At 61.4% G+C, this 793493-nt stretch carries 735 protein-coding genes, 7 tRNA genes, 5 pseudogenes and 2 riboswitches (1 of these 749 running past the window's edge); of the genes and pseudogenes, 318 read left to right on the top strand and 429 right to left on the bottom strand.

Annotated elements, in window-relative coordinates; all coding sequences use genetic code 11:
- Positions 1-243: hypothetical protein (locus BW978_RS05995; RefSeq protein ID WP_083697498.1), on the top strand; the 243-nt coding region annotated here is incomplete at its 5' end.
- Between the two features lie 122 nt (positions 244-365).
- Positions 366-614 carry a hypothetical protein gene (locus BW978_RS05990; protein ID WP_076393054.1) on the top strand — a complete coding sequence of 83 codons (249 nt, stop codon included), beginning with the start codon at positions 366-368 and terminating at the stop codon, positions 612-614.
- A 93-nt stretch (positions 615-707) separates the two neighbouring features.
- Here the strand turns inward: BW978_RS05990 and BW978_RS05985 are convergent, their stop codons facing one another.
- Positions 708-1139 (bottom strand): RrF2 family transcriptional regulator, encoded by a 432-nt coding sequence (locus BW978_RS05985; RefSeq protein WP_076393052.1) that lies wholly within the window; start codon positions 1137-1139, stop codon positions 708-710.
- 222 nt (positions 1140-1361) lie between these two features.
- On the opposite strand from BW978_RS05985, the gene BW978_RS05975 reads away from it, so the two are divergent.
- The 5 genes from BW978_RS05975 (at position 1362) to BW978_RS05955 (ending at position 7636) form a co-directional block, all read left to right on the top strand.
- Entirely contained in the window at positions 1362-2108 is a 747-nt protein-coding gene (locus tag BW978_RS05975; RefSeq protein ID WP_076393048.1) for a phosphoadenylyl-sulfate reductase, read from the top strand.
- A gap of 74 nt (positions 2109-2182) precedes the next feature.
- The gene (cysD, locus tag BW978_RS05970; RefSeq protein ID WP_076393266.1) at positions 2183-3139 is read left to right on the top strand and encodes a sulfate adenylyltransferase subunit CysD; all 957 of its coding nucleotides are present in this window, start codon (positions 2183-2185) and stop codon (positions 3137-3139) included.
- A 1-nt stretch (position 3140) separates the two neighbouring features.
- Complete coding sequence (gene cysN / locus BW978_RS05965) at positions 3141-4619, top strand: sulfate adenylyltransferase subunit CysN (RefSeq protein WP_076393046.1); 1479 nt, start codon at positions 3141-3143, stop codon at positions 4617-4619.
- 173 nt (positions 4620-4792) lie between these two features.
- The gene (locus BW978_RS05960) at positions 4793-5671 is read left to right on the top strand and encodes a MerR family transcriptional regulator (RefSeq protein WP_076393044.1); all 879 of its coding nucleotides are present in this window, start codon (positions 4793-4795) and stop codon (positions 5669-5671) included.
- A 273-nt stretch (positions 5672-5944) separates the two neighbouring features.
- Positions 5945-7636, top strand: a complete 1692-nt coding sequence (locus BW978_RS05955; RefSeq protein ID WP_076393042.1) for a methyl-accepting chemotaxis protein — start codon at positions 5945-5947, stop codon at positions 7634-7636.
- Between the two features lie 39 nt (positions 7637-7675).
- Here the strand turns inward: BW978_RS05955 and BW978_RS05950 are convergent, their stop codons facing one another.
- Entirely contained in the window at positions 7676-8716 is a 1041-nt protein-coding gene (locus tag BW978_RS05950) for a LacI family DNA-binding transcriptional regulator (protein ID WP_076393040.1), read from the bottom strand.
- 287 nt (positions 8717-9003) lie between these two features.
- Positions 9004-9080, bottom strand: a tRNA-Pro gene (locus tag BW978_RS05945).
- A gap of 322 nt (positions 9081-9402) precedes the next feature.
- On the opposite strand from BW978_RS05945, the gene BW978_RS05940 reads away from it, so the two are divergent.
- The 3 genes from BW978_RS05940 (at position 9403) to BW978_RS05930 (ending at position 12468) form a co-directional block, all read left to right on the top strand.
- Positions 9403-9822 carry a hypothetical protein gene (locus tag BW978_RS05940; RefSeq protein ID WP_076393038.1) on the top strand — a complete coding sequence of 140 codons (420 nt, stop codon included), beginning with the start codon at positions 9403-9405 and terminating at the stop codon, positions 9820-9822.
- A 446-nt stretch (positions 9823-10268) separates the two neighbouring features.
- Positions 10269-10529: a hypothetical protein gene (locus BW978_RS05935; RefSeq protein ID WP_040300825.1), complete on the top strand. Its 261-nt coding sequence runs from the start codon at positions 10269-10271 to the stop codon at positions 10527-10529.
- A 160-nt stretch (positions 10530-10689) separates the two neighbouring features.
- A complete protein-coding gene (locus BW978_RS05930; protein ID WP_076393036.1) occupies positions 10690-12468 on the top strand; it encodes a flagellin N-terminal helical domain-containing protein in 1779 nt (592 codons plus the stop codon).
- Between the two features lie 17 nt (positions 12469-12485).
- Here the strand turns inward: BW978_RS05930 and BW978_RS05925 are convergent, their stop codons facing one another.
- Positions 12486-13169: a helix-turn-helix transcriptional regulator gene (locus BW978_RS05925; protein WP_076393264.1), complete on the bottom strand. Its 684-nt coding sequence runs from the start codon at positions 13167-13169 to the stop codon at positions 12486-12488.
- Positions 13170-13415: 246 nt separating this feature from the next.
- Here BW978_RS05925 and BW978_RS05920 point away from each other — a divergent pair, with 246 nt between their 5' ends.
- A complete protein-coding gene (locus tag BW978_RS05920) occupies positions 13416-14588 on the top strand; it encodes a GGDEF domain-containing protein (RefSeq protein WP_076393034.1) in 1173 nt (390 codons plus the stop codon).
- A gap of 18 nt (positions 14589-14606) precedes the next feature.
- On the opposite strand, the gene BW978_RS05915 is transcribed toward BW978_RS05920, so the two are convergent.
- A complete protein-coding gene (locus BW978_RS05915) occupies positions 14607-15395 on the bottom strand; it encodes a phosphate/phosphite/phosphonate ABC transporter substrate-binding protein (RefSeq protein WP_076393032.1) in 789 nt (262 codons plus the stop codon).
- Between the two features lie 35 nt (positions 15396-15430).
- On the bottom strand, positions 15431-16354 hold the full coding sequence (locus BW978_RS05910; RefSeq protein WP_076393262.1) for a fatty acid desaturase: 924 nt from the start codon (positions 16352-16354) through the stop codon (positions 15431-15433).
- A 275-nt stretch (positions 16355-16629) separates the two neighbouring features.
- Between BW978_RS05910 and BW978_RS05905 the strand changes: the two genes are divergently transcribed.
- The 11 genes from BW978_RS05905 (at position 16630) to BW978_RS05855 (ending at position 30616) form a co-directional block, all read left to right on the top strand.
- Positions 16630-17145, top strand: coding sequence for a sigma-70 family RNA polymerase sigma factor (locus tag BW978_RS05905; protein ID WP_076393030.1), 516 nt, complete (start codon positions 16630-16632; stop codon positions 17143-17145).
- 172 nt (positions 17146-17317) lie between these two features.
- Positions 17318-18325: a FecR family protein gene (locus tag BW978_RS05900; RefSeq protein ID WP_076393028.1), complete on the top strand. Its 1008-nt coding sequence runs from the start codon at positions 17318-17320 to the stop codon at positions 18323-18325.
- A gap of 140 nt (positions 18326-18465) precedes the next feature.
- On the top strand, positions 18466-20760 hold the full coding sequence (locus tag BW978_RS05895) for a TonB-dependent receptor (RefSeq protein ID WP_076393026.1): 2295 nt from the start codon (positions 18466-18468) through the stop codon (positions 20758-20760).
- A 147-nt stretch (positions 20761-20907) separates the two neighbouring features.
- Positions 20908-22710: an IucA/IucC family protein gene (locus BW978_RS05890; protein ID WP_244551891.1), complete on the top strand. Its 1803-nt coding sequence runs from the start codon at positions 20908-20910 to the stop codon at positions 22708-22710.
- On the top strand, positions 22694-24418 hold the full coding sequence (locus BW978_RS05885; RefSeq protein WP_076393024.1) for an IucA/IucC family protein: 1725 nt from the start codon (positions 22694-22696) through the stop codon (positions 24416-24418). Before BW978_RS05890 ends, BW978_RS05885 begins: the two co-directional genes overlap by 17 nt.
- Entirely contained in the window at positions 24415-25683 is a 1269-nt protein-coding gene (locus BW978_RS05880; RefSeq protein WP_076393022.1) for an AMP-binding protein, read from the top strand. The genes BW978_RS05885 and BW978_RS05880 overlap by 4 nt, the downstream gene beginning before the upstream one ends.
- Entirely contained in the window at positions 25680-26993 is a 1314-nt protein-coding gene (locus BW978_RS05875; protein ID WP_076393020.1) for a DUF6005 family protein, read from the top strand. Before BW978_RS05880 ends, BW978_RS05875 begins: the two co-directional genes overlap by 4 nt.
- A gap of 33 nt (positions 26994-27026) precedes the next feature.
- Complete coding sequence (locus BW978_RS05870; RefSeq protein WP_076393018.1) at positions 27027-27938, top strand: siderophore ABC transporter substrate-binding protein; 912 nt, start codon at positions 27027-27029, stop codon at positions 27936-27938.
- Positions 27938-28915 carry an ABC transporter permease gene (locus tag BW978_RS05865; RefSeq protein ID WP_076393016.1) on the top strand — a complete coding sequence of 326 codons (978 nt, stop codon included), beginning with the start codon at positions 27938-27940 and terminating at the stop codon, positions 28913-28915. The genes BW978_RS05870 and BW978_RS05865 overlap by 1 nt, the downstream gene beginning before the upstream one ends.
- Entirely contained in the window at positions 28908-29852 is a 945-nt protein-coding gene (locus BW978_RS05860) for an iron chelate uptake ABC transporter family permease subunit (protein WP_076393014.1), read from the top strand. Before BW978_RS05865 ends, BW978_RS05860 begins: the two co-directional genes overlap by 8 nt.
- Positions 29849-30616: an iron ABC transporter ATP-binding protein gene (locus tag BW978_RS05855; RefSeq protein ID WP_076393012.1), complete on the top strand. Its 768-nt coding sequence runs from the start codon at positions 29849-29851 to the stop codon at positions 30614-30616. The genes BW978_RS05860 and BW978_RS05855 overlap by 4 nt, the downstream gene beginning before the upstream one ends.
- Before the next feature lie 126 nt (positions 30617-30742).
- Here BW978_RS05855 and BW978_RS05850 read toward each other — a convergent pair whose 3' ends face one another.
- Genes BW978_RS05850 through bcsA form a run of 4 tightly spaced genes read right to left on the bottom strand, consistent with a single transcriptional unit; the run spans position 30743 to position 38254 of the window.
- Complete coding sequence (locus BW978_RS05850) at positions 30743-32641, bottom strand: hypothetical protein (protein WP_139330338.1); 1899 nt, start codon at positions 32639-32641, stop codon at positions 30743-30745.
- Complete coding sequence (locus BW978_RS05845; protein WP_076393008.1) at positions 32620-33711, bottom strand: family 8 glycosyl hydrolase; 1092 nt, start codon at positions 33709-33711, stop codon at positions 32620-32622. Before BW978_RS05845 ends, BW978_RS05850 begins: the two co-directional genes overlap by 22 nt.
- Positions 33708-36026, bottom strand: a complete 2319-nt coding sequence (locus tag BW978_RS05840; protein WP_076393006.1) for a cellulose biosynthesis cyclic di-GMP-binding regulatory protein BcsB — start codon at positions 36024-36026, stop codon at positions 33708-33710. The genes BW978_RS05845 and BW978_RS05840 overlap by 4 nt, the downstream gene beginning before the upstream one ends.
- Complete coding sequence (bcsA, locus tag BW978_RS05835) at positions 36023-38254, bottom strand: UDP-forming cellulose synthase catalytic subunit (protein WP_076393004.1); 2232 nt, start codon at positions 38252-38254, stop codon at positions 36023-36025. Before bcsA ends, BW978_RS05840 begins: the two co-directional genes overlap by 4 nt.
- A 561-nt stretch (positions 38255-38815) precedes the next feature.
- On the opposite strand from bcsA, the gene BW978_RS05830 reads away from it, so the two are divergent.
- Complete coding sequence (locus BW978_RS05830) at positions 38816-39790, top strand: GlxA family transcriptional regulator (protein ID WP_210216974.1); 975 nt, start codon at positions 38816-38818, stop codon at positions 39788-39790.
- Between the two features lie 70 nt (positions 39791-39860).
- On the opposite strand, the gene BW978_RS05825 is transcribed toward BW978_RS05830, so the two are convergent.
- Positions 39861-41561: an ABC transporter ATP-binding protein gene (locus BW978_RS05825; RefSeq protein WP_076393000.1), complete on the bottom strand. Its 1701-nt coding sequence runs from the start codon at positions 41559-41561 to the stop codon at positions 39861-39863.
- 535 nt (positions 41562-42096) lie between these two features.
- On the opposite strand from BW978_RS05825, the gene BW978_RS05820 reads away from it, so the two are divergent.
- Complete coding sequence (locus BW978_RS05820) at positions 42097-43929, top strand: DUF6538 domain-containing protein (protein WP_076392998.1); 1833 nt, start codon at positions 42097-42099, stop codon at positions 43927-43929.
- On the opposite strand, the gene BW978_RS05815 is transcribed toward BW978_RS05820, so the two are convergent.
- Positions 43926-44303 carry a hypothetical protein gene (locus tag BW978_RS05815; RefSeq protein WP_076392996.1) on the bottom strand — a complete coding sequence of 126 codons (378 nt, stop codon included), beginning with the start codon at positions 44301-44303 and terminating at the stop codon, positions 43926-43928. The genes BW978_RS05820 and BW978_RS05815 overlap by 4 nt on opposite strands.
- A gap of 73 nt (positions 44304-44376) precedes the next feature.
- A complete protein-coding gene (locus BW978_RS05810) occupies positions 44377-44694 on the bottom strand; it encodes a helix-turn-helix domain-containing protein (protein WP_076392994.1) in 318 nt (105 codons plus the stop codon).
- A 187-nt stretch (positions 44695-44881) separates the two neighbouring features.
- On the opposite strand from BW978_RS05810, the gene BW978_RS05805 reads away from it, so the two are divergent.
- Positions 44882-45286, top strand: a complete 405-nt coding sequence (locus BW978_RS05805; protein WP_244551890.1) for a hypothetical protein — start codon at positions 44882-44884, stop codon at positions 45284-45286.
- A 779-nt stretch (positions 45287-46065) separates the two neighbouring features.
- Here the strand turns inward: BW978_RS05805 and BW978_RS05800 are convergent.
- Positions 46066-46839, bottom strand: a complete 774-nt coding sequence (locus BW978_RS05800) for a protein NO VEIN domain-containing protein (RefSeq protein ID WP_244551889.1) — start codon at positions 46837-46839, stop codon at positions 46066-46068.
- A 290-nt stretch (positions 46840-47129) separates the two neighbouring features.
- Here BW978_RS05800 and BW978_RS05795 point away from each other — a divergent pair, with 290 nt between their 5' ends.
- A complete protein-coding gene (locus BW978_RS05795) occupies positions 47130-52259 on the top strand; it encodes a RecQ family ATP-dependent DNA helicase (RefSeq protein ID WP_076392990.1) in 5130 nt (1709 codons plus the stop codon).
- A 261-nt stretch (positions 52260-52520) separates the two neighbouring features.
- Here the strand turns inward: BW978_RS05795 and BW978_RS05790 are convergent, their stop codons facing one another.
- The 4 genes from BW978_RS05790 to BW978_RS05775 all read right to left on the bottom strand — a co-directional run bounded on the left by BW978_RS05790 (position 52521) and on the right by BW978_RS05775 (position 56211).
- Positions 52521-53471 (bottom strand): retron St85 family RNA-directed DNA polymerase, encoded by a 951-nt coding sequence (locus BW978_RS05790; RefSeq protein ID WP_076392988.1) that lies wholly within the window; start codon positions 53469-53471, stop codon positions 52521-52523.
- Complete coding sequence (locus BW978_RS05785) at positions 53468-54385, bottom strand: retron St85 family effector protein (protein WP_139330336.1); 918 nt, start codon at positions 54383-54385, stop codon at positions 53468-53470. The genes BW978_RS05790 and BW978_RS05785 overlap by 4 nt, the downstream gene beginning before the upstream one ends.
- A gap of 336 nt (positions 54386-54721) precedes the next feature.
- Entirely contained in the window at positions 54722-55789 is a 1068-nt protein-coding gene (locus BW978_RS05780) for a serine/threonine-protein kinase (RefSeq protein WP_076392984.1), read from the bottom strand.
- On the bottom strand, positions 55789-56211 hold the full coding sequence (locus tag BW978_RS05775) for a DUF3010 family protein (RefSeq protein WP_076392982.1): 423 nt from the start codon (positions 56209-56211) through the stop codon (positions 55789-55791). The genes BW978_RS05780 and BW978_RS05775 overlap by 1 nt, the downstream gene beginning before the upstream one ends.
- 336 nt (positions 56212-56547) lie before the next feature.
- Between BW978_RS05775 and BW978_RS05770 the strand changes: the two genes are divergently transcribed.
- The 5 genes from BW978_RS05770 (at position 56548) to BW978_RS05750 (ending at position 64846) form a co-directional block, all read left to right on the top strand.
- Complete coding sequence (locus tag BW978_RS05770) at positions 56548-57366, top strand: hypothetical protein (protein ID WP_139330334.1); 819 nt, start codon at positions 56548-56550, stop codon at positions 57364-57366.
- Positions 57367-57543: 177 nt separating this feature from the next.
- The gene (locus BW978_RS05765; protein WP_076392978.1) at positions 57544-59982 is read left to right on the top strand and encodes a type I restriction-modification system subunit M; all 2439 of its coding nucleotides are present in this window, start codon (positions 57544-57546) and stop codon (positions 59980-59982) included.
- Positions 59937-61040 (top strand): restriction endonuclease subunit S, encoded by a 1104-nt coding sequence (locus BW978_RS05760; RefSeq protein WP_083697490.1) that lies wholly within the window; start codon positions 59937-59939, stop codon positions 61038-61040. Before BW978_RS05765 ends, BW978_RS05760 begins: the two co-directional genes overlap by 46 nt.
- Before the next feature lie 37 nt (positions 61041-61077).
- Positions 61078-64146 carry a type I restriction endonuclease subunit R gene (locus tag BW978_RS05755; RefSeq protein ID WP_076392974.1) on the top strand — a complete coding sequence of 1023 codons (3069 nt, stop codon included), beginning with the start codon at positions 61078-61080 and terminating at the stop codon, positions 64144-64146.
- Positions 64136-64846, top strand: coding sequence for a M48 family metallopeptidase (locus BW978_RS05750; protein ID WP_076392972.1), 711 nt, complete (start codon positions 64136-64138; stop codon positions 64844-64846). Before BW978_RS05755 ends, BW978_RS05750 begins: the two co-directional genes overlap by 11 nt.
- A 13-nt stretch (positions 64847-64859) precedes the next feature.
- Here the strand turns inward: BW978_RS05750 and BW978_RS05745 are convergent, their stop codons facing one another.
- The 4 genes from BW978_RS05745 to BW978_RS05730 form a co-directional block, all read right to left on the bottom strand.
- A complete protein-coding gene (locus BW978_RS05745; protein WP_076392970.1) occupies positions 64860-65861 on the bottom strand; it encodes a restriction endonuclease in 1002 nt (333 codons plus the stop codon).
- A gap of 393 nt (positions 65862-66254) precedes the next feature.
- The gene (locus BW978_RS05740; protein WP_076392968.1) at positions 66255-67496 is read right to left on the bottom strand and encodes a hypothetical protein; all 1242 of its coding nucleotides are present in this window, start codon (positions 67494-67496) and stop codon (positions 66255-66257) included.
- A 283-nt stretch (positions 67497-67779) separates the two neighbouring features.
- On the bottom strand, positions 67780-68625 hold the full coding sequence (locus BW978_RS05735; RefSeq protein WP_076392966.1) for a DUF3102 domain-containing protein: 846 nt from the start codon (positions 68623-68625) through the stop codon (positions 67780-67782).
- A 64-nt stretch (positions 68626-68689) separates the two neighbouring features.
- The gene (locus tag BW978_RS05730) at positions 68690-69190 is read right to left on the bottom strand and encodes a hypothetical protein (RefSeq protein ID WP_076392964.1); all 501 of its coding nucleotides are present in this window, start codon (positions 69188-69190) and stop codon (positions 68690-68692) included.
- A 273-nt stretch (positions 69191-69463) separates the two neighbouring features.
- On the opposite strand from BW978_RS05730, the gene BW978_RS23285 reads away from it, so the two are divergent.
- Positions 69464-69646: a hypothetical protein gene (locus BW978_RS23285; RefSeq protein WP_139330332.1), complete on the top strand. Its 183-nt coding sequence runs from the start codon at positions 69464-69466 to the stop codon at positions 69644-69646.
- 10 nt (positions 69647-69656) lie between these two features.
- Here BW978_RS23285 and BW978_RS23510 read toward each other — a convergent pair whose 3' ends face one another.
- From BW978_RS23510 to BW978_RS05715, 4 genes are all read right to left on the bottom strand, one after another.
- Entirely contained in the window at positions 69657-69824 is a 168-nt protein-coding gene (locus BW978_RS23510) for a hypothetical protein (protein ID WP_175616846.1), read from the bottom strand.
- Positions 69825-70053: 229 nt separating this feature from the next.
- On the bottom strand, positions 70054-70596 hold the full coding sequence (locus BW978_RS05725) for a hypothetical protein (RefSeq protein WP_076392962.1): 543 nt from the start codon (positions 70594-70596) through the stop codon (positions 70054-70056).
- Positions 70593-70895, bottom strand: a complete 303-nt coding sequence (locus BW978_RS05720; RefSeq protein ID WP_076392960.1) for a PadR family transcriptional regulator — start codon at positions 70893-70895, stop codon at positions 70593-70595. The genes BW978_RS05725 and BW978_RS05720 overlap by 4 nt, the downstream gene beginning before the upstream one ends.
- A 340-nt stretch (positions 70896-71235) precedes the next feature.
- A tRNA-Gln gene (locus BW978_RS05715) sits at positions 71236-71310 on the bottom strand.
- A gap of 171 nt (positions 71311-71481) precedes the next feature.
- Between BW978_RS05715 and BW978_RS05710 the strand changes: the two genes are divergently transcribed.
- On the top strand, positions 71482-72042 hold the full coding sequence (locus BW978_RS05710; protein ID WP_076392958.1) for a type 1 glutamine amidotransferase domain-containing protein: 561 nt from the start codon (positions 71482-71484) through the stop codon (positions 72040-72042).
- 83 nt (positions 72043-72125) lie between these two features.
- Here the strand turns inward: BW978_RS05710 and BW978_RS05705 are convergent, their stop codons facing one another.
- A complete protein-coding gene (locus BW978_RS05705) occupies positions 72126-72452 on the bottom strand; it encodes a hypothetical protein (protein ID WP_076392956.1) in 327 nt (108 codons plus the stop codon).
- A gap of 112 nt (positions 72453-72564) precedes the next feature.
- Here BW978_RS05705 and BW978_RS05700 point away from each other — a divergent pair, with 112 nt between their 5' ends.
- Positions 72565-73566 (top strand): hypothetical protein, encoded by a 1002-nt coding sequence (locus BW978_RS05700; protein WP_244551887.1) that lies wholly within the window; start codon positions 72565-72567, stop codon positions 73564-73566.
- An 86-nt stretch (positions 73567-73652) separates the two neighbouring features.
- The gene (locus BW978_RS05695; RefSeq protein WP_076392952.1) at positions 73653-74588 is read left to right on the top strand and encodes a DUF1499 domain-containing protein; all 936 of its coding nucleotides are present in this window, start codon (positions 73653-73655) and stop codon (positions 74586-74588) included.
- A 127-nt stretch (positions 74589-74715) separates the two neighbouring features.
- Here the strand turns inward: BW978_RS05695 and BW978_RS05690 are convergent, their stop codons facing one another.
- The 3 genes from BW978_RS05690 to BW978_RS05680 all read right to left on the bottom strand — a co-directional run bounded on the left by BW978_RS05690 (position 74716) and on the right by BW978_RS05680 (position 76800).
- Positions 74716-75654, bottom strand: coding sequence for an MBL fold metallo-hydrolase (locus BW978_RS05690; protein WP_076392950.1), 939 nt, complete (start codon positions 75652-75654; stop codon positions 74716-74718).
- The gene (locus BW978_RS05685; protein ID WP_054150935.1) at positions 75651-75947 is read right to left on the bottom strand and encodes a cupin domain-containing protein; all 297 of its coding nucleotides are present in this window, start codon (positions 75945-75947) and stop codon (positions 75651-75653) included. Before BW978_RS05685 ends, BW978_RS05690 begins: the two co-directional genes overlap by 4 nt.
- A gap of 109 nt (positions 75948-76056) precedes the next feature.
- Positions 76057-76800, bottom strand: a complete 744-nt coding sequence (locus BW978_RS05680) for an SDR family oxidoreductase (RefSeq protein ID WP_076392948.1) — start codon at positions 76798-76800, stop codon at positions 76057-76059.
- Positions 76801-76915: 115 nt separating this feature from the next.
- Here BW978_RS05680 and BW978_RS05675 point away from each other — a divergent pair, with 115 nt between their 5' ends.
- Positions 76916-77830: an AraC family transcriptional regulator gene (locus BW978_RS05675; RefSeq protein ID WP_076392946.1), complete on the top strand. Its 915-nt coding sequence runs from the start codon at positions 76916-76918 to the stop codon at positions 77828-77830.
- Positions 77831-77970: 140 nt separating this feature from the next.
- Here BW978_RS05675 and ppdK read toward each other — a convergent pair whose 3' ends face one another.
- Positions 77971-80637 (bottom strand): pyruvate, phosphate dikinase, encoded by a 2667-nt coding sequence (ppdK, locus tag BW978_RS05670; RefSeq protein WP_076392944.1) that lies wholly within the window; start codon positions 80635-80637, stop codon positions 77971-77973.
- A gap of 223 nt (positions 80638-80860) precedes the next feature.
- Between ppdK and BW978_RS05665 the strand changes: the two genes are divergently transcribed.
- From BW978_RS05665 to BW978_RS05655, 3 genes are all read left to right on the top strand, one after another.
- Complete coding sequence (locus BW978_RS05665) at positions 80861-81862, top strand: VOC family protein (protein WP_076392942.1); 1002 nt, start codon at positions 80861-80863, stop codon at positions 81860-81862.
- Between the two features lie 154 nt (positions 81863-82016).
- Positions 82017-83330, top strand: a complete 1314-nt coding sequence (locus tag BW978_RS05660) for an enoyl ACP reductase FabMG family protein (protein WP_076393256.1) — start codon at positions 82017-82019, stop codon at positions 83328-83330.
- A gap of 368 nt (positions 83331-83698) precedes the next feature.
- The gene (locus BW978_RS05655) at positions 83699-84865 is read left to right on the top strand and encodes an MFS transporter (protein ID WP_076392940.1); all 1167 of its coding nucleotides are present in this window, start codon (positions 83699-83701) and stop codon (positions 84863-84865) included.
- A 1-nt stretch (position 84866) separates the two neighbouring features.
- On the opposite strand, the gene BW978_RS05650 is transcribed toward BW978_RS05655, so the two are convergent.
- The 3 genes from BW978_RS05650 to BW978_RS05640 are packed head-to-tail and all read right to left on the bottom strand — an operon-like array spanning position 84867 to position 85981.
- Complete coding sequence (locus BW978_RS05650; protein ID WP_076392938.1) at positions 84867-85286, bottom strand: Ivy family c-type lysozyme inhibitor; 420 nt, start codon at positions 85284-85286, stop codon at positions 84867-84869.
- A complete protein-coding gene (locus BW978_RS05645) occupies positions 85286-85663 on the bottom strand; it encodes a helix-turn-helix domain-containing protein (RefSeq protein WP_076392936.1) in 378 nt (125 codons plus the stop codon). The genes BW978_RS05650 and BW978_RS05645 overlap by 1 nt, the downstream gene beginning before the upstream one ends.
- Before the next feature lie 9 nt (positions 85664-85672).
- Positions 85673-85981, bottom strand: coding sequence for a type II toxin-antitoxin system HigB family toxin (locus BW978_RS05640; RefSeq protein ID WP_076392934.1), 309 nt, complete (start codon positions 85979-85981; stop codon positions 85673-85675).
- A 104-nt stretch (positions 85982-86085) separates the two neighbouring features.
- Between BW978_RS05640 and BW978_RS23280 the strand changes: the two genes are divergently transcribed.
- A complete protein-coding gene (locus BW978_RS23280; protein ID WP_139330326.1) occupies positions 86086-86349 on the top strand; it encodes a hypothetical protein in 264 nt (87 codons plus the stop codon).
- Here BW978_RS23280 and BW978_RS05630 read toward each other — a convergent pair whose 3' ends face one another.
- The 4 genes from BW978_RS05630 to BW978_RS05615 form a co-directional block, all read right to left on the bottom strand.
- Complete coding sequence (locus BW978_RS05630; protein ID WP_076392930.1) at positions 86350-89814, bottom strand: chromosome segregation SMC family protein; 3465 nt, start codon at positions 89812-89814, stop codon at positions 86350-86352.
- A gap of 78 nt (positions 89815-89892) precedes the next feature.
- On the bottom strand, positions 89893-90639 hold the full coding sequence (locus tag BW978_RS05625; protein WP_076392928.1) for a DsbA family protein: 747 nt from the start codon (positions 90637-90639) through the stop codon (positions 89893-89895).
- A 185-nt stretch (positions 90640-90824) separates the two neighbouring features.
- The gene (locus BW978_RS05620) at positions 90825-91178 is read right to left on the bottom strand and encodes a DUF5368 domain-containing protein (protein WP_076392926.1); all 354 of its coding nucleotides are present in this window, start codon (positions 91176-91178) and stop codon (positions 90825-90827) included.
- 10 nt (positions 91179-91188) lie between these two features.
- Positions 91189-92490, bottom strand: a complete 1302-nt coding sequence (locus tag BW978_RS05615; RefSeq protein ID WP_076392924.1) for an NAD(P)/FAD-dependent oxidoreductase — start codon at positions 92488-92490, stop codon at positions 91189-91191.
- Positions 92491-92844: 354 nt separating this feature from the next.
- On the opposite strand from BW978_RS05615, the gene BW978_RS05610 reads away from it, so the two are divergent.
- Genes BW978_RS05610 through BW978_RS05600 form a run of 3 tightly spaced genes read left to right on the top strand, consistent with a single transcriptional unit; the run spans position 92845 to position 99006 of the window.
- The gene (locus BW978_RS05610; RefSeq protein WP_139330324.1) at positions 92845-94242 is read left to right on the top strand and encodes a tetratricopeptide repeat protein; all 1398 of its coding nucleotides are present in this window, start codon (positions 92845-92847) and stop codon (positions 94240-94242) included.
- 10 nt (positions 94243-94252) lie between these two features.
- Positions 94253-96775 carry a FecR family protein gene (locus BW978_RS05605; protein WP_076392920.1) on the top strand — a complete coding sequence of 841 codons (2523 nt, stop codon included), beginning with the start codon at positions 94253-94255 and terminating at the stop codon, positions 96773-96775.
- Positions 96772-99006, top strand: coding sequence for a CHASE2 domain-containing protein (locus BW978_RS05600; protein WP_083697488.1), 2235 nt, complete (start codon positions 96772-96774; stop codon positions 99004-99006). Before BW978_RS05605 ends, BW978_RS05600 begins: the two co-directional genes overlap by 4 nt.
- Before the next feature lie 6 nt (positions 99007-99012).
- On the opposite strand, the gene BW978_RS05595 is transcribed toward BW978_RS05600, so the two are convergent.
- Both BW978_RS05595 and BW978_RS05590 read right to left on the bottom strand, forming a co-directional pair.
- A complete protein-coding gene (locus BW978_RS05595; RefSeq protein WP_175616845.1) occupies positions 99013-101283 on the bottom strand; it encodes a SulP family inorganic anion transporter in 2271 nt (756 codons plus the stop codon).
- A gap of 203 nt (positions 101284-101486) precedes the next feature.
- Positions 101487-101975: a DUF721 domain-containing protein gene (locus tag BW978_RS05590; protein WP_076392918.1), complete on the bottom strand. Its 489-nt coding sequence runs from the start codon at positions 101973-101975 to the stop codon at positions 101487-101489.
- A gap of 82 nt (positions 101976-102057) precedes the next feature.
- On the opposite strand from BW978_RS05590, the gene mutY reads away from it, so the two are divergent.
- Together mutY and BW978_RS05580 are read left to right on the top strand one after the other, a co-directional pair.
- Positions 102058-103164, top strand: a complete 1107-nt coding sequence (gene mutY, locus BW978_RS05585) for an A/G-specific adenine glycosylase (protein WP_076392916.1) — start codon at positions 102058-102060, stop codon at positions 103162-103164.
- Between the two features lie 3 nt (positions 103165-103167).
- Positions 103168-103779, top strand: a complete 612-nt coding sequence (locus BW978_RS05580; protein WP_076392914.1) for an HAD family hydrolase — start codon at positions 103168-103170, stop codon at positions 103777-103779.
- Between the two features lie 181 nt (positions 103780-103960).
- On the opposite strand, the gene BW978_RS05575 is transcribed toward BW978_RS05580, so the two are convergent.
- Complete coding sequence (locus tag BW978_RS05575; RefSeq protein ID WP_076392913.1) at positions 103961-105091, bottom strand: site-specific DNA-methyltransferase; 1131 nt, start codon at positions 105089-105091, stop codon at positions 103961-103963.
- 247 nt (positions 105092-105338) lie between these two features.
- Here BW978_RS05575 and BW978_RS05570 point away from each other — a divergent pair, with 247 nt between their 5' ends.
- Positions 105339-105689, top strand: a complete 351-nt coding sequence (locus BW978_RS05570) for a type II toxin-antitoxin system RelE/ParE family toxin (protein ID WP_076392911.1) — start codon at positions 105339-105341, stop codon at positions 105687-105689.
- Positions 105686-105976, top strand: a complete 291-nt coding sequence (nadS, locus tag BW978_RS05565) for a NadS family protein (protein ID WP_076392909.1) — start codon at positions 105686-105688, stop codon at positions 105974-105976. Before BW978_RS05570 ends, nadS begins: the two co-directional genes overlap by 4 nt.
- A gap of 108 nt (positions 105977-106084) precedes the next feature.
- On the opposite strand, the gene BW978_RS05560 is transcribed toward nadS, so the two are convergent.
- The 7 genes and pseudogenes from BW978_RS05560 to BW978_RS05525 form a co-directional block, all read right to left on the bottom strand.
- Positions 106085-106426 carry an MmcQ/YjbR family DNA-binding protein gene (locus BW978_RS05560; RefSeq protein WP_076392907.1) on the bottom strand — a complete coding sequence of 114 codons (342 nt, stop codon included), beginning with the start codon at positions 106424-106426 and terminating at the stop codon, positions 106085-106087.
- Positions 106427-106551: 125 nt separating this feature from the next.
- Positions 106552-106974: a DUF1284 domain-containing protein gene (locus BW978_RS05555; protein ID WP_076392905.1), complete on the bottom strand. Its 423-nt coding sequence runs from the start codon at positions 106972-106974 to the stop codon at positions 106552-106554.
- Between the two features lie 26 nt (positions 106975-107000).
- Positions 107001-107591, bottom strand: coding sequence for a biotin transporter BioY (locus BW978_RS05550; RefSeq protein ID WP_076392903.1), 591 nt, complete (start codon positions 107589-107591; stop codon positions 107001-107003).
- A 519-nt stretch (positions 107592-108110) separates the two neighbouring features.
- Complete coding sequence (locus BW978_RS05545; RefSeq protein ID WP_076392901.1) at positions 108111-108791, bottom strand: GntR family transcriptional regulator; 681 nt, start codon at positions 108789-108791, stop codon at positions 108111-108113.
- A 356-nt stretch (positions 108792-109147) separates the two neighbouring features.
- On the bottom strand, positions 109148-109393 hold the full coding sequence (locus BW978_RS05535) for a type II toxin-antitoxin system ParD family antitoxin (protein WP_076392899.1): 246 nt from the start codon (positions 109391-109393) through the stop codon (positions 109148-109150).
- Between the two features lie 62 nt (positions 109394-109455).
- Positions 109456-109799 (bottom strand): annotated as a pseudogene (locus BW978_RS05530) (antibiotic biosynthesis monooxygenase).
- The gene (locus BW978_RS05525; protein WP_076392897.1) at positions 109796-110125 is read right to left on the bottom strand and encodes an NIPSNAP family protein; all 330 of its coding nucleotides are present in this window, start codon (positions 110123-110125) and stop codon (positions 109796-109798) included. Before BW978_RS05525 ends, BW978_RS05530 begins: the two are co-directional and overlap by 4 nt.
- 167 nt (positions 110126-110292) lie before the next feature.
- Here BW978_RS05525 and BW978_RS05520 point away from each other — a divergent pair, with 167 nt between their 5' ends.
- Complete coding sequence (locus BW978_RS05520) at positions 110293-110979, top strand: ArsR/SmtB family transcription factor (protein WP_076392895.1); 687 nt, start codon at positions 110293-110295, stop codon at positions 110977-110979.
- A 63-nt stretch (positions 110980-111042) separates the two neighbouring features.
- Here BW978_RS05520 and BW978_RS05515 read toward each other — a convergent pair whose 3' ends face one another.
- Positions 111043-111777, bottom strand: a complete 735-nt coding sequence (locus tag BW978_RS05515; RefSeq protein WP_076392893.1) for a carbonic anhydrase — start codon at positions 111775-111777, stop codon at positions 111043-111045.
- A gap of 219 nt (positions 111778-111996) precedes the next feature.
- Between BW978_RS05515 and BW978_RS05510 the strand changes: the two genes are divergently transcribed.
- From BW978_RS05510 to BW978_RS05500, 3 genes are all read left to right on the top strand, one after another.
- Positions 111997-112341, top strand: a complete 345-nt coding sequence (locus BW978_RS05510) for a DMT family transporter (protein ID WP_076393250.1) — start codon at positions 111997-111999, stop codon at positions 112339-112341.
- Entirely contained in the window at positions 112341-112931 is a 591-nt protein-coding gene (locus BW978_RS05505; protein ID WP_076392891.1) for a TetR/AcrR family transcriptional regulator, read from the top strand. Before BW978_RS05510 ends, BW978_RS05505 begins: the two co-directional genes overlap by 1 nt.
- A gap of 113 nt (positions 112932-113044) precedes the next feature.
- Positions 113045-113734: an HAD family hydrolase gene (locus BW978_RS05500; protein WP_076393249.1), complete on the top strand. Its 690-nt coding sequence runs from the start codon at positions 113045-113047 to the stop codon at positions 113732-113734.
- A gap of 20 nt (positions 113735-113754) precedes the next feature.
- Here BW978_RS05500 and BW978_RS05495 read toward each other — a convergent pair whose 3' ends face one another.
- Entirely contained in the window at positions 113755-114675 is a 921-nt protein-coding gene (locus tag BW978_RS05495) for a diacylglycerol/lipid kinase family protein (protein ID WP_076392889.1), read from the bottom strand.
- A 178-nt stretch (positions 114676-114853) separates the two neighbouring features.
- Entirely contained in the window at positions 114854-116218 is a 1365-nt protein-coding gene (locus BW978_RS05490) for an LLM class flavin-dependent oxidoreductase (RefSeq protein WP_076392887.1), read from the bottom strand.
- Positions 116219-116337: 119 nt separating this feature from the next.
- Here BW978_RS05490 and BW978_RS05485 point away from each other — a divergent pair, with 119 nt between their 5' ends.
- Positions 116338-116928, top strand: a complete 591-nt coding sequence (locus tag BW978_RS05485) for a helix-turn-helix domain-containing protein (protein ID WP_076392885.1) — start codon at positions 116338-116340, stop codon at positions 116926-116928.
- 36 nt (positions 116929-116964) lie between these two features.
- On the opposite strand, the gene BW978_RS05480 is transcribed toward BW978_RS05485, so the two are convergent.
- The gene (locus BW978_RS05480) at positions 116965-117525 is read right to left on the bottom strand and encodes a hypothetical protein (protein WP_076392883.1); all 561 of its coding nucleotides are present in this window, start codon (positions 117523-117525) and stop codon (positions 116965-116967) included.
- Between the two features lie 303 nt (positions 117526-117828).
- Between BW978_RS05480 and thrC the strand changes: the two genes are divergently transcribed.
- The 4 genes from thrC (at position 117829) to BW978_RS05460 (ending at position 124136) form a co-directional block, all read left to right on the top strand.
- Entirely contained in the window at positions 117829-119235 is a 1407-nt protein-coding gene (gene thrC / locus BW978_RS05475; protein WP_076392881.1) for a threonine synthase, read from the top strand.
- A 20-nt stretch (positions 119236-119255) separates the two neighbouring features.
- Entirely contained in the window at positions 119256-120554 is a 1299-nt protein-coding gene (locus BW978_RS05470; RefSeq protein ID WP_076392879.1) for a M16 family metallopeptidase, read from the top strand.
- Positions 120555-120615: 61 nt separating this feature from the next.
- Positions 120616-121227, top strand: coding sequence for a GNAT family N-acetyltransferase (locus BW978_RS05465; RefSeq protein ID WP_076392877.1), 612 nt, complete (start codon positions 120616-120618; stop codon positions 121225-121227).
- Positions 121224-124136 (top strand): EAL domain-containing protein, encoded by a 2913-nt coding sequence (locus BW978_RS05460; protein ID WP_076392875.1) that lies wholly within the window; start codon positions 121224-121226, stop codon positions 124134-124136. Before BW978_RS05465 ends, BW978_RS05460 begins: the two co-directional genes overlap by 4 nt.
- Before the next feature lie 12 nt (positions 124137-124148).
- Here BW978_RS05460 and BW978_RS05455 read toward each other — a convergent pair whose 3' ends face one another.
- Together BW978_RS05455 and BW978_RS05450 are read right to left on the bottom strand one after the other, a co-directional pair.
- Positions 124149-124784 carry a LysE family translocator gene (locus tag BW978_RS05455; RefSeq protein WP_076392873.1) on the bottom strand — a complete coding sequence of 212 codons (636 nt, stop codon included), beginning with the start codon at positions 124782-124784 and terminating at the stop codon, positions 124149-124151.
- 104 nt (positions 124785-124888) lie between these two features.
- Positions 124889-125494 carry a YqgE/AlgH family protein gene (locus BW978_RS05450; protein WP_076392871.1) on the bottom strand — a complete coding sequence of 202 codons (606 nt, stop codon included), beginning with the start codon at positions 125492-125494 and terminating at the stop codon, positions 124889-124891.
- A gap of 163 nt (positions 125495-125657) precedes the next feature.
- Between BW978_RS05450 and BW978_RS05445 the strand changes: the two genes are divergently transcribed.
- Together BW978_RS05445 and BW978_RS05440 are read left to right on the top strand one after the other, a co-directional pair.
- Positions 125658-126530 carry a protein-disulfide reductase DsbD domain-containing protein gene (locus BW978_RS05445; RefSeq protein ID WP_244551886.1) on the top strand — a complete coding sequence of 291 codons (873 nt, stop codon included), beginning with the start codon at positions 125658-125660 and terminating at the stop codon, positions 126528-126530.
- Positions 126531-126601: 71 nt separating this feature from the next.
- Positions 126602-127093 carry a peroxiredoxin gene (locus BW978_RS05440; RefSeq protein ID WP_076393247.1) on the top strand — a complete coding sequence of 164 codons (492 nt, stop codon included), beginning with the start codon at positions 126602-126604 and terminating at the stop codon, positions 127091-127093.
- A 67-nt stretch (positions 127094-127160) separates the two neighbouring features.
- On the opposite strand, the gene BW978_RS05435 is transcribed toward BW978_RS05440, so the two are convergent.
- A complete protein-coding gene (locus BW978_RS05435; protein ID WP_076392867.1) occupies positions 127161-127469 on the bottom strand; it encodes a Dabb family protein in 309 nt (102 codons plus the stop codon).
- A gap of 450 nt (positions 127470-127919) precedes the next feature.
- Between BW978_RS05435 and BW978_RS05425 the strand changes: the two genes are divergently transcribed.
- Complete coding sequence (locus tag BW978_RS05425) at positions 127920-128441, top strand: hypothetical protein (RefSeq protein ID WP_076392863.1); 522 nt, start codon at positions 127920-127922, stop codon at positions 128439-128441.
- A gap of 6 nt (positions 128442-128447) precedes the next feature.
- Here the strand turns inward: BW978_RS05425 and rnhA are convergent, their stop codons facing one another.
- Both rnhA and BW978_RS05415 read right to left on the bottom strand, forming a co-directional pair.
- Positions 128448-128918: a ribonuclease HI gene (gene rnhA / locus BW978_RS05420; RefSeq protein ID WP_076392861.1), complete on the bottom strand. Its 471-nt coding sequence runs from the start codon at positions 128916-128918 to the stop codon at positions 128448-128450.
- Positions 128915-129880, bottom strand: coding sequence for a homoserine kinase (locus BW978_RS05415; protein WP_076392859.1), 966 nt, complete (start codon positions 129878-129880; stop codon positions 128915-128917). Before BW978_RS05415 ends, rnhA begins: the two co-directional genes overlap by 4 nt.
- Before the next feature lie 243 nt (positions 129881-130123).
- Between BW978_RS05415 and BW978_RS05410 the strand changes: the two genes are divergently transcribed.
- The gene (locus BW978_RS05410; protein WP_244551885.1) at positions 130124-131830 is read left to right on the top strand and encodes a putative bifunctional diguanylate cyclase/phosphodiesterase; all 1707 of its coding nucleotides are present in this window, start codon (positions 130124-130126) and stop codon (positions 131828-131830) included.
- A 37-nt stretch (positions 131831-131867) separates the two neighbouring features.
- On the opposite strand, the gene BW978_RS05405 is transcribed toward BW978_RS05410, so the two are convergent.
- The 11 genes from BW978_RS05405 to coxB form a co-directional block, all read right to left on the bottom strand.
- Positions 131868-132557: a superoxide dismutase gene (locus BW978_RS05405; RefSeq protein WP_076392857.1), complete on the bottom strand. Its 690-nt coding sequence runs from the start codon at positions 132555-132557 to the stop codon at positions 131868-131870.
- A 124-nt stretch (positions 132558-132681) separates the two neighbouring features.
- Entirely contained in the window at positions 132682-133686 is a 1005-nt protein-coding gene (gene ispH / locus BW978_RS05400) for a 4-hydroxy-3-methylbut-2-enyl diphosphate reductase (RefSeq protein ID WP_054148952.1), read from the bottom strand.
- Positions 133687-133690: 4 nt separating this feature from the next.
- Complete coding sequence (locus tag BW978_RS05395) at positions 133691-134056, bottom strand: DUF1304 domain-containing protein (RefSeq protein ID WP_076392855.1); 366 nt, start codon at positions 134054-134056, stop codon at positions 133691-133693.
- Positions 134057-134127: 71 nt separating this feature from the next.
- A complete protein-coding gene (locus BW978_RS05390) occupies positions 134128-134871 on the bottom strand; it encodes an SURF1 family protein (protein WP_076393243.1) in 744 nt (247 codons plus the stop codon).
- 7 nt (positions 134872-134878) lie between these two features.
- Entirely contained in the window at positions 134879-135262 is a 384-nt protein-coding gene (locus BW978_RS05385) for a DUF983 domain-containing protein (protein ID WP_076392853.1), read from the bottom strand.
- A 141-nt stretch (positions 135263-135403) separates the two neighbouring features.
- The gene (locus BW978_RS05380; protein ID WP_076392851.1) at positions 135404-136279 is read right to left on the bottom strand and encodes a cytochrome c oxidase subunit 3; all 876 of its coding nucleotides are present in this window, start codon (positions 136277-136279) and stop codon (positions 135404-135406) included.
- A 55-nt stretch (positions 136280-136334) separates the two neighbouring features.
- Positions 136335-136922, bottom strand: a complete 588-nt coding sequence (locus tag BW978_RS05375; RefSeq protein WP_244551905.1) for a cytochrome c oxidase assembly protein — start codon at positions 136920-136922, stop codon at positions 136335-136337.
- Between the two features lie 35 nt (positions 136923-136957).
- Positions 136958-137092 (bottom strand): hypothetical protein, encoded by a 135-nt coding sequence (locus BW978_RS23885; protein ID WP_139330322.1) that lies wholly within the window; start codon positions 137090-137092, stop codon positions 136958-136960.
- On the bottom strand, positions 137092-138048 hold the full coding sequence (locus BW978_RS05370; RefSeq protein ID WP_076392847.1) for a heme o synthase: 957 nt from the start codon (positions 138046-138048) through the stop codon (positions 137092-137094). The genes BW978_RS23885 and BW978_RS05370 overlap by 1 nt, the downstream gene beginning before the upstream one ends.
- A gap of 90 nt (positions 138049-138138) precedes the next feature.
- Positions 138139-139797 carry a cytochrome c oxidase subunit I gene (ctaD, locus tag BW978_RS05365; protein WP_076392845.1) on the bottom strand — a complete coding sequence of 553 codons (1659 nt, stop codon included), beginning with the start codon at positions 139795-139797 and terminating at the stop codon, positions 138139-138141.
- Positions 139798-139811: 14 nt separating this feature from the next.
- Positions 139812-140696 carry a cytochrome c oxidase subunit II gene (coxB, locus tag BW978_RS05360; protein ID WP_139330320.1) on the bottom strand — a complete coding sequence of 295 codons (885 nt, stop codon included), beginning with the start codon at positions 140694-140696 and terminating at the stop codon, positions 139812-139814.
- Positions 140697-141021: 325 nt separating this feature from the next.
- Here coxB and BW978_RS05355 point away from each other — a divergent pair, with 325 nt between their 5' ends.
- From BW978_RS05355 to BW978_RS05345, 3 genes are all read left to right on the top strand, one after another.
- A complete protein-coding gene (locus BW978_RS05355) occupies positions 141022-141552 on the top strand; it encodes an invasion associated locus B family protein (protein WP_076393241.1) in 531 nt (176 codons plus the stop codon).
- A gap of 110 nt (positions 141553-141662) precedes the next feature.
- Complete coding sequence (gene tldD / locus BW978_RS05350) at positions 141663-143078, top strand: metalloprotease TldD (RefSeq protein WP_076392841.1); 1416 nt, start codon at positions 141663-141665, stop codon at positions 143076-143078.
- Between the two features lie 36 nt (positions 143079-143114).
- Positions 143115-143786 carry an HAD family hydrolase gene (locus tag BW978_RS05345; RefSeq protein WP_076392839.1) on the top strand — a complete coding sequence of 224 codons (672 nt, stop codon included), beginning with the start codon at positions 143115-143117 and terminating at the stop codon, positions 143784-143786.
- 1 nt (position 143787) lies between these two features.
- Here BW978_RS05345 and BW978_RS05340 read toward each other — a convergent pair whose 3' ends face one another.
- From BW978_RS05340 to BW978_RS05330, 3 genes are all read right to left on the bottom strand, one after another.
- Positions 143788-144207, bottom strand: coding sequence for a type II toxin-antitoxin system HicB family antitoxin (locus BW978_RS05340; protein ID WP_348529156.1), 420 nt, complete (start codon positions 144205-144207; stop codon positions 143788-143790).
- An 18-nt stretch (positions 144208-144225) separates the two neighbouring features.
- On the bottom strand, positions 144226-144435 hold the full coding sequence (locus BW978_RS05335; RefSeq protein ID WP_076392837.1) for a type II toxin-antitoxin system HicA family toxin: 210 nt from the start codon (positions 144433-144435) through the stop codon (positions 144226-144228).
- 123 nt (positions 144436-144558) lie between these two features.
- Entirely contained in the window at positions 144559-145875 is a 1317-nt protein-coding gene (locus tag BW978_RS05330) for a D-alanyl-D-alanine carboxypeptidase (protein ID WP_076392835.1), read from the bottom strand.
- A 306-nt stretch (positions 145876-146181) separates the two neighbouring features.
- Here BW978_RS05330 and BW978_RS05325 point away from each other — a divergent pair, with 306 nt between their 5' ends.
- Positions 146182-147228, top strand: a complete 1047-nt coding sequence (locus tag BW978_RS05325) for a polysaccharide deacetylase family protein (protein ID WP_076392833.1) — start codon at positions 146182-146184, stop codon at positions 147226-147228.
- 15 nt (positions 147229-147243) lie between these two features.
- On the opposite strand, the gene pdxH is transcribed toward BW978_RS05325, so the two are convergent.
- Positions 147244-147864 carry a pyridoxamine 5'-phosphate oxidase gene (gene pdxH / locus BW978_RS05320; protein ID WP_139330318.1) on the bottom strand — a complete coding sequence of 207 codons (621 nt, stop codon included), beginning with the start codon at positions 147862-147864 and terminating at the stop codon, positions 147244-147246.
- A gap of 110 nt (positions 147865-147974) precedes the next feature.
- Here pdxH and BW978_RS05315 point away from each other — a divergent pair, with 110 nt between their 5' ends.
- From BW978_RS05315 to BW978_RS05300, 4 genes are all read left to right on the top strand, one after another.
- Positions 147975-148385 carry an RT0821/Lpp0805 family surface protein gene (locus tag BW978_RS05315; RefSeq protein WP_083697484.1) on the top strand — a complete coding sequence of 137 codons (411 nt, stop codon included), beginning with the start codon at positions 147975-147977 and terminating at the stop codon, positions 148383-148385.
- 223 nt (positions 148386-148608) lie between these two features.
- Positions 148609-149880, top strand: a complete 1272-nt coding sequence (locus tag BW978_RS05310) for a DnaJ domain-containing protein (RefSeq protein ID WP_076392826.1) — start codon at positions 148609-148611, stop codon at positions 149878-149880.
- A gap of 255 nt (positions 149881-150135) precedes the next feature.
- A complete protein-coding gene (fabI, locus tag BW978_RS05305) occupies positions 150136-150954 on the top strand; it encodes an enoyl-ACP reductase FabI (protein WP_006726747.1) in 819 nt (272 codons plus the stop codon).
- Positions 150955-150970: 16 nt separating this feature from the next.
- The gene (locus tag BW978_RS05300) at positions 150971-151561 is read left to right on the top strand and encodes a histidine phosphatase family protein (RefSeq protein ID WP_076392824.1); all 591 of its coding nucleotides are present in this window, start codon (positions 150971-150973) and stop codon (positions 151559-151561) included.
- Between the two features lie 40 nt (positions 151562-151601).
- Here the strand turns inward: BW978_RS05300 and BW978_RS05295 are convergent, their stop codons facing one another.
- Positions 151602-151862, bottom strand: coding sequence for a DUF1344 domain-containing protein (locus tag BW978_RS05295; protein WP_076392822.1), 261 nt, complete (start codon positions 151860-151862; stop codon positions 151602-151604).
- 289 nt (positions 151863-152151) lie between these two features.
- Between BW978_RS05295 and BW978_RS05290 the strand changes: the two genes are divergently transcribed.
- From BW978_RS05290 to ribB, 3 genes are all read left to right on the top strand, one after another.
- Positions 152152-155205, top strand: a complete 3054-nt coding sequence (locus BW978_RS05290) for a bifunctional diguanylate cyclase/phosphodiesterase (protein ID WP_076392819.1) — start codon at positions 152152-152154, stop codon at positions 155203-155205.
- A 175-nt stretch (positions 155206-155380) separates the two neighbouring features.
- Positions 155381-156475, top strand: coding sequence for a chorismate synthase (gene aroC, locus BW978_RS05285; RefSeq protein ID WP_076392818.1), 1095 nt, complete (start codon positions 155381-155383; stop codon positions 156473-156475).
- A 9-nt stretch (positions 156476-156484) separates the two neighbouring features.
- A complete protein-coding gene (gene ribB, locus BW978_RS05280) occupies positions 156485-157585 on the top strand; it encodes a 3,4-dihydroxy-2-butanone-4-phosphate synthase (protein WP_076392817.1) in 1101 nt (366 codons plus the stop codon).
- A gap of 137 nt (positions 157586-157722) precedes the next feature.
- Here the strand turns inward: ribB and BW978_RS05275 are convergent, their stop codons facing one another.
- The 5 genes from BW978_RS05275 to BW978_RS05255 all read right to left on the bottom strand — a co-directional run bounded on the left by BW978_RS05275 (position 157723) and on the right by BW978_RS05255 (position 162795).
- On the bottom strand, positions 157723-158421 hold the full coding sequence (locus tag BW978_RS05275) for an RES family NAD+ phosphorylase (protein WP_076392816.1): 699 nt from the start codon (positions 158419-158421) through the stop codon (positions 157723-157725).
- A gap of 1 nt (position 158422) precedes the next feature.
- Complete coding sequence (locus tag BW978_RS05270) at positions 158423-158854, bottom strand: antitoxin Xre-like helix-turn-helix domain-containing protein (RefSeq protein ID WP_076392815.1); 432 nt, start codon at positions 158852-158854, stop codon at positions 158423-158425.
- A 68-nt stretch (positions 158855-158922) separates the two neighbouring features.
- The gene (locus tag BW978_RS05265) at positions 158923-161007 is read right to left on the bottom strand and encodes an autotransporter domain-containing protein (RefSeq protein ID WP_175616844.1); all 2085 of its coding nucleotides are present in this window, start codon (positions 161005-161007) and stop codon (positions 158923-158925) included.
- A 149-nt stretch (positions 161008-161156) separates the two neighbouring features.
- Positions 161157-161573: a GNAT family N-acetyltransferase gene (locus tag BW978_RS05260; RefSeq protein ID WP_083697483.1), complete on the bottom strand. Its 417-nt coding sequence runs from the start codon at positions 161571-161573 to the stop codon at positions 161157-161159.
- Positions 161574-161607: 34 nt separating this feature from the next.
- On the bottom strand, positions 161608-162795 hold the full coding sequence (locus tag BW978_RS05255) for a winged helix-turn-helix domain-containing protein (RefSeq protein WP_076392811.1): 1188 nt from the start codon (positions 162793-162795) through the stop codon (positions 161608-161610).
- 174 nt (positions 162796-162969) lie between these two features.
- On the opposite strand from BW978_RS05255, the gene BW978_RS05250 reads away from it, so the two are divergent.
- The 5 genes from BW978_RS05250 (at position 162970) to BW978_RS05230 (ending at position 168197) form a co-directional block, all read left to right on the top strand.
- The gene (locus BW978_RS05250) at positions 162970-163650 is read left to right on the top strand and encodes an energy-coupling factor ABC transporter ATP-binding protein (RefSeq protein ID WP_076392809.1); all 681 of its coding nucleotides are present in this window, start codon (positions 162970-162972) and stop codon (positions 163648-163650) included.
- The gene (locus BW978_RS05245) at positions 163644-164249 is read left to right on the top strand and encodes an energy-coupling factor transporter transmembrane component T family protein (RefSeq protein WP_083697482.1); all 606 of its coding nucleotides are present in this window, start codon (positions 163644-163646) and stop codon (positions 164247-164249) included. Before BW978_RS05250 ends, BW978_RS05245 begins: the two co-directional genes overlap by 7 nt.
- A gap of 32 nt (positions 164250-164281) precedes the next feature.
- On the top strand, positions 164282-164845 hold the full coding sequence (locus BW978_RS05240) for a biotin transporter BioY (RefSeq protein WP_076392807.1): 564 nt from the start codon (positions 164282-164284) through the stop codon (positions 164843-164845).
- 91 nt (positions 164846-164936) lie between these two features.
- Positions 164937-165953, top strand: coding sequence for a DUF4424 domain-containing protein (locus BW978_RS05235; protein WP_076392805.1), 1017 nt, complete (start codon positions 164937-164939; stop codon positions 165951-165953).
- 228 nt (positions 165954-166181) lie between these two features.
- Positions 166182-168197 (top strand): methyl-accepting chemotaxis protein, encoded by a 2016-nt coding sequence (locus tag BW978_RS05230; RefSeq protein WP_076393233.1) that lies wholly within the window; start codon positions 166182-166184, stop codon positions 168195-168197.
- Between the two features lie 92 nt (positions 168198-168289).
- Here BW978_RS05230 and BW978_RS05225 read toward each other — a convergent pair whose 3' ends face one another.
- From BW978_RS05225 to BW978_RS05215, 3 genes are all read right to left on the bottom strand, one after another.
- A complete protein-coding gene (locus BW978_RS05225) occupies positions 168290-168547 on the bottom strand; it encodes a DUF2188 domain-containing protein (RefSeq protein ID WP_076392803.1) in 258 nt (85 codons plus the stop codon).
- A gap of 8 nt (positions 168548-168555) precedes the next feature.
- A complete protein-coding gene (locus BW978_RS05220) occupies positions 168556-168963 on the bottom strand; it encodes a hypothetical protein (protein WP_076393231.1) in 408 nt (135 codons plus the stop codon).
- Between the two features lie 147 nt (positions 168964-169110).
- Positions 169111-169713, bottom strand: a complete 603-nt coding sequence (locus BW978_RS05215; RefSeq protein WP_054148921.1) for a superoxide dismutase — start codon at positions 169711-169713, stop codon at positions 169111-169113.
- Between the two features lie 195 nt (positions 169714-169908).
- Between BW978_RS05215 and BW978_RS05210 the strand changes: the two genes are divergently transcribed.
- Complete coding sequence (locus BW978_RS05210; protein ID WP_076392801.1) at positions 169909-170238, top strand: hypothetical protein; 330 nt, start codon at positions 169909-169911, stop codon at positions 170236-170238.
- Between the two features lie 3 nt (positions 170239-170241).
- Here BW978_RS05210 and BW978_RS05205 read toward each other — a convergent pair whose 3' ends face one another.
- From BW978_RS05205 to BW978_RS05160, 10 genes are all read right to left on the bottom strand, one after another.
- The gene (locus BW978_RS05205; protein ID WP_076392799.1) at positions 170242-170583 is read right to left on the bottom strand and encodes a YkgJ family cysteine cluster protein; all 342 of its coding nucleotides are present in this window, start codon (positions 170581-170583) and stop codon (positions 170242-170244) included.
- A 4-nt stretch (positions 170584-170587) separates the two neighbouring features.
- Complete coding sequence (locus BW978_RS05200; RefSeq protein ID WP_076392797.1) at positions 170588-171772, bottom strand: MFS transporter; 1185 nt, start codon at positions 171770-171772, stop codon at positions 170588-170590.
- An 88-nt stretch (positions 171773-171860) separates the two neighbouring features.
- On the bottom strand, positions 171861-172406 hold the full coding sequence (locus BW978_RS05195; protein WP_076392796.1) for a GNAT family N-acetyltransferase: 546 nt from the start codon (positions 172404-172406) through the stop codon (positions 171861-171863).
- A complete protein-coding gene (locus BW978_RS05190; RefSeq protein ID WP_076392794.1) occupies positions 172403-172711 on the bottom strand; it encodes a type II toxin-antitoxin system TacA family antitoxin in 309 nt (102 codons plus the stop codon). Before BW978_RS05190 ends, BW978_RS05195 begins: the two co-directional genes overlap by 4 nt.
- Before the next feature lie 74 nt (positions 172712-172785).
- Positions 172786-174705 carry a 1-deoxy-D-xylulose-5-phosphate synthase gene (dxs, locus tag BW978_RS05185; protein ID WP_076392792.1) on the bottom strand — a complete coding sequence of 640 codons (1920 nt, stop codon included), beginning with the start codon at positions 174703-174705 and terminating at the stop codon, positions 172786-172788.
- Between the two features lie 90 nt (positions 174706-174795).
- Positions 174796-175722 carry a pirin family protein gene (locus BW978_RS05180; protein ID WP_076392790.1) on the bottom strand — a complete coding sequence of 309 codons (927 nt, stop codon included), beginning with the start codon at positions 175720-175722 and terminating at the stop codon, positions 174796-174798.
- A gap of 89 nt (positions 175723-175811) precedes the next feature.
- The gene (locus BW978_RS05175; RefSeq protein ID WP_076392788.1) at positions 175812-176201 is read right to left on the bottom strand and encodes a DUF1850 domain-containing protein; all 390 of its coding nucleotides are present in this window, start codon (positions 176199-176201) and stop codon (positions 175812-175814) included.
- Positions 176198-178315, bottom strand: a complete 2118-nt coding sequence (locus tag BW978_RS05170) for a TRAP transporter permease (RefSeq protein ID WP_076392786.1) — start codon at positions 178313-178315, stop codon at positions 176198-176200. Before BW978_RS05170 ends, BW978_RS05175 begins: the two co-directional genes overlap by 4 nt.
- A gap of 96 nt (positions 178316-178411) precedes the next feature.
- Positions 178412-179368 carry a TAXI family TRAP transporter solute-binding subunit gene (locus BW978_RS05165; protein WP_076392784.1) on the bottom strand — a complete coding sequence of 319 codons (957 nt, stop codon included), beginning with the start codon at positions 179366-179368 and terminating at the stop codon, positions 178412-178414.
- 115 nt (positions 179369-179483) lie between these two features.
- Positions 179484-179954, bottom strand: a complete 471-nt coding sequence (locus BW978_RS05160) for an Lrp/AsnC family transcriptional regulator (protein WP_054148910.1) — start codon at positions 179952-179954, stop codon at positions 179484-179486.
- Positions 179955-180137: 183 nt separating this feature from the next.
- Between BW978_RS05160 and BW978_RS05155 the strand changes: the two genes are divergently transcribed.
- The 9 genes from BW978_RS05155 to BW978_RS05115 all read left to right on the top strand — a co-directional run bounded on the left by BW978_RS05155 (position 180138) and on the right by BW978_RS05115 (position 187300).
- Complete coding sequence (locus BW978_RS05155; RefSeq protein ID WP_076393229.1) at positions 180138-180929, top strand: ABC transporter ATP-binding protein; 792 nt, start codon at positions 180138-180140, stop codon at positions 180927-180929.
- Between the two features lie 40 nt (positions 180930-180969).
- The gene (locus BW978_RS05150; RefSeq protein WP_076392782.1) at positions 180970-181740 is read left to right on the top strand and encodes a transporter substrate-binding domain-containing protein; all 771 of its coding nucleotides are present in this window, start codon (positions 180970-180972) and stop codon (positions 181738-181740) included.
- A gap of 21 nt (positions 181741-181761) precedes the next feature.
- Positions 181762-182487 carry an ABC transporter permease gene (locus BW978_RS05145; RefSeq protein WP_076392780.1) on the top strand — a complete coding sequence of 242 codons (726 nt, stop codon included), beginning with the start codon at positions 181762-181764 and terminating at the stop codon, positions 182485-182487.
- Between the two features lie 13 nt (positions 182488-182500).
- Positions 182501-183190, top strand: a complete 690-nt coding sequence (locus tag BW978_RS05140; protein ID WP_076392779.1) for an ABC transporter permease — start codon at positions 182501-182503, stop codon at positions 183188-183190.
- Positions 183191-183212: 22 nt separating this feature from the next.
- Positions 183213-184445, top strand: coding sequence for a trans-sulfuration enzyme family protein (locus tag BW978_RS05135; RefSeq protein ID WP_076392777.1), 1233 nt, complete (start codon positions 183213-183215; stop codon positions 184443-184445).
- Between the two features lie 23 nt (positions 184446-184468).
- Positions 184469-185380, top strand: a complete 912-nt coding sequence (locus BW978_RS05130; RefSeq protein ID WP_076392775.1) for a homocysteine S-methyltransferase family protein — start codon at positions 184469-184471, stop codon at positions 185378-185380.
- Between the two features lie 43 nt (positions 185381-185423).
- A complete protein-coding gene (locus BW978_RS05125; protein WP_076392773.1) occupies positions 185424-185714 on the top strand; it encodes a toxin-antitoxin system TumE family protein in 291 nt (96 codons plus the stop codon).
- Positions 185711-186061 (top strand): HVO_A0114 family putative DNA-binding protein, encoded by a 351-nt coding sequence (locus BW978_RS05120; RefSeq protein ID WP_076392771.1) that lies wholly within the window; start codon positions 185711-185713, stop codon positions 186059-186061. The genes BW978_RS05125 and BW978_RS05120 overlap by 4 nt, the downstream gene beginning before the upstream one ends.
- A gap of 243 nt (positions 186062-186304) precedes the next feature.
- The gene (locus BW978_RS05115; protein ID WP_076392769.1) at positions 186305-187300 is read left to right on the top strand and encodes a TerC family protein; all 996 of its coding nucleotides are present in this window, start codon (positions 186305-186307) and stop codon (positions 187298-187300) included.
- Between the two features lie 104 nt (positions 187301-187404).
- Here BW978_RS05115 and BW978_RS05110 read toward each other — a convergent pair whose 3' ends face one another.
- Together BW978_RS05110 and BW978_RS05105 are read right to left on the bottom strand one after the other, a co-directional pair.
- Positions 187405-187656: an exodeoxyribonuclease VII small subunit gene (locus BW978_RS05110; protein WP_054148903.1), complete on the bottom strand. Its 252-nt coding sequence runs from the start codon at positions 187654-187656 to the stop codon at positions 187405-187407.
- A 2-nt stretch (positions 187657-187658) separates the two neighbouring features.
- Entirely contained in the window at positions 187659-188594 is a 936-nt protein-coding gene (locus tag BW978_RS05105; RefSeq protein ID WP_076392768.1) for a histone deacetylase family protein, read from the bottom strand.
- Positions 188595-188772: 178 nt separating this feature from the next.
- Here BW978_RS05105 and BW978_RS05100 point away from each other — a divergent pair, with 178 nt between their 5' ends.
- Positions 188773-189174 carry an acyl-CoA thioesterase gene (locus BW978_RS05100; RefSeq protein ID WP_076392767.1) on the top strand — a complete coding sequence of 134 codons (402 nt, stop codon included), beginning with the start codon at positions 188773-188775 and terminating at the stop codon, positions 189172-189174.
- An 87-nt stretch (positions 189175-189261) separates the two neighbouring features.
- Here BW978_RS05100 and BW978_RS05095 read toward each other — a convergent pair whose 3' ends face one another.
- Positions 189262-191166, bottom strand: a complete 1905-nt coding sequence (locus BW978_RS05095) for a methyl-accepting chemotaxis protein (protein ID WP_076392766.1) — start codon at positions 191164-191166, stop codon at positions 189262-189264.
- A 648-nt stretch (positions 191167-191814) separates the two neighbouring features.
- Between BW978_RS05095 and BW978_RS05090 the strand changes: the two genes are divergently transcribed.
- The 3 genes from BW978_RS05090 to BW978_RS05080 all read left to right on the top strand — a co-directional run bounded on the left by BW978_RS05090 (position 191815) and on the right by BW978_RS05080 (position 195588).
- Complete coding sequence (locus BW978_RS05090; RefSeq protein WP_076392765.1) at positions 191815-192630, top strand: TlyA family RNA methyltransferase; 816 nt, start codon at positions 191815-191817, stop codon at positions 192628-192630.
- On the top strand, positions 192627-193877 hold the full coding sequence (locus BW978_RS05085) for a class I SAM-dependent RNA methyltransferase (protein WP_076392763.1): 1251 nt from the start codon (positions 192627-192629) through the stop codon (positions 193875-193877). Before BW978_RS05090 ends, BW978_RS05085 begins: the two co-directional genes overlap by 4 nt.
- A gap of 103 nt (positions 193878-193980) precedes the next feature.
- Positions 193981-195588: a peroxidase family protein gene (locus BW978_RS05080; protein WP_076392761.1), complete on the top strand. Its 1608-nt coding sequence runs from the start codon at positions 193981-193983 to the stop codon at positions 195586-195588.
- Here the strand turns inward: BW978_RS05080 and BW978_RS05075 are convergent.
- The 4 genes from BW978_RS05075 to BW978_RS05060 all read right to left on the bottom strand — a co-directional run bounded on the left by BW978_RS05075 (position 195582) and on the right by BW978_RS05060 (position 201063).
- The gene (locus tag BW978_RS05075; protein WP_139330311.1) at positions 195582-195887 is read right to left on the bottom strand and encodes a hypothetical protein; all 306 of its coding nucleotides are present in this window, start codon (positions 195885-195887) and stop codon (positions 195582-195584) included. The two genes, BW978_RS05080 and BW978_RS05075, sit on opposite strands and share 7 nt — an antisense overlap.
- 204 nt (positions 195888-196091) lie before the next feature.
- A complete protein-coding gene (locus BW978_RS05070) occupies positions 196092-198179 on the bottom strand; it encodes a methyl-accepting chemotaxis protein McpU (protein ID WP_139330309.1) in 2088 nt (695 codons plus the stop codon).
- Positions 198180-198367: 188 nt separating this feature from the next.
- Positions 198368-199129, bottom strand: a complete 762-nt coding sequence (locus tag BW978_RS05065; RefSeq protein WP_076392757.1) for a crotonase/enoyl-CoA hydratase family protein — start codon at positions 199127-199129, stop codon at positions 198368-198370.
- 155 nt (positions 199130-199284) lie between these two features.
- The gene (locus tag BW978_RS05060; protein WP_076392755.1) at positions 199285-201063 is read right to left on the bottom strand and encodes an acyl-CoA dehydrogenase family protein; all 1779 of its coding nucleotides are present in this window, start codon (positions 201061-201063) and stop codon (positions 199285-199287) included.
- Between the two features lie 403 nt (positions 201064-201466).
- On the opposite strand from BW978_RS05060, the gene BW978_RS05055 reads away from it, so the two are divergent.
- Positions 201467-203377: a PhoX family protein gene (locus tag BW978_RS05055; protein WP_076392753.1), complete on the top strand. Its 1911-nt coding sequence runs from the start codon at positions 201467-201469 to the stop codon at positions 203375-203377.
- A gap of 110 nt (positions 203378-203487) precedes the next feature.
- On the opposite strand, the gene minE is transcribed toward BW978_RS05055, so the two are convergent.
- From minE to BW978_RS05020, 7 genes are all read right to left on the bottom strand, one after another.
- Positions 203488-203748, bottom strand: coding sequence for a cell division topological specificity factor MinE (gene minE / locus BW978_RS05050; protein WP_006726700.1), 261 nt, complete (start codon positions 203746-203748; stop codon positions 203488-203490).
- On the bottom strand, positions 203745-204560 hold the full coding sequence (minD, locus tag BW978_RS05045; RefSeq protein ID WP_076392751.1) for a septum site-determining protein MinD: 816 nt from the start codon (positions 204558-204560) through the stop codon (positions 203745-203747). Before minD ends, minE begins: the two co-directional genes overlap by 4 nt.
- A gap of 29 nt (positions 204561-204589) precedes the next feature.
- The gene (gene minC, locus BW978_RS05040) at positions 204590-205360 is read right to left on the bottom strand and encodes a septum site-determining protein MinC (RefSeq protein ID WP_076392749.1); all 771 of its coding nucleotides are present in this window, start codon (positions 205358-205360) and stop codon (positions 204590-204592) included.
- A gap of 188 nt (positions 205361-205548) precedes the next feature.
- Complete coding sequence (locus tag BW978_RS05035) at positions 205549-206037, bottom strand: BA14K family protein (RefSeq protein WP_076392747.1); 489 nt, start codon at positions 206035-206037, stop codon at positions 205549-205551.
- Between the two features lie 207 nt (positions 206038-206244).
- Positions 206245-206670, bottom strand: a complete 426-nt coding sequence (locus BW978_RS05030) for a BA14K family protein (protein ID WP_076392745.1) — start codon at positions 206668-206670, stop codon at positions 206245-206247.
- Positions 206671-206895: 225 nt separating this feature from the next.
- Positions 206896-207981, bottom strand: coding sequence for an FAD-binding oxidoreductase (locus BW978_RS05025; protein ID WP_076392743.1), 1086 nt, complete (start codon positions 207979-207981; stop codon positions 206896-206898).
- Positions 207982-207983: 2 nt separating this feature from the next.
- Positions 207984-209228, bottom strand: coding sequence for an aromatic ring-hydroxylating oxygenase subunit alpha (locus BW978_RS05020; protein WP_076392741.1), 1245 nt, complete (start codon positions 209226-209228; stop codon positions 207984-207986).
- Between the two features lie 102 nt (positions 209229-209330).
- A riboswitch (cobalamin riboswitch) is annotated at positions 209331-209534 on the bottom strand.
- 304 nt (positions 209535-209838) lie between these two features.
- Here BW978_RS05020 and BW978_RS05015 point away from each other — a divergent pair.
- Positions 209839-210444 carry a DUF6656 family protein gene (locus BW978_RS05015; RefSeq protein WP_076392739.1) on the top strand — a complete coding sequence of 202 codons (606 nt, stop codon included), beginning with the start codon at positions 209839-209841 and terminating at the stop codon, positions 210442-210444.
- A gap of 16 nt (positions 210445-210460) precedes the next feature.
- Here BW978_RS05015 and BW978_RS05010 read toward each other — a convergent pair whose 3' ends face one another.
- The gene (locus tag BW978_RS05010) at positions 210461-211540 is read right to left on the bottom strand and encodes a GGDEF domain-containing protein (RefSeq protein ID WP_076392737.1); all 1080 of its coding nucleotides are present in this window, start codon (positions 211538-211540) and stop codon (positions 210461-210463) included.
- Positions 211541-211758: 218 nt separating this feature from the next.
- On the opposite strand from BW978_RS05010, the gene BW978_RS05005 reads away from it, so the two are divergent.
- Genes BW978_RS05005 through BW978_RS04995 form a run of 3 tightly spaced genes read left to right on the top strand, consistent with a single transcriptional unit; the run spans position 211759 to position 214575 of the window.
- The gene (locus BW978_RS05005) at positions 211759-212751 is read left to right on the top strand and encodes an L-threonylcarbamoyladenylate synthase (protein ID WP_076392735.1); all 993 of its coding nucleotides are present in this window, start codon (positions 211759-211761) and stop codon (positions 212749-212751) included.
- 5 nt (positions 212752-212756) lie between these two features.
- Positions 212757-214184, top strand: a complete 1428-nt coding sequence (locus tag BW978_RS05000) for an FAD-binding oxidoreductase (RefSeq protein ID WP_076392733.1) — start codon at positions 212757-212759, stop codon at positions 214182-214184.
- A 4-nt stretch (positions 214185-214188) separates the two neighbouring features.
- Positions 214189-214575, top strand: coding sequence for a winged helix-turn-helix domain-containing protein (locus BW978_RS04995; RefSeq protein ID WP_076392731.1), 387 nt, complete (start codon positions 214189-214191; stop codon positions 214573-214575).
- Positions 214576-214579: 4 nt separating this feature from the next.
- Here the strand turns inward: BW978_RS04995 and modC are convergent, their stop codons facing one another.
- From modC to BW978_RS04975, 4 genes are all read right to left on the bottom strand, one after another.
- Positions 214580-215665 carry a molybdenum ABC transporter ATP-binding protein gene (gene modC, locus BW978_RS04990; RefSeq protein ID WP_076392729.1) on the bottom strand — a complete coding sequence of 362 codons (1086 nt, stop codon included), beginning with the start codon at positions 215663-215665 and terminating at the stop codon, positions 214580-214582.
- A complete protein-coding gene (gene modB / locus BW978_RS04985) occupies positions 215665-216366 on the bottom strand; it encodes a molybdate ABC transporter permease subunit (protein ID WP_076392727.1) in 702 nt (233 codons plus the stop codon). The genes modC and modB overlap by 1 nt, the downstream gene beginning before the upstream one ends.
- A 30-nt stretch (positions 216367-216396) precedes the next feature.
- Complete coding sequence (gene modA, locus BW978_RS04980) at positions 216397-217194, bottom strand: molybdate ABC transporter substrate-binding protein (protein WP_076393225.1); 798 nt, start codon at positions 217192-217194, stop codon at positions 216397-216399.
- 95 nt (positions 217195-217289) lie between these two features.
- On the bottom strand, positions 217290-219473 hold the full coding sequence (locus BW978_RS04975) for a DUF1217 domain-containing protein (protein ID WP_076392726.1): 2184 nt from the start codon (positions 219471-219473) through the stop codon (positions 217290-217292).
- 352 nt (positions 219474-219825) lie between these two features.
- Between BW978_RS04975 and BW978_RS04970 the strand changes: the two genes are divergently transcribed.
- Positions 219826-220392, top strand: a complete 567-nt coding sequence (locus BW978_RS04970; protein WP_006726684.1) for a DUF6101 family protein — start codon at positions 219826-219828, stop codon at positions 220390-220392.
- Between the two features lie 132 nt (positions 220393-220524).
- Here the strand turns inward: BW978_RS04970 and ubiA are convergent, their stop codons facing one another.
- Both ubiA and BW978_RS04960 read right to left on the bottom strand, forming a co-directional pair.
- Entirely contained in the window at positions 220525-221478 is a 954-nt protein-coding gene (ubiA, locus tag BW978_RS04965; RefSeq protein ID WP_076392725.1) for a 4-hydroxybenzoate octaprenyltransferase, read from the bottom strand.
- An 81-nt stretch (positions 221479-221559) separates the two neighbouring features.
- Positions 221560-222357 carry a MipA/OmpV family protein gene (locus BW978_RS04960; RefSeq protein ID WP_076393223.1) on the bottom strand — a complete coding sequence of 266 codons (798 nt, stop codon included), beginning with the start codon at positions 222355-222357 and terminating at the stop codon, positions 221560-221562.
- A 301-nt stretch (positions 222358-222658) separates the two neighbouring features.
- Here BW978_RS04960 and BW978_RS04955 point away from each other — a divergent pair, with 301 nt between their 5' ends.
- The 3 genes from BW978_RS04955 to BW978_RS04945 all read left to right on the top strand — a co-directional run bounded on the left by BW978_RS04955 (position 222659) and on the right by BW978_RS04945 (position 226295).
- Positions 222659-223546 carry a branched-chain amino acid aminotransferase gene (locus BW978_RS04955; protein WP_076392724.1) on the top strand — a complete coding sequence of 296 codons (888 nt, stop codon included), beginning with the start codon at positions 222659-222661 and terminating at the stop codon, positions 223544-223546.
- Positions 223547-223649: 103 nt separating this feature from the next.
- Complete coding sequence (locus BW978_RS04950; protein ID WP_076392723.1) at positions 223650-225758, top strand: S9 family peptidase; 2109 nt, start codon at positions 223650-223652, stop codon at positions 225756-225758.
- A 219-nt stretch (positions 225759-225977) separates the two neighbouring features.
- Entirely contained in the window at positions 225978-226295 is a 318-nt protein-coding gene (locus tag BW978_RS04945) for a hypothetical protein (protein WP_076392722.1), read from the top strand.
- 68 nt (positions 226296-226363) lie between these two features.
- Here BW978_RS04945 and BW978_RS04940 read toward each other — a convergent pair whose 3' ends face one another.
- Positions 226364-227095 (bottom strand): cation efflux transmembrane domain-containing protein, encoded by a 732-nt coding sequence (locus tag BW978_RS04940; protein WP_076392721.1) that lies wholly within the window; start codon positions 227093-227095, stop codon positions 226364-226366.
- A gap of 80 nt (positions 227096-227175) precedes the next feature.
- Between BW978_RS04940 and BW978_RS04935 the strand changes: the two genes are divergently transcribed.
- On the top strand, positions 227176-227589 hold the full coding sequence (locus BW978_RS04935) for a MerR family transcriptional regulator (RefSeq protein ID WP_069042011.1): 414 nt from the start codon (positions 227176-227178) through the stop codon (positions 227587-227589).
- 44 nt (positions 227590-227633) lie between these two features.
- Here the strand turns inward: BW978_RS04935 and BW978_RS04930 are convergent, their stop codons facing one another.
- Both BW978_RS04930 and BW978_RS04925 read right to left on the bottom strand, forming a co-directional pair.
- Positions 227634-227993, bottom strand: coding sequence for an HVO_A0114 family putative DNA-binding protein (locus BW978_RS04930; protein WP_076392720.1), 360 nt, complete (start codon positions 227991-227993; stop codon positions 227634-227636).
- Positions 227974-228273, bottom strand: a complete 300-nt coding sequence (locus BW978_RS04925) for a toxin-antitoxin system TumE family protein (RefSeq protein WP_076392719.1) — start codon at positions 228271-228273, stop codon at positions 227974-227976. The genes BW978_RS04930 and BW978_RS04925 overlap by 20 nt, the downstream gene beginning before the upstream one ends.
- A gap of 260 nt (positions 228274-228533) precedes the next feature.
- On the opposite strand from BW978_RS04925, the gene BW978_RS04920 reads away from it, so the two are divergent.
- Together BW978_RS04920 and BW978_RS04915 are read left to right on the top strand one after the other, a co-directional pair.
- On the top strand, positions 228534-229025 hold the full coding sequence (locus tag BW978_RS04920; RefSeq protein WP_076392717.1) for a GNAT family N-acetyltransferase: 492 nt from the start codon (positions 228534-228536) through the stop codon (positions 229023-229025).
- Positions 229026-229055: 30 nt separating this feature from the next.
- A complete protein-coding gene (locus BW978_RS04915; RefSeq protein WP_076392715.1) occupies positions 229056-229625 on the top strand; it encodes a DJ-1/PfpI family protein in 570 nt (189 codons plus the stop codon).
- 15 nt (positions 229626-229640) lie between these two features.
- Here BW978_RS04915 and BW978_RS04910 read toward each other — a convergent pair whose 3' ends face one another.
- From BW978_RS04910 to BW978_RS04885, 6 genes are all read right to left on the bottom strand, one after another.
- On the bottom strand, positions 229641-229865 hold the full coding sequence (locus tag BW978_RS04910; RefSeq protein WP_040300136.1) for a hypothetical protein: 225 nt from the start codon (positions 229863-229865) through the stop codon (positions 229641-229643).
- A gap of 76 nt (positions 229866-229941) precedes the next feature.
- On the bottom strand, positions 229942-230859 hold the full coding sequence (locus BW978_RS04905; protein WP_076392713.1) for a cytochrome c: 918 nt from the start codon (positions 230857-230859) through the stop codon (positions 229942-229944).
- 84 nt (positions 230860-230943) lie between these two features.
- Positions 230944-231387, bottom strand: coding sequence for a c-type cytochrome (locus BW978_RS04900; protein WP_076392711.1), 444 nt, complete (start codon positions 231385-231387; stop codon positions 230944-230946).
- Between the two features lie 145 nt (positions 231388-231532).
- Entirely contained in the window at positions 231533-232429 is an 897-nt protein-coding gene (locus BW978_RS04895) for a metallophosphoesterase (RefSeq protein ID WP_076393221.1), read from the bottom strand.
- A gap of 65 nt (positions 232430-232494) precedes the next feature.
- Positions 232495-233565: an AI-2E family transporter gene (locus BW978_RS04890; RefSeq protein ID WP_244551904.1), complete on the bottom strand. Its 1071-nt coding sequence runs from the start codon at positions 233563-233565 to the stop codon at positions 232495-232497.
- A gap of 142 nt (positions 233566-233707) precedes the next feature.
- On the bottom strand, positions 233708-234589 hold the full coding sequence (locus BW978_RS04885; protein WP_076392707.1) for a VOC family protein: 882 nt from the start codon (positions 234587-234589) through the stop codon (positions 233708-233710).
- A gap of 213 nt (positions 234590-234802) precedes the next feature.
- Here BW978_RS04885 and BW978_RS04880 point away from each other — a divergent pair, with 213 nt between their 5' ends.
- Both BW978_RS04880 and BW978_RS04875 read left to right on the top strand, forming a co-directional pair.
- Positions 234803-235213 (top strand): universal stress protein, encoded by a 411-nt coding sequence (locus BW978_RS04880; RefSeq protein ID WP_076392705.1) that lies wholly within the window; start codon positions 234803-234805, stop codon positions 235211-235213.
- Between the two features lie 28 nt (positions 235214-235241).
- Positions 235242-235562 (top strand): TraR/DksA family transcriptional regulator, encoded by a 321-nt coding sequence (locus BW978_RS04875; RefSeq protein ID WP_076393218.1) that lies wholly within the window; start codon positions 235242-235244, stop codon positions 235560-235562.
- Between the two features lie 62 nt (positions 235563-235624).
- Here the strand turns inward: BW978_RS04875 and BW978_RS04870 are convergent, their stop codons facing one another.
- Positions 235625-237943 carry a Tex family protein gene (locus tag BW978_RS04870; protein ID WP_076392703.1) on the bottom strand — a complete coding sequence of 773 codons (2319 nt, stop codon included), beginning with the start codon at positions 237941-237943 and terminating at the stop codon, positions 235625-235627.
- Between the two features lie 172 nt (positions 237944-238115).
- Here BW978_RS04870 and purD point away from each other — a divergent pair, with 172 nt between their 5' ends.
- From purD to BW978_RS04855, 3 genes are all read left to right on the top strand, one after another.
- On the top strand, positions 238116-239387 hold the full coding sequence (gene purD / locus BW978_RS04865; protein ID WP_076392701.1) for a phosphoribosylamine--glycine ligase: 1272 nt from the start codon (positions 238116-238118) through the stop codon (positions 239385-239387).
- A 125-nt stretch (positions 239388-239512) separates the two neighbouring features.
- Positions 239513-239962 carry a plant virulence effector HPE1-like domain-containing protein gene (locus tag BW978_RS04860; protein WP_076392699.1) on the top strand — a complete coding sequence of 150 codons (450 nt, stop codon included), beginning with the start codon at positions 239513-239515 and terminating at the stop codon, positions 239960-239962.
- Between the two features lie 273 nt (positions 239963-240235).
- A complete protein-coding gene (locus BW978_RS04855; protein WP_076392696.1) occupies positions 240236-242056 on the top strand; it encodes a methyl-accepting chemotaxis protein in 1821 nt (606 codons plus the stop codon).
- A gap of 58 nt (positions 242057-242114) precedes the next feature.
- On the opposite strand, the gene BW978_RS04850 is transcribed toward BW978_RS04855, so the two are convergent.
- The 15 genes from BW978_RS04850 to BW978_RS04780 form a co-directional block, all read right to left on the bottom strand.
- Complete coding sequence (locus BW978_RS04850) at positions 242115-242618, bottom strand: 2-thiouracil desulfurase family protein (protein ID WP_076392694.1); 504 nt, start codon at positions 242616-242618, stop codon at positions 242115-242117.
- The gene (locus BW978_RS04845; RefSeq protein WP_076392692.1) at positions 242615-242914 is read right to left on the bottom strand and encodes a type II toxin-antitoxin system RelE/ParE family toxin; all 300 of its coding nucleotides are present in this window, start codon (positions 242912-242914) and stop codon (positions 242615-242617) included. Before BW978_RS04845 ends, BW978_RS04850 begins: the two co-directional genes overlap by 4 nt.
- A complete protein-coding gene (locus tag BW978_RS04840; RefSeq protein WP_076392690.1) occupies positions 242907-243158 on the bottom strand; it encodes a type II toxin-antitoxin system ParD family antitoxin in 252 nt (83 codons plus the stop codon). Before BW978_RS04840 ends, BW978_RS04845 begins: the two co-directional genes overlap by 8 nt.
- A 104-nt stretch (positions 243159-243262) precedes the next feature.
- Positions 243263-245791, bottom strand: coding sequence for a glycine--tRNA ligase subunit beta (glyS, locus tag BW978_RS04835; RefSeq protein ID WP_076392688.1), 2529 nt, complete (start codon positions 245789-245791; stop codon positions 243263-243265).
- Between the two features lie 97 nt (positions 245792-245888).
- Positions 245889-246194, bottom strand: a complete 306-nt coding sequence (locus tag BW978_RS04830) for a HigA family addiction module antitoxin (protein WP_076392686.1) — start codon at positions 246192-246194, stop codon at positions 245889-245891.
- A 14-nt stretch (positions 246195-246208) separates the two neighbouring features.
- Positions 246209-246490 carry a type II toxin-antitoxin system RelE/ParE family toxin gene (locus BW978_RS04825; protein ID WP_076392684.1) on the bottom strand — a complete coding sequence of 94 codons (282 nt, stop codon included), beginning with the start codon at positions 246488-246490 and terminating at the stop codon, positions 246209-246211.
- Positions 246491-246542: 52 nt separating this feature from the next.
- The gene (locus BW978_RS04820) at positions 246543-248477 is read right to left on the bottom strand and encodes a DUF2207 domain-containing protein (protein ID WP_076392682.1); all 1935 of its coding nucleotides are present in this window, start codon (positions 248475-248477) and stop codon (positions 246543-246545) included.
- Positions 248474-249739 carry a 3-phosphoshikimate 1-carboxyvinyltransferase gene (locus BW978_RS04815; RefSeq protein ID WP_076392680.1) on the bottom strand — a complete coding sequence of 422 codons (1266 nt, stop codon included), beginning with the start codon at positions 249737-249739 and terminating at the stop codon, positions 248474-248476. Before BW978_RS04815 ends, BW978_RS04820 begins: the two co-directional genes overlap by 4 nt.
- A gap of 126 nt (positions 249740-249865) precedes the next feature.
- Complete coding sequence (locus BW978_RS04810) at positions 249866-250417, bottom strand: LemA family protein (RefSeq protein ID WP_076392678.1); 552 nt, start codon at positions 250415-250417, stop codon at positions 249866-249868.
- A gap of 102 nt (positions 250418-250519) precedes the next feature.
- Entirely contained in the window at positions 250520-251452 is a 933-nt protein-coding gene (locus BW978_RS04805; protein ID WP_139330360.1) for a glycine--tRNA ligase subunit alpha, read from the bottom strand.
- 124 nt (positions 251453-251576) lie between these two features.
- Positions 251577-252716, bottom strand: coding sequence for a sensor histidine kinase (locus BW978_RS04800; protein ID WP_076392675.1), 1140 nt, complete (start codon positions 252714-252716; stop codon positions 251577-251579).
- 111 nt (positions 252717-252827) lie between these two features.
- Positions 252828-253022: a hypothetical protein gene (locus BW978_RS04795; protein ID WP_076392673.1), complete on the bottom strand. Its 195-nt coding sequence runs from the start codon at positions 253020-253022 to the stop codon at positions 252828-252830.
- A 36-nt stretch (positions 253023-253058) separates the two neighbouring features.
- A complete protein-coding gene (locus BW978_RS04790) occupies positions 253059-253922 on the bottom strand; it encodes a S49 family peptidase (protein ID WP_076392671.1) in 864 nt (287 codons plus the stop codon).
- A 93-nt stretch (positions 253923-254015) separates the two neighbouring features.
- On the bottom strand, positions 254016-254822 hold the full coding sequence (locus BW978_RS04785; RefSeq protein ID WP_076392669.1) for a tRNA1(Val) (adenine(37)-N6)-methyltransferase: 807 nt from the start codon (positions 254820-254822) through the stop codon (positions 254016-254018).
- 7 nt (positions 254823-254829) lie between these two features.
- Positions 254830-255060 carry a putative signal transducing protein gene (locus tag BW978_RS04780; RefSeq protein ID WP_076392667.1) on the bottom strand — a complete coding sequence of 77 codons (231 nt, stop codon included), beginning with the start codon at positions 255058-255060 and terminating at the stop codon, positions 254830-254832.
- Between the two features lie 125 nt (positions 255061-255185).
- Between BW978_RS04780 and BW978_RS04775 the strand changes: the two genes are divergently transcribed.
- The 4 genes from BW978_RS04775 to moaB all read left to right on the top strand — a co-directional run bounded on the left by BW978_RS04775 (position 255186) and on the right by moaB (position 259584).
- Entirely contained in the window at positions 255186-256202 is a 1017-nt protein-coding gene (locus tag BW978_RS04775) for a polyprenyl synthetase family protein (RefSeq protein WP_076392665.1), read from the top strand.
- Between the two features lie 120 nt (positions 256203-256322).
- Positions 256323-258134 carry a tetratricopeptide repeat protein gene (locus tag BW978_RS04770; protein WP_076392663.1) on the top strand — a complete coding sequence of 604 codons (1812 nt, stop codon included), beginning with the start codon at positions 256323-256325 and terminating at the stop codon, positions 258132-258134.
- A 5-nt stretch (positions 258135-258139) separates the two neighbouring features.
- Positions 258140-259039: a 4-(cytidine 5'-diphospho)-2-C-methyl-D-erythritol kinase gene (locus BW978_RS04765; protein WP_076392661.1), complete on the top strand. Its 900-nt coding sequence runs from the start codon at positions 258140-258142 to the stop codon at positions 259037-259039.
- Entirely contained in the window at positions 259036-259584 is a 549-nt protein-coding gene (gene moaB, locus BW978_RS04760) for a molybdenum cofactor biosynthesis protein B (RefSeq protein WP_076392659.1), read from the top strand. Before BW978_RS04765 ends, moaB begins: the two co-directional genes overlap by 4 nt.
- Here the strand turns inward: moaB and BW978_RS04755 are convergent, their stop codons facing one another.
- Positions 259585-260106 (bottom strand): glycosyltransferase family protein, encoded by a 522-nt coding sequence (locus tag BW978_RS04755; protein WP_076392657.1) that lies wholly within the window; start codon positions 260104-260106, stop codon positions 259585-259587.
- 130 nt (positions 260107-260236) lie between these two features.
- Between BW978_RS04755 and BW978_RS04750 the strand changes: the two genes are divergently transcribed.
- Together BW978_RS04750 and BW978_RS04745 are read left to right on the top strand one after the other, a co-directional pair.
- Positions 260237-261394 carry a PA0069 family radical SAM protein gene (locus BW978_RS04750; protein ID WP_076392655.1) on the top strand — a complete coding sequence of 386 codons (1158 nt, stop codon included), beginning with the start codon at positions 260237-260239 and terminating at the stop codon, positions 261392-261394.
- 141 nt (positions 261395-261535) lie between these two features.
- The gene (locus BW978_RS04745) at positions 261536-262213 is read left to right on the top strand and encodes a ribonuclease HII (RefSeq protein ID WP_076392653.1); all 678 of its coding nucleotides are present in this window, start codon (positions 261536-261538) and stop codon (positions 262211-262213) included.
- A gap of 172 nt (positions 262214-262385) precedes the next feature.
- On the opposite strand, the gene BW978_RS04740 is transcribed toward BW978_RS04745, so the two are convergent.
- The 5 genes from BW978_RS04740 to BW978_RS04720 all read right to left on the bottom strand — a co-directional run bounded on the left by BW978_RS04740 (position 262386) and on the right by BW978_RS04720 (position 265012).
- Positions 262386-262865, bottom strand: coding sequence for a F0F1 ATP synthase subunit B (locus tag BW978_RS04740; RefSeq protein ID WP_076392651.1), 480 nt, complete (start codon positions 262863-262865; stop codon positions 262386-262388).
- Positions 262866-262870: 5 nt separating this feature from the next.
- A complete protein-coding gene (locus BW978_RS04735) occupies positions 262871-263461 on the bottom strand; it encodes a F0F1 ATP synthase subunit B (RefSeq protein WP_076392649.1) in 591 nt (196 codons plus the stop codon).
- 81 nt (positions 263462-263542) lie between these two features.
- Positions 263543-263770 (bottom strand): F0F1 ATP synthase subunit C, encoded by a 228-nt coding sequence (locus BW978_RS04730; protein WP_006726635.1) that lies wholly within the window; start codon positions 263768-263770, stop codon positions 263543-263545.
- A gap of 72 nt (positions 263771-263842) precedes the next feature.
- Positions 263843-264592, bottom strand: coding sequence for a F0F1 ATP synthase subunit A (locus tag BW978_RS04725; RefSeq protein ID WP_076393216.1), 750 nt, complete (start codon positions 264590-264592; stop codon positions 263843-263845).
- A 57-nt stretch (positions 264593-264649) separates the two neighbouring features.
- A complete protein-coding gene (locus tag BW978_RS04720) occupies positions 264650-265012 on the bottom strand; it encodes an AtpZ/AtpI family protein (protein WP_076392647.1) in 363 nt (120 codons plus the stop codon).
- 384 nt (positions 265013-265396) lie between these two features.
- On the opposite strand from BW978_RS04720, the gene BW978_RS04715 reads away from it, so the two are divergent.
- Positions 265397-265591, top strand: a complete 195-nt coding sequence (locus BW978_RS04715; RefSeq protein WP_076392645.1) for a hypothetical protein — start codon at positions 265397-265399, stop codon at positions 265589-265591.
- 7 nt (positions 265592-265598) lie between these two features.
- On the opposite strand, the gene BW978_RS04710 is transcribed toward BW978_RS04715, so the two are convergent.
- The 5 genes from BW978_RS04710 to BW978_RS04690 all read right to left on the bottom strand — a co-directional run bounded on the left by BW978_RS04710 (position 265599) and on the right by BW978_RS04690 (position 272255).
- Positions 265599-266774, bottom strand: coding sequence for a cell wall hydrolase (locus tag BW978_RS04710; protein ID WP_076392643.1), 1176 nt, complete (start codon positions 266772-266774; stop codon positions 265599-265601).
- A gap of 192 nt (positions 266775-266966) precedes the next feature.
- Positions 266967-268868: a potassium transporter Kup gene (locus BW978_RS04705; RefSeq protein WP_076392641.1), complete on the bottom strand. Its 1902-nt coding sequence runs from the start codon at positions 268866-268868 to the stop codon at positions 266967-266969.
- Between the two features lie 15 nt (positions 268869-268883).
- Entirely contained in the window at positions 268884-269861 is a 978-nt protein-coding gene (locus BW978_RS04700; protein ID WP_076392639.1) for a magnesium transporter CorA family protein, read from the bottom strand.
- 155 nt (positions 269862-270016) lie between these two features.
- The gene (gene apbC / locus BW978_RS04695) at positions 270017-271171 is read right to left on the bottom strand and encodes an iron-sulfur cluster carrier protein ApbC (protein WP_076392637.1); all 1155 of its coding nucleotides are present in this window, start codon (positions 271169-271171) and stop codon (positions 270017-270019) included.
- Positions 271172-271517: 346 nt separating this feature from the next.
- Positions 271518-272255, bottom strand: a complete 738-nt coding sequence (locus BW978_RS04690; RefSeq protein WP_076392635.1) for a helix-turn-helix transcriptional regulator — start codon at positions 272253-272255, stop codon at positions 271518-271520.
- A 396-nt stretch (positions 272256-272651) separates the two neighbouring features.
- On the opposite strand from BW978_RS04690, the gene BW978_RS04685 reads away from it, so the two are divergent.
- A complete protein-coding gene (locus BW978_RS04685) occupies positions 272652-273488 on the top strand; it encodes an SMP-30/gluconolactonase/LRE family protein (RefSeq protein ID WP_076392633.1) in 837 nt (278 codons plus the stop codon).
- A 208-nt stretch (positions 273489-273696) separates the two neighbouring features.
- The gene (locus BW978_RS04680; protein WP_076392631.1) at positions 273697-274362 is read left to right on the top strand and encodes a PRC-barrel domain-containing protein; all 666 of its coding nucleotides are present in this window, start codon (positions 273697-273699) and stop codon (positions 274360-274362) included.
- Between the two features lie 65 nt (positions 274363-274427).
- Here the strand turns inward: BW978_RS04680 and BW978_RS04675 are convergent, their stop codons facing one another.
- A complete protein-coding gene (locus BW978_RS04675; RefSeq protein WP_076392629.1) occupies positions 274428-276470 on the bottom strand; it encodes an NADH:flavin oxidoreductase in 2043 nt (680 codons plus the stop codon).
- Between the two features lie 16 nt (positions 276471-276486).
- The gene (locus BW978_RS04670) at positions 276487-278028 is read right to left on the bottom strand and encodes a trimethylamine methyltransferase family protein (protein ID WP_076392627.1); all 1542 of its coding nucleotides are present in this window, start codon (positions 278026-278028) and stop codon (positions 276487-276489) included.
- Between the two features lie 88 nt (positions 278029-278116).
- Between BW978_RS04670 and BW978_RS04665 the strand changes: the two genes are divergently transcribed.
- Positions 278117-279019: a LysR substrate-binding domain-containing protein gene (locus tag BW978_RS04665; RefSeq protein WP_076392625.1), complete on the top strand. Its 903-nt coding sequence runs from the start codon at positions 278117-278119 to the stop codon at positions 279017-279019.
- Positions 279020-279028: 9 nt separating this feature from the next.
- Here BW978_RS04665 and BW978_RS04660 read toward each other — a convergent pair whose 3' ends face one another.
- Positions 279029-280390, bottom strand: coding sequence for a putative bifunctional diguanylate cyclase/phosphodiesterase (locus BW978_RS04660; RefSeq protein ID WP_076392623.1), 1362 nt, complete (start codon positions 280388-280390; stop codon positions 279029-279031).
- Positions 280391-280506: 116 nt separating this feature from the next.
- The gene (locus BW978_RS04655; protein ID WP_076392621.1) at positions 280507-282252 is read right to left on the bottom strand and encodes a response regulator; all 1746 of its coding nucleotides are present in this window, start codon (positions 282250-282252) and stop codon (positions 280507-280509) included.
- A 279-nt stretch (positions 282253-282531) separates the two neighbouring features.
- On the opposite strand from BW978_RS04655, the gene mutL reads away from it, so the two are divergent.
- Together mutL and BW978_RS04645 are read left to right on the top strand one after the other, a co-directional pair.
- Positions 282532-284382 (top strand): DNA mismatch repair endonuclease MutL, encoded by a 1851-nt coding sequence (gene mutL / locus BW978_RS04650; protein ID WP_076393215.1) that lies wholly within the window; start codon positions 282532-282534, stop codon positions 284380-284382.
- A gap of 96 nt (positions 284383-284478) precedes the next feature.
- A complete protein-coding gene (locus BW978_RS04645; RefSeq protein ID WP_076392619.1) occupies positions 284479-284709 on the top strand; it encodes a DUF2093 domain-containing protein in 231 nt (76 codons plus the stop codon).
- A 3-nt stretch (positions 284710-284712) separates the two neighbouring features.
- Here BW978_RS04645 and lpxK read toward each other — a convergent pair whose 3' ends face one another.
- The 6 genes from lpxK to BW978_RS04615 form a co-directional block, all read right to left on the bottom strand.
- Positions 284713-285747 (bottom strand): tetraacyldisaccharide 4'-kinase, encoded by a 1035-nt coding sequence (gene lpxK, locus BW978_RS04640; RefSeq protein WP_076392617.1) that lies wholly within the window; start codon positions 285745-285747, stop codon positions 284713-284715.
- Positions 285748-285860: 113 nt separating this feature from the next.
- Complete coding sequence (locus tag BW978_RS04635) at positions 285861-286568, bottom strand: HAD family hydrolase (RefSeq protein WP_076392615.1); 708 nt, start codon at positions 286566-286568, stop codon at positions 285861-285863.
- A gap of 22 nt (positions 286569-286590) precedes the next feature.
- Positions 286591-287910 (bottom strand): lipid IV(A) 3-deoxy-D-manno-octulosonic acid transferase, encoded by a 1320-nt coding sequence (gene waaA / locus BW978_RS04630; RefSeq protein WP_076393213.1) that lies wholly within the window; start codon positions 287908-287910, stop codon positions 286591-286593.
- Positions 287911-288065: 155 nt separating this feature from the next.
- Positions 288066-288302: a DUF4170 domain-containing protein gene (locus tag BW978_RS04625; RefSeq protein ID WP_006726614.1), complete on the bottom strand. Its 237-nt coding sequence runs from the start codon at positions 288300-288302 to the stop codon at positions 288066-288068.
- A 63-nt stretch (positions 288303-288365) separates the two neighbouring features.
- Complete coding sequence (locus tag BW978_RS04620) at positions 288366-289166, bottom strand: 3'(2'),5'-bisphosphate nucleotidase CysQ (RefSeq protein WP_076392613.1); 801 nt, start codon at positions 289164-289166, stop codon at positions 288366-288368.
- A 16-nt stretch (positions 289167-289182) separates the two neighbouring features.
- Positions 289183-290529 (bottom strand): TldD/PmbA family protein, encoded by a 1347-nt coding sequence (locus BW978_RS04615; protein WP_076392611.1) that lies wholly within the window; start codon positions 290527-290529, stop codon positions 289183-289185.
- A 136-nt stretch (positions 290530-290665) separates the two neighbouring features.
- Between BW978_RS04615 and BW978_RS04610 the strand changes: the two genes are divergently transcribed.
- On the top strand, positions 290666-292474 hold the full coding sequence (locus BW978_RS04610) for a monovalent cation:proton antiporter-2 (CPA2) family protein (protein WP_076392610.1): 1809 nt from the start codon (positions 290666-290668) through the stop codon (positions 292472-292474).
- A 3-nt stretch (positions 292475-292477) separates the two neighbouring features.
- Here BW978_RS04610 and BW978_RS04605 read toward each other — a convergent pair whose 3' ends face one another.
- From BW978_RS04605 to BW978_RS04595, 3 genes are read right to left on the bottom strand one after another with little or no spacing between them, the layout of a single operon-like run.
- Complete coding sequence (locus BW978_RS04605) at positions 292478-293353, bottom strand: patatin-like phospholipase family protein (RefSeq protein WP_076392609.1); 876 nt, start codon at positions 293351-293353, stop codon at positions 292478-292480.
- Between the two features lie 27 nt (positions 293354-293380).
- A complete protein-coding gene (gene rsmD / locus BW978_RS04600; RefSeq protein WP_076392607.1) occupies positions 293381-293941 on the bottom strand; it encodes a 16S rRNA (guanine(966)-N(2))-methyltransferase RsmD in 561 nt (186 codons plus the stop codon).
- Positions 293942-293947: 6 nt separating this feature from the next.
- Complete coding sequence (locus tag BW978_RS04595) at positions 293948-295975, bottom strand: pseudouridine synthase (protein ID WP_076392605.1); 2028 nt, start codon at positions 295973-295975, stop codon at positions 293948-293950.
- A 69-nt stretch (positions 295976-296044) separates the two neighbouring features.
- Between BW978_RS04595 and BW978_RS04590 the strand changes: the two genes are divergently transcribed.
- Both BW978_RS04590 and BW978_RS04585 read left to right on the top strand, forming a co-directional pair.
- Positions 296045-296497 carry a nucleoside deaminase gene (locus BW978_RS04590; protein WP_076392603.1) on the top strand — a complete coding sequence of 151 codons (453 nt, stop codon included), beginning with the start codon at positions 296045-296047 and terminating at the stop codon, positions 296495-296497.
- The gene (locus tag BW978_RS04585; RefSeq protein WP_076392601.1) at positions 296497-296817 is read left to right on the top strand and encodes a hypothetical protein; all 321 of its coding nucleotides are present in this window, start codon (positions 296497-296499) and stop codon (positions 296815-296817) included. The genes BW978_RS04590 and BW978_RS04585 overlap by 1 nt, the downstream gene beginning before the upstream one ends.
- Before the next feature lie 7 nt (positions 296818-296824).
- Here BW978_RS04585 and BW978_RS04580 read toward each other — a convergent pair whose 3' ends face one another.
- From BW978_RS04580 to ileS, 3 genes are all read right to left on the bottom strand, one after another.
- Positions 296825-297307 (bottom strand): GNAT family N-acetyltransferase, encoded by a 483-nt coding sequence (locus BW978_RS04580; protein ID WP_076392599.1) that lies wholly within the window; start codon positions 297305-297307, stop codon positions 296825-296827.
- 68 nt (positions 297308-297375) lie between these two features.
- Positions 297376-298008: a hypothetical protein gene (locus BW978_RS04575; protein WP_076392597.1), complete on the bottom strand. Its 633-nt coding sequence runs from the start codon at positions 298006-298008 to the stop codon at positions 297376-297378.
- A 147-nt stretch (positions 298009-298155) separates the two neighbouring features.
- Positions 298156-301062, bottom strand: coding sequence for an isoleucine--tRNA ligase (gene ileS / locus BW978_RS04570; RefSeq protein WP_076392595.1), 2907 nt, complete (start codon positions 301060-301062; stop codon positions 298156-298158).
- Positions 301063-301379: 317 nt separating this feature from the next.
- Between ileS and BW978_RS04565 the strand changes: the two genes are divergently transcribed.
- From BW978_RS04565 to BW978_RS23740, 3 genes and pseudogenes are all read left to right on the top strand, one after another.
- Positions 301380-301664 carry a YheU family protein gene (locus tag BW978_RS04565; RefSeq protein WP_076392593.1) on the top strand — a complete coding sequence of 95 codons (285 nt, stop codon included), beginning with the start codon at positions 301380-301382 and terminating at the stop codon, positions 301662-301664.
- Positions 301661-301759: pseudogene (locus BW978_RS23745) on the top strand (type II toxin-antitoxin system mRNA interferase toxin, RelE/StbE family); the annotation flags it as partial. The gene BW978_RS04565 and the pseudogene BW978_RS23745, both read left to right, overlap by 4 nt.
- 25 nt (positions 301760-301784) lie before the next feature.
- A complete protein-coding gene (locus BW978_RS23740) occupies positions 301785-301949 on the top strand; it encodes a type II toxin-antitoxin system RelE/ParE family toxin (protein WP_244551883.1) in 165 nt (54 codons plus the stop codon).
- 15 nt (positions 301950-301964) lie between these two features.
- Here the strand turns inward: BW978_RS23740 and BW978_RS04555 are convergent, their stop codons facing one another.
- The 6 genes from BW978_RS04555 to chrA all read right to left on the bottom strand — a co-directional run bounded on the left by BW978_RS04555 (position 301965) and on the right by chrA (position 306593).
- Positions 301965-302204, bottom strand: a complete 240-nt coding sequence (locus tag BW978_RS04555) for a BrnA antitoxin family protein (RefSeq protein ID WP_076392591.1) — start codon at positions 302202-302204, stop codon at positions 301965-301967.
- A 103-nt stretch (positions 302205-302307) separates the two neighbouring features.
- Entirely contained in the window at positions 302308-302751 is a 444-nt protein-coding gene (locus BW978_RS04550) for a DUF6691 family protein (RefSeq protein ID WP_076392589.1), read from the bottom strand.
- On the bottom strand, positions 302751-303179 hold the full coding sequence (locus tag BW978_RS04545; protein ID WP_054148976.1) for a YeeE/YedE family protein: 429 nt from the start codon (positions 303177-303179) through the stop codon (positions 302751-302753). The genes BW978_RS04550 and BW978_RS04545 overlap by 1 nt, the downstream gene beginning before the upstream one ends.
- 106 nt (positions 303180-303285) lie before the next feature.
- Positions 303286-304266 (bottom strand): bifunctional riboflavin kinase/FAD synthetase, encoded by a 981-nt coding sequence (locus BW978_RS04540; protein WP_076392587.1) that lies wholly within the window; start codon positions 304264-304266, stop codon positions 303286-303288.
- 13 nt (positions 304267-304279) lie between these two features.
- Entirely contained in the window at positions 304280-305128 is an 849-nt protein-coding gene (locus BW978_RS04535) for a TIGR01459 family HAD-type hydrolase (RefSeq protein ID WP_076392585.1), read from the bottom strand.
- A gap of 109 nt (positions 305129-305237) precedes the next feature.
- Complete coding sequence (chrA, locus tag BW978_RS04530; protein ID WP_076392583.1) at positions 305238-306593, bottom strand: chromate efflux transporter; 1356 nt, start codon at positions 306591-306593, stop codon at positions 305238-305240.
- A 150-nt stretch (positions 306594-306743) separates the two neighbouring features.
- On the opposite strand from chrA, the gene groES reads away from it, so the two are divergent.
- The 3 genes from groES to BW978_RS04515 all read left to right on the top strand — a co-directional run bounded on the left by groES (position 306744) and on the right by BW978_RS04515 (position 309985).
- Positions 306744-307040: a co-chaperone GroES gene (gene groES, locus BW978_RS04525; RefSeq protein WP_076392581.1), complete on the top strand. Its 297-nt coding sequence runs from the start codon at positions 306744-306746 to the stop codon at positions 307038-307040.
- Positions 307041-307108: 68 nt separating this feature from the next.
- Entirely contained in the window at positions 307109-308749 is a 1641-nt protein-coding gene (groL, locus tag BW978_RS04520) for a chaperonin GroEL (RefSeq protein WP_076392579.1), read from the top strand.
- 795 nt (positions 308750-309544) lie between these two features.
- Positions 309545-309985 (top strand): hypothetical protein, encoded by a 441-nt coding sequence (locus BW978_RS04515; protein WP_083697479.1) that lies wholly within the window; start codon positions 309545-309547, stop codon positions 309983-309985.
- Between the two features lie 54 nt (positions 309986-310039).
- On the opposite strand, the gene BW978_RS04510 is transcribed toward BW978_RS04515, so the two are convergent.
- Positions 310040-310747 (bottom strand): glutathione binding-like protein, encoded by a 708-nt coding sequence (locus BW978_RS04510; protein WP_076392575.1) that lies wholly within the window; start codon positions 310745-310747, stop codon positions 310040-310042.
- A gap of 224 nt (positions 310748-310971) precedes the next feature.
- Between BW978_RS04510 and BW978_RS04505 the strand changes: the two genes are divergently transcribed.
- A complete protein-coding gene (locus BW978_RS04505; protein WP_076392573.1) occupies positions 310972-311421 on the top strand; it encodes a DoxX family protein in 450 nt (149 codons plus the stop codon).
- Positions 311422-311489: 68 nt separating this feature from the next.
- Here BW978_RS04505 and BW978_RS04500 read toward each other — a convergent pair whose 3' ends face one another.
- From BW978_RS04500 to BW978_RS04485, 4 genes are all read right to left on the bottom strand, one after another.
- A complete protein-coding gene (locus BW978_RS04500; protein WP_076392571.1) occupies positions 311490-312089 on the bottom strand; it encodes a class I SAM-dependent DNA methyltransferase in 600 nt (199 codons plus the stop codon).
- 7 nt (positions 312090-312096) lie between these two features.
- The gene (hisG, locus tag BW978_RS04495) at positions 312097-312792 is read right to left on the bottom strand and encodes an ATP phosphoribosyltransferase (RefSeq protein WP_076392569.1); all 696 of its coding nucleotides are present in this window, start codon (positions 312790-312792) and stop codon (positions 312097-312099) included.
- The gene (locus BW978_RS04490) at positions 312789-313910 is read right to left on the bottom strand and encodes an ATP phosphoribosyltransferase regulatory subunit (protein WP_076392567.1); all 1122 of its coding nucleotides are present in this window, start codon (positions 313908-313910) and stop codon (positions 312789-312791) included. The genes hisG and BW978_RS04490 overlap by 4 nt, the downstream gene beginning before the upstream one ends.
- A 205-nt stretch (positions 313911-314115) precedes the next feature.
- Complete coding sequence (locus BW978_RS04485; protein ID WP_076392565.1) at positions 314116-315777, bottom strand: histidine--tRNA ligase; 1662 nt, start codon at positions 315775-315777, stop codon at positions 314116-314118.
- Positions 315778-315927: 150 nt separating this feature from the next.
- Here BW978_RS04485 and BW978_RS04480 point away from each other — a divergent pair, with 150 nt between their 5' ends.
- The 4 genes from BW978_RS04480 (at position 315928) to BW978_RS04465 (ending at position 318384) form a co-directional block, all read left to right on the top strand.
- Positions 315928-316674, top strand: a complete 747-nt coding sequence (locus tag BW978_RS04480; protein WP_076392563.1) for a hypothetical protein — start codon at positions 315928-315930, stop codon at positions 316672-316674.
- A complete protein-coding gene (locus BW978_RS04475; RefSeq protein WP_076392561.1) occupies positions 316664-317116 on the top strand; it encodes a hypothetical protein in 453 nt (150 codons plus the stop codon). Before BW978_RS04480 ends, BW978_RS04475 begins: the two co-directional genes overlap by 11 nt.
- A gap of 65 nt (positions 317117-317181) precedes the next feature.
- Complete coding sequence (locus BW978_RS04470) at positions 317182-317580, top strand: CopM family metallochaperone (RefSeq protein ID WP_076392559.1); 399 nt, start codon at positions 317182-317184, stop codon at positions 317578-317580.
- A gap of 99 nt (positions 317581-317679) precedes the next feature.
- Positions 317680-318384 carry an HAD family hydrolase gene (locus BW978_RS04465; protein ID WP_076392557.1) on the top strand — a complete coding sequence of 235 codons (705 nt, stop codon included), beginning with the start codon at positions 317680-317682 and terminating at the stop codon, positions 318382-318384.
- On the opposite strand, the gene BW978_RS04460 is transcribed toward BW978_RS04465, so the two are convergent.
- Positions 318385-319014, bottom strand: coding sequence for a DNA-3-methyladenine glycosylase I (locus tag BW978_RS04460; RefSeq protein WP_076393211.1), 630 nt, complete (start codon positions 319012-319014; stop codon positions 318385-318387).
- Between the two features lie 210 nt (positions 319015-319224).
- Between BW978_RS04460 and BW978_RS04455 the strand changes: the two genes are divergently transcribed.
- Together BW978_RS04455 and BW978_RS04450 are read left to right on the top strand one after the other, a co-directional pair.
- Entirely contained in the window at positions 319225-320046 is an 822-nt protein-coding gene (locus BW978_RS04455; RefSeq protein ID WP_076392555.1) for a L,D-transpeptidase, read from the top strand.
- 91 nt (positions 320047-320137) lie between these two features.
- The gene (locus tag BW978_RS04450) at positions 320138-320824 is read left to right on the top strand and encodes a L,D-transpeptidase (protein WP_076392553.1); all 687 of its coding nucleotides are present in this window, start codon (positions 320138-320140) and stop codon (positions 320822-320824) included.
- Between the two features lie 70 nt (positions 320825-320894).
- Here BW978_RS04450 and BW978_RS04445 read toward each other — a convergent pair whose 3' ends face one another.
- The 5 genes from BW978_RS04445 to BW978_RS04425 all read right to left on the bottom strand — a co-directional run bounded on the left by BW978_RS04445 (position 320895) and on the right by BW978_RS04425 (position 325961).
- Positions 320895-321362, bottom strand: coding sequence for a hypothetical protein (locus BW978_RS04445; RefSeq protein WP_076392551.1), 468 nt, complete (start codon positions 321360-321362; stop codon positions 320895-320897).
- A 61-nt stretch (positions 321363-321423) separates the two neighbouring features.
- Positions 321424-322737: a glycolate oxidase subunit GlcF gene (gene glcF / locus BW978_RS04440; protein ID WP_076392549.1), complete on the bottom strand. Its 1314-nt coding sequence runs from the start codon at positions 322735-322737 to the stop codon at positions 321424-321426.
- A 49-nt stretch (positions 322738-322786) separates the two neighbouring features.
- Positions 322787-323164, bottom strand: coding sequence for a DUF4870 family protein (locus BW978_RS04435; protein ID WP_076392547.1), 378 nt, complete (start codon positions 323162-323164; stop codon positions 322787-322789).
- Between the two features lie 12 nt (positions 323165-323176).
- Entirely contained in the window at positions 323177-324370 is a 1194-nt protein-coding gene (glcE, locus tag BW978_RS04430) for a glycolate oxidase subunit GlcE (protein WP_076392545.1), read from the bottom strand.
- A gap of 157 nt (positions 324371-324527) precedes the next feature.
- Positions 324528-325961, bottom strand: coding sequence for an FAD-linked oxidase C-terminal domain-containing protein (locus BW978_RS04425; protein ID WP_076392543.1), 1434 nt, complete (start codon positions 325959-325961; stop codon positions 324528-324530).
- 137 nt (positions 325962-326098) lie between these two features.
- Between BW978_RS04425 and BW978_RS04420 the strand changes: the two genes are divergently transcribed.
- Positions 326099-326995 (top strand): LysR family transcriptional regulator, encoded by an 897-nt coding sequence (locus BW978_RS04420; protein WP_076392541.1) that lies wholly within the window; start codon positions 326099-326101, stop codon positions 326993-326995.
- 40 nt (positions 326996-327035) lie between these two features.
- Positions 327036-327587: an STM3941 family protein gene (locus BW978_RS04415; RefSeq protein ID WP_076392539.1), complete on the top strand. Its 552-nt coding sequence runs from the start codon at positions 327036-327038 to the stop codon at positions 327585-327587.
- Here the strand turns inward: BW978_RS04415 and BW978_RS04410 are convergent.
- A complete protein-coding gene (locus BW978_RS04410; RefSeq protein WP_076392537.1) occupies positions 327576-328991 on the bottom strand; it encodes a DUF6880 family protein in 1416 nt (471 codons plus the stop codon). The two genes, BW978_RS04415 and BW978_RS04410, sit on opposite strands and share 12 nt — an antisense overlap.
- A gap of 132 nt (positions 328992-329123) precedes the next feature.
- On the opposite strand from BW978_RS04410, the gene BW978_RS04405 reads away from it, so the two are divergent.
- On the top strand, positions 329124-329378 hold the full coding sequence (locus tag BW978_RS04405) for a type II toxin-antitoxin system HicA family toxin (protein ID WP_076392535.1): 255 nt from the start codon (positions 329124-329126) through the stop codon (positions 329376-329378).
- A complete protein-coding gene (locus tag BW978_RS23735; RefSeq protein WP_076392533.1) occupies positions 329375-329710 on the top strand; it encodes a type II toxin-antitoxin system HicB family antitoxin in 336 nt (111 codons plus the stop codon). Before BW978_RS04405 ends, BW978_RS23735 begins: the two co-directional genes overlap by 4 nt.
- Here the strand turns inward: BW978_RS23735 and BW978_RS04395 are convergent, their stop codons facing one another.
- Positions 329711-330982: a DUF3422 family protein gene (locus BW978_RS04395; RefSeq protein WP_076392531.1), complete on the bottom strand. Its 1272-nt coding sequence runs from the start codon at positions 330980-330982 to the stop codon at positions 329711-329713.
- Between the two features lie 163 nt (positions 330983-331145).
- On the opposite strand from BW978_RS04395, the gene BW978_RS04390 reads away from it, so the two are divergent.
- The 11 genes from BW978_RS04390 to BW978_RS04340 all read left to right on the top strand — a co-directional run bounded on the left by BW978_RS04390 (position 331146) and on the right by BW978_RS04340 (position 342768).
- Positions 331146-331976, top strand: coding sequence for a FadR/GntR family transcriptional regulator (locus tag BW978_RS04390; protein ID WP_076392529.1), 831 nt, complete (start codon positions 331146-331148; stop codon positions 331974-331976).
- Positions 331973-332746 (top strand): (Fe-S)-binding protein, encoded by a 774-nt coding sequence (locus tag BW978_RS04385; protein ID WP_076392527.1) that lies wholly within the window; start codon positions 331973-331975, stop codon positions 332744-332746. Before BW978_RS04390 ends, BW978_RS04385 begins: the two co-directional genes overlap by 4 nt.
- A 24-nt stretch (positions 332747-332770) precedes the next feature.
- Positions 332771-334195: a LutB/LldF family L-lactate oxidation iron-sulfur protein gene (locus tag BW978_RS04380; RefSeq protein ID WP_076392525.1), complete on the top strand. Its 1425-nt coding sequence runs from the start codon at positions 332771-332773 to the stop codon at positions 334193-334195.
- 3 nt (positions 334196-334198) lie between these two features.
- Positions 334199-334876: a LutC/YkgG family protein gene (locus BW978_RS04375; protein WP_076392523.1), complete on the top strand. Its 678-nt coding sequence runs from the start codon at positions 334199-334201 to the stop codon at positions 334874-334876.
- A 133-nt stretch (positions 334877-335009) separates the two neighbouring features.
- Positions 335010-336347, top strand: coding sequence for a glycosyltransferase family 4 protein (locus tag BW978_RS04370; RefSeq protein WP_076392521.1), 1338 nt, complete (start codon positions 335010-335012; stop codon positions 336345-336347).
- Positions 336329-337102 (top strand): HAD-IIB family hydrolase, encoded by a 774-nt coding sequence (locus BW978_RS04365; protein WP_076392519.1) that lies wholly within the window; start codon positions 336329-336331, stop codon positions 337100-337102. The genes BW978_RS04370 and BW978_RS04365 overlap by 19 nt, the downstream gene beginning before the upstream one ends.
- Positions 337103-337276: 174 nt before the next feature.
- The gene (locus BW978_RS04360; RefSeq protein ID WP_175616843.1) at positions 337277-337786 is read left to right on the top strand and encodes an NUDIX hydrolase; all 510 of its coding nucleotides are present in this window, start codon (positions 337277-337279) and stop codon (positions 337784-337786) included.
- Between the two features lie 177 nt (positions 337787-337963).
- Positions 337964-339469: an inorganic phosphate transporter gene (locus BW978_RS04355; protein WP_076392517.1), complete on the top strand. Its 1506-nt coding sequence runs from the start codon at positions 337964-337966 to the stop codon at positions 339467-339469.
- A gap of 19 nt (positions 339470-339488) precedes the next feature.
- A complete protein-coding gene (locus tag BW978_RS04350; protein WP_076392515.1) occupies positions 339489-340226 on the top strand; it encodes a 16S rRNA (uracil(1498)-N(3))-methyltransferase in 738 nt (245 codons plus the stop codon).
- A 142-nt stretch (positions 340227-340368) separates the two neighbouring features.
- A complete protein-coding gene (locus BW978_RS04345; protein ID WP_076392513.1) occupies positions 340369-341742 on the top strand; it encodes a glutamate--cysteine ligase in 1374 nt (457 codons plus the stop codon).
- 111 nt (positions 341743-341853) lie between these two features.
- A complete protein-coding gene (locus BW978_RS04340; RefSeq protein ID WP_076392511.1) occupies positions 341854-342768 on the top strand; it encodes a DUF937 domain-containing protein in 915 nt (304 codons plus the stop codon).
- 76 nt (positions 342769-342844) lie between these two features.
- On the opposite strand, the gene BW978_RS04335 is transcribed toward BW978_RS04340, so the two are convergent.
- Positions 342845-345346, bottom strand: coding sequence for a methyl-accepting chemotaxis protein (locus BW978_RS04335; protein ID WP_076392509.1), 2502 nt, complete (start codon positions 345344-345346; stop codon positions 342845-342847).
- A 209-nt stretch (positions 345347-345555) separates the two neighbouring features.
- Positions 345556-345867 (bottom strand): YjiS-like domain-containing protein, encoded by a 312-nt coding sequence (locus tag BW978_RS04330; protein ID WP_076392507.1) that lies wholly within the window; start codon positions 345865-345867, stop codon positions 345556-345558.
- A gap of 194 nt (positions 345868-346061) precedes the next feature.
- Between BW978_RS04330 and BW978_RS04325 the strand changes: the two genes are divergently transcribed.
- Complete coding sequence (locus BW978_RS04325; RefSeq protein WP_054148766.1) at positions 346062-347015, top strand: LysR substrate-binding domain-containing protein; 954 nt, start codon at positions 346062-346064, stop codon at positions 347013-347015.
- 6 nt (positions 347016-347021) lie between these two features.
- On the opposite strand, the gene BW978_RS04320 is transcribed toward BW978_RS04325, so the two are convergent.
- Positions 347022-347648: a TetR/AcrR family transcriptional regulator gene (locus BW978_RS04320; protein WP_244551882.1), complete on the bottom strand. Its 627-nt coding sequence runs from the start codon at positions 347646-347648 to the stop codon at positions 347022-347024.
- Between the two features lie 137 nt (positions 347649-347785).
- Positions 347786-348925 carry a patatin-like phospholipase family protein gene (locus BW978_RS04315; RefSeq protein WP_076392503.1) on the bottom strand — a complete coding sequence of 380 codons (1140 nt, stop codon included), beginning with the start codon at positions 348923-348925 and terminating at the stop codon, positions 347786-347788.
- 186 nt (positions 348926-349111) lie between these two features.
- Here BW978_RS04315 and BW978_RS04310 point away from each other — a divergent pair, with 186 nt between their 5' ends.
- Entirely contained in the window at positions 349112-349567 is a 456-nt protein-coding gene (locus tag BW978_RS04310) for a hypothetical protein (protein WP_076392501.1), read from the top strand.
- 69 nt (positions 349568-349636) lie between these two features.
- On the opposite strand, the gene adhP is transcribed toward BW978_RS04310, so the two are convergent.
- From adhP to guaB, 5 genes are all read right to left on the bottom strand, one after another.
- Positions 349637-350665 (bottom strand): alcohol dehydrogenase AdhP, encoded by a 1029-nt coding sequence (gene adhP / locus BW978_RS04305; protein WP_076392499.1) that lies wholly within the window; start codon positions 350663-350665, stop codon positions 349637-349639.
- Between the two features lie 161 nt (positions 350666-350826).
- Positions 350827-351702: a dienelactone hydrolase family protein gene (locus tag BW978_RS04300; RefSeq protein WP_076392497.1), complete on the bottom strand. Its 876-nt coding sequence runs from the start codon at positions 351700-351702 to the stop codon at positions 350827-350829.
- A gap of 84 nt (positions 351703-351786) precedes the next feature.
- Positions 351787-352200, bottom strand: coding sequence for an MAPEG family protein (locus BW978_RS04295; RefSeq protein WP_076392495.1), 414 nt, complete (start codon positions 352198-352200; stop codon positions 351787-351789).
- 36 nt (positions 352201-352236) lie between these two features.
- Positions 352237-352671: a hypothetical protein gene (locus BW978_RS04290; RefSeq protein ID WP_139330301.1), complete on the bottom strand. Its 435-nt coding sequence runs from the start codon at positions 352669-352671 to the stop codon at positions 352237-352239.
- A 131-nt stretch (positions 352672-352802) separates the two neighbouring features.
- The gene (gene guaB / locus BW978_RS04285; RefSeq protein WP_076392493.1) at positions 352803-354293 is read right to left on the bottom strand and encodes an IMP dehydrogenase; all 1491 of its coding nucleotides are present in this window, start codon (positions 354291-354293) and stop codon (positions 352803-352805) included.
- Between the two features lie 301 nt (positions 354294-354594).
- On the opposite strand from guaB, the gene BW978_RS04280 reads away from it, so the two are divergent.
- Positions 354595-354906, top strand: coding sequence for an ATPase inhibitor subunit zeta (locus BW978_RS04280; RefSeq protein ID WP_076392491.1), 312 nt, complete (start codon positions 354595-354597; stop codon positions 354904-354906).
- A 46-nt stretch (positions 354907-354952) separates the two neighbouring features.
- Here the strand turns inward: BW978_RS04280 and BW978_RS04275 are convergent, their stop codons facing one another.
- A complete protein-coding gene (locus tag BW978_RS04275) occupies positions 354953-355942 on the bottom strand; it encodes an MBL fold metallo-hydrolase (protein ID WP_076392489.1) in 990 nt (329 codons plus the stop codon).
- A gap of 229 nt (positions 355943-356171) precedes the next feature.
- On the opposite strand from BW978_RS04275, the gene BW978_RS04270 reads away from it, so the two are divergent.
- On the top strand, positions 356172-357578 hold the full coding sequence (locus tag BW978_RS04270) for a DHA2 family efflux MFS transporter permease subunit (RefSeq protein WP_076392487.1): 1407 nt from the start codon (positions 356172-356174) through the stop codon (positions 357576-357578).
- Here BW978_RS04270 and BW978_RS04265 read toward each other — a convergent pair whose 3' ends face one another.
- The 3 genes from BW978_RS04265 to BW978_RS04255 are packed head-to-tail and all read right to left on the bottom strand — an operon-like array spanning position 357579 to position 360462.
- Complete coding sequence (locus tag BW978_RS04265) at positions 357579-357962, bottom strand: VOC family protein (RefSeq protein ID WP_076392485.1); 384 nt, start codon at positions 357960-357962, stop codon at positions 357579-357581.
- Positions 357963-358018: 56 nt separating this feature from the next.
- The gene (locus BW978_RS04260; RefSeq protein WP_076392483.1) at positions 358019-358801 is read right to left on the bottom strand and encodes an RlmE family RNA methyltransferase; all 783 of its coding nucleotides are present in this window, start codon (positions 358799-358801) and stop codon (positions 358019-358021) included.
- Between the two features lie 2 nt (positions 358802-358803).
- Positions 358804-360462, bottom strand: coding sequence for a Ppx/GppA phosphatase family protein (locus BW978_RS04255; RefSeq protein WP_076392481.1), 1659 nt, complete (start codon positions 360460-360462; stop codon positions 358804-358806).
- Between the two features lie 297 nt (positions 360463-360759).
- Here BW978_RS04255 and BW978_RS04250 point away from each other — a divergent pair.
- Positions 360760-360833, top strand: a tRNA-Gln gene (locus BW978_RS04250).
- A 641-nt stretch (positions 360834-361474) separates the two neighbouring features.
- On the opposite strand, the gene BW978_RS04245 is transcribed toward BW978_RS04250, so the two are convergent.
- Together BW978_RS04245 and BW978_RS04240 are read right to left on the bottom strand one after the other, a co-directional pair.
- Positions 361475-362848 (bottom strand): sensor histidine kinase, encoded by a 1374-nt coding sequence (locus BW978_RS04245; RefSeq protein WP_076392479.1) that lies wholly within the window; start codon positions 362846-362848, stop codon positions 361475-361477.
- Positions 362845-363516: a response regulator transcription factor gene (locus tag BW978_RS04240; protein ID WP_076392477.1), complete on the bottom strand. Its 672-nt coding sequence runs from the start codon at positions 363514-363516 to the stop codon at positions 362845-362847. Before BW978_RS04240 ends, BW978_RS04245 begins: the two co-directional genes overlap by 4 nt.
- 143 nt (positions 363517-363659) lie before the next feature.
- Here BW978_RS04240 and BW978_RS04235 point away from each other — a divergent pair, with 143 nt between their 5' ends.
- The 3 genes from BW978_RS04235 to BW978_RS04225 all read left to right on the top strand — a co-directional run bounded on the left by BW978_RS04235 (position 363660) and on the right by BW978_RS04225 (position 368006).
- Positions 363660-364763 (top strand): Bug family tripartite tricarboxylate transporter substrate binding protein, encoded by a 1104-nt coding sequence (locus tag BW978_RS04235; RefSeq protein ID WP_076392475.1) that lies wholly within the window; start codon positions 363660-363662, stop codon positions 364761-364763.
- Between the two features lie 98 nt (positions 364764-364861).
- Positions 364862-366856: a tripartite tricarboxylate transporter permease gene (locus tag BW978_RS04230; RefSeq protein WP_076392473.1), complete on the top strand. Its 1995-nt coding sequence runs from the start codon at positions 364862-364864 to the stop codon at positions 366854-366856.
- Positions 366857-366932: 76 nt separating this feature from the next.
- Positions 366933-368006 (top strand): 4-oxalomesaconate tautomerase, encoded by a 1074-nt coding sequence (locus tag BW978_RS04225; protein WP_076392471.1) that lies wholly within the window; start codon positions 366933-366935, stop codon positions 368004-368006.
- A gap of 444 nt (positions 368007-368450) precedes the next feature.
- Here the strand turns inward: BW978_RS04225 and BW978_RS04220 are convergent, their stop codons facing one another.
- From BW978_RS04220 to BW978_RS04180, 9 genes are all read right to left on the bottom strand, one after another.
- The gene (locus BW978_RS04220) at positions 368451-369614 is read right to left on the bottom strand and encodes an AGE family epimerase/isomerase (protein WP_076392469.1); all 1164 of its coding nucleotides are present in this window, start codon (positions 369612-369614) and stop codon (positions 368451-368453) included.
- Between the two features lie 43 nt (positions 369615-369657).
- Positions 369658-371013: a glycoside hydrolase family 130 protein gene (locus BW978_RS04215; RefSeq protein WP_076392467.1), complete on the bottom strand. Its 1356-nt coding sequence runs from the start codon at positions 371011-371013 to the stop codon at positions 369658-369660.
- A complete protein-coding gene (locus tag BW978_RS04210; protein WP_076392465.1) occupies positions 371010-373289 on the bottom strand; it encodes a glycosyltransferase family 4 protein in 2280 nt (759 codons plus the stop codon). The genes BW978_RS04215 and BW978_RS04210 overlap by 4 nt, the downstream gene beginning before the upstream one ends.
- A gap of 97 nt (positions 373290-373386) precedes the next feature.
- Positions 373387-373590 (bottom strand): hypothetical protein, encoded by a 204-nt coding sequence (locus BW978_RS04205; protein WP_076392463.1) that lies wholly within the window; start codon positions 373588-373590, stop codon positions 373387-373389.
- 16 nt (positions 373591-373606) lie between these two features.
- Positions 373607-373885 carry a hypothetical protein gene (locus BW978_RS04200; protein ID WP_076392461.1) on the bottom strand — a complete coding sequence of 93 codons (279 nt, stop codon included), beginning with the start codon at positions 373883-373885 and terminating at the stop codon, positions 373607-373609.
- A gap of 244 nt (positions 373886-374129) precedes the next feature.
- On the bottom strand, positions 374130-374432 hold the full coding sequence (locus tag BW978_RS04195) for a hypothetical protein (RefSeq protein WP_076392459.1): 303 nt from the start codon (positions 374430-374432) through the stop codon (positions 374130-374132).
- Positions 374433-374552: 120 nt separating this feature from the next.
- Positions 374553-374840 carry a DUF1488 family protein gene (locus BW978_RS04190; protein WP_076392457.1) on the bottom strand — a complete coding sequence of 96 codons (288 nt, stop codon included), beginning with the start codon at positions 374838-374840 and terminating at the stop codon, positions 374553-374555.
- Entirely contained in the window at positions 374837-375085 is a 249-nt protein-coding gene (locus BW978_RS04185) for a hypothetical protein (protein ID WP_076392455.1), read from the bottom strand. The genes BW978_RS04190 and BW978_RS04185 overlap by 4 nt, the downstream gene beginning before the upstream one ends.
- A gap of 551 nt (positions 375086-375636) precedes the next feature.
- Positions 375637-375846, bottom strand: coding sequence for a hypothetical protein (locus BW978_RS04180; protein ID WP_076392453.1), 210 nt, complete (start codon positions 375844-375846; stop codon positions 375637-375639).
- A gap of 214 nt (positions 375847-376060) precedes the next feature.
- On the opposite strand from BW978_RS04180, the gene BW978_RS04175 reads away from it, so the two are divergent.
- Positions 376061-376642 carry a DUF1349 domain-containing protein gene (locus tag BW978_RS04175; protein ID WP_076392451.1) on the top strand — a complete coding sequence of 194 codons (582 nt, stop codon included), beginning with the start codon at positions 376061-376063 and terminating at the stop codon, positions 376640-376642.
- Positions 376643-376794: 152 nt separating this feature from the next.
- On the top strand, positions 376795-378456 hold the full coding sequence (locus BW978_RS04170; RefSeq protein WP_244551903.1) for a phosphoethanolamine transferase: 1662 nt from the start codon (positions 376795-376797) through the stop codon (positions 378454-378456).
- Between the two features lie 101 nt (positions 378457-378557).
- Here the strand turns inward: BW978_RS04170 and BW978_RS04165 are convergent, their stop codons facing one another.
- Positions 378558-379097 (bottom strand): cytochrome b/b6 domain-containing protein, encoded by a 540-nt coding sequence (locus tag BW978_RS04165; RefSeq protein ID WP_076392447.1) that lies wholly within the window; start codon positions 379095-379097, stop codon positions 378558-378560.
- A gap of 3 nt (positions 379098-379100) precedes the next feature.
- Positions 379101-379367, bottom strand: a complete 267-nt coding sequence (locus BW978_RS04160; RefSeq protein WP_076392445.1) for a PepSY domain-containing protein — start codon at positions 379365-379367, stop codon at positions 379101-379103.
- 156 nt (positions 379368-379523) lie between these two features.
- Between BW978_RS04160 and BW978_RS04155 the strand changes: the two genes are divergently transcribed.
- Complete coding sequence (locus BW978_RS04155) at positions 379524-380192, top strand: response regulator transcription factor (RefSeq protein WP_076392443.1); 669 nt, start codon at positions 379524-379526, stop codon at positions 380190-380192.
- Positions 380182-381534 carry a sensor histidine kinase gene (locus tag BW978_RS04150; protein ID WP_076392441.1) on the top strand — a complete coding sequence of 451 codons (1353 nt, stop codon included), beginning with the start codon at positions 380182-380184 and terminating at the stop codon, positions 381532-381534. Before BW978_RS04155 ends, BW978_RS04150 begins: the two co-directional genes overlap by 11 nt.
- Positions 381535-381928: 394 nt before the next feature.
- Here BW978_RS04150 and BW978_RS04145 read toward each other — a convergent pair whose 3' ends face one another.
- From BW978_RS04145 to BW978_RS04125, 5 genes are all read right to left on the bottom strand, one after another.
- Positions 381929-383563 (bottom strand): FGGY-family carbohydrate kinase, encoded by a 1635-nt coding sequence (locus BW978_RS04145; protein ID WP_076393205.1) that lies wholly within the window; start codon positions 383561-383563, stop codon positions 381929-381931.
- A gap of 55 nt (positions 383564-383618) precedes the next feature.
- Positions 383619-384347: an SDR family oxidoreductase gene (locus tag BW978_RS04140; RefSeq protein WP_076392439.1), complete on the bottom strand. Its 729-nt coding sequence runs from the start codon at positions 384345-384347 to the stop codon at positions 383619-383621.
- A gap of 21 nt (positions 384348-384368) precedes the next feature.
- The gene (locus tag BW978_RS04135) at positions 384369-385631 is read right to left on the bottom strand and encodes a sugar ABC transporter permease (RefSeq protein WP_076392437.1); all 1263 of its coding nucleotides are present in this window, start codon (positions 385629-385631) and stop codon (positions 384369-384371) included.
- Positions 385628-386449 carry an ATP-binding cassette domain-containing protein gene (locus BW978_RS04130; RefSeq protein ID WP_076392435.1) on the bottom strand — a complete coding sequence of 274 codons (822 nt, stop codon included), beginning with the start codon at positions 386447-386449 and terminating at the stop codon, positions 385628-385630. Before BW978_RS04130 ends, BW978_RS04135 begins: the two co-directional genes overlap by 4 nt.
- Before the next feature lie 75 nt (positions 386450-386524).
- Complete coding sequence (locus tag BW978_RS04125; protein WP_244551902.1) at positions 386525-387526, bottom strand: ABC transporter substrate-binding protein; 1002 nt, start codon at positions 387524-387526, stop codon at positions 386525-386527.
- A 321-nt stretch (positions 387527-387847) separates the two neighbouring features.
- Here BW978_RS04125 and BW978_RS04120 point away from each other — a divergent pair, with 321 nt between their 5' ends.
- The 3 genes from BW978_RS04120 (at position 387848) to BW978_RS04110 (ending at position 390781) form a co-directional block, all read left to right on the top strand.
- On the top strand, positions 387848-388861 hold the full coding sequence (locus tag BW978_RS04120; RefSeq protein ID WP_076392431.1) for a LacI family DNA-binding transcriptional regulator: 1014 nt from the start codon (positions 387848-387850) through the stop codon (positions 388859-388861).
- Between the two features lie 848 nt (positions 388862-389709).
- A complete protein-coding gene (locus BW978_RS04115; protein ID WP_244551881.1) occupies positions 389710-390267 on the top strand; it encodes a hypothetical protein in 558 nt (185 codons plus the stop codon).
- A gap of 28 nt (positions 390268-390295) precedes the next feature.
- Positions 390296-390781: a hypothetical protein gene (locus BW978_RS04110; protein ID WP_076392429.1), complete on the top strand. Its 486-nt coding sequence runs from the start codon at positions 390296-390298 to the stop codon at positions 390779-390781.
- Positions 390782-390925: 144 nt separating this feature from the next.
- Here the strand turns inward: BW978_RS04110 and BW978_RS04105 are convergent, their stop codons facing one another.
- Positions 390926-391816, bottom strand: coding sequence for a LysR family transcriptional regulator (locus BW978_RS04105; protein WP_076392427.1), 891 nt, complete (start codon positions 391814-391816; stop codon positions 390926-390928).
- A 159-nt stretch (positions 391817-391975) separates the two neighbouring features.
- Between BW978_RS04105 and BW978_RS04100 the strand changes: the two genes are divergently transcribed.
- The 7 genes from BW978_RS04100 to BW978_RS04070 all read left to right on the top strand — a co-directional run bounded on the left by BW978_RS04100 (position 391976) and on the right by BW978_RS04070 (position 398937).
- Positions 391976-392422, top strand: coding sequence for a (2Fe-2S)-binding protein (locus BW978_RS04100; protein WP_076392425.1), 447 nt, complete (start codon positions 391976-391978; stop codon positions 392420-392422).
- Between the two features lie 14 nt (positions 392423-392436).
- The gene (locus BW978_RS04095) at positions 392437-394680 is read left to right on the top strand and encodes a xanthine dehydrogenase family protein molybdopterin-binding subunit (protein ID WP_076392423.1); all 2244 of its coding nucleotides are present in this window, start codon (positions 392437-392439) and stop codon (positions 394678-394680) included.
- Positions 394677-395051: a c-type cytochrome gene (locus BW978_RS04090; protein WP_076392421.1), complete on the top strand. Its 375-nt coding sequence runs from the start codon at positions 394677-394679 to the stop codon at positions 395049-395051. Before BW978_RS04095 ends, BW978_RS04090 begins: the two co-directional genes overlap by 4 nt.
- Positions 395052-395241: 190 nt before the next feature.
- A complete protein-coding gene (locus tag BW978_RS04085) occupies positions 395242-396429 on the top strand; it encodes an MFS transporter (protein ID WP_076392419.1) in 1188 nt (395 codons plus the stop codon).
- Complete coding sequence (locus BW978_RS04080; RefSeq protein WP_244551880.1) at positions 396426-396875, top strand: cyclophilin-like fold protein; 450 nt, start codon at positions 396426-396428, stop codon at positions 396873-396875. The genes BW978_RS04085 and BW978_RS04080 overlap by 4 nt, the downstream gene beginning before the upstream one ends.
- A 24-nt stretch (positions 396876-396899) precedes the next feature.
- Positions 396900-397916 (top strand): zinc-dependent alcohol dehydrogenase family protein, encoded by a 1017-nt coding sequence (locus BW978_RS04075; RefSeq protein WP_076392417.1) that lies wholly within the window; start codon positions 396900-396902, stop codon positions 397914-397916.
- A gap of 112 nt (positions 397917-398028) precedes the next feature.
- The gene (locus tag BW978_RS04070) at positions 398029-398937 is read left to right on the top strand and encodes an XdhC family protein (RefSeq protein ID WP_076392415.1); all 909 of its coding nucleotides are present in this window, start codon (positions 398029-398031) and stop codon (positions 398935-398937) included.
- A 137-nt stretch (positions 398938-399074) separates the two neighbouring features.
- On the opposite strand, the gene BW978_RS04065 is transcribed toward BW978_RS04070, so the two are convergent.
- Entirely contained in the window at positions 399075-399473 is a 399-nt protein-coding gene (locus BW978_RS04065; RefSeq protein ID WP_076392413.1) for a (R)-mandelonitrile lyase, read from the bottom strand.
- A 312-nt stretch (positions 399474-399785) separates the two neighbouring features.
- Between BW978_RS04065 and BW978_RS04060 the strand changes: the two genes are divergently transcribed.
- Positions 399786-400874 (top strand): alpha/beta hydrolase, encoded by a 1089-nt coding sequence (locus BW978_RS04060; protein ID WP_076392411.1) that lies wholly within the window; start codon positions 399786-399788, stop codon positions 400872-400874.
- A gap of 1103 nt (positions 400875-401977) precedes the next feature.
- Positions 401978-402574 (top strand): CPBP family intramembrane glutamic endopeptidase, encoded by a 597-nt coding sequence (locus tag BW978_RS04050; protein WP_139330299.1) that lies wholly within the window; start codon positions 401978-401980, stop codon positions 402572-402574.
- A gap of 295 nt (positions 402575-402869) precedes the next feature.
- On the opposite strand, the gene BW978_RS04045 is transcribed toward BW978_RS04050, so the two are convergent.
- Both BW978_RS04045 and BW978_RS04040 read right to left on the bottom strand, forming a co-directional pair.
- Positions 402870-403397 carry a Clp protease/crotonase-like domain-containing protein gene (locus BW978_RS04045; protein WP_139330297.1) on the bottom strand — a complete coding sequence of 176 codons (528 nt, stop codon included), beginning with the start codon at positions 403395-403397 and terminating at the stop codon, positions 402870-402872.
- Positions 403398-403549: 152 nt separating this feature from the next.
- A complete protein-coding gene (locus BW978_RS04040; RefSeq protein ID WP_076393197.1) occupies positions 403550-404542 on the bottom strand; it encodes a L,D-transpeptidase in 993 nt (330 codons plus the stop codon).
- Positions 404543-404729: 187 nt separating this feature from the next.
- On the opposite strand from BW978_RS04040, the gene BW978_RS04035 reads away from it, so the two are divergent.
- The 5 genes from BW978_RS04035 (at position 404730) to BW978_RS04015 (ending at position 409270) form a co-directional block, all read left to right on the top strand.
- A complete protein-coding gene (locus tag BW978_RS04035; protein WP_076392405.1) occupies positions 404730-405644 on the top strand; it encodes a LysR family transcriptional regulator in 915 nt (304 codons plus the stop codon).
- Between the two features lie 118 nt (positions 405645-405762).
- Positions 405763-406461, top strand: a complete 699-nt coding sequence (locus tag BW978_RS04030) for an SH3 domain-containing protein (protein ID WP_244551879.1) — start codon at positions 405763-405765, stop codon at positions 406459-406461.
- Between the two features lie 44 nt (positions 406462-406505).
- Entirely contained in the window at positions 406506-406844 is a 339-nt protein-coding gene (locus tag BW978_RS04025; protein WP_244551878.1) for a hypothetical protein, read from the top strand.
- Positions 406845-406916: 72 nt separating this feature from the next.
- Positions 406917-408983, top strand: coding sequence for a M13 family metallopeptidase (locus tag BW978_RS04020; RefSeq protein ID WP_244551877.1), 2067 nt, complete (start codon positions 406917-406919; stop codon positions 408981-408983).
- Positions 408984-409036: 53 nt separating this feature from the next.
- Positions 409037-409270 (top strand): hypothetical protein, encoded by a 234-nt coding sequence (locus BW978_RS04015; protein ID WP_175616842.1) that lies wholly within the window; start codon positions 409037-409039, stop codon positions 409268-409270.
- Positions 409271-409519: 249 nt separating this feature from the next.
- Here BW978_RS04015 and BW978_RS04010 read toward each other — a convergent pair whose 3' ends face one another.
- Positions 409520-409918, bottom strand: a complete 399-nt coding sequence (locus BW978_RS04010; protein WP_076392401.1) for a response regulator — start codon at positions 409916-409918, stop codon at positions 409520-409522.
- A complete protein-coding gene (locus BW978_RS04005) occupies positions 409915-410706 on the bottom strand; it encodes a PRC-barrel domain-containing protein (protein ID WP_076392399.1) in 792 nt (263 codons plus the stop codon). The genes BW978_RS04010 and BW978_RS04005 overlap by 4 nt, the downstream gene beginning before the upstream one ends.
- A 184-nt stretch (positions 410707-410890) precedes the next feature.
- Between BW978_RS04005 and BW978_RS04000 the strand changes: the two genes are divergently transcribed.
- Positions 410891-411145: a hypothetical protein gene (locus BW978_RS04000; RefSeq protein ID WP_076392397.1), complete on the top strand. Its 255-nt coding sequence runs from the start codon at positions 410891-410893 to the stop codon at positions 411143-411145.
- 81 nt (positions 411146-411226) lie between these two features.
- On the opposite strand, the gene BW978_RS03995 is transcribed toward BW978_RS04000, so the two are convergent.
- The 4 genes and pseudogenes from BW978_RS03995 to BW978_RS03980 all read right to left on the bottom strand — a co-directional run.
- Positions 411227-411598: a response regulator gene (locus BW978_RS03995; protein WP_076392395.1), complete on the bottom strand. Its 372-nt coding sequence runs from the start codon at positions 411596-411598 to the stop codon at positions 411227-411229.
- Between the two features lie 150 nt (positions 411599-411748).
- Positions 411749-412786, bottom strand: a complete 1038-nt coding sequence (locus tag BW978_RS03990) for a sensor histidine kinase (protein WP_076392393.1) — start codon at positions 412784-412786, stop codon at positions 411749-411751.
- Positions 412783-414228, bottom strand: coding sequence for a DUF7125 family protein (locus BW978_RS03985; RefSeq protein WP_076392391.1), 1446 nt, complete (start codon positions 414226-414228; stop codon positions 412783-412785). The genes BW978_RS03990 and BW978_RS03985 overlap by 4 nt, the downstream gene beginning before the upstream one ends.
- A gap of 320 nt (positions 414229-414548) precedes the next feature.
- Positions 414549-414682: pseudogene (locus tag BW978_RS03980) on the bottom strand (transposase); the annotation flags it as partial.
- Between the two features lie 381 nt (positions 414683-415063).
- On the opposite strand from BW978_RS03980, the gene BW978_RS03975 reads away from it, so the two are divergent.
- The 3 genes from BW978_RS03975 (at position 415064) to BW978_RS03965 (ending at position 416530) form a co-directional block, all read left to right on the top strand.
- On the top strand, positions 415064-415273 hold the full coding sequence (locus tag BW978_RS03975; protein ID WP_069042173.1) for a cold-shock protein: 210 nt from the start codon (positions 415064-415066) through the stop codon (positions 415271-415273).
- Between the two features lie 143 nt (positions 415274-415416).
- Positions 415417-415695, top strand: a complete 279-nt coding sequence (locus BW978_RS03970) for a hypothetical protein (protein WP_076392389.1) — start codon at positions 415417-415419, stop codon at positions 415693-415695.
- Positions 415696-416059: 364 nt separating this feature from the next.
- Complete coding sequence (locus BW978_RS03965) at positions 416060-416530, top strand: BLUF domain-containing protein (RefSeq protein ID WP_210216973.1); 471 nt, start codon at positions 416060-416062, stop codon at positions 416528-416530.
- Positions 416531-416629: 99 nt separating this feature from the next.
- Here BW978_RS03965 and BW978_RS03960 read toward each other — a convergent pair whose 3' ends face one another.
- Positions 416630-417001 (bottom strand): response regulator, encoded by a 372-nt coding sequence (locus tag BW978_RS03960; protein WP_076392387.1) that lies wholly within the window; start codon positions 416999-417001, stop codon positions 416630-416632.
- Between the two features lie 330 nt (positions 417002-417331).
- Between BW978_RS03960 and BW978_RS23730 the strand changes: the two are divergent.
- Positions 417332-417542 (top strand): annotated as a pseudogene (locus BW978_RS23730) (TetR/AcrR family transcriptional regulator); the annotation flags it as partial.
- A gap of 132 nt (positions 417543-417674) precedes the next feature.
- On the opposite strand, the gene BW978_RS03950 reads toward BW978_RS23730, so the two are convergent.
- The 5 genes from BW978_RS03950 to kdpA are packed head-to-tail and all read right to left on the bottom strand — an operon-like array spanning position 417675 to position 425385.
- Entirely contained in the window at positions 417675-418364 is a 690-nt protein-coding gene (locus tag BW978_RS03950) for a response regulator (RefSeq protein WP_076392383.1), read from the bottom strand.
- Positions 418361-421048 carry a sensor histidine kinase gene (locus BW978_RS03945; protein ID WP_076392381.1) on the bottom strand — a complete coding sequence of 896 codons (2688 nt, stop codon included), beginning with the start codon at positions 421046-421048 and terminating at the stop codon, positions 418361-418363. Before BW978_RS03945 ends, BW978_RS03950 begins: the two co-directional genes overlap by 4 nt.
- Before the next feature lie 14 nt (positions 421049-421062).
- Positions 421063-421626 carry a potassium-transporting ATPase subunit KdpC gene (gene kdpC, locus BW978_RS03940; protein WP_076392379.1) on the bottom strand — a complete coding sequence of 188 codons (564 nt, stop codon included), beginning with the start codon at positions 421624-421626 and terminating at the stop codon, positions 421063-421065.
- A gap of 2 nt (positions 421627-421628) precedes the next feature.
- Complete coding sequence (kdpB, locus tag BW978_RS03935; protein WP_076392377.1) at positions 421629-423665, bottom strand: potassium-transporting ATPase subunit KdpB; 2037 nt, start codon at positions 423663-423665, stop codon at positions 421629-421631.
- A 10-nt stretch (positions 423666-423675) separates the two neighbouring features.
- Complete coding sequence (kdpA, locus tag BW978_RS03930) at positions 423676-425385, bottom strand: potassium-transporting ATPase subunit KdpA (RefSeq protein WP_076392375.1); 1710 nt, start codon at positions 425383-425385, stop codon at positions 423676-423678.
- 559 nt (positions 425386-425944) lie between these two features.
- Here kdpA and BW978_RS03920 point away from each other — a divergent pair.
- Positions 425945-427477: a sensor histidine kinase gene (locus tag BW978_RS03920; RefSeq protein ID WP_076392371.1), complete on the top strand. Its 1533-nt coding sequence runs from the start codon at positions 425945-425947 to the stop codon at positions 427475-427477.
- Positions 427478-427523: 46 nt separating this feature from the next.
- Here the strand turns inward: BW978_RS03920 and BW978_RS03915 are convergent, their stop codons facing one another.
- The 4 genes from BW978_RS03915 to BW978_RS03900 form a co-directional block, all read right to left on the bottom strand.
- Positions 427524-428039, bottom strand: coding sequence for a hypothetical protein (locus BW978_RS03915; RefSeq protein ID WP_076392369.1), 516 nt, complete (start codon positions 428037-428039; stop codon positions 427524-427526).
- A 212-nt stretch (positions 428040-428251) separates the two neighbouring features.
- Positions 428252-429361: an extracellular catalytic domain type 1 short-chain-length polyhydroxyalkanoate depolymerase gene (locus BW978_RS03910; RefSeq protein WP_076392367.1), complete on the bottom strand. Its 1110-nt coding sequence runs from the start codon at positions 429359-429361 to the stop codon at positions 428252-428254.
- Positions 429362-429462: 101 nt separating this feature from the next.
- Positions 429463-430074, bottom strand: coding sequence for a general stress protein (locus BW978_RS03905; protein ID WP_076392365.1), 612 nt, complete (start codon positions 430072-430074; stop codon positions 429463-429465).
- A 31-nt stretch (positions 430075-430105) separates the two neighbouring features.
- A complete protein-coding gene (locus BW978_RS03900) occupies positions 430106-430423 on the bottom strand; it encodes a PepSY domain-containing protein (protein ID WP_076392363.1) in 318 nt (105 codons plus the stop codon).
- 239 nt (positions 430424-430662) lie between these two features.
- Here BW978_RS03900 and BW978_RS03895 point away from each other — a divergent pair, with 239 nt between their 5' ends.
- The 3 genes from BW978_RS03895 (at position 430663) to BW978_RS03885 (ending at position 433428) form a co-directional block, all read left to right on the top strand.
- Complete coding sequence (locus BW978_RS03895) at positions 430663-431664, top strand: sensor histidine kinase (RefSeq protein ID WP_076392361.1); 1002 nt, start codon at positions 430663-430665, stop codon at positions 431662-431664.
- A gap of 251 nt (positions 431665-431915) precedes the next feature.
- A complete protein-coding gene (locus tag BW978_RS03890) occupies positions 431916-432968 on the top strand; it encodes a sensor histidine kinase (RefSeq protein WP_076393191.1) in 1053 nt (350 codons plus the stop codon).
- A 67-nt stretch (positions 432969-433035) separates the two neighbouring features.
- A complete protein-coding gene (locus BW978_RS03885) occupies positions 433036-433428 on the top strand; it encodes a response regulator (protein WP_076392359.1) in 393 nt (130 codons plus the stop codon).
- Positions 433429-433472: 44 nt separating this feature from the next.
- Here the strand turns inward: BW978_RS03885 and catE are convergent, their stop codons facing one another.
- The 3 genes from catE to BW978_RS03870 form a co-directional block, all read right to left on the bottom strand.
- Complete coding sequence (gene catE, locus BW978_RS03880; protein WP_076392357.1) at positions 433473-435617, bottom strand: catalase; 2145 nt, start codon at positions 435615-435617, stop codon at positions 433473-433475.
- 99 nt (positions 435618-435716) lie between these two features.
- Entirely contained in the window at positions 435717-436220 is a 504-nt protein-coding gene (locus tag BW978_RS03875; protein WP_076392355.1) for a YciE/YciF ferroxidase family protein, read from the bottom strand.
- Positions 436221-436451: 231 nt separating this feature from the next.
- Entirely contained in the window at positions 436452-436748 is a 297-nt protein-coding gene (locus BW978_RS03870; RefSeq protein WP_076392353.1) for a PRC-barrel domain-containing protein, read from the bottom strand.
- Positions 436749-437038: 290 nt separating this feature from the next.
- Between BW978_RS03870 and BW978_RS03865 the strand changes: the two genes are divergently transcribed.
- The 6 genes from BW978_RS03865 to BW978_RS03840 all read left to right on the top strand — a co-directional run bounded on the left by BW978_RS03865 (position 437039) and on the right by BW978_RS03840 (position 445550).
- Positions 437039-440182: a hybrid sensor histidine kinase/response regulator gene (locus BW978_RS03865; protein WP_076393189.1), complete on the top strand. Its 3144-nt coding sequence runs from the start codon at positions 437039-437041 to the stop codon at positions 440180-440182.
- A gap of 347 nt (positions 440183-440529) precedes the next feature.
- The gene (locus BW978_RS03860; RefSeq protein ID WP_076392351.1) at positions 440530-441471 is read left to right on the top strand and encodes a hypothetical protein; all 942 of its coding nucleotides are present in this window, start codon (positions 440530-440532) and stop codon (positions 441469-441471) included.
- On the top strand, positions 441468-442352 hold the full coding sequence (locus tag BW978_RS03855; RefSeq protein ID WP_076392349.1) for a HesA/MoeB/ThiF family protein: 885 nt from the start codon (positions 441468-441470) through the stop codon (positions 442350-442352). Before BW978_RS03860 ends, BW978_RS03855 begins: the two co-directional genes overlap by 4 nt.
- Before the next feature lie 89 nt (positions 442353-442441).
- Positions 442442-443488: a hypothetical protein gene (locus BW978_RS03850; RefSeq protein WP_076392347.1), complete on the top strand. Its 1047-nt coding sequence runs from the start codon at positions 442442-442444 to the stop codon at positions 443486-443488.
- Positions 443485-444576: a GNAT family N-acetyltransferase gene (locus tag BW978_RS03845; RefSeq protein ID WP_076392345.1), complete on the top strand. Its 1092-nt coding sequence runs from the start codon at positions 443485-443487 to the stop codon at positions 444574-444576. Before BW978_RS03850 ends, BW978_RS03845 begins: the two co-directional genes overlap by 4 nt.
- On the top strand, positions 444573-445550 hold the full coding sequence (locus BW978_RS03840; protein WP_076392343.1) for a hypothetical protein: 978 nt from the start codon (positions 444573-444575) through the stop codon (positions 445548-445550). Before BW978_RS03845 ends, BW978_RS03840 begins: the two co-directional genes overlap by 4 nt.
- Here BW978_RS03840 and BW978_RS03835 read toward each other — a convergent pair.
- Positions 445547-447133 (bottom strand): c-type cytochrome, encoded by a 1587-nt coding sequence (locus BW978_RS03835; protein ID WP_083697475.1) that lies wholly within the window; start codon positions 447131-447133, stop codon positions 445547-445549. The two genes, BW978_RS03840 and BW978_RS03835, sit on opposite strands and share 4 nt — an antisense overlap.
- A 266-nt stretch (positions 447134-447399) precedes the next feature.
- Here BW978_RS03835 and BW978_RS03830 point away from each other — a divergent pair, with 266 nt between their 5' ends.
- Positions 447400-447906: a phosphatidylglycerophosphatase A family protein gene (locus BW978_RS03830; RefSeq protein ID WP_076392341.1), complete on the top strand. Its 507-nt coding sequence runs from the start codon at positions 447400-447402 to the stop codon at positions 447904-447906.
- A gap of 111 nt (positions 447907-448017) precedes the next feature.
- On the opposite strand, the gene BW978_RS03825 is transcribed toward BW978_RS03830, so the two are convergent.
- Positions 448018-448485 (bottom strand): hypothetical protein, encoded by a 468-nt coding sequence (locus BW978_RS03825; protein ID WP_076392339.1) that lies wholly within the window; start codon positions 448483-448485, stop codon positions 448018-448020.
- A gap of 505 nt (positions 448486-448990) precedes the next feature.
- Between BW978_RS03825 and mbhE the strand changes: the two genes are divergently transcribed.
- The 9 genes from mbhE to BW978_RS03785 are packed head-to-tail and all read left to right on the top strand — an operon-like array spanning position 448991 to position 458299.
- Positions 448991-451309 carry a hydrogen gas-evolving membrane-bound hydrogenase subunit E gene (gene mbhE, locus BW978_RS03820; RefSeq protein WP_083697474.1) on the top strand — a complete coding sequence of 773 codons (2319 nt, stop codon included), beginning with the start codon at positions 448991-448993 and terminating at the stop codon, positions 451307-451309.
- A 6-nt stretch (positions 451310-451315) separates the two neighbouring features.
- A complete protein-coding gene (locus BW978_RS23135) occupies positions 451316-451720 on the top strand; it encodes an MnhB domain-containing protein (RefSeq protein ID WP_083697473.1) in 405 nt (134 codons plus the stop codon).
- On the top strand, positions 451717-452103 hold the full coding sequence (locus BW978_RS03815; protein ID WP_076392337.1) for an NADH-quinone oxidoreductase subunit K: 387 nt from the start codon (positions 451717-451719) through the stop codon (positions 452101-452103). The genes BW978_RS23135 and BW978_RS03815 overlap by 4 nt, the downstream gene beginning before the upstream one ends.
- Positions 452096-453601, top strand: a complete 1506-nt coding sequence (locus BW978_RS03810) for a Na+/H+ antiporter subunit D (RefSeq protein WP_076392335.1) — start codon at positions 452096-452098, stop codon at positions 453599-453601. The genes BW978_RS03815 and BW978_RS03810 overlap by 8 nt, the downstream gene beginning before the upstream one ends.
- Positions 453598-453933, top strand: coding sequence for a Na+/H+ antiporter subunit E (locus BW978_RS03805; RefSeq protein WP_076392333.1), 336 nt, complete (start codon positions 453598-453600; stop codon positions 453931-453933). Before BW978_RS03810 ends, BW978_RS03805 begins: the two co-directional genes overlap by 4 nt.
- Positions 453930-454220 carry an MrpF/PhaF family protein gene (locus BW978_RS03800; protein WP_054150741.1) on the top strand — a complete coding sequence of 97 codons (291 nt, stop codon included), beginning with the start codon at positions 453930-453932 and terminating at the stop codon, positions 454218-454220. The genes BW978_RS03805 and BW978_RS03800 overlap by 4 nt, the downstream gene beginning before the upstream one ends.
- Positions 454220-455461, top strand: a complete 1242-nt coding sequence (locus tag BW978_RS03795) for a cation:proton antiporter (protein ID WP_076392331.1) — start codon at positions 454220-454222, stop codon at positions 455459-455461. Before BW978_RS03800 ends, BW978_RS03795 begins: the two co-directional genes overlap by 1 nt.
- Before the next feature lie 58 nt (positions 455462-455519).
- Complete coding sequence (locus BW978_RS03790; RefSeq protein ID WP_076392329.1) at positions 455520-456965, top strand: sensor histidine kinase; 1446 nt, start codon at positions 455520-455522, stop codon at positions 456963-456965.
- The gene (locus BW978_RS03785) at positions 456962-458299 is read left to right on the top strand and encodes a sigma-54-dependent transcriptional regulator (RefSeq protein WP_076392327.1); all 1338 of its coding nucleotides are present in this window, start codon (positions 456962-456964) and stop codon (positions 458297-458299) included. The genes BW978_RS03790 and BW978_RS03785 overlap by 4 nt, the downstream gene beginning before the upstream one ends.
- A gap of 90 nt (positions 458300-458389) precedes the next feature.
- On the opposite strand, the gene BW978_RS03780 is transcribed toward BW978_RS03785, so the two are convergent.
- The 10 genes from BW978_RS03780 to BW978_RS03735 form a co-directional block, all read right to left on the bottom strand.
- Positions 458390-461305, bottom strand: coding sequence for a TonB-dependent receptor (locus tag BW978_RS03780; protein ID WP_076392325.1), 2916 nt, complete (start codon positions 461303-461305; stop codon positions 458390-458392).
- A 122-nt stretch (positions 461306-461427) separates the two neighbouring features.
- Complete coding sequence (locus tag BW978_RS03775; protein ID WP_076392323.1) at positions 461428-462423, bottom strand: FecR family protein; 996 nt, start codon at positions 462421-462423, stop codon at positions 461428-461430.
- A 93-nt stretch (positions 462424-462516) separates the two neighbouring features.
- Complete coding sequence (locus tag BW978_RS03770) at positions 462517-463038, bottom strand: RNA polymerase sigma factor (RefSeq protein WP_139330293.1); 522 nt, start codon at positions 463036-463038, stop codon at positions 462517-462519.
- An 82-nt stretch (positions 463039-463120) separates the two neighbouring features.
- Positions 463121-465895, bottom strand: a complete 2775-nt coding sequence (locus tag BW978_RS03765; protein WP_076392321.1) for a M16 family metallopeptidase — start codon at positions 465893-465895, stop codon at positions 463121-463123.
- 160 nt (positions 465896-466055) lie between these two features.
- Positions 466056-466421, bottom strand: a complete 366-nt coding sequence (gene mnhG, locus BW978_RS03760; RefSeq protein ID WP_076392319.1) for a monovalent cation/H(+) antiporter subunit G — start codon at positions 466419-466421, stop codon at positions 466056-466058.
- A complete protein-coding gene (locus tag BW978_RS03755; RefSeq protein ID WP_076392317.1) occupies positions 466418-466699 on the bottom strand; it encodes a K+/H+ antiporter subunit F in 282 nt (93 codons plus the stop codon). Before BW978_RS03755 ends, mnhG begins: the two co-directional genes overlap by 4 nt.
- On the bottom strand, positions 466696-467172 hold the full coding sequence (locus BW978_RS03750; RefSeq protein ID WP_054150751.1) for a Na+/H+ antiporter subunit E: 477 nt from the start codon (positions 467170-467172) through the stop codon (positions 466696-466698). Before BW978_RS03750 ends, BW978_RS03755 begins: the two co-directional genes overlap by 4 nt.
- Positions 467169-468809, bottom strand: coding sequence for a monovalent cation/H+ antiporter subunit D (locus BW978_RS03745; RefSeq protein WP_076392315.1), 1641 nt, complete (start codon positions 468807-468809; stop codon positions 467169-467171). Before BW978_RS03745 ends, BW978_RS03750 begins: the two co-directional genes overlap by 4 nt.
- Before the next feature lie 2 nt (positions 468810-468811).
- On the bottom strand, positions 468812-469144 hold the full coding sequence (locus BW978_RS03740; RefSeq protein ID WP_076392313.1) for a Na+/H+ antiporter subunit C: 333 nt from the start codon (positions 469142-469144) through the stop codon (positions 468812-468814).
- On the bottom strand, positions 469144-472065 hold the full coding sequence (locus BW978_RS03735; protein WP_348529157.1) for a monovalent cation/H+ antiporter subunit A: 2922 nt from the start codon (positions 472063-472065) through the stop codon (positions 469144-469146). The genes BW978_RS03740 and BW978_RS03735 overlap by 1 nt, the downstream gene beginning before the upstream one ends.
- Positions 472066-472178: 113 nt before the next feature.
- On the opposite strand from BW978_RS03735, the gene BW978_RS03730 reads away from it, so the two are divergent.
- The gene (locus BW978_RS03730; protein ID WP_076392311.1) at positions 472179-472439 is read left to right on the top strand and encodes a helix-turn-helix domain-containing protein; all 261 of its coding nucleotides are present in this window, start codon (positions 472179-472181) and stop codon (positions 472437-472439) included.
- Positions 472440-472477: 38 nt separating this feature from the next.
- On the opposite strand, the gene secD is transcribed toward BW978_RS03730, so the two are convergent.
- Positions 472478-474991 (bottom strand): protein translocase subunit SecD, encoded by a 2514-nt coding sequence (secD, locus tag BW978_RS03725; RefSeq protein WP_076392309.1) that lies wholly within the window; start codon positions 474989-474991, stop codon positions 472478-472480.
- A gap of 363 nt (positions 474992-475354) precedes the next feature.
- Here secD and BW978_RS23500 point away from each other — a divergent pair, with 363 nt between their 5' ends.
- From BW978_RS23500 to BW978_RS03700, 5 genes are all read left to right on the top strand, one after another.
- Positions 475355-475741, top strand: a complete 387-nt coding sequence (locus BW978_RS23500) for a hypothetical protein (protein ID WP_175616841.1) — start codon at positions 475355-475357, stop codon at positions 475739-475741.
- Between the two features lie 174 nt (positions 475742-475915).
- Positions 475916-477223 (top strand): sn-glycerol-3-phosphate ABC transporter substrate-binding protein UgpB, encoded by a 1308-nt coding sequence (gene ugpB, locus BW978_RS03715; RefSeq protein ID WP_076393181.1) that lies wholly within the window; start codon positions 475916-475918, stop codon positions 477221-477223.
- Positions 477224-477300: 77 nt separating this feature from the next.
- Positions 477301-478182, top strand: a complete 882-nt coding sequence (gene ugpA, locus BW978_RS03710; RefSeq protein WP_076392305.1) for a sn-glycerol-3-phosphate ABC transporter permease UgpA — start codon at positions 477301-477303, stop codon at positions 478180-478182.
- A 9-nt stretch (positions 478183-478191) separates the two neighbouring features.
- A complete protein-coding gene (gene ugpE / locus BW978_RS03705; RefSeq protein WP_076392303.1) occupies positions 478192-479040 on the top strand; it encodes a sn-glycerol-3-phosphate ABC transporter permease UgpE in 849 nt (282 codons plus the stop codon).
- Positions 479040-480089, top strand: a complete 1050-nt coding sequence (locus tag BW978_RS03700; protein WP_076392301.1) for a sn-glycerol-3-phosphate import ATP-binding protein UgpC — start codon at positions 479040-479042, stop codon at positions 480087-480089. Before ugpE ends, BW978_RS03700 begins: the two co-directional genes overlap by 1 nt.
- Positions 480090-480160: 71 nt before the next feature.
- On the opposite strand, the gene BW978_RS03695 is transcribed toward BW978_RS03700, so the two are convergent.
- The 7 genes from BW978_RS03695 to BW978_RS03665 form a co-directional block, all read right to left on the bottom strand.
- Positions 480161-480967, bottom strand: a complete 807-nt coding sequence (locus BW978_RS03695) for an inositol monophosphatase family protein (RefSeq protein WP_076392299.1) — start codon at positions 480965-480967, stop codon at positions 480161-480163.
- Positions 480967-481815: a glycerophosphodiester phosphodiesterase gene (locus tag BW978_RS03690; protein WP_076392297.1), complete on the bottom strand. Its 849-nt coding sequence runs from the start codon at positions 481813-481815 to the stop codon at positions 480967-480969. The genes BW978_RS03695 and BW978_RS03690 overlap by 1 nt, the downstream gene beginning before the upstream one ends.
- Positions 481805-482851 (bottom strand): ABC transporter ATP-binding protein, encoded by a 1047-nt coding sequence (locus tag BW978_RS03685; protein ID WP_076392295.1) that lies wholly within the window; start codon positions 482849-482851, stop codon positions 481805-481807. Before BW978_RS03685 ends, BW978_RS03690 begins: the two co-directional genes overlap by 11 nt.
- Positions 482852-482876: 25 nt before the next feature.
- On the bottom strand, positions 482877-483701 hold the full coding sequence (locus tag BW978_RS03680; protein ID WP_069042203.1) for an ABC transporter permease: 825 nt from the start codon (positions 483699-483701) through the stop codon (positions 482877-482879).
- Positions 483702-483706: 5 nt separating this feature from the next.
- Entirely contained in the window at positions 483707-484546 is an 840-nt protein-coding gene (locus tag BW978_RS03675) for an ABC transporter permease (protein ID WP_069042204.1), read from the bottom strand.
- A 35-nt stretch (positions 484547-484581) separates the two neighbouring features.
- Complete coding sequence (locus BW978_RS03670; RefSeq protein ID WP_076392293.1) at positions 484582-485733, bottom strand: extracellular solute-binding protein; 1152 nt, start codon at positions 485731-485733, stop codon at positions 484582-484584.
- A 264-nt stretch (positions 485734-485997) separates the two neighbouring features.
- Positions 485998-487029, bottom strand: a complete 1032-nt coding sequence (locus tag BW978_RS03665) for a LacI family DNA-binding transcriptional regulator (protein ID WP_076392291.1) — start codon at positions 487027-487029, stop codon at positions 485998-486000.
- A gap of 286 nt (positions 487030-487315) precedes the next feature.
- Here BW978_RS03665 and BW978_RS03660 point away from each other — a divergent pair, with 286 nt between their 5' ends.
- Positions 487316-488623, top strand: a complete 1308-nt coding sequence (locus BW978_RS03660; RefSeq protein WP_076392289.1) for a hypothetical protein — start codon at positions 487316-487318, stop codon at positions 488621-488623.
- 17 nt (positions 488624-488640) lie between these two features.
- Positions 488641-489417 (top strand): COG3904 family protein, encoded by a 777-nt coding sequence (locus BW978_RS03655; protein ID WP_076393179.1) that lies wholly within the window; start codon positions 488641-488643, stop codon positions 489415-489417.
- A gap of 66 nt (positions 489418-489483) precedes the next feature.
- Here the strand turns inward: BW978_RS03655 and BW978_RS03650 are convergent, their stop codons facing one another.
- Positions 489484-490803, bottom strand: coding sequence for an ABC1 kinase family protein (locus BW978_RS03650; RefSeq protein WP_076392287.1), 1320 nt, complete (start codon positions 490801-490803; stop codon positions 489484-489486).
- A 29-nt stretch (positions 490804-490832) separates the two neighbouring features.
- Positions 490833-492017 carry an FAD-binding domain-containing protein gene (locus BW978_RS03645; protein ID WP_076392285.1) on the bottom strand — a complete coding sequence of 395 codons (1185 nt, stop codon included), beginning with the start codon at positions 492015-492017 and terminating at the stop codon, positions 490833-490835.
- 256 nt (positions 492018-492273) lie between these two features.
- On the opposite strand from BW978_RS03645, the gene BW978_RS03640 reads away from it, so the two are divergent.
- Positions 492274-493176 carry a helix-turn-helix transcriptional regulator gene (locus BW978_RS03640; protein ID WP_076392283.1) on the top strand — a complete coding sequence of 301 codons (903 nt, stop codon included), beginning with the start codon at positions 492274-492276 and terminating at the stop codon, positions 493174-493176.
- A gap of 47 nt (positions 493177-493223) precedes the next feature.
- Here the strand turns inward: BW978_RS03640 and BW978_RS03635 are convergent, their stop codons facing one another.
- The gene (locus BW978_RS03635; protein WP_076392281.1) at positions 493224-495374 is read right to left on the bottom strand and encodes a TonB-dependent siderophore receptor; all 2151 of its coding nucleotides are present in this window, start codon (positions 495372-495374) and stop codon (positions 493224-493226) included.
- A 367-nt stretch (positions 495375-495741) separates the two neighbouring features.
- Between BW978_RS03635 and BW978_RS03630 the strand changes: the two genes are divergently transcribed.
- The 5 genes from BW978_RS03630 to BW978_RS03610 are packed head-to-tail and all read left to right on the top strand — an operon-like array spanning position 495742 to position 500648.
- A complete protein-coding gene (locus BW978_RS03630) occupies positions 495742-496686 on the top strand; it encodes an iron-siderophore ABC transporter substrate-binding protein (RefSeq protein ID WP_244551900.1) in 945 nt (314 codons plus the stop codon).
- A complete protein-coding gene (locus BW978_RS03625) occupies positions 496683-497726 on the top strand; it encodes a FecCD family ABC transporter permease (RefSeq protein ID WP_076392277.1) in 1044 nt (347 codons plus the stop codon). Before BW978_RS03630 ends, BW978_RS03625 begins: the two co-directional genes overlap by 4 nt.
- 32 nt (positions 497727-497758) lie before the next feature.
- Positions 497759-498772 carry a FecCD family ABC transporter permease gene (locus BW978_RS03620; RefSeq protein ID WP_076393177.1) on the top strand — a complete coding sequence of 338 codons (1014 nt, stop codon included), beginning with the start codon at positions 497759-497761 and terminating at the stop codon, positions 498770-498772.
- Positions 498769-499599, top strand: a complete 831-nt coding sequence (locus BW978_RS03615; protein ID WP_076392275.1) for an ABC transporter ATP-binding protein — start codon at positions 498769-498771, stop codon at positions 499597-499599. The genes BW978_RS03620 and BW978_RS03615 overlap by 4 nt, the downstream gene beginning before the upstream one ends.
- Positions 499596-500648: a DUF2218 domain-containing protein gene (locus tag BW978_RS03610; protein ID WP_076392273.1), complete on the top strand. Its 1053-nt coding sequence runs from the start codon at positions 499596-499598 to the stop codon at positions 500646-500648. The genes BW978_RS03615 and BW978_RS03610 overlap by 4 nt, the downstream gene beginning before the upstream one ends.
- A gap of 13 nt (positions 500649-500661) precedes the next feature.
- On the opposite strand, the gene BW978_RS03605 is transcribed toward BW978_RS03610, so the two are convergent.
- Entirely contained in the window at positions 500662-500994 is a 333-nt protein-coding gene (locus BW978_RS03605; RefSeq protein WP_175616840.1) for a helix-turn-helix domain-containing protein, read from the bottom strand.
- 272 nt (positions 500995-501266) lie between these two features.
- On the opposite strand from BW978_RS03605, the gene BW978_RS03600 reads away from it, so the two are divergent.
- Together BW978_RS03600 and BW978_RS03595 are read left to right on the top strand one after the other, a co-directional pair.
- The gene (locus tag BW978_RS03600; protein WP_076392269.1) at positions 501267-502283 is read left to right on the top strand and encodes a FecR domain-containing protein; all 1017 of its coding nucleotides are present in this window, start codon (positions 501267-501269) and stop codon (positions 502281-502283) included.
- A gap of 39 nt (positions 502284-502322) precedes the next feature.
- The gene (locus tag BW978_RS03595) at positions 502323-505157 is read left to right on the top strand and encodes an EAL domain-containing protein (protein WP_076392267.1); all 2835 of its coding nucleotides are present in this window, start codon (positions 502323-502325) and stop codon (positions 505155-505157) included.
- Here the strand turns inward: BW978_RS03595 and BW978_RS03590 are convergent.
- Entirely contained in the window at positions 505132-505494 is a 363-nt protein-coding gene (locus BW978_RS03590) for a YbaN family protein (protein WP_076393175.1), read from the bottom strand. The genes BW978_RS03595 and BW978_RS03590 overlap by 26 nt on opposite strands.
- 165 nt (positions 505495-505659) lie before the next feature.
- Between BW978_RS03590 and BW978_RS03585 the strand changes: the two genes are divergently transcribed.
- The 4 genes from BW978_RS03585 (at position 505660) to aguB (ending at position 510745) form a co-directional block, all read left to right on the top strand.
- Positions 505660-506913: an NAD(P)/FAD-dependent oxidoreductase gene (locus BW978_RS03585; RefSeq protein ID WP_076392265.1), complete on the top strand. Its 1254-nt coding sequence runs from the start codon at positions 505660-505662 to the stop codon at positions 506911-506913.
- Between the two features lie 284 nt (positions 506914-507197).
- Positions 507198-508556, top strand: coding sequence for a glutamine synthetase family protein (locus BW978_RS03580; RefSeq protein WP_076392263.1), 1359 nt, complete (start codon positions 507198-507200; stop codon positions 508554-508556).
- A 9-nt stretch (positions 508557-508565) separates the two neighbouring features.
- Complete coding sequence (locus BW978_RS03575; RefSeq protein ID WP_076392261.1) at positions 508566-509864, top strand: NAD(P)/FAD-dependent oxidoreductase; 1299 nt, start codon at positions 508566-508568, stop codon at positions 509862-509864.
- A gap of 11 nt (positions 509865-509875) precedes the next feature.
- Positions 509876-510745 (top strand): N-carbamoylputrescine amidase, encoded by an 870-nt coding sequence (gene aguB / locus BW978_RS03570; protein ID WP_076392259.1) that lies wholly within the window; start codon positions 509876-509878, stop codon positions 510743-510745.
- 3 nt (positions 510746-510748) lie between these two features.
- On the opposite strand, the gene BW978_RS03565 is transcribed toward aguB, so the two are convergent.
- The 3 genes from BW978_RS03565 to rirA form a co-directional block, all read right to left on the bottom strand.
- Positions 510749-511282, bottom strand: coding sequence for a gluconokinase (locus BW978_RS03565; RefSeq protein ID WP_076392257.1), 534 nt, complete (start codon positions 511280-511282; stop codon positions 510749-510751).
- Between the two features lie 50 nt (positions 511283-511332).
- Positions 511333-512997 (bottom strand): GMC family oxidoreductase, encoded by a 1665-nt coding sequence (locus BW978_RS03560; protein ID WP_076392255.1) that lies wholly within the window; start codon positions 512995-512997, stop codon positions 511333-511335.
- A gap of 181 nt (positions 512998-513178) precedes the next feature.
- The gene (rirA, locus tag BW978_RS03555; RefSeq protein ID WP_076392253.1) at positions 513179-513667 is read right to left on the bottom strand and encodes an iron-responsive transcriptional regulator RirA; all 489 of its coding nucleotides are present in this window, start codon (positions 513665-513667) and stop codon (positions 513179-513181) included.
- A 172-nt stretch (positions 513668-513839) separates the two neighbouring features.
- Here rirA and BW978_RS03550 point away from each other — a divergent pair, with 172 nt between their 5' ends.
- A complete protein-coding gene (locus BW978_RS03550) occupies positions 513840-514877 on the top strand; it encodes a Fe(3+) ABC transporter substrate-binding protein (RefSeq protein ID WP_076392251.1) in 1038 nt (345 codons plus the stop codon).
- Between the two features lie 97 nt (positions 514878-514974).
- Here BW978_RS03550 and BW978_RS03545 read toward each other — a convergent pair whose 3' ends face one another.
- The 5 genes from BW978_RS03545 to BW978_RS03525 form a co-directional block, all read right to left on the bottom strand.
- Positions 514975-516033 carry a M48 family metallopeptidase gene (locus BW978_RS03545; RefSeq protein WP_076392249.1) on the bottom strand — a complete coding sequence of 353 codons (1059 nt, stop codon included), beginning with the start codon at positions 516031-516033 and terminating at the stop codon, positions 514975-514977.
- Positions 516023-517093, bottom strand: a complete 1071-nt coding sequence (locus tag BW978_RS03540; RefSeq protein WP_076392247.1) for a YjgN family protein — start codon at positions 517091-517093, stop codon at positions 516023-516025. Before BW978_RS03540 ends, BW978_RS03545 begins: the two co-directional genes overlap by 11 nt.
- Before the next feature lie 124 nt (positions 517094-517217).
- Positions 517218-517610: a GFA family protein gene (locus tag BW978_RS03535; protein ID WP_076392245.1), complete on the bottom strand. Its 393-nt coding sequence runs from the start codon at positions 517608-517610 to the stop codon at positions 517218-517220.
- 109 nt (positions 517611-517719) lie between these two features.
- Entirely contained in the window at positions 517720-519216 is a 1497-nt protein-coding gene (locus BW978_RS03530) for a CoA-acylating methylmalonate-semialdehyde dehydrogenase (RefSeq protein WP_076392243.1), read from the bottom strand.
- A gap of 105 nt (positions 519217-519321) precedes the next feature.
- On the bottom strand, positions 519322-520227 hold the full coding sequence (locus BW978_RS03525) for an NAD(P)/FAD-dependent oxidoreductase (protein ID WP_076392241.1): 906 nt from the start codon (positions 520225-520227) through the stop codon (positions 519322-519324).
- Between the two features lie 139 nt (positions 520228-520366).
- On the opposite strand from BW978_RS03525, the gene BW978_RS03520 reads away from it, so the two are divergent.
- The 4 genes from BW978_RS03520 (at position 520367) to BW978_RS03505 (ending at position 523704) form a co-directional block, all read left to right on the top strand.
- Positions 520367-520828 (top strand): Rrf2 family transcriptional regulator, encoded by a 462-nt coding sequence (locus tag BW978_RS03520; RefSeq protein WP_076392239.1) that lies wholly within the window; start codon positions 520367-520369, stop codon positions 520826-520828.
- Between the two features lie 33 nt (positions 520829-520861).
- Positions 520862-521743 carry a LysR family transcriptional regulator gene (locus BW978_RS03515; protein ID WP_076392237.1) on the top strand — a complete coding sequence of 294 codons (882 nt, stop codon included), beginning with the start codon at positions 520862-520864 and terminating at the stop codon, positions 521741-521743.
- Between the two features lie 93 nt (positions 521744-521836).
- On the top strand, positions 521837-522442 hold the full coding sequence (locus tag BW978_RS03510) for a HupE/UreJ family protein (RefSeq protein WP_076392235.1): 606 nt from the start codon (positions 521837-521839) through the stop codon (positions 522440-522442).
- Between the two features lie 158 nt (positions 522443-522600).
- Complete coding sequence (locus BW978_RS03505; protein WP_076392233.1) at positions 522601-523704, top strand: branched-chain amino acid aminotransferase; 1104 nt, start codon at positions 522601-522603, stop codon at positions 523702-523704.
- Between the two features lie 96 nt (positions 523705-523800).
- Here the strand turns inward: BW978_RS03505 and BW978_RS23265 are convergent, their stop codons facing one another.
- The 3 genes from BW978_RS23265 to BW978_RS03495 all read right to left on the bottom strand — a co-directional run bounded on the left by BW978_RS23265 (position 523801) and on the right by BW978_RS03495 (position 524962).
- Positions 523801-524103 carry a PilZ domain-containing protein gene (locus BW978_RS23265; RefSeq protein ID WP_175616839.1) on the bottom strand — a complete coding sequence of 101 codons (303 nt, stop codon included), beginning with the start codon at positions 524101-524103 and terminating at the stop codon, positions 523801-523803.
- 177 nt (positions 524104-524280) lie between these two features.
- Positions 524281-524357: transfer RNA gene (locus tag BW978_RS03500), tRNA-His, on the bottom strand.
- Between the two features lie 164 nt (positions 524358-524521).
- The gene (locus BW978_RS03495; protein WP_076392231.1) at positions 524522-524962 is read right to left on the bottom strand and encodes a phasin; all 441 of its coding nucleotides are present in this window, start codon (positions 524960-524962) and stop codon (positions 524522-524524) included.
- A gap of 247 nt (positions 524963-525209) precedes the next feature.
- Between BW978_RS03495 and BW978_RS03490 the strand changes: the two genes are divergently transcribed.
- From BW978_RS03490 to BW978_RS03480, 3 genes are all read left to right on the top strand, one after another.
- Positions 525210-528986, top strand: coding sequence for a PAS domain-containing sensor histidine kinase (locus BW978_RS03490; RefSeq protein WP_076392229.1), 3777 nt, complete (start codon positions 525210-525212; stop codon positions 528984-528986).
- A gap of 35 nt (positions 528987-529021) precedes the next feature.
- Positions 529022-529663, top strand: a complete 642-nt coding sequence (locus tag BW978_RS03485; RefSeq protein WP_076392227.1) for a LysE family translocator — start codon at positions 529022-529024, stop codon at positions 529661-529663.
- A 154-nt stretch (positions 529664-529817) separates the two neighbouring features.
- On the top strand, positions 529818-531440 hold the full coding sequence (locus BW978_RS03480; protein ID WP_076392225.1) for an ABC transporter permease: 1623 nt from the start codon (positions 529818-529820) through the stop codon (positions 531438-531440).
- A 250-nt stretch (positions 531441-531690) separates the two neighbouring features.
- Here the strand turns inward: BW978_RS03480 and BW978_RS03475 are convergent, their stop codons facing one another.
- Complete coding sequence (locus tag BW978_RS03475; RefSeq protein WP_076392223.1) at positions 531691-533643, bottom strand: acetoacetate--CoA ligase; 1953 nt, start codon at positions 533641-533643, stop codon at positions 531691-531693.
- Positions 533644-533868: 225 nt separating this feature from the next.
- Between BW978_RS03475 and BW978_RS03470 the strand changes: the two genes are divergently transcribed.
- The gene (locus tag BW978_RS03470) at positions 533869-535680 is read left to right on the top strand and encodes an AsmA family protein (protein ID WP_076392221.1); all 1812 of its coding nucleotides are present in this window, start codon (positions 533869-533871) and stop codon (positions 535678-535680) included.
- Positions 535681-535764: 84 nt separating this feature from the next.
- A complete protein-coding gene (locus tag BW978_RS03465) occupies positions 535765-536007 on the top strand; it encodes a DUF6460 domain-containing protein (RefSeq protein WP_244551876.1) in 243 nt (80 codons plus the stop codon).
- A gap of 19 nt (positions 536008-536026) precedes the next feature.
- Here the strand turns inward: BW978_RS03465 and BW978_RS03460 are convergent, their stop codons facing one another.
- The 5 genes from BW978_RS03460 to BW978_RS03440 form a co-directional block, all read right to left on the bottom strand.
- Positions 536027-536848 carry an ABC transporter permease gene (locus BW978_RS03460; protein ID WP_076392217.1) on the bottom strand — a complete coding sequence of 274 codons (822 nt, stop codon included), beginning with the start codon at positions 536846-536848 and terminating at the stop codon, positions 536027-536029.
- Positions 536849-536858: 10 nt separating this feature from the next.
- Positions 536859-537764, bottom strand: a complete 906-nt coding sequence (locus BW978_RS03455) for an ABC transporter permease subunit (protein ID WP_076392216.1) — start codon at positions 537762-537764, stop codon at positions 536859-536861.
- A 10-nt stretch (positions 537765-537774) separates the two neighbouring features.
- Positions 537775-538929 carry an ABC transporter ATP-binding protein gene (locus tag BW978_RS03450; protein WP_076392214.1) on the bottom strand — a complete coding sequence of 385 codons (1155 nt, stop codon included), beginning with the start codon at positions 538927-538929 and terminating at the stop codon, positions 537775-537777.
- An 85-nt stretch (positions 538930-539014) separates the two neighbouring features.
- Positions 539015-540115, bottom strand: a complete 1101-nt coding sequence (locus BW978_RS03445) for a polyamine ABC transporter substrate-binding protein (protein ID WP_076392212.1) — start codon at positions 540113-540115, stop codon at positions 539015-539017.
- A 137-nt stretch (positions 540116-540252) separates the two neighbouring features.
- Entirely contained in the window at positions 540253-541680 is a 1428-nt protein-coding gene (locus tag BW978_RS03440) for a helix-turn-helix domain-containing protein (protein WP_076392210.1), read from the bottom strand.
- Between the two features lie 239 nt (positions 541681-541919).
- On the opposite strand from BW978_RS03440, the gene aceA reads away from it, so the two are divergent.
- Together aceA and BW978_RS03430 are read left to right on the top strand one after the other, a co-directional pair.
- Positions 541920-543209, top strand: coding sequence for an isocitrate lyase (gene aceA / locus BW978_RS03435; protein WP_076392208.1), 1290 nt, complete (start codon positions 541920-541922; stop codon positions 543207-543209).
- Positions 543210-543309: 100 nt separating this feature from the next.
- Positions 543310-543558, top strand: coding sequence for an SMc00767 family acetate metabolism repressor (locus tag BW978_RS03430; RefSeq protein ID WP_054150807.1), 249 nt, complete (start codon positions 543310-543312; stop codon positions 543556-543558).
- Between the two features lie 126 nt (positions 543559-543684).
- On the opposite strand, the gene BW978_RS03425 is transcribed toward BW978_RS03430, so the two are convergent.
- Positions 543685-544560, bottom strand: a complete 876-nt coding sequence (locus BW978_RS03425; RefSeq protein WP_076392206.1) for a LysR family transcriptional regulator — start codon at positions 544558-544560, stop codon at positions 543685-543687.
- A gap of 89 nt (positions 544561-544649) precedes the next feature.
- Here BW978_RS03425 and BW978_RS03420 point away from each other — a divergent pair, with 89 nt between their 5' ends.
- A complete protein-coding gene (locus tag BW978_RS03420; protein WP_076392204.1) occupies positions 544650-544874 on the top strand; it encodes a hypothetical protein in 225 nt (74 codons plus the stop codon).
- A 54-nt stretch (positions 544875-544928) separates the two neighbouring features.
- On the opposite strand, the gene BW978_RS03415 is transcribed toward BW978_RS03420, so the two are convergent.
- From BW978_RS03415 to BW978_RS03410, 3 genes are all read right to left on the bottom strand, one after another.
- Positions 544929-547457, bottom strand: a complete 2529-nt coding sequence (locus BW978_RS03415; RefSeq protein WP_076392202.1) for a methyl-accepting chemotaxis protein — start codon at positions 547455-547457, stop codon at positions 544929-544931.
- Positions 547458-547738: 281 nt separating this feature from the next.
- The gene (locus BW978_RS23495; RefSeq protein WP_175616838.1) at positions 547739-547888 is read right to left on the bottom strand and encodes a hypothetical protein; all 150 of its coding nucleotides are present in this window, start codon (positions 547886-547888) and stop codon (positions 547739-547741) included.
- A 175-nt stretch (positions 547889-548063) separates the two neighbouring features.
- The gene (locus BW978_RS03410) at positions 548064-549245 is read right to left on the bottom strand and encodes a BaiN/RdsA family NAD(P)/FAD-dependent oxidoreductase (protein WP_139330287.1); all 1182 of its coding nucleotides are present in this window, start codon (positions 549243-549245) and stop codon (positions 548064-548066) included.
- Positions 549246-549367: 122 nt separating this feature from the next.
- Between BW978_RS03410 and BW978_RS03405 the strand changes: the two genes are divergently transcribed.
- From BW978_RS03405 to BW978_RS03380, 6 genes are all read left to right on the top strand, one after another.
- Positions 549368-550804 (top strand): glutamine synthetase family protein, encoded by a 1437-nt coding sequence (locus tag BW978_RS03405; protein WP_076392198.1) that lies wholly within the window; start codon positions 549368-549370, stop codon positions 550802-550804.
- A gap of 13 nt (positions 550805-550817) precedes the next feature.
- Positions 550818-552104, top strand: a complete 1287-nt coding sequence (locus BW978_RS03400; protein ID WP_076392196.1) for an NAD(P)/FAD-dependent oxidoreductase — start codon at positions 550818-550820, stop codon at positions 552102-552104.
- Between the two features lie 184 nt (positions 552105-552288).
- Positions 552289-553761: a glucose-6-phosphate dehydrogenase gene (zwf, locus tag BW978_RS03395; RefSeq protein ID WP_069042242.1), complete on the top strand. Its 1473-nt coding sequence runs from the start codon at positions 552289-552291 to the stop codon at positions 553759-553761.
- Between the two features lie 11 nt (positions 553762-553772).
- Complete coding sequence (pgl, locus tag BW978_RS03390) at positions 553773-554471, top strand: 6-phosphogluconolactonase (RefSeq protein WP_076392194.1); 699 nt, start codon at positions 553773-553775, stop codon at positions 554469-554471.
- A gap of 121 nt (positions 554472-554592) precedes the next feature.
- Positions 554593-556410, top strand: a complete 1818-nt coding sequence (gene edd / locus BW978_RS03385; protein WP_076392192.1) for a phosphogluconate dehydratase — start codon at positions 554593-554595, stop codon at positions 556408-556410.
- A 275-nt stretch (positions 556411-556685) separates the two neighbouring features.
- Entirely contained in the window at positions 556686-558482 is a 1797-nt protein-coding gene (locus BW978_RS03380) for a methyl-accepting chemotaxis protein (RefSeq protein ID WP_076392190.1), read from the top strand.
- Positions 558483-558525: 43 nt separating this feature from the next.
- On the opposite strand, the gene BW978_RS03375 is transcribed toward BW978_RS03380, so the two are convergent.
- A complete protein-coding gene (locus tag BW978_RS03375) occupies positions 558526-559233 on the bottom strand; it encodes an anti-sigma factor (RefSeq protein ID WP_076392188.1) in 708 nt (235 codons plus the stop codon).
- The gene (locus BW978_RS03370) at positions 559230-560054 is read right to left on the bottom strand and encodes a sigma-70 family RNA polymerase sigma factor (protein ID WP_348529155.1); all 825 of its coding nucleotides are present in this window, start codon (positions 560052-560054) and stop codon (positions 559230-559232) included. The genes BW978_RS03375 and BW978_RS03370 overlap by 4 nt, the downstream gene beginning before the upstream one ends.
- Between BW978_RS03370 and BW978_RS03365 the strand changes: the two genes are divergently transcribed.
- Entirely contained in the window at positions 560044-560829 is a 786-nt protein-coding gene (locus BW978_RS03365) for a DUF4394 domain-containing protein (protein WP_076393173.1), read from the top strand. The genes BW978_RS03370 and BW978_RS03365 overlap by 11 nt on opposite strands.
- A gap of 87 nt (positions 560830-560916) precedes the next feature.
- Here BW978_RS03365 and BW978_RS03360 read toward each other — a convergent pair whose 3' ends face one another.
- The 8 genes from BW978_RS03360 to BW978_RS03325 all read right to left on the bottom strand — a co-directional run bounded on the left by BW978_RS03360 (position 560917) and on the right by BW978_RS03325 (position 570485).
- On the bottom strand, positions 560917-562248 hold the full coding sequence (locus tag BW978_RS03360; protein WP_076392186.1) for a tlde1 domain-containing protein: 1332 nt from the start codon (positions 562246-562248) through the stop codon (positions 560917-560919).
- Positions 562249-562433: 185 nt separating this feature from the next.
- A complete protein-coding gene (locus BW978_RS03355) occupies positions 562434-563138 on the bottom strand; it encodes an SDR family oxidoreductase (protein WP_076392184.1) in 705 nt (234 codons plus the stop codon).
- A gap of 122 nt (positions 563139-563260) precedes the next feature.
- Positions 563261-563668, bottom strand: coding sequence for a hypothetical protein (locus BW978_RS03350; protein ID WP_076392182.1), 408 nt, complete (start codon positions 563666-563668; stop codon positions 563261-563263).
- Between the two features lie 154 nt (positions 563669-563822).
- The gene (gene ugpC / locus BW978_RS03345) at positions 563823-564911 is read right to left on the bottom strand and encodes an ABC transporter ATP-binding protein (RefSeq protein WP_076392180.1); all 1089 of its coding nucleotides are present in this window, start codon (positions 564909-564911) and stop codon (positions 563823-563825) included.
- Between the two features lie 14 nt (positions 564912-564925).
- Positions 564926-566581 carry a beta-galactosidase BglA gene (locus tag BW978_RS03340; protein ID WP_076392178.1) on the bottom strand — a complete coding sequence of 552 codons (1656 nt, stop codon included), beginning with the start codon at positions 566579-566581 and terminating at the stop codon, positions 564926-564928.
- A gap of 37 nt (positions 566582-566618) precedes the next feature.
- Positions 566619-567782 (bottom strand): carbohydrate ABC transporter permease, encoded by a 1164-nt coding sequence (locus tag BW978_RS03335; protein ID WP_076392176.1) that lies wholly within the window; start codon positions 567780-567782, stop codon positions 566619-566621.
- Between the two features lie 14 nt (positions 567783-567796).
- Positions 567797-569038, bottom strand: a complete 1242-nt coding sequence (locus BW978_RS03330; RefSeq protein WP_076392174.1) for a carbohydrate ABC transporter permease — start codon at positions 569036-569038, stop codon at positions 567797-567799.
- A gap of 94 nt (positions 569039-569132) precedes the next feature.
- The gene (locus BW978_RS03325; protein ID WP_076392172.1) at positions 569133-570485 is read right to left on the bottom strand and encodes an ABC transporter substrate-binding protein; all 1353 of its coding nucleotides are present in this window, start codon (positions 570483-570485) and stop codon (positions 569133-569135) included.
- Positions 570486-570766: 281 nt separating this feature from the next.
- Between BW978_RS03325 and BW978_RS03320 the strand changes: the two genes are divergently transcribed.
- Positions 570767-571792: a LacI family DNA-binding transcriptional regulator gene (locus tag BW978_RS03320; RefSeq protein ID WP_076393171.1), complete on the top strand. Its 1026-nt coding sequence runs from the start codon at positions 570767-570769 to the stop codon at positions 571790-571792.
- Between the two features lie 24 nt (positions 571793-571816).
- Here the strand turns inward: BW978_RS03320 and folD are convergent, their stop codons facing one another.
- From folD to flgF, 38 genes are all read right to left on the bottom strand, one after another.
- Complete coding sequence (gene folD, locus BW978_RS03315; RefSeq protein WP_076392170.1) at positions 571817-572716, bottom strand: bifunctional methylenetetrahydrofolate dehydrogenase/methenyltetrahydrofolate cyclohydrolase FolD; 900 nt, start codon at positions 572714-572716, stop codon at positions 571817-571819.
- A gap of 126 nt (positions 572717-572842) precedes the next feature.
- Positions 572843-573664: a WecB/TagA/CpsF family glycosyltransferase gene (locus BW978_RS03310; protein ID WP_244551875.1), complete on the bottom strand. Its 822-nt coding sequence runs from the start codon at positions 573662-573664 to the stop codon at positions 572843-572845.
- Between the two features lie 118 nt (positions 573665-573782).
- Positions 573783-574322: a flagellar basal body-associated FliL family protein gene (locus BW978_RS03305; RefSeq protein ID WP_076392166.1), complete on the bottom strand. Its 540-nt coding sequence runs from the start codon at positions 574320-574322 to the stop codon at positions 573783-573785.
- Entirely contained in the window at positions 574322-574687 is a 366-nt protein-coding gene (locus tag BW978_RS03300) for a hypothetical protein (RefSeq protein WP_006726389.1), read from the bottom strand. Before BW978_RS03300 ends, BW978_RS03305 begins: the two co-directional genes overlap by 1 nt.
- Before the next feature lie 29 nt (positions 574688-574716).
- Entirely contained in the window at positions 574717-575277 is a 561-nt protein-coding gene (locus tag BW978_RS03295; protein WP_076392164.1) for a rod-binding protein, read from the bottom strand.
- Between the two features lie 33 nt (positions 575278-575310).
- Positions 575311-575721, bottom strand: coding sequence for a hypothetical protein (locus BW978_RS03290; RefSeq protein ID WP_006726387.1), 411 nt, complete (start codon positions 575719-575721; stop codon positions 575311-575313).
- A 10-nt stretch (positions 575722-575731) separates the two neighbouring features.
- Positions 575732-576481, bottom strand: a complete 750-nt coding sequence (locus BW978_RS03285; RefSeq protein WP_076392162.1) for a flagellar biosynthetic protein FliR — start codon at positions 576479-576481, stop codon at positions 575732-575734.
- Entirely contained in the window at positions 576478-578565 is a 2088-nt protein-coding gene (gene flhA, locus BW978_RS03280) for a flagellar biosynthesis protein FlhA (RefSeq protein ID WP_076392160.1), read from the bottom strand. Before flhA ends, BW978_RS03285 begins: the two co-directional genes overlap by 4 nt.
- 108 nt (positions 578566-578673) lie before the next feature.
- Entirely contained in the window at positions 578674-578940 is a 267-nt protein-coding gene (locus tag BW978_RS03275) for a flagellar biosynthetic protein FliQ (RefSeq protein ID WP_054150832.1), read from the bottom strand.
- A 59-nt stretch (positions 578941-578999) separates the two neighbouring features.
- The gene (flgD, locus tag BW978_RS03270; protein WP_076392158.1) at positions 579000-579449 is read right to left on the bottom strand and encodes a flagellar hook assembly protein FlgD; all 450 of its coding nucleotides are present in this window, start codon (positions 579447-579449) and stop codon (positions 579000-579002) included.
- A complete protein-coding gene (gene flbT / locus BW978_RS03265; RefSeq protein WP_006726382.1) occupies positions 579440-579889 on the bottom strand; it encodes a flagellar biosynthesis repressor FlbT in 450 nt (149 codons plus the stop codon). The genes flgD and flbT overlap by 10 nt, the downstream gene beginning before the upstream one ends.
- Positions 579886-580233 carry a flagellar biosynthesis regulator FlaF gene (gene flaF / locus BW978_RS03260; protein ID WP_076392156.1) on the bottom strand — a complete coding sequence of 116 codons (348 nt, stop codon included), beginning with the start codon at positions 580231-580233 and terminating at the stop codon, positions 579886-579888. The genes flbT and flaF overlap by 4 nt, the downstream gene beginning before the upstream one ends.
- A gap of 36 nt (positions 580234-580269) precedes the next feature.
- On the bottom strand, positions 580270-581334 hold the full coding sequence (locus BW978_RS03255) for a flagellar hook-associated family protein (RefSeq protein WP_076392154.1): 1065 nt from the start codon (positions 581332-581334) through the stop codon (positions 580270-580272).
- 5 nt (positions 581335-581339) lie between these two features.
- Positions 581340-582794 (bottom strand): flagellar hook-associated protein FlgK, encoded by a 1455-nt coding sequence (gene flgK, locus BW978_RS03250; RefSeq protein ID WP_076392152.1) that lies wholly within the window; start codon positions 582792-582794, stop codon positions 581340-581342.
- Positions 582795-582815: 21 nt separating this feature from the next.
- A complete protein-coding gene (locus tag BW978_RS03245; protein ID WP_076392150.1) occupies positions 582816-584042 on the bottom strand; it encodes a flagellar hook protein FlgE in 1227 nt (408 codons plus the stop codon).
- A gap of 140 nt (positions 584043-584182) precedes the next feature.
- The gene (locus tag BW978_RS03240; RefSeq protein ID WP_076392148.1) at positions 584183-584854 is read right to left on the bottom strand and encodes a transcriptional activator Rem; all 672 of its coding nucleotides are present in this window, start codon (positions 584852-584854) and stop codon (positions 584183-584185) included.
- A gap of 280 nt (positions 584855-585134) precedes the next feature.
- Positions 585135-585692 (bottom strand): transglycosylase SLT domain-containing protein, encoded by a 558-nt coding sequence (locus BW978_RS03235; protein WP_076392146.1) that lies wholly within the window; start codon positions 585690-585692, stop codon positions 585135-585137.
- Positions 585640-587058, bottom strand: coding sequence for a flagellar hook-length control protein FliK (locus BW978_RS03230; RefSeq protein WP_076392144.1), 1419 nt, complete (start codon positions 587056-587058; stop codon positions 585640-585642). The genes BW978_RS03235 and BW978_RS03230 overlap by 53 nt, the downstream gene beginning before the upstream one ends.
- A 1-nt stretch (position 587059) precedes the next feature.
- Entirely contained in the window at positions 587060-588382 is a 1323-nt protein-coding gene (gene motC, locus BW978_RS03225) for a chemotaxis protein MotC (RefSeq protein WP_076392142.1), read from the bottom strand.
- Positions 588383-588384: 2 nt separating this feature from the next.
- The gene (locus BW978_RS03220) at positions 588385-589707 is read right to left on the bottom strand and encodes a MotB family protein (RefSeq protein WP_076392140.1); all 1323 of its coding nucleotides are present in this window, start codon (positions 589705-589707) and stop codon (positions 588385-588387) included.
- Positions 589704-590351: a GTPase gene (locus BW978_RS03215; RefSeq protein WP_076392138.1), complete on the bottom strand. Its 648-nt coding sequence runs from the start codon at positions 590349-590351 to the stop codon at positions 589704-589706. The genes BW978_RS03220 and BW978_RS03215 overlap by 4 nt, the downstream gene beginning before the upstream one ends.
- Before the next feature lie 261 nt (positions 590352-590612).
- Positions 590613-591572, bottom strand: a complete 960-nt coding sequence (locus tag BW978_RS03210) for a flagellin N-terminal helical domain-containing protein (protein ID WP_076392136.1) — start codon at positions 591570-591572, stop codon at positions 590613-590615.
- A 305-nt stretch (positions 591573-591877) separates the two neighbouring features.
- Complete coding sequence (locus BW978_RS03205; protein ID WP_076392134.1) at positions 591878-592837, bottom strand: flagellin N-terminal helical domain-containing protein; 960 nt, start codon at positions 592835-592837, stop codon at positions 591878-591880.
- A gap of 222 nt (positions 592838-593059) precedes the next feature.
- The gene (locus BW978_RS03200) at positions 593060-594019 is read right to left on the bottom strand and encodes a flagellin N-terminal helical domain-containing protein (RefSeq protein WP_076392132.1); all 960 of its coding nucleotides are present in this window, start codon (positions 594017-594019) and stop codon (positions 593060-593062) included.
- 402 nt (positions 594020-594421) lie between these two features.
- Complete coding sequence (locus BW978_RS03195) at positions 594422-595300, bottom strand: flagellin N-terminal helical domain-containing protein (protein WP_076392130.1); 879 nt, start codon at positions 595298-595300, stop codon at positions 594422-594424.
- Between the two features lie 249 nt (positions 595301-595549).
- Positions 595550-596287, bottom strand: coding sequence for a flagellar type III secretion system pore protein FliP (fliP, locus tag BW978_RS03190; protein ID WP_076392128.1), 738 nt, complete (start codon positions 596285-596287; stop codon positions 595550-595552).
- Positions 596284-596802 (bottom strand): flagellar basal body-associated FliL family protein, encoded by a 519-nt coding sequence (locus tag BW978_RS03185; RefSeq protein ID WP_076392126.1) that lies wholly within the window; start codon positions 596800-596802, stop codon positions 596284-596286. Before BW978_RS03185 ends, fliP begins: the two co-directional genes overlap by 4 nt.
- A 19-nt stretch (positions 596803-596821) precedes the next feature.
- Positions 596822-597541 (bottom strand): flagellar basal body L-ring protein FlgH, encoded by a 720-nt coding sequence (gene flgH, locus BW978_RS03180; protein WP_076392124.1) that lies wholly within the window; start codon positions 597539-597541, stop codon positions 596822-596824.
- Positions 597538-598074 (bottom strand): MotE family protein, encoded by a 537-nt coding sequence (locus BW978_RS03175; RefSeq protein WP_076392122.1) that lies wholly within the window; start codon positions 598072-598074, stop codon positions 597538-597540. The genes flgH and BW978_RS03175 overlap by 4 nt, the downstream gene beginning before the upstream one ends.
- Complete coding sequence (locus BW978_RS03170; RefSeq protein ID WP_076392120.1) at positions 598071-599192, bottom strand: flagellar basal body P-ring protein FlgI; 1122 nt, start codon at positions 599190-599192, stop codon at positions 598071-598073. Before BW978_RS03170 ends, BW978_RS03175 begins: the two co-directional genes overlap by 4 nt.
- Positions 599189-599626: a flagellar basal body P-ring formation chaperone FlgA gene (gene flgA, locus BW978_RS03165; RefSeq protein ID WP_139330348.1), complete on the bottom strand. Its 438-nt coding sequence runs from the start codon at positions 599624-599626 to the stop codon at positions 599189-599191. Before flgA ends, BW978_RS03170 begins: the two co-directional genes overlap by 4 nt.
- A gap of 56 nt (positions 599627-599682) precedes the next feature.
- Entirely contained in the window at positions 599683-600471 is a 789-nt protein-coding gene (gene flgG, locus BW978_RS03160) for a flagellar basal-body rod protein FlgG (protein WP_076392116.1), read from the bottom strand.
- 15 nt (positions 600472-600486) lie between these two features.
- Positions 600487-600825: a flagellar hook-basal body complex protein FliE gene (locus BW978_RS03155; RefSeq protein ID WP_076392114.1), complete on the bottom strand. Its 339-nt coding sequence runs from the start codon at positions 600823-600825 to the stop codon at positions 600487-600489.
- The gene (gene flgC / locus BW978_RS03150) at positions 600822-601244 is read right to left on the bottom strand and encodes a flagellar basal body rod protein FlgC (protein WP_076392112.1); all 423 of its coding nucleotides are present in this window, start codon (positions 601242-601244) and stop codon (positions 600822-600824) included. The genes BW978_RS03155 and flgC overlap by 4 nt, the downstream gene beginning before the upstream one ends.
- Positions 601244-601639, bottom strand: a complete 396-nt coding sequence (flgB, locus tag BW978_RS03145) for a flagellar basal body rod protein FlgB (protein WP_054150856.1) — start codon at positions 601637-601639, stop codon at positions 601244-601246. The genes flgC and flgB overlap by 1 nt, the downstream gene beginning before the upstream one ends.
- A gap of 75 nt (positions 601640-601714) precedes the next feature.
- Complete coding sequence (locus tag BW978_RS03140) at positions 601715-602281, bottom strand: flagellar protein (RefSeq protein ID WP_076392110.1); 567 nt, start codon at positions 602279-602281, stop codon at positions 601715-601717.
- Positions 602282-602283: 2 nt separating this feature from the next.
- Positions 602284-603672, bottom strand: a complete 1389-nt coding sequence (fliI, locus tag BW978_RS03135; protein ID WP_076392108.1) for a flagellar protein export ATPase FliI — start codon at positions 603670-603672, stop codon at positions 602284-602286.
- A gap of 18 nt (positions 603673-603690) precedes the next feature.
- A complete protein-coding gene (gene flgF / locus BW978_RS03130) occupies positions 603691-604425 on the bottom strand; it encodes a flagellar basal-body rod protein FlgF (protein ID WP_076392106.1) in 735 nt (244 codons plus the stop codon).
- A gap of 225 nt (positions 604426-604650) precedes the next feature.
- Between flgF and motA the strand changes: the two genes are divergently transcribed.
- From motA to BW978_RS03100, 6 genes are all read left to right on the top strand, one after another.
- Positions 604651-605529, top strand: a complete 879-nt coding sequence (gene motA, locus BW978_RS03125; protein WP_076392104.1) for a flagellar motor stator protein MotA — start codon at positions 604651-604653, stop codon at positions 605527-605529.
- Positions 605530-605531: 2 nt separating this feature from the next.
- Entirely contained in the window at positions 605532-606479 is a 948-nt protein-coding gene (locus tag BW978_RS03120) for a FliM/FliN family flagellar motor switch protein (protein WP_076392102.1), read from the top strand.
- A 61-nt stretch (positions 606480-606540) separates the two neighbouring features.
- Entirely contained in the window at positions 606541-607152 is a 612-nt protein-coding gene (gene fliN, locus BW978_RS03115) for a flagellar motor switch protein FliN (RefSeq protein ID WP_076392100.1), read from the top strand.
- 28 nt (positions 607153-607180) lie between these two features.
- Positions 607181-608221 (top strand): flagellar motor switch protein FliG, encoded by a 1041-nt coding sequence (fliG, locus tag BW978_RS03110; RefSeq protein WP_076392098.1) that lies wholly within the window; start codon positions 607181-607183, stop codon positions 608219-608221.
- A gap of 182 nt (positions 608222-608403) precedes the next feature.
- Positions 608404-609486, top strand: coding sequence for a flagellar biosynthesis protein FlhB (gene flhB / locus BW978_RS03105; protein WP_076392096.1), 1083 nt, complete (start codon positions 608404-608406; stop codon positions 609484-609486).
- A gap of 5 nt (positions 609487-609491) precedes the next feature.
- The gene (locus BW978_RS03100) at positions 609492-609932 is read left to right on the top strand and encodes a hypothetical protein (protein ID WP_076392094.1); all 441 of its coding nucleotides are present in this window, start codon (positions 609492-609494) and stop codon (positions 609930-609932) included.
- Positions 609933-609939: 7 nt separating this feature from the next.
- Here BW978_RS03100 and BW978_RS03095 read toward each other — a convergent pair whose 3' ends face one another.
- From BW978_RS03095 to BW978_RS03035, 13 genes are all read right to left on the bottom strand, one after another.
- Entirely contained in the window at positions 609940-610689 is a 750-nt protein-coding gene (locus tag BW978_RS03095; RefSeq protein WP_076392092.1) for a transcriptional regulator VisR, read from the bottom strand.
- Positions 610690-610699: 10 nt separating this feature from the next.
- Entirely contained in the window at positions 610700-611449 is a 750-nt protein-coding gene (locus BW978_RS03090; RefSeq protein WP_076392090.1) for a transcriptional regulator VisN, read from the bottom strand.
- A 268-nt stretch (positions 611450-611717) separates the two neighbouring features.
- A complete protein-coding gene (gene fliF, locus BW978_RS03085) occupies positions 611718-613412 on the bottom strand; it encodes a flagellar basal-body MS-ring/collar protein FliF (protein WP_076392088.1) in 1695 nt (564 codons plus the stop codon).
- 171 nt (positions 613413-613583) lie between these two features.
- Positions 613584-613973 carry a chemotaxis protein CheT gene (locus BW978_RS03080; protein ID WP_076392086.1) on the bottom strand — a complete coding sequence of 130 codons (390 nt, stop codon included), beginning with the start codon at positions 613971-613973 and terminating at the stop codon, positions 613584-613586.
- Positions 613974-613986: 13 nt separating this feature from the next.
- Positions 613987-614541: a chemoreceptor glutamine deamidase CheD gene (gene cheD, locus BW978_RS03075; protein ID WP_054150868.1), complete on the bottom strand. Its 555-nt coding sequence runs from the start codon at positions 614539-614541 to the stop codon at positions 613987-613989.
- Positions 614538-614927, bottom strand: a complete 390-nt coding sequence (cheY2, locus tag BW978_RS03070) for a chemotaxis response regulator CheY2 (protein WP_076392084.1) — start codon at positions 614925-614927, stop codon at positions 614538-614540. Before cheY2 ends, cheD begins: the two co-directional genes overlap by 4 nt.
- A complete protein-coding gene (cheB, locus tag BW978_RS03065; RefSeq protein WP_076392081.1) occupies positions 614927-615973 on the bottom strand; it encodes a protein-glutamate O-methylesterase CheB in 1047 nt (348 codons plus the stop codon). The genes cheY2 and cheB overlap by 1 nt, the downstream gene beginning before the upstream one ends.
- Positions 615973-616875 carry a protein-glutamate O-methyltransferase CheR gene (gene cheR, locus BW978_RS03060; protein ID WP_076392079.1) on the bottom strand — a complete coding sequence of 301 codons (903 nt, stop codon included), beginning with the start codon at positions 616873-616875 and terminating at the stop codon, positions 615973-615975. The genes cheB and cheR overlap by 1 nt, the downstream gene beginning before the upstream one ends.
- Positions 616872-617342: a chemotaxis protein CheW gene (locus tag BW978_RS03055; protein WP_076392077.1), complete on the bottom strand. Its 471-nt coding sequence runs from the start codon at positions 617340-617342 to the stop codon at positions 616872-616874. Before BW978_RS03055 ends, cheR begins: the two co-directional genes overlap by 4 nt.
- A gap of 4 nt (positions 617343-617346) precedes the next feature.
- Positions 617347-619596: a chemotaxis protein CheA gene (locus tag BW978_RS03050; protein ID WP_076392075.1), complete on the bottom strand. Its 2250-nt coding sequence runs from the start codon at positions 619594-619596 to the stop codon at positions 617347-617349.
- A gap of 16 nt (positions 619597-619612) precedes the next feature.
- On the bottom strand, positions 619613-619978 hold the full coding sequence (gene cheY1, locus BW978_RS03045; protein WP_006726298.1) for a chemotaxis response regulator CheY1: 366 nt from the start codon (positions 619976-619978) through the stop codon (positions 619613-619615).
- The gene (locus BW978_RS03040; RefSeq protein WP_076393169.1) at positions 619975-620274 is read right to left on the bottom strand and encodes an STAS domain-containing protein; all 300 of its coding nucleotides are present in this window, start codon (positions 620272-620274) and stop codon (positions 619975-619977) included. The genes cheY1 and BW978_RS03040 overlap by 4 nt, the downstream gene beginning before the upstream one ends.
- Before the next feature lie 135 nt (positions 620275-620409).
- Positions 620410-622047, bottom strand: a complete 1638-nt coding sequence (locus BW978_RS03035) for a globin-coupled sensor protein (RefSeq protein ID WP_076392073.1) — start codon at positions 622045-622047, stop codon at positions 620410-620412.
- 415 nt (positions 622048-622462) lie between these two features.
- Between BW978_RS03035 and BW978_RS03030 the strand changes: the two genes are divergently transcribed.
- On the top strand, positions 622463-623308 hold the full coding sequence (locus BW978_RS03030) for a non-homologous end joining protein Ku (protein WP_076392071.1): 846 nt from the start codon (positions 622463-622465) through the stop codon (positions 623306-623308).
- 2 nt (positions 623309-623310) lie between these two features.
- Positions 623311-625893, top strand: a complete 2583-nt coding sequence (ligD, locus tag BW978_RS03025; RefSeq protein ID WP_076392069.1) for a DNA ligase D — start codon at positions 623311-623313, stop codon at positions 625891-625893.
- 6 nt (positions 625894-625899) lie between these two features.
- Here the strand turns inward: ligD and BW978_RS03020 are convergent, their stop codons facing one another.
- Positions 625900-626706 carry a non-homologous end joining protein Ku gene (locus tag BW978_RS03020; protein ID WP_076392067.1) on the bottom strand — a complete coding sequence of 269 codons (807 nt, stop codon included), beginning with the start codon at positions 626704-626706 and terminating at the stop codon, positions 625900-625902.
- A 287-nt stretch (positions 626707-626993) separates the two neighbouring features.
- Here BW978_RS03020 and BW978_RS03015 point away from each other — a divergent pair, with 287 nt between their 5' ends.
- Entirely contained in the window at positions 626994-627257 is a 264-nt protein-coding gene (locus BW978_RS03015) for a DUF2934 domain-containing protein (RefSeq protein ID WP_076392066.1), read from the top strand.
- Positions 627258-627385: 128 nt separating this feature from the next.
- Positions 627386-628837, top strand: coding sequence for a glycogen synthase GlgA (glgA, locus tag BW978_RS03010; protein ID WP_076393167.1), 1452 nt, complete (start codon positions 627386-627388; stop codon positions 628835-628837).
- A gap of 284 nt (positions 628838-629121) precedes the next feature.
- Here glgA and BW978_RS03000 read toward each other — a convergent pair whose 3' ends face one another.
- Complete coding sequence (locus tag BW978_RS03000) at positions 629122-629400, bottom strand: hypothetical protein (RefSeq protein WP_076392062.1); 279 nt, start codon at positions 629398-629400, stop codon at positions 629122-629124.
- Positions 629401-629502: 102 nt separating this feature from the next.
- Here BW978_RS03000 and BW978_RS02995 point away from each other — a divergent pair, with 102 nt between their 5' ends.
- Positions 629503-629823: a hypothetical protein gene (locus BW978_RS02995; RefSeq protein WP_076392060.1), complete on the top strand. Its 321-nt coding sequence runs from the start codon at positions 629503-629505 to the stop codon at positions 629821-629823.
- Positions 629820-630017 (top strand): hypothetical protein, encoded by a 198-nt coding sequence (locus tag BW978_RS02990; RefSeq protein ID WP_076392058.1) that lies wholly within the window; start codon positions 629820-629822, stop codon positions 630015-630017. The genes BW978_RS02995 and BW978_RS02990 overlap by 4 nt, the downstream gene beginning before the upstream one ends.
- A 5-nt stretch (positions 630018-630022) precedes the next feature.
- On the opposite strand, the gene BW978_RS02985 is transcribed toward BW978_RS02990, so the two are convergent.
- Positions 630023-630253, bottom strand: coding sequence for a hypothetical protein (locus BW978_RS02985; RefSeq protein ID WP_076393165.1), 231 nt, complete (start codon positions 630251-630253; stop codon positions 630023-630025).
- Between the two features lie 62 nt (positions 630254-630315).
- A complete protein-coding gene (locus BW978_RS02980) occupies positions 630316-632007 on the bottom strand; it encodes a sensor histidine kinase (protein WP_083697469.1) in 1692 nt (563 codons plus the stop codon).
- Positions 632008-632108: 101 nt separating this feature from the next.
- Here BW978_RS02980 and BW978_RS02975 point away from each other — a divergent pair, with 101 nt between their 5' ends.
- The gene (locus BW978_RS02975) at positions 632109-632384 is read left to right on the top strand and encodes a BON domain-containing protein (protein WP_076392056.1); all 276 of its coding nucleotides are present in this window, start codon (positions 632109-632111) and stop codon (positions 632382-632384) included.
- Positions 632385-632533: 149 nt separating this feature from the next.
- Here BW978_RS02975 and BW978_RS02970 read toward each other — a convergent pair whose 3' ends face one another.
- Both BW978_RS02970 and treZ read right to left on the bottom strand, forming a co-directional pair.
- Positions 632534-632788, bottom strand: coding sequence for a hypothetical protein (locus BW978_RS02970; RefSeq protein WP_076392054.1), 255 nt, complete (start codon positions 632786-632788; stop codon positions 632534-632536).
- Positions 632789-632871: 83 nt separating this feature from the next.
- Entirely contained in the window at positions 632872-634719 is a 1848-nt protein-coding gene (gene treZ / locus BW978_RS02965; RefSeq protein ID WP_076392052.1) for a malto-oligosyltrehalose trehalohydrolase, read from the bottom strand.
- Between the two features lie 202 nt (positions 634720-634921).
- Between treZ and BW978_RS23490 the strand changes: the two genes are divergently transcribed.
- Entirely contained in the window at positions 634922-635098 is a 177-nt protein-coding gene (locus tag BW978_RS23490) for a hypothetical protein (RefSeq protein ID WP_175616837.1), read from the top strand.
- A gap of 22 nt (positions 635099-635120) precedes the next feature.
- On the opposite strand, the gene BW978_RS02955 is transcribed toward BW978_RS23490, so the two are convergent.
- The gene (locus BW978_RS02955) at positions 635121-636215 is read right to left on the bottom strand and encodes a glycoside hydrolase family 25 protein (RefSeq protein WP_076392048.1); all 1095 of its coding nucleotides are present in this window, start codon (positions 636213-636215) and stop codon (positions 635121-635123) included.
- A gap of 265 nt (positions 636216-636480) precedes the next feature.
- On the opposite strand from BW978_RS02955, the gene BW978_RS02950 reads away from it, so the two are divergent.
- From BW978_RS02950 to BW978_RS02935, 4 genes are all read left to right on the top strand, one after another.
- Positions 636481-637020, top strand: a complete 540-nt coding sequence (locus BW978_RS02950; RefSeq protein WP_244551873.1) for a histidine phosphatase family protein — start codon at positions 636481-636483, stop codon at positions 637018-637020.
- Between the two features lie 284 nt (positions 637021-637304).
- Positions 637305-638153, top strand: coding sequence for a hypothetical protein (locus BW978_RS02945; RefSeq protein ID WP_076392044.1), 849 nt, complete (start codon positions 637305-637307; stop codon positions 638151-638153).
- Positions 638154-638250: 97 nt separating this feature from the next.
- Complete coding sequence (locus tag BW978_RS02940; RefSeq protein ID WP_076392042.1) at positions 638251-638760, top strand: acyl-CoA thioesterase; 510 nt, start codon at positions 638251-638253, stop codon at positions 638758-638760.
- A gap of 76 nt (positions 638761-638836) precedes the next feature.
- Complete coding sequence (locus tag BW978_RS02935) at positions 638837-639595, top strand: SDR family oxidoreductase (protein WP_076392040.1); 759 nt, start codon at positions 638837-638839, stop codon at positions 639593-639595.
- Between the two features lie 23 nt (positions 639596-639618).
- On the opposite strand, the gene BW978_RS02930 is transcribed toward BW978_RS02935, so the two are convergent.
- The gene (locus BW978_RS02930) at positions 639619-640269 is read right to left on the bottom strand and encodes a GntR family transcriptional regulator (RefSeq protein WP_076392038.1); all 651 of its coding nucleotides are present in this window, start codon (positions 640267-640269) and stop codon (positions 639619-639621) included.
- 319 nt (positions 640270-640588) lie between these two features.
- Between BW978_RS02930 and BW978_RS02925 the strand changes: the two genes are divergently transcribed.
- The 5 genes from BW978_RS02925 to BW978_RS02905 are packed head-to-tail and all read left to right on the top strand — an operon-like array spanning position 640589 to position 646856.
- A complete protein-coding gene (locus BW978_RS02925) occupies positions 640589-641848 on the top strand; it encodes an NRAMP family divalent metal transporter (protein ID WP_076392036.1) in 1260 nt (419 codons plus the stop codon).
- Between the two features lie 22 nt (positions 641849-641870).
- Positions 641871-642635 (top strand): LamB/YcsF family protein, encoded by a 765-nt coding sequence (locus BW978_RS02920; RefSeq protein ID WP_076392034.1) that lies wholly within the window; start codon positions 641871-641873, stop codon positions 642633-642635.
- A gap of 21 nt (positions 642636-642656) precedes the next feature.
- Positions 642657-643463, top strand: coding sequence for a putative hydro-lyase (locus tag BW978_RS02915; protein WP_076392032.1), 807 nt, complete (start codon positions 642657-642659; stop codon positions 643461-643463).
- 7 nt (positions 643464-643470) lie between these two features.
- A complete protein-coding gene (locus BW978_RS02910; protein ID WP_076392030.1) occupies positions 643471-645072 on the top strand; it encodes a 5-oxoprolinase subunit B/C family protein in 1602 nt (533 codons plus the stop codon).
- A gap of 47 nt (positions 645073-645119) precedes the next feature.
- Positions 645120-646856, top strand: a complete 1737-nt coding sequence (locus BW978_RS02905) for an acetyl/propionyl/methylcrotonyl-CoA carboxylase subunit alpha (protein WP_076393161.1) — start codon at positions 645120-645122, stop codon at positions 646854-646856.
- Positions 646857-646939: 83 nt separating this feature from the next.
- Here the strand turns inward: BW978_RS02905 and BW978_RS02900 are convergent, their stop codons facing one another.
- The 3 genes from BW978_RS02900 to BW978_RS02890 form a co-directional block, all read right to left on the bottom strand.
- Entirely contained in the window at positions 646940-647131 is a 192-nt protein-coding gene (locus BW978_RS02900) for a CsbD family protein (RefSeq protein WP_076392028.1), read from the bottom strand.
- Between the two features lie 176 nt (positions 647132-647307).
- Positions 647308-648135, bottom strand: coding sequence for a p-hydroxycinnamoyl CoA hydratase/lyase (locus BW978_RS02895; protein WP_076392026.1), 828 nt, complete (start codon positions 648133-648135; stop codon positions 647308-647310).
- A 49-nt stretch (positions 648136-648184) separates the two neighbouring features.
- Positions 648185-649741, bottom strand: coding sequence for an AMP-binding protein (locus BW978_RS02890; RefSeq protein ID WP_076392024.1), 1557 nt, complete (start codon positions 649739-649741; stop codon positions 648185-648187).
- 165 nt (positions 649742-649906) lie between these two features.
- Here BW978_RS02890 and BW978_RS02885 point away from each other — a divergent pair, with 165 nt between their 5' ends.
- Entirely contained in the window at positions 649907-650419 is a 513-nt protein-coding gene (locus BW978_RS02885; protein ID WP_076392022.1) for a MarR family winged helix-turn-helix transcriptional regulator, read from the top strand.
- A gap of 64 nt (positions 650420-650483) precedes the next feature.
- Here the strand turns inward: BW978_RS02885 and BW978_RS02880 are convergent, their stop codons facing one another.
- Both BW978_RS02880 and pobA read right to left on the bottom strand, forming a co-directional pair.
- The gene (locus BW978_RS02880; RefSeq protein ID WP_076393159.1) at positions 650484-651929 is read right to left on the bottom strand and encodes an aldehyde dehydrogenase; all 1446 of its coding nucleotides are present in this window, start codon (positions 651927-651929) and stop codon (positions 650484-650486) included.
- Positions 651930-652136: 207 nt separating this feature from the next.
- On the bottom strand, positions 652137-653309 hold the full coding sequence (gene pobA, locus BW978_RS02875) for a 4-hydroxybenzoate 3-monooxygenase (protein ID WP_076392020.1): 1173 nt from the start codon (positions 653307-653309) through the stop codon (positions 652137-652139).
- Between the two features lie 101 nt (positions 653310-653410).
- On the opposite strand from pobA, the gene BW978_RS02870 reads away from it, so the two are divergent.
- Positions 653411-654352 carry a helix-turn-helix domain-containing protein gene (locus tag BW978_RS02870; RefSeq protein ID WP_076393157.1) on the top strand — a complete coding sequence of 314 codons (942 nt, stop codon included), beginning with the start codon at positions 653411-653413 and terminating at the stop codon, positions 654350-654352.
- On the opposite strand, the gene BW978_RS02865 is transcribed toward BW978_RS02870, so the two are convergent.
- A complete protein-coding gene (locus tag BW978_RS02865) occupies positions 654339-655943 on the bottom strand; it encodes an LTA synthase family protein (RefSeq protein WP_076392018.1) in 1605 nt (534 codons plus the stop codon). The two genes, BW978_RS02870 and BW978_RS02865, sit on opposite strands and share 14 nt — an antisense overlap.
- A 131-nt stretch (positions 655944-656074) precedes the next feature.
- On the opposite strand from BW978_RS02865, the gene BW978_RS02860 reads away from it, so the two are divergent.
- Complete coding sequence (locus BW978_RS02860; RefSeq protein ID WP_076392016.1) at positions 656075-656995, top strand: lysylphosphatidylglycerol synthase transmembrane domain-containing protein; 921 nt, start codon at positions 656075-656077, stop codon at positions 656993-656995.
- A gap of 8 nt (positions 656996-657003) precedes the next feature.
- Here the strand turns inward: BW978_RS02860 and BW978_RS02855 are convergent, their stop codons facing one another.
- From BW978_RS02855 to ribA, 3 genes are read right to left on the bottom strand one after another with little or no spacing between them, the layout of a single operon-like run.
- Positions 657004-657762, bottom strand: coding sequence for an FkbM family methyltransferase (locus tag BW978_RS02855; RefSeq protein ID WP_076392014.1), 759 nt, complete (start codon positions 657760-657762; stop codon positions 657004-657006).
- Positions 657759-658571: a CDP-alcohol phosphatidyltransferase family protein gene (locus BW978_RS02850; RefSeq protein WP_076392012.1), complete on the bottom strand. Its 813-nt coding sequence runs from the start codon at positions 658569-658571 to the stop codon at positions 657759-657761. Before BW978_RS02850 ends, BW978_RS02855 begins: the two co-directional genes overlap by 4 nt.
- A 28-nt stretch (positions 658572-658599) precedes the next feature.
- Entirely contained in the window at positions 658600-659706 is a 1107-nt protein-coding gene (gene ribA / locus BW978_RS02845; RefSeq protein WP_076392010.1) for a GTP cyclohydrolase II RibA, read from the bottom strand.
- Here ribA and BW978_RS02840 point away from each other — a divergent pair.
- The 4 genes from BW978_RS02840 to BW978_RS02825 are packed head-to-tail and all read left to right on the top strand — an operon-like array spanning position 659677 to position 663113.
- The gene (locus BW978_RS02840; RefSeq protein WP_244551872.1) at positions 659677-660867 is read left to right on the top strand and encodes a zinc-dependent alcohol dehydrogenase; all 1191 of its coding nucleotides are present in this window, start codon (positions 659677-659679) and stop codon (positions 660865-660867) included. The two genes, ribA and BW978_RS02840, sit on opposite strands and share 30 nt — an antisense overlap.
- 13 nt (positions 660868-660880) lie before the next feature.
- Positions 660881-661279, top strand: a complete 399-nt coding sequence (locus tag BW978_RS02835) for a 6-pyruvoyl trahydropterin synthase family protein (protein ID WP_054150908.1) — start codon at positions 660881-660883, stop codon at positions 661277-661279.
- The gene (locus tag BW978_RS02830; protein WP_076392005.1) at positions 661276-662319 is read left to right on the top strand and encodes a glycosyltransferase family 4 protein; all 1044 of its coding nucleotides are present in this window, start codon (positions 661276-661278) and stop codon (positions 662317-662319) included. The genes BW978_RS02835 and BW978_RS02830 overlap by 4 nt, the downstream gene beginning before the upstream one ends.
- Positions 662316-663113: a class I SAM-dependent methyltransferase gene (locus BW978_RS02825; RefSeq protein ID WP_076392003.1), complete on the top strand. Its 798-nt coding sequence runs from the start codon at positions 662316-662318 to the stop codon at positions 663111-663113. Before BW978_RS02830 ends, BW978_RS02825 begins: the two co-directional genes overlap by 4 nt.
- On the opposite strand, the gene BW978_RS02820 is transcribed toward BW978_RS02825, so the two are convergent.
- The 3 genes from BW978_RS02820 to BW978_RS02810 all read right to left on the bottom strand — a co-directional run bounded on the left by BW978_RS02820 (position 663066) and on the right by BW978_RS02810 (position 665755).
- Entirely contained in the window at positions 663066-663875 is an 810-nt protein-coding gene (locus tag BW978_RS02820) for a RibD family protein (protein WP_076392002.1), read from the bottom strand. The genes BW978_RS02825 and BW978_RS02820 overlap by 48 nt on opposite strands.
- A gap of 22 nt (positions 663876-663897) precedes the next feature.
- A complete protein-coding gene (locus tag BW978_RS02815; RefSeq protein WP_244551899.1) occupies positions 663898-664416 on the bottom strand; it encodes a cytochrome b in 519 nt (172 codons plus the stop codon).
- A 160-nt stretch (positions 664417-664576) separates the two neighbouring features.
- Entirely contained in the window at positions 664577-665755 is a 1179-nt protein-coding gene (locus tag BW978_RS02810) for a type 1 periplasmic-binding domain-containing protein (protein ID WP_076392000.1), read from the bottom strand.
- 328 nt (positions 665756-666083) lie between these two features.
- Between BW978_RS02810 and BW978_RS02805 the strand changes: the two genes are divergently transcribed.
- Positions 666084-667046, top strand: a complete 963-nt coding sequence (locus BW978_RS02805) for a transglutaminase-like cysteine peptidase (RefSeq protein WP_076391998.1) — start codon at positions 666084-666086, stop codon at positions 667044-667046.
- A gap of 33 nt (positions 667047-667079) precedes the next feature.
- On the opposite strand, the gene BW978_RS02800 is transcribed toward BW978_RS02805, so the two are convergent.
- The 6 genes from BW978_RS02800 to BW978_RS02775 all read right to left on the bottom strand — a co-directional run bounded on the left by BW978_RS02800 (position 667080) and on the right by BW978_RS02775 (position 684298).
- Positions 667080-667736 carry a ribbon-helix-helix domain-containing protein gene (locus tag BW978_RS02800; protein ID WP_244551871.1) on the bottom strand — a complete coding sequence of 219 codons (657 nt, stop codon included), beginning with the start codon at positions 667734-667736 and terminating at the stop codon, positions 667080-667082.
- 3 nt (positions 667737-667739) lie between these two features.
- Positions 667740-669032: an HlyD family type I secretion periplasmic adaptor subunit gene (locus BW978_RS02795; protein WP_076391996.1), complete on the bottom strand. Its 1293-nt coding sequence runs from the start codon at positions 669030-669032 to the stop codon at positions 667740-667742.
- Complete coding sequence (locus BW978_RS02790; RefSeq protein WP_076391994.1) at positions 669029-671182, bottom strand: type I secretion system permease/ATPase; 2154 nt, start codon at positions 671180-671182, stop codon at positions 669029-669031. The genes BW978_RS02795 and BW978_RS02790 overlap by 4 nt, the downstream gene beginning before the upstream one ends.
- A 21-nt stretch (positions 671183-671203) precedes the next feature.
- Positions 671204-672637 carry a TolC family outer membrane protein gene (locus tag BW978_RS02785; RefSeq protein WP_244551870.1) on the bottom strand — a complete coding sequence of 478 codons (1434 nt, stop codon included), beginning with the start codon at positions 672635-672637 and terminating at the stop codon, positions 671204-671206.
- Between the two features lie 460 nt (positions 672638-673097).
- Positions 673098-683177 (bottom strand): T1SS-143 repeat domain-containing protein, encoded by a 10080-nt coding sequence (locus BW978_RS02780; protein ID WP_076391992.1) that lies wholly within the window; start codon positions 683175-683177, stop codon positions 673098-673100.
- A 323-nt stretch (positions 683178-683500) separates the two neighbouring features.
- On the bottom strand, positions 683501-684298 hold the full coding sequence (locus BW978_RS02775; RefSeq protein WP_076391990.1) for an NAD-dependent epimerase/dehydratase family protein: 798 nt from the start codon (positions 684296-684298) through the stop codon (positions 683501-683503).
- Between the two features lie 152 nt (positions 684299-684450).
- Between BW978_RS02775 and BW978_RS02770 the strand changes: the two genes are divergently transcribed.
- The 9 genes from BW978_RS02770 (at position 684451) to BW978_RS02730 (ending at position 693450) form a co-directional block, all read left to right on the top strand.
- Entirely contained in the window at positions 684451-685194 is a 744-nt protein-coding gene (locus BW978_RS02770; protein WP_076391988.1) for a FadR/GntR family transcriptional regulator, read from the top strand.
- 69 nt (positions 685195-685263) lie between these two features.
- Positions 685264-686169, top strand: coding sequence for a 5-dehydro-4-deoxyglucarate dehydratase (gene kdgD, locus BW978_RS02765; RefSeq protein WP_076391986.1), 906 nt, complete (start codon positions 685264-685266; stop codon positions 686167-686169).
- A 17-nt stretch (positions 686170-686186) separates the two neighbouring features.
- Positions 686187-687326, top strand: coding sequence for a mandelate racemase/muconate lactonizing enzyme family protein (locus tag BW978_RS02760; RefSeq protein ID WP_076391984.1), 1140 nt, complete (start codon positions 686187-686189; stop codon positions 687324-687326).
- Positions 687323-688201 carry an amidohydrolase family protein gene (locus BW978_RS02755; RefSeq protein ID WP_076391982.1) on the top strand — a complete coding sequence of 293 codons (879 nt, stop codon included), beginning with the start codon at positions 687323-687325 and terminating at the stop codon, positions 688199-688201. Before BW978_RS02760 ends, BW978_RS02755 begins: the two co-directional genes overlap by 4 nt.
- A gap of 62 nt (positions 688202-688263) precedes the next feature.
- Positions 688264-689238: a TRAP transporter substrate-binding protein gene (locus tag BW978_RS02750; protein ID WP_076391980.1), complete on the top strand. Its 975-nt coding sequence runs from the start codon at positions 688264-688266 to the stop codon at positions 689236-689238.
- Between the two features lie 65 nt (positions 689239-689303).
- A complete protein-coding gene (locus tag BW978_RS02745) occupies positions 689304-689831 on the top strand; it encodes a TRAP transporter small permease (protein WP_076393152.1) in 528 nt (175 codons plus the stop codon).
- Positions 689831-691111 carry a TRAP transporter large permease gene (locus BW978_RS02740; RefSeq protein WP_076391978.1) on the top strand — a complete coding sequence of 427 codons (1281 nt, stop codon included), beginning with the start codon at positions 689831-689833 and terminating at the stop codon, positions 691109-691111. The genes BW978_RS02745 and BW978_RS02740 overlap by 1 nt, the downstream gene beginning before the upstream one ends.
- Positions 691112-691305: 194 nt before the next feature.
- Positions 691306-692358: an ornithine cyclodeaminase gene (locus tag BW978_RS02735; protein ID WP_076391976.1), complete on the top strand. Its 1053-nt coding sequence runs from the start codon at positions 691306-691308 to the stop codon at positions 692356-692358.
- Between the two features lie 93 nt (positions 692359-692451).
- A complete protein-coding gene (locus BW978_RS02730; RefSeq protein WP_076391974.1) occupies positions 692452-693450 on the top strand; it encodes a sensor domain-containing diguanylate cyclase in 999 nt (332 codons plus the stop codon).
- Between the two features lie 31 nt (positions 693451-693481).
- Here BW978_RS02730 and BW978_RS02725 read toward each other — a convergent pair whose 3' ends face one another.
- Genes BW978_RS02725 through BW978_RS02715 form a run of 3 tightly spaced genes read right to left on the bottom strand, consistent with a single transcriptional unit; the run spans position 693482 to position 696063 of the window.
- Positions 693482-694039, bottom strand: coding sequence for a regulatory protein RecX (locus BW978_RS02725; RefSeq protein WP_076391972.1), 558 nt, complete (start codon positions 694037-694039; stop codon positions 693482-693484).
- Between the two features lie 60 nt (positions 694040-694099).
- Positions 694100-694822, bottom strand: coding sequence for a response regulator transcription factor (locus BW978_RS02720; RefSeq protein WP_076391970.1), 723 nt, complete (start codon positions 694820-694822; stop codon positions 694100-694102).
- Complete coding sequence (locus tag BW978_RS02715; RefSeq protein ID WP_076391968.1) at positions 694819-696063, bottom strand: GAF domain-containing sensor histidine kinase; 1245 nt, start codon at positions 696061-696063, stop codon at positions 694819-694821. The genes BW978_RS02720 and BW978_RS02715 overlap by 4 nt, the downstream gene beginning before the upstream one ends.
- 258 nt (positions 696064-696321) lie before the next feature.
- On the opposite strand from BW978_RS02715, the gene BW978_RS02710 reads away from it, so the two are divergent.
- The 5 genes from BW978_RS02710 to BW978_RS02690 all read left to right on the top strand — a co-directional run bounded on the left by BW978_RS02710 (position 696322) and on the right by BW978_RS02690 (position 701717).
- Positions 696322-697338: an ABC transporter substrate-binding protein gene (locus BW978_RS02710; RefSeq protein ID WP_076391966.1), complete on the top strand. Its 1017-nt coding sequence runs from the start codon at positions 696322-696324 to the stop codon at positions 697336-697338.
- An 86-nt stretch (positions 697339-697424) separates the two neighbouring features.
- Positions 697425-698891 carry an ATP-binding cassette domain-containing protein gene (locus tag BW978_RS02705; protein WP_139330283.1) on the top strand — a complete coding sequence of 489 codons (1467 nt, stop codon included), beginning with the start codon at positions 697425-697427 and terminating at the stop codon, positions 698889-698891.
- Positions 698888-699835, top strand: coding sequence for an ABC transporter permease (locus BW978_RS02700; protein ID WP_076391964.1), 948 nt, complete (start codon positions 698888-698890; stop codon positions 699833-699835). The genes BW978_RS02705 and BW978_RS02700 overlap by 4 nt, the downstream gene beginning before the upstream one ends.
- Entirely contained in the window at positions 699832-700785 is a 954-nt protein-coding gene (locus BW978_RS02695; protein WP_139330281.1) for an ABC transporter permease, read from the top strand. The genes BW978_RS02700 and BW978_RS02695 overlap by 4 nt, the downstream gene beginning before the upstream one ends.
- Before the next feature lie 20 nt (positions 700786-700805).
- Complete coding sequence (locus tag BW978_RS02690; protein ID WP_076391962.1) at positions 700806-701717, top strand: SMP-30/gluconolactonase/LRE family protein; 912 nt, start codon at positions 700806-700808, stop codon at positions 701715-701717.
- A 138-nt stretch (positions 701718-701855) separates the two neighbouring features.
- Here the strand turns inward: BW978_RS02690 and BW978_RS02685 are convergent, their stop codons facing one another.
- Entirely contained in the window at positions 701856-702755 is a 900-nt protein-coding gene (locus BW978_RS02685) for an SDR family oxidoreductase (protein WP_076391960.1), read from the bottom strand.
- Between the two features lie 127 nt (positions 702756-702882).
- Here BW978_RS02685 and BW978_RS02680 point away from each other — a divergent pair, with 127 nt between their 5' ends.
- On the top strand, positions 702883-703344 hold the full coding sequence (locus BW978_RS02680) for a winged helix-turn-helix transcriptional regulator (RefSeq protein ID WP_083697467.1): 462 nt from the start codon (positions 702883-702885) through the stop codon (positions 703342-703344).
- Between the two features lie 113 nt (positions 703345-703457).
- Here the strand turns inward: BW978_RS02680 and BW978_RS02675 are convergent, their stop codons facing one another.
- Entirely contained in the window at positions 703458-704543 is a 1086-nt protein-coding gene (locus BW978_RS02675) for a PAS domain-containing protein (protein WP_244551869.1), read from the bottom strand.
- A 257-nt stretch (positions 704544-704800) separates the two neighbouring features.
- Between BW978_RS02675 and BW978_RS23485 the strand changes: the two genes are divergently transcribed.
- A complete protein-coding gene (locus tag BW978_RS23485) occupies positions 704801-704974 on the top strand; it encodes a hypothetical protein (protein ID WP_175616836.1) in 174 nt (57 codons plus the stop codon).
- A 12-nt stretch (positions 704975-704986) separates the two neighbouring features.
- Here BW978_RS23485 and BW978_RS02670 read toward each other — a convergent pair whose 3' ends face one another.
- From BW978_RS02670 to BW978_RS02650, 5 genes are all read right to left on the bottom strand, one after another.
- Positions 704987-705901, bottom strand: coding sequence for a sugar kinase (locus BW978_RS02670; protein WP_348529154.1), 915 nt, complete (start codon positions 705899-705901; stop codon positions 704987-704989).
- A gap of 35 nt (positions 705902-705936) precedes the next feature.
- Positions 705937-706692 carry a 2-dehydro-3-deoxy-D-gluconate 5-dehydrogenase KduD gene (gene kduD, locus BW978_RS02665; RefSeq protein ID WP_076391954.1) on the bottom strand — a complete coding sequence of 252 codons (756 nt, stop codon included), beginning with the start codon at positions 706690-706692 and terminating at the stop codon, positions 705937-705939.
- A 42-nt stretch (positions 706693-706734) separates the two neighbouring features.
- Entirely contained in the window at positions 706735-707469 is a 735-nt protein-coding gene (locus tag BW978_RS02660) for a GntR family transcriptional regulator (RefSeq protein ID WP_076391952.1), read from the bottom strand.
- A 231-nt stretch (positions 707470-707700) separates the two neighbouring features.
- Complete coding sequence (locus BW978_RS02655; RefSeq protein ID WP_076391950.1) at positions 707701-708327, bottom strand: DUF6198 family protein; 627 nt, start codon at positions 708325-708327, stop codon at positions 707701-707703.
- A 4-nt stretch (positions 708328-708331) separates the two neighbouring features.
- The gene (locus BW978_RS02650) at positions 708332-709504 is read right to left on the bottom strand and encodes an amino acid aminotransferase (RefSeq protein WP_076391948.1); all 1173 of its coding nucleotides are present in this window, start codon (positions 709502-709504) and stop codon (positions 708332-708334) included.
- A gap of 166 nt (positions 709505-709670) precedes the next feature.
- On the opposite strand from BW978_RS02650, the gene BW978_RS02645 reads away from it, so the two are divergent.
- On the top strand, positions 709671-710141 hold the full coding sequence (locus BW978_RS02645) for an Lrp/AsnC family transcriptional regulator (RefSeq protein WP_054149026.1): 471 nt from the start codon (positions 709671-709673) through the stop codon (positions 710139-710141).
- Positions 710142-710197: 56 nt separating this feature from the next.
- Here the strand turns inward: BW978_RS02645 and BW978_RS02640 are convergent, their stop codons facing one another.
- The 18 genes from BW978_RS02640 to BW978_RS23130 all read right to left on the bottom strand — a co-directional run bounded on the left by BW978_RS02640 (position 710198) and on the right by BW978_RS23130 (position 727461).
- The gene (locus BW978_RS02640; RefSeq protein ID WP_076393144.1) at positions 710198-711040 is read right to left on the bottom strand and encodes a dipeptide ABC transporter ATP-binding protein; all 843 of its coding nucleotides are present in this window, start codon (positions 711038-711040) and stop codon (positions 710198-710200) included.
- A gap of 8 nt (positions 711041-711048) precedes the next feature.
- Positions 711049-711897: an ABC transporter ATP-binding protein gene (locus tag BW978_RS02635; protein ID WP_076391946.1), complete on the bottom strand. Its 849-nt coding sequence runs from the start codon at positions 711895-711897 to the stop codon at positions 711049-711051.
- A gap of 2 nt (positions 711898-711899) precedes the next feature.
- Positions 711900-712808: an ABC transporter permease subunit gene (locus tag BW978_RS02630; RefSeq protein WP_076391944.1), complete on the bottom strand. Its 909-nt coding sequence runs from the start codon at positions 712806-712808 to the stop codon at positions 711900-711902.
- A 14-nt stretch (positions 712809-712822) separates the two neighbouring features.
- Positions 712823-713827 carry an ABC transporter permease subunit gene (locus BW978_RS02625; RefSeq protein WP_076391942.1) on the bottom strand — a complete coding sequence of 335 codons (1005 nt, stop codon included), beginning with the start codon at positions 713825-713827 and terminating at the stop codon, positions 712823-712825.
- 162 nt (positions 713828-713989) lie between these two features.
- The gene (locus tag BW978_RS02620) at positions 713990-715588 is read right to left on the bottom strand and encodes an ABC transporter substrate-binding protein (protein ID WP_076391939.1); all 1599 of its coding nucleotides are present in this window, start codon (positions 715586-715588) and stop codon (positions 713990-713992) included.
- Positions 715589-716119: 531 nt separating this feature from the next.
- Entirely contained in the window at positions 716120-719191 is a 3072-nt protein-coding gene (locus BW978_RS02615; protein WP_076391937.1) for an efflux RND transporter permease subunit, read from the bottom strand.
- 35 nt (positions 719192-719226) lie between these two features.
- Positions 719227-720384 carry an efflux RND transporter periplasmic adaptor subunit gene (locus BW978_RS02610; RefSeq protein WP_076391935.1) on the bottom strand — a complete coding sequence of 386 codons (1158 nt, stop codon included), beginning with the start codon at positions 720382-720384 and terminating at the stop codon, positions 719227-719229.
- A gap of 24 nt (positions 720385-720408) precedes the next feature.
- A complete protein-coding gene (locus tag BW978_RS02605; RefSeq protein ID WP_083697466.1) occupies positions 720409-720972 on the bottom strand; it encodes a TetR/AcrR family transcriptional regulator in 564 nt (187 codons plus the stop codon).
- A gap of 308 nt (positions 720973-721280) precedes the next feature.
- Positions 721281-721356, bottom strand: a tRNA-Phe gene (locus tag BW978_RS02600).
- 206 nt (positions 721357-721562) lie between these two features.
- Positions 721563-721775 (bottom strand): DNA gyrase inhibitor YacG, encoded by a 213-nt coding sequence (gene yacG / locus BW978_RS02595; RefSeq protein WP_054149033.1) that lies wholly within the window; start codon positions 721773-721775, stop codon positions 721563-721565.
- Positions 721776-721777: 2 nt separating this feature from the next.
- Positions 721778-722398, bottom strand: coding sequence for a Maf-like protein (locus tag BW978_RS02590; protein ID WP_076391931.1), 621 nt, complete (start codon positions 722396-722398; stop codon positions 721778-721780).
- Positions 722399-722438: 40 nt separating this feature from the next.
- The gene (infA, locus tag BW978_RS02585; RefSeq protein ID WP_004435948.1) at positions 722439-722657 is read right to left on the bottom strand and encodes a translation initiation factor IF-1; all 219 of its coding nucleotides are present in this window, start codon (positions 722655-722657) and stop codon (positions 722439-722441) included.
- 143 nt (positions 722658-722800) lie between these two features.
- The gene (locus BW978_RS02580; RefSeq protein ID WP_076391929.1) at positions 722801-723262 is read right to left on the bottom strand and encodes an arsenate-mycothiol transferase ArsC; all 462 of its coding nucleotides are present in this window, start codon (positions 723260-723262) and stop codon (positions 722801-722803) included.
- 5 nt (positions 723263-723267) lie between these two features.
- A complete protein-coding gene (locus tag BW978_RS02575; RefSeq protein ID WP_076391927.1) occupies positions 723268-723741 on the bottom strand; it encodes a UPF0262 family protein in 474 nt (157 codons plus the stop codon).
- A 3-nt stretch (positions 723742-723744) separates the two neighbouring features.
- Positions 723745-725043, bottom strand: coding sequence for a histidinol dehydrogenase (gene hisD, locus BW978_RS02570; protein ID WP_076393142.1), 1299 nt, complete (start codon positions 725041-725043; stop codon positions 723745-723747).
- 108 nt (positions 725044-725151) lie between these two features.
- Positions 725152-725589, bottom strand: coding sequence for a DUF2948 family protein (locus BW978_RS02565; RefSeq protein ID WP_054149038.1), 438 nt, complete (start codon positions 725587-725589; stop codon positions 725152-725154).
- A 138-nt stretch (positions 725590-725727) separates the two neighbouring features.
- On the bottom strand, positions 725728-727020 hold the full coding sequence (murA, locus tag BW978_RS02560; protein ID WP_076391925.1) for a UDP-N-acetylglucosamine 1-carboxyvinyltransferase: 1293 nt from the start codon (positions 727018-727020) through the stop codon (positions 725728-725730).
- 126 nt (positions 727021-727146) lie between these two features.
- Entirely contained in the window at positions 727147-727461 is a 315-nt protein-coding gene (locus tag BW978_RS23130; RefSeq protein ID WP_139330279.1) for a hypothetical protein, read from the bottom strand.
- 153 nt (positions 727462-727614) lie between these two features.
- Here BW978_RS23130 and BW978_RS02550 point away from each other — a divergent pair.
- Positions 727615-727689 (top strand) — tRNA-Thr (locus BW978_RS02550).
- A 112-nt stretch (positions 727690-727801) separates the two neighbouring features.
- Here the strand turns inward: BW978_RS02550 and BW978_RS02545 are convergent.
- Positions 727802-729013, bottom strand: coding sequence for a serine hydrolase domain-containing protein (locus tag BW978_RS02545; RefSeq protein ID WP_076391921.1), 1212 nt, complete (start codon positions 729011-729013; stop codon positions 727802-727804).
- Between the two features lie 46 nt (positions 729014-729059).
- Between BW978_RS02545 and BW978_RS02540 the strand changes: the two genes are divergently transcribed.
- A complete protein-coding gene (locus tag BW978_RS02540) occupies positions 729060-730022 on the top strand; it encodes a helix-turn-helix domain-containing protein (protein ID WP_083697465.1) in 963 nt (320 codons plus the stop codon).
- Here the strand turns inward: BW978_RS02540 and BW978_RS02535 are convergent.
- Positions 730009-730917, bottom strand: coding sequence for a hydrogen peroxide-inducible genes activator (locus BW978_RS02535; protein WP_076391917.1), 909 nt, complete (start codon positions 730915-730917; stop codon positions 730009-730011). The genes BW978_RS02540 and BW978_RS02535 overlap by 14 nt on opposite strands.
- 261 nt (positions 730918-731178) lie before the next feature.
- Here BW978_RS02535 and katG point away from each other — a divergent pair, with 261 nt between their 5' ends.
- Complete coding sequence (katG, locus tag BW978_RS02530; RefSeq protein WP_076391915.1) at positions 731179-733356, top strand: catalase/peroxidase HPI; 2178 nt, start codon at positions 731179-731181, stop codon at positions 733354-733356.
- Positions 733357-733445: 89 nt separating this feature from the next.
- On the opposite strand, the pseudogene BW978_RS02525 reads toward katG, so the two are convergent.
- From BW978_RS02525 to mscL, 4 genes and pseudogenes are all read right to left on the bottom strand, one after another.
- Positions 733446-734142, bottom strand: a pseudogene (locus BW978_RS02525) (ABC transporter permease); the annotation flags it as partial.
- A gap of 237 nt (positions 734143-734379) precedes the next feature.
- Positions 734380-735411, bottom strand: a complete 1032-nt coding sequence (galE, locus tag BW978_RS02515; RefSeq protein ID WP_076391909.1) for a UDP-glucose 4-epimerase GalE — start codon at positions 735409-735411, stop codon at positions 734380-734382.
- A 175-nt stretch (positions 735412-735586) separates the two neighbouring features.
- Entirely contained in the window at positions 735587-736756 is a 1170-nt protein-coding gene (locus BW978_RS02510; RefSeq protein WP_076391907.1) for a pyridoxal phosphate-dependent aminotransferase, read from the bottom strand.
- Between the two features lie 131 nt (positions 736757-736887).
- Entirely contained in the window at positions 736888-737313 is a 426-nt protein-coding gene (gene mscL / locus BW978_RS02505; protein WP_076391905.1) for a large conductance mechanosensitive channel protein MscL, read from the bottom strand.
- A 200-nt stretch (positions 737314-737513) separates the two neighbouring features.
- Here mscL and BW978_RS02500 point away from each other — a divergent pair, with 200 nt between their 5' ends.
- On the top strand, positions 737514-741020 hold the full coding sequence (locus BW978_RS02500) for a hybrid sensor histidine kinase/response regulator (protein ID WP_076391903.1): 3507 nt from the start codon (positions 737514-737516) through the stop codon (positions 741018-741020).
- Positions 741021-741052: 32 nt separating this feature from the next.
- Here BW978_RS02500 and BW978_RS02495 read toward each other — a convergent pair whose 3' ends face one another.
- Positions 741053-742531: a pyruvate kinase gene (locus BW978_RS02495; protein WP_076391901.1), complete on the bottom strand. Its 1479-nt coding sequence runs from the start codon at positions 742529-742531 to the stop codon at positions 741053-741055.
- A 78-nt stretch (positions 742532-742609) separates the two neighbouring features.
- A complete protein-coding gene (locus tag BW978_RS02490) occupies positions 742610-744325 on the bottom strand; it encodes a GH32 C-terminal domain-containing protein (protein WP_076391899.1) in 1716 nt (571 codons plus the stop codon).
- A 96-nt stretch (positions 744326-744421) separates the two neighbouring features.
- Here BW978_RS02490 and BW978_RS02485 point away from each other — a divergent pair, with 96 nt between their 5' ends.
- Positions 744422-745516 (top strand): glycerophosphodiester phosphodiesterase family protein, encoded by a 1095-nt coding sequence (locus tag BW978_RS02485; protein ID WP_244551867.1) that lies wholly within the window; start codon positions 744422-744424, stop codon positions 745514-745516.
- Positions 745517-745588: 72 nt separating this feature from the next.
- Here BW978_RS02485 and BW978_RS02480 read toward each other — a convergent pair whose 3' ends face one another.
- The 3 genes from BW978_RS02480 to BW978_RS02470 all read right to left on the bottom strand — a co-directional run bounded on the left by BW978_RS02480 (position 745589) and on the right by BW978_RS02470 (position 751166).
- A complete protein-coding gene (locus BW978_RS02480) occupies positions 745589-747802 on the bottom strand; it encodes an FAD-dependent oxidoreductase (RefSeq protein ID WP_076391897.1) in 2214 nt (737 codons plus the stop codon).
- A 178-nt stretch (positions 747803-747980) separates the two neighbouring features.
- Positions 747981-749189 carry an acetyl-CoA C-acetyltransferase gene (locus BW978_RS02475; RefSeq protein WP_076391895.1) on the bottom strand — a complete coding sequence of 403 codons (1209 nt, stop codon included), beginning with the start codon at positions 749187-749189 and terminating at the stop codon, positions 747981-747983.
- Between the two features lie 183 nt (positions 749190-749372).
- The gene (locus BW978_RS02470) at positions 749373-751166 is read right to left on the bottom strand and encodes an acyl-CoA dehydrogenase C-terminal domain-containing protein (protein WP_076391893.1); all 1794 of its coding nucleotides are present in this window, start codon (positions 751164-751166) and stop codon (positions 749373-749375) included.
- 395 nt (positions 751167-751561) lie between these two features.
- Between BW978_RS02470 and BW978_RS02465 the strand changes: the two genes are divergently transcribed.
- From BW978_RS02465 to BW978_RS02455, 3 genes are all read left to right on the top strand, one after another.
- Positions 751562-755365 carry a peptidoglycan-binding protein gene (locus BW978_RS02465; RefSeq protein ID WP_076391891.1) on the top strand — a complete coding sequence of 1268 codons (3804 nt, stop codon included), beginning with the start codon at positions 751562-751564 and terminating at the stop codon, positions 755363-755365.
- A gap of 204 nt (positions 755366-755569) precedes the next feature.
- Entirely contained in the window at positions 755570-756487 is a 918-nt protein-coding gene (locus tag BW978_RS02460) for a sulfite exporter TauE/SafE family protein (protein ID WP_076391889.1), read from the top strand.
- A gap of 1 nt (position 756488) precedes the next feature.
- Complete coding sequence (locus tag BW978_RS02455) at positions 756489-757292, top strand: TIGR02186 family protein (protein ID WP_076391887.1); 804 nt, start codon at positions 756489-756491, stop codon at positions 757290-757292.
- A gap of 4 nt (positions 757293-757296) precedes the next feature.
- Here the strand turns inward: BW978_RS02455 and pdeM are convergent, their stop codons facing one another.
- From pdeM to BW978_RS02435, 4 genes are all read right to left on the bottom strand, one after another.
- Positions 757297-758013, bottom strand: coding sequence for a ligase-associated DNA damage response endonuclease PdeM (pdeM, locus tag BW978_RS02450; protein ID WP_076393138.1), 717 nt, complete (start codon positions 758011-758013; stop codon positions 757297-757299).
- A gap of 56 nt (positions 758014-758069) precedes the next feature.
- Entirely contained in the window at positions 758070-760589 is a 2520-nt protein-coding gene (locus tag BW978_RS02445) for a ligase-associated DNA damage response DEXH box helicase (RefSeq protein ID WP_076391885.1), read from the bottom strand.
- Between the two features lie 49 nt (positions 760590-760638).
- Positions 760639-761277, bottom strand: coding sequence for a YitT family protein (locus BW978_RS02440; RefSeq protein WP_076391883.1), 639 nt, complete (start codon positions 761275-761277; stop codon positions 760639-760641).
- 115 nt (positions 761278-761392) lie between these two features.
- Positions 761393-762331 (bottom strand): class I SAM-dependent methyltransferase, encoded by a 939-nt coding sequence (locus BW978_RS02435; RefSeq protein WP_076391881.1) that lies wholly within the window; start codon positions 762329-762331, stop codon positions 761393-761395.
- Between the two features lie 167 nt (positions 762332-762498).
- Between BW978_RS02435 and BW978_RS02430 the strand changes: the two genes are divergently transcribed.
- From BW978_RS02430 to BW978_RS02420, 3 genes are read left to right on the top strand one after another with little or no spacing between them, the layout of a single operon-like run.
- Entirely contained in the window at positions 762499-762765 is a 267-nt protein-coding gene (locus BW978_RS02430) for a DUF6460 domain-containing protein (protein ID WP_006727939.1), read from the top strand.
- A 6-nt stretch (positions 762766-762771) separates the two neighbouring features.
- A complete protein-coding gene (locus BW978_RS02425; protein ID WP_076391879.1) occupies positions 762772-763269 on the top strand; it encodes a CAP domain-containing protein in 498 nt (165 codons plus the stop codon).
- 39 nt (positions 763270-763308) lie between these two features.
- Positions 763309-764655, top strand: a complete 1347-nt coding sequence (locus BW978_RS02420; protein WP_076391877.1) for an MATE family efflux transporter — start codon at positions 763309-763311, stop codon at positions 764653-764655.
- Here BW978_RS02420 and BW978_RS02415 read toward each other — a convergent pair.
- Both BW978_RS02415 and BW978_RS02410 read right to left on the bottom strand, forming a co-directional pair.
- Positions 764631-765719 (bottom strand): quinone-dependent dihydroorotate dehydrogenase, encoded by a 1089-nt coding sequence (locus BW978_RS02415; protein ID WP_076391875.1) that lies wholly within the window; start codon positions 765717-765719, stop codon positions 764631-764633. The genes BW978_RS02420 and BW978_RS02415 overlap by 25 nt on opposite strands.
- Positions 765719-766075, bottom strand: coding sequence for a DUF952 domain-containing protein (locus tag BW978_RS02410; protein WP_076391873.1), 357 nt, complete (start codon positions 766073-766075; stop codon positions 765719-765721). The genes BW978_RS02415 and BW978_RS02410 overlap by 1 nt, the downstream gene beginning before the upstream one ends.
- A 99-nt stretch (positions 766076-766174) precedes the next feature.
- Here BW978_RS02410 and BW978_RS02405 point away from each other — a divergent pair, with 99 nt between their 5' ends.
- The 5 genes from BW978_RS02405 (at position 766175) to BW978_RS02385 (ending at position 769371) form a co-directional block, all read left to right on the top strand.
- The gene (locus BW978_RS02405) at positions 766175-766606 is read left to right on the top strand and encodes a hypothetical protein (protein ID WP_076391871.1); all 432 of its coding nucleotides are present in this window, start codon (positions 766175-766177) and stop codon (positions 766604-766606) included.
- A gap of 121 nt (positions 766607-766727) precedes the next feature.
- Positions 766728-767375: a response regulator gene (locus BW978_RS02400; RefSeq protein WP_054149065.1), complete on the top strand. Its 648-nt coding sequence runs from the start codon at positions 766728-766730 to the stop codon at positions 767373-767375.
- Positions 767376-767490: 115 nt separating this feature from the next.
- Positions 767491-768159 carry a S24 family peptidase gene (locus BW978_RS02395; RefSeq protein ID WP_076391869.1) on the top strand — a complete coding sequence of 223 codons (669 nt, stop codon included), beginning with the start codon at positions 767491-767493 and terminating at the stop codon, positions 768157-768159.
- Positions 768160-768171: 12 nt separating this feature from the next.
- The gene (locus BW978_RS02390; RefSeq protein ID WP_076391867.1) at positions 768172-768903 is read left to right on the top strand and encodes a thermonuclease family protein; all 732 of its coding nucleotides are present in this window, start codon (positions 768172-768174) and stop codon (positions 768901-768903) included.
- Between the two features lie 54 nt (positions 768904-768957).
- On the top strand, positions 768958-769371 hold the full coding sequence (locus BW978_RS02385) for a tellurite resistance TerB family protein (RefSeq protein ID WP_076391865.1): 414 nt from the start codon (positions 768958-768960) through the stop codon (positions 769369-769371).
- Between the two features lie 4 nt (positions 769372-769375).
- Here BW978_RS02385 and BW978_RS02380 read toward each other — a convergent pair whose 3' ends face one another.
- Entirely contained in the window at positions 769376-770248 is an 873-nt protein-coding gene (locus tag BW978_RS02380) for a transporter substrate-binding domain-containing protein (RefSeq protein ID WP_076391863.1), read from the bottom strand.
- Between the two features lie 203 nt (positions 770249-770451).
- Between BW978_RS02380 and BW978_RS02375 the strand changes: the two genes are divergently transcribed.
- Both BW978_RS02375 and BW978_RS02370 read left to right on the top strand, forming a co-directional pair.
- Positions 770452-772254 (top strand): glycosyltransferase family 2 protein, encoded by a 1803-nt coding sequence (locus tag BW978_RS02375; RefSeq protein ID WP_244551898.1) that lies wholly within the window; start codon positions 770452-770454, stop codon positions 772252-772254.
- A gap of 62 nt (positions 772255-772316) precedes the next feature.
- On the top strand, positions 772317-772868 hold the full coding sequence (locus BW978_RS02370; protein ID WP_076391861.1) for an NADPH-dependent FMN reductase: 552 nt from the start codon (positions 772317-772319) through the stop codon (positions 772866-772868).
- An 11-nt stretch (positions 772869-772879) separates the two neighbouring features.
- Here the strand turns inward: BW978_RS02370 and BW978_RS02365 are convergent.
- Positions 772880-772953 (bottom strand) — tRNA-Gly (locus BW978_RS02365).
- Positions 772954-773035: 82 nt separating this feature from the next.
- Positions 773036-774133 carry a 2'-deoxycytidine 5'-triphosphate deaminase gene (locus BW978_RS02360; RefSeq protein WP_076391859.1) on the bottom strand — a complete coding sequence of 366 codons (1098 nt, stop codon included), beginning with the start codon at positions 774131-774133 and terminating at the stop codon, positions 773036-773038.
- A gap of 74 nt (positions 774134-774207) precedes the next feature.
- Positions 774208-774286: riboswitch (SAM riboswitch) on the top strand.
- 45 nt (positions 774287-774331) lie between these two features.
- Here BW978_RS02360 and BW978_RS02355 point away from each other — a divergent pair.
- From BW978_RS02355 to BW978_RS02345, 3 genes are all read left to right on the top strand, one after another.
- The gene (locus BW978_RS02355) at positions 774332-775510 is read left to right on the top strand and encodes an O-succinylhomoserine sulfhydrylase (protein WP_076391857.1); all 1179 of its coding nucleotides are present in this window, start codon (positions 774332-774334) and stop codon (positions 775508-775510) included.
- Positions 775511-775700: 190 nt separating this feature from the next.
- The gene (gene apaG, locus BW978_RS02350; RefSeq protein WP_076393134.1) at positions 775701-776093 is read left to right on the top strand and encodes a Co2+/Mg2+ efflux protein ApaG; all 393 of its coding nucleotides are present in this window, start codon (positions 775701-775703) and stop codon (positions 776091-776093) included.
- Positions 776094-776172: 79 nt separating this feature from the next.
- Positions 776173-777117, top strand: a complete 945-nt coding sequence (locus BW978_RS02345) for an MYG1 family protein (RefSeq protein ID WP_076391855.1) — start codon at positions 776173-776175, stop codon at positions 777115-777117.
- Between the two features lie 80 nt (positions 777118-777197).
- Here BW978_RS02345 and BW978_RS02340 read toward each other — a convergent pair whose 3' ends face one another.
- The 3 genes from BW978_RS02340 to BW978_RS02330 form a co-directional block, all read right to left on the bottom strand.
- Positions 777198-778187, bottom strand: coding sequence for an Hsp33 family molecular chaperone (locus BW978_RS02340; RefSeq protein ID WP_076391853.1), 990 nt, complete (start codon positions 778185-778187; stop codon positions 777198-777200).
- Positions 778188-778306: 119 nt separating this feature from the next.
- Complete coding sequence (gene argF / locus BW978_RS02335; RefSeq protein WP_076391851.1) at positions 778307-779224, bottom strand: ornithine carbamoyltransferase; 918 nt, start codon at positions 779222-779224, stop codon at positions 778307-778309.
- A gap of 14 nt (positions 779225-779238) precedes the next feature.
- Entirely contained in the window at positions 779239-780441 is a 1203-nt protein-coding gene (locus tag BW978_RS02330) for an aspartate aminotransferase family protein (RefSeq protein WP_076391849.1), read from the bottom strand.
- A gap of 437 nt (positions 780442-780878) precedes the next feature.
- Here BW978_RS02330 and BW978_RS02325 point away from each other — a divergent pair, with 437 nt between their 5' ends.
- On the top strand, positions 780879-781424 hold the full coding sequence (locus BW978_RS02325) for a GcrA family cell cycle regulator (protein WP_076391847.1): 546 nt from the start codon (positions 780879-780881) through the stop codon (positions 781422-781424).
- Between the two features lie 122 nt (positions 781425-781546).
- Here the strand turns inward: BW978_RS02325 and phoB are convergent, their stop codons facing one another.
- The 7 genes from phoB to phoR form a co-directional block, all read right to left on the bottom strand.
- Entirely contained in the window at positions 781547-782230 is a 684-nt protein-coding gene (phoB, locus tag BW978_RS02320) for a phosphate regulon transcriptional regulator PhoB (RefSeq protein ID WP_076391845.1), read from the bottom strand.
- Between the two features lie 25 nt (positions 782231-782255).
- Positions 782256-782969: a phosphate signaling complex protein PhoU gene (phoU, locus tag BW978_RS02315; protein ID WP_076391843.1), complete on the bottom strand. Its 714-nt coding sequence runs from the start codon at positions 782967-782969 to the stop codon at positions 782256-782258.
- Between the two features lie 46 nt (positions 782970-783015).
- Positions 783016-783816 carry a phosphate ABC transporter ATP-binding protein PstB gene (gene pstB / locus BW978_RS02310; RefSeq protein ID WP_076391841.1) on the bottom strand — a complete coding sequence of 267 codons (801 nt, stop codon included), beginning with the start codon at positions 783814-783816 and terminating at the stop codon, positions 783016-783018.
- Between the two features lie 20 nt (positions 783817-783836).
- Positions 783837-785195: a phosphate ABC transporter permease PstA gene (gene pstA / locus BW978_RS02305; protein WP_076391839.1), complete on the bottom strand. Its 1359-nt coding sequence runs from the start codon at positions 785193-785195 to the stop codon at positions 783837-783839.
- On the bottom strand, positions 785192-786652 hold the full coding sequence (gene pstC / locus BW978_RS02300; RefSeq protein WP_076391837.1) for a phosphate ABC transporter permease subunit PstC: 1461 nt from the start codon (positions 786650-786652) through the stop codon (positions 785192-785194). The genes pstA and pstC overlap by 4 nt, the downstream gene beginning before the upstream one ends.
- 65 nt (positions 786653-786717) lie before the next feature.
- Positions 786718-787758, bottom strand: coding sequence for a substrate-binding domain-containing protein (locus BW978_RS02295; RefSeq protein ID WP_076391835.1), 1041 nt, complete (start codon positions 787756-787758; stop codon positions 786718-786720).
- Positions 787759-787944: 186 nt separating this feature from the next.
- Positions 787945-789201, bottom strand: a complete 1257-nt coding sequence (phoR, locus tag BW978_RS02290; RefSeq protein WP_139330275.1) for a phosphate regulon sensor histidine kinase PhoR — start codon at positions 789199-789201, stop codon at positions 787945-787947.
- A 203-nt stretch (positions 789202-789404) separates the two neighbouring features.
- Between phoR and ppk2 the strand changes: the two genes are divergently transcribed.
- Positions 789405-790286, top strand: a complete 882-nt coding sequence (gene ppk2, locus BW978_RS02285) for a polyphosphate kinase 2 (protein ID WP_076391833.1) — start codon at positions 789405-789407, stop codon at positions 790284-790286.
- Positions 790287-790345: 59 nt separating this feature from the next.
- Here the strand turns inward: ppk2 and BW978_RS02280 are convergent, their stop codons facing one another.
- Positions 790346-791527, bottom strand: coding sequence for a hypothetical protein (locus BW978_RS02280; RefSeq protein WP_076391831.1), 1182 nt, complete (start codon positions 791525-791527; stop codon positions 790346-790348).
- A 260-nt stretch (positions 791528-791787) separates the two neighbouring features.
- Here BW978_RS02280 and BW978_RS02275 point away from each other — a divergent pair, with 260 nt between their 5' ends.
- Both BW978_RS02275 and BW978_RS02270 read left to right on the top strand, forming a co-directional pair.
- The gene (locus BW978_RS02275) at positions 791788-792747 is read left to right on the top strand and encodes an NAD(P)H-dependent flavin oxidoreductase (protein ID WP_076393130.1); all 960 of its coding nucleotides are present in this window, start codon (positions 791788-791790) and stop codon (positions 792745-792747) included.
- A gap of 48 nt (positions 792748-792795) precedes the next feature.
- On the top strand, positions 792796-793493 hold the 5' portion of the coding sequence (locus BW978_RS02270; protein WP_076391829.1) for a DUF1176 domain-containing protein. The gene runs 364 nt beyond the window's last position; the window shows 698 of its 1062 coding nt (coding positions 1-698); it begins with the start codon at positions 792796-792798; its stop codon lies beyond the right edge, outside the window.

The following is a 793493-nucleotide window of genomic DNA, read 5'->3' as shown; positions in this document are numbered from 1 at the left end:
ACCATCATCTCCGCCGCCCTGATCACCCTCGCAGCCGGTTCGGCCGCTTTCGCCTCCGTCCAGCCGATCCCGGGCTCGATCACCTACGACAACGCAAACGTCATGCTGGAAAAGGCTCCGGCTGGTTCGACCTTCTTCCACACCTTTGCAAACGGTGACGGCCGCGACGTTCGCGAAGTTTACAAGGTCAATGCCGACAAGTCGGTGACCCTCGTCAACCGCACGGTTTCGAACGCTTCCTAATCCGAAGCGTCTCAATCAACGCGCCTCCCAAGACGCAACCCTTCGGCGGCTGGCCCGGTTCCCCTCTCCCCTTACCCCAACCGGGTCGCCGCCAACCCAAACGCTACACAAGGAATATCACCATGAAGACCATCATCTCTGCCGCCCTGATCACCCTCGCAGCCGGTTCGGCCGCTTTCGCCTCCGTCCAGCCGATCCCGGGCTCGATCACCTACGACAACGCCAATGTCATGCTGGAAAAGGCTCCGGCCGGTTCGACCTTCTTCCACACTTTTGCAAACGGTGACGGTCGCGACGTTCGCGAAGTTTACAAGGTCAATGCCGACAAGTCGGTGACCCTCGTCAACCGCACGGTTTCCAACGCTTCCTAATCTCAAGGGTGCGTGGTGGGCCTCGGGGCATCAGTCCCGGGGCCTTTTTTTTGCGTTTTATGGATGGTGTTAAGGACCCGAGGCGGATCCCGTTCAGTGGGGAGGTTCGCTGACTTCACCGGCTGCATCTGCAAGGCTCGTCGATAGCAGCACTGCGCGGGTCTCATCGGCGACGCGGGCGAAGACGCGGCGGATCTCGCAATCGGTTTCGCCATCGCAATCTTCGCAGCGGCGATAGGCCGTCAGCGATAGGCAGGGCAAAGGCGCGACGGGACCGTCGATCAGGCGGAGCACTTCACCATAGGTGATCTCGCTCGCGGGCCGATGCAGGAGGTAACCGCCCTGTTTGCCGCGCCGGCTTTCGACCATGCCGCCGCGTTTCAGGTCGAGCATGATCTGCTCGAGGAATTTCCTCGGGATTTTTTGTCGGTCGGCGATATCAGGGATCTGGATCGGCTCACCCGGCTCAGCACGGGCGAGAAGTGTCAGCGCCCTCAGCGCATATTTGGCTTTCTGTGTGATCATCGATCGTCATTGTCCGCCAGGGCCGGCCCGGAAATCGTGCCTCCGGCCATAGCGCAATTCGCCATGCCGTTCCACGTGTCATTTGGGCCCTGCGGCACGAATTGCCGCGATATCTTTCTGCGAGAGAGATATTTGCTCTTTGTTCGCGGCTCGGCGCACGTCGATTTCTGTCCGTCCTCCTGCTCTTGCCGGATAATGCCGGCACTGAGCAGGGATCCTATCATGACCTTCGACACCTCCGCAGACCTGGCTAGGGCACTGGACCAGCAACTGGCATCCGCAAACCTCACCGACCGGTTGCGTATCGTTTCAGCCCTCGAGGGCCGCGCCGTCTTCACCACGTCGCTCGGCATCGAGGATCAGGTGATATCCGCCGCCATCGGCCTTGCCGGGCTTCCGATCGACGTCTCGACACTGGAGACAGGTCGGCTCTTCAAGGAAACGGTCGACCTGATCGCCGAGACCGAAGAGCGTTTCGGGATCTCCATCAAGCGCTTCTACCCCAAGCCCGACGATACAGATGCCTATGCGGCGAAGTATGGGTTGAACGGCTTTTACGAGAGCCTCGAAGCCCGCCATGCCTGCTGTCATGTGCGCAAGCTGGTTCCCCTGGCGGAGGCGCTTGACGGTGCCCGCTTCTGGATCACCGGTTTGCGCCGCTCCCAGTCCGGCAACCGCGCAGCAACCCCGTTTGCCGAATACGACGCCGAGCGCGACCTGATCAAGGTGAACCCGCTGGCCGACTGGTCGCTCGACGACATCAACACTTACGTCGAGGCCGAGAGCGTGCCGGTCAATCCGCTGCATGCCCGAGGCTATCCGTCGATCGGCTGTGAGCCCTGTACGCGGGCGATCAAGCCCGGCGAGCCGGAACGCGCCGGCCGCTGGTGGTGGGAGAATGACGAGAAGCGGGAATGCGGCCTGCATGTGCCGGAGGCGGCTTCATCGGCAATCCCGACGCCGGCCTGACGCTTCCCAAGCAGATCAGGCGCACAGGAAGACAAAGATTTCGGGCGACAAGCCCAGTGAAAGAAAAGAAGACCATGCACACCCATACATCCGAATTCGATCCGCACTCCCGGGACCCGATCACCAAGCCGCCGCTCGATCCACATCTGAAGGCGCTTGAAAACGAGGCGATCTACATCTTCCGCGAAGTGGCGGCCGAGTTCGAAAAGCCGGTCATGCTCTATTCGATCGGCAAGGATTCGTCGGTGCTGCTGCACTTGGCGCGCAAGGCCTTCTTCCCCGGCCGCGTGCCCTTCCCGCTGCTGCACATCGACACCGGCTGGAAGTTTCCGGAGATGATCGCGTTTCGCAATGCGACGGCGGAGAAGTTCGATCTAGACCTGATCGTGCACACCAATCCGCGCGGCAAGACCGAGGGCATCGGCCCGTTCAGCCATGGCTCGTCCTATCATACCGATGTGATGAAGACGGAGGCGCTGCGCCAGGCGCTCGACGCCGGCAAGTATGACGCGGCCTTTGGCGGCGCTCGCCGCGACGAAGAGGCTTCCCGCGCCAAGGAACGCATCTATTCCTTCCGCACGCCTGACCACAAATGGGATCCGCGCAACCAGCGCCCGGAACTCTGGAACATCTATAACGGCATGATCCGCCGCGGCGAGAGCGTGCGGGCCTTCCCGCTGTCGAACTGGACCGAAGTCGATATCTGGCGCTACATCCAGGCCGAAAACATCGAGCTGCCGCCGCTCTACTACGCCAAGAAGCAGAAATACGTGGAGCGCGATGGCATGCTGATGTGGGCGGAAGACCCGCGCTTCGAAGCGCTTCCGGGTGAGCAGATCCAGGAAGGCATGCTTCGCTTCCGTACGCTCGGTTGCTGGCCGCTGACTGGCGGCATCCGCTCCCATGCCGCCACCCTCGACGAGGTGATCGCCGAGCTCGAAATCGCCACCGTCTCCGAACGCCAGGGCCGCGCCATTGACCGCGACCAGGCCGGATCGATGGAAAAGAAGAAGCGCGAAGGATATTTCTGAAATGACCGCCCAAGCCAATACCGCCCTCGCCTCCGAGGCTCCGCTCGCCGACACCGCCCCGGTCATCCGCGATTCGCGTCCGCTGCGTCTCATCACCTGCGGCTCCGTCGATGACGGCAAGTCGACGCTGATCGGCCGCCTGCTCTGGGACACCAAGGCGGTCAAGGAAGACCAGGCCGCCACGCTGCGCCGTGATAGCGGCCAACAGAACGATCTCGGCCTGCCCGATTTCGCGCTTCTGCTCGACGGTCTGCAGGCCGAGCGCGAACAGGGAATCACCATCGATGTCGCCTATCGCTATTTCGCCACCGACCGCCGCTCCTTCATCGTCGCCGATACGCCCGGCCACGAGCAGTATACCCGCAACATGGCAACCGGTGCCTCGACGGCGGATCTGGCCATCCTGCTCGTCGATGCACGTGCCGGCCTGCTGGAACAGACCCGCCGCCATGCCACCATTGCTTCGCTGATGGGCATCAAGCAGTTCGTGCTGGCGGTCAACAAGTTCGACCTCGTGGGTTATGACCGCGCCGTGTTCGACCAGATCAGCACCGATTTCAAAGCGCTGGCGCTGTCGCTCGGCGTCCGTCAGGTAACGGCGATCCCGATGTCGGCGCTGAAGGGCGAGAACGTCGTCTATTCCGGCCAGTCGGTGATCCCGTGGTATGAGGGCCCGACGCTGGTCGAGACGCTAGAGCTGGCAACGCTGCGCTCCGGCCAGTCGACCGGTTTCCGTCTGCCGGTCCAGCGCGTCTCGCGTCCGGGCGAAAGCTTCCGAGGCTATCAGGGCACGGTGGCCGGCGGCGCGGTGAAGCCCGGCGACAGCGTGGCCATCCTGCCATCCGGCCAAGTGGCCAACGTCAAGCAGATCGTCACCTTCGACCTGGTGCGTAATGCCGCCGTTTCCGGAGACGCGATCACGCTGGTGCTCGACCGCCAGGTGGATGTGGCGCGCGGCGACATGATCGTTTCGCTCGACGCCCAGCCGCAGACGGGCCTTGCCTTTGACGCGCAGATCGTGGCCCTGCAACCTGATGGCATCGTGCCGGGCAAGCGCTACTGGCTGAAAGCCGGCTCGCGGCGCCAGCGCGTTCAGGTGCAGCCGGTGCAAGCGCTGGATCTCAAGTCCGGCAAGTGGCAGGCAGCCGACATGCTGCAGATGAACGCGATCGGCAAGGTGCATCTTTCCTTTGACGAGACGGCGATCTTTGACCCTTACGAGCTGAACCGCGGCACGGGCGCCTTCATCCTGATCGATCCGGACACCAACAACACGGTGGCCGGCGGGATGATCACCGCCAAGCGCACAGAACTCGGCGGGCTGAACGCCCATGACGGCCGTGTGATCCTGTCGCTGCCGGCGGATCTTGCCGAGCAGCTTCTGGCGACGGAACTGCTGGCCAGCCGCCGCGACGAGGTGGAGACACGCCGTGTCACGACGAGCGCTGCACGCCAGTTGCTCGATGATATCGACGGTTGATCGGCAGACCAGGCCACACGGTCGCACCGATATCGAACGGCTCGCCTTGCGCGGGCCGTTTGCGTTTCAAGCCGCTGCTGCCAGGCCGCTTTCCTTCCTGAGATGCCACGCTAATATACCTTGCAAATCAGCTAGGGGCCGGCATGCATCGCAACAGGCAGCAGGAGAGGGAAGTGTTGGTCGGCCTAGCCGAAACGCTTGCCACGAGTGGGATTTCGAAACTTCTGCTGCATGCATGGGAACGGCGCTACGGGCTCGAGCCGACGGAGCGCAGTCCCACGGGGCGGCGCTTCTACACGCGCGAACAGGTGGAGCGGCTGCGGCTTTTGAAGTCCTGCAGCGATGGCGGCCATCGGATCAGTTCGCTCATTCCCCTATCCAACGAGGCATTGTTGCGGCTCGAATACGAGCTGTCAGCGCGGCAGGCACTGTCGGAGATCATCGACACCGTCCAGTCGATGGACAGTGATCGCCTTCAGGCGCTCTTGCAGGCACGCGCTGAAACCGAAGCGCCCGAACAATTCATTCGGGCCACCGCGTTGCCGCTGATGCGCGAAATCGGCTCGAAATGGGCCGAGGGCGCGGTGTCGATCGCAGCCGAGCATATGACCACGGCGCATATCAAGCGCATCCTCGGTGGACTTTTCGACCGATGCCCGATGCCATCACCGGATGCGCCGCGCCTTGTGGCCACCACCCCGGAAAAGGAAGATCACGATATCGGAGCGTTGATCGTGACCCTGCTCGCGCGGCTGAGGGGGTGGAATGCGCTGTTTCTCGGTGCCAGCCTGCCGGCCGGCGAAATCGCCGACGCGGCCCATCGGCGTGAGGTGTCCTGCGTCTGCCTGAGCGCCCTTACCGGCCGCAAGGCTGCTTTGCTACGCCATCTGCAAGCGCTGCGGTCGGCGCTCTCTCCCGATATCGACATCTGGATCGGCGGCGCGGCCTATGCAAACCTTGCTCCCATTGCCGGCGTCTCCTTCATGTCCAACATGGATGTTTTCCTGGACGCTCTGGCAACTGAAGCCCCGGCGTTTCCGAAGGCCGAGTGAGCGTAGCCTCACCTCTCACCCGGGTTTGCCCTCTTCTTGGCGCCTTGTCCCCGGCAGTGCAGCGACGTGGCTCGTCGCCGTTTCGTCCGACCTGTCTCTCCCTGCCCCGTCCGACCCGGGTTCAGGGAGTGTGGCACCGGGCATTACAAGATTTCGCATGAAAGATAGACAAGGCGTTCATATTTTAGCTCTTCGTTTATTTTTTGTATGCATTTTACCTCCATCTGATTTTCGCGGAACCAGCAGAGGGGCTGCTGGGCGATTGGAGGACACATGGGACTTCCGGGCTTTTCAAACGCAAAGATTGTTGCCAAGACCCTGGCGCTCGATGCGCTGCAGGCAAACGTCATGGTAGCAGACGCCAATCTCAACATCACCTATATGAATCCGGCGGTCATGGACCTGCTGAAGGAAGCCGAAACCGACCTGAAGAAGGAGTTGCCGAAGTTCAGCGTTGCGACCCTGATCGGCAGCAATATCGACGTCTTCCACAAGAACCCCTCGCATCAGCGCAACATGCTGGCCGCGCTGAAGAACCGCCACAGCGCGACGATCACCGTGGGCAACCGGGTGTTCGACCTGCTCGTAACACCTTTGAAGCAGGGCGCTAAAACCGTCGGGTTCGTCGTCGAATGGGCCGACGCCAAGGCGCGCCTGCTGAATGTCGACTATGCGGCCCAGATTGCGGCGATCTCTCGCTCCCAGGCGATCATCGAATTTTCCACCGATGGAACGATCATCGGGGCCAATGAAAATTTCCTCACCCTCATGGGTTATTCGCTTCCTGAACTGGTGGGCAAGCATCACAGCGTGTTTGTCGACCGGGAATTCGTGGCCTCTAATGACTACAAGTCTTTCTGGCAAGCCCTGCGCGAAGGCCGATATCAAAGCTCGGAATTCAAGCGGATCACAAAGTCGGGCAAGGAGGTAACCATCTCCGCCTCCTACAACCCGATCCTCGACATCCATGGCAAGGTGGTGAAAGTGGTCAAATTCGCGACCGACGTCACCGCTCGCGTCCGGACCGTGAGCTCGCTCGGCGATTCGCTGAAGCGGCTCTGTTCCGGCGACTTCGGCTTCCAGCTGACCGAGCCGTTTGCCGACGAGTTCGAATTCCTGCGCCATGACCTCAACCGATCGGTTTCGCAGCTGTGCGACACGTTCCGGGAAATCTCCTCCAGCGTCGAGCTGATCAGCCAGGGAACACGGGAAATCACTCAGGGCGTCGGCGACCTCTCGCGGCGCACAGAGAGCCAGGCGGCCAATCTTGAGGAAACGGCCGCAGCGCTCGAGGAAATTACCGCCAATGTCGGCTCGTCCGCCCAGCGTGCGCAAGAGGCCCGAACCGTCGCCGGTTCGGCCAAGGCGAGCGCCGAAAAGTCGGGCGATGTCGTGGCGCATGCCGTTGACGCGATGAGCCGCATCGAAGACTCCTCGTCCAAGATCTCCAACATCATTGGCGTGATCGACGAGATCGCCTTCCAGACCAATCTGCTTGCGCTCAATGCCGGCGTCGAGGCAGCCCGCGCCGGCGAGGCCGGTCGTGGCTTCGCCGTCGTTGCCCAGGAAGTACGGGAACTGGCGCAACGCTCTGCCAAGGCGGCCAAGGAGATCAAGGATCTTATCCAGAACTCGACAAGCGAGGTGGCGTCGGGCGTCAAGCTGGTCAGCGATACCGGCGGAGCGCTGAAATCGATCAGTCAGCTGATCGTCGAGATCAACGACCATGTCGTTGCCATTTCGACGGCAGCGCGCGAACAGTCGTCTGGCCTGGTGGAGGTCAACAGTGCGGTCAACGGCATGGACCAGATGACCCAGCAGAACGCGGCCATGGTCGAGGAAAGCAGCGCTGCCGCCGCGACGCTGTCGTCGGAAACAGAGAAGTTGCGCGGCATGATCGGGCAGTTCAATCTCGGAAACCAGCAGTCCGGTGCGGCTTCCTTCCGGATGAACCGGGCCGCCTGACGCATCCAGACACTCGCGCCCGCGACGGATGATTTCGTGTCATCCCTCGCGGGCCGTCGATCCCCGCGACACGAGCTGATAGCCGAGATCGACGACCTTTGCCGGATAGGTGCCCGATCCGGAGGCGCGGATGATCATGTCCACGGCGCGGTAGCCGATCTCATAGCGGGGCACGCGCACCGACGTGATTGCCGGGAAGGCAAAGCCGGCATATTCGAGATCGTTGAATCCGCAGATGCCGAAATCACCGGGCACGCCGAGACCGCGCCTCTGACATTCGAACAACACGCCGAGCGCAATGTCGTCATTGTGGCAGAAGGCGGCATCGGCATCCGGAAACTCGTTTCTCAGCCGATCCAGCAAATGACAGCCGAGGCCAACGCTGGTGCTGCTGTCGATCGAGAGCACAAGGGCCGGATCATAGAGCCCGGCCTCCTCCAGAACGGCATGAAACCCCTCCTGGCGGCGCCGGGCCCGAAAGTCCCAGGCGCCACCCAGCATGGCGATGCGTCTGTAGCCCTTCGCCAGCAGGTGCCGGGTTGCCGTTTCGGCGGCCAGACGGTGGTCGATCCCGACCGCCATGTCCGTCGGCTGGCGGCTGATATCCATGATCTCGACCACGGGACACGGCGCGCGACGCAGGAGATCGTCGATCGCGGGATCGCCGATCTGGCCGACATGGATGAGACCAGCGGGGTTCTGCGACATGAAGAAGCGCAGCTGGTGCAGCTGATCTTCGCTGTCGCTGTCTGCGCTGGCATATTGAATACGCAGATCGGAGGGCCGAACGCGGTCCTCGATGCCGCGGATGAGGGCGAGGAAGGCGTGGCTGGTCAGGCCGGGCGAGACCACGCCAACGAGACCGCTGTTCTTGCTGGCAAGGGCACGGGCCGCGAGATCGGGTACGTAGCCCATCTCCTCGACAACCCTCAGGATCGTGTCCCGCAGTTGCGGCGAGACCTTTTCGGGATCGCGCAAGGCCCGGGAGACGGTGATCGCGCTGACCCCGGCCCTCTGCGCTACATCGGAAAGGGTCACCTTGTCCTGGCGCTGGCGACGTCGTCTCGTCCCTGGGATCATTCTCACCCGACCAGTTCGATTGCAATCAATGGTGGCAATCTCGGCCGGACTGACACCCCCGCCCGCCTCGCCGAATACAATTCAAGATAGCCTAATCTTCGTTCCTCAGCAACGACTTGCAGAGGTAATCCCCATCTGGAAGCGAAATCGGGGATGCGTGTCCACTACCACTGTTTGCAAGATATACAACTTGATCCGACGGGAGATACCACGCAAGACAGCTGTGCAAACCCTTGTCGTGCAACATGTCTTATGGGAAAGCTTGGGTGATTTCGGGAAAATCAAACTGGTCGGAGTGGAGTGATTCGAACACTCGACCCCCACGTCCCGAACGTGGTGCGCTACCAGACTGCGCTACACTCCGTGACCAGCGGCGCTTCTATAGACCAGCGATTTTCGTTGCACAAGCAGGGAAACGCAAAAAGGCAGAAGAAAGTTGAAGTTTTCGTGACATGGAGTGCATGTAACTGAATTCATTGCCATAAGAGTCCCGGATGACTAGGCGTGGCCAACGCGTCGGGCATCGCCAATCGCAGGATTGCGTCGCGGCGTTGCGGGGAAGTCACCTTTGGAAAAATTGCACGGCAGAAGCAGCCGCGACCGTTTCGCGTGTGGCGGTTTCGCAGTAAAGCAAGTGTGGGCCGGATGCGCACGGCGGCCCTCATGGGGTTCAGGGGACAGTGACAATGAATTTGCTGAAAAGCACGACGACCGGAATGATCGCAGCGCTTTGCCTGGCTGTTGCAGGCTGCACGACGGTGGGCGGAGCACCGAAAAACGAGATCGAGGCGCGCTGGAACGGGCAGCAGGCCGGTGCCTTCTTCGCCAAGTTCGGACCGCCCGTCTCGGATGCGGCCTCCGGCGCGGCGACACTCTATACCTGGCGCGGTGGCTTCAAGACCCGGGTCGTGCCGGCGACATACGAGGATCTCGGCGACGGGAAGAGGGGCAAGCTTCTTACCCGCGCGCGCACCGAATACCTGCGCTGCGAGGTCCAGCTCACGGTCTCATCCGACTACATCATCCGTAGCGTTCGCACGGTCGTTGATCGTCCGGGCGTAAATGGCGGAAAGAGCTATTGCGCGGAGTTCCTGACGGCAGGCTGATCTTGTGTCATTCTAGGAATGGAAAAGCCTCCCGCCAGCATGGCGTGGAGGCTTTTTCTTTCCATGTCCGATGAAACCGGACGGGCTTCCGAGCGTGTCGCTGTGCACCAATCGCCGCCGGGGCCTCATGCCCTCTGAACACCCGGTCTATGGCGTGCGCGGGAGGACGCCGTGGATGACGCCCTCCCCGATACGCAATACAGAAACCGAGCGCTTCGCGACGCACTACCTTGGTGGAAGCGCCTCCTTTATAGGGAGATCAAGGTTAACAGTTACCTTACAAACGGTAGAATTTATGGTTAATTTTCAGTGACCTAGCACGGGACGGGAAAGCTGCTTCCGCGGGGCTCCGCTCCCTTGCAAAAATCCTTGAAAACCAGGGGCAGCAGCGTTTCGTGATCATCTGCGCACTTGACGATGTTCTTGTTTTGTTCATGATCACTGTCATGACCCAGACGATCGATACCCTCGGAAAAGCGCTTCGCCATAACATGCTGGTGGTTGCCACCTGCCGTGAATGTCAGAACCAGGGTCGGTTTCTGGCCAAGGATCTCGCCAGCTTCTACGGCCACGGCCGTGACCCGTTCTCGCTCAAGTTCCGCTGCAAGCAGTGCGACACGCGCAACTGCAAGATCACCCTGATGGACAACCCTTACGACCGCACGCCGGAGACCATCGTCTGGCGCCCGGTGAAGGTGAAGCTTTGAGGTTCACCCCTCTCGATCTGGGGAGACGTTAAAGCGCGACAGGTCCGTATTTCTACGGAGACGCCTTCACCAAGGCGTTAAGGATTTCGAAACCATAAAGATCGCGACGGTCATTTCTTGTGAATGACTTCTGCGCTCTCTTTTCAGGCGATCCTTTTCCATGACGAGCATCCTCACCAATTTTTCGGCCATCACAGCCTTGCAGACCCTCAGAAGTCTTGCCTCCGACCTCCAGGGAACCCAGGAGCGCGTCGGCTCCGGACTGCGCGTCGCAGCAGCGGCCGACAATGCCGCCTATTGGTCGATCTCGACCACCATGCGATCCGACAGCATGGCGATCTCTGCGGCAGCGGACGCGCTGGGGCTGGGGGCAGCGAAGGTTGATACGGCCTATGCCGGCATGACCTCTGTGATCGACGTGCTCACGGAATTTCAGGCGCGCCTGGTGGCGGCGACCGAAGAGGGCGTCGACAAGGCGAAGGTCCAGGCAGAACTGGACCAGATGAAGGATCAGGTGAAGTCGATTGCCGAGTCCGCCAGCTTTTCGGGGCAGAACTGGCTGACCACGGATATCGCCGACATGTATGACGTCGACATCAACAAGACGCAGGTCATCTCTTCCTTCGTGCGCGACGCCAGCGGCGGGGTTGCGACGAAGACCATGAGCGTCGATCTGTCGAAGATTTCGCTGTTCAACAGCACGCAGGGGGGACTGCTGCAGCGGGATGGCCGCGACGTCAATCGGATTGGCATGATGCGTTATCTGGCGAGCTTCGGCGACGGGACGGAGGTCTGGCGCCCTGAGTGGGATGGTTCCACGAATGCAAGACTTGGGGATCGTGTGTTCTCAGGCCCTCTGGACCTTAGTGGGGCTGGAGATGCCATTACCTTCAATGTCACGGTCGACAAGGATGAGCCGTCGCACGGCATCGCGGCGCCTTACGACCCTGGCAAGACAACCGTGGGCGTGACCATCGACAAAGCGTTCCTTGACACGCATTTCCCAAGTTGGAATGGCGTGATTGCCGACTATCGGGGCTTTGCACAAGCCTTGGATCAAGCTCTTTCACTCGCAAACACTGGCGCTTCCTCCGGGGTGTATTATGGTTCTTGGTACCCGAACGGCAGCCGTCCGGATGAATACTGGATCATGACTGACGAAAGCTCCGGCCTCGACGGCTCCTATATCGAGATCAGTAACCTGACCTCCCAAGTTTCGTCCGGGTCGCACGGCCTAACTAACGATTTCGCCCAGGCACCGCGTGGCTCACAGATGACCATCCCCTTCACGAGCTTTGAAGTCTTCCGTGATGGCGAGGATCCCGATGGTATCGAGGTCAGCTTCGATTTCTCGGTCAATTATCAGCCCCCCAAAAGCTATTCTTTCGACCGGACCTATGTGAACAACCTGCTCGGCAAGACGGATGGCACTGTGTCAAACGCCACCGAAATGGTGACGCTGCTCAGCTCTCTGCTTCAAGCTGATTGGCCGGATGTGATCATCAGCGAAGCCGGATCCAGCGTTTCAATGGTTCTTGATCCCCTGGCTGACCGAAAAGCCGGCGGCGGCACGCGCATCGGCTTCAGCAATATCAACGTCAGCCACGAACCGATCCCGACGCTCAACTTCCTCGAGATCGACATCGTGCAGAACCCGAACATGGTGCGGACCTATATCGACTACATGGACAAGGCGACGGCACGCGTCGTGGATGCGGCCGCAACGCTGGGTGCGCTTCAGACACGCATCGACATGCAGGCGGAGTTTGCCGCGCGGCTCGCGTCAAACATCGACAGCGGTATCGGCCGCCTTGTCGATGCCGACATGAATGAGGAATCGACCAGGCTAAAGGCGCTGCAGACCCAGCAGCAACTGGCGGTGCAGGCGCTTTCGATTTCCAACACCGCACCGGACATGCTGGCTCAGCTCTTCCGCTGAGGCAGCACCGCTCGTGATCAGCTTAGCGCCGACCGGTCGATATGCGCGGCGATCAGCATGGCCACGAGATGCACGGTGTTGCGCGCGCCAAAACGCTGCTTCATTTTATCCAGCCTGTGCTCGACCGTACGATGCGACAGGCCAAGCAGGACGGCGATTTCCTTGGCCGTGGAGCCCTCAATCAGAAGCTGGACGATCGCCTCATCGGACGTGTCCAGCGTCTCGCGGGCTTGCGGTTGGCCGAGCAGGAATTGCGCATAGGATGAGGAAATCACCCATTGCGACCCGTTGGCATTCTTCTGGGGCAGAAGGATGCGATCATAGCCAAGGCTGACCCCGAGCAGGCGCGTCTTGACCAGTTCGGTTGCAGGCTGCTGTCGCTCGACCACTTCCTTCAGACGCGGGATGACCGACCGCTCCATATAGGCGCGGTCCTTGAAGTCGCCGACACGACAGTCGCTGAAGAGGCCGTTGATGTTGATGATGCGGGACGTGAAGCCGGAATGGCGAACGGTGCGCATGTACCAGTCGAGCGGATCCGGACCCGTCACCTCGAACACGGTCAGGCGCATCTTGATGGACAGCAGATCCAGGACGCCGCGATAGACGTCCTCGGCCCGGACGGGCCGTTCCGGCGATGTCTTGATCCAGGCGTCGAGCATGCGGCCGACAACGACAGAGAAGGGTGCTACGCGGGCCATGAACTCAAAACATGAATCAAGTGACACATCCTGGTACAGCCCAAAGTCGAAACCGGCAATCTTCGAATGTGCCAGCCTCAAAAATACAACCGTCCTCACCGGGAAGTTGAGCCAGGTGGCAGATCTCGAATTGAGGGCGTGATGGCCATCACTTTTGTCGCTCATTCGCAAGCGAATTCAACCATCCTTAACCATAAGCGGGAGAAAACGGTTTTAATTGAAACTAATGGATTTTGCGGGGCAGCAGTGGGGGAAAGTTCGGTCATCATCTATGTTCCTCCAGTCCTCTTCGGTCTGGTTGCCGTCACCTTTATCGTTCTATGGCGACAGAAGATTGTGACCAACTGGCAGTGGGGCGCCGGATTTGGCCAGACTGCCCTCGGTTTCTCGCTCAGCACCTTTCCGATTGAACCGATCTTCGACGCCTTTGCCACCGGCATGATCTTCATCGGTGCCGCCTATTGCTACAGCAGCGCCGTGTTCGAGCATTTCCAGGCACCGTCATTCGACCGCGAACGCCGCTGGTTTGTCGCGGTCTATACGCTTCTTCTGGTCTACTGCATCTTCATCCTGGAAAGCCTGCGTTCCCAGATCTTCCTGACCGATATCGCCTTCGCGTGTCTTATCGGGCTGGCACTCACCATGGCGATCCCAAGAGCACGGCGCAGCGTCGACAAGATCCTCCTCGCGTCGATCGGGCTCGCCTTCATCGATACGGTGGCGCGTGCGGTCTATTTCTTCTTCTTTTATGGCGATGCCAGCGACGACTTCGCCGATTTCGTCGACTCCGCCTACAATCTTGCGGTGCACATCACGACGATCACCATCTGCATGACCTTCCCCTTCTCAGCACTGGTGGCGAGCGGCGTCTCTGCGATGGAACGCCATCGGCAAGCTGCGGAGCGGGACCCGATGACGGGTCTGCTCAACCGTCGCGGCTTTGAGACGGCGCTGAGCGAGGTCAGCGGATCCGGATTGCACGAGGGTGCCGTCCTGGTCTGCGATATCGACCACTTCAAGCAGATCAACGATACGCTTGGTCATGCCACCGGCGATGCTGTCATCTCGGCTGTTGCCGATATCTTGCGTCAGGTCACGGATGCGAACGCCGTTGCCGCGCGTTTCGGCGGGGAGGAGTATGTGGTGTTTATGCCAGGCACGTCCGTTGCGAAGGCGCGCGCATCGGGAGAGCGGATCCGGGAAACGGTGTCGGAGAAGGAATGGCGGTTCTTCGGTCTTGTCCGGCCTGTCACCGTCAGCATCGGAATCGATCGGATCCGTCCGGATGAAACCGATCCGCATGCCGCCATCGCACGGGCGGATCGGGCGCTTTACGCAGCCAAGGCTGCGGGTCGCAATCGGGTTTTAGAGGCCGGTGAGCTGACCGATTTGCGCGCATCGGGATTGGCTCCCGCCTGAGCCGCCTCATGGCTTGGGTCAACGCAGATCCGGATAGCCCGCAGCGATCGCCGCCTGTTCATGTGCGAGCAGGATGTCGTAAGCGCTATCGTCCCGAACGGTCACGTCCTTAAGGCCGAGGATTGCGCGGGCATCGGCGAGTTCGGGTGCGTCGATGGCGGCTTTCAACGCGGCCCGTAGCGATGCGATCTCATGATCCGAGGCAGACAGCCTGGTGATGAAGGGCAGATTGGGGCCGCGCGGGGTTTCAGTGAGGATGACAAGCCCTTCGATCCGTTCCGGCGCTTGGCGGCGCAGGAGATCATAGGTGATGCAGTCGATTGCGGCGAGATCGGCCTCACCACTGCGAACAGCCTCAATGCTGGCGAGATGGCCGCCGGTCTCGAGGATGTCAGTGAAGAAGGCGCGACCACCGGCATGAGGAGCGATTGCAGCGCGCAGGAGATTGTAGCCGGAATTGCTGCCGGTTTCGTTGATCGCAGCCCTCAGCCCCCGGCAAGCGGCAAGGTTTGCCGGTGCGTCCTTCTCTCTGGCGATGATGAAACTGCACATGTCAGCGCCGGAGCAGCCCGGGGCCTCGTAGACCGGGGTGGCGACGAGGCGGACCCTGCTCTTCAGATGTTTGACGAAGGGGAAGCCGCAGGTCTGAGCAAGGACGAGGCGCGGATCGAGCCAGGCCTCGTGGTGGGGCAAGATCTCATCCAGGATCTCGGGCAGGCCGACCATGCCTTTGCTTTGCAGATGGTCGCGCAGGAAGGCCCAGAACGCGCGCTGCGCCTCAACCACCACGGATGGCGCGACATACATCCGAAGGCTCGCGAGCCTGGTGTCAGGGGCCGCGGTCAGGAGTGCCTCGGATGGGTGGGGCGGTCATGCTGCCGGAAGAGGAAGCGGCGCGCGACATCGAAATAGCCGCGATAGACCAGACCACCGTTCAGCCGCACGAGAAAATCGCGGTGCCGCTCATAGATGCCGGGCAGCATGTACCAGGGCAGCGCCGGCACGCGGTGATGCAACACATGCAGGTTGTTGTAGAGGAAGAGCAGGCCGAAGAGCGGGCTTCTCTCGACGATCGCCGTGCGCTCCTCATGATTGTCGGCAAAGCGGTGTTCGGCATAGGAGCGCAGACGAGACAGCGCCGTGCCGCAATAGACGAAGCCGAAGAAGAAGAGCAGGAAAGGCATGTCGCAGACAACGAGCACCCACCAGAGCACGATGGCCACACCGACACCATGCCAGGCCCAGAGGCGTCGGCTGTCGCCCTCGCCGCGGATCACCTTGATCGCCTCATGCCAGAGGAAGGAGGCGAGGATGATGGCCGGGCCAACCGTCAGGCGGCCGATCAGGGTCAGATTGAACTCCCACAGCGTGCGACCAGCCCAACCGAAACGGTCCCAATCTGCGCGGGTGAAATAGTAGGATTCCGGATCTTCGATCGGATCGGTCAGATGCTCGTCGCGGTGATGGGCGAGATGGCTTTGCTTGTAGACATGGTAGGGCAGCCACAGCGAAATCGGCGGGACGCCGATCGCATCATTGATCAGGTCGTGGCGGGTCGGATGATGGTGGATCACCTCATGCTGCAGCGACCCGTGCCAAGCGATCAGCCAGGCCCCCAAAGGCACGAGGATCAGAAGCGGAATGTCGCGCCAGAAATATGTGAGGGCGAAAAATCCCCCGTAGATCAAAAAGGCCAATGCGACGGTCGGCCATTCGATGCGCGCAATGCGCGGTATTGCGATCTCACCCTCGGCAAGATGTGCCATGCAGTCCCCATAGACGAATCCCCTATGGACGTTCAGACTAACTGTGAGCTTGCGGGCCTGATAGAGTAAAAGCGGCAGAAAATGCCGCGAAATGATCATAAAGCGGCGGAAATCGGCAAAAAATGCAGATCCAGCCTCGGCGAGCCCCTCCGTTGATGGGGTGCAGGCAATTCAACCGCATCCCGACATCTCCCGCGATTGAAACCATCTGGTGAATGGGATAAGCGAAAGCTTCATTCCACACTCAGATTTTAATCCGGTGCATCGAACGCCCCATGGCTGCAGAAACCAAGAGCCATCTTGAGGTTTTCCTCGAGAACAGAACGGCCCTGGTGAGCTATGCCGCCCGGCTCCTGGGCTCGCGTGATCAGGCGGAAGACATCGTGCAGGATGCCTTTCTGCGCCTGAAGCCGGAGGATGGCGTCGGCTATGCGCCGCGGCAGATCCTCGCTTATCTCTACAGCATCGTGCGCAATCTCGCCTTCGACCAGCTGAAGCGGCGCAATGTCGAGACGCGCGGGCGCGATGTCGATCCGCCCTTCTGGATCCTGCCGCAGGATCCGGGCACACCGGAGGAGACGGTGCTTTTTGCCGACCAGGCCCGCGTGGCCCGTGAGGCGCTGGAGGGGCTAGCCCCCGATGCCCGCCGGGCGATCGAACTCTACCGCATCGAAGGCTGGACGCTGGAGGCGATTGCGGGCGAACTCGGGATTTCGGTTGCGACCGCCCATCGGCTGATCCGCAGCGGCATGGTCAAGATCGCCCTCTCCATGGATCGGGCGAGCCATTGATGGAGGCGACAGGGAAAAATGCCGGCGGAAATATGAAAAAAACCAGGGCGTCGATCGTATCTTCAATAGGCACGGAGACGTGTGAGATAGGCGCTGCCATGTCGTGCGGAGGCGTCGGATCGCCTGCCGTCGTGGCGAGACAGGAACGCAGCAGTCAGGGAACGGTCGGCCGGTGAGCGTCACGGATCATCCACAGCAGCAGCAGGAGCGGCTTCTCGAAGAGGCGACGGACTGGCTGATGCGCCTCAACGAGGCACCGACCGATGCGGCGGTGATCGCGGCCTGGGAAGACTGGCTGGAGGCCTCTGAGGCCCATGCCGGAGCCTGGGCCCGGATCTGTCGCACCTGGGGGGCGCTGGGCGACATTCCGACTGCCGCGCCTGAACCCGCCTTGCCGGCCATCGATGCCGCTCCAACCCGATCCGCTCACCCTCAAGGCTGGCGGTTCTCGCGCCGCAGCCTCGGTATCGTCTCTGCCAGCTTGATGTCTGCAGCACTGGTCGCCGTTCTCGTTGCTCCTACCCTCCAGATGCGCCTCGAGGCGGATTTCCGCACCGGGGCCGGCGAGACGCAGATCGTGACGCTGGCCGATGGATCGAAGGTGACGCTCGCCCCTGAAACGGCGCTGGCCGAGGACTTCGACGCAGGTGCGCGGGACGTCCGGCTCCTCTCCGGCGAGGCCTTTTTCGAGGTCGAACGCGATACCGCCCGCCCCTTCGTCGTTGCGACGCCGGATGCATCGGTCCGCGTGCTCGGCACGGCCTTCAGCGTGCGCGATACCGGTCACGGCACGCGGGTGGAACTGGCACATGGGGCGATCGCTCTGACGCCAGAGGCGGCAGAAGACCGCACCGAACTGACGCTCCAGCCCGGGGACGTCGTGACCATCGAACGTGCCGATGGCAAGGCGGAGCGCGGCCAAGTCGCCCCCGCCGACATCGCGCTCTGGCGGACGGGTCAGCTTGCCGTCACCGACCAGCCACTGGGCGACGTCATGGCACTTATCCAGCGCCAGCATTCCGGCTGGATCGTCATGCCCGAGAGCGACATTGCCGCTCTCAGAGTGACCGGCCTCTATGACCTCAGCGACCCCGACAAGGCGCTGATGGCGCTTGTCGCACCCTTCGGCCTGCAGGTCCGCAAGGCCTCTCCCTATCTGCGGATAGTCTCAAGCCGATAATTTTTGCGTTTAATATCAAATTCTTGAGCAGAGGAACGCATGCCCGACGCAAAAAATTCGGACGGCACTGAAAAACTTGTCTGAATTACTCGTATTTTCATCTAAGCAGAGCCCAGATCGGTTTCTGCATGGGAATGAGTATGCGTTCGACGAGACTGCCCGCGAAGCAGGACGCCTTGATCAGCGCGGCGTGGCGCCGCCGGCTGACGGGGACGGCTTGCGCGCTTTCGCTTCTGGCGGGGGCCTCCAGCCTGCCGGTCGCGGCGCAGACGGCGGCTGGTGGCGAGATGACAAGGGCCTATGACATTCCGGCACAGCCGCTTGCAAATGCACTGCGCGCGTTCGGGCAGCAGTCCGGTCTGCAGGTGTCGCTCGCGGCGGAACTTGCCCGCGACACACGCTCGGCCGCCGTCTCCGGCGCTCTGACGATGGAAACGGCGCTCGCGCAGCTGCTGACCGGCACCGGACTTGCCCATCGTATCGAGGATGGCGTCGTCGTCATCGGCGCCACGTCGCACGCCATGCCCGGCGATGGCTCCGCGACCGATGGTTCGACGGTGATCGACGAGATCAAGGTCACGGATCGACGTATCCAAGGCGGCGTCAGCTCAGTCACTGTGGATGCCGAAGCGCTTGCAGCGCGCAATCCGTCCGACATCGCCGATGTCTTCCGCGACACGGCGGGCGTCAGCGTCGGAAGCTCGATCGCGACGTCGCAGAAGGTCTTCGTCAACGGCCTCGAAGAGACGACGCTTGCCGTGACCATCGACGGCAGCCGGCAGAACAACCGCGTCTTCCACCACAATGCCACCAACCTGATCGACCCGGCGCTGTTGCGCAGCGTCACCATCGACGCCGGCATTGCGCCGGCCCATGCGGGGCCCGGTGCACTCACTGGTTCGATCGCCTATGAGACCCGGACTGTGAAGGATCTGCTCTCCGCGGATGGTTTCGGCGGACTGGTAGCGGAGACCTATGACAGCAACGCCGAGACCTTCACCACCGGGCTCGGCGGCTGGGCGTTGCAGGACGGGTTCGAGTTCCTCGGTTTCCTGAACTATGGCAGGGGCGAGAACTACCAGGCCGGCGATGGCGAGGAGGTCCGCGGCACTGCGACCAACCTCTTGAGCGGGCTTGGCAAGGTCGCCTACGAAGCCGAGCGCGGCGAGCGTTTCGAGATCAGCCACGAGCGGATCCGCGACGATGCGGCACGGCCATTCCGCGCCAATGCCAGCGTGGTCACCACCGGCCGCAGCTGGGAACCTCGCTACAGAAACTACAAGCTCAACCGGGACAATACCGTCTTCACCTATAACGACACCGCGCCGGAGGGCTGGTGGGACCCGTTGGTGCGTCTGGCCTATAGTCACAGCGCGGTCGAAACGCCTGTTTACTTCGATGACGGCAGCGGCAACCCGGCTTCCTATGCGGGCCGGGGCGCAAGCGGAAGCCTGAACGGACGCCTGCAGAACAGGTTCGCGCTGGAGAATGGCGATCTGGTTGCCGGTCTCGATTTCTACAGCGACCGGATCGAGCTCGACACCGCACGCAACGCGGAGGACGCGGCGGAGACTGCCCGGAACATCGGGGTCTATGCCCAGGCCCGTCTCGAACCCTTCGAGGCAACGCGGCTGTCCTTCGGCGGGCGGGCTGACCGGCAGTGGTTCGAAGGCACCACCGGCCAGGCGTGGCGCCATGCCGGCCTCAGCGGCAATGCCGCGATCGAATACGACCTCACGCGCTTTCTCACGGCAAAAGCCGGCGCCTCGCATGTCTGGGCGGGCATTCCGCTGGCGGAAGCCTTCATCATGAACCCCGGCTGGTCCTATGGCGCGGCAGGGCCGGAGGTGACGACCGCCGACAACCTGATGGCCGGTCTCGAATTCCATCACGATGGCTTCACGGCGGAAGCGAGCCTTTTCCGCAGCCGCATCCACAATGCGCGCGTTGCCAAATTTGCGGTGGCGCTCGCCAACCAGAACTACGAGGTGGAGACCGATGGCTTCGAGCTTGCGGCGGGCTACGACTGGATCGACGGTTTCATCAAGCTGAAGTATGCGCATGTCGACGCCGAGATCGACGGCCGTCCGGCGGATTCCGATACCGGCAATTACCTGACCACGCCTGTCGGCGACATCATCGTGCTCTCGGCTGGCCATAGCTTTGCCGATTGGGGTCTGACCATCGGCGGCGATGTCGAGATAGCGCCGGAATACAGCTCCGGCGATGCGACCTACCGATCCTACGAGGTCGTGAACCTCTATGGCGAATGGAAACCCGAGCAATTGCCGCACATGACGTTTCGCGCGGAGGTGCAGAACCTCTTGAACGAGACCTATGCGAGCCGAGCAACCTACGGCCAGGAATTCGGCAATGTGACGCCGCTTCACGAGAAGGGGCGAAGCTTCCTTCTCTCCGTCAAGGCGACCTTCTAACAACAAGACTGCATCGCGCCGGGAAGGCAGCGCGGTGCGGCGAGCGTATCGAGTGACGAGGACAGGCTGAATGCGTGACAAAGCTTCCAGGCGGAATGACCGTCACGGACTGCGCGGCTCATGCCCCAGACAGGGCGGGGAGCAGCCATGACCATGCGCGCCCGTGTTCCGGCCAGGCCCGATCCGCATGGGATCGCGGCTGCTGCCACATTCCAGAGCTTCGCCAATTGCTACATCCGGGAAGTCGACGCCGGATGTGCGGGCTGCATGGCACTCGATGGCTGTGAGCGGCGCTGCCTCGACTGGTATCTGTCGGCCCAGCGACTGCATCTGCGCGCCGTCGTATCAACGGACAGCCGGGTGGGACCAAAGGCTTTCGGGCCAATCTTCAGCCGTCATCCGGGCGAAAGCAGCTGGCAGCCGATCGATCCACTCTGGGCGGTGCAATGCCTGGTGCAGGATCTTACCGAAAAGACCGGGGATAGTGGTCGTCCGGGTGCCGGGCTCGAACTGATGCTCCGGACGCTGCAGAGCTGCGCCCGGATTGCAGGTCTCGCGGACCAGGCGGCGACCCGCCAGCTCGACAACCGGCCGCAAGCCTTTCTTGAAAGCGAACAATCGCTCGCCTTTGGTCACTGGATGCATCCGACGCCGAAGAGCTTGAGCGGCATGAGCGATTGGCAGTCGGCCATCTATGCGCCGGAGGGTGGCGGTCGTTTCGCGCTCACCTATTTTGCCGCCCCACGCGCCATCGTGCGCAGCCGCTCGGTCGCCAGCGACCTCGATGACATGGTGCGGCAGATGGCCGGCGATCTCATGGAGCGCATCTCTCTCGCCGACGACGACATGCTCTTGCCGATGCATCCGCTGCAGGCCGAGGCGCTGCTCCTCGAACCCCGGATCCAGGCCCTGATCGAGGCGGGCCGGCTGCGGCTTCTCGGCAGCGGTGGCGTGCACTTCACGGCCACGTCATCGGTGCGCACCGTCGCCTCTGACGACTGCGACTGGATGCTGAAATTTTCGCTGCCAGTGCAGATCACCAATTCTCTGAGACTCAACCGCGCCCATGAACTCGAAGCAGGAGTGGCCATGGCACGGCTGGTCGATCTGCTCGACCTTGAAGCACGGCTGCCGAAGCTCGGCTTCCTTCGCGATCCCGCCTATCTCACCCTTGCCCTGCCCGGTGAGACGGAAAGCGGCTTCGAGGTGATCTTCCGCGAAAACCCCTATCGCGGCGAGAAGGGCGAAGGCGTGGTCAGTCTCGCCGCGCTCACCGGACCTGCCCTGCCCGGCCGCCGCCAGCGGCTCTCGGCCTTGGTCGAACGTTGTGCGGATCAGGCCGGCATGTCGAAACCCGAGGCGGCGCGGCACTGGTTCGATCGCTATCTCGACTGCGCCGTGAGCGCGCTTGTCCGTCTTTACGACGAGACCGGCATCGCGCTCGAAGCGCATCAGCAGAACATGCTGGTCGATGTGTCCCAGGGCTGGCCGTCCAGGGTCGTCTACCGCGACAGCCAGGGCTTCTATCTCTCGGAGACGCACCGGCCGGCGCTCACCAGGACCCTGCCGGACCTCGCCCGGATTGCCGATCTCTTCTATCCCGATGCCGAGATCCGCCGCCGCTTCGGCTACTACCTCATCGTCAATCAGGTCTTTGCCGTGATCCATCGGATGGCTGCGGAAGGGCTCGCCGACGAGGCTGATCTGTTGGCCCTGCTGCGCGACCATCTCACGCGGCTCACTGACGCGCTGTGCGGCAGCGGCTTGAATTTCACGCGGCACCTGCTCGACGACAGCACGATCACCACCAAGGCCAATCTCGGCGTGCGCGTTGCCGGTATCGACGAGCTGGAGGGCGGAGCCGGCGCTTCGCTTTATCGCGAGATGCCGAACCCGCTGCATCCGGCCCATATCCAGACTTTAAGGCTTGCCGATGCCTTTGCCTCTTGATCGTCCCGGACAGCCGGAAGAACGCGTGGTCCGGCAGCTCGTCTTGGCGCTCCTCTTCGAGGGGATCGCACGGGTTGCCGATGCCGGCGCCAATGACGGCATGTCGCAGCTTGCCATCGGCACCGGCGAGGCGCGCGCACGGCTGCATCAGGGGCCGTTCGGCCGCCCACGCATGGCGCCGGGCTCGCTTCAGCTTCGCTGCCCGGAAACGCGGGCCTGGACCGAGGGCAGGCTGGACGCCGTGGTCGATCTGCTGCCGGCGCCTGCAGCCGCACGACTAACGCTGCTGAAGGAATTGCAAAGCACGATCGTGTTTCTGGAGCAGGACTGCACCCTGCCCCAACCATATGACCGCCGGTCGCTCTCCTTCGACTGGCTCGATTGTGCGCTTTCCGAGGCGCATCCCTATCATCCGTGCTTCAAGTCGCGGACCGGCTTCAACATGGAAGACAACGCGCTCTTCGGACCGGAAGCCGGTCGTCCCTTCCGGCTCCACTGGCTGGCGGTGGCGCGAGACCATGTGCGCGAGGCCCTGCCGACTGCCGTGGAAACCTTCTGGCAGAACGAACTGGGCGAGGCACATGCGGCCCGGCTGTTCTCGCGGATGAAGCGCAAGGGCGTCTCGCTCGACAGCCATGCGCTTATCCCTCTGCACCCCTGGCAGTGGCGGCATCTGAAGGACGGGTTGCTGGCCGACTGGATCGCCGACGGACGCGTGGCCTCACTTGGCGAAAACGGCAATCCCTACCGGGCGACGCAATCGATCCGGACGCTGGTCAACCATGCCGATCCCACCCGCGCGCATGTCAAACTGCCGCTCGACATCGTCAACACCTCCTCGATGCGCGTGCTGGAGCCGCATTCGATCGTGACGGCACCGCATCTCAGCCGCTGGCTGGCGGGGCTGGTGGAAGGGGATGAGGTGTTCCGCCGCCGCTATTCGCTCGACATCCTGCAGGAATATGCCGGTATCCGCGTCGATGCGGATGGCGCGCTCGACGGCAAGCTCGGGGTGATGCTGCGCGAGAGCCCGAAACTCCTGCCCGGCGAACAGGCGGTGCCCTTCAACGCGCTGATGATGCTGGAGGAGGACGGCAAGCCGTTCATCGCACCCTTCATCGCGCGGCACGGGCTCCTGCCCTGGCTGCACCGGATGCTGGAGGTGACGATCCTGCCGGTCTGGTATCTGATGGTGCATCACGGCGTAGCACTTGAGGCGCATGGGCAGAACATGATCCTCGTCCTGCGCAACGGCTGGCCGGAGCGGCTGATCCTGCGCGATTTCCACGAGAGCGTCGAATTCTGCCCGGCACTTCTGCGCCACCCGGAGGACCTGCCGGATTTCGCGGCCATCGACCCCGTTTATGACGGGGCGCCGTCGGATGCCTATTACTGGACCGACCATGCCAACGAGCTGCGCGAACTGGTGATGGACTGCCTGTTCATCTACTGCCTGACGGAGGTCTCGCTGTTGATCGAGACGGCCTATGGTCTGTCCGAACAGGCCTTCTGGGACCTCGTGAGCGAACTGCTCGACAGGTACGGCGAGCACTATCCCGACAAGACGCGGCTTGCGCTTTTCGCCCATGACCAGCCGGAAATTTCGACGGAATCGCTGCTGTCGCGCAAGCTTTTCCGCGACCGCAACCTCTATCGCCACCGGGTGCCCAATCCACTTGGGCTCAGAGAAAGGAGCGACCAGCCATGATCCTGATCGACGGGACCTTCCATAGCCAGACCGAGATCGACGCCAAGGGTGAGACCTTTCTGGCCGCAACCGGGATAGCGGACCCGCGCCTCAGCGTCGCCGTCTGCCTGCCCGAAACCATCGACTGGCTTTCGGCCTTCTTCGCCATCAAGCGGCTCGGGGCAAGCATCCTGCCGCTTCTGCCCGGCACACCGCTGGCGACTGCCCGGAAACTTGCCAAGGAGGCGGACTGCCACCGGCTTTATCATGGCGGAACCACTGCCGAATGGCTGGGCGAGCCAGACGACGAGAGCCCGCGCGGGCGGCTGTTGCAGATGAGCTCGGGCACCACGGGGGCTGCAAAATGCGTGGCGCGCGGATGGGACGATATCGAACGGGAACTGGAAGATTATGTCAGCTTCTTCCGCGAGCCCCAGGACATGACGCCCGTCGTCGCCTGCCCGACCACCCATTCCTATGGGCTGATCTGCGGGCTTCTGGTCGGCTTGAAACGGGGGCGCGTGCCGCATGTGGTGAACACCGCCAATCCTAAACATTTGATCAAACTGCTGCGCGAAACCGAGCGACCAATCCTCTATTCCTCGCCGGCCATGCTGCACACACTGGCGCGGCTCCTGCCATCAGGCGAAAAGGTGCATGCGATCATGACCTCGGGCACGCTGTTGCCGGAGAGCTGGTTTTCCACCATTCGCGCCAAGGCCGAGCGTTTCTACCAGCAATATGGCTGCTCGGAAGCCGGCTGCGTTGCGATCAACAGCGACCTCACCCATCCCGCCGATATGGGCCGCATTCTGCCGCGTTTCTCGCTGGCTGACGGCGGCAGCGCGGATGCGCCGGTCGAGATCGTGCTGGATGGGATCACCAGGATCGAGACTAGGGATCTCGGCTATGTCAAAGCCGATGGCATGCTGGTCTTCATCTCGCGGCTCGATGACACGGTGAATGTCTCAGGCCTCAACGTCTATCCCCGCGATGTCGAAGACCAGGCGATTGCCATCGACGATGTCACCGATGCGGTGGCCTTCCGCGTGCCCGACAGTTTTGCCGGCGAGCGGGTGGCGCTTGTCTATTCAGCGAACCGGATCATGCCGTCGTCAGAGCTGCGCGAGCGGCTGATTGCCGCCTTGCAACCGCATCAGGTGCCGATGCATCTCGTGCAGGTGGCCGAGGTGCCGCGCCAGGCGAACGGCAAGATCAGCCGCTGCGAGATCGCCAGGCGCTTTTTGGACGGAGAATTCAACGATCAGAAGGAGCGCGCCTCGTGACCCGAAGCGACATCATCGACGCCATCGCCCAGGTACTGGCCGGCCCCATGCAGCATCGGCATATGGAGGCGTTTTCTCCCACGGCGCGGCTCAACCAGGACCTCTATCTCGATTCCGTTCTGATCCTGCAGATCTTCCTCAATCTCGAGCTCGAACACGGGTTGATGGTCGATGATGCCGTGATCAGCCGAAAGGATGTGGTGACTATCACCGATCTCGCCGATCTCTTCCTGCCCGAGGAAGAAACGACCGCCGCCGAGCTCGAACCTGTCGCAGAACCCATGCCGGAATTCGAAGGCGGGGTGCATGGCGAGGACTATTACGACATCAAGGTGCATTGCTTTGTCAGCTGCCTGTGCGACGGCTTGAAGCGGCGCGGCATCGACCACCGGCCCTTCTATTTCGGCATCTGGGACGCGCCCTTCGGGATCAGCCCGCGCCACGAGCTGCTCTATCACGACGCGACTGTCAGCCATGAGCCCTTCCGTCTCTGGTTCGAGCGGCTCTACCGCGCGCCCGTGACGCCCTGGTACGACCATTCCCGCTCCAAGGACGAGAACATCGCGACCTTCCTCGATCTGCTCGAAAAGCGGCGGGAAACCGAGGGCGTGATGGTGATGCTCGACCTCTTCCACCTGCCGGAGCGGGAGAACAAGTTCAACCAGAACCCCTTTCCGCATTACCTGATGCCGGAAATGACCGAAGACCCGGATGTCTGGTTCATCCGCGACCCCGACTATCGCTGGGAAGGACCGATCGAACGCGCGAAGGTGCTGAACGCGATTGCCCAGCCGTCCGTCGCTGGCGGCTATCATTTCGATCGCGCCGCCTTCCAGCCGGCTGCCGATGCCGATGTCGCGGCCTATCTGAATGAATGCCTGATCCGCGACCGCAATCCGCTGATCGATGCGCTGAGGTCGATCCTCGCCGCCCATGTCGAGGGGCGCGACGGGCTGACGCTTCAAGACCTGACATCAGGGCTTCGCGAACTGCCGGTGCTCGCCATCCGCAAATATGCCTATGAACATGGCTTTGCCTTCATCTGGCGGGCGGCGAAGCTCGCCAACAGCGAGTTCGAGCACTGGTGCACTGAGATCGAGGCGCTGCATCAGGAGCTTAAGAACATCCATTTCGCCGCAATGAAGCTCGCCCAGACCGGCGACCGGCGGCTGATCGAGGACGTGACGCGTAGGCTCGACCGGGCAGACCACTTCGAAACCTCCATCAAGACCCGGCTGGGCGCTGCCTTCGACGCCTGGAGTGCCGGCTTTCAAGACACTGCGGCGCCGCGCCTCAAAGCGCTGGGCTGATCCATGACCATCTTTCGTTTGGGAGAAACGACCATGACCATCCGCCCCTTTACCCGCCGCGTGCTGATTGCCGCCGGCCTCACCCTCGCCGCCCTGCCGGCGCTGGCGCTCGATGTCGAGACCTATGCCGGCAAAGTTACCGTCGAGGGCACGCCGTCCAAGGTGGCTGTCTTCGACATTGCCGCCCTGGATACGCTGCTAGCCATCGGCGTGATGCCAGCGGGCATTCCTGAGAACCTCTATCTCGCCGAACTCTCGGACCTGAAAGGCAAGGCCGAGGTTGTCGGCGACATCTTCGAGCCCAACCTCGAAGCCTTGAGCGCGCTTGCCCCTGACCTGATCATCCTCGGCGGCCGCTCCTCCGGCAAGGAGAAGGAAACGGGCAAGGTCGCGCCCTCGCTCGACATGACCATGGACGGCGTCGACGTGATCGATCAGGCACGCGAGCGGGCCGCGACCTATGGCGCGATCCTCGGAAAGCAGGCAGAGGCCGAGAAGGCGGTTGCGGAATTCGACGCAGCGCTTGCCCGCGCCAAGGCCGCCGTTCAGGGCAAGGGCAAGGGGCTGATCCTGATGACCAACGGGCCGAAGATCACTGCCTACGGGATCGATTCCCGCTTCGGCTGGGTGCACAAGGCGCTCGACCTGCCGCCGGCAGTCGAAGATGTCGAGGCCGCCACCCATGGCGAGCCGGTCTCCTTCGAATTCATCGCAAAGGCCAATCCCGACTGGCTGCTGGTGCTCGACCGGGCCGCTGCCATCGGCGCCAATGACCAGAATGCCAAGGCAACGCTCGACAATGCGCTGGTCGCCGAGACCAAGGCCTGGAAGAGCGGCCAGGTGATCTATCTGCCGTCGGCGGACTTCTACATCGCAGCCGGCGGGTTGAAGGCCACTGAACGGGTTCTGGCGACCATCGAGGCCGCTTTCTCCGCCAGCCAGTGATGTCTGCCACGCTTGAGACACCACATCGCCGCGTGATGATCGCCGCCGGGCTCTGCCTGGCGCTTCTGGTCGTTGTGAGCCTTGCGATCGGGGTGCAGGAGCTGTCCCTCTCCGGCACGGAGGGGGCAATGCCCTTTGCCGATCTCATGGCCATCAGCCGGCTGCCGCGCACGCTCGCTGCCGTGCTTTGCGGTGCAGGGCTCGCCGTTGCCGGCCAGATCATGCAGACGCTGACGCGCAACCGCTTCGTCGAGCCTTCGACGGCGGGCACCGCCCAAAGTGCAGCACTCGGCATCCTGATCGTGACGCTGTTCCTGCCGGCAGCGGGCCTCGGCGTGAAGGCGCTGGTCGCCAGCGGCTGTGCGCTCGCAGGCACGGCGCTATTCCTCGCCACCGCCCATCGGCTGCCGCCGGAACAGCCGCATCTCGTACCGCTTTTCGGCCTTGTCTATGGCGGCGTGGTGGGCGCTGCCGTCACCTATGTCGCCTGGCAGACTGATCTCCTGCAATATTTGGACATCTGGACCAATGGCGAATTCTCCGGCGTGCTGAAGGGCCGCTACGAGCTGCTCTTCGTCGCCGTGGTCATCGTCGCGGCGGCGATCCTGATTGCCGACCGGCTGACGATCATGGCGCTTGGCGAGGATCAGGCGACCAGCCTTGGCATCGATTATCGCCGCATGACGCAGATCGGGCTGGTACTGGTCTCGGTGATGTCGGCGCTCTCGGTCGTTGTCGTCGGGCTCATTCCCTTTGTCGGCCTCGTCGTACCCAATCTCGTCTCGCGCCTCTCGGGTGACAATCTGCGCGGCACGCTGCCGCTCGTGGCGCTCGGCGGGGCGATCCTGGTTCTCGCCTCCGATATCGCCGGTCGCCTCATGCGCTTTCCTTACGAGATCCCCGTCGGCACCGTGATGGGGGTGATTGGACCTGCCGTCTTCCTCTGGTTCATCCTTCGGGAGCGTCGCGATGCGTGACCGGATCGTCATCGGCCTTCTCCTCTGTCTGGCGCTCTTAGCCGTCATCGCCTTCATGACGGTCAACCTGCGCGGCAATATCGCCTTTGCGCTGGAGCTGCGCGGCATCAGGCTTGCCGCGCTTGTAACCGTCGCGGTTGCCATCGCACTCTCGACCGTCACCTTCCAGACGATCACCGGCAACCGCATCCTCACCCCGTCAATCATGGGCCTCGATGCGCTCTACCAGTTCGGTCAGGCAGCACTCGTCTTTACGCTGGGCGGGCTGGGCTATGTCTCGCTCTCGCCGCATCTGAAATTCGGCATGGAGGCATCCGCCCTGATGCTGCTTGCCATATTGATCCTCTGGCCGGCGCTGAAAAGCCGGATGGATCTGACGCTGATGCTGCTCGCCGGCGTCGTCATCGGCGGGCTCTTCCGCAGCCTCACCAATCTTCTGGCGCGGCTGATCGATCCGCAGGAGTTCGCAGTGGCGCAGCGGGCGATGTATGCGAACTTCTCCTCGCCGAATACGGATCTGCTTGCCATCGCAGCCATCGTCACCGCGATCGCAGGCGCCTTCCTCGTCTCGCGCCGACACCAGCTCGACATCGCCGCACTCGGACGCGACACGGCGATCGGCCTGGGCATCGAGTGGAATCGCGAGATCATGATCCACCTCCTGGTGGTGTCGCTGCTTGTTGCCGTTTCCACTGCGCTCGTCGGCCCCGTCACCTTTTTCGGCCTGTTGATCGCAGCGCTTGCCGAGCGGCTGACGGCCTCGCGCCGGCATGCCTCCGTCTTCGTGGTTGCCGTGCTTCTCGGCATCATCGTGCTCGTCGGCGGACAGACGTTGTTGCAGCACGGGCTCGGCCAGGCCGGCACGCTCTCTGTTGTCGTCGACTTCGTCGGCGGCCTTGTCTTCATCCTGCTTCTGTTTGCGAGGCGCACCCGATGATCGAAATTCAATCCGTCAGCCTTGAGCGCGAGGGACAGCGCGTGCTCGAGGGCATCGACCTCACCCTGCCCCGAGGTGGTCTGACCGCCCTGGTCGGCCCGAACGGTGCCGGAAAATCGACGCTGCTCTCGCTCACGGCAAGGCTTCTGCCACTGCAACAGGGAAGCGTGACCATTGATGGTCTGCCTGTCGCGACCACGCCGGGCAAGGTGCTGGCGAAAAAGCTCGCGATCCTCCGCCAGGATTCCGGCCCGCCGCCGCGCGTCAGCGTGTGCGAAATGGTCGGCTTCGGCCGGTTTCCGCATAGCGGCGGACGGATGACGACCGAGGACAAGGCGATGGTCGCAGAGGCGCTAGCCCGCTTCGAGTTGGGCGACCTGGCCAGCCGCTCGCTCGACCGCCTCTCCGGTGGCCAGCGGCAGCGGGTGATGGTGGCGATGACCTATGCGCAAGCCACGGATTACATCCTGCTCGACGAGCCCTTGAACAATCTCGACATGTATCACGCCCGCCAGCTGATGCTGGAGCTGCGCCGGCTAACCGACGAAACTGGCCGCACCATCGTCATCGTGCTGCACGACATCAACCACGCCTCGGCCAGCGCCGACCGGATCATCGCCATGAAAAACGGCCGGATCGCAGCCGATGGCACGCCGGACGCGATCATGCGGACCGAGGTGCTGGAGGCGATCTATGGGTTTGAAGTGCCAGTCGTCGAGACAGGTGGCATACGGCTTGCGCTGCAATATGCCCGAAGGGGCTAGGCGCATCAGCAGTCCTCGGTCCGAAGCGCGCTTTTGTGCACGCCAGCAGGTCAGCCGCCGGGAAATGTCCCCCGGCGGATCATCGGTGGCACCTTAGCCGATGCCGTCCCTGGTGTGTTCATCCTGTCACTGCGTCTCGACCCGACCCTTCTTCTCGTCCTTCTTCTCTTTCTGCAGCAGCCAGGTCAGCAGGTTGGGTTTTTCCTTCGGCTTCGCCGGCGGCCGCTTCGCCACGACCCTCGGGCGATAGACCTTGACGTTGTCGAGGGCTGCGAACTTCTCGCCATACTGCTTCTTGATCGATGCGACCCGTCCCCAGTTCTTTGCGCGCGAGGCGAGAACCGCGAGGCCTACGACGCCCCCTTCCGTCGGCTCCCATTCCACCGATTGCTGGAAGAGGCGCGTTGCGTCCTTGGTTGCCTTGTTGTCGAGGCGGTGCCAGGCGAGCGCCTGGGCGCCCAGTGCCGATTTCTGCTCGAAGACATAGGCTTCGAGGGTTTTCAGCTCTCCCTCGGTGGGTACCAGAGGCGTGTCCTGGTCGGTGAGGCCGGCCGATACCAGCTCGATATAGATCTTCTTCAGTTCAGGGGTCTGGGTTGCATACTGGCGGGCCAGTTGGAGCGCTTCGTCGCGATGCTCCATGTTGCGCAGCGAAAGGATGACCCCTTCGATGCTCTTCAGGCTGGTCGCCATGCGCGTGGAGCTGACAAACCAGTGATAGGAGGCCTCCCAGCTCTGCTGGCCATAGTAGAACCAGCCGAACAGCTCGGCATCGGCGGCCGAGAACGAGCGCTGGACATAGTCGCTGAAGCGCTGCAACTCGTCGAGGGTCAGACCGGTCGCTGCATTGCCCTGGGCGATCTGGCCCATCTTGCGCCGGACAAGATCGAAGGAGACGTCGTCGAATTCGCCCGTGCCATCGGGCAGGACAGAGCCGAGGGCAACCAGCGAAAGTGTTCCGGCTTCGGGCAGAAGGAGGCTTGCCTTCTGGACGGTCGACAGCCGTTCGTTCGGATCCTCGCAGCTTGTGACGATGTATTTGTAGAGATCGAAGGCGCGGGCGAAATCGCGGGACTGGGCCAGTGCCTCCGCCGTGATCCACATGGTGTTCATCTCGGCACAAACCATCAGCTGTGGCGAGCCCTCGGCAAGGCTCACCACCTGTGCCCAGTTGCGCTGGGCGTGCGAGCGCTCCATCAGCCTGCGGGTCTCCGCCTGTGCCAGCTTGTCGACGAGTTCCTGGCTGGGCTTCCAGTTCGGGTTCTCGCTCTGCAGCCTCGCCATTTCGGTGCGAACGCGCACATAGTCACCGCTGCCGAAGATATCCCAGAGCGGCTGTTCGGAGATATTGGTCGGCGCATCGAAGAGGTCCTCCGGCGCGTCCCAGCTGGGATAGAGGGCCTTCAGGCGGCGCAGCTCTGCGCCAAGGCGTTTCAGGTCGCGTGTCTGGGCATAGTAGCGCAGTGCCGTGTCATCGACCTCGGGCCGGGTCGCAACCACGGGCTCCTCGGTCTGCTGGCTGAGGCGGGCGATCTGGAGTTCGACGCTGTCGCGAGGCGATGCCGCTGTGAGCGCCTGAGCGCTGACGGCGGCGGGAGTCGGCTGGACGGCCGGTCGTTTCGCCGCTGTCGCCTGGCTCGGCCCAAACGGGTTTTCACCCGGTGCCACGTCGCGGATGACCGGTGCGGCGGCCTGGGGCGCCATGGCCATGGGGGTTGTAGGCTCCGGCATAGGGGTGGGCAGAACGATCTGCGCGGCAGCCGGTGCGACGGGCATCACCGGCTGCGGCGCTGCCATGGTCGGCGGCACGACGGGCGGAAGGCTTGGCGCGGCGACCGGTGCGAAGCTCGGCATCGCCGGCTGGACGCCAGCTGGCACGGAGACATTGGACAGCACCACGCCGCCCGGAACGACAACGCCCATGGCCGGGAAGTTGTTGACCCCATCTCCCGTGGCCTGGCTGATCGGGATGGTGATGCAGGCGCCGAGGAGAAGGGCAGTCTTCAGGGGAAATCGGTCAAACATGTGGGATACCTTTCAGCGATCGCCATGAGGCTGAGCACATGGAGCGTGGCGGGGTAGTAGTCTTGGGAGCTGAAGTCAGAGAGAAGGGCGACATCGGGACGTCGGCCCAGGCTGCATTCGACGAGGCCGGCGACGGCCTGGTAACCAGGGCCGGGCATTGGGGCGAGACGCGTGGCGGTTGAAAGTTCGACCACCGACATTGAGGCTTGACCGAACTGCTTCCAGTGGGCGGCAAAGACCTCCAGAACGTCCGGGTAGTCGCGCGAATACCAGGCGAGATAAAGCGGGATGCGGATCGCGTCATAGCCGAACTGCGAGGGGTAGCCGCTTGCCGGACGTGGCGTCTCGTCCGAGAGAGACACCCAGTCCGCCGGCAATCTCGCCGGACCGAAGCGGGCTTCGCGCAGCAGACGTACACCGCTGTCCATGAGGGCTGCGGATGGGAAACGGTTCGACAAGCGTCCGAGATCAACGATCGCCGGAAAGATCCAGTAGGCCATGTTGACCACCGGACCGTCCGCCTGGTCCTTTTCTCCGAAACCCTGCGCTCCGGGCAGCATGACGAGGCCATGCGCCGTGTCGATCGCGGTCCGGGCGATGATGGCGTCCGAAATCCGCCGGGCCTCGCGCTGCAGGTCGGCATCCCCCCAACGCTTCCCGGCCCGCATCAGCGCCCATGCGATGAGCAGATCGCCATCGGTCGCGTTGTTGCGATCCGTAATCGGCGGCATCTGCGTCGGATCCCAGCGCCAGGCGGCGAGACCGTCCTCGCGGACGAAGAGGTTGGCCTTCGTCCATAGCCATATCCGATCGAAGCCGTCACGATCGTCAGCCGCCTCGGCCATCAGCATGCCATAGCCCTGGCTCTCGCTGTGGCTGATGCCACCGGCCCGGTTGTCGACCACCCGCCCCTCTTCGGTGAGGAAGTTGTGGCGGTAGACCAGCCAGGCGCCGGCGGCGAGATCGGCTGCAACATTTTCCTCCGGCTGCGAGCGCACCGCAGTCGCAGCACCCGTAAACAGGGAGCAACCCAACAGCAGAAGCGACAGGAGACGCGTGCGTGTCTTCACGATTTCCGTCCCTGCCTCAGAACGACGAAGGTCGACGCGCCGAGAAGGATTGCGGCGAGGATCTGCGCGATGGTGAACTCCCGAGCATTGTTGGAGAACCAGCCGGCCACGATCAGACGACCGTTCTGCAGGCTGAGCGGCATCGTCTCATAGAGACGCTCGTGGGCTGCCACCTTCCGTTCGACGAAGGCCCCGTCGCCCTTGAGGGCGTTGACAGAACCGCCGAGACGACCCCAGACATCGGTCTGAACGAGGTTTCGCAAACCTTCGGACAGCAGAGCCGGGTCCCGAACAGCCACCACCGTCCAGGCATCCCTGTCGTTGACCAGGCGCTGGGCAACCAGCATGTCGGCCTCGCCGCTGACCTGATAGACGGCGTCCGCCGAGAGGACATTCCCGTCTTCGACGAGCCCCAGCTGGGCGGCCTGGATGCGGATGCGGGTGCTGATCGCGTCGTAAAGCTTGTTGGTTCCCTCCCGCAGACGGGCAACGAGAGACGTCGGCCCCGGTTCGTCCACCGTCACCGGCGTGCCGTCTACGGAGAGTGCGGGGGCGGCCACTTCGACCGGCGCGCCGCTCGGATCCGCAGACGTCTGATCGAGCGAAAGGCTCAGATCGCTTGCGATCGGATTGAGGTTAATTCCGAGATCCGACTGCAATTGGCCGGAAAAACCGGAAAAGGTTCCGAAGGCCAGCAAAGGACCCTGGCGGTCCAGCGGCCAGCCAGAGGAGACCGAAACGGGACTGACCTCGCGCGAGACATAGGCCATCTTGGCGAGGAAAGTTCCGGCTGCACCAAGGACAGCGTTGTCCATGTTTTCGACGTAGAGCGGCATGGCCGCATCGTCGTCGAAGTCCGCCTTGCCGGCCGAGACCACCGCGAGATCCGGGGCATGGCCGATCTGGGCGAAAGCCGGGATGTTGAGCGTGCTGTCACCCTTGATGAAGAAGCGTGCCGTGGTGTTGCCGAGGGTCGAGGGGTCGCAGACCATATCGGACGCCGCATGCAGTTCCGCCTCGAACTCGATGACGTTGTAGCCGGGTCGCAGCTTGTCGAGCGGGATCGGCAGGACCTGGCCGTCGATGCGGCCGGAGCGCGCCTCGCCGAGACGGATATTGGCGACCGTGTCACCGTTTGCGCGGATGACCATCTGGGCCGTCGGCGAAAGACCGGCAGCGTATTCGGCATTCAGTTTCAGGTTCGCTGCACCATAGTCACCCGGGTAGAAATCGGCCGGAAGGCTGAAGGCGATCGCCTGCTGGAAATGGCGGCCGGCAAAGGGACGAGACACGAAGCCGAGTTCGGCCAGGGTGTTTGCGCTGCCGGATTCGAGCAGGCGTCCGCGACGATTGCCAAGCGCGCGACGCCCTTGGGGCGAGCCGTCGGTCACTTCCGTCTGGGCCCGCAGGGTGAAGTCCCGGATGGTGCTGGCGAGTTCATCGGCGGTACGGGCCGCCACCACCATGCGGCTCCGGCCGGTGGCCGGATCGATGTCGAACTCGACGCCGGCCTGCTGCGGGACAACACCGGTCAGGTCGCGCACCGTACCGAAGGTGCCGACCACCAGATCGATACCGGGACCGGAGCCGGCACTGTTGCCGACGGTGACCACCGGGCGATCGAAATGGCCGAGGATCGAGAGCGCCTGCACGACGGCGAAGGTACGGTCGATATCTTCGCCGGGGGCACCGCGGGGGATCAGGCCGTTGATGGCGGCATGACCGTTGACGTCGCGGCTATAGGCGAGAAGCGTCGAGACATCGCTCGGATCGTCCTTGGCGTTGCGGGTGAAGACGAAGCCGCTGCGGGCCGGATCGATCTGGGTCCACAATTCATAGGTCGCCTCGACGGAGCAATCGACGCGATGCGACTGGTCCATGAGAACGGTCACGGCATTGTAGCCGGGCTGAAGAAGCCCCTTCGGCAGCTCGAGTTCGACCTGATGGGCGTCACCGGACTTCAGATTGACCGACCCGATGTCCCGGTCGTTGACGAAGATGCGCATCGCCGAGCGTTCAGGCGCGACCGAAATGGCCGTCTGCAAAGTCAGGATCAGCTTGGCCGAGCCCGTCATTTCCGAGGGAAGCACGACAAAGGGATATTCGCGATTGGCGGTCTCGCCGGTGAAGAACAGGTCCTGCTTGTCTGCAATCAGACGGCGGATCTGGCCCTCGTCCTGGAAATATTCCTTGGTTTCGGTCTCAACCTTGACCTGCGGCGCCAGAACGAAGCCGGCTGATGTGGATGCAGCCGACGGCGAGGCTGCGAAGAGCAGGCCGACGGTCGCGAGCGAAGAGAGGTGTTGTCTGATCATTCTCCGGCCTCCTGGTGACGGACCGGGGCAGCGGCTAGGGCCGCACCGGCAAGAGGTTTCAGTCTTTGCGGCTCGGCCTTGTCGGCCGGCTTGCCACCGAGCGCGACGCCGAGTGCGGCGAGCGGGCACATGATCGCCCAGCGCAGGATGCGAATGCTGCCGGCGATCATGCTCTTGGGGCGCTGGCGCAGGGCACGCTGTTCACGGACCACCGACATGTCGTGCATCAGGAGTTCCGCGATGATCGGGAAGTGATAGGGTTCGACATCGAAGCGCAGGGCAATCGCGCCGTCTTCGTCAGGAGCGCCGCCGGCAATGCTGACGGGCAGCGAAGTGACGAGCATGGTGGAGGAGACGTTTAGCAGCTGGAGGCGGCCGTATTCGCCCTTGCGTAGCATGCGGGAGGCGCCCTGTGCCGGGATCAGCTTGGCACCCTTGGCGGAAGCCTCGGTGATTGCCCCGCGCAGGACGGTCTCGCCGAACTGCAGTTCGACATTGGTGCGCAGCGGCAGCTCGACGCCGGCGAGGTCCTGGCTACGTTCGGTGACGACGCCCAGCGCACAGCCGGCGATCATCAGGTTCATCCAGTTCCAGGCACCGACGATGAGGAGCAGGCTCGAGATCTCGGGCTCGGTGTTGTAGCGATAAGCCGCGACAAACAGCGTGAAGCACAGGATGCCGAAGATGATGAAGTACGGCAGCGAGAGTTCTGAAAGGCGGTCCTGCTTCAGGGAGACGCCCTTGGCGGTCACCTTGAAGGTCGGGCTCTTCGGCTTCAGGAGCACGCTGATGATCGCCTGGAACAGATAGACCGACTGGACATATTCGTAGAGCTCGGAAATCCAGGGCCAGCGAACGCTGCCATAGAGGTAGCTGCGAACCATTTCCCCGACGATCAGGTACATGACCGTATAGGCGAAGAAGTCTTCGAAGGACGCGACGAAGATCTTCATGTCGAAGAGGATGAAGAGCAGCGGGGCGACGAAGAAGACGGCGCGCACGAAGGGGAAGAACCAGAAGAGCGAGCTCGAGATATAGCTCAGGCGCTGCGGCAGGGAGAGGCCGCGCTTGAAGAGCGGGTTCTTGAGCATCAGGATCTGCACCATGCCCTGGCACCAGCGGGAACGCTGGCCGACGAAGCTGGCGAAGGTCTCCGGCTGCAGGCCCGAAATCAGCGGCTTGTCGATATAGAGGCTGTTCCAGCCACGGGCGTGGAGTTCGAGGGCGGTCTCGCAATCCTCGGTAATGGTAATGCCTGAAAAGCCACCGACCTCTTCCAGAGCCTCACGGCGCAGGACAGCGGCCGATCCGCAGAAGAAGGAGGCATTCCAACGGTCGAGACCCTTCTGGATCTTGCCGTAGAACATCTCGTTCTCGGAGGGCATGCGGCCGAAGGTACCGAGATTGCGCTCGATCGGATCCGGGTTGGAGAAGAAGTGCGGCGTTTGGACGAGGAACAGGCGCTCGTCCTCCAGGAAGTAGCCGACGGTCTCGCGCAGGAAGTTGCGTTCCGGAGCATGATCGGCATCGAAGACGACCACGAGATCGGCATGTGTGCGCCAGAGGGCGGCGTTCAGATTGCCGGCCTTGGCATGCACGTTCTCCTGACGGGTCATATAGACGGCGCCGAGGTCGCTGCAGAGATCCTTGAGGATCGCCGCGCGCTCCTTCGCCTGGGCTGCGGCGACCGGATCGTCGGCATTGCGCTTCTGATCGGTGCCGCCGTCATCCAGCAGGTAGACGGTGAACTTGTCAGAGGGATAGTCCATCGCCTTGGCTGCCGCCACGGTGAGCGCCAGGATCTCGCGATCTTCATTGTAGGTGGGGATGAAGACGTCGACGGTCGGGCTCTCGTCGTCGGCGAGCTGCGGCGCCCGCGGGCGATCAATCGGATCGGCGACGACGAAGAGGCTGATGCCGAGCATCAGGATACAATACATCTCGGCGGCATAGAGAATGATGCCCGGGATAAAGGAATAGAGATCCTCCAGCGGCGGCAAGGTGCTCGTCGTGCGCCAATAGGCATATTGCAGGATCACGACGCTCGCCAGCGCCAGGAAGATGTGGCGCCAGAAGCCGTCGAGCTTCAGCAACATGATGGCGCCGAGAAGGGCGATCACGATGATGGAAAGGTTGAAGCGCGCGGCATGGCCGACGGGCTGGGCGATCAATACGAACATCGCCACGACGATGGCCAACCAGGTTGCATAGCGAAGCAAATCTCGCACGGGCTCGGACTCCTCATGAGTTCAATCGTCGATTGACCTGGGATGGCCCGGCCCGCTTCGCCGCGCTCGAATGCGTTCTCGAATTGAGACACGTCAAGCAAGATGGGAAGCGGCAAGACCCGAAAGGTTAATCTTGACTTAACGTTAGGAGCCGATCGCGGAGAATGGGAAGTGCAGTGTGTCACTGACTTGCGCAGTTGTCGGAATCTTGTCGCAAAATGTCCGAATAGTTGCGGTGCAGCATAGAATTCACATGCCGACACCATACAATTAATAACCAAAAAAGGTCCGTACCGCCATTCAAATTGTCATATATTATTTGTTATAACCGGACTCGAAGTCCTCTATGAAATCCATTACAACAACACATCAATACAACTCGGGTTATACTAATTCCAGAATCCGCAAACAATCATACTGATTAGTTTTTAGACATTCCTCGGTCAAAATTTGTTCATAAATACTCATTTTTCATCAAGATGAGCAGATGAAGACCATTGGCACCCTAAGGACCGGACAGCGATGCGGACAGTGATGATTGTGCTGCGCAGCAATTGCGGAATGTTAGATCTGGCGTCCGTCGTCGAGGCACTCCGTTCTGCCCGCGACCCGAATGGCGAAGCATCCTATCTGCTGACGACCTGCGCCTATGGGCAGGACAGCCTTCAGGCCGAGGAGCCCTGGATCAGGGTCCAGGCCGCCCATGACATCACCAGCGCGCCCCTGGACATCGATACGCTGATCCTGCCGAACTCCTCGGTGAGCGACCTGCTGGACCAGGATCTCGAATGCAGCGCATTTCTCGCCCGGCGCAGCAAGTCGATCCGCCGGATTGTGGCACTCGGAAACGGCGTCCTTTTGGCTGCAGCTGCCGGGATGACGCGCGGACAGACCGTGGCGGCGGACAGCGCGGTCGATGAACGTCTCGCGACGCTCTGCGACCAGACGATCGTCGACCCCAATTACGATCTGCACAAGAGCGGCAAGATCTGGAGTGCACGCGGGCCGGCCGTCGGGCTGTCGCTCGCTTTGGCTATCATCGAGGAAGACCTCGGCCATGAGGCGGCCATGGATGTCAGCCAGCGGTTTACCGACCGGTTCCCGGACATGCGTCCTCGCTTCGCCAATGGCGGCGCAAATCTGGTCAATGGCGATCGACGCAGCCCGGTCGAGCGGATCCAGGAATGGGTGATCGCAAACCCCTCGGCCGACCTCAGCGTCAGCCGGCTTGCCAGCATGGTCGCAATGAGTGAACGCACCCTGTCTCGCGCCTTCAAGCAGAGGACCGGCCAGACGGTGGGTGATTTCGTGCTGTCCGTCCGGTTGGCCTATGCCCGTGAAATGCTCCGGTCAGGGGAGCGCAAGATCAAGGATGTCGCGCGCCTCGCCGGACTGGGCAGCCAGACGAACATGCGCCAGCTTTTCGTCAGCCGCTATGGCCGTCCGCCTTCGGAGTTTCGCAAGATCGAGGCGGCACCGGCGATCGACGACGAGCGAGCGGCGCCCCTGGACGTAGCATTATCAGCCCGCATTTGAACGCATGATCGACGGCAACGCGCGCCGCAGCCTATCGGAGCTGAAGCGCTTGCCCCCTGCCCTTTACCCGTCAGGCCGCAAGCTTTGCGTAGGCGCCCTGACGCTCCATCAGTTCGGCATGGTTGCCGACTTCGACGATGCGACCCTGCTGCATGACGACGATGCGATCGGCATTGCGGATGGTGCCGAGCCTGTGGGCGACGACGAGCGTCGTGCGCCCCTTGGACAGCTCCTCCAGCGCAGACTGGATTTCCCGCTCCGTCGTGCTGTCGAGCGCTGACGTCGCTTCGTCGAGCAGCAGGATCGGCGGATCCTTGAGGAAGGCGCGGGCAATTGCCACACGCTGCTTCTGGCCGCCGGAGAGCATGATGCCGCGCTCGCCGACGATGGTATCGAGGCCCTCGGGAAGGTTTTCCAGCATGGTCGAGAGCTGGGCCCGGCGGCAGGCCTCCAGCACCTCGTCGTCGCTTGCGCCGATGCGACCATAGACAATGTTTTCCCGCAGCGTTCCGCCGAACAGGAAGACATCCTGCGAGACGAGGCCGATCTGGCGACGCAGGCTCTCGACGGTCATGTCCGGCAGAGCCAGACCGTCGATGGTGATTGTGCCCGAGGTCGGCTCGTAGAAGCGCGGCAAAAGCGAGAGAAGCGTCGATTTGCCGGCACCGGACTCGCCGACGAAGGCGATCGTTTCACCCGGCTTCACATGCAGCGAAATGTCATGAAGGACGGGGCGACCGGGCATGAAGGCGAAGGAGAGGTTGGAGAAGACAATTTCGCCGCTGAGTGTCGAGACCGGGCGGGCATTCGGGCTGTCGGTGATCTCCGGTTCGGTGGCGAGCAGATCGAGATAGCGGCGGAAGCCGGCGATGCCGCGCGGATAGGTTTCTATGACGGCGCTGATCTTGTCGAGCGGGCGGAAGAAGACGCCGACCAGAAGCAGGAAACCGACAAAGCTGCCGGTCGTCATGGCGCCCGAGAGCACATAGGCCGAGCCGATCACCATGATCACCACCTGGACGAAGCGCATGCCCATGTAATGCAGCGAGGACGAGGCAGCCATGACCTTGTAGGCGTCGAGCTTGGTCTTGCGGTAGCGGGCATTGTCTTTGGCAAAGAGTTTGCGCTCATGAACCTCGTTGGCATAGGCCTGAACGACGCGAATGCCGCCGATCGTTTCTTCCAGCCGAACGTTGAAGGCGCCGATGCGGCCATAGATCTCCTGCCAGGTGCGGGTCATGCGGCTGCCATAGATCGAAACGATGGCGACCGTGCCCGGCACGATCAGAGCCGTGACCAACGCGAGCTCGACATGCATGTTGAGCATCAGGATGAAAGCGCCGACAAAGGTCATGATGGCGATGAAGAGGTCTTCCGGCCCGTGATGAGCGACCTCGCCCACCTCTTCCAGGTCACGCGTCACGCGGGCGACCAACTTGCCAGTACGGGCGGTATCATACCAGCGCCAGGAGAGCGTGGTCAGATGCTCGAAGGCCTTGGCGCGCATCGCCGTCTCGATGTTGATGCCGAGCTTGTGACCCCAATAGATGACGATTGCCATCAGGGCCGCATTGACGACATAGATCGCGAGCAGGCCGGCGGCGGCAATCAGCGTCAGCGTCCAATTGCCGGTGGGCAGCAGCCTGTCTATGAAAGCGGTGACGGCAAGCGGAAAGGCAAGCTCCAAGAGGCCAGAGAGGACGGCACAGGAGAAATCCAGCCAGAACAGACCTTTCCAGGGGCGATAATAGGCGAAGAATTGTTTCAGCATGCGATGTTCCTGCAAGGTCTGCCGGGTGATCAGATGGCGCTGGCGGGCAGCGGATGCAGGGCACGATCACGGCGCGTCTCGGTCTGCATGCGCGGGCGAAAGATCTGGAAACTCCTCCGGGGCGTTGTGGATGCAACCTCAACAAGACGCTTCGGCGGCTGGCGCTCATGACATCCGCAAATCCCGCCCTGGCGCCATGCCTCATCGCAGCCGAGAGCCGCCAACAATCACGGTCGCGGCGTCATGCAATATATAACAATTACAGTCAAGTTATGGATACTCGCAGGTCAGCCATCCGCAGCATGCAAGCTATGAGATGCCGCGGTGGTCATGCAGCGTGGCGGGCACGAGGACTTGATGAGGTCTGACTGCCCGAGACATGCAAGTACTGACTTAGACGTTGGCTGGGGCGCCAGGAACAAAATCCAACTTTTTCTAGCTGACTGTTTTTAATCAAGCTATTGCATTTTATGTTGTTTCTTCGATAGGAGTGTTCCGGCAAGGTGTTCCGGTTAACTGTTCCGAAAGCGATGAAATGGCTCGACGCTCCAATCTAGTTCGACGTGAAGGCGGCACTTATTATGCCCGTATTTATTTCCCAGCGGACTTAAGAGAGCACTTCGGCAGTGAGGACAAAAAAGTCTCTCTTCGCACGAAGGATGAGGCCGTCGCCAAGCAGCGACTTTATCCAGAGCTGCAGAAATGGGAACTGATCTTTGAGGATATTCGGTCTCGGCGCAACGTAGCCGCAATCGATAAAGCTCTAGCAGTCTGGCAGCATTACGAGGCCACGCTTGAGAGCTACGAGCGCAAGCAGCGCGCCATGCCGACACTGGAACAGGAAAACGCAGAAGTGCAGCGCCTGTATCGACGGATTGATCTCGGCGAAATCTCGTCCGATGACATCGTTGGTAGGATCAATGCCTATACCGACTTGGAACTGATGCGAAGTGCGCGGTCCGACGACGCGAACCTGCGAAGTCGTCGCCTTGCCGCATTGAAGAGGGCGCTTCCCTCTGGCGACCACAGGTTTATCGAGACGGCGGTGAAAGATTTCATCGCCAAGCACAGACTCCTGGTCGATATAGGCTCGGAGGATTATCGCGAGCTTTGCCTTTTGATGACACGCGCTGAAATTGAGGGACTGCAGCGCACTCTGGAACGTGACAGGGGTGATTTCTCTGGCTCACCTAAAGATCCCATTGTGAAACCGGCAGTAGGTCGTGCCCACGAAACCGCGGCGCCAGGTGAAACCATCATCGAGTTGTTTGAGAACTACGCTCGCGAGAACCCTAGGCAAATAACTGCCGATACGCTTGCACAGGCGCGCCGCGACGTTGGCACTTTAGTTCAACATCTTGGCAGCACATGCCCGGTTCACAAAATCGATAAAAAAGCCGTTCGCGAATGGAAGGCACTTCTTATGAAGTATCCGGTCAAGGCGACAGAAACAAAAGCCTTCGAGGGAATGAAGATTGCTCAGATAGTGCGACACAATGAGCGGGTAGGCAAACCCGTTCTGACCCCGCGGACGGTCAATCGCTACCTCTCCAGCCTTGGAGCATTCTGCAACTGGCTCGTCAACAACGGCTACCTGGAAAGCAACCCGACCTCAGGCATGTCTCTACCAAAAGACAAAAAGAAGAAAGTATTCCCTTTCAAGAATGAACACATGAATACGCTGTTCGCGTCGCCACTATTTGTAGGATGCAAATCCGACGAGGCACCGAGATTCTGGAAGAAGCCTGGAAATCACCTGATTCGTGATCATAAATACTGGGTCCCATTGACTATGCTTTACTCGGGCGCCCGTCCCGCAGAGATTGCGCAGCTTCTCGTGTCGGATGTTCGGCAAGAGCACGGTCGTTGGCTTATGGACATTACCGAAACCGATGACGACGACGAAGATGCCAGCAAGAGCGTGAAAAACGTGGGCTCCCGCCGGATTGTCCCAATTCATCGCGAATTGGTAAAGCTCGGACTTCTCAAGCATCACGCCAGTATGAAGAATGCCGGGCAAGCCCGTCTGTTCCCGACTGCGGAGCGGAATGAACGAGGCCAGATGATTGCAGATTTTAGCCGCGAGTTCAGCCGCTACCTGATCGGGCTAGGCATTAAGAAAGGGCGCGGCTTGTCACTCTACAGCTTTCGCCATGGAGCCTTCGACGCGTTGCGGCGTGCAGGATATGTTGAAGAACAATTCAGCTACATATTCGGCCATGTCACCGGAAGCAGGGTTTCCCGTGGCTACGGCATCCTTTCTTCAGGCACACTTGAACAGCGTGCGGAATTGATAAACGCGATTTCTTATCCGGATGTAGTGCTTGACCATTTGATGCCGAAGAGCGAACTGGATGATGCCGCTTAGGTCGAATTCTCCGGCGCCTGGTCCAGTTCATAGCCGCGGCGCCAGCTTGGCGCGGCATCAATCGCGGCCTGATAGCGCCAACGCTGCTTGGTGCGCGGCTTCACCCAGGTGACCGACATGCGCTTTCCCTGGTCGAGAGCTTCCTTGATGGCCTGATGCATCTCCGATGTCGGCTTGGCAGGGACAATTCTAAGTCCACTCGTCTCAATCTGCTCGAGCATGAACCTTGTGATGAGAGATGCTTCGTGGTCGCCCACGCATATCCCTCGATCGGAGTGTCCTGTCTTCAACGCCTTCTTGAGAATGCGCCAGGTGTCGAGGTCGAGCTGGCTCGGAAGGATGGGATCGGCTTGAGCCGGTCGTGCGTCACTCATGCAGGGTCGTCCTGGCCGCAAATCATTTGTCGCGCTTTTTCTTTCTCGATCTTGGTGTGGGAGTTCTCTTACCTCACCGGTCCGCGAGTTCGTCCGGTGTGTCAGGTGGACCGTTGGAAAGCGCTTTGCACATATAGTCGACGGCTTCCTCGCTGAAGAACTGCCTAAGCACGGCACGGGTAAAGTGATTTGGCTCGATCCCAAGGGCCTCTACCGCGGCTTCGATAAGGTCTGGCGGGAAATAGTGGCGCCCGGTGATTAAGTTCATCATCTTCGCTCCCTGTTTGATGCCAAGACGCGTCGCTAGCTGTTCCGTCGATAAGCCGGACGCGTGCAGGTGATCCCTCAGGCTCTGTCCGACAATAAGGGCGGCACTGGGGTCTTTTTCCATCACATTTATCCCTCCTGTCTGTCGTATTATATTCCAATATTCTCTCGTTGAGGTCAATGAATCGGCAGGCTATACATTATTCCAATAAGTAAGAACTTACTTATCACTGCATAATTGAAAATTTTCCCATCATTAAACCTATAAAGTCAGTGATATATACTCTTTGAAACTGATCAAAGAGAGCGCAATGCTGATGATTGATGATGCCAAGGCCCAGATTTCGACCCTGCTCAGGGCGCATGTTGATGAGAGTCCCTACAGTCTGAATGAAATCGCGATCCTGTGCGGTTTCCACGGACCTGAAATGCTGGAAGGTATTCTACGTGGAGAGCTCCGGGTTCCCCTCGACAAGGCAATGCCGCTGGCCAAGGCAATCGGCTGCGACGGACGGGCCTTGTTCGTGCTCGTCCTCAAGAGTTGGTTTGGGGTAGAACTGGTGAATACGATCGATGAGGTATTCACGAATGATGCCGCTTCGACGGTTGAGCGCGGCTGGATCGCTTTCCTCCGCGACTTTTATGGTGACCTTATGCCGGAGCTGACCCCGACGCTGCGTCGCCGCCTTCGGTTGCTTGTCAGCTTACCAGGGTGAGGCCCTGGCTTCTGGAAATGATTGGGTGCGGCCTGGTGGTGGCACCATAACCGGTATGGGAGGATAGACGACCGGAGACTCGCGGCCACGGAATGCATCCCCATGGCTGATGCGCGCATGCCCTAGGACTTCGATGTTTCGGGTGCAGGTCGATATCCCGCTTTGTTCGCGGACGCAGGAGGCTAGCGGGCACCAGATGGCAGCCAACAAAGCGAAGGTGCGCGCCAGCCCATCGTCCGTTGATGTCAGGATCGATGAAGATGGCTAATCCAAACGCTGCTAGTCCCGCGACTGGAGCTCAGAAGTGCGGTCAGTTAATGGCATGGACACGCATCGTGCCCATTCGACGCCGACGACTCTGGATATGTTTTCGACGCTGGCAATCATAGGATCCCTGCCCACGACATGGAGCCGGGTCTGCCGCAGAACCTCGATTTGCAAGCCGCTGTTCTGTCGAGCGTCAGTAAGCAGAGGCCGACAGTCCTTCCTGCAGCCTGATCGTGTTCTCCCACCTTTACATCGAGAGGCAAAACGCTGATTTCATGCTTTTCTGTCAAGATAGGGGAAAGGTAGCGTCAACGTTTGGGGCATATCCGCAATGATTGCGGATTTTGAGGCAAGGTCGAGCGCAACCTAAGGTATTTATTTGTCAAGGTTTGGCGGTCTCAACTTTTACCAAATCGAGGTCGGTAAACCTGTTATGTAAAGGTCGCTCGCAAACGCAGAGAGTCTGGCACGGCTGTAGGCGCAGCAACCCTCCTGGTGGGTGATCTCCGTGATCAGCTAAAGCTGGCTTGAAAGGCTGTCGCAGTCAGCGTCACATGAGCTTCAAGAGGAGGCGCTAGCTCGAACGCTTTTGGTGCTCGCGAGAAATTCCAGAGCCGCATAAGGCGCCAATGCGTGCGGCGTTCCTGGGCGACGGCGAGCTCATTGCGGCTGATATGGAAGGGGGTGCGCTCCCACCCGTTTGTCGTCTTGACCTCGATGAGCCTTTCCTTGCCGGACAGGTCGAAGCTTGCAATGTCGTAGCCCGCGCCATCGCCTTCGTCCACAGAGACCCAGCGCACATTTTCCGCTAGGTCGGTGCGACCTGCTGCCCTTAAGGTCATGCGCTCATGAGCAAGGACGAGCTCCTCGCCGGCGCGCCCAAGTGTGCGGTTGCGCTCGTCTCGACCGGCAACATCGAATTTTCGAGCGATGTGCTGCATCTGCTCAAGCTCTTGCGGGGGCGGTTGGTTGGACATGGTCGGCGCTGGTCCGATCCAGAGCGGTTCAGGCTCGCGCATCGCAGATGTCCAGGGTAGCTTCGGTTCGCGCTGAAGCCAGGCTGGGTTGGCGGAAAGCCACCGAGCAACCGCGTCATCGAGAGACTTTTGGAAATTGAATGCCGGCTTGTAACCTGGGATCCATTCCTCGCCGAACCCCTTCAGCACCGCACTGATGTTCTGATGCTTAAACTCGATCGAGGTGCGGGATCGGCCGATCAGGTGCTGGAGGTGACGGTTATGCTCGGCCTTGTTGTAGGGGCTGCCTGCAACGTCGAGCACCAGCATCTCGAAATAATCTGCAACGATCAGGTCGTTCTCTGTATCGGTCCAAGGTCCTTCAGCCATGAGCCAACGTTACAAGCAGCCGATTCAGCTGTCATTTCATTTTGAAGTCTGTCCCCCGCTCCGAGGTTAACAGAGAAGATTGAGGAAAACTTCGGCACTAAGCAACTGCTCAGAGATTGCGCGAGCTTGCACCACCTGCACCATTGTTGTTTGATGCTTACCATCTCTGATTGCTCGGAACAGAGACCTGCGTCAGGGCGGCTTGGCAATCCAGAGCGAAATCGGTTTAGATGAAGGTGTGCAACATCGACAATACTGCCCCTTCATTTGTTGACCGGTGTCTGTCGATCGACCTCGAGGTCAACCCAGAGAGCTCCAAGATCTTTGCCTTCGCGGCGGTCCGGTCTCGTGACATCGAGAAGGTAGTCTTCCGAGACAGAGATCTCGACGCTGCACTCGATCGACTGGAGAATATGGCGTCAGAGGCCGAGTTTTTGCTCGGTCATAATATTCTGCGGCATGATCTTCCACATTTGACCGCAGCGAGGCCTAGCTTTGGTCGGCTCTCGTCAAGCCCTGTTGATACGCTCTGGCTTAACCCACTGGCGTTTCCGCGAAATCCTTACCATCACCTGGTCAAGCACCATCATGATGGACGGCTGCAAGCCGGGCATGTCAACGATCCAGAATTGGACGCTCGCCTGGTTCTACAAGTCCTGGCAAATCAGATAGAGGCATTTAAGAGCCTTGCAGATCGTGCGCCGGCAGTCATCGAAGCCTACCACTATCTCTCGACCTGCATGCCTGGCAGCGGTGGTTTCGACGCTCTTTTCGCCGACTTGCGCCGGGCTACTCGCCCTACTCCTTTAGCCGCCGAGCGCGCGATCTTGCAACTCCTGGAAGGTCAGGCCTGCGCAGCTCGAGTGCGAGATGTATTGCAACGCCTTTCATCGCCCCATCTGAGCTGGCCGATGGCCTATGCGCTCTCTTGGATCTCGGTTGCTGGCGGAGACTCTGTCATGCCGCCTTGGGTGCGGGCGCAGTTCCGTGAGGCAGCGCAGATCGTCCGGCATCTTCGCGACAATTCATGCGACGACACCGGTTGCCATTGGTGCCGTGAGAGAAGCGATCCAAAGAAAGCACTGTCTCGCTGGTTCGGATTTGACGGGTTCCGTGCTGAGCCGAAGGATGATGCCGGTCGGCCCTTGCAGGAGCGCATCGTCGCCGAGGCAATGGCCGGCCGCTCGGTGCTCGGGATCCTGCCCACTGGCACTGGCAAATCTGTCTGCTACCAAATTCCAGCGCTTTCACGGTTTGATAAGACCGGCGCCTTGTCTGTCGTGATCTCGCCATTGGTGGCCCTGATGGCCGATCAGGTCCAAGGTCTTGCACGACACGGCATCTCCAGCTGCGTAACTATCAATGGTCTCCTCTCACTGCCGGAGCGGCATGCAGCATTAGATCAGATCCGGATGGGCGAGGCGGCGATCTTGCTGATTTCGCCTGAGCAGTTGCGGAATCCATCCGTGCGCTCGATTTTGTCGCAGCGAGAGGTCGGTTATTGGATCCTCGATGAGGCTCATTGCGTGTCGAAGTGGGGGCACGACTTCAGGCCGGACTACCGCTACGTATCGCGGTTCATCCGCGAATACACCGGCGATCGGGAAACGGCCCCCGTCATCTGTCTGACTGCGACGGCCAAGCCCGAAGTAGTTCGCGATATCAGAGACCACTTTCATTCTCGGCTCGGAGTGGAGCTCCTGCTGCTCGACGGAGGGGCAACGCGCGACAACCTCACCTTCGAAGTCCAGGAAACCCACCGCAGTCGCAAACTGGCAGACATCCTGGACACCATCGAGCGCGCGCTTCCGCATGAGGGAGTGTCGGGGGCGGTTGTTTACTGCGCGACGCGGGCTGCAACCGAAAAAGTTGCTGGCTTCCTGCAGCAACAGGGATTGGCCGCTGACTACTTCCATGCAGGCCTAACACCCGAACGCAAGCAGGATACCCAGGAACGCTTCCGGGTCGGTGAGCTCAGGATCATTGCCGCGACCAATGCTTTCGGCATGGGGATCGATAAGCCGGACATCCGGCTTGTAGTCCATGGCGATATACCGGGTTCGCTGGAAAATTATCTGCAAGAAGCGGGACGAGCCGGGCGAGATCGCAGTCCCGCAGTTTGTGTTCTGTTGTTCAACACGGATGATGTCGAGCGGCAGTTCTCGCTCAGCGCACGCTCACGCCTGGCGCGTCACGAGATCAGTGGGATACTGAAGGCGCTGCGTCGCCTGGATGCGAAGGGCAAGCACCGAGGTGGAGTCGTTGCGACGCCTGGCGAGATCGTTCGTGAGGACACAGCGCAGGATTTTGAGCGCGACAGTGCGACCGACGACACGAGGGTCAAGACGGCAATCGCTTGGCTTGAAGAATCCACCTTGCTCACACGCGACGAGAACCGCGTGCAGGTGTTCCCATCATCTTTGCGAATTCGCACCATGCAGGAGGTCGATGCCATCCTGACAAAGGCAGAGATCACGGGGTCGCGGCGCAAGCAGCTTATAGCTCTGGTTCAGCACTTGATGACGGCCTCTTCGGACGCCGGAGTATCCACTGATGAACTTTCGGGTGCGAGCGGCCTTACAGGAGGTGCTCTCCGCAAGGCATTATCCGATCTCGAAACCCTCGGCATCGCAACCGACGACACCGCAATCACCATGTTCGTGCATGTCGGTGTTGAAGGGGCGTCGCGGCACAGATTTCAGTTGGCTGCGTCTCTGGAGACTGCCCTGATCGCAGCTTTGCGCGAGAATGCGCCGGACGCCGATAATGGAGAAGCATATCCCCTTCACCTGGCGACGACTTGTCAGATGCTTCGTGATCAGGGGCACGCCACCGTGCGTCCGGATTTGATCGAAGCCCACCTTCGTAGCTTCGCGCAGGATGGTCGTGACGATGACGGAGGCCGTGGCAATGTGCATTTCCAGAAGCTGAACAGGAGCACATGCCTGGTGCGGCTACAACGATCCTGGGAGGCGCTGAGCAAAACAGCAGAGCTCCGGCGACGTGGATCGGAGTTGCTACTGTTGCACCTAGAGGGGCTTGTGCCCAAGGGAACACGCGGCAAGGACATCAGAGTCGAGACGACTATCGGCAAGCTGCAAGGCGCCATCATGGGAGACGTCTTCCTGAAATCATCTGTCCGCGATGAAACAAAGCTCTTGAGCCGGGCGCTGATGTGGCTTCACGAGCAGGGTGTCATCACGCTAGGGCGAGGTCTCACGATCTTCAGGCCCGCGATTACAGTCAACTTGCGCCCTGGCACGGGCCAATTCACGCAGAAAGATTTTCTACCTCTCGAAGAGCACTACGGCGAACAAACCATTCAGACCCACATCATGGCGGCTTACGCGTCTCGTGGCCTCGTCGCGATTGATGAGGCTGAGCGATTGGCGTCGGATTATTTCCAATTGGAGAAGGAGGGGTTCCTCAAGCGTTGGATGCCGGACCGCGCCGGAGAGCTTCGTAGACAGACCACGCCGGAAAGTTGGCGTCGGATCGTCGATGACTTAGGCAGTCAAACGCAGGCAAAGATCGTTGCAGACGATCGCGAGCAAACAAATGTGCTGGTGCTTGCCGGCCCAGGCTCTGGCAAGACACGGGTTTTGGTGCATCGCGTTGCTTATCTGGTTCGGATTCGACGCGAAGATCCGCGAGGCATCCTGGTGCTGACCTACAATCGCCATGCTGCTGTTGAAATTCGAAAGCGATTGAAGGACCTCGTAGGCGATGATTCAGCAGCCGTAACAGTATCGACTTGCCATGCGCTGGCCATGCGGCTCGTAGGCGCAAGCTTTGCTGGGCAGATTGATACAGATAGTGAGCGTGACTTCGACAAGGTCGTGGTGGAAGCGACGGCCTTGCTCAGGGGCGACGGCCTGCAGAAGGAAGACGCCGAGGCACTTCGACAAACATTGATCGAGGGGTATCGGTGGATCCTGGTGGATGAATACCAGGACATTGGTCCTGAGGAGTATGGGTTGATCGCCGCAGTAGCCGGCCGCTCCCTAGATGACCAGGATCAACGCCTGAGCCTCTTTGCCGTGGGCGATGATGATCAGAACATCTATGCCTTTGCGGGCGCCTCGATTGAGTTCATCAGGCGCTTCGAAACCGACTACAATGCGAAGCCGACATATCTCATCGAAAACTATCGGTCGACCGCAGCGATTATTGCTGCCGCCAACCGGGTCATTGCGCCAGCTGCGGGTCGAATGAAGGCGGAGCATGACATCCTCATAAATCGGGCTCGAGCAAAAGCTCCCGCGGGCGGCACGCTTGCTAATCTCGATCCTGTAGCTCAGGGGCGTGTCCAACTATTGCACTGCAGCGTGGACGGTCAGGCGCAGACCGCAGTGGATGAGCTGGTTCGATTGTCACAGCTGGTGCCGGAATGGTCCTGGTCAAAGACGGCAATCATCGCCCGGGAGTGGCGTCTGCTGGAACCGGTGCGAAGCTATTGCGAGGCGAGCGGCATTCCGGTGCAGCTTGCGAGCGAGACATTGCCGCCTTTTTGGCGTCTTCGCGAAGTCCGAGCTTTCCTTGCCTTCGTGAGAGCTGCACCTGCCAAGATGCTGACAGTCTCGCAGATGCAGGAGTTCATCGCCGCACAGACCGCGAACTGTTGGTGGACGATGATATCCGAAGCCATCTCGGCATTCAGCCTGGAGCTGGATGGCAAGGCGGTGCCGGTCGCGGACCTTGTCGAAATGCTGGCGGAATGGGCGCGGGATGCTCGGCAGGAGCAACGCGGCCTGATGCTCCTGACCGCGCATCGAGCTAAGGGGCTCGAATTCGATGATGTGGTGATCTTGGATGGAGGTTGGGATCGCAATTCACGAGGAGAAGATCGGGATGCACCGAGACGACTTTTCTACGTTGCGATGACCCGTGCAAGGCGCAGTCTGGCGATCACGGTAACCAGGGAACAGCACCCACTCGTCGGCCTCGACACTCACAGCATGATACAGCGACAGATAGCAGCGACAGCGAATGAGGCCGGCGATCACTCGCTCCGCTATCAGTTAGTCGAGCCGCAGATGGTCGATCTCTCCTGGTCAGGACGGCAGAGCTCCTCGCATCCGGTTCATGGTGCCCTGGCAAAACTACGAACAGATGCCCCCATAACGTTAGCCGAGAGTGACGGTCGATGGCTGATCCAAAACGCGCATGGAGTGACCATCGGGCGGATGGCGAAAAGCTACCGACCGCCAGACGGGCTGCGATTTATCCGAGGGTCGGCGCGAGCCATCATTCAATGGCGCAAGGTAGATAACGGTGAGGAGTTTCAGCAGGCTCTTCGACAAAAGGCTTGGGATGTGGTTTTGCCCGAGTTCGTGTTCGGTTGTCAGATTGGACTCTAGTCGATCGGTCGACAGGCCTCAGCGATTATAGAGGGCTTTAAGGGCCGCCTAACTCACTTCGAGTTCCTACGCACCTGCACTGGCCAGCGTCCTTTGAACTTCCGGATCGTCGCCATATGATCTTCAAGGGATATCCATGGTCACGCGTATTGTTATCCTGGAGGTATGCCAAGAGTTCTCTTGGACCTTGCCAGTCCTATACAGCGTTAAGGCCAATAGTGCGGCCGCTTCTGGTTCTGAGAAATCTATGCGACCTGAATTTCACGGGGCGCCGCTCTGGCGGTAAGCGTTTTTTATGTCTGCTATAGCCTGCGCCCCATACCTGCGAGCAAGACGAGCAACAAAAGCAGGCTCGATATCTTCAGCGAATGACAGGTGGCCAGCTAGTCGGCATGTGTCTGCCGGGGATAGCCCACCCAATGTCCATCTGTGGACGCCAGCTCTGATACTTCTCTTTCGAAGCTGACCTAAAGAAACATCGCCGTCATTTGTTAAAATTAATCCGGTGACCATCCTTTTATACTTCTTCGTTGCGAGGACAGTTTTCTCGGAGTTGATCTTGAGTCGAGGAGATTTTTGATCTTTGATTATGCGCTCCAGCGCCTTTGGAACCCCTGTCAAATAACCAGTGCGCTGCGCGGAAAAAGTCAGATCATCCGCATACCTTGTATAAATTACACTTTGAGATTCGCAATATGACTGCACGGTTTTGTCAAAATCGAACATAAGAATATTTGAAACTGCTGGCGATGAGGGGGCGCCTATAGCCAACCTAAACACGGATGAATGTCGACTCTTTCTTCTAAATATTATCTTGGAGCTCAGGTTGACGTCCTCCTCATTGATGAAAACGTTGTGCCGGCGGCAATAAGCCTCCCAGTCCTCGGCCCGTAGTGACGGAAAAAAATCTTGAAAATCAAACTTCAAGATTGGACCGTTGTGGGAGTGGGCCAGAGCATTCTGCCTCAGGCCGATGCCAGGACGATAAGCCATCGCAGCCGGGTGCACGGGCAGTTTAGCGAGAAAAATATCGTGCAGGGCTCGCTGCAGAACCTTTAGCTCGCGAGCTGGCTGCGCTATTTCTCGCCGACCGCCCCGGCGCTTGTCGATATGATAAACTTTGTATCTATCCGGTGCGTTGCTTATAATCGCGCGGAGGTCCCAGTCACTTAGACCTGTAGCCTCCGACAGTGCTCGTAAAATCTCACTCATGCGACGCTGCCGTAAAATTGGGTAATAACGCTGTAGCGGAGTGGCTCATAGTCTTTCCAATGTTCGCGTATTGCGAAGCGACGCCGGCCCTTGTTGTGAAGGGATCTACCTGCTTTGGTTGTGATGACAGCAGCATCAGGAAGTGGGGTGGCAATGAAAAACTCGTCAAGACCCTTTTTACGTCGAACGATCCATTCAACAGACTCGGCGCACAGAAGATATCTCTTCAAGTCCGAAGTAGGAACATAGACCCCCACAGTCAAAAGCAATTCGTCTATTTCATTGAAAGTGAGTGCGCCGTATTCTTGTATCAAACCAACAATCAGTTTTATGATGTGCCCGGGCCGGTCAACGTTGAAAGTTGTAGGATCTCGCGTGGTGGCCAATCTCAATTTTAAGGGCGCCTGCAGCTGGTCTTTCAGGACCCCGATTTTTATGCCCCCAGGCGCACTCACATCACCGACGTCGGCATCATCAATTACAAAGATTGAAGTATTCCCGTGCTTGCGCTCCAGAGATCGCAGCGGGCCAAGCCGAATAAAAGAGGTTTCGCCTTTTCCCCGCCAGTGTCTATCTCGAACTACGACAAGGAGCCTTGAAGCGATCTCTTGGATTACGCAAAATGCTCCGAGCTCCGCCATGCTCCCTTCGCTCTCACAGAAAAGCAGAACGAGATCGGATATTTCCGCCAAGTCGGTCTCAAATTGGAGAACATCCTCGTATGCATCAGCGAAGACATGAAGCTTTGTAATGTCTTCCGCCTGGATTATCGCCTTTCCTTTGATCGCAGGATTATCGAGTATCTTGAGAAATCCATCGCGCAACGAAAGCGCAACTGGCTCGTCGATTTTTGAGTATGGTCCCCCGCAAAGGAACACCACCGCAGAAGGAGATTGGACATGGATTTTGTCCACGTCCAACTCCTCTGCGAATAGCAACATAGCTTACCCTTAAAGCCCTGTAAGGTAGGGATTGACTATCGAGCGGAGCGTCCCGAAGGGCGATGTTCAATCGCTACCTTACAGGGCACCAAAATTCCGCAATATAATGAGGTCCAGCGAAGCGCTAGACCAAGTGCTAAACGACGCACTCAATACACGTAAGCCGAGCGACGATAGCCGGACGACGCGAAATGTCAACGTGGCTTGCATGCGATGAGCGCGCCACATCCTCAGGCGACGCGCTTACGTTCCAGTGTCCTCTTAGCTTTTTCGACAGGGCGATACCAATTTGGTGTGGTTTCACGGAGCCTAGTGAGCTTCAGCGAGTCTGTATGCTTCTTCCAATGTTTTGGGGTTCAGAGTGCGCTGACGTCGCCAACCCGTGCCGGTATCCTTCTCAATGAAGATCCCGGATTTGTTTTCGAGAATACGAATCAGTTTTCCCCTTTTCCGAAGAATGGGGTAGTCATCGAAAATCCAGTCATGAACATGACCTCGAAGATTGTGAAGCGCGGCGGACAGGTCAGCGCACGATTGGTAGCGATCGCCAGGCGCGACGCGCACACACCGCCTGATGACGGATTTTAGTGATCCCGGAACGCTTGGTGGAAGGCTTCCATAGTCCAGGATACTGCCTGAAGTAATGCGCTGCTCGATTATCTTTGTGGCAAAATCCTGCTGCTCGTATCCCGAAAGTTCATCGTATTTCGCTTGCTGACGATTCGTAAGCCAATCCCTCTCAGAATAAGGAAGTGATCCGCCCAGCATTTGATAAAGAAGGATCCCTAGCTGATATACATCGCTGGACTTGAAAAAGTTATTGCCTTGGACGGATTCGGGTGGCCTGTAGATTAGGGAATGCTTGGTTAGACACTTTGCGTAGCCCGTTTCATCACAGGGCACTACGGAGCCGAAATCTCCGACCATGTAGCGATCATTATCGCAGAAGATATTTTGGGGCTTGAGGTCACGATGCAGGAAGCCGTTTCCGTGCAAGAAGCCTGCCCCAGCAGAGACCTGCATACATACGTCCATGGCTTCCTTCAATCCACACTGTCTATTCTCCAAAAGGGTATCTAGGTCACCACCTACGCAAAACGGTGTCACGAAATAAGCGAAATCGGCGTCAACTTCCGACGCGTCGTGCACCTTAAGGATGTTGGGGTGTTCAAGTTTAGCTAGTAGCCTCGGCTCTGCGTGATCACTCCCGTCCCAAAAATAGAACTTCACGGCGACCTCACGGTCTAGAATTCTATGGCGACCGAGTAGAACATAACCGTTGGCCCCCTTCTTACTCTCAGATAAAAATTCAATATCTTGGGCCAGACGAATTATGGTGTCGTGGATCTCAGCCGGAAGATGATTAATGTCGATCATCAAATGAGCCCGGAATTTTTCAGATAAACTCCAGCTGAAAGATAAGCGTCTCTTTGATATGCAGCTAAACCATTGGGGATGCCGCCGACGTTTGTTTTCGAAAATGCAATTATTGCTTGGGGAGATATAAAGACAATGTTCTTGTGGGCCAGCTGGAAGAGCGCCTCAATTTTGAACGTCACGCCCGAGGACGCCATTGCTCCGCTGCCGGCACGTTTCTTTACCGCGATGACCTCTATTGCGTTTTGATGAACGAATGATTTTGCAGCCTGCATGAATGACTCAAGCTCGGCACCGTCTTCATGATTTCCAAGCAAGAGGCGCTTCGTCTTGCATTCCAGGAGAGCGGGCACTCCCGCCTGCTCCTCGACAATGACGAGTATTGCTTCACTGGCTTTAATCTGAAGGCCACATACTTTCAAAGCGCGCTCCAACCAATACTGAGTGTTGATAGCCTATGCAGCCCAGAGGTGAGTCGTCAATCGGAAGGCTTTGACCTCCTCCCCCAGGAGCATGGCGCTCCATTGACCCAAACTTGGTGCTGGCGAATCTGGAACGCAACCTTTGCACCTTCACTGCCATTATTGCGGAGAGGGTGAGATTCGAACCTAGATACCGTTGTGAGTATGCCGCTTTTCGAGTGCTGTGATTTCAAGCACTCAGCCACCCCTCCAGTGATATTCGTCGGCGCATGGTGGCGCGGGCTGAATCATAGCGGCAAGTCACCCCCACCTGTGCCAGGCAGCTAAAAGCCGTGAGTGTTCAAGTTGAGTGTGGCCGAGGTGCGGCTGTGCCAAACTGGCTCAACCAAGGTTGTGGATGCAAAATATACAGCTAAAAACATGGGCAAGGAGAGAATCATGGGAATTCCGAACAGTTACAGCACACAGCTACCTGATAGATGCCATGACCTTTTAATGCTCCTTCTGCCAATCGTTCAGGCAGACAAACGAACCGCTGCTCGCCATCGGGGTGCACTCACAACTACGCTCACCCTGGCACTTGCTACCCCTATGCTCACCGTTCCGATCGAGCGTATCCAGAAATACCTCGGCCAAGACGAAGGATATGCAGACGAACGCTTCATGTCGCCGGAGTTGGCGCAGAAAATCGAGGTCGCGATCCAAGGGAAGAAACTCCAGGACCATCCAATTTTCTCCGAACTAGGTTGGTGCTTCCTGCAACAAGTTCCGCCGTTCAACGTTGCGCATGGCCTCCCGAACAAGCATGCTGAAGCACTGTCATCGCAGGCTGCGAGAGAAGCTGCCTTAGATTTAACGTTTGAGACGTTTTTGAACTGCATTCGAAACGGTCTTTCCCACGGTGGGGTTGTGTATCTTGACGAGCGGGGCCGAACCTCGGTTGGAGAGGCATCAATGCTGTGCTTCGTCAGCGCTAGGCAGGATCGAACGACACCCCATTGCGACAACCGGCATGGCCGTCGATGCCCAACAGTTGTTCCAAAAATTCGAGACCTCCGTCTGCTTCGAATTTCCGAAAGTGACTTTCGTGAGTTTTTGGGGCGGTGGGTCGAGTGGCTAGTTCAATCCGAGCTGGCAAGCATAGCGGCTGAGTAGGTGATTTGCATGCCGGCGTGTCTGTGGAGCTTCGGAGTTGTAGACCTGGCACTCGGAGCGGCTAGTTGACCAGGATGACTGGGCGATCCGACGCTCCGCATCGGCTTACATGACGGTTGACTGCTCGCCCTACCAACTTATGGATGTTGCCAAAGCATTCAGTAGGGAGAAGACACGTTGGCAATTAAGAAAAGTGACATCTACAGATCGCTTTGGGACAGCTGCGACCAGCTTCGAGGCGGCATGGATGCCTCTCTCTATAAAGACTACATCCTCACGCTGTTGTTCGTAAAATACGTGTCTGACCGCGCCGGAAAGCCAGACGCTCTGATCGAGGTTCCAGCCGGCTGCTCCTTTGAAGATCTTAGAAAGTTGAGGGGCACGAAGGAAATCGGCGAAGGCATCGACAAGGCAATCGCTGGGATTGCCGAAGCGAACGACCTCAAGAACGTCATTGACCGCGCATACTTCAACGACCACGAAAAGTTCGGGCGTGGCTCGAAGATGGTCAACACGCTGACGGCGCTCATCAACATCTTCAGTAGGGAAGAGCTCAACTTCAGCCGAAACCGTGCTGACGGCGACGACATCCTGGGCGATGCCTATGAGTATCTGATGCGCAATTTTGCGACGGAATCCGGCAAGAGCAAGGGCCAGTTCTACACGCCAGCCGAGGTTTCGCGGGTCGTCGCTGCCGTCGCTGGGATCAATCGGGCCACCAGCCCCAAGCAAACCGTATACGATCCCACCTGCGGGTCAGGGTCACTGCTGCTGAAGGCGGCAGACGCTGCGAGTGTCCACCTCACCATCTACGGCCAGGAATTCGACATCACCACACGCGGCCTCGCTAAGATGAACATGATCATGCACGGGCGTGAGGACGCCGAGATCGCTCAAGGTGATGTCATTGCCGAACCGCAGTTCAAAGCCTCCGACACAGAGCTACAGACCTTTGACTTCGTGGTTGCCAACCCACCATTCTCGGCAAAAGCTTGGGGCTCGGGTCTTACCAGTGATACCCGCTTCGGACGCTTCGATCTTGGTATGCCGCCGGAGAAGAGCGGCGACTTTGCATTCCTGCTTCATATCTTGGCATCTATGAAGGCAACCGGCTCCGGCGCGGTCATTCTGCCACATGGCGTGCTCTTCCGTGGCAACAAAGAAGCCGAGCTCCGCGAGAAGATCCTGAAGCGCGGCTATATCAAGGCGATCATCGGGCTGCCCGCGAACCTATTTTACGGCACCGGCATCCCCGCCTCGATCATTGTGCTCGACAAGTCTCAGGCATGCGCCGAGCGCCCCGTCTTTATGATCGACGCCTCGCGCGGCTTCATCAAGGATGGCAACAAGAACCGTCTGCGTCAGCGGGACATCCACAAGATCACCGACGCTTACACCCGCCAGGCCGAAATCCAGGGCTACGCCCGCCTTGTTCCCTGGAGCGAGATCACTCGTAACGGCTTCAACCTCAACATCCCGCGCTACATCGACGGCTCCGACCCCGAGGACCTTCAGGACATCGAGGCACATCTCAAAGGCGGAGTGCCGAACCGTGACATCGACGGGCTGGGCGAATTCTGGGAAGTCATGCCCGGCGTCCGCGCCACGCTCTTCGGACCGAACCCACGAACGGGCTATTCCGATCCTCTGGTCGAACCCGGGGAGGTGCGCAGCACCATTCGCAACCATACGGAATTCGCCGCGTTCCATTCTCGCGTCCTCAACATCCTCGATGGATGGAGCCGCGCGAATGCACCGCTCATGGATGGTATCCAGATCGGCGACAAGCCCAATGAGTTTATCCATGCCATTGCCGAGGACATCCTAGAACGCTTTGCCGAGGCGCCGCTAATTGACCGCTACGAGGCATATCAGCGGCTTATGTCCTACTGGGCTGAAACCATGCAAGACGATGTCTTTATCATCGCCCATGATGGTTGGAAGGCGGCGAAAGAGCTGCGCGAGGCACGGAAGGAGGTCGACGAGAACGGCAAGGTCAAATGGCTGGAAGAGGCCGACCTGACCGCGAACAAGGTGCGCTTGGTGGCCGATGTCATCCCGCGCCGGCTGATCGCCGCCCGCTTCTTCCCTAAATTGCAAAAGGCCGTCGATGACGCGCAGACCCACGCTGAGGAAATGGGCCGAGAGATCGAGGAACTGGTCGAGGAACATGGGGCCGAGGATGGTCTGCTGGCTGATGCGCTTACCGAGGCCGGTAAGCTGACCGCACCTTCGGTGAAAGCGCGCTTGAGGACCGGCGAGGCCGAACCGGAAGAGGTCAAGCTACTGAAACAGGTTGCCAAGCTAATGGCGGCCGAAACTGCTGCGAAGAGGGCCGTCAAGGAGGCGGAGGAAGCGCTTACCGAGGCCACACTAAAGAAATACCCCGAACTAGTAGACGAAGAGATCCGCGCCCTAGTCGTGCATGACAAATGGTTGACCGATATCGCCGCGCTGATTGAGGCCGAGATTGAGGCGCGGACCGAGCAACTGACCGCCCGGGTGCGCGTGCTGACGGAGCGGTATGGGCACACGCTTCCAGATATGGCCGGGAACTTCGAAAAACTGGAATGGAAAGTAGCACAGCACTTGCGGAGCATGGGGTTCACGCAATGACTTCAAGCTGGACGCACAAGCCTCTCCGAGAGATTATGACGCTTCAACGTGGGTTCGACCTACCCAAGAAGGAGCGTCGCGAAGGCCAAGTTCCGATCATTTCGTCGTCAGGAGCTGAGGATTTTCACGCTGTTTCCGCCAAGCAAGGGCCGGGCGTGGTTACTGGCCGCTATGGCACGATTGGGAAAGTCTTCTATTCCGAGGAACCCTATTGGCCTTTGAACACAACACTTTTCGTGTCGAACTTCCACGGAAATAGTCCTAGATACTGCTACTATCTGCTTAGCCGTCTAAATTTTCGCGAGCACAGTGGGAAAACCGGTGTCCCGGGTGTCAACCGAAATGATCTTCACACGGTCGAAATGCTGACTACGACCGACACTCGTGAACAGGAAGCCATTGCCGAGGCACTTTGGGATATGGATACGCTGATCGAGGCGCTGGAGGGGTTGATAGCCAAGAAGCGGCTCATCAAGCAAGGTGTGATGCAGGACCTGCTGACCGGTAAACGCCGCCTTCCGGGGTTTCCGGAGGAGTGGGTCCTGAAAACGCTAGGTGATTTTGCGCACATGAAAAGCGGCGAAGCTATTACATCAGCGTGCATCACCGAAAACGGAGAATTCCCTGTTTATGGTGGCAACGGTCTTCGCGGCTACACCTCCACGTTCAACAAAGACGGGGAATGCACGCTCGTAGGTAGACAAGGCGCGTTATGCGGGGCTGTGACCCACACTTCGGGCAGAATATTTGCATCGGAGCACGCTATCGTTTGCAAGGCCATCAGCGGAAACAGCCAACGATACTTGTCTCATCTCTTCGAATTCCTGAACCTCAATCGAGTTTCAGAGGCATCGGCTCAGCCTGGCCTGTCAGTTGAGAAAATCCGGAAGATCGAAGTTCGTGCGTCACCTAGAGAAGGAGAACAGGAACGCATTGCTCAGATCCTTGATGAAATGGACGCCGAAATCCGGGCCCTCGAAAGCCGCTCGAAAAAGGCTCGGCGGGTGAAGGAGGGCATGATGCAGAACCTTTTGACCGGACGGATCAGGCTGATTTGACGACTTCTCAAAAAGGTGGATCTGGAAGGGGCATTTCGTGAGCACAATTGGCGAAGCAGAACGCAGGGCACAGAATCGGGTCATCGCCCTTCTTTGTGGAGACAAGTCCGGCACGACCGGCGGCCTCGGGTGGCGCTACCTCGGCGATTGGCAAAAGCGCGAAGGCAACGCCAATATCGAACCGGACCTATTGCGACCTTGGCTACTCCGCCGTGGCTACTCGACGGATGTCGTCACCCAGGCCATCATCCGCCTCGAACGCGAGGCACGCATTGAAGGAACCAAGCTCTACGAGGCCAATAAGGGCTTCTACGAAATACTTCGCTATGGAGTCGCCATCTCTCTCGGCCCGGGAGAGAGCCCGGTCACCGTGCGCTTCGTCGACTGGGGCAATACGAGCGCCAATGATCTCGCGCTTGCCGAAGAGGTATCGATCAAGGGAAAGAATGCGAAGGCCTGGAACAAACGCCCTGATCTGGTTCTATACGTCAACGGGATTGCGCTTGGCGTGGTGGAACTGAAAAAATCCACTGTGGGTGTTGGGGCAGGTATCCGGCAGACACTTGATAACCAGCGGCCTGATTTTATTCGACCATTCTTCACCACAGTGCAAATCACCTTCGCCGGCAATGACAGCGAAGGGCTACGCTACGCCCCGATTTTGACGCCGCAGCCCTACTGGTTGGCATGGAAAGAGGACAGCGAGATCTCGGCGCGCCTCGATCGGGACGCGACGCAGATGATTGCACCGGAGCGTTTCCTGGAGTTGATCCACGATTTCACCTTGTTCGACGCAGGCATCAAGAAGATCGCCCGCCCCAACCAGTATTTCGCAGTGAAGGCCGCTCAGGAGCGCGTGCACGCCCACGAGGGCGGCATCATCTGGCAGACGCAGGGTTCAGGAAAGAGCCTGATCATGGTGATGCTGGCTCGGTGGATAACAGAGGCCTTGCCTGAAGGACGTATCCTTGTCGTAACGGATCGAAAGGAATTGGACAGCCAGATTGAGGAAGTCTTTGGGAACACTGGCGACAAAGTGCGCCGCGCCCGTTCTGGTGACGACTTAATGGCCGCGCTCGCTGACCCCACAGACCGTGTGATCTGCTCCCTGGTGCACAAGTTTGGCAAGAAGGAGGAGAGTGAGCTAGAGGGACTTATATCCAAGATCCAGAACGCGACTATTGGTGCCCCAGTGGGGCAGTTTTTCGTGTTCATTGATGAGGCGCATCGCACTCAGTCAGGCAAGCTCGCCCAGGCGATGCGAAGGGTCTTGCCGACAGCGATGTTTATCGGCTTCACCGGCACGCCGCTGCTTAGGTCGGACAAGGGAACCTCACTCGAAACGTTCGGTCCATATATCGGCAAGCCCTATCGTTTCGACGAAGCAGTCGAAGACGGCGTTGTTCTGGATCTTCGCTATGAGGCGCGGGATATCGATCAGCGTATCAGCGCGCCGGCTAAGATTGACGCATGGTTTGATGCCAAAACCAAGAGGCTGACGCCTGTTGCCAAGGCCGCGCTCAAGCAGCGATGGGGAACCCTCCAACGCGTGTTATCCAGCCGGGATCGCTTGGAGCAGATTGCCAACGATATCATCATGGACATGGAGTTGAAGCCGCGGCTCAAATCGGGCACCGGCAACGCCATGCTCGTGGCTGGTTCTATTCCCGAAGCCTGCAAGTTCTTCGACATATTCCGTAAGTCCGGCTCGCTCCTAGCGGACAAATGCGCCATTGTGACCTCTTACAAGCGCGCTGCGGGCGAGATCACCGGCGAAGAAACTGGGATGGGGGAAACCGAGAGACAGTATGTTCATCGGGTTTACACGGATCTTTTAGGGGAGGACTCGGAGGAAGACTACGAGAAAGAGGCGCTACGGTTGTTCAAGAAGGAGCCTGGGCGCATGAAGCTGCTGATAGTTGTCAGTAGGCTTCTGACCGGCTTTGATGCGCCGACTGCAACCTACATCTTCATCGACAAACAAATGCGCGATCACGGGCTCTTCCAGGCGATATGCCGGGTTAATCGCCTCGACGGTGACGACAAGGACTTTGGTTACATCGTCGACTACAAAGATCTATTCCGTAATATCGAGAATGCCGTAGACGACTACACTTCCGAGGCTTTCGATTCCTTCGACAAGGAGGACGTTGAGGGCCTTATCAGTGACCGATTTGAGCAGGCCGATGAGGATGTCGCGGCTGCGAGGGATGCTTGGCTCGCGCTTCTCGACGCGGTTGAGCAGCCCAAAGACGACGAGGCGATTTTCAGCTACTTCTCCAGTCCACAAGGGATCGATAACGATCCGGATTCCGAGGAGAAAGCACGACGCAGACAGGCGCTCTACACGATCGCAGGTCGGTATGCGCGAGCATATGCCAACGTTGCTGCAGAGCCGGAGGGGTCAGGTTTTAATGATCTAGAGCTGGCAGAACACCGAAACGAAGTCGAACGGGCAATAAGTATCAGGGATGCGGTGCGCCTCCATAGCGGCGATGCCGTCGACACGAAGCTCTATGAGCCGGCCATGCGGCATCTGATCGACAATTACATCCGAGCAGAGGATTCCAAGGTTATCTCGCACCTGGATGACATCAGCCTCATCGACCTGGTCGAAAGCCGAGGAGCGGCTGTAGAAAACGAACTACCAGATCCCATACGTAGGAGACGGGAAAATGTCGCTGAAGCAATTGAGAACAATGTTCGGCGGCTGATCATCGACGAAACGCCTGTAAACCCGCGCTTCTACGAGAGGATGTCTGAGCTGTTGAACGACTTGGTCGAGCGGCGAAGGCAAGAGGCAATTGAGTATTCGGACTATCTCGAGAGGATTGCGGAACTGGTGAGAGCGGCCAAGGCAGGCCATGATCGAGACTACCCTTGTGCCATTTCCACTCCAGGTCTGAAAGCTTTGTTCGATAACCTGGGGAGTGATGAAGACCTGGCCCTAGCCGTTGATAAGGCTGTCCGTGAAATTGCACCTCATGGCTGGCGCGGAAACTCAATGAAAGAACGGAGGGTTCGGCGAGGTGTGGAAGGCGTTTTGTCAGATCACGCGCTGGTTGACGAGATAATGGACCTTTTGAAGAATCACGATGAGTATTGAACGGCTCGATATAGCGGGGGCGAACGTCGAGATTCGATGGAAATCCATCAAGAATCTTCACATCGGTGTTTATCCTCCGTCGGGGAACGTAAGGGTGGCAGCACCGCTATCGCTCAGCCTGGATGCCGTTAAAGTCGCAGTGTTGACACGCATGCCCTGGATCAGACGGAAACAAGCCCAGTTTGCACGGCAGGAAAGACAGACGGCTAGATCCTTCGTTTCAGGCGAAACACACTATGTGTTCGGACGGCCCATGCGCCTGGCTGTATCTACCTGGGATCGCCGAACCCATCGCATCACCGCTACTGGGAGTGACCGTCTTGAGCTTCTAGTTCCTGCTGGCAGCAAGGCGGAAGATCGCAAAACCTGGATGGAAGACTGGCATCGCGCCGAGCTAAGGAGAGTTGCAGCTCCGAGGATTGAACGATGGGCGGAGCGCATTGGCGCCGCTCCGAGCAATTGGGGGATCCGGCGGATGAAGACAAAGTGGGGCAGCTGTAATCCTGAGAAGGGAACCATCTGGCTCAATCTCGAACTAGCGCGGAAAGACATTGCTGCCGTCGACTACGTCATACTGCATGAGATTGCGCACTTCGTATCCCCGCGACATGATACGACGTTCATCGCTGTCCTCAATCACCTTATGCCTAACTGGCGACAGATCAGGGCGGACCTGAATGCTGCTCCGTTGACGGACTGACCGGCGTCTATGGCTAACTCCAAGCCGGCACAAAGATGCGTTTTAAGGGCACCAATTGCTGCGTCTCGAGGTCGAGCTTTTCGTATTGCTCCAACAGGCTCTTCACAAGGTCGTCCAGGTCCATCAGCGCCAGCGGTATATTAGCCCGCTCAGCTTCGTATCGGGCTTCACGGGTAAAACCGCCGGTGCTCACGTAGAGACCCTTGTCCTGTGGGTGACGACCACCAAGGAAGCTCCGGACATCCGGCGCACCCATGGCTCCCTTGCGGTGCTTCACCTCAACTACGATACGAGGCGACTCAAAGCCGAAGCCATCCGGCGACGCGACAATATCTTTGCCGCGATCTGGGCCAGCTTCAGAAACACGGGTCTTGTAACCCAGCGAACGTAGGAGGCCGGCGACGAGCTCTTGCATGTCGTCCCATGCCAACGCGTTCACCTTGTCCTTGATAAACTCACGGGCCCTGCTTTCCATCGATTTGAAGAGATCGTCCTCGTTCGCTTCGGTGGTTGCCGCAGCAATCTCCGTCGGCATGGGGTGACCGGATGCTAGCGTCTTTCTCAGCTCGGCAGCAACCTCAGTGGGTATCCGGAAGAGCGTTGAAATCGAACCGAGACTGTTGCGGCTTTCGACGGATAAAAGATCGCGTCCGACTTCGCCTTGCCATTTGACAGGACGATACTGCGCGTCCGCTGGATCGATTGATGTGTCGTAGCGATAAGGGCCGGCAACCTCTCCGATGAGGTAGACCCGCCGGGAAGGATTATATGTGACGATCATGTCGCCGACTTCGATCTCGTTGACGAAGCGGTGGAGCTGACCCGCAGCCATAGCTACCGACTGCGCCTTCGTCTCCGGCCAGGCGGCTGTCACCAGATCCGCCACTGCTTTCCGGGTCTTCACCGCAGAGAGATCACCGACCTCGTTCCACCCTATAGCCACTGCTGACTTTTCTTTGAACGCGTCGAATAGGCGTCCGTCGCGCTCGGCGCGCACCATCCAGGATTTACTCATGCCCCACCCATGCTAATTGAAGCTGAGCATGGCCGATGACCTCGCGCTGTGCAAGATGCACATCTATGCGCATTCTTGGCGGTTCTGCATGCTGCGCCAGTATCGCCGGCACTACCGTAAAGCACTTTGCCAATAGTCTAGCGCGAGGCTCAGAACTCGAAGGTTGGATCGACAAGTCACCCAACGGCATGAGCTGCCGAGCTATCGAACAATGATGCTCACGGAGTATTGGCAACTTTTTCTGACCAGGCTCTGCGCACAGCCCGCTCAAAATCCGATCCTAGAAGGCCGACGGCAGCTGGATCTCTGGAAATGGAGCCCTACCGTCGGCCTAGTAACTTCTATTAGGAACATCTTATCCTTCCCCCCCTCCCTCTTGCGCTACTTCTGCTCCTACCCTTCCTCCTCACACTCAAAGCCAGCAGCAATCCTCTTACCGAGGTTACGCAGGGCCGTTCTGGTGCGCTCGTTCAGTTCCTCATATGCCACGAACGAACCGGCCAGGCCGCGCCCGGTCCTGTTCCCTCCTGGCAGTCGTAGTCCGCGTCGATGAAGATCCTGCAGGGCATTTCGCTTGATCTCGGCCTGCTGCTCTGCGAGCGCCGTATCCATCGCTTTCAAGCTCAGTCCCCCACTCTTGCCGAACTTGGTGGCGCGTTGACGATCCTGCCAAAGAAGAAGTGCTGATTTCCTTCCCGGAGCCCGGGCGGCGTCTCCAGTAAAGGTCGGCAAGAGAAATCGGAAATACCGTCCTTGCAGGCGAGTGAAGTTCAGGTGCTTGAGGTCGCAGAGGGCCGTGATGCCGAGGGCTTCCACCTCCGGCTGGTCGAGAGTGACCTCGATCCTGGCACGCTTCTCTGCTTCATCCAGCACGACGCACGTTCCGGCGCGGACATTCTGCCGATCGATGATCTTGTCCATCACACGCCAGCGCACGTTCGCTTCCTTCGCACCAATCTCCAGCGTCCCATCTGTGAATGGCGCGCGGTCTCGCTCGGTCTCGATCAGGAAGCGCTGGTTCTCCTCTGCGGTAAGGTGCTTCGAGTTGTAGATGAGCCGGGCAACGCTTTTCTCGTCGCGACCCCACACCGTCCTCGGGCGATCTCGAACGTTCGTGATCACATCCTGTTCGACCAGGAGATGGTTCATCAGCACGCGGGCGATCTTGGCGCGTTCCAAGTCGCTTGGAACCCTCGGCGTGAAATCGACGCTGATCTCGATGCTACTCACGACGGGCAGCTTCTCCATCCCATACCTCGCCTCGATTGCGGCCATCGCTTTCAGGACAGATGCCATCTCCGGTTCTTGGAACCTTACCTCGAAGCTATCGGAGGAATCGTTCGGCTTGCCCTGCCGGTTCTTGACGAAAGGAGTTCGACCAAGGAGTCCGGCAATCTCTGACTGGAGCCACTGGAACTGGGTAGGCCTCTTCAAGGATATGCCAACGGCGAGCCAATCGATGACCGCCCGGGTCATGAACCTACCGAGATCAATGTCGGGGCGCAGAGCGTATCGTCCGGCCAGGCGCTTCTGTCCGTTGGGAAGTTCTACGCGTGAATATGTGAGGTGACCCACGATCGCCGGCACTTTCTTGGCGAACAGTGGAACTGTCAGCAATGACTGAGGTGCTGTCATCTGTCTTCTCTGCAAATGGTCGCGGTTGTAGAATCGAGGGCCATCTCAATGGCGCCCGCGCGTGCGGCTAAGGTTGTTGGATCACGGGTTGCGTCGCGGGCCCAGGAGGCCCACAGAGCGGCGCCGGCGGCAGGCGCTGCTTACTTGTGTATGGGCGCCTGGAGCGCGTCAGTGGCCTGCTATGTCGATTGGAGAGGCGTTGACCCGGGCCGTGCCGGTGAGTCCCAAGCTAGCCGCTGAACTCGTCAGTGGGATAGCCTGGCACCTTCAAATCCTGGTCGCCCTATGCGTCCTGCAGCGCCTTTTTCAGGGCCGCCCATTCGGTTTCCAGAATGGCGTCGCGCAGAGGCGGGAACTTGTCCCTGAAACGCTTCTTGAGGTGTTCCACGATGGCGGCGGCTCGAACCTCCGGTTTCTCCGCGACAGAGGGCGCCAGAGCATCGACGGCGTGCTGGCCTGCAGTTGCCGGTTCTTCAGCCGCCAAGGCTCGTTCCAGCGAAGCCAACACGTCACCCGGGAGGATATCGGACGGCTCCACAGGTCGCTTGTCGAGTGTCGCGTTTTCTGCCCCGACAGCGACCTGTGGAGCCGCGTTCTTGGCGGCAGCGATCTTCTTCTCGATCTGCCTGGGGTCGGGTTTCTCGCCCCGCTTGATCTCGTCAATTACCGACTGCCTGATCGCGTCCGGCGTGCTCTTTGACGCAAGCTTGTAAACCGTGGACGGAGGCAGTGCATCAATAACCTGCGGCGTCGAATCGAAAGCAATCGCCGAGTTCATGTAGTTCTGCGCGGTCCGCTCCTTCCAGCCGAAATGGAATTCCAGCCACTTGCCGAACTTCCCGTGTCCGAGCGCCTTCTTGATAGCCAGCAGTTCCTTGCCAGTCTCGAGGGTATGCACCTTAAGACGAGTCCGGATCCGCTTGGCAGCTGCTTCTGCCTCCTTGGCTACCGCAATAGGAAGACCGGCATAATCAAAGGACCGGACATCGGCAGCTTTAGGCTTTGGCGCAGGTAGAGCCACGATTTTGGTGGCAGGCGCAGACGTTTTCTCTGCCGGGGCTGCTGCGATTGATTCAGAAAGGTCGAGATCAGTCAGCTCTTCATCATTCACCTTGGAAACATAAGCCATCGAGTAACTCCTTGAATATTTGTTCGACGCAAAACCGCAATGGTTGCGTGGTTGAGATCGGCGATTAGTCTGCTGCCTTGGTCTGCGGGTGGGTTCGTCTGACGCGCTTGTTGAGGTTGTGGCGCATCTTTTTCAGGCGCTCCAACTCATCCAGCGCGTGCTTTGAGTTCGGACCAGTGAGGCCGGTCTTTTTGACCTCCTCGATCCGGGCTTCGATCTCGCTCCGCTTGAAATCAGAGATGTCGTGCGCCAGCGTCTCGACCACGTCCTCCAGCAGGCTGAGGACCAGCTCAGCTTTGCCAAGGGAATTGAAGGCCGCGGCCTGGTCCTCTTCATCGATCTCAGATCGATCCAGCGGTTCGATACCCTCGTCCTGGCTAAAGTCCCACCATTTGCTTCCGAGGATAAGGAAGTGGCTTGCGAATCCTGTGCGCATGTCCTCTCGGCAGAAATCGGAAAACGCCTTCCTAAACACCGAGGTATTCAGCGCTCGCTCCTGCGCGGATTGCCTGTCTCGTTCCCGCTTCCGTGCCTCACGCTTGTATTCGGCCCAACTTTTTCGCATGTCCGTCTCCTTTCGTTGGACGGACAATGTCCAAGCGCGTTGGACATCTCAAGTCCAATCACATGTCCAAACCGAGAGGGCATCAGGTGATGGCCGGGGCTGGCACGGAGGTGTCTTCGCGTTGATATTCCCGACGCATCGTCGGTGGATCCCTAGGAACGCTGCCGTTCCCCGGTTCGGGGCTGCTCACTACGTCGAGGAGTATGGTAGGGTGGAAACGGCGAGCAGGCAGAGCGACACTGCCTCAGACCCGTCAACTGCGAGGTCAAGACGATGAACAACAATATGGAGAAGCTCATTCGGCGGGCCAGGCCTGGCTACAAGCCGCTGGACGCCGGTGACCTCGTGGCGAGAGAATATGAGAGGCATGGGGCTCTCATGGAAGCGCTGAGGCAATCCGAGGCTGACGAGAAAGCTGTCCAAGATCCGGTGAACAATACGGACGTCGAGCAGTAGGCCGTCCCTGCTACGAGGCAGCTACTGCGCCTACGGGGCGGGTTCCTAGGGCCCGTAGCACCAGGGCGCATCTGAGGTCGATGATTGTCTTGAGGGTCTTCAGGATCGGATGGTAGGCGCTGTTGTCGGACATCCCTTCCGTGAACGAGTCGGCTTGCAGCACGATCGCGTTCGCCATGCGAATCAACTCCTCCGGCGAGCATTCGCGTCGCTGTCTTGTTCCACGACACGATAAAGCGCCAGGATTACAGGCCCACAGGGAAAGTTAGCGGGCACCTCATCTAACAAATATTCTATGAACGTATCTGTTCGTTCGCCGAACTTCCGGCCAGCTTACGAATTGTGGGCCCAATAGAAGCGGCGGCTGCCTGCCGCGCAATTCAGGACAGGGCGAGCATTCTAGCGCCCTAGTCCTTCTGCATAAAGCTTGAAACCTTTTCCAGAGGGAAGGTCGCAAGCTTCAAAAAGAGTGCAAGTCCCACCATGACATACAGGCGCATCGCGATCCATTGAGCATGGCGCTTGTGTCCGTCAGCAAGCGCCTCGGCGTATTCGTCGCGCGCGTCGATAACCATCTGCTCCACGACACGCTCATAGACTTTCTTCGGTAGCAGAAAGCGTAGCGGCCCCGTGATCGCATACCCCGGCGGCTTAAAGATCCGCGCCTCTTTTGTTGGTGTCGCAAGTTCATCCATCACATTCGAGTCCCTGGACGATCTGAAGTCGACCGACGATTCGAAAGAATGCAGCGCGAGCTTCAAGTCCCGGTCGAATTCAGCGTGCTCTTCGGCCGTCAACTCGTGAAACGGAGGTAAATTCTTCGCCTCGAGCAATACACGGCGTGCTTCGTCAAACCGGATTATGAAGTCGCTGCGCCTCAAACGAAGGCGGTTGTCACGCTCTGACCAGCGCATGAAGGTAAGCTTATGTTCGTCACTTTCGTCGGTCATGCGAGTGCTCCCGAAAAATTGGAGATTGCGTTTCTAGCTGCCATTGCTACCCGGTGGACCCTCTGGCCATCACCGGTAATGTAGTAGCGCCTCCGAGCCATCCCTGATTCACCGGGAACTTGTTCTGCTTCTGACCGGAGCCACTTGCGATCTTCCAAACGGCCAAGATGAACATAGATCGTGGCGCGCTTGAGCTTCGTGGATGCTTTGACCATTTCGAGTCCATACATCCCATTCTTGCTGACCAATAGTTCGAGAATCTCGAACTGAATGTCAGACACGTTAAAGTCGGATCTCATGTCGTTTCCTTGTCGGTGCGTTTCGTTGAGTTCTTTGGTCTTCAGTCGTTTGCGGTGCTTTTTGCTGTGGTGAGTCCACGTTCGTGCTGCGAATTGGCTAAATCGATCTATCCAACAATTTGTAAGAGTCAATCTTACACTTTGTCAGACTGAGGCGCAAGAGGGGCCGAGTTGCGGCACTGAGAGGCGCCGAAGGAGAACTTTAAGCGACAGATAGCTTGATAGATTGCGGGAGCATGAGAAGGTCGCCGGGTGATCCGGACGAATGCACCGGAAAACTGTTCCGGTTGGCTTTGACTTCAGCCGTCTAAGCGTCTGAAAAACATAGAAAAAGAGAGATTGGCTGGGGCGCCAGGATTCGAACCTGGGAATGCCGGTACCAAAAACCGGTGCCTTACCGCTTGGCGACGCCCCAACAGAGTTGCAGGCGGAAAAGATGCGCTGCAATTCGCGGCCTGATTAGCAAAGCGAACGCCGGGCGGCAACACCTTCGAAAGGGGTCTCGTACGTTTTTCCCGGAACGATGCGGCGGCGGCGTCGTTTCCTTTTCATCCCCCACGACAAAAACCAACGAAAAGGACATCCCATGCCCTCCATCACATCCGCCCGCATCCTCATCATCGCCACCCATGGCTACGAGCGCTCCGAGCTGCGCGTGCCGCTGGAACAGCTCACCGCCAAGGGCGCATCGGTCAAGATCGCCTCGCTTGAAAAGGCGCCAATCAAGAGCTGGGACGAGAAGAACTGGGGCGACACTGTCGATGTCGATCTGACCCTCGACGAGGTGAAGATCGACGATTTCGACGCCCTGGTCATTCCCGGCGGCCAGATCAATCCCGACCTCCTGCGCAAGGAGCAGAAGGCCGTCGACGTGGTGAAGGCCTTCGTCAATTCCGGCAAGGCCGTTGCCGCCATCTGCCATGGTCCCTGGCTGCTGATCGAGGCCGGTGCCGTCAAAGGTCGGAAGGCGACCTCCTTCCCGTCGATCAAGACCGACATGATCAATGCCGGCGCCGACTGGCGCGACGAGGCCGTGGTCACGGATCAGGCTATCATCACCTCCCGCAATCCCGATGATCTCGATGCCTTCGTGGCGAAGATCGTCGAGGAGATCGAGGAAGGCCGCCATCAGCGCCGCGCCGCCTGATCGCTTCTGCCGGCCAACACGAGAGACCCGGCGGGCAACCGCCGGGTTTTCTGCGTGCTCTCCCGCGTGATAGCGATCCACCTTCAGCCTGGGATCGAGGGCACCTCGCGCGTCAGATCCGGCTCGTCATGGACGAAGGTGAGCTGCAGCGTTGCCATACGCTCAATAGCGGGATCGCTGACATCACCCAGCCCCTCTGGTGGCCCAACGGAAATGCCGCCCTCTTCCAAGGCCTCGACCAACGCGCCAAATGCGCCGGCCTGCAGCGTCATCCGGATCGTGTTCATCAGGTTCGAATACATGTGCACGTCATCGATCCAGCCGCCGAGGCGGTTGACGGTATCGAAGACGTTGCTCGTCGCGGCCTTGCGCTCGACGCGCGTGAAGGCCGTCAGCATGACAATCGCCATGGCCCGGATCCTCCCTGTCACGAGAGAGTGCAGCGGCAAGCGGTGACAAATCAAGCCTCGTGTGAAATAGGCTGAGTTGCTGCGGCTTGCCGCGCATGATCGGACCTTGGGCATGAAGAAGCAGAAGCAGCCACACAGGAAATCGGGGCGGGCGACAGCGAAGAGCGCGCCTTCAGGGGCCGTCCGCAGCATGGCTCCCGACAAGGGTGGCGACGCCGTGCTCCGTGAAACGGCTGTGGGCCGGGTCACCGAGGGCACGCGCAGCGAGGGCAAGGCGAGCGCTGCTGCCGAACGCTTCCGCGCCGGCGTTCGCACGCCCGCCTTCCGGATCGCTTTCTCGGTGTTTCTCGCCGGTGTTCTCACGGTTGCAGGGTCGCTTGCCATTCCGCATGAATTCGCCTTCTTCGAGCTCGGCTATCTCTTCACGCTGTCGATCTATGATCTGGTTCTGGCCATGCTCGGCCTCTCAGTCGCCATCGGCATGGCCGAGCGGCGAAGCGAGGTCGTCTCGATTGTCGTCGCCTTTCTCGGCGTGATCACGCCGATGCTCCTCTTCTTCGACCCGATCTTCAGCGCCATCCTGCAGAGCCCGCTCGGGCACGAGCTCTTCCTGATCGCACCCATTGCCGTGATGCTGTCCGGCGTGGTCCTGTGGCTGCCGGCGCAGGTCCGCCGGATTGCAGCGCCGCTTGCGGCCGCTGTCGTCGGCTTTTCCTTCGCGCTGTTCATCGGGCTCGACGATTTCGGCATCGGCATCAAGGAATTCGCTTTCGCCGCCGTGCTCGGCGCGCTATGGATCCTCGTTGTTCCCGGTTTGATGCTGCGCCCCTTCCGCGGCGCCTGGCTCACCATCCCGGCACGGATCATCGGCTCCTGGCTGATGGTGATCGCGGTCATCGTTACCGTCTCGCTCTACGTGCCGTTTGCACCCGATGCCCCGCCGCTGCCCGAACTCCTTGATGACCCGTCGCTTGCACCGCTCGATCCGGCGGTCGAGGACGGACTGCTGGAAGCGCCGGGGAGCTTCGACAGCCCGGTCGACGACAACGCCATTCCGCCACCGGAGCTCGGCGACAACCCACTGCTCGGCGGCGGGCGCAACAGTCAGCCTTGAAGCGAAGCAGACCGCATTGCCAGTCGACGCCTTCAGCGTCAGCCGTTACAAGCGGTCAGTGTCGCCTCTGATTCCGGTAGTTCCTGATGCATATCCGCTATGACCGCCCGGTGTCCCGTTCCGCTTTTCTCGCGCGACGGCTAGCGCTGTTTTCGCTCGGCTTGCTGCTGATCATCGTGCTGGCGCATCGCTTCGGGCCGCTTTCGACGCCGGATTTCGTGCTTTTGGTGCTGGCATCTGCCGTGCCGGCGGCGCTTGCCGTGCCGCTCGCGCTGCTCGGTCTTGCTCGGCTCTGGCAGATCGGTGCACTCGGTGGCGTGGCTGCTGCCTGGGCGCTGATCTACGCGGCCGTGCCGCTCGCCCTGCCCGGCTATGGCTACTACCTCTATGTTACCAAGCCGAAGCTGACCGAGGTTTCGACCGATCTCGCCGATCGACCGGCCTTCGTCTCCGTGCCTGATGTGCCGCAGCATATTCTGCCGCGCCCTGCCCTGCCTGACAATGCCGGCGAGGCGCAGCTTGCCGCCTATCCGGGCTTGAACGGCCGCCGCTATGAAGGGGCAATCGACCGCGTCTATGAGGCGGTGCGCAAGGTGGCGGCGGAAAACCGGCTGGTGGTGACAGCGAGCCGCGGTGAGGAATACGGCCTGCCGGCGCTGGAACTGCGGCCGACCACGGAAAGCCCGGTCGAGGCGGAAGCCCAAGGCGCAGCACCCGCGGCCCAGGACGCGCTGCCGGAAAGCGGGCCGCTGCCCACCGCACGCCCCGAGCCGAGCCTGCTCGTGCCGCTGGATGACGGTGAACCGGAGGGGACGGCCCGGCTGCAGTTTGCCACCCGCACGCTGGTGCTTGGGCTGCCCTTCGATGCGGTGGTTCGGCTTCGCGAAGAAGCGGAGATGACGCTCGTCGATATCCGCGTCGCCTCACGCTATGGGCCGCATGATCTTGGGATCAGCGACCGGATCGCCGAGGATTTCCTGCATGCGCTGGACGCGGAGCTTCTGGGGATTGCCGGGAACTGAGGCTGGCCTTGTGCCGCTTGGTGCCCCCTCTGGCCTCCTGAGCTTGTCGAAGGGCGGCCATCTCCCCCACAGGTGGGGAGATGTCGGCGCAGCCGACAGAGGGGGCAAGCCGCAAAGCGCGGGGGCCTCAGCCCGGCCGATACTCTCCCGACAGCTTCGGCGGACCGTCCGTTGCGATCAGGCCCTTCTCCACCAGGTCCTCGAGATGGGCGAGCACTGAAAGGGCGGCTGCCCCATGCAGGCGGGGATCGGTGGTGGCGTAGATGACCTTGACCATGTCTGATATCCGGCGATCGCCTTGGCGAATACGCTCCAGCACTGCGCGCTCGCGCATCAGACGGTGGGTGCGCAGTGCCCGGACGAAAGCGCGGGGCTCGCTGACCGGACCGCCATGGCCGGGCAGATAGAGCCGGTCGTCGCGTGTCAGCAAGCGATCGAGCGAGGCCATGTAGCCGGCCATGGCGCCATCCGGGGGTGCGACGATCGAGGTGGCCCAGGCCATGACGTGATCGGCGGAAAACAGGATGCCGGTGTTATCAAGCGCAAAGGCTGCGTGGTTGGCGGTGTGGCCCGGCGTGTGGACAGCCGTCAGCCGCCAGCCGTTGCCCTCGACGGTCTCGCCGTCGGCAAGGGCAATGTCGGGCACGAAATCCGTATCCGAGCTTTCGGCAAAGGGGTTCACCTCGCCCTCGAAGAGCGGGCGAGACGGCCTGTGCGGGCCTTCGGCAACGATCACGGCACCGGTTCTCTCCTTCAGGCGGCGGGCGAGCGGGGAATGGTCGCGATGCGTGTGGCTGACGGCGATATGGGTGACCTCCCTGCCCTGCAATGCCGCCATCAGGGCGTCGAAATGCGCGTCACTGTCCGGACCGGGATCGATGACGCAGACGGATTTCTGACCGACGATGTAGGTGTTTGTGCCGTGGAATGTGAAAGGGCTCGGATTGGGCGCCGTCAGCCGCTGGACGCTGTCTGCCACGGGCACCGCCACGCCATGCTGCGGCACGAAGGCGGTAACGAAGTGGGGCACCACCTGATCGCCTGTCAGCTCTTCCGTCCTGCTCATTTATACTCGATCTCGATGAAGCTCATCGGCTGATCGCCACCGTTGATGACATTGTGCTCGACGCCGGCATCCCGCCGATAGGCTTCGCCGGCCTTCGACGTGACCCGGCGCTCGCCTTCGGCATCCTCGATGAGGAAATGGCAATCGGTGAGCGGCACGACGACATAGCCGAGGCCATGGGTGTGATGGCCGGTCGCAGCCCCGGGCTCGAAATCCCAGCGGGTGATGCGGGTGACGGCGTCATCGAGCACAACAGTCGGGATGGCAGGCGGACGGGCGGAATAGCCGGGCATGGGTGGGCTCCGATGAATGCGACGCAGGATGCGGCGTAACCCGATTTAACCCGGGACCAGAGCCTGCGGCAACTGCCACAGGCTCGGCCTTGCGCTTTACCCTGTCCAATCATGCCGCCGCGGCCAGCGCCACCGCGTCTGCACCCGCTGGATAGCGCGGCTGGTCTGTGCCGTCCGTTACCGCCTGCCAAACGGCTTCAGCGACTTCGCTTTCGCGGGTGACGAGCGTGGGAGAGGCGAAGGCTTCGAAGATCGGTCGGGCAAAATCGAGATAGGGGCCGGGGAGAAGATCCATAACGTCGATATCGGTATTGGCGGCAAAGCGGGTCGTCGGGGCATAACCCGGCTCGACCAGTTTGGCGCGGATGCCGAAGACACTGAGTTCATGGGCAAGCGACTCGGTGAAACCCTGGATCGCCTGCTTGCTCGCCGTGTAGGCTGCGGCGAGCGGCATCGGGGCGAGCGTGACGCTAGAGGTGACATTGACGATGACACCAGTGCCCCGTTCGCGCATGCCTGGGATAGCGGCCTGGGTCATGGCCATCGTGCCGAAGGTGTTGGTCTCGAAGACCTTGCGGATATGCTCCATCGGTGTTGCCTCGAAGGCGCCAACTACGCCGATCCCGGCATTGTTGACCAGCGCGTCGATCGGGCCCGCCGCCTCGAAGGCAGCGCGAATGCTGTCGGTCCTGGTCACGTCGAGGGGCAAGATGCGCAGGCGGTCGGACGGGGTGAACAGATCGGTCCGGGGCGTGCGCATGGTGGCGATCACGGTCCAATCGCGGTCGAGGAAATGTTGGGCGATGTGTTCGCCGTAGCCCGACGAGCAGCCGGTGATGAGGATGGTCGGCATGGGAAACTCCTGGAGGTCTTTGTATGGAAGGGGTTGCTGTTGACCTCCCGGGTTTACCCGCGCTAGTCTGGACTATCATCAATCATAAGTCTTATTTTCATTCGAGATAGTCCAGATGCGCGACCCGCTGTCCGATATCATCGCGCTGCTGAAACCGCGCGCCATCTTTTCCAAGGGCATCAGCGGGGCCGGTCGCTGGGCAGTACGTTACGCCCCTTTCGGCCAGCCGGGTTTCTGTGCGGTGACGAAGGGGCGCTGCCGTCTCGCGGTCGATGGAGAAGAGCCTGTCATTCTCGAAGAGGGAGATTTCGTTCTGCTACCCGCAACGCCGGCCTTCACCATGGGCAGCACCGACCAAGCGCCACCTGTCTCCATCGACCCGAAGGCGATGGCCACAGAGGCGGACGGCGAGACGCGCCATGGGCGGCAGGAGGGCGAACCTGATATGCGGCAGTTCGGCGGCTATTTCTCCTTCGAGGCGCCCGATGCCGCGCTGTTCGTCTCGCTCTTGCCCAGCATGATCCATGTGCGAGGCGCGACCCGACTGACACAGCTCGTGTATCTGCTTGGCGACGAAGCCGGGCGCGCGGATGTCGGACGCGCGCTAATCCTCGAACGCTATGTCGAGATCCTCTTGATCGAGGCGCTGCGCAGCGCACCGGCCGACCAGGCACCACCCGGCCTATTGCGCGGCCTGGCCGAGCCGCGCATTGCGCTTGCGCTCAAGGCCATGCATGCGGAGGTCGCCCAGTCTTGGACCGTGGAGGCGCTTGCCCACCACGCGGCAATGTCGCGCTCGGCCTTCTTCGATCGTTTTCTCCAGACGGTTGGCATGCGTCCGATGGAGTACCTGACAACATGGCGGATGACGCTGGCGAAAGACCTGCTTCAACGCCAAAACCTCAGCCTGGATGCGGTCGCAGAAAAGGTTGGCTACGGCTCGGCCAGCACCTTCAGCACGGCCTTCAGCCGACATGCCGGAGTGCCGCCGGGACGGTTTGCGAGGGCGGGACAGATCGGCACTGGCTAAAGCCCTGAGGTGCTCGTCCACCAGCATTGACTGGCAAGTGATCCAATTCGGGCGCATGGCGGTGGCGCATATGGAGGTGTTTGGGCGGCAAACAGTGCTGGGTTTGCCTGCGCCTTAGCCAACGACAATTCTCCCGTCCCTCACCCCCGCGCCTTGATCGCCGCCTGGGCCGCAGACAATCTCGCGATCGGCACGCGGAACGGCGAACACGACACATAATCCAGCCCGACATCCTCGCAGAAGTGGATCGAGGTCGGGTCACCGCCGTGTTCGCCGCAGATGCCGAGTTTCATGTCGGGGCGGGTTTTGCGGCCGCGTTCGGCGGCGATACGGATGAGCTCGCCGACGCCGTCGAAATCGAGCGAGACGAAGGGGTCCTGGATGATGATGCCCTTGCGCTGATAGGTGGGTATGAAGCGGGCGGCGTCATCGCGTGACATGCCGAAGGTTGTCTGGGTCAGATCGTTGGTGCCGAAGGAGAAGAATTCGGCGGCTTCGGCGATGATATGGGCGCGGATCGCGGCGCGCGGCAGCTCGATCATCGTGCCAACGAGATAGGAGATCTCGAGCTTGGCCTCGCCCATGACTTCGCCAGCGACGCGGTCGATGACGGCCTTGACGTAGTCGAGCTCGGAGCGCAGGCCGACCAGGGGGACCATGATTTCGGGCACGACCGGGGCACCGGTTTCCCGGGCCGCAGCAACGGCTGCCTCGAAGATGGCACGGGCCTGCATTTCGGCGATCTCGGGATAGGAGATAGCAAGGCGGCAGCCGCGATGGCCGAGCATCGGGTTGAACTCGTGCAGGGCGTCGATGCGGCGGCGCATGAAGCCGGGCTCAAGCCCCATGGCATTTGCCACTTCCTCGATCTCCTCGTCGGACTTCGGCAGGAACTCATGCAGCGGCGGATCGAGCATGCGGATCGTCACGGGAAGCCCGTGCATGATGGTGAAGAGCTCGGTGAAGTCCGAGCGCTGCATGGGGAAAAGCTTGTCGAGGGCTGCGCGACGACCGGCCTCGTCTTCGGCAAGGATCATCTCGCGCATCACATGGATGCGCTCGCCCTCGAAGAACATGTGTTCGGTGCGGCACAGCCCGATGCCTTCGGCGCCGAAGGAGCGCGCGGCGCGGGCGTCGGCAGGCGTGTCGGCATTGGTGCGCACCGTCATGCGGCGGGCGGCATCGGCCCAGACCATCAGTTGGGCAAAATCGCCCGAGAGTTCCGGCTGCAGCATGGGCACCTCACCCTTCAGCACCTGGCCGGAGGAGCCGTCTATGGTGACGATGTCGCCCTTGGTCAGGGTTACGCCCATGCCAACAAGCTTTTCGTTGCGAAGGTCGACGCGCATGGTGCCGGCACCGGAGACGCACGGGATGCCCATGCCGCGGGCAACGACCGCCGCATGGCTGGTCATGCCGCCACGCGTCGTCAGGATACCCTGGGCTGCATGCATGCCGTGGATGTCTTCGGGGCTGGTTTCGACGCGCACCAGAATGACCTTGCGGCCTTCGCTTTCCGCCTCGACCGCCTCTTCGGCGGTGAAAACGATGGCGCCGGTCGCCGCACCCGGCGAGGCGGGCAGGCCGGAGCCGATGACGTGGCGGGTGACGCGCGGGTCGATGGTCGGGTGCAGAAGCTGGTCGAGCGATGAGGGCTCGATGCGCATTACCGCCTCGTCTTCCGAGATCAGGCCTTCCGCCACCATGTCAACGGCGATCTTCATCGCGGCCTTGGTCGTACGCTTGCCCGAGCGGGCCTGCAGCATCCAGAGCTTACCGCGCTCGATGGTGAATTCGAGGTCCTGCATGTCGCGGTAATGCGATTCCAGCCGGTCACAGATCGCCTGGAACTCGGCAAAGGCCTCCGGCATCAGCTTTTCGAGCGAGGGCTTGTCGGAGCCCGAATCGATGCGGGCAGCCTCGGTGATCGATTGCGGTGTGCGGATGCCGGCGACCACATCTTCGCCCTGCGCATTGACGAGGAATTCGCCGTAGAGCTCTCGTGCCCCGGTTGAAGGATTGCGGGTGAAGGCTACACCGGTCGCTGAAGTCGAGCCGAGATTGCCGAAGACCATGGTCTGGACGGTGACGGAGGTCCCCCATTCGCCGGGGATATTGTGCAGCATTCGGTAGGTCTTGGCGCGCGGGTTCATCCAGCTGGAAAAGACGGCGCCGATCGCCCCCCAGAGCTGGACATGCGGATCCTGCGGGAAGGGATGGCCGAGATCCTCTTCCAGCAGTTCCTTGTAGAGGCTGACGATGTGCTGCAATTCCAGCGCGGAGAGATCGGTGTCGAGTTCGTGGCCGAGCCTTGCCTTTTCGTCTTCCAGGATCTCCTCGAAGACTTCGTGGTCGAGGCCCATGACGACATCGCCATACATCTGGATGAAGCGGCGATAGCTGTCCCAGGCGAAGCGGGCATCGCCAGAATGGTGGCCGAGCGCCTCGACGGTGTGGTCGTTGAGGCCGAGGTTGAGGACAGTATCCATCATGCCGGGCATGGAGGTGCGCGCGCCGGAGCGGACGGACAGGAGAAGCGGCTGGCTGGTGTCGCCGAAGGCACGACCGGTGGCGGCCTCGATGCCTGCAATGCCCTCGAGAACCTGGGCCTTCAGATCGTCACAGAGCGTCTTGTCGTTCTTGTAGTAAAGGCCGCAGGCATCTGACACGATCGTGAGCCCGGGCGGCACGGGCAGGCCTAGGCTCGCCATTTCCGCGAGATTGGCCCCCTTGCCTCCCAGCTGATCGATCTCGGCCCTACTCCCCTCGGCCGCTCCTCCGCCGAAGGTGTAAACCCACTTTCGCATTGCCTTCTCCACCCGAACAGGCTTGTTTTTCCATCGTTTACAGCAAATGTGACGGATTGGAAATGTTCAACAGCCAAGTTTATGCTGCAATGCATCATAATTGCGGCAGATCTCGCCTCGGAGGCTCACGTGGATGTGAAATTGCGTGGAGAGACGTGAAAGACGGATTTCGAAGCGACATTGTAAGCAAGACCTACAAGTACGGGGATATTAGGGGATTGCAATGACTGTTCACTGGACGCGGCGCCAGCTTTTGCGGCTGGCCGGGACGGCAACACTGACTGGGGCGCTGACCGGCGCGCTGAAGGCCGAGGGGATCGAGAGCCAGACCGCGCTTCCGGCCGCACAGACGCCGCAGCTGCCTTTCGCTCTGACGCGGCCCGTGCATGTCGGCGAGGTTTGCCTGCGGGCAAAGGATGTCGCGCGGCTCAAGGCCTATTATACCAGCATGCTGGGACTCGACGTGCTGACGGATGCGCCCGATGCCGTGACGCTCGGGGCCGGCGGGACGCCACTCCTGCATATCCTGGCCCGGCCGGATGCGACGCCCGAGACGCCGGGTCAGGCGGGCCTTTATCACACCGCCTTCCTGATGCCGGACCGTGCCGATCTCGCCCGCTGGCTGGTGCATGTAGCCCGCAGCCAAATTCCGCTGACCGGCTTTGCCGACCACTCGGTGTCGGAGGCGGTCTATCTGACGGATCCCGAGGGCAATGGCGTCGAGGTCTATAGCGACCGGCCGCAGGAAACCTGGCTTTGGGCGGGCAACACGGTCACCATGGGAAGCAAGGAACTTGATATCGACGACATCTTCCTCAAGACGAAGACGCGCACCGACCGCGACGAATATACGACCGCGCCCGCTTCGCTGCGGATCGGTCATATCCATCTGAGGGTCGGTGGGCTGGAAACGGCGCGCGCCTTTTATGCCGATGCGCTTGGCCTCGACGTGGTGGCCGGCAGCGATCAGCGTGGCGCGACCTTTCTGTCGTCCGGCCGCTATCACCACCATATCGGCGCCAATGTCTGGGAAAGCCGGGATGCCGGCCCGCGCCAGGACCAGATGACCGGGCTCGACTGGTTCTCGCTACACACGACCGACCAGTCGATCCTTGAAGGGCGCCGCGCAGATCTTCAGGCGAAGGGCTTTGCTGTCAGCGCCATCGAAGGCGGGTTCGAGGCACTGGATCCCTGGGGCACGAGGGTTCGGCTGCTGCTAGTTTGACGCGCCAGGACCCTGCTGATGTTACAGGGTCATCACGCAATGCAATAAACGGTCACGCAAAATGACCAGACAAATCAATTGAGGGTGATGCGCTCCGGGCCAGCGTTTGCTAGGTGGCATTCTAGTAAATTGTAATCCGGAATCAAAAATGACCCTGACCAGCCCGGTTTCACTGACTGAGATCCCGCAGAACAACCTTTACCAGAAGGGCGACGTCTTCGTTCTCTTCGGCGAATTGTTCGGTCGTGGCTATGTCACTGGCCTGCTCGACCAGGCCAAGAAGGCCGGCATGGAAATCATCGGGATCACCGTTGGTCGCCGTGACGAGAACAACAGACTGCGTCCGCTGACCGACGAAGAGCTTGCTCAGGCGGAAGCCAATCTCGGCGGCCGGATCATCAACATTCCCGCCATGGCCGGCTTCGATCTCGATGCGCCCGAAGGCGAGAAGACGCCGACGGACCTGCTTGCTTCGCTGACGCTGGAAAACTGGGAAACGGAAAAGCTCGACTGGGCGCATATCGAAAAGTGCCGCCAGGTTGGCGTGTCGCGTTTCCAGGATGCCGTTGCCAAGATCATGGGCGAGCTGGAAGGCATGATCGCCGACGGCAAGAACGTGCATTTCGCGCATACCATGGCCGGCGGTATTCCGAAGGCCAAGGTCTTCCTCGTTCTTGCCAACCGCATCTACAAGGGCCGTGGCGCGCGCCACATGTCCTCGCAGGTGCTGCTCGACAGCGATCTCGGCAAGCTGATCCTGCAGAACTTCGACGAAGTCTCCGCCAACACCTTCCGTCACCTGATCGAGGGCAGTGCTGCCATCCGTAACCGCATCGAAAAGAGCGGCGGCCAGGTGCGGTATTCGGCCTACGGCTATCACGGCACGGGCATCCTGATCGGCGACGAATACCGCTGGCAGACCTATACGAACTACACCCAGGGCTATGCCAAGATGAAGCTCGAGGCGATCGCCGAAGAGGCTTATGCTTGCGGCATCAAGGCCACTGTCTTCAACTGCCCCGAGATCCGCACCAACTCGTCCGACGTCTTCGCCGGTATCGAGCTGCCGCTTCTGCCGCTGCTCAAGGCCTTGAAGAAGGAGAACGGTGGCGCACGGGCGCAGAAGATCTGGGCTGATTGCGAGAACCTGCTCGTCGAGGGTGCGACGGTCGATGACGTTCTGCAGAAGATCGCCGACTTCCAGGCGAGCGACGTGATGATCCCGTTCTACGACTTCAACAAATGGCCGATGCCCAACAGCCAGGGCCAGTCGGACATCACCATCGGCACCTCGCAGGAGATTGCGCAGATGCACAAGGACGGCAAGGCGCTGATCTCGGACTATCTGAGCGTGCTCGTGGTCGAAGCAACCGGCGCGCTAATCTATGGCGAAATGGCGAACCCGTCTGCGCCGGTGCTCTGGCTGAACCACGACATGGTAGCACGGCAGATCAACAAGGCCGGCTGAGCGCGCGAAGCGAATAGCGAATAGGCAGTAGCCAATAGAGAGATGCCGGAGGCTTGCTTCCGGCATTTTTGTTTTCGAGGGATCGTCATCCTCGGGCTTGTCCCGAGGATCTGCTGTCGCTGCTATGTACTCGACATTTAGGGCCTTCCCTGAGGTCTCCCCTTCTTGATCACCCGTGGCAGATTCTCGGGACAAGCCCGAAGATGACGGCGGGTGTGGGCCCGGCAGTGCCAGCCAGTGACCATGCACGGCCCCGTCGAGACAGAGCCATTTCCGGGGGCGAACCGATCGGCTTCCGGGACGGCTGGACTTCGGCGTCCAGTGCTGGCACGCAGATGACTGGTCATCAGACAAATCGAGTCTCCCAGATGCATTTCCAGCCGCAGTACGGCGTCTATATCGCCTTTTTTCTGTTTGCCATGTGCACGGGATCGCTGTTTTCCCGACTGCCGGATCTCCAGCTGCAGCTTGGGGTCAACAAGGCCGAACTTGGGCTGACGCTGATCGGCATGGCGATCGGGTCCTTGATTTCGCTCACCCTCTCCTCCCCGCTGATCGTTAGGCTCGGTTCGCGCACGACGCTCGCGATCTCCCTGCTCGGGGTGATGGCGCTGCTGTCGCTCATCCCGCTCCTGCCGTCCGCCCCCTTTGTCTTTGCCACGCTCTTTGCCGTCGGACTTCTCGCCGGCGCCTTGGAGATCTGCCTCAATGTCGAGATCGGACGGATCGAGGCGCAGGCCGGATTCGGCATCATGAACCGCGCGCATGGCTGCTGGAGCCTCGGCTTCTTCGTCACGGCGATCACAGCCTCGCTGGTCCGGCAGGCGGGGGTGACGATGCAGGTGCATATGCATTTGCTGCTGGGGCTGATGTTCGTCATCGGTGCTGTTACAATCGCCGGCATGAAGAATGCACCTGTCCTCACCGCCGCAGGCGCTGAGGACAAGGCACCGCATTTTGCCCTGCCGACATTGGCGCTGTTGCCGCTCTGCATCATCGGCACCTCGGCCTTCCTGATCGAAGGGGCCGGCATCGACTGGTCGACGATCTATATGGAAGAGGTCTTCGACGTCTCGCCCTTCATCTCGGGTTCGGGACTGACGCTGTTTGCCTTCTTCATGGCGCTGGCCCGCCTGACCGTCGATCCCGTCGTCGATCGCTACGGGGCACGCCTCGTCGGGCGGGTGTTGCTTTCGGTCGCGGCACTGGGCATCGCCATGGCCTGGATTGCGCCGTCCCCGGCCCTTGCCCTTCTCGGCTTCGCTCTGATGGGTGCCGGCTGCAGCGCGGTCTATCCGATGGCGGTCTCGGCCGCGGCCCAGCGCACCGATCGCCCAGCCGTGATCAATGTCGCGGCAATCGCGCAGATGGCCTTTGTCGTGTTCTTCCTCGGACCGCCACTGCTCGGCTTCGTGGCCGAGGCCCTCGGTATCCGCAACGCCTATCTCGTCTGCCTGCCACTGGTGCTCGGATCTATCCTCGCCAGCGGCGCGCTGCCGGTCGGACCGGCGAGGCGCAAGAAGGTGCCGGCTTGATTCAGGAGCGCGTCAGAAAGGTCAGCTCTTCCGGTGTCGGATCGCCGAAGATCTTGATGCCGAGCTTGGCATCGGAGACGTAAAGCAGCGCCCGCTTGCCGTCCTCGGAGTAAAGCACGCGGATCCAGCTCGATTCGCAGGTCCGCGGCTCGCAGGCGCGGAACAGCTGCATGCGCTTGTCCTTGACCGCGACCTCCTCGGAGGCGAGCGCCACGTAACGCGGCTGGCGAACGAGGGCCCGCACCCAGAAGGGCAGCCCCGGCTGGCCCTTGAGCATCTCCATCAGGCTGTCGCGATGGGCCGGCGAGGTTGCAAGCACACTCGGCAGGTAGTTGCCGGCGAGCGAGGGGGATGCGGTCTGGGCGCGGAGGGGGGCGACGCTTAGACTGAGCACGGCGAATAGCCAAATAATACGGCTCATCAGGCCGCCAAATCGCCGATCAGCGCACCAGCGGAGATACCCCAGGCACGACTGATCTTCCTGATCTGATCCAGATTGATTTCCCTTCGACCGTTCAACAGATCTGCCGCACGAGACTTCGAACCCAACACTTCGACAAGATCGGCTCGCGATAAGTTTTTCGCGGCCATGATAGCCTTGATCACCTCAACAGGCTCCGCCTTCGGCAGCGGATAGTGCCGATCCTCGTATTCCTCGATCAGAAGAGCGAGAGCATCGAAATGTGCGGCCTCCGATGTACCTTCCGCAGGTTCCGCCTCGAAGTAGGGGCGGATCGCCGCAAGCGCGAGGCGATATTCCGCATCATCAGCCAAAGTCCTTACAGCGCCGATGTCCATGACAGCTCCTCAAAGCTTCGCAACGTCAATTTTATCGTAGTCTTTGTGCGTCCCGACGAACAGGATGAAGACTCGTTTTGTCCTGAACCCGACCAGAGCGACGACCCTAAACTTATTGCCGCCGACATCGAAAACGATTTTTCCGTCGATCACATAGTCGGCAGAGTTAAATGTGGCCTTCACATCCGCGAAATTGCTCCAGGACGCAGCCTCCACCGCAGTGTGCCACTCCTGCAGGGCAGCACGAGCCGCAGCGCGTCCGCCGCTTGGCAGGCTTTCACAGAAATCGATCCAAGCCGAACGAGAAATCACACGCATGGAAAGCCTTACCACGTTCCCATTTTGGGAACAAGCTAAACTCGACATTTGCAGATTGTCATGGATGTGCACACACTACACCACAACCTGACGGGAGCGTAATCATGCATAGACGATCGGGCAAGAGCGCAGGCAATACAAAGACGATCCCTCTCACTATCTCAGTTTGGTATGATGAGAAGACCGAGCATATTCATCTTGCCGCCCCTGAAACAGACTGGTTTCACAGCACCATCAACGATCGGGAAGGCAGTGCCCGACGGCATGCGAACCTCTTCAGAAAATTCGGCAAGCTTCTGCGAGAGGCAGGCGTTGCCGCCCCAGCCGAGCCGGCTGAAGCAATCCAAACACCAGAAGACGATGGCTGATCACACCAGTTCCCTCTCGCGCAGGGCCTCCGCCGTCTGCAGGTCGACGGAGACGAGCTGGCTGACCCCCTGCTCCGCCATGGTGACGCCGAAGAGGCGGTTCATGCGGGCCATGGTGATGGGGTTGTGGGTGATGATGACGAAACGGGTCTCGGTGGAGGTGGCCATTTCGTCCATCAGGTTGCAGTAGCGCTCGACATTGTGGTCGTCGAGCGGCGCGTCCACCTCGTCCAGCACGCAGATCGGCGCGGGGTTGGTGAGGAAGACGGCAAAGATCAGGGCCATGGCGGTCAGCGCCTGCTCGCCACCCGAGAGCAGCGTCATAGTCTGCGGCTTCTTGCCGGGCGGTCGCGCGAGGATTTCGAGGCCGGCTTCGAGCGGATCGTCGCTTTCGATCAGCTGCAGTTCGGCCGTGCCGCCATTGAAGAGGTGGGTGAAGAGGCGCTGGAACTGGGCATTGACGACGTCAAAGGCGGCGATCAGGCGTTCGCGGCCTTCGCGGTTCAGGCTCTGGATGGCACCACGCAGCTTGCGGATCGCGTCGATGATGTCGTCACGCTCCTTGATGAGGGCGGCGAGCTTGTCGGACAGTTCCTTCTGTTCTTCCTCGGCGCGCAGGTTGACGGCGCCGAGCCGCTCGCGCTCCATCTTCAGCCGGTCGAGATTGCGCTCGACCTCGCGCAGGTCGCCGATCTCGGAGGGATCTTTCAGGCCTGTCAGGCGGAAAGCCTCGTGCGGGCCGACATTCAGCGTGTCCTGGATGCGGGTCTCGGCTTCGATGCGCCATTCGCGGGCAGAGACCAGACGCTCCTCGGCGCGGCCGCGCTTTTCGCGTGCTTCAGCGAGTTCAGCCAGAGCGGCTGCCGCCTTCTGGTCGGCCTCGCGCTGGCGGGTCTCGGCTTCCACCAAGCGGTCGGCGGCGTCGCGGCGGTCTTTCTCGGCCTTGTCGAGGGCGGTCATCAGATTGCGGCGCTTATCCTCGAATTCGTCGGGTGCCATTTCGAGATCAGTAATCTCGTCGCGGGCCTCGGCCTCACGCTCGCGCAGCGTTGCGATGTGCTCCTCGGCGGATTTCGCGCGGTTCTGCCAATTCTGCTTTTCCTGGCGGATCGAGAGAATGCGGCGGCGGCGCATCTCGTCTTCGCGGGCGAGCCCCTCGAAACGGGCGCGGGCTTCGGCGAGCAGCCCACGGTCGCGGGCGACAATAGCCTCGGCATCGCGCAGGCGGGCATCGAGGGCGGAGAGGTCAGGCGTTTCCTCCATCTCGATGCGGGCGGTTTCCTCCTGCTCGACGATCTCCTCGATCTGGGCTTTCAAGCCGTTCACCGCCTCCTCGATCACCTCGCGGCGGCGGATGAGATCGCCCGAGGCGCGTTCGGCCTGGGCCAGCGCGTCCCGGGCTTCGGCCAGCCCACGCACCGTCAGCCGGCTGCGGTCGCGGGCATCGGTCAGGTGGGCTTCCTCGGCACGGATGGCTTCGGCGGCCTCGGCCAAGCGATCCTCGGCTTCGACCATCTGGTCGCGGGCTTCCTCGGTCTCGCGCTCGATTTCCGCCAGGCGGTTCTTCTGAGCCAGGCGGAGGGCGGCAGCACTCGGAGCATCAGCGCCGGTGACATGGCCGTCCCAGCGATAGACGGCACCATCGCGGGTGACGAGGCGCTGGCCAGGGGCGAGCTTGGGCATCAGAGCAAGCGCTTCGGCTTCCTCAACGACGCCGATCTGGCGGAGTGCTCGGGTGAGCGCTGCGGGTGCGCGGACATGGGCGATAAGGGGGTTGGCCCCGGACGGCAGGCTCGCGTCCCCTGCCCCATCGCCATTGCCGTGCCAATGGGCCGGGGCCGTGCGATCAAGTGCGCTGTCGAGATCGTCGCCGAGGGCGGCACCTAGGGCGGTTTCGTAGCCGCGATCGACGGAGAGTTCATCAGCGACCGGTGGGAAGTCGCCTGTCGTCGTTGAGGCGAGGATGCGGGCGATGGTGCGGGCTTCAGTCTCCAGCCCGTTGACGCGGGCACGCGCGGCTTCAAGCGGCTGGCGCAGATGGCTTTCGGTGCGACGGGCTTCGGTCAGCGCTGCTTCTGCCTCCATCGCTGCACTTTCGGCGTCCGCAACCGCCTGCTCGGCGATTTCCACCATTTCGCGCTTCTCCTCCGGATCAGGCAAGGCTGCGATGCGGTCGGATATATCGGAAAGTTCTCGGGAGGCGTCAGAGATCTGGCGTTCGAGGCGCGCGCGCCGCTCAGTAAGGTCGCGGATGGCGCGTTCCAGCTGGTTGCGGCTGGCGGCGGCTTCGGCGCGTTCGGCGGTGAGCCGGGTGAAATCACGTTCGCTGTCGGCAAGCGTGGCGGCGGCGGCGTCGAAGGTTTCCTTCGCCTCTTCGGCAAATCGGCCGGCATCGGCGAGGATTTCCTCGAGTTCTGCCTCTTCTTCGGCGAGCCGCTGGATGACCTCGGCGTTTTCCGACACCAGGCGCTCCTCGCGGCGGATGTCCTCGTCGAGTTGGGCGAGACGACGGGTCAGCTCATCGCGGCGGCGGAGAATCCGGTTGGCTTCTTCGTCAAGTTGCGAGCGCGCGATCTGCAGGCGCTGCAGGGCGGCGGCGGCCTTCGCCTCCTCCTCGCGCAGTTCCGGCATCTTGAGGCTGGCGATGGCCTGAAGCTTGGCCGCCTCCATCTGGTGGTTCGCCTTTTCGGCAACCGTGGACATGGCCTGGTTCAAGGCACTTTCCGCCTTGCCTTCGGCCTGCTTGGCTTGAGCCCAGCGGATATGCAGGAGCATCGCGTCATGAGCGCGGATATCGGCGGACAGCTGCTTGAAGCGGTTGGCCTGGCGAGCCTGGCGTTTCAGGCTCTCGATCTGGCTTTCGAGCTGGGCGGTGATGTCTTCCAGACGCTCCAGATTGGTTTCGGCGGCGCGCAGCCTGAGTTCCGCCTCGTGGCGGCGGGAATGCAGGCCGGAAATGCCGGCGGCTTCTTCGAGCAATTGTCGGCGTGCCTGGGGCTTGGCAGAAATCAGCTCGCCGATACGACCCTGGCCGACCATGGAGGGCGAGCGAGCCCCCGTCGAGGCATCGGCGAAGAGCAGCTGCACATCCTTGGCGCGGGCCTCCTTGCCATTGATGCGATAGACCGACCCATTGCCGCGCTCGATGCGGCGGGTGACCTGGATCTCATCGGCATCGTTGAAGGCGGCGGGTGCGGTGCGGTCGGAATTATCGAGGTGGAGGCCGACTTCGGCGGAGTTTCGGGCGGGGCGGTTGCCGGAGCCCGAGAAGATCACGTCGTCCATGCCGGACGCACGCATGTTCTTGTAGGAATTCTCGCCCATGACCCAGCGCAGAGCCTCGACGAGGTTCGACTTGCCGCAGCCATTCGGTCCGACGATGCCGGTAAGGCCCCGTTCGATGACGAATTCGGAGGGCTCGACGAAGGACTTGAAGCCGACAACACGGAGTCGGTTGAATTTCATGCGCCCCTCCCCCGAAGAAACGCACGAAAAACGGGCGCACGGGTTTCCCCGGCGCCCGTCGTCAGAACGGATCGTCGATCAGAGCATGCTGTCGATGAGGGCCGACATGGAGTCAACCGACATGTCCCCCGAATAGGCCTTGCCATTGATCAGGAAGGTCGGCGTCGACTGGATACCGAATTCCTGGGCGCCGCGGTCGCGGACTGCCGACACATCACCGGCAAGCTGGGCGTTCGTCAAGCAGGCGTCGAAGCTCTCCTGTGTAAAACCGGCAAGCTTGGACATTTGCAGCATGGCATTGCGCACGTCGCCGTCGGCCGGCGCGGCCCAGGCGGACTGCTGCTTGAGAAGCGTGGAGACGAAGGGGAAGTAGCGCTCTTCGGTCGTGCAACGCGCGAGCATGAAGGCCGCCAGCGATGCGGTGTCCTGCGGGAACGGGAATTCGCGCACGACGAAATAGACCTTGCCGGTGTCGACATAGCGCGTCTTGATTTCGTCGAATGTGCGGACGTGGAAGTTTGCACAATGCGAGCAGGTCATCGACATGTATTCGATGATCTTGACCGGCGCGTTCGGGTCACCGAGCGCCATTTCCTTCAGCGGGCCGGGCTTCAATGCCTCTTCCATGTCGACGTCGCGATCGGCGGTCGGGATCTCGGCCGAGGTCGTCGAGGCGGTCGTCTCATTGCTGACAGCGGGTTTGGGCTCGGCACTGGCGGCCTTCTCTTCGGCGTCGCTGCAGGCAGTGAGTGCCAGACCGACGGCGGCAATGGCGATACCGCCGAGGAGGCGGCGCTTGGTGATCGAGAGTTCGGATGTCGACATGGTCAGTTACCTGCGTTGCAAGGATCTTGGATGGCTTCACCGTTATAACGGCAAAAGGCGCCAAACAAGGCAGGCTCCCCCCTGAAAAATCAAAGATCCGTGACCTTTTGACCGTAGCCACGGCAAAAACGCAAAGACCGGCAAGTCATGTGCCTGCCGGTCCGGTGTGACTTTAATGTGCGTTTTCAGCGAACCGCAGGACGGCTCACCAGCGACTGGACCGTGTAGACGAGGATCGCGATGCCGATGGCCCCCATGGCGGCGACGCCGAGCAGCACGATGACATCGACGGGACCGCCGATGTCGCCGAAGCCGGAGCGGGTGATGGCCTGGACGAACCAGACGGCGCCGATCGCGCCGACCGGCATGGCAAGCTGGGCGAGCAGAAACTTCTTCCAGGAAACCTGGCGATCGCGGACCAGCACGTATAGATAGGCGAGCGTGATCACGGCTGCGACCGCGACCATGACCCAGAACAGGGTATGGCCGAAGATCTCTTCGAGAACCGCGACGATCATTCCGACAGTCATGTCCTTCATGGCATCCTCCTCAGGCGCGACCGCGCAGCATGGCGTTATAGGTGGGTTTCAAGGCGATCTCCTTCATCAGCCAGGAAATCCAGAGCTCTTCCAACGGGGCGATCAGGCCGGGGAAGGACGGGACGAGATTGTCCTTGTAGTCGAACTCGACCAGCATCGCCGAGCCGATGCGGGTGATCAGCGGGCAGGACGTATAGCCGTTATAGCTTTCCTTGCTCTCGCGCCCTTCGATCTGGGCGACGAGTTGATCGACCGCGACGGGCACCTGCCATTTGACGCTGGCCGCCGTCTTGCCCTTCGGCACGCCGGCAATGTCGCCGACCGCGAAGACATCGGGATAGCGCGCGTGGCGCAGGGTGTGCTTGTCGACCTCGACCCAGCCTTGGCCCACCCATTTGTCGGCCCAGGGGAGCGGGCTGTTCAGGATCACATCGGGCGCCCGCATCGGCGGGATGACATTGGTGAAGTCATAGCCGAGTTCCTTGTCGCCTTCCGGCGTGGTGAAGGTGGCGATCTTGCGCACGGGATCAATCTTCTTCATCACGTGTTCGTAGACGGTATCGATGCCACGCTCCTCATAGAGCATGCGCACCTTTTCGGAGACGATCGGCACCCCGAAAAGCGCCTTGTTGTGGGCAGCATAGACGATCTTGGAGTTGCTGCGGGTACCCTTGCGGGTCAGGTAATCCTCGGTGAGGAAGGTGTATTTGAGCGGCGCGCCGGCGCATTTCATCTCGGTCGCCGGCCGCGAGAAGAGGGCAAGACCGCCCTTGTCGGTGAAGCGGTCCATCTCCGCCCAGGTCTTCTCGGCGTAGTCGGGGCCTGCATAGACAGAACCGATGCCGTCCTTGCCGATCAGGTCGAGCGACATGCCTTCGATGGCTGCGTAGTCGAGCTTGAGACCGGTTGCGACGAACAGGAAATCGTATTCGATCGCCTTGCCGCTCTCCGTCACGACCTTCTTGCCGTCTGGATCGACTTCGGCCGCACCTTCCTCGATCCATTCGACGCCAGCAGGCAGCCAGTCGGCCGTGCCGGACACGGAATAGGACGCGGGCTTGAGGCCTGCGGCGATCAGCGTGAAGCCCGGCTGGTACCAATGCTGCTTGCGCGGATCGAGAATGGTGATCTTGGCGCCGTCGAGTCGGTTGGACAGCTGGTTGGCAAGCGCTGTTCCGGCCGCACCCGCACCGAGGATCAGGATGCGGACATTGGTCTTGACGGGTTGTGCCGTCGCGCTGTGCAAAGGTGCCGCGGCCAGTGCCGCTCCGCCGGCCGCCAGACCGAAAAACTGTCGTCTGCTGGTTTTCATTGTTTCCTCCCCCGGGGTGACGCAGGCGCCCCTCGCCTCTTCTGGATGACGCTTCGCCGGGACAGCATCGCCTATGACTGAAGCTCTCATCGTTGATCGTCACTCAATGTATATATACTATTTCATATCTTCAATGCAACGTAGTTATAAAGGTCCAGAACTAGACTGTCGTCGGGGATTTCCCTGCCCGCGCATTGCCGCGCGATCAACAGGCCTGTAACAATTCATCGCATATGGCCGATGAAGACGGCAAAGACCCAAACTTGGCCGGTTCAGTCGCAGTTCAGTTATTCTAACAAGACCTTAACGTACCCTAGAATTTTCAGCTCGATCACAGTCAGAGTTCCTTTTCCCATGACGTTGCCGCAGAGCCGGGAGGCTTTCTCTCTCGCTGCCCATAGTGTGAGCCTTGCCCTTGCCGCCTTTTGCGTGGCGTTGTCCGTGGGCGGAGCCTTGGCGCAGCAATCGCAAAACGTTGCGCCGCGGACAGGCAGCTCATCGATCAACGAGATCGAGGCCAAGCGTGAGGCCTTGTTCGGCCGGATGATGGAAGCACCCGACGATCTCGACACCGCCTTCGAATATGCGGCGCTGTCCTCCGAAGCCGGCGATCTGGAAGGAGCGATCTCGACGCTCGAACGGATGCTGATCTATGCACCCGGCCTGCCCCGGCTCCAGCTGGAGCTCGGCGTTCTCTACTATCGGCTCGGCGCCTACGAGACCGCGCGGCAGTATTTCGACGGAGCGAAGGCCGCGGGCGACATCCCGCCGGAGGTCTCCGCCAAGGTCGACCAGTATCTTTCGGCCATCGACCAGCGCGGCGCCCCCTCGCAATTCTCCGGCATGATCAGGACCGGCATCCGCTATCAGAGCAATGCCAATGCGGGCCCGGGCAATTCCACGGTGACCCTGAACGGCCTTTTCTACACTCTGGACGGCCTGAACGTCGCCGGCGAGGACTTCAACGGCTTCGTCAATGGCGGTCTGCGCTATCGCCATGACACCGATATCCAGGGACTGTCGCTGGAGGCAGGCCTTTCCGGCTATACCGCCGGCTACCGCGACCGCAACACTCTGAACACGGCAGCGGTCGAGGCCTATGCCGGCCCGGTGTTCGATCTCGGACGCTTCGGGCTTAACGACCGGACGCTATCCATCCTCCTGACCACCAGCGGCGTTCTGATCGAGGGCGACCGGTATATGGCATCCGCCGGGGTCTCCACGACGATCGACTGGCAAGTGACACCGGTCGACAGTCTCTCCGGCAGCCTGCAATACCGCTATGAAGATTTCTCCAACACCAAGTCCCGCCGGACCGCTGAATTGCAGACCGGCCACCGTTTCGACGGCCAGTTTTCCTGGTCGCACAATCTTACCGAAGACTTCAGCCTGACGGGGCGCATTCTTGCGAGCCGGCGCGACGCGGAGGTGGGCTACCTTTCCTCGAGCGAACTGGGCGGGGCGATCTCCGGCACCTATCGCTATGCCGCACTTCTCGGCGAAGGGCCGGCCTGGATCACCGGGGTGGAAGCGGCCGTGGCCGGACGCGGCTATGACGATCCCGACAGCATGATCAATTCGGCGACGCGTCAGCGCGACACAGACTTCAGCCTCAACCTGCGCCAGATCATGCCCTTCAGCGAGCGCGTGGCGCTGGTGGCGGAGGCTGGTTACCGCAAGGTCTGGTCGAACTACGACATCAAGAGCTTCGACAACATCTCACTGTCGATCGGCATCCAGTCCGCGTTCTAGGAGCATCACGATGAAGCCAAACACCCGTCATGCCCTGCTGGCCGCATCCGCGGCACTCTTCGTCGTCTTGGCGTCTCCCGTTAGCGCGGAGACCGATGTCGCTGGTGTCACTGCGGCGGTCAATCCCGATGCAAGCGCCATCGACCGCGCGGGCAAGGCGCGCCTGATCTCGCTCGGCGACCCCGTGATCCGCAATCACCGCATCGAGACCAGCGGTGCAGGCCTCGTGCAGATCCTGCTCGCCGACGGCACCTCGTTCACGGTCGGTCCGAACTCCTCCGTGGTGATCGACAGCTTCGTCTATGACCCGGAGAAGAATACGGCTGCGCTGGCGGCGACGATAAGCAAGGGGGCGCTGCGCTTCATCGGCGGCAAGGCATCGAAGGCGAGCGGCAATGTAACGATCAAGACGCCGATCGGCACGGCCGGCATTCGCGGCGCAGTGGTCGACATCAACCTCAGCGGCCAGACGTCCGACGGCCAGCCGCTGCCACCACACATGACGCTGGTCTATGGCAAGGAAGTCCAGCTCACCGGCAATGGCGCGCCGCAGCGGCTGTTCAAACAGGGCTTCTCCATCGTTGCCGGCGACGGACAGCCGCGCGTCCAGCGCACCCCGCCGCAATGGGTGAGCGGGCTGCAGCAGGTTCTCGCCGGCCGGCCTGGCCAGAGCGGTGGCGCGAGCAATGCGCCGACGGAGCAGACTGTGGCCAGCAGCCCGGTTGCTGAGAGCAATTCCGCCCAGTTGCCGTCTGAGAATGCCATCCCCGTGCCGACGCCACGTCCGGTCGTGACTGCGCCGGTCGAGGAGGTGGCGAGTGCGTCGCAGCGCGATGTCGGGACGAGGCCGCAGGTGCCGGTCAGCAACGATAATGGCAACGGCGGCGCCGACACCGAGATCGCCGTTTCCGTGCTTTCGCCGACAGGCGGTGACGGTGGCGGCTCCAGTGGGCTAAGGCTTACTGCATCACGCGGGACACTCACCCGCAAGGCCGACGGGACACTGAGCGGGACCGACGGTGACAGCAACCGCTTCACCCTGCCGGCGCTGAGCTCTACCAGCGTCTTCACCGAGCGCAACGTTTCGGCCGCGGTCAACGGCACAGCCGTGAGCGGTACGGCCTATACCGGAAGCGGTGGTTTCTTCACCTACATGCTGACGGCCGGCAACGACGATCCCAAGGCCTTTTATGTCATCGGCGGCACGCCTGCCGATGCACGGGAAACACTCTCGACCGGGGAAATCCTGTCGTATGTGCTGGAACCCGATCTGCTTGCTGCGCTGACGAATGGCAGTGGCACAACGATCCCGTTCACCGGTAGTTTCGACGCGGACAGTGACGCAGCCGTGGTGAGCGATCTCCTCGTGAGCGGGGTCAACGGCGGCGGCTCTGTTGTAGGACGCGCACTCCAAGCCTCGCTCGTCATCAGCGGCACTGGCGCCGGCCAGAAGAGTGCAATCAATATCTTCAGCGGCAGCGTCGAGTCCTTGTCCGGCGGGGGATATGGCCTCGTCGCTTCGACAGCGGGATCGAGCCGCACCGATGCAATCGAGCTCGCCGAGAACAGTCAGGGCCAGGCCGGGAGTATTGGCTCGACCGCCGGGAAGGATCACTTCCTGGGTGCGAACGGCGAGTATCTGGTGATCGGGTCGGGATCGATCGGCGCAAGAGAATTCGGCGATCCTACTCCCGTTTTTCAGGGTTACGAGCAAGTGCATGTTGCGAACCGTGACGACACGGCAACGGTTTCTGGTAGTCGCACATTCAGCGGGAATGTTGACGGCTTCTCCTCCGCCGTGATCCGGCAGTGGGGCAGCAACAATCCGACGCGCGGCACCTTCAGCCTCAACTTCGACAATGCTGCGGGCACATTCACCGGGGGCATCAGCACCGGCAGCGGCAGCTACTTCGCCGAATTCTACGGAGAGGCCGATCGATCCTATTTGTCCGACCAACTCATTGCCGGAACCAATTCAAAGGACGGCGCCTATATGGTGTCGTCTGCCGTGGCGCCAGCGAAGATCTTCAACAACAACACCAGCTCCGCCATCTGCAATGCCTGTGACTTCATGACCTGGGGCTGGTGGGGCCGCAATGTCTATGGCGAAGTCAACTACACCGTCCATCTCGGCAACTGGATCATCGGCAAACAGCCGGAGAACAGCGCCTTGCCGACCTCCGGCACCGCGACCTATAACGGCAATGCCGTCGGCACGGTCGTCAATGGCAGCGCCCAATATATCGCCACGGGGACAATGAGCTCGACGATGGATTTCGGCGCGCGGTCAGGGACGGTTTCCGTCTCCAACTATGACAGCAAGAGCTTCAGCGCCGGGGTGAACTTCGGGAGCGGCGCGGCGACTTTCAGCGGCAACATCACGACCGGCGTTGCCTCGGGCAGCGTCACCGGCGCCTTCGCCGCCAAGGGCACCGATCCCGTCAAGGGTATCATGGGCAACTTCACGGTAACGGACGGCAGCTGGGCATCGACCGGGATCTTTGCCGGCAGCACGACAGGCGTCGTTCCGTGACGAAGGCAGCCGGCGGCCTGCGACCCGAACAGGGACAAGGACGGCCGACATCGCGCCGCCTGTCTTCCTCGCAGCGTCGCAAGCTCGGCGTCGTGCTGATCGGCCTCGCCGCGCTCATGATGGTCATTCTCGGCCACGCCGCTTTCTCCTCCCAGGCCTTTCGGCTCACGGCGCTGGTCTTCGACACCTATCAGGTGATGAAACCGCGTGACGCGACTGATGCGCCGGTGGCGGTCATCGACATCGACGAAGTGTCGATCGGTAAGCTCGGACAATGGCCCTGGTCGCGCGGCACGGTGGCCGAGATGGTGACCAAGGCAAGCGGTCTTGGCGCGGCGGCCATCGGCTTCGACATCGTGTTTTCCGAGCCGGACCGGACGGCACCGGCGCGGCTTGTCGAGGCGATGCGGCGCCAGGGGATCGCCATCGACATCGGCGCCGACCTGCCGGACCCGGACGCACAGCTGGCCGAGGCCGTCGCCTTAAATGCCGTGGCGCTCGGGATCGCGCTCAGCAACGAAACCACCGCGCCGGCACCGGAGCCGAAGGCGGGATTTTCGTTTCTGGGACCCGATCCGCGGGCGCGCCTCTCGCCCTATTCAGGCGCCTTGTCCAACCTCTCCGCGTTGACCGAACGCGCAACCGCGATGGGCTATTTCTCCTTCCCGCCGACGCCTGACAACATCATCCGCACCTTTCCCCTCGTCTCCATGAGCGGCGACCGGCTCTACCCGGCCCTTTCGATCGAGGCGCTGAGGATCGCACAACAGGAGGGCTCCTTCATCCTGCGCTCCGCCGGCACGGAAGACGGCTCGGCCTTCACCGACTTGAGGGTCGGGGCGCTCGACGTGCCGCTCTCGGCCGACGGCGAGATCTGGATCTACTATTCCGGCCTTCCGAACATGCCGGTGATTTCCGCCGCCGATCTCTTCGATCCGGAGAAGGCCGAAACATTGGCAGGGCTGATCCAGGGGCGCATCCTGCTGGTCGGCACCAGCGCGGTCGGCCTTCGCGATATCGTGGCGACCCCGGTCGACCCCGCCATGCCGGGCGTCAAGGTGCATGCCGAGATCATCGACCAGATCGCCAGCGGCGTCTTCCTGCAGCGACCCGACTGGATGATCGGGGCAGAACGGGCGGCAGCTGTTATCGTCGGCTTGATCCTGCTGACGGTCCTTGCAACAGCCGCCCCGGCCATTTCGGTGGCGACGGGTATGCTGCTGGCCGGACTTGTCGCCGGTGGATCCTGGCTTGCCTTTTCCCGGGCGCTGACGCTTTTCGATCCGTTGCTGCCTATGGCTGCCCTCGGAGCAGTCTTGCTGACCGCGCTGCCGCTGCTCCTGATGCTCACCCATCGGGAGAAGCGCTTCGTGCGTGAAAGCTTCGGCCGCTATCTCTCGCCGACCCTGGTCGAACGCCTGTCTGAAAACCCGGAAGGTCTTACGCTGGGCGGTGAAGACCGCGAGCTTACCATCCTGTTCTCCGACATCAGGGGCTTCACCGGCCTCTCCGAAACGATGACGCCGACCGAGCTCACCGGGCTGCTCAACAACTTCCTGACGCCGATGACCGACGTGCTTTTGGAGCGCGAGGCGACGATCGACAAATATATAGGCGATGCGATCATGGCCTTCTGGAACGCGCCGCTCGACATTGCCGAGCATCCGCAGAAGGCGTGTCTGGCGGCGCTCGACATGGTCTCAGCGCTCGACCGGCTCAACCGCGAGAGCGGCATGAACCTCAAGATCGGCATCGGTCTCAACTCCGGCATGGCCTGTGTCGGCAATCTCGGCTCCGACCAACGCTTCAGCTATTCCTGCCTCGGCGACAGTGTCAATCTTGCGTCGCGCGTCGAGGGCATGACCAAGCTTTACGAGGTCTCGATCCTGGTGACGGAGGATGTCAGAGCGCGGACGAAAGGGCTGGTCTTCGCCGAAGTCGATCGGGTGCGCGTGGTCGGGCGGCAGGCGCCGGTGACGCTGCATGTGCTGATCGGTGTCCGCGATACGATGAGCTCGGATCAGGCTGCTCTGCTGCAAGCCCATGCGGCTTTCATCGGGGCCTGGCAGGCGGGCGATCTCGGAACCGCACGCAACCTGCTGAAGGACCTCCTGTCACTGCCGCAGAACACGCTCTCCGGCACGCACAGGCTCTACAGTGAGCGGCTCGCCATGCTGCCAGAAACCGCTCCCGAAGACTGGGATGGCGTGTTTACCGCCAGCCGCAAATAACGGTTCTCACTCGTGCAGCGATTGCACCACGCGGTTGGCAATCGTCAGCCGCTCGGCGAGCGTGGTGGCGCAGAGGCGGTGGACGAGAAGCGCCAGCTCCGGGTCTGCCTGTTCGAGATAACGCAGCTGGCGCCGGGCCAGGCGATAGACGGTCGAGGGCACTTCGGCCACGACATCTGCCGTGCGTGCGCCACCGCGATAGATGGCGATTTCGCCGAGCACGACGCCGGGCTTGACGGTTCTCAAACGCAGGCGCTTGCCGTTGGCGAGCACGGCCTCGACCTTGGCGCGACCGGTCCAGAGCAGGAAGAGATCCTCTCCCGGTTCCCCCGCCCGGATGAAGCGATCGCCCGGCTGCAGGCGGATTTCCTCCATCGAGGCGACGAGGTCCTTCAGCCGTGCGCTCGGACCAATGGTCTGGGCAAAGTAATCCTCGATATCCTGCCAGGTCTCTTCGCGACTGATGGCGGCGATCAGCCGTTCCTCGCAGCGCTCCAGGGCATGGTCGAGGTCACGTTCCCGGCCGACGGAAGGGTCGGAGACGAAATCGATGCCGTTTCTGGCCAGAGCTTGCTCGATCTCGGGCGAGAGGCTGCTGAAGACGAGCTCGACTTCGCTGCCGGCGAGCAGGTTGCGGATCTTGACGAAGGTGGCGGCCGCGGCCGCATCCATGCCGCTGACGCGGCGGAAATCGATGACGACGAAGCGCAGCGACAGGCGGCTGCGATCCTGCTGGCGGCGGCGGATCGCCTCGATGATCTGTTCCGCCGTGCCGAAGAACAGGAATTCCTGCAGTTCCAGCACCTGGACCTGCTCGCCTTCCAGCTCGATCAGGCTGTTTTCTGCCGGCGGTCGGTCGATGCTGCTCTTGCGTTCGCGTAGCGAAGCGTTGACGCGGATGACCGAGAGACGGGCATAGTTGTAGACGAAGCTGGCGATGGACAGCGCGAGACCCAGGGCCATGCCGCCCATGAAGCCGAAGGCGGCCATGCCGAGGGGAATGGCGAGGACGACCAGCCACTCCATGCGCGGCAGTTGCGTGCGTGTGCGCCACAGCCAGTCCTGGATCAGTTCGACGCCGAGTGCAATCATAAGACCGGCGGCAACGAAAGTTGGCATGGCGCCGGCCAGTTCGCCGGCAAAGGGCAGCATCAGCGCCAGCATCAGGGCAGTCGCGATACCGACGGAACGGGCCTTAGCCCCCATCCGGTTTGCGAGCAGCGTCATCGACAGGCCGGTGAAGCCGGGTGCACCGCCGAAACCGCCGGCGACGATATTGGCGATGCCGGTCGTGCGCAGTTCGGCATCGGCGTCGATCTCGTGGCGGGTCGCAACTTCAAGACCGCTGGTATTGAGAAGCAGCCCGACCATGCCGAGCAGCGCGACCGAGATGATCGCCGGCAGGGCCTGCAGGACAACAGACCAATTGGCAGTGGAAATAATTTCAAGCGGTTGCGGGAGGGCAAAGCCCGGCCCTGAGGGCATGGCAGGCAGCCATTGCATTGCCCTCGCCTGCTCGCTGTCGACCCCGATCACCGCCAGCATCGCGTAGAACAGGGCGCCGCCACCGATAAGCACCAGCGGCATGGTCAAAGGGCTCGTTGAGCGGCGCAGGGCAAAGACCATGACGATCGAGAAGACGACCGCGATATAGAGATTGGCGACCGCCTGCTGGCCCTCGGGGCGGACCAGAAGATCGACGAGGTTGCGGTCGCCGATGATCATCATGACGGCGCCCTGGATGAGCAGCCAGCCCGAGCCGGCGAGGAAACCGGCGACGACCGGATAGGGCATGAAGCGCACGAGCCGACCGAAACGGCAGAGACCGAAGAGCCAGAAGACCGCACCGGTGACCACGGCACTGGACCCGAGAATGGCAAAGGCGGTGGCGACTTTGACCTCCTCGGGGGCCAGTGCGAGCTGCAGGGTCGCAGTTGCAATCGCGGTCGCAAGGATGGCGATGCTCGCCTCCTGCACCTGTCCGATGCTTGAGGGATAGCGGCTGCGCAGCGCAATCCACAGAGCCATGACGATGCTGGACAAGAGGATGACGCCGACGCCCATGGAGAAGCCCGCAGCCAGCGGTCCGGCAAAGATCAGCGCGGCGAAGGCGATGCTGGTGCCGAGACCATCGATGCCGGCAATCAGTGCGAACAGCACGGGAGCGACATAGCGCCTTGCCGCGCTCGGAACAGGATAACGCCATGCACGCTGCCGTGGGACGACATCGACCGCGGTCTTGCGATCCGGGGCGGGCGCTGGATTGTGGATGTTCACGGCTTTTCCTGCTCTTGAAAAGGCATTCGCCGCCGGGGACGACATGCCGGCTCACCGACTGGTAGACGGCGCTGGCGTGACGGGCAACGCGACCATCCGGATCGGCCCAAACTTGGCCGGATCAGGTGCAGGAAAGGGTGGGATCGACGGGGAAAACCCGGCGGTTTCAACGGGTCGGGGCCGGAGGGGAGAACCGAAAGCTACTAGCGTTTCGCTTGCAAGACGGCGGTGCCCAGACGTTCGACGGCGCGGCGCAGGTTCTCGTTTTCGATGCCGTCCATCATCGCTTCGAGCCGGCGGGCCTTCTCACCTTCCAGCTTGCGGATGCGGGGTCTGGTAATCGCTACCGAAACAGGTTTCTGAACGATGCGCACCTGGCCGATCGCGGGATAGCCGAAGAAGCCGTTGATGCGGGCGATCAGCTCGCCCTGGGCATGGGAGAGAAAGAGCGCACGCGCGCCTTCGCATGCGACCGTGAGCACGCCCGGACGGTGACCGCCATCTTCAGGCAGATCGGAGCGGCGCGGCCAGGCGATCTTTTCGGGACGGGTACAATCGGCAAAACCTTCGCCGACGATGTCTTCCCAGGAGCCGAGCAGCGCCGTGTTGATGCCCGCACGCCTTGCCAGCACCGGGTCAACGATGCCGTTGGCGATCTCGGAAATCTGGTTTGCGCCCTTGAATGTGGCCATGGCCTCTGGGGATCCTTCACATCGGCCCTTGAACGGGCGACTGCTTTGGTCAGATATAGGCCATCCTCCCCTCTATTCGCAAATGACCGGCGTGACACTCCCCAGCAAAGCATCGACAAGACCGACGGCTCCCATGCTTCTTGCCTGGTACGACCGGCATCACCGCGAACTTCCCTGGCGCATCTCGCCTTCGGCGGCGAAGCGCGGGGTGAGGCCCGATCCCTATTGCATCTGGATGTCGGAGGTGATGCTGCAGCAGACGACGGTTGCGGCAGTGAAGGCCTACTTTGCCAAGTTCATTGCGCGATGGCCGACGGTGAAAGATCTTGCGGAAGCGCCGAACGAGGATGTCATGGCCGCCTGGGCGGGGCTTGGCTACTACGCACGCGCACGCAATCTGAAGAAATGTGCAGAAGCCGTCGCCTTTGAGCATGGCGGCGTGTTTCCCGATACCGAAGATGGTTTGCGCGCGCTTCCGGGCATTGGCGACTATACGTCGGCAGCGGTGGCGGCGATCGCCTTCAACCGGCCATCCGCTGTCATGGACGGCAATGTCGAGCGGGTGATCTCACGGCTGTTCGCTATCGAGGCGCCGCTTCCGGGATCAAAGCCGCAGATGAAGACCAAGGTTGCGGAACTGACGCCGACCGACCGACCCGGCGATTTTGCCCAGGCGATGATGGATCTGGGCGCGACGATCTGCACGCCGAAGCGGCCGGCCTGTGCACTCTGTCCGTTCAACGATGCCTGCCTGGCGCTCGCCACCGATGAGCCGGAGCGTTTTCCGGTGAAGGCGGCGAAGAAGGAGAAGCCGGTACGACTAGGGGCCGCCTTCATCGCGGTCGATCGCGACGGGCAACTTCTGTTGCGCAAGCGAGTGGACAGCGGGCTTCTCGGGGGGATGACGGAGGTGCCGACGACCGAGTGGACCTCGCGGCAGGACGGGGAAACGGGCATCGAGGCTGCCCCCTTCCCGGCCGACTGGCAGGCGGCGGGCGCGATCTCCCATGTCTTCACCCATTTCGAGCTTCGGCTCTCGATCTTCCGCGTCGGGCCGATCGACCGCCCCTCCGTCAATCACGGTTTCTGGGTGCCCGTCACCGAACTTGATGGGCAAGCGCTGCCAACTGTCATGAAGAAGGCAATTGCGGCCGCTATTCCAACCGCCTTTCCAACACTCAAGGGCTAAGACATGACCGAAATCCGCCATATCGTCTTCGACATCGGCAAGGTGCTCATCCATTACGATCCGAACCTGCCCTTTTCGCGGATCATCCCGGACGCGAACGAGCGGGCGGACTTCTTCGCCCGGGTCTGCACCCATGACTGGAACATCGAGCAGGATCGCGGCCGCAGCTGGGCCGATGCCGAAGCGTTGTTGATATCAGAGTTTCCCGAGAAGGAAGCGCATATCCGGGCCTTCCGCAAACACTGGGCCGAGATGGTGCCGCATGCCTATGACGACAGCGTTTCCATCATGACCGGGCTTATCGATTCGGGCCGGGACGTGACGATGCTGACCAACTTCGCGGCCGACACATTTGCCGAAGCGCGCAAGATGTATCCCTTCCTCAACCTGCCACGCGGCGTGACGGTGTCAGGCGAGGTGGGGCTGATCAAGCCTGACGTGGCGATCTACGAGCGGCACGCGGCGGATTTCGGGCTGTCACCAACGCATTCCGTTTTCATCGACGACAGTCTGGCGAATGTCGAAGGCGCGCGCGCTGCCGGCTGGCAGGCGGTGCATTTTACCGGAGCGGAGAAGCTGAAGGCGGATCTGGAGGGGCTGGGCGTAAAGGCCTGAGAATAAGGCGCTGGCGCGGGTGGAGTTGGCGGACCCCTGCCCGCGCCAGATCGATCCCTTGAGATCGAATGCAGTCCGATTAAGAGCTTCGGCTTGCTCGAAGCTGATCACAAGAATGTGAAGCTATTCTAATCTAAATGAAAATCGGCACCGGCGCGAGCCAGGCGCCGATCCGATGTCTTTACTCCAGGCCGCCCATGCGGCTGCGGATGATCGAGCGCAAATCGTCGATCGGCTTCAGGGCACCCTTTTCTTCGGTATGCCAGAAGGTCCAGCCATTGCAGGCATCAAGCCCTTGCACCTTGGCACCGACGCGGTGGATGGAGCCGGCCTCGCCGTTTGCCGTCAGCGTGCCATCGGCGCGGATGATGGCGGAGTGGCGGCGCTTGGCATCGGTCAGCACCTGGCCGGGCTTCACGAGGCCTGCTTCCAGCAGAACGTTGAAGGCAACGCGGGGCTCGGCCTTCTTGCCGGTCAGGACGGTCAGCTCGACCTTGCCCAGAGGCTCGACGGCTGCGATGCGGGCAGAGGCTGCATCGATGTAATCCTGCTCGCGCTCGATGCCGACGAAATGACGGCCGAGGCGCTTGGCAACGGCACCCGTCGTGCCGGAGCCGAAGAAGGGATCGAGCACGATATCGCCCGGCTTGGTCGAGGCCATGATGACACGGGCGAGAAGCGCTTCCGGCTTCTGGGTCGGATGGACCTTCTTGCCGTCATCGCCCTTCAGCCGCTCGCCACCCGAGCAGATCGGGAAGAGCCAGTCGGAGCGCATCTGGACATCGTCGTTCGACGCCTTCATCGCATCGTAGTTGAAGGTGTAGCCTTTGGCCTTCGGATCGGGCGAGGCCCAGATCATCGTCTCATGGGCGTTCTGGAAACGGCGACCCTTGAAATTCGGCATCGGGTTGGTCTTGCGCCAGACGATGTCGTTGAGGATCCAGAAATTAAGGTCCTGCAGCGTCGCGCCGACGCGGAAGATGTTGTGATAGCTGCCGATGACCCAGATCGTGCCTGTCGGCTTCAAAACGCGGCGGCAGGCGAGCAACCAGGCGCGGGTGAAGGCATCATAGGCTTCGAACGAGGCGAACTGGTCCCATTCGTCGTCGCAGGCATCGACAACCGACTGGTCGGGACGATGCAGGGCGCCGCCGAGCTGTAGGTTATACGGCGGATCGGCGAAGATGACGTCGACGGATTTGTCGGGAAGGGCTTCCAGCGCAGAAACGCAATCGCCCTTGATGATGCTGTCGACCCAGGCAAGCGGGTCGGACGAACGGCGGAGTTCGGCAATCGGGAATACAGAAGCCATCGGTTACTCACTCTTACGCTGACGCAGCACGGGATGTGAGGCTTATGGTTACCGAAGTTGGTTACTGAAGGGTGAAGAGGGGGTGAGAATTTGTGTGGGGGCGGGATGGGGGAACGATTGGGAGTACACCACTTGAAAGCAACCATCGCGCGAGTTAGCGTTTCAAACCCAACGGCCCCCACTCAAAGTATCCGCTATTGCCACTCTAGAGGCTCGACAGAGAGGCGGCATTGCCGTATAGGAACTCATGCAGACCGTCATCCAGACGCAGACTTTTCTGGTGCAGGCGAAGCGATGCGGCCTTTCCGACGACGAACTGCAAGACATTTTGGCCGTCATCGCAGCCGATCCAGAAGGCGGAGATCTGATGCCGGGAACGGGTGGAGCGCGAAAGCTGCGGCATGCACGCGAGGGCCATGGCAAACGCGGCGGTTTTCGGACCATCCACTATTTCGGCGGTGGAGACATTCCGGTGTTCGCCCTTGCTATCTATGGGAAGAACGACAAGGGCAACATCTCGAAGGCCGAACAGAACGAATTGGCGCGCATCCTTCCCAGGCTGGCCGATGCCTACAGACAGAGAAAGACCAGAGCATGAGCTTCGGAAAGGAGCTGATCCAGAGCGCGGAGGAGGCGCTTGCGATTGCCGAGGGACGTGCCGAGCCTGCGGCTGTCTTCGTGCCCGAAACGATCGACGTGGCAGCGATCCGCAAACGCCTCAAGCTTTCGCAGGCGGAGTTTGCGCGGCGCTACGGCCTACCAGCAGGCACCATCAAGGACTGGGAGCAGAAGCGTCGCCAGCCTGACCGGGCTGCACTGGTGCTGCTGAAGGTGATTGACCAGGCGCCCGAGATGGTTGCGCAGGCGCTGCAGACCCGGGCCTAGGCCGGGGACACCTGGACGGCGAAGGCTACTGCGGTGCATGAGACGTCTGCCGCGCGCCTCATCCGACGCTTACCCGCCACCTTCTCCCCGTTGGGGAGAAGAGGGCCGCTACTGTCCCGCATCCCAGGCCTTCACCACCGCCTTCTTGGCCTGCGCCCGCCAGACGCGGGTGAGATTTTCCCGCGCCCATTCGATATCGAGGCGGTCCGGGCGGGCGAGCACCAGTCGATGCGGGCGGTGGTGGTCGGTGGTGAAGAAGGTGTCGGGGGCCATCTCGATCAGGTGGTCGCGCTCTTCATAGGGGACCTTGAAGACCGGGCAGTCATGGGTTGGGTTCCAGAACAGCATGGCCTTGCCGTTGACCTTGAAGGACACGGCACCCCAGGAGGTCATTTCCTCCGTGGTCGGCAGGGCAAGGATGATCTGGCGGAGCGTGTCGAGCGTGATCATGGCGGGGCCTCCGGACGGGAAGTCTGCCAGAGGTTTCGGGACGTGTCATCAAGTCCAGATACGCCCCTCATCCGCCCTTCAGGCACCCTCTCCCCGCGAGCGGGGAGAAGGAGACGGTGCCAGCCTCAGGGGGCAACACGCACACTCAGATATCCGCCGTCTGCGACATGATCGCAAAGGCCCGACCATTCACAGCCGGAACAGGCAGTGCGGATCTCGCCGGTGGCGAAGGTTTTTCTGAGACGCGCAAGCAGAGCAGCGGAGGGCGTTATGCGAGCACCCGGCGGAAGCGGGCTGCCGAGGAGACGGGCGACGGCGTCTGCTGCCGCCCGGTCCCGCTCTATGACGCTCGCCCCATGGCAGTGAGCCCCGGGATCTGCGGTGAGCGGGCCGCAGATATCGTCCGGCCCCGCCACCAGCTCGATCTCCTCGCCGGCCGAAAGACGGGCGGCAATCGCCTCGTAATTCTCAACGAAGGGGGGCGAATAGCCCTTGCCGACATAGGTCAGCATGCAGAGCAGATGATGGGCGCGGAGCCGGACGGTCATGCGTGCTTCAGTCTGTTGTCAGAGGCTTACAGGTCGACCGGTTGCGTCTTGCGGCGGGCCAGCGCCATCAGCAGGGCGGCGGCGAGTGCGGATTTCAGCACGGCCCCCAGGATGAAGGGCGTGACGCCGAGAGCCAAGCCCTTTTCGGCACCGATGAGATAGCCAAGCCAGGCACCGCCAATCACCAGGCACAGGATGTTGGCGGAGAGATGGGCGAGGAAGCTCTTGAACATATGGCTACCCGTCCAGTCCTTTTCGGCGAGGAAGCCTGCGAGCGCTGCGATGATCGGGAAGGCGAGGAGATAGCCGGCCGTCGGGCCGACGAAGGGTGCGAGACCGCCAGCACCATTGGCGAGAACCGGCAGGCCCATCATTGCCTCGCCAAGCCAGGCAAGCACGGTCAGCGCGCCGAGGCGCCAGCCATAGAGCACGCCGATCATGGTGATGGCGAGGGTCTGCAGGGTGATCGGCACCGGCACCATGGGCACGGAGATTTGCGAGGCGAGTGCAAGCACGCCTGTGCCGATGAGGAGAAGCGCGGCCTGAATGGGAAGCGAGCGGTATGAAATGCCAAGCGGATCGAAACCGCGGCCAGCGGGTGCCAGAATGGTCGTCATGGGCAATCTCCATTTTATAGATAATTTGATGCGACAGAGAATCTTTTATCTATGGCATCGGACACTGCCAAGGTGGCGGATTGAGGAATCTTGGGGCAAATTGCCAAACTGGGGATTGGATTTGCTGATCGCGGCGCGATCTGGCGGCAGCCTTTCATTTTTATCTATAATTTTATATTGAGGGATAGCACCTTGCCCCTCACCCTACCCTCCCCCTGAGGGGCCTGCGCCAGCAGGCCTAGAAGGGCGAGGCCACGGAGGAGCCACCCGCCCTCGTCCTTCGAGGGGAGCATTCGCTCCCGCCTCAGGATGAGGCTGGGCAATTGGCTACGTCGCCCACACCCTCCCCTTGAGGGGGAGGGTCGGACCGAAGGTCCGGGGTGGGGTGGGGCGATCGCGACGTTTGTCGGAAACCAAGACGACACCGCAAGACTTGAAAATGTGGGAAGTGGGATAGGTCAGCGAGGTCACCCCACCCGCCGCTTTGCGGCGACCTCCCCCTCAAGGGGAGGTGGGAGTTTAACCGACGATGGCGAAGCCTTCGGTCTCGGCGCGGCCAGGCACCGGCATGGGGGCGCGGCCGATCCATTGGACGTGGCGCTCGAGGATGCGAGCGGCTTCCGCTGCATCGCCGGATTTCAGGGCCTCGAGAATGGCGCGGTGGTCGTGGTCGGTGCGGGCTTCCCAGGTGGCGCGCCAGGCGACGAAGAGGAAGCGGGCGGAGACGGCGTGCAGGTCGTCGATGACGGACATGAGCCGCGGCATGCCGCAGGTGGAGACGATCAGACGGTGGAAGCGGCGGTTCGCCTCCTCCCAGGTACGGACATCCTTGGCGTTGTCGGCATCGGTGGCGGCCTGTTCGGCAGCGGCCAGCACCTCTGGCGTCAGGCTTGGGGCGGCGTGGCGGAGTGCCAGCACCTCGAGGGCGGCCCGCATCTCGGCGACTTCGCGCACCTGTTTCAGGTCGAAACTTGCGACGCGGACGCCGCGACGGGGAATGCTGACGACGAGGCCTTGGGCTTCCAGCCGGCGGAAGGCCTCTCGGACCGGCACATGGCTTGCGCCAAACTCCTCGGCGATATGATCCTGGGCCAGACGCGAGCCGGGCACGAGTTCGCCATGGATAATGCGCTCCGCAAGCGCGCGGCTGATGCGGCTAACAATCGTATCCTCTGGAGAATCTTCCGGCTTTTTCGGCATGGGTATCTGCATAGTCAGCGGCTGCCGGCTTGTCGAGGGAGTGGCCGCGCGCGGGTCAGTCAAGCGCCCGCAAGATCGCCTGCCAATCCTGCCGACTGCCGAGAATGCGCAGGATCGTCACCTGCCCTTCGAGATCGAGATAAACGAGCAGATGGCTTCGAAAGGGATATATCCGCGCTGGCGGCGTGAACTCGAGACGCTGGCGATGCAGCGCTGGAGACTAGGCTACTCGCTCGGAGGCCAGGACGAGTTCGTCGAGATAATGATCAGCCCGGTCGGGGGGCCACGTTTCAGCGCCATAAGCTCAGATTCTTTCCAGGTCGCGCACGGCTTCAGGCGCAAGGTTGTAGCGGGCGCTAGCGGGCGCCATGGCTCTCGCGCATCCGCCGCTTGAAGGCCTCGGGATCAAAGGGCTCCGGCGGGCCGCTTTCGATCCCACTGGTGATGGCGGCCTGAAGCTGGTCGAAGGCTGTGAGACGCTCCTGGTCCTTGCGGATCAGGTCCCGGATATAGTCGCTGGCATTGCCATACCGACCGCTCTCGGCCTGACGCTCGACCCAGGCCTTCATCGGATCGGGAAGGGATACGTTCATCGTTGCCATGGTCTGCCTCCAGTCATGCGACCAAGATGGCGGTGATGGCAAAGTTTGTCAAAATCTTCCCCTCACCCATGCCGTGCGCGGCTGTCCTCCGGGGCCTCGGCACGATCCTCAAGGCCGTAGTCGCGGAGCACTTGGGCGACGCGGAGGCGATAGGCGGCGAAGACGCCGCCGCGGCCGGCGGCCTGGGCGGCGCGGTGTTCTTCCGTGTCGCGCCAGCGGCGCACGGCTTCTTCGTCGCGCCAGAAGGAGAGTGACAGGAGCTTGCCGCGGGTCGTCAGGCTTTCGAAGCGCTCGACGGACAGGAGGCCGCCATCGCTTCCAGATGGTCACGAAGCTCGCCGGCGAGATCGAGATAGCGGTGGCGCTCGCCGATGAAGGGGATCACCTCGAAGATGACGGCGATCACGGCTGCACCTTGAAAGACGGAGGATGGGAGACGTTCTTCAGGAAGAGCCGGTCTTCCTCCAGGATGAAGCGGGCGTTTTTCGCGAAGTCGTAATTGGCCTTGCCGAGCGGATCGGCGGCGAGCCTTGCACGGTAGGCCTCGTAAGCCGCGAGGTTTTCGATGTTGTAGATGCCATAGGCCGTGGTCGCTGACCCCTCATGCGGGGCGAAATAGCCGATGAGATCGGCTCCGCAGCGCGGGATCGCCTCGCCCCAATTGCGGGCATAGGTGGCGAAGTCGTCTCGGCCGAAGGGGTCGATGCGATAGCGGATGATGCAGGTAATCATGGAGGGCTCCTCGTGGTTGACGAGGTGGGTCTTGCCACGGTGCCGACGGCTGATGCTTCGATCGCGGTCGAAGTCTCGCTAGCGCTTTCCATGCTTCATAGTTCGACCGGGATCGAAGCATTGGCTACACTCGACATGCAGACTGCGGTCACCCCAAGGAGACGAACATGGCGGAAGGGCCTGACATCGCGCGGATTGCCTCGTTGATCGGTGACCCCGCGCGCTCGAACATGCTGCTGGCATTGCTCGGTGGTCAGGCGCTGACGGCAACGGAGCTTGCGGGGGCGGCGGGCGTGACATTGCAGACGGCGAGTTCGCATCTCTCCAAGCTCGAAGAGGGCGGACTGCTTGCCCAGCGCAAACAGGGCCGGCATCGCTATTTCGCGCTGGCCGATGGCCATGTCGGGGCGATGATCGAGAGCCTGATGAGCTTTTCGGCGACGCGCGGCCATCTGCGCCATCGCGCAGGTCCGAAAGAGCCGGAGCTGCGCAAGGCGCGGATCTGCTACGACCATCTGGCCGGCGATTATGGCGTGCGCATGCTGGACAGCCTGATCGCGCAAGGGGCGATACGCGCCGAGGATGAGGCGCTGACGCTGACTGGTGAAGGCGAGGCGATGCTGGAATCCCGGGGCCTTGATATCGGCAGCCTGAGGGCGAAGCGACGGCCGCTCTGCCGGGCCTGCCTGGACTGGAGCGAGCGTCGGACGCATCTTGCTGGATCGCTGGGAGCGGCGTTGCTGACGCACTTCCTTGACCGTAGACTTGCGCGACGGGTGGAGGAGAGCCGAATCATCCGGTTCTCCGGCGAGGGAGAACGGCGGTTTCTGGCGATGTTTCCGGCAGCGGACTGAACGGACACAATTCGCACCCACCGGCGTTGGAGGGGGCATTGCTGCCCCCCCTGCCCCAGTTGCTCAGAGATCTTCGATGAATTCGACTTCACCACTGGCGATGTCATAGACGGCAGCCACGACTTTCACAGCGCCCGAGGACACGAGTTCACTGACGATATGGCTTTCTTCGGCTATTCGGCGGGCGCCGGATATCGCGTTGAGGCGGACCGTCTCGGCAACAAGCCTCTCGCCCTTGTCCTTGGCGGAGAGCACGACGGGCAGGATCGGCTGAACCATCTTGCCAATCGAGCCGCCGGGTACCGCACCCTTTGTGACTTCATCGCAGGCGGCGGTAACGGCGCCGCATTTGCTGTGGCCCATAACGACGACCAGCGGCGACTTCAGATGTTCCGTTCCGTATTCGATCGTGCCGAGCGCACCGGTATCGAGCACGTTGCCGGCATTGCGGATGACGAAGAGTTCGCCGAGCGTCGAGCCGCCGAAGACCAGTTCAGGGCTGACGCGACTGTCCGAGCAGGTGAGGATCGTGGCCCAGGGTTTCTGGCCGCCGGCCAGTTCGCCGCGGATCGCTACAAGGTTGGAGGCGCAGGCTTCAGCATCCTCGACGAAACGCCTGTTTCCTTGCTTCAAGCGCGCCAGCGCTTCTTCCGGCGTCGTCACGGTTAAACTAGCAGGCGCCGTGGCGGCGGCGCGCGCGGGCGCGCTGCCGATGAGGGCGGCCGTGGTCAGACCGACGCCGGCGAGCTTGAAGAGATTGCGACGGTTGAGGCCTTGCGTTTCGCATTCCTGGCACATGCTGGATGTCCTGTTGATGACGGGGTGGCCGGACGGCCGAGGGCAAGCTCGCTCGCCGATCCCGGCGAAATTGTGATATGTCAATATTATGATCTATAATTAATCTTTCGCGCCTCAGAGGTTGCGGGAATCCGTTCCGATTGCATCCAGAAGGCGCTTTCAAAACAAACCGACCATATGGTATGTTTTTTTGGATTGTGACCCAAGGATATGTTTGTCATGAGCCCCGCCCTCACCGCCTATGGCGCGCTTGCCGCCGCGATCGTACTTGAAGTCATCGGCACAACGTTGCTGCAGAAGTCGGAGCAGTTCACCAAGCTTCTGCCGACGACTGGCATGGTGATGTTCTATGTCGCCTCCTTCTACCTCTTGTCGCAGGCACTGAAGGGCATGCCGCTCGGCATCGCCTATGCGATGTGGGGCGGGCTTGGCATCGTGCTGACCGCGCTGATCAGCGTGTTCTACCTCAAGCAGAGCCTGGATCTTCCGGCGCTTGCGGGTATCGGCTTGATCGTTGCCGGCGTCATCGTGATGAACACGCTGTCGAATACGGTCTCGCACTGATGGCGGCCTCTCCCTCGCGCGGAGACAAAACGCTTTCCGCGCATCACCGGAAGAAACAGCCGGAGCAGGTGCGCCGGGCTTTGCTGGACTGTGCGGCCCAGATCGCCGCCGAACAGGGATCGTCGGCCATCACGATCCAGGCGGTCGCCGGGCGGGCCGGCGTGACCAAGGGCGGACTGCTGCATCATTTCGACAGCAAGCAGGCGCTGTTGGCCGCCGTTTTCAAGGATCTTCTCGACAAGATGGATCAGGAAATCGACCGGACTCTGGCGGATGATCGCGCGTCGCGCGGGCGCTTCACGCGCGCCTATGTGCGTGCCTGCTTCTCCGACCGGCTGCTGGGCGACCGCAGCCTCTGGGGTGCACTCTCGGTTGCGATCGTCTCGGAGCCGGCCTTACGTGCTCTCTGGTCCGCCTGGCTCGACGGACGCATGGCACGGCATGCCGAGACGGATGGCGATCCAAGGCTCGTTGCCGTGCGGCTTGCAGCCGACGGGGTGTGGCTTGCGGACATGATGGAGAAGGACGGCGGGCTCAAGCGCTACCCTCAGGATTTCGAGGTCGTGTTGCTCGCGATGACTGAGGCTTGAAACTCGACGGCCGTGCGATCTTCAGCACGGCAGCCCTGCATGACGCATGATTGTCCTCGCCCTTCCGATCGTGTAGGGAGCCACTTTCCCTGGACCACATGACGGATGTTTCCATGAGCGGCTTCGACCTCACCCTTTTCGATTGCGACGGCGTGCTCGTCGATTCCGAGATCATCGCGGCCAAGGTCGAATCGAAGCTTCTGACGGAAGCGGGCTATCCGATTTCGGTCGAGGAGATGGGCGAGCGCTTCGCCGGAATGACCTGGAAGAACATTCTGCTGTCGATCGAGAAGGAGATCGACATTCCGCTGTCGGCCAGCATGATCGACAAGTCGGAACAGTTGCTCGACCAGAAGCTCGCCCGCGAGGTGAAGGCGATCGAAGGCGTCCAGTATGCCCTCGCTCGTCTGGCCGGCCCGCGCTGCATCTGCTCGAACTCGTCCTCGCATCGCCTCGACATGATGCTGACCAAGGTCGGCCTCAAGGAACACTTCGCGCCGCATATCTATTCGGCCAAGGATCTCGGTGCTGACAGGGTGAAGCCGAAGCCGGACATCTTCCTGCATGGCGCGGCACAGTTCAATGTCAGCCCGTCCAAGTGCATCGTCATTGAAGACTCCGTGCACGGCGTGCATGCGGCACGCGAGGCCGGCATGCGCGTCATCGGCTTTACCGGTGCGTCGCACACCTATTCCTCGCATGCCGACCGACTGACGGATGCGGGTGCTGAGACCGTGATTGCCCGCATGCAGGATCTGCCGGGCGTTATCTCCGCCATGGCGGAATGGGAAGGCGTGTTCTAACTCTCTGACGTGCGGCCGGCTCAGGTCTTGATGGTCAGGGCGCCTGGCAAAATTTCCGCGACGAATCCGCCGCCGATAGGCATTTCGCCGTCGATTTCTACTGGGAAACGCTGGGGCTCCCGCGGGCGAACTTCGACGCGTGTCGCTTTGTGGAAGCTGAGGAGCGGATGGCCGATGTGACCAGCCTTATGCAGGCGTCCCAGTAAATTCAGAAGGCCGAGCACCTTTTCCTCGCGCATCACGGCCACCTCGAACTTGCCATCGGCGACATCAGCATCAGGGGTGATGTGCATGCCACCGCCGAACCAGGCGCCATTGGCAATTGCGACCAGCGCCAGCCGTCCCTGATGCACCAGCATGCCATCGATCAACACTTCGAAATCATAGGGACGGTAGCGCAGGATCGCGAGTGCCGAATGGACGAGGAAGCGGACGGGACCGTTCAAGATGCGTCTGCGTCCGGGCGCATTCACAGCATCGACGATTTCGCCGGAAATGCCGACACTGGCGATATTGGCGAAGTGGCGGCGCTGCTCGTTTCCAGCAGCATTGCGGCTGACCAGCAGCCCGGCATCGATCTTGCGAACAGGGGCCCTGGCGACATGCTCCGCAAGGGCAACCGGATCGCTCGGTAGCTTGAAGTTTCGGATGAAATCGCAGCCCGTGCCGATCGGCAGGAAGGCGAGCGGCATCTCGGGCCGCAACGAGGTCAGGACGCCGTCGACGACGTCGCTGATCGTGCCGTCACCGCCGGCCACCACAACAACGTCGTAAGGCCCCACTGCCAGCTCGCGGGCGAGCCTCCTCGCGTCCCCGCTGGAGCGGCTTTCATGGATTTCCAGATCGGGGAACCGATGGCGGAAGGCGGCAAGCAAGGGCGCCCATTGCTTCTGGCCCGCTCGGCCGCCCGCAATGGGATTTCTCACGACAGCAATTTTCAACAAGGCCTCCCCGGGGACACCGCCTTGGTGCCCCACTCCCTCTCAATGCCAGCGCGTGCATCCCGAGGGGGCAGGCATGCTCCGCCATGTGGCTTGCACGCTAGCATCCGCCGAGCAGAGAGAGCAAGGCGAGGCACCGGACCGGGCCGATGCCTTGCACAACATGAGAAAGACGTGATCAGCCCCGCTGATGCCGGTGGGTGGAGGCAATGTGTCGATCGGTCAGACGGGCGTTGCCAAAGAGCTTTTGCCGCAGCGGCCCTTCGCGGTATTCGGTCTTGTAGAGACCTTTCTCCTGCAGGCGTGGAACGACCAGCTCGATGATGTCGTCGAAGCATTCCGGCACGACCGTGCGCGACAGGTTGAAGCCGTCGACGCCGGTGTCCTCGACCCAATCGACCAACCAGTCGACGACCTGATCGGCGGAGGCGACCAGAGGCGGCTGACGACTGCCGAGCACCATCTGCTCGATCAGCTTGCGCTTGGTCCATTGCGGGCCGGCGGCGCGATCCATCGCCTTGATGTTGGAGGTGATCGCCTGGCTCTTGCCCGTCTCGACCGGCTCGTCCATGTCGAACTTGTCGAAGTCGATGCCCATGGAGGCGGCCGCATGGGTGAGCGCGGCCTCCGAGCTGACATACTGGCGATAGTCCTCGAACTTGTCGCGAGCCTCCTTTTCTGTGCGGCCGGTGACGATGGTGGCACCAAGGAAGACCTTGATGTCGTCCCCCTGCCGCCCCAAGCCCTCGGCACGTGCCCGGATGTCGGAGACGATCTCGCGCACGCCCTCCTTCTTCTGGCCGTTGACGAAGACGCATTCAGCGTGGGTTGCGGCGAACTGTCGGCCACGCGGTGAGGAGCCAGCCTGATAGAGAACTGGCGTGCGCTGCGGCGAGGGTTCACAGAGGTGATAGGCATCGACCTTGTATTGGCGTCCATGATGATGGACGGGATGGACACGGTCCGGTTCGGCATAGACCTTTGCCGCCTTGTCGGCCACCACGGCTCCGTCCTCCCAGCTCCCTTCGAGCAGCTTGTAGATCACCTCCATGTATTCGTCGGCGAGGTCATAGCGATCATCGTGAGCCATCTGGCCGTCGAGGCCTATGGCCCGTGCGGCGCTGTCGAGATAGCCGGTCACGATGTTCCAGCCGATTCGGCCACCGGTCAGATGATCGAGCGTCGCCATGCGGCGGGCAAAGAGGAAGGGCTGTTCGTAAGTGAGATTGGCCGTGACGCCGAAGCCGAGATGGCGAGTGGCCGCGGCCATGGCTGGAACCAGCATCATCGGATCATTGACCGGCACCTGCACGGCACCGCGAAGTGCTGGCGCCGGTGTGCCGCTCAGAACGTCGTAAATGCCGACGACATCGGCGAGGAAGATACCGTCGAACAGGCCCGCCTCCAGGCGCTTGGCGTAGTCGGTCCAGTAGGCGAGGCTCGTATACTCCATGGAGCGGTCGCGCGGGTGGCTCCAGAGCCCCTGCTGGATATGCCCGATGCAATTCATGTCGAAGGCGTTGAAACGGATCTCGCGTGCCATGCTGGGTTTGTCCCTCCAAGAGTTCGACAGGCGGCGACTTGTGGATGTGCCGTCATCTATCGTATGTTCCCGTCCACTATAGAAGACGCTGCCGGATCGTTTGGCAAGAGGGCGAGATAATGAACACGGTGCATGGAAACCAAGTTCACGACGAAGACCGCCAGGCGCGGGCGATCGCCGAGCGGATCCGGCTTGAGCGGGAAACGCGCGGCTGGTCGCTTGCCGAACTCGCGGCGCGTTCGGGCGTCTCCAAGGCAATGATCAGCAAGGTGGAGCGTTGCGAGGCGAGCCCGACGGCGACCGTGCTCGGCCGCCTCTCCGGCGCCTTCGGCCTGCCGCTCTCGGTTCTTCTCGCTCTTGCCGAACGCGAGGGGGATCGACTGGCGCGCCGCGACGAGCAGCCGCTCTGGATCGATCCGGATACGGGCTATACGCGACGGACGCTTTCCCCTGGAAACGGAGGCCAGCTTGAACTGTTGGAAGTGGTTTTGCCCCCCGGTGTCCGGGTGCCCTACCCGGCCTCTGCCTTCAGCTTCCAGCACCAGCAGATCTACGTGCTCGAAGGCCGCCTCGACTTCATCGAGGGCACACGCAGCCATCAGCTTTCGAAGGGTGACTGCCTGCAACTCGGCGCGCCCAGCGATTGCGTGTTCATCAACTCCAGCGATCAAGCAATCCGCTACCTGGTGGCCCTGACGCGGCGAGGATAGGCGCCGATCTCCAGATCCGGCGCCATCCTCGGGAGCTTACTTCTTCTTCGGCTGTTCGAAGCCGATGGTGACGCGGGCCGTGCCGGAGATATTGCCGGGAACCGTTGCCGCCTTGCTGTAGATGAACTGTGTCGGCTGGTTCACGTCGGCGAGCGTCACGGCATACTGCTCGACTTCGTTGAACACTTCCTGCCCGCCATCCACGACGGTGACGCGTACCGGCAGATTGATCGTGCCAGCCTTGCCCTGCGGGCCTGCGACGAGGCGACCCTGAACCAGCGCGTTGATCGTCAACGATGTTTCGGTCCGGGCGCAGGAGCGCGTTGTGTCGGCGAGCGAGGCCTGCAAGATGACCTGTTCGGCATCGCCGTCCTTGCCGCGCGCATAGGTACGATAGGAGGCGGTGCCGTCACTCAGGGAAATCTGCGGGCAAAAGCCCTGCACGAAAGCCTGCTGGCCGCTTGCAGTGGCCGGCGTTGCGGCGGCCGGCTCTGACGAGGAAAGGCCGAGGCTACTGCCGAGACCACCGGCATTGCAGCCCGAAAGAACCATCATCAGCGAAACGGCGACAACACCGCGCGACACGTTTACAGACACGAGACTTCACCTTCCGCATGCTCGGCCCAAGGCCGAAAAACAGTCAAACTTGAGGCTTTTCAGCGCCCTCGCGGATGGTCTATACCAGCGGCCACGACAAAAATCGATTGGGTAGCCGGCAATTTGCTTCAATTTTCGATGGACCTTCGAGAGCCGGCAGGAGTCTCCACATCAGCGCGTGCATGCACGACTGCCGGGCTTGCGAAATCCTGGCCGGTGCACTGGCGCAAATGGGCAAACCTCTTTATCCGAAACGCCATAGGTTTGACGGCGGCTTCGGCTCCGAATTCTTGAACTTTAGGGATGAGCGACGTGGAATATGTTTCGACCCGCGGCGAGGCCCCGAGCCTCGGCTTTTGTGACGCGCTTCTGGCAGGCCTTGCCCGTGACGGCGGTCTCTATGTGCCCCGCGAATGGCCGCAAATGTCGAAAAAGGCGATCAGGTCCTTGCGCGGCAAGTCCTATGAAGAGGTCGCCTTCGAGGTGCTTCTGCCCTTCACGAACGGGGAAATCGAGCCCGACACATTCCGCGCGATGATCGACGAGGCCTATTCGACCTTCAAGCATCCAGCCGTGGCGCCGCTCGTCCAGACCGGAGCGAATACCTTCGTGCTCGAGCTCTTCCATGGCACGACGCTCGCCTTCAAGGATGTGGCGATGCAGCTGATCGCACGGCTGATGGACCACGTTCTCGAACAGCGCGGCGAGCGGGCAACCATCGTCGGCGCGACCTCAGGTGACACGGGCGGGGCTGCGATCGACGCCTTTGCGGGCCGCGCGCGCACCGACATCTTCATCCTCTTCCCGCATGGCAAGGTTTCGCCGGTGCAGCAGCGCCAGATGACCTCGTCGCAGGACGAAAACGTGCATGCCATCGCCGTCGAAGGCAATTTCGACGACTGCCAGAACCTGGTGAAGGCGATGTTCAACGACGTGCCGTTCCGCGATCGGGTCGGGCTTTCCGGCGTCAACTCGATCAACTGGGCGCGCATCATGGCACAGGTGGTCTACTACTTCACATCAGCAGTTGCGCTTGGCGCCCCCGACCGCAAGGTGTCATTCACGGTTCCCACCGGCAATTTCGGCGATATCTTCGCCGGTTACGTCGCCAAGAAGATGGGCCTGCCGATCGACAAGCTTGTTATCGCGACCAACGACAACGACATCCTGGCTCGCACCCTGAAGACCGGTCGCTACGAGATGAAGGGCGTTTCGGCGACCACTTCGCCGTCAATGGACATCCAGATTTCGTCGAACTTCGAACGCCTGCTGTTCGAGGCCTATGGGCGCGATGCTTCTGCGATCCGTTCCGCGATGGACGGGTTGAAGCAGTCCGGCGCCTTCGAGATCCAGCCGGAAGCACTCAAATTCATCCGCAAGGATTTCCGCGCCGGACGCGCGACGCAGAAGGAAGTGGCAAAGACGATCCGTGCCGTTCTCGACGAGACCGGCTATCTGCTGGACCCGCATACGGCCGTCGGCGTGCATGTGGCAAGCAAGTTCGAAAAGCCGCAAAGCCCCATGGTGGTGCTGGCGACGGCACATCCGGCCAAGTTCCCCGCCGCAGTAAAATCGGCCTCCGGTATTGACCCCGCGCTTCCGGCGTGGCTTGCTGATCTGATGGACAGGGAGGAGCGCTTCGAAGTCCTGCCCGCGGAACTGAAAGCCATCGAAAGCTTTGTCAGTAAACAGGCGCGAGCAGTCAGGTAGGAAGTGCAGAAAGACGGACCATGAATGTTGAGTGCACCCGGCTTCCATCGGGTTTGACTGTCGTAACCGAGAACATGCCCCATCTGGAAAGCGTGGCTCTTGGAACCTGGATCAAGTCCGGCTCGCGCAACGAGACCGAAGCCGAGCATGGCATTGCCCATCTGCTCGAGCACATGGCGTTCAAGGGTACCAATACGCGCACGGCCCGGCAGATCGCCGAGCAGATCGAGAATGTCGGCGGCGAAGTGAACGCCGCCACCTCGACGGAAACGACTTCCTATTACGCCCGCGTGCTGAAGGACAATGTTCCGCTCGCGGTCGACATTCTCGCCGACATCCTGACCGACAGCGTCTTTGACGAAGAGGAACTGGAGCGCGAGAAGCATGTCATCCTGCAGGAAATCGGCGCAGCCGACGATACGCCAGACGACGTGGTCTTCGACCGTTTCTCCGAACAGGCCTATCGCGGCCAGACGATCGGCCGCAGCATTCTCGGCACGCCAGAGACGGTGCAATCCTTCTCCAGCGACCAGATCCGCGCCTATCTGTCGCGCAATTACACGACCGACCGGATGTTCGTCGTGGCCGCCGGCAAGGTCGACCACGATGCCTTCGTCAAGCAGGTGGAGCAGCGTTTCGCCTCGCTGCCGACAAAGCCGTCTGCGACGCCGGTGATGGACGCCGCCCACTATACCGGTGGCGAGTCCCGCGAAGAGCGCGACCTGATGGATACCCAGGTGCTGCTCGGCTTCGAGGGCAAGGCCTATCACATGCGCGACTTCTATTGCTCGCAGATCCTCGCCAACATTCTCGGCGGCGGCATGTCTTCGCGGCTGTTCCAGGAAGTGCGCGAGATCCGTGGCCTGTGCTATTCGGTCTATGCCTTCCACTGGGGTTTCTCCGATACCGGCATATTCGGCATCCATGCCGCGACCGGCGGCGAGAACCTGCCGGAACTGGTGCCCGTGATCATCGACGAGTTGCGCAAGGTCTCCGACCGCATCGACCAGCAGGAAATCGAGCGCTCGCGGGCGCAGATCCGTGCCCAGCTTCTGATGGGCCAGGAGAGCCCGGCTGCCCGTGCCGGCCAGATCGCACGGCAGATGATGCTCTATGGACGCACCATTCCGAACCAGGAAATGATGGAACGGCTTGCCGGCATCACCACCGAACGCCTGACCGACCTTGCCGGTCGCCTGTTCTTCGACACGGTTCCGACGCTATCGGCCATTGGCCCGATGGATCATCTGGTTCCGCTCGACGATATCAGAGGCGCGCTGACGACACAGCCTGCCGGTATCCGTAAGGCCGTCGGCTAAGGGCCGCCGGCACAGACTGCGACCGGCGGGGACCCCGCCGGACATCGCTTGGGGATTGACGATGACGCGCTCGGTGTTTCGGTTTCTGTCCCGGCAGCCGGATATGCCGGAAATCACCAGCGAACGACATCTCCTTCGCCTGCCCCGCTTCCGCGATTTCGAACCATGGCACCAGCTGCGAAAAGAGAGCCGCGCTTTTCTGCAGCCATGGGAGCCGTCCTGGCGCACCGACGAGCTGACCGAGCGCGCGTTTCGACAGCGTGTCCTGCGTAATGAACAGGAATTTCACTCCGGCATGGCCGTGCCCTTCTTTCTCTTCGATCGGGCCGAGAATACCTTGCTGGGCGGGCTTACCATCGGTCTTATTCGCCGCGGAGCGGCACAAAGCTGCATGATCGGCTACTGGATGGGCGAACGTCATGCCGGCCGAGGCCACATGTTTGCCGCACTTGAGCTGGCTATTCCCTACATCTTCGGGCCACTCGAGTTGCACCGTATCGAAGCAGCCTGTATTCCGGACAACGTCAACAGCCTGAGGCTACTCGAAAAAGCGGGATTTGAGCGGGAAGGTCTTTTGCGCGATTATCTGAAAATCAACGGGGAATGGCGCGACCATCTGCTGTATTCCCGGATCGGCGGCCATAAGGCGCGGAACGGCAAGACGCCCTCATGACGAATACCCGAACCCTTTCGCGCGCCGTGCCTCGCCTCGCCGCCCTGTGGATTGCTGCGCTTACGACAGCCTATCTGTGCCTTGCCGCATCGGCAGCATTCGCCGTCGAGCCGGTTAAGATTGCGCGCGACGACACTGCGCTCGACCTGACGGCAACCACCGAGATCTACACGAACCAGGGCGAGGCCTTCCAGGTATCGACCGCCGCCGGAGCGGACGGCATTCGCCGACGCATCGAGGTGCGTTCGAGCGCGCCGGAGCATCAGGGCGACTGGGCAGTCTTTGCGCTTGCCAATGTCTCGGAAGAGCAGCTGGAGCGCGTGATCGTTGCGCCGCATTTCCGTCTTTCCGGTTCCAGGATGTTCTGGCCGGATCTCGGTTCGCAGCGGATCATGGCGATCACGCCGTCAGAAGGCTTTGCGCTTGACCGCGTGCCGGGCCCCGATGCCGATGTCTTCCGCATCACGCTCAATCCTGGCACTGTCATTACCTTCGTCGCCGAACTCGCGACGCCGGAATTGCCGCAGATCTATCTCTGGGAGCCGGACGCCTACAAGGACACGGTCAACGCGTTCACGCTCTATCGCGGCATCGTGCTCGGGATTGCCGGCCTGCTTGCGGTGTTCCTCACCATCCTCTTTGTGGTCAAGGGAACGTCGATGCTGCCGGCGGCGGCCGCGCTTGCCTGGGCTGTTCTCGCCTATATCTGCGTCGACTTCGGCTTCCTCGAAAAGCTGATCTCGCTCACCTCGTCCGACATTAGAATATGGCGTGCGGGGGCGGAAGTGGCGCTTGCCTCTTCGCTCGTCATCTTCCTCTTCACCTATCTCAATCTCAATCGCTGGCACGTGCATCTCGGCTACGCGACGCTTGCCTGGATGCTCGGCCTTACCGTGCTCTTCGGCGTGGCGATCTTCGACCCGTCGATTGCGGCCGGCATTGCGCGTGTTTCCTTCGCGCTGACGGGCGTGGTCGGCATCGGTCTGATCATCTATCTCGGCTTCAATCGCTATGACCGTGCCGTGCTTCTGGTGCCGACCTGGGCCCTGATCCTGGTCTGGCTCTTCGCCGGCTGGCTGACCGTGACCGGCCAGCTCGACAATGACATCATCCAGCCGGCGCTTGGCGGTGGTCTGGTTCTCATCGTTCTCTTGATCGGATTCACGGTCATGCAGCATGCCTTTGCCGGCGGCGCCTATCAGCAGGGCCTGTTCTCCGATCTCGAACGCCAGTCGCTGGCGCTGACCGGCTCTGGTGACACCGTCTGGGACTGGGACGTGGCCCGCGACCGCGTGGTGACGAGCCCTGATGTCTCGATACGTCTCGGCCTGTCGCCCGGCACCATGCATGGTCCGGCGCGCAACTGGCTGCCGCGCCTGCATCCCGACGACCGGGACCGCTTTCGTGCGACGCTCGACGTGCTGCTCGAACACCGCAAGGGCCGGCTCAGCCACGAATTCCGCATCCGTGCCGAAGATGGCCACTTCCACTGGCTGAAGATCCGGGCACGGCCAGTGCTTGGTTCGAACGGCGAGGTCATCCGCTGCGTCGGCACGATCATCGATGTCACCGAGCAGAAGAACTCGATCGATCGCCTCCTGGTCGATGCCATGCACGACAATCTGACGGGCCTGCCGAACCGCGAGGTCTTTCTTGACCGGCTGCAGGCGATCCTGTCGCTTGCCTCGACTTCAGAGAGCGTGCGGCCCACCGTACTCGCGATCGATATCGACCGTTACAAGCAGGTCAATGACGCGCTTGGCATCGCCGCCGGCGACAACATCCTGATCGCGATCACGCGCCGCCTGCGCCGGCTCCTGAAGCCGCAGGATACGCTGGCGCGCCTTTCCGGCGACGAATTCGGGCTGATCCTGGTGTCGGAAAAGGATCCGGCAAAGATCGCCGACTTTGCGGATGCCATTTCCAAGGCGATCATGGTGCCGCTGAATTTTGCCAATCGCGAAATCAGCCTGACGGCCTCGATCGGCCTTGTCTCCTGGGTCGATCAGCAGGAAAGTGCGGCCAGCCTGCTCGCCGATGCGGAGCTTGCCATGTACCGGGCGAAACGGTCAGGCGGCAACCGCGTCGAGCCTTTCCGTCCGGCCTTCCGCACCGTCAGCACCGACCGCCTGCAGCTCGAAACAGATCTCCGCCGCGCCATCGAGCGCAAGGAGCTGTCGATGGCCTATCAGCCGATCGTCAGGCTTGCGAATGGCGAGATCGCCGGCTTCGAGGCCCTGATGCGCTGGGATCATCCGAAGCGCGGCAACATCTCGCCAACGGAATTCATTCCGATCGCGGAAATGTCTGATCTGATCGAGCCGCTCGGCATGTTTGCTCTGGAACGGTCCGCCACCGACCTGATGGACTGGGAGCGACAAACCGGCGAATTGCCGATCTTCGTTTCGGTCAACCTGTCGTCCGCACAGTTGATCTCCAGCGAGATTTACAACGACATCCGCGCTCTGCTGGTGAAGACCCAGTGTGACCCGAAGCGGATCAAGCTCGAGCTCACGGAAAGCGTCGTGATGGAAAACCCGGAACAGGCGCGCCTCATGCTGGAAAAGCTGAAGGACACGGGCATCAGCCTGGCGCTCGACGACTTCGGCACGGGCTATTCGTCGCTCGCTTATCTCACCCGCTTCCCCTTCGACACGATCAAGCTCGACAAGGCGCTGGTCTGCGACCAGTCGGACAAGCGATCCGTACTTTTGCGCTCCGTCGTTTCGATGGCGCGCGGTCTCGACATGCAGGTGGTGGCCGAGGGCATCCAGACCGACCAGGACGCCGCCGACCTTGCCATGATGGGCTGCGACTTCGGCCAGAGCTATCTGTTCGGACCGCCGCTCGGGTCCGAATCGGTTCTGCGGCTGCTCAAGGAACGGTTCCCGCTGATGAAGCGGGCGTGAGGCGGAAGGGCTTCACGTGCGCTGGAGGGCGACGTGAAGGCCAAGTGCGACCAGGATTGCGCCCCCTGCCCTTTGCAGATTGCGCTGCAGCGCCGAGACCCGTGATAGACGCGCGGTGACCGTGCTCGCCGCCATCACGCAGGCGATGTCGGCAACCGTGAACATGGCATTGACGGCCGTGCCGAGGATCACGAACTGCAGCCAGACGGGGAAACTTGCCGCTGGGTCGATGAACTGCGGCAGGAAGGCCAGGAAAAAGATCGCCGTCTTCGGATTGAGGATCTCGACCAGCATGCTTTCCAGGAAAGCCCGCCCCGTCGACTTCTGCGCCAGCAGGGCGACTGGAGTTTCACCATCTGCCCGGGCCGCGCGGAACATGCGCACGCCGAGATAGATCAGGTAGGCAGCCCCAGCCAGCTTCACCGCCAGATACAGCGTCGGGACAACATGGAAGAGAACCGACAGGCCAGCGGCTGCGGCCACCACATGCACGTAACAGCCGACATGAATACCTGATGTCGCCATGAGCCCCGCGCGGCGGTCAGCTGCGAGCGTGCGGGCTGCGACATAAAGCATGGCGGGGCCAGGGATGAAGGCGAAGACGGCCGTGGTGATGAAAAAGGCGATGAGGATGTCGGTGGATGGCATGGGATGGGTCTCGATTGGGCCAGACCCGGTGGTCTGGCACCAAGAGAATGACTGCGATCAGTCAGCTTGCAAGCGGAAAGAACGCAACCAGAGGACTTGCCCCGTCAAGCGTGCCCCGCCTCCATCGACAGCATCGCGGGATTGATGCCCATCAGCCCCAGGGCACGGTCGTATTTGTTATCCAGGCTGCGGTCGAAGATCAGGCTTTCGGTGGCCGCGCAATGCAGCCAGCCGTTCTGGGCGATCTCTTCTTCCAGCTGCCCCGGGCCCCAGCCGGCATAGCCAAGCAGCATGGTGGCGTGACGGGGACCTCGGCCATCCGAAATCGCACGCACGATGTCGAGGGTGGCGGTGAGCGAGATGTCGTCGCTGACGGGGATCGAGCTGTCCGACAGATAGTCGTCGGAATGCAGCACGAAACCGCGGTTCTGCTCGACCGGGCCGCCGCACTGGATCGGGAAATGGCGGGCGTGATCGGGCAGCATGATCGCATCGTTGCGATCGATCAGTTCGAGATGCAGGAGAAGATCGGCGAAGGTCACCGATTGCGATCGGTTGATGATGAAGCCCATCGCGCCGGCATCGGAATGGGCGCAGATATAGACGACCGCACGGGCAAAATTGCCGTCGGGCATGCCCGGCATCGCGATCAGCAGCTGACCATCCAGGAAGCCGCGTTCTCTCAGATCGGTTTTCGACGACAATGCCATGCCCGCCTCCTTGGTTCGCCTTGTCGGCAATCGGCTTCATGCGTGGTTCAGATGTGGTCTCCCATCCAAGATGGGCCAGAAGCGGGTTCCGATCAACCCAAAATGATGACCATGAAGCAAGCGTGACTGGCCAAGCCGACGACGATCTTCTAGAGCCGGAGACATGACCCCTAGAATGAACTCCGCCATGTGTTTTTCCAATCCTCCAGGCTTTTCCCGCAGCAGCCGCGGATGGATCGTCGCGGCAGCCATTGGCCTGTTCTCGCTCCTCCTCGCCACGCCGGTGCTGGCGGCAAGCAGTGACTGGGCCCTGAACGAGGGCGGGCGGATGCGCCTGATCCTGCTGCCCCAGGAGGCAGACGGGACGAGACATGGCGCCCTGGTGATCGAGCCGAAGCCGGGCTGGATCACCTATTGGAAAGAGCCTGGCGATGTCGGCATTCCGCCCGCAATCACGCCGGTTCCGGGCGCCGCCTACACCGTGGAACGTGTCGGCTTTCCCGTGCCGAAGGTCCTGACAAACGGCGATATGACCGATGTCGGCTATGACCATCCCGTGACGCTGCCGATCAGCCTTAAGAATGCGCCTGATGATGCCGACGTGACGCTGAGTGCCTTTGTCGGGGTCTGCCAGAACATCTGTATTCCCTTCCAGGCCGACCTCAGCGTACCGCCGAACGAAGGCGGCGTCGCCAATGCCGTTGAAACCGCGCTTGTCCGCTCTGCCCAGGCGCAGGTGCCGCCCGGCCCCTCGCCCGAGTTTCATGTCATCGACCACCAACTCGGGGCCGACCACAGGGAACTCGTCATCAGGCTTAAGATGCCCGCTGGTGCCGACAGTCCGAAGGCCTTTGTGAGCGGACCGAGCGGCCATGTCTTCACCCATTCCGTCGCCTCCCGAGGCGCCGATGGCGAGATGGTTCTGACATTGCCGATCGGCAAGCTGCCGAAGAAATACAAGATCGCCGGCAAGCACTGGGGCATTCTCGTCGTCAGCGGCAACCAGGCCATGGAAACCACGCTTGCCTTTGATTGACCCATTCCTATATTTGCGTCGATTGCCATCCGGAGGGGTTCTGGATGGAGCAACCAAGCGAGGACGATTTCATGACCATTGCCATTGGCGACAAGCTGCCCCAGGCCACCTTCAAGGAAAAGAGCGCCGATGGTCCGGTGGAGATCACCACGGAACAGCTGTTTGCGGGCAAGAAGGTCGTCGTCTTCGCCGTTCCGGGTGCGTTTACTCCTACCTGTACGCTGAACCACCTGCCGGGTTACCTGGAAAACCGTGATGCGCTGATGGCGCGTGGCGTCGACGACATCGCCGTCGTCTCCGTCAACGACTGGCATGTTATGGGCGCCTGGGCGCAGCATTCGGGTGGCCAGGGCAAGATCCATTTCCTCGCCGACTGGGACGCCTCGTTCACCAAGGCGCTCGGTCTTGACATCGACCTGTCGGGCGGCGGGCTCGGCGTGCGCTCGAAGCGCTATTCGATGCTGGTAGAGGACGGCGTTCTGAAGAGCCTCAACATCGAGGAGAACCCGGGCCAGGCAACGGTTTCCTCGGCTGCGACGATGATTGAGCAGCTCAGCGCCTGAGCTATCAAGAGATTTTTTAGAACTGGAGAGGCTCGGGGAACCGGGCCTCTTCTCGTTTGCAGATACGTCAGTGCGCCAGATCGAAGACAAGGATGCCGGCCAAGCCACCATCGGTTGCGCCGACGATGCGTTCGCCGACTTCGACATGCTTCGGATGCTTCAGATAGTAGTCGCGGACCATCTCGTCCTCGAAGGTGACGATGAAACCGTCATTGTAGCCGCCTGCCAGCCCTTCCGGCGAGACATTCGCCCCGGCTTTAACCTCAAGCATGCCCGGCACCACGTCCTTCAGATCGGTAATGGCCGCATAAATCGCCTGCTTCTCTGCCTCCTGGACGGCGGCCTTGAAGCGCAGGAACACGCAGTGCTGGATCATGGATGTCTCCCGAATGTTGTTTTGACGGGAGCATAGGGGCATCGGGGGAAAGGGCAAGGGTGCTTGGTGCTGGGCACCGCTTGCGGTCTCGCGAGGATCACATCAAGATGCAACCTGAAGCAAAACTACGAAAAGGTTGTCATTTGACAACCGACCGTATGCGTCCTATCTTCGAGGTGGGCTTTGAGACGCAGGCATCCCAACAAGGAGATCGAGGAAGCCTTGCGCCATGCAGAGGCGAACGGCTGGCGCGTGGACGTCGGAGGCAGCCATGCCTGGGGTCGCATCTTTTGTCCGTATGACGACCAGACATGTCGATGCGGAGAATTCTGCATCACGAGCATCTGGAGCACGCCGGCCAATCCGACGAACCATGCACGGGCGATCCGCCGTGTGGTCGACCGCTGCAGCCGTCGTGCGAAAGACAGAAACGATTGAGGAGCGGCCTCAATGGCTGACTATAGCTTTTCTTTGAAGTACCGCCTGCCGCCGTACCTGGCGGGCGACGCGGCCGTAGAGGCACTCGGCGCTGCGGGCTGCACTGATGCGCTTGCTGGTATCGGTATCGCGGGACGGCTCGCGCTCGAATTCGATCGGCAGGCTGCCAGTGCGGCGAGTGCCATGGAAAGTGCAATTGACGAGGTCCGAAACGCCCTGCCCCGAGCGGAGCTGATTGAAGCCGGCCCTGATCTCGTCGGGCTGAGCGATATTGCGGAGCTGTTGGGCGTGAGCCGGCAGAACATGCGCAAGCTGATGATCGGCACAGAGGCCTCGCCGCTACCCGTCCACGACGGCACGACGACGCTCTGGCACCTCGTCGAAGTGCTGGACTGGCTTATTTCGGAGAAAGGCTATGCTCCGGATGGTACTCTGCGAGAAACTGCCATGGCCGCACGCAGCATCAATCTCGGGAAACAGATCTTCCGGCACGACCGCGCAATCGACAGCATGCCTCGGAAAACCGCCGTATGAGAGACCTCACTTCACCATCAAGGACTTCGGAAAACCGCCGGTCTTCTTGAACGGCTCCATGCCCTTACGGGCCAGATCGTCGGCGCGTTCGTTCTCCGGATGGCCGGCATGGCCCTTGACCCAGTGCCACTTGACCTTGTGGCGCTGGTTGGCGACATCAAGCGCCTGCCAGAGTTCGCCGTTCTTCACCGGCTTCTTGTCAGCCGTCTTCCAGCCGTTCTTCTTCCAGCCGAAGATCCACTTGGAGATGCCGTCCATGACGTATTTGCTGTCGGTGTAGAGATCGACTTCGCAGGCGTCTTTGAGCGCATTCAGCGCGGTGATCGTGGCCAGCAGCTCCATGCGGTTGTTGGTGGTGTCAGCCTCGCCGCCGAAAAGTTCCTTCTCGGTTTCGCCGTAGCGCAGCACAGCACCCCAGCCGCCGGGGCCGGGATTGCCCGAGCAGGCGCCGTCTGTGTAGATCTCGACATGTTTCATGCAATCAGTCCGTATTCCGAGGCATTGGTGACGGCGCGGTGGAAGCGCAGTTTCTTCAGATATTCGAGCGGGTCCTTCTTGACCACCAGGGCTCCGGCCGGCGTCGTCAGCCAGTCGTAGAGGCGGGTGAGGAAGAAGCGCAGCGCAGAACCGCGGCACAGGATCGGCAAAGCCTCGATCTCGGCGGCCGACAGCGGACGGACCGACTGGTAGCCCTCGATCATCGCCTTGCCCTTGGTGATGTTGTAGGCGCCGTCCTTTTCGAAACACCATGAGTTCAGGCAGATCGAAAGGTCGTAGACCAGGAGATCGTTGCAGGCGAAGTAGAAGTCGATCAGGCCGGAGAGCTGATCACCGAGGAAGAAGACATTGTCCGGGAAGAGGTCGGCATGGATGACACCAGCGGGCAGCTCCTTCGGCCAATGGGTGGCGAGGACATCGAGTTCGGCGCCGATCTCGGCTTCCAGCCCCTCGTCCACTTCGTCGGCCCGGGCCTCGGACTTGGCCCAGAGGATCTGCCAGCCTTCGAGGGACAGCGCGTTCGGCCTCGTCAGCTCGAAACCTTCGCCGGCGATGTGCATCCTGGCGAGCGCTGCACCCACTTCACGGCAATGCTGCGCCTCGGGCTTTCTCAGCCACATGCCCTCGAGGAAGGAGATAAGGGCAGCCGGGCGGCCTGAGAGTTCGCCGAGCAGTTCGCCATCCTGGCGCGGCAGGGGCAGCGGGCAATTGAGCCCGCGCTCGGAGAGATGATGCATCAGGCCGAGGAAAAACGGCAGGTCCGACTTCTCGACCCGCTTCTCGTAAAGCGTCAGGATCAGCGGAAACTTCGAGGTGTGCAGCAGGAAGTTGGAATTCTCCACGCCTTCGGCGATGCCCTTGTAGGACAGGAGTTCTCCCGCGTCATATTGCGCGAGAAAGGCCTTGAGGTCGTGTTCGTTGATATCGGTATAGACTGCCACAGCTGAGAGCTTCCGTGCCGCTTCGGGGATGACAGCAGTCCTATAACGGGCGCGGCGCCCATGCCAGCCCCGCTGCGACACGGGGCACAGGAAATGGGGTGGCAATAAGGTCCGAGCTGCTCATGGCCGACCGTACACGAGCAATGCGCGCAATTTACCAATCGCCCCACCCAGCCTGGAATTTTACACTTCCCTAATGCTATCCCGTTAGCCTTTCCTGAAACGATGATCGGATGTGCCATTATGGATCTGCCGAACACTGCCAAGATGGCGCATGATTTTGCCGCCGCAATGAGCCATGCGCTCATCGTCGTTGATGGCAGTGGCGCAATGCGCTTTGCCAATCCCGCCTTCTGCGAGATGTTCGGGTATCAGCAGAACGAGGTTCTCGGCCAGCCGATCACGCTCATCATTCCCGAGCGCATGCGCGGGGCCCATACCGCCGGCATGGCCAATGTCGCGGCCGGAGCAAAGCCCGGCCTTGCGGGCAAGGCAGTCGAGGTCTGCGCTATTAGGCGGGATGGCAGCGAATTTCCGATCGAGATCACGCTTGCGACCTGGAATGACGCAGGTGCGTTCTGGGCCGGTGCAACGATCCGCGACATCTCGGAGCGACGCGAGCGTGACGCCCGGCTGATGCGCCTTGCCTCGCACGATACCCTGACGGGCCTGCAGAACCGCCACGAGTTCATGACGGTTCTCGGCGACAAGCTCTCCGTGGGCAGCCCATGCACCCTGCTCCTCCTCGACCTCGACGGTTTCAAGGAGGTCAACGATACGCATGGTCATATGGTCGGCGACAGCCTGCTGCAGGCGGTGGGTGTCCGACTTCCCTATCTGTTGGGCGACAAGGCGGCCATCGGTCGTCTCGGCGGTGACGAATTTGCCATGCTGTTGAAAGACAGCGGCGATCCGATGGCTGCCCAGAAGCAGGCCGCGTGCATTCTCGATGCCTTCCGCAAACCTTTCAGCCTTGGTGGTCTAGAGTTGGAACTGGGCGCCAGCATCGGCATCGCGATCGCGCCGCTGCATGGCGGCGAAGCGGAGGAGCTTCTGGCTTCCGCTGACTTCGCGCTCTATCGGGCAAAGGCAGCCGGTGGGCGCGCCTACCGGTTCTTTGAAGCTTCAATGCGCAACGAGAGCCAGGCCAAACGCGATATGCGCGACCGCCTCCGGCGCGCGCTTCACTGCGGCGAACTCGAACTCTACTATCAGCCTCAGGTGGAGCTTGCGAGCCAGCATGTCGTCGGCTTCGAGGCCCTCATTCGCTGGAATCATCCGGAGCGAGGCCTGCTGCTGCCGGGCGTCTTCCTGCCATCGCTGGAACAGAGTGCGCTCGCGTCCGAGATTGGATGGTGGACGATCGACGAAGCCTGCCGCATGGCGGCAGAGCTCAATGGCAAACACGGGACCTATCGCATCGCCGTCAATCTCTTTGCCCAGCAGTTCCGCGCTCCTCATCTGTGCGACAGGGTGGCGGAGGCGCTGGAGCGCCATCATGTGCGCCCCGAATGCCTCGAGCTGGAAGTGACCGAGGAGGTTGCGCTCAACGACGAAGACGCAAGCCTGCAGACACTGATGGCCATTCGCGACATTGGTGTCGGCGTTGCCTTCGACGACTTCGGAACCGGCTTTGCCTCGCTGAGTTCACTGCAGCGCTATCCCCTTACCACCCTGAAAATCGATCGGGGCTTCATCCGGGACATTCGTACGTGCCCGTCGGACGCTGCCATCACGCGTGCGCTGGTTGCAATGAGCCGTGAAATGGGATTGCGCACGGTGGCCGAGGGCATCGAGACGACCGAGCAGGAGGCCGTTCTGCGGGAGATCGGCTGCCAGGAGGGTCAGGGTTACCTCTATGGGCGACCGATGCCAGCGCGCGATGCGCTGGAATTCGTTCTCGAAGCTGAGGCGCCGACACCGCGCTCGCGCGCGGCCCCGGCGAAATAGGACAAGCCTTGTCCCGGGCTTCAGGCTTTGGATTCGATCACGCTGCCACCCGGTCTGCGATCACGCGCCAGTTCACGATCTTGTCGAGAACGGCGCGGATATGCTCCTCCTTCCGGTTCTCGTAGTCGACATAATAGGCGTGTTCCCAGATATCGATACCGAGATAGCCCGGACGGCCGAGTGCGATGGGGTTGTTGCCATCCTCGTAACCGATCAGCGCGAGTGCATCCTGATCATCGCGTGTCAGCCAGACCCAGCCGGTGCCAAATACCTCGTTCGAGACGGTCACGACGCGATCGACGAAACCCTCATAGCCGCCGAATGTATCGTCTATCGCGGTGGCGAGCTCACCGTCCGGCCGTGCGGGTCCGCCGGGTGCGAACTGATCCCAGTAAGCGACGTGGTTCCAGGCCTGGGCGGCGTTATTGAAGATCTTGGCATCCTCCGCTGACGTCGCCGAAGCTGTCATGATCTCGGAGAGTTCCATGTCGGCATAACGGGTGCCGGCGGCCAGTTCGTTCAGCTTGTCGAAATAGGCCTTGTGATGTTTGCCGTAATGCAGGCCCACCGTCTTGGACGAGATGGTCGAGGCGAGAGCGTCCTCCGCGAAGGGCAGACCGGGCTGTGTGAGGGGAAGTGCGGCTCGTGCGATGTGCGGCGCTCCGACAAAGCTGAGGGCTGCGGTTGCCGCGGTCGCGGTCAGAATCGTCCGTCTCGTCACATCCATGATCTCATTCTCCAGTTGCGATTACCGGGGACGCTTCAATTGTCCCTGCATTCGCAAACCGAAGACGGCATGAACCGTTCCATCACGCGCGCGTGACGCCGGAGGTCATGTCAGATTCCGGGGCTCAGCCGTTGACCCAGGCCATGTCCTCGCGGGTCAGTTCGACATCGCGCAGCTCGCGGTTGACAAGAAAATGCTCGTTTTCTTCCGCCGTGATCGCCAGTTCGACCTTGGCATCGAAGCGCTGGCGGAAGGCGTCGATGATCTCGTCGACGATGACTTCCGGGGCGGACGCGCCGGCGGAGATGCCGAGGGTTCCGATCTCGCCAATCTCGGACCAGTCAATTTCGGAAGCGCGCTGGACCAGCATCGACCGCGTGGCCCCTGCCCTCAAGGCGACTTCGACGAGGCGCTTGGAGTTCGACGAATTGGGAGCACCGACGACGATGAAGAGATCACAGCCGGGGGCGGCTTGCTTTACGGCTTCCTGGCGGTTGGTCGTCGCGTAGCAGATGCTATCGGCGGAAGGCGCCGTCAGGTTGGGGAAGCGCTCCATGAGGCGGGCGATGACGCCTGCCGTGTCATCGACGGACAGCGTCGTCTGCGTGACATAGCCGAGATTGTCGGGATTGGCGGGCTCGTATGCATCCGCATCCTCGACCGTTTCGATCAGAGAGACGCTTCCCGGCGGCAGCTGGCCCATTGTGCCGATGACTTCCGGATGGCCTTCGTGACCGATCAGGATAACATGGCGGCCAAGCCGCTCATGGCGCATGGCCTGCTTGTGAACCTTGGAGACCAGCGGACAGGTGGCGTCGAGATAGAAGAGATTGCGGCTTGCGGCATCTTCCGGGACAGATTTCGGCACGCCATGGGCGGAGAAGACGACCGGCTGCTGACGGTGCTCGGCGGGGATCTCATCGAGTTCCTCGACGAAGATTGCCCCCTTGGCTTCCAGCCCTTCCACGACGTAGCGGTTGTGGACGATCTCGTGGCGGACATAGACCGGCGCCCCATAACGCTTGAGGGCGAGCACGACGATCTGGATGGCACGGTCGACGCCGGCGCAGAAGCCGCGCGGGCCGCACAGCCTGATCGTCAGAGGGGGGCGGTTCAGGTGCATGTTCATCGGATCAGCCGGCAATCAGGACAGCAATAATGGCGATGGCTGCGGGAAGCGCCTGGATGACGAAGATCTTCCGCGAGGCCGTTGCACCCCCATATAGGCCGGCGACCAGCACGCAGCCAAGGAAAAACAACTGAATTTGAAAACCGAAGGCAACATTCGGATGCAGCAGGCCCCAGAGCAGGCCGGCGGCGAGGAAGCCGTTATAGAGGCCCTGGTTGGCCGCCATGACCTTGGTCGTTTCGGCCTGTTCGGGCTTCATGCCGAAGGCGCGGCGCCCGGTCGGGGTGGTCCAGAGAAACATTTCCAGTATCAGAATGTAGATGTGTTCAAGCGCGACGAGCGCCACCAGCGTAGAGGCGAGATAGGACATGCAGTTTCCCCGGTACGGCGGTCTGGTCGCCGTCTTCATCTGGCCGTTCTAGCGGAAAATCTTCCGTCGCTCTATCTGGATTTCCGACGGATCAGGCCTGCGAGCACGACCGCGACGAGGGCGACGGCCAGGCCATACCATGTAATGACATATTGCATGTGATTGTTGGGCAGGTCGATCTGGGTCACGCCGCCTTTGGGCAGATCACCCGCGACCGGCGTTGCATCGGCATCGAGAAAGAAGGGCAGCACACGATCGGCCGGCAGATCCACGGAGGCGGCCATGCGGCTCAGATCCTTCCAGTAGAAGATGTTCGCCGTCTCGTCGTTGTCGGGTACGAGCGAAGAGGGCTTTTCGGTGAGTTCTGCGCGGGCAAGGCCCGTCACCGTCTGCTCACCGTCAACGAGGCTCTCCGGACGGGTTGCGGGATCCTTCCGGTCATAGGGGACGAAGCCCCTGTTGACGAAAAGGTATCGCCCGTCGGCAAGCGCGAGCGGGGTGTAGAGGTAAAAGCCTGACTGGCCCTGGAAGGTTGCAAGGAAGTGGCGTTCCTTGTCGTTCAGGTAGCGTCCGTTGGCCGTGGCACGGCGATAATCGACAGCTTCGTCTGATGTCAGCAGGCGTTCCAGTTCGACGACATTAACGGGAGCGGCGGTGCTGCGTTGCTGGATATCGGCCAGCAGCGCTTCCTTCCAGTGCAGCCGGTTGACCTGCCAGGTGCCAAGCGAAAGCAGGATGACGAGCGCCACCGGCACCAGAACCAGGGCGAGCCAGAAACGCCAGGTTCGGCGCCCCTGGTGATCTGCCTCGTTCAGCCGAGTATCAGCCACGATCGATCACCCCTTGCGAGGCGTTGTGCTTGTACTGCAGGGCGATGAGCAACGCCTTCAGGAAGCGCATGAGCCAGAGGGTGAGCGCCACGCCGAGCGGGGCAAAGACGAGGATGTGCAGCCACATCGAAGGCTGATAGGTCAATTCTACCCAGACCGCGAAGCCGACCACCAGGAGATCGGCGAGCAGGATGACGAAGATTGCCGGACCATCGCCGGAGTCGATCCAGGAGAGATCGAGGCCGCAGGAATTGCAGCGGGTCCTCGGCTTACTGAAGCCATCGAAAAGCTTGCCATTGCCGCAGCGGGGGCACGACGCCGTCAGCGCCGCCTTGACCGGATCCACCGGCGGAAATTTCGCGTTGTCTTCGGTCATCAGCGCTCTCCTTGATGCTGCTACGTGTCCCCGGCCAACCCTTAGAGCAAGCAGTGGTTCCCGACGAGTGCCGGATCGTCGCACGGGCCGAAAACACGAAGGGCGGCTTTCGCCGCCCTTCTGATACTCTCGTCACCCGGATCAATGGGCGAGCGGTGCACCCCAGTCGCCCCAGATGTAGATGGCGAAGAAGAGGAACAGCCAGACGACGTCGACGAAGTGCCAGTACCACGCGGCAGCTTCGAAGCCGAAATGCTGCTGCGGCGTGAAGTGGCCGGCAAGCGCCCGAAACAGGCAGACGATCAGGAAGATCGTACCGACCAGAACGTGGAAGCCGTGGAAGCCGGTCGCCATGAAGAAGGTCGCGCCGTAGATCGAATTCGTGAAGTCGAACGGCGAAACGGCATACTCGTAAGCCTGCACGAAGGAGAACAGCACGCCGAGCAGCACGGTCAGCAAAAGCCCGTAGACGAGGCCCTTACGGTCGTTGTGCAGCATGGCGTGGTGCGCCCAGGTCACGCAAGTGCCCGAGAGCAGCAAGATGACGGTGTTGTAGAGCGGCAGGTGCCAGGGATCGACGACTTCGATACCAACAGGAGGCCACTGGCCGCCCGTGAACTCGACGCGGCTCGCCTGGATCGCTTCGTTGGCGAAGAGGCTGGCGTCGAAGAAGGCCCAGAACCAGGCCACGAAGAACATCACTTCAGAGGCGATGAACATGATCATGCCGTAGCGCAGGTGCAGCGAGACGACGCGGGTGTGATGACCTTCGTGGGCTTCCTTGATGGTGTCTGCCCACCAGGCGAACATGGTGAAAAGCACGATCGCAAGGCCGATGTAGAAGAGCCACGGATTGGCCCAATCCACGCCGAACAGGTTCAGCGAACCGCCATTAAGGTAGCGCATATAGCCGACGCCACCGAAGGTGAGGACGAAGGCACCGATCGAGGCCAGAAGCGGCCAGGGGCTCGGATCGATGATGTGGTAGTCGTGGTTCTTCTGGTGCGCTTCGGCCATTTCAGCAATCCCCGAATGTCAATTTCATTACGAGTTCCGGCGAACCGGAGCCCTCTCACAGTTTCGGCTGTTCCTTGCCCTCACCAACCGACAGTGCGGCCACCGGCTTCTGATCATTGCGCGGATAGAAGGTGTAGGACAGGGTAATCGTTCCGATGCCCTTTGTCTCATCCGCCTCTACGATGGCGGGGTCGACGAAGAAGACGACCGGCATTTCCAGTGTCTCGCCCGGCTGCAACGTGGTCTCAGTGAAGCAGAAGCACTGGACCTTGTTGAAGTAGGCACCGGCTTCGCCGGGGGTGACGTTGAAGACCGCCTCACCGGTGACAGGATGGGGCGAATTGTTTGTTGCGGTGTAGGTGATCTGAACGGTCTCGCCGATCTTCGGCGTCACCTTCTTGTCGACAGCCTTGAAATCCCAGTTCAGGCCGGACGCTGCATTGGCGTCGAAGGTTACGTTGATCGTGCGATCCAGGACCACATTTGACGCCTGCTCCACCCGCTGGGTCGTGCCGCCATAGCCGGTCACCTGGCAGAAGAGCTGATAGAGCGGAACGGCCGCATAGGCCATGCCCACCATTCCGCCGACGAAGACGACACAGGCGGTCGCTACGCCGACATTGCGGCGGTTCGAAACCTTGATGTTCTCGTTCGATACAGTCACGGTGCGAAGCCTCTTTAACCCACGTTGCCGATCTTGATGATGGTCACGACGTAGAAGATGACCACCAGAGCTGCGAGCACCACGCCGAGCGCGATGTTGCGGCCACGGCGGGACTTCCTCTGCTTGTCGTTGAGTTCGACGGTTTCCATCAGGCGGCACCTCCAAGGCTTGCCGCAAAGAGCGCGACGTAAAAGTCGATCATCAGGGCCGAGAAGATCGCGAAGAGATAGAAGATCGAATAGGCGAACAGCTTCTTGGCCGCCACCATTTTTTCGTCGCCGTCGGCCATGCGCCAGACGGCGATGGAACAGTGCACGAAGATGGCGCCAAGAAGGGCTGCGACAATGCCGTAACCGATTGAAGACAGGCCGGTGAAGGTCGGCAGCACGCCGGTGACGGCCGTGAGTACGGCGTAGACCGCGATCTGACGCTTTGTCGAAGGAATGCCTGCGACGTTCGGCATCATCGGCACGCCGACATCGCCGTAGTCCTTCATCTTGAACAGGGCAAGCGCCCAGAAATGCGCCGGCGTCCAGAGGAAGATGATCATGAAGAGGATGAAGCTGTCGAGCGACACACCACCCGTCACGCAGGCCCAGCCGACCATGGGCGGAAAGGCGCCGGCCGCACCGCCAATGACAATATTCTGCGGGGTCGAGCGCTTCAGCCACATCGTATAGACGACGGCGTAGAAGAAGATGGTGAAGGCGAGCAGGAAGGCGGCAAACCAGTTCACGGCAAGGCCGAGCACGCCGACCGAAAACACCGAGAGGACGAGGCCGAAGGCAAGCGCCTCCTCCGGCGTGACGCGACCGGCGGGCACCGGACGGGTCGCCGTGCGGCTCATGATGGCGTCGATGTCGGCATCGTACCACATGTTCAGCGCGCCGGATGCGCCGGCGCCGACGGCGATGCAGAGGATCGCAATGAAACCGATGACCGGATTGATGGAGCCGGGGGCGAGCACGAGGCCGGCCAGTGCCGTGAAGACGACGAGCGACATGACCCGCGGCTTCAGGAGCGCGAAGAAATCGCGCGGGCCAGCTTCGGACAGGCGAACCTCGCCTTCGATGCCGAATACGTCGCGATTGTCGATGACCGTCATGCTTTCGAATTCCGTCTTTCGTTTGGCTTTGCGGGCGCCGCGATCCCGAAGATCGCGACGCCCGTTATCGTTTTGCAGGTTACGCGCTGCTTACTTGATCTTCGGCAGCTGTTCCCACTGGTGGTATGGCGGAGGAGAAGACAGCTGCCATTCCAGCGTCGTTGCACCTTCACCCCAGGGGTTGTCGCCGGCGACGCGCTTCTTGGCGAAGGCTTCAAAGACGCCGTAGAGGAAGACGAGAACCGCAAAGGCCGAGATGTAGGAGCCGATCGACGAGACATAGTTCCAGCCGGCATAGGCATCCGGATAGTCGATGTAGCGGCGCGGCATGCCGGCGAGGCCGAGGAAGTGCTGCGGGAAGAACACCAGGTTGACGCCGATGAACATGACCCAGAAGTGAACGTGTCCAACGAACTCGTTGTACATGTAGCCGGTGATCTTCGGGAACCAGTAGTACCAGCCGGCGAAGATCGCGAAGACGGCGCCGAGCGACAGAACGTAGTGGAAGTGGGCCACGACGTAATAGGTGTCATGCAGCGAACGGTCGAGGCCGGCATTGGCGAGCTGGACGCCCGTGACGCCACCGACGGTGAACAGGAAGATGAAGCCGATCGCCCAGACCATAGGGGTCTTGAAGGTTAGCGAACCGCCCCACATCGTTGCAATCCACGAGAAGATCTTGATGCCGGTCGGCACCGCGATGACCATGGTTGCGAAGAGGAAGTAGCGCTGCGCCTGGAGCGACAGACCAACCGTGTACATGTGGTGTGCCCACACAACGAAGCCGACGGCGCCGATGCCGACCATGGCGTAGGCCATGCCGAGGTAACCGAAGACAGGCTTCTTCGAGAAGGTCGAGATGATGTGGCTGACAATGCCGAAACCGGGCAGGATCAGGATATAGACTTCCGGGTGACCGAAGAACCAGAACAGGTGCTGGTAGAGAACCGGGTCACCGCCGCCTTCCGGCGAGAAGAATGTCGTGCCGAAGTTACGGTCGGTGAGCAGCATGGTGATGCCACCTGCGAGAACAGGCAAGGACAGCAGCAGCAGGAAGGCGGTGACCAGAACGGCCCAGGCAAAGAGCGGCATCTTGTGCAGCGTCATGCCCGGAGCGCGCATGTTCAGGATCGTGGTGATGAAGTTGATCGCACCGAGGATCGACGACGCACCGGAAACGTGGAGCGCAAAGATCGCAAGGTCAACCGCCGGACCGGGCTGACCCGAGGTCGCCAGCGGCGGATAGAGCGTCCAGCCGCCACCGACGCCGTAACCACCGGCAGGGCCTTCGACGAACATCGAGAGCACGAGCAAGAGGAAGGCCGGGACGATCAGCCAAAACGAGATGTTGTTGAGGCGCGGGAAGGCCATGTCCGGAGCACCGATCATGATCGGGATCATCCAGTTGGCGAAGCCACCGATCAGCGCTGGCATGACCATGAAGAAGATCATGATCAGGGCGTGCGCCGTCGTGAAGACGTTGTACATGTGCTTGCCGCCGTCGATGGCAGCATCACCTTCGAAGCCGTAGACCATCGAGGCCAGACCGTGGAAGATCTGGATGCCAGGGTCCTGGAGCTCCATTCGCATGGCAACCGAGAGGGCGGCACCGATGATACCCGCAACGATCGCGAAGATCAGGTAGAGGGTACCGATGTCCTTGTGGTTGGTCGACAGAAACCAGCGAGCGAAGAAGCCCGGCTTATGGTCGTGATGTGCGTGTTCGTCGTGGGCAACAGAGCCAGCCATTGACCTCACTCCTCTCAGTTCGTTGTGTTTTCGGCAGTCTGGACGGCGGCAGCGCCGTCTACAGCAGCCATGAGAGCGCGATTGGCGCCCGACAGATCCGAGGTCGCAGCCTCAAGCCAGGTCGCATACTGCTCGTCGGTGACGACGCGGATGGCGATCGGCATGTAGGCGTGGTCCTTGCCACACAGCTCCGAACACTGGCCGTAGTACAGACCTTCACGATCAGCGCGGAACCAGGTTTCGTTCAGGCGGCCCGGGATGGCGTCGATCTTGATGCCGAAGGCCGGCATTGCGAAAGCGTGGATAACGTCGGTCGGGGCAGCCGTGACCAGCAGACGCACGGTCTTGCCGACGGGAACGACGACTTCATTGTCGACGGCCAGAAGGCGCGGATAACGCGCAACGTCTTCCTTGCCGGCGTCGACGCGGTCGGTTTCCTTCAGCATGTAGCTGTCGAAGGACACGGCCTGCTCGCCCTCGTATTCGTAGGACCAGAGCCACTGGGTGGCGGTCGCCTTGATGGTGATGTCGGGGTTTTCCGGCATCTTCAACTGGTAGGTCAGCAGATTGAAGGACGGGATCGCAATCGCGAAGAGAATGAGGACCGGAGCAACCGTCCAGACGATCTCGATCGCCGTGTTGTGGCTCGTCTTCGACGGCACCGGATTGGCGGCGGCGCGGAACTTAACGACCACGAGGATCAGGAGGATCAGAACAAAGATGGTGATCGGAACGATGAACCACAGTGTGTACTGCTCGAACCAGCTGTTGAACTCCATGATGGAGGTGGCTGGTTCCTGCATACCCATCTGCCAGGGCTTCGGCTGATCGGCGAAGCCTACAGAAGCGAAAAGCAGACAGGCCAAGGCGGCCAAGGCTGCATAGGTTCTCTTCATCACGGTTTGGTCTCCCACAAGCGCTTGATCCACATCAAACCATAGCGCAAAAATCATGCTAGTGTCGCCGTTTCAAATCACAGATTGGCCGCAATCGCAATACGCCCGCGCGAAAGGCGGTGCGGCATTTTTGCGCTTCATCAAATAGATGAGCCTTGCATTCACAGGCTTTCTTCAGATCGCGCCGAAAAGGGCTCGTGATTGCGCTCGCATCGCAAACCGGCAGTCCCAATTATGCCGCACTCGACCTTAAAACAGGGGTCGGGGCTTCCATTTGTGGACCCTCGCGACAAGAATGTCGTCAATGATTCGTTTTCCAGAGGTTTTCATGGGTCTGCCTAGACTTGCCTGGTCGAGCCTGACCGCGAGCGCCGTGCTGGTGGCAGCGCTCGCCACCCCGGCGCTGAGCCAGCAACCGCAACAACAGCCGGGCTCGATCCGTTCCAACCATGGCGCCTGGTCTGTCATCTGCGACAAGCCGGCCGGCGCTTCGGAAGAACAATGTGCGCTGATGCAGAACGTCATTGCGGAAGACCGGCCGGAAGTCGGCCTCTCCGTTGTCGTCCTGAAGACGGCTGATCGCCAGGCCCGCATCCTGCGCATTCTCGCACCGCTCGGCGTTCTCCTGAAGGACGGCATGGAGCTCTTCGTCGACGGCAACAATATCGGCCGCGCCTATTTCACACGCTGTTTCTCGGAAGGCTGCTATGTCGAAGTCGAGATCGACGAAGAGCTGATGAAGATCCTGCGCGCTGGCAAGGCCGCCGTCTTTGCACTGCGCGAATCGGCAGACCAGGACCGCGTCGGCATTCCGATCGAGCTTGCCGGGTTCAGCGAAGGCTATGACACGCTGCCGTAAGGGCGCGGTCGCCGGATCGTGATGACATTATAGACAGGGGCAAGTCCGGCGGACTTGCCCCTCTTTCGTTGCGCGCCTACATGCTGGAGGCAGCGCCCAAGGAGACATGCATGACCCAGGACCTTCTCTCCCTCTTCGATTGCGACGAAGCCACGCTAACGCGGCGCGTTGCGGATGCTCTCAAGGGCGCAGACGACGGTGAGCTGTTCGTCGAACATGCCCAGGCGGAATCGCTCACCTTCGACAATGGTCGCCTCAAGGGCGGCTCGTTCAATACCGACCAGGGTTTCGGCCTGCGCGCCGTCGCCGACGAAGCAGTGGGTTACGCCCATTCCGGCGAACTGTCTCTGGCCGCGCTTTCTCGCGCGGCGGACGCCGTCGGTGCGGTGACCCATGGCTATTCCGGCTCCTATGCGACGGCTCCACAGCGGACCAATGCCAAGCTCTATGGTGATGGCAACCCGATCGGCTCCCCGACCTTCGAGGAGAAGGTGAAGCTGCTCTCGGAGATCGATGCCTATCTGCGCGACAAGGACCCCAAGGTGCGGCAGGTGACGGCAACCGTCGGCGCAAGCTGGCAAGTGGTCGAGATCCTGCGTGCCGACGGCCACCGGGTGCGCGACATCCGCCCGATGACCCGCATCAACATTTCCGTCGTCACCGGACAGGGCGACCGGCAGGAAAGCGGCTCCTTCGGCACCGGCGGCCGCATGAGCTTCAACGAGTTCCTGACCGAGGAGAGCTGGCGCCGTGGTGCGGATGACGCATTGCGCCAAGCGCTGGTCAATCTCGAAGCGCAGGAAGCGCCGGCCGGCACCATGGACATCGTGCTTGGCAATGGCTGGCCGGGCGTCATGCTGCACGAAGCGGTCGGACATGGGCTGGAAGGTGACTTCAACCGCAAGAAAACCTCCGCCTTTGCCGGCCTGATGGGCGAGATGGTCGCGGCTCCCGGCGTCACCGTCGTCGATGACGGGACGATTAACGACCGGCGCGGATCCATCACCGTCGACGACGAGGGCACGCCTTCAGCCTATAACGTTCTGATCGAGAACGGCAAACTCGTTGGCTATATGCAGGACCGGCAAAACGCCCGCCTGATGGGTATGAAGGCGACCGGCAACGGTCGCCGCCAGGGTTATGCCCATCAGCCCATGCCGCGCATGACCAATACCTACATGCTCTCGGGCGACAAGACGCCGGAGGAGATCATCGCCTCGGTGAAAAAGGGCATCTATGCCGTCTCGTTCGGCGGCGGCCAGGTGGACATCACCTCGGGCAAGTTCGTCTTCGGCTGCACCGAGGCCTATCTGATCGAAAACGGCAAGATCGGCGCACCAGTCAAGGGCGCGATGCTGATCGGCAACGGGCCCGATGCGATGAAGCGCATCTCGATGATCGGCAACGACACCAAGCTCGACACGGGCATCGGCAATTGCGGAAAGGCCGGCCAGTGGGTACCCGTCGGCGTCGGTCAGCCGCACTTGCGGATGGACCAGATCACGGTGGGCGGGACAAAGGCTTGAGCGGCGTCATCCCTACCCCGCTGAAAAGGTAAGCACTTGACGCTTCCCCGTCCGCCCAAGGCCGTCGTCTTCGACATGGACGGCTTGCTGCTCGATACCGAGATCCACTACCGCGCCTCGGTGATTTCGGCGGCGCGCGAATGGGGCCTGCCGATCGACGAGCGCGTCTATGAGGGCATGATGGGCCAGCCCTGGGCTGGCATCGCGGCGCTCTTCAAGCGGAACTGGGGCACGGAGTTCGACGCGGATGGCTTCCGGGTTCTCTGGCTCGAGCATTTCCACACACTTCTGGAGAAAGATCTCAGGCTGAAGAGAGGCGTGGTCGAAATGCTCGACCTGCTGGATACGCTTGGCCTGCCGCGTGCCATCGCCACCTCCTCAGCGCATCACCAGGTTGAACATCATCTTGCGGGCTTCGACCTGCATCGACGCTTCGATGCGGTGGTCGCGCAAGGCGACTATGCCCGAGGCAAGCCGGCGCCGGATCCTTATCTGGTGGCTGCCGAACGGCTGGGCGTGGCGCCGCAGGATTGCCTGGCACTCGAGGACAGCCACAACGGCATCCGTTCTGCCCATGCTGCCGGGATGATGGCGGTGATGGTGCCGAACCTGCTGGCGCCGACTGAGGAGATCGAGGCACTCTGCGCGTTTGTGGCGCAGGATCTGACCGAGTGCATGCCGTTCTTTGCGGTGGTGGAGGTGGGGTAGCTCACTCGGCCTTCAGGAGGTCACGAATTCGCTGGCGTGCGGCATCAGCCAGAAATCCGGAGCGCGACTGATTGGCATGCTCGGCGGCGCGGTCAATTGCCTCGATCAGCGTCTCATCCATGGAGATGTTGATCCGCACGGATTTCCGGGGCAATTCGTAGCGCGCCAGAAACAGCACGCCTTTGGCCAGCCCCTCTTTGGCCTCCGGATCCGAGAGCAGCTCCTTGAGGCTTCTTCTGACCGGCAGCACTTCGCCGTCTTCCAGCATACCGGCGACATGAAAGGTCAAGACCTCGTCGGCCTTACGGATAGCCTCTTCCTCGCTATCGGCGCCCGTAGTGCAGCCAGGAAAATCGGGAAAAGAAATGCCGAAGACGCCGTTTTCTTCATGCATCACAGCATGTGCGAAAGGCATCGTCATTCCCCCTCGTGCCGGGCGCTACCACTCCCATCCAGCCTGCTTGAAGATGGATCGCAAGGTGCCGGTCGGGATTTCCCGGACGCCCATGTCCAAAGTAACTTTACCTGGCTTTTCCGTGTGGGCGTATTGAACATGATCACCCGGCCCTTTTCGCTTGATGGACCAGCCATCGGTGCGGAGCATACGGTCCACCTCTCTCGGTGTCAGCGGCGCATGTTTTGAACCCATGTCGCACCTTGTGTATTTATACACAAATCGACGCAGCTATCAAGTATCGCTGCCTGCTCGGCTACGTTAGCGCAAGCCGGAGGTTACGAAAGCTCTAGCATTCTAGGGTTTCCGAGCGGACAGTCATCCCCGCGCGGGCATCAGGACGCAGTCGTAGCGCTGGCGGACCAGCTTGTCGCAGGCCGCACGGGCCGCTTCCTTGGTCTCGAATCCGGTGAAACGGGCACGGTAGAAGGTGATGCCGTTGCGGCTGACCATTTCGGTATAGGTGTCGAGACCCTGAAGCGGGCCACCGACCTTCTGGCGGGCCTGGGACAGCAAGTCCATGGCTGCCTGGGCGGATGTCGCGGCGGCAATCTGGACCTGCCACCTGCGTTCGAAAGACGTCGAGGGCGTGCTGGCGGTCTGCTGCGGGTCGACGGCAGCAAAGCGGCTTGCCGGTGTCGCAACAAGGTCTGCGGTTCCAGCCTGTGACGATGGCGCATAAGCCGAGGCGGTGCCCGGCGTCGCGGTCCCTGTGGCTCCGGCGAGCCCCTGCACGGCGGCCAGCGCCGACTGGCGGGAAGCCGGAACCGGCACCTCGTCGCCGAGGCGGGCGAGATCCATCTGCACGCCGGTCGAACGGGAGACCAGAAGCTGTTGGCCGGTCGAGGCCTTCTTGATGTTGGCGTCGATCAAACGCTCCATGATCTTGTCGCGGCTGGCAGCCGTGCGGCCGCCCAAGACGACGCCGATGACGCGGCGACCATCATGCTCAACGGCACTGACCAGATTGAAGCCCGACGCATTTGTATAGCCGGTCTTGATCCCGTCCATGCCCTTGTAGCGATACATGAGGTTGTTGTGACCGTTGATCGTCTTGCCGCGGAACTTGAAGCTCTTGGTGGCGAAGAGCTCGTATTCCTTCGGGAAGTCGCGCATCAGGGCAACACCGAGGGTCGACATGTCGCGGGCGGTGGTAAACTGCTGCGCATGCGGCAGGCCGGATGCGTTGAAGAAGGTGGTGTTCATCATGCCGAGCGAGCGGGCCTTGCGCGTCATAAGAGCTGCAAAGCCCTCTTCACTGCCGCCGATCTTCTCGCCGATCGCCGCCGAGGCGTCATTGGCGGAGCGGATGATCATGGCGAGTACGGCTTCGCGGACGGTGATGCTGTCGCCTGCCTTGACGAAAAGTTTGGTCGGCGGGCGGGAGGCGGCGTGTTTCGAAAAGGGAACGGGGCTGTCCCAGCTGAGCTTGCCGGCCTTGATCGCGTCGAAGACCATGTAGACGGACATCATCTTGGTCAGCGACGCCGGGTGATTGAGCACGTCCGCGTTTTCGGAGGCGAGGACTTCGCCGGTCCGGGCATCGAGGAGAAGCTGGGCACTTCCTGCATGGGCAGTCGTCGAGAGGGTAAGGATCGCCACGCAAAACGAGAACGCGATCAACAACTTGCTCATGAAAACTCCAATGCCGCCCGGATTTCAATGATGACTGCGACTGGTTCGATTCGATCGATCCGCCGTCTTGAGGTTGAGCCCCTATGGCAAGAATGGGGCGACAATCAGCCGATCGGAATCAAATGCAACCATCGATCCACAGAAGGTCGCCCGATCATGGTCAACAGATGGTTAATCCAAAGGGCGAAAGCTGGCACCCTGTCCTCACGAACGATGACAAAAAAGCGATAGATACCGTTGAACCTCGCTTAAGGACTCCGGGCTAGCCTTGGCGGCATTGTGACAAAGTTGTTTTCAGGCAGGACTATGGCAGGACGGATCAAGCAGCAGATCAGGCGCGCGGCAATCACGGGGGGGCTGGAGGCGTCCTTTCTGTTGTCGCGACTCGGGCTGGCGGGGGGCCTGCGGGGCCGCGGGGTGATCTTCACGCTGCATCATGTCCGGCCGGCCGATGCCAGACCATTCCAGCCGAACCGGCATCTCGACATCACGCCCGACTTCCTCGACGCAGCGATCCGGACGCTCACCGCGCGTGGCTATCGCTTCCTCCGTCTGGACGAGGTGCCGGCGGTCCTTGCCGAACCCGAAGGCGGACAGCCCTTTGCCGTCTTCACCCTCGACGACGGGTTTCGCGACAATCGCGACCATGCCCTGCCGGTCTTCGAGCGTCACGGGGTCCCTTTCACCATCTTCGTCTGCAAGGGGCTTTCGGAGCGCAGCCACACGATGTGGTGGGATACGCTCGCGGCCCTGATCGCGGCGCGGCAGAGAGTGGCGCTCTGCCTGCCGGCAGGGCGGATCGACATCGACTGCAGCTCGACGGCCGCCAAGTGTGCCGCATTCGCCGCCGCCGCGCGCCTGCTGATGGCGGGGGACGAAGCGAAGGGAGTGGCGCAACTCGATGCGGCGGCGAATGCTGCCGGTATCAACCCGCATGCGCTGGTTTCCGAAACTGTCATGGATCGGGAGGAGCTGGCCGCCCTCGCCAAGAACCCTCTCGTCTCCTACGGCGCGCATACCGTGAGCCATCGCGGTCTCGCCGATCTCAACGACGAGGCCTTGTTGCAGGAGTATAACGAGAGCGCCGAATATGTCGCAGGCATCAGCGGCACGCGGCCCGTCACCTTCGCCTATCCTTACGGCGATGCGCGGAGCGCCACTGTCCGGACGGCAGGCTATGCCGACTGGGCGGGCTTCAAGCTGTCAGTGACCACACGGCCGGGCACATTGACGCCGGCCTCGATGGCGAGCCCGCAGCTTCTGCCGCGGATCTCGCTCAACGGGCTCTATCAGAAGCCGCGCTATGTCGAGGCGCTGGCGTCGGGGCTGCCGTCGAAGCTTGTCGGCGGGTGAGCCCCTCCCCCCTGATCAGGGATACATCCGGACCTTCGACCAGCCGTCGCCTTCCGCGTCGCGGCGGAACTCGATGCGGTCGTGCAGCCGGAACTTGCGATCGTGCCAAAATTCGATCGAGCGCGGGATGATGCGGAAGCCCGACCAATGGGGCGGACGGGGCACGTTTCCGAGCGCATATTTCGCGGTGTATTCGGCAACCGCCTTCTCCAGAGCAAAGCGACCTTCAAGCGGACGGGACTGCTTCGAAGCCCAGGCACCGATCCGACTGCCAAGCGGCCTGGACTGGTAATATTCGTCGGCTTCCTCGTCGGAAACCACCTCGACTTCGCCCCTCAGGCGGATCTGGCGGCGCAGCGATTTCCAATGAAAACACATTGCCGCCTTTTTCTGGCCGAGAATTTCCTGTCCCTTCTGGCTCTCGAAATTCGTGTAGAAAACGAAACCCCTGACGTCGAAACCCTTGAGCAGCACCATACGGACATTTGGCAGACCATCCGCATCGACGGTGGCGAGCGCCACGGCATTGGGATCGTTGATCTCCGAGGCCTCGGCATCCTTCAGCCAGGTGGCGAAGAGCGCAAAGGGTTCGCTCTCTTCGGTGAAGTCACCAGTTGTTAACCCGATATCTGACATATTGTGTAAAATGCTCCCGATATGCATATTGGCCGTCGATGACGAAGCACTGGATCGCAGGCCCCTTGGCAGACATAGCAAAATCGGTCGAGCGGACAAAGGGTTGGTGCATGCGTAGAAGCTCTATCTTGCTTGTCATCTCTGCGACACTTCCGCTCAGCGGTTGCTTCGGCAGCAGCATGGACCTGTTCGGCTCCGATACGGTCGACAGTTCGATCTCCACGTCAACGGTCGTGAAGAGCGGCAATACCACCAGCCGTTCCGACGAGCTCACCGTGCAGAGCGCTGTCTCGTCAGCCGATCTCAGCAAGACCGAAGGCAAGCCCCTCCCCTGGGCGAATGCGACGACAGGCAGCGCCGGTGTCGTGACTGCCATCCAGGAAGAGAAAGGCGACGGCGTCATCTGCCGCAATTTCTCGACGACCCGACATTCCTATGAAGGCATTGCTTACTTTTCCGGCAAGACGTGCACGTCTGGTACCGGCAATTGGCAGCTGTTGAGCTTCGACCGCCAATCGTAAACGGCGGATCGATTTCGGTCGCATTCGAAAGAATTGCTTAAGCAAACCGGAAGAATGAGGTCGCGCTGCCGGCCGACAGCTAACCTTCGATTAGCATATGGCATGCAACGGTTCCGGAGACTGTAACGTCCGGATCTGCATGAATTCAGCAGGACGGCAGAAAAGTTTTGCGGACGGGCCCGATGAAGGGACCTTTTCCGCCTGAGGTGTGTTGGTGTCCTCGATGCGAGATTTTTATTCGATCCTTGGCGTGAAGCGCGATGCCGGCTCAGACGAGATCAAGGCGGCATGGCGCACGAAGGCAAAGTCCGTGCATCCGGACCAGAACCGCGACGATCCGCACGCTCACAACCGGTTTGCCGAGATTGGCCGCGCCTATGAAGTGCTCAAGGATCCGGCCAAGCGAAGCCGATATGATCAACAGCGCATGAAGGTCGAAGCCTTGGAACGCGAACAGACGATCATGCAGCAGCGCCAATCAGCGCGCGAGGCGGCGGAAAAAGCCAAGCAGGCCAAGGCGAATGCCGAGCGCGTGCTGGAAGAGCTCGCACGTGCCGAGGCGGAAAAGGCCAAGGCGGATGCGGCCCAGGCAGCACAGGCCGAAAAGGCGAGAGCCGAAAGGCAACAGGCTGCAGAGGCAAAGACCAAAGCTCAGGCCGATGCTGGTGCGAAGGACGCTACTGCCGAGACCGCATCGGCGACCGCCACCAACAAGACTGCTGCATCAGGCGCAACCGCTGGCCCGGCATCGGGTCCGAGTGCCACCGTCGGCGGAACAGCCTCAGGACCCGAGGAAACCGTTTCCCGCATCTTTGGCGACAGCCCGGAAGCGGCTGCAGCTGCTGAAAGCCTGCGCCGCGAGCAGGAGGCCGCAGAGCTTCAGGAGGGTATACCGCTGAAGCCGCCGGCATCGCCTTTGCTCGCGCCAATCGAGCTCTTCAGTTCGCTGGTGCGTCGCCTGCGCGGCGCCCCGCCGCCGCTGCCGGAAAAAGCACCCGATATCTTTGCTGATGCGGTGGTCGCGATCGCCGACCTGCTCGAGCAGAAATCCGTGTCGATCACCCTGAATGACGGACGCGAAGTGCGCGTGCCGCTCATCGGTGTGACCGAGGGCCATGTCGTGCGCCTCAAGGGTCAGGGGCTGAAGTTCCAGGGCCTGCAGCGCGGCGATGTCGCGGTGACGATCAAGGTGCTGCGCGCCGATCGCTTTGCTGTCGACCAGTTCGATATCCGCACTGTGTTGCCGATCACACTCGAAAACGCCGTGCTGGGCTGCGAGACTCAGGTCGAAGGACCTGACGGGACCATGGTGCCCGTCACGGTCCCCGCCTGGTCGAACTCCGATCAGGTCATCCGAATCGACGAGCTCGGCCTTCCCAATAGCGAAGGCGGCCGTGGCGCGCTTGTCGTCGAGCTGCGCGTGATGCTCTGGGAAAAGCCGGACGAGAAGGTCACGGACCTGATGCGGCTGATGCGCGAAGGGCTCTATATCTGAGCCCCTTGGATCCTGGTGGACAGGTATCCAGGTTTCGATCTCCTCTTGTGCACAGCATTCTCGGCGAGCCTGTCGTTTGGGCCCGGCAGCAATCGTTGAGTGTCAGCCCAGCAGATTTCCGCCTGCTAAATGAGTGATTTCTGACAGTTGTGATGGATGTCGGGGCCGTGTCCCGTTGATCTGAGCCTGCAATCTTGAACCCCGGATCGGCCTATGCCATAGGCAACTCCACCGAACGTCTTAAAGGGTCTCGATATGGTTCAGGGTTCCGGCCTTATGGCAGGCAAGCGCGGCGTCATCATGGGTGTCGCCAACAATCGCTCCATCGCTTGGGGCATCGCGAAGGCCTGTCGTGACCAGGGTGCCGAGATTGCCCTCACATGGCAGGGCGACGCGCTGAAGAAGCGTGTCGAGCCGCTCGCACAGGAGCTGGATGCCTTTCTTGCCGGCGACTGCGACGTGACCAATCTCGAAAGCATCGACGCCGTCTTCAACAACATCGAAGCCAAGTGGGGCAAGATCGACTTCGTCGTGCATGCCATCGCCTTTTCCGACAAGGACGAGCTGACTGGCCGTTACATCGAGACGACGCGCGACAACTTCGCCCGGACGATGGATATCTCCGTTTATTCCTTCACCGCCGTTGCGGCGCGTGCCGAAAAGATCATGAATGATGGCGGTTCGCTGCTGACGCTCACCTATTACGGTGCTGAGAAGGTCATGCCGCATTACAACGTCATGGGCGTTGCCAAGGCCGCACTCGAGGCGTCCGTGCGCTATCTCGCCGTCGACATGGGCGGCCGCGGCATCCGCGTCAACGCCATCTCGGCCGGCCCGATCAAGACACTCGCGGCTTCCGGCATCGGCGACTTCCGCTACATCCTCAAGTGGAACGAGTATCATTCACCGCTGAAGCGCAACGTGACAACCGACGAAGTCGGCAAGTCGGGCATGTATCTCTTGTCCGACCTCTCCACCGGCGTTTCCGGCGAAGTGCATCATGTCGACTGCGGTTATCACACGGTCGGCATGAAGTCGGTCGACGCGCCCGACATCGTTCTCGGCAAAGACTGAATTCGGAGACTGCGCCGTGCTCATTTACATGATCCGCCACGGCCAGACTGATTGGAATGCCGAGGGCCGAATGCAGGGCCAGAAGGATATCGGCCTTAACGACACCGGTCGGCAGCAGGCGACTGAAAACGGGCGCAAGCTCGGTGAAATCCTCGGAGACCGCGCCGGGGATTTCGACTTTGTGAGCTCCCCGCTCGGACGTACGCGCGACACAATGGAACGGGTGCGCACCGCCATGGGGCTGCCGCCCCAAGACTACCGGATGGACGACCGGCTGAAGGAACTCTCCTTTGGTGACTGGGAAGGCTCGACGCTGCCGGAACTGGCCGTGGTCTCGCCAGAGCGGGTGGAAGAACGCGCGCGTCACAAATGGGGCTTCATCCCGCCTGGCGACGATGCGGAAAGCTATGAGATCCTCTCATGGCGGATCGGCGCCTGGCTCACCTCCGTCGAGCGACCGACTGTCTGCGTCAGCCATGGCGGCGTCATTCGCAGCTGCTTCCGGCTGATTGGCAATGTCAGTGAGGACGAGGCCTGCGAGATGAACATCCCGCAGGACCGCATCCTGAAAATCAATCGCGACCAGAAACTGATAGGCTGGATCTGAGATCCCGACGGGCCGCACCTTAAGGGCTGCCCCACGCTTGTTACTGCAGAACTTCCAGATCGTCGACGACACGCTTGCCGTCCACTTCGGTGTAGAAGACGATGACCTTCTGGCCTGGCTCAAGACCCTCGAAGTTGAATTCCGAGGGAACGGCATAGGTCTTGCCGTCATCGAGAACGAGGCTCATGCCGTCGATGTTCACATCACGAATGGTGGATTCCACATCGGCGCTGCCGGCATAGACGCTGACCGGTGACAGAAAGCCCGCGGTGGCAAGAAGCAGGGATATAACGACACGCATGCGAACCACCCTCGACCAAATCACTGCTGAAAACGACTGCAAACTAGCCTCCTGAATGTGGCGGAATTCGCCCCTGACAATGTCATTTCGGGGGATTGTGGACCCGAAGGGCAACCGGGATCAAGCGCGTTCGCCGCTGTCCCCGACAAACTGCGGGCTCGTGCCTTGATCGATGCCTGCCGCGCGACCGATAAACCGCGACACGATGAAAAAACCTGCCCCTGACGAAATCCTAAATTAACCGCAGACCCATAGGCTTAGCGCAATCGGGATCAGGGGAAGCTTACACTTGCGCAAGTTGACGACGGACACGCGTGCCGACAGGCTGCTGAGCAACGGCATGCTTTGGCTGATCGGTGCTGCGGTGCTGAGCGTGCTCATCGTGTCCGCCGGCTTGATGATCGACCGCCAGACCGCCCTCACCGAGAAGGGGCGCATCGAGTACGGCATACTGGATCGCCTGCTGCGTGTGCAGTCCGACATCAAGACCCATCTGGATCACGACATCAATTTTGCCTTGTCCCTGGCGGACGACATCGCCGATGACGGGATGATGTCTCCGATGGAGTTCAACCGGACAATCAGCCGCCTGATCGCCGACAATCCGCAGTTTGACAGCATTCGTCTTGCAAGCCTCGACGACCCCGGCCGGATGGCCTTCACGCCGAAGGTCACCAGGAATCAACGGCGTATCAGTATCGATATCCCGGTGCCTCCTGTCTCCTGGCAGTCGAATACGGAGTGGATTTCACTGGTCGTCGACATCGACGCTGACCGCTTCTTCGAACATCACGGACTGCTGACCGAAGTCGATGTGCCACACCATGAAGGGCATGACCACACCAAGGTCGCCGTCGTAATGTCATCCGCCGATGGCACCGATGAAGTCTTCGGTGACGAGTCGATTTTCGATGACAACCCCGTCAGTGCCGCGTCTGCCGACGCGTATCTGAGCTACAATCTGTATGGCGTGCCGGCCGATGGCTGGGATGCGGCGATGAACAGGCTCTTGCCCAGCCGCCTCCTGGTGTTGGCGGGGGTCGTCGCGATGACGAGTTGCGTGCTGCTCGCTCTCTTCCTGCTGCGCGAGCGCAACCTGAACATCAAGCGTCTGCGGGGTCGCGAACAGCGGCTGCTCGAACTGTCGCAGCGTTTTCAGCTCGCGTTGGAAACCTCCAATATCGGCATCTGGGAGATCGACGCCTCGACCCATGCGCTGATCTGGGACAGCCGCAGTGCCGGCCTGCATGGCCTGCCCAACAGCCTTAAGGATGAGGAAGACCGACTGGCGGACTGGTTCGCATCGCTGCATGCCGACGATATCGGCCGCGCCGAACAACTCTATTTCGACGCCGCGGTCGCCGCGACCGCCGACCAATGGGACATCAGCTACCGCGTTCCGCTCTCCGACGACAGTTTCCGCTATCTGCGCTCGGTTGGCGCCCGCACGAGCGACGGCAGCATCACCGGCATCGTCTGCGACGTGACGACCGATACGCTGGTCACCCAGTCGCTGAGCCGCGCGAAGGAAAACAGCGACATCAAGAACGCCGAGCTGGAGCTTGCCCTTGAGGAACTCTCAAGCCGCGAGCACCAGTTGGCGGAAGCTTCGCAGCGCCTGGATCTGGCGCTTGGCTCCTACAATTGCGGCACCTGGGAAGGCGATCCCGTGACACGGAGCGCCATCTGGGACGAGCGCATGCACCAGCTCTACGGCATACCCTACAGCGACAAGCCCGTGACCGAGCATCTCTGGCTGTCCCGCCTCCATCCCGACGAACGCGGCGAGATCCAGCTTGCCAGCAAGCGGGCCGCCACGCTCGACCAAGTGCTCAACACCACACAAAAAGTGGTCCTGCAGAACGGCGAAATGCGCTATATCCGCTCCGTCGGGCAACCGCATATCGGACGAGATGGCAAGAAGAAAATGATCGGCATCGCCTTCGACGTGACGGCCGACGCCCTGCTCGCCGAGCAGCTTCGGAACGCCAAGGCGGAAACCGACATGCGCAACATCGAGCTTGAGCTCGCCAAGAACCGCATCGAGTTCAACGCTCTGCACGATCCTTTGACCTCGCTTGCCAACCGCCGCAAGCTCGACCTCGAGCTCGACACGGTGGGGCGCAGCGGCGACCGGCAGGCTTCCAAGTTCGCGATCCTGCATCTCGACCTCGATCGGTTCAAGGAAATCAACGACACGCTCGGCCATGCGGCTGGTGACGCCATGCTGGTGCATGCCTCACGCATCCTGATGAAGCACGTGCCGCGCGGCGATCTCGTCGCCCGCATCGGCGGCGATGAGTTCGTCGTTCTGGCCCGCCGCCAAACCACCGTCGAGGAACTGGCGGCACTCGCGACCAAGATCATAGAGGAGATGCGGCAGCCGCTCGATTTCGAAGGCTTCGACTGTCGCTGCGGCGTGTCAATCGGCATCGCGCAGGCACAAGGGCCGGCCCCCGATGCGCGGAAGATCCTGATCAATGCCGACATCGCCCTCTATCAGGCCAAGGAGAAGGGACGGAACTGCTACGAGTTCTTCACGCCGGACCTGCAAGCGAATATCGTCGCCAAGAAGCGCATGGCCGACGACATGCTGGCCGGCCTCGACCGTGACGAATTCATCGTCTGGTACCAGCCGCAATTCGAGGCCTCCAGCATGCAGCTCTGTGGCGCGGAAGCCCTGGTCCGCTGGCGCCATCCGGACCGCGGCATCCTCGCCTCTGGTAACTTCCTGAAGGTCGCCGAAGACCTGAACGTGATGGCACGCATCGACGAATTGGTGCTGCAGACCGCGCTCAAGGACCGGATGCGCTGGACGGCGCTCGGCATGCAGGTGCCTCGGATTTCGGTCAACGTGTCCTCCAAGCGTCTGCATGACGACAACCTGATCGATCAGTTGAAGGGGCTTGCGATCACGCCCGGTTCGATCTGTTTCGAGCTGGTGGAGTCGATCTTCCTCGACGATAGCGACACACTTGCCTCCGACAATATCGAGAAGATCAAGGCGCTGGGAATCGACATCGAAATCGACGATTTCGGCACCGGCCACACCTCGATCGTATCGCTCCTGAAGCTGAAGCCGAAGCGGCTGAAGATCGACCGCCAGCTGGTCATGCCGGTCACCGTGCAGCCGCAGGAACGGAGCCTCGTGCGCAACATCGTCGAGATCGCCCGTTCGCTCGGCATCGAGACCGTGGCGGAAGGCGTGGAAACGCAGGAGCACGCCGGCATTCTGCGCCAGCTCGGCTGCGACTACCTGCAAGGTTACGCCTTCGCCAAGCCGCTCTCCTTTGAGGATTTCACCCGCTTCGTCGACCGCCTGCCGCAGCGCAAGGCGTCTTGAGCACACGCGGCGGTGGATCATGCCGCCCGTGGTGACACTGTGTCGTCGCAAATCGGCGGCTCGCAGCGCAAAAGCGCTTCACAGAAATTGTCAATTTGCTCTATGAGTGACGCCATCCAAGGCAGGGCCCGCCGGAAGACGTTCCGGGAGGCGAGAATGGGACGGTAGCATACGCATGTCGCACAATACCTTCGGTCATCTCTTCCGCGTCACCACCTGGGGCGAAAGCCACGGGCCGGCGCTCGGCGCGGTCGTCGACGGCTGCCCTCCGGGTGTACGCTTCGCCCAGGAGGACCTGCAGGTCTTCATGGACAAGCGCAAACCTGGCCAGTCGCGCTTCGTCACCCAGCGGCGCGAAGACGATATCGTCAAGGTGCTCTCCGGCGTCATGCCGCAGGAAGACGGCACGATGATCACGACTGGCACGCCGGTCTCGCTGTTCATCGAGAATACCGACCAGCGCTCCAAGGATTATGGCGATATTGCCAAGCGTTATCGTCCCGGCCATGCCGATTACACCTATGAACTGAAATACGGGATCCGCGATTATCGTGGCGGTGGACGATCGTCCGCTCGCGAGACGGCAGCCCGTGTGGCCGCTGGTGCGCTGGCCCGCCTTGCCATGCCGGGCGTCACCATTCGCGGCGCGCTGGTGCAGATCGGCACGCACAAGATCAACCGCGACAACTGGGATTGGGCGCAGGTCGACCAGAACCCGTTCTTCTGCCCGGATGCTGCGATGGTTCCCGTCTTCGAAGAGTATCTCGATGGCATCCGCAAGGCGGGCTCCTCTGTCGGCGCAGTCATCGAAGTGATCGCCGAAGGCGTGCCCGCCGGCATCGGGGCTCCCGTCTATGGCAAGCTCGACCAGGAGATCGCAGCGGGCCTAATGTCGATCAATGCGGTCAAGGGCGTCGAGGTCGGCAACGGCTTCCAGGCGGCCGAGATCACCGGTGAGGAGAACGCCGACGAGATGCGGATCGGGGCCGACGGCAAGCCTGTTTTCCTGTCGAACCATGCCGGCGGCGTGCTCGGCGGCATTTCGACTGGCGAGCCGATCGTTGCGCGTTTCGCCATCAAGCCGACTTCGTCGATCCTGACCGAGAAGCGGTCGATCGATGCCGATGGCAACGACGTCGATGTGCGCACCAAGGGCCGTCATGACCCTTGCGTCGGTATTCGCGCCGTGCCCGTCGGCGAGGCGATGCTCGCCTGCACCATTCTCGACCATATCCTGAGAGACCGCGGCCAGAACGGCCGGACCAGATGAGGACTTCCCATGAGCTATGACCAGAAGCGCGTCGTCGAGGCGATCCGCGCCTTTGAAGCCGGCGAAATCGTCGTTGTCACCGACGATGACGGCCGCGAGAACGAAGGGGACCTGATCGTTGCCGCCGTTCACTGCACGGCCGACAAGATGGCCTTCATCGTACGTCACACCTCGGGCATCGTCTGCACGCCGATGCCGAAGGAGGAGGCCAAGCGCCTGAACCTCTCGGCCATGGTGGCGGAGAACGACAGCGCACACACCACCGCATTCACCGTTTCGGTCGACTTCAAGCATGGCACGACGACCGGCATTTCCGCCGACGACCGGACGCTCACCGTGCGCAACCTCGCCAACCCGAATGTCGGCCCTGCCGATTTCGTGCGCCCCGGGCACATCTTCCCGCTGGTCGCCCGCGAAGGCGGGGTTCTCATGCGTTCGGGTCACACGGAAGCTGCCGTCGACCTCTGCAAGCTTGCGGGCCTGCCACCGATCGGTGTCATCTGCGAACTCGTCAATGACGACGGCACCGTGACGCGTGGCCAGCAGGTTGCCGATTTCGCCGTCAAGCATGGCTTGAAGCAGGTGTCGGTCGCCGATCTCATCGCCTATCGCCAGCGCAAGGAGACGCTGATCCAACTCGTCTCCCAATTCGATCTGCAGACCCCTTACGGCGTAGCCAAGGCCTTCGCCTATTCTCTCCCCTGGGACCCGATGCAGCATCTCGCCGTCGTCTTCGGCGATATCCGGGACGGCGAGGACATTCCGGTTCGCCTGCATCTCGAGCATGTCGGCCAGGACGTGTTCGGCACCAACCGGCAGGTCGACGGCATCATGAAGCGGATCGCCGACAAGGGCCGCGGCGTCATCGTCTATCTGCGCGAGGGCTCCGTGGGTGTCGGCGTCTCCACGACCGCACGCGGCGGCAAGCACGACCGCGAAGATCACTCGGAAGCCCAGGCGCGCGAAAGCGAGTGGCTGGAAATCGGTCTCGGTGCGCAGATCCTGAAGGATCTCGGCGTCACCTCGATCCGGCTCTTCTCGTCGCGCGAGCGCCACTATGTCGGTCTTGAAGGGTTTGGGATCAAGATTTCAGCGACCGAAATCGTCTGAGGGTTGAGCGGGGCCTTCCCCCCCCCTCGACTGATGCCATGGGCGGCTTACAGCCGCCTGACGACCCCACCCCGGACCTGCGGTCCGACCCTCCCCCTCAAGGGGAGGGTGGGGTGACCCGAGTGCCGCCGAAAAACTCAAAACCCGAAGGGACCCTCTATCACCGGCTCAGGCCTGCCCTTCCAGCTCAGGCGCCAGACGTCGCCCTGGCGCACCGACTGGACCGCAGCGGGACGCAGGATGGCGAAGCAGGTTCCGCGGTCATGGCGGACTGACGGGTAGACGATGCCGTTCAGCCCTGCGCGCCTGGCTTCGAGTGCCAGGCGGTTGCCCTCCGGGTAGCCGAGTGCCTTTTCGGGCGAGAGCGACGGATGAGCGGGCAGCGTCCTCAGGTCGAGAAACTCTCCTGACGTGCTGCAGAGCATTTCCGCATAATCGGCCACCGCTTCGAAAACGCCGGTTCGTGACAGGAACTCCGTCATGTGAAAGGCGATTTCGGCGAGGCAGGTTTCGACGGCAAGCGCGGCATACCAGGCACCCCGGGTGTCACCGTTGAAGCGATTGGGTTCGCGCGGCTTGGCATAGGCGAAGCTCGCATTGATGAAATGGGCATGCGGCACGTCGTAGACGAGCTCGTTGGCAGCCAGCCCGGAAATGCCTGTTGACTGGGCCTGGATGCGGGTCGACGTGGCTGCCTCGATCTCGGCGAGGTCGGCAAGTTCATCGGCCGTATCGGCGAGCGGCGCGAGAACCGCCTGCCGCAAGCGTGCAGTAGAGACGAGACGCACGATCTTCGGAGAGGCAAGCGTGCACACCGGAACGCCGGCGACTTCCAAGTCAGAGGCCCCCGCGCACGGCGTCGAGGTAGCGGCGCACCTCGAGCATATGCGGGATGCCGCCCTCGATCATGGCAGCGACGGGCGTGCGGCGATCAAAGAGCGGCCCGGTATTTTCCAGCATCGGCCAGCGGTCGGCCATGGCATCGACGAACAGCAGATGCAGTGCCTTGTAGATGCCAGTCAGCGCCGAGATCCGAGTCATCTGGTCCTGGCTCAGGGTTTTCGTAACGCTCTCGGGTTTCAACCGCTCCCAGGTGCTGAGCGAGACACCGAGCAACGCCGCCGCCTGCTGGCTGGTCAGGTCCCAATGAATGACCAGACGGCGAAAGGCTTTCAGCGCCGTCGCAGAAAGGCGTTTCCTGTCAGCTTCGATCGAGAAGCCTTGAGGCGGAGAAGCAGCCACGGGAGAGGTCTGGGCTGGGAGCAGCATGTTTGATCACTCCTTCAAATGACAATGATAATATAAGTCATCTGAGGGCGAGCGCAATGGCGGGCGTTTCAGAATATGATGCGCGTGCTGGCGCTCAGCCAGTAGCTTCCCTCACCCTGGCTCGAGGCATTCAACATCAACTGTCCCTCCAGCGGCCCCGATTTCGTCTGGACCCCGATCGCGCCGCGCAACCATGTCTGCTCGATCGGCGCGCCAGCGAGATCGAAGCCGGAAAAGCCGAGAATTTCACCGCGCGTGTTCGGGGCCTGGTCCTCAAAACGGTGGGCGATTTCGCCGCGACCGACGAGGCTTAACGAAGAACTGAGATCACGGCGGGCATCAACACCGAAGCGCAGCGTGTTGGACGTGCCTTTCGTCTCGTCGAAACGGGCGGGGAAGCTTCCGCCAGTCTCGGCATAGCCATCGGTCTTCGTCGTCAGATGCGTGAAGCTTGCGTAGGGCGTAAATGCGACGCTCTGTACTTCGAAGGCATCGAGCCAGTCGAGCCGGGCGCGGAAGCCGAGCGTCCGGGTGTCCGCTTCGCCTTCGGAGATGTCGGTGCCGGTGCCGTTGAGGTAGGCCCGGCGCATCGACAAATCGCCAATGCTGGCAAAGCCGGTGAGCGTCGCATAGACCGATGGCGCCAAGGCCAGACTGGCTTCTGGCAGAACATAGCTCCCCTGAACCCGGCTGAAGCCACCGAGATCGAGATCCGCCTTGGAATAGGAGGTGCCGAGCGCGAGCCGGAGCGTGACATCGTCGGTCGGGGCATAGGCGAGACCGATCTCGCCGGTCGCTGTCGGGCCTGTGCCAAACTCGTTTCTGACGGCACCAATGTCCCCCGTGGCCCAGATCGAGCGCTGGCCCGCCGACAGACGATGGAAGAGAGGCGAGGAGTTGGCGCCGTTCATCGCGAGATCGGCGACTTGCTGCGGCACCAAGATATGGCGCGGCAGGCCGTTGAAGCTTCGCATGTAATCTTCGACCGCGATGATGCCGGCAGAGTGACCGGGGACCGATGGCTCGGAGGGATCGGAGGGATCGGATGGGTCTGCCGCTGCGCCGCGGGCGATGTAGGCCTTGCTGTTGCGAAGCATTCCGACAATGACCGTGCCGTCGGCCGAGACTGCATTGGCGACGCTCGTAACATCTTCGGAGAGAGCAACACCACTCTGGCGCAACCAGTCGTCCACGGTGATCATGCCATTGGCTTCCGTCCAGCGGAACCCGGAAGACGAGCCGTCCATGCGACCGGTGCGCCCGACGACGACGTTGCCGTCATCGCTGACTGCAACGGCTTCGGAATTGAAGAGGCCCAGCCGGCCGAGATCGACCAGGCCGCTCGCAGCTGTCCAGCGGAAGGCGCTGACCCCGCCGCCTGCCCGCACCGCCTCTCCGACAATGACGGAGCCATCGCTGTTTACAGCGTTGGCAGTCGATTGGTCGCCACCCGGCAGATAGCCCAGCGTGACCGGGGCATCATTCTCTATCCAGTACGCAGCTTCACCTCTGAAGCTGGAGTCCTGGAGCGCGCCCACGATGACACGTCCATCGCGGCTGATCGCGTTGGCAAACGCGTCTCGTCCATTCGAAGTGCCGAGCTCCACCATGATGCCACTCAGCGCGACGGGATCATAGGTCCAGCGGAAGGCGCGGTTGCCGTTGGTCGAGGTGCCCCAGCCTGCAACAACGTTTCCATCGCCGCTCACACCCGTGGCGCGAGAGAACGTGCCGCCTGGCAAGAAGCCGAGCAAATCTTGCGTGCCTGCGGTTATGGACGTTCGATAGGCTTGCGTCGGGCTTCCCCCGAAGAGGGCGCCGACATAGACCGACCCGTCGGAGTTGACGTCCGTAACTGACATTGAGGTCCAGCCGAAGGGGGCCGCGACAGCACTTGTCAGTCCCGAGGCGGATGTCCAGCGAAAGCCGCTGGTGACGGTGGCCATGGGATTGCCCATGGCGTCAGGCGTGGAGATTGTACCAACCACGACGCTGCCGTCCGCGCTTAATGCGGTTGCATTGGAGGTGGATCCGGGGACATCAGCGATCTGCTCCCAACCGAAATCCGCTGCAATCGCATACGGGGAAAGGGCGGAGGCGGAAAGGAGGGTAAACAGATGCGTCGCAATCGTGGCGGGGGACAAGGAGCGCATGAAATCCATCTTTCGCAAAGAATTTTCCCGCGGCACGGTGGCGGCCCTGCGCGGTGGTTATGCGAAAGAACTGTGCGAGTTGCGACCAATTCACAACTCCAAAGGTTGCATGCATATTTTGGACAATCATGCCATGCAGCGCTGGATGGTCAGATCACCCGGTGCGCCATGCCGACCGAGCGCGGTGCCGTCTCGTCGAAGCCGAACTGGCTGTAAAGACGGTTGGCGGGCACGTCGGCGATCAGGCTGACATAGGCGGACTTCGGCAGCGTGGCGATGAAGTCGGAGAGTGCCGCCATGATCCATTTGGCGAGCCCCCTGCCCTGATGATCCGGTAAGATGGCGATGTCGGTCACCTGGAAGAAGCAGCCGCCATCGCCGATGATGCGGCCCATGCCGACGGTCTGGTCTCCCAGCATCAGGCTGACGCCAAAGATCGAGTTCGGCAGGCCTTTTTCCGCAGCTTCGCGGGCAAACGGCGTGAGGCCGGATTCAAGGCGAAGACGCATGTAGTCGTCGACGGCGGGCACACGGGGTTCGATGCGGTAGGCGCTGTTGTCGGTCACGTCGGATCTTTCTGTCTATGGTGGTTGTGTTTGTTCAGCCGAGCCAGCCGGGCTGCAAGCGCACAGCCTCCATGCCGGCAAAACGGGCGACACGCTGGAATTCGGCTTCCAGCTTGTCGAGGCGGCCGGCCGTCGGCTTTACGCCCGGCTCCAGCCAAAGGCGGCGGACATCGAGAAGACCTTCCCTGCGTTCCGCCTTCATGTCGATGCGACCGATCAGGCGGTCGCCCTCGAGCAGCGGGAAGACGTAATAGCCATATTGCCGCTTCGGCTCGGGCACGAAGACTTCGATGCGGTAGAAGAAGCCAAAGAGGCGTTCGGTGCGGTTCCGGTCGCGGATCAGCGGATCGAAGGGGGAGAGCACGCGGATGCGGGCGGGCGGCTCGGGGGCGTCTAGGAGCGATGCAACCTTGGCAGCGAAGGCAAAGGAGGCGCGCGGCTTGCCGTCGACGGTTTCGAGCAGCAGTTCTTCCAGCTCATCGCGATGGGCGGCGACCCAGGCCTTGGCCTCGTCGGGAGTGACGATATCGAAAAAGGCGGCGATTTCGCCCGAGGTGGCAAAGCCGAGTCGGGTGAGTGCTGCCCGGCAGGCCCAGTCGACGAAAGTTTCGTGATCGACTTCGGCTGCGTGATGTTCAGCGGGGATGACCCGCTCGGAGAGGTCATAGACCTTCTGGAAACCTTCGCGGCGGGCAATCGACAGTTTGCCGGTATGCCACAGAAATTCCAGCGCCGTCTTTGAAGGATGCCAGTTCCACCAGCCACCGGACTTGTGGTCCTCCGCCTTCACATCGCGGGCCATGACCGGACCGTGGTCACGGATGCGGGCATAGGTCTCCTCGAAGGCCTGGTCGAAGCCCTCCCCTCGCCACTTCGCCCAGTTCTGCCGGATGCGCTCTTCACGTCGGACGAAGCGGTGCTTCCAATAGGGGAAGAAGGCCGAGGGAATGACCGAGGCGTCATGTGTCCAGTGTTCGAAAAGCGAGCGATCCTTTTCGAGAAGGTGCTGCAGATCTTTGGGCCGATAGGTCTGGTTGCGGGAGAAAAGGATCTGGTGATGCGCACGCTCGACCCACTGGATGCTGTCGACCTGAACGAAGCCCAGATCATGGATCAGGTCATAAAGCCCCTGACGCCCGAGCGCCTTTGTCGGCGAGCGGGAGAGGCCCTGCCGTTCCAGGAAGATCTTTCGCGCGAGCGTGTTGGGGACGGGAATCGCCATGGTGGAGAGGCTAGGGCATGTTCGCGGTTTGTTCAATAAAGGAAAATCAACGGTTGTGGCCAATGGTCGTGAAAGGTCGCGTCACAGTCGCCATTCCCTAAGAGGTACTGATCTCTGGCACCATGATCTCTGTCGGTCTATAGGATCACAAACCGCCCTCGGAGACCCTTCACCTTGAACATCCGTTTCGATCAGGCCGAATTGCGCTTAGGCGACCGCGTGGCGCTTCAGCCGCTGACGCTGTCGCTCGTCGAGCCGCGCATCGGCGTGATCGGGCTTAATGGTTCCGGCAAGACGAGTTTCGCTCGATTGATTGCGGGGCTCGCAAAACCGTCCTCTGGCACGGTCACCCTGGACGGCCTCGATACCGTCACCGACGAAAAGGCGGCGCGGGCGAAGACGGGGTTCATCTTCCAGAACCCGGGCCATCAGATCATTCTGCCGGTCATCCGCGAGGACATCGCACTCGGGCCGAAGGCGCGGGGGCTTGCGGCTCCCGAGGTGGATCGACTGGTGGATGAGGTCCTGGCCCGCTTCGGCATCAGCGATCTCGCGACAAGGCGGCCGCATGAGCTGTCGGGCGGGGAGCTGCAGCTTGCAGCGCTCGCGGCTGTCTGCGTCAACCGTCCTGACGTGGTGATCTTCGACGAACCGACCAACCAGTTGGACCTTAGAAACCGGACCCGGGTGAAGGCGGCGATCGAGGGGCTGGGCGAACAGGCCGTGGTCATCAGCCACGATCTCGATCTGGTGGCGGATTTTTCCCGCGTGCTGGTCTTCCACGAAGGGGCGCTCGTCTTTGACGGAGAGGCTACCGAAGCGATCACCCGCTACCGGGAGATCGCCGGATGCTGACGAGCCTGCATGTGGAGGGCCAGAGCCTTCTCCATCGCATCCCCGTCAAGCCGAAGCTTGTCGGGCTGATGGTCTTCGGGCTGGCGCTCTATCTTGTCGATCAACCCCTCGCTCTGGCTCTGGCCCTGATCGCCACCGGCACTCTCTATCTGTCGACCGGTGTCGGCCTGTCGGAAGGCTTCCGGCGGCTCAGACCCGTTCTCTTCACGATTGCCTTTCTCGCTGTGGTCAATCTCTTGCTGCTGTCGCCGCAAGAGGCCCTGGTAATCACGCTCAGGCTCGTTGCGATCCTGTTGCTCGCGGCTGCTGTTACGGCCTCCACCAGCATTGCCGACTTCATGGCCGCGGTCACCGATTTCGCCCGGCCGCTCGAGCGGCTGGGGCTCATGAAGGCGGCCGATCTGGGTCTTGCCCTTGGGCTCGTGCTCCGTTTCGTGCCGGAAATTGCCGGGCGCTACGAAGCGCTGAAGGAGGCGCATGCGGCGCGCGGCATTCCGGTGAAGCTCTCGCGCATGCTCGGGCCCCTCATCATTTCGACGTTGAAGGATGCCGATCGGATCGCCGAAGCGATTGACGCCCGGGGGATTAGGGGTCAGTAAAAACCCCTCAAAGTTTATCCGGGACCCGTTCAATGACCACCAGAGACATCGTGCTCGCCGCCCTCTTCACCGCGATCATCACCGTGCTCGGCTTCATTCCGCCGGTGCCGATCCCGATGCTGCCGGTGCCGATCACGGCACAGTCCATGGGCGTCATGCTCGCCGGCTGCATCATCGGGGCGAAGCGCGGTGCGGCCGCCTATGCCCTGCTCGTCGTGCTCGTCGCCGTCGGCTTGCCCGTGCTTTCCGGCGGTCGTGGCGGTCTCAACGTGCTGATGGGACCGACGGGCGGCTATATCTTCGGCTGGATCATTGGCACATTCGTCACCGGTTTCCTTGCCGAGAAACTGGTGCGCGAGGGACAGTCGGCCGCCAAGCAGACGGCCGGCTTCTTCCTTGCCTCCATCGTCGGCGGCATCGGCGTGGTCTATCTCTGCGGCATGCCTTGGCTCTCGGTCGCGGCCGGCACGCCCTTCGACAAGGTCGTCCTCGGCTCGCTCGCCTTCATTCCCGGCGACCTGGTCAAGGCAGCGATTGCCACGCTTGCAGCGCGCGCCGTGCTCGTCGGCTACCCGCTTCTGCCGGCCCGCGCATAATACCCAGTAAGCGTCGTACACGAATCGAAATGCCACCGTTAAGGTGGCATTTTCCGTTCTGGGGTCTGGGGGATTTCGAACCGTGACGACCATGCCGACACTGATGCTGGCCTGCGCTCTGCAGGCCCTCGCCACAACCGCAGTCCTGGCAAACGACACCATGGCGACGCTGGAGGCGGGCGGTCTCGTTTTCACGCGCAGCAATGAGATCACCATGGCGCGGGAAGATCTCTACATTTCGCCGGAAAAGGTGGAGGTGAATTACCTCTATCGCAACACCAGCAACAAGCCGGTGACGACCATCGTTGCCTTCCCAATGCCGAAGATCGGCGGGCCGATCGAGATCATGTCGGCGGTGCCGGACGAGCAGAGCGACAATTTCATGGATTTCTCCGTCGTCCAGGACGGCGAGGAGATCGAGCCGAACCTGCAACAGCGCGTGCTCGTTCGCGGCATCGACTTCACTGATGATGTCGAAGAGCAGGAAATCCCGCTGCAGCCTCTCCTCAAGGAGACGACGGAAGCCCTAAAGGCACTGGAACCCGATGTGATCCAGGATTGGCTGGCCAAGGGGCTGATCGCCGACATCAATTACGGCACGGGTGGCGAGGCTGCTCCGAAATATGTGCCCGTCTGGGAACTCGAATCCATCTACTGGTGGGAGACGACCTTCCCGGCCGGCGCAGACGTTGAAGTCGAGCATCGCTATCGCCCGAGTGTCGGCGGGAGTGCCGGTCTCGTCTTCATGTGGGATGGCAAGCCCTCGGATGCCTATGCCGAGTACCAGCAGCGCTATTGCGTTGATGACAGTTTCCTGAAGGCCGCCATCAAGCTGGAGAAGAAGCAGAACCCGGATGCCGGGATCTACTATTTCGAGCAGTGGCTCTCCTACATCCTGACGACAGGCAACAACTGGTACGGACCGATTGGCGATTTCCGCCTAACCATCGACAAGCTGAACCCGGACTCGATCGTCAGCTTCTGCGGCGAAGGCGTGAAGAAGACCGGTCCGACCACGTTCGAAATGCGCGCCAAGGACTTTTATCCCGAACGGGATCTCAACATCCTGCTCGTGGTATCGAACAAGGTTGCCATGCAAGGCCCGTAAAATGGTCGCATTTGCTACCAAATTCGGCGACTGCAATCATTCGCCCATTTCTTGGTAACCGCTTGTAAAATCGTTTCCGACAGGATCGCGACCGATCGATCGCTTCCGGTGTCCCCCTGAGCACTCCATGATGGAGGCGCAAACACCCGAACGGATCATGTCACCGCTGCATCTGGACGCCGGCATTCCGGCTGTCCCGCCGTTTTCGCGCGCTCGAAAGTCATGGTCATGTTCCTCAAAAATCTTTCGCTCAGCAAAAAGCTGATCCTCACCTTTTGCACCATCATGGCCGGATGTTTCCTGGCCTCCGTCGTCGTATTCCTCCAGGCCTATACAGCCAAGTCCGCGCTGATCGATCAGGACCGCGCCCAGCGCATCGTCAATCTCGTCGATGCCGCGAAGACCGCCATGGCCGAGCAGGCTGCAAACGAGCGCGGCTACCTGCTGTTCGGCAGCAACAGCACGCTTGCCGCGGTGACCACCGAGCGCCAGGCCCTCGATACAGCGATCACCGAAGCGAAAACGCTGGCGGCAAGCGACAATGCGCTCGTCGCCCGGCTTGATGCCATGCGGTCCGCCGCCGAGACCTATGCAAAACTGGTCGCCGATCCGCAGATTGCCGCCCGCAAGGCCGGCCAGACATCGATCGAAGAGATCGCCACGATCGGCAATTCGGATGCAGCGGGCGCCCTTGATGCCTTCCGCGCTGCGGCCGCCGACATCAAGACTTTGCTGGCAACGGAGACGACGGCCACCCGCGCCCGTCTTGACGCGGCACACTTCGCCCTCGAACTGGCGCTAATCCTCGGTGCGGCCGTCGCCGGCGTGTTTGCGGTCGGCCTTATCTGGCTGCTTGCCCGCTCCATCGTCACACCCATCACCGGCATGACCGATGCCATGGCCCGTCTCGCCGCCGGCGACCACGCCGTCGAAGTGCCCGCCGTCGACCGTGGCGATGAGGTCGGCCGCATGGCCAAAGCCGTGCTGGTGTTCAAGGATGCGGCGATCGAAAGCGCGCGCATGTCCGACGAGCGCCGCGCGATGCGCGAGCAGGCCGAGGCCGACCGCCAGAAGGCGGAAGCGGAAAAGGCCCGCGAGGCGGAAGAAGTGCGCTTCGCTATGACCGAACTCGCCAAGGGGCTCTCGGCACTCTCGGAAGGTGACGTCGTGTTCCGGCTCGATAAGCCCTTTGCAGCCCATCTCGATAGTCTGCGTGGCAACTTCAACGAGTCCCTCGAGAAGCTGCATGCGGCGCTGAGAACCGTGGGCGCCAACGCCCATGCGATCCATGCCGGTGCGGCCGAAATCCGCGCTTCTGCGGACGATCTTGCGCGGCGCACGGAACAGCAGGCAGCCTCTGTCGAGGAGACAGCCGCTGCCGTCGAGCAGGTCACCAAGACCGTGCGCGACACGGCAAAACGCGCCGAAGATGTCGGTCAGCTCGTCGACAGCACGCGCTCCGGTGCTGAACGCTCCGGTGAAGTCGTCAGGAACGCCGTTCAGGCGATGACGGAGATCGAGCAGTCCTCGCAGTCGATCTCCAGCATCATCGGCGTGATCGAAGACATCGCCTTCCAGACCAATCTCCTGGCATTGAATGCCGGCGTCGAGGCGGCCCGTGCCGGCGAGGCCGGCAAGGGTTTTGCCGTCGTCGCCCAGGAAGTGCGGGAACTCGCCCAACGCTCGGCCAATGCCGCAAAGGAGATCAAATCTCTTATCTCGCGGTCGACCGCGCAGGTCGGCAATGGCGTGGCGCTGGTCGGCGAGACCGGCACGGAGCTCGACAAGATCGTCAGCGCCGTTCAGGAGATCAGCCACCATGTCGGCGCGATCGTCACTGCGGCGCGCGAACAGTCCACGGGTCTGCAGGAAATCAACCTCGCCGTCACCGCGATGGACCAGGGCACGCAGCAGAATGCCGCCATGGTCGAAGAACAGACGGCTGCCTCCCATACGCTGGCGGCGGAAGCGGATTCGCTCAACACGCTGCTCGCCCAGTTCCGTCTGGGTCAGGGCGCATCAGCGGCCGCGCCTATGCGGACGCAGCACCGCACAACGGCGCCCGCGCATACGACGCCTGCACCCTCTGCTCGGCCGGCACCGCGCCAGCCGGCTGCCGCCTCTGCCGCCCACACCCCTGCTCTCTCGCCGGCGCGTGCGCTCGCCGGAAAGCTCGGCCGCGCCTTCGGCATGGCTTCTGCGGCGCCCTCAGAACCGGCAAAGCAGGACTGGACGGAATTCTGATCGGCGCGCGCCGACCACCTTGCAGATGAATCAAGAAAGCCCGCGGCTTGCGCCACGGGCTTTCTCTTTTGCCTGGACTCAAAACAGTCAGGCTACCGGTCGTCCTCGACATCATCGACGACGTCCGTCATGGGGCGGTCCGCACCGTCCGCATGTTCGTGGATCCACTCGCCCTCGGCGTCCTGCCAGCTGATTTCGGCGTCGCCATCGGCAAGCTGCTGGGCGCCTGCGGCCTTTCGGGCCGCAGCCACCGCTTCGTCGTGCGTCGGAAAGGGCTCCGAATAGACGTTGCCCAGACGGTAGGCATAACCCTCGTCATGCTCCACGACGTGATAGGTCACCTTGACCATGGCTGGTCTCAGTTCCAGCGCCAGCGGCTGTCGCGAGCCGGCGGAGTGGAATTGGCAAGCAGGTAGCCGACGACACCGCCGACGATGCCCAGCGTGATTAGGCCGGCGGAGGTGGCGGCAGCCGGATGACGGCGAACCACGCCAGCGACCGTATCTGCGCCTTCGCGGGCGTAGTCAGCGACGACATGGGCCGTGCGCGAGGCACCGTTGACGACGTCGGACGCGCGGTTGCGGATGTCATCGCGGTCGTAGCCGGTCACGGAAGAAGCCGCGCGACCTGCTTCGTCCAGCGCTTCGGAGGCGCGATTGCGCATGTTGCGGCCGCTGCGACCTGCTTCGCGGCTGATCATGTCCTTGAGATCATTCATCTGTTCGCGCAGTTCACGAAGTTCTGCCTGGAGGTTGGAAGACGCCATGGTGATACCCTTTCCGTTGTTCGTGTTGTTGCCGAAGAAACGTTGCGAATGCAGGATGGTTCCATTTGCCGAATGTCGGAGCGCGTCCAAAACGAAAAACGCCCGGTGCGAGGCACCGGGCGTCGAAAAGCGAAGTATGCGGGACGATTACTTCGTCGCTGCTTCGTACATTTCCAGGACGTAGTCCCAGTTGATCAGGCTGTCGACGAAGGCTTCGAGGTACTTCGGACGGGCGTTGCGGTAGTCGATGTAATAGGAGTGTTCCCAGACGTCGACGCCGAGGATCGGGGATGCGCCGTGAATCAGCGGGCTTTCACCGTTCGGGGTCTTGGAGATTTCGAGCTTGCCGTCCTTTACGGAGAGCCAGGCCCAGCCGGAGCCGAACTGGGTGGTGCCAGCTGCGACGAAGTCGGCCTTGAACTTGTCATAGCCGCCAAGGTCGCTGTCGACTGCAGCCTGCAGCTTGCCCGGAAGCTTGTTGCCGCCGCCATCCTTCTTCATCCAGTTCCAGAAGTGGATGTGGTTGTAGTGCTGGCCAGCATTGTTGAAGAGGCCGGCATTCTTGCCATAGGACTGCTTGACGACTTCCTCGAGCGACAGGCCTTCAAGGCCCGAATCCTTCAGGAGGTTGTTGCCGTTGGTCACATAGGCCTGATGGTGCTTGTCGTGGTGAAACTCCAGCGTTTCAGCCGACATGAACGGTGCCAGCGAGTCGTAAGCATACGGGAGGGCGGGCAATTCGAAGGCCATGGTGAGATCTCCTTTTGGCAAATGGATTGCGTTTTGGCAGGTGACGGGAACATAGGTGCGGAACATCGCTCAGGCAACCTTCGCTCTTCCAAAATCGGGACTTCAAGAGAAAGAAATGTCTTCCGTTTTTGGACTTGCGCGACTTGGCGTTCCGGCCGACCCTCTGCGTCACAATGCCCCCAACCGAGGTCCCCCATGTTCCGTTCCCACCAGTTTCTGACTGCTACCGCGCTCGCCTTGCTCACACTCTCCTCGTCGGCAATCGCCTCGTCGGGCGATGCCTGGGACGAATTTGTCAAGGATGTCGCAGCAAAATGCACTGTTCTGGCGGAAGGGCGGATCGAACAGCCGAAGGTCGTCGTCGATCCTTTCGGCACCGAGAGCTATGGCGTCGCAATCCTCACCGGCAAGGCTGTCGGAGCCGATGCGACGGTCAGCTCGATCTGCGTCTATGACAAGAAGAGTCAGGCGGCAGAAATCGGTGGCGAGCTGCCGGCTGACCAGGTGACGATTACCGTCCCTTAAACCTCAGGCCTCGTAGACCTCGGGCTCCGGCAGGCCGTCGATCGGAAAGCCGAACTCGGCGCGGGCGATCTTGCATTCCTCGTCGCCGGGCATGCAGGTGCGACAGACATGCGGGCGCACGAGGTAGACGGCGCAGCCGACGTGTTTGCCGACCTCGCCGGTCAGAGCCGCACAGCGGCCATTCTCGAACTTCATGCCGCTTTCGTCCTTGGCGATCATCGCTTCGGGGATGGCGGCGAGTTCTTCATCGCTTTCCATGGAAAAGCGCGGCCAATCGGCGGAATAGGCGCAGCAGGCGCCGCAGGCCTGGCAGTCGAAGATCTCTGGCGGAGAGGTTTCCAGCATGGGTTCAGCGCCTCGCGGCGCGGACGCGCATCAGGTTCGTGGCGAAGAAAGCGGTGAAGACCAGCATCAAGAGGCCAACGAAGACCGGGCCGGCATCCACCGAGATCAGATCCATGGTGAGCCCCGTGCTGCCGGAGCCGGCCGCGCTGCCGATAGCATAAGCCAGCGCAAAGACGGCGGCACCCGAGACCAGAAGACCGCCACGGAAGCGCTCGCCGAGCAGGGTCAGTGCTGCGGTGTAAAGCGAGAAGCTCGCCGCGCCGAGGATCGAGATGGTGACCAGCAGCGCTGCCTGCGAGGTCATGAAGGGCAGAGCGAGGAAAGCAACGGCGGCGATGGCTGAGCCGGAGACGGCGATGACGGGCCGGGACAGGCGATCCAGCAGCCAGCCGACAAAGGGCTGGGCGAGCGCCGTCGGCAGGGCTACCATGGTGACGACGAAGGCTGCGAAATTCTGGCTGTAGCCACGCTCGACGAAATAGAGCGGGATCATCGAGATCGCCGCGATATCCGAAAAGCCGAAGGCGACGACCATCAGCGTCAGGACCGGCGCCATTTTGACGAAGGTGAGCAATCCGCCGGCTTCCGAGGCTTCCGGCTTGGTTTTGGCATAACGGCCGAGCATGACCGAGGCGAAGGCGACGAGCGCGACATAGGCCGCCGTCAGCGCGAAGGCGAAGCCATCCTCGATGCCAAGAAGCGGAATGGCGAGCGGACCAGCGGCAAAGCCCGCACACATGCCGGCGCTATAGGCCCCGGAGACGCGCCCGCGCAGGCGGTCCGGACAGGCGGTGTTCAGCCAGGCTTCGGAGACCGTGTAGATGATGCTGGTGCAGAAGCCGAGCAGGAAGCGGGCGACGAACCAGACCCAGAGCTGGTCAAAGGCTGCGAAGGTAGCCAGGCAGACAGACACCCCTAGCAGCGAGGCGACGATCAGCCGGTCGCCGCGTATCCTTTGCGTCAGTCTGCCGATCAGCAGCGTCGACGAGGCGAGACCGAGCGCAAAGACGGACGCGTTCAAGCCCGCCATGCTGGAGGAGACACCCCGGCTTTCGAGGATCAGCGAGATCAACGGATAGGTGAGCCCCTGCCCCACCGCAAAGGCGGTGACGCCAAGGATGACGACCGCGATCGCCGCCCAATCAGGCGCGATGTCGGCTGCGATATCCGTGGTGTGTGCCGTGTGCATGGAGCCTCCGAGGCGCGCTTCAGCGCCCGTCGATTGAAGGTCCGGTCTAGCGGGGCGTTTGGGGGAAGTCCAGGGAGGACCGGAGGTGTCAGGAGGTCGCCAGCGTCTCGCTTATGGCTGCCACCGGCAAGAATAGCCGGAGTGGGTTCGATGGCAGCGCCTCAAAGCCGTAGTGCAGGTAGAGCGTCTTTCGGCGGGCTACGTGATCCGGATTGCCGTCATCCAGCACGTCCAGAATAACCATTGCAATGCCGATCCGCTCCGATGCCTGTGCGATCCGCAGTAGGGCGTCGGCAAGCAGATTGCCGCCATAACCTTGTCCGGTATATCGCTGGTCCACACCGATCATAGAAATGAAGGCGGCCGGGATAGCACCATGGGATGGGCGGGTCCGGGCATAGCGTGGGGGCAATTCGGCGAAATCGACAGAATGGGCATTGAGGGCGTAGAAGCCAATTACATCGCCGGTCTCAGATGTCATCACGTAGACGCGCGTATTGCCGGCCTTGGCAAGTTTGTTTGCGGTCTTGCGGAAGTAGTTGTCGACGGGATCGACGCCGCAGGAGAAGCGATCCCGATCATGACGCTCGGGATCGAGCAACTCGATGGTGACCGAGTGCCCCTCGTCATTCATTTGCTGATGACGCGCGACTTGTGGCTGGCAAAGGCCTTTCGCAACGCGTCGGTCGGGGAACGCGGGTTATCGAGTGCGTCGAAGAAAGCTTCGTGATCGATCGGTTGCAGAAGTGTTCGTTCATGGGCCTCTATGGTCGCGAGTGCCGAGGCATAGGCCGCATTCATCGCAAAAGCCGTTTCGTCGACGCCGCTGATCGCAGCGGCGCGCTGGATCGCCTGTTTGACATGCGGCTTGGTGCGAAAGTGCATCCGCTCCGTCGCACGGTCTTCCCTCGTCTGGCTGATGTCCTTGGCAGTGCTCATGATGGCGGCCCTCAAGTCTCGCCACAAGTGTACGCCGTTTTGGCGTACACTTCAATCTAGCCGTTGAAGGTGGCTCAACCTGCCGCAATCACGCCCGGCACATCCTGCCCAAGTGCTGCAAACACCGTCTTCAGAATGCCGGAGGCGTCCAGTCCGGCTCTGGCATACATCACTTCGGGCTTGGCCTGGTCCATCCAGACGTCGGGCAGCACCAGGGAGCGGACCTTCAGGCCGTTGTCGAGCAGGCCCTCGTTGACGAGGAAATGCATGACGTGGCTGCCGAAGCCGCCGACGGCGCCTTCTTCGACTGTTACCACCACCTGATGGTGGCGGGCGAGCTGGCGGATCAGGTCGTGGTCGAGGGGCTTGGCGAAACGGGCATCGGCAACCGTGGTCGAGAGGCCCGCGGCATCCAGGTCTTCGGCGGCGAGCAGACAGTCGGCCAGGCGCGTGCCGAAGGAGAGAAGTGCGACCTTGGAGCCCTGCTTGACGATGCGGCCGCGGCCGATCTCGAGGATCTCGCCGCGCTCCGGCATGGGAACACCCACACCTTCACCACGCGGATAGCGGAAGGAGATCGGGCCTTCGTCGTAGGCTGCGGCTGTCCGGACCATATGCTTCAGCTCTGCCTCGTCGGCTGCGGCCATGACCACGAAGCCCGGAAGTGCTGCAAGGAAACCTGTGTCGAAGGAGCCGGCATGGGTCGGGCCATCGGCGCCTACGAAGCCGGCGCGGTCGATGGGAAAACGGACCGGTAGACCCTGAATGCCGACATCATGCACGACCTGATCGTAGCCGCGCTGCAGGAACGTGGAATACAATGCGCAGAACGGCTTAAAGCCTTCGGCTGCGAGGCCGGCTGCAAAGGTCACGGCATGCTGTTCGGCGATGCCGACATCGAACGTGCGCTCAGGGAAGAGCGACTGCAGCTTGTCGAGCCCGGTGCCGTTTGGCATGGCGGCGGTGATGCCGACGATCTTCTCGTCGTGGCGGGCTTCCTCGACCAGCGCGTCGGCGAAGACTGCGGTATAGGCCGGGGCATTCGGCTTGGCCTTGGCCTGGGTGCCCGTGATGACGTCGAACTTGTTGACGCCGTGATACTTGTCGGCCGCGGCTTCGGCGGGCGCGTAGCCCTTGCCCTTCTGGGTCACGACATGGATCAGCACCGGGCCCTTGGCATTGTCGCGAACATTGCGCAACACGGGCAGCAGGTGCTCGAAGGAGTGACCGTCGATCGGGCCGATATGGTAGAAGCCGAGCTCCTCGAACATGGTGCCGCCGGTGACATAGCCACGCGCATGCTCGACGGCGCGGGTGATGGCGCGGTCGACGGTCTTGCCGAGATAGGCAGTCAGTTTCTTGCCGAGCTCGCGGAAACCCATGTAGCTGCGGCCGGAGGCGAGGCGCGCGAGATAGGCGCTCATCGCCCCGGTCGGCGGGGCAATCGACATGTCGTTGTCGTTGAGGATGACGATCAGCCGGGCATCAAGCGCGCCTGCGTTATTCAATGCCTCATAGGCCATGCCGGCGGACATCGCGCCGTCACCAATAACGGCGATCACCTTGCGGTCGGTCTTCGACAGCTCGGCAGCAACCGCCATGCCGAGGCCGGCGGAAATCGAAGTCGAGGAATGGGCCGCGCCGAAGGGATCGTATTCGCTCTCGGCGCGCTTGGTGAAGCCGGAGAGGCCGTCTTCCTGGCGAAGCGTGCGGATCCGCTCACGGCGGCCGGTCAGGATCTTGTGCGGATAGCATTGGTGGCCGACGTCGAATATCAGCCGATCGCTGGGCGTCTCAAAGACCTTGTGGATCGCGATCGTCAGCTCGACGACGCCGAGGCCTGCCCCCAGATGACCACCCGTCGTCGAGACCGCATCGATCATCTCGTCGCGCACTTCGCGCGCCAGCTGCGGCAGATCGCGATCCTCAATGGCCTTCAGATCTCTCGGGAACTCGACCTTGTCCAGCAGTGGCGTATCGGGCATGGATGTCACAGGGCTCTTGCCTCTTCAACTCGTTTGGGTGCGCGATAGCATCCCAAGACGAACTGGGCAAATATCTGACACCACGCTGTTATATAGACGTCAACGGCTCTCCGGCAAAGGCACGAACTCTTCTTCGTCCCCCGGAACGATGTCGAATCGGCCAGTTCTCCACTCTTCCTTGGCCTGTTCGATACGCTCCTTGGACGACGAAACAAAGTTCCACCAGATATGTTTCTTGGTTTGCATGGCCGCACCGCCAAAGAGCATGACGTGACACCCTGTCGCGCCACCGATCAGCGTTATTTCGTCGCCGGGACGGAAGACCAGCAACTGATCCTGCGCAAACCGGTCTCCGGCAATCTCGATTTCGCCTGACAGAATATACAGCGCTCGCTCTTCCTGGCCGGCATCGAAGGGGAAACGGGTGCCCGGCTCGAGGGTCAGATCGACATAGAGCGTCTCGGAAAAGGTCTTCACCGGCGAGCGCAAGCCGCCCATGGATCCGATCACAACCCGCCCCGAGGCGCCATGATCGACAAAGGTCGGCAGCTCCCCCTTGGCCGTATGGGCAAAGGCCGGGTCGATCTCTTCCAGCTGGTCCGGCAATGCGATCCAGGTCTGCAGGCCGGACATGGAGAGCGGATGACCGCGCAGGTTTTCCGGCGTGCGCTCGGAATGCACGATGCCTCGCCCCGCGGTCATCAGGTTGATGTCGCCGGGAGAAATCACCAATTCGGTGCCGAGGCTGTCGCGATGCTTGATCTCACCGTCGAAGAGATAGGTGACGGTCGAGAGGCCTATATGCGGATGCGGCCGCACATCCATGGCCTCATCCGCCTTCAGGATCGCCGGTCCCATACGGTCGAAGAAGATGAAGGGGCCGACGAGGCGGCGGCGGACGGAGGGCAGCGCACGACGAACAGCAAAACCGCCGATGTCGCTGGAGCGCGGGATGATCAGATGTTCGATGGCGTCGCAGGCAAAGGCGTCACCGGGGACCGGGTCATTGCCGGGAAAGAAGGACATGGGAAACCTCTTCGTTCGATGCGTACAGATTAGCAGGTCTCCACGCCGAGACTAGGATGGATCAATGGGCTGCCGGTGACGCAGTGTCTTCACCGGGATGGCTCGACGGCATCGCTGTCCTGCTTGCAGGCGGAGAGAACGGCCTCCCTGCCCGGCGCATCGCCAAGCGTCTGGCAGCCGCCGGCATGACACAGCGTCCAGCCGCCAGGTGTCGCGCCGGATGAGGCGAGCCGCAATTCGGCGACGGGTGCCAGCGATGGCTTCCAACGCCACCAACCGTCGTCGAGCACCGCCCCCTCGCCCGGCTCCATGCCGGCGCCGGATCCCTTGACGCTCGCCTGCCCTAGCTTCAGCCCCGAAGACGTCACCGCCCACTCTTCACGCCACTCGACCTTCTCGACCGAGTGCTCCCAGGAGAGCGAGAAAGTCGTGGTCGGGATGGTCAGAACGGTTGCGGCAAGCGCGATGCAAAGGCTCATGGCGCCCCTGACTTGGGTGGCGCCGTGGGAGTGGGCCCGGTGGCCTTGCCGGGGAACTTCCAGGCCATGAGGGCAAAGATAAGGACGAGTGCTCCACCGATCTCGTCGGTGATCGGCAGGGCCGCCACCAGGAAGAAGGCGGCGGCGGCGGCCACAAGGCGATGCAGGATCGGCAGCGGCCGGTTGAGATAGCCGATCACGGCGACACCCCAGAGGCCGATCGAGAGGCTGGCCTTGATGACGATGTAGAGGACGGCGAGCGGATAGCCGATGGCCTCGGCCAGCGGACCGCCATCCTGCAGCATCAGGGCCGGCGTATAGACGGCCATGAAGGGAACGACGAAGCCGGCGGCTGCCACCTTCACCGCCTCGAAGGAGATGCGAAGGCCCGATTCCCGGGCAATGGGGGCCGCCGCAAAGCAGGCGAGCGCCACCGGCGGGGTCAAATCGGCGAGGATGCCGAAATAGAAGACGAACATGTGGCTGACGATCAGCGGCACACCGAGTTCGAGCAGTGCGGGGCCGGCGATCGAGGAAGTGATGATGTAGTTCGGGATCGTCGGAATGCCCATGCCGAGCAGGATACAGGTGAGCATGGTGAGGATCAGCGACAGGAAGAGGCTATGCTGGCCGACGGCGACGACGAACTGGCCGAAGGTATTGGCCGCACCGGTCAGCGTCATGGTGCCGACGATGATGCCAACCACCGCACAGGCGATGCCCACCGGCAATGCCGTCTTTGCGCCATCCGCCAGGCTGTCGACGCTTAGCTTCAAAGCCGCACGGCCGCCCTTCACCATGAAGTTCCACGCGATCAGCACCAGGATGGCGATCAGCACGGCGCGGAAGCCATATTGGAAGAAGGAGGCTCCGGCGAGACCGATGCCGATCCAGAAGATGGTGCGGACCGCGGTGTTGGACATGCCGATGGCGATCGAACTGCCGAGAATGAGCAGCATGGTGAGGGCCAGACCTGCGGTGCCGGCAAATAGCGGCGTATAGCCGGAGAAGAGCAGCCACACGAGGGCCGCGAGCGGCAGCAGCAGATACCATTGGCTGCGGATGGCGGCCATGGGCGACGGCAGGTCCTTCGGGTCGAGCCCGCTCAGGCCGCGCTTGCCTGCTTCAAGATGCACCATCCAGAAGACCGAGGCAAAATAGAGAATGGCCGGGATCAGCGCTGCCTTGACGATCTCGGCATATTCGACGCCGAGCGTCTCGGCCATGATGAAGGCGACGGCGCCCATGACGGGCGGCATGATCTGTCCACCCATCGAGGCAGTCGCCTCGACGCCGCCGGCAAAGGCGGGTCGATAGCCGAAGCGTTTCATCAGGGGAATGGTGAACTGGCCTGTTGTCACAACGTTGGCGACGCCGGAGCCAGAGATGGTGCCCATCAGTCCGGAGGAGATGACCGAGACCTTGGCGGGGCCGCCGCGCTTGTGGCCGACGAGGCCGAGGGACACATCGGTAAAGAGCTTGATCATGCCGGCACGCTCCAGGAAGGAGCCAAACAGGATGAAGAGAAAGATGTAGGAAGACGACACATAGGTCGGGACGCCGTAGATACCCTCGGTGCCATAGGCCATGTGGTCGATGACCTGGGAAAAATCGTAACCGCGGTGATTGAGAGGCGACGGCAGGTATTCGCCGAACAGGCAGTAGGCCAGGAAAAGGCCCGAAATGATCGGCAGGGCGGGTCCCATGATCACCCAGGCGCCGATGAAGACAGTGGCGATCGCCAGGACACCGAAGTAGAGATCCATGGTGATGAGATCACCGGCGCGCAGGATCAGCGGCTCGTATTCGACATACTGGTAGACCGCCACAGCGATGCCTGCTGTGGCGAGCGCCCAGGCGCCTGCTGTGTAGAGCGCGCCCTTGCGGATGTTTGCGGCGACGAGCGGAAAACCAAGCAGAAGCAGAAAAGCGACATGGGTGGAGCGGACAAGCTGGCTCGGCAGGTCGATCAGATGGGCCGCGGTCGCGATCTGGAACAGCGAGAAGGCAACGGCGATGCCGTAGAGAAGCTTGCCCTCGGCGGTTGCCGGAAAGTGCTGCTCATGGGTGTTCGGTTCATGCGACAGGGTGTCGTCTGCGGTGGTGGCGCTCATGGGTGTCCGTCCGAAGGATAAGCCGAGGGGCAAAAGGACCGGACGGCATGGTGGCCGTCCGGTCCCCTTCATGCAGCTTCAGAAGCCTTGAAAGCCTCACAGCATGCCCTTTTCCTTGTAGTAGCGCTCAGCGCCCGGATGCAGCGGGATCGGCATGCCCTTGGTGGCATCTTCCAGTTTGATGTCCTTGGCGGCGTTATGCGCAGCCTGGATCTCCGGCAGGTTCTCAAAGAGTTGCTTGGTCATCTCGTAGGCGAGATCGTCGGAAACCTCCGAGTGGGTCACCAGGAAGTTGACGACGGCGACCGTCGGGACGTCCTCCGTCTGGCCCTCATAGGTGCCGGCCGGGATGGTCGCGGCGATGTAGGGCGCGCCGAGTGCTGTCGCGATCTCGGCCGGAACGGCGACCAGCGAGACCGGCAGCGAGGTGGACAAGTCTTTCAGCGAGGCAACGCCGAGGCCGGCGGACTGAAGCGTCGCGTCGAGCTGACGGTTCTTGATGAGTTCGACAGACTCCGCAAAGGGCAGATACTCGGTCTTGCCGAGATCTTCATAGCTCATGCTCGCGGCTTCGAGGATGGCGCGGGCATTGAGTTCCGTGCCCGACTTCGGTGCTCCGACGGACAGGCTCTTGCCCTTGAGGTCGGCAAGCGACGTCACGCCGGAATCCTTCGTCGCAACGATCTGGATGAAGTTCGGATAAATGGCGGCGATGCCGCGCAGCTTATCGAGCGGTGCCTTGAAACCGGCATCCGCATCGCCTTCCGCTGCCAGCTTGACGCTATCGCCGAGCGAGAAGCCGATTTCGCCCTTGCCTTGCTGCAAGAGATTGAGGTTTTCGACCGAGGCTTTGGTCGCCTGCACCTGGGTGCGGACCTCAGGGATCTTTTCGCCGTAGATCTTCGACAGGGCGACACCCAGCGGATAGTAGACGCCCGAGGTGCCACCGGTCAGCACATTGACGAACTGCTCGGCGCGTGCCCCGGATGTACCAAATGCGACAGATGCGGCCAACGTGGCAGCAGCCAAAGTGCTAAGTCTCGAAAAATGCATGATTGTCCTCCCAAACAATGTAAGCAATTGCGACATCATGGGGAGGCGAGAGAGGGGCGTCAACCTCGTATTTGACGAAGTTCAGCGATATCCCGGCACCTGCCGAAATCTGTGCTCATTCCCGGACCGGAATATGCAGGCCGACCTTGACGTCGCGCAGCACGACATTGGTGTGCATGCGGCGGATCTGCGGGTTCTCCGCCATCAATTGCGCGCTGATATCGTCGTAATGCTCGACGTCGCGGGCGGTGATGATGGCGACGAGATCGACCTGGCCTGTGACGTAGTAGACCTGCTGGACGTGCTCCTGCTTGTCGGCCCAGGCGCGGAAGCGGGTGAGCGCATCGTAGTTGTCGCGTTCGATTTCCATGCCGGTGATGAAGGTCATCGGGAAGCTCGTCGCCTTGCGGTTCACCACGGCGATCTCGGCAGTGATGATGCCTTCGTCGCGGAGACGGCGAAGCCTGCGCTGCACGGCCGATGGCGACAGACCCACTTTGTCGGCGATGGCTTCCGCCTTCAGCTGGCAATCCCGCTGCACCACTTCGAGAATGCTGCGGTCGAATTGATCGAGCTTGTCCGGCATGGTTCCCCCTCCTTGCGCGACCTCGTTTTCGCCCCCCTTATCCGATTTTGACTTATTGCGCCATCTTTCCGCACCATCTGATGCTCTGACGCAGGATTTTCCCACATTGTCGCTGAAATGCGCTCGAAATCCGCAGCTTCGGCCTCCTATGGTCTCGCAATTGTCAAACTACCTGGGATCAAGATGACAGGAACCGCCCCGGCCGCGCTCGACGTGCACGACATCCACAAGAGTTTCGCCGGCATTGAAGTTCTGAAGGGCATCTCGGCCACGGCCCAACGTGGTGATGTCATCTCCATCATCGGCTCGTCCGGTTCCGGCAAGAGCACGTTCCTGCGCTGTATCAACCTTTTGGAAGCGCCCGACCGCGGCCGCATCGTCGTGGGTGGCGAAGAGCTCAAGTTGCGCCCGTCCCGCAAGGGAAGCCTCGAAGCCGCCGACCGCAAGCAGCTGGAACGGCTGCGCACCGGGCTTGGCATGGTATTCCAGAGCTTCAATCTCTGGGCTCATCGCACGGTTCTGGAAAACGTCATCGAGGCGCCGGTCCATGTGCTCAAAGTGCCGCGCCGCGAGGCGGTCGAGAAGGCGGAAGCGCTGCTGGCCAAGGTCGGCCTCTATGACAAGCGCGATGCCTATCCGGCCTTTCTCTCCGGCGGCCAGCAGCAGCGGGCGGCGATTGCCCGCGCACTCTGCGTCGATCCGGCCGTGATGCTGTTCGACGAGCCGACCTCGGCGCTCGATCCAGAGCTTGTCGGCGAAGTGCTGAAGGTTATCCGGGATTTGGCCGAAGAGGGCCGCACGATGCTGCTCGTTACCCATGAGATGAGCTTTGCGCGCGAGGTCTCCAGCCATGTGATGTTCCTCGACAAGGGCCGCGTTGAGGAAGAGGGACCGCCGGACCAGGTCTTCGGCGATCCGAAAAGCGCCCGTTGCCGTGAATTCACCCGCAGCCTTGGTGGGCGCGGGACTGCTTGAACACCCTTTTCAACCTTTAATCCACTCGGGGAAAACAATGATGAAACTGATCTCCCTTCTGCTTGCCGGTGCCGCCTTTGCCGCGACCGCCGTCACCGCCCAGGCCGAAGTCCGCTTCGGCATCATGAACGAGGCCTATCCGCCCTTCTTCGCCAAGGATGCTTCGGGCACCTGGAAGGGCTGGGAAATCGATCTGATGAACGCCGTCTGCGCGGAGATGAAGGAGACTTGCTCGGTCGTCGACGTTTCCTGGGACGGACTGATCCCGGCTCTGCAGACGAAGAAATTTGATGTCATCTGGTCGTCGATGTCGATCACCGAGGAGCGGCTGAAGACCATCGACTTTACCGACAAATACTACAATACGCCGAGCAAGCTGATCGGACCGAAGGATGCAACGCCGGGTGCGACGCCCGAGGCGGTCGACGGCAAGACGATCGGTATCCAGGTCTCGACCGTGCAGTCGGCCTACTATGCGAAGCACTTTGCCGACAAGGCCGAGGAGCAGACCTATCAGACGCTGGACGAGGCCTTCCAGGATCTTTCTGCCGGCCGCATCGACTATGTCTTTGGCGACGCGATCCCGCTTGCCGACTTCTTGAAGACCGATTTCGGCAAGGATTGCTGCGCCGACATGGGCGACGTGGCGGCTGATCCGTCGGTTCTCGGCACCGGCATCGGCGGTGGTTTGCGCAAGGAAGACACGGAGCTGAAGGCCAAGCTGAACGCGGCGATCGCCGCCGTGCGCGCTTCCGGCAAGTATGACGAGATCACGAAGGCCTACTTCACCTTCGACGTCTACGGCCAGTAATCGACAGGGATTGCGGACGAGATGGCGACCGGTTCGATGACGGCATGGCAATTGCTGGCGCTTCAGCCTCCGGGCTGGGGCGGCGCGCTGTTGACCGGTGCTGCCACCACCGTCGCCATCTCGGCCTGCGCCTATTCGATCGGCCTCGTCATCGGTCTGTTGGGGGCACTCGGCAAGCTTTCGAACAACCGGACGGTCGGACTGATCCTCACGGCTTACACCTCTGTCATCCGGGCGGTGCCGGAACTGATCCTGATCGTCGGGCTCTATTATGCCGGCACCGACGGCCTCAACCGGCTGCTGATGGCCTTCGGCCTGCCGCCGGTCGAGGTCAATGGTTTCGTGGCGGCCGTCGCGGTGCTTGGCTTCGTGCAGGGCGCCTATATGACCGAGGTGCTACGCGGCGCGATCCTGGCGATCCCGACAGGACAGCTCGAGGCGGCGCGGGCCTTCGGCATGTCGCCGCTCCTGCGCTTTCGCCGGGTGACGCTGCCGGCACTGCTTCCCAACGCCCTGCCCGGCATGGCCAATCTCTGGATGTCGGTCACCAAGGACAGCGCGCTGGTCGCCGTGGTCGGATATCAGGAACTGGCACTGACCACGCGTCTGGCGGGTGCCAATACCAAGGAATATTTCCTCTTCTTCCTGGCGGCAGCCGTCCTCTATCTCGTCATCACGCTTCTCTCCAACCTCGTCTTCCATGGCATCGAGCGCCGCGTGCGCCGGGGCCAGAAGCCGGCGCATTGAGGGAGGGGCGCAGATGAATTTCGAATGGATCGCGAAATACTGGCCGCTTCTGATCGAGGGCGCCTTCCAGACGGTCGCACTGCTGGTGATTTCGGTCAGCTTCGGCTTCGTGCTGGCCGTCGGGCTCGCCTTTGCGCGGGTGAGCGGCGGGCCAATCGCCCGCAATCTGGCACTCGGTTACTCGACGGTGTTTCGCGGGACGCCGCTCCTCATCCAGCTCTGGCTCCTATACTACGGCGTCGGCTCGCTGCTGCCGATGGTGCCGGGACTTCGACAGAGCTTCCTCTGGCCGATCCTGCGCGAAGGTTTCTTCTTCGCCGCCGTCTCCTTCACGCTCAACTTTGCCGCCTATCAGTCGGAAGTGCTGCGCGGGGCGCTCTTGTCCGTGCCGAAGGGGGAGCTCGAGGCAGGACGTTCGCTCGGCATGAGCCCCTTCATGTTGATCCGGCGCATCTGGCTGCCGAGGGCCATCCGCACGGCGCTGCCGACTATTGCCGGCGAGATCGTGCTGCAGCTGAAAGCCACGCCGCTCGCCTTCACCGTCACCGTGATGGATCTCTACGCGGTCGCCTTCAAGGTCCGCCAGGACACGCTTCTCGTCTACGAGCCGCTGCTCGTGGTCACCCTCTTCTACGTCGCGCTGACTGCGCTCATCACCCGCGCCTTCGGGGTGGTCGAGGCGCAGGTGCCGATCCGCCGCTGAGGCGGCTTGAAAGCGAAATGCCATGACGAAAGTCTTCGTGACCCATCCCCTGCCCGCGTCTGCCGGTCCTGAAACCCGGGCGCTCGATGCCGGCCTGGTGATCGATCCTGCGACCGGGGCGATTGCGCCCAATGTCTCGATGTCGGTCAACAACGCGCTGATGCCGGGCGATGGCGCCTTTTCCGCCGACGGCGTCGCTGACCTCGCCGATCTGCCCTATCTCTATGCCCGCTGGACGAACCCCACCGTGCGGCAGCTGGAGCAGCGGCTGGCATCCCTCGAAGGTGCCGAGGAGGCGCTGGCGACGGCGACCGGCATGGCGGCGATTGCCGCTACGCTGTTCACCTTTCTCAAGGCCGGCGACCATCTCGTCGTCTCGGATGTCTGTTATGCGGGCGCTATCGAACTCACCCAGCGGGTGCTGCCCGATTTCGGCATCGAGGTCACGCCGGTCAACATGGCGCGGCTCGGTCTGGTCGAAGCAGCGATGCGGCCGAACACGCGGCTCGTGCATTGCGAAAGCCCGGTCAATCCGATCCTGCGCATCGTCGATCTCAAGGGGCTGGCTGCCATTGCGCATAAACATGGGGCGCTGATCTCGGTCGATTCCACCTTTGCCACGCCGGTTGCGACACGGCCGCTGTCGCTCGGCGTCGACCTCGTCATCCATTCGCTGACCAAGTTCATCAATGGCCATGGCGATGTGCTGGGCGGGGCCGTGATCGGGCGCAAGGAGCTGATCGCGCGCATTCGCGGACGCGCCGGCGTCTATCTGGGGGCGTCGCTTGCAGCCCAGTCGGCCTGGCTGATCATGCGTGGCATCGACACGCTTTATCCGCGCCTGCGCATGGCGTCAGACAGTGCCCTTGCCATCGCCACCTTCCTGGAGGGCCATCCAGAGGTCGAGCGCGTGATCTATCCGGGTCTCACCTCCCACCCGCAACACGACCTCGCCAAACGCCAGATGGATGTCTTCGGCGGCATGATTGCGTTTCGCACGCGCGAGCCGAAAGCCACCGCAGAGCGGCTGGCTGAGCGTCTGCGTGTTGCCCACTATGCCTTTTCGCTCGGTCACCAGCGCAGCCTCGTGGTTCTGCTCGACACCGAGGAGATGATGACCTCCACCTTCCGCCTCACCGGCGAAGCCCTCACCGACTACCGCGCCTATGCCGGCGACGGGCTCTTGCGCCTGTCGATCGGCCTCGAGACCACAGGCGATATCATCGCCGATCTCGATCAGGCGCTTACCCCTTGACCGTATCTGACGGAGACCTTTCCATGGCTGACACACTGATCCTCGACGGCGGCATGAGCCGCGAACTGCTTCGCCTCGGTGCGGAGCTTAAGCAGCCGGAATGGTCGGCGCTGGCGCTGATGAACAGCCCCGAGATCGTGCGCCAGGTGCATGCAGAGTTCATTGCCGCCGGCGCCGATGTCGTCACCACCAATTCCTACGCACTGGTGCCCTTCCATATCGGCGAAGAGCGGTTCCGCAAGGACGGTCCGGCCCTGATCGCGCTCTCGGGCAGCCTGGCGCGGCAGGCTGCAGATGCGGCGGACCGCAAGGTCGTGGTCGCCGGCTCGCTGCCGCCGATCTTCGGCTCCTACGAACCAGAGAATTTCGACCCATCGACCGTGCAGGACTATCTGAAGGTGCTGGTCGAGAACCTTGCCTCCCATGTGGATGTATGGCTCGGGGAAACGCTCAGCCTGATTGCCGAGGGCGAGGCCGTGCGCAAGGCTATCCAGGCGCAGCCGAAACCGTTCTGGATCTCCTTTACGCTGGGCGACGATGCCGCCCAGATCGCGGGTGGCGAGCCGAAGCTGCGCTCGGGCGAAACCGTACGGGCCGCTGCCGAATGGGCCGCGGGCTCGGGTGCCTCGGCGCTGCTCTTCAACTGCGCCAAGCCCGAAGTGATGAGACGCGCGGTCGAGACGGCGGCTGCGGTGTTTGCCGAAAAGGGTGTGAAGCTGAAGATCGGCGTCTATGCCAATGCCTTCGAAAGCGACACCGACGACAAGGCCGCCAATGAGGGGCTGCATGATACCCGTGGTGATCTGACCGGCGACGTCTATTCGCGTTTCGCCTGCGACTGGGCGGAAGCTGGTGCGAGCATGATCGGCGGCTGCTGCGGGATCGGGGCTGAGCATATCCACCGGGTAGCAGGCGCGCTTCGAGCCCGGGCCTAGGCCGCTGGTTTGACGGTTATGGCATCCAGTGTCATAATTGGCCATGAAGGCAGATCTGATCATCCGAGAACGCATCGTCTTCAATGACGGGGCTTTTCTGGAGGTTCGGATCTGGTCTGTGCCCGATCCGGTGCCGCCTTCATTGCACCGGTACAAATACGCATTGTTCTACGGATATCCGGGAGAGCGACTTGTTTGCTACGACAATGAGCGTGGCAAGGGTGACCATCGGCATCATGGTGCGATCGAGACACCTTATGCGTTCGCAGGCATTGAGCAGCTTCTCAGAGATTTCCGGGCCGACGTGGAACGGCTGCGTGGAGAAACGATATGACGAGAGAACTGGATGTTCATGTCGGCGGCGGTTTTTATGCCCTCCAGGCGCGGGTCGGTGACGCCTTGCGTCGGCACCGGGAAGGCGAGCCTGTCCATGAGGATCATCTGACCTTCGTTGACTGGGACGCATTTGCACATACCATGACTGCAAAGCGGCTGGAGTTGCTGCGCTATCTGCACCGCAATCCGCAGGAAAGCGTTGCAGCGCTTGCCCGCAACCTGCAGCGCGACTACCGGCGTGTTCACGAGGATGTCGAGCTTCTGACGGCAGCCGGGTTGATCGCACGAGACGGTCTGGCGCTGAGTACCGGTTATGACGAAATTCGCACCGTGATTGCCCTCTAAGCCGGCGCCCGAGCGAATGATGAATTATGTCATTCCTGTGTTTTTTTCTCGGCGGCGCTCTTGAACTCCCCGTGTCAGGGCCCCATCTGAGCATCTGCGGACCGGGCCCCTCTGACGACGGATTACCCTCGTGATGTCGGACCGCATCGAGCACGCTCGACGCCATGCCCGGACCGGACCTCTCTTCAGCGAGACCCTGCGCGCATTGCATCGAGCCGGATCAATGCAACAGAGGTCATACAATTGGAACTCCTGCTCATTCTGTTTCTCGGCAAGCCACTCTGGATGTGGTTGCTGTTTATTCTGCTGGTCGTGGCACTTCTCGCCTTCGACCTTGGCGTCCTCAACAAGAAGGACCATGAAATCGGCATCGCCGAAAGTTTAAAGCTTTCGGCCATGTACATCACGCTGGGCGTGCTCTTCTCTGGCTTCATCTACTGGCAGATGGATACGACCGCGACCGCGCAGTATCTGACCGCCTTCGTGGTCGAAAAGACGCTGGCGATGGACAATATCTTCGTCATCGCGCTGATCTTCAGCTTCTTCGCCATCCCGCGCGAATACCAGCACCGCGTGCTGTTCTGGGGCATTCTAGGCGTCATCGTGCTGCGCGGCATCATGATCGGGCTCGGTGCGACGATCGTCGACCAGTATCACTGGGTTCTCTACTTCTTCGCCGGCTTCCTGATCCTGACGGGCGTCAAGATGCTGTTCGTCGCCGACAAGGAGCACAAGATCGAGGACAATGCCCTGATCCGCTTCCTCAAGCGCCGGATGAACGTGACGGAAGAGATCCACGGCCACAGCTTCATCGTCAAAAAGCCGGATCCGGTTACGGGCAAGATCAGGCGTTTTGCCACGCCGCTCCTGCTCGCACTGGTCATGATCGAGATCGCGGACCTCGTGTTCGCCGTCGACTCCGTGCCGGCCGTCTTCACGATCACGACCGATCCGTACATCGTCTACACCTCGAACATCTTCGCGATCCTGGGTCTGCGCGCCCTCTATTTCGCGCTGGACGCCATCCTGCACCGCTTCGCCTATCTGAAGTATGCCCTGTCGGTGCTGCTGATGTTCATCGGCTCGAAGATCTTCATCGCCTGGGGCATGGGCTGGGAGAAGTTCCCGCCGGAGTGGTCGCTCGGCATCACCTTCCTCATCCTCGGCGTAGGCGTCGGCTATTCGCTGTGGAAGACCGGTCCGTCCAAGGCCGTGGAAGCCAAGAACCCGGCCGAGTGAGCCTGAGGTTTCCAGACACCGAACGACGAATGGCCCCGCGAGGGGCCATTCTGCTATGTGCGGCTTAGTGTTTGGTGATCGGCGACGACATCGCCGCCCTTGGATTACGCGCCGTCGAGCGGCTCGACGGCGGTCGGCTTGCCGGCGCGGTCGAGGCGGATCTTTTCGATGCGGTTTTCGGCGGCGGACAAGAGCTGCTCGCAATGCTTCTTCAGCAGCTCGCCGCGCTCGTAGATGGCGATGGATTCGTCAAGCGCCACGTCGCCGCGTTCGAGGCGCGCCACGATGCTTTCGAGCTCGGCCACGGCCTTTTCGAAGGAATAGCCGGTGAGATCGGCGGTTACGGCGTCGGACATACTCAACCCTTCATCAGTCTCAGAATGTGCAGGCCCGCCGATTCGGCGAGACCTTCCAGATCATAGCCGCCTTCAAGCAGGCTGACGACCCGGTTATGGGCGAAACGGTCGGCGACTTCCAAGAGCCTTCCCGTCGCCCAGTCGAAATCCTCGCCGACCAAATTGATCTGTGCCAAGGGATCGCGGTGGTGAGCGTCGAAGCCGGCGGAGATCAGGATGAAGTCGGGTGAAAAGTCGTTGAGCGCCGGCAGAACGCGGCTCTTGAAGGCCTCGCGGAAATGATCGGAGCCGACATTGGGCGAGAGCGGCGCATTGACGATGTTGCGGTGCTTGCCGGTCTCGTCTTTGGCGCCCGTGCCCGGATAGAGCGGCATCTGATGGGTCGAGCAAAAGAGCACCGACGGATCGTCCCAGAAGATGTCCTGCGTGCCGTTGCCGTGGTGAACGTCCCAGTCGACGATCGCGACGCGCTCGACGCCGTAGGTCTTCTGCACATGGCGGGCGGCGATGGCGACCGTGTTGAACAGGCAAAAGCCCATAGCTTTCGACTTTTCCGCATGGTGGCCGGGCGGACGGCCGGCGACGAAGGCGTTGTCGGCCTTGCCGGTCATTACGTCGTCGACCGCCGATATCGCGCCGCCGATCGCGGTCAGTGCCACCTGCAGGCTCTTTTGCGAGGCATAAGTGTCGGACTCGATCTGGTTGATTTCGCCTTCTTCCTCAGGGATCTGGCGCATCACGGCAAAGAGATGCTCCTCCGGATGGGCGAGCGTCACCGCATCCTCGTTGGCTTGGCTTGCCTCGATCCGCTCCAGATGGGCGAAGTTCGGGTGTTCGAGCGCGATGTTGAGCGAACGCAGCCGATCGGCCCTTTCGGGGTGGCCTTCCGGCGTGTTGTGTTCGAGGAAGATCGGGTTCTCGTAGAGACGGGTGGCCATGGGCATCCTTCCGGGGTTGAGCAGAAGATAATGCGACCGCCCGTCATCTTCCACCTCATATCCGGGTTTTACCCAGTCCATGCGGGGCGTCTCGCCTGTGCCTGTCGTTCTGCGCGCTTGTGAAGCCAGTCCCTATGCCGTTAGATGCCGCTAACACATGAAAACACCAGGGGACTGCATGGACGAGACGGAACGGGTTGAGGTGAGCACACTGGTTGTCGCCTATCGCGACATTGCTCCGACCGGTGAAATGCAGGCTGCCGCCTATGTCATCCATGCCGAAGAGGCGGTGCGCCACTTCTGGCGCTATCGCCCACCGCTCGAAGACGAGCCGCATTACAGCCCGACCAAGTTCGAGGCCCGCCTGCATCAGCCGCTCAGAGCGGAGGATAAGGTGCGCATGACCGTGCAGGTCGACAAGATCGGCGGCAAATCTGTCGGGTTCGAAGTCGCGATGGAGAAGGACGGACAGACCGTCGCCGAGGTCGACATCACCTGGACTGCCCGGGAGCCGGAGACCGGCGAACCAATCGCCTTGCCCGAAGACATCCGCGACTGGCTCTATCGCTACGTGCCCTAAGGGCGAACCTTAAAGCCTGAAACGACAAACGCCCCTGCTGGTTCATTCCGACAGGGGCGTCCTTGTTTCATGCGAAGCATGGTGCGATCAGAATTCGCTCCACTCTTCCTTGACGGCAAGATTGCCCTGGACCGCAGGTGCCCGGCGTACCGGTGCCTGCACGGCTGCCGGACGACGTTCCACCTGGGCCAGAGCCGTGGCCCTACCCGACAGGTTGAACTGGCTGACGAGGGAGCGCAGGCGGCTGGCTTCCTGGGCGAGTGCGGCAGACGCGGCCGTCGACTGTTCCACCATGGCAGCGTTCTGCTGTGTGGTCTGGTCCATCTGGTTCACCGCCGTGTTGACTTCAGCGAGGCCGGTCGACTGTTCGCGGGCGGAGGTGGCAATAGCATCCATCAGCTGGTTGATCTGCGAGACATAGTCGCCGATCGCCCTCAGTGCGACACCGGTGTCGCGCACAAGCTTCACGCCGTTGTCGACCTCGGTCGAGGAGTTCTGGATCAGCCCCTTGATCTCCTTGGCCGCACTGGCCGAGCGCTGGGCGAGCTCGCGCACTTCCTGGGCCACGACCGCAAAGCCCTTCCCCGCTTCACCGGCACGCGCGGCTTCGACACCGGCGTTCAAGGCGAGCAGGTTGGTCTGGAAGGCGATTTCGTCGATGACACCGATGATATTGGAGATCTGCTGCGAGCTCTCCTCGATGCGGCGCATGGCTTCGACGGCATTGGACACGACCTCAGCCGACTTTGCGGCATCCTGGTTTGCAAGGATCGCCACGGTACGGGCTTCATCCGTACGCTTGGACGAGGTCGAGACGTTGACCGTGATCTCGTCGAGGGCAGCAGCGGTCTCCTCGAGTGCCGCAGCCTGTTGCTCCGTGCGCTTGGAGAGGTCGTTGGCGCCGGAGGAAATCTCACGAGTGCCGTTGTCGATGTTCTCGACCGACTGCATGACCGATGAGAGTGTCGAGCCGAGCTGCTTGAGGGAGGCGTTGAAATCCTGGCGTAGCGCTTCGTATTCGGCCGAAAAGGCTTCGTTGAGCTGGAAGGAGACATCTCCGTCCGCCAGGCGCTTCAAGCCGGCGCCGAGCGTGCTGGTCGCAAAACGCAGCTTTTCGGCTTCCTGCTCCATGCGCTTCTGGTTGGCGAGGCGGGTGGCCTCTGTTTCCCCGCGGCTGGCTTCTGCCTGCTGCTCGAGCTGGCGTGCGGTGATCGCATTCTGGCGGAAGACTTCCACGGCCTCGGCCATCTGGCCGACCTCGTCTTGACGCCCCATACCGGGGACAGCGCTCGCGGTGTCGCCTTCGGCCAGCTTGCGCATGGCGCCTGCCATGGCGAGCAAAGGAGAGACGAGCGTCTTTTGCAGCAGGAACAGGATGGCCACGACCGCGACGATGATTGCGGCAGCGCCTTCGATCAGGGTCATCCGCGCCTGATCGGCAGCGCCAGCCGCGTAGAGCGCCCTGCTTTGCAGCAATGCTGCTTCGTCGGCAGAGATTTCGCCCGCTTTGGCACGGACCCCATCCATATAGGTCTTGCCGGCGCCCGAGATCTCCATCGCCCGCGCCTGCTCGACGGTCGCGGGGTCCTTCATCAAGGCGATTTCCTTTTCGGCGACCTCAGTCACCCAGCTCTTCACCAACGCATCCAATTCGGCGAAACGCTTCTGCTGAGTCGCGTTGTCCGAAGTCAGCTGGACTGCCTTGTCGAAGGCTTCCTGGTAGTTCGTCGAACCGGCTTTGTAGGGATCGAGGAATGCTTCGTTACCGGAGAGGAGGTAACCTCGGACACCGGTCTCGCGATCGACCATGGCTGCGACGATTGCATCGACGCGATCCAGTACTTCATAGGTATGGACCGTCCAGCCGTTTGCGGTTTGCTGGTAGGCAAGGGACGACCAGCTCATTACGTTGACAATGAAGCTGATGGCGATGACCAAGGCAAATGCCGCAATCATCTTGGTCAAGGTTCTGAGGTTATTGAGTAGTTTCATGGAAGTTTCCACATGATGTCGTGCGTCTAGCCTGCGGAAGTGCAAGCTGTCGGATCAGTTAGCGAACGGGATGCCTGGTTACGCAGAGCCTCGACAACATCGCGATCAGAAGCTTCACCGCTTATGGCCGAAATCGCTCTCCGACACGGCAAGAGTCGGAGTGCTTGCCACTTTTGGATCCCATGATCTCAATGCACCTCAGCTCGGTTCAATCACGCGAACGTGTGAACATTATAGTTCCCGCATATTAATGAATGGCTAAATCATGCGAGTTCTCACAATCTAGCTTAAAGATTTCCTCAACACTTTTGACAGTCGTCAATATTCGACCGCGATGCGGTTCCTCCCTTGAACCTGCGCCCAAAACAAATGAAGCCCCCCGGGCCCGAAACCGGGGGGCTTCTATTCCTGCCGGCCAGAAGGAGGAGGAGGGCCTGCAGTCTTGTGTCGGTGCGCGCTGCTTGGGAGGGAGGATCGCATCGCGCCGGCCTCTGAACATTAGAAGCAATTGCTTAATTCATCACTAATAAAACCTTGAATGGATCATTCATTGCAAATCGCAACTCTCTTGCGCCCGCAATGAACGGCCATGGGCCAATAGCGCGAAAAAGACTTGCGCGGCGGCGCATCTCACCGCATTGACGGGGCATGAAGAAGCTCCCAGAACCCCAGCGCCTCGACCAGCTCCTGGTCGCCCTCGGCCTTTTCGCCAGCCGCTCCCGCTCCCGTGACGCCATCCAGCGTGGCACGGTGAAGGTGGACGGCAAGGTGGTTTCCAAACCCAGCCTTGTCTTTGCCGCCACGCACCAGTTCGATATAGACGATCCCGCCCAGGATTACGTCTCGCGCGCGGCGCTCAAACTCGACGCCGCGCTTGATCATTTCAACCTGTCGCCTGAGGGCTGTCACTGCCTGGATATCGGCGCCTCCACCGGTGGGTTCACGGAAGTGCTGTTGAAGCGTGGTGCTGCTCATGTGACCGCAATCGATGTCGGACACGACCAGTTGCATCCGCGCCTCGCCAGCGATCCGCGCGTCACCAATCTCGAGGGGTTGAATGCGCGTTATCTGGAGCCTGAGGACTACAACGACCAGCCCTTCGATTTCCTCGTCTCTGACGTCTCCTTCATCTCGTTGAAGCTGGCACTTGCCCCTGCCCTCGAACAGGCAGAGCCGGGCGCGCATTGCCTGCTTCTGGTCAAGCCGCAATTCGAGGCAGGCCGCGAAGCGATCAGCAAGGCAGGGCTTTTGAAAGAACCGGAGATGGCGCCAGTGGTGGCCGCTGAACTGGAACGCTGGCTGGCGGAAGACATGGGCTGGACAAGCCTCGGCCTCATCCCCTCCCCGATCGCCGGTGGCGATGGGAACGAGGAATTCCTGCTCGCCGGTGTGAAGCCGCTCGGTGCCGATGATGGCGACGACATCGAGGACAACGACCTCGACATCGAAGGGGACGAGGCATGAGCGCGGAAACCGTCACGATTTCAAGCCTCGGCGCCAAGGGTGACGGGGTGGCGCATGGCGCTGATGGTCCGGTCTTTGTACCCTTCTCTCTGCCCGGCGAAACGGTCTCGATCGCGAAGGTGAAGAACGAGGGCACGATCATGTCCTTTGCCACCACCTCGCCCGATCGCGTTCAGCCTCCTTGCAAGCATTTCGGTCCCGATGGTGTTGGTGGTGTGTGCGGCGGCTGCTCGCTGCAGCATATGGCAAAACCCGCCTACAACGCCTTCAAGCGCCAGGTGCTGATCGACGCCCTGAAGTCGAAAGGGATCGAGGCTCCCGTGGGAGAGATCTTCGAGGCCCATCCGCATCAACGGCGGCGGTTGGTCTTCACCGCAAGGCGGCGTGAACAGGGGCTCGTCATGGGCTTCATGCAGGCAGAGACGCACCATGTCGTTCCGGTCGAGGAATGTCCCATCGCGTCGGACGGGCTCATTTCCCGGCTGGACGCGATCAAGACCATCGCCAATGCCTGTGGTGCCGAGCATTTTCGCGTCACCGTGACCGAGACGACCACCGGCCTCGACATCTCGCTCGACGGTTTGCGTGGCGGGCTCGGCGACCAGGAACGGCGCGCGGTCACCAATGCCGTCCTCAGGCTCAAGGACATCGCCCGCGTCTCGGCCAATGGCGAGATCATCATCGAACCGCACAAGCCGCTGCTCCATTTCGCCGGCGCTCGCGTCGTGCTGCCGCCGGGTGGATTCACCCAGGCGACGCATGAGGCGGAAGAGCATATGGCGGCGCTTGCGATTGCCCATATCGGCAAGGCGAAGAAAGTCGTCGACCTGTTTTCCGGCGTCGGCACCTTCGCGCTGCGGCTTGGCCGCGCATATTCCGTGCTCGCGGTGGAGTCCGACGAGAAGGCCGTAAAGTCTCTCGACTTTGCCGCCCGCAACACGCAGGGGCTGAAACCGGTGACCGTGGAGCGGCGTGACCTCTTCCGCCGGCCGCTGATGACGTCCGAGTTCAAGACCTTCGACGCCGTCGTCTTCGATCCGCCACGGGCGGGTGCCGAGGTGCAGTGTGCGGAACTGGCGAAAAGCCAAGTGAAGAAGGTGGTCGCAATCAGCTGCAATCCGCTGACGCTCGCCCGTGACCTATCGATCCTGATCGCTGGCGGCTACCGGGTCGATCAGGTGACACCGATCGATCAGTTCCTCTGGTCGCCGCATGTCGAGGCGGTTGCAACGCTGAGCAAGAAATAGATATAAATACTCCTCTTGGTTGTATTCGATTTGTTGCGCCACCCCCGATAATCATTTCTGATCACATCATCCAGAAAATGATGTGATCAGAGGGGGAATGACGATGTCTGAAGTCGCAGCACACGGACATGGCGTTCGTGGCATGAGCCGTGAATCCCTGCAGGCGCTTGCCGGCAATGCGGACCCCGGGAAGTTCGGCAAAATGTTTCCGCGTCTCGCGCCACTGCATGCAGAGGATGACGCGCTTTTCGATCTCGCAAAGGCCATGCGGGATAACAATGGCGATACGGGCGACCATCCGAAACTGCCGGCCGGATATACCTATCTTGGTCAGTTCGTCGATCACGACATTACGCTCGACACGACCCCGCTCGACAAGCAGCGCGCCGATCCGCTGGCGACACAGAACTTCCGCACGCCGGCACTGGACCTCGATTCCCTCTATGGCGATGGGCCGGGCCTGCACCCATATCTCTATGCCAAGGAGGGTGTCCGGAAACTGCCGGGCCCCAAATTCCTGATCGGCAAGGCGCAGGTTTCCGACGCACTTCGCCGACCGGAAGAGGAACCACCCCGGAAGATCCCAGAGCTCGATAACGACCTACCACGCAATGCCCATGGCCGCGCGCTGATCTTTGACGAGCGCAACGACGAGAACTTGCTGGTGGCGCAGTTCCACCTGCTGATGCTGAAGTTCCACAATGCGGTGGTCGATCATCTCAAGAAGACGACCGCTGGCCTGAAAGATCCGGAGCTATTCGTGGAAGCACGGCGGATCGTGACCTGGCACTATCAATGGATCGTGCTCTTCGATTTCGTCGAACGCCTGACGGAGCCCGGCCTGATCCGCAGGATCAAGCATGAGGGCCGGCGCTTCTATCGCTTCCGCAGCCGGCCTTATATGCCGGCAGAATTTGCGGCAGCAGCCTATCGGCTGGGGCATTCCATGGTTCGGGAGAGCTACAGCCACAACGCCGTTTTTCGTCCCGGCGGCCTCGCCAACGGCACACTCGAACTCATGTTCAACTTCACGGGCAAATCCGGTCTGATCGTGGGGGACCTCGCGCCTAAGCCCCCTCCACCCTCGCCGCTTGGACCGCATCGCACGCTGCCGTCCAACTGGGCGATCGACTGGCGCCGCTTTTTCGATCTCGAAACCCCTCTCGAAGACAACTTCACGCTCAATCGTGCGCGCCGGCTTGACCCGCTGATCGTGCCCGCCCTGCATACACTTCCCGATCATCCTGAGGACATGACCACGGTTGCTGCGCGGGAATTTGTCCTGCCGTTTCGAAACCTCCGACGCGGTTCGCAGATCGGCCTGCCATCGGGCCAGGATGTTGCTCGCGCCATGGGTTTCGAGCCGCTCAGCGACAAGCAACTTTCCCGGGGTAAAGACGGCGACGCTGCCGCAAAGCACGGTTTCCACAAGACGACACCACTCTGGTACTACATCCTGAAGGAAGCCGAGCAGCTTCATGAGGGATTGAGGCTCGGGCCAGTCGGGTCGACAATCGTCGCCGAGACCTTCCTTGGGCTGGTGCACGGAGACCAGAATTCCTTCCTCTGGCAGAGATCCGACTGGACGCCGCACCTGCCGGCAAAGACGGCAGGGCATTTCACCATGGCGGACCTGATCACCTTCGTCGATGATATCAATCCGGTCGGCGACGGCGTTGGAGTGGTGCCCGAGGAGACGCCCGCTCAGTAGGTCAAAAGCGTGCCGGAACCCCTGACATTCGCGCAACGGCAGCGACCACCGACGCGGCCGGGATTGGCCGGGCAGGACACCTGCCCGCCACCGCCGACGCTACCGGACTGGTCGACGACACAGATATAGCGCTGCGGGCGGACCGGCCGGTTCTGACGTTGGGTATTCTGGCTCTCGCTGATTGCGCCGCTGGTATCATTGACCAGGACAAAGGGGAGCGAAACATTTGCTGCCGTCTCGGCTGACGCCGGCGTGGCGATGACAAGCAGGCTGAGTGCGACACAGAACAAACGCAACATAAGAACCTCGGCAAGACAGTTGACAGCTGGAATTTTGCAGATGACGACCCTCGGACCGTCCCGGATAAGAACCGAACGGCCGAGTGCCAACATGGTTGCAGAGATTAGAGCCAAAGACTGAATACAGGCTGAACTCTTGCCACCAGAAACGAGAAACGGCGCCTGAGGGGCGCCGTTCCATTTTGTAGATTACGGGTCGCCCGATCAGGCGGCGCGACGGTGGGACGATGTGCCTGCCGAGCGTTCGTCGATGCGGAACTGGTTCAGCAGAGCCGTCAGCGCCGCCGCTTCCTGGGCAAGACCGTGGCTGGCCGCCGTCTGTTCCTCGACCATCGCGGCATTCTGCTGGGTGCCCTGGTCCATGGTGTTGACGGCCGTATTGATCTCCTGAAGGCCGGTCGACTGCTCGCGCGAGGCCGTGACGATGGCGTTGACGTGGCCATTGATCTCCTGGACCTCGCGGACGATCACGTCGAGTGCCTTGCCGGTCTCGTTGACGAGTTCGACACCCGTCTTGACCTGGTTGCCAGACGCACTGATCAGGGTCTTGATCTCCTTGGCGGCATTCGCGGAGCGCTGGGCGAGTTCACGGACTTCCTGAGCAACGACCGCGAAGCCCTTGCCGGCTTCACCGGCGCGGGCTGCCTCAACGCCTGCATTGAGCGCAAGCAGATTTGTCTGGAAGGCGATCTCGTCGATCACGCCAATGATATTGGAGATCTCGCCGGAGGACTTCTCGATGCCCTGCATGGCGCCGACAGCCTTTTCGACGATTTCGCCGGACTTTTCGGCACCGGCACGGGCACGGGTCACCAGCTGGCCGACTTCTTCGGCACGGCGGGCGCTGTCCTTGACCGTGGTGGTGATTTCCTCAAGTGCTGCTGCCGTCTCTTCGACCGAGGCGGCCTGCTGCTCGGTGCGGCGGGCGAGATTGTCGGCCGAGGATCTGATCTCGGTGGCGCCACTGTCGATGGCGCGGGCATTGCGGCCGACGGTGGCGAGCGCATCATGCAGCTTCTCGACGGAGGCGTTGAAGTCAACTCGCAGGCGATCGAGGTCACCGGCAAACGGGGTCTCGATACGCGAGACCAGGTCGCCATTGGCGAGGCGGCCGAGGCCGTCGGCCAGGGAGTGGACCGCGAAGGAAACCTGTTCGGCTTCCCGGGCCTTGGCGGCTTCGCGTTCGCGGCGCTCCTGTTCGGTCATGGTGCGGGTTTCATCCGCTTCACGCGCCAGACGACCACGCTCGATGATATTGTCGCGGAAGACCGCGACGGCTGCGGCCATCTGGCCGATCTCGTCCGTGCGCGCCGTGCCCGGAATTTCGGCCGAGACGTCGCCGCTGGCGAGCTTGCCCATGACACCGGTCATATCCACCACGGGGCGAACGACGAGGCGCGACAGAAGGGCTGCGAGGATGCCGATCATGGCGACGACGCCGACCAGAGTGGCAACCGTGGCTGCGGTGCGGAACTCGCCGATCGCCGCGAAAGCGAGATCGCGATCGATCTGCACGCCGAGATACCAGTCGTCGCGCGGCAGACCCTTGATCGGCAGGAAGGAGACGAGGACATTGGCATCGGCGAATGTGGTTTCGGAGATACCGCCGGTGATAGCAGGGGTACTGGTCGGGAAGGCGTCCTTCAGCGTCTTGGTGACGAGGTTGCCATCCCGGTGGACGAGGATCGTGCCGTCCTGCTTGACAAGGAAAGCAGAGCCCTTGCCGCCCATGTCGACCGAGTTGACCATGGCGACCAACGAGGTGAGCGAGAAGTCAGAGGCGGCAACGCCGTAGAGCTTGCCGTCCTTCTTGACGGGAATGGCGGCGCTGATGATCAGGTTGCCGGTCGATGCATCGGCGTAAGGGTCGGTCAGCACCATCTTGTCGGCCTTGACGGCATCCTGGTACCACGGGCGCTTGCGAGGGTCGTAACCTTCCGGCAGCGGCTGCACAGGAACACTGGTGAAGACGCCCTGCTCGTCGCCGACATAGGTCGACATGAATTCGCGGATCAGCACGGGGTTGTCGAAGGCGGCGCTGATGGCGGCGGCATCGGGTGCCTTGGCAGCGGCATTGCCGGCGAGTTCAGTCAGCATCACACGCGCGCCGAGCCAGTTGGCAATGCTCTGAGACGCCTGGAGGCCGGAGCTGTCAATCTCACTCTTGACCGCGGCACTCGTCGCATTGCGCTGAAGGCTGTCGATATAGAAAGAGAATCCGGTAAAGGCGGCCACAACCACGAGGGAGGCGACCACCAGGATCTTTGTCATCAGATTGGAACTGGTCTTCACGATACGGTCCTGCAAAAACTCTCCGCGCAACTTCGGCGCGAGGACGTCATGGGGCATTGTGTGATCACGACACCATCATGGTGAGGAGGCGGTAATTCTGCCGCCTCTTCATCATTAGCCCGCAGGATTTAATGGGTACTTAAGCGCAAAACGAAAAATAAGTAGGCCTCACATACGGGCCTACCGTTTTATCCGCGTGTTTTCATGAAGGCTTCGAAGGCGGCGCGCGCCTCGGCGCTTTTCAGCTGCGCGACGAAGTGGACAAGCTCTTCCTGCATGCGGGTCCGCACTTCTTCGGCGCTGCCCTTTACCAGAGCGCGAGCGATCTTCATCGCGGCCGGGGGCTTAGAGGCGAGCGAAGATGCGATCTTCAGGGTCTCAGCCTCGACCTGATCGGGGGCGACGACCTTCCAGATGAGACCTGCCTCGCGCGCCTGTTCAGCGGAGAAGCCTTCGCTGGCCGCCAGCATTGCAAAGGCGCGCTGATGGCCCATAAGGCGCGGGGCGATCAGGCTGGAGGCAGCCTCGGGCACCAATGCCAGATCGACGAAGGGCGTCTTGAACAGGCTGCGATCGGAAGCAACCGTCAAGTCGCAATGCATATGCAGCGTCGTGCCGATGCCGATCGCCAGACCATCGACGCCGGAGACCAGCGGCTTGGTGACTTCTGTGAGGGTCTTGAGAAGCCCGAAGGCTGCGGGTTCGCCAACGGCACCGGCCATGGCGAAGCCGAGGAAGTCGGCCATGTCATTGCCGGCGGAGAAGCAGCCCTCGGTGCCAAGGAAGACGATGGCGCGGATGCTGTCGTCCTGCTCGCCCTCCAGCAGGCCTGCGGTCAGCTTCTCGTACATGGCTTGCGTGATGGCGTTCTTCTTGTCCGGGCGGTTGAAGCGCAGGACGAGGACGCCGGGATGGGCTTCCGGGCGGGTGATCTGGATGTGGTCGGTCATCTCGGCTTCCTCGGGTGGTCCCCACCCTCCCCTTGAGGGGGAGGGTCGGAGCGCAGCTCCGGGGTGGGGTGATCAACGACATATGCTGGTTTTGGCAGGGTCACCCCCACCCGCCGCTTTGCGGCGACCTCCCCCCTTCAGGGGGAGGTGGAGCGTCAAGCAAACAGCGCGCGTGCCGCTTCCAGGCTCGCGGCACCATTGACGACGCGATCCTTGAGCGCAGCCGTCTCGGCAATCAGGTTCTCGGCAGCGAAGCGGCAGAGCGCCAGGCGGTTGTCGCGGCCATGGTCCTCGTCGGCAAGGGCGCCCTTGGCGAGGTAGACGCCGGTCAAGGCGAGACCGAAGAGACGCTGGTAGGGTGTCGCCCCTGCAAGCGCTGCCGACGTGTTGCCTGATGCCATCTGCGAGAGCAGCCATTCGGTGGTGTCTTCGAGATCCGACAGGCTAGCGTCGAGGCGGGCGGCGGTGTCGCCGAAGCCTTCGAGATTCGAGGCGCGCACGGCATTCACCACCTGCTTCAGCTCGGTGATGTAACCCCTGATATGGTTGCCGTTGGAGAGCGGCAGCTTGCGGGTGACGAGGTCGGCGGCCTGGATGCCGTTGGTGCCTTCGTAGATCGGGGCAATGCGGCTGTCGCGCCAGAAGCGAGCGGCACCGGTTTCCTCGATGAAGCCCATGCCGCCATGGGTCTGGATGCCGAGCGAGGCGACATCGACGCCGGCATCGGTGGCGAAGGACTTGGCGATCGGAGTGAGCAAGGCTGCGCGCTCGGCCCAGTGGCGGGCCTCATCGCCTTCTGCGTGGTGGCTCATGTCGGTGGCATGGGCGCAGACATAGCAGATGGCGCGCGAGCCTTGGGTCAGCGCCTTCATGGTCACCAGCATGCGGGCGACATCCGGATGTTCGATGATCGGCGACATGCCGGAGCCGGTCCAGCCGGGAGCCTTCCCTTGCGTGCGGTCCTTGGCGTATTGCACGGCCTTCTGGGTCGCTGCTTCGCAGATGGCGACACCCTGCATGCCGACGGCGAGCCGGGCATTGTTCATCATGGTGAACATGCAGGCGAGACCCTTGTTTTCCTCGCCAATGAGCCAGCCAATGGCGCCGGCTTCATCGCCATACTTGCCGTCACCATAGATCATGGTGCAGGTCGGCGAGCCGTGGATGCCCACCTTGTGCTCCAGCGAATGGCAGTGGAGATCGTTGCGGGCGCCGATCGAGCCATCGTCGTTCACAAGGTACTTCGGCACGAGGAAGAGCGAGATGCCGCGCGTGCCGGCCGGCGCATCGGGGAGACGGGCGAGAACGAGATGGATGATATTCTCGGTGATCTCGTGTTCGCCCCAGGTGATGTAGATCTTCTGGCCGAAGATGCGGTAGGTGCCGTCATCGCGGCGCTCGGCGCGGGACTTCATCACGCCGAGATCGGAGCCGGCATGCGGCTCAGTGAGGTTCATGGTGCCAGTCCATTCGCCGGAGACCATCTTGGGCAGGTACTTCGCCTTCAGGTCGTCGGAGCCGTGGGCGGTGACGGCATCGACGGCACCCATGGTCAGCGTCGGACCGAGTGCGAAGCCCATGGAGCCGGAATTCCACATTTCGAGGGCGGCGACATTCAGCATATGGGGAAGCCCCTGCCCGCCGAAATCTTCGGACGCGGTCAGCGAGTTCCAGCCGCCTTCGGCCCAAGCGCGGTAAAGATTGTCCCAGCCATCGGGAACCACGACCTTGCCGTCGACCATGCGGGCGCCCTGCTTGTCGCCAATTTCGGCAAGCGGGGCGACTTCGTCACTGGCAAAGCGGCCGGCTTCGGAGAGGATGGCATCAACGAGGTCGTCGCTCAGCTCACCGAGCTTGCCGTCTTCGATGGCCTTGGTGAGGCCTGCGACGTGCTTCAGGGTGAACGCGATCTCTTCTACGGGCGCCTTGTACATGACGTGCTCCTCCATCTGGCGTATGCTTCATGCCACGCCCAGACTCCCACCCAGGAGGCGCGGCTTATTCTCACTTCTGGCTAATTGATTTTTACGTAAACGTCAAATCTTTTGCATGCGACAGGAGGCCTCGTTCCCGGTGCCATGTAGGTGAAAGTCGAGGTGACGATTGCCGCCGCAATAAAGATGCGTGAGCGGTCCGATGCCTCGCTACTGGAGAGAACGGCAGTCTCAGAAGCAAAGCCAAGATGCGCCAATGACTTAAAACGGCGACCGGCTGGGCCTTCGCCGGAATGACTAAATCAGCGCCTTCACAACTATCGGACTGCCCCGATTTCGTCACATCCCTGTTATCAAGCCTGACTAGTCGAAGGGTGGACTTCAACCAAAAGGAGGCTCAGCCATGACCGACACCAACACCAATCATCTCTCCTGGGACGAGTGGGACGAGCTGCACAATCCGCCGCCGGCCGTGACCGACTTCGACCGCGTCGTTGAACGCGCCATCTCTCGCCGCGGCTTTCTCAGCGTGCTGGCCATGGGTTCGGCTGCCGTTGCCATGGGCTCCGTCGGCAACCTGATGAGCTCAACCTCGGCCCAGGCGCAGGAAGCCGCCTCGCGCTTCGCCTTCAAGCCGATCGACATTGCGACCGACAACACCATCCACGTGCCGGAAGGCTACAACTGGAAGCCGCTCGCCCGTTGGGGCGAGCCGCTGTTCTCCACGGCTTCCGACATCGACCCGATGAAGGGTGTATCGCTGGAGAATTCTGACAAGGTCTTCGGTGAGAACACCGACGGTATGGAGCTGTTCGTCATCGGCGGCGCGCAGGTGATCGCGGTCAACCACGAATACGTCAACAACGAAACCAACCTTCCGCATGCGCCGGAAGGCATGCCGCAGTCGCTCGACGACGTGAAGATCCTGCAGAACATGCAGGGCGTCACCGTCATGGAAGTGGCCGAAGGCGAAAACGGCTGGGCAATCGTCGTCGACAGCCCGTTCAACCGTCGTATCCATCACAATACGCCGATGAAGCTTTCGGGTCCGGCTGCCGGCTCCGAGCTCGTCAAGACGGCTGCCGATCCCGCTGGTGTCGACTGTCTCGGGACGTTCAACAACTGCGGCGCCGGCAAGACGCCTTGGGGCACCTACCTCACCTGCGAAGAGAACTTCAACGGCTACTTCGGTTCCACCAATGCCGAGTTCGCAATGCCCGAGGACTACAAGCGCTACGGCATCGTCTCCGAGACCCGCTATGCTTATGAGAAGTTCGACGAGCGCTTCGACGTTTCGAAGAACCCGAACGAGCCGCGCCGCGCCGGCTACATCGTCGAGATCGATCCGTCGGATGCCTCCTCGACGCCGATCAAGCGCACCGCACTTGGCCGCATCAAGCATGAGAACGCCGCCGTCGTCATCGCACGCGATGGTCGCGTGGTCGTCTACATGGGCGACGACGAGCGTGGCGAGTTCCTCTACAAGTTCGTCTCCAACGGTATCTACGTGCCGGGTGGCGACACCTCGAAGCTGCTCGACGAAGGCACGCTCTACGTCGCCAAGTTCTCCGACGAAGGTACCGGCGAGTGGCTGGCTCTCACCGAAGAGACAACCGGCATGAAGGCCGACGAGATCGCCGTGTTCACCCGCCAGGCTGCTTCCAAGGTTGGTGCCACCACTATGGACCGTCCGGAATGGGTTGCCATCAATCCGGTTGCGATCGAAGCCTATTGCTGCCTGACCAACAACTCAAACCGCGCCGTTCTCAAGGATGGCAAGATGCGCACCAATGCCGGTGGCGACGTGATGGAAATCAACGCCGTCAATCCGCGCGAAGCCAATGAATACGGCCAGATCGTGCGCTGGTACCCTGAGAATGACGACCACGCCGATGGCAAGTTCAAGTGGGACCTGTTTGCCATGGCGGGCAATCCGGCCGTGCACAAGGACGGCGTCTATGCCGGCTCGTCGAACATCAACGAAGGCAACATGTTCAACTCGCCCGATGGCATGATGTTCGATTCGACCGGTCTCGTCTGGATCCAGACCGACGGCGAAGACTCAAACGAAGGCGAGTTCGCTGGTCAGGGCAATAACCAGATGCTCGCCGGCGACCCGGTCACCGGTCGCATCGAGCGCTTCATGACCGGCCCGAAGGGTTCGGAAGTCACCGGCCTCACCTGGTCGGCCGACAAGCGCACCATGTTCGCCGGCATTCAGCATCCTGCTGCGCCCTTCCCGGATGGCGAAGGCAAGCTGCCGCGCTCGACGATCGTGGCGATCAAGCGCGACGACAACGCTCTGGTGGGCTGACGGTTCGGTCGGCAGGGCGGATGCAACCTGCCCTGCCCTCAACCCAAACGAAGAAGGCCGCCGACCGGGATCCCGGCGGCGGCCTTTCTCATTTCTAACGACCTGGTCGATCAGGCGGCGAGGCGCTGGGCGTTGCGCGGGATCTCGACGTCGATCTCGAGGATCGAGACGTCTTCGTCGCGGTCCATCTTGATCTGCACCTTGTCGCGGTCGAATTCGACATGCTTTGCGATCACGGCGAGGATTTCCTCGCGCAGGATAGCCACCAGATCGCTTTCGAGCGAGGCGCGCTCGTGGGCGAGCAGAACCTGCAGGCGTTCCCGCGCCATCGGTGCGGACCGCTGTTTGCGGAACAGAGAGAAAATGCTCATGCGGCCCTCCGCGCGAAGATCTTGTCGAGGAAGCCGCGCTTCTCGCCAGGAATGGTGATCGGAACGTTTTCGCCGGCCAGACGACGGGCGGCATCGAAATAGGCCATGGCAGGCGCGCTGCGGGCATCGGCGAGCGTTACCGGAGCGCCGATGTTGGAGGCGCGCAGGACGTCCATGCTTTCGGGGATGATGCCGAGCAGCGGGATCGACAGGATCTCGAGCACGTCATCGACCTTCAACATGTCGCCGCGCTGCGCGCGATTGGCGTCGTAGCGGGTCAGCAGAAGATGCTTCTCCATGCGCTCGCCGCGCTCAGCTTTCAGCGTCTTGGAGTCGAGCAGACCGATGATGCGGTCCGAGTCACGCACCGAGGAGACTTCCGGATTGGTCACAACGACGGCCATATCGGCATGGCGCATGGCAAGCGTTGCACCGCGTTCGATACCGGCGGGGCTGTCGCAGATGATCCAGTCGAAATACTTCTTCAGCTCGTTGATGACCTGTTCGACGCCTTCGGCGGTCAGGTTATCCTTGTCGCGGGTCTGTGAGGCGGGCAGCAGGAACAGGGTTTCCAGCCGCTTGTCGCGGATCAGCGCCTGCGGCAGCTTGGCGTCGCCCTGGATGACGTTGACGAGATCGTAGACGACGCGGCGCTCGGCACCCATCACCAGATCGAGATTGCGAAGGCCTACGTCGAAATCGACGACGACGACTTTTTCATTGCGCTGTGCCAGCGCTGCACCGAGAGCGGCCGTCGAGGTCGTCTTGCCGACCCCGCCCTTGCCGGATGTCACGACTATCACCTTGCCCATGTGGTTCTCCTGTCTATCCCCGCTCAAGTTCACGTCATTCTCTCTGTCATGATTGCATCCCCCTCCAGCCAAAGCTGAACAGGATGCCCCTTCAATTCTGGATCCATATCGTCGGTCATCGCGTAGACACCGTCGATCGCAACCAGCTCGGATTCGAACTTACGACAGAAGATCCTTGCGTCGGCATTGCCAACGCATCCGGCGAGCGCTCTGCCGCGCAGCGCACCGTAGATGTGGACGGAGCCACCGGCGATCACTTCGGCGCCCGACTGGACCGAACCGATGACCGTGACATCCCCCTGGGTGTAGATCACCGACTGACCGGAGCGGATGGTTTCGCGCACGATCATCGACGGGGCCGAGACCGGGCTCTGCTGCACCACGACCTGAGGGGCTGACTGCCCTGCATGCTCGCGTGCGGCCTCTTCCGTGCCGGTTCCCTTTTCCGATTCGCCCGCTTCGTTGCGTGGCACCTCGTAGTCGGCGGCCGGCTTGCCACCCTTGAGCTGCGGCGGCATGCCCGGCTCGACCAGGGAGGGGCGGCCACCTTCGATGCCCATGATCGAGACATTGCGCGCCGCGAGTTCGGCGATCAGTGCCTTCAATTGCGGACGGTCGATCTCGATCTCGGACACGTCGAGCACGACGGGGCGACCGAGGAAGAACCCGGCAGAGCGGGCCGCGAGATCATCGAGCCGGACAAGCCAGTCGTCGAACGGCGGATCCGGCGTCAGGACGACGGCCAGGAAGGATCTACCCTTGATGCGGATGGAGCGAGGTTCGGTTAGCACTTTGGTCATCTATGTAAACAAATCGTTGATGAAAGGAGTACCGCCGATTTGGTTAACAAATGGTTAACGCGGCGATTTTGCCGTTAGGAAACAGGCGGATCGGGGCATGAAAAAAGCCGCCCGCGGCAAAGGCCGGGGCGGCTTGAAGTTAACCCTTTCCGGCTCATTGAGGAAGCCGGATCAGAGGATCCTGTCGATCAGTAATAAGGCGACAGGCACTGCTGACGGGGGCCGTTATACGGCTGGAAGGTGTTCGAGCGGCTATCGTAGGAGCGGTAGCGGGCATTGCACCAATCATAGTGGCGCGGATTGAGGCCGGCTGCGCGCGGCGCTACCGGACGCGGCTGGGAAATCGCGCCACCGATGATCGCACCGGCTGCGAAGGCTGCCAGTGGGTACCAGTAGCCATTGTGGTAGCGATGACCTGCACGGCGCTCGCGATAGCCACGATGGCCGTTCCAGTAACGTTCGCGCTCGTAGCGGTCGATACGGCGGTCAATGCGGCGGTCCACGCGTCGGTCGAAGCGACGCTCATAGCGGTCTCGATACTGCACAGTGGTGGCGTCGGTCGTGGCCGCGATTGGCGCGACCGGGCGGATGACCTGCGCCTGAGCCGGGATCATACCGGTAATGGCCATGATGGACGCGAGTGCTGCCACGGCGGCCGTCTTCAATGCAGTCTTCATGATGCTTCTCCCTGCATGTTTATCCGGGTCGAACGAAGCGGGCGATGATGCCCGGTCCTCGACCTTGGAACTGAAATTAGCGAAGCCAGCCTGAACTCAGGATTAACGCCGTGTTCATGCTTCGCGTTCCGCGCCCAACGGTCCAGCGACCGTTCCCGCGCGCAAGTGCCCGTCAACGGAGGGAAAGGCCAATTGTTCCCGAATAGCTCAGTAATAGGGCGACAGACAGGTCTGACGCGGTCCATGATACGGCTGGAAGCTGTTGCTGCGCCAGTGATAGGAGCGGTAGCGTTCGGCGCACCAGCTATAGTGCTTCGGGTTGATGCCCGCACCATAATGCACGACGTGGCGGCGCGGGATCGGCCTGTCGACGATCACCCCCGCCCGCATCGAGCGCGGCGAGAGCCAGAGCCCATTGTGATAGACATAGCCCGGTCGATGCAGCCGTTGGCGTTGGCCATGGCCACGGTAGACGTGATGGCGCGAATAGACTGTCACGCGCTCGTAGTGACGGTAGCTGGTATGGCGCTCGTAGATGCGGACTTCGATGCCGCCTGCGCGGACTTCGGTGCCAGACGCCATAAACCCGGCGAAAGCCAGGCATGCGACGGCGAAAGCAGAAACAAGCTTCATGCGTGATCCCCCTTGACCCGGAGACACCTGTTGAACACCCGGCCTTCATGGCCGAGGCCAAGTCCGATCGCATGCCGCCATCGGAAGCCTCCATCAGAGGATGCTAAACCCCAAGGGCCTGCGCTGCAAGGGGTTGAGGGGTAGCGAGACCCATCAGAAAAGCGGGAGGCGAGCCCAATCCGGACCCGCCCTCTCTACACGGTCAACTGGTTGCTTCGGCGACGCCTAGGCTTCGATCTCGATGTCGCCCTTCGGCCTTGAACAGCAGGCGAGGATGTATCCTTCGTCGATCTCGTCATCCAGGATGCCGCCATTGTGGTCCATCTCGACATCGCCCGAGAGCTTCATGACCTTGCAGGTCCCGCAGAGGCCGGACTCGCAGGCCGCCCCGATGCGGACACCGGCAACACGGGCCGCTTGGAGAACCGTGTGGCCAGGGGCGCAGAGGCCGTCCTTGCCGGACATCGCGAAGGTGACCTTAGTGGCCTGCTCGCCATCGGCATGGTCAGCCACCACCACCAGAGGCTCCGCCTTCACCGGCTGGAAGGCCTCCTCGTGGTACTGCTTCATGTCGAAGCCTGCCCCTTCGAGCGCCTCGCGCACGGTCGCCATGAAGGGGGCCGGACCGCAACAGAAGACAGTGCGCTCGAGGAAATCAGGCGCAAGCAGCGCGATCTTTGCCTTGTCGATGCGACCCTTGAGGCCGGACCAGAGCTGGCCGCGACCAAGCTGCTCGATGATGAAGCCGAGCTGGAAGTTCGGCATGTCACGGGCCTTGGCCTCCAGCTCCCAGCGGAAGATGATGTCGTCAGGCGATCGGGCACAGTTGAGGAAGGTGATGTCGCTGTCTGGCGCGCGGTCACTGAGGTCCCGGGTCATCGACATCATCGGCGTCACGCCGGAGCCGGCAGAAACGAAAAGGTATTTCTTGCCGGGGTGCTTGGCATAGGAGAAGTCGCCGAGCGGACCGAAGGCCTTCAGCGCCATGCCGGGCTTCAGGTTGTCGAACATCCAGCGCGTGCCGATGCTGTCCTTCTGCGCCTTGACCGTCACCGCGACCGTATAGGGCCTGGAGGGGCTGGAGGAGAGCGTGTAGGTGCGCATCACCGGCTCAGGCCCGACGGGGATCTCGAGCGTGACGAACTGGCCGGGAAGATAACGGAACCAGAGGCCCGGCTTGTTCGGCTTGAAGGTGAAGGTCATCACGTCGGCAGCTTCCGGCGTGACGGCGACGCATTCCAAGAGATGCTCCCGGTCGGACCAGGGGCGCATCTCGTCGACATGGCGATATTGGGTAACGGCGATGTTCATGATCAAGCCACCACGGACAGGCGGGCCTTGTCGCCCTGCAGGCGGCCCGTCATGAAATTGGAATACCACTCGACGAACTGCATGACGCCACCTTCGTGATCGACGGAATAGGGACCGGGCTCATAAGCCGGCGAGCGGATGCCAAAAGCGTTCTCTTCGACGATCGAACGGTCCTGGTCGTTGGTCATGTTCCAGACATGGGTCAGTTCTTCGAGATCGTAATCGACGCCCTCGACGGCATCCTTGTTGACCAGCCAGGTGGTGGTGACGGCGGTCTCTTCGGCCGACAGCGGCAGGACGCGGAAGGAGATCGCGTGGTCGCCGAGGATGTGGTTCCAGGTCGTGGGATAGTGGAAGAGCAGCATGGTGCCGATATGGCTGATCGGAACGTCGGCGGAGAGCGGCTTCTTCACGGCGCGTTTGCCGGACATGGTGTAGCTCTCGGCATCCTCTATCAGCGGCATGCGGGCCGTGCGGAACTGGCCCGACGGATCCATGTTGAAGGCGGACGGGAGGCCTGCGGCTTCGCAGCGCGCCCAGTGCTCGGAAATGAACGGGTCGTCACCCGCACCCTGGACACCGGTTGCGGTCGGGGCTTCCGGATAGGTGCGGCAGAGCTCCGGGTGATTGCCGGCGCAGTGGTAGCATTCGCGGTTGTTTTCCCAGACGAGCTTCCAGTTGCCCTTCTCGATGATCGTATTCTTGTGGGCGACCTTGGCTTCCCACAGGCGATGCGGGCGCAGATAGGGTTCGATGGAGGCGCGCATGGGGGCGAAATCGGCAGGCTCATTGGCCAGACAGACAAAGATATAGCCGCCAACGCTTTCGCAGTGGACGGTCTTCAGGCCGAATTCGGCCTTGTCGAAGTTCTCGCCCATCTGGCGAGCGAAGACGAGGGATCCATCGAGGTCGTAGGTCCAGTTGTGATAGGGGCAGACGAGCTTGGCAGCGGCGCCCTTGTCCTTGGTGCAGACGCGGTGGCCGCGGTGGCGACAGGTGTTGTGGAAGGCGCGGATCACCTGATCCTTGCCGCGCACGATGACAACAGGGTAGTCGCCGATCTGGGCGGTGAAATAGTTGCCGGCGCGCGGGATCTCGCAATCATGGCCGATAAACAGCCAGTCGCGATACCAGATCATCTCCATGTCGAGCTTGAAGTAGTCCTGGTCGATGTAAAATGGCTGTTCGAGCGAGAAACCCTCGCGGCGGTTCTTCAGCTGGCGCAGCACGTTGGCCTGCAGATCCATGTCGTCCTCGTGTTTCAAAAACTCGGGGGAGATGAGAGCGCAGCCTGCCGTCGCCCTGGGAAGGCGGTGTGCATGGCTATCTCCGGTCGCCCTCCGCAACCTCAAATGTCCGTCTGCCAAGGCTGGTTTCCGGGCTCAGGAGTGGTCCATTTGCGGACCGCGTCGGCGCCTTCCCAGGGTTACCCCCAGTGGCCTTGTGCCAAAACGCATTCTCCACCACCGTTGCGGGGGCAGCGCCGGATTTTGACCGGCTTCCCGATTTCCCACCCTCCCTAGCAGGGCAGCACCTCGAGCTTGCCTGCATCTAATCACAGGCCGCGGGCCTCCGCTGCATTGCAGAACGACACGGCCCAAATCGTTTGCGACATCGCACAGACGACGGTTGAGGGCGGCGATTTCGGGAATCTCCCATTGTTTTCCGAAGGGTGTAGCGGCGGCGTCTTTCTGATCGGTGAAATTATGGCGCAAATGGACGATTTGAGGCAGCGGCCAAGGAACTGCACTGCGGCAAGCCTCGCGAAACCTCGCTGACGTAGAATACCATCAAATCATGATTAACCATGCTGCGTTAAGCTCAAGCAATCAGTCCGGGTACCGTCAGAGCGTCAAGATGCAGAAACTCAGATACTACGCGGCTCCGAAAGCGGAAACGCAAATGCCGCCCTCCTCAAAGGCGGTCCATACCGAGTTCCTCAGAACCGGTCGGATCTCGCGCAGCCGCGAGGACTGGCTGCCGGACGAGCGCCGGTATCTTTCCTATGAGGAAGTGGCAGCCCGGACCGGGCGGCGGCTGGAGCGGGCGGCCGAGACGACGCATGAGCGGATCAACGGCTTTCACCGGTCGATCAAATTCCCCAAAGTCATCTTCCACCGCACGCTGAACAACAGCCCGCATCTGGGCTACTGTCATGTGACGGCGGCGCGCACGAATTTCGCGCAGTATGCCGATGTCAAATGGGCCTTCTACATCGCCAATTTCTTTGCCGAACTCGGTGGGGAAGAGGTGTTCTTCGAGCAGATCAAGCAGAATTACGGACGCATGTATTTCGCCGTAGCAATCAAGCCGGAGGCGGAGGCAAAATCGATGACCATCGATCGTTCGTTTCGCGACAACGGTCTGCTGTTCCAGACCGTGGATCCGAAAGAGGCGCTGCGGAACGTGCTGATGCTCGGCGCGCGAGACGCCGAGCTCAGGAAGATCATCGCAAAACTTTGACAGTGGACTTCGGCGCTCAGGCGCCGAAACCGCCGACCGGCTTCTTCTTGTAGAGCAGCCAATCCTTCGAGACATAATCGCTTGCACCGTAGATCGTCACGGTGTCGCCGCCGGCTGCCTTGGAGGTGGCGAGCGCCTTTTCGGCGAAGTTGGTGAAGTCGAAGGCGTTCGGGGCCTGCTCGGAATAGCAGATGCCGAAGGACATGCCGAGTTGGCCCATGCGCGCACCCGTCGACGAGCCGACGAAATTGGTGGCCTTGAGCTTGGCGCGGACGAGTTCGACGACGCGGCTGATCTCTTCCTGGTCGGACGTGTAGAGCAGCAGACCAAAGCGGCCTGCATCGAAGCGGCAGGCGAGATCGCCACCGCCGGAGACGGCTTCCAGCACCTTGGCGACCTGCATCAGGAAACGCTCGGCTACCGCCGGGCCCATCTGCTCCTGGATGCGCGCATAGTCGTCGATCTCGCCAATGGCGACACCGCAGAGCACTGGCATTTCCGGATTCACATAGATCTTGGCCACAGCCTTGTTGAAGGCGCGGCGGGAGGCCAGACGGGTGACCGGATCAACAAACTTCGCTGCTTCGGCCTCTTCGGCCTCACGCTGCAGGTCGGCGAGCGATGCCGTCTTGTCGACCACGGCGCGCACGACATTGCTGTTCTGGTGGGCGCGCTTTTCGGTCGCGGCCTTCAGCATCTTGATCGACTGGCCGAGCGGCGTGCCTTCGAGATCGGCTTCGGTTAGAATGGTCTTGGAAGCATGGCCGATGACGCGGCCGTAATCGGTCAGCGAAATTTTCTCTTCGTTCAGCAGGCTGATGAAATTGCTCATCTCGGCGCGAACCTGGCCGTTCTGGCGGCTCAACAACCCGTCTTCATGATGATGCGGCAGATATTTGCGGCCGAGTTCGTCGAGGGCTTCCTGGGTCTTGATTTTGCCCAGCGCAATGAACTCTCGCACCAGCTCCGGATTGCTGCCGGAATAGGCTTCATAGACCAGTTCGTAATTGCGCGGCAGACCGTCGATGCCCATCTGATGCATGGCGGTCGCGACACGAAGCGCAATGCTGGCGGCCGGATTCTTGACTTGCTGCATCTGTCCACTTCCCCGAGTGAGGCTTTCCCGTCTCTTGGTCCAGACCATAGGCGAACAATTCTTTCTTTCAGTTACGTCGGTAGTTAAAATTCGAAAGATTTGGGCTCCCCTTTAAAAATTAGGGTGGAAACTGCCCCTAGCTCAGCCGAAAAAGAGGTTTGCCGCCTCGTTCCGCACGGGATAAGGACGATCGAAGGCAGACTGGAAGGCTCTCGAACATGGCGCGGATCATCCCGATCGCTACCGACAAGGACAAGGCGGAGGCCATTGCGGTGGCGACTGAGGTACTGTTGCGCCACCTTCCCGTGGCGACCCCCACCGAGACCGTCTACGGGCTTGCAGCCGACGCAACCCATCCGTCAGCCATAACGTCAATCTACGAGACCAAGGGGCGGCCGCGCTTCAATCCGCTGATCTGCCATATGGCGGATCTCGAGATGGCGGAACGCTACGCCGACTTCGATCCGATCTCGCGGCAACTGGCGGAGGCTTTCTGGCCGGGGCCGATGACGCTCGTTCTGACGCTCAAGGACAATTGCGGCATTCATCCGCTGGCGACCGCGGGGCTCGATAGCGTGGGCATACGCGTGCCTGTCGGCTTTACCGCTGAGCTCATTCGCAGTCTCGACCGGCCACTTGCAGCACCGAGCGCCAATTCCTCCGGACGGATCAGCCCGACGACGGCGCAGCATGTGGAGGCCGATCTCGGCCAGAAGATCGAGGTCATCGTCGATGGCGGCCCCTGCCCCGTTGGCCTGGAATCGACGATCGTGAAGGTGGAAGACGGCGAGATCCGGCTGCTCAGACCGGGTGGCATCGCCGTCGAGGCGATTGAGGCCATCACGGGCAAGTCGGTCATGCGTCCAAAGACGTCTGGAACGGCGGCGATCGAGGCACCGGGCATGCTCGCCTCGCATTATGCGCCGAATGCTGCCGTACGACTGAATGCGACAGAGGTCTCCGGTCGGGAAGCCTTGATCACCTTTGGTCCCGGCGACATATCCGGTGCATCGACAGCACATGCCGTTTTCAACCTGAGCCCCACGGCGGACCTCACCGAGGCGGCCAGCAATCTTTTCGATTATCTGAAGCGGGCCGATGCAAGTGGTGCTGCAAGTATTGCCGTAGCGCCCATCCCGGACGAGGGTCTGGGTGAGGCGATCAACGACCGGCTGATGCGGGCGGCTGCACCACGTGGCTCGGAGGGATGACAAAGATGAATGTGACCATGAGCCTTGCGGACCGTCTGCGCGCCTTCGTCGGTATCGTCGGCGAGGCCAATGCGCTGACCAAGCTCGAGGACATCAAACCCTATCTGACGGAGAACCGGGGGCTCTATCACGGCGCCTCGCCGCTGGTGCTGAAGCCTGGCTCGACCCAAGAGGTTTCAGCCATCCTCAAGCTCGCCTCCGAGACGGGCACATCGATCGTGCCGGTCAGCGGCCGCACCGGACTTGTCGGCGGGCAAGTGCCCCGCGAAGACGGACACGATGTGCTGCTCTCGCTCGAACGTATGAACAGGATCCGGGAAGTCGATCCGGTCGCCGACGTGATCGTCGCCGATGGCGGCGCCATTCTTGCCGATGTGCAGAAGGCGGCCGAGGCGCATGACCGCTTGTTTCCGCTGTCGCTGGGTTCTGAAGGCTCATGCCGGATCGGCGGCAATCTCGCCACCAATGCCGGCGGCACGGCCGTGCTCGCCTATGGCAATATGCGCCAGCTCTGCCTTGGGTTGGAAGTCGTTCTGCCGACCGGCGAGATCTGGGATGGCTTGAGGCGCCTGAAGAAGGACAACAGCGGCTACGACCTGCGCGATCTCTTCATCGGCGCGGAGGGCACGCTTGGAGTGATCACCGGCGCCGTGCTGAAGATGGTACCGCGTCCGCGTGGGCGGCAGGTGGCCTATGCGGGCCTCGCTTCACCGGAGGCAGCCCTTGCCCTTTTCGAGAAGGCGTCGCAGCGCTGCGGCTCGGCGCTCACCGGCTTCGAGCTGATGCCACGCATCGGCGTGGAATTCACCACCAAGCATATTGTCGGCGTGCGTGACCCGCTCGCCTCGATCCATGCCTGGTATGCGCTCATCGACATCTCGACTTCGGATTCGGCCGAGACCGCAGATACGATGATGCATGAGCTTTTGGCAGAAGCGCATGAGGCAGGTCTCGTGTCGGATGCGGCGATCGCCAGTTCGCTGGCCCAGCAGGATGCCTTCTGGCACCTGCGCGAGAGCATGTCCGAAGCGCAGCGACCGGAGGGCGGATCGATCAAGCATGACGTGTCGGTGCCCGTCTCCCGCATCCCGGCCTTCCTCAAGGAGGCGGATGCTGCCGTGCATGCCTTGATGCCGGATGCACGGATCTGCGCCTTCGGGCATCTCGGCGATGGCAATATCCATTACAACATCAGCCAGCCTGTCGGCGCCGACAAGGCAGAGTTCATTGGCCGCTGGCGCGAGGTCAATGCCGTCGTGCATGCGGTCGTGCACAAGCATACGGGCTCGATTTCGGCGGAGCATGGCGTCGGCCAGCTGAAGCGCGACGAGCTTGCAGCCAGCCGTCCGGCCATCGAAACCGACCTGATGCGCCGCATCAAGCAGGCCTTCGATCCCGCCGGCATCATGAACCCCGGCAAGGTGATCGGCTGAGCCCATGACCGGCGCGCCTCGCCTTTCGCTTCGGATTGACCTTTCCAACGGCGCGCGGCTCGGGCCGGGCAAGGCGCAGCTGCTTTCGCTGATTGAGGAGCACGGCTCGATCCGGGCCGCGGGGGCGGCCATGGGCATGTCCTATCGGCGGGCCTGGCTGCTTGCGGACGAGATCAACCGCATGTTCCAGGAGCCGTCGATCCTCACCCGGCATGGCGGCAGAAGCGGCGGTGGCGCGGGCCTCACGCCGTTCGGCGAGACTTTGCTCGTCGCATGCCGGCGCATGGATGCAGAGAGCCGAAACGCACTCAAGAGTGATCTGGCATGGCTTGAAAGCATGCAGGCGGCGGAGTTCGCCGCCGGTGGTAGCAAGGGCGACGACGAAGGCTGATGCGTCAGCGTCTGGCCTGGCGAAACAGGCCTTCCGAAGCGATCGAGACCGTCTTGAACAGCAGATCCACGCGCATTCCAGGCGCGAGTGCAAGTTGGCGACACGAGCGCCGGGTGACCTCGGCAATCAGGCTCTGGCCGTGGCAATCGACGGTCAGCGTCACACTGCCTCCGTCACGCTCGGCAAGATCGACGATGTGACCGCGCAGGCGGTTGAGCGCTGAAAGCCCCTCGCCCGCATCCGTCGCGACGACGATGTCGGAAACCGGCACGAAGACGCGCACCCGTGTCCCGGCCGGCATCGAACTGCGCCGCAGCAGGATCGGGCCGGCTGCTGACAGCGCTTCTGTGAGGCCGTCGTCCTCATGATGCCCAGTGATCTCGGCTTCGATGAAATTACCTGCCGGAAGCTCGCCGGAGGCCTGGGCCACTATAGAAAGTACTTCATCGGGCCGCCCGACGGCATTCGCCCTGCCGGCGTCGAAGGTGACGACGGCCGTTGCCAGCCGGGCCACCTCCTCGACGGAGTGGCTGACATAGAGGATCGGCACGCCGAATTCATCGCGGATGCGCTCGATATAGGGCAGGATCTGCGCCTTCAGCGCGCCATCGAGCGCCGAGAGCGGCTCGTCCATCAGGAGCAGTTTCGGGCTTGCCATCAGCGCACGGCCAAGTGCCACGCGCTGCTTTTCGCCACCGGAGAGATGGGATGGGCGTCGGGCGAGCAGATCGGTAATGCCAAGGAGCGACGTGATGCGGGTGAGATCCTCGCGACGTTCCGCGCGCGGAAGCAGGCGTTCGCCGTAGCACAGGTTCTGCAGGACCGTCAGATGCGGAAAGAGGCGCCCCTCCTGGAAGACATAGCCGATGCGGCGGCGATGTGGCTGTACGAAGGTCGAGGCGTCGCTCCAGGTCTCGCCGTTGAAGCTGATGCGCCCCTCCTGAGGTCGGACCAGGCCGGCAACGGTGTTGATCAACGTCGTCTTGCCAGAGCCCGAGGCACCGAACAGCGCCGTCAGCCCCTCGCCCACCGCAAGATCGGCCTGAAGCGTGAAATCACCCTGACGATGACGGATCGCAAGCTCCAGCATCAGGCGGCCCCCACACGAGCGGCAATGCGGCGTGACAGAAACTCGGAAGCGATGAGGGCGCTGAGCGACAGGACTATCGAGATCACGGTGAGGCGCATGGCGGCGAGGTCACCACCGGGCACCTGCGTGTAGGTATAGATCGCCGATGCCAGCGTCTGGGTTTCGCCGGGAATGTTGGAGACAAAGGTGATCGTCGCGCCGAATTCGCCCATCGATTTGGCGAAAGCGAGGATCACGCCGGCAGCGATGCCGGGCAGGATCAACGGCAGGGTCACCGTGAAGAAGACGTAAGGCGGTGGGGCGCCGAGCGTCGCGGCGGCCGCTTCCAGCCGGCGATCGACGGCATCGAGGGACAGGCGAATGGAGCGCACGAGCAGCGGAAAGCCCATGACGGCCGCGGCAAGGGCCGCACCCGTCCACCGGAAAGAGAAGACGAGGCCGAAGGTCTGCTCCAGAAAGGCGCCGACGGCGCCTCTGCGGCCAAAGGTGATCAGCAGCAGGTAACCCGTGACGACTGGCGGCAGGATCAGCGGCAGATGCACAAGGCCGTTCAGGAGCGACTTGCCCCAGAACTCCTTGCGCGACAAGAGCCAGGCCACCAGCAACCCCAGCGGAAGCGAGAAGGTGACGGCAACGGCCGCGACCTTGAGGCTCAGGAGCATCGCGGTCCATTCTTCGGCCGTCAGGGTCAAATGGGGCATCCCGGATGCTTGGTCATGGCGGTTTTGGCTTCAGTTGGTCTTGGCGAGCACTGTGAAGCCGGCGGCGGTGAAGATGGCATGGGCGTCCGCGCCCTGCAAGTAAGCGAGGAAGTCGGCGGCGCGCGGGTTCTCGCTATCCGTCGTGAGAGCTGCGGGATAGACGATGGCGGGATGGCTGTCCTCGGGAAAGCGGTCGAGGATCTTCACGCCGGGATCAACTTTCGCGTCGGTCTCGTAGACAATGCCAAGCGGTGCTTCGGCGCGCGAGACGAGCAGGAGAGCGGCACGGACATTCTCGGCTTGCGCGACCTTGTCCTTGACGCTCTCCCAGACGCCGAGGTTTTCGAGGGCGGCCTTGCCATAGGTACCGGCAGGAACCGCATCGACATTGGCCATGGCGAGGCGCTCATTGCCCAGAAGTGCGGCAAGTGGAAAGCCTGGCGCGATGGTTGTTGCTGCGGACGAGTCCTTCGGAGCAACCAGCACAATTCGGTTGCCGAGCAGGTTGACGCGGGTTTCCGTCTTGACGCTACCGGCCTTGTCGAGGTGATCCATCCATTTGAGATCGGCAGAGATGAAGACATTCGCCGGTGCGCCCTCCTCGATCTGTTTGGCAAGTGCGGAGCTTCCGGCAAAGGAGAAGGTGACATCTGTACCGCCAGCCGCCTTCCAGGCAGCAGCAACCTTCTCGGCGCTCTCCTTCAGGCTGGCAGCGGCGAAAACGGTCACCGGCTCTTCGGCATGAGCGATGCCGCCGATAGGGCTGGCAGCGGTTACAGCCATCAGTGCAACAATTGCAAATGCGGCACTTCTCAGCGCTTGGATCATCATCAGCTCCCATTCGATATATCCGCTTGGATATATCGATAGCCAAAAATAAACCCGCCGGCAAGATGGCGGCGGGTTGCTTGGTTAAACTGGGATCAGGCCTTGAGCTGCGCCAGACTGAACAGGAGATCGGCGGAAATACTGCCGCCTCCGCCCGCCAGAATGGTGGCTGCGGAAGAAGCTCCGACATTGTTTTCCGTGTCGTACATGGCCGTGTAGCGCTGCAGGAACCGCTCGAGCTTGGCCGGATCCTGAAGCTCGGCCAGGTCGAGGTTGTCGTTGATGACACGCGCCTGCTGGTCGACGTCCATGTTGGAGAATTCGTCCGAGAATCCGAAGGTCGTCCGGAACACCGCCATGAGCGCGTCGTCGGCGATGAGGCCGTAGGCATCGGTGATGTTGGGAGCGGTGCGCTCGAAGTAAAGCGCCAGGCGGACGGCCTCATTGCTTGCGCCTTCGTTTTCTTCCAGCGTCTGCCGGAGATACTTGTTCACAGTTTCGAGGGTCTCGCCACGCTGCTGGACCGTGCCGATCGTCTCGCGGGTCAGATTGCCATTGGCGTCAAAGTTGAAGGAAGCGACGAGTTCAGCCCAGCGGCCATCCGGCTGCTGATTGACGAAGCTCTTGGGGTCGGAGAGGTCCGATGCGAAAACCTGCTTGAGGAAGTCATCGGTAACATTCTCTGCATCCAGGCCGTAGGCGCCGACGACCACGTCGATAACTTCGCGATCGGCGAGCAGCTCCTTGACGGTGTCGATCGACTGAATACGCTCCTGGTACACCTCGGCCTTTTTGGTCGCGGCTTCGCGGGCGGCCGTCTTCTCGTTCTCGTCAAGGAAGCGGACTTCGTTGATGACGAACTGCTTAGCGATCATCGTTGCCGTCAGCGTGTTGTGCGGCGAAAGCGGCACTGCGGCATTGCCTTGGCTGTCGAAGTTGAAGAGCTTCGACATCTCGATCAGACGCGTGTCCTTCGACTTGTTGGCAAAGCTGTTCGGATCAGTGAAATCGCTGGTCAGGGCCTGCCTCAGTTCGCGCACCGAGAATTCGTTGGCCTCGAAACCGAACGTACGCTGCAGGACAAGGCGCATCGTCGTGTCGGTCAGAATGTCATCGACGTTTTCGGCCTCGGAGATATTGGTCTTGAAGAGCTCGGTCAAAGCCTCTTTGCGCTCTACATCCGCATCGTCGTAGAAGGTTGCAAAGCCCGAATTGGTCGATGCGAGCTGTGTGGAACCCTGCGCGGTCATACCGCTTTCGACCGAGCCATCGCTGGCGAAGTTGAATTTGCCGGCGATCGCCACCCAGGCATCGCCACCATTGGTGGCTGCGTAGTTGCCCGGGTCTGAGGTGTCGCTCGTCACGATCAGCTTGAAGGTCGAGGCACCCATCGAGCCCAGCTCGAAGGCCGTCTTGACGTAGTTGAACAGGCGCGCATCGGCGGTCAGTTCGTCGACCGAGGTGATCGTCGCGATCTTCTGCTCGTAATAGGCGCGCTCGCGCTGACGGTAGTAATCCGTAACGTAGATCTGCTCTTCGTCGACATAGAGTGAGACGGTCGCTTCCTTCTGGGCTGCGGTCTGGGCGGTCGCGCCCGACAGCGAGCCGTCGGCATTGAAGCTGAAAGCCTTGGCAAGCTCCAGGAAGTTCGACGCATTGGCCGCACCATTGGCAACCATCTGATTGACATAGCTGTCCGGATCGGACGTGTCGCTGGTCAGGACCTTGGTCAGATGATCCTTCGTATAAAAGGTGCCATCGATGCCGTAGGCGTCGAGTGCGAAGGTCATCAGGCGGCTGTTGTTGACCAGGCCGCTGACGCTGGTGATGTTGTCGATCACGGCCTCGTAGTAGAAGGCTTCCGCCTCCAGCGTATCGCTTTGGGCGGAAAGCGACGCTTCGTATCTTTCGAGCAGGATCGCCTGCTGGGAGTCCGTCTGCAGATCTGTCTTTTCCGCCGAGAATTGGAAGGAGGCGGCGAAGTTGCGGTAACGCTCGTCCGACAGCTGATTGGCAAAGCTGTCTTCGTCGGAGAGGTCGCTGTCCAGAACTTTCTTCATGAAGGCCTTGGCATAGGTCATCTCTTCCAGACCATGGGCCTTCATCGCATAGGAATAGAGCTGGTAGTCGTCGAGGAATTCCTCGACCGTCGACACCTTGCCGATGTTCTCCTTGAAGTACTCGGTCTGGCGCGCAACGACCGGATCCGAAGCGGTGCGGTTGATGCTCCCCTTGATGTCACGGTTGACGAGATTGTAGCTCAGATAGGTCGAAACCATCGGAATTCCTCAGAGAACACAGCGCGCGCGAATCACAGTATGGCGCAAAATCCTTGCCTCAAGCTTTATGAATTCATGAAGAAGCCTCAGGTCGTTTTTGAGCTCTAACGTCGATGCCCAGCCCCGTCAGGCGGTATCCGTTTCGCCATGGAACAGATCGAAGAGGACTTTCACCTTTTCGAAACCGTGAGCGGTACGACAAAACTAACCATTTGACCGCGCAAGGTTTTCTTTACCGCGTCTTTTAAGCTGTCTCCAACAGCGGCTGGCTATCTTGCCCCTACAGAGGACGAAAAGTCCCGAACAGACGAGCACATGACGCGCTCTCGGGTAAAACAAGGGTAGCATGAAGATGACGAACACGGTTTTGAAGCCAGCATGGGCCGGCGCCACTCTGCGTCTGGATCCCTCGCGGTTCCCCCAGCAGGTGACTTACGCATTGCGGGGCGCTCTGGGCGACGTCACGATCACCATCGACGAGCGCGGTGCCGTTCTGCGCAAGGTCCTTCCAGGGAGCGGCCTGCCGCTTTCCTTCGCTCTTCCGACGCGTGCCTTCAAAGGCGTTGCCGCTCGTGCCATCGACCATGGCGACGGCGAGGTCACGGTCACGCTTGAACTGCATCACGAGGACCCGGATTTGTGCATTCCGCTCCTGGTCGCGCATGATCTCTGCGACATCGCCGCCGACTGGCGCGGCTGGGCGGATGCCTTCCGCATCCCGATGCTGATGGTCGAGGCCGACGGCGTTGCCCGCCCGCTTGAAGACCATCTCGGCGATGTGCGTACCAAGGAGACGCAGCCGCGTCGCCGCCACTCCTATTTCGCCGAGCGTCGCCCCCGCTTTCTGGTGCGCCGGACGACCGGCAAGCTGGGTGTAACCATGAAGATTTCCGGAAAGGAAATCATCGCACGCAACTGATCGCGTCCCAAGACTGAACAGCCAGAGGCCCGGAAGACAACTTCCGGGCCTCTGGCTTTTGAGGGATATCGGCTGTAGGCGTCTCGAAATGGAACGAGATCGTCGCGTTGATTAGCGCCGCCTGAACAAAGCTCAGGCGAAGGGAATGGCGGCGACGAGGCCTAAGAAAATGATCAGGCCGACGCGGTTGTTCGACTTGAACAGCGCCAGGCACTGTGCTCCGTCATCAATGTCGAGCACCTTGATCTGCCAGGCGAAAAGCCCGGCAGCAATCAAGAGGCCTATGATTGCGGGGAAAGCCGCTCCTCCGGCGATGAAAGCCGACAACAGCAGGACCAGTGTTAGACCGTAAAGCCCGCTCAGCCAGATCTTGGTATCGCGATCGAAGAGACGGGCCGTCGAGCGCACGCCAACCAGCGCATCATCCTCGCGGTCCTGATGGGCGTAGATGGTGTCATAGCCAATCGTCCAGGCGACCGCGCCGACATAAACGAGGATCGCCGCCAGCGAGAGATTGCCGTGCAGGCCGGCCCAGCCCATGAGGCCGCCCCAGGAGAAAGCCAGCCCGAGGAAGAATTGCGGCCAGTCGGTGAAACGTTTGGCGAAGGGATAGATCGCAACAACGGCGAGCGACAGGATGCCGAGCATGATCGAGAAGCTGTTGAAGCAGAGCAGCACGACGAGCCCGACCAGGGACTGCACGACCATGAAGATCTTCGCATTGCGGCGCGAGATGCGCCCCGACGGCAGCGGACGAGACCGCGTGCGGGCGACCAGGTTGTCGATATCGTGGTCGACCAGATCATTATAGGTGCAGCCTGCGCCGCGCATGGCGACAGAACCGACGAAGAACAGGAAGAGGTGGAAGACGAAAAGCGCAAGGTTCAGGCGCCCCTCGGCCGCAAGCGCATTGGCGGCGAGAGCCGAGGACCAGAAGCAGGGCCACATCAGGAGCTGCCAGCCGATCGGCCGATCCCAGCGGGCGAGCTGGGCATGCGGCCAGAGCCATCGCGGCAGGATGCGATAGACGAAGTTGTCGGAGGGCGCGTCGATGACGCGATCGATGTTCGGCTCAGTGGTGCTCATGGTCAAAGTGATAGAGCATGGGCGGGTTCAAGAAAACCGCCCGCTCCCACGGACGCCGCAAAATCGACTGCGGCCTTTTCGTCAGTCGAAGCTGACGCCGAACTTGTAGCTGGCGGAGACGCCGAACATCAGCTGGTTCTTGGTGCCGCGTTCCTGCACGAGGCTCGAATCGGCAGCCGGACCGGCGAGCCGCTTGTATTCGGTAAAGGCGCTCATCGTGATCTTGTCGGTCGCGCTCCAGGTGATCGCCCCGCCCGCACCATAGGAGGTGACGCCACCTCCGGGATTGTACTGGCTGAGCCCCGACGCAGCCGATTCGGCGGCGTCCACGCCGTAATAAGCGCTGGTGTAACCGCTGGTGGCGAAGGTCACGCGCGGACCGGCCGAGACCCTGAGATCGGGCGCGATATCGGTGAAGGCATCGACCGCGACATCGGCAACGAGGCCATCATGGGCGCGGATGCCCTGACGGACTTCGGCGCGGGCGCGCATCCAGTCGGTGACATAGACATCGGCGAAACCACCGAGTTCGCCGCCCCACTTGACCTCGGAGAGGCCCCGCAGCGCATCGTCAGTACCGGCGTCACGTGCGGGCACGAACTTGCCGACAACACCGGCGCGCAGCACGTCGGTGTTGTAGATCGCGAAAGACGGGTTGTCGTTGCGCGAAGAGAAGCGCGGCGCACCGCCACGGCCGACCGAAATGATCGGCTGGAAGAAGAGCTTTCGGTTCTTGGAGCCTTCGAAGGTCGGTGCGGAGATGCCAGCGCCGCCGAGGGTGACATACCAGTTTCCGGAGAAGAGACCGTCAGCAAAGGCCGGCGAAGACGAGACCGCAACCGATGCGGAAAGCAGGGCGATGATACGCAGCCTGTTCATGAAGACCCCCAAGAAAACGCAGTACACAAGACCGAAGATCGCGATCTCAACTTCGTTCAATATTTCAGGAATCCGTTACAGGATCTTTAACCACGCCGGCAGGCACGGACCGCTTGCCTGTCACGACCATCAGGCGCACTGATCGATCCATCACCCAAGCTTCTGGATTCATGTGGAAATCCTCCTCGACAGGCGGTTTTGACCCGGATCTTTGCCAAATCGTGTCCTGAGGGCGTGTTTCACCTTGACCTTGGAGCCTGAGGCGACTTTGCTGCAGAGCAACGAGAACAGGAGACCCGCCATGGCCGTCGATACATCCGCCCGTACCCCCACCTTCACCTATGTCGACGGAGAATGGTTTACCGGCAACCCGCCGCTGATCGGGCCGGTCTCGCATGCGATGTGGCTGGGCTCGACGGTGTTTGACGGTGCGCGCTGGTTCGACGGCATCGCGCCCGATCTCGACCTGCATTGCCAGCGCGTCAATCGCTCTGCCGCCAATATGGGCATGAAGGCGACCATGGAGGCCGAGGAGATCGAGCGCCTCGCCTGGGAAGGCGTCGAGAAATTCGACGGCAAGACCGCGATCTACATCAAGCCGATGTATTGGGCCGAACACGGCCAGATGGGCTCGGTGGTCGCCGCCGATCCGGAATCGACCCGGTTTGCGCTCTGCCTGTTCGAAGCGCCCATGCACACGGCAAAGCCCTCCTCGCTGACGGTTTCCCCCTTCCGGCGCCCGACGCCAGAATGCGCCATGACGGATGCGAAAACCGGCAGCCTCTACCCGAACTCCGGCCGCATGATCATTGACGCTCGCAAACGCGGCTTCGACAATGCGCTGGTGCGCGACATGAACGGCAATGTGGTCGAGACCGCGTCGTCCAACGTCTTCATGGTGAAGGACGGCGTGGTCTTCACACCAGCCGCCAACCGCACCTTCCTTGCCGGCATCACCCGCGCCCGCATCATGGGCCTGCTGCGTCAGGCCGGCTTCGACGTGCGCGAGGTGACACTGTCGGTCGAGGACTTCATGAATGCCGACGAGATCTTCCAGACCGGCAATTATTCCAAGGTCGTGCCGGTGACGCGTCTCGACGATGCGCAGTTCCAGGAAGGCCCGGTGACGCGCAAGGCGCTGGAGCTTTACATGGACTGGGCAAAGTCGACAGCCGGCACGGACGGCTGACGTCTCGCAACGCCCCTGCCCCGCGTCCCGGCCGCTTGATCGCGGCCCCTCGCCTCTCTATCTCTCGCTGAGCTGAATGTTTCCATTTCCGGAAGGATCTCCCTTGTCCGTCTTCAAGAACCTGCCCTCCCCGCCCGTCGCCGCCAAGAAGCCTGTTTCCGATACCCGTCACGGCATCACGAGAACGGACGACTACGCCTGGCTGCGCGCCGACAACTGGCAGGCCATGTTCAAGGATACCTCCATACTCGATCCGGACATCCGCTCCACTCTCGAAGCCGAGAACGCCTATATGGAAGCGGCGATGGCGGACACCAAAGAGCTGCAAAAGACGCTGTTTGCCGAGATGAAGGGCCGCATCAAGGAGGACGATTCGTCGATCCCGATGAAGGACGGGCCGTTTGCCTATGGCTCGGCCTTCGTCACCGGCGGCGAGCAGCCGCGCTATTTCCGCATTCCACGTGACGGCAATCCGAAGGACGAGGCGATCCGCGACCTGCTGCTCGATGGCGACAAGGAAGCTGTCGGCAAGGACTATTTCCGCCTGTCCGGCATCGACCACACCACGGACCACAGCTTCGGCATCTGGGGTTATGACGACAAGGGCTCGGAATACTACACGCTGCGCATCCGCGATCTCGCCAGCAAGCAGGATCTGGAAGACGTGCTTGAAAATACTGCCGGCGGCGGGGTCTGGGCGCCTGATGGCAAGAGCTTCTTCTATACGCTGCAGGACGAAAACCATCGTCCCTCCAAGGTCTTCCACCATATCGTGGGTCAGCCGCAGTCGTCCGACCGGCTGGTTTATGAGGAGAAGGACCCCGGCTTCTTCATGGGCGTCGGCGGCTCGCTGCTCGACGACTTTATCTTCATCGACATCCATGACCACGAAACATCCGAATACCGCCTGCTCTCCACCAAGGATCTGACGGCTGAGCCTGCGCTGGTCGCCGAGCGCGAGGAAGGCGTCGAGTATTCGATGACGGAAGGCGGTGATGTCTTCTACATCCTGACCAATGCCGATGATGCCAAGGACTTCAAGATCGTCCAGGCACCGGTGTCCGCACCGGGCAAGGCGAACTGGACAGAGGTCGTGCCGCACGAGCCGGGCCGTCTGATCCTCAACCACATGGCTTTTGCAGGGCATCTCGTGTGGCTGGAGCGTCGCGAGGGCCTGCCGGTCATCATGATCCGCGACCGCAGATCAGGCGAAGAGCATTCGATCGCCTTTGCCGAGGAAGCCTATTCACTGGGGCTGCAGGGCGCTGCGGAATACGAGACTGATGTCATCCGCTTCTCCTATTCGTCGATGACGACGCCAAGCCAGCTGTTCGACTACAACATGGCGACGCGCGAGCGCACCCTTCTCAAGACCCAGGAAGTGCCCTCGGGTCACAATCCTGAAGACTACGTTACCCGCCGGGTGTTTGCCGAAGCGCATGACGGCGAGAAGGTGCCGGTCACCCTGCTCTACCGCCGTGACACCAAGCTCGACGGCTCCGCACCCTGCCTGCTCTACGGCTACGGGGCCTATGGCATCACCATTCCCGCCGGTTTCAACACCAATTGCCTGTCGCTCGTTGACCGCGGCTTCGTCTATGCGATCGCGCATATCCGCGGTGGCAAGGACAAGGGTTTCTCCTGGTACGAAGACGGCAAGATGGAAAAGAAGGTCAACACCTTCAAGGACTTCATCTCGGCTGCCGATCACCTGGTGAAGGAGCAGTTCACCTCCTATGACCGGATCATCGCCGAAGGCGGATCTGCCGGCGGCATGCTGATGGGGGCGGTTGCCAACATGGCGCCGGAGAAGTTCGCCGGCATCATCGCCGCCGTGCCCTTTGTCGATGTGCTCAACACCATGCTCGACGATACCCTGCCGCTCACCCCGCCGGAATGGCCGGAATGGGGCAATCCCATTGAGTCCGAAGAGGAATATCGCTGGATCGCGGCCTACAGCCCTTACGACAATGTCGACAAGAAGCCCTACCCGCCGATCATCGCTCTTTCAGGCCTCACTGATCCGCGCGTCACCTATTGGGAGCCGACCAAGTGGATTGCCCGGCTGCGGGACACGGCACCGAACGCCGGCCCCTTCTTGCTCAAGACCAACATGGCTGCCGGGCATGGCGGCAAATCGGGACGCTTCCAGCGATTGGAAGAGATCGCGTTCGAATATGCCTATGCGATCAAGGTGGCGGGGAAGGTCTAAAGCGGCAGCGGGGTCGAGGCTCCAAGCAATAACGGGTGCGTTTTTGGCATTGCTTCGGCAATGCCTTAAACAGCCTCACCTCAAGGTCTTGATTCGCGGCCCGTACTTTCAGTCGCGACATTGCGCAAGGGGCAATTCCTATAGCGGCATCACCGGCGCAAGCTTCGCGCAAGGTTGAAAGGTTAACAAAAGGTTAATTCTTCAACTGAGGTGTCCGCCATGAGGATCGATAGCGGCCTGAGCGGCTACTCCTACCAAAGCCGATACGTGCCCAACACGACCGGCGCGGAGGATGCTGCCCCCGAAACGTCCAACACCAGCGCGCCCCGCGCCAGCGGTGCGAGCACGTTTTCCAGCACGCTTCTGTCGAACCAGCTGGCTTCGGCCTTGTGGACCGTCGAAGGCTCGCGCAAGGCGATCGTCGACATCGGCAACGGCCCGAACCGAGACCGCCAGCCTGCAGATTCCCGCGTGCAGGCAGTGGAAGCCGCCTACCGGGAATACGAGATACCCCCTTCGCCCTATCAGGAATTCTGACGAGACGATGCGGTCAAGAAGGCCGGCCGGCATGATGCCAAGCCGGCCTTCTTGCGTCTGGACATCCGTCAGGGGTGACGATGCACGTGCTCTGCGCCGTGTTCATGCTGAGCGTCATCATGATCATGCCCCGAGCCGCAGGATGCCTTCCCCGTCCCGCAGCAGGACGATGACAGGGTGATTGCTTCGCCCGCCCTCCACTCGCGGTAACTCTGGCTGAGAATCTGGACAGAGGAGCTGAGGAAGAGGCCTGCCATGATGCCGGCCACGATCAGGTCGGGCCAGGCGGTGGCCGTTCCCCAGACACCGAGTGCTGCGATCATGACGATGACATTGCCGATCGCATCGTTGCGCGAGCAGAGCCAGACCGAACGCACATTGGCGTCCCCGTCCTTGTAGGACATCAGAAGAAGCACGCTCGCGACATTGGCGGCAAGCGCCAGGAAGCCGATGAGGCCCATGACCGGCGCCTCTGGCACGCCGCCCTCAAAGGCGCGCCAGACTGTGGAGCCGAAGACCCAGAGGCCCATGAGGAAGAGGCTCACCCCCTTGGCGGCAGCAGCCATGCTGCGGGTTTTCAGCGAGGCGCCGATCACGGCGAGCGAAATGCCATAGGTTACGGCATCGGCGAAGAAATCCAGAGCATCGGCCTGCAGTGCCTGGGAACGCGCCAGCTGGCCGGCCGTCATTTCCACGGCGAACATTCCGGCATTGATGGCAATCACCAGCCAGAGCCGGCGCTTGTAGGTGTCGGACATGCCGTCGAAAGGGGCATGGTCATGGCCGCAAGCAGCACTCATCTTTGACATCCTTCAGGTCTTGATGTGGTCATGCATCGACCTTAGGATCTCTAGCGACTAGAGGTTCAAGAGGTTTTTTCATGTTTTCGATCGGGGATCTGTCCCGGCGCGCCGGGGTCAAGGTGCCGACCATCCGCTACTATGAGCAGATGGGGCTGATCTCGGCCCCGGATCGCACGGAAGGCAATCAACGGCGCTACGAAAAGGCCGATCTCGAGCGACTGACCTTCATCCGCCATGCGCGGGATCTCGGATTTCCGATCGAGGCGATCCGGGAGCTGCTGACGCTCAGCGGCCATCCGGAAGAGCCCTGCGAGCGTGCAGACCACATCGCCCGCGAACAGCTCGATGATGTCAGGGAAAAGATCGCGCGGCTGAAGAAGCTGGAAGCGGAACTTGCGCGTATCGTCTCGCATGGGGAATGCCATACGATCGGCGACTGTTATGTGATCCGGGCACTGTCCGATCACGGGCTGTGTGAACACGAGCATTGAGGAAGCTCTTTCAGCTCCCGTCGCTCACACCGTGATCGGCTCGATTACGCAGCCGACTCGATTTCGAACTCGAAGTGGATCCGGTCATAGGGGAAAACGACGCCTTCATCTGACCTGTCGATAACACCGCTGTTCAAGAGGGTCTCAAGATCGGCATGAACGGCCTTGAAGTCGCGACCGACACGTCGGGCAACTTCGCGCTTGGTCAGCGGACCCTGCCCTGTCATGACCTTCATGATCTCAAGCCTTTTGGGTGTCAAAACCCGATGCATTGCTTCCCAAGAGGGGAAACTGAAGCTGCACTCGCTGCGTGGTGCCGACTGCCCGGTAGCAGCCTTCATGACATCGGCGAGCGCTTCCATTGTCTGCTCGAGACTTTCGATCTTAACCTTGAGCGTTGTCATCCAACCACCCTTCCACGTCTGCCAGAAAATCCGCAGTCAATTGGTCTATGCCACTAAACGCGTAAGGAGTTTCAACCGCTCCAATATGCCGGTGATCACCCTTCCCAGCCTCATTGTCATAACGCAACACGCATACACCTTCGGAAATCAGGGCGAGGCTGTATTTGAACTCATGAAGGCTACCCCGGACGACAACCGGGACATGCCAAATCAAGACCTCGACGAAGACCCCGTCGCGCACAAAGCTGCGCATCCTGCGGATTAACGTCGCCTTCGCCATCCCTCACCTCACGGTCATTGATGGACTCTACTCCATCAGCGACCATCCGAAAAGATCGCCGTTGACAATCGATTTAAACTGGCGCATCACACCGGCCATGATCGACATTCGCGCAAACATCACCTGCACGTATTTTTGGGCCTACCGGTAACCGGCGGCCTGACAAGATCACATTGTCAACAGGCCGCCGTCAGGCGGCCTTGTTGTTTTCCGGACGACTTTCCCCCTGACGGCACGAAATGAGACCAAGGGAAAGCAACATGACCGAAGATACAGATCTCACCCTGCCCCGCCCGCCGATCGTGGCCATTCGCCATGCCAAGCCTCGCGACCTGCCGCAACTCAACGCTATGATTCTGGCGCTCGCGCAGCATCACGGCGACGCGTCGGCCATGACGCCTGATGTGCTGGAGCGCGATCTGTTCGGCCCCATGCCCTGGATCCAGGCGCTGGTTGCCGACAGCGGCGAAGAGGGTCTGATCGGCTACGCGATCCTCGTGCCGCTCTACAAGGCACAGGAAGGCAAACGCGGCATGGAACTGCATCATCTCTTCGTGCGCGACGGACAGCGCGGCAATGGCATCGGCCAGCATCTCGTCGACCGGGCCCGCCAGATCGCCCGCGCTTCCGGCTGCGACTTCATTTCGGTGTCGGCTGCCACCGGCAATTTCGCCGCCCACCGCTTCTACGAAAACATGGACTTCATTCCGCGCCCGGTCACCGGCATGCGTTACCTGCAGGCCTTGAGCTGAGCCTCACCCGACAGATGCAAGGAGGAACTCATGCCCCGCATCGTGATTGCCCTGCAGAACGACTATGCCGACTGGGAGCCTGCGCTCCTGATGGCCGCCACGCGATACTGGCTCGACTGCGAAGTGGTGACGGCGAGCCCGGATGGCAAAACCGTCATCTCCATGGGTGGACTGAAGGTCACGCCCGACATCGGCTTTGACGCGATCGATGCCGAGCAGTTCGATGCGCTGATCATTCCTGGCGGCTATGCCTGGGAAAAAGGTGTGGCGTTTGACTTCACAGCGCTCGCCACGGCGTTTCGCGACAAGGGCAAGGTTCTCGGCGGGATCTGTGCGGCCGCGAGCGCGCTGGCGGCGACCGGTGTTCTTGATGACGTCGCGCATACAGGCAACTCGCTTGCTTCGCACAAGAAGTACCCCGCCTATCGTGGCGAAATGCGCTATGTCGATCAGCCGCAAGCGATGCGTGACGGCATGATCGTGACGGCTGCAGGCTCGGCGCCGGATACGTTCACAGTCGAGGTGTTGAAAGCGCTTGGCCTCTATGGACCTGAAGCAGAAGAAGAACTGGCAGCCTTTGCCGCCGAACATACCAGCTGAACAAGTCCCGTCAGGTCAGTGGCGAACGGGCGGGTTTTCCGACCACTTCTGCAGCGTCGTCTTGATCAGGATGAGAGCAGCCTGCTGCGCGTGATCGCGCTCGCGCGGATCAACGATGGCCGACAGGCGTTTTTCGAAGGCGCGAACCGTCTCGTCCACCCAGCGGTGCAAGGCGGGATCAGGATAATTGTCGAGCAGGGACCGGAGCGCATACTCCATCCGCCGGCGTTCAATGCTCATATCCCCTCCGCAGTCAGTTCGACGACGGAAAGATGACAGGCAAGGCTTGCGCGATGCTGAACAGCGCAGTGAAGGCTTACTGCACCGCCGGAATGGCCTTCAGATAGGCGGCAATGGCCTCACGGTCGGCAGCGCTCAGTTCCGCCATGTTCTTCTGCACTTCGACCATGGAGCCGCCGACACTGTCATAATCGGGCGTGAAGCCGCTCTCGAGATAGGTGACGATATCACCTTCGCTCCAGGAGCCCATGCTCTTCGACCCCGGCGTGATGTTCGGGATCGAGCCCTCGCCTTCCGGATTCGGGCCACCGGCCAGCCAGCGGCCGGTCTCGAAGCCCCCCAGCGCATTGCGAGGCGTGTGGCATTCGCCGCAATGGCCGGGACCTTCTACGAGATATTGCCCTCGCTTCACCATGTCGGAGGCGTCGGCAAGTTCGACCCGGGGCGCATCGGTGTAGTAGAGGAACTTCCAGCCGCCCAGCACGAAACGCTGGTTGAAGGGGAAACCCAGTTCTTGCGCAGGTGCTATGGCATCACTCGCCGGCAGCGTCTTCATGAAACCGTAGAGATCGTTGATATCCTTGGGCGTCATGCGCGCATAGGAGCCATAGGGGAAGGACGGGTAAAGGTGTTCGCCCGCGCGACCCACGCCACGGGTCATGGCATCGCCGAACTCGGCGAGTGTCCAGGCGCCAATGCCGGCTTCCGGGTGGCTGGAGATGTTGGGGGCGTGGAAGATGCCGAAATCACTTTTCAGCGGGGCGCCGCCTGAAAGCACCAGCCGCGCATCCCCCGTCGCACCGGCCGGTGCGTGGCAGCTCGTGCAACCGCCGGCGAAGAAGACCTCACGACCATGCGCGAGATCCGGTTCGCCGAGATTGGCCCAGACCGCAGGGTCCTGGCGCTGAGGCGCGGTGATGAAAAGGAACGTGCCGAAGCCGGCTGCACCGAGCACGGCGAGCATGCCGAGCCCCTTGATCCAAGTCGACGCCATCTGGGCCTCCAATGTCTGATAGTGCCCTGCGGGCAACTGTTCGGCGGGCGATCCGGCAATCGGAAGGCGCCCGCCGGGAGGGCCTTAGTTCTTCAGACGATAGGTCTGGTGGCAATCGCCGCAGGTGGCACCGACGGCCTGCATGGCGGCGGCAACGCCCGCCTGATCGGCCGGGAAGCTTGCAAGTTGTGCTTCGGCAGCGGCGGTGAGTTTCGCGGACTTTGCCTTGAAGTCGTCCATGTTCTGCCAGATCGCCGGTGCGGCTTCGCTCTCCATGCCGGTTTCGCTGCCGGCGGGGAAGTGATCCGGGAAGGTCTTGCTGACTTCGGCAAGCGTCGTGAGTGCTGCTCTTACGGCATCTGCGTCATAAGGCTTCTCGCCCTTGGCGATACCACCGAGCGCGCCCATGGCACCGCCGACCTTCTTCATTTCATCCTGGCGCACGGCCTGCGGTTCGCCCGCAGCAATGGCTGCGGACACGCCAAGACAGATCGCCGCCGCGGCGGACAGAACAACTTTCAACTTCATCGGCTTTTCTCCAGAGTTCGGCCGGACTTGCCGGCGATCGTTAGCGAGCACGACATGTTTGCAGCCTTGGAACAGCCGATTGAAGTCACAAAGGAGTGATGAGCATCACCCTTGGCAAGTTTCAGATATTTATGACGAATTCACGTCAGCCGGCTGTCAGTGAATTGTCAGCGAAGAGGCCTGCACGGCGCTTGCCGGGACGCAGCTGAAGGCTGCGGTCGGGCTCGCGACCATGTCCCGCGATCTCGATGCGGTCATGGAAGATGGAAAGGACGGCGAAGGCGTTCTGATGCTCCGTATCGACCATGCCACGGAAGTTGACGAAGTGAACGCCGTTCTTCGCGGCATAATTGCCGGTGTGCTGGTGGCCGCAGAGATAGGCCAGGGCGGCGGAGGACTCGGCTATGAGACCGGAGAGAGCCTCGGCATTCCACAGCGCATGATCGGATGGCGGGTAGATGGGGTAGTGTCCGAGAAGAATGACGTCTTCGCCGCCTTCCTTGGCGGCCGCCAGTTGATCGGCAATCCAGGTCATCTGACGATCGGAGACGCCGGCATTCCACCTGTTGGCGTTTGGCGCACCTTGCTCCCGCAATGCCGTCAGACGCTGCTCGGCTTCGGTCCGCCTTGGGTCGCCCTCCGGTGGCGCGAAGAGCGAGATCTCGTTGCCATCTGTAACCAGCAGACGAAGGCCCTTCATTCGCACGGCATGATAGGGCGCCGGCATCCCGAGCCTGGCGTAAACCTGCGGCAGAGACGCTGGATCGACCATGAAGTCGTGATTGCCCGGCAGCAGGATGCGCGGCGCCTGCAACGTCTCGAGAAGATCAAGAACCGGTGGGAAATTCTCCCAGCCTCGATCGATCAGATCACCGAGGACCACCACGGCATCGAGGTTCTGGGCATTGAAGTGCTGTACGGCTTCACCCAGCTTGTCGAGCGAGCGGCGGAAGTATCGGTCCCGCTCCCGATCCGGGTCGAGGTCGGCATATTGGGGATCGGCGATGATGCCGAGCCGCAAGCGGGCGAGAGTGTCAGTCATGGATGCACCGTTCCTGGTTTTCGGCGGTGCATAGGCCCTGGCCATGACGGATGAATGACAATCCTTCAGCCAGGAAGGTTGGGCTGGATCCGGGTCTGCGGCACGATCCCGCCATAAAGCGTCATGCAGATCAGCGTCAGCGGGACTGCAAGCATGGCGCCCACGGCACCCCACAACCAGGTCCAGAAGACGATGGCGACAAACAGCATGAAGGCGTTCATCTGCAGCCGCTTGCCCATCACCGCAGGGATCAGCAGGTTTTCCAGGAGACCATCGAGGAGGAAGAAGACAAAGGCAGGCAGGAGGCCGATCAACAGGCTTTCGTGCACCAGCAAGCCGGCGATCGCCATGGCGATGGTGACCATGGCTATGCCTAGAAACGGGATGAAGCTCAGCAGGAAGGCCGCCACACCCCAAAGCGCCGGTGTACCCAGACCGCCGAGCCACGCGACCACTGCGGCGACAGCACCAAAGATACCGTAAACGACGACCGCCGTCGCAAAATAGTAGCCGAGCGCCTCCTCGACCTCGTTGAACAGGCGGATGGCCTTCAGGCGACGCGCTCGGTCGGAAAATGCGCGGATCAGTTCTCGACGCAATGCCAGCCGGCAGGACAGGAAAAGCAAAAGGCCGGCAATGAAGATGAAGAGCTGGATAAGGGCTGGGGTCACGCCGGCTGCAACGGTCGAGAGAATGGTGCCGGAATTCTCCAGCATTGCTTCCATGGAATCCGGCCCGCGCGACAGGATTGCCAGGGGCCGCTCCATCCAGGGAATACTCCCCAGATACGCGATCGTGCGGTTGATCATGTTTGGACCATTTTCGACCAGCATGTTGATCGGTGTCCAGACGATGCTGACCAGAACGAGAAGCAGAACCAGGAAGAGGCCGGACAGGATGACGGCCGTCACCGTGGGCGGAACACCGAGTTTGCCGAGACGGTCGGCCGCAATTCCCAGGATGAGGCCGACGACGATCGCCATGGTCAGCGGGATGAGGACGAACGAAGCCAGATGCAGCGCGACAAGCGCAAAGATCAGAAAAAGACCGATGACCGACCAGGATACGACATAGTCGAGCCCGGTCTTCTTGAAGCGGACCTTGCGGGAGGGGCTATGGCGATGGTTGACCTGCATGTTCACCGGACTCTCCCGGACAGGCATTTCTTTCGGCGGACAGATGGCGGCATGATGTTGTTCCCTCGCGACGTCCTTCAACGTGCGGGAACAACATCCGTTCCACCGGGAATAACACGGTCAGAGTTTCGGATACGGCAGATCAGCTCCGAGGTGCGACCAGCGTCAGACCGATGCCCCAGGGATCTGCGAGACTGAAGCCGCGCGCGGTCCGCTCCACCTTGATTTCCAGGCTCTCCAGGGTGGCGAGCACATCGGTCAGGACAGAATGATCGTTGAAGGCGAGCTCATAGTCCTGCAGCCCGGTCATAGCCCCTGTGCGGGCTGGCGCCTTGCGGCTGTTCCAGATGTTGGCGGCCACGTGATGGTGGTAGCTGCCGGAGGCATAGAAGCTCGCGCCCGGATAGCTCGCCATCTTCTTCAGACCAAGCACGCCTTCGTAGAAACGGTCCGCTTCAGGCACATCGCCGACCTGGAGATGAATATGTCCGAGAGTGGCGTCCTGCGAGATGCCGGCCCACGGGGTCTTCGGAGCGCTGTCATAGAGCGCCTGCAGATCGAGACGGCGCGTATCCATCTCGACCGTCCCATCAGGATGATAGGTCCATTCGCTCGGCTGGCGATCCCGGTAGACCTCGATGCCGTTGCCTTCGGGATCCGACAGATAGATCGCTTCGCTGACCAGGTGGTCGCTGGCGCCTTCGAACTGGAGGCCCAGATGGGCGGCGTGCGCCAGCCAATGGGCGAGCTCGGCGCGATCCGGCATGAGGAAGGCATTGTGAAAGAGGCCCGCAGCATTGCGGGGCGCAGCGGCTGCATCGCCGCGCGTCGTCAGGGTCAGGAGAACGCGGTCACCGGCGCCGAGCTCGACACCACTCGGTCCATGCGCCAAGCGCTTCAGCCCGAGGGCCTTCTCGTAGAAGCCGGCCATCATGTCCAGATCACGCACGACGAGATGGGCGCGGCCGACATGCACGGGACGGCTTAGGGCAAAGGATGCGGTTTCTGCATGGGCGGATGTCATCACGTTTCTCCTGCGGCCGAAAGCGACCTCTGGATCCAGATATGGGGCAGAATTATCGTTCACAAAAGATGGCATTTCTTCGAAACATCGTTCGACAAAGATTGACGAGCCGCCACGCTTCAAAGTTGATCCTGATCAATGCGGCGCGGCCACGCGGGACGCATTCTGCTCCCATAAAGAGGAAACACCCGGTGGGTGACAAAGGAGAGCAAGATGTACAAGAAGATCATCGTTCCGGTCGATCCGGCAGCCATTGCAGTCGGCGAGACGATCCTGACCAAGGCCAAGTCCCTCCTCGACGCGGGCGGCGAGATCGTGCTTCTGACCATCATCGAGGACATCCCCGGCTACCTGGCGATCGACGTTCCGGTCGACCTCATCGAGGGCGCGATCAACGATGCCAAGGCCAAGCTCGTCACGCTCAAGGAAAAGACGGGTGTCAGCGCGCATATCGAGATCCGCTCCGGCGCCCCTGCCCGCGAGATCCTGGCGACGGCCGAGGAGCACAATGCCGACCTGATCATCGTCGGTTCGCATGTGCCCGATTTCTCGAACTACTTCATCGGCGCCACGGCAGACCGGGTGGTCCGCCACTCGAAGATCTCCGTGCTGGTCGATCGGTGATGTTATGATGGAGAACCCCGTAGAAGCCATGGACACAGCCCATTTCGAACGCATCCTGCTCGCCCGCAAGGACGAGATCGAGCGGCGGCTGAAAAAGATCGACAGCGATCTCGGCACCCTGAAGAGTGCCGACAGCACCGAACGCGCCACCGAGGCGGAGAACGACGAAGTGCTGGAGGAGTTCGGCCAGGTCGGCGAGGAGGAATTGCGGGCGATCGATGCCGCTCTGGACCGAATTGCCAAGGGGCGGTATGGTCAATGCGTGACATGCGGAGAGCCGATTTCGATCGAGCGGCTGAAAGCTGTGCCGCATACGCCATTCTGCCAGGACTGTGCAGCCGCTCATTGAGCGGTACCTTTCGAGGGGCGATGGGCAGGCCGGAGTGATGAGCTCCGGCCTGTTTCTTTATACTATTTCTTGCGCATGGCCTCGGCGAGCGCCGCACCCAGGCCACCCATCGCCGGCTGTTCCGGCTTCGGCGGGCGAGCGTTGGAATGCTTCATGGCGCTGGCATTGCCCTTGGCATCGCCGCGCATCGAGGGCTGTTGCGCCTCGCCGCCGTCTTTCCGCATGGTAAGTGCGATGCGCTTGCGCTTGACGTCGACTTCGACGACGCGGACCTTCACGACATCGCCGGCCTTCACCACCTCATGCGGATCCTTGACGAAGCGATCGGCAAGCTGCGAGACGTGGACCAGTCCATCCTGATGCACACCGATATCGACGAAGGCGCCGAAGGCGGCGACATTGGTGACGGTGCCCTCGAGCGTCATGCCGACCTTGAGGTCGGTGATCTCGTCCACCCCCTCGGCAAAAGTCGCGGTCTTGAAGCTTGGACGCGGGTCGCGGCCGGGCTTTTCGAGTTCGGCTAGGATGTCCTTGACGGTCGGCAGGCCGAACTGCTCGTCGATGAAGCGCTTCGGGTCGAGGCTCTTCAGCGTCGCGCTGTCGCCCATCAGCGAGCGCAGGTCACGACCGCAGGCGGCGACGATCTTCTTCGCCACGCCATAGGCTTCCGGGTGGACGGAGGACGCGTCGAGCGGCTCCTTACCATTGGGGATGCGCAGGAAGCCGGCGCATTGCTCAAAGGTGCGGGCGCCGAGACGTGGCACTTTCAAGAGGTCCTTGCGGCTACCGAAGGGGCCGGTCTCGTCGCGGTGGGCGACAATGGCTTCCGCCGTCGTCTTGCCGAGGCCGGAGACGCGGGCAAGCAGCGGAGCGGATGCCGTGTTCACATCGACGCCGACGGCATTCACCGCATCTTCAACGACGGCATCCAGCGAGCGGCCGAGACGGCCCTGATCGACGTCATGCTGATACTGGCCGACGCCGATCGACTTGGGCTCGATCTTGACGAGTTCGGCGAGCGGATCCTGCAGGCGGCGGGCAATCGAGACGGCACCGCGTAGGGATACGTCGAGATTGGGGAATTCCTTGGCTGCGGTTTCCGAGGCCGAATAGACCGAGGCGCCAGCTTCGGAGACGATGACCTTGGTCGGCTTCGGCGCGGTGGACGGGAACTGGGCGAGCATGTCGGCCACCAGTTTTTCCGTCTCACGGCTGCCGGTGCCGTTGCCGATCGAGATCAGCTCGACGTTGTGCTTGCGAATGAGCGAGGCGAGTTCGGTCTGGCTGCCGCGAATATCGTTTCGCGGCTGGAAAGGATAGACGGTCGTGGTTTCGACCACCTTGCCGGTGCCATCGATGACGGCGACCTTGACGCCGGTGCGGATACCGGGGTCGAGGCCCATGGTCGGGCGCGAGCCGGCGGGGGCGGCGAGCAGCAGGTCTTTCAGGTTTCGGGCGAAGACGTGGATCGCCTCTTCCTCGGAGCGTTCGCGCAGCTCGCGCATCAGGTCGAGCGATAGCGAGACCGAAAGCTTGACGCGCCAGGTCCAGCCGGCGACCTCCAACAGCCACTGGTCGGCGGGGCCCTTGCCTGCGACCTGATAGGCGGCGGCGATCATGCGCTGGCTGGTTTTAACAGGGGATGTATCATCGCGGTCGACTTCGATCGAAAGCGACAGGAACTCCTCGTTCCAACCGCGCAGCATGGCGAGCGCCCGATGGCCGGGCACGGTTGCCCAGCGTTCGAAATGGTCGAAATAATCGGAAAACTTTGCGCCTGCCTCGGCCTTGCCGTCGACGAGCTTGGAATAGAGGATCGCGCGATCCTTCATGTCGTTGCGCAACCGGCCGATCAGATCGGCATTTTCCGAGATCTGCTCGGCGATGATATCGCGGGCACCTTCGAGCGCCGCCTTCACATCGAGAACTTCTTCGGTGATGTAACCGGCTGCAAGCTGCTGCGGATCGCTGGTGCGGTCGGCAAGGATCGCGTCGGCCAGCGGCTGGAGACCCTTCTCGCGGGCGATCTCGGCGCGGGTGCGGCGCTTCGGCTTGTAGGGCAGATAGAGGTCTTCGAGTTCGGCCTTGGTGGTGACATGGGCGATCTTGCGGGCGAGCTCGTCGGTCATCTTGCCCTGGCCGTCGATGCTCTCAAAAATCGACTTCCGGCGGGCGGCAAGCTCGCGCAGATAGATCAGCCGTTCGGCCAGATTGCGCAGCTGGGTATCATCGAGGCCGCCGGTCACTTCCTTGCGGTAGCGGGCGATGAAGGGCACGGTCGCGCCTTCATCGAGCAGGCCGACAGCCGATATGACCTGCTCAGGGCGGGCGTTGATCTCGGTGGCAATGAGGGCGGCAATGGATCTGATGTCGTCGGCCATGGGTCTTCCGTCTGCTCGTGTGAAGGCGGACCATAGCGGGCGAATGCGGCAAGGCAACGGGCCTGCGGCCCACTTCACAGGAAAGCAGGACCATCCGTGGTCAATTCGGCTTGACCTTTTGCCTCCCTCCCCTTAACCGCCGGGCATTCCCTTGTGGCTCTGGAGGCTGGTGATGAAGGTTTTGTTGATCGGGTCGGGTGGACGCGAACATGCGCTGGCCTGGAAGATTGCCCAGTCGCCGCTTTTGACCAAGCTTTATGCCGCACCGGGCAATCCTGGGATCGCCGAAGAGGCGGAACTTGTTGCGCTCAATACCGAGGATCACGCTGCGGTCGTGCAGTTCTGCAAGGACAAGGCGATCGACTTCGTCGTGGTCGGACCGGAAGCGCCGCTGGTGGCTGGTATTGCCGACAGGCTGCGCGAGGCGGGTATTGCCGTCTTCGGGCCATCGGCCGCCGCAGCACAGCTCGAGGGCTCCAAGGGCTTTACCAAGGATGTCTGCGCCCGGTTCAACATTCCGACCGGCGCCTATCAGCGCTTCAACAATGCGCCCAAGGCCAAGGCCTATGTGCGCCAGCAGGGCGCGCCGATCGTCATCAAGGCCGACGGGCTTGCGGCCGGCAAGGGTGTAACGGTTGCCATGACGCTGGACGAGGCGCTGGCTGCCATCGACGACTGCTTCGAAGGCGCCTTCGGTGCTGCTGGTGCGGAAGTCGTGGTCGAAGCCTATCTCGACGGCGAGGAGGCGAGCTTCTTCTGCCTGTCCGACGGCAAGTCGCTGCTGCCACTTGCGACCGCCCAGGACCACAAGCGCGTCGGCGATGGCGATACCGGGCCGAACACCGGCGGCATGGGCGCCTATTCGCCGGCACCGGTCATGACGCCTGAGATGGTCGAGCGGACGATGAAGGAGATCATCGAACCGACCATGCGCGGGATGGCGGAGATGGGGCACCCGTTCCAGGGCGTGTTCTTCGCCGGGCTGATGATCACCGCCAAGGGCCCGGAACTCATCGAATACAATGTCCGCTTCGGCGATCCGGAATGCCAGGTGCTGATGATGCGGCTTAAAAGCGATCTTCTAGCGATCCTCCATGCTTCTGCCACCGGCACGCTGGATCAGGTCACGGCCGAGTGGAGCGATGATCCGGCCCTGACCGTCGTTCTGGCGTCGAAGGGCTATCCGGCCTCATACGATAAGAACACGGCGATCACCGCCCTGCCCGAGGCCTCCAATGGTGCCAAGGTCTTCCATGCCGGCACGGCGATGAAGGACGGACAGCTCGTTGCGACCGGTGGCCGCGTGCTCAACGCCACCGCCCGCGGCACGAGCGTTGCGGAGGCCCAGGCTGCGGCCTATGGGCTGGTTGACGCCGTAAAGTGGGAGAACGGCTTCTGCCGCCGCGACATCGGCTGGCGGGCGATCGAGCGCGAAAAGGCCTGACAGGCAAACGCTCTCGCGCGGACTGCGACACGAAATCGATCAATCGTTCAAATTTTACCAAAGCTCCTGACCGGATCGAAAGAAACGATCGCTAATGTTCATCCCAACAATCGGGGAATAACGTGATGCGTTTCATCGTTTCGACATCCATGATCCTTGCCGTCTCGGCCATTGCCATGCCGGCTCAGGCCGGATCGATCTCGACCGTGACGGGGCTTTCCGCAAGCCAGCCGAGCATTCTGACGATCGATTGCGCCCATTGCCCGCCGCCCGCTGCGCGGGTCGGACGGACAGATTACCAGGTCCCCACGGTGCCGGCTGGCAGCCAGACCGCGGAAGTGGTCGATGTCGATGGCGAAAAGAAGCTGAAGCGGGTGGAAAGCTGGCTCGGCGGCTCGCCTGTCGTGGTCTACACATCCGCGACGGGCTGGGCAACCGATGGCTCGACCATCGTCGCAGGCGGCCTGCCCGCCGCCAACGAGATCGACCATGGCGCGACGACCGCCGCCGTCGATGCACCGGCCACGGCCGACAAGGCGCCGGCACTTGCAGGCTTCGACCTGCGCCTCAACTGATCCCCCATCCGCCCGCCTAACGATCCGGGCGCGGCGGTCTCTCGTGGTCGACACGGACATAACGCCCGGCCCCAGTCCCGGGCGTTATGCCGTATGCACCCCCTAAATATCACCGGTATATTCTCACAGCGCCATATGCATGGCTGCTTAAAATCATTTCAATCTTTGAAAGCGAGACTGTCTGCAAATCTTCGGGACATGACGTGCCGATCCGTTCGACTGATCCATCTCCCCGGCGCCCGAACCGCACGACAGACGAAAGCTCCCTCGCCCATGAAAAACCTCCGCATTTCCCTCCAGCTGATCTTGCTGATCGGTGGCCTGATGGCGGCCTTTGCCGCCGCCACCTATCTGCAGGTCCGCTCCTCCACCGAGACCATCTATCAGCAGCGCTATGAACTTCTGAGGACCCAAGTGGAATCGGCGCTCTCGGTCATGACGGACTACAACGACCGTGCCGCGGCTGGCGAATTCTCCGTCGAAGAAGCCCAGAAGCTCGCCTACGGGCAAGTCGGGAAGATGCGCTTCGAGCCGGACGGCTATTTCTTCGCCTATGACTACGACGTGGCGATGATCTTCCATCCGAACGCCAAGCTGGTCGGCAATTCCGGCAAGGGCAAGGGCGACACGAACGGCTTCCTCTACCGCGACGAACTGGTCAAGCTCGGTCGCGCCGGTGGCGGCTTTGTGGAATTCATCGGCCCGAAGCCTGGCCAGGACCCGAACGATTACAGCTTCCCCAAGGCCGCTTACGGCAAGGCCTTCGAACCCTGGAACCTCGTCGTTGTCACGGGCCTCTATACCGACGACCTGAAGGCGGAAATTCGCTCCAGCATCATCAAGACGGTCGGCATGTCCGCCGGCATCTTCGTGCTCGCGCTGATCGCGGCCTATTTCGTCATCCGCAACATCACCAAGCCGCTGAAGGCCATTCACGACGCGCTGGAAGCCGTTGCGGACGAGAATGTCGCCATCGCCATTCCGCACACGGACATGGCCAACGAAATCGGCATGATGGCCAAGGCAACCAAGAGCCTGCAGGACAAGGTGCGCGAGCGCCACGCCATGACCGCCCGCCAGGAAGAGCAGCAACGCGAACTCGACGGCGAACGCAGCCAGAACGCCGAAGCACAGCTCGCAGAAGCCCGCCAGCAGGCGCATGTTGTCTCGACCATCGGCCAGTCGCTGGAAAAGCTCGCCGACGGCGACCTCACCGTACGCTGCGCCGATCTCGGCTCGAAATACGCCGGACTTCGCGACAACTTCAACGAAGCACTCGCCCGTCTCGAAGAAGCCATGGCCCGCGTCAACCTCAAGGGCAACGACATTGCCGTCTCGAAGGAAGAGATCCGCCGCGCTTCGGGTGAACTTGCCACCCGCACCGAACGTCAGGCGGCGAACCTTGAAGAGACGTCTGCCGCCCTCGACGAGCTCACCGTCGCGGTCCGCCAGACGGCGGATGGCGCACGGGAAGCCGCCAATCGCGTCGGCACGGTCAGCGACGAGGCTCGCCAGAGCGACGAGATCGTCACCAAGGCGATCAATGCGATGAGCGGCATCGAGCAGTCTTCCGCCGAGATCACCAAGATCATCGGCGTGATCGACGAAATCGCCTTCCAGACCAACCTGCTTGCACTGAATGCCGGTGTCGAGGCGGCCCGTGCCGGCGAAAGCGGCAAGGGCTTTGCGGTCGTTGCGCAGGAAGTTCGCGAGCTTGCCCAGCGCTCGGCGGCTGCGGCCAAGGAGATCAAGGACCAGATCGCCCGCTCGTCGGCCCAGGTCGAACAGGGCGTGCAACTGGTCGGCCAGACCGGCGAAGCGCTGAAGCGCATTTCCGACCAGATCGCCAGCGCCAACGACATCGTCTCGAAGATCTCGCACAGCGCCCAGGAGCAGGACACGACACTTCGGTCGATCTCGTCGGCAGTCAACCAGCTCGATACGGCAACCCAACAGAATGCGGCGATGGCCGAAGAAACCACGGCCTCGGCCGAGGTTCTCGCCAACGATACCGGCGACCTGCTGGACCTGATCCGCAGCTTCAAGACCAGCCAGGCCGGCGGTGGCCAGCAGCAGTATCGCATGGCGAGCTAAGCGAACCCCGCTTCAATGAACACGAGGCCGCCGGAAAAATTCGGCGGCCTTTCTCGTTTCAGCGGATGCGTTTCATGCGCGCTTCGAGCTTGTCGAGTTCCCGGTCGGAGAAGACGTCGATGCCGGCCTGACGCATCAGGGCCGCCGTGACGCCGAAACCCGGATGGCGCGTGCCGGAAAACGAGCCGTCATAGATGAACCCGGAACCGCAGGAGGGGCTGCCGTCGATGAGGAGCGCAATCTCGCAGCCCTGCTCCCGGGCAAAGGCGACGGCCTTGCGGCCACCCTGGATGAATTCTTCGGTCACATCGCCGCCCGTGACTTCCAGCACGCGGGCACGACCGGCAAGCACATCGTCACCGTTTTTGCCGCCTTCGATTTCAGCGGGTGGACGTGGCGTCGGCAGGCCGCCGGCCTGTTCGGGACAGTAACCGACGAGCCGGTCCTCGGCCTTCCAGCGTTCAATCAGGGGATCGTGCAACAGCTTGCCCCTGCCGTCATAACGCACGGGGCGGCCGAGGAGGCAGGCGCTGATGAGGATCTTGGGGGGCATCAAGGTCAGTCGTCCAGTTTACCCAGATGGTCGGCTCGCTCGTGAATGATGCGCACGACTTCCACCATGCCATCCTCCAGAATGACATAGAAGATCAGATGTGAGCCGCAACGCCTGCGGCGGTAACCAGGCCGCAATAAAGATACCTCGCTGCCTGAAAACGGATGGATTCCGATTTCCCCGATCATCGCAAGGATCTGCCTGAGGTATCGTTCGGCTTGAGCCTCCGACCATCGATCCCGCGTGTAGTCACCGATGTCGAGAAAATCCTGGCGTGCGGCAGGACTAAGCCGGATCTCAGCCACGGCTCTTCCATCTTTCTCGGACAGAATCCATAAGATCTTCGGGATCGAACGGCACAGACGGCCCGCTATTTTCGCCCTCGATCAGCGCATTGCGCAGCCATTCGATCCGCGCCTGCTCTTCCTTCAGAAGCTTGAGGCCGGCTTCCACCACGTCTTCGGCAGACTTGAACGCGCCACTTTCGAGCTGGGACTCGACGAAGCTGTCATAGGGCTCGGCAATGGTGACCTGAACAGGCTTGTTCATGGGGATGTCTCCAGCTGTCTTCGCGTCGAGAGTATCACAAGACACCGAGGCCGGAAAACAGTCACTGGAAACGAAAGACCCCGCCAAAGCGGGGTCCTAAACATTCAGCCTGTGATCTTGGAGAAATCCGCGACCGTGGCCGTCGCCTCGCGGATCGCCTTCAAGAGCGCCAGGCGGTTGGCACGGATGGCGGCGTCCTCGTCGTTGACCAGGACGTCCTCGAAGAACGTGTCGACCGGGCCGCGCAGCGTCGACAGCGCCTGCATGGCGGAGCGGAAGTCTTCCGATGCCACGGCCTCGGCTGCCGATTTCGAAGCGGACTGGATGGCGGCGAAGAGGGATTTCTCGGCTTCAAGCTTCAGCAGCGCTTCCGAGACGCCATCGGCGACGACGGTGCCCTTCTTCTCTTCGGCGGCCAAGAGCTGGGTGGCGCGCTTGGTGCCGGCGAGCAGGTTCAGGCCGTCTTCCGAGGTGATGAAGGCGGTCAAGGCTTCGGCCTTGCGGGCGACCATCAGGAGATCGTCGGCGTCAGGCGTCAGCACGGCATCGATGATGTCGTGGCGGGCGCCCTGGTCGCGCAAGTAGACTTTGAGGCGGTCGTGGAAGAAGGAGAGGAGGTCAGACTGTTCGATGATGCGATCCCTGATCTCATTTGCTGCCTTTACAACCAATGAACTCATCTGCGTGCGATGATATCTGTCCGCTTCCACGCTATCGTCGAGGCCAGAGAATTGACGCTCTAGCGCATTCTTGTTCGAACCCATTGCGGCAAAATACGCGTCTGATACTCGGGCTGCTGCAATACCGGCTTGGCCCTCGTCAGTGCGCCAATTCGAAGCGACAAATTTTCCATCATAGTTCAGCGCCAGGTTGAGAATAGGATCAGCAAGAAGCGATGCCATCTCATCGGACGTGGGTATCAAATCAGAATATGCGCTATCAAAGCGGTTCAAAATCTCGAAGCGACTACCAAGAGCATTTAGAAGTGCGGCGTATGCCCCAGCAAAGACTCCGATTAATGGAACTCTGATCCCCTTCTCCAGGATCATCCGCACCACGCCAAGCGCTGCACGGCGCAGCGCATAGGGGTCCTTCGAGCCGGTCGGCTTTTCGTCGATGGCCCAGAAGCCGGTGAGCGTATCCAGCTTGTCGGCGAGCGCGACGGTCAGACCCACCTTGTCTTCCGGCAGACGGTCCGAGGGGCCGTTCGGCTTCCAGTGGTCTTCGATGGCAGCAGCGACAGACGTATCCTCACCCTGCAGGAGCGCATATTTGCGGCCCATGGCGCCCTGAAGTTCGGGGAATTCGCCGACGGCTTCGGTGCGCAGGTCGGCCTTGGCGAGCACCACGGCGCGGTCAACGAGGGCGGCATCGGCGCCGACAACAGGCGCCAGCACCTTCGCCAGTTCGCGGATACGCGCGACGCGCTCACCCTGCGTGCCCAGCTTGGCATGGAAGGTCACGTTCAGCGCATCGAGCTTCGCCATACGTTGGTCGAGCGGCTTCTTGAGATCCAGGTCGAACTTGGCAGCCGACGCCTGCAGCGTGTCGAGGTCCGGCAGGTCGCCCTGGTCGCGCTTCCAGAAGTGCAGCGCATCCGACAGGCGGGCGCGCACGACCTTGCCATTGCCATGCATGATTTCCTTGCCGCCATCCGTGGCCTGGATGTTGGAGATCAGGATGAAATGATTGGAAAGCTTGTCGGTCTCACCCTGCGGGCGGACGACAAAACACTTCTGGTTGGTCTTGATGGTCAGGCGGATGATCTCGGCGGGGATCGAGAGGTAGTCCTCTTCGAAGGTGCCAAGCAGGACCTGCGGCCATTCGACGAGGCCGGAGACTTCCTCCAGAAGGCCCTCGTCCTCGACCAGATCGAGGCCATTGGCAAAGGCGATGTCGCGGGCGTCGTGCAGGATCATGTCCTTGCGGCGCTCGGCATCGAGGATGACCTTGGCGCGTTCGAGGTTGGTGACGTAGTCATCAAAGCGACGGACGGTGATGGCATCCGGCGCGTGGAAACGGTGGCCATAGGTGATGTTCGAGGCGACGATGCCGTCGATCTCGAAGGGGATGACCTGGACTTCGTCATGCTCGGGGCCGAAGGTGCAGACGATCGACTGCAGCGGGCGCACCCAGCGCAGGCTTTCCATGCCCTTGCCCTCGATGCCGCCATAGGTCGAACCCTTGGGCATGGAGGCAAAGCCGGAGCGCATCGACTTCGGCCAGGGGAATGTGCGGATGATGCCCGGCATCACATCGGCGATGATCTCTTCCGCCGCACGGCCGGGCTTTTCCATGTAGGCGACGTAGAAGTCGCCCTTCTTCGGATCGGTCTTGATGATGGCCTGGTCAATCGAGGTGAGGCCAGCACCGCGCAGGAAGCCATCGATGGCTCCTTGCGGTGCAGAGACGCTCGGGCCCTTCTTCTCTTCCTTGACGTCGGCCGAGCGGGCGGTGAGGCCGCGGATATCCAGCGTCAGGCGGCGCGGCGTCCAGTATTCGCGCGCGCCCTCATAGGTCAGACCTGCATCGACGAGCGCATCGGTGACCATCTTCTTCAGATCGCCAGCCGCCTTGCGCTGCATGCGCGCGGGGATTTCTTCGGAGCGGAGTTCGAGCAGGAGATCGGGCATCGGGTCTGACTTTATGAGCTGTTGCGGAAGGCTGCGCGGGACTTAGCAAGCCGCGCGGCAAAAGTCATCCATGGATGCGTGCAAAATGGCGGGTGGATCAGGCGGCGGACAGATCGGTTCGCACGGGAATGGCAGCCAGCTCTGCGGCTTTTGCTGTCGCTTCTGTCTTCAGGTCATAGCTCGTCTGCAGGTTCATCCAGAACTGCGGCGACATATCGAAATACCGAGCGAGGCGAAGCGCAGTATCGGGCGTCAGTGACGTATGCTCCGCAACCAGACGCTCGATCCGGGTGCGTGGTACATTCAAGAGGCGCGCAAGGGCGCCAGCGGTCAGCCCCATGGGCTCCAGAAACTCATCGCGCAGAATTTCACCGGGATGGACGGGCGGCAGGACGGTTGTCATGGCATGTCTCCTTCTCAGTGGTAGTCGACGATCTCGACCTGATCGGCACCGTTATCGGACCAGACGAAGCATATCCGCCATTGGTCGTTGATACGGATCGAATGTTGCCCAGCCCGATCTCCCTTCAGAGCTTCCAGCCGGTTGCCGGGTGGGCGCATCAGATCTGTCAGGGAGGTGGCATTGTCGATCAGCGTCAACTTGACGACCGCACGCCTGAGAAGATCTGCGGGGAAGCCCTTAGGCGCTTTTCCAGAGGCCACCGTCTCCGTCATTGCACTCGCATAGGACCGGATCATGTAATGCCTCCGAGATCACAAGTGTATCATCACACGATACATTTGTCGAGGACTACCACCCTCCCCCGCCGCCACCGCCACCGCCGCCGCCGGAGGAGCCGCCGGAGAAGCCTGAGGAGGACGAGGAGCTGGAAGGAGGGGGTGTCGGGATGGTGGAAGCGATCGTCGAGGCCATGGAGGAGGAGAAGCCGCCGATGCGGTCACCGAAGCCGCCGGGATTGCTGCCGTGATACCAGCCGGGGCTGTAGGCAGCGGCCGCGGCACCGGCGGCGGCTGTCGCGAGCCAGGTTTCGAAGGCCGTGCTCCACGGTTTCTCCACTCCCAGCGCCACCGCATAAGGCAGGAGCTTTTCGAAATGACTGGGCGACATCGTCGGGGCGCCTGCCATGTTCATGCGGTCCTTTTCGGCGAGCGTCAGATAGATGCGCAAACCCTCGATGCCATCCATCAGCTTGCGGCCAAGCGGCGTCGGCGCGCCCATCAGGAAGAAAAACAGCAGGTTGACCAGAAGAATGCCGCCGAAGGCGATGAGCACTGGGAACTGGTGGGTGGACTCGAGGTCCATCCACATGGAGATCAGCATCAGGCCCATGGTGGAGAGCGCCACGAAGCCGATCAGGGCCAGCGCCAGAATGGCGATGATCTTGCTGAAGAGAGAGCGGCCCCGCCTGAACGAGTTGACCAGCCCGATGGTGAAAGTACCGAAGAACACCGAGAAGAAGGTGGGCACAAAGATCAGCGCGTAGACGTCCTCGTCGAGGTCGCCGAAGATGAAGAGCGAGGCGACGACGGCGATCGAGAGGCCGATGCCGAGCGAAGTGTAGCCGGCATTGCCCTTGTAATACTTGTTGCGGTGTTCCTTTTCGATCGCCTGGCGAAAGCGATTGCCGACCGATTGCACCTTCTTGCCGTTGGCCTTGTCGATGACAAGCGTGTCGCCGCTTGACGGAATTTCCGCAATCAGAGCGGCCTCACCGGACTGCAGCTTGCCGGTAATGGCCTTGCCCGTGCGGCGGATGGTGATGCTGCTGTCGAGATCGTCGAGCTCGACATAGCCAGCGACTGCGAGATTGAGCGCGGCTGCGGCAAGTGCTGTCCAGCCGGCACCGGAAAAGCCCTTGTTATCGATGTAGTTTACGAGCGCGGGCGAGATGCCCTCCGGCGGATCCCAGCGCGGGACCACGACGCCCTTCGGCGGATCGCGGCCGACGGCTGCCCAGGAGCGCAGGTAGTAGAGGAAAATGACGGCCAGGCCGCCGAAGCCGATGATCGTGTTGAGGTTGTCGCGGATGAACCACCAGGTGCTGTCTTCCGACGAGGGTGCTGCGACCACGCCCTTGTCGAAGGCGAGCACGATGGTCAGGCCTTCGCCCGGGCCAAGCGGCTGCGTGGTCTGGAATTCGAGACCGTTCGATCCTGGGATTTCACGGGCGTTTTGAGCGGTGGAGCCGGATGGACCGGTGTAGAGGGTGGTTCTGGTCGGAACGGCACCATCTGGCAGCGTGACGGTCGCGCCCGCGCGATCGATCGGGAAGAGCCAGCCATTGCCGGTGACGTTCCAGTAGAGTTCGTCGTGATCGTCGAAATAGCGGATCTGACGACCGGTCCGGTATGTGATTGTGTAAACATACTCACCTGGCCGCAGGAAGACGTCGGCCGAGCCGGTATAGATGCGGATGCCGCCGGAGACGGATTCGGTGTGATTGGGCTCTGGCCGACCGTCCCGCTCGACCGAAATCAGCTCGAAATCGACCTTCTGGCGACGGCCCCGCGCGTCCCGCGCGTAAAGCGGGAAGTCGCGGAAAATACCGCGCCTGATCTCGTTGCCCTCGGCATTGACGGTGATCGTTTCCGTCACCTCGATCGTGGCGTCGGGCAGGACCGTGATATCCGCGTGGTAGCCGCGGATGACCTCTTCAGCCTGCGCGCCGCATGCCATCCAGATGAAGAGAAGGAAGGCGGAGCACAGGCGAAGCAGTGAGGTCATCTCGAATCGTTCCTGACGAGGTCAACGCCGAGCGAGGCGAGCGCATCCCAGTAGGCGGGATAGGTCTTGGCCACGCAGCCGGGGTCGAGGATGGTGATGTCGCGGATCTTAAGGCCCGCGAGCGCAAAGCTCATGGCGATGCGGTGATCGGCGAAGGTGTCGATGTCAGCCGGCAGCGACTGGCCTGCGAGCGAGGGGTCGGAGAAGACCAGGAGGTCGTCACCCTCTTCCTTGGCCAGGCCCTCGCGGATGTTGTTCAGCCCTGTCGAGACGGCGCGGATGCGGTCGCATTCCTTGACGCGCAGGTTCTCGATGCCGACGAAACGCACCGGCGTCTCGTTGAAGGCCGCGAGCACGGCGATTGTCGGGATCGCGTCCTGCATCTGGCTGCCATCGATCACGGCAGGCATGTTCGGGAACTGGGCGATCACGTCATAGGCCTTGGCGTCTGGTTGGGTGAAAGCGTCAGACGGCGTGCCGATGTCGATCTGACCCTTGGTCAGAACTTCCGCGCCCCAGAGATATGTGGCGGCAGAGGCATCGGGCTCGATGTGGAAATCGGTCGCTGTATAACCGGTCGGCTGGATTACCCAGGACGACGGCGTCGGCTGCTCGACCTTGGCACCGAAGGCGCGCATGGCCGACATCGTCAGGTCGATATAACCGCGGGCGCCGATATCGGCACCGGCAAGCTCGATGGTGAACGGCTCGGAACCGCAGGCCGCTGCCATCTGGAGGGCCGAGACATACTGGCTCGACAGGCCGGCATCGATGACGACGTGGTTCTTCTTGAAAGCGCCATTGGCGTCGATCGCGACCGGCGGGCAACCGGAGGGGGCGGCGATGGCAACGCCGAGCGATTGCAGCGCCTCGACCAGCGGCTTGATCGGCCGCTTGCGCATGTGCTCGTCGCCATCAACAACGTAGCGGCCCTTGCCCAACGCGAGGGCAGCGGTGAGGAAGCGGGTGGCCGTGCCGGCATTGCCAAGGAAAAGCGGTTCCGCCGGCGACTTCAACTCGCCCGTGCTGGTGACGACGAAGGTGGTCGCATCCGGCTCCTCGACGGTGACGCCCATCTGGCGGAGCGCTTCGGCCATATAGCGGGTGTCGTCGCTCTTCAGCGCGCCGGTCAGGCGGCTGGTGCCCTTGGCGAGGCCTGCCAAGAGAAGCGCGCGGTTGGTGATGGATTTCGAACCCGGAGGGCTCACCTGGCCGGTCAGGGCATGGGTGGGCGGAAGGATGGTCACACTGTCAGTCGTCATTGATCTCAGTCTCTATGCATGGTCCTAAGCAGGCCTGCAAAGAAGCGTGCTTTGCCTGTTTAACCGGTCGCGGGTTCTGGTTGGAAAACCTTAGAACAGTTTTCCGGAACCCGCTGGAAGTGGACGTCAGAACTTGACCGTCGGTACCGCACGGTCGGCCTCGTTGGCAATCTCGAAATAGGGTTTCTTCGAGAAGCCGAACTGACCGGCGACGAGGTTGTTCGGGAAGCTCTCGACCTTGACGTTCAGATCGCGGGCGGCACCATTGTAATAGCGGCGTGACATCTGGATCTCGCCCTCGACCGTTTCCAGCGAGCGCTGCAGCTCGAGGAAGTTTTCATTGGCCTTCAGATCCGGATAGGCTTCGGCAAGCGCGATGATCCGACCCAGCGCCGCCCCGAGCAGGCCTTCGGCCTGGGCGCGGCCGGCGACATCGCCCGCCGGCACGGCCTGCGCCTTGTTGCGCAGCTCGATGACGCTCTCAAGCGTACCCTTTTCGTGGCCGGCATAACCCTTCACCGTCTCAATCAGGTTCGGGATCAGGTCTGCCCGGCGCTTCAACTGCACATCGATGCCCGACCATGCTTCCTCGGCCATCTGCCGCGCCTTGACTAGGCCGTTGTAGATGAAGACGAGGTAGGCGCCGATGGCGGCCAGAATGGCAAGTGTCGTGAACATGAATGGCAGGCTCCCAGCTGATATGGCCGCACGTTAGCGGGTCAACACGAGAAAGTCATGACCATCTCGTTCAGGGTTCAAACCATTTCGACGCGAAGGTCGTTACGCCGCCCGCCCGAAATTCGCTCCGCCCGCATCCGTCAACAGGAAGGCCTCGCCACAGCTTTTGGCCAGCGCGCGGACGCGGCCTATATAGGCCTGGCGTTCGGTCACCGAGATCACGCCGCGGGCGTCGAGCAGGTTGAAGATGTGGGATGCCTTGATGCACTGGTCATAGGCCGGGAAGACGCATTTGTGCAGGCGCTGGTTTTCACTGTCCAAAGGTGCGCCGGCGGCGAGCAGGGCCTGGCATTCCTTCTCGGCATCGATGAAATGGCGGTGCAGCATCTCGGTATTGGCGAACTCGAAATTGTGGCGGGAATATTCCTGCTCGGCCTGTAGGAAGACGTCGCCATAGGAGATCTTCTCTTCGCCTTCGCGGCCGTTGAAGTTCAGGTCATAGACGTTGTCGACGCCCTGGACATACATGGCCAGACGCTCGAGGCCGTAGGTGAGTTCGCCCGCGACCGGCGAGCAGTCGATGCCGCAGACGGCCTGAAAGTAGGTGAACTGCGAGACTTCCATGCCGTCGCACCAGCACTCCCAGCCAAGACCCCAGGCGCCGAGCGTGGGGCTTTCCCAGTCATCCTCGACGAAGCGGATGTCATGCAGCAGCGGATCAAGCCCGATCGCCTTCAGCGAGCCGAGATAGAGTTCCTGCAGGTTGGACGGGTTCGGCTTCAGGATGACCTGGTACTGGTAATAGTGCTGCAGGCGGTTCGGGTTTTCGCCGTAACGGCCGTCGGACGGGCGGCGCGAGGGCTGCACGTAAGCGGCGCGCCAGGGCTTAGGGCCGAGCGCGCGCAGCGTCGTTGCCGGATGGAAGGTGCCAGCACCCACTTCCATGTCGTAGGGCTGCAGCACCGCGCAACCCTTGTCCGCCCAATAGGCATGCAACGTCAGGATCAGCGCCTGAAAGGAGCGCTTGGGGTCCATGTGCGGGGCAAGGGGCGTGGTCATCGGGCTATCCATCGGGTTGGCTCAGGTTGCGGCCCGTCTGGTGCCATGAGCGGGCGGAAGGGTCAAGCGTCTCGGCTCATGGCCGACGAGCATGGAAGGATCACTTGTCGAGATCGTCCGCATTGTGCAGTTTGCCGATCAGCGAAAAGGACACGCCTGCCGGCTCGAAGCGTATGGCAGCCTGCCCTTGAAAGAGATCGGATACAACACGTTCGGTCAGCCGCGAGCCGAAACCACGACGGGTCGGCTCCGTGACCGGCGGGCCGCCGCTTTCCTGCCAGTCGAAGGTGAAACCATTGCCCTCACCCTTGCTCCAGCGGACGCTGATGCGGCCTTCCGGCCGCGAAAGGGCACCGTATTTCGTGGCATTGGTGGCCAGCTCGTGGATCGCAAGCGACAGACCAAGCGCCTGCTGGGCGGAAAGATAGACCTGAGGACCGACGATCGAGATCCGGTCTTCGCCGTCGACATGCGGTGCGACGGCCGTTCGTGCGATCGCAGTGATCTCGGCGGCCGTGACACTCATGCCCGTCAGCACGTCCTGCGCCTTGGCCAGCGTCTGGATGCGTCCGCCAATCGTCGTTGCCGCTTCCGGGATCGAGGTTGCGCCGCGCAAGCTCTGGCTGACGATCGACTGGACCATGGCGAGCGTATTCTTCATCCGGTGCGCGAGTTCGCGGTTCAAAAGCTTGAGTTCGTCCTCATGCCGTTCGCGCTCGTCGAGATGTTTCTGCGCCTCGAGATAGGCCTGCTGCAGCGCCTGACGGTCCAAAACCGCGCTCGTGGTCTCGGTGACCACGTTCAAAATGCCCGCAATCGCTCCCTCGTCATCATAGAGAGGGCTATAGGAAAAGGTCCAAAAGCTGTCCTGCATCACTCCGTTGCGGAGGATGCGCAGGGGAAGGTTCTCCATCCAGGTGCCCTCGCCCGCCTGAGCACGCAGCACGAATGGCTCGACGCCCTCCCAGAGATCGGCCCAATACTCGCGAAACGGCTGACCGAGCGCGCTTTTCTCCCGGCCGGCGAGCATCGGCAGATAGGCGTCGTTGTAGAACTGGAGAAGATCGTCTCCCCACCAGAAGCACATGGGTTGACGCGTGGCGAGAACCTGCCGAAGCGTCGTCACCAAGGCGGGCGGCCAGGTTTCGGGCGGCCCGAGCGATGTGCTGCTCCAGTCGAATGCACTTATATCGTCTGCCACTCGCCCCGGTATACCGAGAAAATTCATGGTCTGGCTCATGGGACTCCGGGACTTGGCGATACGCGAAGCGGGGCTCAAAACGCCCTGAACGCCGCTATTTTTCCTTAGGTATCGTCTCGACGTGCCGAACTCAAGACAGAGGGATATCGATCAATCGTCATCCTCGCGCCGGGGCCGATACTCTCCGGTCTCGGGATCCTGAATGAGGGTCCCGATCGCCTGGTTCTCGCGCTCTTTTTCCTCGGCCCGCGATTTGGCCGCCAATTTCTCCGCATCCGCGACGAAGCGGCGATAGAGCAACCAGGCACCACCCACCAGGATCGTCAGAAATATCAGCTGCGCCATGTCCCCTCGCCGTTACGCCCTTCTTCATCACGCCGGTCAAAGACCGTAGCGATTCCATAGTGCCTTTTCTTCGAGCGTCTCGGCAAGGCCGGCGACCGCCTGGACCACAATCTCGTCAGGCGCGGCAAAAGCACCAATGCCAGGTGCCCGCCGGCCGAAGAGGCCCTTCGGGGCACCGATCAGTTCGAGGCGCGCATCCTTGCCGTAGCGGGTCTTGATCTCGTCGCGCAGGCCGCCGAGGCGATCGACAAGCCCGAGTTCCAGGCCCTTGCGGCCCGTCCAGAACAGACCGGAGAACAGTGTCGGATCTGCAGAAAGTACCGTGCCGCGACGGGCCTTGACCATGTCGATGAAGATCTGGTGGATCTCAAGCTGCAGCGTCTTCAGGTACTCGATGTCGCTTTCCTTTTCCGGCTGGAAGGGATCGAGGATCACCTTGTTCTCGCCCGCCGTGTAGACACGGCGTTCGACGCCTATCTTCTTCAGGAGTTCGGGGAAGCCGAAACCGCCAGAGACGACGCCGATCGAGCCGACAATCGAAGTCGCATCGGCGATGATCTCGTCGCCAGCGATCGCGATCATGTAGCCGCCAGACGCTGCGACATCCTCGACGAAGACGAGTACACGCTTGTTCTTTTCTTCGGCCAGCGCCCGGATACGGTCATAAATCATGCGCGACTGAACAGGAGAACCGCCCGGCGAGTTGATCGACAGCGCCACGGCGGGGCTATCCTTCATGCCGAATGCCTTTTCCAGCTGGCCGGCAACCGAGGAAAGGTTCAAGGCAGGGCGAAAGCGCGAGCCGCCGCTCATGATCGGACCGTGCAGCCTGACGACCGGAATGACGATACCCTTCTTCTGGAAGCGCTTGGGAACCAGCCGTTTCAGAAAGTCTGCCATGGTCGCGTTTCAACTCCTCAGGATCATCACTCTGACCGGAGATGTAAGACGCGCCGGCGCAAACACAATGGTTTGCTCAAAAAATGAGTGTTTTCAACGCAGCCGTCGATAACCCACGCGGCCGTTGCTCAGGTCGTCGACCAAGGGGGCGAAGGCATGGCTTTCCGCCCGATCGTGCATCAGGAGAGGCGCGCGCAGCTGGAGCCTTGCCCGTGAGCCCTTGATCGCGGTGACCAGGATACGGGTGGCATTTTCGCCCTCGCGTGGATGGATCGCCGTGATCTCCAGGCCGCCGAAACGCCGGCCGCAGGCGGCAATGATCTCGCCGATCGACTGGGGTCTTGCGATCAGCGAGAGTTGCCCGCCGGGAGTCGTTATGGCGCCGGCGGTTCGGATCCAGCTCTCGAACAAATTCTCCGTCATCGCATGGGCCTCGGCCTTCAGGGCATCCGGCGTCTTGCGGTCGCCGGGATCGTTGAAAGGCGGGTTCATGATGACGTGATGGAAGCTGTTATCGGGGAGGCCGGCTGCGAAGCGCGCCTTGCCGGTCAGCGTAACATCGGCCTCGATGACCTCGGCGCGCACGGCAAGCTCTGCGTTTTCCCGCAAGGCGAGGCTCTTGCGGGCGAAAGCGGCCATGTGCGGCGAGCGTTCGACCAGGACGACGGACGCTGTCGGCAGGCGGGTAGCGACGGCCAGACCGGCGGCTCCTGCTCCAGCGCCGAGATCGGCAAGCCGGATCGGGCGATCATCCACGACCAGAGAGGCGAGCAGCATGGCATCCATGCCTGCGCGATGGCCATGTCCAACCGGCTGCACGAGATGGAAGCGGCCGCGATGAAAGGCATCGACGGTCTCTGCCGCTATCTGTTCGACGAGGGGCTCCGAGCCTGCCGCCATATCGTCCTCAAGCCTCGGGATCGCGCAGTTCGGCACCCAGGCCGGCATCGGTGAGAATGCGGCGCGCCTGATCGATACAATCGGAATCCACCAGCAGGCGACGCTGCAGCATGCCGAGCGAGCCCTCGAGGATGCTCATGGACTGGTCTGCGATCATCGAGGCGATCCCGGCGTCGCGCATCAGGCTTTCGGCAAAGGAGAGCAGGACGACGTCGTTGCTGCGAATGATCTCATGCATCGATTTCAGAACTCACTGTTAACAGCTAAACCGGCTTTCAGGCACAGGCCGAGGCAATTCGCCCCTTGCCGTGGCCTTCCCGGCTTTTTATGGTCGGCAACCAAACTGAACAGGAGTCCGGTGCGTTGGGCGTAGTCATACCGCTTGAGGAAAGCAAAAACAAACAGGCATCCGTCAAGCCTCTGGTGGACCTGACCAAAAGCGGCATGGAGCGCGTCAACCAGCTGATCCTGTCGAAGGCAGGCTCGGACGTTCAGATGATCCCGGAGGTGGCGAACCACCTGATCTCATCAGGCGGCAAGCGACTGCGCCCGATGCTGACACTCGCGACGGCGTCAATGTTCGGTTACGAGGGTGACCATCACATCAAGCTCGCGACCTCCGTCGAGTTCATGCATACGGCGACGCTTCTGCATGACGATGTGGTCGACGAAAGCGATTTGCGGCGCGGCAAGAACACCGCCCGCACCATCTGGGGCAACCAGGCAAGCGTCCTTGTCGGCGACTTCCTGCTCGGTCAGGCGTTTCGCATGATGGTCGAAGTCGGCTCGCTCGAGGCGCTCGACGTGCTGTCGACCGCGGCCTGCGTGATCGCCGAGGGTGAAGTGCTGCAGCTTTCCGTCGCCAAGAACATGGAGACGACGGAAGACGACTATCTCGCCGTCATCCGCGCGAAGACCGCAGCGCTGTTTGCGGCTGCTGCCGAGGTCGGCCCGATCGTTGCCGGCACCGACAAGGCGACCCGCAGCGCGATGAAGTCATACGGCATGAATCTCGGCCTCGCCTTCCAACTGGTCGATGACGTGCTGGACTATGGCGGCAAGGCTGCCGAGACCGGCAAGAATGTCGGAGACGATTTCCGCGAAGGCAAGATCACCCTGCCCGTCATTCTTTCCTATCGTCGTGGCACGGCTGCGGAGCGGGAATTCTGGAAGGAATCGATCGAAGGCGGGCAGAACGATGATCTGCGGCTCGAAAAGGCACTCGGCCTGATCGGCAAGTATGGCGCGCTCACCGACACGATCCAGCGGGCACAGCATTACGGCACGATCGCACGCGACGCCTTGGCGCCCCTGCCCGAGACGCCGTGGAAAAGCGCCCTCAACGACGTGATCGACTTCTGCATCTCGCGCGTGAATTGACGCAGATCCAGCGATTGCCTTGCGGGGCTGCTTCAAAAAAGCCATTCTATCCATGAATCATCGCCAATCGCCCGCGCGCGGGCGACCTGCGGTTGCTCTCGGTTCTTGAAAGGCTCGTTCATGCGGCAAAGCTTTGCCCTTCGCACTCTCGCCGGCACCGCGCTCGCGTTGCTGCTCAGCGTCTCACAGGCGCCGCTGGCGCTTGCTGCTGCCAATGCCCAGCCCACGGAAGCCGAGAGTTTCGATATCGGTAGCGTCGATTCCTTCGCGGGCGCCTTCCTGGCCGCCCGGACAGCGGAAGCGGATCGCGATTATCCGAGTGCTGTGAAGTTCTACAAGAAGGCCCTGGAGTTTACGCCGAACGAACTTGAGCTTCAGCAGCGGCTGATGATCTCGCTCATCATGAACGGCGAGTTCGACGAGGGCGCAGATCTCGCCAAGGTTCTGGAAAACGATCCGGCGGTTGAGCGCGTCACCTCAGTGGCTCTCGGCTTTCGCGCCATCCGCGATGGCGACTTTGCGCAGGCGCTCGAGCACTTCAAGTACCAGGGACCAAACGATCTCGACCGGCTGATGAACCAGTTGCTGATCGCATGGACCAAGGTCGGCGAAGGCAAGGGCGAGGAAGCCCTGAAACTCGTGCAGGATCTCGATGGTCCGAGCTGGTACGGCATTTTCAGCAATTACAATGCCGGCGTGATGGCCGCGATGATCGGCGACGTCGACGCCGCGCGCAAGGCGCTGACGGACACGGTTACCGATCGCAATGGCGGGGCGACGGCGCCGGACACGTTTGCCCGTGCAGTCATCGCACTCGCGACCCTTGAGGCCCAGGCCGGCAACAGGCAGAAGGCACTCGATGCTCTGGCGGCCGGCGACGAACTGATCACCAACTTCGCCCCCTTCAAGGCGCTCCGCACCGAAATCGAAGCCGGCGGCCAGCCGAAGCCGGTCGTCGCATCGGCGGCGCAAGGCGCGGCCGGTGTTCTCTTCTCGATCGGTGGCGCGCTGAACCGTGAAGGTGCCGAAGACACTGTCATGCTCTATCTCCAGCTGTCGCATGCGCTGGACAAGGATGCCGCCGATACACTGATCCTGCTTGGCGGGATCGCCGAGAATGCAAAGCAGCCGGAAAAGGCGATCGCCTTTTACCGGCAGGTGCCCGAGACCTCGCCGATGCGGCGCATTTCCGAGCTCCAGCTCGGCCTGACGCTCGCCGAAACCGGAAAAGTTCAGGAAGCGCGCGAACATCTGCTCGCCCTCATCGCCTCCGATCCGCAGGATATCAGAAGCTACCTCGCCTATGGCAGCGTGCTGTCCGATGCCAAAGATTATGCGGCCATGGCGGAGAATTACGACAAGGCGATCGAGATCATCGGTCCGAACCCGGCGCGGAACCACTGGTCGGTCTTCTTCCAGCGTGGCATCGCCTATGAGCGGCTGAAGAAGTGGGACACGGCGGAGCCGAACTTCCACAAGGCGCTGGAGCTCAATCCGGATCAGCCGCAGGTGCTGAATTATCTCGGCTATTCCTGGGTCGACATGAACCGCAATCTCCAGGAAGGTCTGGAGATGATCAAGAAGGCGGTCGAGCTTCGGCCGGACGACGGCTACATCGTCGATTCGCTCGGCTGGGCCTATTATCGCCTCGGTCGCTTCGAGGAAGCGGTTGTCGAACTGGAACGGGCCGTCGAATTGCGCGCTGGTGATCCCACGATCAACGACCATCTGGGTGATGCCTATTGGCGGGTAGGACGCAAGCTCGAGGCCACCTATCAGTGGAAGCGGGCACTGGCATCCGAGCCGGAAGAGATCGAGGTTCCGAAGATCCAGGCGAAGATCGAAAAGGGCCTGCCGCCGATCGTGTCTGATGCCGCAAAGGTCGAGACCAAGCCGGTCGAAGAGCCCAAGAAAGACGACAAGAAGACCTGAGCCGCATGACAGACATTGCAGAGCGCCGGCCGGAGCGGATCGTCGAGACGGCTCCGGCCAAGATCAATCTTGCTTTGCACGTCACAGGTCGGCGGGACGACGGCTATCATCTTCTCGACAGTCTCGTGACCTTTGCCGAGGACGGCGACGAACTCACCTTCGAGACGGCAGACACAGACAGTTTCCGTGTCGTCGGGCGTTTTGGGGCCGAGCTTTCAGCCGAGGACAATCTGGTTCTGAAGGCCCGTGATCTGCTTCGGGCCACCCTCGACGAATGCGGCCAGCCACATGGCGCCGTTTCCATTCTTCTCGACAAGAGCCTGCCGATCGCGTCGGGGATCGGCGGTGGCTCGGCAGATGCGGCAGCGACGCTGCGGGGTCTGCTCAAGCTTTGGAAGGCGGAACTGCCGGCGGAGACGCTGCAGCAGATCGCAGTGCAGCTCGGCGCCGATGTGCCGATGTGCCTTGCCTCGACGCCGTTGCGCGCGCGTGGGATAGGCGAGGAAATCGAGAAGGCAGATATGCCCTCTCTGCCGCTGGTCCTCGTTAATCCGCTCAAGCCCGTTTCCACGCCGGAGATCTTTCGCAGCCTTCGGCGCCGCGACAATCCACCGATCGGCGAGGTAGGCTCGGCCTCCAACGCGGTCGACTGGATGCAGTCGCTTTCAGCCCTGCGCAACGACCTTCAGCCGCCGGCCGAAGCGCTGGTGCCGGAGATTGCCGAGGCCTGCGACCTCTTGCGGCAGAGCCTTGCCGGTTACGTGCGCATGTCCGGCTCGGGCGCCACCTGTTTCGGGCTGTACGAGACTGAGGCTGCGGCGATGAAGGCGGCTCTGGCGCTTTCGGCCTATCGGCCGAACTGGTATGTGCTCCTCACACGCACCGTTCCGGGAGAGAGCCGATGAGCCGTATCGACGAGAGTCGCCCCTTCATTCCCGTTGGCATTGCGGTGCTCACCGTTTCCGACACCCGCAGCCTTTCCGACGATAAATCGGGCGATACGCTCGTCGCGCGCATCGAAGAGGCCGGTCACCGGCTTGTTGCCCGGGCGATCGTCAAGGACGACAAGACGGCGATCCGGGATCAGGTCGAGAGCTGGACGAAGACGCCCGAGATCGATGTCGTCATCACCACCGGGGGCACGGGCTTTACCGGGCGCGACGTGACGCCTGAGGCACTGGAGCCGCTGTTCGAAAAGCGCATGGACGGCTTCTCGGAGGTCTTTCACCGCATCTCCTACGACAAGATCGGCACATCGACGATCCAGTCCCGCGCGACGGGGGGCGTCGCCAATGCCACCTTCATCTTCGTCCTGCCCGGCTCTCCTGGCGCCTGCAAGGATGCCTGGGACGGGATCATCAGGCTGCAGCTCGACTACCGCCACATGCCCTGCAATTTCGTGGAAATCATGCCCAGGCTCGACGAGCACCTGAAGCGCAGCCAGGGCTGATCAGCGGCGCGCCTCGCGGGCGACCCAGGACGGAATGATCTCGGAGGCGAGCCGACGTGGCTTATGGCCGCGCGCCAGCTGCAACAGCTCCCTGCCCTCGCCTGCAAGACCCTGTGCCTGACGCTTCGGGATGAGCAGGCCATTCTCAAGCAGTGGCGTCGAGCGGGTCAGCCGGCGATAGAAAGGCAACCGATAAAGCCGCGATTCGGAGAAACGGGCAGGCGCCTTGTTCAGCGCGACATATTCCGCGACCTCGTCCACCCAGCCCTGGCCGAGCCGCGCGCCAGGTTCGATCAGCAGCAGCCATTCACCCCGCGCAGAAGCCAGTACGTCCTTCATGTCCCATTGCTGATAAAAGCGGCAGCCGGCGGCGTCGGCAACGACGGCCGAGCCATCGGTCGAGCCGTGGTCAAGCACGATGACATCGCTGACCAGGCCTTCGACAGCACCGGCCACCAGCACGGACAAGGTCTGTGCGAGCTCGGGTTCCTGGTTGTGGCATTCCATGATCACTGTCAGCATTGCCTATATCTATCGCATTGCACAAAGTTTTGCCACAGACAGTTTCTGAAGTTTGTTCTTGCATTGTTCTCTTTTTTCGCTTAGGAATAAAGTCATTGAGCGAGGCTGGTTAGCCCGCGAGGAGCCAAACATGACCGAGCTGTCTCTTGTGAGCCAGGCTGCCTTTCAGCCCGGCAATACGGCAGATATTGCCGATGCACTGATGAATGCGTCCGGCATGCGGATCGAGATCGATCGGCGGCGCGGACGCGCGGCTGGGATCAATCCGGCCGGCCGATTCGAGAGCCAGGAGCGCGTCGCCTTCGATGACGGCTGGCATACGCTCGAGGACATGCCGCCCTTCAGGACCGAAGTCCAGGTCGAGAAGCCGCGCACGGTCATCACCCGCAACGATTCACCCGACATTCCCTTCGACCGCTCGATCAACCCCTATCGGGGCTGCGAGCATGGCTGCATCTACTGCTTTGCCCGGCCGACCCACAGCTATATGGGTCTGTCGGCAGGCCTCGACTTCGAGGCGAAGCTGTTTGCCAAGCCGGATGCGCCGCGCCTGCTGGAACGAGAACTGTCGAAGCCGGGCTACAAGGTGAAGCCGATCGCCATCGGCACCAATACCGATCCCTATCAGCCGATCGAACGGGAATGGCGGATCATGCGACAGATCCTGGAAGTCCTGGACAAGGCGAACCATCCGGTTGTGATCGTGACGAAGTCGGCGCTCATCCTGCGCGATATCGACATCCTGACGTCGATGGCCGAGCGCGGACTGGTGAAAGTCGGCATCTCGGTGACGACGCTGGATCGCAAGCTCGCACGAACCATGGAGCCTCGCGCGTCGACACCGGCCAGGCGGCTGGAGGCGATCAGGACCCTATCGGAGGCAGGCGTTCCCGTGGCCGTGATGGTGGCGCCGGTGATTCCTGCCCTGAACGACCACGAGATCGAACGGATCCTAGACAGCGGCAAGGCCGCAGGGGCGACGGAGGCAAGTTATGTGCTGCTCCGTCTGCCGCTGGAAGTGAGCCCCTTGTTTCGCGACTGGCTGCTGCAGCATTACCCGGATCGCTATCGGCACGTGATGTCGCTGGTGCGTTCGATGCGCGACGGCAAGGATTACGATGCCGAATTCGGCAAGCGGATGAAGGGTGCCGGTCCCTATGCCTGGCAGATCAGCCGTCGCTTCGAGATGGCGACCAAGCGGCTCGGCCTGATGCGCCGCAGCCTGCATCTCAGGGAAGACCTGTTTATCTCGCCCGATAGCGACGGAGTGCAGCTGTCGCTGCTCTGAGTAGAGTTTGTTTTCGTATTCCGGTGCTGTTGTCCGCCGCCTCGCACCGGATGTAGTCCCTGGTAAGCCGCCCCTGTCGCCATGATCGCGATCGGGACCGGGGACTTGCAGGAGGTCGGGTGCGCGTGCGATTTCTGCCGCATGAAACGACGCACGCCACCCGATTCTCCTGACCTCTTTCCCGACATGCCGCTTGTCCCGGATTTCTCACTTGAGAGCCGCGCCAAGCGTCAGGGCCTTTGGCCTGTGGCCGGGACCGACGAGGCCGGCCGCGGGCCTCTGGCGGGCCCGGTGGTCGCCGCAGCCGTGATCCTCGATCCAGAGCGGATCCCCGACGGGCTTAACGATTCCAAGAAGCTTTCCGCCGCCCAGCGCGAGGTGCTCTATGAGCATATCCTGGCCGAAGCGACCGTTTCGATCGCTTCCTCCTCGCCCAAACGCATCGATCTCATCGACATCCGCAAGGCGAGCCTTGATGCCATGCGCCGGGCCGTGGCCGGCCTCGATCAGGAGGCCCGGCATGTGCTCGCCGACGGACGCGACGTGCCGCTCGACCTTTTGTGCTCGGGTGAAGCGGTGGTCAAGGGCGACGCCCGATCTGTCTCGATCGCTGCCGCCTCGATCGTCGCAAAGGTCATGCGGGACCGGATGATGGTGAGAGTTGGCCTCGTCTATCCCGACTACGGCTTTGAGGTCCATGCGGGCTACGGCACGGACCGCCACCGCAGCGCGATCGTGACCCACGGCCCCTGCCCCTTGCACCGGATGAGTTTCCGACCGCTGAAGATCACCGCCACGCCAGCGGACGCAGACCTCTAGTCCTCACATCTGCGCGCACCTGGAACCGTAAGCTGGCGTGCACGCCACAGAGTACCGACGACCGTGCTTCGCGCTTTATCCATCTCGGCAGGCTACACGCGGACATGAAAACGCCCCGAGCGCAAACCGATCGGGGCGTCAGAATCAAGACGATGTCAGCGGTTCGCCCGCCTCAGTTGAGGCGCGACTTCACTTCACCGATGGAAGCCTTGAACAGCGTCTGCTGCACGGCTTCGTCGGACTTCTTCGCCAGAACCTTTTCGGCAGCGGCAATCGCCAGGTCGACAGCTGCGGCGCGAACGGCGTTCACGGCTTCAGTCTCGGCCTGCTTGATCTTCTGCTCAGAAAGCGCGTTGCGGCGAGCAACGAACTCTTCGGTCTTCTGCTTGGCTTCCGCGGTCAGGGCCGCGGCCTCGCGCTCGGCGGCGGCCACGATGGCTGCAGCCTCGGCTTCGGCTTCCTTACGCTTGCGCTGGTATTCGGCCAGCAGGTGCTGGGCCTCTTCACGCAGGCGCTTGGCTTCGGCCAGTTCGTCACGGATCTTGTCCGCGCGCTCGTCCAGTGCCTTGCCCATCATGCCCGGTACCTTCAGGTAGGCGAGCAGGACGAAGAAGAGAACGAGGGCAACGAGTGCGAAAAATGAAGCGTCCATGATGCTTACGCTCCCTGCTTGGCGACGCCGGAGACGGCGGCCTTGATGTCGGCTGCGGTCGACTTGGCGCCGATCAGTTCTTCGACGATCGTACCGACGGTGTCGATGGCGATGGTGTCGACTTCAGCAAAAGCGCGAGCCTTGATGTCGGCGATGCGGCTTTCGGCAGCGGCGATCTTGGCGGACAGTTCCGTCTCGATCGCGGCACGCTCTGCATCGGCCTTGGCCTTGGATGCATCACGAGCGGTAGAAGCGATCTGGCCGGCTTTCGCCTTGGCCGCGGTCAGCTCGCGCTCGTAGGTTTCGATGGCGGCATCGGCTTCGGACTTCAGACGAGCAGCCTCGTCGAGATCCTGAGCGATGCGGTCGTGGCGGTTCTCGAGAATGCCGCCGACGCGCGGAACGATGACCTTCTGCATGAGCATGTAGAACACGCTGAACGTGATCACCAGCCACAGAAGCTGCGACGGATAGGTCGAAAAATCGAACGGCGGGAACACGCCGCCGCCATGAGCCTCGTCGTGGGCCACGCCGGTCTCTGTGTGAAGCTGGCCTTCTGCCGGGGTTTCCTGGGCAAAGGCGGGGGTCACAAACATGCTCACCTCCAGGTGTATGCTCAAATGCGCGAGATCACGGCTGCCTTGTCGGCGCGCCGTGATCTCAAACTCCAGCCGTTATTAGACGGCGAACAGGAGAAGGAGAGCGATGAGCAGCGAGAAGATGCCCAGAGCTTCCGTAACGGCGAAGCCGAATACCAGACGGCCGAACTGGCTGTCAGCGGCAGACGGGTTGCGCAGTGCGCCGGTCAGGTAGTCACCGAAGATACGGCCGAGAGCGAGGGACGTACCAGCCATGCCGAGGCATGCGAGACCCGCGCCGATGTACTTTGCTGCTTCCGCTTCCATATGGATACTCCTTCGAATGGGTTGTTGCGGCTGTTTTTGACACCCGGGAAACCGGGGCCAGCGACATTATTCTCAGTGACCACCATGCACGGCGTCGTTCAGGTACATGCAAGTCAGTACCGCAAAGACGTAAGCCTGCAGGAAGGCAACGAGAAATTCGAGACCGGTCATGGCGACCGTCATGATGAGGGGCAGAATGGAGCCTGCGACGCCGACGGCACCGGCAGCACTCATCGACACGACGAAGCCTGCAAAGACCTTGAGCGTGATGTGACCGGCCAGCATGTTGGCGAAGAGACGAACCGAAAGGCTGATCGGGCGCGACAGGAAGGACACGACCTCAATCGTGGATACCAGCGGCAGGAGTGCCACCGGCACGCCAGACGGCGCAAAGATCGAGAGGAAGTGCAGCCCGTGCTTGTAGAAGCCGTAGATCAGAACCGTCAGGATCACGAACATCGACAGAGCGAAAGTGACAATGATCTGGCTGGTGATCGTAAAGAAGTAAGGGAACATGCCGAGCAGGTTTGCCGTCAGGACGAACATGAACAGCGAGAAAACCATCGGGAAGAAATGCATGCCCTTGGAGCCGGCGCCTTCGCGCAGCATGGAGGCAATGAACTCGTAGGCCATTTCGGCGACCGACTGCATGCGCGTCGGGATCAGCCCGCGATTGGCGGTCGAGAAGTAGAGGAAGCCCGAGGCAGCGGCGACCGTTGCCACCATGAACAGGGAAGCGTTGGTGAACGAAAAATCAATCCCGCCGATTTCGATCGGTACAATCGGCTTCACAAGGAACTGGGAAGTGGGATCGTTTGCCACGTTCTGCTCTTTCGCTTTCGCCGCCGAAGCGGTCATTCTCGTTTTGGGGCCGGCGCGTTAGCGACCGTTACCCTTGTCGTCCAAGTCCAGTCTGCGATCCGCTGGATGTGGCGATGCCACGATCCCGACGACGCGCATGACGTTCAACACGCCGGCGCAGAAACCGATGAGAAGCATGACGATCATGCCCCATGGCCCCGTGCCCACAAAGTAGTCGAAAAGATAACCCAGGATGGCACCAACAATGATGGCGGAGATGAATTCGCTCGAGATCTTCATTGCCATACCATACCCCTTGCGGGTCTGGTCGGCATTGATCTCGGCTCGCTCGTCGTCCTTGACCTTGGCGTCCCGCTCAGCGAGTTCCGTGGTCAGCCGTCTGCGGCGCTCTTCCAGATCTTCTTCCCGGTGGTCCGTCATGGCTTTCTCCGACCGTCGCCTGTCTCAAGCGCCGTTTATGCGCCCGAATTGAATGCAGAAACGGCGAGATAGAAACCCTTCTGGCCCGCTTTGAAGTCGGCCGCACCATAATTTTGAGCCCCTGCATAGTCAAGGCGTCACAGCACCAAGTTTCACCACAAATTAACCTCGAAAAATCATAGACTTAAGTCCAAGATGCAGAATCGTCGCAGATGACGGACGACAAATCCGGTCAATCCGTCGCAAGCATGGACCAGAATCTGCCACATTCACGGAGACGTGTGGCTCGCGTCATCGCTGGCCTCGTGCAGGCCGCGGCAAGCAGATTGCCGAACGCGGACAGACATGGGAGGCTCGAGGGAGAAGTCCTGCCCGGGGGATGAAATGACGCGCTTCTTTGTCCGCATCCTGATCAGCGTCATCCTCGGCTGGATGATCGGCGTGCAGGCGGCATTCGCCTTCGGCCCGGAGGGCAACCTGACGCCGATGCTTACCATCTTCGTCGCGGTGCCACTCACTTATGCTGCATCGTTCCTCATCGTACCGCTGCTGTCGAATTGGCTCGACCAGCTGCGCTGAAGGATTTTCAGCTCCAGCCGCCGCCATAGGTGCGGTAGAAGATGTGCTTGCCGATCTTGTCGACGCGCTTCATCGTCGGCCCCCAGGCCGGGCTGACATAGGTCGCGTGGTAATGGGTGGCAGAGCCGACATCCTTGAACCAGATCTTGCCGGCGGTGACGGCCATGGCGATTTCCTTAGCAATCTTCCAGTGGCGCGGCGACGCGACGATGTCGGGGATACGATCGCAGGCGAAGGAGAACTGGCAACGGTTGCGCCAGTTTTCGTTCTGATAGACCACGCCGCAAATCGTATCGGGATAATGCGGATTGCGCACGCGGTTGAGGATGACCTGGGCGACGGCGGCCTGACCCTTCACCGATTCGCCCCGGGCTTCAAAGTAGATGCCTTCCGCCAGGCACTTCTGCTCCTTGTCGGAGAAGACGGCTGCCGGCAGCGGCGTCGCGGCCCAGGCGTGATCCTTCGGGTCGATATCGGGGATGAAACGACCCTGGTCTTCCTGCTGGTCGGTCAGGATGCTGTCGAAGGGCGAGACACTCGCATAGTCCGGGGCCGGCGGCGCATAGGCGGTCGCCAGCACATCAGGCACGGAATTGGTCACAAGATCAGCAATCATCGGCGACAGGGAGGGATCGGCGGTCGGCTTTTCGCGCTTGAAATAGAAGCTTGCGAGCTCGACGGGCTTGGTCTTGTCTTCTTCGCGGGCAAAGACGGATGGCGCTCCAAGCTCCGGATCCATGAGCGAGCTCGTCCGCTGCAGGATCGATCCGGCCGAGAAGGCGCGCGGCGGCAGCATGGGCTCGACGGCCATCACCCGGCCCTTCTTCTGGTCGCGGGTGACGCGCATTTCGTCCGGCAACGAATCAGGGTCCGCCTTGCCGCCGTCGAAGGCAATGCGGCGGCCGTCGGGCAGGATCAGGCCAGCACCACCGGATAGCGCTTCGGACGCCTCCCCTTCAGAGAAGGCAAGATTGGCTTCGTGGATCGAGCCGGCCGGCGTTGATGTCATCACCATGCGCCAGTTGCTGGCGCCACGGTCGAGACCCGTCAGAAGGCCCGCCATATCGGCCTGTGCGGCAACGGAGGGAAAAATCAGCCAGGACGCGAGGCCGAAGACCAGGGGAGAGGTCCAGTTCTCCAGTCGGGAGAGGACCTTCTTCGAAGGACGAAACTTGGGACGCAAGGCCACACTCCAACACACGCTGACACGGGTCCGATGCTTCGAACCCAAACAGGATTACATTAGAGGAATATCTCTCGTTAACCTTGATGCTTGGTTAATGCGCGATCACAGCTTCGGGAGCATTGCGGCAAAAACGAGCGGACCGCCGAGCACGCCGACGGTCCTGAAGCTCACGGAGGGACGTTGGGCCGGTCAGATGATGACGTGAGATCCGAGTTCGATCACCCGATTGGCCGGCAGGCGGAAATAGTCGGACGGGTCTGCTGCGGCTTCCGCAAGCGCGATGTAGAGCCGGTCCTGCCAGTGGGGCATGCCCATGCCCTGACCGGCGACCAGCTTGCGACGGCCGAGATAGAAGGAGGTCGACATGATGTCGAACTTCAATCCGCCCCGGCGCAGGCTCGCCAGCGTCTTGGAGACGTTTTGCGTTTCCATGAAACCGAAGCGGATCTCGACGCGCGAGAAGCGTTCCGACAATTCCTCGACCGCAAACCGATGCTCCTCAGCAATGCGAGGGCGTCCCAGCGTGCGGATGGTCAGGATGATGTTGCGCTCATGAATGACGTGGTTGTGCTTCAGATTGTGCATCAAGGCGGCCGGCGCGCGAGTCGGGTCGCTGGTCAGGAAGATTGCCGTGCCGGTCACGCAAGTCGGACCGTGTTCGCCCTTCTTCTCGATCATGGCGATGAAGGCTTCGAGCGGGACATCGTCGCGGCGGGTCTTCTGGAAGAGGATCGCCGTGCCGCGACGCCAGGTCCACATGACCACCGTGAAGGCTGCGGCGAAGAGCACGGGTATGTAGCCGCCATCATGGATCTTCAAAAGGTTCGCGCCGAGGAAGACGAGCTCAAGCAGGAGCAGCGGGGTCAGGACGGCCGCGGCCAGCGCCAGGCTCCAGTTCCATTTCTTGCGGACGAATTCGAACGCCATGATGGTCGTCACCACCATGGCGCCGGTCACAGAGATTCCGTAGGCGGTGGCCAGCGCCTCCGAGCTTCCAAAGAGCAGAACCAGCGAGAGAACGCCGATGAGCAGAAGCGTGTTCACCGAGGGAAGATAGATCTGGCCGCTCTGGGTTTCTGACGTGAACAGGATCTGCATGCGCGGCAGGAAGCCGAGGTGGATCGCCTGGCGAACCAGCGAAAACGCACCCGTGATCACCGCCTGGCTGGCAATGATGGTGGCGAAGGTGGCGAGGATCACGATCGGCAACAGCGCCCAGGATGGAAACATCAGGAAGAAGGGATCCGAGGCCGTGGAGGGATCGCTGAGGACCAGCGCCCCCTGCCCCAGATAATTCAGCACCAGTGCCGGAAAGACCAGCGCGAACCAGGCGATCTGGATCGGCTTGCGGCCGAAATGGCCAAGGTCGGCATAGAGCGCTTCCGCACCCGTGACCGTCAGGAAGACGGCGCCAAGGACAACAATGCCGAGGAAGCCTTCGTGCAGCAGGAAGCTTGCCGCATACCATGGATTGAAGGCGGCAAAGATGCCGACGTCATCGAAGATATGGATGATGCCGCCAGCTGCCATGACGATGAACCAGAGCGCCGTGATCGGCCCGAAGAAGCGGGCGACGGCCCCCGTTCCGCGTGACTGGACCGCAAAGAGGCCGATCAGGATCGCAAGCGAGATCGGCACGATGTAATCGGACATATCGGGCGCGACCAGCTTCAAGCCCTCGACGGCCGACAAGACCGAGAGCGCCGGCGTGATCATGGAATCGCCGAGGAAGAGTGCGGCGCCAATCAGGCCCAGCACCATCAGGACCGGGCCGTGACCGTTTGCCGACTTCGAGAGCAGCGCCAGAAGCGACAGGGTGCCGCCTTCGCCGTCATTGTCGGCACGCAGCAGGAAGAGGACATATTTGAGCGTCACGATGATCGTCAGCGACCAGATCATCAGCGAGATAAGCCCGATGATTTCGACGCGGGTGATACCGTCGACACCGATCGGCTTCAGGGCCTCGCGGAAGGCATAAAGCGGGCTGGTGCCGATGTCGCCGTAGACGACACCAACAGAACCGAGCGCGAGAAGAAAAAGACTGCGTGCATCTTTCGGACCAGCCGTGGGCTGGTGATCGATTTGTTGCATGGGATACCAAGCTCTTTAGAGCCAGCCTTTCCAACGGAAAAACAAGAAGGGGATGATGGCGGAGAGCAGCATGGCGAAAAGCGCCATGGGGTATCCGAAGTTCCAGCCGAGTTCCGGCATGAATTGAAAGTTCATGCCGTAGATCGACGCGACAAGGGTCGGCGGCAGGAAGACCACCGAGGCGATCGAGAAGATCTTGATGATGGCATTCTGCTCAACATTGATGAGGCCGAGCGAGGCATCGAGCATGAAGGTTATGTTGTTGGCGACGAAAGCCGCGTGCTCGCCAAGGGATTGAAGGTCGCGGACAACCAGGCCGCAGAGTTCGGCGGCATCTTCCTCCCGGCGCACCGCCGGCTGCGACTGCAGGAATAAAACCAGGCGAGACAAGGAGACGAGGCTGTCACGCACCTTCCCAACAAGCTGATGATGGCTGGCGATATCGAGTAGCTTGTCTTCCAGGAAGCGCGGCGGACGACGCTTGGCGGCCTTTCGATTGACAAAGACCGTGATCGAGAGCGCATCTAGGCGTGCGGCCAGTGTTTCCAGGATCTCGGCGGTCCGGTCGACTATCGTCTCCAAGAGATGGCCGAGAAGTTTCGCGCCGGTGTCGCACTGTCCGTTCAGGCGTAGGAGGCTCGCACTGAAGAGTTCGAAGGCCTTGGGCTCGGCATAGCGGATGGTGATCAGGCGCCCGCGATGGAGAATGAAGGCGACGTCGGTGAGCAGTGGATAGGTGGAATCGGCTCTGTAGAGCAGCGAGGCGGTCATGTAGATCGCATCGTGCTCGACATAGAGCCGGCTGGACGGTTCGATGTCCTTCAGCTCATCCGGTGTCGGCAACGGGATGCCGATCCGGCTCTCGACGAAGTGTTCCTCGTCGCGGCTCGGCTTGATCAAGTCGATCCAGATGATGTCATCGGATATATTGCTGGCTTGAGGCTCGATGCCGATGATTTCGGCACTTCCGTCTCGTCGATAGGCCCTGATCAAGGACTGGTCACCTTCATGGCACGCCGCGCAGTTTGGATCCGGAACCAATCATAGTCCCGGATGGAGCGCCAAAGCAATTGTTGCAGCACAGCAATGCAGCCGACGCACGCCTCAACGGAGCGAAGCAATGGCCGGTCGAGGCCGAGGCTCAGCGATTACTCGAAAACGATCGCCGGCGCTGCGCGACCCGATCGAGCCTTGACCTGTTCCCAGGCCTTGGTCGCGATGTCACGGTAGATCTTCGCCTGCGGCCCGTCCGGTTCGCTCACCACGACCGGAGTTCCCGCATCCGAGGTCTCGCGGATCGAGATGGTGAGCGGCACTTCGCCGAGGAAGGGTACACCGATCTTCTCGGCCTCGGCCCTCGCGCCACCATGACCGAAGATATCGTAGCGGTTTCCGGTGTCGGGCGCGATGAAATAGCTCATGTTCTCGACGATGCCGAGAACAGGCACCTCGACCTTGTTGAACATGTTCAAGCCCTTGCGCGCGTCGATGAGGGCGAGGTCCTGCGGGGTGGAGACAATGACCGCTCCCGACAGCGGCACCTGCTGGGCCATGGTCAGTTGCGCATCGCCGGTGCCCGGCGGCATGTCGACGACCAGCACGTCGAGATCGCCCCAGGCGACTTCGCGCAGCATCTGCATCAGTGCCGACTGGACCATCGGGCCGCGCCAGATCATCGCGGTTCCCTCATCGACGAGGAAGCCCATCGACATGACCTTGATGCCGTAATTCTCCATCGGCACGATGATGCGGTTCTCAATCTGCTGCGGGCGCCCGGTAATGCCGAGAAGGCGCGGCATGGAAGGACCGTAGACATCGGCGTCGAGAATGCCGACACGCAGGCCGTTCGCCTTCATCGCCAGGGCCAGGTTGACGGCCGTGGTCGATTTGCCGACGCCACCCTTGCCGGAGGCGACCGCGATGATGGCGTCGATCCCGGGGACGCCGGCCTTTGTCCGCTGCGGTCCGCTCTGCGCCGGGCCATGACTGTGGCCGTGGCTGTGGGCAGGTGCTGCAGGCTGCGGGCGCGGCGGCGCCGGGGTGGAGCCCTGCTTGCGCTCGGCCGTCAGACTGACGACCGCACCGTTCACACCGGGCAGCGCCTTCACCGTCCGCTCGGCAGCCTGCCGCAGTGGCTCCAGTTCCTGGGCGCGCTCGGCCGGCACATTGATGGAGAAATAGACCTTACCGTCGGAGATGAAGACATCCGAGACCATGCCGAGATCGACGATGTTGCCATCGAGATCCGGTCCGCGGATCCCCTTCAGTGCCTCAATCACCCGATCACGCGACAGTTCGGCCATTTCAATCTTCTTTCCGCTTATGTCTCTTACGTCTCGGAAATCAGATAATGGAGCACGAGACAATCGCCAACAGCAAATACGGCTCGGGGCTGCGACCTTTGTGGCAGAAACAGACAAGCCGCCTGCGGAGAGCACCCCCCCGCGGCGGCTTGTCAGGCTGCACCCTTTGACGGGTGTCGTGCAACGTCCCCTCTGGACTGACACTAGCAATGCAGAAAGCGTGCCAAACTCGAAACGGCGGGAAATCAGGCTCCAGGGCGCACTGCGGCCGCCACCACATCAAGTTTGTGCCGGGAAACTAGGCTGACATGATGCGTGGCGCACAAAAATGCACCAGCGTTTACATTTACTTGATCAAGCCAAGCCTGAGTGCCTTGGCGACGGCCTGGGTGCGGTTGACCGCATCCAGCTTCTTCGTCGCGCGGTTCAGGTAGTGATTGATCGTGTGCTCGGAGAGCGTCAGGATTTCCGCGATCTCGACGCTGGTCTTGCCGGCCGCCGTCCAGTTGAGGCAGTCGAGCTCCCGTTCGGTCAGCATGTCGCTGTTGCGGCTGTCCATCTCGCGGATTTCCGCAAGGCGGTTGAAGACATGCGTCGCGATATAGGCGAGTTCCATCATCTCGATCGTGCTGAAGGGATCGCGGTCGCCAATGAAGGAGACGGCACCTCGCGCACCCGTAGCATCATGGACGGGAAAATAGGATCCGCGGCTCATTCGGAAGCGGGTAAACAGCGCCTTCGAGACCTCACCGGATCGGGGATCGCGCTGCAGGGCCACGTCATCGATGTCGAAACGCAAGGGGATCGACGAGCGGCGCAGATGGGCCAGCACGGGGCTGCCAGACAACAGGGAAATCTGATCGAACTCGGTCAAGAGATCGGATGGCCAATTGGTGATGATCGAACTGCTGCTAAGTTCCTGCGCCGTGGCACCCGGCATATTCAGCACCATGAAGGCACGGGCGCCGTAAAGCTCCGTCACCCGCTTCATGAAGCGGAATACATCAAACTGTGTCTTGAAACCCTTGACGTCAGTGATCAGACCTTCGACCCGCTCTGCCGCTGTCATGTCCTGGTTCGTCATCACACACCCGTCCATACCGGGTCACCGGTCGTGATTATCGAGGAGATTGTCCAAGACGTATACGTCAACTGCTACAACACCTGTCATTGGCTGCAGATCGAAGGCGTGGCGAAACCTGGCTTGAGCCGATCCGTTGACCTCGCCTGCTCCCATGTCGGAGACCTTGCGATAAGAATGCTCGAAGGACACCCAGAGGCGATATCAATACCGAATCTGTTCCTTTGGGTTGCCGGAGCATAGACTTGTAAAGCGCCGAGGGTCCAGATACCCCATAAATTTTACCGTAAACCTCTGTTTGCGACCTCCGTCGCACGGCAGAGATAGACGAAATCGACAAGGAGGAAAAGCGTGATCGCAACAGAGAGCTTTACCGGCAGAACGCTAACGGAAGAGCACATGGAACTGGGAGAGGGGCCGACCTACGACCCGACAACCGGCGCGCTTTTCTGGTTCGATATACTCGGCAAGACGCTGTGCGAACTCGATGTGGCCGGCGGCCGTCTGACCAGGCATGCCCTGCCCTTCCTCGGCAGCGTGCTGGCCATTATCGACGAGACGCGGCAGCTTATCGCTTCCGACCAGGGGCTCTTCCTGCGCGACACGATGAGCGGCACCCTATCGCCCTATGCGAAGATCGAGGACAAGCCGCAGAACCGCTCGAATGACGGCCGCGTCCATCCGAGCGGCGCCCTGTGGATCGGCACGATGAGCCGTACGGCGGAGACCGGTGCCGGCGCCATCTATCATGTGTCCGGGACAACCGTGACCAAGCTCTTTGACGCAGTCAGCATTCCGAACGGTATCTGCTTCTCGCCGGATGGGTCTGTCGGCTACTTCAACGATTCGAAGGTCAACCACATGATGCGGGTCGAACTCGATGCCGCGACCGGCCTTCCCACTGCCGCTCCAACCGTATTCATCGATCAGTCCCAGCGTCAGGGCGTCATCGACGGATCGGTCGTCGATCTCGAAGGCACGATCTGGAATGCCAACTGGGACGGCGGCGCGGTAGATCGCTATGCGCCCGACCGTCGGCATATCGCCCGCTACGCAGCGCCGATGCGTCGCCCGACCTGCCCGGCATTTTATGGCGCCAATCTCGATCGGCTCGCCGTGACCTCCTGCTGGGAAGGATTGAGCGGAGCGGAACGGTCCGAAGATCCGCTCGCGGGCGTGACCTTCGATCTCGGCGTGAGCGTCAAGGGCAAGGCAGAACCGCGGTTCAAACTCTGAGTACAACGGATTACCGACGCGGGGCCGAAAGCGGCCCCGCAAACTGCGGTCGGCGCATTTTGTTCCTGCAACCCCCTCAAAATATTAAGGACTTCGCCGGCGGAACGATCGAGGCCTCCGGACATTTTCCTCTCGAACCGACGCCGCCCAGCACTTCAGCAAGGGCAGTGTCAGTCGCAGACCATCTCAGAGGAAAGGTAGGTCCACCATGAACAAGTCTCTCAAGACCCTCGCCGCAGCCATGCTGCTCGGCTCCACCGCTATGGCCCCGTTTGCCGTCGCTCAGGACGCCACCCCGGGCGCAACGACGACGCCGCCGGCCACTATGGACGGCACGACCACGACGCCTGCTCCGGTTACCCCGGATGCGTCTATGGATGGCACGTCCGGCTCGATGGGCACCACGGCCCAGGCTCCGGCTGACGCCGCTGGCTCTGCCACGTACCTGACGGAACAGGCTGAAAACCAGATCTCGGTCAACGACTTCATGGGTCAGGCGATCTACACCGCCGACAACCAGTCGATCGGCAATATCAACGACCTGCTCGTTCAGGACGACGGTGGCATCGTAGCCGCAGTGGTCGGTGTCGGAGGCTTCCTGGGTATTGGCGAAAAGAGCGTCGCGATCCCGTTCGACAAGATCACCATCACCCGCGAAACTGCCACTGGCGATGCGGCTGATGCGGCCGCCGATGGCGAAACCCAGGCCGAAGTTGTCGCCGAGGCAGAAGTTCGCCTAACGACCACGGAGACGGCTGACAGCCTGCGCAACGCTCCGGAGTTCCGTACGCTGGATGATCAGGCCGCGGACGCTGGCACCACCGGCACAATGGCTCCGACCGACGGCACAACCACTTCGTCGACGGACAACTAATCCCGGAACGTGGGATGTGTTAAGGTCCTAAGGGGCGGCGCTTCGGCGCCGCCTTTTTCTATGCGCTAAAGCAGGCTGCAATAGCGCAGGGCATCGTAGACGGCCGCGTGGATGTTGCGGCTTTCGACCGCATCCCCGATGCGTAGAAGGTCGAAGCTGGCGGCCTTATCCTTGAGCGGCAGCGGCTCGCGTCTCGCGATCAGCGCGGCATAGTCGACTGCGCCGCGATTGCGTGAAAGCGGCTTGAGGTCCAGATAGAGATCGGCATTGGCCATGGTGCCGTGCTCCACGACCACCTGGGCGACGCGGCGCTCCACCCTCACATCTGAAAAGTCCGAGCCGAGTGTCGCGAGCAGAGCATTGCCATCGCGGCGGACGCCAACAAGCTTGGTGTTGATCGTGACGCGGACATTCCTTTCGGCAAAGGTCTTGGCATAGGGCACATGGTTCATGCCGCCCATTTCGGGCGCGAAGAAGCGCTCCGGCGAGACCACTTCGAGTTCGACGCCGGCATTGGCGATGACCTCTGCGGCACTCATGCCGGGATGCCCGCCATTGTCGTCGTAGAGCAGAACCGGCCCCTCGGGCTTCACGCTGCCGGCGAGGATATCCCAGCTCGAGGTGACGAGATCATCGCCGGCCTCGAGTTCCGGCGACTGGGCGATACCGCCGGTCGCGATGACAACCAGGTCGGGATCGAGGCCAAGCACGTCATCGACACCGGCATAGGTGTCGTAGTGGATGCTCACACCCAGACGATCGAGTTCCGCCAGACGCCAGTCGACGATGCCGACCATTTCCTTGCGGCGCGGATTGCGGGTGAGCAGGTTCACCTGACCGCCCGCCCGGCTCGATGCCTCCAGCACCTCGACATGATGCCCGCGTTCGGCAAGTACGCGCGCGGCTTCCAGGCCCGCCGGCCCTGCCCCGACCACGACGGCCTTTCGGATCTCTGGCGCTTTCGGCAGGTCATGCGGGATCAGTGCCTCGCGGCTGGTGGCGGCATTGTGGATGCAGAGCGCCTCTCCGCCTTCATAGATGCGGTCCAGACAGTATGTCGCGCCGACGCAGGGGCGGATCTGGTGCTCGCGGCCCTCGATGATCTTTCTGACGATATGCGGATCAGCGATATGGGCGCGGGTCATTCCGACCATGTCGAGCTTGCCCTCGGCAATCGCATGGCGGGCTGTCGCGACATCGGCGATGCGGGCGGCATGGAAAACCGGGAACTTGGTCACCGCCCTGATATCACCGGCGAAATCGAGATGCGGCGAGGCGGCCATGCCTTGGATCGGGATAACGTTGTTCAAGGACGCGTCGTGCTCGATATGCCCCCGGATGATGTTGAGAAAGTCGATCTTGCCGCCGGCTGCGAAGCGCTTCGCGATCTCCACACCCTCGTCGCGGGAAAGACCTTCGTCCCAATCCTCGTCGGCGACCATGCGGATGCCGACGATGAAATCGGGGCCGACGGCCTTTCTGACGGCATCGATCACCAGGTTGGAGAAGCGCATGCGGTTGCCGAGCGAGCCGCCGAATTCATCCTCGCGACGGTTGGTGGCCGGTGACCAGAAGCTGTCCATCAGGTGGCCATAGGCCTCGAACTCGATGCCATCGAGGCCGGCTTCCTGCATGCGGGCGGCGGCCGTCGCATAGTCTTCTACGATACGCTCGATATCCCAGTCCTCGATCTCCTTAGGGAAATGCCGGTGGGCCGGCTCGCGGATCGGTGATGGTGCCAGCACCGGCAGCCAGTCGCCCTTGTTCCAGTTGGTGCGTCGACCGAGATGGGTGAGCTGGATCATCACGGCGCAGCCATGCTCGTGACAGTCGTCGGTCAGGCGCTTCAGATGCGGGACGATTTCGTCCTTCCAGGCGAGCAGATTGCCGAAGGCGGGCGGGCTGTCGCGGCTGACACTGGCGGAGCCTGCGGTCATGGTCAGCGCAATGCCACCCTTCGCCTTTTCGACGTGGTAGAGCCGATAGCGCTCGGTCGGCATGCCCGCTTCCGAATAGGCCGGCTCATGTGCCGTGGACATGATGCGGTTCTTCAGGGTCAGGTGCTTCAGCCGGAAGGGCTGGAGAAGGGGATCACGGTTCCCGGTCATTCGTCATGCATTCCGTTCAATACCAGGCGTCCGGCTTGGCGCGCTTCGTTCTCTCGACATAGTCTAGAAGCGCCTCGTCGATGGCGACATCCAAAGGCGGCGCTTCGTATTCGGCAAGCGTCTTTTTCCAGCGGGCATTGGCACGCGTCGCCATATCCGTGGAGCCGGCTTCCGACCACTTTTCGAAGGGTTCGTTGTCGGACAGACCCGAATCCCAGAAGGCGGTCTGGTAGTTGCGCATGGTGTGGGCCGAACCGAGAAAGTGGCTGCCGGGGCCAACCTCTTCGAAGGCATCCATGGCGAGCGTGTTGTCATCGACCACGACGCCGGCGAGGTAGGAATGCAAGGCGCCGCAGAAATCGGTGTCCATCACGAACTTTTCGTAGGACATGGCGAGCAGTCCATCGACGAAGCCTGCCGAATGCAGGATAAAGTTCGCGCCGCAATGCACGGCGGACATCATCGACATGACGCCTTCCTGCATGGCCTGGGCATCGGGCAGCTTGGAATTGGAGAAGTTTCCAGCACAGCGCAGCGGCAATTTCAGCCGGCGAGCGAGCTGGCCGATCACCATCGAGCCGATGGCAGGTTCCGGTGTGCCGAAGGTCGGCGAACCCGAACGCAGGGACATTGACGAAAGGAAGTTGCCGAAGATGACGGGCGCGCCGCGGCGCTCCAGTTGGGTCAGAGCACATCCGGCCATGGTTTCGGCGAGCGACTGGGCAATGGCGCCGGCATTGGTGACCGGCCCCATGGCACCACCGAGAATGAAGGGCACGATCACGGCGGCCTGATTGGCCCGCGCATAGGCGCGCAGAGCCCGCGTCATGGTGCCGTCCCAGACGAGCGGCGAGTTGACGTTGACATTGCCGAGGATGACGCAGTTCCGGTCGACGAAATCGGCTCCGAAGAGGATGCGGGCCATTTCGATCGATTCCTCGGCACGGTCCTCTGCCGTTACCGAGCCCATGAACGGGCGGTCGGAATATTTCATGTGGCTGTAGACCATGTCGAGGTGGCGCTTGTTGACGGGCACGTCGACCGGTTCGCAGATTGTGCCGCCCGAATGGTGCAGCCAGGGCGAGGACTGGGCGAGCTTGATCAGGTTGCGGAAGTCCTCGATCGTGCCGTAGCGGCGCCCCTTGTCGAGGTCCATGACGAAGGGCGAGCCGTAGGCCGGCGAGAAGACGACCGCATTGCCGCCGATCTCGACATTGTTTGCAGGGTTGCGGGCATGCTGGGTGAAGATTGGCGGGGCCGAGCTAAGGATTTCGCGCAGCATGCCCTTCGGGAACCGCACGCGCAGCCCATCCATCTCGGCACCCGCCTTGCGCCAGAGCTCCAGCGCTGCCGGATCGTCGCGGAATTCGATGCCGATCTCGGCGAGGATCCGATCGGCCACAGCCTCGATCCGCTGAAGGTTTTCGTCCGACAGGATGTCATAGGTCGGAATGTTGCGACGGATATAGGGAACCACTAGAGGCGAGACCAAGGCTCCCCCTCTTCGGGCCGAACGCTGCCTGCGCGTGCCTGGGTTCTCCGCAAGTGCCTGATCCATGACGCTTCCCCTCGTTTTCTTAGAGGCTAGTTCAGAGCAAAGCGACTGTGACGCTGGAAAATTGCTGGAGATGCAATAAGCTCAACTTATGACAACATTTCGCAATCTCATCCCCTCTGCCAATGCGCTCGTGATTTTTGAAGCGGCCGGGCGACACGAGAACTTCACCCGGGCGGCGGAAGAGCTCGGCATATCGCAGGTCGCCGTCTCCTATGCCATCCGTGGGCTCGAACAGCAGCTCGGAACGCAGCTCTTTGAGCGGCAGCATCGGGCAGCGCGGCTGACAGAGGTCGGCGAGCGGTTTCATGCCGACGTATCGGCCGGGCTGTCGCGCATCGGTCGGGCGGCGGAGGAAATCCGGATGAAGGGCCGTGAGGTGAATGTGACACTCGCGGCCTCGACTGCCTTTGCCTCGATGTGGATGCTGCCGCGACTTTCCGCCCTCAGGGACGATCTGCCCGACATCGATCTCAGGATCCAGACCAGCGTGCGGGATCTCGATCTCGACGAGGAGAACATTCCGCTCGGGGTGCGCGGTGGTCATCCGCAGGACTGGCCGCATTACCATTCAGCTGAGCTTGCGCCAGAGATTGTCACCGCCGTGGCGAGCCCCGCCTTCGTAGAGGCGAACGGTTTGCCGGACAGTCCCGAAGCGATCGCCCGACACGGGCTGATCTGGCTGGAGGAACCGGTGCGGCAGGCCTGCAGCTGGCCGGAATGGTTTGCCTCGGCCGGCATCGACTATCGGCCGACGGGGCGGCGGCTGGCGATCAACGATTATGTTCTGGTGATCCAGGCGGTCCTCGCTGGCCAGGGCATCTCGCTCGGCTGGAAGCATCTCGTCGAGCGGCTGGTCGAGCAGGGTCAACTCGTCGAAGTGGGCAGACATGCTCTTAGGACCGGCCAGGCCTTCCATGTCGTCTGGCCGAGATCGCGCGAACTGAGCGCGGCTGCCACACGGGTGCGGGACTGGCTGCTGAAGCAGACCTGAGGAACAGGATCAGGCCGAGGCGCGATCGACGAGCGCGAAGTCGTGATGGTTCTCGGCCAGATAACGCAGCGTCGCGGCTGCATCGACCGGCTTGCCGAAATAATAGCCCTGCCCCATGCCACAGCCGAGTTCGCGCAGCTTCTGGGCTTCGGATTCCGTCTCGATGCCTTCCGCGACGACCTCGAGATCGAGGCCTTCACACATGCTGACGATCGCCTTGATGATGTGTTCCGAGGTGCGGTCGGTGGTGATCGCCGAGACGAAGGCGCGGTCGATCTTCACCTTGTCGAAGGTGAATTCGCGCAGACGGCCAAGGCTCGACTGGCCGGTGCCGAAATCGTCGAGCGAGATGCGGATGCCGGCGTCCTTCAACTCCTTGATGATCCGCCGTGCGGTGTCAGCCGAGGACATGACGGCCGTCTCGGTGATTTCCATCTCAAGGCGGCGCGGGTCAAAGCCAACGCTGTTCAGGATCGAGAGCGTATTAAAGGAGGTTCTGAGGTCCATCAGCTGGACCGAGGAGAGATTGAAGGACAGGAAGAGATCACGCGGCCAGGCGAGTGTTGCTTCGGCTGCCTTGCGCAGAAGCGTCTCGGAGAGCGTGTCGATGAAGCCGCGCTCTTCGGCGAGCGGCACGAAGACAGCGGGAGACACGAAGCCGAGATCCGGATCGATCCAGCGAGCCAGCGCCTCAAACCCGACGATACGGTTGTCGCGCAGCCGCACGATCGGCTGGAAATGCACATCGACCGTATCGTTGATGATGGCATTACGCAGCGCCTGCTCAAGCTGCGTCGCCTGTTTCATCTCCTGGGCGATCTCGCGGGAATAGACGGTGATCTGGCCACGGCCACGACGCTTGGAGCGATAGAGCGCCGTCTCGGCACTCTTCATCAGCTCTTCGAAATCCTCGCCGGCAAAGGGATAGACGGCAAAGCCGAGGGAAGCGGAGAGGCGCACATTGCGGTCGCCGAGATCGTAAGGCGCGGACAACACGTCCTTGATCAGCTGGCCGGCCCGCTCGGCGCCCAGGCGCTCGAAGACCAGCGGCAGAACAATGGCGAATTCATCGCCGTCGTGTCGCGTGACGGTCGCGCCATCCGGCACGCAGGCCTTCAGGCGGTGGGCGACCTGGCAGAGGATCTCGTCGCCGGCAGCCTGGCCGAAGAGGTCGTTGATCGGTTTGAAACCATCGAGATTGACGATGCCGACAGTGAATGGGGCAGGATCCGATGCGCGGTCGGCGGCAAGCTGGCGCACCTTGTCGCCCAGCCGATGGCGGTTGCCAAGGCCGGTCAAGCGATCGGTGTAGCCTGTCGTCTTTTGGTCGCTCTGGCGTTGCTGCTCAGGGCCTAGTCCGGCGGGACCCATTCATGCTTCCTGGTACGGTTCTTTCACACGTCCCAGAATGGGTCTAAAACATTAAAATTATCATATCGATGCATGTAAAGCGGCGACCAAGGACACCCCAAAAATCGGGGTCTGGGTCAGGCCGTGGACGCCAGTCTAGCGATATCGGGAACGAGGCGGCGAATGGCCTGATCGACGACATCAGGGCTCAGCGGCTTGAGGATGACATCGTTCATGCCCGATGCGAAGCAGGCTTCGCGGTCCCTGTCGAAGGCCTGTGCGAGAACGCCGATGATCGGCGTCGACAGTTGGGCGTCATCCGATGACTTGCGGATGCGGCGGGCGGCCTCGAAACCGTTCAGCCCCGGCAGCGTCACATCCATGAGGACGATCGCCGGCTTCAGCTCGGTGCAGAGGCTTACCGCCGTCTCGCCGTCGGCGCAGATGCGATAAGCATAGCCCAGGCCTTCGAGGATCTGCGAAAACACGATCTGGTTTATCTCGTTGTCTTCGGCCACGAGAACCAGAGAGGGCTGGCGTGGCGGTGTTGGTTTGACCAGGACCGCCGCGGCGGGCTCCGCCGGCCGCATGGTCACGGCCGGCTCCAGTGCTGCCGGAACGTCCTCCGTGGTGATTTCCCAGTCGTCCGCCGGAGATGGCCGCGCTTGCAATGCCGTCATGCGATCGAGGACGGTAAAGGCCAGATCCGTGGCAATTTCGTTTTCCGCCAGCGTCAGATAATCGATGTCGACGGCCTGAAGCAGCTCCAGGCACTGCATGTCCAGGTCGACATCGACGATGGCAAGGTCAATGACCACACCCACCGAGCGGGCGACGGACAGAAACGCATCGAGTTCTTCATCATTGCGCACACAGCAGCTGTCGAGGCCGAGGAGCTGCAGGATCTCAAGCGCGCGCGCCTCGAATTCGCGGTCGCCGGTGATGAGCAATGCCTTACGGCCGTTCAACCGTCCGTCGAGCGCCGCATATCCAGCGCCCTCATCATCGCGCGTTTCAGGCATTTCGGTCGGGTATGACTGCAGGTCAGCGCCACTGCCGACTTCGCCAAGGCTCGAGACAATCAGATAGCGGCCGGGCGTCCCGACCCGCTGGACATGCACGAGGATCGGCCGCGGTGGATCGCCGTTGAGACGCATGGGCAGGGTCAGCGAGGATGTGAGACCGGTTTCCAGCACCTGACGAGAAACCGTTGCGAGGCGCGCGGCGACCTCGGCCTCGAACAAGGACGCGATTGTGCCGCCGAGCGCGGTGTCGGCGCCGACCGAGATGGCCGAACAGAAGACCTTGTTGACCGCCACCAGCTGAAGATTGCGGTCCTGAACGAAGACAGGATGGGCAAGATTGTCGAGGATTTCTTCGGTCAGCTGGACACGTTCGATATCGGCGCGCCACTGCTCTTCCCGGCGCTTCTGCTCGGTGATGTCGCTCATTACGCAGAAGCCGAAACCGGAGGGCAGACGACGCTTGGAGAACCGGGTCCAGCGCTTGCTGTCGTCGCAGGACTGAATTTCGTAGCGTTCCTTCCAGTGGGCGGCGATCTGGCGGGTTAGCCATTCCTCGCGACTGAGCACTGCCTCCGACTGGCCGCTAGCCGCCTGGCGCAGGCCGAGGTCATAGGCGGCGCCGAGAATGTCTCTCAGGCGCGTGCCGGGCTCGAAGAAGGAGGCCGGCAACGGCACAAACTGACGGGCGCTGCGGCTGGCAAAGATCAGATGATCGTTGCGATCATAGACAATGAAGGCGGAGGAGAAGGCCTCGGACACCGCATCCAGCAGGGCAGCATCGAGCGCAGCTTCGGCCGACGGATTGTCGTGCCCCTGCCGTCTCTTATCCTGGCCGGGGGCCGGTGGAAACTCGCTCACACTGCTGCCTCTTGGAACCTCGTTGCTGAACGCAACGAGACTTTTGTGGGGCTGATGCCATGACGGAGACATGCCGAACCATGCTTCTGGCGGGAACCCACACGAGAGACACCGCGGCTGTGTCCTCATTCCGCTGCCAGCGGACCTGCGCTCAGAGACATTGCAAGTCATTGTTCAGATTAGAGACATTCCGTTAAGGCCCACTTAATGCTGGGCATCGTCCGCACGCAGTTACGATTTCGTCTTTCGTCGCAGCCAAGAATCCGCGAAAATGGCTTCATGATCATCAAGCAGCTCTCCGAAACGCTCATCAACCAGATCGCCGCCGGCGAGGTCATCGAAAGACCGGCCAGTGCGGCGAAGGAATTGATCGAGAATGCGATCGACGCAGGCGCCACCCGGATCGAGGTGGCAACCGCCGGCGGTGGCAAGACGCTACTGCGCGTCATCGACAATGGCTGCGGGATGGGGTCGGAGGATCTGGCGCTAGCCATTCGCCGGCATTGCACGTCGAAGCTCAACGAAACCTTGTTCGACATCCGCTCGCTCGGCTTCCGGGGCGAGGCCCTGCCCTCGATCGGCTCGGTCGCCAAGCTGACGATCACCAGCCGTCCGGCCGGCGCCGACAGCGGCGCCGAAATCGCCGTGGTCGGCGGCAAGGTGGGGGACGTGCGCCCGGCAGCAGCCAATCCCGGCACGACGGTCGAGGTGCGTGATCTGTTCTTCGCGACACCGGCGCGGCTGAAATTCATGAAGACGGAAAAGGCGGAGGCGGGCGCGATCACCGAGATCGTCAAGCGCATGGCGATTGCCTTTCCGGCGATCCGCTTCGTGCTGTCAGGGACGGATCGCTCGACGCTCGAATTTCCCGGCACCGGCGACGATCATCTGGCGCGCATCGCTCAGATACTGGGTGCCGATTTCAAGGACAATGCGATCGAGCTCGATGCCGAGCGGGAGGATGTGCGGCTCACAGGCTTTGCCGGCGTGCCGACCTTCAACCGAGGCAATTCCGCCCATCAATATGCCTTTGTCAACGGACGCCCCGTGCAGGACAAGCAGATCCTATCGGCGATCCGCGGCGCCTATGCCGAGACGATCCCGCAGGGGCGCTATCCGGTGGCGGTGCTCTCATTGACGCTCGACCCGGCACTGGTCGACGTCAACGTGCATCCGGCGAAATCGGATGTGCGTTTCCGTGACCCGGCCCTGGTGCGCGGGCTGATCGTCGGCGCCATCCGGCAATCGCTGCAGCGCGAGGGCGACCGGGCGGCAACGACCGGGGCCGGCGGCATGCTGCGCGCCTTCCGGCCAGGGTTCTCGCCGCAACCGGCACAGGCATGGTCTCCGGCCAGTTCCCCGTCGCGGCCTCTTTATGGCGGTGCGCCGAGCTTTGGCGGCGGATTTGCGGCAGCTGCCGCACCGGCTGCGCGCGGTTTTGGCGAGGCGGCGCAGGCAGCATTCGACAGCCTGTCCGTGCCGACCGCCCGCAGCGAACCGGTCGTGACCGCCCCTGCCCCCCAAAGCGCTTCTGTCGAGGCGATCTCGAGCTATCCGCTGGGGGCTGCAAGGGCGCAGGTGCATGCCAACTATATCGTGGCGCAGACGGAGGACGGCCTCGTCATCGTCGACCAGCATGCCGCTCATGAACGCCTGGTCTTCGAGCAGATGCGCAAGGCGCTTACGGGCCGACGGCTCGCCTCACAGGGTCTGCTCATCCCTGAGATCATCGACCTGCCTGAAGAAGACTGCGACCGGCTGATGCTACACGCGGAAAGCCTGGAACAGCTGGGGCTTGCGATCGAGCGCTTCGGGCCGGGGGCAATCGCGGTGCGCGAGACACCGGCGATGCTCGGCGAAATGGACGCAACGCAGCTGGTGCGCGATCTCGCCGACGAAATCGCCGAATGGGATACGGCCGACCGGCTGTCGGCCAAGCTCGAACATGTCGCGGCGACCATGGCATGCCATGGTTCGGTGCGATCAGGCCGGCGGCTTCGGGTCGAGGAAATGAACGCGCTTCTGCGCCAAATGGAGCAGACGCCGGGCTCAGGCCAATGCAATCATGGACGACCCACCTATGTGGAGCTCAAGCTCTCTGATATCGAACGGCTGTTCGGACGTAGCTGAGCCGCCGCAGACGGTGGGTTTTGCGGCGAGCCATCTTTCAATCGCCCGGAGGGCGCTGTATTGCAGTTCCGTGACACGCGGCGCAGGAGAAGAGTGATGAACCGTTTCGACGGCGGCGGAAACCGCGAGGCCAAGATCCGCTATCTCGATGCCGATTTCCAAATCCTGACACCGGGGACCTTCGTCACCTGCGCGATCACCGGTCGTCCGGTGCTGGTCGATGAACTTCGGTACTGGAGCGTCGTCCGGCAGGAGCCTTACGCGGATGCGGCGGCTTCCCTGGAAGCCGAGAAGCGCGCGGGCGCGCTGCCCAACCAGCGGCGCTGAGCCTCAGGCCTTCTTGCCGAGACGCCTGCGGCGGCAGGCCTCGATCGCCCGGTCGATGATCAGATCCGGCGCCTTCGGGTCGTTGAAGAGCATGTCGACATCGACGACCCTCGATTTTTCCCGAAGCTCTTCCGATCGGCCGTGACCACCCGACAGGCGGACGCTGTCCTTGGCCGTCGTGACGAGTTGCAGGCCCTGTCTTTCGGCGCGAGCGATAAGATCGGATATCTCATCCTCGGCGAGGTGATGGTGATCGGGGAAATCCTGACGATCGGCGATGACGGCGCCGAGCTCACCCAAAGTGCGATAGAACTTGTTGGGGTCGGCAATGCCTGCATAGGCAAGCACGGATAGACCGACGAGTTCGCGGCCGGTGCTCGGCACGACATTGGCGACCAGGACCGGCTTGCCGCTGCGGGATGCCTTGCGGACGAACTGATCGGCGGCATCGCCCTTGCCGACCTTCAGGATCGCATCGAGGTGGTGCATCTGGATACCGATCGGAGCCCGCACAGGGCCCGACGGGACGACCCAGCCATTGCCGATGCCGCGCTGGCTGTCGATGACGATCAAGGCGTAGTCGACCATGAGGCGCGCACTCTGGAAACCGTCATCCATGATGATGAGGTCGGCCCCCTCAGCTACCAGCTTCTCGGCCCCGGCAACCCGTCGACGGGAGATGACCGTCAGCGCCTCGCGGGCGAGCAGCAAGGGCTCGTCACCAACGGCGGTCGAACGATGATGATGCGGGTCGACGACCGTCGTGACATCGAGAGAGCCGCCATAACCACGGCTGAGAAAACCGGGGTTCAGTCCACGCGCCTTCGCGGCCCTGGCGATCGCGATCGCGGTCGGCGTCTTGCCGGCGCCGCCGACGGTAAAGTTTCCGATGCAGATGACGGGGACGGACAGGGCATGCCGGCGGCGGTGGCGCATGACGGCACCGGAAATGCGGCCATAGGCGAAGGAGAGCGGATAGAGGCAGATCGCCTGCCAGCCGGTCTTTGTCCACCAGAAGGGTGGTGCCTCGGATACCATTCTTGTCCCTGTCGTGACCTCAGCGCCCCGCGGACGCCTTCTCATCGGCGGAACAAGAACCATTGCAACGCCCGATGGTCAAGCGCGAGCGTGCCGAAATGGCACGGCGTGCCTCAGGCGAAAAGCGCTTCAAGCCCGGTGATGTCGCCCAAGATCATATCGGAATGCTGGGTCAGCGTTTCCCGCGAGCCGGTTCCGGAGAGGACACCGATCTTCAACCCGGCGCCGGCATTCAGCCCCATATGCAGATCGTGATTGTTGTCGCCGACGACGGCAACTTCCGACGGGGCAAGACCCGTTGCCGCGCAAAAGCCCAGCACCATGCCGGCCTCCGGCTTCTTGCCGTGGCCGCTGTCATAACCGGCGATGTAGTCCACGAATGGCATGATCCCGAACCGTTCTGCAGCAACCCGGATCGAGCGTTCGTTGTCGCTGGAGGCAATTCCAAGGCGAAGGCCCTTGCCATGCAACCGGGCGAAAAGCGGTTGAAGCTCGGTGACCGGCACGGAGAACTCGGCGGCCTTGGCGAAGCACGCGTCGATCTTCGGTACCAAAACCTCCAGAGCAATGGGCGAACCCGCCGCAATCATGCCATCGGCGATCTCGACCGTATTGCCGGCCGCAAACAGACTGTCAGGCACGATGTCACCGGACACCGGGTCCATGCCGCAAGCCAGAAGCAACGCATCGGCTAGTGCTTGATCACCATCCGCCGCCATCAGGGCCACTTCCCGGTTGACCGGTCCCCAGCTCGCGTCAAAATCGAGCAGCGTCCCGTCCTTGTCGAACAGGATGCCGGCAATCCGGGGTTTGTCGTTCATGGAAGATGTCCTGAAGTGAGTGTCAGCTCTGGCCCGCAGCGCGCGGCTCGAGTTTGGCCTTGACGGAGAGAGGGCTGATATAGGGTTCGAGACCCTTGAGGGTCGCGGTCAGCGCACCGCGCATTTCCTGCATGCTCTCGAGGCCGGCGTCGATCATCTTGGCGCGGGCGACTTCGTTGTTGAGCAGGAAATGGACCGCCTTGGCCAGCATTTCGGCATCACGAACGATGCGGGCTGAGCCCTTGCGCACGAGGCGCTGGTAGCTTTCGCGGAAATTGCTGACCTGGGGACCAGACAAGACGGCGCAGCCGAGCATGGCCGGCTCCAGCGGGTTCTGACCGCCTTCGGCCGAAAGCGAACGGCCGACGAATGCGACCTCCGTCAGGCGCAGGTAAAGCCCCATTTCGCCGATGGTATCGCCGAGGAAGACATCCGTTTCGGGCGTAATGACATCGCCGCGCGTGCGGCGCGCGACCACGAGGCCCTTTTCGACCAACATGGCCTCGATTTCGTCGCAGCGGTCGGGATGGCGTGGCACAAGCACGGTCAGCATGCCGGTATGCGCCTTGAGTGCCCGATGCACCATCGAGGCGATCTTCTCCTCGCCTTCGAAGGTCGAGATCGCCGCCCAGGTCTTGCGGTCGCCGATCTGCTGGCGGTAGCGCTCCAGCACCTGCTCATCGCAGGGCGGCGCGTCGCTGTCGACCTTGATATTGCCCGACACGCTGACCGGCCAGGCGGCCAGATCGCGGAAGCGTTCCGCATCGAGGTCGGACTGGGCAATCACCAGCGCCAGTTTGCCAAACAGCGTTTCGGCGATCGAGGGATGGCGCTTCCAGCGATCGAAGGACCGATCGGACATGCGGGCATTGACCAGGATCTGCGGGATATGCCGCCGATGCAGTTCGGCAAGCGTCGTCGGCCAGATCTCGGATTCGACGCCAATTGCAACATCCGGCTGCCAGTAGTCGAGGAAACGACGAATGCAGGGGAGAAGGTCGAGCGGCACATACTGGTGCAGGACCATGTCGCCGAGGCGGTTCTTTGCGACTTCCGCCGAGGTCACTGTGCCGGTGGTCAAGAGCACATGAATGTCACGGCGGCGCAGTTCGCGCATCAGGGCGATAACAGCCGTCGTTTCGCCGACGCTTGCGGCGTGGATCCAGACCAGCGGACCAGCGGGTCGGGCAAGGCTCGCATGACCAAAGCGTTCGCTGCGGCGGGCGCGGTCTTCCTTGCCCTTGGCGGCCCGATAGGCAAGCAAGGGGCGCGATAGCGGATAGGCGGCGAGACCCAGCCAGCCGTAGGACGTCAGAGCAAGCGATGCGAGACCGTCGCTCAGTGCCATCTATCAAACCTGCTCATCTTCATCGACAATGCCGTTCTTCCCGTTCAGGAGGCGTCGCTACGCAACAAGAGAGATGCAAGAAGACTGAGTTGAAACCGTGACCATTGGAGGTCGAATGCAGCGGCGGCGCGGTGGCCGCCGACCGGTCCTTACTTCTCGGAAGGATTGAGCAGCCTGTGCATGTGGACGATGAAGTAACGCATATGGGCGTTGTCGACCGTCTCCTGTGCCTTCGCCTTCCAGGCGACAAGCGCGCTGGCATAGTCCGGGAAAATGCCGACGATATCGAGCTTGGTCAGATCACGGAACTGTACCTGTTCAAGGTTTGACAATTCACCGCCAAAAACGAGATGGAGAAGCTGCTTGTTTTCGTTGGATTCCGTCATGTTTGCGGCCTTTTTCTCATTCCTAGTCTGTTGGGAACCATCTGCGCGATTTCGCCCCAAAGGTCAACTCCGGGGAATTCGGGAGATGTTCTTGAGCAAGGCTGGAAGTAGCTCTCGCGATGCTGCGCAGAGCACCGGATGCGTCACTTCTTGCCTGTTGTACACGAGTGCTTCGCCGTCGAGATCGGTGATCGCCCCGCCGGCACGCGCAAGGATCAGATCGGCAGCAGCCAGATCCCAGTCATGGCTGCTCTTCTTCACCAGCGTCGCATCGATGCGGCCGTCGGCCACCAATGCCAGCCGGTAGGCGAGCGAGGGTATGTGATCGACGCGCTCGATGCGGGGTCTGATCGCCGAACTGAAACTTGCGACCATGTCCTGTGCCGAGGCGAACTTGAGGCTTCCCTCGATGCCGGCCGTCGAGACCGAAATGTCCTGGCCGTTGCGGCGCGCGGGGCCATCGATCGTTGCGGTAAACTCTTCGCCCAGGGACGGCGCGACCAGAATTCCGGCGACGGGTGCTCCCTTGTGGACGACGGCCACCGAAACGCACCAGGTATCCTTGCCTGCGAGGAAAGCCCGGGTGCCGTCGATCGGGTCGACGACGAAGAGCGTGTCGCAGGAGAGCCGTGCCGGATCGTCGTCCGTCTCTTCCGACAACCAGCCGTAGTTCGGCCGCGCGTGGCGGAGGATCTCCTCGAGGATGCGGTTGGCGGCATAGTCGGCCGCGCTGACCGGCGAGCGCCCCTCGTTCTTCCACCAGACCTCGGGCGACTGGCCGAAATGGGCCATTGCCACCTTGCCAGCCTCGCGGGCAGCGTCCGTGATCAGCGCAAGGTCCGCCTGCCAGTCGAATTGCGGCATGGGCTCGGGCTTTCGATCAGGTTCCGGCAAGGGTCATGCCCTCGATGGCAAGTGTGGGAGCTGCGACACCGAACTTGCGGTCGATGTCATTGGCCACCGTGATCCGCATGAACATGTCCTTCAGATTGGACGCGATCGTGATCTCGGAGACCGGATAGGTGAGTTCGCCGTTCTCGATCCAGAAGCCGCTCGCACCACGGCTGTATTCGCCGGTGATCATATCGACGCCACTGCCGATCATATCGGTGATGTAGAGACCCGTGCCGACGCTGCGGATCAGGTCATCAGGCGAAATGTCGCCCGGCTCCAGCGCGAGATTGGTGGAGGATGGCGAGACCGATGTGCCGCCGCGTACGCCACGGCCATTGGTCTTGAGGCCAAGCTCCCGAGCGGCAGACGAGGACAGGAACCAGTGTTTCAGGACACCGTCCTCGATCATCGTCAGCGGCTTGCCCGAGATGCCTTCGCCATCAAAGGGGCGCGACGAGGAGCCACGGACCTTCAGCGGATCATCGGTGATGTTGAGGCCGGCCTTCAGGACCTGTTGGCCCATCTTGTCGCGCAGGAAGGAGGTCTTGCGGGCGACCGATGCACCATTGATGGCGCCAGCGATCGTGCCCGCGAAGCCTCTGGCGACGCGCGGGTCGAAGACGACGGTGAGGTTGGAGGCGGTCGGCACCTGGCGCGGGTTCAGTCGCCGGATCGCGCGCTCGGCGGCGCGGCGACCGATTTCTTCCGGGCTGTGGAGATCGGCGAAATAGAGGCGGCTGTCGAAATCGTGGTCGCGCTCCATCTTGGTGCCCTCGCCAGCAATGACGCCAACCGAGCGGGAGAAGCGCGAGCCGGCATAGCTGCCGGAAAAGCCATGTGAGGTGACGAGCACGAGGCCACCCATGCCGGCCGAGGCTCCCGCGCCCAGAGAATTGCTGACGCCGGTGACCGAACGGGCCGCTTCTTCCATGGCGAGTGCGCTTTCGCGCAACTGATCGCCAGAGACTTCCGTCTCATCAAAGAGTTGCAGGTCGGGAATATCACGGGCAAGATCGCTCTCGTCGGCGAGGCCGGCAAAGGGATCTTCGGGCGAGACCTTGGCCATCGCGACGGCGCGTTCGGCGAGCGCCTTGAGGTCGAAGCCCGGATTGGCCGACACGCTCGCCACCTGGCGACCGATAAAGACGCGCAGTGAAAAGTCGTCGCTCTCGGATGCTTCGGTCGACTCGACCTTGCCGAGCCGGACGCTGACCCCCTTGGAACGAGAGCGCACGACGACCGCATCTGCCTTGTCGGCCCCAGCCTTGACGGCGAGGTCGACGAGTTGCTCGGCGCGTTCGAGGAGGTTGGCGGAATCGATTTGATTGGGCATAGGTTGGCCTTTCCTTCACGCTCCATTTATTGTGCCTGTGAAGGGGCATCAAGGGTGGATCGGGCTTTTCCGTTCACGAGCCCGGCATAGTTCCATTTCAGGTCAGCCCGATCCGGCAAACGAGGAGACAGAACCCTTGGCCAGCGCAACCGAAGCCCTGTTCGCCCAACCCCTGCTTCTCCTCGGAGGAGCGGTCATCGCAGCGCCGATCTTCCGCAAGCTCGGGCTTGGAACCGTGCTCGGCTATCTCGCCGCCGGCGTGGTGATCGGCCCCGTCCTGCACCTGATCGGAGGCTCGGGAGAAATCCTGGCCGTCGCCGAACTCGGTGTCGTGCTGCTGCTCTTCATCATCGGGCTCGAACTGAAGCCCAGCCGATTGTGGCACATGCGGCGCGACATTTTCGGGCTAGGGACCAGCCAGGTCGTGCTCACGGGCCTCCTGCTGACGGCGCTGGTCTATGCGGCAGGCCTGCTTGACTGGCGCGGCGCGTTGGTTGCCGGCTTCGGCCTCGCGCTGTCGTCGACCGCCTTTGCACTGCAATTGCTCGAAGACTATGGCGACATGAACAGCCGCTACGGGCAGCGCTCCTTCTCCATCCTGCTCTTCCAGGACCTCGCCATCGTGCCGCTGCTGGCCATGGTCACTATCCTCAGTTCCCAGGGTGGCGAGGCGCAGCAATCTCCGCTGATCGAGATCGGGATCGCGGTTGGCGCGGTGATCGGCATGATCCTGGCCGGGCGCTACCTGCTCACACCGATGTTCCAGATCATCGCGCGGACGGGTGCGCGCGAGGTGATGATCGCGGCAGCGCTCTTCGTTGTTCTCGGATCGGCCTATTTGATGCAGGTGGCAGGCCTTTCGATGGCCATGGGCGCCTTCCTTGCCGGCGTGATGCTGGCCGAGTCTTCCTATCGTCACGAGCTGGAGGCCGATATCGAGCCTTTCCGCGGACTGTTGCTGGCGCTCTTCTTCATCGCTGTCGGCCTGTCGATGGAGTTAGAGGTCATCGTCGACAATCTGGTCCTGATTGCCGTTGCGGTACCGGTGCTGATGGCGGTGAAGGCGCTGGTGATCTACGCGATCTGCCGCGTCTCGGGCTCGTCGCGCAACGATGCGATCCGTATCGGCGTGTTGTTGCCGCAAGGTGGCGAGTTCGGTTTCGTGCTCTTCACCACGGCTGCGGCCGCCGGCCTCTTTTCGGGCGCGCAGTCGTCCCTGCTCATTTCCATCGTCACCCTGTCCATGGCGCTCACGCCGCTGACGGCGCTCATCGGCCAGCGCCTGCTGGCCCGCGAGACGTCGGACAAGGAGGAGATGGACGAGGATTTCGAAGGCGCCGGATCGGATGTGCTGATGGTCGGCTTCTCCCGCTTCGGTCAGATCGCCGCGCAAATCCTGCTCGCGAGCGGGCGGGACGTGACCATCCTCGACGACAGCCCCGATCGCGTGCGCCAGGCGGCAACCTTCGGCTTCCGCATCTATTTCGGCGACGGCACGCGGCTGGACATGCTGCGGGCGGCAGGGATCGAAAAGGCGAAGATTGTCGCCGTTTGTACCCACAGGAAGGATATCACTGACAAGATTGTCGATCTCATCCGCTCCGAATATCCCGATGTGCGCCTTTTTGTGCGGTCCTATGACCGCATCCACAGCCTGGAGCTACGAGCCCGAGACGTCGAATACGAGCTGCGTGAGACCTTCGAGTCCGGTCTGCTCTTCGGGCGCCGGACACTGCAAGGTCTCGGCGCTACGGAAGACGAGGCTTATGAGATCGGCGAGGACATCCGTCGCCGCGACGAGGAGCGGCTGAGGCTGCAGGCGCAAGAGGGCATTCTTGCGGGCCGGGAACTCATGCATCAACGCCCGGTCAGGCCGGAACCGCTGATCAAGCCGAAGAAGCCGATCCACGCCGTCGAAGACGAAGAACAGGCACCGGCTGCCTGATCCTCACCGGCGGACAAAATCCTCGATGCGGGCGGAAAGATCCCGCTTCAGGGGCTCCTTCATGCGGTCGCAGATTTCAAGGATCTGCCGGGCCTTGAAGAAATCGAGGACCTTGTAGCTGTTGACCTCAGGCCGGATATAGATGTCCGGCTGGCAGATCTTCATCTTCAGCGCGATATGCGACTGCATCATCAGCTGCGATGCTCCGAAGAGACTGTCGATACGGTTCGGCATCAGCGACCCATCGCCCTCGGGCGCGCCGATCACATCAATAGCGACCATGATGTCGACCTTGCCGACGAGGTGGTCATAGGGCACCGGATTGAAGATGCCGCCATCGATCATCAGGCGGCCACCGATAGTGACCGGGGCGAAAAGTGCTGGAATTGCGGCGGAGGCGGAGAGCGCCTCATAGAGATCGCCTTCGGTTCGGACCAGTTCGCACTGGCCGTAGTAATCGGTGGCGATGACGGTCAGCGGTAGCCGCAGGTCCTCAAAGGTCTCGGGGATATCAGGCGGCAGGAAGGCGCGCAGCAGCCGCGGCAGGTTGAACTGGCCAAGACGGAAACCGCCCAGCGCGCGAATGCTCGCCGGGCGCATATTCCAGAAACGGTTGAGAACAAGGCCTCGGTTGTCGGCGAGCCCCAGCGTATAGTCCCTGATGTCGCGTCCGCTCATGCCTGCTGCGTAACCGGCACCGAGGATCGCGCCCATGGAGGAGCCGGCGATCAATGCCGGCTTGATGCCGAGTTCATCGAAGACTTCGAGCACCGGAATATGGGCAAAGCCGCGCGCGCCCCCTGCCCCAAGTGCAAGACCAATGGCCGGATCGGCCTTCACGGCATTCGAGGGGATGGGCGTTTCAGCGACGAGATCCATGGGCCAGGCCTTACTCCACGTGGGGGATCAGGATGGCCTATAGGAAAAGAAGTACATTTTCGTGTCACCGAAGGTCCGCTCCTCGATGAAGGCGAAAACCGGGTCGAGAGAAACCTGAACATCGGCGCGCTCTTCGAGGATGACGAGTGCGTCCTTTGCCAGCCAGCCGCCCTGATGGGCCGAAAGCAAAGCCTTCTCGCCGAGACCCTTACCATAGGGTGGATCGGCAAAAACCAGTTCGAAGGGTTCGATGTTGTTAGCAGGGCCGAGATCGGTGGCGTCGCGTCTCAGCATGCGGGCGCGGCCATGCAGGCCGAAGGCATCGATGTTTTCCCAAAGCAGGCCGCGCCCCTCGACGCTGTTCTCGACGAAGAGCGCCGACTTGCAGCCCCGCGACAGCGCCTCGATGCCGACAGCACCGGTGCCGGCGAAGAGGTCGAGAATGCGGGTTCCATCGAGCACACCCGGATGGGCGTGCGCGAGGATGTTGAACAGGCTCTCGCGCGTCCGATCGACGGTCGGCCGGATGTCATTGGACTTCGGCGTGGCCAGGTTACGGCCACGAAACTCACCGCCAACGATGCGCATGACGGCTTACCTCTTGCCCTTGGGGGCGCCCGTGCGGGGACCGGAGGGCTTAGCCCCGGGACCACCGGAGCGCGGACCGCCGGCAGGACGTCCGCCCGGCTTGCCGCCGAAGCTCTTTCCGCCACCAGGCTTGCCGCCAAATGACTTGCCAGCAGGTTTGCCAGCCGGCTTGCCAAAGGACTTGCCAGCGGGTCGATCACCAAAGGGACGGTCGCCCGCAGGTCTGGCGCCACGCGGCTTGTCACTGAAGGGCCTGTCGCCGGCCGGACGCTCACCCCGGGGACGATCATCACGGGGGCGATCATCACGGGGCCTGTCATCACGGGCGCGATCCGGCGTGAACCGTTCCGTGCGCGGACGATCCGGTTTGTCGCCGAAAGGTTTGCGAGGACCACGATCACCGAAATCCTTGCGGGGACCACGGTCGCCGAAGTCCTTGCGCGGGCCACGATCTGTACCCTCGCGACGTGGACCGCCGGGCGCGCCTTCGCGGCGCGGGCCGCGGTCTTCGCCTTCCCGGCGGGGCGCGCGCTCGGCACGATCACCGAAATCGCGCTTGGGGCCGCGATCCGACCCTTCACGACGAGGCGCACGATCATCACCGTCGCGGCGGGGCGGACGGGCGCCGAAGCCACCGGGCTTTCCACCACGGTCACCACCGCGGCCGCCGGGCTTCTGATCCGGGCCGTCGGCGCGAATCCAATCACCCTCCTCGTCCCGGGCACGGGTAATCTGTACGGTGGACGTCGGACGATCGTCGAAACGTTCGGCGGGCTGAGCGCCGCGCGGATCGGGCTTGCGACGGGCAGCGGCAGCAGCCGCCTTTTCGCCGAGCGGACGCGCACCAGGCGCCATCCAGACATTGGCGGTGCGGCCCTTGGTGTTTCCTGCCGGGCGCTTCGGCTTATCGGCGAACTTGTCGTTGGGCTTGGCATCTTCGCGGCGGGTGTCGAGGCGTCCAAGCGCCCGCTCGCGGCGGTCACCCTTGTCGGACCAGTCCTTCGGAGCAGCGCGCTTTTTGTCCGTCGGGCGCTCGTCGCGGCCCCATTCGGCCTTCGGCTCTCGGCCGGGTTTCTTCGCAGGAGCCGCAGCGTCTTCCTCGTCGACCTCGACACCATGGGCATAGATCGGCGCGTCGAAGTTGGCCTTTGATTCCTCGATCAGGCGGGGCCCGAGCTGATCGCGCAGCATGCGGCCACGCACTTCCTGGACCTTGCCTTCCGGCAGATCGCCGAGCTGGAACGGACCGTAGGAGATGCGGATCAGGCGGTTGACCTCAAGGCCGAGCGCGCCGAGCACGTTCTTGATCTCGCGGTTCTTGCCTTCGCGCAGACCCATGGTGATCCAGACATTGTGGCCCTGCTTGCGGTCGAGCGTCGCGTCGATCGCGCCGTAGAGCACGCCGTCGACAGCGATGCCTTCCTTCAGTGCATCGAGCGCCGGCTGATCGACTTCGCCATAGGCGCGCACGCGGTAGCGGCGCAGCCAGCCAGTCGTCGGCAGTTCGAGCACGCGGGCGAGGCCACCGTCATTGGTGAGCAGCAGTAAGCCCTCGGTATTGATGTCGAGGCGGCCGATCGACATGACGCGCGGCAGTTCTTCCGGCAGGTTTTCGAAGACCGTTGAGCGGCCTTCCGGATCGGAATTGGTCGTCACCAGGCCGGCGGGCTTGTGATAGAGCCACAGACGCGTGCGTTCGATGCCGCGGATCGGCTGGCCATCGACCTCGATCGTGTCGGCGAGCGTGGCGTTGAGGACCGGGGTCTCCAGCACCTTGCCGTTCACCGACACGCGGCCTTCCATGATCATGCGCTCGATGTCGCGACGGGATGCGACGCCGGCGCGGGCGAGCAGTTTGGAAATGCGCTCGGGCTTCACGGTCTCGTCGCCGGCCGGCGCTTCGGCGCGCGGCGCACGCGCGGGCTTGTCTGCGGAGGCTGCGGACGGCTTGGCGGACGGTTTTCTGGTTTGCGGCTTGCCGCTGCGGTCGGAGGGCTTGCCCGCCGGACGCTTGGACTTGTCTTTGAATGTCATTTGTTGTTTGCCTGTGGTTTGGGCTGTCGTATCAGGTCGCGCGGCTCGGGTTAAGTGGAAAGTTCGTGCATGGGGAAGACAAACGGCTTCATGGAAGCGGCCTTCGAAGAGGCCCGTGCGGCCGGTGAGCGCGGCGAGGTTCCGATCGGCGCCGTGGTCGTGCGCGACGGCGAGATCCTCGGGCGGGCGGGCAACGAGTCGAGAGCGCTCAACGACGTCACCGCTCACGCCGAAATCCTAGCAATTCGCCGAGCGGCAGCATCCGTCTGCGACGAGCGTCTGGTTGACGCCGATCTCTATGTCACGCTCGAGCCCTGCACGATGTGTGCGGCCGCGATCTCCTTTGCTCGAATTCGCCGACTCTATTATGCTGCGCAGGATACCAAGGGCGGCGGTGTTGAGAACGGCGTGCGCTTTTACCAGCAGCCGACATGCCACCATGTTCCGGAAGTTTATTCCGGTATTCGCGAGAGCGAGGCCGCGGACCTGCTGCGGAGCTTCTTTCAGGAAAGGAGAGACTGATGGTCTATATCATGCTCGCCGTGTCGATCGCGGCCATGGCCGGCATCGCGATCTGGGCCTATCGCAACGTCGCTCCCGATGCAGACCGGCTACCGATGCAGTGGTCTGCGCGCGGCGAGATCAACTGGCGGGCGCCGCGCCTGATTGCGATCGCGGTAACCCCGCTGCTGATGCTCACACTGATCGTCGTGATCTTCATCTTCTCGCGCGATAATCATGTCGAGCGGAACATGGCACTTCTGTGGATCTCCTTCCTCGGACCTGCGCTTCAGGCCCTGCACATGGCGCTGGTGGCTCGGACGGCGGAGAACGAGGAGTGAGCCAAGCTCACTCTGCGCTGGCAAAGGCCTTCAGCTTGTCGCCGGCCAGGCGGTAGCGGATCCATTCGTTCTGCGGCTCGGCACCCACGGCGTCATAAACGCGAATGGCAGGCTCGTTCCAGTCCAGCACGCTCCACTCGAAACGGCCACAGCCCTTTTCCACCGCCAGCCGCGCCAGATGCCTGAGCAGGAGCTTGCCGGCGCCCGAGCCCCGACAATCGGGCGAGACGTAGAGGTCTTCCAGATAAAGACCGTTCTTCGCCTGCCAGGTGGAATAGCTGTAGAACCAGACGGCGAAACCCGCCGGGCGTCCGTCATGTTCGAGGATTGCCGCTTCGGTGACCGAGCCCTCGCCGAAGATCGAGGTGCGGATCGTTTCCTCCGTCGCCTCCACCTCATGGCCCGCCTTTTCATAGACGGCAAGTTCGGTGATGAAGCCCAAGATGACGGCGGCGTCGTCTGGTGTTGCGGGGCGGATGGTGAACGACATGGATCGACCTCAAGCAAAAGGGCAGGTCGTTTCCGCCCTGCCCCAAAAACATTCTCTTCCAGCGGCACTTACTGGAAAGGCATCCACCAGGAGCTGCCCTGACGCGCTGCCTTGGCTTCGGCCTTGCGGCGCCTTTCCTTCTTCTGCTCCGGCTCGCCCAGATCGCTCAGAGCCACTTCCTGTGTCTGACGATATTCGGTCGGCGGATCGGAGAGAAGGCGGCGCTGGTCGAGATAGGCGCCCTTCTGAAGCTGGCGCGCATCGCGGAATGCCTGCCATTTCTGGGTCTCGGTCATCGTGCCGGCCGTGCCGTAACCGGCGAGCAGCGGCGAACGGTAACGCGGATTGTCGGCATTGGCGTCGGCCTCGGCCACAAGACGTTCGCGCGCCTCTTCCGGCGATTCCACCCATTCAGGATTATTGTCGCGGCTGGCAACCGACTGCTGCGGCGCGACGAGCCCGGCCGTCTGCGTACCGCCCGGGGGAAGCACGAGGTCAGGACGCGGGTTGTACTTGGTGCCCTTGTTGGCAGCCTCGCGCGGGGCGATCGACACGGCCGAGCCGACGTCGTCGACCAGCTGCTCCATCGCCGTCTTGTCGGTGCCATAGGTCGGGCTGCCGACGCAGCCGGACAAACCCGCTGTGACGCCGAAGAGACCAACCAGACCGAGGCCAACTCTGAACAGATATGCCGAATTCATGAATGCCTACCAGCCTCGCCGCAGTTTCATCAGTCATGCCGAATGCTAGCGACCAGCCCTGCCGGTCGATTTCGGCCAATTTCAGGCAGTTTTACCGGATGACCCGCAAAAGCGCAAATCATCCGGTCACATTTCCTCAATCTGCCCTCATCCAGCCGCCTGAGCAAGCTCGCGCAGCGCCTGAGCATCGCGGGCCGAGACGTCAGGATAATCCAGATCGGAGCCCACATCCTTCGTGATCTTCCAGGAGCGGGCGCATTTCGTGCCCTCGGCGAGCTTCGGCTCGACGGCGACCTTGGTGCCATCGTCAAGACGGAAGGCTTCCGACGGCCCCTCACCTGCCACCACCTGGATATCCGAGGTGATGCAGATCTCGGCAAAGTCGAGACCGTCGAGCGCCTTCAGAAGCTCGGCATCTGCGACGTGAACAACCGGGGCTGCCTCCAGCGAGGAGCCGATGCGCTTTTCCTTGCGCTCGATTTCCAGCGCGCCTGTTACGGCACGACGAACGGCGCGAACGCCCTTCCACTTTTCGGCAACCGCCTCGTTCGACCAGTCAGCGGGGATCACCGGGAACTGTTCGAGGTGGACGGACTCAGCGTTCGGGTCACGCGACAGCCAGGCCTCCTCCGTCGTGAAGGGCATCATCGGCGCAAACCACAGGACCAGGCAGTCGAAGAGCTTGCGGATGACGAAGAGGGCCGAGCGGCGCTTCAGGCTCGACGGGGCGTCGCAATAGAGCGTGTCCTTGCGGATGTCGAAGTAGAAGGCCGAGAGCTCGACATTGGCGAAATCCGAGAGCGCGCGGACGATGCGCTTGAAGTCGAACTCATCGTAGCCCTTGCGGACGATCTGATCGAGCTCGGACAAGCGATGCAGCATCAGCTTTTCGAGTTCCGGCAGGTCTGCATAGGCGATCTCGTCGCCATGGTCATGGGCGAGCGTGCCGAGCATCCAACGAACCGTGTTTCGGATCTTGCGGTAGCTGTCGATATTGGTCTGGATGATCGTCTTGCCGAGGCGCTGGTCTTCCCAGTAGTCGGTGTTCATCACCCAGAGGCGCAGGATATCGGCGCCCGACTGGCTCATGACTTCCTGCGGCGTCACGGTGTTGCCGAGCGACTTCGACATCTTACGGCCGTCTTCCGCCATCGTGAACCCGTGGGTGACGACAGCGTTATAAGGCGCACGGCCACGGGTGGCGCAGCTTTCGAGCAGCGAGGAATGGAACCAGCCGCGATGCTGGTCGGAGCCTTCGAGATAGACGTCGGCCGGCCATTTCAGATCCGGGCGGTCTTCCAGCGTGAAGGTGTGGGTCGAGCCCGAGTCGAACCAGACGTCGAGGATGTCGGTGACCATCTGCCACTTGTCGCCGTCATGCTCGCCGGCGAGGAAACGCTCCTTGGCACCTTCGGCAAACCAGGCATCGGCACCCTCGACTTCGAAGGCTTCGAGGATGCGGGCGTTGACCTTCTCATCTTGCAGCACATTGCCTTCGGCATCAGCAAAGACGCAGATCGGGACGCCCCAGGCGCGCTGGCGGGACAGGACCCAATCCGGGCGCTGCTCGATCATGGCGCGCAAGCGGTTCTGGCCACCTGATGGCACGAAGCGGGTCTGGTCGATTGCCGAGAGCGCACGGGTGCGCAGCGTCGTGCCGTCGGCGAGGTCCTTGTCCATGTAGACGAACCACTGCGGCGTGTTGCGGAAGATGACCGGCTTCTTGGAGCGCCAGGAATGCGGGTATTCGTGCTTGATGCGGCCACGGGCGAAGAGGTTGTTGGCCTTGATCAAGGCATCCATGACGCGCTTGTTGGCGTCACCCTTCTTGCCGTTGTCGTCGAGCACGCGGGCGGCACCGCCTTCGGCCGAGGGGCCGAAACCGGGGGCGTCTTCCGTGTAGAAGCCGGCATCATCGACCGGGAACGGGATCTTCACGTCGATGCCACGGGCTTCGAGCTGGCGGACATTCGCCATCCAGGCTTCAAAGTCTTCGCGACCGTGCGACGGGGCGGTGTGGACGAAACCGGTACCGGCGTCGTCGGTGACATGGTCACCATCGAGCATGGGCACGGCGAAGGTGTAGCCGAGGTCGGCAAGCGGATGGGCGCAGGTGATAGCGCCGAGTTCGGCACCGGTCACGTCGCGGACGAGCTTAAACGTAACCTTGGCCTTGGTGGCTGCGTCTTCGGCCAGGCGCTTGGCGAAGATCAGCTTCTCGCCCGGCTGCGGGCCGAAGTCGTTGGTGGCTTCGGTGATCTCGTAGAGACCGTATTCGATCTTCGACGAATAGGAGATCGCGCGGTTGCCCGGGATAGTCCAGGGGGTGGTGGTCCAGATGACGACAGCAGCCGACTTCAGATCGGCGGCGCCCTCGACCACCGGGAACTTCACCCAGATCGTGTCGCTCTCGACTTCGGCATATTCCACTTCGGCTTCGGCCAGCGCCGTGCGCTCGACGACCGACCACATGATCGGCTTGGAGCCGCGATAGAGCTGGCCGGACATGGCGATCTTCAGGAGTTCGCCGGCGATGCGGGCTTCCGAGTGGAAGGCCATGGTCGTGTAGGGATTGTCGAAGTCGCCCTCGATGCCGAGACGGCGGAATTCGTCCGACTGGATGTTGATCCACCCTTGCGCAAACTCGCGGCATTCCTTGCGGAATTCGTTGACCGGGACTTCGTTTTTGTCCTTGCCCTTCTCGCGATACTTTTCCTCGATCTTCCACTCGATCGGCAGGCCATGGCAATCCCAGCCCGGCACGTAGTTGGAATCGAAGCCGCGCATCTGGAAGGAGCGGGTGATGACGTCCTTCAATACCTTGTTCAGCGCATGGCCGATATGGATGTTGCCGTTGGCATAGGGCGGGCCGTCATGCAGGACGAATTTTTCGCGGCCGGCTGCGGAGGCGCGCAGGCGCTTGTAGAGGCCCATCTCTTTCCACTTTGCCGCCATTTCCGGCTCCTTCTGGGGAAGGCCGGCGCGCATCGGGAATTCGGTCTCGGGCAGATAGAGGGTCTTGGAGTAGTCGATCTTCTCAGGGGTATCGGTCATGGATCAGCCATCGGATGGGGCGACCTCAAGCGGTCGCGGAATTATGTCATGGATTGGCGGCAAGCGGGCGCTAAGGCTTTCAGACCCAACGCCAAAAACCCGGACCTTCCCGCAGCTCTTCAAGCCGCCGGGAGGGCCGGGCCAATAATTCGAATGATCCGGGCCGCCGAAAGATACGTCATGGCCGCGTTCTTTAGGGGTTTTTCGCGCCAAAAGGAAGGGGCAAGATGGGCGAGATGGACAGGCAGATGGGACATGCCTAGACTGCGTTCATCACCCCATGTCAGCGGGCCACACAGGATCAGAGCGGAGACGGCATGACACGCAAAGCGCAGCTCCAGATCGACCTCGACGCCAAGCTCGCCGATGATTTTGCCGCGGCGGTCACATCCGCACAAACGTCAGAAAGCGAAGTCCTGCGCGAGATGGTGCAGGATTATGTCGAGCGGCAAAAGGTCGATAGCGGCTATCGTCAGTTTCTGGAGGCCAAGGTCGCGCGTGGCCGCGAGGACGTGGCTGCCGGAGAGGTCGTCGCGGCAGACGATGCCGAACAGATGTTTGCAGAGCGACGGGAGCTGGCTCTCAAAGCGAGCCGCTCATGATCGTTCGATGGACGCGCCAGGCCATTCGTGACCGCGCTTCCATCTTCGACTACCTCGTGGCGAAGAATCCGTTAGCCGCACTGTCCATCGACCACAGCTTCGAACAGGCCGCCATTCAGCTTGGCCAGTTTCCCCATTCCGGCAAAATCGGCCTGGTCCTTCGGCACCCGCGAACTTCTGCCGCATCCCAGCTACCGCCTCATCTATGAGGTGGCTAACGGCCAGCTCGCCATTCTCGCGATCGTCCATACCTCGCGGCAATGGCCACCGACCGACAGCGATTGACACAACCGCCGACTTTTACTCGCCGCCGTCTGCCTCGACGACCGTGCGCAGAGCGTCGTTGATGCGGTCCTGCCAGCCGGGGCCGTCCTTCTGGAAATGGGCGAGGACGGCGCTGTCGAGCTTGATCGAGACGAGTTCCTTGACGTCGGGTGCCGCGCGGCGTTCGACCACCGGGGCCGCCGGCTTCTTCACGGGCTTGAACAGGGCCTCGGCCGCATCCTTCGGGTTCACGGGTCTGCGTGGCGTCATGGCCATAGGATGCCTTTCGGGCTGTCTCAAGTGATTTGCTGGGCCGCACTAGGCGTCAATGCGGCCAAGGCGTCAAGCGGTGTTGGCCGGCCTTGCCACCGGGCACTGCTCAGCCTGACCGTGAAAGGTCGGCGAAGAAATCCGCCTTGGCGAGCCTTCGGGCGATCAGAACGCCGACAAGCAGGGCGGCCACAAAGATGGCTGCCGAGGCATGGCCGAGGCCGAGTGCGGGGATGGATGCTCCGGGGCAGAAGCCGGCAATGCCCCAGCCAATGCCGAAGACGGCCGAGCCGCCGATCAGCCGCGCATCGATCGCCTTTGCCTTGGGCAGGCGAAAGCTCTGGTCGAAGAGCGGCTTCTCGCGCATCCGGAAGAGGATCGCATAGCCGGGGGCGGCAACAGAGAGAGCACCGGCCATGACGAAGGCGAGGCTCGGGTCGAAGCTGCCAGCGAAGTCGAAGAAGTTCAGCACCTTGGCGGGGTTCGCCATGCCGGAAAGGGCGATGCCCGTTCCGAAGAGGGCACCGATGAGGAAGACCAGGAGCAAACGCATCAGATCGCGCCTCCAAAGACGTGACGGATGACGAAGACGGTGAGCACGGCGAATGCCATGAAGGTGGCGGTTGCTGCAATCGAGCGACGCGACAGGCGCGCCATGCCGCAAATGCCGTGGCCCGAGGTGCAGCCGGAGCCGAAGGTGACGCCGATGCCAGCAATCAGGCCGCCGATCACGAGAGCCGTGGTCGAAACCGGAACCGAATACTCGACCTCGTAACCGCCGAGCGTCAGGGCGAGCGGCGCAAGAATCGCCCCGGCGAGGAAGGCGGCCTTCCACGACCAGTCGGAACCGAGCGGCGGCAGGATGCCGCCGATGATGGCGGTCATGCCGGCAATCCGGCCCCAGGTGAGCATCAGGAGGAGCGCCGAGAGGCCGATCAGCAGGCCACCGGCAAAGGACATCAGGGGGGTGAATTCGGTCAAGACAAACTCCGGAATTGCCGTTTCAAGACGGGGCACCAATCACATAGGCGCATCCATATGTGAGGCAATGCCGGGCGGCAATTCAAATCGGCGAGACCGAGTTGCCTCAGAACGCGATGGCGGCGTCGAGGGCGCCAATTGGCTTGACGCCTGAGAGCAGTGCCCTCGCCTCGACCGCATCCTTGTGGATCTGCGCCACCAGCGGATCAAGCCCGTCAAACTTCCATTCGTCGCGCAGGAAGCCGAAGAGCGAGACCGAACAGATTTCCCCGTAGAGATCGCCGGAGAAATCGAAGACGAAGGTTTCGAGCCAGGGGTCACCATTGCTGGTGACGGTCGGGCGATAGCCGAAGCTTGCGACGCCATCACGGATGCTGCCATCGGGGCGGCGGAAGCGGACGGCATAGATGCCGGGCTTGAGCGTTGCTTCCGGCGGGAGGTGCATGTTGGCGGTCGGGAAACCCAGCGTCCGGCCAAGCTGCTGGCCCTTCATGATTTCCGCCTCGACCGTATAGCGATAGCCGAGGAGACCAGCGGCTTCCGAAACGTCGCCCTCGGCGATCAGGCCGCGGATGCGGCTCGAGGAAATGACTTCGGTTCCCTCGTCGCGGAAGGCATCCACAAGGCAGACACCAAAACCATGACGACTGCCGGCCTGCATGAGATAGGCGGGGCCGCCTTCCCTGCCCTTGCCGAAATGGAAATCGAAGCCGGTCACGACTTCCTTGGCGCCGAGCCAGTCGCCCAGGATCGACTGGACGAAATCCTCAGCCGAGCGCTGCGAGAACTCCCGGTCAAAGGGATATTCGATGACCGAATGGAAGCCCATGGCTTCCAGGATGCGGGCGCGAAGAGGTGGAGGCGTCAGACGGAAGACCGGCTTGTCGGGGTTGAAGACAGTGCGCGGATGCGGCTCGAAGGTGAGGACCAAGGCGGGAACGCCAAGCGCTTCCGCGCGCTCCAGCGCACGGCTCAAGACTGCCTGATGACCGCGATGCACGCCATCGAAATTGCCGATTGCGACCACGCCGCCGCGCAGGGGTGATGGCAGCGGTTCTTTCTTCTCATTGCGGTGAAAGACGGTCATCGCAGGTCCCGCCTCATGCCAGCCTGTGCATCCAGTATTGCGGCGCGACCTTCTCGCGGTCGAGGAAGAGCTTGAGCCTCGCCTCGTCGGTCACGTTGTTCGTCGCGTAGTCGGCGGCGTGAATGCCACCGGAGATGTAGAGGAGATCGAGGCCAGCATCGACGGCACCCTTGACGTCGGTCGGCATGCCGTCGCCGATGGCAAGCACACGGGACTTGTCGAACTCGCCGCGGGCTTCGCGGGCAGCCGCCAGCGTCGCTTCATAAATCGGGCTGTGCGGCTTGCCGGCAATGCGGGTCTCGCCGCCGAGTGCGGTGTAGAAGGCAGCGACTGCGCCAGCGCAAGGGATGATGCGGTGGCCACGCTCGACCACGAGATCCGGATTGGCGCAGATAAACGGCACCTTGCGGGCGACGAATGCGGTCAGCATGTCGCGGTAATCTTCCGGCGTCTCAACTTCATCGTCGAAGAAACCGGTACAGACGACGCAATCGGCTTCTTCCTTTGACACCACCTCGACGTCGAGACCGTCGAAGAGCGGCATGTCCCGCTCGGGGCCGAGCAGGAAAACCTTTTTCGGGCCGGCGGCAATCAGTGTTCGGGTCACGTCGCCCGAGGTGACGATGCGGTCATAGGCGGTATCCGGCACGCCGATGGCGCGCAACTGCGGGATGACGCCGATTGCCGGACGCGGCGAGTTGGTGATCAAGACCACCGTCAGGCCCTTTTCGCGCGCCGCCGTCAGCGCTTCGCCGGCGAGTGGGAAGGCATCGATGCCATTGTGCAGCACGCCCCAGACATCGCAGAGAATGACGTCATAGGAGCCGGTCACGTCGCCGAGGGTGGAAATGCTGCGGGTCATCGTCTGTCCTGACTGGTCAAAGTGTGACCGGTGACATGGCAAAGGACGGGCGGCAAGGCAAGAGGCAAGCGTGATAGAGATCGAAATTGCTCCGGCCGCCTACACCGTTTCAGAGCAGGAAACGCGCCGCGAGGCCAAGCGCCCCAGCGGCGATCAGCGTCTTGCCGATGCCAAGATGGAAGCGGAAGATCATCACGGCAGACAGGACGGCGATGACCAATGCCTGCCAATCAAGCGATGACCAGGTGGGATACGGCAGGGAGAGGGTGAGCGGGCCGAGCCTGGCGAGTACGACCGGCTCGACCTCCGTGAAGATCACGTGCAGCGCGAACCACACGGCCAGGTTCAGAATGACGCCGACCACAGCGGCGGTGATGGCGGAGAGCGCTGCGGTGAGGAGCCGGTTGCCGCGCAGCCGCTCGATATAGGGAGCGCCGGCGAAGATCCAGATGAAGCTCGGGATGAAGGTCGCCCAGGCGGCGATAACGCCACCGAGCAGCCCGCCGACAAGCGGGTCGAGCGCTCCACTCTGACGGAAGCCGGCGAGGAAGCCGACATAGGAGAGCACGAGTACCAGTGGCCCCGGTGTGGTTTCGGCCAGCGCCAGGCCATCGAGCATTTCACCGGGTTTGAGCCAGGCATAGTGATCGACGGCGACCTGAGCGACATAGGCGAGCACGGCATAGGCGCCGCCGAAGGTGACGAGCGCCATCTTCGAGAAGAAGCTCTGGATTTCGGGAAGTGCCGTTTCCGGCAGCAGCAGCCACAGAAGTGGCAGGGGTGCGAGCCAGACGGCGACCCAGAACAGCAGCGTTGCGAGTTGACTGAACAAAGGCGGACGGACGCCGACCTCCTGCGAGCTCTCTTCCGTCGAAGATGACGCGCCCCGCGCATGGAGCAGGCCGATCAGGGCAGCCGCAAGCACGACGATGGGGAACGGCACCGAGAAGAGGAAAAGGGCAAGGAATGCACCTGCGGCCAGCCGTCGGTGGAACCCGGTCTTCAGCGCCCGCTTGCCGATGCGGATGACGGCTTCCACGACGATTGCCAGCACTGCGGCCTTCAGGCCGAAGAACAGGCCGGCGACAAGGCTCGCCTCCTGATACAGCGCATAGAGCGTCGAGAGGCCGAGGATGACGGCGAGGCCTGGCAGAACGAAAAGAAGGCCGGCAACGATGCCGCCGCGCACGCCATGCAGTAGCCACCCGATGTAGGTCGCAAGCTGCTGGGCCTCTGGGCCGGGGAGCAGCATGCAGTAATTCAGGGCATGGAGATAACGGTCCTCGTCGATCCAGCGCTTTTCCTCGACGCAGACCTTGTGCATCAACGCAATCTGTGCCGCCGGGCCGCCAAAGGACATCAGGCCGATGCGCGCGAAGGCAGAGACGAGTTCTGAGAAAGAAGGAGAAAGTGGAGGATCGATGGCCGCACTGCGTGTGTGAATGTCGGTGGATTTCGCCGGCATGCACAATTCCTTTTTTCGTCGACGCGCTTGACTCGGTCGAGCGCTGTTCTTATCTCAACCTCGCTGGCACTCACCAAGGGCGAGTGCTAACAGTATCGATGCGGACCCACTCTGCGGTCCGCGAATGTCATTTGATCGAGGGATTAGACAATGGCAAGCACAACTTTCCGTCCGCTTCATGACCGCGTTGTAGTCAAGCGCGTTGAGTCCGAAGCCAAGACCAAGGGCGGCATCATCATTCCCGACACCGCCAAGGAAAAGCCGGCTGAAGGCGAAATCGTCGCCGTTGGCCCGGGCGCCCGCGACGAAAGCGGCAAGCAGATCGCTCTCGACGTCAAGGTCGGCGACCGCGTCCTGTTCGGCAAGTGGTCCGGCACCGAGGTCAAGCTCGACGGCGAAGACCTGCTGATCATGAAGGAAGCCGACATCATGGGCGTGATCGGCTGATTTAGCCGGATACACCTTCTTCCTTTTTAACCAATTCACCAATGGGCTAGATGCCCGGGAGTTTGAACATGGCTGCTAAAGAAATCAAGTTTGGCCGCACCGCGCGCGAAAAGATGCTGCATGGCGTCGACATCCTCGCTGACGCCGTGAAGGTAACGCTCGGCCCGAAGGGTCGTAACGTCATCATCGACAAGTCCTTCGGCGCACCGCGCATCACCAAGGACGGCGTATCGGTTGCCAAGGAAATCGAACTTGAAGACAAGTTCGAAAACATGGGCGCCCAGATGGTCCGCGAAGTTGCTTCGAAGACCAACGACATCGCCGGCGACGGCACCACGACCGCGACCGTTCTTGCTCAGGCCATCGTTCGCGAAGGCAACAAGGCTGTTGCTGCTGGCATGAACCCGATGGACCTGAAGCGCGGTATCGACCTCGCTGTTGCAGAAGTCGTCAAGGACCTGCAGGCCAAGGCAAAGAAGATCTCGACTTCGGAAGAAGTAGCCCAGGTCGGCACGATCTCGGCAAACGGCGATACCCAGGTTGGCCGTGATATCGCTGAAGCGATGCAGAAGGTTGGCAACGAGGGCGTCATCACCGTCGAAGAAGCCAAGACCGCTGAAACCGAACTCGAAGTCGTCGAAGGCATGCAGTTCGACCGCGGCTACCTGTCGCCTTACTTCGTGACCAACCCGGAAAAGATGGTCGCCGATCTCGACGACGCCTACATCCTGCTGCACGAAAAGAAGCTCTCGAACCTCCAGGCCATGCTGCCGGTGCTCGAAGCCGTCGTTCAGACCGGCAAGCCGCTCGTCATCATCGCTGAAGACGTCGAAGGCGAAGCTCTTGCTACGCTCGTCGTCAACAAGCTGCGTGGCGGCCTGAAGATCGCTGCCGTCAAGGCTCCGGGCTTCGGCGATCGCCGCAAGGCCATGCTGGAAGACATCGCCATCCTGTCGGGCGGCACTGTCATCTCGGAAGACCTCGGCATCAAGCTCGAGTCGGTCACGCTCGAAATGCTCGGCCGCGCCAAGAAGATCTCGATCACCAAGGAAAACACCACCATCGTTGATGGTGCTGGCCAGAAGTCCGACATCGAAGGCCGCGTTGCCCAGATCAAGGCGCAGATCGAAGAAACCACCTCTGACTACGACCGCGAAAAGCTGCAGGAACGTCTTGCCAAGCTCGCTGGCGGCGTCGCCGTGATCCGCGTTGGCGGCTCGACCGAGATCGAAGTCAAGGAACGCAAGGACCGCATCGACGACGCGCTGAACGCAACGCGCGCTGCTGTTCAGGAAGGCATCGTTCCTGGCGGTGGTACGGCTCTGCTGCGCTCCTCGACCAAGATCACGGTCAAGGGCGTCAACGACGACCAGGAAGCCGGCATCAACATCGTTCGCCGCGCCCTGCAGTCGCTGGTTCGCCAGATCGCCACCAACGCTGGTGACGAAGCTTCGATCATCGTCGGCAAGATCCTCGACAAGAACGAAGAGAACTACGGCTACAACGCCCAGACCGGCGAATTCGGCGACATGATCGCCATGGGTATCGTCGACCCGGTCAAGGTTGTCCGCACTGCCCTGCAGAACGCAGCTTCGGTTGCTTCGCTGCTGATCACCACCGAAGCCATGATCGCCGAACTTCCGAAGAAGGAATCGGCTGGCGGCATGCCTGGCGGCATGGGCGGCATGGGCGGCATGGACATGATGTAAGACCCATCGGGTCTTAGCATCGGGTCCATAAAAGCCGCCCATCCTCTAGAGTGGTTCAGCGCGTCAAGCGCGCTGAACGGGCGGCATGGACATGATGTAAGACCCATCGGGGTCTGACATCTGAGCCATCCGGTTCAGTCTTTCGGAAGGGCGGCCCTTGGGCCGCCCTTTTGCTTGAGTGCCAAGCAAGTGCCCAAAATTGGAGCCGCCACTATTGCCTCAGTGCGCTTGACACAAAACTCCCCCTTCCCTCATGTTGGGCGCAATCACTCGGAAGAAATGTCGCCTAACTGGAACGACGTTCCCTCCACAGCCTCTTATTTTATTTTATTCTAATATTTATCTATATTGCAAGGCGCAAGAGTTCTGTGCCCAAGTGAGACATGAGCCGTTTTCAGGCGAAATAAATCATGGTAACCATTCTACTAATTGTGGCGCACTCAACGTGTTCTTCTTTGACCTTCTTGTGGGAGAAGGTCGAAAACCTGGCGGGTGCAGCAAGCGTCGCCATGGTCAAAGACATTGCTGCTGTCGGATCAATATGCGGCGATTGACTTCGTCCAGGCCTGTCGGTCGCTTGGCTGCCGGATCTGGAATACGATGCTGTGCATGCTCGATCAGGGGCGAGTGCGCACGGTGATTGCGGTGGCCGTTTTCACCGCGCGATGACCTGAAGGGCGGGGATCGTTCTTTCGGGGGGTGCCGGCCGAGGCCGGATAGGGTTCGGCTGCGGGGTTCACATACTTCGGGCCGGGGAAATTGGGGCCATTGCTGGCTATCGACTTGGGGAACGCCTTGTTCAAAATAGCAAATGCCGATCTTGCGACCACCTTCAGGGTGAGCGAACAGGATGGAAACGGCCTGCTGGGGCAGCACGCCTGCCGCTTTGGGCTGTCAGAAGACTGGACCGGCGACCTGACCAACGGCCTGCTGAAACTCGGGAACCATGCACGCAGCCTGCATGGGCTCGAAAACCATGAATGTGGCCTGCTGACTGTGATGCGCTGCTATGATCAGGCGGATCGCGGACACATCCTGCGCCTGTTCGAACAGGCAGCCACGCAGCCGTCGCGCTTCTGCTATTCGACCACCATCGTGGCGGGCGCCCAGCACCGGCAACCGGTATTCTGCATCGGCGAATCCTCCGGCTTCGAAGGCAGCGGCGGCAACATGGTCGGGCTGTTCATCTTCCCGCGTTTCCAACTGCCAACGACCGCATCCGTCCTGCCGAGCTGAATACTCGCGGAGATAAGGGAGAGGGCACCGCGTCCGGTACCTTCTCTGATATGCTCAGTCGCGCGCCGGAATGTTCAGCCCTATCTGGCTCGCAGGACGGGCTTCGGCCCTCGACCACCAGTCGAGCACTTGCGGGAAGTCGGCGAGGCCAAGATCGGTTTCACCGGCGTAGAAGACCTTGAGCGCACGCACCCAGGGCCATGTGGCGATATCGGCGATGGTGTAGTCCTCGCCCGTCAGCCAAGCCCCCTTTTCGAGCTGGGCCTCCAGCACGCCCAGCAGGCGGCGGGTCTCGTCACGGTAGCGCTCCGCCGGATAAGGATTGTTCTTCACCTTGTCGGCAGCAAATTTGTAGAAGTGGCCATACTGGCCGAACATCGGGCCGACACCACCCATCTGGAACATCAACCATTGCAGAACCGTATAACGGGCCGCACCGTCCTTGGGCAGCAGCTTGCCGGTCTTGTCGGCGAGGTAGATCAGGATCGCACCGGACTCGAAGATGCCGATCGGCTTGCCGTCTGGGCCATTGGGGTCGATCAAAGCCGGTATGCGACCATTTGGATTCAGCGAGACGAATTCAGGGCTCTTCTGCGCGTTTGTGCCGAAATCCACCAGATGCGGTTCATAGGCAAGCCCAAGCTCCTCCAAAGCGATGGAGACCTTCACTCCGTTCGGCGTCGGCAGCGAATAGAGCTGGATGATGCCGGGATCGGCGGGCGGCCATTTGGCGGTGATGGGAAAGGTCGAGAGATCTGCCATGGGAAGGCTCCTTTGCACTTTTGCACAGGGGAAAGGTAGGGAGCGCAGGCAGCGGCGGAAAGGGCTCTTCAGCGAACGAGATTCGCTTTGTCGTTTCGTTTTTGTGAACAATCAGTCAAAGACTGTTAACCTATGCCCGTGGCAAAAAAACATGCATCTGAGGGGCAGTAACTGGAACCGCCAGGGCTTGGGGTTTCAGCATCAACGCTCAATGGAGTTCCCCCATGTCCGCCACCAATAACGGTCTTCTCGTTCTCGTTCGCATTCTCCTCTCCTTCATGTTCATCATGGCTGGCTACGGCAAGCTCGCCGACCCGGCTGGCACTGCCGGCATGATCTCCGGCGCTGGCCTGCCTGCCGCCGATCTGCTCGCCTATGCCGCCGGCCTCTATGAGCTGGTCGCCGGTCTCTTCATCCTCGTTGGTTTCCAGACCAAGGTCACTGCCTGGACCGTCGCGCTGTTCTGCGTGTTCACTGGTGTCGTCTTCCACACCGGCACCGTTGCCATCGAAGGCTGGCCGGAAGGTGCTCTCGGCTGGATCAACACGCTGAACCAGATCATGGTCATGAAGAACGTCACGCTGGCCGGCGGCTATATCGCTCTCGCCATCGTCGGAGCCGGCGCCTACTCGCTCGACGCCCGCCGCGGTTCGGCCCAGGCCGTCGCTGCCTGATATCCCTGCCCCACAAGGCAAAAAGAAACCCGCTGGAGCGATCCGGCGGGTTTTTTTCGTCTGTCGCCCTAGGTCTTCTGCGCCAGCCAAATCGTCGCGCCACCGCATTGGGGATCTTCGACCACATGCTGAAGTACGATGAAGCCGTTGTCGGCCAACAGGGACCGATACTCCTCAGGATCGAGGCTCGCATGATAGAGTGGCTCGCCCTCGAACTCGCCGATTGCCACAGCGGCTGCCGGTCCCGATGTGAACATCAGGGTGCCGCCGCTTGCGGCATGGGATGCGAAGCGCGGAAACATGGCCCGCTGGGCATCGGGCGTGAGATGGAAGAAGCTGTGCCAGGCGACGATTGCCTCGAATGTCCGACCGAGGGACAGATCCCGCATGTCACCGACATGAAAGTCGTGGCCCGGGAACCTCTCACGGCACAGGCGGATCAGGGGTTCGGAGACGTCGAGCCCGGTGACGACAAAGCCCCGATCAATCAAGTCCGCCGCGATGGGTTCACCGGAGCCACATCCGAGGTCGAGCACATGGGCACCGGGCTGCAATGGCGCGACTAGGAGGTCCAGCCAGGGACGCTCGAAGCCGTTCTTCCCCCGCACGCGATCAAAGGCCTCTGCATGCCGGGTATACAATCCTGGGATGGCATCCGCGTGTGACATGGGGCCCTCAGAGCACGCTGCGCACGGCCTCGATAATGCGGCCTATCATGGGATTGCCGTCATGCTCCGGCTTCCTCGCCCGCACGAGGCAGGCCTCAGAGCGCAGGATCACGCCATCCGACAGCACCTTCAGGTGGTTTGCCCTCAGCGTCGAGCCGGTCGAGGTGATGTCGACGATGATATCGGCCTGGCCGGCAGCAGGCGCGCCTTCGGTGGCGCCAAGGCTCTCGACGATGCGGTAAAGCTGGATGCCGTGTTGGCGCGAAAAGTGCTGCTGCGTCAGGCGCCAGTATTTGGTGGCGATCGCGAGGCGGCGACCATGGCGCGTGCGGAATTCGGCGGCGACATCGCCGAGATCGGCCATGGTGTCGACGTCGTACCAGACCTCGGGAACGGCAACGATGACATCGGCATGGCCGAAGCCGAGGCGGGCGGCGATCTCGACGCGGGCGTCGGCTTCCGCAAGACCTTCGCGGATCAGGTCTTCGCCGGTCACGCCGAAATCCACCGTGCCGTTGCCGATCTCGCGCGAGATCTCGGAGGCCGAGAGATAGGCAATCTCGACATCGTCGAAACCTTCGACGCGGCCGCGATAGGAGCGGTCATTGCCGACGGCGACGATCTTCATGCCGGCCTTTTCGAAGATGGCGGAGGCATCATCCTTCATGCGGCCCTTGGAAGGCAGACCGATGGTGATGGTCATGACGCGCTCCTTTCAGTTTCGATGCGATCCAGCCAGAGCGAGAAACCGACAGCCGGGATATGTGTCTCGGCGCCAAGCAGCGTCAGCAGCCGGTCGAAACGACCGCCACCGGCGAGGACTGCGGGCTTGCCCTTCACCGCCACCTCGAAGACGAGGCCAGTGTAGTAATCCAGCGGACGACCGAAGGCGGCGCGGTAGGTGATCAGGTCGAGATCGACGCCGGTGCTGGCAAGCGCTGCGACGCGCTCGTCGAAACGGGTGAGAGCTGATCCAAGCTTCAGGCCCGCCGCATCGGCAAAGCCGGCAAGGGCTGCCGAGGCATCGCCAAGCGGCAGCTCGAGCGAGAGGAATTCGCGCAGCAGCAGCAGGGCCGCACCATCGAGCCGCGTCTCCGAGAGCTCCAGCTTCTCCTTCAGGCGGCGGGCGATCTCGGCGGGCGTGCGGCTGGCATTGGTGAGATAGCCGGTTTCCTGCATGGTCGCATCGATATGGGCGATCAGGGCGTTCTGGTCGCCGCTTGCGAGCAAGGCGGAAACCTCTGGGTCCAGCCCTGGAACCGGCGTCGGGGTGGCCAGCCGGCGCAGGAGCTGGTCGATCTGATCGGGATTGCCAAAGGCCTGGATCAGGCGCTTCTGCCAGCCGGCCGGCAGGCCGAGAGCCTTGACCACGGCTTCGAACACGGACTGATCGCCGAGCGTGACCACCAGCGGCTTGGTCGGCAGCAGACGAGTGAGGATCGCGACGCTGTCTGAAATCGCGCGGGCATCCGAGGCGGCGACGGCGATGTCACCGAGGTCCTCGATGCCGGCCTGATAGAATTCCTGCGGGCCTTCGCGACGCTGGCGGAAGACTTCACCGAGATAGGCATAGCGCTTCGGCGTGCCGGTCGCGGTTTCGATGTGGCGCAGGCAGACGGGGATGGTGAATTCCGGGCGCAGGCAGAGGCTTTCGCCGCGCTCGTTTTCGGTTAGGAAGATGCGCCGACGCAGGTCTTCACCCGCCATATCGAGGAAGGGGGCGGCTGGCTGGATTACGGGCGTGTCGACGCGGGTCGTGCCGCGCGAGACGAATTCCTGCAGGATGGTGCCGGCGAAATCGGGCATGTCGGTCAGGGGCATGGGGTAGGTCCTGCGATTTCGAGAGAAGACCCCCTCTGGGCTGCCGCCCATCTCCCCCACAAGGGGGGAGAAGATTTGGGGCGGGCGCCCGTCTCAATAGCCACGCGCTGCGATGAGGCGCCCCCCGGCGCAGGCGACATGCGCCGACCGGCTCCCTCCCCCTTGTGGGGAGGGTTGGGGAGGGGAAAAGCCACCCGCTCAGACATCAAACGCCCTTCGCCCGACGACGATCTTCCGCCTGGGCAGCCAGGATTTCCTTGACCTTGGCCACCAGCTCGGCCTCGGCCACGACTTCCTGTGCCACACGAGCCTCGCGCCATTCGGCATTGTCGGTGATTTCGCCCGACAGCCGCTTGCCCTCGATCAGGTCCTTGATCTGCACGACGCCTTGAGCCCGCTCATCACCACCCTGAATGATCGCGATCGGCGCGCCACGGCGGTCGGCATATTTCAGCTGGTTGCCGAATTTCTTCCAGTTGCCCTGGTACATTTCGGCGCGGATGCCTTCCGCGCGCAAAGCCTGCGTGAAGCGCTGATAGCGGCCCATGCTTTCGACATCGCCATCCATGACGGTGACGAGGACGGGGCCAAGCACGTCGTCCTGACCGAGCTTGCCGAGATTCTTCAGCGCCGTCATCAGGCGCGAGACGCCGATCGAGAAGCCGGTGGCCGGAACCGGCTGGCCCATGAAGCGCGAGACGAGGCCATCATAACGCCCGCCGCCGCCGACCGAGCCGAAGACGACCTTTTCGCCCTTTTCGTTGGTGACGTCGAAGGTGAGTTCGGCTTCATAGACGGGGCCGGTGTAGTATTCGAGGCCGCGGACGCAGGATGGATCGATCTTGATGCGATCCTCGCCATAGCCAGCAGATCTGACGAGAGAGCTAATGTCGAAGACCTGAATAAGAGGCTGGAAATCAACTTGATTCCCGTCGATTGGGTCCGACAGCAAAATCATCAGAGGGAGCAGCCAGTCCACGGACCCAGACTGAACTTCTTCCTCGGAAAAAACAGGCTTTTCATCTCGCTTGAAGTCAGCGAAGAATTCCAAGCGTGATTTAGGCCAAGAGATCGTCTCCTGACCAATCTTAATCACCAAAGGCTGACTGTCACCGCTCACTACGGTCGGCGTTCCGAACAGCCTATACAAAGACCGTGCTTGATCCAGAGACAGACCTACGCCCTTGGTGACGTCTCCACTTTCATCTCGGCGTCCGGTCGTCAAAAGCTGAAAGACGCCGTCCCATCCGAATTTGTCGAATTTGTCTAAGCTGCGTAGGACATCAATTTTTTGGTCTTCGCGAATGCCACGTGCGTTCAAGACGGCATCGAGAAGCGCGCGGTTGTTGACCCGGATGACATAGTCGCCGCGCTTGATGCCGAGCGCTTCCAGCGTGTCGGCCATCATCATGCACATTTCGGCATCGGACTGGACGCCGGGTGCGCCGACGGTGTCGGCATCGAACTGCATGAACTGGCGGAAGCGGCCCGGGCCTGGCTTCTCGTTGCGGAACACATAGCCGGCGCGATAGGTGCGGAAGGGCAGCTGGATTTCCTGGAAGTTCTCCGCGACATGACGCGCCATGGGGGCGGTCAGGTCGTAGCGCAGCGACATCCACTGCTCGTCGTCGTCCTGCAGCGAGAAGACGCCTTCGTTCGGACGGTCGCTATCCGGCAGGAACTTGCCGAGTGCATCGGTATATTCGAAGAGCGGGGTCTCGATCGGGTCGAAGCCGTACCGCTCATAGACCTCGCGGATGGTCTCCATCATCTGGTTGGCAGCGCGGATATCGGCAGCCTCGCGATCGACGAAGCCGCGCGGCAGGCGGGCCTTCAGCTTCTGGGGCTTCTTGTTCTTATCGCTCATGATGACAACCGGAATTTCGTTTCAAAAAGGTGCCGGTGTCTTAGAGGATCAAGGATTTGGCGGCAAGGGCGAAGGCGGGTGGGGTGAAGCGGGGATGCTGGAAAATAGATGAGGGCAACATTATACCGGAGCCTCCTCGAAAGGTAAGACATGATCCTTGAAGCCCTGAACTATGCCGCGAGCTGGCCGCTGACCTCTGTCGCGCATCGTCCGTTCATCCGTTCCTCCGTCAATCTCTGGGCGCGTGCCAGTCGCTGCCATGCGGCATGGGCCGAGCATGAGCGTCGGACGAAGGCGGCCATTCTCGCGGCGGCTGAAGGATGCCGGCAGCGGCGCACGGTGGTGGTGCTCGGTTCAGGGCTGTTGCGGGATGTGCCAGTGACCGAGCTTTCACGGCTGTTCGACGCGGTGGTGCTCGTCGATCTCGTGCATCTGGCCAGCGTGCGGGGCTGGCTGGCAGTGAAGCGGCTGAAGAATGTCCGGCTGATCGAGCGGGACCTTTCCGGCCTTGATGCCTTGCTCGCCGGCCAGCCGACCGAGCCGCTCGCGTTTCTCCGTCAGGTGCCTTATCTCGACCTCGTCGTTTCAGCCAATCTGCTATCTCAGATCGGGATTGGCGCCGCGCGACGGCTTGACGGTCATGCGGACAAGGGCGCTCTCCTTCGTCAGGTGATCGGCGCGCATGCCGAGGCTCTGGCGCAGGTTTCGGCCGAGACCTGCCTCGTCACAGATGTCAGCTACACGGTCATCGACCGCGGTGGGGGGCGTCACGAAACGGTCGATCTGATGTACGGAGCAGATCTGGGGGATGTCCGGGCCGAATGGGACTGGCCGGTGATCCCCTTCGGCGAGGAAAGCCCGGACTACCAGATCCTGCATCGTGTGATTGCCCGGTAAGTTCGCCGGCCTTGCTTTCGTCCCGATCGCAGCCCATCTTCCCTCCATGACATCACTCGCCCGCCTCCTGCTGCTCGTCGCAGCGCTTGCCTATGGTGCAATGCCCATGACCGGCATGTCGGCCATGGCGATGCCCGCGGCGCAGGCGATGGATGCCACCGGCGATCTTCTCGAGCCGGTCATAGCCTCTACCGCGATGGCGGATATCGATTGTCCGCATTCGGCTGCAGGACTTTCAATTGCGGATGCTGCTGATGGAGATCTCGATCATCCTTCCAAGCCGATGAAATCGGTCTGGCATTGCGCGGCATGTCTAACGCTGCCGGCCGAGACCGTGCTTGTCGACAGCGGCGAGCCGGCGCGGGCCGCAGAAGCATCAGCGCTTCCCTCAAGGCTCGTGTCCCAGCTGCGTGCACCTGCGACACCCCCTCCCCGTGCCTGATCCGATGACACCGCGCGGCCTTTGGCTTCGCGCAATTCCATCATCGATCAGCACAGGAGATTTCAATGCTGAAGACCTTTTTCGTTGCGGCGTCGCTTGCGACCGCACTTTCCACGTCCGCTGTCCTTGCCCAGGACAACAGCATGCATCAGGGCCACGACATGTCTTCCATGGACCATAGCAGCATGGATCACGGCGCGATGGGCGACAGCCCGTCGTCCAAGGCTTTTGCCGAGGCCAATGCCAAGATGCACAAGGACATGGCCGTGCCGCTCACCGGCAATGCCGATGTCGATTTCGTGCAGGGCATGATCCCGCACCATCAGGGCGCCATCGACATGGCCAAGATCGTTCTGGAGTACGGCAAGGATCCCGAGATCCGCAAGCTCGCCGAAGAGGTGATCGCTGCCCAGGAAGGCGAGATCGCCATGATGAAGGCGTGGCTTGCCAAGAACGGCCAGTAAGCTCCGCCCAATCTCGAAACTGCAATGGCGCTCAAGGGCGCCATTGCTTTGCCCGAGAGACGGATTAGTCTGCCCCCTCCTGATCGATAAGGAGGCGTCATGTCCAACCGCCCTGTCTCCGTGATCGGCTTCGATGCCGACGACACGCTCTGGCAGAACGAGCAGTATTACAAGCTGACCGAAAGCCATTTCCGCAGCCTGCTCTCCGAGTTTGCCGAGGGCGAGCATGTATCCGAGCGCTTGCTGGAGGCCGAGAAGCGCAACCTCGCCCATTACGGCTTCGGCATCAAAGGTTTTACCCTGTCGATGATCGAGACGGCGTTGGAGATCACCGAGGGCCGCGCACCCTCCTCCGTGATATCAGAAATCCTGGCGATCGGGCGCGATCTCTTAAGCCACCCCGTCGAATGCCTGCCGCATGCGCGTGATGCGCTGGAGGAGCTTTCGGGAAAGTACTTCCTTGTGCTGATCACCAAGGGCGATCTCTTCGACCAGGAACGCAAGCTCGCGCAATCCGGGCTCGGCGACTATTTCGACGCAGTCGAGATCGTCTCGGACAAGACCGCCACCACCTATCGGCGGATCTTCGGCAAACATGGCGAAGGACCGGAGCGGGGGATGATGATCGGCAATTCGCTGAAGTCAGACATCGTGCCGGCGATCGCCGCCGGCGCCTGGGGCGTGTTCGTGCCGCATGAACTGACCTGGGTGCTGGAGCATGTCGACAAGCCCGAGGAGGCGCCGCGCTTCCGCGAGATCCCGGATCTCGGGCATGTACCTGATCTCGTCGCCAGCCTGGCCTAGTCAGGGGCGGACGAGCCGGGACCGAAGTTCCTCGGTCGGCGCGCGACGGCAGCAGCCTTCGATATGGTCATTGACCAGGCCCATGGCCTGCATGAAGGCATAGACCGTTGTCGGGCCAACAAAGGTCCAGCCACGCTTCTTCAGATCCTTCGACAGGCGGATCGAGGTGGGCGAGGTCGGATTGGCCCTGAGTGTTGCATAGTCCATGCGTTCCGGGCGTTCCGATGCGTCGGGTTCGTAACTCCAGAAGTAACGAGACAGCGAGCCGAATTCCGCCGTGAGGTCGATCGCATGGCGGGCGTTGTTGATGGTCGAGACGATTTTGCCGCGATGGCGGATGATGCCCGCGTCCGCCAGGCATCGGGCAATCTCGTCATCGCCGAAGTGGGCGACCTGATGAAAGTCGAAGCCGGCAAAGGCTGCGCGGAAATTCTCGCGCTTTCTCAGGATCGTCAGCCAGGAGAGGCCGGATTGGAAGCCTTCCAGGCAGATCTTCTCGAAGAGCCTGACATCCTCCGTGACCGGGCGGCCCCATTCCTCGTCATGATAGCGGCGATAGTCTTCGAGGCCGCCATGCCAGAAGCAACGGTCGAGACCGTCCTCTCCCCGGATCAGGCCTTCCGCGATCATGTCCATGCGATTCTCCCCATGCGGAAACGCGTTTACCATTTGTTCACGATTTTTCCAAACCGGCTGCTAACCCTTCCGAAAGGTTTACGGGCTCGATCGCATTTTCATGAACGCCTCTTTACCAATTGGCGGCCTCCGCTCTGGCACGATCGGCTGGAATTGGCGGCATGTCGTGCCGCCGCATCCGGTCCCAAGTTCGTGAGTTGTCCGATGTCGAAGAGTTCCCTTTTTCTGGCCCTGCTGACCAGCCTGTCGATTGCCTTGCCCGTCCATGCCAATGATCGCTACCAGAGCCGCCCACCCGTCATGGTGAGCCCTGATCTGCAGGCCTCCTGGGTGTTGCAGCTGGGTGGCGTGCCAGCGCAGACGCGCAGTTCCGCGATGCCGCAGCGCCAACGTCAGGTCGTTCCGGCGGGTCGCCAGCGGGTCGTCGTTCAGCCGCAACAGGTGCTGCGCCAGCAGCCGGTGCAGCAGCAGCGTCGTCTCGTGCAGCAGCGGCGCGTGCTTTTCCCCCAGCAGCAGCCGGCGCCGCAACAGGTGGCGATGCGGCCGGACAAGCCGGTGCGCACCCAGATCGAGCCGAAATTCCTGCCGCAGATGGTCCAGTACCAGACCAAGCACAAGCTGGGTACGATCGTGATCGATACGCGCGAGCGCTTCCTCTATCTCGTCATGGCCGACGGCATGGCAAAGCGCTACGGTGTCGGCGTCGGTAAGCCGGGCTTCGAATGGGCCGGCACGCACAAGGTGACTTCCAAGCGCGAATGGCCGGACTGGCGCCCGCCGCAGGAGATGATCGCCCGCGAGGCCGCCAAGGGGCACTTCCTGCCCGCACATATGCCCGGCGGCCCGGAAAATCCTTTGGGTGCCCGCGCGCTCTATCTCGGCTCAACGCTCTACCGCATTCATGGGACCAACGCGCCCTGGTCGATCGGCAACGGGGTCTCCTCCGGCTGCATCCGCATGCGCAACGAGGATGTGACGGATCTCTATGAGCGGGTGAAGGTCGGCACCAAGGTCATTGTGATCTGAGGCACAGGCAATATCACAATACATCGATTAGCGCTTGCTTTGATAGGCGAAGCGGCTAGGCTCTAAGCCCTGAAAATCAGGGGGATTGCTTATGTTCAACACGACTCTTCGCAAGGCGGCGGTGGCGGTTATCGCGCTTACCATCGCCTTGCCGGCGCCCGCCAGCGCCATCAGCCTCAATCGCATCGAGACGACGAATGACGTCACGCTTGTTTCGCAGCAGCGCAGGGAAGTGCCGGAAAAGTTCAAGAGGAAGGTCGTGCGCCTGACGACGGACGAAAAGCCAGGCACGATCATCATCGATACCAACAACAAGTTTCTCTACTATGTCGAGGGCAACAACCGCGCGACCCGCTACGGCGTCGGCGTCGGCCGCGAAGGCTTCGGCTGGTCGGGCGTGGTGAAGATCGGCCGCAAGGCGGAATGGCCGTCATGGCGCCCGCCGGCAGAAATGCGCCGCCGCGAAGCCGCCAAGGGCCATATCTTGCCGGTCGTGCAGGAAGGCGGACCGGACAATCCGCTCGGCGCGCGCGCCATGTATCTCTACAAGGGCGGCCGCGATACGATCTTCCGCATCCATGGCACGAACCAGCCCTGGACCATCGGTCTCAACATGTCCTCGGGCTGCATTCGGATGATGAACAAGGATGTCGAGCATCTCTACGAGCGCGCCGATATCGGCTCCAAGGTTATCGTCATCGGTCCGGGCAACCGCCAGGGCGACGTCTCCTTCGACGACAAGGGCGTCGACATCCTGCGCACGATCTTCGGCGGCTGAGCCGACGCGATACCTGTAAAACGAACGGCCGTGCCGACGGGGGCGCGGCCGTTTTGATATGTAGGGCTTGTCAGCGCTTCACGTCACAGAAGATGTCGCCCTCGTGGGCGATAACCGTCTCGCCGCCGCCGCCGAGCGCCAGCGTCTCCACCTTCAGATCATAACGCCCCTTGAAACGCATGGCGGTATCGGAGTTGCGATCGGTCAGCATCGACATGGTGATACGGTAGAGAGGCTTGCCCTCCGGAGCGAAGGCATGAATGCTGAAGCGCAGGTCACGATCATCGATCCAGTATTGGCGCAGCATATCGGATCGGATCTGGAAGCGGCGAAAGCCTGATGGGGCAGCCTTGTCCTTGACCCCGGCCATGCCGCGGAAATGCACCAGTTTTTCCTGATCCTTGCTACTGAAGCCGCTCTCCAGAGACATGTCGATCACGGTGTCGGACGCGGCGCAGTAGATGCGCTCGATTGCCTCCGCCGGTGTCACGAAGGGACAGAGGAATACGACCGCGACGACTAGACTCTTGCTTGCCATGAAGGCCTCCCGGGATGCTCCATCCCGGGGCAGTTTTAGCAGAAATCGCTTAACAATTCGCTCAGGCCGAGACGCGGCGATCAAGCGCTTTGGGGCGCGGACCGCCATAGGCCCAGTTCAACAGCTCGACCGTATGGACGACGGGTATACCGGTCGCCGAACCGATCTGGGTCATGCAGCCAATGTTTCCGGCGGCGATGATATCGGGCTTGGTCTTCTCGATGTTCTTCACCTTGCGGGCCTTCAGCCTGGCTGAAATCTCCGGCTGCATGATGTTATAGGTGCCGGCGGAGCCGCAGCAGAGATGGCCTTCCGGCGGATCCTTCACGGTAAAGCCGGCCAATTTCAGCAGGAGTTTCGGCGCCATCGTCACCTTCTGGCCATGCTGCAGCGAACAGGCGGAGTGATAGGCGACCGTCATGCCCTTTGTTTCTGCGATCGGCAGATCGAGGGTGGAGAGGTATTCGGTGACATCCTTCGCGAGCGCCGAGACGCACGTAGCCTTTTCGGCATAAGCGGGGTCGAGGCGCAGCATGTGGCCGTAGTCCTTGATCGTCGTGCCGCAGCCCGAGGTCGTGACGATGATCGCGTCGAGACCGCCCGCTTCGATGGCGCGGGTCCAGACATCGACATTGCGGCGGGCGCTGTCGAGCGCCTGCTCCTCGCGGCCCATATGGTGGACGAGCGCGCCGCAGCAGCCCTCGCCCTGGGGTACGATAACTTCGACACCGAGGCGGGTCAGCAGCGAGATCGCCGCTTCGTTGATGCCGGGATCAAGGACGGGCTGGGCGCAGCCGGTGAGGATTGCGACACGGCCGCGACGGGTCGCTGAGGCCGCATGAATGGCGGGCCTGGCGAAGTCCGAGGGTGGCGCGACCTTGGAAGGCGCGAGCCTCAACATGGCGGCCAAAGGCTTCAGGGACTTCACCTGATCGAAGATGCCGGCGAATGGACGCCCGAGGGCAGCGAGCTTCAAGGCCAAGCGGAAGCGGCCTGGATAAGGCAGGACCATGGCCAGCATGTTGCGGGTCAGCCGGTTCATCAGCGGGCGGCGGTAGGTCTTTTCGATATGGATGCGGGCGTGGTCGACCAGATGCATGTAGTCGACGCCGGAAGGACAGGTCGTCGTGCAGGCGAGGCAGGAGAGACAACGGTCGATATGGGTGACGATCTGGTCGTCCGCTGGGCGGCCGTTTTCCAGCATGTCCTTGATCAGGTAGATGCGACCGCGCGGGCTATCGAGCTCGTTGCCAAGCGTCACATAGGTGGGACAGGTGGCGGTGCAGAAGCCGCAATGCACGCATTTGCGCAGAATGCTTTCGGCCTCCGCGACATGCGGATCGGCAAGCTGCTCGGCGGTGAAATTGGTCTGCACGCTGATCCTCCCAAAGCGCGGCCGGCCGGGCCGCTCCCTTCATTCGTTTTCAGATCCACCAGCTGGTGGGATTTGCGATCGGTTCGCCGGCCGAGGCCTTCTGCAGGCCGATGACGCAGCGGACGACGATCCAGATGGCGACGCCGAAGATCAGGATGACGCCTATGGCAACAAGCATGAGGATGCTTGATATCAGCGCATAGAGCAGCCCGATCCAGAACGTCCTGATGGCATAGGCATAATGGGTGTCGACCCAAGGCTCGCCCTTGCCGCGGTTCATATAGGCCATGATCAGCCCGACGATGCCGGTGAGGCCGACGACGAAGCTGACGAGATAGAGACAGTAGACCACCTGCACATTCATGCGGCCAGGCGAGAACCAGCCGTCGCCGGATGAAACGGGCGGCTGGTAATTCGGATCAGCCATCACAAAACTCCTTCATGCCATCAGACCGGGATTGAAAATCCCGTGAGGATCGAGTTTTGCCCTGACCCGGCCCGAAAGCAAGGCAACCGCAGGTGTCTGCGGCTCGAAGCTGGCCACTTCGGCGCGGACCTGAGGTGCTGCCCGGAGCAGCGTCGCATGGCCGCCGCCAAGGGTGCGGATGCCATGGCGCAAGACCTCTGCCTCGGGGTCGGCCTCCATACGCATCCAGACGAGACCGCCCTGCCAGTCGTAATAGGCGTCGATACCGGCCCGGAGCCTGAGGCCCGCGACCAGCTTCCAGGCTTGCGAAGGAGCCATGGACAGGCGCCAGAGCGGACGGGCCGTGCCATCGGCATAGGGTGTGACATCTCGAATTTCGGCCCAGAGCGCTTTCGTCTCGTCAGCGTCGAGACGACTGACCGGGCCCATGCCTGATATGGCCGCCATCAGCTTTTCGGCACGGACGGCGACCGAGGCTTCGAGGCCTTCCAGGCGCATGACCGTGGCCGCACCTTCCGGCAGTTTGCCGCCGATGAATCGGCCACGCACGCTTTCCGGCAGATGGGCAGCACCGGAGACCTCGACGGAGAGCGACAGGGCCGCCGCGAGCGCCTTCATCGCCTGCTCGTCTTCCAGACCTGACAGGACGATCGTCGTCGCGGTCTTCGGAACCGGCAGGACCTTGAAGGTGACTTCGGTGAGGAAGCCGAGCGTGCCATGGGAGCCGGCGAGCAGCTTGACGAGGTCGAGGCCGGTGACATTCTTCATCACCTTGCCACCGGCCTTGACCACTTCGCCCGCCCCGTTGACGAAGCGGACACCGAGCAGGTGGTCGCGTGCGGCACCTGCCGTGAAGCGACGCGGACCGGAGCTGTTGACGGCAAAGAGGCCGCCGATGGTGGGCGTGCCCGAGGTGCCCATGGCGCCACGATGATCCATGGGTTCGAAGGCCATGGCTTGCCCGTTTTCGGCAAGGGCCGCCTCGATCTCCGCAACGGGCGTGCCGGCGCGGGCCGTGATGACCATTTCAGCGGGATTGTATTCGACGATACCAGACAAGGCGGCGGAAGACAGGGTGGAGTCTGCGGCTGCAGGATTGCCGAAGCCTGCACGGCTGCCGCCACCACGGATGTGGAGCGGGGCCTTGCGGGAGGCATGGTCGCGGATGAGGTCGGCGACTTCGATTTCGGTCGAGGGCGTCAGCATGGGGTGGCTTTCAAGGTCATAGTGCCCCTCATCCGCCTGCCGGCACCTTCTCCCCGCAGGCGGGGAGAAGGAGAAGCGCGGCGATGTCTCCGTCCCCTCGCCCCGCCTGCGGGGAGAGGCTCAGGGTGAGGGGCAAACTTGTGGTGCAAACGATCCATCATCCCCGTCCCTCCAGCGGAAAGACCTTTGACGGATTGAGGATCCAGTCGGCATCGAAGGCGGAGCGCACGGCCATCTGCTGATCAAGATCGACCTGGGTGAACTGGTGCAGCATCAGGTCGCGCTTCTCGATGCCGACGCCATGTTCGCCGGTCAGGCAACCGCCCGCATCGACGCAGAGCTTGAGGATTTCCATGCCGGCGGCTTCCGCCTTGGCTGCGTCATCAGGGTCGTTGATGTTGTAGAGGATCAGCGGGTGCATATTGCCGTCGCCGGCGTGGAAGACATTGGCGACGCGCAACCCGTAGCGGTCGATGATCTCGGAGGTCTTGCGCAAGACGTAAGCGAGCTGGCTGAGTGGCACGGTGCCGTCCATGCAGATATAGTCGGCGATGCGGCCCGTGGCGCCGAAGGCGGATTTGCGGCCTTTCCAGATGAGGGCGGCCTCGTTGGCGGACTGGCTCTCGCGCACGGTCTTCACGCCATGGCGCTTGGCGATCTCGACGATGGCGGCCAGCATCGCGTCCATCTCGGCTTCGGAGCCCTCGACTTCGACTATCAGCAGCGCTTCCACGTCGAGCGGATATCCGGCCTTGGCGAAGGCCTCGCAGATCTCGATCGCGGGCTTGTCCATGAATTCGATCGCGACCGGTATGATGCCGGCGCCGATGACATCGGCGACGCAGGAACCGGCAGCTTCCGCGCTGCCAAAGCCGAAGAGCACGGGGCGCGCACCTTCCGGCTTGGCGAGCAGGCGGACGGTCGCTTCGGTGACGATTCCAAGCTGGCCCTCCGAGCCACAGACGAGGCCGAGCAGGTCATAACCCTCGGCGTCCAGATGCTTGCCGCCGAGATCGATAATCGTGCCATCGACAAGCACCATTTTCACGCCGAGCAGGTTGTTGGTGGTGACACCGTATTTGAGACAGTGGGCGCCGCCGGAGTTCATGGCGATGTTGCCACCGATCGTGCAGGCGAGCTGCGAGCTCGGATCAGGCGCGTAGAAATAGCCGTCTGCACCGACAGCATCTGATATCGCGAGATTGGTGACACCGGCCTGGACCGTGGCGCAGCGATTGGCGTAGTCAACCTCGATGATGCGGGTCATGGCGGAGAGGCCGAGCACGACGGCATCTTCCTGCGGGATCGCGCCGCCCGAGAGCGAGGTGCCGGCGCCGCGGGGCACGACGGGGATGCCGTAGCGATGGCAGTATTTCATGACGGCCGCCACCTGGGCTGTCGTTTCGGGCAGGACGACCGCGAGCGGGCGGCGGCGATAGGCGATGAAGCCATCGGTTTCAAAGGGCACGAGTGCGTTTCGCTCCTCGACGAGGCGGCCCGGTGGCACCAACTCCTTCAGATCGGCGAGGATCTCGGCGCGGCGCGACAGGACGTCGGGCCTCGGCGGCAGAAAGGCGATGGCTTCGCTCATGAAATGTCTCCCCTCTTTGCCCAGATCCTAACTGCACAGCGCCCGCCGCTCAACTGGTCTATTTTTCTTACCACTAGGACTTTCGTGGAGCAAATGCTATGCACTTATGACCAAATCGGAAACAGTGGCGCACACTCATGACCAATCTCGGTGATCTCGAAGTCTTCGTCCGCGTTATTGCGGCCGGCAGCATGTCGACCGCGGCACGCGATCTCGGCCTTTCGCCCGCTGTTGTCTCCAAGCGCATCAAGCGGCTGGAGGACAAGCTCGGCACGCGACTCCTGCAACGCACGACGCGGCAGATCTCGCTGACGGAAGCCGGCCAGGGATTTTACGAGCGGGTCCTGACCGTGCTTGGCGGGCTGGAAGAGGCCGAAGCCTTCGCGTCGGGACGCTCATCGGAGGTCAACGGGACCTTGAAGATCTCCGCATCGACCTCCTTCGGTCGTATGCATGTGGCGCCACACTTGAAGCCCTTCATGGAGGCGCATCCGGACCTTGCCATCCATCTGGTGCTGTCGGATGACTTCACCGATATCGTAGGCGGCGGCTTCGATCTCGCGATCCGCATTGCGGAACTGAACGATTCCTCGCTCGTCGCACGCCGGTTAGCACCGGTGCGCCGCGTGCTGTGTGCGGCACCAGGCTATCTTGCTGCACACGGGACGCCTGAAACCCTCGATGACCTGAAAAAACATCGCTGCCTGCCAGCACACAATCACGATTCATGGCGGCTGGAAGGTCCGAGCGGGCCGGTGACACTCAGGCCCGAGGGCATGCTGATCACCAATTCCAGCGAGGTGCTCCGCGAAGCCGTGATCGCGGGTCTCGGGATCGCGCTGCGCTCCACCTGGGATGTCGGCGCGGAACTGAAGAGCGGCACGCTGGTGCAGGTGCTGCCGCAGTATGAAAGCTCGCGCAACGTGGCGCTGTCGGCCGTCTATCCGAGCCGCCAGTTTTTGCCCGCGAAAGTACGGCTGTTCATTGACTATCTGGCGGAGTTGTATGGGCCGGTGCCCTATTGGGAGCGTTGAGCGACCTGCGCTCTGGGCTTCCTTTCTCATGAGACATCCCATGTCCCACATCGACACCTCCGCCACCTACAGCTTCCGTCAGGCTTACGGCCAGACGGCATTAACCGTGCTCGGATGCCTTGCCTTTGTTGTGATCGGGCTTGTTACCGCCCAAAAGCTCGGCCCGTCACAGGACGGTCGCGCTGTCATGGCCTATTTGCCGGTCCTCTTCTTCGGTCTCCTGATGATCGGCATCCTCTGGCGCGTGATTTCCCTTCGCGGGACGGTGTTGCGGATGTCTCCAGAGGGCATCCACGACATCCGGCTCGCATCAGGCACAATTCCGTGGCGCGCAATCGAGGATGTCTTCACGTGGACGCATCGCGGCCAATGCGTCGTGGTTTTGCAGGTTTCACCCGAGGTGGAAAACCAGCTCGGCCTCAGCCGGATCGCCAGAGTGACGCGCGGTGCAAATGCCGCGCTGGGCGCCGACGGTCTTTGCATCACGAGCGCCGGGCTCAATCTGTCCCATGACGATCTGCTGGCATTGATCGCCGCCTATACGGCCGCCGACCACGGGAAATCGGACGTGTGGCTGATATCAAACGGCTGACAACCCGCCGGGTACCGAGCTCCAGAAGCCATATTTCTTTGAATGATTGCGCCTTAGCTCCGCGAGGAAGGCGGCATGCGTCGAGAGGCCGTGACCTTCGGACAGGTTCGGCATGAGGCGCGAGAGTTCGCCGACGTAGCGGCCGGCATGGGGATAGGCCATGCCGATGCCGCGCCGCAGGATATCTTCGACGAGGACGCGGTAGAGCACCACGGCGGCCAGCGGCTCTTTGGCAGACAGCGCCTCGGCGGCGGGGGCGAGGTCGTCGTAGTGGCGACCTTCCCAATCATGCTGATGACGCAGCACATGGGCTGCTGCCAGATCGAGGCGCGGCCAGGCCAGGAAGAAGTCGAGGCCGAGATAGATGTCCTCGTGCTCCTTCGCCAAAGCCAAGGCCCGGTCGAGTTCGTCGAATTCGGCGAAATCGTCGAGCTTCGACAGGTAGAGCTTGAGGACGGCTGGATCGAGGGTTTCGCCGAATTCGCGCCAGCGCAGTTCCTGCGCGTCTTCGCGGCGCTTCAGCTTATCCAGGATTTCGGCTTCCAGCAGGCGGCGTTCATGGGCGCCATAGTCCGGACCGACGGAGGCGAGCACGCCATTGACCGGGATGAGGCGCACGCCGCGCGGGCGCTCGCGCACCCATTCCAGCGCATCTTCGAACCGGCCGGCCTGATGCAGCATGTCGGCGACGGCCAGCGTGTCGCGGCGGTTGTCGGGCTTCTGACGTTCGAGCTTCAGGAAGTGGTCAATATCGCCCTGGTGCAAAGCGAGCGACTGGAGAAGGTCGAGCGCGCCGAGCTTCAAGGGTTCGGAGGGCAGCACGTCAGCCAGGACCTTGCGCCATGCCTTCGCGGCCGGGCCTGAGACCACGCCGGTCAGCGCGCGAAGAAAACCCGTATGCTCGCCGTAGCGATCCCGCAACCGCAAGCGTTCCAGATGCGGCACCAGCAGGACCTGCTCCTCGGCACCAACGGTCTTGATCAGCTCGAGCGTGGCCAATTCCGTATCTTCGAAGACCTTCCAGAGACGGGCATTGTCGGTGGCGAGCCGGGCGGAAACGGGGAAGCGCAGGCCGAGGAAACGAACAATACGCTCGGCTGCGGCCTGGGGATCGGCTGACCCGAGTTCCGACAGAATGTTGCGGGCCAGGGCTGCGAATTCACCGGCGAGATCGCGGGCGCGTGCCTTGTTGATGCGCGTCGTCGCCTGGTCGATCGCGTCGAGGCGCTTGTCGATCAGGCGCGCCATCTCATCCGGCCCGGTTTCCCCGGCGAGCGCCGTCTGCAGCCGTGCCTTTAGCGCCTTGTTGGCAGCGGATTCCTCCAGGAGAATATCGACCAATTTCTCGAGCCCAAGGCCTGACAGCCCCTTCTTGTCGAGTTTCGCCTTGGTCTGCTTCGCCATTCTGCCTGTTACCCATTTCCGCGTGCCTTATATCGAACGGACGGCAGGGCTCGGCAAGGAGAAAAGAGAAGCGACGACGGAGCGTGCCATAGTCAATCTTGATGCAGTACTGTATTGTGGTATCATACATGGATGAAGAAGAAGCATCTGGCAACTCTGGAGCAGATATTCGCCCGACCGGTCAGCGGCACGATCCGCTGGCAGGAGATCGAAGCGCTGTTTGTCGCGCTCGGCGCGGAGGTGAGCGAACGCGAGGGATCGCGCGTCGGTGTTTTCCTCTTCGGTCAAGTCAGGGTCTTTCACCGGCCGCATCCAACACCGGAGACGGACAAAGGCGCGGTGGCCAGCATCCGCAAATGGCTGGAAGAGAATGGAGTGACGCCATGAACAATGTGATCGAAATCGATGGCCACAAGGCAGTTGTGTCGCTCGATCCGGATCTCGGCCTGCTGCGTGGCGAGTTCCTTGGCCTCAACGGCGGCGCCGACTTCTACGGTGAGAGCATCGACGCACTTCGCAACGAAGGCGAAATCTCGCTTGCCGTGTTTTTGGACATATGCGCGGACAAAGGCGTCGAACCCTACCGGCAATTTTCCGGCAAGTTCAATCTGCGGCTCGATCCAAAGCTGCACGAGGCGGCGGTGATTGCGGCGCGCGCCGAAGACAAGAGCCTCAACGAGTGGATCGCCGACATCATCGCCGAAGCGGCCGAGCGCTGATCAGCCCTGCCGTTCGTGGCTCCTACGGATCCGTCGAACAACCCACCAGACGCCAAGCACGGAGAGCGGCACCGAAATGCCGGTGATGATGGCCGTGTCGAAAGGCAGGAGGTCGTGCGGGATGGCCTTGGCGGCATAACCCACAAGACCGACGACATAATAGGAGATGGCGGCGACCGACAGGCCTTCGACGGTCTGCTGCAGGCGCAGCTGCATTTCGGCGCGGCTGTTCATGGCGGTCAACAGGTCGGAGTTCTGGCGCTCCAGCTCGACGTCGATCCAGGACCGGACGAGGGCTGTCGCACGCGAAAGTTTCCGCGAGAGGTTGGCCTGACGTTCCTCGACGGACTGGCATGTGCGCATGGCGGGCGCCAGGCGCCGTTCGAGAAAGGAGCCCAGCGTTTCGTGGCCAGGCACCTGGGTCTCATCCAGGGTCTTGATACGCTCGCGCACGATGCCGTCATAGGCGCGGCTTGCGCCGAAGCGATAAAGGCTCAAGGCAGCATTGGCTTCAAGCTCGGCGGCCAGGCGCGTGAGTTCGGCCAGCATCTCGTCGGATTCGTCGCGGGCATGCGCCTTCATCCGCTGGGTGACAGCGGTCAGGCCGTCCTCGATCCGGCGAATCTCCGGTGACAGCGTCTGGGCAAGCGGCAGGCCCAGCATGGCCGTGGTGCGATAGGTTTCGATGTCGAGCAGGCGCTGGACCACGGCGCCGCGACCAGCCTCCGTCATGCCTCTGTCAATGACGAGGATCTGGGTGAGGCCATGACCGTCCTGGCGAAAGTCGGTGAGCACAGCCGCCTGGCCGTTCTTCAACTCGCTATAGCAAAGGCTTGCCGGATCGAAGGCGGCATGGGCATCGGCGATTTCGGGACCATCAGGGCGAAGTTCGAGGCGGATCCCCGAAATCAGCGGACCGGGGGCGATGAAGCCGTCGCCGAAGGGATGGATCGGCACTTCGCCACCGAAGCTCTCCGGCAGCGGCCCGTCCCAGAACCAGGTGGAAAACTCGGTATGCCGCTCCCAACGGAGCGTCCCCTGTCCCCAGGCGAGCGAATGATAGCGTCCATTTTTCTCCGGCGGGGCGACGCCGCGGGCGCGGGACAGTTCGGAAATGGCCGCGTGATGCACCGCCGAGCCGCCATCCATCATGAAGGCGAGCTGAAAAATGACCCGACCGGATTTGACCAGCGCATAGGGTCTGGCATGGATTTCTCCGAGCGCCAGCGCCCGCTCCGGCGCCATTGGAAATGCAAAATCACCCTTTGCCACGCCGTCCGTCTCCCTTGCCCTTACTCAAGCTAGCAGTGCGCTCGTCTCAGCGCAAAGGTGCAAACGTCACAGCCCCGCTTTCGACGAATTGCGCAGCAGTCAAGTGGACAACAAAGTTGACCACTTGTCATTCCGCTTGTTATGAAACGGCATGGAGAGGGTAATGATCGAGAGCGACCAGACACTGTTTTCCGGCGTAAGCCACAGCCGCACCGCCGACGAGGTGGTGCAGCAGATCGAGCTTTTGATCCTCGACGGCGTATTGCGTGATGGTGACCGGCTGCCGGGGGAGCGGGAATTGTCCCAGTCGCTCGAGGTGTCTCGGCCAATCCTGCGTGATGCGCTGAAAGAACTGGAGAATCGGGGGCTGCTGATCAGCCACCATGGCGGCGGCACCTTTGTGGCCGACATCATCGGCCAGGTGTTTTCCAAGCCGATCACCGATCTCATCTCCCGCCATGCCCGCGCCACACGCGATTATCTCGAATATCGTCGGGAACTCGAAGGACTGACGGCCGAGCTTGCGGCGCAACGCGCGACGGCAACCGACAAGGCGCTCTTGTCACGGATCATCGAGGACATGCGTCACGCCCACGGGACCCAGGAGCCGGAAGACGAACTTGCCGCCGACGTCGAATTCCACAACGCCGTCGGCGAGGCGGCGCACAACATCATACTCCTGCACACCATGCGGGCCTGCTACCGGCTCCTGTCGGAGGGCATCTTCTTCAACCGCAAGGCCGTCTTTTCGCTGCCCAATGCGCGCGAACAGCTTCTCGACCAGCACGTGGCGATCCATGACGCGATCTTGGCCGGCGATCCGCAAGCGGCCAAGGCCGCAGCCCAGGCGCATATCGATTTCGTCATGCGGGCCGCTGACGAGAGCGCGCGGGCCGGCGAATGGGGACGGGTCGCGAAACTGCGGCTGATCCGGCGCGATGGCGGGCGCGGAGGCCGTGCCGGAGGCAATTCCAAGACGGAGACGAAAGCGTGAGCCAAGCACAATCGCGGCCGAAGGTCGGCCTCTTCGCTACCTGTCTTGTGGACCTCTTCCGGCCGAGCGTCGGCTTTTCGGCAGCCAAGCTGATCGAGGATGCCGGCTGCGACGTGCATGTGCCGATCGCCCAGACCTGTTGCGGTCAACCGGCCTACAATTCCGGCGACACCAAGGATACGCGCGATCTGGCAAGGCAGGTGATCGAGCAGTTCGAAGGCTTCGACTATGTCGTTGCCCCCTCCGGTTCGTGCGGCGCCATGCTGAAGATGCATTATCCTGAGCTCTTCAAAGGCGATCCGCTCTGGGAGGAACGCTGTCGGCGCTTCTCGGAGAAGGTGTTCGAGCTCGTTTCCTTTCTCACCGATGTCAGAGGGATGACCGAAGTCCAGACCCGGCTCGACAGAACCGTGACCTATCACGACAGCTGTTCTGGCCTCAGGGAACTCGGCATCGCAAAGCAACCGCGCGCGCTTCTGTCGAGTGTCGAGGGCCTGGAACTGAAGGAAATGACAGGCTCGGATGTCTGCTGCGGTTTCGGTGGCACCTTTTGCGTCAAATATCCCGACATCTCAGGCAAAATCGTCTCGAAGAAGACGGCGATGATTTCAGAGACCGGCGCCGAGATGCTGCTCGCCGGCGACATGGGCTGTCTGATGAACATGGCGGGCAAGCTGAAGCGCGAGGGCTCGACCATCGAGGTTCGGCACGTCGCGGAAGTTCTGGCCGGCATGACCGACAGCCGGCCGATTGCCGGCAGCGGCAAGTAACGGACACAAAGGGAGGAGGAAGGCATGCAATTCACCGCCCCGCAGTTCAAGGACAATGCAGCCAGAGCGCTGGCCGACGGCCAGTTGCAGAAGGCGCTGACCAATGTCGAGAAGGGTTTCATCGCCAAGCGTGCGGCCGCCGTCGCTGCCCTTCCCGAATTCGACGCCCTGCGTGACAAGGGGCGCGAGATCAAGAACCACACGCTCGCCCATCTCGACCTCTATCTCGAAGCTTATGAGCGCAAGGTGACGGCATCAGGCGGCCATGTGCACTGGGCCGAGAGTGCCGAGGATGCGCGCCAACTGGTGCTCGACATCTGCCGGCGGGTCGGCGCAAAGACCGTGACCAAGGGCAAGTCGATGATCACGGAGGAGATCAATCTCAACGACTTTCTCTCCGAGCATGCGATCGAGCCGGTCGAGACCGACCTCGGCGAATACATCATCCAGCTTCGTGGCGAGCATCCGAGCCATATCATTGCGCCTGCGGTGCATCTCAACAAGGAGCAGGTTGAAGAGGATTTCCGCCGGGTGCACACGCATCTCGACCCGAAGCGCGACCTGACGGCGCCGGAAACGCTCTTGTCCGAAGCCCGCCAGGTGCTGCGCAAGCGTTACTTCCAGGCGGATGTGGGGATTACCGGCGCCAACTTCCTGATCGCTGAAACCGGCACCTCCGTGATCGTCACCAACGAGGGCAATGGCGATCTCACGCAGTCGCTGCCCAAGGTGCATATCGTCGTCGCCTCGATCGAAAAGCTGGTGCCGACGCTTGAAGACTGTTCGCAGATATTGAGGCTTCTCGCCCGCTCGGCGACCGGTCAGGACATCTCCGTCTATACGACCTTTTCCACCGGGCCGCGCCGGGCAGAGGATCCTGATGGGCCGGAGGAGTATCACGTCATCCTGCTCGACAATGGCCGTACCGCCATGCTCGGCAGCGAGTTCCAGGACATGTTGCGGTGTATCCGCTGCGGCGCCTGCATGAACCACTGTCCGGTCTATCACGCCGTCGGCGGCCATGCCTATGGCTCGGTCTATCCGGGTCCCATGGGGGCGGTGCTGACGCCGTCGCTGTTCGGTGTCGACATTTCAGGCCATCTGCCGAATGCCTCGACCTTTTGCGGGCGCTGCGAGAGCGTCTGCCCCATGCACATCCCGCTGCCGAAGATGATGCGGCACTGGCGCGAGCGCGAATTCGAGAACCATCTCAATCCTGCCACGGCACGCTATGGCCTGGGTGTCTGGGCCTTCTTTGCCAAGCGACCGAAACTCTACCGCATGGCGATCTCGATCGGCGCGCGCATGTTGAGCCTGATCGGCGGCAGTCGGGGACGCATCGCGTCCCTGCCCTTTGCCTCGGGCTGGACCGACATCCGCGATCTGCCGGCACCCGAGGGCCAGACCTTTGCCCAGCAATGGGCCGCACGCCAGAAGCACGGAGCCTGAACCATGGACAGCCGCCAGGCGATTCTTTCCCGCATCCGCAGCTCGCTGAAGGTGGGTACCGACAATACCGAGCGCGCCGAGACCGTCGCACGTCGTCTCGTTGAGCGCCCGCAAGGGATCATTCCGAGGCGGGGCCAACTACCCGCCGATGAGCGGCTCGCCCTCTTCATCGCCATGGCCGAAAAATACAATGCCACGACAGAGCGCCTTGCCTCGCGCGAGACCCTGCCACAGTCGGTCGCCGAGTATCTCAAGCAACGCAATCTGCCGGCCTCGATCCGGATCGGCGCGGACAACCGGCTTGTGAATCTGCCCTGGCAGAGCGCCGGAGCGCTTGAGATCCTGAATGGCGCCTCTGATGGAAACGACCTCGTCGCCGTCAGCCATGCCCTCGGCGGCATTGCCGAGACAGGCACACTTTGCGTTCTCTCCGGGCCCGACAATCCGGTGACGCTCAACTTCCTGCCCGACCATCACATCGTCGTCGTTGAGGCTGCCGCGATTGTCGGCGATATGGAAAGCCTCTGGGCGAACCTCCGGAAAGCTCAGGGCGAGACGATGCCGCGCACGGTGAACATGATCACCGGGCCGTCTCGCTCTGCCGACATTGAGCAGACTTTGCTCCTTGGAGCCCACGGCCCTCGGGCGCTCCATATCGTCATCGTCGGGACGACGGCATGAGCGATTGCGAAGGTGCCCGGACGTAAAGGTTCCGGGCCATCGCGAAAATTTCATCTAAAAAGTGAAACAATTTCCGACCCAGTGCGTTACTATTCCCGCTTCTTAAGAACGAAATTTTCAGAAGGTGGGGATTATGGCACTTCAAACGGATCCGCATGAGACGCCGCGCATCGCGCTCGTCTCAACGCATGGCTACGTCGCAGCCCAGCCGCCACTCGGAGCCGCCGATACAGGCGGCCAGGTGGTCTATGTTCTTGAACTTGCAAAGAAACTCGCCCAGCTCGGCCACAAGGTCGACATCTTCACCCGCCGCTTCGAAGACCAGCCTGAGATCGACGAGGTGGACGACAACGTGCGCGTCGTGCGCATTCCGTGTGGCGGACCGGATTTCATTCCCAAGGAATATCTGCACCGGCATCTGACCGAATGGAACGAGAAGGCCCTGCGCTGGATCAAGCGCGAGGGGCTGACCTATCTCTTCATCAATAGCCACTACTGGGATGCCGGCGTTGCCGGGCAGCGTCTGTCCGAAGCGCTTCGCGTGCCGCATATCCATACGCCGCATTCACTCGGGATGTGGAAGAAGCGCCAGATGGAGACCGACTATCCGGAACGCGCCGACAGATTCGAAGAAGAATTCAACTTCAAGGAACGCATTCAGCACGAGCTCATCATCTATCGCAGCTGCCAGCTGGTGATCGCCACGACCCCCATCCAGCTGGACATGCTGACCGAGGATTATGGACTGGCGCGCAATCGCGTGCACATGATCCCGCCGGGTTATGACGACAATCGCTTCTATCCGGTCTCTGAATCTTCTCGGCAGATGGTGCGCCAACGCTTCGGCTTCGAGGGGAAGACCGTGCTGGCGCTTGGCCGGCTTGCCACCAACAAGGGCTACGATCTTCTGATCGACGGCTTTGCCGTCATGGCGGAGCGCGTGCCGGAAGCGCGGTTGCGGCTGGCGCTCGGCGGGGAAAGCCTTGATGCGCAGGAAGAGACGATCCTCGCCCAGCTCAAGCAGCAGGTGGCCGATCTCGGCATTGACGACAAGGTCGAATTCTCCGGCTTCATTCCCGACGAAGAGCTGCCCGACATGTATCGCGCCGCCGATCTCTTCGTGCTCTCCAGTCGCTACGAACCTTTCGGCATGACGGCCATCGAGGCGATGGCGAGCGGCACGCCGACGATCGTCACCATTCATGGTGGCCTCTTCCGCGCCGTCAGCTACGGTCGCCATGCTCTGTTTGCCGATCCCTTCGACAAATACGATCTCGGCATCACCATGATGAAGCCCTTCAAGCATCCGAGGCTTTACGGGCGACTGTCGCGCATGGGCGCGCACAAGGCCCGCAGTCTTTTCACCTGGACCGGAATCGCTCAGCAACTCGTGGCTCTTGTGGAAGGGCGCCCAGTGGCGCAAGCTCTTGAAGAAAGCGACTGGGCAGAACCATGGAACGACGGGGATTGAAACCGATCCGGCTCTTTTCGTCGGATCTCGACGGGACGCTCGCGGGGGACCGCGATGCGTCTGTCGAATTCGCGCGGCTGTGGCAGACCTTGCCGGACGGCGAGCGACCGCTGTTGGTCTATAACAGTGGCCGCCTGATAGAGGACATCATGGAATTCACATGGGAACAAGGTTTGCCACAAGCCGATGTTCTGATCGGCGGCGTCGGCACCATGGTGCATTCGTATGACCATCCGCATCTGTCTGACCGGTATACGGCGCTAATCGCCGACGGCTTTGATGTCGACCTGATTGAGGCGGAACTCGTGATGATGGAGCGGCTGACCCGACAACCGGCACAGTATCAGCACGCCTACAAGTCGAGCTGGTATCTGCATGATGCGACGGCGGACGACATTCTGGAACTGGAGCAGATGCTCGCCAGTTCGGGCCATCGAACACGGGTCATCTATTCCAGTGCCCGCGATCTCGACGTACTGCCTGATGTCGCCGACAAGGGGAAGGCGCTCAGCTGGCTCTGCGGCGAGCTTGAGATCGGCCTGGACGAGGTTGTGGTTGCGGGCGACACCGGCAATGACAGGGCGATGTTCGAGCTCGATGGCGTGCGCGGCATCATGCCGGGCAATGCGCTTCCCGAACTCGTCAGCCTCGCGCAGGAAAGGCCGGGCATGATCGCAACTCAAGGAACCGTGGCCCGAGGCGTGATCGACGGGCTGAAGGAATTCGGCGTGTTTGCGACGCCGAAAGACAACTAGATGTCGGGAAATGCAGCTTTCGGGTACCGAATGTCGCATTGAATTGAACACATGGCGCCTACACCTGATAGGCAGCGATAACCATCGTGTGAAAAGCGTATCATCCGCACAAGATTGGCCGCGAAAGCGCGGTATTTTGGCGTATTCTGATAGACGAATCGAGGTGCAAGTTCATTGGGTATCATTGGCCGTATCACATCCGACCTCAGGCTCATGCTGCAGCGTCCGCCGCGGCAGCAGTTTGCTGCGATCTGTCACCGGACGCGCAAGAAGACAGGCGAGCTTGAGGTGCTGCTGATCACAAGCCGGGATACCGGGCGTTGGGTTATCCCGAAGGGCTGGCACATGCCGGGCAAGCAGCCCCATGCCATCGCCGAACGTGAGGCCTTTGAAGAGGCCGGCGTGAAGGGCAAGGCGGGCGTCGAGCCCGTCGGCTATTATACCTACATGAAGAAGATGCGTGGCGGGCACAAGGTGCCGACCCGCGTTCAGGTCCATGCGCTTGACGTGAAAGGCTTCGTCAAGGAGTTCCCCGAGAAGGGCGTTCGTCGTCTCGAGTGGGTCAGTTGCGCGGAAGCAGCCACTCGCGTCGAGGAACTGGAACTCAAGGCGTTGTTCCTGGAATTCCCGAAACTGACGCAAATGCCCGCGCCAATCCCAGAAAAGGCTGCAAAACGGGCCTGAAAGCGACTGTCACAAAACTGTCATATTGCAGCGCGCCCCCTTTGTCGCTAGGGGCTTCTGCGACACGATGAGATATGCCGTGACGTGCCGGTGGCCCACGGACTATGCGTCATCATCTGCCGCTAAAACAAAAGAATGAGGAATCCGGACAGGGACCCTCTTCCGGAGACACCCGCCATGGGCAAGCCAAAGCCAAAACTCGTGAAGCCGACGCTCGACAAGGATCTCGACAAGATCGCCCATGTCGAGGAAGCAGCGCATCACGTTTCCAGAGGTTTCGCGCCGCTTGGCATTGCGCTGATCTTCATGGTGCTCGCTACCGTGTTTGCGGGGGCTCTTGCCATGGACCGGCCGGGCGCGTGGATCATCGTGGCGGCGGCCGCGATCGGCGCCTATATGGCGATGAACATCGGCGCCAACGATGTGACCAACAATGTCGGACCTGCCGTCGGATCACGCGCCATGACCATGGGCGTGGCTCTGACCATCGCCGTGATCTTCGAGACGGCAGGCGCCATGATTGCCGGTGGTGACGTCGTGTCGACGATCTCACGCGGGATCGTCGATCCGGCCAAGATGCCGAGTGCCGATGTCTTCATCTGGGCGATGATGGCGTCGCTGCTCTCCTCGGCGCTTTGGGTCAACCTTGCTACCTGGATCGGCGCACCTGTATCCACGACCCATGCGGTCGTGGGCGGCGTTCTCGGCGCAGGTGTCGCGGCAGCGGGCATGTCTGCCGTCGACTGGGGCGTCATGGGCGGCATCGCGGCAAGCTGGGTCGTTTCGCCTATCCTCGGCGGCGTGATCGCGGCGCTCTTCCTCGCCTTCATCAAGGAATTCATCATCTATCGCGAAGACAAGATCTCGGCGGCACAGCGCTGGGTGCCCGTGCTGATCGGGATCATGACCGGCTCCTTCATCGCCTATCTTGCGCTCAAGGGCCTCAACAAGCTCATCTCCATCACCCTGTTGCAGGCCTGCCTGATCGGCCTTGCCTTCGGCTTCCTGTCGTGGTGGCTCAGCGTGCCGCTGATCCGCAGACAGTCGCGCGGGCTGGAGAACCGAAACCAGTCGCTGCGCAAGCTTTTCCAGCTGCCGCTGATCTTTGCAGCCGCCCTCCTGTCCTTTGCCCATGGCGCCAATGACGTGGCGAACGCCATCGGTCCTTTGTCTGCCATCGTACATGCCGCACAGGACAGCGAGATCTCGGGGGAGGTCACTGTGCCTTTCTGGGTTATGATCATCGGTGCTGCCGGCATCTCGCTCGGACTGCTGCTTTTCGGTCCGCGTCTCATCCGGCTCGTCGGCGAACAGATCACCAAACTCAACCCCATGCGGGCCTTTTGCGTCTCGCTTTCGGCAGCCATCACCGTCATCGTTGCCTCGGCGCTTGGCTTGCCCGTCAGCTCCACCCACATCGCCGTCGGTGCCGTGTTCGGCGTCGGCTTCTTCCGTGAGTGGTACACGCGCAATTCCAAGCGACGCATGGAATATATGCGCAACAAGGCCGAGCGCTTCGTCATCGAGCCGAAGCCGGAGCGCAATCCGGAAGAAATCCGCCGCCGCTATCTGGTGCGCCGCTCACACTTCATGACGATCGTGGCAGCGTGGATCATCACCGTTCCTGCATCTGCCGGCCTTGCAGCCGTGCTGTATTGGGTTATGTCTCAGATCGCTCTTTGATCCCGGAGACGAGACCATCATGCGTGCCAATTACCGGATGCAGCGGCTCTACGTGACCGCCGACCTGGCTCTTGCCCAAGCCTTCGAGGCGACGGCGGAGCAGTTCAACTACCTCGCCAATGTGCTGCGTTTCGAAGAGGGTGCCGAACTGCTCGTCTTCAACGGACGGCATGGCGAGTGGAAGGCGCATGTCCATTTTCCGACACGCAAAAAGATCATGATCACGCCGGCCGAAGAGACGCGTCCGCAGCCTGATGATTGCGACCTGCATTTCCTGTTTGCGCCGCTCAAGGTCGGGCGCATGGACTATCTGGTGCAGAAGGCGGTCGAGATGGGCGCCGGCATCCTGCAGCCGGTGATGACGCAACACGTCCAGGGCAAGATCGGCAACATCGATCGCCTGCAGGCGAATGCCGTGGAAGCGGCCGAGCAGTGCGGTGTGCTTGCCATTCCGAAGGTCACCGAGCCAGTGAAGCTTCGCGACCTTCTCGAACGCTGGCCGTCCGATCGCCGGATCATCTATTGCGATGAGGACAGCACCACGCAAAATCCCCTGCCCGCGCTTTCGCGGATCGAGGAAAAGTCGCTTGCGCTTCTGGTCGGTCCAGAGGGCGGCTTCTCCGACGAGGAGCGTCAGTTGCTGAGGTCCCTGCCCTTCGTGACGGCCATTCCGCTCGGCCCGCGCATCCTCAGAGCGGACACGGCCGCGGTCGCCGCAATGGCCGTCGTGCAGGCCGCCATCGGCGACTGGCGCTAGCCTTTATTTCCGCTTCACTTCGTTCCAGTTTTTTGAGCCGTGCATGAGAGATTTTCACTTGCACGGCACAGAAATCCGGTTCAATCAGCCTCAGTGATGGGCTCAACTGTGCCCACCGACGACGCCCAGCAAGGTAGCTTCCATGGCCCGTGACACGACCGACCAGACCCCTCTCGGCACTCTCGACGACATGGCGGCCTATATGGCCGAAGGGTCGAAGCCGAAGGAGCAGTTCCGGATCGGCACCGAGCACGAGAAGTTCGCCTTCTTCCGGGCCGATAACAGCCCGGTTCCCTATCATGGAGAGGCCAGCATCTCGGCGCTCCTCAAGGGCATGCAATCCAAGCTCGGCTGGGAGCCGATCATGGACGGCGACAACATCATCGGGCTCGGCGAGCAGCATGGCATGGGCGCAATCTCGATCGAGCCGGGCGGCCAGTTCGAGCTCTCGGGCGCACCCGTCGAGACGCTGCACCAGACCTGCAAGGAATCGAACCAGCATCTTGCCGTGCTGCGCGAAGTCGCGGAGCCCATGGGCATCCGCTTCCTCGGGATCGGCGGCAGCCCGAAATGGACGCTGGCTGAAACGCCGCGCATGCCGAAATCACGCTACGACATCATGACCCGCTATATGCCGAAGGTTGGCAGCCAGGGTCTCGACATGATGTACCGGACCTGCACGATCCAGGTGAATCTCGACTTCTCGTCCGAAGCCGACATGCGGCAGAAGATGCGGGTGTCGATGAAGCTGCAGTCGCTGGCAACCGCGCTCTTCGCCTCCTCGCCGTTTACGGAAGGCAGGCTGAACGGACTTCTCTCCTGGCGGGGCGACATCTGGCGCGACACCGACAATCGCCGCGCCGGCGTGCTGCCCTTCACCTTCTCGAAGGATTTTTCGTTCGGCGATTACGTCGCCTGGGCGATCGATGCACCGATGTATTTCATCACGCGCGACGGGCGCTACCACGACTGCACCCACATCACCTTCCGCCAGTTCATGGACGGCGCACTCAAGGGCGAAGTCGCCGAGTGGGAGCCGCAGCTGGGCGACTGGACCAACCACCTCTCCACCCTCTTCCCCGACGTGCGCCTGAAGCGCTTTCTCGAAATGCGTGGCGCTGATGGCGGCCCATGGCGACGCATCTGTGCGCTGCCGGCGCTCTGGGTCGGCCTGCTCTACGACGAAACAGCGCTGGCTGCGGCCGACGATCTGACCGCAAACTGGACCGTCGAGGATGTAATCGCCATGCGCGATGCCGTCCCGGCCCAGGGGCTCAAGGCTTCGGTCGCGGGACGCCCGCTGATGGAAGTGGCACGCGAGGTCGTCGAAATGTCCCGCGCGGGGCTCAAGGCGCGCGGCCAATTGAATTCCGAAGGCCAGGACGAGACGGTGTTCCTAAACACGCTGGACGAGGTTCTTGCCAAGCGGATGACGCTGGCTGATGACCTGCTGGCTCTCTATCACGGCCGCTGGAACGGGTCGGTCGAGCCCGTTTTCGAGGAATATCAGTACTGAGCACGACGTTGCGCCACCCATGGCATTGAGCCATCAGGCAAAAAGCGGTTTGCGTGATGGCCTTTCCGGATATAGTGCTGAATCATCTGCACGCATCCGGGGAGAAATGCCATGCTGCCACTGTTCGACATGATGCTGCAGGCCCAAAATGGCATGGCGATGGACGCCATGGCCAAACAATATGGTCTGGCGCAAGAGCAGGCCGCCAAGGCAGTTGCGGCGCTGATGCCGGCCTTTGCTTCGGGCTTCAAGCGCAACACAACCAATCCTTACGATTTCTCGGCCCTCGTCCAGGCGATGACATCGGGCAACTATGCCAAGTATTTCGAGGACATGAGCTCGGCCTTCACACCACAGGGCATTGCCGACGGCAATCAGGTTCTGCAGCAACTCTTCGGCTCCAAGGAAGTGTCGCGGGCCATCGCCGCGCAGGCCGCCCAACTGACGGGTATCGGTCAGGACATCCTGAAACAGATGATGCCCGCCATGGCCGATACGCTGATGGGTGGGCTCTTCAAGCAGACGACGGGACAGTTTCCAGGTGCCAATGCCTTTGCTGGGACGCCCATGGCGGCGATGATGCAGCAATGGCTGGAAAGCACCGGCCTGCAGCCGAAGCCGCAGCCCCAACCGGCGGCGATGGCAGCGGCCATGTTCGACAATCCATTCATGCGCGCCTTCCAGGACATGATGGGCGGGCAGAAGAAGCCGGAACCCCAGGCAGCCGCCAACCCTTTCCTCGACAACCCCTTCACCAAGGCCTTCCAGGACATGGCGGCCGCCTATACGACGCAGATGACGGGACAGCCCACGGAAGCTGCCAAACCTCAGCCAGAGCCGGCCAAGGCTACGGAGAAGGAAGCGCAGGAAAGCTTTGCGGCCATGGTCAACACCATGTTCGACAGCGGGCTTGAAGTGCAGAAGAGCTACCAGAAGAGCATGGAGCAGATCTTCGACACCTACCTTACCGCTTCGCGCAAGGATGCGCCCGAGCCTTCGGCTAAGGCTCCAGACGCCAAGGCCTGAGCGGCCGAAGCCTCGCAGGCAAACGAAAACGGCGCGGTTTCCCGCGCCGCTTTGCGTTTCAGCTGTCCGTGACGCCTCAGAATTCTTCCCACTCGCCGTCCGGCTTGCCGTCCTTCGCCTGGTTGAGCTTGGCGCCAAGGCCGATCGAGATCTTGTCCATCAGCGAGCGCGCAGGAGAGGCAACGGCACGGCTTCCGGCTTCTGCCGGTGCCACCTTGGGCTTGAGGAAAGATCGCGTTGCGGGCTTCGTAGCGCTTCCGGCAACCGGCTGCGGCGGTGACGGCGGAACAGGGCGGCCGAAGCTCGTGTCGCGCTGGTCGGCAAAGCGGTTTTGCATGGTCGAGGCATTGGCTTCGAGGGTGAACTGACCGACGAGGCCGGAAAGCATCTCGGCATCGCGGGTCAGCCCCGCCATGTCGGCATTGGTCTGCTCAGCCGCCCGTGCGTTCTGCTGGGTGACATTTTCCATGCGTGCAACCGCATCATTGATCTCGTTGAGGCTTGCCGACTGTTGCTTGGCAGCCGAGGCGATCGAGTGGATGTGATCGCCGATCTGCACCACCTGGCCCGCGATCGACGAGAGCACCGTGCCGGTTTCACGGACCATGCCAACCCCGGTTGCGACTTCATCACCCGACTTGGTGATCAGCGCCTTGATGTCCTTGGCGGCGGTCGCCGAGCGCTGCGCGAGTTCGCGGACTTCCTGGGCAACGACGGCAAAGCCTTTGCCGGCTTCGCCGGCACGGGCCGCCTCAACGCCGGCATTCAGCGCCAGCAGATTAGTCTGGAAGGCGATCTCGTCGATGACGTTGATGATCTTGGAGATCTCGCTCGAGGCGTTCTCGATGCGTTGCATGGCATCGACGGCGCCGCCGACGATTTCGCCCGAGCGGTCGGAATTGGCCCGCGCTTCGCGAGCAAGACGCGAGGCATTCTCAGCGCGTTCCGACGAGTGGCGGATCGCATCCATGATCTGCCGGATCGCGGTCGAGGTCTCGACCAGGGCGGCCGCCTGCTGTTCTGTGCGCTGGCTGAGGTCCGCCGTGGACGAGCTGACGGTGCTGCTCTTGCGGTTGATCTCGGTGACATTGCCGTGCACGGCGGCAACTGTGCCTGACAGGCGTTCGAGCGAGGCATTGAAGTCGAGACGCAGGCGGTCGAGATTGCCGGCAAGCGGCTTGCGGATCGTGCCGGTCAGATCACCATTGGCCAGTCGCTGCAGCCCTGCCCCGAGCACGTCGATCGCTTCGGTGAGCTCTGCCTGGGCGGCGGCACGTTCTGCCTCGCGCTGATGACGCTCGCTTTCGGTGGCTGTGCGCCGGCTTTCGTTTTCCGCCTCGAGTTGGCGTTTGTCGATCTCTGCCTGGCGGAAGACGGCGACCGACCGCACCATGTCGCCGATCTCGTCGGAGCGGTCGATGCCCTTGAGTTCGATGTTGGTATTGCCGTCGGCGAGTTGCCCCATGGAGGTGACAAGCTCGGAGATCGGTCGGGTGAGGCTGCGTGAAAATATGAAGCCGACCAGCGAGCCGACCAGCACGAGCACTGCACCGATGCCGACCGATTTCAGGCCCGCCGTGACCAGCTGCGCGGCGACTTCGTCCTCGCCGATCAGCGCCACGACCGACCAGCGGACGTCGCCGAAATCGAGCGGCACCACGGCGGCATAGCTCGTCATGTCGCGATAGCCGGTGATGTCGCCGCTCGCATCCTGGCCACTGATGGCGCTGGCCAGCATCGGCGATGACAGGCTCACCTTCAGACTGTCGACATCTGCCGTCCGAGCGCTGTCAGAGACCATCATGCCGGACTTGTCGACCAGCACCGTTTCCCCGGTCTGACCGAGGCCACGGGTATTGGCAAAGATGGTGTTCAGCTGATCGTTCGGAAGCTGATAGGCAAGCACGCCGAGCTTGCGCTCGTTCATGATGATGGGAACGGCGACGAAGGCGGCGGGTGCGCCAGCAGAAGGCTCGTAGGCCTCGAATTCCGAATTGGCAAAACTCTCGGGATCGTCGCTTGCGATCGCCTTCTTGAAGACCTGTGCGAGGCCTGTATCCTTGTAGGGACCATTCAGAAGGTTGGTGCCGAAGTCGCGCTCCTTCATCACGGTGTAGACGATGTTGCCGTCCGCATCGATGAGGAAGATGTCGTAGTAACCCTGCGCCTTGAGATGCTTGAGGAAGGTCGCGTGCCCCTGGCGGTGGGCGCGGTCATAGCTGTCCTTCTTTGCGCTGTCGAGATTGTACTTCTCACCCACTGGGTTCGGGTTTTCGTCGATGTAGCGCCTCTGCAGTTCGCCGGCCGGATCGTCACCCAGCTTGGTCCAGGCACCGGTGATGCCGAACAGCGACTGCTGGGTCATCATGTCGGCGGCGGTACCACGGGCGTCGAGCCTGATGGCTTCGAGGAAGCGGCGTGCCTCGTTGCGGCGACCGTCGGCTGTCGCCTCCAGTTTCTGGTAGACTTGCTCATCCAGGATCCGGCTCTGCTGGACCAGACCGATGCCCACGGAAGCACTCAGGATCACGAGTGCAAACAGCGTGGCGGCCAGGGGCAGCTTGGTCGATATACGCATGAGGGGTCTCCGAAAAAGGTAGCACGTCAGGCATTCTCATCGCTGACATACGCTCGTTAGCAACAGGTTACTGCCTGTCGCTTTTCCCCTCGTATTTCACACCATTCATCGTTATTTTAGCGTTTACAAAAAAGCCCGGTCCAGAATAATCGGACCGGGCAAGAGGCAGGGCTATTGGCTGTCACCCTGCGGGGATGGTCGAGGGGGCCTCAGTCGCTCTTGCGACCGCGAAGGGATCGCTCGGCGCGGCGGCGCGCCAAGCGAGTCAGCTGCTGCGAAGGATCGTCAGTATAGCCGTGACGACGCAGCACGTCCTGGACGTCGCCCCGGCTCAGGCCGAGGTCGTTCAGAAGGCGCTCGTCGAGTTCGGCAAGGCTGTTCGCGGCAAGTCGATTGCGCAGCGCCACCCGAAGGGATCCGATCCAGGCCTGAAGGCGGTACAGACGTGCGGCAAACGTCCTGGCCGGCCGGTCAACGGCAAGTTCGAGGTCAAAGTCGAGGATCCGATCGTTCGTGCGCATGGCTATTTCCTTTCAGCGGGCACGAGAAATTTCTCCCGTCCGCGAGAAAGCGGACAGGCGACGAGGGTTGGAGTTGGAAGCTTGGCCGGGAACCGGTCGGTGAAGATTACGATCACGAAGATGTCGAAAGGATATTGATCAGTCCAACGAATGTTTCTAATGGTAGTCATCAACCCTTCTGATGGATTACTTTCATGTCGGCTCCCCTCGATATCGATCAGTTGCAGACTTTCATTGCCATCGTCGACACCGGCAGCTTCACCAAGGCTGCTGGCCGTGTCTTCAAGACACAGTCCGCCGTTTCCATGCAGATGCGCCGCCTGGAAGAACGGGTCGGAAAGCAGCTGTTCATCAAGGATGGCCGGGGCAACCGGCTCACTGCCGATGGCGACAAGCTGCTGAATTACGCGCGGCGCATCATCCGGCTGAATTCGGAAGCGATCGCGGCCTTCGACGATAACAGGCTTGAGGGAACGCTGCGGATCGGCACGCCGGACGACTATGCCGACCGCTACATGCCCGAAATCATCGGACGCTTCGCCAAGACGCATCCGAATGTGGAACTCTACATCGTCTGTGAGCCTTCGATGGATCTTGCCGACAAGATGGGCAAGGGCGAACTCGATATCGCGCTGGTGACCCACAATCCGCTGCTCAGACAGTCCGATGTCGTACGGACCGAACCGCTCTGCTGGGTTGGATCAGCCAATCATCCGCTGAAGGATGATGCTCCCGTGCCGCTCGCGGTCGGACGACGCGACTGCCAGTGGCGGCAGCTCGCCTGCTCGGCGCTGGATGCGGATGGTCGTGACTATCAGATCCTGTTCACCAGCTGGTCGTCGACGGTCGTCGCGGCCGCGGTGCTCGCCGGCATGGCGGTGTCGATCCTGCCGGAATCGGCGCTGCGAACAGGCATGAAGGTCCTGACGGCCAATGACGGCTTCCCGCCGCTGCCGCCGGTGCAGATCGGCCTGATGAAGCGGCCAGGGCTTTCGACCTCGCTCGTCAATGCGATCACAGACCACATCACTGCCTGCCTGGACAACATTACCCCCGCACAGGTCGAGGACGACATGGACGGCGAGCCGAAGACCTATTCGCGCTACTATCCACGGCTACGCGCCGGCAACATGATCCCCGGCTGGTGAGGCCGCTCAGAAGGCGAAGATGCTGCGGCGAATGATGCGACGCCACTGATCGAGATGGGCGCGTGCGACCTCGTCCGGCTGCTGGGTCGTGAAGCGGATGACCTCGCCGGTTGCGAGGATCATCAGCTTGATGTTGACGCGAAAACGTTCGAACTCGCTTTGCGGGACGAGATGCGACAGATCGCGGTAGAAGCTCGCGATGACCTGCTCGTGAAATTCGTGCGACAGCTGGGAGAGATCCTTGTCGACGACGATCGCCTGCCACAACGACATGTAGATGCGTTGTTCGCGAAACATGGCATTCAGTTCAATCAGACTGTCCGCGGCGCGCTCCGCCGCCTCATCCAGCGTTTCGACATTTGCGAAGATCTGACGGATGAAGCCTTCGAGCTCGGCCGAGAAACGCTCATGCAACGCCTTGATGACGGCCGCCTTCTGGGGAAAGAACTGGTAGAGCGAACCGATCGAAATGCCCGCCCGCAAGGCAATTTCGCTCATGGTTGTCTCGGCGACGCCCTTTTCGAGAAAAAGCTCGATGGCGGCCTCGAGAATGGCCTCCAGTCGCTGAATACTTCGTTCCTGCTGCGGCTTCTTGCGAAGTTGCAGTCGCCCCTCCACGGCGTGGTCGTTCATCATTCTTCCCCATCCGCTGCAACCATCATGGCTGTCAGACTTGTGTCATCGACATAAGGGAGCGGTCTGGCAAAAGTGTTAATGGCAGAGGGAGCACCCATCTTTGGTTGCTTCCCCCACAAAAAAGGTCGCGATCCTCAGACTTCCAATTGCAGGTGACGCTCGCGCGCGAGGTCGAAGATCTGGATGCCGTCTTTGGGGCGACCGCGATTGCGCCACTTCGAATGCTTCAGCGTATAGGAGGCGTCGTCGTAACCTGCCTTCCAATGCTCTTCGATCGAACGGCGGGAGAATTCCGCATCCATGGCATGGGTCGCATGCGAGGCGCGGCGATGAATCAGGTGAACGATGGTAACGTCGTATTCGTGACCGATGGAGCGGAGGATCTGCGCGTCCTCGTCGTCACGGAATTCCGGCGGCAGCTTTTCGAGGAGACGCTTGGCAGCGCGGCGGACGATCTGACGCCTCGCGAAATCATCGGTGTTCATGCGTGTGCGGCTGGAGTAGCGGATTTCCTTGATCCGGCTTTCCACCTCGAACTGGTCGCGCGGCATGTCGCCCCGCGCATTGAAGAGATCCACTTGGAAGATTTCGAGGTCGCGCGAGGCATCATTGACGTTCAGGACATGCTGCAACGGCGTATTGGAGACGAGACCGCCGTCCCAATAGTGTCGGCCATCGATTTCGATTGGCGGAAATCCCGGCGGCAGGGCGCCGGAGGCTGCAATATGGCGTGCGTCGAGACGGCCCTTGCGATTGTCGAAATAGGCGAAATTGCCGGAGCGGATTTCCACTGCACCGAGGCTCAGCCGCGTCTGGCAGTCGTTGAGGAGGTCAAAGTCGATCAGACGGTCGAGCGTCTTCATCAGCGGCTCGGTGTCGTAGAAGCTGACCCGGTGATCCGGATTGGCGAACAATTGCTGCAAGGTAGGTAGACGCGGCGAAAAGAAACCCGAAATGCCGAAGGCCATGGCGGCCATGGCCGCGGCGTCGTTCTGCATCCGGCGGAGCGTATTGTCCTGAGCCGTCCAGCCGAAATCGAGGTTGGACGAAACGGTGTGCCAAAAGTCGCGGAGATTGGCGATGCGCGTTTCACGCGGGCTGCCGGCGATGATGGCGGCATTGATGGCGCCGATCGAAATGCCGGCCAGCCAGTCAGGCTCCACCTCGTTTTCATGCAAGGCCTCATAGGCGCCCGCCTGATAGGCGCCGAGTGCGCCACCGCCCTGAAAGACGAAAATCTTGTCCGTTGCGGCGTTGGTCTCTGCTTGCGTCATGTGGCGATCCCTATCTTGCTGCAGTGCAATATATAGCGACCTGTCAGGCCGGCAACCAGACTTGCCTCCTTCACTCTGCGTTCACAATTGCCGCGCTCTATTGCAGATCCCTCCAAAAGTGATGCGATGCACCGTCGCAGATCTGGATTATCAGGTGGGAGAAGCTTGTTTGGGGACCAACATCACATGATCAGATCGACTGCCATTTTCTTTTCCGCCGCGCTCGCCGCAGCCGTCCTTACAACCCAGGTCGCGCGAGCCGACGAAGCCTCGGTCGATCAACAGATCGAAACCCTTCTCGGCGACGTCGCAGACTACAAGGAGCTGTTTTACGCCTTCAAGGTGGCACTTGAGGAAGGCAAGTCCGACATTGTGGTCAGCCTCGTGAGCTATCCGATCACAGTGACCATCGACGGCGAAGAGGCGACCTATAGTTCGGAGCAGGAATTGCTGGACGGCTATGACAGCGTGTTTACCGAAACGATCGTCGAGGCCGTGTCGAACCAGGACTATGGCGATCTCTTCGTCAATTCCGAAGGCGTCATGATCGGTAATGGTGAGGTCTGGCTCTCGGGGATCTGCGAGGACACGGCCTGCACCAGCGCTCTTCCGCGCGTCGCCGTCATCCAGTCGGGCAACTGACCCGCGCGTCGGACGAAAACACACGAGGGGCGGCATACGCGATGCCGCCCCTCGACTTGTCGTTTTGAATCAGGCTGCTAGATCGAGGACGATACGGCCGTCGATCTTGCCTTCTTTCATGCGGTCGAAAATCGCGTTGATGTTCTCCAGCTTGTCCCAGCTGAAATGCGAGGCGACCTTGCCTTCGCCCGCAAACTGCAGGCTCTCCTCGAGGTCTTGGCGCGTGCCGACGATCGAGCCGCGCACGGTGATGCGCTTCAGCACCGTCTCGAAGACCGGCAGCGAGATGAAGCCTGGCGGCAGACCGACCAGCGCCATGGTCCCCTTGGAGCGCAGGAAGCCATAGGCCTGCTCCATGGCCTTGGGCGAAACCGCGGTGACGAGCGCGCCATGCACCCCGCCGGTCGCCTTCTGCACTTGTTCGATCGCATCTCCCGCCGTGCCGTTCACGACGACATCTGCACCGAGATCCTTGGCAAGCTTCAGCTTGTCCTCGAAAATGTCGGCGGCGACCACATGCATGCCCATGGCCTTGGCATATTGCACGGCCATATGGCCAAGACCTCCGATGCCCGAAATGACGACCCATTCACCGGGCTTCACCTCGGTTTCCTTCAGGCCCTTGTAGACGGTGACACCGGCGCAGAGAATGGGAGCGGCGGCGCCGAACTCCAGATTGTCCGGCAGACGGCCGACATAGTCAGGATCTGCGAGGCCATATTGGGCAAAGGTGCCGTTGACCGAATAACCGGTATTCTGCTGGCTGCCGCAGAGCGTTTCCCAGCCGGTGCGGCACGGCGAGCAGCAGCCGCAGGCGGTGTGCAGCCACGGTACGCCGATCCGATCACCTTCCTTGATGCGCGAGACGCCGGCACCGAGTTTCGCAACATAGCCGACACCTTCATGGCCGGGAATGAAGGGCGGGTTGGGCTTGACCGGCCAGTCACCATTGGCGGCATGCAAGTCAGTGTGGCAGACGCCCGTCGCCTCGTATTTCACCAGGATCTGGCCAGGGCCCGGATCCGGGATCGCCATTTCCTCGATCACCAGTGGCTTGCCGAATTCGCGGACCACCGCAGCCTTCATCATCGATGCCATGTCAGTCTCCCTCGCTTGATTGCGCGCGCCGCGTGTGCCAGCGACTTGAAGGCAAGCTAGGCGCAGGAGAGGTGAAGCGGTTTGATCGGTGTCAAAGGCAAGGAGATTTCATCGAAATGTCATGAATGGGGGGAGCGCGACGCGACGCTCCCCCCATCTGATCAGGCAAGGTTTTTCTTGAGGAACTCGACAGTGCGCGACCAGGCCAGGTCTGCTGCGGCCTTGTCGTAACGGGCAGACGAGGTGTCATTGTTGAAGGCGTGGTTGACGCCCTCATACATGTGCAGCTCGTAGGTCTTGCCGTTGGCGTCGAGGGCCGCCTTGTAGGCGTCGATGCCGGCATTGATGCGCTCGTCGAGGCTCGCATAGTGCAACATCAGCGGCGCCTTGATCGCAGGTACCTGATCGGCCGGGGCCTGCGAGCCGTAATAGGCGACACCGGCGCCAAGCTCCGGAGAGGCGACCGCCATGCGGTTGACCATGCCGCCGCCCCAGCAGAAGCCGATCGCGCCGACCTTGCCATTGGTCTTCTCATGACCTGCGAGGAAGGCGCGTGTCGCCTCGCCATTGGCCGTGGCACCGGCCATGTCGAGCGACTGGAACATGTTGCGCGCCTCGTCCTCATTGGACGGTGTGCCGCCATTGGGCGACAGGAAATCGGGGGCGAGCGCGACGAAACCTTCGAGTGCCATGCGGCGGGCGACATCGCGGATGTGCGGGTTGAGGCCACGGTTTTCGTGGATGACGATCACGGCGGGCAGGCGGTCGGCGGCATCCTTCGGGATCGCCAGATATCCCTTCATCTCGCCGGATGCGCCGGGATAGGTCACGTCCGACACGTCGAGCCGCGCGTCGGTCTCCTCGACCATGGCGGCATTTGCCTGGTTAGCGGCAAGCATGGGCATGATGGCGGCAGCGGCGGCACCGGAGCCTGCAAGCGCCGTCAGCTTCTGCATGAAGCCGCGGCGGTCGAGGGTCAGGTGGGTGTATTCGTCATAGGCGTCGATCATACCTTGCGTGATTTCGGGCTTCGACATGACACTCTCCTCGGGGGATGGATGGGATGCCACGTCAAGATAGAGCCTCGACCCACTCCGCCCAGACACGTTGCCGTGAAGGCTTCAGCTGGTGGCCATCCAGACGACAAGCCACAGCCACATCAGGAACAGCGTCACGAACCCGACCATGAAGAACAGCCGGCGCAGCGGCAGATTCCCGGCCACCTGCATTGCGGCCTGAACGTAACGCGCGGCGACGAAGATCCAGGCGAGAACGACGGCAACGATATTGTCGGCCTCGGTGATGAAGAGCAGCACCGAGAGTGCATAGAACAGCACCGGCAGCTCGAACTGGTTGGCAATCGCCCGATTAACGACACGGCTCTCTTCTGGCTCGGCGAGGTTTTCACGGAAGGCAATGCGCTCGACCTTGCCCGAACGGACGACCGAGGCGCGACGCATGACCAGCAGGGCATAGAGGCAGAAAACGAGAAAGGCGTGGGCCACGAGGGGCCAGAACATTTCAAAACCGGTCATGGAAAATCACGTCCTCAAATTGATGCGGCGGAGGAATCAGGGCTCGTTTGCAGGCTTCGGGCCAAATGTCAGCCGCAAAATGAGGATGCCCGAAATGACGAGAGCGGCAAACTTCAGACGCGTGAGCCAGGAGATGGCTTCTGCCAGAAGGCCTGCGGCGCCCGGCGCCGGCATGGCGGGCGGAAAGAGCATCAGGCTCAGGATGTTTTCGGCATAGTCGACTGCCACATAGGCCACGGGCAGAGCCGTCAGTGCCGGCAAGAGATGCTCGGCCGCGCGTCCGTAGAGGCTCGCACCCGTTGCTACATGGCGCATCAGCAGGAAGAGAAACAAGCCAAGCATCGCCGGCAGCAGGAGGTCTGGACCGAGATGCATGGCGCGCAAGAGTTCGGCCGCTTCCGGCCTCGTCTCCAGGAGAGACTTCAGCGCCAGCAGCCCCTGCGCCGTGCTCTCAATATCCAGGTCAGGCATGGCCCGTCCGCCGGTCAATCCAGCGAACGGTCGTGCGAAGCCGATATGCATCCAGGCAAGCAGCCCAGCCGAAAGGACGCCGCTTGCCCAGAGGAGCGGCGCCCGGCGCGGTCCGGGTGTTCGTTCGAGGATCACGCGGCGCCCGGGTAGTTCGGGCTTTCGCGGGTAATGGTCACGCCATGCGGATGGCTTTCACGCAGGCCGGCACCGGAAATGCGCACAAAGGTCGCCTTTTCCTGGAAGTCCTTGATGTCCTTGCCGCCGACATAACCCATGGCGGCCTTCAGGCCACCGGCGAGCTGATGCAGGACGGCCGAGACCGGGCCCTTGTAGGGAACCTGGCCTTCGATGCCTTCCGGCACGAGCTTCAGCGTGTCGCGCACTTCCGCCTGGAAGTAACGGTCGGCCGAGCCACGGGCCATGGCACCGACGGAGCCCATGCCGCGATAGGCCTTGAAGGAGCGGCCCTGGTAGAGGTAGACCTCACCCGGGCTTTCATCCGTGCCGGCGAGCAGCGAGCCGACCATGACGGCGGATGCTCCAGCAGCGATCGCCTTGGCGACATCGCCGGAAAACTTGATGCCACCGTCGGCGATGACCGGGATGTCGTGCTTGTTGCCTTCCTCGACGGCGGCCATGACGGCTGCGAGCTGCGGCACGCCGACGCCGGCGACAACGCGGGTGGTGCAGATGGAGCCCGGGCCGATGCCGACCTTGATGCAGTCAGCGCCGGCATCGATCAGCGCACGGGTGCCCTCGCTCGTCGCGACGTTGCCGGCGATGATGCGGATGGCGTTCGACATCTTCTTCACATGGGCAACGGCATCCAGGACCTTCTGGCTATGGCCGTGGGCGGTATCGACGACGATCACGTCGCAGCCGGCATCGATCAGGCGCTCGGCGCGCTCGACACCATCATCACCAGTGGAGATGGCAGCGGCGACGCGCAGGCGGCCCTGGGCATCCTTGGCGGCATGCGGATTGAGCTGCGACTTCTCGATATCCTTGACGGTGATCAGGCCAACGCAGCGGCCTTCATTGTCGATGACCAGCAGCTTCTCGATGCGGTGAGAATGCAGAAGGCGCTTGGCTTCCTGCTGGTCGACACCATCCTTGACCGTCACGAGGTTCTCGCGGGTCATCAGCTCATAGATCTTCTGGCTCGGGTCAGACGCGAAGCGCACGTCGCGGTTGGTCAGAATGCCAACGAGGCGACCGGGGCGGCTTGCTCCCTCGACAACCGGAATACCGGAAATGCCGTGTGCGGACATTAGCGCCTTGGCTTCCGCCAGTGTTGCTTCGGGGCCGATGGTCACCGGATTGACGACCATGCCGCTTTCGAACTTCTTGACCTGGCGGACTTCTTCAGCCTGCTCGGTTGGTGTCAGGTTGCGGTGGATGACGCCGATGCCACCGGCCTGGGCCATGGCGATCGCCAGCCGGCTTTCGGTGACGGTATCCATGGCAGAGGAGAGGATCGGGAGGGAGAGGTCGATATCCCGGGCAATCCGCGTCGCGATGTTGGTCTGCCCCGGCATCACTTCGGAGTGCCCCGGCTGCAGGAGGACGTCGTCAAAGGTGAGCGCTTCTGCGCCAGTTGCCGACATTACGATGCGTGCCATTGCCAATTCCTTCGTTTGAATAGGCAGAATCCGGCCGGAAAACGAGAAATCCCGTTCGGTCGCTTCTGCATGAAATGCTTGGAAGTTGGCGAGGGCTGGTAACACGTTCATGACAGGAAAGGAATAGCAAAAGCTGGCAAAGTTCCCAGGTCTCGGATCGAGGCTTCGCCAATACAGAAAAATCCGCGTTCGTTAGAATTGTATCGACCCGCTACACGGTCCTTGAAGCTCTTGCTTATATAAGGGATCTGCTCTCGGGGCTGGGGGCACAACCAAGAACAAGAAGACCAGGGGATCGACAATGACTGCATTGAAGAAGCGTGCTCAGGCACTCGAAAACCAGTTCGCCCGCCAGGCGGAAATCCAGTTCAAGGCCCGCGTGCGCGGCAGCAAGATGGTCGGCCGCTGGGCTGCCTATACGATGGGGCTCGACGATGTCGAAGCCTATGCGCGCACCGTTGCCGTCAAGCAGGTCGTTGAGCCGCATCGGCTGCTTGAGCAGTTGCGCCAGGACTTTACCTCGGCAGGTGTCGCCGTGAGCGATGCCGACATCGACAGCCGCATCCATCAGTTCATCGAGCAGGCGACCGACGAAATCTTCGCCGGTCACTGACCCTGATAATCAAGGGGCCGCACCCTGGCGCGGCCCCTGATCAGGCTCAGATATCGAACTGGTAGGCCTTCGGCACGTAGCGATAGCCCTGGTCAACCTTCTCGACGAAACCAACGGCCGGGAACGGCATGTGGTAGCCGAGGAAAGCGAGCTTGTCGGTCGCCAGCATGTCGAAGACCTTGGAACGGGTCGCGGCGGCTGCCGCCTTGTCCATGTCGAAGCGGACTTCCCAATCCGGACGCTGCAGCGAGAGGACGAAGTGGTTCGCGGTGTCGGCCGTCAGAACCAGCTGGCGCCCTTCCGATTCCAGGCGGTAGATCATATGGCCCGGGGAGTGGCCGAAAGCCGCCATACCGGTGATGCCGGAGACGACTTCGCCACCGTCGCCGATGAAGGTCATCTTTTCCGCCATCGGCGCGACATTGGCGAGCACTCCCTTGTGGCCGTTCTCGGCCGGGGTTCCGACGCGGGCCGGATCCGCCCAGAAGTCGTATTCGGCCTGGCCGGTCACATAACGCGCATTCGGGAAGGCCGGCTGGCCGCCTTCCATCAGGCCGCCGATATGGTCGCCATGCATATGGGTGAGCACCACCGTCGTCACATCTTCGCGCGTGTAGCCGGCGGCCGTCAGGCCTTCCACCAGCCGGCCGAGACCGTTTGCACGACCGCCCTCACCGAGACCGGTGTCAAAGAGAACGACGTCAGAACCGGTATTGACGAGCACCGGGGCGAAGCTGTTGACGAAGCTGTCAGCCGGCAGGAAGTTGGCTTCCAGCAGAGCGCCGACGGTTTCCACGCTCTGATTGGTGCCGAAGGTTTCCTGCGGATTGCCGGAGGGGCGCGAACCATCCTTGACCACCACGACCTCGAACTTGCCGACGTTGAACCGGTGGGTTTCCGGCGGCATGGCGCGATCAATATTCATTGAAGTATCCGCTCCCGACTGCTGTGCGATCGCAGCCCGGGTCATGATCATGGGGGCGGCCAAAGCCACCCCGGCGCTTCCGAGCAGCATACGTCTTTTCATCGTAACCATTGCAATCTCCTCAAACAAATCACCTCGCCCCTGCACGGGCTGACCTCGACATAGGGGAAAGGTCTGCGGCGGGTAGCACTCTCACACCATCGTGATGCTTTTTCACAGAAGGCGCCAGAACCGTGGCTCGCGGCAGACTGCCTACCGGAGTTGCCGCAGTTTCAACCGGAGCGCGATTGGGGTATGAGAACCGGTCTTTGCCGCAGACGCGGCTCCGCCCGGAATGCCGATGAACCGCATCACACCCCTCATCCTCGCCGTCGCGCTCTTCATGGAGCAGATGGACTCGACCGTGATCGCCACGGCCCTTCCGACGATCGCGGCCGATCTCGGCGTGGGGCCGATTACGCTCAAGCTGGCGCTAACCTCCTATATGGTGGCGCTCGCGATCTTTATTCCCGCGAGCGGCTGGATGGCGGATCGTTACGGCGCCAAGCGGGTGTTTCGGGCGGCGATCGTGGTCTTCATGCTGGGTTCGCTGTTCTGCGCCATCTCCGATTCGCTCCTCACCTTTGTTGCTGCCCGTTTCCTGCAAGGCATGGGTGGGGCGATGATGACGCCAGTCGGGCGTCTCGTCCTGTTGCGCACCACGAAGAAGAGCGAACTGGTCTCGGCCATGGCGCTACTGACCATTCCCGGCCTGCTCGGCCCGATTACCGGGCCGCCGGTGGGCGGGTTCATCACAACATTCTTCAGCTGGCACTGGATCTTCCTGATCAATCTCCCGATCGGTCTCCTCGGCCTCTGGCTTTCCAGCGTCTACCTTCCCGAGATCGAGCCGGTCGAGACGGCGCGGATCGACTGGAAGGGCTTTCTCCTCAGCGCTTCGGCGGCATCCGGTCTGGTCTTCGGTCTATCGGTCATGAGCCTTCCGGCTTTGCCTATCTGGGTCGGTGCCGCCGCGACCTTGATCGGCATCTTGTCGATGATCCTCTACGTGCTGCACGCCCGGCGACATCCCGCACCCATCCTGAACCTGACCCTCTTTGCCAACCGGAGCTTCCGCGCCTCGATCGTCGGCGGCACGCTCTTTCGCATCGCCGCCGGTGCCACGCCTTTCCTGCTGCCGCTGATGCTGCAACTCGGCTTCGGCATGACCGCCTTCGAATCCGGCATGACCACGTTCATCGCCGCCATCGGGGCGATCACCACCAAGTTCATCGCCAGACGTGCCTTTGCCGCTCTGGGTTTTCGCAACGTGCTGATCATGGCCGGCATCTTCGGCGCGCTGACCACGGCCGCCAATGCGCTGTTCACGCCGGCGACGCCGATACTCCTGATCATGGCGGTCCTGCTTTTGGGTGGCTTCTGCCGCTCGTTCTTCTTCACCGGGGTGAACACACTGGGTTATGCGGAGATCGAGGATCGCGCCGCCTCGCAGGCAACCTCGCTCACCTCCGTGCTGCAGCAGGTGAGCCTGGCGCTCGGCGTTGCAGCCGCCGCCTCGATCCTCGAAGCCAGCACGCGGATCTCAGGTGGGGACCTGTCGCTCGGTGATTTCCATCTGGCGTTTGCGATCGTCGCAGGACTGTCGCTGTTTGCGGTCGTCCCCTTCTTCGGCCTGCCGCGCGATGTCGGCTCGGCCGTCTCGGGTTACCGCCGGACGCCCGAGGATGAATCGATCTCCGTGAAGTGATTATTCAGGGCGCTCGCAAAGCGCCGACAGCTTGTTGCCATCGGGATCACGGACGTAACAGGCATAGAAATTCGGGTGAAAGTGGCGAATGCCGGGGGCGCCGTCGTCCGTGCCGCCATGGGCGATCGCTGCTGCATGGAACGCATCGACGGCCGCCCGCGAAGACGCGTCGAAGGCCGGCATGGAGCCATTGCCCACCGTTGCCGCGCGACGATCGAAAGGATGATTGATCCAGAACCCGCAGCGGCTATCGCCGGGGGTGGCATAACCCGCCTCGTTCTCGTCCGTTTCGCGGCGCTCGATGCCGAGCGTCGCCAGGACAGCATCATAGAAGCGGATGGCGCGGGGCAGATCGTTGATGCCGACGGTGATATAAGTAAACATCACGGATACTCCCTCCGCTTGGCCCAGGCTTAAGACACCGCGCTTCCGCCTTGACCTCAGTCTTGATCCAGATCCTCGGTGGCGGGAATATCTTCGCGCGGATCGCGGGCGAAACCTTCCTCGTCGAGCTCGACAACGCCTGGGCCATTGCGGCCCTTGAAGCCCTTGGCAAGCAGGAACATCTCGACCGATTCCTGGCGCGACGAGGCCGGCTTGATATGCAGGACCTGGCGGAAATTCTGCTTCAACATGTTGAGCAGATCCTTTTCCGTGCCGCCCTGGAAGGTCTTGGCGAGGAAATGTCCGCCTTCGGCCAGAACTTCGACGGCAAAGTGTGCTGCCACTTCGCACAGATGCATGGTGCGAATATGGTCGGTCTTCTGGTGGCCGGTGGTCGGGGCTGCCATGTCCGACAGGACGAGGTTCGGCGTGCCACCGACGGCCTCGATCAGCTGGCGGGGTGCATCCGGATCAAGGAAGTCGAGCTGCAGGATCTTCACGCCCGGGATCTGCGCCATTTCGAGGAAATCGATCGCGGCGACGCGGATGTCCTCGTCGGTGGAATCGGTGACCTTGGCGGCGATCTGCGACCAGCTTCCGGGGGCTGCGCCTAAGTCGATGATGCGCTTGGCCCCTTTCAGGACCTGATGCTTCTCGTCGATCTCAAGCAGCTTGAAGGCTGCACGGGCGCGGTAGCCCTCGAGCTGGGCCCGCTGGACATAGGGGTCGTTGATGTGGCGTTCGAGCCAGCGTCTCGACGACGCCTTGAGCTTGCCCTTCTTCACTTTCTGGCCGAGTTTGCGGCCGGTTCTGTTACCGCCGATGGGTGGTTTCGCCATTATCAGCGCTCCCTCAAGACTGGAGGACGTCGGTTGCGGCCGCGGCGCCAAACGCCGTCATCGGCCATCATGTCGGTGAGCAGGCCTTCGCGCAGACCGCGATCGGCAACGCGCATGCGGCTCGAGGGCCAGCGGCGGCGGATCGCTTCCAGGATCGCGCAGCCGGCCAGAACGAGGTCGGCGCGATCAGGCCCGATGCACGGATTGGCGGCGCGACCGGCATAGTCCCAGGACAGGAGCTTTGCCTGCATCGCCGTCACCTCGGCATCCGAAAGCCAGAGGCCGTCTACCTTGCGGCGATCATAGCGCGGCAGGTCGAGATGCACGCCGGCGAGCGTCGTCACCGTTCCCGAGGTGCCGATCAGGTGGAAATCATCCGTGCTGCGCGGGATATCGGGGCATTCGAACTTCGCCAGCATGCCCTCGACCTCGCGGGTCATGCCTTCGAAAATATCAGGCGTGACGTCGCGACCGCCATGCCGTTCGGAAAGCGTCACCACGCCCACGGGCAGCGATGTCCAGTGGGTGATGTGGTTGGCAAGCCGGCTCGAGCGGTTGTCGTGGATGCGGATGACCGCAATCTCCGAGGAGCCGCCGCCGATGTCGAAGAGCACCACGGAGCGCGCTTCCCGGCCGACGAGCGAAGAGCAGCCGGAGACGGCAAGCCGCGCCTCGGTCTCGCGATTGATGATCTCGAGCTGCAGCCCGGTTTCGGCGGTGACCCGCTCCAGGAAGAGCTCACCGTTTTCCGCCGCACGGCAGGCTTCGGTTGCGATCAGCCGCATGCGCCTGATGTCACGGCCGGACAGCTTGCTGGCGCAGACGCGCAGGGCATCGACCGCGCGGTCCATGGCGTCCTGCGACAGGCGGCCGGTAGTGCCAAGGCCTTCGCCGAGACGCACGATGCGGGAAAAGGCATCCACGACACGGAACTGGCCAGGCCGGGTCGGCTGGGCAATCAGCAGGCGGCAATTGTTGGTGCCAAGATCGAGTGCCGCATAGAGGTCATCCGGTCCGCCGTCCTGGGCCGGGCGGCCCCGCTCAACAGCGGGCACGATCTTTTGCGGCACATGGGCAACCGGATGCGCGGTGGGTGCAGCATGCGCCTGGGCTCGACCCGGCTTTGCCGCGGCGGCCGAGGGCGGTTCGGAACCGGCCAGCGGGCGAACATGGCCCGGCTTCTGGGCCACCGCATGGCGATTTCGATTGCGCTTGCGCTTGCGACCTGGGCGCGGGCTTGCCGGATCCGACCCGCCTTGCTCTCCGATCCGCGCCGCACGCGACTGAGGCTGCATGCCCTGCTCGCCGCGGCCGTTGTCCCGCAGGTTCGGGGACGGCGCAGCCTCTGTGCTACCCGTCGCACCGCGGTCATGGATCTTGCCGTTGGGATTGCCAATGGTCGCAGCCGCAGCGCCGGGACCGCCGCCCTTGCCGCGACGACGGCGCTTTCGTTTGCGGATGGGACCATCCGCAAACACTGATTCGGAACGTCGCTCGGCGACCGGCGTGCCCGCCGATCCTGCCGAGGCAGAAGCCTCGTGACCGTTTTTAACCGGCCCCGTCTTCTTGCCCTTGCCGCGCCGACGGGGAGACCCGCCCTTGCGCTTGCCTGTCGACGCCCCCTCGCTGTTCGGCTGTCCGCCGCGATTGGGGTCTGTCACTGAAGTTTTCCACTGCACCGCGCAAGGCGCCAAGATCGACGCATGCCGCTGGTGTCATCATTCGTTTCGTTGGGCAAAGCATACCAGCGCCTGCCCGGAGCACCAAACGGTTTTTCGAATGGGCCGCCAGGAGCATGGAGCACGGCTGCGAGCGGCCGGCCACGGCGGTCATCGAGTGGCCGCCGACCTCGCGTCACGCTCTTTTGCGAAAGCTGTCATTTTTTTGAAATTCAGTCTTTGCAATGCCGAATGTTTTGGCTATAAGCCCGCTCACCGATCGCGGCAGCGATACCCTGGTGGGGAATAGTTCAACGGTAGAACGACGGACTCTGACTCCGTTAATCTTGGTTCGAATCCAGGTTCCCCAGCCAACCATCTTTCAGACCATTGAATTCGTTCAATTGCTGACGCTAACGTCAGCGGTTGGAAGCGAGTTGCGGCAAACCGCTGCTGCAAAAACACCTATGTTGGCTGGCGGGAACCTTGGGCATATCGAATGTGGTCCTACGAGGCGGTATCTATCATTTTCGACGAACCGTCCCAGCCGAGCTTCGTGAACGCATAGGTCGGCGAGAACTGGTGCGCAGTCTTGGAAGCAGCAACGCAAAGAGTGCGCGCTGCTAGCGGATCAGCTATACCGAGAGTCCGAACGGCGCTTTGTCGTCCCGATCAATCAGAAACCGGATCCAACGGTTGCGACCGTAGGAGGCGGCAGTTGCCGCTTCCGCCTAACACGGCGGCGGCTTCCTTCGTCAGATCGATCTGGGCGGTAGCAATTTCCCGATCTCTGCTTCGCTTTTCAGTACGAGCCGCCAAGTCATCTAACTTCCTGCACCTTCGACTTCTGGGATCTGCCCGAACAGGCCGGAAGATCTCGGCTTGCCACGCATCCTGTCCGGAGTTGTACCGGGCGACCTGGCTCGTATCCCGGTGACCTGTTTGACGACGAAGGGTTCCTGTTTGACAAGGTGATGCCATAACTGACCGCGCCTATTGAACGCGCGAGCAATGACTAATGCTGATCTAAAGGCAAACGGATCTCGAAACGTGCGCCCTTTTGGGAAGAGACGCATCGGGAATTCCCTCCATGCGCTTCGGCGATATCGGCAACGATGGCAAGCCCCAGGCCGCAGCCATCGCCAAAGTCGAGATCGGCTCGAAAGAAGCGGTCAAACACCCTCTCGCGAAGCACATCATCGATCCCGGGACCGTCATCCTCCACGACGATGGCAACCTCGTCGTCGGAGAAGCACAGCATGACATCCAGCTCGCCGCCTTCGCGCAAACCGTATCGCAAAGCGTTGTCCAACAGATTGGCCATCATCTCTTCGATCATGACAGGATCGCATAAGAGAGGCTTCGGCACTCCCTCAACTGCAAAGCCAACGGCGATGTCGTTTAGAAGCTGGACCTCAGCAAAGGAGCGGATCCTGGCTGAGATGAGTGCGACGATATCGACGTGTTCGAACAGAGAGCGCAAACTTCGCCCGCGCACGCGCTCCAAGGAAAGCAATTGATTGGTGAGCCGCCCCGTCGCACGGGCTGACTGCGCGATGGATTCAACGCGGTTGCGAAGTGTTTCCTCGTCCGGCGACGATACGGCAGCTTCCGCCTGTGTCACGATTGACGCAATCGGATTGCGAAGCTGATGAGCCGCATCGGAAATGAACGCTGACCTGATCTCAAACGCTTTCGCCAGTCGCTCGAACAATGAGTTGGTTGTCTGGACAAGAGGGCGGAGCTCGATCGGGATCCATCGACGGATCGGCCTGAGATCATCAGGGGTTCTGAGGCTGATCGCATTTTGGAGATCGAGCAGAGGCTTTAAGCCCAACTTGATGCCGAACCAGAGGATCACGGCGGCAGACAAAATGATGGTCGTCAACAGCGCTATACTCTGAAACAACAGATCACGGCTCAGGGCGGCGCGCTGGGACACAGTTTGCCAGACCTCGACGGTCATCCATCCCTGCAATCTCGGCTGGTTGAGGAACTCCCGCAAAACGACGGATCGCACTTCTTGTCCCAGATAGGTGCTGTCGAAGAAGAAAGGCTTGCCGCTCTGGATATCGGGATCATCCGGCACATCTGGCGGATCGGAATAGCCGGTGACGAAGCCACCACCCGGCCCCGTGATCCTATAGTAAACCGGATCGCCCAGAGCGGTGGTCAATTCTTCCAGCAACTGTTCCGTCAGAATGTCACCCTCGGAGATCGCGACATCGCGCGAGATCGTCAAGGCGACGGCCAGAAGCGTGTTGTCGTAGAGCGTCTGGGAGAGCCGTTCGGCCTCTTCGAAGCGCGCATAGGAAGCGATGCCCGCGATGACGATCAGAGGCAGAATGAGAAGCAGGAACAGTCTGGAGCGAAGCGAAAGGCGCCTCATGCCGCCCCTGCATTCAGCATGTAACCGAGGCCGCGCGCCGTCTTGATTTCCACTTGCGTCCCATCGAGTTTCCGTCGAAGCCTCGAGACCAGGAGCTCGATCGCGTTGGCTTCCACTTCAGCTCCCGCGCCATAGAGCGACGAGAAAATCCTCTCTCGATCCATGAGCTTGCCCTTGTGGTCAAGCAGCAGCTCGAAAAGTGCGAGCTCGCGCCGGGGCAGATCGATCCTTTTGTCCTTGTGCATGATGACGCGCTGTTGACGATCGTAAACGAGGTCGCCGATCAATTCCTGTTCCGGCATAAGCTGCGGCCTTCGACGCGTGAGTGCCCTCAGGCGCGCCATCAGTTCGGCCATCTCGAACGGCTTCACAAGATAATCATCCGCACCGGCATCGAGGCCAACAACCCGATCGGAAGTCTTGCCCATGGCGGTGAGCATCAGAACCGGCGTGGTGTCACCACGGCTGCGCATGCGTCTGGTGACTTCGATCCCCGTCATACCAGGAAGATTGATGTCGATGATGGCGACATCGGCCGTCTCGGCTCGTAGGAAAGTGTCAGCAGCAAGACCGTCATCGAGATGATCCACCCCATGACCTTGATCCCGCAAGGCGTCCTCGATGCCTTTTGCCAGGCTCCTGTTGTCCTCGACCAGAATGATCCGCACCGCAGTAGAATTCCTTTACGGACAGCTTATCGACAGCAAAACTCACTATGAGAGCTAGAAGCAGATTTGGCGAGGAGAAATCAAGTCTGCGCACGCTTTGAGGAAACCGGCAGATCAGATCGCTGGATTGGGAGGATAACACCATGCTAAACAACACTTTGCGCCGCCGAACGACGTTGGGTCTGATGGCAGGACTTATGGCCGCCTGTTTCACGGGACCGGCTGCTGCGGAGGTCAATTTCGCAGGCAAGACGATCGAGTTTATCATTCCATTCTCGGCCGGCGGCGGATCCGACACCTGGGGCCGCTTCAATGCGCAACTGCTCGGCAAGTACCTGCCTGGCAACCCAGTTGTGGTGGTCGTCAATGAGCCGGGTGGCGGTTCGACCAAGGGAAGCAACCTTTTTGCCGCTCGCGCCAAGCCGGATGGCGAAATGATCCTGGGAACATCGGCCTCGACCCAGTTCCCCTATCTACTCGGGGATCCGCGCGTCCGCTACGATTACAAGGACTGGAAGATCGCGATGGCAGGCCCGACAGGCGGGGTGGTCTACACCACGCCGACACTCGGTCTGAAAAGCGTCGACGACATTGCCATGCTCAAGGGCAAGGATCTCGTATATGCAAGCCAAGGCGCAACCTCGCTCGATCTGGTTCCGCTTCTGGGCTTCAAGGCGATGGATCTGAACGTGCAACACGTCTTCGGCTTCAAGGGTCGCGGCGATGGCCGCCTCTCTTTCGAGCGCGGAGAAGTCAACATCGATTTCCAGACCTCGTCTGCCTATATCAAGAATGTTCAGCCTTTGGTCGAGGCCGGGCAGGCGGTTCCCCTCTTCAGCCTCGGCGTTCTCGATGAAGCCGGCAATGTCGTGCGGGATCCGACGTTCCCCGACCTGCCGACCTATCCGGAAGCCTATGAAAAGCTGACGGGCCAGAAGCCCAGCGGCCCGGCTTACGATGCCTACATGGCCTTTTATGTCGCCGGTTTCCCGGCGCAGAAGATGGTGTTCCTGCCAAAGGACACGCCTGACGATATCGTCGCTGCCTATCAGAAGGCCTTCGAAGACATGAAGGCGGACCCTGCCTACAAGGAAAGTGCCGACGCAGTTCTCGGCACCTATGAACAGGTCACAGGTAACCTTGCTCAGGCCCTCTTCGAGAAGGCAACCGCACTGTCGCCGGAGCTGCGCAAGCAGGTCGCGACCATGCTTGCCGATGACTACGGCGTAAAGCTCGGTCAGGAATGACCCCGACCCGGCGGGTTTTCTAGCAAAACCCGCCCCCCCTTCCCCATCACAAGTCTTTTTAATGCCGCCTTTCCGGTGGCAAACGCGGAGCCACGGCCGTGATCGATACCCTATTCACTGCGCTCGTCGAATTGCTGAGTTTTCAGCACCTTGCTTACATGTTCCTGGGCATATTCGTCGGCCTCATCATTGGCGTGCTTCCGGCACTGGGTGGCATCGCGGGCCTGTCACTTCTGATCCCTTTCATCTACGGCATGGATCAGGTTTCAGCACTCGCAATGCTCATCGGCCTCGTCGCGATCATGCCGACCGGAGACACGTTCTCGTCCATCTTGTTGGGCATCCCCGGCGGCTCATCCAGCCAGGCGACGGTGCTTGACGGCTTTCCGCTCGCGAAGAAGGGAGAGGCTGCCAGAGCCCTCTCGGCAGCCTTCTTCTCATCAATGTTCGGCGGCGTGTTCGGCGCGGTCATCCTGACAGGTTTTGTCTTTGTTGCCCGCCCGGTCATTCTTGCATTCGGCTCGGCCGAACTCTTCATGCTGGCGGTTCTCGGACTGTCGATGGTCGCCGTGCTCTCCGGCCGCAGTCTCGTCAAGGGCTTGGCATCCTGCACGCTCGGACTGGTCATCGGCACCATAGGTGCTGCTCCGGCGACCGGTGAATTCCGTCTGGTCTTCGACGTAACCTATCTTTACGACGGGCTCCCCCTGGTCGTGGTCGGGATGGGCATTTTTGCCATTCCTGAGATCATCGACTTGATGCGCGCCAATTCGGCCATTGCCGGCAATATGCCGCTCGGCAAGGGATGGACGCAAGGCATCCGCGACTGGGCGGCAAACTGGTTTCTGTCGCTGCGTTGTGCTGCGGTCGGCTGCATCGTCGGCGTCATTCCCGGCCTTGGCGGCTCCGTCGTCGATTGGATCGCATACGGCCACGCCGTGCAGACGACGAAGGACAGTTCCAACTTCGGCAAGGGCGACATCCGCGGCGTGATTGCACCCGAAAGCGCAAACAATGCGATGACCGGCGGGGCCATGCTGCCGACCGTCCTGTTCGGCATTCCCGGGTCCGGAGCCATGGCCGTCTTCCTCGGCTGCATGGTGCTGATCGGCATCGAGCCCGGGCCATCCATGGTCACCACCGATCTCCACCTGACCTATACGATGATCTGGTCGCTGGCGCTCGCCAACATCATCGGTGCCGGGGCCTGCGTGATGCTGGCTAAACCGATCGCCGGCCTCACCAAGGTGCCCTTCCAGTACATGGCCCCCTTCATGATGGTCATGATCAGCTTTGCGGCGTTCCAGTCCACCCGGTCGGTACAAGATCTCGTGGCCCTGCTGGCATTGGGCGTCGTCGGCGTCCTGATGAAGCGCTTCGGCTGGTCGCGTCCCGCACTCCTGATCGGCTTCGTTCTCGCACCGCAGGCCGAAACCTTCTTCTACCAGACCCTGCAGTTCAACGGCTGGTCGTTTCTGGCGCGGCCGGGTGTGATCATCATCGGCATTCTCACGCTTGCATCCATCTACTTCGGGCTTCGCAATCGCGTTGACGAGCATGGTGAGATCATCGACCCGTCAGAGACGGTTGCAGACGTACCGCAGTTTCGCGCCCATCTTCCGCAGATTGCCTTTGCCGTGTTGATCCTCGGCGTCATGGGCATGGCGATGACGGACTCCCTGCAACGAGACTTCCTCGGCCAGGTGTTTCCGCTTTCCGTTTCCATCATCGGCCTGCTGATGCTTGGAATACTGATCTGGCAGCTCGCTTTTGGCGAGACCGGGCACCACTCGCATTTCGACGCCGAACTCACAGGTGACCATGGCAGCAGGAGTGCGGTGCATGGGGTGTGGGCCGGCTTGGCCTGGATCGCGGCACTCGTCGGACTGGTGGCGCTGGTGGGCTTCGTTCTCGGCGTCGTGATCTTCTTCCTTGCCTTCATGCGCATGCGGGTTGGCGCGACATGGGCCAGGAGCCTGCACCTGACGGCCTGGGCCGTGGGCGGCTGCATTCTCGCTGCCTGGGCGCTTTCTCTCAACTTCCCCAGCGGTGTGCTCCAGGACTTCGCAGACCTCCCCTGGCCGCTCCGGTGACGCGACCGCCAGCCGGCTCGGGCACGCCCGAGCCGGCCTGTCTTTCCAGATTTTCATTCTATCGTTGGAGACCAGCATGGCGCAGACGGCCATTCCCTTCTTGTTTATGCGTGGCGGCACGTCGCGCGGTCCCTATTTTCGCCGTGAAGATTTGCCGAGCAACCTCAAGGACCTTGAGCAGGTCCTTGTGGCGGCGCTGGGCTCCGGCCACCCGCTTAACATCGACGGCATCGGAGGCGGCACGGCCGTAACGACCAAGGTGGCCATGCTTTCACGCTCGGAAGAACCGGGTTGTGATGTGGACTATTTCTTCGCTCAGGTGAGCGTCGCCGACAGGAAGGTCGACTTCAGGCCAACTTGCGGCAACATCCTTTCGGGCGTCGGCCCGGCAGCCATCGAACTCGGCATCATGCCTGCAACAGGCAACGCGACGCGCGTGCGCATTCATTCGGTCAATACGGGCGCGAAGGTGGAAGCCATCGTGCAGACCCCAGGCGGCATCGTCAGCTATGAAGGGGATGCCGCCATTGATGGTGTGCCCGGAACAGCCGCTCCGATCTATCTCAACTTCATGGACGTGGTCGGGTCATCGACAGGCGCCTTGCTGCCAACTGGCAATCTGGTCGACGAGATCGACGGCATAACCGTGACCTGCATGGACGTGGCCATGCCCATCGTCATCGCGCGCGCTGATGCCTTCGGACTTTCAGGCTACGAGACGGTGGAAGAGTTGGACGCAAATCGCGCATTCTATGAGCGGATGGAACCGATCCGCCGCGAGGCGGGGCAACTGATGGGCATGGGTGACGTCTCAAGCTCCGTCGTTCCGAAGTTCGCGTTGCTATCTCCCCCGCGAGACGGCGGAACGATTACCGCGCGCTACTTCATGCCCCTCAACTGCCATCCAACCATGGCGGTCACGGGCGCGCAGTGCCTCGCGTCCTGCGTTCTCACACCCGGCACAGTGGCCAAAGGACTTGCCACACTTCCTGACGGCATTCCTGCTCTGGTAAAAATTGAACATCCGAGCGGCGCCATCGACGTGACGGTCGACTACGAGGACAGTTCAGAAGGCTTCGTTCTGAAGTCCGCAGGCCTCCTGAGAACGGCAAGATTGCTGGCAAGGGGAGAGGTGCTCGTCCCAAAATGAGTTTTTCTGCAAAATGAGCTCTCGTGCCTGAGAACTGGCATCGTCGTAACAGGCCGTCGTTGGTACAGGTCCTGGCTCCCTATAAGTGCTGCGGATGTCAGAGGAACCAGATCTGCAAAAGCAAGATCAAGGCACACTGCATTCTTGCGAGCCCTACTCGGTAAGCGGAAATCATTGCCGCTCTCCCGCCATGTTGACGTCGGCCCAAAGCCAGGGCACAACGATGACATCCACGGTCGCACGCGGCAAAAAACAGAGGGAAATCAGAGGCTACTCTGTTAAGCCCTTGAAATTAGGCGGGAATTCAGGCTCCCCAACCAATCTCTATTTTTTCTTATATTTCAGACACTTAGTCGACCGGCACCAAAGACAACCGGAACAGCTTTCCGCACCACTTTTCCGGATCAGGACTACAAATAAAAGCGTTGTTTCCCGCAATCATGCTCAACAGCTTTCCGCATCTCGTATTGAGTCGGCAAGTCTGACATCCTCGACCGGCTTCGCGAGAGCCGTCCAGAGGTGATAGAGCGAGCTGGCCGGGATCGTACGGGCCGTCGGCACCTCGTTCAGGTCAAGACAGTCGTGCCAGCAACCGTGTGGCACGCCCGTCATGTAAGCAGCAAGGATTGCGGAGGCGACGTCGTCCGCCTCTGTCCGATATCCCGGACAGCCAAGTCGCTCGTGGAGCGCCATGAAAGCCTTGAGCATCTCCACTTGCGGCCACAGGCGCCGTGACGGGCTGATCGGCTTATCTGCCGAAACGGTATCGACCAGGAAAAGCGAGCCCGGCGTGCGCCCGACGGCCAGCGCGGTCGAGAGCAGGTCCAGGCATATCTTGGTGTTATCGCTGCGCGCGAGACTGTCGTGACGGGTCGCCAACCAGACCCACTCGCACATGTGGCCTGGCTCCAGCCGATCGGATCCGTATCGCTCGGCAAGTTCCCATTGGGGACCGAAAAATTCGTGAAGCGGCCCATTCGGTGCGACGAGAAAATGCGATCGCAACAGTGCAAAGGCCTTGCCTTCCGACCTCATATGCTTTGGGGTCCGGTTGTTCTCGCACAAAGCCAATGTCGCTTCGAGGTAATGCATATGCGGGTTCTGGCGGCGAGGAAGCGTGCCGTTGCTGTCTTCGGCCCAGCCGCCAAAGGGGTCTGCCAGAGTCCGGTCGATCGCCAGGATCGTCTGTTCGATCTGGTGTCGGTAGACGTCCTTGCCGGTCGCCGTCAGCAGCCAAGAGAGCGCGAGCAGCACGCAGGCATTGTCGTAGAGATCGCGAACCGGATCGGTGACGAGCTCGGTATGGCGGTTGAAGCTTCTCGTATAGCCACCGCGCTTCCCCCTGACCCAGGCAACGCGGTGCAGGTTGGCGAAGGCCCGTTCTGCCATGGCGAGAGAGGCAGAAGGGGCAACGCCGACATGGGCTGCATGGGCGTGAACATAGATCTGACGGGCCACGGTTCGGGTCCGCACCTCACCTGCTTCCTGCGGCGCTCCATCCAGCTCAAGATGTTCGACGAATTGGCCGCAGGTCTCGTCGAAGCCGGATTTGCTCCAGGTGGGAAGAATGTCCTCGAGAAATACGCGTTTCAATTGCTGGACGCTCATGACCGGTCGCCTGGTGGGGCAGCGGCCCACCTACGCTTCGCATTCACGGGGCTGTCCCGATGGGATGCATCGTTTCCAGAAGCCTGCTGATCTTGATCGTGGTGAAGTTGGAATAGGTGTCCGAGACAGCATATGGCAGCGCGATCATATCGCCATGCCGCATGGCACCGCAGGAATAGACGACGTTCGGCACATAGCCCTCGCGCTCCGTTGGTTCGGGTTGCAGCAGAGGCTCGACCGTCCGCGACAGGATGATGCTCGGGTCGTGCTTGTCGAGCAGCGTCACGCCGATCGCATAGCGCCGCATCGGTCCAACGCCATGGGTGAACAAGAGCCACCCCTCGTCGATTTCGACCGGCGAGCCGCAATTGCCAATCTGGACGAACTGCCAGGCGAATTCCGGCTTCATCAGGAGCTGCCCCTCATCCCACTGGTGCAGATCGTCGGAATAGAGCAGGAACAGGTTTTCGCTGTCCTGCCGCGCGATCATCGCATAGCGGCCGTCAATACGGCGGGGAAAGAGCGCCATGCCCTTGTTGCGGGCGGCCGGTCCCCGGAGCGGCGTTAGGGTGAAGTTCAGGAAGTCCGTCGTTTCCAGGAGCTCCGAGCGGATCGAGGAACCGCTATAGGCAGTGTAGGTCGCAAAGTAGATCGTCTTGCCTTCGTCCTCGAAGGCGACGAAACGGGCATCTTCTATGCCGTTCGATTGGGCCTCGGTCACCGGGAATATGACCCGCTCGCTGAGATCGCTTTCGCTTTTGAAACTAAGCCCGATGCATCCGGCGGGCGCCAGTCCGTCACTGGCATGGATGTGCGGCAGGCCCGCCAGTTGCGTCGGCGCATCGATGGTGACGTCCCCCTCGGGGTCGATCACACCGGAGCGGAAGGTGAGCGAAGAGATGTGTCCCTCGCCTACGGCCCGCAGACTGAGGATCAGCCGGCAGCTTCCCTCGGCAATATCGGACTGGTCGGGATGCGGCACGATGCTCGGATTGAACAGGGCGGCGGACTCGAACGAATATTCGTTCATGAAATAGGCCCCGACCAACTGCCTCTGTTGCTGGCTGAACTGTTGATGGTGGATAAAGGCATCCTCCATCGCATCCGCCCGCAGCTCGAACTGTCGCAACAGGTTGCGATGCCGGCCATCGAAATTGGCGAGGATGTCGCGCAACTGGTTGGCGGTCGAGGTCGGGTCGAGCGACAGCACGCGATCGACGATTTCGTTGGCTCTCGTCTTGTCGCGCGGATTGAGATGCCTTGGCTCGGTCGATGGCTTGAACGGGCGCACGATGACCCGTGTCGGGTCCGGCTTCAGATAGAGGGCCTGCCGATTGAGTAGGCTGGACTGGGGCAAAGTTGATCTTTCAGAGTTTTCGTCGTGGATGGCATGGCTCATGACAACTGCCTGACGCTCACCCGCGGAAGTACAGGAAGCAGCATCTGGTTGGCGCGACCGAGCTCGACGCAGGAAATCAGGTAACAGAGCACGGATTCGGCTCCCTGGTTCTCGTTGGGGCGGTCTATATGCAGGCCGTCGCGGCAACTGCCCGTCTCCGGATCGACAAGGGATACGCCGTGGTCATTGCTGCCGGTGAACCAGTCGAAAGCTCTGTTGGCCGCTGCGATCCAGCTTTTGTCGGAGGTCGCATTGTAAGCCGCAAGACAGGCGGCAACCGTTGCGGTCGCCTCGACCGGTTGCTGGTCGAAGGGCTTGGGCGGCTGCCCGATCTCGAAGAAGCCGTCGGTACCGATGGCGCGAAAATGGCCCTTTTCCCCTGTCTGCTGGGTCATCAGCCATTCCAGCGTCGCAACACCAGTCTCGACGAAGGCCGGTACCTTGGTGGCGAGACCCGTCATGATCATGGCCTGGCTGAGGCGGGCATTTTCATAGGACATCCCCTCCTCGAACCAGCGGCGCCCCCCCTTGGACACACGTCGATCCAGGTCCATCAGATTTTCCGCGTGCCGTATGCGCAGCATGCGGGCGCGGGAATCCTGCGGATTGGCCGTGCAGTAATCGTTGAGGCCGAGAAGCGTGAAGGCCCAGGCGCGCGGGGAACCGAAGTCGAGCGTGACGGACATCGCCCGGGCGAAAAGGGCACTCGCCCATTGGCGGCGCGGTGCATCGATATCAGACAGGGCGCAAGCCCCGAGAGCCCACAATGTTCGCCCGTGGCTGTCTTCGGAGCCCTGACCCTCAAGCCAACGGCGGTCATAGCTCATGAAGTTCCGGAAACGGCCGGTGTCCGGGTTCCAGGCGTGTTCGACAAAGGCTGCAAAGGAAGCCGTCATGCGATCCGCTATGCCCGTTTCCCCGACGGCTGACAGGAGCGAGGATAAAAGCAAGGCCCGCGCATTGTCGTCGACGCAGTAGCCATGCGACCTGTCCGGCACGGAGAAGACCGCATGCTGGATGATGCCAGTGTCGTCACACATCGCCTGCAAATGGCCGAGCTTCAAAGCCGTCTGCTGCGGCGGGCGCTTGATCTTCAAAGAGATGAGGTCGCTGACAAGCTTCGGGCGGTAGGCGTTGCGCGCCTTCGCCATGCTGTCGAGGTAGAGCGTGGCGACATGCGACCAGATCATTGCGCGACCGGCCTCGTAGGCCCCCTTGCGCATCGCCATCCTGGCCTCATCATTGCTGAGCAAGGCAGCGATCGCCGTGCCCGTAGCCGGTGCATCGCCGAACGGAACCAAAAGGCCACGGCCATCGCCTAAGAGATCGCAGGCGTGCCAATAGGGTGTCGAAACCACCGCGCTCCCCATGCCAAAACTGTAGGAGAGCGTTCCCGAGGTCATCTGCGCCTCGTCGAGATAGGGCGTCACGTAGACATCACACATGGCAATGAAGTCGAGAAGCGTCGGCAGATCGACGAAGCGATTGAGAAACTGGACGGCATGATCGACACCCAGCCGCTCGGTGCGCTGGCGAAGACTGTCGCGATAGGCCTCGCCCTGCTGGCGCAGGAGGGTCGGGTGCGTGGCGCCGAGGACGATGTACAGGGCCTCGGGGCTCTCTTTCAGGATCGCGGGCATGGCATCGATGACCACCTCGATACCCTTGTTGGGAGAGAGCAGACCAAATGTCAGGATGATGGGGCGATCGGCGTAACCGCGCTCGATCTTGGCCAGGTCCGGATCGTGAAAGGGGCGGTCGGGTATGCCATGGGCAATGACGTCGATCTTCTGGGGGGCCACGCCATAGATGTCTGTGAGCAGCGTGCGCGCCTTCTCGGCCATGACGACGACACGGCTGGAATGGGCGGCGACCTTCTGCAACACGCGGTGTTGAGACGGAGTCGGCTCGGCGAGGATCGTATGGAAGGTGGTGACGAGCGGAATACGCAGGTTTTCCAGAAGCATCAGAATGTGTTCGCCGTCCGGCCCCCCGAAGATACCGAATTCATGCTGCAGGGAAACCACATCGAACCGGCCTTCATTCAGAACCCGCGCGGCCGTCACATAGTCTTCGACTTCCTCCTCACGGATCTCGAAGATCACGTCGCTCGGATAGGCGTAAATCTGCCTGGCGTCCGTCACGGCGACAATGCTCGTCTGGACGGGCTCGACTGCATCGACCAACGCCTGGGAGAGATCGCCGGTAAAGGTCGCTATCCCGCATTGCCGGGGAAGAGAGTTGCCAATGAAGGCGATACGTGTCGGTCTGTTCATCTGCGTTCCCTCCAGAACATGGTGGCGAGGTCTCGCCGAATTGGCCAGGGACGCAAAACGCGGCCGCATGGTGGATGCCTGCGCATCGGTATCCGGATCAAGCCGATCCAGCGGCCTCCAGATCCCGTTCAAGGGCGACGCGCCCCTGGCGGAGTTCGGCATTCCAGAGCCGGTACTGAGGGCTGTTCTGGTAGGCCGGCATGGGGGCCTCAATGGTGTAGGTGACGGCGGCGGCGGGAGAGAGCCCCTTGGTGGTCACGAGACGAACCATTTGGCCGACGGTAAAACGGTGAGAAGGCATGGTGTTTCTCCAATCATCAGTGTGTTGTGTTTGGGCTTTCCTGGCCCGCCAGGACCCTGTCCAGTTCCAGCGCGGCATCCAGCTCAGACGGATCTATGCCAATCAGGCTCGTCTTCTTGCCGGCGACGACTTCGATCGCGGTGGCCACACGCCGATAGGCGAGCCATGAAATTCCGGTTATCTGTTCCTCGTCGTCCTGCACCTGGTAGTCGCCGGGCGGGTGAACACCCTCCAGTCCTGTCAGTGTGAAGGGCGCATCGAAGTGCACGGTTCTCGTCTTCGTTCGCGTAAACATGTGAATCTCCTTTTGGGACCGGTGTCACGGGATTGCCGTGTAGCGATCAGATCGAGATGCGACCTCTGCGGTCATCAGGCCTGCTTGGGCGGAACACCGGGCCGCGCTGTAAATGGATGGATACTGCAATCGGGTCGCTTCCCGGCCCCTGTCCTGATCTCGAAGACGTTCGGTCGGCATGTCGCAGACGCGATCCGTTTCTTGCGGATGTCGGCCAATATGATCACCTTGCCCAAAGGCTCCATCAGATGCCTCGCTTCTCGGTCGTGACGGCCTGATCACCACCGCACAGACTCCCGCCCTCGCCTTCCCAGCGCGACAGAGCCGCAGCGTGACTGAATACGACATTCTCCCAGACGGCTGCCTGCATATCGCTCATGACCATTCCCTTGCGAAGGCGATCGATGATCGCGATTTCCCTTGCATAGTTGCCACCTGACTGCGCCCGGAGATCCGCGCTCGAGTAGCTGGAGCGATGGAGCATCGCACGCAGCAGCGCCTGGTCAGCCAGCTCTCGCTCACCCTCTGGAGGATCGTTCTTCAGCATGGTCGAAGGCCAAGTGTCGGCCCAAGGCGGTCGTCATGGACGATCACTGCAGTGGATTGCTCACGATCGATCATGATCGTATTCCTCTTCCGAGTTCGCCAAGCGCTGTGTTTGGCGTCGTCAGGTCGCCGACTGAAGGGACGACCCGAATGCACTGAGATCGAGTTCGATCGTATGTCGTCGCCGAGACTGATAGGCTTGCCTCGCTGTCGTCAGAATGCGGTCCCGAAGGCGATCGAACGCCAGGAGATAGTCGCGTTCCTTCCGGCGTCCGGGGGCGCCCTCGCGATCAAACACGGCGACGGGCAAGAGAAACTGAACCTGGTTCAGGCCGTCATGGCCGATGAAACGAATGAGACCACGGGTCTCGTCATAGGCGCGGGTCGGATTGGGGAAGGAGAGAGTCACAGGCTCGTGACCTGACTGCTGATTTTCAGCCGCGCGAAGACGGCCTGGTCTGCCCAGAGGTTCACGGCGGAAATCAATTCGCCGGATCTGTGGACGCCCTTCTGGTAAAGCGTCATCGCATGGCGCGCCGCGCCGCGATCCAACTCGCAGAGTGGTTCCTCATAGCGAAACCCGGCATGCCGGAGCGCGTTTCTGATGATGCTGATGTCGAAGCTGCCGATAGGATGGTGGAGGTCGGAAGACATGTCGTCCTCCTTTATTGGGGCCAGGGTGAGTGCCGCCCAGAAAGTGACAGTGCCCGTTCAATGGCTGCCACTGATATGAATATGGGTCTGCTTATCAGAACTTGCAAGCCCCCTCGAAAAACATCCATAGGACGTGACCGGAGACACTGTCGTCATGTGGTCAGCGCCGCGCGTCGTTTCCGGCACGAACAAAGTCTCCTTAATGGCTGCCTTCAAAGAAGGGATGGCTCGCTGTGGCATGTCTTTAACCTGAGCGGCGCGGCTACAGCGATCACGAAATCTGTCGTCGTGATTCAAACTCCTTGCGCTGGTGTGGATGCAGAAACAATTGCCGCTCCAGCGCCATGTTCACGTCAGCTCAAAGCTAGGGCACAACGATAAATCCACGCTCGCTCGCGGCGCTTTGCTGACAGGGCGAGCTGACCGGCTACTCTTTAGTATCCAACCGACCACCTTCAATGGCCGAAATGGAGGCGCAAAGCGAAAATCAGTTCAGCTAGCGGGCGAATGAGGACCGACAAATTCCAGTTTGCCCAGAAAGCACCACAGCCTCAGAAGATCTTTCGCATCCAGAAGCTACCTTTGAGAGAATGACTGGAAGAATGATCAGACAAGTCGCTGGCCAGCGTAATGTCGCTGCCGAGAGCAAAACCGCCGACGTTTGCATGGAGAACGCCGCCAAGCCCTAGTTCGCCCGTCCATGGAGCGCGCGGATCGACCACCGGCACACCACCCACCAAGACGGATGTCTCGCTAATCATCTCATGCGTCAGATTGACGATGCCATAAATGCTGCGTCCGCGAGACGAGGACGATCCTGATCAACCCATCGGCGCGAACGGTTGGCATCAGCTTCCGGGTACAAGCGGGCGACCTCCACCAGGCCTTGTTTGTTGGCAATGAATGGGCTCTAGGATTAAGTACCTAGCGAAAGGTGCGGACTGGCAAATCCGCCAAATACAATAGGAGCCGCTGTTGCAGACTCTCAAAAACGGATCCTGGCTCAACGAGCCCACGAAAGCGAAAGCATCGGATAGCGAACTGTTCGTGGTGACTGACGCCAAGACCGATTTCTGGCGGGAGACCCACTATGGCTTTATCCGCGACAACGGCCACTTCTACGTATTCGAGGCCGAGGGCGATTTTACCGCCCAGGTCCGGGTCCGGGCACATTTCGAACATCTCTACGATCAGGCCGGCCTCATGGTGAGGCTCGACGAAAACCGCTGGGTCAAGACCGGGATCGAGTTCTCGGACGGATATGGCCTGCTCGGCAGTGTACTGACGGATGACGCCTCCGATTGGGCCACGGGGCGATACGACGGCGATCCATCGGATTTCTGGATAAGGGTGACCGTCCAGAGCGGCATTCTGAGGATACAGGCGTCAGGCGATGGGCGGACTTGGCCACTGGTCCGCCTCTGCCCGTTCCCAAAAGCGGATCGTTATCTGGTTGGCCCAATGTGCTGCACTCCAGAGCGTGCAGGCCTGGAGGTACGGTTTAGCGAGTGGCGACTTGGACCGGCCCTGGGCAAGGACCTTCACGACCTTTCGTAGCCGCCAGAGAGTAAGAAAGTCGCCGCGTCCGCTTCGAGCGCATAGGCGACGTTCCACTGTCATCGTTGCTCACCGTCGAGAACGCATTCCTCCCTCCATAAGCAACGTTCAGGTGTCTGTCAGCTTCGCACGGCAGTGCATCGGATCTTAGGATCCATGCACGAAAGGAAGCGGGCTTGTCGAAGACGCTTTTGAAGTTCAGACCGCGCCTCCGCAGCGAATGGCTGAGCATACTCACCGCAGTCTATCTGCTGTTTTTCATAAACGGGACTTTCTGGGGCAAGTCCTTCCTCTACCTCCAGGGGCAAGGCTTCGCGCTCGTTGCGCTGGCGGTCGGCCTTCTGGCCGCCTTCGTCGCGCTGACCGTCACGTTCTCAGCCAAATACCTGATCAAGCCAGCGCTGATCCTCATGGTGATCACCAGCCTGGCGAGTGCGTGGTTCATGGATCGCTTCGGCGTGATCATCGACACCGAGATGATCCGCAACGCGGCTGAGACCAACACAGCCGAGGCCGGCCACCTGATGACCGGTGCCTTCGTCCTGCATATAGGCCTATTCGGCATCCTGCCCTCGCTGTTCATCGCCTGGGTCGAGGTCGTGCACCGTCCGCTCCTCAAAAAACTCATAGTCAATCTGATGATCATTGTGCCGTCCCTGCTGATCTTTGCTGGTGCCGGCCTCTCGAACAGCGGCACATTCATCTTCAGCACCCGTGAGCACCGGGACTGGTTCCGAACGCTGAACCCAATCTTTCCCGTCGGAAGTGCAACCAGCTTCCTGATCGGACGATCGCGCGAGCAAGCGATCGTTCTTGAGCCCATCGGCACCGATGCCAGGGTGCCGGATGCCTTGCCGGCGAACGGCCGCCGGCCGCGCGTCACGATCATCGTCGTTGGCGAAACGGCGCGGGCGCAGAATTTCCAGCTCGGCGGTTACGAGCGCCCGACGAACCCTCAGCTCTCGCAGCGGGATATCACCTATTTCAGCGACACCTCAAGCTGCGGCACGGCGACGGCTGTCTCCGTGCCCTGCATGTTTTCCGTCTATGGTCGACGGGACTACTCGCACGCAAAAGCCTTGGCGACGGAGGACCTGATGGATGTCCTCACCCATGCCGGCATCAAGACCGAATGGTGGGACAACAACACGGGCGACAAACATGTCGCCGATCGGATCCAGAAGACCGATTTCTTCAAATCGAATGATCCGCGTTTCTGCCATGGCGGTGAGTGTCTGGACCAGATCCTGGTCGACGGCCTCGACGCCTGGCTGGACAAGGTCGATGGCGACGCCGTTCTGGTCCTCCACCAGCTCGGCAATCACGGCCCCGCCTACTATCTCCGCTATCCCGACGAGTTCCGGAAATTCGTGCCTGATTGCCGCTCGTCAGACTTTGATGCCTGCACGCCGGAGACCATCAGAAACGCCTATGACAACGCCCTGCTCTACACCGATCATATCCTCTCAGAGGTAATCGACAAGCTGAGCACCCATGCCAAGACACTCGACACGGCGATGATCTACATGTCCGACCATGGCGAGTCGCTTGGGGAAAACGGTCTCTATCTGCACGGCGCGCCCTATGTGTTCGCGCCAGCGGAACAGACCCATGTTCCGTTTGTCCTCTGGACGTCACCCGACCTTCGTCAATCGACGGGCATCGACAAACCGTGCCTCAAATCCAAGGCCGCTTCACCGCATTCGCACGACAATCTCTTCCACAGTGTGCTCGGCCTGATGCAAGTGAAGACTGCGGTCTACGACCCAACCCTCGACATTTTCGCAGCCTGCCGCAGCGGCGTCTCGTCTTGAGGGGCGCTGCGGAACTCGGTCCACCAAACACATCAAGCCTACTCACGACAGACAAGGACGCCGCGGTTTGCGGCGTCCTTTGTTTCGTTGGGGCTTCTCTTTCAGAGGATATCGCCGCCTTCCGGTGCGCGTTTGCGCCCGGTGAACATGGCAAGCGCCAGGTTCTCATGATGCCGGAGGCTGGCATGAATGACGCCCACCACGTGGACGGCGATGGCCACCAGCAGCAATTGAGCGAGCGCTTCATGCGTCTCCTCGACCCATTCAATGCCCCAATAGGCATCCGTCGTCTGCATCCAGCCGGTGAGCGCGATACCGCCGACCATCAGAAGCAACACGACCACCATGGCGGCCCCGAGCGGATTGTGGCCGAGATAGCGGGGCTCCTTGTGGCGAAGCATGTCGCCGGCATAGAGCAGCGTGCGCTTTGGCGAGCGGATAAACTGGCTGAAACGGGCATAGCGCGTCCCGGCTATGCCGAGAAAGAGCCGCAGGCCAATCAGGCCGGCGGCTGCATAGCCTGCCACCTCGTGCAGGCTCTGCAACTCGTCCGCTGTCAACCAGCACAAGGCGACACTGCCCGCGAGGCTCCAGTGAAAGAGCCTGACCGGACGATCCCAGACCTTGACTGTCAACGTCATCGATCAGTCCTCGATCTTCATATCGACCGACTGAAGGGTCTGCTGGTCGAAATAGGCTTCGACCTTCTTGCCTTCGGCGTTGATGGCATAGGCTTCATAGCAGCCGTCTTCGGTCTTGATCGAGCGGACCTTCCAGCCTTCGCCTTCAAGCTTGGTCTGCAGCGCCTCGCGCGGCTTCCAGTCGGCCATGGCGACATTGCATTTTTCGGAAGCAAGTGCGGTGCCGCCAAAGGCAGCTGCGAGGCCGAGAGCGATGATGATCTTCTGCATGGAATGTGTTCCTTTCCTGGTGTTGGACACGAGGAGAGGATCGACCCGCAAACTGACAGCCACCTGAAGGGCGAGCTCGGACCTTGCGGGCGGTTCAGCGGGCTGTCAGTTTCATGCGCGACAAGAGATCCCGATCTCTTGGACAGGAGTAATTGAATGCGGGTCTTGCTGGTCGAAGACGATGAAATGCTCGGCGATGCGGTGAAGACATACGTACACCGCCAGGGCCATGCCGTGGACTGGGCACTCTCATGCGACGAGGCAGCGGCGAGCCTTCAAGCAGCCGCCTATGATCTCGTGCTCCTCGATCTCAGGCTGCCGGATGGGAGCGGCCTCGACATCCTGAAGGCTCTGCGGGCCCGCCGCGACGAGATGCCCGTCATCATCATGACGGCCCACGACCAGGTGTCCGATCGCATCGCCGGATTGAATGCCGGGGCCGACGACTATCTTGTCAAACCTATCGATCTCGGCGAGCTGCAGGCCCGGATTCACGCCGTATCGCGACGCTACGGCACGCACAAGCTGCCCGATCTCACATTAGGAGGAATCGGAGTTTACCTTTCCGAGCGGCGGATTGTGGCTAGGGACGGTTCGGAGATCCTTCTCTCCTCCCGCGAATGGGCCGTACTCGACAGGCTGATCGCCCGCAAACGCGCCATCGTGTCGAAAGCACAGATCGAGGAAGCGCTTTACGCCTTCGGGGCGGAGGTCGAGAGCAACACGGTCGAAGTCTATGTCAGCCGACTGCGTAGGAAGCTGGGCAAGGATGCAATCGAGACCGTGCGCGGTGTCGGCTACAGGATTTCCGCCGATGCGAATTGAGACCCGAAGCCTTGCCGGACGCCTTGTGCTTTCTCTGTCGATCCTGCTCGCGGTATTCTGGGCAATCGCAGTCGGGCTCTCCATTCACGTCATGCGTGCCGAATTCGATGAGGTTTTCGACAGCGCGCTGCAGGAGACAACCGAACGCCTCGCCCCTCTCGTCATCGACGATTTCTTCCGTCGCGACACGGGCACAGGGCCGAACCAGGTGGCCGCGCTCAATCCTGGCGCGACCGACGAATACTTGACTTACCAGGTGCGTGATCTCTCCGGCCGGGTACTCCTGCATTCGCACAATGTCGGAGCTGAACCTTATGCCGCACCGCTCTCGCCCGGCTTTTGGAGCGGCGATGACAGACGGATCTTCACCATCGCAACGGTCAGCGATACGCTCTTCGTCCAGGTGGCGGACTCGCTGGCGCATCGACGCGAGGCGACGCTTGAAAGCGCCTTGACGCTGTTGCTGCCAATCCTGCTTCTGCTTCCTCTCGGCATGTTCGCAATCCGCTGGGTCGTCGTTGGGGCGACAAGGCCGGTCAATGAACTGCGGGACGCGATCAGCAGACGCGATGGGAGCAACCTAGAACCCATCGCTTTGCACGGCCTTCCGACAGAAATCGCGACGATACCGGGCTCGGTCAACACGCTACTCGGACGGCTAAAGCTCGCGCTGCAAGCCGAACGGGAGCTTGCCGCCAACAGCGCCCATGAACTTCGAACCCCACTCGCCGGTGCGCTCGCCCAGATGGAACTACTGGCCGGTCAACTCACCGAGCCGGACGACCGGTCGCGGTCACAACGCGTGCTGGAAGCGCTTCGTCGCCTATCGCTGATGCTGGAGAAGCTGCTGCAGCTATCCCGGGCGGAGGCGGGCGTCGGATTGTCCAGCACCCCCGTTGATCTGCTTGCCCTCGTAGAGCTGCTTGTCGAGACCTTCCAGCGCTCGCATCAGACCGCGGTGATCGTGCTGCGGCCAGAGCCCGGGTTATCGGCACTCGTCCGAGCAATCGACCCAGACGCCTTCGCCATTGCGTTTAACAACCTGCTGGAAAACGCTGCCCGTTATGGCGATGCCGAACAGCCCATCACGATCGGCATATCCGCAGAGGGGCGCATCACGGTAACCAATGCCGTGTCCGTCCCGCTCGATCCACACCTCGATGTCTATCGGACACGGTTCAGGCGCGGTCAAACCAACAAGCCCGGATCCGGTCTCGGTCTCGCGATCGTAGACAAGCTAATGGCGCAGATGAACGGCACGATGATCTTGAGGAATGTCTTGCTGCCTGAGGGAGTCACGGGATTCGAGTGTGAACTCTCACTCCCGCCGCCAGAACAATGACTAAATGGCGCCGGTGATAATCGGCGAGCCGGCGTAGGCGTTCGGAGCAGATCACCACTTGCGTCCCGGTTTGAGTTAGCGCCCCACTAGAAAGGCTGCTGACGTGGTGCGCGATGCGGCGGCTTTCAGAGCAATCAATTGAGATGGCCAACGACTAGAATGACGGCGCTTAGCTGCCCCGCTCAAATGCTAACCTCACCTCCGGCTCTGCACGCCCGAGCGGAAATAATTGCCGCTCTCCCGCCATGTTGACGTCAGCCCACAGCCCTGTGAGGCATTCCACCCCTCTCGACTGATCAGCAAATGCGGGCACAATACCCAATGGCGGGCCCATATAAGCCTCAGGCCGCAGTATCACGAGTTGCACCCGCAGCCCGATTGCTGCCTAGCAATGCTAGAACGACCTTATGGTCCGCGAAACTTCCTGAAGGTTGAGGAACGCCTGATAGCGTCCTTCATGAAGCGTCGCTACACGCTCGGCGCTTGGCGTGTGGATCGAAGCACTCCTTGCGAGTTCACGCATGGCATCGCGAACATCCGGGAAGGCGCCAGCAGCGACGCTACCAAGAATGGCAGAGCCGAGCAGGACAGGTTCGTCCGCTTCAGTCGCGACAACAGGCTTGCAGCAGGCGTCCGCCAGGATCTGGCGCACTAAGGGGCTTGCACCAGCGCCACCGCTGATCACCACCCGCTCGACGGAAGCACCGGATTTTGCCTGCGTCTCGATGATCTGGCGCAGTCCGTAGCCGATCCCACAGAGGCCGGCGATGTAGAGAGCGATGAGACTGTCGAAGTCACGTTCCATTCCAAGGCCAGCGATGACGGCGCGGGCATGCGGATCGGCAAAAGGAGCGCGGTTCCCGAGAAATTCCGGCACGACATGCAGGCCTGCAGCAAGGTCGACGGCCTCTGAGGCATCAGCAATCTTGAGTGCTGCCTGCTCGGCCATGAAGGCGGGCAAAGACTTCCCCTCGGCCTGTGCCCGGGCGGTCGCCTCCGTGGCAGCGGGATGGAAGGAGAGAAGCTGATCGATCGCCGCGCCCGCGGCACTCTGGCCACCCTCGTTCAGCCACATGCCGGGTACCATGGCCGAATAATACGGTCCCCAGACACCGGGCACGAAGACAGGATCAGCCGTCGACGTCATCGTGCAGGAGGAGGTCCCGAACACGTAAGCCAGGTTCTCGGCCGGCTTGCCGCCGATGCCGACCGTGCCGATGCCACCCGCATGAGCATCGATCATGCCCGCGGCGACCGCCGTACCGGGCTTGAGACCCATGGCTTCGGCGGCTTCAAGCGTCAGTCCCTGCCCCAATCGGGTGCCGGGCTCGACGATGTCAGTACCGATGCGGGTAAAGCCCTCCTTCGCCAGTTCGGCCAAGCCGATCTGATCGAAATAACTTTGATCCCAACGCGCCTCATGGGCGAGATAGGTCCATTTGCAGGTTACCGTGCAGGTCGAGCGCGAAAGATCGCCGGTCGATTTCCAGGTCAGAAAATCAGCGAGATCGAAGAACTGCCAAGCGGCTTTGAAAGTCGCCGGGCGATTTTCCTTAAGCCACAGGATCTTCGGCGTCTCCATCTCGGGCGAGATGCGGCCACCGACATAGCGCAACACATCATGCCCCATCGCATTAATGCGTTCGGCCTGGGCGACGGCGCGGTGGTCCATCCAGACGATGATGTCACGCTCTGCCTCTTCCGAGGGGCCGACTGCGAGCGGCTTACCACCCTCCCCCAGCACCACCAGTGAGCAGGTCGCGTCAAAGCCGAGCCCGATGACCTGATCCGGAGCAACACCCGCAGCATGCACGGCTTCGCGAATGATCGCACAGACGGCATTCCAGATCTCGGTGCTCGACTGCTCGACGATCGAGCCAGCCTCGCGAAAGAGCGTGATATCGCGTTTCGCGACCGACAGCATGCGGCCCTCAAGGTCGAAGAGGCCAGCACGTGCGCTGCCCGTTCCGACATCAACGCCGATGACGTAACGCGTTGCTCCCTCGGTCGAGTTCTGTGCTGAGGTCATGGTCTTCTCGTCTGTTTCGGCATTGCAAGGCAGGCTGGTGAGGATCAACCAGGCGTCAGAGATCGACACTGTTGGGCAGGATCACCAGGTCACGAATGGTCACATTGCGGGGCCGCGACAGCATGAAGAGCACGGCATCGGCCACCTCCTTCGGCTGCATCAGGCTACCATTGGCAAGCGCCTCTTCCATCTTAGCCTTCGGCCAGTCGTCGAGGAGTGCTGTAACAACGGGACCTGGCAGAACCGCACCGACGCGCACGCCATGGGGCGCCACCTGGCGGCGGGTCGAATGCACGAAGGCCTGAACCGCGAATTTCGAAGCCGTGTAGATCGGCTCCCAGACAACCGGAACGACGCCGGCGATCGAGCTGGTGAACAGGATATCACCGGATTTCTGCGCGATCATGTGCGGCAAGACTGCATGCACGGAGCGGAAGGCAGCGTTGATGTTGAGGTTCAGCATGCGGTCCCAGGCATCCGGATCGCCTTCCGCGACTGGACCGCCAATATAGGCACCGGCATTGGCGTGGAATATGTCCAGACCGCCTGCCAGCTCTATAATACGCGGCAGCATGCCCGAGACGGCAGGCCCATCGAAGAGGTCGACGACCAAGGGCTTGGCCCGCTCGCCGAGTTCCTGGCAGAGCGTCTCGAGCTTGTCCTTTGCGCGGTCGATTAGGACAACCGTCGCGCCTTCGGCGATCAGGGTGCGGGCGCATTCGAGGCCTATGCCCGAAGCTGCTCCGGTGATAGCGGCAACCTTGCCCTTCATCAGTACAGTCATAACAAGTCTCCAGTCTTTGGATCAGGCGCGGCCATGGCTGACGCGCGAGCGGCGGGCAAGCGAGTCGACGATGACGGCGATGGCGAGAACAGCACCGGTGATCATATAGCGAAGCGACGAGCTGAGGTTGAGAAGCGTCAACCCGTTCGAGATCGCCTGGATGACGATGATGCCGAGCAGGGCCGAATAGGCACTGCCGCGTCCGCCGAAGAGGCTGGTCCCGCCGATGACGGCCGCCGCGATCGCGTTGAGGTTGACGTCACCCGTGCCGGCCTGCTGGCTAGACGATGCGAGACGCGATGCAGACAAAGTGCCGCCGAGAGCGGCCAGCGTCGAGCAAAGCATGAATGCGCTCATATAAATGCGGCGGACATTGATACCCGAGCGGCGTGCAGCCTCGCGGTTGCCACCGACTGCAAACATCGAGCGGCCCCACTTGGTCTTGGTGAGCGCATAATTGAGGATCACGACCAGGGCCACGAACAGGCCAAACATCCATGGCACGCCGCGTCCAAGGTTCAGGTAGTAGACAGCAGCCTCGAGGACCACCGTCAGGACCACGGCCTTGACGATGAGGCTGCTGATCGGCTGCGAGGAGAGATTGACGGCCTGTCGACGCGCTCGGATGACCATACCGGCGACAATCAAGACGGCGCCAGGCACAAGTGCCAGCAGGTAGGACAGCCAGTCAGGCATCACGAGGATCTGGCCGAAGCGCACCAGCGGCGAGGCATATGGCAGGTTGATGCTGCCCGTGGGCCCAAGGATATAGAGCTGCAAGCCGAGCAGCGCGAGCAGACCGGCAAGCGTTGCAACGAAGCTCGGCATGCCCAGCCGATTGTACATCATCGCATAGAGCGCACCGACGCCCGCTCCCGTTACCAGTGCCGCACCAATGGCGAGCGGCAGCGGGATGCCGGAATTCACCCAGAGCACGCCGATGATCGCCGAGGCGAGACCGCTCATCGAGCCGACCGAGAGGTCGATCTCGCCGAGAATGAGCACACACACGATGCCAAGCGAGATGATGCCGACTGTCGCGCAGTCGAACAGCAGGTTCACAAGGTTGTTCGGCGCAAGGAAGATCGGATTGAGAATGCTGAAGACCGTCGAGATGACGATCAGACCGATCGCGACCGGCAACATTCCGAGGTCGCCGGAACGAATCCGGCTGACGAAGGCGCGGACCATACCGCCGATGCCATCGGCGTGGCGAACGCGCTCATCGCTGCGGTCGAGAGCAAGGGGCGCAGGCTTGTTTTCATTCGACATCTGAGTGCTCATGCGGGGCTCCCGCCGATTTCGGCCTGTTCGACGGCCTTTCGGCCGGCGCGGCGCGAGACAGAGTTTTCCGTGGCGCCGGTGATGGCGGCAACGAGTTCATGGTTGGAGGCGTCAGGCGAGAAGACGCCGTTGTTCTTGCCGAGACGCAGGACGACGACGCGGTCGGCAACGGCACGGACGTCTTCCATGTTGTGGCTGATGATGATGACCCCGAGGCCGCGCTCACGGACGCGCTCGATCAGGTTCAGGACTTCGGCGGTCTGGGCGACGCCAAGTGCTGCCGTCGGCTCGTCGAGCATGATGATCTTGGGGTCGAGAAGCAGCGAACGGGCAATCGCGACCGTCTGGCGCTGGCCACCTGACAGCGAGGCAATCGGCTCACGGACCGAGGGGATGCGGGCAGCGAGTTCGCGCAGCAGCGTCCAGGCACGCACCTCCATCGCCACCTCATCGAGGTTCCAGGGCGAGAGTTCATGTCCGAGAAAGAGATTGGCGACGACGTCGAGATTTTCGCAGAGCGCCAGATCCTGAAAGACCGTCGCGATGCCGAGTTCGAGCGCGCGGCTCGGGCTGTCGAGAGAAACTTCCTGACCCATGAACTCGATCCGGCCGGAACTGGGCTGGTGGACGCCCGCCAGGACCTTGATCAGTGTCGACTTGCCGGCGCCATTGTCACCGACGAGAGCGACGACCTCGCCCGCCTTCACTTCAAGCTCGATGTCGCTCAGCGCGGAAACCGCACCGAAATTCTTCGAGATATTGCTCAGCTTCAGGATGGTCGTACCCTTGGGTGGCAGACCGATGTCATTTCGTTGCATGACGGGGCTCTTCTTTGGGACATGGGATACGCCCGGCCGGAGCAAGCCCCGACCGAGCGCCTTGGGAGATCGATGTTACTGGATGATGCCGAGCTTCTTGCAACCCTCTGCATATTCACCGGTGCAGACATCTTCAGGCTTCTGGATGCCCTTGTCGAAGATCTCTGCCTTGATGTTTTCCGCGGTCACAACGGCCGGCACGAAGAGCTCGGACGGCGTGTTGTAGAGTGTCGTCTTGGCTTCGACCGTCTCGCCCTTCAGAAGCTTCACAGCCACATTTGCTGCTGCAGCCGCGACGATTTCCGATGGCTTGGAGATCGTATTGTACTGGTCGCCCGAGATGATCAACTGCAGGGCCGCGATCGTCGCGTCGTTGCCGGTGACTGGCGGGACAGGGTTTACGCCAGCGGCCTTGAAGGCAGCGATCGCGCCGCCGCCCGTGCCGTCGTTGGCGGCAACCACGCCCTTGATCTCGGCGCCGAAGCGGGTGATCTGGCCGGCGGCCCATTCCTGTGCCTTTGGCGGCGCCCATTCCGGCGTGTCGAATTCGGCAAGCGTCTTGTAGCCGGAGTCCTTCAAGCCACGATGGATGCCGTCACGGATGAGGCCAGCCGCTGCATCGGTTGGCGAACCGTTGATCTGCAGCACGCCCGAACCTTCCGGAACGCCACTGGCCTTCAGATGGTCAACGAGCGACTTGGCGATCGCATGGCCGATGCCTTCATTGTCGAAGGACACGTAGTAGTCTGCAGCCTTGTCCGGGATCGGACGGTCATAGGCGATGACCTTGACGTCCTGGGACTGGGCGATTTCGACGAGAGCGGCGGCGGCAGCGGAATCGACCGGATCAAGAACAACGACTTTGGCGCCCTGAGCGATCACGGAATTAAACTGCTGCTGCTGAAGCGCGACGTCCGCATTGGCATTCTGGTAGATGACGGTGCAGGTGGGGCAGAGCTTCTCCATCTCGGCCTTGAAGCCCGGATAGTCGTGCTCCTCATAGCGCGTCGATGCCTGGTCGGGCATCAGGAAGGCTACGGTTGACCCTTCCTGCGCGAGGGCAGAGCCGGAAAGCATTGCGGCGAGACCGACGGTCGCCAGCAGCATGGAACGAATTCTCATATCTCATTCTCCTCCTTGAATGGGAACAGCTCGCCTTGTGAGGCTGCTCCGGACTGTCATTCTCCCGCCCATTCCGCCTCGTCCGACATGAGGACGCAGCGCATCGTTCGTCGCCGAGCATATCGGCGCCGCAAGACATGGGTACTGGCAGAACGCCTCCCGGTCGACCCTCCACAGCCAACCTGTATCATCGATTGAGCACCACTGCTCAATCGATGAAGCAAGAATTGCCACTTCTCTCGTTTGATGTCAAGTTGGGTCTCGTAGGAGGATTTCGTGAATCAGCAGCGCCCGCAGAAAAAGACGACGATCTATGATCTGGCCGAGCTTGCCGGAACCTCGGCGAGTGCCGTCAGCGCCGTCCTGAACGGCAACTGGAAAAAGCGCCGGATTAGTAGCCAGTTGGCAGAAAAGATCACTCGGATAGCCGAGGAACAGGGCTATGCCATCAACATGCAGGCAAGCCTGCTGCGCCGGGAAAAGTCCCGGATCATTGGCATGATTGTTCCCAAATACGACAACCGCTATTTCGGCTCGATCGTCGAGACCTTCGAAATCATGGCGCGCGAGCGCGGGCTGTTCCCGATCATCACCTGTACGCTGCGTGATCCCGACTTGGAGATGGAAGCGGCACGCACCATGCTGTCGTATCAAGTGGAATGGCTGATCTCCACGGGTGCAACCGATCCGGATCGTATAACCGACATCTGCTTGGCTGCAGGCGCTCGTAGTTTGAACCTTGACCTTCCAGGCACCAAGGCGACGTCGATCATCTCCGACAACTTCGCCGGCGCGCGCGAACTAACTCGGCGCACACTGATCAACCATCACACTAAGACCGGTGTCTTGGCGCCGCTACTCTTCATCGGCGGTCGTGGCAGTGACCACAACACCGCCGAACGTATCCGCGGCTTTCGCACTGCTCATCAGGATCTCGGCGTGCCGATCGAGGAACACCATGTCCTCGCCTGCGGCTACGCGCCAGACAAGGCCGCGCAAGCGCTCAGCGCCATGGCGGCCAGAGAAGGAAGCGTGCCGCGCGGCATGTTCGTCAACTCTACCATTTCGCTCGAAGGCGTCATGCGCTGGATCAAATCCTCAGCCCACTTTCAGGGGGAGCAACCCATCATCGGTTGCTTTGACTGGGACCCCTTTGTCGCCCTGCTTGGCCACGACATCGAAATGGCACGCCAGGACGTGCCCGGCATGCTTACCGCCGCCTTCGACATTCTCGAAAAGGGAAGTAGCGACGGCCGCAAGCTGATCGAGATCCCGCCGATTTTTGCGTGAGCCAAATAGATCGCCAATCTGAAGCATTTGGTAAAATCAGAATTGGGGGTGCAAACATCAGCGGCGGCACATTTTGCGATATAGCAAACTGTCCCTGCGCGATCATTTGCGCTTCAATACAGCGCACTAGGGCAGCCGCGCACGAATGCCGCTTCACCTCCAACTCGGTGCTTACGAGCGGAAATAATTGCCGCTCTCCCGCCCTGTTGACGTCGGCCCAAGGCCAGGGCTCAAAGATGGCATCCACAGTCGCTTGCGGCAGGAAAAGCGTAGGCAAATCAGAGGCTATTTCTCTACGTCGTTGAAATCATGCGAGAATCAAGACCCTCCAGGCAGGCTATTGGGGACGGTTTTCCGCTGAGAATCAGCGATCATTTCTCACGGAAAAAACCGACGCCTTCTCAACAACTTGTGCAATCGTAGCTGCCGTCCTGCAGGACATTCATCGTGCTGAAACGGGTCCCGCAAAATTGACTGGGGACCCGCAATCCAAGCCGGATACCGACCGCAATTGGCCGTTCCATTCGAGCTCGCAATCGAATGGCAAGAGAGAAATGGTGTGGCACTTCAGACGGTGGCGCAGTTCAGTTAACCGGTGCGCCTGTGGGAAACTCGCAAACCATTTTCTGTGGCCGCCTTTAATCCAACCATGCCAGCGGGACATGGACTACGCCACTTATGTCCCAGGCCCATAAGCCTGATGAGTTCTCCGAGGCTAATCTTTAGACCGCGAGGCATCTAGGATGGCTGTCGAAATCAGAGGCTGTGGTGAACTGAGCGCCGGTCAGGCCAGATCCCACAGATCCGACTGATCGCAAGATCGATTTCTCATCTGGAGTTTGAGAACAATGCCTCGCAAAAACATGGCAGCAGCCAGTCTTGTCAGCGCAAAACGATGGTCGGCTGTTCTGGGACTTGCCGTGGCTTTCGCGTTCACCAGTGTTCCGCTCGCGCTGAACACTGCGTCGGCCCACCATGGCTGGCCAACCTTCGACACCAGCAGGCTTGTCTATATCGCCGGAACCGTCTCGTCCGAGGGCGTTTGGGGTAATCCGCACTCGGAGTTCGATGTAAAGCTGGATGCGAGCCTGCCACCCGATACGCCCGAGCTTCCCATACCGGAAGAACTGCAACATCCGGAGGACAGCGTGCGCGTCAACCGCGCACTGGCGTATGACGGCAGCCTTGGGGAGCTCGAAATCGTCATCGCACCACCGGCATGGTCCGGGCGGTGGGGGCTGGATCGGCCACTGAGGGTCGGCGAGCGTTTCCAGGCCGTCGGCTACATCAACCGCAGCGATGAAGGTCTCTTTCGTCCGGTGGTGTTCTGGTACGGGGATGACGCGACACCGGTGAACCAGGTTCTTGGCAACACGCTCCCCGAACGAGCTCCTTTGCCGGACTAAGTGCCAACACTAGAAAGAACCGAAACCCGTGTTGAACTCAGCTCTCGAACTGCTTCAGGCATCTATCGTCGGTCAGACTGTACGATCTGCAGGCTATCTGTACGCCGCGCTTGAAACCTTTCACGTCCTCGGGATAGGGCTGCTGATCGGGTCGATTTTTGCTATCGACCTGCGTCTACTGGGCGTCGGCAGACAGTCTGTGTCTGTGACATCAGCCATGCGGCACCTGCTGCCAGTGTCCTATGTCGGCTTCATCACGGCATTCATCACGGGTGTTGCGTTGCTGAGCGCCCAGGCAACGATGATCGCGGCCTCCGGGGCGGCGCCGTGGAAATTCTGGCTATTGGTTGCGGCAGGCGCAAATGCGCTGGCCTTCCATTTCGGCGCTGGTCGCGGCATGGCCCAATGGGGCGAGGCTTCGATGCCCCCGTTTTTCGCACGTGTCGCGGCCTTGCTCTCCATCTCAGCCTGGACCGGCGTGACGTTCGCAGGCCAGATGCTTCCCTACACCTGACGGAGCCGTATCATGACCGAATTCCTGAAGACCTACGCCCGCCACTTCCAGAGGCTCCTGATGATCGGCGGTCTCATCGGTTCACTCGCATACTCGGTGTTCTGTGCGCCGGTCATCGCCTTTGCGTGACACGGCAAAGGGCTGCTACTTCTGCCGCAATGCATCGACGACAACCCGGAAGGCGGGTGCGTTCTGGTGGCGGCTGGGATAATATAGATAATAGCCCGGAAAGGGTGGCGTCCAATCCTCAAGGAGCGTCACGAGCGTGCCGGCTGAAAGTTCAGCAGCAACCAGATCGTCTGGAACGTAGGCGACACCGAGACCTTTCACGGCCGCATCAACCATGGGATAGGACGAATTGAACGTGAGCTGGCCCACGACCCGAACGCGCAGTTCCTGCCCATCTTTCTCGAATTCCCAGGCATAGAGCCCTCCGCCGGTTGCCTGGCGCATGTTGATGCAGTTGTGGCCGACCAGATCCTGCGGGTGCTGAGGCATAGGCTTGTCCGCGAGGTAAGCCGGCGATGCGACGACCAGCATGCGCCAGTCCGGGCCGATCCGAACGGCAATCATGTCCTTTTCGATGCTTTCACCGAGCCGCACGCCGGCGTCGAACCCGTCTTCAACGATGTTGCGCAAGCCATTGTCACGGCTGAGTTCGACCCGGACATCCGGATAGTCCTTCAGGATCGGCTGCAATTTCGGCCAGACCACTGTTTCCAGCGCGTGGTCGGAAAGCGTGATGCGAACGGTACCGGCCGGTTTGTCACGCAGGTCCGAGAGTGCTTCCAGCTCGCCACGGATCGCCGTGATGCGCGGCAAAAGCGCATTGAACAGACGCTCACCGGCCTCCGTCAGCGAAACGCTGCGCGTCGTCCGGGTGAGAAGGCGCAGGCCCAGACGCGTCTCAAGTCGCTTGATCGTGTGGCTGAGGGTCGACTGCGTGATCCCGAGCTTGGCCGCCGCTTTCGTAAAGCTGCGATCTTCAGCCAGTGCCAGGAACCAGAGCAGGTCGTTGAAGTCTTCCCTTGCCATCCAGCATCCTCGCTTTTCGCCATTTATGGTCGTCGTCGATAAATCTAAGCGACCAAAGCCGACTAATGCATATCAAATGCACTTGATAGTGTGTGGCATGGAATAGTCCGCAGACTGTTCCAGCCCCTTCTCCCCCGAACCGATCGAAGGACCCCCGCCATGGAACTCAACATCAACGGAACACCGCAGCAGGTGGATGTCGAAGCCGATACTCCCTTGCTCTGGGTGCTGCGCGATACACTCGGGATGACCGGCACCAAATACGGTTGCGGTCTCGCGCAATGTGGCGCCTGCACGGTCCTCGTCGACGGGCAGCCGACCCGCTCTTGCGTCACAACGATAGACACGGTAGTTGGCACGCAGATCACCACCATCGAGGCCATCACCGAGGATCCCATCGGTCAGAAGGTGGTCGAGGCCTGGGTGGCAAATCAGGTGCCGCAATGCGGCTACTGCCAGTCCGGCCAGGTCATGGCCGCGACCGCGCTCCTCAAAGAGACACCCCAGCCGACCGACGACGACATTGCGGCTGCCATGGTCAATCTCTGTCGCTGTGGAACCTATAACGCGATCGCCGCCGCCGTGCGCGAAGCGGCCCAGGCTTGATTGGAGGGATTGCGATGAACCAGGTTCATATCGATACACCCGCAAATACTGCCAGCGATGACAAGCCGTTCAAGATCTCGCGTCGCGGCTTCCTCGGCACGGTTGCCGGTGCGCTTGTTCTCGGCGTTACCGTACCCGGCGCAATTCGTCCGGCACTAGCGCAGGCCGCCGCGACCGTTGCTCCCGGGACCCGCGTCCCAGCCTTTATCGAGATCCGGCCCGACAGCACGGTGTTCTTCCGCAGCGCCTTCATCGAAGGTGGTCAGGGCATCTTCACGGCGATGGCACAGATCGTCGGCGAAGAACTCGATGTCGACCCCGCCAATTTCGTGGTCGAGGCAGCACCGCCCGGCCCGGACTACGGCCTGATCGGCGGCTTCCGCTTCACCGGCGGCAGCTTCTCTGTCCGTTCGAGCTACGACATCATGCGTAAGCTTGGCGCGTCTGCGCGTGGCATGCTGCTTCAGGCCGCCGCCGAGAGACTGTCGGTTCCGGTTGCAGAGCTTTCGACCGAACCGGGTCGCGTGCTGCATGCCGCTTCGGGCCGCAGTCTCGCCTATGGCGAAATCGCTGAGGCCGCCGCAGGTCTGCCTGTTCCGGAAACGGTCACACTCCGGGAATCCAAGGACTTCCGCTGGATCGGAAAACCGGTCGGACGGCTGGACGTTCACGCGAAGGCGACGGGCAAGGCCCAGTATGCGATCGACACCAAGGTCGACGGCATGCTCTTTGCTGCCGTGCAGCACAGCCCGCGGCTCGGTCAGGAACCCGGCGCAATGACGAACGAGGCCGAGATCAAGACGCGCACTGGCGTGCATTCGGTGCACACGCTTCCCGGAGCCGTCGCTGTCGTCGCCGATAGTTGGTGGCGCGCGCGCATGGCTGTCGAAGCGCTGCAGGTTTCCTGGAATGAAGCCGCAGCCGGAACGCCCCACGCGATGCCTGCGGATTTCTCCAGCACAGGCCATATGGAAAAGCTCAAGGCGACGACCGGTGATGGCGTGACCTTCGAGGAAGAAGGAGATACCGCTGCCGCCCTTTCATCAGCCGCGAAGGTTGTTGAAGCGACCTATGACGCGCCTCACCTCGCCCATGGCCAGTTGGAGCCGCCGTCTGCCGTCGCGCGCTGGAATGAGGACGGGACGCTCGAACTCTGGATTCCCAACCAGGCGCCGGAAATGTTCCAGGGCGATGCAGCCAAGGTCGCCGGCATTGCGCCGGAGAAGGTCATCATCCACTCGCCGATGCTGGGTGGGTTCTTTGGTCGCCACTTTCTCTACCAGAGCGCCAATCCCTATCCGCAGGCCATCCTGCTTTCAAAGGCTGTCGGTCGTCCGATCAAGCTCGTCTGGAGCCGCGAGGAGGAGTTCCTGCGCGACACCCTGCGTCCGATGGCGGCAGTCCGCTTCCGCGCGGGGCTGGACCAGGATGGCAATCCGACGGCGTTCTCGGCGGTCGCCGTCGGTGAAGGTGCCACGGGACGCTGGTATGGTCGTCAACCCGACAAGGTCGACAGTTCGGCGGTCGAGGGCATCGCCGGCAAGGTCTATGCGATCCCCAAAAAGCGGATTGCCCAGATCCATGTCGACGATCCCGCGATCATCGGCTTCTGGCGCTCGGTCGGCCATTCGATGAACGACTTCTTCTCGGAGACCTTCTTCGACGAGATGGCGGATGCCGGCGCCAAGGATCCCTATGAACTGCGTCTTGCGCTCCTGAAGAACAGTCCGCGCCATCTGACGCTGCTGCAGGCAGCGGCCGAGCTATCGGGCGGCTGGAAGCGGGGTCCCTTTGCGGCAGAGGATGGAACGCGCCGCGCCCGGGGCGTGGCCATGGCCTCGCCCTTCGGCAGCGAAGTGGCGACGATCGCGGAAGTCTCGCTGTCGGATGGTCAGGTCTTGGTGCACGACGTCTGGGTCGCAATCGACCCGGGCACCGTGGTCAACCCGCGGGTGATCGAGCATCAGGTCAACTCGGCCGTCGCGCTCGGCGTTTCCTCCGCACTTCTGGAAGAAGTCGTCTATGTCGACGGCCTTCCCCAGGCTCGCAACTACGACGGCTATCAGATCCTGACGCCGGACCGCATGCCGAGAGTGCATGTCCGCATCATCGAAAGCGGCGCACCGATCGGCGGCATCGGTGAGCCCGGTCTTCCGGGCGTGCCTCCCGCCATCGCCAATGCCGTGGCCGTCCTTGCCACGGAACGACCGCGCAGCCTGCCGCTGTCGAAGACGACAATCCAGGAGAAGCAGGGATGATATTGAGTACTTTCAAGCATATCGCCGCCGCAGTCATCGCTACCGTCCTGCTGGCCCTTCAGGCTCATGCACAGGATGCAGCGGACGGACAGAGGCTGTTCCAGCAGCGTTGCGGCATCTGTCACCAGATCGATAGCACGCGCAACGGTGTCGGCCCCCATCTGCAGGGCGTGATCGGCAAGGCAGCGGGGAGCGTGGAAGGCTTCCGCTATTCGCCTGCAATGCAAAGCTCGGGCATCACCTGGGATGCGGCCCAGCTCGATACCTTCCTCACCAATCCGGCCGGGTTGGTAAGGGGAACGCGGATGACACAGCGCTTCGCCAAGGCCGACGAACGGAAGGCCATCATCGACTTCCTCGCCTCGCGCTAACTCATGCGCATCCTTCCCGGACCCAACAGATAAGACACGATCTCCCGCCCTGCCCTGCAAGGCGGGAGATCTTCATTGATGGTCTCCATCGATAAATGCATGCGAGATGGCGCCGCTAATCGGCCCAATGGAAACTGGCTACAAAGGACGCGAGAGGGCATGTCGCCGCTTTCGAAGGATGATGTAGACCATGGCCGAGCTGACCTATCGCGAAACATTGAAATCACCGGCAGCCTGGGGTGCCGTCGGCTCCATGGCGCTGACTGTTTCCGTGCTGATCGCCTCGGAATTCATGCCCGTCAGCCTGCTGACACCAATCGCCCGCGATCTGACCATGCTCGAGGGACAGGTGGGACAGGCGATCTCGGCTTCCGGGTTCTTCGCCGTCGTCACCAGCCTGTTTGTTGCCCGGCTGACGGCAGGCATCGATCGCAAGACGGTTCTCACCTGGTTTTCCGTACTGCTGGTACTTTCCGCTGTGGTGGTGACCTTTGCTCCGAACTACTGGATCCTCATGGCAGGTCGTGCGCTGCTTGGCATTGCGATTGGCGGCTTCTGGTCGATGTCGACGGCCATCGTCATGCGGCTCCTGCCGACTGATCAGGTGCCCAAAGGACTGGCCGCACTGAATGCCGGCAACGCCATCGCCGCCACGATTTCCGCGCCGCTTGGCAGCTTTCTCGGCGAATTGATCGGCTGGCGTGGCGCCTTCTTCCTCGTTGTGCCCTTGGCTCTGGTCGCTCTTGCCTGGCAGTGGATGACCACGCCCGATCTCCCGGCAGAGGACGACAAGCGGACAGCCAACGTCTTCCGCTTGCTGGCTCGCCGTCAGGTCGCACTCGGCATGACGGCCATCCTGCTGCTGTTCATGGGCCAGTTTTCACTCTTCACCTATCTCAGACCCTATCTGGAGAGCGCCTCGGGGTTCGGCGTGACCTCGCTCTCGCTTGTGATGCTGCTGATGGGACTGGCGGGCGTGGCCGGAACCTGGAGCATCAGCCGCCTGCTGCCGCACTGGCTTTATACGCTCGCGATCGGCATGCCGCTGACCATGGCTCTCCTTGCCGTCGGGCTTGTGGCGGCTTCAAGCTCGCCACTTGCCGTGACGCTCCTCCTCGGTGCCTGGGGCTTCGTCGGCACGGCCGCTCCCGTCGCCTGGGGGACTTGGCTCGCCCAGGTCTTGAGCGACGACGCCGAAGCCGGTGGCGGTCTGCAGGTTGCCGTCATCCAGTTCGCCATCACACTCGGTGCTGCACTCGGCGGCCTGCTGTTCGATCATGTCGGCTGGTGGAGTTCATTTCTCTTCGCTGCACTCCTGCTTGTCGGCTCTTCGCTTGCTGCCTTCGCCGCGCGCTCCAACTGGGAGAACGCAAAATGAGCAGGGATCACCGACTGACCCGCAGAACACTGCTCCTGGCTGGGGCACTGAGCCCCATCCTCCCTCACGTCACCCATGCGCAGGACCGCAACCTGATGAAGATACGTTTCAGCTTCAGCGACCAGGATTTCACCGCCACATTATACGACAACGTGTCGGCGCGCGATTTCGCTTCGATGCTGCCACTCGACGTCGAGGTGTCGGATTATTCGACGAACGAGAAGATTGCCTACCTTCCGCGCAAGCTTAATCCTGAAGCACGGGGTCCCTTCCCCAACCCCGCAATTGGCGACATCTGCTACTATGTGCCCTGGGGTAACCTCGTTCTCTATCACGGGGACTATTCGTCGATCCGCGATCTCGTTCGCCTCGGACGCATCGATGGCGGTGTGGAACCCATCCTTACGCGCGGCACCTATCCGATGCGCGTCACCCGTATTTCCTGACATCCCGGAGAAAGGACAAGACCCATGCTGGCCACCATACTCCATGACAAAGGCGATATCCGCTGCGAAGAGGTCGCTGAACCCACGATCCTCAAGCCGACGGATGCCATCATCAAGCTTGCGGCTTCCTGCGTCTGCGGCTCCGATCTCTGGCCCTATCGCGGCCTTCAGCCGATGAATGGCCCCGCCAACATGGGCCATGAATATTGCGGTGTCGTCGTCGAGGTCGGCGATGCCGTGAAGACGATCAAACCCGGCCAATTCGTCGTCGGCTCGTTTTGCCTCTCGGACAACACCTGCCCGCACTGCCGCTTCGGTTTCCAGTCCTCCTGCGAGCAACGAGAGTTCATGACGGGTGCGCAGGCGCCTTACGCCCGCGTTCCGCTCGCCGACGGCACACTGGTCGCAACACCGCAGCTGCCCGATGAGGACCTGATTCCAAGCCTGCTGGCCGTTTCGGACGTTCTCGGCACCGGCTGGTATGCCGCCGATGCAGCCCGCGTTTCGGAAGGCTCCACGGCTGTTGTTGTCGGCGACGGCGCCGTTGGTCTGATGGGCGTTCTCGCCGCCAAGCAGATGGGGGCCGAACGGATCATCGCCATGAGCCGCCACAAGAGCCGCCAGGATCTGGCGCTCGAATTCGGCGCCACACACATCGTTTCCGAACGCGGCGATGACGGCGTGAAGCGGATCAAGGAGATCACGAACGGGGTCGGCGCCGAATCCGTGCTTGAATGTGTCGGCACGCAGGAATCCATGTCCCAGGCGATCAGTTGCGCCCGCCCGGGCGGCCATATCGGCTTCGTCGGCGTTCCCCATGGAGTCCAGATCGCCGGTCAGGACCTGTTCTTCGCCCAGAAGAGCCTGATGGGCGGCCCTGCCCCCGTCCGCCGCTTCCTGCCCTATCTCATGGATCTGGTGCTCAAACGCGAGATCAATCCGGGCCGTGTCTTCGACCTCGAAATCCCGCTCTCCGATGTCGCCGAAGGTTACCGTGCCATGGACGAAAGGCGGGCGGTCAAGGCCCTGCTGCGACTGTAGCGGCTGCTGCCTGCGCTGTTTGCAAAGACAATCAGACTCCACTTATCAGCGTTGCCGAAAATGATTTCCGGTGGCGGGGATGTACCTTTATCAAGCGTGACTTGGCTCAAAAATGCTCATCCATCCACACAAGGCGTTCGATAGCGATGATCCGCAGGAGCTGTTGGGCTTTGCCCTGGAGGTCTCGCGGACACATGCCTGTGCGCTGGCAACCCTGGTCGATATCAAGGGCGGCGCGGCCAGATCGCTGGGATCCCACATCGTGGTCGCAGCCGACGGACGTTATGCCGGATACGTCTCGGGAGGATGTGTGGAAGCGGCGATTGCAGCGGAAGCCCTTCTCGCGATCCAAGATCGGAAAGACAAGCTCGTCAGCTTTGGCAAAGACTCGCCCTTCAAGGATATCGTCTTGCCATGCGGCGGCAGCATCACCGTTGCCATTCACGTGTTGAAGGACGTGGCGAGTTTACAATTGGCTGTCACCCGTCTTAGCGAGCGGCATCCTGCGGCTCTTTCCTATGACCCGAACGCGGAAAGCCTTACCCACTCGGACCTTTTGCAAGGGACTGGGTGGAATGACGACATCTTTACCACCGTCTACCATCCACCGATCCGAACACTTGTGTCAGGTGGATCCTTCGAAGTGGCTCGCTTCACCGCCTTGATGCGAGCCGCCGAGATGGAGGTCGTCACCGTTCCGGACAGATTTCGGAGCGCGGATGTGAAACCATTGGTCGACGGCTACACGGCGATCGTCCTGATGCATCATGATCTGGACAAGGAAATGGGACTCTTGAACGTCGCTCTGGAAAGCGACGCGTTCTACATCGGCGCACTTGGCAGCAGACGGACGCATGACAAACGCATCCTTCGTCTTCGTGAGCTTGGCTACGAACAAGCCGTGATCGACCGGATCAAGGCTCCCATCGGGATGTTTGGCCCAGCCCGTCATGCGACCTCACTGGCAATTTCCATACTGGCGGACGTGGCGGTTGCCCACGAGAAGACACTCGGCCATTAAGGCCAAACATCCGTCTCACGTGTCGCGGACACAAAAGCTGCCGGCTCCCATCTGCGAAGCGGGCACCCCTGATATCATGCCCCTAGGTGAGAGCATCTCCTTCCCATGGCGGGTCTTCAGTATCCGTGGAGTTACGTTTATGACGCTGAATAGTCCGCGTCGCTGACCTGCTCCAGCCAGTCGACCGCCTTCCCGTCGAGGCTCTCCTGGATGGCGATGTGCACCATCGCGGTCGCGGGGGCCGCACCATGCCAGTGCTTTTCTCCTGGTTCAAACCAGACGACATCTCCGGGGCGGATCTCTTCAACCGGCCCGCCCTCGTGCTGCGCGCGTCCGACGCCGGAAATCACAATGATGATCTGCCCCAGGGGATGCGTATGCCAGGCGGTTCGCGCACCTGGTTCGAATGTGACGGTGTTGCCCGCTGCCGAAGCCGGTTCCCGGACTGGGAAAAGCGGATCGATCCTGACTGCACCGGTGAACCAGTCCGACGGTCCCTTTACTGATGCCTGGCTACCAGCTCTGCGAATGTCCATGAGTGTCCCTCTTTGCGATCATGAAGTGCTGCGGTTCACGCAGGATGCCATGCGACGGCGCAAATGATTAGTCGTCATTCAGGCTGACGCCTATCGATGGAGACCATGAGCCGGGGATGCGAACGCGGCTTGGGTACCCACGTTGTTCTCCCAACAGAAATAGGCAAGGCCGATTGCCCGGCGAGTTTCATGAGCGCCCAACGATTGATCGACCAGACCGATAAGTTCAAGTGAGTTCCAGGGGCTTATGTTCGATACCAGAAGCGCTCACTTGGGGGTGGTGAAAACAACTTCAATCCGGAGACCCGCGACATGAACAGCAATGTACCCACCACGCAGAACGGACATGATCAGTTGGACCTTGCACGTCGCGACCTCTTGAAGGTTGCCTCTGTCGGGGCAATTGCGTCCGCTCTCCTCCCCTACGCCTCCACCGCATCGGCTCAGACCGAAGAAGTCTGGGACAAGGTCTTCCCGAAGAGCGACAGGGTTGACCACCGGAAGGTGCGCTTCACGAACCGCTACGGCATTGAACTGGCAGGCGATCTCTACATGCCGAAGAGCCGCGGAACCAGCATGCCAGCGATCGTGGTCGGAGGCCCCTTCGGCGCCGTCAAGGAACAGTCGTCAGGCCTTTACGCACAGGTGATGGCAGAACGCGGCTTCGTGACGGTTGCCTTCGACGGATCCTTTACCGGCGAAAGTGGAGGCCAGCCACGCAACATCGCATCGCCTGATATCAATACCGAAGACTTCAGCGCGGCAGTCGACTTCATCGGAAACCTGCCCGACGTCGACCAGGAGCGCATCGGCATGATCGGCGTCTGCGGCTGGGGTGGCATGGCTCTCAACGCGGCAGCCGTGGACAAGCGCGTGAAGGCCGTGGTTGCCAGCACCATGTATGACATGACCCGCGTCATGTCGAAGGGCTACAACGACGTCGTGACGCTTGAACAGCGGACCCAAAGCCTAGAGCAGATGAGCCGGCAACGCTCTGCCGATGCGAAGGCCGGCAGCCCGGAATACATGAAGGACTACAACGTCCTGAAAGGCGGCGAGCCGCAGTTCCTGGTCGACTACCATGACTACTACATGACGCCGCGCGGCTACCACAAACGTGCAGTCAACTCGGGCAACGGCTGGTCACTGACCACGCCCTTGTCCTTCATGAACATGCCGATCCTCTCCTATATCGCCGAGATCTCGCCGCGGCCGCTGCTGCTCGTGCATGGCGAGAATGCCCATTCGCGCTACTTCAGCGAAACGGCGTATGCGGCAGCGGCTGAACCCAAAGAACTGCTGATCATTCCCGGGGCAAGCCACGTTGATCTCTACGACAAGGTGGAGATCATCCCGTTCGACAAGTTCGAGGCGTTTTTCGAACAGCATCTGAGCGCGTAAGTGCAAGCACTGCATGCGGGGGAACTTTCACCTCCGCATGTAGTTTCAGAGTCGGCGATCTGGGTACGGACGCGTGTGTACTGTCGTAATGCAGCCCCCGAAGTCAAGACGACCGACGCTTAGATCCGCGTCACAAGCCACAGAGCATAATCCGGACAATATCGGCTCACGCTCCAGCAACGAGGCCTCAGAATTCCATATGACATACCCGAGAAGGGGATCGACGCCCCGGAAGCCTGCTGCCATCGATAGGGATGCAGACATCCGCATCTTCGAGGCAATCGATGACGTCCTGGCCCTTCGGCATGAACCGAAATGGAAGCCATCGAAGCAGGAGTTCGATTTCTTCGGTTCGATGGTAAGGGCTCAGAGAATCTTCGGTGAGAGTAAAAAGTAGAGCTCGAACCACGGGCGCTATCCGCCCTGACACTTCGCGTCTGACAAATATGAGAGTGCAAAGCGAACGCTCGCATGCGGCAGCCCTAGAGCACGAGCTTGGTGTCGGGTAGCGGAGTTTATTGCCGCGCTCCCGCCGTGTTGGCGTCAGCCCAAAGCCAAACGACGCCTTCTCAACGACTTGAGCAGTCGCGGCTGCTATTCTTAGAGCCATTCGTCGTGCGGAAAGCGGGTCTCGCAAACTGGCTGGGGATCCGGCGCGCCGTTCGGAGTTCAGGCCGAAATGACGCAGCGGGCACCATGGTATTCAACCACTTTCCACCAAGTATGACGGCATAATCCGCCACGCTGTCATTGATCGCCACGCCAAGGTCTTGTGGGTGGGGCTGTCTTAACAGCAGCCGTTCGGCAACCAGAGTGTGCCACCACGAAGCTCACTTGGACCTATCTAGCTTCGTGAGCCGATGATGAAGATAAACTTGCTGCTCAGATGAATTGAAGTAGTTTCTATTCAGGGATAGGGGGCATTCGTGGATCATTCGACGCCTGCATCGCAGCGCTTGTTGCTGGAGCCCAAGGGGCCTGATTTTCCGTTTTACTCAGACAAACCACCGAGCGTGTCGGGGAGCGCCTGGCTTTGGGTTCTCGCGGCTGCAGCGGCCGGATTTGCCGCGCTGGGTGTTCCGTTGCCCTTTGAGGACAACATCGTGACCGGCTGGCTCAGGGCCTTTGCTTTCGTGGCTTTACCGCTGGCCGCTCTCGCCATCTCAGCCCCCGGACACTGGCGGGCAATCTTCCGGCGCGTTGGCATTGGCGACGTGCTGCTGATGTTTGGCTTTGCAATTCTCAACATCATCGTGACCCTTGCCGTCGGAGTGCTGCTGCAGACCTTCGGCACAGTCAACTCCAATGCAGCGATTGCGGATGCGGCTGACCTCGAAGGCGCGCGGCTGGCGAGTTTCTTTGCCAAGGTCGGCCTCCAGTTGCTCGGGGAGGAACTGATCACAATCCTGCCCTTCCTCGCCATCCTTGCCTATCTGCACAACAAGGCGGGTATGGGTCGCAATGCTGCGGTGCTCGTTGCGTGGCTTTTGTCGGCGCTCATCTTCGGGATGCTGCACCTGCCGACCTATGACTGGAACTTTGTGCAATGCTTTGTTGTGATCGGCTGCGCCCGACTGATCCTGACCTGGGCATATGTATGGACGAAGAATATCTGGGTCAGCACCGGGGCGCATGTCATCAATGACTGGCTGCTGATCGGCTCGACAGTCTTACTGGCCCCGCTTGCCACTGTGGCCTGAAACTCTCGGCTGGCGCATACTGGCACCCCGTCATGGGAGGGTCTCTCTCGTAAGCGGCTCATTCCGGGTGGGAAAACGGGATGGGCTACCTGTCCGAGCCTCAGATGGGTCATGAAACTCGCCCGCTTAAATCTTCGGGTGTCAGGACGATGAGCCATCGCCTGAAAGCCGGGCTGTCCTGATACCGTCCGGCCTCTTCATAAACGCACGGTTGGCAGGCCCAGCCGGGCCATATCATCCAGCGAAAAGCCCCAGCCACGCTGGTCACCGCTCAAGCGATCGTCGAAGCGCGAGCCTACGCCACAAACAGCGAAGGTATCGTTTGGCAGTGGGATGCTGGCACAAAGTGCGACCTCCTCAGCCATACGCGCCTCGGCCGCAGTGACGGCTTCGTCGAGAAAGGCTTCCATGTGACCGGCTTGCCATCTGGCCCAATCACGTCGCTCGCCTGTGCGGCGACGATGGCGCGCAGGTGTTCGCGAAGTGTCACACCCTCCTCGGCGGCGGCAATGGCCAAGCTGCGGTCATTGCCGCCGCCGAGGAAGGCGTTTTCGCGGATCGTGATCGTGGCCACGGCGAGCGCGATCAAATTGGCGCAGGATGGAAAACGGCCTATATCGATTGTCAGATTTGGCTTGAGGTCGGCGATGATGAAACCGATCTGGATGGCGGCCTTGGTGTCGCCGCCGCCGGAATTCACCAGCATCTTCGTGATCTGGCCATCCGGCACCTTGGCCAGCACTGTCTTCAGCGCCTCTAGGCCATTGTCGTTGGTACCGCCGATATAGATCAAGGTGTCGCCATCGATCCGGATATCGGGCACGGGGTTGGTTGAAGGCTTGTCTGCAGCATCAGCAAGAAAGGGGGTGGCCAAACACGCTATGGCAAACATGGCCGTCAGTAGCGCATCGTATCCCCCTCCCAGTCTCGCCTTGAGCGTTTCACCATGGCCAACTCTTCGGCACAGCAGCCGATTCACGCCATGATGACGAAGTCCTTGCCCGTACGGCTATCTGGCGCGAGCGGCGCGTCGGTCAGGATCAGCACTGCGCCGGGGTGCAGGACACTCTGCATGGTCGACACAAAGGCTGGGTCGGCGGATATCCGGGCGAGAAGGTTGGCGGCCATGTTGACCACGCCTTCGTCGTCGTTCGGATTGGCAAAGGCGATCCAGCGCATGCCGCGTGTCGCTTCGTCGAGACCGTCGAGCAGAAAGACGTGGCTGCCAAGCTTGTCCCGGCCATTGACGGTGATCCGGCCTTCGGCGCGGATCTCCGAGTTTTCAACGAGCAAAGCCTTTCCGTCAAAGGTCGACATGATGACAGAAACGACCGGCTGCTTCTTGAGGTCGGTCCAGTCATTCGGGCGCTGCTTGCCGCGCAGTGCCGTCACGGCATCGCCAAATTCGCGAGCGGCATAGGCACCGAGTACCATGCCGGGATGGACGAGTTCCAGCGGATCTGCGGCAGCACCCGAGATGATGACGGGTGTGCCGAGATGGGTGATGTCGAAGAGACGTTCGGAAAAGGCCATGGGCAGGCGCACGCAGCCGTGTGAGGCCGGATATCCGGGCAGATTGCCGGCATGGAGTGCGATGCCGGACCAAGTGAGCCGGTTCATGTTGGGCATCGGCGCATCATCATAGGTGCTCGACTTGTGGTGCTTGTCCTTTTGCAGGACGACGAAGACCCCGGTCGGGGTCTCGTGGCCGGGCTTGCCGGTCGCACAGGTAGAGACGGCTATGCGAATGCCGTTGCGATAAACATGTACACGCTGTTCCGGAAGAGAGACAACGACAGCCACCGGTCCTGTGCGCTGACGCTCCGGATGCCAGGTGAATTCGCCAGGCTTCAGTGCGGCAATCTCCTTCATCACCTCTCCGGCCAGCGCAAGGCACGGCCCGGAGAGTACTGCCAGTGCCGAGAGCCCGGTTATGAAGTGACGCCTGCCCTGTTCCGTGTTCGTCATTGCCGATCTCTCGTTCACAATAGCGATGGGAACGACCATTTCAGGACCAATCATGGGTGTCTAATGAGTTTCCTGCTTGAATTTCAAAAAACTCTCATGGAACGTTGAACACGTCATCGACCGCAGCTGGATGCGGAAGCGGCACTGAGGGACATCACGATGCGCGTGCGATCGGAGGGATCTTGGAATGGACTTTCGTCACAACTTACGCGCCCTGCACACGTTCGAGACAGTTTCACGCCATCTGTCCGTGGCGGCAGCCGCCGAAGAACTGGGGGTGACGCAGAGCGCGGTCAGTCATCAGTTACGCCTCCTGGGAGAAATTGTCGGTGAAAGGCTGATCCAGAAGAAGGGGCGAGGAATAAGCCTGACGGATGCCGGTCGTGACCTCGCCCGACGGCTGCAGCCGGCCTTTGCCGAGATCGACCGATCCCTTGCCGAAGCGATCGGCGGCACACGCGATCGGGTGCGGCTCGCGATTTGCAGCAGTTTCGCCCAGGCCTGGCTGGTCCCGCGGCTGCATTCCTTCTATGCGGCACATCCGGATATCGATCTGCAGATCATCATGTATGCGCAGGATCCAGAACTCACCGATGCCACGGGTGATGCGTTCGTGACGACGCTCCCCAAGGATCGCGGCTATCACGCGCAACTGCTCTGGCCGGAAAATCTGGTTGCCGTCGTGTCGTCAACAGTTGCGGCGCGAAAGAAGAGCTTCGATTGCATTACGACCGAACTGCAGCCTGGAAAGATCGGATCGGACTGGCAGACCTATGCACGACACAGCGGCCGGGCGGATCTCCTTCCCCTCACCTGCCGCTGGCTGTTCGCATCCCACTATGTCATCGCGCTCGACATGGTTCGCCAGAACCTCGGTGCGGCGCTCATCCCAGACTTCCTCGCACAGCCCGACATAGACACTGGAAAAATGGTGCTTCTGGACGAAGCACTGCTCCCCACCCACGAGGATTATCACCTTTGCATCAAGGAGAGCCGCCGAACCGAGCCTGCTCTTGACGCCTTGCTGCGGTGGTTCAAGCAGGAGCTCGGCAGATGGGAGCACCGCGCGACGGACAACCGTTTGAAACTGGTGCAACCATGAAACCCTCTCACATTGGACGAATATAATTCACTGGTTCGCAGGCTTTAGGCATGTCAGTCTCTGGACATCGAGAGGTTGCAATTCGATCTCTTGAAGCCTTCCCAACGGGAGATGTCGGATGCGTATGTGGCGTGCGTTCGTGGGTGTAGTGGTCGCGATGGCGCTTGTCGTCATTGCAGATTTCGGGCAGCAAGCCCCACTCGCGCAGGAAAGCAATGCCCGGGTCGAATTCGGCCGGGGCCAGAGCTCAACGTTCATCCGCGGGACGGTCCGGGGCTACGAAGGCGCCAATTACCGCATCAATGTCCGTGGCGGCCAGAGGCTCGCCGTTAACATGGATAGCTCGAACAGCAGCAACTACTTCAACATTCTCGGCCCCGGCGGTGGCGAGGCCCTGTTCAACGGCTCAATCTCGGGCGATTTTGCCGACATCATCGTTCCCGGTAGCGGCGACTATGTTGTGCAAGTCTACCTGATGCGCAATGCAGCGCGCCGTAATGAGCAGGCGCGATTTACGCTTCGCATCGAGGTGACGGGGGGCAGGCCGACCGCGCCGCCCGCGCCCGATTTCGCCGACGGCCTGTCCGGCGGCCCGGATTTCTTCCAGGTGGCCGGCATTTCGCGTGGCGATGCGCTGAACATCCGCAGCCGACCGAGCGCCCAGAGCCCTGTTGTCACCCGCGTCGTCAATGGCGAGATCCTACGCAATGGCGGCTGCCGCATGACCGGACAGACGCGCTGGTGCCGCGTTTCGCGGCCTGATGGCAGCGATGCCGGGTGGGCAGCCGGTCGGTTTCTGATCGAAGCGAGCAACTAGGCCCTGCTGGGCAACGAAGAGAGACAAAAAAGAGGGGGAACAGCATGACCAGCTTCATCATGAAGACCGGAATGATCTCGCTTGCCGTGAGCTTGCTGGCCGGCTGTACGTCGGATGGCACCTCGCAGCCACAACCGACGGCGTCGGCTGCCCCTCGCCTGATGGACGAAAACGTGCCGCCTGCAGCCCGCAGCGCCTGCCTCGCTGCGGTGTCCAATGCCACGAACAACGGCGACGTCCAGATTATCGAAATGATCTTCTCGGAGGCCAATTCGCAGGTGACCGTCGGCGTCGGTCCAACGCGTGCGCCCTGGAACTGCCTTGTCTCGAACAGCGGGGTCGTCGCCAACGTCATGTCGATGACCAACGAGGGCAGCCTCTAGAGCGAAAGGGCACGCTATGGGATCGCTGCTGATGATCCCGACATTCAGGACGAACAAACGAGGGGGATTACCGTGCGCTATCTGACCTATAGTCTTCTGTTGTGTCTCGCCATAACCTCGGCCTCGCCGGCCAATGATCGGGCAGCCGTGCCAGAGATCGGGCCAGATCAGCTGGCATTTTCGCTTGAAAATATGGACAAATCCGTCGATCCGGGCACAAACTTCAACCGCTATGCGCTCGGCGGCTGGATCGATCGGGTTCAGCGTCCCGATGACCGAGCCTTGATCGATGCCTTCGACTTCATGGGACGACGTCTCACGGCGCAGATGGAGCAGACGCTGCTCGATGCTGCAGCCAAATCGGGAACGGCAGAAAAGGGAACGCCCCTCCAGCAGGTGGGGGCTTTCTACACCGCCTTCATGGATGTCGCGACACTCGACGCCAAAGGCATGACTCCGCTCGATCCGGAGATGGCCAAGATCGATGCGATTGCCGATCTCGGTGACCTCGCGACGTATATCGGCTACTATCTTCTGGTCGCCGAGGATCTGGCGTTGACCGGCTTCGTGCCGATGACGGACATGGCCGATTCCAAGCGCAATGCGCTGTATGCCGTTGGCACCTCGCTGGTGCTCCCCCAGCAGAATCTCTACGACGAGCCGGCAGGCTCTGCGCTCGACCTTGCTTTGCGCAAGAACCTCGCCGACATGCTGATTGCAGCCGGCTATGAGGCCGGTCGCGCAACGACGGTCTCAAACCTTGTGGCCGACATCGACCGGGAACTGCATGGCGGCCTGCTGACGCCGGTCGAAGCGACCAATCCGGCGAACACCTACCAACCCGTGCCCTTCGCGTCCCTGCAGGCGGAGATCCCCGAACTCGACCTGACCGCGATGCTCGCTGGCCTTGGCATGAAGGCGCCGGAGACGGTGGTGAAATCGGAGCCGCGCTATCTGCCCGTCCTTGGCAAGGTGCTGCGCGAGCGCCCGATCGAGGAGATCAAGGATTACCTGAAGGTCAAGCTGATCAACCGCTTCAAGTCCTATCTCGGTAGCCGCTTCGAGGCCGTCATTGCCGAGCAGCAGAAGATCCTGGTTGGCATCGACAAGCTGCCACCTCGCGAGGAGCGCGTGCAGAACGAACTCAAGACCTTTCTCGGCCATCCCGTCTCGCGGCTTTATGTCGAGCGCTATTTCAGCGACGAAACGCGGGCCAAATCGGCTGATATGGTCGGCCGGGTCAAATCCGCCTTCCTGGCACGGATCGAGACACGTGACTGGCTGACCGAGGCGACACGGGCGGCGGCAAAGGACAAGCTGGAGAAACTGACCTTCGAGGTCGGCTATCCTGAAACCTGGATCGACATGTCTGGTGTCGAGGTGCGGCCGGACGACCTGATCGGCAACATCCAGCGGCTGATCGCCTTCGACGTGAAGCGATCGCTCGACAAATTCGACGACCCGGTCGAGCACGAATCCTTTGCCAATGTGCAGGCGACACTGCCGATCATCATCAATGCTGCCTATGAGACCTCGATCAACGGCTTCGAAGTGCCGGCGGCCATTCTGCAGCCACCGGCCTTCGAGGTTGAACTGGATGCACCTGTTTATTTCTGCCGTCTCGGCGCCGTGCTCGGTCATGAAATGACCCATGGTTTCGACAGTCGTGGCCGGCAATATGACGCTGCGGGCAATCTGCGGGACTGGTGGCAGCCCGAGGACACGGCTGCCTTTACGCGAGAAGCCGAAAAACTCGTGGAGCAGGCAAATGCCTATGAAGTCCTGCCGGGGCTCAAGCTCAACGGCGCGCTGACCGTCACCGAGAACATGGCCGATGTCGGGGGGATTACCCTCGCCTACGCCGCACTGCAGGACTATCTTGCTGAAAATCCGAAGGAAAATGTTGATATCGACGGCTTCTCGCCGGCGCAGCGCTGCTTCCTCGCCTGGGCGCAGTTCTGGGGCATGAAGACAACCGATGGCATGATCCGCTCCGTCTTCATGAGCGATGTGCATGCGCCCAGCATGTACCGCTCGGTGGCCGCTCTCAAACATGTGGACGACTTTTACACGGCATTCGACATCACAGAGGGGGACCCGGAATGGCTGGCGCCGGAAAAGCGCGTGCGGGCCTGGTGAAACGCCTGTGTTGGCGGGCGCCGGAACTATGACGACAAGAAAGGGAGATCAGTATGGCGCATCGGCGCGTGGCAGCCGACGCCAAGGCGCCACCGATGGCCTATCGGGGTTGCGCGGAAATCGTCGCTCGCAACTTCGCTGTCGGTTTGAACCACGTGCATTTCACGCGGTCCCGTTCGCCCGCCAAGCATGAATGGCTAATCGAGGCGGCCGTCGGGCATCAATACATGACCTGCACTATGCGGGACACCGATGAGTTGATCGACTTGCGTGGCGGACAGTTTTGAGAGCGGACCGTACCGCAAGTGGGCGGCGGCACTGCGCACAACGGATCCCGGCGTGGCCGGGGTTCCGGGTGACGGATCCGGTATGCAGTTTAACTGAGTGAAAGAGCTCGAAAATGCAACGGTCGGTCGGCTGGATTGGGGGCGCTGCCATTGATCCTGGCAGTCATCCTAGTCGGGGGTACTACAGCGGTGACCATGGGAAAGCTGAAACGGGATGTCGATCTCATCGAGATGCAGACGCCGTGAATGTCAGGCTACGGCTAGTTCCCGGTCGCGCCGCCGCCGGTTCATGCCTGTGTCGGGCAGGAGTGCTTCTGCCAGATCGTAGTCCGAATAAGGCTTGGGCAAGAACCGAGCGCCAGCAGGGAGAGCGGTTGGACGGATGCGGCCGGATGTAACGATAATCGGTACACCCCGGCGCATCCGCGCAAATTCACGCGCCAGATCCATGCCCGATGAACCGTCGGCAAGATCGATGTCGGTGAACAGGAGGGTGACGCCTTTTTCAACACCCAGGACAGCCAGAGCCTCCGACACGGTGCGCGCCTCCAGAACTTCGAAGCCGAGGTCCTCCATCATCTCGCATCCGACCATGGCGATGAGCGGTTCATCTTCAACCAGCAGGACGATCTTGCGATGATCGTTCACTTTGTGGTGCCTTCCGTCGGTGTACGCTTTGTGTTGTTTTCTGCGACTTGCGGAATGAGACTTTGAAAGATCGCATCATTGGTGGCGCGCCATGTCTCGTCGGCAAGCCAGTCATATTCCTGATCCGGCATTAGCGGAACCGCCTTCACCTGGTCGTTCGATATGCGCAGGAAGAAGCTCTTGCGTTTCTGATCGATCACGAGATAGCGAAGCGGGACCACAAGACTGTTCTCGCCTGCGACGAAAAAACCGTCCGATGCAACGATCGCGTAGTCCCACCGATCCTTCGTGCCGATCACGACGTTGCGAACTTCCCCGACGATCATGTCATCTGAGGTACGCACTTCCGCTCCGATAATCTCGCTGGCCAACAGACCGGGATCAAGGTCGTTAATGCTGACCAGTGCCTCTTCTCCGGGCTCGCCTCGAGTACCCTTGATCTGGCCCAGACGGTGCCACTGCGGTTCAGCAGCAGCGAGCTGCTGATCGGCCTCGTCTTCATCATTCGTGCCAAGACGCCCCATATCCGGCGCTGCAATGAGTTCCTTGATGTTGCCGACGAGACGTTCACAATCTTCCTCCAGACCATAGTTCCAAAGCAGGAAGGCAGCGTCCCTCAAGGCGCGCAGATCATGAACGAGGTGACGGTTTTGCGGAGCGCGTAATTCCGCATTTTCGAGGACAGCCTCTTCCAGTTGAGCGTCCGATATGTTGCAGGCGGCCCAGCTCGCGGATGGGCTTATCGCCAGCAGGAATGCGCCGGCGGCGATCGATCTCAGGAGTGTCATAAATTTCCGATCAGCGGATTTATAGACTTCGTGTCGCCATGGCACTCGTCGGAAGGGAGCGAACCGCAGACGCTGATCTTCGTCACGGTAACGCATATCCAAGACTTTTGTTCCATGCGTTTCAGGTGCTCGTCGGCTGGCTATCGCGCATTTGGCACCGCCCCCTGAACGAACCGTCTTTTTAATGCATCGCTATCAACAACTGCTGCAATCGCGCGGTGGTCTCTTCCATCACTACGAAAGGGTTCATCATGACCGCTCGCACAAAAAATGGTTCAACTCCACCAAGTGGTTCGGCTTCGAGGAGACGTCTGTCGACAGCATCTCCTCAGGCTTGGTGCTGCATGGCAGCGGTGAGTGGACGCAGGTTCTGGTCAAGGAAAAGGCCAGCAACTTCGTAACAACGCTGCTGACTTCCTTCACCTGCGACAAGGTGTGACGGGAGAGCTGGGCCCTGTTGCACGCGAAGTTTGCGGTCGCCAGAGCATATCTGACCTTGACCAGAAGCGCGGCCTTCGGCTTACGAGGCGACCAGCATTTCTCTCATGGCCGATATTATGCGGGCGTGGTCGTAGGGCTTGCTGAAAAACTTTCCTTCGATGGGAAGAAGCTCGTCGGTCAGCCGGCAGTGGCCTGATGCGATGATGATCTTGACGGGAGGCCACCTGTCCCGCACGGCCTCGGCAAGCTTCAGGCCGTCCATACTGCCGGGCATGTCGATGTCCGTGAACATGAGCCTGATTTCTGGATGCGCATCGAGAAGTCCAATCGCTTCATCGGCATTCGACGCTTCGAGCACGATAAACCCCTCATCCTGAAGCGACATCGCGATGTCCATGCGGACGAGCGTTTCGTCTTCAACGACAATGACTGTGGTCCCCTTCTGCGCCATTTCATATACTTTCTGTCGGAGATGCCGCACATGTGCCAATTGCGTGCGCTACAGGGGCAACGCACTCCCACGCCAATCGATCCTTCTATTTTCGGCATATTTTCTCAATGGTTACCACCGCTCGCGCAGAGGGACTGTTCCATATAGCAATCAGGTCGCGCTAATGCGTTCGACAGGGCCTCGCACAGTGCAGCGAAAGCCATCGGGGGCAAACACGATGTCAGGGACCGTGCCGAACAGAGACCCCAGAGCGGACCGCACATAGCGCGTCCCATATCCTTGCCGCGTTGGCTCGCGCACCTCCGGCCCACCCGCCTCGGTCCAGGTGAGGTAGAACTCGTGTGGATCATCAGCCGCAAGCGCCCACATGAGCGCAACATGCCCGTCGGGTTGGGAAAGTGCTCCGTACTTGATGGCATTCGTTATGAGCTCGTGCAGACATAGTGCTATCGTTGTTCCGGCATCCCGGCTGACGACTATATCCGCACCGGTAACATCGATACGCGTGACGCCATCGCCATTGTAGGGAGAAACAGTCAGTTCGACGACGTCGGACAGCCGAACCTCTTCACCACCAGCCTCGAAGACGGCGGCGTGCACCTTGGACAGTGCCTGGAGACGGCCGGAAAAATCGCTGGCCAGATCTTCCACGGTTGCAGCGCCGCGTTTCGTCATCTGAAAAATCGACTGAACACTCGCCAGAATGTTCTTTACCCGATGATTGAGTTCCAGACGCAGCTCTTTTTCCCTTTCAAGCGAATCCCGGACCTCGCGCTGGCGCAGCCGGACCAAGAGGTTGGACTGGATGCCGTTCACGAGTTCCAGCGGCGTGATGGGACGCGTGTAAAATAGGACGCGTGCGCCCGGCCAGGACCCTTCCAACTGGCTTCTAACACGAGCAACAGGTGCCGCGCGCTCCAGTAGGACGATGATTGGCACTTCGGACCAGTCGGGCTGCTCGGCGAGATGCGCTCCAATTTGCGCGACAACGGTCGGGTTCAACGCCTCGTGCGTGATCACGATCATGCCTGGCGATTTTTCCAGATGATTGACCAGATCTCCATCGAGCTTGGCCGCCAGTACCTGGATCTGCTCTTCCTGGAGAAGGGTCGCGATATAATCGGCATCCTTGCGGAAGGGAGCAAGGACGAGCACCCAATCCAGTTCACTTTCGGTGGAGACAGTCATCCTTTGGGTTCTGGTAGTGGATTATACGCGACCACGCTGACGCCTCCACTCTCGATGATGAGTTCACGAATGTTGAGATCGTGCGGACCATGACGCTTCTTCACGACAGTGATGTTCCGGCGCAAGCGCCCTTCGTGTTCCATGATCCGTAAAAGCAGCACGGTGTCGCCGAGGAAGCTCACATCGACATCGATGCCAACATTCTGGCCGATCAGACCATGTTGGGCAACGATGAGCATTGTCAGGACGCCCGAACGGGCTAGGTATTTGAGGAGCGACTGAATGTCGCGAACCGCTTTTTCGCGGTGTGGCAGAGAATTCAGATAGCCCGTCAAACTGTCGATGACGACGACGCGTGATTTGTTCTGCGTGACGGCATCCTGGACGATCTGTCCGAATTCGCCCGGGGAAATTTCATTGGGATTGAAATCCCGCAGGATCAGCTTGCCGTCCTTGTGAAACTGCCTCAGTTGCATGCCCAAGCCTTCCGACCGACGGAAGAAGGTCTCAAGCCGCTCCTCGAACAGGAAGAGCGCAACATTCTCCCCGCGTTCGAGCGCTGCTGTTGCGTAGAGTGAGGACATTGTCGACTTGCCGGTACCCGACTGGCCGATAACCAGGGTTGTTGTTCCGGATTCCTGGCCACCGCCGAACATCTCATCCAACTCGGCGACACCAGACTTGATCAGTTGGGGCTTGGCGCCCTCCGCCGCAGCGCTCGGCATAATTCGAGGGAACACCACGACGCCCTCGCCTTCGCGGATAGCCATGTCGTGATACCCGTCTGCGATGGGTACGCCGCGCATCTTCGAAACCTCTATACGGCGACGGACTCCGCCGTATTCTTCAAGCGACTTGTCGAAGCGTATAACGCCGTGGGCAAGGCCTTCGACCTCTTCCCCGCTGCGATCGGACGCGGCTGTCTGGGTGTCCAACAGCAGCGCCACGACATTCCGTTTAGCGAGGAACGACTTGAAGCCGATCAGTTCTCTACGGAAGCGTGGGCTATCACCAGTGATCAAGCGGATCTCCAGCAGGGAGTCGTAGACGAGGCGACGAGGCTTGTGTTCCTCAATCGCGGCTTCAATCGCTTTGCGTGTCTCATCCAACCGAAGATCAGCAGTTAAAAATATGCTTTGGTCGTCAGCCTCGTTCACCGTACCAGACGTAGACAGCTCTTCGACCCGGATACCGTCAAGCGTCCAGCCGTGCGAAAGAGCGATCGCTTTCAATTCGGCGGCCGTCTGCGAAAGCGTCACGTATATACAATTCTCGCCAGCCTCGATACCGGCGCGCAAAAATTGCAGCGCGGCCGTGGTCTTGCCCGAACCTGGAGCGCCCTGCAGCATGTAGAGGTTGGACGAAGGAAGCCCTCCGCGCAGGATTTCATCAAGACCGGCGATACCGGCGCTCACCACTGCGGGCTTCTTCTGTTTGGGCATCTGTATCTTCCACTCTGATAATCGGCGCATTCTAAATCAACAGCGCACTTCGTCAGGGAAGAGCCGCTTGGCAGTTATAGGTGCCTCCCCTGAAACTGCAATGAAATTGGGACCAGCCGCCTGCGTCCCTTTAAATCCGACAATGTGTCGCCCGCCAGCAAGAATGCAGGCGCGAAACGGAAATCATGTCCCGCTGAGTGGTGTCGCTTGTGCGCTCGCAATGCCTTCCGGCCAGAGCCGGGAACGTATCCGCTTGCGGCTGACAGGCTGAGGAGTAGTGGATCATTGCTCATTGTTGCGATGGTTTCCAGTGTCATCTAGCGGGATCGTTGGACGGCCCATTCATCATTCTGTTCGAGCAGAAGCGCGCCGACGCGCCTGACGATGGCGTCGTCATTGGAAGGATGCCGACGACCTCGGTGCGCCGTTTGATCTCGCCATTGAGGCGCTGAATACAGCCTTCCTGAATGACCGCAGTCTGGGCCTTCTCGGCCATTCGGCGCGGCCCAAGGAAACTCGGGAATACTGCCTGTCCGCAGCTTGGGAATGCGCAGCTCGACGGTGCCCGCCCGTGTCTCCCGGTCCGCGCTGGTGAATTCAGCGAGAAGGATGCATTTCTCGATCTGCGGGATAAACGCAACTCTGCACGGCAAAACCAGAAGTTGACAAGCGTTTAAAATACTAATAGAGATACATAACGATATTTTCTTGCTGAGCTTTGGTTATCGCGCGTTTGGCACCGCGCCCTGAACGAACCCTCCCTTTAAAGCATCGCTATCAACAAGCGCTGCGCATCCGCGCGGTGGGCTCATCTATCGCTACGAAAGGGTTCATCATGACCACTGGCACAGTAAAATGGTTCAACTCCACCAAGGGCTTCGGCTTCATTCAGCCTGACAACGGCGGCCCGGACGCATTTGTCCACATCTCGGCCGTTGAACGGTCCGGCATGCGCGAAATCGTCGAAGGCCAGAAGTTGTCTTACGACATGGAGCGCGACAACAAGTCGGGCAAGATGTCGGCCTGCAATCTTCAAGCAGCCTGATTTGGGATCTGCTTTCCCTGACCACGGATGTACTGGCAGTGTGAGAGCGCGAGACCCATGAGACCAATGAAGGTCAGGCAAATTGCCTGGCCTTTTTTTATGCCTCAACCGCAGCCGATACAGGACTGCAGACGGGAGCTTTCATGACACAAGAAGCAGCAGCAGAACTACAGGCGATCAATACGGCCTGGCAGATCGCCATTCAGGAGATCCTGAGAGTGGTTGTGCGTGATATGTACATGAGTGGTGACGAGCCGGCCTTCAGATCGCAGGTCAAGCGCATCGAGGAGACGGCTGTCGACAGCATCTACAGAAGCTTGGCGCTCCGTGGCACCGACGAGTGGACGGAGGTTCTGGTCAAGGAAAAGGCCAGCAATTTCGTGACAACGCTTCTGACCTCGTTCACTTACGACAAGGTTTGACCCCCTCAACACAATCGGCGTGAACGCGATCATCACGCTTCAATGAATATCTTCTTTATCGGGAACATCTCGATACCAAGTGCAGTGGATTGTAGGCATTTCAAGCAGCTAGGCATATCTTAAACGCTTTACTGCGGACGGTGCCCTTCCCTCGAAAACGCTCGATTGACGCAGAGACAATCACATCCAGTACGCTTGTTCCGTGACATGCTGTCATACGGCTCGCAGCTTTCTCGACGCCAGATCATGCTGCGATCGACACTGTCAATTCGTGGTATAAGATAGACGCTACCCTGCAACACTGCTTCCACCAGCGCTCGAGGCAGATACAATCAGGGCGCCCCAAGTCCGGAGAGACATTCCTATGGATTTATTTCGCGCCATTTACTCATCCCAGCCCTTCGGCTTCGATAGTGCCATTTTAGACGGGATATTGTTGGAGGCCCGACGCGCAAATCTTCGGGACGGCATCACGGGTGCCCTTATCTGCCGCGCGGACATCTATCTGCAATGGCTTGAAGGGCCTGAACCGGAGGTCCGCAAGACCCTGGAGCGTATTGAGCGCGACGACCGCCACCTCGACGTCAAGGTTCACGTCGCAAAACAAGTCGCAGAGCGGACGTTCGCAGAATGGGCCATGCTTCACGATCCAGCGGCAACATGGATCTGGACCCAAAGCGAGATCGCGGGCGGCGCGCTCGAGCGATCGACCCCGGAAGAGATCACGGAATTTTTCTTGAGACTTCGTCATGGCGGGACAGCTAATGACGCGGTGGGTGCCTGCCCGCACACGGCGTCTGGCTCTGGCCTCGATGAAACACGAGTGCCCTCATAGGTAAGGAGTCAATATCGGCGGCCTTTAACGGGCAATTGCCGATCGTACGAAGACAGCGTTGAACGCTCGGTCCGGGAGAAGTTCGCTTTCCAAGTGTACTTACGGAGCCGCGAGCATTTCTCTCATTGCTGATATAATGCGGGCATGGTTGTAGGGCTTGCTAAAGAACTTGCCCTCTATCGGAAGCAGTTCATCGCTCAAATGACGGTGTCCTGATGCAACGATGATCTTGACGGGAGGCCACCTGTCCCGCACGGCCTTTGCAAGCTTCAGGCCGTCCATACTGCCGGGCATGTCGATGTCCGTGAACATGAGCCTGATTTCTGGATGCGTATCGAGAAGTCCTATCGCTTCATCGGCATCGGACGCTTCGAGCACGGTGAACCCCTCATCCTGGAGCGACATGGCGATATCCATGCGGACGAGCGTTTCGTCTTCAACGACAATTACTGTGATGCCCCTCTGCGCCATTGCCTGAGCTTTCCGTCGGATACGTTCAACACGTGTCAATTGACCGTGCCAGCCAGACCAACGCACTCCCGCACCAATAGATCCTGTCGTTTTCCGGTTGTTTTTTCGATGGTTAAGACTGCTCATCCATGCAGCATGCTATCGACTGGCGCTCGGAGACGGCAGCGAGGTGCTGGAAATTCAGCCGCACTCGCCCCGAGTCGATCATCCTATGTCGCGGGCAACCAGCACAAGGTCATGGCCGCGCCGCGCGAAGCGTTCGGCATAGGTAGCGCCAATGCCCGTTGAGGCTCCGGTAATCAGGACTGCGACAGCTTCGGAGACGACGCGTTCAGAGATTTCGCCCGCTCTTATCTTGCGCCTCGGCATCGAGATAATCCCGGCAATGGATGCCCGACGGCAGGGCTTGCCGCCGCCATTCGCCACCAGACGCAGGGCCGCGATCGGAAGCTGGGCAGCCATGGTCGGAGCCGTCATCCTCGCGGGAGCTGTCGACGACCCCGAATTGTCTGACGAGGTTCTGGAGCAGACACGCGACTGATCGATGCGAAGATCGGCTAGGAGGTTAGAGGACACGCAATTGGAGCGCCCCATCTTCGTCCGATCGAGTTTTATTCGACGGCAGAAGTGAGGGCGCAAAGCGGCCAGTTGGAGGCGCACCCGACCGCAGGTTTTATTCCTGCTCGGCCATCCGATAACCTACGCCTGGTTCCGTGCGCACGATCCTTGGCTGCGTAGGATCGCGTTCGATTTTCTGGCGCAACTGGCCGATGAAGACGCGGAGGTAATGCAGGTCGTCGGCGTGGGCGGGTCCCCAGACGGTCGTCAACAAGGTGCGATGGGTCACGACTCGACCGGTATGACGGGCAAGCAGAAGGAGCAGGTCATATTCCTTCGGCGTCAAATGCACGAGCTCGCCATCTCGCAAGACTAGCCGCTTGATCGGATCAATGGTCAGCCCGTCGACTTCCATCACCGTCGGAATGGCGTCGCGACGGCCACGATGGCGCAGTGCGGTGCGGATGCGCGCCGTCAACTCCCCGATGCCGAAGGGCTTCTCGACATAGTCGTCGGCACCGAGATCGAGGGCCGCGATTTTCTCGCTTTCGCGGTCGCGGGCCGAGAGAATGAGGATTGGGATGTCCGACCAGCCACGAAGGCTCGCGATCACCTCCTTGCCATCCATATCCGGCAGGCCGAGATCGAGGATGACAAGGTCGGGCGCTTGGGTGGCGACAGCCTTCAGCGCCTCGGCGCCCGTTCCGGCTTCGACGACCTCATAGCCCGCGGCCGTCAGCGAAGGTTTGAGGAAGCGCTGGATCTGCGGCTCGTCATCGACGACCAGGATGCGCGACTGGGTCATGTGATCTCGCCTCTTGCATCACTTCCCGGGAACCGCATGACAATGCGCGTGCCTCTCTTCTTCAAGGCCGGGCTCTCCGCATGGATCTTGCCGCCCATGGCCTCGACAAAACCGCGGGCAATGGAAAGACCGAGCCCAGTTCCGGGTGCCCGCCCATCCGGCTTTCCCCTGCGATAGAATTTTTCGAAGATGCGGTCCAGATCTTCAGAAGGAATGCCCTTCCCGAGATCGGTGACGGAGATCAGCACATCCTTGCCGTCGCGCCGCGCATAGACATTGATCGGCTCGTCGCCACCATACTTCACGGCATTGTCGAGAAGGTTGAACAGCACCTGGCCGATCAGCACGCTGTCGCCCCGGATCAGCGGCAGGTCGGCGGCAATGCCGGTTTCGACGATCCGCCCCGGCGCGTATTTGCGGGTGCGCTCGACGGCGGCCTGCACCACGTCGGCGACATCCACCCAATCCTGTTTCGGCTTAAGCGTGCCGGCCTCGATGCGTGTCATGTCGAGCAGATTGGCGACGAAGCGGCTCATGCGGCCGCTTTCCTCCTCGATCGACTGAAGAAGATCGTCGCGGTTCTCAGGCGTCATGCGCTCGCCGAGCTGACGCAAGCCGGTGACGGCGCCGGTGATCGTTGCGAGTGGCGTGCGAAGATCATGGGAGATCGAGGAGAGAAGCGCTTCCCGATAACGTTCGCCCTCCAGCCTTGCCGCCTGCTCGACGGTTTCATCGGCAAGGCGGGCGCGGTCGAGCGCAATCGCCGTCTGGTCGAGGATCGCCGTCAGCGCGCGTTCGGCATTGAGGTCGAGCCGGTCTCCCGAGTGCTCGATCCCGCAGACACCAACGATACCATGGGGTCCCAGCAGCGGCCGGAACTCGAAACGGCTGTTGGGCAGCGTGCCCGTGCCTTGGCCGGCAGGCTCGCGCTTGTCGTGGGTCCAGCGGGCTGCGGTCATATCCGTCACGTCGAGTTCAGTATCAGGCGGCCATGCGGCGGCAACACCGAGATCGCCCTTGCGCGGGACAAGCAGCACGACCTTGCGCTTCAGGCTCGCCTGCAGTTGCGAAACAGCAAGCCAGATCGCGTCGTCGCCCTTTCCCGTGCTCGCGAGCTTGCGGGAGAAATCATATAGCGATTGCAGCGCCGTCGCGCGGATCCGTGCCACCTCCGCCTGCTCCCGAATGCGCGAGGCAAGACCGCCCGCGATCATGGCGACGGCGAGAAAGACGAAGAGCGCGAAGACCTCGTGCGGCGCGGCAATCGTGAACGTGTGTCGCGGGTCGATGAAGAAGAAGTTGTAAGCGAGCGCTGACAGGAGTGCTGCCAGGAATGCCGCCGCATAGCCCCCGACCACCGAGGCTCCGAGGACGGCGAGGAGAAAGAGTAAGGATATGTTCGGCAGCTCGACGAAGACGTCGATGGCCTTGCCCAGCGCCGTGGTCACGCCGACGAAACCGAGTGCCCAGAGGGCCGATTGCCTGAGGACGGTGGTTCTAATTGGTCTGAAGGACGAGCGTACACGTTCCGCGGGCGTGCCGTCCGGTGTCACGATGTGAATGCCGAGGCCCGATGCCTTGGCAGCCAGAGCATCCGGCAGCGAGCGCGTGGCCAGCTTCTGCCAGCGGCTGCGCTTGCGTGTTCCGATGACGATCTGAGTGGCGTGTTCCCGGCGGGCGAGCTTCAGGATCTCGTCAACGAAGTCATTTCCGATGATACGACGGGTCTCTGCTCCCAGTTGTTCCGCCAAGCGAAACAGCGTCTCGATCCGTTGCAGTCGCTCGGGCGTTTCGACTTCCCGATCGGCCCGCTCGATGGAGACAACCAGCCAGGGCGCGTTAAGACCGGAAGCCAAACGGCTCGCGACGCGCACAACCTTTTCCGACAGAGGATCGGAGCCGACGCAGACGATGAGGCGTTCGCCGGTGGCCCAGGGACCGTCGATGGCGTTCTGCTTGAGATAGTCGACCATCTGATCGTCGACTCTGTCGGCGGTGCGGCGCAGCGCCAATTCACGCAAGGCTGTCAGGTTGCCGAGACGGAAGAAGCGGTCGACGGCGCGACTGGCGCTTTCGGGCAGATAGACCTTGCCGTCCTTGAGGCGCTCTATCAGTTCTGACGGCGCGAGATCGACGAGCAAGACCTCGTCGGCGCGTTTAAGGACGATGTCGGGCACGCGCTCGCGCACTGTGACCCCGGTGATCTGCGCGACAAGGTCCGCCAGACTTTCCAGATGCTGGATGTTGAGCGCCGTCCAGACATCGATCCCTGCTGCAACCAGTTCCTCAATGTCCTGATGGCGCTTCGGATGGCGGCTGTCTTCGGGGTTGGAATGGGCGAGCTCGTCGACGATGACGATGCGCGGGCGCCGCTCCAGCGCTGCATCGAGATCGAATTCTTCAAGCATGCGACCGCGATGGGCCACCCGCCGACGCGGTAGGATCTCGAGCCCATCGAGTAGTGCTGCGGTCTCGCCGCGCCCGTGGGTCTCGACCAGGCCAACGACAACATCCACGCCGTCCGCACTCAGGCGTTTGGCCCGCGACAGCATAGCATAGGTCTTGCCGACGCCGGGAGCAGCGCCCAGAAAAACGGTCAGCTTGCCCCGGCGGTCCTTATCCGCCAGGGCAAGCAGGGCATCGGGATCGGGACGTCGCTCGTCCCTGCGGTCGTCATCCGCCATCAAACTCTCACATATTACCGGGCATCGAGCGCCAGGTTGAGCTCTAGCACATTGACCCTTGCCTGGCCGATAACGCCGAAGGTCGGAATTTCGGTGTGCTGCGCGACGAGCGAGGCGACGGCAGATGGATCCAGCCCCCTCGCCTGCGCAACGCGCGCCACCTGAGCTTCCGCAAAGGCCGGCGAGATATGCGGGTCGAGACCAGAGCCAGAGGTGGTGACGGCATCGGCGGGGACAGGCTGCGCGATGCCGGTTTCGGTCAACCGGGCGACATCGGCGGTGACACGATCCTTCAATTTGACCGAGGTCGTGCCAAGGTTGGAGCCCGAGGAGGCCGCCGCGTTGTAGGGGTCTGGACCCGTTGCGGAGGGCCGCGGCCAGAAGTAGCGCTCCGAGGCGAAATTCTGACCGATGAGCGCGGAGCCGATGACCCTGCCGTCGCGTTCGATAAGGCTGCCATTGGCCTTTGCTGGCATGACCGCCTGGGCAATGCCGTTCATCGCGAGCGGATAGGCGAGGCCGGTGAGTGCGGTCATGGCGACAACGAGCGTAAGTGCGGGTCTGAGATGGTTGATCATGTTTACACCAGATGAAGAGCGCTGACAGCGATGTCGATGACCTTGATCCCGGCAAAGGGCAGGATCAGGCCGCCGACGCCATAAACCAGCAGGTTGCGGCGAAGCAGAGAGGCAGCACCGGACGGACGGTAAGCCACGCCTTTCAATGCCAGCGGGATCAGCGCCACGATGATCAGCGCGTTGAAGATGACAGCCGACAGGATGGCCGATTGCGGTGACGTCAGCCCCATGATGTTGAGGGCTTCAAGCGCCGGGTAGGTGGCGACGAACAGCGCCGGGATGATGGCGAAGTATTTGGCCACGTCGTTGGCGATCGAGAAGGTCGTGAGCGACCCGCGCGTCATCAGGAGCTGCTTGCCGATCTCGACGATCTCGATGAGCTTGGTCGGGCTGGAATCGAGGTCCACCATATTGGCAGCCTCGCGGGCGGCCTGAGTGCCGGTCTGCATGGCGACACCGACATCGGCCTGGGCAAGCGCCGGAGCGTCATTGGTGCCGTCGCCGCACATGGCAATCAGGCGGCCGCCCTGCTGCTCGCGGCGGATATAGGCAAGCTTGTCTTCCGGGGTCGCCTGGGCGAGGAAGTCGTCGACGCCGGCTTCGGAAGCGATGGCGGCTGCCGTCACCGGGTTGTCGCCTGTAACCATGACCGTACGAATGCCCATGGCGCGCAGGGCCGCGAAACGTTCCTTGATACCGGGTTTGACCACGTCCTTGAGGTGGATGACGCCGAGCAGGCGGTCTCCATCGGCAACGCCGAGCGGCGTACCGCCGGTGCGGGCGACCTGATCGACGGCCCGGCGGAAATCGTCCGGCGCATCCTGATCCGTGAGACCGGCGAACTTCAGCACGGCATCGACCGCGCCCTTGCGCAGACGGCGCTGGCCGATGTCGACACCGGAGAGGCGCGTTTCGGCGGTAAAGCCGATAACGGCGTCAAACTCGGCCTTCGGCATGGGCACGCCGAACTCGCCCGTCGCCAGCGCGACGACAGAGCGCCCTTCCGGCGTTTCGTCCGACAGCGAGGCGATGAGGGCGGCTTCCGCGAGTTCGGTCGGCGTCACGCCCGGAGCGGCGAGGAAGTCGCTGGCCATGCGGTTGCCGAAGGTGATCGTGCCGGTCTTGTCGAGGAGCAAAGTGTCGACGTCGCCGGCGGCCTCGACAGCGCGGCCCGAGGTGGCGATCACGTTGAAGCGCACGAGGCGATCCATGCCGGCGATGCCGATGGCCGAGAGCAGGCCGCCGATCGTGGTCGGGATCAGTGTCACCAACAGTGCTGCCAGCACCGTGACCGAAAGCACCGTGCCGGAGTAGCCGGCGAGGCCCCAGATCGCGACGCAGACGAAAAGGAAGATCAGCGTCAGGCCGGAGAGCAGGATCGACAGCGCGATCTCGTTCGGCGTTTTCTGGCGCTTAGCGCCTTCGATCAGCGCGATCATGCGATCGACGAAGGAGGAGCCGGGCTGGATGGTGATCTTGATCTTGATCTCGTCTGACAGAACCTGCGTGCCGCCCGTGACCGCCGAACGGTCACCACCGGATTCGCGGATGACGGGTGCGGATTCGCCGGTGATGGCGCTTTCATTGACCGAGGCGACACCCTCGATCACTTCGCCATCGCCGGGGATGAGTTCTCCGGCTGCGACCAGCACGATATCGCCCACCTTGAGGCCGGAGGCCGGGATGGTTTCGGTCTTGCCGTTGGCTCCAAGCCTGCGGGCAACGAGCTCGGACTTGGTCTTCTTTAGGCTATCGGCCTGAGCGCGGCCTCTGCCCTCCGCGACGGCTTCGGCGAAGGTGGCGAAGAGCACGGTGAACCAGAGCCAAGCGGCGATCTGGCCGGAGAAGCCGGCCTCGCCCGGATTTTGGGCGAGGTCGCGGATGAAGAGGATGGTCACGACGACTGCGACGATTTCGGTCACGAAGATGACCGGGTTGCGCAGGAGCTTGCGCGGATCGAGCTTGACGAACGCGTCGCGGATCGCTGGAAGCAAGATCGTCGGATCGAGAAGACTGGGTGCCTTATTGTCCTTGGACATGGGTGTTCCTTCAGAAGGTCTGGCCAGCGAGCATGGCGAAATGTTCGACGATGGGGCCGAGCACCAGTGCGGGCAGGAATTGCAGGCCGCCGAGAATGAGGATGATGCCGATCAGGAGCCCGACGAACAGCGGGCCATCAGTCGGGAAGGTGCCGGCGGAGGCCGGCGACTTCACCTTGGCGGCGAGCGATCCGGCGATTGCCATGACCGGCACGACATAAGCGAAGCGGCCGAGCAGCATCGCGATCCCGAGCGTGGTGTTGTACCAGGGCGTGTTGCCTGACAGACCGCCGAAGGCCGAGCCGTTGTTGCCGGCAGCCGAGGTATAGGCATAGAGGATTTCCGACAGTCCGTGCGGGCCTGCGTTGCCGACGCTTGCCACCGCGAAGGGCAGCATGGCCGACACAGCCGTGAAGCCCAGAATGACCAGCGGCAGGATGAGCACGGCGAGCATGGCAAACTTCATCTCGCGACCCTCGATCTTCTTGCCGAGGAATTCCGGCGTGCGCCCGACCATCAGGCCGGCAACGAAGACGGACAGGATTGCAAAGACCAGCATGCCGTAGAGGCCCGAACCGACACCACCGGGCAGCACTTCGCCGAGCTGGATCAGGAACATCGGCACCAGGCCGCCGAGCCCCGTGAACGAGCCGTGCATGCCATTGACGCCGCCATCCGAGAGGCCTGTCGTGACGGCCGCATAGAGGGCGGTCATGGCCTGGCCGAAGCGGACTTCCTTGCCTTCCATGTTGCCGAGTGCTGGATCGACACCGATCGCCGTCAGGATGGTGTTGCCCTGGGCTTCCGCCCAATAGGTGACGGCCACACCGGAGATCAAGAGAAAGGCCATGGCTGAGATCAGAGCCCAGCCCTGCCTGCGGTTGCCGACCATCTGGCCGAAGGTGTAGGCCATGGCGGCAGAGATCGACAGCATGGCGAAGATGTTGAGATAGTTCGACCAGGCGGTCGGGTTCTCGAATGGATGCGCCGCATTGACGTTGAAGAAGCCGCCGCCATTGGTGCCGAGCTGCTTGATCGCTTCCTGGGATGCGACGGGACCGAGTGAGATCACCTGGTTGGCACCTTCGAGCGTCGTCGCTGTGACGGAGCCGGAAAGCGTCTGCGGCAGGCCCATGGCGACGAAGGCGAGCGCGACGACGATAGCAAGCGGCAGCAGCACGTAAAGTGTGGCTCGCGTCATATCGACCCAGAAATTACCGAGTGTTGCGACCTTCGAACGGGCGAGTGCGCGCGTGATGGCAATCGCGAGTGCCATGCCGGTGGCTGCCGACAGGAAGTTCTGCACGGTGAGGCCGGCCATCTGGGAGAAATGGCTGAGCGTGGTTTCGCCGCCATAGTTCTGCCAGTTGGTGTTGGTGACGAAGGAGACCGCCGTATTGAAGGCGAGGTCCGAAGGCATTCCGGCAAAGCCTTGTGGGTTCAGCGGCAGAAAGGCCTGCAGCCGCAGCATGGCGTAAAGAGCGAGAAAGCCGGCAAGCGAGAAGGCCAGCATCGCAAGCGTATAGCCGAGCCAGCTCTGCTCCTTTTCGGGGTTGATGCCGCCGACACGGTAGAGATCACGCTCGAGGCGGCCGAGCACGGGGGACAACAAGGTCCGCTCGCCGGAAAACACCCGCGCCATATAAAGGCCGAGTGGTTTGATGACGAGGAGAACGGCGAGGAAGAGGAGGCTGATCTGGAGCCATCCGACTGTTGTCATGGATCTGCTCCCGATCAGAAACGCTCGGGACGCAACAGCGTCACGACGAGGTAGATGCCGATGGCAATGGCGACGATGAGGCCGAAAAGAGGTTCAAGCATTTGCGTGCCCCTCACAGCCGGTCGAGCGCGCGGGCATAAAGCGCGAGCACAAGAAGCGTGCCCGCGCCCAGCGCGATGAAGATCAAGTCGGACATGTCCGTTTCTCCTGTTGATACCGACACAGGATTAAGGCCGCTTCGGGTCAGGCTTCGATTGGGAAGAGGTGGGAGGGGCGTAAAGAAAAGATAAGGATGCACCCGCAGGGCTGTCTTGCCATTGTCGTCACCGGCCTTCCCTTTGAAAGGCTTCGATCCGGTCGCTGCGCCGTTTGACAAGAGACCTGGGTTGCATGCCGAAAATCGGCAATCTTCCGACAGACCCTTCTATCCCGAAATGGCTCGGACTAGTTCGTTATGTCGGGTTGATAGGATCTTCGGCATGCCCTATCCTTCTGCTAATACAAAAGAAATTAGCGGGCCGGCTCGAGTGTGAGCCGCACCGCAGGGCCGGGACAATTCATGGAGCGTTACGCACCGGGCAAGGCCCAGAAGTTCGTCGTTATGGCGATCGTGGCGGCGTGGGTGGGCTTTATCGCCCTTGCGTCCTCCTGGGCGTTTCAATCCTATCATGCGACAGTCAAGGCAGCAGAGGACCGCGTCGCGACCTCCAGCCTTGTGGTCGCAACCCACGCGAAATGGATCTATGAGTTCGGGGGGCAAGCCACACGCCGGCTTGCCGACCTCGTCGAATCTGGTCGGGCCCCCCTGCAGGTGAACTCGGTACAAGACATCAACGGCGCCCTCGAGGGACTGCCGGGAGCCGTCAAGGCCTATGTGGTCGCCGCCGATGGAAAAACCCTGTACTCGACGGACCCGGAACTGAAGCCAATTGACATCCGGGATCGCGAATACTTCAAAGCGCTCGCAGCCGGCCGTGAGGAATACGTCTCCTCACTTCTGATCAGTCGACTCAGTGGCGAGCAGATCTTCGTATTCAGTCGCAGGTTCGAGCTAAACGGGGCTTTTGCAGGCGTCGTCACGGTGTCGCTCTCCACAGACCTGATGCAGCCGATCTGGGAGGCCGTCAATCTTGGGGGTAACTTCGCCGTCAGCTTTATCCGAGAGGACGGACAACTGGTCGCGCGCTATCCCAAGCCCGAAGCCGGTCTCGATATGAGCGGCTACGTGCTTTTCACGGACTATCTCAAGGGCCAATCGACCGGCACCTACATTGCCGATGCATCACCGCTCGATGGTGTGCAGCGGATCGTCGGATACAGGAAAGTGGAAGGCACTCCCTTCGTTGCCGTTGCGGCAGCGGATCTGGGCGTACTCATGCGGCCCTTCTGGCACAACATCGAAGTCTTGTCCGTGGTTACAGCTCTTGCCTGCCTCGGCTCGGTCGCTGCAGGGTTTCGGATCAGAAGCCTGCTCCGCATCCAGGATGACCAGGCAGCCGCGCTTCAAAACGCATTGGACAAGAACGAGCTTCTCCTGCGAGAGATTCATCATCGGGTGAAGAACAACCTTCAGTCGGTCATGTCGCTGATCCGAATCCATCTGAAGCCGGGAGAACAGTCGCAGGCCTTGAGTGACCGGATCAAGGCGATGGTCGCCGTGCACGAACTGATTTACCAGCATGACGCCTTTGAAGCGCTTGACGCGGCACAGCTGGTCCGGCGGGTCACGGAGAATGTGATCTCTGCTTATGGTAGTGGGGTCGCCATCGATTTCGACCTTGCCCCGCTGAGCGTATCCAATGACCGAGCGACCGCACTTGCCCTGCTCGTCAACGAGGTGGTCAGCAACAGTCTCAAATATGCGTTCGAGGGTCAGGACAACGGTAGAATCCAGGTCCGCCTCCACAGCGAAGAGGCCGATGACATGTCCATGCTCGAAGTATCAGACAATGGGATCGGTTTCGATACGGCGGGCGTCGTCAAGGGCACCGGCACGAAGCTCATGGAAGGCTCCATCAGGCAACTTGACGGCAGCTACACGCTGGATGGCAGCGATGGCACGCATTTCTCAGCGCGAGTGAGGCTGATTTAGCCATCACCCGCAACGGCGAAATACGAGCGGGAGACACTCGGCAGCATCAACCGCGACGCAGATCGATACGGCTGGTAACGATCGATTGGCCGGTGTTGGGGTCCGTATCAACCGTTGTCAGACGCATCCCGGTCTCGCCGACCTTCTCGATCGTCATCTGTGCGCGCCGGTCGCCATTGACCTCTTTCGCCCAAGTGATGCCGAGATTGATTTTGTCTCCGGCGCGCTGTCCGCCCAGTCCTGCAGTTCCGGTGCCAGCCCCGACATAAGAGCCGGCGTATCGCGTTCCGCTGGCCTTGAGATCGGCGCTGATGGCGCGGGAGAATATCGCAAGGCTCGTGCATCTGCCGTCTAGCGAGAGCGATTGGGATGTCGTGGCCGATGTAAAGTTGCAGGTCACGTTTATCGGCGCGGAATTGGCCCGCACCTTGACTGTGCCCTTACCGTTCCAGCTCCCGGCGATGGACTTCAGAAAGACGGGGTCGTCGGCATGGGCAACGCTTCCCGAGGCCAATACGATCGCCGTCGCGGCGGCCATGGACCAGGCAAAAAATCTCATCATCGACTTGTCCTTCAATCGCGGTCTACCGGCGCTCTGGCAGCGGCAGATTTCGCAGGAAGTTATGATGGCCAACCTTTGGGGGGCCAGGAAGTTCCGGAAATCCGGGAATTATTGATCGTGGGCATGAACCGGGCAGCAGTGTTCACCCCTTCCGATACGAAGCGGACATTTCCCAGCCGCCTCGGCAGCAAAGCCTGACATCCGTGATCACGTCACTTCATCAGCCCTGCGGCCCGCAATGCACCCTCGATGACCTCCTGAATCCCATGATGGTTCTGTGGTTGACCATCAGGCGTCTGTGGTTGACCAGGAGGCTGCGACGGAGCGCCTGGCGCGTCCGCCGTTGCGGTCTTTTCTCTCCGCTCGAAGGACGGTGTCAGGCCCCAGGCACGCGCAATGTGCACGGTCGAGGATATACCGACATCGAGCATGTGAGCGGCAGGTCGACCGTATCCGGAGGCTGGATCGACGGGAGTTCCATGACCCATTCCGACAATCCGATAAAGCTCGATGGCATCGCGGCCGGATGCGTCTTTCCAGGTTTCCAGCGCGTGGCCGCCATCGAGAAGCTGAGCCTCGCTCGATCCCACGTCCGCCCCGTGGACACCGAGCCACTGATCGATGATTGCACGGGAGTTTGCGTCGGAAACGGTGTTGTCGGTCGTTCCGTGCCATACGGATACCGTCGGCCAAGGTCCTTCATGGGCTGAGGCGTTCCTCAGCTTGGCATCGAGCATCGTCGAAGATGGAAGACCATGCCCTCGCATCCGATCGAATGCTTCCGGTACAGTGGACGCGACGCCGAAGGGAAGGCCTGCGATGATCGCGCCACCGGTAAAGACCTCTGGATAGGAGGCAAGGAGCGCATTGGCCATGGCGCCGCCTGCCGACAGGCCCGTGACGAAGACGCGGCGCGAATCGACACCGTGATCCTCGATCATGCTCGCAACCATCTCGCGGATCGACAGGACCTCGCCGCCATCGCGGGTGACGTCATTGCTTTGGAACCAGTTGAAACAGAGATTGGCGTTGTTTTGGCGGGACTGTTCGGGGAACAAGACCGCAAAGCCATAGTCGTCGGCGAGCCGTGACCAGCCGGATCCATGATCATAGGCTGCCGCTGACTGCGTACATCCATGCAGGACGACCACGAGGGCGGGGGGAGACGCTGGATTGTCCGGGCACTGATACCAGCCCGTCAGTTGGCCAGGGTTTAGCCCATGGGAATCCAGCTTGGTGAGCTTGTTCGGCTGGTCGACGGCGCCGTGTGTTTGCGCGCGGGCACGAGCCAGCCGCTCGATCGTATCGGAAATGCTTCGCATGGTGTGGCCTTCTGGGGGTCCGGAAAGCCAACCGACATCCCTGTTGATAGATTTACAACGAATTCGAGGACCGGCGTGAGCCGATCCTCGCTTGCTATTGGTTAGAGAGTGCGAACGCGATAGCGGTCCCGCTCCTGTTCGATTTCGGCTGGGCCGTAGGGATCTGCGGAATGATCGAACTTCGTCCAACCCTGTTCCGAATAGGCCTGGCGGCGCGCCATCGCATCGACGCGATTGGACTGCTTGAGGATTGCTTCCGCTTCGATTTCCATACCGTCATCCACGCGAGCTGTGACGAGTGTGCCGCCACGGCGAACACCTTCCGCGTAGACATGGGCCTCGTCTTCGGAGACACCGGAATCGGTGAGTGCACCGATCAATCCGCCTGCTGCACCACCGGCAACTGCACCGGCAATGGCGCCTGCAGCGGTGGCCGCAAGCCAACCGGCGGCGACGACAGGGCCAACGCCTGGAATGGCCATGATGCCGAGACCGGTCAGAAGACCACCGGCACCACCAACAACAGCGCCGATACCGGCGCCGGCACCCGCACCTTCTGCAGCACCGTTGTCGTTGTCTTCATGCCTGTGGCGGTTGTCGGCATTGTTCGAAACAATGCTGATGTCGTCGGACGGGATGCCACGCGCTTCCAGTGCGCTGACGGCGGCGGATGCATCATTGTAGTTGTCAAAAAGTCCGGTAACGGTTTTCATGGGAATGACCTTTCTTTGCGTTTCCGCAAAATTATTTCGAGACGACGTTGCCCTGGTAATCCATGGCCACCGGCATGGACTTGCCGTCCTTCATCGCCGTGGCCTGCCAAACGCCCTGATCGTCGAGCATGAGGTCGGCAATGCCGGTGTAGCCTGCCTCTTCAATGCGCTGCCGCGCCTGTTCCTCGGTGAAGGAATTTGCGCCCTCCACAGGGGCAGCAGCATTCGGCTTATCCGGGGTCGCAACGGCAGGCGTGTCGCCATCGGTCGCCGGAACCGTCGTGGTCTGGGCATAGGCAGACACTGCCGAGGCGCACACGAGCGCCGCCGCGAAAATCATCTTTTTCATGGGTTTTCCTCTTTGCAGACCTGGTTGCTAGGTCTCGGAGCAAGAACACGAGCGCGTGATTAAAGTTCCGCGGCTTGCCTGCCTTTCGTTATAACCGACAACTTCTTCGTTCCGCACTTCAAAGCGCGTGGCGGAAATGTGCTGCGAAGGGAACCGACTGGTCACTGGCAGTCTTTTGCCTAAAAGGTCGTCCACGGATTGTGGATCGATGCGCTGCACCGTCGAACGGGAGAGCCTGCATGAAAGACGACGGTCCAACGCATACCGACTGGGATGTCCAAGCGCTACGCAGCGCCATCGAGTCCGCCGGGGTCGCTCTCTGGACCTGGATTGTTGAGAACGACGAATTCGTCATGGATGCCAGAGGCTTCGAACTCTGGGACATCTCTCCGGACACCGTACTGACTTTTGAACACTTGTCTGCGCAGGTTCATCCTGCGGATCGTGACCGCGTGAGGACGGCCTTTATGGCGACCCGCGTCATCGAAGGCCAGTTCGAGATCGATTTTAGAATTCTGACGAGCGCATCGGATGTGCGATGGATTTCGGCACGGGGCAAAGGAAGCAATGGAGATACCGCCACCGGAAAGACGTCGGGCATTTTTCTCGATGTTACGGGGCGCAAGCAGGCGGAGGAAGGCCACGAGTTGCTGGCCGGTGAAATGAGCCATCGGGTGAAGAACCTTCTCGCTCTCGCGTCTGGCCTGACGACAATCACGTCACGGACGACAGAGACGAAAGAGGAGATGGCGAAGCAGTTGACCCAGCGACTGACCGCGCTGGGTCGTGCCCATGACCTGGTACGGCCTCTACCCAATGGTCAGGGGAGTGCCGCCCTGCTTGGCGACCTGTTCTCGGTTCTGCTGGCGCCTTATGATGAGATCGGCGCCTTCGCAGGTCGGATCCGTGTCGCGGTTCCTCGCATGGGGATCGGCGAAAAGGCGGCGACAAGCCTTGCCCTGGTGATCCATGAGCTGGCGACCAATTCTTTGAAATACGGTGCCCTGTCGTCCGAACAAGGTTTGCTCGATATCTCCGGCTCTACCGTTGAAGAGAATGTCGAGCTCCTCTGGAGCGAACAGGGCGGGCCAGAGATACCGAGCCGCTCAGCTGAAGGATATGGAAGCAAGCTTCTCCACCGCACAGTCAGTGGTCACCTCGGGGGCTCGATTGCGCACGAATGGACCGCCGGAGGGGTCGTCGTGACCTTGACGATGCGGGTGAGCGATCTGACACATTGATCGGACCCGTGCCGACTGCAGATGGAAGGGGGCTTCAGTCGCTCCTGGAGGCAGAACGCCGCATTTGCTTGATAATCAGCAAGTTTCAAGCGCTCCAGCTTCGTTTTTGCCAATCAATCGAACAAATGATGCAGGGCACGCACATCCAGTGTGTTAACATCCTGCTGTCGGAATTGACCTCATCGTTTCTGTCGACACTCCTGCCGAGTCATGACTTGCGCCGTGAGTCTTCGGCCCTTGAGGGCCTCTATATGCCACAGACACCAGCAGTGCATTTTGAAGCGGCAAGCACACTTGCCGTTGTGACCTCGTCCAATGAACCACTGCTTTTTCTGTCCGATGATCTGAGGATCATTGCAGCGAGCGCATCCTTCTGCCGAGCATTCGAGATTGCCCCGGCCTCCGTCACCGGCAGGCGCCTCGGCGAACTCGGGCACGGGGAATGGGCAATGCCGAGGCTCGACTCCTTGTTGACGGCGACCGTCACCGGCAGTGTGAGCATCGATGCCTACGAGATCGACCTGAAGCGTCCGGACCAGAAAACGCGACAGTTGATCATTAATGCGCGAAAGCTCGACGATGGCGACCTCGAGCATATTCGCCTGCTTGTTGCCATCACCGACGTGACCGAGATGCGCGTCGAGGCTCGCCTGAAAGACGATCTGGTTCGCGACAAGGCCATCCTTCTGCAGGAAGTCCAGCACAGGGTCGCCAACAGCCTGCAAATCATTGCCAGCGTGCTCATGCAGAGTGCGCGCCGCGTTCAGTCGGAGGAGGTCCGCGGGCATCTCCATGACGCCCGTCACCGCATCATGTCGATTGCAGCCCTGCAGCGTCAGCTCTCCACCTCTGCCGGCGGCAGCGTTGAGCTGCGTGCCTATTTCACGCAGCTTTGCCAAAGTCTCGGCGCATCGATGATCGCGGACCCCGAGCGGCTGTCCATCCAGGTGACGGTCGATGACAGCACCGTCCCGGCGGATGTCTCCATCAGTCTGGGTCTGATCGTTACCGAACTCGTGATCAACGCTCTGAAGCATGCCTTCAGCGACGATCGGAACGGAACGATCGAGATCAACTATCTTTCTTCGGGCAAAGACTGGACCCTGTCCATTTCCGACGACGGAATTGGAATGCCTATCGGGAACGAAGCGCCCAAGGCTGGGTTAGGCACGGGTATCGTCGAGGCACTCGTCAAGAATCTCGAAGGCGAATTGACGGTAAGCGACGCTACCCCAGGCACAGTCGTGACGATCAGGCATACGGAAAGGTCAGGCCTTCGGACCGACTTTTCGCCGGCGGCATAGGGACAGATCGGTTCCTGAGGCGCCCAAGGCTGCAGAACTGCAGCCATTCTCATACAGCGAGTGAACAATGAAGAACGGCAGACCCGTCGTCCTGATCGTGGAAGACAATACGATAATCCGCATGAGCGCAGTCGATCTGGTCCTGTCGGCGGGCTATGAAGCGCTGGAGGCTGGCGACGCCGACGAGGCGATCCGCATTCTCGAAGGACGGGAAGACATCGATCTCGTATTCACCGATGTCCAGATGCCAGGGACGATGGACGGTATCAAACTGTCCCACTACATCCGCGATCGGTGGCCACCCTTGAAACTCATTGTCGCTTCCGGTGCAGCCATCGTCGAAGAGAGCATGCTGCCGGTCGGAAGCCGCTTCTTCCCCAAGCCCTATGACGACCTCACCATCACCGAAGCAATGGCGCGCCTGCTTGCGAGCGACGACCCGAAGGCCCGGTCGCTCTGAAGCAGAGACGATGGCTGGCCCCCATCAACTGGGGGCCAAACCGGTTACTTCGGTACGGAAGCCTTGCCCAGCTTCACGGACGGCTCTCGTCCCCAGACCCTGAGCTTACCCAGGGAGGATACGAAGCCTTCAAGACCTTCATCACCCGGCAAGGCGATGACGCCTTCATCGAGAGCCTCCGCAATGCCGGCCTTTTCGAGAAGCGGCATGGCCGATGGGTCGTAGCCGATGAACTTGCAATGCTGGAAGGCATCGGCGACGAAATCCCGTGCGGTTGCCTCCTTGACGAGGTCATCCATTGCTTCTGCCGATGTCAGCAGCGCGACGGCATCAAAGAGGACGGATGGCCCGCCATCGATCATGTGGTGCACCTCGATCCAGGTCCCATCCGACGCCTTGACGCCGCCGACCTTTGGCGCAATCAGCTCGAAGACGGCTTTTTCCTTGGTGATCGCCGCTGTCAGACCTTTGAGCAGCTTTGCATCGACGCCATCGGTGATCAGGATACCGAGCTTGCGGCCTTCGAAGCGTTGCGGCCCGCGTTCCACGATGCTGAGCGATGGTGCCGGCTCCAGATCCTGGCGCGTGGGCATCGCTGCATCCGCCGCTTTCGGCATCGACTTGAACCCGAGCTTCTGGGCCACGGTATTGGCCAGCGTCTCATCGATGTTGAGAAGATGGGAGACCATGCGCTCACGGATTACGGCGGTTTCTACCTTGCTGAGCTCGAAGGTCAGGGCCGCCGCGATGTGGCGCTGCTCCGGGGGCGTCTGGCTGATATAGAACTGCCGCGCCTGGCTGTAATGGTCGGCAAAGCTCTCGGGGCGAAGACGGGCCTTGGTGCCCTGCTCTTCAGCCGGGAAATGGCGATAGCCCCGCGTCGGCGATTCCCTCGGCCCTTCGCCAAAGGAATTGGGCTGGTAGTTCGCCCGCCCAACCGGATTGCGCATCGCCATGTGGCCATCCTGCTGGAAGGTGGCAAAGGGACATTTGGGCGCATTGATCGGCAGATGGGTGAAGTTTGGCCCGCCCAAACGCTTGAGCTGCGTATCGAGATACGAGAAATTGCGGCCCTGCAGAAGCGGATCATTGCTGAAATCGATGCCCGGCGGCACGTTCTGCGTCATGAAGGCAACCTGTTCGGTCTCCGCAAAGAAGTTGTCGGGCATGCGGTCGAGCACCAGCCGACCGATGGCGACAGGCGGAAGGATTTCTTCGGGAATGATCTTTGTCGGATCGAGCACGTCGAAGTCGAAGCTGTCGGCAAATTCCTGATCGAACAGCTGAACCTGCAATTCCCATTCCGGGAAATTGCCGGACTGGATCGATTGCCAGAGATCGCGACGATGGAAGTCGGGATCGGCGCCGTTGATCTTGACGGCCTCGTTCCAGGCCACCGACTGGAGACCCAGCTTCGGCTTCCAGTGGAATTTGACGAAGGTGGATTCGTCCTTGGCGTTGACGAAGCGGAAGGTGTGAACGCCGAAACCTTCCATGAAGCGGAAGGAGCGCGGGATCGTCCGATCCGACATGATCCACATGACCATGTTCATGCTTTCGGGCGTCAGGCTGATGAAATCCCAGAACGTGTCATGGGCGGTCTGCGCCTGCGGGAAGGCCCGATCCGGTTCCTGCTTGGCGGCATGGATCAGATCCGGGAACTTGATGGCATCCTGAATGAAGAAGACCGGGATGTTGTTGCCGACGAGATCCCAATTGCCCTCCTGGGTATAGAGCTTGACGGCGAAGCCACGGACATCGCGGGCGAGATCGGCGGATCCCTTGTTTCCGGCAACGGTCGAGAAGCGGACGAAGGCTTCAGTCTTTTCTCCAGGACGCTGGAAGAGATCGGCCTTCGTATATTTCGCCAGAGACTCGTAGGTTTCGAAATAGCCGTGCGCGCCATAGCCGCGAGCATGGACAACCCGCTCCGGGATGCGCTCGTGGTCGAAGTGAAAGATCTTCTCGCGGAAATGGAAATCATCCATCACCAGCGGACCACGTGGTCCGACGCGCAGCGAATTCTGGTCGTCGGAAACCGGGCCGCCCTGAGCTGTTGTCAGCAGGGGCGCGTCATCCTCGGCGATCTGATGCAGTTCGCCGCCTTCGCCGCGCTGCATGGTCTGGTCGTGGATCTTGGCAGTCACGGTTTTGGGCCCAGCGGACCCACGGGTTGATGTCTTGGCCATGGAGAACTCCTGGAGCATGTGCTCTGATGGTGGCGAGGAAAGCTGCTTGCAAAGCAAAAGACCGCCACAAAGGGCGGTCTCGCAGAGATCGGAGCCGGCTTAGCTGGCCTTTTTCATGCTCTTGACGTTTGCCGAAGCCTCGCCCAGAGTCGTCAGTTTCTGGTCGGTTGCAATCTCTTCCTGGAGATTGGCATCCAGCAACGGGATCGCTTCCTTCAGGTCGAGCTGCTTCGCCCAGGACTTGAGCGTGCCGTAGCGGGCAATTTCGTAATGCTCGACAGCCTGTGCCGATGAGATGAGACCCGCATCAAGGGCAGCCGTCCCCTTGTAGTCTTCCATGATCTCTTCGCCCTCGGCGAGGATGCCCTGGATGGCTTCGCAGGTTTTGCCGCGCGGCGACTTGCCGAGCAATTCGAACACTTGTTCCAGGCGCTCGATCTGGCCCTGGGTTTCCTCACGGTGCTGCAGGAAGCCAGCCTTGCCCTCTTCGGACTGGGCTGCGCGCGCCATCTTCGGCAACGCCTTCAGGATTTGCTTTTCGGCAAAATAGATGTCCTTGAGCGTATCAAGGAACAGGTCTGACAAAGTCTTTTCGGTAGCCATTGGGGGAATCCATTCAAATTTGGTGAAGTATCGGGTTTGGTGAAGTATCGGGTGCCCAACCTTTCAATGCCCCAATGGTTCCCCGTGTTTCGCCAGCCTTCCGCCTCGCGTCTTTTCCGGCATCAAGGCGAAGTCCGAGTGTCGTTTCCAATTTGAAGGAATGTCCCGAGTCTTGAGCGCACATATGGAAAAGCCCGGCGCAGTGGCCGGGCTTTCAAACAGGTCGCCTACTCAGTGGCGGTGCTCAGGCATGTCCTTGAGCTGGTCCTTGGTCCAGGTCGTCACGGCATGGACGTCGCCATCTTCGTCACGCATGAATTCAAGATCCGTCAGCGGCACGGCGACGGGCTTCGCTCCGATCCCAAGGAAGCCGCCGACGTCGATGATTGCCTGGCTGCCGGCACCAGCGCCGTGGACATGATCCACCTTACCGACCTTATGGTCGTCAGCGCCATAAACGGTCGCCCCTTCCAGGATTGCCGGGGTAAGTTCGGCCTCGGCAAGGCGGATATGATTGCTGTGATCCATGATTTCCTCCTTTGGTCATGAGAGAAGAAAACCCTTTCGATGGGGATCTGTTCCGCAGTGTGATCAGCGATCTCTTGGCGGGCGGATGTCCGGGGCTAAGCATACTGCCTGGCACCTTATCTAGAAGCTGGAGGAGAGCTTTGAATAAAGCGAAAAAACGAGCCTGACGTGGAACCAATTGGCTGCGAGAAAGTTTGCTTAAGCCGAATTGTGCGGCGAATTTCGATGGAAGCAGCATGACCCTCAATTTTTCGGATTCGCATCAGGACATTTTCATCGGCGACAGCGAGATGGCGCAACTGATGCGACGGCACGATTGGGCATCAAGTTCGCTTGGATCGCCGGATCGATGGCCGGAGGCTCTGAAGGTCGCAATCCGCCTGCTCCTGACCTCGAAATTCGAAATGTGGCTCGGCTGGGGGCCGGATATTGCCTTCTTTTACAACGACGCCTATCGGCCGACGCTGGGCAACAAGCATCCCAACGCGCTTGCCGTCCCGACGCATATTCTTTGGGCGGAGATCTGGGATGACATCAAGGACCGCTTGGCGACCGTCTATGAGACTGGCGAGTCAACCTGGGACAGGGCGCTTCTGCTTTTGCTGGAGCGCGGTGGATATCCGGAAGAGACTTATCACACCTTCTCGTACAGTCCGCTGATCGGAGACACCGGCAAGGTGGAAGGCGTCTTCTGCGCCGTCACGGAAGAAACCGAGCGGGTCATCAGTGAGCGACGCATGGCGACACTGCGCACGCTCGCATCAGGCCTTGCCGCCGCTGACATCGAAAGCGAGGTTCTAGACGCCTCTCAGAACGCATTGTGCGAAAATCTGCATGATCTGCCCTTCAGCGCTCTTTATATCTTCGACGACGAAGGGAATGCCCGCCGTCAATGGGTCTGCGGCGCCGAGGATTGTGATGAGTTGCTGCCCGCAGCGGTCTGCCAATCAGAAACGATATGGCGTTTGGCACGTGTCTGGGACAAGCAGGCGGTCGAGCTGGTGGAACTCTCGGGCGCTCACAACGTCCCGCGCGGGGTCTGGCAAACCGCGCCAAAGCAGGCAGCGGTCGTTCCACTGATCGGTCAAGGCGGTGACAAGGCACGGGGCGTTTTGATCAGCGGACTTAATCCGTATCGCACGGTCAGTGACGAGTATCTGGACTTCTTCCGGCTGATTGCCGGCCAGATCAGTTCGCGCCTTGCCAGTGCCGAAGCATTCGAGTCGGAGAAGCGACGCTCGGCGGCGCTTGCTGAGGCTGCCGATCTGCGCGAGAAGGCGGCCATCGCCCTGGAGCAGGTCAATCGTCAGCTTTCCTCGGAAGTGGAGCTTCGCACTGCCGAGCGCGACCGCATGCGGGCACTCTTCCAGCAGGCTCCGAGTTTCATGTGCATTCTCAGCGGTCCCGAGCATGTGTTCGAACTGGTGAACGACGCCTATCTCCAGCTCGTGGGGAACCGCATGCTGGTCGGCCTATCTGTCCGCCATGCGCTTCCGGAAGTGGAGGGACAGGGATTCTTCGAGTTGCTGGACAGCGTCTTCCAGTCCGGCAAACCCTATATCGGACGGAACCTGAAAGTTTACATACAGCGCGAGGGCGCCAGCAGCCCCGAAGAGCGGTTCCTCAACCTCATTTATCAGCCGATTTTTGATCAGGCCGGTCATGTCACCGGCATCTTTGTCGATGGTTTCGATGTGACCCATCAGCGGCGGGCGGAGGAGCAGCTCCATACCCTCAACCATACACTCGAGCAAAGAGTGGAGCAGCGTACTCATGAGCTGAGAACGGCTCTTCTGGAGCTGGAGAAGGAAACCGTCGAACGCGAAACCGTACAGCTCGCCTTGAGGCAGGCACAGAAAATGGAATCGCTTGGCAACCTCACAGGCGGCGTCGCCCACGACTTCAATAATCTTCTTCAGGTCGTCGGCGGCAACCTGCAGCTTCTGTCCAAGGATGTGGAAGGCAATGCGCGCGCCGAACAGCGCCTGCAGAACGCCTTGTCCGGCGTCACCCGCGGCGCGAAACTGGCTTCACAGCTATTGGCATTCGGACGCCGGCAACCGCTCGAACCGAAGGTCGTCAACGTGCGCCGGCTGATCCAGAACATGGATGACATGCTTCGCCGTGCGCTGGGCGAGGAGATCGAACTGGAGACTGTGGTTTCCGGTGGTCTGTGGAACACCCTGATCGATCCCAGCCAGCTCGAAAATGCGATCCTGAACCTGGCCATCAACGCGCGCGATGCGATGGACGGCCGCGGACGGTTGACGATCGAAGCTGCAAACTCCGTCCTCGATGACGAATATGCCCGCACACACGACGATGTGCGCCCTGGGCAATATGTGATGGTCGCGGTCTCCGATACCGGATCGGGCATACCCCTTGATATCATCGAGCATGTCCTTGAGCCCTTCTTCACGACCAAATCGGACGGCAAGGGCAGCGGTCTTGGACTGTCGATGGTCTATGGCTTCATCAAGCAATCCGGAGGCCACCTGAAGATCTACAGCGAAGCCGGGCATGGCACGACGATGAAACTCTACATGCCGCGCACCAACCAGGTCGAGGATAGCCTCACGGATCTGAGTGCCGCGCCCGCAAAGGGCGGCACCGAAACCGTTCTCGTCGTGGAAGACGACGATGGTGTGCGCGAGACATCTGTCGCGTTGTTGGCTGACCTTGGATATCGCGTCTTGAAGGCGCATGATGCACAAGCCGCATTCGCCATCGTCAACAGCGGCGTGCAGATCGATCTGCTTTTCACCGATGTGGTCATGCCGGGTCCGATGCGGAGCACCGAACTCGCGAGGAAGGCCAAGGCGCTCTTCCCTCGGATGGCCATACTCTACACCTCCGGCTATACCGAGAATTCCATCGTGCATGGCGGCAAGCTTGATGTCGGCGTCGAGCTTTTGTCCAAGCCCTATACGCGGGAAGCTCTGGCGCGCAAGGTACGCCACGTGCTCGGCAATGCACAGCAGCATCAGATTGCCGTTGAGCGGATGGCACGCGAGCATCAAGCCGCCGCTGAAAACTCGCCCGCCTCGGCGCCCGAGCCAACGAACAGAACCACGTTTGAGAAGATGCGAATACTGATTGTTGAAGACGAGCCTCTCATCCTGATGTCGACCGTCGACATGGTCGAAGAACTCGGACACGCCGTCGACGAGGCCAGATCGGCCGAAGAGGCGATCCAGATTCTGGACAAAAAGAGCATCGACGTTCTCTTGACGGATGTTGGGCTACCCGGCATGGCCGGCACCGACCTGGCAAGGATCGTTCGCGAACGATGGCCCTCCGTCAGGATCGTCTTCGCCAGCGGCGACAATGCCGCGAAGTCGGCTTCCGGCATAACGGACGCACTCCAGCTCTCAAAGCCATTCACCATCGATGAGCTCAAATCCATCATGGGGCAGGTGACCGAGGTCAACTGAGGCCTCCGCCCAGTTTTGTCTTCCCTTGCGAACATCACGTCCGGATGAGAAACCTCCGGCCGATCCCTGGCGGCTGCGCCGAACTTTCCATGCGGCAGCGCACGGACGCTTTTCGGGAAAAACCGCAGAGATCCGTCTGAACCTCGCCCCCACGAAGAGCCTCTGCTCTCCGGCAGCGGTCGCGAACTCACAAAAGGCCCCTTTCCAGAGTAAGGAGACGGGGCACGGTGCTCGGAATGTTACGGTCATATTGGCTGACCAATCAAGTTCGGTGTACCGAAACTTGCATAGTCCTGATAGAGCATGCAGTGAAACCGGATCGGATCGATTTCACGTGAGAGGAACCTTTGCTTCAGTTTCTTGGTGCGCTTGCCGGTAAAACTCTGTCGCTTTCGTTTCAGCCGTCACGCGACTACCGCGTGTTGATCGTCGAGCGCCCCGGAACAAGCTTAACTCCCCTCGAGTTGGACAGGCTCCAGCAAGACTGCGAAACGGTCCTGCGCGCCTGTCTTGGCGGGCAGATACTCGATTATGGGCTGTTCGCAGAGGATCGCGCGGCTTGGGATCATAGCGTGATCACGCTTGTCATCCGCGTTGCCGATGATCGGCCTGTCGCCTTCAACGCAATGCCGCTTCTCGATGTGATCCGCGGTGGGGTAAGCGAGACTGTGCTGCATCTGGGGCTGGTCATGGTCGATCCAGCCGAACGCAGCGGCGGATTGTCATGGATCCTCTATGGCCTCACCTGTTTCGCACTGTTCCTGCGGCAAGGCCTGCGCCCGCTCTGGGTCAGCAGCGTTACACAAGTGCCTGCTGTGGTCGGCATGGTGGCCGAAACCTTCAGCGAGGTCTTCCCGGCGCAAAGCGCCACCCCACAGTCCTTTTCCCACCGTCACCTCGCCCATCAGATCATGCACCGGCACCGCAAGGCCTTTGGAGTGGGCGATGATGCGGGATATGATGCCGACAGGCAGATCATCCTGAATGCCTATACCGGCGGATCGGACAACTTGAAGAAGACCTTTGCCGTCGCTGCAAAGCACCGGCGCGAGGAGTACAACGCCTTTTGCGAGCGAGAGCTCGACTATGGCCGCGGCGATGATGTGCTCCAGATCGGCAAGATCGATCTTGCCGCGGGTCAACGTTTCCTTGCCCGCAGCGTACCACGCAGCGCCTTGCCGCAATTGGCGGTGCAGGCGGCTATGGTGCTGGCCGGCGCAGTGCTGGTCCCACTGATTCAGTGGCTCGATCCGACCCGTCCTTACAACCGCCTCAGGCCGCTCAAATGAACAATGTCCTGCCCTCCTTCAGCTATGCCGAGATGACCACCCGCAACCGCGGTTTCGTGAACGAGGCCGAGCAGGCGCGCCTGCGCGACGCTTGCGTCTTCATTCCAGGCGTCGGCGGAATGGGGGGCGCTGCGTTCATGGCGCTGGTGCGCGCCGGCATCGGCCGCTTCGTTATCGCCGATCTCGACGTCTTTGAGGTGTCGAACCTGAACCGCCAGCTGTTTGCCCGGGCCGACACCATGGGCACGCTGAAGGCTGAGGCGGCGGCACGGCTGGCGCTCGAGATCAATCCCGAACTGCACATCGAAGTGATGGGCCGCGAGTGGACCGAACGGCTACCGGATATACTCCCCCGCGCTGATGTCGCGATCAACGGCACCGATGATGCTGCGGCGGGCGCGGAATTCTACCGCCAGTGCCGCGCTCACGGGCGCACATTGATCGATGCCTATGCATCACCTCTGCCGTCGGTGACCGTCGTGCGCCCGCACGATCCACGGCTGGAAGAGCGGCTTGGCTATCCCACGGTCGGCGTGCCGTGGCAGGCGATTACCCGCGATATGGGTGTGGAATGTCTGATGAAGGAGATCGAGTATGTGCTGGTGCATTCATCAAGCCACAAATATGTCGATCTCGACGTCGCGGGCCAGGTCGCGGCTGGCAAACGTTCGCGCTTCAGCTTTGCGACCATGGTAACGATGGCCGGCACTCTGATGGCGGAAGAGGCAATCCGGCAGATCCTCGGGAGGTCCGGCGGCACCGATTGCCGGGGCTATTTCTTCAACCCCCACGCCCAGCGGGTCGAACGGCCGCTGCTGCCGCCACTTGCTTTTGCGAAACGGGTGCTGGTGAGGCGTTTCATGGCAAAGCTCCTGGCATGACAGCGATAGGCGCCCTATTAACGGCTATTGGACTCGCCGCCGCGCTGGTGGCGCGCGTGGGGGTCGCGCCGGCTGCACGCGGTGGTGGGGTGGCAGCGCATCTTGCGCGCCTGCTGACCATGATCGTGCTCCTTCTCGCTTTGCGGTTGGCGGGGTCGGCGCTGTCTTCGCCGGTTTTGGTCGCGGCGAAGATGCTCGTGGCAGCGTGGCTGCCATTTGTCACCTTGCGCCTTGCCGAGGAAATGGTGCGCCGCCATGCGCCACGCCTGGTCAAGTTGTTGGCGCTGTCTGGGGCGGGCGCATTCTCGCTGCTGGCGATCATCTTCCAACTGGTGTGGGCCGGCCCCGCTCTGATCGCGCTTGCTTTGTTTCAGGCAGCGGTTGTCGTGGCGATTCTCACGCATCTGTGGGCGCAACGTGGTTCGATATCGCTGGCTGAGCGGCACGCGGTGGATATGCTTGCGCTCGCCTTTGCGCTGGCACTGCCTCTGCTGGCGACCGATTTCGCCTTCGCCTTTCCGGATCTGCCGTTCCGCGGCGGATCCTTTGCGGCCATTGTGTTTGTCCTTGCCTGCTCTCGCCTTGCTGGTGTGGCGAGCCGTCCGCTCGGGCTGCTGGGTGACGTGCTGCTGGTCGCGGGAGCCGGCGTGTTGGCCGCACTGGCCGCGTATTTCGCCGGCGCCCCTGCCGCGCTCTATCCCGCCCTTGCCGCCACGGGAGGAGCGGCTGCGGCGCTGGTGCTGCTCATTGAACGTTTCGCGGATACACCCGTGCGCGGCGAGGGGATACTGGCTCCCATCGCTCGAGCTGCGCCCGATGAAGCGGCAATTCTTGCAGCACACCCCCTGCTCGCAAATGCGGTAACGGTGACCGCCGAGGCGCTCTCCGATCTGCCAGCGGACCTACTGGCCGCGCTCGCCGCAAAACCCGTGGTGACGGCTGCGCGCGATCCGATGAGCGAGACCTTGACCGGCGCCGCGCGCGAGTTGCTCGCCCGCTATGGCGCCAGCCATCTGCTTCGGCTTTCTCCAGCGCCTTCTCCGCGTTTTCTCGCGATCTCGGGCGGTGCTCTGGACGAAGCGCGGCTGACGCGGGAACTCACCATCGTTGCTCGGCTGCTGGAGCGTGCCCCATGAGCCTCACCTTGCGCCAAGGCGACCGCGACGCCTTCTTCGACGCCCCGTTCAACGCCTATCCGCCACACATCGGATATGTCTCGCCGATGCGGGGGGACTTGATGCGGATGCTCGACCCGGTGAAGAACCCGCTATGGCAGGCAGGCAATGCCTTCCGCTTCTGGACGGTGCACCGCGTCGGAATGCCGGTAGGCCGGATCATCGCCCACCTGCACCGCCAATCGAACGAGCGCTGGGGCTTGCGACGGGCACAATTTGGCTTCTTCGATTGTGCCGATGACCCCGAGGCAGCCCGGATGCTGCTGAATGCCGCCGAAGGCTTCGCCCGCGACCAGGGGATGACGGAGCTGGTCGGCAACTTCAACCTGACAGCCATGCAGCAATGCGGGGTGATGACCGCGGGGTTCGAGGAGACTGCGTACACCGATATGATCGTCGGCCCGCCCTGGCTGCCGCGGCTGCTTGAGGCGAACGGCTTTGCCTCCTTCTTCCCCATGACCACCTTCGAGATCGACCTTACGCGCGCGCCCCCGCCGTCTGCAGCGCTTGATCGTGCGCGCTATACGTTTGCCCCGATCCGCAAGGGCACCTTCCCCGAGCGCATGGAGGAAGCACGGCTGCTGCTCAATGACGGTTTCGATAACAATCCGATGTTCGTACCCCTGACACCGGAGGAATTCCAGTTCCAGGCGGGCGAGCTCAGCACGATCCTCGATCCACGCCTGTCCTCGGTTCTAAAGCGGGACGGGGTGCCGGTGGGCGTTATCATCGCCATCCCGGACCTCAACGGCTTCCTCAAGACGACACGTTCACGGATCGGACTGACCACGCCGTGGCACTTCCTGCGATACCGGATGAACCGGAAGCGCGCAGTTATCATCTTCTATTCGGTCGCCCGAGCGGCACACGGCCAAGGGATCATGAGCGCAATGCTGGCCGAGACGCTCGCACGGGTGCGCGCTGCGGGTTATGAGACTGTCGGTGGAACATGGATCGCCGACGAGAACCCGGCGAGCCGCAGGCAAGTCGAAAAGATGAACGGCCGATGGCTCCACAAGCTGCACCTGTTCCGCAAGGATATCGCATGAACGCCGATGGACTACGCTCCCTCGTCGCCGCGGCAATGGCCGCACCGAGCGTCCATAATGTCCAGCCCGCGCGCTGGCGGCTCGATGGCGAAGCGCTGATCTTGCTGGAAGACACGGCACGGCGGCTATCAGTCGGTGATCCCCGAGGCAATGATGCCGCGATCAGCCTTGGGGCGGCGGCAGAGGGTGCGGCGATCGCTGCCTCGGCCGCTGGGCTTGCAACGCGGGTCGAGCGGCTCGACGGTGAGGCGGCGGGCGGCTTGAGGCCGGTGGCGCGGCTGACCTTCGTTCCGGGGGCCGAGCCCGATCCGCTGCTGGCGGTGCTGGAGGCACGGGCATCGTGGCGCGGGCCCTTCCTGCCGCCATCGCCGCAGGACCTCGCCGCAGCACAAGCACTACTTGGCGAAGATCGGGTGGTCGTTTCCGATCCCGTGGCCATCGCCGCCGCTGCCGCACTATATGATCAGGCGAGCTATGCGATCATCCGCGGCGACGGCTTCCGCGCCGAGTTGCGGCACTGGATGCGTCTTAGCCCGCGTCATCCCGATTGGGCACGCGACGGGCTGAATGCGGCGGCGATGCAGCTTTCGGGTATTGAGGCTTGGGGCGCCGGTACTGTACTGGGGCCGCTGTTTCGCCCGCTCGCAGCGCTTGGCATCGCACCTGTCTTGCTGGCCGAGGCCAAGGGCTTCACCAACGCGGCCGCCGTCGTGCTGTTTCACCGTGCTGCAAATGAGCACCCGTTCGACAGCGGACGCGCTTTTTACCGGCTGTGGCTGGAGGTCGATGCGACCGGCTTGGGGGGCAATGTCCTCGCCGCCCTTGCCGATGACCCGGCGACAGCGGGCGCCATTTGCGCCGCCCATGGGATTGGGGGCGACCGCCGGCTGGTCAGCGCTTTGCGGATCGGCAGACGCGACGGTCCACCCTTCCCCCGCGCCCGCCTGCCGCTTGCCGAAGTATTGCTCGACTAAAGCAGCTTGAGGAACGCGATCAGCGCCTGCCGCTCCTGCGGAGTGAGATCGCTGCCATAGGCATGGCCGCTATTGCCCAGCCCAGGCTGCGTTGTGTCGACCCATTGCGGTTCAGCGAAGGGCGTGTAGCCCGCCGGATAGTCGCCCTCTGGGGTCAGCCGCAGGCCCATGCTTTGCCAATCGAGCGCGTGCCCGCCGACCATGAACCGTTCCGGGCGCAGAGACGAGTCGAGCAGCGCGGCAAGGCTTGGGACCGAGCCATTGTGGAGATAGGGCGCAGAGGCCCACACCCCGGCAAGTGGTGGGGCCGCGTAGCCTTGCCCGTTCGTCACCGATATTGCCGTGCCGTAGGCCGATGTGCGGATCGCCTCGGCAAGTTCGGAGTCGACAGCCTGCGCGCGCAGCAGATCGGTCCCCACGTCGCCGATCCAGTCGGGATAGCTGGCGAGCCGAGGCACGCCAGCGTTCCAATCGAAGCTGCCGTGACACGATGCGCAGCCCCTGGCATAGAGCGCCGCACCTTGCTCAGCCGCCACCCGGTCGATCGGACCGGGATAGGCTTGCGGGCGATAGTCGGCGAGCCAGGCGAAGATCGCCTCGGCCTCGGGAATATGCCGCCGGGCCATCTCTGGCGTCACCCCCATACTCGGCACGGTGAAGAAACTGGTGATCACGGCGAGTTCGTGCGGATCAGCCTTGCCCGACGGGGTGGCATAGGCCCCATCGACAAGCAGGCGGCTGCGATGATGGCGCAAGCCGAGGTCGGGTATCGAGACGAACCCACGATCTCCCGCCCCGCCCCCCAGAAGCGGCGTTCCCATCTGGAACTTGAGCGCGGCGACGCCATTGGTCGCCCCCGGAAGACCGTTTGGGAACGCCAGCGCGCGTGTTGCATCTGCCAGTGTCGCCAGCCGGCCGCGCGCAAGCGGCAGAACGATCCAGCGGAGCGAGGCGCGCTCCTGCCAGCCCATTGGCGGAAACAGCGTGTCGACCATTGACAATAAGGCAGGGTCGCTCACATGGCGGCGGAGCGCGATGAAGATCGCCTGGGTGTAGCTTTCGAGATCTAGTGATGTGTTGGGCATTCCCAGCACGACACGGTCCGGCTGCGGCTTCCCGTCGGGCGAGTAGGCAACCCCGGCATGACACGCCGCACAGCCAAGATTGGCAACCTCGACCCTCGCGCCGCCAATGGGCGCGATAAAGCCGTGGGTCATCCCCAGTGGTTTCTCGGCAAGGGGCAGGCGCATTTCAGCCGGTGCGCCGTCGACGCTCTGCGGATAGAGGAAGCCAAAGCGCCGCATCACCCGCTGCAGCGTTGTAAGATCAGTCGGCGCCGTCGGATCGCGCAACTGTTCGTCCATGACAAGCGCTGCTGCGACAAGCTTGAACGGCACGGCATTGGTTTCCAGGGAGGTTTGCGAAATGCCGCCAAAGCCGCCGCCCGCAAATGCTGCTGCACCTTTCGCCGCAAGCGGCGCTGCGGTCCCCGTCTCCGGCATCGCGAGAGACTCGCCTTCCCTCTCGGCTGCCAACACCAGGTAACCAGCCAAGCCAAGCACGACGGCTAGGCCTGCAAGCATCAGAATTCTGGAATTTTTCTGGGCAGTGTCGGCAATTATAGATCGCATGCAACGGAGTAGGCCCTGTATTGTGATCACCATCAAGAGCAGGGCGGCAAGCGTTCACAGGCAATCCTGAGATCACCTCACGGCTGCGACTGAGCGGGCGAAGAAAAACTTCACGTGATCGTCTCGAATTTCAGCTTAAGGCTCCATAAGTGGGTGAATATGCCGCTTGCGTTCCGCATGAAACAAGCGCCCATCGAGACAAATGTTTTCAGGAGCCCATGACCGAATTTTACGTTCTCGAACCACCAGGCGTCGGTCTGGTTCCGATGTGGCAGTGGCTCATGGCCACCTGGTTCGGAACAGGATTGGTCGTTCCGCTGCGAGCGGGGCTGGCAGTCTTCGCGCTCTTGCCGCTGCTGGTCGTGTCCATCAAGATGCCGAGGCTCGTGGTTCCGATGTTTGCCTTGCTCATCTTCGCCCTCGGAGTCTACGTCTCGTCAGCGATCGATCTGGCAACCGGCGTGAAGGATGACCGCCGGATCGTCATCGATGAAGTGGCGGCCTTCCTGATCGGCGCCGCGCTGATCCGCCAAGCGGGCTGGCGGATGCTGGTGCCGTTTGCGGCTCTCTTCCTGTTCTTCGACAGATTGAAACCCTGGCCAATGGCCTATGTCGAGCAGGTGCCATCCGGTTGGGGCGTCATGCTGGATGATCTGGTCCCGGCGGTCGCGGTTGGCCTTGTCCTGGCGGTTGCCCAGCATTTCTGGAACCGTCGATCAGGGTGAAGCGGACCACCGGCTACCCGGACCGATTTGCCGGCGCGGTGTGAATAAGCCGGGGTCGGCGGTAGGCGCGTTCCCAGGCTATCAAAGCGCCTCACAAGAGGCTTCTCACCCTCACGGCGCCAGATAGATCGTCACGCGCTTTTCGGAACTCAAGCGACTGTCTCCGTCGGCAAGATCAGCGCCGATGACATCGCTCGCGGCGACACCCTCACTTCGCATGGCTGTATAGAACAATGCGCTGCTCTCTACGGCGGCCTGCAGGCGCGAGACGTCGGATTGCCTTTTTTCAAGCTCCGGCGCCACGACGTCCATGCTGTCCTGCTTCAGCGCCACGAACTGGAAACGCGTGGCGCCGAAGACCATTTTCACCTCCTCAGCCGTTTCTCTCGCACGCTGGACGGCACGCAACGCGTTGTCGGCAACGCGCTCATTGTCCGTTTCACTGACCTCAATGTCGTATCCGAAGAGTTCGGCAGGATTGTCGTTCCCAGGGTATGGTGCGGATTGTCCCAAAGCAGGAGAGGCCGCAGCCCCGCAAGTGAGCATCGCCATCATCGCGAGTGTGCGTTTTAGTGTCATCTGTCACTCCTTTGGTTTCGTCGCCTCATCATCTTGATGGGTGGAGGCGTGCGTTCGTGCCATGACATACTACCTCCGGACGCTGGCAGCGTCCGGCGTTAGAAAATCAACATCAGGAGCAGAACGACCACCGCCAATCCGATCAGAAATATGACCCCGATGGTGCCACCGATAAACTTGAGCATGCGTATTCTCCTTCGCGATGTTCGTGCATGGACGCGGTCGGGGCTTTTGCCACCGAATTCCACTTTGGGAAATCGTTTCGGCAGGCAGATGGTTCCCCTCCGTTCGACTGCGCGGCCATGCAGACTTGAGGAGAGACGTCCTCGGAGTTGTGCAGATTCAAGAGTGTTCGCGCGTTCGGAATTCCGAATTCCGACAGGTCGCCGTTCGGAAATCCGAACACACCTCGATAAGGCGGACAGCTAAAATACTGATATTTTTATAGTTTAAAACTGGCACGCCTCTTGCTGTCTCATGGTGGACAACAAGAGGAACTCGTACCGTGAACTTTGAGTGGACCATACTGATCGCACTGGCCGGGGCCGTCATCGCCAAACCGGCCTCATCGCTGCTCGGGCGATACACCGGCTGGGTGGTAAGCCTTATACCTCTGTTCATCTTTGCCTCGCTACTCATGCATGTCGCGCCGGTGGCAGACGGACAGGCACTGATCGCCCAATTGGCCTGGGTGCCCTCGCTCGGCGTCGAACTCGCATTCCGCCTGGACGGCTTTTCACTGTTGTTCGGCCTGCTGATCAGCGGTATCGGCACGCTGGTGGTGATCTATGCGGGGGCCTATTTCGCCGAAAAGCCAAGCGGTGAGATCGGTCGTTTCCTCAGCCTCATCATGCTGTTCATGACCGCCATGCTGGGAACCGTCCTGTCGGACAATCTCATTGTCATGTTCGTTTTCTGGGAACTGACAAGCCTCGCCTCCTTCCTGCTGATCGGCTTCGACGGTCACAAGGAAGCAGCACGCAAGTCGGCCCTGCAGTCCCTGATCGTCACCGGCGGCGGAGGTCTCGCGCTGTTTGCCGGCATTCTTCTCATCGGCATGACGCTCGGCACCTTCTCATTCACGGAAGTCCTCGCACGCTCGAATGAGCTGGTGGCCAGCACCTGGGCTATCCCGATCGCAGTCCTGATCATGATCGGCGCATTCACCAAGAGCGCGCAGTTCCCGTTCCACTTCTGGCTGCCCAATGCCATGGCCGCTCCGACGCCCGCCTCCGCCTATCTGCATTCGGCGACCATGGTGAAGCTCGGCGTCTTCCTGCTCGCCCGCTTCGACGGTGTGTTTGCCGGCATGCCGGGCTTTGGACATACACTGGTGATCTTCGGTTCTCTGACCATGATCATTGCTGCCTTGCAGGCGCTTCGTGCCGAAGGCTTCAAGGCGGTTCTCGCCCAGTCGACCGTCGCCTCGCTCGGCATTTTGGTGATGCTGATCGGCCTGACAGGCGAAGTCGCGGCTGTCGCCACGGTCGGCTTTATCCTCAGCCATGCCCTCTACAAGGCGGCCCTGTTCTTCTGCGCCGGCACCGCCATCCATGCGACGGGTGAAACCCGGCTGCACAAGCTGGCGGGCCTCGCCCGCTTCCTGCCGGTCACCGCCGTTGCTGCCGTCCTCGCCAGCCTCTCGATGGCCGGCCTGCCGCCCTTTGTCGGCTTCATCTCGAAGGAGTATCTGTTCGAGGCGCAGCTTGCCAATGATTGGAACATCCTGCCCATCGCGGCTGCGGTTCTCGTCAATGCCGTCATGGTCGGCGTGGCCGGCGTCGTGTCGATCCGGCCGTTCTACTTCAAGTCAGAGACTGTGCGTGAGATCCATCATGGCGAGACATCAGGCCTTCTGGCAGGCCCCTTGCTGCTGGCCGCCGGCGGCATTCTGATCGGTCTTATACCCGCGCCCGCCGGACAGTGGCTCATCGGCCCCGCAGCCTCGGCACTCCTCGGCCAGCCGGTCGACGTTTCGTTCAAGCTCTGGCACGGCCTGACCCCGATGCTGGCCCTGTCAATGCTCGTCGTCGCGATCGGCGCTGTCATCGTCATCCAGTGGACCCGGATCCACAACGCGCTCCGTCGTTACGACACGCTGTATGCCTTCCTCGGCGATCGCTTCTACCACAAGGCCCTGAACGGCGTCCTCGCGACGGCACGCCTGTCGACCAGGGTGCTCCAGAACGGCGATCAGCATCGCTACACCACACTCGTCGTCCTGGTGGTCACCCTGGGCCTGGCGATCGCCTTCCTCGCGGCCCCGTCGGCCGACTTCCTCGCCTCTGAGGGCAGCATCCGCTTCTCGGTCGCACTCGTCCTGATGCTGACGGTGGTCGGTGCCTTGGCGACGATCATTGTCCGCTCGCTGATTGCAGGCCTCGTCTCTGTCGGCATCGTCGGCTTCGGCTCGGCTGTGATCTTCATGTTGAACGGCGCTCCGGACCTCGCTCTGACACAGATGGCCGTTGAAACGCTGATCGTGATCCTGATGACGGCCGTGCTCCTCAAACTGCCGTCGCGACGTCGGCACTCGCGCACGCTTTCCGAGCGCCGGCGCGACGGCGTGATCGCCGCGGGCTTCGCCGGGATGATGTTCATCGCGCTTGCCTCCATCGGCGTCACACCCATCGACCTGCGCCTTTCCGACTATTTCGGCGAGACCAGCTACCTCGAAGCCTATGGCCGCAATGTCGTGAACGTCATTCTAGTCGATTACCGCGCCATCGATACGCTCGGCGAGATCGTCGTCGTCGCCATTGCCACCATTGCCGCATGGGGACTGCTGCGCGGCTCCCTGAAACCCGCCCGCAACAAGGAGTGACCGACCATGTCCGTCATCTTTTCCACCATGTCCCGCCTGTTCTTCGTGCTTCTGCTGGGCGCGGCTGTCTTCATGCTGTTTCGCGGCCATAACGAGCCGGGCGGCGGCTTCATCGGCGGGCTGTTCGCAGCTCTCGCCTTTGCCCTGCTTGCTCTCTCCGACAGCGTGGCGAAGGCCCGCAAGGCGCTGATCGTCCACCCGGTCGTACTGATCGGCCTGGGTCTTGTGCTCGCCTTCGTCAGCGGCATCCCAGGCCTCATCTCGGATCGATCGTTCTTGACGCATTGGTGGTTCGAGCTCGGCTCCACGCATCTCGGCACCGCAACCGCCTTCGATATCGGCGTTTTCATGGTCGTCATCGGCGGTGTGCTTTCCCTGGTCTTCCGTTTTTATGAAGGAGTAGAACAGTGAGCCTGATCTACGCGTTTGCCGTCGCCGCCCAGATGGGTGCCGGCATCTACCTCCTCCTGTCGCGCCATGTGATGCGCATCCTGTTCGGGGTCGTGCTGCTGTCCACCGCAGCGAACCTCCTGATCTTCGTCGCAGGCGGCCTGCAGTTCACGGCGCCCCCCGTGATCGAACAGGGATCACAGACGCTGGGCGAAGGGGCTGCAAATCCCCTGCCCCAGGCACTCATCCTGACCGCGATCGTCATTGGCTTTGCGCTCGTCTCGTTCGCCGCAGCCCTCGTGCTCAAGGCCTACTACACGCTCGGCTCGGTCTTTACCGACGAACATAACGATGCCGAAGCACTCGGCTCGCCCTTCGAAAAGGAGGCCGTCCGCAATGGCTGACACACTTCTCCTGTGGCCCGTCGTCCTGCCGCTCATCGGGGCGGCGCTGGCTGCCGCCTTTCACTCGCGGCCGGAGGTGCAGCGCATCATCGCGCTCACCGTCATGATCCTGACATTCGGCGCTTCCCTCGTCCTCGCCAATGCGGTGATGGCGGGCGGCATCCTGACCAAGACCTTCGGAAGCTGGATGCCACCCTTCGGCGTCGTTTTCGTCGCCGACCGTTTCAGCGTCGCGATGGTGGTGATCTCGAGCCTTCTGGCGCTCTGCGCCCTGATCTTCTCCGTCGCCGACCTTCGCCAGCGCCAGGTCCGTTCAGGCTTTTACCCCCTGTTTCTGGGTTTGATGATCGGCGTGAACGGTGCCTTTCTGACCGGCGACATCTTCAATCTCTACGTGTGGTTCGAAGTGATGCTGATCGCAACACTCGGCTTGATCACGCTGGACCGGACCCGCGCCCAGATCGACGGGGCGATCAAATATGCCGTCCTCAACCTGCTTTCGACCATCCTCTTCCTGATGGCGATCGGGCTGCTCTACGGTGCGACCGGCACCTTGAACATGGCAGATCTGGCCATGGTCCTGCCGCAGACGGAATCGTCGGCTGCGCTTACCCTGTCGGCGATGATGTTCCTGCTCGCCTTCGGCATCAAGGCCGGCTTCTTCCCGATGTTCTTCTGGCTTCCGGCGTCCTACCACACGGCATCGATCATCGTGTCGGCGGTGTTCGCAGGGCTCCTGACCAAGGTCGGCGTCTACGCACTCTTCCGCGTTTTCACCCTCCTGTTCGAAGTCGACAACGGGATCTTGAAGCCGCTGATCGGCGTGTTTGCCGCGGGCACCATGCTGTTCGGCGTTTTCGGTGCGGCAGTGCAGTGGGATGTGCGCCGGATCCTGTCGTTCCACATCATCAGCCAGATCGGCTATATCATGCTGGGGCTGGCGATCGCGACGCCGCTCGCCATGGCAGGCGCGGTCTTCTACATCATCCACCACATCGTGGTGAAGGCGAACCTGTTCTTCATCGCAGGCGCAATCCACCGGGCGACGGGCTCCTTCGACCTGCGCAAGTCCGGCGGATTGATGAAGTCCTCGCCGTGGCTGGCAGTACTTTTCGCCATCCCTGCCCTGTCTCTGGCCGGCATTCCGCCGCTTTCCGGCTTCTGGGCAAAGCTGATGGTGGTCGACGCATCCTTCCAGGGCGATGAGGCGTGGCTGGCAGGCATCGCCCTCTTTGTCAGCCTCCTGACGATCTTCTCGATGAGCAAGATCTGGATCGAGGCTTTCTGGAAGGAGCCCGTGCGCAAGACCCGGGTGCGCCATGTGCCGGCTGCCATGATGGCGCCCATCGTGGTGCTTGGAGCCATCACGCTGGCCATCGGCATCAATCCGGAACCTCTGGTCGCATTCTCCAACCTCGCCGCCGACAGCATCGGCAATCGTAGCGAACTGATCGGCGCCATCATCGACCAAAACACCACAGCAGGAGTGTCGCCATGACCATCGTCAAGCGTATCGGCAGGTCCATGACACTGGGACTGGTTTTCATCAACGAACTCGTCCGTTCGTCGATTGCCGTCGCCCGCCAGGTGCTTGGCGACAGCTCGCAGCTCAAGCCGGCGATCCTCGCCGTGCCGCTTGATCTGCGCAGCAGAGCGGGCGTCACGGCGCTTGCGAACTGCGTGAGCCTGACACCGGGCACGACCTCGCTGCATGTCAGCGAGGATCTAAGCACCCTCTATGTTCACGTTTTGGATGCGCCACAGCCCGAGGCGGTGGTGGACAGCATCAAGAACACGTTCGAAACACGCATAAAGGAGATCGAAGGATGATTGCGCTTCTGGATGGGTTTCTATCAACATTTGCCGCCATCATGATCGCCGTCCTGATGGTACCGCTGCTTCTTGCGGCCGTCCGCATGGTGACCGGGCCCGGCTATGCCGACCGCTTCATTGCGCTGGACATGCTGACCGGCATTGCCGTCGCGATCGCCGCCTTGACGATGATCGTCACCGGCCGGCGCGAATTCCTCGACGTCGCCTTCGGGATCGCATTGATCGGGTTCCTTGCAACGTGTTCGCTGTCTGCTCTTCTCGAGAAGAAAAAGGAGGATGCGTGATGCTCGCAATCCTGTCCATTCTGTTCAAGCTCGCCGGCGTGGTGTTTCTCTGCATCGCCGCTCTCGGCGTCATCAAGCTTGCCGATCCGTTTCAACGCATGCATGCCGCCACGAAAGCGGGAACGCTGGGTGCTGGCCTGGTGATCATCGGCAGCGTCATCGCCCACGGAGCGCTGGACGCGACGGTAATGGGTATCCTGACCGTGATCTTCCTGCTGCTTACCGTGCCGGTCGCCGGCCATCTCCTAGGTCGCGCCGCCTATGTCTCGGGTGCGCAGCTGACGCTCTCGGGCGACGACGCCCTTGACGGTGTGCTGACGCGGGCCGACCAGTCGCTCGGCAAGCGAAGCGATTGGGTTTCAGTGGCTCCGAAAGTGCAGGCCGTCGACAACAGGGACAGGGCGCCCCAGCGGAAACCCGCGCCGCGTAACGACATGCCGGTGCTGCCGGCTCTCGAGGCCGTGCGGTTCGCCGTCATCGATGGACAGGTCGCTCACGTTGCGGAACGTGCGGGCGCGATTGCCCAGAGAAGCGGCGCTAGCCTCTCAGCACACACCATCATCGACACGCATGCGATCCATGCGGCAGCCGATCAGGCTCGGGTGCGTCGGTTGATCCGTGAGCGGGCGAGTGACGCGATCAGCGAACTTAAATCGGTTACGGCAGAAACGGACGTGGCTTCGATCCTGCACTATGATGAAGGCGATCCCGAGCACATTCTCCGCTGCGAGACGCAGCCGGGCCAGACCCTCCTCGTTCTGCCCTGCCAGGGCTGGTTCCATCACCAGGTCGAGGCCAGGATGGACCGCACGACCTGGGATCCGGATGGCCTTTTGCGCCTGCCGAGCTGCCATAGCGGCCCGGTGCTATTCGTCGGCAAGACGCCACTGCCCGATACGGCACGGACGCTGGTGGTGCGCGATTGCGGCGAAGACCACCTGGCCCCTCTCGTCGAATGGGCGCTTCTCAACGGTATTTGGCAGGTGACGCAGATCGCGCATGTTGCAGACAAGCAGCTGAAGGATGCCGGATTGGCCGAGATCGCTGACCGTTTCGGTTGCAGCTACACGCGCCATGTCGCACCGGACAGTGCCTGCGCCATCCCGGCCGGGATCGGCGATGTGCGTGCGGTGGTGCTGGGCCGTACACCACGGCCACTGCGGACGAACTGGTTTAGCGCGCCCTGGCTCGACCGCATCGCACCCGACATGGCAGGCGACGTCCTGATCATGGAACGATGAGGCCTCGGCTGCAATAATGTGCTGGCAGGCCAAGCGCGAGTTGGTCTAATCAATCTGCATGTCCTCACTTTCGCGTCCCAAACTGCCTCTCTCCGTCGCGCTGCCACTCTTCGTGGCAGTCGCGATGTTCCTGGTGGCAGTCGGCACGACCCAGATCGGCATCATGGCTTTGCGGTCGAGCAACGAGACGGGCCTGCGCGATCAGGCGCTGGTCTTCCTCGATGCCGTCGCCGGCAATATTGCTGCCGAGATCAAAGAGGAAGATGCCCGGCAATCCGTGCAGCGGACCCTGGCGGCGTCGCTTGAGTTTCGCACCGCGCTTCTGGAAGAAAGCATCGCAGCACGCTGGATGGACCAATCCGGTGAAGCGATTACGGTGACGCTGGCCGAGAGCGATGGAGATCTGCTCGATGCTGCCTTGACCGAGGCGCAAGCCAGCGGCCCCGACGACGCCAGCGCGCGACTGGTTTCGGAGAGATCCGTTCTCCTGGTTGCGCGCAGTTATGGCATGACCGAGGGGCGTCTTTATCTCGCCGCGACCTTCGACACGCAGCCGCTTGAGGCGGCGACAGATGCCGCATCCAATGCGGCAATCGGTATCGACATCCTGGTGGCCATCATCGCTGCGGCTGCGGCTTATGTCGTAACACGGCGTTCGCTCAGGCCTCTGGATGGGTTTATTGACCGGCTGGCAGATCCGGGGGGCTCCTCGACAAACGGGGCCGACTGGCGACGTGGCAACGAATTGCGCCAGCTGGAAGCGGCTCTGGCGATGCGCGAGCAATCAGAAGCCCAGAGGGTCAACATCCTTGAACAAATGGCGCAGCAGGAACGTGACGGTCTTCTCGCACGCATGGCGGCCAGCATCGCGCACGAGGTGCGCAATCCGCTGGCCGGGCTGAAGAACGGCATCTCCACGCTCAAGCGCTTTGGCGACCGCGAGGATGTGCGGAAGGAAACGCTGGCATTTCTGGAGAACGGGCTCGACAGCATCGGCCGGGTGGTCGACGTCACGCTCTCCACCTATCGCCGGCGGTCCGGTTCCAGAATGATCACCGCTCAGGATATTCGCGACCTCGAGATCTTGATTGCTCCAGAAGCCGGCCGTGCCGGCGTCGGGCTTGCCTGGACGTTCGAGGAGCCGACTGAGTTCCGGGTGGACGTCGATGCCCTGCGCCAAATTCTGATCAATCTGATGCTGAATGCCGTTCGCGCGTCACCGCCAGGATCCACCGTCACCGTTTCTCTCACCCGCAAGGATGCTCAGACGGTTGTGCTCAGCGTCGCCGACGAGGGACCGGGGATGCCGCCCGAGATCGTCGCCGCCATGATTTCGGGCCGAGTCAACGACATCCCCGTGGAACGCAGCATCGGGATCTGGATCGTTGCCTCCCTGGTCGAGCGGATCGGAGCTGATTTGTCCATCCGCAGCGACAACACGGGAACGAATGTCCAGTTAACGCTGGCGACGGCGCAGCAGGGCCGAGCGGAGATGACATCATGACGGCAGGTCGCATACTGGTGGTCGAGGACGACGCGACGCTTGGCCAGTCGCTGCAACAAAGACTTGTCCTGGAAGGCTTCACCGTCAGATGGGCGCGTTCGGCAGCAGAAGCCAATGCAGCGCTCAAGGCTGGAGCACCCGACATCATCCTCTCGGATATCCGGCTGCCGGATGGCGACGGCGAAACCATCATGCGCCGGCATTTCGAACGCTTCGGATTGGTCCCGGTCATCTTCATGACGGCCTATGGCGACATCGACCAGGCCGTTCGCCTGGTGCGGGACGGCGCGGTCGATTACGTCAGCAAACCTTTCGATCTCGATCAGCTTGTCGAGACCTTGCAGGGTATCAGCCGCCGCAAGAGCAGCGGGCCACAGGTTGGGGCCGCATTTTCCGGCAGCAGTGCGATGCGCAAGATCGGCGCGACACTTTTGCGGGCAGCCGAAATCGATCTGCCGGTCCTCGTCCTCGGGGAGACGGGAACCGGCAAGGAGGTCGCGGCCCGCTATGTCCATGAGGCCGGCCCACGCAAGAACCTGCCGTTTGTCCCTGTTAACTGCGGCGCATTGCCAGCAGAACTCGCGGATTCTCTGCTTTTCGGCCATGAGCGCGGTTCCTTTACCGGCGCTTCGGGCATGCATCGCGGCTTCTTCGAGGAGGCCGACGAAGGCACGCTGTTTCTGGACGAGATCGGCGACCTGTCCCCCGTGCTGCAGGTGAAGTTGCTGCGCATTCTGGAAACGCGGGAATTCCGACGGCTTGGGGGAAGCGAGACACGCAAATTCGGAGCGCGTCTCGTCTGCGCAACCAACAAGGATCTCGGCGCCATGGTGGCAGACGGCCAGTTCCGGAAGGATCTCTGGTTCCGCATCAACGTCATCGCCTGCAAGCTGCCGCCGCTCAGAGAAAGACATGAAGAGCTGCCGTCACTGCTCGAGAGCTTCGCATCTGCCGCAGCATCAAGGCTTGGGCACGGCAGCATCGTCGTCGACCAGGCGGCTCATGAAGCGGCCAAGCGCCACCGCTGGCCCGGAAACATCCGCGAACTGATCAACCGCGTCGACCGCGCCGTCGCCATGGGTGACGGCCATGTCCTGTCCGAGGCGGAGCTATTCCCCGAGGGTCTGGTCGTAGCGGACACAGGCCTTGGCGTCGTTCCAGACATGAATGCCACACTCGCCGACGTGCGCGACGCCGCCGAACGGGCTCACATCAAGGCGGCCCTCGCGCGCGCCGACGGATCACCCAAGGAAGCCGCCGAAGCGCTTGGCGTGTCGCGAACCACACTGTGGGAGAAGATGCGACGCCTGAACATCAGCCCCGACGACACCTGAAGCGTCTAGCGTTGGCCAGGCTCCCTGGCGGGTCGAAGATACAGTGCCGCACGGCGTGGCAGCGGCACTGTCCGATACACCGAGGGCGGCTCAAAACTCCGCAGAGGCGCCGACCCAGAGAGTGCGGCCGATGACCCAGGGATTGCTGCTCGATGACGTCGCGTTGCCAAGCTCGTTGAAGAGATTGACGACCTTGAAGTTCACGGTCATTCCATGCTCGTCCACGGATGCGAACTTGTAAGAGCCGCTCAAATCAACGGTCAGCACGGCAGCGAAAGCCTTGTCATCCCAGACGTCATGCAGCACTCCATCAATGCTCTCATTGTCGTCGGTGTCCTCGACGCCATCATATGCGAAGTTGTAGTTGGCAGCGAGACCAAGCGTCAGCCGCTCGTCAAAGAAGCTGGCGGAGAGACCGACCTGGGCGCGCAGCGGAATGTCCATGTTGCCGGTGACGGCTTTGAAGCCAGCCTGCGTGTAGGATGTTCCCTTGTATGAAATCCGGTTTTCCAGATCGTCCTCGTCGACGAAGTAACTGTCGGCTGAGACATTTTTGTCTGCCCAGGTAATTGAGGCGGCAAGGAGGGAATTGTCCGCCGGGTTCCAGGTGGCTGTCGGCAGTTCCTTGGCATATTCGGCCGTCAGGGAATCATATGAGCCTTTGGCATTGTTGGTCAGCACATAGGACGTATTCGTGGGCGTCTGCGAAGAATACTGATCACGAGAACTACGGTGCAGATAGCGAAAGCGCCATTCACCCTCGGTCAAAGGATCGGTAAAGTTGATCGCGGCAGTGAACTCGTCCGTATAGGGCGTCTTCAGATCCGCAGCATCAAGGGTGTAATAGGTTTGCGTCGGCGTCGTTGTGAAATCCCTGACGACACCTGTGGAGCTCGGCGTCCTTGAGTAGGTCGTGACGCGTGGTTGCTGGTTACGAATTGCGTAAGAAAGATTGGCAGCGTCGTAGTACCGGTTGAAACCACCGGAAATGCTGAAATCCTCCATCGGCGTTACCGTCGCAACCAGGCGCGGAGATATGTTCAGGTTGCCCTGATAGTCGTCATAGTCGATGCGGATGCCGGGGCGGAGGTTCAGCCAGTCGAAGGTCTGGTCGAACTCCAGATAGGCGTTTGCCTGCATGATCTGCGTATGGATATCGTACGCCTTGTGGACCGTCTTGCTATACGCGAACTGTTCGCCGTAGCACTCTTCCGTCGTGTTACAGGTAAATGTCGAAATGTTCGCGGCCCTCAAGGCCGTATAGGCTTGAGCGACGTTGTAGGTGTAGCTAACGTAGTCTTCTGCCCGCCAACGGTGCGCCTCAGTGTAGCCGAACTCGTAGCCGGTCCGGAAAGTACCATTCTCAATATCGCCTGCCAGAGCCTGGGACCAGGTGTAGCTTTCCTGCCCCTGACCGCGCTCCTTGCCCATTCCGCCTTCTCGGCAAGATGTGGTGGTGGTCGAGGTCGGATCGACGCGGCACCAGTCGAGCATGCTCGATTCGAAGACCTTGGTTCTTGTCCCCGAAATGGTGCGCCAGTAGGTCGAGATCCAGTTTCGGATCGTGTTATCGCCACCGAGGTTGAGCGCGTCGGATTTCGATGCCGTGATCTTGCTGGTCAGAGAAACGTTGGAAAGCGCTACGCCACCGAGCGAAAAATCCTCGAACTCGTACAAATTCTCGAGCTTGCCTGCATAGGTCCGGGTCGCAGTATCAATCTCAAGGACCCGGTAATCGTCCGACTCGAAATCCTGATAGTAGTCGGTGTGAATGCCTTCCAGCTTGAACAGGCCGAGATCCGTCTCTGCATTGGCCTGAAACCGGTAGAACTCATTCTTGGATTCGGACTGCACGAGCTCGTCGCCGTAGATGTAGTTCTTCGCCTTGTTGGTCCAGGCATCCGTCACGCTGTACTGGCCGATGACGGCGATGTTGTCCGTGATCGGACCGGTGACGGAGAAGGCCTTCTTCTTCTTGTAGAATTCCGGCTCACCTATCGCATTCGGATTGAGACCGTCCTCTGTCGCGAGATTGTATTTGACGAGGTCATCACTCTCGTATTCCACCGAGGCCAATGCTCTCAGTCTGTCGGTTGCGGGCTGCATCAGTTCGTACTCGACGACACCGCCCTGGAAGGCGCCGTAACGGGCCGACGCATTGCTGTCGATGACCGTTGCGGATTTAACAAAATCCGTGGGCACGAACACCGTCTGTGAATGCAAGCCATAGATGCGATCGGCATTGTAGGCCGTATCGTCGTCAGACAGTTCACCGCGGTTGCCGGTGTCGTACGGCTCCTCGGTCCCCGTGATCGTGTTGATGCCGATGCCGTTCAGGATGAAGTTGTTCTCATAGGTGCGCCCACCTGAGATCGAGACTTCTTGCGGCTTGGTGTTGAGGAGTGCCTGGCTTTCAACGCCGGCATTCTCGTTGGTGTCGTTCTGGTACTGCACATTTGGCAGACCGCGCAGAAAGCTGTTGGCATCCCCGCTGCTTGTGCGAATTCCGACCTGGGTCGAATCCATCACGGTGGTGCCGGTATCGCCTGCGCTCTCGGTTCCGAGTTTCACGCCGCCGCCGGAGGACGAGACCGTGATTTCCTCAAGAACGGTCGTGCCGGCAGCAGCGGCTTCGTCGATCGTGCCTTCGGCAACCAGCGATGCGGTGCGGGGGCCTGTCACGCGGATCTCGATGCCGGCACCGGCAGTGAGGGCGCGCAGTGCAACCAGCGGATCGGTTTCGCCGGCGACGGCCGCTGAGGTCCGGCCAGACACGAGGGCTGCGGCATAGCCGACCTGCCAGCCCGTCTGACGGGTGAAGGCCCTGAGGGCTGCATCGAGCGGCTGCGCAGGGATCGAGATCGCCCGGGGACCGTTCGTCGTCGGACTTGTCCCGGCATCCTGCGCTCGAACCTCAAATACACCGGCCGAAGCCGATACCAATGCCGTGGACACCATGAACATGGCAAGCCTGCGCTTGCCGACCGATACTCTACGCTCTGCCATCTTGATCCCGGGCCGGAAGCCCTTGTCACCCTGTTGTCACCCCGCCGCCGCGCGTCATGCGCGTCGGCTCTGATGGGGATGACGTGTCAGCCCGGCCGGTCTCACAAAAAAAACTTGAGAATTTAGCGAATGAATAAGATGCCGCCCGGCAATCGCTCGATGCGCGCCCCTGCTGCGGTGGCCACGCTGTCGAGTGCGGCATCCGCTTCGGCGATGCGGAAGCTGCCACTGACGGGGGTTTCAAGGGCGGCGGCCGGCAGGGTGACGATGGTGAGATCCGTATGGCGTCCGATCTCCATGAGGGCGTCACGCAAGGGAATGGCGGAAAGCTGGATCCAGCCTTCGCGCCAGGCAAGCCGGCTTTCATCGTCTCCCTGAGGAAGGAATGCGATCCGTGTGTGATCGACGGCGGCCGTCTGGCCCGGCGTCATGGCAACCGGGCTCGATTGCTCGCCATCGCGGGTCAAGACGACGCGACCGCTTTCCAGGTGCACGACGTCTTCTGCATCACCGCGCGCCACATCAAAAGCCGTGCCCGTCACCGTCACAGTGCCATAGGCCCCTGTCACGCTGAACGGCCGGGCAGCGTCATGTGCCACCTCGAAATAGGCCTCACCCTCGAGAAGCCGCACGGCCCGCCTACCATCTGTGAAATCGAGGCGCACTGCCGTCTGGCTGTTCATCTGCATGCGGGAGCCGTCGGGCAGATCGACCGCGACGATCTCGCCGGCAGCAGTCCGATGGTCGGCCTGCAAGCCGAGGAGCCAGTCGCTTCCAAGCAGCGGCACGAGGATGGCGGCGGTGATCGAAGCCGCGAGCGCGAGAGACAGACGCGGAGAGCGCCGGGTGATAGCCGGCGAGTGTCTGATGGCCTCGACCGGCAGCAGCGATGCCGTCGCCGTCTGGGCGGAAGCGACGGTCAATGCGGGACATTCATAGAGCGCCAGCACCCGTGCCAAGGCCGCGCCCCTGTCCGCACCTTCGGCCAGCCAGGCATCAAGCGCATCCTGATCGACCTCCCCCGCCTGACGCTTCAACACCCATTCGAGTGCCTGGTCTATGATCGGGTCCGGATGCCGATAGCGCGCCTGGTCCTCATTGTCAGTCACTGCGTGCATGACGGTCTTTCGCTGAAATGGTGCATATGAATAGATGACGTTTCAAATCAGTTCTCCTCCCAAAAATTGCAGATTCGCGCCCGTGTACGCGGCTCATCGCTCCATTTTCTCCCGGATTTCCATGAGGACGGCCATGGCCATCTTCATGTCGTTGAACACGGTGTTGGGCGAGACCCCCAGCCTTCTGGCGATCTCGGGATAGGCAAGGCCTTCTAGCCGGTTGAGGCACCAGGCCGAACGGGCGCGCGGCGGAAGCGTCAGCAGCGCACGATTGAAGGCCTTGACCAGGTCGCGCTGGATGGCCTGATCTTCGATGCTCGGCTGGGGATCGACGACAACAACGGTATCGGCCGCTTGGAATTCCCGCTCCTCATGCAGGGCCCGCACCTTGCGCCGGCGGAGGTGATCGAGGGCGAGATTGCGAGCGGTCTGCCAGAGAAAGGCCTCGATATTGCCAGGCGTGCCCTGGTCGAGCGCCCGGCGCGCTCTCAGATAGGCGTCGTGCGTCAACTCCTCGGCCTCGGCCGCATCGCGCACGATCCGCAGGATCGCCCGGTAGAGCGACTGCCGCATGCCGAGAAACGCGTCGTCCAGCCTCTGGGTGTCGCCGGTCATGATGATCCCTTGCCGAAGGACATGAGCGACGACGCCAGCCTCAGCCAAGCGCGCAATGGCTCCGCCTGGGCTGGCATCCCCGTCATTCGACCTCGCGTTCCGGCCTGGCGGCCGTGACAAGCGGCAGCTTGGTAAGCACGGCGATATTTTCAGTGCGGAAGATATGGTTCGCATGGGCGCCAAGCCGTTGCGCCGTGACCCGATCGCCAAGCCCCTGCATGCGCCGCAGATATCCGGCGTCACCGTAGCGGCGATGGCTGAGAGCAAGGCGGCGTAGCCAGGTGTTAGGATCAGTCAGACGACTTCCCTCGGCGAAGGCAATGTCGGAGCGGATCTTCTCCACATCCGCCTGTCTGGCAATCTCCGGCATGCGATCGAGTACGGCAAATGCGGCTTGCGTCAGTTCCTCCGTGCGGTCCGGTGCGCAGTAAAAGGCGAGCGTGCCGAGAACACGATCCTGATCGGGATCGGCCTCCAGCTCGAATTCGAGGCTGTAGATGCCACCGAGAACATTGCGCAGTTCCTTCTTCAGGTTCTGCTGGGCAATCGGTGTCAGCGTCGAGATGACGAAGCTTGCCTCGGGCGTCCAGTCGAGCCCGGCGAAGAAGGAAATCTCGACGCGTGCGCGATCGTCGGAGAAGACTTCGACCTCGGCCGCATGCCGCCCGGCCCTTTGCAGGGCGACCTCCGTCGTCATCGAGGCCGTACGCGGGACGGCGCCGATCACGGAGGCGAAGCTGTCGCGGATCTCAGAGCCGGGCTCGGGGCCGACGGCATACCAGGTCACCGGTTGGTGAAAGTGGGTGCGCGCGATCTCGCTCAACTCTTCCGCACCAACATGCCTCAGGTCCTGCAACGTATCGACCGCACCTGCTTCGCCGTAAAGCAGTTTGGTGCGCTGTGCGGCAACCTCATCCGGCCGTTGGTCGTTGATCTGCGCATGCAAGGCCTCGACGGCTTCCGGCCTTACGCCGCCGAAAGCAATGATTGCGGCATAGGTCTCAAGGCGGGCCGGGAGATCGGCCGGGGCAGCAGCGATGCCGGCGTCGAGATCGCCTTCCTTGAGCGCGATGCTCCACTGCTGCACCTGCTCTTTGGCCCAGAGATCGTGTTCGGACTGACTCCAGAAGGTGAAGCCACTCTGATCAAAAAGCTGGACCGCCGCCTGGGAGGCCGAGCTTGCGAAAAGGCTATTGAGGTAGCCCGGGCGTGATTGGCCCGAGAGATAGATCTTGCCATCCGGCGTATCCCGCACCAGCCAGACCACCACGTCCCCGTTTGACAGCGTCCATTCGATGACATCGGGATTTCCGGTGCGGCTCTCGGCAGTGATGCGGCCCGATCTGGCCACCTGTCGATCGGCTGGCCAGACGGGTGCGGCGGTTGCAACCTCGGGCTCCTGGCTCAACGGCTGGCGTGGTGGAAGGTCCGCCATGGCCGCCCAACGCGCCCGTTCCGCCTCCACGGTGGCAACCGTCGGCAGCGTCACCGAAACGCCGCCCGGCACCTGGTAGAACAGGACCTGATCCTCGGCTGCCAGCATCTCCCGCAGGCGCGTGTTGAGCCTCTCGAACGTGATGCGATCGAGGAGAGCGGCAGTGCGAGCTGTGCGGGTTGCGGGATCATCAACGACCGAGCCGGTCAAAACCGCAGAAGCGATCCGGTCCTCCCATTCCGCATAGGTTCGGTTCTCGGCTGCTTTTCTGTTGTTCTCGTTGATTGCGCGGGCGCGCGTCATCAGGCTTTCAAACCCGTCGCGCGACACACCTTCACGCCGCAGCCGTTCGACTGTTTCCATCAGCACAGGTATAGTTGCTGCGTGGTTGTCGGTACGGGCGTTAAAGGCGAGGATCAGCCGCTCCTCGGTCGTTTCCTGCGCTGCAAAGCCAAGGCTGTCAGTGACCGCCGCATGATACGGTGCCGCCGCCTGCACGGCATCGCGGATCAACCGCGTCAGGAAATACTGCTGCAGATAGGCGATCTGGCCCGCATCCGTCAGCCGGTTCGGCATGGGCAGCCGCAGGGCATAGGTCACTTGCGAGCTTGAGCCCTGCTGGTCCTGAACCAGGTTGACGTCGAGACCCTCCTTCAGGGGCAAAATACGGTAGTCGCGCTCCGGTGCCGGCAGCGTCGGTGCGGGACCGAAAGCCCTCTCAAGGGCCTCACGTGCCGCTTCCTTGTCAATGCGACCGGAGACGATCAGCGTCATGTTGGAGGCGCGATAGAAGCTTTCGTAAAAGCTGCGGATCTCTTTGATCGATGTGCGCGATATGCCGGCATGGGTGCCGATTGTCGGCCGGTCGACGTAGCGCGACCCCGTGCGCAGGGCGGCCTTCTTCAGGCGGCTGACCCGGTCGGCGACGCTTACCGTCTGGCGCAGCTCTTCGAGGATAACGAAGCGTTCCTTCTCCCAGTCCTCAGCCTCCAGTGCCGGCTTCATCACCAGATCGGCCATGAATTGCAGCGATCCCGTGAGGTCGAGCGCATCATCAGGGCGGGTGCGCAGCATGAACTGCGTCTCCGCTTCCCGCGTCACCGCATTGATCTCTACGCCGGTCCGCCACCCGAGCGCCTCGATCTCTTCGTGCATGGAACGTCCACGAGCCTCGTTCGACTGGAACACCATATGTTCGAGGATATGGGCAATGCCGCTCGGCACAGGCTCGTCCACCGAACCGGCATGCACGATCAGGCGGATATTGAAGGGGTCCGTCTCCTTGCCGCTGTCATGCAGGAAGTAGCGCAGTCGGTTGTCGAGCGTCCCGGTCGCAATGCGCGGGTCCCAACCGGGGTCTTGTGCGGCCGAAGGGCCAGAAAGGCAAAACAGCGAGAGGATGGCAATGAAGCACAGGCGCATGGGAAGTTCCAAACAAGGGGGATCGGATCGTCGCAAGATGCGACCGCCTCCAAAAGATGAATGGAATTATCAACTATAACAATTGATCACAAGTGCTGTGTTCGGAGCTTCCCAAGGGACCTTATACGGAAACAGCGGAGCCCGCCGCTCTCCACAAGGGTCAGGGCTGGTCTTGCGGCGGATTGGCCGAAGGAACGGACGGGTTGCCTTCGGTGCGGTCGCGGTGCAGCGCCGCTCTCGCCAGCAGGATGAGGGTGACCGGGGTCGTCAGCGTGACGAAGACACCGATGAGGATCTCGTGCAGGACGGCGCGCGAGCCGACGATCGAGAAGTAGAGTATCGAGGCCAGCATGATCGCACCCGTGCCCCAACTCGTGCCAAGGGTCGGCGCATGGATCCGCTGATAGAAGGTTGGCAGGCGCAAAAGCCCGATGGCGCCGAGCAGCGTCAGGCCCGAGCCGAGCAGAAGCAGCACGGACACGCCGATGACGACCCAGAGCGGAAGATCGGCGACTGGCATGGTCATTCGATCACCTCACCGCGCATGAGGAATTTGGCCAGCGCCACGGTTGCCACGAAACCTAAGAGGCTGATCACCAGGGCCGCCTCGAAATAGACCGTGCGGCCACTGCCGATCCCGAAGGTAACGAGCATCAGCATGGCGATCACATAACATGCATCGAGGGCGAGGATGCGGTCCTGAGCACGCGGGCCGATGAAGATGCGTACGGCCGCGATAATCAGGGCGAGCCCGAGCAGCATCTGGGCAATCGAGACGGCGGTGAAAAGAATGATGGCGCTCATTCGATAATCTCCAGCAACAGGCGTTCGTAGCGATGCTTGATGTTAGCGACCCACTGCTCCTCGTCGATCAGGTCGAGAACGTGGATCAGGACAGTCTTCCGGCGTTCGTCATAGGCGAGCCAGGCAGAGCCCGGCGTGCTGGTCAGGATGACGGCCATGATGGCAAGGGCGGTGGGGTGCTCGATTTCGAGCGGCACCGTGATGAAGCCCGATGTCTGTTTTCGGCGCTTGCCGCTGAGCATCAGCAGGGCGACGGCAGCATTTGAGCGGATGATGTCGACGAAGACGATCAGAAAGAGCTTGGGCAGCAGATACCACTTCTTTATCTTCGGCTTGTCGGGTCTGAGCGATGCCATGGCCCAACCGCCGAAGATCGCCACGACAGAACCAAGGACCAGATGTCCAAGGGTAAAGTCATTGAGCAGCAGCCACATCAAAAGCAGCGCCAGACTGAGAAGCGGATGAGGGATCATGGCGCGCTTCCCCCCTCACCTACTGTCGTGCCGGGAGGGCTTTTGTCCTGCACCACATGGGCATTGCGGACCGCATCGACATAGGCGGACGGGTTGGAGAGTGTCCGGATCGTCGTGTCCATATAGGTCATCGCCGGCCCTGCCTTCACGGTCAGGCCGAGTGTGAGTGAAAGCAGCAGCATCACGGGAACGAGCTCCACCACGAGCACCCGTGGCACGGCCCCTTCGATCGATCCCCAGAACGTACGTATGCCCGCACGGGTCATGGAGATCAGGGCCGCGACGCCTGAGAGAATGACCAGCACGATCAGGGTCCAGACGGCAAAATCGGGCGTCGTCCCGATCGAACCCGTGCCCATCATGGCGGACAGCATGGCGAACTTGGCGATGAAACCCGACAGCGGCGGCAGGCCGGCAAGCAGGATGGCGCAGGCGGCAAAGCAGATACCGAGGATCGCCATGGTCCCGGGCATGGTCGTGCCCTCGCCGTCCTCCATGTCCGCCTCCTCGCCGTCGCCATAGGCCTCCATGGTGACGGCAAGGACGTTGGCGCCCGCATCCTGTCCTCGCTCCACCAGTTCGATCAGCATGAAAAAGGCGCTGATCGTCAGGGTGGAACTGACGAGGTAAAGCAGGGCACCGGAGGAGACGACGCCGTCATTGATGCCGAGCACCATCAAAAGCGTGCCGGAAGATACGAGAACCGAATAGCCGGCGAGACGCCCCAGAGCCTGGGATGCGAGGACGCCGATGGTTCCGAAGACGAGCGTTGCCATGCCGCCGAGCAGCAAGACCTCCGCCCCGAAACCGGCCGAGGGACCATCACCGAAGAGAAGCATGGTCAGGCGAAGGATGACGTAGATGCCAACCTTGCTGAGGATCGCGAACATGCCCGCCACCGGGGCGGAAGCGGCACTGTAAGCGGACGGCAGCCAGAAGCAGAGCGGCCACATGCCGACCTTGATGAGAAAGGCGACACCCAGCACCGCAGCGCCAGCTTCCATCAGGATCAAGCGGTCCGGCTCCATTTCGGGCATACGCAAGGCAAGGTCGGCCATGTTCAGCGTGCCGGCGGTTCCGTAGACGAGACTGACCCCGATCAGGAAGAAGAGTGCTGCGACAAGGTTGACGGCGATGTAGTGGAGCCCGGACTTGACGCGCAACGTGCCCGTGCCGTGCAACAGCAACCCATAGGAGGCTGCCAGCATGACTTCGAAGAAGACGAAGAGATTGAAGAGGTCGCCGGTCAGCAGCGCGCCGTTGACGCCAACCAGCAGTAGCTGGAACAGGGTGTGAAAATGGGCTCCCACGGCATGCCACTTGGCCATGGAGAAGACCAAGGCGGCAATGGCAAGGACGGCGGTCAACAACAGCATCATCGCCGAAAGCCCGTCGATGACGAGCACGACGCCGAAGGGGGCCGCCCAATTGCCGAGCAGATAGACGTTCTCGAAACTGTTCGGCCCGCTCTCGACAATGAAGAGAACGAGAGCGTTTGCGAGCAGCAGAACCGTCGCCGTCAGGCTGACCAGGGCTTTCGTCGTCCTGTTGCGTTCGTCGATGAACAGCAGGATCGCTGCCGTCATCATCGGCAAGAGGATCGGCGTGACGATGAGGTGGTGGCTCCAGTCGATCACGGTTACTCGTTCCTCCCGTCGACATGGTCATTGCCGGTCAGCCCGCGGGCGGCGAGAAGAACGACAAGGAAAAGAGCCGTGGTGGCAAAGCCGATGACGATGGCGGTCAGCACCAAGGCCTGGGGCACGGGGTCGCTCAGCGTCGTCGACACAACACCATCCTCCAGGATCGGCGGCATGTTGCTCTTCACCCCGCCAACGCCGAAAATGAACAGATTGACCGCGTAGGACAGCAGCGACAGCCCGATGATCACCTGATAGGTGCGCGGTCGCAGGATGAGCCAGACACCACAGGTGGTCATCAGTCCGATGGCGAGCGACAGGATGAGTTCCATCAGCGCTTCTCCCCCTTGGCTTCGAGTGCCCTCAGGCGGTTGATGCGGATCGACTGGTGGGCGAGCGCCGTCAGGATCAGCACGGTCGCGCCGACCACCAGCGAAAAGACACCGAGATCAAAGAGAAGCGCGGAGGCCGCCGGCACCTTGCCGATCAGGGGGATTTCCAAGTAGCGGAAATGCGAGGTGAGGAAGGGATAGCCGAGGAGCCACGCCCCGATCCCCGTTGCCGATGCCGTGAGGATGCCGGCTCCCATCCAGCGCAAGGGCAGGATGCGGATGCGATCTTCCGCCCAGCGCGTGCCGCCCGCCAGATATTGCAGCAGGAAGGCGATCGACAAGGTGAGGCCGGCCGAGAAGCCGCCGCCGGGCATGTCGTGACCGCGCATAAAGAGATAAACGGAGAGCGTGATGATGACCGGGAAGAGCCACTGCATCAGCACCGAAGGCACGAGCAGATAGTCGCGCATCATGTCGCCCGGCGAGCGCTCCGGCTGATCCGCATCGAAGCGGTTCTGGCTAACCTGCTGCTCGGGCAGTTCCATGCTGTCATCGGCCGGACGGAAACGGCGCAGCAGGCCATAGACGGTCAGGCCGACAATGCCGAGCACGGCGATCTCTCCCAGCGTGTCGAAGGCCCGGAAGTCGACGAGGATGACGTTGACGACATTGCGTCCGCCGCCTTCCGTGTAGGCGTTCTCAAGGAAGTAGGTAGCAATCGCATCCGGCACCGGCATGGTCATCACCGTGAAGGCAACGACCGACATGCCAATGCCGCAGGCGATTGCCAGCGAAAGATCGCGGAAACGACGGAACCGGCTTTTCAGGGTCATGACCGCGCCTCGGTCGGGGCTGCGCTTCGGCAACCAGCGCAAACCGAGAAGGATCAGAACCGTCGTGACGATCTCCACCAGCAACTGCGTGATGGCAAGGTCAGGCGCGGACAGCCAGACGAAGGTCATGCAGACGATCAGCCCGACCCCGCCGAGCATGATGAGGGCTGCCAGACGATGGTACTTGGCAGAAACCGCGGCGCCGATGGCGAGCGCCATGCCGACCAGCCAGAGAAGGCCAAAAGCCGGATCGATAGCGGAAAAGACGATCGGCCTGCGTTCGAAACCCGAGAAATAGAGCGGCAGGGTTGCCGCGACGAAACCGCTAACCACGATCCAGCGGAGCTGCGGCTGCAGATTGCGGGTGCCGAGCCGGCTTTCCGCCAGGCGCGCCCAGCGCCAAGAGACGGTAACCAGGACCCGTTCGAACAGGCGCTGGCCACGCAGACGGCGGAGATAGGGCGGCCCATCCTCGCAACGGGACAGGTAGTCCCGCATCACCACATAGAGACCGATGCCGCCAAGAAGGGCGATCAGACTCATGAGCAGCGGCACGTTGATGCCATGCCAGACGCTGAGGCTGTATTCCGGGGTCTGGTCGCCCAGCACACTCTCGACGGCCGTCTGCAGGAACGGGCCGATGGAAATCGCGGGCACGATGCCTACGATGAGGCAGACCACCACGAGGATCTCGATGGGAACGCGCATCCAGCGCGGTGGCTCATGCGGGGTCTGTATGGGCAAGTCCTTCGGCAGTGGGCCGAAGAAGACCGTATGGATGAAGCGGAGTGAATAGACGACGCTGAAGAGGCCGGCCAGCGTTGCAACATAGGGCAGCATCACGTCCAGGTAGGAATCCGCATGGGTCTCGACGGCTTCCGCAAAGAACATCTCCTTGGACAGAAATCCATTCAACAGCGGCACACCCGCCATGGCAGCACTGGCGACCATGGCCAGTGTGGCCGTTGCCGGCATGAAGCGGTAGAGGCCGCTCAGCCGCTGCATGTCACGCGTGCCCGTCTCGTGATCGATGATCCCGGCCGCCATGAAGAGGGAGGCCTTGAAGGTTGCGTGGTTGAGCATGTGGAAGATCGCCGCCACCGTCGACAACGGACTTCCGAGGCTGAGAAGTGTCGTGATCAGGCCGAGATGGCTGATCGTCGAATAGGCGAGCAAGCCCTTCAGGTCCCGCTGGAACATTGCCAGGAAGGCGCCGAGCAGCATGGTCGAGATGCCGGCAAGGCCGACGAGAATGAACCATTCATAGGTCCCTGACAGCACCGGCCAGAAGCGTACGAGCAGGAAGACACCGGCCTTCACCATGGTCGCGGAATGCAGGAAGGCGGAGACCGGCGTGGGGGCTGCCATCGCATTGGGCAGCCAGAAATGGAACGGGAACTGGGCGCTTTTCGTCAAGGCACCGAGCAGAATGAAGATCAGCGTCGGCAGATAGAGCGGGTGCTCGCGCACCAGTTGGCCCGACGCCAGGATCTTGTCGAGATCGTAGCTGCCGACGATCTTGCCGAGGAGGAGCATGCCGATCAGCAGGCAGAAACCGCCGATCCCGGTGATCGTCAACGCCATGCGGGCCCCGTCGCGGGCTGCGGCATTCGTGTGCCAGTAACTGATCAGCAGGAAGGAGAAGATGCTGGTCAGTTCCCAGAAGATCGAGAGCAGGATGACATTGCCGGAGACGATGATGCCGAGCATCGCTCCCATGAAGGCCAGCAGGAAGGAGAAGAAACGCGGGATGGGGTCGTCCTTGCCCATGTAGTAGCGGGCATAGAGGATGACGAGAAAGCCGATCGACGTGACCAGCATGGAGAAGATCCAGGCGAAGCCATCAAGCCGCAGGGAGAAATCCAGTCCGACTTGCGGCAGCCACTCGGCGGTGAACCGCAGGACGCCGTTCTGCGTCACGAACGGGTAGGCCGACGCCGTCAGGATCAGGGTTAGGAGCGTCGTGGCCCCTGCGACGAACACCGGAAGATCACGGGACGTCGTATTGAGGATGAAAGCCGAGCCAAGACTGCCGAGGAACGGAAGAACCAGCAGCAGAAGCAGAATACTCGAAGCGTCCAGCGTTATCCCAAATCCATATCCCCCGACAAAATCTGCTCGGGTGACACAAAGCGCAGACTGGAAAACCCGCTGCAATCACCCTAAATGGTCAATATCCACTTATATGGTCAATTATGGACATGGTTCAATCCGCTCAGGACATTGTTTTTTCGCCTGCTCTCTGTCGTGCGGCCCGCGGTTATCTGGACTGGACGCAGGAGGAACTCGCGGTGCACTCGCTTGTCTCGCGCAGCACCATCCGCGATTATGAAGGCCAGCGCCACGGCGTGCACCGATCGACCGAGGCGCAACTCAAACTGGCCTTCGAGAAGGCCGGTCTTTGCTTTACCAATGATCATGGTTTTCCGGGGATCTTCTGCTCTTCTCAGCGTGAAGGCTAGTCGAGGCGGGCTCGAAATATGCCCGCCTCGCGCTTTTATCAGGCGGGCTGTTGCTGCAGCGCCTCCCGATTGCGGATCTGTCTGCGGTTTCGCCAGTCCCCGAGGAAAAGCAGGATCGGCGCGGCAATGAACACCGAAGACGACGCCGCGATGAAGATGCCGAAAACCATCGGCACGGCAAAACTCTCAACCGCACTGCCACCCCAGATCGCCATGGGCAGCATGGCGAGGAAGGCTGTGGCCGAGGTGTAGAGGCTTCGGGCCAGCGTCTCGTTGATCGAAAGATTGATCAGGTCTCGGAACGGCATCGCCTTGTAGAGACGCATGTTCTCACGCATCCGGTCATAGACCACCACCTTGTCGTTGACGGAGTAGCCGACCAGCGTCAGCAATGCTGCGATCGCCGTCAGGTTGAAGTCGAGCCCTGTCAGCGCAAAGAAGCCGATCGTCTTGGTCACGTCGAGGATCAGGGTCGCGATCGCACCAACGGCGAACGGCCAGTCGAAACGCACCCAGATGTAGACGAGCATCGCCAGCGACGCGAGGATAACCGACGTCAGACCTGCCGTTGCCAGTTCACCGCTGACCTTGGGGCCAACCACTTCCGTCCGTTCGATCTTGGCGGAGGGATCGATTGTCTGGATCGTTTCGCGCACCTTTGAGACCGCATCGGTCTGAGCCTGCTCTCCCCCCGGCTGCCGCTCGAGACGCAGCATGACGTGATTGCTGTCACCGAACTCCTGCAAGGCGACTTCCCCGAGGTTCAATCCCTCAATCCCGGAGCGCAGACGGCCCAGATCGGCGGGCCCGGTTGTCGACAGTTCAAGCTGGATGCCGCCCTTGAAATCGACGCCGTAGTTGAGGCCGGGCGTGATGAACAGAATGATCGACGAGATCGACAGGAAGGCCGAAACACCGATACCGAACAGGCGCGCCTTCATGAAGTCCATCCTGGTGCCATCCTTGATCAGTTTGAACGGCAACAGCGGTTTGATCGTAATCGTCTTGAGTTTCCAGCGGCGGGCGATGGCAACCATGGCGACACGGACCACCGAAACGGCGGTGAACATCGAGATTGCGATGCCGAGACCCATGGTGACGGCAAAGCCCCGAACCGGACCCGAGCCGAACCAGAACAGGAGCACGGTTGCGATCAGGGCCGTGACATTGCTGTCGATGATCGTCGAATAGGCCTTGGCGAAGCCCTGGTCGATCGCCGCGAAGGCCCCTCGCCCCTTGGCCGCCTCCTCGCGGATGCGTTCGTTGATCAAGACGTTCGCGTCGACAGCAAGACCGATGCCAAGCACGATCCCGGCGATCCCGGGCAAGGTGAGCGTCGCACCCACGATAGTCAGCCCTGCAAAGGTGAGGATGACGTTCAGCGTCAGAGCGAGCACGGCCAGCAGGCCCCAGGCGCCATAGAGGGCGACGATGAAGGCGACGACGAGGCCGAACCCGGCAAGACCCGATACGATGCCCATTTCGATCGCATCGCCACCAAGGTCGGCGCCGACGGTGCGCTCCTCGATGACGGTGAGCTTGGCCGGCAGCGCTCCGGCACGCAAGAGTGCAGCGAGCGTATTGGCCTCGTCGACCGAGAAGTCCCCAGAGATCTGTCCTGCTCCCCCTGTGATCGGCTCACGGATGACCGGCGCGCTTAGGACCTTGTCGTCGAGCACGATGGCGAAGGGACGGCCAACATTGTCGCTCGTGATGCGGGCAAAGCGCTCCGAGCCGACGCCGTCGAAGCGGAATGACACCACCGGCTGGCCGCCCTGCTGGTCGAACTGGACCCGCGCATCGGTGAGCCTGTCACCGGCCAGCAGGACCGTTGCCTGCACCGGATAGCTGCGACCTTCGTCATCCCTCAGCGTCTTGACGCCTGCAGCACCCGGTTCGCCGAGCAGATGAAAGCTCATTTTCGCGGTTGTGCCGAGAAGCGCCCGCAGCCGTGACGGATCCTGCTCTCCCGGAAGCTGGACGAGAACACGATCTCCCCCGACGCGCTGGATGGTGGGTTCGGCCACGCCGACCTGATCGACACGCTGGCGAATGACTTCGAGGCTCTGGTCGACGGCATGGCCGAGGCGCGCCGTGATACCCTGTTCGGTTGGAGCCATGCGGACTGTGTCGCCGCCGCTTGTGGAGACGTCGAGCTCCGGCAGGCCGGTCCCGGTGACGGTGATCGAAAGGTTATTGAGCACCGAAAGCGCCTGTCTTGCCGCAGCAAGCTGGGCGGGGTCGGCAAGTGTCACGGCCAGGGCATCACCGTCGCGGCGGATGCTGCGCGTCTGGATGCGGGCTTCGAGCAGAGTGGTACGCGCTTCCTGGGTCAGGCTCTGAAGCCATTCATCGACCATGGCAGGACGATCCACCTCCAGAACGAGATGGGATCCGCCGCGCAGATCGAGGCCGAGAGAGACGCGCTCGTGGGGCAGGAAGGTAGGAAAGCGGGACAGGGTTGCGTCGGAGAGCACGTTTGGCAGAGCCACGAGCAGGCCGAGCACGATGACGAGCATATAGCCCATCACCTTGGCGATAGAGTTCTTCATTTGAAAATCCAGCATTATGCGGCCGCTGCTTGACGAGCAGTGGCGCAAACGGTTCGAGCCATCACGGAGATGGCGGCAAAACGGTCAGACGAGGGGCTGGATCGTTGGGGGTGCGCGCGACCGATAGGCCAACGGCGAATGAAAGAGGGCGCGGTCGGAACGGATCCGTTGGGCGAGGTCACCGTGTCGGCGTGTCCAGACGGCGTGGATCTCAGGCGCAACAAAACCGTCACCCGCCTCGCCCGGCCTCAGCTTCGGTCGCGAGGACCGTTCGGATGCGCTGAGATAGCGGGTGTCACTTGTGGCGCCGGCGACGAGTTGTCCGGCATCCGAGCTGTTCAGGACGCTTGCGCTGGAAGATCCGTGGTGAAGACGACCAAAAGCATCACCGCCGAACACCAGGAGCAGCGAAGCAAACAGACTTGCAATGACGGCTTTGAGGTGAACGCGCTGCCGAAGCGGCGTGTGATGCCTCAAGTCTTGATCATCCATGACCATCCTTCCGAGGACGGATGTGGCATATTCGAAAGGATTTTTCCACCCGGCAAGCTCAAGCATCCTCTATTGTCGGACCACTCATCTTCAGCCAGCGTTCAGGTCGACGGGGGCGCGCTTTCACGTGCATGTGATCGAGATGCTGTTCATCCGGCCTTTGCGAAAGTGGTCGCGAGCGATCGAGAAGGCGAGCCTTGTGCCGTGCAGATCCCCTCTCCGCCCGCGTTTTCAATAGCATCAGATCGCGATCTTTGATTGTACACAGTTCGAGACAACCGACTGTCACAATTTCGTTGCAGGTTCATATGTTTTCGTTTTGAATGCGGCACGCTTCAAACGAAGCGCGCTCACGCAGATCTGGGAGGATCTAACGTAGGGCAAGTCTTGGCCAGCCTGTCGCTTGGCCAGGTGGAACATCAGGGAGGCACCATGTCCACGAAACGTTTCGCTGCATCCGCGGCGACCCTCGCGCTTTCGCTTTCTTTCGGCTCTTCTGCCTTTGCCGCCACCGAGCTGCAGTGGTGGCACGCCATGACCGGCGCAAACAATGAAGTTGTCGACCAACTGGCCAAGGAGTTCAACGAAAGCCAGAGCGACTACAAGATCACGCCGGTCTTCAAGGGTACCTATCCGGAAACGCTGAACGCCGGCATCGCCGCATTCCGCTCCAAGCAGCCGCCGGCCATCATTCAGGTCTTCGACGCTGGCTCGGGCGTGATGATGGGCGCTGAAGGCGCTGTCGTTCCGGTCGCAGAAGTGCTGCAGAAGGGTGGCTTCGAGTTCAACAAGTCCGACTATCTGGCCGGCATCGTCGCCTATTATTCGAAGCCTGACGGCACCATGCTGTCCTTCCCCTACAACTCGTCCTCGCCGGTTCTCTATTACAACAAGGACGCCTTCACGAAGGCCGGCCTCGACGCAGAAAACCCGCCCAAGACCTGGCCGGAAGTCTTCGAAGCCGCACGCAAGATCAAGGACAGCGGCGCTGCTCCCTGCGGCATGACCTCGACCTGGCTGACCTGGATCCAGACCGAGAACTTTGCCGCCTGGAACAACGTCTCCTATGGCACGAATGAAAACGGTCTTGCCGGCGGTACCGTCGAGCTGAACGTCAATTCTGACCTCTACGTCCAGCATTTCCAGTCGATCGCCGATCTGGCCAAGGACGGCGCGTTCCGCTATGGCGGCCGCACCTCGGAAGCCAAGCAGCTGTTCCTCTCGGGCGAATGCGCCATCATGACCGAGTCCTCCGGTGGCCTCGGCGACATCGTGAAGTCGGGCATGAACTACGGGATCGGCCAGCTTCCCTACTACGAAGGCAATGGCCCGCAGAACACCATTCCGGGCGGCGCCAGCCTCTGGGTCTTCGGTGGAAAGAGCGATGAAGAATACAAGGGCATCGCCCAGTTCTTCAACTTCCTGTCGCAGACGGAAATCCAGGCACGCCTGCACCAGGTATCCGGCTATCTTCCGGTGACCAATGCGGCCTATGAGGCGACCAAGTCCTCGGGCTTCTACGAGAAGAACCCGGCGCGCGAAACGCCGATCCTGCAGATGACCGGCAAGGCTCCGACCGAAAACTCCAAGGGCGTGCGTCTGCCGAACCTGCCACAGGTTCGCGACATCATGAACGAAGAGTTCGAAGCCATGCTGGCCGGCTCGCAGGATGCCAAGACGGCGCTCGACAAGATCGTCGAGCGTGGCAATGCCGCCATCGCTTCCGTCTCCAGCAACTGATCTGACCGAATGACGACACTGCCCGCATCGCAAGGTGCGGGCAGTGCTTTTTCCATGGCCGGCTGAGGAGCATCGCCTTGCACACGGTTCACTTCCCGAACAAAATCCTGCCCTACCTGCTGTTGGCGCCCCAGATCATCCTGACGCTGGTCTTCTTCTTCTGGCCCGCAAGCCAGGCGATCTACCAGTCCATGCTGCGGGAAGATCCGTTCGGGCTCCAAAGCACCTTCGTGGGCTTTGCCAATTTCTCCAACATTCTGTCGGATCCGAATTACCTGCACGCGTTCCAGGTGACGATCGTGTTCAGCGCGCTGACGGCTCTCGTCTCGATGGCGGTCGCGCTGCTTCTGGCCACGGCTGCCGACAAGGTGGTCCGCGGTCAGACCTTCTACCGCACGCTGCTGATCTGGCCCTATGCCGTAGCCCCTGCCGTTGCCGGCATGCTGTGGCTCTTCATGTTCAACCCGGCCATGGGAACGCTTGCCTATCTCTTGCGCTCCACAGGCTTTGATTGGGATCCGCTTCTGAAGGGCGACCAGGCCATGGCGCTCATCGTCTTCGCCGCCGCCTGGAAGCAGATCAGCTACAATTTCCTCTTCTTCGTTGCAGGCCTTCAGGCGATCCCGAAGTCGCTGATCGAAGCGGCCGCCATCGACGGGGCCCGTGGTAGCCGACGGTTCTGGACGATCATCTTCCCGCTTCTGGCGCCGACGACCTTCTTCCTGCTGGTGGTCAACACCGTCTACGCGTTCTTCGACACCTTCGGCATCATCCATGCCGTCACCGGTGGCGGCCCGGCCAAGGCGACCGAAACGCTGGTTTACAAGGTTTACAATGACGGCTTCGTCAACCTGAACCTCGGCTCATCCGCAGCGCAGTCCGTCATCCTGATGATCATCGTGATCGGCCTGACTGCCTTCCAGTTCCGCTTCGTCGAGAAGCGGGTTCATTATGGCTGAGGACCGGACATGATTGAAAAACGCCCTATCGCCAATCTGATTGGCCACCTGATCCTCGTCATCGGCATCATCGTCGTTGCCTTTCCGATCTACTACACCTTCATCGCGTCCTCCATGAGCTCGCAGGATATCATCCGGCCGCCCATGTCGCTGTTTCCCGGCGACCACCTGGTCGAAAACTACACGGAAGCCATGTCCGGCGGCGTCGAGCGCGTCGTCGGCGTGAGCCTCGAGCGGCTGCTGTTCAATTCCTTCGTCGTCGCGATCGCGATCGCCGTCGGCAAGATCATCATTTCGTTCCTCTCGGCCTTCGCGATTGTCTTCTTCCGCTTCCGGTTCCGGATGTTCTTCTTCTGGATGATCTTCATCACCCTGATGCTACCGGTCGAGGTGCGCATTCTGCCCACCTACAAGGTGATCGTGGATCTTGGGCTGATCGACACCTATGCTGGGCTCACACTCCCGCTGATGGCGTCGGCGACGGCAACCTTCCTGTTCCGGCAGTTCTTCCTGACGATACCGGGCGAGCTGGTGGAAGCCGCGCGCATCGATAATGCCGGGCCGTTCCGCTTCATGAAGGACATCCTGCTGCCGCTGTCGACCACCAACATCGCAGCACTCTTCGTGATCCTCTTCATCTATGGCTGGACCCAGTATCTCTGGCCGCTTCTGGTCACGAACGATGCCAAGATGAACACCATCATCATCGGTCTGCGCCGCATGGTCGATTTCACCGACGCCTCCACGCCCTGGAATTACGTCATGGTTACGGCGATCCTCGCCATCATCCCTCCCATCATCGTTGTCGTTCTGATGCAGCGATGGTTCGTCAAAGGTCTTGTGGAGACAGAAAAGTAATGGCCCAGATTGTTTTGAACGATGTCCGCAAGATGTATGGCAATGTCGAAGCCATCAAAGGCGTGTCTCTGGAAATCGCCGATGGGGAGCTCGTGGTTCTCGTCGGGCCATCTGGCTGCGGCAAGTCCACGCTGTTGCGCATGATTGCCGGCCTTGAGAGCATCTCAGGTGGCGACATCGCGATCGGCGACCGAGTCGTCAACCAGCTGGAACCATCCGAGCGCGACATTGCCATGGTGTTCCAGAACTATGCGCTCTACCCGCATATGACCGTCCGCCAGAATCTGGCTTACGGGCTCAAGAACCGCAATACGCCGAAGGACGAGATTGACCGTCGCATCGAGCAGGCGGCCAAGGCACTGGAGATCGAGCAGTTCCTGGAGCGCAAACCCCGCCAGCTTTCCGGCGGCCAGCGTCAGCGTGTGGCCATGGGTCGCGCGATCGTGCGCGAACCGGCGGCCTATCTCTTCGACGAACCGCTGTCGAACCTCGATGCGAAGCTGCGCGTGCAGATGCGCGTCGAGATCAAGCGGCTGCAGCGGTCGCTCGCCACAACCAGCGTCTACGTGACCCATGACCAGATGGAAGCGATGACGCTCGCCGACAGGCTTGTGGTGCTGAATGCCGGTCGTATCGAACAGGTGGGCACGCCGATCGAGCTTTACGAGCGTCCGGCGACGACCTTCGTGGCAACCTTCATCGGTTCACCCTCGATGAACCTGATGCAGATGGCGAAGGCAACCGACAGCTGGTCGATGACGTCAGAGGCGTCGGTCCCGTCAGGCACTGCCACCCTCGGCATTCGCCCGGAAGACCTCCACCTGATCACGGACGTGCCGGGGGACGAGATCTTCACGGCAAACGTCAAGGTCGCCGCGGTCGAACTCGTCGGGGCCGAAAGCTACGTTCATGGAACGCTCACCGATGGCAGCGACATCGTCTTCCGTGTGGCGGGTCGCTCGCGGATCGAGATGGACGACATGGTGCAGATCGGCGCGAAGGCATCGGACCTGCACTACTTCGATGCAAACGGCGCGCGTCTCAACTGAGACCATAGGTTCGATACATCAGCGGGGCCTTCCGGCCCCGCTTCGATGGGTGCCTAACTGGGCCCGAGACCTCAGTCTGCCCGTTCGACGCTGGACAGCTGGTTCAGGAGAAACCGGTGCGTGCCGGGATTGGCGACGATCAGCAAACCGGATTTCTCGAATAATTCCGGCCCCCGGCCCCACCAGTCGGTCACGACTCCACCGGCTTCTTCCACCAGGAGAATCCCGGCTGCCGTATCGACGAAACCGGTCTGCTCGAAGTACCCGGTAAAGCGACCGCAGGCGACATAGGCGCAACAATTGGCGGCACTGCCGAGAACGCGGACGGCGCCGATCGGTGCGCGGATCGCATCCAGCCGCGCATAGGCCCCGGGATGCATGGAGAGGTTCGGGGTAGGAAGGCCGGTTCCGACAACCATCTGGCTGACATCGACGCTGTCGCGCATTTCGAGCCGCTTGCCGTTGAGGTAAGCACCCTGCCCTTTGACGGCCGTGAACATCTCGTCCGTCACAGGATTGTAGACGAGGCCGCAGATCGTTTCTCCCGCCCGCCGCAAGGCAATCGTAATCGTATAGTCGAGACCCCAGAGGAAATTGGTGGTTCCATCGATCGGGTCGACGAGAAAGCGATAGGTATCGTCCTTACCCTCGACCGGCGGAAATTCTTCCCCGCTCAGGCTCCAGTCGGGATAGCGCGTCAGCAGGTGATCGCGGATCAGGGTTTCGGACTGCTCGTCGGCAATACTGACGAAATCGCCCGGTCCCTTCACGCCGATCTTCAGCGTCTCCCTGCGATGAAAATGCTCAATCGTCAGCGCGCCGGCGCGCCGCGCGGCCTCGATCATGTCTGCCAAGACGATTGCGGGATCGATGGACATCAGGCGGCTCCTTCAGCCAATGCGAACAGGAGACCCTCGGGGTCATCCGTGGTGATCTGATTGACCCGCAGGTCGAGGAGACGGCGGATCTTTGCAAGCGTGGCCGCATTGATCGACCGGATGGTCCAGGCATCGACACGCCGGTTGTCGTCGTGCACGGCGCCGATGAGATCGACGCCGGCTGCATCGGCCGCAAGAATGAGCTCGTAGTCGAGATATATCATCGCCGCTTCCGGTGCCGTCTTCAGTGCAGCTGCAATAAAGCGCGAGAAGTCCTCCCGGGATTGCAAGTCATCGAGTACGCCGACATAGGTCGGGTCGTATCCGGTTCTGAGCCCCGGCGTGGCGGCAGCCAGAGACGCGACGGCAGCGCTATCGCCCCCCGAAAGGATCATCGTATGCGCCACCTTGGAGAGGGCCGCCGCGAAATTGGCAATGACGGCCGGCGACAGGCGCGACAGGTCTTCCTTGTAGTCGAGCTGCAGAAGGGCATCGGGATGGGCAGGGTTTGCAGCCAAGAGGCTGCAGAGATCCTCGAGCAACATCACCCGGTCAGCGATCGGCTCCCCGTCGTTTCCTCGAAGGAAAAGCTGGCGCAGGGTTTCGGCTGATGTCTCGCAGACCAGGCCGGATCCGGTGGTGCCGTGATCGAGTTCGAGATCGTGCAGGATCGCAAAACCCTTGTCGGCATGCACCACGAGATCCACCTCGACACTCGCGCCGAGACGTATGGCGTCGAGAATGCGGGTCGGCGTGAACTCGGCGTCGGAGGCTTTTCTCCGCGCCCGGTGCCACTTGATGAGGGTCCGGTGGCCCTGGTGGTCGAGGAATAGGGGATCAGGCTGCATCAGAGGACCGGTAGAGTTTGACGTTGTCGCGGAAGGCGGCAAAGGCGCGAGGGCGCAGATCCACGGCATGGCCGGAACTGAAGGGTTCGGGGCTGCGCACCAGGGATTTGAGCCGCGTGCCATCGGAGAGATGCAGATCGACGAGACCATGGGTTCCGAAATCGGTCACACGGTGGACGACTGCCGCGCCGTCTTGTGTGCTGACGAGGTCGAGTGCCTCAGGCCTGACGGCCAGTGTGACCGGGCCATCCGAAACGGGCATGTCCACAGACAGGTCGGGATGCACGAAACGGCCGTTCTCGACCCTGCCTTCGACGAAGTTCATCGTGCCGATGAAGCCAGCGACAAAGGGCGTTTGCGGATCGCGATAGATGATCTCCGGCCGATCGGCCTGCTCGGTCCTGCCGTTTTGCATGACCACGATGCGGTCCGCCATGGAGAGGGCCTCGTCCTGCCCGTGGGTCACGAACAGCGTCGTGATCTTCAGGCGAAGCTGGATGTCGCGCACCTCCTCACGCAACCGCTCCCGCAGGTGCTGGTCGAGGCTTGCGAAGGGCTCGTCCAGAAGCAGGATCTTCGGTTCGAGGATGAGAGAGCGTGCGAGTGCCACGCGCTGCTGCTGGCCTCCCGAGAGCTCGTTGGTCATGCGTCGGTCGTAGCCCTTCAGGCCGACGAGCTCGAGCACGCCCTCGACCCTGTCACGGATTTCGGCAGCCGGACGCTTGCGCAGCTTCAGCCCGAAGGCGAGGTTGTTGAAGACATTCATGTGCGACCAGAGTGCATGGCTCTGAAAGACCATGCCTGTCGGACGTTGCTCCGGCGGCAGACGCGTCACGTCCTGATCGTCGATCGCGATCGTTCCCGATGAAGGCTGTTCGAAGCCACCTACCATGCGCAGCAAGGTCGACTTGCCGGAACCGGAAGGGCCGAGCAGGCAGACCAGCTCGCCATCCGCGACATCGAGCGAGACGCTGTCGACGGCGGTGGTTCCTGCCCCAAAGACCTTGGAGACCGCGCGTATGCTCAGTTTGGACATCTTGGCATTCCTGTAAGGCTGTTGTTCATCCCCCAAAGCCCTTGGCAAAGGCGTTGCCGCCGATCACCCGGCGGGCGAACATCAAGGCGATGAAGGAGGGGACCCAGAGCATGACGGACAGGACCGCACCGAACTGGATGACCATCTGGTTGTTGATGAAGCTGATCATCAGCACGGGCATGGTGCGGATGCCCGGCGCGCCGATCAGCCAGGCGCCTTCCGTCTCATAGAAGGTGCCGACGAATGTCAGGAGAAGGGCCGCCGCGATGGTGGGCGCGGCCTGGGGCAAGGTGATCGACCAGAAGACACGGAAAGGGCCTGCACCCACGTCGCGGGCAGCCTCTTCCATGCGGCGATCGACGGCCTGGAATGCGGCAACCGGGATCCAGATCATGAACATCAGCGTGTTGACGAGCTGGATAAGCGCTACCCCCCAGAACGTGCCGATCAGGTCGAGCTGCAGGAAGATCGCGGCGATGGCGACGAGGAGACCGAATTTCGGGAAGGCATGGCCTGCGAGAAACGAGAAGAACAATAGGTCCCGGCCTGGAAACCGCATCCGCGCAAAGGCATAAGCCGCCGGCAGGCAGATGACCGCGGAGGCAAGCGTCACCACGGCCGAGAGCGTCAGGCTCAGCCATAGCGCACTCCACACATCCGAACGGTTGAGCGTCTGCTCCCAGAACCGCAGACCGAATTGCTGTGGCAGCACATTCGGATAGCGCCAGACCTCGGTGAAGGCCCAGATGCCGACGACGAGCAGAGGCAGGACGACGACGATCGAAAGCACGAGTGCGAGCAGCATGCCGGTGCCATCGATCCGGCGCGGCGGGGTTATGGATTCGGTCATTTGCCTCATCTCCCCTGGTTGCGGGCGACGGAGCGCACATAGAACAGGCCAAAGACAATGCAGAAGCCGAAGGTGATGACAGCCTGGGTAATCGCTCCAACAGGATCGTTCAGGTCCCGGAACGTGCGCTGCATGAAGGGACCCATCATCTCGGGCGACGCGGGGCCAAGTAGATAGGGCAGCGTAAAGGCGGAGAAGATGCCGAGTACGGCGAAGGAGAGTGCCACCAGGATGGAATTGGTGATCTGCGGCAGAATGATGTGCCGGAGAACCCGAAGCCGGCTTGCGCCGACATCCCGCGCCGCCTCGATCGCCATGTTGCTCACCGAGCCGAGACCCGAGAGCAGGATCAGCACCGTCAGCGGAATATTGTCCCACACCAGTCCGATCACCGGTCCCCAGGGCGTGAGATAGGGCGTTCTCAATTTCGGCAGGCCGGCGAAGTTCAAGAGCAGGTCGACCATGCCATTCGGCCCGAGCACGCGGATCAGGGCATAGGCGAGAATGATCGATGGAACGAACATCGGCAGGATGGCAAGCGCCTGCACATAGGAGGCGATACCGCCCTTGGCAAAGCGCAGGTAAAGCGCGATCGGAAGCGACACGACCAGGAGCAGCAGGGCACAGACCGCTGTGGTCCAGAGCGTCAGGCTGAGATTGTTGAGACTGTAGGCGTCGGAAAAGAAGAAGATGTAGCTCGACAGGTCGAAACCTGCCTCACCATCGGGCGAAGTACGCCACACCGTGCGCAGGACGGCACTGATGATTGGCCAGATGACCAGCCATCCGACAAGCGAAACCGGTAGGGCGACGAGCAGGAGGCCAATAAGCCCCCTGCCCGACATGGTTCTGGATATGGCAGACGCACTCACGCCTGAACTCACGACTTCCGGTCGATGGTCGGTGCCACATTGCGGTACCAGCCGTCATTGACGGCGACTTCCCAGGCGCCCGACGGGAAGGTCGGAATGCTGTTCGGGATGATAGCGGCAAACTTCTCGCGCAGATCGGCGGAGACATGTTCCCAGCTGACGCCAGGGAAGCCGCCGAGCTCGGAGAGGATGGCACCCTGGATCTCTTCGGTCAGGACGAAGTCGGCCAGCTTCAGGGCTGCATCGCGGTTCTTGCCATTGCTCAGCACCACGGCGCGCGAGAAGTTGCCACAAAGAGCCAGATCCTGAAGCTGCACAATGCCGGTCGTTTCCGGCAGGACGCCCTGGGCGATCGCCTGGAGAACCTGGTCGGACCAGACCGGGGTCATGGTCACCACGCCCTGGCCGAGCAACTGGATCGACTGGGTGTTGCCGGAGGAGTAGGCGCCGTTGTCGTAGAGCGACGGGGCGATGTCCTTGAGCAGTTCCCAAGCCTTGCCAAGAGCCTCGTTGCCGAAGGCTTCGGTGTAGTTATCGACCGTGAAGGCCTTGGGATCGAGACCGTTTGCCTGATGGATGGCACGACGCACGAAGTTTCCGCCCGAACCACCCTTGTCAGGGCGGTTGTAGACGAACTGGCCGGGGTTTGCCTTGATCCAGGCGACGAGCGCACCCCAAGTCTTCGGCGCATCGGCAGCCGACAGCTTGGTGGTGTCATAGGCGAGAAGCACCTGGCTGCCGCGATAGGGAAGCGAGAAGTCGCTGTCGATGGCGAGCGGGTTGACCTTCGAATAGTTCGACAGGCCGGCTTCCTTCATGTTGACGTAGAGGCCCGCTTCGATGGCGCCCTTTGGCAGACGCGGATCGGTATGCTCGAAGTAATCGGCCTGCGGGTCGGTATTCGTCTGCATTGCCGCGATGGCGCGCTCGGCGATCGACTGGATGCCTGCATTGTCACCGGCATCGACGAGATTGAGCTTCACGCCCGCATGCGCCGCTTCGAAAGCCGGCTTGACCGTGTTGGTCCAGAAATCGAGCACATTGGCATCCGAGCCGGTATACCAGTCGATCTGGCCTTCGGCTGCGAAGGACAGCTTCGGCAGGATCATCATTCCGGCAACGGTGCCGGCCGTGGAAATCAGGAATGCGCGACGCTTCATCGTCTTCTCCCTTGGCTGCCGCGCCACTCGGCGTCGGCTCACAATCAAACCCCGAGACACCGCGACATTGACCCAGACGGGCCTGCAGCCTGCATCTCTCGAAATGCTTCGCCCGGGCACGCCTCCAGAGGGACCGCCGCCTCAGTTCCTCTGCAGGTCTGCACCATACGCTTGCACATGCGTGCAACGCGCTTAATCGGGCATTTCGGTCCTACAGGGATTAGACGAAGGTTTGATGACACCAGCGCAATGCACACGCGTGCATTAGGTCGTCCCGGGTTGGGGACGAACGGAGCGGCGCCAGACGGCGACAGGCTCGAAGACAGCTCCGTCCGCCTGCGGAGACCCTGTCAGGTCTTGCACTTCCGTCAGGAGACTGACGACATGCTCCGCTATCCGATCGAGCGGCTGCTCGAAGGTTGTCAGCCGATAGGCTTCCCAAGAAGCCTGCTCAATATTGTCAAAGCCGATGACGCAGAGATCCTCCGGGATCCTCAGGCCGAATTCGAGGCGTGCCCCGTCCATGAAGCCGATCGCCAGCAGATCGGTCACAGAGAACACGCCGTCCGGAGGTTCCGACCGGGCATAGACGCGTTTGGCAGCCTCGAAACCGGCGCGATAGCTGGTAGCGTCCGCCTCGAAGACGGTCACCCTGATCGCTCCAGCCGCTGCCGCCTCGAGGAAGCGCTCTTCTCTCTCCACCAGGCTCGGGGTTCGAGCAGCCGAGGTCAAGATCCCGAGGCGTTGGCACCCGGCCCGTTTCAGGAGGAAAAGCGCCTCTCTTGCGGCCGTCGCATTGTCCAGCCCGACATTGTCGCAGCCTTCCAGACCGTCGTCGCGGTTGATCAGGACAACCTGCTGGCCGTTGGCAAGCGCCGTTTTCACCAGTCCAGTCGATGGCGTTCCCGACAGGACCACCGTCGCATCGGCGCGGTAGTGCAAGGTGAGCTTCAAGGCGTGATTGACGCTTGCCTCGTCACTCTCCGTATTGAGAACCACAGTGATCTTGCCGGCGGCCTGAAGCTTGCGGGTCAAGCGGTCGACCATCGCCGCCCTGACGGGCGTGGTGAGATCTGAGACGATCAGACAGACGATATTGCTGCGCTCGCGCAGCTGGCGTGCCAGATGATTGACGTGATAGCCGAGCGCCTCGGCCGCTTCGACGACTTTTCGACGCGTTTCCTCAGACACGCTCGCGCCATCGGTAAAGGTGCGCGACACGGCCGAACGGGATACGCCGGCACGCTCGGCCACCATTCTGGCGCTGACAAAAAGCGGCGAGCCATTTTTACGCATGCAGCAAAACCAACAGAGAGCTAGGGGCTCGTTCCGACAAGCCCGGTTGCGGGCCTGACAGAACGGGACAGAGGGCGCATTACACGTCTAGTGTGACACAAATTCGTGAGAAGGGTGAAGCAGACGGTTGAGGCACCGGGCCGAAATTGGTTGCAATTCGCACCGATTAGGGGTTTTCGCCATGGTAGACGAAGCCAATTTCTGAAGAGCGGACCGCTGAGCCTCAGCCTTCATTTCGCCCGCTTCTTAAGAACTTGGTAAGAATTCATTCCTGTCGGAGGTCTCCATGGCGCTTGGCGCATCGCATCGTTTGCAGGATGGCGTCCTTGCCGTCGAAACCATGACCCGCTTTGCGCTCGCCGTTCTGGCCCTTGCGTCCGGTGTCTACACCTATCTGGGGGTCCGCAGCCTTCTCGATGGCTCGCCGACCGCGGTCTTCTTTGCTGCCATCATCTATTCGGCCTCGGTCTCGGTCGCGATCTATGCCTTCTGGTCCTACATGGCGCGCTTCTATCCTCATGTAACCGGCGCTGCTTCGCGCGGCGCCATGATCGGCGTGATGGCACTCGGCTGCGCGATGATCATTGCCATGTCGAGCTGGCTGAATGCGGCGGCGCTTGCAGGCTCTGCCGCACTCGAACAGCATCTCGCCGAGACGGTGCAGGACTACACGGCGGATCTCGATCAGGCGCATCAGAACGCGCTCGCCGCCCAAAGCTTGCTGCCGGACATTCAGCGGACATCCGAACGCTTTTCTAGACTTGCGGAAGACGAACGGCAGAATGGCGCCCTGACTGGGACCACGGGTGCCGGCAGCGTCGTCCAGCTTCTGACGCAGATGTCCGCCCAACTCGACGAGCTGGAAACCGGCATCACCGCCTCGCGCGAGCGGGTCACGACGCTCTTCGACCAGGGGCGCGCTCATCTGGCGACCATGCGATCGCTGGTTTCGGCGCCCGGTGCAATTGCACCCCGCAGCGACGAGTTCTCAGCCGAAGTCGTGGCGCTCTCCGGCGTCATCACGTCGCTCGAACAGACCTCTATCGCGCCCTCCGTCAAGCGGGCGGCCGAGGACCTCTCCCTCGGCTTCATCGCGCCTGTTGCCGATGGCCGGGCGGCCGATCTGGCGGAGCGCCAGGACCAGGTCATGCAGACGATCCGGACCTCGGTGTCCGCCCAGTCTCAAGTTCTGTCTCAGGCTGCCGACGAAATCCTCGCACGCGAGCCTGTTGCCGAACGGCGGTTCGTGCCACTGTCCTCGGCAGAAGCCGTTCTGCGTTATGCTGCGGATTTCATTCCGGCCTGGGCGGGGGCGATTTCTATCGATCTTCTTCCCGCCGTCCTGGTGTTCATCCTGACCGTGGTGCACGGAGCGATCCGGCGACAGGAGGAGCGCATGCCATTCGCACAGCGCATTACCGCCGCCGAACTGCTCGAGGCGCTCGAGGTGCAACGTGCGCTCAATCGACAGGGGATCGATGTCGAGCAGGCGCTCCAGTCCGCCGAGGCGGAGGACGAGCGTGGGCGGATCGATTCCAACATCACCAGCCTCGACATGGCCGCCAAGGCGCCACGCAAGGGACCACCGGCGTGAAACCAGCTTCGCTTGCCCTGCGCCTGAAGACTGCCTTTGTGCGTGCCGATGACGGGCTGTTGATGCGCGGCGCCTTCTTCGGCCTGCTGGCGGCTGCAGGTGCCTTCCTGTTCACGGACCTCAGGGAGATGAGCCTCGCGCATGCTCCTCTTCCCGGCCATGATCCGATGACCACGGATGCCCCCGTGCTTCCGCCGGCGCTGACGGACGGCACTCCCCAGTTGCCCCCGGTTGAGCCCGGTAGTTCTCCGGAAATCCTGCGCCAACCGATGCGGTTCGAACTGCTGACAGGTGGCTTGCTCAAGGCGGAAGGTTCGATCGATCTTGGTGCTGCGGAGCGATTTGCCGAGGAGATCGCTGCTCGCGGCGAATATGTTCAGGCGGTATCGCTGAATTCGCCGGGAGGCTCCGTCAACGATGCCCTGGCCATGTCGAAGCTGATCCGGGAAAAAGGCATCAACACCAAGGTGGCGAGCAAGGCGCTCTGCGCCTCCTCCTGTCCTCTGGTTTTTGCCGGCGGCGTGGCGCGCGAGGCAGAAGAGGATGCCATTCTCGGCGTCCACCAGGTCTTCAATGCCGGGCAAGACCGCCCCTCGCCCGAGCAGGCGATGTCCGGCGCGCAGAGCACCACGGCGCGCATTGCCCGCCATCTCGAGGAAATGGGCATCGGCAACGGACTCTGGATCAACGCGCTCGAAACGCCTCCGGACCGGCTTTACTACCTGACGCCGGAGGAGATGGCGGAGTTCAAGCTTGTCACGACCCCTGTGGCAACCGCGAAGCAGGCAGACTGATCTCCTTCAGCGGGGTGCGCTTCTTCGCAGACAGGTGTGCGACGGCACGCCTCTCTGCAATACGTGTCAGGCATAGTCCCGGAGCATGGACGAGAGCGGCATACGGACGCGCAGCTTCATGCTGAGAAGCGCAAGCCCGGTGATCTTCCGTTGCAGGAACATCTTGTCCGGAGCCGGCAGCGCCCAGAGCGCGCGATCGGCAAAAATCGGCACCGCGCGCTCGCGGATCTCCACGAGCGGGCCACGGTCGCTGAAATCGACGAGCCCCTCCGGCGCCTTCAGGACATGATCCAGGACGACGCGTGTCATTTCATCCAGCGTCCGTCCGTAGCGGTCCATCTGTGCGCGGGAAAGATAGCGCATCTCCATCAGCGCATGGCGCACCGCCGTCACGCTATCACCGAGGGTCGCCTGCAGGAGAAGATGGTAGTCTCTGGCGCTTTCCGGGGAGACCGGTCGTACCGCGCCGAAATCGAGCAGGGCCACCCGTCCGTCCTTAGGCCTCCAGAGATAGTTGGCGAAGTTCGGATCCGTCTGCATGTGACCGAAGACGAACAGCTCTCGCAGTGCCAGCTCGGAGATCGCCTGCATGGCCGCATCCTTTTGCGTCTGGGCTGCATGGGCCAGGGTTTCGAGCGGAGCCCCCTCGATGAAATCCATCGGCAGGACCGTCGGCCGCAGGAGTTCCTCCACCGGAGCCGGCACCACGAAGCGGTCGTCATTGGCGAGCAGGCGGCCGAAGCGACGCATTTCCTCCGCCTCGCGCAGATAGTCGGCCTCTTCACGCAACTGCCGCTTGGCTTCGGCCAGATGCGGCGCAATGTCGAGACCTGCGGGAAGAAGGCCCGACAGGCGCAGGAAGGTCGCGACATTGTCGATGTCGGAATCGATGCTCTGGAGCACACCGGGATATTGGACCTTGACGGCAACCGGACGGCCTGAGGACAGAACGCCCCGATGGACCTGTCCAATCGATGCGGCCGCGATCGGTGTGGTCTCGAACTGGCTGAAATGGCGTCGCCAGTCCGGACCCCAGGCGCTGGTCAGTGAGGCTGAAAGCTGGCTCGGCGGCATGAAATGCGCCGAGGACCGGAGCTGCGCAAAGATCGACTGAAGCTCGGGCGGCAGGAACTCGCCCGGTTCCAGCGAGATCATCTGGCCGAGCTTCATGGCCGCGCCGCGCATGCGCGACAGCTGCTCCGCCGCCTTCAGTGCGTTCGACGGCGTCAGCAGCAGGTCTCTCAGGTGCGGCCGTTCACCCTTCGCCAGGCGGCTCAAGCCTTCCGCGACCATGCCCGAGGCGACGCCACCGGCAATCTGGCCAAGTGCCGCCAGCCGGCTGAGACGCCCCTGAGGGACGGGCCTGTATCGATCACGATCACTCATGACTATCCTTCCGAGCATTGGAGCGCATGTCAGCGGTGCCCCGCCTGCAGGAGGGCTGGAATCTTCTCCTTCAGCCCGAAGAAGCCCTTCCGGCAATGCGGCCAGGCCATCCGATCCCAATCGCGCAGATGCTCCGTGAAGGCGATGCCGAACCTGTCGACCTCGGCGCGTACAGGGGCGATGAAGGACAAGACCGGCCCAACGGGAAGGAAGCTGGTTGCGATCTGTTGGCAGCCTGCCGACTTAGCCGCCGCGGCCAGATCTCCCGGGGCGAGAGCACCACAAACTTCCGCATCCGGCCACACCTGTGCGGCACGGGCAAGACCATCGGCGAGGGCAGTCTCGTCCCAAGGGTTGCGACCTTCAAGATAAGCGATGGACTTCACCGGCAGCGCGCGCAGCGCGCCAAGCTGCTCGACAGACAGATCCTCTGTGGTCAGCAGCAACAGGGTGGCTGCGGATGGATCCGGCGAAGAGGCCAGCCGAATGGATGCAGGTGAAGGGGTCCGCACACTGTCGGCGGGAATACGGGCCGTGCGTGCCAGGCCGGCAGGCGAAAAGCGGCCATCGGTCATCGAGCGGATGCGTTCGGCATCGGCGAGGTAAGCCTTGCCGGCCGTGTGCAGCCCCGCCACCCAACGCCAGGACAAGGTGTTCGATGCCGGATCGGCGTCGATCAGACGGTCGAACATCGAGGCGGCGCCGAGTTCCCAGGGCAGCCCGAGCGTGAAGATCCAGATCGAGGCAAACTGCATGCGCGCCCAGTTGTGCAGATAGCCCGTCTCATTCAGTTCCTTGGTCCAGGCGTCGAAACAGTCGATGCCGGTCGATCCATCGATCGCCGAGGCATGACGTTTGCGCAGTCCCGAGACTGCATCCAGCTGCTCCAGTGCTCGTTCGACGGCTGCGCCATAATCCTCCCAAACGGTCGGGCGCTGCTCGAGCCAGCCCTTCCAGTAGGTGCGCCAGAACACTTCACTCACGAATTTTTCGGCCGCCGCCAGTCCGTGCCGGGCCAGCACCGCGTCGACCACCTCCTGCTCGGAGATCAGCCGTCGGCGCAGGGCAGCGGACAAACGCGATACATGCACATGCTGTCCCTGCCCCTGTTCCTTGTTGCGCAAGCGTGCATAGGCAGCACCCGCATGCGGCAGAAAATCGTCCAGGCGTTGAAGGGCGTCGCTGCGGGTCAGGGGGAAGTCGAAGTCTGCCATCGTTACTCCAGATGCGGTCAATCCGGCTGGCACTGACTGATGCCTACCGAACAACACTACGGCTCCGCGGCGAAGGCGGACCTGCGCTCCTTCGTCACGATCTCAGCCGTGGCGCAGAACAGCCGCGCCCACAGGCAAAGTTCAAAAATATGATTTGCGCAGTCATCTTTGTTGACCCCGCGCCTGCATCCGGCCAATAGTGCGCCGCGCCATGACGCATGTGCAGGTCACCGAAACCGGGTGAGAGGCCAGTGGTTTGACATATCTCCATTCGATGCAGTCCGAAATCGAGGGCATTCGCGCCCTCATGCCGCCCAGATGGCGCTCCCTCGACGGCGTCGTCGGCGTCCACTGGGAAGCGGAAGGCCATGCGGGGGCGAACGGCTACTATCTCTCGCCGGATCCACGGATCGTCTTCTTCTTCAACGATGTCAGCAGCCAGATCCGGGTGGCGGACCGGGCGGAAGAACTGGACCGGGGCGAGCGGGGCATGGCGCGCGCCATCTATGTGCCGGCCGGCATGCCCATGTGGACGAAGTTCAGCAGCCGCCATCGCTTTTCCCACCTCGACCTGCATCTGCATCAGGAACGGCTGATGCGGTATCTCACGCCGGCTGTCGGATCGTCGGCGGCGCGGGCCATCATCAAGCAGCCGGTCGAGCTGCAGGATCCCGGTCCCCTGGCCAGCCTCGCCACACTTGTTGTCGACGAGCTGTCGACGGATGGCAGGCATCCAGCCTTTGCCGAGAACCTGGTGGGCAGCATCGTCACCGGACTTCTCGACCTGCAGGGAAGCCAAGGTCGAAGCGCCGCGCATGCCGGGCATCTCACCAAGGCGCAACTGAACCGGCTTTCCGGCTATTTCGCCAATTGCGGCGGACGCCGGTTGAGCGTGCGGGAAATGGCCGATGTCGTCGGCCTGTCGGAGAGCTGGTTTGCCACGGTGTTTCGTCAGACCACCGACATGACGCCGCTCCAATGGCAATTGTCACGCCGGATCGACATGGCGCGGCAGATGCTTTCGGAAACGGAGATGAGCATCGCTGAGATCAGTGCGCAGCTCGGCTTTTCCGACCAGGCGCATCTGACCAAGGTGTTCCGCAGCATCACCGGGGAGACCCCGGCCGTCTGGCGACGCAAACAACTGCATTCGATCTAGATGGCCGAGGTCTCGTCGCACTCTGCGCGGCGAGCCCTCGCTGTTTTTCACCAGGTCTGGCGAAGGGTCGCGTAGATGGCGCGTCCGGGATTGTAGTAGAGGGCACCGCCGTCGTTGTTGGCGATGTGCTTTTCGTCAAACAAGTTGCTGACGTTCAGCTGGAAGCTCGCGTTCTCCTTGATCGCATAGGTGAAGGAGGCATCGAAGACCACCGCGCCATCGGATTTGCGAGTGTTGGCGTTGTCGAAATAATAGGAGCCGATGAAGCGCGCCCCTGCCCCGAACGTCATGTCGCCGCGATCCCCGTCGCCTGCGAGCGTGTAGGTGCCCCAGAGCGAGGCCATGTGCTCGGGCACCTGGGCGAAACGCTTGCCGTCGACCGAGCTCGAAGTGGTGCTCGTATCCTCGATCTTCGAGTCGATGTAGCTGTATCCAGCAATCAGCCCGAAGCTCGGCGTGACCTCGACCTTTGCTTCGAGATCCAGTCCGCGATGGCGCACTTTTTCGACCGTGGTCGCAAGGTAGAACGGCCCCTCGGATGTGGTGATATTTTCGAGCGTCAGGTCATAGATCGAGGCGGTGATCAGACCAGGGAAGGCATCGGGGCGATATTTGACACCGACCTCGTATTGCGAGCCGTAAAGAGGCTCGTTGCCCGTGCTCGGCGGGGCCACGGACTCGGCATAGCTGACATAGGCCGCCAGTTCCTCGGTGACCTTGTAGCTTAGACCGACGCGCTTGCTGAACTCGCTATAGTCGCGCGACTTGGACACCCGGGTCCCCAGATCGGTCTCTTCGAGATCGAGCCAGTCGTTGCGCAAGCCGACACTGGCCGTGACGCGGTCCGAGAAGATCAGATCCTGCTGCAGATAGATGGCCCGCGTGCTTCGGTCGTTGCTCTTGCGGGTCGAGAGCGGGATCGCCGACGGCAGACCTGCGTAGACGGGATTTTGCCAATCGATCGAAGGCGTGCCTGCGCCCCAGAGAAAGCCGGACTCGTTGGTGGATTCGATGCTGTTGTAATCGACACCGGCGAGGGTGCGGCTCTCCACCTGATCGAAGCTTGCCTCGTAAAGCAGATGGGCATCGACAATGAACTGCTCGCTCGATCCGGAACCGAGAGAGTAGATGCGGTTTGCCCTCGTGTCCGACAGGTCGGCAGCACCGCTGGAATCATAGATATAGGCAAAGCCGGTGTCGCGGTTGGAATTGCTGTAGCGCGCACTGGAATTGAAGCTCAGGCCGTTGCCAAAATCATGGTCGAACAGCATCGTATAGGTGTTGCGGTTCGTCGCATCGTAGTTGAAGTCAGGCTCCCCGAAGAACCGGTCCCGATCGAAATCCGTTTGGAGCGGATGGCCGCCACCGCTCGGTGTCACATTGCGGTCGAGGTGATCGAAGACGAATGTCAGATTGGTCATGTCGGTGGGACGCCAGGTCACCCCCCCCATGATGAAGTTCTCGTCGTTCTCCGAGAAATCATACTCTCCGTCGGCCCGCTGGAACTTGCCGGTCAGGCGATAGGACAGGGTGTCGTCTTCCGTCAGATTGTCGCCGAAGTCGAAGCCCGTCTCCTTGTGGGCGAAGGATCCGACCGTGCCATAGACCTCGCCGAACCGCTCACTGCGTGGCGTCTTCGTCACATAATTGATGGCACCACCCGGATCGGAAACACCGAAGCCGGTCGAATTGGCGCCCTTCAGGATCTCCAGCCGTTCAAAGGCATAGGGTTCCTCCTTCACGCCCAGCCAGGTTCTGCCAATGGCGAGACCGTCGCGATAGGTGTAGGGTGAAAAGCCACGAATGGTGACGTAGTCGAAACGATCGTCCGATCCGTAGAAATCTGTGGTCACACCGGCGGTGTACTGCACCACCTTCTCGATGCTGTCGGCACCGCGCTGCTCGATTTCCCCGGATGTGACGACGGAAACGGTCGCAGGTGTCGTCAGGATTTCGCCGGGCATCTTGCCGACGGCGCTCGATTGGGTCGCGACGATCGACTTGGAATCCGCATCGGCCTTGCCGGCCCCTTCGACCGTGATCGTTTGCAGAACGGTCGTGTCGCCGTCGGCATCGGCGTCCTGTGCGACGGCGAATACCGGCACCAGGGCTACGAATGCCGTGCAGCCCAGAAGGATGCTGATGCGATGGCGAAGGGAGACGCGCGTGGTGCCCCGGGCGGAAATTGTTCTGATCATGTTGCTTCCAGAATTTGACGTTCCGACATTCCCACACGATGAACAGAGAGGATCATCGTCGGGCGTCGACCGACACCGGATCTGGCTCTGCAGTCTCCTGTGGCCCTATCCCTGAGCCCCGGCCGCTGCAGACCAAGATCGGATCGGTCTGCACGCCTTTAACTGGATAATTTTAATCCAGTATTGTAGATTTCTCTTTTTTGTAAGATTCCCCGGAAAATCAAGAGCCGATGTCGTCAGCTCGGTCCAAATTGCTTGACCCCATGAATTGAAGCTGAGAGGGAAAGTCAACTTAACCAAGGGATGATTGGGACTCATGCGGATCAGTTTGCATCACCTGGCGCCTCTTGCAGCCATCTTCCTGTCTATGTCTGGTTCAACGGCCATTGCTGCCGACGAGACTGGTTTTCCGCTTGAGATCAGCCATGCGCTCGGGCAGACGACCGTTCCCCAAAAACCGCAACGCGTGGCAACCGTGGCCTGGGCCAACCACGAAGTCCCGCTTGCCCTCGGCATCGTGCCGGTCGGCATGGCGGCTGCGAATTTCGGTGACGATGACGGCGACGGGCTGCTGCCCTGGGTGTCGGAGCGTCTGAAGTCCCTTGGGGCCGACGCGCCTGTGCTGTTCGACGAGGGGGATGGGATCGACTTCGAGGCGGTTGCCGGGACGGCACCGGATGTGATCCTTGCCGCCTATTCGGGCTTAAGCCAATCCGACTACGACACCTTGAGCCAGATCGCCCCCGTTGTCGCCTATCCGCAGGCCCCATGGTCCACGGATTGGCGTGAAACGATCCGCTTCGACAGCGCCGGCATGGGCATGGCGCCTGATGGTGAAGCGCTGATTGCCGATATCGAGCAGAAGATCGCAGCTGAGGTCGCCAAATATCCCGAACTCAAGGGCAAACGGGCGATGTTCGTTACCCATCTCGACGCGACCGACCTCAGCATCGTCAATTTCTATACGACCCAGGACACGCGCGTGCGGTTCTTCGCCGATCTCGGGCTTTCGATGCCGAAAAGCGTGATGCAGGCATCGACGACCGGCAGCTTCGCCGGCTCGATCAGCGCCGAACAGATCGATCTCTTCGATGACGTCGATATTCTCGTGACCTATGGCGACCAGGCCTTGATCGAGGCCATGAAGGCCAATCCTCTTCTGTCCCACATGCCGGCCGTGAAGCAAGACGCCATCGTCACGCTTGGCCGCGATCCTGTGGGGACTGCGGCCAATCCCACGCCGCTATCAATCACCTGGGTGTTGCCCGCCTATGTAGAAAAGCTCGCGGACGCGGCGCGAAAGACGGAATGATTTCTGCTCGCTCCCTTTCCTCCGCCCATCGGCCGTCTCTTCCGAAGACGGCCAAGGGCAGCTTGGTTTGGCTGGCCGCGGCGATCGCGGTATGCGTCGGCGTCGCCTTGCTGTCCCTCACCATCGGCACCCGCGATGTACCGCTCTCGGAGGTGCTGGCGGCCCTGTCCGGGGACGTCTCGACGCTGGACCGCGCTGCGGTTGCGACCCGTGTGCCGCGCACCGTTCTGGCACTTCTTGCCGGTGCGGCCCTTGGCCTTGCCGGGGCCGTCATGCAGGGCGTGACGCGAAATCCGCTCGCCGATCCCGGCATCCTCGGCGTCAATGTCGGCGCATCGCTTGCCGTTGTGGTGGGGGTGGCGTGGTTCGGCATCAGCTCGGCCCATGCCTTCATCTGGATTGCCATCGCGGGCGCCGCTGCCACAGCCGTCTTCGTCTATGTCATCGGGTCGATGGGACGCGGTGGCGCAACGCCGCTGAAGCTCGCCCTTGCTGGTACGGCAACCACGATCGCCTTTTCATCGCTGGTGATTGCCGTCGTCTTGCCGCGTGCCGACATTGCCGGCGGCATCCGCTCCTGGCAGATCGGGGGCGTCGGGGGCGCCACCTTCGAGCGTATGGAACACATCTATCCGTTTCTTCTGGTCGGGTTTCTGCTGTGCCTGCTTTCAGCCCGACGCCTGAATGCCCTGGCGCTCGGTGACGAACTCGCCGCGGGGCTTGGCGAGCGCGTCGCAGTGGCACGCGGCATGGCCACGCTCGGTGCAGTGGTGCTGTGTGGCGCGGCGACAGCCGTCTGCGGCCCGATCGGTTTCGTCGGCCTCGTTGTCCCGCATGCCTGCCGGCTGCTGGTGGGCGTAGACCATCGATGGCTTCTGCCATTCTCCGCCATCGGCGGGGCCATCCTGCTGACGGCGAGCGACATTCTCGGTCGCCTTGCGGCCCGCCCGTCCGAACTCGAGGTCGGCGTCGTGACCGCCCTTATCGGCGCGCCGGTCTTCATCTTCATCGTTCGTCAGCAGAAGGTGAGAGATCTGTGACCCTTCTTCGATCCGATGCTTCCCTGACAGCAATGGTCGCGACAAACCGCAAGCACCGAACGCGCCGGCGGCTGGCCATGCTGACCCTTATTCTGGTCCTCATCCTTGCCGGCTTCACGTTGACGCTGATGGCCGGTCGAACCTTCACGCCGTTTGGAGACGTCATGCGCGTCCTCAGCGGCGAACAGGTTGCCGGGGCGGATTTCACGGTGGGCCAGCTGCGCCTGCCGCGTGCCGTGCTCGCCATTGCGGCCGGCATGAGTTTCGGCCTCGGGGGAGCGGCCTTCCAGACGCTATTGCGCAATCCGCTCGCCAGCCCCGACATCATCGGCATCACATCAGGCGCCAGCGCGGCAGCGGTGTTTGCGATCGTGGTCCTCTCGATCAGCGGGCCTGTCGTCTCTCTTCTCGCCGTCGGCGCGGGCCTTGCCATTGCGCTTCTGGTGCATGGCCTCGCCTCGAAAAACGGGGTTGCCGGACCGCGGCTGATCCTTGTCGGGATTGGCGTCTCTGCCATGCTCGAAAGCATGATTGCCTACATCCTGTCGCGCGCGCCCGCCTTCAGCCTGCAGGAAGCCATGCGCTGGCTGACCGGCAGCCTGAATGGCGCCAAGCTGGATCAGGCCCTTCCCCTGATCGTTGCCCTGATTGCGCTGGGCAGCCTGCTTCTGACCAAGGCTCGCGATCTCGATGTCATGCGGGCCGGCGACGATACGGCAACTGCGCTCGGTGTAAACGTTGCCTCAACGAAACTCCTGGTCATCGTCTGTGCCGTCGGACTGATCGCCAGCGCGACCGCGGTCACGGGGCCGATTGCCTTCGTCGCCTTTCTCGCTGGGCCAATCGCAAGCGGCGTCTTCGGACGACGCAGCTCCATTCTCCTGCCGGCCGCCGTGGTCGGCGCCTTGCTGGTCCTTACGGCAGATTTCGTCGGCCAGTTTCTTTTGCCAAGCCGATACCCGGTCGGCGTGGTGACCGGGGCGCTCGGGGCACCCTACCTCATCACCCTGATCATCCGGAGCAACCGTCGGGGAGCTGCGACATGACCGATCACCGCCTCGAAGCAAAGACCCTTTCGGCCGGTTACGGTGAAAGCCTGGTCCTGCGCAACCTGAACCTCAGCCTCCCATCCGGCCAGATCACCGCCATCGTCGGCGCCAATGCCTGCGGCAAATCCACCTTGCTCAAGGCCATGTCGCGGCTGATCGAGCCCAAGGCCGGCGAGGTTCTGCTCGACGGCAAGGCGATCCACAAGCTACCGACCCGCGAACTCGCGCGCCGGCTTGGGCTTCTGCCACAATCCCCGATCGCGCCTGATGGCATCACGGTCATGGATCTGGTAAGCCGTGGCCGCCATCCGCATCATGGCCTGTTTCAATCCTGGACCAGGGACGACGATCAGGCGGTCGCCGACGCCCTGGCGGCCACGCAGACGGCGGACCTAGCTGACCGGCCGGTGGACGAGCTCTCGGGCGGCCAGCGGCAACGCGTCTGGATCGCGATGGCACTCGCCCAGGAGACCGAATTCCTGCTGCTCGACGAGCCGACGACCTTTCTCGACATCAGCCACCAGATCGACGTGCTGGACCTCCTGACCGATCTCAACCGCAGCCGCGGCACGACCATCGTGATGGTCTTGCACGACCTGAACCTTGCGGCTCGCTATGGAGATCATCTGGTCGCCATGCTGGATGGCAGCCCTTTGCAAAGCGGCAGCCCGGAAACCGTCCTGACCGAAGACATGGTGCGCCGGGTGTTCAACCTCGAGGCCCGGATCCTCACCGATCCGACCTCCGGCCGACCGATGATGCTCCCGATCGGGCGCCACCACATGCAACCCTCGTCCTCCCTCACTCGACTGGCGCATTCATGACCGCTCTTCAACCCACCAAACTTTCAGGTATTGCCCGCCCAGCCGATGTCGGCGCCATGCTTGCCGAGATCTGCGAGCATTTCGTCGAGCACTCGGACGTGGTTCACGCTGATGGCGTAGCCACGCTCAAATCGCAGGACTGGACGATCCACATCGTGACGGCCGAAGACGTGCTGCAGATCGAGATCAGCACCTTGGGCGAAGAGGCGCTGGCCGTCACGCGCACGATGTTTGCCGAACATCTTTTCTATTTCGCCGGGGATGAACCCTTCTCGCTTGAGTGGTCGGAGCCGGCCGCGAAGGTGAAACCGCCTGGTTTTCACGAGGCGACCGTCGTCGGCGTCGAGGATGTCACCCCAAGGATGCGGCGGGTGACGCTCTCCGTCGCCGACGTCACGCCCTTTCTCGGCCGCAACATGCATGTGCGGCTGCTGGTGCCGCCGAAAGATCAGACACCTGTCTGGCCTCACCTTCAGGAGAATGGCCGCATCGGCTGGCCAGACGCGTTGCTCGTGCGGATCTACACGATCCGCTGCGTTGACGCGCAAGCACGCCAGATCAGCCTGGACATCCTCCAGCATCCGGCCGAAGGTGTCGCCACACCGGGCGCGGATTTCGCGCGGGACGCTGAGATCGGCCAGCAGGTGGCGATCATGGGACCCGGCGGGGGCGGCTTGCCCGATGCGCAGGACATCTTCTTTGTCGGCGACGAAAGTGCGCTGCCAGCGATTGCCCGGATGGTCGAGGAAGCGCCATCAGGCGTGACGATGCGGGCGATCATCGAGGTCGAAGATGCCGGTGAAGAACAGCCATTGGGAGGGTTGTCTTCGGTCCATGTCGAATGGCTTCACCGATCATCCTATTCGGTCGGCGATGCTCATGTTCTGGTCGATCGGGTGAAGACGGCGCTCAAGGGCGTGGAGAACGAGACCTTCGTCTGGTTCGCGGGCGAAAAGGCGGATGTGCGGACGATCAAGCGTCATCTCGCTGAGAAGGCTCGCGACCGCCGGCGCCAATACGTCGCCTGGTATTGGGAGAAAGAGAACTGAGAGCCCGAGCTTTTCAGCCGCCGGCGCCAAAGGGGCCGCTCCTCGCCATTTCAGGATACTGAACGGTTTCGTCGTCGTCTGTATCGACAGATTGGGAAGCCGGGACGGACAGGCGCACACCAAAGCCGCCAGCAGCGCTTGTTACCCGCTCGTCGATGAAGGTGACGCCCGCTTCTTCTAGAACGGCGCATATCCGAGCGAGCGCGCTTGCTTCATCCTCGGCACCCTCGTCAGCGTTCTCCAGTCGCTCGAGCGACGAGACAGAAAGGCCAACTCGGTCGGCGACCTGCGCCTGCGTCATGCCGAGCAGCATTCTGGCAGCTGAAACCTGTTTACCTGTGGTCACTGACGTCCTTTCGGGTTTGGTTGACGCAAGCATCGAAACCACTCGCCGTAAGGCTAACTAGAAGCGCGTGACTGCTGATCAAGCTTTCGTCACCCCGTTGAGCGGAACACGGCGAGGTCGCCGGCACAATTTTCAAGGGTCCCACCAAGCGAGATACGCCAGGATTCGCGAATTTTCCGTTGAATAATCAGTCATTTGATAAAACCGGCACAGCAAATTCAGAAGAATCTTAAGGAACGCGTGCTGAATTAGGAGCGCAAGGGAGACCCATCATGCGCTTCATCGCTTCAACCGTCCTCTGTCTTTTCCTGACCTGCCTTGCCGGTGCGGCATCGGCCGCGGGCGAGGCATGGATGGCGGCCAAGGCGACGGCGCAGGTCGCCTATACCGTCGACAAGAAGACCTGGGTCCCGCTGCAGAAAGGCATGCAGGTTCCCAACAAGGCCTGGATCTCGACCGGGCCGCGCGGGCGGCTGCAACTGGTGCGCGGCTCGGAAAGCATCGCCTTCCAGCCCAATACGCTGGCCGCGATCATTACCCGGGGCCAGGATATCAGCCGCAAGACCGAAGTGGTCCAGCAGGTGGGCGAGATCAGCCTCGAAATCGAGAAACGGCAGCGTCCGCATACGACGGTGCAGACCCCGTTCCTGGCGGCCGTGGTCAAGGGCACGCAATTCACCGTCAAGGTCGGCAAAACCAACGCGGCCGTCGCTGTCGAACGGGGCTTGGTCCAGGTGACCAGCTTCAGCAGTGGTGAGCGTAGCGACTTGGGTGCCGGCCAGGGAGCGCAGGTGGATGCATCCGGCATGACCGTCGCCGGCCTTTCGGAAAAACCGCAGATCACGCGTGTGGCGCCCTCGAATGCCAAGGTCCCGGCCGCTGGCGCCGTGAACAAGGCAACATCGACACCCGAAGAAGCCAAGGGCGCCATGGGCGCGAGCAAATCCAAGAATGCCGGTGGTCAGGGCGCTGGCAAGAGCAACGCTGCCAGCAACAGCAATGCTGCCAGCAACAGCAACGCTGGTGGTAATGGCAACGCCGGCGGAAACGGCAACGGTGGCGGCAATGGCAACGCCGGCGGCAATGGCAATGCCGGCGGCAATGGCAATGCCGGCGGCAATGGCAATGCCGGCGGCAATGGCAACGGTGGCGGGAACGGCAACGGCGGCGGAAACGGCAACGGTGGCGGGAACGGCAACGGCGGCGGAAACGGCAACGGCGGCGGGAACGGCAATGGCGGCGGAAACGGCAACGGTGGCGGGAACGGCAATGGCAAAAACGGCGGCTGATCATGAGTGCGTTCGTCACACCTTCGCCAGGATGCGCGCATGACGGATAGCATTCGCCCGGCATCCGGTTTCCTGGCACGGCTGGTATCGCTCCGGGTCGCCATGATCGCCGTGATCATGGCGCTGCCTCTGTTCTTGCCATCAATCTCGGTCGTGCAGCATCTCGACAATGATCTGCGCGCCTTTCGTGCCGCTGCGGCCCCTCGGGTAGCTAGCGGCGACTTCGTATTCGTCGCGATCGACAAGAAAAGCCTGATCGAGGTTGGTACCTGGCCCTGGCCGCGCGCCGTACATGCCGAGCTGATCGACGGGCTGGTAGCGGCCGGTGCGCAGGACATCTTTCTCGATATCGACTTCAGCACCCCCTCTCAGCCGGAAAACGATGCGCGGCTTGCACGCGCGCTCGAAGAGGCCGGTGGCGGTGTCATCTTGCCGATTTTCCGCCAGCAGTTCGGTGCCCATTCGGCAGATCCGCTGACCGTGACTTCGCCGATCCCAATCTTTGCCGAGCATTCCTGGCCGGCTTTGGTCGATGTTGCGCTGGATGACGATGGCTTGATGCGGTCCTTCCCGGTGACGGAACTCATCGACGGTATTCCGACGCAGTCGGCACCTGCAGTCCTGGCCGGCTACAGTGATGCACGGACCAGCCGGCTCGAGATCGACTTCTCCATTCGGCCTGAAACAGTTCCCACCTATTCGGTCACCGATATCCTCTCCGGCGCTGTCGGACGCGATGCCATCGCTGGCAAGTCGGTGGTCGTCGGCGCCTATGCGACGGAACTGAAGGACCTCTTTGCCGTGCCCGTCTATGGCATCCTCAGCGGGCCGATGCTGCATGTGCTGGCGACGGAGACACTGGTCCAGGACCGAATACTCCGGCCATTGCGTACCGAGCCGATCGGCCTGCTGCTCGCAGCCTTGATCATCGCCTATACCCTGACATTCCATCGCCAGTCGCTGGGCGTGCCGCTCACAGCGTCTGCGGCCTTGCTGACGATTGCCGAGGCGGTCTCCTTCCTACTCTACAAGCAAGAGGCCCTGGTCTTCCACACCGCCAGCCTGTGGCTGATGTTCGCCTTCGGCTTTTTCATGCTGATGGCCGAAAAAGTGGGGCTCAGCGGATGGCTGGCGGAACTTGCGGTAACGGAGAACCGCGATATTCGCCGTGTCCTGAAGCGCATCATCAATGACAGCATCGACCCGGTCATCGTGCTCGATCAGAAGCACAACCTGCTCGATGCAAGCCAGACCCTGAGCGGCGTGCTCGAACTCGACGAAGCGGTTGTGCGCGGCAGCAATCTGAGTGTGTTTGCCCCCCCTGCCCTCACCGAGGCTCTACTCGCGCTCGAAGCGATCCACAGCACAGAGCCCCAGCAGATTCACAGCGAGACCGTTGCACTCGACATTCCGGGCCGAAAGGGCCGGCGCCATCTCGAAGCGGTCATCACGATCTCTCCCTTCGAAAGCCGCGGCGGCCAGGGGCTGTCATCGGTCGGCTCCCATGTGACCTGCATCAGCCTGCGGGACGTGACGGCTCGCCGCCTCTACGAAACCAAGCTCGAAGAGATGGCACGGGTCGACGACCTCACGGGCCTTCTGACCCGACGTGGCCTGATCGACGCGATGGCAGCCACCGGGCGCGGCTTTTCCGTCTTTGCCATCGACCTGCATCGCTTCGGCCATCTGAATGAAATGCTCGGCCGGGAAAAAGGCGACAGCGTGCTACAGGCCGTCGCGGCCCGACTTCGGCGCCATGCGGGGATAGACGGCCTGACGGCCCGGCTTGCTGGCGACGTTCTCTGCTTTGCGACCGCCGGCATCGAAAGCGAGGATGCACTCGCTGAAAGTGCCGCGCAGTTGCTCGCACTCTTCGACACGCCCTTCGGTATCGACGGGATCAAGATCGAACTCAACGCCCGCATCGGCGCCTGCAGTGGCTCCGAACACCTCGGCAGCCCGGGGAAATGGATCGAAGCGGCGGAACTGGCGCTCACCGATGCCAAACGGGTCGGAGGAAGTGGCTGGCGGGCGTATGACCCCGCCTCGACGCTGCGCAGGGCCCGCTCAAGGCTGCTGGAAGCAGAGTTGCGCACCGGGCTCGATCAGGGACAGTTTTTCCTGCTCTTTCAGCCCCAGGTCGCCCTCACCTCCGGGCGGCTCGTGGGAGCCGAGGCGCTTTTGCGGTGGCAGCATCCGACGCTCGGCATGATTTCGCCGGCGGAATTCATCAGCATCTCGGAAGCCAATGGCTTCATCTGCGATCTCGGCCAGTTCATGTTCAAGGAAGCTTGCAAGGCTGCCACCAACTGGCCCTCGCATGTCAGCGTCGCGGTCAACATTTCCCCGGTCCAGTTTTTGCGCGGCGATCTGCTTTCCGACATCCGTGCGGCGCTCGACGCCAGCGGTCTTCAGCCGCACCGGATGCATGTCGAGATCACCGAGTCCATCTTCGTCGAACGCTCCGAGGAGCTTCTCAGCAAACTGGATGCGCTGCGTGATCTCGGCGTGACCATTGCGCTGGACGACTTCGGGACAGGCTATTCATCGCTCAGCTACATCTCCAGCCTGCCGCTCGACAAGCTGAAGATCGATCAGTCCTTCGTGCGCGACATGGTCAGTGATCCCGCGGCCCAGAGTATCGTTCAGGCTGTCATGACGCTCGCCCATGGCCTTAACCTCAAGGTGGTCGGCGAGGGCATCGAAAATGCGCTGCAGTCTGAGATGCTCGCGGCCATGGGCTGCGAAGAGGGACAAGGCTATCTCTTCGGCCGGCCGCAGTCGGCCCGACAGATCCAGGCTCTATCGGCCGCCCACTCGCTGCTTTCCGGCGGCCGTGAAGCCTCTGTCAGCGCCCTGGCGCAGGCCGGGTGAGGACGAAGGCCGCACAGGCGACGAGGATGACGCCGATCAGCAGCTTCAGCCAAAGCTGCGGCGGCCCGAAGAAGAGAACAATGCCGTAGCTCAGCGTCATTAACGACACCGATGCAATCTTGGCCCTTTGCGAAATCGCGCCTTCACGACGCCAGTCGATCAGGGGCTGTCCATAGCGAGGGTGGTCGAGCAACCATTGCTCGAAGCGCGGCGAAGACCGGGCGAAGAGCGCGGCTGCGAGGATCATGAAAGGCGTGGTGGGCAGAACCGGCAGGAAGATGCCGATGACCCCGATCCCGACCATCAGCCAGGCGCAGCCAAGAATGAGCAGGCGCATCAAGTCCCCTTCGCTGGCTGCCGTCGCTTCGACTGGAGATATGGCATGATTCGGGATCGACAAGGATTTTGAGGATTGCGGCAAATGCGGCGATTTTTCGTTTGCGCCGCAACAGGCTGAAATGCATCCTTGCCCGGCAATCCCACCTTCAGGAATTCAACTGACATGTCCAAGGTTACCCTCGTGCTCGGCGCCGGCATCATCGGCGTTTCCACAGCCATCCATCTCGCCCGTCGCGGGCGTTCGGTGGTGCTGGTGGACCGCCGGGGCGCTGGTGAGGAAACCTCTTTCGGCAATGCGGGCCTGATCCAGCGCGAGGGCGTCGTGCCCTACGGTTTCCCGCAGGAACTCGGGATGCTGATCCGCTACGGTTTCAACAACCGGATCGACGCGCATTATCACGCAAGCGCGATGCTGAAGCTCGTGCCGTTCCTGTCCCGCTACTGGTGGCATTCAAACAAGAGCCGGCATCAGGCGATTGCACGCGCCTATGCGCCACTGATCGAAAACTCGATCACCGAGCATCAGGACCTGATCCAGGCGGCGAAAGCCGACCATCTGATCCGCAAGGACGGCTGGATGGAGATCTTCCGTACGACGGCCAAGCGCGACAGCGAACTTGCCGAGGCCGCCCGCCTCGCCCGCGAATACGGCGTCAGCTACCGGGCGCTCAGCAGCGAGGATCTGGCCAAGGAAGAGCCGCATATCCGGGGCGATTTCGTCGGCGGCCTGAAGTGGAACGATCCGTGGTCGGTCACCAATCCGCATGGTCTGACACAGGCCTATCTCACCTATTTCCAGTCGCTCGGTGGACGCTTCGTCAAGGGTGATGCGACATCGCTGGAAACGGGCGTATCCGGCAAGGGCTGGCGTGTGAAGACCGATGACGGGATGGTCGAGGGCGACGATGTGGTGCTGGCACTTGGCCCCTGGTCGGAGGAAGTCACCCGAAAGTTCGGCTACCGCTTCCTGCTCGGCGTCAAGCGCGGCTACCACATGCATTACGCGCCCGAAGGCAATGCGGTCCTCAACAACTGGACCATGGATGCCGAGCGCGGCTATTTCCTTGCACCAATGGAAAAGGGCATCCGCCTGACGACGGGCGCGGAATTTGCCAATCGCGATGCGCCCAAGTCTCCCGTCCAGCTCGCCCGGGCGGAAAAGGTGGCACGCGAGATCTTCCCGCTGGCCGACCGGCTCGACGCCGAACCCTGGATGGGCGCCCGCCCCTGCACGCCCGACATGATGCCGGTCATCGGCAAGGCGCCGCGTCACGAGGGCATGTGGTTCGCCTTCGGCCATGCGCATCACGGCCTCACGCTGGGGCCTGTGACGGGTCGTCTGATCGGGGAAATGATGGACGGGGAGAAGACATTCATCGACGCAAAGGCCTGGAGCCCTGAGCGTTTTCGCCCCTGAAAACCTGAGCTTTTCTAGCCCCCTTCTCAGGGGGCTAGCCTTTTTGGCGCCGAGGTGGTACTTCTTCCGAATAATTTGATCAAATTGTTTCCCGGTGGAAACAGGCCGGAACGAAGCACGCGTCGCAAGAACGCCGCCGGTCGAGGGGATCAGGAAGAGACGGACAGTGGCATGCGCCGGTGTTTGATCCATAACGCGAAAAGCGTCTATCGTTAGCGGACCAGCATCCGTTCGCGCACTATCGCGCGTTTCGAACCCGATCGACATCAGCCACACGGTGATCCATGGACATGGCCGAAGAGGCACGCGAATTCTTCGCGGCAAATCCCGATATTGAAGTACTTGAAGCCTTCGTCATCGACGTGAACGGCGTGCCACGCGGCAAGTGGATCCCACGGGAACGCGCGATCGACGTGTTGACCAAGGGCATGGCCATGCCGCGCTCGGTCTATGCGCTCGATGTGTGGGGCCGCGACGTGAATGCCGCGGGCCTTGCCGAAGGTACGGGCGACCCGGATGGCATCTGCTTTCCGGTTCCGGGAACGCTTTCACGCGTGACCTGGCTGTCGCGCCCGACGGCGCAGGTGCTTCTGCAGATGCACACGCAGGAAGGCGAGAGCTTCTACGCAGATCCGCGCCAGGTGCTCGGCAACGTGATGAAGCGCTTCACGGCAGCGAAACTGACGCCGGTCGTCGCGACTGAGCTGGAATTCTACCTGATCGACCCGGTGCGCTCGGCACTCGATCCGGTGCGGCCGCCGAACACCCGTGATGGACGCTGGCACACCGGCCAGACGCAGGTACTGTCGATCTCGGAACTGCAGGACTTCGAAGAGGTCTTCCACGGCATTTCGACGGCTGCCCGGGCGCAGAACGTACCGGCAGACACGACATTGCGTGAAAACGGCCCTGGCCAGTACGAGATCAACCTCAACCATGTGCCGGACGCACTGGCGGCTGCCGACTATGCAGTACTGCTGAAACGCATCGTTAAGGGCGTGGCGCGTGCCAATGATCTCGACGCGACCTTCATGGCCAAGCCCTACGGCATGCAGGCCGGCAGCGGCATGCATGTGCATTTCTCGATCCTGAACGAGAAGGGCGAGAACATTTTCGTCGGCAAGGACGGACCGTCGGAAGCGCTCTTCCATTCCGTCGGAGGGCTCCTTGAGAACATGGGAGAGAGCATGGCGATCTTTGCGCCGCATCAGAACTCCTATCGCCGTCTGCGACCCTCCGAGCATGCCCCGACCTATGCGTCCTGGGGCTTCGATAACCGGTCGGCTGCCGTTCGCGTCATCACCGCGTCGAAGCCGGCGACCCGCATCGAACATCGCGTCGCCGGATCGGACACCAATCCCTATCTGGTATTGGCGATGATCCTGTCGGCGGCACTTGCCGGCATGAAGGAGAAGCTTTCGCCGGGTGGCGCAATCTCCGGCGACGACCATGCCGTCAATCACGAGCCGCTGCCGACGAACTGGGACTATGCGCTGCAGCGCTTTGCCAAGTCGAGCTTCGCCTACGCGGCGCTCGGGCCAAAATACCGAAGCCTCTATTCTGCCTGCAAATATCAGGAACTCTCGGAGTTTTCGCTGCGTGTGACTGACGTCGAATACGACGCCTATATCCGGACCGTGTGAGGTAAAGCCATGACGAAGTCGATCGGACCCAATCCCGGCCATGCGGCCACCTATTATGCAGCCTCTGCCCGCGACAAGCGCGTGCGCCCGACGCTGGATGGACAGCACACGGCCGACATCTGCATCATCGGCGCCGGCTTTACCGGCATTTCGGCAGCCCTCGAGCTGTCCGAGAAGGGCTATGCCGTCATCGTGCTCGAAGCCGACCGTATCGGCTTCGGCGCCTCGGGTCGCAATGGCGGCCAGATCGTCAACGGCTATAGCCGCGATCTTGAAACGATTGCCAAGCGCTACGGCCAGGAGAAGGCCGATCGGCTCGGCGAAATGTCGCTTGAGGGCGGCCGGATCATCCGCGAGCGCGTGGCGAAATACGGGATCGAATGTGATCTCGTCGACGGCGGTTTCTTCGCGGCGTTCACCGACAAGCAGGTGAAGGAGATGGCGGACGTCCGGGCAAACTGGATGAAGCATGGTCATGACGGGCTGGAGATGGTCTCGAAGGCCGAGGTCGCCAAGTATGCGAAGACCGACCGCTATGTCGGTGGCATGATCGATCGCCACGGCGGACACATCCAGCCGCTCGACCTCGTGCTCGGCGAGGCGGCAGCGGCCGAAAGCCTCGGTGTCAAGATTTTCGAGAACTCCAAGGTCGTGCATCTCGACACCGGCCCGCAGCCCTTTGTCTGCACCGAGGGCGGCATCGTCAGGGCCAAGCATATCCTCGTCTGCGGCAATGCCTACATGGCCGGCATCGCGCCGAAAGTGACCGAGAAGATGATGCCGGTCTCCAGCCAGGTGATGGCAACCGAGCCGCTGGACGCCAAGCTGATCGAGGAACTGCTGCCGTCCAACTACTGCGTCGAGGATGCGAACTACGTGCTCGACTACTACCGCCGCACCGCCGACAACCGCCTGCTCTATGGCGGCGGCATCGGCTATGGCGGCCAGGATCCGAAGAACCTGACCGGCGTCATCCGGCCGAACATGCTGAAGACCTTCCCGCAGCTGAAAGACGTGAAGATCGACTATGCCTGGAGCGGCAACTTCGCGCTGACGCTGACGCGCATCCCGCATATGGGCAAGCTGTCGGACACGGTCTATTTTTCGCATGGCGACAGCGGCCATGGGGTGACGACGACGCATCTGCTGGGCAAGATCCTTGGCGAAGCCGTGCATGGCCAGATGAGCCGCTTCGATGTCTGGTCATCACTGCAGGCCTATCCCTTCCCGGGCGGCCGTATGTTCCGCGTGCCGTTTACCGCGCTCGGCGCCTGGTATTACGGCATGCGCGACCGGCTTGGCGTCTAAGGAGAGAAGAGATGACCCGCACCGTCACCGTCGCCGCCACCCAGATGGCCTGCAGCTGGGATCTGCCCGGCAATATCGCACGGGCGGAAAAGCTCGTGCGCGAAGCAGCATCCAAGGGGGCGCAGATCGTCCTGATCCAGGAGCTGTTCGAGGCGCCCTATTTCTGCCAGGACCAGATCGCGGAATTCTTCGATCTCGCAAAACCAGCCCATGACAATGCGCTGATCGAGCACTTCTCAGCGCTGGCCGAAGAGCTCAACGTCGTCATTCCCGTCAGCTTCTTCGAAAAGGCCGGGCAGACCTTCTTCAACAGCGTGGCGATCATTGATGCGACCGGCGACGTGCTCGGCATCTATCGCAAGAGCCATATTCCTGATGGCCCTGGATATACCGAGAAGTTCTACTTCTCGCCCGGCGATACAGGCTTCGAGGTCTGGGAGACGCGGCATGCGGCGATCGGCGTCGGCATCTGCTGGGACCAGTGGTTCCCGGAGGCCGCCCGCGCCATGGCGCTGCAGGGCGCCGAACTGCTGTTCTATCCGACCGCGATCGGCTCGGAGCCGCAGGATGCGAGCCTCGACAGCTCCGGCCACTGGCAGCGGGTGATGCAGGGCCATGCGGCGGCCAATATCATGCCGGTCATCGCGTCGAATCGGATCGGCAAGGAAGATGGTCGCAAGGGTACCTCGCTTACCTTCTACGGCTCGTCCTTCATCTGCGACCAGACTGGCTCAATGGTGGCGACCGCCGACCGGGAGACGGAGACCGTGTTGACGGCGACCTTCGACCTCGACGGCATTGCCCGTCAGCGCGCCAGCTGGGGCCTGTTCCGCGACCGACGTCCGGAGCTCTACGGCCCGCTGATGGGTTATGAGGGCTGAGGCTCAGGCTTCCGCTTTCAGACCGTGGAGCGCGTCAGTGACAATGCCTTCGACCGGCTGGTCGATGGAAACGGTGACAACGCCCGGCTCACCCGTTGGCACTTCCAGCGTGGCGAGCTGGCTGTCGAGCAGCGTCAGCGGCATGAAATGTCCTGTGCGGGCGCCCATGCGGCGGCCGAGCAGTTCCCGTGAACCATCGAGATAGACGAAGGTGAGGCCGCCGCCGGTCGCGGCGCGCAGGTGCTCGCGATAGATCTTCTTCAGCGCCGAGCAGGAAACGATAATCCCTTCCCCCTGCGCCAGAGCGTCCGCCATGCGCTCGCCGATCACCGTCAACCAAGGCCAGCGATCCTCATCGGTCAGCGGCGTTCCGGCCGCCATCTTCTCGACATTGCTTTCGGGATGCAGCACATCCCCCTCGATGAAGGGGAGCCCGAGACGGGCCGCGAGCGCCTCACCGACCGACGACTTTCCGCAGCCGCTGACGCCCATGACGATCACCGCCTGCGGGGCGGTCGGCTTATTATCCTGCGGCATGCTCTTCCTCTTCCTCAAACCTCATCCAAGGGTCGCGACAATAGGAAGGTTCAGGCGAAATGCAATCCGCTCTTGCTGGCCGCCTCACTGGCCGAGCGTCGCTCCCTGGTGGCACGGAGTTCGGACCGGATGGATCCGGCGATCTTTTCCGCCATCATGATGACGGGAGCGTTGGTGTTGCCGCCGATCAGACGCGGCATGACCGAAGCATCGACGACACGCAGGCCCTCGATGCCCTTCAGCCTGAGGTTGGTGTCGACAACCGCATCAGCATCCGAGCCCATGCGGCAGGTCCCGACGGGGTGGTAGATCGTATCGGCACGGGCACGGATGGCCGCATCCAGGTCCGCATCCGACTTTCCGGCCGGATAGAGTTCAGGTCCGCGATAGCGATCGAATGCGGGAGATGCCATGATCTCGGCCATCATCCGGGAGCCCTTGCGCAGGGTTTCCAGGTCGCGCGGATCGGAGAGAAAAGCGGGATCGATAAGCGGCGCGGCGGACGGATCGGAACTTGCAAGCCGAACGGTCCCACGCGAATGCGGGCGTAGCACGCAGACATGGCAGGAATAGCCATGACCCCAATGCATCTTGCGCACGTGGTCGTCGACCATGGCGACCAGAAAATGCAGCTGGATGTCAGGACGATCGAGCGACGGATCAGTCTTCAGGAAAGCACCTGATTCCGCGCAGGTCGATCGCAGGTGGCCCATGCGCTCCGTGCGCCATTCATTGGCCGCCCGCATCAGATCGCGCGTCGCCATGATCCCCATGCCGAACATGTCGGTGTCCGGCGAGCGGAAGATCATGGTGTAGTCGAGATGATCCTGGAGGTTGGCGCCGACCTGCGGCCGATCGAGCACCACGGGAATGCCGAGGGAGGTCAGATGGTCGGCTGGCCCGATCCCGGACAGCAGCAGGATCTGCGGCGACTGCAGCGCCCCCGCTGACAAGAGGACCTCGCGTCCCGCACGGACGATCCGCTCTTCCTTGCCGAAGCGATAGGCGACGCCGACCGCCCTGCCCTGTTCGACCAGGATGCGCGATACATGCGCTTCGGTGATGACTGTGAGATTGCGCCGCGTCATCACGTCGTGGAGATAGGCGGCGGCCGCAGAGCAGCGTTCGCCGCGCTTCGGGCCGTTCCAGAACTGGGTGGCCTGATGGACGCCGGCGCCCTCCTGCTGCGGCCCGTTGAAATCGTCGTTCTGACGGTGACCACTCTGCTCGCAGGCCTTCAGAAAGGCCTGGTTGATCGGGCGCGTCCAGTTCTGGTCACAGACCTGCAGCGGACCGCCGCGGCCATGCAGATGATCAGCGCCGCGAATGTTGTCTTCCGACTTTTTGAACCAGGGGAGAACATCGGCCCAGGACCAGCCTTCACAGCCGAGGGAGGCCCATTCGTCATAATCGCGGGAATGGCCACGCACATAAAGCATGGCATTGATCAGGCTGGAGCCGCCGAGACCGCGACCACGCGGCTGGTAGCCGCGGCGACCATTGAGGCCTGCCTGCGGCACAGTCGAAAAACGCCAGTTGCCGCTCTTCACATGGCCCGGCACGACAGCCGCAGCCGCCATCGGCACACGGGCGAACACGCTGTCACCCCGACCGCCGGCTTCCAGCAGGCAGACGGTGACCGACGGATCCTCGCTCAGCCGCGCCGCAAGGACGGAGCCGGCCGATCCACCGCCGATGATGACATAATCGTACATGCTCCCCCCAGAGACCTGCACCAGCGACCCCGTTCGAGCCGCCCCAACCGGCAGATCTTAACTGCCGTGTACGTAAACGTAGCAGAGTGCCGGAAGGAAGCAAGGCGGGCGCAAAGGCCCTGCCCTGCAACAAAAAAACCCGCCTTTCGGCGGGTTTGATCAAGTGCATACTCGACGGTCTTCAGGCGGCCGGTGCAGCAGCCCGAGCAGCGGCGACCCGACGCGGCTGCAGGTCGTCGATCCCGAGCAGGAAGTTGATCTGCGGGCGTGCCTTGACGAGGTCGTCGATCGTGTATTCGGAAAGCACGTCGAAGAACGCGTTCAGGGCCTTGCGCAGCGCCGAGTTCAGGCCACAGCTGTCGATCAGCGGGCATTCGACGTCACCGTCATCCTCGAAGCATTCCGCCATGGCGAAGCTGTCTTCCGTCACCTTCACGACATCGAACAGCGTGATCTTTTCGGCCGGACGGCCAAGGCGCACGCCACCGTTACGACCGCGGACCGTCTCCACCAGACCAGCCTTGTTAAGAGGCTGGAGGATCTTGAACAGGAAGAGTTCCGACACGCCATAGGCCTTCGCAATTTCCGGGATACGGCTCAACTGGTCGGAATTGGCTGCGCAATACATCAGCATACGCACGGCGTAATTTGTCTGTTTTGTCAAACGCATGCACGATTCCTCTGTTTTCTTGCGGCTTATATAGCGCCTTTTGCAGTTTTGAACAATTCCAAAATACTCAAGTTCTGGACTCACGTGTTGGTGAATAAACTGGACTGCAATTGACAGCTTATCCTATTTCATGAATATGCGCCTCAACAATCCGCAAAGAGGGAGGCCCACCATGACATCCATCCGTAGCATCGCACTCGGTGCAGTTTCTGTTCTGGCCCTTTCCGCCGGCTCGGCACTGGCAGAAGGCGAAGTCAACATCTATTCCTATCGTCAGCCGGAACTGATCCAGCCGCTGATGGACGCCTTCACCAAGGAAACCGGCATCAAGACCAACGTGCTCTTCCTCGACAAGGGCCTGGTCGAGCGCATCACAGCCGAAGGCGCGAATTCGCCGGCAGACGTCATCCTGACCATTGATATTGCCCGCCTGTCGGAAGCCAAGGATGGCGGCGTGACCCAGCCGCTGAACGACGACGACATCAACAACCAGATCCCGGCGCAGTATCGCGACACGGAAGGCAACTGGTTCGGCCTGACCACCCGCGGCCGCGTTCTCTACGCTTCCAAGGACCGCGTCTCCGAAGATGCCATCACCTATGAAGAGCTTGCCGATCCCAAGTGGAAGGGCCGCATCTGCATGCGCGACGGCCAGCACTCCTACAACATCGGCCTGTTTGCCTCGATGGTCGCCCATCACGGTGCTGAATACACCGAGAAGTGGCTCGCCGGCCTGAAGCAGAACCTGGTCAAGAAGCCCGACGGCAATGACCGCGCCCAGGCCAAGGCGATCCATGCCGGCGAATGCGATCTGGGCCTCGCCAACACCTATTATCTCGGTCTGATGAAGACCAACGAGAAGGAGCCGGAAGAGAAGGAATGGGCCGCTTCCGTCAAGGTCCTTTTCCCGAACGCTGCCGACCGCGGTACGCATGTGAACATTTCCGGCATGGCACTCGCCAAGAACGCCCCGAACAAGGACAATGCCGTCAAGCTGATGGAATTCCTGGCTTCCGACGAAGCTCAGACCATCTATGCCGAGCAGGTCTTCGAATATCCTGTTGGCCCCAATGCCAAGGTCTCCGAAATCGTCGCCGGTTTCGGTCCCATCAAGGCCGACACGCTGCCACTCGTCGATATCGCTGCAAACCGCAAGACCGCTTCCGAACTGGTCGACAAGGTCGGCCTGAACGACGGCGCAACGCAGTAAGCTTCGGCAGACTGGTCAAAACAGAAGGGGCGGTCTCGGACCGCCCCTTCTTGCATTTCGGCATATGCCATCAGCCGCCTTCCGCTTGGCCTCTGCCTCAGGAGCCGCCGGCTTCGACAGCTTTCGCATGGTTATCGATCGCCTCGCGCCGCTCGCTTGTGCCCGGATGGGTGGACAGGAAGGAGGAGTCTCCATCGAGACCGAGCTTTTCCTCCAGCCGCGCGAAGAAACGGCCGATGGCGCGCGGATCGCGGCCGGCTTTGGCCATGAGCTCCACCGAGATGCGATCGGCTTCGTTTTCCGCGCCACGCGAATGGGAAAGCGACATCAAGGCGGCGCCGCTCGTCAGGATGTCTTCGCCGGCCGCACCGACGTCGCCAGCAATCAGCATGATAAGGCCCGCCATGCCGGCTGCCCGATAGAGCTGGCGGAGCGAGTGCTCCTCCTCGACATGGCCGATTTCGTGGGCGAGGACCCCGATGATCATATCCATGTCGCCGTCGGCAAGTTCGATCAGTTCGTCGGTGATGACGAGCGTTCCGTCGGGAAGGGCAAAGGCATTCGGGCCGATCGCACCGCCGTGACGGAAATTCAGATTGTAGCCGGCAACGCCTCGCGACGAGAGCGCCGCCACCTGATTGAAAGCCTCGAGGATCTCCGTCTGGCGTGCTTCGGGCAGTCGGCTTTCGCTGAACACCGCCTGGTCGAGCGACAGAAGCGTGCCGCTTGCCATCCACTCGGTGACGGCCGGCGGTGTCACCAGGACGGCTACCTCGACGAGAGCGGGGACCGCATAGCGGTAGATCAGGCCCGCAAACAGGAAAACAGCAAGGACGAAGGCGACCAGGCGCGGGTGGAATCGCTCCAGTTCATGAACGACGCCTTTGGTTCCATGCGTCCTCAGCCAGAGGTCGACGGCGTCGTTGTCATCAGTCTCGAACAGCGAGCCGTCGGCAAAGCTGATCCTGCGGGGAATGCGACCGACACGAGCGGACACTTCCGTTCGTGTCAGGTCGCCGAGCGTAACCGGATCGCCTCCGGCGTCGAGCTGGACATAGAGGGTCTTGCCCTCTGCCAGAAGGACCGCCGGCTCGGAACGGCTCGAGCCGGGGGGATGCCAGTGACCGGCGGCGATTCGTTTGTCGTCAGAAGCCAAAATCGAACCCTTCGAGATCGAGATACTCCGCCGTCACGGCGGAGCCGGACGCCTGCATCGAAGATACCACATCACCGAGGTCGCCATCGACCACGATGCCCGAATGCTCGATCACGTAGCGGTGCTCACGCACTGCCGCCCACGGTCGCATCAGGCTGAGCGTCAGAACGGTGACAACGAGGTTGGAAACCACGATCCAGAGATAGCGCAGACGGCCGAGGTCGGAGAACAGACGGTGATGTCCGTCGAAGCGGGCCGAATTCATCACCACGTTGCGAACCCCGATGCGGTAGACAATCGCTGCAATACCCCAGAGTACCAGCAGCGGGATGAGGGCACCATAAATCGCCATGATGAGCTTCATTTCGAGATCGTTGAAGTCGTCGGCAGCTCCCTCCACGGCGCCATAATAGCCAAAGATGCCGATCGCGGCAGCGATCGCGGCTCCGACCAGCATGAGCAGGAAGGCTGGCAGCCAGACGCGGTAAAGCGCACCGATCTTCGGATCTGTCTCGAAGGCACGGTCGCCGTAACGCAGGTTGTTGAAGATGTAGCGATAGAGCCAGCGGCTGGCGAAGGGCGCGAGGATGCCGAGCGAGAAGAAGGCGATGATGCCGCCGAAGATGATCGCGACTACGGCGCCCCAGGTCTTTCCGACGAAGTCGAAGCGGATGTTGCGATAGCTCGTGACGCGGGCATTGAAGCGCAGGCTGCGCATGACGATCCAGGGAAGCAGCACGAACATCAGCAGCGCCAGGATACCGCCCGCGATCGGGCTGAAGGTCAGGAGAATGTTGTAACCAATGATGTAGCCGAAGACGATGGCACGGCCGATGAATATCTGTAGCCCCTTGGCGTGGTAGTCGAAGGAGTGACCGTCAATGAACGAGTTGCCGTAGAAATAGCGGTTGCGCCGAACCTTGGCCCAGGCCGAATAGATGCCGACCGTGATGATCGTCAGGAGAATGTTGACGATCCAGATCCCGAAATACTCACCGGCGCTGCCGCGAAATTCGCCGCGACGCAAAGTGTCGGCGCGGCCGAAGACTGCCTCTTGCATGAAATGTCCCTCATGAAAACAAATTCTGCACGTCGCTATCCCCCGCGACGCACGCCTGAACATTGATCATGAGAGCAACACGCGCTCAAGTGCGCTAGGACACTTCGGACACCCGTTGCACGGTTCACGTCTCGCGGATCTCGATGCACCACCATTTCGGCCGGCCACCCTTATAGGAGTGATAGGCGGGCTTGAGATCTGCGGCGCTGGTGCGATCGAAGGCTCCGAGCAGGAGCGCCACCGTCGGCTGATCGTCGATCGCACCGATCGAGGAGCCGCAAGTGCCGCAGAAAGCACGCGACGAGATATCGGAGGAGCGCCAGGTGGACGGGCTGCCTGAAGGCCCGATCCAGCGCACGGCCTCGCGGCGAAACTCGACCCATGTGGCGGTCAGGCTTCCGGTGTGACGCTGGCACATCTTGCAGGAACAAGTATGGGGCCGGGCCGCAGGCGCATCGGCCTCGAAACGCACCGCTCCGCAAAGACAGCCGCCGGTGTGGATCTTCGTCTTCGGCATTGTCAGCCCTCCCCCGAGAAGAAGCTTAGCAGCCGGTTTCATGCTGACAAGAGAGCGCCACCATGCCTTTCGACAGGGTGGCGCGAATGTGAAGAAGCTGCTGGCTTCCTTACTTCATCGTCGGCATGACGAATTCGGCACCGTCCTTGATGCCCGACGGCCAACGCGACGTGACCGTCTTGGTGCGGGTCCAGAACTTGATCGAATCCGTGCCGTGCTGGTTCAGGTCGCCGAAAGACGAGGACTTCCAGCCGCCGAAGGAGTGGTAGGCGAGCGGAACCGGGATCGGCACGTTGATGCCGACCATGCCGATGTTGATGCGGCTAGCAAAGTCGCGAGCGGCGTCACCGTCGCGGGTGTAGATCGCAACGCCATTGCCGTATTCATGCTTCATCGGCAGGTCGAGGGCTTCCTCGTAGGTCTTGGCACGGACGACCGAGAGGACAGGTCCGAAGATTTCGGTTTTGTAGATGTCCATATCAGGCGTGACGTTGTCGAAGAGGCAGCCGCCGACGAAATAGCCGTTCTCATAGCCCTGGAGCTTGAAGTCGCGGCCATCGACCACGAGCTTGGCACCGGCTTCGACGCCGCTATCGATCAGGCCCTTGATGCGCGCCTGGGCTTCCTTGGTGACGACGGGTCCGAGATCGGCCTTGTCATCGGTGTAGGGGCCGATGCGCAGGCTTTCCACCATCGGGGTCAGCTTTTCGATCAGGCGGTTGGCGGTTTCTTCACCGACTGGAACAGCGACCGAGATTGCCATGCAGCGTTCGCCGGCCGAGCCGTAGCCGGCACCCATCAGCGCCTGAGCGGCCTGATCGAGATCGGCATCCGGCATGATGATCATGTGGTTCTTGGCGCCGCCGAAGCACTGGGCGCGCTTGCCGTTCATTGCAGCCGTTCCATAGACGTAACGGGCGATCGGGGTCGAGCCGACGAAGGAGACGGCCGAGATATCAGGATGGGTGAGGATACCGTCGACGGCGGACTTGTCACCATTGACGACGTTGAGGATACCGGCCGGGAGACCTGCCTCGATCATCAGTTCGGCGAGGCGGATCGGAACGGACGGATCGCGCTCCGACGGCTTCAGGATGAAGGCATTGCCGCAGGCGATGGCGGGCGCGAACATCCACATCGGGATCATGGCCGGGAAGTTGAACGGCGTGATGCCGGCGCCGATGCCGACGGCCTGGCGGATCGAATACATGTCGATGTTCGGGCCAGCGCCTTCGGTGAACTCGCTCTTCGACAGATGCGGGATGCCGATGACGAATTCGCAGACTTCGAGACCACGGATGATATCGCCCTTGGCGTCTTCGATCGTCTTGCCGTGCTCGCGCGAGAGCGTCTCGGCCAGGCTGTCCATATTGTCGTTCAGAAGCTGAACGAACTTCATGAAAACGCGGGCGCGGCGCTGCGGATTCGTGGCAGCCCACTTGGCCTGAGCTTCCTTGGCGTTCTCGACCGCTGCATTCAGCTCTTCGGCGCTTGCGAGCGACACTTCGCCCTGCACTTCGCCGGTGGCCGGGTTGTAGATCGGCTGCTTGCGACCCGAGGTGCCGGCGACATGCTTGCCGCCGATGAAATGACCAACCTGATACATGGGTTTCCTCCTGAATTCTGATGGAGGCAGTATGCGCTTTGATTTCCACAAATCAACGCGATGATTTACGCATCTGTTGTGCAGAAATTAAAGCAATTAGGTCTTTCATGGCCAGAGCGAGGCTTCGATCAGGGCCCGATGGGCCGAGATTCCAGCCATCACGCCGGAGGCGCTGGCCAGCGTCGCGTTGTGCATCGGACTGGCCGCATCGCCAGCAGCGAAGACACCCGGCTGGCTTGTGCTGCCCATCTGGACCTTGATGTGGAAGCCTTGCGGCCCTTCTTCCAATTCCAGGCCGAGCTGTGATGCCAGCGGCGAGGCGATGGACACTTTTGATTGGGCAAAGAGGGCGTGGACTTCCACAATGCGTCCGTCAGCCAGGCGAACGGCTTCAAGCCCCTGCCCTTCGCCGATGAGTTCCACGACGCGTTCAGTCTCGATCCCCACACCTCGGGCGGCGAGCATGGCCTGTTGCTCTTCATCGAAGGTAACCCCGGGCTCGACAAACATGGTCGTCCGGCCCCAATCCGGCAGGATGCTGCCCTGATGGGCTGCAAGCGGCGAGGAAGCGAGGATGCCGATCGGACCGCCGCCGATCTCGTAGCCGTGGCAATAGGGGCAATGCAGAACGCTGCGGCCCCAACGTTCGGTGAGGCCGGGAATGGATGGCAGGGTATCGGTGACGCCCAGGGCCAGGATGAGAACGGACGCCTCAATGCGAGCACCATCCGCCATGGTGAGCCTGAAGCCACCCAGACATCGCTCGGCCGAGGCCGCCTCCCCTTCCAGCAAAGTGAAGTTGGGATAGCGCGCGAGCTGCTGCAGGCTGATCTGACGAATGCCTGCGGGGGCGACGCCATCCTGGCCCAGAAAGCCATGGGAGGCTTCGGCAAAGCGGTTTCGCGGCTTGCCGGCATCGACAAGCAGGACCCGCCGACGCGCCCGGGTAAGCTGCATGGCGGCCGAGAGACCCGCGAAACTCCCGCCCACAACGACTGCATCATACTTCATCCGACACTCCATCATGTAACTTTTAAAGTTATGTATCTTATTAAGTTACGCGATGAAGCCCTGTCAAGTGATGTAACTCGACTTGTTGCGAGAAGTGGCATGGGTTACCGGTGTTGGAGAGAAAACCAAGGAGAGACCGATGCGCGGGGATAGCCGCCTGTCCCGCATGCTGCATGTGCTGATCCATCTCGGAAGGCGCAGCGAGCCTGCGACCTCCGAACTGATCGCCAGGATGCTCAATACCAATCCGGTGGTCGTTCGCCGGACGATGGCGGGCTTGCGCGAACGGGGTTATGTGCAGTCCGAAAAGGGGCATGGCGGCGGGTGGAAGCTCAGCAAGAGCCTGGACCAGATCAGCCTGCTCGATGTCTATGAAGCGCTCGAGCGGCCGGAACTGTTCTGCCTCGTCAGCGCATCGGACCACGCGGGTTGTCTCGTCGAGATATCGGTCAACGAGGCCCTTGAGGATGCACGGCGGGAGGCCGAGGCACTGTTGCTTTCGCGTTTTGCAACGATCAAACTCTCGGACATCGCTGATAACTTCGACCGGCGGTTGGACATGCTCGGCTTAAGCAGCGGCGCACATGGTTTCGATACATGAGGCCTGGACCGGCGGAACGGGGGAGGCCTTGGCATGAACTGGGATGACGTTCGCATCTTTCTGGCCGTGGCGCGCACGGGCCAGATTCTTGCCGCCTCAAGACGTCTTGGCCTGAACCACGCCACGCTCTCGCGGCGGCTTACGTCGCTGGAGACGGCGCTCAAGACGCGGCTCTTTATCCGCCGCACGAATGGCTGCGAGTTGACCGCCGAGGGCGAAGCCTTCCTTTCCTCCGCCGAGCGCATGGAAACGGAAATGCTTGAGGTGCAGGCGCGCCTTGGGCGCACCGATACGCAAGTTGCCGGCACCGTGCGGATCGGCGCACCCGACGGCTTCGGCGTCTTCTTCCTCGCCTCCCGGCTCGGTACGCTCATCGAGCGGCATCCGGAACTGAAGATCCAGCTCGTGCCTGTGCCCCGCTCCTTTTCGCTGTCACAGCGCGAAGCGGATATTGCCGTGACGCTGGAGCGGCCGGATCAGGGACGGCTCGTTTCGTCGAAGCTCGTCGACTATACGCTCGGCCTCTATGCCTCGAAGGGTTATATCGAGGCGAACGGCTTGCCGGCAACGCCTGAGGAGCTCAAGGCCCATCGCCGGATCGGCTATGTCGAGGACCTGATCTTCACGCCTTCGCTGAATTTCACCGGCGAGGTGATGCGCGACTGGAATGCCGGCTTCGAGATCTCCTCGGCGATTGGCCAGACGGAGGCGGTTCTGGCGGGTGCGGGCATCGGTATCCTGCACAGCTACATCGCCCGGCAGCACGACGACCTCGTGCGCGTCCTGCCTGATATCACGCTCCGGCGGGCCTACTGGACGACCTTCCACGAAAGCGCGCGGGAACTTGTGCGGGTGCGGGCGGTCGTGCAGTTCCTGCAGGATGCCGTCGAGCAGGATCGGGCGATCTTCGGCTGACACGCGCCTGACCGGTCGTTTTCACCTGTCACGCTTTTCCCTCGCGATTGAGGCAGATACACTGCGCCGACCTCATCACCCACGGATATTGCCATGCTCCAGCCTCTCGTCCGTCTCGGCCTCCCTGCCCTCCTGTTCTCCATCCTCCCCGCCCTGCCGGCGAGCGCCCATGTCATGGACGGGCCGCTCGGCGGTTTCGGGTCGGGCTTCGGGCATCCGCTGGCTGGCTTAGACCATCTGCTTGCCATGCTGGCCGTCGGCCTATGGGGCGCGCAGATGGGTGGGCGATCGGTCTGGACGCTGCCGGCAACCTTTCCGATGATCATGTGCGTCGGTGGCATCATCGGCATGACCGGCGTTCTGCCGGACCAGCCGATCGAGTACGGGATTGCCGTTTCGGTCATCGTTCTCGGCGGCGCGATCGCAGCCGCCTGGCGGGCGCCGGAATGGGTGGCGCTGGTGCTGATCGCAGCCTTTGCCCTGATGCATGGCTATCCGCATGGGGTGCTCGCACCACGTGCCAGCGATCCCGCAGCCTTTACCGTCGGCTTCGTCGTTTCGACCGGCATTATCCACGTGATCGGGATCGCAATCGGTGCCGCCCTGAAGCCGATCGGCGGCGGGCGGCTGGTGCAGGCGCTCGGAGCTGCCATCTCGCTCGCCGGCGTCTGGTTCCTGTTTGGGCTCCTAACGGGCTGAACCGGCTCCGGGCCCTGCAGACCAAGCGTTTTGCTGCATCGCGATAGCACGGTTTCTGTTGACAAACCGGGATCAAACCGCACAAACGACGGCACCGGCTGCGACCGCTCCATCGGCGTGGCCATCGCAACCGTGAACAGCTCAGGCACAGGCTCTCCATGACCACGAATTCTGCACTTCTCGACTTCCAGATCGTTCCGAATGCCTCGCCCATGCCGGAAGCCGAGCGGCTCGCGGCTTTCGAAAACCTGGGCTTTGGGACGCTGTTCACCGACCATATGGCGGTGGTGCATTGGCATGTCGACAAGGGATGGCACAGCCCGGAGGTGTCGGCCCGCAAGCCGTTCCAGATCGATCCGGCCGCAAGCGTGTTGCACTATGCGCAGGAAATCTTCGAGGGCATGAAGGCCTACAAGGCCGCTGACGGCCGCATCACGCTCTTCCGCCCGGAAGAGAATGCTCGCCGCTTCAACAAGTCGGCCGAGCGCATGGCTATGCCTGATGTGCCGGAAGAGCTTTTCCTGAAGGCCGTCGAAGAGCTGGTCAAGATCGACGCCAAGTGGGTTCCGGAGGGTGAAGGCAGCCTTTATCTACGCCCCTTCATGTTTGCCAGCGAAGCCTTCCTCGGCGTTCGCCCGTCGCGCGAATACGTCTTCTGCGTCATTGCATCGCCCGTCGGCCCCTACTTCAAGGGGGGCAGCAAGCCGGTGACGCTCTGGGTCAGCGAGCACTACACGCGCGCAGCGCCCGGCGGCACGGGTGCCGCCAAGTGCGGCGGCAATTATGCAGCCAGCCTGCTTGCCCAGAAGGAAGCCTCAAGCCGTGGCTGCGACCAGGTCGTTTTCCTTGACGCTGCCGAGCACAAGTGGATCGAGGAACTGGGCGGCATGAACGTCTTCTTCGTCATGGACAACAACACCGTGGTTACGCCGCCGCTTTCGGGCACGATCCTGCCGGGCATTACGCGCAACTCGATCATCAAGCTTGCCAATGAGAATGGCTTGAAGGTCGTCGAGCGTCCCTATTCCTTCGACGAATGGATGGCGGATGCCCGCAGCGGAAAGCTGCGCGAGGCGTTTGCCTGCGGCACGGCTGCCGTGGTCGCCGCGATCGGCACGGTGCGCCATCCCGGCGGCGAATTCGTCATCGGCAACGCGGGCACCGGCATCGAAACGGAAAAGCTGCGCAATCAGCTGACCGGGATCCAGCGCGGCTCGGTTGCCGATGCTCATGGCTGGGTGAAGGAAGTGACCCGCGTCTGAGCCCAGTTTCCCGCGCACGCAAGCGACCCCGTCATGGCACCATGGCGGGGTTTTTCTTGACCTAGTGAGTGCGGACGGGTTGGCAGACGGCCGGTGTCAGGAGGCCGAGGCATGAAAGCCCAGGAAATGGTGTCGGTCGGCCACCGCCGCCGTTCGCCAATTGCGGATGCGAGCCCCGACCTCTTCATCTCGCCGCCAGATCACCTGCGCGTGCAAAACGCCGAAGCGCCCGGAATGCAGGACGAAGGCCTCGCGATCGGCGAGTAGCAGTCCGTCTCTCAGCTCCAGTCTCAGTCCCTTGGGGCTCCAGTCTGAGATGAAGGCGCGGAAGTGACAGCCGAACATCAGCACCAGCGAACTCAGTTCGCAGGACCGCCGCATCTCGTTTCGTCGCTCCATCATGGACCTCCATTCAGACACAGAAGACCAGAGCAGGTAGGCGCGGGAGGCGAAAGGACGAAGTTCGAGGTGCCTTTCATTCAGGTAAACGGAATCGATCGCATTTGAGCGATGCTGGATGGCGCCAAGACGGCGTGCGTCTCTCAGGAGCAGATACCAGATAGAGATGTGGAAAAATGGTACGGTTGGGGGGTCTCGAACCTCCGACCTCAGGTGCCACAAACCTGCGCTCTAACCAACTGAGCTACAACCGCACATGACCGCGTTGCTGACGCCGTCGAGGGGTCACATACGAGCAGATGGATTTTTTTTCAAGCCCTTTCTGCGCATCAAGCGAAAAGGCTTGGGGTTATGAAAAAGGCCGGGCGCTATGCCCGGCCTAAGATCCTTGGGAGGATTTTTCAGCAATCGCAGTCGATCAGGCGACCTTGAGCGAGGACATGACCTTTTCGGCAGCTTCCTTGCCAGGCTTGGTCATCGTCTCGGCAACCTTCTTGGCGGTTTCCTGGATCGCCTTGGCCTGTTCAATCGTCACTTCAGCCTGCTTGCGGATGAAGGCGGTCTGAAGCTCGACCAGCTCAGCCATGGACTTGACGCCGAGAAGCGCTTCCATGTGGGAGAGCGAGAGATCGGCATTGGTGCGCATGGCGTCGATGGCCTTGAGGCCGAGTTCGACGGTGCCGGCCTGGGCCGTCTGGACGGTCGCTTCCATGGTCTTGGTGGCTTCTTCCGTGGCAGACTTCATCTTGGCATAGGCTTCCTTAGACTGAAATGCGCCCTTTTCGGCGAAATCACGGAAGCTTTCCTGCATCTTCGAAGGGTCGAAGGAGGAGAAAGAGAAGATATCCTTGGTGTTCATGATGCATTTCCTCTTGTCGGGGGATCTCGGCGACCCCTCATGTTTCATTCATGAACCCTATATAGCACCTGATATGGTGCATTGCAATATGATTGTGCAGTGCACAATTAGATTTTCTGCATGTTGAAAACCGCGGCGGATTAACCTTATCAATCGAAAGGATGCCGACTTTCTGGACCCAAAGGCACTGCCTAGCTATTAAAAATCTGTTAATTTGCTTGCAGGTCATGAAGCGACAGGTCCAAAAATGCCCGCTCACTACCCATTCATTGATGTCGCCGTGCACGACGTCATCCGACCGCGTCTGGCGCGGGGCGAGGCGCTCGTGCTGTTTGCGCCGGGGTTGGAGCGGGTTCTCTGGTGCAACGGGGCCGGCGCGCGCTTCTTCGGCGCCAACTCGATCTACGACTTTCTCGAGGAAGGTCCTAACCGTGGCGACATCACCTTCCGGCAGCTCGAAACGGTTGCCCGCCAACTGTCAGCGCCAGGTGACAGCCGCAGCCTAATGCTGCGCATTACCTCGGGCTTCCAGAAGATGCCGATCACGGCATCCGCCGACTGCATCGAGATCCGCAAGGGGGAGCCGGTGATCCTGCTCTCGCTGCCGGCCCTTAAGCGCGCGACCGGGGAAAAGCAGCTCGCCCAGGAACTGATGAGCGGCTTCGACGATCCGGACACGCATATGGCCGTGCTCGATGGCGAGGGCGGCCTCGTCGCGAGCTCCGACGGCTTCCCCAGCCTCGGCATCACGCCGCAGACGGCGCGCATGCTGATCAATCTGGTCGAGGCGGATGCAGACAGGCTCGTCAAGCGGCCGATCCCGACAGGCCGGGGATATCTCCCCGCCGCGATCGGCAAGATCTCCGACACGCCGGCCCTGCATCTTCTGTTCGCGGTCGAGACGATCCTCGGCCAGATGGACCCGAGCGACGACTTTGCGGAAGACGAGGATCTGCCGACCGCAATCGCCGAGCCTGTCCGGGCCGACCATACGGTCGAGACCGAGACCGAGACCGAGACCGAGACCGAGACCGAGACCGAGACCGAGACCGAGACCGAGACCGAGACCGAGACCGAGACCGAAGACTTCGCAATCTCCGCGAATGAGGCAATGGCAAAATCGGCCGAACTGCCCTCGCCTGCGGCCCCCTTCGAGAGCGTGATTGCCGCCCTCGGAGACATCGAAGAGATCGAGCCAGAAACCGACGCCTTCGACGAGCAGGACGAAACGGTGGACGCGGATGTCGACGCGCTCGCGGATGAGACCGAAGATACGCCCGCAAGCGAGCCGGATATGGCTCCGTCATCCACGACCGAACATTCCGACGAACCGCCTGCCATCGCGCAAGCGGACTTGCCCGCTACCAACAAGATGGTCGAAACTGTTGAGACCGTCGAGACCGCCGCTGCAGCGACCGTCGCGCCGACCACCAGGGTCGCGGGCCATGATGGCCACGACACCGAAGGTTTCGCGTTTCGTCAGGATCGGCGCGCCACGCGCTTCGTCTGGAAGATCGATGCCGAGGGCCGGTTCAGCGAGGTTTCGGCGGAATTCGCCCAGGCCGTCGGTCCGCGTGCGGCCGATATCGAGGGCGTTGCCTTCTCCGATCTCGCAGCCCTTTTCAATCTCGATCCGGACGGCAAGATCGGCGATCTCCTGAAGAAGCGCGACACATGGTCTGGCAAGACGATCTACTGGCCCGCCGAAGGAACGCGTCTGGTCGTGCCCGTCGATCTGGCGGCCCTGCCGACCTATACGCGCAACCGGGAATTCGACGGCTTCCGGGGCTTCGGGATCGTCAGGGTCGCCGATGCACAGGACGATCCGGACGCGATCGGCATGACCTTTGTCGAGCAGCAACCGTCCGTTGATGCGCCGGAGGAACTGCCGACCGGCATGCATAGCGACCGGGATGAGGAGCTCGCGGAGTTCTTGAGCGAGCTCCGTGAAGGCGAGAGCCATCCGCCGGAAGACTATGTCGAAGAGCAGATCGCCGAGGCTGGCGAGGAGACCCTCGATGCCTTTGTCGAGGATGCTGACGACAAGGCTGTGATCGACGATGCCGAAACGAGCGCGGAAGTCGAAAGCACCGACGACCTCCCGCCGCCGAGCTCTGTTAACTTCGAGCCACCGGTGCTGCGGATCATGGAGCCGCGCAAATCCAGCCTGCCGGACAAGGTCGTGCAGCTGCAGGATCATCGTGTCCGCCAGCGCGACAGCCTGACACCCGGCGAACAGGCCGCATTCCAGGAGATCGCCCGCAAGCTCGATCCGCTCAGCCTGAGGGCAAAGGTCGAGCAATCGCTGGCGTCGTCGGAGCCACCCGTGCTGCGAAACGAGCCGGTCGCGCCGTCACCGAAGACGCCGGAACCGCGCCAGACGGAGCATGTGGACGCGGTCACTCCGACCGAGCCGCCGGAGCCGAGCGCACCCGTTGCCGAACCGACTGTCGAAGCGAGCTTGCCAGCTTTTGCGACGGATCGGCCGGCCGGAAAACGCGAACGTAGCCTGACCGCCGATATCATCGACCTGATGCCGGTCGCGCTTCTGGTGCATGTCGGCGATCGGCTGATCCATGCCAATCCGGAGTTTTTCGCGCTGACGGGCTACAAGACGCTAGGCGAACTCGACGAGGCCGGTGGTCTCGACACACTGATCCAGCGTCGTGATCTGGAAGAGCCCGGTGACGAGGCAGGTCAGGTTGTGGCGCTCTGCGCCGACGATCGCCTGCTGCCCGTCACGGCACGACTGCAGTCCGTGCGTTTCGAGGAAACCACCGCCCTGATGCTGGCACTGATTGCCCAGCCGGAGGAGACCGTGCGGCCGGAAGCTCCGGTCGAGCCGCAGGTGGAGACGGTTGCCCCGGCCGCGACACCGGCGCAGGCGGGCGAACTCACGCGCCTCAAGGTCGAGGTCGACGAGCTGCGTTCGATCCTGGAAACCGCGACCGACGGCGTGGTCATCCTTGATTCCGACGGTGACATTCGTTCGATGAACCGGGCGGCAAGCGCGCTCTTCAATTTCGACGACATGGAGACGCGCGGCAAACCCTTTGTCATGCTGTTTGCGCATGAGAGCCAGAAGTCCATACTCGACTATCTGAGCGGGCTTTCCGGCCACGGCGTCGCAAGTGTGCTGAATGACGGGCGCGAGGTGATCGGTCGCGAGGCCTCGGGCGGCTTCCTGCCGCTGTTCATGACCATCGGCAAGCTCAACTCCTCCAACGGCTATTGCGCGGTCATCCGCGACATCACGCAATGGAAGCGGACCGAGGAAGAACTTCGCAACGCAAAGCGCGCGGCGGAAACGGCCAATGCCCACAAGACGGACTTCCTTGCCCGCGTCAGCCACGAGATCCGGACACCGCTCAACGCGATCATCGGCTTTGCCGACATGATGGCCAACGAGCATTTCGGCCCGGTCGGTCATCCGCGCTACGGCGAATATGCTCATGACATCGTGCGCTCGGGACGACATGTGCTCGACATCGTCAACGACCTCCTCGACATTTCCAAAATCGAGGCGGGCGAGATGGAGCTCGACTTTTCCTCGGTGGGGCTCAACGAGGCAGTGCAGGCAGCGGTATCGATCGTGCAGCCGCAGGCAAACGGCCAGCGGGTGATCATCCGGACCGCGCTGTCGCAAGCCGTGCCGAATGTCGTGGCCGACGGGCGCTCGATCAAGCAGATCGTGCTCAACATCCTGGCAAACGCCATCCGCTTCACGCCGTCCGGCGGGCAGATCATCGTGTCGACAGCCTATGAGGCGAATGGCAGCGTCGTGCTTCGGATCCGGGACACAGGGATTGGCATGTCGCGCAGCGAGCTTGAGCAGGCGATGAAGCCCTTCCGCCAGGTCTCGACCGGCACGCCACGCAATCGCGGTGACGGCACCGGTCTCGGCCTGCCGCTGACCAAGGCCATGGTCGATGCCAACCGGGCCCAGTTTGCGATCTCGTCGACGCCGAACGAAGGCACGCTGGTCGAGGTGACCTTTCCGTCGCCGAGGGTATTGGCGGACTGACATCTCGGAATGATCGCGAGGACGGGGAGAACGGCATGACGGCATTCAGCATTCTCCTCGGCATTGCCGTCGCCATTGCAATCGGCGCTATGAGCCCCGGGCCGAGCTTCGTGCTTGTGTCGCGGATTTCGGTTGCCAATACGCGACTGCATGGGCTCGCAGCAGCGATCGGGATGGGGCTTGGCGGAGCTCTGTTTGCGGTTCTCGCGCTCGCTGGTCTGATTGCGCTGCTCGAACGGGTTGAATGGCTCTACCTGGTTTTGAAGGTCGCGGGCGGGCTCTATCTCGTCTATCTCGGCGTGATGATCTGGCGCGGCGCAGCTGCGCCGATCTCGGTCGGATCGGCAGAGGGACGGACCATGCACTCGCTGCCCCGCTCTCTGGCGCTCGGCTTCGTCACGCAGATCAGCAATCCGAAGACTGCCCTGGTCTATGCCAGCATCTTTGCGGCCCTGATGCCGCAGAACCCGCCACTCATGGTGGTTCTTGCACTGCCGCCAGTGATCTTTCTGATCGAGGCCGGGTGGTATGCCATCGTTGCGATCGCCTTTTCGGCGCCGCGCTCGCAACGCGCCTATCTCAACGCAAAACTCTGGGTCGATCGCCTCGCCGGCGCCGTTATCGGTGCACTTGGGCTGCGATTGATCGGCGAAAGTCTGACACATCTGCGGCGCTGACTACGCCGCGACAGTCGGGCCGGTTTTCATCGCCCTCGCTTTCCGCTAGAGGAAAGCCATTGCCGTATTCGCAAGGGTTCAACGCTTGTCCACACTCCCTAGCACGGGCACAGCCCCTCCCGCCAGGCCAACCGGGGTATATGCCAGGAGACGCATGGGCTCGGCGACCTTTGCAGCCCTCGTTGCGGGGGCGGTCGTTTTCATGCCGATCGTTGCGATCTTCGTCATTGGCTTCTCGGCGGAGCCCGACAACTGGCAGCACATGATGACGAATGTCATCCCGCGCGCCGGCATCAGGACCTTCTGGCTGCTGCTCTTCACCGGCCTCGTGACGGCAGTCGTCGGGGTCGGCACGGCATGGCTGGTCACGGCATGCGATTTTCCGCTGCGGCGCCTCCTCTCTCCTGCCCTTGTTCTGCCGCTCGCCATTCCCTCCTATCTGGCTGCCTATGCCTTCGGGGAGTTTCTCGATTTCACGGGACCGGTGCAGACGACCTACAGGGCAATCTTCGGCTTCACGTCGTCGCGCGAATACAGTTTCTTCGATGTGAAATCGCTGTCGGGCGCCGTGCTGGTCATGTCGGCAGTGCTCTACCCTTACGTCTACCTGGCCTGCCGATCGATGTTCCTGATGCAGGGACGCGCGGCAGCCGATGTCGCCCGCACACTCGGTTCCAGCCCATTCAGGGTCTTTGCCCGCATCCAGGTGCCGATGGCCCGCCCGGCGATCATGATCGGCCTGACACTTGTGATGATGGAGACGCTGAACGACATCGGGGCAGTGGAGTATCTCGGCGTGCAGACGCTGACCTTCTCCGTCTACGATACCTGGCTTAATCGCGGCAGTCTGGCGGGTGCAGCGCAGATCGCCTGCGTGATGCTGGTGATCGTTGCCGGTCTGCTGATCGTGGAGCGGGCGGCCCGCCGACAACAACGTTTCAGCAGCCACAAGACGACGGCGATCGTTCCCGATGCCATCCGGCTACGGTTGAAGGGCCCGAAAGCATGGCTCGCTGTGGTCTTCTGCCTTCTCCCGATCCTTGTCGGTTTCGCCGTGCCCGTCTTCGTGCTGGGCGGCTTCGCGCTGCGTCGTCTCGAAGACTTCCTGGAGCCGCGCCTGCTTGATGCCCTCTGGAACTCGACGCTCGTGTCTTCCGCCGCTGCCCTAATCACGGTGTTCCTGGCCTTCGTGCTTTCCTATGCGGCGCGGACAGACCGTTCGCGCCTGGCGAAGGGCGCCGGACGGCTCGCCGCGCTCGGCTATGGCATTCCCGGCACGGTGCTGGGCATCGGCGTCCTGATCCCACTTGCGAGCTTCGACAATGCTCTGGACGGTTGGCTGCGTGCCAACCTGGGCATTTCGACCGGCCTTCTTCTGTCGGGCACCGGTTTTGCCATCGTCTATGCCTATACCGTCCGCTTCCTGACCATGGCGGAAGGCACGATTGATGCCGGCTTCCAGAAGCTATCCCCGCATCTAGACATGGCGGCTCGGACACTTGGCCGCTCTGGCCTGCAGACATTGCGCCAGGTGCTGCTTCCCAACCTGCGTCCTGCCGTTCTGACGGCGGCTCTGCTCGTCTTCATCGAGACGCTGAAAGAACTCTCGGCCACCATCCTGCTGCGACCATTCAACTTCAATACGCTGGCCACGCTGGTCTATGAAGATGCCTCGCGGGGCATGGCACAGGATGCCTCGGTGGCGGCAATCATCATCATTGCTGCCGGCCTGATCCCGGTGATCCTGGTTTCCCGATCGCTCGACGAGAGGCGTTGAACCAGCTTCGCACAACAAAAAAAGGGCGGCCGAAGCCGCCCTTGAGTCAATGCTGTCGAACCGGAGTACTCGAGCGATCGACTTTTTCTCGGAGGCCCATCTTGCGGCCTCACTGGGTCTGATCGCGCATCTCCAAGTTGCCCTCAGTCTTGCCGAATGCCAGTTAAGAGATCCTTACCCGTCAGCGCCACCAGCTACCCAACATTTGAGGTATTGCCCTGATATTGCTGTGTTTCGGGACACTTTTTCGTCAGGAGCGCAGTTGCTGCAGATCGGCGAACAGGGCGAGCGCTTCCGGATTGGCGAGCGCTTCCTGGTTCTTGACCGGGCGTCCGTGCACCACCTCGCGCACGGCAAGCTCGACGATCTTGCCGGACTTGGTGCGGGGAATATCGTCCACCTGAATGATCTTGGCCGGGACGTGACGCGGCGAGGCGCCGGTGCGGATCTGCGTCTTGATCTTCTTGTCGAGCTCTTCGGTCAGAGACAGGCCCGGCGCAAGGCGCACGAATAGGATGACGCGGACATCGTCATCCCAGTCCTGACCGATGCAGATCGCCTCGACCACTTCGTCGAGCTTTTCAACCTGGTTGTAGATCTCGGCCGTCCCGATCCGGACACCGCCGGGATTCAGGGTCGCGTCCGAACGACCATGGATGACAATCCCGTCATGCTCGGTCCATTCGGCAAAGTCGCCATGGCACCAGGTGTTGTCGAAGCGTTCGAAATAGGCGGCACGATACTTGGCGCCATCGGGATCGTTCCAGAACATCACCGGCATGGACGGGAAGGCCTTGGCACAGATCAGTTCGCCCTTCTCGCCGCGGATCGGTTTGCCGTCGTCATCCCAGACCTCAACCGCAAGCCCTAGGCCAGGCCCCTGGATTTCGCCACGCCAGACGGGCTTCAGCGGATTGCCGAGCACGAAACAGGACACGATGTCGGTACCGCCGGAAATGGAGGCAAGCTGGATGTCGTCCTTGATGCCCTCATAGACGAAGGAGAAACCTTCCGGCGAGAGCGGCGAACCGGTCGAGGTCATCAACCTCAGGCTCGACAGATCATGGGAGGTCTTCGGCACGAGGCCGCCCTTGCGGACGGCATCGATGTATTTGGCCGATGTGCCGAAGATCACGAATTTCTCGGTCGCGGCGTAGTCGAACAAGACATTGCCGTCGGGATAGAAGGGCGAGCCATCGTAGAGGCAGAGGGTGGCGCCACAGGCGAGACCAGAGACGAGCCAGTTCCACATCATCCAGCCGCAGGTAGTGAAGTAGAAAAGCCGCTCTCCAGCCTCAAGCCCGCAATGGAAACGATGCTCCTTCAGATGCTGCAACAGCGTGCCGCCGGCCGAATGGACGATGCATTTCGGCACGCCGGTCGTGCCGGAAGAGAAGAGGATGTAGATGGGATGGGAGAACGGCAGACGGCGATATTCGATGTCCTTGACCGAGAAATCGGTAATGAACTGTTCGAAGCTACGGCCATCTGGCAAGCGCTCGATCAGCGCCGCCGTATCTCCTGCATAGGGAACGACGAGCACCGGCACATCGAGCTTGGCGGCCACGGCGACGATCTTGTCGGAGACGTCCTGGCGCTTGCCGTTATACCAATAGCCGTCACAGGCGACGAAGAGCTTCGGCTCGATCTGGCCGAAACGATCGAGCACGCCCTGATCACCGAAGTCGGGGGAGCAGGAGGACCAGATTGCACCGAGTGAGGTGACAGCCAGCATCAGGGCGACCGTCTCCGGCATGTTCGGCATCATGGCCGCCACACGGTCACCTTCACCGATGCCCATGGCGGAAAGCGCCTGCTGCAGGCGGGATACCGTCGCAGTCAGTCGAGACCAGGACCACCGATCCGCGACCTTGTTCTCGCCCCGAAAGATCAGCGCATCGCCCTCGCCTGCATGGGCGAGCAGGTTCTCGGCGAAATTCAGTCGCGCTTCGGGGAAGAAGCGCGCCTTCAGCATTTCATCGCCGTCAGACAGCGCCACATCGCCTTTGTCGCCGAGGACGCCACAATAATCCCAGACTGCAGACCAGAACGCAGCGCGGTCGTCGATCGACCAGCGATGAAAATCATCATAATCCGCAAAGCTCCGGCCAAGGCTCTCGCTGCACCACTGCATGAACAGGGTAAGCGGCTGTTTCGCCTTGAAATCTTCAGACGGTGTCCAAAGGGCTTTTTGTCCGGTCATGCTGATCCTCCTCAAGCGCATGGTCTTTCTATAGCATGCGGCAATGCAATATACAGACGCGTGCGGCTTGGAATATGGTCTGACATTTGCACCAGAGGGCAATTTCCTATATCCGCGCAGAAGTTCACGAAACCTCAGGACCTTCATCAGGGCATGCGAAATCCAGGACGTGGCGATCATCCTTCACGCCCCTCCTCCCGCTGGCCGCATGGCCGGCGGAGGGGCATGCTCAAGCTCGCCTTGCTGATTGCCGCTGTCATCTTAGCCGTATCGGTCGTCCTGCGGCTCAGCGCCCCTTATCTCGTGTCGAGTTCCGTGGTGCGATCTGCCATCGCCTCGTCGATTGCGGCCTGGGTCGGACACGAAGTCACGATCGACGACGTTGCCGATATCGGCTTCTGGCCGCAGCCCGAAATCACGTTGACCGGCATCAAAGTGACGCGCATTTCCAATGGCGAACTGGAGACGCTTGGGGAGGTCGACCGACTGTCTGCGCGGTTCGGCCTGATCTCCGCGCTTGCCGGCCGGCCCGACTTCAGCGCGTTTCGCCTGGAGCGCCCGCGGATCCAGGTCTGGCGCGGTGTCGATGGCGGGCTCGACTGGAGCGATCAAGGCGTCTTGAGCGATGCGGTCCGCGCCGCAGTGGCCGCCACGCCCGGCGCTCAGACAAACGGTGCCGCCGACGATGCGGAAATCGGATCGGTCGAAATCATCGATGGCGAGGTCACGCTGACCGATGTCGCCAGCGGCGCGTCTTTCGTTGCAAGCGGCGTCAATGCGAACATCGATTGGCCAGGTCTTGCAGCGCCCCTGTCCGGCCAGGGACGTTTTCGGCTGGGCGACACTCCGGTTTCGGTCAAACTCCAGACGCCGACGCCGTTGGTCCTGATCGGCGGAGCGGCGAGCCGGGTTGATGCATCCGCCTCGATTGCGGATTTGAGCGCAGAAGTTCGCGGAACCGTTAGCCTGCGTCAGGCGAGCGCCGAAAACACCGATATCAACATTCGCATCTCCGATGTTCCCAAAACGGCTGCGGCCCTCGGCCTTCGCCTTGCCGGAACCGAACGCTGGCGAACCGCCGCCATCCAGGCGCGGGTGACGAATGCCGAGGACGAATGGCGCTTCGAGGATCTCGACTTCGAGATCAACGATAGCCGCGGTGACGGCATCCTGGCGCTCAAAAATCGTCCCGGCGAGCGCCCCCTCCTGAGCAGCACGCTTGCCATCGACCATCTTCAACTGGACGATATGCTTCAGGCCCTGTCCATCAATGTCGGTGACCGGGCGAATGTTCGCCTGCCCGGCCTCACCCGTTGGCTCGACATCGACCTGCGCCTTTCCGCAGCCACGGCCGCTTTCGGCGGCTTTCCCATGAGTGACCTCGGGGCAAGCCTCATCGGTCGGGGTGACGCGCTGAACCTTGTAATCGCCGACACGCGCTTCCTCGGCGGGACGATTGCCGCCCGACTGAGCGGCACGGGAGAAGGTTTCGACAAAGGCGCCGACGTCGCGGTCACGATGACCCGCGTCGATCTCGGAGATCTGATGTCGCGCCTCTCACTCGACGGGGGCCCGTCACTCAAGGGGACCGGATCAGTCGGCTTCAATGCGAAACTTGTCGGGACCGGATGGCAGCAGAACGTAGAGGCCATGTCCGGCAAGCTGACGATTGCCTCGGACAACGGGCAGGTTGCCGGCTTCAGCGCAGATGGCTTGCGGCGGCTTGCGGCCGACCGGGCTTACTTCCAGCTGAGCGCCACAGGAAACGACGGCTTCGATTACCGCACGCTGGACATCGTCGTCAGTTTTTCCGATGGGTCGGCGGAAGTCGAACGGGCTGAAATCATCGGCGAGCAAGAAAAGCTCGACCTTGCAGGCATCATTCCCTACAGCCGCCAGGCACTGGCGCTGACAGGCGCGCTTTCAATTCCCAGCAACGACGACCAGGCCCGACCTCCGCTCAGCTTCTTCATTGGTGGCGCCTGGAGCGATCCCGTCATTTCGCCTATCCCCGCTCGGCCCGCCCCAGGGCAATAAAGGTCCGAAGCGCCGCTGCCTGACTGTTCCATTCGAAAACTCAAATACTAGAATGGACGAATCACAGGTTGGGGGGGACGGCTAGTGCAAACAGTGCTGTCGGGTTTTCTGAAACTGGCTCTGGCATCGCTGCTGGCCGGCAGCCTGTTGTCCATCTTCGGCATCACGCCCAGATCGGTCATGGACTTCCTCGGGGTGACGGCCGAGAAACTGCACAATGGCATGGTCTCAGCCTTCGCCTGGGCGGCACCGCGCATGGTGATAGGGGCCGTGGTAATCCTGCCGATCTGGCTGGTCACCTATATCCTGATGCCGCCGCGGGGCTGACACATCCTGTTCCGCAGGCTCAGGCCAGTGTGCCCCGCGCGGCGACATGTTCGTCACGCTGCCGCTGAAGCTCGCGCTGTTTTGTCCCGATCGAGGCGATGATAACACCGATCGTGACGATGCCAATGAGGACCGTGCAGATGGCATTGATCTCGGGTGTTACGCCGAGGCGAACCTGCGAGTAGATCTTGATCGGCAGCGTTGTGGCACCTGGACCGGTGGTGAAGCTTGCGATGACGAGATCGTCCAGCGAGAGCGTGAAGGCGAGCATCCAGCCGGAGATGACGGCGGGCAGGATCAGCGGCAGGGTGACCTTGAAGAAGGTCTTGACCGGCGGGCAGCCGAGATCCTGCGCGGCTTCCTCGAGGCTCGTATCGAAGGTCAGCAGGCGCGACTGCACGACGATCGCCACGTAGCACATGGTGAAGGTCGTGTGGGCGATGACGACGGTCATCAGACCGCGATCGATGCCGATGGCGACGAAGAGCAAGAGCAGCGACAGGCCGGTGATCACCTCAGGCATGACGAGCGGTGCATAGACCATGCCGGAGAACAGCAGCCGCCCCTTGAAGCGTGTATAGCGAACGAGTGTGAGGGCGGCCAGCGTGCCAAGGATCGTGCCGAGTGTCGCGCTGAGAAGACCGACCTGCAGTGTCACCCAGGCCGCGCTCATCAAGCCGGCATTGCGCCACATCTCGCCATACCATTTGAGCGAGAAGCCGCCCCAGACCGTCACCAGTTTCGACTCGTTGAAGGAGTAGATCACCAGGATCAGGATCGGGATGTAGAGAAAGGCAAAACTGAGTGTGAGAACGGTCGCGTCGAATTTTCCAGGTCTCATCGGTCCGCCCTCACAATTTCTGCTGCTGGTTCTGGAAGATGGCGATGGGCACGACCAGAATGAGGAGCAGCAGGACGGCCACGGCTGAGGCGAGCGGCCAGTCGCGATTGCCGAAGAATTCGGTCCACAGCGTCTTGCCGATCATCAGCGTGTCGGCGCCACCAAGCAGATCGGGGATGACGAATTCGCCTGTGATCGGGATGAAGCAGATCATCGAGCCGGCGATGACACCCGGTATCGACAGCGGGAAGGTGATCTTCCAGAAGGCCTTCCAGGGCGGGCAACCGAGATCGCTCGCGGCTTCGAGCAGCGTACCGTCCATCTTCTCCAGTGCAGCATAGAGCGGCAGGACCATGAAGGGCAGGTAGGAATAGACGATGCCGATGAAGACAGCGATCTCTGTGCGGAAGATCTGCACCTGGCTGCCTTCGTCCATCAGGCCGAGCGATTGCAAGAGCACGGTCAGCAGCCCTTCCGGCTTCAGGATGCCGATCCAGGCATAGACGCGGATCAGGAACGAGGTCCAGAAGGGCAGGATGACCAGCATCACAAGCGTCGGCCGGATGGTGACCGAGGCGCGTGCCATGGCCAATGCCATGGGATAGCCGATCAGCAGCAGAAGGAAGGTCGAAATCAGCGCAATGCGCAGCGACGAGACATAGGCGTTGAAATAGAGAGAGTCTTCCGTGAGGAAGATGTAATTCTCGAAATCGAGCTGGCTTATGAAATCGCCGATCGCTGCGAAACCTTCCAATACCGGCGTGTAGGGCGGCATGGCGATCGCCGTGTCGGACAGCGAGATCTTCACGATGATCAGGAATGGCGTCAGGAAGAAGAGCACCATCCACAGATAGGGAATGATGACGACCAGCCATTTGGCTGATCCGGGCTTCGAGGGGGCGACGGTATCGGCCATTCTTGCCCCCTCAGCGTGTCAAAACAAGGCCGGCATCGGCCGACCAGGACAACCAGACCATGTCGCCGAAGGTGATCGGACGATCGACAAGCCGCGAGACGTTGGCCTGGGCGGCGCGGAACATGCGGCCGTCGTCGAGACGGACGATGAAGACCGAGAAGTCGCCGAGATAGCCGATGTCCCAGACCTCGCCATACAGGGCATTTGCCACCGCGCCTTCTGGCTGGGTGCTGGAGATGCGCACCTTCTCGGGTCGGATGGCAAAGGCGACCGCGTCTCCCTTGTTCGCCTCGCAAGCCTGCTCGACGGTAATTTTCACGCCTTCGCTATCGATGCGGACAAGGTCTTCGGACCCTTGGCGTTCCTTGGATTCAAGCTTGGCCTCGAGGATGTTGATGTCACCGATGAAGTCGGCAACGTAGCGCGAATTGGGCGCCTCATAGATCTCAGCCGGCGTCGCCACCTGGACGAGGATACCCTTGTCCATGACCGCGATGCGATCCGAGACGGTCATCGCCTCTTCCTGGTCATGGGTGACGATCAGGAAGGTCAGGCCGAGCTTGGTCTGAATGTCCATCAGTTCGAACTGGGTTTCTTCGCGCAGCTTGCGATCCAGGGCCCCGAGCGGCTCGTCGAGCAGCAGCACCTTGGGACGCTTGGCGAGCGAACGGGCGAGCGCCACGCGCTGGCGCTGGCCACCGGAGAGCTGGTTGGGCTTGCGCTTGGCGAACTGATCGAGCTTGACCAGCTTCAGCATTTCCTGGACGCGCGCGTCGATCTCCGCCCTCGGCAGGTTATCCTGTTCAAGACCAAAGGCGATGTTCTTTTCCACCGACATATGCGGGAAGAGCGCGTAGGACTGGAACATCATGTTGGTCGGACGCTTGTAGGGCGGCACGCCCGACAGATCCTGCCCCTGCAGGAGGATGCGACCGGAGGTCGGCTCCTCGAAGCCGGCCAGCATGCGCATCAGCGTGGTCTTTCCGCAGCCCGAGGGGCCGAGCAGCGAGAAGAATTCGCGCTCGTAGATGTCGAGGCTCAGATTATCGACAGCCACGAAATCGCCGAAACGCTTCGTGACGTTTTCGAAGCGGATGAATGGAACGGCATCCGGATCGGTCCAAGGAGAGAATTTACGCTTAACAGGCCCCAGTGTCTTCGCCATTACCAACCCAGCCGTTCTTATTGTTGCCCCTACACCTAAAGCAATTCGCCGGGCGTTTGTGGCGCCCGGCGATTTCAGTGTTTGATCAGTTGCCGGTCTTGATCGTTGTCCAGACCCGGTTCAACACGCGTTGTTCGCGCGGGCCATAAGGGGAAATGGTGAAGAGCTTGGCCATGACATCTTCCGGCGGATAAACGGCCGGATTGTCCTTGACCTCGGGGTCGAGCATCTCCTTCGACGCCAGGTTGCCGTTGGCATACTGGACGTAGTTGGAGGCCTTGGCGATCACATCAGGACGCATCAGGAAGTTGATGAACTCATGCGCTTCGGCAACGTTTTTGGCATCCGCGGGGATCGCCATGTTGTCGAACCACATATAGGTCCCTTCCTTCGGGATCACGTAGTTGATCTCGACACCGTTATTGGCCTCCTCGGCTCGTGCCTTGGCCTGCAGGATATCCCCGGACCAGCCGATCGTCATGCAGACGTCACCGTTTGCGAGATCGTCGATGTAGGCGGAGGAATTGAAGGTGCGGACCGAGGGGCGGATCTTCATGTAGACTTCGCCACCGGCTTCCAGATCAGCGGATTCTTTGCTGTCTGGGTCCTTGCCGATATAGTTCATCGCGATCGCGAAGGTCTCGTCCGAAGCGTCAAGGATGTTGATGCCGCAGGACTTCAGCTTCTCGGCATTTTCAGGCTTGAAGATCGCATCCCAGCTATCGACGGTGAAATCGGCACCCAGTGCTTCCTTGACCTTGGCGACGTTGTAACCGATGCCGGTCGTGCCCCACATGTAATTGACGGCATATTCGTTGCCGGGGTCGTATTTCGCGAGGCGCTCGGACACCATCGGCCAGAGGTTTGGCAGATTGGTGAGCTTGGATTTGTCGAGCTTCTGGAAGACGCCGGCCTGGATCTGGCGCGCCAGGAAGGGTGCCGTCGGCACGACAACGTCATAGCCCGAGCCGCCAGCCAGCAGCTTGGTTTCGAGCAGTTCGTTGGAATCAAATACGTCGTAGACAACCTTGATGCCGGTTTCCTTGGTGAAGTCAGCAAGGACGGACTCGTCGATATAATCCGACCAGTTGTAGACGTTGACGACGCGTTCCTGCGCCTGGACAGCCGATGCGATGAAGATCGTCGCCAGAGCCACTGACGCCGTACGGATGAAATGAGCCTTCATTTTTTCTCCTGTTCCAGCCTTGGGAGCGGAGAGCCCCCTTTGCCATTCCCGTTATTTTTTAAGAGACTAGAAAGGAATTGGGCAGGCGACAAGCGAAATTCTTCGCAGTCGCGAATGCTTTATCGGGTGTATCCGCTTCATTGGAAATCGAACGCCGAAAGGCCCGTGACCATCTCGTCGAGACCAAGCGGACGGGTGAGCGGCGGCTCGGCGCGCGCCAGACAGCCAGATCTTTCACACAGCCGACATGCGGGCCCGATCGCGATTGCCGGCTGCGATCGATCGGGCAAGGCGGCGGCATAGGCCACCTCCTCGCGGCTTGCTGCATCGCAGCCGACCAGGAGTGCCGTGCGCCTGATACGCTCGCCGAAACCGGCCTGCGGACCTTCGAGGGTGCGCGAGATCGTCACGAATCCGCTGCCATCCGGCATTTCCACCTGCTCGACGAGGACCTGTCCCGGCTGGGCGAAGGCGGCGTGGACATTGAGCTTGGGGCAGCCGCCGCCGAACTTTGCCTGCGGAAAACCTGTCGCACCGGCGCGGCGGAAGCGGTTTCCGGCATTGTCGATCTCCATCATGAAGAAGGAAACACCGGTCGCACCCGGACGCTGCAGCATGGTCAGGCGGTTGGCGGCCTGCTCGAAGGAGACATTGAAACGTGCACGCAGCACATCGATGTCGTAGCGGGCACGGATCGCGGCCGAAAGGAAGGCGCCATAAGGCATCATCAGTGCATGCGCCGTGTATCGCGCCAGCTCGAAACGGGCGATGCGGCGCGCTTCACCGGAGGACAGCTCCAGCGCATCGAGCTCTGCCTGGACAAGGTCGCTCAGCGCCAGAAGCACCACCTCCATCGCCACTTCGCGCGACTGATCGAAGGGCGATAAGCGCTCGGAAAGGAACAGACGCATTGAATGGCGGTCGTATCGGCGGCGCAGCGACGGCATGGTCTGCACCGGCAAGGCGCGAACCACGATGCCATGGGTGGAGCGCAGCCAAGCTTTCAGCGCGACGGCGAGATCATCACCGGGCGCGAGGCTCAGGCCCGCATGGAAGGTCTCGGCGGCTTCATCAAGGCGCGCGAAATAGTTGGGCCGGCGTTCGAAGACTTCTCGGACTTCATCGATCGGCAGACGCGCGCCTGACAGAGAGGTTTCGTGCCCCTCGCGGGCGAGGAGATCGGCGAGATCGGAGAGCCGAGCCGCCTGCTCGCGGTAAGCCCGGTAGAGCTTGACGATGCCGCTTGCGGCGTTGGGGGCGGCTTCTGCCACTTCGATCAGCTCCTGATCGCCGGGCAGTTCGCCCGACAGCAGGGGGTCGGCGAAGACCTCGCGCAGCTGGCTCGTTGATCCACCGGCCTCACCCTGCAGCTCGTCCAGATCAACCTTGTAAACGGAGGCCAGTTTCAAGAGCAGCTGGACCGTGAGGGGGCGCTGGTTGCGCTCGATCAGGTTGAGATAGGACGGCGAGATGTCCAGTGCCTCGGCCATGGCCGTCTGGGTGAGGCCAAGGCCGTTCCTGATGCGGCGGACGCGGGGGCCTGCGAAAATCTTGCGCTCCGCCAATTTACAGCTCCTTTACAAGATTTGCCGTGCTCGACGCCGGATCGACTGTGACTAATTTTACAAATTTACACGCAAGCTCTGTCAAAGGCAAGACAGCCTAACCTCTTTCATGTCGTTGTTTTATCGAATTTTCTGGCTCCATTTTGCAGTGCGATGTAAATCTAGTCACATCAGAAGCGGCCGAGCCAACCCGAAAAACTTTACTTGGTCAGCGCCTAGCAGTGACAGGGAGACACATCATGACTGAATTTTACAATCTCGTTCCGAATGCCCCCAAGGGCCGCTATGACGGCATTGATCGTCCCTATACTGCAGCAGACGTCAAGCGCCTGCGCGGCTCGGTCGAGATCAAGTATACGCTCGCCGAAATGGGCGCCAACCGCCTGTGGCAGCTGATCAACGAAGAGTCTTTCGTCAACGCGCTCGGCGCGCTCTCGGGCAACCAGGCCATGCAGATGGTCCGCGCCGGCCTCAAGGCCATCTACCTCTCCGGCTGGCAGGTTGCCGCAGACGCCAACACGGCTTCGGCCATGTATCCGGACCAGTCACTCTATCCGGCCAATGCCGCACCGGAATTGGCCAAGCGCATCAACCGCACGCTTCAGCGCGCCGACCAGATCGAAACCCAGGAAGGCAAGGGCCTTTCGGTCGACACCTGGTTCGCCCCGATCGTTGCAGACGCTGAAGCCGGTTTCGGCGGACCGCTCAACGCCTTCGAAATCATGAAGGCCTTCATCGAAGCCGGTGCTGCAGGCGTGCATTTCGAGGATCAGCTGGCGTCTGAAAAGAAGTGCGGCCATCTCGGCGGCAAGGTTCTGATCCCGACGGCCGCCCATATCCGCAACCTCACGGCTGCCCGTCTGGCTGCCGACATCATGGGTGTCCCAACGCTGATCGTTGCCCGTACTGATGCCGAAGCCGCAAAGCTTCTGACCTCTGACATCGACGAGCGCGACCAGCCCTTCGTCGATTATGATGCCGGGCGTACTGCGGAAGGCTTCTACCAGGTCAAGAATGGCATCGAGCCCTGCATCGCCCGTGCAATCGCCTACGCTCCTTACTGCGACATGATCTGGATGGAGACCGGCAAGCCGGATCTCGAACAGGCCCGCAAGTTCGCCGAAGCCGTGCACAAGGTCCATCCGGGCAAGAAGCTCGCCTACAACTGCTCGCCTTCCTTCAACTGGAAGAAGCACCTCGACGACGCGACGATTGCCAAGTTCCAGCGCGAACTGGGTGCGATGGGCTACAAGTTCCAGTTCATCACGCTCGCCGGCTTCCACCAGCTGAACTACGGCATGTTCGAACTGGCGCGCGGCTACAAGGATCGCCAGATGGCGGCCTATTCGGAGCTGCAGGAGGCGGAATTCGCAGCCGAGGTCAACGGTTACACCGCGACCAAGCACCAGCGCGAAGTCGGCACCGGTTACTTCGACGCCGTTTCGCTTGCCATCACCGCCGGCCAGTCCTCGACGACCGCGATGAAGGAATCGACCGAAACCGAGCAGTTCAAGCCGGCTGCCGAATAAACCTGGGCGACTGCCTCTCACCCTACCCTCTCCCCGCAAGCGGGGAGAGGAAGACGAGATCCACCATTCAAGAACCCCCAACACCAAGAGGAGAAATGCCATGACACCCCAGACCCGAGTCAAGGAACGCGCCGAAGAACAGTCCTCGGCCATGAGCACCGATCAGCAGGCGATGATCCGCATGCTGGCCAATGACCTGCACCGTCTCAACCATTCGATCATGAAGGCAGTCGATGCCGGCGTCTCGGTCGAGCTCGTCCGCTCCGCCCGCCATCACGGTGGCGACGGCAACTGGGGTGATCTCTTGATCCCTGTCATCGTGACCCAGGGCAATCACCAGGCCGCCTGAGCCACATCACTATCCGCCGTCACTATCCCCCGTCCGGCACCTGACCTCCGGATCGGTTCCCGCACGATGATCGCCTCTGAGGAGGAGTGCCGGTCGTCGTGCGGGTTTTTCATTTTCGGCTTGACGTCAGCTGCTGGTGCTGGGGCGCTTGCCCGCCAGAACATCCCGATGCGACTTCAACAGTTTTGCGAGCCGATCGGCCACCATGCGGATATCGCTTCGGTGACGATCGTCATTGTTGATGACGATCCACTGGCGATGGCGCAGTTCCGGGATTTCCTCGCCGACCCGCTCAAGCGTCGGGTCGAGATCACCGACGAAGCAGGGAAGCACGCCGACACCGGCCCCTGCCCTGACGAGATCCCTCAGTGACCGCGGGCGATTGACCGTCGCGACGATCTGCTCCGCCGACTGCTGGCGCGGCCAGCGCAGATAAGCTGAGACGGCATTCTCGTCATCAACCGCGACCCAGGGCTCCGGGCCCATCCATTCCCTATTGCGGGCCTTGTAGGCCGCATAGGCCACTTCGCCTGCTGCGATCGCGGCGAGGTTCGGCTCTTCTGGTTCAAAGGCGCGGATGCCGATGTCACTCTCCCGATGCGCAAGCTTGGCACGTTGTTCGGCGACGTGCAGGTCGATGCGGAAAGCGTCGCGGGAGGTGCGGATCGTCGACATGTTCTGGCAGAGCAGCCAGGCGATCCAGGTGCCAAGGCTGATGCGCACCAGGGACTGACCCGCCTTGCCACGTCGCCATTCCTCCACCCTCCTGCTTCCGGCTTCCAATTCAACCAGATGCTCCAGCAACTGGCTGCCGTCGCTGGTGAGGCGATAACCGGTCTGGCTGCGCAGGAAGAGCTCGCGGCCCAGCGCCTGCTCAAGTTCGACCATGCGTCGGCCAAGGGTGGCGGCACTGAGACCGGTGGTCGCAGCGGCTGCCGACAGGCCGCCTTGACGCGCAACGGCGAGGAAGAGTTGATAAGAGTCCCAGGCTATGTCTTTCATAAATGAAATACATAGCACGATCTTGCGCGTACCTGCCTCCAAAAATGATGAATAGAAGAGAAGACGGCATCAACAGCAGGAGATCCGTCATGCACGAAGTTTATGCAGCCCTTGCCATTGCCGCGCTGAGTCAAGAACGAGGGCAGAAGGCCCGGCTGTCCGAAGAGGAATTCTACGCGCAGTATAGCGAAGTGCCCTGGGCCCGTCTGCGGCGCTTCATCCGCGCCATGCGCGAAAGACAGGTTCGCAAACGACAGGCACAGGCCGATTGCGAGACCAATACGGGCGGATCTGGTCGTCTGGCTGAGGCTTGATGCAAAAAAGCCCGGTGCGATGACCGGGCTTTTCCGTTTGGCGAAGGTGCAACCTCAGGCGGCGCGATCGACAGACCGCAAACGATCGGCGTCGATCCGGAACTGCTGGAGAAGATCCCGCAGCTGGTCCGTCTGGGCCGAGAGATCCTGTGTGGCGGCGGTCGCTTCCTCGACCATCGCAGCATTCTGCTGGGTCATCTGGTCCATGCGACCGACGGCACCGTTGACCTCCTGCAGCGCGCCGGACTGCTCGCTGCTGGTCTCGGCGATCTTCTCGATATGCTCGCTGATCATCGCGATCTGGCCGCCGATGCGCGAGAGCACGGTTCCCGTCTGCTGAACATGGGTGGAGCCGTTCGCCACCTCTTCGGCCGAGCGGTTGATGAGCGCCTTGATTTCCTTCGCGGCACCGGCCGAGCGTTGCGCGAGTTCACGCACTTCCTGAGCAACGACGGCAAAACCCTTGCCGGCTTCACCGGCGCGGGCGGCTTCGACACCGGCGTTCAGTGCGAGCAGGTTGGTCTGGAAGGCGATCTCATCGATGACGCCGATGATGTTGGAGATCTGACGCGAAGCCTCCTCGATGCGGCCCATGGCCGAAATCGCGCTGCCGACGACGACAGCAGATTCATCTGCATTCTTCTTGGCTTCACGGACGACACCGTTGACCATTTCGGCGCGCTCCGAGGACGAACGGACGGCTGCGGTGATCTCATCGACCGCGGCTGCGGTCTCTTCGAGAGAGGCTGCCTGCTGCTCGGTGCGACGAGCGAGATCAAGTGCGGACTGGGCCATCTGGCGGCCGTTGTTCTGGATCTGGTCGACGTTGCCGGAGATCTGATGCATCGTGTCGCGAAGACGCGACAGCGACAGGTTGAAGTCGTTGCGGAGCTGTTCCAGGCGTCCGTGGAAACGGCCTTCGATCTCGAAGGAAATATCGCCATTGGCAAGACGTTCCAGCGCCTGGGCGAGCTTGCCGACGGCATGTTCGATCTCCCGGTCGAGCGCCTGCTTTTCCTCGTCGTTGCGACGGCGATCGGCTTCTGCCTCCTGCTGCTCGCGCTGGCGCTCGGATTCGATTTCGAGCTTGGTGCGGGCATTCGTCTTGAAGACGGCAAGTGCCCTAGCCATGGCGCCGATCTCGTCACCCCGCTTGTCGCCGATAATGCCGGCTTCGAGATCCCCTTCAGCAAGGCGCTGCATGCTTGTGGTGATGCGGGTGATCGGCCGCTGCAGGGTCAGGACCAGCGCGATACCGCCGATGACGGCGAGGAGGACACCGGCGATCATGGTGCCGATCGAAAGGCGGTTTGCTTCCTGGCGCTCCGTACCGGCGACATCCTTCTGCAGATCGGCAAAGGACGTTAGCGAGGCCCAGATGGCATCCATCGTGCGGCTTGCCTGATCGAAGCTCGCGATGCGGTCGGCGCTGGTTTTCACGAGGGCTTCGGTATCGGCGGTGAGCGAGGCCAGCAGCGGCGTGATGGCTGCCGTCAGGCTGTCGTAGAAGGCCTTGTCGGCGATGCTGCCGCCGAGAACGGCAAGGTTGTCGCCGATCAGCTTGATCTGGCGAAGGATCGGTTCGCGGGTCTTGTCGTCCTTCACATTGAGGAAGGTGGCGGTCATGATGCGCAGATCATAGACATCGGCGATCAGAGTGCGGCTGCCAACGAGAACATCGGCCGCCTGTACGGCGCCGGTCTCGACAGCGGCGAATTTCTGCACGGACTCGGCATATTTGACAGCGGCACCGGCGCTTAGCGTCGCTTCGAAGCCGCGGAAACGGGAAATGATCGAGCCGACGGCCCGGCCGTTCTCGAGGCTCATGTCGCCGGTCGCGACTTTCGCCTTGATCTCGTTGATCGCAGCCAGAAGGGCCTTGCCCATGTCCCTGCTTTCAGCCGGCAGGGCATTGGCGATCTTGCGCTGGGTCTTGACCAGTTCAGGCAATTGTTTCTGCAGGTAGGGGAATTGCTGCTCCGACGTGCCTGCCGAGAAGAAACCCTGGAAGACTTCCGAGAGGTGCTTGGCACCGGACGACAGGCGCTCGGCTTCCTTTAAGGCACCCTTCGCATCGTTTTCACCACCGACGACGGCGCGCTGCAGTTTCTGCGCCTCATCCGAGACGCGGATCTGCTGCGCCATCAGGCCCGTCAGATGGTTCTGGATCGAGGTGGCCAGCTTCACCTCCGCCTCGTGCAACTGCCAGAGCGCATCGATCTTCTCGTTGACGGCACCCGTGCCGGCAATCGCCTCATCGAGGAAGTTGCGCCCCGTGCCGTCGGCGCCGATTTCCGAGATGTTCTGCGTGAGCGTCGACTGCTGGGACGCCAGCTGGTTCAAGACGGTGCTGCGCGTTTCCTCCGAGGTCTGATCGAGGAAGTGGGTCATGGCGGCGTTGACGTTCCGGAAGCCGTTCAGCGAACGCATCGTGCCGTTGGAAATTTCCATGCGCTGCTGCAGTAGACCGGATGCGTAGAGGCCCATGAGACCGACTGCGGTGATCGACAGGACGAAGGGCAGCACAAAGGCGATGACCTTGGTCGAAATCGAAAAGCGCGACAGTATTTGATCGATCAACATTGTTCCTCCAAACGAAAACGGCATCAAAGCTGCGCCGCAACCTTAAAAATTGGCGGCTACGACTGTCGTCTTCGCCGTCTATGCTCCTACCCAGCCAAAACAGTTGCAGTAAAAGTCTCAAGACGGAGTTAAGGTCAAAGGCTGATATCCCGAAGCGGGACAGCGATCGTTGATCGAGGAAAAGCTAGCACCGCCAAAGGGTCGGGGCGTCAAAGAGTTGCTGTCGTCAAACCGCTGAAAAGCGACTTGCTGCCACTGACAAGGAGGACCGTCGAGGTGCTCTAGCCGAGGAGACCGAAGGCAAGTGCAGCCAGAGCGCTTGCGGCATAGAGGCAGACGATGCTCACATGACGCAAACGGGCGCGCTCTGCGTCACGGGTGCGGGTGGCGGCAATGGCGATGGCACGGGGCTTGCGGGTCTCATGGTTCATGGGGCGCGGTCCTTGATGCGGCCAGGGAAGGTCATGCCCTTGCGGGGCCTTAAGCCGGCCAAACCTCATGTCGCGATATCAGGCGATATCGCACCGGCATTCGGGCAGGATGACCGACGCATGTTAACAAGCTCTGAATTACCGGTATAAGCTTGTCCGGAGCGTGAGACTTTGCTCAGACGGACTCGCCGGCCGCATGGCCAGACGCCCACGCCCACTGGAAGTTATAGCCCCCGAGCCAGCCGGTGACGTCGACGCATTCGCCGATGAAGAAGAGGCCCGGCACAGTTTTCGCCTGCATGGTCCGGCTGTCGAGCGCGCCGGTATCGACGCCTCCTAGCGTCACTTCCGCCGTACGGTACCCTTCCGACCCCGCAGGTTTGATCGGCCAGCGACGAATGCGGTCGGCAAGCGATGACAAGGCCTTGTCAGGGAGATCAGCGAGCGGACGTTCGAGCTTCGCGGTCTCCGCCAGATATTGCGAAAGGCGCTTGGGCAAATGTTGGGCAAGCACCGTCTGAACCTGCTGGCGCCCGTTTTCGCGCTTTGCCGCCTTCAGAAGCTCGGCAAAATCCGTCTCGGGCTGCAGCGAAAGCAGGATCTCGTCCCCTTCCCGCCAATAACTCGAGATCTGGAGAACGGACGGACCGGACAGGCCGCGATGGGTAAAGAGAAGCGCCTCCTGGAAACGCGTCTTGCCGCAGGAGACATCCGCATCGACGGCAACACCCGAGAGCTCCGACAATTCGCCCAAGAGATTGGGTTCGAGCGTGAGCGGCACCAGCGCGGGCCGGGTTTCGGTGACGGGCAGGCCGAACTGCTCGGCGATGCGATAGGCAAAACCCGTCGCGCCCATTTTGGGGATCGACTTGCCGCCTGATGCCATCACCAGACTGTCCGCGGCAATCGGGCCTTCGCTGGTGGAGAGGCGGAACCCGTCCGGTCCCTTCTCCAGTTCGGAGATCTCGCAGGAGAGTTTCAGGTCGACATGCACCGCGCGCATCTCTTCCAGCAGCATGCGGATGATGTCTTTCGCGCTGTCATCGCAGAAGAGCTGGCCGAGGGTCTTTTCGTGCCAGGCGATCTTGTGGCGATCGACCATGGCGATGAAATCTGCGGGTGTGTAGCGGGCGAGCGCTGACTTGGCGAAATGCGGGTTCTCAGAGATGTAGTTCTTCGGCGTGGCATGGATATTGGTGAAGTTGCATCGCCCGCCGCCTGAGATGCGGATCTTCTCTCCCGGGGCCTTGGCGTGGTCGAGGACGATGACGGATCTGCCACGCCGGCCGGCGGTAAAGGCCGCCATCATGCCGGCGGCACCGGCTCCGATGATCGCGACGTCGTACTTCCTGGCCATGCTGCTGCTCCCGGGGATCTGCCGCCTGTCTCGACAAACTTATGATCAAAGTCAACGCGTCCGGCTGGCCAAAGGCCAAAGTCTGGCTATGATGGCCCTCATTAACAACCAACCGGTGAGACATGCCCGCGAAGAAATCCATGATGAGATCCCAGAACGCTCCTTCCAAAAAGGCGGTGATCCCGCCGGATCCCGGATCGAAGCGCGGCGTCTCGAACTGGAAGGAAGCGGCCACCTGGCTCCGGGCGCGCGGCATCGAGGATATCGAGTGCATTACGCCTGACCTCGCCGGCGTGCCGCGCGGCAAGATGATGCCGTCGTCGAAGTTCACGTCCAACACGTCGCTGGCGCTTCCCTCGGCGCTCTACCGTCACACGATCTCGGGCGAATATCCCGACGAGACGGAGAATTTCCGCTACGAGCCGCGCGACAGCGATCTGAAGCTCTTGCCGGATCTTTCAACGCTTTCGGTCGTGCCGTGGGAGACCGACCCGACAGCCCAGGTGATCTGCGACATCGTCGATGTCGACGGCAAAAACGTGTCCTATACGCCGCGCAACGTTCTGAAAAACGTGCTGCGCCTCTATGACGAAAAGGGATGGAAGCCGGTCGTCGCGCCTGAGATCGAGTTCTATCTCGTGGCGATGAACGACGACCCGGACTATCCGCTGCATCCGCCGAAGGGCCGCTCTGGTCGTTCGATCATCGGTGGCCAGGGCTATTCGATCGCCGCCATCAACGAATTCGACGAGTTGATCGACGACATCTACCACTTCTCTGAAAAACAAGGGCTCGAGATCGACACTCTGATTCACGAGGAAGGGCCGGCACAGCTTGAGATCAACCTGCGCCACGGCAATCCGATCGAGCTTGCCGACCAGGTCTTCATGTTCAAGCGTACGATCCGCGAGGCGGCGCTCAAGCACGGGATCTACGCGACCTTCATGGCCAAGCCGATGCAGGGACAGCCGGGCTCGGCGATGCACATCCACCAGTCGGTCGTCGATGCCAAGACGGGCAAAAATATCTTCTCCAATCCAGACGGCTCTGCCTCACAGGAGTTCTTCCACTTCATCGGCGGCATGCAGAAATATGTGCCGAGTTCGCTGGTGATGCTGGCGCCTTACGTGAATTCCTACCGTCGCCTGACGCCGGACATGGCCGCACCCGTCAACAACGCCTGGGGCTATGACAACCGCACGACGGCCTTCCGCGTGCCGGTTTCGGATGCCGCTGCACGGCGTGTCGAAAACCGTCTGCCGAGCTCGGATGCCAATCCGTATCTGGCGCTCGCGGCTTCGCTCGCCTGCGGCTATCTCGGCATCGTCAAGGAAATCGAGCCGACGGCGGCGGCAGAAGGTTCTGCCAATGAAGGATCCGTCGACCTGCCGCGCGGCCTGCTGGAAGCCGTTGCCCTGCTCGAGGGTGAAACCGACTTCCACGAAGTCTTCGGTTCGGAGTTCGTCGGTCTCTATGCCGGCGTGAAACGCGGCGAGTTCGAGACTTTCATGCAGGTGATCAGCCCGTGGGAACGCGAATTCCTCCTGCTCAACGTGTGAGGGAGGCGGCTTCATGACTTGGCAAAGCCCGATCGCGCCGGGGATTTCCTGGTATCAGGCGAGCGTCGGTGAGCGGCCGGAATATCCGGCCCTCGACGGTTCCACCTCGACAGACGTCGCTATTATCGGCGGCGGCTTTACCGGCCTGCAGACCGCATTCAACCTTGCCCGCCTCGGCGTCTCGGTCGTGCTGATCGAAGGCAGCTGCTTCGGTGACGGCGCGTCGGGTCGCAATGGCGGCCAACTCGGCACCGGCCAGCGCGCATCTCCGGCAGAACTGGAGACCGAGCTCGGCTTCGAGCGGTCAAAGGCACTGTTCGAGATGGCGGAGAGCGCCAAGCATTACCTGCTGGATTTCGCCGAACAGCACGGCATCGATATTGAATATCTTCCGGGGCAGATGAATGTCTCGCACAAGCGCGGTGGGGAAGAGGAATATCGGCACGAGGCCGAGATCATGGCCGTTCGCTATGGCTATCCGCATATTTCCTTCATGGACCGGGAAGAGACCCATGAGCGTGTTGGTTCGACGCGGTATCACTACGGCGTGCGCGATACCGGTACGGGGCACATCCATCCGCTGAAGCTGCTGGTTGGTCTGGCAAGGGTCGCGGCGGCGGCCGGAGCTCGCATCCACGAGATGACGCCGGCAAGCGCCATTCGCCAGGAAGGCGGCAAGACCTTCATCGACACGCCGCGTGGCACGATCACTGCCGACCGTCTGCTGATCGCAACCAATGCCTATATCGGCAATCTGGAACCTGTGACGGCTGCCCATGTGATGCCGATCCGGTCCTTCATCGGGGCGACGGAACCGCTGGACATGTTCCCCCAGGTGCTCAAGGGCTCGGAGGCCGTTGCCGACAGCCGCTTCGTGGTGCGCTACTTTCGCAAAAGCCGCGACGGGCGGCTGCTGTTCGGAGGGCGCGAGGCCTATACCGCCGATAGCCCCCGCGATATCTCGACCCATATCCGCCGACAGATCGCCGAGATCTATCCCGATCTCAATAACATCGAGATAACCCACAGCTGGGGTGGCTCGGTTGGGATAACCCTGCCCCGCAAGCCGTTCGCCCGGGATGTGATGCCCGGCGTGACATCGCTCGCCGGCTACTCCGGTCATGGCGTGATGCTGTCGAACTATTGCGGAAAAATGTATGCCGACATGGTCGCCGGCAATGCCCGAGAGCTGGACGTGCTCAAGGACCTGAAGATCCCGCCCTTCCCCGGAGGTGCCAGCCTGCGCAAGCCGCTGCTGTTCCTCGCGCTCACCTGGTATGCGCTCAGGGACCGGTTCTGACACATGAGTGCCACTTGCCGGTGCCATGCATACTGGGTGCCGACAGGTGTGTTTGATTGTCGCAGAACACACTTTGTTCATCCTTCCTGCGCCACCCAAAGACAATTTCCACCCGGTCGGGGTGGCTTTTTTAAATCGATTAGATTAGAACCTGTCCAACGAATTTGCCGAACGAGAGATGCGCATGAGCAGCCAGATCATCCCCGTTGAACCCTTTGACTACGTCGTCTTCGGCGGCACCGGCGACTTGGCCGAGCGCAAGCTTCTGCCGGCCTTGTTTCACCGCCAGCTCGCGGGTCAGTTGACGGAGCCGACCCGTATCATCGGTGCTTCACGCACGGCGATGACGCATGAAGAGTATCGCAAGTTCACGCTCGACGCGCTTCATGAGCACCTGAAGGCCGAGGAGCTGGAAGAGAGCGAAGTCGCGAAGTTTCTCGACCGCGTCCACTACGTCTCTGTCGATGCCAAGTCGGACCAGGGCTGGGAAGATCTGAAGAAGCTGCTGGACCAGGGTAAGGATATCGTTCGGGCCTTCTATCTCGCCGTGTCCCCGTCGATCTTTGGCGACATTGCCGACAAGATCCGCGACCACAAGCTGATCACCAAGTCGACCCGCATCGTCGTCGAAAAGCCGATCGGCCGTGATCTCGCCTCGGCGCAGATCCTCAACGACACGATCGGCAAGGTGTTCAAGGAAGAGCAGATCTTCCGCATCGACCACTATCTCGGCAAGGAGACGGTGCAGAACCTGATGGCGCTGCGTTTCGCCAATGCGCTCTACGAGCCGCTGTGGAATTCAGCCCATATCGACCATGTTCAGATCACGGTGGCCGAATCCGTCGGCCTCGAAGGTCGTGTCACCTATTACGACAAAGCCGGCGCGCTGCGTGACATGGTGCAGAACCATATCCTGCAGCTGCTTTGCCTCGTGGCCATGGAAGCACCCTCCTCGCTCGACGCCGAGGCCGTGCGCGACGAGAAGCTCAAGGTGCTGCGCTCGCTGAAGCCGATCACGCCGGCCAATGTCGAGAAGCAGACGGTTCGCGGCCAATATCGCGCTGGCGCTTCCGCCGGTGGTGCCGTCAATGGCTACCAGGAAGAGCTGGGCTCCGTGTCCGATACGGAAACCTTCGTCGCGATCAAGGCCGAGATCAACAACTGGCGCTGGGCCGGCGTGCCCTTCTACCTGCGCACCGGCAAGCGTCTGGCAACTCGCATGTCGGAGATCGTCATCGCCTTCAAGCCAATCCCGCATTCGATCTTCGGTGATGCAGCCGGTCGGATCGAGGCAAACAAGCTGGTCATCCGCCTGCAGCCGGACGAAGGCGTCAAGCAGTGGCTGATGATCAAGGATCCGGGTCCGGGCGGCATGCGCCTACGCCACGTGTCGCTCGACATGAGCTTCGCCCAGGCCTTCGACGTGCGCAATCCGGATGCCTATGAACGCCTGCTGATGGACGTCATCCGTTCGAACCAGACGCTGTTCATGCGCCGCGACGAGGTCGAGGCGGCTTGGAACTGGTGCGATCCGATCCTCAAATCCTGGGAAGAGATCGGCCAGAAGGCTCAAGGGTACACGTCCGGCACCTGGGGGCCGAGCCAGGCCATTGCGCTGATCGAGCGTGACGGCCGTACCTGGCACGAAATCGACTGAGGCCCGGACCAATGGCGTATCAGATGAAGATATTCGAGAACGGAGCCGCTCTTGCGGCTGGTCTCGCCGATACCGTGGCTTCGGCCTTGTCGGCTGCGATTGCCGAGCGCGGCGAAGCAACGCTCGCGGTCTCGGGCGGCTCGACGCCCAAGGCTTTCTTCGAGGCGCTGTCGACACGCATCCTCGACTGGACCAAAGTGAAAGTCACCCTGGTCGACGAACGTTTCGTGCCCGAAGACAATCCGCGTTCGAACCATCTGCTGGTCAAGACGCACCTTCTGAAGAATGAAGCGGTGGCGGCGGAATTTGTGCCGCTCTACCGTCCCGAGGCAACGATCGAGGATGCTGCAAAGACAGCGTCCGGGATCGTGCCCGGCATGAACCAACCTTTCGACGTAGCGATCCTCGGCATGGGGACGGATGGGCATACCGCCTCCTTCTTCCCCGGCGGCGATCACCTTGCTGCAGCACTTGATCTTTCGCTGCCGCGCCGCGTCATGACCATGGAAGCGCCGGGGGCGGGCGAGGCTCGCCTCACCCTCTCCTTCTCGGCGCTTCACGATGCCGGCCTTCTCGTGGTTCACATTGAGGGTGCCGAAAAGAAGGCTGTGCTGGAGAAGGCGCTTGCCAGCACGGACGAGGCAGACATGCCGATCCGGGCCGTTCTTGAACGGGCCCAGACCGCAACCGACATCTACTGGGCGCCCTGAGGGAGAGCCCTCGCCTGCCGGAGCTTTCGGCAGGTGATGCGCATAAGACGAGTTTCACGGCCGAGGAGGCCTTTGCGCGATGTGCGCCTCAGCGCCCGCGCCAGATGAGGAGCCATATCTCATGAGTGCAGACAGCCGCATCGAAGCCATCACCAAACGGATCGTCGAGCGCTCCAAGCCGACCCGCGAAGCCTATCTCGACCGCACACGTCGGGCGATCTCCAAGGGCGTACACCGCTCGACGCTGTCATGCGGCAACCTCGCCCATGGCTTCGCCGTCTGTTCGCCCAGGGACAAGGAAGCGCTGGCCGGTGACGTGGTGCCGAACCTTGGCATTATCACCGCCTATAACGACATGCTCTCGGCCCACCAGCCCTTCGAGACCTATCCGGCACTGATCCGCCAGGCCGCCTCTGAAGTCGGTGGCGTGGCACAGGTGGCGGGTGGCGTTCCCGCGATGTGCGACGGCGTGACCCAGGGCCAGCCGGGCATGGAGCTGTCGCTCTTTTCGCGCGACGCGATCGCGATGTCGGCGGCCATCGGCCTATCGCACAACATGTTCGACAGCTCCGTTTATCTCGGCGTCTGCGACAAGATCGTGCCCGGTCTGATGATCGCTGCCCTCACCTTCGGCCACCTGCCCGCCGTATTCGTTCCAGCCGGACCGATGACGACGGGTTTGCCGAACGACGAGAAATCGCGCATCCGCCAGCTCTATGCCGAAGGCAAGGTCGGGCGTGCGGAACTGCTCGAAGCGGAATCGAAGTCCTATCACGGCCCCGGAACCTGCACCTTCTACGGTACGGCCAATTCCAACCAGATGCTGATGGAGATCATGGGCTTCCACCTGCCCGGCGCCTCCTTCATCAATCCGGGCACGCCGCTGCGCGATGCGCTGACCAAGGAAGCGACCAAGCGGGCGCTGGCGATTACAGCACTCGGCAACGAGTTCACACCGGCCGGCGAGATGATCGACGAACGCTCGATCGTCAACGGCGTGGTCGGCCTGCATGCGACCGGCGGCTCTACCAACCACACGATCCACCTGATCGCCATGGCGCGCGCCGGCGGCATCCAGCTCACCTGGCAGGATATTTCGGAGCTTTCCGACATCGTGCCGCTGCTCGCCCGCGTCTATCCGAACGGGCTTGCCGACGTGAACCATTTCCATGCCGCAGGCGGCATGGGCTTCCTGATCAAGCAGCTGCTGAAGGCCGGCTACGTGCATGACGATGTCCGCACTGTCTATGGTCAGGGTCTCGCCGCCTATACGATCGACCCCAAGCTTGCCGAAGACGGCACCGTGCATCGCTCGCCGTCCGCCGAGGAGAGTGCCGATCCGAAGGTGCTGACCACGATCGACAAGCCGTTCCAGGCAAATGGCGGGTTGAAGATGCTGACCGGCAATCTCGGCAAGGCGGTCATCAAGATCTCGGCCGTGAAGCCCGAGCGCCATGTCATCGAAGCCCCCGCGATCGTTTTCAACGACCAGCAGGAACTGCAGGATGCTTTCAAGGCCGGCAAGCTGGAAAAGGACTTCATCGCTGTCGTCCGCTTCCAGGGTCCCAAAGCCAATGGCATGCCGGAACTGCACCGCCTGACGCCACCGCTCGGCGTGTTGCAGGATCGCGGCTTCAAGGTGGCGCTTGTCACCGACGGGCGCATGTCCGGCGCTTCAGGCAAGATCCCAGCAGCGATCCACCTGACGCCTGAAGCCGTCGATGGCGGCGCTATCGCCAAGATCAAGGATGGCGATATTGTCCGGCTCGATGCCATTGCCGGCACGCTCGAAGTTCTGGTCGATGCGGCTGAGTTCAACGCCCGCCCGCTTGCGACCGCCAATCTCGACGACAACGAATTCGGGATGGGCCGCGAGCTGTTTGCGAGCTTCCGCCGGATCGCCGGGCCTGCTGACCAGGGCGCAAGCGTCCTGTTCTAAGCGCCTCAATTCGTAGAGTTAAGCTCAAGGGCCGCGAGTAATCGCGGCCTTTTGTCTATTCAGATTGACAGTTCTCGTTAGGCAGCGTCAACGCCCCTGTTCATTTTAACAAATTCGACACTACTAATTTTGTATATCTTGGTACGGAAACAAACGCGATAACAACAAGTTATACAAAATCGACGATTCTGCGATAGCACCTTCGCCCTTTGTCTACCTTTTGGATGCGCCGTCCGGTTTCTGGAGAAGGAAATTGGCCAAAGGACCAAGGCACTATGTTTGGACTGTCTACAAACAACCGCGCACAGCTCGAATCGCTTGAAGTCATTACCGCGAACATCATGATCGCGGATGACAAACTCAATATCCGCTACATGAACACCGCCACGAAGCAGATGCTGAAGGAAGCTGAGAGCGACCTGAAAAAGGAATTGCCTCGCTTCGACTTCGACAGGCTGATCGGCAGCAATATCGACATCTTCCACAAAGATCCCGGCCATCAGCGCAACATGCTGTCGAGCCTGAAGAACCAGCACAAGGCGACCATCTGGGTCGGCCACCGGGCTTTCGACCTGATCGTTACGCCGTTGAAGAGTGGAGCAAAAACCACCGGCTTCGTCGTCGAATGGGCCAATGCCAAGGAACGGTTGCAAAACCTCGACTACAAGGGCCAGCTTCAAGCCATCGGTCGCGCACAGGCGGTGATTGAGTTCACGCCTGAAGGCGAGGTCGTGGCTGCCAACGAGAATTTCCTCAATGCGACCGGATATTCGCTGACCGAAATCAGGAGCAAGTCGCATCGCTTGTTTCTTGCAGACGGTGCAGAGGGCGATCACGAATTCGCGACGCTGTGGTCAGAACTTCGCTCGAACCGCCCGCGGATCGGCGACATCACGCGTTACGGCAAAGGCGGCCGCAAGCTCTTCCTCAACGCATCCTACAACCCGATCACCGACGAAAAGGGCAATGTCATCAAGGTTGTGAAGTTTGCGACCGATGTCAGTGACCGAGTTCATGCGGTCAACACCATCGGCATGGCGCTCGGCAAGATGGCGGATGGGGATGTGAGCTTCACGTTGGACAAGCCCTTCGCACAGGATTTCGAGGCTCTCAGAACCAATCTCAACGACGCCATAATGCAGCTCGCGACCACGCTCGGCGCGGTCGCCCAGTCGACGGATATGATCGACAGCGGTAGCCGCGAGATCAGCACAAGCGCCGAAGACCTGTCGAAGCGCACAGAACAGCAGGCGGCTTCGCTCGAGGAGACGGCAGCGGCCCTCGACCAGATCACCGTCAACGTCAACAACGCCTCGAAGCGCGCCGAAGAAGCCCGTCACGCCACCCAGGCTGCCGATACGAGCGCGACGCGGTCCGGCCAGATTGTTGCAGAGGCCGTGGGGGCCATGGCGCGCATCGAGCAGTCGTCTAACCAGATCTCCAATATCATCGGGGTGATTGACGAGATCGCCTTCCAGACGAACCTGCTGGCGCTCAATGCCGGCGTCGAAGCGGCTCGGGCCGGCGAAGCCGGCAAGGGCTTTGCCGTGGTCGCCCAGGAAGTCCGCGAGCTCGCCCAGCGGTCCGCCGGCGCTGCGAAGGAGATCAAAGAGCTAATCCGCAACTCCTCCGAAGAAGTCAAGAACGGCGTCAAGCTGGTCAGCGAGACCGGTGAGGCCTTGAAGACGATCCAGGACAACATTGTTGCGGTCAACGACCACATGCAGGCCATCGCCAGCTCTGCACGCGAGCAGGCGACCGGTCTCTCCGAGGTCAACTCGGCGGTCAATCAGATGGACCAGGTCACCCAGCAGAACGCCGCGATGGTGGAAGAGTCCAACGCCGCAAGCGCCACGCTGGCAACGGAGACACAGCGGCTTCGCCAGTTCATCTCCCGCTTTACCCTCGGCAGGCACTATACCGGCCAGCAGGGGACGACGTCAGCATCCCATGGTGCGACACGCGCTCACACGCCGTCCAGCCCGGCAGCAGCACCACGGCGCGCACCGGCACGGCCGGCGCAGACGCATGGAAACGCCGCTCTCAAGCAGGATGAGTGGCAGGAGTTCTGAGCCTGACAAGGGTCGCGCCCGCATGCCGGGCGCGACGCCACACTCATGGGCGCGGCATCTTTGCAAAGCCCTTGCCCAGGATGGGGCCTGTCGGCTTGCCCGTCGGCGATCCACCCAGCGGCTCCACTGTGATCTCGTAAAGCTGCTCCTCGATCGGGCCGGGAAGATCCGGCCCTTCGACCGTTGCCGTCCGCCAGCCGTCGAGAACGCCAAGCGATACCGGTCCGGTATCGCTTGACGGCAGCGTCCAGAGCTGCAGAGACTGGTCAGCTGCCACGGACACGTCGGAGAGCGGGATCACCTTGGCCGTGTCATTGCCGAAATCCTCGATCATCACGACCGGCTCGCCCTGCTCATTCATCAGGACGGCGATGACCTGCGGCTCCGCCCGACCGAGGAGGGCGTAGGACAAGGCACCGACGAGCAGCAGCGAGGCGGCCGCAGCCGACAGACCGAAACCTCGCCACCAGGAGAGGCCATTGTCGTTGGCAGCCGCTGGCGGAGCGGCGGCGCTCTTCGGTCGCTCCTGCGGACCAAGCTGTCGTTCAATCCTTGCCCAGAGATCGGGAGAGACGCTCGCGGTCGGGCCGACGAGGTCGAGCTCCAGGAACTTATCACGCGACACGGCAACGGCACGGGCGAGGCTCTCGTCGTGTTCCAGCTCGGTTTCGGTCGAACGATGCTCGTCCTCGTCCATCAGTCCGAGAACATAAGCATCGGCGCGTTCGGCTAAAGTGTGCCATGTGCTCATGCCATGCACTCCCTCAGCGCCACCAGCGAGCGGCGGATCCAGGCCTTGGCGGTCCCGAGCGGCAATTTCAATCGACCGGCGATCTCACCGTGGCTGTAGCCGGACACGTAAGCCATCATGACCGTCTTGCGGCGCAGCCCGTCGAGCCGTCCGAGACAGGCACGCAAGCGACTTGCGGTATCCAGCTGATCGAACAGATCGTGATAGAGGGCATCCGCGCCCTCATCCTGCAGCCGCTCTAGGCTGTCCGTTTCGGTCAGATCTTCCCGCCCGCCATCCCGGAGTGCATTCAGCGAGCGTGACCGAACAATTGCAAAGATCCATCCGCGCGCGGAACCGCGCGACGGATCGTACTGCCAGGCCTTGTTCCAGATCTGCAGGAAAGCTTCCTGGACGATTTCCTCCGCCAGATCGTGGCGGCGCAGGATGCGCTCAGCCACCGTGACCATGCGAGGGGCCTCGCTCTCGTAGATCAGGGCCAGGCCCTTGCGATCGCCCGCAGCACAGGCTTTCAGCGCCGCACCGAGTTTATCCTGCTCATTCTCCATCCAGCTTCCTTCCAAGAACCTGCGCGGAAAGTAGCTCACCCGTCTGATTTGGCAACCTGCACCACATGCACCCGCCGAAGAACTGCCGCTCGTTATCGCCACGTCCATGACTTTCTCCTTCTTTTCGGAGACACGCGAAGTCCGATTCTGGATGCAGAAGAAAAAAACTTCTGACGTCTGCATCCAATCGGCATCTGCCGCGTGTCTTGAGATCAGGAGGCACCAGATCGGTGTCGCCACCATCCTAACGGGAGAGTTTTCCATGACCAGCATCCGTATCCTCAGCCTCGCAGCCGCCACCGCCCTTACGGCCTTTGGCGCCCAGGCCGCTCAGGTCGTCGGTCTCGCAGGCGACAAGACGCTCGTGATGTTCGACACTGCAAACCCCGCGATCAGCAAGTCGATGGACGTCACTGGTGTCGAGCGCCTCGTCGGCATCGATTATCGCCCGGCCAATCAGACCATCGTCGGCGTGACGGCAGACAACGTCATCGTCACCATCGATCCGGAAACCGGCGCCGCCACGGAACTGGCCAAGATGGACAAGCCGCTGACGATCGGCGATGCGCCTGTCGTCGTGAACTTCAACCCAGCGGCCGACCGGCTGCGCTACATGACCGGCACCACCAATCATCGCGTCCACCCCGACACGGGTGCCGTGACCGTCGACGGCAGCCTTGTCTTCGAAGAGGGTGACATGCACAAGGGCGAGACGCCGAACACCGTGGCAGCCGCCTATACGAATTCTGTGGGCAAGCCGGAAACGACTGCGATGTACAACATCGACGCGACGATTGGCGCTCTGATCCAGCAGACCAAGCCGAATGACGGAACACTGAAGGCAATCGGCAAGCTGGGTATCGAGGGCATGCCGACGACCTATGCCTTCGATATCGAGGCGGGCGCCGACGGCATGAACACCGCCTGGCTCGTCGCCGATAGCGCGCTCTACACAGTCAACCTGGAAACCGGTGCAGCAACGAAGGCCGGCGACATCACGGGCGCGCCTGCGGCGATCAAGTCGATCACGGTTATCCCGGCGATGTAAGCCAAGACTTACATGGAGCCTGGATCGACAGGCTCCGGCCAAGCAAAGCGAAAAGGCCTCCGCGAGATCATCGCGGAGGCCTTTTCATCAGAGCATCGCCATGTATTTCGGTAGTTCCCGCATGCTGGGCACGACGATCAAGGTATGGACATTTCCCCGCTTATAGGCATTGAGGAACTTGTTGTAGTCTTCGAAGACGACACAGCCTGAGCTGTCGCCACGACGGCGCAACAGGTAAGTGTGGGTCAGAAAGCCGTCGCGGTTATACATCTTGGCATCGCCGACAGGATTCATGCGAATGGCCTCGATGCCATGGAAACGGGCTTCGCGCATGCGCAGCTTGTAAACGTTGGGTGGCGTCGGCCCCATGTTCTTCACATGCACGTATTTGGGATTGTCGCGCATGTGGCCACGACCGGAGTGGGCGCGCAGCTTCTCGCCATTGGGCATGTGCACGACGGAATCCTCGATCACATAGACGGCGATGCGGCTACCTGGACCAGGCATGCTGTTCTTGCGGTTGAAGATTCCCCCTGCCCCGTCATCGGTGGTGACAGGATTGTCCGGCTTGGCGTAGGCCAGCATGCCGAACAGCGTCTTCTTCTTCGGCTTCTCCGGCGTGGTGGCGGCAAGAGGCGCTTCTGGAGCGGGCACGCGTTCGACGCGCGGTTTGGCTTGCGGCTTGGAACCCGGAACAGGGCCATCATCCGGCAGCGCACCGTGATCTTCGGTCTGCGGTGCTGAAAGGAGCTCTTCGAAGGGCTCTGCGCGCGGATCGGCCGCAGCCATCGTGTCGGATGCGCTTGGCGTTGCCGCGTAACCGAGGGCAACAGGTGCTGTCTCGGCGGTGTTCCTTGCGATGGAGGCGGTGACGACGGGATCAACGTCGTCCCTGTCGCTGCGGCGTTCATGGGCAGCCGTGGCAAGGGCCGCCTGCTGCCGCCCAGCTTCCGCTTGAGCCAGCGCTTCGCGCAACACCGCAATCTCCTGTGCGCCGACAACGCTTTCCACGCGGGCGAGGAGCAGGCGGTCGGACTTGTCGACCTCTGCAAGCTGCATGGCCGCAGGCAGCATCAGCAGGCCCAGATGGTCGGTAGCGGCGATCGCCTCTGCAAAGCGGTTGCGCATCTCGTCAAGGGCCGCAAAATCCGCCGATGGCGTCGGTATGGCTCGGGGCGGAAGCGGCTTCGACAGGGCGAGATCCGGCTTCGGCAGGCTGTAGCCAGCCATGGTCGGTGCCTGGATCGTCGAGGATGAAAGCCCCTTGATAACGGCAAGGCTCGCGGTGCCCCAGAAGAGGCAGGCCAGTGAAATGCCCAAGACCGTCGGCAGGCTGGAGCCGCGCTTGTTTCTGCGCGACTTTGTCTTTTGAACGGCGGCGCGATCGCCACCGATGACCTGAGGGGTCAAGGACGCCATGATACCTGAACTCGCTTACCAAAACTCGGAGAACCGGTCGCCTAGCAGCGGAAACCGGCTTTACTGGGACAGGATGCACGGTGGTCGTCCTGTCGGCTGTCCTAAAGAATGAAGAAGTTTGGTAACCAAGAGGTTTACGCCCGGAGGTCCTTTGTGACATTTCCGGGCGCGGCGTCGAGATAGTTTCAAACGTGACGAGTCAACCCGCCATCGACCTTGAGGTTCTGGCCCGTGATGTAAGCCGCACCATCGGAGGCGAGGAAGGCGATCGTGGCCGCGATTTCCTCGCTCGTACCGTAGCGTTTCATCGGCACACCATCACGCCGCTCCTCGGTCGCGGGCAGGCTGTCGATCCAGCCGGGAAGGACATTGTTCATCCTTATGTTTTCACCCGCATAGGTATCGGCGAAGAGCTTGGTAAAGGACGCAAGGCCTGCGCGAAAGACGGCCGAGGTCGGGAACATCGACGACGGCTCGAAGGCCCAGGCAGTGGAGATGTTGATGATCACGCCGGCCTTCTGGCGCTGCATGATCGGCGTGACGAGACGCGTCGGGCGGATGACGTTGAGCAAATAGACATCCATACCCTTGGCCCATTGCTCGTCGGTGATCTCGAGGATCTGGGCGCGTGGGCCATGGCCTGCACTGTTCACGAGGACATCAATGCGGCCATAACGCTCCATCGTGCCGTCTACGAGTCGTGCGAGGTCTTCCGGAGACTGGTTCGATCCTGTGACCCCGAAGCCTTCGAGTTCGGCAGCGAGTGCCTCCCCCTTGCCGGAAGACGAGAGGATGGCGACCTTGAAACCGTCGGAGGCAAGACGCCTTGCGGCAGCCGCCCCCATACCGCTTCCCCCTGCCGTGACAATGGCAACCTTCTGACTGGACATGTCTGTTTCTCCCTTTGATCCGGCGAAGATCAAAGGTCAGCCCGGCGATGTCCAGTCAGAAATGCTGAAGGCCGGTGCAGCGTTTGCGGCACCGGCCTTCATGGATTTCGCTGACGCTCTGATTACCAGCTGCGGACGTCGAGAACGCGGTCCTTGTGCGCCGGATGGGTGGAGAAGACGAAGATGCGATCCAGCTCCTTCTGCGTCAGAAGGCGCAGAAAACGGATTTCGGCCGTGTTGTTGGCAAAGCTCTTCATCAGCACTGCACCCACCTTGTTGATGCGCGCATCCGGAATATCGAGGTAGAACTGTTTGGGAAGATTGACCTGCGTGATCAGTCCGATCACGGCCCCGCTCAACGAGATACGCAGGACGTCGCAACGCCGCGCCGCCATGTGGGTCATGCCGTTTTCGGTGTATTCGAGGCGCCCGGCATTCATCGTGTCCTCCATGCGATACCGGTTCTCCCGGTCGTACATGAAGGATTCCTCCTTCTTCAGGAAATGAGATCCGCCACTTGCCGCTCTCATCGTTTCTGCCCTCGTCTTTTGTCAGTTGTTATGGGCAAAAAGCTAGCAGCGACAACTTAACAGTCGGTGTTGCCTCAAGGGCCATTCCTGACCACGAAAAAGCCCTGTTATCGGTAAGGATAACAGGGCTTTAAGCTGATTGGTCGAGTTGTGATCAGCGGCGGTATGTCTGACCGTCGGCGTCGAAGAGGTGCAGCTTGGTCTTGTCTGCGGAGAAGCGCAGCGTCTGCCCCTTCTTCACGTCGACAATGCCGGGCAGCTTGACGACAACAGGCTCGTCTTCGACCGGCCCCTTGACGTAGAGAAGCGTGACTTCGCCAAGTGCCTCGACGATGTCGATGTTGCCTTCGAACAGGAATTCCGCGCCGGTTGCGATCGCAAGATCTTCCGGGCGGACCCCGAAGCTCGCAGATTTCCCCTGCTCCGATGCGGGGGTCGCGACATCGACGGTGACTTCCGAGCCATCTCTCAACTTGATCAGGGTCGCCTCGCCTGTGCCGATCACTGTCGCCGGCATGATGTTCATGGCCGGAGAGCCGATGAAACGGGCGACGAAGAGGTTCTGCGGGCGCTCATAGAGTTCGAGCGGCGGGCCGACCTGCTCGATATGGCCCGCCGAGAGCACCACGATCCGGTCTGCCAGGGTCATTGCCTCCACCTGGTCATGCGTGACGTAGATCATCGTGGTGTCCGCCATCTGCTCGTTGAGCTTGGCGATCTCGATGCGGGTCGCGACGCGCAGCGCCGCATCGAGGTTGGACAAGGGTTCGTCGAAGAGGAAGACCTTGGGATCGCGGCAGATGGCACGACCGATGGCAACGCGCTGGCGCTGGCCACCCGACAGGGCCTTCGGCAGGCGATCGAGATAGGGGTCCAACTGCAGGATACCGGCGGCCGACTTCACGCGCCGATCGATTTCTTCCCGGCTTTCGCCGGCGATCCGCATGCCGAAGGCCATGTTGTCGTAGACCGTCATATGCGGGTAAAGCGCATAGGACTGGAAGACCATGGCAATGCCACGCTTCGATGGCGGTACGTCGTTGACCCGCTGGCCGTCGATAAACATCTCCCCGCTGGTGATGTCTTCAAGGCCTGCGATCATGCGCAGAAGCGTTGACTTGCCGCAGCCGGACGGGCCGACGAAGACGATGAATTCGCCTTCCTTGATCTCCAGATCGATGCCGTGCAGAACCTTGACCTGCCCGTATGACTTTCGGATGTCCTTGAGAACCAGACCCGTCATGCTTTCCTCCCCTGTCAGGCGTGACGCGCGAAATAGGCGCCCCAAGCCGGCAATTCTACCTTGTTATCGTTGACTGCACCGGTGAATCCATGGCCTTCGAGCTCGATCCATTCACCGGTCGGCAAAGCGATCGTGGCTTCATCCGCATTCATGTTGAAGGCGCAAAGAAGCGTCTCGTTGCCGAGGGCGCGGGTATAGATCAGCAGGTCTTCGCCAGCCTCGTGGAACGTGATGTCGCCCTTGGCGAAAGCAGGATACTGGCGACGGAAGGCCAGGAAGCGGCGATAGTGCTCGAGTATGGAGTCCGGCTTGCCAAACTGCGTGTTGACCGCGCGCAGAGTATGTTCAACCGGGATGGGCAGCCAGGTCTTCTGCGCCGTCGAAAAACCGGCCTGTACGGCATGATCATCCCAGACCATAGGCGTGCGGCAGCCGTCACGGCCCTTGAATTCCGGCCAGAACTGGATGCCGTAGGGATCCTGCAAGTCTTCGAAGGCGATATCGGCTTCGGTCAGGCCCAGTTCCTCGCCCTGATAGATGCAGACCGAACCGCGCTGTGTGAGCAACAGGGCAGACAGCATTTTGGCATAGGCCTCGCGGTCGAGGACATTTGCACCCCAGCGGCTAACGTGGCGTACCACGTCGTGGTTCGAGAAGGCCCAGCAGGCCCAGCCTTCGGGTGCGGCGGCCGCAAAAGCGTTCTGGGTATTGCGCACGACTTCGGGCGTCAGAGGCTCCGGCGCCAGGAATTCAAAGGCGTAGCACATCTGCATCTTGTCGTTGCCGGATGTGTACTCGCCGACGATCTCGAGACCGCGCTGGCTGTCGCCCACTTCGCCGACGGCGGCAATCGCCGGATACTCGTCGAGCAGCGCGCGGAAGCGCTTGAGGAAGGCGATGTTTTCCGGGCGGTTCTTGTCGTAGATGTGTTCCTGGAAATTGTAGGGATTGACCGCCGGCGCCGTCGAGGCATTGCGGCGTTCCGGGGCGAGTGCCGGATTGTCCCTGAGTTCCTTGTCGTGGAAGTAGAAGTTGATCGTGTCGAGGCGGAAGCCATCGACGCCGCGATCCAGCCAGAAGCGCGTGGCAGCAAGCAGGGCGTCCTGCACTTCCGGATTGTGCAGGTTCATGTCCGGCTGCGAGGTCAGGAAGTTGTGCAGGTAGTACTGCATGCGGGTCGGGTCCCACTGCCAGGCGGATCCACCGAAGATCGACAGCCAGTTGTTCGGCGGCGAACCGTCCGGCTTCGGATCGGACCAGACATACCAATCGGCTTTCGGATTGACGCGGCTCGACCGGCTCTCGACGAACCAGGCATGCTGGTCGGAAGAGTGGGACATGACAAGATCGATCATGACGCGGATGCCGAGGCGATGGGCTTCGGCGATCAGGCCATCAAAATCCGTCAGCGAACCGAACATCGGATCGACGTCGACATAGTTCGACACGTCGTAGCCGAAATCCTTCATCGGCGAGGTGAAGAAGGGCGAGATCCAGATCGCGTCCGCGCCGAGTTCGGCGATGTGCGACAGGCGGGCCGTGATGCCCTTGAGGTCGCCGATGCCGTCGCCGTTGGAATCCTGGTAGGAACGCGGGTAGATCTGATAGATCACCGCGCCGCGCCACCAATCCTTGTCGGGCGTCATGACGGGATTTGAAACTGCACTCATTTAGACATTCCTGTTGGCTTGGTCTTTCGTCCCGGCGTCAGCCACCCTTGACCGAACCGGCAAGGAGGCCACGCACCAGGTAGCGTTGCATGAAGAAGAAGACGAGGAGCGGTACGGCAATCGACACGAAGGCCGCCGTTGCCAGAATTTCCCAGTTGCCGCCACGCGTGCCCAGAAGCTCGACGATCTGGTTGGTCATGACCGTCGTCTCACCAGTCGCATCGATCAGGAAGACCTTGGCAACCAGCAGGTCGTTCCAGGTCCAGAGGAACTGGAAGATGGCGAAGGAGGCCAGCGCCGGGAAAGAGAGCGGCAGGATGATGCGCGTGAAGATCTGGAAGTCGGTGGCACCGTCCACCTTGGCACATTCGATGATATCGCGCGGGAGCCCGACCATGTAATTGCGCAGCAAGTAGATGGCGAGCGGCAGCCCGAAACCTGTATGGGCGAGCCAGACGCCGAGATAACCCTTGCCGATGCCGATGGAGAGATGCAGGCGCAAGAGCGGGATGAGCGCGAGTTGCAGCGGCACGACGAGCAGCGCGACGACGGCCGCGATCAGCAGCGCCCGCCCCGGAAACTCCATCCATGCCAGTGCATAAGCCGCGAAGGCTGCGATGACGATCGGAATGACGGTCGCCGGAATGGTCACGGTCAGCGTGTTGAAGAAGGCCTTGGCCATGGAATCCGTGGTGGAGGCCGAGAATAGAACGGTCTCATAGTTGCCGAGCGTGAATTCCGGCGGCAATTCGGCCGTCACGAAGATACGATCGCCACGGCTGCCGGTCAGTTCGACATCACTTTCCAGTCGGTAGTCACCATTCGCCTGCACCGTCACGCGGCCGCTATCGCCGAGGGTAGCGGTCGCACCGGGTTCGTATTCGCTGATGGCGCGCGAGGACGTGCCCCAGGCCGAAATTTCCGCCTCGGCGGTGGCTCCGCCTTCGCTCAGCACATTGCCTTCGATGACCCAGAGATTGCCTTCCTGACGCTGTGTGGAGGGCGCGGCGGTTCGCAGGACAAGGTTCTGCTCCTGCGAAAACAGCGAACTCCACCAGCCGCTGGTGGCGATCTGGTCGGCGGTCCGGAAGGAGGAAATGAAGAGGCCCGCGGTGGGGAGCAACCAGAGCACCACCAGAAGCGCCACCGAGAGATGAACGGCCCAGACGAGACCGGATTTCTTGCCTGCAATCTTTGCCATGACCCCGCCTCCCCTCAGCGCATTTCTTTTCGAGCGTTGTAGACGTTCCAGACCAGGATCGGCAGGACCAGCAACATGATCACCATGGCGCTTGCCGAACCGATGCCCCAGTCATTGGCCCGGAAGAGCTTGTCGAACATGTAGTTGGCAAGCACTTGCGTTTCCCATTGGCCGTTGGTCATCGCGAAGACGATGTCGAAGACCTTGAGGACGACGAGCGTGATCGTAGTCCAGACGACGACCACGGTTCCCATGATCTGCGGGATCTTGATCTTGAAGAAGATCTCGAAGTCGTTGGCCCCGTCGATGACGGCAGCCTCGATTGTCTCTTCCGGGATACCGCGCAGCGCCGCCGACAGGATGACCATGGCGAAACCGGTCTGGATCCAGATCAGCACCACCATCAGGAAGAAGTTGTTCCAGAAGGAGATCGTCAACCAGGTCTGCGGCTCACCATAGGGATAATCAAAGGTCAGAACGGAGTAGGTGGAGATCAGCCCGCGATAGCAGAGCCAGACGCCAGCAAGCGTGAGTGCGACCCGCACGACCACGCCGAATTTGGAGGTGCCGCCATGGTGGCCGATACCACCGGAGAGCGGGCGCAACAGTTGATAAATGCCGTAAATGACGAAAGCGATGAAGGCGAGAAGTAGAAGTGCGGGAAGAACGCGAAGCACCAGGACAGTCCCCCATCCGCCATCGAAGGACAGCCACAGGGCATTCAGGATACCAATCTGCTCTTCGCCTGCCGGTCGCGTATCATAGACCAGCTTGAAGATGACGGATGCGCCGACGAAGGAAATCGCCATGGGCATGAAAATCAGCGATTTCGCGATATTGCCCCAGGAGATCCGGTCGGTCAGCTGAGCCGCCAGCAGGCCAAAGGCCGTGGAGGCGGCCGGCACGACAGTCAGCCACAGGAGATTGTTGCTGATCGCTTCCCAGAACTTCGGTTCTCCGAGCATGCGCTCATAATTGGCCAGACCGACGAAGGCGCCGCCATCGTTACGGCTGCTTACCGACAACCAGAGCGAGGCAATAACCGGGTAGACCAGATAGAGGCCAAGCGCCACGATCGCCGGAAACAGAAAGAGCCAAGGACGGATCATATTGGCGCGGTTGATATTGCGCCCTGCATGTTCGCCCTTGGCGGGGAACAGCACCCTGTCGACAAGCACGTTCGACAGATAGAAATAACCGATACACCCACCGACACCGATGATGATCGTGATCAGAGCCTGCAACGCCGGATTCATGTTGGTCTCCCCTCCGCATGCCTTCTGATTTTTTTTGCGAGCGCCCGGGCGGTGAAGCCCGGACGTTCGTGAGGCAATACTGTTCTACGGCAGCTTACTTGACGCCGTCCCAGGCTGTCTGGATCGACTTTGCAACATCTTCGGCAGACTTGCCACCGACAAAGTCGACCATGCCGGTCCAGAAGCTGCCAGCACCGATGGCGCCCGGCATCAGGTCGGAACCGTCGAAGCGGAAGGTGGTGGCCTGCAGCAGGATGTCGTTCATCTTGCGGACGGTAGGATCCGTGAAGACTTCCGGGTTCACGCCCTTGTGCGGGGTGAGGAAGCCCTTCTGGGCCATCCAGACTTCATGGGCGATCGGCGACTTCAGGAACTCGATGAAGGCGCGGGCAGCCGTGCTGTCCTTGGTGATGGCGAAGGTGGTGCCAGCTCCGAGAACCGGGCTGCCGAGGTTCTTTTCGGCATAGGCGGGAAAGTAGAAGAAGTCTGCATCTTCACCCACCGACGTGCCCTCTGGGAAGAAGGACGGGATGAACGACGCCTGGCGGTGCATGTAGCACTGCGGCGGCGAGGCAAAGAGACCCTTCGGGCTGTCGCGGAAGTCGGTCGATGCGACTGCGCCTGCACCACCAACGACGAACTTGTCGTTCTTGGCAAACCAGCCAAATTCATTGATGGCGTTGACGACGATCGGGTCGTCGAACTTCATTTCGTTGGAAACCCACTTGTCGTAGTCTTCCGGCGACGCCGTGCGGAGCATCATGTCCTCGACCCAGTCGGTTGCCGGCCAGCCGGTGGCAGCACCCGAACCGAGACCGATGCACCAGGGCGTGCCACCGTCTGCCACGATCTTCTCGGTCAGAGCCTTGAGCTCCTCCATGGTCTGGGGAACTTCGTAGCCGGCATCCTCGAAGTTCTCAGGCGAGTACCAGACGAGCGACTTCAGGTCGGTCTTGAAGGGGAAGCCGTAGAAAGCCGAGTTGCCATCCTGGCCAGCATAGGTGCCGAGGTCGACCCAGGACTGACCAGCGGCGTAGTTGTCCTTGAGCCAGGAGGCGTTTTCAGCGCCGAGATCGGTCAGGAAGCCACGCTTTGCCATGTCGGACGCGAGGCCCGGCTGCGGGAAGATGGCGATGTTCGGTGCGGAGCCGGCTTCCAGATCAACGACGATCTGCTGCTCGAAGCTGTCAGAGCCGGTGTAGCGTACATCCGCGCCGGTTGCGGCCGCGAAATAGGCCAGAACGCTTTCGACGAGAACCTGGTCAGGGCCGAGCCAGGGACCAAAAATGGTGATCTGTTCGCCGTTGAGCTGGGTCTTCTTCAGCTCCTCGAAACTTGCCCAGTTGAACTTGGCATCTTCACCGGGAGCGAACTTCAATTCCTGTGCACCAGCCGTGCTGGCAACGAGCGCGGCAGTCGCCACGGTCATCAAAAATAGTTTTTTCATGTGATTAACCTCCCATCACATCGGACGGCCAAACGTCCTTGGTCAGCGCATTATCCTCAAAGCGCTTTGGCCCCTATTTCATCCCATTGGGTTCCATATTGAGTCAAGGGCTTTTCTGGCTCTGCCGCATTTTGGCGCAACGCCTCGCATGGGCAGCAGCATCTGCATTGATTTAAAGCATTTTTCTCTTGTCGCCGGCCGGGCGACTGCGCCATAGTCGAAGCGCTTTGGCCGCCTGTGGAGGGGAACGAGTGGTCCGGCAAGGGAGAGGAATGCCTGCAGTGAATCTGAAAGAATTGTCACAGATGCTCGGCCTGTCGCAGACGACGATCAGCCGCGCGCTCAATGGCTACCCGGAGGTCAATGAGGAGACACGCCAGCGGGTGCTCCAGGCAGCCAAGGATACCGGCTATCGTCCGAACCGGGCGGCCCAGCGTCTGGCGACCGGCAAGGCCGGATCCATCGGGCTGATCATGCCGATCTCGCCCGACCATAGCTCGGACATGCATTTCGCCGCATTCCAGAGCGGGCTCGCCGAAGCAGCCATCCTCCGTGACTTCCACTTCGTCATCATGCCTTCCAAAGCCGAGGACGAGGAACAGGCAATCCGCTGGTTGGTCGCGAGTGGCAGTGTCGACGGTTATTATCTCGCCTATGTTCGCGAGAATGACCCGCGCATTGCGATGGCCAAGTCGCTTTCGCTGCCCTTCATCGTCCACGGACGGTCGTCCGGGCTTGAACTGGACTATCCGTTTCTGGATGTCGACAATGAAGGCGCATTCTACGATGCGACCCGCTTCCTCCTCCAACTCGGCCACAAGCGGATCGCATTGCTGAACGGCCATGCCGATCTGGACTTTGCGCATCGACGACGGCTGGGGACGGAGAGGGCGCTGGCCGACCGGGGATTGCTGCTCGATCCTCGCCACACACGGCACAGCTTCATGGGCGATGAACAAGGCTATCGCGGTATGAAGGAGATCCTGTCCGGCCCGGACCGGCCGACCGCCGTGTTATGCGCCAGTACCGTGCTGGCACTCGGCGCCGTTCGCGCGATGAACGAGCTTGGCCTCAAGCTCGGCGTGGATGTTTCCCTGATCGCGCATGACGACGAGCTGCCATTGCTGAAGCCGGAAAACTTTTCGACGCCGCTCACGACGACACGCTCCTCACTACGCGCTGCCGGCGAGCGGATAGGAGAACGACTGATCGCGATGATCAATCAAACTGTGCCGGCACCACCGGCACAGGAACTTTGGAAGGTGGAACTGGTGGTCAGGGCCTCGACCGGACCGGCACCCGCCTGACCCGGCTGTCGATGACCTGAGTAGTCAGAACCGCGGCGCCACCATGCCTGCGCGACGATGGGCGGCGATCACTGTATTGGCCATCAGCATGGCAATCGTCATCGGCCCGACGCCGCCTGGAACCGGCGAGATCGCCTTGGCAACCGGCTTGCATTCGGCAAAGGCGACATCGCCGACCAGCTTGAACTTGCCCTCGCCCTTTTCCGGAGCCGCAACACGGTTGATGCCGACATCGATGACGGTCGCACCGGGCTTCAACCAGTCAGCCTTGACCATTTCAGCACGGCCGACGGCTGCGACCAGGATATCGGCCTGGCGGGCGAGTTCCGGCAGGTCGCGGCTGCGTGAATGGCCGATGGTCACGGTGGCATTGGCATTCAGCAGCAATTGCGCCATCGGCTTTCCGAAGAGGTTCGACCGGCCGATCACCAGTGCATTCAGGCCGGACAGGTCGTCACCATGGATCTGGCGGACAAGGATCATGGCACCGGCCGGCGTGCAGGAGAGCAGGCCGGTCTTCAAATCACCTGTCGCAAGCTTTCCGGCATTGACGATGTGCAGGCCGTCGACATCCTTTTCCGGCAGGATCGACTGGATCACCGGCTCGCTGTCGAGATGCTTCGGAAGCGGGAGCTGGACGAGGATACCATCGATCTCGGGGTCGGCATTGAGCGAGGCGACCAGCGCCATCAGCTCGTCCTGAGAGGTCTCCTCGGGAAGCGTGTGCTGGATCGAGTTGAAACCGCACTGCTTGGCCATCCGGCTCTTGGCACCGACATAGGCGTGACTTGCCGGGTCGTTCCCGATGATGACCACAGCCAGACCGGGCTTGCGATGGCCGGAGGTCTTGAGCGTCGTCGCTGCTGAGGTTACTGCTTCAATCACCGAAGCAGCGGCTGCCTTTCCATCGATTACCGTGGTCACTGTGCACAATCCCCGTCTAGAACTCGCAGCAAGCTAGCGCCAACATGCAGGCGCCGTTTGCCTGTCGCCGTCCTATGCTGTCAAAATGCGGCACATTGCAAGTGCAGGATTTCGCGGGCCCTGGTGTCAGCCGGACATCGTTGCCGGCGAACTGAGCCGGTGACGCAGCACATAGGCGAGAAAGACGGGGATGCCGAGCACATAGCGGCGCCAGAGGCGCGACGGCTCCTGCCAAAGACGAAACAGCCATTCGGACCTGAGTTGACGGACCCAGTCAGGCGCACGGGGGACACGTCCCGAGACGAAGTCGAGCAGTGCGCCAACGCTGATAACGACCCGCGCATGATCGCCGGTCAGATGCCTGTCGACCCATTTTTCCTGCAGCGGCGTGCCCATGGCGACGAGCAGCAGATCGATGCGGGCCTGCTCAATGCGATTGAGGATGAATGTCGGATCGGCCCGGTCGAAATAGCCATCCGAGATTTCGACGAATTCATGCCAGGGTGTGTGAAGGCGAAAGTTCTTGGCGGCATCCTGCAGCACCTCGGATGTTGCACCGAGCAGCCCTACCCTGAGCGGCTTCGTGATGAAGGTCAGGGCTGCCGGGACGAAATCGGTCCCGTTCAGATTGGCCGAGAAGCGGCCGCCATGCAGGAACTTTGCGGCAATGTCGACACCGATGCCATCCGGCAGGACCAGACAGCGACCGAGAACCTCGCGGTAATCGGGATCTCGCATCATGACATTGGCATTGTTGGCATTGAGGAATGCAATATGGGTCAGGCCCTGATCCTCGGTCAGCTTTTCCTCAAGCAGGGCGAGCGCCGGCTTCCAGCCCAGGTCGTGGACAGGCAAGTCGAGGATAGGACGTACCGGGACCGCCGGCTGCAGAGGCTGACCAACCACGTCGTCAGGCTCTCTCACTGCAGAAAATGACGAAGCTGGCATGAAAGGGGTCCCGAGGATCGATGCCCGGAACCTATCAGTCACCGCTAAAATTCAGGTTAAGCGCCGCGCTACAATTCTCATGAGATGATCAACGCGCCGTTCACCATAATGCGGATCGTCAATGCCCTGAGGACGCCGGATTTTCCTCGACCGTCTCGCCTTCGACGACCGTAGTCATCTCCATAGGCTTGGAACCACCGTCGGCGGCCTTGCGGGCAGCGTCCTTCGAGACATAGTCGAGCTGCTCGATCAGCACCTGATCGATCATGCCCTCACCGAGCCTTGCGTTCATCTCGGTCTTGATCTGCTCACGGAACGAATTGACGTCGAACGCCGAGACGTTGCCGATGTCGACCATCTTGTTGCCAACCAGCAGCGTGAATAGCTGGTCGGTCATCAACTCGGTCGTCGGCAGGTCCTGTCCGTTGAGCTTTTCCTTGTCCATCATGAAAGAGATGCGTGTCAGGAAATATCCGGTGACATCACCCCCGCCGATAACCGGAATGGTGATGGACTCACCGCGAACGAGTTCGAGTGCGGCCGTCTTTGTTTCTTCCTCGCTCGGGCCGGCAGGGGCTGTCGCCAGGTAGATCGAACCGTAGACGGCCCCCAGCGTGACGATGCAGACCCAAAGGCCGATTCCGAGTATCTTGCCCATCAGAACTCGCTGAACTGGAACTGTTCCTGAGAATAGGTGCCGTCACCATCAGCGTCGCGAACCGCGTTCTTCAGGATGTCGGCTACCGCACGAACGGCCGCGAGATGCGCTTCGACGCGACGGGCGTTCAGAGCGAGCTTTTCCTTCAGAACATGAAGCTGCTCGACGTAGTTGACCGCGAATTCACGCGGGTCCGTGTCGCGGAACAGCATGGTCAATTCGTAAAGGCAGCGGCTCTTGTGGGCGTTGGAAACCTTGAAGTCGAATTCCGGATCTTTCCCGATCCGCTCGTTCTCGTTGTCGATGATGCGCTCAAGCCGGCTCAGTACCGTCTTCACCCGATATTCGCTCGAAACAACTTCCATGAATTCTGCCCTGTCTTTCGAAAAATGGATCAATTCTTGTTATCGGTGTCGGCGCCAGCACCCAGGGTGCGGCGCTCGAGATCGGTCACCCAGCTCATGGCGAGCCCGCGATCCGTCTCGTCTGTGGCGGCGTTGACGCTATCCTGTCCGCGCACGCGCTGGAGGGCCTGGTCATACATCTGCTGGGCGATGCCGACGCCGCCGGTTTCAGACAGAACCGTGCCGAGCTGCTCGGCCATCATGCTCTTCCACATCTCGCCGGCATTGCCCTTGCCGTACACTTCTTCGCTCTCGTCCGGCAGCATGCTCTGCACAAAATTGGTGAGATAAACGGCTTCGAAATCGCGATAGATCTTCGGAGGCTTGCCGACGTCCTCGGTCTTTTCCGCCGTCGCTTCGAGCCGTGCGGCATTCGCGGTACGGTTCAGAATGTCGACAGTCGCGCCAAAACCTGCGCCCTTCTCGGCGAGACTGGTCGCCATGAAGTTCGCCCGGTTGGCTTTCAGTTGTTCCTGGGCAGCGGCAACTTGTGCCGGATCAGCAGCACGGACAACGTCCAGCACCAGATCGCTTGGAGGAGAAATGGCCACGATGACATCCTCGATTTCGGTTCGAGGCGACTATCACTCCTGAAGCTTGCTGGAGGCTGGTGTGGCAAATTTCAGGTCGATCAGATCGTAGATGGCATCGTCGTCACGTTCGCGCTCTTCGTGGTCGCGTGCATCCTTCATGTTTTCTTCCAGCCGGTCGCCCTTGGCGCGCTCGCGCATCAGCTTCATCTCCTGAACCTGCTGCAGACCGTGCAACTGCTTGTCCGTGTTGGACAGGCGATCGAAGCGGTCGGCGTAGTTCTGGGCGAAAAGCCGGTGCAACGGATCGAGTGATCCAATGGCGTCCATGACCGTGTCCATCGATCGAGCGTTTTCCTCGATGCGTTGTGCGGTGATACCCAGATCGCTTTCGGCCATCCGCTCCATGTGACGCTGTACGGCGACCAGACGCTTGAGTTTGTCGGATTTCTTTTGCGGTCCCAAGGCAGCCTCGTCAAAAATTGAAGATCATCGGGAAATTCTGGCCGAACTGCATGACCATGGCGGCGATGGTGAAATAGACCAGGAGCAGCCCCCCCATCAGAAGATAGGGCGTCGAGATGTAGAAGACGGGCACTTGGGGCGCGAGCTTGTTGACCAGACCGACGGCCACGTTGAACATCAGACCGAAGATGAGGAAGGGGCTCGCGAGACGCAGCATCAGCAGGAAGGTCTGCGTCAAGGTGTCGGTCAGCGTGATCAGCATTTTCTGGCTGTCCGGCATGCCACCGATCGGCATCACCGAATAGGAATCGAACAGGGCGCGAAAGACGACATGGTGGAAATCCAGCATGAAGAGAATGAGAAGGCCGCCGAAGGAGATCAGATTGGTCATCTGGTTATCAGGGGTATCTTCGAGAACATCTGACGAGCCCGGCGTGTTCAGACCGATCGCCATCGAGATCGCCGAGCCCGCAAATTGCAGTCCGAGCACATAGAAGCGCGGAACGAGGCCGTACATCATGCCGATCAGAAGTTCGGCAACGATGACGCCGATGAGAGAGGCCCCTCCCCCGGAGACCCTGGGGTACACGGTATCGAAGAGCAAGGGCGTCATGGCCAGCGAGATGGCGAAGGCAAGGAAGAACCGCACCGTCATCGAGATGCGGGCTGAAGAAAAGCCCGGCAGGGTCATGATGCAGGCGCCGATGCGACAGAAGATCGCGATCAGTACCAGCACACTCCCCTGCGGGTCAGTAATCATGAGATGGAGCCCAGAATCTTGATCTCGATGCCTTTGGCCAGTTCCACATGCGAGAGGACCGGCAAGGTGGCAAAGAGTCGTTCGATGATCATGCGCACATAGGACCGTGTTTCGGGCGACGTGACAAGGACGAAGGGCAAGCCCCGGTCCATGAATTCACGGATAACCTGGCTTGCCTGCTCGGAGAACTCCTCCAGGCTGCGCGGATCGATGTCAAACTCGACGATCTCGCCCTTGGCATCACGCTTGAGCGCCTGATGGAAGACGAGATCCCACTTGGAGCCGAGACGCAAGACGCGCAGCACACCGTTGTCTGTCAGGTCGCCGCAGAGCTGCTGAGCCATGCGGACACGCACATGCTCGACGATCTGCTCCGTCTTGCGGACATGCGGGGCGAGTTCGGCGACCGCTTCGAGAATGAGATGCAGGTTGCGGATGGAGACGCGTTCGGCGAGGAGCAGCTTCAAGACCGCCTGAAGGCCCGAATAGGACATGTGCGACGAGCAGATTTCGTCGGCGAGCTTCTTGTATTCGGGGTCAAGGCGATCGATCAGCACCTTGACGTCCTTGTAGGACAGGAGCTGCGGCAGGTTGTTGCGGATGACTTCCGAGACATGGGTCAAGACGACCGAGACGTTGTCGATCGGATGGAAGCCTTCGCGCTTCAGCTCTTCGGTGAAAGTTTCAAGAACCGAAACTGCGGGCATGCCGAAGGCGGGTTCGCGGATATCGTCGCCTGGGACATTCGGTTTGCGGCCGGAACCGGTGACGACCAGAACTTCGCCGACGCGCAGGTTGTTCGAGGCGACCGTCGTGCCGTGGATCCGGATCTGATAGGCCTTTTCCGGGATCGCGATATCGTCGGTGACCTTGATTTCCGGCACCACGAAACCGTACTGGCTGGCGAATTTCTTGCGCATCTTGCCGACGCGGAAGGCGAGTTCCTGGTGAGCGCCAAGGAGGCGTGTCGAGACGAGCTTGCCCAGCGCGAGTTCGATTTCCGAGGTCTTGAGAACCGACTTGACCGAATCCTTCTCGGCTTCCTTGTTCTGGATGACCTTCTTTTCTTCGCTTTCGCGCTTCAGCTTGCTCTCAGCCTCGAGCTGGCGCGGAATGTACCAGGCGCCGAAAGCCATGAGACCACCGAGGCCCATGAACGGTATCAACGGCAGGCCTGGGACAATGGCGAGCGCACCCATGAGTGCAGCTGCCACGAACAAAGCGCGCGGATATCCACTCAACTGATTGACGACGGCCTGGTCGGTGGATCCGGGCGTGCCGCCGCGCGAGACCAGAAGGCCGGCGGCCAGCGAGACGATCAGAGCCGGAACCTGGGAGACGATGCCGTCGCCGACGGAGAGCTTGACGAAGACGTCTGCCGCTTCACCCAGTTCCATCCCATGGCGGAAGTAGCCGATGATGATGCCACCGACGACGTTGATGGCGGTTATGATCAGACCGGCGATGGCATCGCCGCGAACGAATTTCGACGCACCGTCCATGGCACCGAAGAACGAGCTTTCCTGCTCGAGTTCGCGACGCCTGTGCTGCGCTTCCTTTTCGTCGATGATACCCGCCGACAGATCGGCGTCGATCGACATCTGCTTGCCGGGAATGGCATCGAGGGTAAAGCGAGCGCCGACTTCCGCAATACGGGTCGCGCCCTTGGTGATGACGATGAAGTTGACCGTGATCAGAATCAAGAAGACGATCAGACCGATGACGAAGTCGCCGCCCATGACGAGCGTGGAGAAACCCTCGATAACGCCGCCGGCCGCCCCGTGCCCCTCATGGCCATGCGACAGGATCACGCGTGTCGTCGCAATGTTCAACGACAGACGTATCATGGTGGCGATCAGCAGGATGGTCGGGAAGGACGAGAAGTCCAGCGGCCGCTGGATCCAAAGCGATACCATCAGGATCAGGACGGACAGGGCGATCGAGAACGCGAGGCCGACGTCGATGAGAAAAGGCGGTATGGGCAGGAACAGAATGCACAGGATCATCACGATCCCGAACGCGAAGCCGATGTCACGCCCGCTCGGGCTTACCTTCGGAATTACGAGTGCAGGTGGTTGCGCCATATCCGTTCCATCTCTTCATGAGAAGTCATCCGAAAGATCATACTTCCGGCAGTCTGCCCAAGAGAGATATCGGTCGAAGCTTGCGCGAGGGTGTCAGGCCGAGCGCCGCTAGAAGCCTGACTGGATCCGCGAGAAAACGAGGTTGCTGAAGAGATTGATCTGGGCTCCGACGAAAGGCGCCGAGATGCCAATGGTAATCATGATTGCAAGGATCTTCGGCACGAAGGTCAAGGTCATTTCCTGGACCTGAGTCAGTGCCTGGATCAGGGCGATGACAACGCCAACGATCATGCCGGCGGCAACAGCAGGGCCCGAGGCGATGATGATCGTCCAGATCGCGGCCTGCAGAATATCGAGAGCGTCAGCCTCATTCATGAGACGGGTATCCTTTCGGAGCGGCGAATCATGCCCTCCACTCCGAAAGGACTAGCACGTTAGGAATCTGTCGTCTCGGATGCGGGCGCTGTGCCAACGCGAACGCCGACAACAATCGGGACTTCCTTGCCTTCGGTCGTGGTGGCAACCATCGTATCGCTATAGACGCGAACCGAGGCCACGACACCGCTGGTCTTTTCATCGGCGCTGGTGATCGTCTTGCCAATATAGGAGGAGGCATTCGTCAGGGCGTTGCCGGTGATGAGTGTCTCGAGGTTCGAGTTCATCTGGATCGACTGTTCGACCTGCGAGAAAGTCGCCAGCTGCGCAACCTGTTCGCTGGCATCCATCGGATCGGTCGGGTCCTGGTTCTTCATCTGGGCGATCAGGAGCTTCAGGAAGCTATCGTAATCGATCGATGCCTTCTCGGCAGCCTTGCTCGCCGTGCTGCTGGTGGCCGACGATGCCGTCGTGGCCGCAGTGGTGGCGGCTACACCGTCTACCGCCATGGTGCGATCTCCTTGCGGATCTGCTCGATCGTCGCCGGTGCCATTTCCTGATTGTTCAGGATACGGTCCTCGATCGGATAGAGCTGACGGATCGCCTTGAGAGCATCGAAAGCGCGACCGGAGGAGACCATGCCGTCAATGCGCTTCAGCTCGGCGAGGATCTCTTCGTTCTCGAAGCAGGACAACAACATGATCACCGACTTGCGGAACATTGCCAGCGACTGATCCTTGCCTTCCGGATTAATCAGCATCATCTGGGCGATGAAGTAGAGCTGACGCAACGGCGTCGTCGCCTGTTCCGGCTGCAGAACATGGTTCTCGAGCAGGAAGGTGACATCGTTCAGGAACTCGAGGGCAACCTTGCGGTCGACGCGCAGAACCGCTCCATTGATGAAAATACGTTCGCCCGACTTGAGCGAGATGCGCAAAGTGCTCTTCATTTAAGTCCATCCCTGATGATGGTTGTCACGTCGATGATGCCCTGGAAGTTCTCGGACTCACGCTTGCGGATCCGGTCACACTCTTTCAAAATCCAGATGGCGATGGAAATCAGATTGGCGCGTACTTCGTCGCCGAGCTGGTTCTCGGGGTTTTGCAGATCTTCGATCAGCCGGATCCAGACCCGGCGGGTATAAAACAGAGCTTCGATCGCCTCGTGGGAGTAGCCCTTCTTTTCACGGGCCGCGCTCAGAAGCTGGATGCAACGGTCAAGGGCCTGCCGTTCGCGCTCCTTGGCGTCAGCGACGCCATCTTCCATAATCTCGGCATATGAGAACTGGTACATTCAGTTGCCCTTCAGGTTCATTTCACCCTTTGCTCATCAAAGGTAGTTTACAAGACTCAAGCCCTGGATCCTCGCCGTCAGCGTGTAGGATGCTTCCACCATGGCAAGCAGAGAGTTAACGCGAGTTGACGCTTCGTACGCATCTACTTCAATTTTGCTCGACAGGCTGGTTTCGATAATATCCACCTGAACCTTGAGCGAGGCATCCGCCTTGTCAATTCGGTTCTCGGAAAGACCAAGTTCCGAACGTGTCGAGTTGATACCGGTGATGGCACGGCCCGTGTAATCGATGGCTGCGTTGATCGCGACCGTCACAGCAGCGGCCGGCGCACCGATCGTCATGAGCTCCTTGGTGATGACGGCCGCGAGCGCGAAGTAGCGGAAGCCGTCTTCATTGGCCGAGGCCGATGTCTGCACGGTTTCAGACTGCGTGATACGGCTGGTCATCGCCTGGTCAGTCGCATTCGACCAATCTGTGTTCCAGTCGGCTCCGGTGAACATCGGCTCCAGCGTGGACGTGATGAAATCCTCCATGCTCGGGACCGCACCATTCGGGACGATCGTCCCGACGCTCGCCGTATCGGTCGGCGCAAAGCCGAAATAGGCCGTGAAGGCGTTGTCGAAAGCCGTCTTGGCCGGCGACGTGTCCGTGTAGTCGGCGAGCGGCTTCACATCGGTGTTGATGCCCGCGAACAGGAATTCACCATTGGCCGACTGGTTGGCCATGCTCGTCATCGTCGAAAGGGAGTTCGATACAGTCATCACGGTGGTGTTGATCGTATCGCTGTTCGACGACCCGGAGATGGTGATCAGCGCGTTGTTCATGTCCTCGGCCGCCGTCGCGATCTGCTTCAGCGCTTCCTGGGAAGCGGACAGACGCTGTGTCGCGATCGAGTTGTTGCTGATCATCGAGTTCAGCCGCAGGCTTTCCCGGTTCAGGTCAACGACGGTCGACGTCCTGCTGCCCAATTCGGCACCGATGTCGGCGTAGAAGCCAGTGCTGACTTCCTGCTGCGACTTCAGGAGCTCATTTTGCGCCTGACGAATTGTCAGTCGCATGGATGTCTGGGTGGATAGATTAGAGACGCTAGCTGTCGACATTGGGATTACCTCACCATATCCATGACGGCCTTCAGCATCTCATCCACCGTTGAGACGAGCTTGGCTGCGGCCTTGTAGGACTGTTCGACATCGAGCAGCATCGACAGTTCTTCGTCGAGACTGACCGCCGTCTTTGAGGAGTAAGTCTGAAACGTACGCTCATAGAGCGCCTGCTTGTTTTCATTCGCCGTCGTGGCGTTCGAGCGCAGTTCTTCGAGCCAGCCGATCGAGTTGCTGGCAAAAGACAGTACACTTGCGTCCGTCTTCAGGTCCGCATCGGCGGAGAAACTTCTGTTCGCAGCGAGTTCGTCTACATAGCTATTGATCAGATCGGTGAAGCCGGATGACCCCTCGAGATTCTGGACATAGGCGGCGCCATTGATGCCACCGTCACGGATCAGCATGGGATCGCCGCCGGAATCCGAGCGGACTGCCGGATTAACCTGAATGAGGGCTGCCAGTCCAGGCTCGACCGTTCCCGTCAGGGGAACCGTCCCGGTCGGCCAGGTGAACAGGCCAGGCAGTTCCCCGCCACCGCCGGTGTCAACTTCCTGGAAGGCTTCGATCAGGCCACGGGCGATCTCATCGAGCTGGGTCTGGAAGGTCGGCGCAATGACGTCGCGGATCTGCACGAGCGAAGCGAGCGAGCCCTGACCATCCGTATTGCCGCCGATACCAGCGCGAACCGCCGTTCCGTCGATGTAGATGGCATTGCCGGAGACGGTCGAATCGTAGGTAAAGGTGCGCGCGAAGCTGACTTCGCGCGGTTCCGTCTCGAACAGCGTCGTGCCATCGTAGGTGTAGAGAACCATGTCGCTGTTATCGCGCATGTTCACGGAAACGCCGACGATCTTGGAGATCTCCTTGAGGAGCGTGTCGCGGCGGTCGAGATAGTCGTCGGCATTCCCACCGGTGGCCGTCTGTCGCACGACCGTGTCGTTGACGATCTTGAATTCGGCGAGCAGCTTGTTCAGCGATTCGACCTGCTGGAACATCTGCGCATCGGTATCTGCACGCAGTTCCTGCGTTGTCGACGTCGTGTTGTTCAGCGAGTTGACGACGTCGATTGCATCCGTCACGACCGTGGAGGCGAGCGCATATTCCCCTGGTGCCGCGGCGAAAGCCTGCAGGCTGCCCTGCAGGTTCGCGAGATAGTTGGATGGCGACAATTCCTTGTCATTGCCACCAAGCGCGTTGGAAAGCGTGGTCAGGCCGTCCAGAAGTGTCGATTGGGCACTCTGCTGCCCCGTCGACGATGACATCTGGCGCAGCAGCGCCATCTGCTGCGACCGCTCGTTCTGCACCGTCGAGAAACCGTAAACGGACTGTGTGACCACCGCGTCACGGCGAACGTAGTTTTCGTTGCCGGTGTTGGCGATGTTCGTCGAAATTACGGACGCCTGCTGGGACGTATTCCGGAAAATCGAATTGGCCGTATTCAGTGACGATGCAAGCGACATAGGACTAACCTACTCTTTCGATTATCTCTTCAGGTTGACCAGGACTTCCATCAATTCGGAGCCGGTCTGGAAAACCTTGGAGTTTGCAGTGTAGTTGCGCTGGGATTCGATCATGGCCGTGAGCTCTTCAGCGACATCCACGTTGGAGTCTTCAAGCGCACCGGACAGGATCGTGCCGAAGCCGCTGGAGCCGGCATAGCCGAGGATGACGACACCGGAGTCATTCGACTGGGTGTACATGTTGCCGGCCACCGGATTGAGATTGTCCGGGCTCTGGACACTGGCGAGCGCGACGCGGAAGGTCGGCACCAGATCACCGTTGTCGTAGGCAATCGACACGATGCCCTTGTCATCGATTTCGTAACCCTTGACCTTCGAGGCCGCGTTGCCGTCCACCTTGCCAAGCTGGACGGAAAAGTCCGAGGCGAGCTGGGTCGTTGCGCCGATGCTGATCATGATACCGTCAGTCGGGTCGCCGACCTCTGCACCGTCCACAGTGTAGGGATCAAGCGGCAGCTCGGCTGGATCGGGAGTTACGAGTTTGCCGTCCGCATCAAAAACCAACGTTTCCGGCGCAAGGACCTGAGTGCCGGTATCCCTTTCAACCGCAGAGACTTCCCACGTGTTGTCGGCGATCTTCTCATAGGTAAAATCGATCAGTCGGCTCGATCCCTGACTGTCAAAGACGGTCAGAGACGTCTTCTTGATGTCTGCGGCAACCCCGACCTCGGCCGAGTTGGGCAGGTTCACGTTCAGCGTGCCTGTCAGTGATCTGACTGCCGAAATGCCCGAACCCGAGAGGTCCACCGGCTCCAAGCCGTCGAAGCCATTCACGACAATCGTCGGATCGACGTCGGAATCGTAGGGATAACCCTGCAGCGTGTAGCCGGCCGTGTTTTTCAGGGTGCCGTCATCCTGGAGAACGAAGGAACCGGCACGGGTCATGTAGGGAGTGCCGTCGTCGCCCTTGACGATGAAAAAGCCGTCGCCATTGATGGCAAGGTCCGTCGTCGACGTCGTGTAGCTGAAGGTGCCCTGGGCCGAAATCGAGTAGCGCACGTCCGTTTCGACGCCACCGGAATTGTAGGCGCCGTTGGTGGTCGGCAAAATCATGGATGAAAACTGCACCGAGGCCTTTTTGTAGCCGACAGTGCTGGAATTGGCGATGTTGTCAGCGACGGTGCTCAGCCGGTTCGACTGGGCATTCATGCCGGAGACACCCGTTCGCATGGTTCCGTAAAGGCTCATGTCAAAATCCTCGTTTGCTAGTCGATTTGGAGAGTATGAGGTGGGCCTTGCGTGAAGCTGTCTGGCTTGTGCGCCCAGCTGTTTTTCCCTCGCGTCGAGGGAAAAAAATGCGGCCGCTCAAGGGCGGCCGCAGGTAGAGATCAGCTCCAGTCGATGCAGTAGCCGAGGAAGCGTTTGGAATCGACAGGATCGAAACCGAGCTTCTTGCGAAGCTTCTTGCGAAGCTTGGAGATGTGACTTTCAACAACGTTCTCTTCGACTTCCTCGTCGAAGATCCCATAGATCGCGTTGAAGATCTGGGTCTTCGACACGCGCCGGCCGCGATTTGCGACCAAATATTCGAGGATGCGGCGTTCGCGGCGCGGCAGGGCGAAGACGTCGCCGGCGATCTCTGGATCACGGCCGTCGGAGAAGACCTTGATCGGGCCGATCTCGGTGAAGTTGGTGATTGCCCGCAGACGCCGGCGGATTGCCGCAGCACGTGCCAGGATCTCACGGGGATGCACGGGTTTGCGAACGACGTCGTCGACGCCGCAATCAAAAAGTGCCAGAGTTGCCTCAAGGGACGGCTGATCGCTAACCGCGATCACCGGTGCCTGGGTCCGGTCTCGAATTGCGCGCGGCAATTCGAGTGTCGTATCGCCTTGGCCGAGCACGAATGCCTCAACCGCTGCGATGTCGGAATCGGCCGCAGTCGTGACCCATTCCCCGAACTCGCGAGGGTCGAACCCCGTCGAGGGAATCCCCTCGCGTCCAAATAGTGATGTATACCCGTCTTTCACGAGCTCGCGCTCATCTACCACGACGATCATTCAGCCGCCTCCGAATCAGTGTGGTGTTTCGATGCACCATGGGTACGAATCGGGGGATTCATGAACAACTAGGAGAACTTAACCATAGTAATTAACGATTGATTAACCATTTGGTGCCGATTTGAACTAGATCTAGTATGTTTTTAACTATGCGGACACAATTTTCCGGTGGAAAAGTTAACGCAAGTTTCGCACAAGGTCTTGTATGAGCTCTCGCTACCGCAGTGTCGCCACAATTCGCAAATCGGCACAATCGTGGCTGTCAAACAATCAAGGGTTGCTATTCACCGCAAAATTGTCGCGCATTGGGCGTCCAGTTTCCATAGCCCGTGGCCACCAGATTGGAGATCACACGGCACACATAACGCTTCTGGGCGGGATCATTGTTGGGTCCCGCGTGATAGCGCGCAACCGCCATCGTCCAGGTTTCATGACGATTGTGAAGGTTGCTGAGGAAGCGAGCGGCATATTCCACATTGCGTCTCGGATCAAACATCGCCTCGACTGAGGTAAAGTGCTCCCCGTGGAAGTGCTGATTGATCTGCATGCAGCCGACGTCGATCAGCTTCGCTCCGCCCAATCTTGCGCGCTCAAAGCCGTCGAGTGCCTCGTCCAGATCGTCGAAGTAATAGGCTTTGCCCTCGACATTCATGGCATAGGGCGCAAGGCTTCCCTTGCGGCCAGTCTCTGTCAGGCCGACCGAATAGAGAATGCCTTCGGGAACGCCGTATTTGGCCGCGGCCGCGCTGATGGCGCCCTCACAGGCGCCGCGACTTGCCTCTGCCTCAGACGTAAAGCTGATCAGGGCGAGCGCCGCGATTGCCGGAAGCGGGTACATCCGTCGTATCAGCCACACGCTCATCCGCCATCCTCACGGTATTTCCTTGCGCGTCACCGCGCTGCTGTCGTTCGCTGCCCTGATTTCCGGGCTGGAATGTCTGTTGGCCCGTCTGCTGGCCGGACTGCTGGTTCTGGGAACCGTTCTGTCCGGCGTCCGCGCTGCGATCGGCCGACGAGGTCTGCATGGTCACCTGGACCTGATCGACGACCAGACCCTGGGCTCGGAGTGCCTTCAGGATGTCGCTCTGATCGTTGGAGAGTTGGCGGAAGGCCGCCGGGTTATCGACGGTCAGTTGAACACTCAGCTCTTCGCCGGACAGACGCAGGGTCGCGGTGACACTGCCGAGGTCAATAGGTGTCATCTGGAGCTTCAGCGTATGCACGACCTTGCCCTGGCTGGACTGGGCGGCGGCATTGGCGAGCTCCGAGCCGGGCGCCATGGCACCGAGCCATTCATTGTCGCCCAGCATCGCTGCGGTGATCGACGCCGCATTGGATGTGGAGACTGGAGCGATATAGCGACGGCTATCGACCACCGTGACGGTTTCAACGACCTTCTGTTCGGCTTGCTCCGGAGAAGACGTCGTCTCCCCGCGCAGGACAAGTGGCTGGCCCTTGCCGTCCGCACGGATGAAGCGGAAGTCGCGATCGCCTCCAGAGGTATCATCCTCCGAAGCCGAACTATCGGCCGCATCACGAGCCTTGGCATCAATGGCGTTACCGGGGAGAATTTCGTGCTCGTCCTTCGCCGCCTTGTCGCTCTTGGCGAGCTCCTTGCCTTTCTCGGTGGTCTCGATCTTGCCACCCGCCAGAAGCTGCAGCACATCGGAAAGGTCCGCCACGGGAGTTTCGGACGCAGTCGCCTCGCCTGCAGCGTTTTCGGCCGCGACCGGTCCGCCTTCTCCGGTTTCCTTCCGATCCCGGACTGCCGCCATGGCCTTGGCCAATTGCGCCTTCAGCTCCGGATCGAGGCCTTCGATCTCGACCAGAGGCTCCTTGTCGCCCTCAGCGTTTGCTTTAGCCTTGGCCTGCACCTTGGCGAGAGCGCGGATAAGATCCTCCGTCGAGATGTCATCTGGCAGCGCATCGAGCTCTGCTAGCAAAGCATCATCGATGACCGGGAAGGATCGCTCACCCGTCCGCGTCGCCGTCTTTGCTGTCGGCTGATCGACGTCTGCATCAGACGCATCAGTCTCGCCGCGCGTGCGATCCTGCCTCGACGCGCCAGCCTCCTGCTCTCCGGATTTGGAGAGCACCTTGGAGAAGCTGTTGTCGTCCGCCGCCTTGTCTGCGCGGCCCGATCCGGCCGGAGCCGCCGAGCCATCCGTCGCAGGCATTCTGGGGGCTGAGAGTGCGTCCATCATGTTACGGGCCTTCTTTCTTGAGAAGATCGTCAATCGCGTCGAGCTTCGAGCGTCCGGAATCAACGAAGTTGCGCAGCTCCGGGTCGATCTCGGTTTGCTCGGCAGGAAGTGTCGCAACTGCGCTGGCAGCCGGCTGCGCCGGTTCAGTCTGGGCAATCGGGGTCGGCTCGGGCTGGGCAAACGGATCCTGCAGGTCCGGATCAGCCGATGCGGATTGTGCCGGATCGTCGATACTCACAGCTTCAGCCGGAGGCGTCTGGGAACGCTGGACCGGCTCGGGTTTGCGCAGCACTTCTTTTGCGATGGTTTCGGCCGCCTGCCTCAAGGCACGATCCCGGGGCGATAGCATGTCTTCAGGGAGCTGCATCAAGGCCGCCATGGCATCATCGACATTCTCGGTCGGCACGCGGACCAGGCTGCCATAGAGTTTGGCGAGTGCATCGGCACCTTCCTCCGTGCCTGAAAGCAGCTTCGCCTGCTCGGCCGCCATGGTCGCCAGTTCCTTGCGACCGGCAATTGCCGCCTCACGGGCAATCCGGAGGTAGACCTCACGGCGCCGATCCGCGTCCATGTAGCCGAGTGTGGCTTCGATGTCGGTGGGCTTCAGCACCTCGTAATGCTCGACCACAAAACGGACGAACAGATCGGCGAACTGGCTGGCATAGGGCGAATAGAGGAAGCGACGCGCATAGCCATTGGCGTAGAGCGAGGCCTTGTCAACGATCTTGGCATCGACAGCGACCGCAAGCGACCGCCGCAGAGCCGCTTCCTCGACGATGGTGCCGGGCGCCGTGAGACGCGCCCAGTCGTAAAACTTGAGGGCACCGGCCGGATCCCGTGTCAGGGTCACATTGCCGGCGACCAGCGCCAGATAGGGGCCGATCTTGTCATTCTTGTATTCGACGGCCATGTCGCCGAGGGTCTTGGCAATGAGAGTGCCCTTGCCGCTCAGATACTTGCGAAGTGCATCACTGACCCGGTTGTCGAAGTTGCCCTCAATGTCGCGGGCGACCAGGAATTCCAGGGTTGCCGGATTTCCTCCGCTCATCGCGTAGATCAGTGCCGCATCGACATTGCGTGGATCCTGGAAGATCTTCGGGTCGGCGGTGCGCAAGCGTTCGTCGATCGTGCCCAGCATGAACCGCTGCATGTCGGCTGCAGAATGGTCGCCACGCACCACAGTGTCCTGAACGAATTGCAGCGAGCGCAGCATGCGATAGGGCTCGATCGTCTCGTCTATCGTCTGCGCATGGCCGAACGATCCGACCGAAAGGACGGTCAGACCGGACAGCAGCAGGCGGAGGGTGAGACGCCGGATGAGCATGGTCAGCCCTGCTCCGCTTCGATCAGGATCTCGATGCGACGGTTGGCGTCCGCGAGCGGATCATCCGGCACCTGAAGGCGCCGATCTGCAAAGCCGGAGACCTGCTCGACACGATCCTCATTCAGACCGCCGCGGACCAGCATGAAATAGGCGCTGTGGGCACGGGCCATTGAAAGCCGCCAGTTGTCATTCTCGGTGCCGCGGAACGGACGGGCGTCCGTATGGCCGCGGATCACGATCCGGCCAGGCTTTGCCTGCAGGATCTGGCCGAGTTTCTCCATGGCAATCACGAGTTCGCGGCGCGGCACCGCCGAGCCGACATTGAACATGGCAGCATCGCTTTGATCGCTGATCGTGACCAGCAAGCCACCTTCCGTCGGCGTGACGAGGAGCCCCTCGGCCAGCTTGCCGGCTGCACCGCCGATGGCATTCTCGATTTCCGCCTTGAGGTTGTCCGCGGCCGCAAGCTGAACCTCGAGCTGAGCCTCGGCGGTTTCCGGCTTCTCAGCAACATCCTCGAGCGGCTGTTCGGTCTGGCCGAGCTCCGACGCTTCTGACTCGGCAGGCTTGTCAGCGGTCATCGCTTCTGTTGGCGTGGCGGACGGATCCGGCCTCTGACCAGGCACCACGAGGGCGATCTGTTGCTCTGGCTCAGTCGAAGGTTCAGACGCGTCGGGGTCCGCAGGTGGTGCGGTCTGTGCCTGCTCGGCCGGCGTCTGCGCGTCCGTCGGATCGCCCGGCGGACCGACGGCGGTCTGAACCTGCTGCGTCCAGAAATCCGGATCGAAGGGATCGCGATAGGCCTCGCCGCCCTGAGCGCCGGTAGACGGGCCGGAGTCGGCTGCGCCGCCTTCGCCCTTGGCGCTGACATTGGCCTGCTGACCGACTTCCTGGGCAATTTCAGCCAGGACCGAATAGGGATTTTCGAAGAAGTCTGCTTCCGAATAATTGGCTTCGTCACCCGACGACGCCGTCTGGTCATCCCCGGTTGCGGCGGCGGAACCGACCTTATCCTCGTCTTCGTCGACCTGGGAGCGTTCCTTCTTCTCTTCGCCCTCACTCGTCTCGACGGGTTTCTCCAGCCCCTTTTCAGTGGGCTTCTCGTCGGCTAGCTGGATCGGATTGAAGTAGCTCGCAACAGAGGCCTTGGTTTCCTCGTTGGCGGCGTTGACCAGCCACATGACGAGGAAGAAGGCCATCATGGCGGTCATGAAGTCGGCATAGGCGATCTTCCAGGCGCCACCATGGGCACCGTCGTGGTCACCCTTGTGGCGTTTGACGATGATGATTTCGTTCTTGCCGTGGTGATGATTGTCTTCGCTCATGCCAGCACTTTCTTCAGGCTCGCCGTAAAGGCCGAGATGCGGGTGACGAGCGCGGCATCGCCGAATTCAGCCGAGAGATCGAGGTCCGGATCCTCGACATGGCGTAGGAAACTTGTCTGCTCCGGCATCTCCGACTGCAGTTTTTCAAACAGAAGACGAGGTCCTTTGACCTCGATCGTGCCTGCCTCGCCCGCAGTTATGGCTGCCTTCAAGAGATCGGCCAGATCTTTCACGGCCTTTTCGGCAAGTGCCTCGCCAATCACCGGAGCGAGCGCAATCGCCGCCTGCTCGCTCACCGCAAGTGACAGCCTCTCGATCACGTCGGGCAGCTTCGTCGCGAGCAGGTCTGCAAATTCGTCACGCAGTTTCTGGTCACGCTCGGCCAGCGCCTGGGCGTGGGCGATCTCCATCGCCTGGCGGTCGACCTCGAAACGTTCCGCAGCGGCCTTCTCTCCGGCTTCATGGCCCTCGGCATAGGCCTCGCGCTTGATGCCCTCGACGTCAACAGCCTCGGGTTCGGGAAGCGCTGGAAAGTCCATGTCGAAGGCATCCACCGTCGGCATGTCGAATGCCGGCGCCGGAGGCGCAGGCGGCGCGACAGACGTCGAGAAGTCCTTGAGATAGCGGGCCAAAGGCATGCTCATGGGCAATCGCCTCCATCGGCGACAGATTGGACACGGCTGACGTGCGCTTGCAGGAGAAGAAGATCAAACATCAGCATGTCCGTACGCGTTCTCTCATCTTCAAGGATCGATCAAAGCTCATTCGGCACGAGTGGCTCGATGCCACGTGCGCATCCTGAAGCTAAGGGTTCAAACTTGCGCGAAGATGAATGAGGTTTGCTGTCGGCCTGCTTCAGAACGGCACGAAACCGCCGGATGCCTCTGCATCCAGCGGTTCAAGGCTTATCGCTGGAAGAGCGTCAGAAGTTTTTCGGCGCTGCTGTTGGCGATCGAGAGTGCCTGGATGCCAAGCTGCTGCTGGGTCTGCAACGCCTTCAGACGTGTTGATTCCTCGTTCATGTCAGCATCAACAAGACGGCCAATGCCCTTGTCGATCACGTCCATGAGGTTCGAGACGAAGTTGTCCTGCATCTCGATGCGGCTTGTAATCGCGCCGAGTGTGGCGGCGGCATCGGTCAGCTGCTGAATAACGTTGTCGACGACAGCAATCATATCGTCGAGCGCTTCCTTGCTCGTGTTGGTGTCTATCGCGATCTCGTCGCCGCCCGTCGGCCCTCCCATATCGAGAAGGTAATACTCGCGCGCGCCGGTACCGGTGTTGCGCAGTGCATCGGCGTCAATCGACTTGGTGAGAAAGCCGCGAGACGCATCCTCGATGTCAATCAGCACAGATTCCTCTGTCTCGAAGTCCAGGGTCGTGACCTGAACGCTGCCGTCTGCTCCGCGGACGAAGGATGAAACAACCTGCTTTTTGCCGAGCTCCAACGCATTGGTGTTGTAGAGCCAGTTTTCACCCGAGAAGGATGCGGACTGGGCCGAGGAAATCAGCTGGTTTTTCAGCTGCGTCATTTCCTCGTTGATCTTGTTCTTGTCGACGCCCGGCTCGCTGGCGGCAACCAGCTTCGCCTTGATCGTGGACATGACGTCAACGACATTGTCGAGCGCCGTGTAAGCGGTATCAACGGTCGCCGCACCGAGGCCAAGTGCGTCGGAAACTGTCGAGAGCGCAGCGTTGTCGGAGCGCATCGTCGTGGCAATGGACCAATAGCCGGCATTGTCCGCTGCCGTTTCGACCCGGTAACCCGACGAAACACGACGCTGGGTCATCTCCAGATTGGTATCGATCGAACGAAGCGTCTGCAGCGCCGCCATGGCGGCCGCATTGGTCATAATACTGGTCATGCTTGGTGCCCCTAAGCGTTCAGGACTGCGCATCCGGCTGGTCGCCGGCAAGACGGGAGGGCATCATGCAGAACGCGCATAAGCGCGGTCCCCGTCACCGTTAACAAATCGTTAACAGCGGCAGTTAACAAACAGACCGAGGGCATGGCAAGGCAGGAGCCTGTCTTTTGTTCTCCAAACGAAAATGCCAAAAGTTTCGCGCAAGGCTCAAACGAAAATCCGCGCCTCTTGCGAGGCGCGGATTCACACCGGTAACATCCGACACTGTCAGGGCGGGACGAAGTCGCCCCTAGCCAGAGCGCCGCTTACTGACGGAAGAGTGTCAGGATGCTTTCGGAAGAGGTGTTGGCGATCGAGAGCGACTGGATTGCCAGCTGCTGCTGGGTCTGCAGTGCCTTCAGGCGGGTCGATTCCTCGTTCATGTCAGCATCGACGAGGCGGCCGATACCGCTGTCGATCGAGTCGGTCAGAGCCGCAATGAAGTCTTCCTGCATGCCGATGCGCATGGAGATGGAGCCGAGAGCGGCTGCCGCGCTGGTCATTGCCTGGAGCGCATCTTCAACAAGTACCAGCGCTTCCTGCATGTTGGTTTGGACATCAGGATCCACGTACAAAGTGATATTGAGGGTGTCGACAGACTGAGCAGTGGCGTTGGTAAAGGTTCCTTCGGTGCCCAAGATACCGGAGGCGTAGTCAATCGCTCCGGCATTATCACCACCGAACAGCACCGTCATTTCGCCAGTGGTTTCACCGTCGAGGCTATAAGGCGTGGTCGAGACAGAGACCTGTCCGTTGGAGTCGCGGATGAAGCCGGATACGACGGTCACTTCCACGGCACCGGCATTGCTGTCCGGGCCGCCTGCGACCCAGTTCTGACCACTGAAGCTTGCGGATTCGGCGATCGACCGAAGCTGCTCTTTCAATTGATCGATTTCTTCCTGAATCTTGTTCTTGTCGACGCCCTGTTCGGTGGCGGCAACAACCTTGGCCTTGATTTCCTTAACGACCTCAACCGCACTTTCCATCGCGGCATAGGCGGTATCAATCTTGGCGGCGCCGAGGCCGAGAGCGTCCTGGACGGCTGAGAGGGCCATGTTGTCAGAGCGCATCGTCGTTGCGATCGACCAATAGGCGGCGTTGTCTGAGGCTCCGCCGACACGCAGACCGGAAGATACGCGTGCCTGGGTGTCCTGCATGCTTGAATCGAGCGTGCGGAGTGTTTGAAGTGCAGCCATGGCTGCGTTGTTCGTCAAAATGCTGGTCACGGTCGTGTCCCTTAAATGGCTAGATTTGGGGACATCCCGGTCTTTCCGGGAACGATGAAGCGGCCTAATGCCCTTAACCAGTTCTTCGTCTTGGTTAACTCATCGTTACATGACCCCATGTAACGGGCTTATGGTTAACGCATGGTTAAAGAGATCTAATAATATCGTTAAAACGCAAAAAGCCGCCCCGGAGGGCGGCTTCGATTTTCAAACTCTTCAATCTTAACGGAAGAGCGAGAGGATGACTTCCGAAGAAGAGTTGGCGATCGAGAGCGACTGGACGGCCAGCTGCTGCTGGGTCTGCAGCGCCTTGAGGCGGGTCGATTCTTCGTTCATGTCGGCGTCGACGAGACGGCCGATGCCAGATTCAAGCGAGTCGGACAGGTCGCTAACGAAGTCTTCCTGGAGATCGATACGCATGGAGATCGAACCGAGCTCGGCGGCAGCGCTGGTCATCGACGTCAGCGCGTTTTCAACGAGCGTCAATGCATCCGCCATCTGAGTTGCGACCGTCAGCGGATCGGTGAACGTGTTGATATCAAGCGTGTATACGGATTCCGTCACTGTACCGGTGCCGACGGTACCAAGGATACCCGAGGCGTCAGGTACGCCAGTGGTCGCATCGATAGATCCGAAAAGCGTATTGCCGGTCGCGGTATTGTCCAAGGCATAGTTTGTAACCTTGACCGAGACGCCCGTGTTGTCACGCACAAAGCCAGATACAACGTTCATATCGGGATTTGTGCCGGGAGTGTCCGCACCCAGCGTCGATTCTCCAACCAGCCAGTTCTCTCCGGAGAACGATGCCGACTGAGCGATCGCAAGAAGCTGATCCTGCAACTGGTCGATTTCTTCTTGGACTTTTTTCTTGTCCACGCCTTCTTCAGTCGCCGTAACAAGTTTCGCTTTGATTTCCTTCACGACGTCGATCGCGGATTCCATACCTGCGTAGGCGGTATCGACTTTGGAAGCGCCGAGGCCGAGAGCGTCAGAGACAGCCGACAGGGCCATGTTGTCGGAGCGCATGGTGGTGGCGATCGACCAATAGGCAGCGTTGTCGGAGGCTTCGCCGACGCGCATGCCGGAGGAGACGCGGGCCTGGGTGTCTTCCATGCTGCTGCCGATCGTGCGCAGCGTCTGGAGTGCCGACATCGCGGCGATATTGGTAAGAATGCTCGTCATAGTAGTGTTGCCCCTTGAATGGCTGACTAAGAAGGGACATTCCGGTCTCACCGGTAACGGCGCACAGCATCATGCCTGCTAACTGGCTGAAATGTATAAGTTAGCTCGCCGCTTCGATAGGCTTAGATAAAACCATCAAGGTTAATGAAGGCCTAAACGAAATGACAGAATGGCGGATTTTGGATTTTTTTTGCAACCTTCGCGCGTACGCGCGCGTAGCAGATCATGATTAATAAAACGCAAAGGCCGCGTTCGTTTCCGAACGCGGCCTTCGTGTAGCTTCCGTTCCGGTTCAGCCACCGGAGGGTTAAGCCTTCCCTTCGCACGCCTCTGGTCAGCCACCAAGGCATATCGGCGTCGGGACAGTCTAGCCGGCCCTTAAGGGCCGACTTGATCTTGCGATTAACGGAAGAGCGACAGGATGTTCTGCGAGTCGTTGTTCGCGATCGAGAGCGCCTGGATCGCCAGCTGCTGCTGAGTCTGCAGGGCCTTGAGGCGGGTCGACTCTTCGTTCATGTCAGCGTCCACCAGACGGCCGACGCCCTGCTCGATGGCGTCAGACAGCTTGGATACGAAGCTGTCCTGCAGGTCGATGCGCTTCGAAAGCGAACCGAGCTGGGAACCAGCAGACGTCATTTCCGTCAATGCCGATTCGACTTCCTCGAGTGCAGTAGCGACCTCGGCGTCTGTTGTGGCCGCCGTCATCGCTGCGAGACCGAAGACCTCGTCGAGAATACCGCCACCACCGGTATCGTCCGTCATCAGAACGTTGGTTGCGGACAGCGTGTAGCTGGACGTCGTAACTTCAGTCGTACCGTCATTTGCGCGAACAAAGCCCGTTACAACGGTCTTAGCAGTAACCCCCGTGAGATCGTTCATGAGCCAGTTTTCGCCATTGAACGACGAGGACTGAGCAATCGAGACCAGCTGGTCGCGGAGCTGCGTGATTTCTTCCTGCACCTTCGCACGATCGACACCTTGCTCAGTCGCTGCAACGTACTTCGCCTTGATTTCCTTGACGACGTCGATTGCGGCATCCATACCAGCATAGGCCGTATCGACCTTGGCGGCACCTACACCCAAGGCGTCCTGAACAGCCTTCAGGGCCATGTTGTCGGACTTCATGGTCGTCGAGATCGACCAGTACGCAGCGTTGTCGGATGCCTTGGAGACCTTCATGCCGGTCGAGATGGCATTCTGCGTCGATTCCATGCCGGAAGCGATGGAGCGCAGGGTAGAGAGCGCGGACATCGCGCTGGAGTTGGTCAGAATGCTGGCCATAGGATTTGTCCCTTAAAAACGAGATACAAGAGGGGACATACCGGACTATAAAACTTACCGGTCACGGACGTTCGGCATCATGCCTTTTGGTATTTTTTCGTTGCTACCAGACCCGTCGTGCGAGCTCCAAACTCGCAGCCAATCCTTGCCAACTTCTTTACATTTGAAGGTAGTTCAGGGGGCGCTGATGACGTGGTAAACCGCCCGTAAGGGAGCGTGGTGAATCAACCGTAAGCGGGGATGGTTAACTTAAACGAACGACCGGACGAGACTGCCGACGAGCAGGTTCCAGCCGTCGATCAAGACGAAGAACAGGATCTTGAACGGCAGCGAGATCGAGGTGGGCGGCAGCATCATCATACCCATGGCCATGGTGATGGTTGCCACCACCATGTCGATGACGAGGAAGGGCAGGATGATCAGAAAGCCGATCTCGAAGCCGCGTCGGATTTCCGACAGCATAAAGGCCGGTATGAGCACGCGGTAGTCGACCTGGCCGTCCACTATGGTTGCCTGGCCGCGCTCATTGGCAATATCGACGAACAGCGCGAGATCCCTGTCGCGCGTGTTCGCCGTCATGAACGCGCGGAACGGCTCGGCGATGAGGGCGACGGCCTCAGCTTCGGTGATCTGATTGTTGATGAGCGGCTGAACGCCTTCGCGCCAGGAGCGGTCCATGGTCGGGGCCATGACATAGAAGGTCATGAACAGCGCCATGCTGGTCAGGATCATGTTCGACGGCGTGGTGGCAAGCCCCATGCCGGAGCGGAGAATGGAGAAGGCGATCAGGAAACGCGGGAAACTCGTGACCATGATCAGAATGCCGGGTGCGATCGAGAGCACCGTCAGCAGACCGAAGGTACGAATGATCCACGCCGCCACCGACCCATCGATCGGGGTGTTGAAGATATCCGTCGGCAACTGCTGGGCCACAGCCAGTTGCGGCGCCATCATCATGACAGCGACGAGGAAGAGAAACCGAATCATTCGATCACGAGCGTTCTGAACATCACCTTGGATACGCGGCCTTCCGAGCGCAGGTCAACTCGCTCCTGAAGGTCATCCTTGAGATATTGAAAGCCGCGCGGGCCCTCGACCTGTTGCAGTGATACGGTCCGAAGATAGGCCATGATGTCCTGGTGAACCGCTTCGGCGATCTGGACATCCGGCGGGCCGTTGAACATCAGCGCGACCTCGAGTCGAATCCAGTTTTCCGACGGGTATGCGAGGTTTGTGGTGATCGGCTCAAGAGCGACCACGCCGTTCGCCTCCGTGGAGATGGGAGCAAGCCCCTCCTCGTCCTTCTTGGCATCGCCACCCTTCTCACCGGCCGCCGCTTCAGCGGCCTTGGCTGCGTCCTCGGCCTGCTTCACCTGAGGTGCGAGCATGTTGCCGATCACCCAGCCGCCACCGCCACCGACGACGGTGAGGACCACGAGCGGGATGACGAGTGCCATCAGCCCGGACTTCTTCTTGCCTTGGCCTTCCTGACCGTCTTCCATGTCCCTTGCCTCCCCCGCGTCAGAACGGCGAGTAGATGTCGACGACCTGCTGGCCGATCGGCGGCTGCTGGACCTCGGTCAGGCGGCCACGGCCACCATAGGAGATACGCGCTTCGGCGATCCGGTCATAAGAGATCTCGTTGTCTGCATCGACATCCTGAGGCCGGACGATACCGGCGACGTTCAGGATGCGAAGCTCGTGGTTGACGCGCACTTCCTGCGAACCGCTGATCAGCAGGTTGCCGTTTTCAAGCACACCCGTGACAACCGCTGCAACGAGCAGATTCAAGCGCTCCGAGCGCTCCGTGGAGCCTTTGCCAGACGAACTGGTCGTCGAATCGGTCGAAAGATCTCCGGTAGTCCCCGTCGCCGTAGAGAAGCCGAGGAAGTTGGAAATCTCAGCTCCCCAAGACAGGCCCGTATTGTTGTCACGACTGCGATCGGTTTCGTTGTTGAACGACGCGCGGTCATTGATCTCGATGTTGACAGTCAGGATATCGCCGACGTTCAGGGCACGTGCATCCTTGAATAGCGCAGACTGGCTGTCGCTCCACAGGGAATAGCCGCTCGCGGTCTGGGCCTGCTGCTTCGGGTACATCGCCATCTGCGGGGTCTGGCTGTAACGCAGTCCGGACCCGATCGGGCTCATCGACGGTGCGTTGCCAATCTCCTTGACGGTCTGGCTCTGGCAGCCGGCGAGGAGGAGAACGGCCAGCAGTGCCGGGAAACGCTTCATCATGATGGGTCCTTCGATGTATTGGGGTTGCCGGCGCTCGACATGATCGAAGCGACCTGGGCAGCCTTGGCCGGGCTCATCTCTGTCAGGATGAGACTCGACTGGCGCGGCGGCAGTTTCATGATGATGGCGGCCGCCAGCATGACGTTGGTTTCCTCAAGTTGAGGAGCTGCCGCATCCGGCGCCATTTTCCTGTAGATTTCGACGAGCTGCCCTTCGGCCTGCTTCATGAATTCGTTGCGGCGGGTCAGCCAGTCCTCGTATTCCGCACGGCGCTCTTCGAGGATAGCGATACGGCTGTCCACGTCGGCCTGCAGCTTGTCGAGTTCCTGCTTCTGCAGGAGATAACGCTGGTCGCGTGCTGCATCCGCGATGCCGGTGCAGAACTGGCGGATTTCGGCTTCTGTCGCGCTTCCAAGCGGCTGTTGCTGGCCGACCGCGTTCTGGGCGAAGGCCGGCAAGGTGGCGACGGTCACGACCAGAGCCACGTTGCGTAGCGACTTTGCTGAGGGGCGAAGACAATCGAGATTGATCATTGCAGCACGAGCTCCGCTTGCAGCGCACCGGCGGACTTGATGCCCTGCAGGATGGCGATGACGCCGTCCGGCTTGATGCCGATGCTGTTGAGGCCGCTGACGAGGGTTCTAAGGTCCGGACCATCGACGATTGCGATCTGATCGCCTTCCTGCCGGATCGAGATATCGGTCTGCGGCTGGACGGCCGTCTCACCGCGCGAGAAGGCCTCTGGCTGGATGATCTGCGGTGTCTCCTGCACCTGGACCGTCAGCGTTCCATAGCTCACGGCAACGCGCGAAACACGGACATCGGCGCCGATGACGATCGTACCTGTACGCTCGTTGATGACGACACGGGCCGGCGAATCCGTTGCGACGACCAGGTTTTCGATATCGGCCATCAGGCGTGCAAGGTCTGCCGTGCGGGGTTTCTGGACAACGACTTCCTGGCTGTCGCGCGCCTCGGCGATCGGCGCACCGTAGTTGGCAGCCGCATAGGCGTTGATCGTATCAGCGATGCGAAGCGATGTGGTGAAGTCGGCGTTGCGGAGCTGCAGCACGAGATTGACGCTGTCCTTGAACTTGGACGGCAGTTCGCGCTCGATGATGGCACCCGTCGGCACGCGGCCGGAGGTGGTAATGCCTTGCTGCACGGCTGCTGCATCGCCCTGGGCATTGAAGCCCGATACGACGACAGACCCTTGGGCAACGGCGTAGATCTGCCCGTCGGCGCCGGTCAGCGACGTCATGACCAGGGTGCCACCGCGCAGAGATGTTGCATCACCCAGCGAGCTCACTGTCACGTCGATGCGGCTTCCGGGGCTCGCGAAAGGCGGCAGATTGGCAGTGACCATTACGGCCGCGACGTTCTTGGCGTTCGACTGACCGCCCTGGGTCGAAATGCCGAGGTTCTGGAGCATCGCTCGCATCGACTGGTCGGTAAACGGCGAGGAACGCAGGCTGTCGCCGGTTCCCTGAAGACCGACGACGAGGCCATAACCGATGAGCTGGTTGTCTCGTCCAGACTGGAGCGAGGCGATGTCCTTGATGCGCGAATTGGCGCTCATGGCCGGCTCCATTGGAGCCATGACCAGCGCCAGCGCACAGAGCGCAATCCGCATGGGAGCAATCAATCTCATTTTGCCATCACCTGTACCGTGCCATCCGCCATGACCGTGCCAGACACGATCGAGCCGGAATCGATATTGCGGACCTTGACGACCTCACCCACGGACGCGTCGGTCAGCGGCGTACCGCTCGCGCTGATCAGCATGGTGCCGATCGAAAAGGTCAGACGAACGCTGCTTCCGCGCTTGACTGCGAACGCTTCGCGAAGGCCGTGGACCGGAATGGTCCGACCGGGGAGCAAGGTGCGCTTGGCCACCATGCCGACCACTTCTTCCCTGGTGCGGGCATAGCCTCCAGCCAGATTGGGATTGGTCACGGCAACCACATCGACCTGCTCGGATGCAATGGTTTCGCCGGGATAGATCACCTGCTTGGGGATCACGGCCGTGTTCTGCGCCAGGACACTGCCTGCGCCGAGGCCCATTGCGGCGACAGCGAGAGCCATCGCGCGCAAGGCATATCCGATTTTCCGGCGAAACCTCATGTTTGCCTCCAGTTGTCTTACTTGAGGTTCTTGCTGACGATCTGAGCCATCTCGTCGGCAGTGGTGATGACCTTGGAATTCATCTCGTAGGCGCGCTGAGCCGAGATCATGTCCGTGATCTCCTTCACCGAGTCGACGTTCGAGGCTTCCAGGTAGGACTGCTTGAGGTAGCCAAAGCCCGGATCTTCCGGTGCACCGACGATTGCGGCACCCGAGGCTGCTGTTTCGGCAAACAGGTTGTCGCCAAGCGGCTTCAGGCCGGCTTCATTGACGAAGTTGGCGATCGTCAGCTGTCCGAGGTCTGTGTAGTCGGCATCGTTGCCGATGCGGGCCTGAACCTGGCCGGTACGGCTGATCACTACTTCGCTGGCATCCTGCGGGATCGTGATCTGCGGCGTGACGAGGTAACCGTCGATGGTGACCAGCTGGCCCTCTGCATTCATGTTGAATGCACCGGATCGGCTGTAGAGCGTCGCACCGTCAGGGCTTTCGATCTGGAACCAGCCGCGGCCGATGAGCGCGAGATCCAGTTCGTTGCCGGTCTGGGTGAGCTGGCCCTGCGTGTGAATGTTGCGGACGGCCGCCGTCTGCACGCCAAGACCGATGTTGGCACCTTCCGGCACGATGGCCTGGTTTGCGCGGTTCGGCACGCCCTGGGCGCGCTCCGTCTGATAGAGAAGGTCGGAGAACTCTGCACGCGCGCGCTTGAAGCCCGTCGTGTTGATGTTGGCGATGTTGTTGGCGATGACCTCAAGATTGGTCTGCTGGGCATCCATACCCGTAGCTGCGATGGCAAGCGCTCTCATAGTTCGGTACCCCTGTCAGATCTGCATCTTGGTGATTTCGAGATAGGCGTTGACGATCTTGTCGCGGAACGCGATCGCCGTCTGGAGCGACTGCTCGGCCTGCATGACGGCATCGACCACTTCGCGGGTCGTCGCCTTGCCAAGAATCCCATCGAAGGAGGCCTGTTCAGCCTGCTTCAGGTTGTTGGCTGCGCCCGACGCCACATTGCTCAGCGCTGCCATGAAGGTCTCGCCGGTCATGGTGCCAGGCGTTGTACCTTCGGCCGTCAGGCCCTTGGACGAAAACGAGCTGGACAGTGAATCGAGGCCGCCGATGCCCGACAATGCGCTGGTCTTGGTGATAGATTCGATCATTGCGAGGCCCTCAGGAGCGCGATTGTCTGTGAGAGCATTTCACGAGTCTGCTTGATGGTTTGCAGATTCGCTTCATACGAGCGGTTGGATTCACGCATGTCCGCCATCTCGATCAGAATGTTGACGTTCGGCATCTTGACGATGCCGCGCTCGTCAGCGGCCGGGTTGCCCGGGTCGAATTCGGCGATGAAATCACTCTGATCCACGCCGAGCTTCTTGACCTCGACAGTCTGTGCACCGGTCACGCGATCCAGCTCAGCACCGAAGGTAATCGTCTTGCGGCGATAGGGATCAGCGCCAGGCGTATCGCCCGTGGTGCGCGCATTGGCGATGTTTTCCGATACGATGCGAAGGCGGGTCGACTGGGCTTCAAGCCCGCTTCCCGCAACCCGCAAGGTTGCCATCAAAGGATCAGTCATCAGCGTTTCACCGTCATTAGCATCATGCGATGGAAGGAGGAGACCAGCGAGGTATTGAGCTCGTGGTTGCGTTTGTTTTCACCGGTCTTTCTCAGTTCGTCCGAGAGCGCGACCGTGTTGCCCGATTCCTGGATGCCGATCTCGTTGTTGAGATCTTCGTCCTCGACGGCGATGTTGCGATCGCTGAAGTCGTTGGCAGCCATGTGGCCCGGCTGGGTGACGGCCATGCCCTGCACTGTGCTCGTCCGGTCCAGAACCGCGCTGAAGGGCGTGATATCCTTGGCCAGAAATTTCGGAGTATTGGCGTTGGCGATGTTGGTCGCCACGACCTGCTGGCGCACCGAAAGCCATTCCGACTGTCGGGATGCCAGCTCGAACAACTGGATGGGATTCATGGGCGTTACTCCGTCTTCTACTGATCGGAGCCTAGGCCCTTAATCTTGCGTGGGACTTGCCCGCCCCACGCCTTTTCAATTGTTTTGAACAACCTCGCCGGTCGACGTGACAATGACCCATTTTCCGTCACGCTGCTCGAGCGTGGCGACACGGCTGTTGTCCGGCAGGATCGACCCGACACGCACGAGAAACATGCCCGACTTGTCTTCGATCAGCGCACGACCATTGGCGACATGCAGGAGACGGAAGCCGCTTTTGCCGGGAAATGGCTGCGTGCTTGGCACATCGAGAGCTTCCGGCTGTTCCCGTCCCAAGGTCGGGACAGTCGCAGTGACGATCTGGTCGACCGCCTCTACTTCGCCCTCATCATCATTTTCGTCATCACGATCAACGAGTGCAAGCGGGGACACACTGAACACCTCGCGTCCCGGGCCCTCGGGCAGATCACGCGTGCTGGTCCAATCGGCAACGCGGATGCCGAACTTCTCCTCGTTGAAGAAGACGTACCAGGGGAAGAGGGCGGCACTGCATGCAAGCGCAATGCCGGTGAAGGCCAGAACACGGTCGATGGTCGGAATGCGGCGCTTCGCCAGGACCGGTCGGAGCGGAGCCACGGGCTCGTCAGCATCGAAATCGGTCATGGTCATCCCCTTTGTCTCATACCCTGCCCGCCGGCAGCCGCCTTGAGGGCATTGGCCAGATCGGTATAGGCATCAAGTGCCGGTTTATCGCCCGGCGTCTGCTTCAGAATGTCGTAGATTACCGGCACCTGCTTGATCGCCATGTCGAGATCGGGGTCGGAACCGTTTCGGTAACCGCCGATCAGGCGCAGGTCACGGGTTTCTTCGAAGCGATGAATCAGCGCCTTGAGGCGCGACACCAGCTTCTCCTGCTCAGCCGTCCATGCCTTGCGGGCCAGACGGGAGATAGAGGTCAAGGGATTGATGGGCGGATAACGTCCCTCGTCCGCAAGGGCGCGATCGAGGACGATGTGACCGTCGAGAATGCCGCGCGTCGAGTCGGCGATCGGATCGTTGTGGTTGTCGCCGTCGACGAGGATCGAGATGATCGCAGTGATGGTGCCCGCCCCTTCCGCGCCTGGACCGGCGCGCTCCAATAGGCGCGGCAATTCCGTGAAGACCGAGGCAGGATAACCGCGGGCGATCGGTGGCTCGCCGGCGGCCGTTGCCACCTCGCGGATCGCGTGGGCGAAACGCGTGACACTGTCGACGATGAAGAGAACGTTCTGACCCTGATCGCGAAAGTGCTCGGCGATGGTAATCGCCGTCAGCGGCGCCATCTTGCGCAACATCGGGCTTTCGTCGCTGGTCGCGACCACAGCTATCGATTTCGCCATGTTGTCGCCAAGCGTGTCCTCGATGAATTCGCGCACTTCGCGACCACGTTCACCGACCAAGGCGATCACGACCTTGTCGAAGGCATCGGCACGGGCGAGCATGGACAGAAGTGTCGACTTGCCGACGCCCGAGCCGGCGAAGATGCCGAGACGCTGACCCAGGCAAAGGGGCGAGAAGATGTCGATTGCACGAACACCGGTCTTGAAGCCGCTTTCAACACGCCGCCGTGTCATCGATGGAGGAGCAGTCGTCGAGATCGGACGCCTTTCGGGTCCCGGCGCCAGCGCCGGGCCGTTATCGATCGGATCGCCCAGCGCGTTGATGGTGCGGCCACACCAGCTGTCATCGGGTGCAATGCGGAAAGCACCCTTGCGGATCACGACATCGTGGATACCGATGGGTTCGCCGGATTCGATCGGGCAGACGTAACAGACATCCGGCTCGACACGCACCACCTCGCCGAGATGCACACCGGTGGACGAACGGTGCGCGACGAATTCACCGAGGCGGACATGGCGCGAGAGGCCAGTTACCGTGTAATGCCCGGCAGCGATGGTGCGAACATGGCCGCCCTGGGTTACGGAATTGGTTGGCCGGGAATAACGCTGCGCCAGCGCCGCCAGTTGTCCGAGCTTGGGTGACAGCGGAAATTCGTCGGATGTTGGCGCGCTCATGATAATCCGATCTCAGGCTCAGTTGCCGCTGCCGAGGACCTTGATCGCCTCGCTCATGGTATTCTCGCTCGAGCTGATCAGGGCGCTAATGGCTTCAAAGGCGCGATTGATCTGGATGAGCTGGGTCATCTCGCCGATGCCGTTGACGTTGGAGTTTTCGACATAGCCCTGAAGAATCGAGATTTCCGGGTTGTCGACGACCGGCTGCGGGTTGTCGACGGTGGTCACGCCGCTGTTCTCAAATCGGAGGAAGCCGTTGCGCACGTCCGCGGTGAAGACCCCGAGTGTGGCAACCTGGCGACCGTCCTGCATGATCTGACCACTCGCACCGACTTCCGGCGGGCCGCCGGCGCGGTTGAGCTGGATCGGCGCGCCGCCTGCATCGAGAACCGGGTAGCCGCGGGTCGAAACCAGTTCGCCGGTGTCGGTCATGGTGAACCGGCCATCGCGTGTCAGCACCTGGCCGACCGGTGTGTCGATCGCAAACCAGGCGTCGCCCTTGATCGCGAAGTCCAGCACGTTGCCGGTCTCGTGCAATTCACCGCTCTTGGTCGATAGGTAGTCGTTGCCTTGGCTCACAAATGCGACTTTCGCATTGAGCTCGTTGCCAGTACGGCTCAGCATCTCGTCGAACTTCACATCCGTCGAGCGAAAGCCCACCGTGTTCACATTGGCCATGTTGTCGGCGACGGTGGTGAGACGACGCTCGAGAGCCATCTGCGACGACAGGGACACATAGATACCGGATTGCATCGCTTTGCCTCCGCGAGTGAATAATATCAGTAAATCATTATTTAACGCAGGATAGCCTACGCTCCATTCCACTCTTCTTGCGGCAAAAGGCTTGCGCGAAACTGTCGGGCGGACACCCTCGCTTGCCCGCCCACGCGCAGCCCAAAATTGGCGTTGTGATTCAGCCTCACGCAAGGCAGGGGCTCTATCGCTTACGGTGAATAGTAACGTTCGGGTGCGGGCAAAATGAACATTATCGTCGGTTTCATCATTACACTGGGCTGCGTCCTCGGCGGCTTCATGGCCATGGGCGGGCACCTGGACGTCCTGTTCCAGCCGTTCGAGCTCGTCATCATCGGTGGCGCGGGTATCGGTGGCTTCATCATGGCCAACCCGATGAAGGTCATTAAGGACACCGGCAAGGCACTTGGCGAAGCGTTCAAGCAGACGGTTCCGAAGGAGCGCGACTATCTCGACGTGCTCGGCGTGCTTTATTCCCTGATGCGCGATCTTCGCACCAAGTCGCGCAACGAAATCGAAGCGCATATCGACAATCCTGACGAATCCTCGATCTTCACGGCGGCCCCGAACCTGCTGAAGAACAAGGAACTGACGGCGTTCATCTGTGACTATGTGCGCCTGATCATCATCGGCAATGCCCGAAGCCATGAGATCGAAGCGCTGATGGACGAGGAAATCGAGACCATCCACTACGACAAGATGAAACCGTATCATGCCATGACCGCCATGGGCGACAGCTTCCCGGCGATCGGTATCGTCGCCGCGGTTCTCGGCGTCATCAAGGCCATGGCCGCTATCAACGAGTCTCCCGAAGTCCTCGGCGGGCTCATCGGCGCGGCGCTCGTCGGTACCATGCTCGGCATCTTCCTGTCCTATTGCCTCTGCAACCCGATCATCACGCAGATCAAGATGGTTCGCACCAAGCAGCATCGCCTCTACATCATCGTGAAGCAGACGCTGCTCGCCTACATGAACGGCTCGGTACCGCAGGTGGCACTCGAATACGGCCGCAAGACAATTTCCTCCTATGAGCGTCCGTCGATCGACGCCGTCGAGCAGGAAATGATGAATCCGGGTGGCGGCGGTGAAAGCAAGGCAGCTTGATCATGACCGAGACCATCCCTGAGACCGCACACAGCATGGACCGCGCGCTTCTCGCCAAACTGACCGGCGGCCTGGGTGACTCCAAAACCCTGCAGCGCCTGTGCAGCGACTTCGGCCAGCTTTATGTCGAGTTCCTGCCGGACGTCTTCCACAGCGAGACCGGGCTCACCATGCAGGTTCACTACAACGGCCACGAAAGCGGCCTGATGACGGACCTGATCGCCGATCTCGGCGACAATGTCTCGCTTGCCGACGGGCAACTGCGCAACTGGTCGCCGAACTTCGTGCTGGCATGCGGCAATAGCTTCGTCATAACGCTGATGGAGAATCTTCTTGGCGCCCTGCCGGAGACCATCGAGGAGCCGATCGAGCGTCCGCTGTCGCAGATCGAACTCGATCTGGGCGTCATGGTTTTCGACAAGATCGCCAACGTTCTGCGCTCGGGCGTCAACGCGCCCGGCGGGTTCGAACCGCTGCTCGAAAAGGCTCACAATGCCGAAGACCGTCAGAAGCTGGAAGAAGACCATGTTGATGAATATGCAGTGACGGTGAAGCTCGGCATTACGCTTGGCACGGTCACCTCCGAATTCTACCTGATCATTCCGCAGAAGGCTCTGCTCAAGACTGTCGTCACGATGCCGAAGTCGAAGAGCCAGGCCAGCAAGTCGAAGAAGGAATGGCAGGAACAGATCGCCGAGCAGGTTCGGCGCTCCCAGGTCACTCTGGAAGCCAGGGTCCGACTCGATTCGCTCACGCTCGCCACCGTTTCGCGCCTCGTCGCAGGCGATGTCATACCCTTCCACGACAAGGGCGACGTGATGGTGGATGTCAGCGCCAACGGCAAGAATCTCTACCGCTGCGAGTTCGGCCGCGCAGGCGACCGATACACCGTGCGCGTGAAGGACAATGTGAGCAACGAAGATGAGATTCTAAAGCATTTGATGAGCTAGCAATTTACCGGGGCTCGCCGCACGGCAGCTTGAGGCAAGTTTCAAGAGGAATAATCAATCCATGGCAACGAAGAAGACACCACCGAAGGATGACGACGCGCTGGCGATGCCAGGCGCGAGCGACACCGATTTCGACCAGGCCGTCGACGACCTGCGCGGCGTCCTCAAGGCGGACGCGGACGGCGGGCTCGGCGACTTCGGTTCGGACCTCGGCCTCAAGGACGACCCGCTCGCGGCATTCGAGTCGGATTTCGGCGGCGGCGCTGCAGCGGCCCCAAGCGATGACTTCGGACTTGGCGATTTCGGTGGCAGCAGCGATTTCGGCGGATCCAGCGATTTCGGTGGCGGCAGCGATTTCGGCGGCGGCGCCGACTTCGGTGGGGCCAGCGGCACGCAGCAGGAACCGGGCAGCGGCCTCACCGCCAATCTCGACCTGATCATGGACATCCCGATTGAGGTCCAGATTGTGCTCGGCTCCAGCCGGATGCAGGTTTCCGGACTAATGAACTTGGAAGAAGGCGCCATTATCGCGCTGGACAAAAAGATCGGCGAACCCGTCGAGATCATGGTGAACGGTCGTCGCATTGCGCGCGGCGAGATTACCGTTCTCGAGAACGACGATACACGATTTGGTGTCAAGCTGATTGAAGTGATGGCGACCAAGACATCCTGACCCATGACGGGCCAGAGAGGACAAGACCATGATGGACTTCGACGATTTTGGCGGCCCCTTAACCGGTAAACCGCTTTCCCAGGCCGATAAGGCAGCCGCCGTGCTGCTGGCCATGGGAAAGGGTGTTGCCGGCAAGCTGCTCAAATACTTCACGCAGGCGGAGCTGCAGACGATCATCGCATCGGCACAGACCCTGCGCACCATTCCGCCGGATGAACTGACCGAGCTCGTCAACGAGTTCGAAGACCTGTTCACTGAAGGTGCGGGCCTCATGGACAATGCCAAGGCCATCGAGAGCATTCTCGAGGAAGGCCTGACGCCCGAGGAAGTCGATGGACTTCTCGGACGTCGCACCGCGTTCCAGGCTTATGAAGCCTCCATCTGGGACCGTCTGCAGGATGCCGATCCTGATTTCATCGCGCGCTTCCTGATGCGCGAGCATCCCCAGACTGTCGCCTACATCCTCTCGATGCTGCCCTCCTCCTTCGGCGCCAAGGTCCTCCTGAAGCTGCCGGAAAGCCGTCGCGCAGACATCATGAACCGCACGGTGAACCTGAAGAACGTCAGCCCGAAGGCCGCTCAGATCATCGAAAACCGCGTTCATGACCTGATCGCCGAAATCGAAGCCGAGAAGAACTCGACCGGCTCGGCCAAGGTGGCGGAACTGATGAACGAACTGGAAAAGACCGAAGTCGATACATTGCTCACCTCGCTGGAATCGATCAGCAAGGAATCGGTCAACAAGGTTCGCCCGAAGATCTTCCTCTTCGAAGACTTGCTCGTGATGCCGCAGCGCAGCCGCGTGATGCTGCTGAACGACATCTCCGGCGATATCCTGACCATGGCGCTGCGTGGTGCCAGCGCGGAGATCAAGGAATGCGTGCTGGCCTCGATCAGCCCGCGCTCCCGCCGCATGATCGAATCAGACCTGCAGGCCGGAACCGCCGGAATCAACCCGCGGGAGATCGCGATCGCACGCCGCGCGGTGGCGCAGGAAGCCATCCGCCTCTCCAATGCCGGTCAGATTCAGCTGAAAGACACCGAAGGCGGCGATACGCAGGCGGCCTGAGCGGTCACCTCTGTTGAAAACCCTGTCCTTTTGATCACCCGCCGATTGAACCCCAATCGGCGGGTGTCTACGTTCATTGGACCGGCACCTTTCCGGTGGCCGTGGGCGCCAGGCGCAGACGGCGCAATTGACCGGGGCATCTTCAAATCCGCCCGGTGCAGCCTCCAAGGATGGCAGCGGCCATGGCCGAAGATGACGACAAAGACAGCAAAACCGAAGACCCGACCGAGAAAAAGCTTCGGGACGCGATGGAGAAGGGAAACGTGCCGAGCTCCCGCGAGGCACCGATCTTTGCGACGGCACTCGGCTTCTATCTCTTTGCCGTATTCTTTCTCCCCGGAGCGGTCACGCGGCTCTCACAATCGCTGAAGGACATCTTCGAGCGCCCCGACCAATGGTATCTCGGCACGGCCGTCGACGTCGTCTCTCTCTTCACCCATCTCGCGTGGGAGATCGGCGCCTTCCTCGCTCCCATGCTGATCATGCTGATCTTGCTCGGGGTTACCGCCAATGTCGCACAGAACATGCCCTATTTCGTTCTGGAGCGAATCAGGCCCCAGGCGAACCGGATCTCGATCGTCGCCGGCTGGAAACGCATATTCAGCGCTCAGGGCATGGTCGAGTTCGCCAAATCGATCTTCAAGATCATTGTTCTTTCAGCGATCATGGTGTTTGCGCTGCGCAACGATTATTTCGCCGTCATCGACACGATGTTCTCCGACCCTCAGGTCATTTTCGTCAAGATGTCGGAAATCCTGAACAAGATGATGATCATCGTCGTCATGGCGACGGCAATTCTGGCAACCGTCGATATCTTCTGGACCCGGTATCACTGGTACGAGCAACTGCGCATGACGAAGCAGGAGGTCAAGGAAGAGTACAAACAGGCTCAGGGTGACCCGATCGTCAAGGCTCGCCAGCGCTCGATTGCCCGTGATCGGGCCCGCAAGCGCATGATCGCGAGCGTTCCCCGCGCGACGCTGGTGATCACCAATCCGACTCACTATGCGGTGGCCTTGCGATATGTGCGCGAGGAAAACGAGGCACCGATGGTGGTTGCCAAGGGGCAGGACCTGGTGGCGCTGAAGATTCGTGAGATCGCTCGCGAAAACGACATCCCCATTTTTGAGGATCCGCCGCTCGCCCGCTCCATGTTTGCGCAAGTCTCGGTGGATAGCGTCATTCCGTCAGTATTTTACAAGGCAGTCGCAGAGCTCGTGCACCGGGTCTATGCGTCCAAGGCCCCCAAGAGACGGATAAGCTAGGCCCGATGAAGAAGTGCTCCTATACCAACCAGCGTGAACGCATCGTGGCGGAAGCTATCAGCCCCGTCGCGAGCGAATTGCGCCTTCTGGACGCTGCCGACCTCATTTCACTTCTGCGTTTTGAACTTTACGGAAATCTCTCGGACCTCGTTTCGTCCGCAGCTGAACTCTATTTCCATCCTGGTACCGTCGTCTTTGGCGCCGGTGGCGATTATCGGCTCGAATGGGGTGGTCCGCCGGAAGTCGTGATCGATCTCGAGATCAAGCCGCGCGGCATCACCATCTATTCGCAGCTCACGCTGACCAACGAGCATGCCGGTCTGGACATCAAGCATATCGCGTTTCATGACACGTCGGGAGATCCGGACGCCAATACGCGGATGCTGGAAGATCGCCTCGAAGAGGCGCGCTTCGTCAAGGGACAGGCGTCCCCGCTCTACGGATGAAACAGGCTCAGGTGATGTAGCCGAGGCGGATCGCCTTGGCGATCGCCTGGATGCGGTTGACCGAATCAAGCTTGATGGTCGCCGAACCCAGATAGGCGTTGACGGTATGCACCGACAGGCCGAGACGTTCTGCAATTTCTTCGCTGATGCGTCCATCGCCTGCAAGCTGCAGGCAGGCGATCTCACGCTCGCTCAAGGTCTCTGATGGTGCCGCCCGGCGTTCGTCGAGCGACAGGATATCGGTCATCACCTTGTAGCAGCGGCTATGTACCGCAAGGATCAGCTCGCCAGGCAGGTCGGCTCCGCCGATCGTCGGGAACACGACATAGCCGTTCCCGACAGCGCCGAGACGCACTGGAAAAGCAATACCGGAATAGGGTAGCAGGCGCTCTTGCAACTGGACCGCAAAGGGCGTGAAGTCGGACGCATCGAGGAAGCTCGTCTTCTCTTCTGCGCTCCAGAGCACAGGCAGGGTCGAGGTCTCGATATGCGCCAGAAGTGCATCTCCATAGGCACCAATGAAAGCTTCCCGGCCGCTGCTAAGGCCGCTGCTCCAGTTCTCGAATTCCGGATCCAGACGTCGCTTGTGCGGCAGGCTGGCGCCGGCCACGCGAAACGCTGCAAAGCCGCGTGCATTCAGAGAGCGCTGCAGCGATACGAGCTTCGGGAAGATGTCCGAACGGGACGTTACGGGGCGCTGGCCCGACCAAGCCGCATCTTCGAGGATGTTTCCGCCTGGTCTGGTGGTTGTGGCCATTCCTGCTTCCTCAAACGAGATTGTTGCGCACCGCATAGGCGATGGCTTCCGAGCGTGTCTTTGTCGCAGTCTTGCGCATCACGCTCGTGATGTAGTTGTTGATCGTATTGCGCGAAATGCCGAGGATCGTGGCTATCTCGTCGCTGGTCTTGCCCTCGGCAATCCAGAACAGGCATTCCAGTTCCCGATCGGTCAAATCGAAGTCGCGGTCGCTCTTATGCCCCTTATTGGCCGACAGGCTTAGCGCGTAAGCCGCAAGCAGGCCGACTTCCCGCAAGCGCTCGGGCGACAGCACATAGTCCTGCGGAAAGAGCAAAAGCAGAGCGAGACGGGTACGTCCGACATTCAGGGTTACCGTGCAATACTGCCGGCTGGTGCCGGCGGGTACGTGTGCATCATCAGGCAGAATGGCATATTTCGGCTGCAGTACCGACAGGCACTTCTCAAGCTCGGTTGACTGGGAGTAGCTCGTTGCCAGTTCACTCTCGAGACGGCGGACGAGATCGAATGGCCAATCTGCGGCCACGACAAAGTCGAGACCCTCTTCCTGGACAAGATCGTAGCGCGCCAGAAGGTGATGTGAGGCGCCGACATAGTCACACAGAACGCGAAGGCACTGGCCCATGCTACCCGAGAGCGCTGGGGTCGCCAGCCTTCGGATCAATGCGTCCTTCGACGATGAGCCTTTCTGCAGAGGCTCTGCCGGAGAAGCGGCACGAGACCGCCCCTCATTGCCCTCTGTTGTCAGCTCGGCATCCATTCAATGTGCCCCTTTGAAGTGACAGCCTAGCATTGTCGCAGTCTTCGCGAAGTCCGATTACAGCGGCCTCACATACGACCCAATCTCGAACCACCGAATCATGTTCACTGTAAAATATAAAGTGGCAAAGGTCACAAGCATTTGCGGTATTGCGAGACGGGTCCAAGCATGCCCGGCAATGACCTCTGGTGCAACCCCGTATCGTTCTGGGACTACAATGCAAAACCGCGCCCGGGGGGCGCGGTCGGTACTGGCTTGTTCTTGAAAATCAGGCGGCGTTGTCCACAGCCCATTTGCGAAGGATCTTGGCGGCGCGCTCTTCCGAGATTTCCACCATGCGCGAGAGGCGCCGCTCCGGACCTTCCTTGACCCGGCGATTGAAGCCGCCGTTCGGGTCGTCGTCCATAGTGAGAAGGTCGTCGGTCGAATCGAAACCGAAGTCGGACCCGAAGCCATCCATGAGGCCGCCACCTGCCCCGCCGCCGATGGCGGGAGAAAAGTCGGGCAGCTCCAGACCGGCAGCCTGCTCGCCAATTCCGCCAGCGAGTGCCGTTTCGGCACCACCGCCACCCGCGGTGCGGATCATCGGACGGATGCCCATCCAGACGATCAGGAAGGCGACGGCGACGAAGGCCAAGGAGTTGATGATGCCGCCGATGTTGCGGCTCAGGATTTCCATGAAGCCGGGGCCGGTCGCGGATTCCTCGAGCAGCTGGTTTTCCAGGAATTCCATGGCCGTCAGTGTAACGACGTCACCGCGATTGGTGTCGAGGCCAGCTGCCGAGGTCACGATCTTTTGCATCTCGGCGAGATAGGCGTCGATCTTGGCCTGGTCGACGGGCTCTCCCACCATCATGGCGATGCGACCACGATTGACGACGACGGCGACCGAGAGTTTCTCGACGGTGTAGCTGTTCTTGACCGTCGCGACCGTCTTGCTGTTGATCTCGTAGTTGGTCTGCTCTTCCTTCTTGTCCTGCTCGTCGGAGGATTGAGGACCACCGCCGCCGGCATCAGGCGCTGCCTGGGGAATGTTCTGTTCGACCGTTGCTGCCGTATCTGACTGGCGCTGCAGGGATTTCTGCGCTTCCTTTGTGACCCGAACGGAGCGTTCGACGCGGGATTCGGGATCGTAAATCGTTTCCTGGATCTGCTGGCTGTCGGTATTGATCTGGGCATTGACGCTGGAGCGGAAGTTGTCCATGCCGAGGAAAGGAGCAAGCGCCTTGTCGATGTTGGTTTCGATTTCGCGCTGAACGGACTGAACAACGCCCAGCGAGCGCGAGGCTTCGCCACCTGTCTCGTCGCCCGCTGCAAGCAGCTGGCCGGTGGAATCCAGAATCGTCACGTCCTCGACGTCCAGACCCGGGACGGACGAGGCGACCAACTGGCGGATCGAGGCTGCAGCCTTGCGGCCGGCATCCGTCGAGGCGCGGATCATGACGGATGCGGTCGGCTTCTGTTCGCCGCGACGGAAGTTGCCGATGTCCGGCATGACGATGTGGACGCGGGCTGCAGCAATGCCTGCGATCTGCTGGATGGTGCGTGCGACTTCACCTTCCAGCGCGCGGACACGCGTGACTTCCTGCATGAACGAGGTCAGACCCAGCGACCCGACATTGTCAAAGAGCTCGTAGCCGGCATTGGCGCTGTTGGGCAGACCACGCTCGGCGAGCAGAAGGCGCGCCCTTCCGGTCATACCGGCACGCACACTGATGCTCTGACCATCGGCGCCAGTCTCGAAATCGATGCCCGATTCGGCAAGAGCGACGCTGATCTGGTTCATGTCGACCGGTTCGAGGCCGACATAGAGCGTCTCGAAGGAGGGTTTGTTGACGTAAAGTGCGCCTGCAATGATGATCGCGAAGGAAACTACAGCAACCCCGGCCATGGCCAGGATCTTCGTCTGGCCCAGCGCCGCGAAATTTTTAGGTATCTGAAGTAATTGATTTAACAGATTCATTCTGTCTCGCACCATCTACAAGGAGGGTCTGGGCGCTTTTGCCCTTGGCGCGACAATAGAATTCGAAACTTGTGCGAACGTTTCGCGGGGCGGGAAAGCCGAATTCATTTCGGCATACGGCAGAGTCAGGATCTGCGGCCCACGCGTATGGAGAAGCGTTTTGAAGGTAGGTTAAAAGAAGTCGAAGTCGCCACCAGCCTCGACCAGTGGTTGCGAATGGCCGTGACGAAGGCCTGCCCCCAGCGCCTTCTGCATATCGGCGAGCTTCACGAGGCTCAACGCCGTCGTCATGTCGATCATCCAGTCCGACGGGATTGTCCCGGTGATGGTGTCGACGAATTCGGCCAGTCCACGCGCCTTCTGGACAGCAAGGTCGATGCCTTGCAATACCTTCAAGCTCTCCGGATGCTCCAGAATAGTCGGGCCACCGAGCTCGAGCAGGTGCGGCTCCACGCGCTCGATCAGATAAGCCACGTCGTGCAGCTCGCTGACAATGCGCATGAGAATTTCCGGAAGCTCTTCCCGGGTCTCTGGATGTGCCGCCAATTTTTCGTTTTGCATCCGATGTCCAGTACTAGAAGAACTCGATTGAGGTTTCCACCGGCTTTGAAACAGGAACCGGACGCTGCTCCAGCGCGACAGTCTTCTGTGTTTCGGCGCCGGTAAGCGGATACTGCCTTGCCCTGCCGCTGACCGGCCAGAATTCCAGCTTGCGGCCGTGGTCTCCGCCCGTGGAGGACCCGACGACCTTGATGCCTTCGTCACGCAGGAATTGCTGGGCAAATGCTGCGTTCTGTTCGCCGACATTCGAGAACGTCGCGATCGTCTTTGCGCCACCGAAGACCTTGGCCTCGAGCCGATCTCTGCGGGCGCCCTGTTTCAGAAGGCCGTTGATCAAGAGCTCCATGAGGTGAACCCCATAGCGGGTGGCGTCACCGCCCCCTGCCCCTGGCACCGCCGATCCCGGCAGGAGAAAATGGTTCATGCCACCCACTCCTGCGATCGGATCCCGAATACAGGCAGCAACACACGAACCGAGGATCGTCGACAGGACCACATTCGGATCCTTGCTGACCTTCCACTCCCCTTGAATTATGTGGACGCGCTTTGCTGCACCGTCTTCAGTCATTTTAGGGCTCCGAATACAGCCTCGATGGCTGCCTTCATTTTCTCGATGGTGAACGGCTTCGCCAGGACGTTGTTGGCGCCCAGCTGTGCCGCCTTCTGAACCAGCGCGCGGTCGCCCTGCGCCGTCAGGATGATGAAGGCGGCCTTCTTGGTGGTCGGATTGGTGCGCACGGCCTGCAGGAGACCCAACCCGTCCATCTTCGGCATGTTGAAGTCCGAGATGACCAGGTGATGGGGCTGCTGCTCCATGATCTTCAAGCCCTGCTCGCCGTCACCGGCGGCAGTGATCTGTTTGAAGCCGAGCTGCGTCAGCGCGTCGCTGAGCAGCAGGCGACTTGTGACCTGATCGTCGACGATCAGAACTTTGATTTTTTCAGCTAGGGACATTATTCGATACCTTCTTTTCGGGCAGCAGTGAGTTTGAGGATTTCCTCGCCAATGGAGGTGAGAGGCAGTTGATGCTCGACCGCGCCCAGCTCATAGGCGACTCGTGGCATCCCATAGACCACACAGGTCTTTTCGTTCTGGCCGACTGTTCGCGCACCGGCATGCCGCATCTTCAGAAGACCGGAGGCGCCATCGCGCCCCATGCCCGTCAGGATGACCCCGACGGCGTTGCGGCCAGCGAGTTCGGCGACCGAATCGAAGAGAACATCGACCGAAGGCCGGTGTCCGTTGACCGGCGCGCGCTCGACCAGTCGGCAGCAGGGCGCCGACGCATTCGACACCTGAAGATGACGCTCACCACCCGGGGCGAGATAGATCTTGCCGATCTCGAGCCTTGCGCCATCGGTGGCCTCTTCCACCACCGGTGCGCAGAGACGGTTCAAACGCTCGGCGAAGCTCTTCGTGAAGGTCGGCGGCATGTGTTGCGTAATCACCGTTGGAGGGCAATTGCGCGGGAATTTCTGCAGGACGGCGATCAGCGCTTCGACGCCACCGGTCGACGAGCCGATGGCCACAATCTTGCGGCCGACGCGGAAGTCGGTAGCCGGCGCGGTCGCCACCGGTTGGACATGCGGTGCCGAATGATGCCGGTGCTGAGAACGCGCCGCCGCCTTGACCTTCTCGGCCAGCTCGCCGAACGGGCGGGGCTCACCCGGCTGAGGCTTTGCCACACAGTCGAAAGCGCCGATTTCGAGTGCTGCCAAAGTTGCTTCCGCGCCGCGATGCGTCATGGTCGAAACCATGATCACCGGCATGGGCCGCAGCTTCATGATCTTTTCGAGGAACTCGAGGCCGTTCATGTTCGGCATCTCGATGTCGAGTGTCACGACATCGGGATTGAGCTGCTTGATCGCCGCGCGAGCTTCCATGGCATCGCCGGCCTGGCCGATGACGCTGACGTCTGGATCCTGGCTAAGGATAGCCGTGATCAGACCGCGCATCGTGGGGCTATCATCGACGACGAGAACGCGTGCAGGTGCCGCCATTACTTTCGCCCTCCATTCTTGCCCAGGTAGCGGTAGGTGGTAATGCCGATGTTGTCGAAGTCGTTCTTCGAGTCGCCCGAGACGCGCTCGGAGTGGCCGATATACAGGTGGCCGCCGACGGGCAGCAGATCGCCAAAGCGTGTCCAGATGCGCATCTGCGTCGGCTCGTCGAAGTAAATCACGACGTTGCGGCAGAAGATCACGTCGAACTTGCCCTTGAACGGCCACTGGGCCATCAGGTTCAGTTCGTTGTAGGTGATCAAACGTTTCAGGCGCTCGTCGACCTGGAACTTGCGGCGCCCGCCGATCTCGACTTCCTTGAACCACTGCTTGCGGATGGCAGGTGACACGGTTTCGAGAGCCTGCTCGTCATAGGCACCCTGTCGGGCGATGGCGAGGATCTTCGGATCGATATCCGTCGCGAGAATCTTGAAGTCGTAGTCCAGAACGTTCGGAAAAGCCTGGAATACGGTCAAAGCAATCGAATAGGGCTCCTGGCCGTCCGAGCTTGCGGCAGACCAGATGCGCACGCGTCCGCCGGATTTCGCACGCTGAATGAGCCCCGGCAGCACCTCGTCACGCAAATGCTCGAAGTGATGATTTTCGCGGAAGAAGCGCGTGAAGTTGGTCGTCAGATGCGAGAGCATCTCGCGGCGTTCGGCCGAACCCTCCGATGAGGCGACGAGCTGGCAATAGGCGCGGAAACCGGAAAGGCCAAGATTGCGGATGTGCTTCGACAGTCGCGAGTAGACGAGCGAAGCCTTGCTGTCGTTCAGCGCGATGCCCGCATCCGAATAGATCATGGCAGCAATCTCGTTCAAATCCCGTCGGGTCAGCGGGTATTCTCCGCTGGCCAGGACTTCGTCGTCCGATTGACGGGATGTACTCATTGCAAAGGTCATGCAGCCTCGCTTTCGGCGGCTTCGTTGAAGAGTGCACCAAGCTCGACCAGGCAGATCATCCGCTTGTCGATGGCAAGAATGCCACGGGCATAGTGTTTCTCGAGGTCGGGGGCGACCTCGGGAGTCGGCTGAATGTCCGCGTCGCTCACCGTGAGGATGTCGGAGACCGCATCCACAAGGAGACCGACGACCCGAGACTTGACCTGAGTCACGATGATGACGTGACGAACGGTCGGCTCGGAGGGCTTCATGCCCAGGCGCAGGGACAGGTCCATGATCGGCAGGACGGCACCACGCAGGTTGATGACGCCCAAAACATAGTGCGGCGAATGCGGCAGTGGGGTTGCCGGGCTCCATCCCCGGATCTCCCGCACCGACATGATGTTCACGCAGAACTCTTGATCGCCAATACGAAAAGCGATGAGCTCACGGCTACCCTGCATCATGTTTTTGACCGCATACGACATACTCTTAACCTGCGACGGCTAGCGACATTTCCTGACGGAGCGACTGACCTCGGGAGGCGGCGACAACGGCATCCACGTCGAGGATCAGCGCCACGCGGCCATCCCCGAGGATGGTTGCAGCAGCGATACCCGGAACATGGGTATAGTTGGCTTCGAGGGACTTGATGACCACCTGACGCTGTCCCTGGATGGCATCAACCATCAAGGCACGCTGGCCGCCACCTTCGGATTCCACCAGAAGGGCTACGCCTTCCACCGGATTTGCCTGAGTGCCGCGGAAGTTGAGGATGCGACCGACATCCACCAAGGGGCAGAAACTGTCGCGGATGGAGATCAACCGCTGGTTCGCACCGAAGGAGTGGATGTGCTGCGCCTCGGGCTGGAGCGTCTCAACGATCGCGGTGAGCGGAACGACGAGGGTCTGGCCGGCAACTGTGACCACCATGCCATCGAGGACGGCGAGCGTCAGCGGCAGGCTCATGGTGAAGGTCGAGCCGAGGCCCGGACGCGAGGTGATCGAAATACGGCCACCGAGTGCCTGGATCGAACGCTTGACCACGTCCATACCGACACCACGACCGGAAATGTCGGAGATCTTGTCGGCGGTCGAGAAGCCCGGCGCGAAGATCAGGTTGTCGATCTCTTCGTCGGTCAGGTTCGCGTCGGCTGCGATCAGCTCGTTGTCGATCGCCTTCTGACGGACACGCTCGCGGTTGATACCGGCACCGTCGTCGACCAGTTCGATGACGATACGACCGGAACGATGCTTCGCGGTCAGCTTGATCGTGCCTTCCGGCTCCTTGCCGGCGGCGGCGCGCTTCTCGGGGCTTTCGATGCCGTGGTCGACGGCATTGCGGATCATGTGGGTCAAAGGCTCGGCGAGCTTGTCGATGACCGTCTTGTCGACTTCGGTGTTTTCACCCTCGGTCACGAGGCGGATCGACTTGCCCACCATGTCGGCAACTTCGCGAACGATACGTGACATGCGCTGGAAGACCGGCTTCACCGGCTGTGCGCGGATCGCCATGACCGAGTCCTGGATCTCGCGGGTCAGCTGCTGCAGCTCCTCGAGGCCCATGTTGACGGCCGACGTACCGGTCGCATCGTTTTCGATGACACTCTGGGAGAGCATCGCCTGGTTGATGACGAGCTCACCGACGAGGTTGATGAGGCGGTCAACGCGATCGAGGTCGACGCGGATCGTCTGGCCGGCGGCGTTGTTGGCCTGAGCGGCGGCGGCGGCGGCGGCGGCAGCTGCAGCAGGCGATTCCTTTTTCTCGGGCTTGGCGGCGCTGGCTGCCATCTTCATGACGTTGGAGGCTGTCTCGGCAGCCTCGACGGCAGCGGCGACGGGCTCCTCGGGAGCTTCCGAACCGTCGTCGAGCGCAGACAGATCGAACGGCACCGGTATCATCGGCAGTTCTTCGGTCGGGGCTGCTGCTTCGGCCTCACGCAGCTTGATGTCGAGGTCGCAATCCCATTCGGCGAATTCGAAGACCTGACGAATGCCTTCCTCGCCCTTTTCCGCCTTGATCTGGATGGCCCAGTGGAAATAGGCGCCTTCGGGATCGAGTTCTTCGAGCGACGGCAGGTCGTCCATGTTGCAGTTGATGCTCATCTCGCCGAGGCGGGACAGATCACGCAGCAGGAGGGCGGATTCATTGCCCTTCGAGTAGAGGTCGCGGCGCGGCTTGAAGGTCACGTCGAAGGTAGAGACACTAGCTTCCTGCTCGTCACCGCCGAAGTCGTCAAAGGTGAAGGGAATCGGCTGGAAGCCGCTATCGTCGCTCGGTGCAGCGGCCGGTGCCGGGGCTGCGGCCTTCGCGACGGGCTTGGCGGCGGCAACCGGTGCTGCCGACGGGGCCGGCATTTCGCCGTTTGCCAGGGCTTCCAGTTCCTTGACCAGGCCGCTCGAGCGGCTTGCGTCGACACTGCCGCCGTCACGGGAGGCGGTGACCAGGTCGGCCAGAACGTCGGCCGACTTCAGCATCACCTTCATGACTTCCGGGCCGGGCTCCAGCTTGTTGGAACGAACGCAATCAAGAGTCGTCTCGAAGACGTGCGCGAAGGCAACCAGGTCATCGAGACCGAAGGCGCCTGCACCGCCCTTGATGGAGTGAACCGCGCGGAATACGGCATTGACCGTTTCCGGATCGCGATCTCCATCATTCATTTTCAGAAGACCGGATTCCAGTTCCGCGAGCTGCTCTTCGCATTCCTGGAAAAAGATCTCTTTGATTTCGTTCATATCCATAGGAGAAAATCCCGGCTTAGGCGGTTACACGCTCGATGGCATCGATCAGCTTGGTCGGATCGAAAGGCTTGACGATCCAGCCTGTCGCACCGGCCTGGCGGGCGCGGTTTTTCTTTTCAGCATCGCTTTCCGTGGTCAGGACCAGGATCGGAACCGCACGATACTTTTCGTTCCGGCGGACACCCTCGATGAAACCGAACCCGTCGAGACGCGGCATGTTGATGTCGGTCACGATGACGTCGGGATTGCATTCTTCGAGCACTTCCAGGCCCTCGACGCCGTCTTCGGCCTGAATGGTCTCGAAGCCTGCGTTGTTAAGAGTGACCAGAAGCATGTTTCGAATGGTTCTGGAGTCATCCACGGTGAGCACTTTTTTCTTCATTGCCGGATCTCCTTAGCGAGCAGATGATCGATGTTCACGCCAATCAGTTGAAGGGTTTTCAGGAAAGCCTCGGAGGCCTTTCCAAATGAGAAGGGATGCTTGTCAGCTTCCCAGGCCTTGGCGGCTGCCATCAGGACCTGCACGCACTGAGCACCGACACGCTCGACGCCAGAGGCATCGATCGTCAAAGGGGCACCACGCATTGAGAGTATGTTGGCCTTGAGATTGGATGCCTCGTTCAGGTCCAATACCGCGGCCAGTTTCAGACTCTTCTGATCGCCTTTCTTACTTGCCATCATTTCTTTCCTTATGTCCCAAGGCTGCGGCATCCAGGCCCGAATGTGGTTCCCAGGAGAACCATTCCCCCGGATGGATTGCCGAACTTCCCGCCCTTAACTTCCTTGTGTAGCGCATGGTGGTAAACAATCCCCTCACCCTCCGAGCCCGGCGATATGGACCGGGAAGCCAAAATCGGCGGATTCGTCTTCCATCGTTTCCGGAGCGGCATAAGCGGTGGCGACCGCAACCGGCGCCCCCTGCTCGCGCTGACCGGAAAGCTGGACGCGCCCGGCTGCACTGGGCGTCCGACGGGTCTGCCGCTCGATGTGAAATTCGCGGATCGTCGCACCCAGTTCCAGGATGACCTTGTGCAAATCGTCCGTGCCCTGGCTCGACTGGCGCGCGACGGTTGCCGTGTGGCCAATGTCGGCACCAAGCGCCGCGACCGTTCCGGCAATGCCGGCGAGCTCGCTGGCCTGGCGGTCGGTCCTGGCGGCCATGTCGGAAACGGTTCCGCTGATATCGCCGACCTGGAGCACGATGTCGGCGATTGTACCTTGCGTCTTCGCCACCATTTCCACACCGGCTTCGACCTGGTTTTTCGTCGTCGCGACAAGCGTCTTGATTTCGCGGGCGGCGTCGGCGGAGCGCTGGGCGAGTGCGCGGACTTCCTGGGCGACGACGGCAAAGCCACGGCCACTGTCGCCGGCACGGGCAGCCTCGATCCCGGCGTTCAGTGCCAGAAGGTTGGTCTGGAAGGCTATCTCGTCGATCGCCCCGATGATGTGGCCGATCTGCTCGGCAGATGCTTCGATGTCGGCCATGGCGGAAATCGCCTGCCCGACAACCTCGCCACTCGACTGAACCGAGTTTCTGGTCGCGGCAACCGTGGCTTCCGCGCGTTTCGTCTGGCCGGCACTTTCGCGCACGCTGCTGGTGAGATCCTGCAGGGCACGGCTCGTCTCGTCCAGCGCACCGGATTGATCCTCGGCGCGGTTCGCATAGGTGCGGGCGGTTTCGGCCATTCGACCGGTTGCGTCGCGGGCGACCGCGAGCTTCTCCTCGGAGGAGAGGAAGGCAGTCTGGAGCTGCTCGAGAGCCTCGTTCATGCGGCCTGCGAGGTCAGCATAGGCTTCCGGCACATCTGCTGCAGTGCGGGCGGTCAAATCGCCTGACGCCAACGCGTCGACGACCGGGCCGAACACACCTTCGAATTCGGCGCGATCATGCTCCCGCTGGGCCGCAAGATCGCGATGGTGTTTCAGGCGCAATTCGTTGAAGCGAAGCGATACCGCTATCTCGACATCGACCATCACCAGCCGGACCAGGGCGGCGACCAGATCGGAAACTTCCTTTTGGCGACGTCGGCTCGACGGCAGCAGGCCGGAGCCCGCCGCTTCTCCGATCGCGCTTGTCACCAGATGCTCCAGCACCACCGCGTGACCCGCCACGTGCCAGCGCGGATCGAGACCCATGCGGCTTTCGCTATCGGACAGAACCTTTACCCGCTCGGCATAAAGCGCATCGAAGCGGGCATCGGTGAGGACATCCCAGTGGGATGACAGAAGATCATGAAGCCGGTCATACTGGCGTTCGCTGCTGAACACGCGCGCCGCATCCGGAGAGGACTGGAGGCGTTGGAAAAGATCGCGAAGGGCCGTCTTCAAGGGCTGCGAGAGAACATGGCGGTTTTGGCGGAGAAGCTCGCACTGGGCCTCGTCGAGTCCGGCAAAGCGCAAGCGATCACGCAGGCTACCTGCCTGTGATCCCGTCGCCCGCTCCGTGGACATCCCCTGACCTGTCATTCGTCCCGCACTATGGCCGCCTATACGGCGGACCTTCCGTCGCTCGACAGTGCTGCAGGCCAGATGGCGGAGGAAAGAATGCTCGGGAACCCGCTCCCGCTGCCGTCCGCATCATGGTCTGCCAGCTCATCGAACTGTTTCCATGTGAAATACAGACCGGACCAGAACCGGTACGACGGGATGGCGTCATGCCCGAAGGAAACTCTCAAGCGAGTCCCACTCCGACGTGTCTCCCAATCTTTATGGTTAATTCCTTGCTTGAAGGTTAATGAAATCTCCACGTCAAGCCGCAATCCCTAATATGAGGAAATAACGTTCTATCCCCATATGCCGGAGGTTGCAGCCGGCGGAACAAAGCCGCACTCCGCGTCGTTGCGCCGAAAAGCAACAGGAGTGGAACGTGAGCGCACGGGCTATCTGGAAAGGGCATCTCGCTATCGGCGATCTCGGATGCGCCGTGGCGCTCTACTCTGCGGTCAATGCGCAGGAGCGCACCTCCTTCCACATCATCAACCGGGATACCGGGAACCGCGTACGGCGCGAATATGTCGATGAGGACAGCGGTCGCCCTGTCGGCAAGGACGATCTCGTCAAGGGGTACGATACGGCAGAGGGCCAGACCGTCATTCTCGAACCTGAGGAGATCCGCGACGCCGTTCCCGAAAGCGACAAGCGTCTGGAGCTGTCGGCTTTTCTGGATTGCGACAAGATCGATACCCTCTATCTGGAGCGTCCGTATTTCCTGGCGCCGGCCGATCGGCAATCCGTTGAGGCTTATGACCTGATCCGCAGCACCATGGAAACGAAAGGTGTCGCTGCGATCGCAAGGACCGTGTTGTTTCGCAGGGTTCGCAGCGTCCTTGTTCGACCTCAGGGGCGGGGGCTGATCGCGACGACCCTCAATTATGACTACGAGGTCCGGGATCCGGCCGAGAGCTTTTCCGACATCTCCAAGGTTCGCATCGACAAGGAGATGATGGATCTTGCGCGTCACATCATCAGTACGAAGATGGGTGAATTCGACCCGAGCCAGTACGAGGACCGCTACGAGACGGCACTGACCGAACTCGTGAAAGCCAAGATTGCCGGCCGCAAACCGAAGAAGCTGCCGAAACGGAAGCCGGAGAATGTCACCAGCCTGCTCGACGCACTGCGCAAGAGTGCCGGCGGCCGGGAGGAGAAATCCGCACAGAAGCGGAAGACAGCTGCGGCAACGGCTACGACAAAGCAGAAGAAGGCGAGCTGACCATGTCTCTCTCCGAGTATCGGCGCAAACGCGACTTCAAGGCCACGCCGGAACCGAAGGCCGCAAAGGCCACGAGCAAGGGCAACAGCTTTGTCATCCAAAAACATGCGGCGAGACGCCTGCATTACGACCTGCGTCTGGAAATAGGCGGTGTGCTGAAAAGCTGGGCGGTCACGCGCGGTCCAAGCCTGGTGCCCGGCGAAAAGCGGCTGGCGGTCCATGTGGAGGATCACCCTCTCGCTTACGGCGACTTCGAAGGTATCATCCCGCCCGGACAATACGGATCCGGCGAAGTGATCGTCTGGGACCGTGGTACGTGGGACCCTATCCACGACATGCGCAAGGGCTACAAGAAGGGCCACCTCGAGTTCACGCTGAAAGGCGAGAAACTTGGCGGACACTGGCATCTGGTGCGCATGGCGCGCAAGGAGGGCGAAACACGCGAGAACTGGCTTCTGATAAAGGGAGAAGACGAGGCCGCACGGCAACCTGATGATCCCGACATTGTCGAGGAAAAGCCGCTGTCGGTGAAGAGCGGTCGATCGATCGAAAGCCTGAAAGGCGACGGCAAGGCAGCCGTCTGGAACTCGCGGAAGACTGGAGCGAAGAAAGTCAAACCGCCTGCCGAACGCGGAGGTTCGTCCTTGCCAAACGCAGCCTCGATCAAGGGCGCCAAGGCGGGCGGCCTACCGGACTTCCTGGCCCCGGCACTCGCCACCCTCTTGCAGTCAGTGCCGAAAGGAAGCCGCTGGCTGCATGAAATCAAGCTGGACGGTTACCGGATCCAGGCGCGGATCGATCATGGCCGGGTGCAGCTATTGACGCGGACGGGGCTGGACTGGACGGAGCGCTTCGGTGAGCGGCTGGTGTCGGCTCTGAAGGGGCTGCCTGTTCAGATGGCACTGCTCGACGGTGAAATCGTGGTCGAAAGCGGCAATGGCAGCAGCGACTTTTCTCTCCTTCAGCAGGATCTGAGCGACGGTCGTGATGATCGCTTCACATACTACCTCTTCGACATCATGCATCTTGACGGACAGGACCTGACCGGCGCCTCGCTCAGGGACCGCAAGGCACTGCTGGAGCCATTGATCAGCGAGGCCGGCGTGCCGCTCAAGTATTCCAGCCATTTCGACGAGAGCGGCGATCTCGTCCTTAAACATGCCTGTCGTCTCAGTCTCGAAGGGGTGATCTCCAAGGTCGCCGATGCGACCTACCGGTCCGGTCGCGGACGGGAGTGGGTCAAGTCGAAATGCACTGCCCGCCAGGAACTGGTCATCGGGGGCTATGTGCCCTCTTCCGTTTCCGACAAAGCCATCGGTTCTCTGATCATGGGCGTCAACGAGGCGGATGGACTGCGTCATGTCGGGCGTGTCGGTACCGGATACAGCCGAACGTTGGCCCGGCAGGTGTTCACCAGGCTTCAGCCACTGTTGTGCGACAAGAGCCCGTTCAGAGACAAGCTGACGAGGGCGGAGCGCAAGGATGCGGTCTTCGTCGAGCCGGAACTGGTCGCCGAGATCGAATTTCGCGGATGGACTGGGGACGCTCACCTGCGCCATGCATCCTTCCGTGGGCTGCGCGAAGACAAGGCTGCAAGGGACGTGATCCAGGAGGTCCCGACGGAAGCTGCATCGACCAAGAAGGCCGGGGCTGGCAAGACTGGCTCGGCTACGGACAGGAAGAAAAAGGCCGAAGCGCAGGCTGCACGCCGTGACATTACCCTGACACATCCCGACCGGCTTTATTGGCCGGAGGCTGGCGTCACGAAGGAAGGGCTTGCGGACTATTATGCCATGGTCTGGCCCCGTATCGCGCCGTTCATCGTCGACCGGCCACTCGCCTTGTTGCGATGCCCGGAGGGGCACGAGAAGGCGTGCTTCTTCCAGAAACATGGTTGGCGCGGTATGCGCAAGGAGATCATCACCATCCGCGACCCACAAGACGACGAGGGTCACGTGGGCATCCACGATATCGAAGGGCTGCTCTCCCTGGTACAGGGGGCTGCGCTCGAAATCCACCCCTGGGGCTCGCGGGCCGGCGATCTCGAGCGGCCGGACATGGTGAATATCGACCTCGATCCCGGTCCCGATGTCACCTGGGAACGGGTGATTGAAGCGGCCTTCGAGGTGCGTCAGCGGTTTGAGGACATGGGCCTTACAGGTTTCGTCAAGACTTCGGGTGGGAAAGGCTTGCATGTGGTGGCGCCACTCAAGCCGAAAGCGAAATGGCCCGACGTCAAGGCGGCCATGAAGGCGCTGGCGGACAGCATGAGCGCTGACAGTCCGACCGATTATGTCTCGACGGTCAGCAAGGCAAAACGCAAGGGCAAGATCCTGATCGACTACCTGCGCAACGGACGGGGCGCGACGGCGGTCGCCCCCTATTCCACCCGCGCTCGGCCCGGGGCACCCGTGTCGATGCCGCTCTCGTTCGAGGAGTTGAGCCCCGACATCCTTCCCAACCATTTCACCGTCGAAAACGTGCCCGCACGGCTGGCGAGCCTCGATGCCGATCCATGGGCCGACTTCCGCAAGGCTGAAGTGCCGCTGGTGTTTACACTCGGGAAAAAGAGAAAGGTCCGCTAGGGAACGCTATTTCCGCGTCGTCTTCTTCTCAGAAGCGAGGCTTCGCTTGAGGGCTTCCATGATGTCGATGACATTGTCCTTGCGCTCAGGTTCTGTCGCTTTCTTCGGCTTCGTCCGCTTGGACTTCTTGGTGCGGCTTTCGATGATTTCGTGCAGGCGCTCCTCAACCGGATCCCGGACGAGCTTCGGATCCCAGTCTCTGAGGCGTGCCTCCATCAGCTTCTTCATCATGGTCTTGGCACTGGCCGAGACTTCGGAACGGCCTGCCTGCTTGAAGAAGGGATCAGGTTCGCGAACCTCATCGCCGTAGCGCATCGTCCAGACGACCATGCCGTCGTCGCGGGGGACGAGGAGCACGGCATGTTCGCGGCGATAGAGTACGAGACGGGCGATGCCGCCGGTGTCGGTCTTGCGCATGGCTTCGCGGATGACGGCGAAGGCTTCCTCGCTTACCTTGTCAGCGGGCGCCAGATAATGCGGGCTGTCGTACCAGATCCAGCCGATCGAACTGCGCGGGACGAAGCTCTCGATATCGATCGTCCGTGTGCTTTCCAGCGCCACATCATCGAGTTCATCATCCTCGAACAGGATGTAATCGTCCTCGCCTCGCTCGTAGCCCTTCACCTGATCTTCATCGTCGACGGGCTTGCCGGTTTCGGCATCGACATAGCGGCTGACAACCCGGTTGCCGGTCTTGCGATTGATGTTGTGAAAACGAAGCTTGCTGCTTTCGGTGACGGCCGGCGTCATCGCCACCCGACAGGTCACGAGAGACAGTTTCAGATAACCCTTCCAGAACGCACGCTGCGCCATTTGCCCAACCTCCCGAACGGCATCCAGCCACGGCACTGCCCGGAAAACGCCCCCGGCAAGGAACAGTTCCGATGACCGCTCAAATCGCCAGTTGCAACGGGAACCGTTTGCCCCTGATGGCGTTCCTATCTTGCCTGTTCTTCTCCAATGTTGAGCCGGAGGATCCGAAGTCGGTATGGGGGTATCGAAGACAGATCTAGCCGGTGAGCCGGCGGGTGCGACGAGACCGCGCTCGGCCGAAGACGATTGCGTGTGGAACGGGCATTGGGCGACGACGGAGAATTGCCATGCCTGAACGCGACTATGACTGGATTGCCCGGCGAGCCTATTCGCTGTGGGAAGAGGAAGGTCGTCCCGATGGCCGGGACGAAGCACATTGGCAGACAGCACTCACCGACTGGGAAACCCTGCAGGCATCAGCACGCCAGACTACGGCCAAGTCGGGCCGTCGGATCGCCGAGGCCAAGACCTCGGCAGAGCAGGAAGGTCTCGTGATCACCGAGGAGCCGGTTCGTCCGGTCAAAAAGGCTTCAAGGAGCCGGAAAGGGTGACCAAAGTGGCGGGAGTCGATCTTTCACTGGCACTCAGCCGGGCGCAATTCATCCAGCGGGTGCGGGAAGCCTATCACCGGGACGAGGAGGAGGATGGCCCGCGCCGTCATTACCCGACACGGGTACCTCTGCATGTGCTGGCAGTCACCTCGGAAATTTATCCGCTGGTCAAGACCGGCGGTCTGGCGGACGTAACCGGAGCGCTGCCGAAGGCACTTTCCTCCTATGGCATCGAGACCCACACGCTCGTGCCCGGATATCCGTCGATCCTCGCGCTCGCGCGCCTTCATCCGCCGCTCATGGAATTCGACGATCTGCTCGGCGAAAAGGCGACCTTGCGCCATCTGGAGATCGACGGCCTCAGCCTCTTCGTCCTTGATGCACCGGCGCTCTATGATCGTCCGGGCGGTCCTTATGTCGACGAACACGGCTTCGATCATGCCGACAACTGGAAGCGGTTTGCAGTGCTTTCGCTTGCCGGCGCCGAGATTGCGGCAGGGGTTTTGCCCGGCTGGAAGCCGGATCTGGTGCATACCCATGACTGGCAGTCTGCGCTGACGTCTGTTTATCTCCGCCAGATGGGCTCTGCAGTGCCCGTCGTGCTCACCATCCACAACCTCGCCTTCCAAGGTCAGTATTCGGCGTCGCTCCTGCCGCGGATCGGCTTGCCGCCGGAGGTCTATTCCGTCGAGCACATGGAATATTTCGGCGACATCAGCTACCTGAAGGGTGGCCTGGTGACGGCCGATCACATCACTGTCGTCAGCCCCACCTATGCGCGGGAAATTCTCTCGCCGACCTTCGGCATGGGACTGGACGGTGTGCTGAACGCGCGTGCGGACAGACTGCAAGGGATCGTCAACGGGATCGACAAGGAGGTCTGGAATCCGGCCACGGATCCGTACCTGCCTTTCCGCTACGACGTGAAGACCGTGCGCAACAAGAAGAACAACAAGGCCCTGCTGCTCGAGCGCTTCAATCTGGAGCCGGGCGACGGGCCGCTCTTTTCAGCCGTTACCCGCATTACGTGGCAAAAGGGCATGGACATGCTGGCCGAAGTCGCGGACGAGATCTTCTATCGTGGCGGCCGGCTCATCGTGCACGGCCAGGGTGACCACGAGATCGAGGATGCCTTGAAGGCGACAGCCGCCCGCTTCCCCGGACGCATGGCAGTCTCCGTCGGCTACAGTGAGCCGACCGCGCATCTCATTCACGGTGGCTCTGACGCCATCATCCAGCCATCGCGTTTCGAGCCTTGTGGCCTGACACAGCTCTATGCGCTGCGCTACGGATGCGTGCCTGTGGTGTCGCGAACCGGAGGCCTGTCCGAGACCATCATCGACGCCAATGATGCGGCGATTTCAGCCCGCGCTGCGACCGGCTTCCAGTTCCATCCGGTTCGACCGGAGGGTCTGCGCCATGCCTTGCGTCGTGCAGTCGATGCTTATGGCGACAAGCGCCAGTGGGCAAGGCTGCAGTTACAGGCGATGCGTGCAGACTATTCCTGGGACCGTAGTGCAGAAAGCTATGCGGAAGTGTATGGACGGCTGACGGAACCCAGTGCCGAGTTTCATCACTGACCCAAGCTGTCATTCCACATGAACAGAGGGCCCGGAAGATGCCGGGCCCTCTGTTCGTTTCAGGCTGGAAAATCAGGGATTGGTTTGCCCATCAGGCCTGCTCTGGCCTGCACCACCCGTCCCAGTCTGCGGGGTGGGATCGCGGTCGGTTTCCATTGCAGGCAAGGTGTCTGGGGTGCCCTCTTGCTGCGTATCGGTGGAACTTCCGCTGCTGCTGTTGTTGCCATCGCCGCATGCTGTGAGTAGCCCCAAGACGGCGAGTACCGCCGTCGCCCTCGTCAGGTTCATCTCCAATCCTCTCTTTGATAGTCGCCATCGCGTTGCACGCGCTCGCGAAAAGCGATGGTGCGTTCGAGCGCTGCAATGTCATCGCTGCTCGCCGGAACCGGGTCTTCGGCGATGGCCTCGAGAACAGCGGGATCGATGGCGCCAGAGCGGATTGCCTGGCGCAGTGTTTCGCGTGTCTGCCGTTCTGCCTCCAACTGGGCGAACAGCGCGACAATCAGCCGGTCACGCGGGTCGGGGAAGCGACGCCAGCGTGGCGGACGCACCGTCTCGGACATGATCCACTCCTTTTCGACAGAAGAAATTACGTCTTCAGGAAACATTTGGGGCGGCCCAATGTTCCCCTAGTCGAAGGCTGACCAATACAGGGAGAAGACACCGTGGACAGCGATTTGAAGATCCTGGAGGCCCGGCTCAACGCACACCGGGAAATCCTGGTCTCGCTGCTGAGCGAAATCCTGATCTCACCGGAGAGTGCTCCAGAATTGCTGCGCAATCTCGAACAGGAGGTGCTTCTACGCGACGGCGCGGAAGATCCGGGCGCAGAGCCATCTGCCGGGATTGGGCGCGGTCATGAGAAGGGTGAGGTGATCCGGGAGATCCTAGATACGGCCAAGGCGCGCGCAGCGGCCCTCCGGCGCACGGTGACTGACCTCAATGAACCGAACGGCTTTACCGAGGCGATCAAGGAGAGGAAATGAATATGATCACAAAAATAATTACGAAGCTGCTCGCACAGGTACGCAAGCCGAAGCATAGCAGCACAGCGATCAAGGAACATCCGCAGGTGGCATTGCCGCTGCGCGCCGATCTGCCGCTTCGTGAGCGCTCCCGCGCGCTCGTGGCAGTGCCCGCACAGATCAATGGCGTGTGCATGGGATCAGACAAATTCTGAGCTGATTAGCTTCGGTTGGTCTGGTCACGAATGTCGAAATTGGTGTCCCAGTCTTTCGGCGGGTCTTTCTTGCCCGGAGGCCATTTGTTTACGGTAGCGTCTTCGGATCCTGTCACCACGGTCGGCTTGGCGCTGGCAACACCGTCGTTGTCGCCGCCGGCCTGTGTGCCCGCGAACTGGCCCTTCGCATCGTCATGGATTCGGGTCTTGTCGGCCTTATGGCGTTCGTCAGTCATGGTCAGTCCTCCAAAATGGTCATCATCAACCGCATGACGCACCGAAAGGTTCCTGTGCAAACCTAGTCGGTCGACCCTGCAAGGAAGGAGGACAGCGGCGCGACCAGCGTCCAACGCAAGCCTGCGGGGTCGAAATCGATCGTGACATCGCCGCCAAATGCGCTCGCCGCATGACGATCGATGACGGTCGATCCGAAGCCACGCCGAGAGGGCTTTGTGACCGGCGGGCCGCACTGTTCGATCCATTGCAGCCGAAGTCGGGGCTCTTCATCCGGCGTCTCAGGCTCTAGCACCTCCCATTCGATCCGAAGCCGACCTTCGAGAACCGATAGTGCACCGTATTTGACGGAATTGGTCGCCAGTTCGTGAAAAACCAGGCCGAGGTTTTGGACTGCATTCGCGTTGACCAGCAGATCCGGACCGCGGCGATGGATGCGATCCACAGATCCCGTGACGGTGGTCATCTGCAAGTCGACGAGCGAAGACAGCGGAATGCCTCCCCATTGCTGCTTGGCCAGCGCCTCGATCGATTGGGCAAGCCCTGCCAGACGCCCGCTGACGGCGCGCTGAAACTCTTCGACGTCATCGGTGCCTCGGGCCAGTTGCCGCATCATCGCCTGGACCAGCGAGAGGATGTTCTTTGTGCGGTGAACGAGTTCCTGCAGGATGAAGTGGATGCGCTCCTCCGCCTCCGCCCTGTCGAAGGACGCATTCGACAGCGCTACGGCCACCTGGTTTGCCTCGACGATCTTGGTGCGCTCCGGCGAGACGATCTCACCATGACCGATGCGCTCCGCCATCAAGTCAATCCTGCGGATCGCTGAGCGCAAATGGTGTGCCGCAACGAGAACGATGCCGAGCAGCAGAGTGAGTAGCACGAGGCTGCCGATCAAGAGGCTCTGCCACAGGGTAATGAACGAGCCCTTGAGGCTGTCGACCGGGCCCCAGACCAGAGCCCGCCATGGCCAGTCGGCGACTTTCGCATATCCCATCAGATACTGCCGACCATCCTGGTAAAAGACTGCACTGCTGTTGGAGCCATACATCAGATCCCGCCAGCTTTGCTCGATCTCAGTGCCGGATGGTTGGTTTTCGGCGCCATTCGACACGACGATGCGACCATCGCCATCCACCAGCGCGGACGACCATCCTGACGGCAAGGCTTGACGGGCGGCGAGGCTTGCAAGGCTCGCCGCATCCTGGGTGAGCACGATGGCGTCGATGCCGTCCGAAGCCTGCGCGGTTACGGGCATGGTGAGGTTGACCACCCAGCGCTCACTCGTCGCCCCGAAGAAGACGCTTGAGAGCTCTACCTTGCCGGAGCGCAGGGCCGCCATGACCGAGCCCGGATTGGCCATAGGTTTCAGCGTAGCGCCCCAAGGCATCCGCGTGTTCAGGATTTGCACCCCATCCCGCCGCGCCAACATGACATATAGAGAGCTTTCCCTGAGGCTATCTCCGACGCGCGCGTGAAATGCCTGAAGGTCGCCCTGCTGCAACTCGACGGAGTTTGCCACAAGGGCAAGCGTCGTTTCCATATCGGCGATTTTGCGCTCGACGGCACGGCTAATGGCCTGAGCGTCATCCGCTACGTCGGTGCGCATAGTTTGAAATTGCGATCTCTCGAGCTGCAACAGCAAAAAGGCGACAAAGGCGAGCAGCGGTACTGTCGCCAGAACGACCATTGCGGCAAGGTAGGAGCCGATCGACGCCGTCGGAAAGAGACCAGCGAACAACCTGCCGACGCGGTTCAAGGGGCCGCCCTCCTGTAGCCGGGTCCAGAAATCAAGGGGGCCTTGGCGAACCAAATGCGCGTGCGGGCGTTAGAACAATGATCGCGACACAGGAGGTTGCCATGATTTTCAAACCGCAGCGTTTCCATGGTGAGGCGCCGGAAGTGGCTGAAGAGTTTCCAGCTGAGGCCAAGCTTGAGCAGCAGGTTGCCGACGCGCTGGCCGCCTCCGACGGCGTTGGGGCCGAAGGCCTTCGCGTCGTCGCAACTGGGAAGGAGATCTTCCTGTTTGGCGTGGTGGCGACGCGCGACGAGATGGACAGGGCGGTGGAAGTTGCGCTTGCAGTTCCCGGGGTCGAAAAGGTCACGGTTCGGATGGAAAGCGGCGAAGCGCCGTGACATCGGGGACTTTCCTTCGCAGGAGCCGCTCTGTCGCATGACAGCTTGACGCCATGGAAAGGCGTCACGCCAATCCAACGGCTCTGCCTGGATCACCTCTGCGTCGATCGGTTTCACCTATTTTCCGATTTTTACGGCCAGACGCAACGTCAGGCGCGTCTGCCCATGCCGGACGTGCCGTCCGGCCCCCATGCCTGCGCAATGCCTGCGATCTCCTGCATCCGCCCCCGCAAATCCTGCTGGCGCAGAACCGTCACCTTGCGGATGGAAACCTGGCTGGCGGAATATTCTCGCGCAGCTTCAACTGCGAGCCGATAACTCGGATAGACGGCTGACTGCCCTTCCTCCGACAAAAAGCACCAGCCATTGGCTTGGGGAATAATATCGCAATATACCTCAGTCATGCCGCACTCCTCCTGATGTCCCTAGAACAAGCAATCAGCTGAAGGGTTCCTTCCCAGATGCGATTTTTCTCCATTAGCGCCTGCTAGCCGCAGGCGACGATCAGGCTTCTGGCGGGGAAGCGAGAGAGATCCCGTATGTCCGCGTGAGCGTTTGGCGGCATCACATGGATGGTAGCACCGTGAACCGGCGGCAGGGTCGTTGCCTCATCACCAAAATTTGCCCGCAACTGCCAGCGATGCTCCCCCAACTGCCAGTCGATTGCTAGCCTTCCCTCCTCCGCCATCAGTACGTGGCCGACGCCGCCGCCAACATCTGCAAGCAAGGGCATCAGGTGACGCTTTCGTTTGTCGAGCAGGTCACGACAGACGGTCCGTGACTCCATTCCTCGTTCCGCCTCAGCCTCCCGCCAGTCAAGCTTGGAGGCGATGAAGGTGTCGAGGTCATTCGGGTCGCGAAGTTCTCTAAGCTGGAGGTCTTGCGTGCCGAAAGCCCTGGCTTCCCGCAGTCGATCCTCGGGAGCGTTCTGATCGAGATTTTCAGGGTAGTCGCTGAAAAAGAAGAACCTGCCACGTGATCGAAATTCATCGCCCATGAAGAGCAATGGGATCTGGGGCGCGAGCAGCAGGATCACCATCAGCCGCTCGGCAAGATCGGGGTCGATCAGGCTCCACAAGCGATCGCCTCGGCCGCGATTGCCGATCTGGTCGTGATTCTGCAGAAAGTTGATGAAGGTAACAGGTGACAAGTGTCCACTGGGTTCGCCGACCAGCGCATCGCCCTTGCCCTCGATCAGTTCCCCCTGGATGGCGAAGCCGCTTGCAAGCGTCTTTGCGATGCGCGGCCAGAAGTTATCGGCGAAAACCTTAAAATGCCCACTGTGCTCGCCAGTGGCCCAGGCATGGATGAGGTGGTGATAGCCATCATTCCAGACCGCGTCATAGAGGCGGACCGCGTTGTCCTCGCTTCTCTCGTGCAGAGCCGTGATGTTCCGACTGTCTTCCACCACCAGATGGACGTGGCGCCCCGGCAAAGTCTTGCGGATCAGAAGCGCCAACTCCTCGACGAAATGCTCTTCGCTGTCTGCGTCTTCAATCCGGTCAGCGGCATCTATGCGTAGGCCGTCGAAGGTAAACTCTTCCAGCCAATAGAGCGCGTTTTCCAGGAGTAGGTCACGCATCGGCTTGCGGGATACATCCGGCCTCGGTCCCCAGGGTGTGCCTTCAGCCATGAAGAGATCCGGCGCGTAGACCTGCAGGTGATTTCCATCGAGCCCCAGGTGATTGTAGACGACATCGAGCATGACCATCAGACCGAGGCCATGGGCGGCATCGATGAAGGCCTTCATGTCATCGGGCGATCCATACGACGGGTGGGGCGTGTAGAGCAGCACGCCGTCGTAACCCCAGCCCCGCTCGCCTCCGAAGGCGGCAACGGGCATAAGTTCGATGAGCGTCACCCCGAGATCTGCGAGGGCAGGCAATCTCGCTGCCGCCGCAGCAAAGGTGCCCTCGTCGGTGAAAGTACCCACGTGGATTTCATAGACCACGGCTTCAGACCATGGACGGCCCCTCCAAGCCCCGGCCTTCCACCGATAGGCGGTCGGGTCGACGACGAGCGATGGACCGTGGACATCTTTTTCGAGAGCACGGCCGGCGGGATCGGGCACATGTGTCCCATCCGGGAGCACGAAAGCATAAGGCGTACCGGGTGCAATATTGGTCGCGAGAAGCTCCCACCAGCCATCGCCCATGGCCGTCATCGGCACCTCTTCATCGATCAGACGAAGGTTCAGTGTCTCGATGCCTGAGGCCCACAGGCGAAACCGAACCTCACCTGCGGCGATGTATTCCGGGCCCCAGCTTTTGGGAAACACCCTGTACTCCGGATCGATGGGCCGCTCGTCTTCGGGCTTTGATCGCTGTTCGTCCATCCACTCGCCCTCTTGCTCGGTTCATCCGGTGGATCGAACAATATGGACAAGCGGAAAGTTCCGGCACGGATGCGAGGAGCGTGGAACGGCGGCAATGAGGGCGGCCGGGTTTTCAGGAACAAAGTCGAGGGCGGCGGGATTGCTTCTTTATAACGCCGAACCCGACCGCATTCTGCGGCGGGCGGCTCTCAGGGAGATGATCATGACGACCCCAAACCCTTCGACACCCTATGACGACCAGCCCCCGATGCCCGCTCCCACCTGGGCTCCGGAAGTCCCTATCGAGGAACCGCAGCCGGACCTCCTGCCGGACGAGCTGCCGACGCCCAATCCCGACGAGACGCGCGATCCGCCTGTGACGGAGCCGTCGCCAATCTGACACCGTGATGTCGACGCGGGCCTCAGCGCAGGCCCGCGACCCTCTCCCAGCTCTTCTTTCCTGCAACCCAGTTCTGCCAGTCAGCAACCGAGCCATAGAAGACGTTCAGGTCGATCTTGCCGTTGACGCCCTGAGAGAGACCGGAGCCGGAATACTGCCAGAAGACCCATTTGCGGCCCGGATAAACCTTGGACGGATGGGCCGCGACCGAGCGCAGCCAGAAGGGATAGTCGAGGAAGTGGCCGCGTAGATTGTCCTTATAGAAGTCAGGGGCCGTGTAGATGACCGGCCGCTTGCCGTAGTGCCGCTCGAGACGATCCATGAAGACCTGCATCTTTTCGCGCGCCTTTTCCGGCGATAGGCGGAAGCGGCAGCTGGATTCGCCATTGTATTCGACGTCGATGACGGGCGGCAGGGCATCCGGATCACGCGGCACGTTGCGGATGAACCAGTCCGCCTGCTCCGAGGCCACGCGGCACCAATAAAAAAAGTGATAGGCGCCGCGCTTTACGCCGGCCTCCTTGGCCCGATCCCAGTTGGTGCGAAACATCGGATCGAGATGGTCGCCGCCATCGGTCGCCTTGATATAGGCGAAGTTGGCGCCCTGGCTGCGCAGCGTCTGCCAGTCAATGTTGCCCTGCCAGCGCGAAACGTCGACGCCGTGTACGGCATGATGTTTTGGTGCCACCTTGCCGAAATTGATCGGCTTGGCGTCGCTGAAGCGCTGATTGTAGACACGATGACGTCCGCTGGACCGCGCTGCCGGGTCCCGGGGTGCCAGGACCGCGCGTATCGGGGACGACAGCATGGCCATTGGCCGCTGATCGGGTACGGGCATGCCGGCCGTCAAGGACGGCGTATCGAAATGCGCCTGGTTCGGCGTGTCCCCAGCCCAGGACAAAGCCTGCGGATCACGGCCGGATGTCGATGCGACGGATGAAATGGAGCCCGTTTGCTCGTTGACAGCGACGGCAGGTGTCGGGGCTGCTGCAGTCTGAACCTGTTCAGGTGCCGGCTTCGACCGAAGTTGCAAGGCGTCTATCGGATTGGTCCGAGCGCTGCAGCCGGCAAGCACCAAACAGCCGATGAGGAGCGAGGGGACGACCTTGGAACGCATGGCACAGAACTCAAAACTAATGCCGGGCGCATTCGAAGTCGGACACCCGGGGCCTCTGGGAATTGCTAACAAAGCTTTACCGGGAAAAGGTGAATGCAATCTTTACGGGCCGCATCAGGCTTCGATGATGTGACGCCAAATACTGTCCGTTCACACAGATGTGCAGCCTCGGCGCAATCCCCAGGGCTTCGGACACCGTAGAACGAAGAAAATGATATCTTGAGCCCAGGGAACGACCGCCATGCCTTCGCGACGCTCTTTTCTGATGACTTCCTTGTTCGTGCTGGCGAGCAAGCCGGCGCGCAGTGCCGATCCCTGGGAAGAACTGCGCACCAGGCGCGCCTTCGTGCTTCTCCGGCATGCGATCGCGCCAGGGACAGGCGATCCTCCGGGCATGCGCCTGGGCGATTGCAGCACGCAACGCAATCTCTCCGATGAGGGCCGGACCCAGGCGCAGCGCATCGGCTCCTTGCTGCGCGAAAAGGGGATCGACAGGGCGGCGGTCTATTCGAGCGAATGGTGCCGGTGTCTCGACACCGCACGTCTGATGGACCTCGGACCGGTGTCGCCGCAGCCGCTTCTCAATTCCTTTTTCGGCCTGCCGGAGAACGGGGCGACGCAGACGGAAGCGCTCAGGGCTTGGCTGTCGAGCAGTCCGGGCGACCTGCCTCTGGTGCTCGTCACGCATCAAGTCAACATCACGGGGCTGACATCGATCGTTCCGCGCAGTGGCGAGCTCGTCTTCACGACCATGAATGCATCCGGCGCGATCAGCGTTATCGGCCGGCAATCCGCCGGGGCATGACAGGAAAAATCGTGCGGCATAAATGGGGACCGCGCGTGATGAAATGACTTGAAACAGGCTTAGGTGCGGCGGCAATCCAGACATGCCCCGGCGGACGCGCCGGCAGGGTCGGCGGTCGCATACTTCTCCAAATGCGGACATGACGGGAGTCTAAAATCTGCATCGATCGGTGTCCCCGCGCATTCTGCCGTTTCAATGATGCCGCTGCCGCGGTGTAATCGCTGTCACGGCAGTGTGCGGGAAAGCGTGATAGCTTTGTTCGGTGACGATGGGGGCGACGAAGCATGGATGCATGGCGGGCACGGCTGGACGATCAGGCCTATGAAGACGCGATCCGATATTGTGCCAACAGCATTCTGCCCATGCATTTCGGCGAAAAACTAATAAACAAGATCTTCGGCCGCAACCTTCAGTCCCATGCAGCGGGCCTGCTTGCCGTGATGCATTGCAAGGCCGAACTCGGGCTCGGCGAGCGGCCGACGCTGACGCGCATCCAGGCGGAGATGGGACGGTCGAGAACGCTCTCCACCTTCTTCGCACTGCTCCGGTTTGCCCGCTTCATCGAGGCGGTCGATCATGAGGGAGACCGTCGAACAAGGATCTTGCTCGCCAAGCCACCTCTGCTCGACGGTCTGAAGACCTGGCTGTCGCATCACATGACTTGCGCGGAAGTGGCCGGGCTCTTGCCGACCGGCAGCACGCACCGACTGAAGAGCGACGAGGTTTTCGCACTGCGCTATATTGCGGCGGCGAGGCTGATGCTCGACCGGGTCAGGTCGCACACGACCCACGGCCAGGATGCATGGTCCTGGTTCGACCGGTTCGATTGCGGCGACCGGATCGCGCTTGCGCTTCTTCGGGCTCATTATGAGGATGCCGGCGAACAGGAGACACACTGGTTTTTCCTCGACACGCGACAGCTCGCCGAGAGGCTCGGCATCTCCCACTCCCATCTGCGCAATGTCGTCAACGGAGCAGAAGCCCGAGGGTTCGTGCTCCAGGACCGCCGCTCGCATCGAACCGCGCTTACCCCGCAAATGCTGAACGAGATCCGTGACTTCCACCTCTCCTTCTGGGGATGGATGGCAGAGACGGCCGATCACGCAGACGGCGAACGGACATTCGCCGCCTGATTGTCAGCGCCTGCAATCTCAGCGATGACGTCTGCCACTTGCGTCTTTGTGGAGGCGCACAATAGGATTGTCCCGCAATAGAGGGCAGAGGGATCTCATGGACACGACGCACGACACCAGCCAGTTGGAGATGGTGGTCCTGATGACCCCGGACATGGCCAATTTTTCCGGCAAGGTGCACGGGGGCGCGCTGCTCAATCTGCTCGATCGGGTGGCCTATTCCTGCGCTTCGCGCTACTCGCAGCAATATGCGGTCACCCTCTCGGTCGATCAGGTCGTGTTCCGCCAACCGATCCATGTCGGAGAGCTCGTGACGTTCCGGGCCTCGATCAACCATGCCGGCCGGACATCAATGGAGGTCGGCATTCGGGTCGAGGCCGAAAACATCAGGACCGGCGAGCGGCGGCACACCAACTCCTGTTACTTCACCATGGTTGCCGTCGATGCCGAAGGCAGACCGACGGCGGTACCGATTTACATGCCGCAAACAGAGGTTCGCAAGCGTCGACAGCGCGCTGCGGAAACCCGCCGGGCACTGCGGCTGGAATTCGAGGCGCGCTTCAGAGAGGCGAGCCAGACCGCAGAAGAAACCCTTCCAATCGCATGAGGCAAACCCGATTTGCTTGACTTTGTTACACCTTTGACCAAGTCCGCGGTGGCTGGGGTGCATGGTGGAGTTGGAAATGATGCAGAAGCTCTTTGATCTTTCGGGGCGGCGCGCGCTGGTGACAGGCTCTTCGCAGGGCATCGGCTTTGCCCTCGCCTCCGGCTTGCAACAGGCCGGCGCGGAAATCGTGCTCAACGGCCGTGGCCTGGACAAGCTCGAGACGGCAGCAGCCAAGCTCGGGCCCGGAGCCAGGATTCTGCCTTTTGACGTTACTGATCACATGGCCGTGCGCGAGGCGGTCGATCGCTTCGAGTCGGAAGTCGGTCCGATTGACATCCTCGTCAACAATGCCGGCGTGCAGCATCGGGCGCCGCTTGAAGACTTCCCGCCTGAGGCCTTCGAAAGGCTGCTGGCCGCGAATGTCTCGAGCGTTTTCAATGTCGGCCAGGCCGTCGCCCGTCACATGATCGGACGCGGGCGCGGCAAGATCATCAACATCGCCAGCGTCCAGACGGCCCTCGCGCGTCCGACGATCGCGCCCTATACGGCGACCAAGGGAGCCGTCGGGAACCTCACAAAGGGCATGGCGACGGATTGGGCGCGCCATGGGCTGCAATGCAATGCGATTGCGCCTGGCTATTTCGAGACATCGCTCAACGAAGCCCTCGTTGCAGATCTGGAGTTCACGGCCTGGCTGTCGAAGCGCACGCCGGCGGGACGCTGGGGCAAGGTCGAGGAATTGGCTGGGGCCTGCATTTTTCTCGCGTCCGACGCGTCGTCCTTCGTCAACGGCCACATCCTTTATGTGGACGGAGGCATTACAGCTTCCCTTTGAACGCGAGCCTGGGCGTTGCGTCTTCAGATCCGCGAGAAGGCCGCCAGCACCGTCCGTTCGGACTGCAGGAGATAGGCTTCCAAGGCGGCGGCGGCTCCCTTCGGTTCGCCTGCCACAAGCTTTTCTAGAATGGCAGCGTTCATTTCGACATAGGGTGCGTGCAGCAGTTCGGGTTCCTTGAGCAGACCGAAACTCAGGCGGAGTTCAGCGGCGATCTGCGCATAAAAGCCCGTCAGTCTTTCACTATCGGCTAGATCGACGATTGCTGCGTGGAATTTCATGTTCTCGCTACCGACCGCAGTCCAGTCGTTGAGCTTGCTCGCCGCACGGGCGGTCTCGACTGCCACCCGCATGCGAATAACTGCCGGATGGTTGGGATAAGCATTGGACAGTGCCTGACACTCGACCAGGCGGCGAACGCGGTAGATATCGATGATCGAGGCCATGCTGGGCGTTGCGACGAAGACACCCCTATTCGGTTCATGCTGAAGCAGACCGTCTTTGGTCAGTAGCCGGAATGCCTCGCGCAGCGAATTGCGAGACACAGCAAAATCGGCACTCAGGGCAGCTTCAGACAAGCGTTGTCCAGGCTTCAGCTCTCCGCTGATCAGTCTGTCGCGAATTGCTTCCGCCAGGCGTGGCGCCAATGCCGCTGTCGTTTCCGTCTCTGCCATGCTCATTCCCCAGGTGCCGGTCAGACCGGTGCAGCTTCACAAGCCATCCCGAAGCGACGATCGGTGGACAGCTTCGCTGCCTTATCGTCCATGTGCGAAATCGCAGCAAGGCGGGAGCCAATCACGGCCAAAAATTGTTCTTGGAGATTCGGAATCTGCTTATCCGAGCATCAAATTGCTCAACATTAAGGCAGCCAAGTAGAACGATAAAATAAAATCGTTGAACAATATTGACAGAATTGTGAAACCACGAGAGGCTGGCCCTGCAGGTGAACAACAAGCCCCGCGCAAGCCGGGACAGGTCAACCGAGAGGGTAACATGGAACAGACATCGACAGCTCCCGAGGGAGCCGCATCCGGCGGTATGTCCGCCAAGACGCGCCGCGGCGCCTTGATCGCCGCAATCTTCCTGATGGCGACCTCTGCCATTGGACCGGGCTTCATCACCCAGACAGCCACCTTCACGACCAAGCTTGGATCCGCATTTGCCTTCGCGATCCTCGCCTCGATCCTGATCGACTTCGTCGTGCAGCTGAACATCTGGCGGATCGTGACGCTGACCAAGATGCGCGCCTCCGACATCGCGAACGCCGCCATTCCCGGCACCGGGTATGTGCTGGCGATCCTCGTTATCGTCGGCGGTTTGTTCTTTAACATCGGCAATATCGGCGGCGCCGGTCTCGGCCTCAATGCGCTTCTCGGCCTCGACCCCAAGCTGGGCGGATCGATCAGCGCGCTGATCGCCATCGGCATATTCCTGTCGCACCGCGCAGGTGTGGCGATCGACCGCGTCATCGTGGTTGCCGGCCTTTTGATGATCGTCCTGACCGTCTATGTCGCGATCGTCTCGCAGCCGCCGGTCGGCGATGCCTTCTTCCAGACCTTCCTGCCGAGCACCATTGATTTTGCCACGATCACCACGATCGTCGGTGGTACCGTCGGTGGCTACATCACCTATTCCGGCGCGCATCGCCTGCTCGACAAGGGCACGGTCGGCATCGAGAACCTCGGCGCTGTGAACCGCGCTGCCCTCACCGGCATCGCCGTCACCGGCGTCATGCGCTACGTGCTGTTCCTTGCCATCCTCGGCGTCGTCGCCAGCGGTGTCGCAATCGACGTCACCGGCAAGGTTGCGAACCCCGCGGCCCAGGCTTTCCAGGCTGCGGCCGGCGATGTCGGCATGCGCATCTTCGGGGCGATCTTCTGGGCAGCCGCCATCACCTCCGTGATCGGCGCGGCCTATACTTCGGTGTCCTTCGTCACCGTCTTCAAGAAGGACATGACCGAACGCGCCCGCAACATCGCGACCGTTATCTTCATCGCCGTCTCGCTGTTCTTCTACATCATCATCACGACGCCGCCGGCGCAGATGCTGGTCTTCGTCGGTGGTCTGAACGGCCTCATCCTGCCGATCGGTCTAACGATCTTCATCTATGCCGGTTGGGCGCGCTCCGACCTGATGGGCGGCTATCGCTATCCGCGCTGGCTGCTGATCCTGGGGGCCCTTACTTGCGCGCTCACCTGGTACATGGGCTACAAGTCGATCGGGCCGATCTTCGCGCTGCTGACTGCGGCCTGAGAACGAGAACAGGGAGGACGACATGACTGCCATCGATCTGAACAGTGACCTTGGTGAAAGCTATGGCGCCTGGGCCATGGGCGACGACGAGGCGATGCTCTCCATCGTCTCCAGCGCCAATGTTGCCTGCGGCTTTCATGCCGGCGATCCCGTCGGCATTTTGAAGACCGTGAAGGCTGCCGCCGAGCGCGGTGTTTCGGTTGGGGCGCATGTCTCCTACCCGGATCGCGTCGGCTTTGGCCGGCGCGACATGGATGTCACATCGGCGGAACTGATCGCCGATGTGATCTACCAGATCGGCGCAATCAAAGGCGTGGCGGCAGCAGCAGGCGTCACAGTCGGCTACGTCAAGCCGCATGGGGCGCTCTACAACCGCATCGCCCATGACGCCAAACATGGCCAGGCCGTCATCGACGGCATCCGGGCCATTGACCCAAATCTGGTGATGATGGGGCTTGCGGGTTCGCCCATCCTCGATCTGGCGCGTGCCTCGGGGCTGAAGGTGGTCGCTGAGGCTTTCGCCGACCGTGCCTACACGCCTGCTGGCGCACTGGTGTCGCGCCGTGATGCCGGTGCGGTGCTGCATGATGCGGGCCTCATCGCAAAACGCATGCTGCAGCTTGCGCATGAGGGCACGATCGAGGCGATCGACGGGTCCACGATCAAGATCGATGCGCAATCGATCTGCGTGCATGGAGACAGCCCTGGTGCGGTCGCGATCGCTCAGGAGATCCGACTGGCCTTCGAGAAGGACGGCATCGCGGTGCGGTCCTTCCTGACGCGCTGATATCCGCAAGGAGAGACTTCGATGATCGATCTCGATACTCTGCGCCATGTCGATACAGGCGCCGCACGGACAGCCCGCGAACGCTATCGCGCGGGTGCCGTCGAGCCGACATCCGGCGTAGCACCGGGCTTTACACAGGCGAACATGATCGTCTTGCCGCGCGACTGGGCCTTCGACTTCCTGCTCTATGCCCAGCGCAATCCAAAGGCCTGTCCCGTGCTCGACGTGTCCGATCCGGGCTCGCATGCGACCGTGCTTGCCGAGGGCGCTGATCTGCGCCGCGATGTGCCGCTCTATCGGATCTGGCGCGACGGCCAACTTGCCGAGGAGGTGTCGGACGCAAGTGCAGCCTGGGCGGAGCATCCCGATCTCGTCAGCTTCCTGATCGGCTGCAGCTTCACCTTCGAAACGCCGATGATGGAGGCCGGCATCGAGATCCGCCACATCACCGACAAGTCGAACGTGCCGATGTACCTGACCAATCGCGCCTGCCGGCCTGCAGGTCGACTGCAAGGCAATCTGGTCGTCTCGATGCGCCCTATCCCGGCTGCGCGCGTGGCGGATGCTGCCACCATTTCGGGCCGCTTCCCGGCCGTGCATGGTGCGCCCGTGCATGTGGGTGCGCCGGAAGAGCTCGGCATTGCCGATCTCGGCAAACCGGAATTCGGCGATGCCGTGCGGATCGAGCCGGGCGAAGTGCCGGTCTTCTGGGCCTGCGGGGTCACACCCCAGGCTGCGGTCATGGCGTCGAAGGTTCCGTTTGCCATCACCCATGCACCGGGTCACATGTTTATCACCGACATTCCCGATTCCGCCTATCACGCCTGAGGCCAAGATGCGTTTTCTTCCCGTCAGCCTGACCGTTCTGATCGTCGAATTGAAGGATCTCGACGAGACGCTCGCACTCTTCGCCTCGCTGGAGGCGGACCCGGTCGAGGGTGTCGTCGACATCGTGCCGGCCGCGCGCACATTGATGATCCGCTTTCGTCCGGAGACGCTGACGGCGGAAAGGCTGGCGGCGGCGATCAGCAAGCGCGACCTCTCGGCGAAGATCCCGCCATCCGACATGCTGGTCGAGATCCCCGTCAGCTACGACGGGGAGGATCTCCAGGATGTCGCTGATTTGACGGGCCTGTCGATTGCGGAGGTGATCGAACGACATACCGCGAGCGAGTTCACAGTCGCCTTCTGCGGCTTTGCTCCCGGCTTCGGCTATCTCGTCGGCGGCGATCCGATGCTGCAGGTACCGCGGCGCCAGAGCCCTCGGACGAAGATCCCCGCCGGCTCCGTTGCACTCGCGGGTGCATTCTCCGGCGTCTATCCGCAGGCGAGCCCCGGTGGCTGGCAGATCATCGGCACGACGCCGTTGAAAATGTGGGATCTGACGCGCGAACCGCCGGCCCTCTTCCAGCCGGGATACCGCGTCCGCTTTTTCGATCTGGCCAAACGGACACAGCCTGTCACTGTCTCGGTCCCGTCCAATGCGGCAAAGCCCCTTGTTATCGAGCATTCGGCATCCACCTCCATCAAGGTTATGGCCGCCCCGATGCCGGCGCTGGTACAGGATCTCGGTCGCTTCGGTCAGACGGGGCAAGGCGTCTCGTCGGCCGGTGCGCTGGACCAGGGCGCGTTCCGGGCTGCGAACCGCACCGTCGGCAATCCTGTCGGGGTCGCCTGTCTCGAAATTGCGCTGGGCGGTTTCTCGTTCGAGATCTCCGGCCCCGGTGTGATGGCATTGACGGGTGCTCCCTGCCCGATTTCCATCCAGGACGCGAAGGGCCGTGTGACGGAGGCGTCCAGCTATCAGCCCATCTCGCTCGAAGCCGGCGATCGTGTGACGCTCGGCTTTGCCGCCCGAGGCGCGCGCAGCTATCTCGCCTTTCGCGGTGGTATCGACGTGGCGCCGGTTCTCGGCAGCGCATCGACCGATACGTTGGCCGTCGTGGGCCCAGAGCCGGTTGGTCTGGGCGCGGTGCTTGCGATTGGTACGTCCGCGCACAACCTTTCCCCCGTATCGCTGACCGAGAGGCCGGCCTTCGACTGCCCCGCACCGGGCGAAATCGTCACGCTCGACGTGGTCATGGGGCCACGCAGCGACTGGTTCACCGAACGAGGCATCGAGACGCTTTCATCCCAGGTCTACGCCGTGACGCCACAGTCGAACCGTGTGGGTATCCGTTTGTCCGGTCCGGAACCGCTCGAACGCAAGGACAAGGCGGAGCTTCCAAGCGAGGGCACGGCGACCGGCGCGATCCAGGTTCCGCATAGCGGTCAACCGGTTCTGTTCCTGGCCGACCATCCGTTGACCGGCGGCTATCCCGTCATCGGCACGGTTGCCGAATATCATCTCGATCTCGCCGGGCAGATCCCGGTGAATGCAAAAATCCAGTTCCGGCCCATTACGCGCTTCGCCGAGATCGTGCCCGAAAGGGCATGACGCCGACCGCCGCGATGGACGCCCAAGAAGACAGTGAGGAGACCCCGATGAAGAGAGTGCTGATTGCCAATCGCGGCGAGATTGCCGTGCGCATTATCCGCGCCTGCCGCGACTACGGGCTCCAGTCCGTTGCCGTCTATGCCGACCCCGACATGGACGCGCTGTTCGTCAAGCTTGCAGACGAGGCCTATGGTCTCGGTGGCAGCCGCCCGGCGGATACCTATCTCGACATTGAAAAGCTCATCGATATTGCGAGGCGGTCAGGAGCCGATGCGGTCCACCCCGGTTACGGCTTCCTCTCCGAACGGGCGGAATTTGCCCGCGCGGTGCAGGAGGCGGGGCTTGCGTGGATTGGCCCGGACCCTGAAGTCATCGAAGCGCTCGGCGACAAGGTCGAGGCACGGCGGATAGCGCAGTCGGTGGGTGCTCCACTGGTCGCAGGCAGCGACGGGCCGGTTGAGACCGCCGAAGAGGTCATTGCTTTTGCCAAGAAGCACGGGCTTCCCGTCGCGATCAAGGCCGCCCATGGCGGCGGCGGACGCGGCCTGAAGGTCGCCTGGAAGATGGAGGAAGTGGCCGAGCTCTATCATTCGGCCGTGCGCGAAGCGGAGGCCGCCTTTGGTCGTGGCGAGTGTTTCCTGGAGCGTTTCCTCGACCGGCCACGCCATATCGAGGCGCAGGTTCTGGCAGACAAACACGGCAATGTGCTCGTCCTCGGGACACGTGACTGCTCGCTGCAGCGGCGCAACCAGAAACTCATTGAGGAGGCACCAGCGCCCTTCCTGACCGACACGCAGCGTCAGTCGATCCATGACGCGGCCAGGAAGATTTGCGCAGCCGCCGGTTATTCGGGTGCGGGTACGGTCGAGTTCCTACTCGGGGTCGACGGCACCATCTCGTTCCTGGAAGTGAACACCCGCCTGCAGGTCGAACATCCGGTGACCGAAGAAACGACCGGCATCGATCTCGTGGTGGAGCAGTTTCGTATTGCCGAAGGCAAGGCACTCGAGGTGCTGGAGACCCCTGCCCCGCGTGGCCACTCGATCGAGTTCCGCATCAATGCTGAAGACCCCGGCCGTGGCTTCCTGCCGACGCCGGGTGCGATCACCCGCTTCGATCCGCCCTCGGGCCCGGGTGTTCGCCTCGATACCGGCGTCGTCAGCGGCTCGACCGTCCCCGGGACTTTCGATTCTCTCATGGCGAAGCTGATTGTGACCGGCTCGACGCGCGAGCAGGCGCTGGCCCGCGCGCGCCGGGCATTGGCCGAGTTCAAGATCGAAGGTGTGGCGACCGTTCTCCCCTTCCACCGCGCGGCGATGGAAGCCAGCGACTTTACCGGTGAAGATGGTTTTCGTGTTCACACGCGCTGGATCGAGACGGATTTCGCCGAGACTCTGGCATCCGCACCACGACCGGAACCGCTATCGGACACATCGCTGATCCGCACCCATGTGGAAATTGACGGCAAGCGCCATGAACTCGGTATTCCGGCGGTGTTGCTTTCAGGTCTTGGCGGCCTTGCCGGCGCTGGTGCGAATGCGAGCGGACAGGCCACCGCGAAAGCCGAGGATGCCGACAGCATCACCGCGCCCATTTCCGGTACGCTGCAGGCCTTCAAGATCGAGGACGGGACCGAGGTCCAGGCCGGCGATCTGATTGCCGTGATGGAAGCGATGAAGATGGAAACCCAGGTGATGGCTGCGCGCGCCGGTCGTATCCGGTTCAAGGCCGAGGCAGGCGCTTATCTGCAGGCCGGTCATGAGATTGCGCGGTACGAAGGATAAGGCGAAGCGCTTCACAAGAAGTCTCCACCCCTAAATGACAAAAGGCCCGCCTGAGGCGGGCCAAATGTTCGGACATCGAAGGCTCAGGCCTTATCGACGACGTTCTTCACGGCGTCTTTCGCCTCGCCCTTGGCCTGCTGGCCATGACCCTTGGCTTCCTGGGCAGCGCCCTTGGCTTCCAAGCTGTGATTGTCGGTAGCGTCGCCAACGGCCTGCTTTGCCTTGCCGGCCAGTTCATTCGCCTTGCCGGAAATCTTGTCGGATGTGGAACCCATAATCGTTCTCCTTGTTTGCGGTACCGCCCAGCTTTCAAGTCGCTATCCGGTCAGGTGCCGGGTAAGTCCGTCTTAAGCCGCTCTACGATCCGCTTACATCTACAATGCTTGAGGGAGACGATCGTTCCGGTGACGCGCTCACGCGTCACCGATCTTTTGGATTCTCAGTCCACTCCTCAGCGCTTGTAGGCGCCGAGACCGGGGCGATAGGTCTTGTCATCAAGGAATTGTTTCAGGCCTTCAGCGCGCCCATTGCTCTTGTCGAGGAAGAGCATCTGTTCGAGCTTGGCGTAAATGTAATCGTCAGCCTGCTCCCAGGGCATGTTGCGCACGCGCTTGAACGTATCCTTTGCGGCCTTCAGGACAGTGGGGTTCTTCTCGAGCAGGCTGGCGCATAGGGCGCGAACGCGGGTTTCGAGATCGGCCAGCGGCACGGATTCGTTGACCAGGCCCATTTCGCGGGCCTTCTGGCCGCCGAAGGTCTCGCCCGTCATGATGTAATAGAGCGAGTCACGGTGGTTCATCACCTCGGCCACGGCACGGGTGACGTTACCGCCCGGCAGGATGCCCCAGTTGATTTCCGAAAGGCCGAAGGTGGCCTCATCTGCCGCGATCGCGAGATCGCAGGAGACCAGCGGCGTGAAGGCGCCACCGAAGCACCAGCCGTTGACCATGGCGATGGTCGGCTTTTCGAAATACATCAGGCGGTTCCACCAGCCACCGGACTGACGGCGGCTCTTTAGGACGGCCGCACGGCCCTTGCCGTCGTTCTCGCGGAAGTATTCCTTCAAGTCCATGCCGGCCGACCAGGACTGGCCAGCGCCACGCAGAACGAGGACGCCGCAGCGATCATCGGCTTCCAATTCGTCGAGCACTTCCAGCATGCGGATGTTGAGCTTCGGATTCATCGCATTGCGCTTTTCCGGACGGTTCAGCGTGACGAAGGCGATGCCGTTATCGAATTCGACCAGAACCGGATCTGGCGTGGTGTTTGTCTCAGTCATGATGGCTCCTTGAGGCATTTCGTGGGGGCTCACGCCCGGTCGAAGGTGTTCAGCTGTTGGCATGGGCCTGGCGCAGGATGTGCTTCTGCGCCTTTCCGGATGCCGTTCGCGGGATCTGGTCGAGAAAGACGATGCGGGCCGGACGCTTGTAGGACGCCAGACGATCGGCACAATGGGCGAGGATTTCGTCGGCAGAGGGTAAGTCTGCCTGGGCAACGATGAAGGCGACGCCGCATTCGCCCCATTTCGGATCGGGCAGCCCGAGCACGGCAACATCCCTTACCTTGGGATGCGCGCCAATGACGGCCTCGATCTCTGCCGGGAAGACGTTCTCCCCGCCGGAGATATACATGTCCTTGAGCCTGTCCGGGACGGAGATGACGCCGCCTTCGGAACGTCGGCCAAGATCCCCCGTGCGATACCATTCGCCGACAAAAGCCCGGGCAGTCTCGCCGGGATTGTTCCAATAGCCTGGAGTGACCGAGGGACCCTTGACCCAGATCTCACCAACCTGGCCATCCGGCACGTCCTGACCGTCATCGCCGACCAGCCGGACGGCGAGAAGCGGCGCGGGAAAGCCGACGCTGCCAGGGTGCCGCGCGACCGCATCACGATCCAGCGGCATGTGAATCGTCGTGCCGGCTTCGCTCATGCCATAGCCGTTGACGAGCGGAATGCCGTCCTGGAGGAAGGTCTCGATCAGCGCCGGCGACAGTGGCGCGCCGCCGATGAAGATCGCCTGCAGCGCCTTCAGAGCCTTCGCGTCCCAGGCGGGAGAGTTTCGAAGGGCCGCGGCCATCTGCGGGACCGCGAAATAGTGGGTGATGCCGAGCGCGGGATCGCCGAGAACGGAAAGGGTGCGGTCCGGCATGAAGCGATCGGAGATGACCAGGCGTCCACCCATCATCAGCGTCGTGCGGCCGATCGCAACCAGACCGATGGTGTGGAAAAACGGCAGATCACAGAGCGTGACGGAGTGGCTGGTGACTTCACCAACCAGCGAAAAGTTGACGGCAGAGGCAAAGGCATTGCGGCGTGTGATGACCACACCCTTGGGGCTCCCCGTCGTCCCCGAGGTGTAAAGCATGATGCAGGGTGCATCCGCATCGATGCTGGCCGGTTCCGCCCTCGGTGCCGTGGCGACAAGCTCAGCCCAACCACCTTCGCCTTCAACGGGGATGGTCCGCGGCGTTACCTCGGAGATCTCGGCGAGGACCGACGCGAACTCTGCATCATGCAGCAACAGCGAAGGCTCGCAATCGGCGATGATCTGCCCGAGTTCGGCTGCGCCGAGGCGCCAGTTCAAGGGCACGAAGACCAGACCGGCACGCTGACACGCCAGGCAGACGGTGATTTGCTCGATGGAGTTGCGCCCCAGAAAGGCGATGCGCTGCATGGGCGGACGATCACCCACTATCTCCAGAAGCCGGTATGCGGCGCGAGCCACGGCCAGATTCAATGTGCCATAATTCAGGGTTCGGCCGGTCGCCACTTCGTAGACCGCCGGCCGTTCCGGCGTCACCTGGGCGCGGTAGATGACGGGATCGTCCGTCTCAAGGCCGACGGCTCCCGTACCTGCCAGAACAGACTTGATTTCAGGCTGCATGCTTGTCCTCCTCATCGCCACCCCTCAGGGGCCTCCTTGGCGAATTGTATGTTAAACATACTAATTGACCTCCAAATGTTTGACAAGCGGCAATTTGACTGTTGCAGTCGAAAGTGATCATGAATGATTCCGCAAGTTCGATGCCGCATGATTGGAAGAGGAGCCATGACTCGACACAATGACCTGAGGCCCGCGAATGACGACGATGTCTTCGAAGTGGGCTCACCATTACGTACAGGCCGCCTCAACGACATTCTCGGCTTTCACCTTAGAATGGCGAATGTCGCCATCTACCAGGACTACACGGCCGCCATGGGCGACATCGGGCTGACGCAGAAGCAGTTTGCCGTGCTTGAACTGATTGCTGCAAATCCACGGGTAAGCCAGATCGACATCGCAAACCAGCTCAGCATGGACAGGGCAACGATGATGGCACTGGTGAACCGTCTGGAAAGCCGCGATCTTCTGGAACGGCAACCATCCCCCATCGATCGGCGGCGCCAAGAGTTGTTGCTGACCGAGGCAGGGGCCGAGATCCTGAAACAGGCCCGCAACATCCAGAAACAGCATGAGTTGCGATTCACCGCGCGATTTACGCCCGAGGAACTGGAAGCGTTCATCGGCGGCCTCAAACGAATCTATTCAGATATCGTGCCGCGCAACGGTCAGGTCGACTGACCGTTGTCGACATGCCTGCGAAAGAAAAACGGCCGCCTGAAAGGCGGCCGTTTCATTTCCGTGATCAGAAGGGATAGTGCTGGTTCGGATCTTCGATGGTGATCCAGCGCAGCTCCGTAAACTCGGAGATGGCAGCCTTACCGCCGAAGCGACCATAGCCACTGCCCTTGACACCGCCAAACGGCATCTGGGGCTCATCGAAGACCGTCGGCCCGTTGATGTGGCAAATGCCTGATTCGATGCGGGCGGCAACGGCCAGAGCACGGCGGATGTCGCGGCTGAAGACGGCGCCAGAGAGACCATACTCGGTGTCGTTGGCAACGAGGATCGCTTCTTCCTCATCCTTCACACGGATGATCGGCTTGACCGGGCCGAAGCTTTCTTCCTGATACATCCGCATGTCCGAGGTGACATTGTCGAGCAAGGTCGCTTCGACGACGCTGCCTTCGCGCTTGCCACCGGCCACGAGCTTTGCACCCTTGGAAACGGCGTCGGCGATCAGCTCATCCATCTTCTTTGCGGATTCGAGGCTGATGAGCGAACCGAGCACGACGTGGCCCTTGGGATCGCCGGCCGGCAGCTTCGATGCCTTGGCGGCGAGCTTTGCGACGAACTCGTCGGCGATTTTTTCATCGACGATGATGCGCTCCGTCGACATGCAGATCTGGCCCATATTGGCGAAGGCGCCAAAGGCGGCGGCGTTCACGGCCGCGTCGATATCGGCATCGTCGAGGATGACGAGCGGCGCCTTGCCGCCGAGTTCCAGAAGAGCGGGCTTCAAATGACGGCCGCACAGTTCGCCAATGATCTTGCCGACCTTGGTGGAGCCGGTGAAGTTGACGCGCTTGACCGCCGGGTTGGTGATCAGGGCTTCGACGATCTGGGCTGCATCCTCGGGCGCATTGGTGATGACGCTGATGGCACCCGTCGGAAGGCCGGCTTCAACGAGGCACTGAGCGATCAGACGATGGGTGCCGGGGCACTGCTCGGATGCCTTGAGGATGACGGTGTTGCCGCAGGCGAGCGGCATGGCGACTGCGCGGGTGCCGAGGATGATCGGCGCATTCCACGGCGCGATGCCAAGGCAGACGCCAACGGCCTGACGCATGCCCATGGACAGCGAACCCGGCTTATTGGACGGGATAACCTCGCCCGAGATCTGGGTGGTCATGGAAGCGGCTTCGCGCAGCATGCTTGCAGCAACCATGACGTTGAAGGCGCCCCAATGGCCGGTGGCTCCGGTTTCGGCGACCACGAGTTCGGAGAACTCGGCGGTCTTCGATTCCATGATGTCAGCAGCCTTGAGCAGGATCTTGCGGCGCTCACCGGGGCCGGTCTTAGACCAGGCCGGGAAGGCCGCAGCAGCTGCGTCTACAGCTGCGTTGGCATCCTCGAGGCTCGCGGCGGAGGCCGTGGTCGCCACTTCCTGCGTAAAAGGATTGATGCGGGTAAAAGTGCGTCCGCCAGCGGCTGCCTTTTCGGCACCATTGATCAACAACGAAACATGCATATTCATGGATCTTCCTCCTCCATTATCTTCAGGTTCAGAAATTGGTCCGTCGTTTTCGGCCGGCCCCGCCTGCTCTCTTGCGATCAGGTCTTGATCCTCCAGAGAGCAGGTTATTCCTAAGCGGACCGGCAACCTCCCCGATCCGCTCTATTTTGTAAGTCTAGCAAACAATTGTTTTTTGACAAGTGGTGCCGCCTGGACGAGACGTCAATAGGGCAGCCCGACATAGTTCTCCGCCATGGCCGTGGACGCCGCTCTCGAATGGGTGAGGTAGTCGAGCTCGGCTTCCTGGATCTTCTGGCCGAAATCTCCGGTATCCGGAAAACGGTGCAGCAATGTGGTCATCGACCAGGAGAAGCGGACAGCCTTCCAGACACGTTTCAGGGCACGGGCCGAATAGGCATCGAGTGCAGCGTTGGACTTTTCCTGGTAGTGCTCGAGAAGCCCCTCGAACAGGTAGTACACGTCGGATGCGGCAAGGTTCAGGCCCTTGGCGCCCGTCGGCGGCACGATATGCGCGGCATCGCCGACGAGGAACATCCGCCCGAAGCGCATCGGCTCGGCGACGAAGGAACGCAGCGGCGCGATCGACTTTTCGAAGCTCGCCCCCGTCACCATGGCCTCGGCGTGATGGGCCGGCAGGCGACGGCGCAGTTCGTCCCAGAAGCGATCGTCGGACCACATCTCGACCTTGTCGTCGAGCGAGCACTGAACATAGTAGCGGCTGCGGGTTTCGGAGCGCATCGAGCACAGTGCAAAACCGCGCGGGTGGTTGGCATAAATGAGTTCATGGTTGACCGGCGGCACGTCGGCGAGGATCCCCAGCCAACCGAAGGGATAGATCTTCTCGAAGGTCTTGATCGCGCCTTCGGGCACTGCCTTGCGGCTCGCGCCATGGAAGCCGTCACATCCGGCGATGAAGTCGCAATCGATGCGCTGGGTCACACCATCCTTCTCGAAGGTGACATGGGGCTGGTCGCCGTCGAAACCGGAAGGAACGACATTGGCGACATCGTAGATCACCACACCACCGTCGCGCTCGCGGCGCTCGATGAGATCGCGCGTCAGCTCCGTCTGCCCATAGACCATGACCCGCTTGCCACCGGTCAGATCGAAGAGATCGATACGATGGTCGCGGCCGTCGAACGTAAGGGAGAAACCATCATGCGGAAGACCCTCCCGATGCAGGCGCTCGCCGACGCCGGCGCGGTCCACGAGGCCGACGGTGCCTTCTTCGAGCACCCCGGCCCGCACGCGAGACAGAATGTGGTCCTTGCCGACGCGGTCGATGATCACATTGTCGATGCCTGCATTGGTCAGAAGCTGGCCGAGTAAGAGGCCGGACGGGCCCGATCCGATGATGACGACTTTGGTTCGCATGTTTCCTCCCACGGTGCAGCCAATTGTCTTTCGATAAGTTTTGACGGGGCGCGAGACCGTCAACAATGGACGCATCGCGTCTTTTGTTGCACAAATCGAACATGACGAAACGCAAGCAGCTATTACGGGCCTCGATCCCGACCTACGAGCTTTATGGCGAGGACGATCCCGCGGGGTCGCGATTCTGGGTGCATTGCGAGACAATTCCGGCTCGCAGCGCACTGCACCAATGGGAAATCGGGCTGCACAGACACGAACGCTATTTCCAGATCCTGCTCGTGACGGGCGGCTCCGGCGATGCGGTTTTCGAAGGAGACATTGTCCGTTTCGAACCGGTCTCGATCGTTACCGTTCCACCCGCTATCGGGCATGGGTTCCGCTTTTCGCCAGAGATCGACGGCTACGTCTTTACCTTTCTCGCCAGTCGCCTGCCGGTTCGACCGGGAGAGCCGAGCGCACTTGGACAGTTCCTGTCGGCGCCAAGCGTGACGCGGCTTGCCCCCGAGGATCCGGAGGGGCAGTTGATCCTCGCCCACCTGCTCAGGGTCGCGAGCGAGTGGCAGGGGCGGCTTACGGGGCGCACCGTGCTGATGGAGACGGGGCTTGCAGCGGCCCTTGCGCTTGCTGCCCGTCTCGCTGCCCAGGGCGAAACCGAGAAAGAAGCGACCGATGAGAATGATCGCAGGCGCGAGGCCTTCTCGTCACTGCTGCATCGGGAGGTCCGCAACCATCGTTCGGCATCGTTCTATGCCCATGCGCTGGGGATCACACCGACCCATCTGAACCGGGTGCTCAAGGCAAAGACAGGCCTTGGCACACAGGAGCTGGTGGCGAGACGCCTGATCGAGGAAGCACAACGCGAGCTGCTGTTCACGCCCGGCAGCATCAAGGAAATCGCATTCCGCCTCGGCTTTTCCGATCCGGCTTATTTCTCCCGCTTCTTCAGTCGACAGACAGGGATGACACCGGCCAGCTGGCGCAGCCAGGAACAGACCCGCCTGGGATCCCGGGCGGAAGATGCAGCAACAGTCAAGGCTGGCTGAACAGATCGATCAGAACCGGCCGCATCTCGTTCATCGGCCATTCCCTGGTCTGTGCCTCCGGGCGCATGCCGGGGAGGAACCCTTCCCGCTCAAAGCGGGCGACCAGGTCCCGGTCAGCCGATACGACATGGATCGGGACGGCGCGCGATGCGTTGGGACCGGTGATGATGGCCGCAGGCTGATGATCGCCGAGGATTACGAAGACGGTATCCTCGCCAAATCGCGCCATGTAGCTGCCGAGGGTTTCGAGGGAATAGTCGATCGTCTGGATGTATTGGGCGCGAACACGGTCCGGGTCGGCCCAGACGACCCGAGGCGGGTCGCCGCTTTCCGCCTGTGCGTTGAAGATCGAGCCATCGCCGACGTCGTCCCAGTCGATGAGGAGGGCAACAGGTGTCCACGGCGCATGGCTAGAGATCAGCGCCACTTCCGCCATCACGCGTTCGCCCGCAGCCCGAGCGGGAGTACGACCCAGGCGTTCGAAGGCTGACAGGGTATACTGATCCGGCATCGTGACCCAGTTGAAGGGCTTGCCCTGGTAATCGAGGTCGGCTGCCGCCAGGATCTGGCGATATCCGTAGTAGGCGGCTTCAGGCCACTCCATCGTAATGGCAGGCATGGCCGCGATGCTCTTCCATCCGGCTTCGGCAAACAGCCTGTTGAGGCTCGGTTGCTCGCTGATCATCAAGCGGTCGTAGCGTGCCTGACTGTCGACCCAAAGGCCGGAGAGGAGCGTTCCGTGCGCCAGCCAGCTGAGACCGCCAACGGTAGGCGCGGTGACCCAGGCACTGGCGGAGACGAGACCGGCGCGCTCAATTTCGGCTTGGACGCTTGCGAGGCGTGGTCGGGTGATCGACGCATAACGAGGATCCTCCACCGCCGAGCGGCCATAGGATTCAACGAAGATCAGCACGAAGTCCTTGTCCTTGACGCGTCCGAAGAGCCCGGCGCCGTTGCGGGGCCCCTCTCCCCGCGCAAGAGCGGTTTCAAAGACATGCATGTCCTGAACAGAGCGGATGACAAGTGTCAGGCGCTTGTTGAGGTAAGAGGGCATGCGCGCCTCGACCCGGGGCGCGTCCAAAACAATCGCAATCCCGCCGAGAAGGGTGATCGCCACGAGTGACAGAACCAGCCATGAGCGTGCGGGACGCCCGATCTCCGTCAATCGGCGCGCCCCCCACAGAAACAGCATCAGTACGGCCAGAAGACCTATGAGCGCGGCCGCGACCGCTGCAAAGGCTGCCAAGGTGCCGACGGTCCCGGAAATCAGATTCCAGCCATCGGCCAGCATCTTGATATCGAGATAGGGATTGAAAGGGCGCTGAAAGGCAGCCTGGGTGCCGATATCGGCCACTTTCAGGAACAGAATCAGAAGCAGGACCAGCCCGCACAGAAGCCCGATCGGTCGGCGCAGGCTCCGCGGGGCCGCGAGCAAGAGCAGCAGCATCAATGCCCATTCGAGCGGCAGGCGGGCGAAAGCATTGAGGTCGACTGCATCGGGATGGTCCGGCAAGGTGAAGGCAAACCACGCGATCACAGTCACCACGACAGCGCCAATATAAGACTTCAGCGTGTTGGCTGACTTCAGCATCCAGTTGCTCCGCTCCTGAGAGGGGCAGATCGATTGCACGCAAGAGGATTTGCCGTCATGAAGGTCCGCTGCCTCTCTTTCCGCGTATAAGACAGCGAAAGATCACTCACCCTCGACGAAAGCCCCGCCGCTTGCCCATTCTGCGTTTCCTTGCTCCCGTCGCGCTGATCGCGCTCCTGGCATTCCTCCTGTCCAGAACGGATCTGACCGCGCTGGGTGCCGCCTTCTCGCAGATCTCCGTTACGCATGTGATCGCCGGTCTGGCCTTCGTGCAGGTGCAGATCATCGTCTCGGCGCTGCGCTGGCGCTTTACCGCGGGCCGTCTGGGCGAACAGTTCTCGGCGAGCGTCGCGATCAGCGAGTATTACGTGGCGAGCCTCCTCAATCAGAGCTTGCCGGGCGGTGTCGCCGGTGATGCCGTGCGCGCCTACCGTATGCGCAATGCCGGGGTCGGCGGATGGAAAGCGCCTGCCAAGGCCGTGATTTTCGAACGGCTTTCCGGCCAGGCAGCCTTTTTCGTTCTGGCGCTTTCCGGCCTGTTCGCCTGGCCGTTCGTTCTCGGAGGCGCGGAGGCCGGTCGTCAGGCCTTGCTGCTGGTGCTGTGCTTCTTGCTGTTCGCCGCCGCGGTTTGGGCGGGCCTGATCATTGTGAAGCGCCGGTACCAGGGAGGCAGCCATATTGGGGATGAGCTGTCTTGCGTCTTCATCCGCCGCGGCGCGCTGCCTGTTCAGGCGGGGCTCAGCCTTGTGATCGTCGGCAGTTACGTCGCGACCTTCTTTCTTGCGAGCCATGCCGTTGGCGCGCCCCTCCCCGGCATTGCGGCATTCACGATCATTCCGCTCTGCCTGATCGCCATGCTGATCCCGGCTGGCTTCGGAGGCTGGGGCACGCGGGAAGCGGCGGCCATGGCGCTCTGGCCACTGCTCGGCGCCACAGACAGCCAGGGCCTGGCAGCGAGCATCGTCTATGGCGGTCTCTCTCTTGCCGGCGCCCTGCCGGGTCTCGCGATTCTCTCGCTCGAGGCCATCCGCGGAAAGCCGCGTCGCGCCTGAACGCCTTGTCATCGGGCCTCTACCCGGGCGTAAACGTCGCCGGATTGCGCTTCAGGAGGCATTTGCGACAGCTCGACCAGCAGTTCGTCTGCCGATTTCCAGCGGTCCGACACGAACCGATGCTGCTCTCCCACGACCCGGTTGAAGCGATAATTGCCGATGCCCATCAGACGATCGATCGCGTTGGACGCAACGGAGGGCATGGCCGGAATGTATTCGAAGGCGATCAGGGGTATCGGCTTTGAAAGGCCGTAGAGAATTTCCGCCTCTGCGCCCTCGACGTCGATCTTGCAAAAGGCAGGCATACCGTATTTCGCGACGAGATGATCGAGCGTCACCATCGGCACCGTGACCTTTCGGTCCCAGACGACCTGCGAAAACCCCTTGCTTTGCTTCACCGTCTCGACGAAGCGGCTGGAAATGCTTGTGACCGTCGGATGGCGGCTCGAGATCAGCAAATCGATCTGCCCGGCGCTCCGACCGACGGCCACCCGTTCGAAGCCGGTCAACGCTCCTGCAAAGCGGCTTTCAATGAAGTCTGCGAAAGCCGGCTGCGGTTCGACCGCCACGACTTTCGCCCCGAGCTTCAAGAGTGTGCTGCTGCGGCTGCCGACATGGGCGCCGATGTCGAAGACGAGCTCACCCGGCTTGACGATCGATGCATAGAACTGCCGCAGAGCCGATCTACGCCAGGGCTGGCCGTAGTAGACGACGAGTGAGCGGGCGAGGCCGAATGATGTCGAGAGACGCTCGGTGAGACTGGTCATGGCGTGACGGGCCGACGCAGCAGGTAGAGCACGTCCACCGTGAACGAATAGCCGAGCGCCAGAAGCGCGACCGCTGCGATGACGGTCGAATAGGGAACGGTCACGAAGGGGATCAGAATCAGGCACAGTGCCGAAATCTGAATGACGCAGACGAGCTTGCGTCGGAACGAGGGAAAGAGGTCGCCGTTCAGCTTCGGCAACACCCAGCCTGCGGCCACGAAACCGTAGCGCATCAGGCCGATCAGCAATACCCAGAGACCCGCCTTTTCCAGGAAGGCTGCGGCGACGGACAGGACCAGGATCAGCAGTGCATCGACTTCCATATCAAAACGTGCACCGAAGGCCGATTCATGCCCGTAGCTTCGCGCGAGATAGCCATCGACGCCGTCTAGCGCCAAGGCGATGAGTACCACACCGGCGAGTGTCCAGAGTGCCGTATCGGTCGCAGCGAGACTGTCGAAACACAGCACGGTCGCGCCGGTCAGGCTGACGAGACAAGCGCGAAAGGCAGTGACGAGATTGGCCGGGCCGAACTTGCGATGGGGGTGATCGGGCAAAGCATAAACCACGAGCGCAAACATCAGCGCGAGCGAGAGAATGACCGAGGCCACGAAATCCCAGCCGAGGGGGAGGTGAAAGGAGACAATCACCGCGACGACCGATGTGCCGACAAGCAGGCCGGAGAGACCCGCCAACGTATTCATCAGCAGTCCGCGACGCTGCCGCAGCATCGCGACCCAGTCGACCCGAGCATCTGCCCATGGCCGACCGAAGTCATCGCCGCCAAGCCGTTCAGGCTCGCTTGCCATCTTGCAATCCTCCCTGCCCGCCTGGAGCTTATTCTGCTGCGACCAGAGTTTCCAGATCCAGCATGTGGCCGGCGCGCAAGGTCTTAGTGCGCAGATAGTTTTCGTTCTCCGCCGTGACCCGACCGGTGACCGACGCACGTGCCTCTACCTCGATGCCACCGAGCTTGAGGCCGGCGATCTTGGTCGGGTTGTTGGTGTAGACCGCCACCTTCGCGATCTCGAGATGGCGGAGCATGGCAACGGCTGCTTCATAACGGCGATGATCTTCGGCGAGCCCGAGTTCGGCATCCGCATCGATCGTGTCGAGGCCGAGATGCTGATAGCCATAAGCACGCATCTTGGCGCCGATGCCCGTGCCGCGCCCTTCCTGGTCCAGATACAGCAGCACGCCGCCGCCCGCCTGCTTGAGCAGGGCAAGACCATTGCGCAGCTGGTCGCCGCAATCGCATTTCAGCGAGCCGCAGAGATCGCCGGTAAGGCAGGACGAGTGAATGCGGATCGGCACGGTCTTCGTGACATCCGGCTTGCCGACGACGATGGCAACCTGATCCTTCTGAGCCAGGCCACCGCGGAAGACGACGAAATCGGCATCACCAAGATCTTTCAAGGGAACGCGGGTGCGCACGACCTGGTCGAAGCGCTGGCGAGCGGCATCCGCGCCTTTCAAACGGCTGGAGGCGATCTCGCAGCAACCGCCGAACCGATCTGTGATGGTCGTGACATCTGCCAGCACCATGGCCGGCAGCAACAGCGCCAGGCGGGCCAGTTCTGTCGTCTGTGTCGCCAGTGCATCAGCTGGCTGCCACAAAGCCGGCTTTTCCGCGCCGAGTGTGTAAGCCAGCCGTGAGGCATCATCGAAAGACAGACCGGCCAGCGGCGTGATCACGTCCTGTTCGGCCCCGATCCCCAAGCGACCGGCCCGCGGCGCGGTCAAGAGGAGGCCGTGGCGGTTTCCGGTGACGGCTGCGAATTGATCGAAAAGCGAAGGCGCCACACAGTCGAGCGCCAGAACAGCAAGCTTTCGTTCTCCCTCCGTTACGATCACGGGGCGACCATAGCGCAGCTCGGCTACGGCGCGTTCTACTTCGATTTCGGCGGTCGAGAATTGGAAAGCGGACTGGCTGGACTTGGACATGAGGCGTACTCTCCCTATCAGTGGCAACCATTACGCCGAAGTTTCAGCGATGGTTTGCGCATCCGCCATAAATTTATTTTGATGGCGGCTAAGGAACAAAATGTCTTCTTCGGCAATACGTTCCATTGGTGTGCTCATTTAGGGTGGGGGTTGTGCAGTTTGAAGGTCGTGGCGAATGAACAAACCGTGTCTGCCAGAGACACGGCGGCTGCGCTGTGGTTTGAGGCAAAGGAAATCTGCCGGCTCCGGCATGAGCCGCTTGGCATGCCTGCTGAAAACGAAGTGCTCGTGCGAACACTCTACAGCGGGATCAGCCGCGGAACTGAGTCCCTGATCTTTCAGGGTGCGGTTCCTCAAAGCGAATTTGAACGCATGCGCGGACCGCATATGGAAGGCGAGTTCCCCTTTCCGGTCAAATATGGTTACGCAGCCGTCGGTGAAATCGTCGGCGGCGCCCCTGACCTCGTCGGACGCAATGTCTTTGCCCTTCATCCTCACCAGGATCGCTTCATCCTCCCGTCAGACCAAGTAACCCTGTTACCGGACGCGCTGCCGCCGCGACGGGCGGTGCTTGCCGCCAATATGGAAACAGCGCTCAACATCATCTGGGATGCAGGCGTGCAGCCGGGCGACCGCGTCGCCGTCTTCGGCGCCGGCGTCGTCGGGACGCTCGTCGCCTTTCTCGCTTCGCGGATCGCCGGTACAGAGACTGTGCTGATCGACAAGGATCCGGCGCGCCGCAAACTGGCTTCCGATCTGGACCTCACGTTTGCCGAGCCCGACATGATCGACGGGGAATTCGACATCTTGATCAATGCCAGCGCAGCCGGAGCGGCACTGGAAAACGCGATCGCACATGCGGGCTTTGAAGCAAGAATTGTCGAAGCCAGCTGGTATGGCGACCGCATGGTCAGCATTCCCCTGGGCGGTGCGTTTCATTCTCGCCGCCTGTCCCTCATCAGTTCGCAGGTCGGTGGAATCCCGTCTACACGCCGGGCTCGCTGGACTTATCGTCGGCGAATGAGCAAGGCGCTGGAACTGCTCCTGGATCCGCGTCTCGAGCGCCTTATCTCAGGTGAGACCGCTTTTTCTGAACTGCCAGACGCCTACGCTCGTATCCTCTCCACACAGGACACCCTGTGCCATCGCATCCGCTACTGACGAAAGAGATCTCATGTTCGCTGTTGAAGTCCGAGACCACATCATGATCGCCCACAGCCTACCGCGCCCGGTCTTCGGGCCTGCACAGGGGATGCATGGCGCAACCTTTGTCGTCGATGCGGCCTTTTTCACCAAGGACGTGGACGAGGATGGCCTGGCCGTCGACATCGGTGCTGCGACAACCGTTTTGTCCGAGGTCTTGAAGCCGCTGAACTATCAGAACCTGGACGAGCTTGCGGTCTTCAAAGGTAAGATCAGCACGACGGAAGTCATTGCAAAACACATCTTCGACCAACTGGCGCAGGCCGTGTCCGACAAGCGTCTTGGCCCCGGCAGCCACCGGATCTGCCGCCTGAAGGTCATGCTGCACGAATCCCACGCCGCCCGCGGCTGGTACGAGGCCGATCTTTGAGCCGTTCCCTCGTGTTCGCCTATCCGGGCGACCTGTCTTTGAAGACCGGCGGTTATGGCTATGACCGCCGGGTAATCGATGGACTTCGCGAATGCGGCTGGCAGGTCAGGCTTCTGCCACTTGGCGACGGGTTTCCGGTTCCCACCGCAGACACGCTCGACCGGGCGGAAGCAGCCCTGTCGTCACTGCCGGACGGGACGCTGGTTATGATCGACGGGCTCGCCTTCGGCGTGCTCGATACCTGGGCGAGAGCCAATGCCGAACGGCTCAGGATCATTGCTCTTGTTCATCATCCGCTCGCCCTCGAAACGGGGCTGTCGGACGAAGAGCAGCAGCGCTTCCGTCAGGGCGAACAGAGGGCGCTGGCAGCAGCCCGGCATGTGATCGTGACCTCACCAATGACGGCACGTGAACTTGCGTCCAATTACGACGTCGAATCCTCCAGCATCACGGTCGCCCTGCCCGGGATCGACAAGAGCGATGCAAGACGCGTCGTGAATGCGGTCCCGCAGATCCTCTCGGTCGGCACGCTCACCCGCCGCAAGGGACACGACGTGCTGCTGAGGGCTCTCAAATCGGTCGAGGATCTCGACTGGCAGGCCGTGATCATCGGCAGCAAGAGCCTCGATCCTTCGACGAGCGAAGCGCTGGCGCGACAGGTGGAAGCGCTGGGACTGGAAGCGCGCGTTCAGTTGCTCGGCGAGGTCGAGGATCCGCAGGTGAGCTTCGCCTCGGCGGACATCTTTGCGCTTGCGAGCCGGTATGAAGGCTATGGGATGGTGTTTGCCGAAGCTCTGTCTCACGGGCTTCCGATCGTGGCGTGCCATGCCGGAGCGGTTCCAGACGTGGTTCCTGCTGACGCTGGCATACTGGTGCCGGTCGATGACGCGCCGGCTTTCGGAGAGGCGCTCCGTCGTTTGCTGCAAAGCACGCAGGAACGGGAGACGCGGTCTGCGGCGGCCCTTCAAGCCGGCAGCCTCTTGCCGACATGGTCTGACACGGCAGCAATCATTTCCAACACACTGGATGGAATTTCATGAGCGGCTTCAACAAGGACTGGCTGGCACTGCGCGAACCTGTCGATATGAGAGCGCGGGGAAAGTCGCTGGTCGAGCAACTGTCGCAGCATCTCGGCGGCATAGAGCGCCCCAACATACTCGATATCGGCTGCGGCACCGGCTCGACCTGGCGGAGCCTGGCACATCGCTTCCCTGCTGATTCTAAATGGCAGTTGCTAGACTACGACCCGCTGCTGCTGGCGGAGGCCGAGCGCCGTATCGGAGATCAACAGGACGTCTCGTTTCGCCAGTTCGATCTGAACGAGATCGACACGCTGCCGCTGACCGAGGTGAGCGTGGTCACGGCATCGGCTCTCTTCGATCTCTGCTCGGGAGAGTTCTGCGATCACTTTGCCAAAACGCTCGCCGTGAGCAAAACGGGGCTTTATGCCGCGCTGAACTATGACGGCGTCATGGAATGGTCGGTTGCCCATCCGCTCGATGAACAGGTCGCCAAGGACTTCAATCAGCACCAGCATTTCGACAAGGGCTTTGGGCCGGCACTCGGCCCAGATGCGACTGCGCATCTAAAGCAAGGTTTCGAGCGTTTGGGCTACGCGGTCTCGGTTGCCACGAGCCCCTGGGTGATGGGTCCGGATGACGGTGACTTGCAGGCCGCTTTCCTTGAGGGGCTCGAACAGCCGCTTTCGGAGATCGGTACTCTGACTGACGGCCAAATCAGGGACTGGCTGGATTTCCGGCTCGCGAAGATCGAAGAGGCCGGAAGCTCATGCGTGGTCGGCCACTCGGATATCCTCGCGCTCCCCCGCCACTGAAGCAGCAGATTGTTTCAAGTCGCAATCGAACAGGATGTCGCTGCCGAGGCTATAGACCTTGGCGGCCGGCCGGTGAGCGCTTGAGAGCTTGTCGATCGGCGGCAGCGCGATGCCGGCAGGTCCCGAGCCAATGATCAGCGGGGCAATTGCGACGTGCAGGCGATCGACAAGGTCAGCTTCGATGAAGCGGGCGATCGTGCGGGCGCCTCCCTCGACGAGTATGCGACGCAGACCGCGGTCCGCGAGTGCGTCCAGAATGTCCTGAGGATCGAGGCCGCCCTCGCCCCTGCGAACGCTGATAACGTCGACTCCATGGGATTTGACCGGCGCATCATGGCCCTGCACGAGAATGACCGGTGCGCCGCCGTCGCGAAATAGGCGTTCGTCGCCGGTCAGTTCCGCGCGGCAATCAATGACGACGCGGACAGGATTGGGGCCCTTCACGGCCCGAACGGAAAGCCTTGGGTCGTCGCATTTGACGGTGCCGACACCGACAATCACGGCTTCCACGAGGGCGCGACAGCGATGAAGATGCGCGATGCCGTCGCTTCCGGAAATGTCGCGTGCGTCACCGGACGGCGTGGCCACGCGGCCATCGAGCGACTGCCCAACCTGCGCCAAGACAAAGCTGCGATCTGCGGCGGCGATCGGGGCGTAGAGGGCCATGACGGGATCGCCTTCGTCTGCACCGGTCTGGCTTGCGCTGCCACGCATGGCAAGAAGGCGCGCCCAAAGCTGGTCCGTCATGTCGATCTTACGCATCGAGGTCCCGTCCTAGAGAGTTTTACAAAATGCGATACAGCGTACCGTCGCGGCGGATCACGTGATGGAAGACCACCGCCGAAATATGCAACGCAAAGAGAGCCAAAATGATCCACGCGCTCCAGGCATGGATTGCAGAAAGGGTGGACGCGATTTCCGGTGACTTGCCGATCGGGCTCCAGACGGTGAACAGACCAAACCACTTCAGCGGAAATCCATGGGCATTGGTTGCCAGAAACCCGGAAACCGGCATGACGATCAGGAAGACATAGAGAAGCCCGTGCACCAAATGGGCGGCCGCCTTTTCCAATCGCGGTGCCTCGACCAAAGGCGCCCCGCTTGTCAGCCTGGCGCCAATCCGCACCAGCATCAGCCATAGGACCATGAAGCCCAGGCTTTCATGGATCAGATAGAAGTCGAGTTTCACGTCGTCCTTCACGAACCCAATCATCTGGCCAAGCGGCCAAGTCATGAGCACAAGGACTGCAATCAGCCAATGGAGGATGCGCAAAGTGCCTGCATAGCGTTCGCCCGCCACCATCGATTGTGCGCCGTTCATTACACTTTACTCCGATCCCAGACCATTCGTGCGCCAGACCTCCTCGTCTGCCGCCCATCAGTCATCCGCCATCACGATGTGACGGTTTGACAACAATGTAAACGGAAGATCGGGGCTCGCAGATCATGTCACGCTGTGGTGATCAGAGCGTCGGAGGCGCTTTCTGGAAGAAAACATAGGAGCCTTTGGCGACCTTGAAGATATCGCAGTTGCGCCGGACCTTGCGATCGCCCTCCAGACGGAAGACACCGAGCGAGCCTGAAAAGCCATCAGGCGACATGAGCCGCTCGGGCCCGAAGGCCAGCTCCCGGAAACGACCCGCAAGGCCGATGGCCATCGCCATGGCGTCGAAGCCGTAGCCGGCCTGGGCCGAGGCCGGCATTCCATAACTAGCCATGTATCGGCTGCCGATCCTTGCCTGGACGTTCTGGTCGTAGCGACAGACGATGCTGCCTGTCAGCTTCGGCTCATTCAGGTCCTGGGCCGTCAGAACGGCACTCGCGACAATCCTGCGTCCCGGACGCGGCGGCTTGGCGGCATCCGCCTTCTTCAACACCTCGCCCGGCGACTTGATGCCGGGCATCAGCACCACCATGTCGGCCTTGCTCCACGAGTTCAGAGCCTTTGCAGGCAGCGTGCCGCCGCTCAGTTCGATAATCGGCTCAACCTTGCCGCCAAACGCCTTGATCTGGCTGGCGATGCGATCGGCCTGCGCCTTTTCCGCCGGAGAGGAGGCGAGGATCACCGCATGGGTCGCCCCTTCTGCCATTGCGAAGGATGCGCTCTCGATCAGGCTGTCGGCAGGGCTGGATACGAAAGGGTAGACATTTTCAGGCAGGACCGCCTCGTTGGTCTGGAATGCGACCATGGGGACCTGAAGTCCGCCCAGGCCACGCTGGATCGCTTCAAACTCCGCACCACGGGCGGTGGTGACGATGAAGGAGACCTGCTGGCGGGCCAAGGTCCTTGCCGCGGCCTCAATCGCTTCCGGCTTTTCCGTCGTCTCCAGCATGGTAAGCTTCACGACGTCGGTACCGAGCGTATTGACAGCCAGAGCGGTACCATCCCGGTATTCGCTATCGGCCTGGCGGCTCGGTTGATCTGCACGACGAACGCCGAGATACGCGACCTTCACCGAACCGGATCCCAGGGTCTGGTTATAGAGCCCTGTATCGTTGGTAGGCGCCACGGCTGCAGAGGCTCCGCCTTCACTAGCGTTCGGCTTGAAGTCATCGGTCTGACAAGAGGAGAGAGCTGCAACCAGCAGAACCGAAGCTCCGGCGCGCAGGAAGCTCCGCGTAAAGTGTTTTATTCCGACCATGATGGCGCCAAGTCTCGTTCCTGATCCGTTGGCGGACCGTAAGCATTGGCACTCGGCGAAGCAAGAGCGAAGGTGTTCCATATCTGGGCAGACTGCAGCAAAAGCAACAGCTGGGCTCGACTGCCAATACAGGAGAACGGCTTAGATTCCAGACGCCGTCAACGCCTGAGCTTCCTGCCTTCTGGCCACTTTGGTTAACAACATCTCTCAATTATCGACCAGATTTTACTTTAATATAGCGATGCATATTCAAAGTATAGAAGCCATCTATACGAACCGATAATTCAAGCATTGCGGCTATTCTTCAAGCAACAATTGGAGAATAGCGATGCTCAAGAAGAACAAGAACATTGTCGCAGTCTCGGCCCTCGTAGCGGCTACCCTGGTTTCATCCGGTTCGATGGCGGCTCCCATGCTGCCTCACACGATGACGTCTTACTCAAACGTCGCCCAGACGCTCGTGCTTGGAATGAGCCCGCTTGCAGGCTCGCTCGGCACAAATCTCTTCGGCAATATCGAGCAGCGCTGGTCCCAGACCACTGAACTCTTTGCCCAGTCGATCGCTACGCAGGTTGTCGCGTTCACCCCGACGCGCACCGAGCTTTCGACCGGCACTGTCGCCAAAGCGGCGAAAGAGGTGGCGCCGAACCGGCGCAAGACACCGACCAACGACGTTTTTGAGTCTGTGGCCATTCCCTTCAAGAAACTCGGCGCACTGAAGAAGGCGGCACCGACCTTTGCCGAGATCGCCAAGGGCACCGCGCTTCAGTGCGGCGGCGCCAATTGTTTCGACATGGATGCAGTCGTCCACCGGACATCAGCCGGCAACGGCATGTCTTCGCTCCGCGACAAGCTCAATCTCGTCAATCACGAGGTGAACCGCCGTATCAAGTATCGCAAGGATATCGATAGTCACGGTCGGGTGGATCAGTGGTCCTCCCCGTCCCAGACCCTCGCTTCCGGCTACGGCGACTGCGAAGACTATGCCCTGTTGAAAATGGCGGTCCTCGAAGCACAGGGCTTTTCACTGCAGGACATGACTGTCGTCATCCTCTACGATAAAAAGCGGCACTTCTATCATGCCGTTCTGTCGGTCGAGATCCAGGGAACACACTACATCCTGGACAACATGCGAGATCAGGTTCTGGCGGACAGCCGCCTGCCTGATTACCAGCCGCTCTTTTCCATCTCCAATGGCCGCGGCTTCCTGCACGGTACCCGCACCAAGGGTAAGGCTATGGCCATGAAGAGCTTCGACAGCATCGCACCGGGCGAAGGCGGGGAACTCTGAACGGATCTTCTGCTCCAGCCGTGCAGCTCGACTTCAGCCCCGGACGACGTAGCCGATGACCATCTGCTTCTGATGGCTCGGCGCCATGGCGAGGTTCATCTGGCCGGTCAGCTGCTTTCCGGCGCAGGTTGCCGTGAAACCGGTCGTTATCATCTTGCCCTTTGACGAAAGGCTCTGCAGCGCTTCATCGACCTGCGTGTCGAGAACAAAGCGGAAGCCCGCCGACAGCTGGGCGATATTGCCCAGCACAAGCTTCTGCTTCAGCATTGTCATGAAGGGTTCGTTGAAAAACTGGATCTTTTTGTCACGCGTAAGGACGATGGCAGGCGTCGGGCAGGCCTGGATCAGCGCATTCAGATTTTCAACCGAATAGACATTCTCCATCAGCGACAGCCGACGCCACATCCAGCGAAATGCAAGCACGCGCAGCGTGGATGCCAGATTGCCATTCTCGCCCATCTGGCCGGCAGCCTGCTCCACCACATCGCCCAGAGATTGCCGAGAACCGCTCAGCAGCCAGGCGAGGCCGTCCCAGTACACGCTTTCCAGGCGGATACCCCGGCGCGCGCCGCCCTTGCCGATGATCGCGCGAAATTTCGGTTCCGCGTCATGCTCCTCGACATGCCGCATCGCGGCCGGGTTCAATTCGGCCGGTTCTGAGTAAGACGCTTGCCGATCGGAAAGGGCCATGGCTCACCGCTCGGTCAGGGCGACGGATTGCGCCTTGTTGATCGGCTTCATCAGATAGCTCAGGATGGTTTTGCGACCGGTCATGATTTCCGCCGAGGCGACCATGCCCGGAATGATGGGATAGCTCTTTTCGCCGCGCATCAGCTCGGACTGGTCTGTTTTGACCTGGACCAGATAGAAGGTCTCACCCTTGTCCTTGTCGACAATACTGTCGGCGGAGATATTGGTCACCACGCCTTCCAGGCCGCCGAATATCGAGAAGTCGTAAGCCGTGACTTTCACGATCGCCTTCTGACCGCGCGTCACGAATGCGACGTCACGCGGTGAAATCTTGGCTTCGATCAGAAGCGTATCTGCGGTGGGGACAATGCCGGCGACCACGGTGCCGGGGTCGACATAGGCGCCGATCGTATTGACCTCGAGCGTGTTGACGATGCCATCCACCGGGGAGCGGATATCGGTTCGGCTGACACGATCGGTCGCGCCGCGGATCGTTTCGTCGATGACCGAGAGTTCCGCGAGGGTCTGTGCCTTTTCCGTCAATGCCTGCTGACGCAGCTGAAGCGCCAGTTCCTCCACCTGAAGACGCGCTTCCTCTACTGCGCCGCGCAGCCGCTCGAGGCTCTCCTGATAGACCGTGATCTGGCCGCGCTGATCAGTCAGTTCGCGCTCAAGCGCAATCAGCTCGGTCTGTGCCACAAGGCCTTTCTTGGCGAGCGGGCTCATCAGATCGTATTGCCGCGTCGCCTGGGTGATGTTCTGCTCGAGGCGCACGATATTGGCCTGAGCCTCGCTCAGTTCGTTTTCGCGCTGACGCACGCGCTCCCGAAGCACGCCCGCCTTGTTGATGTAGGATGCCTTGTTCGCGGCAAAGAGCTGCTCCTCATTTGCGCAAACCTGGCTGGCGACGGACAGAACGTCGTCCGGACAGACGAAAGCGACGTCGTAGGAGCCGGCCTCTTCCAGCGCCAGGCGCGCAATCTTGGCGCCAAGGGCGCGTGCCTTCGCGACGGACTCACCGAGCGACGATTCCGTCGTCGTGTTGTTGAGCTGGACGATCAGTTCACCCTTCCGTACGACCTGACCGACCTGTACGGCGATGGTTTCGACCACGCCTGCTTCGGACGACTGCACGATCTGTGTCTTGGAAACGGGAACGACCTTTCCTTCCCCTCTTGCGATCTCGTCAATTTCGGCGATTGCAGCCCATGCCAGAAAAAGCACGATGAGGGACGCCACGAGAAACACGATCATGCGGGCCATGAATGGAGGCGTGTCGGCAACCGGGCGGCTCATGGCTTCACGCCCTTCTTCTGCATGGCTTCGATAACCTGATGCTTCGGCCCGTCGGCCACTACACGGCCCTTGTCGAGGACGATCAGACGATCAACGAGATCGAGCATGGTGAAGCGATGGGTGGCAATCAGAAGCGTGGTGTTCTTGTCGAAGGCGCTCGACAACCGGTTGATCAGATGGCGCTCGCTGGCCAGATCCATGGCGCCCGAGGGCTCGTCGAGGAAAACGATCTTCGGTTTCGTCAGCAAGAGACGTGCGATCGTCATGGCCTGTTTCTGGCCGCTCGAGAGGTTGGAACCGCGCTCACCGACAGGCATGTCGAAGCCGCGGGGATGGCGCGAGACGAAGTCTTCCACGCCGGTCATGCGGGCCACTTCAAGCAGTTCCTCGTCGGTGGCATCCGCGCGACCGATCAGGAGGTTCTCCTTGACCGTCCCGGAGAAAAGATCCGAGGATTGACCCGCGACAGCGACGGCCGAGCGAACCTCAGACATATGATACTGGCGAATATCGACGCCATCGATCAGAACGCGCCCGTCCGTCGGGACGAAGAGACCATCGAGCAGACGGCCAAGCGTCGTCTTGCCGGAACCGATCCGGCCAATGATGCCGACCTTTTCACCGGGCGCGACGGTCAGGGACAGCTTGCTGATAACTGGATTGTCCGAGCCCGGATACTGAAAGTTCACATCCTGGAAACTGAAACCGCCTTGCTTGATCTCGCGGTTGACGAAACCGACCGTCGACGGCCGATCCTCGGGCTGCTCCATCACCTGATCGAGAATTCTGAGCGACAGCGTCGCCTGACGAAAACGCGCGAGCGTCATGGCGATCTGGCCGAGCGGCGCGCCGGCACGGCTCGCAAGCATCACGGTGGCGATGATCGCGCCCATGGCGAGGCGCCCTTCCGAGAATTCGTAAGTGCCCGCGATCACGATCAGTACGCCGACAATCTGCTGGATCAGTGCCGTCAGGTTGATGGCATTGGTCGAGATGTGCTTGATCTCTTCGCTGGTCCGGCTCGAATGCTTCATCAACTCCTGCCAGCGACGCAGCATGGTCGCTTCGGCGCGCAGGCTTTTCAGCGTTTCGATGGTGGAGATCGTTTCTATCAGAAGCGCCTGCCGCTTCGATGCCTCGTTGGAGGCCGCCGCCATGCGATGGCCGATCTGGGCCTGGGCGCGAAGGCCGATCGCGATGGAGAGGATCAGCGCAACGGCCGGAATGATCGCAAGCCAGCCGGAGATCAGATAGATGACAATCAGGAAGATGAAGACGAAGGCCGTATCGATCATCAGACCGATCGTGTTCGAGGTGAAGAACTCACGCACAAACTCGTATTGCATGACGCGGTTGGCATATTCGCCCGTCGACAGTGGACGCGAGGCAAGCGTGGTGTTGAGCACCTTGTCGAAGATCATCTGCGACAGACGCAGGTCGGCGTTGCGGCCGGCGTGGTCGATCAGCGAGGCGCGCGCTTCCTTCAGCAGATAGTCGAAGAGATAGGCGAGCATGATGCCGGCCGCGAGCACCCACAAGGTGGGTATTGCCTTGTTGGGCAATACGCGGTCGTAAACGTTCATTGTGAAGAGCGGCGAGGCAAGCGCGATCAGGTTGATGAACAGTGCCGCAAGGATGACCCGCAGATAGGTGCGCCAATAGGGCATCAGCGCCCGCACAAGCCAATGGCGCTTCTCGATCTCATCCGCGCTACCGATATGCGCGTTTTCACTGTCGTTCCGATAAAAGAGCGTGAAGGCGAACAGGAATTCCGGACCGAGCGCCAGAAGCTCCTGGTGCGTCAGCCGCGCCGAAGCGATGCCTTCGCGGATATCGAGCGTGTAGACACCGTCTTCACTGACCTCGAGCAAGGGCAGCGTGCCGCCATCCTTGAGCACGACGATTGCCGGACAGTCAAAATCGTTTTCGCGGATCGCACGTTCGCCAATCCGCATGACCTGCAGGCCAATGCGCTCGGCGACATGTTCCACATCGTCGAGTTCGAGAGATTCAACAATTTCGTCCGGCAGACCTGAGAAAAGCACGGTATCGGAGCTGGGCCGACCGTAAAATGTGGCGACAGCCTTGAATGACGCACGAAAGCTCAGGCGGGCACGAGGGCCCGCCGGTTCGATCAACGAATTTAACATGTCATCCTATCGGATGGGCGTTTACTGGAGCGGCGCCAGGAGGTCCATCGGAATTCCCGCCTTTTGCCGCGGATCCCGCTCGACATAGGCCCCATTCGGGGTCGTCTTCACGGAGAATTCGTTGCGCGCGTAAGCGTCGGTCTGACCCACCGGCTTCGCATTCATGGTCTTCAGCAGGGAGCCAGAAGCCGCCAAGATCTTGTACTCCGCAAACAGAGCTGCGACGCGGGCCGTTTCGGCGACGATGCTGGTGTTGAAACGGGTGTTCTGCGCGTCGAGAACATCCAGAAGCGAGCGCTGGCCGATCTTGAACTGTTCGCCGTAAGACGAAACGAGCTGCGCATTCTGGGAGGACTGCGAGTTCAGGATCTGGGAGAGCTCGCCGCGGCTGCGGCGCTCATTCCAAGCCGAACGCACAGACTCTTCGATCTCGCGATGAACCTGATCGGACGCATAGCGCTGTTCGCTGGCGCGGCGGATCTGCTCCTGCTCGCGGGCCTGGTCGATACCACCGCGGTAGAGGTTCCAGCGGGCGACCAGGCGCACCTGAACGTCGTTGGTATTGCCCTGGCTGGTGCCTACATCATTGCCGACGCTGGCACGACCTTCCAGATCGACGGTCGGGGCGTAATTGGAGCGAGCAGCACGCACTGCAGCGTCAGCAGCATCGATGTCGGCGCGGGCCGAATAGATGCGCGGATTGTTGGATTTTGCGGTTGCGATGGCGTCATCCAGTGTGCGCGGGATGAACTTGGCAACGGAACCCGGAACTTTTGCATTCACGATCGGCTCGCCGACCGTCTTCAGGAAGCGGATCTTGGTGAGTTCCAACTCCTCCTGAGCTTCACGCAGGCGGGCCTGAGCGGCCGCGAGACGCTCACGCCCCTGGACCGCGTCGACTTCCGTCAGCGCGCCACCCGAGATCCCCTGGTTGATGTCAGAGAGAATGCCGTTGTGGAACGAGACGTTCTGCTGCGCCACACCGACGATCTTGGCCTGGAGGATGTATTCGAGATAGTCCTGAACGACCTGCAGGGCGATCGTCTCCGAACGCTCCAGAACACGGAAGGACGCACCGTCAACGCGCGAGGCCTGCTGATCGACCTGGGCCCGGCGGCCGCCGCCATCCAGGAGCCGCTGGGTGACCGTGAGACCGACCTCGGACGAATTAAAATCCTCGTAGTCCCGCGTCAGGGTTCCCGTGCTGTCGTTCGAGAGCCGCCGCTTTCCCACGCTCGCCTCCAGATCGATCGACGGGAGATAGAGACCGCGCGCCTGACGCAGTTCGAACTCGACCGCCTCGCGGTTCTGCACCGCCTGGGAAATCTGCGGGTTGGTCGTCAGAGCCTTTTGAATGGCCTCCTGAAGCGACATGGCGCTCGCAGGTGCAACAGACGCAATGGCAAAGGCTGCCGAGGTGTACAAGGCTGCGAATAAAGTCTTTCTGGTAAACAAAGGTCTGCCCCTACCCAATTCTTGCTTGGAGGTCGTTATATACCGGGGCACCGGTCACTGGGAAGTCCAATCGGCATGTCCAAAAGATGCACCCAATTTTGATCTGTTGGAACGAAAATCGAGTTTTTTGAGATCGCGAGAAAAGAATTACTCGAAGTTTCGAACTTGCATGGCCAAGGTCAACTATTGCGCAAAGTCATTCGAATCATTTTGCTGGGCTTCGACGTTAACCGTGCAACAAAGTCCCCGTATTTCCAGGTGAAATCCGGCAGATGCGATGGAACTGTCTCCAATTCGCAACACCCATTTAGGCGCCTGTGACCGTCGACGGGCAGCAACGCATGCGCAAAGTCAGAGTCCATCTTGAATCGATGGCAAGTAAAGTCCATTTCAGCACAACCGTGAAAAGAAAAAGGGCGCCGATCTGGCGCCCTTTCTCCTAGTAAAACCACTATCTGTCTTAGTCGTGCGGGGTAACGACCGCATGCTTGTCGTCGAACAGAACCTTGATGGCGGTGTCGTGGTTCTGCAGGACCACGACGTCCTTCCAGGTGTCAGCACCGGTCTGGACGCTGACCGTGGTGTTGCCGTCGTCGACCGTTGCCCGCAGATGCGAGGCTGCGGTCTCCGCAGACGCCTGTTCACCAAGCAGGCTGTCGAGCAGGGCCGTGACATCGAGCACGTCGCCGTCACCGTTGAAGTCGGCGATGACATCGGCCACATCGAGCTCGTCCAGCGCCGTTCCGTCAAAGACGAAGGTGTCGTTGCCGGCACCGCCGGTCATCACCACCTGGCCCATGCCGCCATGCAGGATGTCATCGCCATCCGTTCCCATGACCGTCAGCGGATCCGCATCCGACCCGAAGATCGTATCGAAGCCGACTTCCATGAAATCGCCGATCGAGCCATCCGCGAAGGTGAACGTGCCCGTCGAGAAGACCGTCTGACCATCTTCCTGACCGCCGGTGTTGTCGGTGGTGAGCGAGATGCTCGTGACGCCATTGTCGAAGAGGCTCGACAGCTCGCCCTCGTCGCTGATGCCGTTATTGTTGGCATCAACCCAGATTTTCAGATCCTTAAAGGCAGCATCACCGCTATCGATCTTGCCATCGCCATTCGTATCGTGCGAGGCAAGAGCCGCCACGCCGCTGGCAAACTTCCCGCCATTGAAGTCCGGCGTGAAGATTTCCGAGCCGTTGTCGATCTGGCCGTTGCCATCGACGTCATAGGCGAGGATGCCATCGTCGCTGGTCCAGGCGATCTGGTCCGCCTTGCCATCGGCATCGATGTCGAAGGTGACGCCGGCGCCGATGGAAGACAGGTCGAAGCCGTTCCGGTCGAGATCGAGGATGATCGGGTCGGCGGCGGCCACCCATCCACCAGTCGGACGGGTGAATGTCTTGTTGCTACCGCCGTAGTTGATGACAACCGAAGCTAGGTCGTTACCTCCAACGAGACGATAGGCAAGTTCCGGCGCACTTGCATTGCCGTTGCCATCTAGATCGACCTTGACCAGCAAGTCGTTACCATCGCGAACCAGCTTGATGTAATTCACGCTGCTCGTATTCGCTGGGAGTAGTTGCGATAGATCAATAATGTCGTCCTGCGCGCGATAGTCGGTGATGCGGTCGGCGTTTTCGGAAGAGAGCAGTTCGTCGCCCCAAACAAAACGATCACGTCCGGACCCGCCCGTCAGTGTATCAGTACCTCCTCCGCCAGCAATGACATCATCACCTTCACCACCATTGATGATGTCAATACCAAGACCACCCGAAATGAGATCGTTTCCACTGTCACCATTTATGGTGTCGTTTCCACCATTCCCGAAAAGCAGGTCTCTGCCGTTGCCACCATTTATCACCTCTGAGGCGGCTGATCCGGCAATGATGTCATTCGAGTTCCCGTTCCCGCCGTCTGTGCCTTGGCGGATGTTGTAGCCGTCATTGCCCAACCCGTAGCCGGCATAGGAAGCGTCGCCAAAATAGACCGTTTCGACTGCATTAGCAGATGTGAATTGATTAATTGCCGTAATGGTGCGGCTAGCGTTCCCAGCACCTATCTCGATCTCCATATTATTGTCCGAACGTTCAAAGTTTAAGTTCGACAATCTCACGCCTTCAATATCGAAGTTAATCCAATCGCCACCAGAATCGGAGGTGCCGACAACTGAAATATTGCTGTATCCGCTGCCCACGCCGAAAGTGGAGTTTGAAGGGTCGCCCAGATCTGAGTAGTTGAAACCACTCATATCGAGGTTAATAGAATTTGGCGATCCATCTGAGGCTCCTGAGGAATCACGTACCGAGAATTTAAAGCTAGCGTCACCGGTAGAGCTGCGAACATTGTCCGTAGGAGCCCAAGTCAGCATACCTGCAGCAATCTGCTCCGCACTTACGAACTGGCTAGCGGAGATCTGCGAATTGCCCAGCATCAGCTTGCCCGCAGTTGTACCGGCTGGTGGGGTCACCGTAATTCCAGCAAACGTGTGGCCGTCGGCGTCTTGGAAACCGAAGTCTGAGGTCTTGAACGTGTAAGTCACGTCTTCGACCAGATTGACGGTCTTGTCCTGCCCCGTCGGATCCCGGTCTGTCGGACGCGTATCAATGACGATGTTTCCGGAAACGCTTGCATCAGCGTTGGCGTTCCCTGCCAAATCGAAGACAGAACCAGCCTTCAACCTGATGACGTTGGATGCGTCATTCACGCCCGCAGTCGGTGTGAATGTCGCGGTCCATGTCAGTCCTCCGTTGGAGGTCGCCACATTCGTAAGCGTACCGTTCTCGAACTCCAGATCGGCATTGCTGAATCCCTCTACGCGTTCGCTGAAGGTGAACGTGACAAGCGAGGTTTGGCCAACTGTCAGATTGTCGTCCGCGAGCGTGATCGTGACCGTCGGAGCCTTCGTGTCGACTGTATAGTTGTCGCCAACCCGACCCGTGCCGTCATTACCGGCAACATCGGTGTAACCAGAGCCCACCGTCACAACATTGGTGGTATCTTCGATGTTGGTCGTCGGCGTGAACACCGCCGTCCAGGTAATGCCACCATCAGCGCTGCTCAGCGGACCGAGCAGACCTTTCTCGACAGTGACATCATTGTTGTCGAAGCCGACAACCTTCTCGGAGAAGGTGATCGTCACCGTCGAGGTGTCACCGATTTTCAGAGCTGCATCGCTCATCGTGATCGAGGAGACGACCGGAGCCTTCGTGTCGACTGTATAGTTGTCGCCAACCCGACCCGTGCCGTCATTACCGGCAACATCGGTGTAACCAGAGCCCACCGTCACAACATTGGTGGTATCTTCGATGTTGGTCGTCGGCGTGAACACCGCCGTCCAGGTAATGCCACCATCAGCGCTGCTCAGCGGACCGAGCAGACCTTTCTCGACAGTGACATCATTGTTGTCGAAGCCGACAACCTTCTCGGAGAAGGTGATCGTCACCGTCGAGGTGTCACCGATCTTGAGCGCCGTATCGGCCATGGAAATAGACACGACAGTTGGGGGCGTCGTATCCGGCGGGGTCACCGTGATGACAAACTTTTCCGAAGTCAGGGATACTCCGTCGCCATCGGCATCGACCGCCTGGATGATCGAGGAGAAGTCGATTGCCTTGGCGGCGTTGCCGTCGAGCGGCTTGTTTAGGGTGAAGGTGCCTTCACCATTGGCTGCGATGGAGAGAGTGAAGACTGTGACATTGCCTGCCTTGGCGGTCAGGACGTTGCCGACAACGGCATAGGTCAATGCCACGGCGCCAACGGTGAGCGCCTGGGCGGTGAGTGCCGAGGTATCGGCCTTCAGGCCGAAGGTTACCACCTCATCCGCACCGACCTTCACGAGATCGCCGAGATCAAATTCGCCGACCGCTGGCTGACCGGTCTGGCCGGGGGTGCCTGCAAGACCGCTCAGCGTGCTCTGCATAGCAGCGGACAGCGTGGCCGAACTGTTGACGTTCGTCGACGTACCACCTTCGACGTTGCCGAGGACAACAAGGCCAGTGTTGTTTGCGTTGATGCCGAAGGCTTCGATCTTGAAAGCCTGATCCGGTCCAGTCGTGTCACCGTCGGTCTTGATCGCCGTCAGCTCGTTCTGAATGGCTGCGATCGCCTGGCTGACGTTGGCATTGCCGTTGTTCGTCATATTCGGCTCGCCATCCGACAGGAAGATGAGCTGATTGACGTCTGCGTTGGGCAGGGTGCCGGGCTGCGTGGCCAGCGTCGTTACCGACTGCAGATCCACATCGCCATAACCGTAGCCGACCGTGAACTCAACGTAAGCGATGGTCTTGCCGCTGTTTGCGCCGCTTCCGCTCAGGACGACGTCGGTCGAACTATTGCCGACCACGACCGAGGACGACTGGAAGGTTCCGTCGGTGAAGACGATCTTGTACTGGAACTGTGTGTTGCCAGGGTTGTTGTCGTCCAGCTTGAATGTCGCGCTGGTGACTGGGATGCCACTGAAGTTTTCGGTATTGGCATAACCGTTCGGGCCGTCGAAATCGTCAAACGCGCCGAAGTCGAAGCGCAGCATCTGGCCAGGATCCACGTCCGTGTCGCTGAGACCGGAGCTGGCGCCGAAACCGCCCGTCGTACTGCCGTTGGCGTTGATCAGGTCCGCCAACTGGTCTCGAGGAACATTCCAGCCGGATACGAGAGCAATCTGTTTCGATCCATTGCCGATGATATAGGCCCGATCGTAGCCCGAACCGCTGTTGGCGTCGAACGACTTCAGGGTCGAGGTCACGTCGATGGATGTGGACGCAACGCCCTCGATCCACTGCAGAGCCTGCTGGAGACCAGCTTCGTAGTTGGTGCCACCGTCGTCATTCAGGTTGCGAACATCCTGCAGCGCCTGGTTCAGCGCGGTTTGCTGGACTGCGCCGTTGACGATCAGATCGTAGGTTCCGACCGCGGAGCTTTCTTCACCAAACTCGACGAGATGGACGCGAACGTCCTTGGCTCCGGACTGGCTGACCTTTGCGAGGAAGTCCTGTACCTGCGCTTTCAGCGTGGAGAGATCCCGATCAATACTGCCCGACATGTCCAGCACGAGAACAAAGTTCGCCACCTTGCCTGGGATCGGATCGACAACTTCCGGAGCGATGACGGTGATTGCCTCATTCGCCGTCGTCAGGACCGGGATATCGTCCTGGATCTCGATCACGAGCTTGCCGGTCGTCAGCGTTACCGTATCGCCGTCACCATCCTTGCCGACGATGAACCGCGACAGGTCGAGAGACACTGCGTTTTCAGCATTGTCGAATTCGCCGTTCGTGCCGCTCGCCACGCCGTCGAGCGACTCATGGTCGATCTGGCCCTTTAGTTCGAACTCATAGGAGCCGTTCGCATAGACCTTCATTTCGAAGACCACACGTTCCGGCGTGCCGGCAACGTAGCCAGTCAGCGTGTTGCCGACCACCTTGATCATGACATCAGCGCCTTGCGAGTTCAGGCCTGAGTCCACCGGCAGGGTTGTCGGCTGGAGCGTGACGGCTTCCGTCGCATGGGCGCCATCGGCACCAAAGTTGAAGAGTGCCGTGAGGGTCCCTGCGACACCAGAGACCAAAGCGAAACCGTTTCCAGCAACCTCCCCCGGACGTGATGCGTCGGGCGCTGCGGAGGACAAGCCATCCTCATCGACCTTGATCGTCAGTGAGCCGGACTTCACACTCGGGCCATCGTCATGGAACTGGATGCGATCGCCCACGGCCACTTCGCTGACGGCTTTGTCGCCATCGAAGTCAGTAACCGTCAGGACGGCGTTGACCTTTCCGGCGAGGGTCTGCAATGCGGTCGACAAGTCGCCGTCATTCGCGTCGTTGTTCTCGTCGTGATCGGACGGATCATCGTGCTTAATCGAGACATACTGGACCATAGAGAGGGTGCCATTGTCCGAAAGGTGCAGGGCAAAGGCAGCCGGATCAGAAGAATTGACTTCGGTGTTACCATCATTCGGGCGGTCGTAGCGACCGACAATCAGGCCATTCTCGAAGAACAATACTATGGCGCGGCCTTCAGTCGTGAACAGGCCAGAGGCGGTGCCATTACCACCATTGATCTTCAGAGCCCAGTCGACGTTTACGTCGTCATCGGCGCCACCGTTGATCGTTGCAGCCACGAAGTTCGACTGCTGAGCGAACTGAGCCGACATGTCCGGATCAGTACCCTTCATGCCGACATGCCTGAAGACGTCGAGCGGGCCCGTTACATCGTCGTTCTGCCGCTTGTCACTTTCATCGACCACAAGGGTCTCGTCGGTGTTGCGTGCAACAGCGGTCGGAACGTCGTCCTTGATGGTGATCGAGAAGGCATCCTTCAGGATGACGCTGTCGCCGTCATAGTCGGTCGCCTTGATGATCGAACCGAAATCGATCGCCTCGACATCCTTGTAACGGAAATCGTCCTGCAGATCGGTGTTTTCACCCTTGCCGCGATTGTGGTCGAGCTGGTCGTGAAGTTCGAACGTGTAGGAGCCGTCTTGGTTGACCGTCAGCTTGAAGACCAGGCGGTCACCGTGGCCATAGTCAGAATTGCGGTCGTTATTGTCATAGGCATAGAGCGTATTGCCCTGGATGTCGTAGCTAAGCTCTGCTCCCTTGGACGACAGACCGAGGTACCGCAGCGCCGAAACCGCTGTCTGCTCGCTGATGAAGGAGAAATTGACCGTATCGTCCGCACCGCCCCTGATCAGGTTGGAAAGCGAACCCGAGATGTTGGCGGGACCGTTGCCGTTGCTGTTCTGGCTGCCGGTGAAGGAGCCATCTCCACTACCATCATTGGGGGAGTTACCCGTCGACTGGCCATTCTTGATATCGTCTTCATCGACGAGGCGGTTCTCTTCTTTGCCACTCAGTTCCGGAACGTCGTCCTTGATGGTGATCGAGAAGGCATCCTTCAGGATGACGCTGTCGCCGTCAAAGTCGGTCGCCTTGATGATCGAACCGAAATCGATTGCCTCGACATCCTTGTAACGGAAACCGTCCTGCAGGTCGGTGTTTTCACCCTGCCCGAGATCATGGTCGAGCTGGTCGTGAAGTTCGAACGTGTAGGAGCCGTCTTCGTTGACCGTGAGCTTGAAGACAAGGCGGTCGCCTTCGCCATAACCGGAATTGCCGGCGTCGTTATCATAGGCATAAAGCGTCTTGCCCTGGATGTCGTAGCTGAGCTTGACGCCCTGCGACGACAGGCCAAGGTCCCGCAGTGCCGAGACCGCCGTCTGTTCGCTGATGAAGGAGAACTTCACCGCATCGTCCGCGCCGCCCTTGATCAGGTTGGCAAGCGAACCCGAGATGTTGGCCGGACCGTTGCCGTTGCTGTTCTGGCTGCCGGTGAAGGAGCCATCGCCACTACCATCATTCGGGAAGTTACCCGTCGACTGGCCGTTCTTGATGTCGTCTTCGTCAACGAGGCGCTCTTCCTTGGCACCGCTCAGTTCCGGAACGTCGTCCTTGATTGTGATCGAGAAGGCATCCTTGAGGATGACGCTGTCGCCGTCAAAGTCGGTTGCCTTGATGACCGAACCAAAGTCGATTGCCTCGACATCCTTGTAACGGAAACCGTCCTGCAGATCGGTGTTCTCACCCTTGCCGAGGTCGTGGTCGAGCTGATCGTGGAGGCGGAATTCGTAAGTTCCGTTGCCGTTCAGCTTCAGCTCGAAGACGAGACGATCACCAAACTGTGGGTCGTAGCTTTTGCCAAGGTCGTCGCCAGCGTTGTCGAAGGCGTAGAGGATACCATTGCGAATCTCGTAGCTGAGTTCGGCACCCTTAGAAGAAAGGCCGAGGCTCTCCAGCATGCCACGGGCAACATCGCCGTTGATGAACGAGAAGGTCAGCGATTCGTCGGCGCCAGACTTGACGAGACTTGCCAGCGACCCCGAGAGGAACGCCGGGCCGGGCTGGTTGTTGCCCTGGCTACCGGTAAAGGAGCCGTCGGCATTGCCATCGTTCGGGCTCGTTCCGAGCGATTCACCGGGGTAACGGTCACCAAGCGTGGAAATGTCGTCTTCATCAACCGTACGGTCTTCTGAAGCACCGCGTACGAGTTCCGGAACGTCGTCAGTGATGGTGATAGACACGAAACCGGTAAGCGGAGTGCTGTCGCCGTCAAAGTCGGTCGCTTGGATCAGTGCGCCGAAGTCGATCGCGGTTACGTCTTCAAGTGGCAGAATATCCTGGAGGTCGCTATTCTGATCCGCGCCGAATGACGGGCGGTCATGATCGACCTGATCGTGAAGCTCGAACTTGAACTCACCCCACCATTGGACCTGCAGCGAGAACACCAAGCGGTCCTGACCGGCATTGTACTCGACGCCCGGCTGCCCAGCATTCACGAATGCATAGAGCGTGTCGCCAATGACGTCGAAGGACAGAGGTCCACCCTTCGACGTCAAACCGAGCTTCGTAAGTGCGGTGCGCGCGGCTGCTTCGTCGATGATCGAGAACTGTGTGAGACGATTGTCAGCGCCGAAATCAACGATACCGCGAAGGTTCCCCGAAACGGTTGCAGCACCTGGCCCGTTCGAATACTCGCTGCCGGTGAACGAACCATCGCGCTCATCGCCATCGTTCGGGCTCGTGCCGAGCGACTCGCCCGGGTAATCCCTACCAATCGTCGAGATGTCGTCTTCGTCAACCTCGAAGAGAAGCGGCTCGCCGCGCGCGACCGGCTCGTCGTCTTCGACGCGGACGGTGACGGTACCATTAACACTGTCACCATCGGAATCGGTTGCGGTGAAAGGGATCTCGAAGTCGAGGAAGTCGACGGGCTTGAAGCTTGGCTTCACTTCGCCATCAAATATGACCGCCTGGAGCACCGGCGTATCGGATGGGGGCAGTACAACGACCGTGTCGTTGCCACGCGGTTCGTCTACGATAACCACGGGCTCATAATGGTCGAGGTTGCCGATCAGCTGGAAGGTGTAGGTGCCGTTGGCCGTCGTCGGATCGAGCGTAATGATGAAGACATCGCCGCCAAAATCGTCTTTCGAGAAGCGAAGCTCCTTATAATCCAGCTCTTCACCGCGATCAGGCACATCCTTGAACGCGATCAGCTGATAGCCACCGTTCCAGACGCCATTCACAACGGTCCGTTCAATCCGGTAATCCAGAGGCGTACCATCAGAGCGCAGGCCAGCCAGAACCGGGATGGCTTCGACGATTTCCTCGTAGGTGGATTCTTCTGTCAGACCGGTGAAGCTGACAGTGCGGCCGACCGGATCGTCATCGCCGAAGTTCTGGTCCGAAACATCTTCACTCTTCAGATCGTTATCAGCACCCCAACGGATGGCGAGCGAGCCCTCGGCCGTCGAGACCTTGAAGCCCGCATCTGGGCCATCGTACAGAAGCTTCAACTCCGGCTCATACGGAGAATCGCCACGGGGGGACATAGTATCCTCGACGACAACGCCATCTACCGGCGCGCCAATCGTCGGCGCATCGTCCTGCACATCGATGTTGAATGAGCCGGTGACGCTGTCGCCGTCCCGGTCGGTGACGGTATAGGTAAAGCCGAGACGCAGAAGGTCATCGAGATCATCCTGGGAACCGTTCTGGCCGGCATCCGGATGCTCGAGTTTGCCGACGAGTTCGAATGTGAAGTCGCCCGTGACACGGTTCGTAACCGTGATGGTGAAGACGAGGTTGCCGGCGGAATCGCGGCCTTCGAGCGCGATGAAGTCGAGGTCCGCAGCGTCGGTCGGCGCCGGGAGGCTCGTGACCGTGATCGGACGACCGCCCGAAGTAAAGCCGCCGAGGACCTTGAGGCCATCACCTTCATTGACATCGGATGCGCCGACGAAATTGATGGCGGTGATCGTCCCGGAATCCGGGCCCGCGTTGAAGGGCAGACGACCGCTGATGATCTTCACGCCATCGCCGCCCGCAATAACAGCTTCGTCATAGATGAACGAGGTCGTCAGCGGGGTCGTGATGGAGGGGCGGCCATTGCCGCCGAAGATCTGCGCGGTGCGAAGCTCGTCACCGAAGCTGGTATCGCCCAGCAGATCTGCCAGGGCCAGATCTTCCGGGCCAGGGCCGATCGGATCGTCATTGAAGCTGCGGCTGCTGATGGGCGCACCCTGGGCCGAGAAGGTGCCGTCGGGACCGGCCGCAACGTTGATGTTGCTTTCTTCAAGGGCGGCAAAGAGCGCGACCTGCGGCAGCTCGACATCGCCGACCACAAAGGTCGGGATGTTTGCAGCGCCACCAATCACGGTGATCTCGGTGCCGTCCGCGAGGACGAGGACGAGGTTTTCACCGTCGACCTGGAATTCGAGGTTGTCGAGTTCAATGCCGGCCGGCAGCGTCACGACATTCTCGTTGTCGGGCGTTACTTCGCTCGGGATCACGGCTGCGGCGACGTCAGCCGGCTGCTGGGCCGGCAAGCGGTCGGTGCGACCGGCGTCGGGCGTTTCCGCCTGGGCGACCTCAATCCCTTCCATGGTCTCGCTTGCGAAACCCAGATGCTGCTCGACCGCAGAGTCGAACTCGTCGGCTGCGGAAGTATTGTCGATGCTGGACAGGCGCGGATCTTCGATGGACATGGTAACTCACCCCTTAACAAGTTGAGGGCAGTTAAATCCCCATGCCGGGGCAAGTGCAACGGTTTCTTAACCCTCAATACATAACGGGTTATGCTTGCAGCGACCATTATTGAAAAAGAAGTTAATCTAGGACCGAAAAATCCTTTTATTTCTGCAGTTTACTCAAATTTTAACGAATGAGCTCCGGCGACCGGAATGGCATCCATCGATTGCACGTGCGAGCACCAAGTCCATTTGAAGCAGTATCCAGAGGGCCGCTGAAAACAAGCAAAGGCCGGACACCCGTCAGGTATCCGGCCACTCAAGAAAACGGGACGACAAGATCAGCCTTCCGCGAAGATCGGGTCGTTGATGAAGGGGCCACCCTGATAGACCGCGATCGTATCGCCCGGCTTCGGCCTTGCCACCGTTGCATCGATCTCGGCACGGAAGCGCTCGGCATTGTCCTTCGGCTGCCAGCCGAGATAAGAGACATGGGAATTGTCCCACCAGCGGGTGTCGTTGTTCGAGCAACCCCAGATCACCGGGCAGCCCAGGCGCGGGACACGGAAGATGCATTCGATCATCGACAGGAAGTCGTCGTAACTCATCCAGGTGGAGAGCATGCGGTGGTTTTTCGGCTTCTCCATGCAACTGCCGATGCGCACCAGAGCCGTCTCCTGGCCGAACTTTTCGAAATACATGCGTGCGAGCGCCTCGCCAAAGCATTTGGACACGCCGTAAAGCCCGTCCGGGCGCATGGGCATCTCGTGGTCGAGATACTCGTCCTGGCGATAAAAGCCGATCGTATGGTTGGAGCTGGCAAACAGGATGCGTGGCATGTCGTTCGCGCGCGCGGCCTCATAGAGATTGTAAAGACCAAGCAGATTGGCATTCATGATCTTGGAGAACTTGTCTTCAACCGAGATGCCACCAAGATGGATGATGGCGTCACAGCCTTCAACGAGCCTGTCGACGGCCGCCCGATCGCCAAGATCGCAAACCATTGCCTCCTCATGCTCAGCGAGCTGACCGAGATCAACGATATCCGAGACCCTGACGATCTCCGCAAGCCCCTTCAAGCGCCCGCGCATTGCGCTGCCCAACCCGCCGGCAGCCCCCGTCAGCAAAAGTCTTTTCACGCCGCTTTCCCCCCTGATATGATTTGTCAACTTATCATACAGGTTGCCCTTACCCGGTCAATATCGTAGACCTTGGGGGCCACAGGCTGGTCAAAGCAGGCGCAAGCATGGAATATTTGCAGCCGGGGCGTTTAGAAGACGGGGAAATACGGATGGCATTGCAAGCAAGGAATGAGGCGGGCGCGGGTACCCTGGTGCAGAGACTTGGCGATACGCTCAGAAAGGCGATCGGTGCCGGCCAGTTTCCACCGGGCAGCAAGCTGCCAAGCGAAGCCCAGCTATCAGAAGCCCATGGCGTGTCGCGAACCGTCGTGCGCGAAGCGATCGCTTCGCTGCGGGCTGACCGGCTGGTCGAGGCCCGCCAGGGCGCTGGCGTTTTCGTCCTCACACCTCAGGAGCCGACACCTGCCCCCTTGCTGATCGGCAATGTGGATCCGGCGCGCGTTTCGTCGATGATTGAACTGCTGGAGCTCAGAACGGCAGTCGAAGTAGAGGCTGCAGGCCTCGCCGCATTGCGACGCTCCCCCGCACAGGAAGAAGTCATACTTGAACGACACTACGCTATCCGCGCCTGTCTTGAGGCAGGGCAATCGACCACGGAAGCCGATTTCGCCCTGCATCTCGCCATCGCAGAAGCGACCAACAACCCCCGTTTCCGTGAATTTCTGGCCATGATCGGCAAGAATGTCATCCCGCGGGCCGCCTTGCGCGATGAAGACGGCGAGGAAGATCAGTCCGCTTATCTGCGCCTCATCGATGCCGAACATGCAGACATTGTCGAGGCGATTTCGCAGGGCGACGAGGAGGCCGCGCGCGACGCGATGCGCCGACATTTGCGCGGCAGTCAGGCGCGCTACCGCGCCCTTTTGCGCGAGCAGCGCCAACCTGTACGATAACATTTGACACAGGCGTCGTTAATACGTATGACAACTTGGCCGGAGGAGGCCAAGAGAGGACATTCGAACATGACGCCGCAAGATATCAAGGCCGCGCTCGGCGCCGGCCTGCTCTCCTTTCCTGTCACGCATTTCGATGACGCAGGGAATTTCAAGTCCGACAGCTATGCAGAGCATGTGGCGTGGCTATCCGGCTTCGATGCGCCTGTACTGTTTGCAGCTGGCGGCACGGGAGAGTTCTTTTCGCTGACGCCATCGGAAGTTCCGCGCGTGGTTGCCGCCGCCAAGGAGGCCGCCGGCAAGACAGCGATCGTCTCGGGCTGCGGATATGGCACCGACATTGCCATCGAGATCGCGCGATCTGTCGAAAAGGTCGGCGCTGATGGCATCCTGCTGTTGCCGCATTACCTGATTGATGCGCCGCAAGAGGGCATGTACCAGCACGTCAAGCGCATCTGCCAATCTGTCGGCATCGGCGTCATGGTCTATAACCGTGACAATTCGGTTCTCGGCGTCGAGACGCTGCAGCGCCTGTGCGACGAGTGCCCGAACCTGATCGGCTTCAAGGATGGCACCGGCGATATCGGCCTCGTGCGCCAGATCACGGCGACCATGGGCGATCGTCTGACCTATCTCGGCGGCATGCCGACGGCTGAACTCTTCGCGGAAGCCTATCTTGGCGCTGGTTTCACCACCTATTCATCCGCCGTCTTCAACTTCGTGCCTAGGCTGGCCGTCGACTTCTACAAGGCGCTGCGCGCCGGTGAGCGCGAGCGGTGCGAGACGATCCTCAAGGACTTCTTCTATCCGTTCATGGCCATCCGCAGCCGACGCAAGGGTTATGCGGTATCGGCCGTGAAGGCTGGCGTTCGCCTGCAGGGCTTTGCCGCCGGCAAGGTGCGCCCTCCCCTCGATGATCTGACGGCGGAAGAAGAAGAGATGATGGCCAAGCTTATCGCGCCGTGGAAGCGCTGAGCAAAGGACGCGCTGACATGAAGATCGCAGAGGTTCGCACCCATCTTCTCGAGCACAGGCTCGCCGTCCCGTTCCAGAGCGCTTCCATGCGCTTCGACCGGCGGGCGCATGTGCTGGTCGAGATCGTCTGCGACAACGGGCTGACGGGCTGGGGCGAATGCCTCGGGCCGGCCCGGCCGAATGCGGCAGTGGTCGCGGCCTATCGCAACTGGCTGATCGGCATGAACCCGCTGGAGACCGAGAAGATCTGGGCGGTTCTCTATAACGCCCTTCGCGACCAGGGCCAGCGCGGCCTGACGCTCACCGCACTGTCGGGCATCGACATCGCGCTTTGGGATATCAAGGGCAAGCATTTCGGTACATCCGTGTCGACGCTGCTCGGTGGACGCTTCCGCGAAAGCGTGAAGGCCTACGCGACCGGCAGCTTCAAGCGCGACGGCGTTGATCGGGTCGAGGACAATGCGAACGACATTGCACTCTATCGCTCCCAGGGCTTTCACGCATCCAAGATCAAGGTCGGCTTCGGCATCGAAGAAGATCTGCGGGTCATCCGGGCAGCCCGTGAAGCAGCCGGTCCGGAGATGCGGCTGATGGCGGATGCCAATCACGGCTACGGAGTTCTTGAAGCCGTCGAATTCGGTCGTCGTGCCGCCGAGTATGGCCTCGATTGGTTCGAAGAGCCTGTCGTTCCCGAACACCTCGCCGCCTATCGCGAAGTGCGAGCCAGACAGCCGATCCCGGTCGCCGGCGGTGAAACCTGGCAAAGCCGCTGGGGCATGAAGGAACCGATCGAGACCCGCGCAATCGACATTATCCAGCCGGATCTTGCCGGTGTCGGCGGCTTCACCGAGGCGAAACGCGTTGCCGATCTCGCGGCGCTGCACGGCGTACGGGTTGTGCCGCATGTCTGGGGGACGGCAGTCCATATCGCAGCCGCTCTGCAGTTCATCGCCGCGATGATTCCGGATCCGGTTCGCGTCAACCCGATCGAGCCGATCCTCGAATTCGATCGTACCGACAACCCCTTCCGCCAGGCCGTGATCCAGACGCCGATCGAACACGAGAATGGCGTCGTCGCCATCCCCAACGCTCCCGGGCTTGGCATCAAAATCAACCGCGATGCCCTCCAGGAATTCAAGATGAAGGACGAGGCATGAGCCTGATCCGCCCCCTCTCCGGTCGTAAGCCTGCAATCACCCTGCCCAAGGGTGCGATCGACACGCAGATGCATGCCTATCTGCCCGGCTATCCGGCCCTGCCCGGAGGGCCTGGCCTTCCAGCCGGTGATTTGCCGACACCCAAACAATACCGGCAGTTCATGGACTGGATCGGCATCGATCGCGTCATCGTCACGCAGGGCATGGCGCATCAGCTGGACAATTCCAATCTCGTCGCCTGCCTTGAATGGTTCGGAGACATCGCCTGGGGGATCGCAGCCGTCGATGCCAGCACCAGCGAAGCCGAGTTTGATCGCCTCTCGGCAGCACGCGTGCGGGGCGCGCGCATCATGAACCTGCCGGGCGGTGCCGCCGATCTGACCAAGCTTGAGGAAGTGGATGCGATTGCGGCCAGCCGCGACTGGATGATCGCCATCCAGTTCGATGGTAGCGACATCCTCGACTACGAGGAGCGGCTCTCGAAACTGAAATCCCGCTGGGTACTCGACCATCACGGCAAGTTCTTCTGTGGCGTCACGCCCGACAGCCCGCAGGTCAAGGCCACCAAGCGGCTGATCGACGGCGGGCGTTGCTGGTTCAAATTCGCCGGCGCCTACGAGTCCTCGAAGACAGGCGGGCCCGATTTTGTCGACGTGGCCGCTGTTGCCCGATCGATTGCGGCGCATGCGCCCGAACGCATCGTCTGGGGATCCAACTGGCCCCACAATCTGGCGCGCGCACAGGCCGACTATCCAGACGATGCCGCGCTTGCCGACACCGTACTCGGCTGGCTGCCCGACGAGGAAGCCCGCCGTCTCGCGCTCGTGGACAACCCGACAGAACTTTTCGGCATCGTGCCTTCAGGAGACCGATAGCCGAACTGCTAATCCGTCGAAACGGGAGGTTTCGACGGCTCAATCAAAGAGGAGGAAGACCAATGAAAACTGCCGCAATGCTCAGCCTCGCGATGGGGCTCACCCTTGGTGCGGGTGCTGCTTTCGCCCAGGAAATCACGCTGCGTTCCGCCGACATCCATCCCGATGGTTATCCGACGGTCGACGCCGTCAAGTTCATGGGCGAATTGGTCAAGGAACGCACCAATGGTCGCATCGCCATTCAGGTGATGAACAATGCCGCGCTCGGCACCGAAAAGGATACGATCGAGCAGACGCGCTTCGGCGTGATCGACATGAACCGCGTCAACAGCGCGCCGTTCAACAATCTCGTGCCGGAAACGGTCGTGTTCGGCCTGCCCTTCCTGTTCCGCGACACCGAACACATGCACAAGGTGGTCGATGGCGAGATCGGCGATGAAGTGTTGGCGGCCTTCGAACCGCATGGCCTGATCGGGCTTGCCTTCTATGATTCCGGCGCGCGTTCTTTCTACTCGACCAAAACCCCGATCAACAGCCTTGCTGACCTCAAGGGCATGAAGGTGCGCGTCCAGCAGTCAGACCTCTGGATCGCGATGATGGAGGCCTTCGGCGCCAACCCGACACCGATGCCCTTCGGCGAAGTCTACTCGTCGCTGGAGACCGGCGTGGTGGATGCAGCCGAAAACAACTGGCCCTCTTATGAGTCCTCGCGTCACTTCGAAGTTGCCAAGAACTACACGCTGACCGACCATTCGCTGACCCCGGAAATCCTCGCCATCTCGAAGGTCACCTGGGACAAGCTGACACCGGAAGACCAGACGATCATCCGGGAAGCCGCCAAGGAATCCGTCGGCAAGATGCGTGAACTGTGGCAGGCCCGCGAAAAGGCATCGGAAGAGAAGATCCGTGCATCGGGTGCGAACATCATCACCGTCGACAAGGCGGAGTTCGCCGCCGCCATGCAGCCGGTCTATGACAAGTTCATCACCGATCCCAAGATGAAGGATCTGGTCGAGCGCGTTCGCGCCGTCAAGTGAAACAACAGACCGGCCGCATCCAAGATGCGGCCGGTTTTTTCTTATCCTGGATTTCGGAGGGATCCATGTCGCGTTTCATGCGGGCTGTCAGGCCCGGCCTCAGTTGGCTTAGCCTCGCCTGCCTTTATCTCGCCGGCCTCGGCGTGGTCCTGATGACCATCATCATTGGCTGGCAGGTTTTCGGCCGTTACGTGCTCAACGACACACCGAGCTGGTCCGAGCCCCTGTCGCTCCAGCTGATGTCCTGGTTCATCCTTTTGGGTGCGGCCGTCGGCGTGCGCGAAAGCGTGCATCTCGGGCTCGACATCGTTCGCCACAACATGGCGCCCCGCGTCCAGCGCTTGATGGATCTCGTCAGCCTTGGCCTGATCTGCCTGTTTGGCGGCGCCATGTCCTACTACGGAACGCAGCTGGCCATGGGCACATGGACAGCCCGGATCCCGGTGCTCGGTTGGCCGGGTGGCATAGACTTCATCCCGCTCATCGTCGGTGGCGCTATGATCGCAATCTTCGCGCTCGAACGCTTCGTTGACACGTTCATCGGCCCCGTTGTCCCTGCGGTGGACGACGTTGCCCAGACCGAGGTAGTGTGATGGCCTATACGATCCTATTTGGCACCTTCGCCTTTCTCATGCTGCTCGGCATGCCCATCGCCTTTTGCCTGGGGATCGCCTCCCTTGCGACGGTCCTCTATATCGGCATCCCACCGATCGTGGTTTTCCAGCAACTGAATTCCGGAATGAACGTGTTTGCCATGATGGCGATCCCGTTCTTCATCTTCGCGGGCGATCTGATGGTCCGCGGGGGGATCGCCTTCCGTCTCATTCGCTTCGCATCGGGTTTTGTCGGCCACATGCGCGGCGGCCTCGGACAGGTCAACATCGTATCCTCGACCCTGTTCGGCGGCATCTCGGGCTCGGCCGTGGCCGACGCGTCAGCGATCGGTGGCCTGATGGTGCCGCAGATGGCGGCGCGCGGCTACGACCGCGGTTACGCCGTCAATGTCACGATCAGCTCGGCCTTGATCGCGCTGTTGATCCCGCCGTCGCACAACATGATCCTTTACTCGATCTCGGCGGGAGGAACGGTCTCGGTTGCTGATCTCTTCACCGCAGGCATCATTCCCGGGATGCTCCTGACCGTCGCCTTGATGGTTACCGCCTATGTCGTGGCCCGCAGACGCGGTTACCCGGCCGAACCCTTTCCGGGCTTCGGCAAGCTGCTGGTGTTCTTCTTCGCCGCCCTGCCCGGTCTGCTGCTGATCGCCATCATCTTCGGCGGCGTGCGTTCCGGTGTCTTTACGGCGACCGAAAGCTCCTGCATCGCCGTTATCTACGCCTTCCTCGTCGCCGTTCTGGTGTATCGTGAGCTGAACTGGAGCGGCTTTGTCGAGGCGATCCTCGGCGCGGTGAAAACTACGTCACTGGTGCTGCTCGTCATCGGCATGGCGGCTGCCTTTGCATGGCTGATGTCGTTCCTGCAGGTCCAACTCACGCTCATCCAGGTGGTCAAGTCGATCTCGGACAATCCGATGGTCGTCCTGCTTCTGATCACCGTGGTGCTTCTGCTGCTCGGCACCTTCATGGACATGGCGCCTTTGATCATCATCACGACACCAGTTTTCCTGCCAATCGTTCAGGCCTTCGGCATCGATCCCGTGCATTTCGGCGTCATCATGATCCTGAACGCCGGGATTGGTCTGATCACGCCACCGGTTGGGACCGTGCTTTTCGTCGGCTGTGCCGTCGGCAAGATCACCATCCGGGAGGCGATGCAGACGATCTGGCCATTCTTTGGCGCCTGCGTGACGGTGCTTTTGTTGGTCACCTTCATTCCCGAGATATCGCTCTGGCTGCCAGCGCAGTTCAAGTGATCCTCCCGCCCTCGCATTCCGAGGGTTCTCAGCAGGGGCCTCGGCCCCTGCCTCTTTACCTGTCCGAGCAACATAGTGCACATTCGATGCTGTCATTATGGCAAGTGAACCACACAAAATGACAGATTCTCGCCATTTCGGCGAAGCGCGACCACCGCTACAGTGATCCAACCTTCCTCTTCAACCGGTGGATCATGACAGCGCCAGCCCCTTCGGAAAAAGCCCTCGTCCCCTTCGTCAGCGTCGAAAACATGATGCGGCTCGTGCATCACATCGGGATCGAGCGCGTGCTCTTCGAATTGACTGATGTCATTGAAGCCGATTTCCGCCGCTGGGCTCTGTTCGACAAGACGCCGCGTGTCGCCTCGCATTCGCGGGAAGGCGTGATCGAGCTGATGCCAACGTCGGACGGCGAGATCTATTCGTTCAAATATGTGAACGGCCACCCGAAAAACATGGCGGAGGGCCTGCAGACGGTCACCGCCTTTGGCCTGCTCGCCGATGTCTCAACCGGTTATCCGGTCCTATTGACGGAAATGACCTTGCTGACGGCGCTGAGAACAGCGGCAACGTCTGCCATGGCCGCGCGTCACCTGGCACCGAAGGGTGCAACCACCATGGCGATGATCGGCAATGGCGCCCAGGCGGAATTCCAGGCGCTGGCGATGAAGGCGGTGCTGGGGATCACGCATGTCAGGCTCTTCGACATCGATCCGAAGGCAACGGAGAAAACACGGCGCAACCTGGAGGGCTCCGGCCTGCATGTCACGGCCTGCACCACGTCACAGGCGGCGATCGAAGGCGCGCAGATCATTACCACCTGCACCGCCGACAAGCAGTATGCGACCATCCTGACGGACAACATGGTCGGCGCTGGCGTGCACATCAACGCGATCGGCGGCGACTGCCCCGGCAAGACCGAGCTGCATCGCGACATCCTCTCCCGTGCCGACACCTTCGTCGAGTATCCGCCGCAGACGCGGATCGAAGGCGAGATCCAGCAGATGGATCCGGACTATCCCGTCACCGAGCTCTGGCAGGTGGTCACCGGTCAGATCGAGGGCCGCAAGAGCGACAAGCAGATCACGCTGTTCGACAGCGTCGGCTTCGCGATCGAGGACTTTTCGGCTTTGCGTTATGTGCGCGAGCGGGTTCGCGGGACCGCCTTCTTCCAGTCTGTCGACCTGATCGCCGATCCGGACGATCCGCGCGACCTGTTCGGAATGCTCCAGCGGGCCAAGGACTAAGCCCCCCCCCCAAGATCTAGGGGTTCGTGCAGAATTTAAGTTGGCGGAAATGTTTGCGGCCTAGTGTCCCTCATCTCCAAGGAGTCCGGCCGGATGAATGAAGTCGAACGCCTGAACATACTCCATCAGTACGGCATTCTCGATACGCCGCATGAGGAGCCCTTCGAACGGATCGCCGCCCTGGCGCGTCTGATCTTTGACGCGCCGATCGCGCTGATATCGCTGCTTGACGACAAGCGCCAATGGTTCAAATCGAATATCGGTCTGGACCTGCGTGAAACTGAGCGCGAACACGCGATATGCAACGAGACAATTCGCAGCGACGACGTTCTGGTGATTGCCGACACAAGACAGGACATCCGGACGGCGCGAAACCCTTTCGTCATCGGAAAACCTTACGTCGCGTTTTATGCAGGCGCTCCGCTGGTCACCTCGGAAAAAGCACGCCTCGGCTCACTCTGCATCATGGATCGGGAGCCGCGACACTTCGACGAGCGACAAATGGCGATCCTGCAATCGCTTGCCGCCCTGGTAATGCGGGAAATGGAGCTCCGGCGGCAGATCGATCAAGACTGGCTCACCGGTGCCACATCTCGTATGGCCTTCCACGGTACTTTGGAGAAGCTTGTCGGACGAATGGCGCCACCGTCGATTGCCCTGATCAGTTTCGACATCGATCACTTCAAGCAGATCAACGACCGCTTTGGTCATATGGCAGGCGATCGTGTGCTGATCGAGATTGTGGAGGTATGCCGTGGCGTCCTGCGCGATGGCGATGTGATCTCACGCATGGGAGGCGAGGAATTCGCCGTTCTCTTGCCGGGGGCTACAACCAAGAGCGCGCTTGCCGTCGCCGAGCGCCTGCGCCAGGCCATCGAAAGTTCGCGGAGGCCAGAAGTCGATGGCGCTGTCACGGCGAGTTTCGGTGTCACCATGCTCGATCAGAGCGACCAGGGTCTGGCAGATCCCTTGCGGCGCGCGGACGAGGCCCTCTATCAATCAAAGGCGAACGGCCGGAATCGGATCACCTGCTCGTGGGCGCTGCCTGCGGAGATCATCCCTGGCGTCGGCAGCGTGCGCAAAGGGTCTTGAAACAGACCATTTGCCCGTCAGCCTGATCCGTTCACGCAGGCCCGAGGAGAATATCCTCCGCCTCTTCACGCTCCATGTCGAGCACACGCTTGGCCAGATCGAAGCCGAAGCCCTGGCGGGCGAAGGAGGCGATCTCTTTGCTCCAGCGGGCGTCGTCGGCTTCAACATCCGGCCGGCGGAAGGGCCCGAAGGCCTTCTTGCGCGCATAGACGACGGCCGAGCGAAAATCGTCGGCGTCCACCAGGACTGCCTCAACGATAGCGCGGTCCACACCCTTCTCAGCAAGCTTGCGGGCAATTGCGCGCTTGGAGCGGCCGCTGCGCGCCGCCGAATTCGCCCGGATCTCCGCATAGTTCTGGTCGTCCAGCGCCTTCATGTTGCGGCCGAAAGCGAGAGCTGCCTCGGCCAGCGCGTTTAGCTGCGCTTCACTGACATCCTCGAACTTGCTGCGCGCCTTGCGCCTGATGGCGTCGGCGAGTTCTCGTTCGGTCATCATGCGCTTGGCAAGCCGGTAGGCAGCCGAGTTCTTCGCCCAGGCCAACATGCGTGGCGTCGGCTGATCTTCAGTGGCTTTCGACGGTTCATCCATTGCCCCGGTCTCCCAACTTCGCGGGCGATCGTCAACAGGCATCTGGGCGGTCGGGATCGGTCAATGAGACCGCAGCCACTCCGCAAGCTCGGCTTCGGCGCGCTCCAGAGCGCTGTAGTTCAACAGCTTGCGCAAAAGCGCAACCGTCACTGCCCTTGCCCTCAGATTGAAGCGTCCCTCGTCGCTATCCTCGACCGACATCTGGTAGACGCCGAGCTTTTCGTAAAGCTGCTGAAGGCGGTTCTGGACGCTGCGGATGGACAGGCCCCGACGGCGGGCGATCGTGCGATCGGTGAGGCCGAGCGCGATGTCGACCAGGATCTCGTATTCGCTGTCGCTGAAGCCCTTCACCTGGCCAAGGCTCTTCTGCTGCATGCCGCGCACCTCGCGGTCGATGACGCATTGCGCCTCGACAAAGATGCTGCGGAGCGCGAGCTTGAGGCGCTCATCGGAAGCGGATTTGAGCACGTAGCCGTAAGCTGCCCCATCCGGCACGATACGAGAGACGCCGCGGACATAGGCCTCGTCGGAATAGTTCGACCAGAAGAGGATGCGCGTATCGGGTCGTTCCTTCCAGATGGTGCGCGCCGCCTCGATGCCATTGCGCGCGTTCATCTGCAGGTCCATGACGACATGGGCGGACTTGTGATCGCGCGCAAGGCGCTCGCCTTCGGCCCCATTGCCGGCCTCGATGACCTTGTCGCATTCGGGAAGGGCGGCACAGACGGCCTCCAGCAAATACGACCGATGCAGCGGATCGTCTTCGACGATGAGAACCTTCACTTGGATACCTCCAGCAATCCTGCCTTGGCGAGGGTGAGCGGCATCTGCACGCGCATCACGGTCCCTTTACCCTCTCGCGCCGTGCCCAGCGTCAACTTGGCGGAAATCAGCCGCGCCCGCGTCACCATGTTGTCGATGCCGCCTCCGGCGCTGCGATCCGAGCGTGAAAGCCCCTGGCCGTCATCGGCCACCTCGATCGTCAGGGCGTGTGCCGTACTTTTCAACTTCAACTCCAGGACATTTGCCTGCGCATGGCGCACGGCGTTGTTGATGGCTTCCTGCGCTATTCGGAACAGGGCGATGCGGACAGACTGGTCGATCGTGTCGATCAGACCGTCTGTGTCGTCGCTGAGGCTCCAGGCAAGCTGCGAGCCGTGATCACGTACGGCGCGGTCGAGATGGTTCTCGATGGCGTGGGCAAAGCCGAAGAGCTGCAGCACCGAGGGTTTGGCCTCCTCGATGATTTCGCGGAGGTCCTGCATGCAATGCTGCAGGCCGCGCCCAACCGGTTCCAGCGCCTCGCCTTTCACCTCGCCTTCCTGCATCAGCCGGTCGATGCGTCGTGAAAGACGGGTGAGGTCGGCAAGCGTCTGGTCATGCAGATCCATACCGATGCGCTGCCGCTCACGTTCCAGTGCTTCCGTCAGGCTCAAGGCACCGGCCCGCAGCCCCTCCTCGCGGGCGCGTGCCTCGGCCTCGACGATCGCCGATTGTTTGGCCTGTTCGGCGGCTCTCAAGGCAAAGAAGTAGGGCGCGAGCAGATCGGCGATCGACTGGGCATTGGCCACGTCCTGCTCTGTGTAGAAACCGACCGCGTGCGACGAGCAGCTGAGCGCGCCGATGACTTCCCCGCGCACCTTGAGCGGCACATGGAGACGGCTGCGCAGATTGTGCTCGAAGATCGGGCGGGTGAAGGGCGTGTCGACGTGGTAGCGCGTCTCCTGCTGTGCATCATCCGTCAGCAGGAAGTCGATTTCGCCCCAGAGCAGGGTGCGGATCGGGCTGCTCGCCACGGGAGCGGGTGTTGTCTGACCCCAGAAGGTATCGAGGCCGGTCTCATAGGCCGTGTGGTAGAGACCGTTGACCATGGTGATGCAGACATCGAGGTGGTCATGCGGCACGATATGCGATACTTCGACACCAACGGCCTTGATCGCCGAACGGAAATCGAGCTGACCGGCCAGAAGCCGGGAAATGCCGAGATAGTGATCGAGCAGCGCTGACGGCGCGATCTTGAGCATAATGTCCTCCCCGCGACCACTCCCACGGCCGCATCTCTTTCATAACACATCTCGAGAGGGTGGTCGTCCTGCGGGATCCCGCAGGACTTTGCGTAATTCCCGCAAACGTCCTGCCGTCCCCAACCTGTACAGACGTCGCCGTTGCCTCCATCCTGATCCTGCCGAGAAGAGGAACTCGGCGGGGAATTCAGACCGGGACACGTCCGGCTGTTTGGAGGAAACCGGCGCCAAGAGCGCCGGACAACAGGGAGTGAGATCATGAAGACCAGCAGAACCCTTCTGGCGAGCGCGGCACTGTGCCTTATCGCCACATCCATGCCCGCAATGGCCGACACCTCGGCCAAGAAGATTGCCCTTTCGAACAACTATGCCGGCAATTCCTGGCGCCAGGCCATGCTGACCAGCTGGGAAAAGGTGACCGGCGAGGCCGTGAAGGCCGGACAGGTCGCAGCCGCCGACGCCTTCACGACCGCCGAAAACCAGGCGACCGAACAGGCAGCCCAGATCCAGAACATGATCCTGCAGGGCTATGACGCCATCGTCATTAACGCAGCCTCGCCGACCGCGCTCAACGGTGCGGTCAAGGAAGCCTGTGATGCCGGCATCACCGTCGTGTCCTTCGACGGCATCGTCACCGAACCCTGCGCCTGGCGCATCGCCGTCGACTTCAAGGAAATGGGCCGCAGCCAGGTCGAATATCTCTCCGGCAAGCTGCCGCAGGGCGGCAACCTGCTCGAAATCCGCGGCCTTGCCGGCGTCTTCGTCGATGACGAAATCTCGGCCGGCATCCATGCCGGTGTTGAGCAGTTCCCGCAATTCAAGATCGTCGGCTCCGTGCATGGCGACTGGGCGCAGGACGTCGCGCAGAAGGCCGTCGCCGGCATTCTGCCGAGCCTGCCGGAACTCGTTGGTGTCGTGACCCAGGGTGGCGATGGCTATGGTGCGGCCCAGGCGATTGCGGCTGCCAACCGTCCGATGCCCGTCATCGTCATGGGCAATCGCGAGGACGAGCTGAAGTGGTGGAAGGAACAGAAGGACGCCAACCAGTATGAGACCATGTCGGTCTCGATTGCACCCGGCGTTTCGACGCTCGCCTTCTGGGTCGCCCAGCAGATCCTCGACGGCAAAGAAGTGAAGAAGGACCTCGTCGTTCCCTTCCTGCGCATCGACCAGGACAATCTCGAAGCCAACCTCGCCAATACCCAGGCAGGCGGCGTCGCAAACGTCGAGTATTCTCTCGAAGACGCCCAGAAGGTCATCGGTTCTGCGATGTAATCGACCGGAAACCTCCCCGAACCGTCCGGCCTTCGGGCCGGGCGGTGTGGGGAACCTTTGGCGATTGAGTGAGAGAGTTGTTCAGTATGAATGCCATGCTCGATAAGGGCGATGGACGGCCCGTCGTCAGCGTTACGGATGCGAGAGTGAGTTTCGGCGCAGTGAAGGCGCTCGACGGCGTCACGCTTGAGATCGGCGCCGGAGAATGCGTCGGCCTAGTCGGCCACAATGGCGCCGGCAAATCTACCATCGTCAACGTTATCAATGGCGGGCTCAGCCCGCATGACGGCACCATCCGATACGGTCACGGCAGCGGCGGCCACAGCATCAATGCTGCGCGCGAGGCCGGCATTCGCTGCGTCTTCCAGGAGCTCTCGCTCTGCCCGAACCTGACGATCGTGGAGAATACCCGCGTCATGCATCGGAGCCTCAAAGGCTGGGGCTGGCGGAAGCGGGGGGCAGCCCTGATCGAGAGCAAATTGCAGGAAATCTTCCCAGGTCATTCGATCGACTGCCACGAGGCCGTCGGCACGCTCACCATCGCGGAACGCCAGATGGTGGAGATCGCGATTACCTTCTGTGAGATCGGCGCTCCCGTCCGTCTCGTCATCCTGGACGAGCCGACGTCGTCGCTGGATGCGCGGCTTGCCGAACAGCTGCTCGCCTATGTCGAGCGCTTTGTCCGCGATGGCGGCTCGATCCTCTTCATCTCCCACATTCTCGGCGAAATACTCTCCGTCTCCAGCCGCATCGTCGTCATGAAGGATGGCAGGGTGGTCAGCCAGAGGCCGGCCGAGGAATTTTCGGAACATGGCCTGATCGAGGCCATGGGCAGCGTGGTAAAGACGCGCGAGGCCCGCACGCACCTAGAGAGGACGGACACGGCAAGTGTGCTGACCGCAGCGCCGGTGCGCGGACGCGGCCTCCCCTTCCAGGCCATGAAGGGTGAAATCGTCGGTTTCGCCGGTCTCGGCGGGCACGGCCAGACGGACATGCTGGTCGGCCTTTTCGAATCCCGAACCGGCAACTGGCTGAGGGCCGATGACCCCGAAGTGGCCTTCGTGGCCGGCGACCGAGCCGTCAACGGCACCTTCACGCTGTGGAGCATCCTCAGAAACCTCAGCATCGGCATCCTGCCGGATCTGTCGCGGCTGCAGACCCTGGATTTCGATCGGGAAAGGACGCTGGGACAGACCTGGAAGGACCGGATCGGCATCCGCACCCCCGACATGGACAATCCGATCCTGTCGCTTTCGGGCGGAAACCAGCAGAAGGTTCTGTTCGCCCGAGCGCTCGCAAGCCGTGCACCCGTTGTTTTGATGGACGACCCGATGCGCGGCGTCGATTTCGGCACCAAGCAGGAGGTCTATGCCATCCTGCGCCAGGAGGCTGACGCCGGGCGGACCTTCGTCTGGTACTCGACCGAGATGGACGAGGTCTGCCTCTGCGATCGCGTCTATGTGTTCAACAACGGCATGATCGTTGCCGAACTGAAGGGCGACGAGGTGACGGAAGAAAACATCCTCTCCGCCTCCTTCCAGGAGGCCGCATGACGAAGTTCTTCTCAGCCGACGGGTTGCGCCTGCTGATCCCGGCTCTTTCGCTGGTCGGGCTGCTGGCCGCCGTCTTCTATCTTCAGCCGAGGGCCATGAGCTATACCGGGCTCAACCTGCTGTTCAATCTCGCGGTGCCGATTGCGCTCGCGACCATTGCGCAGATGCTGATCATGACGGTCAACGACCTCGATCTGTCGATGGGCACCTTCGTGAGCTTCGTGGCCTGTGTGACGGCGACCTACCTGCAGTCGTCGCCTCTGCTGGGTGTCTTCATTCTGATGGCCGCGATCGGCGTCTACGCCCTGATCGGTGTGATGATCCACCTTCGGGATCTGCCCTCCATCGTGGTGACACTCGGCATGAGTTTCGTCTGGGGCGGACTTGCCGTCCTCATCCTGCCGGCACCCGGTGGCGAGGCCCCCGGCTGGATCCGGGCTATCATGACGGTCAAGCCGCCGCTGCTTCCGATGGCGATCGTCGCCAGCATCCTGATCGCCGTTGTCAGCCACTACGTAATCATGCGCTCATCCTTCGGCGTCGTCTTGCGCGGGGTGGGCGGCAATAGCCGCTCTGTCGCCCGGGCCGGATGGTCGATCATCGGTGCGCGGGCGGCCGTCTATGGTCTCGCCGGCTTCTTTGCGGTGCTCGCCGGCATGGCGCTGGTGGGGCTAACCACATCAGCGGACGCCAACATTGCGCTGCGCTACACGCTGCTCTCGATCGCCGGTGTCATTCTCGGCGGCGGCGAATTCGTCGGCGGGCGCGTTTCGCCGATCGGTGCTGTCATCGGTGCGCTCACCCTGACGCTGGCCGGCTCTTTCCTGTCCTTCCTGCGGATCTCGCCGGACTGGCAGATCGGCGCCCAAGGCGCGATCCTGATCCTGGTGCTGACGTTGCGCCTTGCCCTCAATCGCGCCGAAGGCCGGAAGGGCAAGTCATGATCCAGGCACTCTCCACGCTCTTTTCCCGGACCTGGATCTGGTCCTTCATCGCGGCCGCCAGCGTGTTCCTTGTCACCATCGTCTTCACGGGCGGGGCGAGCACCGTCGGGCTGGCTCAGGCGGCCCTCACCTTCGGCGCTTTCTCGGTGCTGGTCGGCCTTGGTCAGATGCTGGTGATCACGCTCGGCCCTGGCAATATCGACCTCTCGGTTCCCGCCAACATGACGCTCGCAGCGACCGTTTCGCTCAAGGTCATGAATGTCGAGAACAGCATGATCCTGACCGGGCTGCTGGTCGCCATCGGTGTCGGGATCGCGATCGGCATCGGCAATTACGCGCTCATCAAACTGCTCCGCATTCCGCCGATCATCGCGACGCTGTCGATGAGCTTCATCGTGCAGTCCACGGCGATCTGGACGAACCGGGGCTTGCGCATCAAGCCGCCAAGCTGGCTTGCGGACTTCACCACCTCGTCTACGGCCGGCGTGCCAAATGTCGCGCTCGTTGCCTTGGTGCTCTCCGGGATCGTCTGGTACGTGATCAACCGCACTGTCTATGGTCGCTCGATTGCCGCGATGGGCCAGAGCATCCGGGCTGCGCGTATGGCCGGCATTCCGATCGACGGCACGCGTCTTGTCACTTACCTGCTTTGCGCCGTGCTCGCCTCCCTCTGCGGCTATCTGCTGGCCAGCTTCTCTGGCGGTGCGGCGCTCAATATGGGCACGGAATATCTTCTGATGTCGATCGCCGTCGTCGTTATCGGCGGCACGGCGGTTGCCGGCGGCAATGCGAATGTTCCGGGGATATGGGGCGCCTCGCTCTTCATGTTCCTTGTCGTTTCGATGCTGAATACCTACGGTTTTGGCGCAGGCATCCGCCTCATTCTCACCGGTCTCATCATCATCGCCGTCATCATGCTGCCGACCACCCGCAGCACCGGCAAAACCTGAAGCCCTGCCAGGATCGTCCCATGGAAAACCCGCATTACGAGATCCGCGACCCCCGCTTCTGCGACCTGCTCGTTTCCAGCGCCGCTCTCGAAGAGCTCTATACAGGCTGCCGGTGGGCCGAGGGTCCCGTCTGGTTCAACGATGGCGGCTATCTCTTATTCAGCGACATTCCGAACGAGCGCGTGCTGCGCTGGATCGAGGGTGCAGGCACCTCCATCTATCGTGCGCCCTCGCATTTCATCAACGGCAATACCCGTGACCGCGAGGGACGGCTTGTTTCCTGCGAGCATGGCGGGCGCCGCGTCATCCGCACCGAAATCGACGGGACGATCACAACGCTCGCCGATCGCTACCAGGGCAAGCGGCTGAATTCCCCCAATGACGTGGTGGTGAAATCCGACGGCAGCGTGTGGTTCAGCGATCCATCTTACGGCATTCTCTCGGATTACGAGGGCTACAAGGCTGACGAGGAACAGGCGAGCCGCAATGTCTACCGGCTTGATCCTGCGACAGGCGAGCTCAGCGTCGTGATCGACGATTTCCTGCAGCCGAACGGGCTCTGTTTCTCGCCGGACGAGCGCCTGCTCTACGTCGCCGATTCCGGCGCCAGCCACAAACCAGACGCTCCAAGATACATCCGCGTCTTCGATGTGACCGATGGCAAGCGGCTGACAAACGGGCGCGTCTTCGCCCATATCGACAAGGGCATTCCCGACGGGATGCGGACGGATGTCGACGGAAACCTCTGGTCAAGTGCTGCCGACGGCGTACACTGCTTCCATCCCGACGGCACCCTGCTCGGCAAGATCCTGGTGCCGCAGGCGGTCGCCAATTTGACCTTCGGCGGACCGCGCAAGAACCGCCTGTTCATCACGGCCTCGACTTCGCTCTACGCGATCTATACCGGGACACGGGGCACCCAGACGCCCTGAGGATCGCTCGATTTCCTGAACAAGCAAGACCGCCCGTTCGGGAGAACGGGCGGTCGCGCGGTCATGCCACGTGTGGGATATGGCACGACCGGACCGGCCTGGCGGCGGCCGATGAGGCGATTACGTGACCAAAAGCGATCACGCAGTCATGGATTTGAAAGCTTCGGCCTGGTTCTCCACCCAGCTTTCGAAGCTCTGCGGCTCCGTGCCCGTCAGCGACTTAAAGTCACCAGTGATGCGAGCCAGACCACCGTTTCCGACCATCGTATCGATAGAGGCAAAGACGCGCGCGACGGGTTCGGGCAGACCGGCTCCAACCATGCCCTGGACGAGGCCTTCCACCGGAACATCGATCACGGTGATCTCCTTGCCGGCAGCGGCGGAGATGAGGGATGCCATTTCGCGATGCGTGTAGGAAGAGGAGCCCGTCAGCGTGTAGACGGTCTTTTCGTTGCCAGCGGCGACGAGCGCTGCGGCAATCGCACGACCGATGTCATCGCGCGAAATGTGCGCCACCTTGCCGTCACCGGCCGCCGAATACCAATGGCCCGAGGCAAGGGCGGGGCCAGCGCTCATCATGACGTTTTCGAAATACCAGTTGTTGCGCAGAATGGTCCAGGCCGGCACCGAGCTTGCCTCGATAGCCGCTTCCGTCCCTTCGTGGTCGGGGGCGAAGAGCAGAGCTGAGTTCACGGGCTCCGGCATCGAGGTGTAAAGCAGATGGGCGACACCGGCCTTTTCAGCTGCGGCGACGGCCGCGCGATGCTGAACGAGACGATGCCCCGGCCGGTCAAGCGTATCCGTGCTGATGATCAGCACCTTTTCGGCCTCGGCGAATGCGGCCTCCATGGATGCGACATCATCGAAATCGACCCGGCGGACCAACACGCCCTTTGCAGCGAGCTCTACCAGCTGCTCCGGCTTGCGGCTGGCAGCGATGATGTCGCCTGCGGCTACGCCCGAGGTCTCAAGGAGATGATGGGCAACGCGCTGGCCGAGCTGGCCCGATGCGCCGGTGACAAGATATTTCGCAGTCATGGTTCTCTCATTTTCTGGACCCTAAACTTTAGGGATGGTTTAATTTGTAGAGTAGGTCTATATTTCAGACCTTCTAGTTGCCGTAAAGTAGGCAGTTTTTTAGAACCAGGTTCTGAGGATGGTACCGATGACAGCACATGGGAAGACGAAGACCGATTACACCGCGGCGATCCGTTCGGTGATGGCCATGATCGAAACGCCGGCGAACACGGTTTTCGATGCCGGGAATTGCCCAGTTCGCGATGTCTTTTCCCATATCGGCGACAAGTGGGCTTCCCTCATCCTGCAGACGCTCGGCTACAGGCCGCATCGTTTCGGCGAGCTGAAGCGGGCGATCCCCGACATCTCGCAGGCGATGCTCACGGGTACATTGCGCAGCCTGCAGCGTGATGGCCTGGTTCATCGCGAGGTCTTCGCGACCCAGCCGCCGAGTGTCGAGTACAGACTGACGGAGCTCGGGCAATCCTTGCTGGGGCCTGTCGCGGCCCTGGTGGTCTGGACGGCGGAACATCACGGTCGGATCCGCGAGGCGCGGGCCATCTACGATGCCGAAAATCCGCCCGTGAAGAAGAAGGTCGCCGCCGCCTGATCGACGTGCCTGGCGTGAACTTGAGCCAAGGCATCGCACACGCCCTGAATGCGCAGTTCCTCAAGATCGTCAGCACGCCCCGGATCAGCAGCTGAGGACACGACCCGGAGGGATCAGCTCCTCGGCACGGGGAAGCGCTGCAGTGATACGGTGTTGCCATCGCTGAACGCCAGGCCCTCCCGCTCGAAGGCCTCGCGGATCGCGCTCAGCGAAGCCGGCCGCGTCGAACGCTCTCCCTCCCCCTCGATCCGCCTGATCGACGAGACCGATACGCCGGACTGCCGCGAGAGGTCTTCGAGAGTCCATTGCAACATGGCCCGTCCCGCCCGGATCTGCATCGGCGTCACCGTGGGATCGGCGGCAGATCCGCCATTGCCCAGCATGGCAAAGTCCTGATGGCGGATGATCATGCCCAGCCATTCATGCGAGCGTCCACCCTTGTGCAGCACAGGCACTGCGCGAGCATGAAACCATTCATACTCCCCGTCCGCCCGGCGGATGCGCTGATTGGACCTATAGGGGGAGAGCGAGGCCACAGCCTGTTGCCAGGCGGCGCTCACCGCGTCACGATCATCCGGGTGAACCGCGCTCAGCCAGTTCCCGTCGAGTATATCCGACTCATGCTGCCCGGTGAGCTTCGCCCATCCATGGGAAAACACGGGCTCGCCAGCGGCCGTCGCGCGCCATTCCATGGTCGCGAAGGCGCCGATCAATGCTCTGTAGCGCCCGGTGCTTTCGTCCAGCGCCTGACGGCTCTCATGCTGTTGCGAGACGTCCTGCAGCAGCCCGATGGCGCGGGCCGGACGCTGCTCGGCGTCGAGGACCACTTCGGACCGGAACTCGACCCAGCGTACAGTCCTGTCACCGCGGATGATGCGGAAATTCCGGTTCACCGGCACACCCGAGCGTATCAGCGACCAGATATCTTCGCAGAATGTTCGATCCTCGGGATGCACCTGATCCACCAGATCCGTCATTCGGAACGGTCGGGCCTGCTCAAGCCCGATCACACGCAGGAGACCCATGCTGCAGCTGCATTCACCGGTTACGAGATCACAGGTCCAGAACCCGGTATTGCCGTGTTCTTCCACGAGTTTCAGGAAATGGGTCGACGAAACGCCTGATATCTTCCTCCCGGCTGTAGACGCGTCTCCCTCCTGTCCGGAAGAAGCATCACCCAGGGCGGTGTCAAGAAACATTCTCATTGCAGTTCAGCAAAGTCCATCATGCGTCCAATGGGAAAGCTCTCGACCTCGGTCTGCTGGCCGTGTTTTCCCTTGAACGCGGACGCTAGCGACGCCGGAGGCTGCCGACAAGGGTGAAGTGGAAGATTGTGAATGCGCGTGTTACCGAAGCCACCGCCACATGCATCAGCAAACACGCAAGCAGCAGGCTTGTTGTTGTCGCACGATCATGGCAGGAAGCTTCCAGACGAGCATCACGAGAGAGCCATAGCATGTCGAACGTCATCAAGTTCGAGCGCCCGCCCGAAGAAAAGCCGCCGAAGCAGAAAGCCAGCCTTTCTCCTTCGATGCGCAAAATCCTGATCTGGGTAGGGATCGTGGCGGCTTTTGGGGTTGCCTGGGCCTATTTCACGCTCGCCGGCGGCGGCGCTGCGGCGCCGGCTTGAGCCAAAAGCTCCTCAGGCCTGCGTTACGGCATCCGGTACCAAAGCTCCCCGGGCGCCGATTACTCTACCCGCCAGTCTGGCGCCGGCAGCAACCGCATTCTCGATAGATGCGCCATTCAGTTCTGCAGCCAGGTAGCCAGCGTTGAAACTGTCGCCTGCAGCGGTCGTATCGACGACATGCTCGACCGATGGGACGGAGAAGCGGAATAGCTCGCCGCTGCCACCCGCAAAAGTGACGTCGTCGGCTCCGTTCTTGACGATGACCCTTCGTGCCCCTTCCGCCTGATAACGTCTCGCCGTCGCGGCTGCATCGGCATCTCCAAACCATGTCGCCTCGTCCTCGAAAGACGGAAGGCAGAGGTCACTGACAGCCGCGGCACGATGCACCCAGCCGCGCATGGTCTCCGGGTTGTCCCAGAGACGCGGCCGGAGATTGGGGTCGAAGACAACCGTTCCGCCCTTGCCCGCGAAATGGCCAAGCGCCTCGATCAGCGCCAGCCGATCCTGGTTCGAGAGAATGGCCAAGGTGATCCCGGACCAATAGGCGAGATCCGCGCCCTCGAGTGCACGGTTGAGGGCGGCAGGATCACTTGCGAGCCGCCTTGCGGCACTGTCGTTGCGCCAATAGGTGAAACTGCGCTCGCCGTCCTTCAAGGTGATGTAGTAGAGCCCGATCGTCTTGTCGGCCAGGCGGCGGACATGGTCGGTCCCGATGCCCTCACTCTTCAGGAAATCGACCATCCTGTCGGAGAGCCCGTCCGTACCGGCGGCGCTCACATAGTCGACCTGCCAGTCCTCCCCCAGACTGTGACGCAGGTAATAGGCGGTATTGAGCGTGTCTCCAGCAAACCCCATGCTCAGCATGCCGGGTGAACCGGTCTCCGACAGCTCGCCCATGCATTCGCCGATCGATACGATCCGTCCCATCTTCATCCCCCGCCTTGTCGCTTCCCGTTTGTTACCTAGCGCGCCAGCCAACCGCCGTCGACGGGCAGGATCGTGCCATGCACATAAGCCGAGGCGTCCGAGGCCAGGAAGACTGCGGCGCCACCGAGCTCTTCCGGGTTGCCCCAGCGGCCTGCCGGGATCCGGCCGAGAATGTCACTGGATCGCTTCAGGTCCTCCCGCAAGGCGGTCGTGTTGTTGGTGACGAAATAGCCCGGCGCAATCGCGTTCACGTTGATGCCCTTGGCAGCCCATTCACATGCCAGCAAGCGGGTCAGCCCCGCGAGGCCACTCTTGGACGCGGTATAGGAGGGAATGCGGATCCCGCCCTGGAAAGAGAGCATGGAGGCGATGTTGATAATCTTGCCGCGAGCATTGGGGATCATGCGCTTGGCAGCGGCCTGCGACAGGAAGAAGGCCGTCTTCAGGTTGACGTCCATGACGGCATCCCAGTCGGCCTCGGTGAAGTCGATCGCATCGGCACGGCGAATGATGCCGGCATTGTTGACGAGAATGTCGACAGAGCCGAAAGCGGATACCGCCGCTTCGACGATGTCGTCGACCGGCTCGATGGTCGACAGGTCGGCGGCAAAGGATGCGAAACGACCGCCTGCAGCGGCAATCATGGCCTCCGTTTCGTCCATGCCTGATCGGCCGACGCCGAGAACAGCGGCACCAGCGCTGGCCAGCGCCACTGCGATGGCCTGACCAATGCCGGTATTGGCCCCGGTGACGATGGCCGTGCGGCCCGAAAGGTCGAAGGATGGTTTCATAATGCTACTCCCGGGATTTCTGGAAAGGATCGCCTGATCGATCTAGGCGTCAATGAAGAGGTCGGGATCCAGATGCTCGATGTCGTCCAGTTCCTCGGTCATGCGGCCGATATGCTGGCTCATGGCCAGTACCGCCGCGCCGTCGTCGCGGTCACGGATCCCGTCGATGATCGCCGCATGCTCGGCGATGACGATATCCAGCCGCCCTGAGCGGGGCAGCGTGATGAACCGATAACGGTCGATATGGACCTTGACCTGCGCGATAACCGTCCAGATCCCGGGGTAGCCGGCGATGTCGGCGATCAACTGGTGGAATTCGGTGTCGATCCGGTGGAAGAGCGGAATGTCACCGGCCTCGGCCGCTTTTATCAGGGCCGCCTGATTGTCTTCGAGCGACTGCAAACGGCTCCCGTCCTTCATCGCGACAATGGCGAGCGACACGGTGGTCGCCTCGAGCGCCTTGCGGATCAGGATTGCCTCGTAGAGCGCACGGCGGGGTATGCGAGATACGAAAGTGCCCGACTGCGGATAGATCTCCACAAGCCCCTCATCCGCCAGCCGCAGTAGAGCTTCGCGCACAGGCGTGCGGCTGACACCGAAGCGCTGGCCGAGCTGCTTCTCGTTCAGGGTATCCAACGGCTTCAACTGCAGGCGGACAATTTCGTCCTGCAAGACCGCATGGATCCGGGTCGCGGCACGTCCATCACGCGATCTTCCGCGATGATGCTCCACGGGAACGGTGCGCACTTTCCCACTGCCCTTGTCTGGCTCCCGCATTTCGCTCTCCCAACTGAAATATTAGTATATCAATTTCTGAGGCGTGTAAATGTCATGGCAGCTTCGTGGAAAAGCGCCTCGCTGTGGTGATTGCGCAGCAGGCCCAGCGACGTCATCACCACTATCCTGCAGCGAGCCGTCCCCTTCGTGGGATGCCCACATCGAAGCCTGCGTCCAAAGGCGCCCTCTGGTCATCTTGAACGCGGCGCCGGGTTAGCGCCGTCAGCGACCTCAGCTGAGGCCCATGTAGCGGCCGGGCTTGTGGTTGATGGCGAGGATCAGATTGGCGATGGCGGCGCCCAGCACCGAGAGTGCCAGCCGGTCGGCCGGCAGCACGAAGAAGGCGATTGCGAGGATCGTCAGATCGACGCCAAGCTGGAAATAGCCGGCGCGCAGCCCTGTCTTGTCCTGCAGATACATGGCGAGGATGTTGATGCCGCCGAGACCCGTGCGGTGGCGGAAAAGCATCAGCAGGCCAGTACCGATCAAGCCGCCGCCGATCACCGTCGCGTAGAGCGGATCGAGATGGGAAAAATCAATCCACTGGCCGTTCAGCTTCGACAGAATCGATACGAGTGCAACGGCGGTGAAGGTCCGGAGCGTGAAGGCCCAGCCCATGCGCTTTACCGCCAGGATGTAGAAGGGCAAATTGACGATGAAGAAGATGACGCCGAAGCCCCAGCCACTGACATAGGACAGAAGCAGCGCGAGGCCGGCGCTCGATCCGACCGTCAGCATGGTTTCGGTGTAAATCAACGTCCCAAGCGACACGAACATCGTGCCGGAAATCATCGCGAGCACATCTTCATAGAGGCGATGGCGCTCGGCGCCCGCCTGATTCACGGTGGTCGTGGTCATGGTTTCAGCCCAGAAGCGGTTTCAGAACAGCGGCGACGCGCGGAATATCCTGGCTCTTAAGGCCCGCAATATTGATGCGTCCAGAGGTCGGCATGTAGATGCCGTGATCCTTGCGCAGCGACAGCACGTCAGCTTCCTTGAGCGGCAGGAGCGAGAACATGCCCTGCTGCTCGGCGATCTGCGGCGCGAGCTGCCAACCGTCGCCGAGGGCTGTGGCCAGTTCGCGACGCAGGCCATTGAGACGGTCGCGCATGCCGTTCAGTTCGTCGATCCAGTCCTGACGCAGGCTTTCAGTGGATAGGATCGTGCGCACGACGGCCGCACCGTGATCCGGGGGCATGGAATAGCTGGTGCGGGCCATGGTTACGAGATTGGAGCGGGCGATATCGGCCGTTTCCTGTGTCTCGGCAACGGCAAAGATCGCGCCTGTGCGCTCGCGATAGATGCCGAAGGATTTGGAGCAAGATACCGCGACCAAGGCTTCTGGTACCGCAGCGATGATGGTGCGCAGACCAGCGGCATCTTCCTCGATACCGGCGCCGAAGCCCTGATAGGCGGAATCGATGAGCGGCACGAGGCGACGCTCGGCGATCACGGTCGCCAGCTCTTCCCACTGGGCTGATGTCAGTGTGGCGCCGGTCGGATTGTGGCAGCTCGCATGAATGAGGACGGCGTCACCGCGCGGGGCGCTGCTCAACGCCTTCATCATGCTGGCAAAGCGAACATCCTGGGTCGGCACATCGAAATAGGGATAGGTCTCAACGCTGAGGCCTGTGGCGCCAAAGATACCCGCATGGTTCGGCCAGCTGGGCAGACCAAGATGAATGCGGCCGCTGCCCGCGCGCGCGATGAGATCCGATGCGAGACGCAGCGCCCCCGAACCGCCGGGGGTCTGAACGCCCGCGGCAAACTTGTCCTGTCCCTTGCCGCCGACAAGATCCCAGAGCAGGTCGAGGAAGATCCGGTCGCCTTCAGGTGCCACATAGGACTTGCTGTGCTGCTTCTCCAGCAGCTCCTTCTCCGCCGCCTTGACCGAGCGCATGACCGGCGTGCGCCCGAGATCATCACGGTAAACACCGACCCCGAGGTCGATCTTGTCGGCGCGCTGATCGGCATTGTAGAGCCCGATCAGGGCAAGCAACGGGTCATTGGGCTGCGAAGCGAGCTTGTCGAACATCGGGAACCTTCGTCAAAGTGCAATTGTGTTGGACGAGAGATATCAAGTTTGCCGCGCAAAGTCTCTGCGGATTTCATGCCCGACGCCAGGCGAACTTAAGGTGCATTGCCAGATATTGAGCTTTGACGATAGAATCTTGCGCAATGATGGACAGTAGAGATCGATAATGGAAGCAGAGAGTGCCACACTGGACAGGATCGATCGAAAGATCATTGCCTGTCTTCTGAACGATGCGAGCCTGAACAACGCGGAACTCGCCGAGCGTGTCGGGCTGACTGCCGCGCCACTTTCACGACGGCTCGCCAGGCTCTATTCGAGCGGCATCATCCGGCAGGCGATCGTGGTCGATGCGCCGCGTGTCGGCCTCGGCCTCCAGGCTTTTGTCGAAATCACTCTTGATCGCACGACGCCGCAGGTGGGCGAACGCTTCATCGAACATGTCGGCAAACTGCCCGAAGTGGTCGAGATCCATGCCGTTGCCGGCGGCTTCGATTTTCTGCTGAAGATCTCGGTCCGCGACATGACGGATTACAAGCGGTTGATCTGGCAGGAGTTCGATCGCCTTGCCGAGATCAAGACGATCAGGTCGACCATGGTGTTCGACAGTCCGAAGATCTCCTACGGCTATCTGCCGTAACGAAAAAGGGCGCCGATCGGGCGCCCTTTGTCATCGTATCGAGCTTTAGAAAGCCATCAACCGGCCGCTGCTACCACCTGGCGCTTGGCCATGCGGGCGCGGATCGATTCCACGTCGGCGCGAGGCGTCGCGGCAAACAGCGTGCGCGTATATTCGTGCTGCGGATCCGAAAACACCGCATCACGCGTGCCGTATTCCACGGCCTCACCGTAATACATCACCATCACCTCGTCGGCGATGTAGCGGACAACCGAGAGGTCGTGGCTGATGAAGACATAGGTCAGGCCAAACTCTTCCTGCAGGTCGGCAAGCAGGTTCAGGACCTGAGCCTGGACAGAGAGGTCGAGCGCCGAAACCGGTTCGTCGAGCACCAGCAGCTTGGGATTGAGCATCAGCGCACGGGCGATCGCGATACGCTGGCGCTGGCCGCCCGAGAACATGTGCGGGTAGCGGTTATAGTGCTCCGGACCGAGGCCGACCTTGACCAGCATTTCGGTTGCACGTTCGCGCCGCTCGACCGAGCTCATCTTGGTGTTGATGAGCAAGGGCTCGCCGAGCACATCGCCGATCTTCTGGCGCGGATTGAGCGAACCATAGGGGTTCTGGAAGACGATCTGCACCTTCTGGCGCATGTCGGCTGTCAGATGGCCCGGACGCAAGTCGACCTTCTGGCCGTCGATCAACAATTCGCCTGCCGTTGGTTCATCGATGAAGGTCAGGATGCGGGCAAGCGTGGACTTGCCGCAACCGCTTTCGCCGACGATGGCGAGCGTCTTGCCCTTGTCGAGCTTGAAGGAGACGCCTTTGACCGCGTGTACGATCTTGTCTTCCTTGAAGAGACCTTGCGACACACGGTAGTCGCGCTTGACGTCGCGGATCTCGAGCATCGGGGTTTGCATCTCTGTGGTCATGCGGCACCTCCCGTTTCTGCGGCGGCCAGGAAATCGGAGACCGTCGTCAGGCGGTCGCCGGTGGCGTTTTCCGGCAGGGCCGAAAGCAGCGCGCGGGTATAGGGGTTCTTCGGGTTTTCGAAGAGCGAGAGCACATCGGCCTCTTCCATCTTCCGGCCCTTGTACTGGACGATGACGCGGTCCGCGGTCTCGGCAACCACAGCCATGTCGTGGGTGATCATGATGAGGCCCATGCCGGTCTCGGCCTGGATCTTCATGAGGAGGTCGAGGATCTGCTTCTGGATCGTCACGTCGAGCGCGGTTGTCGGCTCGTCTGCGATCAGGAGTTTCGGATTGCAGGCGATCGCAATCGCGATCATCACGCGCTGACACTGACCGCCCGACATCTGGTGCGGGAAGTGGTTGAGGCGCTCCGCCGGATCAGGCAGGCCGACGAGCTTGAAAAGCTCGATGGCGCGTTCGCGGCATTCCTTTTTGCCGAGGCCCATGTGCAGGCGCAGGACTTCCTCGATCTGGAAGCCGACGGTGAAGCAGGGATTGAGGCTTGCGACCGGCTCCTGGAAGATCATGGCGACATCCTTGCCGATCAGCTTGCGCCGGTCGGCTGCCGAGATCTTCTGGATGTCACGGCCCTGGAATTCCATCTTGTCGGCGGTGATCTTCGCCGTCCACGGCAGAAGGCCCATGACGGCAAGCATGGCGACAGACTTGCCGGAGCCGCTCTCGCCGACAATAGCGAGCACTTCACCCGGCTCGACCGACATCGACACGCCATCGACGGCCTTGAACCAACCACTGGCCGTCTCGAACTGGACGGTGAGGTTCTGAATCTCGAGAAGTGCCATGATCAGGACCTCTTCAACTTGGGATCGAGCGCATCGCGCAGGCCGTCACCCATCAAGTTGATGGCGAGAACGGTGATCAGGATGGCGAGACCCGGGAAGGTAACGACCCACCATGCGCGCAGGATGAATTCGCGCGCTTCGGCGAGCATCGTGCCCCATTCCGGTGCCGGCGGCTGGGCACCCATACCGAGGAAGCCGAGGGCGGCTGCATCGAGGATGGCGTTCGAGAAGGAGAGCGTGGCCTGGACGATCAGCGGCGCCATGCAGTTCGGCAGGATCGTCTTGAACATCAGGCGGAAGGGACTTGCACCGGCGAGCCGTGCGGCCGTCACGTAGTCACGCGTCTTTTCCGACATAACCGCAGCACGGGTCAGGCGGACGAAATGCGGCTGCAAGACGAGTGCGATCGCGATCATGCCGTTGGTGAGGCCGGGGCCGAGGATCGCAACGAGCACGAGCGCCAGAAGCAGCGACGGGAAGGCCAGGATGATATCCATCAGGCGCATGATCGCGGTGTCGAGCCAGCCGCCGTAGTAGCCAGCGATGACGCCGATCGCGATGCCCGTTGTCAGCGACAGCGTGGTGACGAACACACCGATGAAGAGCGAGTATTGCGAACCGTAGATCAGGCGCGAGAGAATGTCGCGACCGACCGGATCGGTGCCGAGCGGGAAGCTCCAGTTGCCACCTTCCAGCCATGCCGGTGGGAGGAGCACGGCATCGCGATACTGTTCGAAGGGCGAATGGGGTGCGATGACGCCGGCGAAGACGGCGATCAGCACGAGAGCGACGAAACCGACGAGGCCTGCAACGGCGCCGCGGTTTTCGGAAAAGTAGAACCAGAATTCGGCCAGCATCTGGCGGCGCATCTGAGCGCTCGAAACCGGCTGGCTGGTTGTTGTCTCTGCCATGGGACTTTATCCTTCTAGTGGCGGATGCGCGGGTTGATCAGGCCGTAGAGCAGGTCGACGATGAGGTTCACGACCATGATGATGCCGGCGATCAGGAGGAGACCTCCCTGGATGACCGGGTAATCACGGCGGAACACACTGTCGACCATCCACTTGCCGATGCCAGGCCAGGAAAAGATCGTCTCGGTCAGGATCGCGCCGGCCAGCAGGACACCGATCTGCAGGCCGATCGTGGTGATGACCGGGATCATGGCATTGCGCAGCGCATGCAGGCTGACGACGCGGAAAGGCGAGAGACCCTTGGCGCGGGCCGTCCGGATATAGTCCTCCGACAGGACCTCCAGCATGGCCGAGCGCGTCTGCCGCGCGATGACGGCGAGAGGAATGGTCGCAAGCACGATCGTCGGCAGGATCAGATGGCTGACGGCCGAGGCGAAGGCGCCCTTCTGCCCGGAGATCAGCGAGTCGATCAGCATGAAACCCGTGACCGGTGGGAAGAAGAACATCAACGAGATGCGGCCCGATACCGGCGTCCACTGCAGGATGCCGGAGAACAGGATCATCAACAGGAGGCCCCACCAGAAGATCGGCATGGAATAGCCGACGAGCGCAATGCCCATCATCGTCTGGTCGAAGAACGAGCCGCGCTTGATCGCCGCGATAATGCCGGCGGGAACGCCGATCGCGACGGCCAGCAGGATCGCACAGAGGGACAATTCGACAGTGGCGGGGAACAGCGCGAAGAACTGGTCGATGATCGGGCTCTTCGAGACAATCGAAGTGCCGAAGTCACCGGTCAGGACGCCGCCGAGATAATCGAAATACTGGACGACGAGCGGACGGTCGAGACCGAGCTGCGCACTGATCTGTGCGTGACGCTCGGGCGACATGACGCGCTCACCGGAGAGCAGCGCAACCGGATCGCCGGGAAGAAGCCGGATGAAAGCGAAGGCAATGATCGAGACGCCGAGAAAGGTCGGGATCAAGACGGCGAGCCGTCGCAGGAGAAAGCCAAACATGTGTGAGACCTGTTGTTTAAGGGAGGTCGAACCACGGCACCAAGGCCATCTGTGGTTACCCGAAACGCTTCACCTGAGCTTTCGAGCATGACGCGAGATTGGTCTTGCATCAACGACAAACGCCGCGGGCCAGGGCCCGCGGCGAAAGATTGCGTGTTCCGATTACTCGGCGATGTCGACGTTTTCGAAGGTGAAGTCACCAAGCGGGCTCTGGACGAAGCCAGAGACTTCCTTGCGCATCGGGACGATCGAGAGCGAATGGTCGATCGTGGCCCAAGGCGCTTCGCGCTTGAAGACGAGCTGTGCTTCTTCATAGAGCTTGGTGCGCTCGGCCTGGTCGGAGGTGACCTTGGCCTTCTTCACCAGGGCGTCGAACTCCTCGTTGCACCACTGAGCGCGGTTGTTGCCGCCGACGGCAGAGCAGCCGAGCAGCGTGTCGAGGAAGTTGTCCGGGTCGCCGTTGTCGCCGGTCCAGCCGAGCATGACGGCGCCGTCACGATCCTTGGCCTTCGAGCGGTCGAGATACTCGGCCCATTCGTAGGAGACGATCTCGACGGTGACGCCGATCTTGGAGAAGTCGTCCTGGATGATTTCAGCGGCGCGACGTGCGTTCAGCATGTAGGGGCGCGAAACCGGCATTGCCCAGACCTTCATCGAAAGGCCGGTCACACCGGCGGCTTCGAGTTCTGCCTTCGCAGCTTCCAGGTCATACGCGTCGTCCTGAGTGGACTGGTTGTAAGACCACATGGTCGGCGGGATCGGGTTCTTGGCCGGTGTCGCCATGCCCTGGAATACGGCGTCGACGATGGCTTCCTTGTTGATCGCCTTGTTCAGCGCCTTACGCACTTCCGGCTTGTCGAACGGAGCCTGGGTCGTGTTGTAGGCGAGGTAAGCGACGTTCAGGCCTTCCTGTTCCATGACCGTCAGAGCCGGGTCGGACTTCATGGTCTCGACGTCGGCAGCGTTCGGGAACGGCATCAGGTGGCATTCGCCAGCCTTGAGCTTCTGGTAACGAACGGCGGCATCCGTGGTGATCGCGAAGACGAGATCGTCGATCTTCGGCGCGCCACCCCAATAATCGGCGTTCTTCTTGTAGCGGATGACGGCGTCCTGCTGGTAACCGACGAAGGAGAACGGACCCGTGCCGACCGGCATCTGGTTCAGCTGTTCCTTCTTGCCTTCAGCTTCGAGCTTGTCGGCATATTCCTTCGAAACGATCGATGCGAAAGGCATTGCAAGGTTCGCGAGGAACGGCGCTTCCGGCTTGTTGAGGGTGATCTTGACCGTCATGTCATCGACCTTCTCGATCGACTTGATCAGCTCGGGGAAGCCCATGCCTGCGGCATATTCCCAGGAGGTGCCGGCAACATACTGGTTCCACGGATGATCGGCCTTCAGCTGGCGATCCAGCGAGAAAAGCACGTCATCGGCGTTGAAATCACGCGACGGGGTGAAGAACTCGGTCGTGTGGAACTTGACGCCCGGACGCAGCTTGAAGGTGTATTCGGTGCCTTCGGCGTTGACTTCGTAGCTCTCCGCCAGACCGGCTTCGGCTTCGGTCGTGCCGGGCTTGAATTCCATCAATCGGCTGTAGATCGGATGTGCGGAGGCATCGAACGTGGTGCCGGCGGTGTACATGCCGGGATCGAAGCCTTCCGGCGATCCTTCCGAGCAGTAAACGAAGGTCTTGGCGCTGGCCGCGCCCGACAGGAAAGTTGCGGCAGCAAGTGCTGCAGCTGCAAGTACGAACTTGGTTTTCATGAACAGTCTCCCAAAGGCAAAGGACGAGCGTCCTCGCCGGTTCTTTTGGTCCCGCGGCGCGTGGATCGCGCCCGTGTTTTGTGAAGGTCGGGGTCAACCGGTCTTCCGGCGATCGAAGGGTTTCCAGCCGCGCGTCGTAATCTGACAAGCAGCAGAGGTCGTCCACCCGATCACTGATGCAGTGTCTTATCGCCTTCGGAAACGTTGTAAAGAGAGATTCGGCTCAATTCCGTCACAGAATTGGTCTGGTTTTCGCCACAAACGACAGATGGCAGTTCAAATGTTTTCTAGCACGACAGGTCGCTTTCGGAACTCATCGAACATTAGAGATCTTTGATGGAGCCTGAGAAACAAGGCTATACCTAGTGGTGCGTCGCAAAATGACAAGCACGGCTGGCCGAGTCGAGGTGGTCTAGCAACGGAAAGAAAATTTATCAACCGATCAAAAAAAACAATGAAACGAGCAGCTATCAGCACGGCAAAAAGGGGGAGAGGAGGAGAGGCTTGGGGCCCTCTCCTCCTCTCCTTCGGTCACGCTTTGTGGGGAGAGCGACCGAAGAAGAAAGCATAGGCTGCAGGCAGGACCAGAATAGTCAGAACGGTTGCAACGAGAATGCCGCCCATCATCGCGTAAGCCAGCGGCCCCCAGAAGATGCCGCGTGAAATCGGGATTAGCGCGAGGACTGCGGTCAGCGCCGTCAGCATTATGGGGCGGAAGCGGCGGACAGCCGAGCCGATGATCGCTTCACGTCGCTCCATGCCCGCTGCGATGTCCTGGTCGATCTGATCTATCAGGATGATCGAGTTGCGGATGATAATGCCGAGCAGGGCGATAACGCCAAGGATCGCGACAAATCCGAAGGGGGCGCCCGAAATGAGGAGCGCGGCGGCGGCCCCGATGATGCCGAGCGGTCCGGTCGCCAGCACCAGCATAGCCTTGCCGAAATGCTGCAGCTGGATCATCAAGAGAACCACAATGACCAGCAGCATGATCGGCGCCTTGGCCGCAATCGAATTCTGGCTCTCGGCGCTGTCCTCCACACCGCCCTGGATCTCGATCGCGTAACCGGCGGGGACACTGTCGCGCAAGGACTGCATCTCGTCGAACATCTTCAAGGTGACATCGTTCGATTGCACGCCATCCGGCAGGGTGGCCCGCACCGTGATCGTCGGCAAACGATTGCGACGCCACTCGATCCCCTGCTCCAGCTTCGGCACGACCTTGGCGATCTGCGACAAGGGGATGAAGGCACCGAGATCGGTCGGGACATAGATCGAGTTGACAGCCGTCAACAGGCGGCGGCTATCCTCCGGCTCCCGTGCCACGATCGAGATTGTTTCCTCACCGGCACGAACGTCGGCGAGCGGCGCACCGCTCATCGTCGCCTGCAACATCTGACGCAGGCGCTGTGACGAGACGCCGAGGGCACGGGCACGATCCTGGTCGACGACCAGCGTCATCGCCGGGACAGGTTCGAGCCAGTCGTCGTGAACAGCCTGCAGAACCGGATTCTGGTTGAAGTGCGCCTTCACTTGATCTGCAATGCGGCGCACCTCGTCCCGCTCCGGTCCGCTCACACGCATCTGCACAGCCCATCCGGTCGGCGGCCCAAGAAACAGCCGATCGACCTTGCCTCGCACCGAGGGGAAGTCTTCCGCCAGCGTCATGCGCAGCTTGGTGATCAGACGTTCGCGCGCATCCTCGTCTCTCGCCATGACCAAGAGCTGGGCATAGTTCGGATTGCGCAGCTGCTGGTCGAGCGGCAGGAAGAAGCGCGGCGCGCCCTCGCCCACATAGGTTGCGACGAAGCGCTGATCCGGATCGGTCAGCAATTCCGCTTCGAGGCGTCTGGCCTCGGCCTCGACTTCCTTGATCGAGGTTCCCTCGGGCAGCCACATGTCGACAAGGATTTCCGGGCGTGACGACTGCGGGAAGAAGTTCTTCGGGATGAACTGGAACGACCAGAGGCTGACTGCAAAGATGGCGAGCGTCGAGACGATCACGATGATGCGGTGCTCGACGGCCCAGGAGACGGTCGCACGGAGGCGACGATAGAACCGCGTGTCGAAAGCGTCGTGGTGACTGCCGGCATGGGCCCTCTGCTTCAAGATCATGTAACCGAGCCAGGGCGTGAAGTAGACGGCGACGAACCAGGAGATGACCAGGGAGATGCCCACGACATAAAACAGCGAGCGGACATATTCACCGGCGGTCGATTCCGCGAAGCCGACCGGGATGAAACCGGCAGTCGTGATGAGCGTTCCGGTGAGCATCGGAAAGGCCGTCGAGGAATAGGCGAAACTCGCTGCATCCAGCTTGTCGAGCCCCTCTTCCAGTTTTCGCTCCATCATCTCGACGACGATCATCGCGTCATCGACCAGCAAGCCGAGCGCGATGATCAGGGCTCCGAGCGAGATGCGCTGCAGGTCGAGCCCGAGTTCATACATGACGGCGAAGGTTGCGGCGAGCACCAGCGGGATCGCGATCGCAATCACGAGGCCAGAGCGCCAGCCGATGGAGACGAACGAGACGACGAGCACGATCAGCAGGGCTTCGCCGAGCGCCTTCATGAATTCACCGATCGCCTCGCGAACCACTTCCGGCTGGTTGGAAATCTGCGAGACCTCCAGACCGATCGGCAGGGTCGCCTCGAAACGCTCCAGCGTCTCCTCCACGGCATCACCGACATCTGTCACCTTGAAGCCCTTGGCCATGACGACGCCGACCTGGACGGAGTCCTTGCCGTTGAACCGGAACTTGCGCTGATAGGGATCCTCGAGACCTTCAGTCACGGTGGCGATATCGCCCAGACGCGTGACCTGGTTGCCGGAATTCAGGCGCAGTTCGCGGATGTCTTCTGCGGCGGAGAACCCGCCATCGACGGATATGCGAACCGATCGAGATCCCGTGTCGATGCTTCCCGTGGCATCGATCGCATTCTGGCCTGCAAGTGCACTCTGAAGATCGGTGAAGGTCAATCCGCGTTCGGCGAGTGCCTTGGACGATACTTCGATAAAGATCTTCTGCGGTTGGTCGCCGAGGATTACCGCCTTTTCGACCCCTTCGGTCGACAAGAGGACATCGCGCGCCTGGATCGCATGCTGCTTGAGCTCGGGATAGCTGTAGCCATCGCCGGTCAGGGCATAGAGCGTGATGTAGGTATCGCCGAACTCGTCGTTGAAGTACGGGCCCAGCAAGCCTTCGGGAAGCTCGTTCTCGATGTCGCCGACCTTTTTGCGCACTTGGTAGAAGGCATCAGCCACGTCGTTGGCATCGGTATTGCCCGTCACCTGCAAGGTGATGATCGCCGAACCCGGCCGGGTGTAGGACTTGACCCAGTCGAGATAGGGCGTCTCCTGCAGCTTGCGCTCAATCTTGTTGACGACTTGATCCTGCATGTCGGCCAGAGATGCACCCGGCCAAAATGCCTGCACCACCATGACACGGAAGGTGAAGTCGGGATCTTCCTTCTGGCCCATCCGCATCAGTCCGAAGAGACCCGTGAGAATGATCAGGCCGAAGAGGAAACGGGCAATGCTGGGATGGGCGATGGCCCAACGGGACAAGTTGAACGAGCCCGGTTCGACAGGAGAGTTTGTCATGATTGAAATGTCCCGAAGGTAGGGGGGCGCGGGGCTTACCGGGTGGCGGCGTCGGGCGTGACGGTGGCGGTTGCAGGATCAGCCTCGGCCGAACGCGAGAGGTTCTCGTCGGCCAGCCGCACCTTCATGTCTTCCGCCATGAACTGCGTGCCTGCCACGACCACGAGATCACCGGGCTTCAGGCCTGCAGACACCTGGATCCCCGTATCGGAAAACGTGTCGATCGTGACCGATCGCGCATGGACCGTGGCGTCGGTCCGATCGACGGTCCAGACTTTCGGCTGCTTGGCGGCATCCTGGGCAAGGGCCGAAAGCGGCAGTTCGAACAGGCTCTTGTCCGATGGTGCCAGCGCCGTCACACGCGCAGTCATCCCGAGCAGGATCTGCGGATTGTCGGGAAGCGTGATGCGCACGGCAAAGGTTCGCGACGTTGCATCCGCGCTGCCCGCAACTTCGCGGACGGTTCCCTTGAGGGCAAGGCCATCCTTCGACCAGAAGCCGACCTCGACCTCCTTGCCCGAGGCAAATGCAAAGATCTCGTTCTCCGGCACTGCGATCAGTGCTTCCTTCTCACCATCGGCAGCGACCGTGACGACCGGGCTGCCTGCCGCCACAACCTGGCCCGCATCCGCGCCGATGGCGGTGACGATGCCCGGCTTGTCGGCCTTCAACTCACCATAGGCGACCTGGTTTCGCGCCTGCTCCAGCGAAGAACGCTGGCTGTCGCGGGTGGCGAGGGCCTGGTTATAGGTGAGTTGCGCCTGCTCGAGCTGCGCCTTCGTCGTCACCTGCTGGCGGTAAAGGGCGTCAGCACGCTTCAGGGCAAAGTCGGCCGTTTCCAGCTGGCGGTCGGCTGCGGCGAGGCTCGCCTCGGCACTGCGCATTTGCAACTGGTAATCCGTCACGTCGAGGCGCGCCAGAACATCGCCCGGCATCACCCGATCGCCGATATCGACCAGGCGCTCGATGATCTTGCCAGCCACCCGGAAACCGGCGGCGGCCTCACTGCGGGCCTTCACCGTTCCGGAATAGCGCAATTCGCGCGCGGTCGACGGCGCCTCGACTTCGATCACCTTCACGGGGCGAAGGCTCGGCTGTTCCACCGTTTCTGCCCCGCCTTCCGTGCAGGCTGCGAGCCCGAAGGCGGCGAAAAGTGACAATGCAGTCAGGGACAGGCGGACGCTGGCGGACATAGTGGTTCCTCCCCTGCGGGGGTCTCAGACTTTGAGGGCTCGGATGGCAAATTCGGTCAGGTCTTCCGGACCAGCGCGATTGGTCTTGCCGATACACTGGGCGACCATCTGGGGATGGTGCAATGGCGAGGTCGCCGCGCCGAAACAGCGCGCCGCATGGGCCGGATCGCTCTTGGCGAACTCTCCCTTTTCCATGCCTTCGGCAATGATGTCGGTCAGGATGGCCTGCAGCTCGTCGATATGTTGATCGATGACACCCCAGCTCTGCTCGATCGCGGCCACGACCATGTCATGCACCTTGCGCTCATCGAGCATGGTGACCACGGTGAACTCGAAAAGCGTCATGGAATAACGGCGCAGCCTTTCCTCGGCGCTGACCGGCAGGGCGGCGATGGATTGGGCGCTTGACAGGCTCTGATGCAAGAGGCGGGCACAGACACCCTCCAGCAACTCGCTCTTCGAGCCGAAGAACCTGTAGATGTTGGCAGGCGACATGCCGAGTTCCTTCGCCACATCGGCGACGGTCGTCTTGCTATAGCCATAGTGTCGAAACTGCCCCTCCGCCGCCTCAAGGATGCGGGTGGCCATATCGGCTGTCTCGGTGGATTGGACTGTGCTCGGGGTCATGATGATTTACGACTGACGATATTCGGATTTCGTCAGTCGTAAATCAAAAATCGTCAGCGGTCAATCAGATGAGAGGACAGCCTGTGAAAATGTCGGGCTTGGTCCAGCAGCGCCGCAGAACCACTGCGTGCGGGAATAGGAAGCGCCGATCACCGTGAAGAAAGACCTAAGATGCAGATGTAACGCCCGACCTTTTAAGGACGCCAAAGCAAACGCTTTGCGCAAAACCCAAGGGATGAGGAGACGTTCAATCTTTTAAGTTCGGGGAATGGTGCCCGGAGGCGGATTTGAACCACCGACACGCGGATTTTCAATCCGCTGCTCTACCAACTGAGCTATCCGGGCATCTCGGCTTGTTTGCAAAGCCTGCCGGTCTTTATTTCAAGACCGCCGGGGCGTTTCCCCGGGAGCGAGCGGGGTTATAACATCTTGTTCGGCCATGTCCAGCGGCTTCGACCACTTTTTTGAAGAAGATGTGAAAATCGCTGAAAGATGAACGAGAACAAGGGGATCGGGGGAGGTCGCGAACAGGCTTTACGGCCGGCGAGCGATCAGTCGCGGTAGTCGTCGTCCGCCTTGGACTCGTCGTCGGCAACCGGGATGGCGTAGGAGCCCTTCAGCCAGCGAGAGAGGTCGAGATTTCGGCAGCGATCGGAGCAGAACGGGTAATTGTCCCGCGTCGAGGGACGGCTGCATTCGGGGCATGGCCGCGTCTTGCGCAGCGGCTCGACCTTGGCGGTCCGCTGTTCGTCTCCGTCCGCCATGGTCAGCCCTCCGTCCAGCCCGTATGCACGTCATAGCCGTCGCCCGAGAGCATCTGCAACGTCTCAAAGAGCGGCAGGCCGACGACATTGGTGTAGGAGCCGACGATCTTCTGGACGAAGCTGCCGGCGATGCCCTGGATGGCATAGGCACCGGCCTTGCCACGCCATTCGCCTGACGCGAGGTAGCATTCGATGTCGTAGCCGGAGAGGCGCTTGAAGCGGACCTTGGTCTCGACGATCTTCTGGCGCAGCTTGCCATCAGGGGCGATCAGGCAGACCCCAGTGAAGACCCAGTGGCTGCGGCCCGACAGAAGATGCAGGGCCGAGGAGGCCTCCTGCATCAGTTCAGCCTTGGGCAGGATGCGGCGCCCGACCGCGACCACGGTGTCGGCAGCAAGAATGTAGCTATCGCCCCAGGTCAGATCCTTGCGCACCTGCAGATGAGCCGCCCTCGCCTTGTCTGCCGACAGGCGGCGAGCGAGCGAGCGCGGATGCTCCGACTTCTTCGGAGTCTCATCGAGATCCATCGGCATCAGGCGTGCGGGATCGATACCTGCCTGCTTGAGGAGATCCACGCGGCGCGGCGACCCGGAGGCCAAAATCAGCTTCTGTCTCAATTCCATCCGAACGCGCTCCTCAAGCCTTAAGGTCTTGGCCCAAGGTTTACTTGAAGCGGTAGGTGATACGGCCCTTTGTCAGGTCGTAAGGGGTCATCTCGACCAGGACCTTGTCGCCGGCGAGAACGCGGATACGGTTCTTGCGCATGCGGCCCGCGGTATGGGCGATGATTTCGTGTTCGTTTTCAAGCTTTACGCGGAAGGTGGCGTTCGGCAGCAATTCCGTGACGACGCCGGGGAATTCGAGGACTTCTTCTTTTGCCATAGAGCGGTTGTCTTTCTTGGGGTTTTAGGAGGGGCGCACAAGGGGCCCCTGAAAATGTGGGCGGAAACTACACAATCGCCCGGCATTTGTGAACCTTGTAGATTCGGCTTTTGGAATTTGTTTCAGGTGGGGCGAAACCGCCGCTAATCCGGGGCGAGGACCATCCTGTCCCGGATCAGCTTTGTGAGGCGATCCCGCACGTCGCGATAGGCGGAAAGCCGCTGCTCGCGGCTGCCGGTCTCGACCGTTGGATCCGGCATCGGCCAGTATTCCACCTCGACTGCGGAAGACCGGGTCAACTCGAGGGCTGCGTGATGGGCTTCCGGCGTCAGGGTAATCACCAGGTCGAAGTAGTCGTCTTCCATATCCTCCAGCGTCTGGGGCTGGCGGCGGCCGAGCGAAAGGCCGATCTCGTCCAGCACGACATCCACGAAGGGATCGCGCTCGCCCTTCTTGACGCCGGCCGAGGCGACCCAAGTCCCCGACGGCAGAGCCTGCCGGGCGATGGCCTCGGCCATGGGACTGCGAATGACGTTCTGGCCGCACATGAAGAGGACAGCGCTCGGCCGCGAGGGGCGGCGGTTCTCGTTTGCGCCCTCGGTCATCGGCCCTAGCCCCGCCAATAGAGCACGCAGACCAGGGTAAAGAGACGGCGGGCGGTATCGAAGTCGAGCTTGATCTTGCCCGAGAGCCTATCCATCAGCGTCTGCGAGCCGTCATTGTGGATGCCCCGGCGTCCCATATCGATCGCCTCGATCTGCGAGGGTGTCGAGGAACGGATCGCCTCGTAGTAGCTCTCGCAGATCATGAAGTAGTCCTTGATGATCCGCTGCAGGGGCGTGAGCGAGAGGATGTGGACGGCCACGTGCTCACCGCTTTCCGTCTTGATCGAGAAGACGAGCTTGCGGTCGACCAGCGACAGGTAGAGCTTGTAGGGACCGCCGGCATGACCAACAGGCTCGAAGGAGTTCTCCTCGATCAGATCGAAGATGGCGACCGCCCGCTCATGCTCGACATCAGGGGTCGAGCGCCCGATGGTCTCGTCCAGCACGACATCTGAGAGCCGGAAGTCGCCCGCCGCCATGTGCTAGTCCCCGAGATTGAGGCGGATGGCGACGGAGCGGGCATGGGCTTCGAGCCCTTCCGATTTCGCCAGCGCAATTGCAGCCGGCGCAAGCTTGCGCAACTGCTCCGGCCCGAGCCGCAGGATCGAGGTGCGCTTGACATAGTCAAGCACTCCCAGCCCCGAGGAGAAGCGTGCGGATCGCGCTGTCGGCAGAACGTGGTTCGAACCGCCGACATAGTCGCCGATCACTTCCGGCGTATGGCGACCGACGAAGATCGCACCGGCATTTCGGATGCCTTCGATCAGCGGCTCCGGATCGTCGACGGCGAGTTCCAGATGCTCGGCTGCGATCCGATTGGCCAGAGGTATCGAATCCTCAAGCGTCTCGACCATGATGATCGCGCCGAAATCGCGCCAGCTGGCCGAGGCCGTCTCGGCGCGCGGCAAGGATTTCAGCTGCCGTTCAACAGCCGCTTCCACCGCCTCGCCAAGTGCGCGATTGTCGGTGATGACGATGGACTGGGCGCCCGGATCGTGCTCGGCCTGGGCGAGAAGGTCGGCCGCCAGCCAATCCGGGTCATTGTCTTTGTCGGCGATGATGAGGACTTCGGAGGGACCGGCGATCATGTCGATGCCGACGGTGCCGAAGACGTGGCGCTTGGCCGCCGCGACATAGGCATTGCCCGGGCCGACGATCTTGGCAACCGGCGCGATCGTCTCTGTGCCATAGGCAAGGGCTGCCACGGCCTGGGCGCCGCCAATGCGATAGATCTCGGTGACACCGGCAATGCTCGCGGCTGCCAGCACGGTCGGGTTGATGGTCCCGCCCGTTGCCGGCACGACCATGACAACGCGCGGAACGCCTGCCACCTTGGCCGGCAGCGCATTCATCAACACCGAGCTCGGGTAGCTCGCCGTGCCGCCAGGCACGTAAAGGCCGACGGCATCGATCGCCGTCCAGCGCGATCCGAGTCCGACCCCGATCGCATCCTCGTAAATGTCGTCCTTCGGCATCTGCCGGGCATGGTGACGCTCGATGCGCTCGGCGGCGAGATTCAGAGCGTCGATCAGCTCAGGCGCAGTCGAGGCGAGTGCTGCTGCAATCTCTTCATCCGTCACCCGCATGGAAACGGTCGAAAAATCCACGCCATCGAAGCGTTTGGAATAGTCGGCGAGTGCCGCATCGCCACGCGCGCGCACATCGTCGATGATCTTGCGCACGACATCGTTGACGTCGTCGGAAACTTCACGCTTGGTCGTCAGGAAGGCCGCAAAACGCGCCTCGAAATCTCCCGATGCCTGATCCAGCCAGATTGCCACGCCCAGTATTTCCCTCTCAAGCATTCTCAATTCAATCAAGCCGCGACGATTGCCCGCCACTCGGCCTCATCAGCCGGCCTCGTGAGCCAGCCCCGCGATCCAGCCGTCTCAGCCGGCCTCGTGTTCCGGCCGAGCCGTCGTTTCCCAGGCGCCGCCGATATCGGCAAGCTGGGCCTCGATGCATTCCACTTCGAGGGCAACCATACCACCGCCTGCCAAGACGAGCTCGACGACGCCATCGGGACCGTCGCCCTTGGGCACGTAACGGATCGCGAGCAGGCTCATGACTTCCTCGGCCTTGCCTCGGTCGAAACCGATCGAGCGAACCGCCTCGACGCGCTTGAAGCTCAAGGCCGCACGACGGCGCTCGAAGCTCTTGGTTGCGCGTGCCGCCTTTTCCCAGACGAAGCGGTTGGCGGCGAGCGAAAACAGGCCCGAGCGGGCCGAAAAGCTCAGGTCACCGACCTTGAACACGGCGTCCTGCATGTGGGCCGAGATGATCGCGAGATCATCGGCATCGAGCGCCAGCAGCTTCAGGTCCGTCATGTCACCTCACAGTATCGCCTCTCGGCGGTGCCCGTCGAATTCATGTTTTGGACATAGGTTGCGGCTTGTCCAGTGGCAACGGGGCAAAAAGACTTTTCGCCCCGCATCGCTGTGAAAGAGTGCGCCCGAGCCGAGGGCTCAGTCGCTGATGCGCTCGACGATGGCACCGCAGCGGGTGAGCTTTTCTTCCAGGCGCTCGAAACCACGGTCGAGATGGTAGACGCGGCTGACCATGGTCTCGCCTTCGGCGGCCAGGCCGGCGATGACGAGCGACACCGAAGCGCGCAGATCGGTTGCCATGACCGGGGCGCCACGCAGGCGGGTGACGCCTTCGATGCGGGCTGTCTGGCCAGACAGCGTGATCTTGGCGCCGAGGCGGGCCAGCTCCTGCACATGCATGAAGCGGTTTTCGAAGATCGTCTCGGTGACATGCGAGACACCGTTCGCGCGGGTCATCAGGCCCATGAACTGCGCCTGCAGGTCGGTCGGGAAGCCCGGGAAAGGTTCGGTGACGATATCGACCGGGCGGATTTGATCGCCATGGCCGATGACGCGGATGCCGCCTTCAACGGCCGACACTTCGGCACCAGCGCGGCGGATAGCCTCGATGGCCGTGTCGAGGAGCGTGATGTCGGTACCCGACAGCGTCACGTCACCGCCGGTCATGGCAACGGCCATGGCATAGGTGCCGGTCTCGATGCGGTCGGGCAGAACCCGGTGACGCGCGCCGGAGAGGCTGGTGACACCCTCGATCGTGATGGTAGCGGTGCCGGCGCCTGAAATCTTCGCCCCCATGGCGTTCAGGCAGTTGGCGAGATCGACCACCTCAGGCTCGCGGGCGGCGTTGCCGATCACGGTCGTGCCGCGGGCAAGCGAAGCTGCCATCAGCATGACATGGGTCGCGCCAACCGAGACCTTTGGGAAGGTGTAGCGGGCACCGATCAGGCCGCCCTTCGGCGCCTTGGCATTGATGTAGCCGCCGTCGATTTCCATCTCGGCGCCGAGCGCTGTCAGGCCCTCGATGAAGAGATCGACCGGACGCGTGCCGATGGCGCAACCGCCCGGCAGCGAAACGCGGGCCTGGCCTTCGCGGGCCAGCAGCGGGCCGATGACCCAGAAGCTCGCGCGCATCTTCGAGACCAGCTCGTAAGGTGCGGTGGTATCAGCCACGGTGCGGCAGGTGAAATGCACGGTGCGCGAATAAGAACCGTCCTGATGCTCGCGGCGGCCGTTGACGGCGATGTCGACGCCATGATTGCCGAGAATGCGGATCAGGCCTTCTACGTCTGCCAGATGCGGCACGTTTTCCAGCGTGAGCGTGTCGGAGGTCAAAAGCGAGGCGATCATCAGGGGCAGCGCTGCGTTCTTGGCGCCCGAGATCGGGATGATCCCGTTCAACGCATTGCCACCAACAATCCTGATGCGATCCATGAGAGCCTGCGATACGGGCGAGAGATGCCCGCCTTTCCTTGAGAACGTGTGAGGGGAAGCCAATCCAGCGAGGCTGGCTCTTTAGACGAAAACAACGGGCGGTTCAATTGAAGCCGCAACGCTCGGTTAATCACCGGGTTTGGGCGAATTTGCGACAGGATTGGCATTGTCCCACGCCCCTTCTCCGCCCTCGACTTCTGCAATCGTCTCCACCGACGCCGAATGCGCGGCGGGCAACCCTATGCCATCCTCGGCCTCGCCGGCGCGGCGCGCCCGCGACTGCTGTTTGCGGCGGGCGAGATTTTCACGCAACTTCGCCGCCGCTCGCTCACGCCGACGCGCTTCAGCATCAGAGAGCGTACGTTTTCCACGATCGGCGAGCGGCTGGCCTTCCGGCTGACCACCATCCGTTTCGCCCTTGTTTTCCCGGTCCTTCGTCATCCGCGGGTGATAACCGATCGGAGGAAAATCGCAAAGTCCCATCCGCCCCCGTCACAAAACTTCGCCGCCCAAACGCTTTACGCTTGCGCTGCCCGAAACTCTATGGCAATAGGCGCCTCGTTCAGGGCCGACCAAACGCGTCGCCCGCCAGATGCTGCTATAGCTCAGGGGTAGAGCACTCCCTTGGTAAGGGAGAGGCCGAGAGTTCAAATCTCTCTAGCAGCACCATTCCATCCCCAAAGATTTTTTAGGTTTCTTTTGATCGGTCGAACGCGCTCTCCCGGCCGCAGATTGGTGTCGACGACCGGGCTATTGGTGTTGCAGGCGCGTCCGGCTTTGGCTATTTCGTCGCGAGCGTTTCCGAGATGCGCTTGAAGAAGTCCAGGTTCTCGCGCTCGTAGCCGAGCGGGCTCGCAGGGGCTGCGAGCTTGACGATCACCACGTTGTTCGACCGATCGACATAGGCGTACTGATTGTAGAGGCCGACGGCGGAATAGGCGTCCGAACCGCTGATCGTCCACCACTGGTATCCATAGCCATAACCTGCCTCAGGATCGACCACCTCGGAATCAGCGGGGGCAACGGTCGAGGCCTCGACCCAGTCTTGCGGGACGACCTGCGTTTCCCCGACCTTGCCGTTTTCCAGCATCATCAGGCCAAACCGGCCATAGTCGCGAAGGGTGGCGTTGAAGCCCGCACCATAGAACTCGCGACCAACCGCGTCCGAGCCGTCGAGGACGTAGAAGGCCTGCGCCTCCATGCCGGCCGGCTTCCAGATCTTTTCGCTCATGTAGTCCGCCCCCTTCATGCCGGTGGCTGCTTCCAGAACGCAGCCGAGAACGGACGTATCGAGGGTCGAATAGTTGAAGGTGCTTCCCTGTTCGTTCAGCGGCTTTGCCTCGTTGCGCGCATAGTCGCACCAGCGATACTTGTAGCCGACCAGCGAATTGTCGTGGACCTTGGTGAGCTGGGTCTCGCTGCCGAACTCGTAGATCTCCTTCCAGTCGATGCCGGAGCGCATGCGCAGGAGATTGAGGATCGTGACATCCGCATAGGCCGTGCCCTTCCAGTCGGGCAGGTAATCGACGACCTTGTCATCGACGCTTTTGATCTTGCCTTCGGAGATCGCGATGCCGATCATGGTCGCCAGCATGGACTTGGCCATGGAAAAGGACATGAAGCGGGTCTGCTCACCGCTGGTGTTGCGGTAAATCTCCTTGACGATCTTTCCGTCCTTGATGACCAGCAGCGCGTTTGTTGCCGTGCTTTCGAGGAAGTCTTCCAGCCCCTGCTCCTTGCCTTCGAAGACGAAACTGTTGCCGATGTCACGCTCCTCACGCGACAGTTCTCTCTTGGTGTCCCCTGCCGCCACAGGCCGCGTGGCGAAGAGCTGATCCATGTGCTGGAAAGTCAGATAATTCAGCTCCGGCATGAGCATGGCGGCCCGGCCGTTGATCATGGTCGGCGTCTCCCAGCGCGATGGTTCGGCAGCCATGGCAGTGCTCGAGATTGACAGCGCGAGGCCGACAGAACAGGCTAGTTTCGATTTCATGAGAACTCCTCCTTTGTTCGCAAGACATGCAAACTAGGTGAAACGCATGGGGCACTCTATCCAGGTACCTCCAGGGGATACGCTCAACAATTGGGCAGGAGCTGCATGGACCTATCGGAGCCAGGCGTTCGACGACGTGACCGAACAGGCGGGCGCCGTCGGAGGATGGCAGATCGCCAGCAACCAGTTGGGGCGGGGCCGCTATGCGGCGGTGTCGGAAACGCTTTCGATCGGACAGGTCACCATCACGCGCGACCGCATCAATCTTCCGATCGGCCAGGAGACGATCAGCCCCGGGGGGCGGGTGTCACTGCTCTTCCCGCTTCGATCCGAGGGCGGGTGGCGCGTCGATGGCCGGTGTGAGACCGACGCCGTCATCGCCATGCGGCAGGGGCTGACCCATCTGCTGGTCGCGCCCGGCAGTGGCAGCGAACTCCTGCATGTGGAAATGCCGGCCTCTCTGCTCGCTCTCGATGCGAAAGAACCCGTCATCCGGTCGAGGAGGCTGCGGCCGGAGGATGAATTTCTGCGCGATTGGCTTCTTTGCCTCCTCGGCCAGGCGCGGACTGGCGGTGGGCTCGACACATCAGCGACGGCTGCGCTGGAGGAGGTTCTCCTGATGCGCCTCTCAAGCTGTGCCGGCGCTTTTGCACCCTCGCCCAGCCAGAGGATCAGCCGGTCTGCTGCGATCGACCTTGTCAGCCAACTGGAACGCTCGCTCCTTGAGGGGGACGATATCCCCGAGACCTTCGGAGCGCTCTGCGAACGCTGGTCACTTGCACAGAGCGAGGTTGAGGCGGCAACGCTCGCCGCTTTCGGGCAGGCTCCTGATCGATGGTACCGGATGGCGCGGTTGAACGGCGTCCACCGTGATCTCAGAGCGCGGTCACGCGGCCTGACCGTGACCCGGGCTGCCACGCGCTGGGGCTTCTTTCACCTCGGGCGCTTTTCGGGCGACTATGCCGCCTTCTTCGGCCGCCACCCGCGGGAAACGCTCAAGGCAAACTGACGCCGAAATCGGCGGCGGCCTTGCGGACCACATCGGAGACTTCCGTCAACTGCTTGGCGATTGGGCTCGTCTTGCGCCATATCATGCCGATCTTTCGCGACGGCTGCGGATCCTCGAAGCGGGCGATGGACACATCGGCGGAGCGTGTTTCGACGGGCATGGCGATTTCAGGGATCAGCGTGACGCCGATCCCGGCGCCGACCATCTGGACAAGTGTCGAGAGCGAGCTGCCATCGAGGATCTCGCGCGGACGCACCGAACCCATGTCGCAGAAAGATAGTGCCTGTTCGCGGAAACAGTGCCCTTCTTCCAGCAACAGCAGGCGCATTTCGCGCAGCATGTCGCTGCTGGGAACAGGCTTGTCAGCATCCGCCCTCGGGCGGACGAGCACGAAGTTCTCCTCAAACAGCGGCATCTCGGTGAGCGATGGCTCGGAGACCGGCAAGGCGACGATCGCGGTATCCAGGCGGCCTTCCGCCAGCTCCTGAAGGAGTTTCGGCGTCACGGTTTCGCGGACATGGATGTCGAGATCGGCATTCTCACGGGTCAGCGCCGAGATCATGCCGGGCAGCAGATAGGGAGCGACCGTCGGGATGACACCGATGCGCAGGCGCCCGACCAAGTGTCGGCGGTGGGCACGGGCAAGATCACCCAGTTCATCCACCGACCGCAGGATATCGCGCACCCGAACCAGAAACTCTTCCCCGAAGGCAGAGAGGCGCAGCTGGCGCGCAGCGCGCTCGAAGAGTTCCGCGCCGAGGGCTTCTTCGAGCTCCTTGATCTGCACCGACAAGGCAGGCTGGGAGATCGAACAGGCTTCGGCCGCGCGCCCGAAATGGCCATGACGGGCCAGCGCCTCGAAATAACGCAGCTGTCGAAGGGTGAAATTGATCATAACCTAATCCTATGGAACTGATCATATTTTCCAACTTACATTAATCGCCCCGATTTGCTAGAACAATTCCAGAAGTTGTCGGGGAGCCACCTGAATGGTGCGGTTCTCCAGCTTGTCTCCAAAGGGAACAAGCGGACGACGGATCAGGCGGGGCGGTCCAAAGTCCTGCCGCCAGTTCATCGGATTGTGATGCGGACGTGCTCTTCCAGAGGGTGTCAGCAATTCGATCCTGGAAAAGCGGTTTCTTCAAGGAGGTACACAATGGATACCCTGAGCAACAAAGGCACCGGCAAATGTCCGGTCATGCATGGTTCGAACACGGAAAGCGGCGCAAACGTCATGGCCTGGTGGCCGAATGCGCTGAACCTCGACATCCTGCACCAGCACGACACCAAGACCGACCCGATGGGCAAGGGCTTCGATTACCGTGAAGCCGTAAAGCAGCTCGACGCTGCAGCGCTGAAGGCCGACATGAAGGCCCTGCTGCGCGACAGCCAGGAATGGTGGCCGGCCGACTGGGGTCACTACGGCGGCCTGATGATCCGTCTCGCCTGGCACTCTGCCGGCTCCTACCGTCTGGCCGACGGCCGCGGCGGCGGCGGCACGGGCAATATCCGTTTTGCTCCGCTCAACTCCTGGCCTGACAATGCCAGCCTCGACAAGGCGCGCCGCCTGCTCTGGCCGCTGAAGAAGAAGTACGGCAACAAGATCTCCTGGGCCGACCTCATCCTCTTTGCCGGCACCGTCGCTTACGAAGACATGGGGCTGAAGACCTTCGGCTTCTCGTTCGGCCGCCCGGATATCTGGGGCCCGGAAAAGGACGTCTACTGGGGTGCGGAAAAGCAGTGGCTTGCGCCCTCCGACAGCCGCTACGAAGACGTGACCAAGCCGAACACGATGGAAAACCCGCTCGCCGCAGTGCAGATGGGTCTCATCTACGTGAACCCGGAAGGCGTGAACGGCAAGCCTGATCCGATGGCAACTGCCGCTCAGGTGCGCGAAACCTTCGCCCGCATGGCGATGAACGACGAAGAGACCGCCGCGCTGACCGCTGGTGGCCACACCGTCGGCAAGGCACACGGCAATGGCGACGCGCAGGCGCTCGGCGTCGAGCCGGAAGCCGGCGACCTGGAAAACCAGGGCTTCGGCTGGATGAACCCGAACCAGAACGGCAAGGCGAGCCTGGCTGTCACCTCGGGCATCGAAGGCGCATGGACCGCCAACCCGACCGTCTTCGACATGGGCTATTTCGAACTGCTGTTCGGTTACGATTGGGAGCTGACGCACAGCCCCGCCGGTGCCCAGCAGTGGGCTCCGATCGGCATCAAGGAAGAGCACATGCCGGTGGATGCCACCGACCCGTCGATCCGCCGCATGCCGATGATGACCGATGCCGACATGGCCATGAAGGTTGACCCGGTCTACCGCTCCATCTGCGAAAAGTTCATGGCGGATCCGGCTTACTTCCAGGATACCTTTGCCCGCGCCTGGTTCAAGCTGACCCACCGCGATCTCGGTCCGAAGGTTCGCTATATCGGCCCGGAAGCCCCCACCGAAGAGCTGATCTGGCAGGATCCGGTTCCGGCTGGCGTCAAGAACTATGACGTCAGCGCCGTGAAGGCGAAAATCGCCGCTTCGGGTCTGTCGACGGCCGAACTGGTGGCCACCGCCTGGGACAGCGCCCGCACCTATCGCCAGTCTGACATGCGTGGCGGTGCGAACGGTGCGCGCATCCGTCTCGCCCCGCAGCGTGACTGGGAAGGCAACGAGCCGGCCCGTCTCGGCAAGGTCCTGTCGGTTCTGGAGCCGATCGCAGCCGAGTTCGGCGCCAGTGTCGCCGACGTCATCGTTCTGGCCGGCAATGTTGGCATCGAAACGGCTGCCAAGGCTGCTGGTTACGACGTGACGGTTCCCTTCTCTGCCGGCCGTGGTGACGCTACCGCCGAACAGACGGATGCGGAAAGCTTCGCTCCGCTCGAGCCGCTCGCCGACGGTTTCCGCAACTGGACTAAGAAGGACTACGTCGTCAGCCCCGAAGAAATGCTGCTCGACCGCGCCCAGCTGATGGGCCTGACGGGTGCGGAAATGACGGTGCTGCTCGGAGGTCTGCGCGTGCTCGGCACGAACTATGGCGGCACCAAGCATGGCGTGTTCACCACCCGCGAAGGCCAGCTGACGAACGACTTCTTCGTCAACCTGACCGACATGGGTTTCACCTGGAAGCCGACGGGCAAGAACTCCTACGACATCTGCGACCGCAAGACCGGTGAGAAGAAGTTCACAGCGACCCGCGCCGATCTCGTCTTCGGTTCGAACTCGGTTCTGCGTGCCTATGCGGAAGTTTACGCACAGGACGACAACCAGGAGAAGTTCGTGAAGGACTTCGTCGCTGCCTGGGTCAAGGTGATGAACGCCGATCGCTTCGATCTCGAAGCCTGAGAGCTAAGGCAACGAGCCTCGTGCCCCGAGGCTCGGAGCCTCTAGAAGAAGCCGGAGATGCAGCCGCCTCTCCGGCTTTTTTCTTGGTCTCAGCGCAGGAAAGCGCGGAAGCGGCGCAGGGACAGGACGAAGAAGACGGCCGAGATGGCAATGAGCGCCAGGATCTGAGGCCAGACGACGTCGAGCCCGGCATCCCTGAAGAGTACCGCCTGGGCCATGATGACGAAATGCGTGTTGGGTGCCGCCGACATGATCCACTGGATCACCTCGGGCATGCTTTCACGGGGCGTCATGCCGCCCGACAGGATCTGCAGCGGCAGAAGAACCAGCATCAGCAACAAACCGAACTGCGGCATCGACCCCGCGACCGTGGCGAGGAAGATGCCCATGGATGTCGCGGCAACCAGTTGTAGCGCCGCCCCGATGAGGAAAAGGGTCATGGAGCCCTGCAGGGGCACGTTCAGCGCGCCTTGCACGACGACGAAGAGCGAGAACATCGTCGCCAGCAGCACAACGAGGCCCATCGACCAGATCTTGCTCAGCATGATTTCCCCAGGCGTGACCGGCATGACGAGGAGATGTTCGATCGTGCCGTGCTCCCCGCTTCAGGAAATCCGTCTCCTCACGCGTGACGATTTCCTGAATGACCCTGCCGCCGGAAAAGGCCTGGGTCATCTGGGTCGCGTCAATGTTGAACTGGATCTGTGGACTGTGGCCGGCCAGAAGATCGCGCTGAAAACCGGGCGGGATGTCGAGCACCAAGGTGTCGAGACCGGCATTCATGCGGGGGATCCAATGCGACCAGCCAGCCGCTTTGACGCTTTACCATCCGCCATCTCCGAGATCCGCCTGCCATCGCCGGACATCGGCTTCACCAGGACGGCATAGACATAGATGCTCGGCCGGTCGGCGAAGTTGATCCACGTCAATTAGAGATTGCTATGGCGGACAACATTCGCGTCACATTAAAACACCGCCCCGACGAACCGGGACGGCGTCTCTCTGGCGCAACGAACCATGCGTCTAGAAACCGCTGGCAAGCCGGCGGCGAAGATCGTCGATATCGGGGGTGGCGTGCTCCTGAAGCCGCCGTTCCCAGGCAAGCGCCGTGTTGACGATGACGCCCAGGTCGTCATAGCGCGGCGTCCACTCCAGAACCTGCTTCGCCAAGGTGGAATCTGCGACGACAAGCGACGCGTCGCCGGGACGGCGCGGCGCGTAATCGACCCGGAAATCGGCGTTGGTGGCACGACGCACCGCTTCGATGATGTCGAGCACCGAGTATCCCTTGCCGTAGCCGCAGTTGGCCACCAGGGGCCCGCCACCCTTTCGCAAGTATCGCAACGCCTGGAGATGTGCATCTACGAGGTCGTTGATGTGAATGTAGTCCCGCACACCCGTGCCATCTGGGGTATCGTAGTCAGTGCCATAGACAGACATCGAGGAACGTTTGCCGAGTGCTGCCTCACAGGCCACCTTGAGCAGATGTGTGGCACCGACGGCCGAATTTCCGGCGCGCCCCTGCACATCGGCACCGGCGACGTTGAAATAGCGCAGCGCCACGTAGCAGAGACCATGGGCGCGTGCCGTATCGCGCAGCATCATCTCGCTCATCAGCTTGGACTGCCCATAGGGCGATTCTGGTCGCAGTGGCGCATCCTCCCGCACCGGCAGCGGCTTGTCCGGCAGACCGTAGACGGCCGCCGTCGACGAGAAGATGACCTTGTCGATCCCCGCCTTGACGGCGGCCGCCAACAGCCGGCGGGTGTTTTCGGTATTGTTTTCGTAATAGCTCAGCGGATTGGCGATCGATTCCGGAACGACGATCGAGCCGGCGAAATGGATGATCGCCTCAATATCGTTCTCAGCGAAGATCTGCTTGAGGACAGTCGGCTTGGCGATGTCGCCCAGATAAAAACGTGCCTGGGGCGCAACCGCCCAACGAAAGCCCGTGGACAGCCGGTCAACAACGACCACCTCTTCCCCGGCATCGAGGAGAGCCCAGACCATATGGCTGCCAATGAAGCCTGCGCCGCCTGTCACCAAGATCGCCATGACTTTTCTTCCCGTGTTCTTCTTATCGGGATATGAAAAGCACGCGCATCTTACAGAGTGCTTATCGAAAGCCTCCAAGCCACTGAAACGGCTCACCTATTCGATTTCTTCGTAAAGTTCGAGTAAGCCGTTTCAGTCAAATTTTATCGATTCACCACCCGATCATTTCGGGAGATCAGAGAGCCTTGATATAGCCGCTGAGGCGTTCGGCTGCGTCTTCGATATGGGCGGGGTTGCGTAGGAAGCAGGCCCTTAGGAACGGCAGGCCACCCTCGCCGAAGGCCGTGCCGGGTGCCATGCCGACGCCGGTCTTGTCGACGATATCAAGGGCTGCCTTGCGGCTGTCGGAGATGCCGTCGATTTTCAGGAAGGCATAAAGTGCTCCTTCCGGCTTCAAGGTCTCGACCCTGTTGGTGGCGATCAGGGCATCGCAGAGGATGTCGCGCGAGGCGGTGGCGCGCGCAATATTCTCCCGTATGAAATCGTCGCCCTGATCGAGGGCGACGACCGCACCGCGCTGCATGAACTGCGCGACGCCCGAGGTCGAATACTGGATGAGGTTTTCGAGCACCTGACCGATCTCCGGCGGGGCAACGATCCAGCCGACGCGCCAGCCGGTCATCGACCAGTTCTTCGAAAAGGAATTGGCAAACATGACCTTGTCGCCCTCTTCCATCACATCGAAGAAAGACGGCGCCCGTTCGGATGCACCGTAATAGTAGAGCGCATAGATTTCGTCGGCGAGGATCCAGATGCCATGGCGGCGGGCGATCTCGAGGATTGCCTTCAGGTCTTCGCGGGTCGCCGTCCAGCCAGTGGGATTCGACGGCGTGTTGATAAAGAGCGCCTTGGTCTTCGGCGTAATCGCCTTTTCCAACCGATCGAGATCGAGCATCCAGCGACCGTCGGTGAAGGAAAGCGGAACGCAGACAGACTTCGCGCCGGCGAGATCGATGGCCGAGACGATGTTCGGCCAGCAGGGCGAGAGGTAAATCATCTCATCGCCGGGCGAGGTCAGAGCCTGGACGGCGAGCGCAATGGCCTGCATGCCCGAAGCCGTCACATAAAAATGTTCGACCGGCAGATCGACAGTGAAGTGGCGCTTGTAGTAGCGCGAGAGCGCCTGGCGGAGTTCAGGAATACCGCGCTGCCAGGTATAGAAGGTCTCCCCGCCAAGCAGGGCCTCACTGGCAGCGCGATTGATGAAGTCGGGCGTCGGCAAATCGCCCTCGCCCGCCCATAGTGGCAGAAGCCCGTCTCGACCCCGTGCGTAGTTGATGATCTCGACGATACCGCTTTCCGGTGCGGCGAGCGCGCGGGGGCTGAGGCTGTCCAACAGGGCCATGGGAAATTCACTCCTTCGATCGGTGCCGACTGTCTAACCGATCACCGGGCAAAAATCCCATGATATTCCTTGAGGACAGGATCGATCCCGCTGATGGGTTCTGCGATCCGCTGCCGGATCGTAGCGGTGTTTCAGCGGGTCTTTAGAAGGTCGCGGATCTCGGTCAGAAGCTGCACGTCAGCCGGCGGCGGAGCGGCTTCTGAGGCCTTCAGCTCTTCCTTTTCCATCGACTTGCGCAGCGAATTCACGCCCTTGACCATCAGGAAGATGATCCAGGCGAGGATCACGAAGTTAATGATAACCGTGATGAAGTTGCCATAGGCGAAGACGGCACCCTGTTCGCGGGCAGCGGCCAGCGTGTTTGCCGTGACATTGCTGCTCAAAGGCAGGAAGTAATTGGAAAAGTCGAAGCCGCCAAAAATGACGCCGACGACCGGCATGACGATGTCCTCGACCAGCGAACTGACGATCAGACCGAAGGCGCCGCCGATGATCACGCCGACGGCAAGGTCCATGACGTTGCCGCGGGCGATGAATGTCTTGAATTCGTGTAGCATTTTCCCCTGCTCCTAAATAGTCCCGAGTTTTGCCGGCGAGAACCGGTCCGAAATCATGGTTAATCAATCTTCACGCTTTCGAAAATGGTAATTCGGCACAGGCCGCCATTCCCTTTCGACTAAGGTCAATATTCGAAACGATTTCAAAAGACGCAGACATGCCCTAAGGTTCCGGTTCGGGCGCAGTCGAGGAGGAAAAGGTGTTCCCAGGCTGGATCATCGTTGCGTCAGCGATCGGTTACCTGTTGCTCCTGTTTGCCGTCGCGAGCTACGGGGACCGGAAGACGCGCGTGCATGGCGTTCCCGCGGGGGGACGGCCGGTCGTCTACGCACTCAGCCTCGCCGTCTATTGCACGTCCTGGACCTATTTCGGCGGCGTGGGCCTTGCCGCCGAGCACGGTCTGGAATTCATGGCGATCTACATCGGCCCGATCCTGATGTATACGCTGGGCATGCCGATCCTGAGGCGGATCGTCGAACTCGCCAAGACAGAGAAGATCACCTCGGGCGCTGACTTCGTGGCGGCACGATACGGCAAGAACCCCGTCGTCGGCATGCTGGTCACCGTGATCTATCTGGTCGGCATCATCCCCTATATCGCGCTCCAGCTGAAAGCTGTCTCGAGTTCGGTTGCGGCCGTCATGGACCCGACTGCCTACGGCATCGGCACCGGCAATCTCTACTTCATCGACCTGCCGCTGATCGTCGCCTTTATCCTTGCCTGCTTTGCGGTAATCTTCGGCACGCGCCATACCGATGCGACCGAGCACCAGGACGGCCTGATCCTTGCCATCGCCATGGAATCGGTGGTGAAGCTCATTGCCTTCTGGACACTCGGCGTCTTCGTCATCTGGGTGATGTTCGATGGCCCGGCGGATCTTTGGCAGAAGGCCACCGAGAGCGAAGCGGTAATGGCCGCACTGACGCATGAAACGCCGCCCAGCCGTTGGCTGCTGTTGATCGCGCTTTCGGCCTTCGCGATCATCATGCTGCCTCGGCAGTTTCACGTCACCGTGGTTGAAAACCGCACGCCTCGGGAACTGAAGCTCGCCGGTATCCTGATGCCGATCTATCTGATCGCCATCAACATCTTCGTCTTGCCGGCCGCCATCGCCGGTGTGCTGATGTTCGGCGGCAGCGGTGATGCCGATCTTTACGTGCTCTCTCTGCCACTTGAAGCCGGCTCCGGCTTCGTGTCGCTGCTCACCTTCATCGGCGGCTTCTCAGCCGCGACCGCCATGGTGATCGTCGCCTCCGTGGCGCTCGCGATCATGGTGTCGAACGACATGGTCCTGCCGATCTTCCTGCGGCAAAAGCTGGTGGGGCGACCCAGCCAACGCGAGGACTTCGCCAAGACGCTGCTGCATATCCGGCGCACGGCGATCTTCGGCGTGTTGCTGCTCGGCTATGTCTACTTCCGATCCGCCGACAATACGACGGGGCTCGCCAAGATCGGCCTGCTCTCCTTTACCGCCATCGCGCAGATCGCACCGGCCATGTTCGGCGGCCTGATCTGGCGGCGGGCCAATGCAAGAGGCGCGATTGCTGGCCTCACCATCGGCTTCTTAGTCTGGGCATACCTGCTCTTCCTACCGAGCCTCGGCGCCGAGGACCATTCCTGGATCGCCTCAGCCGTACTCGGCTTTCTGTTGCCCGGCCTTTCGATGTTTGAGCCGCAATATGCGGACCCGCTGGTCAATGCGACCATCTTCAGCCTGCTGATCAATACGATTGCCTTCGTGATCGGCTCGCTCAGCCGCAATCCACGCCCCGTGGAGCGCATCCAGTCCGCCATTTTCATCAAGCGCCAGCCGCGCTCCAACTTTGCCACCCGTGGCTGGAAGACCAGCGTCGCCGTCGGCGACCTGAAGGCTGCCATCGCGCGCTATCTCGGCAATGAGCGAATGGAACGCTCCTTCCGCTCCTACGAACAGACTGTGGGCCGCAAGCTCGCCGACGACAGCCCGGCGGACATGGCCTTCATCCATTTCTCGGAGCAGCTTCTCGGCAGCGCGATCGGCTCCTCGTCGGCGCGGCTGGTCCTGTCGCTGATCCTGCAGAAGGCCGAGGATCCATCGGCCGATACGGTCTGGCTGCTCGACCAGGCCTCGGAAGCGCTGCAATACAATCAGGACATGATGCAGACGGCGCTCGCCCAGATGGAGCAGGGGATCGCCGTCTTCGACGCGTCCGACCGCCTGACGATTTGGAACCGGCGCTTCCGCACGCTACTGGACCTGCCGGAGCATGTCGGCCAGGTCGGATTTCCGCTTCTCGACATGATCGCCATCCTGGCGCAGCGAGGCGATGTTCCGGCCGGTGACCCACAGGCTGTGATCCGAAGCTTCCACCAGTTCGACAGGCCATTCCAGATGGTGCTGGCCGGCGGCCACCGGATCATCGAAGTGCGCTGCAACCTGATGCCCGACAAGGGCCTGGTCGCGACCTTCAGCGACATCACCGCTCGGGTGGAGGCCGACCAGGCCCTCAAGCAAGCGAACGAAACGCTGGAGCAACGCGTCAGCGAACGCACGGCCGAACTGACGCGGGTCAACCATGCGCTCGCCGAAGCACGGGCGGCAGCCGATGAAGCCAATATCGGCAAGACCCGCTTCTTCGCGGCCGCCGGCCACGACATCCTGCAGCCGCTTAACGCAGCAAGGCTCTACTCCTCCTCGCTGGTCGAGCGGCTCGGTGATTCCGACAACAGCGCTCTGGTCGGCAACATCGATTCAGCCCTGGAGTCGGTAGAGAGCATTCTCGGCGCCGTTCTCGACATTTCACGTCTGGATACAGGCGCGATGAAGCCACGCTTTTCCAGCGTGCCGCTGAACAGCCTCTTGCAAAGGATCGAAACCGATTTCGCGCCAATGGCTCGGGAAAAAGACCTCAAACTCGTGGTGATGCCGACAACACTGTCGGTCCGCTCCGATCCGACCCTGCTCCGCCGCCTCGTCCAGAACCTTGTCTCAAACGCGATCAAGTACACACCGTCAGGCCGCGTCGTGGTCGGTGCCCGGCGTCAAGGCGACAAGGTGGTGATCCAGGTGACGGATAGCGGCATCGGCATTCCCGCGTCGAAATTCCGCACCGTATTCAAGGAGTTCGCGCGGCTCGAAGAAGGCATGCGCACAGCATCCGGTCTCGGCCTCGGCTTGTCGATCGTCGACCGCATCGCCAAGGTGCTGCAACACCCGGTGGAACTCGCCTCGAAGCCCGGCAGGGGTACGACGTTCAAGGTTGTCATGCCGCTCGACGTCGCCAAGCCGGCCACTAAGGGCGTCGTACCGATCGATGCCGGCAGTCGCTCCACGCCGGCGCTGCAGGGCTTCCGGGTACTGTGCATCGACAACGAGCCGAAAATCCTCGAGGGCATGCAACTTCTCATCTCCGGCTGGGGCTGTAATGTCGAATGCGCAGGCTCGATCGCCGAAATGGACGAACTGATCAAGTCCGGCAAGGCTCCGGATTTGGTCATTGTCGACTACCATCTGGATGATGGCAGCGGCATCGGCGCAGTTCTGAGGCTGAGGGCACTGACGCAGGCCGACATCCCCGCTCTTCTGATCACCGCCGATCGCTCAGCGGAGGTGCGCGCGGAGGCCGAGCGCCACTCGATCACCCTGCAGCACAAGCCGGTGCGGCCTGCTGCCCTTCGTGCTTTCATCACGCAGGTTTCCTCGCAACGCAGTGCGGCAGCCGAATAGCTCATGCGGATAAGGGCTTGAAATGCCCGACCTCACCAGCTTTTCAGGGCGCGCAGCGTCGGTGTCTTCTTGAAGACGTGATCGTTCATGCGACCCATCAGACGGTCCAGAAGCGAGACCGCCTCGACCACGGCCGGCCCCTTGTTCAGCATCACGCATTCGGCCCGCGCCGCCATGGCGGCATCGGTCATCTCGCCGCGTGTCGGAATGCCCTGCTTGACCATGTCTTCCAGCACCTGTGTCGCCCAGATGCAGGGCACGGACGCGGCCTCGCAGATCCAGAGGATCTCCTCCTGCATTTCCGCCAGCCGTTCAAAGCCGATTTCCGCCGCGAGATCGCCACGAGCGATCATCACCCCGAACGGCCCGCGCTGACGTGCCCGCGCGATCAGGGCCGGAAGATTGGTGAGCGCGAGCGGCTGCTCGATCTTGGCGATCAGACCGAGCTGCCGATCAGATCTGCCGTGGCGGGCAAGGACGTCGTCAAGCAGATCGATGTCTTCCGGTCGACTGACAAAGGAATAACCGATCAGATCGGCGCATTCGATGACCATCTCAAGGTCGGCTTCGTCCTTGCTGGTCAGCGGCGAAAGCCCGAGCGCGGTGTCGGGAAGGTTGATGCCCTTTTCGGGCTTCAGGCGTGTGCCGCTGGATCTGGTACGCCGAACGACGATGATCGCCTCCTCCGCTGCGACGCTTTCGACAACCGCTTCGAGCTTTCCGTCATCGTAACGGAGCCTATCACCGACGGAGAGCCGGGTGACCATTTCCGGCAGGGAGACCGCCGCCGAGTGCGGGGCTTTCTCATCGATACGCGGAGCAGCGTTTGCGACGAGGCGGACGCGATCACCGATCTGCAGCCTCGGCTTCTTGTCGACAGAGGCCACTTCGCCCGTTCTGATCTTTGGACCGGCAATGTCCATCAGAACCTTGATGTCACGTCCGCAGACGCCGGCGGCTGCCCGGACGAAGGCTCTCATGGTGCGCCACGCCTCCGGATCGTCATGGGCGCAATTGATGCGGGCGACATACATGCCGGCCCGGGCGAGATCCAGGATAAGGTCAGGACTTTCGGCTGCCTGACTGGGCAGCGTCACCATGATTCGTGTCCGGCGGGTCGCCGGCTTTGTGCCAAACAGGTCAACAGTGGCAGCTTCAAGCCGCGTCTCGCCAGCAAAAAAATCCGTTTCCGCCGGTATGGCGGGAGCCTCTGCCCGGACGCCCGAGAGCGATGCCAGCGCATGGATCACGGCGTCGATCGTCGGCAGGACCCGGCTCTCCAGCCGCCCCATGGAAGAGAGGCCAAGCGCCATGAGGCGGCGTTGCAACAGACGGATATCGTGACGACGTAGAGCAAGGTAATGGGCCAGATTGGCGATCGCCGGATCCGCTTCGCCATTCCCGGAAGACAACACCGAAGCTCCGTCGAGGATCGCTTGCCTGAGCGTCACCATCTCGGTGTGGATTTCAGCTGCGCGAATGGTGGCGTCGGTGGTCTCTCGCATGTTCATGATCGGCCCTGCCTGGTTGTTGCAGAACCCTAATCCCGGCTTGTTGACAGCCCAATGACAGTCAATGTCGCAGGGATCTCAGAGCCTGAGGCTCCATACGGTGGCGTTGACCACGACGCCGGGTTCAGCCACGAGCCTTGCCGCCCGTACCGGCTCAAAGCCGGCAATCCGCTTGGTCCCGGCCACGCGCCCGCCATCGGCAAAAACCTCCAGAGAACCGTAGTCGAGGAAGACGCGCAGACGGCGGGCGCCGGCGGCCTTTGCCAGATAGCGCGGACCCGGCGGCTCTTCCGGGCGGTCGAGATAGCCATGAAGGATCTCGAGACCTTCCTCATGCTGGGCGATGGCGAGGCGAATGTCCGGGTGGTCGAACTCCAGGCGGAACGCGCCGCCTGCTTCCGACAGCTCGAAGGTCATCTCGGCGGCACCATTGGGCAGCTCGATGCGTTGGCCAGATGCCAGTCGCGTGCGGTCGAGCATGCGCGCGCGCAGACTTTCGGCCGCGCCGATGGGTGGCGTCAGCAGCGTATCTCCTTCGAGAACCAGCGTGCGCGGCAATGTCATCGCAGAGGGAAAATCGACGGTCGGACCGGTATCCGCCCAATTCCCGAGCCAGCCGATACCGACCGGCGTGTTGCCATCGACGAATGCCTGGAAAGCATAGTTGTCGGTGCCGAAATCGAGTTCACGGCCGAAGGACTTGGCGAAACTACGGCCGTCGAACCAACCGATATCGATCATCGTCAGATTGCGTCGACCGGTCTCCTTGTCCTCGCCGTTCATCAGGCCATAGATCAGCGCCCAGCGGCTCGTGGGATCACGGTAGTCGCCATCCATGGGCAGAAGGCAGGGGCATTCGAGGGCCGAGGTTTCATAGCGCGTCTCGGTGTAGAGCTTGCCGACATAGGTCCAGCCGGAAGCCCCGGTATTGTCCTCCGTCTGATACAACAGCACCACGCCGCCCGTGTCGCTCTGGCTGCCGAGCAGCATTTTCCACAACCCATCCGGACCGCGGAAAACATAAGGGTCGCGAAAGTCGAATGTCAGGCCTTCGCCATCAGGCCTGCGGGGCAGGAAGACTTCTGCAGCACCCGCGCTGAACAGATCGGTCGATGTCGCCGTCAGCTGGATTTCCTGCTCGGGCATCCGCTCGGCGATCTTCTCCGTGAAGAAAACCCGGATTCCGGGTCCGTCGGTCCGCGCAATCGCCGAACCGGAAAAGGCGCCTCCGCGCTTGTCCGGTCGCACCGTCAGTTCCTCGGAGGGGAAGAGGAAGACCGGCAGATGCCGCCAGCGCAAATAGTCCGAAGAGACGGCGTGGCCCCAATGCATGTTGTTCCAGATCCGTCCATGCGAATAGTGCTGGTAGAAGATATGCGGGCGTCCTCCGAATCGACCGAAGCCGTTCGGGTCATTCATCCAGCCGAAGGGCGGGCGGAAGTGATATCCATAAGGCAGATCCGGCGGCTCGTTCGACGGATTGGTATGGATGACTGTGATGCCGGTCTCCAGCACGTCCGAAGGCGTGAACCAGTAGGCGACAGAGAGCGACGTAACCGCCATGTCATAGGCGAGGGTGACCGTGCCTCCGCCGAAGACCTGATAGATGCGGAAGGAGTTCTCTTCCGCATTCGAAGCCTGCACTTCACCAAACTTGCCATTTGCGCTGTACAACGACACCGCCCCCGGCTGTTCCGGCGTCACCGCCTTTAGCCAGAGATGCAGCACGGCGTTGACGGGAAGTTCGACTTCGATAGCCCTGTAATGATCCGGTATGCCGGTCGCTGTCGTCATGCAGGTCTCCCTTTTTTCTTTCTAGCCCAGCGCTCAACGGAAGGAGCTACGTGGCTGTTCCATGCCTCGCTGTCACAGAGGCTTCAGAAAACCGTCATGGCGGCTTCACTCGAAGCGCCTACTGCGGCGAGAACGACACTGAAGATCGGAGCCCTGCTCATGCGTCTCGCCGTTCTCGTCCTAGGCCTCTTGCTCTCCCTCGTTACCGGGGCGGCAAGTCTGGCGCCCATTCCGCCATCCAATCGGGCGTCTATCATCCACGAACGGCTCACCGAGGCCAACCTCAATCGTGATCATGTCATGGTCGTGGCCCATCGCGCCGGCTGGAAGAAGGATGGGGCCGTCGTTCGCGCCGAAAACTCGTTTGCCGCCATCGACCACGCCGTTTCGACCGGGGTTGAAATGGTGGAGCTCGATGTGAGGCGCTCTAAAGACGGCACCCTTGTCATCATGCATGATGAAACACTCGACCGCACCACCACCTGCCGCGGAAAAGTGACCGAGTTCACCCTTGCAGCGCTTAGAACCTGCCGGCTCGTGGTCGAGGGAGACCGTCGCCCGACAGACGAACATGTCTTCACCCTCGAAGAAGCCATGCTGCATGCGCGCGGCCGGATCCTGATCAACATCGACAACAAGCTCGAGCCGGAAGCCCTGGTCGAGGTCGCCGAACTCGCCCGCAGCCTTGGGATGACCGACGGTGTGCTCCTGAAGATGGCGGTCTGGAATGCCGAGCGGCTTCAACTCGCTCGCGACATCCGCCGCGCCATCGGTTCCGAGTTCGCTTTCATGCCGATCCTCGCCGATGACGCCGTAACAGAGCCCGCATTCATCGACCGCACCCAATCAGCGCTCGGCGCACCGGCAGCCGAGCTTGTCCACTGGTATCGGGATTCATCGGAGCCGATCACCGCGGATGGCGGACCTCTGCTCTCGCCCCTCGCCCGCGCGGCTGCGGTCCGCAATAACACCCATCTTTGGATCAACACCTATCCGATCACCGATCGCCCTGAGGGCATGGTGGCGGGCGGACGCGGCGATTATCTCGCGCTTTCGACAGGGCGACCGGAGGATGTCTGGGGCTTCTTCATCGAACGGGGCGTGACCATCATCCAGACGGACGAGCCGGAAGCAGTTATTGCCTGGCTCGACGCGCAGGGACTGCGGCGGTCCTATGAGCTGACGAACTGAAGCTTCACATAAGACCCGAACGAAAAAAGGCGGCCCGAGAGCCGCCTTTTCCAATTCATTCAGAACCTAAGCTCAGGCAGCCTTGGCGGCTTCACCGTAGGGATCGAAGCGGCCGTAGAAGGTCTCGCCCTTGGCGGCCATGTCCTTGAGCAGCGGCGTCGGGGTGAAGTGCGGGCCGTAGTCCTTGGCGAGGCGTTCGCAGAGTTCCACGAAGGTCTTCACACCCATTCCGTCGATGTAGGACAGGGCGCCGCCGGTGTAGGGTGCAAAGCCGAAGCCCAGGATCGAGCCGACATCGGCTTCGCGCGGGTCGGTGACGATACCTTCCTCGACGGTGCGGGCGGCTTCCAGTGCGATGGTCGCAAGGAAGCGTTCCTGCAGCGTCTTGACGTTGACGTCGTCCGGCTTCAGCTGCGGATAAAGATCCTTCAGGCCCGGCCAGATGTGCTTCTTCGCGGGCTTTGCCGGATAGTCGTAAAAGCCCTTGCCGTTCTTGCGGCCGAAGCGCTCTTCTTTTTCGACCATGCGGGAAACCAGCTCCATGTGGCGCGGATCGATCGCCTTCTCGCCGAGATCGGCAACGGTTGCCTTCAGGATCTTGTAGGAGAGATCGATCGCCACTTCGTCGTTGAGCGCCAGGGGGCCGACCGGCATGCCGGCGAACTTCGCAGCATTTTCGATCATGACCGGCGGCACACCTTCGATGAGCATGTTGTAGCTCTCGGACATGTAGCGCAGGACGCAGCGGTTGACGAAGAATCCACGGGTGTCGTTGACGACGATCGGGGTCTTCTTGATCGCAGCGACGTAGTCGAGTGCTACGGCCAGCGCCTTGTCGCCGGTTTCCTTGCCGAGGATGACTTCGGTCAGCATCATCTTCTCGACCGGCGAGAAGAAGTGGATGCCGATGAAATCGACCGGGCGCTTGGAGTTTCCGGCGAGACCCGTAATCGGCAGCGTCGAGGTGTTGGAGGCGAAGATCGCACCTTCCGGCAGCACGGCCTCGACCTTTTCAATGACGGCTTTCTTGACATCACGGTCTTCGAAGACGGCTTCGATGACGAGATCGGCATCGGCGAGCGTGCCGTAGTCGTCGGAGGGTGTGATCATCGACAGGAGCTTTTCGCCCTCGTCCTTGGTCAGCTTTCCCTTACCGACGGCACCAGCAACGAGACCTTCCGAATGGGTCTTGCCCTTACCGGCGGCTTCCATGTCACGGTCGATCAGCACAACATTGATGCCGGCAGCGGCTGTCACATAGGCGATCGAGGCGCCCATGAAGCCCGCGCCGACGACGCCGACCTTCTTGATCTCCGACTTCGGCTGGCCAGCGGGGCGGCGGGCGCCCTTGTTCAGCTCCTGCATCGAGACGAAGAGCGAGCGGATCATCGAATAGGCTTCGGTGGTCTGGACGATCTCGGTGAAATAACGCTGTTCGATGCGAAGGCCCGTGTCGAAGGGTACCTGCAGGCCTTCATAGACACTCTTCAGGATCGCAAGCGCTGCCGGATAGTTGCCGGCGGTTTCGCGGCGCAGGATCGCAGACGCAGCTGGCCAGAGCTGGGCAGCCGCCGGGGTCCAGATGCCGCCGCCGGGAACCTTGAAGCCCTTTTCATCCCAGGGGGCGACCGGCTTCAGACCGTCCTTGATCATCTGCTTGGCAGCATTGATCAGTTCGCCCGGCTCGACGACCTGATGCACGAGGTTCATCGCCTTGGCGCGGGCGGCCGACAGCGTCTGCCCTGTGGTCATCATCTGCAGGGCGTCCTGCGTGTTGGCGAGGCGAGCAACGCGCTGGGTGCCACCGGCGCCGGGGAAGATGCCGACCTTAACTTCCGGCAGGCCGATCTTGACCGACTTGGCGTTCGACGCCACGCGGCCATGGCAGGCGAGCGACAGCTCGGTCGCGCCACCCATGCAGGTACCATTGATGGCGGAGACCCAGGGCTTGCCATTGGTCTCGATCTTGCGCCACAGCCAGGTCATGCGACCGGCGGCGTCAAAGAGCTTCTGGACGGCAGCTGTCGGGTCCTTGGCCTTTTCCTCTTCGAGCATGGAGAACATGCCCTTGATCATGGTGAGATCGGCGCCGCCCGAGAAGGACGACTTGCCGGAGGTGAAGACCACGCCCTTGATGCCGTCATCGGCAACGGTCTGGTCGAGGATCTTCTCGATTTCGTCCATCACTTCCACGGTGAAGACGTTCATCGACTTGTCGGGCATGTCCCAGGTGACCAGGGCAATGCCGTCTGCGTCGGTCTCGATGGTGAAGTTCTTGTAGGTCATGTTGGGATTCCTCTTCCCTGAAATTCGATTTTGCGAGGAGCATCCCCCTCACCCGGCCTCCGCTTCGCTCGGCCACCCTCTCCCCGAGGGGAGAGGAGGATTGGCCAGCGCTGCGGCGACCTCTCTTCTCCCCAGCGGGGAGAAGGTGCCGGCAGGCGGATGAGGGGGAGCTTCCCCCTCAAACGCGCTCGATCACCGTTGCCGTGCCCATGCCAGCGCCGATGCAGAGCGTGACCAGCGCGGTATTCAGATCGCGGCGTTCCAGCTCGTCGAGCACCGTGCCGAGGATCATCGCGCCGGTGGCACCGAGCGGATGGCCCATGGCGATCGCGCCGCCGGCGACATTCATCTTCGAATGGTCGACATTGAAATGCTGCATGAAGCGCAGGACGACGGCGGCGAAGGCTTCGTTCAGTTCGAACAGGTCGAAGTCGGAGATCTTCATGCCGGTGCGCTTCAGGAGCTTTTCCGTCACGTCAACAGGGCCGGTCAGCATGAGCGCCGGATCGGAACCGATATTGGTGAAGGCGCGGATGCGGGCGCGGGGCTTCAGGCCCATGCTCTCGCCACCGGCCTTCGAGCCGACGAGAACGGCCGCAGCGCCATCGACGATACCGGAGGAATTGCCGGCGTGGTGGATGTAGTTGATACGCTCGATTTCCGGATGGGCCTGGATGGCCACGGCTTCGAAGCCACCCATTTCGCCGGGCATCTGGAACGACGGGTTGAGGCTTGCCAGCGACTGCATGTCGGTGCCGGGACGCATGTGCTCATCGCGGTCGAGGATCACTAGACCATTGCCATCCTTTACCGGGATGACGGACTTCGCAAAATTGCCGGCAGCCCAGGAAGCGGCGGAGCGCTTCTGGCTCTCGACGGCATAGGCGTCGACGTCGTCACGGGTGAAGCCATACTTGGTGGCGATCAGGTCGGCGGACACGCCCTGCGGCATGAAATAGCCGGGGAAGTTGACCGAGGGGTCCATGTACCAGGCGCCGCCCGACATGCCCATGCCGACGCGGGACATGCTTTCGACGCCGCCAGCGATGACGATGTCATCGGAGCCAGCCACGACCTTGCCGGCGGCAAGGTTGATCGCGTCGAGGCCGGAGGCGCAGAAGCGCGAGATCTGGATGCCGGGGGCGGCGAAATCATAACCGGCCTCGAAGGCGGCCGCCTTCGGGATGACGGCACCGGCTTCCATGACCGGATCGACGCAGCCGAAGATGATGTCATCGACGGTCGAGGTATCGAGACCGTTGCGGTCGCGCAGCGCTTCCAACGTCTTGGCGGCCAGACGGGGGGTCGGCACTTCGTGCAGCGAGCCGTCCTTCTTGCCGCGCCCGCGGGGCGTGCGCACATGGTCGTAAATGAAGACTTCAGTCATCGTCTCTCTCCCTTGGGCGCACGGGGCGCCGGAATTTTTCCCTCTTCTCCCCAGCGGGGAGAAGTGCCGAGCGAATGCGAGGCGATGAGGGGGCCGATTGCGCAAGCGCCCCCTCATCCCAGGCGCAACGCGTTGCGCCTAACCTAATGGGCCACCTTCTCCCCGCTGGGGAGAAGGGGAAGATCAAAACGCTTCCGCGGCCATTTCCATCAGGCTGTCGGCGCCGGTTTCGATGCGGGCCTTGCGCAGGGCCGTCTCCGGCATGACCTTTTCCATGTAGAAACGGCCGGTCAGCAGCTTGTTCTTGTAGTAGTCCGCATCGCCAGAGCCTGCGGCCAGGTTGTCATTGGCGGCCTTGGCCATCTTGGCCCACATGTAGCCAAGCACGACGAGACCGAAGAGGTGCATGTAATCCGTCGAACCAGCACCGGCGTTGTCGGGCTTGGCCATGGCGTTCTGCATGAACCACATGGTCGAGGCCTGCAGGTCGTTCAGACCCTTCTTCAGGCTCTTGGTGTAGGCCGACAGGTTCTCGTCGCCACGGTTCTCTTCGCAGAAATCACCGATTTCCTTGAACAGCGCCATCACCGCACGGCCGCCATTCAGGCCGAGCTTGCGGCCGACGAGGTCTAGTGCCTGGATGCCGTTTGCGCCTTCGTAGATCATCGCGATGCGCGCATCGCGGACATACTGGCTCATGCCCCATTCTTCGATGTAACCGTGACCGCCATAAACCTGCTGGGCCATAACCGCATGGTCGAAACCCTTGTCGGTCAAGACACCCTTGAGGATCGGCGTCATCAGGCCGAGCACGTCGTCGGCGAGCTGCTTCTCGGTCGCGTCACCGGAGCGGTGGGCGACGTCGGACTTGAGCGCCGTCCAGAGCGTGAAGGCGCGGCCGGCCTCGTTGAAGGCCTTGATGGTCAAGAGCACGCGGCGGATGTCCGGGTGCACGATGATCGGGTCGGCCTTCTTTTCAGGCGCCTTGACGCCCGACAGAGAGCGGCCCTGGATGCGCTCACGGGCATAATTGGCGGCGTTCTGATAGGCGATTTCGGAGATCGACAGGCCCTGCAGACCAACGCCGAGGCGGGCCTCGTTCATCATGACGAACATGGCCGCGAGGCCCTTGTTCTCGGCACCAATCAGGTAGCCGGTCGCCTCGTCATAGTTCATCACGCAGGTGGCGTTACCGTGGATGCCCATCTTGTGCTCGATGGCGCCGCAGGTGACCGTGTTGCGGCTGCCTACCGAACCGTCGTCGCCGACCATGAACTTCGGGACGATGAAGAGCGAGATGCCCTTGGTGCCCTCGGGTGCACCTTCGATGCGGGCGAGCACCAGGTGGATGATGTTATCCGACATGTCGTGTTCGCCGGCCGAGATGAAGATCTTCTGGCCGGAGATCTTGTAGGAGCCGTCGCCGTTGGGAACCGCCTTGGTGCGCAGCAGGCCGAGGTCGGTGCCGCAATGCGGCTCGGTGAGGTTCATCGTGCCGGTCCAGATGCCTTCGACCATCTTCGGCAGATACTTCTGCTTCTGCTCGTCGGAGCCATGCTCCAGGATCGCGGCGATCGCGCCCTGGGTGAGGCCCGGATACATCATCAGCGCCATGTTGGCAGACGACATGTATTCACCGACGGCGGAATGCAGGACGTAAGGCAAGCCCTGACCGCCGTATTCGGCAGGCACTGCCAGACCAAGCCAGCCGCCCTGACAATAGGCGTCATAAGCCTGCTTGAAGCCCTTCGGCGTCTTGACCGAAGCGTCGTCCGAACGGACGCAGCCTTCCTGGTCGCCGGAGAGATTGAGCGGGAAAAGCTGCTCTTCCGCGAGCTTCGCTGCCTCGCCGACGATCGCCTCGATCATGTCGGGGGTCGCGTCTTCAAAGCCCGGCAGGTTGTTGTACCGCTCGAGACCAAGGACGTCGTTGAGAATGAAAAGCGTGTCGTTTACGGGGGCCTTGTAGACAGGCATCGGTCATCTTCCTCCAAAGACTTCGGTTCCGACGGGATCGGACTGTTCTGGCTTATACAAATAATTGACGTGCGCGTAAACGTCAAAATTTTTAAGCGCGGCATTTTTGCAAGGACCGCGGTCCCCTCCCCGTCCATCAAAGGCCTCTAAAGGAAGGCCCTTGTGCGGGGCATTACGACACACGGGAGATGACCGTATTCACCGATTTTTCGCGAAGCTTAACGGCTTGTTTACCATGTTTCATGAAAGGTTGCGTTTGAAAGCTGGTGATCCATCCGCGATTCCGACGCGCCCTCATGACCCTTGGGGCAAGAGGCATTCGTCGAGGTCGCACAGGACCACCTGGACGCATTCGGACGCACGCTGCGTCCGGCACCATCGAGGCGAGCAGAACCATGAACGGATCGCGATCCCAGACCCAACGGCCCGGCAACCCGTCCTCGCTGGATGCGTTGAACCGCACCATCGAAGGGCTTGAGGCTCGCATCGAGGGACTGATTGGCCAACAGAGCGCGCGCAGCCGCAGTGCAGACGAGCCGGTGGCACGCCCCCTGCCCGGCCGCCGCGCCGACGACCTTCCGCGCAGCGAACGCGATGTCCGCGACACACGGCCGGATCCGCTTGCCGAAATCCGCCAGCGCCAGCGCGCGCTCGAGGAAAGCCGTGCCCGCAGTTCCGACCACAGCCTTTACAGCCGCAGCGAAGAAACGTTGCCGCGCGCGACAGTACGCCAGCCCCTGCCACCGCTTTCCGATCCGCAGCCGGCCTATGCCGTTCGCGCTCCCGTGGCACCACCCGCGCGCGCCAGCCAGGACATCACGGAAGCGCTGAGCGGTCTTCGCCGCGAATTGAAGCAGGATATCAGCGAAAGCCTGTCGCGCGAGATCGCCGGCCTGCGCAACGAGATGCGCTCGATCCGCCAGCTTGCCGAAGAAAGCCGCCCGCAGGACGACATGCGCCAGGACATCGCCCGTCTGGCCGAAAGCATCCAGCGGCTCGAGGGCATCAAGGCTCCGGGCACCGACGGCCTGCGTGAGGACTTCGACGACCTGCGCTCGCTCATGGACGGCCTTGCCCGCGAGGATTCCATGCGCCGCATAGAGCGCCGCTGGGACGATGTTGAAGTCCGTCTCGATAGCCTAGACACCGGCGCCATGCGCGACGAGATCATCCGCATCGCCGACCGCCTCGACGACATCAAGTCGCAGCTCGGCGGCATGGGCGACACGCGCGCGATCCGGGCTCTCGAAGACAAGCTTGTGACCGTCGCGTCAGCACTCGAACACATCGGCGCCCATATCGATCCCAACGAGCGCAAGCTGACGGAACAGTTCGCCTCGCTCGACATGCGACTCGACGAAATCACCCGCGCCATCGCTGCCGGCAGCCGCAACAGTGGTCCGGGCAACGACCCGGCGACGTTTCATCGGCTGGAAGAGCGGCTTTCGGGTCTCGCGCGCCAGATCGAGACCCTCTCCGAAACGCGCACACCGCAGCTGCCGGATGCCTCGCACGAGATGGCCGAGCGGCTGGAGCTGCTGACAGAACGCATCGAGCAACTTTCGACCGAACAGGGTGCTGCCCGGCTCGAAGAACGGCTCGACCAGCTCTCCTACATGCTGGAGAAGGTGCAGCGGCCGGCGCCTGCGCCGGAACTCACCGGCTATCTTGCCGACATCTCTCGCAAGATCGATGCGCTCGACGGCAGTGCCGTCAACGACCGCCTTGCCGATCGGCTCGAAATCCTGGCGCGCCACATTGAGGAGCTCGACGCGCCGCAGCCGGTCGCCATGATCGATGACAGTGCCCTGCGCAACCTCGAAGACCGCCTGAATGCCGTGGTCGACCGTCTTGAGGAAACCAGCTCCTCCGCCCCTACCGGCGAAAGCGCAAGCCTCAAGGGGCTCGAAGACCAGATCGCCCATCTCTCAGCCCTGATCAGCCAGCCCTCGCCGGCCGATCCGGAGGTTTCGGGCCGCATTTCGGCACTCGAGGATTATGTTGCGACGAGTGACGAATACATCATCGAGGCGGCCCGGCAGGCCGCCGAAACCGTCATGGCCAATTTCGCTCAGCGTTTCCCGGCTGGAAGCCAGGCGGCATCGGCTGACATCTCCGCTCTGTCGGCCCTGTCGGATCATCTCAAGCAGCTCGAAGACTATAGCCGTCACTCGGAAGAGCGGACCCACCGCACCTTCGAGGCCCTGCATGACACGCTCGTGCAGATCGCCGGACGGCTCGACGAGTTGCACCATCTCGGACAACAGCCCGAAGCAGCTCCTCTCTTTGCCCAGGCTGCCGTTGCACCCGAACCGGCACCGCGTGTACCTCAAGCCGCAGCACCGGCTCCAAAACCGCCGCATATGGCTGCCGAAACGATTGCGGAACCGACACATCCGATCGATCAAGAACTGCTCGCAGCAGCGGATGATTTCGCCCAGACCATGACCGCGCTGCCGGTGATCGATGCCGCACGCGAGAAGAAAGTTGCGAAGCCCAGCCTGCTCGCCGGCCTGGGCAAGAAGCTGATGCCGGGGAAGAAGGCGCCAAAGGCCCCTACAGAGCCTCGCCAGATGGTCGACCCTTCGCCGTCGATCGATCCGGTCGATGTGCTGCCGCCCGACGATGCGAATGAACTCCTTGAGCCCGGCTCCGGAGCGCCCGATGTGCGCAAGATCCTTGAGCGTGTTCGTGCCAGTCAGCAGGCAGCCAAGGGCGCAACCCCTGCCGGCGCCGACAACGGGGACCGTACCGACTACATCGCCGCCGCCCGGCGCGCCGCCCAGGCGGCCGCCATGGAAATGGATCGCGCCCAGAAGGCAGCGCCCACGGGCAACAAGACAATGGCCGATGTGAAGGCCAAGACGAAGTCGGGAGAAAGCTCCCTCTTCGCGCGGTATCGCCGTCCCATCATGATGGCGGTGGGTGCCGTGCTCCTCGTTGCCATGGCCATGCCGCTCGTCAATACGCTGACCCGCAGCGAAGCGCCCGTCGCCATCGAAGAGACCGGTCAGGACGAGACGAGCGAGGCCGTCATTGCAGACCCCGCGGTCGAGACCGCTGATGCAGCCGATGTCCAGGGCGACACCGGCACCGCGACACTTTCTGCGGCGTCTGCGCAGGCAGAGCCTCCAGCCGAGACGGATGAAGATCTTGTCGTCGCTCAGGACACATCGGCGCCGCCTGCACCTGTTCAAGCGGAAGACACGGCCCCTGTCAGTGCTCTGATGGCACCTGCGACGAGCGCGCCGGGCCAGACGCTGGAAGCGCCAACCAGAGTTGCCGATGCCGGGGCCAATATGGTCGTTGCCGAGGAAATCGCGCCGGCTGCGCCTGCCGCCGAGATCGTCGTTCCCTCGGAAATCACGCCGCCATCGCTTTCGATCGCCGCCAAGGGTGGCGATCCCGTTGCCCTTTTTGAAATCGGCGCCCGCTATACCGAAGGTCGCGGCGTAACGAACGACTTCGCCGAAGCGGCCAAGTGGTATCGCCTCGCAGCCGACAAGGGTTTTGCACCGGCCCAGTATCGTCTGGCCAATTTCCTCGAAAAGGGAACGGGCGTTGCACCCAATATCGGCGAAGCAAAGCGCTACTACGAAATGGCAGCGAATGCCGGCAATGCCAGCGCCATGCACAACCTCGCCGTCATCTATGCCTCCGGCAAGGATGGCGCACAGGACTATGCCAAGGCAGTGGAGTGGTTTGGCAAGGCCGCCGAATACGGGATTTCAGACAGCCAGTTCAACCTCGCGATCCTCAGTGCCCGTGGCAACGGGACCTCGCCGGATCTGGTGACGTCCTACAAGTGGTTTGCGATCGCAGCCAAGGGTGGCGACACGGATGCTGCGCAAAAGCGCGACGAAGTGGCCAATGCGCTGAAGCCGGAAGAACTCGAACGCGCCCGCGCCGAGGTGGACCTCTGGAAGGCCAAGGAGATGGACCCGGACGCCAATTCGGTCAATACGCCAGACGAATGGGCCGGCAAGGGCCTGAAGACCGCAAGCGTCGACATGAAGAAGGCGATCCGCAACATCCAGGCCATTCTTAACAAGAACGGCTATGACGCTGGAACGCCCGACGGCGTGATGGGCGCCAAGACTGTGTCGGCGATCAAGGCTTTCCAGACATCGATCGGTGAACAGCCGACGGGTCAGGTGACGGATAAGTTGGTGACCGAGCTTCTGGCCCGCAACAAATGATGCGGCTGTCATAAAAGACCGCGAATAGGGGTCTATGACGGGCTCTCGAATTGACTTGGATGGCCTTGAGGCGCAGAAAAGAATTCAAAGGGGAGCAAGTCCGATCAAGGACTTGCGCCTATCCAGCATGAGAGAGAACGAGGGGCTGAATGCCCTGACGTGACCGCGCCCCAACGCGCGGCTACCCGCATTTGAGGTCCTGACGTGACGATCTATCTGCCGATCGCCGAGTTGTCGGTCAACGTGTTCATCATTCTTGGAATGGGCGCGGCTGTCGGCTTTCTCTCGGGCATGTTCGGCGTCGGCGGCGGCTTCCTCATCACGCCACTCCTGATCTTCTACAACATTCCTCCTGTCGTCGCCGTTGCAACCGGCGCGAACCAGGTCGTGGCTTCCTCCGTATCGGGCGCCATTTCGCATTTCCGGCGTGGAACGCTGGATATGAAGCTCGGAACAGTCCTCTTAATAGGAGGGCTCGTTGGTGCGACGATCGGCATCTACATCTTCTCCTGGCTGAGGCGTCTCGGCCAGCTCGATCTGATCATCTCGTTGCTCTACGTGATCTTCCTCGGAACCGTCGGCGGGTTGATGCTGGCGGAGAGCCTGCGGGCGCTTCGCCGGGCCGCCCGCAACGAAGCTGTTCCCCTGAAGCGGCCGGGGCAGCACAACTGGGTGCATCGCCTGCCCTTCAAGATGCGCTTCAAGAAATCGAAGATCTATCTGAGCGTGATCCCGATCCTGGCACTCGGGTTCGGCATCGGCATCCTGACATCGGTCATGGGTGTCGGCGGCGGCTTCATCATGGTCCCGGCCATGATCTATCTTCTGCGCATCCCTACGAATGTCGTCGTCGGCACCTCGCTCTTCCAGATCATCTTCACCACCGCCTACACCACGATCGTCCAGGCGGCGACAAACTATTCCGTCGACATCGTACTCGCCTTCATCCTGATGGTGGCCGGCGTGATTGGCGCGCAATATGGTGTGCGTGTCGGCCAGAAGCTACGCGGCGAGCAGCTGCGCGCGCTGCTGGGGCTTCTCGTGCTCGCGGTCGGGGTGCGTCTAGCGATCGAACTGGTGGTGACGCCTGACGACATCTACTCGCTCGCGATTGGAGGCTGAGATGAAGGCAGCATTCCTCGCTCTTGCTCTGGCTACAATCACCGCTTGGTCGACCCCGGCTGCGGCCCAGGATCCGCTGTCGACACAGCTTGCGGAACGCGAAGGCCTCGAGATCGGCATCTCGACCAACGAGATCGCCATCACATCGGACTTTTCTGGCGCTGATCTCACCGTCTTCGGCGCACTCACAAACACCGACCAGCTGCTTCTTGCGATCGGGCAATACGATATCGTCGTGACCCTGGAAGGGCCACGCGACTGGACGACCGTGCGCCGCAAGGAGCGCCTATTCGGGATCTGGGTCAATCGGACCTCGCTGACTTTCGAGCAAATGCCGATCTCCTATTCTTTGGCCAGCACCCGGCCTGTGGAAGAGATTGCCGAGGACGACGCGCTCACCTCCCTCGGCATCGGCATCGATCACCTCGCGCTGACCCCTACGGGTTTCATCAGCAATTCCGCGAATCTCCGCGAGTTCCGCGACGCTTTCCGCAGACTGAAACAGAATGGTGGTCTCTACCAGCGCGACACGGGTGGCGTGCGTTTCGTCTCATCAAGCCTGTTTCAGGCGACGCTTCGGCTTCCTGCCAATATCCCGAATGGCGTTCATACCGTGCATGCCTACCTGTTCAAGTCCGGCGAGTTCATCGGCGGACGGGAACTGCCGCTGCGCGTCATCAAGACGGGTCTGGAAGAAGCGATCACCGAAGCTGCCCACGAGCAGCCGCTGGCCTATGGTGTCTTTGCCGTCGTGCTGGCGCTGATAACCGGCTGGGCCGCGAGCCTGATCTTCCGGAGGGACTGAGGGCTCAGCCGAGCAGGTTGCCGTAACGCACCGAGTAGATCCGGTCGCGGCCGAGCAGATGCGCGATCAGGTCAGTGCGGGCGAAGAGGCCGGTGAAGGCCTTGTGGCGCAAATCGAGCCCACCCGTGGTGACGCCGAAGGAGGGCATGATCATGCGCAAGCCGTCGCTTGCGAAACACGGACGACGGACGGATTTTTCGCGGCGGCGGACGGTGGCCGACGGGTGGAGATGGCCGGCCACTTCGCCTTTGCCATGGGCAAGCGAGGGTTCGTGGCGGAAGGTGAGGCCCGCGAGCGAGAACTCATCCATGGAACTGCCGGGCAGTGCCGTCGTGCCATCCGGATCGTGGTTGCCATTGATCCAGATGATCTCGCGTCCACCGGCGAGGCCGAGGATCATTTCGCGGAAAACCGAGGGCATGAGAGCAGAACCGACGCGGTCGTGGAAATTGTCGCCGAGGCTGATGATCGTCGCTGGCTGGTACCGTGCCACGACACGCTCCAAAAGCCGCAGCGTCGCGAGCGTGTCATAGGGTGGCAGCAGCTGCCCTCGCCTGGCGAAAGCCGCCCCCTTTTCGAGATGCAGGTCTGACACGACGAGGGTGCGGTGATCGGGCAGGTACATGGCGCCGGTGAGGTCACAGACGGCAGCCACGCCCGAGAGGGCAATCTCGGTCGTCGTCTCCACTGTCTCGATCGGCGCAAGGCGCCCGGCCATCATTCCCGTCATTTGCTCATTCCGCAGCATCCGGCGTCGTCATAGCCGGTCCGAATGATTCACGCCATGGCTTCGGCGATCAGATCGTCTGCCGCCATGGACAGCACATGTTCCTGCGCCTCACCTGCCACCGGCTCCTTGCCGATCTCCAGCATGACCGGGACGGCGAGCGGTGAGATCTGGGTCAGGCGCTTGTGCAGGATATGGCCCTTGATTCGCTCCAGCATATCGGCAAGGCGGGCAATATCCAAAAGTCCGGCGGCGGCATCCTGTCGCGTCGCCTGCATGAGGATATGATCCGGCTCGTGGCTACGCAGCACGTCGTAGATCAGGTCCGAGGACACCGTCACCTGGCGCCCGGACTTTTCCTTGCCGGGATGGCGCTGCTCGATCAGGCCGGCGATCACCGCGCAATTGCGGAAGGTGCGCTTCAGCATGAAGCTTTCGTCGAGCCAGGTTTCCAGATCATCGCCCAGCATGTCCTGGTCAAAGAGGTCTGCGAGGCTGAGTGCTCCCCGCGCGATCAGCGAGCCCATGTCCTCCAAGGCCCATATCGCGAGTGCATAGTCTGTCGCCACAAAGCCCAGCGGCTTTGCCCGCATGCGCTCCAACCGGCGCGTGAGCAGCATGCCGAGCGTCTGATGGGCGAGCCTGCCTTCGAAGGCATAGATGACCATGTAGAAGCGTTCGCCGCGCGGAAAGGTCTCGATCAGCAGGTCGCCGCGCTTGGGCAGCACCGATTTTTCCGCCTGCAGCGACAGCCAGTCGCGTACCTGGTCCGGCAGGCCCTTACGGCGTTCGGGATCATCCAGCATGGCGCGGACCTGCTCGGCGAGATAAGTCGAGAGCGGAAACTTGCCGCCGGCATAAGCCGGGATTTTCGGATCCATCGAAAAGGCGTTGGAGACCAGACATTCATTGTCCCTGATACCTTCGAAGCGCAGCACCTTGCCCGAAAAGAGGAAGGTGTCGCCCTGGGTCAGCTGCTCGAAGAAATATTCCTCGACCTTGCCGAGCGTCATGCCGCCCCGGCCGATTGAGCCCAGATGGTTCCGCTTGACCAGCCTGACGTTGAGCATCGGCATCTCGACGATGGTGCCGAGGTTCAGGCGATACTGCTGGGCGACCTGTGGGTTGGAGACGCGCCAGAGCCCGTCCTTCCGGCGGCGGATGCGGGCGTAGCGTTCATAGGTGCGAAGCGCATAGCCCCCGGTCGCGACGAAATCGACGATGCGAGTGAAGGTCTCGCGCGGCAGGGCCGCATAGGGGAGCGCCGTCGTCACCTCGTGGTACAACTCGTCTTCGTCGAAGGCATCGGCGCAGGCCATGCCGAGCACATGCTGGGCGAGCACGTCGAGCGAGCCTTCGCCGACCGGCGGCGTATCCTGGGCGCCGATATAATTGGCATCGAGTGCGGCCTGGCACTCCATCACCTCGAAACGGTTGGCCGGGACCAGGATCGCCCGCGACGGTTCGTCCATGCGGTGATTGGCGCGGCCGATACGCTGGGCGAGGCGCGATGCGCCCTTCGGCGCGCCGACATGGATGACGAGATCGACATCGCCCCAGTCGATGCCGAGATCGAGCGTCGAGGTGGCGACGACCGCCCGCAGCCGATTTTCTGCCATGGCGGCCTCCACCTTGCGACGTTGCGAAACGTCGAGCGAGCCGTGATGCAGCGCGATCGGCAGGTTGTCGTCATTGACCGTCCAGAGCTCCTGGAACAGCATTTCCGCTTGGGAGCGCGTGTTGACGAAAAGCAGCGTCGTCTGAAAGTCCTTCAGGACCTTGTAGACCTCGGGGATGGCATAGTGTGCCTTGTGCCCGGACCAGGGTATGCGTTCGTCGGTCTGAAGGATGGTGATGTTGGGTCTGGCGCCACCTCCGACAGTGATCAGCCCCGCCGCTGCCTCGCCCTCATCAGGCTGCGCCACCAGCCAGCGGCGCAGGTCCATCGGCTGGGCAACCGTGGCGGAAAGCCCGATGGTCTTCAGACCAGGAGCGAGTTTCCGCAGCCGCGTAAGACCGAGCGACAGCAGATGGCCGCGCTTCGAGGTCACCAGCGAATGCAGCTCGTCGAAGATGACGTAGCGCAGATCCTTGAAGAAGCGCTCCGCGTCCGAATGGGAGATAAGCAATGCGACCTGTTCGGGCGTCGTCAGAAGGATATCCGGCGGATTGGTCTTTTGCCGTTGACGCTTGTGAGCCGGGGTATCGCCGGTGCGGTTCTCGATGGTGATCGGGAGCCCCATCTCGGTGACGGGCTTCATCAGGTTGCGCTCGATATCGACGGCGAGCGCCTTGAGCGGCGAGATGTAAAGCGTATGAATGCCGGTAAAGGCCTCGCCCGGTTTTTTCCGTCCACGCTCGGTCAGTTCCGTCAGCGACGGGAGAAACCCGGCGAGCGTCTTGCCGGCACCGGTGGGTGCGATCAGCAGCAGGCTCTCGCCGCCATTCTCGCCGGATCTCGCCCGGGCCAGCAGCTCCAGCTGATGGTCACGCGGCTGCCAGCCCTTTTCGCCGAACCAACGGAGGAAGGGGGCAGGAAGAAGGGCAAGGGCGGAATCAGCTGTCGTCACCGCCTCAAGGTAGTGGACGGGCGGGGAAAGAGAAGGGGCGAAAGAGGCATCACCTCAGTGCAATATACCTGTCCGAGCGGTGGTTGATCGCGAGGAAGAGGTTCAACACCACGGCGCCGATCACCGAGTAGAGCACCACGGAGGGGCTGACGACGGCGAAGGCCAGTGCCATGACACAGAGGTCGAAGGCGAGTTGCACGAGGCCGGCGCGGATGCCGAAGCGGTCCTGGATATAGACGGCGAGAATGCCGAGGCCGCCGAGGCTGGCGCGGTGGCGGTAGAGCGCCAGAAGGCCGAAGCCGAGCAGCAGGCCACCGAGGATCGCCGCCCAGATCGGCGCGATGCTCTGTATCACGAGGAAGCGGCTCTCGATTTCGACGATGAAGGAGGTGAGGCCGACGGCGACAAAGGTCTTGATGGTGAAATCGAGGCCGACGCGACGCAGCGAAAGAATGTAGAACGGCAGGTTGAGCACGAAGAAAAGTAGACCGAAGCTCCAGCCGCTCCAGTAGTGGAGGACGAAGGCGAGGCCGGCCATGCCGCCCGTCAGAAGTCCGACCTGGGCGAGAAAATAGAGGCCAAGTGCGGCGATCAGACTGCCGGCCACGAGGCCTTGCAGATCCTCTGCGGGGGTGTGGCGGGTCGGGTTAGAATTCCAGATTCCCAGCATGCTTGTCAGTTGCGCCATCACGCTCTCCAGAAAATGACCTCCCAGGCACAAATTGTACCCTAGATCCGCTGGGAAACAAGGACGATAGGTCAGCAAAACTGACCTATCGCGCAAATCGCAAGAAAGCTGCTCGTCAGGCCTTCCGGCTAGCAAGAAACAGTATGCCGGAGACTGGTTTTCCGCCATCCATGCGAATGGTGGAGCGCGACAGCTTCACGAGGTCGAAGCCGTTTTCATCGAGACGGTGCCTTACATGCTGTTCGGTGTGGGCATAACGCAGGCTCGGCGCCAGGATAAAGCCGTCGCCCTCGCCCGCGTCTTCGACCGAAAAGGCGAGAAGCGAGCCGGGTTTCAGGAGCCGCGCCGCAAGCGCGATGGCGTTGGCGAGGTCGCCCAGATACATCAGCACGTCGGCCGCCGAAACGAGGTCGGCTCGGCACTCCGGAAGCCCCACATCGAAGAGACCGGACGCCATCGGATCAAGCGACAGATCGGCCTTGGCAAGGAGGTCATAGTGACCCTTCTCCTCCGCTTTTGCGAGCATGTTGACCGAGAGATCGAAACCCTCCAGGCGGGCCACTCTCTCGCGGATCTCGGCACCGAAAAGACCCGTGCCACAACCGAGATCGACGGCCAGATCGAAGCGCCGATCCTCATGCTCGACGATCAGCTGGGCGAGCTTGGACGGGACCGAATAATCGAGCTTCTCGACCAGTGCCGTATCAAAACGATCGGCATAATCATCGAACAGCGCCTCGACATAGCGAGAGGGCGGCTGGTCTGGAATATCTTCGGCCCCGAGCAGAGCCAGTTTCAACTGCGCGCCGAACAGGTCGACTGAGTCGAGCACGAGCAGTCGGCGTAGTGCCGGGATCGCCTTGTCAGCCTGCCCCGCCTTTGTGGCGTAATCCGCGAGCTGAAGAAGTCCGGCTGGCCAGTCCGGCACCAGTTCCAGGGCCTGCTCCATCAATTCCACCGCTGCCGCATGTTCGCCATTCTCGGCGAGCATGCGGGCATAATCGGCGCGGCGATCGGCGATGACGTCGCCGGACGAGAACTGCGTGGGATGCATCGAAGAGATCCTTGCGCCTGCCAGCATGGGGTGATCCAGCATGGAGCGGGCGCGCGGTCTTGACCGATCACCGGAAAAAACTCAAGTGCTAACGCAAGCACTCGGCTCGCCGGCTTGCAGGGCGGGCCGACTGCGCCCATATCAGCGGACGATAACAGGAGACACGCATGGCTGATGGCCTCAATCGATTTCTCGGCGACACGCCGGGCCGCACGATCGTCAAGCTGATCGTCGTTTCGCTCATCGTCGGCTTTGTGATGTCGATCTTCGGGCTTGACCCGATGGACCTGCTCGACGGCATCAGGTTCTTCATCATCGACCTCTGGTACACGGGGTTCGACGCTCTTGGTCGGGTCGGGCAGTATCTGCTGATCGGCGCTACGATCGTCATTCCCGCCTTCATCCTGCTCCGCCTCTTTGCGTCACGGAACTGAAGGCCTATGTCCAAGCTTGTTTTACATCGCCGCCGGCTGATCCTGATCTCGGCTGGTGTCATGACGGCGGCGATCACCGGCTGCCGGTCCACCGACATTCTCAACCCCGATGACGGCCAGGCCCGGGCTGAGACGGACGCCGCGTTGCCGATGGTGAACCGGCTCCGGCAATCGCGTGGCCTCTCCTCCCTCTCCCGCAGTCGCCCCGCGGAAGTGGCGGCCATCGCCCAGGCCAAGCGCATGGCACGCGCTGGCGAGATGTCGCATCTGATCGGCTTCAACGACAGCTTCGGCGCCCGCATGAAGGGCCACGGGGTGCCGCTGCCTGCGGCCGAAAACATCGCTGCGGGTCAGGATAGCGTCGAACGCGCCGTGCAGGCCTGGATCGATTCCAAGCGGCATCTCGACAACATGACCGGCAGCTTCAACGGGCTCGGCGTCGCCGTCGCCTGGGATTCCGCTTCCGGTAACCGGCCCTATTGGGCCATGGTTCTCTCGGCCTGAGTGATTCCCTCTTTGCTCCGGTCCCCACCGGAGCGATCCATGCATAGCCCATCTTCTTCCGCCACCCGGACCATCGACGTCAACCATCGCAGCGTGCTTGCGATTGCGGTGCCGATGACGCTGGGTTTCGTCACGACGCCGCTTCTGGGGCTGACCGATACCGCCGTCGTCGGACGCAGCGGCGATGCAGCCCAACTGGCAGGACTTGCGATTGCAGCGGCGCTCTTCGATCTGCTCTTCGCCAGTCTGAACTTTCTCCGCGCGTCGACCACGGCCCTCGTTGCCCAGGCGCAGGGACGCGGGGAGCCATCCGAGCTCTTCGCGGTCTTCTGGCGCTCGATCGTCTTGTCAGTCGGCTTCGGGTTGCTGATCCTCGCGGTGTCTCCCGTAATTGTCGGCTTTGGCCCCGCGCTGATGGGCGCCGATGGTGGCGTTCAGGCAGCTGCAGCGACCTATATAGGCATCCGCATTCTGGCGGCTCCCGTAACACTTTCGAATTTCACCCTGCTCGGCTTCGTGCTCGGCCGTGGACTGGGCTCTGTCGGGCTTGCGCTGCAGATTCTGCTGAACGGCGTCAACATCGCCATGTCGATCCTGCTTGGTCTGACTTTCGGATATGGGATTGCAGGTGTCGCCTGGGGCACCGTCATCGGCGAGTTCGTCGCCATGATCGCCGGCTTTGCCTTTGTCTTCTGGCGCTATGGTCACGCCGCAATCCCGCAGGTCTCGATGATCACCGACCGCGCAAAGCTGATGGCGCTGTTCCGGCTCAACCGGGACATCCTGATCCGCACCTTCTCGCTGATCACTGCCTTTACAGTCATGACGCGGATCGGGGCCGGTTTCGGCGCCGTGACGCTCGCGGCCAATGCCGTTCTCATGAACTTCTTCATGATCGCCAGCTTCTATCTCGACGGCATGGCAACGGCGGCCGAGCAGATCACGGGCGAAACGATCGGCGCCAAACAGCGGCGCGCCTTCGAGCGCGCGGTGAAGTTGACAGGGTTCTGGTCCTTCGGCCTGGCTCTGGCGAGCCTTGCATTCTTTCTGGTCTTCGGGTCGGCGATCATCGGCTTCATCACGACGGCCGGAGATGTGCGCAGCGTTGCCGAGACCTATCTGGTCTATGCGGCGCTCACGGCATTGACCGGGGCACTCGCCTTCCACATGGATGGGGTCTTCATCGGCGCGACATGGTCATCCGACATGCGCAACATGATGCTCATCGCGCTGGCGGGCTATCTCGCCAGCGTCGCAGTGCTCGTTCCGCTGTTTGACAATCACGGGCTCTGGATCGCGCTCAACGTGTTTCTTGGTCTACGCGGTCTGTTGCTGCTTGCGCGGCTGAAACCCAAGATCAATCAGACTTTCACCGAAAGCCAGTGATCGAGCCTCGTGTCACGCAATTCGTGGATATTGGCGACCGCTTCACGATCGAGCAGGCCCGACAGACCCCGGACGATCCGTCCTGGCAGAGCCGGTCCTTCATAGACCATGCAGGAATAGAGCTGCACCAAGTCTGCACCCGCGCGGATCTTCTCCAGCGCAGTCTCCGCGGACGACACGCCGCCGACCCCGATGATCGGCAATTCCGGACCAACGCGCTTTCGCATACGGGCGAGAACGGCGGTCGACTTGTCGAAAAGCGGGGCACCGGACAGGCCGCCGGCCTCACCTGAAAGCGTCGGGTCCGTCAGGCCATCGCGTGACAGCGTGGTGTTGGAGACGATGAGACCATCGAGATCATGCGCCGCCGCGACCTCGGCGATGTCGTCCATGCCTTCTTCCGTGAGGTCCGGTGCGATCTTGAGGAAGACCGGCAGGCGCTTGCCGGCGCGCAAGGCTTCTTCTGAACGCGCCGCGAGCACGGCAAACAGGAGCGCATCGAGGCTCTCCTTGGCCTGCAGGTCACGCAGACCCGGGGTGTTCGGCGACGAGATGTTGGCGGTGAAGTAGGTCGCAACGGGATAGAAGCGGCGGATGCCGGCGACATAGTCGGCGATCCGGTCCGTCGCGTCCTTGTTGGCGCCGATGTTCACACCGACGATCCCTGCGCGGTTGCCGCGCGTGGTTAGCCGAGCCAGTGCCGCCTCATGCCCCTCGTTGTTGAAGCCGAGGCGGTTGATCACCGCGCGGTCGCGTTCCAGGCGGAAGATGCGCGGCTTCGGATTGCCGGTCTGAGGCTTGGGCGTCAGCGTGCCGACTTCGGCAAAACCGAAACCGAGCGACAGCAGTGCATCCGGCACCTCGGCATTCTTGTCGTAGCCTGCGGCCATGCCGAGCGGGTTGGGGAAGTGAATGCCGGCAACCGTCTGGGCCAGACGCGGATCGGCAGCCGCCTTGCAGGTCGGGACGAAGCCCGTTTTCAGCGCGGCAACCGAAAGCCCATGGGCGGTTTCCGCATCGAAGAGGAAAAGGCCACGACGGCCGAGCGAGAAGAGGTCCAGCATCAGCGTTTCTCCGCATCGATATCCGGGAAGACATGCAGCCCATCAGCACCGAGGGCTAGGGGCTTTTCCCAGAGCACGGCGTCGAGCGGCAAGTCGGCATAAAGATGGGGGAACAGGTCGCCGCCGCGCGAGGCCTCCCATTTCAGGGCCTCACCGAAGACGGCTGCATCGACCGCGACAAGCAGCAGATCGGACTGGCCGGCAAAGTGCAGACGCGCAGTTTCCACCGCCTGGGCGCCCGTCGAGAAATGGATGTAGCCGTCCTTGAGATCTATGGAAGCGCCTTTGAAAAGGCCCGCGTTGCGCGCCTCCTGCCATAATTCTCGCGGCACGATCTTGTATATGGTCTTTTCCAAGGTCCGGTCTCTCGCAGATCAACAGGGTTGAGGCGGGTTTGCCGCAAACGCGGCCAAATGTCCACGCCCGGAGACACGGACGCCAGGAGGAGGAACAAGATGTCCATCGGCAAGACAGTGCTCACACTGGCGATCCTATCGCTCGACGTTCCCTTCGCCATGGCCCAGGATGCCGCCACCGACCGCTACACGCTGGAGAAATCGGCAAGCGGCTTCGTGCGGCTCGATCGGCAGACGGGGGCAGTGACGCTCTGCACCGAAGCCGATGGAACCCTTACCTGCCGGATGGCGGCTGACGAACGTGCCGCTTATGACGCGGATCTCGCCCGATTGGAAAAGCGGGTCGAAGCGCTGGAAAAACAGGTAGCCGGCGGTGCGGCTGCCAAAAGCGGCGAGCTTCCGAGCGATGCGGAGATCGACCGCTCGATCGGCATCATGGAGCGCTTCATGCGGACTTTCTTCGGGCTGGTACAGGAACTTCAGGGACAGGAGCAGGATCAATCGGGAGATCCCGTTCCGGACAGAACCTGACCACAAACAGGCCTCGTTCACCCATTCGTTGCACGACCATTGTCTAGTGCGTCGTCAAGCGCTAAAAGAATGAGACGCATTCGCGCGCAAAATGACATCGCTCTTGGGAGGGGGCTGTGACATGGCTGCATCGACCTTCATCATCGCCGACGACCATCCGCTGTTTCGGGGCGCCCTGCGCCAGGCCGTAACCGGCATCGACGGCACGCAAACCATCATCGAGGCCGGCGACTTCGAAGCTGCCCGCAAGGCGGCCGCCGAGCATTCGGATGCGGACCTCATGCTGCTCGATCTCGCCATGCCGGGCGTCTCCGGTTTTTCCGGTCTGATGGCGCTGCGCGCCGAATTCGCGAGCCTGCCGCTGGTCATCGTCTCCGCCACCGACGATCCCGTCACCATACGCCGGGCCCTCGAGCTCGGGGCCTCCGGCTTCATTTCGAAGTCAGCGGGGATCGACGAGATCCGCGCGTCCATCCAGTCAGTGCTGGAAGGTGATATCGCCACGCCGGCAAGCTATCAGGGCGGCCAGGAGACGGATCCTGACGTGGCTGATCTGATAAACCGGCTGCGCACGCTTACGCCGCAGCAAAGCCGTGTGCTCGGCATGCTCGGCGAAGGGCTGCTCAACAAGCAGATCGCCTATGAGCTCGGCGTGTCGGAAGCGACGATCAAGGCGCATGTCTCGGCGATCCTCTTGAAGCTCAAGGTGGACAGCCGCACCCAGGCCGTGATCCAGCTTGGCAAGATCAACATGGCCATGGTCGCCTGAGGCAAGCAAGAGGATTTTATTCCTTTTTGCTTTACTATCGGCCTTTGCTGATCTATTGTTTTCGCCATTGCCGGACCGGGGATCCGAAGTGTTCCGGCGCTGAAGAGGCGCGAACATGCTTTCGCATGACAGCATATGGGCCGCGATCGATCGGCTGGCGGAGCAGCATTCGCTGACGCCTTCAGGTCTTGCGCGCCGTGCAGGCCTCGACCCCACCTCCTTCAACAAATCCAAGCGTGTCGGTGCCGATGGCCGGATGCGCTGGCCCTCGACCGAATCCATCGCCAAGGTGCTGGAAGCGACCGGCGCCAGTCTCGACCAGTTCATGCGTTATGTGTCGCCCGACGCCTTGCGCAGCAGCCCGCTGCCCCAGGGGACATTTCCGCCGCAGGCAAGCTCGATCCCCCTGCTCGGCATGGCTCAGGCAGGTGCCGGCGGCTTTTTCGACGATGGCGGCTTTCCTGCCGGCCAGGGCTGGGATCTCGTCGAGTTCCCGGCAGCCCCGGGCCGCAACAACGGGGTCTATGCGCTGGAGGTCCAAGGCGAGAGCATGAAGCCGCTCTACCGTGACGGCGACATCCTGATCGTCGAGCCGGGCGCCCAGGTCCGCCGTGGCGACCGCGTCGTGGTGAAGACCCGCGAAGGCGAAGTCATGGCGAAGATCCTCGCCCGGCAGAGCGCAAAATCGATCGAGCTGCAATCCCTCAATCCGGATCACCCTCCGCGCATGCTGGACATGGGTGATGTCGAATGGGTGGCGCGCATCATCTGGGCGAGCCAATAGGAAAACGCGCCTATGCGACGGATCAGCACCTTCATCGCCGGCGCGGTCGGGCTCCTCTTGTGGGGCTATCTCGTCATGGCAGCCGGAGCGACGCTCCGCGAAGATCCTGTCGACTACAATATCGAGGACCTCGATGTACCTGATCCGTCGGAGCTCGACTTACCCGATGTCGGCTCCCTGCAGGATGACACTGTCGGAGAACCAGCGGTGATCGAAGCCAGGCGGCAGGTACGCAGCATAGAGCCGGATGCCTTTGGATCGCCGGCATTTGAGGACGCGCAAGACCTCGAACGGGTGGCGGCGCGCGCACCGTTGTCCAATGCCGCCGAGCGTACGAAACCGAAGGTGGTTCTCCTGCATCGGCCGTCGAGCCTCGCCGCCGGGATCGTCGCCTTCGGACCGGATCAACGCGTACGCCTGGCTGATCTGATCGAGACGCCTGTGGACCGCATCTGTACCACGGCGGATGGCGAGGTTTGGCCCTGTGGCGCCATGGCACGCACGCAGCAACGCCAATTCCTGCGAAACCGTTCGCTCAGCTGCGAGACCAGCGCCACCGCGTGGCTGGGCGAGATCCGCACACGATGCTGGGTGGGCGTCCAGGATGTGTCCTCCTGGCTTGCCAAATACGGATGGGCAGAGGCGGAGCCGGGCTCCGCACTTGCCGCTCTGACCGAGGAAGCCCGTGCCGCAAGACGCGGGCTTTTTGGTGAGCCCGCACAACGCGCCAGCACGCTCCCTTGAAACGCCCGGTCGGCCCTCCTACTCTTTGCCCACCGCAACTGGAAAACATCTTATATGAACAAGCCCGTATCCCCGGAAGAAGCCCTGATCTTCGTCATGGTGATGGCGTCCGCCGTCGACAATGCCATGGCCGAAAAGGAACTCGTGCGGATTGGCCAGCTGATCGATATTCTTCCGGTCTTCGAGAATTTCGACAAGGAGCGCCTCATCGAGGTGTCGCAGCGCTGCGCGACCCTGCTTTCCGGGCCCGAGGGTCTGGACATAGCGCTCGAAACCATTCGCGACGCCCTGCCGGAATGGCTGCATGAGACCGCCTATGCACTGGCTGTGGAAATCGTTGCCGTCGACCTGACCCTGCGCGCCGAGGAAATGCGCCTGCTGCAGCTGCTGCGGGATCGCCTTGCGCTCGACAAGCTTACCTGCGCCGCCCTGGAGCGCAGCGCCTCAGCCCGCTATCGCCGGGTCTGACCGTTCAGAAAAGCCCGACCGGGAAATAGCGCAGATAGATTTCTTCCAGCCGCCCATCCTTTGACAGCGCCGCAAGGGCGCTCTCAAGCGCGGCGGCAAGGGCCCCATCCTGCCCGCCCACCATGATGGTCATGCCTTCACCGAGATGGCGCTCCGACAAAAAGGGCCCATCGAGAAAGCTGCAGCAGCCGGCAGCCGAAGGGCTCATCATCCAGAAGGAGAGTTGGAGGGCATCAGCGAAGACGGCCTCGACCTCCTTCTCTTTCAGTCCTGTCATGAGGGCGCCCTGATCGTCGAAAACTGTCGGCGTGATGCCGGGAAAGAAGGCCTGCAACATGGCTTGATGCGCGGTATCTTTGACGACACCAATCTTGCGACCAGTGAGCGCCTCGACATCCTGACGAGCAAGGACCGCGTCGTTTCGCACCAGGAAACGTGCAGGCAACAGCAGATAGGGTCGAGTGAAATTGAACCGTTCACGCAGCTCTTCCGTCACCGCGACGCCCGCCATCACCGCTTCCCCCTGCCCACTTTCCAGCGCCGACGTCAGCTGCTCATACGGCAGAGCCTGGATCTGGCAACGGGTCTGAAGACCGAGCTCGTCACACAGAGCGCGGGCAAGATCGACATGGAAGCCAGTCAGCCGGCCGCTCTGATCGGTAAAGTTGAAGGGCGGAAAATCCGTGGTGGTCAGGAAACGCAGCCGCAGCACGCTTGTGACATCCGGCCGGACCAGGCGCTCGCGTGTGTCGAAGAGGACGGGAAGATCGGTTTCCTGAGCCCGCACAGGCGGCGCCGACAGCAGCGCGACGAACAAAATCGCGGTGACCCAGGGCCACAACCCCGCAAAATCTAGGGATGTAACTTTTGCGCGCATCTCTATCATCTTCAACCGGGGTCAAGGTAGGGCGTCGTTCAGACCGGATGACGTGTAGCAGCTTGGTGTGGATGAGGGAATACGGGCCGCGGATGGTCGCCGCGCGCCCAGGGTCAACGCGGGGGCAAGACCAGCGGAGCGCGGTAGGCGCGGCCGACACGGAAAGTCTGGCCCGGCTGAAATGCGAAGCGCGGTTGCTGCATGTGCTCGGCATTTCCAAACCGCTGATTGCCCGCTTGGCAAAACGCGCCGCGGCCAACGGGACCTCTGTCGAAGCCGAACTGCTCGCCAGCGGCATCGTCGAGGAAGAGGCCTATTTTGCCGGGCTTGCGCGGATGTATGGCCTGCCCTTCCTGCCGGAGATCGACCCTTCGCTGCTTGTGGACCATGCTTACAGCGACACCCAGCTCGCCGAGCCGCGCATGCTGCGGCTACACTACAGCGACCGGCCGCCGGTCGTGGCGATTGCCCCGCACATTCTCAACATGGAGGGTCTCGCAAAACGCTTCGGTCGGAACGGACCGGGCGCTGGCACCCTGGTCGTGACGACGCCGACCGCCATCCGGCGTGCCAGCTGGAAGGTGGGGGAAAACAGACGCGTGGGCCAGGCCGTGCGCGGTCTGTTCGACACGCTCCAGCCGCTTTCGGCGCGGCTCGTGGTGACCGGTGACCAAGGCTTCGTGGCCGGCGCCGGGCTCTGTCTGATCTGTCTTTTTTCGATCATGGCGCCGATGCTCGCCGCCGTCATCAGTCACCTCACACTTTCGCTCTTTCATACGGCTGCCCTCATGCTGCGCATGGCCGTCGTTTCTCACGGGCGACGCCACCGGGTCTGCGAAGCAAAGCTCGAGCATGGCAGCGATGTTCTGCCTGTCTACACCGTCATGGTGGCGCTTTATCGGGAGGCCGATGTCGTGCCGCAACTGCTCGCCGCCCTCGATGCGCTCGACTGGCCGCGCAGTCTCCTGGACGTCAAGCTGGTCTGCGAGGCCGACGATCACGCGACGATCGAGGCGATCCGTCGATCCAATCCCGGCCCTCATGTCGAGGTGGTGGCCGTGCCGGCCATGGCGCCGCGCACCAAGCCCAAGGCACTCACCTATGCTCTGGCCGGCGCACGCGGCGAGTTCCTCACCATCTACGATGCCGAGGATCGGCCGCATCCGCAGCAGCTGAGGGAAGCCTATCACGCCTTCCGGCTCGGTCCGCCGGATCTCGCCTGCCTGCAGGCGCCGCTGGTGATCGGCAATGCCGGCGAAAGCTGGATCAGCGCCATTTTCGCGCTCGAATATTCGGCGCTGTTCCGCAGACTGCTGCCAGCCCTCGGCTACTACCGCATGCCGCTGCCACTCGGCGGCACCTCCAACCATTTCAAGACCGCCCTCCTCAGAGCCAGCGGCGGCTGGGATCCCTACAACGTCACCGAAGATGCGGATCTCGGCATGCGTCTCTACAGAATGGGGTATCGATCATCGACCCTGACGCTGCCAACCTACGAGGATGCGCCGACCGATTTCCGGATCTGGCTTGCTCAGCGGACCCGCTGGTACAAGGGATGGCTGCAGACCTGGCTGGTGCTGATGCGCCAGCCCGTGCGAACCGCGCGCGACATGGGATTTCTATCCTTCCTCGTCTTTCAGCTCCTGGTCGGCGGCATGCTGATTGCAGCGCTCAGCCATCCCGGCCTGATCGTCTTCCTCACGCTGCTTGCGATCTCCCTGATGCAGGTCCCGGTTGCGCAGCCGAGCCTCTTCACGACGATCATGCTCGCCATGGACATATTCAACATCCTCGGAAGCTACGCGATCTTCTTCGTGCTCGGCGCGACCCCGATGAGCAAGGGCGAGAAGGAGGGCGTTGGCTGGAAATGGGCAATGATCCCGGTTTACTGGATGGCCGTGTCGCTGGCGGCCTGGAAGGCCGTGATCGAACTCAGGCTGAAGCCTTTTCACTGGAACAAGACACCGCATCGCCCCAGTCGAGCCATTTTGCCCGCGTCAGAGTGATTGCTCGGACGCCATCGGCACCATAGTGTGAAGGCGACGCATCCAACCGGGAGACGACGGATATGGTGACACTGCTCGGCATTTCGGGAAGCCTGCGCAAGGGCTCGCTCAACACGGCTCTGATGCAAGCCGCCGCAGCCCTGCCGGCAGACGGTTACAGGATGGAAATAGCCGGCATTAACGGCATACCGCTTTATGATGGTGATCTCGAGGAAGCCGAGGGCATCCCGGCAGCTGTCACCGCGCTCAAGGAAAAGATCATCGCCGCCGATGGCGTGATCCTGTTTACGCCTGAATACAACAACGGCATCCCCGGCGCCTTCAAGAACGCCATCGACTGGCTGTCACGCCCGTCGTCTGACATGGCTCGAGTCTTCGGTGGAAAGGCCTTCGCTCTTGTCGGCGCGTCGCCTGGAAATTTCGGCACGCTGCTCAGCCAGAATGCCTGGCTCCCGGTGCTGCACACGCTCGGCTGCCGGACGTTTTCAGAGAAGCGGCTGATGGTGTCGCGGGCGCACACGCTGTTCGATGCCGACGGCAAGTTGACGGATGAAGCGACCGCCAAGCGGCTCGGCGACCTGCTGGCAGCGTTTGCAAAGTTTGCGGAGAAGTAGTGAGAAGAAGCTGGAGCGGGTGAAGGGAATCGAACCCTCGTATTCAGCTTGGGAAGCTGCTGCTCTACCATTGAGCTACACCCGCGCGCGGTCTGACGAATCCAACAGTTCGGGCTGGGTGTCAAGCCGAATGGCATACAAAGGGGCGCGGTGACGCCCCTCTTTCGTCAGGGCAAACGGAAGTGCTTGGAGAGCTTCAAGCCCTGCGCTTGATAGTTGGAGCCGAGGCCCGTGCCGTAGAGGCCTTCCGGGCGCTCCTGCATGTGCTCGTAGACCAGGCGGCCGATGACCTGGCCGTGCTCGAGGATGAAGGGCACTTCGTGGCTGCGGACTTCCAGAACCGCGCGACTGCCTGAGCCGCCGGCCGGCGCATGGCCGAAGCCTGGGTCAAAGAAGCCGGCATAGTGCACGCGGAATTCGCCGACGAGCGGGTCATAGGGCGTCATTTCGGCAGCATAGAGAGGCGGGACATGCACTGCTTCGTTCGAAACGAGAATGTAGAACTCGTCCGGATCGAGGATCAGTTCGTCGCGACCGCGGCTGTAAAGTGGCTCCCAGAAATCCAGCACCTCGTGGGCGCCTTTCAGGTCGACGTCGATGACCGAGGTGTGGTGCTTGCCGCGATAGCCGATCAGGCCTTGCGGTCCCGATCCCTTCAGATCGATCGACAGCGCAATGCCACCGCCCGAGACATTCGGCATGTCGCTCGCCACCAGCGTCTCGGCCTTGTGCAAGTCGAAGAGTTCGGCCTCGCCGAGCAGCGCATGGCCGGTGCGGAAACGGATCTGCGAGAGGCGCGAGCCGCGCCTTACGATGATCGGGAAGGTGCGCGGCGAGATTTCGAGATAGAGCTGGCCCTTGTAGCCGGCCGGCACCTTGTCGAACTCCTGGGCGTAATCAACCATCACCCGGGTGAAGATGTCGAGGCGGCCGGTCGAGCTCTTCGGATTGGCGGACGCCGAAATCTCCGCCGGGAGGTCGAGGCTTTCCATCAGGGGCACGATGTAGACGCAGCCGGTTTCGAGCACCGCCCCGTTTTCGAGGTCGATCTCGTGCAGGGTCAGCCGCTCCAGCTTTTCGGCCACGGTGTGGCCCCTGCCAGGCATGAAGCTCGCGCGGACACGGATCGCCTTGCCGCCCAGACGCAGGTCGAGGCTTGCCGGCTGGATCTGGTCCTTGTCGAGCATGACCTCGCTCTTCAGCTGGCCGCCACCGAACAAGGCGCCGATCGCGCGATCGGACAAAATCCCGGGTTTCAAGGTCATGATCTCAATCCTGTTTGGGGTCGACAAAACCAAAGCCCACCAATTGACGCAAGGCCCGCAAGAGCGTAATTGCTGCCTTATCCCGTGGTGATTTGGCCGGTCGGCTTGCAGCCACGTTAAACAAGTGGCTAAATAGACCGGGTTTACGAAACCGGTCCGTTCACGCGACCGGTTTTTTTGTGTTCGAAAGGCACGTGCATGAGCAAGAACTGGCGCCCGGCCACCACCCTCGTCCATGGCGGCACGCTGCGCTCTCCTTATGGCGAGACGTCTGAAGCGATCTTCCTCACCCAGGGCTTCGTCTATGAAAGCTCGGAAGCGGCAGAAGCCCGCTTCAAGGGCGAGAACGACGGCTATATCTACGCCCGCTATGGCAGCCCGACCAATGACATGTTCGAAAAGCGCATGTGCATGATGGAAGGCGCCGAGGATGCGCGTGCGATGGCGTCGGGCATGGCGGCCGTTGCTGCTGCCGTGCTCTGCCAGGTCAAGGCCGGCGACCATATCGTGGCTGCCCGCGCCCTGTTCGGCTCCTGCCGCTATGTCGTCGAGACGCTCGCTCCACGCTACGGCGTGGAATGCACACTGGTCGATGGTCGTGATCTCGCCAATTGGGAAGCGGCGATCCGGCCGAACACCAAGGTGATGTTCCTGGAAAGCCCGACCAACCCGACGCTCGAAGTGATCGACGTAGCAGGTGTGGCCAAGCTCGCCGATCAGATCGGCGCGAAGCTGATCGTCGACAACGTCTTTGCGACCCCCCTCTTCCAGAAGCCGCTGGAACTCGGCGCGCATGTCGTCGTCTACTCCGCGACCAAGCATATCGACGGTCAGGGCCGCTGCCTCGGCGGAGTGGTCTTGTCGTCGAAGGAATGGATCAACGAGAACCTGCACGACTATTTCCGCCATACGGGCCCTGCCATGTCGCCGTTCAATGCCTGGACGCTGCTGAAGGGCATGGAAACGCTGCCGCTGCGGGTGAAGCAGCAGACGACAAGTGCGGCTGCGATTGCCGACTTCCTGGCGGACCAGAGTGCCGTTGCCAAGGTCATCTATCCCGGTCGCAAGGACCACCCCCAGGCCGATATCATCGCCAAGCAGATGACTGGCGGCTCGACGCTGGTCTGCTTCGAGCTGAAGGGCGGCAAGGAAGCGGCCTTCAAGCTGCAGAATGCCATGGAGATCGTCAAGATTTCCAACAATCTCGGCGATGCCAAGAGCCTGATCACCCATCCGGCGACCACCACCCACAAGAACCTGACCGACGAGGCGCGTGCCGAACTCGGCATCTCGGGGGGTACGGTTCGCTTCTCCTGCGGGATCGAGGATACGCAGGACCTGCTGGACGATTTCGCACGGGCACTCAAGACAGTCTGAACGCAACGCCCGCGATCATGCACGCAAATATTCAGCCGCGACAGGCGTTGCGGCTGGCGCATTGCCCTTGACGTAAGGAGTTGCGTCGTTATCCCTTCAAAAGGCATGGTGTTTGTGTGTCGCCCTTGCTGCCGCCACAATGAGCGCCATCTCTATCACTGTTGATGACAAGCTTTCTCAGGGTCCAGGCATGTATCGCGCGCTGACACGGGACATAGAGGTTCTGGTCGAACCATACTATCTCGAAGAACAGTCGGACCCCGATGACAGTCGCTATGTCTGGGGCTACCGGATCGTGATCTCCAATCACTCGGGCAAACCCGTGCGGCTGACCCATCGCTACTGGTACATCACCGACCAGAACGGTCAGGTTGACGAAGTGAACGGCCCGGGCGTGGTGGGCGAACAGCCGCGCCTCGATCCTGGCGACACCTATGAATACTCTTCCGGCTGTCCGCTCGATACACCCTCGGGCATGATGTACGGCACCTACCGCATGGAAACCGACGACGGAGAGACCTTCGACGTCGAGATCCCGGCCTTTTCCCTCGACAGCCCGGGCATGGTCCGCACCCTCAATTGACGATTGCCAGTTGAGTTGAATGGCACCAACCGCTATCTGGAGACATCGATCCCGACGCCATCCAGAGGGCTAAACCGGCATGAGCATTACCCATCTCGTCACCCATAGTGGCGGCTTCCATGCCGACGAACTCTTGTCGTCCGTCATCCTGTCAAGGCTTTACCCAGACGCACAGATCGTGCGCAGCCGCGCACCGGACTGGATCACGCCCGCAGCAGCCCGGATCATTTATGATGTCGGCGGCGCCTATGACGCCGAGGCGCAGATCTTCGACCACCATCAGCGCGGCGCACCACTTCGCGACGATGGTCAGCCCTATAGCTCCTTCGGGCTGATTTGGAAGCATTACGGCCGTGCCTATCTTGCTGCCATGGGTCTCCCGGCCGATCATATCGAGACGGTCCACCTGGGCTTCGATGCGAAATTTGTTCTGCCCATCGACCTGATGGACAATGGCGCGCTCAGCCCTGCCACGGCCGGGCCACTGGCCGATCTCACCCTGCCGAGCCTCCTCGAAACGCTGAAGCCCGTTTTCGACAACAAGGAGCCCGGCGCCGACGATCGCGGCTTCCAGTCCGCCCTTTCGATTGCACGGATGATCGTCGAAGCTGCCATCGGCCAGCGCGCGGCCAAGCTGCGCGCCGAGACCATGGTTCTGGAAGCGATCGCAGCGACAGGCGAAGGTCGGGTCCTGGAATTGCCGATGGGCATGCCGTTCCGCCCGGCCATCGTCAAGGCAGGCGCCGACCATCTGCTCTTCGTCATTCACCCGCGCGACAAGGACTGGTGCATTACCGGGATCCGCAAGGCGGAAGGCAGTTTCGAGCAGCGCGCGGACCTACCCCCTGCCTGGGCGGGTTTGAGCAATGGCGATCTGGAGGCCGTCTGCGGTGTGAAGGGCGCCACCTTCTGTCACAACGGCCGCTTCATCGCGGCAGCAAATTCGCGTGACGCGATCCTCGCCATGGCGGAAATCGCGGTGGAGGAGGCGATCGGCGGTCACCCGGCATCATCGCAGGTGTAAACCCTCAAAGCGCTTGCTACATTCAACAATAGAAAAGGCCGGATCACTCCGGCCTTTCTCATCTTCAGCATTTCGATCGATCAAGCCGGCGTCAGCTCTCCCGGCTCGAAATCATAATTGGTCGAGCAGAATTCGCAGGTCACGGTAATCTTGCCGTCTTCGGTGCTCGCCTCGATCTCCTCAGCAGAGAAGCCCTGGAGAACACCCTTCAGGCGGTCGCGCGAGCAACTGCAGCGGTCGTAAACCGCCTGCGGTTCGTAAGCCCGCACACCCCGCTCGTGGAAGAGGCGGAACAGCAGCCGTTCGATACCCACCTGCGGATCGGTCAGCTCATCGGCATCGATCGTCTCGACCAGCACGCGGGCCTCATCCCAGGCATCGTCGCCGTGTAGGTCGGCATCGCGGTCGTCGCCATCGCCGCCATGCAGATCCGGCTGGCGCATCCGCTCCGGCGCCTCCGGCAGGAATTGCGCGATGAGACCACCTGCCCGCCATGTGCGACGCGGTTTGCCGTCGGCATCCCGATCAAAGAGCTCGGCGGCCCCAAGGCGGACGCGCGTCGGGATCTGTTCCGACTGGCGGAAATAGACACCTGCGATGTCCTCGAGCGACGTGCCGTCGAGCGGCACGATCCCCTGATAGGGCTGCATGAAGGATCCCTGGTCGATGGTGAAGGCGAGCACGCCCACGCCGAGCAGCTCCTCAGGCGAAGCACGACCGGCAGCGATTGCATCGGCCACCGCCTGCTCGTCAAAGCGGGCATAGGCGCGCACATTTTCAGGCGAGCTGAAATCGGCAACCAGCAGATCGACCGGGCCGTCGCCCTTGGTCTGGACCGTAAACTTGCCCTCGAACTTCAGAGACGTCCCGATCAGCACCGTCAAGACGATGGCTTCCGCGAGAAGCCGCGCGACTGGCGCCGGATAGGCGTGACGGTCGAGAATGGAATTGATCAACGGTCCGAGCTGGACGGCACGGCCGCGCACATCGAGGCCCTCTACCTGGAAGGGAACCACGCGATCGTCACCGGCGAAACCGAATTCGCCGAGTTCTGCTTGTCTCATCGACATGAATGTACTCCCGGCGCTTGAAGCGCCAAACGCTGGGCCCGAGCGGCCCGATCAGAAACGGCACAGATGGGATCACCCGCGCCAAAGGTCAAGTCGGGCGCGAACACCCTTGCCCTGCCTCAGATCGCGCCGAGGCACCAGGCGAGGATCGACTTCTGCGCATGCAGGCGGTTCTCGGCCTCGTCGAAAACCACCGACTGCGCGCCGTCGATCACCTCGTCGGTGACTTCTTCGCCGCGATGAGCCGGCAGGCAGTGCAGGAAGAGGGCCTCCTCCTTCGCCTTCTTCATCAGCTCCGCATTGACCTGGAAAGGCTGGAAGACGTTATGGCCACGTGCCTTGTGCTCCTGGTTCATCGACACCCAGGTATCAGTGATCACCGCATCAACGCCGGCGACCGCACGATCGGCATCGTGGCACAGCATGATCTCGCCGCCATTGTTGCGGGCCCAATTCAGGATCTTGTCGTCGGGCTCGGAGCCCAGCGGCACGGCCATGTTCATTCGGTAACCAAAGCGCGCCGCGCCTTCGACGAGCGAATGCAGGACATTGTTGCCGTCGCCGGTCCAGGCGAGCGTCTTGCCCGCCACGGAGCCACGATGCTCCTCGATGGTCATGATGTCCGCCATAATCTGGCAGGGATGAGTGAGATCCGTCAGGGCATTGATGACCGGAACCGTCGCATGCTCGGCCATCTCCATGAGACGCGCATGGTCAGTGGTTCGGATCATGATCGCATCGACATAGCGCGACAGAACCTTGGCGGTGTCGCCAATGGTCTCAGCGCGACCGAGCTGCATCTCCGTGCCAGACAGGAAGAGGGTCTCGCCACCTAGCTGCCGCATGCCGACATCGAAGGAAACACGCGTGCGGGTGGACGGCTTCTCAAAAATCATTGCCAGCATCTTGCCGGCGAGCGGCTTGTCGGCGGTGCCGGCCTTGGTCGCCTGCTTGCGGGTCTTCGCGTCCTCAAGAATGCCGCGCAGGTCCCCGGCCGTCATGGCGGAGAGATCGAGAAAATGCTTCGGAGATGCCATGAATGGGTCCTGTCTTAGGCGGATGCTGCGACTGCGGCCTTGGCGCGGATGTGCTCCGCGGCGCGTTCGATACGGGCGAGACCGTCGCGAGCTTCTTCCGCGGTCACCGTCAGCGGCGGCAGGAGACGGATAACGTTGTCGCCGGCGGGAACGCCGAGCAGATGCTCGTCGCGCATTGCCATCAGCAGTTCGGTGTTCGGGATCTTGGCCTTGATGCCGAGCATCAGGCCTTCGCCACGCACTTCCTCGATCACATCCGGGTAACGATCCTTCAGCGAGGCGAGACCCTGGCGGAAGACGAGGGCTGTGTCGCGAACATTGTCGAGGAAACCGTCGCCGAGCACGACGTCGAGAACAGCATTGCCGACGGCCATACCAAGCGGGTTGCCGCCATATGTCGAGCCATGCGTTCCGGGTTTCATGCCGTAAGCGGCCTCTTCGGTTGCCAAGCAAGCGCCGAGCGGGAAACCGCCGCCGATGCCCTTGGCGACCGCCATGAGGTCGGGCGTGATGCCGGCCCATTCATGGGCAAAAAGCTTGCCCGTGCGGCCAACACCGCACTGCACTTCGTCGAGGATCAACAGCAGGCCGTACTCGTCGCAGAGGTCGCGCAAGGCGCGCAGCATCTCCACCGGGATCGGACGAATACCGCCCTCGCCCTGCACCGGCTCGACAAGGATCGCAGCGGTTGCATCCGTTATCGCGGCCTTGACGGCGTCGAGATCACCAAACGGCACCTGATCGAAACCCGGGGCCTTGGGACCGAAGCCTTCGAGATATTTCTCCTGACCACCCGCTGCGATCGTCGCGATGGTGCGACCGTGGAAGGCGCCTTCCATCGTGATGATGTGGAACTTCTCCGGGTGCCCCTTGGCAAAGTGATAGCGGCGCGCCGTCTTGATAGCGCATTCGAGAGCTTCGGCGCCGGAATTGGTAAAGAAGACGCGGTCGGCGAACGTCACATCGGCGAGGCGCTTGGCCAGCACTTCCTGGCCCGGAACCTCATACAGGTTCGACAGATGCCAGACCTTGTCCGCCTGCTCCTTCAGGGCGCCGACAACATGGGGGTGACCATGGCCGACCGACGTTACGGCGACGCCAGCTGCGAAATCGAGATAACGTTCACCACGTTCCGTCATGAGCCAGACGCCCTCGCCTCGCTCGAAACGCAGAGGCGCCCGATTATAGGTCTGATAGAGCGGCGTAGCTTCGGCCATGGCTTTCACGTTCCTTCTCGACGATCCGTCCAAGGGACGGCACGGCCCTTTGCAGGCCTCGAAAAAATTAAAAATGCCGCCTTGCGGCGGCGCGGGCACTATCGGCACTTCACCCTGCAATGTCAACGAATTCCGCAGGAATCGCAGGAGTAGGCGCCGATTTGGCCGGTTCGCGCCAGAAGCGTGCGCGGCTAGATTCCACCTGTTGCATACTTGACTCACTCGGGAAGCAAGTTGGGGAAAACCGGAAAATCGATTCCAGATGATTCCCCCGACTCTTGTCACGGAGTCAGCGTGCCACTAGGTTAAATTTCATTAATAGATTGCATGCGGCGGAAGTGCTCACCGACAGTAACGAGGCGGTTATGTTTCGAATTCGTTCGAAGCAGGGGTGACGGATTCTGCCATGACAGACGCGAGCGGCGGAGAGAAGTGGCATGACAACTGCGCAATGGAGTGACGACAGGGTCGAAAGACTGAAGCGACTGTGGGCCGAAGGCCTCAGCGCAAGCCAGATTGCGGCGCAACTCGGTGGCGTGAGCCGAAATGCCGTTATCGGCAAGGTTCACCGCCTCAACCTGCCGGGCAGGGCCAAGGCAGGCGGCAGCTCGACTGCGGCACGCCCGGCAAAACGTCCGGCGCAGACCCAGCGTCCGGCGACCTTCCAGAACCGGCCTGCGGCGACGGCGACCACGCGAACCGTGACCCGTGCAGCTGGCGCGACAATGCTGAAGGAAGAGATCGAGGTCGAGGCCTACGAGGAAGTCGAAGTTCGCCGCCCACTGAACGTGGTCGTGCCGATTTCGCGGCGCCTCGCCCTGACGGAACTGACCGAGCGCACCTGCAAGTGGCCGATCGGCGATCCGATGAAGGATGATTTCCACTTTTGCGGCTGCGAAATTGCTGATAGCGCGCCTTACTGCACCTATCACGCGAAGCTCGCCTACCAGCCGGTCAGCGAACGCCGCAAGGCTGCTCGCTGATCCATCGGCGAGTTCGAGACATCTAGCGGGTCCTTCGGGGCCCGTTTTCTTTTGGGCTATGCTGAAACGAAGAGGGCCGCAGCGGATGATCCGTGCGGCCCCTCAATCGAAAGCTGGCGTCTTCAGGCTTCCATGGAATAACCCGCGCCGCGGACGGTGCGGATGACATCCTGCATGTTCGAGAAGTTCAGCGCCTTACGCAGGCGGCCGACATGCACGTCGACCGTGCGCTCGTCGACATAGATATCGTGACCCCAGACACCGTCCAAAAGCTGAGACCGCGAGTAGACCCGGCCGGGCGATGCCATGAGGAACTCCAGCAGCCGGAATTCCGTCGGACCAAGGCGAACCTCGCGGCTCTTGCGATGCACCCGATGGGTCTCGCGGTCGAGTTCGATGTCGCCGCAGCGCAGGACGCTGGAAAGAACCTCGGGCTTGGCACGACGCAGCATGGCCTTGACGCGGGCCATCAGCTCCGGCGTCGAGAAGGGTTTGACGACATAATCGTCCGCACCCGTGGCCAGGCCACGCACCCGCTCGCTTTCCTCACCGCGCGCCGTCAGCATGATGATCGGCAGACGCTCGGTCTCGGGTCGGACACGCAGGCGCCGGCACAGCTCGATGCCGGAGACGCCCGGAAGCATCCAGTCCAGGATCAGCAGATCCGGCACACGCTCCTGAAGGCGGATCTCGGCCTCGTCGCCCCGCAGGATCGTTTCGACCTCATAGCCCTCGGCTTCGAGATTGTAACGCAGGAGGACCGAAAGGGCCTCTTCGTCTTCCACCACGGCAATTTTCGGCTGCATCAAACATCAACCCCGCTGGACAATATCACTCGGTGATCGCGCCAACGGAAGAGGTCAGGTCTTCCTTCGGGCGTTCGCCTTCCGGCTGGGCGCCGGTAGTCATGTAGTAAATGGTCTCGGCGATATTCGTCGCGTGGTCGCCGATACGCTCGATGTTCTTGGCGCAGAACAGGAGATGGGTGCAGCTCGTGATGTTGCGCGGATCTTCCATCATGTAGGTGAGGAGTTCGCGGAACAGCGACGTGTAGATCGCATCGATCTCCTCGTCGCGGTCACGGATGGACTTCGCCTTTTCAGCCGAACGGGTCGTGTAGACGTCGAGCACTTCCTTGAGCTGGGCGAGTGCCAGATCAGACAGATGCTCCAGGCCACGGGCGAGCTTGCGCGGCACGCCTGTTGCCTGAACGGCGACGACACGCTTGGAGTTGCTCTTGCCGAGATCACCGACGCGCTCGAGATCGGCAGCGATCCGCAGCGCGCCGATGATTTCGCGCAGATCCGAGGCGACCGGCTGGCGTTTTGCGATGGTGACGATCGCCTTGTCACCGATCTCGCGCTCCATGGCATCCATGAGCACGTCGTCGGAGATAACCTTCTGCGCGAGCGCCGCGTCGGAATTGACCAACGCGCGCACGCTTTCGGCGACCATCTGTTCCGCAAGACCGCCCATTTCGGAGATGCGGCGCATCAGGAACTTCAGTTCCTCGTCGAAGGCCGAGTAGATGTGAGTGGAGCCCATTTGAAACGTCCTTGAAATTGAGTTCAACCGTGGATGACGTCAGGGCTCAGCCGAAGCGGCCCATGATGTAATCCTGGGTGCGCTGGTCATCCGGATTGGTGAACATCTTGTCGGTGTCGTTCTCCTCGACCAGTTGGCCGAGATGGAACATCGCGGTACGCTGGGAGACACGTGCAGCCTGCTGCATCGAGTGCGTCACGATGACGATGGTGAAATTCTCGCGCAGTTCGTGGATCAGCTCCTCGACCTTGGCGGTCGCGATCGGATCGAGCGCCGAGCAGGGCTCGTCCATCAGGATGACTTCCGGGCTGACGGCAATCGCACGGGCGATGCACAGACGCTGCTGCTGACCGCCGGACAGGCCGGTGCCGGTTTCCTGTAGGCGATCCTTCACCTCGTTCCAGAGGCCGGCCTTCTGCAGAGAACTCGCAACGATCTCGTCCATATCGGCCTTCTTGGCCGCGAGCCCATGGATGCGCGGCCCATAGGCGACGTTTTCATAGATCGACTTCGGGAAGGGGTTGGGCTTCTGGAAGACCATGCCCACCTTGGCCCGCAATTGCACGGGATCGACGCGGCTGTCGTAAATGTCTTCGCCATCGATCTGGATATCACCCGAGACGCGAGCGATCGACACCGTGTCGTTCATCCGGTTCAAGCAGCGCAGGAAGGTCGACTTGCCGCAACCCGATGGGCCGATAAAGGCCGTGACTGCGCGGTCCCGTATGTCGACGTTGACATCCTTCAAGGCATGTTTTTCGCCGTAGTACACCTGCACGCCACGGGCGGTGATCTTGATTTTGGGCTGGTTCACGGAAGTCTCCGTCAATATGGATGCGTGATACATTCGGGGTGTCCTTCAGGGATTTACCAACGGCGCTCGAAGCGGCGGCGCAGGACGATGGCAAGGATGTTCATGACCAGCAGGAAGAGCAGCAGAACGATGATGGCACCCGAGGACCGTTCGATGAAGGCCGGATCGGCACGCGACGCCCAGGAGTAGACCTGTACCGGGAGTGCGCTCGCCGGGTCGAGGAAGCCACCTTCGAACGGCCCTGACGGATAGTTGGCCACATAGGCAACCATGCCGATCAGCAGCAGCGGGCCGGTTTCACCCGCTGCAGATGCGAGGCTGAGGATCGCTCCGGTCATGATGCCGGGCGCGGCCAAAGGCAGGACATGGTGGAACACCGTCTGCATCTTCGACGCTCCGACGCCCAGAGCGGCATCGCGAATGGATGGCGGGACGGCACGGATCGCGGCGCGCGTCGCAATGATGATGGTCGGCAGCGACATCAACGTGATGACCAGCGCACCCACAATCGGGGAGGATGCCGGGAGCCCGACAAAATTGATGAAGACCGCAAGTCCAAGGATACCGAAAACGATCGACGGCACGGCAGCCAGGTTCGAGATGTTCACTTCGATCAAATCGGTGAACCAGTTTCGCGGCGCGAATTCCTCGAGATAGATCGCGGCAGCCACGCCGAGAGGCAAGGACATGATCACCACCAGAAACATCATGTAGGCGGTGCCCATGATGGCGATGCCAAGGCCTGCGGCTTCCGGGCGCAAGTCGGACGCATCAGGCGCCGTGATGAAGCTCCAGTTGAACTTCGTCTCAAGTATGCCTGCTTCGACCAGCTTGTCGGCCAGGTCCAGCTGCGCGGGCGTCACATTGGAATCCCGTTCAGCGATTTCGCGCGTCACGCGACCCTTGAGATAGCCATCCACGCGGCCTGTGGCGAAAACGTTCACAGTGATCGTCTGGCCTACCAGTGACGGATCGGCCAGGACTGTTTCGCGCAGCCGAGCCGGAGCATCCTTGGAAATCATGTCGGTGACTTCCTTTTCGGACATGCCCTCGACTGCAATACCCTCATCGGCCAGATGCTTGACCAGAGATTGCCCCAGGATGCGCGCATAGCCGATCGTCGTGACCGAAGCCATCTGCGCCGGATCGCGCGAGCCGGCCTTGTCCACAACCGCAGCGTCGATCATGACGGGATAGCTGATCGTCGCCTGAACGAAGGCCGAAGAGCCGTCGCGGATGATGGTGAACAGCATGATCGCCAGGGTGAGCAACGCGATCACGATCGCAGCGACACCATACATGCGGAACCGAATTTCTGCGGCATTGCGACGCTTCATCAGCGGGGTCTCGCTCATGAGCGAACTGCTGGACTGCGGCATGGCGAAAGGAGTGCGATCGATGATGTCGGTCATTCGTATTGTTCCCGGTATTTGCGCACGATCCAAAGCGCGAAGATGTTGAGCCCAAGCGTAATCACGAACAGCGTCAGGCCAAGCGCGAAGGCCACGAGCGTCTCCGGCGAGTCAAAGGCAAGGTCGCCCGTCAACTGACTGACGATCTTCACGGTGATCGTCGTCATGGCCTGGAAGGGGTTCAAGTCCAGCTTGGCGGCTGCCCCTGCCCCCATGACCACGATCATGGTTTCGCCGATGGCACGGCTGGCAGCAAGCAGGACAGCACCGACAATGCCGGGAAGGGCCGCCGGCAGCACGACCCTGCGGATGGTCTCGGATTTCGTCGAACCCAGGCCCAGAGCCCCATCGCGCATCGACTGCGGCACGGAGTTGATGATGTCATCGGCCAGCGACGAAATGAAGGGGATGTTCAAGATCCCGATCACGAGTCCGGCCGTGAGAACCGACGAGCCCGAATTGCCCAGTCCGGTCGGTACAGCGAAATAGTCGCGGAGGAATGGGCCAACCGTCACCAGTGCGAACAGGCCGAAAACGACGGTCGGGATACCGGCGATCACTTCAATCACCGGCTTGATGACCGACCGAACCCGCGGCGAAGCATATTCGGCCGTGTAAATCGCAGCGAAGATGCCGATTGGAGCAGATACGCACATTGCAACAAAGCTGATGTAGAGCGTGCCCCACAAAAGCGGCGCCAGTCCCAGTTCCGAACCGCCACGGAACTGCGGGTTCCAGGTCAGGCCGAAATAGAAATCGGTGATCGGATACAGACCGAAGAAGCGGATACTCTCGGACAGGAGCGACATCACGATGCCGAATGTGGTGAGGATCGCAACGCCGGCCGATGCGATCAACAGCCAGCGCACAAAGGTCTCCGACACATTCCGGGCGCGGTAGTCTCGGTGTATACGCATGAAGGCGAAGATGAAACCGGCCACGGCGAGGACCAACACCGCACCGTTCATCAGCATTGCGCCCGTGCGCTGCATGACCCGGTATTCCTTGGCCGCCTCAAAGATTTCAGGTCTGACTTCTGCGCCAAGAGCAACGCCGACTTCGGCCAGTCGGCCGCGAATATCGGAAAAACCGGCCTGCATGTTGCGCAGCTCATCGTCGGTCATGCCGGAGCGCTGCTGCAGGGCATCCAAGCCATCGGCGATGCGGCGCACGTCTTCGACTGCAAGGGTCGTGGATGTGGCGTCGAATGCCACCTGAGAACCCAGCAGGCCGACAATGCGCGAGTCGATCAGCAAAGGCTGCGCGACAAGCCAGATTGCCATCAGTAGGAAAGCCGGCACTGCGGCAAACAGCGCAACCGTCTGGCCATAATAGCCCGGCAGCGAATGAAGGTTCCGAGCGTCACCGCCCGCGCTCTGTATCGCGCGACGTCGGCCAAAGAAAAAGCCAATCACGGCCAATGTCAGTAGGATTAAGGACAGAATGCCGACGCTCATGGGAAATCCGGTTTTCGCAAGAGGAAGAAGGGCGCCTCGTGGCGCCCTTCTGTTTCAGACGAAGATCACTCGACCGGCGCCATTGGCGTGCCGGCGGAAACCATTGCCTGGGTCGCCTTCAGTTCCGGGTCGGAGACGAGGCCGTAGGCAGCCAGCGGGCCGTCAGGACCAGCCATGTCGTCCGATACGAAGAAGTCGACATACTCCTGGAGGCCAGGGATCACGCCGAGGTGAGCCTTCTTGACGTAGAAGAACAGCGGGCGCGACACAGGGTATTCACCCTTGGCAATCGCTTCGGTGGTCGGGACAATGCCCGCCATCGTTGCTACGCGCAGCTTGTCGGTGTTGTTCTGGTAGAACGACAGACCGAATACGCCGATACCGTTCTTGTTGGCGTCAACGCGGGCGAGCGTCTCGGTGTAGTCGCCGTCGATGTCGATCGACAGACCGTCGGTGCGCAGCGCCATGCAGCCTTCTTCAGCCGCATCTTCGTCGCCGTTTGCAGCCGTCTTCAGGGCTTCATACGTGCCGTTTGCTTCGCAACCGGCGAGAATCACCTTCTCGTCGAACACTTCGCGCGTGCCGTGCTTGGTGCCCGGAACGAAAACCATGATGTCCTGCGCAGGCAGGGCAGGATTTACGTCAGCCCAGGTCTTGGCCGTGTTGTCGACCAGAGCGCCGTCCTTCAGGACCTTGGCAGCCAGCGCGCCATGGATGTCAGCCTGCGAAAAGGCGAATTCCGGGCCATTGACGTCGGAAGCGAAGACGATGCCGTCGTAACCGAAGCGGACTTCGAGGATCTCGGTTACGCCGTTCGACACGCAGAGCTCATAGTCGCCCTTGGACATGCGCGAGGACGAGTTGGCGATGTCCACAGTGTTGGCGCCAACGCCTTCGCAAAGCTTCTTGCGGCCAGCACCCGAACCGCCGCCTTCAACGACCGGCGTCGGGAAAGAGAAGTTTTCGCCGAAAGCTTCGGCAACGATGGTGGAATACGGCAGCACGGTCGAGGAACCGGTAACCTGGACCTGATCACGAGCTGCAGCCGCGCCAGTGACGGCAACGGAGGCGACCAGCGCCGCAACAGAAATTTTCAGAATGTTCATCATACTCTCCCGTGGATGAGTTTTTGTGTCTGTGGCCGCAATCGCGTCCGTCGCGGCCCGGCAACGACGTCTTAGCGGCTCTTCGGCTTTGCTTTTATGTCAGTTCAATGAAACATTTGTGACAATTCAAGCCACTGAAATTTAAAGGTAAATTTCCAGGAGGCCCGCCTTATACGGCTGAATGTGTCAGAAACGCACGGTGAAGACGCTGCCACTGCCCAATTCCGACTTCACCACGAGCCGCGCCCGATGGCGCGTGAGGATATGCTTGACAATCGCAAGGCCGAGCCCCGTCCCCTTTTTCGAGCGGCTGTCCTCGACATTGACGCGGTAAAATCGTTCGGTCAGGCGCGGCACATGCTCCGCGGGAATGCCAGGACCGTGGTCGCGGACGCTGACCTCCGTCGCGCCGCCAGCATCGCGACGCAGCGCAACCTCCACAACTTCCCCGTCTTGACCGTATTTGCAGGCGTTTTCGATCAGGTTTTCGAAGACCTCAACGAGCTCGTCGCGCTCGCCCAAGACCTCGATCTTCTCCTCGGGGAGGTCGAGGCGGATCTCGACGCCGAGTTCGGCTGCAAGCGGAGCGAGACTGTCCCTGACATGACCGAGGATCGGCGCAAGTTCTACTCTCTGCTCCGGTGCAACATGGGCCTTGAGCTCCAGACGCGAGAGGGACAGGAGATCATCCACCAGGCGGCTCATCCGGTTCGCCTGATCGAGCATGATGGCGAGAAACCGGTCCTTGGCCTTGGCATCGTCGCGGGCGGGCCCCTGCATGGTCTCTATAAAGCCTCGCAGCGATGCAAGCGGCGTGCGCAATTCATGACTGGCATTGGCAACGAAGTCGCTGCGCATGCGATCAAGGCGGCGTAGCTCCGAAATATCCCTGAACGACAGCAGGAAATAGGATGCGCCAGCCGCCTCGTCGGCGTCGATCGGCGCGACCCGCACCACATAGACCCGTTCCGAGGGGTGACGCTCGGAGTGCTCGATCTGGTTGGGCTGAGAGGTCTCGATCGTCTCCCGGATCATGTCGAGGATCCCGGGGGAGCGCCAGCGGGTCGAGACATGCAGACCGACGGCGAGCTCGCCGAACACCTTATGCGCCGCCTGGTTCTGGGCAATCAACTCGGCCTCAGGACTGAGGACGAAGATCGGCATATCGAGGCCGTCGAGCGATGCCAGGATGAGGGGAAGCGGATCAGCCGGCGGATCAGGATCCGCAACGGTTAGCGTCGGCGCGGCCGACGTGTCGTCCTCGGGCAGCTGCCGAAAAACCACGAGCAGGAAGAGCAGGACGAACAGCAGTATCGCATAGCCGGTGGCAGCACCGGTCGCCCAGGCACTGACCGAAAGGACAGCGGCAGCGAGAATATAGACCCAGGCAGAAAGCAGTCGCCGGAGATCCTTGCGCCAACCGTCACCCCTATCTTCTTGCATGCGCGCGCGTTCTCCACCCTGCATTGTCCAAGTCCTGATAGCCCTGATTCATGACAGAAGTTACACTGCTGTACCATCACTTGCCGGGCCTTTCCCCGGCGGATCAATCGATGTGCCGCAAGATGGAACCGAGATGCTTGAACTTCATTTCGGCTTGGGCTCAATTAAGACTATCGAAACGGGCAAGGCAAAGGGAGCCGAGGATGGACGCGCAAACGGAAAAGAGGGCAGTTACCCTCTCGGTCGGTGGAACCCAGCAGGTCTTCGACATCGACCTGCCGGACCTGCCGGACTGGATCGAAGACAAGGCGCTGAAGTCCGGTGGCTTTCCCTATGACAAAAAGCTCTCCGAAAAAGACTACGAGAAGGAGCTCACCCAGCTGCAGATCGAGCTGGTGAAGGTGCAGTTCTGGATGCAAAAGACCGGCGAACGTGTCATGGCCTTGTTGGAGGGCCGGGATGCAGCTGGCAAGGGCGGCGCCATCCATGCAACACTTTCCTACATGAACCCCCGTTCCGCCCGCGTGGTCGCCTTGACCAAGCCAACGGAAACCGAGCGCGGCCAATGGTATTTCCAGCGCTATGTCTCGCACTTTCCAACGGCCGGCGAATTCGTTCTCTTCGACCGTTCCTGGTATAACCGCGCCGGCGTCGAGCCGGTCATGGGCTTCTGCACGCCCGACCAGTACGAAAGCTTTCTCGAGCAGGCACCCCGCTTCGAGAAGCTGATCGAACGGGAAGGTATCCGCTTCTTCAAATTCTGGCTGGATACCGGCCAGGAAATGCAACTCAAGCGCTTCCATGACCGTCGCCACGATCCCCTGAAGTGCTGGAAGCTGTCACCGATGGATATTGCCGCACTTCACAAGTGGGACGACTACACGAAAAAGCGCGACCGGATGTTGAAGGAAACCCACACCGAGCGCGCGCCTTGGACGGTGTTGCACGCCAATGACAAGCGCCGCGCGCGGCTAAACCTCATCCGCCACATGCTTCTGTCGCTGGACTACGAGGGCAAGGATGTCGAGAAGATCGGCAAGCTCGACAAGAAGATCATCGGCAGTGGCCCCGACTTCCTGAAGTGACCTTTGTTTTTTTTGGGGGGGGGGCCCGTCGGCCCCACACCATCACCCTTGCGCGACTATCACTGGCCGGGCAGCACGCGGATCGCATAAAGGTTCACGCCGCGTCCGCTGCCTGAGAGATCCGCATTGATCAGGAGGCGGCCCGGGGTGGACGGCGCCATGCCGTTGTCGAAGGAGACGCGGAACAGGGCATCGAGCTTTTGCGGGTTGACCGTGAAGCGGTGGCGCGGGCAGTCGCCCATGCGCGGGAAATCGCATTCGACAGAGATCTGCACTGGCTCGTCATCAGTCGACTGCACCGTGAGCGCGATTGTCGAGGTGCGACCTGCCATTTCGCGCAGGACTTCCGTCGGCACCGTCACTTCGATTGCGCCCGCCTCGTCACCACTGCGCGAGACGATCTGTGCGGCGCTTCCGTCGCTGGCCGTAACAATGTCGACGAGCGCATTCGCTCTGGGACGAAGTGCCGAGACCTGCTGCGGCGCAAAGACCTCGATCCAGTCATCCGAGAAGCCGCCACGTGCATCGAGCGCCTGCGGTCCTGCGGATCCGGCCGGGGCAGCCGCCTCTGGCGCTCCGGTAAAGTCTTCGGATTCGGCGCGCGGCGGCGGATTGGGCACAGAGGTGTCGCGCTCGGCATCCGTGAGCAGCAGCCCGGAGGAGTAGATCCACCATGCGCCGATCCCAAGCGTCGCGAAGAAGATCGACATGATCGTGAGCCGGGCCACAATCCCGCGGCGCCGGCGCGGTGCTTGCAGTGGACGCTCGGACCGCATGTCCGGCATAGGACCTTCGTCGTCAGCATGTGCTTCAACAGAGGTCCTCGGCTCAAACTCGGACTGCTCGTCGAAGGAGGGATCACGATAGCCGGGCTGGGCGCCGCGTGGCGGATCACCTGCGGTGAAACCGGGCTCGACACGACCGGTTTGCAGGGCGGGCGCCGTTGGTGCCGGCGGCTCGGCGGCCCGCTGTGGGGGCGGCGCCACTGGCGCCGCCGGATGTGGTGCGGCCGGTTCGGGACGCACCTCCAGCCGGGCGCGCTCTTCGAGTTCGATGGAATGGATCAGCGCCTCCAGCCGGCGACGCTGATGGTTCACGGCTTCGGGGTCATCGATGTTCTGTTTGCGCAGGCCCGTTTCGAGCGCCTGGCGGGCGGATTGATACACCCTGGCACGGGCCTCCGCATTCGAGCGGTCGGCGCGCTCCAAGGCGTTTCTGATGGCCGTTTCCAATCCGCTCATTGGCCGCCATACTCCTTCGGGGATCGCCCCAGCCACATCGCAATCATAGTTTTGATTCGGTAAACTCTGGATATTTCAAGCACAAGCCCGGAAAACCCGTATGGGGCCGAATAAACACAGGAATGAGGCCGAGCGGTCGATGGCAATGACACCGCCAACCGACACGCGTGGCGCCGTTGACCATAGGACCCGCTTTCCTCGGCGTCCATGATCTGCTATTTGACGTTTGCGTAAACGTAAACTTTATGGGAGGTGAAGTGATGGCCCTGCCGCCGATCCTGAAAGACAATCTGAGGCTGCCCGTCGTCGCCTCGCCGCTCTTCATCATATCGCATCCGAAACTGACGCTCGCCCAGTGCAAGGCGGGAATCGTCGGCTCGTTCCCGGCGCTGAATGCCCGGCCGGAGGCGCAACTCGACGAATGGTTGGCCGAAATCACCGAGGATCTTGCCGCTCACAACGCGAAGAACCCGGATCGTCCGGCCGCCCCCTTCGCGGTGAACCAGATCGTGCACATGTCGAACAAGCGGCTCGAGCATGACCTGATGATGTGCGTCAAATACAAGGTGCCGATCGTCATTTCCTCGCTCGGCGCTGTGCCGGAGGTGAATGCCGCCGTGCATTCCTATGGCGGTATCGTGCTGCATGACGTGATCAACAACCGCCATGCCAATTCGGCGATCCGCAAGGGTGCCGACGGCCTGATTGCGGTGGCGACCGGGGCGGGCGGCCATGCCGGCACGCTCTCGCCTTTTGCCCTCGTCCAGGAAATCCGGGAATGGTTCGACGGGCCGCTTTTGCTCGCCGGCGCAATTGCCAATGGCGGTGCCGTGCTGGCGGCCCAGGCGATGGGCGCCGACATGGCCTATATCGGCTCGCCCTTTATCGCGACCGAAGAAGCGCGTGCGTCTGACGAATACAAGCAGGCGATCGTCGATGCGCATGCCAACGACATTGTCTATTCCAACTATTTTACCGGCATTCACGGCAACTATCTGAAGCCATCGATCGTCGCCGCCGGCATGGATCCTGACAATCTGCCGGTGGCTGATCCCTCAAAGATGGACTTCGACAAGGCGACCACCGGGGCGAAGGCCTGGAAGGATATCTGGGGCTGCGGCCAGGGCATCGGAGCGGTAAAAGCCGTCGAGCCGGTCGCTGCTGTGGTCGATCGGCTGGAGCGCGAATATATAGGCGCAAAAAAGGCGATTTGCGGCTGAGACTGGCACTGCTAGCGTCCCCGCAACACTGATTTGCGGGGACCCCACATGCGTCTATCCACCCTGAGCCTTACGCTTGCCGCTCTGGCCGGCAGCTCCTTTGCCGTCAACGCTGCCGACGGCGCATACAAGGAGTTCAAATCCTGGCAGGTGAGTTGCTCGCAGACGCTGTCCTGCAACATGCGCCAGTTCATCTCCGACAGCCAGATCTCGGGCTTCGAGCTACAGCGCAGTGGCTTGCCAGAAGCGCCCGTCGCGCTTTTGATTTCCCCTTCCGAGAATGCTCTTCTTGAGGGCGAGGGTGAGATTGCCGTTGCGATTTCGATCGACGGCGGTGCGCCAGCAACCTTCAAGGACAGCGAAATCGAGATCAATGCAAATGCCGCCACTCTTTCGCTGTCCGGCGACTTCATCGGCAAAGGCCTGATCGACAGCCTGAAGAACGGCACCACGGCAAAGATCACCATCTCCCGCGGTGGAATGACAGCCGAAAGCGACATCCCACTGGCCGGCGCTGCCGCGAGCCTGCTGTTCATCGACGAGTTCCAGAAACGTGTCGGTCACGTCGATGCCATGAGCGCCAAGGGTGAGAAGGCCCCGAATCCGCCGCCGCCGGTATCGGACATCCGCCGCTTTGCTGACTTCCCCGAAACGGTCCGAGCCCGCTTCGCCGATGGGGGCGAATGTGCGGAAACGGAAGAAGCCATGCTTGACGGCAACGCGCTTGCCCACAAACTCGCCGAGGA

The sequence above is a fragment of the Rhizobium sp. RU33A genome, from assembly GCF_900156055.1.
Lineage (GTDB): Bacteria > Pseudomonadota > Alphaproteobacteria > Rhizobiales > Rhizobiaceae > Allorhizobium.
This window is presented reverse-complemented; position numbering and strand designations above follow the sequence as displayed.

Coding starts and splice junctions, on each gene's coding strand:
- BW978_RS03080 (WP_076392086.1), bottom strand. CDS start 613,973: ATGCAAAACGAAAAATTGGCGGCACATCCAGAGACCCGGGAAGAGCTT.
- BW978_RS04830 (WP_076392686.1), bottom strand. CDS start 246,194: ATGACAACCGTCCTGCCGCCCGTCCATCCCGGTGAAATTCTGCGCGAT.
- BW978_RS04275 (WP_076392489.1), bottom strand. CDS start 355,942: ATGGTTACGATGAAAAGACGTATGCTGCTCGGAAGCGCCGGGGTGGCT.
- BW978_RS04150 (WP_076392441.1), top strand. CDS start 380,182: ATGCGAATTGAGACCCGAAGCCTTGCCGGACGCCTTGTGCTTTCTCTG.
- BW978_RS23130 (WP_139330279.1), bottom strand. CDS start 727,461: ATGACGAAGGACCGGGAAAACAAGGGCGAAACGGATGGTGGTCAGCCG.
- flgK (WP_076392152.1), bottom strand. CDS start 582,794: ATGTCGCTTGCATCGTCACTGAATACGGCCAATTCGATTTTCCGGAAT.
- BW978_RS05630 (WP_076392930.1), bottom strand. CDS start 89,814: ATGAAATTCAACCGACTCCGTGTTGTCGGCTTCAAGTCCTTCGTCGAG.
- motA (WP_076392104.1), top strand. CDS start 604,651: ATGAACATTATCGTCGGTTTCATCATTACACTGGGCTGCGTCCTCGGC.
- BW978_RS03525 (WP_076392241.1), bottom strand. CDS start 520,227: ATGAAGTATGATGCAGTCGTTGTGGGCGGGAGTTTCGCGGGTCTCTCG.
- flgA (WP_139330348.1), bottom strand. CDS start 599,626: ATGGCTCTCGCTGTCGCCGCAATGGGCCTCGGCGCAGGCAGTGTCCTG.
- BW978_RS04350 (WP_076392515.1), top strand. CDS start 339,489: ATGCGTGCCAATTACCGGATGCAGCGGCTCTACGTGACCGCCGACCTG.
- fliG (WP_076392098.1), top strand. CDS start 607,181: ATGATGGACTTCGACGATTTTGGCGGCCCCTTAACCGGTAAACCGCTT.
- BW978_RS05445 (WP_244551886.1), top strand. CDS start 125,658: ATGACCCCTAGAATGAACTCCGCCATGTGTTTTTCCAATCCTCCAGGC.
- BW978_RS03615 (WP_076392275.1), top strand. CDS start 498,769: ATGACCGATCACCGCCTCGAAGCAAAGACCCTTTCGGCCGGTTACGGT.
- BW978_RS04330 (WP_076392507.1), bottom strand. CDS start 345,867: ATGCGCACGAACGATCGGATCCTCGACTTTGACCTCGAACTTGCCGTT.
- BW978_RS05175 (WP_076392788.1), bottom strand. CDS start 176,201: ATGAGCCTTTGCATCGCGCTTGCCGCAACCGTTCTGACCATCCCGACC.
- BW978_RS04540 (WP_076392587.1), bottom strand. CDS start 304,266: ATGACCGTCTTTCACCGCAATGAGAAGAAAGAACCGCTGCCATCACCC.
- BW978_RS04675 (WP_076392629.1), bottom strand. CDS start 276,470: ATGACCGGGAACCGTGATCCCCTTCTCCAGCCCTTCCGGCTGAAGCAC.
- BW978_RS02395 (WP_076391869.1), top strand. CDS start 767,491: ATGCTTTCGCATGACAGCATATGGGCCGCGATCGATCGGCTGGCGGAG.
- BW978_RS04325 (WP_054148766.1), top strand. CDS start 346,062: ATGTCGGCTCCCCTCGATATCGATCAGTTGCAGACTTTCATTGCCATC.
- BW978_RS05955 (WP_076393042.1), top strand. CDS start 5,945: ATGGGACTTCCGGGCTTTTCAAACGCAAAGATTGTTGCCAAGACCCTG.
- BW978_RS05340 (WP_348529156.1), bottom strand. CDS start 144,207: ATGACGATGCCTTTCGCACATGCTGTGATGCATGAAGAAAACGGCGTC.
- BW978_RS05210 (WP_076392801.1), top strand. CDS start 169,909: ATGTTCCGTTCCCACCAGTTTCTGACTGCTACCGCGCTCGCCTTGCTC.
- BW978_RS04310 (WP_076392501.1), top strand. CDS start 349,112: ATGATCAGATCGACTGCCATTTTCTTTTCCGCCGCGCTCGCCGCAGCC.
- BW978_RS02625 (WP_076391942.1), bottom strand. CDS start 713,827: ATGTTTGGCTTTCTCCTGCGACGGCTCGCCGTCTTGATCCCGACCTTT.
- BW978_RS03540 (WP_076392247.1), bottom strand. CDS start 517,093: ATGCAAGAGGCAGTCTTCGGCCGCGCCGACACTTTGCGTCGCGGCGAA.
- BW978_RS05105 (WP_076392768.1), bottom strand. CDS start 188,594: ATGGCCACCCGTCTCTACGAGAACCCGATCTTCCTCGAACACAACACG.
- BW978_RS03120 (WP_076392102.1), top strand. CDS start 605,532: ATGACCGAGACCATCCCTGAGACCGCACACAGCATGGACCGCGCGCTT.
- BW978_RS02945 (WP_076392044.1), top strand. CDS start 637,305: ATGGATGCATGGCGGGCACGGCTGGACGATCAGGCCTATGAAGACGCG.
- BW978_RS02940 (WP_076392042.1), top strand. CDS start 638,251: ATGGACACGACGCACGACACCAGCCAGTTGGAGATGGTGGTCCTGATG.
- BW978_RS04935 (WP_069042011.1), top strand. CDS start 227,176: ATGTTTTCGATCGGGGATCTGTCCCGGCGCGCCGGGGTCAAGGTGCCG.
- BW978_RS03750 (WP_054150751.1), bottom strand. CDS start 467,172: ATGATCCCTCATCCGCTTCTCAGTCTGGCGCTGCTTTTGATGTGGCTG.
- BW978_RS05700 (WP_244551887.1), top strand. CDS start 72,565: ATGAAGAAGCAGAAGCAGCCACACAGGAAATCGGGGCGGGCGACAGCG.
- phoB (WP_076391845.1), bottom strand. CDS start 782,230: ATGCAGCCGAAAATTGCCGTGGTGGAAGACGAAGAGGCCCTTTCGGTC.
- BW978_RS02735 (WP_076391976.1), top strand. CDS start 691,306: ATGACAGCGCCAGCCCCTTCGGAAAAAGCCCTCGTCCCCTTCGTCAGC.
- BW978_RS05135 (WP_076392777.1), top strand. CDS start 183,213: ATGACGAAAGTCTTCGTGACCCATCCCCTGCCCGCGTCTGCCGGTCCT.
- BW978_RS02750 (WP_076391980.1), top strand. CDS start 688,264: ATGAAAACTGCCGCAATGCTCAGCCTCGCGATGGGGCTCACCCTTGGT.
- BW978_RS04465 (WP_076392557.1), top strand. CDS start 317,680: ATGTCCAACCGCCCTGTCTCCGTGATCGGCTTCGATGCCGACGACACG.
- BW978_RS03945 (WP_076392381.1), bottom strand. CDS start 421,048: ATGGCGGATGACGACCGCAGGGACGAGCGACGTCCCGATCCCGATGCC.
- BW978_RS02835 (WP_054150908.1), top strand. CDS start 660,881: ATGTTCGCTGTTGAAGTCCGAGACCACATCATGATCGCCCACAGCCTA.
- BW978_RS02675 (WP_244551869.1), bottom strand. CDS start 704,543: ATGTTTCTTGACACCGCCCTGGGTGATGCTTCTTCCGGACAGGAGGGA.
- BW978_RS02700 (WP_076391964.1), top strand. CDS start 698,888: ATGACGAAGTTCTTCTCAGCCGACGGGTTGCGCCTGCTGATCCCGGCT.
- BW978_RS02510 (WP_076391907.1), bottom strand. CDS start 736,756: ATGGCCCTGTTGGACAGCCTCAGCCCCCGCGCGCTCGCCGCACCGGAA.
- BW978_RS05640 (WP_076392934.1), bottom strand. CDS start 85,981: ATGCGTGTGATTTCTCGTTCGGCTTGGATCGATTTCTGTGAAAGCCTG.
- BW978_RS04765 (WP_076392661.1), top strand. CDS start 258,140: ATGACAGACATTGCAGAGCGCCGGCCGGAGCGGATCGTCGAGACGGCT.
- BW978_RS05295 (WP_076392822.1), bottom strand. CDS start 151,862: ATGCGTGTCGTTATATCCCTGCTTCTTGCCACCGCGGGCTTTCTGTCA.
- BW978_RS02345 (WP_076391855.1), top strand. CDS start 776,173: ATGAGCATTACCCATCTCGTCACCCATAGTGGCGGCTTCCATGCCGAC.
- BW978_RS05395 (WP_076392855.1), bottom strand. CDS start 134,056: ATGTCCTATCTCGCCTCTACGCTGGTGGCGCTCGTCGCGCTTGAACAC.
- BW978_RS04090 (WP_076392421.1), top strand. CDS start 394,677: ATGATATTGAGTACTTTCAAGCATATCGCCGCCGCAGTCATCGCTACC.
- ubiA (WP_076392725.1), bottom strand. CDS start 221,478: ATGAGCACCACTGAGCCGAACATCGATCGCGTCATCGACGCGCCCTCC.
- BW978_RS05085 (WP_076392763.1), top strand. CDS start 192,627: ATGAGCGCGGAAACCGTCACGATTTCAAGCCTCGGCGCCAAGGGTGAC.
- BW978_RS02610 (WP_076391935.1), bottom strand. CDS start 720,384: ATGTCCGCCAGCGTCCGCCTGTCCCTGACTGCATTGTCACTTTTCGCC.
- glyS (WP_076392688.1), bottom strand. CDS start 245,791: ATGCCCGATCTCCTGCTCGAACTCCGCTCCGAAGAAATCCCCGCGCGC.
- BW978_RS05225 (WP_076392803.1), bottom strand. CDS start 168,547: ATGGTCAAGGTGACCTATCACGTCGTGGAGCATGACGAGGGTTATGCC.
- pobA (WP_076392020.1), bottom strand. CDS start 653,309: ATGCGAACCAAAGTCGTCATCATCGGATCGGGCCCGTCCGGCCTCTTA.
- BW978_RS05465 (WP_076392877.1), top strand. CDS start 120,616: ATGACGCGCTCGGTGTTTCGGTTTCTGTCCCGGCAGCCGGATATGCCG.
- BW978_RS05220 (WP_076393231.1), bottom strand. CDS start 168,963: ATGGCGTCTTCCAACCTCCAGGCAGAACTTCGTGAACTGCGCGAACAG.
- BW978_RS03210 (WP_076392136.1), bottom strand. CDS start 591,572: ATGACCAGTATTATGACCAATGCGGCCGCCATGGCGGCGCTGCAGACG.
- BW978_RS04970 (WP_006726684.1), top strand. CDS start 219,826: ATGACGAACACGGTTTTGAAGCCAGCATGGGCCGGCGCCACTCTGCGT.
- BW978_RS03665 (WP_076392291.1), bottom strand. CDS start 487,029: ATGCGTAAAAATGGCTCGCCGCTTTTTGTCAGCGCCAGAATGGTGGCC.
- cysN (WP_076393046.1), top strand. CDS start 3,141: ATGACCGCCCAAGCCAATACCGCCCTCGCCTCCGAGGCTCCGCTCGCC.
- BW978_RS03990 (WP_076392393.1), bottom strand. CDS start 412,786: ATGACTGTCTCCACCGAAAGTGAACTGGATTGGGTGCTCGTCCTTGCT.
- BW978_RS03795 (WP_076392331.1), top strand. CDS start 454,220: ATGCTCGCAATCCTGTCCATTCTGTTCAAGCTCGCCGGCGTGGTGTTT.
- BW978_RS03535 (WP_076392245.1), bottom strand. CDS start 517,610: ATGCCGAAGACGAAGATCCACACCGGCGGCTGTCTTTGCGGAGCGGTG.
- murA (WP_076391925.1), bottom strand. CDS start 727,020: ATGGATCGCATCAGGATTGTTGGTGGCAATGCGTTGAACGGGATCATC.
- BW978_RS05720 (WP_076392960.1), bottom strand. CDS start 70,895: ATGAGATCCGACTTTAACGTGTCTGACATTCAGTTCGAGATTCTCGAA.
- BW978_RS04085 (WP_076392419.1), top strand. CDS start 395,242: ATGGCCGAGCTGACCTATCGCGAAACATTGAAATCACCGGCAGCCTGG.
- BW978_RS03410 (WP_139330287.1), bottom strand. CDS start 549,245: ATGGCCAGGAAGTACGACGTCGCGATCATCGGAGCCGGTGCCGCCGGC.
- BW978_RS03875 (WP_076392355.1), bottom strand. CDS start 436,220: ATGGCTACCGAAAAGACTTTGTCAGACCTGTTCCTTGATACGCTCAAG.
- BW978_RS04425 (WP_076392543.1), bottom strand. CDS start 325,961: ATGAGCGAAGCCATCGCCTTTCTGCCGCCGAGGCCCGACGTCCTGTCG.
- BW978_RS03920 (WP_076392371.1), top strand. CDS start 425,945: ATGGAGCGTTACGCACCGGGCAAGGCCCAGAAGTTCGTCGTTATGGCG.
- BW978_RS05780 (WP_076392984.1), bottom strand. CDS start 55,789: ATGATCGACATTAATCATCTTCCGGCTGAGATCCACGACACCATAATT.
- BW978_RS02930 (WP_076392038.1), bottom strand. CDS start 640,269: ATGGCAGAGACGGAAACGACAGCGGCATTGGCGCCACGCCTGGCGGAA.
- BW978_RS05550 (WP_076392903.1), bottom strand. CDS start 107,591: ATGACGACCATTCTGGCACCCGCTGGCCGCGGTTTCGATCCGCTTGGC.
- BW978_RS02715 (WP_076391968.1), bottom strand. CDS start 696,063: ATGCTCAAGATCGCGCCGTCAGCGCTGCTCGATCACTATCTCGGCATT.
- phoR (WP_139330275.1), bottom strand. CDS start 789,201: ATGCAAGAAGATAGGGGTGACGGTTGGCGCAAGGATCTCCGGCGACTG.
- BW978_RS03805 (WP_076392333.1), top strand. CDS start 453,598: ATGACCATCGTCAAGCGTATCGGCAGGTCCATGACACTGGGACTGGTT.
- BW978_RS04915 (WP_076392715.1), top strand. CDS start 229,056: ATGCCCCGCATCGTGATTGCCCTGCAGAACGACTATGCCGACTGGGAG.
- pdxH (WP_139330318.1), bottom strand. CDS start 147,864: ATGTCAGATATCGGGTTAACAACTGGTGACTTCACCGAAGAGAGCGAA.
- BW978_RS04550 (WP_076392589.1), bottom strand. CDS start 302,751: ATGCGTTTGCTCCTGGTCTTCCTCATCGGTGCCCTCTTCGGAACGGGC.
- BW978_RS03335 (WP_076392176.1), bottom strand. CDS start 567,782: ATGGCAAAGATTGCAGGCAAGAAATCCGGTCTCGTCTGGGCCGTTCAT.
- BW978_RS05840 (WP_076393006.1), bottom strand. CDS start 36,026: ATGATCAGACAACACCTCTCTTCGCTCGCGACCGTCGGCCTGCTCTTC.
- BW978_RS04450 (WP_076392553.1), top strand. CDS start 320,138: ATGTTCAACACGACTCTTCGCAAGGCGGCGGTGGCGGTTATCGCGCTT.
- BW978_RS03625 (WP_076392277.1), top strand. CDS start 496,683: ATGATTTCTGCTCGCTCCCTTTCCTCCGCCCATCGGCCGTCTCTTCCG.
- BW978_RS05795 (WP_076392990.1), top strand. CDS start 47,130: ATGAAGGTGTGCAACATCGACAATACTGCCCCTTCATTTGTTGACCGG.
- BW978_RS03195 (WP_076392130.1), bottom strand. CDS start 595,300: ATGGCCAGCATTCTGACCAACTCCAGCGCGATGTCCGCGCTCTCTACC.
- BW978_RS02605 (WP_083697466.1), bottom strand. CDS start 720,972: ATGGCCACCCGCATCCTTGAGGCGGCGGAGGGGCAGTTTCGACACTAT.
- BW978_RS03620 (WP_076393177.1), top strand. CDS start 497,759: ATGGTCGCGACAAACCGCAAGCACCGAACGCGCCGGCGGCTGGCCATG.
- BW978_RS03680 (WP_069042203.1), bottom strand. CDS start 483,701: ATGACCGAATCCATAACCCCGCCGCGCCGGATCGATGGCACCGGCATG.
- BW978_RS04105 (WP_076392427.1), bottom strand. CDS start 391,816: ATGGCAAGGGAAGACTTCAACGACCTGCTCTGGTTCCTGGCACTGGCT.
- BW978_RS05705 (WP_076392956.1), bottom strand. CDS start 72,452: ATGGCGATTGTCATGCTGACGGCCTTCACGCGCGTCGAGCGCAAGGCC.
- BW978_RS02480 (WP_076391897.1), bottom strand. CDS start 747,802: ATGACCTACAAGAACTTCACCATCGAGACCGACGCAGACGGCATTGCC.
- apaG (WP_076393134.1), top strand. CDS start 775,701: ATGTATCGCGCGCTGACACGGGACATAGAGGTTCTGGTCGAACCATAC.
- BW978_RS04225 (WP_076392471.1), top strand. CDS start 366,933: ATGGCGCAGACGGCCATTCCCTTCTTGTTTATGCGTGGCGGCACGTCG.
- BW978_RS03840 (WP_076392343.1), top strand. CDS start 444,573: ATGAACGCCGATGGACTACGCTCCCTCGTCGCCGCGGCAATGGCCGCA.
- BW978_RS05130 (WP_076392775.1), top strand. CDS start 184,469: ATGGCTGACACACTGATCCTCGACGGCGGCATGAGCCGCGAACTGCTT.
- BW978_RS02680 (WP_083697467.1), top strand. CDS start 702,883: ATGACAGCACATGGGAAGACGAAGACCGATTACACCGCGGCGATCCGT.
- catE (WP_076392357.1), bottom strand. CDS start 435,617: ATGGCCAAGACATCAACCCGTGGGTCCGCTGGGCCCAAAACCGTGACT.
- BW978_RS03905 (WP_076392365.1), bottom strand. CDS start 430,074: ATGAAAACCGTTACCGGACTTTTTGACAACTACAATGATGCATCCGCC.
- BW978_RS05710 (WP_076392958.1), top strand. CDS start 71,482: ATGCCCTCCATCACATCCGCCCGCATCCTCATCATCGCCACCCATGGC.
- BW978_RS05030 (WP_076392745.1), bottom strand. CDS start 206,670: ATGAAGCTTGTTTCTGCTTTCGCCGTCGCATGCCTGGCTTTCGCCGGG.
- BW978_RS02535 (WP_076391917.1), bottom strand. CDS start 730,917: ATGATCAATTTCACCCTTCGACAGCTGCGTTATTTCGAGGCGCTGGCC.
- BW978_RS04270 (WP_076392487.1), top strand. CDS start 356,172: ATGAACCGCATCACACCCCTCATCCTCGCCGTCGCGCTCTTCATGGAG.
- BW978_RS04030 (WP_244551879.1), top strand. CDS start 405,763: ATGCGTATGTGGCGTGCGTTCGTGGGTGTAGTGGTCGCGATGGCGCTT.
- BW978_RS05160 (WP_054148910.1), bottom strand. CDS start 179,954: ATGCCGGACAAGCTCGATCAATTCGACCGCAGCATTCTCGAAGTGGTG.
- BW978_RS02850 (WP_076392012.1), bottom strand. CDS start 658,571: ATGGCAAGCGAGCCTGAACGGCTTGGCGGCGATGACTTCGGTCGGCCA.
- BW978_RS05110 (WP_054148903.1), bottom strand. CDS start 187,656: ATGTCCGACGCCGTAACCGCCGATCTCACCGGCTATTCCTTCGAAAAG.
- BW978_RS03370 (WP_348529155.1), bottom strand. CDS start 560,054: ATGCTGGTCATGGAAAACTCTCCCGTTAGGATGGTGGCGACACCGATC.
- BW978_RS02400 (WP_054149065.1), top strand. CDS start 766,728: ATGGCTGCATCGACCTTCATCATCGCCGACGACCATCCGCTGTTTCGG.
- BW978_RS04805 (WP_139330360.1), bottom strand. CDS start 251,452: ATGGACCCCAAGCGCTCCTTTCAGGCGCTGATCCTGACGTTGCATGCC.
- BW978_RS23285 (WP_139330332.1), top strand. CDS start 69,464: ATGAACAACAATATGGAGAAGCTCATTCGGCGGGCCAGGCCTGGCTAC.
- BW978_RS05800 (WP_244551889.1), bottom strand. CDS start 46,839: ATGCTGGTGCTCGACGTTGCAGGCAGCCCCTACAACAAGGCCGAGCAT.
- BW978_RS02685 (WP_076391960.1), bottom strand. CDS start 702,755: ATGACTGCGAAATATCTTGTCACCGGCGCATCGGGCCAGCTCGGCCAG.
- BW978_RS03360 (WP_076392186.1), bottom strand. CDS start 562,248: ATGGCGTCCTTGACCCCTCAGGTCATCGGTGGCGATCGCGCCGCCGTT.
- BW978_RS04130 (WP_076392435.1), bottom strand. CDS start 386,449: ATGCAACGAAATGACATCGGTCTGCCACCCAAGGGTACGACCATCCTG.
- BW978_RS05605 (WP_076392920.1), top strand. CDS start 94,253: ATGAAGCCAAACACCCGTCATGCCCTGCTGGCCGCATCCGCGGCACTC.
- BW978_RS03235 (WP_076392146.1), bottom strand. CDS start 585,692: ATGTACCCGCTTCCGGCAATCGCGGCGCTCGCCCTGATCAGCTTTACG.
- BW978_RS05880 (WP_076393022.1), top strand. CDS start 24,415: ATGATCCTGATCGACGGGACCTTCCATAGCCAGACCGAGATCGACGCC.
- BW978_RS04280 (WP_076392491.1), top strand. CDS start 354,595: ATGACTGCATTGAAGAAGCGTGCTCAGGCACTCGAAAACCAGTTCGCC.
- BW978_RS04795 (WP_076392673.1), bottom strand. CDS start 253,022: ATGGCGCAGCTGATATTTCTGACGATCCTGGTGGGTGGTGCCTGGTTG.
- BW978_RS04930 (WP_076392720.1), bottom strand. CDS start 227,993: ATGACAACGCTCAAGGTTAAGATCGAAAGTCTCGAGCAGACAATGGAA.
- BW978_RS03785 (WP_076392327.1), top strand. CDS start 456,962: ATGACGGCAGGTCGCATACTGGTGGTCGAGGACGACGCGACGCTTGGC.
- BW978_RS05725 (WP_076392962.1), bottom strand. CDS start 70,596: ATGACCGACGAAAGTGACGAACATAAGCTTACCTTCATGCGCTGGTCA.
- BW978_RS03765 (WP_076392321.1), bottom strand. CDS start 465,895: ATGCGCCTGTGCTTCATTGCCATCCTCTCGCTGTTTTGCCTTTCTGGC.
- BW978_RS04370 (WP_076392521.1), top strand. CDS start 335,010: ATGGCACTTCAAACGGATCCGCATGAGACGCCGCGCATCGCGCTCGTC.
- BW978_RS03445 (WP_076392212.1), bottom strand. CDS start 540,115: ATGAAGGCTCATTTCATCCGTACGGCGTCAGTGGCTCTGGCGACGATC.
- BW978_RS04040 (WP_076393197.1), bottom strand. CDS start 404,542: ATGACGAACACGGAACAGGGCAGGCGTCACTTCATAACCGGGCTCTCG.
- BW978_RS05425 (WP_076392863.1), top strand. CDS start 127,920: ATGGCTGACTATAGCTTTTCTTTGAAGTACCGCCTGCCGCCGTACCTG.
- BW978_RS23135 (WP_083697473.1), top strand. CDS start 451,316: ATGTCCGTCATCTTTTCCACCATGTCCCGCCTGTTCTTCGTGCTTCTG.
- BW978_RS05940 (WP_076393038.1), top strand. CDS start 9,403: ATGAATTTGCTGAAAAGCACGACGACCGGAATGATCGCAGCGCTTTGC.
- BW978_RS04895 (WP_076393221.1), bottom strand. CDS start 232,429: ATGACTGACACTCTCGCCCGCTTGCGGCTCGGCATCATCGCCGATCCC.
- BW978_RS04125 (WP_244551902.1), bottom strand. CDS start 387,526: ATGCTTTCCGGCTCTGCCCTCGCGCAGGAAGGGTCAACCGTAGCCTTC.
- BW978_RS04665 (WP_076392625.1), top strand. CDS start 278,117: ATGACAACATTTCGCAATCTCATCCCCTCTGCCAATGCGCTCGTGATT.
- BW978_RS04080 (WP_244551880.1), top strand. CDS start 396,426: ATGAGCAGGGATCACCGACTGACCCGCAGAACACTGCTCCTGGCTGGG.
- BW978_RS04320 (WP_244551882.1), bottom strand. CDS start 347,648: ATGAACGACCACGCCGTGGAGGGGCGACTGCAACTTCGCAAGAAGCCG.
- BW978_RS03865 (WP_076393189.1), top strand. CDS start 437,039: ATGGCGCAACTGATGCGACGGCACGATTGGGCATCAAGTTCGCTTGGA.
- BW978_RS04645 (WP_076392619.1), top strand. CDS start 284,479: ATGAACCGTTTCGACGGCGGCGGAAACCGCGAGGCCAAGATCCGCTAT.
- BW978_RS05230 (WP_076393233.1), top strand. CDS start 166,182: ATGTTCCTCAAAAATCTTTCGCTCAGCAAAAAGCTGATCCTCACCTTT.
- BW978_RS02440 (WP_076391883.1), bottom strand. CDS start 761,277: ATGGCGCAACTGACAAGCATGCTGGGAATCTGGAATTCTAACCCGACC.
- BW978_RS23485 (WP_175616836.1), top strand. CDS start 704,801: ATGTCGAACGTCATCAAGTTCGAGCGCCCGCCCGAAGAAAAGCCGCCG.
- BW978_RS05730 (WP_076392964.1), bottom strand. CDS start 69,190: ATGCGAAAAAGTTGGGCCGAATACAAGCGTGAGGCACGGAAGCGGGAA.
- BW978_RS05645 (WP_076392936.1), bottom strand. CDS start 85,663: ATGGACATCGGCGCTGTAAGGACTTTGGCTGATGATGCGGAATATCGC.
- BW978_RS04145 (WP_076393205.1), bottom strand. CDS start 383,563: ATGACCTCAGCACAGAACTCGACCGAGGGAGCAACGCGTTACGTCATC.
- BW978_RS05450 (WP_076392871.1), bottom strand. CDS start 125,494: ATGGCATTGTCGTCGAAAACCGATCTGAGAGAACGCGGCTTCCTGGAT.
- treZ (WP_076392052.1), bottom strand. CDS start 634,719: ATGGACGAACAGCGATCAAAGCCCGAAGACGAGCGGCCCATCGATCCG.
- BW978_RS05675 (WP_076392946.1), top strand. CDS start 76,916: ATGCGCGACCCGCTGTCCGATATCATCGCGCTGCTGAAACCGCGCGCC.
- BW978_RS03340 (WP_076392178.1), bottom strand. CDS start 566,581: ATGAGTGCAGTTTCAAATCCCGTCATGACGCCCGACAAGGATTGGTGG.
- BW978_RS02985 (WP_076393165.1), bottom strand. CDS start 630,253: ATGACTGACGAACGCCATAAGGCCGACAAGACCCGAATCCATGACGAT.
- BW978_RS05575 (WP_076392913.1), bottom strand. CDS start 105,091: ATGGCTTCTGTATTCCCGATTGCCGAACTCCGCCGTTCGTCCGACCCG.
- BW978_RS04720 (WP_076392647.1), bottom strand. CDS start 265,012: ATGACGGACCACCGGGAAGAAGATCTGGAAGAGCGCCGCAGACGGCTG.
- BW978_RS02455 (WP_076391887.1), top strand. CDS start 756,489: ATGAAGGCAGCATTCCTCGCTCTTGCTCTGGCTACAATCACCGCTTGG.
- BW978_RS05075 (WP_139330311.1), bottom strand. CDS start 195,887: ATGTTGCGTTTGTTCTGTGTCGCACTCAGCCTGCTTGTCATCGCCACG.
- BW978_RS05895 (WP_076393026.1), top strand. CDS start 18,466: ATGCGTTCGACGAGACTGCCCGCGAAGCAGGACGCCTTGATCAGCGCG.
- BW978_RS05555 (WP_076392905.1), bottom strand. CDS start 106,974: ATGACCGTCCGGCTCCGCGCCCATCATCTGCTCTGCATGCTGACCTAT.
- BW978_RS05315 (WP_083697484.1), top strand. CDS start 147,975: ATGCGTAGAAGCTCTATCTTGCTTGTCATCTCTGCGACACTTCCGCTC.
- BW978_RS04405 (WP_076392535.1), top strand. CDS start 329,124: ATGAAGAAGAAGCATCTGGCAACTCTGGAGCAGATATTCGCCCGACCG.
- BW978_RS03485 (WP_076392227.1), top strand. CDS start 529,022: ATGACGGCATTCAGCATTCTCCTCGGCATTGCCGTCGCCATTGCAATC.
- BW978_RS03530 (WP_076392243.1), bottom strand. CDS start 519,216: ATGTATCAGGTTGGTCATTTCATCGGCGGCAAGCATGTCGCCGGCACC.
- BW978_RS02885 (WP_076392022.1), top strand. CDS start 649,907: ATGACTCGACACAATGACCTGAGGCCCGCGAATGACGACGATGTCTTC.
- cysD (WP_076393266.1), top strand. CDS start 2,183: ATGCACACCCATACATCCGAATTCGATCCGCACTCCCGGGACCCGATC.
- rnhA (WP_076392861.1), bottom strand. CDS start 128,918: ATGAAACATGTCGAGATCTACACAGACGGCGCCTGCTCGGGCAATCCC.
- BW978_RS04380 (WP_076392525.1), top strand. CDS start 332,771: ATGCAATTCACCGCCCCGCAGTTCAAGGACAATGCAGCCAGAGCGCTG.
- BW978_RS04505 (WP_076392573.1), top strand. CDS start 310,972: ATGTCCGCCACCAATAACGGTCTTCTCGTTCTCGTTCGCATTCTCCTC.
- BW978_RS02635 (WP_076391946.1), bottom strand. CDS start 711,897: ATGGCACTTCTCGAGATTCAGAACCTCACCGTCCAGTTCGAGACGGCC.
- BW978_RS05200 (WP_076392797.1), bottom strand. CDS start 171,772: ATGCACACGGCACACACCACGGATATCGCAGCCGACATCGCGCCTGAT.
- BW978_RS03380 (WP_076392190.1), top strand. CDS start 556,686: ATGTTTGGACTGTCTACAAACAACCGCGCACAGCTCGAATCGCTTGAA.
- BW978_RS02760 (WP_076391984.1), top strand. CDS start 686,187: ATGAAGATCGCAGAGGTTCGCACCCATCTTCTCGAGCACAGGCTCGCC.
- BW978_RS04095 (WP_076392423.1), top strand. CDS start 392,437: ATGAACCAGGTTCATATCGATACACCCGCAAATACTGCCAGCGATGAC.
- modB (WP_076392727.1), bottom strand. CDS start 216,366: ATGCCCCATTTGACCCTGACGGCCGAAGAATGGACCGCGATGCTCCTG.
- BW978_RS02465 (WP_076391891.1), top strand. CDS start 751,562: ATGAACGGATCGCGATCCCAGACCCAACGGCCCGGCAACCCGTCCTCG.
- hisG (WP_076392569.1), bottom strand. CDS start 312,792: ATGACCATCACCATCGGTCTGCCTTCCAAGGGCCGCATGAAGGATGAT.
- BW978_RS03985 (WP_076392391.1), bottom strand. CDS start 414,228: ATGCCCAAACAGAAGAAGCCCGCAGTGGTGAGCGCCGGTATCGCCGGT.
- mutL (WP_076393215.1), top strand. CDS start 282,532: ATGATCATCAAGCAGCTCTCCGAAACGCTCATCAACCAGATCGCCGCC.
- flgH (WP_076392124.1), bottom strand. CDS start 597,541: ATGATGAAGCGTTTCCCGGCACTGCTGGCCGTTCTCCTCCTCGCCGGC.
- BW978_RS04860 (WP_076392699.1), top strand. CDS start 239,513: ATGCGTTTCATCGTTTCGACATCCATGATCCTTGCCGTCTCGGCCATT.
- BW978_RS03800 (WP_054150741.1), top strand. CDS start 453,930: ATGATTGCGCTTCTGGATGGGTTTCTATCAACATTTGCCGCCATCATG.
- yacG (WP_054149033.1), bottom strand. CDS start 721,775: ATGGCGGACGGAGACGAACAGCGGACCGCCAAGGTCGAGCCGCTGCGC.
- BW978_RS02330 (WP_076391849.1), bottom strand. CDS start 780,441: ATGGCCGAAGCTACGCCGCTCTATCAGACCTATAATCGGGCGCCTCTG.
- BW978_RS04295 (WP_076392495.1), bottom strand. CDS start 352,200: ATGACCGGTTTTGAAATGTTCTGGCCCCTCGTGGCCCACGCCTTTCTC.
- BW978_RS04060 (WP_076392411.1), top strand. CDS start 399,786: ATGAACAGCAATGTACCCACCACGCAGAACGGACATGATCAGTTGGAC.
- BW978_RS03885 (WP_076392359.1), top strand. CDS start 433,036: ATGAAGAACGGCAGACCCGTCGTCCTGATCGTGGAAGACAATACGATA.
- BW978_RS04580 (WP_076392599.1), bottom strand. CDS start 297,307: ATGTCGTTCACCATCCGCCCCGCAACACCAGACGACGCCGCCGTCATC.
- nadS (WP_076392909.1), top strand. CDS start 105,686: ATGAGCTTCGGAAAGGAGCTGATCCAGAGCGCGGAGGAGGCGCTTGCG.
- BW978_RS03550 (WP_076392251.1), top strand. CDS start 513,840: ATGACATCCATCCGTAGCATCGCACTCGGTGCAGTTTCTGTTCTGGCC.
- BW978_RS04595 (WP_076392605.1), bottom strand. CDS start 295,975: ATGACATTCAAAGACAAGTCCAAGCGTCCGGCGGGCAAGCCCTCCGAC.
- motC (WP_076392142.1), bottom strand. CDS start 588,382: ATGCTCATCCGGCGTCTCACCCTCCGCCTGCTGCTGTCCGGTCTGACC.
- BW978_RS05380 (WP_076392851.1), bottom strand. CDS start 136,279: ATGGCCGAAGCGCACCAGAAGAACCACGACTACCACATCATCGATCCG.
- fliF (WP_076392088.1), bottom strand. CDS start 613,412: ATGAATCTGTTAAATCAATTACTTCAGATACCTAAAAATTTCGCGGCG.
- groES (WP_076392581.1), top strand. CDS start 306,744: ATGGCAAGCACAACTTTCCGTCCGCTTCATGACCGCGTTGTAGTCAAG.
- BW978_RS03495 (WP_076392231.1), bottom strand. CDS start 524,962: ATGAACACCAAGGATATCTTCTCTTTCTCCTCCTTCGACCCTTCGAAG.
- BW978_RS04265 (WP_076392485.1), bottom strand. CDS start 357,962: ATGTTTACTTATATCACCGTCGGCATCAACGATCTGCCCCGCGCCATC.
- BW978_RS04740 (WP_076392651.1), bottom strand. CDS start 262,865: ATGGACGCTTCATTTTTCGCACTCGTTGCCCTCGTTCTCTTCTTCGTC.
- BW978_RS05000 (WP_076392733.1), top strand. CDS start 212,757: ATGAATGTGACCATGAGCCTTGCGGACCGTCTGCGCGCCTTCGTCGGT.
- BW978_RS03770 (WP_139330293.1), bottom strand. CDS start 463,038: ATGACCGGCGACACCCAGAGGCTGGACGACGCGTTTCTCGGCATGCGG.
- BW978_RS05805 (WP_244551890.1), top strand. CDS start 44,882: ATGCTGATGATTGATGATGCCAAGGCCCAGATTTCGACCCTGCTCAGG.
- BW978_RS05515 (WP_076392893.1), bottom strand. CDS start 111,777: ATGTGCCAGGAATGCGAAACGCAAGGCCTCAACCGTCGCAATCTCTTC.
- minC (WP_076392749.1), bottom strand. CDS start 205,360: ATGACCAAAGTGCTAACCGAACCTCGCTCCATCCGCATCAAGGGTAGA.
- BW978_RS03480 (WP_076392225.1), top strand. CDS start 529,818: ATGGGCTCGGCGACCTTTGCAGCCCTCGTTGCGGGGGCGGTCGTTTTC.
- BW978_RS04735 (WP_076392649.1), bottom strand. CDS start 263,461: ATGTTTGTGACCCCCGCCTTTGCCCAGGAAACCCCGGCAGAAGGCCAG.
- BW978_RS02565 (WP_054149038.1), bottom strand. CDS start 725,589: ATGACGGACCTGAAGCTGCTGGCGCTCGATGCCGATGATCTCGCGATC.
- BW978_RS02970 (WP_076392054.1), bottom strand. CDS start 632,788: ATGACTGAGGTATATTGCGATATTATTCCCCAAGCCAATGGCTGGTGC.
- cheD (WP_054150868.1), bottom strand. CDS start 614,541: ATGACTGAAGACGGTGCAGCAAAGCGCGTCCACATAATTCAAGGGGAG.
- guaB (WP_076392493.1), bottom strand. CDS start 354,293: ATGGCACGCATCGTAATGTCGGCAACTGGCGCAGAAGCGCTCACCTTT.
- BW978_RS03475 (WP_076392223.1), bottom strand. CDS start 533,643: ATGACCGGACAAAAAGCCCTTTGGACACCGTCTGAAGATTTCAAGGCG.
- ileS (WP_076392595.1), bottom strand. CDS start 301,062: ATGACCGATACCCCTGAGAAGATCGACTACTCCAAGACCCTCTATCTG.
- pstA (WP_076391839.1), bottom strand. CDS start 785,195: ATGACCGACATCATCGATCGCACTCCTTTCGCCATGCCGCAGTCCAGC.
- BW978_RS04480 (WP_076392563.1), top strand. CDS start 315,928: ATGATCCTTGAAGCCCTGAACTATGCCGCGAGCTGGCCGCTGACCTCT.
- moaB (WP_076392659.1), top strand. CDS start 259,036: ATGAGCCGTATCGACGAGAGTCGCCCCTTCATTCCCGTTGGCATTGCG.
- BW978_RS05580 (WP_076392914.1), top strand. CDS start 103,168: ATGACCGAAATCCGCCATATCGTCTTCGACATCGGCAAGGTGCTCATC.
- BW978_RS04375 (WP_076392523.1), top strand. CDS start 334,199: ATGGACAGCCGCCAGGCGATTCTTTCCCGCATCCGCAGCTCGCTGAAG.
- BW978_RS03650 (WP_076392287.1), bottom strand. CDS start 490,803: ATGAGTGATCGTGATCGATACAGGCCCGTCCCTCAGGGGCGTCTCAGC.
- BW978_RS04155 (WP_076392443.1), top strand. CDS start 379,524: ATGCGGGTCTTGCTGGTCGAAGACGATGAAATGCTCGGCGATGCGGTG.
- BW978_RS04340 (WP_076392511.1), top strand. CDS start 341,854: ATGCTGCCACTGTTCGACATGATGCTGCAGGCCCAAAATGGCATGGCG.
- BW978_RS05090 (WP_076392765.1), top strand. CDS start 191,815: ATGAAGAAGCTCCCAGAACCCCAGCGCCTCGACCAGCTCCTGGTCGCC.
- BW978_RS05370 (WP_076392847.1), bottom strand. CDS start 138,048: ATGACGGTCATCGACAATCGCGACGTATTCGGCATCGAAGGCGAGGTT.
- BW978_RS05035 (WP_076392747.1), bottom strand. CDS start 206,037: ATGAAGACTGCATTGAAGACGGCCGCCGTGGCAGCACTCGCGTCCATC.
- BW978_RS05460 (WP_076392875.1), top strand. CDS start 121,224: ATGACGAATACCCGAACCCTTTCGCGCGCCGTGCCTCGCCTCGCCGCC.
- BW978_RS03595 (WP_076392267.1), top strand. CDS start 502,323: ATGACGGATAGCATTCGCCCGGCATCCGGTTTCCTGGCACGGCTGGTA.
- BW978_RS03310 (WP_244551875.1), bottom strand. CDS start 573,664: ATGCCAGCTTCGTCATTTTCTGCAGTGAGAGAGCCTGACGACGTGGTT.
- BW978_RS04065 (WP_076392413.1), bottom strand. CDS start 399,473: ATGGACATTCGCAGAGCTGGTAGCCAGGCATCAGTAAAGGGACCGTCG.
- BW978_RS02955 (WP_076392048.1), bottom strand. CDS start 636,215: ATGCGTTCCAAGGTCGTCCCCTCGCTCCTCATCGGCTGTTTGGTGCTT.
- BW978_RS02745 (WP_076393152.1), top strand. CDS start 689,304: ATGTCGCGTTTCATGCGGGCTGTCAGGCCCGGCCTCAGTTGGCTTAGC.
- BW978_RS04840 (WP_076392690.1), bottom strand. CDS start 243,158: ATGAACAAGCCTGTTCAGGTCACCATTGCCGAGCCCTATGACAGCTTC.
- BW978_RS05005 (WP_076392735.1), top strand. CDS start 211,759: ATGGCGCGGATCATCCCGATCGCTACCGACAAGGACAAGGCGGAGGCC.
- BW978_RS02380 (WP_076391863.1), bottom strand. CDS start 770,248: ATGCGCGCAAAAGTTACATCCCTAGATTTTGCGGGGTTGTGGCCCTGG.
- BW978_RS04260 (WP_076392483.1), bottom strand. CDS start 358,801: ATGGCGAAACCACCCATCGGCGGTAACAGAACCGGCCGCAAACTCGGC.
- BW978_RS03580 (WP_076392263.1), top strand. CDS start 507,198: ATGGACATGGCCGAAGAGGCACGCGAATTCTTCGCGGCAAATCCCGAT.
- BW978_RS05535 (WP_076392899.1), bottom strand. CDS start 109,393: ATGGCAACGATGAACGTATCCCTTCCCGATCCGATGAAGGCCTGGGTC.
- BW978_RS05265 (WP_175616844.1), bottom strand. CDS start 161,007: ATGCGCTCCTTGTCCCCCGCCACGATTGCGACGCATCTGTTTACCCTC.
- BW978_RS03100 (WP_076392094.1), top strand. CDS start 609,492: ATGAAGAAGTGCTCCTATACCAACCAGCGTGAACGCATCGTGGCGGAA.
- BW978_RS03660 (WP_076392289.1), top strand. CDS start 487,316: ATGGCGCTTGGCGCATCGCATCGTTTGCAGGATGGCGTCCTTGCCGTC.
- chrA (WP_076392583.1), bottom strand. CDS start 306,593: ATGCCGGCGAAATCCACCGACATTCACACACGCAGTGCGGCCATCGAT.
- BW978_RS02710 (WP_076391966.1), top strand. CDS start 696,322: ATGAAGACCAGCAGAACCCTTCTGGCGAGCGCGGCACTGTGCCTTATC.
- BW978_RS04585 (WP_076392601.1), top strand. CDS start 296,497: ATGGTCTATATCATGCTCGCCGTGTCGATCGCGGCCATGGCCGGCATC.
- flhA (WP_076392160.1), bottom strand. CDS start 578,565: ATGGCGCAACCACCTGCACTCGTAATTCCGAAGGTAAGCCCGAGCGGG.
- kduD (WP_076391954.1), bottom strand. CDS start 706,692: ATGAAACCATCCTTCGACCTTTCGGGCCGCACGGCCATCGTCACCGGG.
- BW978_RS03845 (WP_076392345.1), top strand. CDS start 443,485: ATGAGCCTCACCTTGCGCCAAGGCGACCGCGACGCCTTCTTCGACGCC.
- BW978_RS05015 (WP_076392739.1), top strand. CDS start 209,839: ATGCAGAAACTCAGATACTACGCGGCTCCGAAAGCGGAAACGCAAATG.
- BW978_RS02975 (WP_076392056.1), top strand. CDS start 632,109: ATGATTTTCAAACCGCAGCGTTTCCATGGTGAGGCGCCGGAAGTGGCT.
- BW978_RS04345 (WP_076392513.1), top strand. CDS start 340,369: ATGGCCCGTGACACGACCGACCAGACCCCTCTCGGCACTCTCGACGAC.
- BW978_RS03960 (WP_076392387.1), bottom strand. CDS start 417,001: ATGGCGCAGAGGGGCATCACAGTAATTGTCGTTGAAGACGAAACGCTC.
- BW978_RS02855 (WP_076392014.1), bottom strand. CDS start 657,762: ATGACCAGTCTCACCGAGCGTCTCTCGACATCATTCGGCCTCGCCCGC.
- BW978_RS05025 (WP_076392743.1), bottom strand. CDS start 207,981: ATGAACATCGCCGTTACCCAATATCGCCATGTCGACGAGATGCGCCCC.
- BW978_RS03575 (WP_076392261.1), top strand. CDS start 508,566: ATGACGAAGTCGATCGGACCCAATCCCGGCCATGCGGCCACCTATTAT.
- BW978_RS05825 (WP_076393000.1), bottom strand. CDS start 41,561: ATGCTGAAACAATTCTTCGCCTATTATCGCCCCTGGAAAGGTCTGTTC.
- BW978_RS02770 (WP_076391988.1), top strand. CDS start 684,451: ATGGCATTGCAAGCAAGGAATGAGGCGGGCGCGGGTACCCTGGTGCAG.
- BW978_RS05335 (WP_076392837.1), bottom strand. CDS start 144,435: ATGGGTTCAAAACATGCGCCGCTGACACCGAGAGAGGTGGACCGTATG.
- BW978_RS05120 (WP_076392771.1), top strand. CDS start 185,711: ATGACGAGAGAACTGGATGTTCATGTCGGCGGCGGTTTTTATGCCCTC.
- BW978_RS04025 (WP_244551878.1), top strand. CDS start 406,506: ATGACCAGCTTCATCATGAAGACCGGAATGATCTCGCTTGCCGTGAGC.
- BW978_RS04445 (WP_076392551.1), bottom strand. CDS start 321,362: ATGGCAAGCAAGAGTCTAGTCGTCGCGGTCGTATTCCTCTGTCCCTTC.
- BW978_RS02910 (WP_076392030.1), top strand. CDS start 643,471: ATGCGTTTTCTTCCCGTCAGCCTGACCGTTCTGATCGTCGAATTGAAG.
- ribA (WP_076392010.1), bottom strand. CDS start 659,706: ATGTCCAAGTCCAGCCAGTCCGCTTTCCAATTCTCGACCGCCGAAATC.
- BW978_RS04460 (WP_076393211.1), bottom strand. CDS start 319,014: ATGATCGCGGAAGGCCTGATCCGGGGAGAGGACGGTCTCGACCGTTGC.
- BW978_RS05620 (WP_076392926.1), bottom strand. CDS start 91,178: ATGAAGGACATGACTGTCGGAATGATCGTCGCGGTTCTCGAAGAGATC.
- BW978_RS03780 (WP_076392325.1), bottom strand. CDS start 461,305: ATGGCAGAGCGTAGAGTATCGGTCGGCAAGCGCAGGCTTGCCATGTTC.
- BW978_RS03965 (WP_210216973.1), top strand. CDS start 416,060: ATGGATTTATTTCGCGCCATTTACTCATCCCAGCCCTTCGGCTTCGAT.
- BW978_RS05935 (WP_040300825.1), top strand. CDS start 10,269: ATGACCCAGACGATCGATACCCTCGGAAAAGCGCTTCGCCATAACATG.
- BW978_RS05155 (WP_076393229.1), top strand. CDS start 180,138: ATGACAGGAACCGCCCCGGCCGCGCTCGACGTGCACGACATCCACAAG.
- BW978_RS04785 (WP_076392669.1), bottom strand. CDS start 254,822: ATGGCGGCAGGCTCGGAGCCCCTCGTCGAACAGATAGCGGCAGAGACC.
- BW978_RS23510 (WP_175616846.1), bottom strand. CDS start 69,824: ATGGCGAACGCGATCGTGCTGCAAGCCGACTCGTTCACGGAAGGGATG.
- BW978_RS05240 (WP_076392807.1), top strand. CDS start 164,282: ATGACCACCAGAGACATCGTGCTCGCCGCCCTCTTCACCGCGATCATC.
- BW978_RS02865 (WP_076392018.1), bottom strand. CDS start 655,943: ATGCTGAAGTCAGCCAACACGCTGAAGTCTTATATTGGCGCTGTCGTG.
- BW978_RS04160 (WP_076392445.1), bottom strand. CDS start 379,367: ATGCAGAAGATCATCATCGCTCTCGGCCTCGCAGCTGCCTTTGGCGGC.
- BW978_RS03690 (WP_076392297.1), bottom strand. CDS start 481,815: ATGCAGCCTGATCCCCTATTCCTCGACCACCAGGGCCACCGGACCCTC.
- BW978_RS04825 (WP_076392684.1), bottom strand. CDS start 246,490: ATGATCCGGTCCTATGCGAGTGCAATGACGGAGACGGTGGCCTCTGGA.
- BW978_RS02895 (WP_076392026.1), bottom strand. CDS start 648,135: ATGACTGAGACAAACACCACGCCAGATCCGGTTCTGGTCGAATTCGAT.
- BW978_RS05815 (WP_076392996.1), bottom strand. CDS start 44,303: ATGAGTGACGCACGACCGGCTCAAGCCGATCCCATCCTTCCGAGCCAG.
- BW978_RS02360 (WP_076391859.1), bottom strand. CDS start 774,133: ATGACCTTGAAACCCGGGATTTTGTCCGATCGCGCGATCGGCGCCTTG.
- BW978_RS02905 (WP_076393161.1), top strand. CDS start 645,120: ATGAAGAGAGTGCTGATTGCCAATCGCGGCGAGATTGCCGTGCGCATT.
- BW978_RS05055 (WP_076392753.1), top strand. CDS start 201,467: ATGACCGACACCAACACCAATCATCTCTCCTGGGACGAGTGGGACGAG.
- BW978_RS03520 (WP_076392239.1), top strand. CDS start 520,367: ATGCGCGGGGATAGCCGCCTGTCCCGCATGCTGCATGTGCTGATCCAT.
- BW978_RS05545 (WP_076392901.1), bottom strand. CDS start 108,791: ATGCCGAAAAAGCCGGAAGATTCTCCAGAGGATACGATTGTTAGCCGC.
- BW978_RS04135 (WP_076392437.1), bottom strand. CDS start 385,631: ATGAGCACTCAGATGTCGAATGAAAACAAGCCTGCGCCCCTTGCTCTC.
- BW978_RS03200 (WP_076392132.1), bottom strand. CDS start 594,019: ATGACGAGCATTCTTACCAATATCGCCGCGATGTCGGCACTCCAGACG.
- BW978_RS03470 (WP_076392221.1), top strand. CDS start 533,869: ATGCTCAAGCTCGCCTTGCTGATTGCCGCTGTCATCTTAGCCGTATCG.
- cheY1 (WP_006726298.1), bottom strand. CDS start 619,978: ATGAAGAAAAAAGTGCTCACCGTGGATGACTCCAGAACCATTCGAAAC.
- BW978_RS23280 (WP_139330326.1), top strand. CDS start 86,086: ATGCATAGACGATCGGGCAAGAGCGCAGGCAATACAAAGACGATCCCT.
- BW978_RS04590 (WP_076392603.1), top strand. CDS start 296,045: ATGGGGAAGACAAACGGCTTCATGGAAGCGGCCTTCGAAGAGGCCCGT.
- BW978_RS05735 (WP_076392966.1), bottom strand. CDS start 68,625: ATGGCTTATGTTTCCAAGGTGAATGATGAAGAGCTGACTGATCTCGAC.
- apbC (WP_076392637.1), bottom strand. CDS start 271,171: ATGGCCGAACTGTCGCGTGATCGGGTGATTGAGGCACTGAAGGGGATC.
- aroC (WP_076392818.1), top strand. CDS start 155,381: ATGTCGCACAATACCTTCGGTCATCTCTTCCGCGTCACCACCTGGGGC.
- BW978_RS05215 (WP_054148921.1), bottom strand. CDS start 169,713: ATGGCCTTCGAATTGCCCGCCCTCCCGTATGCTTACGACTCGCTGGCA.
- BW978_RS04790 (WP_076392671.1), bottom strand. CDS start 253,922: ATGGCAGACTTTCTGAAACGGCTGGTTCCCAAGCGCTTCCAGAAGAAG.
- BW978_RS02340 (WP_076391853.1), bottom strand. CDS start 778,187: ATGTCGATGAGACAAGCAGAACTCGGCGAATTCGGTTTCGCCGGTGAC.
- BW978_RS04900 (WP_076392711.1), bottom strand. CDS start 231,387: ATGAAGTTGAAAGTTGTTCTGTCCGCCGCGGCGGCGATCTGTCTTGGC.
- BW978_RS04435 (WP_076392547.1), bottom strand. CDS start 323,164: ATGGCTGATCCGAATTACCAGCCGCCCGTTTCATCCGGCGACGGCTGG.
- BW978_RS02495 (WP_076391901.1), bottom strand. CDS start 742,531: ATGAACATGCGAGAGACCACCGACGCCACCATTCGCGCAGCTGAAATC.
- BW978_RS02890 (WP_076392024.1), bottom strand. CDS start 649,741: ATGCAGCCTGAAATCAAGTCTGTTCTGGCAGGTACGGGAGCCGTCGGC.
- cheB (WP_076392081.1), bottom strand. CDS start 615,973: ATGGCGGCACCTGCACGCGTTCTCGTCGTCGATGATAGCCCCACGATG.
- BW978_RS03900 (WP_076392363.1), bottom strand. CDS start 430,423: ATGAAAAAGATGATTTTCGCGGCGGCGCTCGTGTGCGCCTCGGCAGTG.
- flgF (WP_076392106.1), bottom strand. CDS start 604,425: ATGCAATCCGGTATCTATGTGTCCCTGTCGTCGCAGATGGCTCTCGAG.
- BW978_RS04690 (WP_076392635.1), bottom strand. CDS start 272,255: ATGACGAACCAGGACATGACAGCGGCAGAGCGGGTCGAAGGTCTGATC.
- BW978_RS03405 (WP_076392198.1), top strand. CDS start 549,368: ATGCCCGCGAAGAAATCCATGATGAGATCCCAGAACGCTCCTTCCAAA.
- BW978_RS04410 (WP_076392537.1), bottom strand. CDS start 328,991: ATGGCGAAGCAGACCAAGGCGAAACTCGACAAGAAGGGGCTGTCAGGC.
- BW978_RS05925 (WP_076393264.1), bottom strand. CDS start 13,169: ATGGCCCGCGTAGCACCCTTCTCTGTCGTTGTCGGCCGCATGCTCGAC.
- BW978_RS04770 (WP_076392663.1), top strand. CDS start 256,323: ATGCGGCAAAGCTTTGCCCTTCGCACTCTCGCCGGCACCGCGCTCGCG.
- BW978_RS04750 (WP_076392655.1), top strand. CDS start 260,237: ATGACCGAGCTGTCTCTTGTGAGCCAGGCTGCCTTTCAGCCCGGCAAT.
- BW978_RS04420 (WP_076392541.1), top strand. CDS start 326,099: ATGACCAATCTCGGTGATCTCGAAGTCTTCGTCCGCGTTATTGCGGCC.
- BW978_RS05330 (WP_076392835.1), bottom strand. CDS start 145,875: ATGAGCAAGTTGTTGATCGCGTTCTCGTTTTGCGTGGCGATCCTTACC.
- BW978_RS05520 (WP_076392895.1), top strand. CDS start 110,293: ATGGCGGAAGGGCCTGACATCGCGCGGATTGCCTCGTTGATCGGTGAC.
- kdpB (WP_076392377.1), bottom strand. CDS start 423,665: ATGTCCAAGGACAATAAGGCACCCAGTCTTCTCGATCCGACGATCTTG.
- BW978_RS05470 (WP_076392879.1), top strand. CDS start 119,256: ATGAATGTTGAGTGCACCCGGCTTCCATCGGGTTTGACTGTCGTAACC.
- BW978_RS04535 (WP_076392585.1), bottom strand. CDS start 305,128: ATGACCCGCAGCATTTCCACCCTCGGCGACGTGACCGGCTCCTATGAC.
- BW978_RS04365 (WP_076392519.1), top strand. CDS start 336,329: ATGGAACGACGGGGATTGAAACCGATCCGGCTCTTTTCGTCGGATCTC.
- BW978_RS05915 (WP_076393032.1), bottom strand. CDS start 15,395: ATGTATGTCGCGCCATCCGTGGTGGTTGAGGCGCAGCGCGCGTTCTGG.
- BW978_RS05245 (WP_083697482.1), top strand. CDS start 163,644: ATGCTGACGAGCCTGCATGTGGAGGGCCAGAGCCTTCTCCATCGCATC.
- BW978_RS02925 (WP_076392036.1), top strand. CDS start 640,589: ATGGAACAGACATCGACAGCTCCCGAGGGAGCCGCATCCGGCGGTATG.
- BW978_RS05905 (WP_076393030.1), top strand. CDS start 16,630: ATGGCTGCAGAAACCAAGAGCCATCTTGAGGTTTTCCTCGAGAACAGA.
- BW978_RS05510 (WP_076393250.1), top strand. CDS start 111,997: ATGAGCCCCGCCCTCACCGCCTATGGCGCGCTTGCCGCCGCGATCGTA.
- ispH (WP_054148952.1), bottom strand. CDS start 133,686: ATGAACATGCACCTGAACCGCCCCCCTCTGACGATCAGGCTGTGCGGC.
- kdpA (WP_076392375.1), bottom strand. CDS start 425,385: ATGACAACAGTCGGATGGCTCCAGATCAGCCTCCTCTTCCTCGCCGTT.
- BW978_RS05990 (WP_076393054.1), top strand. CDS start 366: ATGAAGACCATCATCTCTGCCGCCCTGATCACCCTCGCAGCCGGTTCG.
- BW978_RS05865 (WP_076393016.1), top strand. CDS start 27,938: ATGTCTGCCACGCTTGAGACACCACATCGCCGCGTGATGATCGCCGCC.
- BW978_RS03645 (WP_076392285.1), bottom strand. CDS start 492,017: ATGGCAGACTTCGACTTCCCCCTGACCCGCAGCGACGCCCTTCAACGC.
- ppdK (WP_076392944.1), bottom strand. CDS start 80,637: ATGCGAAAGTGGGTTTACACCTTCGGCGGAGGAGCGGCCGAGGGGAGT.
- BW978_RS04015 (WP_175616842.1), top strand. CDS start 409,037: ATGGCGCATCGGCGCGTGGCAGCCGACGCCAAGGCGCCACCGATGGCC.
- BW978_RS04885 (WP_076392707.1), bottom strand. CDS start 234,589: ATGACATCCGCCCATGCAGAAACCGCATCCTTTGCCCTAAGCCGTCCC.
- BW978_RS04315 (WP_076392503.1), bottom strand. CDS start 348,925: ATGACGCAAGCAGAGACCAACGCCGCAACGGACAAGATTTTCGTCTTT.
- ugpE (WP_076392303.1), top strand. CDS start 478,192: ATGATTGAAAAACGCCCTATCGCCAATCTGATTGGCCACCTGATCCTC.
- BW978_RS04755 (WP_076392657.1), bottom strand. CDS start 260,106: ATGCTGACAGTGATCATGGAATGCCACAACCAGGAACCCGAGCTCGCA.
- BW978_RS04660 (WP_076392623.1), bottom strand. CDS start 280,390: ATGGGTCCCGCCGGACTAGGCCCTGAGCAGCAACGCCAGAGCGACCAA.
- BW978_RS02620 (WP_076391939.1), bottom strand. CDS start 715,588: ATGAAAACCAAGTTCGTACTTGCAGCTGCAGCACTTGCTGCCGCAACT.
- BW978_RS05435 (WP_076392867.1), bottom strand. CDS start 127,469: ATGATCCAGCACTGCGTGTTCCTGCGCTTCAAGGCCGCCGTCCAGGAG.
- BW978_RS05500 (WP_076393249.1), top strand. CDS start 113,045: ATGAGCGGCTTCGACCTCACCCTTTTCGATTGCGACGGCGTGCTCGTC.
- BW978_RS03450 (WP_076392214.1), bottom strand. CDS start 538,929: ATGGCGAAGACACTGGGGCCTGTTAAGCGTAAATTCTCTCCTTGGACC.
- BW978_RS03505 (WP_076392233.1), top strand. CDS start 522,601: ATGACCACGAATTCTGCACTTCTCGACTTCCAGATCGTTCCGAATGCC.
- flaF (WP_076392156.1), bottom strand. CDS start 580,233: ATGTACCAGTTCTCATATGCCGAGATTATGGAAGATGGCGTCGCTGAC.
- BW978_RS04780 (WP_076392667.1), bottom strand. CDS start 255,060: ATGCATGAGATCATTCGCAGCAACGACGTCGTCCTGCTCTCCTTTGCC.
- BW978_RS03220 (WP_076392140.1), bottom strand. CDS start 589,707: ATGAGCGAAGACAATCATCACCACGGCAAGAACGAAATCATCATCGTC.
- BW978_RS05355 (WP_076393241.1), top strand. CDS start 141,022: ATGGGTCTGCCTAGACTTGCCTGGTCGAGCCTGACCGCGAGCGCCGTG.
- BW978_RS03305 (WP_076392166.1), bottom strand. CDS start 574,322: ATGGGCAAGATACTCGGAATCGGCCTTTGGGTCTGCATCGTCACGCTG.
- BW978_RS03255 (WP_076392154.1), bottom strand. CDS start 581,334: ATGTCGACAGCTAGCGTCTCTAATCTATCCACCCAGACATCCATGCGA.
- BW978_RS03870 (WP_076392353.1), bottom strand. CDS start 436,748: ATGGATCACAGCAATCATATCCGCCTTGCCGAGGCCGAACTTACCCCG.
- BW978_RS03245 (WP_076392150.1), bottom strand. CDS start 584,042: ATGAGCCTTTACGGAACCATGCGAACGGGTGTCTCCGGCATGAATGCC.
- BW978_RS04995 (WP_076392731.1), top strand. CDS start 214,189: ATGACCGGCGCGCCTCGCCTTTCGCTTCGGATTGACCTTTCCAACGGC.
- BW978_RS04290 (WP_139330301.1), bottom strand. CDS start 352,671: ATGCCTGACCTGGATATTGAGAGCACGGCGCAGGGGCTGCTGGCGCTG.
- BW978_RS03670 (WP_076392293.1), bottom strand. CDS start 485,733: ATGAAGCGTCGCGCATTCCTGATTTCCACGGCCGGCACCGTTGCCGGA.
- pdeM (WP_076393138.1), bottom strand. CDS start 758,013: ATGATGGCCGGGCGCCTTGCGCCGATCGAGACAGTGGAGACGACGACC.
- BW978_RS05095 (WP_076392766.1), bottom strand. CDS start 191,166: ATGAAACTACTCAATAACCTCAGAACCTTGACCAAGATGATTGCGGCA.
- BW978_RS02780 (WP_076391992.1), bottom strand. CDS start 683,177: ATGTCCATCGAAGATCCGCGCCTGTCCAGCATCGACAATACTTCCGCA.
- BW978_RS05405 (WP_076392857.1), bottom strand. CDS start 132,557: ATGGATGTGACGAGACGGACGATTCTGACCGCGACCGCGGCAACCGCA.
- BW978_RS03240 (WP_076392148.1), bottom strand. CDS start 584,854: ATGATCGTCGTGGTAGATGAGCGCGAGCTCGTGAAAGACGGGTATACA.
- BW978_RS05385 (WP_076392853.1), bottom strand. CDS start 135,262: ATGACCGAAGACAACGCGAAATTTCCGCCGGTGGATCCGGTCAAGGCG.
- BW978_RS03420 (WP_076392204.1), top strand. CDS start 544,650: ATGCACGAAGTTTATGCAGCCCTTGCCATTGCCGCGCTGAGTCAAGAA.
- BW978_RS03275 (WP_054150832.1), bottom strand. CDS start 578,940: ATGAATGAGGCTGACGCTCTCGATATTCTGCAGGCCGCGATCTGGACG.
- groL (WP_076392579.1), top strand. CDS start 307,109: ATGGCTGCTAAAGAAATCAAGTTTGGCCGCACCGCGCGCGAAAAGATG.
- BW978_RS04180 (WP_076392453.1), bottom strand. CDS start 375,846: ATGATTAGCGAGACATCCGTCTTGGTGGGTGGTGTGCCGGTGGTCGAT.
- BW978_RS04205 (WP_076392463.1), bottom strand. CDS start 373,590: ATGCCTTCTCACCGTTTTACCGTCGGCCAAATGGTTCGTCTCGTGACC.
- BW978_RS03825 (WP_076392339.1), bottom strand. CDS start 448,485: ATGACACTAAAACGCACACTCGCGATGATGGCGATGCTCACTTGCGGG.
- BW978_RS23490 (WP_175616837.1), top strand. CDS start 634,922: ATGACGACCCCAAACCCTTCGACACCCTATGACGACCAGCCCCCGATG.
- BW978_RS04335 (WP_076392509.1), bottom strand. CDS start 345,346: ATGCGTATATCGACCAAGCTGCCCCTGGCCGCCACGCTGTTTGCACTC.
- BW978_RS04815 (WP_076392680.1), bottom strand. CDS start 249,739: ATGACGACTGACAGTGTGACCATCCTTCCGCCCACCCATGCCCTGACC.
- flhB (WP_076392096.1), top strand. CDS start 608,404: ATGGCCGAAGATGACGACAAAGACAGCAAAACCGAAGACCCGACCGAG.
- ctaD (WP_076392845.1), bottom strand. CDS start 139,797: ATGGCTGGCTCTGTTGCCCACGACGAACACGCACATCACGACCATAAG.
- infA (WP_004435948.1), bottom strand. CDS start 722,657: ATGGCAAAAGAAGAAGTCCTCGAATTCCCCGGCGTCGTCACGGAATTG.
- BW978_RS04680 (WP_076392631.1), top strand. CDS start 273,697: ATGAACAAGTCTCTCAAGACCCTCGCCGCAGCCATGCTGCTCGGCTCC.
- BW978_RS04555 (WP_076392591.1), bottom strand. CDS start 302,204: ATGGCCATGACGCCACGCAGACCCGTGAACCCGAAGGATGCGGCCGAG.
- ppk2 (WP_076391833.1), top strand. CDS start 789,405: ATGGACGCGCAAACGGAAAAGAGGGCAGTTACCCTCTCGGTCGGTGGA.
- BW978_RS02425 (WP_076391879.1), top strand. CDS start 762,772: ATGTCCAAGCTTGTTTTACATCGCCGCCGGCTGATCCTGATCTCGGCT.
- BW978_RS04625 (WP_006726614.1), bottom strand. CDS start 288,302: ATGACGGAATCCAACGAAAACAAGCAGCTTCTCCATCTCGTTTTTGGC.
- BW978_RS05615 (WP_076392924.1), bottom strand. CDS start 92,490: ATGAAAACCAGCAGACGACAGTTTTTCGGTCTGGCGGCCGGCGGAGCG.
- BW978_RS05745 (WP_076392970.1), bottom strand. CDS start 65,861: ATGAGTAAATCCTGGATGGTGCGCGCCGAGCGCGACGGACGCCTATTC.
- BW978_RS05690 (WP_076392950.1), bottom strand. CDS start 75,654: ATGAGCAGGACGGAAGAGCTGACAGGCGATCAGGTGGTGCCCCACTTC.
- BW978_RS03095 (WP_076392092.1), bottom strand. CDS start 610,689: ATGGCCACAACCACCAGACCAGGCGGAAACATCCTCGAAGATGCGGCT.
- BW978_RS05930 (WP_076393036.1), top strand. CDS start 10,690: ATGACGAGCATCCTCACCAATTTTTCGGCCATCACAGCCTTGCAGACC.
- BW978_RS04210 (WP_076392465.1), bottom strand. CDS start 373,289: ATGAACAGACCGACACGTATCGCCTTCATTGGCAACTCTCTTCCCCGG.
- BW978_RS03675 (WP_069042204.1), bottom strand. CDS start 484,546: ATGTCGGGCAGGGGGCTTATTGGCCTCCTGCTCGTCGCCCTACCGGTT.
- BW978_RS03585 (WP_076392265.1), top strand. CDS start 505,660: ATGTCCAAGGTTACCCTCGTGCTCGGCGCCGGCATCATCGGCGTTTCC.
- BW978_RS03975 (WP_069042173.1), top strand. CDS start 415,064: ATGACCACTGGCACAGTAAAATGGTTCAACTCCACCAAGGGCTTCGGC.
- BW978_RS05235 (WP_076392805.1), top strand. CDS start 164,937: ATGCCGACACTGATGCTGGCCTGCGCTCTGCAGGCCCTCGCCACAACC.
- BW978_RS04300 (WP_076392497.1), bottom strand. CDS start 351,702: ATGTCGAAGCCCGAAATCACGCAAGGTATGATCGACGCCTATGACGAA.
- BW978_RS05820 (WP_076392998.1), top strand. CDS start 42,097: ATGGCTCGACGCTCCAATCTAGTTCGACGTGAAGGCGGCACTTATTAT.
- BW978_RS02630 (WP_076391944.1), bottom strand. CDS start 712,808: ATGGCAGAGACAACAACCAGCCAGCCGGTTTCGAGCGCTCAGATGCGC.
- BW978_RS04920 (WP_076392717.1), top strand. CDS start 228,534: ATGACCGAAGATACAGATCTCACCCTGCCCCGCCCGCCGATCGTGGCC.
- BW978_RS04070 (WP_076392415.1), top strand. CDS start 398,029: ATGCTCATCCATCCACACAAGGCGTTCGATAGCGATGATCCGCAGGAG.
- BW978_RS03740 (WP_076392313.1), bottom strand. CDS start 469,144: ATGGAACTCATCCTGTCGCTCGCCATCGGACTGATGACCACCTGTGGT.
- BW978_RS05455 (WP_076392873.1), bottom strand. CDS start 124,784: ATGCCATCCACCGACATCCTCATCGCCTTTTTCATCACCACGGCCGTC.
- BW978_RS02370 (WP_076391861.1), top strand. CDS start 772,317: ATGGTGACACTGCTCGGCATTTCGGGAAGCCTGCGCAAGGGCTCGCTC.
- BW978_RS05525 (WP_076392897.1), bottom strand. CDS start 110,125: ATGATTACCTGCATCATCCGCTATCGCATCGACCCCTTCGGCCGAGAC.
- BW978_RS05590 (WP_076392918.1), bottom strand. CDS start 101,975: ATGGCCACATTCAAGGGCGCAAACCAGATTTCCGAGATCGCCAACGGC.
- BW978_RS03970 (WP_076392389.1), top strand. CDS start 415,417: ATGACACAAGAAGCAGCAGCAGAACTACAGGCGATCAATACGGCCTGG.
- BW978_RS02740 (WP_076391978.1), top strand. CDS start 689,831: ATGGCCTATACGATCCTATTTGGCACCTTCGCCTTTCTCATGCTGCTC.
- glcE (WP_076392545.1), bottom strand. CDS start 324,370: ATGCTGACGCCCTCGACCGAAATCGAAGTCGCCGACCTCATCCGCGAC.
- BW978_RS05695 (WP_076392952.1), top strand. CDS start 73,653: ATGCATATCCGCTATGACCGCCCGGTGTCCCGTTCCGCTTTTCTCGCG.
- BW978_RS03755 (WP_076392317.1), bottom strand. CDS start 466,699: ATGAGCGCCATCATTCTTTTCACCGCCGTCTCGATTGCCCAGATGCTG.
- fliN (WP_076392100.1), top strand. CDS start 606,541: ATGGCAACGAAGAAGACACCACCGAAGGATGACGACGCGCTGGCGATG.
- BW978_RS03915 (WP_076392369.1), bottom strand. CDS start 428,039: ATGATGAGATTTTTTGCCTGGTCCATGGCCGCCGCGACGGCGATCGTA.
- BW978_RS03400 (WP_076392196.1), top strand. CDS start 550,818: ATGACTTGGCAAAGCCCGATCGCGCCGGGGATTTCCTGGTATCAGGCG.
- BW978_RS04245 (WP_076392479.1), bottom strand. CDS start 362,848: ATGAGGCGCCTTTCGCTTCGCTCCAGACTGTTCCTGCTTCTCATTCTG.
- ugpB (WP_076393181.1), top strand. CDS start 475,916: ATGTCCACGAAACGTTTCGCTGCATCCGCGGCGACCCTCGCGCTTTCG.
- BW978_RS03490 (WP_076392229.1), top strand. CDS start 525,210: ATGCCCGCTCACTACCCATTCATTGATGTCGCCGTGCACGACGTCATC.
- BW978_RS05680 (WP_076392948.1), bottom strand. CDS start 76,800: ATGCCGACCATCCTCATCACCGGCTGCTCGTCGGGCTACGGCGAACAC.
- BW978_RS04975 (WP_076392726.1), bottom strand. CDS start 219,473: ATGGTTTCGACCTATCTGAGCTACAATCTCGTCAACCGTGACATCAAG.
- BW978_RS04075 (WP_076392417.1), top strand. CDS start 396,900: ATGCTGGCCACCATACTCCATGACAAAGGCGATATCCGCTGCGAAGAG.
- pstB (WP_076391841.1), bottom strand. CDS start 783,816: ATGTATCACGCATCCATATTGACGGAGACTTCCGTGAACCAGCCCAAA.
- BW978_RS05440 (WP_076393247.1), top strand. CDS start 126,602: ATGACCATTGCCATTGGCGACAAGCTGCCCCAGGCCACCTTCAAGGAA.
- flbT (WP_006726382.1), bottom strand. CDS start 579,889: ATGAAGAGCACTTTGCGCATCTCGCTCAAGTCGGGCGAACGTATTTTC.
- tldD (WP_076392841.1), top strand. CDS start 141,663: ATGACCCAGGACCTTCTCTCCCTCTTCGATTGCGACGAAGCCACGCTA.
- flgB (WP_054150856.1), bottom strand. CDS start 601,639: ATGAATCCCATCCAGTTGTTCGAGCTGGCATCCCGACAGTCGGAATGG.
- BW978_RS05165 (WP_076392784.1), bottom strand. CDS start 179,368: ATGCATTTTTCGAGACTTAGCACTTTGGCTGCTGCCACGTTGGCCGCA.
- BW978_RS03050 (WP_076392075.1), bottom strand. CDS start 619,596: ATGGATATGAACGAAATCAAAGAGATCTTTTTCCAGGAATGCGAAGAG.
- BW978_RS03515 (WP_076392237.1), top strand. CDS start 520,862: ATGAACTGGGATGACGTTCGCATCTTTCTGGCCGTGGCGCGCACGGGC.
- BW978_RS04615 (WP_076392611.1), bottom strand. CDS start 290,529: ATGCCCAATCAAATCGATTCCGCCAACCTCCTCGAACGCGCCGAGCAA.
- mutY (WP_076392916.1), top strand. CDS start 102,058: ATGACCGGCGTGACACTCCCCAGCAAAGCATCGACAAGACCGACGGCT.
- BW978_RS03630 (WP_244551900.1), top strand. CDS start 495,742: ATGTCTGGTTCAACGGCCATTGCTGCCGACGAGACTGGTTTTCCGCTT.
- BW978_RS05020 (WP_076392741.1), bottom strand. CDS start 209,228: ATGGATCTGCAGGCCAACGTGCTGCGCCAGCTGAAGAACCGCCGCGAG.
- BW978_RS04415 (WP_076392539.1), top strand. CDS start 327,036: ATGTCCCACATCGACACCTCCGCCACCTACAGCTTCCGTCAGGCTTAC.
- BW978_RS05505 (WP_076392891.1), top strand. CDS start 112,341: ATGGCGGCCTCTCCCTCGCGCGGAGACAAAACGCTTTCCGCGCATCAC.
- minD (WP_076392751.1), bottom strand. CDS start 204,560: ATGGGCAAGGTGATAGTCGTGACATCCGGCAAGGGCGGGGTCGGCAAG.
- BW978_RS05100 (WP_076392767.1), top strand. CDS start 188,773: ATGGACGAGACGGAACGGGTTGAGGTGAGCACACTGGTTGTCGCCTAT.
- kdgD (WP_076391986.1), top strand. CDS start 685,264: ATGACGCCGCAAGATATCAAGGCCGCGCTCGGCGCCGGCCTGCTCTCC.
- BW978_RS03015 (WP_076392066.1), top strand. CDS start 626,994: ATGCCTGAACGCGACTATGACTGGATTGCCCGGCGAGCCTATTCGCTG.
- BW978_RS04605 (WP_076392609.1), bottom strand. CDS start 293,353: ATGGATCTCGTCGCTGAAACGCCCATCCCCTCGAATGCCGTGAAGGCC.
- BW978_RS02825 (WP_076392003.1), top strand. CDS start 662,316: ATGAGCGGCTTCAACAAGGACTGGCTGGCACTGCGCGAACCTGTCGAT.
- BW978_RS03325 (WP_076392172.1), bottom strand. CDS start 570,485: ATGAAAAAACTATTTTTGATGACCGTGGCGACTGCCGCGCTCGTTGCC.
- BW978_RS05855 (WP_076393012.1), top strand. CDS start 29,849: ATGATCGAAATTCAATCCGTCAGCCTTGAGCGCGAGGGACAGCGCGTG.
- BW978_RS05170 (WP_076392786.1), bottom strand. CDS start 178,315: ATGAGCGCCACCACCGCAGACGACACCCTGTCGCATGAACCGAACACC.
- BW978_RS03560 (WP_076392255.1), bottom strand. CDS start 512,997: ATGTACGATTATGTCATCATCGGCGGTGGATCGGCCGGCTCCGTCCTT.
- rsmD (WP_076392607.1), bottom strand. CDS start 293,941: ATGCGCATCGTTGGCGGTGAGTTTCGTGGCCGTAACCTGGCCACGCCG.
- BW978_RS03695 (WP_076392299.1), bottom strand. CDS start 480,967: ATGTCCATCGATCCCGCAATCGTCTTGGCAGACATGATCGAGGCCGCG.
- BW978_RS04620 (WP_076392613.1), bottom strand. CDS start 289,166: ATGCCGCAATTCGACTGGCAGGCGGACCTTGCGCTGATCACGGACGCT.
- BW978_RS03365 (WP_076393173.1), top strand. CDS start 560,044: ATGACCAGCATCCGTATCCTCAGCCTCGCAGCCGCCACCGCCCTTACG.
- BW978_RS02640 (WP_076393144.1), bottom strand. CDS start 711,040: ATGCAAACCCCGATGCTCGAGATCCGCGACGTCAAGCGCGACTACCGT.
- BW978_RS04905 (WP_076392713.1), bottom strand. CDS start 230,859: ATGGCGTCGACTTGGATCAAGGGGCTCGGCATGCTCGCCGTGCTCGGT.
- BW978_RS02430 (WP_006727939.1), top strand. CDS start 762,499: ATGGCTGATGGCCTCAATCGATTTCTCGGCGACACGCCGGGCCGCACG.
- aguB (WP_076392259.1), top strand. CDS start 509,876: ATGACCCGCACCGTCACCGTCGCCGCCACCCAGATGGCCTGCAGCTGG.
- BW978_RS05570 (WP_076392911.1), top strand. CDS start 105,339: ATGCAGACCGTCATCCAGACGCAGACTTTTCTGGTGCAGGCGAAGCGA.
- BW978_RS02725 (WP_076391972.1), bottom strand. CDS start 694,039: ATGGATGAACCGTCGAAAGCCACTGAAGATCAGCCGACGCCACGCATG.
- galE (WP_076391909.1), bottom strand. CDS start 735,411: ATGGCGATCTTGGTGACAGGCGGCGCAGGCTTCATTGGCAGCCATATG.
- BW978_RS04705 (WP_076392641.1), bottom strand. CDS start 268,868: ATGCAACAAATCGATCACCAGCCCACGGCTGGTCCGAAAGATGCACGC.
- BW978_RS02650 (WP_076391948.1), bottom strand. CDS start 709,504: ATGTTCGACAAGCTCGCTTCGCAGCCCAATGACCCGTTGCTTGCCCTG.
- BW978_RS03300 (WP_006726389.1), bottom strand. CDS start 574,687: ATGGAAGTTGTTTCGAGCGAATATCGGGTGAAGACGGTACTGAGCCGG.
- BW978_RS02815 (WP_244551899.1), bottom strand. CDS start 664,416: ATGGTGGCGGGCGAACGCTATGCAGGCACTTTGCGCATCCTCCATTGG.
- secD (WP_076392309.1), bottom strand. CDS start 474,991: ATGAAGAACTCTATCGCCAAGGTGATGGGCTATATGCTCGTCATCGTG.
- BW978_RS05850 (WP_139330338.1), bottom strand. CDS start 32,641: ATGTTTGACCGATTTCCCCTGAAGACTGCCCTTCTCCTCGGCGCCTGC.
- BW978_RS03460 (WP_076392217.1), bottom strand. CDS start 536,848: ATGAGACCTGGAAAATTCGACGCGACCGTTCTCACACTCAGTTTTGCC.
- BW978_RS03330 (WP_076392174.1), bottom strand. CDS start 569,038: ATGAATCCGGCGTTGCAGGCTCTGATCACGATCATCATCGGTGTCGGT.
- mnhG (WP_076392319.1), bottom strand. CDS start 466,421: ATGACCATGCCAGTCGCCGATCTTCCGCTCTGGGTCGTCATCGGCGTG.
- BW978_RS03685 (WP_076392295.1), bottom strand. CDS start 482,851: ATGTCCAAACTGAGCATACGCGCGGTCTCCAAGGTCTTTGGGGCAGGA.
- BW978_RS03170 (WP_076392120.1), bottom strand. CDS start 599,192: ATGAGATTGATTGCTCCCATGCGGATTGCGCTCTGTGCGCTGGCGCTG.
- BW978_RS04000 (WP_076392397.1), top strand. CDS start 410,891: ATGCATCGCTATCAACAACTGCTGCAATCGCGCGGTGGTCTCTTCCAT.
- BW978_RS05560 (WP_076392907.1), bottom strand. CDS start 106,426: ATGATCACGCTCGACACGCTCCGCCAGATCATCCTTGCCCTGCCGACC.
- BW978_RS05740 (WP_076392968.1), bottom strand. CDS start 67,496: ATGACAGCACCTCAGTCATTGCTGACAGTTCCACTGTTCGCCAAGAAA.
- BW978_RS02790 (WP_076391994.1), bottom strand. CDS start 671,182: ATGTTAAATTCGTTGATCGAACCGGCGGGCCCTCGTGCCCGCCTGAGC.
- BW978_RS03090 (WP_076392090.1), bottom strand. CDS start 611,449: ATGGATGCCGAGCTGACAACAGAGGGCAATGAGGGGCGGTCTCGTGCC.
- BW978_RS02935 (WP_076392040.1), top strand. CDS start 638,837: ATGATGCAGAAGCTCTTTGATCTTTCGGGGCGGCGCGCGCTGGTGACA.
- BW978_RS05885 (WP_076393024.1), top strand. CDS start 22,694: ATGCCTTTGCCTCTTGATCGTCCCGGACAGCCGGAAGAACGCGTGGTC.
- BW978_RS04880 (WP_076392705.1), top strand. CDS start 234,803: ATGTACAAGAAGATCATCGTTCCGGTCGATCCGGCAGCCATTGCAGTC.
- BW978_RS04925 (WP_076392719.1), bottom strand. CDS start 228,273: ATGGCGAAGGCGACGTTAATCCGCAGGATGCGCAGCTTTGTGCGCGAC.
- BW978_RS05790 (WP_076392988.1), bottom strand. CDS start 53,471: ATGAGTGAGATTTTACGAGCACTGTCGGAGGCTACAGGTCTAAGTGAC.
- BW978_RS04955 (WP_076392724.1), top strand. CDS start 222,659: ATGGCCGTCGATACATCCGCCCGTACCCCCACCTTCACCTATGTCGAC.
- BW978_RS05890 (WP_244551891.1), top strand. CDS start 20,908: ATGACCATGCGCGCCCGTGTTCCGGCCAGGCCCGATCCGCATGGGATC.
- BW978_RS02475 (WP_076391895.1), bottom strand. CDS start 749,189: ATGACTGAAGTCTTCATTTACGACCATGTGCGCACGCCCCGCGGGCGC.
- BW978_RS04490 (WP_076392567.1), bottom strand. CDS start 313,910: ATGCCCCTGACCGACATGCCCGATTTCGCCGGCACCATCCTGCAGGAA.
- BW978_RS04890 (WP_244551904.1), bottom strand. CDS start 233,565: ATGCAGGTCAACCATCGCCATAGCCCCTCCCGCAAGGTCCGCTTCAAG.
- BW978_RS03155 (WP_076392114.1), bottom strand. CDS start 600,825: ATGATCGAATCTATCACCAAGACCAGCGCATTGTCGGGCATCGGCGGC.
- BW978_RS05485 (WP_076392885.1), top strand. CDS start 116,338: ATGAACACGGTGCATGGAAACCAAGTTCACGACGAAGACCGCCAGGCG.
- BW978_RS05760 (WP_083697490.1), top strand. CDS start 59,937: ATGGAAAGTAGCACAGCACTTGCGGAGCATGGGGTTCACGCAATGACT.
- BW978_RS02415 (WP_076391875.1), bottom strand. CDS start 765,719: ATGCTGGACCTCTTCTCGCTCGGCCGTCGTGGCCTTTTCCTCTTCGAT.
- BW978_RS04185 (WP_076392455.1), bottom strand. CDS start 375,085: ATGTCTTCCGACCTCCACCATCCTATCGGCAGCTTCGACATCAGCATC.
- BW978_RS03790 (WP_076392329.1), top strand. CDS start 455,520: ATGTCCTCACTTTCGCGTCCCAAACTGCCTCTCTCCGTCGCGCTGCCA.
- pstC (WP_076391837.1), bottom strand. CDS start 786,652: ATGAGCGTCGGCATTCTGTCCTTAATCCTACTGACATTGGCCGTGATT.
- BW978_RS02950 (WP_244551873.1), top strand. CDS start 636,481: ATGACTTCCTTGTTCGTGCTGGCGAGCAAGCCGGCGCGCAGTGCCGAT.
- BW978_RS04820 (WP_076392682.1), bottom strand. CDS start 248,477: ATGACCTCACTGCTTCGCCTGTGCTCCGCCTTCCTTCTCTTCATCTGG.
- BW978_RS02615 (WP_076391937.1), bottom strand. CDS start 719,191: ATGACAAACTCTCCTGTCGAACCGGGCTCGTTCAACTTGTCCCGTTGG.
- BW978_RS05195 (WP_076392796.1), bottom strand. CDS start 172,406: ATGAATGACGAGGGGCACTCGGTCACCATCGAGTTGCTCGATCCCGAG.
- BW978_RS23265 (WP_175616839.1), bottom strand. CDS start 524,103: ATGGAGCGACGAAACGAGATGCGGCGGTCCTGCGAACTGAGTTCGCTG.
- rirA (WP_076392253.1), bottom strand. CDS start 513,667: ATGCGTTTGACAAAACAGACAAATTACGCCGTGCGTATGCTGATGTAT.
- BW978_RS04565 (WP_076392593.1), top strand. CDS start 301,380: ATGACACGCAAAGCGCAGCTCCAGATCGACCTCGACGCCAAGCTCGCC.
- BW978_RS03185 (WP_076392126.1), bottom strand. CDS start 596,802: ATGGAAGACGGTCAGGAAGGCCAAGGCAAGAAGAAGTCCGGGCTGATG.
- BW978_RS03035 (WP_076392073.1), bottom strand. CDS start 622,047: ATGTCCACGGAGCGGGCGACGGGATCACAGGCAGGTAGCCTGCGTGAT.
- BW978_RS05665 (WP_076392942.1), top strand. CDS start 80,861: ATGACTGTTCACTGGACGCGGCGCCAGCTTTTGCGGCTGGCCGGGACG.
- BW978_RS04870 (WP_076392703.1), bottom strand. CDS start 237,943: ATGGCCGACGACATCAGATCCATTGCCGCCCTCATTGCCACCGAGATC.
- fabI (WP_006726747.1), top strand. CDS start 150,136: ATGGTTCAGGGTTCCGGCCTTATGGCAGGCAAGCGCGGCGTCATCATG.
- BW978_RS05180 (WP_076392790.1), bottom strand. CDS start 175,722: ATGTCCTTCTTTCCCGGCAATGACCCGGTCCCCGGTGACGCCTTTGCC.
- BW978_RS02485 (WP_244551867.1), top strand. CDS start 744,422: ATGGCGGCTTCACTCGAAGCGCCTACTGCGGCGAGAACGACACTGAAG.
- BW978_RS04140 (WP_076392439.1), bottom strand. CDS start 384,347: ATGACTGTACTGATGAAGGGCAAGGTTGCCGCTATCACCGGAGCAGCT.
- BW978_RS05255 (WP_076392811.1), bottom strand. CDS start 162,795: ATGGCGATTCCCGTCCCCAACACGCTCGCGCGAAAGATCTTCCTGGAA.
- BW978_RS04195 (WP_076392459.1), bottom strand. CDS start 374,432: ATGCTGAAGAACGATCCTCCAGAGGGTGAGCGAGAGCTGGCTGACCAG.
- BW978_RS02730 (WP_076391974.1), top strand. CDS start 692,452: ATGAATGAAGTCGAACGCCTGAACATACTCCATCAGTACGGCATTCTC.
- BW978_RS05910 (WP_076393262.1), bottom strand. CDS start 16,354: ATGGCACATCTTGCCGAGGGTGAGATCGCAATACCGCGCATTGCGCGC.
- BW978_RS04235 (WP_076392475.1), top strand. CDS start 363,660: ATGCTAAACAACACTTTGCGCCGCCGAACGACGTTGGGTCTGATGGCA.
- BW978_RS02870 (WP_076393157.1), top strand. CDS start 653,411: ATGACGAAACGCAAGCAGCTATTACGGGCCTCGATCCCGACCTACGAG.
- BW978_RS02660 (WP_076391952.1), bottom strand. CDS start 707,469: ATGCGGGAGCCAGACAAGGGCAGTGGGAAAGTGCGCACCGTTCCCGTG.
- BW978_RS02580 (WP_076391929.1), bottom strand. CDS start 723,262: ATGACCGAGGGCGCAAACGAGAACCGCCGCCCCTCGCGGCCGAGCGCT.
- BW978_RS03910 (WP_076392367.1), bottom strand. CDS start 429,361: ATGCGAAGCATTTCCGATACGATCGAGCGGCTGGCTCGTGCCCGCGCG.
- BW978_RS02670 (WP_348529154.1), bottom strand. CDS start 705,901: ATGGGACGGATCGTATCGATCGGCGAATGCATGGGCGAGCTGTCGGAG.
- BW978_RS02575 (WP_076391927.1), bottom strand. CDS start 723,741: ATGGCGGCGGGCGACTTCCGGCTCTCAGATGTCGTGCTGGACGAGACC.
- BW978_RS04390 (WP_076392529.1), top strand. CDS start 331,146: ATGATCGAGAGCGACCAGACACTGTTTTCCGGCGTAAGCCACAGCCGC.
- BW978_RS02820 (WP_076392002.1), bottom strand. CDS start 663,875: ATGCGTAAGATCGACATGACGGACCAGCTTTGGGCGCGCCTTCTTGCC.
- BW978_RS02695 (WP_139330281.1), top strand. CDS start 699,832: ATGATCCAGGCACTCTCCACGCTCTTTTCCCGGACCTGGATCTGGTCC.
- BW978_RS04715 (WP_076392645.1), top strand. CDS start 265,397: ATGACGCGCTTCTTTGTCCGCATCCTGATCAGCGTCATCCTCGGCTGG.
- BW978_RS05860 (WP_076393014.1), top strand. CDS start 28,908: ATGCGTGACCGGATCGTCATCGGCCTTCTCCTCTGTCTGGCGCTCTTA.
- BW978_RS02355 (WP_076391857.1), top strand. CDS start 774,332: ATGAGCAAGAACTGGCGCCCGGCCACCACCCTCGTCCATGGCGGCACG.
- BW978_RS05750 (WP_076392972.1), top strand. CDS start 64,136: ATGAGTATTGAACGGCTCGATATAGCGGGGGCGAACGTCGAGATTCGA.
- BW978_RS02805 (WP_076391998.1), top strand. CDS start 666,084: ATGCTCAAGAAGAACAAGAACATTGTCGCAGTCTCGGCCCTCGTAGCG.
- BW978_RS04945 (WP_076392722.1), top strand. CDS start 225,978: ATGAGGATCGATAGCGGCCTGAGCGGCTACTCCTACCAAAGCCGATAC.
- BW978_RS05140 (WP_076392779.1), top strand. CDS start 182,501: ATGAATTTCGAATGGATCGCGAAATACTGGCCGCTTCTGATCGAGGGC.
- BW978_RS03855 (WP_076392349.1), top strand. CDS start 441,468: ATGAACAATGTCCTGCCCTCCTTCAGCTATGCCGAGATGACCACCCGC.
- BW978_RS05610 (WP_139330324.1), top strand. CDS start 92,845: ATGACGTTGCCGCAGAGCCGGGAGGCTTTCTCTCTCGCTGCCCATAGT.
- BW978_RS05830 (WP_210216974.1), top strand. CDS start 38,816: ATGTTAGATCTGGCGTCCGTCGTCGAGGCACTCCGTTCTGCCCGCGAC.
- BW978_RS04855 (WP_076392696.1), top strand. CDS start 240,236: ATGAAAAACCTCCGCATTTCCCTCCAGCTGATCTTGCTGATCGGTGGC.
- BW978_RS02920 (WP_076392034.1), top strand. CDS start 641,871: ATGACTGCCATCGATCTGAACAGTGACCTTGGTGAAAGCTATGGCGCC.
- BW978_RS02690 (WP_076391962.1), top strand. CDS start 700,806: ATGGAAAACCCGCATTACGAGATCCGCGACCCCCGCTTCTGCGACCTG.
- BW978_RS05010 (WP_076392737.1), bottom strand. CDS start 211,540: ATGCAGCAAGTCAAGAATCCGGCCGCCAGCATTGCGCTTCGTGTCGCG.
- ugpC (WP_076392180.1), bottom strand. CDS start 564,911: ATGACGGGTCTGGTTCTCAAGGACATCCGAAAGTCATACGGGCAGGTC.
- BW978_RS03215 (WP_076392138.1), bottom strand. CDS start 590,351: ATGAGCATGCCTTTGGCCCGCTATCTCAAGGACTTCTCGACGTCTGTC.
- BW978_RS04910 (WP_040300136.1), bottom strand. CDS start 229,865: ATGAGCATTGAACGCCGGCGGATGGAGTATGCGCTCCGGTCCCTGCTC.
- BW978_RS03040 (WP_076393169.1), bottom strand. CDS start 620,274: ATGGCAAGTAAGAAAGGCGATCAGAAGAGTCTGAAACTGGCCGCGGTA.
- BW978_RS03055 (WP_076392077.1), bottom strand. CDS start 617,342: ATGTCGTATGCGGTCAAAAACATGATGCAGGGTAGCCGTGAGCTCATC.
- BW978_RS03610 (WP_076392273.1), top strand. CDS start 499,596: ATGACCGCTCTTCAACCCACCAAACTTTCAGGTATTGCCCGCCCAGCC.
- katG (WP_076391915.1), top strand. CDS start 731,179: ATGGATACCCTGAGCAACAAAGGCACCGGCAAATGTCCGGTCATGCAT.
- BW978_RS03415 (WP_076392202.1), bottom strand. CDS start 547,457: ATGTTGATCGATCAAATACTGTCGCGCTTTTCGATTTCGACCAAGGTC.
- BW978_RS05325 (WP_076392833.1), top strand. CDS start 146,182: ATGGCAGGACGGATCAAGCAGCAGATCAGGCGCGCGGCAATCACGGGG.
- BW978_RS05150 (WP_076392782.1), top strand. CDS start 180,970: ATGAAACTGATCTCCCTTCTGCTTGCCGGTGCCGCCTTTGCCGCGACC.
- BW978_RS05975 (WP_076393048.1), top strand. CDS start 1,362: ATGACCTTCGACACCTCCGCAGACCTGGCTAGGGCACTGGACCAGCAA.
- BW978_RS03020 (WP_076392067.1), bottom strand. CDS start 626,706: ATGGCGCAGCGTGCGTTCTGGAAGGGTTATCTGAAACTGTCTCTCGTG.
- kdpC (WP_076392379.1), bottom strand. CDS start 421,626: ATGATCAACCATCTCAGACCCGCACTTACGCTCGTTGTCGCCATGACC.
- ligD (WP_076392069.1), top strand. CDS start 623,311: ATGTCTCTCTCCGAGTATCGGCGCAAACGCGACTTCAAGGCCACGCCG.
- BW978_RS04960 (WP_076393223.1), bottom strand. CDS start 222,357: ATGAACAGGCTGCGTATCATCGCCCTGCTTTCCGCATCGGTTGCGGTC.
- BW978_RS03895 (WP_076392361.1), top strand. CDS start 430,663: ATGAAAGACGACGGTCCAACGCATACCGACTGGGATGTCCAAGCGCTA.
- BW978_RS04670 (WP_076392627.1), bottom strand. CDS start 278,028: ATGGATCAGGCACTTGCGGAGAACCCAGGCACGCGCAGGCAGCGTTCG.
- BW978_RS02915 (WP_076392032.1), top strand. CDS start 642,657: ATGATCGATCTCGATACTCTGCGCCATGTCGATACAGGCGCCGCACGG.
- BW978_RS04800 (WP_076392675.1), bottom strand. CDS start 252,716: ATGAGCCAGACCATGAATTTTCTCGGTATACCGGGGCGAGTGGCAGAC.
- zwf (WP_069042242.1), top strand. CDS start 552,289: ATGAGCAGCCAGATCATCCCCGTTGAACCCTTTGACTACGTCGTCTTC.
- BW978_RS02900 (WP_076392028.1), bottom strand. CDS start 647,131: ATGGGTTCCACATCCGACAAGATTTCCGGCAAGGCGAATGAACTGGCC.
- BW978_RS05145 (WP_076392780.1), top strand. CDS start 181,762: ATGGCGACCGGTTCGATGACGGCATGGCAATTGCTGGCGCTTCAGCCT.
- BW978_RS02325 (WP_076391847.1), top strand. CDS start 780,879: ATGACAACTGCGCAATGGAGTGACGACAGGGTCGAAAGACTGAAGCGA.
- BW978_RS05950 (WP_076393040.1), bottom strand. CDS start 8,716: ATGATCCCAGGGACGAGACGACGTCGCCAGCGCCAGGACAAGGTGACC.
- BW978_RS02490 (WP_076391899.1), bottom strand. CDS start 744,325: ATGACGACAGCGACCGGCATACCGGATCATTACAGGGCTATCGAAGTC.
- BW978_RS05490 (WP_076392887.1), bottom strand. CDS start 116,218: ATGGCACGCGAGATCCGTTTCAACGCCTTCGACATGAATTGCATCGGG.
- BW978_RS02795 (WP_076391996.1), bottom strand. CDS start 669,032: ATGAGCCGCCCGGTTGCCGACACGCCTCCATTCATGGCCCGCATGATC.
- BW978_RS04875 (WP_076393218.1), top strand. CDS start 235,242: ATGGACACAGCCCATTTCGAACGCATCCTGCTCGCCCGCAAGGACGAG.
- BW978_RS04635 (WP_076392615.1), bottom strand. CDS start 286,568: ATGAACGACAAACCCCGGATTGCCGGCATCCTGTTCGACAAGGACGGG.
- BW978_RS03140 (WP_076392110.1), bottom strand. CDS start 602,281: ATGACCGATTTCGATGCTGACGAGCCCGTGGCTCCGCTCCGACCGGTC.
- BW978_RS03355 (WP_076392184.1), bottom strand. CDS start 563,138: ATGTCCAGTCAGAAGGTTGCCATTGTCACGGCAGGGGGAAGCGGTATG.
- BW978_RS02385 (WP_076391865.1), top strand. CDS start 768,958: ATGAACAAGCCCGTATCCCCGGAAGAAGCCCTGATCTTCGTCATGGTG.
- BW978_RS03890 (WP_076393191.1), top strand. CDS start 431,916: ATGCCACAGACACCAGCAGTGCATTTTGAAGCGGCAAGCACACTTGCC.
- minE (WP_006726700.1), bottom strand. CDS start 203,748: ATGAGCATTTTCTCTCTGTTCCGCAAACAGCGGTCCGCACCGATGGCG.
- BW978_RS04730 (WP_006726635.1), bottom strand. CDS start 263,770: ATGGAAGCGGAAGCAGCAAAGTACATCGGCGCGGGTCTCGCATGCCTC.
- BW978_RS04510 (WP_076392575.1), bottom strand. CDS start 310,747: ATGGCAGATCTCTCGACCTTTCCCATCACCGCCAAATGGCCGCCCGCC.
- BW978_RS05870 (WP_076393018.1), top strand. CDS start 27,027: ATGACCATCCGCCCCTTTACCCGCCGCGTGCTGATTGCCGCCGGCCTC.
- BW978_RS03590 (WP_076393175.1), bottom strand. CDS start 505,494: ATGCGCCTGCTCATTCTTGGCTGCGCCTGGCTGATGGTCGGGATCGGG.
- BW978_RS03285 (WP_076392162.1), bottom strand. CDS start 576,481: ATGATTACTGACCCGCAGGGGAGTGTGCTGGTACTGATCGCGATCTTC.
- argF (WP_076391851.1), bottom strand. CDS start 779,224: ATGGCATCTCCGAAGCATTTTCTCGATCTCTCCGCCATGACGGCCGGG.
- BW978_RS03175 (WP_076392122.1), bottom strand. CDS start 598,074: ATGATCAATCTCGATTGTCTTCGCCCCTCAGCAAAGTCGCTACGCAAC.
- BW978_RS04215 (WP_076392467.1), bottom strand. CDS start 371,013: ATGAGCCATGCCATCCACGACGAAAACTCTGAAAGATCAACTTTGCCC.
- lpxK (WP_076392617.1), bottom strand. CDS start 285,747: ATGGTATCCGAGGCACCACCCTTCTGGTGGACAAAGACCGGCTGGCAG.
- BW978_RS02420 (WP_076391877.1), top strand. CDS start 763,309: ATGCATAGCCCATCTTCTTCCGCCACCCGGACCATCGACGTCAACCAT.
- BW978_RS02390 (WP_076391867.1), top strand. CDS start 768,172: ATGCGACGGATCAGCACCTTCATCGCCGGCGCGGTCGGGCTCCTCTTG.
- adhP (WP_076392499.1), bottom strand. CDS start 350,665: ATGGCATCGATGATGAAGGCTGCGGTGGTCCGCGAATTCGGCAAGCCA.
- BW978_RS05655 (WP_076392940.1), top strand. CDS start 83,699: ATGCATTTCCAGCCGCAGTACGGCGTCTATATCGCCTTTTTTCTGTTT.
- BW978_RS02810 (WP_076392000.1), bottom strand. CDS start 665,755: ATGGTCGGAATAAAACACTTTACGCGGAGCTTCCTGCGCGCCGGAGCT.
- BW978_RS03700 (WP_076392301.1), top strand. CDS start 479,040: ATGGCCCAGATTGTTTTGAACGATGTCCGCAAGATGTATGGCAATGTC.
- BW978_RS04100 (WP_076392425.1), top strand. CDS start 391,976: ATGGAACTCAACATCAACGGAACACCGCAGCAGGTGGATGTCGAAGCC.
- BW978_RS04685 (WP_076392633.1), top strand. CDS start 272,652: ATGGAACTGGGAGAGGGGCCGACCTACGACCCGACAACCGGCGCGCTT.
- BW978_RS05270 (WP_076392815.1), bottom strand. CDS start 158,854: ATGCTGCTCCCAGCCCAGACCTCTCCCGTGGCTGCTTCTCCGCCTCAA.
- BW978_RS04165 (WP_076392447.1), bottom strand. CDS start 379,097: ATGACGTTGACAGTCAAGGTCTGGGATCGTCCGGTCAGGCTCTTTCAC.
- BW978_RS02705 (WP_139330283.1), top strand. CDS start 697,425: ATGAATGCCATGCTCGATAAGGGCGATGGACGGCCCGTCGTCAGCGTT.
- BW978_RS05650 (WP_076392938.1), bottom strand. CDS start 85,286: ATGAGCCGTATTATTTGGCTATTCGCCGTGCTCAGTCTAAGCGTCGCC.
- BW978_RS05685 (WP_054150935.1), bottom strand. CDS start 75,947: ATGCCCGGCTATTCCGCCCGTCCGCCTGCCATCCCGACTGTTGTGCTC.
- BW978_RS05080 (WP_076392761.1), top strand. CDS start 193,981: ATGTCTGAAGTCGCAGCACACGGACATGGCGTTCGTGGCATGAGCCGT.
- BW978_RS02470 (WP_076391893.1), bottom strand. CDS start 751,166: ATGCCTGTCTACAAGGCCCCCGTAAACGACACGCTTTTCATTCTCAAC.
- BW978_RS03565 (WP_076392257.1), bottom strand. CDS start 511,282: ATGCCGCAGGATAATAAGCCGACCGCCCCGCAGGCGGTGATCGTCATG.
- BW978_RS03810 (WP_076392335.1), top strand. CDS start 452,096: ATGGCTGACACACTTCTCCTGTGGCCCGTCGTCCTGCCGCTCATCGGG.
- BW978_RS02275 (WP_076393130.1), top strand. CDS start 791,788: ATGGCCCTGCCGCCGATCCTGAAAGACAATCTGAGGCTGCCCGTCGTC.
- mscL (WP_076391905.1), bottom strand. CDS start 737,313: ATGCTACACGAATTCAAGACATTCATCGCCCGCGGCAACGTCATGGAC.
- BW978_RS23885 (WP_139330322.1), bottom strand. CDS start 137,092: ATGGAAACCGTCGAACTCAACGACAAGCAGAGGAAGTCCCGCCGTGGC.
- BW978_RS02880 (WP_076393159.1), bottom strand. CDS start 651,929: ATGCATGTTTCGTTGTTGATCAATGGTGCCGAAAAGGCAGCCGCTGGC.
- BW978_RS04575 (WP_076392597.1), bottom strand. CDS start 298,008: ATGAATTCGGCATATCTGTTCAGAGTTGGCCTCGGTCTGGTTGGTCTC.
- BW978_RS03600 (WP_076392269.1), top strand. CDS start 501,267: ATGCGCTTCATCGCTTCAACCGTCCTCTGTCTTTTCCTGACCTGCCTT.
- BW978_RS03455 (WP_076392216.1), bottom strand. CDS start 537,764: ATGGCCGATACCGTCGCCCCCTCGAAGCCCGGATCAGCCAAATGGCTG.
- BW978_RS04035 (WP_076392405.1), top strand. CDS start 404,730: ATGGACTTTCGTCACAACTTACGCGCCCTGCACACGTTCGAGACAGTT.
- BW978_RS04455 (WP_076392555.1), top strand. CDS start 319,225: ATGTCGAAGAGTTCCCTTTTTCTGGCCCTGCTGACCAGCCTGTCGATT.
- flgD (WP_076392158.1), bottom strand. CDS start 579,449: ATGGCGGTAGACGGTGTAGCCGCCACCACTGCGGCCACGACGGCATCG.
- BW978_RS02655 (WP_076391950.1), bottom strand. CDS start 708,327: ATGACCACGACCACCGTGAATCAGGCGGGCGCCGAGCGCCATCGCCTC.
- aceA (WP_076392208.1), top strand. CDS start 541,920: ATGACTGAATTTTACAATCTCGTTCCGAATGCCCCCAAGGGCCGCTAT.
- BW978_RS05190 (WP_076392794.1), bottom strand. CDS start 172,711: ATGAGCACTGCCAAGGACATCAGCCAGACGAGGGAAGACCGTGCGACG.
- fliP (WP_076392128.1), bottom strand. CDS start 596,287: ATGATTCGGTTTCTCTTCCTCGTCGCTGTCATGATGATGGCGCCGCAA.
- fliI (WP_076392108.1), bottom strand. CDS start 603,672: ATGAGCGCGCCAACATCCGACGAATTTCCGCTGTCACCCAAGCTCGGA.
- BW978_RS02295 (WP_076391835.1), bottom strand. CDS start 787,758: ATGAACATTCTGAAAATTTCTGTTGCGGCGCTGGTCGCCTCCGTTGCC.
- BW978_RS05625 (WP_076392928.1), bottom strand. CDS start 90,639: ATGTCGACATCCGAACTCTCGATCACCAAGCGCCGCCTCCTCGGCGGT.
- BW978_RS04745 (WP_076392653.1), top strand. CDS start 261,536: ATGAAACGACGCACGCCACCCGATTCTCCTGACCTCTTTCCCGACATG.
- BW978_RS03775 (WP_076392323.1), bottom strand. CDS start 462,423: ATGCACGCAGTGACTGACAATGAGGACCAGGCGCGCTATCGGCATCCG.
- BW978_RS02755 (WP_076391982.1), top strand. CDS start 687,323: ATGAGCCTGATCCGCCCCCTCTCCGGTCGTAAGCCTGCAATCACCCTG.
- BW978_RS03995 (WP_076392395.1), bottom strand. CDS start 411,598: ATGGCGCAGAAGGGGACCACAGTCATTGTCGTTGAAGACGAAACGCTC.
- flgG (WP_076392116.1), bottom strand. CDS start 600,471: ATGAGAGCGCTTGCCATCGCAGCTACGGGTATGGATGCCCAGCAGACC.
- modC (WP_076392729.1), bottom strand. CDS start 215,665: ATGCTGGAGCTTGCGATCCGTCATCGTCAGGGTGATTTCACGCTTCAG.
- BW978_RS03375 (WP_076392188.1), bottom strand. CDS start 559,233: ATGAGCACATGGCACACTTTAGCCGAACGCGCCGATGCTTATGTTCTC.
- BW978_RS23495 (WP_175616838.1), bottom strand. CDS start 547,888: ATGAACCATGAGACCCGCAAGCCCCGTGCCATCGCCATTGCCGCCACC.
- BW978_RS05310 (WP_076392826.1), top strand. CDS start 148,609: ATGCGAGATTTTTATTCGATCCTTGGCGTGAAGCGCGATGCCGGCTCA.
- BW978_RS03835 (WP_083697475.1), bottom strand. CDS start 447,133: ATGCTTGCAGGCCTAGCCGTCGTGCTTGGCTTGGCTGGTTACCTGGTG.
- flgC (WP_076392112.1), bottom strand. CDS start 601,244: ATGACTGATCCTTTGATGGCAACCTTGCGGGTTGCGGGAAGCGGGCTT.
- thrC (WP_076392881.1), top strand. CDS start 117,829: ATGAGCGACGTGGAATATGTTTCGACCCGCGGCGAGGCCCCGAGCCTC.
- BW978_RS03830 (WP_076392341.1), top strand. CDS start 447,400: ATGACCGAATTTTACGTTCTCGAACCACCAGGCGTCGGTCTGGTTCCG.
- BW978_RS03730 (WP_076392311.1), top strand. CDS start 472,179: ATGGTTCAATCCGCTCAGGACATTGTTTTTTCGCCTGCTCTCTGTCGT.
- BW978_RS04220 (WP_076392469.1), bottom strand. CDS start 369,614: ATGAGCGTCCAGCAATTGAAACGCGTATTTCTCGAGGACATTCTTCCC.
- edd (WP_076392192.1), top strand. CDS start 554,593: ATGAGTGCAGACAGCCGCATCGAAGCCATCACCAAACGGATCGTCGAG.
- BW978_RS02545 (WP_076391921.1), bottom strand. CDS start 729,013: ATGAAATCGAAACTAGCCTGTTCTGTCGGCCTCGCGCTGTCAATCTCG.
- BW978_RS05125 (WP_076392773.1), top strand. CDS start 185,424: ATGAAGGCAGATCTGATCATCCGAGAACGCATCGTCTTCAATGACGGG.
- BW978_RS04005 (WP_076392399.1), bottom strand. CDS start 410,706: ATGACACTCCTGAGATCGATCGCCGCCGGCGCATTCCTGCTGGCGATA.
- BW978_RS03635 (WP_076392281.1), bottom strand. CDS start 495,374: ATGATCAGAACAATTTCCGCCCGGGGCACCACGCGCGTCTCCCTTCGC.
- BW978_RS03430 (WP_054150807.1), top strand. CDS start 543,310: ATGACACCCCAGACCCGAGTCAAGGAACGCGCCGAAGAACAGTCCTCG.
- BW978_RS02540 (WP_083697465.1), top strand. CDS start 729,060: ATGGGGCACTCTATCCAGGTACCTCCAGGGGATACGCTCAACAATTGG.
- modA (WP_076393225.1), bottom strand. CDS start 217,194: ATGATCCAAGCGCTGAGAAGTGCCGCATTTGCAATTGTTGCACTGATG.
- cheR (WP_076392079.1), bottom strand. CDS start 616,875: ATGACCTTTGCAATGAGTACATCCCGTCAATCGGACGACGAAGTCCTG.
- BW978_RS05410 (WP_244551885.1), top strand. CDS start 130,124: ATGGATCTGCCGAACACTGCCAAGATGGCGCATGATTTTGCCGCCGCA.
- BW978_RS23735 (WP_076392533.1), top strand. CDS start 329,375: ATGAACAATGTGATCGAAATCGATGGCCACAAGGCAGTTGTGTCGCTC.
- BW978_RS03425 (WP_076392206.1), bottom strand. CDS start 544,560: ATGAAAGACATAGCCTGGGACTCTTATCAACTCTTCCTCGCCGTTGCG.
- BW978_RS04200 (WP_076392461.1), bottom strand. CDS start 373,885: ATGTTTACGCGAACGAAGACGAGAACCGTGCACTTCGATGCGCCCTTC.
- BW978_RS02435 (WP_076391881.1), bottom strand. CDS start 762,331: ATGCATCCCACGCAGTTCTCGTCCGGCGACGTCATCGCCGATCGCCGC.
- BW978_RS05065 (WP_076392757.1), bottom strand. CDS start 199,129: ATGACCGACCACATCCAGATCACCCGCCCGGAAGCCCATCCCGGCGTC.
- BW978_RS05205 (WP_076392799.1), bottom strand. CDS start 170,583: ATGCTGGAAACCTCTCCGCCAGAGATCTTCGACTGCCAGGCCTGCGGC.
- BW978_RS03510 (WP_076392235.1), top strand. CDS start 521,837: ATGCTCCAGCCTCTCGTCCGTCTCGGCCTCCCTGCCCTCCTGTTCTCC.
- BW978_RS04115 (WP_244551881.1), top strand. CDS start 389,710: ATGCCTCGCAAAAACATGGCAGCAGCCAGTCTTGTCAGCGCAAAACGA.
- BW978_RS02990 (WP_076392058.1), top strand. CDS start 629,820: ATGAATATGATCACAAAAATAATTACGAAGCTGCTCGCACAGGTACGC.
- BW978_RS02405 (WP_076391871.1), top strand. CDS start 766,175: ATGTCCATCGGCAAGACAGTGCTCACACTGGCGATCCTATCGCTCGAC.
- BW978_RS04485 (WP_076392565.1), bottom strand. CDS start 315,777: ATGAGCGATAAGAACAAGAAGCCCCAGAAGCTGAAGGCCCGCCTGCCG.
- BW978_RS04810 (WP_076392678.1), bottom strand. CDS start 250,417: ATGTTCACGACACTTGCCATTCTGGCCGCCATCGGCGCCTACCTCGTC.
- BW978_RS02590 (WP_076391931.1), bottom strand. CDS start 722,398: ATGGAATTGAGACAGAAGCTGATTTTGGCCTCCGGGTCGCCGCGCCGC.
- phoU (WP_076391843.1), bottom strand. CDS start 782,969: ATGGGCTCCACTCACATCTACTCGGCCTTCGACGAGGAACTGAAGTTC.
- BW978_RS05060 (WP_076392755.1), bottom strand. CDS start 201,063: ATGTACAAGGCGCCCGTAGAAGAGATCGCGTTCACCCTGAAGCACGTC.
- BW978_RS05985 (WP_076393052.1), bottom strand. CDS start 1,139: ATGATCACACAGAAAGCCAAATATGCGCTGAGGGCGCTGACACTTCTC.
- BW978_RS05810 (WP_076392994.1), bottom strand. CDS start 44,694: ATGGAAAAAGACCCCAGTGCCGCCCTTATTGTCGGACAGAGCCTGAGG.
- BW978_RS03000 (WP_076392062.1), bottom strand. CDS start 629,400: ATGTCCGAGACGGTGCGTCCGCCACGCTGGCGTCGCTTCCCCGACCCG.
- BW978_RS04940 (WP_076392721.1), bottom strand. CDS start 227,095: ATGAGTGCTGCTTGCGGCCATGACCATGCCCCTTTCGACGGCATGTCC.
- BW978_RS04500 (WP_076392571.1), bottom strand. CDS start 312,089: ATGTCACACGCGGATGCCATCCCAGGATTGTATACCCGGCATGCAGAG.
- purD (WP_076392701.1), top strand. CDS start 238,116: ATGAAGGTTTTGTTGATCGGGTCGGGTGGACGCGAACATGCGCTGGCC.
- BW978_RS04355 (WP_076392517.1), top strand. CDS start 337,964: ATGGGCAAGCCAAAGCCAAAACTCGTGAAGCCGACGCTCGACAAGGAT.
- cheY2 (WP_076392084.1), bottom strand. CDS start 614,927: ATGTCCCTAGCTGAAAAAATCAAAGTTCTGATCGTCGACGATCAGGTC.
- pgl (WP_076392194.1), top strand. CDS start 553,773: ATGGCGTATCAGATGAAGATATTCGAGAACGGAGCCGCTCTTGCGGCT.
- BW978_RS03950 (WP_076392383.1), bottom strand. CDS start 418,364: ATGACCCAGTCGCGCATCCTGGTCGTCGATGACGAGCCGCAGATCCAG.
- BW978_RS03230 (WP_076392144.1), bottom strand. CDS start 587,058: ATGATGGACGCACTCTCAGCCCCCAGAATGCCTGCGACGGATGGCTCG.
- BW978_RS04470 (WP_076392559.1), top strand. CDS start 317,182: ATGCTGAAGACCTTTTTCGTTGCGGCGTCGCTTGCGACCGCACTTTCC.
- BW978_RS02280 (WP_076391831.1), bottom strand. CDS start 791,527: ATGAGCGGATTGGAAACGGCCATCAGAAACGCCTTGGAGCGCGCCGAC.
- BW978_RS03350 (WP_076392182.1), bottom strand. CDS start 563,668: ATGAGAGCGGCAAGTGGCGGATCTCATTTCCTGAAGAAGGAGGAATCC.
- BW978_RS02800 (WP_244551871.1), bottom strand. CDS start 667,736: ATGGCCCTTTCCGATCGGCAAGCGTCTTACTCAGAACCGGCCGAATTG.
- ribB (WP_076392817.1), top strand. CDS start 156,485: ATGAGCTATGACCAGAAGCGCGTCGTCGAGGCGATCCGCGCCTTTGAA.
- BW978_RS02645 (WP_054149026.1), top strand. CDS start 709,671: ATGGAAGCAGAGAGTGCCACACTGGACAGGATCGATCGAAAGATCATT.